This window comes from Hymenobacter duratus (genome assembly GCF_014698995.1).
Lineage (GTDB): Bacteria > Bacteroidota > Bacteroidia > Cytophagales > Hymenobacteraceae > Hymenobacter > Hymenobacter duratus.
Genome location: NZ_JACWZZ010000001.1, coordinates 702,501 through 1,625,246, shown reverse-complemented (window position 1 = coordinate 1,625,246; position 922,746 = coordinate 702,501). Strand labels below are relative to the sequence as shown.

General features: G+C 59.2%; 764 protein-coding genes, 13 tRNA genes, 2 rRNA genes, 3 pseudogenes and 2 riboswitches (2 of these 784 running past the window's edge). Of the genes and pseudogenes, 345 read left to right on the top strand and 437 right to left on the bottom strand.

The window, feature by feature from the left end:
* Positions 1–592, bottom strand: the 5' portion of a protein-coding gene (locus IC231_RS06760) for an alpha/beta hydrolase (RefSeq protein ID WP_190783737.1). 410 nt of this gene lie to the left of the window's left edge; the window shows 592 of its 1,002 coding nt (coding positions 1–592); it begins with the start codon at positions 590–592; the stop codon falls past the left edge of the window.
* 206 nt (positions 593–798) lie between these two features.
* Between IC231_RS06760 and IC231_RS06755 the strand changes: the two genes are divergently transcribed.
* The 4 genes from IC231_RS06755 to IC231_RS06740 all read left to right on the top strand — a co-directional run bounded on the left by IC231_RS06755 (position 799) and on the right by IC231_RS06740 (position 6,842).
* Entirely contained in the window at positions 799–1,533 is a 735-nt protein-coding gene (locus IC231_RS06755; RefSeq protein ID WP_211538908.1) for a L,D-transpeptidase family protein, read from the top strand.
* Positions 1,534–1,606: 73 nt separating this feature from the next.
* Positions 1,607–2,161 carry an NUDIX hydrolase gene (locus tag IC231_RS06750; protein ID WP_190783736.1) on the top strand — a complete coding sequence of 185 codons (555 nt, stop codon included), beginning with the start codon at positions 1,607–1,609 and terminating at the stop codon, positions 2,159–2,161.
* 199 nt (positions 2,162–2,360) lie between these two features.
* Positions 2,361–5,630 (top strand): M12 family metallo-peptidase, encoded by a 3,270-nt coding sequence (locus IC231_RS06745; protein WP_190783735.1) that lies wholly within the window; start codon positions 2,361–2,363, stop codon positions 5,628–5,630.
* Between the two features lie 105 nt (positions 5,631–5,735).
* The gene (locus IC231_RS06740) at positions 5,736–6,842 is read left to right on the top strand and encodes a TolB-like translocation protein (RefSeq protein ID WP_190783734.1); all 1,107 of its coding nucleotides are present in this window, start codon (positions 5,736–5,738) and stop codon (positions 6,840–6,842) included.
* A 128-nt stretch (positions 6,843–6,970) separates the two neighbouring features.
* On the opposite strand, the gene IC231_RS06735 is transcribed toward IC231_RS06740, so the two are convergent.
* Entirely contained in the window at positions 6,971–8,374 is a 1,404-nt protein-coding gene (locus IC231_RS06735) for a DUF5723 family protein (protein ID WP_211538907.1), read from the bottom strand.
* 225 nt (positions 8,375–8,599) lie between these two features.
* The gene (locus tag IC231_RS06730; protein WP_190783732.1) at positions 8,600–10,030 is read right to left on the bottom strand and encodes a DUF5723 family protein; all 1,431 of its coding nucleotides are present in this window, start codon (positions 10,028–10,030) and stop codon (positions 8,600–8,602) included.
* 129 nt (positions 10,031–10,159) lie between these two features.
* On the opposite strand from IC231_RS06730, the gene meaB reads away from it, so the two are divergent.
* Complete coding sequence (meaB, locus tag IC231_RS06725) at positions 10,160–11,137, top strand: methylmalonyl Co-A mutase-associated GTPase MeaB (RefSeq protein ID WP_190783731.1); 978 nt, start codon at positions 10,160–10,162, stop codon at positions 11,135–11,137.
* A gap of 169 nt (positions 11,138–11,306) precedes the next feature.
* Here the strand turns inward: meaB and IC231_RS06720 are convergent, their stop codons facing one another.
* From IC231_RS06720 to IC231_RS06695, 6 genes are all read right to left on the bottom strand, one after another.
* On the bottom strand, positions 11,307–13,940 hold the full coding sequence (locus IC231_RS06720) for a DUF5916 domain-containing protein (RefSeq protein ID WP_190783730.1): 2,634 nt from the start codon (positions 13,938–13,940) through the stop codon (positions 11,307–11,309).
* Positions 13,941–14,153: 213 nt separating this feature from the next.
* A complete protein-coding gene (locus IC231_RS06715) occupies positions 14,154–16,742 on the bottom strand; it encodes a M56 family metallopeptidase (RefSeq protein WP_190783729.1) in 2,589 nt (862 codons plus the stop codon).
* Complete coding sequence (locus tag IC231_RS06710) at positions 16,742–17,152, bottom strand: BlaI/MecI/CopY family transcriptional regulator (RefSeq protein WP_190783728.1); 411 nt, start codon at positions 17,150–17,152, stop codon at positions 16,742–16,744. Before IC231_RS06710 ends, IC231_RS06715 begins: the two co-directional genes overlap by 1 nt.
* A 171-nt stretch (positions 17,153–17,323) precedes the next feature.
* On the bottom strand, positions 17,324–17,704 hold the full coding sequence (gene folB, locus IC231_RS06705) for a dihydroneopterin aldolase (RefSeq protein ID WP_190783727.1): 381 nt from the start codon (positions 17,702–17,704) through the stop codon (positions 17,324–17,326).
* 143 nt (positions 17,705–17,847) lie between these two features.
* On the bottom strand, positions 17,848–18,882 hold the full coding sequence (locus tag IC231_RS06700; protein WP_190783726.1) for a DivIVA domain-containing protein: 1,035 nt from the start codon (positions 18,880–18,882) through the stop codon (positions 17,848–17,850).
* Positions 18,883–19,018: 136 nt separating this feature from the next.
* The gene (locus IC231_RS06695) at positions 19,019–19,945 is read right to left on the bottom strand and encodes a WD40 repeat domain-containing protein (RefSeq protein ID WP_190783725.1); all 927 of its coding nucleotides are present in this window, start codon (positions 19,943–19,945) and stop codon (positions 19,019–19,021) included.
* A gap of 104 nt (positions 19,946–20,049) precedes the next feature.
* On the opposite strand from IC231_RS06695, the gene IC231_RS06690 reads away from it, so the two are divergent.
* Together IC231_RS06690 and IC231_RS06685 are read left to right on the top strand one after the other, a co-directional pair.
* Complete coding sequence (locus tag IC231_RS06690; protein WP_190783724.1) at positions 20,050–20,706, top strand: 4'-phosphopantetheinyl transferase superfamily protein; 657 nt, start codon at positions 20,050–20,052, stop codon at positions 20,704–20,706.
* Positions 20,707–20,788: 82 nt separating this feature from the next.
* Complete coding sequence (locus IC231_RS06685; protein WP_190783723.1) at positions 20,789–21,394, top strand: redoxin domain-containing protein; 606 nt, start codon at positions 20,789–20,791, stop codon at positions 21,392–21,394.
* A 13-nt stretch (positions 21,395–21,407) separates the two neighbouring features.
* On the opposite strand, the gene IC231_RS06680 is transcribed toward IC231_RS06685, so the two are convergent.
* The 9 genes from IC231_RS06680 to IC231_RS06640 form a co-directional block, all read right to left on the bottom strand.
* Positions 21,408–22,889: a S41 family peptidase gene (locus IC231_RS06680; protein WP_190783722.1), complete on the bottom strand. Its 1,482-nt coding sequence runs from the start codon at positions 22,887–22,889 to the stop codon at positions 21,408–21,410.
* 140 nt (positions 22,890–23,029) lie between these two features.
* Positions 23,030–23,908, bottom strand: a complete 879-nt coding sequence (locus IC231_RS06675; protein ID WP_190784000.1) for a transglutaminase-like domain-containing protein — start codon at positions 23,906–23,908, stop codon at positions 23,030–23,032.
* A gap of 255 nt (positions 23,909–24,163) precedes the next feature.
* On the bottom strand, positions 24,164–24,736 hold the full coding sequence (locus tag IC231_RS06670; protein ID WP_190783721.1) for a DUF1572 domain-containing protein: 573 nt from the start codon (positions 24,734–24,736) through the stop codon (positions 24,164–24,166).
* Positions 24,737–25,140: 404 nt separating this feature from the next.
* Positions 25,141–25,284 (bottom strand): hypothetical protein, encoded by a 144-nt coding sequence (locus IC231_RS06665; RefSeq protein WP_211538904.1) that lies wholly within the window; start codon positions 25,282–25,284, stop codon positions 25,141–25,143.
* Between the two features lie 7 nt (positions 25,285–25,291).
* Positions 25,292–25,840: a DUF4738 domain-containing protein gene (locus IC231_RS20415; protein ID WP_223831383.1), complete on the bottom strand. Its 549-nt coding sequence runs from the start codon at positions 25,838–25,840 to the stop codon at positions 25,292–25,294.
* A 171-nt stretch (positions 25,841–26,011) separates the two neighbouring features.
* A complete protein-coding gene (locus tag IC231_RS06655) occupies positions 26,012–26,443 on the bottom strand; it encodes a hypothetical protein (protein WP_190783719.1) in 432 nt (143 codons plus the stop codon).
* Positions 26,444–26,524: 81 nt separating this feature from the next.
* Positions 26,525–28,153 carry an acyl-CoA carboxylase subunit beta gene (locus tag IC231_RS06650; protein WP_190783718.1) on the bottom strand — a complete coding sequence of 543 codons (1,629 nt, stop codon included), beginning with the start codon at positions 28,151–28,153 and terminating at the stop codon, positions 26,525–26,527.
* A gap of 230 nt (positions 28,154–28,383) precedes the next feature.
* Complete coding sequence (locus IC231_RS06645) at positions 28,384–29,388, bottom strand: MlaD family protein (protein WP_190783717.1); 1,005 nt, start codon at positions 29,386–29,388, stop codon at positions 28,384–28,386.
* A gap of 64 nt (positions 29,389–29,452) precedes the next feature.
* A complete protein-coding gene (locus IC231_RS06640) occupies positions 29,453–30,166 on the bottom strand; it encodes an N-acetylmuramoyl-L-alanine amidase family protein (protein WP_185889944.1) in 714 nt (237 codons plus the stop codon).
* Positions 30,167–30,476: 310 nt separating this feature from the next.
* On the opposite strand from IC231_RS06640, the gene IC231_RS06635 reads away from it, so the two are divergent.
* From IC231_RS06635 to rplS, 8 genes are all read left to right on the top strand, one after another.
* On the top strand, positions 30,477–33,254 hold the full coding sequence (locus IC231_RS06635) for a putative LPS assembly protein LptD (protein WP_190783716.1): 2,778 nt from the start codon (positions 30,477–30,479) through the stop codon (positions 33,252–33,254).
* 157 nt (positions 33,255–33,411) lie between these two features.
* Positions 33,412–34,227, top strand: coding sequence for a 3-methyl-2-oxobutanoate hydroxymethyltransferase (panB, locus tag IC231_RS06630; RefSeq protein ID WP_190783715.1), 816 nt, complete (start codon positions 33,412–33,414; stop codon positions 34,225–34,227).
* A gap of 132 nt (positions 34,228–34,359) precedes the next feature.
* Positions 34,360–35,067, top strand: coding sequence for an RluA family pseudouridine synthase (locus IC231_RS06625; RefSeq protein ID WP_185889043.1), 708 nt, complete (start codon positions 34,360–34,362; stop codon positions 35,065–35,067).
* Between the two features lie 242 nt (positions 35,068–35,309).
* Positions 35,310–36,068: an acyl-CoA desaturase gene (locus IC231_RS06620; protein ID WP_185889042.1), complete on the top strand. Its 759-nt coding sequence runs from the start codon at positions 35,310–35,312 to the stop codon at positions 36,066–36,068.
* 189 nt (positions 36,069–36,257) lie between these two features.
* Entirely contained in the window at positions 36,258–36,800 is a 543-nt protein-coding gene (locus IC231_RS06615) for a 30S ribosomal protein S16 (RefSeq protein ID WP_190783714.1), read from the top strand.
* Between the two features lie 124 nt (positions 36,801–36,924).
* Entirely contained in the window at positions 36,925–37,506 is a 582-nt protein-coding gene (gene rimM, locus IC231_RS06610; RefSeq protein ID WP_190783713.1) for a ribosome maturation factor RimM, read from the top strand.
* 20 nt (positions 37,507–37,526) lie between these two features.
* Entirely contained in the window at positions 37,527–38,201 is a 675-nt protein-coding gene (gene trmD / locus IC231_RS06605) for a tRNA (guanosine(37)-N1)-methyltransferase TrmD (protein WP_190783712.1), read from the top strand.
* 183 nt (positions 38,202–38,384) lie between these two features.
* Positions 38,385–38,762 carry a 50S ribosomal protein L19 gene (gene rplS / locus IC231_RS06600; RefSeq protein WP_185889038.1) on the top strand — a complete coding sequence of 126 codons (378 nt, stop codon included), beginning with the start codon at positions 38,385–38,387 and terminating at the stop codon, positions 38,760–38,762.
* A gap of 131 nt (positions 38,763–38,893) precedes the next feature.
* On the opposite strand, the gene IC231_RS06595 is transcribed toward rplS, so the two are convergent.
* The gene (locus IC231_RS06595) at positions 38,894–39,316 is read right to left on the bottom strand and encodes a hypothetical protein (protein ID WP_190783711.1); all 423 of its coding nucleotides are present in this window, start codon (positions 39,314–39,316) and stop codon (positions 38,894–38,896) included.
* A gap of 151 nt (positions 39,317–39,467) precedes the next feature.
* On the opposite strand from IC231_RS06595, the gene IC231_RS06590 reads away from it, so the two are divergent.
* Together IC231_RS06590 and IC231_RS06585 are read left to right on the top strand one after the other, a co-directional pair.
* Positions 39,468–42,452 carry a M1 family metallopeptidase gene (locus IC231_RS06590; protein WP_190783710.1) on the top strand — a complete coding sequence of 995 codons (2,985 nt, stop codon included), beginning with the start codon at positions 39,468–39,470 and terminating at the stop codon, positions 42,450–42,452.
* Between the two features lie 27 nt (positions 42,453–42,479).
* Entirely contained in the window at positions 42,480–43,073 is a 594-nt protein-coding gene (locus tag IC231_RS06585) for an inorganic diphosphatase (RefSeq protein WP_190783709.1), read from the top strand.
* An 84-nt stretch (positions 43,074–43,157) separates the two neighbouring features.
* On the opposite strand, the gene IC231_RS06580 is transcribed toward IC231_RS06585, so the two are convergent.
* On the bottom strand, positions 43,158–43,865 hold the full coding sequence (locus IC231_RS06580) for a hypothetical protein (protein WP_190783708.1): 708 nt from the start codon (positions 43,863–43,865) through the stop codon (positions 43,158–43,160).
* A 262-nt stretch (positions 43,866–44,127) separates the two neighbouring features.
* On the opposite strand from IC231_RS06580, the gene IC231_RS06575 reads away from it, so the two are divergent.
* The 3 genes from IC231_RS06575 to IC231_RS06565 all read left to right on the top strand — a co-directional run bounded on the left by IC231_RS06575 (position 44,128) and on the right by IC231_RS06565 (position 46,229).
* Positions 44,128–44,535, top strand: a complete 408-nt coding sequence (locus IC231_RS06575) for a 6-pyruvoyl trahydropterin synthase family protein (RefSeq protein WP_190783707.1) — start codon at positions 44,128–44,130, stop codon at positions 44,533–44,535.
* A complete protein-coding gene (gene folE / locus IC231_RS06570; RefSeq protein ID WP_190783706.1) occupies positions 44,528–45,199 on the top strand; it encodes a GTP cyclohydrolase I FolE in 672 nt (223 codons plus the stop codon). Before IC231_RS06575 ends, folE begins: the two co-directional genes overlap by 8 nt.
* Positions 45,200–45,314: 115 nt before the next feature.
* Entirely contained in the window at positions 45,315–46,229 is a 915-nt protein-coding gene (locus IC231_RS06565) for a TIGR01777 family oxidoreductase (protein ID WP_190783705.1), read from the top strand.
* Between the two features lie 30 nt (positions 46,230–46,259).
* On the opposite strand, the gene IC231_RS06560 is transcribed toward IC231_RS06565, so the two are convergent.
* The 9 genes from IC231_RS06560 to IC231_RS06520 all read right to left on the bottom strand — a co-directional run bounded on the left by IC231_RS06560 (position 46,260) and on the right by IC231_RS06520 (position 53,952).
* A complete protein-coding gene (locus IC231_RS06560) occupies positions 46,260–48,632 on the bottom strand; it encodes a transglycosylase domain-containing protein (protein ID WP_211538900.1) in 2,373 nt (790 codons plus the stop codon).
* Between the two features lie 148 nt (positions 48,633–48,780).
* On the bottom strand, positions 48,781–49,017 hold the full coding sequence (locus IC231_RS06555; protein WP_190783704.1) for a hypothetical protein: 237 nt from the start codon (positions 49,015–49,017) through the stop codon (positions 48,781–48,783).
* A gap of 166 nt (positions 49,018–49,183) precedes the next feature.
* Positions 49,184–49,510, bottom strand: coding sequence for a hypothetical protein (locus IC231_RS06550; protein WP_190783703.1), 327 nt, complete (start codon positions 49,508–49,510; stop codon positions 49,184–49,186).
* Between the two features lie 34 nt (positions 49,511–49,544).
* Positions 49,545–49,931, bottom strand: a complete 387-nt coding sequence (locus IC231_RS06545; protein ID WP_190783702.1) for a hypothetical protein — start codon at positions 49,929–49,931, stop codon at positions 49,545–49,547.
* Positions 49,928–50,452: a hypothetical protein gene (locus IC231_RS06540; RefSeq protein ID WP_190783701.1), complete on the bottom strand. Its 525-nt coding sequence runs from the start codon at positions 50,450–50,452 to the stop codon at positions 49,928–49,930. The genes IC231_RS06545 and IC231_RS06540 overlap by 4 nt, the downstream gene beginning before the upstream one ends.
* Positions 50,453–50,931: 479 nt before the next feature.
* Positions 50,932–51,171, bottom strand: a complete 240-nt coding sequence (locus tag IC231_RS06535; protein WP_190783700.1) for a hypothetical protein — start codon at positions 51,169–51,171, stop codon at positions 50,932–50,934.
* Positions 51,172–51,211: 40 nt separating this feature from the next.
* Positions 51,212–52,828 (bottom strand): DUF4153 domain-containing protein, encoded by a 1,617-nt coding sequence (locus IC231_RS06530; protein WP_190783699.1) that lies wholly within the window; start codon positions 52,826–52,828, stop codon positions 51,212–51,214.
* A 111-nt stretch (positions 52,829–52,939) separates the two neighbouring features.
* Positions 52,940–53,239 (bottom strand): winged helix-turn-helix domain-containing protein, encoded by a 300-nt coding sequence (locus IC231_RS06525; protein ID WP_185889022.1) that lies wholly within the window; start codon positions 53,237–53,239, stop codon positions 52,940–52,942.
* Between the two features lie 125 nt (positions 53,240–53,364).
* Positions 53,365–53,952, bottom strand: a complete 588-nt coding sequence (locus tag IC231_RS06520) for a hypothetical protein (RefSeq protein ID WP_211538898.1) — start codon at positions 53,950–53,952, stop codon at positions 53,365–53,367.
* A gap of 128 nt (positions 53,953–54,080) precedes the next feature.
* Between IC231_RS06520 and IC231_RS06515 the strand changes: the two genes are divergently transcribed.
* From IC231_RS06515 to IC231_RS06495, 5 genes are all read left to right on the top strand, one after another.
* Entirely contained in the window at positions 54,081–54,587 is a 507-nt protein-coding gene (locus IC231_RS06515) for a hypothetical protein (RefSeq protein ID WP_190783697.1), read from the top strand.
* Between the two features lie 87 nt (positions 54,588–54,674).
* Positions 54,675–55,115: a hypothetical protein gene (locus IC231_RS06510; RefSeq protein WP_190783696.1), complete on the top strand. Its 441-nt coding sequence runs from the start codon at positions 54,675–54,677 to the stop codon at positions 55,113–55,115.
* Between the two features lie 83 nt (positions 55,116–55,198).
* On the top strand, positions 55,199–55,990 hold the full coding sequence (locus IC231_RS06505) for a class I SAM-dependent methyltransferase (RefSeq protein WP_190783695.1): 792 nt from the start codon (positions 55,199–55,201) through the stop codon (positions 55,988–55,990).
* A 117-nt stretch (positions 55,991–56,107) separates the two neighbouring features.
* On the top strand, positions 56,108–56,980 hold the full coding sequence (locus IC231_RS06500; protein WP_190783694.1) for a UbiA family prenyltransferase: 873 nt from the start codon (positions 56,108–56,110) through the stop codon (positions 56,978–56,980).
* An 84-nt stretch (positions 56,981–57,064) separates the two neighbouring features.
* Positions 57,065–57,682 (top strand): hypothetical protein, encoded by a 618-nt coding sequence (locus IC231_RS06495; RefSeq protein WP_190783693.1) that lies wholly within the window; start codon positions 57,065–57,067, stop codon positions 57,680–57,682.
* Between the two features lie 80 nt (positions 57,683–57,762).
* Here the strand turns inward: IC231_RS06495 and IC231_RS06490 are convergent, their stop codons facing one another.
* Positions 57,763–58,422, bottom strand: coding sequence for a DsbA family protein (locus tag IC231_RS06490; protein ID WP_190783692.1), 660 nt, complete (start codon positions 58,420–58,422; stop codon positions 57,763–57,765).
* A gap of 163 nt (positions 58,423–58,585) precedes the next feature.
* Positions 58,586–60,742, bottom strand: coding sequence for a transcription termination factor Rho (gene rho, locus IC231_RS06485; RefSeq protein ID WP_190783691.1), 2,157 nt, complete (start codon positions 60,740–60,742; stop codon positions 58,586–58,588).
* A 487-nt stretch (positions 60,743–61,229) separates the two neighbouring features.
* Here rho and serS point away from each other — a divergent pair, with 487 nt between their 5' ends.
* Complete coding sequence (gene serS / locus IC231_RS06480) at positions 61,230–62,504, top strand: serine--tRNA ligase (protein WP_190783690.1); 1,275 nt, start codon at positions 61,230–61,232, stop codon at positions 62,502–62,504.
* A 93-nt stretch (positions 62,505–62,597) separates the two neighbouring features.
* Here serS and IC231_RS06475 read toward each other — a convergent pair whose 3' ends face one another.
* From IC231_RS06475 to IC231_RS06460, 4 genes are all read right to left on the bottom strand, one after another.
* Complete coding sequence (locus IC231_RS06475; RefSeq protein ID WP_211538897.1) at positions 62,598–63,089, bottom strand: OsmC family protein; 492 nt, start codon at positions 63,087–63,089, stop codon at positions 62,598–62,600.
* Positions 63,090–63,329: 240 nt separating this feature from the next.
* A complete protein-coding gene (locus IC231_RS06470; RefSeq protein WP_190783689.1) occupies positions 63,330–63,983 on the bottom strand; it encodes a hypothetical protein in 654 nt (217 codons plus the stop codon).
* 115 nt (positions 63,984–64,098) lie between these two features.
* On the bottom strand, positions 64,099–65,166 hold the full coding sequence (locus tag IC231_RS06465; RefSeq protein ID WP_190783688.1) for a glycosyltransferase family 9 protein: 1,068 nt from the start codon (positions 65,164–65,166) through the stop codon (positions 64,099–64,101).
* A gap of 9 nt (positions 65,167–65,175) precedes the next feature.
* The gene (locus IC231_RS06460) at positions 65,176–66,930 is read right to left on the bottom strand and encodes a helix-hairpin-helix domain-containing protein (protein ID WP_190783687.1); all 1,755 of its coding nucleotides are present in this window, start codon (positions 66,928–66,930) and stop codon (positions 65,176–65,178) included.
* Positions 66,931–67,112: 182 nt separating this feature from the next.
* Between IC231_RS06460 and IC231_RS06455 the strand changes: the two genes are divergently transcribed.
* From IC231_RS06455 to IC231_RS06440, 4 genes are all read left to right on the top strand, one after another.
* Positions 67,113–67,508, top strand: coding sequence for a hypothetical protein (locus tag IC231_RS06455; protein WP_190783686.1), 396 nt, complete (start codon positions 67,113–67,115; stop codon positions 67,506–67,508).
* 103 nt (positions 67,509–67,611) lie between these two features.
* Positions 67,612–68,019 (top strand): EVE domain-containing protein, encoded by a 408-nt coding sequence (locus IC231_RS06450; RefSeq protein WP_190783685.1) that lies wholly within the window; start codon positions 67,612–67,614, stop codon positions 68,017–68,019.
* Positions 68,020–68,130: 111 nt separating this feature from the next.
* Positions 68,131–69,729, top strand: a complete 1,599-nt coding sequence (locus IC231_RS06445; protein WP_190783684.1) for a hypothetical protein — start codon at positions 68,131–68,133, stop codon at positions 69,727–69,729.
* Between the two features lie 183 nt (positions 69,730–69,912).
* A complete protein-coding gene (locus IC231_RS06440) occupies positions 69,913–70,458 on the top strand; it encodes a DUF4252 domain-containing protein (protein WP_190783683.1) in 546 nt (181 codons plus the stop codon).
* Between the two features lie 345 nt (positions 70,459–70,803).
* Here the strand turns inward: IC231_RS06440 and IC231_RS20315 are convergent, their stop codons facing one another.
* The 4 genes from IC231_RS20315 to IC231_RS06420 all read right to left on the bottom strand — a co-directional run bounded on the left by IC231_RS20315 (position 70,804) and on the right by IC231_RS06420 (position 77,006).
* Positions 70,804–72,387 carry an OmpA family protein gene (locus IC231_RS20315; protein WP_190783682.1) on the bottom strand — a complete coding sequence of 528 codons (1,584 nt, stop codon included), beginning with the start codon at positions 72,385–72,387 and terminating at the stop codon, positions 70,804–70,806.
* A 266-nt stretch (positions 72,388–72,653) separates the two neighbouring features.
* Positions 72,654–74,135, bottom strand: coding sequence for an OmpA family protein (locus IC231_RS06430; RefSeq protein ID WP_190783681.1), 1,482 nt, complete (start codon positions 74,133–74,135; stop codon positions 72,654–72,656).
* A gap of 327 nt (positions 74,136–74,462) precedes the next feature.
* Complete coding sequence (locus IC231_RS06425) at positions 74,463–75,758, bottom strand: aminopeptidase P N-terminal domain-containing protein (protein ID WP_190783680.1); 1,296 nt, start codon at positions 75,756–75,758, stop codon at positions 74,463–74,465.
* Between the two features lie 93 nt (positions 75,759–75,851).
* On the bottom strand, positions 75,852–77,006 hold the full coding sequence (locus tag IC231_RS06420) for a hypothetical protein (RefSeq protein ID WP_190783679.1): 1,155 nt from the start codon (positions 77,004–77,006) through the stop codon (positions 75,852–75,854).
* Positions 77,007–77,237: 231 nt separating this feature from the next.
* Between IC231_RS06420 and IC231_RS06415 the strand changes: the two genes are divergently transcribed.
* From IC231_RS06415 to trxA, 12 genes are all read left to right on the top strand, one after another.
* Positions 77,238–78,275 (top strand): glycosyltransferase family 9 protein, encoded by a 1,038-nt coding sequence (locus IC231_RS06415; protein ID WP_190783678.1) that lies wholly within the window; start codon positions 77,238–77,240, stop codon positions 78,273–78,275.
* Between the two features lie 300 nt (positions 78,276–78,575).
* On the top strand, positions 78,576–79,808 hold the full coding sequence (locus IC231_RS06410; protein ID WP_190783677.1) for a M16 family metallopeptidase: 1,233 nt from the start codon (positions 78,576–78,578) through the stop codon (positions 79,806–79,808).
* A 163-nt stretch (positions 79,809–79,971) separates the two neighbouring features.
* Positions 79,972–80,412, top strand: a complete 441-nt coding sequence (locus IC231_RS06405; RefSeq protein ID WP_211538896.1) for a YDG/SRA domain-containing protein — start codon at positions 79,972–79,974, stop codon at positions 80,410–80,412.
* Positions 80,413–80,438: 26 nt separating this feature from the next.
* Positions 80,439–81,077 (top strand): O-methyltransferase, encoded by a 639-nt coding sequence (locus IC231_RS06400; RefSeq protein ID WP_190783676.1) that lies wholly within the window; start codon positions 80,439–80,441, stop codon positions 81,075–81,077.
* 83 nt (positions 81,078–81,160) lie between these two features.
* On the top strand, positions 81,161–84,088 hold the full coding sequence (locus IC231_RS06395; protein WP_190783675.1) for a TonB-dependent receptor: 2,928 nt from the start codon (positions 81,161–81,163) through the stop codon (positions 84,086–84,088).
* 200 nt (positions 84,089–84,288) lie between these two features.
* The gene (locus IC231_RS06390) at positions 84,289–86,625 is read left to right on the top strand and encodes a LysM peptidoglycan-binding domain-containing protein (RefSeq protein ID WP_190783674.1); all 2,337 of its coding nucleotides are present in this window, start codon (positions 84,289–84,291) and stop codon (positions 86,623–86,625) included.
* A gap of 56 nt (positions 86,626–86,681) precedes the next feature.
* Positions 86,682–87,398 (top strand): LysM peptidoglycan-binding domain-containing protein, encoded by a 717-nt coding sequence (locus tag IC231_RS06385; protein WP_190783673.1) that lies wholly within the window; start codon positions 86,682–86,684, stop codon positions 87,396–87,398.
* Between the two features lie 226 nt (positions 87,399–87,624).
* Positions 87,625–91,308, top strand: a complete 3,684-nt coding sequence (gene dnaE / locus IC231_RS06380) for a DNA polymerase III subunit alpha (protein WP_190783672.1) — start codon at positions 87,625–87,627, stop codon at positions 91,306–91,308.
* Positions 91,309–91,551: 243 nt separating this feature from the next.
* The gene (locus IC231_RS06375) at positions 91,552–92,073 is read left to right on the top strand and encodes a GbsR/MarR family transcriptional regulator (protein WP_190783671.1); all 522 of its coding nucleotides are present in this window, start codon (positions 91,552–91,554) and stop codon (positions 92,071–92,073) included.
* A gap of 117 nt (positions 92,074–92,190) precedes the next feature.
* A complete protein-coding gene (locus IC231_RS06370) occupies positions 92,191–93,111 on the top strand; it encodes a TIGR01777 family oxidoreductase (protein ID WP_190783670.1) in 921 nt (306 codons plus the stop codon).
* 86 nt (positions 93,112–93,197) lie between these two features.
* On the top strand, positions 93,198–93,587 hold the full coding sequence (locus tag IC231_RS06365) for a hypothetical protein (protein WP_185888989.1): 390 nt from the start codon (positions 93,198–93,200) through the stop codon (positions 93,585–93,587).
* Positions 93,588–93,779: 192 nt separating this feature from the next.
* Positions 93,780–94,109 carry a thioredoxin gene (gene trxA, locus IC231_RS06360; RefSeq protein ID WP_044003005.1) on the top strand — a complete coding sequence of 110 codons (330 nt, stop codon included), beginning with the start codon at positions 93,780–93,782 and terminating at the stop codon, positions 94,107–94,109.
* 108 nt (positions 94,110–94,217) lie between these two features.
* On the opposite strand, the gene IC231_RS06355 is transcribed toward trxA, so the two are convergent.
* Positions 94,218–95,183, bottom strand: a complete 966-nt coding sequence (locus IC231_RS06355; RefSeq protein WP_190783669.1) for an energy transducer TonB — start codon at positions 95,181–95,183, stop codon at positions 94,218–94,220.
* 153 nt (positions 95,184–95,336) lie between these two features.
* On the opposite strand from IC231_RS06355, the gene IC231_RS06350 reads away from it, so the two are divergent.
* A complete protein-coding gene (locus IC231_RS06350; RefSeq protein WP_190784019.1) occupies positions 95,337–95,699 on the top strand; it encodes a hypothetical protein in 363 nt (120 codons plus the stop codon).
* Between the two features lie 76 nt (positions 95,700–95,775).
* Here IC231_RS06350 and IC231_RS06345 read toward each other — a convergent pair whose 3' ends face one another.
* On the bottom strand, positions 95,776–96,240 hold the full coding sequence (locus IC231_RS06345; protein WP_185888986.1) for an Lrp/AsnC ligand binding domain-containing protein: 465 nt from the start codon (positions 96,238–96,240) through the stop codon (positions 95,776–95,778).
* Positions 96,241–96,974: 734 nt separating this feature from the next.
* The gene (locus tag IC231_RS06340; protein ID WP_190783668.1) at positions 96,975–99,188 is read right to left on the bottom strand and encodes a protein-disulfide reductase DsbD family protein; all 2,214 of its coding nucleotides are present in this window, start codon (positions 99,186–99,188) and stop codon (positions 96,975–96,977) included.
* A gap of 203 nt (positions 99,189–99,391) precedes the next feature.
* Here IC231_RS06340 and IC231_RS06335 point away from each other — a divergent pair, with 203 nt between their 5' ends.
* Positions 99,392–100,726, top strand: a complete 1,335-nt coding sequence (locus tag IC231_RS06335) for a hemolysin family protein (RefSeq protein WP_190783667.1) — start codon at positions 99,392–99,394, stop codon at positions 100,724–100,726.
* A gap of 77 nt (positions 100,727–100,803) precedes the next feature.
* Here IC231_RS06335 and IC231_RS06330 read toward each other — a convergent pair whose 3' ends face one another.
* The 7 genes from IC231_RS06330 to IC231_RS06300 form a co-directional block, all read right to left on the bottom strand.
* Positions 100,804–101,316 carry a gamma carbonic anhydrase family protein gene (locus tag IC231_RS06330; RefSeq protein ID WP_190783666.1) on the bottom strand — a complete coding sequence of 171 codons (513 nt, stop codon included), beginning with the start codon at positions 101,314–101,316 and terminating at the stop codon, positions 100,804–100,806.
* Between the two features lie 113 nt (positions 101,317–101,429).
* On the bottom strand, positions 101,430–102,413 hold the full coding sequence (locus IC231_RS06325) for a radical SAM protein (RefSeq protein WP_190783665.1): 984 nt from the start codon (positions 102,411–102,413) through the stop codon (positions 101,430–101,432).
* Between the two features lie 92 nt (positions 102,414–102,505).
* Complete coding sequence (locus IC231_RS06320; RefSeq protein WP_190783664.1) at positions 102,506–103,273, bottom strand: endonuclease III domain-containing protein; 768 nt, start codon at positions 103,271–103,273, stop codon at positions 102,506–102,508.
* Between the two features lie 153 nt (positions 103,274–103,426).
* Complete coding sequence (locus IC231_RS06315; RefSeq protein WP_185888979.1) at positions 103,427–104,140, bottom strand: OmpA family protein; 714 nt, start codon at positions 104,138–104,140, stop codon at positions 103,427–103,429.
* 354 nt (positions 104,141–104,494) lie between these two features.
* Positions 104,495–105,241: an OmpA family protein gene (locus tag IC231_RS06310; RefSeq protein WP_211538893.1), complete on the bottom strand. Its 747-nt coding sequence runs from the start codon at positions 105,239–105,241 to the stop codon at positions 104,495–104,497.
* 187 nt (positions 105,242–105,428) lie between these two features.
* Positions 105,429–106,325 (bottom strand): acetyl-CoA carboxylase, carboxyltransferase subunit beta, encoded by an 897-nt coding sequence (gene accD / locus IC231_RS06305; protein WP_190783663.1) that lies wholly within the window; start codon positions 106,323–106,325, stop codon positions 105,429–105,431.
* A 120-nt stretch (positions 106,326–106,445) separates the two neighbouring features.
* Complete coding sequence (locus IC231_RS06300; RefSeq protein WP_190783662.1) at positions 106,446–107,498, bottom strand: class I fructose-bisphosphate aldolase; 1,053 nt, start codon at positions 107,496–107,498, stop codon at positions 106,446–106,448.
* A 184-nt stretch (positions 107,499–107,682) separates the two neighbouring features.
* Between IC231_RS06300 and IC231_RS06295 the strand changes: the two genes are divergently transcribed.
* On the top strand, positions 107,683–108,693 hold the full coding sequence (locus tag IC231_RS06295; RefSeq protein WP_211538891.1) for an OmpA family protein: 1,011 nt from the start codon (positions 107,683–107,685) through the stop codon (positions 108,691–108,693).
* A 122-nt stretch (positions 108,694–108,815) separates the two neighbouring features.
* On the opposite strand, the gene IC231_RS06290 is transcribed toward IC231_RS06295, so the two are convergent.
* From IC231_RS06290 to IC231_RS06280, 3 genes are all read right to left on the bottom strand, one after another.
* Entirely contained in the window at positions 108,816–109,829 is a 1,014-nt protein-coding gene (locus IC231_RS06290) for an MBL fold metallo-hydrolase (RefSeq protein ID WP_190783661.1), read from the bottom strand.
* Between the two features lie 137 nt (positions 109,830–109,966).
* Positions 109,967–114,295 (bottom strand): PKD domain-containing protein, encoded by a 4,329-nt coding sequence (locus IC231_RS06285; protein ID WP_190783660.1) that lies wholly within the window; start codon positions 114,293–114,295, stop codon positions 109,967–109,969.
* Between the two features lie 792 nt (positions 114,296–115,087).
* Positions 115,088–116,281, bottom strand: coding sequence for a cystathionine gamma-synthase (locus IC231_RS06280; RefSeq protein WP_317173263.1), 1,194 nt, complete (start codon positions 116,279–116,281; stop codon positions 115,088–115,090).
* A 220-nt stretch (positions 116,282–116,501) separates the two neighbouring features.
* On the opposite strand from IC231_RS06280, the gene IC231_RS06275 reads away from it, so the two are divergent.
* The 7 genes from IC231_RS06275 (at position 116,502) to IC231_RS06245 (ending at position 121,086) form a co-directional block, all read left to right on the top strand.
* Positions 116,502–117,212: a TVP38/TMEM64 family protein gene (locus IC231_RS06275; RefSeq protein WP_190783658.1), complete on the top strand. Its 711-nt coding sequence runs from the start codon at positions 116,502–116,504 to the stop codon at positions 117,210–117,212.
* 146 nt (positions 117,213–117,358) lie between these two features.
* Positions 117,359–117,432 (top strand) — tRNA-Arg (locus IC231_RS06270).
* 255 nt (positions 117,433–117,687) lie between these two features.
* Positions 117,688–118,101 carry a hypothetical protein gene (locus IC231_RS06265; protein WP_190783657.1) on the top strand — a complete coding sequence of 138 codons (414 nt, stop codon included), beginning with the start codon at positions 117,688–117,690 and terminating at the stop codon, positions 118,099–118,101.
* Between the two features lie 143 nt (positions 118,102–118,244).
* Positions 118,245–119,258, top strand: coding sequence for an NAD(P)/FAD-dependent oxidoreductase (locus IC231_RS06260; RefSeq protein WP_190783656.1), 1,014 nt, complete (start codon positions 118,245–118,247; stop codon positions 119,256–119,258).
* 85 nt (positions 119,259–119,343) lie between these two features.
* The gene (locus IC231_RS06255) at positions 119,344–119,670 is read left to right on the top strand and encodes a 2Fe-2S iron-sulfur cluster-binding protein (RefSeq protein WP_190783655.1); all 327 of its coding nucleotides are present in this window, start codon (positions 119,344–119,346) and stop codon (positions 119,668–119,670) included.
* Positions 119,671–119,714: 44 nt separating this feature from the next.
* Positions 119,715–120,581, top strand: a complete 867-nt coding sequence (locus IC231_RS06250) for a hypothetical protein (protein WP_190783654.1) — start codon at positions 119,715–119,717, stop codon at positions 120,579–120,581.
* 133 nt (positions 120,582–120,714) lie between these two features.
* Positions 120,715–121,086, top strand: a complete 372-nt coding sequence (locus IC231_RS06245; protein WP_190783653.1) for a DoxX family protein — start codon at positions 120,715–120,717, stop codon at positions 121,084–121,086.
* Positions 121,087–121,165: 79 nt separating this feature from the next.
* Here the strand turns inward: IC231_RS06245 and IC231_RS06240 are convergent, their stop codons facing one another.
* Both IC231_RS06240 and IC231_RS06235 read right to left on the bottom strand, forming a co-directional pair.
* A complete protein-coding gene (locus tag IC231_RS06240) occupies positions 121,166–121,600 on the bottom strand; it encodes a hypothetical protein (protein WP_190783652.1) in 435 nt (144 codons plus the stop codon).
* Positions 121,601–121,765: 165 nt separating this feature from the next.
* The gene (locus tag IC231_RS06235; RefSeq protein WP_190783651.1) at positions 121,766–128,020 is read right to left on the bottom strand and encodes an alpha-2-macroglobulin family protein; all 6,255 of its coding nucleotides are present in this window, start codon (positions 128,018–128,020) and stop codon (positions 121,766–121,768) included.
* A gap of 452 nt (positions 128,021–128,472) precedes the next feature.
* On the opposite strand from IC231_RS06235, the gene IC231_RS06230 reads away from it, so the two are divergent.
* Both IC231_RS06230 and IC231_RS06225 read left to right on the top strand, forming a co-directional pair.
* On the top strand, positions 128,473–129,213 hold the full coding sequence (locus IC231_RS06230; RefSeq protein WP_190783650.1) for a porin family protein: 741 nt from the start codon (positions 128,473–128,475) through the stop codon (positions 129,211–129,213).
* 42 nt (positions 129,214–129,255) lie between these two features.
* Positions 129,256–129,969 (top strand): porin family protein, encoded by a 714-nt coding sequence (locus IC231_RS06225; RefSeq protein WP_190783649.1) that lies wholly within the window; start codon positions 129,256–129,258, stop codon positions 129,967–129,969.
* Between the two features lie 89 nt (positions 129,970–130,058).
* Here IC231_RS06225 and IC231_RS06220 read toward each other — a convergent pair whose 3' ends face one another.
* Positions 130,059–130,640, bottom strand: coding sequence for a DinB family protein (locus tag IC231_RS06220; RefSeq protein WP_190783648.1), 582 nt, complete (start codon positions 130,638–130,640; stop codon positions 130,059–130,061).
* A 209-nt stretch (positions 130,641–130,849) separates the two neighbouring features.
* Between IC231_RS06220 and IC231_RS06215 the strand changes: the two genes are divergently transcribed.
* From IC231_RS06215 to IC231_RS06205, 3 genes are all read left to right on the top strand, one after another.
* Positions 130,850–131,035 carry a hypothetical protein gene (locus IC231_RS06215; protein ID WP_190783647.1) on the top strand — a complete coding sequence of 62 codons (186 nt, stop codon included), beginning with the start codon at positions 130,850–130,852 and terminating at the stop codon, positions 131,033–131,035.
* 132 nt (positions 131,036–131,167) lie between these two features.
* Positions 131,168–132,229, top strand: coding sequence for a ComEA family DNA-binding protein (locus IC231_RS06210; RefSeq protein ID WP_190783646.1), 1,062 nt, complete (start codon positions 131,168–131,170; stop codon positions 132,227–132,229).
* 167 nt (positions 132,230–132,396) lie between these two features.
* The gene (locus IC231_RS06205) at positions 132,397–133,266 is read left to right on the top strand and encodes a hypothetical protein (RefSeq protein WP_190783645.1); all 870 of its coding nucleotides are present in this window, start codon (positions 132,397–132,399) and stop codon (positions 133,264–133,266) included.
* A gap of 83 nt (positions 133,267–133,349) precedes the next feature.
* On the opposite strand, the gene IC231_RS06200 is transcribed toward IC231_RS06205, so the two are convergent.
* Positions 133,350–134,918, bottom strand: a complete 1,569-nt coding sequence (locus tag IC231_RS06200) for a hypothetical protein (protein ID WP_190783644.1) — start codon at positions 134,916–134,918, stop codon at positions 133,350–133,352.
* 270 nt (positions 134,919–135,188) lie between these two features.
* Here IC231_RS06200 and IC231_RS06195 point away from each other — a divergent pair, with 270 nt between their 5' ends.
* Entirely contained in the window at positions 135,189–135,389 is a 201-nt protein-coding gene (locus IC231_RS06195; RefSeq protein ID WP_185888944.1) for a cold-shock protein, read from the top strand.
* Between the two features lie 151 nt (positions 135,390–135,540).
* On the opposite strand, the gene IC231_RS06190 is transcribed toward IC231_RS06195, so the two are convergent.
* Complete coding sequence (locus IC231_RS06190) at positions 135,541–136,032, bottom strand: gliding motility lipoprotein GldH (protein ID WP_190783643.1); 492 nt, start codon at positions 136,030–136,032, stop codon at positions 135,541–135,543.
* A gap of 23 nt (positions 136,033–136,055) precedes the next feature.
* Positions 136,056–137,687: a PSP1 domain-containing protein gene (locus tag IC231_RS06185; protein ID WP_190783642.1), complete on the bottom strand. Its 1,632-nt coding sequence runs from the start codon at positions 137,685–137,687 to the stop codon at positions 136,056–136,058.
* 394 nt (positions 137,688–138,081) lie between these two features.
* Here IC231_RS06185 and IC231_RS06180 point away from each other — a divergent pair, with 394 nt between their 5' ends.
* Complete coding sequence (locus IC231_RS06180) at positions 138,082–138,891, top strand: M57 family metalloprotease (RefSeq protein ID WP_190783641.1); 810 nt, start codon at positions 138,082–138,084, stop codon at positions 138,889–138,891.
* Between the two features lie 285 nt (positions 138,892–139,176).
* Here the strand turns inward: IC231_RS06180 and IC231_RS06175 are convergent, their stop codons facing one another.
* From IC231_RS06175 to rsfS, 6 genes are all read right to left on the bottom strand, one after another.
* Positions 139,177–141,672: a S8 family serine peptidase gene (locus tag IC231_RS06175; protein ID WP_190783640.1), complete on the bottom strand. Its 2,496-nt coding sequence runs from the start codon at positions 141,670–141,672 to the stop codon at positions 139,177–139,179.
* A 582-nt stretch (positions 141,673–142,254) separates the two neighbouring features.
* Positions 142,255–143,166, bottom strand: coding sequence for a hypothetical protein (locus IC231_RS06170; RefSeq protein ID WP_190783639.1), 912 nt, complete (start codon positions 143,164–143,166; stop codon positions 142,255–142,257).
* 43 nt (positions 143,167–143,209) lie between these two features.
* Positions 143,210–144,010 (bottom strand): UDP-2,3-diacylglucosamine diphosphatase, encoded by an 801-nt coding sequence (locus tag IC231_RS06165; RefSeq protein ID WP_190783638.1) that lies wholly within the window; start codon positions 144,008–144,010, stop codon positions 143,210–143,212.
* Positions 143,976–144,641, bottom strand: coding sequence for a LutC/YkgG family protein (locus IC231_RS06160; RefSeq protein ID WP_190783637.1), 666 nt, complete (start codon positions 144,639–144,641; stop codon positions 143,976–143,978). The genes IC231_RS06165 and IC231_RS06160 overlap by 35 nt, the downstream gene beginning before the upstream one ends.
* Positions 144,642–144,749: 108 nt before the next feature.
* Positions 144,750–146,855: an ATP-dependent zinc metalloprotease FtsH gene (gene ftsH / locus IC231_RS06155; RefSeq protein ID WP_190783636.1), complete on the bottom strand. Its 2,106-nt coding sequence runs from the start codon at positions 146,853–146,855 to the stop codon at positions 144,750–144,752.
* A gap of 91 nt (positions 146,856–146,946) precedes the next feature.
* Complete coding sequence (gene rsfS / locus IC231_RS06150; protein WP_190783635.1) at positions 146,947–147,336, bottom strand: ribosome silencing factor; 390 nt, start codon at positions 147,334–147,336, stop codon at positions 146,947–146,949.
* An 84-nt stretch (positions 147,337–147,420) separates the two neighbouring features.
* Here rsfS and IC231_RS06145 point away from each other — a divergent pair, with 84 nt between their 5' ends.
* From IC231_RS06145 to rlmB, 5 genes are all read left to right on the top strand, one after another.
* Positions 147,421–148,143, top strand: a complete 723-nt coding sequence (locus IC231_RS06145) for a biotin--[acetyl-CoA-carboxylase] ligase (protein WP_211538890.1) — start codon at positions 147,421–147,423, stop codon at positions 148,141–148,143.
* 306 nt (positions 148,144–148,449) lie between these two features.
* On the top strand, positions 148,450–149,082 hold the full coding sequence (locus IC231_RS06140; protein ID WP_190783633.1) for a T9SS type A sorting domain-containing protein: 633 nt from the start codon (positions 148,450–148,452) through the stop codon (positions 149,080–149,082).
* A 218-nt stretch (positions 149,083–149,300) separates the two neighbouring features.
* Complete coding sequence (locus tag IC231_RS06135) at positions 149,301–152,300, top strand: glycosyltransferase family 117 protein (protein ID WP_190783632.1); 3,000 nt, start codon at positions 149,301–149,303, stop codon at positions 152,298–152,300.
* Positions 152,301–152,465: 165 nt separating this feature from the next.
* Complete coding sequence (locus IC231_RS06130) at positions 152,466–153,635, top strand: GWxTD domain-containing protein (protein ID WP_190783631.1); 1,170 nt, start codon at positions 152,466–152,468, stop codon at positions 153,633–153,635.
* Positions 153,602–154,633: a 23S rRNA (guanosine(2251)-2'-O)-methyltransferase RlmB gene (rlmB, locus tag IC231_RS06125; RefSeq protein ID WP_211538888.1), complete on the top strand. Its 1,032-nt coding sequence runs from the start codon at positions 153,602–153,604 to the stop codon at positions 154,631–154,633. Before IC231_RS06130 ends, rlmB begins: the two co-directional genes overlap by 34 nt.
* A 76-nt stretch (positions 154,634–154,709) precedes the next feature.
* On the opposite strand, the gene IC231_RS06120 is transcribed toward rlmB, so the two are convergent.
* Both IC231_RS06120 and IC231_RS06115 read right to left on the bottom strand, forming a co-directional pair.
* Positions 154,710–155,798 (bottom strand): mannose-1-phosphate guanylyltransferase, encoded by a 1,089-nt coding sequence (locus IC231_RS06120; protein ID WP_190783630.1) that lies wholly within the window; start codon positions 155,796–155,798, stop codon positions 154,710–154,712.
* 100 nt (positions 155,799–155,898) lie between these two features.
* On the bottom strand, positions 155,899–156,876 hold the full coding sequence (locus IC231_RS06115) for a KpsF/GutQ family sugar-phosphate isomerase (RefSeq protein WP_262892752.1): 978 nt from the start codon (positions 156,874–156,876) through the stop codon (positions 155,899–155,901).
* A 179-nt stretch (positions 156,877–157,055) separates the two neighbouring features.
* On the opposite strand from IC231_RS06115, the gene recQ reads away from it, so the two are divergent.
* On the top strand, positions 157,056–159,242 hold the full coding sequence (gene recQ / locus IC231_RS06110; RefSeq protein WP_211538886.1) for a DNA helicase RecQ: 2,187 nt from the start codon (positions 157,056–157,058) through the stop codon (positions 159,240–159,242).
* Between the two features lie 78 nt (positions 159,243–159,320).
* On the opposite strand, the gene IC231_RS06105 is transcribed toward recQ, so the two are convergent.
* A complete protein-coding gene (locus tag IC231_RS06105) occupies positions 159,321–159,743 on the bottom strand; it encodes a BrxA/BrxB family bacilliredoxin (protein ID WP_190783628.1) in 423 nt (140 codons plus the stop codon).
* Positions 159,744–159,931: 188 nt separating this feature from the next.
* Here IC231_RS06105 and IC231_RS06100 point away from each other — a divergent pair, with 188 nt between their 5' ends.
* The 4 genes from IC231_RS06100 (at position 159,932) to IC231_RS06085 (ending at position 164,333) form a co-directional block, all read left to right on the top strand.
* Positions 159,932–160,225: a hypothetical protein gene (locus tag IC231_RS06100; protein WP_190783627.1), complete on the top strand. Its 294-nt coding sequence runs from the start codon at positions 159,932–159,934 to the stop codon at positions 160,223–160,225.
* 121 nt (positions 160,226–160,346) lie between these two features.
* The gene (locus tag IC231_RS06095) at positions 160,347–161,411 is read left to right on the top strand and encodes a tetratricopeptide repeat protein (protein ID WP_190783626.1); all 1,065 of its coding nucleotides are present in this window, start codon (positions 160,347–160,349) and stop codon (positions 161,409–161,411) included.
* A 141-nt stretch (positions 161,412–161,552) separates the two neighbouring features.
* The gene (locus tag IC231_RS06090) at positions 161,553–163,586 is read left to right on the top strand and encodes an OmpA family protein (RefSeq protein ID WP_190783625.1); all 2,034 of its coding nucleotides are present in this window, start codon (positions 161,553–161,555) and stop codon (positions 163,584–163,586) included.
* A 348-nt stretch (positions 163,587–163,934) separates the two neighbouring features.
* Positions 163,935–164,333 (top strand): hypothetical protein, encoded by a 399-nt coding sequence (locus IC231_RS06085; RefSeq protein ID WP_190783624.1) that lies wholly within the window; start codon positions 163,935–163,937, stop codon positions 164,331–164,333.
* Between the two features lie 9 nt (positions 164,334–164,342).
* Here the strand turns inward: IC231_RS06085 and IC231_RS06080 are convergent, their stop codons facing one another.
* On the bottom strand, positions 164,343–165,653 hold the full coding sequence (locus IC231_RS06080; RefSeq protein ID WP_190783623.1) for a hypothetical protein: 1,311 nt from the start codon (positions 165,651–165,653) through the stop codon (positions 164,343–164,345).
* A gap of 588 nt (positions 165,654–166,241) precedes the next feature.
* Here IC231_RS06080 and IC231_RS06075 point away from each other — a divergent pair.
* The 4 genes from IC231_RS06075 to IC231_RS06060 all read left to right on the top strand — a co-directional run bounded on the left by IC231_RS06075 (position 166,242) and on the right by IC231_RS06060 (position 170,324).
* Positions 166,242–166,457 carry a hypothetical protein gene (locus tag IC231_RS06075; protein WP_190783622.1) on the top strand — a complete coding sequence of 72 codons (216 nt, stop codon included), beginning with the start codon at positions 166,242–166,244 and terminating at the stop codon, positions 166,455–166,457.
* Positions 166,458–166,536: 79 nt separating this feature from the next.
* On the top strand, positions 166,537–168,261 hold the full coding sequence (locus IC231_RS06070; RefSeq protein WP_223831325.1) for an ABC transporter substrate-binding protein: 1,725 nt from the start codon (positions 166,537–166,539) through the stop codon (positions 168,259–168,261).
* A 3-nt stretch (positions 168,262–168,264) separates the two neighbouring features.
* Positions 168,265–169,317 carry an ABC transporter permease subunit gene (locus IC231_RS06065; protein ID WP_190783620.1) on the top strand — a complete coding sequence of 351 codons (1,053 nt, stop codon included), beginning with the start codon at positions 168,265–168,267 and terminating at the stop codon, positions 169,315–169,317.
* The gene (locus tag IC231_RS06060; protein WP_190783619.1) at positions 169,314–170,324 is read left to right on the top strand and encodes an ABC transporter permease; all 1,011 of its coding nucleotides are present in this window, start codon (positions 169,314–169,316) and stop codon (positions 170,322–170,324) included. Before IC231_RS06065 ends, IC231_RS06060 begins: the two co-directional genes overlap by 4 nt.
* 654 nt (positions 170,325–170,978) lie before the next feature.
* Here IC231_RS06060 and IC231_RS06055 read toward each other — a convergent pair.
* Positions 170,979–171,878, bottom strand: coding sequence for an SDR family oxidoreductase (locus IC231_RS06055; protein ID WP_190783618.1), 900 nt, complete (start codon positions 171,876–171,878; stop codon positions 170,979–170,981).
* Positions 171,879–171,913: 35 nt separating this feature from the next.
* On the bottom strand, positions 171,914–172,555 hold the full coding sequence (locus IC231_RS06050; RefSeq protein ID WP_190783617.1) for a peptidylprolyl isomerase: 642 nt from the start codon (positions 172,553–172,555) through the stop codon (positions 171,914–171,916).
* A 177-nt stretch (positions 172,556–172,732) separates the two neighbouring features.
* Between IC231_RS06050 and IC231_RS06045 the strand changes: the two genes are divergently transcribed.
* The gene (locus tag IC231_RS06045; protein WP_190783616.1) at positions 172,733–173,371 is read left to right on the top strand and encodes a DUF2238 domain-containing protein; all 639 of its coding nucleotides are present in this window, start codon (positions 172,733–172,735) and stop codon (positions 173,369–173,371) included.
* Between the two features lie 85 nt (positions 173,372–173,456).
* On the opposite strand, the gene hemC is transcribed toward IC231_RS06045, so the two are convergent.
* The 4 genes from hemC to IC231_RS06025 all read right to left on the bottom strand — a co-directional run bounded on the left by hemC (position 173,457) and on the right by IC231_RS06025 (position 177,441).
* A complete protein-coding gene (hemC, locus tag IC231_RS06040; protein ID WP_190783615.1) occupies positions 173,457–174,404 on the bottom strand; it encodes a hydroxymethylbilane synthase in 948 nt (315 codons plus the stop codon).
* 207 nt (positions 174,405–174,611) lie between these two features.
* A complete protein-coding gene (locus IC231_RS06035; protein ID WP_190783614.1) occupies positions 174,612–175,751 on the bottom strand; it encodes a DNA polymerase III subunit in 1,140 nt (379 codons plus the stop codon).
* Positions 175,752–175,781: 30 nt separating this feature from the next.
* Positions 175,782–177,017 carry a GlmU family protein gene (locus tag IC231_RS06030; protein ID WP_190783613.1) on the bottom strand — a complete coding sequence of 412 codons (1,236 nt, stop codon included), beginning with the start codon at positions 177,015–177,017 and terminating at the stop codon, positions 175,782–175,784.
* A gap of 178 nt (positions 177,018–177,195) precedes the next feature.
* Positions 177,196–177,441 carry a type B 50S ribosomal protein L31 gene (locus tag IC231_RS06025; protein ID WP_073281407.1) on the bottom strand — a complete coding sequence of 82 codons (246 nt, stop codon included), beginning with the start codon at positions 177,439–177,441 and terminating at the stop codon, positions 177,196–177,198.
* Positions 177,442–177,642: 201 nt separating this feature from the next.
* Here IC231_RS06025 and IC231_RS06020 point away from each other — a divergent pair, with 201 nt between their 5' ends.
* The 11 genes from IC231_RS06020 (at position 177,643) to IC231_RS05970 (ending at position 188,513) form a co-directional block, all read left to right on the top strand.
* Positions 177,643–178,044 carry a hypothetical protein gene (locus tag IC231_RS06020; RefSeq protein ID WP_190783612.1) on the top strand — a complete coding sequence of 134 codons (402 nt, stop codon included), beginning with the start codon at positions 177,643–177,645 and terminating at the stop codon, positions 178,042–178,044.
* An 81-nt stretch (positions 178,045–178,125) separates the two neighbouring features.
* Entirely contained in the window at positions 178,126–178,773 is a 648-nt protein-coding gene (gene rdgB / locus IC231_RS06015) for an RdgB/HAM1 family non-canonical purine NTP pyrophosphatase (RefSeq protein WP_211538884.1), read from the top strand.
* A 149-nt stretch (positions 178,774–178,922) separates the two neighbouring features.
* Complete coding sequence (udk, locus tag IC231_RS06010) at positions 178,923–179,558, top strand: uridine kinase (RefSeq protein WP_190783611.1); 636 nt, start codon at positions 178,923–178,925, stop codon at positions 179,556–179,558.
* 150 nt (positions 179,559–179,708) lie between these two features.
* A complete protein-coding gene (locus IC231_RS06005; RefSeq protein WP_190783610.1) occupies positions 179,709–180,080 on the top strand; it encodes a hypothetical protein in 372 nt (123 codons plus the stop codon).
* 147 nt (positions 180,081–180,227) lie between these two features.
* Entirely contained in the window at positions 180,228–183,239 is a 3,012-nt protein-coding gene (gene secDF, locus IC231_RS06000; RefSeq protein WP_190783609.1) for a protein translocase subunit SecDF, read from the top strand.
* Between the two features lie 146 nt (positions 183,240–183,385).
* On the top strand, positions 183,386–183,985 hold the full coding sequence (locus tag IC231_RS05995) for an RNA polymerase sigma factor (RefSeq protein WP_190783608.1): 600 nt from the start codon (positions 183,386–183,388) through the stop codon (positions 183,983–183,985).
* Positions 183,960–185,471 (top strand): hypothetical protein, encoded by a 1,512-nt coding sequence (locus IC231_RS05990; protein WP_190783607.1) that lies wholly within the window; start codon positions 183,960–183,962, stop codon positions 185,469–185,471. The genes IC231_RS05995 and IC231_RS05990 overlap by 26 nt, the downstream gene beginning before the upstream one ends.
* 143 nt (positions 185,472–185,614) lie before the next feature.
* Positions 185,615–186,502, top strand: a complete 888-nt coding sequence (locus tag IC231_RS05985) for a COG4315 family predicted lipoprotein (protein WP_190783606.1) — start codon at positions 185,615–185,617, stop codon at positions 186,500–186,502.
* Positions 186,503–186,548: 46 nt separating this feature from the next.
* Positions 186,549–186,941, top strand: a complete 393-nt coding sequence (locus IC231_RS05980) for a hypothetical protein (RefSeq protein WP_190783605.1) — start codon at positions 186,549–186,551, stop codon at positions 186,939–186,941.
* Between the two features lie 11 nt (positions 186,942–186,952).
* A complete protein-coding gene (locus IC231_RS05975; protein WP_211538882.1) occupies positions 186,953–187,552 on the top strand; it encodes a YceI family protein in 600 nt (199 codons plus the stop codon).
* Between the two features lie 31 nt (positions 187,553–187,583).
* Positions 187,584–188,513, top strand: coding sequence for a DUF5777 family beta-barrel protein (locus IC231_RS05970; protein WP_190783604.1), 930 nt, complete (start codon positions 187,584–187,586; stop codon positions 188,511–188,513).
* A gap of 196 nt (positions 188,514–188,709) precedes the next feature.
* Here IC231_RS05970 and IC231_RS05965 read toward each other — a convergent pair whose 3' ends face one another.
* The 3 genes from IC231_RS05965 to IC231_RS05955 all read right to left on the bottom strand — a co-directional run bounded on the left by IC231_RS05965 (position 188,710) and on the right by IC231_RS05955 (position 192,137).
* Complete coding sequence (locus tag IC231_RS05965; protein WP_190783603.1) at positions 188,710–189,342, bottom strand: NifU family protein; 633 nt, start codon at positions 189,340–189,342, stop codon at positions 188,710–188,712.
* Between the two features lie 129 nt (positions 189,343–189,471).
* The gene (gene aroC, locus IC231_RS05960) at positions 189,472–190,551 is read right to left on the bottom strand and encodes a chorismate synthase (protein WP_190783602.1); all 1,080 of its coding nucleotides are present in this window, start codon (positions 190,549–190,551) and stop codon (positions 189,472–189,474) included.
* Positions 190,552–190,676: 125 nt separating this feature from the next.
* Positions 190,677–192,137: a BatD family protein gene (locus IC231_RS05955; RefSeq protein WP_190783601.1), complete on the bottom strand. Its 1,461-nt coding sequence runs from the start codon at positions 192,135–192,137 to the stop codon at positions 190,677–190,679.
* 337 nt (positions 192,138–192,474) lie between these two features.
* Here IC231_RS05955 and IC231_RS05950 point away from each other — a divergent pair, with 337 nt between their 5' ends.
* The 5 genes from IC231_RS05950 (at position 192,475) to IC231_RS05930 (ending at position 196,283) form a co-directional block, all read left to right on the top strand.
* Positions 192,475–193,197: a ferritin-like domain-containing protein gene (locus tag IC231_RS05950; RefSeq protein ID WP_190783600.1), complete on the top strand. Its 723-nt coding sequence runs from the start codon at positions 192,475–192,477 to the stop codon at positions 193,195–193,197.
* A gap of 32 nt (positions 193,198–193,229) precedes the next feature.
* Positions 193,230–194,099 carry a ferritin-like domain-containing protein gene (locus IC231_RS05945; RefSeq protein ID WP_190783599.1) on the top strand — a complete coding sequence of 290 codons (870 nt, stop codon included), beginning with the start codon at positions 193,230–193,232 and terminating at the stop codon, positions 194,097–194,099.
* A gap of 152 nt (positions 194,100–194,251) precedes the next feature.
* Positions 194,252–194,953 carry a ferritin-like domain-containing protein gene (locus IC231_RS05940; protein ID WP_190783598.1) on the top strand — a complete coding sequence of 234 codons (702 nt, stop codon included), beginning with the start codon at positions 194,252–194,254 and terminating at the stop codon, positions 194,951–194,953.
* A 13-nt stretch (positions 194,954–194,966) separates the two neighbouring features.
* Entirely contained in the window at positions 194,967–195,836 is an 870-nt protein-coding gene (locus IC231_RS05935) for a ferritin-like domain-containing protein (RefSeq protein WP_190783597.1), read from the top strand.
* Between the two features lie 249 nt (positions 195,837–196,085).
* On the top strand, positions 196,086–196,283 hold the full coding sequence (locus tag IC231_RS05930) for a hypothetical protein (RefSeq protein ID WP_190783596.1): 198 nt from the start codon (positions 196,086–196,088) through the stop codon (positions 196,281–196,283).
* Positions 196,284–196,371: 88 nt separating this feature from the next.
* On the opposite strand, the gene queG is transcribed toward IC231_RS05930, so the two are convergent.
* From queG to ruvB, 3 genes are all read right to left on the bottom strand, one after another.
* Positions 196,372–197,307: a tRNA epoxyqueuosine(34) reductase QueG gene (gene queG, locus IC231_RS05925; RefSeq protein WP_211538880.1), complete on the bottom strand. Its 936-nt coding sequence runs from the start codon at positions 197,305–197,307 to the stop codon at positions 196,372–196,374.
* On the bottom strand, positions 197,304–197,765 hold the full coding sequence (locus tag IC231_RS05920; protein ID WP_190783595.1) for a hypothetical protein: 462 nt from the start codon (positions 197,763–197,765) through the stop codon (positions 197,304–197,306). The genes queG and IC231_RS05920 overlap by 4 nt, the downstream gene beginning before the upstream one ends.
* 135 nt (positions 197,766–197,900) lie before the next feature.
* Entirely contained in the window at positions 197,901–198,941 is a 1,041-nt protein-coding gene (ruvB, locus tag IC231_RS05915; RefSeq protein ID WP_190783594.1) for a Holliday junction branch migration DNA helicase RuvB, read from the bottom strand.
* A 223-nt stretch (positions 198,942–199,164) separates the two neighbouring features.
* Between ruvB and IC231_RS05910 the strand changes: the two genes are divergently transcribed.
* Together IC231_RS05910 and IC231_RS05905 are read left to right on the top strand one after the other, a co-directional pair.
* A complete protein-coding gene (locus IC231_RS05910) occupies positions 199,165–199,851 on the top strand; it encodes a DUF3575 domain-containing protein (protein WP_190783593.1) in 687 nt (228 codons plus the stop codon).
* 93 nt (positions 199,852–199,944) lie between these two features.
* Positions 199,945–200,904, top strand: a complete 960-nt coding sequence (locus IC231_RS05905) for a hypothetical protein (RefSeq protein ID WP_190783592.1) — start codon at positions 199,945–199,947, stop codon at positions 200,902–200,904.
* Positions 200,905–200,966: 62 nt separating this feature from the next.
* Here IC231_RS05905 and IC231_RS05900 read toward each other — a convergent pair whose 3' ends face one another.
* A complete protein-coding gene (locus tag IC231_RS05900) occupies positions 200,967–201,296 on the bottom strand; it encodes an HIRAN domain-containing protein (protein WP_190783591.1) in 330 nt (109 codons plus the stop codon).
* A 151-nt stretch (positions 201,297–201,447) separates the two neighbouring features.
* On the opposite strand from IC231_RS05900, the gene IC231_RS05895 reads away from it, so the two are divergent.
* From IC231_RS05895 to IC231_RS05870, 6 genes are all read left to right on the top strand, one after another.
* A complete protein-coding gene (locus IC231_RS05895) occupies positions 201,448–201,912 on the top strand; it encodes a DUF4268 domain-containing protein (protein ID WP_211538878.1) in 465 nt (154 codons plus the stop codon).
* A 652-nt stretch (positions 201,913–202,564) separates the two neighbouring features.
* Entirely contained in the window at positions 202,565–202,801 is a 237-nt protein-coding gene (locus IC231_RS05890) for a hypothetical protein (RefSeq protein WP_190783590.1), read from the top strand.
* Positions 202,802–202,828: 27 nt separating this feature from the next.
* Positions 202,829–203,650, top strand: coding sequence for a universal stress protein (locus IC231_RS05885; protein ID WP_190783589.1), 822 nt, complete (start codon positions 202,829–202,831; stop codon positions 203,648–203,650).
* A 44-nt stretch (positions 203,651–203,694) separates the two neighbouring features.
* A complete protein-coding gene (locus IC231_RS05880) occupies positions 203,695–204,558 on the top strand; it encodes a universal stress protein (protein ID WP_190783588.1) in 864 nt (287 codons plus the stop codon).
* A gap of 32 nt (positions 204,559–204,590) precedes the next feature.
* Positions 204,591–205,436 (top strand): universal stress protein, encoded by an 846-nt coding sequence (locus IC231_RS05875; protein WP_190783587.1) that lies wholly within the window; start codon positions 204,591–204,593, stop codon positions 205,434–205,436.
* Positions 205,437–205,612: 176 nt separating this feature from the next.
* On the top strand, positions 205,613–206,455 hold the full coding sequence (locus tag IC231_RS05870) for a universal stress protein (protein ID WP_190783586.1): 843 nt from the start codon (positions 205,613–205,615) through the stop codon (positions 206,453–206,455).
* 110 nt (positions 206,456–206,565) lie between these two features.
* Here IC231_RS05870 and IC231_RS05865 read toward each other — a convergent pair whose 3' ends face one another.
* Entirely contained in the window at positions 206,566–207,798 is a 1,233-nt protein-coding gene (locus IC231_RS05865) for an acyl-CoA dehydrogenase family protein (protein ID WP_211538876.1), read from the bottom strand.
* 228 nt (positions 207,799–208,026) lie between these two features.
* On the opposite strand from IC231_RS05865, the gene IC231_RS05860 reads away from it, so the two are divergent.
* Entirely contained in the window at positions 208,027–209,763 is a 1,737-nt protein-coding gene (locus IC231_RS05860; RefSeq protein ID WP_190783585.1) for an APC family permease, read from the top strand.
* A 138-nt stretch (positions 209,764–209,901) separates the two neighbouring features.
* Here IC231_RS05860 and IC231_RS05855 read toward each other — a convergent pair whose 3' ends face one another.
* On the bottom strand, positions 209,902–212,385 hold the full coding sequence (locus IC231_RS05855; protein ID WP_190783584.1) for a TonB-dependent receptor: 2,484 nt from the start codon (positions 212,383–212,385) through the stop codon (positions 209,902–209,904).
* Between the two features lie 59 nt (positions 212,386–212,444).
* Positions 212,445–212,551: riboswitch (TPP riboswitch) on the bottom strand.
* A gap of 198 nt (positions 212,552–212,749) precedes the next feature.
* Here IC231_RS05855 and IC231_RS05850 point away from each other — a divergent pair.
* Positions 212,750–212,995, top strand: a complete 246-nt coding sequence (locus tag IC231_RS05850; protein ID WP_190783583.1) for a hypothetical protein — start codon at positions 212,750–212,752, stop codon at positions 212,993–212,995.
* A 112-nt stretch (positions 212,996–213,107) separates the two neighbouring features.
* On the opposite strand, the gene IC231_RS05845 is transcribed toward IC231_RS05850, so the two are convergent.
* From IC231_RS05845 to pnuC, 4 genes are all read right to left on the bottom strand, one after another.
* Positions 213,108–213,524, bottom strand: coding sequence for a GNAT family N-acetyltransferase (locus tag IC231_RS05845; RefSeq protein ID WP_190783582.1), 417 nt, complete (start codon positions 213,522–213,524; stop codon positions 213,108–213,110).
* A gap of 2 nt (positions 213,525–213,526) precedes the next feature.
* Positions 213,527–214,402, bottom strand: a complete 876-nt coding sequence (locus tag IC231_RS05840) for an aldose 1-epimerase family protein (protein WP_190783581.1) — start codon at positions 214,400–214,402, stop codon at positions 213,527–213,529.
* Between the two features lie 98 nt (positions 214,403–214,500).
* Positions 214,501–215,028, bottom strand: coding sequence for an AAA family ATPase (locus IC231_RS05835; protein ID WP_190783580.1), 528 nt, complete (start codon positions 215,026–215,028; stop codon positions 214,501–214,503).
* Positions 215,029–215,132: 104 nt separating this feature from the next.
* The gene (gene pnuC, locus IC231_RS05830; RefSeq protein ID WP_190783579.1) at positions 215,133–215,762 is read right to left on the bottom strand and encodes a nicotinamide riboside transporter PnuC; all 630 of its coding nucleotides are present in this window, start codon (positions 215,760–215,762) and stop codon (positions 215,133–215,135) included.
* Between the two features lie 113 nt (positions 215,763–215,875).
* Here pnuC and IC231_RS05825 point away from each other — a divergent pair, with 113 nt between their 5' ends.
* The 3 genes from IC231_RS05825 (at position 215,876) to IC231_RS05815 (ending at position 219,752) form a co-directional block, all read left to right on the top strand.
* Positions 215,876–216,199 (top strand): rhodanese-like domain-containing protein, encoded by a 324-nt coding sequence (locus IC231_RS05825; protein WP_190783578.1) that lies wholly within the window; start codon positions 215,876–215,878, stop codon positions 216,197–216,199.
* 47 nt (positions 216,200–216,246) lie between these two features.
* Entirely contained in the window at positions 216,247–218,883 is a 2,637-nt protein-coding gene (gene hrpB, locus IC231_RS05820; RefSeq protein WP_190783577.1) for an ATP-dependent helicase HrpB, read from the top strand.
* A gap of 95 nt (positions 218,884–218,978) precedes the next feature.
* Positions 218,979–219,752, top strand: a complete 774-nt coding sequence (locus tag IC231_RS05815) for a DUF2490 domain-containing protein (RefSeq protein WP_190783576.1) — start codon at positions 218,979–218,981, stop codon at positions 219,750–219,752.
* 8 nt (positions 219,753–219,760) lie between these two features.
* Here the strand turns inward: IC231_RS05815 and IC231_RS05810 are convergent, their stop codons facing one another.
* On the bottom strand, positions 219,761–220,600 hold the full coding sequence (locus tag IC231_RS05810; protein WP_190783575.1) for an FRG domain-containing protein: 840 nt from the start codon (positions 220,598–220,600) through the stop codon (positions 219,761–219,763).
* Positions 220,601–220,711: 111 nt separating this feature from the next.
* Positions 220,712–221,557, bottom strand: coding sequence for an oxidoreductase (locus IC231_RS05805; protein WP_190783574.1), 846 nt, complete (start codon positions 221,555–221,557; stop codon positions 220,712–220,714).
* 227 nt (positions 221,558–221,784) lie between these two features.
* Here IC231_RS05805 and guaB point away from each other — a divergent pair, with 227 nt between their 5' ends.
* The 8 genes from guaB (at position 221,785) to IC231_RS05765 (ending at position 232,279) form a co-directional block, all read left to right on the top strand.
* Positions 221,785–223,257 carry an IMP dehydrogenase gene (gene guaB, locus IC231_RS05800; RefSeq protein ID WP_190783573.1) on the top strand — a complete coding sequence of 491 codons (1,473 nt, stop codon included), beginning with the start codon at positions 221,785–221,787 and terminating at the stop codon, positions 223,255–223,257.
* Between the two features lie 202 nt (positions 223,258–223,459).
* Complete coding sequence (locus IC231_RS05795) at positions 223,460–225,559, top strand: PP2C family protein-serine/threonine phosphatase (protein WP_190783572.1); 2,100 nt, start codon at positions 223,460–223,462, stop codon at positions 225,557–225,559.
* Positions 225,560–225,573: 14 nt separating this feature from the next.
* A complete protein-coding gene (locus tag IC231_RS05790; RefSeq protein WP_190783571.1) occupies positions 225,574–225,903 on the top strand; it encodes an STAS domain-containing protein in 330 nt (109 codons plus the stop codon).
* Between the two features lie 30 nt (positions 225,904–225,933).
* Positions 225,934–226,344: an ATP-binding protein gene (locus IC231_RS05785; protein ID WP_190783570.1), complete on the top strand. Its 411-nt coding sequence runs from the start codon at positions 225,934–225,936 to the stop codon at positions 226,342–226,344.
* 243 nt (positions 226,345–226,587) lie between these two features.
* Positions 226,588–228,894, top strand: a complete 2,307-nt coding sequence (locus IC231_RS05780; RefSeq protein ID WP_190783569.1) for a peptidylprolyl isomerase — start codon at positions 226,588–226,590, stop codon at positions 228,892–228,894.
* Positions 228,895–229,157: 263 nt separating this feature from the next.
* Entirely contained in the window at positions 229,158–230,546 is a 1,389-nt protein-coding gene (locus IC231_RS05775) for a peptidylprolyl isomerase (protein ID WP_190783568.1), read from the top strand.
* Between the two features lie 273 nt (positions 230,547–230,819).
* Complete coding sequence (locus IC231_RS05770) at positions 230,820–231,785, top strand: AAA family ATPase (protein ID WP_185888863.1); 966 nt, start codon at positions 230,820–230,822, stop codon at positions 231,783–231,785.
* A 56-nt stretch (positions 231,786–231,841) separates the two neighbouring features.
* Entirely contained in the window at positions 231,842–232,279 is a 438-nt protein-coding gene (locus IC231_RS05765; RefSeq protein ID WP_190783567.1) for a hypothetical protein, read from the top strand.
* 149 nt (positions 232,280–232,428) lie between these two features.
* Here the strand turns inward: IC231_RS05765 and IC231_RS05760 are convergent, their stop codons facing one another.
* Positions 232,429–233,316: an SDR family NAD(P)-dependent oxidoreductase gene (locus tag IC231_RS05760; protein ID WP_190783566.1), complete on the bottom strand. Its 888-nt coding sequence runs from the start codon at positions 233,314–233,316 to the stop codon at positions 232,429–232,431.
* Positions 233,317–233,495: 179 nt separating this feature from the next.
* Here IC231_RS05760 and IC231_RS05755 point away from each other — a divergent pair, with 179 nt between their 5' ends.
* Positions 233,496–234,068, top strand: a complete 573-nt coding sequence (locus IC231_RS05755) for a GNAT family N-acetyltransferase (protein ID WP_190783565.1) — start codon at positions 233,496–233,498, stop codon at positions 234,066–234,068.
* Positions 234,069–234,083: 15 nt separating this feature from the next.
* Here the strand turns inward: IC231_RS05755 and IC231_RS05750 are convergent, their stop codons facing one another.
* Positions 234,084–235,253 carry a hypothetical protein gene (locus IC231_RS05750; protein WP_190783564.1) on the bottom strand — a complete coding sequence of 390 codons (1,170 nt, stop codon included), beginning with the start codon at positions 235,251–235,253 and terminating at the stop codon, positions 234,084–234,086.
* 256 nt (positions 235,254–235,509) lie between these two features.
* Between IC231_RS05750 and recA the strand changes: the two genes are divergently transcribed.
* The 9 genes from recA (at position 235,510) to tsf (ending at position 243,241) form a co-directional block, all read left to right on the top strand.
* Positions 235,510–236,550, top strand: coding sequence for a recombinase RecA (recA, locus tag IC231_RS05745; RefSeq protein WP_190783988.1), 1,041 nt, complete (start codon positions 235,510–235,512; stop codon positions 236,548–236,550).
* Positions 236,551–236,718: 168 nt separating this feature from the next.
* Complete coding sequence (locus IC231_RS05740; RefSeq protein ID WP_211538872.1) at positions 236,719–237,543, top strand: DUF3108 domain-containing protein; 825 nt, start codon at positions 236,719–236,721, stop codon at positions 237,541–237,543.
* Positions 237,544–237,717: 174 nt separating this feature from the next.
* On the top strand, positions 237,718–238,419 hold the full coding sequence (locus IC231_RS05735) for a response regulator transcription factor (RefSeq protein ID WP_211538870.1): 702 nt from the start codon (positions 237,718–237,720) through the stop codon (positions 238,417–238,419).
* 109 nt (positions 238,420–238,528) lie between these two features.
* Positions 238,529–239,620 carry a sensor histidine kinase gene (locus IC231_RS05730; RefSeq protein ID WP_190783563.1) on the top strand — a complete coding sequence of 364 codons (1,092 nt, stop codon included), beginning with the start codon at positions 238,529–238,531 and terminating at the stop codon, positions 239,618–239,620.
* An 80-nt stretch (positions 239,621–239,700) separates the two neighbouring features.
* Complete coding sequence (locus IC231_RS05725) at positions 239,701–240,414, top strand: RluA family pseudouridine synthase (RefSeq protein WP_190783562.1); 714 nt, start codon at positions 239,701–239,703, stop codon at positions 240,412–240,414.
* Between the two features lie 193 nt (positions 240,415–240,607).
* Positions 240,608–241,060: a 50S ribosomal protein L13 gene (gene rplM, locus IC231_RS05720; RefSeq protein ID WP_185888856.1), complete on the top strand. Its 453-nt coding sequence runs from the start codon at positions 240,608–240,610 to the stop codon at positions 241,058–241,060.
* A gap of 33 nt (positions 241,061–241,093) precedes the next feature.
* Positions 241,094–241,480, top strand: a complete 387-nt coding sequence (rpsI, locus tag IC231_RS05715; protein ID WP_185888855.1) for a 30S ribosomal protein S9 — start codon at positions 241,094–241,096, stop codon at positions 241,478–241,480.
* An 18-nt stretch (positions 241,481–241,498) separates the two neighbouring features.
* Positions 241,499–242,266: a 30S ribosomal protein S2 gene (gene rpsB, locus IC231_RS05710; RefSeq protein WP_185888854.1), complete on the top strand. Its 768-nt coding sequence runs from the start codon at positions 241,499–241,501 to the stop codon at positions 242,264–242,266.
* Positions 242,267–242,404: 138 nt separating this feature from the next.
* On the top strand, positions 242,405–243,241 hold the full coding sequence (gene tsf / locus IC231_RS05705) for a translation elongation factor Ts (protein WP_185888853.1): 837 nt from the start codon (positions 242,405–242,407) through the stop codon (positions 243,239–243,241).
* A gap of 413 nt (positions 243,242–243,654) precedes the next feature.
* Here the strand turns inward: tsf and IC231_RS20165 are convergent, their stop codons facing one another.
* The 5 genes from IC231_RS20165 to IC231_RS05685 form a co-directional block, all read right to left on the bottom strand.
* Complete coding sequence (locus tag IC231_RS20165; protein WP_262892751.1) at positions 243,655–243,780, bottom strand: hypothetical protein; 126 nt, start codon at positions 243,778–243,780, stop codon at positions 243,655–243,657.
* Between the two features lie 9 nt (positions 243,781–243,789).
* Positions 243,790–244,851, bottom strand: a complete 1,062-nt coding sequence (locus IC231_RS05700; RefSeq protein WP_190783561.1) for a DUF3089 domain-containing protein — start codon at positions 244,849–244,851, stop codon at positions 243,790–243,792.
* Between the two features lie 82 nt (positions 244,852–244,933).
* Complete coding sequence (locus IC231_RS05695) at positions 244,934–246,034, bottom strand: SHOCT domain-containing protein (RefSeq protein ID WP_190783560.1); 1,101 nt, start codon at positions 246,032–246,034, stop codon at positions 244,934–244,936.
* A gap of 177 nt (positions 246,035–246,211) precedes the next feature.
* Positions 246,212–246,937 (bottom strand): hypothetical protein, encoded by a 726-nt coding sequence (locus IC231_RS05690; RefSeq protein WP_190783559.1) that lies wholly within the window; start codon positions 246,935–246,937, stop codon positions 246,212–246,214.
* 51 nt (positions 246,938–246,988) lie between these two features.
* Positions 246,989–247,234: a hypothetical protein gene (locus tag IC231_RS05685; protein ID WP_190783558.1), complete on the bottom strand. Its 246-nt coding sequence runs from the start codon at positions 247,232–247,234 to the stop codon at positions 246,989–246,991.
* 135 nt (positions 247,235–247,369) lie between these two features.
* Between IC231_RS05685 and IC231_RS05680 the strand changes: the two genes are divergently transcribed.
* Positions 247,370–247,546 (top strand): hypothetical protein, encoded by a 177-nt coding sequence (locus IC231_RS05680; RefSeq protein WP_185888848.1) that lies wholly within the window; start codon positions 247,370–247,372, stop codon positions 247,544–247,546.
* Positions 247,547–247,636: 90 nt separating this feature from the next.
* Here IC231_RS05680 and IC231_RS05675 read toward each other — a convergent pair whose 3' ends face one another.
* Together IC231_RS05675 and IC231_RS05670 are read right to left on the bottom strand one after the other, a co-directional pair.
* Positions 247,637–248,698: a YeiH family protein gene (locus IC231_RS05675; RefSeq protein WP_211538869.1), complete on the bottom strand. Its 1,062-nt coding sequence runs from the start codon at positions 248,696–248,698 to the stop codon at positions 247,637–247,639.
* 95 nt (positions 248,699–248,793) lie between these two features.
* Entirely contained in the window at positions 248,794–249,699 is a 906-nt protein-coding gene (locus IC231_RS05670; RefSeq protein WP_190783557.1) for a LysR substrate-binding domain-containing protein, read from the bottom strand.
* Positions 249,700–249,854: 155 nt separating this feature from the next.
* Between IC231_RS05670 and IC231_RS05665 the strand changes: the two genes are divergently transcribed.
* The 4 genes from IC231_RS05665 to IC231_RS05650 all read left to right on the top strand — a co-directional run bounded on the left by IC231_RS05665 (position 249,855) and on the right by IC231_RS05650 (position 257,874).
* The gene (locus IC231_RS05665; protein WP_190783556.1) at positions 249,855–252,089 is read left to right on the top strand and encodes a S9 family peptidase; all 2,235 of its coding nucleotides are present in this window, start codon (positions 249,855–249,857) and stop codon (positions 252,087–252,089) included.
* Positions 252,090–252,464: 375 nt separating this feature from the next.
* Positions 252,465–254,399 (top strand): sensor histidine kinase, encoded by a 1,935-nt coding sequence (locus IC231_RS05660; RefSeq protein ID WP_190783555.1) that lies wholly within the window; start codon positions 252,465–252,467, stop codon positions 254,397–254,399.
* A gap of 131 nt (positions 254,400–254,530) precedes the next feature.
* Entirely contained in the window at positions 254,531–255,157 is a 627-nt protein-coding gene (locus IC231_RS05655) for a response regulator (protein ID WP_190783554.1), read from the top strand.
* A 227-nt stretch (positions 255,158–255,384) separates the two neighbouring features.
* Complete coding sequence (locus IC231_RS05650) at positions 255,385–257,874, top strand: TonB-dependent receptor (RefSeq protein ID WP_190783553.1); 2,490 nt, start codon at positions 255,385–255,387, stop codon at positions 257,872–257,874.
* 33 nt (positions 257,875–257,907) lie between these two features.
* Here IC231_RS05650 and IC231_RS05645 read toward each other — a convergent pair whose 3' ends face one another.
* From IC231_RS05645 to IC231_RS05610, 8 genes are all read right to left on the bottom strand, one after another.
* Positions 257,908–260,049 (bottom strand): FUSC family membrane protein, encoded by a 2,142-nt coding sequence (locus IC231_RS05645; protein ID WP_190783552.1) that lies wholly within the window; start codon positions 260,047–260,049, stop codon positions 257,908–257,910.
* A 164-nt stretch (positions 260,050–260,213) separates the two neighbouring features.
* Complete coding sequence (locus tag IC231_RS05640) at positions 260,214–261,143, bottom strand: cyanophycinase (RefSeq protein ID WP_190783551.1); 930 nt, start codon at positions 261,141–261,143, stop codon at positions 260,214–260,216.
* Between the two features lie 183 nt (positions 261,144–261,326).
* Complete coding sequence (locus tag IC231_RS05635) at positions 261,327–262,295, bottom strand: bestrophin family protein (RefSeq protein WP_190783550.1); 969 nt, start codon at positions 262,293–262,295, stop codon at positions 261,327–261,329.
* A gap of 125 nt (positions 262,296–262,420) precedes the next feature.
* Positions 262,421–264,310 (bottom strand): MutS-related protein, encoded by a 1,890-nt coding sequence (locus IC231_RS20310; protein WP_190783549.1) that lies wholly within the window; start codon positions 264,308–264,310, stop codon positions 262,421–262,423.
* 73 nt (positions 264,311–264,383) lie between these two features.
* Entirely contained in the window at positions 264,384–264,893 is a 510-nt protein-coding gene (locus tag IC231_RS05625) for a hypothetical protein (RefSeq protein WP_190783548.1), read from the bottom strand.
* Between the two features lie 2 nt (positions 264,894–264,895).
* On the bottom strand, positions 264,896–266,485 hold the full coding sequence (locus tag IC231_RS05620; protein WP_190783547.1) for a hypothetical protein: 1,590 nt from the start codon (positions 266,483–266,485) through the stop codon (positions 264,896–264,898).
* Positions 266,486–266,653: 168 nt separating this feature from the next.
* Positions 266,654–267,763 carry a hypothetical protein gene (locus tag IC231_RS05615; protein ID WP_190783546.1) on the bottom strand — a complete coding sequence of 370 codons (1,110 nt, stop codon included), beginning with the start codon at positions 267,761–267,763 and terminating at the stop codon, positions 266,654–266,656.
* Between the two features lie 25 nt (positions 267,764–267,788).
* Positions 267,789–268,265, bottom strand: coding sequence for a RidA family protein (locus tag IC231_RS05610; protein WP_190783545.1), 477 nt, complete (start codon positions 268,263–268,265; stop codon positions 267,789–267,791).
* 111 nt (positions 268,266–268,376) lie between these two features.
* Between IC231_RS05610 and IC231_RS05605 the strand changes: the two genes are divergently transcribed.
* A complete protein-coding gene (locus IC231_RS05605; RefSeq protein WP_190783544.1) occupies positions 268,377–269,177 on the top strand; it encodes an energy transducer TonB in 801 nt (266 codons plus the stop codon).
* 124 nt (positions 269,178–269,301) lie between these two features.
* A complete protein-coding gene (locus IC231_RS05600) occupies positions 269,302–270,870 on the top strand; it encodes a DNA integrity scanning protein DisA nucleotide-binding domain protein (protein ID WP_190783543.1) in 1,569 nt (522 codons plus the stop codon).
* Positions 270,871–270,877: 7 nt separating this feature from the next.
* On the opposite strand, the gene IC231_RS05595 is transcribed toward IC231_RS05600, so the two are convergent.
* From IC231_RS05595 to IC231_RS05555, 9 genes are all read right to left on the bottom strand, one after another.
* Positions 270,878–271,399, bottom strand: a complete 522-nt coding sequence (locus IC231_RS05595; protein ID WP_190783542.1) for a hypothetical protein — start codon at positions 271,397–271,399, stop codon at positions 270,878–270,880.
* A 40-nt stretch (positions 271,400–271,439) separates the two neighbouring features.
* Complete coding sequence (locus IC231_RS05590) at positions 271,440–271,955, bottom strand: DUF4442 domain-containing protein (protein ID WP_211538868.1); 516 nt, start codon at positions 271,953–271,955, stop codon at positions 271,440–271,442.
* Positions 271,956–272,101: 146 nt separating this feature from the next.
* Complete coding sequence (locus tag IC231_RS05585; protein WP_190783541.1) at positions 272,102–274,093, bottom strand: DUF3857 domain-containing protein; 1,992 nt, start codon at positions 274,091–274,093, stop codon at positions 272,102–272,104.
* 171 nt (positions 274,094–274,264) lie between these two features.
* Complete coding sequence (locus IC231_RS05580) at positions 274,265–276,226, bottom strand: DUF3857 domain-containing transglutaminase family protein (protein WP_190783540.1); 1,962 nt, start codon at positions 276,224–276,226, stop codon at positions 274,265–274,267.
* Complete coding sequence (locus tag IC231_RS05575) at positions 276,213–279,533, bottom strand: hypothetical protein (protein ID WP_190783539.1); 3,321 nt, start codon at positions 279,531–279,533, stop codon at positions 276,213–276,215. The genes IC231_RS05580 and IC231_RS05575 overlap by 14 nt, the downstream gene beginning before the upstream one ends.
* Before the next feature lie 143 nt (positions 279,534–279,676).
* Positions 279,677–280,228 (bottom strand): PPC domain-containing DNA-binding protein, encoded by a 552-nt coding sequence (locus IC231_RS05570; RefSeq protein ID WP_211538867.1) that lies wholly within the window; start codon positions 280,226–280,228, stop codon positions 279,677–279,679.
* Positions 280,229–280,339: 111 nt separating this feature from the next.
* A complete protein-coding gene (locus tag IC231_RS05565; protein ID WP_190783538.1) occupies positions 280,340–281,599 on the bottom strand; it encodes a hypothetical protein in 1,260 nt (419 codons plus the stop codon).
* Entirely contained in the window at positions 281,596–282,375 is a 780-nt protein-coding gene (locus tag IC231_RS05560) for a hypothetical protein (RefSeq protein ID WP_190783537.1), read from the bottom strand. The genes IC231_RS05565 and IC231_RS05560 overlap by 4 nt, the downstream gene beginning before the upstream one ends.
* A gap of 100 nt (positions 282,376–282,475) precedes the next feature.
* Positions 282,476–283,042, bottom strand: a complete 567-nt coding sequence (locus tag IC231_RS05555) for an RNA polymerase sigma factor (protein WP_185888825.1) — start codon at positions 283,040–283,042, stop codon at positions 282,476–282,478.
* 206 nt (positions 283,043–283,248) lie between these two features.
* Here IC231_RS05555 and IC231_RS05550 point away from each other — a divergent pair, with 206 nt between their 5' ends.
* On the top strand, positions 283,249–283,761 hold the full coding sequence (locus tag IC231_RS05550; protein WP_190783536.1) for a hypothetical protein: 513 nt from the start codon (positions 283,249–283,251) through the stop codon (positions 283,759–283,761).
* A gap of 77 nt (positions 283,762–283,838) precedes the next feature.
* Here the strand turns inward: IC231_RS05550 and amaB are convergent, their stop codons facing one another.
* A complete protein-coding gene (amaB, locus tag IC231_RS05545; RefSeq protein WP_190783535.1) occupies positions 283,839–285,437 on the bottom strand; it encodes an L-piperidine-6-carboxylate dehydrogenase in 1,599 nt (532 codons plus the stop codon).
* 285 nt (positions 285,438–285,722) lie between these two features.
* On the opposite strand from amaB, the gene IC231_RS05540 reads away from it, so the two are divergent.
* Positions 285,723–286,724 (top strand): T9SS type A sorting domain-containing protein, encoded by a 1,002-nt coding sequence (locus IC231_RS05540; RefSeq protein WP_190783534.1) that lies wholly within the window; start codon positions 285,723–285,725, stop codon positions 286,722–286,724.
* A 347-nt stretch (positions 286,725–287,071) separates the two neighbouring features.
* Here the strand turns inward: IC231_RS05540 and IC231_RS05535 are convergent, their stop codons facing one another.
* The 15 genes from IC231_RS05535 to IC231_RS05465 form a co-directional block, all read right to left on the bottom strand.
* Positions 287,072–290,383 carry a pectinesterase family protein gene (locus tag IC231_RS05535; RefSeq protein ID WP_190783533.1) on the bottom strand — a complete coding sequence of 1,104 codons (3,312 nt, stop codon included), beginning with the start codon at positions 290,381–290,383 and terminating at the stop codon, positions 287,072–287,074.
* Positions 290,384–290,478: 95 nt separating this feature from the next.
* Entirely contained in the window at positions 290,479–292,224 is a 1,746-nt protein-coding gene (locus IC231_RS05530; RefSeq protein WP_190783532.1) for a T9SS type A sorting domain-containing protein, read from the bottom strand.
* A 309-nt stretch (positions 292,225–292,533) separates the two neighbouring features.
* Positions 292,534–294,036 carry a Do family serine endopeptidase gene (locus tag IC231_RS05525; RefSeq protein WP_211538866.1) on the bottom strand — a complete coding sequence of 501 codons (1,503 nt, stop codon included), beginning with the start codon at positions 294,034–294,036 and terminating at the stop codon, positions 292,534–292,536.
* A 253-nt stretch (positions 294,037–294,289) separates the two neighbouring features.
* Positions 294,290–294,733, bottom strand: coding sequence for an Hsp20/alpha crystallin family protein (locus tag IC231_RS05520; protein ID WP_211538865.1), 444 nt, complete (start codon positions 294,731–294,733; stop codon positions 294,290–294,292).
* A 280-nt stretch (positions 294,734–295,013) separates the two neighbouring features.
* Positions 295,014–295,835 carry a hypothetical protein gene (locus tag IC231_RS05515; protein ID WP_190783531.1) on the bottom strand — a complete coding sequence of 274 codons (822 nt, stop codon included), beginning with the start codon at positions 295,833–295,835 and terminating at the stop codon, positions 295,014–295,016.
* A 32-nt stretch (positions 295,836–295,867) separates the two neighbouring features.
* Positions 295,868–297,061 (bottom strand): M20 metallopeptidase family protein, encoded by a 1,194-nt coding sequence (locus tag IC231_RS05510; protein ID WP_190783530.1) that lies wholly within the window; start codon positions 297,059–297,061, stop codon positions 295,868–295,870.
* A gap of 19 nt (positions 297,062–297,080) precedes the next feature.
* A complete protein-coding gene (locus IC231_RS05505; RefSeq protein ID WP_190783529.1) occupies positions 297,081–297,476 on the bottom strand; it encodes a hypothetical protein in 396 nt (131 codons plus the stop codon).
* A 2-nt stretch (positions 297,477–297,478) separates the two neighbouring features.
* A complete protein-coding gene (locus IC231_RS05500; RefSeq protein ID WP_190783528.1) occupies positions 297,479–298,027 on the bottom strand; it encodes a sporulation protein in 549 nt (182 codons plus the stop codon).
* Entirely contained in the window at positions 298,005–298,673 is a 669-nt protein-coding gene (gene deoC, locus IC231_RS05495; RefSeq protein ID WP_190783527.1) for a deoxyribose-phosphate aldolase, read from the bottom strand. Before deoC ends, IC231_RS05500 begins: the two co-directional genes overlap by 23 nt.
* A 109-nt stretch (positions 298,674–298,782) precedes the next feature.
* Positions 298,783–302,190: a preprotein translocase subunit SecA gene (gene secA / locus IC231_RS05490; protein ID WP_190783526.1), complete on the bottom strand. Its 3,408-nt coding sequence runs from the start codon at positions 302,188–302,190 to the stop codon at positions 298,783–298,785.
* Between the two features lie 229 nt (positions 302,191–302,419).
* Positions 302,420–303,601 carry a UDP-galactopyranose mutase gene (gene glf / locus IC231_RS05485; protein ID WP_073281316.1) on the bottom strand — a complete coding sequence of 394 codons (1,182 nt, stop codon included), beginning with the start codon at positions 303,599–303,601 and terminating at the stop codon, positions 302,420–302,422.
* Positions 303,602–303,636: 35 nt separating this feature from the next.
* Entirely contained in the window at positions 303,637–304,899 is a 1,263-nt protein-coding gene (locus IC231_RS05480; RefSeq protein ID WP_190783525.1) for a glycosyltransferase family 1 protein, read from the bottom strand.
* A gap of 166 nt (positions 304,900–305,065) precedes the next feature.
* Positions 305,066–305,581, bottom strand: a complete 516-nt coding sequence (locus IC231_RS05475; RefSeq protein WP_190783524.1) for a GNAT family N-acetyltransferase — start codon at positions 305,579–305,581, stop codon at positions 305,066–305,068.
* A 57-nt stretch (positions 305,582–305,638) separates the two neighbouring features.
* Entirely contained in the window at positions 305,639–306,433 is a 795-nt protein-coding gene (gene dapF / locus IC231_RS05470) for a diaminopimelate epimerase (protein ID WP_190783523.1), read from the bottom strand.
* A gap of 16 nt (positions 306,434–306,449) precedes the next feature.
* Positions 306,450–306,920 carry a DinB family protein gene (locus IC231_RS05465; protein WP_190783522.1) on the bottom strand — a complete coding sequence of 157 codons (471 nt, stop codon included), beginning with the start codon at positions 306,918–306,920 and terminating at the stop codon, positions 306,450–306,452.
* Positions 306,921–307,022: 102 nt separating this feature from the next.
* Between IC231_RS05465 and IC231_RS05460 the strand changes: the two genes are divergently transcribed.
* From IC231_RS05460 to IC231_RS05445, 4 genes are all read left to right on the top strand, one after another.
* Positions 307,023–307,907 carry a class I SAM-dependent methyltransferase gene (locus IC231_RS05460; protein WP_185888807.1) on the top strand — a complete coding sequence of 295 codons (885 nt, stop codon included), beginning with the start codon at positions 307,023–307,025 and terminating at the stop codon, positions 307,905–307,907.
* 187 nt (positions 307,908–308,094) lie between these two features.
* Positions 308,095–309,066 (top strand): Ppx/GppA phosphatase family protein, encoded by a 972-nt coding sequence (locus IC231_RS05455; RefSeq protein WP_211538864.1) that lies wholly within the window; start codon positions 308,095–308,097, stop codon positions 309,064–309,066.
* A 97-nt stretch (positions 309,067–309,163) separates the two neighbouring features.
* Entirely contained in the window at positions 309,164–310,231 is a 1,068-nt protein-coding gene (locus IC231_RS05450; protein WP_190783521.1) for an Ldh family oxidoreductase, read from the top strand.
* Positions 310,232–310,348: 117 nt separating this feature from the next.
* The gene (locus IC231_RS05445) at positions 310,349–311,143 is read left to right on the top strand and encodes a T9SS type A sorting domain-containing protein (protein WP_190783520.1); all 795 of its coding nucleotides are present in this window, start codon (positions 310,349–310,351) and stop codon (positions 311,141–311,143) included.
* Between the two features lie 106 nt (positions 311,144–311,249).
* On the opposite strand, the gene IC231_RS05440 is transcribed toward IC231_RS05445, so the two are convergent.
* Positions 311,250–312,077, bottom strand: a complete 828-nt coding sequence (locus IC231_RS05440; protein ID WP_190783519.1) for a murein L,D-transpeptidase catalytic domain family protein — start codon at positions 312,075–312,077, stop codon at positions 311,250–311,252.
* Between the two features lie 302 nt (positions 312,078–312,379).
* On the opposite strand from IC231_RS05440, the gene IC231_RS05435 reads away from it, so the two are divergent.
* Complete coding sequence (locus tag IC231_RS05435; protein ID WP_190783518.1) at positions 312,380–314,752, top strand: alpha-amylase family glycosyl hydrolase; 2,373 nt, start codon at positions 312,380–312,382, stop codon at positions 314,750–314,752.
* 265 nt (positions 314,753–315,017) lie between these two features.
* Here IC231_RS05435 and IC231_RS05430 read toward each other — a convergent pair whose 3' ends face one another.
* The 6 genes from IC231_RS05430 to IC231_RS05405 all read right to left on the bottom strand — a co-directional run bounded on the left by IC231_RS05430 (position 315,018) and on the right by IC231_RS05405 (position 323,555).
* Positions 315,018–315,878 carry a murein L,D-transpeptidase catalytic domain family protein gene (locus IC231_RS05430; RefSeq protein WP_190783517.1) on the bottom strand — a complete coding sequence of 287 codons (861 nt, stop codon included), beginning with the start codon at positions 315,876–315,878 and terminating at the stop codon, positions 315,018–315,020.
* 417 nt (positions 315,879–316,295) lie between these two features.
* Positions 316,296–318,602, bottom strand: coding sequence for a TonB-dependent receptor (locus tag IC231_RS05425; protein WP_190783516.1), 2,307 nt, complete (start codon positions 318,600–318,602; stop codon positions 316,296–316,298).
* Positions 318,603–318,734: 132 nt separating this feature from the next.
* Positions 318,735–319,121, bottom strand: coding sequence for a hypothetical protein (locus tag IC231_RS05420; protein ID WP_190783515.1), 387 nt, complete (start codon positions 319,119–319,121; stop codon positions 318,735–318,737).
* Between the two features lie 177 nt (positions 319,122–319,298).
* On the bottom strand, positions 319,299–319,967 hold the full coding sequence (locus IC231_RS05415) for a HupE/UreJ family protein (protein WP_190783514.1): 669 nt from the start codon (positions 319,965–319,967) through the stop codon (positions 319,299–319,301).
* 4 nt (positions 319,968–319,971) lie between these two features.
* Positions 319,972–321,297 carry a tetratricopeptide repeat protein gene (locus IC231_RS20305; RefSeq protein WP_190783513.1) on the bottom strand — a complete coding sequence of 442 codons (1,326 nt, stop codon included), beginning with the start codon at positions 321,295–321,297 and terminating at the stop codon, positions 319,972–319,974.
* A gap of 188 nt (positions 321,298–321,485) precedes the next feature.
* Positions 321,486–323,555, bottom strand: coding sequence for a DUF4331 family protein (locus IC231_RS05405; protein WP_190783512.1), 2,070 nt, complete (start codon positions 323,553–323,555; stop codon positions 321,486–321,488).
* A 422-nt stretch (positions 323,556–323,977) separates the two neighbouring features.
* Between IC231_RS05405 and hscA the strand changes: the two genes are divergently transcribed.
* Together hscA and IC231_RS05395 are read left to right on the top strand one after the other, a co-directional pair.
* Positions 323,978–325,837, top strand: a complete 1,860-nt coding sequence (hscA, locus tag IC231_RS05400; RefSeq protein WP_190783511.1) for a Fe-S protein assembly chaperone HscA — start codon at positions 323,978–323,980, stop codon at positions 325,835–325,837.
* 202 nt (positions 325,838–326,039) lie between these two features.
* Positions 326,040–327,260 carry an anhydro-N-acetylmuramic acid kinase gene (locus tag IC231_RS05395; protein ID WP_190783510.1) on the top strand — a complete coding sequence of 407 codons (1,221 nt, stop codon included), beginning with the start codon at positions 326,040–326,042 and terminating at the stop codon, positions 327,258–327,260.
* A 48-nt stretch (positions 327,261–327,308) separates the two neighbouring features.
* Here the strand turns inward: IC231_RS05395 and IC231_RS05390 are convergent, their stop codons facing one another.
* From IC231_RS05390 to IC231_RS05120, 55 genes and pseudogenes are all read right to left on the bottom strand, one after another.
* A complete protein-coding gene (locus tag IC231_RS05390) occupies positions 327,309–327,785 on the bottom strand; it encodes a hypothetical protein (RefSeq protein ID WP_190783509.1) in 477 nt (158 codons plus the stop codon).
* Positions 327,786–327,836: 51 nt separating this feature from the next.
* Positions 327,837–328,151, bottom strand: a complete 315-nt coding sequence (locus IC231_RS05385; RefSeq protein WP_190783508.1) for an FtsB family cell division protein — start codon at positions 328,149–328,151, stop codon at positions 327,837–327,839.
* A 128-nt stretch (positions 328,152–328,279) separates the two neighbouring features.
* Complete coding sequence (locus tag IC231_RS05380; RefSeq protein ID WP_190783507.1) at positions 328,280–329,380, bottom strand: CARDB domain-containing protein; 1,101 nt, start codon at positions 329,378–329,380, stop codon at positions 328,280–328,282.
* Between the two features lie 193 nt (positions 329,381–329,573).
* Entirely contained in the window at positions 329,574–330,845 is a 1,272-nt protein-coding gene (gene eno / locus IC231_RS05375) for a phosphopyruvate hydratase (protein WP_190783506.1), read from the bottom strand.
* Between the two features lie 171 nt (positions 330,846–331,016).
* Complete coding sequence (locus IC231_RS05370) at positions 331,017–331,802, bottom strand: LytR/AlgR family response regulator transcription factor (RefSeq protein ID WP_190783505.1); 786 nt, start codon at positions 331,800–331,802, stop codon at positions 331,017–331,019.
* A 58-nt stretch (positions 331,803–331,860) separates the two neighbouring features.
* Positions 331,861–332,877, bottom strand: coding sequence for a sensor histidine kinase (locus IC231_RS05365; RefSeq protein ID WP_190783504.1), 1,017 nt, complete (start codon positions 332,875–332,877; stop codon positions 331,861–331,863).
* Between the two features lie 351 nt (positions 332,878–333,228).
* A complete protein-coding gene (gene rplQ, locus IC231_RS05360) occupies positions 333,229–333,810 on the bottom strand; it encodes a 50S ribosomal protein L17 (protein WP_190783503.1) in 582 nt (193 codons plus the stop codon).
* A gap of 216 nt (positions 333,811–334,026) precedes the next feature.
* Positions 334,027–335,016, bottom strand: a complete 990-nt coding sequence (locus tag IC231_RS05355; protein ID WP_190783502.1) for a DNA-directed RNA polymerase subunit alpha — start codon at positions 335,014–335,016, stop codon at positions 334,027–334,029.
* 143 nt (positions 335,017–335,159) lie between these two features.
* The gene (rpsD, locus tag IC231_RS05350) at positions 335,160–335,765 is read right to left on the bottom strand and encodes a 30S ribosomal protein S4 (protein ID WP_073281299.1); all 606 of its coding nucleotides are present in this window, start codon (positions 335,763–335,765) and stop codon (positions 335,160–335,162) included.
* A 128-nt stretch (positions 335,766–335,893) separates the two neighbouring features.
* Entirely contained in the window at positions 335,894–336,286 is a 393-nt protein-coding gene (rpsK, locus tag IC231_RS05345) for a 30S ribosomal protein S11 (protein WP_022822149.1), read from the bottom strand.
* A 79-nt stretch (positions 336,287–336,365) separates the two neighbouring features.
* Entirely contained in the window at positions 336,366–336,743 is a 378-nt protein-coding gene (gene rpsM, locus IC231_RS05340) for a 30S ribosomal protein S13 (RefSeq protein ID WP_044016055.1), read from the bottom strand.
* Between the two features lie 27 nt (positions 336,744–336,770).
* On the bottom strand, positions 336,771–336,887 hold the full coding sequence (gene rpmJ / locus IC231_RS05335; RefSeq protein ID WP_045688470.1) for a 50S ribosomal protein L36: 117 nt from the start codon (positions 336,885–336,887) through the stop codon (positions 336,771–336,773).
* Between the two features lie 9 nt (positions 336,888–336,896).
* Positions 336,897–337,115 carry a translation initiation factor IF-1 gene (gene infA, locus IC231_RS05330; protein ID WP_022822146.1) on the bottom strand — a complete coding sequence of 73 codons (219 nt, stop codon included), beginning with the start codon at positions 337,113–337,115 and terminating at the stop codon, positions 336,897–336,899.
* 4 nt (positions 337,116–337,119) lie between these two features.
* Entirely contained in the window at positions 337,120–337,890 is a 771-nt protein-coding gene (gene map, locus IC231_RS05325) for a type I methionyl aminopeptidase (protein WP_190783501.1), read from the bottom strand.
* A gap of 6 nt (positions 337,891–337,896) precedes the next feature.
* Positions 337,897–339,216, bottom strand: coding sequence for a preprotein translocase subunit SecY (gene secY, locus IC231_RS05320; protein ID WP_190783500.1), 1,320 nt, complete (start codon positions 339,214–339,216; stop codon positions 337,897–337,899).
* Between the two features lie 12 nt (positions 339,217–339,228).
* Positions 339,229–339,672, bottom strand: coding sequence for a 50S ribosomal protein L15 (gene rplO, locus IC231_RS05315; protein WP_190783499.1), 444 nt, complete (start codon positions 339,670–339,672; stop codon positions 339,229–339,231).
* Between the two features lie 13 nt (positions 339,673–339,685).
* Entirely contained in the window at positions 339,686–339,865 is a 180-nt protein-coding gene (rpmD, locus tag IC231_RS05310) for a 50S ribosomal protein L30 (RefSeq protein WP_044016046.1), read from the bottom strand.
* Positions 339,866–339,871: 6 nt separating this feature from the next.
* On the bottom strand, positions 339,872–340,477 hold the full coding sequence (rpsE, locus tag IC231_RS05305) for a 30S ribosomal protein S5 (RefSeq protein WP_044016044.1): 606 nt from the start codon (positions 340,475–340,477) through the stop codon (positions 339,872–339,874).
* Between the two features lie 6 nt (positions 340,478–340,483).
* Positions 340,484–340,834 carry a 50S ribosomal protein L18 gene (gene rplR, locus IC231_RS05300; protein WP_190783498.1) on the bottom strand — a complete coding sequence of 117 codons (351 nt, stop codon included), beginning with the start codon at positions 340,832–340,834 and terminating at the stop codon, positions 340,484–340,486.
* Between the two features lie 9 nt (positions 340,835–340,843).
* Positions 340,844–341,398 carry a 50S ribosomal protein L6 gene (rplF, locus tag IC231_RS05295; protein WP_185888787.1) on the bottom strand — a complete coding sequence of 185 codons (555 nt, stop codon included), beginning with the start codon at positions 341,396–341,398 and terminating at the stop codon, positions 340,844–340,846.
* 20 nt (positions 341,399–341,418) lie between these two features.
* Positions 341,419–341,817 (bottom strand): 30S ribosomal protein S8, encoded by a 399-nt coding sequence (gene rpsH, locus IC231_RS05290; RefSeq protein WP_073281292.1) that lies wholly within the window; start codon positions 341,815–341,817, stop codon positions 341,419–341,421.
* A gap of 186 nt (positions 341,818–342,003) precedes the next feature.
* A complete protein-coding gene (rpsN, locus tag IC231_RS05285) occupies positions 342,004–342,273 on the bottom strand; it encodes a 30S ribosomal protein S14 (RefSeq protein ID WP_073281291.1) in 270 nt (89 codons plus the stop codon).
* Positions 342,273–342,827: a 50S ribosomal protein L5 gene (gene rplE / locus IC231_RS05280; protein ID WP_073281290.1), complete on the bottom strand. Its 555-nt coding sequence runs from the start codon at positions 342,825–342,827 to the stop codon at positions 342,273–342,275. Before rplE ends, rpsN begins: the two co-directional genes overlap by 1 nt.
* Before the next feature lie 24 nt (positions 342,828–342,851).
* Positions 342,852–343,106, bottom strand: a pseudogene (rplX, locus tag IC231_RS05275) (50S ribosomal protein L24); the annotation flags it as partial.
* Between the two features lie 3 nt (positions 343,107–343,109).
* Positions 343,110–343,478, bottom strand: a complete 369-nt coding sequence (gene rplN, locus IC231_RS05270; protein WP_044003245.1) for a 50S ribosomal protein L14 — start codon at positions 343,476–343,478, stop codon at positions 343,110–343,112.
* A 1-nt stretch (position 343,479) separates the two neighbouring features.
* The gene (rpsQ, locus tag IC231_RS05265) at positions 343,480–343,770 is read right to left on the bottom strand and encodes a 30S ribosomal protein S17 (RefSeq protein ID WP_185888786.1); all 291 of its coding nucleotides are present in this window, start codon (positions 343,768–343,770) and stop codon (positions 343,480–343,482) included.
* 2 nt (positions 343,771–343,772) lie between these two features.
* The gene (gene rpmC, locus IC231_RS05260; protein ID WP_073281287.1) at positions 343,773–343,985 is read right to left on the bottom strand and encodes a 50S ribosomal protein L29; all 213 of its coding nucleotides are present in this window, start codon (positions 343,983–343,985) and stop codon (positions 343,773–343,775) included.
* 1 nt (position 343,986) lies between these two features.
* On the bottom strand, positions 343,987–344,412 hold the full coding sequence (rplP, locus tag IC231_RS05255) for a 50S ribosomal protein L16 (protein ID WP_073281286.1): 426 nt from the start codon (positions 344,410–344,412) through the stop codon (positions 343,987–343,989).
* Between the two features lie 37 nt (positions 344,413–344,449).
* Entirely contained in the window at positions 344,450–345,316 is an 867-nt protein-coding gene (gene rpsC / locus IC231_RS05250; RefSeq protein WP_190783497.1) for a 30S ribosomal protein S3, read from the bottom strand.
* A 5-nt stretch (positions 345,317–345,321) separates the two neighbouring features.
* Positions 345,322–345,801, bottom strand: a complete 480-nt coding sequence (gene rplV, locus IC231_RS05245) for a 50S ribosomal protein L22 (RefSeq protein ID WP_185888783.1) — start codon at positions 345,799–345,801, stop codon at positions 345,322–345,324.
* 2 nt (positions 345,802–345,803) lie between these two features.
* A complete protein-coding gene (gene rpsS / locus IC231_RS05240) occupies positions 345,804–346,082 on the bottom strand; it encodes a 30S ribosomal protein S19 (RefSeq protein WP_073281283.1) in 279 nt (92 codons plus the stop codon).
* 3 nt (positions 346,083–346,085) lie between these two features.
* Positions 346,086–346,913 carry a 50S ribosomal protein L2 gene (rplB, locus tag IC231_RS05235; RefSeq protein WP_073281282.1) on the bottom strand — a complete coding sequence of 276 codons (828 nt, stop codon included), beginning with the start codon at positions 346,911–346,913 and terminating at the stop codon, positions 346,086–346,088.
* 43 nt (positions 346,914–346,956) lie between these two features.
* Positions 346,957–347,244: a 50S ribosomal protein L23 gene (gene rplW, locus IC231_RS05230; RefSeq protein WP_073281281.1), complete on the bottom strand. Its 288-nt coding sequence runs from the start codon at positions 347,242–347,244 to the stop codon at positions 346,957–346,959.
* Positions 347,244–347,882 carry a 50S ribosomal protein L4 gene (rplD, locus tag IC231_RS05225; RefSeq protein ID WP_073281486.1) on the bottom strand — a complete coding sequence of 213 codons (639 nt, stop codon included), beginning with the start codon at positions 347,880–347,882 and terminating at the stop codon, positions 347,244–347,246. The genes rplW and rplD overlap by 1 nt, the downstream gene beginning before the upstream one ends.
* 8 nt (positions 347,883–347,890) lie before the next feature.
* On the bottom strand, positions 347,891–348,511 hold the full coding sequence (gene rplC / locus IC231_RS05220) for a 50S ribosomal protein L3 (protein ID WP_185888782.1): 621 nt from the start codon (positions 348,509–348,511) through the stop codon (positions 347,891–347,893).
* A 276-nt stretch (positions 348,512–348,787) separates the two neighbouring features.
* Entirely contained in the window at positions 348,788–349,093 is a 306-nt protein-coding gene (rpsJ, locus tag IC231_RS05215; RefSeq protein ID WP_073281279.1) for a 30S ribosomal protein S10, read from the bottom strand.
* A gap of 21 nt (positions 349,094–349,114) precedes the next feature.
* Complete coding sequence (fusA, locus tag IC231_RS05210; RefSeq protein WP_190783496.1) at positions 349,115–351,259, bottom strand: elongation factor G; 2,145 nt, start codon at positions 351,257–351,259, stop codon at positions 349,115–349,117.
* A 103-nt stretch (positions 351,260–351,362) separates the two neighbouring features.
* Positions 351,363–351,830 carry a 30S ribosomal protein S7 gene (gene rpsG / locus IC231_RS05205; protein ID WP_073281277.1) on the bottom strand — a complete coding sequence of 156 codons (468 nt, stop codon included), beginning with the start codon at positions 351,828–351,830 and terminating at the stop codon, positions 351,363–351,365.
* Positions 351,831–351,916: 86 nt separating this feature from the next.
* Complete coding sequence (gene rpsL / locus IC231_RS05200) at positions 351,917–352,345, bottom strand: 30S ribosomal protein S12 (protein ID WP_190783495.1); 429 nt, start codon at positions 352,343–352,345, stop codon at positions 351,917–351,919.
* A gap of 288 nt (positions 352,346–352,633) precedes the next feature.
* Positions 352,634–352,978 carry a DUF3467 domain-containing protein gene (locus IC231_RS05195; protein WP_190783494.1) on the bottom strand — a complete coding sequence of 115 codons (345 nt, stop codon included), beginning with the start codon at positions 352,976–352,978 and terminating at the stop codon, positions 352,634–352,636.
* Between the two features lie 11 nt (positions 352,979–352,989).
* The gene (locus IC231_RS05190) at positions 352,990–353,403 is read right to left on the bottom strand and encodes a hypothetical protein (RefSeq protein ID WP_190783493.1); all 414 of its coding nucleotides are present in this window, start codon (positions 353,401–353,403) and stop codon (positions 352,990–352,992) included.
* Between the two features lie 101 nt (positions 353,404–353,504).
* Complete coding sequence (gene rpoC, locus IC231_RS05185; RefSeq protein ID WP_190783492.1) at positions 353,505–357,857, bottom strand: DNA-directed RNA polymerase subunit beta'; 4,353 nt, start codon at positions 357,855–357,857, stop codon at positions 353,505–353,507.
* 344 nt (positions 357,858–358,201) lie between these two features.
* Positions 358,202–362,077 carry a DNA-directed RNA polymerase subunit beta gene (gene rpoB / locus IC231_RS05180; protein WP_190783980.1) on the bottom strand — a complete coding sequence of 1,292 codons (3,876 nt, stop codon included), beginning with the start codon at positions 362,075–362,077 and terminating at the stop codon, positions 358,202–358,204.
* A 289-nt stretch (positions 362,078–362,366) separates the two neighbouring features.
* The gene (gene rplL, locus IC231_RS05175) at positions 362,367–362,744 is read right to left on the bottom strand and encodes a 50S ribosomal protein L7/L12 (RefSeq protein WP_073281272.1); all 378 of its coding nucleotides are present in this window, start codon (positions 362,742–362,744) and stop codon (positions 362,367–362,369) included.
* 63 nt (positions 362,745–362,807) lie between these two features.
* Positions 362,808–363,362 (bottom strand): 50S ribosomal protein L10, encoded by a 555-nt coding sequence (rplJ, locus tag IC231_RS05170; protein ID WP_185888777.1) that lies wholly within the window; start codon positions 363,360–363,362, stop codon positions 362,808–362,810.
* Positions 363,363–363,381: 19 nt separating this feature from the next.
* Positions 363,382–364,077, bottom strand: a complete 696-nt coding sequence (gene rplA / locus IC231_RS05165; RefSeq protein ID WP_073281270.1) for a 50S ribosomal protein L1 — start codon at positions 364,075–364,077, stop codon at positions 363,382–363,384.
* 20 nt (positions 364,078–364,097) lie between these two features.
* Positions 364,098–364,541, bottom strand: coding sequence for a 50S ribosomal protein L11 (rplK, locus tag IC231_RS05160; protein ID WP_045688441.1), 444 nt, complete (start codon positions 364,539–364,541; stop codon positions 364,098–364,100).
* Positions 364,542–364,733: 192 nt separating this feature from the next.
* Positions 364,734–365,300, bottom strand: coding sequence for a transcription termination/antitermination protein NusG (gene nusG / locus IC231_RS05155; RefSeq protein ID WP_190783491.1), 567 nt, complete (start codon positions 365,298–365,300; stop codon positions 364,734–364,736).
* A 12-nt stretch (positions 365,301–365,312) separates the two neighbouring features.
* The gene (gene secE, locus IC231_RS05150; RefSeq protein WP_185888776.1) at positions 365,313–365,507 is read right to left on the bottom strand and encodes a preprotein translocase subunit SecE; all 195 of its coding nucleotides are present in this window, start codon (positions 365,505–365,507) and stop codon (positions 365,313–365,315) included.
* Positions 365,508–365,572: 65 nt separating this feature from the next.
* A tRNA-Trp gene (locus IC231_RS05145) sits at positions 365,573–365,643 on the bottom strand.
* A gap of 126 nt (positions 365,644–365,769) precedes the next feature.
* Positions 365,770–366,957, bottom strand: a complete 1,188-nt coding sequence (gene tuf / locus IC231_RS05140; protein WP_185888775.1) for an elongation factor Tu — start codon at positions 366,955–366,957, stop codon at positions 365,770–365,772.
* A 161-nt stretch (positions 366,958–367,118) separates the two neighbouring features.
* Positions 367,119–367,190, bottom strand: a tRNA-Thr gene (locus IC231_RS05135).
* Positions 367,191–367,259: 69 nt separating this feature from the next.
* Positions 367,260–367,332: transfer RNA gene (locus IC231_RS05130), tRNA-Gly, on the bottom strand.
* Positions 367,333–367,386: 54 nt separating this feature from the next.
* Positions 367,387–367,466 (bottom strand) — tRNA-Tyr (locus IC231_RS05125).
* A 249-nt stretch (positions 367,467–367,715) separates the two neighbouring features.
* On the bottom strand, positions 367,716–370,307 hold the full coding sequence (locus tag IC231_RS05120; protein ID WP_190783490.1) for a M1 family metallopeptidase: 2,592 nt from the start codon (positions 370,305–370,307) through the stop codon (positions 367,716–367,718).
* A 96-nt stretch (positions 370,308–370,403) separates the two neighbouring features.
* Between IC231_RS05120 and IC231_RS05115 the strand changes: the two genes are divergently transcribed.
* From IC231_RS05115 to frr, 3 genes are all read left to right on the top strand, one after another.
* Positions 370,404–370,907 (top strand): biotin/lipoyl-containing protein, encoded by a 504-nt coding sequence (locus tag IC231_RS05115; protein WP_190783489.1) that lies wholly within the window; start codon positions 370,404–370,406, stop codon positions 370,905–370,907.
* Between the two features lie 140 nt (positions 370,908–371,047).
* Positions 371,048–371,833 (top strand): UMP kinase, encoded by a 786-nt coding sequence (gene pyrH / locus IC231_RS05110; RefSeq protein WP_223831323.1) that lies wholly within the window; start codon positions 371,048–371,050, stop codon positions 371,831–371,833.
* Between the two features lie 101 nt (positions 371,834–371,934).
* Complete coding sequence (gene frr, locus IC231_RS05105; protein ID WP_185888772.1) at positions 371,935–372,498, top strand: ribosome recycling factor; 564 nt, start codon at positions 371,935–371,937, stop codon at positions 372,496–372,498.
* Positions 372,499–372,560: 62 nt separating this feature from the next.
* On the opposite strand, the gene nadD is transcribed toward frr, so the two are convergent.
* The 7 genes from nadD to IC231_RS05070 form a co-directional block, all read right to left on the bottom strand.
* Complete coding sequence (gene nadD, locus IC231_RS05100; RefSeq protein ID WP_190783488.1) at positions 372,561–373,160, bottom strand: nicotinate (nicotinamide) nucleotide adenylyltransferase; 600 nt, start codon at positions 373,158–373,160, stop codon at positions 372,561–372,563.
* The gene (gmk, locus tag IC231_RS05095; protein WP_185888771.1) at positions 373,160–373,744 is read right to left on the bottom strand and encodes a guanylate kinase; all 585 of its coding nucleotides are present in this window, start codon (positions 373,742–373,744) and stop codon (positions 373,160–373,162) included. The genes nadD and gmk overlap by 1 nt, the downstream gene beginning before the upstream one ends.
* A 9-nt stretch (positions 373,745–373,753) precedes the next feature.
* On the bottom strand, positions 373,754–374,047 hold the full coding sequence (locus IC231_RS05090) for a hypothetical protein (protein ID WP_185888770.1): 294 nt from the start codon (positions 374,045–374,047) through the stop codon (positions 373,754–373,756).
* Positions 374,048–374,069: 22 nt separating this feature from the next.
* Positions 374,070–374,717 carry a sigma-70 family RNA polymerase sigma factor gene (locus IC231_RS05085; protein ID WP_185888769.1) on the bottom strand — a complete coding sequence of 216 codons (648 nt, stop codon included), beginning with the start codon at positions 374,715–374,717 and terminating at the stop codon, positions 374,070–374,072.
* Positions 374,718–374,790: 73 nt separating this feature from the next.
* Positions 374,791–376,083, bottom strand: a complete 1,293-nt coding sequence (locus IC231_RS05080) for an O-antigen ligase family protein (protein ID WP_190783487.1) — start codon at positions 376,081–376,083, stop codon at positions 374,791–374,793.
* Positions 376,084–376,104: 21 nt separating this feature from the next.
* Positions 376,105–377,142 carry a glycosyltransferase family 9 protein gene (locus IC231_RS05075; RefSeq protein WP_190783486.1) on the bottom strand — a complete coding sequence of 346 codons (1,038 nt, stop codon included), beginning with the start codon at positions 377,140–377,142 and terminating at the stop codon, positions 376,105–376,107.
* Positions 377,143–377,232: 90 nt separating this feature from the next.
* Positions 377,233–378,000 (bottom strand): glycosyltransferase family 2 protein, encoded by a 768-nt coding sequence (locus tag IC231_RS05070; RefSeq protein WP_190783485.1) that lies wholly within the window; start codon positions 377,998–378,000, stop codon positions 377,233–377,235.
* 266 nt (positions 378,001–378,266) lie between these two features.
* On the opposite strand from IC231_RS05070, the gene IC231_RS05065 reads away from it, so the two are divergent.
* From IC231_RS05065 to IC231_RS05055, 3 genes are all read left to right on the top strand, one after another.
* Positions 378,267–378,665, top strand: a complete 399-nt coding sequence (locus IC231_RS05065) for a hypothetical protein (RefSeq protein WP_190783484.1) — start codon at positions 378,267–378,269, stop codon at positions 378,663–378,665.
* Positions 378,666–378,811: 146 nt separating this feature from the next.
* The gene (locus tag IC231_RS05060) at positions 378,812–379,687 is read left to right on the top strand and encodes an SDR family NAD(P)-dependent oxidoreductase (protein WP_190783483.1); all 876 of its coding nucleotides are present in this window, start codon (positions 378,812–378,814) and stop codon (positions 379,685–379,687) included.
* A 106-nt stretch (positions 379,688–379,793) separates the two neighbouring features.
* Positions 379,794–380,984, top strand: coding sequence for a hypothetical protein (locus IC231_RS05055; RefSeq protein ID WP_190783482.1), 1,191 nt, complete (start codon positions 379,794–379,796; stop codon positions 380,982–380,984).
* Positions 380,985–381,043: 59 nt separating this feature from the next.
* Here IC231_RS05055 and ahcY read toward each other — a convergent pair whose 3' ends face one another.
* Together ahcY and IC231_RS05045 are read right to left on the bottom strand one after the other, a co-directional pair.
* On the bottom strand, positions 381,044–382,363 hold the full coding sequence (gene ahcY / locus IC231_RS05050; protein ID WP_190783481.1) for an adenosylhomocysteinase: 1,320 nt from the start codon (positions 382,361–382,363) through the stop codon (positions 381,044–381,046).
* 117 nt (positions 382,364–382,480) lie between these two features.
* Entirely contained in the window at positions 382,481–383,260 is a 780-nt protein-coding gene (locus tag IC231_RS05045; protein WP_190783480.1) for a DUF4397 domain-containing protein, read from the bottom strand.
* A gap of 123 nt (positions 383,261–383,383) precedes the next feature.
* Between IC231_RS05045 and IC231_RS05040 the strand changes: the two genes are divergently transcribed.
* The gene (locus IC231_RS05040; protein ID WP_190783479.1) at positions 383,384–383,998 is read left to right on the top strand and encodes a hypothetical protein; all 615 of its coding nucleotides are present in this window, start codon (positions 383,384–383,386) and stop codon (positions 383,996–383,998) included.
* 48 nt (positions 383,999–384,046) lie between these two features.
* Positions 384,047–385,234: a class I SAM-dependent methyltransferase gene (locus IC231_RS05035; protein ID WP_190783478.1), complete on the top strand. Its 1,188-nt coding sequence runs from the start codon at positions 384,047–384,049 to the stop codon at positions 385,232–385,234.
* 63 nt (positions 385,235–385,297) lie between these two features.
* Here the strand turns inward: IC231_RS05035 and IC231_RS05030 are convergent, their stop codons facing one another.
* Positions 385,298–385,903 (bottom strand): DNA-3-methyladenine glycosylase, encoded by a 606-nt coding sequence (locus tag IC231_RS05030; RefSeq protein ID WP_190783477.1) that lies wholly within the window; start codon positions 385,901–385,903, stop codon positions 385,298–385,300.
* 107 nt (positions 385,904–386,010) lie between these two features.
* Positions 386,011–386,233: riboswitch (cobalamin riboswitch) on the top strand.
* A 199-nt stretch (positions 386,234–386,432) separates the two neighbouring features.
* Here IC231_RS05030 and IC231_RS05025 point away from each other — a divergent pair.
* On the top strand, positions 386,433–388,370 hold the full coding sequence (locus IC231_RS05025; protein WP_190783476.1) for a TonB-dependent receptor plug domain-containing protein: 1,938 nt from the start codon (positions 386,433–386,435) through the stop codon (positions 388,368–388,370).
* Between the two features lie 39 nt (positions 388,371–388,409).
* Complete coding sequence (locus IC231_RS20300; RefSeq protein ID WP_190783475.1) at positions 388,410–389,489, top strand: YncE family protein; 1,080 nt, start codon at positions 388,410–388,412, stop codon at positions 389,487–389,489.
* A gap of 78 nt (positions 389,490–389,567) precedes the next feature.
* Here IC231_RS20300 and IC231_RS05015 read toward each other — a convergent pair whose 3' ends face one another.
* Entirely contained in the window at positions 389,568–389,825 is a 258-nt protein-coding gene (locus IC231_RS05015) for a hypothetical protein (protein ID WP_190783474.1), read from the bottom strand.
* Positions 389,826–389,973: 148 nt separating this feature from the next.
* On the opposite strand from IC231_RS05015, the gene IC231_RS05010 reads away from it, so the two are divergent.
* The 4 genes from IC231_RS05010 to IC231_RS04995 all read left to right on the top strand — a co-directional run bounded on the left by IC231_RS05010 (position 389,974) and on the right by IC231_RS04995 (position 394,919).
* Entirely contained in the window at positions 389,974–390,327 is a 354-nt protein-coding gene (locus IC231_RS05010; protein WP_190783473.1) for a DUF502 domain-containing protein, read from the top strand.
* 44 nt (positions 390,328–390,371) lie between these two features.
* Positions 390,372–390,896: a helix-turn-helix domain-containing protein gene (locus IC231_RS20295; protein WP_190783472.1), complete on the top strand. Its 525-nt coding sequence runs from the start codon at positions 390,372–390,374 to the stop codon at positions 390,894–390,896.
* A 118-nt stretch (positions 390,897–391,014) separates the two neighbouring features.
* Positions 391,015–392,496 (top strand): hypothetical protein, encoded by a 1,482-nt coding sequence (locus tag IC231_RS05000; protein WP_211538862.1) that lies wholly within the window; start codon positions 391,015–391,017, stop codon positions 392,494–392,496.
* An 80-nt stretch (positions 392,497–392,576) separates the two neighbouring features.
* Positions 392,577–394,919 (top strand): B12-binding domain-containing radical SAM protein, encoded by a 2,343-nt coding sequence (locus IC231_RS04995; protein ID WP_211538861.1) that lies wholly within the window; start codon positions 392,577–392,579, stop codon positions 394,917–394,919.
* A gap of 52 nt (positions 394,920–394,971) precedes the next feature.
* Here IC231_RS04995 and IC231_RS04990 read toward each other — a convergent pair whose 3' ends face one another.
* The 3 genes from IC231_RS04990 to IC231_RS04980 all read right to left on the bottom strand — a co-directional run bounded on the left by IC231_RS04990 (position 394,972) and on the right by IC231_RS04980 (position 397,002).
* The gene (locus tag IC231_RS04990; protein WP_190783470.1) at positions 394,972–396,057 is read right to left on the bottom strand and encodes a dienelactone hydrolase family protein; all 1,086 of its coding nucleotides are present in this window, start codon (positions 396,055–396,057) and stop codon (positions 394,972–394,974) included.
* A gap of 80 nt (positions 396,058–396,137) precedes the next feature.
* Positions 396,138–396,674 carry a GNAT family N-acetyltransferase gene (locus IC231_RS04985; RefSeq protein WP_190783469.1) on the bottom strand — a complete coding sequence of 179 codons (537 nt, stop codon included), beginning with the start codon at positions 396,672–396,674 and terminating at the stop codon, positions 396,138–396,140.
* Positions 396,675–396,759: 85 nt separating this feature from the next.
* Positions 396,760–397,002, bottom strand: a complete 243-nt coding sequence (locus IC231_RS04980; protein WP_190783468.1) for a hypothetical protein — start codon at positions 397,000–397,002, stop codon at positions 396,760–396,762.
* Between the two features lie 202 nt (positions 397,003–397,204).
* On the opposite strand from IC231_RS04980, the gene IC231_RS04975 reads away from it, so the two are divergent.
* Positions 397,205–397,277 (top strand) — tRNA-Gly (locus IC231_RS04975).
* A gap of 485 nt (positions 397,278–397,762) precedes the next feature.
* Positions 397,763–398,587 (top strand): annotated as a pseudogene (locus IC231_RS04970) (IS5 family transposase).
* A gap of 152 nt (positions 398,588–398,739) precedes the next feature.
* Here IC231_RS04970 and IC231_RS04965 read toward each other — a convergent pair.
* From IC231_RS04965 to IC231_RS04890, 16 genes are all read right to left on the bottom strand, one after another.
* Positions 398,740–399,675 (bottom strand): hypothetical protein, encoded by a 936-nt coding sequence (locus tag IC231_RS04965; protein ID WP_190783467.1) that lies wholly within the window; start codon positions 399,673–399,675, stop codon positions 398,740–398,742.
* Between the two features lie 21 nt (positions 399,676–399,696).
* On the bottom strand, positions 399,697–401,094 hold the full coding sequence (locus tag IC231_RS04960) for a hypothetical protein (protein ID WP_190783466.1): 1,398 nt from the start codon (positions 401,092–401,094) through the stop codon (positions 399,697–399,699).
* Positions 401,095–401,117: 23 nt separating this feature from the next.
* Complete coding sequence (locus tag IC231_RS04955; RefSeq protein ID WP_190783465.1) at positions 401,118–401,546, bottom strand: hypothetical protein; 429 nt, start codon at positions 401,544–401,546, stop codon at positions 401,118–401,120.
* A 29-nt stretch (positions 401,547–401,575) separates the two neighbouring features.
* Positions 401,576–402,292 (bottom strand): hypothetical protein, encoded by a 717-nt coding sequence (locus tag IC231_RS04950; protein WP_190783464.1) that lies wholly within the window; start codon positions 402,290–402,292, stop codon positions 401,576–401,578.
* Positions 402,293–402,310: 18 nt separating this feature from the next.
* Complete coding sequence (locus IC231_RS04945; protein WP_190783463.1) at positions 402,311–406,591, bottom strand: DEAD/DEAH box helicase; 4,281 nt, start codon at positions 406,589–406,591, stop codon at positions 402,311–402,313.
* Positions 406,592–407,016: 425 nt separating this feature from the next.
* Positions 407,017–408,453 carry an McrC family protein gene (locus tag IC231_RS04940; RefSeq protein WP_190783462.1) on the bottom strand — a complete coding sequence of 479 codons (1,437 nt, stop codon included), beginning with the start codon at positions 408,451–408,453 and terminating at the stop codon, positions 407,017–407,019.
* Between the two features lie 11 nt (positions 408,454–408,464).
* Positions 408,465–410,339, bottom strand: a complete 1,875-nt coding sequence (locus IC231_RS04935) for an McrB family protein (protein WP_190783461.1) — start codon at positions 410,337–410,339, stop codon at positions 408,465–408,467.
* Between the two features lie 161 nt (positions 410,340–410,500).
* Complete coding sequence (locus tag IC231_RS04930) at positions 410,501–411,436, bottom strand: hypothetical protein (protein WP_190783460.1); 936 nt, start codon at positions 411,434–411,436, stop codon at positions 410,501–410,503.
* Positions 411,437–411,461: 25 nt separating this feature from the next.
* Complete coding sequence (locus tag IC231_RS04925; protein ID WP_190783459.1) at positions 411,462–412,301, bottom strand: hypothetical protein; 840 nt, start codon at positions 412,299–412,301, stop codon at positions 411,462–411,464.
* Between the two features lie 138 nt (positions 412,302–412,439).
* Positions 412,440–416,444, bottom strand: a complete 4,005-nt coding sequence (locus tag IC231_RS04920) for an Eco57I restriction-modification methylase domain-containing protein (protein ID WP_190783458.1) — start codon at positions 416,442–416,444, stop codon at positions 412,440–412,442.
* Positions 416,445–416,507: 63 nt separating this feature from the next.
* Positions 416,508–419,390 (bottom strand): SNF2-related protein, encoded by a 2,883-nt coding sequence (locus IC231_RS04915; RefSeq protein ID WP_190783457.1) that lies wholly within the window; start codon positions 419,388–419,390, stop codon positions 416,508–416,510.
* Between the two features lie 24 nt (positions 419,391–419,414).
* A complete protein-coding gene (locus IC231_RS04910; RefSeq protein WP_190783456.1) occupies positions 419,415–424,334 on the bottom strand; it encodes a DEAD/DEAH box helicase in 4,920 nt (1,639 codons plus the stop codon).
* 493 nt (positions 424,335–424,827) lie between these two features.
* A complete protein-coding gene (locus tag IC231_RS04905) occupies positions 424,828–425,088 on the bottom strand; it encodes a hypothetical protein (protein ID WP_190783455.1) in 261 nt (86 codons plus the stop codon).
* Between the two features lie 1,076 nt (positions 425,089–426,164).
* Positions 426,165–427,340 carry an AAA family ATPase gene (locus tag IC231_RS04900; protein WP_190783454.1) on the bottom strand — a complete coding sequence of 392 codons (1,176 nt, stop codon included), beginning with the start codon at positions 427,338–427,340 and terminating at the stop codon, positions 426,165–426,167.
* 3 nt (positions 427,341–427,343) lie between these two features.
* A complete protein-coding gene (locus IC231_RS20410; RefSeq protein ID WP_190783453.1) occupies positions 427,344–427,628 on the bottom strand; it encodes a helix-turn-helix domain-containing protein in 285 nt (94 codons plus the stop codon).
* A gap of 659 nt (positions 427,629–428,287) precedes the next feature.
* Positions 428,288–429,013 carry a hypothetical protein gene (locus IC231_RS04890; RefSeq protein ID WP_190783452.1) on the bottom strand — a complete coding sequence of 242 codons (726 nt, stop codon included), beginning with the start codon at positions 429,011–429,013 and terminating at the stop codon, positions 428,288–428,290.
* A gap of 956 nt (positions 429,014–429,969) precedes the next feature.
* Here IC231_RS04890 and IC231_RS04885 point away from each other — a divergent pair.
* Positions 429,970–430,500, top strand: a complete 531-nt coding sequence (locus IC231_RS04885) for a hypothetical protein (protein WP_190783451.1) — start codon at positions 429,970–429,972, stop codon at positions 430,498–430,500.
* Positions 430,501–430,575: 75 nt separating this feature from the next.
* Here IC231_RS04885 and IC231_RS04880 read toward each other — a convergent pair whose 3' ends face one another.
* The 7 genes from IC231_RS04880 to IC231_RS04850 form a co-directional block, all read right to left on the bottom strand.
* Positions 430,576–431,895, bottom strand: coding sequence for a site-specific integrase (locus IC231_RS04880; protein ID WP_190783450.1), 1,320 nt, complete (start codon positions 431,893–431,895; stop codon positions 430,576–430,578).
* Positions 431,896–432,190: 295 nt separating this feature from the next.
* Complete coding sequence (locus IC231_RS04875; protein WP_190783449.1) at positions 432,191–433,756, bottom strand: glycoside hydrolase family 32 protein; 1,566 nt, start codon at positions 433,754–433,756, stop codon at positions 432,191–432,193.
* Between the two features lie 55 nt (positions 433,757–433,811).
* Complete coding sequence (locus IC231_RS04870; RefSeq protein ID WP_190783448.1) at positions 433,812–434,702, bottom strand: carbohydrate kinase family protein; 891 nt, start codon at positions 434,700–434,702, stop codon at positions 433,812–433,814.
* A gap of 104 nt (positions 434,703–434,806) precedes the next feature.
* Positions 434,807–436,153 (bottom strand): sugar porter family MFS transporter, encoded by a 1,347-nt coding sequence (locus IC231_RS04865; protein WP_190783978.1) that lies wholly within the window; start codon positions 436,151–436,153, stop codon positions 434,807–434,809.
* Between the two features lie 143 nt (positions 436,154–436,296).
* Positions 436,297–438,018, bottom strand: a complete 1,722-nt coding sequence (locus IC231_RS04860; RefSeq protein ID WP_190783447.1) for a RagB/SusD family nutrient uptake outer membrane protein — start codon at positions 438,016–438,018, stop codon at positions 436,297–436,299.
* Between the two features lie 21 nt (positions 438,019–438,039).
* Positions 438,040–441,195, bottom strand: a complete 3,156-nt coding sequence (locus tag IC231_RS04855; protein WP_190783446.1) for a SusC/RagA family TonB-linked outer membrane protein — start codon at positions 441,193–441,195, stop codon at positions 438,040–438,042.
* A 345-nt stretch (positions 441,196–441,540) separates the two neighbouring features.
* Entirely contained in the window at positions 441,541–444,327 is a 2,787-nt protein-coding gene (locus IC231_RS04850) for a substrate-binding domain-containing protein (RefSeq protein ID WP_190783445.1), read from the bottom strand.
* A 476-nt stretch (positions 444,328–444,803) separates the two neighbouring features.
* On the opposite strand from IC231_RS04850, the gene IC231_RS04845 reads away from it, so the two are divergent.
* The 15 genes from IC231_RS04845 (at position 444,804) to IC231_RS04775 (ending at position 461,584) form a co-directional block, all read left to right on the top strand.
* On the top strand, positions 444,804–445,127 hold the full coding sequence (locus tag IC231_RS04845) for an ArsR/SmtB family transcription factor (protein ID WP_211538859.1): 324 nt from the start codon (positions 444,804–444,806) through the stop codon (positions 445,125–445,127).
* Between the two features lie 70 nt (positions 445,128–445,197).
* Positions 445,198–446,013, top strand: coding sequence for a sulfite exporter TauE/SafE family protein (locus tag IC231_RS04840; RefSeq protein WP_190783444.1), 816 nt, complete (start codon positions 445,198–445,200; stop codon positions 446,011–446,013).
* Positions 446,014–446,066: 53 nt separating this feature from the next.
* Positions 446,067–447,422: an MBL fold metallo-hydrolase gene (locus IC231_RS04835; protein WP_190783443.1), complete on the top strand. Its 1,356-nt coding sequence runs from the start codon at positions 446,067–446,069 to the stop codon at positions 447,420–447,422.
* A 100-nt stretch (positions 447,423–447,522) separates the two neighbouring features.
* The gene (locus IC231_RS04830) at positions 447,523–447,864 is read left to right on the top strand and encodes a rhodanese-like domain-containing protein (RefSeq protein WP_190783442.1); all 342 of its coding nucleotides are present in this window, start codon (positions 447,523–447,525) and stop codon (positions 447,862–447,864) included.
* 47 nt (positions 447,865–447,911) lie between these two features.
* Entirely contained in the window at positions 447,912–448,472 is a 561-nt protein-coding gene (locus IC231_RS04825; protein ID WP_190783441.1) for a YeeE/YedE family protein, read from the top strand.
* 12 nt (positions 448,473–448,484) lie between these two features.
* Entirely contained in the window at positions 448,485–448,895 is a 411-nt protein-coding gene (locus IC231_RS04820; RefSeq protein ID WP_190783440.1) for a DUF6691 family protein, read from the top strand.
* 530 nt (positions 448,896–449,425) lie between these two features.
* Positions 449,426–449,962 carry a phage tail protein gene (locus IC231_RS04815; protein WP_190783439.1) on the top strand — a complete coding sequence of 179 codons (537 nt, stop codon included), beginning with the start codon at positions 449,426–449,428 and terminating at the stop codon, positions 449,960–449,962.
* A gap of 26 nt (positions 449,963–449,988) precedes the next feature.
* Entirely contained in the window at positions 449,989–450,537 is a 549-nt protein-coding gene (locus IC231_RS04810; RefSeq protein WP_190783438.1) for a phage tail protein, read from the top strand.
* 198 nt (positions 450,538–450,735) lie between these two features.
* Positions 450,736–451,269: a phage tail protein gene (locus IC231_RS04805; RefSeq protein ID WP_190783437.1), complete on the top strand. Its 534-nt coding sequence runs from the start codon at positions 450,736–450,738 to the stop codon at positions 451,267–451,269.
* 88 nt (positions 451,270–451,357) lie between these two features.
* Complete coding sequence (locus tag IC231_RS04800) at positions 451,358–452,338, top strand: methionyl-tRNA formyltransferase (RefSeq protein WP_190783436.1); 981 nt, start codon at positions 451,358–451,360, stop codon at positions 452,336–452,338.
* 30 nt (positions 452,339–452,368) lie between these two features.
* Positions 452,369–458,467 (top strand): LamG-like jellyroll fold domain-containing protein, encoded by a 6,099-nt coding sequence (locus tag IC231_RS04795; RefSeq protein WP_190783435.1) that lies wholly within the window; start codon positions 452,369–452,371, stop codon positions 458,465–458,467.
* 217 nt (positions 458,468–458,684) lie between these two features.
* Positions 458,685–458,957 carry a hypothetical protein gene (locus IC231_RS04790; protein ID WP_190783434.1) on the top strand — a complete coding sequence of 91 codons (273 nt, stop codon included), beginning with the start codon at positions 458,685–458,687 and terminating at the stop codon, positions 458,955–458,957.
* A complete protein-coding gene (gene chrA, locus IC231_RS04785) occupies positions 458,954–460,153 on the top strand; it encodes a chromate efflux transporter (protein ID WP_190783433.1) in 1,200 nt (399 codons plus the stop codon). Before IC231_RS04790 ends, chrA begins: the two co-directional genes overlap by 4 nt.
* 396 nt (positions 460,154–460,549) lie before the next feature.
* Positions 460,550–460,969: a hypothetical protein gene (locus IC231_RS04780; RefSeq protein WP_190783432.1), complete on the top strand. Its 420-nt coding sequence runs from the start codon at positions 460,550–460,552 to the stop codon at positions 460,967–460,969.
* A gap of 216 nt (positions 460,970–461,185) precedes the next feature.
* Positions 461,186–461,584, top strand: a complete 399-nt coding sequence (locus tag IC231_RS04775; protein WP_190783431.1) for a hypothetical protein — start codon at positions 461,186–461,188, stop codon at positions 461,582–461,584.
* A 62-nt stretch (positions 461,585–461,646) separates the two neighbouring features.
* Here the strand turns inward: IC231_RS04775 and IC231_RS04770 are convergent, their stop codons facing one another.
* From IC231_RS04770 to IC231_RS04725, 10 genes are all read right to left on the bottom strand, one after another.
* Positions 461,647–463,107: an efflux transporter outer membrane subunit gene (locus tag IC231_RS04770; RefSeq protein WP_211538857.1), complete on the bottom strand. Its 1,461-nt coding sequence runs from the start codon at positions 463,105–463,107 to the stop codon at positions 461,647–461,649.
* 47 nt (positions 463,108–463,154) lie between these two features.
* A complete protein-coding gene (locus tag IC231_RS04765; protein ID WP_190783429.1) occupies positions 463,155–466,382 on the bottom strand; it encodes an efflux RND transporter permease subunit in 3,228 nt (1,075 codons plus the stop codon).
* A 184-nt stretch (positions 466,383–466,566) separates the two neighbouring features.
* Entirely contained in the window at positions 466,567–467,730 is a 1,164-nt protein-coding gene (locus IC231_RS04760) for an efflux RND transporter periplasmic adaptor subunit (RefSeq protein WP_190783428.1), read from the bottom strand.
* Positions 467,731–467,781: 51 nt separating this feature from the next.
* Positions 467,782–468,051 carry a hypothetical protein gene (locus IC231_RS04755; protein WP_190783427.1) on the bottom strand — a complete coding sequence of 90 codons (270 nt, stop codon included), beginning with the start codon at positions 468,049–468,051 and terminating at the stop codon, positions 467,782–467,784.
* A 94-nt stretch (positions 468,052–468,145) separates the two neighbouring features.
* Positions 468,146–469,534, bottom strand: coding sequence for a sensor histidine kinase (locus tag IC231_RS04750; RefSeq protein ID WP_190783426.1), 1,389 nt, complete (start codon positions 469,532–469,534; stop codon positions 468,146–468,148).
* Positions 469,534–470,211, bottom strand: a complete 678-nt coding sequence (locus tag IC231_RS04745) for a response regulator transcription factor (protein WP_185888740.1) — start codon at positions 470,209–470,211, stop codon at positions 469,534–469,536. The genes IC231_RS04750 and IC231_RS04745 overlap by 1 nt, the downstream gene beginning before the upstream one ends.
* Before the next feature lie 123 nt (positions 470,212–470,334).
* Positions 470,335–470,850 carry a hypothetical protein gene (locus IC231_RS04740; protein WP_190783425.1) on the bottom strand — a complete coding sequence of 172 codons (516 nt, stop codon included), beginning with the start codon at positions 470,848–470,850 and terminating at the stop codon, positions 470,335–470,337.
* 42 nt (positions 470,851–470,892) lie between these two features.
* Positions 470,893–472,929, bottom strand: coding sequence for an excinuclease ABC subunit UvrB (gene uvrB, locus IC231_RS04735; protein WP_190783424.1), 2,037 nt, complete (start codon positions 472,927–472,929; stop codon positions 470,893–470,895).
* Between the two features lie 229 nt (positions 472,930–473,158).
* Positions 473,159–474,820, bottom strand: coding sequence for an outer membrane beta-barrel protein (locus IC231_RS04730; RefSeq protein ID WP_190783423.1), 1,662 nt, complete (start codon positions 474,818–474,820; stop codon positions 473,159–473,161).
* On the bottom strand, positions 474,801–475,556 hold the full coding sequence (locus IC231_RS04725) for an RNA polymerase sigma factor (RefSeq protein WP_211538856.1): 756 nt from the start codon (positions 475,554–475,556) through the stop codon (positions 474,801–474,803). The genes IC231_RS04730 and IC231_RS04725 overlap by 20 nt, the downstream gene beginning before the upstream one ends.
* Before the next feature lie 281 nt (positions 475,557–475,837).
* Between IC231_RS04725 and wrbA the strand changes: the two genes are divergently transcribed.
* Together wrbA and IC231_RS04715 are read left to right on the top strand one after the other, a co-directional pair.
* Positions 475,838–476,452, top strand: a complete 615-nt coding sequence (gene wrbA, locus IC231_RS04720) for an NAD(P)H:quinone oxidoreductase (RefSeq protein WP_190783422.1) — start codon at positions 475,838–475,840, stop codon at positions 476,450–476,452.
* 310 nt (positions 476,453–476,762) lie between these two features.
* On the top strand, positions 476,763–479,348 hold the full coding sequence (locus IC231_RS04715) for a TonB-dependent receptor domain-containing protein (protein ID WP_190783421.1): 2,586 nt from the start codon (positions 476,763–476,765) through the stop codon (positions 479,346–479,348).
* A 167-nt stretch (positions 479,349–479,515) separates the two neighbouring features.
* On the opposite strand, the gene IC231_RS04710 is transcribed toward IC231_RS04715, so the two are convergent.
* Together IC231_RS04710 and IC231_RS04705 are read right to left on the bottom strand one after the other, a co-directional pair.
* Positions 479,516–480,292, bottom strand: coding sequence for a LytR/AlgR family response regulator transcription factor (locus tag IC231_RS04710; RefSeq protein WP_190783420.1), 777 nt, complete (start codon positions 480,290–480,292; stop codon positions 479,516–479,518).
* 63 nt (positions 480,293–480,355) lie between these two features.
* Complete coding sequence (locus IC231_RS04705; RefSeq protein ID WP_190783419.1) at positions 480,356–481,468, bottom strand: sensor histidine kinase; 1,113 nt, start codon at positions 481,466–481,468, stop codon at positions 480,356–480,358.
* Between the two features lie 307 nt (positions 481,469–481,775).
* Here IC231_RS04705 and IC231_RS04700 point away from each other — a divergent pair, with 307 nt between their 5' ends.
* Entirely contained in the window at positions 481,776–484,250 is a 2,475-nt protein-coding gene (locus IC231_RS04700; protein ID WP_190783418.1) for a TonB-dependent receptor domain-containing protein, read from the top strand.
* A 12-nt stretch (positions 484,251–484,262) separates the two neighbouring features.
* Here the strand turns inward: IC231_RS04700 and IC231_RS04695 are convergent, their stop codons facing one another.
* Together IC231_RS04695 and IC231_RS04690 are read right to left on the bottom strand one after the other, a co-directional pair.
* A complete protein-coding gene (locus tag IC231_RS04695) occupies positions 484,263–485,006 on the bottom strand; it encodes a shikimate dehydrogenase family protein (protein ID WP_190783417.1) in 744 nt (247 codons plus the stop codon).
* 114 nt (positions 485,007–485,120) lie between these two features.
* A complete protein-coding gene (locus IC231_RS04690; RefSeq protein WP_190783416.1) occupies positions 485,121–485,777 on the bottom strand; it encodes a DedA family protein in 657 nt (218 codons plus the stop codon).
* 168 nt (positions 485,778–485,945) lie between these two features.
* Here IC231_RS04690 and IC231_RS04685 point away from each other — a divergent pair, with 168 nt between their 5' ends.
* A complete protein-coding gene (locus IC231_RS04685) occupies positions 485,946–488,351 on the top strand; it encodes an erythromycin esterase family protein (protein WP_190783415.1) in 2,406 nt (801 codons plus the stop codon).
* A 16-nt stretch (positions 488,352–488,367) separates the two neighbouring features.
* On the opposite strand, the gene IC231_RS04680 is transcribed toward IC231_RS04685, so the two are convergent.
* The 10 genes from IC231_RS04680 to IC231_RS04635 all read right to left on the bottom strand — a co-directional run bounded on the left by IC231_RS04680 (position 488,368) and on the right by IC231_RS04635 (position 500,180).
* Positions 488,368–489,030: a spermidine synthase gene (locus IC231_RS04680; protein ID WP_190783414.1), complete on the bottom strand. Its 663-nt coding sequence runs from the start codon at positions 489,028–489,030 to the stop codon at positions 488,368–488,370.
* Between the two features lie 110 nt (positions 489,031–489,140).
* Positions 489,141–490,508, bottom strand: a complete 1,368-nt coding sequence (locus IC231_RS04675; RefSeq protein ID WP_190783413.1) for a PQQ-dependent sugar dehydrogenase — start codon at positions 490,506–490,508, stop codon at positions 489,141–489,143.
* A gap of 55 nt (positions 490,509–490,563) precedes the next feature.
* On the bottom strand, positions 490,564–491,148 hold the full coding sequence (locus tag IC231_RS04670; RefSeq protein WP_190783412.1) for a GNAT family N-acetyltransferase: 585 nt from the start codon (positions 491,146–491,148) through the stop codon (positions 490,564–490,566).
* A 114-nt stretch (positions 491,149–491,262) separates the two neighbouring features.
* Positions 491,263–492,204, bottom strand: a complete 942-nt coding sequence (locus tag IC231_RS04665) for a TraB/GumN family protein (RefSeq protein WP_190783411.1) — start codon at positions 492,202–492,204, stop codon at positions 491,263–491,265.
* Positions 492,205–492,279: 75 nt separating this feature from the next.
* A complete protein-coding gene (locus IC231_RS04660; RefSeq protein ID WP_185888724.1) occupies positions 492,280–493,113 on the bottom strand; it encodes a phosphosulfolactate synthase in 834 nt (277 codons plus the stop codon).
* A gap of 147 nt (positions 493,114–493,260) precedes the next feature.
* Complete coding sequence (locus IC231_RS04655; RefSeq protein WP_190783410.1) at positions 493,261–494,658, bottom strand: tetratricopeptide repeat protein; 1,398 nt, start codon at positions 494,656–494,658, stop codon at positions 493,261–493,263.
* A 204-nt stretch (positions 494,659–494,862) separates the two neighbouring features.
* Complete coding sequence (locus IC231_RS04650) at positions 494,863–495,870, bottom strand: NAD-dependent epimerase/dehydratase family protein (RefSeq protein WP_190783409.1); 1,008 nt, start codon at positions 495,868–495,870, stop codon at positions 494,863–494,865.
* A 64-nt stretch (positions 495,871–495,934) separates the two neighbouring features.
* Entirely contained in the window at positions 495,935–496,705 is a 771-nt protein-coding gene (locus IC231_RS04645; protein ID WP_190783408.1) for a tyrosine-protein phosphatase, read from the bottom strand.
* Between the two features lie 14 nt (positions 496,706–496,719).
* Positions 496,720–499,203: a polysaccharide biosynthesis tyrosine autokinase gene (locus IC231_RS04640; protein WP_190783407.1), complete on the bottom strand. Its 2,484-nt coding sequence runs from the start codon at positions 499,201–499,203 to the stop codon at positions 496,720–496,722.
* A 50-nt stretch (positions 499,204–499,253) separates the two neighbouring features.
* On the bottom strand, positions 499,254–500,180 hold the full coding sequence (locus IC231_RS04635; protein WP_190783406.1) for a polysaccharide biosynthesis/export family protein: 927 nt from the start codon (positions 500,178–500,180) through the stop codon (positions 499,254–499,256).
* 235 nt (positions 500,181–500,415) lie between these two features.
* Here IC231_RS04635 and IC231_RS04630 point away from each other — a divergent pair, with 235 nt between their 5' ends.
* The 4 genes from IC231_RS04630 (at position 500,416) to hpf (ending at position 503,296) form a co-directional block, all read left to right on the top strand.
* On the top strand, positions 500,416–501,555 hold the full coding sequence (locus IC231_RS04630) for an acyl-CoA dehydrogenase (RefSeq protein ID WP_190783405.1): 1,140 nt from the start codon (positions 500,416–500,418) through the stop codon (positions 501,553–501,555).
* A 171-nt stretch (positions 501,556–501,726) separates the two neighbouring features.
* Entirely contained in the window at positions 501,727–501,924 is a 198-nt protein-coding gene (gene rpsU / locus IC231_RS04625; RefSeq protein ID WP_073281214.1) for a 30S ribosomal protein S21, read from the top strand.
* A gap of 145 nt (positions 501,925–502,069) precedes the next feature.
* On the top strand, positions 502,070–502,957 hold the full coding sequence (locus tag IC231_RS04620) for a tyrosine-type recombinase/integrase (RefSeq protein ID WP_190783404.1): 888 nt from the start codon (positions 502,070–502,072) through the stop codon (positions 502,955–502,957).
* A 39-nt stretch (positions 502,958–502,996) separates the two neighbouring features.
* Positions 502,997–503,296 carry a ribosome hibernation-promoting factor, HPF/YfiA family gene (gene hpf / locus IC231_RS04615; protein ID WP_185888716.1) on the top strand — a complete coding sequence of 100 codons (300 nt, stop codon included), beginning with the start codon at positions 502,997–502,999 and terminating at the stop codon, positions 503,294–503,296.
* A gap of 82 nt (positions 503,297–503,378) precedes the next feature.
* On the opposite strand, the gene metK is transcribed toward hpf, so the two are convergent.
* Positions 503,379–504,641 (bottom strand): methionine adenosyltransferase, encoded by a 1,263-nt coding sequence (gene metK, locus IC231_RS04610; RefSeq protein ID WP_190783975.1) that lies wholly within the window; start codon positions 504,639–504,641, stop codon positions 503,379–503,381.
* Positions 504,642–504,834: 193 nt separating this feature from the next.
* On the opposite strand from metK, the gene IC231_RS04605 reads away from it, so the two are divergent.
* Complete coding sequence (locus IC231_RS04605) at positions 504,835–505,662, top strand: phosphatase PAP2 family protein (protein ID WP_190783403.1); 828 nt, start codon at positions 504,835–504,837, stop codon at positions 505,660–505,662.
* 5 nt (positions 505,663–505,667) lie between these two features.
* On the opposite strand, the gene IC231_RS04600 is transcribed toward IC231_RS04605, so the two are convergent.
* From IC231_RS04600 to rpmH, 10 genes are all read right to left on the bottom strand, one after another.
* Positions 505,668–506,915 carry a hypothetical protein gene (locus IC231_RS04600; RefSeq protein WP_190783402.1) on the bottom strand — a complete coding sequence of 416 codons (1,248 nt, stop codon included), beginning with the start codon at positions 506,913–506,915 and terminating at the stop codon, positions 505,668–505,670.
* Between the two features lie 36 nt (positions 506,916–506,951).
* Positions 506,952–509,435 (bottom strand): S9 family peptidase, encoded by a 2,484-nt coding sequence (locus IC231_RS04595; RefSeq protein WP_211538855.1) that lies wholly within the window; start codon positions 509,433–509,435, stop codon positions 506,952–506,954.
* Positions 509,436–509,510: 75 nt separating this feature from the next.
* Entirely contained in the window at positions 509,511–510,143 is a 633-nt protein-coding gene (locus IC231_RS04590; RefSeq protein ID WP_190783401.1) for an HD domain-containing protein, read from the bottom strand.
* Positions 510,144–510,167: 24 nt separating this feature from the next.
* Positions 510,168–511,466: an APC family permease gene (locus IC231_RS04585; RefSeq protein WP_190783400.1), complete on the bottom strand. Its 1,299-nt coding sequence runs from the start codon at positions 511,464–511,466 to the stop codon at positions 510,168–510,170.
* 172 nt (positions 511,467–511,638) lie between these two features.
* Positions 511,639–512,160: a DUF2480 family protein gene (locus IC231_RS04580; RefSeq protein WP_190783399.1), complete on the bottom strand. Its 522-nt coding sequence runs from the start codon at positions 512,158–512,160 to the stop codon at positions 511,639–511,641.
* A gap of 30 nt (positions 512,161–512,190) precedes the next feature.
* Positions 512,191–512,889: a tRNA (adenosine(37)-N6)-threonylcarbamoyltransferase complex dimerization subunit type 1 TsaB gene (gene tsaB / locus IC231_RS04575; RefSeq protein WP_190783398.1), complete on the bottom strand. Its 699-nt coding sequence runs from the start codon at positions 512,887–512,889 to the stop codon at positions 512,191–512,193.
* 12 nt (positions 512,890–512,901) lie between these two features.
* Positions 512,902–513,537: a hypothetical protein gene (locus IC231_RS04570; RefSeq protein ID WP_190783397.1), complete on the bottom strand. Its 636-nt coding sequence runs from the start codon at positions 513,535–513,537 to the stop codon at positions 512,902–512,904.
* A 69-nt stretch (positions 513,538–513,606) separates the two neighbouring features.
* Positions 513,607–515,298: a S41 family peptidase gene (locus IC231_RS04565; protein WP_190783396.1), complete on the bottom strand. Its 1,692-nt coding sequence runs from the start codon at positions 515,296–515,298 to the stop codon at positions 513,607–513,609.
* A gap of 28 nt (positions 515,299–515,326) precedes the next feature.
* On the bottom strand, positions 515,327–515,770 hold the full coding sequence (locus IC231_RS04560; RefSeq protein WP_211538854.1) for a ribonuclease P protein component: 444 nt from the start codon (positions 515,768–515,770) through the stop codon (positions 515,327–515,329).
* Positions 515,771–515,786: 16 nt separating this feature from the next.
* The gene (rpmH, locus tag IC231_RS04555; protein ID WP_044015888.1) at positions 515,787–515,945 is read right to left on the bottom strand and encodes a 50S ribosomal protein L34; all 159 of its coding nucleotides are present in this window, start codon (positions 515,943–515,945) and stop codon (positions 515,787–515,789) included.
* 242 nt (positions 515,946–516,187) lie between these two features.
* On the opposite strand from rpmH, the gene IC231_RS04550 reads away from it, so the two are divergent.
* The gene (locus tag IC231_RS04550) at positions 516,188–517,924 is read left to right on the top strand and encodes a M61 family metallopeptidase (RefSeq protein ID WP_190783395.1); all 1,737 of its coding nucleotides are present in this window, start codon (positions 516,188–516,190) and stop codon (positions 517,922–517,924) included.
* A gap of 75 nt (positions 517,925–517,999) precedes the next feature.
* Positions 518,000–518,764, top strand: coding sequence for a TolB-like translocation protein (locus tag IC231_RS04545; protein WP_190783394.1), 765 nt, complete (start codon positions 518,000–518,002; stop codon positions 518,762–518,764).
* Between the two features lie 64 nt (positions 518,765–518,828).
* Here IC231_RS04545 and IC231_RS04540 read toward each other — a convergent pair whose 3' ends face one another.
* The 3 genes from IC231_RS04540 to IC231_RS04530 all read right to left on the bottom strand — a co-directional run bounded on the left by IC231_RS04540 (position 518,829) and on the right by IC231_RS04530 (position 520,418).
* On the bottom strand, positions 518,829–519,071 hold the full coding sequence (locus IC231_RS04540) for a hypothetical protein (protein WP_190783393.1): 243 nt from the start codon (positions 519,069–519,071) through the stop codon (positions 518,829–518,831).
* A 137-nt stretch (positions 519,072–519,208) separates the two neighbouring features.
* The gene (locus IC231_RS04535; protein WP_190783392.1) at positions 519,209–520,141 is read right to left on the bottom strand and encodes a PfkB family carbohydrate kinase; all 933 of its coding nucleotides are present in this window, start codon (positions 520,139–520,141) and stop codon (positions 519,209–519,211) included.
* Positions 520,142–520,344: 203 nt separating this feature from the next.
* Positions 520,345–520,418: transfer RNA gene (locus IC231_RS04530), tRNA-His, on the bottom strand.
* Between the two features lie 143 nt (positions 520,419–520,561).
* On the opposite strand from IC231_RS04530, the gene IC231_RS04525 reads away from it, so the two are divergent.
* Positions 520,562–521,992 carry a DEAD/DEAH box helicase gene (locus IC231_RS04525; RefSeq protein WP_190783391.1) on the top strand — a complete coding sequence of 477 codons (1,431 nt, stop codon included), beginning with the start codon at positions 520,562–520,564 and terminating at the stop codon, positions 521,990–521,992.
* A gap of 98 nt (positions 521,993–522,090) precedes the next feature.
* Here IC231_RS04525 and IC231_RS04520 read toward each other — a convergent pair whose 3' ends face one another.
* The 3 genes from IC231_RS04520 to IC231_RS04510 form a co-directional block, all read right to left on the bottom strand.
* Positions 522,091–522,549: a hypothetical protein gene (locus tag IC231_RS04520; RefSeq protein ID WP_185888701.1), complete on the bottom strand. Its 459-nt coding sequence runs from the start codon at positions 522,547–522,549 to the stop codon at positions 522,091–522,093.
* 125 nt (positions 522,550–522,674) lie between these two features.
* Complete coding sequence (upp, locus tag IC231_RS04515; protein WP_185888700.1) at positions 522,675–523,367, bottom strand: uracil phosphoribosyltransferase; 693 nt, start codon at positions 523,365–523,367, stop codon at positions 522,675–522,677.
* Positions 523,355–524,296, bottom strand: a complete 942-nt coding sequence (locus IC231_RS04510) for a GNAT family N-acetyltransferase (protein WP_190783390.1) — start codon at positions 524,294–524,296, stop codon at positions 523,355–523,357. The genes upp and IC231_RS04510 overlap by 13 nt, the downstream gene beginning before the upstream one ends.
* A gap of 443 nt (positions 524,297–524,739) precedes the next feature.
* On the opposite strand from IC231_RS04510, the gene IC231_RS04505 reads away from it, so the two are divergent.
* The 7 genes from IC231_RS04505 (at position 524,740) to IC231_RS04475 (ending at position 532,242) form a co-directional block, all read left to right on the top strand.
* Complete coding sequence (locus IC231_RS04505; protein ID WP_211538853.1) at positions 524,740–526,683, top strand: hypothetical protein; 1,944 nt, start codon at positions 524,740–524,742, stop codon at positions 526,681–526,683.
* A gap of 116 nt (positions 526,684–526,799) precedes the next feature.
* Complete coding sequence (locus tag IC231_RS04500; protein WP_190783389.1) at positions 526,800–527,159, top strand: hypothetical protein; 360 nt, start codon at positions 526,800–526,802, stop codon at positions 527,157–527,159.
* A gap of 70 nt (positions 527,160–527,229) precedes the next feature.
* Complete coding sequence (locus IC231_RS04495; RefSeq protein WP_190783388.1) at positions 527,230–529,071, top strand: ABC transporter ATP-binding protein; 1,842 nt, start codon at positions 527,230–527,232, stop codon at positions 529,069–529,071.
* A gap of 37 nt (positions 529,072–529,108) precedes the next feature.
* Complete coding sequence (locus IC231_RS04490; protein WP_190783387.1) at positions 529,109–529,462, top strand: hypothetical protein; 354 nt, start codon at positions 529,109–529,111, stop codon at positions 529,460–529,462.
* Positions 529,463–529,584: 122 nt separating this feature from the next.
* The gene (locus IC231_RS04485; protein WP_190783386.1) at positions 529,585–529,986 is read left to right on the top strand and encodes a hypothetical protein; all 402 of its coding nucleotides are present in this window, start codon (positions 529,585–529,587) and stop codon (positions 529,984–529,986) included.
* 18 nt (positions 529,987–530,004) lie between these two features.
* Positions 530,005–530,598, top strand: coding sequence for a D-sedoheptulose 7-phosphate isomerase (lpcA, locus tag IC231_RS04480; RefSeq protein ID WP_190783385.1), 594 nt, complete (start codon positions 530,005–530,007; stop codon positions 530,596–530,598).
* 105 nt (positions 530,599–530,703) lie between these two features.
* On the top strand, positions 530,704–532,242 hold the full coding sequence (locus tag IC231_RS04475) for a YifB family Mg chelatase-like AAA ATPase (RefSeq protein WP_190783384.1): 1,539 nt from the start codon (positions 530,704–530,706) through the stop codon (positions 532,240–532,242).
* 138 nt (positions 532,243–532,380) lie between these two features.
* Here the strand turns inward: IC231_RS04475 and IC231_RS04470 are convergent.
* A tRNA-Lys gene (locus IC231_RS04470) sits at positions 532,381–532,456 on the bottom strand.
* Positions 532,457–532,695: 239 nt separating this feature from the next.
* Here IC231_RS04470 and IC231_RS04465 point away from each other — a divergent pair.
* Positions 532,696–533,772, top strand: a complete 1,077-nt coding sequence (locus IC231_RS04465; RefSeq protein WP_190783383.1) for a quinone-dependent dihydroorotate dehydrogenase — start codon at positions 532,696–532,698, stop codon at positions 533,770–533,772.
* Here the strand turns inward: IC231_RS04465 and IC231_RS04460 are convergent.
* Together IC231_RS04460 and IC231_RS04455 are read right to left on the bottom strand one after the other, a co-directional pair.
* Positions 533,754–534,440, bottom strand: a complete 687-nt coding sequence (locus tag IC231_RS04460) for a DUF2306 domain-containing protein (RefSeq protein ID WP_190783382.1) — start codon at positions 534,438–534,440, stop codon at positions 533,754–533,756. The genes IC231_RS04465 and IC231_RS04460 overlap by 19 nt on opposite strands.
* Before the next feature lie 146 nt (positions 534,441–534,586).
* Entirely contained in the window at positions 534,587–535,546 is a 960-nt protein-coding gene (locus IC231_RS04455) for an acyloxyacyl hydrolase (protein ID WP_190783381.1), read from the bottom strand.
* Between the two features lie 471 nt (positions 535,547–536,017).
* On the opposite strand from IC231_RS04455, the gene IC231_RS04450 reads away from it, so the two are divergent.
* The 5 genes from IC231_RS04450 (at position 536,018) to IC231_RS04430 (ending at position 539,995) form a co-directional block, all read left to right on the top strand.
* The gene (locus IC231_RS04450) at positions 536,018–536,725 is read left to right on the top strand and encodes a porin family protein (protein WP_190783380.1); all 708 of its coding nucleotides are present in this window, start codon (positions 536,018–536,020) and stop codon (positions 536,723–536,725) included.
* A 261-nt stretch (positions 536,726–536,986) separates the two neighbouring features.
* Positions 536,987–537,604, top strand: a complete 618-nt coding sequence (locus IC231_RS04445) for a porin family protein (RefSeq protein ID WP_190783379.1) — start codon at positions 536,987–536,989, stop codon at positions 537,602–537,604.
* Positions 537,605–537,787: 183 nt separating this feature from the next.
* Positions 537,788–538,369 (top strand): porin family protein, encoded by a 582-nt coding sequence (locus IC231_RS04440; protein ID WP_190783378.1) that lies wholly within the window; start codon positions 537,788–537,790, stop codon positions 538,367–538,369.
* A gap of 185 nt (positions 538,370–538,554) precedes the next feature.
* Positions 538,555–539,139 carry a porin family protein gene (locus tag IC231_RS04435; protein ID WP_190783377.1) on the top strand — a complete coding sequence of 195 codons (585 nt, stop codon included), beginning with the start codon at positions 538,555–538,557 and terminating at the stop codon, positions 539,137–539,139.
* A gap of 241 nt (positions 539,140–539,380) precedes the next feature.
* Positions 539,381–539,995: a porin family protein gene (locus IC231_RS04430; RefSeq protein WP_190783376.1), complete on the top strand. Its 615-nt coding sequence runs from the start codon at positions 539,381–539,383 to the stop codon at positions 539,993–539,995.
* Positions 539,996–540,071: 76 nt separating this feature from the next.
* Here IC231_RS04430 and IC231_RS04425 read toward each other — a convergent pair whose 3' ends face one another.
* The 3 genes from IC231_RS04425 to IC231_RS04415 form a co-directional block, all read right to left on the bottom strand.
* Complete coding sequence (locus IC231_RS04425; RefSeq protein WP_190783375.1) at positions 540,072–541,433, bottom strand: dipeptidase; 1,362 nt, start codon at positions 541,431–541,433, stop codon at positions 540,072–540,074.
* Positions 541,434–541,930: 497 nt separating this feature from the next.
* Positions 541,931–542,572: a glycerol-3-phosphate 1-O-acyltransferase PlsY gene (plsY, locus tag IC231_RS04420; protein ID WP_185888669.1), complete on the bottom strand. Its 642-nt coding sequence runs from the start codon at positions 542,570–542,572 to the stop codon at positions 541,931–541,933.
* A gap of 138 nt (positions 542,573–542,710) precedes the next feature.
* Positions 542,711–548,218 carry a hypothetical protein gene (locus IC231_RS04415; protein ID WP_190783374.1) on the bottom strand — a complete coding sequence of 1,836 codons (5,508 nt, stop codon included), beginning with the start codon at positions 548,216–548,218 and terminating at the stop codon, positions 542,711–542,713.
* Between the two features lie 339 nt (positions 548,219–548,557).
* Between IC231_RS04415 and IC231_RS04410 the strand changes: the two genes are divergently transcribed.
* On the top strand, positions 548,558–548,899 hold the full coding sequence (locus IC231_RS04410; RefSeq protein WP_190783373.1) for a hypothetical protein: 342 nt from the start codon (positions 548,558–548,560) through the stop codon (positions 548,897–548,899).
* Between the two features lie 75 nt (positions 548,900–548,974).
* Here IC231_RS04410 and prmA read toward each other — a convergent pair whose 3' ends face one another.
* The 6 genes from prmA to uvrA all read right to left on the bottom strand — a co-directional run bounded on the left by prmA (position 548,975) and on the right by uvrA (position 557,664).
* On the bottom strand, positions 548,975–549,808 hold the full coding sequence (gene prmA / locus IC231_RS04405; RefSeq protein ID WP_190783372.1) for a 50S ribosomal protein L11 methyltransferase: 834 nt from the start codon (positions 549,806–549,808) through the stop codon (positions 548,975–548,977).
* A gap of 305 nt (positions 549,809–550,113) precedes the next feature.
* Positions 550,114–550,494: a DUF6150 family protein gene (locus tag IC231_RS04400; protein ID WP_211538851.1), complete on the bottom strand. Its 381-nt coding sequence runs from the start codon at positions 550,492–550,494 to the stop codon at positions 550,114–550,116.
* Positions 550,495–550,729: 235 nt separating this feature from the next.
* Positions 550,730–551,494, bottom strand: coding sequence for a triose-phosphate isomerase (gene tpiA / locus IC231_RS04395; protein WP_190783371.1), 765 nt, complete (start codon positions 551,492–551,494; stop codon positions 550,730–550,732).
* Positions 551,495–551,543: 49 nt separating this feature from the next.
* Complete coding sequence (locus IC231_RS04390; protein ID WP_190783370.1) at positions 551,544–552,338, bottom strand: tryptophan-rich sensory protein; 795 nt, start codon at positions 552,336–552,338, stop codon at positions 551,544–551,546.
* A gap of 137 nt (positions 552,339–552,475) precedes the next feature.
* Positions 552,476–554,524, bottom strand: coding sequence for a T9SS type A sorting domain-containing protein (locus IC231_RS04385; RefSeq protein WP_190783369.1), 2,049 nt, complete (start codon positions 554,522–554,524; stop codon positions 552,476–552,478).
* 305 nt (positions 554,525–554,829) lie between these two features.
* Entirely contained in the window at positions 554,830–557,664 is a 2,835-nt protein-coding gene (uvrA, locus tag IC231_RS04380) for an excinuclease ABC subunit UvrA (RefSeq protein ID WP_190783368.1), read from the bottom strand.
* A gap of 163 nt (positions 557,665–557,827) precedes the next feature.
* Here uvrA and IC231_RS04375 point away from each other — a divergent pair, with 163 nt between their 5' ends.
* The 4 genes from IC231_RS04375 (at position 557,828) to IC231_RS04360 (ending at position 561,138) form a co-directional block, all read left to right on the top strand.
* Positions 557,828–558,805 carry a hypothetical protein gene (locus IC231_RS04375; RefSeq protein WP_190783367.1) on the top strand — a complete coding sequence of 326 codons (978 nt, stop codon included), beginning with the start codon at positions 557,828–557,830 and terminating at the stop codon, positions 558,803–558,805.
* Positions 558,806–559,044: 239 nt separating this feature from the next.
* Positions 559,045–559,473, top strand: coding sequence for a hypothetical protein (locus IC231_RS04370; protein ID WP_190783366.1), 429 nt, complete (start codon positions 559,045–559,047; stop codon positions 559,471–559,473).
* A 193-nt stretch (positions 559,474–559,666) separates the two neighbouring features.
* A complete protein-coding gene (gene arr, locus IC231_RS04365; protein ID WP_190783365.1) occupies positions 559,667–560,083 on the top strand; it encodes an NAD(+)--rifampin ADP-ribosyltransferase in 417 nt (138 codons plus the stop codon).
* Positions 560,084–560,151: 68 nt separating this feature from the next.
* Positions 560,152–561,138, top strand: a complete 987-nt coding sequence (locus IC231_RS04360) for an ABC transporter ATP-binding protein (protein ID WP_190783364.1) — start codon at positions 560,152–560,154, stop codon at positions 561,136–561,138.
* An 88-nt stretch (positions 561,139–561,226) separates the two neighbouring features.
* Here IC231_RS04360 and IC231_RS04355 read toward each other — a convergent pair whose 3' ends face one another.
* A complete protein-coding gene (locus IC231_RS04355; RefSeq protein ID WP_190783363.1) occupies positions 561,227–561,523 on the bottom strand; it encodes a hypothetical protein in 297 nt (98 codons plus the stop codon).
* A 362-nt stretch (positions 561,524–561,885) separates the two neighbouring features.
* Between IC231_RS04355 and IC231_RS04350 the strand changes: the two genes are divergently transcribed.
* Complete coding sequence (locus IC231_RS04350) at positions 561,886–564,366, top strand: TonB-dependent receptor plug domain-containing protein (RefSeq protein WP_190783362.1); 2,481 nt, start codon at positions 561,886–561,888, stop codon at positions 564,364–564,366.
* Positions 564,367–564,419: 53 nt separating this feature from the next.
* On the opposite strand, the gene IC231_RS04345 is transcribed toward IC231_RS04350, so the two are convergent.
* From IC231_RS04345 to IC231_RS04335, 3 genes are all read right to left on the bottom strand, one after another.
* Positions 564,420–565,061 carry an OmpA family protein gene (locus IC231_RS04345; protein WP_190783361.1) on the bottom strand — a complete coding sequence of 214 codons (642 nt, stop codon included), beginning with the start codon at positions 565,059–565,061 and terminating at the stop codon, positions 564,420–564,422.
* Complete coding sequence (locus IC231_RS04340) at positions 565,058–565,633, bottom strand: hypothetical protein (RefSeq protein ID WP_190783360.1); 576 nt, start codon at positions 565,631–565,633, stop codon at positions 565,058–565,060. Before IC231_RS04340 ends, IC231_RS04345 begins: the two co-directional genes overlap by 4 nt.
* Before the next feature lie 111 nt (positions 565,634–565,744).
* A complete protein-coding gene (locus tag IC231_RS04335) occupies positions 565,745–566,293 on the bottom strand; it encodes a GNAT family N-acetyltransferase (protein WP_190783359.1) in 549 nt (182 codons plus the stop codon).
* A gap of 115 nt (positions 566,294–566,408) precedes the next feature.
* Between IC231_RS04335 and IC231_RS04330 the strand changes: the two genes are divergently transcribed.
* Positions 566,409–568,037: an amidohydrolase gene (locus tag IC231_RS04330; RefSeq protein ID WP_190783358.1), complete on the top strand. Its 1,629-nt coding sequence runs from the start codon at positions 566,409–566,411 to the stop codon at positions 568,035–568,037.
* A 19-nt stretch (positions 568,038–568,056) separates the two neighbouring features.
* On the opposite strand, the gene IC231_RS04325 is transcribed toward IC231_RS04330, so the two are convergent.
* Entirely contained in the window at positions 568,057–568,572 is a 516-nt protein-coding gene (locus tag IC231_RS04325) for a hypothetical protein (protein ID WP_185888651.1), read from the bottom strand.
* A 194-nt stretch (positions 568,573–568,766) separates the two neighbouring features.
* The gene (locus IC231_RS04320) at positions 568,767–569,450 is read right to left on the bottom strand and encodes a hypothetical protein (protein WP_190783357.1); all 684 of its coding nucleotides are present in this window, start codon (positions 569,448–569,450) and stop codon (positions 568,767–568,769) included.
* A gap of 604 nt (positions 569,451–570,054) precedes the next feature.
* Between IC231_RS04320 and IC231_RS04315 the strand changes: the two genes are divergently transcribed.
* Positions 570,055–571,746, top strand: a complete 1,692-nt coding sequence (locus IC231_RS04315; RefSeq protein ID WP_211538849.1) for an AAA family ATPase — start codon at positions 570,055–570,057, stop codon at positions 571,744–571,746.
* 306 nt (positions 571,747–572,052) lie between these two features.
* Here the strand turns inward: IC231_RS04315 and mfd are convergent, their stop codons facing one another.
* A complete protein-coding gene (gene mfd / locus IC231_RS04310) occupies positions 572,053–575,583 on the bottom strand; it encodes a transcription-repair coupling factor (protein WP_190783356.1) in 3,531 nt (1,176 codons plus the stop codon).
* A 201-nt stretch (positions 575,584–575,784) separates the two neighbouring features.
* Here mfd and IC231_RS04305 point away from each other — a divergent pair, with 201 nt between their 5' ends.
* The 4 genes from IC231_RS04305 (at position 575,785) to IC231_RS04290 (ending at position 580,213) form a co-directional block, all read left to right on the top strand.
* On the top strand, positions 575,785–575,997 hold the full coding sequence (locus IC231_RS04305) for a hypothetical protein (protein WP_190783355.1): 213 nt from the start codon (positions 575,785–575,787) through the stop codon (positions 575,995–575,997).
* Positions 575,998–576,175: 178 nt separating this feature from the next.
* The gene (locus tag IC231_RS04300; RefSeq protein ID WP_190783354.1) at positions 576,176–577,639 is read left to right on the top strand and encodes a toxin-antitoxin system YwqK family antitoxin; all 1,464 of its coding nucleotides are present in this window, start codon (positions 576,176–576,178) and stop codon (positions 577,637–577,639) included.
* A gap of 138 nt (positions 577,640–577,777) precedes the next feature.
* The gene (locus IC231_RS04295) at positions 577,778–578,518 is read left to right on the top strand and encodes a metal-dependent hydrolase (RefSeq protein WP_190783353.1); all 741 of its coding nucleotides are present in this window, start codon (positions 577,778–577,780) and stop codon (positions 578,516–578,518) included.
* Positions 578,519–579,202: 684 nt separating this feature from the next.
* A complete protein-coding gene (locus IC231_RS04290) occupies positions 579,203–580,213 on the top strand; it encodes an NYN domain-containing protein (RefSeq protein WP_190783352.1) in 1,011 nt (336 codons plus the stop codon).
* Positions 580,214–580,304: 91 nt separating this feature from the next.
* Here IC231_RS04290 and IC231_RS04285 read toward each other — a convergent pair whose 3' ends face one another.
* Both IC231_RS04285 and IC231_RS04280 read right to left on the bottom strand, forming a co-directional pair.
* Positions 580,305–580,781, bottom strand: coding sequence for a PaaI family thioesterase (locus IC231_RS04285; RefSeq protein ID WP_190783351.1), 477 nt, complete (start codon positions 580,779–580,781; stop codon positions 580,305–580,307).
* A gap of 75 nt (positions 580,782–580,856) precedes the next feature.
* Positions 580,857–581,294 carry a GNAT family N-acetyltransferase gene (locus tag IC231_RS04280; protein WP_190783350.1) on the bottom strand — a complete coding sequence of 146 codons (438 nt, stop codon included), beginning with the start codon at positions 581,292–581,294 and terminating at the stop codon, positions 580,857–580,859.
* 132 nt (positions 581,295–581,426) lie between these two features.
* On the opposite strand from IC231_RS04280, the gene IC231_RS04275 reads away from it, so the two are divergent.
* Positions 581,427–581,924, top strand: coding sequence for a YajQ family cyclic di-GMP-binding protein (locus IC231_RS04275; protein WP_190783349.1), 498 nt, complete (start codon positions 581,427–581,429; stop codon positions 581,922–581,924).
* A gap of 138 nt (positions 581,925–582,062) precedes the next feature.
* The gene (locus IC231_RS04270; RefSeq protein WP_190783348.1) at positions 582,063–582,833 is read left to right on the top strand and encodes a TerC family protein; all 771 of its coding nucleotides are present in this window, start codon (positions 582,063–582,065) and stop codon (positions 582,831–582,833) included.
* A gap of 75 nt (positions 582,834–582,908) precedes the next feature.
* Here IC231_RS04270 and IC231_RS04265 read toward each other — a convergent pair whose 3' ends face one another.
* The 4 genes from IC231_RS04265 to IC231_RS04250 all read right to left on the bottom strand — a co-directional run bounded on the left by IC231_RS04265 (position 582,909) and on the right by IC231_RS04250 (position 587,622).
* The gene (locus tag IC231_RS04265) at positions 582,909–583,703 is read right to left on the bottom strand and encodes a J domain-containing protein (protein WP_190783347.1); all 795 of its coding nucleotides are present in this window, start codon (positions 583,701–583,703) and stop codon (positions 582,909–582,911) included.
* Positions 583,700–584,113 (bottom strand): hypothetical protein, encoded by a 414-nt coding sequence (locus tag IC231_RS04260; protein WP_190783346.1) that lies wholly within the window; start codon positions 584,111–584,113, stop codon positions 583,700–583,702. Before IC231_RS04260 ends, IC231_RS04265 begins: the two co-directional genes overlap by 4 nt.
* 105 nt (positions 584,114–584,218) lie before the next feature.
* Positions 584,219–586,897 (bottom strand): T9SS-dependent M36 family metallopeptidase, encoded by a 2,679-nt coding sequence (locus IC231_RS04255; RefSeq protein WP_190783345.1) that lies wholly within the window; start codon positions 586,895–586,897, stop codon positions 584,219–584,221.
* 182 nt (positions 586,898–587,079) lie between these two features.
* A complete protein-coding gene (locus IC231_RS04250) occupies positions 587,080–587,622 on the bottom strand; it encodes an RNA methyltransferase (RefSeq protein WP_190783344.1) in 543 nt (180 codons plus the stop codon).
* Positions 587,623–587,821: 199 nt separating this feature from the next.
* Between IC231_RS04250 and mutS the strand changes: the two genes are divergently transcribed.
* The 3 genes from mutS (at position 587,822) to IC231_RS04235 (ending at position 591,092) form a co-directional block, all read left to right on the top strand.
* Positions 587,822–590,539, top strand: a complete 2,718-nt coding sequence (gene mutS, locus IC231_RS04245; RefSeq protein WP_223831364.1) for a DNA mismatch repair protein MutS — start codon at positions 587,822–587,824, stop codon at positions 590,537–590,539.
* Positions 590,540–590,800: 261 nt separating this feature from the next.
* Positions 590,801–590,876: transfer RNA gene (locus IC231_RS04240), tRNA-Gly, on the top strand.
* A 133-nt stretch (positions 590,877–591,009) separates the two neighbouring features.
* Positions 591,010–591,092: transfer RNA gene (locus IC231_RS04235), tRNA-Leu, on the top strand.
* Between the two features lie 51 nt (positions 591,093–591,143).
* On the opposite strand, the gene IC231_RS04230 is transcribed toward IC231_RS04235, so the two are convergent.
* From IC231_RS04230 to IC231_RS04215, 4 genes are all read right to left on the bottom strand, one after another.
* Entirely contained in the window at positions 591,144–591,602 is a 459-nt protein-coding gene (locus IC231_RS04230) for an XrtX-associated membrane protein (protein ID WP_190783342.1), read from the bottom strand.
* Between the two features lie 73 nt (positions 591,603–591,675).
* The gene (xrtX, locus tag IC231_RS04225; RefSeq protein ID WP_211538847.1) at positions 591,676–592,203 is read right to left on the bottom strand and encodes an exosortase X; all 528 of its coding nucleotides are present in this window, start codon (positions 592,201–592,203) and stop codon (positions 591,676–591,678) included.
* 134 nt (positions 592,204–592,337) lie between these two features.
* Positions 592,338–592,547 (bottom strand): PID-CTERM protein-sorting domain-containing protein, encoded by a 210-nt coding sequence (locus IC231_RS04220; RefSeq protein ID WP_190783340.1) that lies wholly within the window; start codon positions 592,545–592,547, stop codon positions 592,338–592,340.
* Between the two features lie 76 nt (positions 592,548–592,623).
* Positions 592,624–599,034: a fibronectin type III domain-containing protein gene (locus IC231_RS04215; RefSeq protein ID WP_190783339.1), complete on the bottom strand. Its 6,411-nt coding sequence runs from the start codon at positions 599,032–599,034 to the stop codon at positions 592,624–592,626.
* Between the two features lie 326 nt (positions 599,035–599,360).
* Between IC231_RS04215 and IC231_RS04210 the strand changes: the two genes are divergently transcribed.
* Positions 599,361–600,350 carry an AAA family ATPase gene (locus IC231_RS04210; protein WP_185888629.1) on the top strand — a complete coding sequence of 330 codons (990 nt, stop codon included), beginning with the start codon at positions 599,361–599,363 and terminating at the stop codon, positions 600,348–600,350.
* A gap of 54 nt (positions 600,351–600,404) precedes the next feature.
* Here the strand turns inward: IC231_RS04210 and IC231_RS04205 are convergent, their stop codons facing one another.
* From IC231_RS04205 to IC231_RS04195, 3 genes are all read right to left on the bottom strand, one after another.
* Positions 600,405–600,683 carry a hypothetical protein gene (locus IC231_RS04205; RefSeq protein WP_190783338.1) on the bottom strand — a complete coding sequence of 93 codons (279 nt, stop codon included), beginning with the start codon at positions 600,681–600,683 and terminating at the stop codon, positions 600,405–600,407.
* A gap of 197 nt (positions 600,684–600,880) precedes the next feature.
* On the bottom strand, positions 600,881–601,729 hold the full coding sequence (locus IC231_RS04200) for a hypothetical protein (RefSeq protein ID WP_190783337.1): 849 nt from the start codon (positions 601,727–601,729) through the stop codon (positions 600,881–600,883).
* Positions 601,726–602,286 carry an RNA polymerase sigma factor gene (locus IC231_RS04195; RefSeq protein ID WP_190783336.1) on the bottom strand — a complete coding sequence of 187 codons (561 nt, stop codon included), beginning with the start codon at positions 602,284–602,286 and terminating at the stop codon, positions 601,726–601,728. Before IC231_RS04195 ends, IC231_RS04200 begins: the two co-directional genes overlap by 4 nt.
* A gap of 255 nt (positions 602,287–602,541) precedes the next feature.
* Here IC231_RS04195 and IC231_RS04190 point away from each other — a divergent pair, with 255 nt between their 5' ends.
* Positions 602,542–603,357 carry a class I SAM-dependent methyltransferase gene (locus IC231_RS04190; RefSeq protein WP_190783335.1) on the top strand — a complete coding sequence of 272 codons (816 nt, stop codon included), beginning with the start codon at positions 602,542–602,544 and terminating at the stop codon, positions 603,355–603,357.
* A gap of 8 nt (positions 603,358–603,365) precedes the next feature.
* On the opposite strand, the gene IC231_RS04185 is transcribed toward IC231_RS04190, so the two are convergent.
* Positions 603,366–604,625: a lipopolysaccharide biosynthesis protein gene (locus IC231_RS04185; RefSeq protein ID WP_190783334.1), complete on the bottom strand. Its 1,260-nt coding sequence runs from the start codon at positions 604,623–604,625 to the stop codon at positions 603,366–603,368.
* A gap of 297 nt (positions 604,626–604,922) precedes the next feature.
* Here IC231_RS04185 and IC231_RS04180 point away from each other — a divergent pair, with 297 nt between their 5' ends.
* From IC231_RS04180 to IC231_RS04165, 4 genes are all read left to right on the top strand, one after another.
* A complete protein-coding gene (locus tag IC231_RS04180; RefSeq protein ID WP_190783333.1) occupies positions 604,923–605,408 on the top strand; it encodes a hypothetical protein in 486 nt (161 codons plus the stop codon).
* Between the two features lie 175 nt (positions 605,409–605,583).
* Positions 605,584–606,465: a universal stress protein gene (locus IC231_RS04175; RefSeq protein WP_190783332.1), complete on the top strand. Its 882-nt coding sequence runs from the start codon at positions 605,584–605,586 to the stop codon at positions 606,463–606,465.
* 141 nt (positions 606,466–606,606) lie between these two features.
* Positions 606,607–607,731, top strand: coding sequence for an MBL fold metallo-hydrolase (locus tag IC231_RS04170; RefSeq protein ID WP_190783331.1), 1,125 nt, complete (start codon positions 606,607–606,609; stop codon positions 607,729–607,731).
* Between the two features lie 181 nt (positions 607,732–607,912).
* Positions 607,913–611,071: an FG-GAP-like repeat-containing protein gene (locus IC231_RS04165; protein WP_190783330.1), complete on the top strand. Its 3,159-nt coding sequence runs from the start codon at positions 607,913–607,915 to the stop codon at positions 611,069–611,071.
* A 52-nt stretch (positions 611,072–611,123) separates the two neighbouring features.
* Here the strand turns inward: IC231_RS04165 and IC231_RS04160 are convergent, their stop codons facing one another.
* Positions 611,124–612,302 carry a glycosyltransferase gene (locus IC231_RS04160; RefSeq protein ID WP_190783329.1) on the bottom strand — a complete coding sequence of 393 codons (1,179 nt, stop codon included), beginning with the start codon at positions 612,300–612,302 and terminating at the stop codon, positions 611,124–611,126.
* A gap of 257 nt (positions 612,303–612,559) precedes the next feature.
* Between IC231_RS04160 and IC231_RS04155 the strand changes: the two genes are divergently transcribed.
* The 4 genes from IC231_RS04155 to IC231_RS04140 all read left to right on the top strand — a co-directional run bounded on the left by IC231_RS04155 (position 612,560) and on the right by IC231_RS04140 (position 618,838).
* The gene (locus IC231_RS04155) at positions 612,560–615,442 is read left to right on the top strand and encodes a TonB-dependent receptor (protein ID WP_190783328.1); all 2,883 of its coding nucleotides are present in this window, start codon (positions 612,560–612,562) and stop codon (positions 615,440–615,442) included.
* Positions 615,443–615,492: 50 nt separating this feature from the next.
* Entirely contained in the window at positions 615,493–616,929 is a 1,437-nt protein-coding gene (locus IC231_RS04150) for a cell shape-determining protein MreB (RefSeq protein WP_190783327.1), read from the top strand.
* Positions 616,930–617,070: 141 nt separating this feature from the next.
* The gene (locus tag IC231_RS04145) at positions 617,071–617,967 is read left to right on the top strand and encodes a YicC/YloC family endoribonuclease (protein ID WP_190783326.1); all 897 of its coding nucleotides are present in this window, start codon (positions 617,071–617,073) and stop codon (positions 617,965–617,967) included.
* A gap of 325 nt (positions 617,968–618,292) precedes the next feature.
* The gene (locus IC231_RS04140; protein ID WP_185888615.1) at positions 618,293–618,838 is read left to right on the top strand and encodes a hypothetical protein; all 546 of its coding nucleotides are present in this window, start codon (positions 618,293–618,295) and stop codon (positions 618,836–618,838) included.
* Between the two features lie 83 nt (positions 618,839–618,921).
* Here IC231_RS04140 and IC231_RS04135 read toward each other — a convergent pair whose 3' ends face one another.
* From IC231_RS04135 to IC231_RS04110, 6 genes are all read right to left on the bottom strand, one after another.
* Positions 618,922–620,304: a M28 family metallopeptidase gene (locus IC231_RS04135; protein WP_190783325.1), complete on the bottom strand. Its 1,383-nt coding sequence runs from the start codon at positions 620,302–620,304 to the stop codon at positions 618,922–618,924.
* Between the two features lie 23 nt (positions 620,305–620,327).
* Positions 620,328–620,735: a VanZ family protein gene (locus tag IC231_RS04130; protein ID WP_190783324.1), complete on the bottom strand. Its 408-nt coding sequence runs from the start codon at positions 620,733–620,735 to the stop codon at positions 620,328–620,330.
* A 26-nt stretch (positions 620,736–620,761) separates the two neighbouring features.
* A complete protein-coding gene (gene gcvH, locus IC231_RS04125) occupies positions 620,762–621,142 on the bottom strand; it encodes a glycine cleavage system protein GcvH (protein ID WP_190783323.1) in 381 nt (126 codons plus the stop codon).
* Positions 621,143–621,304: 162 nt separating this feature from the next.
* A complete protein-coding gene (sov, locus tag IC231_RS04120) occupies positions 621,305–628,801 on the bottom strand; it encodes a T9SS outer membrane translocon Sov/SprA (RefSeq protein WP_211538846.1) in 7,497 nt (2,498 codons plus the stop codon).
* 38 nt (positions 628,802–628,839) lie between these two features.
* Positions 628,840–629,445: a Holliday junction branch migration protein RuvA gene (gene ruvA / locus IC231_RS04115; protein WP_190783322.1), complete on the bottom strand. Its 606-nt coding sequence runs from the start codon at positions 629,443–629,445 to the stop codon at positions 628,840–628,842.
* Between the two features lie 192 nt (positions 629,446–629,637).
* The gene (locus IC231_RS04110) at positions 629,638–631,917 is read right to left on the bottom strand and encodes an NADP-dependent malic enzyme (protein ID WP_190783321.1); all 2,280 of its coding nucleotides are present in this window, start codon (positions 631,915–631,917) and stop codon (positions 629,638–629,640) included.
* Between the two features lie 273 nt (positions 631,918–632,190).
* Here IC231_RS04110 and IC231_RS04105 point away from each other — a divergent pair, with 273 nt between their 5' ends.
* Positions 632,191–632,673: a YdeI/OmpD-associated family protein gene (locus IC231_RS04105; RefSeq protein WP_190783320.1), complete on the top strand. Its 483-nt coding sequence runs from the start codon at positions 632,191–632,193 to the stop codon at positions 632,671–632,673.
* 117 nt (positions 632,674–632,790) lie between these two features.
* Here IC231_RS04105 and IC231_RS04100 read toward each other — a convergent pair whose 3' ends face one another.
* The 3 genes from IC231_RS04100 to IC231_RS04090 all read right to left on the bottom strand — a co-directional run bounded on the left by IC231_RS04100 (position 632,791) and on the right by IC231_RS04090 (position 636,851).
* Complete coding sequence (locus IC231_RS04100; protein ID WP_190783319.1) at positions 632,791–635,661, bottom strand: TolB family protein; 2,871 nt, start codon at positions 635,659–635,661, stop codon at positions 632,791–632,793.
* A 126-nt stretch (positions 635,662–635,787) separates the two neighbouring features.
* Positions 635,788–636,213, bottom strand: a complete 426-nt coding sequence (locus IC231_RS04095) for a DUF2141 domain-containing protein (protein ID WP_190783318.1) — start codon at positions 636,211–636,213, stop codon at positions 635,788–635,790.
* Positions 636,214–636,380: 167 nt separating this feature from the next.
* Positions 636,381–636,851, bottom strand: coding sequence for a Clp protease N-terminal domain-containing protein (locus IC231_RS04090; RefSeq protein ID WP_190783317.1), 471 nt, complete (start codon positions 636,849–636,851; stop codon positions 636,381–636,383).
* A gap of 136 nt (positions 636,852–636,987) precedes the next feature.
* Here IC231_RS04090 and IC231_RS04085 point away from each other — a divergent pair, with 136 nt between their 5' ends.
* Together IC231_RS04085 and IC231_RS04080 are read left to right on the top strand one after the other, a co-directional pair.
* Positions 636,988–637,137: a hypothetical protein gene (locus IC231_RS04085; protein ID WP_190783316.1), complete on the top strand. Its 150-nt coding sequence runs from the start codon at positions 636,988–636,990 to the stop codon at positions 637,135–637,137.
* A 135-nt stretch (positions 637,138–637,272) separates the two neighbouring features.
* The gene (locus IC231_RS04080; protein WP_190783315.1) at positions 637,273–637,695 is read left to right on the top strand and encodes a hypothetical protein; all 423 of its coding nucleotides are present in this window, start codon (positions 637,273–637,275) and stop codon (positions 637,693–637,695) included.
* Positions 637,696–638,085: 390 nt separating this feature from the next.
* Here the strand turns inward: IC231_RS04080 and IC231_RS04075 are convergent, their stop codons facing one another.
* Positions 638,086–638,349 carry a hypothetical protein gene (locus tag IC231_RS04075; RefSeq protein ID WP_190783314.1) on the bottom strand — a complete coding sequence of 88 codons (264 nt, stop codon included), beginning with the start codon at positions 638,347–638,349 and terminating at the stop codon, positions 638,086–638,088.
* Between the two features lie 279 nt (positions 638,350–638,628).
* Here IC231_RS04075 and msrA point away from each other — a divergent pair, with 279 nt between their 5' ends.
* From msrA to IC231_RS04055, 4 genes are all read left to right on the top strand, one after another.
* A complete protein-coding gene (gene msrA / locus IC231_RS04070; RefSeq protein ID WP_190783313.1) occupies positions 638,629–639,312 on the top strand; it encodes a peptide-methionine (S)-S-oxide reductase MsrA in 684 nt (227 codons plus the stop codon).
* Positions 639,313–639,472: 160 nt separating this feature from the next.
* On the top strand, positions 639,473–640,273 hold the full coding sequence (locus tag IC231_RS04065) for a PAS domain-containing protein (RefSeq protein WP_190783312.1): 801 nt from the start codon (positions 639,473–639,475) through the stop codon (positions 640,271–640,273).
* Positions 640,274–640,362: 89 nt separating this feature from the next.
* Complete coding sequence (locus IC231_RS04060) at positions 640,363–641,523, top strand: methionine aminotransferase (protein WP_190783311.1); 1,161 nt, start codon at positions 640,363–640,365, stop codon at positions 641,521–641,523.
* 241 nt (positions 641,524–641,764) lie between these two features.
* Positions 641,765–642,568: an amidohydrolase gene (locus IC231_RS04055; protein WP_190783310.1), complete on the top strand. Its 804-nt coding sequence runs from the start codon at positions 641,765–641,767 to the stop codon at positions 642,566–642,568.
* Positions 642,569–642,671: 103 nt separating this feature from the next.
* On the opposite strand, the gene IC231_RS04050 is transcribed toward IC231_RS04055, so the two are convergent.
* Complete coding sequence (locus IC231_RS04050; RefSeq protein ID WP_190783309.1) at positions 642,672–644,966, bottom strand: T9SS type A sorting domain-containing protein; 2,295 nt, start codon at positions 644,964–644,966, stop codon at positions 642,672–642,674.
* A 76-nt stretch (positions 644,967–645,042) separates the two neighbouring features.
* On the opposite strand from IC231_RS04050, the gene IC231_RS04045 reads away from it, so the two are divergent.
* Positions 645,043–646,347, top strand: a complete 1,305-nt coding sequence (locus tag IC231_RS04045; RefSeq protein WP_190783308.1) for a UDP-N-acetylmuramoyl-tripeptide--D-alanyl-D-alanine ligase — start codon at positions 645,043–645,045, stop codon at positions 646,345–646,347.
* A 139-nt stretch (positions 646,348–646,486) separates the two neighbouring features.
* Here the strand turns inward: IC231_RS04045 and rfbC are convergent, their stop codons facing one another.
* Both rfbC and IC231_RS04035 read right to left on the bottom strand, forming a co-directional pair.
* Entirely contained in the window at positions 646,487–647,029 is a 543-nt protein-coding gene (gene rfbC, locus IC231_RS04040) for a dTDP-4-dehydrorhamnose 3,5-epimerase (protein ID WP_190783307.1), read from the bottom strand.
* 84 nt (positions 647,030–647,113) lie between these two features.
* Positions 647,114–648,229 carry a glycosyltransferase family 4 protein gene (locus IC231_RS04035; protein ID WP_190783306.1) on the bottom strand — a complete coding sequence of 372 codons (1,116 nt, stop codon included), beginning with the start codon at positions 648,227–648,229 and terminating at the stop codon, positions 647,114–647,116.
* A 216-nt stretch (positions 648,230–648,445) separates the two neighbouring features.
* On the opposite strand from IC231_RS04035, the gene IC231_RS04030 reads away from it, so the two are divergent.
* The 8 genes from IC231_RS04030 (at position 648,446) to IC231_RS03995 (ending at position 658,289) form a co-directional block, all read left to right on the top strand.
* Positions 648,446–649,237, top strand: coding sequence for a c-type cytochrome (locus IC231_RS04030; RefSeq protein ID WP_190783305.1), 792 nt, complete (start codon positions 648,446–648,448; stop codon positions 649,235–649,237).
* 81 nt (positions 649,238–649,318) lie between these two features.
* Positions 649,319–650,653 carry a GTPase HflX gene (hflX, locus tag IC231_RS04025; protein WP_190783304.1) on the top strand — a complete coding sequence of 445 codons (1,335 nt, stop codon included), beginning with the start codon at positions 649,319–649,321 and terminating at the stop codon, positions 650,651–650,653.
* 216 nt (positions 650,654–650,869) lie between these two features.
* Positions 650,870–652,141, top strand: coding sequence for a M43 family zinc metalloprotease (locus IC231_RS04020; protein ID WP_190783303.1), 1,272 nt, complete (start codon positions 650,870–650,872; stop codon positions 652,139–652,141).
* Between the two features lie 329 nt (positions 652,142–652,470).
* Positions 652,471–654,183 carry a GEVED domain-containing protein gene (locus IC231_RS04015; protein ID WP_190783302.1) on the top strand — a complete coding sequence of 571 codons (1,713 nt, stop codon included), beginning with the start codon at positions 652,471–652,473 and terminating at the stop codon, positions 654,181–654,183.
* A gap of 184 nt (positions 654,184–654,367) precedes the next feature.
* Positions 654,368–654,865 carry a SixA phosphatase family protein gene (locus tag IC231_RS04010; protein WP_190783301.1) on the top strand — a complete coding sequence of 166 codons (498 nt, stop codon included), beginning with the start codon at positions 654,368–654,370 and terminating at the stop codon, positions 654,863–654,865.
* A gap of 107 nt (positions 654,866–654,972) precedes the next feature.
* The gene (gene ppk1 / locus IC231_RS04005; protein ID WP_190783300.1) at positions 654,973–657,087 is read left to right on the top strand and encodes a polyphosphate kinase 1; all 2,115 of its coding nucleotides are present in this window, start codon (positions 654,973–654,975) and stop codon (positions 657,085–657,087) included.
* 119 nt (positions 657,088–657,206) lie between these two features.
* Entirely contained in the window at positions 657,207–657,542 is a 336-nt protein-coding gene (locus IC231_RS04000; RefSeq protein WP_190783299.1) for an ASCH/PUA domain-containing protein, read from the top strand.
* Between the two features lie 336 nt (positions 657,543–657,878).
* A complete protein-coding gene (locus tag IC231_RS03995) occupies positions 657,879–658,289 on the top strand; it encodes a hypothetical protein (protein WP_190783298.1) in 411 nt (136 codons plus the stop codon).
* A gap of 35 nt (positions 658,290–658,324) precedes the next feature.
* Here IC231_RS03995 and IC231_RS03990 read toward each other — a convergent pair whose 3' ends face one another.
* Positions 658,325–659,566: a hypothetical protein gene (locus IC231_RS03990; RefSeq protein WP_190783297.1), complete on the bottom strand. Its 1,242-nt coding sequence runs from the start codon at positions 659,564–659,566 to the stop codon at positions 658,325–658,327.
* A 170-nt stretch (positions 659,567–659,736) separates the two neighbouring features.
* Between IC231_RS03990 and IC231_RS03985 the strand changes: the two genes are divergently transcribed.
* Positions 659,737–660,150 (top strand): hypothetical protein, encoded by a 414-nt coding sequence (locus IC231_RS03985; RefSeq protein WP_190783296.1) that lies wholly within the window; start codon positions 659,737–659,739, stop codon positions 660,148–660,150.
* 96 nt (positions 660,151–660,246) lie between these two features.
* Here IC231_RS03985 and IC231_RS03980 read toward each other — a convergent pair whose 3' ends face one another.
* Complete coding sequence (locus tag IC231_RS03980; RefSeq protein WP_190783295.1) at positions 660,247–661,383, bottom strand: DUF6268 family outer membrane beta-barrel protein; 1,137 nt, start codon at positions 661,381–661,383, stop codon at positions 660,247–660,249.
* Between the two features lie 181 nt (positions 661,384–661,564).
* Complete coding sequence (locus IC231_RS03975) at positions 661,565–665,455, bottom strand: metallophosphoesterase (RefSeq protein ID WP_190783294.1); 3,891 nt, start codon at positions 665,453–665,455, stop codon at positions 661,565–661,567.
* 251 nt (positions 665,456–665,706) lie between these two features.
* Here IC231_RS03975 and IC231_RS03970 point away from each other — a divergent pair, with 251 nt between their 5' ends.
* The 3 genes from IC231_RS03970 (at position 665,707) to IC231_RS03960 (ending at position 667,632) form a co-directional block, all read left to right on the top strand.
* The gene (locus IC231_RS03970) at positions 665,707–666,954 is read left to right on the top strand and encodes a Pycsar system effector family protein (RefSeq protein ID WP_190783293.1); all 1,248 of its coding nucleotides are present in this window, start codon (positions 665,707–665,709) and stop codon (positions 666,952–666,954) included.
* 49 nt (positions 666,955–667,003) lie between these two features.
* Positions 667,004–667,075, top strand: a tRNA-Arg gene (locus tag IC231_RS03965).
* Between the two features lie 200 nt (positions 667,076–667,275).
* Positions 667,276–667,632: a hypothetical protein gene (locus IC231_RS03960; RefSeq protein ID WP_190783292.1), complete on the top strand. Its 357-nt coding sequence runs from the start codon at positions 667,276–667,278 to the stop codon at positions 667,630–667,632.
* 3 nt (positions 667,633–667,635) lie between these two features.
* Here the strand turns inward: IC231_RS03960 and IC231_RS03955 are convergent, their stop codons facing one another.
* Positions 667,636–668,286: a response regulator transcription factor gene (locus tag IC231_RS03955; RefSeq protein WP_190783291.1), complete on the bottom strand. Its 651-nt coding sequence runs from the start codon at positions 668,284–668,286 to the stop codon at positions 667,636–667,638.
* Positions 668,287–668,732: 446 nt separating this feature from the next.
* On the opposite strand from IC231_RS03955, the gene IC231_RS03950 reads away from it, so the two are divergent.
* A complete protein-coding gene (locus IC231_RS03950) occupies positions 668,733–669,377 on the top strand; it encodes a response regulator (protein WP_190783290.1) in 645 nt (214 codons plus the stop codon).
* 284 nt (positions 669,378–669,661) lie between these two features.
* Positions 669,662–670,039 (top strand): STAS domain-containing protein, encoded by a 378-nt coding sequence (locus IC231_RS03945; protein WP_190783289.1) that lies wholly within the window; start codon positions 669,662–669,664, stop codon positions 670,037–670,039.
* Here the strand turns inward: IC231_RS03945 and IC231_RS03940 are convergent.
* Positions 670,026–670,715, bottom strand: a complete 690-nt coding sequence (locus IC231_RS03940) for a DUF1345 domain-containing protein (RefSeq protein ID WP_190783288.1) — start codon at positions 670,713–670,715, stop codon at positions 670,026–670,028. The two genes, IC231_RS03945 and IC231_RS03940, sit on opposite strands and share 14 nt — an antisense overlap.
* Positions 670,716–670,771: 56 nt before the next feature.
* Here IC231_RS03940 and IC231_RS03935 point away from each other — a divergent pair, with 56 nt between their 5' ends.
* Positions 670,772–672,259: a nicotinate phosphoribosyltransferase gene (locus IC231_RS03935; RefSeq protein ID WP_190783287.1), complete on the top strand. Its 1,488-nt coding sequence runs from the start codon at positions 670,772–670,774 to the stop codon at positions 672,257–672,259.
* 14 nt (positions 672,260–672,273) lie between these two features.
* On the opposite strand, the gene IC231_RS03930 is transcribed toward IC231_RS03935, so the two are convergent.
* Complete coding sequence (locus IC231_RS03930) at positions 672,274–675,477, bottom strand: cyclic nucleotide-binding domain-containing protein (RefSeq protein WP_190783286.1); 3,204 nt, start codon at positions 675,475–675,477, stop codon at positions 672,274–672,276.
* 59 nt (positions 675,478–675,536) lie between these two features.
* Entirely contained in the window at positions 675,537–676,448 is a 912-nt protein-coding gene (locus IC231_RS03925) for a YitT family protein (protein ID WP_211538845.1), read from the bottom strand.
* Between the two features lie 668 nt (positions 676,449–677,116).
* Here IC231_RS03925 and IC231_RS03920 point away from each other — a divergent pair.
* The 4 genes from IC231_RS03920 (at position 677,117) to IC231_RS03905 (ending at position 681,006) form a co-directional block, all read left to right on the top strand.
* On the top strand, positions 677,117–677,665 hold the full coding sequence (locus IC231_RS03920) for a hypothetical protein (RefSeq protein WP_190783284.1): 549 nt from the start codon (positions 677,117–677,119) through the stop codon (positions 677,663–677,665).
* 62 nt (positions 677,666–677,727) lie between these two features.
* On the top strand, positions 677,728–678,201 hold the full coding sequence (locus IC231_RS03915) for a hypothetical protein (protein WP_190783283.1): 474 nt from the start codon (positions 677,728–677,730) through the stop codon (positions 678,199–678,201).
* Positions 678,202–678,218: 17 nt separating this feature from the next.
* The gene (locus tag IC231_RS03910) at positions 678,219–678,809 is read left to right on the top strand and encodes a hypothetical protein (protein ID WP_190783282.1); all 591 of its coding nucleotides are present in this window, start codon (positions 678,219–678,221) and stop codon (positions 678,807–678,809) included.
* A 37-nt stretch (positions 678,810–678,846) separates the two neighbouring features.
* Positions 678,847–681,006: a tetratricopeptide repeat-containing sensor histidine kinase gene (locus IC231_RS03905; RefSeq protein WP_190783281.1), complete on the top strand. Its 2,160-nt coding sequence runs from the start codon at positions 678,847–678,849 to the stop codon at positions 681,004–681,006.
* A 96-nt stretch (positions 681,007–681,102) separates the two neighbouring features.
* On the opposite strand, the gene IC231_RS03900 is transcribed toward IC231_RS03905, so the two are convergent.
* The gene (locus IC231_RS03900) at positions 681,103–681,636 is read right to left on the bottom strand and encodes a DUF4240 domain-containing protein (protein ID WP_190783280.1); all 534 of its coding nucleotides are present in this window, start codon (positions 681,634–681,636) and stop codon (positions 681,103–681,105) included.
* 170 nt (positions 681,637–681,806) lie between these two features.
* Here IC231_RS03900 and IC231_RS03895 point away from each other — a divergent pair, with 170 nt between their 5' ends.
* The gene (locus IC231_RS03895) at positions 681,807–682,016 is read left to right on the top strand and encodes a heavy-metal-associated domain-containing protein (RefSeq protein ID WP_190783279.1); all 210 of its coding nucleotides are present in this window, start codon (positions 681,807–681,809) and stop codon (positions 682,014–682,016) included.
* Between the two features lie 58 nt (positions 682,017–682,074).
* Here IC231_RS03895 and IC231_RS03890 read toward each other — a convergent pair whose 3' ends face one another.
* The 12 genes from IC231_RS03890 to IC231_RS03835 all read right to left on the bottom strand — a co-directional run bounded on the left by IC231_RS03890 (position 682,075) and on the right by IC231_RS03835 (position 695,404).
* A complete protein-coding gene (locus tag IC231_RS03890; protein WP_190783278.1) occupies positions 682,075–682,392 on the bottom strand; it encodes a hypothetical protein in 318 nt (105 codons plus the stop codon).
* Positions 682,393–682,398: 6 nt separating this feature from the next.
* Positions 682,399–683,559 (bottom strand): AIR synthase-related protein, encoded by a 1,161-nt coding sequence (locus IC231_RS03885; RefSeq protein WP_190783277.1) that lies wholly within the window; start codon positions 683,557–683,559, stop codon positions 682,399–682,401.
* Positions 683,560–683,692: 133 nt separating this feature from the next.
* Entirely contained in the window at positions 683,693–685,198 is a 1,506-nt protein-coding gene (gene purF / locus IC231_RS03880; RefSeq protein WP_044003455.1) for an amidophosphoribosyltransferase, read from the bottom strand.
* Positions 685,199–685,324: 126 nt separating this feature from the next.
* Positions 685,325–685,966 carry a phosphoribosylglycinamide formyltransferase gene (gene purN / locus IC231_RS03875; RefSeq protein WP_211538844.1) on the bottom strand — a complete coding sequence of 214 codons (642 nt, stop codon included), beginning with the start codon at positions 685,964–685,966 and terminating at the stop codon, positions 685,325–685,327.
* Positions 685,950–687,233 carry a phosphoribosylamine--glycine ligase gene (gene purD / locus IC231_RS03870; protein WP_317173251.1) on the bottom strand — a complete coding sequence of 428 codons (1,284 nt, stop codon included), beginning with the start codon at positions 687,231–687,233 and terminating at the stop codon, positions 685,950–685,952. Before purD ends, purN begins: the two co-directional genes overlap by 17 nt.
* Before the next feature lie 66 nt (positions 687,234–687,299).
* Complete coding sequence (locus IC231_RS03865) at positions 687,300–687,683, bottom strand: nuclear transport factor 2 family protein (RefSeq protein ID WP_190783274.1); 384 nt, start codon at positions 687,681–687,683, stop codon at positions 687,300–687,302.
* Between the two features lies 1 nt (position 687,684).
* Positions 687,685–688,620 (bottom strand): phosphoribosylaminoimidazolesuccinocarboxamide synthase, encoded by a 936-nt coding sequence (locus tag IC231_RS03860; protein ID WP_190783273.1) that lies wholly within the window; start codon positions 688,618–688,620, stop codon positions 687,685–687,687.
* Between the two features lie 45 nt (positions 688,621–688,665).
* Positions 688,666–689,724 carry a phosphoribosylformylglycinamidine synthase subunit PurQ gene (locus IC231_RS03855; RefSeq protein ID WP_190783272.1) on the bottom strand — a complete coding sequence of 353 codons (1,059 nt, stop codon included), beginning with the start codon at positions 689,722–689,724 and terminating at the stop codon, positions 688,666–688,668.
* A 2-nt stretch (positions 689,725–689,726) separates the two neighbouring features.
* On the bottom strand, positions 689,727–692,753 hold the full coding sequence (locus IC231_RS03850; protein ID WP_190783271.1) for a phosphoribosylformylglycinamidine synthase subunit PurL: 3,027 nt from the start codon (positions 692,751–692,753) through the stop codon (positions 689,727–689,729).
* A 126-nt stretch (positions 692,754–692,879) separates the two neighbouring features.
* A complete protein-coding gene (gene pyrE / locus IC231_RS03845; RefSeq protein WP_190783270.1) occupies positions 692,880–693,494 on the bottom strand; it encodes an orotate phosphoribosyltransferase in 615 nt (204 codons plus the stop codon).
* Positions 693,495–693,687: 193 nt separating this feature from the next.
* Entirely contained in the window at positions 693,688–694,449 is a 762-nt protein-coding gene (gene pyrF, locus IC231_RS03840; protein ID WP_190783269.1) for an orotidine-5'-phosphate decarboxylase, read from the bottom strand.
* Between the two features lie 109 nt (positions 694,450–694,558).
* Positions 694,559–695,404, bottom strand: a complete 846-nt coding sequence (locus IC231_RS03835) for a dihydroorotate dehydrogenase (RefSeq protein WP_190783268.1) — start codon at positions 695,402–695,404, stop codon at positions 694,559–694,561.
* Positions 695,405–696,408: 1,004 nt separating this feature from the next.
* Between IC231_RS03835 and IC231_RS03830 the strand changes: the two genes are divergently transcribed.
* Positions 696,409–696,957, top strand: coding sequence for a DUF4468 domain-containing protein (locus tag IC231_RS03830; protein WP_190783267.1), 549 nt, complete (start codon positions 696,409–696,411; stop codon positions 696,955–696,957).
* Between the two features lie 368 nt (positions 696,958–697,325).
* Here the strand turns inward: IC231_RS03830 and IC231_RS03825 are convergent, their stop codons facing one another.
* Positions 697,326–698,210: a DNA/RNA non-specific endonuclease gene (locus IC231_RS03825; RefSeq protein WP_190783266.1), complete on the bottom strand. Its 885-nt coding sequence runs from the start codon at positions 698,208–698,210 to the stop codon at positions 697,326–697,328.
* A gap of 650 nt (positions 698,211–698,860) precedes the next feature.
* Here IC231_RS03825 and IC231_RS03820 point away from each other — a divergent pair.
* Complete coding sequence (locus tag IC231_RS03820) at positions 698,861–700,165, top strand: hypothetical protein (RefSeq protein WP_190783265.1); 1,305 nt, start codon at positions 698,861–698,863, stop codon at positions 700,163–700,165.
* Positions 700,166–700,247: 82 nt separating this feature from the next.
* On the opposite strand, the gene IC231_RS03815 is transcribed toward IC231_RS03820, so the two are convergent.
* A complete protein-coding gene (locus IC231_RS03815; protein WP_190783264.1) occupies positions 700,248–702,152 on the bottom strand; it encodes a T9SS type A sorting domain-containing protein in 1,905 nt (634 codons plus the stop codon).
* Between the two features lie 578 nt (positions 702,153–702,730).
* Between IC231_RS03815 and IC231_RS03810 the strand changes: the two genes are divergently transcribed.
* From IC231_RS03810 to IC231_RS03800, 3 genes are all read left to right on the top strand, one after another.
* Positions 702,731–704,095 carry a sigma-54-dependent transcriptional regulator gene (locus IC231_RS03810; RefSeq protein ID WP_190783263.1) on the top strand — a complete coding sequence of 455 codons (1,365 nt, stop codon included), beginning with the start codon at positions 702,731–702,733 and terminating at the stop codon, positions 704,093–704,095.
* A 64-nt stretch (positions 704,096–704,159) separates the two neighbouring features.
* Positions 704,160–707,711, top strand: a complete 3,552-nt coding sequence (locus IC231_RS03805; protein WP_190783262.1) for a PAS domain S-box protein — start codon at positions 704,160–704,162, stop codon at positions 707,709–707,711.
* Positions 707,712–707,766: 55 nt separating this feature from the next.
* Positions 707,767–708,825, top strand: coding sequence for a flavin-containing monooxygenase (locus IC231_RS03800; RefSeq protein WP_190783261.1), 1,059 nt, complete (start codon positions 707,767–707,769; stop codon positions 708,823–708,825).
* A gap of 309 nt (positions 708,826–709,134) precedes the next feature.
* Here the strand turns inward: IC231_RS03800 and IC231_RS03795 are convergent, their stop codons facing one another.
* Entirely contained in the window at positions 709,135–709,479 is a 345-nt protein-coding gene (locus IC231_RS03795; protein ID WP_190783260.1) for a T9SS type A sorting domain-containing protein, read from the bottom strand.
* Positions 709,480–709,697: 218 nt separating this feature from the next.
* Here IC231_RS03795 and IC231_RS03790 point away from each other — a divergent pair, with 218 nt between their 5' ends.
* The 3 genes from IC231_RS03790 to IC231_RS03780 all read left to right on the top strand — a co-directional run bounded on the left by IC231_RS03790 (position 709,698) and on the right by IC231_RS03780 (position 712,805).
* Positions 709,698–710,813, top strand: a complete 1,116-nt coding sequence (locus tag IC231_RS03790) for an NAD(P)/FAD-dependent oxidoreductase (RefSeq protein WP_190783259.1) — start codon at positions 709,698–709,700, stop codon at positions 710,811–710,813.
* A gap of 148 nt (positions 710,814–710,961) precedes the next feature.
* Positions 710,962–712,068 carry a type III polyketide synthase gene (locus IC231_RS03785; RefSeq protein WP_190783258.1) on the top strand — a complete coding sequence of 369 codons (1,107 nt, stop codon included), beginning with the start codon at positions 710,962–710,964 and terminating at the stop codon, positions 712,066–712,068.
* Positions 712,069–712,097: 29 nt separating this feature from the next.
* Complete coding sequence (locus tag IC231_RS03780; RefSeq protein ID WP_190783257.1) at positions 712,098–712,805, top strand: methyltransferase domain-containing protein; 708 nt, start codon at positions 712,098–712,100, stop codon at positions 712,803–712,805.
* A gap of 91 nt (positions 712,806–712,896) precedes the next feature.
* Here the strand turns inward: IC231_RS03780 and IC231_RS03775 are convergent, their stop codons facing one another.
* Together IC231_RS03775 and IC231_RS03770 are read right to left on the bottom strand one after the other, a co-directional pair.
* Entirely contained in the window at positions 712,897–713,805 is a 909-nt protein-coding gene (locus IC231_RS03775; RefSeq protein WP_190783256.1) for a histone deacetylase family protein, read from the bottom strand.
* A gap of 76 nt (positions 713,806–713,881) precedes the next feature.
* Positions 713,882–713,956 (bottom strand) — tRNA-Val (locus IC231_RS03770).
* Positions 713,957–714,154: 198 nt separating this feature from the next.
* Between IC231_RS03770 and IC231_RS03765 the strand changes: the two genes are divergently transcribed.
* Positions 714,155–714,844 (top strand): porin family protein, encoded by a 690-nt coding sequence (locus tag IC231_RS03765; protein WP_190783255.1) that lies wholly within the window; start codon positions 714,155–714,157, stop codon positions 714,842–714,844.
* Positions 714,845–714,946: 102 nt separating this feature from the next.
* On the top strand, positions 714,947–715,474 hold the full coding sequence (locus IC231_RS03760; protein ID WP_190783254.1) for a DUF6992 family protein: 528 nt from the start codon (positions 714,947–714,949) through the stop codon (positions 715,472–715,474).
* Positions 715,475–715,600: 126 nt separating this feature from the next.
* Here IC231_RS03760 and IC231_RS03755 read toward each other — a convergent pair whose 3' ends face one another.
* The 6 genes from IC231_RS03755 to IC231_RS03730 all read right to left on the bottom strand — a co-directional run bounded on the left by IC231_RS03755 (position 715,601) and on the right by IC231_RS03730 (position 722,214).
* Positions 715,601–716,107: an acyl-CoA thioesterase gene (locus tag IC231_RS03755; RefSeq protein WP_190783253.1), complete on the bottom strand. Its 507-nt coding sequence runs from the start codon at positions 716,105–716,107 to the stop codon at positions 715,601–715,603.
* Between the two features lie 122 nt (positions 716,108–716,229).
* Positions 716,230–717,336 (bottom strand): DUF3616 domain-containing protein, encoded by a 1,107-nt coding sequence (locus IC231_RS03750; protein WP_190783252.1) that lies wholly within the window; start codon positions 717,334–717,336, stop codon positions 716,230–716,232.
* Positions 717,337–717,413: 77 nt separating this feature from the next.
* Positions 717,414–717,908, bottom strand: coding sequence for a hypothetical protein (locus tag IC231_RS03745; protein ID WP_190783251.1), 495 nt, complete (start codon positions 717,906–717,908; stop codon positions 717,414–717,416).
* Between the two features lie 177 nt (positions 717,909–718,085).
* Complete coding sequence (locus tag IC231_RS03740; protein ID WP_190783250.1) at positions 718,086–718,493, bottom strand: hypothetical protein; 408 nt, start codon at positions 718,491–718,493, stop codon at positions 718,086–718,088.
* Between the two features lie 80 nt (positions 718,494–718,573).
* A complete protein-coding gene (locus tag IC231_RS03735; protein WP_190783249.1) occupies positions 718,574–720,619 on the bottom strand; it encodes a GMC family oxidoreductase N-terminal domain-containing protein in 2,046 nt (681 codons plus the stop codon).
* Between the two features lie 167 nt (positions 720,620–720,786).
* A complete protein-coding gene (locus IC231_RS03730) occupies positions 720,787–722,214 on the bottom strand; it encodes an aldehyde dehydrogenase family protein (RefSeq protein ID WP_190783248.1) in 1,428 nt (475 codons plus the stop codon).
* 410 nt (positions 722,215–722,624) lie between these two features.
* Here IC231_RS03730 and IC231_RS03725 point away from each other — a divergent pair, with 410 nt between their 5' ends.
* From IC231_RS03725 to IC231_RS03710, 4 genes are all read left to right on the top strand, one after another.
* Positions 722,625–723,068, top strand: coding sequence for a DinB family protein (locus IC231_RS03725; protein ID WP_190783247.1), 444 nt, complete (start codon positions 722,625–722,627; stop codon positions 723,066–723,068).
* Positions 723,069–723,144: 76 nt separating this feature from the next.
* Positions 723,145–723,957: a subclass B1 metallo-beta-lactamase gene (gene bla, locus IC231_RS03720; protein ID WP_190783246.1), complete on the top strand. Its 813-nt coding sequence runs from the start codon at positions 723,145–723,147 to the stop codon at positions 723,955–723,957.
* Between the two features lie 450 nt (positions 723,958–724,407).
* Positions 724,408–725,277, top strand: a complete 870-nt coding sequence (locus tag IC231_RS03715; protein WP_190783245.1) for an AraC family transcriptional regulator — start codon at positions 724,408–724,410, stop codon at positions 725,275–725,277.
* Positions 725,278–725,360: 83 nt separating this feature from the next.
* A complete protein-coding gene (locus IC231_RS03710; RefSeq protein WP_190783244.1) occupies positions 725,361–726,497 on the top strand; it encodes a hypothetical protein in 1,137 nt (378 codons plus the stop codon).
* A gap of 59 nt (positions 726,498–726,556) precedes the next feature.
* On the opposite strand, the gene IC231_RS03705 is transcribed toward IC231_RS03710, so the two are convergent.
* Entirely contained in the window at positions 726,557–727,207 is a 651-nt protein-coding gene (locus IC231_RS03705; protein WP_190783243.1) for a T-complex 10 C-terminal domain-containing protein, read from the bottom strand.
* Positions 727,208–727,541: 334 nt separating this feature from the next.
* Between IC231_RS03705 and IC231_RS03700 the strand changes: the two genes are divergently transcribed.
* The gene (locus IC231_RS03700; protein WP_190783242.1) at positions 727,542–728,210 is read left to right on the top strand and encodes a head GIN domain-containing protein; all 669 of its coding nucleotides are present in this window, start codon (positions 727,542–727,544) and stop codon (positions 728,208–728,210) included.
* A 136-nt stretch (positions 728,211–728,346) separates the two neighbouring features.
* Here the strand turns inward: IC231_RS03700 and IC231_RS03695 are convergent, their stop codons facing one another.
* Both IC231_RS03695 and IC231_RS03690 read right to left on the bottom strand, forming a co-directional pair.
* On the bottom strand, positions 728,347–729,687 hold the full coding sequence (locus IC231_RS03695) for an erythromycin esterase family protein (RefSeq protein ID WP_190783241.1): 1,341 nt from the start codon (positions 729,685–729,687) through the stop codon (positions 728,347–728,349).
* A 295-nt stretch (positions 729,688–729,982) separates the two neighbouring features.
* A complete protein-coding gene (locus tag IC231_RS03690; protein WP_190783240.1) occupies positions 729,983–732,430 on the bottom strand; it encodes a TonB dependent receptor in 2,448 nt (815 codons plus the stop codon).
* A 228-nt stretch (positions 732,431–732,658) separates the two neighbouring features.
* On the opposite strand from IC231_RS03690, the gene IC231_RS03685 reads away from it, so the two are divergent.
* From IC231_RS03685 to IC231_RS03675, 3 genes are all read left to right on the top strand, one after another.
* On the top strand, positions 732,659–733,771 hold the full coding sequence (locus tag IC231_RS03685) for a sensor histidine kinase (protein WP_190783239.1): 1,113 nt from the start codon (positions 732,659–732,661) through the stop codon (positions 733,769–733,771).
* Positions 733,772–733,965: 194 nt separating this feature from the next.
* On the top strand, positions 733,966–734,670 hold the full coding sequence (locus tag IC231_RS03680; protein WP_190783238.1) for a LytR/AlgR family response regulator transcription factor: 705 nt from the start codon (positions 733,966–733,968) through the stop codon (positions 734,668–734,670).
* A 44-nt stretch (positions 734,671–734,714) separates the two neighbouring features.
* On the top strand, positions 734,715–736,097 hold the full coding sequence (locus IC231_RS03675) for a serine hydrolase domain-containing protein (protein ID WP_190783237.1): 1,383 nt from the start codon (positions 734,715–734,717) through the stop codon (positions 736,095–736,097).
* 19 nt (positions 736,098–736,116) lie between these two features.
* Here IC231_RS03675 and IC231_RS03670 read toward each other — a convergent pair whose 3' ends face one another.
* Entirely contained in the window at positions 736,117–737,607 is a 1,491-nt protein-coding gene (locus IC231_RS03670; RefSeq protein ID WP_211538843.1) for a pectate lyase family protein, read from the bottom strand.
* A 234-nt stretch (positions 737,608–737,841) separates the two neighbouring features.
* Here IC231_RS03670 and IC231_RS03665 point away from each other — a divergent pair, with 234 nt between their 5' ends.
* Entirely contained in the window at positions 737,842–738,462 is a 621-nt protein-coding gene (locus IC231_RS03665; RefSeq protein ID WP_190783236.1) for a pseudouridine synthase, read from the top strand.
* A 344-nt stretch (positions 738,463–738,806) separates the two neighbouring features.
* Positions 738,807–739,265: a cold-shock protein gene (locus tag IC231_RS03660; RefSeq protein ID WP_190783235.1), complete on the top strand. Its 459-nt coding sequence runs from the start codon at positions 738,807–738,809 to the stop codon at positions 739,263–739,265.
* A gap of 97 nt (positions 739,266–739,362) precedes the next feature.
* Here IC231_RS03660 and IC231_RS03655 read toward each other — a convergent pair whose 3' ends face one another.
* The 3 genes from IC231_RS03655 to IC231_RS03645 all read right to left on the bottom strand — a co-directional run bounded on the left by IC231_RS03655 (position 739,363) and on the right by IC231_RS03645 (position 742,247).
* Entirely contained in the window at positions 739,363–740,031 is a 669-nt protein-coding gene (locus IC231_RS03655; RefSeq protein ID WP_190783234.1) for a porin family protein, read from the bottom strand.
* Between the two features lie 156 nt (positions 740,032–740,187).
* Positions 740,188–741,450: a S41 family peptidase gene (locus tag IC231_RS03650; protein WP_190783233.1), complete on the bottom strand. Its 1,263-nt coding sequence runs from the start codon at positions 741,448–741,450 to the stop codon at positions 740,188–740,190.
* Positions 741,451–741,554: 104 nt separating this feature from the next.
* On the bottom strand, positions 741,555–742,247 hold the full coding sequence (locus IC231_RS03645; RefSeq protein WP_190783232.1) for a hypothetical protein: 693 nt from the start codon (positions 742,245–742,247) through the stop codon (positions 741,555–741,557).
* Between the two features lie 688 nt (positions 742,248–742,935).
* Between IC231_RS03645 and IC231_RS03640 the strand changes: the two genes are divergently transcribed.
* The gene (locus tag IC231_RS03640) at positions 742,936–744,285 is read left to right on the top strand and encodes a diadenylate cyclase (RefSeq protein WP_190783231.1); all 1,350 of its coding nucleotides are present in this window, start codon (positions 742,936–742,938) and stop codon (positions 744,283–744,285) included.
* A 76-nt stretch (positions 744,286–744,361) separates the two neighbouring features.
* Here the strand turns inward: IC231_RS03640 and lpdA are convergent, their stop codons facing one another.
* Both lpdA and IC231_RS03630 read right to left on the bottom strand, forming a co-directional pair.
* Positions 744,362–745,768, bottom strand: coding sequence for a dihydrolipoyl dehydrogenase (lpdA, locus tag IC231_RS03635; protein WP_190783230.1), 1,407 nt, complete (start codon positions 745,766–745,768; stop codon positions 744,362–744,364).
* A 212-nt stretch (positions 745,769–745,980) separates the two neighbouring features.
* Positions 745,981–747,642 carry a M1 family metallopeptidase gene (locus IC231_RS03630; protein WP_190783229.1) on the bottom strand — a complete coding sequence of 554 codons (1,662 nt, stop codon included), beginning with the start codon at positions 747,640–747,642 and terminating at the stop codon, positions 745,981–745,983.
* A gap of 178 nt (positions 747,643–747,820) precedes the next feature.
* Here IC231_RS03630 and IC231_RS03625 point away from each other — a divergent pair, with 178 nt between their 5' ends.
* The 3 genes from IC231_RS03625 to IC231_RS03615 all read left to right on the top strand — a co-directional run bounded on the left by IC231_RS03625 (position 747,821) and on the right by IC231_RS03615 (position 752,284).
* Entirely contained in the window at positions 747,821–748,765 is a 945-nt protein-coding gene (locus IC231_RS03625) for an EamA family transporter (protein WP_190783228.1), read from the top strand.
* Positions 748,766–748,983: 218 nt separating this feature from the next.
* Positions 748,984–751,752, top strand: a complete 2,769-nt coding sequence (locus IC231_RS03620; RefSeq protein ID WP_211538842.1) for an alpha-L-rhamnosidase-related protein — start codon at positions 748,984–748,986, stop codon at positions 751,750–751,752.
* A gap of 142 nt (positions 751,753–751,894) precedes the next feature.
* Positions 751,895–752,284, top strand: a complete 390-nt coding sequence (locus IC231_RS03615) for a group III truncated hemoglobin (protein ID WP_190783227.1) — start codon at positions 751,895–751,897, stop codon at positions 752,282–752,284.
* Positions 752,285–752,459: 175 nt separating this feature from the next.
* Here IC231_RS03615 and odhB read toward each other — a convergent pair whose 3' ends face one another.
* The 3 genes from odhB to IC231_RS03600 form a co-directional block, all read right to left on the bottom strand.
* Complete coding sequence (odhB, locus tag IC231_RS03610; protein ID WP_190783226.1) at positions 752,460–754,136, bottom strand: 2-oxoglutarate dehydrogenase complex dihydrolipoyllysine-residue succinyltransferase; 1,677 nt, start codon at positions 754,134–754,136, stop codon at positions 752,460–752,462.
* 128 nt (positions 754,137–754,264) lie between these two features.
* Positions 754,265–757,114 (bottom strand): 2-oxoglutarate dehydrogenase E1 component, encoded by a 2,850-nt coding sequence (locus IC231_RS03605; protein ID WP_190783225.1) that lies wholly within the window; start codon positions 757,112–757,114, stop codon positions 754,265–754,267.
* A 291-nt stretch (positions 757,115–757,405) separates the two neighbouring features.
* Positions 757,406–758,593, bottom strand: coding sequence for an SMP-30/gluconolactonase/LRE family protein (locus tag IC231_RS03600; protein ID WP_190783224.1), 1,188 nt, complete (start codon positions 758,591–758,593; stop codon positions 757,406–757,408).
* Positions 758,594–759,034: 441 nt separating this feature from the next.
* Between IC231_RS03600 and IC231_RS03595 the strand changes: the two genes are divergently transcribed.
* Positions 759,035–759,562, top strand: a complete 528-nt coding sequence (locus IC231_RS03595; RefSeq protein ID WP_190783223.1) for an RlpA-like double-psi beta-barrel domain-containing protein — start codon at positions 759,035–759,037, stop codon at positions 759,560–759,562.
* 40 nt (positions 759,563–759,602) lie between these two features.
* Here the strand turns inward: IC231_RS03595 and IC231_RS03590 are convergent, their stop codons facing one another.
* On the bottom strand, positions 759,603–760,625 hold the full coding sequence (locus IC231_RS03590; protein ID WP_211538840.1) for a hypothetical protein: 1,023 nt from the start codon (positions 760,623–760,625) through the stop codon (positions 759,603–759,605).
* A gap of 183 nt (positions 760,626–760,808) precedes the next feature.
* Complete coding sequence (locus IC231_RS03585; RefSeq protein ID WP_190783222.1) at positions 760,809–761,210, bottom strand: hypothetical protein; 402 nt, start codon at positions 761,208–761,210, stop codon at positions 760,809–760,811.
* Positions 761,211–761,351: 141 nt separating this feature from the next.
* Here IC231_RS03585 and IC231_RS03580 point away from each other — a divergent pair, with 141 nt between their 5' ends.
* Complete coding sequence (locus IC231_RS03580) at positions 761,352–763,211, top strand: WG repeat-containing protein (RefSeq protein WP_190783221.1); 1,860 nt, start codon at positions 761,352–761,354, stop codon at positions 763,209–763,211.
* 86 nt (positions 763,212–763,297) lie between these two features.
* On the opposite strand, the gene IC231_RS03575 is transcribed toward IC231_RS03580, so the two are convergent.
* Together IC231_RS03575 and IC231_RS03570 are read right to left on the bottom strand one after the other, a co-directional pair.
* The gene (locus tag IC231_RS03575; protein WP_190783220.1) at positions 763,298–763,717 is read right to left on the bottom strand and encodes a DUF6799 domain-containing protein; all 420 of its coding nucleotides are present in this window, start codon (positions 763,715–763,717) and stop codon (positions 763,298–763,300) included.
* A gap of 130 nt (positions 763,718–763,847) precedes the next feature.
* A complete protein-coding gene (locus tag IC231_RS03570; RefSeq protein ID WP_190783219.1) occupies positions 763,848–765,389 on the bottom strand; it encodes a hypothetical protein in 1,542 nt (513 codons plus the stop codon).
* A 244-nt stretch (positions 765,390–765,633) separates the two neighbouring features.
* On the opposite strand from IC231_RS03570, the gene IC231_RS03565 reads away from it, so the two are divergent.
* The 3 genes from IC231_RS03565 to IC231_RS03555 all read left to right on the top strand — a co-directional run bounded on the left by IC231_RS03565 (position 765,634) and on the right by IC231_RS03555 (position 767,493).
* Positions 765,634–765,852: a CsbD family protein gene (locus tag IC231_RS03565; RefSeq protein WP_190783218.1), complete on the top strand. Its 219-nt coding sequence runs from the start codon at positions 765,634–765,636 to the stop codon at positions 765,850–765,852.
* A gap of 153 nt (positions 765,853–766,005) precedes the next feature.
* On the top strand, positions 766,006–766,590 hold the full coding sequence (locus IC231_RS03560) for a DNA-binding protein (RefSeq protein WP_190783217.1): 585 nt from the start codon (positions 766,006–766,008) through the stop codon (positions 766,588–766,590).
* A gap of 75 nt (positions 766,591–766,665) precedes the next feature.
* On the top strand, positions 766,666–767,493 hold the full coding sequence (locus IC231_RS03555) for a DUF1206 domain-containing protein (RefSeq protein ID WP_190783216.1): 828 nt from the start codon (positions 766,666–766,668) through the stop codon (positions 767,491–767,493).
* Between the two features lie 63 nt (positions 767,494–767,556).
* Here the strand turns inward: IC231_RS03555 and IC231_RS03550 are convergent, their stop codons facing one another.
* Complete coding sequence (locus tag IC231_RS03550) at positions 767,557–768,783, bottom strand: NAD(P)-dependent oxidoreductase (protein WP_190783215.1); 1,227 nt, start codon at positions 768,781–768,783, stop codon at positions 767,557–767,559.
* A gap of 304 nt (positions 768,784–769,087) precedes the next feature.
* Here IC231_RS03550 and gcvP point away from each other — a divergent pair, with 304 nt between their 5' ends.
* On the top strand, positions 769,088–772,012 hold the full coding sequence (gene gcvP, locus IC231_RS03545) for an aminomethyl-transferring glycine dehydrogenase (RefSeq protein WP_190783214.1): 2,925 nt from the start codon (positions 769,088–769,090) through the stop codon (positions 772,010–772,012).
* Positions 772,013–772,097: 85 nt separating this feature from the next.
* On the opposite strand, the gene IC231_RS03540 is transcribed toward gcvP, so the two are convergent.
* A complete protein-coding gene (locus IC231_RS03540) occupies positions 772,098–772,256 on the bottom strand; it encodes a hypothetical protein (RefSeq protein ID WP_185888498.1) in 159 nt (52 codons plus the stop codon).
* A gap of 352 nt (positions 772,257–772,608) precedes the next feature.
* Here IC231_RS03540 and IC231_RS03535 point away from each other — a divergent pair, with 352 nt between their 5' ends.
* Positions 772,609–773,208: a DUF4136 domain-containing protein gene (locus IC231_RS03535; protein WP_190783213.1), complete on the top strand. Its 600-nt coding sequence runs from the start codon at positions 772,609–772,611 to the stop codon at positions 773,206–773,208.
* A 140-nt stretch (positions 773,209–773,348) separates the two neighbouring features.
* Positions 773,349–773,942: a hypothetical protein gene (locus IC231_RS03530; protein ID WP_190783212.1), complete on the top strand. Its 594-nt coding sequence runs from the start codon at positions 773,349–773,351 to the stop codon at positions 773,940–773,942.
* A 63-nt stretch (positions 773,943–774,005) separates the two neighbouring features.
* Here the strand turns inward: IC231_RS03530 and lipA are convergent, their stop codons facing one another.
* Entirely contained in the window at positions 774,006–774,899 is an 894-nt protein-coding gene (lipA, locus tag IC231_RS03525) for a lipoyl synthase (protein WP_394368199.1), read from the bottom strand.
* Between the two features lie 155 nt (positions 774,900–775,054).
* Complete coding sequence (locus tag IC231_RS03520; protein ID WP_211538836.1) at positions 775,055–775,840, bottom strand: hypothetical protein; 786 nt, start codon at positions 775,838–775,840, stop codon at positions 775,055–775,057.
* 127 nt (positions 775,841–775,967) lie between these two features.
* On the opposite strand from IC231_RS03520, the gene IC231_RS03515 reads away from it, so the two are divergent.
* Complete coding sequence (locus IC231_RS03515) at positions 775,968–776,375, top strand: OsmC family protein (RefSeq protein WP_190783211.1); 408 nt, start codon at positions 775,968–775,970, stop codon at positions 776,373–776,375.
* Between the two features lie 70 nt (positions 776,376–776,445).
* Here the strand turns inward: IC231_RS03515 and ytxJ are convergent, their stop codons facing one another.
* The 4 genes from ytxJ to IC231_RS03495 all read right to left on the bottom strand — a co-directional run bounded on the left by ytxJ (position 776,446) and on the right by IC231_RS03495 (position 779,614).
* A complete protein-coding gene (gene ytxJ / locus IC231_RS03510) occupies positions 776,446–776,787 on the bottom strand; it encodes a bacillithiol system redox-active protein YtxJ (protein WP_190783210.1) in 342 nt (113 codons plus the stop codon).
* Between the two features lie 13 nt (positions 776,788–776,800).
* Entirely contained in the window at positions 776,801–777,121 is a 321-nt protein-coding gene (locus IC231_RS03505; RefSeq protein ID WP_190783209.1) for a hypothetical protein, read from the bottom strand.
* A gap of 79 nt (positions 777,122–777,200) precedes the next feature.
* Positions 777,201–777,500, bottom strand: coding sequence for a hypothetical protein (locus IC231_RS03500; RefSeq protein WP_190783208.1), 300 nt, complete (start codon positions 777,498–777,500; stop codon positions 777,201–777,203).
* A 125-nt stretch (positions 777,501–777,625) separates the two neighbouring features.
* Positions 777,626–779,614, bottom strand: coding sequence for an alpha-ketoacid dehydrogenase subunit alpha/beta (locus tag IC231_RS03495; protein ID WP_190783207.1), 1,989 nt, complete (start codon positions 779,612–779,614; stop codon positions 777,626–777,628).
* Between the two features lie 321 nt (positions 779,615–779,935).
* On the opposite strand from IC231_RS03495, the gene IC231_RS03490 reads away from it, so the two are divergent.
* From IC231_RS03490 to IC231_RS03480, 3 genes are all read left to right on the top strand, one after another.
* Positions 779,936–782,563 carry a TonB-dependent receptor plug domain-containing protein gene (locus IC231_RS03490; RefSeq protein ID WP_190783206.1) on the top strand — a complete coding sequence of 876 codons (2,628 nt, stop codon included), beginning with the start codon at positions 779,936–779,938 and terminating at the stop codon, positions 782,561–782,563.
* A gap of 152 nt (positions 782,564–782,715) precedes the next feature.
* Positions 782,716–784,227: an ArnT family glycosyltransferase gene (locus tag IC231_RS20160; RefSeq protein ID WP_190783205.1), complete on the top strand. Its 1,512-nt coding sequence runs from the start codon at positions 782,716–782,718 to the stop codon at positions 784,225–784,227.
* A gap of 57 nt (positions 784,228–784,284) precedes the next feature.
* A complete protein-coding gene (locus IC231_RS03480; RefSeq protein WP_190783204.1) occupies positions 784,285–785,571 on the top strand; it encodes a M16 family metallopeptidase in 1,287 nt (428 codons plus the stop codon).
* 91 nt (positions 785,572–785,662) lie between these two features.
* Here the strand turns inward: IC231_RS03480 and IC231_RS03475 are convergent, their stop codons facing one another.
* The 4 genes from IC231_RS03475 to IC231_RS03460 all read right to left on the bottom strand — a co-directional run bounded on the left by IC231_RS03475 (position 785,663) and on the right by IC231_RS03460 (position 787,779).
* On the bottom strand, positions 785,663–786,301 hold the full coding sequence (locus IC231_RS03475; RefSeq protein WP_190783203.1) for a hypothetical protein: 639 nt from the start codon (positions 786,299–786,301) through the stop codon (positions 785,663–785,665).
* A gap of 132 nt (positions 786,302–786,433) precedes the next feature.
* On the bottom strand, positions 786,434–786,715 hold the full coding sequence (locus IC231_RS03470; RefSeq protein ID WP_190783202.1) for a hypothetical protein: 282 nt from the start codon (positions 786,713–786,715) through the stop codon (positions 786,434–786,436).
* A gap of 132 nt (positions 786,716–786,847) precedes the next feature.
* On the bottom strand, positions 786,848–787,222 hold the full coding sequence (locus tag IC231_RS03465; protein WP_190783201.1) for a hypothetical protein: 375 nt from the start codon (positions 787,220–787,222) through the stop codon (positions 786,848–786,850).
* Between the two features lie 62 nt (positions 787,223–787,284).
* Positions 787,285–787,779, bottom strand: a complete 495-nt coding sequence (locus IC231_RS03460; RefSeq protein ID WP_190783200.1) for a hypothetical protein — start codon at positions 787,777–787,779, stop codon at positions 787,285–787,287.
* Between the two features lie 271 nt (positions 787,780–788,050).
* Here IC231_RS03460 and pheS point away from each other — a divergent pair, with 271 nt between their 5' ends.
* From pheS to IC231_RS03440, 4 genes are all read left to right on the top strand, one after another.
* Positions 788,051–789,088 carry a phenylalanine--tRNA ligase subunit alpha gene (gene pheS, locus IC231_RS03455; protein WP_190783199.1) on the top strand — a complete coding sequence of 346 codons (1,038 nt, stop codon included), beginning with the start codon at positions 788,051–788,053 and terminating at the stop codon, positions 789,086–789,088.
* A gap of 185 nt (positions 789,089–789,273) precedes the next feature.
* On the top strand, positions 789,274–789,747 hold the full coding sequence (locus IC231_RS03450) for a Rieske 2Fe-2S domain-containing protein (protein ID WP_211538834.1): 474 nt from the start codon (positions 789,274–789,276) through the stop codon (positions 789,745–789,747).
* Between the two features lie 96 nt (positions 789,748–789,843).
* A tRNA-Asn gene (locus IC231_RS03445) sits at positions 789,844–789,917 on the top strand.
* 174 nt (positions 789,918–790,091) lie between these two features.
* Complete coding sequence (locus IC231_RS03440; RefSeq protein WP_190783198.1) at positions 790,092–791,453, top strand: hypothetical protein; 1,362 nt, start codon at positions 790,092–790,094, stop codon at positions 791,451–791,453.
* Positions 791,454–791,506: 53 nt separating this feature from the next.
* Here IC231_RS03440 and IC231_RS03435 read toward each other — a convergent pair whose 3' ends face one another.
* From IC231_RS03435 to IC231_RS03425, 3 genes are all read right to left on the bottom strand, one after another.
* Positions 791,507–791,962, bottom strand: a complete 456-nt coding sequence (locus IC231_RS03435; protein ID WP_190783197.1) for a hypothetical protein — start codon at positions 791,960–791,962, stop codon at positions 791,507–791,509.
* A 484-nt stretch (positions 791,963–792,446) separates the two neighbouring features.
* Entirely contained in the window at positions 792,447–793,016 is a 570-nt protein-coding gene (locus IC231_RS03430) for a hypothetical protein (RefSeq protein WP_190783196.1), read from the bottom strand.
* Positions 793,017–793,021: 5 nt separating this feature from the next.
* A complete protein-coding gene (locus IC231_RS03425) occupies positions 793,022–793,423 on the bottom strand; it encodes a hypothetical protein (RefSeq protein ID WP_190783195.1) in 402 nt (133 codons plus the stop codon).
* 578 nt (positions 793,424–794,001) lie between these two features.
* Between IC231_RS03425 and IC231_RS03420 the strand changes: the two genes are divergently transcribed.
* A complete protein-coding gene (locus IC231_RS03420; RefSeq protein ID WP_190783194.1) occupies positions 794,002–794,799 on the top strand; it encodes a helix-turn-helix transcriptional regulator in 798 nt (265 codons plus the stop codon).
* Here the strand turns inward: IC231_RS03420 and IC231_RS03415 are convergent.
* Both IC231_RS03415 and IC231_RS03410 read right to left on the bottom strand, forming a co-directional pair.
* The gene (locus IC231_RS03415) at positions 794,796–795,578 is read right to left on the bottom strand and encodes an alpha/beta fold hydrolase (protein WP_190783193.1); all 783 of its coding nucleotides are present in this window, start codon (positions 795,576–795,578) and stop codon (positions 794,796–794,798) included. The genes IC231_RS03420 and IC231_RS03415 overlap by 4 nt on opposite strands.
* A gap of 270 nt (positions 795,579–795,848) precedes the next feature.
* Positions 795,849–796,043 carry a hypothetical protein gene (locus IC231_RS03410; RefSeq protein WP_190783192.1) on the bottom strand — a complete coding sequence of 65 codons (195 nt, stop codon included), beginning with the start codon at positions 796,041–796,043 and terminating at the stop codon, positions 795,849–795,851.
* A gap of 70 nt (positions 796,044–796,113) precedes the next feature.
* Here IC231_RS03410 and IC231_RS20405 point away from each other — a divergent pair, with 70 nt between their 5' ends.
* Positions 796,114–796,665, top strand: a complete 552-nt coding sequence (locus tag IC231_RS20405) for a thermonuclease family protein (protein WP_223831319.1) — start codon at positions 796,114–796,116, stop codon at positions 796,663–796,665.
* Here the strand turns inward: IC231_RS20405 and IC231_RS03405 are convergent.
* From IC231_RS03405 to IC231_RS03380, 6 genes and pseudogenes are all read right to left on the bottom strand, one after another.
* Positions 796,607–797,320 (bottom strand): annotated as a pseudogene (locus tag IC231_RS03405) (replicative DNA helicase); the annotation flags it as partial. The gene IC231_RS20405 and the pseudogene IC231_RS03405 overlap by 59 nt on opposite strands.
* 18 nt (positions 797,321–797,338) lie before the next feature.
* Positions 797,339–798,196 (bottom strand): hypothetical protein, encoded by an 858-nt coding sequence (locus IC231_RS03400; protein ID WP_190783190.1) that lies wholly within the window; start codon positions 798,194–798,196, stop codon positions 797,339–797,341.
* On the bottom strand, positions 798,193–798,780 hold the full coding sequence (locus IC231_RS03395; RefSeq protein ID WP_190783189.1) for a hypothetical protein: 588 nt from the start codon (positions 798,778–798,780) through the stop codon (positions 798,193–798,195). Before IC231_RS03395 ends, IC231_RS03400 begins: the two co-directional genes overlap by 4 nt.
* Before the next feature lie 110 nt (positions 798,781–798,890).
* Positions 798,891–799,286 carry a hypothetical protein gene (locus IC231_RS03390; RefSeq protein WP_187314375.1) on the bottom strand — a complete coding sequence of 132 codons (396 nt, stop codon included), beginning with the start codon at positions 799,284–799,286 and terminating at the stop codon, positions 798,891–798,893.
* On the bottom strand, positions 799,283–799,669 hold the full coding sequence (locus IC231_RS03385; RefSeq protein WP_190783188.1) for a hypothetical protein: 387 nt from the start codon (positions 799,667–799,669) through the stop codon (positions 799,283–799,285). The genes IC231_RS03390 and IC231_RS03385 overlap by 4 nt, the downstream gene beginning before the upstream one ends.
* Before the next feature lie 26 nt (positions 799,670–799,695).
* Positions 799,696–799,920 carry a hypothetical protein gene (locus IC231_RS03380; RefSeq protein WP_190783187.1) on the bottom strand — a complete coding sequence of 75 codons (225 nt, stop codon included), beginning with the start codon at positions 799,918–799,920 and terminating at the stop codon, positions 799,696–799,698.
* A gap of 71 nt (positions 799,921–799,991) precedes the next feature.
* On the opposite strand from IC231_RS03380, the gene IC231_RS03375 reads away from it, so the two are divergent.
* A complete protein-coding gene (locus tag IC231_RS03375; protein WP_190783186.1) occupies positions 799,992–800,741 on the top strand; it encodes an XRE family transcriptional regulator in 750 nt (249 codons plus the stop codon).
* Positions 800,742–800,928: 187 nt separating this feature from the next.
* Here IC231_RS03375 and IC231_RS03370 read toward each other — a convergent pair whose 3' ends face one another.
* Positions 800,929–801,741 (bottom strand): universal stress protein, encoded by an 813-nt coding sequence (locus tag IC231_RS03370; protein ID WP_190783185.1) that lies wholly within the window; start codon positions 801,739–801,741, stop codon positions 800,929–800,931.
* A 397-nt stretch (positions 801,742–802,138) separates the two neighbouring features.
* On the opposite strand from IC231_RS03370, the gene IC231_RS03365 reads away from it, so the two are divergent.
* From IC231_RS03365 to IC231_RS03340, 6 genes are all read left to right on the top strand, one after another.
* Positions 802,139–802,597 carry a thioredoxin family protein gene (locus IC231_RS03365; protein WP_190783184.1) on the top strand — a complete coding sequence of 153 codons (459 nt, stop codon included), beginning with the start codon at positions 802,139–802,141 and terminating at the stop codon, positions 802,595–802,597.
* A gap of 5 nt (positions 802,598–802,602) precedes the next feature.
* Entirely contained in the window at positions 802,603–803,667 is a 1,065-nt protein-coding gene (locus IC231_RS03360; protein WP_190783183.1) for an FAD:protein FMN transferase, read from the top strand.
* Entirely contained in the window at positions 803,664–803,909 is a 246-nt protein-coding gene (locus IC231_RS03355) for a DUF4266 domain-containing protein (protein ID WP_190783182.1), read from the top strand. Before IC231_RS03360 ends, IC231_RS03355 begins: the two co-directional genes overlap by 4 nt.
* 95 nt (positions 803,910–804,004) lie before the next feature.
* Positions 804,005–805,270, top strand: a complete 1,266-nt coding sequence (locus tag IC231_RS03350) for a DUF3570 domain-containing protein (RefSeq protein WP_190783181.1) — start codon at positions 804,005–804,007, stop codon at positions 805,268–805,270.
* Between the two features lie 104 nt (positions 805,271–805,374).
* Positions 805,375–806,091, top strand: coding sequence for a VIT1/CCC1 transporter family protein (locus tag IC231_RS03345; RefSeq protein ID WP_190783180.1), 717 nt, complete (start codon positions 805,375–805,377; stop codon positions 806,089–806,091).
* A 353-nt stretch (positions 806,092–806,444) separates the two neighbouring features.
* Positions 806,445–806,618 (top strand): hypothetical protein, encoded by a 174-nt coding sequence (locus IC231_RS03340; RefSeq protein ID WP_190783179.1) that lies wholly within the window; start codon positions 806,445–806,447, stop codon positions 806,616–806,618.
* A 197-nt stretch (positions 806,619–806,815) separates the two neighbouring features.
* Here the strand turns inward: IC231_RS03340 and IC231_RS03335 are convergent, their stop codons facing one another.
* From IC231_RS03335 to IC231_RS03315, 5 genes are all read right to left on the bottom strand, one after another.
* A complete protein-coding gene (locus IC231_RS03335) occupies positions 806,816–807,424 on the bottom strand; it encodes a sterol desaturase family protein (protein WP_211538832.1) in 609 nt (202 codons plus the stop codon).
* Between the two features lie 138 nt (positions 807,425–807,562).
* Positions 807,563–808,105, bottom strand: coding sequence for a shikimate kinase (locus IC231_RS03330; RefSeq protein ID WP_190783177.1), 543 nt, complete (start codon positions 808,103–808,105; stop codon positions 807,563–807,565).
* 6 nt (positions 808,106–808,111) lie between these two features.
* Positions 808,112–809,167, bottom strand: coding sequence for an ABC transporter permease (locus IC231_RS03325; RefSeq protein ID WP_185888467.1), 1,056 nt, complete (start codon positions 809,165–809,167; stop codon positions 808,112–808,114).
* 140 nt (positions 809,168–809,307) lie between these two features.
* Positions 809,308–810,414 carry a BT_3928 family protein gene (locus IC231_RS03320; RefSeq protein WP_185888466.1) on the bottom strand — a complete coding sequence of 369 codons (1,107 nt, stop codon included), beginning with the start codon at positions 810,412–810,414 and terminating at the stop codon, positions 809,308–809,310.
* Between the two features lie 160 nt (positions 810,415–810,574).
* Positions 810,575–811,153, bottom strand: coding sequence for a DUF1599 domain-containing protein (locus IC231_RS03315; RefSeq protein WP_190783176.1), 579 nt, complete (start codon positions 811,151–811,153; stop codon positions 810,575–810,577).
* A gap of 107 nt (positions 811,154–811,260) precedes the next feature.
* Here IC231_RS03315 and folP point away from each other — a divergent pair, with 107 nt between their 5' ends.
* From folP to IC231_RS03300, 3 genes are read left to right on the top strand one after another with little or no spacing between them, the layout of a single operon-like run.
* Complete coding sequence (gene folP / locus IC231_RS03310) at positions 811,261–812,181, top strand: dihydropteroate synthase (RefSeq protein WP_211538829.1); 921 nt, start codon at positions 811,261–811,263, stop codon at positions 812,179–812,181.
* Positions 812,178–813,023, top strand: coding sequence for a diadenylate cyclase CdaA (gene cdaA, locus IC231_RS03305; RefSeq protein ID WP_190783175.1), 846 nt, complete (start codon positions 812,178–812,180; stop codon positions 813,021–813,023). The genes folP and cdaA overlap by 4 nt, the downstream gene beginning before the upstream one ends.
* A 22-nt stretch (positions 813,024–813,045) precedes the next feature.
* Positions 813,046–813,648 carry a hypothetical protein gene (locus IC231_RS03300; protein WP_190783174.1) on the top strand — a complete coding sequence of 201 codons (603 nt, stop codon included), beginning with the start codon at positions 813,046–813,048 and terminating at the stop codon, positions 813,646–813,648.
* 82 nt (positions 813,649–813,730) lie between these two features.
* Here the strand turns inward: IC231_RS03300 and kbl are convergent, their stop codons facing one another.
* Positions 813,731–814,927 (bottom strand): glycine C-acetyltransferase, encoded by a 1,197-nt coding sequence (kbl, locus tag IC231_RS03295; RefSeq protein WP_190783173.1) that lies wholly within the window; start codon positions 814,925–814,927, stop codon positions 813,731–813,733.
* 95 nt (positions 814,928–815,022) lie between these two features.
* Positions 815,023–816,090 (bottom strand): patatin-like phospholipase family protein, encoded by a 1,068-nt coding sequence (locus tag IC231_RS03290; RefSeq protein ID WP_190783172.1) that lies wholly within the window; start codon positions 816,088–816,090, stop codon positions 815,023–815,025.
* 160 nt (positions 816,091–816,250) lie between these two features.
* Between IC231_RS03290 and IC231_RS03285 the strand changes: the two genes are divergently transcribed.
* Both IC231_RS03285 and IC231_RS03280 read left to right on the top strand, forming a co-directional pair.
* Complete coding sequence (locus tag IC231_RS03285; RefSeq protein WP_190783171.1) at positions 816,251–817,240, top strand: NAD-dependent epimerase/dehydratase family protein; 990 nt, start codon at positions 816,251–816,253, stop codon at positions 817,238–817,240.
* 627 nt (positions 817,241–817,867) lie between these two features.
* Positions 817,868–818,602, top strand: coding sequence for a DUF3891 family protein (locus IC231_RS03280; RefSeq protein WP_190783170.1), 735 nt, complete (start codon positions 817,868–817,870; stop codon positions 818,600–818,602).
* Positions 818,603–818,613: 11 nt separating this feature from the next.
* On the opposite strand, the gene IC231_RS03275 is transcribed toward IC231_RS03280, so the two are convergent.
* Positions 818,614–819,465 carry a hypothetical protein gene (locus IC231_RS03275; RefSeq protein WP_190783169.1) on the bottom strand — a complete coding sequence of 284 codons (852 nt, stop codon included), beginning with the start codon at positions 819,463–819,465 and terminating at the stop codon, positions 818,614–818,616.
* 130 nt (positions 819,466–819,595) lie between these two features.
* Between IC231_RS03275 and IC231_RS03270 the strand changes: the two genes are divergently transcribed.
* Positions 819,596–820,564, top strand: coding sequence for a YihY/virulence factor BrkB family protein (locus IC231_RS03270; protein ID WP_190783168.1), 969 nt, complete (start codon positions 819,596–819,598; stop codon positions 820,562–820,564).
* A 154-nt stretch (positions 820,565–820,718) separates the two neighbouring features.
* Complete coding sequence (locus IC231_RS03265) at positions 820,719–821,429, top strand: hypothetical protein (RefSeq protein WP_190783167.1); 711 nt, start codon at positions 820,719–820,721, stop codon at positions 821,427–821,429.
* Here the strand turns inward: IC231_RS03265 and rlmN are convergent.
* The 3 genes from rlmN to IC231_RS03250 form a co-directional block, all read right to left on the bottom strand.
* Complete coding sequence (rlmN, locus tag IC231_RS03260; RefSeq protein WP_394368198.1) at positions 821,426–822,496, bottom strand: 23S rRNA (adenine(2503)-C(2))-methyltransferase RlmN; 1,071 nt, start codon at positions 822,494–822,496, stop codon at positions 821,426–821,428. The two genes, IC231_RS03265 and rlmN, sit on opposite strands and share 4 nt — an antisense overlap.
* A 193-nt stretch (positions 822,497–822,689) precedes the next feature.
* Positions 822,690–823,052, bottom strand: coding sequence for a hypothetical protein (locus tag IC231_RS03255; protein WP_190783166.1), 363 nt, complete (start codon positions 823,050–823,052; stop codon positions 822,690–822,692).
* A gap of 36 nt (positions 823,053–823,088) precedes the next feature.
* A complete protein-coding gene (locus IC231_RS03250) occupies positions 823,089–823,523 on the bottom strand; it encodes an acyl-CoA thioesterase (protein ID WP_190783165.1) in 435 nt (144 codons plus the stop codon).
* A 148-nt stretch (positions 823,524–823,671) separates the two neighbouring features.
* Between IC231_RS03250 and mnmD the strand changes: the two genes are divergently transcribed.
* Genes mnmD through IC231_RS03230 form a run of 4 tightly spaced genes read left to right on the top strand, consistent with a single transcriptional unit; the run spans position 823,672 to position 827,156 of the window.
* Positions 823,672–824,358: a tRNA (5-methylaminomethyl-2-thiouridine)(34)-methyltransferase MnmD gene (mnmD, locus tag IC231_RS03245; RefSeq protein ID WP_190783164.1), complete on the top strand. Its 687-nt coding sequence runs from the start codon at positions 823,672–823,674 to the stop codon at positions 824,356–824,358.
* Positions 824,359–824,376: 18 nt separating this feature from the next.
* Positions 824,377–825,309, top strand: coding sequence for an archaemetzincin (locus IC231_RS03240; RefSeq protein ID WP_190783163.1), 933 nt, complete (start codon positions 824,377–824,379; stop codon positions 825,307–825,309).
* Between the two features lie 39 nt (positions 825,310–825,348).
* The gene (locus tag IC231_RS03235; protein ID WP_190783162.1) at positions 825,349–826,572 is read left to right on the top strand and encodes a DUF2157 domain-containing protein; all 1,224 of its coding nucleotides are present in this window, start codon (positions 825,349–825,351) and stop codon (positions 826,570–826,572) included.
* Positions 826,569–827,156 carry a GDYXXLXY domain-containing protein gene (locus IC231_RS03230; protein ID WP_190783161.1) on the top strand — a complete coding sequence of 196 codons (588 nt, stop codon included), beginning with the start codon at positions 826,569–826,571 and terminating at the stop codon, positions 827,154–827,156. Before IC231_RS03235 ends, IC231_RS03230 begins: the two co-directional genes overlap by 4 nt.
* An 82-nt stretch (positions 827,157–827,238) precedes the next feature.
* Here the strand turns inward: IC231_RS03230 and IC231_RS03225 are convergent, their stop codons facing one another.
* The 11 genes from IC231_RS03225 to IC231_RS03175 all read right to left on the bottom strand — a co-directional run bounded on the left by IC231_RS03225 (position 827,239) and on the right by IC231_RS03175 (position 837,017).
* Positions 827,239–827,751 carry an ExbD/TolR family protein gene (locus tag IC231_RS03225; protein WP_190783160.1) on the bottom strand — a complete coding sequence of 171 codons (513 nt, stop codon included), beginning with the start codon at positions 827,749–827,751 and terminating at the stop codon, positions 827,239–827,241.
* Between the two features lie 75 nt (positions 827,752–827,826).
* Entirely contained in the window at positions 827,827–828,399 is a 573-nt protein-coding gene (locus IC231_RS03220; RefSeq protein WP_190783159.1) for a 5-formyltetrahydrofolate cyclo-ligase, read from the bottom strand.
* Between the two features lie 88 nt (positions 828,400–828,487).
* Positions 828,488–830,080 (bottom strand): bacillithiol biosynthesis cysteine-adding enzyme BshC, encoded by a 1,593-nt coding sequence (bshC, locus tag IC231_RS03215; protein WP_190783158.1) that lies wholly within the window; start codon positions 830,078–830,080, stop codon positions 828,488–828,490.
* Positions 830,081–830,347: 267 nt separating this feature from the next.
* Positions 830,348–831,661 carry a 30S ribosomal protein S12 methylthiotransferase RimO gene (gene rimO / locus IC231_RS03210; protein ID WP_190783157.1) on the bottom strand — a complete coding sequence of 438 codons (1,314 nt, stop codon included), beginning with the start codon at positions 831,659–831,661 and terminating at the stop codon, positions 830,348–830,350.
* A 255-nt stretch (positions 831,662–831,916) separates the two neighbouring features.
* A complete protein-coding gene (locus tag IC231_RS03205) occupies positions 831,917–832,846 on the bottom strand; it encodes an alpha/beta hydrolase (protein WP_190783156.1) in 930 nt (309 codons plus the stop codon).
* Positions 832,847–832,937: 91 nt separating this feature from the next.
* Positions 832,938–833,915, bottom strand: coding sequence for a signal recognition particle-docking protein FtsY (ftsY, locus tag IC231_RS03200; protein WP_190783155.1), 978 nt, complete (start codon positions 833,913–833,915; stop codon positions 832,938–832,940).
* 186 nt (positions 833,916–834,101) lie between these two features.
* The gene (locus tag IC231_RS03195; RefSeq protein WP_071843814.1) at positions 834,102–834,263 is read right to left on the bottom strand and encodes a DUF4295 domain-containing protein; all 162 of its coding nucleotides are present in this window, start codon (positions 834,261–834,263) and stop codon (positions 834,102–834,104) included.
* Between the two features lie 7 nt (positions 834,264–834,270).
* Entirely contained in the window at positions 834,271–834,453 is a 183-nt protein-coding gene (rpmG, locus tag IC231_RS03190) for a 50S ribosomal protein L33 (protein WP_022825071.1), read from the bottom strand.
* Positions 834,454–834,741: 288 nt separating this feature from the next.
* Positions 834,742–836,379, bottom strand: a complete 1,638-nt coding sequence (locus tag IC231_RS03185; protein ID WP_211538827.1) for an aminopeptidase P family protein — start codon at positions 836,377–836,379, stop codon at positions 834,742–834,744.
* A 113-nt stretch (positions 836,380–836,492) separates the two neighbouring features.
* Positions 836,493–836,732: a 50S ribosomal protein L28 gene (gene rpmB, locus IC231_RS03180; RefSeq protein ID WP_044015540.1), complete on the bottom strand. Its 240-nt coding sequence runs from the start codon at positions 836,730–836,732 to the stop codon at positions 836,493–836,495.
* Between the two features lie 126 nt (positions 836,733–836,858).
* On the bottom strand, positions 836,859–837,017 hold the full coding sequence (locus tag IC231_RS03175; protein WP_211538825.1) for a DUF5522 domain-containing protein: 159 nt from the start codon (positions 837,015–837,017) through the stop codon (positions 836,859–836,861).
* 123 nt (positions 837,018–837,140) lie between these two features.
* Between IC231_RS03175 and IC231_RS03170 the strand changes: the two genes are divergently transcribed.
* Positions 837,141–837,620 (top strand): hypothetical protein, encoded by a 480-nt coding sequence (locus tag IC231_RS03170; RefSeq protein ID WP_190783154.1) that lies wholly within the window; start codon positions 837,141–837,143, stop codon positions 837,618–837,620.
* Between the two features lie 15 nt (positions 837,621–837,635).
* Here the strand turns inward: IC231_RS03170 and IC231_RS03165 are convergent, their stop codons facing one another.
* A complete protein-coding gene (locus IC231_RS03165) occupies positions 837,636–839,108 on the bottom strand; it encodes a DUF6056 family protein (RefSeq protein WP_190783153.1) in 1,473 nt (490 codons plus the stop codon).
* Positions 839,109–839,240: 132 nt separating this feature from the next.
* On the opposite strand from IC231_RS03165, the gene rocD reads away from it, so the two are divergent.
* On the top strand, positions 839,241–840,488 hold the full coding sequence (gene rocD / locus IC231_RS03160; protein ID WP_190783152.1) for an ornithine--oxo-acid transaminase: 1,248 nt from the start codon (positions 839,241–839,243) through the stop codon (positions 840,486–840,488).
* Positions 840,489–840,562: 74 nt separating this feature from the next.
* Here rocD and bglX read toward each other — a convergent pair whose 3' ends face one another.
* Complete coding sequence (gene bglX, locus IC231_RS03155; RefSeq protein ID WP_190783151.1) at positions 840,563–842,878, bottom strand: beta-glucosidase BglX; 2,316 nt, start codon at positions 842,876–842,878, stop codon at positions 840,563–840,565.
* 959 nt (positions 842,879–843,837) lie between these two features.
* Here bglX and IC231_RS03150 point away from each other — a divergent pair.
* From IC231_RS03150 to IC231_RS03140, 3 genes are all read left to right on the top strand, one after another.
* Positions 843,838–844,359, top strand: coding sequence for a hypothetical protein (locus IC231_RS03150; RefSeq protein ID WP_190783150.1), 522 nt, complete (start codon positions 843,838–843,840; stop codon positions 844,357–844,359).
* A 597-nt stretch (positions 844,360–844,956) separates the two neighbouring features.
* Entirely contained in the window at positions 844,957–845,949 is a 993-nt protein-coding gene (gene hemB / locus IC231_RS03145) for a porphobilinogen synthase (RefSeq protein ID WP_190783149.1), read from the top strand.
* Between the two features lie 88 nt (positions 845,950–846,037).
* Complete coding sequence (locus IC231_RS03140) at positions 846,038–846,547, top strand: GNAT family N-acetyltransferase (protein ID WP_190783148.1); 510 nt, start codon at positions 846,038–846,040, stop codon at positions 846,545–846,547.
* A gap of 9 nt (positions 846,548–846,556) precedes the next feature.
* On the opposite strand, the gene IC231_RS03135 is transcribed toward IC231_RS03140, so the two are convergent.
* Positions 846,557–847,975 (bottom strand): APC family permease, encoded by a 1,419-nt coding sequence (locus tag IC231_RS03135; protein WP_190783147.1) that lies wholly within the window; start codon positions 847,973–847,975, stop codon positions 846,557–846,559.
* A 183-nt stretch (positions 847,976–848,158) separates the two neighbouring features.
* On the opposite strand from IC231_RS03135, the gene IC231_RS03130 reads away from it, so the two are divergent.
* The 3 genes from IC231_RS03130 to IC231_RS03120 all read left to right on the top strand — a co-directional run bounded on the left by IC231_RS03130 (position 848,159) and on the right by IC231_RS03120 (position 851,161).
* A complete protein-coding gene (locus tag IC231_RS03130) occupies positions 848,159–849,115 on the top strand; it encodes a cation diffusion facilitator family transporter (protein ID WP_190783146.1) in 957 nt (318 codons plus the stop codon).
* Between the two features lie 115 nt (positions 849,116–849,230).
* A complete protein-coding gene (locus IC231_RS03125; protein ID WP_185888432.1) occupies positions 849,231–850,439 on the top strand; it encodes a glycoside hydrolase family 1 protein in 1,209 nt (402 codons plus the stop codon).
* Positions 850,440–850,444: 5 nt separating this feature from the next.
* Positions 850,445–851,161: a phospholipase D-like domain-containing protein gene (locus tag IC231_RS03120; RefSeq protein ID WP_190783145.1), complete on the top strand. Its 717-nt coding sequence runs from the start codon at positions 850,445–850,447 to the stop codon at positions 851,159–851,161.
* Positions 851,162–851,250: 89 nt separating this feature from the next.
* Here IC231_RS03120 and IC231_RS03115 read toward each other — a convergent pair whose 3' ends face one another.
* Positions 851,251–852,837 carry an RICIN domain-containing protein gene (locus IC231_RS03115; RefSeq protein ID WP_190783144.1) on the bottom strand — a complete coding sequence of 529 codons (1,587 nt, stop codon included), beginning with the start codon at positions 852,835–852,837 and terminating at the stop codon, positions 851,251–851,253.
* Between the two features lie 256 nt (positions 852,838–853,093).
* On the opposite strand from IC231_RS03115, the gene IC231_RS03110 reads away from it, so the two are divergent.
* A complete protein-coding gene (locus IC231_RS03110) occupies positions 853,094–853,585 on the top strand; it encodes a methylated-DNA--[protein]-cysteine S-methyltransferase (RefSeq protein WP_190783143.1) in 492 nt (163 codons plus the stop codon).
* Between the two features lie 45 nt (positions 853,586–853,630).
* Here IC231_RS03110 and IC231_RS03105 read toward each other — a convergent pair whose 3' ends face one another.
* Positions 853,631–854,518: an alpha/beta hydrolase gene (locus tag IC231_RS03105; RefSeq protein ID WP_190783142.1), complete on the bottom strand. Its 888-nt coding sequence runs from the start codon at positions 854,516–854,518 to the stop codon at positions 853,631–853,633.
* Positions 854,519–854,690: 172 nt separating this feature from the next.
* Here IC231_RS03105 and IC231_RS03100 point away from each other — a divergent pair, with 172 nt between their 5' ends.
* The 3 genes from IC231_RS03100 (at position 854,691) to IC231_RS03090 (ending at position 859,037) form a co-directional block, all read left to right on the top strand.
* The gene (locus IC231_RS03100) at positions 854,691–857,228 is read left to right on the top strand and encodes a hypothetical protein (RefSeq protein ID WP_190783141.1); all 2,538 of its coding nucleotides are present in this window, start codon (positions 854,691–854,693) and stop codon (positions 857,226–857,228) included.
* Positions 857,229–857,418: 190 nt separating this feature from the next.
* The gene (locus IC231_RS03095) at positions 857,419–858,135 is read left to right on the top strand and encodes a tetratricopeptide repeat protein (RefSeq protein WP_190783140.1); all 717 of its coding nucleotides are present in this window, start codon (positions 857,419–857,421) and stop codon (positions 858,133–858,135) included.
* A gap of 155 nt (positions 858,136–858,290) precedes the next feature.
* Complete coding sequence (locus IC231_RS03090) at positions 858,291–859,037, top strand: hypothetical protein (protein ID WP_190783139.1); 747 nt, start codon at positions 858,291–858,293, stop codon at positions 859,035–859,037.
* Between the two features lie 99 nt (positions 859,038–859,136).
* Here IC231_RS03090 and IC231_RS03085 read toward each other — a convergent pair whose 3' ends face one another.
* Positions 859,137–861,608 carry a M4 family metallopeptidase gene (locus IC231_RS03085; RefSeq protein WP_190783138.1) on the bottom strand — a complete coding sequence of 824 codons (2,472 nt, stop codon included), beginning with the start codon at positions 861,606–861,608 and terminating at the stop codon, positions 859,137–859,139.
* A 269-nt stretch (positions 861,609–861,877) separates the two neighbouring features.
* On the opposite strand from IC231_RS03085, the gene IC231_RS03080 reads away from it, so the two are divergent.
* Positions 861,878–862,663, top strand: a complete 786-nt coding sequence (locus IC231_RS03080) for an SDR family oxidoreductase (protein ID WP_190783137.1) — start codon at positions 861,878–861,880, stop codon at positions 862,661–862,663.
* Between the two features lie 140 nt (positions 862,664–862,803).
* Here the strand turns inward: IC231_RS03080 and IC231_RS03075 are convergent, their stop codons facing one another.
* Entirely contained in the window at positions 862,804–863,673 is an 870-nt protein-coding gene (locus IC231_RS03075) for an ATP-grasp domain-containing protein (RefSeq protein WP_190783136.1), read from the bottom strand.
* 114 nt (positions 863,674–863,787) lie between these two features.
* On the bottom strand, positions 863,788–865,092 hold the full coding sequence (locus IC231_RS03070; RefSeq protein ID WP_190783135.1) for an amidohydrolase: 1,305 nt from the start codon (positions 865,090–865,092) through the stop codon (positions 863,788–863,790).
* 147 nt (positions 865,093–865,239) lie between these two features.
* Between IC231_RS03070 and IC231_RS03065 the strand changes: the two genes are divergently transcribed.
* Complete coding sequence (locus IC231_RS03065) at positions 865,240–865,917, top strand: phosphatase PAP2-related protein (protein ID WP_190783134.1); 678 nt, start codon at positions 865,240–865,242, stop codon at positions 865,915–865,917.
* Positions 865,918–865,922: 5 nt separating this feature from the next.
* Here the strand turns inward: IC231_RS03065 and IC231_RS03060 are convergent, their stop codons facing one another.
* Both IC231_RS03060 and IC231_RS03055 read right to left on the bottom strand, forming a co-directional pair.
* The gene (locus IC231_RS03060) at positions 865,923–866,708 is read right to left on the bottom strand and encodes an SDR family NAD(P)-dependent oxidoreductase (protein ID WP_190783133.1); all 786 of its coding nucleotides are present in this window, start codon (positions 866,706–866,708) and stop codon (positions 865,923–865,925) included.
* A gap of 133 nt (positions 866,709–866,841) precedes the next feature.
* Positions 866,842–867,660 carry a phytanoyl-CoA dioxygenase family protein gene (locus tag IC231_RS03055; protein ID WP_190783132.1) on the bottom strand — a complete coding sequence of 273 codons (819 nt, stop codon included), beginning with the start codon at positions 867,658–867,660 and terminating at the stop codon, positions 866,842–866,844.
* 185 nt (positions 867,661–867,845) lie between these two features.
* Here IC231_RS03055 and IC231_RS03050 point away from each other — a divergent pair, with 185 nt between their 5' ends.
* From IC231_RS03050 to IC231_RS03015, 8 genes are all read left to right on the top strand, one after another.
* Positions 867,846–868,664 (top strand): WG repeat-containing protein, encoded by an 819-nt coding sequence (locus tag IC231_RS03050; RefSeq protein WP_190783131.1) that lies wholly within the window; start codon positions 867,846–867,848, stop codon positions 868,662–868,664.
* Between the two features lie 113 nt (positions 868,665–868,777).
* A complete protein-coding gene (locus tag IC231_RS03045) occupies positions 868,778–869,233 on the top strand; it encodes an energy transducer TonB (RefSeq protein WP_190783130.1) in 456 nt (151 codons plus the stop codon).
* 12 nt (positions 869,234–869,245) lie between these two features.
* Entirely contained in the window at positions 869,246–870,031 is a 786-nt protein-coding gene (locus IC231_RS03040) for a TonB family protein (protein ID WP_190783129.1), read from the top strand.
* Positions 870,032–870,033: 2 nt separating this feature from the next.
* Complete coding sequence (locus IC231_RS03035; protein WP_190783128.1) at positions 870,034–870,561, top strand: energy transducer TonB; 528 nt, start codon at positions 870,034–870,036, stop codon at positions 870,559–870,561.
* A gap of 73 nt (positions 870,562–870,634) precedes the next feature.
* Positions 870,635–872,170, top strand: coding sequence for a hydroxymethylglutaryl-CoA reductase (locus IC231_RS03030; RefSeq protein WP_211538824.1), 1,536 nt, complete (start codon positions 870,635–870,637; stop codon positions 872,168–872,170).
* Positions 872,171–872,349: 179 nt separating this feature from the next.
* A complete protein-coding gene (locus IC231_RS03025; RefSeq protein ID WP_190783126.1) occupies positions 872,350–873,114 on the top strand; it encodes a hypothetical protein in 765 nt (254 codons plus the stop codon).
* Positions 873,115–873,135: 21 nt separating this feature from the next.
* Positions 873,136–873,345 carry a hypothetical protein gene (locus IC231_RS03020; protein ID WP_190783125.1) on the top strand — a complete coding sequence of 70 codons (210 nt, stop codon included), beginning with the start codon at positions 873,136–873,138 and terminating at the stop codon, positions 873,343–873,345.
* 63 nt (positions 873,346–873,408) lie between these two features.
* On the top strand, positions 873,409–873,921 hold the full coding sequence (locus tag IC231_RS03015) for a hypothetical protein (protein ID WP_190783124.1): 513 nt from the start codon (positions 873,409–873,411) through the stop codon (positions 873,919–873,921).
* A 64-nt stretch (positions 873,922–873,985) separates the two neighbouring features.
* On the opposite strand, the gene IC231_RS03010 is transcribed toward IC231_RS03015, so the two are convergent.
* The 3 genes from IC231_RS03010 to IC231_RS03000 all read right to left on the bottom strand — a co-directional run bounded on the left by IC231_RS03010 (position 873,986) and on the right by IC231_RS03000 (position 876,498).
* A complete protein-coding gene (locus IC231_RS03010) occupies positions 873,986–874,513 on the bottom strand; it encodes a hypothetical protein (protein WP_190783123.1) in 528 nt (175 codons plus the stop codon).
* 85 nt (positions 874,514–874,598) lie between these two features.
* The gene (locus tag IC231_RS03005; protein WP_190783122.1) at positions 874,599–875,141 is read right to left on the bottom strand and encodes a hypothetical protein; all 543 of its coding nucleotides are present in this window, start codon (positions 875,139–875,141) and stop codon (positions 874,599–874,601) included.
* A gap of 148 nt (positions 875,142–875,289) precedes the next feature.
* The gene (locus IC231_RS03000) at positions 875,290–876,498 is read right to left on the bottom strand and encodes a homogentisate 1,2-dioxygenase (protein ID WP_190783121.1); all 1,209 of its coding nucleotides are present in this window, start codon (positions 876,496–876,498) and stop codon (positions 875,290–875,292) included.
* 190 nt (positions 876,499–876,688) lie between these two features.
* Here IC231_RS03000 and IC231_RS02995 point away from each other — a divergent pair, with 190 nt between their 5' ends.
* Complete coding sequence (locus IC231_RS02995; RefSeq protein ID WP_190783120.1) at positions 876,689–877,696, top strand: transglutaminase-like domain-containing protein; 1,008 nt, start codon at positions 876,689–876,691, stop codon at positions 877,694–877,696.
* A gap of 79 nt (positions 877,697–877,775) precedes the next feature.
* Here the strand turns inward: IC231_RS02995 and IC231_RS02990 are convergent, their stop codons facing one another.
* Positions 877,776–879,458, bottom strand: coding sequence for a S41 family peptidase (locus tag IC231_RS02990; protein WP_190783119.1), 1,683 nt, complete (start codon positions 879,456–879,458; stop codon positions 877,776–877,778).
* A 399-nt stretch (positions 879,459–879,857) separates the two neighbouring features.
* Between IC231_RS02990 and ruvX the strand changes: the two genes are divergently transcribed.
* Together ruvX and def are read left to right on the top strand one after the other, a co-directional pair.
* Positions 879,858–880,268, top strand: coding sequence for a Holliday junction resolvase RuvX (gene ruvX / locus IC231_RS02985; RefSeq protein ID WP_190783118.1), 411 nt, complete (start codon positions 879,858–879,860; stop codon positions 880,266–880,268).
* Positions 880,265–880,864, top strand: coding sequence for a peptide deformylase (gene def, locus IC231_RS02980; protein ID WP_190783117.1), 600 nt, complete (start codon positions 880,265–880,267; stop codon positions 880,862–880,864). Before ruvX ends, def begins: the two co-directional genes overlap by 4 nt.
* Before the next feature lie 157 nt (positions 880,865–881,021).
* Here def and IC231_RS02975 read toward each other — a convergent pair whose 3' ends face one another.
* Positions 881,022–882,134, bottom strand: a complete 1,113-nt coding sequence (locus tag IC231_RS02975) for a DUF5700 domain-containing putative Zn-dependent protease (RefSeq protein WP_190783116.1) — start codon at positions 882,132–882,134, stop codon at positions 881,022–881,024.
* Positions 882,135–882,350: 216 nt separating this feature from the next.
* Between IC231_RS02975 and IC231_RS02970 the strand changes: the two genes are divergently transcribed.
* From IC231_RS02970 to IC231_RS02935, 8 genes are all read left to right on the top strand, one after another.
* Positions 882,351–883,373 (top strand): sensor histidine kinase, encoded by a 1,023-nt coding sequence (locus tag IC231_RS02970; RefSeq protein ID WP_190783115.1) that lies wholly within the window; start codon positions 882,351–882,353, stop codon positions 883,371–883,373.
* Positions 883,374–883,450: 77 nt separating this feature from the next.
* On the top strand, positions 883,451–884,185 hold the full coding sequence (locus IC231_RS02965; RefSeq protein ID WP_190783114.1) for a LytR/AlgR family response regulator transcription factor: 735 nt from the start codon (positions 883,451–883,453) through the stop codon (positions 884,183–884,185).
* 80 nt (positions 884,186–884,265) lie between these two features.
* Positions 884,266–885,237 carry a zinc dependent phospholipase C family protein gene (locus IC231_RS02960; protein ID WP_190783113.1) on the top strand — a complete coding sequence of 324 codons (972 nt, stop codon included), beginning with the start codon at positions 884,266–884,268 and terminating at the stop codon, positions 885,235–885,237.
* A gap of 66 nt (positions 885,238–885,303) precedes the next feature.
* A complete protein-coding gene (locus tag IC231_RS02955; protein WP_190783112.1) occupies positions 885,304–885,675 on the top strand; it encodes a DMT family protein in 372 nt (123 codons plus the stop codon).
* Between the two features lie 49 nt (positions 885,676–885,724).
* A complete protein-coding gene (locus IC231_RS02950) occupies positions 885,725–886,906 on the top strand; it encodes a porin family protein (RefSeq protein WP_190783111.1) in 1,182 nt (393 codons plus the stop codon).
* Between the two features lie 129 nt (positions 886,907–887,035).
* Complete coding sequence (locus IC231_RS02945) at positions 887,036–887,350, top strand: CD225/dispanin family protein (protein WP_190783110.1); 315 nt, start codon at positions 887,036–887,038, stop codon at positions 887,348–887,350.
* A 21-nt stretch (positions 887,351–887,371) separates the two neighbouring features.
* Entirely contained in the window at positions 887,372–887,782 is a 411-nt protein-coding gene (locus IC231_RS02940; protein ID WP_190783109.1) for a DUF2752 domain-containing protein, read from the top strand.
* Positions 887,783–888,037: 255 nt separating this feature from the next.
* A complete protein-coding gene (locus tag IC231_RS02935) occupies positions 888,038–890,377 on the top strand; it encodes a patatin-like phospholipase family protein (RefSeq protein WP_190783108.1) in 2,340 nt (779 codons plus the stop codon).
* Between the two features lie 177 nt (positions 890,378–890,554).
* Here IC231_RS02935 and IC231_RS02930 read toward each other — a convergent pair whose 3' ends face one another.
* The 6 genes from IC231_RS02930 to IC231_RS02905 all read right to left on the bottom strand — a co-directional run bounded on the left by IC231_RS02930 (position 890,555) and on the right by IC231_RS02905 (position 899,523).
* The gene (locus IC231_RS02930) at positions 890,555–891,295 is read right to left on the bottom strand and encodes an alpha/beta fold hydrolase (protein ID WP_190783107.1); all 741 of its coding nucleotides are present in this window, start codon (positions 891,293–891,295) and stop codon (positions 890,555–890,557) included.
* 188 nt (positions 891,296–891,483) lie between these two features.
* Positions 891,484–894,237 carry a T9SS type A sorting domain-containing protein gene (locus tag IC231_RS02925; RefSeq protein WP_190783106.1) on the bottom strand — a complete coding sequence of 918 codons (2,754 nt, stop codon included), beginning with the start codon at positions 894,235–894,237 and terminating at the stop codon, positions 891,484–891,486.
* A gap of 272 nt (positions 894,238–894,509) precedes the next feature.
* A complete protein-coding gene (locus IC231_RS02920; RefSeq protein WP_190783105.1) occupies positions 894,510–895,844 on the bottom strand; it encodes a family 1 glycosylhydrolase in 1,335 nt (444 codons plus the stop codon).
* 159 nt (positions 895,845–896,003) lie between these two features.
* Positions 896,004–897,680 (bottom strand): GMC family oxidoreductase, encoded by a 1,677-nt coding sequence (locus IC231_RS02915; RefSeq protein ID WP_190783104.1) that lies wholly within the window; start codon positions 897,678–897,680, stop codon positions 896,004–896,006.
* Between the two features lie 79 nt (positions 897,681–897,759).
* Complete coding sequence (locus IC231_RS02910; RefSeq protein WP_190783103.1) at positions 897,760–898,368, bottom strand: gluconate 2-dehydrogenase subunit 3 family protein; 609 nt, start codon at positions 898,366–898,368, stop codon at positions 897,760–897,762.
* Between the two features lie 147 nt (positions 898,369–898,515).
* Entirely contained in the window at positions 898,516–899,523 is a 1,008-nt protein-coding gene (locus IC231_RS02905; RefSeq protein ID WP_185888383.1) for an SDR family oxidoreductase, read from the bottom strand.
* A 141-nt stretch (positions 899,524–899,664) separates the two neighbouring features.
* Here IC231_RS02905 and IC231_RS02900 point away from each other — a divergent pair, with 141 nt between their 5' ends.
* Positions 899,665–903,693 carry a T9SS type A sorting domain-containing protein gene (locus tag IC231_RS02900; protein WP_190783102.1) on the top strand — a complete coding sequence of 1,343 codons (4,029 nt, stop codon included), beginning with the start codon at positions 899,665–899,667 and terminating at the stop codon, positions 903,691–903,693.
* A 142-nt stretch (positions 903,694–903,835) separates the two neighbouring features.
* Here IC231_RS02900 and IC231_RS02895 read toward each other — a convergent pair whose 3' ends face one another.
* The 3 genes from IC231_RS02895 to IC231_RS02885 all read right to left on the bottom strand — a co-directional run bounded on the left by IC231_RS02895 (position 903,836) and on the right by IC231_RS02885 (position 913,013).
* Positions 903,836–904,828, bottom strand: coding sequence for an NAD(P)/FAD-dependent oxidoreductase (locus IC231_RS02895; RefSeq protein ID WP_190783101.1), 993 nt, complete (start codon positions 904,826–904,828; stop codon positions 903,836–903,838).
* Between the two features lie 155 nt (positions 904,829–904,983).
* On the bottom strand, positions 904,984–909,927 hold the full coding sequence (locus IC231_RS02890; protein WP_190783100.1) for a right-handed parallel beta-helix repeat-containing protein: 4,944 nt from the start codon (positions 909,925–909,927) through the stop codon (positions 904,984–904,986).
* Between the two features lie 347 nt (positions 909,928–910,274).
* Positions 910,275–913,013: a 4-alpha-glucanotransferase gene (locus tag IC231_RS02885; RefSeq protein WP_190783099.1), complete on the bottom strand. Its 2,739-nt coding sequence runs from the start codon at positions 913,011–913,013 to the stop codon at positions 910,275–910,277.
* A gap of 258 nt (positions 913,014–913,271) precedes the next feature.
* Here IC231_RS02885 and IC231_RS20290 point away from each other — a divergent pair, with 258 nt between their 5' ends.
* Complete coding sequence (locus tag IC231_RS20290; protein WP_190783098.1) at positions 913,272–918,437, top strand: translocation/assembly module TamB domain-containing protein; 5,166 nt, start codon at positions 913,272–913,274, stop codon at positions 918,435–918,437.
* 75 nt (positions 918,438–918,512) lie between these two features.
* On the top strand, positions 918,513–920,873 hold the full coding sequence (gene tamL / locus IC231_RS02875; RefSeq protein ID WP_190783097.1) for a translocation and assembly module lipoprotein TamL: 2,361 nt from the start codon (positions 918,513–918,515) through the stop codon (positions 920,871–920,873).
* 556 nt (positions 920,874–921,429) lie between these two features.
* Here tamL and rrf read toward each other — a convergent pair.
* Together rrf and IC231_RS02865 are read right to left on the bottom strand one after the other, a co-directional pair.
* Positions 921,430–921,541 (bottom strand): 5S ribosomal RNA (gene rrf / locus IC231_RS02870).
* A gap of 94 nt (positions 921,542–921,635) precedes the next feature.
* Positions 921,636–922,746: ribosomal RNA gene (locus tag IC231_RS02865) — 23S ribosomal RNA — on the bottom strand (it continues 1,797 nt past the right edge of the window).

Genomic DNA, 922,746 nt, shown 5'->3' with positions numbered 1-922,746 from the left:
GGTGCAGGCTTTGGCCGTAGGTATCGGGCAGGCTGGCCGGCACCGGCAGATTGGGCCACACCGCTCCCAGCTTCGCGAGCAGCGGCACAGCCAGCTTTTTTAGCCGCGGCTGGTTCAGGTCCAGAAACGGGCTGTTGAGCACCAGCGCGGCCAGGCCGGAATCTGTGCGGGCACTGGCATAAAGCGCCACGATAAGCCCGCCGGTGGAATGCCCGCTAAGCACGAGAGTGTAGCTGCCTTCGGCCCGCATTACGGCCAGCGCGGCATCCACATCCTCAAAATACTCGGACAGATTCCGGACGTTATTGGGCCGCTGGTGTGGCACCAGAGCACGGCCGTATTTGCGCAGATCCAGCGCGTAGAAGCGGAAGCCGTGGGCGGCATACTGCTCGGCCATCTCCCGCTGAAAAAAGTAGTCGTTGAACCCATGCACATAGAGCACAGCTCGGGTGGTGGCTGGTTGCACCCGGTAGCGCACCAGCACCGCCTGCACCGGTCCTTCGTAATCGGGTGGCTGGGAGAGGCTGCGCTGCTCGAAGTCGGGACCCAGCGGATCAGACGTGTAGGTATCGGGAATGGGAGGAAAAGCCATGCCGGCAATACGCAAATCAGGCGGGAGTGGGCATAGTAGCCGGCAGGTAGCAAAGTGGCTTTGCAGGCTGCGAGCAGACCTGAAAAAAATATCCGCTATATAACCCCCGTCCTATACTAAGCCGCGGCGTGGCCCCGTTTATGGCTCACATGAGGCCAAAAGGCGGTTTTCAGGAACCAGCCCGGCCCTCCTACTCTCCCCCATGTATGCGCTTACTTGCTCTGCTGGCTGCGGCCCTGCTGCTGACGCTCTGTGTCCCTGCCTCAACGACGCTTGTGCCCGACCCGGCTTTCCGGCAGCAGCAGTTGCGGTTTCCGCGGGTGCGGGCGGCATATGGGCTGCATCAGACCAGCCTGCACACGCTGTTGCGCCGCCATGGCATCCGACCCGAACGGCTGGAGCTGTTCGTGCGGGCCTTCAAGCTGGGGCGGCGCGTGGAAGTATGGGGCCGGGAGCAGGAAACTGGGCAGTTTGTGCTGCTGCGCACCTACCGGCTGGCGGGCACGTCGGGCACGCTGGGCCCCAAGCGCCGCTCCGGCGACGGCCAGGTGCCGGAAGGATTTTATAGCATCAACCGCTTCAACCCCGACAGCGAGTATCACCTGTCGCTCGGCCTCGACTATCCCAACGCCGCCGACCTGCAGCACGCCGCTCCTAACCCCGGCGGCGACATATTTATCCACGGCTCCAACGTCACCATCGGGTGCCTGCCCATTACCGATGCTTGCATCCGGGAGTTGTATGTGCTGGCCGTGGAAGCTCGCGCCGCCGGCCAGGCCAGCATTCCGGTCCATATTTTTCCGTTTGAAATGACCGCCGAAAACCTGGCCCGCCGCGTTGGCAGCCCGCACGCTGCATTCTGGCAGGGCCTCACTGCCGGCTACCAGTACTTCGAGGACAACCACCAATTGCTGGTAACCGGGGAAGTGGTGAAGCTGTGAAGCCAGGGCGTTGGCGGGTGGCTGCCTTGCGGCAAGGCCCCGCCTCGTGTAGCCTTCTCCGTACCTTGCGGGCATGGCCGCTTCTCTTGATGACTTACCGATTCCGAAGAACCTGCGCGACTCTGCCGTGCTGGTGCCCGTGTTCCGCGACGCGGCCGGTGAGCTGCAGCTCGTGATGGTGCGCCGCAGCAGCTTCGGTATTCACGGCGGACAGCTGGCGTTTCCGGGCGGCAAGCACGAGCCCAGTGATGCGTCCTTGCTGGCGACTGCCCTGCGCGAGGCGGAAGAGGAAGTCGGATTAGCTGCCGACAACGTAGAAATTCTGGCGGAGCTCCCCCCGATAGCCGTGCCCACGGGCTTCCGTATTGCGCCGTTTCTGGGCCGTATCAGCCGGCCGGAGGTGTGGCTGTGGCAGCAGCGCGAAATACAGGAAGTGCTTGAGATTCCGCTCCGCCACCTCGCCGACCCCAGCCAGCATACCGAGGAAGACTGGCAGCTGGCCGGCTGGCCTATGCCCCGGCGGGTGCCGTTCTACCACGTGGCGGGCGGCCACAGCCTGTGGGGCGCCAGCTACCGCATCATTCAGCCTCTTATTCAGCCTTTGTTGCAGGGGCATTGGCCCGTATAGCACCGGCACGTTTCGGCTGGCGTCCATCCTGCTTCCGCACTTATTGCGCCGGGTAGTACCGGCTGATTGCTCAGTACATATATATTTCAGCATATAATAATTGTACAATCCGAACAAAAGCACTGGATTATAGCCTAGGTTCTGGTAGAGGGCGGAATTATTCCTGCAACTTGGGCGTCTTCTCCCCATTCTTTCACTGATGAAGAAGGCATCCTTGGCAGTTACCAGACTACTCCTGATTTGGCTTGCCGTGCTGGCAGGCTCCACGCTACCCATCACAGCGCAACAGGCTCCGCCCCGGCGCGTATCCGTGAACGTAGAGCAACTCCGCCAGCAGCTCACGGCCGACCCAAGCACCAGTGCCCGCCCCGGCTCCGTTGCTGCCTACCGGGTGTTGCTGCCCACGCTACAGGGCGCCCGTACCTTTGTGCTCACCGAAACCCACGTGCTGCCCGCCGATGATGCCGCGGCCCGCCGACGCCTGCGCACCTATGTAGGCTACGAGGAAAATGCCCCGGGCCGCCGGGTGTCGCTGGTACTCACGCCTCGCAGCCTGACGGCCCAGCTGCTGGCCGGCCCGGAGTCGGCAAGCCTGCGGCCGGCAGCCGATGGCACCGGCTACGAGTTGCAGCAAACGCCGCCGGCCGGTGGGCCTTGCGGTACACTGAGTCCGGCCGGCGACGTGCTGCGCCCCGAAAACTTCTCGACTATGCCGGCCCCATTCAGCTTCGGGACGCAGCTGCGGCGGCTGCGTTACGCCATTCTGGTAACGCAGGAATACTATGCCGCCAACGGCAACTCCGATGCCGCCGTGGAGCAGGCCGTGGTGGCCGCCATGAACCAGATGTCGGGGCTGTACCTGCAGGAATTGTCGGTGAGCTATGAGCTGGTGAAGCCCAACGGCGGCACCTACTACTTCTCAGCCATGACCACGGCCACTCTTTCCAGCAGCGCGGCGGCGGCGACTGGGCGCCTGCGGGAACAGAACCTGGGCGAAGTAGGCAGCTTCATCAACGCGCGCTTCACGCCCAGCGGCTTCGATTTGGGCCATTGCTTCCACAACAATGGCGGCGGCGTGGCCTACGTGGGCATCATCTGCAACAGCACCTACAAGGCTCAGGCCTGGTCTGGTGTAACTACCAGCGGCTTCCAGCAGGTGTTAGCGCATGAAATGGGCCATCAGCACGGTGCGGCCCACACCTTCACGGGGCCCTGCGGCAGCCAGACGGCCGGCAGCAACCTGGAACCCGGCGGCGGCGCCACCATCATGGCCTACACCGATGTATGCGGCACTCAGACCCTGCAGAATGTGGTAGGCACCGAAGCCGACCATTTCAATACCCGGTCATTGGACCAGATGCGCACCAACCTGCGCAATGCCGCCTGCCCAACCGTCACGACCAACGCCAACCAGCCTCCGACCGTGAGTGCTGGTGCCGACTATGTGATTCCGCGCAATACGCCCTTCACGCTCACGGCCACCGGCTCCGACCCCGACGGTGAAACGCTGGCCTACACCTGGAATCAGTTCGACTACACGCCCAACACGCAGGCACTAGGCACTATTGCGGGCATCAACGGGCTGGCCGCCATCGACGACCCGGAGGCGCCGCTGTTCCGGCCCCGGCCGCCCCGCACCACGCCTTCGCGCACTTTTCCCGACCTGCGCTACGTGCTGTCCAACCGCAACCAACCCGCTGACCGCATCGGCGAAGCCTTGCCCAACGTGGCCCGCGACCTGCACTTTGTGGTAACGGCCCGCGACCAGCGCGCCGCCGGCGGCACCATCAGCACCGACAACGTGACGCTGACCGTGGCGCCCAACACCGGCCCGTTTGCCCTCACCACCCAAAACACCGCTTCTCTCTGGATTGGCGGGCAGCAGGCAGCCGTAACGTGGTCGGTGAACGGTACTGACCAGGCGCCCATCGGCGTGAGTCAGGTGCGAATCAGCCTTTCTACGGATGGCGGGCAGACGTTTGGCACCGTACTGGCCGCAGCGGCGCCCAACACCGGCACGGCTATCGTAACCGTTCCGAACGTGACGACCAGCCAGGCCCGCATCCGGGTAGAGGCGGTGGGCAATATCTTCTTTGATATCAACGACGCTGATTTTCCCATTGCGGGCTGCGCCCCTATTGCATCCCAGACGCTGCCGGCCACTCCCCTTACTGCAGCAACCGGCAATGCGGCCCTCAGCCTGACCCAGCAGGGCTACAGCCTGACTGAGCTTACCGGTGCAAACCAGCTGGCGGGCACCATCAGCGCCACCGACCCGACGACCACCCTGGCCGACTACAACGGCAGCACCTGCACGCGCTACGGCGGCAACGTGACTTATTACGACACGCATGTGTTCGTACCGTCAGCTACGGCTTCCTACACTATCAATAGCCCTACGGCCTTTGGCAGCATGGTGCTGCGGGTGTACGCCGGCACTGATTTCGACCCACTGAATCCGTGTGCCAACCTGCTGGCCGACAATTACACCGGTTCCCTGGCCCGCAGCATTACCGTTTCGCTTACAGCCGGCCAGTCGTACACGCTGGTGGTGTCCACTTTCAACGGAGCACCTGCTGCCGGCAGCAGCTACAGCATCAGCTTTGCCACCTTGGCTGCCGGAGGCACAGTCTACGCACCCCTACAAAGCCTCGGCTACGACTACCAGTATGTGGTGGTGAACACCACGACCAATCAGATAGCGCAGGTAGCGCCCACCGCCGATTTGCGCGCGCTGCCCGCCGGCACGTATGACGTGTATGGCTTTCTTTTCCAGCGCGGCTATGCCGTAAGTGGCCTGCAGAATGGCACACTTGTCGGGCTGCAGGCAGCCCTGGCCAGCATAGCACCGTGTGGCCGGCTCAGCACCAACGCCCGGCGCGTAACTATCACCGGCACGCTGCCGCTACCGGTAGTACTCACCACGTTCACGGGCCGAGCGGTGGACGAGGCCAACGAGCTGCAGTGGCAAACGGCTTCGGAGCAGCGTGTGGCTTACTTTGAGGTGCAGCGCAGCTCAGATGAGCGTAATTTCAAAAGCCTGGGCCGGGTAGCCGCCACCAACAGTGCGAGTGCGCACAAGTACACCTTCCAGGATGCTACGCCGCCCGAGGGCATGGCGTACTACCGCCTGCATATCCAGGATACCGATGGACAGGCGGCTTATTCGGGCGTAGTGACGCTGCAGCGCAACGGCCAGAACCAGCCGGCGCTGCGCCTGGCCGCCTACCCCAATCCGGTTCCGGCGGGCGGCACGCTTCAGGTGCAGGTGCAGGCCCGGGAAGCGCAGACCGTAGAGCTGACCGTAGCCGACGCGCTGGGCCGGACGGTGGTGCGCCGCGCTGTGGCGGTACCGGCCGGCACTTCCCCACTGGCCCTGCCCGAGGCGCGGCAGTGGCACGGTTTGTACCTGCTGACAGTGCAGGGCGCTACCGGCCAGCATCAGCAACAGAAAGTGGTACTGGAGTAGTCTTGGCACCTTCTCTGAGCGTGTGACTTTTTGCGGCCTTAATCCGGCAGAATATCGTTTTGGCACGAAATTGCGTTCTGACCAGCGACGTACTTTCTGAATTCTATGAAACGACTTTTGCTTCTGCCCCTATTGCTGGTGTTGCTGCTGCCTGATGCTGCGCGCGCGCAGCGTGAGCAGTCCATCTGGTATTTCGGCCAGCAGGCTGGGTTAAGCTTCCCGGTGGGAGGCGCCGCCCCCACCCCGCTGCTCAACAACAAAATGACTACCTACGAGGGCTCGGCGGTGGCGACCAACGCTCAGGGCCAGCTGCTGTTCTACACCAACGGCGAGTACATCTTCAACCGCCAGCACGCAGTCATGCCCAACGGCCGCAAGCTGATGGGCTCCAACTCCAGCACGCAAAGCGCCCTGGTAGTGCCCGACCCCGGTTCCGGCAACGTGTTTTACGTGTTTACGGTGGCGGCCCAGGGCACCAGCAACGGCCTGCGCTACTCCGTAGTGGATATGACCCGCGACAATGGCCTCGGCGACGTGCCCCGCGCCAACATGCTGCTCATCACGCCGGTGGCCGAGAAGCTGACAGCCGTACGCCACCAAAACGGCCGCGACGTCTGGATTGTGGCGCACCGCTGGAATTCCAATGCCTTCGTGAGCTTCCTCATTACGGCGGAAGGCGTGCAGACCAAGCCCATCATGAGCAACGTGGGCAGCATGCACGCCGGCCCCGGCCGCAATGCCATTGGCGCCATGAAATTCTCGCCCGACGGCCGCAAGCTGGCCGTGGCGCTGTGGCGTGAGGCCAACAAGTACGAGGTATTCGACTTCGACCGGAGCACCGGAATGGTCAGCAACCCCAAGACCTTTGCTCCTTACCCTGAAGCGTATGGCGTGGAGTTTTCGCCGGATGGCAGCAAGCTGTATGGCTCCAGCAACGGCGAAGGCGGCGGCCAGGCCCAGATCTTCCAGTTCGACCTGAAAACCGGCGCCGCTACGGTCGTAGGCAAGTCGGCGAACCGCAAAGTGGGCTCCCTGCAGCGCGCTCCTGATGGCAGGATTTACATTGCCCGCGAGGACAACCAGTTTCTGGGCATCATCGAAAATCCCAACGCCGAAGGTACCGCCGCCAAATACATCGACGACGGCCTGAAACTGGGGGGCCGCCGCAGCAAGCTGGGCCTGCCAAATTTCCTCACTGAGCCCGGCAAATAGCTGGCTGGCCTCCGGTTGCGGCGGCAGCCGAGAAAGCAAAAACGGGCCTCCCGCGTTTCGCGCAGGAGGCCCGTTTTCAGTAGGAGCAGGCAGGCGGGTCCGTTCACTCAGACGTGCCTTCGCTCACCCTACTTTACCGTCCCGATTTTGAAGCGGAGCGTGCCCATGGCCACGGAGGCATACGGCCGCTCGTCGCTGAGCAGGCCGCGCAAGTCGCGGGTGCCGAAGCCCAGCTCGTAAACTTTCGTGGCAATGGCGAAGCCCACGGGAATGCCTAGGCCGTAGCCCGCCCCCGACGTGGCGCCCGTGCTGAGCCGAATCCAGCTTAGGGGCTTCACATCCAGCGCAACACCATAGAACGGGGCGGGAATATTACCGGCCACATTGTTCAGCGGCATCGTTACGTCGGCGCCCACTTCCAGGCGGCTGCCCACCCGAATGCCGGCCCCGGCCCGGAACTTGGTGGGCAGGCTGGCCTTGCGCTCCTGCGCCGGCTTATACTGAAACAGGCTGTCGGTACCGGAGGCGAAAATGTCGGCCAGCTCGGAGAAGAATTCGTAGCTGTCGGCGCCGCTGGAGCGCAGCCGTTTCAGCTTCTGGTCGTTGGCGGTGAGCAGGTTGCCTTCCCAGGTCATTTGCCCGATATCAGTGACGGAGGCACCCAGCCGCACTTTTTTACCCAGCTCCGCCGCTATGCCCACATCGTAGCCATGGCCCCGGCCTACCGGCTGCAACAGCTTGTCGGTGTCCTTCTGCAGGTTGAAGCTGGGGTTGTTGACGACACTGCCATAATCTATGTCGAATTGCGGCGACAGGGCGCTGTACGCTTCCAGTTGCCCGTCTTTGGAGCGCACATCTACCACTCCGATACCCTGGATATAGCGGTAGCCCGCCCCCACCGACAGCCCAAACGCGGGCAGGCTCAGCACCTGCCGGCCGTAGGCAATGTTGTATTCGTTGTAGGCGGCCATCTGGATAGACGTGCCCTCGAGCACCTCCGACACCAGTGGCGCAGTGGCCGGGTTGAAGTTGGCGGGGTAGATGGGGGCGTCTTTGCCGAGCCACAGCAGCTCAGCCGTATTTTTGTTGAGGCCTAAATGCGTGGATACTCGCTGCCGGCTACTGAACGCAAAGCTGCCCATCACCGGCAGTACCACCGAAAACGCAACTGGCGTTGCATCAACGTTGAGGTTTAGCACATTGTCGGAAGTGAAGGCGCGGGCCATTTCCCGCTTCTGGGCCATATTGAGCTCTTCGCCCGAGTCTTCGATGAACTTGCGTAGCTGCGTGCGTGTCAGCGCCTGAGAGCCCACCCCGATGCCAAACTCGCCGATAGTAAAAGCCACCCGTGCGTTGCCGGTGCGGCCCAGGTTGGCCGGGTTGATGCCAATGGCCTGAAAGTCGGTAACGAAGGTAGTGGCAACACCGCCACGTGCTACGTTCGAGAAATTTCCCAGCTCGGTCTGGGCCTGCACAACAGCGGTAGTAGCAAGGAAAAGTGATAGAAAAGAGGCAACGGTGCGGCAGGACATGAACGGAGCTTTGGTATGAATAAATCCACAACAAATAGACTCCAATTTGCCCCGCGCCACAATACCTACTTCTAGGTATTCTCGCTTTGCTATATTTTCGGCTTCTCTCATGCCCCCTGTTCGCACGGAACAGGCAGCAAAAACCCGCCTGCCGGGCCAGCTATCCACTTCATAAAGCAGACGGCCGGCCCGGCAGGCGGGTACTGTGGTAGCCGAAACGCCGTCTTAGCGCGCCCGGCCGATTTTGAACCGCAGCACACCCATTGCGACGGAGTAGTACGGGCTGCTGTCGGAAATCAGGCCTACTACGTCGCGGGTGCTGATACCGGCCTCGTAGTGCGCGGTGGAGAAGGTGATGCCAAGCGGCACGCTGGTACCATAGCCGGCCCCTCCCGTAACTCCGGTACTCAGGCGCACCCACGAAACCGGCTTGAAGTCGAGGCCCAGCCCCACCAAAGACGAGTTGATATTGCCCGCCACTTTGTTCAGCGGCACGGCCGCATCCACACCTGCTTCCAGCTTTTCACCGAGCTGCACCGAAGCACCAGCCCGGAATTTGGCCGGCAGCGTTTCCTTCTTCTGCTTATCGGGGTTGTAGGTAAAAACGGCATCCGAACTACTTCCGAACAGCTGTGATGCTTCCTTGAAGATGTTGTAGGTATCCACCCCGCCGGACGTTACTTTCTTCAGATTCTGGTCGGTGGCGGTTAGCACGTTGCCTTCCCAGGTCATGCTGCCCAAATCGGTAACGGACACGCCGACGCGCACCAGCTCGCTGATTTCTGCCGTCAGGCCCAGGTCGAAGCCGTGGCCGGAACCCACGGCTTTCAGGCCGCTGCCGGTACGGTAGTCGAAGTTGGGGCTGGTGGTGACGGTGCCGTAATCCACTTTGAACAGCGGCGACAGGGAGCTGAAGGCATTTACCTCGCCGTCCGTTATACGCACATCGAGCATGCCAATGCCCCGGATATAGCGGTAGCCGACCCCGGCTGCCAGCTTGAACCCGTCCGTGTCCAGCACCTGCGCGCCGTAGCCCACATTGTACTCATCGGTCCATTGCAGCTGCAGCTCGGTGCCGGCCAGCGCCGCCGAAATCATGGGCGCTTTGGCCGGGTCGTACTGGCCGTTGGTCTGGTAGGTGCTCATCTGGTAGATTTTGGCGTTGGACCCGTTGAAGAGCACATCCGATGCCGTTTCATTCAGGCCCACGTGCCCTACCACGCGCTGGCGGTTGCTGAAGGCCACTGCCCCAATCGGCAGTGTAATGGCTAGCCCCACCGAAGTAGCGGCCGCATTCACATTGAGGGCGTTGCCGTTGGTGAAGCTGGCCGTCAGGGCAGTTTTGTCGGCGGGCGTCAGCTGGTCTTCGGCATGAAACGCTATGTTTTTCAGCTGCGTACCGGTCAGCGACTGAGAGCCGGCGCCCAGCCCCAGCTCCAGCAACCCGAACGTCAGGAGAGGCTGATTGTCCGTCACCCGGCCCAGGTTGGCGGGGTTGATACCCAGCGCCTGGTAATCCGTAACAAAGGGGGTGGCAACACCGCCGCGGCCGGTAGCCGTGAAGCTGCTCAGCTCGTTCTGGGCCTGTAGCGCGGTACTGGCACCCAGCAGTAAGGCAAAAGCGGCGGCAGCCAGAGCGTAACGGTTTGCATGCATAGAATCGGAGTGAAAGCGAGAATAAGACCAGGACCGGTGTGTATACTTGGCCAAATGTAGCATTATGAGGTAGTTTGCACTCCATTCTTTTCCCGGCCACCCTTTTCCTGGTCGGCTCCTCCCTGCTGCATGGCCAAGCGCTTTTCCGTTTCCGAATACACCGAAGGCATCCTCAGCGGCAACCGGGTGCTGCTCAGCCGCGCCATCACGCTCGTGGAAAGCACCCTGCCCTCCGACCAGGAACTGGCCCAGCAGGTGCTGGACGTGGTATTGCCGCATGCGGGCCGCTCGGTACGAGTGGGCATTACGGGAGTGCCGGGCGTCGGCAAAAGCACGTTTATTGAGGCCCTGGGCCTGCATCTGGTGCAGGAAAAAGGCCACCGGCTGGCCGTGCTGGCCGTCGACCCCAGCTCCCAGCGCAGCGGCGGCAGCATCCTCGGCGACAAAACCCGCATGAATCTGCTGGCCGCGCATCCGGCGGCCTACATCCGGCCTTCGCCGGCCGGCCGCAGCCTGGGGGGCGTTACGCGGAGCACGCGCGAAGCCATGGTGCTATGCGAAGCGGCCGGCCACGACGTTATTTTTGTGGAAACCGTAGGCGTGGGCCAGAGCGAAACGGCCGTGCACGGCATGGTCGACTTCTTCCTGCTCCTGATGCTGGCCGGAGCCGGCGACGAGTTGCAGGGCATCAAGAAGGGCATTATGGAAATGGCCGACGCCGTGACCATCACAAAAGCCGACGCCGGCAACGAGCTGGCCGCCCGCCGCGCCCGCGCCGAATACCAGAACGCGCTGCATCTGTTTCCGCTGGCGGCCAGCCACTGGAGCCCGGTCGTCACGACCTCCTCGGCGCTTACCGGGCAGGGGGTGCCGGAGGTGTGGGAGGTAGTGCAACGCTACGTGCAGCAGATACAGGAAAGCGGCTATTTCCAGCGCCGCCGCCAGGAGCAGAACATGCACTGGCTGCACGAAACCATCCGGGAGGCGCTGGAAACCCGTTTTTATGCGCGCCCCGAAGTAGCGCAGCAGCTCGCCGGCCTGCAACAGCAGGTGATGGACGGCCGCAAGTCGGCGTTTGGGGCGGCCGAGGAGCTGCTCAGGCTGTAGCATCCGCCGGCGCGGCACTCTTCACCGCCGATGTGGTGCCATCAGGCACTTATGTGGTGGCATTTGACACCGATGTGGTACCCGAAAGCACCGGCGCGGTACCTGCAGACACCCTGCTGGCGCGGCCGGGCGCCAACGTGGCCGGCCGCCGAGCCGCCGGAGTCCGCCGCTACGCCCGCCGGGGGCGCAGGGCCAGGTAGTCGAGGTAATACAGGATCTTGACCGACACCGAGTTGTTGTGCGGGGTGTTGATGGTGTTGCTCAGATTATCGAAATAGAGCGGCGTGGCTTCGTTGGCCTGCAGGGACGTGGTACCGGCGTTCTTCCAGACGATGCTCACCTGCGAGCCGGGCGCAAACCACCACGAATACACCGCATCAATGTTGAAGGCGTTGTAGGTGTTGGCGCGGTTGCGGGCGTAAGCAATTGGCGTTTCCTCACCGCCGGGCCGCAGGTGGGTGAAATCCTGGTAGCGGACGTTGCTGGTATAGTGGCGCAGGCGCAGCGTCAAGGACATGCGGTTGTTGAAGGTGTACGCCCCCGATACCACGCTCGACACCGTCACGACCTGGCGGCGGCCCAGCAGTACGTCTACCGGGTCGCGGCCGAGCAGTGGGTCGCCGCCCAGTGCCCGGATGACGGCCGTGTCGAGCGGCTCGCCGGAGTCAAGGCCACCATTCACGTAGCCAATCTGGTTGCGGCTCAGGTTCCAGTCGAGGCTGTAGCGGAAGTTGAGCTTGTTGTTGACACGGTAGCGCGGCGAGATACCAAACCCGATATCAAATCGGCGCGGACGCGCCAGCCGGTCGTCCTGGGCATACGGTACCAGGGTAGTGCTCACGTCCAGCGCTAACTTCTTACGGTAGTCTGAGGAGATGTAGCCCCCCACTACCGCGTTGGCGGGTCTCCTCACAAAGTAGCGCCCCAAGGGCTCCTTACGTGGCTCAAAATAGTCGCGCGTAACCGGGTACAATTCAAAATTAAAGCCTGCGCTCAGGAAGCTCTTAGTGAAAGTGGTATTCGCTCCGCCATACAAATTTGCAGCTTGGTAGCGGGTAGGCGAATACAGCAACCCATAGTAAGACCCTAGGTAGGTAGATAAGTTATTTACCTTCCAGAACGGGTTAAACTTGTTGTAGCGCACCTGCAGTTCCTGTGAGATTTTGTTATTGCCGAACAGGATGCCCAGATCGTTCGGATTGTACGTGTCCGACTCGATACCATGGCTCAGCGTCCAGGTAAATGCCCCACTGATTTTGCCTAAGCCCACGGAGTACTTGTAGCCGTCACGGTCGTCAATGAGCTTGTCCGTGCCGAACACGCTCCCACGGCGGCGCGAGTACACCACCTGCCCATCCACAGCATAGGAGTTCTTTTTGTTGGCAAAGCGAACCAAGCCGCCCGTCACGTTGGCATCGTAGGTCTGGCCGGCCCGCGTCACGTTGGTGTTGATGAGCGAGACGTAGGAGTTGTTTTTCAGGCTCTGATCAAGCACCACAATGCTGTAGTTGGCAAACGGCTGGGTCAGCACCTCCCGCTCCTGCCCGGTTTCGGTGTGGCGCACGGTAGCGTACACATCGTTGCTCAGGGCGTTGAAGATACCCACGCCGAGGCCCTTGCTGGTGCGCCCCGAAACCTTGGTGGCATTCAGCAGCCGCGTTTCGGAGGGGTTTCGCACGATTTCCGTCGTGTCGTTGTCCGGCACATCGTAGAAGCCGATGGGCGTGGCGCCCACCCGCCGCGAGTAGAACAGGTTGCCTTTGTTGAACAGCTCGGTGCCTTCGGTGAAGAACTGTCGGTTCTCGTTGAACTGCACCTCAAACGGCGAAAGGTTAAGCACCTGGTTGTCGGACTGCACCTGCCCGAAGTCGGGCACGAGCGTGGCATCCAGCGTGAAGCTCTCATTGATACCCCACTTGATGTCGGCCCCACCGTTGAAGCTGGTGGTAGTGCGGCGCGTACCGGCCTCATTAAGCGGATTGTGGTTGACGTAGCTCGACACGTAGGGCGTGAGCGAAAGACGCAGCGGCGGCTTGATGTCGCGCACGCCCTGCAGCACGCCCCACTGGTTCACGAAGCCATCAATGGCAGGCTTCACCTCGTTCCAGAAAAACGCTTGGTTTTCTTTTTTGCGCTGGCGCATGAAGTTCAGGCCCCACTGCTGCTCGGGCTGGTTGCTGAAGCGGATGGCCGAGTACGGAATCCGCATTTCCGCAATCCAGTCGGTGCCTTTAATGGCCGTGCGCGAGTCCCAGACGGCATTCCAGTTAAAATCCTCGCCGCCGGCCGGCGAGTAGCGGCAGTCCATCTGCACGCCGCCGGTCGTCACGAAAAAGCCGTAGCCGTTGAGCTTATCCTGGTAGGTGTCGAGAAAGATGCCGATGAAATCGGTGTTGCCGAAATTGTCGCGCGGCGTCAACTCCCGCAGAATGGAGTCGGCGCTGATATCGTGCATCACGGCCCCGATGTAGAGGTTGGCGTCATCGTAGAGGATGCGCACCTCGGTGGCGTGCTTCTCGGGCGGACCGGGGTTGGGGCGGTTCTGAATGAAATTGGTAGCAATGGGCGCCTGCTGCCAGGCTGCTTCATCCAGCTGCCCATCCAGCTTAATACTTTCCGTGATGCGCACGGCCTGTAGCTGCTTTTTGGGGGCCAGCGTGGTAGCTACCGTGGTAGCGGAGGCAGCGGGCGCCGGCTCCTGAGAAAAGGCTGGAGAAGCCAGCAGCCACAGGCTGGCCAGCAGGAAACAAAAGAGCAAACGGGTGCGCATCACGACAAAACGACGGGAGGAAACGTGTACCAAACGGTGGAAAGAATAAGCAGACGCACGCCGGCCGGCACAGGAAATAAATGGCACAAACGTGACGGGGAAGAAGCAGCCAGCCAGAGGATTTTTTGGGCCGATTGGGCTAATAGATGCAGCGCAGGCTATAACCGTTGCTCAACCTGAATATTTGTTTTCGATAAAATAAAACCGGCCGCCGTTGCAGCGGCGGCCGGCAGGTTTTGCGGCACTTTACTCACTCACTGAAATCTGAATATTGCGGTTGGTTTTGCTACCGTTGGTGCTGGCCGGCACATCCAGCATCCGGCGGTACTTGTCCGCCATTTCAGCCGACTGCGGCTGACCGTTCACGCGCAAGCCGCTGTCGTTTAGCTGAAATTGAAAGCTCTTGGCATCTTTGCTGATCAGCCCATCCTTGCGCAGTTCCTCCCGAATCCGGCCGGAATCGACGCGGGGCGGCGCCGGAGGTGCGGGCGGGGACAGCGGAGCCCGAGGCGCGCGGGGCGGGCGCGGAGGCATTGGAGCCGGCGCGCCAGGAGCCGGCGGTGGCGGCGGCATGTCGGAGCTGCTTGAGAAGCTGTTGCTGCTCGACGACTCATTCACGGTGAAGCCTCCGGTGCTGCTCAGCTTCTGGCCTTTGCGCTGCTCATACAGGTTGAGGTACTTATTGAGCACGGCCGTTGGCTGTTTCTTGCCATTCACCGTGAGCGAGTTGCTACGGAGCGAAAAGGTGAAGTTGCGGCGGTCCGTAATCAGTTTGTCGCGCAGCATTTCTGCTACCAAAGCTTCCCGCACAACCCCGCTTTTGGCAGCCTCGCGGCGTGCGGCCGAAGCGTCGCGGTGCGCTACTTCCATGTCGCGGTGGGCGGCTTTCATATCCCGGTGGGCTTCCTCCATATCACGGCGGGCCTCCTCAGCATCACGCATAGCTTCCTGGCGGGCTTCTTCTGCGTCCCGACGGGAATCTTCCATTCGTTCGCGCAGCTCCGTGCGGCGCTCCGTTACCCGCTCCCGCTCTTCCCGGATATGGGTGCGCTCCTCCTCAGTTTTGGCATTGCGCTCCGCTTCGCGCAGGCCTTGCTCCGCCTGCTCCAGGGCCCGACGTTCGATGTCGCCATACGACTCGCGGCCACCGCCTTCATTGCGAAACTCAAAGTTATAGTTGCGGCCGCCCTGGCGGCGGGCAGCATCTACCTGCACCCGCACGTCGCGGCGGATTCGCTCCACATCCTGCTTCGACAGGCCTGGGGCTCCCTCGAAGCGGAAGCTGCGGGCAAAATCGTCGCCGAAATTGAAGGAACTGGCATCAGCGCCACGGCTCCAGCTGTCGGGCGCCACCCGGATTACTTCGGTACGGGTTTCCGTTTTTTTGCCCTTCTTTTTCGAGTCGGCAGTTGCTTCTTCTACCCGGCGGCCATTCACGTAGAGGTCCGTCAGCCGGCCCTTTTTATCCTTCTCAATAACCACTGTGCCGGGGCCACCACGGCGCGGACCGTTCTGGTTCACTATCACAACCCGCTCGGTGCGGCTGCTTTTGGCTTTGCGCTTCTTATCGTCATCAGCTGGTGGCGCTACCACTGCTGTTTCTTCTTCCACCACTACTGGTGATTTGGGCAGCAACGGAACGGCTGGCACCGTTTCCGGAGCAGCCTGCGCCGTAGCAGTTGCCGGGGACGTCTTGCGCGCTGTGTCCTCCTCCGCCAGGAAGGGCAGGCGCTGCAGCGAGCCTTCCATGCCAGTAGGTTCTGCCGCCGGCTGTGGATCGGCGAGGGCCACGGCGGTGCTCAGCAGCACCATACCGGCCAGCACTACACAGGCCGCCATAAAGCCTTCGGTGAACGTAGGCGTGCCACGCCCCTGCACCAGCCGCCGGATACGGCCCAGTAGCGAGCCGCTCGGCCCCATGGCCGACATGGCCAGGCGCGGCGCCACCTGCGGCTCCAGGCTTCGCTCGGCAAGGGCTGCCAGCGCACGGGCCAGTGTCAATGGGTTGCCACCTACCAGCGCAGTGGCATCGTCGTCGCAGCAGTTTTCGCGCTCTGTGCGCAGGCACGCCGACAGGAACCACACAGCAGGATGATAGAAGAAGAGCGTCTCGGCAATAGCCTGCAGCAGGTTCATGAGGTAGTCGCGGCGTGCCACGTGGGCCAGCTCGTGGGCCAGAATGGCTTCCAGATACGTCTGGCTCAGGCCCGTAGCGGTGCCCAGCGGCAGCAGAATCACGGGGCGCAGATGCCCGACCACCAACGGAGCTTTCACCAGCGCCGACTCTAGCAGGGCCACGGGGCGCTGCAGGCCAGCGCGGGCGGCAATGCCTGCCAGCCGCTGCTGCCACTCTTCGGCCAGGGGCTGCACGCGGTAGTGGCGCAGGCGCTGCACATACGCCAGCCCTCCCAGCAGCCGCAGGGTCATGGCCAGCAGGCCCAGCAGCCACACGGCCACCAGCACCGGCAGGTTTTGGTCGAAGTAGTTCAGCCAGGCCTGCAGAGAGCCTGCCGACGCTGCTCCTGCCGTAGCCGGAGCGGCGGCCAGTTCCAGCGTGTGCCCCGTTATGGTATCGGCCACGCCCACGGTGGCAGGTGCTGCCGCGCTGCGGGCTGCATAGTAGTGCCGCGCAAATGTTACGGCTGCCAGCCCCAGCATAACTACCAGTGCTACCGCCGATACGTTGTAGCGCACGGTGGCGCGATGCCGGCGCAGCACCAGCAGCAATCCGGCCAGCGCCAGCGCTACTACGGCTCCCTGCCAGAGTGAGTGGACCAGCGTCCAGCCCAGCGCACGTACCAGCGCGGGAGAAAGTACTTGTTCGAGCCAGTTCATTAGTTGTTTGCTTTTGAAGTGTCGTCCTGCTGATTTTCAATGTCATTGAGCAGGCTGCGAATCTGCGCCAGCTCCTCCCGCGACGTGGTGCCGCTGCCCAGCGCCTGCATCACCAGCTTCATGGCCGAGCCCCCGAAGGCTGACTCCACGAACCGGTCGAGCAGCAGGCCCTGCGTTTCTTCTTCCCGCACCGCCGCCCGGTAAATATGGGTGCGGGCGTCATCCTCGCGCATAACGAGCGTTTTGTCGAGCATGAGCTGCAGAATTTTGAGCGTGGTGGTGTAGCCAACGTCACGCTTCTGGCTCAACTGGTCGTTCACGAACCGGACCGTGCTGGGGCCGTGCTGCCACAGGACCTGCAAAATCTCCAGCTCCGAATCGGTGGGCTTGGGAATGGGTTTCTTATTCATGATTGAAGGATTGGCCGTATTACGAATTGATTCGTATGTCAAACATATACGAATCAATTCGTAGAAACAAATTTTATCTACGATTTTTTTCGTAACACTCTGACAAATGTAAAAAAGCCGGCCTTAAAAGCCAGCTTTTTACATGATTATCAATATACTACCTAAAAAACCCTACTTATTCTGGGCATCACCGTCACTCCTGCGGCGCGTGAGCGTGACGCGGGCCCGGTGGCAGATTCCGCCCAGCGGTGGGTTGAATTTGGACACGCTCACCTTCACGGAGCGCACATGCGGAAACTCAATCAGGATTCGGTCGAGCACGCGGTGGCCAAGGTGTTCGAGCAGGCGCGCAGGAGCTGCCATTTCCTCCGCCACCACGCGGTAAAGCACCTCGTAGTTTACCGTTTCGTGCAGCTTGTCGGAGGCGCCGGCCGCGTGCAGGTCCGTCCGGATATAGAGGTCAACACCGTACTTGTTTCCGATTTTCTGCTCTTCGTCGTAATAGCCGTGAAACGCAAAAAACTCCATTCCTTCCAGTGCAATCTGGCCCATACGCTGTAGTAGTAAACTTGGTGAGGTATATCAGTAGCCGTGGTATACGGCCAACCGCAAAAAACGAAAAAGCCTGCCTCAAAAGGCAGGCTTTCAGGTAAGCTGGCTAACTGCTGAGCTTCATGGAGCAGGAAAAACCAAGCCTAGATTTCGTCGAAGAAAGATTTTTCAGCTGGGGCTGCTGCTACGGCCATACCGGGCTGGCCGGGATGCGTAACGGGCGAAGGCTGATTGATTTCGGGGTGGCCGGGGCCTACGGGCCGGATGTCGGGGGCGGGTGGCTCTACGCGAGGTGGGGTGGGCTCGGGCACCTGCGACGGCGCCGGCGGGTCGATGTGGGGAGCAGGCGAAATACCAGGGTTTTCAGCCGGCGCACCGGGCCGCTCAATCTCGGGGCCGGGGGCATGAGCCGGCGCACCGGGGTCGGGCTGCTGACCGGGCTTGGGGTTGTAGCTGCCGGGCTGAGCCGCACCTTTGGGTTCGGGCGCAACAGGCGCGGCCGAGCCGCCAAACGAAGCAGCCGACGCACCGGCTACCGCCGCTACCGATGAAGTGGAAGATGTATTGACAAACATAGGAGCGCTGGTTTCAGGTGAATCGGAAGACTGTCGATTCACCTTTACGCTGGCTGCCCGCGAAAGGATGGCCGCCGTGCTGGCTTTGGGCCGGGCTTTGGCTTTCTCCACTTTGTCCAGCGCATCGGAGGCCAGGTGGTGCAGGTCGCGCACGAGGCCGTCGAGCTGGGCTTCGAGGCGCTGGCACTCCTGCCCAAGGCCACTGACCTCCTTCTGCATCTCAGCCACCGTTTTTTCGGCCTGCTGGTAGGCATCTTCCACCACAGCGCGGGCTTTCTGGCGGGCATCGGCCAGCAGCTGCTCGGCTTTCAGCTGGGCCTCCCGGATGCGCAGCTCGGCGTCGCGCTGGGCCTGTTCCGTAATGCTGTTGCCGGTGTCTTCGGCCGTTTTGAGAGTACGATAAAGGCTGGTTTCCACCTCGCGCATCTTGCTCACATCCTGGGTGGCGTGGTCCAGCTTCACGCGCAGCTCGCGGTTTTCGTCACCCATCCGCTCCCACTGCTGCGAGAGAGTGAGCAGAAATGCCTGCACTTCGTCTTTGTCGAGCCCCCGGAAGGCTTTTTCAAAGGTTTTCTGGCGGATATCGAGGGCGGTGATTTTCATGAGGATGGGAAGCTAAAGGTGAGGAGCCGGAAGCTGGAACGGGGAAAGGCAGGCACTTAGGCACGCAGCGGCAACTGCGTAGTGGCTTGCGCCGGGTTCTTGTGTGGCGCTTACGCCGCTGCTGCCGCGCTTCTGCTCAGGCCAGCTCCCAAACGGCCAGGCTCCGGTCGTCGCTACACGAAACTAGCCTATTCTGCCGTCCCGGCCAAAACAACTTATTCACGGAGGTGCCGTGCCCGGCGTGCCGCGCCTTGTCCACTACCCGCAGCAGGGCCAGCGTGTCGGCATCCCAGAGCTTGATGCTTTTGTCCATGCTGCAGGTGGCCAGCAGAGCACCATCGGGGCTGAAGGCGAGGTGGTTGATAGTGAACAGATGCGCCACAATACTGCGGTGTTCCGCGTAGCCGGCGGCCACGTCCCAGGAGCGCAGATGCGCATCGCGGCCGGCCGTGAGCAGGTAGCGGCCATCAGGTGAGTAGCCCGCCGTGAAGATGGAGTTGGTACCGCCTTCCCACTCCTGCTTCAGCTGCAACGAATCGGCATCCAGAATGCGCAGGCGCCAGTCGGAGCCGCCTACGGCCAGCTCGCCCCGCTCCTCGTGCAGCGCCAGGCAGCGCAGGCTTTTTTCGGAGAGCTTCAGCAGAGTTTCCAGCTTGAAGTCGGTGGCACGCAGCACGGCCAGCGTGCCGTCGCCGAGGGCCACGTACAGGCGCTGCCGGGCCTGCGAATACACCATATCGAAGATGGCAGCGGGCGGTAGCGCGGTGGCAGTCACCAGCTTTTTCTCCGCCAGATCAATGACCTGAATTCCCTGAAAGTTGTGGCCGATGACGAGCAGATTTCGCTCGGGCAGGTGCAGCAGCGCGTACACTGAGTTTTCCACTTTCGCTACCAGCGCGCCATCCTGCGCAGCCTCATCCGCGTGCCAGACAGCCACCATGCCATCGGCGCCGGCCGAGTAGAACGTGTCGGCGCCGGGCGTGCCAGCCAGGGCATACACACAATCGAGGTGGCCGGTGAGGGCGGCGAGTTTCTGAACCTGCGGGCGGTGGAGGAAGGGCATAAGCAGTGGAATGTGCGCAAAGGTAACGCTCGGCGGCAGCGCAACCAGCCCATGCGTCCCTTCGCAATGGCCGTATCTTTGTGCATCACTTGTTCCCGACAGCCTTGCCGCTTCATTCCCTCTCCCCGATTTCCAGCCAGGCGTTGCTGGGCCTGTGGCAGCTCACGGAGCCAATTGATGTCCTGTGGCCTCTGCTGCCGGACCTGCTGCACTACACCGCCCGCTTCCCCGACGGCCGCGACGAAACCCGCGCCCGCCAGTGGCTGGCGGGCCGCGTGCTGGCCCACCGCCTACTACGGGAGCTGACCGATATACCAGCTACCCTCAGCAATGACGCTAATGGCCGTCCGTTCTTCGAGCAGCTGCCGGAACTGGGCGTGTCGTTGTCGCACTCCGGCGAGTGGGTGGCGGCCGTGGTGGCGCGGGGCGCGGCCGTTGGCACAGATATTGAACTGGTACGGCCCAAAGCGCAAAAGTTGGCGCCGCGGTTTCTATCGGAAGCCGAACGGGCCGACGCCGGCAGCGACGCAGCCAAACACAGCTTATACTGGAGTGCCAAAGAAACACTCTACAAGCTGCATAGCCGCCGGGGCCTGGTGTTCAAGGAGCAAATCGTGCTCGACCCGTTTGGGCTGCGGGAGGCAGGTGTATTGACGGGACACCTGCTCCTCGAAAACTCCCGCAGCCAACACCAGATCCATTACCAGCGCCCGGCTCCTGATTACCTGCTAACTTACACCATCAGTGAGCTACATGACTAAGCCGACAGGGAATCCGGCCTTTTGTCGAGACTCCCGCGTATTCAGTCAGACACCCGTTCATCGTCTCACCTTTCCGCCTTCCATGTCACTTCGCCGAATTTCCATCATTGCCGCTGCGGCGCTCCTTTTCACCGTAGCCGCAGTAGGCGTGGCCCGCGCTCAGGGTGCTCGTACTGTGGGCGACTTCAGCCTGAAAAACAGCGCCAATGCCGACGTGGCGTTGAAAAGCTACACTGGCAGCAAGGCAGTAGTGGTGGTGTTTCTGAACCCCAGTTGTGCCTATTCCAAGCTGTACCAGAACCGGCTGGCGGCGCTTAGCGCGCAGTATGGTGGCCGGGGGGTACAGTTCATGTTCATCAATGCGCCCATCAACCTGGAAGCCAGCACCGACCTAGGCGACGCCGAGAAGCTCAAAATAAAAGCCACCGCCGACCTGCCGCTGCTCACCGATGAAGGCCAGAAAGTGAGCAGCCTGCTGGGCGCCACCAAAACTCCCGAAGTGGTGTTGCTGCAGCCAGCCGCCGACGGGTTTGCGGTGCGCTACAAAGGTGCCATCGACGACAACCCGCTGGTAGAAGGCGACGTGAAGGAGCGCTACCTGCAGCAGGCCCTCGATAATGTGCTGGCAGGCCGCCCGGCCGGTGTGGCGGACAAGCGCGGGGCGGGCTGCCTCATCAAGCGCAACTAGCTTCGGCTGCCTTTTATTTTGCGGCGCGGGCCGCTATCAGCTCCAGCGTTGTGCTCAGGTCCCGGTCGTGCCCTTGCAGGAGGTCGGTGACCGAATAGTTGACGGACACGGCTGGCCGTACGCCCAGGCCCATATCGGGGCCGGCGCTTATCTGGTGTGTTATCCGGTATACCGGAAAGTGCACCCGCTGCCGGGTTTCGGGTAGGCGCAGCCACCCCGAGAGCATGGCGTTGGAGCCAGCTTCCCCGCCCCCGGTTTCTTCCCCTACCAGCGTGGCTCCGGCGTGGTGCCTGAGGTAAGCCGCCACATAGCTCGCCATCGAGAAAGTGCCGCCGTTGGTCAGCACGTAGACCGGCCCCGTGTACCGCAGCTGGCGGTGCGGCCGGAACCGGAAGATAAACTGGTGCCGGCCGTGCTTCCACGTCTGCACGGGATTGGTGCTCAGCAAGCCCGGCGTGATTCGCTCCCAAAACCCCATTTCCAGCTCCCGACGCACTTTGCGCTGCTCCGGCCCGGTTTCAAACACAAACTGAAAGGGAGCGGGCAGCAGGTAGCGCAAAAACGCGTTGCCAGCAAATGAGCTGCCGCCCCCATTGTCACGCAGATCTACGATCAGTGCCCGTACCTGCCGCTGCTTGAGCTCCTGAAAAACGGCCTTGTAGAAGCCAGAATAGCTGCTCGTAAACGTATTCAGGTCCAGCACAGCCACCGCGGAGTCCTGCGGGAGCAGACGCAGGCTGTTGGAGCCCTGCCGCTGCACTACGCGTCCTGCGCCCGGCTGCCGGGTGGCCCGGTAAAACTGGTTGGCTTGGGCCGTATCCACATCGGCAGCGGTCAGGCGTAGGGAGCGAGTGCTGCCGTCCTGGGCGCGCACTTGCACAGCGTAGGTGTCGGCCAGCCCGTAAGCCAGCGCGTAGTAGAGGTAGGTGCTGCGCCGCAGCTGGTAAAGGGCATGCGTCTGGTTGCGCCCATCCGCGGAAACCTGCCGGGCCATGGCTGGTACCAACTCTGCCGCCGGGCGCGCATTGATGCTTAACACTTCGTCGCCGGGCGTGAGCAGACCGGGCCGCAGCCCCGGCGTCGCCGTCAGGAGCAGCCGGCCATCCAGTGCAACAGCCTGCAACGGCAACACAAACGGCTTGGCACCTTTGGTTGCGGCGAGGTAGGCTTCGGAAGGATGCAGGCTGGTGTGGCCGCAGCCCAGCCCCGACACGTAAGGCCGCAGAATGGTCCGGAACTCCCGCTCCGTAAGAGGCTGCGTGAGCTGGGCGCGTACCGCGGCGGCACACGAATCCAGGTAGGCTGCTGAGCGGTAGGTGCGGGCCCCCAGATGCTGCCCTGCCTGTACCGTGCGGTGCAATACGTCGAGGTCGTGCTGGAGCTGCGCGGGTGCAAACCGGCGCGTAAGTACCCCCTCCCCCGACTGGGCCTGCCCGGCGGCAGTCAGGCCGAAGCTACTCAGCAACACTCCGAAAAAGCAGCAGGAAAAACGCATGGCACAGTAGGTTATCTGGTTGACGAGGGCAAGGTACAACCGCTTCTACCGCGAGAGTCAGCCAGCTTACTGAAGTGTAGAAAAAAGCCCCCGAACCGTAGCTGGGGGCTTCTTACACGAATCGGCAGCGGCAACCGGGGCTACTCTTCCCCGGAGTCCTCCGGCGCTCTTTCAGTCGGCGTGTCGTTCATCAGGATGGCCAGCAGCTGGGCCACTTCGGCCGCTTTGGCGGGCTCCTGCAGCTTCTCGAAACTCAGCTGCAGGTTGCGCAGGGCGCGCCGCAGGATATCGAGGTGCGAACAGGGCTCGTAGAAAATGTCGTTGGAGGTCAGGTTGAGCTGCGCGATATAATGCTCGATGTCGGTGCGGGTCAGAATCAGGCCGCGGTTGTAGCAGTTGATGTAGAACGACTCAATCAGCGGCGTTTCGGGGCGGTAGGTCAGCACAAACAGGTTGGGCAGGTTCACGCCGAACACGGGCAGCTTGAGGCGCTGGGCCACCAGCAGATAAATCACGCACAGCGTGAGCGGATTGCCGCGCCGGGTTTCCAGCACGCGGTGCAGCATGGAGTTGGCCGGCGAGTGGAAGTTTTGGGTGTTGGCCGCAAACTTATGCGCCCGAAACAACACATGGTTGAGCACCTGCACCTGCTCGGTGGGCAGCATATCGGGGCGCAGCAGCGTCCAGACTTCAAAGCGCAGCTGCTCGATGGCGCGGTTGAGGCTCTGCAGATCGGCGTCGGGATACTGAAACGAGTTCAGCAGCCACATGCCTTCCAGCAGGTTTTCGCCACCCGAGTCGCGCCACACGCGCAGGCGCTGCTGCAGTCCCTCAAACTGCAGATGATGAATCAGGTCTTCGAGGCGCTGCTGCTGCTGCGGGTCCAGGGTTTCTTCCCAGCTTTCTTCCAGAAACGGAATGATAGTTTCGCCCAGCGTCTGGATTTTCTCCTGAATCTGCGGGGCAATTTCCGGATCGTCGAGCAGGGAGATGAGGGCTTTGATTTCTTTGTTGGTCATGGAGCGGCGGGACTGCGGCACGGGCCGCAGGGAGTCAGAAAGGGCAAAGAAACGCATCCGGCGCGGGAGTGCCGCGCGCGGCTATTCGGAAATAACAGCCAGCCACGGCTGATTTGTTCAGCTGCGGCCGTTTTAGCTCCGGCAAGCTGCCTACGTCCACCGGGCGGGATCTGCCGAAAAATTTCGCCCAACCACCGCAATATTCCGCTACCAGCTTGCGTGCCGGCGTCCAGTCCTAGCCAGAACAGCTTTCGTTCACGCGGGGTTGCGGCCCAGATATTCGTCGGTGAAATGTGCCCGGTGCGGCTCCTGCGCAAACTTCGCGGCATTGTAGGTAGTCGAACTGCCGCGCGGAATAGACAACGACTGCCACTGCCCCGCCCGCACCAGCTTCCCGATAAACACGATTTGCCCCACGTGGTAGGGGTAGTGCGCCAACTGCCGGTTGATGGCCTCCGTGACGGTGTGGCCCTGGTTGCGGATGTACACCAGCTGGTGCCAGTTCTCGGGCGTAAGCGAGTCGAGGGCGGCCAGCAAACAGCTCCAGCCTTCTTCCCAGCGCGCCAGCATTTCGGCCCGGGTGCCCAGGTCGTTGTCGAACTCGGCTTCGCGCTGCCGCCAGGGCTTCTCGCCGTCGGTGGTCAGGAAGTCGGTCCAGCGAGAGAGCATGTTGCCCCACAGGTGCTTCACGATGGTGGCCACGCTGTTACTCTCGGCGTTGGGCTGCCAGAACAACGCTTCATCGGGTAGCTGGGCAAACGTCTGGTCGCCGAGCAGCTTGTAGTATTCGAACTGCTTACGGGCGCTGCTGAGGTAGTCGGTGTCCATACAGAGAAAGAGTAGTGGTTACAGGTACCGGCCGGAAGTGAGCAAAAACAATTACATCCAAGCACTTCCCATGGGGAAGTGCTCCGAAACAATTCTATCCAGCCACTTCCTGTGGGGAAGTGCACGAAAACAACTACATCCAAGCACTTCCTATGGGGAAGTGCTTGAAAATAAATATATCCGGCCACTTCCCATGCGGAAGAGCTCCGATGTACTCGTATCCGGCCTCTTCCCCACCGGAGGCCTCACGCCCACAAACACAGCGGCCCGCCGCACCAAGTGGTAGCGGCGGGCCGGGCTCTGGTGTAGAGACGCGTATTCGCGTCTTGTCATTGCTGACGTTGTTTAACGGGCGCAATGCCGGTCGTTCAACGACGAGACGCAAGTATGCGTCTCTACACCGTTCAGGACTGAAACGGCGAGAGGCCCCACGCAATTTCATCGGCATTCACAAACTCCCGGCAGCCCAGCAGATTCGGCAACAGCGCGTACGCGGCAGTGGGTTTGCTCGTGCCGTTGCAGCCGGCGAGGAGGTAGAGTTTCTTCATAAATAGCTTACTCCATAATTTCTGATTCCAACAGCTTTAGTAGTTGACATTTTCCTTGTTTGTCTACCGCTATTTCCGCCTCCTGGCCTACATCAGAATCTGGTACGCTTAGCCAAGCGCGAAAAACGAAGCTGCTGTTCCTATACTCCTGATACCTTACGTCATGCCAGCTATAAGCCGCTACTTCTTCGGGCGGACCAACTAGTTGCTTAGTAAGTGTCGTAGTAAACAATGGCTTGCCGTCGTGCCAAGCTTGAAGTTTAGTTTGATGATTATGCGCCGCAATCAGGATTTTCCCCTGGTCGTCGTACGCTGTATCAATCACGGCGTTGTCATTCAAACTACTGGTGACCCAGTGCAGTCTATAGGTAGCAGGCACATGTATTATCGTATCAGTTGTTACGGTTTCTGTGTCTGCCGGCCAATTTTCTACACGTAATATCCTCGCCTTATCTACAGTTCTATTTTCTAGTCCCACAGACACGTCACGAGTGTCGCAACCCCCACTGATCAAGGGGGAAAACAGTACAGTACTAATTATGCCAAATTTATTCATCACACCTGAATCACGCCCACGTTGTAGGCCTTTTCAATCGGCACGTGGTTAGTCCGCGCCATTGCAGCCAGCCAAAAGGTAGAGGGTTTTCATGGATAGCAAGCTAAGGAGTTGCCCCAGGACAGCAACAGCCCGCCGCTTCTCGTGAAACTGGCGGGCCGAGTACGTTAATTAACTGCTGATTGGTTCAAGCTTTAGTTTTTCGATCAGCCAATTCTCAGCATCTCGAACTGGTTTGATAGTTTTGAAATAGCAGATAAAACCAGGTACTGCTAAAACGAATGCGGCCCAACCCATTCTTTCGAGCAAGCCAACAGACCTATACACTCCATTCACAGTCATTTTCTCATCTGTTAATATAGGATATAATAGAGCAAGGCTACATAAAACAGCGCCTATAATAAGGTAATATGCCGGCTTAATATCTAAATTGACTTGAATGAATTCATTTTGAATAATTTCACCTTTCACCAATGGATAAATTGGGCCGTTTGCATTTCCTCCGCGCCTCTTAATCAGGAAACAATTTTTGTCAAATTTAACATTGTATACTTTTGTTCTTAACTTCCAAATCCCGGATTCTTTTGAATCAAGGTATTTCAAATACTCATGTATCTGCTCTAAAGTCAAATGTGACTTATAAGAGCCTTGTATTCTAAATAACATCTTTGATTATTTTTTAAGTCACACCTGAATAACTCCCACGTTGTACGCCTTTTCAATCGGCGCGTGGTTGGCCATAGATATGCCTTGGGAAATGACTTTGCGGGTTTCCAGCGGGTCGATGATGGCGTCTACCCAGAGGCGGGCCGCGGCGTAGTAGGGCGAGAGCTGCTCGTCGTAGCGGGCTTTGATGCGGTCCAGCAGCTCCTTCTCGGCTTCGGGCGTGATGACTTCGCCTTTGGCTTTCAGCGACGCTACCTGAATCTGGAGGAGCGTGTTGGCGGCGGCGGCTCCGCTCATTACGGCCAGCTGGGCTGTGGGCCAGGCCACAATCAGGCGCGGGTCGTAGGCCTTGCCGCACATGGCGTAGTTGCCGGCCCCGTAGCTGTTGCCAATCACCACCGAGAATTTGGGCACCACGGAGTTGGCCATGGCATTTACCATCTTGGCGCCGTCCTTGATGATGCCGCCGTGCTCACTGGCGCTACCCACCATGAAGCCCGACACATCGTGCAGGAACACCAGCGGAATGCGCTTCTGGTTGCAGTTCATGATGAAGCGCGCCGCCTTGTCGGCCGAATCGGAGTAGATGACGCCGCCCATCTGCATGGCACCCTTCTTAGTCTTCACGATTTTGCGCTGGTTGGCCACGATGCCCACGGCCCAGCCATCGATGCGGGCGAGGCCGCAGAGCAGCGTCTGGCCGTAGAGGTCCTTGTAGGGTTCGAACTCCGAATCATCGACCAAGCGGTTGATGATGTCCATCATGTCGTAGGGCTTGGCGCGGTCGGCGGGCAGGATGCCCAACATTTCGGCCGGGTTTTCCTTGGGCGCGGCGGGCGTTTTGCGCGAGAAGCCGGCCGTGGCGTGGCCGCCCAGCTTGTCGAAGATGTTGCGGATGTGGTCCAGGCACTCCTCGTCGGTGCTGAACTTGTAGTCCGTGACGCCCGAAATTTCGGAGTGCGTGGTAGCGCCACCCAGCGTCTCGTTGTCGATGGATTCACCGATGGCCGACTTCACCAGGTAGGAGCCCGCCAGGAACACCGAGCCGGTGCCGTCCACAATCATAGCCTCGTCGCTCATAATCGGCAGGTAGGCCCCGCCGGCCACGCACGGGCCCATGATGGCGGCCAGCTGCACAATGCCCATGCTACTCATCACGGCGTTGTTGCGGAAGATGCGGCCGAAGTGCTCCTTATCGGGGAAGATTTCGTCCTGCATCGGCAGGTACACGCCCGCCGAATCGACGAGGTAGATGATGGGCAGCTTGTTTTCGATGCTGATTTCCTGGGCCCGCAGGTTCTTCTTGGCCGTAATCGGGAACCAGGCGCCGGCCTTCACGGTGGCGTCGTTAGCTACTACCACGCACTGCCGGCCCTGCACCCAGCCAATGACTACTACCACGCCGCCCGAGGGGCAGCCGCCTTCCTCCGGGTACATCCCCTCCCCCGCAAACGCCCCGATTTCCACGGTTTCCGAATCCTTATCGAGCAGATATTCGATTCGCTCCCGGGCCGTGAGCTTGCCTTTGGCTTTGTGCGCGGCAATGCGCTTCTCGCCGCCGCCAAGGGCCACTTTCTCCAGCCGTTTCTTCAGCTGAAAGTTGAGTTGCTTAATGCTGTCTTCGTTTTTGTTGAATTCGAGGTTCATCTGGTGGGAATTGGGGAGGCAAGGGAAGCGGTAGGTAACACTCTTGTTGTCATCCTGAGCGGAGCGAAGGACCTTGTCACAATTGAAGAGGCGTTCTACCGTAATCTAGGCGTGATAAGGTCCTTCTCAAGCTCAGGATGACAGATTGTTTGTGGCAAGTGTAGCAACAAAAAATCCGCCCCTCGCGGGGCGGATTCAAAGGTAAGAGGATTGCGGGTTTGCAGGAGCCGCTACTTGAGCGTGGTCTTGGTTTCGGTTTCCGTGACGGTGCCGTTGGGCTTCACGGTGGTGGTTTCTACTTCCTTCTTGGCCTTGTCCTTGCCGCCGCCGAACACCGAGAAGTGTACGTAGCGCTTGGGGTTGGCCTGGAAATCGGTGAGCAGCGTGTTGGTGCTGGCGGCCGTGGCGTTGAGGTTGTTGTAGAGCGTGGTGTCGTTCATGAGCTTGCCCAACGAGCCTTTCTGGTCCGACAACGAGCGGTTCAGGGTGGTCATGGTGCCCTGCGCTTCCGTCATGGTGGCGTTGAGCTTGCGCATGGCCGGGCCTACCGGAGCATTCTTGAGCGAGTCGCTGAGCTGGCTGAAGTTGCTGGCAATCCGGTCGAACTTGGCGCTGGTCTTGTTCAGGTCAGCCGTAAGGCGCGCCATGTTGGTCGTTATTTCGTTGATGTTGCGCTGGTTCATGATCAGCAGGTTTTTCAGCGCCTCGGTGCTGCCCTGCGCGTTTTGCAAAGTAGCCTGCAGGCTCAGGCGGGCATCTTTGTTGAGGAAGCTGTTCACCTTAATCAGCGTCGAATCGACGGTGCCGAGCACGGGCAGGGCCTTGGCCTGAAACGCATCCGTGATGCTGGCCACGGTGTAGGATTTCAGGTCTTCGCCGCCATCGTACACTTTCGAGTTTTTGCCCAGAAACAGCGTAATGGTTTTGGAGCCCAGCAGAGAGCCGCTCAGGCTGGCCACGGTCGAGTCGCCCACTACCACGTCCTTCTGCATTTCCAGCGACACCCGCACGCGGTTGGCCTGCTCGGGCATGAGCTTCATTTCCTTCACCTGCCCCACCTTGATACCGTTCAGGATGACCGGGTTGCCGATGGTCAGGCCATCCACGTTGTCGTAGGTGGCGTAGTAGGTGCGGTCGGAGGAGAGCAGGTTGCTGCCTTTCAGGAAGTTAAACCCGAGATATAGCAACACTATGGCCACAATGCCCAACAGGGCCACTTTAATTTCTTTCGACACGGTGGTCTATCGTTGGAGGTGAAATATAGGAGAGGACCGGCTGCCAGGATAACGTCCCAACGGGTTATTCCCCGTTCATGGCTTCCAACTCGTTCTTATAGTCGCGGAAAGCCCGGTAGATGCCCGAGGCCATATACGTCTGATTGGCCTTATCGTTCAGATACGCCTCTTCCTGCCGGTTGGTCAGGAAGCCGGACTCAATCAGCACCGAGGGCATCGTGGATTTCCAGAGCACCAGAAAGCCGGCCTGTTTCACGCCGCGCGAAGGCCGCCCCACCGTGGTCCGAAACTGCTTATCCACTTTCTGTGCAAACCGAATGCTGTTGACGATGTGCGCACTCTGGTAGAGCGAAAACAGGATGTGGCTCTGCGGCGAGGTCGGGTCGAAGCCGTTGTACTGCTCCTTGTAGTTGTCTTCCTGCAGAATAACGGAATTTTCGCGCTTGGCTACGGCTAGGTTGGCGTCGGTTTTGTGCGGGCCCATCGTCCATACTTCGGTGCCGTTGGCGGCCGGGCTGCTGGCATTGCAATGGACCGAGATGAACAGGTCGGCGTTGTGCTTATTGGCGATACCTGCCCGGTCGGCCAGCTCTACAAATACATCGGTTTTGCGGGTGTAGACAACCTTTACGTCCGGCATGTTCTCTTCAATCTGCCGGCCAAGCGCCAGAATGATTTTCAGCGCCACATCGGCTTCGCGGGCTTTTACGCCAGCGCAGCCCCGGTCTTTGCCGCCATGCCCGGCATCGAGCACCACGGTACGCAGGCGGTAGGCCAGCGGCTTAGACGAGAATTCAGGATGGGGGGCCGAAGGTTCCGGCACCCGGGCAGCCGGTGCGCCGGAAAAACAGACCAGCCCCACCGCACACAAGGCGACAATATTCCGCACAGACTTCGTTAGTGATGAGCAGCGACGCGCTACCTTTGCAAACCGCCACAAAATAAACGAATAAAACTACGTGGCCGCACCCGAGCCCTCCCCTGACTATACGATTATGTTCTGGCCACAGTTTAGCTTGCCGGTTTGCCGGCCCGCAGGTGCGCTGCTGGCTCTGTTGTGGCTGCTTGCCGCACCGGCTTTCGCACAGGTGCCCACTCCTACCCGGCAGCCGGCTACGTCCGTTCCGGCCGACGTGCGCCGCCCGGCCCAGATTCTGCGCGCCGATACGGCCCGCTCCGGCCTGCAGCGCCCCCGCAGCGGCACTGCCGCCGATACCAGTGGCCTCGTGCGCCGCGCCCCCGGCGGCTCGCCTGACTCGCTGAACGTGGCAGCCGGCGGCCGCAAAGGCAGCGTGGAAACCACCGTAAAATATGCCGCCAAGGACTCCATCCGGTTTATAGTAGGCGAGAAAAAGGCCATTCTGTATGATGCCGCCAGCGTGGACTATGGCGAGATGAATCTGAAAGCCAACCTGATTACGGTAGACTACAGCAACAACCTGCTCACGGCCGAAGGCACGCAGGACTCAACGGGCAAAACCCGGGGCCGCCCTGTGTTCAAGAACGGCGCCGAAACCTACCAGGCGGGCCGAATCAACTACAATTTCAAGAGCAAAAAAGGTAAGATTGCCGATGCCGTCACCCAACAGGGCGAAGGCTACGTGCACGCTGAAGTCATCAAGAAAAACCAGTTCAACGAAATATTTGGGCGCAACGGGCGCTACACTACCTGCAACCTGGAGCATCCGCACTTCTACATCAATGCCAGCAAGATGAAGGTGATTCCCGGGGAGAAAGTGGTAACCGGACCGTTTAACCTGGTTATCAGCGACATTCCTACGCCGTTGGGCTTTCTGTTCGGCTATTTCCCTTCCCCCAGCAAAAGCCGGGCCTCGGGCCTCATCATCCCCACCTTCGGCCAATCGACGGACCGGGGCTTTTTCCTGCGCAACGGCGGCTACTACTGGGCCGCCAACGACAACATCGGGCTGCGGGTCACCGGCGACATCTATTCCGGAAACGAGCAGCAGTTTGGGGGCTGGCGCGGCATGGCCGAAATGCAGTATCTGAAACGCTACCGCTATAATGGCCTGCTCAGCTTCGAGTTTTCGTCGCGCCCGGCCAACCAGATTCTGCAGCAGGATGGCGTGAGTGCTACCAACAACTTCCGGCAGCCTCGCAAGCCCCAAACCATGTGGCTACGCTGGAACCACTCGCCCACGCCCCGGCCCGGTGGCGGGCGCTTCTCGGCCAGCGTGAGTGCCGGCAGCTCCGACTACAACCAGCAGAACTCCTACGACGTGCGGCGCTACCTCACGCCGGCGTTTTCCAGCAACATCAGCTACAGCAAGCAGCTACGCAACGCGCCCATCAACTACTCGCTCAACCTAAGCCAGACCCAGAACACAGGAACTGGCACCATGAGCTTTATTCTGCCCGATGTGAGCGTGCAGGTGGCGCGGCAGTATCCGTACCAGTGGCTGGGCATCACGCCACGCGGCCGCTACTACGAGCAGCTTTCCTTCTCCTATTCGCTCACGGGCCAGAATACCGTCACGAATACGCAGGCAGCGCGGCAGCTTTCCGGAGTGCCCCTGCTGGGCGGCACCACCACGAGCAGCGTCATTCCGATTAAGCTCGACAACATTTCGAAGCTGCTGCGCAACTCGCAGACTGGCCTGCGCCATGATTTTCAGATTCAGCTGGGCAGCATTAACTTCCTGAAGCACCTGAACCTGACGCCTTCGGTCAGCTACAACGAGCTGTGGTATTTCAAAAAGCTTGACTACAGCTATAACTCTGCCGCGCAGGCCATCCGGATTGATACTGTTGCCAGCTTCAACCGGCTTTCCAGCTATTCTGGTGGGCTTAATCTGGGCACCAGCATCTATGGCACACTGGTGCGCAAAGGCACCCGCAAGTTTCAGGCAATACGCCACAAGCTCACGCCCAACATCAGCTATCAGTTTGCGCCCTCCCGCAACCCCAACTATTACCAGTCTCTCAATCTGCCGCTGGGCTCCATCCGGGACGCCTCAGGCCGGGTCATTGACACGCGTATCTTCTCCCGCTATGAGGGCTTTCTGTACGGCGCACCGGCCGGGCAGCGCCAGAGCCAAATCAGCTTCTCGCTGCAGAATGCCGTGGAAATGAAGGTGCGGAACAACAACGACACTACAGGCACCACTCCTTTCAACAAAGTCAGTCTGATTGATGGGCTGGATTTTGGCTTTGGCTACAATTTCCTGGCCGACTCGCTGAAACTTACACCGCTGGCCGCTTCCTTCCGGACGCAGGTTGCCAAGAAGCTCAGCATCACCATGAGCGCCTCATTTGACTTCTATCAGCGCGACACATCAGGCGTTGCCATCGACAAGTATCTGTTTGAGCAGGACCGCCGCCGACTGGCCCGCCTCACGACGGCTTCGCTGCAGATGAACTACCAGTTCAACCCGGCCGCCAAGCCCAACAAGAAGTCCAACGTACCACGCGCCGTGGCTCCCGTCAACGACCCGGCCCTGGGCAATCCGAACCCAATCAATCCGTACGAAGACTATGTGGATTTTGAGCTGCCCTGGGAAATGACCACCGGCTTCTCCATGCTCTACGCCGACCCCGGCGTGCGGCCCACCACCATCCTCTACACCCGCCCGCGGGCTTTCACGTCGGCTTCGCTCAACCTGGGCGGCTCCGTGAAACTGACCAACAACCTGCGTATCGGCTACACCACCAACTACGACTTCATCAACAAAACCCCGGCCTTCACTTCGCTTGATATTTACCGCGACCTGCACTGCTGGCAGATTACGGGCAACTGGCGGCCCTTCCGCGGCTACGGCCAGGGGTATTTCATTACTATTGCCGCCAAATCGTCGCTGCTGCAGGACCTGAAGCTGAACCGCAACCGCACGTTCCTGAACTACTAGCCTTTCCTGAAAAACGCCGTATGCGTCCTGCAGAAGCAGGAAGTACAGACTGTCGCCGGCTGTTTTCTGAAAAATCCGCAGCTTTGGTTTCTGGTGGAGCGTGTTTTGCGTCTCGCCCCAGTTCCACAAAGCCTTTCCCCAACCAAGCCCCAAGCTCATGTCCCAGCACAAGGAAGTCAAGCTCGTGACCACGCACCAACTGCTGGCCATGAAGCAGCGCAGTGAGAAAATCTCCATGCTCACCGCCTACGACTTTTCAATGGCGACCATTCTCGACGGTGCGGGCATTGATGTCCTGCTCGTCGGCGACTCGGCCTCCAACGTAATGGCGGGCCACGAAACTACGCTTCCCATCACCCTCGACCAGATGATTTACCATGCCTCCAGTGTGGTACGTGCCGTGAAGCGCGCTTTGGTGGTAGTCGATATGCCGTTTGGCTCGTACCAAGGCAATTCGTCGGAGGCGTTGCGCTCCGCCATCCGCATCATGAAGGAATCGGGCGGGCACGCCATCAAGCTGGAAGGCGGCGCCGAAATCCGCGAGTCTATTACCCGTATTCTTACGGCCGGCATCCCGGTGATGGGCCATTTGGGCCTCACGCCGCAAAGCATCTATAAGTTCGGCACCTACACGGTCCGCGCCAAGGAAGATGCCGAGGCCCAGAAGCTGATTGAAGATGCCCTGCTGCTTCAGGAGTTAGGTTGCTTTGCTGTAGTTTTGGAAAAGATTCCGTCGACGCTGGCCAAGCAGGTAGCCGAGAAGCTCACCATTCCCGTCATCGGTATCGGGGCCGGCCCCGACGTAGACGGCCAGGTACTGGTAGTACATGACATGCTGGGCATTACCAAAGAGTTCAAGCCCCGCTTCCTGCGCCGCTACGCCGAACTCGGTGACCTGATGAGCGACGCCGTGCAGCGCTACATTCAGGATGTGAAAAACCGCGACTTCCCCAGCAAGGAAGAAGCGTATTGATTTTAATTAATAATGAGTAATTAATAATTGACAATTAAGCTTGTTTTCGAGTGCCTTTTAAGCGTTTACCCGCAACTCAAGGCATTTTCGGCAATTCTTAATTCTTAATTATTAATTATTAATTTCTCAAAAGTGAATCGTCCGAATCTGTGGTCGGAACGGAAAGAAATTCTGTTCGAAGACAATCATTTGCTCGTCATCAATAAGCCAGCCGGCCTGCTCGTGCAGGGCGACGCTACCGGCGACGAGCCCCTTTCGGCCAAGGCTGAGGAATACCTGCGCTTCAAATACAAAAAGCCCGGTGCCGCCTTTGTAGGCGTAGCGCACCGCATCGACCGGCCCGTGAGCGGCATCGTGATTCTGGCCAAAACCAGCAAAGCGCTGAGCCGGCTGAATGAGATGTTCCGCGACAACAAAATTCATAAAACGTATTGGGCCCTCACCGGCAAGTGTCCGGAGCCTACTAGCGGCCACCTGACCCACTGGCTCGTGAAAGACCCCATCCGCAATACCACCAAAGCCTATCCGGAACGTCATGGGCAGGGTCTGAAGTCGGATCTGGACTTTCAGGTGCTGGGCCAGGCCGGCAACCGCTGGCTTATTCAGGTGAACCCCATTACGGGGCGTCCGCACCAGATTCGGGTACAACTCAGCACTGGCCTTGGCACTCCTATTGTCGGCGACGTGAAATACGGCTTTCTGTCGCCACTACCCGACGTCAGCATTGCGCTGCACGCCCGCCAGCTGCAGCTGCAGCACCCGGTAACGAAAGAGGAGATGGTGTTTGTGGCTCCGCTGCCCGAAATGCCTCATTGGGAAGCAGCCCAAGCGTACTACTAAACCTCCGGCAGGACCAACAGCGGCGCCGACTGCAAGTGTGTTTCACACGGGTAGTCGGCGCCGCTGATTGGTTGGCGGAGGAGTAGATGAATAACATTTTGGCCTTTTATAGAGGCAAATTGCACTCCCGGCAAGCGTGGCAGTAGTTTTGTAAAACGGCTTCTGAACTAAACCCCGGCTTTCGGGCTTTTGCGCGTTAGAACACCAGCCGTTCCAGACGCTGCCTTTAACTATCCTTGCCCATGGCGATTCTCGTTTTCTTTGTTGCCCACTACTACTTGTCGCTGTTTACGCAGACGTTCTATCTGCACCGCTACGCCGCGCACAAGATGTTCACCATGAACAAGTTTTGGGAACGGTTCTTCTTCCTGTTCACCTACATCTGCCAGGGTTCTTCGTTCCTGTCGCCGCGGGCGTACGCACTGCTGCACCGCATGCACCACGCCTACTCCGACACGGAGATGGACCCACACTCCCCACTATTCTCCTCGAATGCCTTTTCGATGATGTGGAAGACGAAGAATATCTACAACGATGTGCTGAACCGCAACTACGCCGCCGCCGAGCGGTTCGAAGGTGATTATCCGGAGTGGAACCTGATTGAAAACATCGGCGACAAATGGTATTCGCGCCTGGGCTGGGGTACAGCGTACGTGCTGTTCTATATCAACTTCGCTACGGCATGGTGGCAGTATCTGCTGCTCCCGATTCACTTCCTGATGGGCCCGATTCATGGCGCCATCGTGAACTGGGGCGGCCACAAATACGGCTACCAGAACTTCGACAACCACGACCATTCCAAAAACACGCTGGCGCTGGATTTTCTGGCTTTCGGCGAGCTGTTCCAGAACAACCACCACAAGCTGCCCATGCGCGTCAACTTCGGCGTGAAATGGTGGGAGTTTGATCCGACGTACGTTGCTATCTGGACGCTGGACAAGGCCCGCATCATCAAAATCAAGCGCAAAGTGACGGCGCAAAAGCTGCAGGTAGCAGCTTAGCCATTCTTTTTTAAGCTAGAAAAGGCTGCTCGTGCACACGGGCAGCCTTTTTTATGTGCCCCTGCCGTGCCAGAACCATTACTATCTGATTGAATCTGCCGGATGCTTTCAATCCGCCGATTCTCTGCGTACCTTTGCGCCTCACTTTCAACCAGACGCACGAGTTGCGTCGCTTAACCAACCCGGTTTATGGCAGTTAAAATCCGCCTCGCCCGTCGCGGCCGCAAAAAGGCCGCTCAGTTCGATATCGTTGTTGCCGATTCGCGCGCTCCGCGTGACGGCCGCTTCATCGAAAAAATCGGTACCTACGACCCCAACACGAACCCTGCCTCGATCAACTTCGATGGCGAAAAGGCTTTCGCTTGGATCATGAAAGGTGCTGAGCCTACCGACACGGTACGTGCTATGCTCTCTTACCGTGGTGTGCTGTACCGCAAGCACCTGCAGCTAGGTGTTATCAAAGGCGCTATTTCGCAGGAAACTGCTGACGAGCGTTTCACTTCCTGGAAAGAGCAGAAAGACGCCAAAATCGAAGGCAAGCGTACCAACATTGGTACGGCTAAGGACGAAGCCCGCAAGGCTGCCCTGGCTGCTGAGTCTAAAGTAAAAGAGGCGCGCGCTGAAGCTATCCGCAAGAAAAACACGCCTGCTCCAACGGAAGCTCCTGCTGCCGAAGGTGAAACGACCGACGCTGAAGCCACGGCCGAAACGACTGAAGAAGCCGGCGCTTAATTTCTGGTGCCTGCCTAGTGATTAAGGGATTAGGTGATTAAGCAATGAAGAGTCTGGCCGCCTCGGCTGCCGGATTCCTCTTCCTTAATCACCTAATTCCTTAATTTCCAAATCATACCTTTCCATGACCGTAGACGACTGCTACCTGTTGGGCTCCATTGGGAAGCCACATGGCCTGAAAGGGTTTGTGGCAGCCTTTCTGGACGTCGACAACCCGGACTCTTACCGCAAGGTGAAGTCGGTGTGGCTGGAAATGCCGGCTACCCCCGGCAAGCTGGTTGCCTACGACATTGAAAAGCTGCAACCCCAGTCCAACGAGCGAGCTTTGCTCAAGCTCAAGGGCATAGACCGGATAGAAGAGGCTGAGCCACTGCGCAACGCCAAGCTCTACCGGCCTTTGCAGGAGTTGCCAGCCCTGGAAGAAGACCAGTTCTACTTCCACGATGTTATTGGCTATGCAGTAGTGGATGAACAGCTAGGCGAGCTAGGCATGGTGGAAGCATTCTACGAACTGCCGCAGCAGGATGTGCTGGCGATGCGCTACCAGGGTCAGGAGGTTCTGATTCCGGTAGTAGACGAGCTAGTATCGCACGCCGACCAAGCGACCCGGACACTGCATGTCAATCTGCCGGAAGGCTTGCTGGACGTGTATCTGACGCCTCCCTCGCGCGAGCGGGACGAGCCCGACGAGTTCGAAGAAGCGTAGCGACTCTATTCTGCCAAGCTATGCGTATCGACATCGTGACGTGCCAGCCGGATTTGCTGGTCAGCCCCTTTGCGCATTCCATCGTGAAGCGTGCACAGGACAAAGGGCTGGCCGAAATCCAGCTGCACGACCTGCGCCGTTACGCCATCAACAAGCACGGTCAGATTGATGACTATGTGTTTGGAGGCGGAGCTGGCATGGTACTGCGGGTAGAACCCATTGCGGCCTGCTTCGATGAGCTTCTGGCTCAGCGCAGCTACGACGCCATCATTTACCTGACACCCGACGGCGAAACCCTCCGTCAGCCACTTGTCAACCGACTGTCGCTGGCGGGCAACCTGCTCATTCTGTGCGGACACTACAAGGGCATCGACGAGCGGATTCGGCAGGCCTATATCACCCACGAAATCAGCATCGGCGACTATGTGCTGAGCGGGGGGGAAATGGGCGCGGCGGTTCTGGTAGATGCGGTGGTACGGCTGTTGCCGGGCGTGCTGGGCAACGAGGAATCGGCGCTGAGCGACTCATTTCAGGATAATCTGCTGGCACCACCAGTATATACCCGGCCGGCCGAGTGGCGCGGTCAATCCGTACCTGAGATTCTGCTCTCCGGCAATACCCCCAAAATTGACGTCTGGCGGCACGACCAGGCTCTGGAAAGAACCCGCCAGCGCCGCCCGGACTTGCTTTCTTAAGCTGTGAAAACCAAGAGGCTGTGCGAAATAGCGAAAGTAAAGTGCCTTTAGCGCACGTATTCTCGACATTTCCTCAGCCGTCTCATTCTCACAGTTGTAATCATCAAACCAGAGGGCTATATTTGCGCCTCTTTACCCGAAACCCCTCGGGCGGCGCGGCCGTCCTTCACAGTTTTTTCAGCCATGAGCGTACTACTCGATTTTATTCAGCAGGAATCCCAGGAGCGCCGCGCCAGCTTCCCCGCCTTTGCTGCCGGCGACACCATCAACGTCCACGTAAAGATTCGTGAGGGCAACAAGGAGCGTGTTCAGCAGTTCCAGGGTGTAGTTATCCAGCGCAAAAACTCCAACTCCAACGGTGAGACTTTCACGGTTCGGAAAATCTCCAACCAGATTGGTACCGAGCGTATCTTCCCACTCCTGTCGCCTAACATCGACAAGATCGAAGTAATCCGTCGTGGTAAAGTACGCCGTGCTCGTCTGTTCTACCTGCGTGGCCTGTCGGGCAAAGCGGCTCGTATCAAAGAGAAGCGTCGCACGGTGGTTGCTACCGAAGCATAAGCTTTTTTGCTTTTTATACAAAAGCCGGTTTCTCTCAGCAGAAACCGGCTTTTGCTTTTCATAGTGGCATAAGACCACACGAAAAAGGCGCCCCCACCGGAGGCGCCTTTCGTTTTCTATTAGTAGTTCTGCTAGCTGTTGGCCGCCGAATCCTGCTTCAGATCCTGCTCAGCCGACGACTGCGCACCAGATACCTGTTTGGCCGCTGCGCTCAGCGCGTCGCCCAGCTTCACAACCCGCTCTGCAGTATTGGGATTTTCGGCGAAAACAGCTGCTTTGGTTGTGTTGTCACCGAGGCGGCGCAATAGGCGCGACACCACGTCTTTGTCAATGGCTCCGCCGTTGAAGTGTGCCTTCAACTCCTGCATGTCCACTACTATCTGGTGCAATTCGGGGTTGTTGACATCTTTCAGATCTTCAATCCAGCGCTGAAAGTGGTTATCGAGACCGGAACGGTCGGCTTCTTCCTGCAAGTCACTGCCCAGGATTTTTGCGGCGCCGTCAAGATGGTTTTGGTGTTGGGTATCGTCTTTAGGCTGTTTGTGGAATGACATAGTCGGCGAGGTTAGCTCCCGGCCAGCGGGAGAATGGGAATACAGGTGCAAACGCAGCCCTTTCCGGAAAGGTTATGAAACCGAAGCGTGCCAATACGCGGCAGACCCTTACTTTCGTTTCAGCGTATCGTTTCGCCTCTTGCTGCTGCATATGAAAAGTATTCTGGCCAGTTTCTGGCTGCTGGTTATGTCCGGGGCTGCAGTTGCGCAGTCCGCTCCCACTGCTACTCCCCAAAAATCGGCTGCGTACTGGCAGCAGCAGGTAAACTACTCCATTGATGTTACGCTCGATGACAAGCAGCACCTGCTGACGGGCCGCGAGGAGCTGGTGTACACCAACAACTCGCCCGACGCGCTGCCTTTCATCTGGTTTCATCTGTGGCCCAACGCTTACCGCGACGACAATACAGCCTTTGCGAAACAGCAGCTGCGCAACGGCAGCCGGAAGTTTCACTTTGCCGGCCCGGACCAGCGCGGCTACATAGATCAGCTTGACTTTCAGGTGAACGGCCAGCCGGCCAAGCTGGAGCTGGACCCGGTAAACCCGGATATGGCCAAGCTGACGCTGCCCCAGCGGCTGGCCCCCGGGGCCAGCATCACCATCACCACCCCTTTCCGGGTGAAGATTCCGGATTCGTTTTCGCGCTTCGGGCATGTGGAGCAGAGCTACCAGATTACGCAGTGGTACCCGAAGCCGGCCGTGTACGACCGGAAAGGCTGGCACGCCATGCCGTATCTGGACCAAGGCGAGTTCTATTCGGAATTCGGCTCGTTTGACGTCCGCATTACACTGCCCGCCAACTATACGGTAGGCGCTACGGGTGTACTGCAAAACCCCGAGGAGGAGCAGCGCCTCAACCAGCTGGCAGCAGCTACTGCAACCAAAAAAGCCCAAGCCGATTTTGGCTCTGATTTATCGTTCCCGCTTTCCGCCCCCGAAACCAAAACCCTGCGCTATACCCAGGACCAGGTGCATGACTTTGCTTGGTTTGCCGATAAACGATTCAATGTATTGAAAAGCGGCGTTACGCTGCCTTCGGGCCGCCAGGTTGATACCTGGGTGCTTTTCACAAACAAAGAGGCTGAGAAGTGGCTCAAAGGGCTGCAGGACGTAGACTCGGCAGTGGTCTACTACTCCCGCTGGGTAGGCGAGTACCCGTATAGCGCCGCCACGGCCGTAGACGGGGCCCTAAGTGCCGGCTCGGGCATGGAATACCCAATGGTGACCGTAACGCAGCCATCGGCTATTGTGCACGAGGTAGGGCACAACTGGTTTTACGGTATTCTGGCCAGTAACGAGCGAGACTTTGCCTGGATGGATGAGGGAGTAAACTCCTACATCGAAAACCGCGTGGCGGAACGCAACGGCGGCACTGGCGGCTTGTTGGGCCTGCCCACGAAAGGCGCCGGCGCCCGGGCCCTGACGCTGGACGGCTTGCCCAATGCGGCCGTCAACTCGATTCCCTACCAGGCCGTAGCCAGCCGCTCCCTCGATCAGCCAGTGAATAATTTCACTTCCGCAGAATACGGCAAGCTCAACTACGGCATCATTGTGTACAGCAAAACAGCTTCGTTGCTGCACTACCTAGCGTCTTATCTGGGGCAGGAGAAGTTTGATGAGGCAATGCATGCCTATTACGAGCAATGGAAGTTCCGCCACCCCTATCCGGAAGATATGCAGGCGGTGTTTGAGGCCGTAGCAGGTCAAAAGTTGGGCTGGTTCTTCCAGGATATGCTTAACGGCCAGCATCGATACAATGCGGTGCTCTCCAAGTCGAAGGTAGAAAAGGGGCAGCGCAAGGTGCTGGTCCGCAACGATTCGCCGGCCCCGTTCCCGTTTCCGGTTGCGACGCTGGATGCCCGTGGCAATGTTCTGGAAACCAAATGGACCCAGCCGTTTGCCCGCACTGATGAGGAAGATGACGCCATTCTATGGTTCCGCAACGAGAATGTAGCGGCCGTGGTAGCCGACCCGGCTTACGTAACTCCGCAGCTCAACCGCCGCGACGACCGGCTGAAAACGACTGGCTCCCTCCGGGCTCTGGAGCAGATCCGGCTACGGCCGCTGTTCAGTCCGGAACGCTGGGACCAGGCGGCCATCAACTGGATGCCGGTGCTGGGCGCTAACACCTCGGACAAGTTCATGCTGGGCGCAGCGTTTTACAACAGCTTGGTGAACGTCAAGAAGTTCAGCTACCTCGCCATGCCCATGTATAGCTTCAACCAGCGGGAACTGAATGGCATCGGGATGCTGAACCTCAACATTCTGCCGGAGCGAGTGACGCGCCGCGCTGTGGTTGGGGTGTTGCTGCAACGCTTCGAGCGTTACCGCAAAGTGGAGCCCAGCCTAACCCTCACCTTCCCCCATTCGGCCTTCAACGCCCCGCAACATACTGTGAAACTGGCCAACACGGCCATCGACGACCAGGATGCCGGCACTACGTCCAGCATTCAGTCGATAGAATACGGCTTGAAAGCTGGTAATGCCCTGTACCAATGGAACGTAAAAGGGGAATTCAACTACCTCACGCCCAGCCTGACCGACGACAACGTGCGCACTTCCGCGGCGCTGGTACGCGCCGAAGTGAGCTACCTGCGCTATTATTCCGCCAAGAAAAGCTTCTCGGTACGGTTGTTCGGCGGCAGCTTCCTCAACCAAGCCAATGACGCGCCATTCTACATCGGGCTGAGCGGCAGCCCCGATTACCGTCGTCAGACGATGTTCCTGGACCGCCAGCAGATTTCGCCTAGCCTGGCCGCGCAGCAACACCAGTTTGATGGCCGGGATGGGGCTTTCAAAGCCTATCTGCCCGTTGCCAGCCGCCGCTGGCTCACCACACTCAACCTGCAGGCCGATTTGCCGATATCTACTCTGGGCCTGTTCGCCGACTTTGGCCTTACCCAGGAAGCTACTGTGGTCACCGAGAATGGTGGTGCCCAGCGCGCTTTCTATGATGCCGGCATTGCGGTGCCTCTGTTCAGTAAGCTGCTGAGCTTCTACTTCCCGGTAGCCGGCTCGCAGTATGCCAATGGCCTTCCTTCCAGCGGCAAAGATTTCACAAACCAGATTCGCTTCGTGCTTCGCCTCGACCAGTTGAGCCCCTTCCGACTCATTGACGAGCAGTTGGCCCAGTAGCCTTTGCAGTAATTTCCATCCTTCCGTATGCGCTTCTCTGGTGGTGCTCTGCTTCTATTGCTGAACAGCATGCTGCTGTACGGCTGCCGCACGGACATTGGAGAATTGTCGACTTTTTCGGCGGAGCGCAAGCTGCTGCAAGTAGTGGTGGAGATGCCAGCCGGCACTAACCACGCCAAGCGCTACGACGCGGCCAGCGGCGACTTTGTGCCGGAACGCCGGGCCGGCCTCGACCTGGTGGTGGAATTTCTGCCCTGCCCGGGCAACAGCGGCTTCATTCCCGGAACTGCCGCGGGCCCTATTGGCTCGCCACCGCTGGCCGCCCTAGTCTTGTCCGAAGCACAGCCGAGTGGCACAGTGCTGGAAGTACTCCCTATCGGCCTGCTCACCCTCGACGACAATGGCACTATGCGCCCAGTAGTGCTAGCCGTACCTGCTCGCCCCAGCCAGCAAATTCTGCCCGAAGCTGACTCCTGGCAGAGTTTCATCAGCAACTACCCTGGCGCCCGGGAAGTAGTTCGCCAATGGTATCTGCACCTGGGAAGACGCGGCGAAATCCGGATTGTGAGCTGGAAGGACGAAAAAGCGGCCGAGCAGCAGGTGCGGGCGGCGATGAAATAGCAGCAGCAACCGAGTAACCGCACAAAAAAAGCCCTGCCGGATTCGGCAGGGCTTTTTTTGTGGGCTTGTGAGTAGGCCGGAAACCTATTCAATCTTGTTCATACGCTCCTTCACGGCTTCCAGCGCCACGCGCATGTTCACAATGTCGGTGCGGGCTGCTTCCTGCTCTTTCAGATTCAGGTCGATGAGGTTGTTGTACTGCAGCAATTCGGCGGCGTTCTGCGCCAGCTGCTGCTGAATTTCGGCCTTTTTCAGCTTGTTTTTTTCGATGTCTTTCTTGATGGCGTCCGACTTCTGAATCACGGCCATGTGGTTATCCTGCGACGATAACAGGGAGCGTTCAGCCTGTGCCACCTGCACCGCCAAGTCTTCCCGGTACAGCATACGGGCGAAATCCTTCAGGTATTTCTCCGCCGATTTCCACTGAACTGGCGTGGCATCTTTGCCCAGGTACGCATTGCCCAGGTCAATCGACCACCACACCGACGTGCCGGTTGGAGTAGCGTCGATTTTGCTGATAACCCGGATAGGGGTTTTGGAAATGTCCTCGATAACCACTCCATCCATGGAGTAAACGCCTTTATCAGCCTTTACTTTGCTGCCGAACTGGGTATCAAGCTGCTTTTTCCAGGATTCGTCAACCCGCTTGCTGTCCAGCTGAATAGTCACTCGTTGGCCTTTACGCGGAATGCCTTTGATGGCCATTTCTGTTTCGTCGACGGGTGACTTCTGCGCGTAGCCAGCCACCGTCAGCACAAACATCAGCAGAGAGAGGAGTACGCCTTTTTTCATGTGTATGAAGTAATTAAAAGAAAGGGAAGTCTCAGTTATGTCCGGTTTTGGTAATCCGGCTCACCAAATTTAACTACAGTCCTATCATCTCGCTAGGCCGCCTCTCCTTTTTTTTACCCTAATTTTATTTTTATTCAATAGGTTATATTATATATTGTTTAACTACAAATAATACTATTTACTACTGCTTATCCGCGTTCTTCGTCCAGCCGCTCATCTTCGTAGAACAAACAAACTTTCTGTCTCCCTGTTGACCTCAACTATGCCCGTAACCGTCTGCCGCAAAGAGCACTTCAATGCCGCCCACCGCCTGCACAATCCCGCCTGGAGCGACGAGCAGAACCAGCGTGTGTTTGGCAAATGCAACAACCCCCACTATCATGGCCACAACTACGAGCTTATTGTTCGGCTGACCGGCGAGACAGACCCTGAAACCGGGTATGTCTATGATATGAAGCGGCTGAGTGACCTCATCAAACGCGAGATTCTGGATACCTTTGACCACCGGAATCTGAATCTGGATACGGAAGAATTTCGCCATCTTAATCCTACCGCCGAAAACATAGCGGTAGTCATCTGGAACCGGCTGCGCCAGCACCTCGCCGCGCCGCTGGCCCTCTCAGTCACGCTATATGAGACTGAGCGCAATTTTGTAGAATACCATGGATAATGCCGTGCCCGTTTCGGGCAGCAACCTGCGCCCTGCCGACGCACACCTGCCCGCCGATTTACATACCCCGCTTCGGGCTGACGCCTTTGTGCTGAGTGACGAGGAGAAAATTGCGGGCATTACAGACCACTTCCGCGAAATCATGCAGTTGCTGGGCCTCGACCTCACGGACGACAGCTTGGCAGGTACGCCCCGGCGCGTCGCCAAAATGTACGTGCAGGAGTGGTTCCGGGGCCTGCACCCGGAACACCGCCCCGAGGTACGGCTGTTCGACAACCGCTACCAATACGGCCAGATGCTGCTGGAGCGCGACATCACGCTTTTTTCCTGCTGTGAGCACCACTTTGTGCCCATTATCGGGAAGGCGCACGTGGCCTACCTGCCCGGCGAAAACGTGGTGGGCCTGAGCAAGCTCAACCGGGTGGTGCAGTACTATGCCCGCCGCCCGCAGGTGCAGGAACGCCTCACGCGCCAGATTGCGGAGGAGCTGAAGCAGAGCCTGCACACCGACAATGTAGCCGTACTGATTGAGGCAGATCACCTGTGCGTCATGAGCCGCGGCGTGAATGATACGAGCAGTTCCACCATTACGGCAGAGTACAGTGGAGCATTCGGGACGGATGCCACACTACGCGCCGAATTTTTGCGGCTGATAGGCAAATAACGCTGTTGGCAATTACGCGTAAGCTGTTAGCTTTCGGCCTGATTTACTTCTGCACTGCCCCGTATACTTTATTCTGCTACCCTCTGCTGCCCCTACAGCAAACAGCCTCTTCCTAATGTCCCGAAAAGTCCTCATCAGCGGCGGTACCGGCATGATTGGCACCCGCCTTGCCGAGATGCTCATTGATGCCGGCTACGAAGTGGCTTTGCTCAGCCGCCAGCCAGCAACCAGCCACTACCGCAGTTTTCGCTGGGACCCGAGTGCGGGGGTAATTGATGAAGCGGCAGTACCGTATGCCGACTACATCATCAACCTGGCCGGCTCCAGCGTCTCGGAAGGCAAATGGACGGATGAGCGTAAGCGCGACATCATGACCAGCCGCCTCGGCGGCACAACGCTACTGGCACGGGAACTGGCCAAGCCAAACCACCATGTCCGCACATTTATCTCGGCCTCTGCCATCGGGATTTATGGCGACAGCGCCGACCGGGTGGTAAACGAGGAAACGCCCCCCGCCCCGGCCGCCGACTTCCTGGCCGACGTGTCGCGGCAATGGGAACTAGCCGCGCAGGATGTAGATAAACTAGGGATTCGTACCGTTATTTCGCGCATCGGCATCGTGCTCAGCCCCGAAGGCGGCGCACTGGTGCCGCTGGCCCGTACCGTAAAAATGATGGCCGGAGCCGCGCTGGGTTCGGGCCGGCAGTTCATGTCCTGGATTCACCTCGACGACCTGTGCCGACTGCTAATTCAGATGCTGGAAGAGCCACAGTGGCAGGGCACCTACAATGCCGTATCGCCGCACCCGGTCACGAATCAGGAATTCACCGAAACCCTGGCCGCGGTACTTCACCGCCCGCTGGTGCTGCCCAAAGTACCGGAATTTGCCCTGAACCTAATGATGGGCGAGATGAGCGAGATTGTGCTGGCCTCCCAACGCGTCAGCGCTGAAAAGGTACTACGGCAGGGCTTCACGTTCGAATATCCCCACTTGAAGGCGGCGCTGGAGTCGTTTTATGGCGAAGGCTAAGCGAAAAGCAAATGGTGTCGTGCAGTCCCTCTACAAACTATCCGGCACCGCTACGGCACCACTATTGAGGTTTTCCAGCAGATTGTCCACCACAATGGAATCGACTGGCTCTACGCGGCGGCGGGGCGCCTCCGTGACACAGACGTACTTGCGCGTAATCTTGCCAGGGTATTTTGGAAACGGCCCCATGGTGATACCCAAATCCTGGTCCTGGTAAACTTTCTCCATGAATTTGCCAAAGATAGGCAGTGCTGTACGGCCCCCTTCGCCCTGCTGTGAGCCCTGAAAGTGGATACTCCGGTCTTCGCCGCCCACCCATACACCGGTCACAAGGTCCTTGGTAACGCCCATGTACCAGCCGTCGGAATAGTTGGAAGTGGTGCCGGTTTTGCCGCCTATCTGGTTGTTCTTTTTCCACAGTTCGTAGTCCCACAGTGCCTGTGAGGTACCACCGGGCTCTTCCATGCCGCCTTTCAGCATGTAGAGCATTAGCCACGCCGTTTCCGACGGAATAGCGCGCCGCTGCCTCGGGTCGAACTGCTTGATGACGTTGCCGTTGCGGTCCTCGATGCGCGTCACAATCAGCGGCTCCGACTGGAAGCCCTGGTTCACGAACGTGCTGTAGGCATTCACCATTTCGTACACGCTCACGTCGCCGCCCGAGCCCAGGCCAATGCTGGGCACCGACAGCAACGGGCTCTTGATGCCGACTTTGTGGGCATATTTGGCCACGTTTTCCCAGCCTACGCGCTCCGTGAGCTGAGCCGTGACGGAGTTTACCGAACGGGCCATGGCGTGCCGCAGCGTCATGTTGCTGCCGGTGTACTCGCGGGTCACGTTGTCGGGCTTCCACTCCATGTTTTTGCCGTTCTCCACGTACTTGATGGTTACCCGTTCATCCCGAATCCGGTCGCAGGGCGAGTAGCCATTATCAAGAGCCGTGAGGTAAACGAAGGGCTTGAAGGTGGAACCGGCCTGGCGGCGGCCCTGCTTCACATGGTCGTACTGGAAGAAGCGGTAGTTGAGGCCGCCCACCCAGGCCTTGATGTGGCCCGTGAACGGGTCCATAGTCATCATGCCGGCGTGCAGGAAATGCTTGTAGTAGGCCAGCGAATCAAGTGGAGAAAGCAGCAGCGTGGTGTCGCCGTCGCCTTTCCAGGTGAATACCTTGGTAGGATGCTTGGCATTGAGAGCCGCTTCCAGCAGGTCGGGGCGGCCTTTGTAGCGGGCGGCCAGCTCCTTGTACTGTTCCGTACGCTTCATCTGGGTTTCGATGAAGTTGGGAATCTCCTTGCCATCCTCGTCTACCCACGGATTGGAGTCCCGGTTGCGCCAGAAATTGTCGAACTGCTTTTGTAGCCGTTGCATCCGGTCCTGCACCGACTCCTCGGCATACTGCTGCATGCGCGAGTCGATGGTGGTGTATATTTTCAGGCCGTCACGGTACATGTCGTAGCCGTTTTTCTCGCACCACGCATTCACAAACTGGCTTACGGCGCCCCGGAAGTAGGTAGGCGGGCCATCAATGTGCTTTTCTACCTGGTATTTGAGGGCAATAGGCTGCTGCTGCAAGCCAGCTACTTCGGCTTTGGGCAGAAATCCGGCCTGCCCCATACGCGTCAGCACCAGGTTGCGGCGCTTCAGGGCGGCTTCGGGATGAAAACGGGGGTTGTAGGCCGTGGGATTATTGAGCATACCCACCAGCATAGCCGCCTGGTCGGCGGTGAGGCTGTCGGGCGAGGTGCTGTAGAAGGTTTTGGCGGCTACTTTAACGCCGTACGCCTTCGAGCCATACTCTACAGTGTTAAAATACATCCGCAGAATTTCCTCCTTGGTGTAGCGCCGCTCCAGCTCCACGGCGGTCAGCCATTCCTTGGTTTTGCTGACCAGCGTGCTTACCACCGGAATGTAGCCCAGGCCCCCGCGCGTTTCGCCGCGGCGGGTGTTGTACAGGTTTTTGGCCAACTGCTGCGTGATAGTGGAGCCGCCGCCGCTCTTGTTGCCGGTGATGACGCCGGTAGCGGCGCGGGCCAGCGCCGTCAGGTCGATGCCGGAGTGGTCGTAGAAACGGATGTCTTCGGTGGCAATCAGGGCCTTGATAAGCAGCGGCGACATTTTGCTCAGCGGCACCGGCACCCGGTTTTCGCGGAAATACTTACCGATAAGCACCCCGTCGGCAGTATAAATTTCGGAGGGTTGCTCCACCTTCGGGTCCTCCAGCTCCTCCAGGCTCGGCGACTTACCGAACAGGAACATAAAGTTCATGCTGACCAGGATGGGATACAGCAGGAAAGTACCCACGCCCACCACAAAAACAGCCCAGAATGCCCGCGCCAGGCGGTTCGACCAAGGCCGGCGCGGCCGGGGGGTATCAGGAGTTTTCGGAGCTTTCGGAGCGGACATGCAGGGTGGTTTGTTCGGCAGGCTTCCAGAGAAGCAGCCAAAGGAACCACAAATATACCAGATAGGTGCCGTGCAAAACAGCACGCCTCCGGCTGGCGCCTGCTGTGAGCAGTCGGTCGGCGGCTTCTGCCGGATGGGTTAAATAAGCTTACAGGGTAGCCAGCAAATCAGCGCCCTGCCCCGACCACAGCATCATCACGGAGAAAATAGCCCCCAGCATCACCAGTAGCAGAAAGCTGGTAAGGGGCACTACACCTACCAGGCGCTGCCGGCGAATGGCCGCCGACGGGGCCCGTTCCTGCCAGGTGAGGACGGTGGCCAGGGCCGCTACGGCTCCGCCACATATCAAAAACACCACAAACGTAAGGAAGCACTGAAGCAACATAAACTACACTAGCAAAAGGTGGGGCAGGCCTAATAAGCGGGTCAGATACTATACAAGACCGGTAGAGCGGCCAGAAGGCTTCTCTGCATAACCATTTATTTTCTGCTTATCCCAACATTTTGCTGTTTTGTCCGTAACGGCGGCATTTTCTTTCCCACACCGCTTCTTACAGCAGTATCATCACGCCTAGCACTAGTAGTAGGAGCAACAGGCCAGTGGCACCAGCGGCGGCCAGATACCATAGCATGCGCCACCCCGAATGCTCCAGACTGCCTGCTACTCGCCACAGCCACCATACGCCCAATAGTGGCACAGCCAAGGCACAGGCCGCCGCCATGCCTCGTGCCACTTGTACTGCAGTAGGTGTATTAGGAAAAAGCTCTTTCTCCAGCTTGATACTGAAGAAAGCGCCCACAAGTAGGCCCAACACCCACCACAGGGAAGTAGGCAGCAGCCTGAGGGCACGGGCGGCAAAAGCTTGAAGTTCGTTCATGATGAAGCGGAACAAGGAGAAATGCCCACAGACTCTAGCCGAAGAAACTGTCGCCATCAGCACGGGGCTCGAACTCGAATGACACTTGAGAAAGCAGCAGTAATAACACCGCTACAAGCGCCTGCATAATTCCTATCAGGAGCAGTACAGCGGCACCCGCCCGTAGTAGCCCGCACCAAACATCGTTGGTAGCACGGCGCGCAACGGCCTGCCGCATCAGGTGGCTAGCCAGAAACGGAAACAGCAGCATACTCGGGACGCCAAGCCATAGGATCAGCAGGTTGATAACCGGGAAGCCGTAGCTTGGCGAGGGCAGCAGCTTGCTCACGACGATACTCAGCCCGCCCAGCACCGAAACCCACCGGAACAGCCGCTCTGCTATGGTGGCATCGGCTGGCCACATCAGGTGGCGCCAACTCATATAGGCTGCGCGCTTTCCTGCGCCTCATAAAATCCTATCTGGTCGCGTAGTTGCTCTACTTGCTGCGTAGCGTATTCCGTGAGGCTCCAGTGGCGGACGGGTAGCGTGTGCCGGCCCCGGCGGAAGTGCTCCGTTAGCTCCGGCCACAACTCCGGCGTAAGCAGCGCTAGAGCCAGAAACCCGATGCAGGTAATGGAATAGTCGCCGTTGCCGAGCATAAAGGCTTTCAGCTTCAACTCGTCTTCCGGGGTCATATCGTAGCCGAGCAACACATGCTTGAGGTCGTGATTTTCGTAGTGCGGAATCAGCTGCAGATTGTAGCGGGCCAGGATGTCGGCTACGCCGCGGCCTAGCGTGCCGGGCGGCAACGCTTGTAGCTCCGTCAGCTGCACCTGCGTGTTGTTGCAGCCATAGAGGCGCTGAAAAACCGGAATCAGAAACGACGTGCGGGCGTGCTCGATGGTGTTGCGTGCCAAACGCTGATACAGGTTCAGCGAGGGAGTTTTAGGAGTAGGAAGCATGATTATGTAAAAGCTGGAAATGATACACGAAGCAATAGCCGAGGTCTGCGGCAGCAGGGCAGTCAGAGACCTTGGAAAAGCCCTTCGCTGGAACCGCTAAAAGCCACGGCTAGCAACCCGATAAACCCTAGCAGAAGCACCCACGCCGCATGAAATGCCAGGCAGAGCAGCAGCACAAGGGTGCTAGTAGTATCGGGGCGCGTGCTTTTCCATAGTGGCCGGGTTGCCCAGCGGAACACACTATAGTTGCTGCCCAGCACTAGTAGCGCGCAGGTCCAGTAACTGTATAAAACCTGCGCAACCAGCCGGTATTTTGGGGCTTCCTGGAGCGGCCACCAGTCCATATTCCATACCCATAGCACGGCGCATACGGCTACCAGTACACTCAGCGCATGTCCCGCCGAAGGCGCTCCTTGCGGCTGGGGCTGCCAGCCCGATTGCAACATTTCATCTGGCACGATTTCCATATAGCAGCAGAACTAGAGGCTAGCCAACGCCTCCGCTCCTTGCGGCGACCACAGCATCATCAGAGAGAAAATAGTACCCAGCAGCACCAGCAGCAGCACGCTGGTGGCGGGCAACACCGCACGCAGCAGGCGCTGGCGGCGCGAATCGGGGTCGGCGGCGCGCTCCTGCCACGTTAGCAGAACGGCTAGCGCTGCCACATCACCGGCACAAATGAGCAGCGCCACGAGAGTAAGCGAAAGTTGGAGAAGCATAGCTTGCGAGGAATAAGTCAGGTGAAATAGTGGCAGCCGGTTATTGTGCCAGTTCCTGGTAGGCCTGCCAGTCGGCGTAGGTGTAGCTGGGCCAGTTGCGGGCCTGCTGCGCGGCCCGGAAATCCTGGAGGCGCTGGCGCAGGCGTTTGGCCGCTTCGGTAGGCTCCAGCTTGGTCCAGGTGCCATCGTAGATTTCGTGCACGAGCTGGCGCTGGGGCAGCACGTCCTGGTGGGCGGCGAGTATAGGCAGCACCCGGTCGGGCATATCGAGCAGAAAGCCGTAGTCGAGGGTTTGCAGCTCGGGTCGCAGGTTGTAGCGCGCAATCCAGATTTCCCAGTTTCCCACCGCAAAGCCCAGCAGCAGCACATAGGCGGCCAGCGCGTTCAGGCGCACCAGCGAATAGGCCGAGCGGCGCTGCCAGATTTTGAGCAGCACGGTTGCGAGACCAAAGAAGGTCAGCAGCAAAAAGCCGTACACCCCAATGCGCTTATAAGCCAGCCCTGTGTGCAGAATGTAATAGTAGTTGCGCAGCCCCACCGACACGGCCAGTACGGCATTCTGCACCACCCACACCGTGGCTAAGGTGCGCAGCACCGGCAGGCCCGCCTGGTAGAAATTGAGGTTGCGGCGGAAAAACCACAGCACAATGCCCATGGCCACCAGAATGCTCAGAATCAGCACATAGGTGCCCTCGTGCACGAATTGGGTGAGGTCGAAGCCGGGGGCAGGTTCGAAGCCAAACCACAGCCAGTTGATATCAATGGCATTCACGGCGAGCAGTAGCACATTTACGAGCACCAGCAGGCTCAGAGCAATCAGATACTCCTTGCGCAGATCAAGCGCCCGGAAACGTTGCTCGCGGAAATCGGGGCGGCGCACGGCAAAGGAAGCTACCCGGTCGCGCTGCCGCTGAATGAACTCGCCGAAGCGTGACTCACTATCGGCGAAATAATGAACCGGCACGAGTACCAGCGCGGCTCCGGTCAGGCACAAGCCCAACAGGAAAAACAGCAGATGCGGTACCGAGAACTGTGAAAACAGCAGCTCCAGCCACTTACCCACAACATCCAGAACCTGGCCGGCCGCGGCTTCATAGCGTGGATTGGCAATGAGAAACAGTACGTGAAATACCCCCAGCGCCAGCAACGGCACCCCCAGCAGGCGGCCATAAAACCAGGCGCGGTTGGCGCGGCCTCCCAGGTTGCCGGGCAGCCGCAACAGGCGCAGCAACCCCGGCACGGCCTGCATACCGCTACCCAGCGCGGTGCCCAGGGCATATACTACCAGCTTCAGATGCGGCTGATTTACGTAGCCCAGCCACACCACTAACGACGCCACACACGCCAAACGAGCCGCTCCGGAGCCATACCAGGCCACTGCTACCGCACTCAGCAACGTGCCGGCCAGCGTAAGCCAGAAGTATCCGGAGCGCCACTGCGGTGCATACCGCGGCAGCCCGGCCAGCACTACTCCTACCACCAGCAGCGTGTAGAGCAGCATGTTCAGGGCCATCCGCTCGTGCCAGAACAACAGGTCGAATAGCACGGCGCCGAGCGGCAGCGCCACTTTCTGCAGAGTAGTAAGCGTGAGACGGGGCGCTGACAGTGCAGCATCAGGCGCAAATCGGGAGCCTGCAACCGGAATGGAAGTATTCATTGCTCTGGGTATTAGTTTATGTTTTTGGTAATAAGTGGCGGCTGACTCATCAGGACTTACTCAAAAAAAAATTTAAAGAACTTTGCATTTCAAAGTTAAAGGGCAAAAAAATTAGCTTCCACCACGAAGAAGCTTTTCCAAAGCTGCCAAATGATCCTGAAAAGCGCCTTTACCTTCCGTAGAGGCGGTATAAGTCGTGTTGGGCTTCTTGCCCACAAACTGCTTGCTGACCTGCACATAGCCTGCTTTTTCCAGCGCGGCTACGTGGCTGGCCAGGTTGCCGTCGGTGAGGTCGAGAGCTTCCTTTAGTTCATTGAAGCTTACGGCATCATTCGCCATGAGCACGGCCATCACGCCCAGCCGCACGCGGTGGTCAAAAGCTTTATTGAGCGTGTGGATGACGTGTTTCAAGAATGCTGGTTTGCTGATTGTCGATTGATAATTGTTGAGTGCTGGGTGCTGGGTGCTGGGTGCTGGGTGAAGGCGGTGCCTGGATTTTACCATCTTCCGTCAGCACCTTCTCCGCAGCATCCGCCTCATTTACGCTCGTAGCGGTTGTACATCAGCAGGCCGTAGCCGATGTGCCCCAGCCCGAATCCGAGCGCAAAGAACAACAATCCGGCCCCCGGCAGCAACATGGCAGCTAGCCCAAGTGCTATCTGGGTGAGGCCCAGCCACCTGATTTCGTCGAGCGTGTACTTGCTGGCGTTGAGCAGGGCCAGCCCATAGAACAGCAGCATGCCCGGTATCACCAGGCTCACGGCCCCACGCACGAACAGCGCTAGGCAAAACAAGCCGCCCGCCACCAGCGGAATGGCCAGGCTCATGGCCAGCCGCCGGCCCAGCGTGTTCCAGAGCCCCGTGCCTGTCCGGCGGGCGCGGCGCAAGGTAAAAAAAATGGCCACGGCCAGCGCGGCCCCAATCATGGCGGCGGCCAGCGCCATCAGGTAGGGCAGTACCAACGTGCGCTCCTGCTCGGTACTTTCCAGCAGCCGCAGATACCCCCGGTCGCCGTATTCGTGGCGCAAAAACCAGTGCCCGGCACCGGCGCCAGCCAAGGCCACCACGCCCGCTCCTACCCCGCTCAGGCCACTGAGCGAAATGAAACGGGAAGAACGTTCCATAATGGCCCGAATCTCGGTAAGCTGGGCTAAGGGGTCAACGGCTGGCTTCATCATTTTCAAAAAGCACTTTGTATTGCAAAGCAAAGTAAAGTTTTTCTTCTTCGCAAGCACTGCTCTATATTAATTCTATGAAACACGACTCCTGGACGCTGGCCAAGCGACACTTTTGGCTTTCGTGGTGGTGGGGACTACTGCTCTTAGGAGCTATTTTCCTGTTTTTTCTGTCATTCTACTACCAACCCAACAGGCTGCTACGCTTCTTTGAGGACCTGCCTACCACCTTTGTTATTCTACTCCTGTTGGCCGGAGTGCCGGCCTTACTGGGCAATCTGGTGCGGCTGCGACTGATGCACCGGGTGTTCCGTGTGGCAACTTCCACTGCCGGGCTGCTGCTCCGAACGGCGCTGGTATTCGAAGGAGTTGTAGCGGCTTTCTGGGGATTCTGGCAGTTGTATCGGCAGTCCGGCCTGAGCATTCCTTTCGTATTTGACGTTCCAATAATGCAGCGGATTGACGGCAGCCTGGTTCTGTTTTTCGGCCTGAGCCTGCCGTGGCTGGTAGCGTCGGTGGCAGCGGCGTGGCGGTTGGGCCTGAGCCAGGTGGGCGTGGCGCGGCGGGCCGCTGTCAGCGGGTAGTGGCCTACCTAATCATAAGTGGCCCTTTTTTTGTGCCGGGTTGCCTTCAGAGTAGTTTCCCCAACACACTTTATTTCTATGGCTGACATGCTTCCCCGAATAGCGCGCACGATGTGTTTCGCTTTTTTTGCCTTGCTTGGCGCCAGTAGCTGCAGAAAGGAAGAGCCGGCTTCCCTGGAAGGTCGCTGGGACCTGACGGGTGCCTCGCTGCAGTACTACGACGCCGCTGACAAGCGCATTTATGTGCAGAAACGGACACCTAGCCCTTCTCCGACGCCCACAGTTATATCGGCTTCTTCAATAATTAACTACCGTACGGCCGATACCCGCTATGCCCCGCTGGTGTTTGCTCAGCAAGGCCGCCAACTAACCTTCTACTTTCAGGAAGGCGCCGGCATTCCGCTAGAGGAGCGTACTGTGCTACGCTTATCGGAGAAGAGCTTGACGCTGAAATGGCGGCATCGAAGCGCTGCAAACGGCTCTTATATTATTGAAGAAGACAACTACACCCGCAAGACTGGCTACTGATGGCAGGAAAAGCTTTCCGGCCTTCAGTTGGCGGCCTGCTATAGCCTAAAGTCACGTCGGCTGGGTTCTGCGTATGTTCGGGGGTGAAACTACGCCTCCAGCTGTTCGAGTTTGAAGACCTGCCCTGGTTTCCTGCAGTCGTGCGGGCGGGCATGATGGACTACCTGCGCTTCATGATTTCGGCGCTGGGCACGTATCAGCCTGTTGTGCCGCTGCTGCGCGGGGCGCTGCAGAAAACCGGCCGTGCCCCGCACTTGCTGGAGCTATGCGCCGGCGCGGGTGGCGGCACCGAAGGCGTGTTGCGCAGTCTGCGCGAGAGTGGCCTTCCAAATGCTCAGGTCACGCTCACTGACTTGTACCCTCAGCCGGCGGCCTGGCAGTTGCTGGCAGCCCGCACGCCAGGCCTTTCTTTTGCGCCTGCCAGTGTAGACGCATTGGCTGTACCGCCTGAGCTGGCCGGATTTCGCACGGTGTTTTCCGCGTTTCATCACTTTTCGCCACCCCAGGCCGAGGCGCTGCTGGCCGATGCCGTGCGGCAGCAGGCCGGAATTGGTGTGTTTGAAGGCGCCGGAAAATCATGGCTGGAAATTCTGCTGGCCTGGACCGTCTTGCCCGTGGCGCAGTTGCTCATCACGCCCTTTATCCGTCCTGTCCGGCTCAGCCGACTGCTATTTACCTATGTAGTGCCGCTCATTCCGCTGTTTACCATCTGGGACGGCACGGTGTCCATCCTGCGCATGTATCCGCCCGAGCAGCTGCTGGCGCTGGCCCGCCGCGCCGACCCGGACGGCCGCTTCCGCTGGCAGGCCGGCAAAGTCCGCCATACCTGGGGCCCGCAGGTAACGTACCTGATTGGGGTGCCGGTGAGTAATTAGTAATTGATAATTAGTAATGAGTAATTGGAGCTTCTTTGGCGCCCAAAACCAGAGCAGCAGGCGTACAAGCCTGTTCAACTGACCTTCGGCTTCTCACTCCCAATTCCTCATTGCTACTTGCTAATCACTAACTACAAAAAGGCCCTGCCGCTGCTGCGGATTCCTTTTTCCGTGTATCTGATGCCCATTTTCTGGTTTGGGCTGAGTGCCCTGCGGGAGCCGATTAGTGGGTGGCGGGCCGGGGGCGCGTTTGTGATATTGCACCTGCTGGCTTACCCGGCTTCCAATGGCTACAATTCCTACTACGACCGGGACGAAGGCAGTATCGGCGGGCTGAAGCATCCGCCCAAAGTATCGGCGGAGCTGCTGCATCTGGTGTACCTGTTCGATGGGCTGGCGGTGCTGGGGGGCGTGCTGCTCAGCCCGTGGTTTGGCCTTCTGGTCGCCATTTACCTGTTGGTTTCGAAAGCCTACAGCTACGAAGGCATCCGGCTCAAGAAGTACCCGCTACTCAGCACGCTGGTGGTGGTGATATTCCAGGGGGCCTTCACGTTTCTGATGACGCAGGTGGGCGCCGGAACTTCCTGGGACGCCATAGCAGAACCTACCAACCTGCTGCTGGCTCTCGTGAGCAGCCTGTTCCTGTGCGGCTCCTACCCGCTCACGCAGGTATACCAGCACCAGGAAGACGCCCGCCGGGGCGACCGAACCCTGAGCCTGTTACTGGGTATCCGGGGCACGTTTGTATTTGCCGCGGGCGGCCTGCTTGCGGGGGCGGCCGTGCTGGCCTATACGCTGTGGCTGCGCCAGGAAATTGGGCATCTGCTCATTTTTCTGGTGGCTACCGGTCCGGTCGTTTTTCTGTTCAGCCGCTGGGCTTGGGCGGTGTGGCGCAACCCGGCGGCCGCCGATTTCGAGCATACCATGCGCATGAATCAGGTATCGTCGGTGTGCCTGAGCGTGGCTTTTATGCTGATGCTACTCTGGTAAAACGGCCGCCTCCCTCCCAGTTGCGCCTCAACACAAGTGAAGCAAACCGCGTATTGGCGCCAGAACTATTCTACCTGCCTCGCTATGCGTACCACGTTGCTTTTTCCGCTTTTCGGCCTGTTGGCTGCCTGCTCCACGCCCGACACGCGGCAGGCCCCAGCCGCCGCCACGCCCGATACCGTAACGCGACTGGAGCCGATGGATACCGCCCGGGCCCGCGCCACCACCCCTCAATCCGATACGCTCAAAACCGTCCGTAGCCGTCATATATTTTCTGCCCCGGCCTCTCCCGATGAGTTTAGGTTGACACTGCGCGGCAAAGACGTGCTAACCGGCGAAATCACCTTCACCATCACAGACGCGGCCGGCCAAGTTATCTTCCGGGAGATACTCACGCCTGCTGATCTGGAAGCCAGCCTGGTGAATGAGATGAAGACGCCCACCGTCACTGCTGCGGAACGCGAAGCGTACGTCCGGCGCCGCATGGACGAATTTTTCGCTGAAAAGAATTTCCGCAGGCCCGCTCTGGCCGCTAAAGACGCCTACCAGGAAGGCGGTGCTGACCGGACTACCTGGGAAGATATCCGGAAGCGGCCCGACGCCATTGGGTTCGTGTACCTGGTTGGCAAGGAAGACCGGCGGCGCATTGCGTATTCTCCCCGCACCAAGCAAGTGGTGCAGCTACCCGGCCTGGGCAGCTAAGCAAGGCCAAACTCCCACGAAAAAGGCGTCTTCTCTACTATGGAGAAGACGCCTTTTGGTTTCTAAAACATGGCGGTGTTTTACCCTGCCTGTTCCAGTGCCTGGCGAAGCCCTTCTGCAAACGTTTCGTAGGGCTGGTAGCCCCGTGCCAGTACGTAGCCCTGGCTTCCAACCCGCAGAATGCTGGTCGGAAAGCCCTGCACCCCGATTTTCGCCACGGCCGCGAATTCCTGGCACGTAGCCAGGGCCGTCTCCGGCAAGGTGAGGCGGTGCAGAAATTCGGCCCCATCAACACCGTAAGCCGTAGCCAGCGGCAGGTAGGTTTTCGGTTCGTTCAGGTCGGCTCCGTCGCGGAAGTAGGCTACCTGGATGTCGTGCGCGAAGCGGGCCGTCTGACTCTGGTTGAGCTGGCGAAACACGTTGATAGCCCAGCTGGGCGGCTCCGAGTCCTGCACGTAGCTGCCTTCCTCTCCCAGTGCCCGAAACGCAGCCCCGAACTCTACACCCGTAACCCGCTCCACCTGCTGCAGCGCCCCACTGATGTACTGCCAGTCGTGGCGGATAGGGCCTGCCTGCTCGCCCAGCACCATGCCCCCGCACAGCACCGACACATCCAGCCGCCCCGCAAACTCCTGCTGCACCCGCTGTATGACAGGGCTCATGCCGTAGCACCAGCCGCAGAGCGGATCAAACAGGTAAAGCAGTTCGGGACGGTCAGGGGTTGATTGGATGGGGGGCATGCGGATGAGTTGTAGAATTGGATGAAGCGCAAGCGGTTAAAGAAGAACGTCATGCTGAGCTTGCCGAAGCATCTCTACCACTGGCTAATCAAAAAATTAGCACTGTGGCAGAGATGCTTCGGCAAGCTCAGCATGACGTTCTTTCTACATTTTTAAACGCCTTCTAGCCGTTCATAGCCAGCAGAAACTCGCTGTTGTCCTTGGTACCTTTCATGCGGTCCTTGAGGAACTCCATGGCTTCGGCAGGCGTCATGTCGGCCATGAACTTGCGCAGCACCCAGATGCGGCTCAGCTCCTCGCGGCTCATGAGCAGGTCTTCGCGGCGCGTACCGGAAGCCGGCACGTCGATGGCCGGGAAAATGCGCTTGTTGGCCAGCTTGCGGTCCAGCTGCAGCTCCATATTGCCGGTACCCTTGAATTCCTCGAAGATTACCTCGTCCATTTTGGAGCCGGTTTCGATGAGGGCAGTGGCAATGATGGTGAGCGAGCCGCCATTTTCCACGTTGCGGGCCGCCCCGAAGAAACGCTTGGGCTTGTGCAGCGCATTGGCATCCACACCACCCGACAGAATCTTGCCGGAAGCGGGCTGCACGGTGTTGTAGGCCCGCGCCAGACGCGTAATCGAGTCGAGCAGAATCACAACGTCGTGGCCGCACTCTACGAGGCGCTTGGCCTTGTCCAGCGCAATGCTGGCAATTTTCACGTGGCGGTCGGCGGTTTCGTCGAAGGTGGAGCTGAGCACTTCGGCTTTCACCGAGCGGGCCATATCCGTTACTTCTTCCGGGCGTTCATCAATCAGCAGAATCATCAGGTACACCTCAGGATGGTTTTCGCTGATGGCGTTGGCAATTTCCTGCAGCAGCACCGTTTTACCGGTTTTGGGCTGCGCCACAATCAGGCCCCGCTGGCCTTTGCCAATGGGGGCAAACAGGTCCAGAATGCGGGTGCTGTACTGGCTTGATTTGGTGGAAAGCTTCAGGCGCTCCTCCGCGAAAAGCGGCGTGAGGCTGCTGAAAGGCACCCGGTCACGGGCTTCTTCCACAGCCCGTCCGTTGATGGTCTCTACCCCAACCAGCGCAAAGTACTTCTCCCCTTCACGCGGCGGACGAATGGTGCATTTTACCGTGTCGCCGGCTTTCAGCGAGAACTGCTTTACCTGCTGCGGCGCCACATAAATGTCGTCGGGCGAGGAAAGGTAGTTGTAGAACGGGCTGCGCAGGAAACCGTAGCCACCGTCGGGCATCATTTCCAGTGTGCCCTCGCCTTCTATCACAATATCAAACTCGTTGCGGGGACGCTGCTGAGGCTGTTGCTGCTGGCCGGCGCCTTCCTGGCGCTGCTGCCGCTGCTGCTCCCGGGCGGCGTAGCGGTCCTCGCGGCGCTGCTCCCGGTCGGGGCGGTTGCTGTCGCGCTCCGGGCGCAGGCCATCCCGCTCTGTGCGGTCCGTGCGGGGCTGGTCGCGCAACGGGCGGTTTGGGTCCCGCTCCGGGCGGTCCGTACGCGGCGGCTGGTCGGTACGTAAGTCGCGCGCAATATCTGTTGGACGGGCCACGTCGCTGCTACCGTTGCGCAGGTCGCGGCCGTCGCGGCCTTCCCGCTCACGGGGCTGGTCACGCAGGGGCCGCGCCAGGTCCTGGCGCTCAGGGCGGAAAATACGGGGGGCTGGGGCGGCTTCAGTTGATACGGTTTCCGCCGGGGGTGCTGTTTCTGCCACATCAGCAACGGCCTGAGCCGGAACAGCCATCTGGTCAGAGGCAGCGGTCAGCTCAGCTGCCTGAGCAGGCACCATTGCGGCCGATTCTTCGGCAGCGCCGGCAATGCGGCTGCCACGGCCCGTACTTTCCCGGGTCCGGCGTTCCGGCCGTTGATATGGCTTCACCGGGCGTTCGGCAGCTACTGCCTGCTCAACCACCTCTACGGCGGGTGCCGCAACAGGTGCCGCTACGTCTGTGGCCGCCGGCGCAGGTGCAGCCAGCGACTCGGTAGCTGGCGCAGCAGCCGATTCGGCAATGGTAGCAGTTTTGGCGGCCGGCGCTTTGGCCGCGCGCGACCGGGCCGCTGCGGGCCGGGAGGCCGGCGCAGCCGCAACTTCAGTAGCTACAGGAGCTGCTACGTCAGAAAAGGCTGGCTCCAGCCGCGTTTTGGCAGCTGGCTTTACTTTAAGGGGAAGCTTGTCGGCGGGCAATATGGCCTGCTGATCGAGAATCTTATAAATCAGATCCTGCTTGCTTAGTTTCTTGAAGTTGCCAACGTTGAGTTCTTCCGCAATTTCTTTCAGATCAGAAAGCAAACGGTCTTTTAACTCTTCGATAGTGTACATAAGGGCAATGAGGGGGGGAGGAAAAATCAGGCGGAAGCACAACCAACAGCGGCGCATCGCCGCGAATGTGGCAATGCCCGGGAGCCGCAGCAGCGGCATTCAGCACGGCAGAGAGTCGAAAAGGGTGGTAATGGGCGGGTGGTGCTGGAAAATAACCGCGGGCCGGACAAATGAAACTCATCGACGGGCCCGGCATCAGCAGCCGGCTTACTAGCGCAATGTTAGCGTAATACGGCCGAACTGCCAAACCAGAATACGGATTTTGCAGATTCTACGAATTTCGGAGTAGTTGTTTCGGCTCCAATTCCTGTCTGGCAGGTCCGGCAATGCGGAAAGTGGTTGGAGCGAGTGACTTGAGAACGAGCGAAGGGAAGATTTAGTTGGCGGAGCCGGCAGCATAATTTACCGGCTGAATATACGGCAGCCGTAGAATCTGCGAAATCATTACTCTACTTTTGCCCTGTTACACCCTGCGTTTTCTGCCTTTATGCTGCAAGTTTCCGTCCTGAAAGAACACACCGAGGCCGTGCTGGCGGGCCTGGCCAAGAGAAATTATAAAACTGCCGAAGCCGACGTGCAGGCCATTCTGGCGCTCGACCAGCGGCGGAAAGACCTGCAAACCTCCCACGACTCGGCCCAGGCAGAGGCGAACGAGCTGGCCCGGCAGATTGGCGGCCTCATGAAAGCCGGCAACAAAGCCGAAGCCGAGGCCCTGAAAGCCCGCACCGCCGAGCTCAAGCAGCACACCAAAGCGCACACCGAAGAGCTGGTGGAAGTAGAGAAAGAGCTGCAGCAGGCACTCTACAAGCTGCCGAATCTGCCGCATACCAGCGTGCCGGCCGGTTTTTCGGCCGACGACAACGAAGTAGTGCGCGAAGTGGGCAGCAAGCCGGAGTTGTATGCCGCCGCCAAGCCGCACTGGGACCTGATTGAGCAGTACGACATCATTGATTTCGCGCTGGGCAACAAGATTACCGGAGCCGGCTTCCCGGTATACAAAGGCCAGGGAGCCCGCCTGCAGCGCGCCCTCATCAACTTTTTCCTGGACGAGGCCCGCAATGCCGGCTACACCGAAATTCAGCCGCCGATTCTGGTGAACGAGGCCAGCGGCTACGGCACCGGCCAGCTGCCCGACAAGGAAGGCCAGATGTACCACGCCACCGCCGACGACCTGTATCTGATTCCGACGGCCGAGGTTCCCATCACCAACCTGTACCGCGACGAGATAGTGCCCGTTGAGCAATTGCCCATCCGGAATACCGGCTATACGCCCTGCTTCCGCCGGGAGGCGGGCTCGTGGGGCGCGCACGTGCGCGGCCTCAACCGCCTGCACCAGTTTGATAAAGTGGAAATCGTGCAGATTACGCAGCCGGAGAACAGCTACGCGGCGCTGGAAGGTATGGTAGCGCACATTGAGGGGCTGCTGCAGAAGCTGGGCCTGCCCTACCGCGTGCTGCGCCTCTGCGGCGGCGACATGGGCTTCACCTCGGCCCTCACTTTTGATCTGGAAGTGTGGAGCGCCGCCCAGCAGCGCTGGCTGGAAGTAAGCTCAGCATCCAACTTCGAAACCTACCAGGCCAACCGCCTGAAACTGCGCTACCGCCCCGAAAACGGCAAACCGCAGCTGCTGCACACGCTCAACGGCTCGGCGCTGGCCCTGCCCCGCATCGTGGCCGCCCTGCTCGAAAACAACCAGCAGGAAGACGGCATTCATCTGCCAGAAGTGTTGCACTCCTACTGTGGGTTCAGCAAAATCGGCTAGCCACATGCCTTTTCAGAACAGCCGGGCCCGGCCAACATGCGTTGGTCGGGCCCGGCTGTTTTTAGGCTGACTGCCGCTTGACGGCCTCCTTCCCTACATGAAATCGGTATCGGCCGGGGCCAGCGTGGTGGTGATGCGCAGGCTACTCATGAGTGTTTTCTGCACCGGGCACTTCTGCGAAATAGCTTCCAGCCGCTGGCGCTGCTCCTCGGTAAGGGGCCCTAGCAGGCGAAGCTCTTTCTGCACTTCTTCCAGCATGTGGCTGGGCTGCTCGCACTTTTCGCAGTCCTGCTCGTGCACGCGCTGGTGGCGCAGGCGCACCTCAATACCCTCGAGCGGCCACTTCTTCTGGGTAGCGTAGAGGCGCAGCGTGATGGCCGTGCAGGCCCCCAGCGCCGAAAGTAGCAAGTCGTACGGCGTTGGGCCGCAGTCCTGGCCGCCCACTTCCACGGGCTCATCCACAACCCACGTGTGGCGGCCGGCCTGCACATCGGCCAGCAGTGCCTCCGGACCCACTTTTACCAGTACAGATTTATCGGGAGCTTCCAGCATAGCATAGGCCTGTGGCATGGTGAGGTTGTACATCAGTTCGTCGTTCAGAAAATCCGGATAGCCGCACGGATATGGCTCACACGCGGTTTTGTGAAGGGTACCGCAGGAAAGCCGGCATAGGGGCAGAAACGGCAGGCAGAACGGAAAGATATGGTTTACGGCTGTATCCGACTCACTCATTTTTCAGTTGCTCGCCGGCCCAAGACATAAAAAAAGCTGCCTGGGCAACCCAGGCAGCTTTTGCGGAGAGGCGGTCAGGCCTTTAAAGCAGGATCAGGACTTGGGCGTGTATGGAAATTTCTTCGATGCATTCCGCATCAGCGCGTCAACTACCGTTTCGGGCGAGGTGAAGACCGAGCCGGCAGCCACATAGTCGTATTTCCAGAGCAGCTTGCCTGCTTCAGCCTCGTGAATATTCACCGTGATGTTGGCCTGGTTGGTAGCACCCCATGCACCGGCAATCAGGCCGACGGCTACGGCGGCACCGTCGCTCATGGGCTTGGACGTGCGTACGCTGGTCGTCAGAACGGCATCTACGCCCAGAATCTTGGCCAGCTCCTGTGGCGTGTGGCTCCGGAGCTCAGCCGCCGGAATCTGGCTTTCGCGCAGCCGGGCGTTGGTCTGCATCACATCCTGAAACTGGACAGTATAGCCGCGTTGCTGGCCCCGGCGCAGCAGCCAGGAATAAATTTTTTCCTGAAACTCAACGCCGCTTTTATTTTCCATCTCCACGCGCTGTGCCGGAGTGGTATTTTTCGCCTGGTTCGGGCGAAGCTCCATTGTAACGTAGGCTGGCAGCACGGCTACCGTTTTATGCTTGGGAACATAAGAGCGAAAATCCTGGGCCATATAAATATTGGGCCCACAAGCAGTTAGCGTCAAGGCAAAAAAGGCTACCAACAGGGAGCCCAGAGTAGAAAAGCGCATGTTAAGGAGAGTGATGAAAAAGGAGTGAAAATAGAATTATGCCTGACCAATCAATAGGCAAGTATAGCCATATCCATTTCCATTTCACACTTTTTTCACCGTTTCCTCAAAACCTTTATCGGCCATCCTGCGTTTGAGGCAAATCCAAATCGAATTTGATGTCGCGCATGCACTTGAAATGGCCCTGTGGGCACTTTGCGTAGCCGATTTTGGAGCACGGCCGGCACGAAAGGCCTTGCACCTCCAGCACCCGAAATTCGGTGCGGTACGGGTACATCCCGAACTCAGGGACTGTGTTGCCCCAAACGCTGAAGATTTCCTTACGGAAGGCCGCTGCAATGTGCATCAGGCCGGTATCGTGGCTTACCACCAGGCTGGCCTGCCGCACCAATGAGGCCGATTGGTTGAGGTTGAATTTGCCGCAGGCGTTGTAGATAAGGGTCTTGGGGGCTTGGGGGCTTAGGGGCTTAGCAGGGAAGTAATACGGGCTGTCGGGGATGAGCGGCGCAGGCGCGGGCGACCCGGCTGCGCCTGCGCCGAAGGCCAGCTCGATGATGTGACCAGTACTCTCATCCTCAGGGCCACCGAGCAGCACTACGGGCCGCCGCAGCAGGCCGCATAGCTCGATGATGCGCTCCACAGGCAGCCGCTTGGTGGCGTGCTGCGCCCCGATGGCAAAGGCCACGTAGCCGCGCTGAAACCCGGCCGGCAGCGCGGTAGCCAGGTCTACTTCGTCCTGGGGCGGAATAAAATAATCCAGCCCTTTGCCATCGTTTCTCACGCCCAGCGGCGCGGCCGCCGCCAGATACCGGTCTACGATGTGGACGCGGGGCAGCGTGTTTATTTTCAGATTCACGAGCAGCCACTTGCGGCCGTTCAGCTTATCAAAGCTGGCCGACTTCACGCCCAACTGCGCCTTGAGCAGCGTGGTGCGCAGGTTGTGGTGCAGGTCAATTACGAAATCGAACTGCTCGGCCTTCAATTCGGCCACCAGCTCCCGCAGTGAGCCGGTGAGGCAATGCACCTTATCGATGTAGGGGTTGGCGGCCACGATGCCGCGGTAGCCGGGCTTGGTGCAGAAATGTACCACCGCGCCCGGCACCTGCAGCTTCACGGCCCGCACTACGGGCGTAGTCAGCACAATATCGCCGATGGAGGAAAAGCGCAGAATCAGGATTTTCATGCTTCCCTCCTACCCAAACAGCGAATCCTGGAACTCCAGCGGCGGCTTGATATTGGCTTTGCGCCGGGCAAAGTAGTCGGCTACTTCGGCGGCGGTTTTGGCGTTGAACGTCATGTCGCGGGTCAGGCCGCCTTTACGGCCCATAAACACGCCATAGCGCATGTCGGCGTAGCCGTTGGTGTGGTGCGCGTCGGGGTTGATGCTGAGCTTCACGCCCTGCTCCAGCGCGTAGTGCACCCAGCGCCAGTCCAGGTCGAGGCGCCAGGGGTTGGCGTTGATTTCGATGATGACGTTGTGCTTGGCGCAGGCGTCGATGATGGCTTTGTGGTCGAGCGGGTAGCCTTCGCGCCGCAGCAGCAGGCGCCCCGTAGGGTGGCCCAGCATGGTTGTATATGGGTTTTCAATGGCCCGCAGCACCCGCGTGGTGGCTTTGCGCTCGTCCATTTTCAGGTTGGAGTGCACCGAGGCCACAATAAAATCGAAGGTTTCGAGCACCGTTGGCGGGTAGTCCAGCGAGCCATCGGACAGGATATCCGACTCGATGCCTTTGAAGATGCGAAACGGCGCCAGCTCCTGGTTCAACTCATCAATTTCGCGCTGCTGCTGGCGCACGCGCTCCGGAGGCAGGCCGTTGGCGTAGTGCGCCGCCTGCGAATGGTCGCAGATGCCGAGGTACTCGTAGCCGTTGTCGCGCAGGAACGTGGCCATTTCGCGCAGGCTGTGGCTGCCGTCGGAGTAGGTGCTGTGGTTGTGCAGGGAGCCGCGCAGGTCGGCATCTTCGAGCAGGCGGGGCAGCTTGTTTTCGCGGGCCAGCGGCAACTCCCAGAGGCCTTCGCGCAGCTCGGGCTCCACGTATTGCAGGCCGGCGCGCTGGTACACGTCCTGTTCGGAGGCAAACTGCTCGCGCTTCAGCCACTGGCGCAACGTGGCGGGCTGGCCGGGCCGGTTTTCTTCGGTTAGGGCGCCGGTCAGGTGCTCTTCGGCCGCCGAGTGCAGCAGCAGCTGGTTCACGAAATCGGGCGGCGCTACCAGCAGCACTTCCACCTTCACGCCGGAAGCCGTGGCCGACCCGCGCCACGCAAACGGGCCGCTGCGGCGCGGGTCGGCGGTCAGGCCATCGAGCGTATCGAGCAGCGCGTGCACGGTGGCGGGCTGGGTAGTGGCGGCCACGAGCGTCACATTCTCTACGGTTTCGAGGCGGCGGCGCACTTCGCCGGCCACGGCAGCCTGCGCTACGCCGGCCACGGCCTGCAGGCGGGCCAGCAGGTCGTTGGCTAGCTCTTCGGCCTGCGGATACAGCAGCTTGCCGCGGCTCTGGTCCGTGAATTCGAGGGCCGCCAGAATAGCGTCCTGGGTTTTCTTGCCGAAGCCTTTGAGCTTGCTCACCTCGTCGTTCTGGGCGGCTTCGCGCAGCTGCTCGGGGCCTTCGATGCCTAGCTCCTTCCACAGGCTGCGGATTTTCTTGGGTCCGATGCCTTTCACCTTCAGCAGTTCTACCACGCCAGGCGGCGTAGCGGCCAGCAGGCGCGTCAATTCGTCGAATGAGCCGGTATCGAGCATTTCAGCCACTTTGGCGGCGGCGGTTTTGCTCAGGCCGGTGCGGTCGGGCAGGCCATGCCGCTCGATATCGGCCACGGGTACACTGAGCTGTTCCAGCGCGTTGGCGGTGCCTTCGTATGCCCGGATTTTAAACGGATTTTCTTCGTGCAGCTCCATCAACTGGGCCGTCAGGCGGAAGGCACGAATCAGCGCGCGGTTGTCCAAAGGATATAGAACGTGAGGGTGGAAAGGATAGCAGGTAAAGGTACGGGCAAAGTTGTAGCTTGAAGACGCAAAACTCCCGGCAGGCAGGGCAGCGTATACGTTGCCGTCGATTTCACTGCTATTTTTGCCGGCCCGGCTGCCTTCCCGCCGGGCGTTTGTTTCACCTTCCAGCCTTGTACTGTATGCGTCTGTTCACTGTTTTGGCCGTGCTGTGCGTGGCACTGCTGGCGGCCACCTGCCGGCCCGGAACCAAGGCTGCCGCCAAGCTCAGGCAGCTGGAGCGCACGTGGCTGCACGCCCACGAAGAAGACCAGGGCGACGTGCAGGTGTACCGGCCCAATACGTACGCTTTTCCGCCCTCTCGCGGCCGTACGGGCTTCGCCTTTGAGCACAACGGCATCTTCACCCAGTTCGACATTGCCCCTACCGATGGCCTAGAGGGACACAAAGGCACCTGGGCCGCCGAAAATGACCACACCCTGCGCATCTCCCTCGACGACAAGAAAGACCCCGACTACCAACTCGAAATTGTGTCGCTGGAAAACGATGTCCTGAAAGTGCGACGCATAGAAAAATGAGTGAATGGGTGAATGAGAGTGAATGAGTGAATGTTGCTCTGAGCAGCTCCATCCCCCACTCCAATCATCCATTTCTCCATCCAACACTCCACTCATTTACTCATTGAACTACTGGCTCGTTAAATCTGAACCTGAAGCCTACTCCTGGGCCGACCTGCTGCGCGACGGCGGCACCGACTGGACCGGCGTACGCAACTACCAGGCCCGCAACCTCCTCCAGCAGATGCAACCCGGCGACTTGGTGCTCTATTACCACAGCGTAAGCGAAAAGCAGGTAGTAGGCATAGCCGAAGTGGCGGCCCCGGCCGCCCCCGATGCCACCGCCGAAGCCGGCAGCGGCTGGGTGGCCGTGCATCTGAAACCCCAACAGGCGCTGCGGCAACCGGTTTCTCTGGCCCGCATCAAGCAAGATGAACGCCTCAGTCAGATTGGGCTGCTGCGCCAGTCGCGCCTGTCGGTGATGCCTCTGAAAGCCGCAGAATTCGACACCATCCTGGAGCTGGGCGCATAAGCTGGCGACTACGGCGCCGGAGCTGGTTTTTCCTGAAACCAGACGTGACTTTGCGCCTGCTTCGCCGTATCTTACTGAACCCTGTTGCGCCTACAGCGCAGGGTTGCGGTTATGAAACACCTCGTCCTACTCCTGCTATTGCTATTTCTGGCGGGCACTTCCCGGCATGCTGATGCCCAGCAGAGCACGCCGGCAGAATCGGTGTACGCTCCTACGCAGGCTACCCGCCTCGAACTACCGCTGGACCTGTACTCCAGCGACGTGAACGTGCAGCCGATTGCGCAGGACAGCAGCGTGGTGGTAATGGTGAAACAGGACGGGCCTGGCCTGCGGCACGATTCGTTTGCGCTGCAGAAGTACGACTACCGCCTGCAGCCGCTCTGGCACGTAGCGTTGCCGGTGCCGCATGAGTATGAGCTGCAGCAGATCTGTGCCGAGGGTACCACCGTTTACTCGCTGTTTCAGTCGGATCATACGCAGCACCGGCTGTGGGTGGCCACCGTGGATGGTTTCGGCCAGCAGCTACGCACCTACGAGTTTGACACCAAGCTGACCCGCGAGATATACGACCTGAAGGCGCTGGCCGGCAACCTGTTCGTGACCGTGCTGGTGGACAACCACCTGACTATTCTGCTCCTGGACTTAGCCACCGGCAAGCATCAGTTTCTGCCTTCCGTATACGAGCCACTGCCCGCGCAGCTTTCCTTCCTAGCCGACTCGGCTGCCCAACGGGCCGAGTTTGTGATGAGCCAGACCAACGGCTACAAAATGCGGCTGCAGCTCAAGCAATTGTCGGCGCGGGGTATGCTGCTGCGCTCCGAGTTTGTGCAGGCAGAAAGTGAACGGGGCCTGATTTCGGCTCAGATCAGTCCGGCCGCCGATTCAGCTGCCGGCCGGTTGCTGGCTGGCACTTACACCCTGCGCGACCCGCGCTATTCTCAGGGCCTATTCGCGGCCGACCTTTCGGCGGGCGTTGCGGCCAACGGCTCGCGCCGCTCCCTGCGGTTCTACGATTTTGCCAACCTGAAGCACTTCTTCGACTTTATGAGCCCCGGCCGGGCGCGGCGCCTGCGCCAGAAAAGCGAAAAGCTGCGTGCTGCCGACCGGGTGCTGCGCCTGCGCTACCGCACGCTCATCCACGACCTGATTCCGTTTGAAGACGGCTACGTGATGGTGGCAGAAGTCTATTTCCCGTACTACCGCCACAACACGTACGGCGGGCTGTATAGCCCCAACTACATGTACAACCCGTATTACTATTCCGGCTACGGCAACAGTAACTGGAGCCGGGGCAGTCGGGGGTTTGATGGCTACCGCATTACGCACGCTCTGGTCTGCGGCTTCGACAAGCGCGGCAATCTACTCTGGGACAACACGTTTGTACTGAAGGATGTAGTGCGCTACAACCTGAGCGAAACCGTACGCCTCTGCGTTTTGCCCGACGGGCACCGCTTAGCCATAGCCTACCTCACCGATGACAAGCTGAACTACAAAATCATCGACCGGACTGCTCCTTCGCCCAACGACCTGCACGTGAACCTGAAAACGTCGTCGTTGCCGACTGCCAAGGAGAAAGCCACTACTACCAGCAACGAAGGGCTTGTTACGTGGTACGGCAACCGGCTGCTAGCCTACGGGTACCAGCACGTGCGGGCTACCCACGCCCCCGATCGGGAAGTCTTTTTTCTTAATGCCATAGGGTTTGAATGAGGTGTAGCACAGCAACCAAGCAGTAGGCTCCTGATGGCACATAGCGCATCCTACGGAAAGCAGAATCAGGTTTACGGAAGCTAAGTAGCTGAACATTGGTAGCCAAAATGCTGGAAACAGCGTTTAACCTACTTCGTTGTCTACGTTTACTTCTCTGCCATCACCTTTTCTCTCTCCAATCCTATGAGAATCCGTACGTTTCTGTGGCTGCCGCTGGTAGCCTTGTTGCTGCTCGCAGGCTGCCGTGCTGCCGGCCCCGGCAATCCGGCCCGCACAGTCGCCGAGTTTTTCAATAAGTATGAGAACCGCTCCGGCTTCAAAGCCACCGACTGGAGTGCCGGCCTCACGACCCGTATCCTGCTGGGCCGCCTCGGCAGCCTGGGCGGCGAAAACGACCTGACGCAGGCGCTATCATCAGTACGCAGCTTCCGGGTGCTGACGTTTGCTCCCACCAGCAACAGCGCCGAAAAGCTGGTGTCGGAAGGCCTGGTAAGCGAGGTAAACGGCCTGCTGGCCAACGAACGGTACACGCCGCTGAGTGCTGGTAGCGGCAATGTCCGCTACGCCACCCGCCAGCAAGGCGACCGGGTGACGGAAGTAGTTGCGACCAGCAGCGTTTCCGGCGTCCCCGACTCGTTCATGCTGATGTCTATCGGCGGCAATTTCACCCAGGATCAACTGGCCCAACTGGTCAAGATTCTGCCCAACGTAGCCGACATGACCAAGTAAGGAGCAGCTGTTGTACTTACACGAAAAGGGCCTCTTCCTGATCAGGAAGAGGCCCTTTTCGTGTGTTTTCCATCCAGTCTCTAGTATACCTACGGCTCGAGCCGGTTTGCTACACAGCGCGCCGTTGTGAGAGCCGGCGCAGCATTTCAATCGGCTGTTACCAATGCCCGGACCCACATCCGGCAGCTCGGCAAAAAGAGCCCGTACAACCGAAGTCGTACCCCATGCATGCTATGCCGGTACTGCCTGCGCGGAGCCGTATTTCCTTTCTCTGCCCCTCTACACAAAAAAGCGGCCCGCTCAGAGAGCAGGCCGATTTTAGTAGTCAGCTTGATTCAGAGAAGCTTAGCGCTTGCGCGGAGCTGCTTTCTTGGCCGGAGCCTTTTTTACGGGCGCTTTAGTCGGAGCAGCTTTCACGGGAGCGGCCGGAATTTCCGGTGCTACACCGTATTTGGTTTCGGCTGGGTTCGGGTCGCCGGGCAGGTACACGTCGAACTCCACGCGGCGGTTGATGGCACGGCCGGCTTCGGTGGCGTTGTCAGCAATCGGCTTGGTTTCGCCGTAGCCATGCGACACGATACGGTCGGCTGGAATGCCTTTGCTCAGCATGTAGGTGCGGGCCGAAGCAGCACGCTCATCCGACAGGCGCAGGTTGTACGCATCGTCGCCTTTGTTATCGGCGTGGGCCGAAATACCGAGGCTGTAGTCCGGATAGTCGTTGAGAATCTGTACCAGGCCATTAAGCGTAGGGAAGGAAATCGGCTTCAGCGTAGCCTTATCGAAGTCGAACTGGATGAACTTGGTAGCTTCCTGCAGCTTCTTCTTCTCTTCCACCTTCATTTCCGGGCAGCCTTTGTTCGAGGCCGGGCCTGGACGGCTTGGGCAGCGGTCCAAGTAGTCGGGCACACCGTCGCCGTCACGGTCGAGTGGGCAGCCATTGGCATCCACGGCCACGCCGGATGGCGTATTCGGGCATTTGTCGCTGGCATCGGTCACACCGTCGCCATCGGCATCCGGGCAACCTTGCAGCTCTGCTTTGCCGGGGGTGTCTGGGCACTTGTCGTCGCCGTCGCGCACACCATCACCGTCACGGTCGGGGCAGCCTTCCAGCGCCGCCAGGCCTTTTTCGGTGGGGCACTTGTCCTGGTAGTCCGGCACACCGTCGCCGTCGCCGTCAAGCGGGCAACCGTTGGCGTCTACTGCTACACCAGCCGGGGTGGCTGGGCATTTGTCTTTGCGGTCCGAAACACCGTCGCCGTCTTCGTCCTTCATTTTACCGAAGGCCACCGTCAGGCCGGCCGTATGCTGCAAATACCGGTCGTCCCAGGCATCGTTGTCACGGGTCGGGTCACCGTCCAAGTTAGCCTTCAGCGGAATGTGCTGGCCGGTCTGGATGAACAGGCCAACGCCATCGGCCAGCCGGAAATTGATACCGGCAGCCCCAAACAAGTCGAAGTAGCTTTTGTCCTCGGCCAGGTTAGTGCTTGCACCATTCTGGTTGAAGCTACCCTCGCGGCTCGTGAAAGCCCAGCCCGGCGCAGCCAGCAAATACGGCTGAATGAAGGCATCCTCCTTGAAAGCCCAGCCATTGTTGAGCTTGAGCTTGAGGGCCAGATTCACATTCACCACGTTGGTGTTGAAGTTAGAACCGAAGCGCGAAGCGCTTTGCTCAGGCGTGCTTTTCAGCTCTACATACGCGCCGCTCAGGCCCAGGTCCAGGCCTGGCGTGAGGTAGCGGCTGAACGTGATGCCGGGGCCGTAGTTATTGGCGCTCCAGTCCCAGTAGTTCGTGCCGAAGTTGCCTTTATACTGGTAGGCGCTGCCGTAGAGGCTGATAGCCGTCTTTTTGTCGGCAGTCTGCGCCTGCGACGGCGCTGCCGTCAGCAGGAGCAGCCCCAGCGCGGTGCTGGTAGTTAGAAGGTGTTTCATAGTAGAAAGTGTGTGTGGAAATACTGGCGTGGGCTTATCAGGCGCCTGACTCAGTACGGGGTCCTATACTTTCTCTCTTGCGGTAAGGTTGTGATTAAACAGGATTCTGTTTTTCACATATAGCCTCCGGTAACTCTGAAATCAGACTAGGTCACTGTGGTTCAGCTACCGCTGGCACTTCCCAACGCCTTTTTGGCTCTGGCAAAGAAAAAAAAGCGGCGAACCATATGGCTCGCCGCTTTTGTGATAAATGGTGTCAGCTGAGCTTATGGCTGCGGGCTGTCAGGAATGAAGAATTCGAACTGGAATTCTACCCGACGGTTCTGGCTCATGTTCTTGGCTGACGTGTTTGGCGCGGCTGGCTCTCCTTCGCCACGGCCTTCCGTCACGATACGAGCCGGATTCACCTGCTTGCCGGTGAAGTAGCGCTTCACTGACCCAGCACGGCGCTCCGAAAGACCCTGGTTGTACTCATCGGTACCACGGCTATCGGCGTGGCCGATGACGCGCAGGCTGTACTCGGGGTGGTCTTTGAGGGCCTGTACCATCTTGTTCAGGGCCGGATACGAGCTGGACGTAATAACCGTGCTATTGGTGCGGAAGCGGATAGGCCGCTCCAGTGCTTTCACGGCAGGGTCAATGGTCAGCGGGCAACCGTTGGCATCCACGCGGGCACCAGCCGGCGTACCGGGGCACTTGTCCACGTCGTCCTTCACACCGTCGTTGTCCGAGTCGAGTACCAGCGGGCAGCCGTTGGCATCTACCTGCGTACCGCGTGGGGTGTCGGGGCACTTGTCGTTTTTGTCGGCTACGCCGTCACCGTCCGTGTCGGGGCAGCCACGTAGCGCAGCGGTACCCGCCTGGTCGGGGCACTCGTCGTCTTTGTCGGCTACGCCGTCACTGTCCCGGTCGGGGCAGCCATTGAGGGCGGCCGTGCCGGCTTCCGTAGGGCACTGGTCCTGGTAGTCCGGCACACCGTCGCCGTCGCCATCAAGCGGACAGCCTTTTTCGTCTACCGCTACGCCCGCCGGAGTGGCCGGGCACTTGTCTTTACGGTCCGGCACACCGTCGCCGTCTTCGTCCTTGGCTTTACCGAAAGCTACGGTCAGGCCGGCCGTATGCTGCAGGTACCGGTCATCGATGCTGTTATCGTCGCGGACCGGGTCGCCGTCCAGGTTGGCTTTCAGCGGAATGTGCTGACCCGTCTGAATGAAAATACCAACGGCGTCGCTGACGCGGAAGTTGATACCAGCCGCGCCGAATACATCAAAGTAGCTTTTGTCTTCAGCTAGATTGGTAGTCGTACCGTTGCTGTTGAAGCTACCCTCGCGGCTCGTGAAAGCCCAGCCCGGCGCAGCCAGCAGGTAAGGCTGAATCACGGCATCCTCTTTCAGTGCCCAGCCATTGTTAAGCTTGAGCTTGAGGGCCAGGTTCACGTTCACCACGTTGGTGTTGAAGTTGGAGCCGAAGCGCGAAGCGCTTTGCTCGGGCGTGCTTTTCAGCTCCGCGTAGGCGCCGCTCAGGCCTAAATCCAGGCCCGGCGTGAGGTAACGGTTGATGCTGATGCCCGGGCCGTAGTTGTTGTCGCCCCACTTCCAGAAGTTGGAGCCGAAGTTGCCTTTATACTGGTAGGCGCTGCCGTAGAGGCTGATGGCCGTTTTGCGGTCGGCGGTCTGAGCGTGCCCTTTTGGGGCCGCTGCCAGCAGCGTCAGTCCCAGGGCTAAAGTGGGAGTTAAGAGGTTTCTCATAACCAGAAGTTTTGGTGAACAGAACCTTCAGCGGCGGGCTCTGCCTCGTAAGGCAAAACCGCCCGGAAGTAGCATCCTATACCCATTGAGCAGCCAGAAAGTTACTGTACAGTACATCTGGCAAGGCCAGGTAGTATGCACTATTCCGCTTTGTCGGCACTCTTGCCAGCCCCGTTTCCCGGCTGATTCCCAACTGCTGAGCTACGTCCAGGCCTTCCGCTGCCGAGCCCTGGCGCCTCATGTGAAGCCAATCGCAACTTCCTGACTGAATCCAACAAAAAAGCCGCTTGATTCAATCAAGCGGCTTCTTGTGAAAGTCCGGAGGCGTTATCGGGCGGCGCGCATCAGGCGCTCAATGTCGTCGGCTTCGAGCGGGATATTCTTCATCAGGTCATCGTTGCCGGTTTTGGTGATGAGAATGTCGTTTTCGAGGCGGATACCGAGGCCTTCCTCGCGGATATAAATACCCGGCTCACAGGTATACACCATGCCCGGCTCGAACACGCGGTACTTGGCGCCTACGTCGTGCACATCGAGGCCGAGGTAGTGTGAGGTGCCGTGCATGAAGTACTTCTTATAGAGTGGCGCGGCGGGGTCCTGATTCTTCACGTCCTGCTCGTTGAGCAGATCCAGCTTAATCAGCTCCTGCTCCATGAAGCGGCCCACGCCGGCGTGGTATTCCTCGATGCTGTTGCCGGCTACCAACTGCGACGTGGCATATTTCATCACCCGCAGCACGGCCTCGTACACGTCGCGCTGGCGCTTCGTGAACTTGCCGTTGACGGGGATGCTGCGCGAGAGGTCGGCGGCATAGTTAGCGTATTCGGCCCCGAAATCGAGCAGCATGACGTCGCCGTCCTGGCATTCCCGGTCGTTGCTCACGTAGTGCAGAATGCAGGCGTTGGCCCCGGAGGCAATGATGCTGCCGTAGGCCGGGCCGCGGGAGCCCTGGCGCAGAAACTCGTGGAAGATTTCGGCCTCAATCTCATACTCCATCACACCGGGCTTCACGAAGCCCAGCAGGCGGCGAAAAGCGTCGCCGGTGATGTCGGCGGCTTTCTGCATCAGGCGGATTTCCTCGCTGCTCTTGAGGGCGCGCAGGTGGTGCAGAATCGGGGCCACGCGGCGATAGGTATGCAGCGGGTAGGCCTCCCTGATCCACTTGATGAAGCGGGCGTCACGGGTTTCCACTTCCACCACGGCCCGGATGTGCTCGTTGGTGTTGAGAAACACGTTTTCGGCCTCGTTCATGAGGGCCGGCAGCACGCTCTTGAACGATTCCAGCCACATAATGGTAGGCACGCCGGATTGCTCGCGGGCCTGCTCTTTGGTGAGCTTGTAGCCTTCCCAAACCAGAATATGCTCGCTGGTTTCCTTCAGGAACAGGATTTCGCGGTACTGGGGCAGCACAGCATCGGGGAAGATGACGAGGATGCTTTCCTCCTGATCGACGCCGGAGAGGTAGAACAGGTCGTTGTTTTGCCGGAACGCCATGGAGCCGTCGGCGTTGGTGGGCATCACGTCGTTGGAGTGGAAGATGGCCAGCGAGGCGGGCGGCAGCTGCGCGCGGAAGCGGCGGCGGTTTTCGGTGAAAAGCTCGGGGGCAATACGGCCGTAGCGCATAGGAGCGGGACTTAGTGAAAGTTCAGGGACACACTAATCAGGTGGCGGCTGCAAGTTATAGGAATGCTCGGAGTGCCACTGCCAGGCACCGGCTCAGAAATTCAGGTCGTCGGGCTCGTGCAGCAGGCGGCGGCCTTTCCGGATTAGCTCGGCGACACGCTGAAAATGCGTGTCCCGCTCCCGCTGGCGCCAGCGGGTTTCGCGGGGCGGAGCCTGGCGGATGCCCAGGGCCTCGCGCTGGCAGTAGTCTTCGTAGACGCGGGGCAACGCCGCCCGCAGCTGGCTGAGGTAGTGTCGGTGGCTGGCCGCAATAACAGCCTGCCGCCAGTCGGCGTGAGCTTCTATCGGCACCAGCACGGGGCCGGCGTTTTGCAGGCGCTCCAGGGCCAGTGGCAAATCGGTGCGGTCGTCAGAAGCGTCGTAGGCTTCGAGCTGCCGCTTGGTTTCAAACTGCCGCAGCAGGGCCGGGACCTCAAACCGGCGCAGCAGCTCGCGTACCAGGTCGTCGTAGTCGTCGCCCCAGGTAGGCACGTGCGGGCGTGGGTCAGGCACGGCCTCCACGGCAGGCGCGGCAGGCCGCTGACGGTGGTTTTCGTCATGGACAGCGTCCAGGTAGCGTTCCTCTTTCGTGCCCCGCACATCGGGCAGCTGGCGCAGGTAGCCGGTGCCACGGTACACATCCCAGAATTCCGTCCAGGGCGTAAACATTTCCTCCTCGTCCTCGTCGTCGTCGCTATTGTGGTAGAGGTCCGGGTAGCGCCGGTGCAGCCAGTACGTACGGCTGGGATTGCCCGTCTCCAGGTCTCCCGAATCGGTGAGCTGGGCCAGGAAGGCATCGAACAGGTCTAGCTCGTCGGGGCTGATGGGCGGCAGCACCGGGCACTCCTCGATGTACTCGTGCCAGTCCTCAAAATTGGCGGTGAGCTGCGCTCCAGGCACCTCCACCTGCTCAGCCCGCCACTGGCACTCCAAGTCAAAAAGCTTCTGGTGCTGAATCATCCACATGTACTGATAGGCAGCTTTGTCGTGCTGGTGCAGCAGGTATTCCAGGTTTGATTCGTAGGTGGGGCCGTTCTGGTGCAGGTCGCGCAGCTCACGGGCGTAGGTTTTCAGAAACAGGTCGTGATGCAGCGGTTGGTAGGCTTCCAGCAGGGGACGCAGGCGCGGGTCGGCCAGCACCTGCTCTTCGGAGGGCGGGCCAGGTGGCGGTGGCGTAGGAACAGACGAGTCGGTGGGGCTGTCGGCCATAGAATACAGAAGAAATAGCGCGTAGGATGTGCGGGCAATATATCAAGATTCGTCACCAGTGGAAAGCGGCCGGAGCTACTGGCTCCGCATAGGATTTTCCGTTAGCTTCGACGCCGAACCAGTTGCTTCGGCGCCGAACCAGGCAGCCGGCCCTGGCTCCCAGCCGGTATCTTTGCGCTCCTGTTTTCTACCACAAAAGGCCTCTTTATCGTTTCTATTCCTCGTTCTGCTATGCCCGCTGGCACTCCTTCTGCCCCACCCCGCCCCATTCTTCTTATTCAAACGGCATTCATTGGCGACGTTATTCTGGCAACGGCGCTGCTGGAGCATCTGCAACGCACCGAGCCGGACATACCCGTGGATTTTCTGGTGCGCCGGGGCAATGAGGGGCTGCTGCAGGGCCACCCACACGTGCGCAGCGTGCTGGTCTGGGACAAGAAAAAAGACAAGTACCGCGGCCTGTGGCGCCTGCTCCAGCAGATCAGAAAGACTCGCTACGACCGGGTGATTACGCTGCAGCGCTTCGCCTCCACCGGCTTTCTGACGGCTTTTTCTGAGGCGCGGGAGCGGGTCGGGTTCGATAAAAACCCGTTTTCCAGGTGGTTTACACAGGTGGTACCGCACGTCATCGGGCCAGGCGTGCACGAGGTGTCGCGCAACCTGCACCTACTGGGGCCGGCTACCGGCAGCACCATCACGCCGCCCCGCCTCTACCCTTCTGCTCAGGATGAAGCCGCCGTGGCGCCCTACGCCGCAGCCGGGCCTTACCTGTGCATTGCGCCTACTTCGGTGTGGTTTACCAAGCAGTTTCCGCAGGAGCAGTGGCTGAAGCTGCTGGCGGCACTGCCCGCGCACTACGCGGTATACCTGTTGGGCGGCCCGCCCGACGTAGCGGCCTGCGAATTACTGGCACAGGACGCCGGCCGGCCGGGCCTCGTGAACCTGGCCGGTAAACTCTCGCTGCTGGCCTCCGCCGCCCTGATGCGCGGCGCGGTGCTCAACTACGTCAACGACTCGGCCCCTATGCACCTGTGCTCGGCCGTGGGGGCGCCTACCTGCGCGGTGTACTGTTCCACGGTGCCGTATTTTGGGTTCGGGCCGCTGAGTCCGTTTTCGCGGGTAGTCGAAATAAAGGGTGACCTGGAATGCCGGCCCTGCGGCCTGCACGGCTACGCCAAATGCCCGCTGGGCCACTTCCTCTGCGCCCACGGCATCGAAACCCAGCAGTTGCTGGCCGTGCTGGCGGAAGCGGAGCTGGCGGGTGGGTGAGTGATGAGGTGACAGGTGACAGGTGACAGGTGACAGGTGACAGGTGACAGGTGACAGGTGACAGGTAAAAAGAACGTCATTCCGAGCGAAGGCGCAGCCGCAGTCGAGGAATCTCGCGAGTGTGGTAAATAAGTAGCACCACAACGTCAGCATGCGAGATTCCTCGGCTTCGCTCGGAATGACGTTCTGTGCACTCCGCCACCCCGTCTGTCGTACCTTTGCAACCTGCCGTGCCTGCGCGCGGTTATACAGGGCCGGGCTGCTACTGCTCAGGCTCCTACGACTCCAAGACTCTATAAAATGTCCGAATACGACCTGTACGAGCTGCCCAACGGCATCCGGGTTCTGCATAAACAAGTTCTGCACACCAAAATCGCGCATTGCGGCTTCCTGCTCGACATTGGCTCGCGCGATGAAAAGCCGGCCCAGCAGGGCTTGGCGCACTTCTGGGAGCATATGGCCTTCAAAGGCACCGAGAAGCGCAAGAGCTTCCACATCCTCAACCGCCTCGAAACGGTGGGCGGCGAGCTGAACGCCTACACCACCAAGGAGAAAATCTGCTTCTACGCATCGCTGCTCAGCACCCACTTCGAGCGCGCCTTCGAGCTGCTGACTGACCTGACGTTTAACTCCATCTTTCCGGAAAAGGAAATTGAGAAGGAGCGCGGCGTAATTCTGGAGGAGATGAGCATGTACCAGGATGCGCCCGAAGACGCCATCATCGACGATTTCGACGGCGTTATCTTCACCAACCACGCGCTGGGCCACAACATTCTGGGTACGCGGGAAAGTGTCAGTGGCTTTCAGCAGGCCGATTTCCGGCAGTTTCTGCAGGAGAATGTGCGCACCGACCGGCTCGTGTTCAGCTCTGTCAGCAACCTGCCCTTTAAGGAAGTGAAGCGGCTGGCCGACAAGTTTCTGGCGCCGCTGCCGGCCAGGCTGGGCGCGCGGCCCCGCACCTCGTTCGGCGGCTACCGGCGCGTGGAGCAGCTGGAGCGCAAGCCCATCACGCAGGCCCACTGCCTGATTGGGGGGCCGGCCTACGCCATTGAGGACCCGCGCCGGATTCCATTTTTCATGCTCAGCAACCTGCTCGGTGGCCCCGGCATGAACTCGCGCCTCAACCTGGCCGTGCGCGAGAAGTATGGCCTCGTCTATACCATTGATGCCACCTACTCGCCCTACACCGACACGGGGCTGTTCGGCATCTACTTCGGTACCGAGAAGAAGCAGGTGAACCGTACTATTTCGCTGGTGCAAAAGGAGCTGAAGAAGTTGCGCGAGCAGGCCCTGGGCACCACCCAGCTGCACACCGTGAAGGAGCAGCTGATGGGCCAGATGGCCATGTCGGAGGAAAGCAACAGCGGCATGATGCAGCTGCTGGCCAAAAGCACCCTCGACATCGGCCGCGTGGAAACCATCAACGAAATCTTTGAGCGGGTGCGCGCCGTCACGTCGTCGGAGCTGCTGGAGCTGGCCAACGACATCCTGCGCGAAGACAACCTGAGCGTGCTGCAGTACGTGCCGGAGTAGTCTTTCAGCGTATTGCAGATAGATCTGTCATCCTGAGCGGAGCGAAGGACCTCATTACGCCGGAACGACCATCGTTGCAACGACTCGATCCGGCGTAATGAGGTCCTTCGCTCCGCTCAGGATGACAGCTTTGTTTCGTCTCATGCCCTAAATTCCATTCTACTTGCTGCGCATCTTCGGTCACGTTGGTACTTACCGCCCGGGCGACATATTTGCCAACCGGCTAGAGTTGAGCCTGCGCAGATTGCACCGGCCGCGGCGGGCAGGTGTGAGTGGCAGCCAAGCAGAGGGCGCTGACTCAATTGTGTTGGCGGGCGCATATGAAGACGACCTGTTCGGAGAAGACGACATTATCTACTCCGGCAGCGGCGGCCGTGACCCTAAAACTGGCCGCCAAACTACACATCAGGAAATGACCGGACGCAACCTTGCCCTACGGCGCAGCCAAGAAACGGGCCGTCCCGTTCGGGTGTTTCAGCGCGTAGAGCAAGATGGTAACGAGGTTTTCCGCTATGAAGGTCTCTACCGAGTCGTGAGCCACGAATACACACGTGGCGTGGCCGGGTTTCAGGTATTTCTGTTCCGGTTGGTGCCCGTAGTATAACGCAGGGCTGAGGCTACCTTTGCGCTATGCCCGAAGACTTTTTCCGCTACGCCGACCAACACACTACTCCCGAGCCGCCGCTGCTGGCGCGCCTCAACCGCGAAACCCACGTGCAGACGCTGATGCCGCGCATGCTGAGCGGGCACGCGCAGGGCCGGCTGCTGAGCATGCTCAGCCACATGATCAGGCCGCGGCGGGTGCTGGAGCTGGGCACGTTCACGGGCTACGCGGCGCTGTGCCTGGCCGAAGGGCTGGCCGATGGCGGCGAGCTGCATACCATTGAGTTCAACCCGGAGCTGGAAAGCCGCATCCGGCGCTACGTGACCGAGGCGGGGCTGGCGGGGCGGTTGCACCTGCACATCGGGGCGGCGGCGGGCATTGTGCCTACGCTGGCTGAGACGTGGGATTTGGTGTTCATTGATGCCGACAAAATCAACAACGACACCTACTACGAGCTGGTGCTGCCGCAGGTGCGTACAGGAGGGTTCGTGCTCATCGACAATGTACTTTGGGGCGGTAAAGTGGTGGATTCCTACCCCGTGAAACCCTCCGACAAAGACACGCACGCCGTCCGGGCCTTCAACGACAAAGTGCAGGCCGACCCGCGGGTGGAAAACGTATTTCTGCCTCTGCGGGACGGGCTGTTGCTGGTGCGCAAGCTCTAGCCGCCGCCGCCTTTTTTGCTGGCGAACTAAACGTCCGGGGCGCATTTGCGTCTATTGCCGTGAGTGACCTATTCCCTTGCCCGATGCCAAGACGTTTTCTAGTGCTTTTACTGCTGCTCTGCTCCGTGCTGGCGGCCCACGCCCAAACCAGCTCCGTAACCGGCCGCATAGTAGATGGTACTGACCAGAGCCCGCTGATTGGGGCCAACATTCTGGTGCGGGGCCTCTCGGCCGACTCGGTGAAAAACGGGGCCGCCGCCGACGCGGAAGGCAACTTTGTGGTGAGTAGCCTGCCCGCCGGACGCTACGAGCTGACGGTTTCGTTTCTGGGATACCAGACGGTGCGGCGGCAGCTGACGCTGGCCGGGCAGTCGGTGGTGCTGGGTACGCTCCCGCTCAGCGCGGGCGGCGTGGCCCTGAAAGGCGTGGAAGTGGTAGGCCAGGCGGCCGCAGCCGTGCAGAAGGGCGACACGGCGCAGTACAACGCCGGCTCGTTCAAAACCAATCCCGACGCCAACGCCCAGGACCTCATCACTAAAATGCCGGGCGTGACCATTGACCCTGCCACAGGCAAGGTGCAGGCCCAGGGCGAGCAGGTGCAGCGCGTGCTGGTGGATGGCAAAGAGTTTTTCGGCAACGACCCCGACGCCGTGCTCAAAAACCTGCCGGCCGAAGTTATCGACAAGATTCAGGTGTATGACCGCGCCTCCGACCAGAGCCAGTTTACGGGCTTCGACGACGGCAACCAGCAGAAAACCATCAACATCATCACCAAGCCGCAGTTTCGCAACGGGCAGTTTGGGCGGGTGGCGGCCGGCTATGGCCCCAAGGACGACCGGTACCAGGTGAGCGGCAACCTCAACCAGTTCAAGGGCAAGCAGCGCCTGAGCGTGGTGGCGCAGAGCAACAACGTGAACCAGCAGAACTTCGGCTCCGACGACCTGCTGGGCGTGGTGGGCTCGACGGGCGGCGGCGGCCGCGGCGGTAGCCGGGGCGGCAATGGCGGCGGAGGCGGTGGCAATGTCGGCAACGCGGGCAACTTCCTGGTAAGCCAGCAGGGCGGCATCAGCAAAACCCATGCGCTGGGCCTAAACTACTCCGACACCTGGGGCACCAAAACCGACGTGCAGGGCAGCTACTTCTTCAACCTGAGCAACAACACGGCCAGCACCAGCCTGCTGCGGCGCTACGTGGCCCGCCAGGGCTCCACCGACGACCTGCGCTATTCGGAAAACTCGCTGAACACCAGCCGCAACCTCAACAACCGCTTCAATGTGCGGCTGGAGCACAAGTTCGACTCGGCCAACTCGCTTATCTGGCGGCCGGCCTTTTCGATGCAGCGCAACACCGGCAACAGCGGGCTGGAAGGCCGCACGTTTCTGGCCAGCGGCAACGAGGCGGGCGTTACGCAGGGCGCCAACCTCAGCGACTACCGCTCGGCCCTCACGGGCATCACGGCCAGCAACCAGCTGCAGTACCGGCACCGGTTTGCCAAGCGCGGCCGCACCATTTCGCTGGGGTTGAATACCAACTACAACGACAAGAACGGCGACAATACGCTTCTCTCCGAAACGACGGCCGAGGGCGGCCGGGCCACGTTGCTCAACCAGTTTTCGGAGCTGACGCAGCAGGGCTGGGCCTGGACCGGCAACCTGAACTACACCGAGCCGCTGAGCCCGAAAAGCCAGCTGCAGGCCGAATACCGCGTGTCGTACACGCCCAACGAGTCGGACAAGCGCACCTACGACTACTCGCCCGGTGAGCAGGCGTATTCGCTGCTCAACGATACGCTTAGCAGCGTGTTTGAGAGCCGCTACCTCACCAACGCCGGCGAGCTGACCTACCGCTACCAGAACAAGGAGTTTCAGTGGACGCTGGGCGGGGCCGTGCAAAACGCGCAGCTGCGCTCCGACCAGGAGTTTCCGCGCGCCACGCTCACCGAACGGTCGTTTCTGAACTTCCTGCCCAACGCCACGGTGCGCTACAACTTCTCGAAGCAGCAGAACCTGCGCCTGAACTACCGCACCAACACCAGCGCACCCAGCATCAGCCAGCTGCAGGAAGTGGTGAACAACGCCAACCCGCTGCAGCTGACCACCGGCAACCCCGACCTGCGCCAGGAGTACCGTCACAACGTATTCCTGCGCTACTCGTCGGCGGTGCCGGAGAAGTCGACTTCCTTTTTCGCTTTGATCGGGGGCTCCTACACCAACAACAACATCACCAACAGCACCATTTACGCCGGCACCGAGCCGCTGACCGTGGGCGGCGTGACCATTCCGGTGGGCGGGCAGCTCACGCGCCCTATCAACCTCGATAAGCAGTATTCGTTGCGCTCCTTCCTGAACTACAGTTTGCCGTTGCGCTTCATCAAGTCCAACCTCAATCTGAACGCCAACGCCAACTTCTCGCAGACGCCGGGCCTGGTATTTCAGGAGCTGAACTACAGCCGCACGCCCAGCTTCGGGCTGGGGCTAGGGCTGAGCAGCAACATCAGCCCCGAGCTGGACTTCACCTTCTCCTCCAGCTCCAACCAGAACTATGTGCGCAACACGCTGCCCGGCCAGGTAGACCGCCAGTACTTCCGCCAGAACACCAGCCTGCGCCTGTCCTGGATTATCGTGAAGGGCGTGACGCTGCAATCCGACGTGAACCACCAGCTCTACAGCGGCCTGTCGGCGGGCTTCAACCAGAACTTTGTACTCTGGAATGCCTCGCTGGGCAAGAAGCTGGGCGCCAAGCAGCAGGCTGAAGTCAAGATTTTCGCCTTCGACCTGCTGGGCCAGAACAACAACATTCAGGTCAACAACACGGCCGCCTACACCGAGGACGTGCAAAGCAACATTCTGCAGCGCTACCTGATGCTGATGTTCACCTACAACATCCGCAACTTCGGCGGTACCGGCCGCGGCGACGCGCTGCCCACCGACGACGCCCCTACCGAGCGGCGCGGCCGGGGCGGCTTCGGCGCGCCCGGCGGCGGCTTCGGCCCTCCTGGTGGTGGCATGTAGTACCAGCAGCGCCCGGCCTTGCAAGACCGGGCGCTGCTGTGTAAAACGACTATTACTAGTCCGCAACCAGCTTGTATTAAACTGCTCTTGTACTTCTGCCGCGCTTGTTTGTCCCGCAACAAACTGTGTTCTTCTAAGGCGGTAGTTTCATTTCCCGGCCGGTTTTCGCCTACTTTGTGGGAATGAGAACCTGCTCACCCATGAAAAAACTCGTACTCGCGCTGCTTTGCTGGCTGCCCCTGCTGGCGGCGGCCCAGAGCGTCCCGGTGCCCGCCACCCTCGATTTTGCTGGCCTGCACCTGCGCCTGACTGATAGCGGCCGCCGCGCCGTGCAGCAGAAGGTAGACGCGCTGCGCAGCCACCCGGCCTCCTTTCAGGCCCGCGTAAACCTGGCCGACGCCTATTTCCCCATCATTGAGCGGGTGTTTCAGCAGGAAGCCCTGCCGCTGGATTTCCGCTTCCTGGCCATCCAGGAAAGCGGCCTGCAGGGCGATGCGCAGAGCATCCACGATGCGGTGGGCTACTGGCAGTTCAAGCGCGAGTCGGCCGCCGATTTTGGGGTGGTGATGAACGACGTGGTGGATGAGCGCAAGCACATTGTGGCTTCCACGCACGCCGCCGCCAAGTACCTCAAGCGCAACAACAACGCCCTGCACAACTGGGTGAATGCCCTGCTCAGCTACAACCTGGGCTCGGGCGGCGTGAAGGCCTACACCCTGCCCACCGACTTCGACGCCACGGAAATGGAGATTTCCGAGCAAACCCACCCCTACATTCTGACCATGCTGGCCCACAAGCTGGCCTACGAGCCCGCCGTGGGGCACAACCCCAAGCCGCCGATGGTGCTGCAGGAGTTTCCGGCCCCGGCCGGGCAGTCGCTCAGCATTCTGGCCCAGAGCCTGCAGGTAGAGCCCGCCGAGCTGCTCAAGCACAACCGCTGGCTGCTGGCCCCGGCCGTGCCCACCGACAAAATCTACACGGTGCTGGTGCCCGTCACGGACCCGCTGCAGCTGACGGCTATGGCGGCGCAGCAAAAAAACGCCACCGCCGGCCAGCTCCTCAACGCCCCCCGGCCCGACCCGCAGAACGCGGAGTACGTGCGGGTGAACGGCCTGCGGGCCCTCGTGGCGCTGCCCGGCGAGACCAAGGAAAGTCTGGCGAAGCGGGCCGGACTTAAAGTACGCAAGTTTATGCAGTTCAACGACCTGTTTGCCTTCGACAACATCGTGGTGGGCCAGCCTTACTTCGTGCAGAAGAAGCGCGATAAGAGCGAGGTGGAATACCACGTGGCGCAGGCCGGCGAGAGCGTGGCCACGGTGTCGCAGAAGTACGGTATCCGGGCCAAGGCCATCTGGAGCAAGAACCGCATGCCCCGCAACGAGGAGCTGCGCCCGGGCCGCATTCTGTGGCTGAAGCACACCCGCCCCAAGGAAGTGGCCATTGAGTATGCCGACAGCAAAAACGAGGCGGCGCTGGCGGCTTTCGAGCGGCCGAGCAGCAAGCCGGTAACGGCGGCACCCGTGCCTACGACGGCACCCGTGCCTACGGCGGCTCCTGCCCCGGCTCCTGCGCCTGTAGCCAAGCCTGCTCCGAAAAAGCGTCGCATTGATGAGACGGAGCCCTACATGGGCAAAACGGCCAGCGCCGTGCGCGTTTTGGAAGATGCCGTGGAAACGCCCTACGAGCCGGCTCCTACGGGTGTAGTCACGCAGCCCGACAGTGCCACGGATGCAACAACCGAAAACCTGAACGACCTGGCACCGGCTCCAGTTGCGCCAGCTCCCAAGCCGACGGCCACCGCCGCCAGCCCGGCCCCTCGTCCGGCGGCAGCGGCAGCCAGCCAGCCAGCGCCGCTACCAGCCCGCAAAGCGCTGCCGGCCTCCACTCCTATTGGTGATGAGCCGGCAGGGGAAACCGAAGAAGTAGCCGCTGCCCCCGTTTCCCGGCCGGTCAGCAAGCCAGCACCCCCGGTCGCCAAGCCGACCGTAGCCGCTCCAGCCACAGCCACGCCTGCCCCGCCCAAACCAGCGCCGCCCGTGGCGCCAACCAACGCTGGCGCGGTAGAAGCCATTCCGGCCAGTGGCCTGCACACGGTGCAAGCCAAAGAAACGCTCTACTCCGTGGCCCGCCGCTATGGCCTGCGCCCCGCTGACCTCATCGTCTGGAACAACCTGCCCCAGAACCCCTCGCTACGGCTGGGCCAGGTGCTGCGCGTAACAGCTGACGGCACCACAACACCCGTTCCGGCGGCCACGGCAGCGCCCACCACAACCCGGACGGGCGTTTATCAGCCTAAAACGGTAGCTGTTCCGGCCGCGCAGCCGGCCGCCAAACAAGCTACTCCCGCCACTCCTGCAACTGCTGCGGCCAGCCCGGCCGCCGTGCCAACCGTGCGCCACACGGTAGCGGCCGGTGAGTCGATGTATGCCATTTCACGCAAGTATGGCGTCACCATCAAGCAGATTATGGAGTGGAACAACAAGTCCGATTTCAACGTGAAGCCCGGCGAAGTGCTGCTGGTGCAGCCCGCGAAGTAGTCCGCGCCTTTCTCTTTTCTCCTCCTCGATTTCAAGATTATAGACACACGTTTCTAATGCGCTTTTTCTTTCGCGTTTTGTCGCTGGGCAGCCTGTTGCTGCCGCTTTCTTTGGTTGGTCGGGCGCAGCAGGCGCCGGTAGGCAGTGGGCCGGCCCTGTCAGAAGATTCAGTGCGGGTGATGTCGGGGCTGGTGCAGACCAGTGTGCGGCAGCTGCGTGCCATCTACAACGAGCCTGATGATGCCCGCGCCACGCAGCTTATTGAAACGGCTCTGCAGCAGATGCCCGCCTACAATCAGCGCCTGAGCTACTATACCGCCAGCCTACCCCGTGAGCAGCAGCAGCAATTAGCCAAGCGTCTGCGCCAGCAGCCCTGGCAGGTAGAGCTGCAAACCCTGCTGCGCAGCCCACAATACCGCAGTTTCAGCGCCCGCACGGCGAAGAATCCCGACCTTAGGGCCGCGGCCGAACGGCTGCAGAAATCCGGTTTCGTGGGCACCACCAAACCAGGTAGTGCGGTAGCGGCAGCTGCTCCTGCTTCCGCTGCTAAACCGGTAGTTACGTCAGCAGCGCCGGTTACCAATCTGGTTCCGGCAAAACCCAGCGAATTTACCGTGAGCAGCGCGCGGCAGCACACAGTCGTGAAGGGCGAAACGCTGTTCGGCATTGCCCGCCACTACAAGGTGAAGCCGGCCGATATTCAGGCCTGGAACAGTAAATCCGACAACAGTGTGCGCGTAGGCGAAGTGCTGACTATTCAGCAGGCGAACTAACTGACTCACGTTGCCATACGCTAAGAAGGGCTGCCCTCTGGGTAGCCCTTTTGCGTTTAAACCCGCCCTGGCAGAAGCATCTTTACGCTGGCCACTGTATGAACTGGCCGGCATTTCTTTTCTACTGATACGCCAAAATCCGTTGCCGCGCAATCTTTCCCGGCCGCTGATTCGTGGGTAACTTTACTGTACGCTTCGCGCCCTAACGGCGCGGTGCGGCTTGCCCATGCCCGTTTTCTCGCACCTCCACTCGCACACCCAATATTCCCTGCTCGACGGTCAGGCCAGCATTTCGGCCCTGATGAAGAAGGCCCAGGCCGACGGCATGCCGGCCGTGGCCCTCACTGACCACGGCAACATGTTCGGGGCGTTCAACTTCGTGGCCGAGGCCAACAAGTACAACGTGAAACCGATTGTGGGCTGCGAGTTTTACATGGTGGATGACCGCCACAAGAAAACCTTCAGCCGCGAGAAGGGCGAGCGGGACAAGCGCTACCACCAGTTGCTGCTGGCCAAGGACCAGGACGGCTACCACAACCTGAGCAAGCTCTGCTCCATGAGCTTCATCGAGGGCGTGTACAGCAAGTTCCCGCGCATTGATAAGGAGCTGCTGCTCAAGTACCACAAGGGCCTGATTGCCACCAGCTGCTGCATCGGGGCCGAGATTCCCCAGGCCATCCTGTTCCAGAGCGAGGCCAAGGCCGAGGAGCTGCTCAAGTGGTGGCTCGACGTGTTCGAGGACGACTACTACATCGAGATTCAGCGCCACGGGCTGATGAACTTCGACGGCACCGGCAAAAGCCAGGAAGACGTGAACCAGGTGCTGCTGGGTTTGGCCAAGAAGTACAACGTCAAGGTCATCTGCACCAACGACTCGCACTACGTGGAGCAGACCGACTTCGCACCCCACGACATTCTGCTGTGCGTAAACACCGGCGAGGAGCACAGCATCCCGGTCGGCGACTTCCAGACCCAGTATTTCCGCCTGATTTCCCAGGACAACAAGGTCCACTACGACCACCTCGACAACCTGCGCCACCTCTCCGGCCAGGATGCCACCATCCGCCGCCAGCTCCAGCGCATTGATGAGGAGGCCCAGAGCCCCAAGCCGCGCGCGCGGTTCGGCTTCGCCAACGACCAGTTCTACTTCAAGAACCAGGCGGAGATGAACGCGCTGTTCGCCGACGTGCCGGAAAGTGTGGACAACACCAACGAAATCGTGGACAAAATCACGCCGCCAGTCCTGCAGCGTGACATTCTGCTCCCCAACTTTCCCCTGCCCCCAGAGCACCCTACGGCTGATGCTTTCCTGCGTCACCTCACCTTCAAAGGAGCGTTTGAAGGGCCGAAAGCCCGCTACTCTGAGCGCACCCCCGAAATTGAGGAGCGCCTGGACTACGAACTGCGCGTGATTGAGACGATGGGCTTTGCGGGCTACTTCCTCATCACGCAGGATTTCATTAACCACGGCCGCAACAATGGCGTGGCCATCGGGCCGGGCCGGGGCTCGGCGGCGGGCTCGGCGGTGGCCTACTGCATCGGCATCACCAACATCGACCCGATTAAGTACTCGCTGCTGTTCGAGCGTTTCCTGAACCCGGAGCGGGTGTCGATGCCCGATATCGACATTGACTTCGACGACGTGAACCGCCAGCGAGTCATCGATTATGTGGTAGATAAGTATGGCAAAACCCAGGTGGCCCAGATTATCACCTTCGGTACCATGGCCGCCAAATCGTCGATTAAGGACGTTTCTAGGGCTATGGAGCTGCCGTTGCCGGTGGCCAACGACTTAGTAAAGATGGTGCCCGAGCAGGTGGGCACGACCCTAGCCAAGGCCTTTGCCGAAAACCAGGAGCTGGACATGATCCGGCGCGACGACGCGCCCGACAACCTGCGCGGGCAGATTCTGCGCTTGGCCGAGAAGCTGGAAGGCTCAGTGCGCAACACCGGCATCCATGCGGCCGGCGTCATCATTGCCCCCGACGACATCACCAAGTACATCCCGGTTTCCACTTCCAAGGACTCGGACCTGCTTATCACGCAGTTCGACGGCAAGGTCATCGAAAGCGCGGGAATGCTCAAGATGGACTTTCTGGGCCTGAAAACCCTGACCATCATCGTCGATGCCATCAACCTGATTGAGCGCAACCACGGCGTCAAAATCGACATCGACGAAATCCCGATTGACGACCCCAAAACCTACGAGCTCTACCAGCGCGGCGACACCATCGGCACGTTCCAGTTCGAGTCCGAGGGCATGCGCATGTACCTCAAGGACCTCAAGCCGACCAACATCGAGGACCTGATTGCCATGAACGCCCTCTACCGGCCGGGGCCCATGCAGTTCATCCCGAACTTCATCAACCGCAAGCACGGCCGCGAGGTGGTGGACTACCCGCACGAGCTGCTGGAGCCCATTCTGAACTACTCCCAGGGCATCATGGTGTACCAGGAGCAGATCATGCAGACGGCCCAGATCTTGGCCGGCTACTCCCTCGGCGGCGCCGACTTGCTGCGCCGGGCCATGGGCAAGAAGGACATGAAGAAGATGGCCCTGGAGCGGGAAAAGTTCTGCGAGGGCGCCGAGAAGCTGCACGGCATCAAGGCCAAAAAGGCCAACGAGGTGTTCGACGTGATGGAGAAATTTGCGGCCTACGGCTTCAACCGCTCCCACTCCGCCGCCTACTCGGTGGTGGCCTACCAGACCGGCTACCTCAAGGCCCACTACCCGGCCGAGTACATGGCCGCCGTGCTCACCAACAACATGGGCGACATCAAGAAGGTGACCTTCTTCATCGAGGAAGCCCGCAAGCAGGGCGTGGCCGTGCTCGGCCCCGATGTGAACGAATCTATCCTGAAGTTCAACGTAAACGCCCAGGGCCAGATCCGCTTCGGCATGGCCGCCATGAAGGGCTCGGGTGAGGCCGCCGTGGAGGAAATCGTGAAGGAGCGGGAGAAAGGCGGCCACTACGCCGACATCTTCGACTTTGCGCGCCGCGTGAACCTGCGGGCCGTGAACAAGAAAACCTTCGAGAGCATGGCCCAGGCCGGCGCCTTCGACTCATTTGACCGCTACCACCGCCGCCAGTTTCTGGAGGCCCCCACCGGCGACCAGAACCTCATCGAGAAGGCCATGAAGGTGGGCCAGCAGCACCAGGCTGCCAAGGAATCGGCCCAGCAGAGCCTGTTTGGCGGAGGGGGCGGCGAAATGGCCATCCCGATGCCCAAAATTCAGGACCTGGAGCCCTGGAGCCCCACCGAAAAGCTGCGCCGCGAAAAGGAAATCGTGGGCTTCTACCTCTCGGGCCACCCCCTGGACGACTTCAAGCTCGAAATCGACTCCTACTGCACCTGCGGGCTGGATAAGATTGAGAGCTACAAAAACCGCGACGTGACGGTAGCCGGCCTGATTTCCAACGTGCTGTTCAAAACCACCAAGACCGGCCAGCCCTTCGTGAGCTTCAACGTGGAAGACTATGAAAGCAGCCTCAACCTGGCCCTGTTCCGCGACGACTACTCCAAGTTCTCGGCCCTCATCAACCCCCGCAACTACGACAAGGAGCAGGTGCCGCCCATGTTCATCCGGGGCAAATACGCCCAGCGCTTCCGCGACTCCGACCAGTTCGAGTTCAAGATCATGACCATGGAGCCGCTGTTCAACGTGGCCGAAAAGCTCGCCAACGGCGTGCGCGTGCAGTTGGACCTACGCACCATCACGGAACCCTTCATGGACCGCTTCATGGAAGCCGTGGAAGGCTGCTCGGGCTCCAAAAAGCTCGAAATCAAGTTCGCCGAGCCCCACGAGCACCTGGCCGTGGACACTTACTCGCGCCGCTACCGCATCGAGCCCAAAGAGTTTATCCGCAAAATGCGCGAAATGGAAATCGACGCCTGCCAGCTGATTTAATTGGCCCAAGTCTTCAGCACGTCATTACGAGCAAAGCGAGGAATCTCGCGTGCTGATGTTGCCAAAGTAACCGTCATGCTGAGCTTGCCGAAGCATCTCTACCGCAATGCTGTTTATTTAGCACTGCAGTAGAGATGCTTCGGCAAGCTCAGCATGACGTTCTTTTTTAGGTCTAATCAGTACCCCCGAAAATAAACTTTCAATTTTTATTGAAAGTTTGAAATACTCCACTACATTTGAACCATGCAACTCGACGAAGCCAAGCGCAGATTCATTGAAGGCTGGGGCACCCTGGGCTCAGCCTGGGGCGTGAGCCGCACGATGGCGCAGGTGCACGCGTTGCTGCTGGTGTCGCCGGGCGCGCTGAGCACCGAGGACATCATGGAGCAGCTGCAGATTTCGCGGGGTAATGTCAACCTGAACGTGCGCGCCCTCATGGACTGGGGCATTGTGCGCAAGGAGCTGCGGCCCGGCGAGCGGCGCGAGTTTTTCTCGGGCGAAAAAGATATTCACCGGGTAGCCACGCTTATTCTGCAGGAGCGCCGCAAGCGCGAGCTGCAGCCCATCATGCGGGTGCTGGGCGAAATCAGTGAGGTGGAACCTTCCGCCACCGCTACGCCCGAGGAAACGGCTGCCTTCACGCAGATGATCGGCAGCATCCAGAGCTTCGCCAACTTTGCCGACCGGGCTGCCTCCACCCTCATCAAAGCTGATGAAAACTGGTTTCTGAGCACGTTCATGAAGCTCATGCGGCCAGGGCCGTAGTACCTCGGCAGGCCTTTTTTTTGGCTATTATATTTCAATAATTATTGAAAGTTTGATATACACGATTCATTATTCGTCGGCGAAGTTTCTCTTTTCTCTCCTCTTTCAAAGTGTTTTATGGAACCTCCCCTTATGATTTTGGCCGGCGGCACGGGCTTTCTGGGCCGACATATCCGGCACTACTTCACTCAGTCCGGCTACCGGATCCGGACGCTCAGCCGCTGCGCCACCAGCGCCGATGAATTGGCCTGGGATGGCCGTACGCTTGGGCCCTGGGCTGCTGCGCTGGAAGGCGCAGCGGTAGTGCTCAATCTGGCCGGCCGTTCCGTCGATTGCCGCTACACTGCCACCAACCGCTACACCATTACCCGCAGCCGCACCGACAGCACCCGGGTGCTGGGCGACGCCATAGCGGCCTGCCGCAACCCGCCGGCCCTGTGGCTTAACTCCTCCACAGCCACTATCTATCAACATACCGAAGATGAGCAGCCCGCCAATACGGAAGCCACAGGCCACCTTGGCCGTACGTTCTCCGAAATGGTGGCCCAGCAGTGGGAAGCCGAGTTTAATCTGGCTTGCGTGCCCCATACCCGGCGTGTGGCGCTCCGCACAGCCATTGTGCTGGGGGCCGATGGAGGGGCGCTGCCCGTCATGGCCCGCCTGGCGCGGCTGGGTCTGAGCACACAGCAGGGCAACGGCCGCCAGTGGGTGAGCTGGCTGCACATCCAGGATTTCTGCCGGGCTGTGGAGTTTCTGGTGGCGCATCCAGCGCTGGAAGGTGCCTTCAACCTGTGCGCCCCCGAGCCTCTGCCCAACGCCGCCCTGATGGCGCTGCTGGATGCGCATTACCGCCCCCACTGGCACCTGCCGCAGCCCCGCTGGCTACTCGAAATCGGGGCCTTCGTGCTCCGTACCGAAACCGAGCTGATTCTGAAAAGCCGCAAGGTGGTGCCCCAGCGGCTACTGGAAGCCGGCTTCCGGTTCCAATTCCCTTCCTGCGAGGCGGCTCTGGCTGACTTGCTCCCACAGCTGCCTTAGCAGCCCAAGTGGACCCACACAGATTTTCACCTCATCACCATTCACCTCATCACCGTACTTTTTTTCACCTTCCAACCTCCAACGTCATGAACTACTATCTGCTGGTTTACGGAGTCTATCTGCCCGTCACGGTGCTGCTCACGGTGTGGGTGGCGCGCACGCTCTTCACCAACGGCCGCACTTTCCTGGTCGACATCTTCCACGGCAATGAGGCGCTGGCTGATTCCGTGAACAAGCTTCTGATTACGGGTTTTTACCTCATCAACATCGGCTATGCCACGCTCACGCTACGCAGCACCGATGCAATTGGCAGCTACCAGCAGAGTGTGGAGACGCTCAGCATCAAAATCGGCACTATCATCCTGATTCTGGGCGGCATGCACTTCTTCAATTTATACGTCTTTTATAAGCTCCGCAACCGCGCCCAGGATTACAACCGTGACCTGAATTTTGTGCTGGACAAGCCCGAAAAATAGCCTTCAAACAATATGCTGGCCTACTGCCATCAACAGCACGCGTACCACCAGCAGAATGCCGAGCGGAGCAAACAATCTGGCTGGCAAGTGACGTGAACTTTCTGGCGTGTGCCTTGTTGAATCGCAATCTGCTACCTTGCAGCCCCAAGATTCGTAAGAAGCATTTTTCACCGTCACAAACCCCCTTCCGTCATGGGACATAAAGCCATCGAAATTACCGATGCTAACTTCGACCAGATTATCAACTCCGACAAACCCGTGCTCGTGGATTTCTGGGCCGAATGGTGCGGCCCGTGCCGCATGGTGGGCCCGGTAGTTGAGGAACTGGCCGGCGAATATGAAGGCAAAGCCGTTATCGGCAAAGTCGACGTAGACTCCAACCCGCAAACCTCGGCCAAATTCGGCATTCGCAGCATTCCAACGCTGCTCGTGTTCAAGAACGGCCAGGTAGTTGACAAGCAGGTTGGCGCTGTGCCGAAGCACGTACTGGCTCAAAAGCTGGACGCGCAGGTAACTGCCTAACACTTTTCTATATGGCACCGGGCATCTGCTCCCGGTTTTATAGAGCAACAGGCCCCGCTTCTCTTGGGAGAAGCGGGGCCTGTTGCGTTTGAGGCTGGTGTGCTCCGCTCAGTACATTTCATCGGGGCAGGCAGCGCGGGCTTCCGTGGGAGGCACCTGCGGCGGCCGTACGCCATTGAACAGCGAGAAGCTCGGCGAAAAATGAATGGGTACGGTGAAGGTCATGGCGGTAGGCACGTTGTATTCGCGGCCGGGCTGAAACGCGGGCAGACTGGCTACTACCCGCCGCGCTTCCAGGTCGGCTTCCGGCGACAGGCCCTGCACAACCCGCACCTGCCCCACCGCGCCTTTTTCGTCCACAGTGTAGTTTACATACACTTTGCCGGTGATTCCCTTGCGACGCGTATTGCGCGGGTATGCTGTGTTGTGCGCAATATAGTTGAGCATGGCAGCCTCGCCACCTGGAAACAGCGGCAGTTCCCGCTTCTGCAGCTTGCCTACATACGGCGAGCCGTCTTCGTTGAAGAATGCCAAGGCCGGGCCTTTTTCGCGGCTGGGAAGCTCAATAGCGCTCAACTGGCCATTACCATAAAAATACTGCCACTCTCCCACCGGCTTGCCACCCGCATAATTGCCTTTTGAGCGTTTCTGGCCGTTGCGGTGCACGCTGATCCAGGTACCTACCCGTTGCCCGTCGGCGTACTCGCCGCGCTGGCTCACGCGGCCATCCTCGTACCAGGCCACATACATACCGTCAGCCTCGTCGTTGCGGTAATGGACCTGGGCCGCTTTGGGCCCGTTGGGATGGTACCAAGTCAGCATCCCCGTCCGCACAACCGGCTCGATGGAGGCCAGCGTGCCCCGCAGCAGCAGCGTTCCGTCCAGGGAATATTCGCGCATGGCGTACGTTCCGAGCAGCTCGTTTTTCTGGTCGATAACCCGGTAATGCGTGGCACTGTTCGGCACGGTAGCTTCGTCTCTGCCGTTGAGGTATACGGCCGGCATGCTTTGGGCAGTACCAGCCAGCGGAAGCGCCAGCAACATTCCTAAAAACACGACGTAGCAGGCTTTCATGCGCTGGGTATAGAGTAGGTAAGCTCAGGAAATATACAGCCCAGTTGCCTGTCTCCCAAGCGCTTCACGAATTGTTCAGAAAAATCCAGCTACATTCCTATAGCTGGCCTGAAAGCCCGCCATCCACCATCTTTCACCTTCCCTTTCTGCCCTATGTACCGTTTCCTTTCTTACTTGCTTCTGCTGACCCTGCTGGCTCCGGCCGCACTGGCCCAGACCACTTCCAGCACTACCGTAAAGCAGACACCGGGCAAAGCGCCGGTTGCTTCAACCCGGACTAAATCGGTGGCTAACCCAGCCATGACCCGTAGCACTACCACTACCAAAGTGGCGGGCACTACGACGCGCGTTGCTACCAAAACCAAGGCCGACGGCTCGCCGGACCGGCGCTACAAGGAAAACAAGATGACGACAACCCGTGCGACAACCGGCCCGGTAAAAAAAGATGGTACCGCCGACATGCGCTACAAAGCGAATAAGTCGGTACAGACCACCAGAACTACCGTGAAGCAGTAGCCTCACCCAGGTTCTACCAACGCGAAAGGCCGTTTCCTAGGGAAGGAAACGGCCTTTCGCGTTGATGCCTGCAGCGCTACAGCAGCTGGATGGGACGGTTGAGCGTTTCTTCCAGCACAATAAGTGTTTCGGTGCGCTCAATGCCTTCGATGGGCTGCATCTGGTCGTGTAGCACGTCGCGCAGGTGCTGTGTGTCGCGGCATACCAGGCGTGCGAAAATCCCGTAGGCGCCTGTGGTAAAGTGGATGCTTACTACCTCTGGAATAGCGCGCAACTGCTCCGCTACGCTGGCATACACGGAGCTTTTGAGCAGGTAGATGCCCAGGAAGGCATTCACCCCAAAGCCCAGTTTCTGGTAGTCGATTTTCAGCGTGGCGCCTTTCACGATTCCCAATTCCTCCAGCCGGGCCATCCGGACGTGTACCGTACCACCAGAGACGTGCACCTTCCGAGCAATTTCGGTGTATGGTGTCTTGGCGTCCTGGATCAAAAGGTCCAGGATTTTGCGGTCAGTGTCGTCAAGTTCGTAATTCTTGGCCATTTTGAAGTGCTTTGACTATATATATTTAAATCAAAAGGTGTTTTTTTTAAAAATATTGTAAATTTTTAGCTGAATCAATGCTAAAATTTTACAATTACAGGCAAACGACTACATTTGTCATAATCCAACGCAAACGGTGTGGACTAACTTTGTAGGGTGATGAAACTGGCAGACATACCCCCCTCTCTCGGGGGTGGTGATTCGGGAAAAACTGGTCCGGCGGCCGGCTAACCACACCGTGAAGGTTCGAGTCCTTCTTCTACAGCTTACTGGGTGGATTATGTGAGGAGGGAAAAACCGGGACGTATCTGGGTGGGTGCGTTCCTTTTCAAGAGGCGGCATCTGGGTGGGTGCCGCCTTTTTTTTGCCCATACGGTTCGGGCTTGCGTTTATTCCCACTTGCTTCAAAAGTCTCTTTTTGGCTCGTTGTGGCTGCAAAGAACGGAAAATAAGCCTGGCTAGCCTATCTATATTCCAAACAAAACGTGGGTTTAAGGCAAATTCCGCAAAACAAGCGGCATTGCGCGCAACATATATAGCAGCTTCGCTTCATCAGGCAGTTGAGGCCACTCACCCAAGTTGAGGCAGGCCCCTGAATTGGCGGTTGTCCGATGTCAGGCATGTTCTTGTGGTGGGTTTTATCGGCCAACCACGTCTTCCCAAAAAAGTAAAGCCCGCTACCGGCCAAACCGGAAGCGGGCTTTTTAATAGGCACACACAATGCGCTGGCAGTGCTACTTAGTAGCGTCGTTTTGCTTCTTGAAGCGGGCCAACCCACTGTCCAGAAACTTTAAAAAGCTCTCCACGTTGGGTTCGTAGGCAATTGGGGTAGTAAGCGTGTGTTGCACATCTGCCGGAGCATTGGGGTCGAGCAGCACATAATAAGGCTGGGCATTTACGTTGAAGCCGGCTAGCTGCAGGTCTGCGTTTTTCTTGCCCAGAGTGGTTTTCAGCTTGTTGTCATACGTGGAGGTATACCACTCGTTTTTCGGCAGTTCGGCCTTGTCATCAACATACAGAGCCACCACCACGAAGTCTTCGCGCAGACGCTTCAGTACCTGCGGATCCTTCCACACCGTGGCTTCCATCTTGCGGCAATTCACGCAGGCGTGGCCAGTAAAATCGACGAAGATGGGTTTGCGCTGGGCGCGGGCGCAACGCTGGGCCTGCTCTAGGTCGAAGTAGCCCTGCAGGCCGTGCGGCAATTCCAGAAACTCGCCGTAGCGTGGAGGCTCACATTGGGCATTGGGCAACGAAGCCGCTCCCGCCGTAGGCAGCATAGAGCCTTCGGCCAGTGAGAAGTCGTTGCGGCTCTGAGGCGGCAGATAGCCGGCCAGCAGCGGCAGCGGAGCACCAAACAGGCCCGGCACCAGATACGTCATGAAGCTGAAGGCCAGCACGGCCATCAGCAGCCGGCCCACACTCAGGTGCGGCAGGTCGGAGTCGTGGGAAAGTTTGAAGCGGCCCAGCAGATACAGACCCAGCAGGCCCGACAACGCAATCCATAGAACTAGATAAATGTCGCGCGGCAGCAGGTTCCAGTGGTACGCGAGGTCGGCCATGCTCAGGAATTTGAGCGCCAGCATCAGCTCCACAAAGCCCAGTACCACTTTCACCGTGTTCAGCCAGCCACCGGAGCGCGGCAGGCTTTTCAGCCACGCCGGGAAGATGGCAAACAGCGTGAAGGGCAACGCAAACGCCAGCGAAAAGCCGAGCATGCCAATAACCGGGGTGAGACGCTGGCCCTGCGCGGCCATGGTCAGGATGGTGGCCACGATGGGACCAGTGCACGAAAACGATACCACCACCAGCGTGAGGGCCATGAAGAACACCCCGCCCCAGCCGCCTTTGTCGGCCTGGGCGTCAATCTTGTTTACCATGCCGTGGGGCAGTGTAATCTCAAACAACCCCAGAAACGACAGGCCGAACACAACGAATACGACAAAGAAAATCAGGTTGGGCAGCCAGTGCGTGCTGATGAGGTTGAGCCCGTCGGCCCCGAGTAGCACCGTTACGAGCAGGCCAACCACCACGTAGATGAAGATGATAGACAGACCATAGACCACCGCTTTCAGGATGCCACGCTGCCGGCTGTCGGAACCGCTCGTAAAAAAGGAAACCGTCATCGGAATCAGCGGGAAAACGCAGGGGGTAATAAGCGCGCCCAGCCCAAACAAAAAAGCGCCGAAAGCAAACCCCCAAAGCCCTTCCTTGGCAGGATCTACCGTGCCATTGTCGGCGGGCGTGGCGGCAGCCATCTTTTCAGCTGGCACCGTGGCCTGGCCGGCAGCAGGCACAACCGAATCGGGAAGAGTGACAGGAGAAGCTACGGCGGCAGTAGCCGGACTATCTGCGGCAGAAGCAGCTGCTACGCCAGGTACCGCAGGCGCAACTGCAGCGCCATCAGGGGCTTCAGGCTTGGTGGGCTTGCCGGTAGCAGGTGTAGCCGCCGGGGCAGCAGTGCCGCTTACCTGAATAGGTCCGAAGCTCAGGGTTTCCTCGCCGGGAATGCAGCGGCCGTCCACATCAGTGCAGGTCTGGTACTCTACTTCGGCCTTGATGGTGAGTGGGCCGGGCTGCAATACCCGCACCCGCTGCTTCATCTGGCCGGTTTTCTCGAAATACGTGACGTCGCCTTTAAATACGTCATCGAAGTGCTTCTGGGAGCCCACCGATTTGGGCTTGCCGACTAACTCGTAGGCTGGGCTCTTGGCAAACGTGAAGGTGAAGGGCACCGGCCCCAGGTCGGGGTCGAAGTCGGTGGCGTAGAGGTGCCACTTATCATCAATCCGCGCATTCACAATAAGGTCTACCTCCTCTCCTACTTTGGCGGCGGGCCGGCTTAGCGCTACGCTGAGCTTGGTGGGAGTGAGAATCTGGGCAACGGCCCCGAGCGCCGTGAGCAACACGAGCAGGAGGGGCAGCACTATGGTTTTGCGGACGAACATCAGCGGAAAGGAAACAACTACAATTGCAAGCCCGGCAAAGGTCGGGAGAAACGCTAACAGCGGAGCGAGTTTACCGGTTTTTTGGCGGACTGGTTTCCGCAGCCATGGCAGAGCTAGAAACTCCGCCGGAACCGCTTGCGCAGAATCACGTACTTTTGCAATACCAAGGCATCTGGGCCGCGTGAGCCCGAGTTGCCGAACCTATGATCTTAAATATACTCCTTACCGTTCTGCTTGTGTTGCTGAACGGATTTTTCGTAGCGGCAGAATTTGCCTTCGTTAAAGTCCGCCCGTCTCAGATCGACATCAAGGCCCAGAGCGGCAACCGGCTGGCCAAGCTAGTGCAGAGCATGCTGCACGACCTCAATTATTATCTCTCGGCCACCCAACTGGGTATTACAGTAGCCTCCCTGGCCTTGGGTTGGGTAGGCGAAAGTGTGGTGGCGGCCGTCGTACTGGCCATCATCGACCAACTGGGCCTGACGCTCACGCCTACTGCAGTTCACCAGATTGCCATTGCTACTTCCTTCACGCTCATCACCATCATGCATATTGTGCTGGGTGAGCAGGCGCCCAAGGTACTAGCTATTCAGAAGCCGGAAACCACCTCCATGGCCATTGCCATTCCGCTGCGGGCCTTTGCCTTCCTCACCTTTCCGCTCATCTGGGTCCTCGACCGGCTGTCGAACATGGTTGCCGGCCTGTTCGGCGGCAGTGCCACGCACGGCTCCGAGGTGCATACTTCCGAAGAGCTGCGCCTGCTGCTGGACCAAAGCAAGCAGAGCGGCGAAATACAGGAATCAGAGCACGAGTTGCTTGAAAACGTGTTCGAGTTCAACGACCGGATGGTGAAGCAGATTATGGTGCCGCGCACCAAGCTGGCAGCCATTGACGTAAACACGCCCCAGGATGGCATTCTGGAAATGGTGTATAACGAAGGCTACTCGCGTATTCCGGTGTTCGAAGGCAACATCGACAATATCGTGGGGGTGCTCTACGTGAAGGATCTGCTGCAGATCATTCGTCGGAACGAGCCCATCGAACTGGCCAAGATCATGCGTCCGGCCTATTTCGTACCGGAAACCAAGAAGATTAACCGGCTGCTGCGCCAGTTTCAGCGCAAGCACATGCACATGGCCATCGTCAGCGACGAGTTTGGAGGTGTTTCGGGTATCGTTACCATCGAGGACATTATCGAGGAACTGGTGGGCGAAATCCAGGACGAGTACGACAACGAAGTGCCCGTGGTGGAGAAGATTTCCCCCAACGAGTTCCGCGTCAATACTTCTACCTCTATTTCCGACGCCAACGAGTACCTGCCGTTTCCACTGCCCGAAGGCGAAGACTACGAAACGGTGGGCGGCCTGCTGAACGTGATTTACGGCAATATTCCGGAAGTAGGCGACGTAGCCGTACTCGACAACTACGAGTTCCGGGTGCTGAAACGCTCCCGCCGGACCGTGGAGCTGGTGCAGCTCAACGTCACGCGGGAGATGGAGCAGGAAGAGTTGGAAGATGAAGGCATGCAGAATATCTGATTCAGGCAGCAGTAACGACAGCGGCCCCGCCTTCACAGGTGGGGCCGCTGTCGTTACTGCTGCTGGCTACTCCTCTCCTACTTCAGCCAGCTGGCGTATAGTACGTAGTTGTCGGCCGTGCGCAGCATATTCTGGCGCTGCTCTTCCGTCACGGGCTTGACTTTGCGAGCCGGGATGCCGGCATAGAGGTAACCCGGCTCGCACTGCGTGTTTTCCAGCACCACTGCCCCGGCCGCCACAATGCAGCCCGCGCCTACCACGGCGTGGTCCATCACAATAGCGCCCATTCCTATCAGCACGTTGTCCTCCACGGTGCAGCCGTGCACAATGGCCTTGTGCCCGATGCTGACGCCGGCCCCGATGGTAGTAGCCGCTTTCTGATAGGTACAGTGCAGCACGGCGCCGTCCTGAATGTTGGTTTTGGCACCGATGCGGATGCTGTTCACGTCGCCACGGATTACAGCATTGAACCACACGGTACATTGCGCGCCCAGCGTCACGTCACCGATGATAGTTGCATTGTCGGCTACGTAGCAATCAGGGCCGATTTGGGGGTATTTGCCCTGAACAGGCAGGATGAGAGCGGGCATCGGTAGTGAGCATTGAAGGATGAGCGATGCGCAAATGTATAGCCATTTGCCAGCCGGCACCTCGGAAACTACTGCAACGACCTGCTTTACATTTCAGCCTGCGCCCTCCGGGCCTACCGCGCCAACATCCGTTTCCAGGTGCCTTTGTCCCAGTTATATTTGAGGGTGCTCGGCAGGGCCTGCCAGAAGTATTTGCTGGTTTCGACGGCGAAGCTGGGCTGCATGTAGCAGTTGATGGTGCAGCCTTCGCACTGTGGCAGGCGCCCTTCCAGAGCGGCCAGCTGCTGCACCGGCCCGGAGTTATACAGCTCGTACAGATTGCCTTCGATAGGAAACTTCCGCTCCCCAAGATGGTAGCAGGGCAGCACCAGCTCGTTGCTGGGCGAAATGACCAGCGTGGTGCTGGCGGCCCGGCATACCGGTGCGGCCACGTGGTTGCCGCCGTCGCGCCGCAGCTGAATAAAGGCTTCGTTGAGGTACACGCCTTTGCGCCTGCCGAAAGCTGACAGGTAGTCCAGCTCTTCGGCCGTCAGCTGTTCGCCGGTTTCCACCGTGTTGTACTCAAACGCCGGATTCAGGATCAGCACCAGTCCGTTCGGCTGCGTGATGTCGCGGTACACGGCTTCCAGATCCTTCAGGTTCTCCCGAAACACGGTGAACAGAATGTCGGGCCGCTCACCCAGCTCCCGCGCCACCCGAATGCTTTCTAGCACAAAATCGTAGCAGGCCACGCCGCGGCCTTTATCATGTACTTCCTTTTCGGAGGCGTCCAGCGAAAAATGCAGCATATCCACCTTGCCGCGCAGCTTCTCAGCGTACTTGGGGTAGAGCAGGCAGTTGGTGGTGAGCGTCGTGATGAAGCCCATGCTATGAGCCAGACCCACAAACTCGTGAATCTGGCGGTGCAGCAGCGGCTCGCCCCCCGTAAAGTCCACTACTGATACGCCCAGCCGCTTCAGGTCGCGCAGGTTGCGCTCCACGTCCTCCAGCTGGATATAAGGCGAAGGTTTCTCCCAAATGTCACAGAATGAGCAGCGCGCATTACACCGGTACGTAACGTAGTAGTTGCACAGAACCGGGTGACGAACAAGGCGCATAGTATCGAACTGTTAGCTAATGGCTTTTAGCTGTTAGCCGCAATGCCGGCCCAAAGCTAGCAGCTAAAAGCCATTAGCGAGCGGCTTGTCATCTAATGCGGCAGTGCGCCCCAGGCCGTATCCCATTTGGCAGGGGTAGCGGCTATGGCTTCGGGGGTGGCGGGGCCGTGGTGCTCTAGGTAGTAGTTGCAGAAAATCTTCAGAGGGCATCTGGGGCAGTCGGGCTTCGAGTAGAGGCACACCCGCTGCCCGTGCCAGTAGTTGTGCTTATGAAAGTTGAGCAGCACCAGCGAATCTTTGGGCAACTGTTCCAGCAGTACCTGATGGGCTTTATCGGCGGAGGCTTTTGGCCCGATCATGCCCACGCGCTGCGCAATGCGGTGCACGTGCGTATCGATGGGCAGCACTGGCTTGCGAAAGTTGAATAACAGGACCAACGAAGCCGTTTTCAGCCCAATACCGGGCATGTCGTTCAGCCACTGCATGCCGCGTTCCGTGGACCAGTCTTCCAGAAAGTCCAGCGTAAACTCGCCCCGTTCGGCCCGGATGCGGCGCAGAATCTCCTGAATGCGGGGTGCCTGGGTGTCGGGCCAGCGCGTGGTCCGGATGGCATGTGCCAGTTCGGCCGTGGGGGCTTCCATTACCCCGGCCCAGTCACCGAAAGCTTCCAGCATCCGGTCGTAGGCCATCTCCTCGTCGGCATGCGTCGTGCGGTGCGACAAAACCGTCGAAACCAGTTCCCGCATGGGTGAGCGGCGCACCGTATCCTGCGACAGAGGCGGGTAAAACGCATTCAGCAGCAAATGGTCCTGCCAGGTTTTTTCGGCCGGCGGCGAAGCATAGGTAGCGGTAGTAGCCATGCGTGCTTGTACCGACCGTTACGACCCGAGGTTACGCTCACGCCGATTTGAAGCTTGATACTTGGCATGCTGCGACTGTAACAACACGCAAAAACGGCGGCACCGAAAGGCACCGCCGTTTTGCAGTAAGTAGCTGCCTAGGCAGCAAGTAGGTTAGATAGTGCCTTTCTCAGCAGCTTTCTTCAGTTTCTCGTTGGCGAAAATGGCAACTTCTACGCGACGGTTAGCCACGCGGCCAGCCTCAGTCGAGTTGTCGGCAATCGGCTGGCGTGAGCCGTAGCCCGTCACCGTGAAGCGCGAGGCATCTACACCCTGCTGCTGCGCGTAGTTGGCCACAGCTTGGGCCCGACGCTGCGAAAGCGGGTCGTTGATGGCATCGGAACCGCTGGTGTCGGTGTGGCCTTCCACAATAACGTTGGTGTCACCGTACTTCACGAGCGTCTTCGCCAGATCCTGAATGTTAGCCTGAGCAGCCGAGGTCAGAGCAGCCGAGTTCTTGGCAAACAGCAGACCTGAGTCGAAGGTGATTTTGATGCCTTCGCCCACACGCTCCACTTTGGCGCCGGCCATTTCTTTCTTCAGCTCAGCAGCCTGTTTGTCCATGCGGCGGCCAATGAGGGCCCCACCCGCGCCACCCACGGCTGCCCCAATGATGGCACCTTTTGCCGTGCCCGACTTACCGCCAATTACGCGGCCCAATACTGCACCACCAGCGGCACCACCCAAACCACCGATTACGGCGCCTTTAGCGGTTTTGCTCCAAGGCTTCTTGGTGGTCGTCGTGCCAGCATCTTGGGCTTGCAGCGTGCTGGTGCCAAACAGCAGCACGGCCATCATCAATGCGAAAAGGGAACGTAGGTTTTTCATGTGTGAAAAAGGTTGAGGAGTCTCGGAGTTGGTGGAAAAGAACAAAAAGAAGGTGGCGCTGTACCGACTGGTCTGGATTTCAGAGCGGACAACTACCGTCTTTCGGCAGGGCAATTTGCAACCACCTTGCCAAAAACGATACAAGCTGCTGAAAATTGTTGAAAAGAACGTCTGCAGGCGTCAAAAGCCTGTTTTTTCACCGGGCAAGCTGCGGTAAAAAGCGTGGTATCAGGCTGTTCAGCAGAAGGAAGCTTATTCGAAAAACCTTCCCATTTGTGAAGAAAAACAGCGCCGCGCTAACCGACAAAAAAAGGCCGCACGGATGGTGCGGCCTTTTTTGCAGAGCAACGAATGTTACAGCTTGCCGGCTTCGGCAGCTTTCTTCATTTTCTCGTTGGCATAGATGGCAATTTCTACGCGGCGGTTGGCCTGTTTGCCAGCTTCCGTGGTGTTGTCAGCAATCGGCTGCGACGAGCCATAGCCGTTGGTCGTGATGCGGGAAGCATCTACGCCCTGGCTTACAGTGTAGTTGGCTACCGCCTGCGCCCGGCGCTCCGAGAGAGGGTTGTTGATGGCGTCCGAGCCGCTGGCATCGGTGTGGCCTTCTACCAGTACGTTCGTGTCGGGGTACTTCTTCAGCACTTCCGCCATTTTCTGGATTTCGGTCATCGAAGCCGCGCGCAGGTCGCTCTTGTTGGTATCGAACAGGATGCCCGAATCGAAGGTGATTTTGATGCCTTCGCCTACACGCTCCACTTTGGCGTTCTGCATGTCGCGCTGCAGCTCTTCGGCCTGCTTGTCCATTTTGCGACCGATGAGGGCACCACCCGTGCCACCTACGGCAGCACCAATGATAGCGCCGGCAGCCGTGCCATTCTTACCGCCAATCACGCGGCCCAGTACGCCACCTACCACTGCGCCACCGCCAGCCCCGATCAGACCGCCTTTTGCGGTGCTGCTCATGCCGGTTTTACGCGGGCCGGTACCGTTGCCGGTTGGGGCGTCCGGAATGTTTGGGTTGCGGGTTTGCGAAGTAGCGCACGAGCCGAGCAGCAGCGTCAGCGCCATAAACAGGGAAAGAAGAGACTTTGGAGTTTTCATGGAATTGAGTTTTGGGAGTGAGAGATTCTGCGGGATGCTGGTCGTGCTTTACTGCTATTCTACCTGAAATGTTCGCCAAATATAGTTTTTATACTATACCGGGTTGACCTCCAACGCAGAATGGCAACTCACCCAACCAGCCACAGCAGACCTGCATGCAGTACGCATTTCCAACAAGTGTGCCGAACTACAGGGCGCGCTGGGCAATTTTCGCGGCGGGCGTGCTGGCAGCAACGTCCGTGGGCTGCAGCATGCCTAGTAAGTCGCTGAGCTGCTGCTTGAGTTGCTTGCGGTCCACGATGAAATCGAGGAAACCGTGCTCCAGCACAAATTCGGCACTCTGGAAGCCTTTGGGCAGGTCCTTACCGATGGTTTCTTTGATAACGCGGGGCCCGGCAAAGCCGATGAGCGCGCCCGGCTCGGCAATATTGAAGTCGCCGAGCATGGCGAAGGACGCGGTTACGCCGCCCGTCGTCGGGTCGGTGAGCAGGGAAACGTACGGAATGCCAGCCTCCGAAAGCAGGGCCAGCTTAGCCGACGTTTTGGCCATCTGCATCAGCGAGAAGCCAGCTTCCATCATACGGGCACCGCCCGAACGTGAAATCATCAGGAAGGGGAGGCGCTGCTGACGGGCAAAATCAATGGCGCGGGCAATCTTCTCGCCTACTACTGAGCCCATGGAGCCCCCGATAAAGCGGAAGTCCATGGCGGCTACTACCAAGCCTTGGCCGTTGGAGAGGCCGTGGGCGGTGCGCACAGCATCGCGCAGACCGGTGTTTTTCTCAGTGGCAATGAGGCGCTGCGGATATGCTTTCGTATCCACGAAGTGCAGCGGGTCGCCGGAGTGCATTTCGGCATCCAACTCCGTGAATTTGCCCCCATCGAACAGAATTTCGAAGTAGTCGGCCGCGTCAATCCGGTCGTGGTGGTTGCAGTTGCCGCAGGTAAAGAGCAGGCGCTTATGCTCCGCCATGGTCGCCACGGTTTTGCACTCCGGGCATTTATACCAGAGCCCATCGGGCGTCTCTTTCTTCTGCTCTGTCGGCGTGACGATGCCTTTTTCTACGCGCTTAAACCAAGACATTCTTACTGTATTAGGAATTGAGAAGGAAGAACAGGGAAGTAATAGCCGGCATGAAGCGCCGGCAGCAAACAAGAAGCTGCAACAAATGCACTGCTCCTCATTCTTCCTCCCTTATTGAAATTACGCCAACGTAATAGCGTCGTCCAGGTATACGTCCTGAATGGCGTTGAGCAGTTCTACCCCTTCGGCAAAGGGGCGCTGAAAGGCTTTGCGGCCCGAAATCAGGCCTTGCCCGCCAGCACGCTTGTTGATGATGGCCGTCCGGATGGCTTCGTCCCGGTCGGTGGCGCCTTTGCTTTCGCCGCCGGAGTTGATCAGGCCAATGCGGCCCATGTAGCAGTTGGCTACCTGGTAACGAGTCAGGTCGATGGGGTTGTCCGACGACAGGGTTTCGTACATGGCCTTGTGCGTCTTGCCGAAGTTGATTGTGCTGAAGCCACCGTTGTTTTCGGGCAGCTTTTGTTTGATGATATCCGCCTGAATCGTGACGCCGAGGTGGTTGGCCTGGCCCGTAAGGTCGGCTGCCACATGGTAGTCTTTGTCGGCGGTTTTGAAAGCATTGTTGCGGGCGTAGCACCACAGCACCGTGGCCATACCCAGCTCGTGGGCCCGCTCAAAGGCGTGCGCCACTTCCACAATCTGCCGGTTCGATTCCTCAGAGCCAAAATAGATAGTGGCTCCCACGGCCGTAGCACCCAGGTTCCAGGCCTCTTCCACCGAGCCGAACAGAATCTGGTCGAACTTATTGGGATAGGTCAGCAGCTCGTTGTGGTTGATTTTGACCAGAAACGGAATCTTGTGGGCATATTTGCGGGCCACTGTTCCGAAGGTGCCGAACGTAGTGGCTACGGCGTTGCAGCCGCCTTCCACAGCCAGCTTGATGATGTTCTCGGGGTCGAAGTACATCGGGTTGGGGCCGAATGAGGCGCCGGCGGTATGCTCGATGCCCTGGTCGACGGGCAGGATGCTCATGTAGCCGGTGCCGGCCAGGCGGCCGTGGTTGTAGAGCTGACCCAGGCTCCGGATTACCTGCGGCGTGCGGCTGGAAGGCACAAAGCAGCGGTCCAGAAAATCGGGGCCGGGCCGGTGAATCAGGTCCTTGCTAATGGTTTTGCATTCGTGCTGGAGCAGCGCTTCGGTTTCGGCGCTGAGGGAGGCAGTGATGGAGGCCATTGGGAACGTGACTAGTGGGCGTGAGCAATACGAAGCCAGCAGAATTGGCGGGCCAAATATAGGCTGAATTTCGGTTGCTTTCCGGGCTGGCATTGCAACATGGGCCGGCTGCTGAGTACCTTGCCGCGGGATATGACGGGCCGTTGGCCCGGCAGCCCGTTCTTCGTCTTTCAACCTCTGCTCCGTGAAAAAAACCGCTTCCAACTTACTTACGCTGGCTATGGCAGCGGCACTGGTGCTGCCCGGCTGCGTGGCCTCCAAAAAGTACGACGACCTGAAAGCCCGTCAGGCCTCTACGGAGCAGGGCAAGGCCGAAGCCGAGCGCCAGCAGCGCACAGCCGTAGCGGAGCTGCGGAAAACGACCGACGAGCTGGCCGAAATGCGCCTGCAGAACCGCCGCCTCACTGACGACTCGACCCAGACTGGCAACGCGCTGCGCCGCACCCGCCAGCTCTACACCCAGCTCACCGACTCCTATGATAAGCTGCTCAAGAACTCGGACCGGGAGCTAGCCAATAAGTCATCGGATTATAATAAAGTAGCACAGGACCTGGCCCGCCGTGAGGCCGAGCTGGGCCAGCTGGATGCCGGCCTGCGCAAGAGCCGCGCCGACATCGACAAGCTCAACGCCGACCTGAAAACCCGCGAAGCCCGCCTGGCCGAGCTGGAAAAGGCGCTGGCCGAAAAAGATAAGGCCGTAAACGACCTGCGGGCCAGCGTGGCCAACGCCCTGCGCGGCTTCCAGGGCACCGATCTGCAGGTAAAAATGAAAGACGGCAAAGTGTATGTGTCGCTGTCGGAGCAGCTGCTGTTCAAGACGGGTTCTACCAAAGTAGACCCCAAAGGCCAGGAGGCCCTCAAGCAGCTGGCTACGGTGCTCAAAACGCAGCCCGACGTGAATGTGGTGGTAGAAGGCCACACCGATAACGTAGCTTTCAGCCGCCCTACCGCAGCAATGCAGGACAACTGGGACCTAAGCGTGCTGCGCGCCACTGAAATTGCGCGTTTGCTCACTACGGGCGGCGTGCAGCCAGACCGGGTTACGGCGTCGGGACGCTCGCAGTATGTGCCCGTAGCCCAGAACGACTCGCCGGCCAACAAGGCCCTAAACCGCCGCACCGAAATCATCCTGACGCCCAAGCTCAACGAGCTGTTCAAGATTCTGGATTCGAACTCAGCCGCTACCGGCAAATAGGCCATCTTGCTCTTGCTCGTATGTATTCAACCAAAAAGCCGGCCCCGCGTGAGGCCGGCTTTTTGGTTGGGGTAAGGCGCAGCAAACAGCTACCGTTGCTCTGCTCTATCGGTTTTGGGATATTAGGCTGGCTGAACCAGGGCTGGAGTGCTTAGATAGGAGTGCCACCAGAAATCTGCCAACGGGCCGGCACTGACTTCTACCCGCTGGCCGGGAGCGGGCAGCAATAGTGTCACGTCTGTTCCGGCAGCCTCTACCAGGCGGTCGGCGGGCTGGTGCCAGCTGTGGAACGCCAGGTTGAAGGTAGCCCAATGCAGCGGCAGTAGTGCGCCGCCACCTAGGGCACGGTGGGCAGCCAGCGCGTGGTCGGGGCCCATGTGGATGTCGGCCCACTGCTCATCCGAAGCGCCTATTTCCAGCATCACCAGATCAAACGGGCCGTAGGCGGCGCCAATTTCGCGGAAGCCGGACTCGAACGGCCCCGAGTCGCCGCCGAAGAAGGCACGGTGCCGGGGCCCCAGAATGCACCAGGATGCCCAGAGCGTATTGTCGCGGGTGAGGCGGCGGCCGGTGAAGTGGCGGGCGGGTGTAGCGGCCAAAGTGTGCGTCTCCCCTAGCCGTACTTCCTGCCACCAGTCCAGCTCCGTTATCTGGCTGGCGGGCACACCCCAACGGCGCAGGTGTCCGCCTACACCCAACGGGCAGAAAAATGGCACGCCCGTCCGCCCCAGGGCCCGAATAGCGTCTTTGTCCAGGTGGTCGTAATGGTCGTGAGAGAGAATGACGCCATCGAGCTTCGGCAGTTCGGCCAGTGGCAGCGGCGGCGCGAAAAAGCGTTTGGGACCCAGCGCCACCGGCGAAGCCCGCAACCGCCACACGGGGTCCGTCAGAAACCGTTTGCCGTCGATTTCGATGAGCGTGCTGGAATGCCCGAACCACGTCACGCGCAGCGCTTCTGCCGATACCGGCTCCGCCAACACTGCCGCATCAGTACGGAAAGGGCCCAGCGGGCGGCGCGGCTGCCGCTCTTCCCGGCCAGTCAGCCAGCGGCGCAGCAGCAGCCCGTAGTTGGTGTTCATGCTGGTCGGGAGGGTGTTCAGGTATTTTTTGCCGTTGAAGCGGGAAGGAGTTTTCATCGAAATGGACGTGCCGTGTTACGAGGACTATAGACGGCAGCGCCCCGATTTTACTTTACTTCTATTACCGATTGTGCAAGAAGGCTCGCGCACTGACAGCGTATACTAGGCCGTTTACCAGCCCGGCCACTGGGCTTTTAATGAAGCAACCTGTACTGCAGCGGGCGCCCGTCACCGGCCATGACGCGCAGGTAGTACATGCCCGGTTCAAATGTCAGCGAGGAGAAGTCCAGCTGAATCCGGCGGCTGCCCGGTGCCATCCGGGTCTCGCCTCGCACCATCTCACGCCCTACCGGCGAGAGCAGAATATACTGCACCATAGCACTCGTTTCGGCGGGAAGCTCCAGCATATACCGCCCATCTGGAGACGGATTAGGATACACTGTGCTGGGCAAGGGGGCAGTGGAAGAAACCGCAGAGGCAGCTGCTGCCGTGCGAGCAGCCGATACCGTGCGGCGCCACACCTCTATTCCGGACAGATTCAGGTTGCCGCCGCTGCCAACCAGCTGCAGTGTGCCGGCCGTTCCCACGCTCACCTCATACGGCCCTAGCCTGGCCCACACGCCGGCCGTGCCTGTATTGTAGTTGCTCTGCACGGTTTGTCCATTGAGCGCCACCGACACGATTTGCGGATAGTTGTCCTCCCACACGTACACCCATACCCGATACTGTCCTGCCGGAACGGCGCTGAGCGTGGCCGTCAGGGTGCTCAGGCTGTAGGCCGAGCTGCGAATCATACTGGTGCGGGGCGCATCGGTGGCCGGCACCAGCGGCACAGTATTGCTGGAGAAGGTGAAGCCGTTGGTGGCGAAGCCGGAGGCCGTGCCCGCTTCCCAGGCGTTGCCGTCCAGGCTCACCGCCGCCCCGCCCACGTTGATGCCACGGTAAAAGGTGTAGGTAGGCGTGTCCGTATCCGGATTGACCAGCACCGTGACCTGGTCGGCGGCGCTGCTGGCACCCGTATTGTCTTTTACCACGAGGTTGAACACGTAGCTGCCGGCTACCAGCCCACTGACCGTAGGCTGGGCCGCCAGCAGGGAGGAAAACGTTGCCGTATTCGGGCCACTTATCTGGCTCCAGGCGTAGCTGCTGATGGTGCCATCGGCATCAGAGCCGGCTCCTTGCAGCACGGTACTGCTCACGGGCAGCGTTAGTGTCACATCCGGCCCGGCATTGGCCACTGGCACTTGGTTGGTGGGTGGCGCAGTGCCATTCAGACGCCAGACCTCGAAGCCGGAGAGGTTGATAGTGCCGCCCGTGCTGGTTAAAGCAAGCGGCCCGGCGGTGGTCAGCGTCACATCGTAGGGGCCTAGTTTAGACCATTTGCCAGCCGTGCCGCTGTTGTAGTTGCTCTGCACCGTTTGCCCATTCAGGGCCAATGAGAAAACTTCCGGATAGTTGTCTTCCCAGACATACAGCCATATCCGGTACTTCCCTGCCGGCACACCGCTCAACGTCGCACTTAAGCCCGTCACTTTCCAGGCGGAGCTACGAATCATGCTGGTGCGCGGGGCATCGGTAGCGGGCACCAGCGGCACGGCCGTGGTCGAAAACGTCAGGCCATTGGTAGTAAAGTCAGTTGCCGTGCCTGCCTCCCAGGCATTACCGTCCAAGCTCAAGGCTGTCCCTCCCACGTTGATAGCCCGGTAGAAAACATAGGTACCACCGCCTGTAGCTGAATTAACCAGCACCGTGACCTGGTCGGCGGCGCTGCTGGCACCCGTATTGTCTTTTACCACGAGGTTGAACACGTAGCTGCCGGCTACCAGCCCACTGACCGTAGGCTGGGCCGCCAGCAGGGAGGAAAACGTTGCCGTATTCGGGCCACTTATCTGGCTCCAGGCGTAGCTGCTGATGGTACCATCGGCATCAGCACCCGCTCCCTGCAGCATGGTGCTGCTTACGGGCAGCGTTAGTGTCACATCCGGCCCGGCATTGGCCACTGGCACTTGGTTGGTGGGCGCGGTGCCGCCTATGCGCCATAGTTCCAGCCCCGACAAATTCATTGTGCCGCCGGTGCTAGCGAGGGCCAGCGTGCCGCTGGCTACCGTTACATCATAGGGTCCGAGCAGGCTCCAGGTGCCGGCCGTACCGCTATTAAAATTGGTCTGCACCGTTTGCCCGTTCAGAGCCAGCGAGTAGGTTTCAGCATTATTATCTTCCCAGACGTAGGCCCACACCCGGTACTGGCCCGCTGGTATGCCGCTCATTGTCGCTGTCAGGCCGCTTGGGTTGTAGGCCGAGCTGCGAATCATGCCCGCGCGCGGCGCATCAGTGGCCGGCACCAAGGGCACGGTATTGTCGGAGAAGACGTAGCCATTGGCAGTGAAGTTGGCCGCAGTGCCCGCCTCCCAGGCATTGCCATCCAAGCTTACAGCTGCTCCGCCCACGTTGATAGCCCGGTAAAACGTGAGGCTTGGCGCCGTGCTGCAGTCGGGGTTCAGGCGCATTTCCTGGGTGGTAGCCAGGCCGGCCGCGTCCGTCACGGTGAGCACCACGCGGTAGTAGTAGGTTTCGGCGCCACAGCCCACGGGCGTAGTCGTCAGGGTGCCCTCGATGGTGGTCTGGATGGGCTCGGGGTGCTGGTGGTCGGCGTGGTGCAGGAAGCATTGCCACTGGTAGCTCAGCTGCCCCGGCCCATGCTGCTGATCCGTTACCGTGGCCCGTAGCACGAAGGACGTTTGCGTGGCTATCGAATACAGGGTATTGGGCGCCGGACTGGTAATCGTGACCTGAGGCGGCGTGTTGTTGGCCGAAATCAGCAGGGTGGTCTGGCCGGAAGCGCCCTGCGGATCCGTTACGGTCAGCCGAACTGTGTAGGAAGCAGGCGCCGTGGTGGGCGCCGTGAACGTATGCGCCGGATTGGCAGCGGTGCTGCTGGTTCCGTCCCCGAAGTCCCATAAGTAGGTCAGAGGCTGGCCTTCCGGGTCAGTAGAGGTGCTGCCCGTAAACTGCACGGCCAATGGACTAGGCCCAAACTGCTTGTTGAAACTGCCTGTTGCCACCGGCACCTGGTTGACCGTGTTGTAGGTTACATGCACGATTTCAGAAGGAAAATTGATGTAGTACAGCCCCGGCTGCGTGGGGTGCACCGCCAGGCCCACTGCTACTGCGCCGTTCGAAATAAAGTCCCGCACAGACGAAGGAGCATTGGCGCTGTTCACGGTCATGTTGCGGATCCAGCCCCCGGAGTAGTCCCCGAAGAAGTAAGTGTTCTGGTAGCCCGCCGGGAAGTCGTTGTACGGATAGAACACGCCGCCAACGCTGGCGCTGCCCCCAAACTGCGGCCCCGAAACCGGCGAGCCAGCCGCCCCGATATTGATAGTGCCGGCAGTGTTGCCCGTGAAGATTCCGGTTCGGGAAGGGCCCGTACCGTGGTGCCAGTCGATGAGCGGGCGCGTATGCACGAACGTGGGAATGGACGCGGGAATCGTTTGGCCGGACGCGCAGGGGTTGGGGAAGGAAGCGGTGCCGCTGGGTGTGGCCTGGGTTATCAGGTTCTTGAAATAAAAATACTCCTGGGTACAGCCATTGATGCCGAACTGCGGATTGGGTGCGTAGAAATTATACTGATTAGGACCTTGGTATGTGGTGTTGGCTTCCAGTCCTTCATACAGCGGCCAGCCCATATTTTGCCCGCCCCGGCTCACTACTTCCACTTCTTCCCAGGTGAAGTAGCCCACGTTGCCAACGTACAGGGTGCCGGGGTTGCCGTCGCCAGGATTGGTGCTGCCGGTACCGGGCTTGCGCGTCATCCGAAACGGGTTCCTGAAACCCAGGGCCCACACTTTGGACCGCGCGGCCTGCGGATTGGAAGCCATGTAAAACGGGTTGCTGGGCACACCAGCCCCTGTTTCCGGGTCGAGGCGCAGAATCTTACCGTTCAGGCAGTCCACGGCCTGGGCCCGGAAGGCCCCGACATTGTCTTTGCTGGTCATCATGCCGTCGGCAAGCGCCTGGGCGTAGTAGGTGTTGGGGTTGCTGCCGTAGTCGTTGTCGGAGCCGTGGGCGCCGTCGCCCACCGAGGCCAGCAGCGTCCCATCAGCCCCGAAAACCAGGCTCCCCGCGCTGTGGCTGCGCTCCAGGCATATCACCCCCGTCGATTTGGTGGCGCCCAACAGAATCTTGCGGCTCGCGGCACTTACGCTGTATTGTGTGCCGGTGCGGGTGGCAGTGTAACGGGTAAGGCGGCTGATGCTGGCGCTGAAATAATCGTTGGCAGCAGGGTTATAGGCAGCAGTGCCAAAATTCAGAAGGTAGTGCCGGTCGACCAGATAAAACAGGTAGATGTACCCGTTGGTCTCAAACTGGGGGTGCAGCGCAAAGCCCAGCAGCCCGTGGTCGTTCCAGGCCCCTACTTCCTCACTGATATCCAGCAGCATCGTCCGCTGGCCATTGTACACCACCCAGACCTTGCCGCCTCGCTCCCACACAAACATGTGTGTGCCAGAGGCATTAAACGTCAATCCAACAGCCTCGTTCCATTGGCTCGAAACGACCGTTGAAGTAAACCCACTGGGAGGAGCCTGTGCGCAGGCCAGGTTGGATTGTATACAGGCAAGCAGCAAAAGCAGCAAAAAAGAGCAAAGATTTTTCATCTGACTGAGAAATGAAAAAGGGTGTAAGCCACCTGCCCCCACCGTTGGCAGAGGTACACAGCATGATGCGGAGAAGAAGAGAATGGGGTATCACTGCCTCATCAAGGCAGAAACGCGGGGCCGTCAGAATGCCGCGCAAAGCAACGAGACTCGGTAAAATGGTGGGCTTGCACGAAGGAAATCAGGGCAGTGCCTGCACCTGTTCAGCAGCTGATACAGCAAGGGTTTGTTGTCCCGGAAAATGAAACAGACACACTAAAACGGTAGATGTTCTTGCCAGAGAACACGCGCAGCGGACGTGGCAGCCTTGGTCTGCCGGTGCTTCAACCATCTAAAGCTGGCGCAGCAGTACCAACTTGAAGAAGCAACGGAATTTACAATAAATATTCCATCAATAACTATAACAATTATATGTTTTACAGTTCAGACAGCTACACATAATAATGTGATAATCTGACCTCTGGCACCTTACTACGCCTTTCTCTTCAAGTCGCCCAAGGCTGCTTCCCAGCCACTGGTATCATACAAAAGCGGCCCCGACAATCTAGTAAGATAGTTGGGGCCGCTTTTGCGCTACAATAGCTTCTCAATCGGATTAGTTAGGAGACCAACAGAGAAAGGTTGCTCTTATCTAAGTGCTTCAATGGGCATCCTAGCAGCTTACCCAATAGCTTGCTTCAGATCCTCAATCAGGTCCTCCGCATCCTCAATGCCTACGCTCAAACGAATCAGCGAGTCGGAGAGGCCGGCTTTGCGGCGCTCTTCGGCCGGAATGCTGGCGTGCGTCATGGTGGCGGGGTGGCCCGAGAGGCTCTCAACGCCGCCCAGGCTTTCAGCCAGCGAAAACAGCTGGAATTTCTCCAGCACGGCAATGGCATCTTCTTTCCGGTCGCCTTTGAGTACGAAGGAAATCATGCCGCCGAAGTCGCGCATCTGCTTAGCAGCCACGGCGTGGTTGGGGTGGTCCTGGAAACCGGGCCAGTACACTTTCTCCACCTTGGGGTGGGCCTTGAGGTATTCGGCAATGGCGCGGCCGTTTTCGCAGTGGCGCTGCATGCGTACGTGCAGGGTTTTGAGGCCGCGCAACACCAGGAAGCAGTCCTGAGGGCCGGGAGTGCCGCCGCAGGCATTCTGGAAAAAGCTCAGCCGCTCATGCAGCTCGTCGTCATTTACCACCACGGCGCCCATCACCGTATCGGAGTGGCCGCCCATGTACTTGGTCAGCGAGTACATCACCATATCGGCACCCAGCTCCAGCGGCGTCTGCAGGTAAGGCGTGGCGAAGGTGTTGTCCACCACCAGCAGCGCGCCGGCCTTCTTGGCCACGGCCGAGGCTGCCGCAATGTCGATGACGTTAAGCAACGGGTTGGTCGGCGTTTCCACCCAAATCAGCTTGGTGCGCTCCGTCACGGCAGCTTCCACGGCGGCCATGTCGTGCATCGGCACAAAGTGAAACCTGATGCCGTAGGTGGCATACACCTTCGTGAACAGACGGTACGAGCCGCCATACAGGTCGTTGGTGCTGATGACTTCGTCGCCGGGCTGCAGCAGCTTCACGATGCAGTCGATGGCGGCCATTCCACTGGCAAAGGCTAGGCCGTGCTTGCCGCCGTCGAGGGCCGCCAGCGCATCCTGCAGCTGCGAGCGGGTAGGATTGTGCGTGCGCGAATACTCAAAGCCTTTGTGGTCGCCGGGGGAGCGTTGCACGTAGGTCGAGGTCTGGTAGATGGGCGTCATGATGGCCCCGGTAGTAGGGTCCGGGTGCACGCCGGCATGAATGGCCTTGGTTCCGAATTTCATCGTGTGGGACTTGGAAGTTGAGTGCTCTAATCGGGAAGCAGCAAAGGTAAGTATGTGCGGTCAGCTTCAGTCGGCATCACCAAATGTCTTCTACGCCAACGTCTCCCGACGTAGCCGCCAGCGTTGCACCGGTGTTTATTTCACGGCCAAGCTGGGAGCCTGGCAGCCGGGTGGGTGGCCAATCAGCAACTGGTATGCAGCCTTCCAACCCGTTCTTACGTTCTACCTTTCGGGCCGGCGCCTTCACGCCGGCCCGTTTGCTTTGCCGCCGCTTATGACCTTTCTCCGGGAGCTTTTTCACAAAAATGCCTCTACGCTGCTTTCCATGATTCTGCTGGCCGGTCTGCCGTTTGTAGGCAGCTCTTCCCTCGGGTTCATTCTTTACAACAATCAGGATCTGTTGCAGAACCCAACGCTGCTGCAGGGCATAGTATACTTTCTGGTGATTGGGCTGGCAATGGCCTTTTCTCTGATGCACACCACGTTGGCGGTACTCATTACTGGCTTCTACTTTGGCTGGCCAGGTTTCCCGGGCATGCTGGTAGCCTACACGCTGGCGGCCCTCATTGGCTACCAGATTGCCTCCAGTCTCGACCACGGCAAAATGCTGACTTTCCTGCGGCACTTCCCAAAGGCCGATGCCGTGATGCGCGAAATGAAGGCCGACAGCTGGCAACTGGTCTTCCTGCTGCGCATTTCGCCGGTCACGCCCTTCGCCCTCATGACCTTTATCCTGGCCGTAATGGGCGTAAACCGGCGACACTTTCTGCTGGCCTCCGTGGTGGGCATGCTGCCCCGAAGCCTCTTTTTTTACTGGCTGGGCACCAAAGCGCAGGACATTGTGCTGCTGCTGCGCGACCCTGGTACCGGCACTGTGGGCAAAATACTGGTTATAGTGCTGGTGGTGGTTTCGTTTTTCGGGTTGTATTACCTGTTCAGCCGGGCCATGCAGCGCGCTCTACGCAAAGGCATTCCCAAAGCGTAAAAATTTTGCCTGAAATTCAGCACCTTGCAGGCTTTCACTGAAATTTTAGCCGGAAAAAGCAGGACGATGCTTGCACGACCAAATTTTTAGCTGCTATCTTTGCACAACCAAAACGGAAAAACGCTCCGTGAAATGGTAACAAAAACGGTTGTGTAGCTCAATTGGATAGAGCATCTGACTACGAATCAGAAGGTTTAAGGTTCGACTCCTTACACGACCACGAAAAGCCCCTTAGCTACTTGCTAAGGGGCTTTTTTTATAATATCTGTCTGAGTAATGCGCAGTGCGTAATGATGGCTGAGTGGTGTGTTTGCCACGCTACATACTCGCACAAGAAGCTGCTTTGCCCGGCCACAAGCTTCGGGACCAGTTGGTTGTATTTTTCAGCAAGCCCGACATTCGTAAGGACCTTTTTCTGCTTTTCGCTGTTTGTTGGATCGAGCCTCCGATCTGCCAGCCACCTGTTGCCCTGTTTATGCCGTTGATTGCCTACCGTCCTGAGTACCGAATTTATCTGGATGAGGAGCGCAATCACCTAACCTATGAGCGGCTGGAGGAACTGACCCTGGCTCCCGACCTGCCCCACTACCTGTCTGATATTGCCCGGGCCCTGAAGCTGGTGAAGCCCGGCTTTACCCTGCTCTGTGACCTGCGCCGCACCCTGGGGCCAAATCTGAGGGTACTGCCTTTGTTTCAGGCGTCGCGGGAGATGCTTCAGGCAGCAGAAGTAGGCATGGTGGTCGAAGTCCACTCGCCACAGCCCTCTATGCTCCGGCTTACCCAGATGCTTCGCCGGAAAGTATCCCTGCCCACGCATCAGTTTACTGAGTTGCAGGAAGCCGAAGCGTTTCTGGCGCACTTCCGCATGCGGGTCGCGTGCGAACAATAAACCGGTGACGAAACATGCCGCGCCGGGTTGAAGCGGTGTGCCTATCTTTGCGGCGGCAACATAAACTCCGGCCAACGTTTTCGGTTGGTTGGCTGTTGTGTTCACGGCTTTAGCCACCGTTTGTTTGTACTCACCCTTCACTGATGAATTCTATTTCCACCGATATCTGCATCATCGGGGCCGGCCCGGTGGGGCTGTTTGCCGTGTTTGAAGCCGGACTGCTAAAACTCCGCTGCCATGTGGTAGATGCCCTGCCCCAGGTGGGCGGTCAGCTCTCGGAAATCTACCCCAAAAAGCCCATCTACGACATTCCGGGCTTTCCTGATATTCTGGCCGGCGACCTGGTGCGTAACCTGATGCGCCAGATCGAGCCTTTCCACCCCACCTTTACCTTGGGTGAGCGGGTAGAGCGGTTTGCCAAGCTGGAGGACGGCTCATTTCAGCTGTTCACGTCCGATGGCACCGAAATTCTGTGCAAAACCATTGCTATTGCAGGTGGCCTGGGTTCTTTTGAGCCCCGTAAGCCGGCCATTGAGCAGCTGGAAAACTTTGAGAGTGGCAAGGGCGTGTACTACATGGTGCGCGACCCGGAAACCTTCCGCGACCAGCGTCTCGTCATTGCCGGCGGCGGCGACTCGGCGCTTGACTGGACCATTTTCCTGGCCGATGTAGCCAAGGAAGTGACGCTGGTACACCGCGGCACTACCTTCCGCGGTGCCGCCGACTCGGCGGAGAAAGTGAAGAAGCTGCACGATGCCGGCAAGGTAAACCTTGTGCTCAGCAGCAACGTGACGCACGTGCACGGCAACGGGCAGCTCAATGCCGTAACCATCACCGCCAATGATGGCACGACGGCGCAACTGCCCGTCGACTCGTTCATTCCGCTGTTCGGCCTCACGCCCAAGCTCGGACCGATTGAGGACTGGGGCTTGGAGTTGGAAGACAACGCCGTGAAGGTGAACACGCTGGACTACTCCACATCGGAGCCCGGCATTTTTGCCATCGGCGACATCAACACGTATCCGGGCAAGCTGAAGCTGATTCTGTGCGGTTTCCACGAAGCGGCGCTGATGTGCCAGGGAGCCTTCAAGTACATCAACCCCGACAAGAAATACGTGCTGAAATACACCACCGTAAACGGCGTACCTACGCTGTAGCCAGTAATGAGGGGATGAGGTGATTGGGGTGACAGGATGTCGACTCCTCATCACCTCATCACGTCATCACCTAATCACTTAACTAATGACCGAAGACGTACGCGTATACGTGGAGGAAGCTCCTGGCCAGCGGCGAGAAATTGTGGGGCCTACCGATATGGGCCTGAGCCTGATGGAGCTGTTGAAGGCCAACGAATACGATATTCAGGCAACATGCGGCGGCATGGCGCTGTGCGGCACCTGCCACATCGAGGTGCTGGCCGGCCCCGCCCTCGATGAGCCCTCCGACGACGAACTGGCCATGCTGGAAAGCCTGCCGGTGATGAGCCAGGGCAGCCGCCTTTCCTGCCAGATTCGCCTGACTGAGCGCCTTGATGGCTTAGTGCTGCGCCTGATGCCCCAGACTACGTAGGCTCACGCCGCAATTTGTGGCCGGTGTCCGGCGTTGGGCCACCAATGGCTATTTCTACTCTTTCCTCTGATTATGTAAACCGCAGCCTGCTGGGCTGCGGTTTTTTGTTGCTCGGCCCCAACGGCAGTGCCTTGGCGCAGCGCGAAGTGGAGCTGAACATCAGCGGCGGCGCTTCGCTTACCCATCCGGCTATAGAGTGGCAGAACCTGACCCGGCAGTTCCGGACGGTGGGCAGCTTCAACACCGGAGCGGCGCTGCGCCTGGTGGTCCCGCTGAGCCGGCGGCTGGGCATAGGTCTGGAGCAGCGCATAACAGGCCTGAGCCAGAGCGCACGCTACGGCACCCGCGGCAATGGGTTCAGCTCCGGCATCGGCAATACCACCATCCATCAGTCGGGGCTGAGTATACGCCTCTACGACATATGGCGGCCGGGGCCGCGCTGGGGGCTGGACCTGGCCCTGACCGGCTCATACGCGCGGCCTTACCGCGGTGGCACTTACACCTACGAAGGCCCGCTCTGGGGCGGCAACCCGGCCCAACTGCCCCGGCCCGGCATTCCGCTGGTGCTGGTACGCGAAACTGAGCGGACCGGCACCGCTGCAGTGGGCACGGAACTACTACTGCGCTACGAGCTAGGACTGCGCCACCTGCTGCTGCTCACGGCTACCTACCAGCGCGGCCTGTCGGTCCTCACGCAAATTACCTCAACCCGACTGGAGTATTTTGATGACAGTGGCACCGTGCAGCAGGGCAGCCTTGTTATCTTCAGCCGCGGCTCCTATGCCACGGTGCAGCTGGGATACGGCCTGCGCCTGGGTCGCTTGGAGGCAGCTATGCGCCGCAACCCCACCCCTCGCTACAGCCTCAACCCGGATGATGCTGACCCGGACACCACACCGGAAACCGAATAAAGCAGCAGAATGCCGACATATAGCAACTGCCTGAGAGCCGACGGAGGTGGCCGTATAAAATATTCTCTGAATCAGTCATATTGTGCAGCGCTTCGCGCTATTCATCCTCCACTTTTTCCAACCCGCTTTTCGCATGACAGCTTCTACCCGCAACATCATTGCCTGGATCCTGCAGATCTTACTGGGCCTTGCCTTTATTGCATCGGGCGGCCGAAAACTCATGGATTTGCCGGCTACCGTGGCCATGTTCGGCAATCTGGGGCTACCGGGCGCGCTGGCTTACGTAGTGGCCGGCGGCGAATTGCTGGGCGGTATCGGGCTGCTGATACCGCGCTTCGTGCGGCCGGCAGCACTGGGCCTGGCCATTATCATGATGGGCGCCGTGGTGATGCACGCTACCAAAATTCCGGGCGGACTGGCCGGTGGCGTTCCGGCTATTGTACTGCTGGTGCTGCTGCTGTTAGTATTCTGGCTACGCCGACCAACGGCCACTACTTCACTGTAGATAATGGCCGCTCCATAAAAAAGGCGTGACGACCATCCTGGTCGTCACGCCTTTTTTATGGAGCTGTTACTGGCGCAGTCTAGCGCCGACGCGAACTGCTTTTGGTGGCTGTTTTGCGCTTGCCGCTGGCCGACGACTTATGCACCACTTTCTTTTTGGTGCTGGTAGAGCGGTAGCGGCTGCGTGAGGTCACGTGCCGGGGTGCGGCAGTGGGGGTGCTGGCTTTGGCGGCGGCTTCCGGGGTCTTTGGCTCGGCTACGGCTTCGGCGTGGTAAGCGGAGACATCGGTATCCGTCTGGGTGGCGGCCTCTTCACGGGCAGCCGCCTTCACCGCGGCAGCCTGCTTGCGGCGGGCGGGCATCAGAAAGTCGCGCTCGGCACGCTCCTGCGCCGACAGTTTTTCTTCACCGGGCAGCGTGGTAGGAGTAATAGAAGTCGTGGGTTTGTCGCCTTGGGCCAGTACGGAGGCACTGCTCAGGAGCAGGCCGGTAAACATGATTATGATTCGCTTCATCACTTCATTTAGGCTGAAAGGAACCACAAAGCTACTATGCTCAGGCGGCAAACTCAACGCCAAAATCAATCGAGCTTGCCGTAAAGCCCTTTCTGTCACCTCAGAGCAGTATTTAGTCGACAAAAAAGCGGCACCCGGTTTCTATATAGCTTCAGTGCAGCCGGCTCACGGCTGCACTGCAATCTGCACCCGTGTACCGGCCGAATGAGTCGTGAACTCGGGGGCGTAGAGGCACTGCAGCTGCGACAGGCCACCCGAGAAGTTGCCGGCCTGCGCGGCCCGCAGCCGGTACTCGAAGGTGTGCGTGCCTTTGGGGAAGTAGCTGATGAAAAAGTTGGTGGCGGCGTCGCGGGGACTTTCGTAGTAGCCCAGGCCGCTCTGGTAGCGGTAGCCGGAAGTCTGGCCGATGAGTTCCAGGCCGGCGGCGCGCTGGTCTTTGAGGTGCACGTATTCCAGGTTCCGGTCGGAGCGCAGCACGAGGCGCACTACCAGCACATCCCCCACGCGCAGCGGAGCGGCAGCCGTGAGGCGTTCCAGCGTGGGGCCGCCGGTGGTGCGCACTTCGCGGTAGAGTTGGCGCTCCAGCTGCAGGCCGGTAGCGGCGGGCGTAATTTTATCCAACTGCTCAAAATACTGCCAGTACAAAGCCCCCCAGGCCACGCCGGCATCGGTTTTCTGTACCGTGACTTTGCCTTGAGCGGGCAGGATTTCGGCGGCGGGCCAGGTGGTTTTGAAATAGCCGGTGCCGGCCTGCTGGGCAGCAGGCGTTAAGGGCTTCCCTCCTACCGTCACCCGGATAGGCTGTGTCGGCTGGAGCCAGTTGGAGCCGCGCAGCAACAGGGCATAGCAGGCATCGGCGGTGGCGCGGGTACTTTCCCAGTTCTGGGTCTGCTTCTGCTTGAGCAGCCACAGCTTCATTTCGTCCACGGCTTTCTGGTCGCCGAGCACTTCATCGAACGCCTCGATGAGCGTAGCCTGGGTTTCGGTGGGCGCCTCGCGCCAGTAGTAGCCGCCGCGCACTTCCTTCCAGTACATGCCCAGCTCCGGTGAGTGCAGCGCGTTTTCGAAAAGTGCCGTCAGGATGTTTTTTACGGCGACGGGCTGCGTTTTCTGGCGGTGTAGCGCCAGAGCCGTCTGGGCCTGGAGGTAGCGGGTCTGCTCTTTCCAGTAGCTAGCCGCCTGCTGCTGGTAGTAGGCCTGGGCCGGTTGCGCGGCTTTTGCTACTGCCTCTGTCGGCCAGAAGCTGCGGGCGTACAGGGCCTGCACCTGAATGTCCGACACGTGCTGCTGCTTCAGGTCTACCTTGGGCTGCTTGCGCAGCTCGTTGTAGTCGCGCAGCAGCTGGCTGTCGAGGTAGTTAAGTGCGTTGTTGACGATTTGCTGGGCCTGCGGGGTTTGCTGTACATCCAGCGCGCCCAGCTTCTGCAGCTTGCCAAAACCGGTCACGATGAGCTGGGTGATATACCGGTCGTCGGGCATGCGCTCAAACCACGGGAAAGCGCCGTTGGGCTGCTGCATCTGGGCTAGCTTGGCGAGGGCGCGGGCGGTTTCAGCTTGGAGGCGCGGCGCATCAAACAGCTCGGCGAGGCGGCGCATCCGCTCGGTTTCGCTCTGCGCGTCGCGCACCCAGGGCGTTTCCTGCAGCAGCAACGCTTTCAGTTCCTGATTCTGCTCCAGCTTGCTCGTGAGGGCGGCTTTGTCTCCGGCCTCGGCGGCGCGTTTCCACTCAGCCAGTGTAGTGCGCAACTGCGGATTACTCTGCAGGATTTTGACAGCCAACAGATTGGCGTAGAGGCGGCTAAACACCTGCTCCGAGCACTCGTACGGGTACTCCATCAGGTAGGGCAGCGCCTGCACGGCATACCAGGCCGGGTTCTGGGTCATTTCCAGCGTGAGCGAGTAATTGCGGCGCGTGGGCGAGGTGGTGCTGGTCAGCTTCTGCAGCTCGAACTCGCGGGTGGCCGGGCCCACCACGGGAAGCGGCAGGCTCTCGGTAACAAGCAGTCGGTTGGGCAGCACGGGCAGCGTGTTTTCCTCACCGTCCTGTACAGTTGTCAGTTGCTGGTTGCTGGTTATTGATTTGTTCTGGCGGCGCTGCTTGCGCTGCTCCTTCTTGTCCTGGCCCGACAACTCTCCGGAGGCCACCACGCGGTAGGTTATGGCTTCGAGCGGCACCTGGCCTTCGGCGGTTTCCGGAATCTGCAGGCTCCAGCTCACGGCGCTGCTCTGGTTGGCTTTCAGGTCGAATTTCAGTTGGGCAGGACTCATGAGCAGCTTGCTTTCCAGCGGCTGTTGGGTGCGCGCATCGAGCAGGAACAGCTGGGCGCTGCCACTCATCGGTGCCTCGGTGAGGTTGCTGAGCTTGGCGCTGAACGTGAGCTGGTCGCCTTCGCGGAAGAAGCGCGGGGCATTAGGCGTCACCTGCAGCTGCTTTTGCGTCACCAGCTCGCGGCGGAGCAGGCCGGAATGCAGCTGCTGGTCGTGGGCCAGGGCCAGCAGCTGCCAGCGCGTTACGGCTTCGGGCATCTGGAATTCCAGCACGGTTTCGCCCTGGGCATTGGTACGCAGCTCGGGCAGCCAGAAGGCCGTTTCGCGGAAGTCTTTGCGGGCCTGCACGGCGGCGAGGTCGGGCTTTTTTTGCGTTGGGCTAGCGCTGTCCGCAGAGCCTGCCTGCACTTCTTCGTCTCGCTTAATGACAGGCGACGTGAATTTTACCGTTGACATTTTAGGCGCCGGAGCGGCTGCCATTTCCATGACGGCAGCATTCCCCCTCACAGTCCGTGTGACTACGACTTTGTCGGATAATTCTTTCTGGTCCGGAATTTCTTCCATTTCATCGTCGCTGCTGACCACTGCATAATAGCCCCACGAATTTATATGAGGATACAGGACGTTGCGCACTGTGTTAATATCAGGACTACCATCAAACAGCTCATTCGCTTCCTGGGTCTCAAATCGTCCGTTCCAGGCCAACACGGGCTGGTAGTATGGCTTCGGAAACTCCAGCTCCATGAAGGAATGCGGCCGGAACGTGTCCAGCGACTTATCGTAGAGCGAGGCCAGCAGCTCGGCGTTGGCAGGCTGGCCGGCGGTGCTGTGAATCGTGACGCGCCAGGTTTCCTTCTGGCCGGGCTGCAGCTTGTCGCGGAAGGTGGCAATGCTGAGCACGAGCGGCGCGGGCGGCGTGGCTACCTGCACGGTGGCGCTGTGGAGGTACAGGCGGTTGTCGCGCACCTGCGTGAAGTGGGCGTAGAGCGGCGCGCCGTCCAGCGCGGCCGTGGTCGGAACTTCGATGACGCGCTGCTCACCGGCAGCCAGCGTGAGCCACTCGCGGCGCAGGGTTTCGCCTTTGGCTTCCACTTCCAGCAGCAGGCGTGCCCCGGCTTCGGAGCTGCCCACCAGAAAACGCACGGCCTGGCCCGGCGCTACGCTGTCCTGGAGGTTCACCACCCAGTCGGGCGTGGGCACGGGCAGCGCGGCAACCGTGGCCGAATACAGCGTGAATACCTGCTCCGTTTTGGCGGGCGGCGTGGAAGCCGGGCTGGTGGCGGTGGCTTCTAGCACGTAGCGGCCGGGCTGCTGGCTGCCTAGGGCCTTGGCTAGTTCGGGTAGCAGCGGACTTTTTTCGGTGTTGAAATCCTGAGTAACTACCAGTGTGCGGGCCCAGGTGCTGTCGTTGTCGTCGCGGGCGTAGGCATCGAGCGGGAACTGGCGCTTGAACTCCTCGCGGCGCAGGCCTTCCAGCTCCGGCCGCTCCCAGGCGCGCGGACGCAGGGCGCGGGCGGGCGGCGCGAGGCGGTAGAGGCGCAGCTGGCCCTGGGCGGGCAGGGCCTCGCCGGTGGCATTGGTGCTGAGCAATTGCAGCGCGGGTAGCTTTTCCCGGTTCAGCTGCTCAGGCACGTCCAGGCGCAAACTCAGGGCGTTGGTGCCGAGGCTGACCGACTGCTGGCCGGTGCGGGTTTCGCCGGCCGCGTCGGTCACGTCGGCCGTTACCTCGAACACGTAGCCGGGGTTCCAGGGGCCGCGCTTGGCCTGGCCTGGCTCCTCGCCTTTCGCCACAAACTTCACCACGAAGCCGCCCGCCGAATCGGTTTGAGCGGTGCCGTTTAGGATTTCCACTTCGGGTTGGCCCCCGCGCGGACCGGGCATGTAGTCGCCGCCGTAGCCGCGCCCAAACATGGGCCAGAACATGCGGCGCACCACGCGGTACTGTACCGTGGCTCCGTCGATCGGCTGGCCGGCGTAGGCGGCGGCTTTGCCGCGCACGGTTACTTCTTGGCCCAGCACGGGCGTGCCCGCCACGGGCTCAAACGTCACCTGGAACGTGGGGCGCTTGTAGTCTTCCACCGCAAAATCCTGGCTGCCATACACCGCCTGCAGCGACATCTGTCCGTTCAGCAATCCAGTTGGCAGAATGAAAGAGCCGTGGAAAGAGCCGAAATCGGAGGTGGTAAAATCTAGGGATTTAACCGTCTGGCCGTTCACGCCCTTTAGGTCTATCGAAATGCTGTGCTTTGCGAAAGGCCGTGCCACTCCATCTAGTACTTCCGCCAGGATACCTTTGAAATATACTGTCTGTCCGGGCCGGTAAATGGCTCGGTCAGTGAACAGGAAAAGATTGAAGCGGGGCGGCTCGTTTTCGGGGTTGCGGGGGCGGCCGGGGTAGTAGCCGCCCACGTTTTCGATCAGCAGCGAGTCGCGGCCCAGCGTGAGGAAAATATCATTCAGCTGCGTGTTCTCGCCGGTTTGCGTGACCGGCGCAATTTGCGCCTGGCCCTCGGCATTGGTGGTCAGCTCGTCGCCACGGCGCTGCTTGTACTGGCGGGCTTTCTGGTCGTAATATTGATACAGGGGCCGCACGCGTACCTCGGCCAGCGGCTGCCCGCTCTGCCGGTGCAGCACCAGCAGGCTGGTGCCATCGGCGGAGTTGCGCCGCACCTGGCTCAGCTCGCTCACATCCAGAAAAGAGCGCGCCGTGGTAACACCGGTCCGTTCTTTGGTCGGGTTTTCGTCGGTGGTGCTCACCACGATGATGTAGTGCCCCAGCGGCAGCGCCGGGCCGGCGTGCTGCACGGAGTGGCTTTTGTAGTCGGCCGGAGCGGGCACGTCCAGCGTCCAGGCCGCGGCGGGTTTGCTGGCCAGCGCGCGGGCGAAGGTTTTCTGGAAGCTGTAGTTCCGCGCGTCCTCAACGCTGCCGGGCTCAGACAGGCGGACGTTGTAGGCGTTGCTGACCCGGTAGGCTTTGGCGTAGAGCCGGGCCACGTTGCGCACCTGCAGCTTCAGCAGCCACGGCTGGCCGGGCAGCACCGTTTCTTCGGTTGTGAAGCCGACTTCAACCCGCTCAATGCTCAGCCGCAGCGCCTTGGCCTGCAACGCCCCTTGCGACTTTGGGAAGCGTTTTTCGGCTTCCAGCGCCAACTCGCGGGCTTTCACGGCATCCGCTTCCTGCATACTGGCCGCCTGCTCGTACAGAAACTGAGAAGAAACTGGCAGCGCCTTGTAGGCTTCGGCGGCACGAGCCAGGGCGGCACGGTAGACTTCATCCTTGTTCGGCAACTCCGCATGCTGGTGCACGAAGCGCAGGCGCTTGAGGTCCACATCAGCCAGCGCGGCGGTGTTACCGGCATCGGCAAGGCGGAAGCGGGTGAGCTGCTGCAACACCTGCAGCGCGTGAAACCGGCCATTGAGCGAATCAGATTCAACCGCTGCCAGCGCCAGCCGGGCGAAGTCGGTAGCCGGGCCAAACAGTGTTGCATCACGCAACCCAAACTGCTCGGCAGGCTTCGTTACGTAGTATTCATCGTTGCCGAGGCCATCGATGGCGCGGTGGGCCAGCAGGTCATAAAGTGTGGGGCGCAGGGCGCGCCCTTCGGTGTCACCGCCCGTTACGGCGTAGCCCAGGGCCGACAGTTTCAGCTGCAGCAGCTTCCGAGGCTCGTCGGCCAGGGAGGCGCGGTAGTGGCTGACCACGGCGCTACCCAGGCGGGCGGCATCCCAGGTCCGGATATCGGTGCGGCTGGCGTCGGCAGAGTCGGGTGCAGCCTGGGTGGTACGGTCGTAGAGCTGGTAGCGGTGCTGGTCGTAGTAGTTGGCGTAGAGCTGGGCCAGCAGGCTGTGCAGAACTGGGCGGGCCGGGAACTGCGCGGTTTTCAGGTCGGCTTCTACCAGCGCAATGGCCTTCACGTCGGACTCTTCCTCTTTGGCCTCCAACAGCTGCAGCTTGTAGAGCAGGGCGCGCAGATATTCGGGCGCATCCTGGCGCTGGCGGGCCTGCAGGTACAACGGCTCCAGCAGCTTCGCGGCAGAAGTAGTCTGGTCTTTGTTCAGCAGCTGGTCTATTTTCTTCCAGGTGGCGGCGTTGGCTCTGCTGCCACCGTTGCTGGGCGGAGTGGGCTGCGAGGAACCGGCAGTGAACAACATCAGCAGGGCGAGTAAGCTAAACAGGAAAGGGCGCATGGGCTCAGAACGAATGCAGAAGGCAAGTTGGTAAAATTCAGATGCACTCCTCACCCGGATTCCACACGTACCCGCCTGTTTCTTGCCGTTTCCGTCCCAGAAAAACCTTGCATTATTTCTTTAGCACCCTTACTCAAGTTTGAAATCTTCCTCTTAGCTTTGCTCACGAAGTAGTGCCCGCTATTCGCTATACTACTCTAGGTATCAGACTCTACGCTTCTATCTGTCATCAGCGCGCCCTGTAGCGCCCGGCTCCGGCCACCTCTCTATGCTTACTACTTATCTGCAGGTTTGCGCCTGCCGTTCTGCTTCCTGATCTGGTGGCTCCCTCCTGCTTTCTCCCATCGTCTTATTCCTTACGTGCTGCCTGCCTTCGGCACTGCGGCAGCGCTGTTGCCCAATTTTCTCATTGCTCTATGCAAAAAGCACTTCCCCTTGCGCTGGCAGCGTTGCTGCTGGCGGGCGCCGCACAGGCCCAGATAACGGTCGGACCACGCCTGGGCGGCAATCTGGCTACCGTCAAACTCGAAACCGAACAGGCCGACGCGCCAGATACCAAGGCGTTGTTTGGGCCGCAGGTAGGGCTTACACTCAATGCGCAATTCGGTAACCTCTCGGTGCAGCCTTCGCTGCTCTACAGCCGCAAAGGGTTCCAGATTGATGATTCCCGCAACGTCGACTTCGACTTTGATGGGGACGGAACTGACGAAGCCTACAGCCTGACGACGACGGCCAAAGCCCGCCTGGGCTATCTGGAGCTGCCTATCAACCTAGTGTACAGCACTGACGGCGCGGAAGGCGGTTTCCAGGTGTTTGCCGGCCCGTATGTGGGCATGGGCATGGGCGGCTCCTACAACGTGAAAGCGCGCGTTGAGGGAGACGGCCTGGAGTATAGCGACTCCAACAGCAGCGGCGTGAAGTACGCCGACAAAGCCAGCGACGACGAGGACGACGACAACCTGTATGTCCGCCGCTTCGATGTGGGTCTGAATGCTGGTATCGGCTACAAAGCGGGCCCGGTGCAGGCGCAGCTGGGCTACGGCCTGGGCCTCTCCAACCTCGTTCCGAATGATGCCGACGGCAACGACACCGGCGAAAAAGCCCGGAACCGGGCGTTCCATCTTTCCCTGAGCTATTTCTTCTCTCTCAGCAACTAAGGACCCTTTTACTTCATTTCCCCATCCCCCATTTCCACACGCATGAAATCATCCCTACTGAAAGGCCTGCTGGCCTCCACCCTGCTGGTAGCCGCTGCCGGCACTGCGCAAGCCCAGGTAACCATTGGTCCGCGCGTGGGCCTGAACCTGGCCAATGTGCAGGCTGACTTTGACGGCGGCGAAGACGTTGACACGAAAATGAAAATCGGCGCGCAGGTTGGCTTAACCCTCAATGCGCAGTTCGGCAATGTGGCGTTTCAACCGTCGCTGCTTTTCTCCCAGAAGGGCTTCAAAATTGAAGAAACACAAAGCGGAACCTACGCTGGCATTACCTATACGGCAACGTCAAAGCTGGACGCGGCACTTAACTACCTCGACATTCCGCTGAACTTCGTGTACACGACGGGCGGCGACAACGGATTCCAGATTTTTGCGGGTCCTTACATCGGTATCGGGCTGAGTGGAAAAGTAAAATCCGAAACATCCGGCTCAATTGATGGTGAGAGCTTCTCCGAAAAGGAAACGGCGACGGTGAAGTTTGCCAACGAAGAGGGCAATGACGATAAGGCTTACTTCCGGACTCTCAACGCCGGCCTGAACGGTGGCCTCGGCTACAAGGCGGGCCCGTTTCAGGTGCAGGCGGGCTATTCGCTGGGCCTGACCAATATGTTTCCGGACAACGACTACAACGACGACAGCAGCCTGAAGGACCGCACAGCGCAGTTCTCGCTGACGTACTTCTTCAGTACCAAGTAGGCTTCCGCTTGCGGCTATCAGATAAAAGGCCTGACTTCCAGCGTGGAAGTCAGGCCTTTTATCTGCTCCTGTTTTTTACTCTATCGGTTTCAGCTGGTTGCCACCCGGCTATCGAGTACCCGTTCGGCCTGCGCAACGTGGCGCTTGATGTGTACCACCATCATCTCGGCAACATCAGTAAGGCGAGGCCAAAGCAGCGGGATGATGGGATTGGGAATCCGCACGGCGTTGGCATTGACGTGCCGCGCCTGTTCCAGCAGGTTGATCAGCTCGTCGAGCTGCCGGCCGAAGACTTCTACCACCGTACGCGGCAGCCGTGAGCCGCTGGGGGCAAACTGCTGGGGCGTTTTCATGGCTTTCTGGGTAGGCGGGACACGCAGGGCTTCCGTCATCTTGCGGCCAATGTAGCCGTGCTTCACGGTGCTGGCGGGCTTGCTGCCGCGCTCCTGGGCTTGCTTCAGCTTGCGCGTGATGGTGGGCAAGTAGAGCCCGCCCACAATATTGAGGTGCTCCAGGCACTGCCCTACACTCCACTTATCGGGCGAGGGGCGGCGGTTCAGCTGGTCGTCGGTGAGAGCCCGAAAGCGTTGCTGCGTCACATCACGCAGGGCGACCAGCTCGGCGGTCAGGCCATCAAAAAACTCGGTTGGGCTGGTAACTGGCTGACTCATGGCAACAATAGACGGGAGGATAAGTACCGAACGGCGCGTAATGATACGGGCCGGCGGCGGCTTCGACAATTACGGGGGCAGCGGTCCGGAAGATTCATCTGATTTGTGAGCCCGTAGTCACAGGCTCCGATTCGCGTTTTCGGCCCTTTGCTTCGTTCCTACCGCGTTTCGGAGGGCTACCCGGTCCGGATTCGGCCCCCGCGAAAATAGTGCGCCGCTCGCTATGTCCGGGCCCGCCCCGCAGTGCCCCCTACGATGCCGACCGACCGGTGCACCCGCTGGCCGGCGAGTGGATACCGGACTCCGGCACCTACACAGTGCAGGTAGCCGGGCAGGAAAAATCCGGCAACGCCGGCAGCCTGTGCTGTTATTTTCTGGCTACCCGCTCAGCATAAAACGTGGCTGCGGCAGGTGGCCGTGGCCCGCAGTGGCGTTCTGCCCAAGGGCGGCCTTTTGCTTATCAACTATTTCTGCTATACTGCCTCCGCTACCCGTGTTATCTGCTGTAATTATTTTGGCTTCTGACTATGCCAACTCCTATCCGACCTGCCAGGGCTACTGCCAAGCCGGCCGGCCTCTGGGCGTCTTTCCGAGCGACCCGGCGCCGGTTTTTTGGTTTTTCGCGCCGCGAAACCTCCGGTTTCGTTGTGCTGCTGGCGCTGCTGGTGCTGCTGCTTTTTGCCCCACAGCTGCTGCGCCCGCATCTGCCCGCCTACAATCCTGCCCCCGACCGGCAACAGCTTGATGCGTGGGCTACTGAGCTGGCAGCACGGCGCCAGCCGCGCCCGACCTATACCCGCAACAGCCGCTACCCCAAACGCACCTATGCAGCCCGCGCCACGGTAGCACAGGTGCCCCTGGCTCCCTTCGACCCCAACCGTTTTTCGGCAACTGACTGGCAGGCGCGTGGGCTGCCGGCATGGCTGGGCGAGCGGCTGGTAAAGTACCGGGAGGCGGTAGGTGGCTTTCGGGCCAAAGAGCAGCTGCGCAGGGCCTACGGGCTGTCGGACACCACGTATGCGCGGCTGGCACCCTACATCCAGCTACCTGAGCAGCTGCCGGCACGGGAGCCGCGCACCTACGGAAGCCGCGCCGCTGACGGTAGTACCGGCCGCTTTGCCACCAGACCGTTTGAGGGAGCCAGGCCCGCCACCCAATACCAGCGCAAGCCGCGCAACCTGCAGCCCTTCGACCTGAATACGGCCGATACCACCCAACTAATGCAGATTCGGGGCATCGGGCGCGGGCTGTCGGCGCGGGTGGTGAAATACCGGCAGCGCCTGGGCGGCTTCCGCAGCCCAGGGCAGCTGGCCGAGCTGTACAGCCTCCGCGACGCGCCGGACCTGGTGGATAGCCTCCGCAAGTACACTTTCGTGCGCGCCGGTTTTGAACCGGCCGGCGTAGACGTCAATGGGGCGTCGTTTGAGGAGTTGCAGGCGCACCCTTATGTGGGCAAGCGGCTGGCCCGCGTGCTGGTATCGTTCCGCCAGCAGCACGGCCCTTTCCGCCAGCCCACCGACCTACGCCAGATCCGGATTCTGGATGAGGCGACGTACGAAAAGCTGCTGCCCTACCTGCTGATCCGGTAAGTAACGCGAAGTAACGTGCGTGCCTGAATGGAAGCGGACGGGCACCAGCCGCCGGGCGACGCGGTATTGCGTGCTGAACCGTTGCGGCCTGCCAAGCGAGGCCAGCAGGCGCTTGGACTAACCATCTGGGCGGGGAGGCGTTATACGAGGAATCAACCTGCCTCCTTATGCTGTTTTTGCTGCGCGACAAGCTGTTCCCGGTTTTCGTTTTTCTTCAATCGGTGATTTGTGGCTGCGGCCACAGCGGCGAGAGAGGTGATTTTACGCACGTAGCCGAACAGTATACCGTAACGCAGACGGGAAAACTGCCCAAAAACCTGGTGGTGGAAAGCTCCGGCTTCGCGCTGGCGGATGCGCACGGCGACCTGTGGACGCATGGCGACGGGGGTAGCACGGCCTCCCTCTACAAAATCACGCCCCAGGGCGACGTGCTGCAGACGAGAAACCTGGCTCCACTCGTCAATATCGATTGGGAAGACCTGGCGCGCGACGACGAAGGACGCCTGTACATCGGCGACTTTGGCAACAACCAGAATAAGCGCCGCAATCTGTGCATTTACCGCCTCAGCGGCCCCGACCTGCGCCAGATAGATACCATCCGTTTCCGCTACTCCGACCAGCGGCGGTTTCCGCCACGGAAAACAGCCCGCAACTTCGACTGCGAAGCTTTCTTTTACCGGCAGGACAGCCTATACCTGTTCTCGAAGAACCGCGGCAAAGGCCACTACGTGAAAATGTACGCCCTACCGGCCCGGCCCGGCTACCATGTCGCCACGCTCCTGGACAGTATTCGTATTAATACCTGGGTTACTGCCGCCGACATCAGCCCCGATGGCCGCACCGTGGCGTTGCTGGGCTATGGCCATATATACCTGCTGGAGCGCCAGCCCGGCCATCGGCTCTTCGATGGACCCAAAAGCTGCCTGCCGCTGGCTACTACCGGCCAGGCAGAAGCCCTGACGTTCATTAACAGTACTGACTTTGTAGTCAGCAACGAGAAGGGCCGCATCTACCTCGCCAAAAAGAAAGTCCGGTAACGCATTCGGCTAAGCACGTAAAAGGCCTCCACAGAATTATGGAGGCCTTTTCTGGCTACTTACGCATCAACTATGCATGATGCTTACTCATCGTCGCGGCCACGGTTGCGGCGTGGTGCAGAGCCATAATCGGTATCGTCTTCGTTGCGGTACTGGCTGCGGCGGTCCTGCCCGTAGTTGCGGCTCTGGTCGTGGCGGTCATAGTCGCCGCGGGAAGGCGAGCCGGTCCGGCTGTTGCGGTCCGAAGAATCGTATTCGTCGTTGTAGGAGCCCCCACGTGAGCCATAGCCCTGGCTGGAATTGCCGCCGTAGCTACCGCCTATGTAGCCGTTGCGGTTGTCGGGTGCGCCAGAGTTGCCCCAGCCACCCTGCCCACGTCCTGTCTGCGGGCCGCCCGTCATGCGGTTGTCGTCGTTGCGGCGGCCTTCGTTTCGGCCGTAGCCGCGCTCCTGAGAACCATAGGAGTCGCGCTGGCCCCTGTAGTTGCTCTGGTCGGAGTAGCCTTGGTCATCGTAGCCGCCGCGCGAAGAGCGGGAATCCTCGTTCTGGTTGCGGCCCTGCCCACCATAGTTGCCACGGTCCCGGTAGCCATTGCCATAGTTGCTGCCCCCCGACGAGTTGCCATAGTCGTTGCTGTAGCCCTGGCCCCGGCCGTAGCCTGAGCCATTGTCGTTGGGCGAATAGTCAGAACGGCCCTGATTTCGTTGGCCGTACTCCTCGTTACGGTCACGGTCCTGGTAGCGGTTCTGGCCATATCCACCGCCGCTGCTACCCCGGTCGTGGCTGCCCCAGTTTTCGTTGCGGGGCTGCCGGTAGTCGTCCTGATATCGGCCGCCGCGGTCCTGCGGACCAAAGGAGCCGCGCGGCTCATAGCCGCCTTGGTTGCGCTGGCCGTATCCGCCCTGCCAATCCTCTTGCTGGCCGTAGTCGTCCTGCTGGCGGCCATAGTTCTGCGCGCCGTATCCTCCGTCCTGGCCGTACTGAACGCCTTGGTTGTAGCTGCCGCGGCCATCATATTCGCGGTAAGAGTTTTGGTTGGGGCCGGTGTGGCCGCCGTAGCCCCGGTCGTCGTTGTAGTAGCCGCTGCGGTTGTAGTCGTTGGTTTCCCGGTACTGATTGCCGTAGCCGCCCTGGGTGTTGCCTGGGCCGTGGCTCCCGAACTCGCCACGGCTGGCGCCGCTGCTTTGGTTTTCGCGGCGGTCAGGATCCTGGTAGCTGGCCTGCGTGCTGCTGGTATCGTAGTTGGAGCCTTTGCTGCCCACTGCCGAAGCGCTGTTGCCCGCCTGTTGGCCGGTTGCCGGGGCGTCTTTCTTGGCACCCGTTTTGGAGCCGGCCGAAGCGGCATTGCTGCTCCGGGAAGAAGATTTGCTGGTCGGAGCTTTAGAGGAGCCGGCTGGCGTTTTCGCTCTGATGCCGCCTTGCCCGGCACTTGTTTCCGAAGCAGCCAATGACGTGCTGGAGGAAGCAGAACCGGTAACGCCATCAGTAGAGCCGGGAGAGGCCGGCTGATTTTTCCGAGATGATGGACCCGGGTTTCCACTGGTACCGGCCGCCGACGATGGCTGATTCTGCCCGGAATTCATCGGATTAGACGTGGTGCCGCCGTTTTGCAGACCGGCCGCATTCTGTTGGTTTTTTTCTTCGTTTGCCATGGGAATTTGAAGGTTGGGGTGAGAAAAAGAACTCATCAGGAGCCAAACTATACGCGTGGTTTTCCTGCATTGTTCTTTTGGCGCCTTGTATTCTACCCGCATTCCCTGAGTTAGTACCCCAGCTTACTCACTTGATTACCAGAATATCAGGCGCCCCTTGCTGCGGCCCCGTCCGCAGCTACTTTCCGGGCCAGGCACGTCGATTATTCGAAATAGCCCCTTAGATTTACCAGCGTCTTTCTACATTTCCACTACAACACCAGTTCTCCTATGAAAACGGGCAAAGTAAAGTTCTTCAACGAATCGAAGGGCTTCGGTTTTATCATCCAGGACGAAAACAACCAGGATATTTTTGTACACCAAACAGGTTTGATTCACGAAATCCGCGAAAATGACCGGGTTTCGTTTGAGGTGATTGAGGGCAAAAAAGGGCTGAACGCGGTGAACGTTGAGCGCATTGCCGCGCTGTAAGCCGCAGTTGTCCGGCCTTGCCTGATGCTTCGGCCTTGTGCAGTAGCATCCTGATTTCAGCTGTTTCGCTACTTTCTCACAGCCGAACTGTACGCAAAAAGCCCCGCCGGCATGGTTGCTGACGGGGCTTTTCTATAATCAGAAAGGAAATTTATTTACCCTGAGCCGGGCGTGCCTGGGCCACGCGCACTCCTACCGCCATAAGCCCTGGCAGTTGGTTTTGCCGCATGTACTGCTCCAGCACAATTTTGTAGGTGCCGGTCTGGTGGAATTTCTGACTGGGCAGCGCAAGAAACTGGTGGTCGTAGATGTCGCCGGTGCCACTGCCGCGCGGTTCGCCGGTTTGCGGGTCCATGAGCAGCATCTGGTGCAGCAGCTGCGACACGGGCTTGCCGGCCGGGTCCGTCAGCGTGTGCTTCAGATACAGATTGTAGTAGCCGTAAGCCGAAGCGTTGCGCACGTTGAAGTACACATCATAGAGCTGGGTGGTATCCGCAATGTCGAAGGTGAAGGCCGGTTTTTGCCGTACTGACCATGTGTAGCCGTCGAAATCGACGTTCTTCTCATATACCTGGTCCTGGTCGCAGGCGGTAAGCACAGCGGCCACAAGCAGCAGCGGCAACAGACGAAACAGTTTGAGCATAGAATAGCTAGGATCAGGCAGCGTTAGGAAGCAGACGGAGCAGCAGGTGAACTACCAGAAGCGCCTCCTTCGGGACGGCGCCCACCACGGCGGCTACGGCCACCCTCACGAGCCGGATTGGGGGTACCCCCCTCCGGCGGAGCCGGGCGGTTGCCCGCTTCTCCGGAACCTCCACGGGCACCACGCCGCTCATTGCCGGCGCGGCCGGCGCGTGGCTCCGCCCCACCTTCGGGGCTATTGCGGCGGCCCTCTGCTGAGCGGCCTTCACCACGGCCTCCTTCTTGGCGGGGACCACCTTCTGAGGCGTTAGCAGAGCGGTTTCGGTTGTTGCGGCGGTTCAGCGGACGGGCAGCTGCCCCTCTGGGCCGGCGGGCTTCTTCGCCAGCACCAGTGCCTTCCAACACTGGCTTATCGAAGGCTTCACCTTCGGCTGCGGCCGAGGAAGCAGCCCGTGGAGTAGCGGTGCGGCCCGAGGTACCACCACGCGGTGCGCTGGGCTGCTCGTCGGTGGAAGCATCTCCCTTGGTTCTCTTTTTAGGCCGTTTGGCACGCTTGCCGGCTTTTATCTTATCATCGAGGCGCTCCAATGAGCCTTCCACAATGGCCGTTACATCAGGCGCTTTCTCCTCTTCCCTCACAGCCACCAGCAGCGTATCCACTTTCTCGCCCCGCCGGTTCATCTCCTGCACTTCGCGCACTCGCTCAGTGGGCAGCACCACCCAGTTATTGTCGCCACGAATGGCAAACCACATCTTCCGGCGGAAAATATCGGTTTTCTGCAGTACGTACTCCCCCTTCTCGGTTACGAGAGGGCGCTGTACCTGCGGAATGTCTTTTAGGGCATCGAGGTACGTATCCAGCTCATAGTTGAGGCAGCACTTAAGGCGCCCACACTGGCCGGACAGCTTGGCGGGGTTAAGGCTCAGATTCTGGTAGCGTGCGGCCGTGGTGCTCACGCTCTTGAAGTCGGTGAGCCAGGTGGAGCAGCACAGCTCGCGCCCGCACACCCCAATACCGCCCAGGCGGCCGGCTTCGTGGCGCAACGAAATCTGGCGCATCTCCACGCGCACCCGAAACTCATCGGCGAGGCGCTTAATCAGGTCCCGGAAGTCTACCCGGTCTTCGGCGGAGTAGAAGAACGTAGCGCGGGTGCGGTCCGCCTGATACTCTACATCAGAGAGCTTCATTTTCAGGCGCAGTTCATCCACCACGGTGCGGGCCCGGAACATGGTGCCCGTTTCCAGGTCACGAACGGCATTCCAGCGCTCTACGTCCTGCTCGGTAGCCACTCGCAGAATATTGCGGATGTCTTTGGAGTCGGTGGGCACTTTCTTTTTCTTCATCTGCAGGCGCACCAGCTCGCCTTTCAGCGAAACGTGGCCCAAATGCCAGCCGTTGCCACCGGCCTCAATCACCACGGCGTCGCCGGTGATGAGCGGGAGGTGGCTGGCATTGCGGTAAAAATCCTTGCGGCCGCCCTTAAAGCGGATTTCAACAAGGTCAAATCCTTTGAAGTCACTGGGTGTGTCCAGATCCTGGAGCCAGTCGAATACATTAAGTCGCGTACAGCCGCTGCTACAGCTGCCTTTCGAGCCGCAGCCCGTGGCAGTTGTGGTAGAGCAGCCGCCGCCGGAGGAGCAGGAAGTACAGGCCACTACTAAAGTATCTATATCGTGAAGCAACACCTAAGTGCCGCTGAAAGTCGGTTTCATACAAAGATACAGAATTCAGAGGCGGGAGGGTATAGCGCTGCGCAAGCTCAGCTGCGGTAGCGCCGGGCACTAGCTGAACCGTAGTTGTACTCTCCGAAAATTACCTCATTGTCTCTGATTGAAAATTTCACTTTAATGATGTTGACAAAAACTTCATTAATCCTTCACCATTGCCTTATTTCAGGTTTTCCATTTAGAGAAAGGGCTGCATAGCGAAAAACCCGGATGTATATAATTATGGCAATCAATTAGCAATAGTTTTGAAATATCATTAATAAATGAGTAGTTTTTCGACGTAATTGTTCCTTTCCACAACCAAACCAACCAACCATCATCCATGAAAGTAAACCGTTTATTCACGCCATTGGCACTGCTGGTCGGCGCTGCCATGTCTCTATCCTCCTGTGAAAAGAAGCAGGAAGTTGTTACAAAAAATGAAATTTCCGAAGAAACCATCGGCCAGATCAGCGCCCTTGGCTTCAGCGCCAAAGATGCCCAGAAAGTAGATGGTGGCGTCCTCGTGGAAGGCGACATCGTGCTGACCAACGAAATGCTCAACAGCACTCCCGACTACTCGATGATGCGGGTGGGCGAGGACGAGCAGTACCGTACTACCAACCTGGTAACCGGGCTACCGCGCAACATCACCATCCGGGTTTCGTCTACGCTGCCTTCTGCCTACGTAACGGCCACCGACGAGCTGGTACGCCGCTACAATGCTCAGAACCTGCGCATCACGTTCACGCGTGTAGCTTCCACTTCTTCGGCTAACATCACCCTCACCAAGTCTCCTTCGGGAGCTGGCTATCTGGCTTCGGCTGGCTTCCCTTCCGGTGGCAATCCGTACAGCCAGGTGCTGGTAAACTCTACGGCATTGGGTACGGCTAATGCCAGCACGTATCTGGCAACTGTACTGGCGCACGAAGTGGGCCACTGCATCGGCTTCCGCCACACCGACTACATGAGCCGGCAGTATAGCTGCGGTGGCTCGGCCGTAAACGAAGGTGCTAGCACGGTAGGTGCCATCCTCATTCCCGGCACGCCGTCGGGTCCAGACCCAAGCTCGTGGATGCTGGCTTGCATTGGCAGCGGCGCAAACCGTCCGTTCAATACCAACGACCGTACGGCGCTCAACTACGTTTACTAACCCGTAGAGCAGTCCGGCTGTAAAAAGCCAGGAACTGCTCCCGACCCCAAAACAAAACCCCTGGTCCTATCGGGCCAGGGGTTTTGTTTTGGGGTCGGGAGCTAAACGCCGGATGGGCTACTTTTTCTGCAACAGGCGGCGTTCTGACCACACTACTTGGCTGGCAGGCTGACTGTTCCTACCAACCGGCGCCTGGAAGAGAGCCGCCAAGGCGCAAAACCGCTGTACCGGCTGAAACGACCAAGCGTGCTACTCAGAAAGCAACTGCATAGCATCCTGCTACAGCTACAATACCAGAATACGCCGCGTGATTTCCGGCCCGTCACCCGCCCCAATGCGAAGCAGATAAGTCCCCGGTTTCAGTGCGCTGGTAGACAAATGGTTGATGGTGCCCGTAGCCGTGCTTTCGTGTAGCAGGCGGCCCAGTGTATCGAAGAGACGCAGGCGCAACTCCGTATCGGGAGGACCAATGATGCTGAGGGGAGTGCCCGCGGTGGCCGGCACCGGAAAAACCAGGACTTCGGGCTGGCTCACCTGATACACACTTTCCAGCCGGCTATGAAAAACCCGGCCGCCGCTGTCCTGCAGCTCCAGCCGGTATTGGTTGAGGCCGGATGGGGCGCTGGCATCAGTGAGTGTAAAGCGCAGCTGCGTAACCGGGCTTTGGGTTAGTATCGTGCGAAACTCGCCTTGCTCGAGCCGCTGCAGCTTCAGGGACTGAAGCCGGAACGTACTGCCTAATTCTACCAGCAGCTGTACCGTGTCGGCAACGGGCTGCCGGCCGATGAAGGAGCGAATGTAGCAGTCGAAACCGGCCGTGTTGCGGTTGATGGAAGAACCCCGTTCAGCCACCTGCCCACGTAGCACAGGTGCTACCGCATACTGCGGCACTGCCAGCGCGGCGCCAGTTAGCACATAAGTAGTATCGGAAGTGCGCGTCACTGGCTCCATGTGCGTGGCCCCCAGCCGGTACTGCTGGTACTGCGCGGCGCCCGGCACCCGCGGCCAGTAGAGCAGCGCTTCATCGGGGCAGGAATACCCGATAGTGAGCGGGAGCGGCCGGGCCAGCGCAAACGTATCGGACACGATTGTGCCACTGGCCGAGACCATGCGCACTTGTGCCAGGGTAGTGGTGTCGGGCGCGGCCCAGGTATAGGTGCGGGCGGCCAGGTCTACACCGGAACTGATGCGGCGCCACGTGGTGGCACCTACTGGCCGGTACTCCAGCTGTCCGGCAGCAGCGGGGCCCGCCCATTGCCACCGCAGCTGCGTGGCTTCGCCTGGCCGCACGTTGCGCATTTTATTGGGAGTCAACCACTCAAACCCATTGTTCAGCTCATACGCCACACTAAACGCCTGTGGGCCGGTAGCTACCGTATAGCCGCGCACTGCTATCTGGTAGGTACCGGGGGCGGGCGCCGCTAGTGTAATCTGTTCTACGTTGTTGAGGTGGTCGGGGCGGCGGCGGGCGGGCAGCGCCAGGGAATCGGGGTGCGGATAGGTGCTCAGAGTCCAGGGGCGCCAGCTGGTGCCATTATTTGTCAGCAATACATCCAGGTCATTCAGCAAGGCGCTGGAAGCATTGGCGGCGGCGGCGGGGTCAGTCCAGGCAAGCGTGAGCTTGAGCTGCTGCGTGCCAGGGGGCACTACCAGCGTAAACTGCGTGGCCTGCCCCTGCCCTACGCTGCCCTGAAAGTAGCGGCGGTCCAACATGGTACGCACCGCACCCAGCGCATCGGCCTGCCCGAAACCCGCCACAAAATCCACTTCCGAGCGGCCCGTATCATCGGCGCTGTTAAGCAAAGCCGCTTTTACCAGCGCGGAGGGTGGCAGAACTCCTCCATTCTGGTCGCGGTAAGTTTGCTGCACCAGTAGGCTCATGCCCGAAACGAGAGCCGCCGCATCCGACGAACCTTCATCCCCGAAAGCCACTAGCTCCGGCTTGATCCGGCCGTCGTAGGCTGGCCCTCGGGAACTCATGGCGGCTACCTGCCCCAACGCATCGGTGGCGCCCACGCTCAAAGTATTCTTCGACATTTTGAACTGCCCCGTCAGGTTTGCTACGCCAGGCAGCCCCTGGTAAGGACCAGTAGGGCTGGTTTGCGCGCCAGAATTGCCGGATGAAAACACATGCAGCAAGGTCGGGTACTGCTGGGCCTGCGTATCATACGCCTGGGATTCCAGACCGTAGTAATTCTCGATTCCGGTGCCATAGGAGTGGTTTTGCACACTCACATTGCGCTGCTGCAGCTGCACGCCATCATCTGGTAGCAGGCGCACATAGTCGGAGGAAGTAATACGGGCCTGCCACGCCACACCCCGGCCGGCCGGAGCCGAGTTACCGCCTCCGGCAATAAGCGTGGCCATAGTAGTGGCGTGCGACGAAACCGTAACTGCGGCCGGATCAATGTTCACTAGCCGGCCCTTGAAGTCGATATCTGTGACATCCAACGGGTTTTCTTTCACCGAAACCGTGAGGCCCTGCCCGGCTAGTGCCGGATAGCGACGGTGCAGCGGCGTCACGCTATTCACGTTCAGGTTGGCTTGGTTTAGCTGCCGCTCATCATGGGGCCGGCGGTCAGCGGCATCAATGAATGCAACCAGCGGCGAGGCTACCAGTAGCTGTAGCTGGGCCTGGCTTATTCCGGATAGCTGGAATATGTGTGGCTGGCCTGTTTCGGCCCGCAGTATAGCACCTGGCAGCTCCTGCCGCGCCCATTGCCTGAACGCGGCCGCATTGCTGGTCTGAACCCGCACAGTCTGGCGGGCAGTTGGTGCCATTCGGGCAGCAGATTGCTGCAGTATGGGGGCCAGCTTGCTGGTGGGCACCTGCGGCCTTTGCTGAGCCAGCGCGGGCAAAGTCAATAACCCCACCAACACATTTCCTAGCCAGATACAAGCAGCAAGATACGCCATAGAAAACAGGATAATCAGAAGAGGTGCTCTCTGCAGCCTTGCTGAGCCGGCACCTTTTCAAATTTAGGCAAAAACCTCTATCAGCACTCATTATCCCATACTGGCATGAGCCAAAATATTATGATGTATGGAGTTTTTGCGTTGGTTTTACTGGTGGTTTGCCCGCTCTTAGTCAGTTTATGCTTTCTGCCAACGACCTGCATAAAATGGCAGAATTATCAGATATAAAAAGGGCCAGTACATTCCGGTGTTTTTTGAATATAAACAGGAGCCACTTTGCCAGCCATATAGATAATAGCGTTACTCGTCTTCCCCTATTTTAGTGATTCCAACAAAAGTTGGGGCTGGTTTTGGGGAAAGGCGCGAGGAGCTGGCACATCAACTGTGCCTACACCCGGCAGTATCATAACCGACTACCTCAACCGCACCTGCAGGCGCCTACCGGTTTTATAGCTTGTATACCAGGATGCCAGCCGCCGTAAACACATACGCATACCCTTCGCCTACCAGCACCTGCCGTACGTCAGCGGCTACATCGGATGGCACGGGCACCGCGCGCTGGACCAGCGTGTAGAGGTGAAAAAACTGAACTGCGCCGTCAGCCAGAAAGTACAGCTCGTCGCCGCGGAAGCCAATAGTGCTCAGGCCCGCGAATGGCAGCTTCTTGCGGTAATTCCCTAGGTTATCAAACACGTACACCCCATTCACCCGGTCTACCAGATAGAGGTTGTTCTGGTATTCGCGCAGAAACCGGAAATCCGGGCGCGAGCGGCCAATCAGCAGATCAAGCGGCGTGGAATGGGTAAAGGTCTTGGCGTTGGCATCGAACTGGCGCAGCGTCAGGTCCGATTCGTTCAGCAACCAGAGCCGGTCATCCGGCGCCAGCGTGGCGGTGCGGGCCGTACCGTCGAGCAGGTCGAGCAGATTGAACTGGCCCAGCAGCGCGGCAAACCGGTCGAGCAACAGTAGCTGTTGACGGTCGTCGTAGAACACCAGAATCTTGGTGGTGTTCCAGGCCTCCAGCTGCGCTACATGGCCCGGCTGTGGCGGCGAGAAAGTATTCAACACCTGCCCATCGGGGCCATACTGATGGATATTGTCGCGGGCATCGGCTACGTAAAGCGTGCCACGGCGGTCCAGTGAAGCTACGCCCGGCTGCGGCAACGCAATAGTGCGCACCAGCTGCCAGGCTCCGGCGGGGGCCGTTAGCTCATTGGCTTTGGCTACAGCAGGCGACGCCGCGGCCGGAGCCGGCTTGCCGGGTGGCACTACTGATGCGGGTGTAGGAACGGTAGTCTGAGCAACAGCAGCCGGAGAGAGCGGAAAGCTCAGTACCAGCAGCAGAAGCCCAAAACGCATTGCTTGGGGCCTGCACACCGAACTCAGAGCCCTGAACATCATTTTAGCTTTGGTGCTGCTCGAAATGCCGCAGGGCGAGGTCGTTGCCATCATATACGCCGTAAGAGCAATAATTGACCCACTCGCCGAGGTTCACGTAGCGGCTGTCGGCAGCTACCGATACGTCGAGGGGCAGGTGGCGGTGACCGAATACGTAATAGTCGTGGTGGAAACGCCGCTCCAGCTCCCGGCAGTACACCAGCAGCCACTCGTCCTCGCCAAAGTATTTGGCGTCGGCGTCGGCATTTTGAATTCGGCTGTGGCGGCTCCAGCGGTTGGCAATGCCGATTCCCAGATTCGGGTGCAGCCGCGCAAACAGCCACTGCGACACCGGCGAGGCGAATACACGTTTCAGCATCTTGTAGGTGTAGTCCTTCGGTCCCAGCCCGTCGCCGTGCCCGATATGAAACTCGCGCCCCCCAATCAACTGGCTCACCGGATGGCGCAGAATCGGAATGCCCAGCTCCTTCGTGAAGTAGTCGAACATCCACATATCGTGGTTGCCGGTGAAAAAGATGATGGGAATACCAGCATCCGTCAGCTCGGCCAGCTTGCCCTGCAGCCGGATAAAGCCCCGCGGAATGGCGTGCTTATACTCAAACCAGAAGTCAAAAATGTCGCCGAGCAGATAAATGGCAGCAGCATCCTTGGCAGCTTCATCGAGCCAGCGCACAATGCGCCTCTCCCGCTCCAGCGAGCGGGCGGCATCGGGGGCACCGAGGTGAAAATCGGAGGCGAAGTATACGCGGCGGCCGGCAGGCAGCGCCAGATCAGGCAGGCGGGGTGGCGGGGTCGGCTTCGTCATCCAACAAAAACAGGGCAATGCTGCGTGGACCATGAGCCCCGAGCACAAGAGTCTTTTCAATATCAGCCGTGCGGCTGGGGCCGGTCGTCAGCGAAATCATGGACGGCAGATGGTCGGCGCCATATTTGGCCTGCGTGCGGCGCAGCGCGTCGCCGATGTCGGCCACCACCTGCGACGTGCGGGCAAACACGAGGTGCTGGTCTGGGTAGATGCTCAGGCGCCGGCCGCTGCTGCTGGCCGCGCTTACCAGCACACTGCCCGTACGCGCCACCAGCGCCTCGCAGGTCGTCAGGCCCGCGTCGGCGTGCTCCAGAAAGTCGGTTTCATCAGGCTGAAACACGATACCGCCGGCGTGCAGCAGCTTTTTCAGTTCCGGCTCCCACACAAACAGCCGCTCCAGCTCCTTTTCCTTTTTATAGATGAATAGCTGGTCGTAGAAATGCTCTTCCGACTCGCAGAAATACAGCTGCCCACCCACCCGCACGAAGCTTTCAGCAAAAGCAATAGCCAGGTCGCCGGTAGCGGCGGGGTGCAAGGGCGCCGCGAAGTCAGGCGCGGCCTTGGGCGGCGTGGGCTCCCGCAACGATTCGCGGATACGGCGCAGGATAATGTCGCGGGACGATTCGGGCATGGCGCAAAGGTACTCTGAAAGCAACTAGGCTTAAAACTAGCAGAAATGGGCCGGTCCTCAACAAAAAAGGCCAGCCCTTTCGGGCTGGCCTTTTTTGAATCAGGTTCTTTATAACGGCGTTACAGCCGAGCCGCTGGGCTCCGAAGTAGCACCTGATTGTGTGTTGTCGTCTACACCGGGCAGGTTCAGCGGAGGCAGATCGTTTTGCAACGGGTGCTCCTGCTTCCGTTCGCTCAGGGTTTCCGAACGGTCGGTGCCGGCCATGTGCGCTTGATAGTTGGTCTGCACGCCATGAGGGCGCTTGCCCACGAGGCGCTCCAAGTCATCCTGCAGCAGCACTTCCTTTTCCAGCAACTCCTTGGCAATTACTTCCAGCTCATGGCGGCGCTCAGTCAGCAGCTCCTTGGTCCGGACGTAGGCGTTTTCGATGATGTTGCGCACTTCCTCATCAATCATCTGCGACGTAGCTTCGGAATACGGCTTCGAGAAACCGTACTCATTCTGCCCTTTCGAGTCGTAGTAGGAGATGTTGCCGAGCTTGGCATTCATGCCGTACATCGTCACGATGGAGTACGCCATTTTGGTGATGCGCTCCAGGTCGCTCAACGCTCCCGTCGAAATCTTGCCGAACACCAGTTCCTCCGCTGCACGGCCGCCCAGAGTCATGCACATTTCGTCGGTGAGTTGCTCGGTGTTGTAGAGAAACTGCTCCCGCGGTAGATACTGCGCGTAGCCCAGCGCCGCTACCCCACGGGGCACGATGCTCACTTTCACCAACGGGTCAGCGTGCTCCAAGAACCAGCCCGCAATGGCGTGGCCGGCTTCGTGGTAGGCTACAATGCGCTTCTCGTCGGGGCTGATGATTTTGTTCTTCTTCTCCAGGCCCCCAATCACACGGTCAACCGCGTCAGTGAAGTCCTGCATAGTCACCATTTTCTTGTCGCGGCGGGCGGCAATCAGAGCGGCTTCGTTGCAGACGTTGGCAATTTCGGCGCCGGCAAAACCGGGCGTCATGGCGGCCAGCTTGCGGGCCTCCACATCAGGACCGAGCGTAATCGGCTTCAGATGCACCTGGAAAATCTCGGTACGGCCATTAATGTCCGGCTTGTCGATGCTGATCTGCCGGTCGAAACGGCCGGGACGCAGCAGCGCGGAGTCGAGCGTGTCGGGGCGGTTGGTAGCGGCCAGGATGATAACCCCGGAATCCGTACCGAAGCCGTCCATTTCCACCAGCAGCGAGTTGAGCGTGTTTTCCCGCTCGTCGTTGCCACCGGGCACGTTGCCGCGGCTGCGGCTGCGGCCAATGGCGTCAATCTCATCAATGAAGATGATGCAGGGCGCTTTGGCTTTGGCCTGCTTAAACAGGTCCCGCACCCGGGCTGCCCCTACCCCCACGAACATTTCCACAAAGTCGGAGCCCGACAGCGAGAAAAACGGAACATCGGCCTCACCTGCCACCGCTTTTGCCAGCAGGGTCTTACCCGTACCGGGAGGACCTACCAGCAGTGCTCCTTTCGGAATTTTACCGCCGAGAACAGTGAATTTCGAGGGGTTCTTGAGGAACTCCACAATTTCCTGCACCTCTTCTTTCGCTTCTTCCAGACCGGCCACATCCTTGAAGGTGATTTTCACCTTGTCGCCACCCTCAAATAGGGCCGCGCGGCTCTTACCGATATTGAAAATCTGGCCACCGGCGCCGCCCGCGCCACTCATGCGGCGCATCAGGAACCAGAAACCAACGAAGAGCAGAATGGTGAAGCCCCACGTGGTGATAATGTCGCCGTAGCCGGTACGCGTATCGAAGGTGATGCCAATGCGCTTATCAAGCGGGATATTGGCCTGTAGCTTCTCAAAATCCTCCTTGAAGGTTTTGCCGTCTACCACCCGAAACCCAAACTGTGGGCTGGTGTCAAACGTGAGGGGCCCGCGGCGGCTTAGGAGTTGGTTGTAGCGGCCCGACTTCACCGCATCGTTTTTGAGCGAAACCTCCACCAGGTTTCGGTCGGTGAGCAGTTTTACGTCGCGCACGTCGCCGGCGGCGTACATCTGCTCAAATTTCTGCTGGTTGATTTCGACAGTGCTGCCGCTTTGGTTGAAGAACAACCAGGCGCACAGAAACAAAACCAACCCGGCCAGTAGCCAGAGCTGCATCCCCGGTTTTGGGGTGGGTGAAGGCAGCATGGGCTTCTTCTTTTTGGGCGTGTTGTCAGGCATGAATAGAAATTAGCTAAAGCAAAAAACAAAGGCGGAACACGCCGCCCGTACGTTTGTTCCCGGAAGCAGACGCAGCTACTCCGGTTTTACTTTACCGTGTCGGCACAGTTTCCTCTTCCACGTGCCGGATTACCGCGTCGCCCCACAGCTCTTCCAGAGCGTAGAACTGGCGCCGGTCGCGCAGGAAAACATGCACTACTACGTCCACGTAGTCGAGGAGCACCCACTCGCGGTTGGTGCGGCCTTCCGTCTGCCAGGGATTCTGGCCGGTCAGCTTTTCTACTTCTTCTTCTACCGAACGGGCAATAGCATCAATCTGCGTATCTGAAGAGGCCGAGCAGATAATAAAATAGTCTGCTACAGCATTTTTGAGGTCTTTGAGGTTTAGCACCACGATATCGACAGCTTTCTTTTCCTGCATGCCGCGTACTACTACATCTGCCAACTTGTCCGAATCCTGTCGAACCAGGGTACTTTTCATGGGGTATTGTTAGGTTTGAACATCACAAAGTACGAAAATCAAGTGGAGGCTCTATTCCCGCAAACTCTCTTCACGGGCCACCAAGTGGTTTGGTTGCCCGAATGTGCCTCAACAAACGCCGAAGCACAAAACCTTATTGGCGAAAACCGCGCCACCGACGGCTGCGTGGTAATTACCGACAAACAGACCGCTGGCCGGGGCCAGCGGGGCAACCGCTGGGAAACCAATCCGGGCGAAAACCTGACGTTTTCGGTGATATGGCGCCCTACGTTCCTGCCAGCACAGGATCAGTTTCTGCTCAGCCAGACTGTAGCGCTTGCCGTGCACGACTGGGCCACCTCCTTACTCGGGCCCGACGCAGCACTGCGCGTAAAATGGCCCAATGACATTTTCTACGGCGACCGAAAGCTAGGTGGTATCCTCATTGAAAACACGCTTAGCGGCACAATGATTCAGCAGAGTGTAGTCGGGATTGGGATTAATGTAAACCAGCGAGCATTCGGCGCGCATACTGCCACTTCGCTTGCTTGGATAACGGGCCGGGCCTACGCCCTGCCGGCCTTAGTCACCCGCTTGCTCGAGTGCTTGGAGCGGCGCTATCTGCAGCTGCGCGCCGGTCGTCTGTCCGCCATCCGCTACGACTATCTGCACGCGCTTTATCGGTATCAGGAAACGCATTCTTATGAAGTGGATGGCCGTCGTCTTACCGGCGAAATTACGGGAGTTGATGAACTGGGCCGTTTGGCTGTTGCGATAGAAGGCCAGTTGCGCCACTTTGATCTGAAAGAAATACGCTACGTGCTCTAGTAAGGCGCTTACTAGTAGATGCAGAAAAGGCACGTATTTTTTTAGTCGGGCTATAGAAGCCAGGCAACCTTTTGACAGGAGTATCCGAGTTGCTCTATATGAACTGGAATGGCTAGTTGCGCAACCTTTTCACTTCCGGAGTCATCTGTATCCCAGGCATGTGCTTACACTTAGGCACGGTGCTTGTCTACTGGCATGCGTGCTATCTGTTCTGCCCCTTTGGCAGCGAGATATAGCATCATTAAAAAATCAATATATTTAGAGGACTTGCTGCTAGCCCGTACTCTACAACCCGTACTGAATGTCATGAAAATTTCTACGCGTCTTTTTGGAGTACTGGCTCTTTTGCTGGCACAACTCTCTGCTTTGGCGGCCACCATTACGGTGGAAGTCGGTGACAACTTCTATCGTCCGGCAGCTGTAACCATTCGCCCTGGCGACGAGATACGCTGGGTAAACGTAGGCTTCGGTACCCACCCTACTGCTTCGGACAATGCCTCCTGGGCTACGTTCACTATTAGCCCTACCTCCACTACCAACTCCATCGTCTTCAATACGGCCGGCACTTTCAACTACCACTGCACAGCGCACTCGTCGTTTGCTGGCAACCAGTGGATAGGCCAGACGGGCACTATTACCGTAAGCAATGCCCCGCAAGCTACGCTGGATGCCAAAGCGGCCAGCATTGGAATGAGCGTTTACCCCAACCCCAGCAAGGGCTTGGTAACCGTAACTGTGAGCCAGAAAGTCGGCTCGGAGTATAAGCTGCGGCTGAGCAATATTATTGGCCGGGAGGTGCGCACTGTTACACTACGCCCTGAAACAGCCGCGGCTGGTGTGCCCATCAACCTCTCCGACCTGCCAACCGGCATGTACATCTACAGCTTGCTGGTCAACGATAAAGTAGTGGCAACAAAGCGGCTGGTTCTGCAGAACTAATGCCCTTTGCTGTACATATTCTTTGAAAAAAGCGGCCGGCATCCCCGGCCGTTTTTTTTGTGTGCTACACACGGCAACCACCGTTTCGGGCGTTGAACAGGGTGCGGTGCGGCCGGATTTATTCTCTACTTTTGGTCTTTCACGGATTTCTGCATCATTTAAACCCCGTCGGGCCCTAACGACGGGCGGGGCTCTCCCCGTCCCTATCCCAAGCACGCATGCGTTCATACAAAAGCCTGAATGACTTAGTGGGCTGGCTGGTTTTTGCCATTGCCACCCTCACCTATCTGCTCACGCTCGAACCCACAGCCTCGTTCTGGGACTGCGGCGAGTTTATTGCCTGTTCGTATAAGCTGCTGGTGCCGCACCCACCCGGTGCGCCTACCTTCCTGCTACTGGGCCGCATCTTCTCCCTATTCTCATTCGGAGACGTAACGAAAGTGGCGGTGCTGGTGAATGCGCTGTCGGCGCTGAGCAGCTCGTTCACGGTGCTGTTTCTGTTCTGGACCATCACAATGCTGGCCAAGAAGCTGGTGCTACACCGCCAGGTAGCCGGCCACACGGTGCCAGGCACGCCGGAGCCTACTTCGGGCCAAACACTGCTCATCCTGGGCGCCGGTGTGGTGGGTGCTTTGTCGTTTGCTTTTTCCGATTCGTTCTGGTTCAACGCTGTGGAGGGTGAGGTGTACGCTATGTCGTCGCTGTTTACGGCGGCCGTGGTCTGGATTATGCTGAAGTGGGAAAACCGCGCCCACGAAGCCGATTCCGACAAATGGCTGATCCTGATTGCCTACGTTATTGGCCTCAGCATCGGGGTCCACTTGCTGAACCTGCTGGCGGTGCCGGCGCTGGCCTTCATCTACTACTACCGCCGCACCCAGAACCCAACTACAATGGGCGGCATCATCACGCTGGTGGTAAGCCTTGTGATTGTAGGCCTGATTCTGGTGGGCATCATCCCGGGCCTGCCTTCGCTGGCGGGCGGGTTTGAGGTGTTCTTCGTGAACAACGTGCACCTGCCGTTCAACTCGGGCATCATCATTTTCCTGGTGCTGTTCGTGGGTCTGCTGTGGCTGGGCTTCCGCTACTCGTTCCAGAAGCGCAACCGCCTCGTGAACACGGCTATGCTGAGCCTCGTGTTCATCCTGATTGGCTACTCCAGCTACCTCATCATCCCGATTCGGAGCAGCTACCACCCTACTATCAACGAAAACAACCCCGAGGACGTCCTGAGCTTCGTGAGCTACCTGAAGCGCGAGCAGTACGGCGACCGTCCGCTGCTGTACGGCCCGCAGTTCAACGCCCGCCCCGTCCGCTACGAGGACGGCGCCCCACGCTACGTGCGCGAAGGCGACCGGTACGTGGTAGCCGAAAAGCGCCAGACGCTCATTTATGACGATGCCGACAAGATGCTGCTGCCGCGCATCTACAGCCCGCAGCCCGAGCACATCTACAACTATCAGAAGTGGGTAGATATTAGGGAAGGCGTGAAGCCGACCATGGGCCAGAACCTGTCGTTCCTGTTCCGTTACCAGATGGGCCACCAGTTCTGGCGCTACTTCCTCTGGAACTACGTCGGCCGCCAGAGCGACATTCAGCAATCCGGGGGCCTGTGGCCTTGGGATGCCGGCAAGAGCGGTGTGCCAGAGCGCATGGCCGACAGCCCCGCCCGCAACAACTTCTTTGCCATTCCGCTGATTCTGGGCCTGATTGGCTTGTTCTTCCACGCCCGCCGCGACTCGCGCAATGCCTTTATCGTAGGCCTGCTGTTCGTGTTTACGGGTCTGGCCATTGTGGTATACCTCAACCAACCGCCCATCGAGCCGCGTGAACGGGACTACACGTTCACGGGCGCCACGTATGCCTTTGCCATCTGGATTGGCCTGAGTGTGCTGGGGCTGGCCGAGCTGCTGCGCTCCATCCTCAAGGCCGATACGCCCCGCGCTGTGGCAGCTACGGTCCTCGGCTTGCTAGCACCTGCTATTCTGGTGGGCCAGGGCTGGGACGACCACGACCGGTCGGACCGCTACAATTCGGTTGACTCAGCCAAAAACCTGCTGAACTCGCTGCAGCCCAACGCCATCCTGTTTACTAACGGCGACAACGACACCTTCCCGCTCTGGTATGCCCAAGAAGTGGAAGGCGTGCGAACCGACGTGCGCGTAGCCGTACTGAGCTACCTGAACACCGACTGGTATATCCAGCAGATGAAGCGCAAGGCCTATCTGTCGCAGCCGCTGCCCATCTCCATGCCCAACGACCGGTACAAGCAGGGCACCAACGACATGCTGCCTTACGCCGAAAATCCTTCGGTGAAAGAAGTAAACCTGAATGAGTTTATTCAGCTGGTGAAAGACAACAGCGAGCTGCTGCAGGTATCGTATGGCGAAGGCTCGCCAATGATGATGTCGTATCCGACGCGCAAGTTCTACCTGAACGTGGACACGGCCGCCGTGAAGAAGCAGGGCCTCGTGCCGGCTGACCGCAGCAAGCAACTGGTGTCGCGCATGGAATGGGATATGGGCAAAGGCGCCATCGAGAAGAAGAATCTGGTGATACTGGACATGCTGGCTACCAACAACTGGCAGCGCCCTATCTACTTCTCCAGCACCGTAGCCGGCTCCGACTTCATGAACCTGCAGCCGTACTTCCAGCTGGAGGGCATGGCCTACCGCGTGCTGCCGCTGAAGGACCCGAACTACGAACCTCGCTCCTCGGATGAAGGCTACGTTGAGAAAAACATCATGTACGAGAACATGATGAAGAAATTCGCCTTCCGCAACCTCAACAAGCCGGGCATTTTCTACGACGAAAACCATCTGCGCTTCCCGGCTAACTACCGCGACAAGTTTGCCCGCCTTGCCAACGCTTACCTCGCCGACGGCGACAAGGCCAAGGCCAAAGAAATACTGGATAAGGCTTTCGAAACGATGCCCGACGCCACTATTCCTTATGACTACTACTCGCCACAGTTTGTACCGGCGCTGGTGACGGTAGGCGAGCAGGCGCGTGCCCACGACATCATGGACAAAATGACCAGCCGCGCCCAGGTGGCCCTGGCGTACTACCGCACCCACAATCCGGCCCTATTCGACATTGAAAGTCAGACGTATTTACTGGGTCTGCAGAGCGTATACCGCGCCGCTGAGCAGGTAGGCGACCAGGCCCGCGCTGGCAAGGCTCTGGAGTTGCTCAACCAGTATTATCCGCGTCAGTAAGGAGCGTTTCATAGCTCTACTCAAAAAGCCGGCCCAATTGGGCCGGCTTTTTTGTTGGCTTCTGCTGACATTACAAGCCACTTCTTCGTTTCAGTAGTCACACTCATTTAGCCACCAGTGAACCATTCGGTCCGACTACTTCTTTTTTGCGGCTTGCTGCTGACTTTGTTACCAGCTGCATCGGCCCAGCGGCGCGACTTTGCCGGCCAGTATCATTCCGACCGGAAAATCCTGATGGACTCGCGGCGGGAAGGCGACAGTCTGCGCATCTATCTGCGGTTTCCTAATGGCAGCGTACTGCAGCAGCAACAGCCGCTGCGGGTGCTGGCGTGGCCCGCGTATGATGCCAAACGACCAATCTGGGCCGATACCGTTACGCATCTGGCGCGCCGCCTCCGCTTTGAAGGCGCAGCCGCCCGCGTAGAATTCTGCCTGCCGATGGCCCGCCTGCAGGCCGGAACCGTGCTGAGCATGGCCTGCGGCCCGGCCGGCGCTGCGGCATCTGGTGAAGCGGCCTGGCTTCCACTTACTGCCGCCCGGCTGGCCCGTCCTTACATTCTTGCTGATAGTTTAGGAGTACCGCTTCTCCGGCGCACGGTGCGAGCAGGCGAGGCTTTTTATGTGGACCGCTACGGCCCCGAGCAGCCCGTCAGCGTGAAACAGTACACGACGCCTTTTGTGGCTGCCCTGCCCCCACATGCCGACCCGCTGCGGCAGTCGGCCGGCCCGGCTACGCTTGCGGTCCGCGACTCGCTGTTTGCCCGGGCCGGGGTGGCATTGGCTCTTCCGGAGCCTGGCCTGTATACGCTGCGGCTGATGGGAGAACCCAGCGTGTTGGGGTTGCTCGTAACCGGAGCCGAGTACCCGGACCTCACCACCGCCGACGAATTGATCCAGCCTCTTATCTATCTGACAACCTCGGCCGAGCGCAAAAAGCTGTACGATGCCCCCAATCCCAAGCGGGCCGTCGATGAATTCTGGCTGAAAGCGGCGGCCGGCCAACAGTCGTTGGCACGGCAGGCAATCCGGCTGTATTATAGCCGCGCCACTACCGCCAATCAGCTGTTTGCGGCGCACAAAGCGGGCTGGATGACCGACCGGGGCATGCTCTACATGGTGCTTGGCGCGCCCGATGCCGTGTACCGCACGGCTCAGGAAGAACGGTGGGTATACCATGCCCGCGACAACGGCAGCTCAGCTACTTATATGTTCCGGCCCAAACCGAGTACCTTTGCGCCTGAACACTATGAACTGGTGCGCCGCCCCGAGAACGAACGTCTCTGGTATGCCGCCGTGGAGCAATGGAGAAAAGCAATGACCGCCCCGGGCCGCTAAAGCCGCGCCGCACTTTTTTTGATTCGGAAAACCGTCCGGTACCCCGCACCCCGCGCCGCGACTTCGGCGACGACGTGCCCGGTGGCTACCGCCGCCCCGAAAGCCGCCCGGAAGGCCGTGACGAAGGGCGCTCCGATACCCGCAACGACAACCGGGGCGGACGGAATTTTGATGGACCACGCAATAACACCGGCCGCTCGACTGGCGGCGACAAGCCGTTCTATTCGCACCGCCCGGCCGCCGACCACAACATCGACATGCTGTTCGGGTTGCGCCCGATTCTGGAAGCGCTGCACGCCGGCCGGACGCTGGAGAAAATCTTCCTGCTGCGCGGTACCAAAAACAGCCTGACGCAGGAAATTAACGACCTGGCCCGCGAGCGGGGCACGCCCGTGTCAATGGTGCCGACCGAAAAGCTGGACGGCCTGACACGCAAGAACCACCAAGGCGCTGTGGCTTTCGTCTCGCCGATTGACTACATGCCGCTCGACAGCATTCTGTCCGGGCTATACGAAGAAGGCAAAGTACCCTTCCTACTGATTCTGGACCGCGTGACGGACGTGCGCAACTTCGGCGCTATTGCCCGCAACGCCGAATGTATGGGCGTGCACGCCATTGTAGTGCCAGCTCGTGGCGCCGCCCAGATCAACGGGGATGCCGTGAAAACTTCGGCTGGGGCCCTTAACCTGATTCCAGTGTGCCGCGAAAACAACCTGCGCGACAGTCTCAACTTCCTGCGGGAATCGGGCGTGCAGATTGTAGCCTGCACCGAGAAGTCCGACGCCAGCCTGGAAAGCGCTGCCGTAGACATGACCGGCCCGGTGGCCGTGCTCATGGGTAGCGAAGAAGACGGTATTTCGCCTGAATACCTACAGCTCGCCGACCACCGCCTCCGCATCCCGATGACTGGCCAGATTGGCTCGCTCAACGTGTCGGTAGCCAGCGGCATCATGCTGTTTGAAGTGCTGCGCCAACGCCTGACGTCGGCCAAAGAGTAGCCGCTACGAATTACACTAAAAAGAAAAGCCGAACCTATTCAGGCCCGGCTTTTTGCTGTGTTATGTATGCTGACTGTTAGTTGTAGCCCGCGCCTTTCTTGGCTTTCACGTCGGCAACGAAATCTTTCACGCGCTGCTCCTCGGTACGCTTGCAGATAAGCAGCACGTTGTCATATTCGGCCACAATGTAGCCGTCGAGGCCCTGCACTACAACCAGCCGCTCGGAAGGCGTTTTGATAACACATTCCTGGGTGTCGTAGAGAATAGCGTCGCCATCTATCACGTTGCCGTTCTCGTCACGGCGGCCCATGCGGTGCAGCGAGTCCCACGTGCCTAGGTCGCTCCAGCCGAAGTCGGCGGGCAGTACATACACGTTGTCGGCCTTCTCCATCACACCATAGTCGATGCTGATGTTGCGGCAGCGGGAGTAAGCCGCCGTAATAAACTCTTCTTCCTGCGGAGTGCCTAGCTGGGCACTTCCTTCCTCAAACACCTCAGATATGTCGCTCAGGTAGCTGTGGAATGCTTTCAGAATCACGTCGGCGCGCCACACAAACAAGCCCGAATTCCAGAGGAAGTCGCCACTGGCCAGGAACATGTTGGCCAGCTCCGTATTCGGCTTCTCCGTGAACGTTTTCACCTTTTTCAGGCCATTCGGCAGGCTGCTGGCCTCATCGTCCATGAACTGGATGTAGCCGTAGCCGGTGTCGGGGCGCGAGGGCTGAATGCCCAGCGTGATGAGCACTTCATGCGTGCGGGCCGCATCTACGGCCAGCGAAATGACGCGCCGGAACTCATCTTCGCGCTGCACGGCATGGTCGGCGGGCGTTACTACCACTACCGCCTGCGGGTCGCGCTGCGCAATGCGGTAGCTGGCGTAGGCAATACACGGCGCCGTATTGCGGCCGATGGGCTCACCCAGAATCTGGTCGGCCGGCAACTCCGGCAAATGCTGTTGCACCAAGTCCCGATAGTCGCGGTTCGTGACCACAAAGACGTTTTCGGCTGGGCAGATCCCGGCAAACCGGTCAACGGTGAGCTGCAGCATGGAGCGGCCCACTCCCAGCACATCATGAAACTGCTTAGGATGATTGGTGCGGCTGAAGGGCCAGAAGCGGCTACCGATGCCGCCTGCCATAACCACTAGGTACGTGTGTTGATTCATAATCAAGTCTGGAAAACACCCACTGCGCCTCAGAGGATAAGGCGCTACCACATGGGCGCACAAATATCCGATTTTGTAAGACAACGAACGGCAGTTCGCCTTAAACGAGTCCTTCGCGGAGCAGATCGTGCAGGTGAATGAAGCCGCTGAAGCGCCCCTGTTCCGTCACAATCAGCTGGGTGATGTTGCGCTGCTGCATGCGCGCCAGGGCTTCTACCGCAAAATCGTCTACCTCAACGCTCACCGGATTGGCCGTGAGAATGTCGCGGGCGCGCACATCTTCCAGCCGGCCGGCAAAGTTGGTAAGCATACGGCGCAGGTCACCGTCCGTGATAATGCCTTCCAGCTGGCCAGCGGCAGTCAGTACGGCCGTTGCACCCAGGCGCTTACCGGAAATTTCGAGGATAATATCCTTCAGCGGAGCACTGTCGAGTACCTGGGGCTGCTGGTTCTGCCGGCTCAGGTCGCCTACTTTCAGGTAGAGCTGCTTGCCGAGCGTGCCGCCGGGGTGCAGGCGCGCAAAATCCTGGCGCGTAAAATCCCGGCTTTCCAGCAGGCACACTGCCAGCGCATCGCCGAGGGCCAGTGCAGCGGTAGTACTGGTGGTGGGAGCCAGGTTGTGCGGGCAGGCTTCCCGGTCAACGGGAGCGTGCAGCACGTAGTCGGCCTGCTGGGCCAGGTAGGATTCCGCGTTGCTGACAAGAGCCGCCATGGGCACGCCTTTGCGCTTGAGCAGCGGCACCAGCACTTTTATTTCGGGCGTGTCGCCGCTCTTGCTGATGGCCACCACAAAATCCTCGGGCTGTATCATGCCCAGGTCGCCGTGGATGGCGTCGGCGGCGTGCATAAACAGCGCTGGCGTACCCGTAGAGTTCAATGTGGCGACCATCTTGCCGGCAATATGGGCGCTCTTGCCGATGCCTGTGACGACGACCCGACCCCGCAAAGACAAAATCGCCTCTACGCATTGTGCAAAATCCGGCGTTTGTGCAATAGCTTCTGCTACGCCCCGGATGGCCTCTGCTTCGTGCAAAAGCACTTTTTTTGCAATGGAATGAAGTTCGTTATGCGGTTTCAATCTAAATTTGATTAGGTATTGCGTGAAAGGGCCGCTCACGAAACAAGGTTTTGTCTTTTTGCCCGCTACACGTTACCGAATACTTCAAAAATCCCTAGATTGAGATAGGCAACCTGCGCCAGGCGCCGAAAACCTATCTGAATTTCCCAACCGAGTAAGTGAGGATGTCGATGCCAGCTGTGAACACCGTAGTCAGTGAAAAACCTGATTTGAAGGGCAAGTTAAAGGAAGTTTTTGGGTACGGTCAGTTCCGCGGTACGCAGGAAGCCATCATCCAGAACGTCATCGAAGGCCACAATACCTTCGTGATTATGCCTACCGGTGCGGGCAAAAGCCTTTGCTATCAGCTGCCGGCGCTGGTGCTGCCGGGCACGGCCATCGTTATTTCTCCGCTCATCGCTCTGATGAAAAACCAGGTCGACCAGCTCAACGCCTTTGGCGTGAATGCCCAATTTCTGAACTCGACGCTGAGCAAATCGGAAATCAACCGGGTAAAGAAGGACGTTATCAGCGGCGAGGTGAAGCTGCTGTATGTAGCGCCCGAGAGCCTGACCAAAGACGAAACCATCGAGTTTCTGCAGAAAGCCACCATCAGCTTCGTGGCCATCGACGAGGCCCACTGCATTTCGGAGTGGGGCCACGATTTCCGGCCCGAGTACCGCCGCATCCGGGGCATCATCGACAACATCGGGCAGGTGCCCATCATTGCCCTCACGGCCACGGCCACGCCCAAAGTGCAGCTGGACATCCAGAAAAACCTGCAGATGGACGATGCCTCGGTGTTCAAGACGAGCTTTAACCGCACCAACCTCTACTACGAGGTGCGGCCCAAGCACAACACCAAAAAGCAGCTGATTCAGTACGTGAAGCAGCGCAAGGGCCTGGGCGGCATCATTTACTGCCTGAGCCGCAAGAAGGTGGAGGAAATTGCCGAGCTGCTCAAGGTGAACGACGTGCGGGCCCTGCCCTACCACGCCGGCCTCGACCCGCAGGTGCGCATGGCCAATCAGGACGCTTTCCTGAACGAGGATGCCGACGTTATTGTAGCCACCATTGCTTTCGGTATGGGCATCGACAAGCCCGATGTGCGCTTCGTGATTCACTACGACACGCCCAAAAGCATTGAGGGCTACTACCAGGAAACCGGCCGCGGCGGCCGCGACGGGCTGGATGGCGACTGCCTGATGTTCTATAGCTACGACGACATCGTGAAGCTGGAGAAATTCAACAAGGACAAGCCCGTGACGGAGCGCGACAACTCCAAGCTGCTGCTCCAGGAAATGGCCAACTACGCCGACTCGGCGGTGTGCCGGCGCAAGCAGCTGCTGCATTACTTCGGCGAAACGTATCCGAAAGACTGCGGCTTCTGCGACAACTGCAAGCACCCCAAGGAGAAGTTTGAGGCCAAAGACGAAGTGGCCATGGCACTGAAAGCCGTGGTACAAACCGAGCAGCGGTTTGGCCTCGACCACATTGGCACCGTACTAATGGGCATGAATAATGCGCACGTGGAGAGCTACGGCCACAATGGTCTGCCCATCTACGGACAAGGCAAGCACCATGACGCACAATTCTGGAACTCGCTGCTGCGACAGTGCCTGATTTTTGGTTTATTGGAGAAGGATATTGAAAACTTTGGCGTTGCAAAAATCACCGACAAGGGTATGGACTTCATCGAGAATCCCCAATCTATTAAGCTCACCAAAGACCACGACTACGAGGAAGAGGTGAAGGAAGAGCAGGAGCAGGAAGAGGTACAGCAGGCCGCCGGCCACGACGAAGTGCTGTTCCAGATGCTGAAAGACCTGCGCAAAAAGATGGCCAAGGAGAAAAACCTGCCGCCATACGTGCTCTTCCAGGACCCTTCGCTCAAGGAAATGGCCACCACCTTCCCGCTGAAGATGGATGACCTCGCCCACGTGGGCGGCGTCGGGCAGGGCAAAGCCACCAAGTTCGGCACGCCGTTCCTAGCCCTCATCAAGAAATACGTGGACGACAACGACATCGAAACGGCCACCGATGTGGTGGTGAAGTCGGCGGTCAACAAGTCCAAAATCAAGATCTACATCATTCAGCAGATCGACAAGAAGATGGACCTAGAGGAAATTGCTTCCTCAAAGGGCATTGACATGCGGGAACTGATGGAGGAAATCGAGCACATCTGCTACTCCGGCACCAAGCTCAACCTCGATTACTACATCGACGGCGTACTGGACCACGAGCGCCAGGACGAAATCTACGACTACTTCATGTCGGCCAGCACCGATAATATTGCCGTGGCGCTGAAAGAGCTCGGCTCCGATGAATACACGGAAGAGGATCTGCGCCTGATGCGTATCAAGTTTCTGAGTGAGGTAGCCAACTAACGCTACAAACACCCTGTAAAAACATAGAAGGCTTGCCATCCGGCAAGCCTTCTATGTTTTCAGATGCTGGATCCGGGATTAGCAGTACTCCTCAAAAGCACCCTGCAGGTTATTCACGATGCGCATCAGGTCGTTGCCTTCGATGTGGTAACGCTCAATCATGTGCACCAGCTCGCCGTCTTTGAACAGGGCAATGCTAGGGCTGCTGGGCGGATACGGGAGCAGATGCTCACGCACTTTGGCCACGGCATCGGTTTCCATGCCGGCAAATACCGTCACGAGCTTAGCGGGCTTTTTATCGGAGCTGGAAACGGCCATCTTCAGGGCCGGGCGGGCTTTAGCAGCCGCACAGCCGCACACCGAGTTGACGGCTACCAGCACGGTACCTGTCTGCTCGTTGAGGACAGCGTCCACTTCTTCGGGGGTCATCAGCTGCTCAAAGCCGGCCTCAACGAGGTCCTGGCGAATCGGGGCAACCATGTATTCGGGGTACGTAGCCATAGGTAAAAGCTAGGCGTGAGAGTTAAAACAAACGGACTGCAACGTGCCGCCGCGGCTGCAAAAATACGCAAATAGTGCGGCCCTTCTGCAGTCGGCGTATTCAACCTAAATGCCCGCTGAGAAGTTTAAGTGCCATCCGCTTTTCACTAGATAGCCTCACGCCTTTTCATCCTACCACTTTACTACACATGACCTACGCCGAATTTTCGACCTCCCTTACGCAGCATGCCGTGCCCGGAAGCTTTTCGCCGCTGCTGCGTGCCCTCTGGCATGCCGGTCGCGACGAATGGAGCCTTGCCCATGACATTGCGCAGGAGCACGAGGGCGCACCTTATTTCGACTGGCTGCACGCGCTGCTGCACCGGCAGGAAGGCGACGCTGGTAATGCAGGCTACTGGTACCGCCGGGCGGGTCGGCCCGTGTTCGATGGCAGCATTCGGGCTGAGTGGGAAGCACTGGCCCGCACCCAACTACCCGGCTAGGCTTGTTGCAGGCTACTACTTCATCTTGCCATAGTTATACTAAAAAACAAATATCAAGTTGAATTTACAGCGTTTGCGCAATTAAAATTACATTTATCCTGCCGAAGCAAACCGGCCGGATATGATACACAAATCGATACTCTTTACTGCCGCGCTTAGCCTATCGGCCCTGGCGGCGCAGGCCCAGGTAGATACGGTGCGGGCCTCCACCCTGCCCCCGGCCCAGCAGGCTGAAAAGCTTTATAACAGCGGGGTGGCTAAGTTCAACCAGAAGAGCTACCGCGCCGCGCTGCTGGATTTTGATAAGGCCCTGACTTTACGGCCCGACTTTGCCCGCGCCTATTACAACCGCGCCACCACCCGCTACGAGCTGAAAGACTACCAGCCCGCCGTGCAGGACTACGACGCGGCCCTGAAGCTCGACCTGAAGGACGGCACAGCCTACTTTGGGCGGGGCCAGGCCCGGGAGGCGCTGCAGCAGCCCGCCGAAGCCGAGCAGGACTACTCGAAAGCCGTGGAAGTCACCCCGGCGTACGCTCCGGCGTGGTACTACCGCGGCGCGTTGCGGTTCGAGAAAGGCGACTACAAGGCGGCCAAAGCGGATTTCGACCAGGCCACCAAAGCCGACCCCAACTACGCCTACGCTTGGCACGACCGCGCCAGCGCCGAACGGCAGCTGCAGGAGTATCCGGCCGCCATCCAGGACTACACCAAAGCCCTCACGTTGCAGCCCGAGCTGCTCCCGGCCCTGCTGAACCGCGCTGGTACCAAGCGCCGCGCTGGCGACCTGAAAGGCGCGCTGGCCGACTACACTGAGTATTTGCGCAAGAAGCAGGACAACCCTACGGCCTACACCAACCGTGGGGCCGCCCGCTACGAGTCCGGCGACTACAAAGGCGCTGCCGAGGACTTTGGGCGGGCCACGGAGCTGGATGGCACTTATGCATTTGCCTGGAACAACCGCGCCGCCGCCTACCTCAAGCTGGAGGACTATAAAAAGGCCGATGCCGACGCCAGCAAAGCCATTGCCCTGAACCCGCAATACGCCGAGGCCTACCTCAACCGGGGCCACGCCCGCGAAATGCTGCGCAACGCCGACGGCGCCTGCCAGGACTGGCGCAAAGCCGCCGAACTGGGCCTGGAAATCGGCAACAACTACGCCGCCAACTCCGGCTGCGGCGAGTAGTTGCGTGCTTCTCAATGAAAATGAACGTCATGCTGAGCTTGCCGAAGCATCTCTACCGCAGTGCTAATCACAAAAGTTAGCCAGAGGTAGAGATGCTTCGGCAAGCTCAGCATGACGCCCTCCCAATAGCTTCATACCACTATGTACAAATACCTACTCGCTCTGCTTCTGCTTTCCTCAGCCGCGCAGGCCCAAAGTGTGGAGTTCAGCAAAGAGCAGTTCGGCGCGAATAAAGACGGCCTGAAGGCGGCCCTTAAGGCTATCAAGCTGGGGGATGAGTGGTACCAGGCCGACCCGCCGCGCTACGAGCAGGCCCTGCCGCACTACCTGGAGGCGCAGAAATTTAATGCCGAAAACGCGGAGCTAAACCTCAAAATCGGGGATTGTTACCTGCACTCGGGTTTCAAGCCACGGGCCCTGGCGTATCTGCAGAAGGCGTATCAGCTCAATTCCGGCGTCGATCCTCGTATCCACTATTTGCTGGGCCGCGGGCTGCACCTGAACGGCAAGTGGCAGGAGGCCATAGCTGAATACAAGCAGGCTACGCCCGCTACCGGCACCAAAAACACCACCGGCTTCACGCAGGACATTCAGAAGAAAATCAAAGAATGTGAAAACGGCCGCAAGCTGGAAGCTAAGCCCATCCGGGTGTTCGTGGACAACGCCGGGCCGGGCGTCAACTCGCCCTACCCCGATTACGGTCCCGTTATTTCCGCCGATGAATCAGTGATTCTGTTTACCTCGCGCCGCCAGGGCTCGACGGGCGGTGAGAAGGACCCCGAATCGGGGGGCTTTTTTGAGGATATCTACCAGAGCAACCGCGAAAACGGGGCTTGGGGCCCGGCCCGCGGCCTCGGCGAAACGGTGAACACCGCCGGCCACGACGCCACCGTCGGCCTCGCGCCCGATGCCCAGCGCCTGCTGGTGTATGTGGAAGACAACGGCGGCGACCTGAACGAAAGCAACCTGCGCGGCGCCGAATGGAGCAAGCCCCGCCAGCTCGGCTCACGCATCAACAGCAAGGCGCACGAGTCGTCGGCGGCCTACACGCCGGATGGGCGCAGCCTGCTGTTTGTGAGCGACAAACCCGGCGGACTGGGCGGGCGCGACATCTACAAGATTGAAATTGAGGGCCGCGGCCCGGCCGTCAACCTCGGCCCCGCCATCAACACACCGTACGGTGAGGAAGGCGTGTTTCTGCACCCCGATGGCAAGACAATGTACTTCTCGTCGGAAGGCCACAACTCCATGGGCGGCTACGACATCTTCAAGTCCACGTTTCAGAACGGGCAGTGGAGTGCGCCCGAAAACCTGGGCTGGCCCATCAACACCCCCGACGACGACGTGTTTTTCGTAATTTCTGCGTCGGGCCGGCACGGCTATTATTCCTCCTTCCGAGACGATGGAATGGGCTCCAAGGACATCTACCAGATTACGTTTCTGGGGGCCGAAAAGCCCCCCGTCCTTAGCCAGGAAGACCAGTTGCTGGCTTCGCGTGCCCAGCCCGTGAAAGAAACGCTGCTAGCCCCGCCCGTACCTGTGGCTACGGCTCAGGTCACCATCCTGAAAGGCACCGTGACCGATGCGGCCAGCAAGCAGCCCCTGGAGGCCACCATTGACGTCATCGACAACTCGCGCAACGAAAACATTGCCTCATTCCGGGCCAACGCGCAGTCGGGCCGCTACCTCGTAAGCCTGCCTTCGGGCGTAAACTATGGCATTGTGGTACGCCAGGAAGGCTACTTGTTCCACTCCGAAAACTTCGATCTGCCGGCTGGTGCCGCCTATTCGGAGGTGATAAAGGATGTACAGCTCAAGAAGCTGGATGTGGGCGTGAAGGTGGTGTTGAACAATATCTTCTTCGACTTCGATAAGGCCACACTGCGCAAGGAAAGCACCGGCGAGCTGGAGCGCCTGCAGAAGCTGCTCGCCGAGACGCCCGCCCTGCGCCTGGAAATATCCGGCCACACCGATAATGTGGGCAACGCCGCTTACAACAAAGACCTGAGCCAGCGCCGCGCCAAAGCCGTGGTAGACTACCTCGTGACAAAAGGGGTGGCTAAAGACCGCCTCACCTTCGCTGGCTACGGCGACTCGCAGCCCGTAGCACCGAATACCACCAAGGCGGGCCGCCAGCAAAACCGTCGTACTGAGTTTAAAGTCACGGGTAAGTAGTAGTAGTCCATACGGCGTGCGCGAAACTGGCCACGTGGCCAGAACACCCGGTTTTTGCGCGGCTGGCGCAACCCTAGCAGCAGTTCCTATAGCAGTTTGGTGTAGCGGCCAGACTGCTATGGCTCTTACTGTCGCCCTGACTCAGTGCCTGGGGCAATTCCTGGGGTGGCATTTTTGGTCACTGCCTTTGGCAGGCTACCGTGAGCCTAGGCTGGCCGCCAAATACACTACCGGTATTGCTACTTGTTCTTGACATATTTCAAAATAATTACACAATGCAGCATTAATCATATAAAACATTGCTTTCTTTGTAAGAGATACGGCCAAACCCCGTTCTTCCGCTCAGATATGAAACGACTATTCTCCCTACTGATTGCCGGCGGCTGCGGTCTGCTTTCTTTCTCTGCACACGCCCAGCAGGGCACCGACAAGCTTCGCTCAGAAGCAATGGAAGTGACCCGGCATTTGGCCAGCCGTATAGCCCTCGATGACGCCCGCTCAGTGCAGGTACGCCGCCTCACCTACGACCGGCTTGTGCAGGAAAGCCAAATAAACACCATGTACGGCGACGACCCGTCTATGCGCCAGAACAAGCTCCGGGTGGCAGAGCAGGAGTATGCTGAGAAGCTGAAAGCCGTGCTGACCGAAGCCCAGTTTCAACGCTACTTAGCGTCTACGGTGCCTGCGCAAAGCACCCTGTCGGTAAACAAGCCGGCGGCTGTGCCTACCAAAACGGCTGGGCACTAGCCCTCGGGTTTACCGCAGTTCCTGATCCTGCAAGGCATTGTAAAGCGCTGTGGCACGCAGGATTTCCAGCGTTATCTGCCACAGCTCTTCGTAGGGTACTATCTCAATTTCGGCAAACGCTTCACCGGGCGGCGGGGCAGCCTGCAGCTTCTTCAGCAGCGGCTCCGCCTTCTGCTGGCTGCGCACGGGGTCGAAGTCCGATTTCACGGTAACAGCCAGCATCCGGAAAAACAACTGGCTGCGCAGGTTGCCTGACTCCCGCAGGTGCCGCTGCTGGTACTTGCGCAAGCCTTCCAGACGCGTTAAGATGCTTTCTACATCCCGCTGGCGCAGAAAGTGTAGAAACTGCAGAATCAGTACGGCTACGTTGTAGCCCTGCTTGTCGCGGCTATGGTCCGGGATAGTCTGCACGAAAGTGGTGAAGTTGCGCATCCGCACCGGCGATATTTCCGGGCGCACAAACTGCAGATAGGCTTCATACAGGTCCCAGCGCTGCTGAGCCAGGGCGCGCTGTTTTGCAAAATGAACATTCTTGCGGGCAGTATCCATCAACTCCAGCGCCTGCCCATACTGCCCGGCATGGATAGCCAGCAGCAGATAAATCTCCAGGTAGTAGAGCCAGTTGACCGACGAATAGTGAAAGTCCTTGGCGTATTCCTCCGCCAGCTTTAGTCCTTTAACGGCCTGGCGGCTCCTGAAATGCGCATAAACGCTTATGTACGCATTGAACCGCTTGTCAAAGCGCTTGTCGTTTATCTTGCCCTGCGCCAGTTGCTGAGCGGTATCTGCCGTTATCCGTATCACCGCCTCATAGTTTCCTATCAGCTCTTCCTGAATCAGGCGGGTGCGGTAGTGGTAGAGGAAGGTAGCGTAGGAACCGGCCTGGCGGTGCAGCTGCTCCAATTGTTTTACGTGCACCTCCATCTTCTCCAGGATAGAGCGCCTCGTACGCACGGTGTAGGCAATGGTGGCTTTTATATCCCAATAAATCTGGGCAGCTTCTTCTTCCAGTGCCAGCAGCTGCTGGTTTCTGGCCAGGAGTTCCTTGTTGGCCTGGTAGCGCACCGGCAGCCGCATATCGGCATAAATGCTACGCAACAGTTGCCCGCACAACACAGCATACTGCGTCATCTCCTGCGTCTGGGCAATGCGTAAGGCTTTGCGGCACAGCGGCTCAGCGGCCTTCAACTCACCTTCCGAGTATAGCGTACTCACCTGCAGGTACAGGCCCAGAAACTGGTGCTCATACCGCCGCGAAACCAGATGCCGCGGATCAGTCTCATCGAGAAAGTAGAGGTGATTGAGTAGCTTTTGCTGCACCCGCGACTTAAGTTTACGAAAGGCCGTCTGCCGCACCTTATCGGTCTTGCTATACAGCGACTTAATGATCTGCTGCTGTGTTCTTGACTGGTTATCGGTAAGCAGCCTTACCAGTTGCATCTCTTTATTGGACGAATTTCGGGTAGTAAAATCCAGCAGAGGAAGCACTTTCAGCTTCCTGTCTGTCACAATACGAGCCAAATTTGTCAAATCGTCCATTCTAAAAACCGGAATAAAAGCTGTAGGCCGGCTTCAGCACTTTTTTCTGCTGGCGAAAGCCCTGTCACAAAACAACACAGATTTTCCTTTACAACCACAGGAATCTATCCAGACCTTTGTAAAGAGGAAATAGACTTTTTTTTGAGCCAAGATGTCACATTTCAACGGGATTTGAGCATCTTTCATCATACCAGTTAGCTTTGCAATAAGGAGATATCCAACTTTATCTATTCTGGCCTATAATTTATATTAAACAAATTATAATTTTTATACAAATCACTTTTCCAACAAGTCTTTCCTTTACGCGGCTTGAGTTTGCGCCCACCTTTGTGTCAATCAATCACTTGAACGACACAACTCCTCAACGCCATGCTGGAATTACTCGCCATCGCCCTGTTTCAAATCAGCACCTTCTCAAATCCTACGATTATGTCGGCAGATGCTGACCATGGCTCGGGTGGCTGGACTGGTATCGACGCCGACCACGGCTCGGGCGGCTGGACGGGCATTGACGCTGACCATGGTTCAGGTGGCTGGACTGGTATCGACGCTGACCACGGCTCGGGCGGCTGGACGGGCAAGTAGGACTTCGCAGCCCGGAATACGTGCCATCGGAATTCTTAGCTAACTTGCCCAGCAGGTTTAATCTGCTCGCTGCGCATCCATGAGGCTTCTTCCGAGCTTAGTATTACTACTGGTCCTTTGTGGCGCGCTTACCGGCTGTACTGCTTCTACGGACTCTGCGGATACAATCCGTATCCGCTGGCCCAGTGACCCCGAAACGCTGGATCCGCTCCTGGTGAGTTCCCCACAGGCGCTTGAGGTTATCAACTTACTGCATTGCAGTTTGCTGACCAGCAATCCGGAACAACTTCAAATAGTACCGTGGTTGGTTGAGTCTCTGCCGAAAATCAGCCGGCACGACTCCCTGACCCGCCTCACCTACCAGCTTCGGGCAGAAGCTACCTGGGACAACGGCCAGCCTGTACTGGCCCGTGACGTCGCCTTCACCCTTCGGGTGATGCACTGCCCGGGACTTCCCACTGAGTTTGCGCGAGCCCAATATGGGTTTGTGCAGGAAATAGAGCTGGACTCTGCTGATTCCCGGCGCTTTACCCTGATTTGCAGCAGCGCTTCGCCGGATATTGTACTGGCATCCGGCGACTATTCCATCCTGCCGGAATATTCCCTTGACCCATTAGGTACGCTACGGGCCGTGCCACTGGCCCTGCTACGCACTGATACGGCAGAAGCCGTCAGGCGCCATCCGGCACTCCGTGCTTTCGCGGCACGCTACCGGCAAGCGCAGTTGTCGCGGCACCCGGATCGGCTTCCCGGCTGTGGTCCCTATCGGCTCAAAAGCTGGGAAAGCAACCGTTACATGGTGCTGGAACGTAAAGCGGGCTGGTGGGCCAACCGCTTGCCCAAGCCGCCCCCGTGGCTGCAGGCCAGACCCGAGAAGCTGGCTTATCAAATAATTCCGGACAATACGACTGCCCTACTGGCATTGCGGCGCGGCAGCCTGGACCTGTACCCGATGCCTACCGCGCGTGACTTCACGGCAATGCGGGCTTCGGCCGACACGGCACGGCTGGCGTTTTACACGGCCGACTCGTACGATATGCTGGTGGTCGGCTTCAATACGCAACGGCCCATGCTACGCACGGCGGCTACCCGGCGGGCACTCAGTCTCCTGTTCAATATTCCGGATCTGATGCAGGCAACGCATCAGGGGCTGGCGTACCGAAGTGTAAGCCTGATAAACCCGCACGACCGACTGGCTTACCAGGACAGCTTGCCGAATCTCATTTTTTCTCCGGTTGAAGCCCGTCGCCAGCTCCAGTTAGCGGGCTGGCAGCTGCGCCCCGCCGGCGGCTGGTGGAACGGCAAAATCGGGCCCTTGGCTTTGCGTATCAGCTACCATGCGGGTGCTACCGAGCATGAAACCGTGGCGCTGCAGTTTCAGGCCGCTGCGGCGCGTATTGGGGTTGAGGTGCAGCTACGCCCTGCGGAGGCAGGCCTGCTTCAACAACAGCTAGCCACCGGCGATACGGACATGTTCATCCGTAAAACATCCGGAAATCCATTCGCTTACAATTTTATGCCTCTGCTGCATACACGTGGTATCGGCCTGATTAATTATAGTCGTTTCAGCCAGCCGGCAGCCGACGAGCTCATCGAAGCCATAACAGCCGAGCCCTCTCCGGAGCGCCATGCCCGGCTGCTGAAGCGCTTCCAGGTGCTGCTACGGCGCGAGTCGCCGCTGGTGGTGCTGTATTTTACGCGGAACCGGCTCATCACCACCCGCCGCGTAACGTCGGTGCGGACGCTGAGCGTGCGCCCGGGCTACGATGTACTGAGTCTGCAGCTCGCGTCTGCCAAGCCTTGACGGATGGCGGGGCGTTTTTTTTCTCAACTGGGTCAGACGCTGCTTATCAGCTGGGGCATCATAACCCTGCTGTTTCTGCTTACGCGTACTCTTCCGAATGAGCAGGATCTGCTGGCGCGCTTTGCCTCTTCTAGCGTTCCTCTCGCCGCTTCCGCCCAACAGCTACAGGTGGCCCAGGCACAGGCCCGGCATCGTCTAGGGCTGGATATTCCGCTTTTCTACCTGACTCAGGCGGATGTATCCGAGGCCCCGCTGGCACCGCGCTGGCGCTGGACCGGCACCCAGAATCAGTATCACCGCTGGCTAAGCAAGCTGCTTCAGGGTGATACCGGCCAATCGTACCGCACCGGCGAACCGGTGGGCGAGCTACTACGTGGCTCTTTGTATCATACGGTGTCTCTCACCCTGTTGTCGGCGGCCCTGCTAGCCGGGCTGTCTTTGCCGCTGGGCATCTGGCTGGCTGTATCAGGGCGCCGTCTGGCGCTGGCTACCTTGTTTGCGCTGGATACCTTGCCGCTGTTTGTGGTAGCGCTGTTGCTGCTGCTGTTTCTGGCCAGTCCGGATATGCTGGCCCTTTTTCCGGCTTACGGCCTCGGCACAGATGCGGTATCTTTCCGGAGTGCACCTATTAATTATCTGAGCTATCTGGTATTGCCGGTAGCCAGCCTGGTTTTGACTGGCATTACGGCGCCAGCCGTGCAGCTGGCCGGCGCTCTGCAGGTAGAAATCAAGAAGGAATATGTGTTGGCAGCGCGGGCTAAAGGACTATCGGCAGCAGAGGCCCTGCGCCGCCATGCCCTGCGCAATGCCCTGCTTCCCAGCATTACCTTGCTCACCGACCTGCTCCCTAACTTACTGGCGGGCTCCTTGGTCGTGGAGTTGATTTTTGCCCTGCCCGGCTTCGGCCGGCTGCTTGCCGAAGCTGCCGCCGCCCGTGATTTTCCCGTGCTGCTGGCAGGCGTGGGGTTGGTAGTAGTGGTACGCCAGATTTCGCTTTGGCTAGCGGAGGCGCTGTATTTGCTCGCCGACCCACGGCTCAGAAACCGCCCGGCATGACCAGCACCGGCCTTCGTACCAAGCGCAACTGGAGCTGGCACCTTAGCCTCGGCTGGCTGTTGCTGCTGGCAGCGGCTGCGCTACTCGCTGATTTGTTTTCTTTACCCACCGGCCCTGACCTGCTGCGCAGCAATGCCGCTCCGCTTACCCCCGGCCACTTACTTGGTACTGACTCGCAGGGTCAGGATGTCTTACGCGGCATGCTGTATGGCGCACGCACTGCTCTGCTGGTCAGTATACCAACTACCCTGCTTGCCAGCGCATTAGGCACCGCACTAGGAGTTGCCGCTGGATATTGGGGCAACACCCGTCTGCGGATACCAAAGCACTGGTTGGGTTCAGTGGCCGTGGCGCTGATCTTTTACATCTTCTTCGCAGCACCGGCAAACAGTGTACTGGCAGGGTGGTGGCCTTGGTGTACGGCCGGAGGTGGCCTGTTGTTGAGCGTTGCCCTGTCGCGGTTTTCGCAGTGGCGTACTACCGTTGCCCTGCCCGTCGATTCTCTGGTATCAGCAGCTATTGTGTTTCTGGCCGCTTTGCCGCGGCTGTTGCTGGTGGTGCTGGTTGCCACAGCCGTTACGCCCAGTGTTACCACCCTTGTTCTGTTGCTTACACTCACATTCTGGGTGCCTACGGCCCGGCTGATTCGTGCTGAAGTGCGCCGAATCCGCTGGCTGCCTTACCTCGAAGCAGCTGTTGCCCTGGGCCTGCCGGCACACCAAATCCTTCTTCGTCACGTTCTGCCCAATTGTTGGCACGTGGTACGTACCGCGGTACCACTCAGCCTGGCCATACTTATCAGCCTTGAAACCACCTTGTCCTTTCTGGGGGTAGGACTGCCGCCTGAGTTACCTAGCTGGGGCCGCCTACTCGCTGCCGGCCGGATTGCGCCGTCCTGTTGGTGGCTCATCGTATTCCCAACTATTGCACTGCTTCTGACTGCCTTATCCCTGCGCCGGTTGGTAGCGGCTCCCGAACCCCATAGCCGGGTATTGCAGGCGCCCTGATGTCACAATTCAGCTATCTATATGCAGTCATTATTCAGGTCACTTGGCACCAAGTAGGCAGACAATCAACAACTAACTATCTATAAGCTAACATTCAGTGCACATTACAGCGACAGGCAGTGTATGCTACCTGTGTTATATCTGTGTACTCCACGCCACTATTTCAACTGTCACATTTTACTCTCAACTGTCCTTTACAGCGGCTGTACTTCAGGCTACTTTTGATATGTGCTTAGGGATTTACAGGAGTCCATAGGCACATATCAAGCTGTTGCCTCTGGCTCCTCATGGCCTCACTACTACTCAAGCGTCGGCAGGGATACGCGTTGCGTTACTTGCTTTTGGAAATGGCCACTTGCCAACGAGCCGTGAAAACGCTGGCTGGGTTCCAGACTATTGACGGAGAAGTGATACCCTATGATGTTGGACAGCAAGCACTGCGCACGGGTACTGCGGTACTGGTAGGCGGGCTTCTGGTGGGCACATTTCTACTTGAAACTAAACAGGGCTACAAGGATTGATGTGTTTTTTTATAAAGGTTGGTTTTGCTAAGGGAGCAAAGACAACTGGTGAATAATGTTGCAATAGGTGTGTGAAAACCCCGCTGGCTTTGCTTGCGGGGTTTTTGCGTTTATTTAAAACTGCAGGCCCCTGCTACCTTACTTGGCTTGCCAGCAGCGCTATTCCCTCATCGAAGGAATGAGGCTGATAACCCAACTCCTGCCGGGCTTTACTGATTACGAAACCCGTACGCAATGGCCGTTTGGCGGGCTGCGAAAACGTGCTGGCATTTACTTCCGAGATGAGAGACGCATCCAACCAAAAATATGCCGCCACCCGAAGCGCCATCTGATAAGGTGTCAGCAGTTCGTCGCTGCTGATGTGGTAGATGCCCGTGGCGTGTCGCCGGGCTACCAACCAGCAGCCCTGGGCCAGATCTTCGGCTAGCGTAGGAGTGCGGAACTGGTCGTTGACGACCTGTATGGAGCGGCCGGCCCGTAGCGAGTCGCGCACCCAAAGCACAATATTGGTGCGGCCATAGTTGTGGGCCGTGCCGTACACGAGCACCGTACGCACAATGGCCCAGGGTATGCGGCTGGCCTGCACAATTTCCTCGGCCGCCACTTTACTTTCGCCATAAAAATTCACAGGCGCTGGCACCGCGTCTTCGACCAGCGGCCCCTGTTTGCCACTGAACACGAAATCGGTACTCAGAAAGGTCAGATGTACGTCGTGAGCTTCGCAGGCCGCCACCAGATGCTCTACCGCCGTGACGTTGTGTAGCCAGCACGCTTCGCGGTTCAGCTCGCACTCGTCTACATTGGTCATGGCAGCCGTATGGATGACGTGGGAGGGCTGCACCTGCGCCAGCACCCGTGCAACTGCCGCTTTGCTGGTCACATCCAATGACAAAAACCGCACGTCCGGATACAGCTTCGCCAGCTTGTTAGGGCCCCGCGAAGTGGCAACCAGCTCCACATCCGGCTGGGTGCGCAGAAGCCCTACCAGCTTCTGCCCCAGCAGGCCGTTGGTTCCGGTGACGAGAATACGCATCGTGGCAGCCACACTAAGCAGGAAAGCGGGCGGCGCTAGTACGCGTAGCCATAGAGTTCTGTGATTCTTTTCTTCTTCAGCTTCTCCACTTTCACCGTCATCTTGAGGTCGGTCAGGGGACGGTCACGGTCGTCTTTGGGCTGCGCGGCAATCTTGTCGATTATATCAAGCCCGCTCACCACTTGCCCAAACACCGTGTACTGCCCATCAAGGTGGGAGGTGCCCTGGTGGTTTTGCACGAGGTAGAACTGCGAGGCGCTGCTGGCCCGCTGCGGATTTACGAAGTCGCCTTGGCGGGCAGCAGCCAGCGCGCCAAACCGGTGCTTCAGTTCCGGCCGGATTTCAGCCGGAATGGTTTGCTCATTGGGCTGGCCCATGCCATCATTGGCGGGGTCAGCGTCCTTGGAATTGGCGTCGCCACCCTGCACCATGAAGTTGGGGATGATCCGGTGAAAGGTGGTCCCGTTGTAGAAGCCGCTTTCCGCCAGCTTTAGGAAGTTGGCCTTGTGCTGAGGCGTGGCATCAAAAAGAATCAGCTTGATGTCGCCGAGCGAGGTACTGATGGTTACAAGCTGGTCTTTTTTACTGGGTTTGGGCGCCTTGGCGGCAACAGCCATAGAAGTCAGCAGGAGCAGAAATACACTCAGCAGCGCAGAAACACGGAAAACAGAACGCATGGGAAAACTCACAGAGGTTAGGCGGCGAAATTAAGATGTTTACCGGGTATCAGGGCACGTGCTGGGCTATCCGAGCAAAAGAAGCATAAGGTCAAAGCACTATATTTCTTTCTTCATTTCCGCCTTCATCGCCAAAACGCCGTATGGGGCGCCAGTATTGCGCTTAATTTCTTCTACATGAACTCTACTTCTTCCCTGTCTCTGCCAGCCGCCGCCTCGTCGCACTGGTTCCCGAAGCTGCTGCTGGCAATATATCTGATTGAATTTGTGGTGCTGGGTATCAGCCCCGCCGAGCGAGGTACGTGGTGGGCCGAGAATGTGCCGATTTTTCTGATTGTGCTGGCGCTGGTAGTGCTGTATGTGCGCGGTACCCGGTTTTCCAATCTGGCATACGCCCTGATGAGCGTGCTGATTTTCATGCACACCGTAGGCGGCCACTACACATTCGAGAAAGTGCCTTTCGACTGGTTTAATCAGCTGTTTGGCTTTAAGCGCAACATGTATGACCGGGTGGCACACTTCTCGGTAGGCTTTTACGCTTACGCCATCCTGGAGTTGACGGACCGCTATGGCACCATTCGCAACCGCACTATCAGCTACCTGTTTCCGCTGTGTGTGATTGGCACAGTGGCTATGGCCTACGAGCTGATTGAGTGGGTATATGCGGAAGTAGCCGGTGGTAATGCCGGTGCCGCCTTCCTTGGTAGCCAGGGCGACATCTGGGATGCGCAAAAGGATATGCTGGCTGATACCAGCGGCGCTGTTTTCGCCCTGCTGCTTTACGCGCTGTTTGGGCGCGGCCAAAAACCAGGCTAGATTAATGCCGGAATAACCAAAAAAGCCCTGCTGCCATGGCAGCAGGGCTTTTTTGGTTATTCCGGATGCCACACAAGGCAGGCTCCTATGTGCTGCTTTCGTTCCGCTGCAGCCGAATGCTCTCCAGTATTTCCCGGCCGCCACGGGCCAGCACGCTTTCGGCCACCCGGATACCCAGCGCCTCTACCTCACTGGTTTGTGCGTGCGCCATTTCTTCAATAAACTGCTCCCCATCCAGGCTAATGAGGCCTCCGTGCAAATGCACAGTACTGGATGCTGCATCCAGCGTGGCCAGCGCAAAGGAAGGAATACTGCACCCGCCTTCCATGGTGCGCAGAAAGGCCCGTTCGGCAGCCAGGCACAAGTGCGTAGCGGGGTGGTCGAGGGCGTGGTGCAGCTCGGCTTTGAGGGTTGGCTCCAGGCTTCGCGCGCATTCAATGGCGACACTGCCCTGGCCCGTAGCCGGCACAAACCGGGTTTCGGGCAGCACGTGGCGGATAAGGCCGTCGTAGTTCATGCGGTGTACGCCCGCGTAGGCCAGCACCAGGGCATCATACTGTCCTTCTTCCAGCTTACGCAGACGGGTCTGGAGGTTGCCACGCGCCTCGGCAGTAGTAGCATTGGGCAAAAACCGTTTCAGCATGGCTTTGCGGCGGGTGCTGCTGGTACCTAGCACTAGGCCAGGGCGCTGCAGGTCGAGGTCGGCATGGTAGCTTACCACTACGTCGTTTACCTGCTCCCGCTCCATAAAAGCAAGTAGCTCCAAATCATCCGGAATGGAGCTCTGGACGTCTTTGGCGCTATGCACGGCAATATCAATGTGCCCCGTGCGCAGCCCAACCTCCAGCTCTTCCGTGAACACGCCTTTCGCCCCGATTTTATCGAGGGAGCGGTCCAGCACCACGTCACCTTTGGTGGTGATGATGACGATTTCGGTGGTGAGGCCGGCCTGCTGCAGGCGGTCTGCTACGTGGTGGGTCTGCCACAGCGCCAACTTGCTGCCGCGGGTGCCGATGCGAATAGTACGAGCCATATTCTATGCTGTTTCTGCCGGCCCTGTAGTGCCGCTGGTTGCGTTGCCAAGCCACAAAAAGCAGGGGCTGCAACGTTTGTGCTTCGCGTGGATTTTATTTCCTTGCGTTCGGCAAAGGTAAGGCAGTCTGTCAGGCCGCAGTGGCTATAGCAGTTTTAGCGGCAGCTATAGCTTTTTACCAAACTATATTTTCTGCATTTGGAAGCCCTACGAGGACATTTTCAGTAGCTCTGCTACCCGCAGCGAAGTATCCACGAACACCATACGCGGGCTGGCGTTGCGCTCAATGTGGTAGTGCGCCTCGTTCAGCTCACGAGTGAGCGGGTCGGCGTTGCGGGGCGTCACGAAGCGGCTGAAGCCCTGCACAAACGGTTGCTCCTGCGCCGACAGATGGGGCACCAGTTTCGGGTCGAGGCCAAAGAGCAGCACCTTCCGCAGGAGCGTGAGAGCATATTGCAGAAACTCCTTCTGGTTTTCGCGGCCCAGCTTCTGAAACTCGTCGCTCTTCTCCAGAATGTCGCTCACTTTGTTGCTGAAGCAGGTGCGCATCCATTTCGCGAAAAGGTCGAAGTAGTCGTGGTCGGCGGCAGTGGAGGCCTGCGCGGCCAGGGCCATACCGGGGTTGCCCTCGGCCAGTTGGGCCAGTTGCCGGGCTTTCACCTCGGGTACTTGGTGCGCATCGCGCAGCCAGTTCGTCAACTCCTCTTCCGAGAGCGGACGCACCACCACGGGCTGCACCCGGCTGATGATGGTGGGCAACAAAAGCTCCGGCGAGAAGCTTACCAGCAGAAATACGGTAGCAGGTGGCGGCTCTTCCAGCAGCTTCAGCACGGCATTGGCGGCGGCCGGATGCATCAGCTCGGGCAGCCAGATAATGACGAGCTTAAACCGCGCCTCAAACGCCTTAAGGCTCACCAGCCGCAGCAGCTGCAGGCTTTCTTCCTTGGAAATGCTGCCCTGCTTGTTTTCAGCCCCGATGTGCTGCATCCAGTCGTTGAAGCCCTGGTAGGGATTTTCGAGCACGAAGCCGCGCCACTCCGCCGCAAACTTGCTGCTGGTAGCATCCTTGGGCACGGCCTTGGTCGTCGTGACGGGCAGAATGAAGTTCAGGTCGGGATGAATCAGCTTGTCGATTTTCTGGCAGCTGGGGCACTGCCCGCAGGAATCCTCGGCCTCCGGCGTGCGGCTTTCGCAGTTCAGAAACGCGGCGTACGCCAGCGCCAGCGCCAAAGCCGCCGAGCCCTCGGCCCCGCGAAACAACTGCGCGTGCGCCACGTGGTTGCGGCGCACACTCTGCACCAGCAATTGCTTGACCTGCTGCTGGCCAGGAATGTCGGAGAAACGCATTTTCTTGGGTTGCCGCTTTCAGTTACCGGTTTACAGCTCCACGCCGGCTTCCGGCGCGGCAGGAGCGGCTTTTTCCCACACCCGGTCTTTCACCGTCTGCTTGTACACGTGCTGCATGATGCCCTGCTCCACGGCGTCGTAGGTGAGTTGGCGGCGGGCCATTACGCGCTCCGCCACTTCCTTCACTTTCGGGAGCTTAAAGGTTTCGAAACCGGCCGCGCCGCCCCAGCTGAAGCTCGGGATGAACGTACGCGGGAAACCGGCTCCGAAAATATTGGCGCCCACGCCCACTACCGTGCCCGTATTGAACATGGTGTTGATGCCGCACTTGCTATGGTCGCCCATCATCAGGCCGCAGAAGGTCTGGCCGGTATTCACGAAGCGACCCACCGAGTGGCTCCAGATTTTGACGGGCGCGTAGTTGTTTTTGAGGTTGCTGGTGTTGGTGTCGGCGCCCAGGTTGCACCACTCCCCTATCACGGAGTTGCCGAGGTAGCCGTCGTGGCCCTTGTTGGAGTAGCCGAGCAGAATGCTGTTCCCGACTTCGCCGCCCACCTTGCTGTAGGGCCCCACGGTGTTGTCGCCGCGCATTTTGGCTCCGGCGTTGATGTGGCTGCCTTCGCAGAGCGCCAGTGGCCCGCTGATGATGGCGCCTTCGTGCACCTGTGAGTTCTTGCCGAGGTAAATCGGGCCGTTCTCAGCATTCAGAATGGCCGCCCTGATTTTCACACCGGGCTCGATAAACACGTTTTCCGGAGCATACACAATGGTATGCGCATCCCCGATAGGAGCCGACTGCCGGCCCTTGGTCAGCAAATCGAAGTCGCGGCGAATTTCGGCGCCGTTGCGCAGAAACAGGTGCCACACCTCCCGAATGACGGTAACGGGCTCGGCTACGTCGCGGGTCTTCTGAAAACCGTCCTGAATCAGCTCAGCTACCTGGGTAGCATCGGCTAGGTGCGCGGCCACCAGCGTCTGGTTGCAGAACAGGGCCTCACCAGTTTGCAGCGCCTGCACCTGCCGCACCAGCACGTCGTCGGGGCACACGGCACCGTTGATAACCAGCGCCGGACCCTGAGTAGCCCCGGCCGGATACTTACCCTGCAGATACGGCTCGGTCAGATAGCCGACAGCCTGGCCCAGCCGGTGCTGCCACTTTTCGGCAATCGTCAGGATACCGCAGCGCAGGGCTGCCACCGGGCGCGTAAACGTGAACGGCAGCAGATGAGGCCGGATGGCCGGGTCGTCGAAGAGCAGAACGTGCATGAGTCGGTTGAGAGGGTTGGGCGAGGTCAGCCAATGTCAGCCCCGCCGGGATGAGGTACAAAGGTCGCCTTCTGCGGGAAGTTTAAAAACAAAAACTCCCGCTGGCAGGGCCGGCGGGAGTTTCGTGAGTTTCTGGTTAAGGCAGGCAGTGGCCAAGCCCCATCCGGCACCTCAGAAATTACTTCTTCTTGTAGCGGGTCATGAACTTCTCTACGCGGCCAGCCGTGTCGAGCAGTACGTTTTTGCCGGTGTAGAAGGGGTGCGACTCCGAGCTAACTTCCACCTTAATCACGGGATACGTCTTACCGTCTTCCATCGTGATGGTTTCGTTGGAGTTCATCGTCGAGCGGGTTACGAACTTGAAGCCGCTGGAGCTGTCCTGGAATACCACTTCGCGATATTCGGGGTGGATGTCTTTTTTCATGGTCGGAATGCCGTTTGTACCTGGTTGCCTGCCGATTTTGCGGAAGGGACTGCAAAAGTACACGTTACGCCCAACTTTCAAAAGCTATAGCAGGCCTTTTCTGCATTTATCCCTAGAATCAGTGTGAGCTACCGGAATTTGTTTATTTTTGAAACCCTGCCCCTGCTCTATTGCCTATCGATCTACTTTACTCCTCCACCCATGTTTCGTAAGGCTACTCTTCCGCTGATGCTGCTGGTGCTGTTGTGCGCCACGGTGGCTCTGAGTGCCACAATTACGCTGTTTCAGGCCGCTTTCGACGGCTCGAACGTGCGCATAACGTGGGAAGTAGCCAACGAGGCAGGGGTGCAGAGCTACGAGCTGTACCGCAAAGCCAACAACGAGCCGGCTTTCGGACGCATAAGCACCACATCGCCTTCCGGCCAAACGCGGTACCAGTATCTGGACACGGATGTGTATCGTGGCGCTCAGGGCGGCGGCCCTTATACCTACCGCCTCACGGTGCGCACCACTACCGGAGACCAAAGCTATACCAGCACCCTGGGCCAGACGCCCAGCGCCGTACAGCGTTCCTGGGGCAGTATTAAGTCGATGTTTCGATAGACGCGGGTTGGCCGCTGCTTGCTGATTGTTGAGTGTAGCCGGCTGGTCCGGCTTTTTTTGTGGCGGTGCGCCTGCACATCTTTGCTTGCCGAACTTCTCATCGCCCCACCACTTCTCCACCACTTCTTCATCATCCAACTCAAGATGCGCCTTTGCTTCGCTTCCAATAATGCCCATAAGCTCGACGAAATCCGGCCGCTGCTGCCTGCTGGCACCGAACTGCTGAGCCTGGCTGATATCGGCTGCCATGAGGAGCTACCCGAAACCCAGGACACGCTGGAAGGCAACGCCCGCCAGAAGGCCAATTACGTGTGGGAGCATTTCGGTGTGGCCTGCTTCGCCGACGATACCGGCCTGGAAGTAGCGGCACTGGGCGGCTCCCCCGGCGTCTACTCGGCCCGCTATGCCGGCCCCCAACGCCTAGCCGCCGACAACGTGCAGAAGCTGCTACAGGAGCTACAAAGCCAGCCCGACCGCTCGGCCCGGTTCCGGACGGTGGTGGCACTGGTGCTGCCCGGCGGCGCGGTGCACGAGTTTTCGGGAGAAGTAGCAGGCCATATCACGGAAACGCCCAGCGGCTCCGGCGGCTTCGGCTACGACCCCGTATTCCGGCCTCTGGAAGGCGACGGCCGCACGTTTGCGGAAATGACGACGGCCGAGAAAAACCACATCAGCCACCGGGCGCGGGCAGTGACAGGCCTAGTGGCCTTTCTGGAGCAGAGCAAGTAATTTGTTGGGTAAAACGAAGAGTAAGTACCAGAAAACGGAGAACTAACCTGCTCTGACTGCTCTATTACCCGCTTGCGTTCTGCTCTCATCACCCTAATTCATTACTTTTGCAGGGTTGGCCCCGCCGGTACGGGCCGTTTTTCCACACCATGCAACATCCTTTCATCGTCGGTATCACGGGCGGCAGCGCCTCCGGCAAGACTACTTTTCTGCGCCGGCTGCTGGCTTCGTTTTCCGAAGAAGAAATCTGCCTGATTTCGCAGGACAACTACTACCACCCGCGTGAAAGCCAGTTCGTAGACGAGCAGGGCGTCACGCATTTCGACCTTCCTACGTCGATTGACTCGGCGGCTTATGCGGCCGATGTGCTCAGCATCAGCAAAGGACAGGAGGTACGCCGGCCCGAATACACGTTCAACAACCCGACGGCCGCCCCGACGGAGCTGGTGTTCCGCCCCGCCCCTATTGTGGTAGTAGAAGGCATTTTTGTATTTCACTTCGAGGAGGTGGCTCGTCTGCTCGACTTGAAGGTGTTTATTGATGCGCAGGAACACGTGAAGGTGCTGCGCCGCATCGTGCGCGACCGGGACGAGCGGGGCTACGACCTGGAAGATGTGCTCTACCGCTACGTCAACCACGTAGCTCCGACTTACGACAAGTACATCAAGCCCTACAAAAACGACGCGGATATCATTATCCCCAACAACCATCACTTCGACCGGGCGCTGGAAGTGCTGGTATCGTTCCTGAGAAGCAAGGTAGAAGCGAGCAAGCAGCTTCAGTAGGCAATCCTGCTTTCATAGGCATAAAAAAGCGTGTTGCTGGTAGAGTGACACGCTTTTTTGTTGCCTTATCCGACCTGTTGGCCCGGAAGCCGCCCGTATACGTTGCCTTGCCCGGTGGGTTTGGCTATATTTGTACCTCTTAGGGTTCCCATGCTGCTGTTTCTCACCAAGTTTTTGCCCCGTGTGCGTTTTGCGCTGCTCACAGCCACTGTGCTGTTTGTGCTGTCGCTGAACCACCAGGCCGTGGCCACCTTCCGGGTGCCGGCCGGCAAAACTACGCGCATTGGCCTGCCAGCCCGGGTGGCCGTGGTGAAGCAAAAAGTGACGCTGGAAGCTACCGGCCCTCTGGTGCTGCACGTAGCGCCCGATCTGGAGGCGTGGCTGCCCTGGCCTGCGCCGCATAGCTGGCTGCCGGCCGTGCGCCGGGCCCTCACTGTGCCTCGCCCGCTGGCGGGCATCCAGCCGGCGGCAGTGTACCGCGCCCGGCTGCTGGTGGCGGCGCTTTCGCCGCAGGCTCCCTAACGCTGCCCTGTGGGGCAGCCGCGCGTGGTCCTACGGCGCGCCAGCCCACCTGCCGACCTTACCAGGAGTGCCTGTGTCGCAGCATAGCTCTGTCGGCCTGCCCCTATCGGGTCCCTCTTTCCAAGCTTCATTTTTTACTTTTTTTCAATGCGTAATAAAGGACTCATCATTGGGTTGACCATCATCGTGTCGGCCCTGTGTATTTACTTTCTGACCTTCACGTTCATTTCGCGGCGCGTGCAGAACGATGCCATGGTGTATGCCACCAAAAACGGCAAAGTGGACCAGAAGCAGCGCCAGCACTACCTCGACTCGGTGTGGCGGGCTCCGGTCACCAGCCTGCTGGGGGTTGATTATACATACCGTGACGTACGCTCGTCGGAGTTGGGCTTGGGCCTTGACCTGAAAGGCGGCATGCACGTGACGCTGGAAGTATCGCCGGTGGAGATTGTGCGCGCTATGAGTGGCAACTCCAAAGACCCCAAGTTCAACCAGGCGCTGGAGCAGGCGCAAACGGCGCAGAAGACCAATCCTTCGACGCCTTTCACTACGCTTTTCGCGCAGGCTTACCAGACGGTAGCCCCCGGTGAAAACCTGGCCCGCATCTTCGCCAACACCACCAACAAGAGCCGCGGCATCGACATCAACTCGACCAACGACAAGGTAATCGGTGCTATCAACAAGGAAGTAGAAGAAGCCATTGACCGCTCCTTCAACATCCTGCGGACCCGTATCGACAAATTCGGCACGAGCCAGCCCAGCATTCAGCGCGTAAAAGGCACCGGCCGCATTCAGGTAGAATTGCCCGGCGTAGACAACCCGGACCGCGTACGCAAGCTGCTGCAGGGCCAGGCCAAGCTGGAGTTCTGGGAAGTATGGCGCCAAGATGAGTTCGGCCCCTACCTCCAGCAGCTCGACCAGGCGCTGATTGCAAAAGAGAAAACCACGGACGCTGCCAAAGCAGCCAGCCCCGCTGTAGCAGCCGCTACCGACTCTACGGCCACCGCAGGCGACTCGACCTCCCTGGCCAGCCAGCTGGCGAAGAAAAACGCTACCGCAGCGGCCAAAACGGACTCGTCGAAAGCCCAGCAGGGCTCGGTACTGGCCCGTCTGTTCACGATGCCGGTTCCCGGCCAACTGGGCGTAAACGTGCGCGACACGGCTCGCCTGAACACGATTCTGCGTTCCGACGAAGCTCGCGCTATTCTGCCTCCCAACCTCACCTTCCTCTGGAATGTGAAGCCTGAAACCATCGAAGGCCAGGAATACCTGAAGATTACGGCCATTCGCAAAGCTCCCGGTGCTGAGGCCCCGCTGGGCGGCGAGGTAGTAGCTGATGCCCGCCAGGATTACGACCAAGGCGGCCGCCCCGAAGTGAGCATGGCCATGAACCCTTCGGGCGCTAAAAAATGGCAGAAACTGACCGGCGCCAACATCGGCCGCCAGGTAGGTATCGTGCTGGATGACTACGTGTATTCAGACCCAGTGGTGCAGTCGGAAATTGCCGGCGGCAACACCAGCATTTCGGGTAGCTTCTCCATTGAAGAAGCCCAGGACCTTTCCAACGTACTGAAAGCCGGTAAACTACCTGCTCCAACGCGCATCGTGGAAGAAGCAGTAGTAGGTCCGTCGTTGGGTCAGGAGGCTATCAACCAAGGGCTGTACTCGTCGCTGGCGGGTCTGGTTATCATCATGGTGTTCATGGCCGTGTACTATGGCCGCGCCGGCCTAGTAGCCGATGCCGCCCTGCTGTTCAACATGTTCCTGATTCTGGGGGTGCTGGCGCAGTTCTCCTTCGCCCTCACACTGCCCGGTATTGCGGGTCTGATTCTGGTATTCGCCTCGTCGGTAGATGCTAACGTACTGATCTTCGAGCGGATCCGGGAAGAGCTGGACCACGGCCTGGGTTTGCACGATGCTATCAATAAAGGCTACTCGCGCGCCTTCTCGGCCATTTTTGACTCCAACGCCACGACGCTCATCATTGCACTGACGCTGTTTGTCTTCGGTACGGGCCCGGTGCAGAACTTCGCCGTGACGCTGCTCATCGGTATTTTCACCTCGTTCCTGTCGGCCGTATTCATTTCGCGCCTGATCATTGAGTGGCTGGTAAAAGGCAAGGAAACGAGCAAAATCACCTTCTCGACCTTCCTCTCGCGTCAGCTGTTCAAGAGCCCCAAATTCGACATCGTGGGCAAGCGTAAGATTGCCTATGCTGTTTCCACCCTCTTCATCGTAACGGGCTTCGTGCTGATGGCCGTGCAGGGCGGCCCCAACTTGGGTGTCGATTTCCGCGGTGGCCGGGCTTATATCGTTGACTTCAACAAGGACATGGACGCCTCTGCTGTACATGATGTATTAGTAGAAAATTTCCAAGGCGCTGGCACAGAAGTAAAAACGTTCGGTGCACCAAGCCGTTTGCGAGTGACAACCGGTTATATGGCGGACGACGAAAGCGTAGCGGCCGACAAAAAAGTACGTGCAGCATTAGATGCAGGTCTCCAGAAATTTGCCTCTGCTAGCCCAACTGTCCCTTCGGCTTCTAAAGTAGGCGCCACCATCGCCGACGACATCAAGCGGACCTCGGTGCTGAGCCTGGGCCTGACGCTGCTCGGCATCTTCATCTACGTACTGTTCCGCTTCGAGAAGTGGCAGTTCTCCTTCGCCGCCGTGGTTTCGCTGTTCCACGACGTGCTGCTGGTAATTGCCTGCTACCCAATTGCCCGTCTGTTCGGCCTGAACTACGAAATGGACCAGATTTTCGTGGCCGCCGTGCTGACTGTGCTGGGCTTCTCTATGAACGATACGGTGGTAATCTTCGACCGAATCCGGGAATACATGCACGAGAACCCCAAGCTGACATTTGCGCAAGTTGCCAACCCGGCTCTGAACAGCACGTTCTCGCGGACTATCATCACCTCCACTACGGTGTTTATGGTGGTACTGGTACTCTACATCTTCGGGGGTGAAACGCTGCGTTCCTTCTCGTTTGCCATGCTGGTAGGTATCGTGCTCGGCACGTATTCGTCGCTGTTCATCGCAACGCCCATCATCCTCGACACCTACGGCCGTAAAGACGCCAAACAGCGCGGCACCGACATGTCGACGCATATCAACGACGGCACCGACGCCCCTAAGCTGTCGACGGCGCAGGTTTAACTTGCAGACGAGGAAGGGCCGCCTTTCCTGTTCTGCTCAAAAAAGCCCGGCTATTTGGCCGGGCTTTTTTTATTGTAAATTCCTGAAACCCAGGCAACCTTTTCTGAGGTACCGCCGAGTGGGTCAATGTACTTCCTCTCATTGCCGTGGCTCGCCCCGATCCGGATTCTGCGCTGCTTCTGAACCTGCTGGCGGGCTGCCAGCGGCAGGAACGTGGCTGCCAGCGGCAACTGTATCTGCAGTACTACAGCTACGCCCTGAGCGTGTGCCTCCGCTACCTCGACGACCGGGATGTAGCACTAGAAACCGTGAATGACGGCTTCATGAAAGTATTTCAGGAGCTTCCTCGCTTTGATACCAGCCGCTACCCTGATCTGGCCGGTTCGCTGCGGGGCTGGATACGCCGCATCATGGTGCGCACCGCCATCGACCAGTTCCGGGCCAGCGGCCGGCACGGCTTCCAGGCAGACTTGGATTCAGTAGCACCGTTTCACGCCGATGGCGGCCAGTCGCCGCTGGATACACTCTCCTTTGAAGAACTGCTGCAGGTGATAGGACAGTTGACTCCGGCGTACCGGACCGTGTTCAACATGTTTGTCATTGATGGCTATAGCCACGAGGAAATAGCCAAACAGCTCGGCATTTCGGTGGGAGCCTCCAAATCCAATCTTTCCAAGGCCCGTGCCCACCTGCGGGCCTTACTCAAAAAAAGCAACCACCATGCGTACGCCACCTATGTCGGATGAAGAGCTGGACGAACTAGTCCGGCGCAGCGCCGAGGCGTACCCCGACGAGGTACCGCTGGGCGCCTGGCTGCGCATGCAAGATCAGCTCAATGAAGCTACCATGCAACAGCAGATTCAGCAGCGCGTAAGCCAGCAGGTACGCCGGCTTTTTGTGCTGGAGCTGATGCTGGTGGCCCTGGCCCTGTGGTGGTGGCAGGCTCGCCCGGCGCCATCTGCTACCCCAAATCAGCTGAGCGGTGTTGCGGCTCGTTCGGCCACAAAAAGCACTTTCCCTACGCCGGAAAACGCTGTTTCTTCTGCCACACAAGCCACCTTGCCCCGGCAGCCTCAGGCAGGAACCGCACGATTAGCGCCCATGTCCGTAAAGCCACAGCCCGTGACTACGGAACTGCCGGAATCGGAACGGCCGGCTGTTGCTTCTTCTGCCTGGTTGCTTACCAAGCATGAGGCAAAACCTGAACTGAGAGGCAGCACCACTGCGCTGAGCAAACCGGAAGCCCGGCAGCGCAGGAGCAGAAAGTCTCCGCTTTCTATTCTGCCTGAACGTATGGCAAATGGAGTTGCCGGCAAGGCCTTGGTACCAGACCCAGAATCTGCTGGTGGCAACACTACCCTGCAGGCAGCACGGCCGCCAGCAGCTCCTGCGGCTGCGGGAGTTCCGGCTACCGCCACAACGACTACTGACGCGGTAAATTCCGCTGCTGACGCTGCTTCTGAAACGCCGCCGAAGCCAGCGGAATCTGTGGCCTCCTTGCCTGGAAGGAGCACCCCGAATGACTCTGCACTTGTGCCAACTGCTGCCACCACCCTGCCAGTAGCTGACACCACCAATGATTCGGGAGCAAAGAAAAAACCGTCTGAGCGGCCCGCATACCGGGTGCTGCTGGGAGTGGTGGGCGCCCCCGAGCTGACTGCCGTGCGCCCCACTGACCTGACACGGCCCGGCACTACGGTGGGCGCGGTGGTAGAGTACCGGTTTGCCTCACGGTGGCGGGTGCGCAGTGGGCTGCTGCGTAGCGTGAAGCTCTATTCAGCCCGGGGCACCGACTACAAGCCGCCTGCTTCTTACTGGACGTGGCGCACGCCGGTAGATGAAATTGAGGCGGACTGCCGCATCCTGGAAATACCGGTTGACCTGCGCTATGAACTGCTGCAGCGGCCCGCCTACTCGGTGTTTGCCAGTGCTGGCCTTACCTCACTGGTGATGCGCAACGAGCAGTACACCTATAAATACGACCTGAACGGACACTACACCGAGCGCACATGGAGCTACGCCCGGGGTGGCAGCCATCTGTTCAGCATCCTCAATCTGTCGGTTGGCTACGAGCGGAGCCTGGGTACGCGCTGGGCTGCGCAGGCTGAGCCGTTTCTGAAGCTACCCCTCGGAGGTGTCGGCTTTGGCAAGATTCATCTGCGTAGCGCGGGCGTTTCCTTCGGCTTGAAATACGGCCTTTTCCGGCCTGCTGCGGCCGCTCCGGCTCCCTAGGCCACCGGCGCCCCCCCTTTTTCTGCTTCCCATCTAACCGTTGCTCCATGCAGAAGGGAGAGGGCCTGGCTGGCCGCTGCCATAGCCTGGCGAGTGTACTGCTGCTGTTGTTCGTTTTCAGTGCGTCTTTCATCCTTACTCCCATGGACCTCACCATTTCCTTTCGGCTGATACGCCACTGGCGGGCAGCCCACTTGCTGGCAGCCCTGCTCCTGCTTGGCAGCTGCAACAACAGCAGCGACGACTCCTCAACCCCGGCGCCTGCCCCAACTATTAAAATAGCTACCTCCCCCACGCTGGGCAATTACCTCACCGACAAAGACAACCATACGCTCTACTATTTCGCCCGCGACGTGGATGGCGGGCAGAGCCAGTGTACTGGAGGCTGCGCGACGCTTTGGCCCGCTTATTACGAGGCCGATATTCAGGTGGGAGACGGCATGAAAGCGGCTGACTTCGCAACAAGTACAACAGCCGCCGGCCAGCAGCAAACCACTTACAAAGGGTGGCCTCTTTACTATTATGCGCCGCCCACGAACGGGCAGAATGTGCGCGAGCAACCCGACCAGACAGGCGGCAACGGTATCAGTAGCGTCTGGTACGTGGCCAGCCCCGGATACTCGGTACTGGTGGCCAGCAAGATAGTGCTGGACAAGGCCAGCGGCCAGAGCACCAACCAGCTTTTCCTGACAGACGGACAAGGCCGCACGCTTTACACCTTTCGCAAAGACGCCCAGAATCCGAACAGCCTGCCCGATAACTGTACCGGTTCCTGCGAAACCTTATGGCCACCCTTCTACACCAATGGACGCACATTTCCTTCGGTGCTGCAGGCCAGCAGCTTCAGCTCGTTCAGCCGGGCCTCTACGGGCGGCAGCGGCGGTTATGGCGGCGGAGCTGCTACCTCCCAGCACCTTACCTACAAAGGCCAGCCACTTTACTACTACCGTGCCGACAACCTTACCCGGGGCCGTGTGGAAGGCCATGGCCTGCTGAGCGAGGGCGATACCTGGTTTGTAGCTACTCCCTGAATATCGTAATCTGCTGTTTCCTTCCTCTCCTTTCCTGCAAACACTTATGACGCTGCTACCACGCATAGGGCATTCGGGGCTGGTTACGCTGGCTTTTTCGCTGCTGCTCACGGCCTGCGCCTACGACAACAACGAAGATTTGCTGGGCAACACCCCGCCCGCTCCCACCTGCGACCCCACGGCCACCACGTATGCTGTCACCGTTGCCCCGCTGTTGCAGCAGCGGTGCAGCAGCTGCCATAACGATGGTTTCCGGAGTGGCAATATCAGCCTGCAAAACCATACCCAGGCGCAGGCTGTGGCCCTCAGTGGCCGTTTGGTGGGGGCGGTGAGCCACGCGGCTGGCTACCAGCCCATGCCCCAGGGCGAGCCAAAGCTCTCTGACTGTGAGATTGACCACATCCGGCGCTGGGTAGATGCCGGGGCCCTCAATAATTAACTGGTGCCGCTATGCTGTTCCTTTTTCACCGTATGCGCGCCAGTGCTTGGCTGCTACTATTCAGCCTGCTGTTGCTTTCCGCCAGAGCCCGTGCCCAGAGCCGCTACCTGACCCGCGAAGGGGTAGTCACGTTTTTCTCCTCCAGCCCGGTAGAAGATATTGAGGCCCGCTCGCAGCAGACGGCCGCCGTGCTGGACCTGCAGACCCAGCAGTTGGCCTTCTCCATTCCCGTGAAGTCGTTTCAGTTTAAGCGGACACTGATGCAGGAGCATTTCAATGAAAACTACCTGGAATCGGACCGCTACCCCAAAGCCACCTTCACAGGCAAGCTGACGGCTGTTGATGCTGCGGCTTTACGCAACGGCGGCCCGCAGAAGGTAACAGCAGAAGGCGACCTGACGATTCATGGCGTGACGCGGCATGTGCAGGTACCGGGCACATTGGAGCTGCAGAACAGCCGCCTGCTGGTACACGCCACGTTTCCCGTAGCGCCCGCCGACTACAAGATCGAAATTCCGGCCCTGGTGCGCGACCATATTGCCAAAGTGGTAAGTGTGCGCGTGGCCATGAGCTGTGAGGCCGCCGGCCTGCCGGCGGCCACTCGCCCTTAGTTTCTGCACCTCCTCTTATTCTTCTCTTCCCATGCTGCATTTCTATTCCTACAGGTTCCGCGTTGCGGTGATGAGCATAATGGGCTTGCTATGTGCGGCAACTGCCGCGGCTCAGGATGTGCCCCCGCCGGCAGCTCCCGATTTGCTCAACGACCTGGAGCGCCAGACCACCGATACGCTACGCCGCGAGACGGTGCAGGCTACTTTTAAAGGCACGCGCATCATCAATGGCCACTCCGTGGAGACGCCAGGCGCAGGCACGCTCATCTTCCTGATTTCGCACCGCTTTGGCACACTCAACAGCGGCGCCTATAATTTCTTTGGCCTCGACCAAGCGACCATCAGGCTGGGGCTGGAGTATGGGCTGAACGACCGGCTGACTGTAGGAGTTGGGCGCAGCTCACTGGAAAAAACCTACGACGGATTCCTGAAATACCGGGCCCTGCGCCAAACGTCCGGCGCACGCCCTATGCCCGTCAGCGTAACGCTATTTGCCAGCTCGGCCATTAACACATTGCGCTATATCGATGGGGTTGATTATACGCTGCCACGCCGCCTCACCTACACCTATCAGGCCATGATAGCGCGCAAGTTTAGTCCCAACCTCTCCGTCCAGCTCAGCCCTACAGTGGTGCACCGCAACCTTGTGGACACGCGCCAGATGCACAACGACGTAGTTGCGCTGGGCGTAGCCGGCCGCCAGAAACTCAGCAAGCGCACTGCCCTGATGCTGGAGTACTACTACCGCCTGCCCACTTCCGAAGACCCCGGTACCCGCAACGCCATTGCCGCCGGCTTCGATATTGAAACTGGCGGCCACGTATTTCAGCTACACGTCACCAATTCGCAGGGCATGATTGAGAAACACTTTATGACGCAGACCTACGGCAATTTCTTTGATGGCGACATCTATTTCGGCTTCAATGTAGCGCGCAATTTCACGCTTAAGCCCCGTCTGTAGCGGGGCACTGCTCCCCAGCTTGGTTCAGAGAGGAGGACCGGGCTGCCCACCGGGCGTATTATGCCCGACGAGGAGCCCGGTCAGGGATTCTGCCCCCTGACCGGGCTGGGACCAGCAGACGACCGGCCGAAAGTATGGCGCACAAAAAAGCCCTGGCTATGCAGCCAGGGCTTTTCGTTTGCAGCTAAAAGCAGGCTTAGAACGACGCCGTAACGCCTTCGGCCACTACTTCTTTCACTTCAGGCACCATACGCTTGAGCAGGTTTTCGATGCCCGACTTCAGCGTAACGGTAGCCGAAGGGCAGCCGGAGCACGAACCCTGCAGGTTCACGGTTACGATACCGTCCTGGTAGCTTTTGAAGGTGATATTGCCACCATCCTGCTCCACGGCGGGGCGCACGTAGTTATCGAGCAGGTCGATGATTTTCTGGCTGGTCTGCTGGTCGGCTTCCGATGCGTCGCCGGTAGCGGCGGCTTGCTGGGCGGCGCGCTGCTCCGCTGCCGGGTCGACGGTGAAAATAGGACCCGCCGCCTCCACATACGACTTCAGAAAGGTGCGCAGCTCCGGAATGAGCTGGGCCCACTGGTGTTCGGTGGTTTTGGTGATGGTAACGAAGTTCTGGGCAATGAACACGCGGCCCACATAATCGAAGTTGAAAAGCTCCTGAGCCAGCGGCGAGTTAGCAGCGGCTTCGAGGTTAGGATAGTCCACGCTTACTCCATCAGCCAGCAGCGGCGAGTTGAGCACGAACTTCATGGATTCAGGGTTGGGCGAGGCTTCGGCGTAGATAGAAACCGGGCCAGCAGGGGCAGTGAGTTGTTCAGCCATGTTTGAAAGACTTGGAGACAAGCGGGAGAAAGTCGGCCGCTTTCAGTCGGCCTGACACGTAAAACCGCGCAGCGCGGTAATAGTTGCAAAGGTAGCGAAGTCTGCCTGTACTATAGCGGCAGCCACTTGCTACCCCACCCTGTTGGCGCGGGCGCGCAGCAGCATATCGGCCAGTACGAGCTGGGCCATAGCATCTACAATAGGCACGGCGCGGGGCAGCACGCACGGGTCGTGACGGCCCCGGCCAGCCAGCATTATTTCCTCGCCCTGGTCGTTGATGGTGGCCTGGGGCTGCAGAATGGTGGCCACCGGCTTGAACGCCACGCGGAAATAGATATCCTGGCCGTTGGAAATTCCGCCCTGGATGCCGCCGCTGTGGTTGGTTCGGGTGCGCACCTGGCCATTTTCATCGGTATAAAACTGGTCGTTGTGCTCAGAACCAAAAAGCAGCGTGCCCGCGAAACCAGAACCGTATTCGAAGCCTTTCACGGCATTGATGCCCAGCATAGCGCGGCCCAGCTCCGCGTGCAGCTTATCAAACACCGGCTCGCCGAGGCCGGTTGGTACGCCCGTCACAACGCCTGTTACGAGGCCGCCCACGGTGTCGTGCCGGTCACGGGTCTGGCGAATGAGGTCCGCCATGCGCTCCGCCGTTTCGGGGTGCGGGCACCGCACCGGGTTCGAGTCGATGAGGTCCAGATTGAGCTGCTCGTAGCCTACAGGCACGGCCACCGCCCCTACCTGCGACACATAGCTCTGCACCCGGATACCGTGCTGCGTGAGTAGCTGTTGGGCAATGGCACCGGCGGCCACGCGGGCAGCCGTTTCGCGGGCCGAGCTGCGGCCGCCGCCCCGGTAGTCACGCCGGCCGTACTTCTGATCGTACGTGTAGTCGGCGTGCGAGGGGCGGTAGGCGTGCTCGATGTGCGAGTAGTCGTGGCTGGCTTGGTCCTGGTTGCGGATGTACAGGCTGATTGGCGTGCCCGTGGTCTGGCCCTGGAAAATACCCGACTGAATTTCTACTTGGTCTGCTTCTTTGCGGGGCGTGGTCAGGTCGCTTTGTCCGGGACGGCGGCGGTCTAATGCCGCCTGAATATCGGACTCAGAAACCGCCAGACCAGCCGGACAGCCATCTACTACCACGCCAATACCAGGCCCGTGCGATTCGCCAAACGTAGTAATCCGAAATAGGGTACCAAAAGTATTCATACAGGAAAGAAGGTGCCTGGGTAAAAGGCGACAGGCCGCAAAGGTAGTTCTCAGTGTGCGCATGCGAGGTACCGTGGCCGACCGGCGCACTGAGGCCTCGGAGCGTGCACCCGGCGCGGATGGGTTTAGTCGCGGGCCCGCCACCAGCCCCAGGCAGCACCGGCCAGCAGCACCAGCAGAATGTAGTTGGCGTAGCGGCTCACGTCGCGGTAGGCTTCGAGCGGCTGCATCGTGCTGTTGGCATCAAACAGCACGTTCTGATAGAACGGGTCGTCGGTGCGGGCCCGAAACGTGGCAGCACTCCGCACAGGGCCTCGTACAGCCGGCCGTAGCTCTGGCTGCAGGGTATCATAGCGGCCGGTAGCCGGGTCGAAGTACACCAGAGCCAGCAGGCTGTCGAGAGGCAGCGCGCCGGGGCGCCGCGCTACAAACCGGTACTGAAACACTTTGCGCCCGCCCACGCGCCCACCCTGGCGGGTCAGTTCCTGTTGCACATCGGGGCCATATACTTCTAGGCCCACCTGCGGCTGCAGAACTGGCGCGTTCAGGGCAGCCAGGTTGCCCTCCCCTTCCACCCCGAAACTGTACGTAAAAGCTTGCCCGGTCCGAAATGCAGTCCGGTCGATGGCCTCCCGCAGCTGGTAGCTGCCCACTGGCACCTGGTCGCGCAATGGATGCGGGGGCAACGTTTTTACCAGTATAGAGCGGGCAGCGGTACGGTAGGTTTTGTAGCCTTCCAGCCGGTTGTCGAGGCCTTCGGCGGGTTTCTTGGCCACCCGGTATTTCACCATCTGCAACGCCACCGCCGGAAAAACCAGCGGCTCCGTATTCAGAGGGTAGTACTCGGCTTCGTAGAGCCGGAACCGGATAAACTGCCGGCCGCCCATCGTGACGGTTTCCGGCAGAATCTCCTGCTCATCAAAGGGTTCTTCCCAGGCCGTGCGCTGCCGCAGCTGCCGCAGTATGCCTGGTAGCTGCCCGGCAAAGTTGTAGAAGTCCAGCAGGCCCTGGTCAGTCGGCGTCAGATAGAAATACAGCCCGATGTGCACGCCTTCTCCCACAAACACACTGGCTTTGTCAGGCACCAGCGCCAGAAAGGCGTTGTCCTTGGGCTCCACGTATTCCTGCGGCTTGGGCTTGCCAAACAGCTGATCGAGCAGCCCCAGCCCCTGCAGGCCGCCACCTGCGGGCGGTGTACCGGGCGTTGCAGCCGTAGGCGCCGGACCCACTTTAAGCGCAGCCCCGGCCGAGCGCACCACCTGCCCGTTCACGGTCATCGTGAAGGGCTTCACCACATAGTCGCCTTCAGCATAGGCCGCATAGCGCTGCGTGATGATGAGCTCAGTGGTGGTGCGGCCCTCCACGATGCGCGTAGTAGTGGTGCTCGATTTGCCGCTTTTCTTGAAGCCCTCCAGGTCCGGGAAGGCCGAGTACCGCTCCAGACGCCCGCCACGAAGCCGGAAGCTGATGGTAAAATACTCCGTTACGGGGAACACCGGCGCGCTAAGCTCCAGCTCTACCTGGGTATCTTCTGTGGCAGCCGGAGCCTTTGGTGCTGGCTGCGCATAGCCGTTTTGCGGCATCATGCCGCAAAACACAAAAAAAAGAATCCAGAACAAAAACCGACGCATACCGCACAAGAGAGCTTAGCCAAAGCTACGCAAAAAGCCTCCCGCACTGAAGCAACCGGGTTTTGGCCGAAGACACAATCCGGAGCCTGCCTGTATTCCATGCCCGGGCCGGTACGCACAAGAGAGCTTCGTACAACATAATTATGGCTTTCGGAAATCCCGCTTCGGATGGACGCCGTAAGTGCCTTTCAAATACCCCAAACAGTTGCCGGCTCTTTTGAAAAACGACTTTTTGAGTCGTGACGGCTTCGTATTGCCTACACTTTCTCCTTTACCATAATTCTTCCTTCCCATGTCGAACAACCTTCAAAACGGTGGTGACGAAGCAGAGTTTGCTAAGCCGCTTCTGGTCCCTATCAAGCGCCGCTCGTTCTTTATGTATGCTGGCGCCACTGCAGGCGCTACCGCGCTGCTGCTTTCGGGCTGCGACGACGATGACGATGACAACAACATGTCGCCTGGCACTGTAAGTCTGGGTTCCGGTGACGTGGGCGTATTGAACTATGCCTATGCCCTAGAGCAGCTGGAAGCGGCTTTCTATGCGCAGGTTATTTCGAATGCCGGCTTCAATACGGCTTTCCCCGATGCTGCCGAGCGTACCGCGCTGACGGCCATTGCCAAGCACGAAGCTATTCACCGCGACTTTTTCAAGGCAGCCATTCCGGCAGCCAGCGTTATTCCGGCCCTCAACCCGAACTGGGGCACGCTCAACTTCGGTGACCGGACGCAGGTGCTGGCCACAGCCAAAACGTTCGAAGACCTGGGAGTAGCGGCCTATAACGGAGCGGGTGCCCTCATTCAGGACCCCACTTACCTGCTGCTGGCTGGCAAAATTGTATCGGTAGAAGCTCGCCACGCGGCCTTCATTCGGGACCTGATCAGCAACGGCTCATTCGCTGACAGCACCACGGTAGACGCCAACGGCCTTGATAAAGCCATGACCGTAGCGCAGGTGCTGGCCGCCGCGCAGCCTTTTATCAAGGAAACTCTCAACGGCGACAACGTCGGCAAATAACCTTCTCTCCTCACTTCTGACTTTCGAACGCTATGAACCTGTTTCAAATAATATCCGAGATAGAGAAGGTTGATCCTGAAATCATGGACCGCCTGACCCACCGCCGCAGCGCGCTTTCGGCCCTCGGCGACATCACCCGCAAAATGGCGCTGGCGGCTGCTCCTATTGCCATCGGCTCGGCTTTCAACAAGGCCGTAGGTCAGCAGACCCTCACTAACGCCAACGATATTCTGAATTACGCACTGCTGCTGGAGTATCTGGAAGAGGACTTTTATGCCCAGGCGCTGGCTGCTCCCACACTGGCCGCCAACCTGACAACCGGCAGCGCCGCCCGCGGAGCTATCCAGACCATCAAGAACCACGAAACGGCTCACGTAAACCTGCTGAAGGCGGCGCTGGGCACAGCGGCCAACCCGCGGCCGGCCAGCTTCAACTTCGGTACTGCTTTCTCCACTTACCCTACGTTCCTGACGTTCGCTCAGGCGTTTGAGGACACCGGGGTGCGTGCCTACAAAGGACAGGCCACCAACATTCCCCGCACACTGAACCCCACTGTGGGCGGCAACGTGGTAAACCTACTGACCGTGGCACTGCAGATTCACTCGGTGGAAGCCCGCCATGCTTCGCACATCCGCTACATGCGCCGTGCGACTGCCGCAGGTGGCACTCAGCAGTTTGGCTGGATTACGAATGCTGACGGTAACGGCGCTCCAGCGGCGGTATATGGCGCAGGCAACCCTGCCGCCACGTTCCCGGCCGAAAGCAACGTATCTCAGGGCGGCCTTACCCTGACTTCGGTAGGCGGCAATACCTACACGGTGGCTGAAGTAAGCGAGGCTTTCGACGAAGGTCTTGACAACACGACTGTTGTTAATATTGCCCGCTCAGTTGTTACGTTTTAAGCAAATTGCCATTGCTCAGCAAAAAAGGCGCCCCGCATGGGGCGCCTTTTTTGTGCAACCTTCTCTCGCGTTAGAGCATCCCATCATTACAGGCTATCTTTGCTGACTCGGTGCCGGGCGTTTTTTTGGTCTGCTCCGCCGACATCTTTCTTATGCACGACAACTCTTTTCTGGCGCGTACGCTTCACCGCCGTTCTTTCTTTCGCGTAGCCGGGGCCGGCGCAGCGGCTTCGGCCCTGGTGCTGGCTGGCTGCGCCAAGGAAGACACTATCACCCCTGTTCCCACCAACCAGCAATTGGTTATCGGCAAGGCGGACAGTGTCAATTTCACTGTTCTGAACTATGCCTATCTGCTGGAGCAGCTGGAAGCGGCTTTCTACGATAAGGTAGTGACCACACCGCCCGCCGATCTGCTGCCGGGTGAGCTGGCCTATCTGACAGATCTGCGCGACCATGAGTTTATCCACCGCGAGTATCTGAAGTTTGCGCTGGGCTCCAATGCCTATGATGCCAGCTTTGTGACCCAGTTTGTCTTTGACTTCTCTTCGCTCACGCTTACCACGCGCCAGGGCGTCTGGACAGCCGCCCAAAAGCTGGAAGACATTGGCGTAGCAGCCTACAACGGCGTCGCCAAGCACATTACTACCACCGGCTACCTGAATATGCTGGCCAAGCTGGCTTCGGTAGAAGCCCGCCACGCGGCACTGGCTCACGAGGTGCTGCAGGCGGGCTCCTGGGCCGCTCCTATTGGCGCTACCGGCCTCGATGCCGCCAAAACACCGATTGAAGTAGTGGCACTCATTCAGCCTTTCGTGCCCATAGAAATATCCACGGCATACCTGCCAACTACTTAAGGCTTTGCCTGCCATGAATATTCTGAAACTTCTGGCCAACCTGGCCGAAACCAACCCGGAGCAGCTGGAGCAGTCGGCTCCGCGGCGGGCTGCCCTGGAAAGCCTGGGCCGCTTCAGCGCTAAGGCGCTGGCGGCAGCGCTGCCTTTTGGGCTGGCTACGCTGCCGGCTCAGGCCCGCACGACGCTCACCATTCTCGATTCTCTGGATCTGGCTCTGCAGCTGGAGCGGCTGCAGGAAGCACTTTATAGTCGTGCATTGGCTGTTACGGGCACTTTCTTCCCCGCCGATCCTACTTTCCGGGCTTCGGTTGTGGCAATGCAGCGCCACCAGCAGCAGCACATCGTGCTCCTGACAGATGCCATTGTCTCATCGGGCAGCACGGCCTCGGCACCCGCCAACTACGATTTTACGGGTACCAAGAACGGCACGCAGCCGGCTCTGTTTGCCGATGTATTCACCGACTTCGACCAGTTTCTGCGCTTGGCACAGCTGCTGGAAGACGCCGGCGTTCGTGCCTACAAGGGCCAGGTAGAATACCTGAGCACGAATGATTTCATCCTGCAGACGGCTCTGCAGCTCCACGCTACGGAGGCCCGCCATGCCGCCCGCATCCGGGTGATGCGTAAGCAGCGGGGCGCCACCGTGAAGCCCTGGCCCAGCCCCACTGATACCAGCATTACGGTAGCCGGCAAAACCGATATTGCCTACGCCGGCGAAGATGCCCTGCAACAGTACCTGCCCGATTTCCGGCCGGTACCGTTCCAGCTACTTCCTGTCGGATTTCCCGGTTCCACTGTCCTGACGCAGGGCGTACCAGAAGCGTTTGATGAGCCGCTGACCCTGGTGCAAGCCACCGCGCTACTGGCCCTTTTTACCTACTAGCTTCCAGCAGCACTTATCATCAGAAAGGAGGAACGGGCATACCGTTCCTCCTTTTGTGTTTGACACGATTCCACCAACCGTGAACCTTTTCAGCACGGCTACGCTTTATAACGTAACTAATTATTTTTTGTAACTTTCAGCAAAATTCACCGACTGTTCGGCTACGGAATAGCCTATTTCGTTCTGTTCCGTATACTCTCTTTGCCCCACTTTTCCGCCCTAACCCACCCGAAAACAGGCTTTTCAACAATGCTGGAATACGCAAAGACCATCCTACTCAAAGTAAGCTTCGACAAAATCCTCTTCGAGAAGGAGTTACGCAAGGCCTTGCGGATGCTGCTACCCGCTGAGTTGCTGCAGCTCAAGGAATGGTGCTATGAGAAATTTTCTACTCTGTACCGCCGCGTTCTGAACCGGGTTTTTACCCAACCTTCGGCAGCGGTATAGCCCACCCGAGTATCCAACAAGTAAGCCCGCCGTGGCTGCAGTATACTCTGCAGCCGCGGCGGGCTTACTTGTTGGATACTCGGGTGGGCTACTGCTCCGTCACGAAGCGGATGTTGCGCATGAGCCCCGTATAGCCGGTACGCTTTACCGCCGACTGCCGAAACAGCTCCGAAAACAGTTCGTGCGTGATTTCCTGCCAGTCAGATGCACTCATGTCCTTTAAACCAGGATGCGGGTTGAATTGCGGCTCTTGGTGGGGCTTTGAGAAGCGGTTCCACGGGCATACATCCTGGCAGATGTCGCAGCCGAACACCCAGTTGCCGAATTTGCCCTCAACCTCCCGCGGAATCTGGTCTTTCAGCTCGATGGTGAAGTAGCTGATACACTTGCTGCCGTCCACTACATAGGGCTCGGTTATGGCCTGCGTAGGGCAGGCGTCCAGGCACTTGGTGCAGGTGCCGCAGTAATCCTTGATAGGGCCGTCATAGTCGAGCGGTACATCCACAATCAGCTCGGCAATGAAGTAGAACGAGCCCACACCCGGCGTAATCAGGTTGGAGTTTTTGCCTACCCAGCCCGCACCGCTTTTGCGGGCCCAGGCCTTGTCCAGCACCGGCGCCGAGTCCACGAAGCAGCGCCCCCCTATTTCCCCGATTTCTGCCTGCATGTCGGCCAGCAGCGTTTTCAGCTTGTCCTTAATGACGAAGTGGTAGTCGCGGCCGTAGGCGTACTTGGATATTTTGAGCGTGTCGTCGTGCTGCTGGGCTTCCTCGGACGGATAGTAGTTCAGGAGCAGCGAAATAACAGACTTGGCACCGTCTACGAGCAGGCGCGGGTCAAGGCGCTTATCGAAGTGGTTGGCCATGTAGCCCATCTGGCCGTGCATATTCTTGTTCAGCCAGTTTTCGAGGCGCGGCGCTTCTTCTTCCAGAAAACCTGCCTCTGAAATGCCGCAATACATAAAGCCCAATTCCGCTGCGCGGCGCTTGATAAAGGCAGTGTAATGAGCGGTTGGGAGCATCATAAAACAGTTGTTGAATATTTTCTTCTTATATATTTTATTTCTTCTGCGACTCTACGCACGTTATCGGAATATTTTTCGAATAAGAAATTATCATATCCATGCATATTGCTTATTGAGGCAAGAGAATCATTCAGCAGCATACTTCTACCACATATTGTAGCAGCCACTTTCCCTTCAATAGTCTGAGTGAAAATATACCACTCCTGCCCTGCCTTTATAGGCAGACCACAGTCACCCATACCACCACCAGTCAATATAGACATCTTCTTTCTACCGTCTTTTTTCAAATTATCTATTACTTCAAGCACTACTACCCTGTTCCAACTATCTGCACTATCAACGGAAATAACTCTACCAATAAATACTGATTCTGCATTCAACAATTCTGCTTTTCTCAATTTCTTCAAACCCTTACATTGGCATGCCTCTGCAGATAATATTGAAGCGAAGAATGTCATTATACAGCACAACAGACAGCAGAATATCTTTATGGAAGCCATCTTACTTTAGGATAAATAGTAAAAACTCAAACTGCGGAAAGGAACCTCAATGTAGGCTCTTTCCGCAGCTTGTACTCTTAAATAGGTTTTAGACTAGCTGAACAGCTCGCCCGTGTTGCCGCGCAGATGCTGCGGCATAGTGCGGCCCAAGTGCAGGTAAGCGTGCTCGGTGGCTTCGCGGCCGCGGCTGGTACGCTTGATGTAGCCTTCCTGAATCAGGAATGGCTCGTACACTTCCTCAATGGTTTCGCCCTCTTCGCCGCAGGCCGTGGCAATGGTGCTGATGCCCACCGGTCCACCTTTGAACTTGTCGATGATGGTGCTCAGGATGCGCTTGTCCATGTCGTCGAGGCCGCGGGCGTCCACATCCAGGGCATTGAGGGCAAACTGGGCAATATCTACCGTAATGGTGCCGTCGCCTTTGATTTGGGCGAAGTCGCGGGTGCGGCGCAGCAGGTTGTTGGCAATACGGGGCGTTCCGCGCGAGCGACGCGCAATTTCGTAGGCCGCATCCTCATAAATCGGGGTGCCCAGAATTTCGGAAGAGCGCTGCACGATGCTGGTCAGCAGCTTGGAATCGTAGTACTCAAGGCGGGAACTGATGCCGAAACGCGCCCGCAGCGGCGAGGTAAGCATACCCGAGCGGGTGGTGGCCCCGATCAGCGTGAACGGCGATAACGAAATCTGCACCGACCGCGCATTCGGACCCGAATCAAGCATGATGTCGATGCGGTAATCCTCCATGGCCGAATAGAGATATTCCTCTACCACGGGGTTCAGGCGGTGGATTTCGTCGATGAACAGCACGTCGTGCGGCTCCAGGTTGGTGAGCAGGCCGGCCAGGTCGGAAGGCTTGTCCAGCACCGGGCCGCTGGTCATCTTGATGCCCGACTGCAGCTCGTTGGCGATGATGTGTGAAAGGGTAGTTTTGCCCAGGCCCGGAGGGCCATGCAACAATACATGGTCCAAGGCATCACCTCGCTGCTTGGCCGCCGCCACAAATACTTTCAGGTTCTCGACTACTTTGTCCTGTCCCGCGAAATCATCGAAGGAAAGAGGACGTAGTGCTTTGTCAATGTCTTTTTCGGTAGCGTCCATGTGGTCGTTGCCGCCGGTCAGAAACGGTTCGCGCATAGTGCGGAGGGAATAAGTTGGTAGCAGCAAGGTAACACCTGCACCGGGCAGATTGTCCCATTTTTAGCAAAAAAATAACGCCAGTTACCTATATTGCTAATATAAATAGCAAATCGAGTTTTTTGGCTGGTAAAATCGGTGAGCGAGTAGCCTAACGCGCCCAAACTGATATATTTGGCTGCCGGCCTAATGCCGCCGTACTACTCCGAAAAGCCTGGTGCTAATGCGTTCTTTTTTTCTGTTCATAGCTGGCTTGGGCCTTACTTCCGCAGCCTACGCTCAGGTGGCAACTCAGCAGCCGCTCCGGCAGCTGCATCCCGACCGGCTTCTGCTTAAAACAGCCCCTCTTACTCTTTTCGACCCCAGCACCAGCGCCCTGATGCTGGGCCTGGAGTTTCGGCCGGTGCCGCGTATTGGCCTGGAGCTCGACTATGGGTTTCGGTTTGTGCCGCTGCAGCTCTTCTACTGGAACCAGAACAAGGACAACCTTCGCTACCAGAAATTCAAGCTGGAAGGCCGCTACTACATTCCCCGCTCGGAGCGGCAGCAGTGGTACGGCGCGGCAGAAGCCTTTTATGTGCCGCAGAGCTACGACCTGAAGAGTGGCACCTACGAGCGAGGTGACGAGCGGCGGGCGTATGACGGGGCGCACATTGAGCGGGAAGTACGCGGAGTGGCCCTGAAAGCAGGCCTTATGCAGCGGCTAGGGCAGCGGTTGTGGCTGGATATGGCGCTAGGCTTGGGAATCCGGCAGCGCGAGGTACGCTACCAAACGCGGAATGAGCGTACGGCAGATCCGCTTTTTGACGCGCCCAACCAGAACTTTCTGGCCGCCACGCCTGACCCCGGCCGCAGCACGCGCATAGCGCCGGCCGCGGCGCTGCGCGTGGGCTACACGCTGCTGCGGTAAAGCTCCATCCGCCATGCGGGCGTTGAAAGTGGTACAACCGAAATGCTGTTTCTTTGCACAAGCTGCTTTTCCGCTTATCCCCTTTTTTCGCCCATGCCCTCCAACGACTGGCTGCATACCATTCCTGCCGACTTATACGACCAGCTGGCGCATTGCCTGAGCCTGCATGGTATGGCCTGCGCCGAATTGCTGAGCCGCCCGCAGGAAGCGCAGCTGCTGCACCTGATGTCTCTTACAGGCCTGAACACCATGCGCGTGGCGGAGCTGAATGCCATTGCCGACCACAACCAGCTGCTGCACACGCTGGAGCAGCAGCCACACCACCTCTACAATCTGATGCTGCTGGGTCGGCTCAGCCTCGAAACCAGTCTGGCAGCCCCTGTTTTGCGCTACGTGCAGCAGCAGATGCGCATTGATACGGCTCAGCTACAGCAATTGAAAACCTATTGCCTGGAGCTGAGTGGGGCCTTTCTGGCGCTATTGGAAGAACATCTGCCTACACCCAGCCTGGGGCTGCACCGGCTGCAGGTAGAGGAAGCGTTTGGGCAATATATAGCGCTGCATCCAGGCCCTGAGCCAACCGCCGCTACCATCCGGTTTACCGAGCCGCAGCTGCAGATGATGCGGCTGGCTTTGCTGCTGGTACACTCTCTGCCCGAAGCTGGTGAGCACCCGTTTCTGCAGGCGGTGGCAGAGCTGGCAGCCCTGCGGCCGGCCGCGCTAGAGCCCATGATAGAGCGCCTGGGAACGTTGGAGCCAGCCCAAGACTTTGCGGTGACGATGCCGGAGCTGGTACAATTGTACCAAGCCATGCAGGTATGCGGCATGGTGTTCGTGTCGGAGGTGCTGGAGAAGGTGGGGCTGGGCAGCGTATTTCCCACGGTACCCACCGATGAGCGGCCTGCCTCGGCAGGCGCAGCAGAGCCCAGCGGACGGCAGGCCGTAGGGGAAATAGTAAGCGGATTTACCCGTTGGGTACAGTACACGTTTCCGCAGGAGCCCGCGCTACAGCAGGCCCGGCAGCAGGTGCTGGCCCTCGCCGATGCGCTTTAGCCAACGGATTAGTAGCTGGCCGTCGAGGTAGCGGCGTTTTTTGCCACGACCTCCCCCTCTCTTTAGTTCGTTGGCAGCAGCACTTCTATTTCCAGGTGCAGCCAGTCATCTTCCCATGCTTTGTGTGTAAGGCGGGCCGAGAGAGGAAAGCCCGCATCCAGCAGCCGGGCAATGGTTTCGTTGCGGCCTTCGGGTAAGTAGCCCAGCCACATGGCATCGGGGCTGGCGGTGTGCACCTGCACAGCCCAGTCGTCGTAGGCGCTGTCGGCTTCCCGCTGGAGGGCCAGCAGCTGGCCGGGCTTCAGTTGCGGCTCGTATTCGCGCAGGCCGGCGCGGTGCGTAGTGCCCGCTACCAGGCATTCGAGCAGAACAAGGGCGGAGGCATCGGCCATAGCATGTGGAAATAGTAGTGGAGGCGTAAACATAACACGCCGACGCCCAGCTTACCACCGCCCGCAGCCGGAAATCCGCTCGCTCTGCTGCTGCCTGCAGGCAGCGGCAGCAGCTTTCTGCGGCTACATAGCCTGCGGGCCGTATTTTTGCATGATGTATAGCAAAACAGAAGTAACCCAGCTACGTCAGGCGTTCTGGACGACATTCGGACAGTATATGGCCCCGGTGCCTTCGGCCGAGGGCGTTCCGACGAACTGGATAAACTATAAAACCGGCCTCAAGCATGTCTACTTTCGGATGCAGGCCGATGGCCGCCGCGCCACCATCAGCATCGAGCTTACCCACCCTGACGTGGGCGTGCGGGAGTTGTTTTTCGAGCAGTTTCTGGAACTGAAGACGCTGTTGCACGAAACTCTGGGCGAAACCTGGCGCTGGGAAGCCGACGCCGTGGATACCAACGGCCAGCCCCTGAGCCGCATTTTCACCGAGCTGACGCCCGTCAACCTGTTCAGCCGCGACGACTGGCCCGCCCTGATTTCCTTCTTCAAGCCCCGCCTGATGGCGCTGGATGAGTTCTGGAGCAATGCCCAGTATGCTTTCGATGCGCTACGATAACCCGTATCGGCCAGCCGTAGGCCGGGCCACCGCTATGCCATAGTATTGGCTGTTTTTTATATTTAATAATAAGTATATTTATTATCCTTTAGCAGGTGTGCTCACGGTGCATCATAGCCGGGGCGGGCTTGCCCGTGGCTTTGCGGTGCATAGCCTGCCACCGGGCACCGGTACCGGCGGCTTCCAACAGCCTCGTCCGGCGTTCCTATAGGCTCACCGCCATTCGGGTGGGCTGCCTTATACTACTGCTGGCCTCGCATCGAGGCAGCCTTGCGTGGGGCCAGAGGCCAGCTCTTTACCCTTGCTGATCAGCAGAATACGCACTGCACCACGTACCGCGCGGCACCTCAGCCCTGCCCCGGACGGCCCGGCCCGGATAAGGCTTTCGCAGGCTGCGCCACGCACCGCCGGCATGACTAATATCATCTTCCGGCCTGATGCCCGTCACACCATGGGTGCCTGTAAATCGTGAATTTTGAAGGAGTTAGCTACTCAACGCGCTTTCCGAACACCTCCACTTCCTCATTCCCATGGCTATTCCCCTCCTGATGTTCTCGGTGCTTCTGCTCACGACGCTGGCAGTGGCCAGTGCCTACCGCCACGGTACCGGCCGGCCTGCTTCCTAGGAAAAACATGCTCTGCTCCCGCCGCTATGAAAAGCCAAAACCACAAATTCTCGTTGGGCCTGCCCCATTATGACGGACTGGGCGCTGCTGTTTCAGCCTTATCGGTGAGCAGCGACACCCGGCGAGCCGCGCAGGAAGCCGACCAGCTGCTGGCCCTCGATACGTGGGACATGCAGACATCGTCACTGTCGGCCGATGAACTGGTTCGGGGTCCGTCTTACCGCCGCTTTGCCGCCGCCACGGCCCTGCTTCTGCCCGAGTAATCCATTTACTGTTTTTTCCTGCTTGCCATGAGTCCTTCGCTGGTTGTTCTGACTGATTTCTTCGCCGTTTCGAACCGTGCACTTTCCTATGCGGCTGGTTTGGCAATGCCGCTGCACGCGCACCTAGTGCTGCTGCATGTGCGCCACGACGGCCTGCTCTCTCCCGCTGAATACGCCAGCCGTCATACCCCGCGCGGCGAGCAGCGTACCGACCACGCCCTGCTGGATTTGGCCGCCCGGCAGCCCGTACCGGCCGAAGTAGACGTGTCGGAGCAATATCTGCCGGATGCCGTGGCCGAGGCCGTGCGCCGCCACGAGCCGCTGCTGCTGGTGCTGGGCCGGCCCGGCTCGGCCACTACCCCCGAAGAAGTAGTGGTAAGTACGGCCATGGACCTGCTGCGTCACGCGCCTTATCCCCTGCTGATAGTGCCTACGGTTGGCTGGGATACTTTTCCGCCGCGCCGCCTGCTACTCGCCGTGGATGGGCAGCCGTTTCAGCTCTTTCCGCACCATGATGTGCTACGCCAGCTGCTGCGGTCCACGCAGGGCAGCATCGAAGTGATTCATGTCACCGACGACGAGCACACGCCAACCAGCGCCGGAGCCATCCTCGACAGCATTCGTGCCAACGACCTGGTAGACCCGCTGCCAGCTACTGCCCTGCACAACCTGTACCAGCCCACCATTGTGGGCGGCGTGCTGCAGGAAGCTGCTCGGCTCGAAGGCGATATGCTGGTGGTAATAGCCCGCCGCCACAGTCTGCTGGGCAGCTTGTTCCACCGCAGCATCACGGCCCAACTGCTACAGGAGAGTCCTATCCCGGTGCTGTTGCTACCCGCCGAAGACTAGCCCGCCCCGCGCTGCTTCTTGTCCACACTGTTTCCGCTTTCGCTATGAATCAGGCCATTTTAATGCTCACCAACCTGTCGGCAGCGGCGGAACGGGCCGCGCAGATGGCCGCCGTGCTGGGGCTGCCGCTACAGCTGCGCTTGGTGCTGTTGCACCTCTACCACGACCCGCTGCTGGATCCGGAGCTGGTTGTCATCACCACGGCGGGAGCCTACCGTACGCAGGCCGAAACCAACGCGTCCCTGCAGGCAATGGCCCAACGGCTAGCCCTGCCAACCGAGGTAACAACATCAGCCGATACCCTGCGCGAAGCCGTGCAGGCGGCCCTGCAGCATTATCATCCGCTGCTGCTGGGCATGGGCCTCAGCCAGGAGCATGATTTGCTGGACAGACTGCTGCACAACCAGATGCTCCCCGTACTCCGTGCCACGGGCTACCCACTGCTGCTGGTGCCGGAGCGCGGACCGGTGCCGCAGGTACCACGCCGCGTAGCGCTGGCCGTAGATGCCGAGTCATTCTCCCCGAACAGGGCCAGCCAGGCACTGGCTCCGCTGCTGGCCAGCTGGCAGGCGGCCTACACGGTGGTGCACGTGGCCGCACCAAAAGAGCAGGAGGCCTTTGCGGGCCAGCGTGCCCTGACCAACGTCCGCCAGAGCAAGCTGCTGCCGGCCGCCACCCGGCTGGAGCTTTACCAGGAACGGGAAGTGCGGCCGGCGGCCGGCGTGCTGCAGGCCCTCGAAGACACGCAGGCCGACCTGCTCCTCCTTGTTGCCCGGCCTCGCAGCTTTATGGGCCGGTTCTTTCACCACAGTGTCACGATGGAAGTGCTGCGCCACTGCCGCATTCCGGTGCTGCTGCTGCCCGCCCATGCACCAGCGGTACCCGGCTGGATGCCGGCCATGTCCTGACTTGTTCTTCTCCCGTTACAAACCGTTGTGCGATGAAACCGAATCTGGTTGTTCTGACTGATTTTTCGCCGGCTGCTGAGCGGGCACGGGTCTATGCGGCCGCCCTGGCCGTGCCGCTCCAGGCCGAAGTACATCTGGTGCACGTGTACTATCCGCAGGCAATACCGCTCGATTTTGGCACCACGCTGCCCGTACCCGACAGCCGCTACGTGCAGGAAACCCGTCAGTCGCTGGAGAAGCTGGCCGCCGCAATGCCGCAGCCGGCCACCGCCGAAGTGCTTGAAACTACTTGGCAGAACGCCGTGGAGCAGGCTCTGGCTCAGTACCACCCCTTGGTCCTTGTTGCCGGCCTCACCGCCACCGACAACCTGCTGGATGAATGGCTGAGCAACCGCGCTTTGCCGTTGGCCCACAGTACCGGGTATCCGCTGCTGCTGGTACCTGAGCATTTGCCTGCGGATGCTCTGCAGCCACCGCGCCGTCTTGCGCTGGCGATAGAAGACCAGCCGTTCCGCCTGAAAACCCACGCCCGTGCCATAGCGCCGCTGCTTGATGAGATTGGCACCGAGATACTGGCGGTTTGCGTTCTTCCGTACGAAAAACGGTCTGGAGGCTGGCGGGGCCTGCAGGCAGCCCAGCAGTGCGGCCTTACCAGTGCCATGCCCCGTTGCAGCCTGCACAAGGTGATACGGGAGCTACCGGCCTCCGGCATTCTGCAGGGCGTGGATGAAGTAGAAGCCGACCTGATAGCCCTCCTCGACCAAGGCCACGGCTGGCTGCACAAACTCTTCCACGGCAGCGTTACGGAATACATTCTGCGCCACACGCAGGTACCCGTGCTGCTGCTGGCCGCCCACCTCGACTCCGGCGCCGAATAGCACCTGCTCAGCGCGGCGCTTCCTAGTGGCGCGTTGCGCTTACCCTTTTACCACGCTTTCCGGCGCCGCGCCGGCATTGCGCAGTCCGGAATCAGGCTGATACGGCAGCTCCCCGCCGCTACTGCTGGCCCCGTGCACTGCATTCTGCTTTCCCGCCGATTTGTTTCTTTGCTGTTATGTCGCCCACCCTCATTGCTCTTTCCGGTTTCTACCCTGCCGCCCGCCACGCCGCGCACTACGCCGATATGCTGGCGCAGGCTCTGGATGCCCGGCTGGTGCTGCTGCACGTCAACCGGGTGTCAGTTTTTGATCCGTATGAGTTGGTGGGCGAGGCATACCGCCAGGAAGAGCTGGACCGCCAGACCGACACGGCCGCCGCCCTCTACCGCCAGGCCGAAACCCTGCGCACCCCCGCAGCCATCGAAATAACCACCGATCTGCTGCCCGCCGTGGCGCAGGACCTGGCCGCCCGCTATGGACCCGTGCTCTTCGTGCTGGGCTACCCCGAGCCCGGGCACCCCACTGCCACCGACCTTGCAGCCAACTGCGCCGAGCTGCTTCGGGCCGGACAATATCCGCTGCTGCTGGTGCCGGCTACCACGCGTCCCACGGGGCTGCCTCACCATTTTGTAGTTGCCGCCGACCAGGAACCGTTTCAGCTGACCCCGGCTGCCCGCGCCCTGCGCCGCCTGCTCACTACCCTGGGCACCACCATCGTGGTAGCACACGTGTCCGGCATCGAGGATGATGCCGGCTGCGGGGCCGCCCTCCGGGCCGTGCAGGCCAGCGGCCTCACCGAGGGCTTGCCCGTACCCGAATTGCGTGGCTACGAGCAAACCGACTACGCCGCCGGCCTCCTCGACGCCATCCGTGACACGCAGGCCGATATGGTATTGCTAATGGCCCGCCAGCGCAGCTACCTCTCCGAGCTGTTTCACCAGAGCGTCACGGCGCGTCTGCTGGAGCGCAGCCCGGTGCCACTGCTGCTGCTCCCTGCCCAGCCGGACGAGGCCGACTAGCTACTCCTGCGTGCCGCGTAGCCTTCTTCTCCGCGTACTCATTGCCACCCCAAAACCAAAAACGGCCGCCCTGATTGCAGGGCGGCCGTTTTACTGATCTGAATTTAAGTTTACTTGAACGCCTGAATGCCGGTGATATCCGCACCCGTGATGAGCAGGTGGATATCGTGGGTACCTTCGTAGGTGATGACCGACTCCAGGTTCATCATGTGGCGCATGATGGGATACTCGCCCGTGATGCCCATGCCGCCGTGAATCTGGCGGGCTTCGCGGGCAATGTGCAGCGCCATTTCCACAGAGTTGCGCTTGGCCATCGAAATCTGGGCGCTGGTGGCTTTACCTTCGTTTTTGAGTACGCCCAGGCGCCACACCATCAGCTGGGCCTTGGTGATTTCCGTTATCATTTCGGCCAGCTTCTTCTGCTGCAGCTGGAAACCGGCAATCGGCTTGCCGAACTGCTCCCGCTCCAGCGAGTATTTCAGGGCCGACTCGTAGCAGTCGATAGCCACGCCAATGGCACCCCAGGCAATGCCGTAGCGGGCCGAGTCGAGGCAACCGAGCGGGCCTTTGAGGCCTTCCACGTTGGGCAGCAGGTTTTCCTTGGGCACTTTCACGTTGTCGAACACCAGCTCGCCGGTGATGCTGGCGCGCAGGCTCCACTTGTTATGGATTTCGGGGGCCGTAAAGCCTTCCATGCCTTTTTCCACGATGACGCCGCGGATGCGGCCTTCATCATTTTTGGCCCACACCACCGCTACCTGGCTCTGGGGCGAGTTACTGATCCAGAGCTTGGCGCCGTTGAGCAGGTAGTAGTCGCCCATGTCCTTGATGGTGGTGGTCATGCCACCAGGGTTCGAACCATGGTCGGGCTCCGTGAGGCCGAAGCAGCCGAGCCACTCGCCGGAGGCCAGCTTGGGCAGGTATTTCTTGCGCTGCTCCTCCGAGCCGTAGGCGTAGATGGGGTACATCACCAGGGAGCCCTGCACCGAGGCGGTGGAGCGCATGCCGGAGTCGCCGCGCTCAATTTCCTGCATAATCAGGCCGTAGCTGATGTAGTCGAGGCCGCCGCCGCCGTACTCGGTAGGAATAGTCGGGCCGAACGCACCTACATCACCGAATTTCTTGACGATTTCGGAGGGAAAATGATTGTTCTGGGCCCACTTCTCAATGTTGGGGCTGATTTCCTTCTTCACGAAGTCGCGGATGCTCTGACGGATGAGCTTGTGCTCTTCGGTGAGCAGGCCGTCGAGGTCGAAGTAATCGGTGAAGCCGGCGGCGTTGGTAGAACCGTGGTGGTTGGCGGCTTTGGCCTTGGGCGAGAGAACGTCAGCTTGCGAAGACATGGTAAGTTGTTGGGTGGGAATCAGATTCAAAGATAGTAGTTTCAGAATGCGAAACAGGTAGTTGCGGCCCATGGTTCAGGCAGTGCGCAGCAGGTATGCACCTGCTTTGTGGGCCGCTGGCCAACCGGCGAATTGCCGTGCGCCGGTATTTTGAGCAGCGGGTCATTCAAGAACAGACTTCCTTCGTAGATACCGCATCTGCTCCTTCCCTGCCTGCCTTACCCCACCATGAGCCACGAGAAAAAACTAAACGAACTGGAGGCCACTTCCATTTGCGGCAACGACATTTCTTCGTCGTGCCTGTATGTGTCGGCGCTGGCCATTGCGTATGCCGGGCAGTATGCCTGGGTGGCGCTGCTGGTAGTGGGCGCGGTGCTGTACCTGTTCCGGCGCATCTATGGCGAAGTGGTAGGCGCGCTGCCGCTCAATGGCGGCGCCTACAACGTACTGCTCAACACCACCAGCAAACGCAACGCGGCGGTGGCGGCCTGCCTCACTATCCTGTCGTACATGGCCACGGCCGTTATTTCGGCGTCGGAGGCTATGCACTACCTACACACGCTCTGGCACGGGCTGCCCATCATTCCGGCTACCATGCTGCTGCTGGGCTTCTTTCTGCTGCTCACCATTCTGGGTATTTCGGAGTCGGCGGTGGTGGCGGTGGTTATTTTCCTGCTGCACCTGTTCTCACTCACGCTGCTGGTAGGCGTCACGGTGTGGTACCTGTTCACGCACGGCACCGACACGCTGCTGGCCAACTGGCACATGCCCCTGAAAACCAGCCTGACGACGGCCCTGTTTCTGGGTTTCAGTGCGGCTATGCTGGGTATTTCGGGCTTCGAAAGCTCTGCCAACTTCGTGGAAGAGCAGGCCCGCGGCGTGTTTCAGAAGACGCTGCGCAACATGTGGGTGGTCGTGACGGTGTTCAATCCGCTGCTGGCATTTCTGGCTATTGCGGCGCTGCCACTGGTGGAAGTGGGCCAGCATACTGAAACTCTACTTTCGCACCTGGGCAAGACTACTGGCGGCCCCTGGCTGGCCACGCTTATTTCCGTAGATGCCGTGGCCGTGCTCAGCGGGGCCGTGCTGACGAGCTTCGTGGGCGTGAGCGGCCTGATGAAACGCATGACCCTGGACCGGATTCTGCCCCAATTCTTCCTGAAGGAAAACAAGCGCGGCAGCAACTACCTGATTCTGATTACTTTTTTCCTGCTGTGCATCTCGGTGCTGCTGATTACCAACGGGGAGCTGGGGCCGCTGGCGGGCGTGTATACTATTTCGTTTTTGTCGGTAATGGCCTTTTTTGCCCTCGGCAACTTCCTGCTCAAGAGCAAGCGGCCCAAGCTGCCGCGCCCTGTGTATGCAGGCATTCTCACGGTGTCGTTGGCGCTGCTGGGCGTGCTTACGGCCCTCTACGGCAACATCCGCATCCGGCCCGACTACCTGATTGTGTTCTTGCAGTACTTCATTCCGGCCATGCTCATCGTGTCGGCGATGCTCAACCGCACAGCCATCTTCAATCTGGTCCTGCACGCAGCCGAAACGTTTGCCCGGCACTCGCCCCGGGTTTCGCGCCTCACGCAGCTTAACATCAAACGCCAGTTGCGGGAGCTGCACCGGCAGGAATTCGTATTTTTCACGAAAGGCGACAATGTCTCGAACCTGAACAAGGTGATGGCCTATGTGGTGGAAAACGAATCGACGAACCGCCTGAAAATCGTGACGCTGCTGAAGGAAGGCGAAGTGTATCCCGAAGACCTGCTGACCGATATCCGGGTGCTGGACCGCGCCTACGAGCAGATTGAGGTGGACTTCGTGACGCTGGATGGCCACTTCGGCCCCGAGTTGATTGACCGGCTTTCCAGAGAGTGGAACATCCCGAAAAACTTCATGTTCATCGGCTCTCCCGGCGACAGGTTTCCTTACCAGATTTCCGAACTGGGCGGCGTGCGGCTTATTATATAAGAACGCGGATTTTGCAGATTAGTCGGATTTTGTTGACGATTAAAAATCAAAAAGGGCTGCCGATTGGCAGCCCTTTTTGATTCTCTTCTTTTATCCACTCGCACGTTGCAAAGACGGATAATCGTCTGAATCCGCGGGTTAAAACTTCACGCCCACTGAAGCCAGGAAGTTGCGGGTGGCCTGCGGGAAAAACCAGTTGAAGGTGTCAAGGCCGCCGCTGGCGCCGGGGTAGCTGTAGGTGTAGCCGTTGGCCACGTACTCGCGGTTGAGCACGTTGTTGACCAGCAGGCCCAGCTCAATTTCCTTCACAAACTGCGGCTTGATGCTGTAGCGCACCCGGAAATCGAGGACTTGATAGGCCTTGATGCTGCGTGCTATGTTCTCGGAGTTGTCGAGGTATTGGCGGCTGACGGTTTTGTAGAGCAGTGCCACGCGCAGCCCTTGTAGCGGCTGCCCTTCCAGCGTGTGCGCCGACACGGTATTGGGCGAGTAGGAAATGGCAGACGTGCGCGCCTCCCCCACCACAGGGTTATAATCGGCATCATACGTCACGTCGCGGTAGTTCAGAATCCGGTTGCGGCTCAGCGTCAGGGTGCTGCTCAGGCTGATTTTGTCATCAGCGGAAATGAAGCCGGTCAGCTCCACGCCCCGGCGGTAGCTGCGCGCTACGTTGGTGCGCAGCGGAGTGCCCACGTCATTCAACTGGCCGGTAGCTACCAGCTGGTTGCGGTAGTTCATGTAGAACCCGTTAGCTTCGAAGCGCACGGCTGTACGCGGCCCCAAAAGACTGAGGTCGGTGCGGGTGAGGCGGTAGCCGCCTTCAAAGTCCTCGAGGCGCTCGGATTTGGCGCTCTTGTCACCGGCCGGGCGGTCCGTGAAGTCGGCGCGCACCGGCTCGCGCTGGCCCACGGCATAGCTGGCGTAGAGCTGCTGGCCTTCGCGCAGCGTGAAGGTGACGCCGGCTTTGGGGTTATCAAACAGATAGTTGGCGCGGGTCGTCACGTCGTTCTGATCATCCTCCACGCCATCAATCCGGTAGGCAATGCGGCGCACCTGTGCATCAGTGTACAGGCCCAGGCGGGGCAGTACCTGCCACACGAAACGCAGGTATACGTTGTGGTCGGTTTTGGTGGCCCGGTTGAAGTAGTAGCGCTGCCGGATGTTGCCGTTGGAGGCATACTGCGCCCAGATAACTTCGCCGTAGTGGTCATTCTCAAACCGGTTCCAGGCGCCGCCCAGCGTGGCCTGAAACCGGTCGTCGTCTTTGGGCTGGTAGTTCAGCGCGAAGGTGCCGCCATAGAAATAGTTGTCCAGCCATTTCCGGTCAATCAGGTTGGTGCGCGTGAGCGTGTCGCCGCCGATTATCACGTTCTGCAGACCGTAATCCACGAATTTGCGGCGGGCCCGGTAGCTTTCGTAGTAGCCGAAGCCGCGCGTGAGGTGCAGCGCTGCCCCGATGTTCCAGTCGTCGCCGAGGCCTTGCGAGAGGTGCAGCTGGTAGTGGTTTTGCTGGTAGTTGTCGGTCTGGTTGTCGTAGGTGTAGTAGCTGTAGCGGCGGCCTTCGCGGCGCACCCGCTCGGCATCGGCCTCGCTCAGCTCGCCGTTGGCGATGTAGTTCTGGAGCTGGGCCTGGTCGCCGGTAAGAGCCGGCTCGGGCACGCCGTTCCAGGCCTGGTAGGTTTTCTCGCGGCCCGAGAAGGTGATGAACTTGAGCAGCGTGCTCTTGGCCTGGTAGCCCGCCGCGAAGTAGTACGACTTCAGATCCGATGAAGCGCGGTTCATGTAGCCATCGGTGCTGATGCGCGAGAGGCGGCCGTCCACCGTGAAGTGCCCGTTCAGCAGCCCGGTCCCGAACTGCACGTTGTTTTTCCAGGTGTTGAAGGAGCCGACGCTGTTCTGGGTTTCGCCGTAAGCCTCGGGGCGGCTGTCCAGGGTGCTGATGTTGATGCTGGCCCCGAACGCCGCGCCGCCGTTCTGGCTGGTGCCCACGCCGCGTTGCACCTGCAGGCTGCTTACGGAAGAAGCCAGATCGGGCAGATTCACCAGAAATGAGCCGTGCGACTCGGCATCGTTGAGCGGCACGCCGTTGATGGTCATGTTAATGCCCGTGTTGCTCGTGCCCCGAATGCGGATATCGGTGTAGCCCACGCCCGCCCCGGCATCCGAATTCACCACCACCGAAGGCGTCTGGTCGAGCAGGTAAGGCAAATCCTGCCCGAAGTTGCGCTTGGCCAGATCCTCTTTCCCTAAGTTGGTGTAGGCAGTGGCGGTGCGGTTGTTAGCACGGGAGGCCGTCACGAGGGCCTCGCCGGTGAGCACGCCGCCGGGCCGGAGTACGTGGTTCAGTTGCTGCGCCGCGGGCTGGCCCTGCACCGGCCGCACCAGCGGCTCATAGCCCACAAATGTGATGCGCAGTTCGTGCCGGCCAACGGGTACCGCCAAAATCGAGAAGGAGCCTGCCGCATCGGTGGCGGCGCTGGCGGCTCCATCCAGGTACACGGTAGCGCCAGGCAGCGCCGTGCCGGTGCGGGCATCCGTAATCGTCCCGGACACGGGGCCTTGCGCCCATGCCGAGAGAGGCAGCACCAACAGCGCAGCCCCGGAAACCAGGAAATTTTTCAAGGGTTTGAAAAAGAAAAAGTGGAACGGACCGGACACCAGGGGTCGGTGCCTTCGGCTTGTCGCTCGCGGATCGTTTGTTCCCTTCGCCGGCATTACCCGGGCAGGTTCAATGGGTATGATCTCAGCCCCCTGCCACTCCCGGCCTGGGGCACCCCTAAACTTCTGCCGCAAAGGTAGACCGCAAACTGCTACTTGCAAGCCCGTGGTCAAACCACTTTACTTTCGGTTGATTATCAGCTAACTTAGAACTCTACTACACTAGCTGGCAGCCGTATTTTTATCAAAACAACGACGGTACCGGCTCCGTTAGTTATCTGGTTGCCGTCGGATTACTCCGTTCGTTTGTCTTTCAGCTCTCCCGGCCATGACTCCCCTCGTCTACCTGCTCCTGCTTCTGGCTATTGCCGTGTATTTCGTAGTGATTCCGCGGCGCCGCTTCCCTTCCCCACCCCAGCCTGACAACGACGACGACGGGGGCGAGCCGCTCGATGATGGCCTGCCCGACCTGGACCTGCCGCCCGGCATCACGCGTCCCATCAACGACTGGGAACCGGACTATAACCGCCGGCCCCGCACGCCTGTGCGCCCCACCGAGCCCATGCTGCTGTAACCGATACAGCATTTTTAGGTATAACCACACCTTCCGGCCCGCCCCACTGTGTCTCATGGCTGATACAGCGAAAGGGCCCGCCACAAGTGCTGTTGCGAGCCTGATTCACTGGCTATAAGGTGCGGGCCATGCGCACATAGGCAATGAGGCCCTTGTAGAATACCTCACCTTCCGGCTGCATCCCGAAACGGGCGTAGAAAGCAGCACTGTCCTGGCGGGCGTCGCACCAGAGGCGGCGGGCCCCCAGGCGGCGCGCTTCGGCTAGTACGTACCGCAGCAAGGCGCTGCCAATTCCCTGGCGCTGGTAGGCCGGGTCGGTGGCAAACTTGCGGAAGCGGGCTTCTTCGCCTTCTATGAAAAGGGAAATTACCGATACCAACTGGTCGTCCTGGAAGGCGCCATAATGGTAGCCTTCGGCGTCATTTTCCAGCTTCACGTAGTCCAGCGGCATATTGGGCCATAGCACTTCGTGGCGCAGCAGATAGGTGTGGCTGGGCGCTATGGCCCAGATTGCGGGCAGAGCGGGCATGGCTACTCTACCGTGATGCTGTAGGACGTTGCAAACTCCTGGCCCGGCTCCAGCGCCAGAATACCTTCCTTGTCGGCCAGTTCGCCCGTGTCGCTGGTGGAGCCGGCAATGCCGTGCCAGGGCTCGATGCACACGAACTGGGCTCCTTCGCCTTTGGTCCAGAGGCCAAGAAAGGGAAACCCATCAAACCGCAGGCGTACGGCCCGGCCGGAACGGCGGCTGCGCAGCGTGACGTGCGTGAAATCGAAGTGCTTCAGCACCAGCGCATCCCGCTCGAAGAGCTTATAGCTGAGCGGCAGCGTAGTTTGCTGAGTGAGCAGCGGCTCGGTTTCGCCGGTGAGCAGGCCGCCTTCCAGCAAGTGCTGCTCCGCTGTCACGGGGTGGTCGAACACGAATTCGTAGTCCTCAAACGTCTCGCCTTCCTGCAGCGGGCAGCGAAACGCCGGATGTGCCCCGATGCTGAACAGCAGCTCGCCGGTGCCGGTGTTGTGCACTTCCCAGCCTATGGTGAGTTGCGGCCCCGCCAGCCGGTACGAAACCACGAGGCTGAACCCGAAGGGAAACAGGGCGCGGGTAGCCTCGGTGGCGCGCAACTCCAGTACCAACTCGGCGGCGGTCTGGCGCAGCAACGTGAATTCCTGGTCGCGGGCGAAACCGTGCTGGGTAAGGCGGTAGCTCTGGCCCTGGTGGGTGTAGGTATCGTTGGGCAGGCGGCCCACTATCGGGAACAGCACCGGCGCATGGCGGCCCCACACGGCCGGGTCGGCTTCCCAGATATACTCCAGGTTGTTGAGGTCTTTGCGGACGAAGCTGCTCAGCTCGGCACCGTGGGCCTGCACCTGCATGCGGCACAGCTCGTTTTCGAGGGTATACGTCATAAATAGGAAGAAACGCCGACGGTGAGCCGGTGCTAGGAAGGTAGAGACAATGTGGGTCGCTTATACGGCAACCCGTTCGCTATAGGTCGCCGTTCCGCTTATTCCAGCAGCAGCTCATCCACGTGGTAGCAGGCCTGCTCCAGGCGCCGGGCCGGTGGGCCGCTTATTTCGGCGAAGTGCGACAACTGCTCCTGCAGCGTGTGCTGATAGAGCCGGAAAAACTGCTGGCGCAGGTGCGGATGTTCGCGCAACGGGTCCGGTTCCCAAGGCAGATCCACGTTCAGCAGCAATACCAAATCGTAGTGCTGCTGCTCAATCTGCTCCAGAATCCAGTCGGGGCAATGGCCGAACGCGTGCTCCGACCAGATTTTTATCACCAGCAGATCCGTGTCGCAGAAAAACACCGGCCGGTCCATCTGAATAGCCTGAATTTCGGCTTCGGCTTCAGCCCGCAGCTGGCCGTGCGCTATGGTTTCGAGGTCGTCGAGGGTGTATTTAGGGCCGTGCTGCTCCAGATAGGTGCGGGCGTATTCGGGCGCCCAGCTGGTGTTGTAGTGCGCGGCCAGCTGGCGGCTGAGGGTGGTTTTGCCCGTCGATTCGGGGCCGGTGAGGGCAACACGCAGCATTTTCAAGGAGCAGTGAACAAGGAGGAATGAGCACTAAATGCGGTAAAGCGGGTGGAAGAGCTGCGCCAGCACACGAGGGAATCAGGAGAGTGTTTCATGGCTGACTATTTACTGTTTATGCTCATTGCCACCTGCTCCTTCCTCATGGATTTCCGCCACTCCAGGTAGCCGTACACGGCCAGCCCCAGGTACAGCGCATACAGGCCGCTGGTCGGGTACAGCTGCTTGTACCAGAGAATTGGCACGTAGAGCAGGTCCACCACAATCCAGAGCCACCAGTTTTCCAGGCGCTTGCGCATCAGCAGAAACTGCGCGGCCAGGCTGCCGGCCGTCGTGAAACTGTCCCAGTGCGGCAGCGTGGCATCGGTGTGGTGCTCCAGATAGTAGCCGAAACCGACGGTGAAGGCGACAATGAATACCGCGCAGGCCACCCATTCCCAACGCCGCGTGCGCGACACCGGCAGTTCGGTTTTGCTGCGCCCGCCATACAGCCACTCGTACCAGCCGTACAGGCTAAGCACGATGAACATGATCTGCAGCAGCGAATCAGAATACAAGCCGGCACCATAGTACACCACGATGTAGAGGGCGCAGCTGAAAATGGCCACCGGAAAGTTCCACAACGACTCGCGGGCGGCCAGCCATACGCAGGCAAAGCCGGTCAGCACGGCCACCCATTCCAGCGGCGTGTTGCCGACGGCGGCGGTCCAGAACTCGTAGAACGAATGCAGCAAAGCGGAAGGCGAAAAGGCGAAATATCTGTTACTGAACCCCAGTCAGCGCAAACTACGGCCAAAGCTAACGAGCTAGCGCCTAATTTTGCCTTTCATCTGCCTTCTCACGTCGTATGCTGCCCGAACTCACGCCCGAACAACTGCATTCCCGCCTTCAGAGCGGCGAAAATATCCAGCTCGTGGACGTGCGGCAGCCGGAAGAATACGCTTACTGCCGCATCGAGGGTAGTGAGTTGATTCCGCTGGGCGAGCTGGCCCGCCGCGCCGACGAGGTAGCCGACGACCGGCCGGTAGTGCTCATCTGCCACCACGGCGTGCGCTCCATGCAGGCGCTAGCCTACCTGCAGCACCGCCACGAATTGACCAACCTGCTGAATCTGCGCGGCGGCATTCACGCCTGGAGTCTGCGCGTAGACCCGGCGGTGGCGGTTTATTGATTCTTTCTCGCCGAAGCTCACTCTCTCAGCGAGAAACCTGCTTGCCCATGAAATTCCCCTACCTCCCGATAGTTGCCGCCCTCCCCGGCCTGCTCACGGCCCTGGCTGCCCACGAGCGGGTGGTTTTGCAGGCGCCGCCCGGGGCCGGCAAAACCACCGTGGTACCGCTGGCGCTGCTGGATGCCGCGTGGCGCGCGGGCGGCAAAATCCTGATGCTGGAGCCGCGCCAGCTGGCCGCCCGCGCCGCCGCTACTCGCTTGGCCAAGCTGCTGGGCGAGCCGGTGGGAGAAACCGTAGGCTACCGCGTGCGGCTGGAAAGCAAAGTATCGGACCGCACCCGCATCGAAGTCATTACGGAAGGTATCCTGACGCGCCTGATCCAGGACGACCCGGCGCTTGAAGGTGTGGCGGCCGTTATTTTCGATGAGTTTCATGAGCGTAGCCTCCGCGCCGACCTGGGGTTGGCGCTGGCCCTCGATGCGCAGGCCGTGCTGCGGCCCGAGTTGCGCATTCTGGTGATGAGTGCCACGCTGGAAGCCGAACGGATGGGCACCTGGCTGCAGGCTCCGGTGGTGAGCAGCGCCGGCTTTCTGTTTCCAGTGGAGACGCACTATCTGAACCCGCGCCAGGCAGCGGCCGGCGGCTCTCGTCCCACCGAGCGGCTGGCGACGCTGGTGCCCACGGCCGTGCGCGAAGCCCTACGCCAGCACCCCGACGGCGACCTGCTGGTATTCCTGCCTGGTCTCGCCGACCTGCGCCGCGTGGCGGAAAAGTTGGAATCGACTTTATCCAATGAGGTGCACCTGCACTTGCTGCATGGCGAGCTGCCGCTGGCCGAGCAGGATGCCGCGTTGCGCCCCGTGCCGGCTGGGCAGCGCAAAATTGTGCTCAGCACCGCCATTGCCGAAACCAGCCTCACCATTGCAGGCGTGAAAGTGGTGATTGACGGTGGTTTTGCGCGGGTGCCGCGCTTTCAGGCCCGCACCGGCTTCAGCACCCTCGAAACCGTACCTGTCAGTCAGGCCGCCGCCGACCAGCGCCGGGGCCGCGCCGGCCGCCTCGGCCCCGGCACCTGCTACCGCCTCTGGACCACCACCGAGCACGACGCGCTACCGGCCTACCTACCGCCCGAAATCCTCACCGCCGACCTCAGCAGCCTGGCTCTGGAGCTGGCCTTGTGGGGCGCTGCTCCGCAAAGTTTACGCTGGCTCGATGCGCCGCCCGCTCCTGCCCTGGCCCTCGCCAACGACCTGTTGCGCCGCCTAGGAGCAGTTGTTAGCGATGAGGGGAATCGTGATGGAGTGAATAGTGAAACGCCCGGCGCACCTCCCACTGCTTCAGCCCCTCATTCCTCCATCAGCTCATCACTGTCCCAAAAGCCTACACCGCATGGCCGGGCGCTGGCACGGCTGGGGCTAGCGCCGCGCCTTGGCCACTTGGTAGTGCGTGGGCACGAGCTAGGCCACGGCCCGGCCGCCGCCGCGCTGGCGGCGCTGCTTTCGGAGCGCGACGTGCTGCGGGCCGCCGATGCCCACCCCACCCCGCCCGACCTGCGGCTCCGGTTCGAAGCCATTGCCAACGGCCGGGCGCCCTTGCCGGGCCTGCTGGTGCAGCACCACATTCTGCACCGCGTCCGAGACGCCGCCCGCAACTTGCGTCAGCGCGCCGGAATCCGGGAAAATGCTACTTCTGCTGATGCCGATGCGGCCGGTCTGCTGACGGCCCTCGCCTATCCCGACCGGGTGGCGCAGCGCGAAACCGCTGACCGGGTGCGCCTGGCCACCGGCCAGCGCGTGGCCCTGCCCGCCGAGCACTTTGGCCGCGACGACCAGTTTCTGGCCGTTGCTTACCTCGATGGGCCACCGCACCAGCTCCGCGCTGCGCTGGCCGCCCCCGTAAGCCGGACGGAGCTGGAAGAATTATTCAAGGAGCAGATTGAAGCCACAGACGAAGTGCGCTGGGATGCCGCTACGGGCCGCGTGCTGGCCCGCCGCCGCCGCCGATTGGGCGCCTTGGTTCTTTCTGATGCAGCCCTGCCTCAACCCGCGCCGGCGCTGGTAGCTGCGGCGCTGCTAGAGGCACTGCGCACCGAAGGCATTGCGCGGCTGCCCTGGAGCGAGGCCGGAACCGCCCTGCGGGAGCGGCTGGCGTTTCTGCACCAGCAGTTCCCAGATACCTGGCCCGATGTGTCGGATGAGGCGCTGCTGATGGAGCTGGAAGACTGGCTGGAGCCGCACCTCGCGGGCCTGAAAAGTCTGCAGGAAGTGAGCCGGCTCGACTGGCCCGAGCTGCTGCTGCAGCGGCTGCCCGGCGGCTGGAGCCAGCGCCAGGAGCTGGACCGCCTCGCCCCTTCTCACCTCGAAGTTCCCAGCGGTTCGCGCGTTGCGCTGGACTATTCTGATGCCGCGGCGCCGGTATTGGCCGTGAAGCTGCAGGAAGTGTTTGGCCTGCTCGATACGCCGCGTGTTGCGCAGGGGCGGGTGCCGCTGACGATGCACTTACTCTCACCGGGTGGCCGGCCGGCCCAGGTCACGCGGGACCTGCGCAGCTTCTGGCAACACGGCTATTTTGAGGTGCGCAAAGACCTGCGCGGGCGCTACCCCAAGCACCCCTGGCCCGACGACCCGCTCTCGGCCATCCCAACCAAGCTCACCAAGAAGCGCTTCGAAGCCGGCCAATCCTAGACTTTGCAGGCATTCAGCTATGCTTTTCGTTTGCTAGGAACCGCCTTGGTAACATTAGCGTAACATAGGCCGATTACCACCCACAGTTTTTGCTTTTGCGCTTCCTTCCTGCCACCACCGCTCTACTTCTTGCTGCCATTTCAGGAGTACAGGCCCAAACCACGCCGGCTCGCGTCAACGACCACAACGCTCACACTTGGCTGATGTACTTCAGCGACGCACGCCTCTCGGAGCGCTGGGGCGTGCACACCGAGGCGCAGTGGCGACGCAGTGAGGTGCTGGCCGGCTCGCAGCAGGACTTTGTGCGGGCAGGCCTCAACTACTATGCGGGCCCTCGCCTGATGCTGACGGGCGGCTACGCTTTTGCCCTTACGCACCCGTACGGCGAATATCCGGCAGCCAGCCGCTTTCCTGAGCACCGCCTCTACCAGCAGGTGCTGTTGCGCGATGCCATAGGCCGGGTGCAGGTGTCGCACCGCTACCGGCAGGAGCAGCGCTGGTTGCGCCGCCCCGGCAACGACCAGTTTACCTATCTCAACCGCACCCGCTACCAACTGCGCCTGATGCTGCCGCTCAACGGCACGGGCCAGCTGCAGCCGCACACGCCATATCTGGCTGCCGCCAATGAGGTATTCGTGAATTTTGGTCGGAACGTGGCCAACAATTTTTTCGACCAGAACCGCGCTTCGTTGGCCTTTGGCTACCAGTTTTCCAAAGCTACTTCACTTGAAGTCGGCTACCTGCACCAACTCGTGCAGCAGGGCAACGGCACCGTGTTCGAGCACAACCACACACTCCAGATTGGACTGAATTTCAACCCTGACTTCCGGCGTCAGGCAGATCCACAGCCGGTACCGGCCACTGAGTAAGCTCCGCTTTAGCCGGAAATCTGGTCGTCGAGCAGTTCGGCAGCGGTTTGGCCTGGGGTAGGCGTGTAGTGGCGGTGCAGCCAGCGGCTCAGGCCTCCTAACCCCGGAAACAACACCCGTTCCGTGATACCCGCCTGGTCGAGCTTGTCGCGCACTTCCCACTTCAGGTTTGCCGGAATAATGATGCGAAAATATAGCTCCGGATGTTGCTCAAGCCACTCGTGCAGGGTGTCCTGCGCCGTATTGATCAGCGAAAACAGGGCGTACTGGTGCACAATGCGTGCATCAAGGGAAGGCGGCTCCAGAAACAGCAGAAACGGCTCCCGCTGCAGCAATTCCAGGTCGCGCAGGGTGGTGCAGAGTGGCTCCAGCAGCTCCGGCGTAAACACGTTGGAACCTTCCGAGCGCAGGGCCTCCCGCAGACTGGGCGGCAGAAACTCGGCCGCTTTCACGTAGTTGATGGCCCAGATAACGCCCGGCTGGTCGTAGGCTTCCAGGTCGTCGGTGGCGAAGTGCAGGGCCACGTAAGGTGAGTAGGTCCAGTCGAGCATGCGGGTGGGCAGGCCGTGGTGCTGGGCCAGCGCCAGCCAGTTCCACACCGACGTGCCGGGCTGGCTGAAGTCGCGGGCGTATTTGCGGAAATTGCGCAGCAAATGGTTTTCCAGCAGATGATACTCGCCGCCGAGGCGCTGCAGGCTGGTGGTTAGCGGCCAGCTTTCGGAGCGCAGGCCCCGGTACACGAACGGCGAGCGAAACCGGCCGATGCGGCCGTCCCAGGTATCCTGAAACAGCGCCTGCTGCAGGTCGGCCCAGGAAGTTACTTCGACATCGTTGGAGGTAGGTGGCACGGAAAAAGGTTAGCTGAGTGGGCAGGCAAGATACACAGGCAGGATACCAAAATGGGCAGCCGCGCCCTGATAAAGCGCAACTGCCCATTGTATTTCCAGCTACTTCGGCGGCTACTCGCCGGTCGGAAAATCGGCGGAGTCGCCGAGGTCGGCTACCTGTTCCAGCTCTTTTACCAGCCCGGTGAACTTCTCACGGGCGCCTTTTACGGCGGCTTTGCCAAGCGGCAGGTGCAGCGGCGGATTTTCCTGACGCACCAGCTCGAACATGATTTTGGCGGCGCGCTGCGGGTCGCCGGGCTGCTTGCCGCTGTAGCTCTGGATGCCCTTCAGGTTTTCGCCCACGGTGGCGCGGTAGTCCTCAATGGCCGTATCGGCGTAGGTAGCCGAGCTGCCGGCCCACTCGGTGCGGAAGCCGCTGGGCTCGATGTTCGTGACTTTGATGCCGAGCGGCGCTACCTGCTGGCTCAAGCTTTCGCCGATGGCCTCCAGGGCAAACTTGCTGGCGTTGTACACGCCCACGCCGGGAAACGTTTTTAGCCCCCCGATGCTGGTGATATTGAGCACGTGGCCGCTTTTCCGCTCGCGCAGGTGGGGCAGCACGGCCCGCAGCACGTGCAGCGGCCCGAACACGTTCACATCGAACTGGCGTTGCACTTCTTTGGCCTCAATTTCCTCGATGCTGCCCAAGGAGCCATAGCCGGCATTGTTCACGATGACGTCGAGGTGGCCAAAATGCTGGATGGCATCGGCAATGCCCTGCTTCACCTGCGCTTCGTCGGTTACTTCTACCACGAAGCCACGGCCATTTTCGCCAGCCTTCTGCGTGAATTCGTCGGCTTGCTCCTGCTTGCGGAAGGTAGCGGCTACTTTGTCGCCGTTGCGAAGGCAGTAGTCGGCCAGTTCTTTGCCAAAACCGGTGCTGACGCCGGTAATAAACCAATGTTTGGTGGTTGCCATGTGCTAGGTGTGGTTGGTTAAGACCGGCCGGAGTTCCGGCGGCTGGCAGGTGTAACTCTCGAAGCGGCTTTCCGGTTTTGGCGGGCATCAGTTTTTGCCTTGCTCGGTTTGAAGAAAACCAGCCATTCTTCTATCATAACCCGAAATACAACCGCCCGATAACACAGAACCCAACTTTCCGCCGTAGCTTTGTCTGGCAATAAGTAGCACCTAATCTTCTTGTTGCCATGGCCGACTACGCTGCCAAAATTGCCTTTGAGGCGCTAACCTACGACGACGTCCTGCTACTACCCGGTTATTCGGAAGTACTGCCCCGCGACGCCGACCCGAGCGCCCAGCTCACCCGCAACATCCGGCTTAAGCTCCCTTTCGTTTCGGCGGCCATGGACACCGTAACCGAAGCCGAAATGGCCATTGCCATGGCCCAGGAAGGCGGTATCGGCATCATCCATAAGAACATGAGCATCCGGGCGCAGGCCGAACTGGTGCGCCGCGTGAAACGCTCGGAAAGCGGCATGATCCTCGACCCGTTTACGCTGGAGGAAACCGCCACCCTCGCCGATGCCAAGAAGCTGATGCGCACCAACAACATCGGGGGTATTCCGATTGTGGACGAGCAGCGCCGCCTAAAAGGCATCCTCACCAACCGCGACTTGCGCTTTGAGAAGGACATGACCCGCTCCGTGGCCGACGTGATGACGGCTATGCCCCTCGTAACGGCCAAAGCCGGCACCGAGCTGGCCGATGCCGAAGACATTCTGCAGGACTCGAAAGTAGAGAAGCTGCCGGTGGTAAATACCGACGGCCGCCTCGTGGGCCTCATCACCTACAAGGACATCCGGAAGCGCCGCCGCACGCCCAATGCCTGCAAAGACGAGTTTGGCCGCCTGCGGGTAGGCGCCGCCGTGGGCGTCACGGCCGATTTGCTGGACCGCGTGGCCGCGCTGGTAGAAGCGGGTGTGGACGTGGTGAGCGTAGACACGGCCCACGGCCACAGCAAAGGCGTGCTCGATGCCGTGCGCAACCTCAAGCAGCAGTATCCAAACCTCGAAGTAATAGCCGGCAACGTAGCCACCGCCGAAGGGGCCCGCGCCCTCGCCGACGCCGGCGCTGACGCCGTGAAGGTCGGTGTTGGGCCTGGCTCCATTTGCACCACCCGTATCATTGCCGGCATTGGCGTACCTCAGTTGTCGGCGGTGCTGGAAGCGGCCCGCGGCCTCGAAGGCACCGGCGTCCCACTCATTGCCGATGGCGGCATCAAGTTTTCGGGCGATGTGGTGAAAGCCTTGGCCGCCGGGGCTTCTACCATTATGGTAGGCTCCCTGCTGGCCGGCACCGAGGAAGCGCCCGGCGAAGTGACCCTGTTTGAGGGCCGCAAGTACAAGAGCTACCGCGGCATGGGCTCCGTGGAAGCCATGGAAGATGGCTCCAAGGACCGTTACTTTCAGGACGCCGAGGACGACGTGAAAAAGCTGGTACCCGAAGGCATTGTGGGCCGCGTGGCCTACAAAGGCTTGGCCTCCGAGGTTCTGTTTCAGCTGGCGGGCGGTCTGCGGGCGGGCATGGGCTACTGTGGGGCCCCTACTATAGAAGTACTGCAAACGGCCCGGTTCGTGCGCATCACCGGGGCCGGACTCCGCGAGTCGCACCCCCACGATGTGCAGATTACGCAGGAAGCGCCCAACTACAGCAGCAAGTAGGCTGATAGCAAGCACACTGCAAAACAAAAACAGCAGCAGCAGAGCCGGCCGGCAGCCAGGATTCTGCTGCTGCTGTTTTTTTCGTGTTGGGGCCAGTGGCTTCTTTCCATTTTTCACATTAGAATACCTGTTTATCTTAGCGGTCCGTTTTGCCCCTGCGCCTACATTTCTCGCGGAACACAGGGGACACCATTCCGCCTCTATGTCCTTTCGTCACCGATTAAAAGCCATCCTGTTTCCGCTGAGCCTGTTCAGCTGGCTGCTGCTGTTGCTTAGTACGCTTAGCAACACGCAGGGCAAAGCAGCTGACTGGCTGGGTGGCCCCTGGCCTACCTGGGTTACACTGGCCGCTCAGGCGCTTTTTGCGGCTAGTGTTTTTGTCTACCAGCGCGGCCGCACTGAGCCGCTCGTCGGCAACGACTTTGTGGGCCTGATGCGCCGGCTGGTGCTGGGGCCGGGCATGCTGGCTACCGTTTGCGTGGGCCTGCACCTTGTGGAGCGGGCGCTGCAATACCAGCTGCCGACCAACGACCGGACGCTGCTGGCTGTGATTTACACCATCAACCTGGGATTCTTCGTCGTTTTCCTGGCCAACACCAACTATTCCTGGCGCAGTCTGGTCCTGTTTAGGGCCCGGCCGCGGATTCAGCGGGAATGGGTATGGTTTGAAGTGCTGCTGGGCTCCACCTTGCTGTTCCGGCTCCTCGACTGGGTTCCCCCGCATCCTTTCGATTACCTTATTCTGGGGTTTCTGGCCATTTTCGGTGTCTATCTGAGTGGCAACCAGCAGTGGGTAGCCTACCTGAGCCGCCGGCAGAAATGGGAAGCCGTGCTGCTGCAGATTGCTATTCTGCTCTCCATGGCCGTGTTCGTGTCGTATTTCCTGCGCATCGAGCACGACCCCAAGCTGGTAGCACCGGCTCCACAGCAGGCATTCCTGCTGCTCACCGTCTTCTTTGCGGGTTTTTATGCCCTCATGGGACTGTTGGTCACGCTGTTCAACCTGCCTACGGCGGGCATTTTTGAGCAGAAGCGGGAAGAAATCCTGAGTCTGCAGCGTCTTACCCAGCTCATCCAGCGGGGCCAGAGTGAGGAAGAAGTATACACCATGCTCTTCGACTCGGCGGTGCAGACCGTGGATGCCGACGCGGCCTGGATTACACTGGAAGACGAAAGCAGCACCCGGCAGGCCCAGCACTACCGCGTGTTGCCGGAGCAGACGGCCGCTGTGCATCAGTTGCTGCAGGAGCACAATCTGCAGCATATTGAGTACCTGAACAACGATCTGAAAAGCAGTAGCGGCTTCCGCGACCTGAACCTGCCCTACGGCTCGCTCATCGTAATGCCGCTGCGCTCGGCGAAACGGCGCTACGGCTCCCTCTACATGCTGAAGCTGGCGCGCCAGGGCTTCGACCGGGAGAACCTGAGTATTCTGCAAACCTTCGCCAGCCAGACGGTGCTCAGTATCGAGAACCTGAATCTGATGAACGTGTCGCTAGAAAATCAGCGGGTGCAGGAAGAGCTGAAAATTGCCTCTGCCGTGCAGGACAGCCTTATTCCCAAAAACCTGCCCATCGACAGCTGGTTCGATATCAGCTCCTACGCGGCTTCGGCCAAGGAAGTGGGCGGCGACTTTTACGACTTCCTGCACCTGCCGGGCCGCCGGCTGGCCATCCTCATCGGCGACGTGAGCGGCAAAGGTGTGACGGCCGCCTTCCACGTGGCCCAGATGAAAGGAATTTTCCATGCGCTGATGCAGGAAAATCCGCTGGCCAAATCGGAGCGCGACAAATTTCCGGTGCCCAGCCGCTTCATGGCACAGGCAAACCATGCCTTGGCCCGGTGCCTAGAGAAATCGGCTTTCATTACGGCTTCGCTCTACATCATCGACTATGAGAATGGGGGCTTCGTATTTGCGCGGGCCGGGCATTGCCATACACTCTACTACCATTCCATTAAAGAGGAAGTATCATACTTCCAGACGGCCGGGCTGGGGCTGGGCATCATCCGCAACGAAACCTACGAAAAGCACATCAAGAACCAATTCTACGATTATAATCCGGGCGACGTAATGGTTATTTACACCGACGGAATCGTGGAGGCGCGCAACGCGGCCCAGGAAGAGTACGGGGAGGAAAGGCTGCACCAGATGCTGGAAAAGACCTATTACCTCGACGCCGACGAAATCAAAGAGCAGATACTGACCGATCTGGCACAGTTCAGCTTCGGCCAGCCCATGCACGACGACCAAACCTTGCTGGTCGTTAAGTTCAAGTCGGCCCAACCCGGCTCTGCCAACTGACGTACTGTGGACTTATGAAAATAACGCAACACTCTTCCGCCAATACCCTTACCCTAAGCCTGGACGGTGAGCTGGATGCCAGCTCTTCGGTGCTTCTCGATTCTGAACTGGCCAAGCCTGAAACGCTGCAGTTTGAGAAGGTTCTCATCAACTGCCGTAACCTGAATTATATCTCTTCGGCCGGTCTGGGCGTTTTTATTTCGCATCTGCAGCAGTTTCAGGACGCTGGTGTGAAGCTGGTATTTTTCAACATGCAGGACAAAGTGCATAACGTGTTCGAAATCCTGGGCCTCGATGCACTCATGACCATTGTGCCCTCTGAGACAGAAGCCACCGCTCTTTAATCACTTGTCCGTTTTCGACAGGCCCGCAGGATGAAAAATGCACTCCGGATCAGCTGTAGCCGCCACAACCTTAAGGTTGTGCGCGACTTCGTGACGGACTACCTGAAGGCCTATCAGCTTCCGGACCTTCAGCTCAACCAGATTGTGCTGGCCGTCGATGAAGTGGTAGCCAACCTGATTATTCATGCCAATTCCGAAGACGAGTCGCAGCATCTGGACCTGGCCCTGGACGTAAGCAACAAGCAGTTCGGCATCGAGATATTTGATGACGCTACCAGCTCCTATGCTCCTTCCACCTACCACGAGCCGGATCTGCAGGAGTACATTCGGCAGGGCCGCAAAGGCGGCGTGGGCATGACGTTGGTCAACCGCATCATGGACCGGGTCGAGTTCAGCACGCAGGGCCGCCGCAACGTATGCCGGCTCTACAAGCAGCTCTGAGTCCTCCCCTTCGGCAGTGGCTGCTGCCACTGCTTCAGCAAAAGCCCTGATAGTCACCCCTGACCGTCAGGGCTTTTGCATTCTGCTGCCGCCGCCGGGGTGCCAGGCATGGCTGGCCGGCCTTTGTTCTGGCCGCCGAGTACGCAACCCCCGAAAAAAATCCGTAAAATTGCGTCAGGCAGTGTGCTACGTCTGGTTTGGCCAGGGAGCAACTGCCGCGCATAGCAGTTTCTTATCTATTGTATGCACAAACGCATTTTGTACGCCGGCACTGCCGCCGTAGCGCTGCTGGCAGCTTGCCAGTCTACCAAACCTACCACCGCTTCTAAGCAGCCTGTCATCGAAACGCTTGGCACCACGCAGGTGCCAGCCGGGGAGTTTGCTTACGTGTACCGCAAAAACAACGGTTCGGCACCGGAGTTCGGCACCCGTCCCAGCGTTACGGAGTACCTAGACCTGTACACCAATTTCAAGCTGAAGGTGCTGGAGGCGGAGCAGCGTGGCCTCGATACCACCCAGGCTTTCAAGCGGGAGCTGGATGGCTATAAGCAGCAGCTGGCGCAGCCCTACCTGACGGAAAAGAGTGTGACCGACCAGCTGGTGCGTGAAGCCTACGAGCGGATGAGCAAAGAGGTGAATGCCTCGCACATCCTGATTCGGATGGCGCCCGATGCCGAGCCCAAGGACACGCTGGCTGCGTTCCAGAAAATCACGGCGCTACGGCAGCGCGTGAGCACCGAAAATTTCGAGCAGGTAGCCCGCGAAGTAAGTGAGGACCCTTCGGCCCGCGAAAACGGCGGCCGTCTTGGCTATTTCACCGCCATGCAGATGGTGTATCCGTTCGAGTCGGCGGCGTTCAAAACGCAGGTAGGCCAAGTGTCGCAGCCAGTGCGCACCCGCTTCGGCTACCACCTCATCAAGGTGAATGACATCCGGCCGGCGCAGGGCGAAATCAAGGTGGCCCACCTCATGATTCGCTCTACGCCCGGCATGCCCAAAGCCGACTCGGTGACGGCCAAAAAGAAGATCGACGAGCTGTACAGCCGCCTGACCCAGCGCAAAGAGCCCTGGGACAAGCTGGTAGCGCAGTTTTCGGAAGATGCTGGTTCGGCGGCCAACGGCGGCGAGTTGCCCCCCTTCGGCACGGGCCGCATGATTCCGAGCTTCGAGGAAGTGGCGTTCAAGCTGACTACGTCCGGCCAGATTTCGCAGCCAGTACAGACCCCTTATGGCTGGCACATCATCAAGCTGATTGAGAAGCAGCCAGTGCCGACATTTGAAGCCATGGAGCCCACGCTGAAAAGCAAAGTGGCCAAGGATTCCCGCTCGGAGCTGAACAAAGCGGCTTTCCTGAAGCGCATCCGGACGGAAAACCAGTTCACTGAGAATCAGAGCGCCAAAGACTATGTGCTGAGCAAAGCGGATACGTCGCTGGTCAACGGCCGCTTCAAGTACGCGGCCCCAGTTGCTTCGGCCACTACCGGCAAAAACGCCAAAAAGGCGGAAGGTGATGCCCAAACGCTCTTCACCATCAAGGACAAGCCCTATACGGCCGCTGATTTCCTGACGTACGCGCAGCAGAACCAGCGGGCCCGCCCCGGCGCCGAACCGCGCTTTGTGGCCCAGCAGCTCTACGACCAGTATGTGGAACAGAGCCTGACCAACTTTGAGAAAGACAACCTCGAAGGCAAATACGAAGACTACCGCATGCTGGTGAAAGAGTACCGCGACGGTATTCTGCTGTTCCAGTTGATGGATGAGAAAGTATGGAGCAAGGCCATCGAAGACACGGTAGGCCTGCAGAAGTACTTCGCCGAAAACCAGAGCAAATACCAGTGGGACAGCCGCGCCCAGGGCACCGTTATCAGCGCCGCTTCGCCGGAATTACTGGCCAAAGCCAAGCAGCAGCTGAAAGTGGGCCGCTACGATGTAGCGCGCCTGACGCCCGTGCCGGTAGGCTACTCGCCCGGCACCGACAAGCTGCTGAAAGGTGCCAAGCTGATGCTGGACCGGCTGGCCAGCGTGATGCAGGCCGATACGACGCTGAGCGTAACGCTGACCGGACGCGCGAAGAAAGGTGAAACGGCCATGGCCCGCCGCCGCGCCGCTGCTGCTGCTACCTACCTGACGGCCAAAGGTGTTCCGGCCAACCGCATCAGGCAGACCACGCAGGCCAAAGCCTCCACCGAAATAGCCACCGTGCTTGCCGTAACCAGCACCAGCACAACGGCACTGGAAGAAGTGCTGAATGCCCAGAATCCACTGTCGGTGCAAATCACGCAGAAGGCGTTTGCCAAAGGCGACAACAAAGTGGTGGACGAGCTGATGGCGCGCGGCCCTGGCACCTACGACGTGCAGAAAGACGGCCGCTACTACACCGTTATGATTAACAAGGTGCTGCCCGCCGGCCCCAAAACGCTGGCCGAAGCCCGCGGCCAGGCTACTTCCGATTACCAGAACTATCTGGAAAAAGAGTGGATTGCTCAGCTCCGCGCCAAGTATCCGGTGCAGATCAACCAAGCGGAAGTAGATAAGCTAGTGACCAAATAAAACGCTTTAGCTACCACAGTAACGAAAAACCCTGGTTTCGGCTGGGGCTTTTTGTTGCTGTGGTAGCTGAATTGCAGCTGTGCGCTACGGCCTTGCAACGCTGGCCGGCTTTTCAGACTCCCTATCCTGACCCGGCGTGGCAGCGTCATTTTTGCCGGAGAAAGGATTTATGTTGAAATTTACCGGCGACTTTGTGCGTTCAGCCAAGTGTCGGGGGTAGTCAGGCCGTTTGGGCTGCGCTAGCCGTATACATTGAAGATTCCATGACCCATTTCCTTCGTTTGCCGAAGCGAGCCGCGCTGCTGACCCTCGCGCTGCTGGCTGGTACCATTGCCTCTAGTTTTGCTCAGCTCGGCATTGGTCGTCCCGCTGGCCGCCAGATTGTCGATGGTATCATTGCCAAGATTGATAACCAGATTGTGCTGCGCTCTGATTTGGAGGCCATTTATGCGCAGGAAGTAGCCCGCGCCGAAGGCAAGCCGCTTCCGCCGAACATGAAGTGCCGCATTCTGCAGAGCTTGGCCCTGAACAAACTGCTGCTGGCCAAGGCCGAAACCGACTCCGTGGTGGTGGAGGACGCGCAGGTGAAGAACGAGCTGGACCGCCGCATGAATTATTTCGCGCAGCAGATTGGCTCCGAAAAGAAGCTGGAAGAGTACTACAACAAGCCCATCAAGCAGCTCAAGGAAGAATTGCGGCCGCAGGTGCGCGAGCAGCTGACCCAGCAGAAAATGCAGGACCAGATTGCCGGCAAAGTAACAGTAACTCCCCGCGAGGTGCGCCAGTATTTCAGCCGCATTCCCAAGGACAGCCTCCCCTACTACTCCACTGAAGTAGAAGTAGGCCAGATCATCAAGTACGCCAAGGTAAACTCCTCCGCCAAGCAAGCCGCGCAGACACAGCTCAACGATTTGCGGGCCCGGATTCTGGCTGGCGAGAGTTTTGAGGAGTTGGCCAAGCAGTATTCCCAGGACCCCGGCTCGGGGGCTCAAGGTGGCTACCTGGGCTTTTTCGGCCGCAAAGAGTTAGTGCCCGAGTACGAGGCCGCCGCGTTGCGTTTGGAGCCAGGCCAACTTTCGCCGGTTGTGGAGTCGCAGTTCGGCTTTCACCTGATTCAGCTGATTGAGCGCAAAGGCGACAAGTACAGCACCCGCCATATTCTGCTCAAGCCCGCTACCGGCGCTACCGACGCCAACGAATCGGCGAAGGAACTCGTGAAGCTGCGCCGCCGCATCCTGTCCGACAGCACCACTTTTGCCAAAGCAGCCAAGGACAACTCCGACGATAAGCAGACCGGCGCAAACGGCGGCCTGCTCCAGAACCGCGAAGACGGCAGCACCTATCTGCCGCTCGACAAGCTGGACCCAGCCATTTTCTTCACCATCGACACGATGAAAGTGGGCAACGTTACGCCGCCCATGCCCTACCGCACCGACGATGGCAAGGACGCCGTGCGCATCATCTGGCTGAAGTCGAACACGCCTCCCCATCAGGCCAACTTCAAGGACGACTATCAGAAACTAGCTGCCGCTGCCTTGGCTGAAAAGAAGAACAAGGCCCTGGATGAGTGGTTTTCTCAGAACCGCGGCAGTGTGTACATCGAAGTGGACCCGCAGTACGCCGACTGCAAGCTACTGGATGTGACCAACTAGGCCACGAAAGCAGCTTGGTTTACCGCGTTGCGGACTTCCAGCCCTGCGTTTGAAACTATTACCACATGTCGTGACGAACTCAACTCGCTCGTATGTGGACTTGGCGGTGGGCGTTATTCATCTTGCCGGCAACTTACCACAGCGGTGAAAGGCGCACCCCGCATCTTTTCTATTCGGAGCAAAGCGACATTTTGCTGGACTATACGTCTTTCCTATCCACGCTAACAACTGCACGTATGCGGTTGTTGGGAGAAGCCAACTAACCATCCTAGAATGCGCACATTCTCTTCCGACAAAGAAGCCGCCGACGCACTGGCCCAATCGTACCGCGCTTTGCGCCAGGAAATCGGCAAAGTCATTATCGGACAGGATGAGGTGGTGAAGCTGGTGCTGACGGCCGTGTTTTCGCAGGGCCACTGCCTGCTGGTAGGCGTGCCGGGGCTGGCCAAAACGCTGCTCATCCAGACTATTGCCGATTCGCTGGACCTCTCGTTCAACCGCGTGCAGTTCACGCCGGACCTGATGCCTTCGGACATCGTGGGCTCGGAAACCATGAACCAGCAGCGCGACTTCCACTTTGTGCCGGGCCCGATTTTCGCCAACATTGTGCTGGCGGATGAAATCAATCGGACGCCGCCCAAAACTCAGGCAGCACTGCTGGAAAGCATGCAGGAATATGCCGTGACGGTAGCTGGCCGGCGCTATCCACTGGAGCGGCCGTTTTTCGTGCTGGCTACCCAGAACCCGATTGAGCAGGAAGGGACCTATCCGTTGCCTGAAGCACAGCTGGACCGTTTCATGTTCAACATAGAACTGGGCTACCCCAGCTATGAGGCAGAGCTGCAAATCGTGAAGAACACGACTTCCGATACCAAGCCCACGGTCAATAAGATTCTGCACGCCGACGAAATCCAGGCTTTTCAGCACTTGGTGCGCCGCGTACCCGTAGCCGACAATGTGGTAGAATACGCCGTGAGCTTGGTGCACAAAACGCGCCCCGGCACCGAGCGAGGCGCAGCCCGTGCTACGCAGCTACTCGAATGGGGCGCCGGCCCGCGCGCTTCGCAGCATCTGATTGTAGGCGCCAAGTGCAATGCGCTGCTCAACGGCAAATACTCGCCCGATATCGAGGATGTGAAAGCCGTAGCGCTGCCTATTTTGCGCCACCGTTTGGTTCGCAACTTTAAGGCGGAAGCCGAAGGGGTAACGGTAGAGCAGATTGTAAAGGAGTTGTTGTAAGTCAGTTTTAACCGTCGCGTTGCGCATGTTGCAACACGGCAGATTACGAAAATACCATGGAAGCTTCTGGCTACTATCAGCAGTTTGAGCGCAACATCGACATCATCTTCGATGCACTGCGAGTTGGTCTCGACCTGCGTACTACGGCGCTTGCCACCTCTCTGCCACTGGAAATCTACGTTTTGTGCGAAGTCCTGAACCAGGGCGGCGCCCAATACCGGCTCACTACGGAAGGCGTAGAGCGGGTAGGCGAGTTTCTGGCACAGTTCGAGCCACAGAAAGCCGCAACGGAAGCCATTATGGCACGTCTGCTGGCTGATCATCGTGCCATGATGCGCACGCCCGAAGGCCGCGTTCTGACCAAAGAAATGCTGATTCGCCGCCTCGAATATTTCAACGAAGCAGCCCGCCAGGTAAACGTAATGCGCACCCAGCAGGCCCTCGGCAGCCCCGACCAGCATAAATCCGGTATCGGAGCGGCGCTTCAGAAGTAGACAGTCGCAATTACCTGCAACCTGGCCCAAGTGCGTGGCTAGGTGCATCTTCATCTCCAGTTGTATACTTCATGAAAAGAGGCTTGCCTAACGGCCAGCCTCTTTTCGTTTTAGGTGCTTTAGAAGTTCTGAAATCAGGGCTTGGCGTTTCAGACAGTCATGGTGCCGGTGGCTTCCTTCCGGATTTTAGCGTGGCCTTCCTTGCCATGGTTGAGGTGTAGGTCGCCGGCTGGCTGCTGTTTCAGGTGTGCAGGCACCTCCTCACCAGACAGACTCTTGGACAGCGTTACGCCGCCATCCACAAAATAAGTGGCGCCCGTTACGTAGCTGGCTTCATCCGAGGCCAGGAACAGGTACACGTTGGCTACTTCCTCGGGAGTGCCACGGCGGCCAAGTGGCACTCCGTTCACCGTGTTCTTTTCCATTTTGCTATCCATAGGGCCGGTTTCCTTATGCGTCCAGGCCGTGTCAATGGGACCCGGCCCCACACAGTTTACCCGTACTCCATGCTTGGCCTGCTCTACAGCCAGACCGCGCGAGAATGTCATCACCCAAGCCTTGGTGCCGCCATAAGGCGTAATCATGGGCGAGCCCATCTGGCCGGCCTCTGAACCCGCTGACACGATGTTGCCTTTGGTTTTTTGCAGGTGCGGCAGCGCTGCCCGGCTCATCATAAAGGCGGTGTAGATGTTGTTTTTGATCATGTATTCGAATGCCTCAACCGGATACTTGTCCAATTCGGCTGTGGCCGGAAACACGCCAGCATTGTTGATCAGGATATCCAGCTTGCCAAAATCATCGAGGGCGAGCTGTACACAGGCTTCCGCGCTGTCTTCTATCGAGACGTCGCCTAGATAGCCGACTGCCTTGCCGCCGCTAGCCTGAATTTCGTCCACTACTTTGCGCACCGGGTCACTGGGCAATCCGCAGACGACTACTGAAGCTCCTTCCGCCGCGAATTTCTTGCTAATGGCCTCGCCGATACCGGAGCCGCCGCCCGTTACAATAGCTACCTTGCCTTCGAGTCTTCTTTTCATGTTATCAAAGAATTTAGTTGAGAAGTTAGCCGACACAGTAGATAGGACTATAGAGCTGCGTCAGCGTTCTGGCTAAACGACATCTTATGCAGCAGGTTATCGTTGGGCTAGGAGTTGCTGAGGCTTTTCAGCCATTCTGCGGCACCCACGCGTAGGTACAGGCATCAGCGCCCAAAATCATGTGCTCCTTCCCGTCGCCTCCCTGTGCGCCGCCTTCGGCGTCGCTGTCTACTGCCCGGCTTACCCTTCGCCCGTATCAGGCTACTGATCAGGCCAGCTTTTTCACTCTGCTCGATCAAAACCGAGAGCGGCTGGAGCCGGCTTTCCCGTCGCGGGTTGCCGCCGTACGCACGCCAGCTGATGCCGGCAGGATATTGGCCCAGTTTGCACATGACTGGCACACCGGCCGGCTCTATGTGTTCGGTATCTGGCACACGGCAACCAACGCCTACCTCGGCGACATCAGCCTGCGGCCTTCCTGGACTACGCCTGTTAGTGCTGAAATAGGGTATTATCTGGCGGCCGAGGCCGAAGGACACGGCTATGCGCGTGAGGCGCTGGCGGCCGCCGTACAGTTTGGGTTTGGCGAGACGCTGCGGGCTGGCAGCCTCACCCTCCGCAGCCGCCGCGACAATCCCCGTAGCATGGCAGTGGCTGAGCATGTAGGCTTCCGGCCAGTGGTAGCGCGAAGGCGGCTCTTGGCCCTACGTACCGGCGACAGCGACATTACACATTATCGTCTGGAGCGGTAGAATTCCTTCTCGCCCCTATTCCACACCCTTGCGTATGGTAGTCAGCAGGAAGCTCTGGTTGAAGTTGAAATACAGCGCGAAAGAGAAGTCAAACAGGCCATTGTTGAGGTCATAGAGCGGCTCGAAGCGCGTGGTCATGATGAGTTTACCGGGCAGCCGGTAATCCTTCAGGAACCGCACGATGAGCAGCTGCCGGTCTTTCTCCAGATACTGCGGGTCGCTGACGGAGTTGGAAATGGAGCGGTAGAGCGTTCCGCCCAAGGGTGAGATATAACCGTTGCCGCGCCAGTAGGCCACTTGCACGTTGGATAGGTGCGTATCTACGCCGCCATTCAAATACAGGCCGGTACCGCTCTGATACGGCAGCTGGTACGTGAAAGAATAGTCGTGGAAATAGGTGAAGTAAGCGTCAGCATGTACTGCATGGAAAAACCGGGACGTGAGCGGCTTGCGCACCCGAATACCACTGGCCAGGTTAAACAGCGTTTGCAGGGGCGTAGGCACGGTATCAATCTGGCCGCCGCGGTGCGTACCCGTGAACTGAAACGGCACCCGCAGCCACAGACTGCTGGAGTCGCCGAGCAGCGTGGCTTCCATGGAAAGGCCACCAGCCACCTCTTCCTGAAAGTTGCTGAACCGATACTGCTGCCGCTGCCAGTCTACCCATGCGTCCAGGCTCAGGCGGGGCTTCTGCAGCTTGTATTGCACTCCTTCTTCCAATCGGTTGGTCATCACCCGCTCGAAGTCAAACATCGGCTCGATATAGCCGTGGTGCAGATTGCCTTCAATGTTGCCGAACAGAATGCTATGTGGGCCATTCTGATACTTCACCGTGAGCAGCGGCCGTACCTGCCGCAGCCGGGGCGTACCATAGTCTCGCCACAGAAAAACACCGGCTTCTACCCGCAGATTAGCACTCGGGAAATACACCAGCCGTGGCAGCAGCTGTGCCCCAAAGTAGGTGCGGCCATCTTCTAGCTTGTTGAAATACTCGTTGTCTTTGTTGAATAAAAAGGCCTGCACATCGAGCCGAAGCTGCCGCTCGTATTGCGGCCCCACTACCAGCGGATGTAAAAAAGCCCGGTTATCCAGCTGGGCCTGTGCCGAAGGCGCACCGTTCAGCCAGCTTACGAGCGTCAGGATCAGGACAATAGAAAAGCGGCTTTTTGCCAAATATTTTAGCATGGAAAAATAGCGGCGAATTCAACGAATTTTTTTAGCATTGTGGGCACAAAATATAGGCCGGCTGCGTTACCACTAGCCGACCCGGAAAGGCTCCGACGGTACGGCTTTGCACAGCTCTTTGTGGGTTGCGCAGGCCGTTGAAAACGCCTACATTCACCAAACCTAAGCATTTCCCAACAACCTCATTCCAATGGCTGCAACCACCACTGACAAAGCTGAAAAGGCAGACAAGACGGCTAACAACGCCACTGAGAAAATGAAAGCCCTTCAGCTGACGCTGGATAAGCTCGACAAAGCCTATGGCAAGGGCACCGTCATGAAACTGAGCGATAACAAGGTGATGGATGTGGAAGTCATCAGCACCGGTTCGCTTGGCCTTGACATTGCGCTGGGCGTAGGAGGTTTGCCTAAGGGCCGCGTCGTAGAAATCTACGGCCCGGAATCATCGGGTAAAACTACCCTCACAATGCATTGCATTGCGGAAGCGCAGAAGAAAGGCGGCATGGCGGCCTTCATCGACGCCGAACATGCCTTCGATCCGGCTTACGCTGCCAAACTCGGCATCGACACCAAAAACCTGCTTATTGCCCAGCCTGATAATGGCGAGCAAGCCCTCGAAATTGCCGACCAGCTGATTTCCAGCGGCGCCATCGATATCATCGTTATTGACTCCGTGGCGGCTCTGGTACCGAAAGGCGAACTGGAAGGCGACATGGGTGACTCGAAAGTGGGTCTGCATGCCCGTTTGATGTCGCAAGCTCTGCGGAAGCTGACCGGCACCATCAACAAAACCGGCTGCTGCTGCATCTTCATCAACCAGTTGCGTGAGAAAATCGGTGTGATGTTCGGTTCGCCCGAAACGACTACCGGTGGTAACGCCCTGAAATTCTACGCTTCGGTTCGTCTCGACATTCGTCGTATCGGCCAGATCAAAGAAGATAAGGACAACGTGACCGGCAACCGCACCAAAGTGAAGGTGGTGAAGAACAAAGTAGCGCCACCTTTCAAGGTGATTGAGTTCGACATTATCTACAACGAAGGCATCAGCAAAGTCGGCGAAATCCTCGACCTCGGCGTTGATATGGGCATTATTGCCAAATCAGGCTCGTGGTTCTCGTACAACGGTGACCGTCTTGGCCAAGGCCGCGAAGGGGTTAAAACTATTCTGCAGGACAACCCCGAGTTGGCCGACAAAATTGAAGCTCAGATCCGGGCTATGGTGAAAGGTGAGCCGGAAGCTGCCTTGGCTGCCATTCCGGAAGACCGTAGCACCGACGAGGACGAGGACGCGCTGTAAGAAGCACTCCTGCTGACGTTGTCCAGCGAATTAAAGCCTCTCCGGTCTGCCGGGGAGGCTTTTTCGTTCTCTACTTCGTATAGCATCCCAACCATCTATTACGAGTATATTTGCTGGCACCGCTTTTGTCTGGAGTGTCAGGAGTTTACTTCCTGCTTTTTTCGCTTTATGAACCGCCGCTGGCTTCTTTCTACTCTTCTTGTGCTGCCGGCAATGAGCCTGCTGGCGTTCGGGCCTTCTGATTCGCTCCGCTCCATTCCCAATCACAGCTTCACGTCCGGCGAAGTGCTGCAGTACAAAGTGCACTACGGCCTGATCAACGCGGCTGAAGCTACCATTGAGGTATCCGATGATCTGCACCGCATAAACGAGCGGCCGTGCTACAAAGCCACCGTAACGGGGCGCACCACCGGGTCATTCGATTTCTTTCTGCGCATTCGGGATACCTGGCGTTCCTACATCGACACGACCAGTATTCTGCCGCAGAAGTTTTTCCGCAACATCGAGGAAAACCACTACCGCAAGAAGGAAACCGTTGATTTCGACCATATCAAAGACGTGGCAGAAGTCGAGAAGCGGGGCAAGGACAAGGACGACGTGAAGCGCGGCACTTACAAAGTCCCCGACAACGTGCAGGACCTGGTGAGTGGCTTCTACTACCTACGTACCCTCAACTACGACCAGCGCCGCCTCGGCGAAGTCATTCGGGTACAGGGCTTCTTCGATGAAGATGTATTTACGATGGACGTAATGTACAAGGGCCGCGAAACCGTAACGACCAAAGCCGGTACCATTCGTGCCATCAAGCTGGTACCAAAGATGCCCAGCAACAAGCTTTTCAAAGGGGAAAACGCCATTTCCGTCTACCTCTCCGACGACCGAAACAAAGTCCCGGTTCTGATTCAGGCCGAGTTGTTTGTGGGAGCTGTGAAAGTGGATATGTATAAATATCGTGGTTTGAAAAACCGGCTGAACTTGGTAGCCCAAAACTGATAGTATGTAAAGCGGCCCCTGACAGGGGCCGCTTTTTTGTTTTATTCGGCCTCGCCTGCTGGCGAAGTACTCGGTTCCTGAAGTGTGGTTCACAAAAACGTAACATACCGGAGCACCCGGCCGGCGGTACTTTTGTCTTCGCGCATCCTGTTTTACCCCCAAACACCCTACGCTGTGCAAGCACCTGCCAACCCCAACGCGTACAAGATTCTTGTTGTCGATGACGATCCCGACATTGTGGAGTTGCTGGAATACAACCTGCGCAAAGAAGGCTACATGGTGGCTTCAGCCCCCGATGGCCGCAAAGCCCTGGAAATTGCCCCACAGTTCGGCCCCGACATCATTCTGCTCGATGTAATGATGCCTCATCTAGATGGTATAGCCACCTGCCGCCAGCTTCGGGAACAGCCCAAGTTCAAGGACACCTACATCATTTTCCTGACGGCCCGCGCCGAGGAGTTTTCGGAAGTAGCAGCCTTCGAAGCCGGGGCCGACGACTTCATTGCCAAGCCCATCAAGCCGCGGGCGCTGCTCAGCCGCCTAGCCGCCTTCGTGCGCCGCGACCGGGACCCACTGTCCGTGCAGGACACCATCGAAATCAACGGGCTAACTATTGACCGGACGGCCTTTTCCGTGTATCAGGAGGGTCGCAAAATCACACTACCCAAAAAGGAGTTTGAACTGCTGGCCTTTCTGGCAGCCACGCCGCATAAAGTATTCGGGCGCGAAGAATTGCTGCAGAATATCTGGGGCAATGACGTTTTTGTGCTGGCCCGCACCGTGGATGTGCATGTGCGCAAAGTGCGCGAAAAAGTCGGCGACCACCACATTCAGACCATTAAGGGCGTCGGGTATAAATTCAACACCGACAACTAGGTTCACGTCATGTAAAAGCGGAGTAGCTTACCAGCGTGGTCATTTGCTGCGTTGGCAAACTGCTCCGCTTTTACATGACGCTCTTTGATGCGCTTTACCTTCTTTCCGCATGCGCCTCACTATTTCCTCCCGTACCATTGCCCTGCTGCTCTCAATGCTGGTGGCGTGCGTACTCACGGCGCTGGCGTGGGTGGCACCAACGTTGCCGCTGCAACAGGGTGTGTTGGCAGCCGGCATCACCATGGCAGCCTGTTTTCTACTAATATACCTGATGTTTGAAGCCCTCATTTTCAGGGAAATCAACAACATCTACGCCGGTCTGGAGCAAATTAAGCGCAAGGAGTTCCGCCGCATGTCGAACAAGTTTTTGTTCCGCCCGGAACCCCTCAAGCGCATGCGAGAGGAAATCATAGACATGGCCCAGCGCAAACAGCAGGAAATAGATGAACTGAAGCGCCTGCAGGCCCTGCGCCGCGAGTTTCTGGCCGACGTTTCGCATGAACTCAAAACGCCCATATTCGCGGCGCAGGGGTTTCTGCATACCGTGCTGGATGATGATGACATCGACGAGTTTGTACGCACCAAATTCCTTCGCAAAGCCGCCACCAGCCTCGATGCTCTTGACACGCTGGTACAAGACTTGGTAACCATTTCGCAGCTGGAAAAGGGGGTAGTCCGGATGCGCCGCCAGAGTTTTGACGTGGCAGAACTGGTGCAGGACATCTTTGAACAACTGGAGCTAAAAGCAAGCCAACGGGCCGTGCGCCTGGAAATATTCCCGCCTACTGCGCCGCAAACCGGCGTTCGGGTGCTGGCCGACCGTAGCCGCATCCGGCAAGTACTTATCAACCTCATCGACAATGCCATTAAGTATGGGCGCGAAAACGGTCATGTCGTCGTGAGCCTCGTGGAAAGCGGCAAAAGCGTCCGTATCAGTGTCCGTGATGATGGCGAAGGAATTCCCAAACAGCACCTCAACCGCATTTTTGAGCGGTTTTATCGTATCGACAAGAGCCGCTCCCGTGACTCCGGCGGTTCGGGCCTCGGACTGGCCATCAGCAAGCACATCGTGGAGGCGCACAAGTCCGTCATTCGGGTGCGAAGCGAAATGGGGCAGGGCACTACGTTGGAGTTCAAACTGCCCAAACCCCGCACCCCGTCACCGCCCCAGATACTTGCCGATAAGGCCATAGGTGAATAGCTATAGAGCAGGAACGGACACTTGGCGCATACCAAGGTGCTTACCCGCTCCTCTCAATCCATTACCTTTGTAGCCTCTTTATGAAGCTACCCGATTTCCAAGACCTGATTCTGTTTGAAGACGAAGATTATATCGTCATCAACAAACCTCCTTTTCTGGCCACGCTCGACGAACGGTTTGGCGGTGCGCTCAATATCCTGCGTCTGGCCCGCGAGCAATACGACGATGTGCAAGCCTGCCACCGACTCGATAAGGAAACCAGCGGCTCACTGGCGCTAGCCAAGAACCCGGCGGCCTACCGCCACTTGGCTATGCAGTTCGAAGACCGCAAGGTGAAGAAAGTGTACCACGCCGCTGCCTGGGGCGTACATGAGTACGAAGGTCTGCGCGTGGAGCGAAGCATTGAAACAACCACCAAAGGAAAGGCTCGTCTGGCATTCAAGGGCAAGCCCGCCGTGACACTGGTGCGCACGCTGGAAACCTACGCCAAGCACACGTTGCTGGAGTGCCAGCCCATCACTGGTCGCATGCACCAGATCCGGTTGCACCTAGCCTATCTGCAGGCTCCCATCATCGGCGACACGATGTACGGTGGCGAAGAATTCTATTTGTCTTCGCTGAAAAAGAAATTCAACATGAAGGAGGGCGAGGAGGAACAACCGTTCATCAAGCGTTTCGCGCTGCACGCCGCCAGCCTCACTTTCGCCAAAATGGATGGTGAAAGCATTACCATTGAAGCCCCTTACCCCAAGGATTTTCGGGTTCTGGTGGATACGCTTCGGCAGTATCAGTAAGCTCAAAAAGCGAGTAGCACAGGCTGGGTTAGCGGTTTTTCGGTATCCTGCTACTGATACCAAAGTAGGTGCTACTCAGGCACAAATATTACTATTGCCCTTGCAAATACGCTGAAAGGCGGTAACTTTGTGTCCGTTTTTCCCGGACCGTATCCGGTTTCTCCTCATTTCCAAACGCTTACCCTCCTCCCCAATGGATCATCTGAGCTTCAAGACGGTATCCGTCAACAAAGCCAACGCCGATAAGGCATGGGTCGTGGTTGATGCCAGTGTTGCGCCGCTGGGCCGTCTGGCCAGCCAGATTGCCAACATGCTGCGTGGCAAGCACAAACCTTCGTTCACTCCCAACTCGGACTGTGGCGACAATGTAATTGTTCTGAACGCCGACAAGCTCTACGTAACGGGCAAGAAGCTGACCGACAAAATCTACATCACCCACTCGGGCTACCCCGGCGGTCAGAAGCGCATCAACCTGCGCGACAAGAAGGCCAAGGACTCAACCCGCGTGATTGAGCACGCCGTGAAAGGCATGCTGCAGGGCAACAAGCTCGGTGCCGAGCAGTTCCGCAACCTGTATGTGTACAAAGGCGACCAGCACCCACACGAAGCCCAGCAGCCCAAAGCTGTTGAACTGAAAAACCTCTAAGCCGAATTCGGCCTCTCTTTAATTCTTCACTTAATGGAAATCTCCAACACCTCTGGTAGAAGAAAAACCTCGGTGGCCCGCATTTACATGCAGGCCGGGCAAGGGAATATCACTATCAACGGCCGGGACATCAAAGCGTACTTCAGCAATGAGCTCCTGGAAAACATCGTGAACCAGCCTTTGGCTACTGTCGAGCAAGTCGGCCAGTACGACATTAAGGTAAACGTGCGCGGTGGTGGCATCTCGGCTCAGGCTGAAGCCATCCGTCTGGCCATCTCGAAAGCCCTCGTAGGCGACAACGCTGAGGTTCGCCCAGCGCTGAAGAAAGAAGGCTTCCTTACCCGTGACCCGCGCATGGTGGAACGCAAGAAATTCGGCAAGCGCAAAGCGCGTCGCTCGTTCCAGTTCTCGAAACGCTAATCCCAGAGGAAACTTATCATGGCTCAGTCCACCACCTATAAAGAACTGCTTGATGCCGGTGCCCACTTTGGTCACCTTACGCGCAAGTGGGATCCGAAAATGGCGCCGTACATCTTCATGGAGAAGAACGGTATCCATATTATCGACCTGAACAAAACCCTCGTTTCGCTCGACCAAGCTGCTGCGGCTATCCGCAACATTGCTAAGAGCGGCCGTAAGGTGATGTTTGTGGCTACCAAGAAACAAGCGCAGGAAATCGTAACGGAAGAGGCTACCCGCCTGAAAATGCCGTTCGTAACCGACCGTTGGTTGGGCGGCATGCTCACCAACTTCGCTACCGTGCGCAAGTCGTTGAAGAAAATGAGCACCATCGACAAGATGGTGAAGGAAAATACGGCTTACGCGGCACTTGCTAAGCGTGAGAAACTGATGATGTCGCGCGAGCGGGAGAAGCTGGAGCGTGTACTCGGTGGCATTGCCGACCTGAGCCGCCTGCCCGCTGCTCTGTTCGTAGTAGACGTGAAGCGTGAGCACATTGCCGTGAAAGAAGCCCAGAAACTGGGTGTTCCGGTATTCGCTATCTGCGATACGAACTCGAACCCTGAGTTGGTGCAGTTCCCAATTCCGGCCAACGACGACGCCTCGAAGTCAATCCAGCTCATTGTGAGCGTGATTGGCAAGGCTATCGAAGAAGGTCTTTCGGAGCGTAAGGTCGACAAAGAAGATGCCGACAAGAAGCAGGCCGAAGACGAAGGCATCCAGGAGAAGCAGAACGCCGAAGAATAGGCTCATCGCCCCTCCTTCGAAAAGGGAACATGCGAAGCACTCGGCTCCGGTGTTCCCTTTTCTTTTGTCGGCTTCCCTACCCGGCTGGCCGGCATCAACTCTGATTATAACCCTCACCCCTCATATACCCTCACAACAATGGCAGCAATTACCGCCGCAGACGTGAACAAGCTCCGCACCATGACCGGTGCAGGCATGATGGATTGCAAAAAAGCGCTGACCGAAGCCGATGGCGACTTCGAAGCAGCCCGCGACATTCTGCGCAAGCAGGGTCAGAAAATTGCTGACAAGCGCGCTGAAAACGAAACGTCGGAAGGTTTTGTGACCGTGAGCGTAAGCGAAGACGGCACGACCGGCAAACTGGTAGCTTTGGCCTGCGAAACAGAATCGGTGGCGAAAGTGGCTAACTTCCGTGAACTGGTTCAGCGTATTCTGGACGCTGCCGTTCGCACGAACGCTGCTACCAAAGAAGATCTGCTGGCTACCAAGGAAGAAGATGGCCTGACTATTCAGGAGCACATCACCGACCTGATGGGCAAAATCGGCGAGAAGCTGGACGTAACGTACGCCACGCTGACGGCTGAGAAAGTTGCTTCTTACATCCACTCCGATAACAAGAAAGGCGTACTCGTAGGCCTGAAGAACGTGGGTGGCGCTGACATTGCTGCCGTAGGACGCGACGTAGCTATGCAAATCGTAGCCATGAAGCCCGTAGCCGTTGACAAAGACGGTGTGGATTCGGCTGTTACGGAGCGCGAAATCGAAATCGGCAAAGAGCAGGCGCGTGCCGAAGGCAAGCCCGAGGCGATGCTGGAGAAAATTGCGCAGGGCAAGCTGAACAAGTTCTACAAAGAAAACACGCTCCTCAACCAGGAGTTCGTGAAAGACAGCTCGATGACCATTGCCCAGCTGCTCGACAAAACGTCGAAAGGCATGACGGTAACCGACTTCAAGCGTGTTGCTATCGGTGCCTAAGCTATCTGCTTAGCTCTATTAAAAAGCCCCGCTGGCATTGTGCCAGCGGGGCTTTTTATTTGTTTTCCGTTTACGTACTTATATATATGACTGAAAACAGAAAATTTGCCTTACGCAGTATCATGCAACATGGCTTCCAATTAATTAGCATTTGCTGTGCATCAGACGATTACAGGATTTATAATCCAGCATCATGGTATAGACACTATCGACTTATGAAGGAAGTAGGTCTCTTCGCCAGTTGGTTGGAGAAATTAGCTTTTTACTCGGCTATCGATTTTCAAGGCTTTATCGAGGATCATTTCTGGGAGCAATACGAGCTATTGCGTAAGCAGAACCCTTCTGATTCTTTCTGGTCTATCAGGTCCTTCTATTTGCAGGTGCTTGACAGAACAACGCCAAGTGAAAATTTATTAACGAGCTTGCTCCGTGGAGTGCTTCCGCCTACTAGCGCCCCCAATCAGGTTTTTGGCCAGCGCAGCCAGCAGTATCAGAAACAGCAGCCCGATGAAGAAACGAGGCCAGTTGATATTTTGCATAGGGTAGAATTAGGGGCGTTGAGGCTGCGTGCTGTACGCCCGCACCCGCGCGGCCGCGTTCTGGCGGATGTTCAGGTAATACAGCGCGTAGTCGGCGATGTGAAAGGAGTGGCGTAGCTCGGGGCGGCCGGGCAACAGGAAGCGTGGGTAACCGCTGGGCTTGGGAGTATGCAGCCATACAAGGCCGTTGTGCACTTTGGCGTCGGCCACAGCGGTATCAATCCGGTTGAATTCGTAGGGTGTGCCACCAAGGTTGAGCGAAGTCGGTGCGGCCACCGTATCGGTGCGCCACGTGAGCGGGTTTACGGCTACGCCGCCCTGGAACGGCGGATAGTTGTTGCCCCACTCCACGGAATTCCAGGCCACGTAGCAGCCGGTTTGGGTGGAGTCTTCGCAGGGCTTGAGGAGCTGGTACTCGGTGGGCTTCACGTTGAAACCAATGAGGTAAGCCGCCACCAGGTGGCGACGCAGCTTCGGGTTTTGATCAACCATTTCGCGCAGCAAACGCGTGGCATGAAAAGTACCCTGACTATGACCCGCCACAATAAACGGCCGGCCTTGGTTGTAGTGCGCCAAGTAGTACTCGAAAGCGGCTTTCACGTCGTTATATGCTAGTCCCAGTGCTTCCTTGCCGTTTTCACTGTTTTCATCAAAGAAGGAAAACAACGTGGCCTGCCGGTAGCGCGGCGCGTAGATGCGGCCAACATTGTTGAACACCGAAGCCTGCTTGCGGATGGTGCTGCGGTCTGTGAACTGGTTCACGCGAGCATCGGCCACATCGGCGTTCCAAGAACCACGACGGTAATACGTCGTCGGATGCACGAAAAACACATCGACCGAGGCGCTGGCCTGCTGGTCGCGAAGGCTGGTCCGGGATGGCACAGCATCGGCCGAGTCGCGGCGGGTGGGCAGCGCGGCCCAGTTATCGGGTTGGGCGTAGTCGGGGGCGGTAGGTGTGGGGTAGCGCGCAAATTCGCGGCTCGGCTTAATAACTTTCAGGCAGGAGCCGAGCAGTAGCGGCAGCAACAGAGAGGCCAGCAGATTGGCCCGGGAAAAAGCAACGTACTTCATAACAGGAACACACAGAACACAAACGCGCGCCGCCGGGCTTCGGCGACGCGCGTCCGGCAGGCGGCCGCAAAGGTACGGCTGCCTAGTCGGTGAACGTGTTTTCGAGCAGTTTTTCCTGCCGCAGATACACGATCTTAAAGTTCTTATCGAGCCGCACCCGCACCTGTGCCGTGGTCTGCTGATGCTTCTGCAACGACTGCCGGAAGGCCTGGCTCTTCTCCAGATACGTAACCAGGCGGGACCCATCGTTGGCCACGGGTCCTACTTTCAGGCTGCCGGGCTCAATCTGGGTGGAAGCTTCCGTGAACTCCGGAAAATGTGTGCGGGCCAGCTCCGCCTCAATAGCCTGGGGAGTAGTGCCAGACAGGGTATAAAACCGCTCTACGTTAGGAGCAAAGTGTTGCGCGGCACTGAAAGGAGCCGCCTGCAAATCGGCGTAATAGCCTTCCAGTGTCCGCTGTACGCGGGCTTCACTGCCCGCTTCATCGGCGGCGGCTGGTGTTTCGGTGGGGGCTGCCGGGGCTGGTGTGGCAGCTACTGAATCCTGCGGAGCAACAGGCGGCAGCACAGGCGCTACGCGCACCGTTTCGGGCACAGCGGCAGGCGGCAGCTCTATCTGCTCGGCCTGCGGCCCTACATCGGGTGTTACGGCTAGGGAGTCGGCAGCCGTCCGGGAAGTGCTGGTCAGGCGCTCCGACTCCCGGTTGCCCAGCATCAGATAGGCAACCAGAGCCAACAAGGCAACGATACCGCCGATAATCAGAATGGTCCCTAACGGGCTTTTGGGGGGCGCAGTATAAGGTGCGTCTTCTACCTCGTCGGTGTCGGTGGTAGCGGCGGCCGAATACGGCTCCGACTCAGCAGCTGAAGGCGAGGCTTCGGGCCGACCCGCTATGATGGGTCGGCTCATTGGCTCAGCAGGCGAAGCCGGGACAGATGGCGCGCCAACAGGAGGCAACGACTCAAGCGGGGTGTGGTGGACCACCGGCGGCAGCATCGGATCTTCTACCGGCGCGATGGTGGTTGGCTCGGGCGCCGCGGCCGGCGAAGTCGGGGCGCTGCCTGCCTCGCTGAAAAGCAGCTTCTGCTTGAGAGTCGCAAACTCCTGCGGCGTGATGGTGCCGGCATCAAGCCACTCTTTGAGCTGCCGCAGGGTATCGAGCGGCGACGGGTCTTTTTCCATATTCTGCACTACTGACTTTACAGGTACGCCGGCCAACTGGCCAGCCACTCACTTGCCGCTTCTACGCACAATGCCCCGGCTAGGTGAAGCAACCGCGTGTAACGGGCTCAATACACAATATCCCCGGTACCTGCCCAGCAGATAACGGGGATATTGCCGGGCAGCCATCGGCACGGGCTATTTCTTGTCCAGCGTGGAAAGCCGGTCGCGGCGGCGCTGCAGCTTGGCTTTGCGGGTTTCCAGCAGCTGCGCGTTGGTGATGAGCTGCACCGAGTCCTGGCTGGATTTAATTTTGTTCTCGGCATTCTGCTTTTTCAGGGCCTCAATCTTATCGAGGTTGCTTTGCGTGTTGGCGCTCAGGCTCACGCGCTCCTTTTCAAGGCGCTCCTTCTCTTTTTCGGTTTCACGCAGCTCTTTTTCGGCGGCCGCAATCTGCTCTCGGTAGGCTTTGAGGCGGGCAGCTGAGGCGAAATTGGTGACGATGTTGCGCAGCGCCGCATACTCACTGGGCGTTTTTTCGGGGTCGAAATAGGTGTCGGAGTCGAAGGCGGCAAATACGGCCAGCTCGGTAACGGTGTCGGAAGGAGCCGTTACCAGCGCGTACAGATCAATGAGCTTGCCCGAGACGCTGGACGCCGGCACCTGCTTGGCCACGAGAATGTCGCGCTTGCCCACGCCCAGCAGGCCATTGCCTTTCACTTTGATATTGTAGGTGTCTTTGAGCCAAGACTGCCAGAAGTCACGCGTCCATTCCGGCGTACCATCTATCTGTACCTTCAGCGCCGACCGTTCCCGCTTTTCGTGGTTGATACTGCTTTGGCGCACATCGTAGAGCTGCGCGGCGGCTGGCTGCATAACGCTGACCACCACTAGCAGCAGAAGACAGAGAAGAGAGTTTTTCATGTCAGGGAATATAGGAAAAATCAGCTATAAAGAGTTGCGGTAGTGCCTGGCTTACAGACCGTGCCGGTCGAAGGACGCCTGCAGGTCGTTGCGCATCTGGGTGAAGCGGGATATGGCGGCCTGCAGAAACTCGCTGTCCAGCAGCTCGCGCACGTCCTCGTCGCTGGTTACGTCCAGCTCGCTCACCTTGTAGGTTTGCTCCAGCTGGCCTTTTTCCAGCTTAATCAGGTACTTGCCGTTCCAAGAGAAAAGCGTGATTTTGGCCTCGGGGTGCGGAATATCGGCGAGCTGACGCATGGTAAAAGTAGGGTCTTAGGAGTGGCGAAGATAGGTAGCCCGGCGCAACGACCCACGTAAGCTCATCATAACACCTGCCCGGGCGGCGCGTAGAGCAACAAACAACTTCTTGTTTCACCTTTCATTTTCTTCATCATGCCCCAAGGAGACAAATCGGCCTATACCGACAAGCAGAAGCGGCAGGCTGAGCACATCGAAGAAAGCTACGAGAAACGCGGCGTATCGGAAGACGAGGCCGAAAAGCGCGCCTGGGCTACCGTCAACAAGCAGGACGGCGGCGGTAAAAAGAGCGGCTCCGGCCGCAAGAAATAAGTTTATAGCAGCCCACAACTGAAAACCCGCGGCTTCACCTGAATTTAGTCAGGCGAAGCCGCGGATATCCGCTATAATATTGGTTGGCGTCTATACTACGGTGCGTAGAATCACCCAGAGCGAGGCGCTGGAAATGACTATCCAGAGCAAAACGCCTTGCACGAACGGCCGCACTCCTACGGAGCGCAGCACCGTTGCCGATAGGCCGGCCCCAATCAGGAACAGCGTCAGCGTCAGCCCAATTTTGGACAACTGCACCACATACGGCGCCAGTGGCTTCAGCGCCGGCACGTAGGTATTGAGCAGCATGGCCCCGATGAAGCCAAGAATGAAATAGGGCAGCTTGATTTTGGCGCCCGGCGTTTTGAATAGAAAGGCCGTGCCTAGTGCCACCGGAATAATCCAGAGGGCGCGGGCCAGCTTTACGGTAGTGGCAATCTGCAGGGCTTCGCTGCCGTAATGGCTGGCCGCTCCTACAACCGAGCTGGTATCGTGGATGGCAATGGCGGCCCAGAGGCCAAACTGGTTCTGGCTCAGGTGCAGCCCGTGGCCGATAGCCGGGAACAGAAACAGCGCCACCGAATTCAGAATAAACACCGTGCCCAGCGCCACCGACATCTGCCCTTCTTCGGCCCGCAGCACAGGCCCTACCGCCGCAATAGCGCTGCCACCACAGATGGCGGTGCCACTTGAAATCAGGTGGGACGTTTTCCGGTCGATGCCTAGCCAGCGGCCCACAAAATAGCCCAGTGTAAGCGTACCCACTATGGAAGCTACCGAAAACAGCAATCCTTCACGCCCGGCCTGCACCGCCTGCTGCGCATTCATTCCGAAGCCCAGCCCGACCACCGACCATTGCAGCAGCTTGCTGGTGTAGCGCTTGCTCTGGGCCGGAAATGGGTTGCCAATGGCGAGTGCCACCAGCAGGCCCAGCGCCAGCGCCAGCGGCGGCGAGCCCCACGGCGATACGCAGACAGCCAGGGCCAGCAGAAACAGGAGCACACGCGGCGTAAGCTGCAGAGGGCCCAGTGCAAAGCTCCGCGAGAGGAACGCGGCAGAAACATTCTGCGCGCGTTCCGAGCGGGTGGGTGCGTATTGGGGAGCGGGGTGGGTGATTTTCACGGCGGGTGGACCGTTAGTAAGTATAGCCAAAGGTACGTAGTCCCCCACCCCACCGATAATCAATAATGTTTATTAGCTATTACTTCAGGTTATATGAGCCAGAGTTCTACTGCACCCGTAAGTCTCTACTCAGCAGTTTCTAACTGCTTGCGAGCAAAGCTGAGGAAGCGTTGTGCCTGGGCCGATAATGGCTGCCCCTGTACCCACACCGCATCAAAGTGGCGCGGCAGATGCAGGTCCTGTACCGGAACCACTTCCAGCCAGCCGGCGGCTACTTCTTTCGCCAGCGCCCGTTTCGACACGACTCCCAGACAATCGGGTGAGGCTTCGAGGTAGGACTTGATGGCTTCGGTATTGTCTAAGTAAAAGGCAACGCGCAGGCTTGAGGGCTTGATATTATGCTCACGTAGTGCAAACTCCAGCACTTCCAGAGTACCGGAGCCCCGCTCGCGCAGCACCAGCGGCTGCTGCAGCATAGTGGCCAGCGGCATCGGCTCGGTGGGCGGCCCTAGCGGGGTGGCTTTGCGCACTACCTGCAGCTCATCGTGCAGCAGAAGTTCGTAATGCAGGTCGCGGCTGCGCACCTGTCCTTCCACAAACCCTAGGTCGAGGTGGCCGTGGAGCAGGGCCTCGGCAATCTGCTCGGAGTTGCCGTTGAGCAAGCTAAGTTGCACTTCCGGATAGCGCTGCTGAAAACCCGGCAGAATGGGCGGCAGCACGTACTGAGCCAATGTGGTGCTGGCGCCCAGGCGCAGACGGCCCGCGGTTTCGTCGTGGAGGGCGTAGAGTTGATCGGTGAGCTGCTGATGCAACACCTCCACTTCATCGGCGTGTAGCAGCAGCAGGCGGCCGGCTTCGGTGAGGCTGACCCGGTTGCCGCGCCGCTCAAACAGCCGCTGCCCGTAGCTGCGCTCCAGCTCCCGGATGTGCTTGGTAATGGCCGGCTGCGTGATAAACAGCTCCTGGGCCGCTTTGGTGAAGCTCAGGTGCCGGGCCACAGACTGGAAAACGCGAAGACGGAAATCGGGCATGGCAGAACGCATGGCGCACGCACGCCAGTGGTGGCAGTGGTGCGGTGGGCGAAGTACGCAAACAAGGCAGTAGGTTTTTTACCTTGCACCGGCCTACTTCACTGTTCGGCGCTATTCCCACTCCTTCCCGGCGCGTGCAGCGCCCTTTTTACTGTATGAAAAAATCTTTCCTGACCGTGTTGGCGCTGTTGCCGCTGGCCGTTTCAGCCCAACAAGCTACGGTGTACACGCCCGAGCTGCTCTGGAAGCTGGGCCGCCTCAGCGAAATGCAGGTGTCGCCGGACCACAAAACGGTGGCCTACACCGTCACGCGCTACAACCTGAGCGAAAACCAGGGCAACACCGACATCTGGGTAGTACCGGTAGCGGGCGGCACGGCGCGGCAGCTCACCAACACGCCCGGTTCCGAAAACACGATTAACTGGCGGCCCGATGGCAAGCTGACTTTCCTGAGCGGGGAAAGCGGCACCGACCAACTGTACGTAATGAACGCCGATGGCAGCGGCAAGCAACTGCTGAGCAGCTTCCCGGAGGAAGGACTGGCCAACCTGAAGTACGCGCCCAACGGCAAGTTTATTCTGTACACGCAGGACGTGAAAACCGGCAAATCGGTGCAGGACTGGTACCCCGATCTGCCCAAAGCCGACGCCAAAATCATCGACGACCTGAACTACCGCCACTGGAACGCCTGGGACGATTTGAAGGTGTCGCACGTGTTCTTCCAGCCCATCGGGGACGATGGCAAGCCCACCGGCTACGGCAAGGATGTGATGAGCGGTGAGAAGTTCGACTCGCCGCTACAGCCGATGGGCGGCTCCGAGCAGCTGGCCTTCGCGCCGGATGGCTACCGGCTGGCCTACACCTCGCGCAAGCTTACGGGCAAAGCCGAGGCCACCAGCACCAACTCCGACATCTACCTCTACGACGTACGCACCGGCCAGACGCAGAACCTGAGCGCCGGCCTGGGCGGCTACGATACGGAACCGGCCTTCTCGCCCGACGGCTCGAAAGTAGCCTGGCTAAGCATGGCCACGCCCGGCTTCGAGTCGGACCGCAACGGCATTGTGGTGTATGACTTCAAAACGAAGAAGCGGCAGGATATTACGGCCGGCTCGGAACAGGCGGCCGGCAATATTCGCTGGAGCGCTGATGGTAAGACCATCTATTTCGTGAGCGTGCTGGCCGGTACGGAGCATATTTTTGCGGTACCAAGCAAAGGCGGCAGCAGCAAGCAACTGACCAAGGGTGCGTTCAACTACAATGGCTTCGAGCTGGCAGGCAAAGACGTGGCTATTGTGAACAAAACCACTCAGGCCCAGCCCGCCGACCTTGTGCGCGTGGACCTGAAAACCGGCCGCGAAACGCCCCTGACCAGCATCAACCAGCAGGAGCTGGCGGGTGTGAAAACCGGCCGCACCGAAGCCCGCATGGTGAAAACCACCGACGGCAAGCAGATGCAGGTGTACGTTATCTATCCGCCCGATTTCGACCCGAGCAAGAAGTATCCGACGCTGCTTTATTGTCAGGGCGGGCCGCAAAGCCCCATCACGCAGAGCTTCTCGTACCGCTGGAATTTCCAGCTGCTGGCCGCCAACGGCTACATTGTGGTGGCCCCCAACCGGCGCGGCCTGCCCGGCTTCGGCACGGACTGGAACAACAGCATCAGCGGCGACTGGGGCGGCCAGCCGATTCGGGACTACCTGTCGGCCATTGATGCCGTGAGCCAGGAGCCCTACGTGGACAAGGACCGACGCGGCTGCGTGGGGGCCAGCTACGGCGGCTACTCGGTGTACTTTCTGGCCGGCAAACATGAGGGCCGCTTCAAGACATTCATTGCCCACTGTGGCCTTTATAACCTGACCAGCTGGTACCCTACCACCGAAGAAATGTTCTTCGCCAATCAGGATTTGGGCGGTGCGCCGTGGGATGTGCCAGCCAAGCCTTTGTCAGGGGAAAAAGCCGCCGATGCTATGGAAGAAGCTGCCGATGCCGTACGCGACGCTGCTGATGTTTCGGCCGACGCCCTAGAAGATGGCGCCGACAGCGGTGATGCGCTGGCGGCGCAGTCCAGAATAAAGGACGCGCAGGCGCAAGCCAGCCGCAAGGCCAGCGTAGCCCGCACGTACCAGGAATTCAACCCGCAGTTGTTCGCCAAGAACTGGGATACGCCCATCCTCGTCATTCACGGCGGTAAAGATTTCCGGGTGCCCGAAGACCAGGGCATGGAGGCGTTCGGGACGGCGCAGCTGCGCGGTATCCCAAGCCGCTTTCTGTACTTCCCCAACGAAGGCCACTGGATAAACAAGCCCCAGAACTCGGTGCTCTGGAACCGGGTATTCTTCGACTGGCTGGCCCGCTCGCTGAAGCCGGAAGGCCAGGCAGCCAAGTAAGTAACTCGGCCCATAAAAAGCCCGTCCGAAACTCCTTCGGACGGGCTTTTTAGTGTGCAGACCAAGCAAAGGCAGCATGCAGAGCCGGTCGGTTTGCCCGAAAACGGCCAGGCCTGAGTGCGTTGCACTTCCTGAGACGGGCTTTTTGAGTGCCTCAAGGGTCGGGTATTCGCAAAAAACCAACCCATAAAGCTCCTCCGCATGAACTCGCTACTCCCTGACTATCAAGAAGCGGGCTCCTTCGCCAGAGCAGAAATATACTTTAGGAGGGAGCGTAGTATTTACCCAATCAGCAGGAGCGGCAGGTATTTTATTTTTTAACTATATCAAATTGTATTTATTTACTGCAGCATCTGCTCTTCCTTCCGCTATTGTATGTGGTTCCGCTCCCTTATTGCTCTGGTGTTTGTCTGCTGGCAGGCTGTCACCGGGGCGGCCTGTGCTGCCGAGAAGCCGCCCCAGGTTGTGCGCGACACCCTGCTGCTGAAAGACCCCAAAGGCCCGCATATTTCCGAAGCCTACCGCTACTACACCGAGTCATTTGACATAGTCCCTGACCCGGAGCAGGCGGAAGCACAGTGGCAGGCCGGTAAGTTCAAAACCGGCCCATGGCATAAAACCCTCAATCTGGGCCTGCTGCACGAGCGGGTGTGGATGCGGCTGGTGGTACGCAACACGGAGTCCCAGCGCCTGCGCTACCTCTGGAGTATCTTCAACTTTACGGACAGCGCCGCGCTGTACTGCCGGCGGCAGGGCGAAACCCGGTTTCGGCGGCTGGGCGCGGCCAGCTCCTGGGTGCCCGCCGCCGAAAGAGCGTTTCCGGCCCGGTCGCTGAGCTTTCCGTTTGTGCTGGAACCCAATGAAACGGCGGTGCTTTACCTACGCATCGACCTGCACGCCGGCGCACTGTATCTGCCCACGTACATCGAAACTGCCGAGCACTTCCTGGGCTGGGAAATGAACTTCCCATTCGAGCGGCACTGGGTCTGGATGCTGGGCTTTTACCTGAGTAGTGCCCTGTTCAATCTGGTGTTGTATGCGTTTCTGCGCGACCGGGTGCACCTGTGGTATGTGGCCTACGTGGCGTGCGTCACGCTGTTTCTGATGATGGAAGACGGGCTGGATGCCATGTTGCTGCCGCGTCTGCCTTACCAGCTTATCTGGACCATTGGGCAGTTCAACTTTATGCTGCTGGCGGCGGCGGCGGGTATCCGGATCATGCAGCTGTTTCTACGGCTGCGCAGCGGCTGGCCGCGGCTGCATCAGGCTGGCAATTGGCTGGCCGGGCTGGCCGTTGTTTTTGTGGTGCTCTATGCGGTGCTGTTTCCGTGGGCAGTTCGTCATAGCCTCGGCTTTCTGCAGGTACTCAATACCATGCGGGAGCTGCTGCTGCTGTGCCTGTTTGCGTATGGCTGGGTGGTGTTGTTTCAGGTGTTTCAGTCCAGCCAGCGCCGCCGGCTGGCGGCGTATTATGCCCTTACCTATCTGTTCTTTTTCAGTGGGTTTGCCATTTTCTGGAGCAACCACGTTGGCTTAAGCAGCTTCAATCCTATCTATCCCAATCCGCTGGCGTGGGGGCTGCTGCTGGAGCTGCTGGTACTGAGCGCGCTGCTCACGGGCCGCTTCCAGCATACGCTGCGCCAGAACGCCCAGCTCCGTATCCGGCAGCTTCGGCAGCGCAATGCGCAAGGTGCGCGCCTCATTGCGGCGCAGGAAGAAGAACGGGAACAGTTGGCCCGGGAGCTACACGATGCCTTGGGCCCCAACCTGGCGGCGCTGCATATGGCCTGGCAGGGCCAGGCCGTGCAGCAGGCCATGAGCAGCTCGCCGGAAGCCGCCGCCGCGGGCCGCCACACCGAGTTGCTGCTGCGCCACCTGCGCGACGAGGTGCGCACCTTCAGCCACGCCGTGCTGCCCGCCGAGCCAGGCCTGGGCACGTTGTCGGAATCTGTTGCCGCGCTGGCGGAGCTCATCAACCTCTACGGTAGTCCTGTGGTGCGCACCTACTGCGACGAAGGCCTCGACCAGCTTTCGCCCTCCCTGCAGCAGACCGCCTACCGTATTGCCGCGGAGCTGCTCAACAACGCCGTGCGCCACGCCCGCGCCACAGCCGTGCAGGTGCAGCTGCTGCGGCTGCCCGCCACGCTCGAAATTCTGGTGGAAGATGATGGCAGCGGCTTCAAAAACACAAAATCGGGTTCCGGCATTGGCTTGCGCGGGGTGTATGCCCGCGCCGAATACCTCCGCGGCCAGGTACATATCGACAGTTCCGACAAAGGCACTACCATCGTTGTGCGGCTGCCATGCTAAGTGCGCAACCCCAATTACTCTCGAAAACAAGCTGAAGAGCAGGTTTCGCCCCTGTTTTTCATAGCTGCCTAGTTCGCTCAGACTGCTCCGGCACCTGCTCCTGCCGCATCCACCGTTTCACTTGCCTGCCTATGTCCTGCCGCTTACTTATCCTGGATGACCATCTCATGCTGACCCAAAGCCTGGCGCTGCTGATGGCTGAACAGCCGGACCTGGAAGTGGCAGGCCAGTTTGGCACTGGCGACGCCCTGCTGGCGTGGCTGCCCACCGCCGGCCCGGTTCCGGCCGACGTTCTGCTGCTGGACCTGCAGCTACCGGCTCCTGATGGCCTTACGCTGCTGCCGCTGCTGCGCCGACAGTGGCCGGCCCTGCGCATCCTGGTGTTCAGCACGGCATCTACCCCCGAGCTACTAACGCGGGTAGCGGAGGCCGGGGCCAATGGCTTCGTGCCCAAATCATCAGATGCAGACCACCTGCTGGCCGCTATCCGCGCCGTGTACGAAGGAAAAAGCGTCTTTCCGAAATCGGAGCACAAGGCCCTGGTAGCACCCGCTGACTCGCCGCTATTGCAGCGCCTCTCGGTTCGGGAACGGGAAATAGTGAGCCTGATTCGAGCCGGCCTTACCACCAGGGATATTGCGGAGCAGCTTTCCTTATCTGAATTCACCGTGAGCACACATCGGCGCAACATCATGCACAAGCTGGAGCTGCACAACGTGGCTGTGCTGGTGCAGTTTGCCCAGCAGCATGGATTGTAAGATATCAGCTACTGCATACGGCTGCGCCACTGAGCAGCAACTTTGCAGCAAACCAGACCCAGTATTTCTCGTTGCCTTCTCACCAACACGTTGGCGGTATCGTAGCCGAAGAAGCCATCATCTCAGCAATATCTAGACTTTATCTAAATACATATTTAAAATCATTCTAAACAACTATACCTTTGCAGCAGAAACCAGCCCGCACTTAGCGGCTACCTCTGCTACATATGCGCACCACTTCCCTGCTCCTTTCCTCTTTGCTCTTGACCACCAGCATGGTGGCGGCCCCCACTTCTGCCAGCTATGCTCTCCCCTTGCACGATGAATCCGGTAGAGGGGCCACGCTCACTGGCACAGTACTCGATCCGGCCGGCAAGGCCGTGGAGGGCGCGCTGGTGGCGGTGGGCAACCGCACGGCGCTAACGGATGCGCGGGGCGCGTTTCGCCTCCAGGGGTTGCCCGCCGGCGAGGCGCTCGTGACAGTAAGCGGCCTGAGTATCCGGCCCATCAGCCAGACTGTAACGCTACAGGCCGGCCAGACCCAAACCCTCCGGCTCCTTATTGAGGAAGCCGTGCAGCAACTGGACAACGTGACGGTAGCGGCCCAAAGCCTGCATTTCGCACCGGAAGTAGACGGCACCATCATCACGGCAGGCAAGAAAAACGAGGTAATTGAGTTGGATAAGCTCAACGCCAACTTAGTGATGAACAGCTCCCGCCAGGTATTTGCCAAAGTACCCGGCGTGACGGTGTGGGAAAGTGACGGCTCAGGCCAGCAGATCAACGTGGCTACCCGCGGCCTTTCGCCCAACCGCAGCTGGGAGTTTAATACCCGCCAGAATGGTATGGACATCAGCTCCGACCCGTTTGGCTACCCGGAAGCCTATTACAATCCGCCGCTGGAGGCCGTGGAGCGCATTCAGATTATTCGCGGTGGCGGCTCGCTGCAGTACGGCTCGCAGTTTGGCGGCCTGCTGAACTATGAGCTCAAGCGCGGCCCCAAAGACAAAAAGATTCAGTTCGAGACCAGCAACAGCGTCGGCAACAACGGTTTGCTGAGCACCTACAACTCGCTGGGCGGCACCGTGGGCAAGGTAAGTTACTTCGGCTACTACCAGCAGCGCCTGGGCAACGGCTGGCGCGACAACTCCGAGTTTAACGTGCGCAACCTGCACGCCAACGTGCAGGTTCAGGCCACCAAGAAGCTACGGCTGGGCGCCGAAATCAGCCACCTGGGCTACGAAATTCAGCAGCCCGGCGGCCTGACCGATGAGCAGTTCTACAACGGTGATGTCCGCCAGAGCAGCCGCGGCCGCAACTGGTTCAGCACCCCCTGGACCATTCCGGCTTTCACGGCTGACTACCAGTTTTCGGACCGCACGCGCCTGAGCCTGAAAACCTTCGGTTTGCTCGGGGAGCGAAACTCCATTGGCCTGCCCAGCAGCGTGAACATAGACAAGCCGGATGCGGTGAACCCAGCCACGGGCCAGCCGGCCAACCGCCAGCTCGACCGGGACCGGTACCGCAACCTGGGCTCGGAATTGCGCCTGCTTACCGAGTACGACCTGCTGGGCCAGCAGCACACGCTGGCTGCCGGCGTACGCGTAGCGGCGGCTAACCTGGGGCGCCGCCAGCAAGGCCTCGGCGACACTGGCTCCGGCTTCAACCTCGACCTGCAGGCGGCCCGCTACGGCCGCGAGCTGAGCTTCCGGACGCGCAACTATGCCGCCTTCGTGGAAAACATTTTCCGGGTGGGCTCACGCCTGACCTTTACGCCCGGTGCCCGCCTGGAACTCATCGACAACCAGGGCCGGGGCTACTTGAGCCTGAACCCCGACGGCTCCGAGAACCCGCTCCGGCAGGATTCGCGCCGCAAGGTGCTGCTGTACGGCGCCGGCGCCGAACTGCGCGTCACCGACCAGACCAACGTCTACGCCAACTACTCACGCGCTTTCCGGCCCGTCACGTTCGGCGACCTGACTCCGCCGGCTACCTCCGACGTTATTGATGCCAACCTGCAAGACGCCTCCGGCTTCAATGCCGAAGTAGGCTACCGTGGCAGCTGGGCCAACGTGCTGACCTTTGATGTGGATGCCTTCTGGCTGCGCTACGACGACCGGATCGGCACCATCCGGCGCTTCGTGCCGGGCAGCAGCACCACCACGCAGCAGTTCCGCACCAACATCGGCACGAGCGTGCACAAGGGTGTGGAAGCCTACGTGGAGCTGGATCTGATTCATGCCCTGACTCGCAATTTCGATTTACCACACTTCGACGTATTTGCGTCGATGGCCTTCGTGGATGCGCGCTACACCCAGCTGCGCACCGCCACGCTCAGCGGCAGCAACCTGCAGGAGGGCGACCTGAAAAACAACCGGGTAGAGTACGCGCCCAAATACACCCACCGCTTTGGAGGCACGTTTGCGCACAAAGGCTTCTCGGCTACCGCGCAACTCACGCGCGTGTCGGCGGTGTTTGCCGATGCCAACAACACGGTGGCCCCCAACGCGGCGGCCACCACTGGCCGCGTACCCGGCTATTCCGTCACGGACCTGTCAGCCTCGTACCGTTTCGCCAAGCGCTTCACGGTGCGCGGCGGCCTGAACAACGTCTTCGACAAGCATTACTTCACCCGTCGCTCCGGCGGCTACCCCGGTCCCGGCCTGCTCCCGGCCGACGGGCGCACCTGGTTTGCTTCGGTGGGCCTGAAGCTGTAAGTCGTTGCGGCCTACCTAGTACGGAAACGGAGCCTACGTCAGCACTTCCTCCGTCACTTTACTGATGTCGCTGCTGATTTTCTGAATAAAATCCAGCTGTTCGGACAGCTGCGGATCGGGGGCGGCTGCCTCAGGCCGCTTGGGCGTTGGCAGGCCGGAAGCAGGTTCCGGAATGGTTTCGGGCTCGGCCGGGTCGAGGCGGCGCAGGCTGCGGTGCAGGGCCTGCCGCGACTGACGCACCAAGCGTAGCAGGGCTCCGGGCTGCTCTACCCGGCTGCTGCCCGCCAGCAAACCAGAGGTGATGGAGGCCACATTGGAAGATAGAATATGGTTTAGCACCACAAACTCATGCACTTCGGTGGGCCGATGCTGCTTACCACGCGGCTCCGACATCATGCGCTGAAACGCAGCGGCCAGGTTTGCGGAACTGACGTACACTTCCTTGCGGGCCAGCTTATAGTCGACTACGGCCACGGGCGAGCCGGTGAGGCTTTCCTGTAGCGTGTAGAGATAGTGCAGATTAGCGCGCAGCACGGCCTTCATGTAGTCCTGTAGCTGGTCAGACTCCCAGCGCGGAAACAGCAGGTAGCTGGCCGCAAATGCCAGCAGGCAGCCCAGCACGGTATCCAGCACCCGTTCTTCCACTACCTGCAGATACCCCAGCCCCAGAAAGCTGAACAGAATCAGGACGAAAGGCGTCATGAATGTGACGGCCACAATGTAAGTGCTGCGCGTGAAGCTGAACGAAGTCAGCATAAAAAGGCCCAGCAACGCTACCAGCACGGTCCGGTCGTGTATCAGCAACAGTACCAGCCCCCCAATGCCGCCACCCACCAGCGTGCCCAGCACCCGATGAATATTGCGCTGCTTGGTAAGGCTGAACGCCGGCTTGAGCATGTAGGTCGTCGTCATGATGATCCAGTAGCTATGGTGGCCCGGCAGGAGCACTTTGGCTATTACAAAACCGGCCAGGCAAGCCACCATCATGCGGACGGCGTGCCGGAAAATGCCCGAACTGAGCGTGAGATGGTCGCGCAGCTGCCCCAGCCCGAAGCTCTGATGCGCTACAAAACGCCCAAACTCCAGCTCCCGCCCCGAGGCAGCGGGCACCGTGGCATCGAAATAGGCCTGGATATCCTGCACACGCTGGGTGAGGTTGCGCAGGTTCACCAGAATCTTCTTCAGCACCAGTGTATGGCCCGGCTGGCTGGCATCTTCGAGCGAGTCGATGCGGGCTTTCAGGTGCTCTAAGCCAGCGGCCAAGTCCACGCGGGAAGTATGGCCGTGGTTGGCTTCAATAGCAAACCCGATGCGTTCCAGCTCAGTCGCTAACTGCTCCACCAGTTCCGCAATGGCATCCAGCACGCCGGTGGCCTCGAAGCGGGCATGTAGCGCGGTATAGTCGTAATAGGTGACGGTGATGTGCTCGTAGAGGTCGACCAGGTCCACGAAGGTGAGCACCAGCCGCCGCCCGGTGCCCGTCGATTCCTTCATCATCTGGCGGGTTTTGAAGAGCAGTTCGCGCACGGCATCCTGCTTTTCGTTCACGGTTACCTGCTGGGCCATCAGGCGGCGGTAGTCATCGTCGAGGCTGGTGCCGGTGCGGTAGAATTCTGCCTTGAGGCGCAGAAAGCCCGAAACCGCCCGGATACACTCGCCCAGCGCCTGCTGTGCCGGCCGGTAGGGCCGGATCTGATACCAGAGCAGACTCACCAGCATATACCAAATGCCACCCGCCGTGACCTGCAACACATACTCTATCAATTCGCGCAGGGTGAGGCTGCGGTCCATCATCAGAATAACGAGCAGCAGGCCCGCGGTGCCCACGGAAGCGGCGCGGTTGCCGTACACCAGAAACAGCGTAAACACGAAGCTCAGCACCCCGATTTCCAGGCCCAGCAGCCACAGATGCGGCTGGACCAGGCCCGTGAGCAGCGCCAGCACCGGCAGCAGCACCACGGCCGCCAGCATGCCGTTGCGCTTGTGCACTACCGGCCCCGGCGAATCGGTGATGCTCACGCAAAGCGCCCCCAGCGCTACTTCTATTCCTGCTCCCAGATGCCCCAGCCACCCCAGCAAAATACCGGGCAGCAACACGGCCAACGTAATGCGAAGGCCATCGGAGAAGTCCTGACTAAAGAAGAAATAGCGAAGCTTACGGGCGTGTGTATTCATGGCAGCGGACTGCGGAGGCGGGTTCTGCTGCGCCTATACGGCAATAAGCCGTCCGTCGCTGAACCTGCACCCGGTCCCAAGCTACCGCAAATACGAACGCCGTGCTTCGGTTTCTGTCTCGGCTCCTGCCTGCAGGCAGTTGCTCTGCCACTGTTTTTGGCGGGCTACACGTGCATCTGCTCCAGTATGGGCAGCGTGTACTTCTCGCCCCGGCTGAGCAGGTGCACCCGCAGGTCGCGGATGGTAAATGGCTCACCGGGCTGGATTTCGTGAATATTCGTGGAAGAACAGCTGGTGCCGTCCACAATCACCACAATGCCTTCCCCGATTACCTCCAGTTCACGGCCTTTGGTGATGACAACGCCGGTATTTTCCTCCAGCCCCAGCCCGACGCAGGCCGGGTTGGTGGCAATAATCTGTGCGATGCGCACAATCCGGCCGCGGGCCACAAAGTGCGTATCAATGGCCACATCGTGCAGGAACTCCAGGCCGGTAGTGATGTGGATTTCGTCTTTCAGCATGCCGGCGTCGTTGCGGCCCTGGTAAATCATGGGCGTGCTCATGGCCGTGGCCCCGGCACTGGTTCCCGCAATTACAAACCGCTCATGCGTGTAGCGCTCCTTGATGCGCCGCTGCAGCTGCGTACCACCCAGCAGAGCCGTAAGCCGCAGCTGGTCGCCGCCCGTAAACATGATTCCTTCGGCTTTTTCCAGCAGCTGCAGGCTCTCTTCCGCATTGGCCTGCTGCCGCGACTCAATATGGAGCACATCGACGCGACTAGCTCCCAAACCTTTGAAAATCTCCACGTACTCCTTACCTGCTTCCTCCGCTTCCTCCGAGGCCGTGGGAATCACGAGTATGGGCCCTTTATTTGGCAGCTCATTCACGAAACGCTGCAGAATCGACTCCGACGCCATGTCATCAGAAGTCGGTGTTTTCTGCGCATCAACACCTCGTTTCTCGGCTCCACCTATCGGAATGAGGATGCCCTTCGGATGCGGGCAGTTAGCAGAAGCCGGATGGTGGGGCGCAGTGCTTTTTTTGCGGGCGGTAGCAGCACCGACCGTAGAAGTAGAATTGGGGCGTTTGGCCATAGCAGCGTGGGATACGAAGGGTTCTGTGCTTACGCCGGCCCCGCTACATTAGTTAATGCCCAGCTTTGGTCAAACAGGAAGGCGAATCAGCTGGCTCGCTGACGGTAGCTCTTCTGTCTGCAAGGCAAATCTCTCTGACCTAGGGCCCAAAACGGTAAGTCCAGCCGGGCGCTGCTTTACTTTTTAATATAGAATATCGTCGATTGGGGCCAGCTTGGACGGTAGATGAGTTTCGCCGAGCATTTCGCGCAGGTCTATTTCGATGGTGCGGCAGATGGCGGTCATCGGCACGTCGTTCATCTCGTTTTCGAAGGGATTTTCGCTGGTGTGCCCCACTATTTCGATAGTGTTGAATACCCACGATACCAGCACTGAAAAAGGAATAGTCAGCCAGATGTGGTCCGGCCCCATCTTTTCAAACTCCCCGATCAGGCCCAGGGGCAGCAGTGCGGCAAACAGCCACACAAACACGAAGCTGTAGAAAGCATACTGGCGCGGAAACGGGGTATTCTTGATTCGCTCACAGCCCCCCTGCAGGTTGTTGAACTGCTCAATGCTGGTCATCATGTTCACGTGCTGGAAGTCGTTCAGCAAGCCGCGTTCCTCGCGCAGAATACGCAGGTCGGCGGCCTGCTGGCGCAGCAAATGGGCCGGCGGGTTCTGCTTGCGGCGCATCTCCGCCGACTCGGCCGGGTCGAGGAAAGGCGCCACCTGCTCGTCCCACTGGTCGTTCTGGCGCCGTAGATTCAGGCGCAGGGCGTTGCACCACGCAATCTGGCGGTATACTAGCCGGCGGTGGCGCAGGGTCAGCTCGGCCTGGGAAGCGGCGGGCGCATCAATTTCGGGCGCATCCACCACCGACGTCACGTATTCCAGCGACTGTATGGCCCAGGTGCGGCTGTAGTTTACGATGCCTCCCCATAGCTGCCGGCCTTCCCAGAAACGGTCGTACGAGCCGTTATTTTTGAAGCCGATGTAGAACGATACCGCAATGCCCAGCGTGGCCACCGGCTGCCACGGAATAGACAACGACCGAAACCCAACTAACCGGTAGAGGATGCAGACCAGCGTGGAATACAGCGTAAATACGACCAGTCCTTGCCAGGCGTATTTCCAGATTACACGCCAGCGAAGATTCTTGCGGATGTACACGAAGCAGAGAATTAAATTTGAAGTACAGGCAAAATAAGCCTGTTCAGCTTACCACAATACGCGGCTATAAGTTGTGCTCCGGCCGCAATAAGGCATACACCGCGCAGATTTTCAACCAAATTTTCTTATCCGTCAACCTCAATTCCCATCAACTGCATCAGCTGGCTGGCATTGAAGGCGCGGCAGGCACCGGGCGTCAGGTGGTAGTCAAAGTGGATTTCGCCGCCGCTGAAGGTGCTGTTGAAGCTGAAGTTGCGCACCTGGCCGGGCCATTCGGCTTCCAGCGCAGCCAGCTCCAGGTCGTGGGTGCTGATGAGGCCGGCGGCAGGGCGCTGGTGCAACTGCCGCAACAGCGCCCGGGCTCCGCGGTGGCGGTCCAGCGAGTTGGTGCCTTTCAAAATCTCATCGAGCAGATAAAACACCGGCAATGCATCCGCTACGGGTGCCTGCTGGCTGTTTCCGTGGCTGGCATCTTCGTTGCTACTCAGGTCCAGTAGCAGCTTAAGCCGTTTCAACTCGGCGTAGAAGGAAGAGGTGCTTTCGGCCAGATTGTCCTGGGTGCGCATGGCCGTGAACACCTGGGCCGGACTGAGGCGCAAGCGTCGGGCGCACACAACGCCACCGGCCAGGGCCAGTACCATGTTCAGGCCCACAGTCCGCAAAAACGTGCTTTTACCGGCCATATTGGAGCCCGTAATAACGGCCGTCTGACCGTAGCCGCTGGTCTGAAAATCGTTGGTGATGCGGCGTGCCGCGAAGATGAGCGGATGGCCCAGAGCTTCGGCCGTCACTTCGAGGGGCGCACTGCTTAGCTCAGGAGTGGTATAGGTGGGGTTGCCGAATTGCCAGCCGGCAAGGCTGATGAGGGCTTCCAACTCGGCCTGCACTTCCAGCACGGTAGTCAGTTCCGGACCCAAGTCGCGCTTCCAGCGCTCCAGCTGCCACATGGCATGCAAGTCCCAGAGCAATAAGCTATTCAGGAGCAGTGCCCCCAACGGATGCTCCCGCCCCCGGAACAGGCCGGCTACCGTGGCCAGCTGCCCAAGGCGGCGCGTGGCAGCAGTGCCGTGGCTGGCTGCCCGCAGCGTTTCGCGCAGCTGCCGCAGCCGCGCCGCCTGCCAGTCCGGAGCCGATTCGTCCTCGAACAGCGCCAATTGGGCCTGTGTGGCCCGTAGCGCGTCGCGCATGGCGGTGGCCTGCTCGGCATATTCTGTGCGGGCCAGCGCCAGCCGCCCGTTCAGCACTCCAATAGCCAACTGCACCACTACTAATGGATAGAAGCCGGCTCCTAGTCCCCAAGCCACCATAGCCCCTACCGACAGCAGTGGCAGCAGCACCAGCAACGGCTTCAGCCAAGGCTTGCCGGCAAAGAAATCGGGGTGGGCCAGCCAGGCGCTGAATTCGCGCGGATCGGCTTGCTGGCGCGGAAAATGACGGGCGCGCGCCTGCCACTCCTGGGTCCAGGCTACATCGGGGGCCAGCTCGGCGGTGGCTTGCTGGCGGGCACGTACCACATCGGCCAGGGCGGGCCGGAGCAGCCAGCCGGCCAGCCAGTCTTGGCCCAGCCGGGTAGAGGCACGGTTGAGCAGCTGGAACAACGAGTGGGCGCCGAATACGTCGAGGTCGGCGGCGTACGGATGCTGGGTATCGAGGTAGCGCAGACCCGGGTCGAAGCTGTCCAGCTTGCCGGCCAGGCGGTTTAGCTCGTCCTGGTTGAGGCGGGCCAGCAGGCGGTGATGCTCGCGCTGATAGCTCATGCGGCCATGCCAGCGCACCATTGCCATGAAGGCCAGCCATACCGCCGCTACAAACGCAATGCCCGGCAGCAGGTACCCCTGTGAAAAGAGCCCCCACGCGCCGAACGCGCCGCCCCCAAACAGTACCACCCGCAGCCAGCCCCCCAATTGGTGGCGGCTGGCGTAGTGCTGCTCCTGCGCCATGTGGGTAGTCAGGTTTTCGGTGAAGACTTCGGCAGGCGAAACAGTAAGCGGGCGAATGGCAGCAGAAACGGGCACGGCGACAAAACAAGTGGACCCCACGAAGGTACGGCCCCCTCTCTCAAACTACTCATCAAGCCCGCCGCTCTAGTCAGCGCAGCTGGCTCAGCGGCACACCACGCGGCAGCCCCTGCGGAAAACGTGCAAACTTGTTCATTTCCTCCCAGTTGATTTGCTGCGGATAGTCTACCTGGTAGGCTCGTCCTGCTCCGGTGCCTACAGCCGACGTTATGCCAATATTCAGCGGCAACGTAAAGACCATAAAAAGCCCGTGCGAGAGGGTCAGCAGGTTAGTTAGGCCGGCCCAGCCCCGCAAGCTGGCAGGCTGGTTGCTGGTCAGGGCAATGTTGAGCTGCGCCGCCTCAATGGCATTTTTCGGAATGGGCAGCACCTGGCCCTGCGTAGTCAGCACGTAGGCCGTGTCCGGAGTCAGGGCCAGCAGTTCTCCCTGCTGCAGCGGTATTTTGCGCTTATCCAGCTGCACCAGTTCCACGCCACGCGGCGACTCCGGCAGTTCCCTGGCCAGCGGCACGGCCTTATTGACGCGGCAGCCCGCCAGTAGACATGGTGCCAGCAACAGTACGATAAGGGCCTTTTGCATAGCTACTGCACAATTTTGCTGTTCCAGAAGATGGCTTCCATGCGGGGCTCCGCGGTTTTGAATTCCCGGGCCAGCTCGGCCCAGGTAGCCGGATTATTGGTGAGCATCCCCCGCAGCTTGGGCAGATTTTTCTCTCGCAGCCAGTCCTGCCGAATCCACTCCAGATAGTAGCCCTTGGAGCGGACAAACAACTCGTAGTCACGGGCCGGGTCGGGCAGCCGGAAATGCAGCCGGCAGGCTTCGCCAGGCAGCGCCGTGAGGTAGCTATGGTCATCGGCGGAAAGCTGCTGGCGGGCTTCGTCGTCGGAGCGGCCGGCGCGCGTGACCAGGCCCGGGTTCAGCACCAGCGGCTGCGTACGGCCGCGCACGGTAGCTAAACCGGCATAATCGAGACGCCACAGACCTTTCGCTAACCGTAGCCGCACGCGCAGTGGCCCGCTGCTCTGGGCGCCAGGCAGCGGCACAAACTGCAGATTGCGGGCAATAGGACCTGTTTCGTAGAGCGTGGAGGCGGGCACCCAGCGGCCGGTGCGTGCGTCCAGGCAGCTCACGTCGATGCCACCCAGCAAACCATACGGATTGGTGAGGGAGCTGCGGACGGTACGGTCGGTTTCGACGCGGGCAAACAGGTCGCCCACTTCGTCGCCCATGTAGCCGTAGGCATTGTAGAGCAGGAATGTAGTGAGCAGGGTCTGGCGAAAGTTCAGCACCAGCCCCACCGGGCCGGTCGGCGCATGCTCGAAGGACAGCTCCACGGTTTCGCGGGTGCTCAGGTCGGTAGAATCGGCGGGGCTGAACCACTCCCGGTCGTCGTCGGCCTCGGCCAGAGCGGCCGTCAGTTTTTCCGGGCCGCAACGGGCTGCTGTGATGGGCGTGAGCTGTTCGGTGAGGTAGAAGCCGTTTTCGCCATCGTGAAACACACGCTGGCCGGGGCCGCGGGGCACTGCCAGCAGCTGTACAGCATTCACGGCGTGCGTTTCCAGGGCTTCGTTTTTCATCGTCAGCCCAAACGTGGTTCGCCCAAGCACAGAAGGGTTGTGCAGCGCATCCACATCGGCAGCCTCGAAAGCGGGAGCAATGGCGCTGGAAAAGCCCTCGGCGTTGGCACTATTCACATTGTCTTCCTGCTCGTAGTAGAACGTAGGGCACGAGCCGAAACAGGCCTTCGGTATCGTAATGCACACTATTCCCAGCGCCACGTCGGCGCCGGCCAGAATGGCGAGGGCCGCCACCCGGCCGGCATCTTTGGAAGGCACCGGCCGGTTGGATTCAAAAATGGCTACCGAATCGACGGGCAGCTGCACCGGTCCCCGGCTCTGCTCCCGCCGGTTGAAATCGTACTGCACCGCATTGCCACTCACGGCATCGGTGCCGGCTGTGTACTGCCACAGCGAGTCAAACACATACACGCTGCCGTTGCGCAGATGCGCTTTCAGATAGGGCTTTTGCCGGGCGCTGGCGTGCAGCAGGGCGTTGGCATCCTGGTACGTAGCCCGAAAATGGTGGTCGAGGTAGTAATGGCACGACACCAGACCCGCCAGCAGCGCCACGGCAGCCAGCGTCAGGAAGCGGAAGCGGGACAGACGGCGCATTGCGGCAGAGCACTAGAAGGTGGAAAACACGGCACGCGGCTTTCAGGTCGTCTGATTTTCGCCTCCACTATCTGCCCGCTCAGACTTCCTGGCCCACATCGGCACTCGACCAATGCGTGCATTATGAATATACTATATTTCCATAACACGCCTTCCTTTGCTTCCTGCTTAGCGCTGCGTGAGCCGCCGCAACGGGCTGTCGGGTTTCAGGAAGCGGGCCAGCTCGGCGTGGGTGAACTCCACCTTAAAATTGCCGGTCAGCACTTTCCACACGAAGTTCGACAGCCCATCGTAGCTGACAGGATGGTCGAAGGCCAAACCCGCCGCCGATACGGTGTATTCCTGCGTGCTGTGCAGCCCAAACTGCTGCCCTAGCACGCCCTGCTCGTCTTCTTCCGACAGGAATCCGTCCTGCTCAGGCACGTAGGCCCGCGTTATTTTCTGCATCTTCTGCTGCCCCAGCGCCAGAAACTGCGCCAGCTTTTCGGGCTGAATCTCGTCTTCCAGCACCACAGGAAAGCCGGTATTCAGGTCAATGTTCTGTGTGCGGTGGTCGTACCATACGCTGGCTCCGGTGCCGGTGGTCTGGGTAGTGAGGCTGAGCAGGCCGTGGGCATTGTAGTTCACCGCGTAGTCCAGCCGCTCGGTGCCGCCATGCATGCCTTCCCGGCGCTTTTCCTCCTGCTCGGCGCGCAGGCTGGCGAGGTCCTGGCCAATCAGGCTTTCCAGCGAAAAGCACTGCGCCAGCAGCTTGGTCACGCTGGCGTCGGGCACCGTCACTACCGGCCCCTCAAACGCCATCAGATAGGTTTTGGACCCAATGCGGGCCTTGGCCGTGGTGGGCCGCGCCGAACCGCCCATGCGCTGCAGCTGAAACGGCATGAGCGTAGTGCCCGAACGGTTGTACCATTCCCCGCGCAGCCACTGGTCGGCCAGCAGCGGGCCGGCGTCCAGCTTACCCGAAAACCAGCCGGTAGCCACGGTATCGGCGCCCACTGTTTCGCGTAGCAGCACCAAGCCGCTGCTATTCAGCTGGCCCCGCAGCTGCAGCGGCTGGCCTTTGCTGAGGTAGTAGTACTGCCCGGTCAGCGCTGAGTCGGAGCCGCTGAGCTGCAGCCGGATGCGGTATTTGCCACCGAGCGTACCTTCATAAGTGCCCGCCAGCCGCTGCACGTCGCTGAACGTAACCGCAAAGGGGGCACCATCGGGGGGAGCTTGCGCACTGGCCGGCCACGCGCTGCCGAAGAGCAGCAGCAGAAGCAGGCTAGCAGCCTTCATCAGCCCGCATGTTATGCCCATACTGCTAACCGATGGCCGCCACGCACTTCAGCTCGATGGCAATGGGCGTGGGCAAGCAGTTGATTTCGACGGTGGTGCGGCAGGGCTGGTTGCTCTGGAAATATTCGGCGTAGAGACGGTTGTAGGTATGAAAGTCGTCCCTCATATTAGTTAGGAACACCGTCACGTCCACGAGGTCTTCCCAGCGCGAGCCGGCTTCTTCCAGAATGTAGCGTACGTTTTGAAATACGGCATGGCACTGGCTTTCGAAATCGTAGCTGAGAATGTTGCCGTCCTCGTCCAGCTCCACGCCGGGCACGTGCTTCTGCCCCCGCTGGCGCGGCCCCACTCCCGACAAAAACAGCAGGTTGCCTACGCGCCGGGCATGCGGGTAGAGGCCGACCGGCTCGGGCGCGCGGCTGGAGTTGTGAGCGGTGGAAGAAGACGCAGCAGCGGCCGAGGAAGCCAGATTGCCGGTATCGGAAGTAGTGTCAGGTGCCATACGTCAAAAATAGCCGTTTTTTGGTGTCGGCGCGTACGAGGCTGAACCAGAGCGGCAGCTGGTGCGGTTGTTGAACTGCCCCGACTTCGTATCTGCCTACTATCTGCTGCTATGCGCTCTACTCTTCGCCGTCTGGCCCTTGTGGCCACCCTTGCTTTGCCCGCTGCCACCCATGCTCAGCAGAAGCTGAAGTATCCCAAGCCGCAGCCCGACCAGATTTATGACGCCGTGGCGCAGCCTGCCGTGCCGGTGGGCGGCGTGGAAGCCTACGCGCAGTATCTGGCCGACCACCAGCAGTACCCTACGGCCGCGCTGCAGCGCGGCGCGGCAGGCACCGTCACGGTCACGTTTGTGGTGGAAAAAAGCGGCGTCATTTCCGGTGCGGTAGTGGCCGCGCCCCTCGACCCTGACCTGGACGCGGAGGCGCTGCGCCTGATCAAAGCCGGCCCCAAATGGACGCCCGCGCAGCACAAGGGCGCCAAGGTGCGCCAGCGCGTGACGGTGCCGATTTCCTTCCAGATTCCGGTCGGAGCCGACGAGCCTACTCTGGCCACGACCAGCCCCGCAGCTCCTGGCAAGCCGGCTGCCCCGGCCGGCACAACTGTTGTGAAGGCCGACCAGCCCGCCCGCCCGGTGGGGGGCGAGGAAGCCTTTTTCGACTGGATCCAGAAGAACCAGAAGTACCCGGCGCTGGCACGCCAGCGCAAGCTGGAAGGACGCGTGATGGTGGAATTCATTGTTCAGAAAGATGGTTCCCTCACCGACATCAACGTGCTGAAGCCCCTGCTTGGCTCCGGCCTCGAGCAGGAGGCCCTACGCCTTATCAAAGCCGCCCCAAAATGGACCCCTGCCACCTATCAGGGGCAGCCAGTAAAGCAAAAGATGGTTTTGCCGGTTCTATTTCAGCTGTAAAATATTTGCCGCCCCCGTACGTCTTTCTTGCTACCGGGCAACTCTGTGTACTAGGGCTCCGCTTCGGCAGTTTTCCCGCCGCCCTTTTCCCGCTGCCGCCCCCGCTTTCCTACGTCCTGAGAACATGCTTTCCCCCTTACCCCTGCTTTCTGCGCCGCCCGTAGCCCCTACTTTCGCCGCGCCGGTTTCCGACGCTTTCCGGGTGTGGCCGCACCAGGCCCGCTTCCGGCAGGCCACGCAGGTAATGGCCGACAGCCTGTTTGGGGCGCTTGATGAAGACTTGGAGCCCTACGTGCTGCTGCTGGCATTGCCCACACTCTCAGGCACCGTGGCCGATGTTCCGACGGTATGCCTGGAACCAGCCGAATGTGGCCTGGAAAGCAGGCTGTTTGAGGATGCGGTAGCGGAAGGGCGCCGGCTCCAGACTCGCACCGTGCCTCCCTACCCCGGCCGCGACGATGTCAGCCCGGAGCTGGTGCGCCGCCGCCACGAAGGCCAGGGCGTGCGGATGGCCGTGCAAACTGTACTCGACACGCTCGACGCCAACTCGCCCTACCAGCATTTCTGCGGGTGGCCTTCTGAAATCAACGGCTTTTTTGTGATGACTGTGCTGCGAGTGCAACGCAAGCCGTTGCGGGCGTATCCGTCGTTGCGCACTGGCCGCTTCTACACCAATGGCAAGCCGCTGCTGCCGTCGTTGCTGGTGGCGTCTGTTTTGCGCTTTCAGGAAGAGTGCATCAAGCTGCTGAATGAGCCGGAGCCTGGCTCGGGCCTGCTGGCACGCCCCCGCGAAACCGAAGAACTGCTGCGTGCCGCCGGCAAAAGCCTGCTCGATACGCCAGCGCAGGCCCTGGGTACTGAGCCTGGTGCGGCCCGGCTGTTTCACACCCTCAATACCATTTCCAGCCTCCGCTACGAAGGCGCCGAGGGGGTAGGCAAGCTTCTGCTGGCCCGGCGTCATCATCCTAACCTGCAGGAGGTGTTTGCCCTCACCTGCCCCACGCCGCTCACCGATTACCGCGCCGTGCGGAAGCTGCTGGAAATGACCACGCCCGACGTAAGCCTGCTGGCCGACGGCGAAAATGTGTATGCGCTGGGCCGCCTCGTTGGCCCTTATGATGCCAGCCGCGAAGACCTGTTTGTCATCGAGTTCATCAACCATTACTCCTGGGAGTTTCAGCACGATGGCAAGGTGTTGATGCGCACACAGTATGGCCAGCCCAGCTTGCCCCGGCCGCGCCTCAACCGCACGAAGTTCCGCAAGGACCTTAAGCGCACCTTCCAACTCACTGACCCCGCCAAAATTGAGCGGCTCTGGGAAGTGGTGCTAGAGGCCAGCCGCCAGAAGCACGGCACGCTGCTCGTCATCACCACCGAAGCCCTGGCCGAAGCCGACCGCCTGAAACTGCAATGCACCCTTATTGAGCCGGTGCCGCTTACGCCGCTCATCACGCGCCTCGTCACGGCTATTGATGGGGCGGTGCTCCTCGACCCCGAATCGTACTGCTACTCCATTGGGGTGATTCTGGACGGCAAGGCATCCATGGGCCGCGGCACCAGCACCCGTGGTGCCCGCTACAACTCCGCCATCCGCTACGTCGAAACCTCGCCTTACCCCTGCCTGGCCATTGTGGTGAGTGAAGACGGCCTCGTGGACGTCATTACGAAAGAGCGGCTCGAAGACGACAACTAAGGCTGGCTTACTTGCTGGCCTTCGCCAGTTGCTTTAACTCGGCTCGCTTCACGGATTTCAGTTCCTGGCTGCGGTTGCAGAGGCTGGTGGCATAATACGGCGTGACGTCCTCCAGTTCGCCGCCATAAACTGATTCTTTCTGCGTCACGAGAAACGCGTAGACCAACTGCTCGGAGCCTACCGCAAAATGCTTGCCGCACGAGGCACTGGAAATTTCGCTGGCTACTAGCACCGTAGGGCCGGTGGCCGTTCCTTTGAACTGCCGCGCAACGGCAAACGTGTAGCGCAGTTTCTCGTGCCGGATAAGCTGGAACTGCTGTGCGGCGGGCCCCGTGTCCGAAACCCGCACGGTATCGGTAGTAGTTACCGTATCGATACTGACCACCCGGCCCACGAAAATTAGCGCATCCTGCCGGTAAGCATCCGCAATCTTCTGCCGTTCAGATTTGCCTGTAGTGACGCAAGAACAGGCCTGCGCAACTGAGACGTGAAGCAGAACGGACAGAAGTAGCAGTAGAATCGTTTTCATTGGAAGCAAACTGGAGTGTATTCAGGAACCGCTACTCTGCCTATTTCGCCCGGAACGACCACGTGATGCGGAATATGGCCACCGTGTCGCCGGCTTCATCTACACCGGTGCTGGTGCAGATGACGGTGCGGCCTTCGCCGCTGGCGCGGCTGTCGGCTATGGCTTGCGCAATATGGCGGCCGTCTTCGCAGGTGAAGGCAATCAGGCCCACGGCTTTCTTCGTGAATTCGGCTTCCAGGCCCACTACCAGCATCGAAACGCGCCCCTGGCCCTGAATATTCATCATGGCCAGAATGCCGCTGGCCATTTCGGCCGCCATACTTAGGCAGGCGAAATAGATACTGCGAAACGGATTCTGGGTGAGATACTTAAACGGCACCGTGATAACCGCCCGCGCCGGCGTGATTTCGCGTAGCCGCAGCCCCGCCAGATACGCCATTGGCAGGCTGCGCAGCATAAATAGGCGCAGCTTCAGCGGGCTGGAAATAGTGCGCCGGAACGCCGCTGCAGCAGCGGTATCGGCGAGTGGCGCGGGAGTGGCGGCGGGCTGTTGCATGGCGGCTAGCGTTGGATCGTGAAGCTTACAAAGAACATAAATTATTCGGCATGCCGAGCATTTTCATTACGCTTTCTTGGGCCGTGATACGCAAACCGCCCCACGCTCTGGGAACGTGGGGCGGTTTGAATACCTGAGAAGTCGGTCTAGCTTTTCTTTTCCAGCACCAGTACCACTTTGTTGAAGTTGGCGGCGGCATTTACCACGTCGCGGAAGGCCTCGAAATCCTTCTTAGGCCAGCGGATCTGGCGGTAGGCTTCCGTGATGGTCACCGTCACGGTCTGGCCCTGCACGGCATACTTCGAGTTGAAGTAATAGAGCGGGTCTTTGGCATCGGGGCCGGCTTTCACGTCGGCGTTCAGGTCCTGGAGGTTGCGCACCTGGTAGCCGGCAGGCAGCTCCAGCGTGATAACGCGGTTGTAGCGGCGGTTGAAGTCGTTTTCCACATCGTACTGGCGCGCTTCGGCCTGGTACAGCTCCGACTGCTGCCCCAGCAAGTCCCCGATTTTGAACAGGTAGCGTTGTCCAGCTTTGTTGAGCAGCGCCGCCGATTCTACGCTGGCATCTACCAGAAACGGCTTGCTGAGCGGGCTCAGCCCAGCCTCGCCGTTGGTTACTTTCACGCTTTTGAAGGTGGCGTCGGGCACGTTGCCTTTCACCAACGACTGCATCACCTCCGTGCGCTTTTCCTCCGGAATCAGGGAATAGAATGGCTGGATGGCCTGCGCATGGTAGCCGCCCAGCACCTGCCGGATATCCACGAAAGCCTTATCCAGCTCCGGCGCAAATTTCACCTTGATGTCGAGGTCGTTGGGGCTCTGCTCGGCGGCTAGCGTCGGGATGTCGCGCACCACACCTACCGCCGATTCAGTGGAGCCCAGCTTTACAGTACGTATGAACAGGCCTTTGTTGGCCGTCCAGCCGGGCGGCACCATGCCATAGCGGAAATCGGGGCGGGCGGGAGCCAGCAGCTGCTTGGTTTCCGGGAAATAGAGGGCGTAGTTGTCGAGGTAGTTCCAGGTGTCGAACGTGTCGTCGAACACCACGTCACTCCGGTCGGTGGTCACCACGAGTTCGTGCTCGATGTTCAGGCGGCGCAGCAGGGCCACAAACAGGCGGGTCATGCCCAGCTCGGAGGCGTTTTTGGTGGCCGCAATCCGGCCCAGATTGGTCTCGCCGCCTTCGGTCAGGTTGAAGCTAGTTTTGAGGTAGTTTTCCAGGGCCTGAACTCGGCCAGCTAAGTCGCCACTGGCGGGCAGCTTGGCGTCGCGCAGGACTTTGTCGGCGGCCTTGGTTTCGTCTTTGGCTAGGGTATAGATGGTGCCGTGCAGATACTGGCTGGCATCGGCCCACGTGAAGAGGCGGGTGCGGCCGCGCTGGGCGGTGTAAGCCAGCTTGTATTCCACACGCATCCGCTCGGCGCTGCTCTGCGCGAAGGTTTCCTCGCGGGCGGCAGGCACGCTGGCCAGCTTCATTCTGATATGGTGCTTGCCGGCAATAACCGTATCGGGCGAGGCGGCGGGGCCATGATAGACGCGTGTATCGAAAGTGAGGGCCTCGGGCGAAATCAGCTCAAACGACACGTCGCGGGTAGGAACGGCGCTTTGCAGGTAGTCTCGCCCAAAGAATTTGGCGGGCCGCTCGCGCAGAAACAAATACTCAATTTCGGAACCCTTCTCCACGCCCTCCACCGCGAAAATCTTGAAGCCGCGGCCACCGTCTTCATCCTTCAGTTCCTTGATGCTGCCTTCGTTCACCTCTACCACTTCGCCGCGCGGGCTGATAGTACGGGCCTTCAGGTAGAGCAGTTGGCCGCCGTCCTGCGGGATATAAATCTTGTTGAACCGCTCAATGCCATCGGAGGTGTTCACGCGCAGAATGCGGTGCTCGGTGGAGTAGAGCTTGATGGCCTTGTCCTGCTCACTAAACATGTATTCGTGGGCCGTGAAGTCGCGCAGCACCAACGCGGGCTGTTTGGCGTCTTCGTCGGAAATGGGCAGGCGCTTGGTGCGCTTGGCGTCCCAGGTATAAGTGGCGTACTGCAACGTTTTGGGTATCTGCTGGGCGTGGAGCGGCGCAGCGGCCGTGAGCAGCAGCAGCGAAGCAGCAGTGGCGCGGGCAACGGAAAGAAGGGTCATAGAAAGATAAAACAGGCGCCCGATGGCGCGGGATTTCCCGATGGATAAGACGGGCTGGGTTAGTAATCGGCGCGGGCATCCCAGGGCTGAAGCCCTGGGCTAGTCAGCGGTACGGCGGTGGGCCCTGCGTAGCCCCGGGCTTCAGCCCTGGTACACCTGCATAGCCGGCAATCAGGCCTTTTTCCGCTTTAAAATCACGGTTTCGCGGTAGGCGGCGTTCAGCTTGTCTACCACGGCATTCCACTGCTGAAACTGCTTGGGCTGGAGCAGCAGGTAGTTGATGTAGACCTGCTTGTCCTGCACGATTTTGTTGCCCTGCCGCTCATATTTCACCTTGAAACCGAATACGGGGTCGTTCATTTCGGCAGTCGGGGGCAGGTACTCCACGTCGTAGCCGGCCGGAATTTCCAGCTCGGTGCGGCTGTGGTTCTGGGTGGCGTACTCGTTCACGCGGGGCAGGCGGCGCTTGTCGGCGTCAATCCGGTCGTGGGCGTAGGGCCGCTCCAGGTTCAGGTTCACGTAGATTTCGTCGTCGAGCTTCTGCACGTAGTCCTGCAGGCGGTACTCGTAGTCGATGGTGAGGGGCTGGTCGCGCGCATCAAGGTGGCTGACGCTGTATTTGTCGACGAAGAACTTGTTGTTGCCGCGCTCCAGCAGGGCCTTGATGTACTTGGTTTCCTCGGTCTGGTCGAGGCCGTCGAGGGCGTAGCTCTGCATGACTTTGGGGTAGCCGGCCAGCTGGAGGCTGCCTTTGCCGCGCAGCCCGCCCTTGTCGTCCAGCGTCAGCGCCGACACGTCGGACACGGGGCTGCGGTCCTGGCTCATGATGGGCACGTCTACCACTTTGCAGTTTTTGCCGTCAACAGCCATCAAGGCCTCTTTGCCCTGAATAAAGGCCGAGGGCATGCCAAAGGGCATGTATTTGTTGGTGGCGTCGAGGAAAACGTACTTGCCGGGGCTGGCCTCGTAGGTCGTAATCATGTGGTTGTCGACGCCCGGCGTGGCCAGCTCGGAATAGCGGTAGGGCAGGTCGCGGGTACCAATCCAGGTGAGGTAGGACTTGACGCCGGCCATGCGCAGCATCTCGCGGGTGAGGTTGGCCATGTCCTTGCAGTCGCCGTAGCGCTTGGCATACACGGCACCGGCATCGCGCGGGATGAAGCCGCCCATGCCGTTTTCGAAGGCCACGTAGCGAATGTTGTCCTGCACCCAGTAGTACACGCGCTGCACCCGGTCCTGCTCGGTTTTGGCGCCCACCACCAAAGAGTCAACTACGCGGCGCAGAGCGGGGCTTTCCTGCGGGTCGAGCTTGCTCACAAAACCGGAATACAGGTTGTAGAGCTCCGGCACGCCAGCCAGCACTTTGCGGGCCTGTCCGTCAGCCGAAGGCACTTCCTCCACAAAATACACGAGGTGCGGCAGGTAGTAGGCGGCTTCGGGGCCGTCGGAGTCGCGCGGGGGGCTGGGCAGGTTGTCGGAGGTCCAGCGGTAGGTGACGGTATTGCCTTTTTCCTGCTTGCTGAAGTTGATATTCAGGCCTTCGGTATGGAAAAGGCGGTGGCTGATTTTGATGTTGCGCGGGGCCGTGATGGTCAGCTCGGCGTGGCGTACGGGCACGTAGGAGCCGAAGTAGAACGGGTTGAGAAAGCGCGGGTCGGGGTGGCGCACGGTGTAGTCCGTGACGGTGCGGGCGCCGGGCGCCACGGCCGGGAAGGTCCAGGTGGTGGAGCGCGTATCGTCGTAGAAAATGCCCGACTGCAGCTCGAACTTCTCCTTATAGTCCGTCACCTTCACGGTCTTGTAGCTGTTGCCGCTGGGCACCAGGGTGCGGGCATCCAGCTTCTGCAGGCGGCTGAAGTGCGAGTTGAACACCTTGTCATTGACGTACGCCACCGACTGCGCATCGAGGTGCAGCATGTCCTGGTGGTGGCGGGCCAGCACCAGCACCGAGTCGCCTTTGGCTTCCAGCGTGAGGTCGGTGCGGTAGTCGAGGTACACGGCTTTTTCGCCCGGAAACTTCGCCTGCATTTCGGCCACGAGCTGGGTGGGCTGCTGGGCGTGGGCGGCCGGCAGCGCGAGGCCCGCACACAACAGCAGCGCCAGCACGCCGCCCGACCATTTATTTGCCTTCATACACGTATTGGTTCCAGTACACTTCGGTCTTGGTGGGCTTGCCCTTCACATCGTAATATACAGTCGGGCCGAGCTTTTCCCCACTCCGATAATTTTCTTCGCGTTCCAGCGTGCCGTCGGGGCGGTAGTAGCGGCTGCTGCCGTGGAACTCGCCGTGCAGATACTGCTCTTCCTCCATCAGCTGGCCGTTGGGGTGGTAGCCAGTGAGCGTGCCCGTCAGCATACCTTCCTTGAAATTCATGCGGCAAAACACCTGTCCGGAGCTGTAATAAGCGGTGCGGGTCCCGTCGAGCAGGCCGCCGCGCACGGTTTCGTCGGCGGCCGGCTTGCCGTTGGCGAAGCTGGTTTTGATAGTGCCCGTCAGCTTTTCAATGCGCTGCCAGGGCGCCGACTGGTCGTGGCCGGGGCGGAAGGCGGCCAGGTTGCCGTGCTCGTAGAGGCGCTCTTCCAGCAGCTCGCCGGCCGGGTTGTAATGCTGCGAAAGGCCTTCGGGCGTGCCGTAGAGGTAGTTTTGCACGGCTTCCAGCTGGCCGTTCGGGAAGTAGTAGCGCGTTTCGCCCACCCAGCTTCCGTAGCGGTAGTTGATGGAAGATTTCAGCTGCCCGCTGGCGTAGTATTCTTTCCAGAGGCCGTGCCGGTCGCCGTTGCGGAACTCGCCTTCCAGCCGGGTTTTGCCATCTTGGAAGAAGGATTTATAGGGGCCGTGGCGCTTATCGGCTTCGTAGCCGAAGGCCACCTCCGTTTTGCCGGAAGGATAATACCAGCTGGCCGGGCCCTGGTTTTCGTAGCAGGACACGGGCGTGCGGTACAGCACGTTGCCACTGGGGTAAGTGAAGGTAAACCCCTTGGTATCGGGCTTCTGCACCACGTGGCTGACGGTTCGGCCCAGCGTGTCGTAGGTGGTCAGCGTCAGCTTGCGGCCAAACTCGTAGACGCGCGACTCGGTGAGCTTGCCGTTGGGAGCGAAGCTGCGGGTAACCCCGTTTTTCTGGCCCTGGTGCATTTCGTATTCCTCGCTCAGCTGGCCGTCGGCGTAGTAGTCGCGCCAGGGGCCCTGGGGCTGGCCGCCGCGGTAGTAGCCGGTCTGGCTGCGCTGGCCGTCGCGCAAAAACGACTCATAGGGACCTTCCTGCACGCCTTCGGTGTAGGTAGTGCGCTGCTTGAGCTGGCCGTTGGCGTAGTACTCTACAGAAGAACCTTCGAGCTGCCCCTGCTTGTAGCTACGAATCTGCTGGAGCATGCCGTTGGTGTACTGCCAGCGCCACTCGCCCTCAATTTTGCCATCGAGGTAAGCGCCCGTGCCCGTAGTGAGGCCGTCGGCACCGTAGAGTTGTACTGCGACGCGGCCTTTCTTAATGGGCGTATCCTGCAGGGTGCGGCCGGTGGCGGGGTCATAGTAGCGCAGGCGCGTGAGCCGGCCGTGGTCATAGTCGAAGTCGCAGTAGAGCTTTCCCTGGTAGGTGTAGTCGTGGTAGATGCCGTGCAGCTCGCCCGCCTCATCGTAGTTGATTTCGGCGCTCAGCTTCCCATCGGCAAAGTATTCTTTCCAGAGCCCGGTGCGCTTGCCGCGCGTGAAGGTGCCGGCGTTCTGCAGCTGGCCGTTGGAAAAATACTCGGTGTAGGGGCCGTGCAGCTCGTCCTGGTCATAGGTGCCGCGCTTTTCGGGCACGTTGTCGGAGTAGTTTACCAGAAACGGGCCCTGCTTTTTGCCATCGACGTAGGTGTACTCAAACTCCTTGGCCCCGTCGGGGTAAAAGTATGTCTGGAGGCCCTGTTGCTTGTCGGCGCGCAGCTCGGCGCGCATTTTGGGCCGGCCGCCGGGGTGGAACGTAGCGTACGGCCCGTTCAGGTCGCCGGCCTGGAAGGTGCGCGTTTCGGTCAGCTCGCCGCAGTAGTTGAACAGCTTCATCACGCCTTCCACCTTGTCCTTCGCCGTTGGCATTTCGGCGGCCAGCTGGCCGTTGTCGTGGTAGTCGCGCACGAGGCCTTCCATCTCGCCGTTGCGGTAGGTGGCGGTGCGCTGCAGCTGGCCGTTGGAGTGGTAGATGCGCCAGGGGCCGGTGCGCTTGAAGTCGGGGCCGTAGCTTCCCTCCTGCTCTACCGCGCCGGTTTCGGCTGTGAATATCCAGGGGCCGGTGAAGCGGCGCTCCTCGCCCTGCACGGTGCCTTCGCCGAGGCCATTGATGCGGCCTTCATCATCAAACCAGGCTTTGGTGAGCACCGTTTTGCCTTCCCGCACCACGGGCTGCTGCTCCCGAATCTGAAGCAAAGCGGGCGTAACGGCGGCGTAGAACTTCTCGATTTTGCTCTTGTTGCCTTTGATCCACTGCGTGGCTTTCTTATCGTCGGCGGACGTAAGGGCGAGGTAAGTGGCGGTAGTGAGGTTGTCGCCCTGGCGGAGCTGCTCCACGAGCGGACCGTAGAGACGCACCCAGAAGTCGTCGGAAGCAGTGGCCGGAAACTTCTCTACCAGCAGCTGCACCTGTTTTACCAGCGCCGCGTCGAATTTCACCTTGGAAACGTATTCTTTGCGCAGGGCTACTTTGGACTCGATGAGCAGGTCCAGCTCCTGGAATGCTTCGTTGGGCGTGAAAGACGTGAGCTTGCGGGCTTCTTCTACCGTGGCGGCACGCGCCGCCTGCTGCTCCAAGGACACCAGCACATCGTGGCTCGAAGAGCCATCGGGGCTGATGAGCAGGAACGCAAGCATGCTGAGCATGGCGTGGCTGGTCTGCCCCTGGCGCACGGCCAGGCTGCCCAGCTGGAAATGGCTGCTGGCATGAGCAGGCTTCAGTGCCAAACTGCGCTGCAGGCTACGAAACCCTTCTTCCAGCCGTTTTGCCTCCACCTGCATGATGCTCTGATTGAACCACAGCATCTGGTGGTACGGGAAGCGCTGCAGGCCGGTGTCGTAAGCGGCTTGGGCTTTGTCGGGGTGCTTGAGCTCTTCCTCAGCCCAGGCCAGCGCTATGTACGGCTGCGGATCAATGTAGTGCAATGCCAGGGCGCGGTTGGCGGCATCTACGGCCTCCTGGTATTTCTGCACCGCCAGATACGTGTTGGCCAGCTCGCTTTGTACGGCCGGATACAGTGTGTCGCCGGGCGTAACGGCGCGGTAGCGGGCAATGGCGGCTTCATGCTCCCCCTTATCGTGCAGCTCGACTCCTTCCTTCAGAGCCTGGTACGAATCAACTAGCGGAGGAAGAGTAGCGGCAACAGGTGTGGGCTGAACAGTTTTTTGGGCGAGGGTCGCGCCGGGCGCGGCGGCTAGCAGCGCCAGCGCCAGGCCGTAAGGGTAAAGTTGCATCAAGCAGTATAAGTAAAGAAGCAAGCCATAGCTGCCCGCACGGCGGGAGTCTATCGGATATTCCTACAATAATACACATTGCAACCCCGCCCTGAAACAGAGCGCCTGCGCCTACCGCAATTAATTTTGCGGCACCATCCAGTTTAGCGCCGACCAGGCTTTTTGGCCGGGCCTTTCGGTTGGGCCGGGTGCACCGTCAGCTCGCGGTAGCCGAAAGTGGGGTCGGTTTCGCGCCGGAACTCCACGTCATCCAGCACGCCTAGCACCAGCTCCGCTGTGGTGTAAATGATGTTGCCCGCGAGCAAGTGGCCGCCCAACGTACGGCCCGTAGAGTCAGAAACCGAGAGGTGGACGTGGCTGCCATTGATGGATAGCGTGCCCACCAGCGACACAATTTCGAAGTGGCCCCGATACACGCTGGGTCCTTCCTGATTGGCCAGCCGCAACGTGGCCTGTGTGAGGCTGCCCACGCACGTTACGATGGCGCCGGCCCTGATTTGGTGAGCCTGCACAAAGGCCTCCAACTGCTGGCGCAGGTCCTGGCCGGGCGCCAGACGCAGGGCGTAGGTACGCATGGCAGATGGCAGTGCGGCAGGAGATGAGGTGGAGGCAGGCATGGCCGGTTGTTGCTGGGCCAGTGCCCCCAGCCCGCCGAAACCCAACAGCAGCGGCAACAGGAGTAGCAGGCGGTTCATAGGGCAGAAAGTGAGTGGCGCTAAAGGTAGGGCCGGTAGCCGTATGAAATGGGCTAAACGCAAAAAAGCCGGCTCTAGGGCCGGCTTTTGTAAAACCTAGATGGCAGACGCCTAGCGGTTGAAGCTGACGTTGCCGTAGCGCACTTTGATGTTGACGTTGCCAGCAGCCGGACGGGCTTTGGCGACTCCAAACGTGCCTTGCATGTCGCTGGAAGCAGGGCCGTTTTCTTCCGAATCTACACGCACCAGCTTCTTATCCACGAGCAATTTGCCATGCTGCGTGTTCACATCGAAATTAAACCCGGCATCATCGGCGAAGTTGAGCAGAATGGTGCTGTAGCCACCGTCGAGGTTGATGACGCTGAAGTTGCGGCCGGTGTTGCGCACCTCAAAATTGGGGCAATGCTGCACCGTCATATCTAGCTTGTCAGACAGTTTATCGATGCTGAACTTGGAGTAGCCGGAAGTGCCGCGCAGGTTGCGCACGGTGCCCAGTGCCACGTCGCCGTATTTGCTGTGTACGGTCAGGTCCTGCACTGTCCCGATGTCGATGTCGGAGTAGTTGTTGCGCAGGTCCACGGTCTGTCCGGCATCGAGGCGAAGGCGCGAGTACGAGGCATCGATACTGGCGCGGCGCGTGTACGCTACCGACGCCTGCCCGTTACCAACGCGTACCAGATTCTGCCCGCCGTCGAGGCGGCCAGTCCGCAACGTACCGTATTCCACGGTCAGCTCAGTCGGGCCAGTCAGGTCGCCGCTAATTGTCACGTCGCCGAAGGTATTGAATACATGCAACGGCGTGTTTTTGGGCACCCACACCGTGTAGTTTACTTCGTAGAGCTTGGTGCGGCTCCAGCAACCGCTCGGCATAGCTCCAAACCGAGAGCGGGCCGAAACGCCACCAGTTACAGGGTCGTTTTCGAGCAACTGCACCTGAATCATGTCTTGGAGCAGTTGCGCCTTGTCTTCCGTATCGGCGCGAGTAATGATGTCAACATCGGTACGCACTTCGTTGCGGCTCCACACATTCACCTGCACACGACCGTAGCGAGTGTCCAGCGCGTAGGGTTTGCCAGCAGGCACTGCAAAAGTGCGACTCAGGCGGCGGGTTTTCTCAATAGCGGGTGCAACCGACGTTTCTTCCTGCGGGCCTTGCGGGCCCTGCGGAGTAGTAGGCTGTGGTCCTTGTCCATTCTGGCCATCAGCCGGGCCACCCTGCAAGGGCAAAGGTGCCGCTTCGTTGCTGGGCAAGCTGTAGTAGTGTTCCGCGGTAGCAACGGGCACCAATTGGGCCATGCTCACGGCAGAGCTAGCCAGCAGCATGACGCCGGTCAGAAGCACACGACCATATAGGGCAAGGCGCTGGCTCATGGCTTAGGCTGGTTATTGGCGTCTACCGGCGGCTGCGCATAGTATTCCTGAATCTGCTCCCGGGTGCGGGTTTGCTGGTTCAGTATATCGAGGCGAATCTGCAGGTTGCGGTTCATGGCATCAAGCACCACGGCCGGCTCCGGATTGCGGTACAGCTCGGTTTTCAGTTGGCTGTAGGTAGAGTCCAGCGCGGCCAGTTCCCGTTGCCAGTCGGCGGGGGCACCGGCAGAAGCGGTTTTGGCTTCCAGTTGCTGCAATTCCGCCTGCCGCTCATTGATCTGCACGGCGTAGTAGCCTTCCATGCGGCGCACTTCCTGGCTCAGGCGGGCCACCGGCGACTCGGCGGTAGCGGCTACCGGCGCGGCGTCAAATCCAAAGGAATTAGCCTCAGTGGCGTCTTCTACGGTAGGCGCGGCCAATACCAGCGGCGTGTTGCTGCTGGTCCAGGCTGTGGAGCGTGCCGACTGGTTGCTCCAGATAGCACCGGCACCGGCCAGCACAAGTCCGGCCAGAGCGGCGGCCATTTTGGGGCGCGGCAGCCAGCCAGCCCAGCGGGCCGCTGGCGTAGTGGCCGCTGGCGTGTCGGCAGTAGGGTACAGCTTTACTACCCGCAGTGGTGCGGCATGCTCTTCTTCCTGCTCGGTGGCAGCGCCGGCCGTGGGTGCGGCCAGCTTCTGTTCGATGTCGTCCCACAAATCCGGGCGCGGCTCAAACGCGTCGAAGTCGGACAGGTGCCGTTCAACGAAATTCTCCAGACCGGTTTTTTTCTCGTTCATGTCAGGGGTGGTACTACGCACATGGCTTTCTTCGGCCCGCAGCGCCCCGGTACAGGGTGGGCAGTGCGCGGCGTCCGAAGACGGAATGATCTAGTTGCTTTTACGAAAGGCCGCGCTGGCGGGCTAGTTCCAGCAGTTTTTTGCGGGCCCGGCTATACTGCGACTTCGACGTGGACTCGGTGATACCCAGAATACCGGCTATTTCGGCGTGGTCGTAGCCTTCCAGCAGGTACAGGCTCAGCACTACGCGGTAGCCATCGGGGAGCTCCTGCACGCAGCGGCGCACCACATCAGCACGCCAATTCGTTTCCTCGTTTTCGGGCCCGAAGTCGGCCGTTTCGGGGCCGGCGGCATCGTGCTGCTCTCCTAAAGGCACCAGTTGCAGCCGACGGTTGCGCAGGCAGTTGATGCTTTTGTTGATAACGATGCGCTTCAGCCACGAACCAAATGAGGAGTCGCCTTTGTAGCTGTGCAACTCCCGGAAAGCACTCAGAAAAGCCTCCTGCAGCACGTCCTCGGCCTCGGCGTAGTCGCCGGTGATGCGCAGCGAGGCATTGAACATGGCTTTGGAGTAGCGTTTATAAATCTCGGCCTGTGCCCGCCGGTCGCCCAGGCGGCACCGCTCGACCAGCGGGGCGTTGATATCAGTGTACGCAAAAGCTTCCATAGAGCGGGTTGCGGGAGGTGAAGCGGAAAAGGAAGATGGTAAATATCCGACTTTCCGGGCGAAGCTGCTAACACCTAGCGTGCAAGCAGATAAAAGACAGCCTCAACCAGGGGAGGTTGCACTGACGCTTACTTTTCCGGCAGTTAGCCAGTAGCTTTGCTGCCGCACGTTGTTTCTGTCTGCTGTAAGTAAGCTATTCCGTCTCTATGAAGTTTCTTGCCCCGCTGTTTTTTGTGCTGGCCCTGTCTGCCTGCAAAAAGAAGGACCCCACCATCGACTTCGGGCCGAACGGTGGTATTGCCATGCGCGACCACAACAACTACCCCATGTCTACCCCCGACCCTACGGACTGGACGCTGGACGGCGCCTGGAATACGCAGGAGCGCGGCCTGTTTCAGGATCTGGGCCTCGACCTGAACGCCACGGCTACCGGCACCGTGTCCAACCTCAGCACCTACCCTAACCCCGTGGAGGCCGGCCGAGCAATTTTTCACTTCACTACGCCCATTGCTGTTACGTGCAGCTTCGTGGTAGTTGATGAGAAATACCAAGTGGTGCGGCCGCTGCAAACCTCCACTGCCAGCAGCGGCCTGTCATTTAGCCTGGATGTGAGCGACAGTGCCTTTCAGCAGGGCAAGCTCTACCGCCTCTACTATGTGTTCCGGAATGGCAGCTCGCTCTACTACAAAGGCCACGGCGATGTTAAAATAGGTATGTAGCAACTGGCTCACGCCCTAACAAAAAGGCCCGTCCGGAATACCGGACGGGCCTTTTTGTTACAAATTTCACACCTTACTTACACGTCAAACTTGATACCCTGAGCCAGGGGAAGCTGGTCGGAGTAGTTGATGGTGTTGGTCTGGCGGCGCATGTACACGCGCCACGCATCGGATCCCGACTCGCGGCCGCCGCCAGTTTCCTTTTCGCCACCGAATGCGCCGCCTATTTCTGCGCCGCTAGTGCCGATGTTCACGTTAGCAATGCCGCAGTCGGAGCCGCCGTGGGCCAGGAAGGCTTCCGACTCGCGCATGTTCAGAGTGAAGATGCTTGACGACAAGCCCTGCCGCACACCGTTCTGCACGGCAATGGCTGCTTCCACGCCGCCGCTGTACTTGATGAGGTACAGGATGGGCGCAAAGGTTTCTTCCTGCACCGTGTGGTACTCGTTGCGGGCTTCTACCAGCGCGGGTTTCACGTAGGTGCCGGTTTCGTAGCCGGCGCCTTCCAGAATTTCACCGCCGATGAGCAGCTTGCCTCCTTCAGCCTGCACGGCAGCCAGGGCATTGGTGAAGCTTTCTACAGCCTGCTTGTCGATGAGCGGGCCCACGAGCGTGCCTTCCTGCAGCGGGTGACCAATAGGCAGGTTGGGGTAGATTTTCAGCAGACGCGCCTTCACATCCTCGAAAATGGACTCGTGGATGATGAGGCGGCGCGTGGTGGTGCAGCGCTGTCCGGCCGTGCCTACGGCCCCAAATACCACGGCACGCATGGCCATGTCGAGGTCGGCGTGCTCGGTGAGGATGATGGCGTTGTTGCCGCCCAACTCCAGCAGGGCGCGGCCCAGGCGGCCGCCCACTACTTCGCCCACTTTCTTGCCCATGCGGGTGCTGCCCGTAGCTGACACCAGCGGTACGCGCGTGTCGGCCGCCATAGCCGCCCCGATTTCCGCGTCGCCGATAATCAGGTTGAAGATGCCTTCGGGCAGCTCGTTTTCGCGCAGCACGTCCTTGATAATGTGCTGCACGGCCACGGCCACCAGCGGCGTCTTCTCCGACGGTTTCCAGATGCTCACGTCGCCGCAAACGGCGGCCAGCATGGCGTTCCAGCTCCACACGGCCACCGGGAAGTTGAAGGCCGAGATGATGCCGACTACGCCCAGCGGATGGTACTGCTCGTACATGCGGTGCGCCGGGCGCTCCGAGTGCATCGTGAAACCCGTAAGCTGCCGCGAGAGGCCCACCGCAAAGTCGCAGATGTCAATCATCTCCTGCACTTCGCCGAGGCCTTCCTGCAGGATTTTGCCCATCTCGTAGCTCACCAGCTTGCCCAGCGGCTCCTTGTATTCGCGCAGCTTATTGCCAATCTGGCGCACGATTTCGCCGCGCTTGGGAGCCGGCACCGTGCGCCAGACCAGGAAAGCTTCCTGTGCCTTCTGCACTACCTGCTCATAGTCCTGGGCGGTGGCAAATGCCACGGAGCCGATCAGGCGGCTGTCGGCGGGCGAGTGGATGGCGCGGACCGTCTTGTTGGTGCCGCCGCCCCACTGCAAGCCGGTGCTCCAGGCCTGGTTGGTGTTTTCGACGCCTAATTCCCGCAGTACCTGCCGAATGCCGTGGTGGTCGTGTTCCTGTACATCGGTGCCGGTTGCGGTGGCTTCTTCGAGGGCTTGTTTCATGGGTGGGATGAATGAAAAGAGAATGGTAGCCTACTGACTAGCAAAGCTAAGAAATTAGAACCGGGGCCCTCTGCCGTAGTCCAGCCGAATCTTACGGCCCGCGCTTTTCCATTCCGGCTTCTGCTTCGGACTTCCGGCAACGTTCCCGACAACGTTTGCACAACTAAACCCTGACTACTACTTCCATTTGGCAGCCCGATTCTGAAACTTCACTCCGCGCTCTGGCAACTGCAAGGCAATCAGGCGCGTGCCAACCTGTCAATTCCCACCATTTTTCTGTTTTCCATGTTTACACCTCTACGTTTTCGGGGACCTTTCGCTTTCCGTCGGTTTGTGCTGCTGCTGGCCGCTGGCTGCCTGAGCACCGCTGCCCTGGCCCAAACGGCCACGCCGGTTTACAAGCACTGGCCCATGCGTGCCAACAACCAAGACAGTGCCGCTGTGCGCTCCGCCAACGTAACCGGCGGCGCTACTACGTTCCGCAAGTTTGTGGTGGGTGATGGGTCCGTAATTCCGGCTTATTCTACGCTCTACGGGCAGTCGTTTGGGGTGAATGCGGCCGGCGGCAACTGGAGCACCAGCGCGGGCGGCACAGGTGGCAGCATCCGCCGCGGCTTCTACGAGCAGTTCACCGTGACTACCACGGCCGGCTCTACCGGCCGCGCCGACTCAGTTATTGTGACGGCGGGCTTTTACGCCTCGCAGAGCGGCACGCTGCTCGCTGCTGCCTATTCGTTGAGCAACTTTGCCGCCGACTCGGCCGAAGTGACGGGCGGCAAAGGTCCGGGCGGGATTTTCGCCTCCCCTACTACCGGCGGCCCTACCAACCCCGTGGCCCTGACGCAGGTATCGTCCGGCTCTCCGAACAGCAACGTTTACCGTCTGGCACTGAACGGCGCTACCGGCGTAACGCTCACAGCAGGCCAGACCCTGACGGTACGCCTCTACGTAAGCTGCAGCTCTTCCAGCGCCGGCCGCTACGCTTTGCTGAAGAATGTCATCATCAAAGGCCGCCAGACCTTGGATACCAGGGCTGCCGTAGCCAGCCAGCCGCTTACGGCCTATCCTAACCCGTTCGGGCAGGCCATTACGGTAGCGCATGACGCGGCTCCGCAGGCGGCCACTGTGCAGGTGTACAGCCTCACCGGCCAGCACCTGAGCACCACGGCCGTACGCCCCGGCACCCGCAGCACCGTGCTGGATCTGCCCAGCCTGCCTGCCGGCCTCTACCAGGTAGAATACCGCACCGCCACTGAGCGGCGAATTGCCAAGCTGGCCAAGCAATAGTCAGCACGACCCGCACAGAAAAAGGGCCGCCGGAACTATCCGGCGGCCCTTTTTCTGTGCAGGGTTGGTTCGTTTGGCTCCTGGTATCCCACCGAATTTCCGAGCCTTTTACTTCTGCGCTTTCCTGATCTTACCAACGCCGGCACCCTGCATCACTACGGCCTTCACGCCGGCGTTGGGGGCAGGCTGCTGGTGTAGCGGTAGAGCGGCGCAAAGGTGCAGGCACTGGCCGTGCAGTAGTTGCCGGCCACGTCCCATCGGCACATCCCATAACAGGCAAAACGGCCCGCTGGTACTACCAGCGGGCCGTTTCTATCAACTACGAGTGCTTAGGCTTATTAGAAGGTCTACTGCCGCACAATTCGGCGCATATCGATGCCGCCTTCTGTGGCAGCGCGCAGCATGTATACGCCAGCGGGCAGGGCGCTCAGGTCAAGTAGTTGCTGGGTCTGGCCGGCAGGCACCGTGCGGGTTTGCATGGTCTGGCCCAAGGCGTTCAGCAGGGTTAGCTGTACCGGCTTGCGGTAGCCGGTCAGTTCCAGCAGCACGTTGCCATCAAGCGTGGGGTTCGGAAACACAGCCAGGAAAGAGCCCGCCAGTGGCTTGGCGCTGGAGTTCACAATCAGGGGCAGAGAAGCCGCCGAAGCGCATCCACCCGCTCCGGTCGTCACGACGGTATACGTGCCAAACTGCGCTGCCGAGTTCACCACATAGGTCTGGGCCGTAGCCCCACTGATGAGGATATTGTTGAGGTACCATTGGTTGCCCGTGGCGCTGGAACTGCTGAGCGTGGTGGTAGCGCCGTTGTATACTGGCGTCACCGTAGGCCGCGTAGGTGTGGCGTTGAGGGTGACTGTGGTGGTGCTGCTTACCGCGGCACAACCGCTGGCGGCTGCTACCGTGTTGGTAACCGTGTAAGTACCGGCCGTGCTGGTTGCCAGATTGATGACACCGGTGCTGGCATTGATAGTCAGTCCTGCCGTAGACGAGAACGTGCCAACCGTGGCACCGGTAGCCAGCGTAGCCGCTACCGTGCCGGTGCTACCCGCGCAGTAGCTGGCCGTGGCGGGATATGTGAATCCGGCTGTAGCGGGTGCCGTGATGGAAACGGTAGCCGTGGCGTTGCAGGTAGGGCTGTTGGTGTAAGTGATGGTGTAGGTGCCGGCTGTACTGGCCGCCAGGTTGATTTCGCCGGTAGCAGCATTCAGACTCAGGCCAGCCGTCGAGGTGAAGGCGCCGCCGCTGGTTCCCGTAATGGTCGGCGAAGGGTTAGCGCCGCTCTGGCAATATGTAGCCGCAGCGTACGTGAAGGCGGCGTTGCAGGCAACCGGAGTGGTATTCTCGCCCGTCACCAATACGTTTTTCAGCAGCGCGTAGCGGCCAGTACTGGAGCTGCCGCAGCTGAAGTACAAGCGGAACGTCAGGGTCTGGCCGGCCGTGAGCGTCACGCCCGCCGAGCTGAAGACGAGGCGGTAGGTGTTCGTAGGTCCGCCAGTTTGGTTGGCTAGTAGAATTGGGGTGGCGAAAGCACCGTTGGCGGTGCTCAACAGGCCGCCCGCCGGGCCGCGCCCGCCAATCACATCGGCCGAGTCGCTCACGAAACCACTACGGGAATACACCACGGCCAGCTTCGTGTTGCTGGACGTGTTATAGAAAGCAGAGGTCAACAGCAGCGAGTCAATTCGAAGCGTCTGGCCAGCAGCGGCTGTCACCGTAAACTGCTCGTAGAAGCGGCGGCTCAGATTGCCACCCGGTCCGCCCGCAGCCGTCCCCCACGACCCGTCGCCGTTGGCCGTCACCCCGAAAGCCTGTCCGAAGGTGTTGGAATAGGCTTTGATGGCGGGCACCGTCGTGCCATTGGACACGTACAAGTTGCGCAGTACGGCAACGCTGGGCGTAACGCCTGCCGAGCGCACCGCCACGCTGTCCTGGTTGTTCACCTTCAGCGGCCACCACTGCAGAGGCGCCGAAACCGGGGCGCTGCCTGTTACGCGGCTGCCCGTCACGGCCACCGAAACCGCCGTGGCGTTAGGGCTCGTGTGTGTGATATTTCCGGCATACGTGCCTGCCGCCGCCGCATTCAGCCGCACACTAATGGTAGTGGCCGGTAGCGTGTTGCTGGCGGGCGTGAGCACCAGTGGCGTGGCACTTGTGTACCAGTTGGTGCCGCCGTTGGACGATACCTCGTAACCGCTTGGAGGCGTCACGGTCACGTTGCCGGTTAGGTTGGCGCCGCTCAGGCTGTAGCTCTGCGTAGCGGAAGGAGTGCCGGCATACTGCGTGAAAGCGCCCAGCGTGCCGGTTGCAGTCAGCGTCTGGATGCTCGAAACCTGAATGGTTTCAGTGGTATGCGTAGTCAGGCCGGCTTTCGAGGCGCGGATGTAATAGTAGTAGGCGGTGCCGGCGGCCGGCAGCGCATCGGTGGTCTGGAAGTTTACGAGCGAGTCGGTAGCGGCAGTCACCTCATACACTTTGCTGAACGTGGTGTTATCGGCGGAGCGGAACAGCTCGTACTTGATCTGATCCATCGCCCAGCTGATGTTCCAGCTGATAGTAGCCTGCGTGGCGCCTTTCACGGCCCGCAGGTTAGAAACAGCAATATCAGGCGTGGTGCTAGCGCAGAAGCCGGTGGCCACCGTGCACGGGTCCCAGGTGCCAAACATGGCGCTGCGGTTGTAGATGGCCGTATCAGCCGGGGTCAGCTGCTGCGACCAAGACATGCGCGAAGTCGTGGGCATCAGGTTGCCGGAGTAGTAGCGGCTCCGGAATTCGGCGTAGGTGATGAGGCTGGTGTTGGTGCCCGCGTCCCAGGTTACCCAGCCGGCCGGCTGCAGTAGGTTGGCGCCCACCGTGCTGCTGATGAACACGGTTTTGTTATTGGACAGCGGCGAGCTGCCGGTGGAGTTCTGCCACGGCCGACCCAGGTAGTAGAGCGTGCCGCCGGTGTTGGCCGGTAGCTTGGTTTTCTTGAATACGTAGCCGTAGGTCTGGCCAGCGGGCGTGTTGGCGGCCGTGATAAACGAGCTGCCAGTAGAGGTGCGGGCCTTAGCATACACCACGCAGTTCTCAAACAGCGCCACCGAACTGCCAAAGATGAAGTCCACGTTGCCGTCGATGTAACAGTCGCGGAAATAGTGGCGGGGCGTGCCGTTGCCTTTGGTGTAGAGCGTGTCCTGGTTGCCGAGGAAGCGGCAGTTTTTGAAGGCGGCGCGGTCGGCATTCACCAGCACGGCCACCGCCTGCGAGCCATCTCCGAAGGAATTTTCGAAGGTAATATTCAGGGCCGAGAAATCGTCGGCGCTGATGCTGAAGCTGGCGGAATTCTGGGTACCGATGGTACCGCCGCCAGGGGCGGGCGTGCTGGCACCGTCATCGTAGGTGAGAATGGTATTGGCTACACTCTCGCCCACCAGCTGCAGAAACGGCTTATTGCTGGGCACCGCTATTTTCTCTTTGTAGCGGCCGTTTTTGATGAAGATGGTGTAGGCCGCCGTGCGGCCCGTAGGCGCGGCATTGATGGCGGCCTGCACGGTGGTGAAGTTGCCGGTTCCGTCTTTGGCCACCACCACATCGTAGGCAAAAGCCCGGTTCCCGAGCACGCTGAGCAGCACGACACAACAGGTCATGAGCCAGCCTCTAAGCGTAAAAGTGTTGGACATATAGTGGGAATTTTGGGTAAGAAAGAGCAGCGGAATCAGGGCTCAAAAGCCCAAGAGCCGACCTGATAGGCCGGCTCCTGTACTATAAGGCGGTGTTACTGCCGGCCAAAACGGGCCGAAAGGCGCACGGCACCGTCGGTGTAATGGAGCAGGTAGCTACCAGGCGCCAGAGCCGCCGTGGATACCTGCGTTTCCAGCGAGCCGGGCTCGACGGGCACTGTCGTCAGCAGCTGCCCCATCAGGCTATACACCTGCACCTGTGCGCCACGGGCGGCCTGCGGATGAGCCAGCATAAGCTGTTCCTGCGCCGGGTTCGGGTACAGCTGCAGCGCAGTGGCGGCAGTTTGGGCAGCTGCCGGAGCCGACAGTACAGTTGCCGTAAGACCGTTCAGGTAGTTTTCAAGGGCTGTGTAGCCCGAAGCGCCCCGGTTGTTGCGGTCAGCGGCGTTGTTGGGGTTGAGGCCGTTGGCCAGCTCCCAGGTATCGGGCATGCCGTCGTGGTCGGTGTCCGTAGGGGCCGGCAACGAGTTGAGTACGGGCCAAGCGCCGGTAGTCTGCGCGTAGGGCGTGCCGTGCGGGAAGCCACCTTGCACATCAATCAGGCTGCCTGTGCGGTTGATAACGTCCTGCACAATGCGCTGGTCCAGTGCGTCGCGGGTGGGCAGCACGCAGCCAGCCTTCTGCAGGACGGCTGTGTAGGCATCAAGGGCGGTGTGCGTAGGCACGGCGGGCAGTGGGAAAGGCGTCGTTACCTTGGCCTGAGCCGTATCGGCGCGAGTACCGCCGCTCATCACCACGCCCAGCCAGTTGCGGGCCGTCACGGCCGGGTAGCCATCCACGTAGTTGCCGGTCAGATAGAACTTGCCGTAGGGCAGTACCGGCGAAGAAGTCTGCTTGTACGGGTTCAGCACCTCGCTCCGAATCGGCACGCCGCCCGAGGAACTGGTGGGCGTAGACGGCCCGGACTTATAGTAGTTGTTGACGATGTTGTAGTTGCCACCTTCGCCACCGTTCACGTTGTAGCTAGCCCAGTTGTAGATGACGTTGTTGCGGAAGTCGGCGTTTTCCTGGCCGGCGGTGTTGGGCGTCAGGTTACGGCTGCCATCGAAGCGCGGCATACGGCCGCGCATATGGGCCAGCAGGTTGTGGTGGAACGAGGCCGTGCGCCCGCCCCATATGCCGCCATAAGCGTGCCGTTCAAAGTCGGTGTCGCCGGTTTCGAAGTGGTAAGAGTAGTCCAGGGGCTCACTAATGAGGTTCCACTGCAGCGTCGTGCTGTCGCCGCGGTAGAGCGTGCAGGCCTCATCCGACGACCAGCTCATGGTGCAATGGTCTACCATGATGTTTTTACGGCTCAGTCCGCCGAAGGCGTCGCCGCTGCCACTGCCGTTCACCATGCCCTGGTTTTGGTTTTTGTCGCCCATCCGGAAGCGCGCAAACCGAATGATGACGTTGTCGGCGCTGATGGTGAAGGGATAGTCGGCCAGGCAGATACCGTCACCGGGAGCCGTCTGGCCCGCAATGGTGGTATTAGCGCGAGTTACGCGCAATTCTGACAGCAGATGAATGGTGCCCGAAACTCGAAATACAATGGTGCGATGCGTGGCAGCTGTGGTAAGCGCGTAACGCAGGCTTCCGGGCAGGTTGTCGTCGTTGAGATTGGTCACCTCAAATACTGTGGTAGGCACCGCCACCGTGCCCCGGCCGCCGGAAGTGAATTTGCCCGCGCCCTCGGCGCTGGGAAAGGAGGGCACCTGGGCCTGGGCACTGGCCGCCGTGAGAACGGCCAATAGTGCCAGACCACCTCTTTGCCAGAGGTGAGCGGCGTAAAATCTCGACATGAAACAGAACAGTAGAAGTGGGAATTGGCCCGGCAGCGGCACAGGCGGCGGCGCGGCTCATCGGCCCACCGGCAGCCCTGCCACCATCGAACTACCACGATATTACTGCCTGTCCCGGCCGGCTTATCCTCCGCTGGCTGCCTTTATTTGTGCAATCGTTGCCGACAACGTTGCCGGCAACGTTGCCACTATAATTTCGGCTTGTCTGCTTTCGCTGTAAAATCTGAAATCCGCTAGCCTACTCCCTCATACTCAACAAAAAAGCCCCCACCAGAAAGGCGGGGGCTTCTTCATGAGAGAGGCAATCATTTACTCAGCCTGTCCGATTGGGTAGTAGGCTTTACGGCCGTCGGGGTATACGCCTTCTACCAGCGCGCCCTGGGTTTCTTTAGCTGCTTCCAGAAACTGCTGCACGTCCTGCGGCTTGGTCACCTTGTTCTTGTCGATGCGGGTGATGATGAAGCCATCGTCGATGCCGGTTTCGCGGAAGTTGGAGCCCTTGATGCCGCTGATTTTGGCGCCACCTTCCAGGCCGAGCTTGCTCATTTCCTGCCTGGTTACCGGAGCTAGCGTCGCGCCCTCGTATTTGATGGCCTTCGCCAGCTCTTCCCGAATGATATCGGTGGTGCCGGTGGAGTTGCGCAGCGTAGCCGTGGCCGTGCGAGTGTCGCTGCCGCGCAGGTAGGTCACCTTGATTTTGTCGCCGGGGCGGAAGCGGGCTACCTGCTCCTGCAGCTGCGACGACGTATTGACCTTAGCACCGTTAATTTCGGTGATGATGTCGCCTTCTTTCAAGCCGGCATCAGCCGCCGAGCTGTTCTTGCTCAAGCCCATGATGTACACGCCACTCAGCGAGTTCAGCTTCTTCTCCGAGGCCAGCGTGGCATCTACTTCCCGGATCTGCACTCCTAGCAGAGCGCGCTGCACCACTTTATACTTCAGCAAGTCGTCTATCACCTTACTCACGATGGAGCTGGGCACCGCGAAGGAATAGCCGACAAACGAGCCAGTCTGCGAAGCAATAGCTGAGTTAATGCCAATCAGGTCGCCGTTCAGGTTCACGAGGGCACCGCCAGAGTTGCCAGGGTTCACCACAGCATCCGTCTGCAGAAACGACTCAATACCCATGCCTTGCTGGTCGCGCAGAATGTTGATGTTACGTCCCTTTGCCGAAATAATACCGGCCGTAACCGTGGAGTTCAGATTGAAGGGGTTGCCAACGGCCAACACCCACTCGCCTACTTTCACCTGGTCAGAGTTGCCGTAGCGAATGAAAGGCAGGTTATCGGCTTTCACTTTTAGCAGGGCCAGGTCGGTGGTGGGGTCGGTGCCGACTAACTCAGCTTCAAACTTGCGTTTGTCGTCCATCACCACCTCAATCTTATCGGCCTTGTCAATTACGTGGTTGTTCGTGACGATGTAGCCATTGGCTGCAATGATAACGCCCGAGCCGGAACCCTGCTGTGGGCCACGCTGGGGCTGCTGATACTGCTCAAACTCGTCGCCGAAGAACTGGCGCAGAAACGGGTCCATGCGGGCACCGCCGCTCTGGCTGGCCTTCGGGGCATATTCCGTCATGACGTGCACTACGGCCGGCGTTACGGACGCGGCGGCGGCCGTGAAGTTGAGACCTTCAGGTACCACGTAATTGCTGCTGCGCAGCTCACTCGTGTACCGTATGTTGGGGTCAGCGGCTACTACCTGAGGCGCGTTGGAGCGCTCTGGTTCCAGCAGCTTATACCCACCCACTGCCACGCCACCACCCAATACGGCGGAACCGAGCAGACCGAGCATCATTTGTTTTGCTTGCATGGGTAAGAAATGATGATGAAGGGAAAAGAAGAGGACCGAATTTACAAAACAAGATCAAACGCACCTGCATTGCGCTTGCTGAAACGAAAGATGCGAGTCAGCTGGTATCAGGTTGCATCAGATCGATGAGCGGAGCCACTTAGTCGACCGAAAGGCTACCATCTGCGCTTGAACTCGTGCAGGTTCTCTAGCAACACGCGCGCCAACAAAAAAGGCACCCATACGGGTACCTTTTTTTCAGAACCCGAAGTGCTTAGCGCACTTCGATATGATGTTTCGTCACTTTTTTGCTGTCAAAAGGCAGGCTTACGCGCAGAATTCCGTTCGTCAGCTCGGCCTCAATGGCGGTTACGTCCACCGTATCGGGGAGGCGGAAGCTGCGAGAGAAGGTGCCGTAGCCGGTTTCGGCACGGTGAAATTTGGGGGCGTTTTCGGTGGCTTCCGGCGCTTTTCGCTCGCCGCTGATGATCAGCTGGCCTTCCTGAAAGTCGATTTTCACGTCCTCCTTCGCTACGCCAGGCAGGGCCAGCTGCAGCTCAAATCCCTGCTCCGACTCCAGCACATCGGCGGCCGGGTTGAACACCTTGGAAGGCTGATTGGTGATGGGCAGTGTGTCGCGCAGCATTTCGTTTAGCACGGAGTTGAAAGCACGTGACGGACGCAAAGCAGGACGATTGTTATACAGCAGAGTTGCCATGGGTACAGAGATGGTTTTAGTTGGAGTCAGAAGTTGAAATAATGCCCGACGGGCACATTGCTACTCAATAAAATCTGTACCAACGCAAAAACATGATCCAAAGCAGACAAAATGTCTTTATCGAACTTAGTCTACTACTGCTACAACTTACCCAAATCTAATAAACCAGCACTCATCAGCCCCAATCTCACTTTTTATAACCAGACAAAAGGTCACACCTTACACCTTATGCATAAAGACTCACCAAATAGAAGCCTCAAAACAGGTTGTTGGTAAAGGATTAGTGCTGCGTGGGAAGCTGTTGGCGTTCAGCGGAGGCATTTTTGCCCAGGAATGTGAAGCGCACATCCAAGCCAGCTACCGGACCGACCAGATTGGAACGGCCGCCGCTTACTTCTACCCCATCGGAATTGTACTGCGGCAGCGCATTATAGTAAATGGTTTGAGAGGCCAGCCACGGCGTCACATCGAAGCGCGGCGACACGCGCCAGCCGATTTCCCCGCGTAGTGTTCCGTAGTCGATTACTCGTTCCTTTAGGTCGGTTTCGTCGCGCTGGAAGCGCAGGTAGGCAGCGGCTTCGCAGGCAATGCGGGGCCGCAACGCCATTTTTTCAGTCAGAGGAAACAGCCGGTCTACCTCCAAGCGCAGGCGCGAAAGGGCGCGGTCTTCGATATACTCATCCAGCGGTACGCTGTATTCCACGCCCAGCCGTTGGCTGAAGCGGAATGAGCCGATAGTACCGGTGTGGCGCAACAACGCGCCCGCCGATATTTCGCCGGCCAAGCCTAACCCTTCTCCCGCAAACCCAATCAAGTCGCCGCCCTGTAGCCGGAGCGTAGGCCCCCAACTCCACTTTTCGGACAGCCAGTGCTCGTAGCCGGCAAAGAGCTGCGCGCCGGCGAACGTACCACCTGGGCTGGATGGACCGGTCAGGCTCCGAAGATTGAAGGATGTTACGAGGTAATCATTGCCTTTCAATGCCCACTCGGCTTGCAACTCAGGAATGACAATCAGGTCGCGGTGGTAGCGGCGCTGGGCGGTGGCGGTAGTGGTGCAAAGCAGACCGACAGCGGCTAATAGCAGGCAAAAACGATACGACATCGGAGAAATAGAAAGTAGACGATTCGACAGAATTAGTGAACGGCCAGCTCCTGCAGCGTGAGCCAGGCCATCAGGCCGGGGCCGGTTTCCAGGGCCTGGGGCTCGATATCGAAGGTGGGCGTGTGGACTGAGGAGGCGAAACGACCGTCGTGGGCACGCGTGCCGAGACGGTAAAAACACGCATCGGCCGCCTGCGAGAAGTAGGCGAAATCTTCGGCCGCCATCCACTGGTCCAGCTCAATTACGTTTTCAGCGCCCAGATATTGTTCGGCCGCTGACCGGACCCGAGCCGTGAGCTTGGGCTCGTTCTCCAGATACGGGTAGCCGCGCCGGATTTCCAGCTCGCACGTCGCGCCCATAGCGTCGGCAAGGCCTTCGCAGAGGCGGCGCAGGTGGCCGTGGGCTTCATTGCGCCACTCCTCGTTCAGCGTCCGGAACGTGCCTTCCAGGTACACTTCGTTCGGAATGACGTTGGTGGCGCCGTTGGCAATGACTTTGCCGAACGATAGCACGGTAGGCAGCTTGGGGTTGGCGCGGCGGCTCACCAGTTGCTGCGCGGCCACAATAATATGGGCGGCTACCAGCACCGGGTCGAGGTTCATTTCAGGCATGGCGCCGTGGCCGCCTTTGCCGCGCACGGTCAGGTACAGCTCGTCGGTGCTGGCCATGTAGCGCCCCGGCCGGATACCAATCTGGCCGGCCGGCAGCATTGGGAATACGTGCTGGCCCAGTACGCTGGCCGGTTTGGGGTTTTCGAGTACGCCTTCCTGAATCATGAGCGAAGCGCCGCCGGGCAGCTTCTCTTCGCCGGGCTGAAACATCAGCTTCACCGTACCTTCAAACTCGTCTTTCAGCTCCATCAAAATGCGGGCCGCCCCCAGCAACGATGAGGTGTGCACATCGTGGCCGCAGGCGTGCATCACGCCGGGGTTCGTGGATTTGTATGGCACCTCATTCTGCTCCGCGATGGGCAGGGCGTCCATATCAGCGCGCAGCGCCACGGTGCGGGTGCCGGGGTTCCGGCCTTCGATAAGCGCTACCACGCCGGTATTGGCAATGGGTTGGGGCTTGAGGCCCAGCTTACGCAGCTGCTCCGTCACGAAGGCCACGGTGTTGTGTTCCTCAAACGACAACTCGGGGTAGGCGTGCAGGTGCTGGCGCAGCGCCACGGTATCGGCCGCGTGTTCGGCAGCAAGAGCTTTAATGCGGGACAGAAGGTGTTGCATGGTTAGAAGAGTAACGCGCCTACTCGAATAACACGCTCAGGCGCGGGTGGATGGCAACCAGCAGAGGCCGGCCGAACGTGTTGGGACTGAAAGCCGCTTCATCCTGCTCTGAGGAAACTGAAATGCGGCTCACCAGCACACAGTCCGGAAATTCCAGGTACTGGCCGCGCTTGTCGTTGTTGTAGCGGATGCGGCCGCGCACCGCCACCGTGAAGTCCAGCAGCACGGCTTTGCTGCTTTGTTCCACTAGCGTCAGGTCTACCACGCCGGCGTAGGGCCACAGCGTCAGGTGCAGCGTGAGGTTTTGCTGGTCTACCCGGCACTCGATACCGCCGTTATCGTTGTCGACGGGTACTACTTCCAGCGCCTGCAACAGGTCCAACTCCTCCCACTGCAACTCCCGAATAGTGGCCACGGCTAAAACGCAGTTTTGTTCAGTACAACCTGTGCTGATTCCAGCTCGGCTTTCGGGGCCAGCGGTCGGATGCGTAACATGGCTTGCTCGGCATCGAGGCGCGTGAGGTAGTCGCCGATATAGAGGCGAAATACGGGCTGTTTGAACGTGAGGTAATCGGTTTCGTCGGGGTAGCGGCTGATAACCGAGCGGCGTATGCTCATGGCCTTGTCGCGCTCCAGCCCCACGTAGGCCAGAATACGGTATCCCTGGGCATATTTCACGTTCTGGTTGGTGTAGGCCTGGTCGCGGAGGCGTTGCTCAATCTGTGGGTTTACGTGGTTGGTGGGCGCTACCGCCGGCTTGGTTACCGGGGCCGCCACCTCCTTCGGTGCCACAAATACCGGCCGGTAGCGGCCGAGGTCTTCGGCGGGTAGTGGCTGGGCAGGCTTCGTTTTAGCCGTATCGATGGGGGCCGTGGTGCCGGTGGAGGCTGGCGCGGTAGCCGCACACGCCCCAAGGGCCAGAAAAGCAGAAAACAGCAGCACGTTACGCAGGTAGGGTTTCATCATCTTCTTGAAGCAAAGCCAGACTGTTGGACGAGCCGAGCCGGTCGGCACCGGCCGCTACCAGCGCCAGAGCCGCAGCCCGCGTACGAATCCCGCCAGCTGCCTTGATACGGATACCGTCTGGCAACGACTGGCGCATCAGCGTAATATCAGCCACTGAAGCGCCCCGGCTGGCAAAGCCTGTGGACGTCTTTACGAAGTCGGCTCCGGCTTCGGCGCACAGTCGGCACGCCGTCACAATTTCCTCATCTGTCAGCAGCGCCGTTTCAATTATTACTTTCAGAATAGCTCCCCGAAAGTGGCATAGCTCGGCCAACTGCCCTATTTCCTCCTCTACTTCCGCCAGTTCGCCAGCTTTCAGCGCACCCACGTTTATCACCATGTCTAGTTCCGTAGCGCCATCGGCCAAGGCCAAATGCGCTTCGAAGAACTTCACTTTGGCCAGCGAATAGCCCAGCGGAAACCCGATGACGGTACAGACCGGCACGCCGCTGCCGTGTAGGGTTTCGGTGGCTAGCCGCACGTAGCAGGGCGGCACGCACACGCTGGCGAACTGCTGTGCGGCCGCTTCCTGGCACAGCTGCCGAATCTGGGCCGGCGTGGCCTCGGGCCGCAGCAGTGTGTGGTCGATATAAGGAGCGAGATTCATAGGTGAGGCAAAGGTAGAAAGCGCCGACGGAGCAAGCAGCGCGCCACAAAAAAACAGTGGCAGACGAATATCGTCTGCCACTGCCTCAAGCTACTAAATCAGAAGAAAACTACGCTTCGTCTACCAGCACGCAGCGGTTGTTGAGCAGGTCGTCTTCTACAGTTTTGTATTTCACGTCGCTCACGATGCGGCCGTCCATGTACTGCACGGTCACCTTCTCGTTGCGGTTGGCCACTTTCTGCGAGCGGGCGGGCTGCTGCTTTTCCAGTACCGGGGCATCGTCTGGGCCCATATCCTCGGGGCCAGCGCCCAGCGACACCGACGAGACTTCCTTCTCGGCCTTCAGCTTCGGTAGCGGGGCCGGCGTGGGCAGTTCGTCTTCGATGTAGAACTCGGCTTCGTCGGTGCCCTGCGCGCCGCCCTGCACCGGAATATCGGCGCGGAACAGGAACGACAGGGTGTCTTCGTTGACCTTGCCAATCATGCCTTTGAACAGCTCAAAGCTCTCGAACTTGTACACCAGCAGCGGATCTTTCTGCTCGTACACGGCATTTTGCACCACCTGTTTCAGGTCATCCATCTGGCGCAGGTGCTGGGTCCAGGCCGTGTCGATAGTCGACAAAACCACGGCTTTCTCCATGCTCCGGATGATTTCATGACCACTCGTGGCTTGGGCGCGGCGCAGACCAGCTACCGCCGACACCTGCTTGCGGCCATCGGTGAAAGGCACCGCCACGTTTTCGAAGGGGGCGTTCTGTTCCAGCAGGCTGTTGATGAGCGGCATTGCGTTGCTGGCAATGTGGTCATTCTTGCTGTGGTAGTAGCCCAGCGCCTCATCGTAGAGCTTTTGGGCCAGCGGACCGGCCGCCATGCTCTTCATTTCGGCTTCCGTGATGTAGGTATCGTAGCCGTACACGCGGATGATGGCCAGCTTGAAGTCTTCGTAGTCGTTGGAAATCTTGTGGCTGGCCACAATGTCCTCGGCTACGTCGTAAATCATGTTCCATACGTCCAGCTCCAGACGCTCGCCAAACAGAGCGTTGCGGCGGCGCTTGTACACCACTTCGCGCTGGGCGTTCATCACGTCATCGTACTCAAGCAGGCGCTTGCGCTGGCCGAAGTTATTTTCTTCTACCTTCTTCTGCGCGCGCTCAATCGAGCTGGTAATCATGGAGTGCTGAATTACCTCGCCTTCCTCCAGACCCATGCGGTCCATGAGCTTGGCAATCCGGTCGGAGCCGAACAGGCGCATCAGGTTGTCTTCGAGGCTTACGAAGAACTGCGAAGAACCCGGGTCACCTTGGCGGCCGGCGCGGCCCCGCAGCTGCCGGTCTACGCGGCGGCTTTCGTGGCGCTCCGTACCGATAATGGCCAAGCCACCCGATTCTTTAGAGGTTTCCTTCAGCTTGATGTCGGTACCACGGCCGGCCATATTGGTGGCAATAGTAACGGTGCCAGGGTAGCCGGCGCCGGCCACAATTTCGGCTTCGCGCTGGTTCTGCTTGGCGTTCAGTACCTGGTGCGGAATCTTGCGCAGGTTGAGCATGCGGCTCACCAGCTCCGAAATTTCCACGCTCGTAGTACCTACCAGCACCGGACGGCCAGCTTGCACCAGCGTCTGGATTTCCTCGGCTACGGCGTTGTATTTCTCGCGCACGGTCTTGTAGACCTTGTCGTGCTCGTCTTTGCGCTGAATGCCGCGGTTGGTCGGAATAACCACTACGTCAAGCTTGTAGATGTCCCAGAACTCGCCGGCTTCGGTTTCGGCCGTACCCGTCATGCCACCCAGCTTGTGGTACATGCGGAAGTAGTTCTGCAGCGTCACGGTGGCGTAGGTCTGGGTGGCGTCTTCCACGCGCACGTTTTCCTTAGCCTCAATAGCCTGGTGCAGACCGTCGGAGTAGCGGCGGCCTTCCATCACGCGGCCCGTCTGCTCATCCACGATTTTCACCTTGCCGTCGTCGGTCAGGATGTACTGGTCGTCGCGCTCAAACAGGGTGTAAGCTTTCAGCAGTTGGTTCACGGTGTGTACCCGCTCACTCTTCTCCTGATATTCCTGCATCAGATGTTCCTTCTGGTGCAGTTTTTCGTCGTCCTTTAGCGTGGTGCTTTTCTCGATTTCAGCAATGGCCACCCCGATGTCGGGCATGATGAACAGCTGCGGGTCTTCGCCCTGAGCCGTAATCAGGTCAATGCCTTTCTCGGTCAGCTCAATCTGGTTGTTCTTCTCGTCGATAGTAAAGAACAGCGGCATGTCGGCCTGCGGCATCTGGCGCGAGTTGTCGGCGAGGTAGTGGTTTTCCACCTTCTGCAGAATGGCGCGCATGCCCGTTTCCGACAGGAACTTGATGAGCGGCTTGCTCTTAGGCAGGCCACGATAGGCGCGGAACAGCGCGAGGCCTGCTTCACCCTCCTTTGGGCCTTCTTTGCCTTCTTTGATGCCTTTGCGAGCCTCTACCAAATACTGCTGCACCAGCTTCTTTTGCTCGTCTACGAGGCGCTGAATGCGGGGCTTGAGTTGGTAGAACTCGTGCACGTCGCCGCGGGGCACGGGGCCGGAGATGATGAGCGGCGTCCGGGCATCGTCAATCAGTACGGAGTCCACTTCGTCGACCATGGCGTAGTGGTGCTTGCGCTGCACCAGCTCGCCGGTTTCGCGCGCCATGTTGTCGCGCAGGTAGTCGAAGCCGAATTCGTTGTTGGTGCCGTAGGTGATGTCGGCGGCGTAGGCGGCGCGGCGGGCGTCGGTGTTGGGCTGGTGCTTGTCGATGCAGTCCACGGTGATGCCGTGGAATTCGAACAGCGGCGCATTCCACTCCGAGTCACGCTTGGCCAGGTAATCGTTGACGGTTACCAAGTGCACACCGCGCTTAGACAGTGCGTTCAGGAAGGCCGGCAGCGTCGAAACGAGGGTCTTGCCTTCGCCCGTGGCCATTTCCGAAATCTTGCCCTGGTGCAGCACCACGCCCCCGATGATCTGGACGTCGTAGTGTACCATGTCCCAGGTGATTTCGGCGCCGGCCGCCAACCACTTGTTGCTCCAGATGGCTTTGTCGCCGTCGATGGTGACGTTCTTTTTGCGCTTGGAATATTCCCGGTCGTAATCGGTGGCGGTTACCACCAACTGGCCGTTTTCCTTGTAGCGGCGGGCCGTTTCCTTCACCGTGGCAAAGGCCGCAGGCAGCACCTCCATCAGCACCACTTCCAGATCTTTATTGCGCTGCTTTTCCAGCTCATCAATCTGATCGAAGAGCTGCTCTTTCTGCCCAATGTCAAGCGTCGTGTCCTCGTTGACACGGGCATGAAGGCCGGCAATCTGGTCGTCGATGCTTTTCAGACGCTCATCAATGCGGGCGCGCACCTCGTTGGTGTGCTCGCGCAGCTGGTCGTCGGAGAGCTGTGCCAGTTTGGCATATTCGGCGTTTACGAGCGCCACGTAGGGGATAATCTCCTTCAAGTCCCGGTCCGATTTCGTTCCGAAAATCTTGGCGACGGTTTTCCCTAGAAAGTCAAACATGCTGTTTATTTTTAACTGAAACGCCGGGGCGTACCTCAAATTTAAGGGGTTTTCCGGGAAATTCCCGGCGAAAGACCGCCTTACGTCGCCCCGACCCCCGAAACAACGAAACCCCGCTACCTCAAAGAGTGTGCGGGGTTTCGGAAAGCGGCGAACTTGGCAGCCAGGAAGAGAAAAAGCAGAATTGTGTGCCTTTTATGGCAGTACGCTGCTTGTCAGAGCATTTCTTCTACTCCTTGGCCGGGTCGCGCGGCACCAGCTTATCCATGATGGAAGCGGAGCCCGTAATAGCAGGCTTTTTCACTTTTACAGCTTCTTCGCTCTTCTCTGTCAGCTTTTTGTAGAGCGTGAGAGCCTGTGCCACTACCTGGTCCATGTTGTAGTACTTGTAGGTAGCTAGGCGGCCCACAAAATGTACGTTTGGTGTTTCGTCGGCCAGCTTCTTGTACTTGTTATACAACTCAGCGTTTTCGAGGCGTGGCACAGGATAGTATGGGTCGCCCTCGGCTTTCGGGTACTCATACACAATGGCCGTTTTGGGGTGTTTCTGACCGGTGAGGGCCTTAAACTCGGTGATGCGCGTGTAGAGGTTGTCGTTGGGATAGTTCACGACGGGAGCTGCCAGGTAGCTTTCCTGGTTCAGGGTTTCGTGCTTGAACTCCAGGGAGCGGTAAGGCAGCTTGCCGTATTTGAAATCGAAATACTCGTCTACCGGCCCCGAGAAAATCATTTCCTTAAAGGGAATGAAGTCGATGATGTCGTGGTAGTCGGTGTTGAGCATCACCTTGATGTTGGGATGGTCCAGCATCCGCTCAAACATGCGGGTGTAGCCGTGTAGCGGCATGGCTTGGTAGGTATCGGTGAAGTACCGGTCGTCGCGGTTGGTGCGCGTAGGCACGCGGCTCGTCACCGACTTGTCCAGCTCCGACGGGTCCATGCCCCACTGCTTGCGCGTGTAGTTGCGGAAGAACTTCTCGTACAGCTCCCGCCCTACCTTACTCACTACCACATCTTCGGAAGTGCGGATAACGGGCACCTCCTCGGCCAGCGACTCCAGAAACTGCTCTACCTCAAAGCTGTTCAGCGACAGGCCATAGAGCTTGTTGATGGTGTCGAGGTTGATGGGCATGGGCACCAGCTGTCCGTCTACGGAAGCCAGCACGCGGTGCTCGTAGGGGCGCCAATCAGTAAAATTGGAGAGATACTCGAATACGTCTTTCGAATTAGTATGGAAGATATGTGGGCCATACTTATGGACCAATATGCCTTCCTCGTTGTAATGGTCGTAGGCGTTGCCGGCAATATGGCTGCGCTTATCCACAACGAGAACTTTCTTATTCGAACGGGTAGCCAGCCGTTCCGCCAGCACGCTACCGGCAAAACCGGCCCCAACAATCAGGTAATCAAACATAGTCTTAAGCGTGTTGTGGTTGATAGAAAGAACAATCAGGAAACAGACATGGAAGCAGCTGCCGCAGTAGGCGCAGCCGTAGTTTTGGCCTGGAGGCGGCTCTGCATGAGGCCTACCATCTGCTCCCAGGTCAGGTCCCAGGAGATGGTAGCCAAATACTCGTCGGTGCGGCGCTGCCAGTCGGCGTCGCGGGTTTGCGTAAGGGCCTTTTCAATGGCCTGGCCGAACTCATCGGCAGTGGCGGCAATCTGAACGAGGTCCAGTTCACCATAAGGGCGCACCACGTCGCGGATGGGAGTGCTGACGACTGGCCGGCCGGCAGCTAAATACTCCGGCGTTTTGGTGGGCGAAATGAACTTGGTGCTTTCGTTGTCGGCGAACAGCAGCGTAGCTACATCCCAACCCCGCAGGTAGGCGGGTAGTTCCTGGTAGTCTTTGCCGCCGAGGTAATGAATATTGGCGTGGCGTGGCAGTGTGGCCGGATCAATTTTGACCACGGGCCCGATGATGACGAACTGCCATTCAGGGTAGGTTTCGGCCAACTGACCCAGCAGCTCAATATCAAGCCGCTCGTCTACTACCCCAAAAAACCCGATCCGGGGGTGCGCAATATTGGCCTGGTCGGCAGGCTCAGTGATGTCGCGGCGGGCCTGCCCGAAGTGGTCTTTGTCGATGCTGCTGGGGAACGGGTGCGCATCGGGATGCTGCTGGCGCTTGGCTTCGTAGAGCGTGTGGCCGCCGGTGAATACCAGATCTGCTTTCTGGAATAGCTCCTGCTCCCGCTCTTGCAGCGTGGGCGGCGCAAACTTGAACGCCGCCAACTCGTCCATGCAATCGTACACGGTCAGGGCGGGCTGGAAACGGCGCGACTTGCCCAATGCCATGGGCGTATAGTACCATCCAATGAAGTTTTCGACTCCCTGCTCGTCAAAAAAGCGGGTCAACACTTCAAACTGAACCTGCTCGGCAGCCCCTTCATCGGCGCGCAGGCGGTTGGGCAGGTGCACGACCAACACTTTCAGACCGTGTTGTCGCTCTTTCACCTCCACATGCGGCTCAATCAAGTCATCGTTGTGGAAAAACGCTTCTTCCACGTAGAAAACCCGCCCCTGCTGTGCAAAGCGTGACATCAGATGCTGCGGACGCTGCCACACAAAGTCCCAGTGCAAATGGGCAAAGCAGACTACATCGGGAAGAATGGGGTGAAGCGGTATGGCAGAAGCGTCGGAAGCAGAAGGGGTAGCTGGGTCAGGATCAAAGGCATAGTCCTTCGAGTCCACTGGCGGAGTCAGCGGCATAATTGCAGTAGAGATGGAGGTAACATGGAGCCTAGTCGCCGAACAGAAACGACTACTTACCGGCACACACGATATCCTATACGCCCGGGCATTTAAAAGGATATTGACGAGCTAACACTAATTCCTTTGGCATTCGTTCACTAAAACCAATAGCTCAACTGTATTATTATAGCAACTGCTGCATTTCCACGGCGTTCTGCCAGCCGTCGGCCGTGCGCAGCCATTCCAGCCGCACTCCCACTCTTTTGTAGCCAGCCGCCTCAAATAGCTGTAAGCTGGCAGTGTTATCAGTAGCTATGGTGCAGTGAAGCTGGTGCAGCCGCAGTACCTGCCGGGCATAGGGCCGCAATAGCGCCAGCGCGGCCCGCGCGTAACCTTGCCGCTGGTGCCGGGCCAGCACCATGATGCCCACCCCAGCCCGCTGGTGCAGCGGCTCAAACCCGAATAAATCGACGGTTCCGACTGCCTCCTGCGTAGTGGTGGCACACAGTACCAGCCGCAGCTGCCGCACCTCATGAAAGTCGGCGGCGGCATTGTTGAGGTACTGCCGAAGCGTGTGGCGCGACACCGGCGCCAGCGTATCCGACACGCTCCACACGGCGGGGTCGTTTTCCAGTGCGTACAGGAATTCGAGGTCTTCGGCTTCCAGAGGGCGCAGGAAAACCAGGTCGGAACGGAGCATAGACGCGGGAAGTAAGTGGGACGAATGCCCTCGTTTCAGAATCGGCAGCGGGTGGGCTTACACCTCCACTTTTCCCTCGAAAACCCGCGTGGCAGGGCCACTGAGGTATACGTTCGTGAAGGTCCCATCGGGGTGAGTCTCGAACGTGACGCGCAGGTCGCCGCCGGGGGTGCGCAGATGCACAGGGCTGGCCGCGCCGCGCTGCGAAGCCGCCAAAGCTACCGCCGTGACGCCGGTGCCGCAGCTCAGGGTTTCGTCTTCCACGCCCCGCTCGTAGGTGCGGACCTGCCAAGGCTGCCCCGGTGCGGCAGGCGCTTCCACAAAATTTACATTGGTGCCTTTTTCCCGGAAACGCTCATTGTAGCGAATGGCGCGGCCTTCGGCAAACACATCCAGCTCGGCCAGGGTGCTGGCGGCCTGAAAGCGCACCAAGTGGGGCGAGCCGGTATCCAGAAACACGCCACAGTCGTCTATGTCCTGCTGGCCAGGCACGTCCTGCATGCGCAGATGCACGGTGCCGTCGGCATCTACCCGGGCCTTGTGCGGGCCATCGGCGGCCAGAAACGTGGTGTCGGTTTTGATGACGCCCAGCTGCCGCGCAAACGCCACGGTGCAGCGCCCGCCGTTGCCACACATAGAGCCCAAATAGCCGTCGGCATTGAAATACACCATCTCAAAATCGTACTGTGGATGCTGGCGCAGCAGAATCAACCCGTCGGCCCCGATGCCGCGGCGCCGGTCGCAGAGGTGGCGCACCAGCGTGTGGTTGGTTTCGTCGAACTGATGGGAACGGTCGTCCATCATCACGAAGTCGTTGCCGGTGCCTTGGTATTTGAAGAAGGGAAGCGTCACGGAAGCAGAGGTGTAATCAGAGAAATTTGCGCAGCAAGGCAATCTGGCCGGCGTGGTAAAGGTAGTGCTGCGCACTACCATGCAGCAGCACATAGAGCGTCACTTGGGAGCCATCTGCTTGCAACACCCTGGTTTCCAACGAAGCATCATTTAGGGCCTCGGTGGCAGCTAGTAACCGCTGGTGGGCGCTCTGGAGTTCCTGCTGCACCAGCTGCCATTGCCTTTCATCAGGCTCCGTTGCAAAAGCCGGCCAATCCTCATTAGTAAGCGGCGTTTGCTGCTGTTGCTCCACCCGCCAAGCCACGGTACCAGCCCACGTGGTCAAGTGGCGCACCAACTCCCCGATGCTGTGCACGCCGGCCAGCGGGTGCGCCGCGGCCTGGGCCGCCGAAGTGCCCGCCAGCGTAGCCTGCAAGCTCGGTCCCGACCAGGCATCACCATCAAAAGCACGCCGCAACTGGTCTGCTATTCGTTGAGTTTCGCGCATGATTTTCAGTCTGCTTCTTTTATGGCCATATACGGTGCCGGCCGAAACTGCGCCATGCCGTACCTTTGCCCGCCTGCCTACCAGCAGCCTAAAAGTAGTTCTATGTACACGTTTCTGACCACGAGCCCCTGGGCCGACTACGAGCTGATTGACGCCGGCAACTTCGAGAAGCTGGAGCGTTTCGGCCAGCACATCTTGGCCCGGCCCGAGCCCCAGGCCATCTGGGACCCGCACCTGCCGGCCTCGGAGTGGCAGCGCGCCAACGCCACCTTCACCCGCGAAAAAGGCAGCCAGGAGCGCGGACAGTGGAAAATCAAGCCCGGTACGCCCGAGCAGTGGCTGATTGGTTACGAGCGGCCCGACGGCCTGAAGCTGCGGTTTCGGCTGGGCATGTCGTCGTTTAAGCACGTGGGGCTGTTTCCGGAGCAGGACCCCAACTGGCAGTTCATTTACAACCAGACCCGCAAGCGCAAAGCCGCCGTACCGCGCGTGCTCAACCTGTTTGCCTACACCGGCGCGGCCACGCTGGCCGCCCGCGCCGCCGGCGCCGACGTCACGCACCTCGACTCGGTGAAGCAGGTTAACTTCTGGGCCCGCGACAACATGGAAGCCAGCAACCTCGACGGCGTGCGCTGGCTGGTGGAAGACGCCATGAAATACGTGCGGCGCGAGGTAAAGCGCGGCAGCAAGTACCAGGGCCTCATCCTCGACCCGCCCGCCTACGGCCGCGGCCCCAACGGCGAGAAGTGGCAGCTGGAAGACGAGCTCAACGAAATGCTCAAGCTTTGCAAAGAGCTGCTCGACCCGCAGGACCACTTCTTCCTCGTGAACCTGTACTCGCTGGGTTTCTCGGCCCTCATTCTCGACAATCTGGTAGGCGAAATATTTCCCAACATGCGCGACAAGCGCGAAATCGGGGAAATCTACCTGCACGACCAAGCCGCCCGCAAGCTGCCGCTGGGCACATTCTGCCGGTTCGCCACGTAAGCTGGCCGGACACTGGGACCCTGTCATCCTGAGCAGAGCGAAGGACCTTGCCACGTTAGAACGACTCATTCACGTGTGATAGGGTCCTTCGCTCTGCTCAGGATGACGATTAGTTCCACTTTCTGACTGTCCCACCCTATCATTATTCACTATTTACCTGTCACCATTTACCTCATCCCCTCAGTCCATGTCACTTCCGCATCATCCTTTGCACCGCCGGCTGGCCCTGATTGACATGGGCACTAATACCTTTCACCTGCTGATTGTGGAGTTGCCCGAAGCGCGCCACGCGCAGCCGGTAGTGCTGCTGCGCACCAAAGTGGGCGTACGACTCGGGGAAGGCGGTATCAGCAAGGGCCATATTGCGCCGGAGCCGTACGCGCGGGCCCTGCACACGCTGGCTGGCTTCAAGGAGGAAATGGAGCTGCACCAGGTAACGGACGTGCGCGCCACGGCCACCAGCGCCATGCGGGTGACGGCCAACGGACCGGAGCTGGTAAAGGACATCTTCGAACAGACTGGTATCCGGGTAGAAGTCATTGCCGGCGACCGGGAAGCCGAGCTGATCTGGGCCGGCGTGCGCCAGGCCGTGCCGCTGGGCCCCGAGCCGCACCTCATCATGGATATCGGTGGGGGCTCGGTGGAATTCATCATTGCCAACGAGCAGACGATTTTCTGGAAGCAAAGCTTTGAAATCGGGGCCCAGCGCCTGCTCGACCAGTTCTTCCCTGACGCCAGCGGCATTATTTCCGCTGAAGCAGTAGCGGCCGAAAAAGAGTATCTGCGCACAGTGCTGGCGCCGCTGGCGCAGGCCGTCACGGAATTTCGGCCGGTGGGCCTGGTGGGCGCTTCCGGCAGCTTCGACAGCCTGGCCGATATGCAGTTGGGGCAGCTGCGCACCGAAGCCGAGTTGCCGCCCAGTACCGATCTGGCTCTGGAAAGCTTCCGCCGCAGCTACGCGCAGCTACTGAGCCTGCCGCATGAAGAGCGCAAAACGCTGCCCGGCATTTTGCCCATGCGCGCCGATATGCTGGTCGTAGCCGCCATCCTCACCGATTACGTGCTGGAGCTGACGGGCATCACGCACCTGCGTACTTCGGCTTACGCGCTGAAGGAAGGGCTGCTGGCCGAGATGCTACAGTCGCCTTCGCAGGCCTGACGCGGGGTGCTACCTTCTCCCCTTATTTCTTTAAGTACCGGCTGCTCTGTGCTCAAGGGTTCGTCCTGAGAATGGGCTGTAGCGTATTCCCTGCCTTATGACAACTACTCTCTCCTATACCCAGCTGTTCGCCTTCACGGAAGCCGTATTTCGCGGCATCGGCTGCCCCCATGAGGATGCCACGCTGGCCACCGAAACCCTGCTCTCCGCCGATTTACGCGGTGTCGACTCGCACGGCGTGGCCCGGCTGATTGGCTACATCCGGCTCTGGGAGGCCGGCCGCATCAATGCGACTCCCCGCGTGGGCGTGACCTACGAAACGCCCAGCACCGCCGTCGTAGACGGCGACGGCGGCTTAGGACTGGTGGTGGGGCCGCGCGCCATGAAGGTAGCCCTGGATAAAGCCCGCCAAGTGGGTTCCGGCTGGGTTTCGGTGAAGAATTCCAACCACTTCGGCATTGCGGGCTACCACGCCATGAAGGCCCTGCCCCACGACATGATTGGAGTGGCCATGACCAACGCTTCGCCACTGGTTGCCCCCACTTACTCGCTGGAGCGCCTGCTGGGTACCAACCCCATTGCGGTGGCCGTGCCCGCCGGCGAGCAGCCCGATTTTGTGCTGGATATGGCTACTACTACCGCCGCCAACGGCAAGCTGGAAATTGCGCAGCGCAAAAACCTGCCGATTCCGGAAGGCTGGGCACAGGATGCGGCCGGCACCGGCTCGACAGATGCCAATGCCGTAAAAAACGGCGGCGCGCTGCTACCACTGGGCGGCGCCACCGGTTCGCACAAAGGCTATGGCTTAGGTGCGGTAGTGGATATCTTCTCAGCCGTACTGAGCGGGGCGAATTATGGGCCGTGGGTGCCGCCGTTCGTGGCGTTTTTGCAGCCCTCCGCAAACCCCGTGGGCCAGGGCCTGGGCCACTTCTTTGGGGCCATGCGCGTGGATGCGTTCCGCCCGGCTGATGAGTTTAAAGCCCACATGGACAACTGGATTGCCACGTTCCGGGCCGCGCAGGCCGTAGAGAGTCGGCACGTGCTCATTCCCGGCGACCCGGAGCGCGAAACCTCGGCCGTGCGCCTGCTGGAAGGCATTCCGTTGCTGGAACCCGTTATCCGTGACCTGGAGACCGTGGGCGCCAAATTTGGTGTGAAGCTATAGGCCAGCCTCAGTAAGCCAGCCCCAAAGCCATGGAGTATGCGCAAGGGCAGCAACGCGCTGTGTGCTGGCTAGTTTCTATCTTCACCGCTGTTTATAGAACCAGCTACACCACCTCCCATGCGCACTCCTGTTCTGTACACAGCCCTTTTTCTGCTGGCATTGCCGGTTATGGCTTCGGCTCAAACAGTACACCCTGCCGGAGCCGCCCTGACGGCCCTCAACTGGCAGCCGGCCAGCAATACGGATTCGTTGCGCGTGGATGTTGATGGCGACAACGTAGCCGATATCATCTTTCGCGAAAACAACTACCTGCCGACGGGCGCCGGACAGCCCACGCGGTATTTCTTTACCGCCGCGCCCCTGAGTCCGGGCGCCGAACTAGCCCTCGATTCAGTGGAATTTGACAGTGCCCACCGGTTTCTGGCCAATGACGAAATTGGGCGAGGGCTACGCTGGAGCACTACCGGCGCCTACCTGGCCTACACGCTGCTCGGGAATGGCGGCATCGGGGGGCGCGGCTTTTTCCGTAATGGCGCCACCGGTTATGTGGTGTTGCGCAAACGCGTGGCCAACTCGTTGAACTACTGGTGGTTCAACGTTTCGGGCAGAACCAACGGCACCGTTAGCCAGGTCTATTTCTACGGGCAGTCGGCAGGCAGAACGCTTTCCTTCCCGAACCCTGGCGTAGCCCAGGCAGCCATACAAGTGTTTCCTAATCCTGCTTCCAATGGCTGGCACCTGACCGGCAACGGCAGCTTCCGGCTGTATGACAGCCAAAGTCGGCTGCTGCAACATGGCTTGGTCAACGCTTCGGCTACCGTGAGCACCGCTGCCCTGGCACCAGGCATGTATCTCCTGCAGTTCCGGACCGCCACGGGCGTAGTCAGCAACCAAAAGCTGATTCGGGAATAAGAACAGGCCACCAATTGCTTGTTTCCAGTCAAACAAAAAGCCCCACGGATTTTGTGAGGCTTTTTGTTTGACTGGAAACAAGCAATTGGTGGGCACCTCTGCTCGGCTAGCTGTTGCCGCTAAGCAGCGCGTTCATGGCCACGTCTTCGTTGAGGTATTTGGAAGAGTACGACTGATCAGAACCGTTGAGGAACAGACAGGTGCCGCCGTTTACGGCTTCAATGATTTCGTCTTTCTGGTCCATGGGCAGCGCGGGACAGCCGAGGCTGCGGCCCAAACGACCGTACTGCTGGATGAAATCTTCGCTCACGTAATCGGCACCGTGCATGACCACGGCACGAGCCAGTGCGTTGGTGTTGTAGCCTTCGTCCACGCCGTTGAGCTTGAGTGAGCGGCCGTGCTTGCCAACATATTCGCCCTGCGTCACATAGAAGCCCAGGCTACTCATATTCGACTCGTTCTGGTTGGAGAAGTTGGTAGCAACGTTTTCACCGGAGTTGTGGCCGTGGGCCACCAGCGTATGAAACCTGACCTGCTTGGCTTCCAGATCAAGCACCCACAGACGCTTTTCGGTGCTGGGCAGCTCAAAGTCAACGACCGTCAGCAGCTGCTTGGCATCGGAAAGCTGGCCGTCCTGCTGCAGATTCAGATAGCCGGTCATGGCTTTCTCAAACACTTCGTAGCGCAGGCCTTGTGCTTCCACATTCAGGTCGCGGTACATATCATGCAGGCGCTGACTAAAGAAAGCAGCCTGCAGGCTTTTAGCCGACGGCAGGGCGTTCGACATGCTGGCCGCCGTGGCCTTACTGTTAACAACCGGCGCGGCCAGCGGCGTGGCCATAAACAACGATGCGACGAAAGGCAATATACGACGAGCCATGCGGCGCGCCCGGCGCTTCAGCCGCAGGCGATGAACTACACTCTGATTTTCCATCGACACAAGTCAGTTTCGGTTGCAGATAAACGGCCTCCCGGATGAGCGGCCGTGTTATGTGTGGTTTACGGGAACCGGACCATTGCAGATACATTGGAACCCCGTTAGCCGATATCTAATATAATGCCGATTTCGCTATATAAATTCCTTGCCACCGGAAAACCGGCAAAACCAGAACCATAACTAGCTAATACAGCATTGGTATTTTACCATTTATTTATCGAATTTGTAATCCTGTAGTTTGCTCCTATCGGCGAGTTTTTTTCGTCGTTTTTCTTCCCAACCAATTCCCCCATTCTCTTATGTACAACGGTACAAACCCCTGGTGGCGCAAGCTCACCCTGGCCGCGGCTGCCCTGCTGGTTCTGGGCGGCCAACCCGCCACAGCCCAAAAAGTAGTGCTTCAGGGCTACTGGTGGGACTATTGGAACACCAACTACCCCAATGGTTGGGCCAACTACGTTGCCCTTCTGGCTCCACGCCTGAAAGCCATGGGCATTGATGCCGTCTGGCTGCCGCCAAGCATCAAAAACGGCAATCAGGGCAATGGCTACTCGCCCTTCGACAATTACGACTTAGGGGATAAGTACCAAAAAGGCTTTACCGCCACCCGTCTCGGCAACAAGGATGAGCTATTGCGGGCCGTGGCCGTGCTGCATGCCAATGGCATCGAAGTAGTACAGGACATCGTGCTGAACCACAACGACGGCGCCGGCTCCCAGACCGGCGGCGGCGGCCAGGACCCCGCCGCCTGGGAAGATGGTTCGACCAGCAAGTACAAGAACTTCCGGTACGTGAGCTACAGCAAGCCCGCCACCGACGAAACGGCGGCCAACTACCTGGCCCGCAACGGCCGCTTCCCCAAAAACTGGCAGAATTTCAACCCCAACCCCGGCAACAACTCCACCTCCGGCGACCAGAACCAGATTCTGTTCGGGCCCGATATCAGCTACTACAACGGCTCGTATGGCCAAAGCTCCAACGCTACCTTCAACCCGGTGCAAGGGGCCGACTACATGCGCAACAACCAGCGCAACTGGCTGGTGTGGTACAAAAAGCAGGAAGGCTTTGACGGCGTGCGCCTAGATGCGGTGAAGCATTTCCCGGAGTTTGCTATGGAGGATTTCCTCTACAACATGCAAAGCAACGCCGGCTGGGCCAACGGCGGCGCCACCATGTACGCCGTGGGCGAATGGGTGGGCGGCAGCGGCCAGATGGATAGCTGGGTGGCCGCCGTGCAGAACCGCGCCGGCACCTTCGACTTTTCGCTGCGCAACGCGTTGTACAGCATCGTGAGCGGGGGCGGCAACTTCGATATTGGCTCATTGCCGACGTACCAGCAAGGCACGCGGGTGGTGCAGATCAACGGGCAATATGTGCACCGCACGGTGCCCTTCGTGAACAACCACGACACCTTCCGCCCCCAGGTAAGTGCCACCGGCAACTACACCGGCTGGAACACCGGCTCGGAGCTGGCCCCCCACATCGACCCGTTCGACCCGCGTTTGTCGGCCGCGTATGCCGCCGCGCTGGCCGTGGATGGCTCGCCGCAGATTTTCTTCGAGGATTTGTTCAACATTGGCAGCACCGGTAAGCGCTACTCGCACCAGCCCACCAGCACCGTGGACCTGCCCCAGCGTTCCGACATTGAGAACCTGATCTGGTGTCACCAGAACCTGCGCTTCAAGGACGGCGCCTACAAAGTGCGCTGGCAGGCCCAGGACCACCTGGTCATCGAGCGGAGCACCAAGGCCATCATCGGCATCAACGACAACTTCTCGACCTGGCAGAACAGCACGGTTTCGTGTGATTTCGCGCCCGGCACCGTGCTCAAGGACTACTCCGGCGCCAACGGCACCGCTACCGTGACGGTAAGCGGCTCACAGACGGTGAGCATCAACACACCGCCCTGCAACGGCACGGCCACCGGCGGCCGGCGTGGCTACTCGGTGTGGGCGCCCGTGGGCATTGGCACCAACTACGTGCGCGCCGCCATGGCGACCACCCAGGAATGGGAGCTGGCCGACGACCTAGGCGACTCGCACGCCTCGTCGCTGAAGCAGGGCGGGCAGCTGCCGGCCTCGTCCACGGCCTACCGCACGGCGGGGCGCATCTACGTGGAATCGGGTAAGGCTGTCACCTATACCCTGTTCCCGACGGATGCTACCCGTAGCCTCGCAGTGGAGCTGGTGAGCGGCACGAGCACCATCGTGAGCAGCAAAACCGGCACCGGTACCCTCACGGGCACCTACACGCCCACCGCTACCGGCTGGCTGACGCTGCGCGCCAAAAACGCTTCCACCTCCAACCCGGCCCAGCGCGCCTTCATCAAGGCCACCTACACCGCTCCGGCTGTCCTCACCAGCACGGCCCTGCGCGAAACCGGCGTGCTGTCCACGGCCAACGCCCGCACCCCGCTGGCCGGCGCCGACCTGACGGTGTACCCCAACCCCACCGCCGCCAACCGTATCGACGTGGTGCTGCAGTCGCCGACGGACGTGACGGCCACGCTGCGCCTCACCGACCTGCTGGGCCGCCTCGTGCATGAGCAGAAAGTGCGTCTCTACCCCGGCTCCACCGAGCAGCGCCTCCGCATCGAGCGGGCATTGCCGGCCGGTGTCTATCAGCTGAACGTGCCGGAACTCGGCCTGAGCCGCAAAGTTGCGGTGCAGTAAAATCAGGCTTAGTGACTTCAAAAAAGCGCCTCCGGGAATTCCGGAGGCGCTTTTTTTATGCTGTATGGTTTTACATTGAATCCAGAAGATGTAACGCGAAGTTCCACTTCGCGGAGCGCCAGAGCAAGCAGGGTCAAGCAGCAGCGCCTGGATTCGCTGGGCGTCGCAAATTGCCGGGCGTCGCGAATTTATCCGGGTGTCGCGAAGTGGAACTTCGCGTTACATCTTCTGGCACCTGCATAAGGGCCGTCATTCACGGCGTGCCCTACCGCCAGCCCCGCGCCGCCAGTTGACGGGCGGCGGCGGCACCATCTAGCCACTTCGATTCCAGGCCGGGGCCGGCCAGCAGCAGGCAGGCGCCTTCCGGCAGGCTGTTGATGATGGCGCGGTACTGGTCGGGGGGCAGGGCGGGGCAGCCGCGGCTGTAGCCAGCCTGGCCGTGGCGCTGCAAGTGCTGGCGGCTCACGTAGTCGGCGGCGTGGAGGACGACGTAGCGGCGTAGGGCGTTGTCGTTCTGGCCCGCGTCGAGGCCGCGCAGGCGGCGCGAGAGGCCATGCTTGCCGCCGTAGGTATCCTGCGTGCGGTAGAAGCCCAGCGCCGTACACGCCGATTTGATGGTGTTGGAGAAGCGCCGGGCCCGTAGCTTGCCCGAGCCCCGGCCATGCGCGACGTGGCTGCGGTGCAGCACCCGGCCCTGCCGCAGATCCAGCACCCACAGGCGCTTTTCCGAAGAAGGCAAATCCATGTCGGCTACGGCCAGCACGCCGCCCTGCTGGATGCGGCCCTCTTGGCGCAGCGCGAGGTAGCCGACGCAGGCGCGTTCCAGCACTTCGGGCCGCAGCGCGGCGGCCTCGGGGCCTAGCTGCTTGTGCAGCAGTTGCACCGCCTGGCGCACTGAATCGGGCAGGGCGGGCAGCGGCGCCACGGGCGTGAGGGCCAGCGAATCGGGCAGCGGGGTGGCTGTGGGGACGGCCGTATCGGTGGGAGCTGGCCCCAGCTGGCTAGAATTCGGCGCGGCAGCGTTGTTTTCGGAGGCCGACACGTTGCAGCCGGCCAGCCCCAACCCCACTGCTGCTACGGCTAGCTGCCGCCACTTCTTCCCCCAAAATCCAGGCTCCGTACGCATGCCGGCAAGGTAGGCACACTACAGCAGCTGAGGAAAGGCCTGAAGAAAAATAAACCGTCTTTAAAGCAGCGAAAAGCCTCTTCTGGAATCCAGAAGAGGCTTTTCGCTGTCGGCACAGACCTACCAGCGCTTACCCGACCGGTAGGGCACTGAGCGCGCCCGAAGGCGGTCTGGGGTATAGCTCGACATTTTCGGAACCATCCGCTGGGGCGGCCAGCCAGGCAAGGGCGGAACTTTTGGCGCGGCAACCGCTACCAAAGGGAAAGAAGAATGCGAAGAAAAAGCAGCCGAAACAGCGTCGGCAGAAACCACAGCTTTATTGAAAGAATACATAGCGAAATGACGGTTGGGAAAAGAAAAGCAGCCAAGAGCCCGCTCTAGCACCTGCGGCATCGGAACGGGCTGCCCACACCTGCGCTAAAACAACACGCTCACGCTGCCTTTCACGAAAAAAGGCGTGCCGGGCGTGTAATGCAGCTCTGAAACGCCCTCGGCGGGCTCGCCAGGCAGGCGGCTCAGCGTGTCGAACTGGGCTTGATTCCACTCCACGTTCAGCAGGTTCTCGGCGGTAGCCCCCAGCACAAAGCGGCCCACGGCGTAGCTGGCCACAGCATCGAACAGAAAGTAGCCCTGCGCCTGCACCGTGTTGGCCTCGTTGGCCGGGCGGGTGTTGAGGTGGCGGTAGCGCAGGCTGGCGCTCAGACCGCGCGGCTGCTTGAGCGTGAGGCCGCCCACGGTGGTGAAGCTGGGCGCCAGCGGAATGTAATTCTCTCCTTTCGGCGCGCCCACCAGCCGGCCGTGGGCATAGTTCAGGTCCACATCAGCAAACAGCACGCGGCTGAGCTGGTAGCGTAGCGCCACGTCGGCGCCGAAGCGGCGGGTGCGGCCGGCGCTTTCCGTGAAGCCGCCGTCGCCGACGTACACCAACTCGTCCTGCAGGTGCAGGGCCCAGAAGGCGGCATTCACCACCAGCGCCGGCAGCGGCTTGAAGGTGCTGCCCACCTCGTAGCCGATGGCCCGCGGCAGCGCCGGCAGCGAGTCGGCGCGGTTCACGACTACGGCGCGGGCATCGTTGGAGTGAAAGCCCAGGCCAGAACGTACAAACAGCTGGGTGTTGGGCGTGAGGTCGTAATAGAGGTTCAGCTTAGGGCTGATGCGCGCCTTGGTGGCCCGTCCCGAGGTTTCGGTGTCCTGCGCGTCGCGGTAGCGAAACACGAAATAATCGGTCCGCAGCGCGGCGTTGAGCGTGAGCTGCTCGGTGAGCATGAGCGTCTCGTCGAGGTAGGCGTTCAGGTTCTGCTCGAAAACCCGGCCGCTCACGATGGTACCCGTCACCTGCCGCTTCACGGAGTTGCGCAGCGCCAGATCCACATCATCAATGCGGGTGCCGAGGCCGAACGTGGAGCGCAGGGCCCGGCTGCCAAGCTGGCTGGCGCGCTCGTATGTGCCGGTGTAGCCGTAGATGTTGCGGCCGTCGGTTTGCCGGATCTGGTCGCCCTGGTCGGGGTTTTCGAGGAAAAAGGTGAAGTTGGAGTACAGGTTGAAATCGTAGCGCGAGTAGTAGGCCTGCTGGCGCAGCACGGCATCGTGGGGCAGGGCGGTGGTGAGCACGGCCGTGGCGTTGGTGCGGCTGGTGCTGCCGCCCTCGGTGTCGTCGATGGAGCCGAAGCGCGAAATCCGGTTGTCGCGCACGGCCCGCTCCGGCACCTGCCCGGAGGCATCCCAGCGCGAGGTGAAGTGCGAGCCCAGCATCATCAACGACGTGCGGTCGGAGAGAATACCGGTGTATTTGCCCAGGCCGTTGAAGCGCCGAAAGTGCTGCGGGCTGTCGAAATAGGCGTTGGTGAAGGTGTACTCGGAGGCCAGGTAGGCGCTTTCGGTCTGGTTGGACAGCAAGTGCTTGCCGGCAGGCAGCAGATCCAGCAGCGCCACCGCCCGGCGTGTATCAAACCGCCCGATTTCCACCTTGGCCAGGCTGCTTTCCAGGCTGGTTTTGGTGCTGAACTCGCCGGCGCCGGCCGTGGCAAAATCGCCGAAACGGGCCGTGTAGGGCCCTTTGTACACGCGCAGCGCGTCCACGGTTTCGGGTATCACGAAGTGCATGTCGGCGTAGCCCTGGCCGTGGGCGTGGCTGACCATGTTCACCGGCAACCCGTCGATGCTCACGTTGAAATCGGTGCCGTGGTCGACATCGAAGCCGCGAATGAAGATCTGCTCGGCCTTGCCGCCACCGGCGTGCTGCGCAATCACCAGTCCCGGCACCAGCGGCAGCAGATCCTGCGCCGAATTCACGGGCCGCAGCACCTGGTCGATGCGGGTGATGGCGGCCAGGCTCTGGTTGGGGTCGCGGGGCTGGGCCACCGTGACTTCGCGCAGGTTCAGGGCCACAGCGGGCAGGGCCAGCGCGAGGGTCTGAGTTTCGCCAGTGGCCAGCGTGAGCGTCTGGCGGCGGGTGCCGTAGCCGAGGCCGGTGGCTTGCAGCGTGTAGGTGCCAGCGGCCAGGCCACCGAGCCGGAAGTGGCCCAAAGCGTCGGTAGCAGTGCCGGTAGTGCCGGCCGGGCCAGTCAGCTGCAGCCCGGTGCCCGGCAGCGGCTGCCCGGAAAGAGAATCGGTGATGGTGCCGCGCAACGTGGCCAGAGCGCCGGATTGCGCGTACGCCGGGCTACTGCTCAGGGCCAGCAGCGCCAGCCCAAGCAGGTAAAGTCGTAAAAAGTAGAGGTGCATAGTGCCACAGCCATGACAGGCCTTATGCCGCGCGGGAGGCGGGCGAAAGGCGCGTCGGGTGATAAGAAGTTGACAGAATCCGGCTTGCCTGGCAAACCGAAAAAGCGGGCACAGAGAGGCCCACAGCACTTCTTAGCAGTGGCGCGGCGGCGCGTAGAGCGTCTGCCCGAAACCAGCCGGTTCGGCCGGACGCAGGCGTGGCGCCTGGGGTTTCGGGGCGTAGATAACTACCGCTACCGGAACTAGGTCGGCGGCGGTGAGGCAATGCACGTCCAGCCCTTTGAGGGTACTCAGGAAGTGTAGCGGCGTTTCCGAGGCGCCGGGTTTGCGGGTGGCGTACTGCTCGCCGTTGCAGTGGTCGAAGCAGTCGATTTGCAGGTAGTGCTTTTGCTGGCAGTCGGCGCTGTGTACGTAGGCGGTGGCGCGCTGCGGCACGGGCTCCGGCCGGCCCACGAGGCCCGCGCCAACTACCAGCAGGTAGTTGAGCAGCAGCAGCCAGATGAGGGCGGAACGGAGCATGGGAGTTTCAGTATTTACGGTTTGTTGTTCGCAGTTCGAAATATAGGGGCAGTGGCTGGACGGTGTAGAGACGCAATATTTTGCGTCTCGTCGTTGCTGATGTTGTTATGACCGTGCGGTGTCGACTGTTCAACGGCGAGACGCAAAATATTGCGTCTCTACACTGTTCTGGCGGTTTCAAGCGAAAAACACCCGCTCCACCGTCCAGTAGGCAGCAATGAGGCCGATGACGATGGACGCCGGCACCACCACGCGCTGCTTGTACCAGGGCTTGCCACTGAACCAGTAGCCCACCAGCCCCCAGGCCAGTAGAATCACGGCCACCTGGCCCAGCTCCACGCCCACGTTGAAGGCCAGCAACGACTCCAGAAACAGCCGCCGCGGCAGCCCCAGCCCGGTCAGGACGCTGGCGAAGCCCATGCCGTGCACCAGCCCAAAGCCGAACACCACCACCACCCGCCACGGATTCAGCTTGCTGACGAGGATGTTCTCCAGCGCCACAAACAGGATCGACAGCGCAATAATGGGCTCAATGATGCCCGGCGGCGGCGAAATCAGCCCGTACATGGCCAGCCCCAGCGTGATGGAGTGCGCCACCGTAAAGGCCGTGGCCTGCACTAGCACCGACTTCAGGCGCGGCTCCAGCAGCGCGATACTCAGCACGAACAGAATATGGTCGAGGCCCAGCGGCAGGATGTGCTCGAAACCCAGCTTCAGGTAAATCCAGATGGCATCGGCCTGGGAAAGTTTGCTGACGTCTACGCCGTCCAGCGCGTGGGCACTGGCAGCGGCCGGAGCCAGCAGCAGCAACGGTAGTAGCAGGCGGGATGGTAGCGGGGGCTTCATGCGGTTAGCGGGCGGCCAGCAGTTGCTTGCCTTCCTCGGCCAGCTCCAGGCTCAGGTGCGGGTTGATGGTCAGCGCCTGCCGGATCAGGGCCTGGCCCTCGGCGGCGTGGCCGGATTTGGTGGCAATCAGGCCGGCGCGGCACAGCAGCGTGGGGTTTTGGGAGTTGGTGCGGCGGGCCTGCGTGATGAGCTTGCGGGCCGCAGCGTATTCGCCACGCTTATAGTGCACCCAGGCCAGCGTTTCCTGCACGTCGATGTTGTCGGGGCGACGCTCGTACTCGGCTTTGGCGTGCTCCAGAGCTTTGTCGGGCTCGTTGGTTTTCAGGTAGGCGTAGGCCAGTTCCCGGTCGGCGTAGTGGCCCATCTGCTCGTTGTCGTCGGCTTCCTTGGCGTCGGTGGCCAGCATTTTAATGGCTTCGCGGGCCATGGCGTTGGCTTTGGCCGGCTCATGGTTGAGGCGGTAGAGGTCGGTCAGCTCATCGGCAAAAGCGTAGTCCTTCACCGTGGCGCGGGCTTTCAGAAAGTGCGCAATGGCCGCCGGATAGTCGTGGCGGGCTTTGGCCACGCGGCCGAGGCCGGCCAGGGCGTAAGCGTAGCCGGGGCGGGCTGCCAGGGCCGTCTGGTACTGCTGCTCGGCGCGGGTCAGGTCGCCGGTGGTTTCGTAGAGGTGGCCCAGCGTGATGCGCGACCATTCGGTTTGCTCCAAGCCACCTACGCCCGCTTTGGTGGCCATGTCCATGGCCTCAATGGCGCCGGGCACGTCGCCGTGGATTTCGCGCAGGTATGATACCCGGGCGTAGGCCCGCAGGTCGGGGCGCACTGTATTCATCTTGTCGGCCATGCGCACGGCTTCGGGGTAGCGGCCCAGTTCCACATTGGCGTCGCAGAGCAGCCCGTACACGAAGGCGTTGTTGGGGTTGAGCTGCACGGCCTGTTCGGCCAGCGCCAGCCCTTCGGTGAAGTGGTGCTGGGTGAGGCTGAGCGAGGCTTTGCAGCACAGCGCCTCAAAGTTTTCAGGCTCCCGGCGCAGAATCTCGTCGAGCAGCTTCACGGCGGCCATGTCGTAGTACGGATGGTCGCCGGTCACGCGGCCTTCCTGCATATATGCCTGGGCCAGCAGCAACTGGGCCTTGGTGTCGTCGGGCTTGTCGCGCAGGCGAGCCAGCAGGCCGCCCACGGCTTGCTGGGTGTTCACCCACTCGCCACCCAGCGCCAGGTCACCGTGCCGGGGCTTGAGAGCGGGAACGGGCTCGGGCTTCCGGAAGAAAACCAGCGCCGCCACCGCCGCCATAAAGCTCAGCAGTAAGATCGGGTAAAGATATTTTCGCACAGAAACGGGAGTTGAGAGTTCGGGAGGAAAGATAGGACGATTGTGCAGCCGGTGGTTCCGGCTCCAGCTACCGCCCAAAAGACAGCCGGACACACCCGGGTCCGGCTATCAATCCATTCAACTAAGTAAGCGCCACACCTGAAAGGGGCCAGATGCTACGCCTGGGTGGTTTATAGGGCAGTTTGGGGTTAGCGCTGATGCACAATCCGGATGGTTTGCAGCACCGTCGAACCGTTCGACAGAGTGGCTACATAGATACCGGCGGCCGTGCCGGCGGGCATGCGCCACTCGTACTCGAAGGCACCGGGCTTGTGGGCCTTGCCTTTCATTGGCGTGGCAATCACGCGGCCGTTGAGGTCGGTGATGCGCAGCGTCAGATCCGACTTCATGCCCACCTCGTAGCGGAACGTAGTCTGGTCAACCACCGGGTTTGGGAAAGCCACCAGACTTTCAACAACGTTGGGCTGCAGCCCCAGGCCACCCGTAGGCGTGCGCTGCGACAAGGCCACGCGCTGGGCGTTGGTACCGCTCCAGGGCGTCTGAGCGTAGGGGAAGGCGGCCTTGAACGTGGTATCGTTGGCCTCGACACCTGTCCGGAACCCTACTACGCCTAGCAACTGTGGCGTCACGGGGCTGGTAGTGGTGGCGGTGTAATCGTCGTAGAACAGGCCAATGGCGGCCAGAACAGCACCGCCTACGGCCTGCAGCTCGATGCGGGTCACGTCATCTTCCAAGCGGCGGCCGTTAGGGAAGCCGTCCATGTTCGGGATATTCTGCAACGTAGCATTGGCGTTGAAGCGCGGATCCGTCAGGCCCAGTACGGCTGCAGCCAGGAGGCCTTCGGAGCTGAAATCAGCGGAGTTGCGCGGGGTGGGCGGCACGGCCATGTTCAGCCGCAGCATGTCGCCGAGTACCGGCAGGAAGTTGTTGATGAAAGGCTTGCCGGCCGCCAGCGGGTTGCGGGCAGGCTTGCCGGTGGCCAACTGGTATGGCGGCAGGTTAGGCACACCGGTATGGAAGATGGGGAGGATATCAACGGAGCGGGGCTTGCCGGCTCGCAGCAGGTATGGCCCGAAGGTAGGATCTGCAAACACGGTACCGGCACGTTGGGCCGGCGTCAGGCCCGACACGCCATTGGCACCATTGCGGAAGTCGAATGCCTGCAGCGAATTGGACTGAATCCGCAACGCAGACAGGCCGGGTACGGCAGTACCATAATACGTGGTACCGTTCGCCGTGCCTTCGGCCATGTATAGCCCCAACTCAGGATTGGAGAGGTAGTCGTCGGTGGTAACGTCCTCGGTATAAGGCGTACGGGAGTTCCAGCGGTCCTTGCCCCCGATGGGCACAATTACTTCATTGGTGAGCGGCATACCCAGGCGCGAAACCTGAATCCAGTTGCCGGTGTGCGCCTGGGTTCCGTCCACGTTCAGCGTACGGATGGCCGGACGACTGGCAGAGGCCCATACCCCAATCACGAAGTCGGGGTCGAGAATGGTGGTAGCCTGCGCGGCGGTTTTGCCGTCTTTCTGCAACAGCGCAATCGGAATCTGCAGGGCAATGGCATGCGTGTTTTTGCGGGCCACACCATCACGGGCACTGTTCACACGTACTCCACCAAGATCGAAGATACCGCCCAGATCCACAAAGAACGGGTCATCGGTCGGGCCGCAGAATACTTTCACCCCGTTGGCCAGGCTCTGGATGGCACCGGTCATCAGCGCGTTGTAGGTGGTGTTCAGGCCAGCCGCACTGGTAATGGAGCGGGGCCCGATATTGGGCGGCGGCACCACCCCGTTGGTTACCAGCGTCGTAGTAGTGCCTCCCCGGATGGCTTCCAGCGTATACGTCGTCTTCAGGTTTTGCTGTCCCAGCCGAATGTTAAAGAACGTGGTGGGGTCTTGGTTGGTACGCGCGAAGGTGAAGCGGTAGGTGATGTCGTCGCCGGTAGTGGTGGCGCTGTTCTTCACGTGAATCTCATAGCGCACGTTCTCACCAAACGTGTTGTAGTTGGGGCCGCCCTGCGGCAGTTCCAGCGGAATGTAGTTGGCGATGATGGTGATGTTGTCCGGAGCATCGGGGCTCCGGAAAGCGTAGAGGTCGGTGTTGTCGGCCAATGGGTCATCGGCAATAAGCGGGGCCTCGCGGTGGCTGGAAGCTTCCAGACGGGTGCCCTGCCCGCTCCAGGCTACGGCGCCAACCACAGCAGTGGTAGCGGCGGCCAGCATCAGAATAGGACGCGTAATGTTTTTTGCCATGATGGATGATGGGGTTGAAAAAGGTAAGAATGAAGAAACACAACACACCAGCGGCAACCAGCCGATAGTGACCAAAAGCAAAGCACAACGCGCGGTGTGTAGGAGCGGGATATAGAGCGGGAACAGGTCAGAAAGTCTGCAGGCCTGTCATAATTCTGCCGGCAGAAATAGCAGCCGACAGCATTGATTTTTAACTATATAGAACCCTACGTTAGTAACTGTAGCAGCGGTTTGGCAAAGGCGGTAATTATGCACGTCTTTTCTGAAACCCACTCCCACCTTACCCAGCCAAGCGGGGCGTAGCAGGGTATGGGCGGGTTTTCTTCCGTACTTTTGAGCACATTACGCGCCGGGCCGGTTGTTCTGGTTCACGCCCGTTTTGCCTCACCCCGCGCGCCCCTGGGCGCGCTGTCTTTATCCGCATGGCCAAAGTCGCAATCAACCTCTCCACCGGGAGCATACAGCAGGAAGAAATCATCGTCGGCATCGACCTGGGCACCACCAATTCGCTGGTGGCCTACATTCAGCCCGACACGCGCCAGCCCCGCGCCATCAACGACCAGGGGCGCGGCACCATCGTGCCGTCGGTGGTGCACTTCCCGCAGGGTGGCGAAACACCCATTGTGGGCACCGAAGCCAAGCAATACCTGCTCACCGACTCCGAAAACACGATTTACTCGGTAAAGCGCCTGCTGGGCAAAAGCTACAAGGACCTCGGCGAGCATGCCCGCGAGCTGGGCTACAAAGTCATCGACGACAACACAGAGGGACTGGTGAAAATCCGGGTTGGCGACAAGTTCTACTCCCCCATCGAGCTGTCGGCCGAGATTCTGCGGGAACTGCGCACCCGCGCCGAGCACGCCCTCAAAACCCCCGTCAACAAGGCCGTTATTACGGTGCCGGCGTACTTCAACGACTCCCAGCGCCAAGCCACCCGCGACGCCGGCCGCCTGGCTGGTCTGGAGGTGCTGCGCATCGTAAACGAGCCGACGGCGGCGGCACTGGCTTACGGCATTGGCCTTTCGCCGGACGAGGAAAAGACCGTGGCCGTCTACGATTTGGGCGGCGGCACGTTTGATGTGAGCATTCTGCGTATCCAGCAGGGCATTTTTGAGGTACTCAGCACCAACGGCGACACCTACCTCGGCGGCGACGACCTCGACTACGCCATCTACGAATACTGGGCCACCGAATACCAGCTCTCGACGGTGCTCTACCAGAGCCCCGAGACGCAGCAGCAGCTACGCCTGCTGGCGGAGGAAGCCAAAGTGCAGCTCAGCCAGAACGAATCCTTCGAAGCTGATTTCGAGGGCACGCTCCTCCCGCTCAGCAAGGCGAAGTTCAACGAGCTGGCCGGCCCTCTGGTCGCGCGGACCATGGACTCCTGCCGCCGGGCCATGGCTGATGCCAAGCTTACGCCTGCCGACCTTGATGCGGTGCTGCTGGTGGGAGGCTCTACCCGGGTGCCCCTGGTATACGATTCGGTATCGGCGTTTTTCCAGCAGCCCGCCAACAACTCGCTCAACCCCGACGAAGTGGTAGCCCTTGGTGCCGCCATTCAGGCCGACATTCTGGCCGGCAACCGCCGCGACGTGCTGCTGCTCGACGTGACGCCCCTGACGCTGGGCATTGAGACGCTGGGCGGCCTGATGGACCCCATCATTCCGCGCAACTCCAAAATTCCGACCAAAGCCGGCCGCCAGTATACCACTAGCATCGACGGGCAAGTAAACCTGAAAATCTCGGTGTATCAGGGCGAGCGGGACCTGGTGCAGGAAAACCGCAAGCTGGCTGAGTTTGACCTGCGCGGTATTCCGGCCATGCCCGCCGGTTTGCCCAAAGTAGATGTGAACTTCATTCTGAATGCCGACGGCATTTTGAAAGTGGAGGCCGTCGAACTGCGTTCCAACACCCGTACTTCCGTCGAAATAAAGCCGCAGTATGGCCTTACTGATGAGCAGGTGGAGCAGATGCTGATGGACTCGCTCACGCACGCCCGCGAAGACGTGGCGGCCCGCATGGTGATTGAGGCGCGCACCGTAGCCGAGCAGATGATTTATCAGGTAGAGCGTTTTGTGGAAAAAAACCACCAGCATCTTACCGAAGACGAAATCACACACACGGCCGCCGCCACCCAAACTCTGCGCGAGTCGCTCGAAACGAAAGACAAAGACACGATCCTCAAAGCGGTAGATGAACTAGAAGCCCTTACCAGCCCTTACGCCGAACGGGTAATGAACATCTCCATTAAGCAGGCCATGACCGGCAAAAAAATTGAGTAGTTACGCTGGCTTTTTCTCTAGCCGTTGAGCACTTTGCACAATACCTCCCGAAATGCCCTACCAACGCGTGGTGGGGCATTTTTGCTTTCTTTATTGCAGTCAATTTCCCTTTGCCCTTGCTGGGCCCGTAGTAATAAACAGTACAAAAAATGTTTTCGGCCTGACAGGCCACTCGGTAGTAGTTGTAAACGGCACAAATAATATGAATCCAGCACTTGCTCGCCTATATCACATTGCCCGGCAGCCTAGCCGCCGCATTATCGGCTTGATGTCGGGCACCTCACTAGACGGCTTGGACGTGGTGCTGTGCCGGCTATACGGGCACGGGCCAGATACTCGGCTGGAGCTGGAGCAGTTTGCAACGGTGCCATACGATGAGGATGTTCGGCGGCGCGTCCGACAGGTGTTTGCGGGGGGCCAAACCGGACAGGTTAGTTTGGAGTACCTGACCCTGTTGAATCCGTGGCTGGGCCGTTTGCACGCCGATATGGTTCTGGATTGTTTGCGCCAGTGGCAGGTAGAGCCCTCCGAAGTAGATCTGCTGGCTAGCCATGGCCAAACCGTCTACCACGCGCCCGCGCATCAGCATCAGCACCCTGATTTTCTGGGGCAGAATGCCACTCTGCAGCTTGGCGACGGCGACCAACTGGCCGTACGTACCGGGATTATCACTCTCAGCGACTTCCGGCAAAAGCATATTGCAGCCGGCGGCGAAGGTGCTCCGCTAGCTGCCTACGGCGACTATCTGCTCCTCAGCAGTGCTGGTGAGGAGCGGTTGCTGCTCAACCTGGGCGGTATTGCCAACTTCACCTACTTGCCCCGCACCGGGCAAGACAGCAGCATGGCTTTCAGCACCGACACTGGCCCCGGCAACACGCTATTGGATGCTACGGTGCGCGCCCACTATCCCACCCTTGCTTACGATGAGGATGGCCGTCTGGCAGCAGCCGGCACTGTACACAGCGCACTATTAGCTACGCTGCTGGAGCACCCGTTTTTTGCGGCCCCCTTGCCCAAAACTACCGGGCCTGAACTGTTTGGCGCCACTTATCTGCGGCAGGCGCAGGAGTACACTGGCACTCAGGCGCTGGGTATTGAAGATGTGCTGGCTACCCTGGCCGAACTAAGCGCCCTTGGAGTAGCACGAGCAGCACAGCAAGTATTCGGGGCGCAGCCAGCACTGGCCGTGTATACCAGCGGTGGCGGGGCCCACAACCCTGTGCTGCGGGCGGCTCTGGCACGCCATCTGCCGGCCTGCCGCTTCGCTACTACAGACGCGCTGGGCATACTACCTGATGCCAAGGAGGCCATCCTGTTTGCCGTGCTGGCCAACGAAGCCGTGGCAGGACAGCCCATCAGTATTGGAGCAGGCAGGCAGCGGGTACCGGCCGTAAGCATGGGCAAAATTTCCTGGCCTACTTAGCCTTTTACCAGCAGCCTGCAGAAACAGGCTTGAGGTTACAGTAGCCTCCTATTTCACCGATTGTGGGGCCGGAATCAACCCAAAGCCGAGAATCTGCCGGGCCGTACTGTCGCGGAACGTTACATCAAGCTGCACCTGCGGGCGCGGCAGCAGCGTATCACTGCGGAACTTAAAGGCCACGAAGGGGCGGGTTGTGTTATTGTCGCTGATGCGGTAGCCCAGCTTGTACAGGTCGATGGTGGGCTGGTGCTGCCGGCCCTGCTGATGCAACGGCTCAGCCGCCGCCTGAAACCGTGCCAGCGGTACGGCGGCGCTTACTTCAGGCGCTAAGAATGCATAGGCGGCCGGGTAGTTGCCGGCCAGCACCGCCAACAGAAACTGCCGGGCCACCTGTACCTGCGACGGTGGTTTCTGGGCAACAGCCTGGAATAACGGCAGGCACAGCAGCAGGCAACCCACTACCAGCCTACGGGCTACACTCAGACAGAACGGGGAACGAAGCCAACGGGCGTGGAATGGCGGCATGCTCTGCTTACGGCAAATTCAACGCCACGGTGGCACAGCGCCGAGATACATCTAGTTCTTCTGCTGCGGCACCAGCACAAACACATCTTCGCCGGGGCGCTTCATAATGTATTTTTCGCGGGCAAACTTTTCCAGTAGCTCAGGGCTGCTCAGCAGTTCAGCCCGCTCCCGCTTCACTACCTCAATATTGTCGAGGTAGTATTGCTTCTCGGTTTGCAGCTCCTGCCATTTGGCATACATGTCGTACTGCTTCACGAAGTCGTTGGCATCGAAAAGAAACATCCAGACCAGAAACCCCATGCCGGTGTAGAAATAGAAGCTGCGCAGAAAACGCGGCACACGGGCGGTCAGGTCAGTGAGTTGCATAGCCAAAGATAAGAATGTAGGTCGATGAACGAAGAGAAGACGTTTTTCGGCAGCCGTTGGCGGGTTGGCACCGTTGCTCTGCCAGAAGCCGTTTGCTCGCAGGGCGCCTTAGCATCTTATGCGCTGGCTCAGTTGATTACTACGCGGCGCGTTGCCGCTACGCCGGCTGCAGTCAGGCGCACCAGGTAGATACCGGCCGGCAGACGCCGGGTGTCGAGAGAAGCCTCCGTTTGGGCCGGTTGTAGTGTTTGCTGCATTACCGTCCGTCCCATGGCATCTGTAAGCGTCAGCTTAGCTGCCGGCCCGGCTGCTCCAGTACGGATTTTCAGGCCACTGCCGCTGGCCGCGGGGTTAGGATACACCTGCAAAGCCTCTTCGGATGCCGTGACAGCCCTCTTGGATAAGGTGCCGGTTACGACCAGGCGCAGGGCCCGCGAATTATTATTCTCGTTCGATTCGGCTATCAGATTCCTCTGATCAATTACCAGCAGCAGATAATAGCTGCCGGGGGCAGTAGTAGCAGGAACAGCCAGCAAAGGAGCCGAAAAGACCGTGCCGGTACCGGTCGAGCCGTTGCTGGCGCCGGCTAGACTACCGCCCGTAATCTGCCCCATAAATACATCCGTACTCGCCGAAAACACGGTATCAGCCGACAGGTAAAACCCTACTTCGTGTGCACCGACGCCACCCGCTCCCCGGTTAAAAATGAAGGAAAAGGCGCCCGTATTACCGCCGGCCGGCACTGTGCTGAAGGAGATAGAGGGCCGCCATAACTCCAGATCCGGTAACGCCGGGGTACCCGAAGTTACCTGCACCGGAAACGTCACCACATTGTTGGTTTCATCAGACTCCAGCTCGGCATTCAGGGGGTCGGCCACAAGCACCAGATAGTAGCCACCGGGGCTCACCAGGGCAGGAATGATAGCCGTGATGGACGTGGGCCCAGACTGGCCGGCCATCAGTAGCCCCTGGCAGCTACTGCCCAGATAGGCATCGGTGGCATCCCATGCCGAGTTGGCGGACAAATAGTACCCAACGCAGTTGAACTGTGCGCCTGCCCCCGGATTTCCGTTGACGCGGATGTGAGCCGACATTGTATAAGTGCCCCCCGCCTGCACGGCAGTAGGCAAAGAGTAAGGCGCGACAACTATCAGATCTGGTCTGTTCTGAGCCTTCAACGAAACAATGAGCCCGACCAGCAGCCAGCACGAGAGCAGTATTTTTTTCATAGGTAACACCGGTAAACAACTGATAGATACGTGGCAAAGATCTGACAAAATTTTATTGAGCAACCAGAAATCATCCTTGCCTTTTGCAGCTTGCCGGTAGCAGCGGAGAGCGGGTAGCGCAACGCCAAAAAGCCCGCCCAGGAACACCTGGACGGGCTTTTTGTTACTACACATTGCTATTGGCAACCAGCAGCTACATCTTACGGCCGGGGAAATACGCCGTTTCACCCAGCTCTTCCTCGATACGAAGCAGCTGGTTGTACTTAGCCATGCGGTCGGAGCGCGACGCCGAGCCGGTCTTGATCTGGCCGGTGTTCAGAGCCACGGCCAGGTCGGCAATGGTGTTGTCTTCGGTTTCGCCGGAGCGGTGGCTCATGATGCTCTTGTAGCCGTTGCGGCGGCCTAGGTTGATGGCATCAATGGTTTCGGTGAGCGTGCCAATCTGGTTTACCTTGATAAGGATGGCGTTGGCAATCTGCTCATCGATGCCGCGCTGCAGGCGGTTTACGTTGGTCACAAATAGGTCGTCGCCTACCAGTTGGGTGGTGCTGCCGATGCTGTTGGTGAGGTTTTTCCAGCCGCTCCAGTCGTCCTCATCCATGCCATCCTCGATGCTGATGATGGGATACTTCTTGGTCCAGTCGGTCCAGTAGCTCACCATTTCCGAAGAAGTCAGCTTGTCGCCGGTGCTCTTCTTGAAGTGATAGTGGCCATCAGAGTAGAACTCCGAAGCCGCCGCGTCCATGGCAATCATCACGTCGTCGCCGGGCTTGTAGCCAGCCGTTTCAATGGCCTGCAACACAATCTTGATGGCGTCTTCGTTGGATTTGATATTCGGAGCAAAACCGCCTTCATCCCCTACGTTGGTGCTGAAACCCTGCTTTTTGAGCACGTTTTTGAGGTGATGGAAGATTTCGGTACCCCAGCGCAGCGCCTCCGAGAACGAAGGAGCGCCCACGGGCATAATCATGAATTCCTGGAAGTCGATGCTGTTATCGGCGTGCGAGCCCCCGTTCAGGATGTTCATCATTGGTACGGGCAGCGTGGTGGCATTTACGCCGCCCACGTAGCGGTACAGTGGCATACCGGCTTCCTGTGCAGCGGCGCGGGCAATGGCCAGCGAAGCCCCCAGAATGGCATTGGCACCGAGGTTGGCTTTGTTCGGCGTGCCATCGAGCTCCAGCATGATTTTATCGAGCAAGCCTTGCTCGAACACCGAAAAGCCAATCAGCTCCTCAGCAATTTTGCTGTTCACATTCTCTACGGCTTGCAGCACGCCTTTGCCCATGTACTTGCTTTTGTCGTCGTCGCGCAGTTCCACGGCTTCGTGCTTGCCGGTGCTGGCGCCCGAAGGCACGGCGGCGCGGCCTACAGTGCCGCTGTCGGTAGTCACGTCCACTTCCACGGTCGGGTTGCCGCGCGAATCGAAGATCTGACGGGCATGAATTTCGGTGATAATGCTCATGAGGAAGAATATGGGGGTTGAACAGTTGCCAGGTATGGGCAGCAGCCGACTTGGCTACTGCGCCGCAAGGTAAAAAATTAGCCCCGACCTTTCAGCCCCGGCCCGGAAGACCTCAGCCCAGCAGGCTGGCCCAGCAGGCACCACCGAAACTTCCCCCAGGATTGGCAGGGCCTACCCTTCCAGCCAGCGCCGAAACTCCGGCGTCTGGGCGGCGCTGGTCGTGAGCGTGGTACCGCCGGGCCTGAGCTTTACCACCAGCCGGTTGTTGAAGTACGGCTCTATACGCTCCACGAAAGCAATGTTGACCAACTCCGACCGGTTCAGCCGCCCAAAGGATGCCGGATCAAGCTGGCGCTCCAGTTCCGCGAGGGTGCCGCTGAGCGGGTAGCGGGTGCCGGCCCCGTCCACGGCAAATGTCACGCCTTCATCGGCCTGCACATACGCTATATCGTGGGCCTGCAGCACGTAGAAGCTGTTGCGCATTCGCACGGAGAAACGCTGCTTGTACCGAGGCTGCGTATTCTGGCGTAGGGCGGTGCGCAATTCCTCCACTATTTCCAGACTGAGCCCGGCCGGCGCAGGCACACTGCCCGCCAGACTAGCCCGCAACCCCTGGTACTTTTCCAGCGCTTCCTGCACCTGCTCGTAGCGGAAGGGTTTGAGCAGATACGCAATTCCGTTTCCCCGGAAAGCAGGCAAAAGAAACTGGTCGTAAGCGGTGGTGAAGATGATGGGACAGGTCACGCGAAACCGCTCATACAGCGTAAACACATTGCCGTCCAGCAGCTCGATATCAGAAAAGATGAGGTCCGGCATCGGGTTGGCCTGCAGCCACAGCAGTGCTTTCTCCACGCTCCGTATCACCGGCAGCGCATGGGTTGCTACTGCGGCCTGCTCCAGAAACCCGAGCATCTGGCGGGCTGCCGGTTCTTCATCTTCCAGAATCAGAATACGCATACTACGAATGGTCAAGGTTGCTCCGGGTAAGTAAGCCGAGATAAGGAAAGCGTACCGATTATGCTGCAGACCAGCGCTGCGCCTGCCGTAGCAACGGAACCGACACCGAAAACGACTCCGCGGTATCCACAACCTCTATGTCGCGGCTGAACAGCAACCGGTACCGCTCGCGCAGATTGGCCAGGCCCGTCCCCAACGACTCTACCGCCGTCAGCTTCGGCCGGCGAGCGTGCCACACCGTAAGCACTGTTTCCGAGATATTGATCAGGACGATGAGCGGATTTTCTTCGTTGCCGGCATTGTGTTTGATGGCATTTTCAAGTAGCAGCTGCAGCGTACCCGGCACTACCAGCAGCCGGCTCATGTCAATGTTCACTGGCAGCTCACGGCGAAACTCGTAGGCACAGCCAAACCGGTGGCGCAGCAGGTACAGATACTCGTCTACAAGCTGCAGTTCCTCGGCCAGACTCACAAAGTCTTCGTCCTTGTGCCGGATCAGAAAACGATATAGCGACGCAAATCGGTCTAGGTACTCGTTGGCCGCCGCCGGATCCTGCTGGATCAGGCCACGTAGCACATTTAGGTTGTTGAAGAGAAAGTGGGGGTCTAGTTGCGCTCTGAGGTTGCGCAATTCGCTTTCAGCCTGCGCCTTCTGTATTAGCACTAGCCGCTTCTGCATCTCAAAATAACGCTTGACGGTCAGAAAAATCCCCAACAGGCCGTAGCTGACCGCATGCCGCAGAATCCCGGCCACCAGACCTATCAGAGTCCAGGTTGTTGGTTTACCGAAAATCACCCCATAGCCTTCCCGGTACAATACGCTACTGGCCAGCAGAAACACCAGTAGTGCCACCACAGCACCCCGCCAGTGCTTTCCCGACAACGCATTCGGCAGAATCAGGAACACCAGACAGAGTACAGCCGCTGTGTCGAGCACTAGAGTATAGCCCATGCCAACCCATGCCCGGGCCCAGCCCGACTCATAGACGTACGCCGACATGACCACAGGTATAGCAAACAACCAGTAGACTACTATGGCAGCGAAGTCGGATTTGGAAGGACGTTGGAACCGCATAGTATCGGGGAACAAGGGAAGCTGGAAGCTGACTTGGGTAGCGTAGCGGGCGGCAGTTGGCACGAAAGCGCATCAGCAGCTTGTGCCAGGGTATAAGGGCCATTAGCTGCCGGATAGGCAGTACAGTTACCCACAAGAATACCGCTCAAAACACCTTCTTTTATTTGATTGAGCCATCTGCTAATCCACGAACTGCAGTTAAAACCCTACGAACTAAGCACAATCAGCTTTCAGCTATCCAGGCAGTAGTCCATTACTCTAAGCTGGCCGTTGTCAGGGAAAAATAAAAGGGGGCGCACCTCACGGCGCGCCCCCTTTATGGTAGTGGAAGTCTTGGCTCCCAACTCCAGACTACTCAGCGGCTTTCTCCTCGCGGGTCTCGCCGTCTTTCAGCGTTTCGGTAGCCGTATCTGCTGGAGCCGATACTTCGGTGGTAGCAGCAGCCGGAGCCTCAGCAACTACTTCAGCCGAAGACTGACCTTCACCAGCCGTTGCCTTTTTGGCACCGCTCCGGCGCGAACGACGAGTCGTTGATTTGGCTTCGCCAGCGTTTTTGGCTTCGAGTAGCGTGTCGTTGTAGTCAACCAGCTCAATGATGCACAGCTCGGCGTTGTCACCAAGGCGGCTGTCGCTGAGCTTGATGATCCGGGTGTATCCACCGGGACGACCAGCAATTTTAGCAGCTACCTCGCCAAACAGCTCTTTCAGAACTTCTTTGTTTTCCAGTACCGAGAACACCAGACGACGCGAATGCGTGGTATCGTTCTTCGACTTGGTCAGCAGAGGCTCTACAAACTTGCGGAGAGCTTTTGCTTTAGCAACCGTCGTCGAGATACGCTTGTGCATAATCAGCGACGAAGCCATGTTTGCGAGCATGGCATTGCGGTGCGAGGCCGTGCGGCCGAGGTGGTTGATGGTTTTACCGTGACGCATAAAAAAGAAGATGTGTGAACTTGCGGACGACGACCACGGCGGAAAAGCTGCTGTGAAGCACCTTTCTCATTAGAACCGTCGCCCCTTCGGGCTCACTGGTTATGAAAGTGTGAAAATGGAATGCAAAGGTACGGAATAGGCAGGCATAAAAAATGTGCTGAAGTGGAATATGTGACTGGCACATCGTTCCCATTCAGCACATTTTTATAGTACGATCTATTCCTCGTCGAGCTTGTACTTGCTCAGATCCATGCCGAAGTTCAGGCCTTTCTCTTCTACAAGGTTTTCCAGCTCGGTCAGCGACTTCTTACCGAAGTTGCGGAACTTCATCATGTCGGCCATGTCCAGCTGCACCAGGTCGCCGAGGGTTTTGATGTCGGCGGCTTTGAGGCAGTTGTAAGCACGTACGCTCAGGTCCATATCCGCCAGCGGCGTCTTCAGAACTTTGCGCATGTGCAGCGTCTCCTCGTCTACCGTTTCTTCCTCTTCGGCTTTAGCCGTTTCGAAGGTCATGGTGCTGTCGGAGAACAGCATGAAGTGTTGAATCAGGATGTTGGCGGCGCCTTTCAGCGCATCCTCCGGGTGGATAGAGCCGTCCGTGTGAATCTCGATGAGGAGCTTCTCGTAGTCGGTCTTCTGCTCGACGCGGGTGTTTTCGATGCTGTACTTCACGTTTTTGATGGGCGTGAAGATGGCATCAATAGCAATCTGGCCGAAAACCTGATCGGCAGGCTTGTTTTCCTCTGCAGGAACGTAGCCGCGGCCTTTCTGGATCGTGAATTCGAATTCCAGCTCAGTGCTGGCGTCCACGTGGCAGATCACCAGGTCCGGGTTCAGTACCTGGAAGCCGTTGGTAAACTTGCTGATGTCGCCGGCCATGAAGGTTTCCTGGCCCTTGATGCGCACCGTGATTTTGTCCTCGATGGCGTCGCTCACCTTTTTGAAGCGCACCTGCTTCAGGTTGAGGATGATTTCGGACATGTCCTCAATCACACCTTCAATGGTCATGAACTCGTGCAGTACGCTGCTGGTGCGAACCGACGTGATGGCATAGCCCTCCAGCGACGACAGCAGGATGCGGCGCAGAGCGTTGCCGATCGTGACGCCGTAGCCTTTCTCCAGCGGTTTGAATTCAAACGTTCCGTAGAAGTCGTCGGATTTCTCCATTACCACCTTCTCCGGCATTTGAAAAGCTAAGATTGACATAAGTGGGGCGGTTTTTAGTATTGAGTAATGGGTAGTGAGTAAAAAGACCTCTCAGAGTGTCTTGATACCCATTACCCAATACCTGAATCCTTTTAAAAAGTCGAAGCAGAAGAACGGCCCGGGCGTCCGGGCCGTTCCTGTTATTACTTCGAGTAAAGCTCGACGATGAGCTGCTCCGTGATTTTCTCCGGAATCAGGTCACGCGAAGGGGCGCTGATGAATTTGCCCACCATGTCTTTGCCGTCCCACTCCAGCCACGAGAAAGCACGCGCGTTGCGGGCGCTCAGGCTCGTGGTAATAGCTTCCAGCGACTTCGACTTCTCACGCACGGCCACAACGTCACCAGCGCGGAGTTTGTACGAAGCAATGTTTACTACGTCACCGTTTACAGTAATATGCTTGTGCAGAACAAGCTGACGAGCAGCACGGCGCGTAGGAGCAATGCCCAGACGGTATACCGTGTTGTCGAGGCGCGACTCCAGCAAAGCCAGCAGGTTGTCGCCGGTGATGCCGGGCAGCGTAGCAGCTTTGTGGAACAGGTTCTCGAACTGCTTTTCCAGTACGCCGTACATGTACTTCACTTTCTGCTTCTCCATCAGCTGGACAGCGTACTCGCTCTGCTTCTTACGACGACCACGGCCGTGCTGGCCTGGAGGGTATGCTTTCTTGGTGAGAGCCTTGCTTGGGCCGAAGATCGGCTCATTGAAGCGACGGGCAATCTTGGTTTTAGGACCAGTATAACGTGCCATTTCGGGGTTGTTGAGTGTTGAGGGGGTTGAACCGCGCGTGTCGGGCTCCGGAGGCGCACCTCGCAGGGGTGAAAAGGCGCATCAGAAACCCGACACCGGTGGCTGGCAGCGCCAGCCTGTTCAATAAACTAAACGCGACGACGTTTGGGAGGACGGCAGCCGTTATGGGGCAGCGGCGTCACGTCCTTGATGGTCGTTACCTCAATACCCACGTTACCCAGCGTACGAATAGCCGACTCGCGGCCAGCGCCCGGGCCCTTCACGAACACCTCCGCTTTGCGCATGCCCAGGTCATGAGCTACTTTACCGCAGTCGGTAGCAGCCATCTGAGCGGCGTAAGGCGTGTTCTTCTTGGAACCGCGGAAACCCATCTTACCAGCCGAAGCCCAGGAAATAACCTGGCCATTGTTGTTGGTGATGGAGATGATGATGTTGTTGAACGAAGCCTTGATGTGTACCTGGCCTACTGGTTCTACAACGACAACGCGCTTCTTGGCTTTGTCTTTTCTCTTTTGTGCCATTTGGTTATCGCAAAAATACGCGGGAGGTGTTGTTGCCTGCCCCGAACGCATCAGAGCAGGCAACGATTCCCACTACGGGTTATTTAGTAGCCTTTTTCTTGCCAGCAACGGTCTTCCGCTTGCCCTTGCGGGTACGCGAGTTGTTCTTGGTGCGCTGACCACGAACTGGCAGACCTTTGCGGTGACGCAGACCCCGGTAGCAACCGATGTCCATGAGGCGCTTGATGTTCAGCTGCACTTCTGAGCGCAGCACACCTTCGGTTTTGAATTCGGCAGCAATTACGCTACGGATTTCGCCGGCTTCAGCCTCAGTCCAATCTTTCACCTTCTTATTCAGGTCAACGCCTGCTTTGGTGAGGATCTGCTGAGCAGAAGGGCGGCCAATGCCGAAAATGTAGGTCAGCGCGATTTCGCCGCGCTTGTTGTCTGGGATATCTACCCCTGCAATACGAGCCATGTGCTTTTTTAAAAAAGTCTGGTGCTACTACCCTTGACGCTGTTTGTAGCGCGGGTTCTTTTTGTTGATGACGTAGAGTTTGCCTTTGCGGCGGATGATTTTGCAATCAACGCTACGCTTCTTGACGGACGCTTTGACTTTCATGTCGTCGGGTTATTTGTAACGGTACACAATTCGTCCCTTCGACAGATCGTAGGGCGACATTTCCAACTTTACCTTATCTCCCGGCAGAATCTTGATGTAGTGCATCCGCATCTTGCCCGAAATATGGGCAATCAATTGGTGACCGTTCTCCAGCTCCACACGGAACATGGCGTTGGAAAGGGCTTCCAGGATGACTCCGTCCTGCTCAATGGAAGTTTGTTTGGCCATAAGGCTACTGTAAGGCTTTTTCTATGTATTCAAAGGAGGTAAGAATTTCCGCCTTGTCTTTTCGTACTACTACTGTGTGCTCGAAATGGGCAGAAGGCTTAAAGTCTTTGGTCCGGATAGTCCAGCCATCCTTTTCCTGAACCACATTCTTCGTGCCCAGATTCACCATGGGTTCAATGGCAAGCGTTAGCCCTGTCTGCAGCTTCAGTCCTGAACCACGCTTACCGTAGTTTGGTACGTCAGGACGCTCGTGTAGCTTCCTGCCAATCCCATGGCCGACCAGTTCTCTTACCACTCCATAACCCTGTTTCTCAACGTGGTTCTGAATGGCATAGCTGACGTCGCCCATCCGGTTGCCCGCCACTGCCTGCTCGATACCGAGATACAGCGACTTTTTAGTTTCCTCCAGCAACTGCAACACCTCTGGCGCTACTTCCCCAATTGGGTAGGTGTAAGCACTGTCGGCGTGATAGCCATTGAGTAGAACTCCGCAATCAACCGAAACGACGTCACCACTTTTCAGTGTATAGTCGCTAGGAAAGCCGTGTACCACTACCGCATTAGGAGATATACAGAGGCTATATTCGAATCCATTGTACCCTTTGAAGGATGGTGCCCCACCATGGTCCCGAATGAACTCCTCAGCGCGCTGATCCAGCTCTCGCGTTGTAATTCCTTCTCGGATCATGCTGGCCACTTCTCCATGGGCTTGGGCCAATACTTTCGCACTGGCACGCATGAATTCGATTTCTTCTTCGGTTTTGTAAACTAGCATAGCTGCTTACGAAGCCATTGCAATGTTTTGCGAACGGCCACGTACTTTGCCGGTTTTCATCATGCCATCATAGTGGCGCATCAGCAGGTAGCTTTCCACCTGATTCAGCGTATCCAGTACTACACCCACCATGATGATGAGTGAAGTACCACCATAGAAAGCTGAGAACGGACGCGTAACACCACCGAGCAAAGCCAGTGCAGGGAAGATGGCAATCAGAGCCAAAGCCACAGCACCAGGCAGGGTGATGCGAGTCAGAATCTCATCAATGTGCTCTGAGGTGTCGCGTCCAGGCTTAACACCGGGCACGAAACCACCACTTCGTTTCAAGTCGTCAGCAATCTGATTAGGATTGACGCTGATGGCAGTATAGAAGTAAGTGAACACAATGATGAGCAGAGCAAACACTACGTTGTACTGCCATGAAGTGTAGTCTGAGAATTTCACTCCAATATAGCTGGCCACGTCACTATCACTCTGCCACACAGAAGCCAAAATGGCCGGTACGAACATGAGTGACTGAGCGAAAATGATAGGCATAACACCCGCTGCATTCACCTTCATGGGAATGAACTGCCGCTGAGCATTCAGCTGAGCAGTGCTACCGACCTGCTTGGCATACTGTACCGGAATCCGGCGGACAGCCTGCGTCAGAACGATAACGGCCATCACCACGAGGAACAGTACTACCAGTTCAATGAGGAAAATCAGTGAGCCTCGCATGCCCTTAGCAGCAGCCTCGCCGATAATAGCACCGGGTAGGCGCGACACAATCCCAATCATAATAATCATGGAGATACCGTTTCCGATACCTTTATCCGTGATTTTCTCACCCAGCCACATGCAAAAGAGCGTGCCAGCTGTAATGATCAGCATGGTGGAAATCGTGAAGAACGTGCCCGGAGCCATGATAGCATCCGCGTTGATAGTAGCAATGAAGCCAACCGACTGCGCCATCACAATGGGAATTGTGAGGATGCGCGTGTACTGGTTAATCTTCTTACGACCTGATTCGCCTTCTTTCTGCAACTTCTGGAAGTAAGGAACTGCAATGGTTAGCAGTTGCAGTACAATAGAAGCCGAGATGTATGGCATGATGCCCAACGCAAAGATGGAAGCATTGCTGAATGCGCCGCCTAGCAGCGTATCCAGAATACCAAACACCCCGGATGCTCCCCCACTTTTCAGACGAGTAGCATCGACGCCCGGCAGCACCACGAAAGAACCCAACCGGTAGATGGCAATGAAAAAAAGCGTATTGAAGATCCGCATACGCAGATCTTCAATCGCAAAAATGTTCTTTATCGTTTCGATAAACTTTTTCATCGCCACAAATACTTACAGCGTCACGGCTTTGCCACCTGCTTTCTCAATGGCTTCTACAGCCGACTTAGAGAATGCATGAGCATGAACTTCTACGGCAGTGGTAAGTTCACCACGGCCCAGAACTTTAATTTTGGCATTTTTCGAAGCCAGACCAGCATTCACAAAGAATGCGTTATCTAGCGTCGTGATGCCACCTTCAGTCAGAGCAGCCAGCACGTCCAGATTGACCGCTTTGTACTCCACCCGATTGATGTTTTTGAAACCGAACTTGGGTACGCGGCGCTGCAGGGGCATTTGACCACCTTCAAAGCCCGACTTCTTAGAGTAACCCGAACGGGACTTGGCACCTTTGTGGCCACGCGTCGAGGTGCCGCCACGGCCGGAACCCGTACCACGGCCAATGCGCTTGACATTGCGGGTAGAGCCTACGGCAGGTTTGAGATTGCTGAGATTCATTTTCGGGAGATTCCTAGAGTTCGGTTACTTCCAACAGGTGCTGAACGGCTTTGATCATGCCAGCAACCTGAGGCGTGTTTTCCACGCTCTTGGTGCTACCCATTTTGCCGAGGCCCAAGGCCTGCACAGTACGCTTCTGACGCTCGGGGCGGTCGATAACGCTTTTTACGAGTTTAATTTGGATCTGCGCCATCGTCTCTTAACCGTTAAAAACTTGAGCGAGGGTGATGCCACGAGCCTGTGCAATCTGCATTGGGTCGCGCATTTTCAGCAGGGCGTCGAAGGTAGCCTTTACCACGTTGTGTGGGTTCGACGAGCCTTTCGACTTGGCGAGTACGTCTTTGATGCCGGCGCTTTCGAACACGGCACGCATAGCACCACCAGCAATTACACCCGTACCAGCCGCAGCTGGCTGAACCAGCACGAAGCCGCCCGAGTATTTGCCTTCCATGATGTGAGGAACCGTGTGCTTGTACAGCGGAACCTTCACCAGGTTTTTCTTAGCGTCGTCAATGCCTTTGGCAATGGCGTCAGTTACTTCGTTGGCTTTGCCGAGGCCGTAGCCTACGGTGCCGTTGCCGTCACCTACTACCACGATAGCCGAGAAGCTGAAGCGACGACCGCCTTTTACTACTTTGGCTACACGGTTGATAGCAACCACTTTTTCTTTCAGGTCGGAATCGCCGGTGCGGGATTCTTCCTTACGGTCATTGCCGCGACGGTCATTGCCACCACCACGACGGTCATTGCCGCCGCCACGGTTATCGCCGCTACCACCACGAGGGCCGTTGTTAAATTCTGCCATGATGATTTAGAAATTGAGGCCGCCTTCGCGGGCTCCTTCTGCCAATGATTTTACGCGGCCGTGGTAGAGGTAACCGGAACGGTCAAATACCACTTTCGAAATTCCTTTTCCTGTAGCACGGGCAGCAATTTCTTTGCCGACTGCGGCAGCGAGGGCGACTCCGTTGCCCCCTTCCACCGATACGTGCTTCGAGGAAGCAGACGCCAGCGTGTGACCGGTCGTGTCGTCAATAATCTGAGCATAAATGCCCGTATTGCTGCGGAACACCGACAAACGTGGACGCTCGGACGTGCCAGCCACCTTAGTGCGGATGATGCGCTGGATCCGTTTTCTTCTAGTTGCTTTATCGAAAGCCATGGTGTGATGTTATTTCGAAGCTGTTTTACCAGCCTTACGACGAATCTGCTCACCCACGAAGCGCACGCCTTTGCCTTTGTAAGGCTCAACTTTGCGCAACGAGCGAATTTTAGCGGCCACCTGGCCCAGCAGTTGCTTATCAATGCTGGTCAGCGTAACGATTGGGTTTTTACCTTTCTCAGTTACAGCAGTAGCCGTTACTTCCTTCGGCAGAGCCAGGAAGATGTTGTGCGAATAACCCAGCGACAGTTCAAGAGTGGTACCAGCCATAGAAGCTTTGTAACCCACACCTACCAGTTCCAGCTTCTCTTCCAGACCATTGCTAACACCATTAACGGCGTTGTTCAACAGCGAGCGGTAGAGGCCGTGCATGGCTTTATGACGCTTTTGCTCAGTTGGGCGCGTAACTACCAGCTGACCGTCTTCGGTTGCTACGGTAATGTCGCGGTCAACCGGAACCAGCAAAGTGCCTTTCGGGCCCTTCACGGTTACCGTGTTTTCGTTGCTCACTTCAATCTGCACGTTAGTGGGCAGGCTGATGGGCAGTTTACCAATGCGTGACATAGTCTCGGTTTCCTTTCAGATTAGTAGACGTAGCACAGCACTTCGCCGCCCACGTTTTCGGCTTTCGCCTCTTTCTCCGTCATCACCCCTTTCGAAGTCGACAGGATGGCAACACCCAGACCACTCAGTACACGGGGCAGGTTCTCTACGTGAGCATACTGACGCAAACCTGGCGTGCTTACGCGCTCCAGTTTGGTAATAGCAGGCTGTTTCGTAACCGGGTTGTACTTCAGTGCGATTTTAATCGTACCCTGTACAGCGGCATCATCAAAACGGTAGCTCTGAATGTAGCCCTTCTTGTAGAGCACTTTCGTGATTTCCTTTTTGATGTTGCTGGCCGGGATTTCCACTACCCGGTGATTTGCCTTGATGGCATTGCGTACCCGGGTCAGGTAGTCAGCAATTGGATCTGTGTTCATGTGACTTAGTAAAAGCGCCACCCTTTTTTAGGGAGCCGCAAAGATATGAAAATTTCGCCGCCACAGAAATGCGGCAGCGAAATTTTCGATTAAGACTTCTTGACTCGAATGCGGCCAATGGTTTCTCTCGGCAACCTGCCAAGTGTTGTTGCGTCAGCAGCAGAGGCTGCTTGGCAACATGTCGAACTACCAGCTCGACTTCGTTACGCCGGGAATTTTGCCAGCCAGCGCCATCTCGCGGAAACGTACCCGGCTGATGCCGAACTTACGCATGTAACCACGGGGGCGGCCGTCAATCATGTCCCGGTTGTGAAGGCGTACGGGCGAAGCATCACGTGGGAGCTTGTCCAGACCTTCGTAGTCGCCGGCAGCTTTCAGCGCTTTGCGCTTCTCAGCATAGCGGGCAACCGTAGCGATGCGCTTGCGCGCTCTTGCTTTAGCGGATTCCTTAGCCATTAGTTTTGTTTCTTGGCGTTAGCGAACGGCATACCGAAAGCCTTGAGGAGCTCATAGCTCTGCTCATCGTTTTCGGCCGTTGTTACGAAGGTAATGTCCATGCCCGAAATCGACTTGATTTTGTCAATCGAAATTTCGGGGAAGATGATCTGCTCCTTAACGCCCAGGGTATAGTTACCACGGCCGTCAAAGCCTTTGTCGTTTATGCCTTTGAAGTCACGAACGCGGGGCAGAGCAATCGTCAGCAGACGATCCATGAACTCGTACATCCGCTCACCACGTAGGGTAACGCGGGCGCCGATGGGCATGCCTTCACGCAGTTTGAAGTTAGACACCGAACGCTTGGCGATAGTAGCAACTGCTTTCTGACCAGCAATGGTCGTCAGCTCATCCACACCGTTATCAACCAGCTTCTTGTCGGCTACAGCCGCACCGATGCCACGGTTGATGCAGATCTTGGTGATGCGTGGTACCTGCATGATGCTCTCGAACTGGAATTTCTCCTGGAGCGCCGGTACTACCTCTTTTTTATATTTCTCTTTGAGTCGAGCCATTGTCGTCGTACCGGGTTAGGCGTTTTTCGAGTCAATTGCTTTCACGTTGCTCACGTGAATGCCAGCTTCGATCTTGGTGATGCCGCCCTGGGGGTTCTTCGCACTGGGTTTGTTGTGCTTGGTGACCAGGTTCAGGCCTTCCACGATAACGCGTTGCGTCGAACGGTTAACCGACTTGATAACGCCGGTTTTGCCTTTGTCGTCGCCGGCAATCACCTGAACGGTGTCGCCGCTTTTCACGTGCAGTTTCGCGGGTGCTGCTTTCGTTTTCGTTGCCATTGCTTAGAGAACTTCAGGAGCCAGCGAAACAATCTTCATGAACTGCTTCTCGCGCAGTTCGCGGGCCACTGGGCCGAAGATGCGGGTACCGCGGGGCTCGTCGTTATTGTTGAGCAGTACGGCAGCGTTGTCGTCGAAACGAATGTAAGAACCGTCTTTGCGACGTACTTCTTTCTTCGTGCGAACTACAACTGCTTTCGATACAGTGCCTTTTTTAGCGTTGCCGGAAGGAATAGCCGATTTGATGGCTACTACAATCTTGTCGCCAACACTAGCGTATTTCTTGCCCGTGCCACCGAGGACACGAATGCAGAGAACTTCTTTGGCGCCGCTATTATCAGCGACGGTCAGACGGGATTCTTGCTGTATCATCTTACTTGGCGCGTTCTACAATTTCTACCAGTCTCCACCGCTTGTTCTTGCTCAGCGGACGGGTCGACATAATGCGAACCGTATCGCCTTCGCCACATTCGTTGTTCTCGTCGTGAGCCATAAATTTGGTCGACTTGGTAACGAATTTGCCGTAGATCGGGTGTTTCATTTTGCTTTCTACCATCACCGTAATGGACTTATCCATTTTGGAGGAGGTAACGCGCCCGATGATTTCTTTACGCAGGTTCCGCTCAACGGCGGAGGTAGCCTGCTGTTCTTCGTTGCTTGCCATCGTTAGTTAGCAGTGTTATTAGCCTGCTCGTTCTCGCGACGGGTCAGCTCGGTCAACAGACGGGCGACGTTCTTGCGGCTTTGCTTCAGGCGAATCGGGTTTTCCAAAGGCGAAATAGCGTGCGCGAAGCGCAGCGACTGGCCAGAGGCTTGTTCGGTCTTGATCTGGGTTTTCAGGTCCTCAATGGAGAGGGCGCGGATATCGGCGTTCTTCATCTTACTTGCTTTCTACGTAGTCGCGACGAACAACAAACTGAGTGCGTACGGGCAGCTTCTGAGCTGCCAGACGCAGCGACTCCTGAGCTACCTCTAGCGTAACGCCGTCCGACTCAAACATGATAGTACCGGGTTTCACGCAGGCTACCCAATACTCGGGCGAACCTTTACCCTTACCCATCCGCACCTCGGCAGGCTTCTTGGTGATTGGCTTGTCAGGGAAAATGCGGATCCAAACTTGCCCTTCGCGTTTCATGGCGCGGGTCATGGCGATACGAGCTGCCTCAATCTGGCGAGCCGTAATCCAAGCCACTTCCAACGACTTAATAGCGAAAGAACCGAAGTCAATGGAGCTGCCGCGGTAGGCAAGGCCTGTTACGCGACCCTTTTGCATCTTGCGATACTTGGTCCTTTTCGGTTGTAACATGAGTTATTGAAATTGAATTTCTGAAGAAAAGAAACGGCTAGCGACGCGGAGCGCCACCGCCTTGACCACCACGGTTGGCACCACCTGGGGCACCACCGCCACGGCGCTGGCCACCAGCGGCACCTGCACCACCACGGTTGTCGCCACCACGGTCGTTACGGTCGCGGCGCGGGCCACGGTCGCCACCACGGTCACCACGCTCGCCGCGTGGGCCACGGTCGCCACCACGGGTGTCGTTGCCTTGGTTAGCAGGAACCTGGTTAGGCGACAGGTCGGGCTTGCCGAACACTTCACCACGCATGATCCATACTTTGATACCGATTTTGCCATACACGGTCTGAGCTTCCGACAAAGCGTAGTCGATATCGGCGCGCAACGTGTGCAGCGGCGTACGACCTTCTTTGTACTGCTCGGAACGGGCAATTTCAGCACCGCCCAAACGGCCACCGCACTGGATCTTGATGCCTTCGGCACCAACGCGGATAGCAGCCTGAATGCTCATCTTCATGGCACGGCGGAACGAGATACGAGCCTGCAGCTGCTGAGCAATGCTCTCACCTACCAGCTTTGCGTCGAGTTCCGGACGCTTGATTTCGAAGATGTTGATCTGAACGTCCTTGCTGGTGATCTGCTTCAGTTCGTCTTTGATCTTATCCACTTCAGCGCCACCCTTGCCGATTACCACACCCGGACGAGCCGTGTTGATGGTAATGGTGATGCGCTTCAGCGTACGCTCAATCACGATGCGGCTAATGCCACCTTTCGGGATACGAGCCATGATGTATTTGCGGATTTTCTCGTCCTCCACCAGTTTGTCGGCAAAGTCCTTGCCGCCGTACCAGTTCGAGTCCCATCCTTTAATGACGCCCAGACGGAAGCCAACCGGATTTACTTTCTGTCCCATAGTGCTTATGCGGAGGCTTCTGCCTTGGTTTCAGTGGATTTCTTAGCCGAGCTACGACGTGTCTTCGGCTTGGCTTCAACAGCGGCGTCGGTGGTTTTCGTTTCAGCAGCCTGCTTAGCAGCAGCTTTGCTACCTAGCGGTTCTACTTTTGAGTCAATCACCAGCGTCACGTGGTTGCTGCGCTTGCGGATGCGGTGGCCACGGCCCTGGGGGGCGGGGCGCAGACGCTTCAACTGACGGCCTTCATCCACGAAGATAGCCTTGATGTAGAGGTTAGCGTCTTCGATACGCTCTTCCTCGTTGTGCTGCTGCCAGTTGGCCAGAGCCGAGAGGAGAAGCTTTTCAACGCGTGCAGCACCCGAGTTAGCCTCGAATTTCAGCAGACCAAGCGCACGGGTCACTTTCTGACCACGGATCATGTCGGCCACCAGGCGCATCTTGCGCGGCGAGGTGGGGACGTTGCGGAGTTTAGCGGTTGCTTCCATGATTAGCGCTTGCCTTTATCTTTCTTGGCAATGTGTCCACGGAAGTTCCGGGTCGGAGCAAACTCACCGAGTTTGTGTCCTACCATGTTCTCCGTCACATATACCGGGATGAACTTATTGCCGTTGTGAACGGCGAAGGTGTGGCCAACGAAATCAGGCGAAATCATCGAGCGGCGCGACCAAGTCTTCACCACCGATTTTTTGCCGGCTTCATCCATTGCCGTTACTTTCTTCTCGAGCCGGAAGTCAATGTACGGCCCTTTTTTTAGTGAACGTGCCATTGTTTACTTCTTGCCTTTGCGGTTAACGATGAGCTGCTCCGAGTACTTATTCTTGTTGCGGGTCTTCTGACCTTTCGAGAAGATACCGTTACGGCTACGTGGGTGACCACCCGACGATTTGCCTTCGCCACCACCCATTGGGTGATCGACAGGGTTCATAGCGACACCACGAACGCGCGGACGACGACCCAACCAACGGTTACGACCGGCTTTGCCGAGACGTACGTTCATATGGTCACCGTTCGAAACAGTACCAACCGTAGCCATGCAGGTAACGAGTACCATGCGCATCTCACCGGAAGGCAATTTCAGGGTGGCGTATTTGTCTTCGCGGGCAACCAGCTGAGCGTACGTACCAGCGGAGCGGGCCATAGCGGCACCGTTGCCGGGCATCAGCTCGATGTTATGCACGATGGTACCGAGCGGGATTTCGCGCAGCGGCAGGGCGTTGCCTACTTCCGGGGCTACACCCGAACCTGACACGACCGTAGCACCTACCTCAACGCCCGCAGGAGCGATGATGTAACGCTTCTCGCCATCGGCGTACTGAAGCAGGGCGATACGGGCCGTACGGTTCGGATCGTACTCAATCGTTTTCACCGTAGCAGGCACAGAGGCTTTGTCACGCTTGAAGTCGATAATACGATACTTGGCTTTGTGCCCACCACCGATGTAGCGGTTGGACATTTTGCCCGAGTTGTTGCGGCCACCGGAGTTTTTCATGGGTGCCAACAGCGACTTCTCCGGCGTCGACGTCGTAATCTCGTCGAAGGCCGGTGCAATGCGGAAGCGCTGACCCGGTGATGTTGGTCTTAGTTTTTTGAGTGCCATTACTCTTGCTTAGGAAATGCTCTTATGCAGAAAAGGGCGCAGCTTAGATGCCGCTGTAGAAGTCGATAACCTCGCCTTCCTTCACGGTCACGATGGCTTTTTTGCCATGTGCGCGACGGCCCGATACCGAACCACCTTTCGTGAATTTGGACTTCACTTTTCCATTGGTGCGGATCGTGCTGATGCCCGTTACCGTCACGCCATAGAACTGCTCGATGTCCTTTTTGATCTGAACCTTATTGGCGGTACGCTCTACTTCGAAAACGTACTGGCCTTTTTCGTTCAGGCCCGTGGCCTTCTCGGTCACGATGGGTTTTTTCAGCGTGCTCATTATTCAGCAGTGGTATAGAGTTGTTCCAATGCCGTCAGGCCCGCTTCCGACAGCAGCAGCGTGTCGGTGTTCAACAGGTCGTGCGTGTTCAGAGCAACGGGCGTAGCCACGGTGATTTTCTGAATGTTGCGCGCCGACAGCACCACGTTCTTATCTACTTCGCCGGTTACCAGCAGGGTCTTTTTGCCGTTGTTCAGCTTCAGACCGTTCAGGATGTTGAGGAAGTCTTTGGTCTTGGGAGCCGACAGAGTGATGTTCTCTACCAGAGCCACCTTACCGTCTTTGGCCAGCGTCGAGAGAGCCGACAGACGAGCAAGACGCTTCGTTTTCTTGTTCAGCTTGAAGCCGTAGTCGCGGGGCTCAGGACCGAAAATCCGGCCGCCACCTACGAACACACCCGATTTCATCGAGCCAGCACGAGCGCCGCCCGTACCTTTTTGCTTCTTCAGCTTCTTGGTGGTGCCGTGCACTTCGTTGCGCTGCTTCGACTTGTGCGTGCCCTGGCGCTGGTTGGCCAAGTACTGCTTCACGTCGAGATACATCACGTGCTCGTTCGGTTCCAGACCGAAGATGGCGTCAGACAGCGTAACCTTACGGCCGGTGTCTTCGCCTTTGATGTTATATACTGACAGTTCCATCTTCAAGGTTATTTTTCCAGGACCACGAATGAATTCTTGGCACCGGGAATCGAGCCACTCACCACGATGAGGTTCTTGTCGGCTACAATGCGCATCACCTTCAGGTTCTGCACTTTCACACGGTCATTGCCCATGCGGCCACCCATGCGCATTCCTTTGAATACGCGCGAAGGCCACGAGCAAGCACCGATGGAACCAGGGTGACGACCACGGTTGTGCTGGCCGTGCGTCTGCCCGCCTACACCAGCGAAGTTGTAACGCTTTACAACACCCTGAAAGCCTTTGCCTTTCGAGGTGCCTACTACGTCAACGAATTCGCCTTCCTCGAAGAGGGAAGTGTTGATTTCGCTGCCAGCAGTGAAGCTAGCAACCTCGTCGGTACGGAACTCAACGAGTTTTCTTTTGGGAGTAGTTCCGGCTTTAGCGAAATGACCAGCCAATGCTTTGGTGGTGTTTTTCGCCTTCTTCTCGCCGTAACCGAGCTGGATGGCCGTGTAGCCGTCCGTTTCGATAGTCTTAACCTGCGTCACTACACAAGGACCCGCTTCGATGAGCGTGCAAGGGATGTTCTTCCCGTCCGGAGTGAAGAGGCTTGTCATACCGATTTTTTTACCGATGATGCCAGGCATTCTGTTGGGGTTTAGTAAAAGACGCACACGAAAACGCCCGAGTGGCGTTTTCAGAATGGGAGTGCAAAGCTAGGAAATTGTTATGTTATATTCTAGCTACCCTTTGAAATATTTTCAGTGTCACGGCTTTAGCTCTTTCAATCAACTGTGCATCCCTCCTACTTCACTGGTACAAATTGAACTTTGGGTGCTCGATGCTCTGCTGCAAATGAAAACACCCCACCGGCTCCGGAGAACCAGTGGGGTGTTTTGCTAGCTATTCGCTAAAACCTGTCCTCAGACTTTGATTTCAACGTCAACGCCGCTGGGCAGTTCTAGCTTCATCAGTGCATCTACCGTTTTCGACGAAGTCGAGTAGATGTCCACGAGACGCTTGTAAGTGCAGAGCTGGAATTGCTCACGCGACTTCTTGTTCACGTGGGGCGAACGAAGTACAGTGAATTTTTCCTTGACGGTCGGCAAGGGAATAGGACCGCTAACGATAGCGCCCGTAGCCTTCACCGCCTTCACGATCTTCTCCGACGATTTGTCCACCAAGTTGTGGTCGTAGGATTTGAGTTTGATGCGAATCTTCTGGTTCATGTCTATTGAATGAAAGCGGTATTAGCGAATGGCGTTACCCTTTTGCTTGGCGATGATGCCTTCAGCAAGGTTGTTGGGCACCTGGTCGTAGTGCGAGAACGTCAGCGACGCGGAAGCACGGCCCGACGAGATGGTACGCAGCGTCGTTACGTAGCCGAACAGTTCCGACAGCGGAACGTCAGCCTTGATAACGTTGGCACCACCTTTCGTGTCCATACCCTTCATGATACCACGACGACGGTTCAGGTCACCCGTTACCGAGCCGGTGTACTCATCCGGAGAAACTACTTCTACTGCCATAATAGGCTCGAGCAGTTTCGGACCAGCCTGCTTGCCAGCTTCGCGGAAACCACCACGAGCTGCGAGTTCGAACGACAGAGCGTCCGAGTCAACATCGTGGTACGAACCGTAGTACAGACGTACGCGCATGCCTTCGATAGGGAAGCCAGCCAATGGACCGTTCTTCATCGCCTCTTCGAAGCCTTTCTGAACTGGAGCAATGAATTCGCGAGGGATAACACCACCGGTGATGTCGTTCACGAACTCCAGACCTGGTTTCTCCGGATCGGTTTCTTTCGGACCAAGTTCGAATACGATGTCGCCGAATTTACCGCGGCCACCCGTCTGCTTCTTGTAGGTTTCGCGGTGCTCGACCTTCTTGGTCAGAATCTCCTTGTAGGCTACCATTGGAGCGCCCTGGTTGATTTCTACCTTGAACTCCCGACGCATACGGTCGATGATGATTTCGAGGTGAAGCTCGCCCATGCCTTTCAGTACGGTCTGGCCCGTCTCGGGGTCAGTCTGAACTACGAGGGTAGGATCTTCTTCCACGAGTTTGGCAATAGCCATACCCATCTTGTCCACGTCCGCCTGAGTTTTAGGCTCGATGGCGTAGCCGATAACTGGCTCAGGGAACGACATCGACTCGAGTACGATGCGCGACTTCTCGTCGGTCAGCGTATCGCCGGTTTTGATGTCTTTGAAACCCACGCCGGCAGCAATGTCACCAGCCTGGATTTTGTCGATGGGGTTCTGCTTGTTGGAGTGCATCTGCATCAGACGCGAGATACGCTCTTTCTTGTTCGTGCGGTTGTTGTGCACGTACGAGCCAGCATCCAGAACACCGCTATAGCAACGGAAGAAGCACAGACGACCAACGAAGGGGTCAGTAGCAATCTTGAACGCCAGCGCGGTGAAAGGCTCCGCGTTGTCGGGATGACGCTCGATTTCCTCGCCGGTATCGGGGTTGGTACCGATGATGGCGGGCATGTCCAGCGGCGACGGCAGGTAGGCCATTACGCCGTCCAGCATCGACTGTACACCTTTGTTTTTGAAGGCCGAACCGCACATTACGGGCGAGAACTTCATGTCGATAACCGCTTGGCGGATAACAACCATCATTTCGTCGCGGGTGATGCTTTCCGGATCTTCGAAGAATTTCTCCAACAGACGGTCATCGTACTCGGCTACGCTCTCAACGAGCTTCTGACGCCACTCGGCTACCGTGTCCACCAGATCCTCGGGAACCGGGATTTCGTGGTACGATTTGCCCTGGGTTGCGTCGTCCCATACGATGGCTTTGCCAGTCAGCAAGTCAACTACACCTTTGAAGGTATCTTCAGCGCCAATTGGGATTTGCAGAGGCACTGGGTTAGCACCCAGTTTGTCCTTAATCTCATTAACGGCTTTGAAGAAGTCAGCGCCGGCGCGGTCCATCTTGTTGACGAAGCAGATGCGGGGCACTTTGTATTTGTCAGCCTGACGCCATACAGTCTCGGACTGAGGCTCAACACCCGACACAGCGCAGAACAGAGCAACGGCACCATCAAGTACACGCAGCGAACGTTCCACTTCTACCGTGAAGTCAACGTGGCCAGGCGTATCGATGAGGTTGATTTTGTACTGCTTAGTGTCTGGCGTTGGATCACCGTTGGCATCGGTGGGGTAGTTCCAGAACGTGGTGGTAGCAGCCGAAGTGATGGTGATACCCCGCTCCTGCTCCTGCTCCATCCAGTCCATCGTGGCAGCACCTTCGTGCACTTCCCCGATTTTGTGGGTCTTACCGGTATAATAGAGAATGCGCTCCGAAGTCGTGGTCTTACCGGCGTCGATGTGCGCCATAATCCCGATGTTCCGGAGATATTGCAGGTCTTTGTTAACAGCCATGTCTCTTTTGAATGAGTGAATGGGCGAATGATTGAATGAGTGATGGTGGAGTTGTGGCAGTAACCAGAATGCTCCGTCACTCATTCACTCAATCACTCATTTTTTAGAAGCGGAAGTGCGAGAAGGCCTTGTTGGCTTCCGCCATCCGGTGCGTGTCGTCCTTTTTCTTAACGGCAGCACCTTCACCTTTGGCAGCAGCAATGATTTCGCCAGCCAGCTTGTCCTTCATGGTCTTCTCACCACGACGACGAGCATACTGAATCAGCCACTTCGAACCTACAGCAATACGACGGTCTGGACGAACTTCGATTGGAACCTGGAAGGTAGCACCACCTACGCGGCGGCTCTTCACTTCTACGGTCGGCATTACATTGTTCAGGGCCTTGCGCCACATCTCCACGCCGCTTTCCTTAGTGCGCTGCTCAACAAGCTCGCAGGCATCGTAGAAAATGGTGTAAGCAAGGTTTTTCTTCCCGTCATACATCATGTAGTTGACGAAACGGGTTACCAGCGTCTCCTTGTATTTGGGGTCGGGCAGGAGGATGCGCTTCTTTGGTTTTGACTTTCTCATGGGTGTAGAAATGAGTTGAGGTAGCGGGCAAGTGGGATAAGAACCATGTGCTATCCAGCACTTCGCACTACCTCACTCGGCTTCAATTACTTTTTCTTGCCGGGAGCGGGTTTGCCACCTTTGCCTGCTGCGGCAACCTGGCCTGGCTTCGGACGCTTAGCGCCGTACTTCGAGCGGCGCTGCAGACGGCCGTTTACACCGGCGGTGTCAAGAGCACCACGGATGATGTGGTAACGTACACCGGGAAGATCTTTCACACGACCACCACGGATCAGCACGATGCTGTGCTCCTGCAGGTTGTGGCCTTCACCCGGGATGTAGGCGTTAACTTCTTTGCCGTTGGTGAGGCGCACACGGGCCACTTTACGCATAGCCGAGTTCGGCTTCTTAGGCGTGGTGGTGTACACACGGGTGCAAACGCCACGGCGCTGCGGGCACGAGTCAAGAGCCGGCGACTTCGACTTCGTCGTCAGCTTCTCGCGGCCTTTTCGTACTAACTGGTTGATGGTAGGCATCTACGGTATGTTTTGTCAAGGAGGGTTCTCTCCCAAAAATTAGGCTTGCAAAGGTAGAAAAGTCAGGATGAAATAGCAAACGAGTTGGAATAGTTTGTTTTAGAGAAACGGTTGGTGCTGTTTCCGGTGATTTGTTGGGCTGCAAAGACGGTTCCGCCTGAATTCGGCATTCTACCGCGGTTTTGCCCGCAAAAGCAACTTCGATGAGAACACCGAATTGCACCTAAAAAAGTCAGGGCTTCTATCATCCCGATAAAAGCCCTGATCTGTGTGGTACTATTCGAATTATTATGCCTCCCCTATCTTCCCACCAAACCCCATCGGGTACATAGGAGAGTCAGGTTGTTGCTTAATGGCGCCGTTGGCTTGCTCATACCGCTCGATGTTCTCCGTCAGGGCTGCAACAAGGCGCTTGGCGTGCTCCGGCGTGAGAATAATGCGGGATTTCACCTTGGCCTTGGGCAGACCGGGCATCAGCCGGATAAAGTCGATGACGAATTCACTGCTGCTATGCGCAATCATGGCCAGGTTGGCGTACTCGCCTTCGGCAATGTCTTCCGACAGCTCAATATTGATGGCGTTGGGGTCTTGGGGTTGTGGCGCGTCGGCCTCGGGTTGGGTTGGTTGGTTCATGATCTTCTGAATTAATGGGTGTTCAGTGATGACTCTATAAAGTCAATTACTTGCGCTACGGTGATGCTGAATGTCCCGGCTTTGCCATCTAGAAAGGCTTCACGCCACATTTCATAACCTTCCTCAAACGAAGGCAACTGCTCAACTTGAGTTACTAAGTGAATGACACTTGCATCCATAGCCTCTTCCGAAAACGGAAGATGTGAGGCAGTAGTCCCCGGCTTTCCACCATGTTCAGTGGGTTTTAGACATAATCCATCGACATGGATATGTACTACCACTATGGCCTCGTGCTGTAACTCTACTTTAACGACAGTTAGCAGAGACTCTCTCTCATTGGGCCTTGTCTGATATTTCCATATCTGCCCTACTTTATACTTTGAGTCTTCGGTATCCACCAAAGCAATGGGAGCAACTGTTGACATAGATGTTTGAATAGAATGGCAATCCTGAAATATCCGGTAAAGTAAAAGAAAAAGCCGGCCGGGTTTCCCCAGCCGGCTTCTCTACTATACTCCGATTCAGATTACTCCGAAACCGACTCGCGGCGCGAGGCGCGGGCGGCACGCTTGGCCGGAGCAGGTGCATCGTCGGCTTTGGCTGCCTGAGCGGCTTCCAACTCTTCCCTCGAGCCGACGATCTGACGCGTGTATTCGCGCAGACCGGTACCAGCCGGGATGAGGTGACCTACGATTACGTTTTCCTTCAGACCCAACAGTTCGTCGGCTTTGCCACGGATGGCAGCTTCCGACAGCACCTTGGTCGTTTCCTGGAAGGATGCGGCCGAGATGAACGACTGGGTGCCCAGCGAAGCCTGGGTGATACCCTGCAGCGTAGGACGGGATACCGAAGGCTGTGCGTCGCGCACTTCTACCAAGGCCAGGTCGCGGCGGCGCAGGCTGCTGTTCTCGTCGCGCAGGCGACGAGCCGTTACAATCTGGCCGGGCTTCAGGTTGGTCGAGTCGCCGGCATTCGTTACCACCTTCATGTCGATGATGGTATCGTTTTCCTCCATGAAGATAATCTTGTCGATTACCTGGTGCTCCAAGAAGGTCGTGTCGCCGGCGTCGAGAATCACAACTTTCTGCATCATCTGGCGAACTACCACCTCGATGTGCTTATCGTTGATTTTCACACCCTGCAAGCGGTATACTTCCTGAATCTCATTCACGAGGTACTCCTGCACGGCACCTGGGCCCTGAATGCTCAGGATATCCGAAGGCGTGATGGCACCATCGGAAAGCGGTGAGCCAGCGCGGATGAAGTCGTTGTCCTGCACCAGAATGTGCTTAGACAGCGGCACCATGTACTTCTTCTTGACGCCGTCTTTCGACTCCACGAAGATTTCCCGGTTACCACGCTTCACCGTACCATAAGTTACCACACCGTCGATTTCAGCTACAACAGCTGGGTTCGACGGGTTACGCGCTTCGAAAAGCTCCGTAACACGGGGCAGACCACCGGTAATGTCGCGGGTTTTGCCCACGGCACGCGGAATCTTAGCCAGAATCTGACCAGCCTTGATTTTCTCACCGTTCTCGACGTTGAGGTGCGAGCCCACCGGGATGGAGTAGCCTTTCGAACCTTCCATGTCGCCCTTTTTGCCGGGGCGCACGATGATGGCAGGGTTTTGATCCTTCGCCTTCGATTCGATGATTACTTTCTCGCGGTGACCGGTCTGCTCATCCGATTCCTCACGGTAGGTGATGCCTTCCGTAATGGCGTCGTACTGAACGGTACCGTCGAACTCGGCCAGAATAACGGCGTTGTACGGGTCCCAGTTGTTGAGCTCCGCACCCTTCTCTACCTCCTGGCCTTCTTCTACCAGCAGGAACGAGCCGTACGGCACGTGGTTCGAGATGAACACTTTGCCCGTGCCTTTCTCTACAATGCGGATTTCGCCCGAGCGACCCATCACAACTTTCACCGGCTCGCCATCGGCATTAGCGGTTTCTACGGTCCGGATATCTTCGAACTCTACTACACCGGCGAATTTCGCCTTCAGGCTGGCTTCAACGGCAATGTTAGAAGCAGTACCACCTACGTGGAAGGTACGCAGGGTCAGCTGGGTGCCGGGTTCACCGATAGACTGGGCAGCAATTACGCCGACAGCCTCACCTTTCTGTACCATACGGCCTGACGACAGGTTACGGCCGTAGCACTTGCCGCAGATACCACGCTTCGATTCGCAGGTCAGTACCGAGCGGATTTCTACCGATTCGATGCTGGTGTTGTCTATGCGACGCGTGATTTCCTCGGTGATTTCATCACCAGCCGTCAGGATGATTTCATCCGTCAGCGGGTCGATGATATCGTGCACCGCTACGCGGCCCAAGATACGCTCAGCCAGTGGCTCTACTACGTCCTCGTTGTCTTTCAGCGCGAAGGTTTCGATGCCACGGAGGGTACCGCAGTCTACTTCGTTCACGATGACGTCCTGCGATACGTCTACCAGACGACGCGTCAGGTAGCCGGCGTCGGCCGTCTTCAGAGCCGTATCGGCCAGACCCTTCCGGGCACCGTGGGTCGAAATGAAGTACTCGATTACGTCCAGACCTTCTTTGAAGTTCGACAGAATCGGGTTTTCGATAATCTCGCCTACCGAACCCTGGAGCGACTTCTGCGGCTTGGCCATCAGACCCCGCATACCGCCGAGCTGACGAATCTGCTCACGCGAGCCACGAGCACCGGAGTGCATCATCATGTAAATCGAGTTGAAGCCTTGGTTCTCCTTTTCGAGGCGACCCATGAGGGTTTCAGTGATTTGGTTGTTGATGCGCGTCCAGATATCGATAACCTGGTTGTACCGCTCGTTGTCGGTAATCAGACCCATCTGGTAGTTCTGGGTAACAGCTTTCACGTCGGCTTGCGCCTGCGCTACGAGGGCATCCTTCTCTTTCGGAATCTGGATGTCGCCCAGACCCATCGACAGACCACCTTTGTAAGCCGACTGGAAACCCAGCGTCTTGATGTCGTCGAGGAACTGCGCCGTACGGGCCATACCGGTCCGCTTGAACACCATCGAAATGATCTGCTGCAGCTTTTTCTTAGTCAGCAGCTCATCCACGAAACCTACTTCCGTCGGCACCAGCTGGTTGAACAGCACACGCCCGGCAACCGTCTCAATGATCTTCGTGACGAGGTTATCCTCCTCGTCGCGAACCTGCGTGCGCACCTTGATATAGGCGTGCTTGGACAGAATGCCTTCATTGATGGCAATGACTACTTCCTCATCGGAGTAGAACATCATGCCTTCGCCGTCGATTTTCTCCTCAGGCGTGGTACGCTTGCCTTTGGTCACGTAGTACAAGCCCAGAACCATGTCCTGCGACGGTACCGCAATCGGGGCGCCGTTGGCAGGGTTCAGGATGTTGTGCGAGGCCAGCATGAGCATGGAGGCTTCCAGGATAGCGGCCGGTCCCAAGGGAACGTGCACTGCCATCTGGTCACCGTCAAAGTCAGCGTTGAAGGCCGTACAAACGAGTGGGTGCAGCTGGATAGCCTTGCCCTCGATGAGGCGCGGCTGGAACGCTTGGATACCCAGACGGTGAAGCGTAGGAGCCCGGTTGAGCAATACTGGGTGGCCTTTCAGCACGTTCTCCAGGATGTCCCAAACAACAGCGTCCTTGCGGTCCACAATCTTCTTAGCCGATTTCACCGTTTTCACGATGCCGCGCTCAATGAGCTTGCGGATGATGAACGGCTTGAACAGCTCGGCCGCCATGTTCTTGGGCAGACCGCACTCGTGCAGCTTCAGCTCCGGACCAACGACGATTACCGAACGACCGGAATAGTCGACACGCTTACCGAGCAGGTTCTGACGGAAGCGGCCCTGCTTGCCTTTCAGCATATCGGACAGCGACTTCAGGGCGCGGTTGCCTTCGGCACGCACGGCATTCACCTTACGCGAGTTGTCGAACAGCGAATCCACGGCTTCCTGCAGCATACGCTTCTCGTTCCGCAGAATTACTTCGGGCGCTTTGATTTCGATCAGGCGCTTGAGGCGGTTGTTGCGGATGATGACGCGACGGTACAGGTCATTTAGGTCGGACGTAGCGAAACGGCCACCGTCCAGTGGAACGAGCGGGCGCAGTTCCGGTGGAATCACCGGCACCATGCGGATGACCATCCACTCGGGCTTGTTCTCCACGCGGGTAGCGGCATCGCGGAAGGCTTCCACTACGCGCAGGCGCTTCAGGGCCTCAGCTTTCCGCTGCTGAGAAGTTTCGTGAGCGGCAGAATCACGCAGCGAGTACGACAACTCGTCCAGGTTGATGCGCTCCAACAGGAGTTGCAGGGCATCGGCACCCATGCGGGCAATGAACTTGTTGGGGTCCTCGTTTGGCAGCATCTGGTTCTCCCGGGGGAGCTTGTCGATGATGTCGAGGTATTCGTCTTCAGTGAGGAAGTCGAGCTGCTGCACGCCTTCGTCGCCCAATACGCCGGGCTGTACCACTACGTACCGCTCGTAATAGATAATTTGATCGAGCTTCTTGGTGGGCAGGCCCAGCAGGTAGCCGATTTTATTGGGCAGGGACTTGAAGTACCAGATATGCGCAACGGGCACCACCAGTTCGATGTGGCCCATCCGCTCCCGGCGTACTTTCTTCTCGGTCACCTCCACGCCGCACCGGTCGCAGATGATGCCTTTGTAGCGAATCCGCTTGTATTTGCCGCAGTGGCATTCCCAGTCCTTCACGGGACCGAAAATCCGCTCGCAAAACAGGCCGCCCATCTCGGGCTTGTACGTCCGGTAGTTGATCGTCTCGGGTTTCACAACCTCACCGTTCGACCGCTCCAGGATGGATTCGGGCGAGGCCAGCGAAATGGTGACTTTCGAGAAGTCCTGTACCAGTTTCTTGTTTTTTGCAAACGCCATGTAGGGTAGCTGTTGTTAGCTGGTGGCTTTTTTCTGTCCGTTGGTTCCGCCCATCTTAAGAGGGGTCGGAAAGAACGTAACAGTTCGACTCTGCGAAAAGTGCTCTGCGGGTCGGATAGGTACGCCGCGCAGTAGTTCTTCGCCAGGTCTGGTAATCGGGCGACTCAGCAAGCTGAGTCAGTATGCGGCCAGTAGCCGCCGGAGGTTGATGCCGTTCTGACCTTATCTCGGAACGACGCCGGCAGCGGCTGTTATCGGTTGCCCGAACCGCGGGCACTCTCTATAAGCAAGACTTGAAAAGTGGCTGCCGATACTTGCACATCAGCAGCCACTACTTTCAAACCTTAGTCAAGCGTGATTTCCAGGGCCAGACCACGTAGCTCATGAATGAGTACGTTGAACGACTCGGGGATATTCGGCTTGGGCAGTACGTCGCCTTTTACAATGGCTTCGTACGCTTTGGCACGGCCTACCACGTCATCCGACTTCACGGTTAGGATTTCCTGCAGCACGTTGGAAGCACCGAAGGCCTCCAATGCCCACACTTCCATCTCGCCGAAGCGCTGACCACCAAACTGCGCCTTACCACCCAGCGGCTGCTGCGTAATGAGCGAGTACGGTCCGATCGAACGGGCGTGCATCTTGTCATCCACCAGGTGACCCAGTTTCAGCATATAGATAACACCCACCGTTACCGGCTGGTCGAAACGCTGGCCAGTGAGGCCGTCGTGCAGGTACGCGCGGCCGAAGGTCGGCAGCCCGGCTTCCGTCAGTTCGGCTGATACTTCCGCTTCGGTAGCACCATCGAAAATCGGGGTAGCGTAGGTGCGGCCCAGCTTAAGGCCGGCCCAGCCCAGTACGGTCTCGTAAATCTGACCGATGTTCATCCGGCTCGGTACACCCAGCGGGTTGAGCACGATGTCCATTGGTGTGCCGTCGGGCAGGAAAGGCATGTCCTCGTCGCGCACGATGCGGGCTACTACCCCTTTGTTACCGTGACGACCAGCCATCTTGTCACCTACCTTCAGCTTGCGCTTTTTGGCGATGTACACTTTGGCCAGCTGTACGATACCGGCGGGCAGCTCGTCACCAACCTCCAGCGTGAATCGGTCACGCTTGAAGCGGGCCGTGATGGTGTTGCGCTTCTTGGCGTAGTTTTTCACCAGTTGCAGCACCATGCCGTTCACGCGGGCGTCGGCAGTCCAGCCTTCCAGCACGAGGTCTTTGAACATGTTCACCTCCTCGGGCACAGCGTAATTGCTCTCGTCCTTGTAAGGATTCTTCTCAGGGAAGAGGTTCTCAGCAATGTTCTTCTTGCCGAATTTTACTCCCTTCGAGACGATTTCGTCGCCGAATTTGTGCTTCACGCCCTGGGAGGTTTTGCCTTCCAGCAGTTGCACCAGCTTCTCCACCATTACGGCTTTGATGCCACGCAACTCACGAGCGTATGATTCCTTCAACTCTTCTACTTCCTTCTTCGACTTGGCCCGCAGGTTTTTGTCTTTCTTCGGACGCGAGAACAGCTTGGTGCCGATAACTACCCCCTGCAGGGACGGTGGCGCCTTAAGAGAGGCATCCTTCACGTCGCCGGCTTTGTCACCGAAAATGGCGCGGAGCAGCTTCTCTTCCGGGGTCGGGTCAGTTTCGCCCTTCGGCGTAATCTTACCGATCAGAATGTCGCCTTCCTTCACCTCAGCGCCCAGACGGATGATACCGTTGTCGTCGAGGTTGCGCACGGCTTCTTCGCTCACGTTCGGAATTTCCGAGGTCAGCTCTTCTTCGCCGCGCTTGGTTTCGCGCACTTCCAGCTCAAACTCCTCGATGTGAATCGAGGTGAAGATGTCGTCGCGCACTACTTTCTCCGAGATGACAATGGCATCCTCGAAGTTGTAGCCCTGCCACGGCATGAAGGCCACCTGCATGTTCCGGCCCAGGGCCAGCTCACCTTTGTTGGTGCCGTAGCCTTCGCACAAAACCTGGCCTTTCACCACCCGTTCGCCGTTCTTCACGAGCGGCGTCAGGTTGATGCAGGTATCCTGGTTGGTACGACGGAACTTGATCAGGTCGTAGGAAATCTTCTCAGCGTCGAAGCTTACGAGAATGTCGTCGTCCGTCAGGTCGTATTTCACGACGATGCGGTTAGCATCCACGTAGTCGATTACGCCGTTGCCTTCAGCTACTACCAACGTGCGCGAGTCAGTAGCTACGCGGCCTTCCAGACCGGTGCCCACAATCGGAGCCTCGGCTTTCAGCAGCGGAACTGCCTGACGCTGCATGTTCGAGCCCATCAGTGCCCGGTTAGCATCATCGTGCTCCAGGAAAGGAATCAGCGAAGCCGCCACCGATACAATCTGGTTCGGTGCCACGTCCATGTAGCTGTATTCGCCGGGACCTACCACGGGGAAGTCACCTTCGAAACGACCTTTTACCAAGTCGTTGATGAAGTTACCCGCCTCATCAATACGGGCGTTAGCCTGTGCAATGTGGTGGGTGTCTTCTTCCTCGGCGGTCAGATACTTCACGTTCTCTGTCGTATCCACCTTGCCGTTTTCTACGGTGCGGTACGGCGTCTCGATGAAGCCCATCGAGTTAACCCGGGCATGCACGCAAAGCGACGAAATCAGACCGATGTTCGGTCCTTCCGGCGTTTCGATGGTGCAGAGGCGGCCGTAGTGCGTGTAGTGCACGTCACGTACTTCGAAACCAGCCCGCTCGCGCGACAGACCTCCCGGCCCCAGTGCCGATACGCGACGCTTGTGCGTCACCTCAGCCAGCGGGTTGGTTTGGTCCATGAACTGCGACAACTGGTTGGTGCCGAAGAACGAGTTGATAACCGACGACAGCGTCCGGGCGTTGATCAAGTCAACTGGCTTGAAGTCCTCGTTGTCACGCACGTTCATGCGCTCCTTAATGGTACGCGCCATCCGGGCCAGACCCACGCCGAACTGGGCGTAGAGCTGCTCGCCCACGGTGCGCACGCGGCGGTTGCTCAAGTGGTCAATGTCATCGACAATGGCCTTCGAGTTGATCAGACCGATCAGGTATTTCACGATGAGAACGATGTCCTCGTTGGTCAGTACGCGGGCGTCCCAACCGGTGTCAATACCCAGTTTCTTATTTATACGGTAGCGGCCTACGTCCCCGAGGTCGTAGCGCTTATCCGAGAAGAATAGCTTTTGGATGATGTCGCGAGCCGTCTCTTCGTCGGGAGCCTCCGTGTTCCGGAGTTGACGATAGATTTGCTCCACGGCTTCTTTCTCCGAGTTGGAGTTGTCCTTCTGCAGCGTGTTGTAAATAATTGCGTAGTCCGCAATGTTTACGTTCTCACGGTGCAGAATCACCGACTTAGCACCAGCGTTCAGGATGGTGTCGATGTCGTCCTCCTCGATGGTGGAGTCGCGCTCCAGCAGCACCTCGTTCCGGTCGATGGAAACCACTTCCCCGGTGTCCTCGTCCACGAAGTCTTCCGTCCAAGTGCGCAGCACCCGGGCGGCCAGCTTGCGGCCAACGGCTTTCTTGAGGTTCTTTTTGTCAGCCTTCACTTCCTCCGACAAACCGAACAGGTCGAGAATGTCTTTGTCGGTGCCGTAGCCGATGGCGCGCAGCAGCGTGGTAACCGGGAATTTCTTCTTCCGGTCGATGTAGGCGTACATCACGTTGTTCACGTCCGTGGCAAACTCAATCCACGAGCCTTTGAACGGGATAATGCGGGCCGAGTACAGCTTGGTGCCGTTCGTATGCTTGCTCTGGGCGAAGAATACACCTGGCGAGCGGTGCAGCTGCGATACGATAACGCGCTCAGCGCCGTTGATAACGAACGAGCCCTTTTCGGTCATATAGGGAATGTTCCCGAGGAACACTTCCTGCTCAATCGTTTCAAAATCCTCGTTGTCCGAGTCATTACAGACCAGACGCAACTTGGCTTTCAGCGGAACCGAGTACGTGAGGCCGCGGTCAATGCACTCGTCAACCGAGTACTTGGGCGGGTCAACGTGGTAATCGATAAAGGTCAGCACGAAGTTTTCGCGCGAGTCCGAAATCGGAAAATTCTCGGCGAATACTTTGAACAGGCCCTCATCAGTACGGTTCTCGGCAGCCGTTTCCAACTGGAAGAAATCCATGAACGAGCGAACCTGCACGTCCAGGAAATCCGGATACTCAATAACCTTTTTAATCTTGGCGAAGTTGATCCGCTCGTCAGCAGCTTGCAGCTTTTGCAGACCTGACTGTGCTTTCGGTGTAGCCAATGTATGTGGGGTTAGGAAATGGACACTGGGAGAATCCATATCAGGGCAGCAGCACAGCCACTGCCTTGAAAGAAATTTGAAAGTTGCGGGCGCACGAAAGCGCAAAGCAGAACCTTGCGCTTCTGGCGTCCGTAGGCACGAAAAGCCGCAAAGCGGCGTGCAAACGGACTTCCGACTAGTTTGTTGCCTACAAACAGGAAAAGACCTGGCTTAGTTGCCAGGCCTCTCCTTATTTGCTGGTTTTAAGAGCAGGCAGCAGAAACTACTTGATTTCTACTTCAGCGCCGGCTTCTTCCAGTTGCTTCTTCAGGCCTTCAGCCTCGTCTTTGGCAACACCTTCTTTCAGGGCCTTAGGAGCACCGTCAACCAGTTCTTTGGCTTCTTTCAGGCCCAGACCGGTCAGGTCTTTCACCAGTTTCACCACAGCCAGTTTGCCAGCACCAGCCGACTTCAGGATTACGTCAAACGAAGTCTTCTCCTCAGGAGCTTCAGCAGCAGCAGCGCCACCGCCAGCCATCATTACCGGAGCAGCAGCAGCAGGCTCAATGCCATACTCGTCTTTCAGGATAGTAGCCAGTTCGTTTACTTCTTTTACCGTCAGGCTAACGAGCTGCTCGGCGAATGCTTTCAAATCTGCCATTTCTGTAGATTGTTAAAAAGGGGGTTGTTGAAGGAAATTGAAGTTGAAAAAGATGAGCAGCGGTTAGCCTGCAACCTCTTCTTTTTCGGAAAGCGTTTTGATGATACCAGCCAATTTGTTGCCACCGCTCGACAGAGCCGAGATAACATTCTTGGCAGGCGACTGGAGCAGACCGATAACGTCACCGATAAGCTCGTTTTTGCCTTTAAGTGTGCTGAGGCCGCTGAGCTGATTAGCCCCGATGTAGATGCCAGCATCTACATAAGCACCTTTCAACGCAGGCTTCGGCTCTACGTTCTTGCCATAGTTCTGCGACTTGTAGAAGTCTTGCAGCAGTTTAGCAGGAGCGTTACCCGACTCTTTCGAGAACAGGATGCCCGATTGGCCTTTCAGCGCAGCATCCATCTCCGAAGTATCGCCACCGAGGGTGTCGAGGGCTTTGCGGATGAACGTGTTTTTGTACACTTTGAACTCCATGCCGCGCGTGAAGCACAGGCGACGGAACTCGTTGATTTTCGCCACCGACATTCCCGATGCATCGGCAATGTAGAACGCGTTGTGCGATTGAAACTTCTCGCTCAACTCGTCGACGAGGGCTTGTTTTTCTTCCCGGATCATATCGTCGTGTTGATTTAAATTATGCGGAAGTTACCGTGGTGTCAACCGGAACAGCAGGCGACATCGTGCTCGAAAGCGTGATGCTCTTGATGTAGGTGCCTTTAGCCGAGGAAGGCTTCAGACGGATCAGCGTCTGGATAACCTCAATGGCATTTTCAGCCAACTTCTGGTCATCGAACGACACTTTACCAACCGAGCAGTGGATGATACCGGTTTTGTCAACTTTGAAGTCGATTTTACCAGCCTTCACTTCCTGAACAGCTTTAGCTACGTCCGTCGTAACAGTACCAGATTTGGGGTTCGGCATCAGGCCACGTGGGCCCAGTACCCGGCCCAGACGACCAACTTTAGCCATTACCGACGGCATCGTGATGATAACGTCGATATCTGTCCAGCCCTTTTCGATTTTGGCGATATAATCGTCCAGCCCAACATAGTCAGCACCAGCTGCAGTAGCTTCGGCTTCTTTGTCGGCCGTAACGAGGGCCAGAACACGAACGGTTTTGCCGGTACCGTGGGGCAACGTAGCTACGCCACGTACCATCTGGTCAGCTTTGCGGGGGTCAACACCCAGACGAACGTCGATATCCACGGAGGCGTCAAACTTGGTATAGGTGATGTCCTTTACCACTTTGGCCGCTTCAACCAGATTCCGAACTTCGGTCAGGTCGTGCTTGGCAAGGGCTTCCTTGCGCTTTTTGCTAATCTTTGCCATGTGTCTTCTCCGTCGTTAGATTATTCAGCAAAGGGAGAAGTACCCGAGATGGTGATGCCCATGCTGCGAGCCGTACCAGCTACCTGCTTCATTGCCGACTCTACCTTAAAGGCATTGAGGTCCGGCATTTTCGTCTCGGCGATAGTGCGCACTTGGTCCCATGATACCGACCCTACCTTGTTACGGTTCGGCTCTTTCGAACCGCTCTGGAGCTTGGCGGCATCCATGAGGAGCACCGGCACCGGAGGAGTCTTCACCACAAAGTCAAACGACTTGTCGGTGTACATGGTGATGAGTACAGGACAAACTTGGCCGGCCTTATCCTGGGTGCGAGCATTGAACTGCTTGCAGAATTCCATGATGTTAAGGCCTTTGCTACCAAGTGCAGGTCCAACCGGTGGCGCGGGATTCGCGGCACCTCCCTTTATCTGAAGCTTCAGATAACCTCTAATTTCCTTGGCCATTTGGTTTGTAAGGCTTCGGACGTCACGGCGTAACCCGCAAAATCCTCAGTTTTAGTTTACTGCTCCGAGTGGAAGCACCGTCGGTCCGGAGCCGATAACCGACGACGTTTTCTGGCTGTGAGAGTAGAATTGAGAGCTTAGCGTCCAGACTTACTAGCCGTCTGAGCACTAAGCTCTCAATTGCACTTTCTACTATGATTCTTTTTCAACCTGCGTGTAGCTCAACTCCATGGGAGTGCTACGGCCGAATATTTTTACAATGACGTTGAGCTTCTTCCGCTCTTCAAACACTTCAGAAACAGTGCCCAGCATGCCGGCAAATCCGCCATCCACAATCTTCACCAGCTCACCAGCTACGAAAGGAGTTTCCAGCGTGGCCGTTTGCTCTTCCGCTTCGTCTACAATGCCGAGGATGTTATTCACCTCCGATAGACGCAACGGAATGGGCTTCGTATTTTGGTTAGCCGCTTTTCCTTCCTTGTCGCTCAGGAAACCCAAAACACCAGGCGTGCTGGTAATAATGTGGTCTACCTCGCCATGCGTCAGGTCCGCGTGGATGATGATGTAACCCGGATACAGGTTCCGCTCACGTACACGCTTCTTGCCGTTGCGCATCTCGTACACCTTCTCGGCCGGAATCAATACCTGCGGAACCAATTCCGACAAGCCATGACGGCCGATTTCAGTTTCGAGATAGGTTTTGGCCTTTTTCTCTTGCCCGCTCACCGAACGAACCACATACCACTTCAGCTCTCCCATCTTCGCTACGGATTAATGGAATGAGTTGTAGAATGCCTCCAGACCTGTTTTGAACACAACGTCCATCAGGCCAACAACAGCAGCGAATACCAGCGAGCCAATGAGTACCAAGCCGGCACTCTTCTGGAGTTCCTCGAGAGAAGGCCACGTCACTTTGTAGCGCATCTCCTCGACGGTGTCGCGGAAGTAATTCGGTTTCTTATCCATTGTCGTCGCCTGATAATTGGCTTCTGATTTCACGCAGGCTGCGGGTTGAGCAACTTGCTTTAAAGCACGGGCGGAGAGATTCGAACTCCCATCAAAGGTTTTGGAGACCTCTATTCTACCCTTGAACTACGCCCGTGTATGCGTCCCGGACCAGCGAGGTGCTGTATTGGGACTGCAAATGTATGGAACTCTATTTACAAAACAAATCCGCCCCCGAAAAAATCGAGGGCGGATTGTATTGATTACCTAGAAACTAGGAAAACTACTCGGTGATTTCAGTTACCTGGCCGGCACCTACCGTACGGCCACCTTCGCGGATAGCGAAACGCAGACCTTTTTCCATAGCTACCGAGTTGATCAGCTCAACCGAGATAGTTACGTTGTCACCAGGCATTACCATTTCTACGCCTTCGCCCAGCGAGATGATGCCGGTAACGTCGGTGGTGCGGAAATAGAACTGGGGACGGTAGTTGTTGAAGAACGGCGTGTGACGGCCACCTTCTTCTTTCGACAGCACGTACACCTCAGCTTTGAACTTGGTGTGAGGCTTAACAGAACCGGGCTTGCAGATAACCATACCACGACGGATGGCTTCTTTTTCAATACCACGGAGCAGCAGACCTACGTTGTCACCAGCTTCACCACGGTCAAGGATTTTGCGGAACATCTCAACGCCCGTTACGGTCGACTTGAGGTTCTCAGCACCCATACCGAGGATTTCAACTTGCTCACCCGAGTTGATGATACCACGCTCGATACGGCCGGTAGCAACCGTTCCACGACCCGTGATAGAGAATACGTCCTCTACTGGCATCAGGAAGGGCAGGTCGGTCAGACGAGCAGGAATTGGAATGTAGCTATCAACAGCAGCCATCAGCTCTTCGATCTTGGGAACCCAAGCAGCGTCGCCGTTCAGGCCGCCCAGAGCCGAGCCCTGAATAACTGGAATGTTGTCACCGTCGAAGTCGTAGAACGACAGCAGCTCGCGGATTTCCATTTCCACCAGCTCGAGCAGCTCGGGGTCATCTACCATGTCCACTTTGTTCATGAACACTACCAGTTGGGGAACACCTACCTGGCGAGCGAGCAGGATGTGCTCACGCGTTTGGGGCATTGGGCCGTCAGTAGCAGCTACCACGAGGATAGCACCGTCCATCTGGGCAGCACCCGTTACCATGTTCTTCACATAGTCAGCGTGACCGGGGCAGTCAACGTGGGCATAGTGACGGTTCTCGGTAGCGTACTCTACGTGCGACGTGTTGATCGTGATACCACGCTCTTTTTCTTCAGGAGCGTTGTCGATCGACGAGAAGTCACGCTTAGCGGCCAAACCTTTGTTCGCCAGTACCATCGTGATAGCAGCGGTCAGGGTGGTTTTGCCGTGGTCGACGTGCCCGATCGTACCGATGTTCACGTGCGGCTTGGAACGATCAAAATTTTCTTTGGCCATTGTAAAGGAGATTAAAGGAACTTTGTTGAGAAGAGGAAAACGCGACGTGCTTATACTGAAAGAAAGCGAAACGCAGCTCCGCTTAGTGGGGACTGCACGTCGCTTTTCTTTTCAGACTGTTCCAAACAGAGCAGCCACGCTGCACCATCGGGTATAATGTGAGCCATTTATGGGATTTGAACCCATGACCTCTTCCTTACCAAGGAAGTGCTCTACCACTGAGCTAAAACGGCTGATTTGGTTTTGCAAAGCTACGATGAATAGCGGACAGTTTACTACTGCTCCATTTCTTCACTGTACTGAGCGGGAGACGAGGTTCGAACCCGCGACCTGCAGCTTGGAAGGCTGCCGCTCTACCAACTGAGCTACTCCCGCGTGTGCGAATAACGAAAGTGGCGACTATTTCGCTACCAGCGTTACGCATAAATGTGGGGGCGAAAGGACTCGAACCTTTGAACCCGAAGGAGGTGAGTTACAGTCACCCGCAATTGCCGCTATGCGACGCCCCCAGTTGCACTTCCTGCCATCTGCAGAGAATTTCCCTCTTCAAAACCGGCCTGCTGAGCAGCCCTTGTGTCGAATTGAGTTGCAAAATTAGCGGCTTTCCGATGCAAGTCAAGCGCTAGGCTAAAAAACGCTCAATATTTTTTGCTTCTGAATTCCGATTCTTCAGCTCAGACCAAGATAACCTGCTGACTACTTAGTCGAAGGACACGCAGCACACTCGGCAGATCATTGTCAAATATTTTTTCTCTTTTCTATTGCATCAGTGCGTAGTAGGCTTTCACCTGCTCGTCTTTTTCCTTGCTGCGAATATCCTGCATGACCGTTTTGATAGTGGGCATGCCGGTAGCCAAAATGCTCAAGCCGCGGTAGGCACCCAATCGCACGATACTGTTGGGGGCATTGCGAGCCAGACTTTCCAGCTTCTGGATTCCTTTCTCCCGCTCTATGGGAGGTATGCGAAGCATGAATGTCGCAAAGTTGGGTAGGTAGCTCCGATACAGATCTGCCTCGCTTACATCGGGTAGCCGGCGCAAAAACCATTGGTACTGCTCAGTACTGCTACCATTCAAGGAAAAGTAGGCAGAAATAGCACTGAGCACTTCTTGGCTCTTGGTTTCCTGCAAAGCCGTTATTTTCTCTTGTGAATCGGCGGTAGGGGTTTTGGCCAGCGCCTGGATAGCTGCACCAACTACTTTGTAGGAGCTGTCATTGAGCGCCGTTAGGTAGAGGCCGCTGTAGTTCTCATTCGTGAAAGCAGACAACGTAGTAAGAGCAATGGCTCGAACCTGGCTTTTTTTGTCCGAGGCGGCTACACGCTGCAGTTCCTTGCGCACGGACTCTCCTTCCGGCCCTTTGTAGCGGCGCAGCGCCTCTACCGCCGTTTGGCGCACCGCCCAGAAATTATCGTTCAGTGCGGCGCGTAGCATACTGCTGACTGCCAAGTCGGCGCTCTTGGTGCGAAGCCGGTCAATGGCTTCGTATTTCTGCAGGTAGTTGCGCGCATGACTGAATTGGTAAAGAAGTTCTTCCTGGCTCCGCTCCTCTTCTATTTCAGCCAGCAGTTGGGCGTCGCTATCAAACTTTACCAGGGCAGGACGCTGGGAAGACGGCAGCCGGAACGTCTGGTCAGCCTTGGTGATGACGATACGGTGTTCCGTTGGCTGGTTGTTGGCCCACACTGTGACTCCTACCGGCAGCCGATAGATTGGGGTGAAGGTGGAATCCTGCAGCTGTTGTACCCGCAGGCTTACCTGGCCATTGGCGAAACTATGCGTTACTTTCAACTCCGGGTGGCCACGCTTCATAAACCACTGGTCAAAGAACCACATCAGGTCTTCGCCGGTCGTTTCTTCGAAGGCAATGCGCAGCTTGGCTATTTCGGAGGCGGAGAACTTGTTCTGGATCAGGTAGCGGTTCAGGGCCGTGAAGAAGGCTTCGTCCCCTACGTATTTGCGCAGCATATGCAGCACCCGGCCACCCTTGTCGTAGGAATGCCGGTCAAACATGTCTTCGTTCTGCGCATACTGGTACCGAATCAAAGGTTCACGCTTGCTCTGTGCTTCCTCTAAATAGCGGCCCATTTTCTCTTGCTGTACCAGCGCCGCCGCATCAGCCCCGTATTTGTGCTCGGCCCACAATAGCTCCGAATAGTCAGCGAAGGATTCGTTCAGGGGCAAATTGGCCCACGATTCACTCGTGACATAGTCGCCGAACCAATGGTGGAACAATTCGTGGGCCACCGTAGACTCGGCATCGTAGCCAACATCGGGCAGCTCACGAGCTGTGAACTGCACCAAACTTTGCTCGAACGTAACGGCCGTAGTGTTTTCCATGGCCCCTGAGACAAAGTCGTGAACGGCGACTTGCGCATACTTTTCCCACGGAAAATCAACGCCCAGCTTCTTCGAGAAGAAATCCAGCATTTCGGGCGTGTTGCCGAATACTGCTTTGGCCGTGCCGCTATATTGCGGATCGACATAGTAGTCAACCGATTTGCCGCGCCATGTGTCGCTCACGACAGCAAAGTTGCCGACGGCCAGCATGGTCAGATAGGGAGCGTGCGGCAGGGTCTGCTTCCAAGTATCGGTACGGGTACCGTCGTTGTTTTTCCTGGACGCAATTAGCAAGCCGTTGGACAGCGTCTTCAGATTTCCCTCAACCGTCAGGCTGATTTCCTGCGTCATCCGCTGGTTTGGCTTGTCGATGGTCGGAAACCAGCAGGAGCTTCCTTCCGTCTCGCCCTGGGTCCAGATCTGGCGGGGCTTGGTTTTGTCAGTACCGAGCGGGTTTACGAAGTACAGCCCCTTGTCCTGCGTAATGGCCGCGCTTCCGCCGGCTTCCAGTTCGTTGGGCTTGGCCACGTACTGTATGCGCACCTGGCAAGGCTCCGTGCGGGAGTAGGCTCTGTCCAGGTTAATAGTGAGCTTCTTTTTATCGTAGGTGTAGTTGAGGTTTTTCTCCTTGTTGCCGCTGAGCAGCTTCACACTTTTCACCTCAAAGCCTTTGGCATCAAGCAGCAGCTGATTTTGCGGATAAAAGTGAGGACGAACTGTAAGGACAGCTGTTCCGAGCAGCCATTGTTTGTTCCAGTCGAAACGGACGTCGAGCTTGGTGTCCAGCAGATCGTGCAGGATGGTAGCAGCCGGCTTTACCGAATGCGTGGGCGGCAACCAGGATGGCACAACCACTCCTACAGTAGCAGCGGGAGGCGTGGCCGGTTGCTCAGTTTTCTTATGCGTAGCAGCCTTGCTACTGGTGGGCTTACCAGACTTAACCGCCTGAGCTGGTGCTTCCAGCTGGCATGCCAGAACGAGGCTCAGAACACCGAAAATCGGGTATTTCATGCGCAAATACACTAGGAATATGGGTCCTCAAGTTCCGAAATTATTTGAGAATTGGCCTATCTTTAAGCCCATTTCCGCTCACTCCTCCCCTTCCCTATGCTACAGGTCAGCACCAGCCCCACTCACTCCTGGGATGTAGACTATCGTGCCAATGGCGCAGTTTCTGTCAATGGTCAGCCGTTTGAGTGGGATTTGGCAGTAGTCGGCCCGGGCAGCTTTCATATTCTGTACGACGGCCGCTCCTACGGCGCTGAAATAGTAGCGGCAGATTATACTGCCAAAACGTTTCAATTCAAGATTAACGGTCAGCTGCTGGAGTTGCAGGCCAAAGACCGGTTTGATCTGCTGCTTGATAAGCTGGGCATGAGCAACGCCGCCGTCAGCAAAGTCAACGAATTGAAAGCTCCCATGCCGGGCCTGATTGTGGATATCCGGGTGGAGCCGGGCCAGACGGTACAGAAAGGCGACCCGCTGCTGGTTTTAGAAGCCATGAAGATGGAAAACATACTCAAGGCGCCCGGCGACGCCACGGTGGCCGCCATCAAGATCGGGCTTCGCGACAATGTCAACAAAGGCCAAGTGCTGATTCAATTTGCCTAACTGGCACGGCGGCGGCATCTAATAAGTAGCAGAGCTGTGTCGCGTTGTCTGATTGTGCATCTACCGGGCAGCTCTACCGTACAGGTCATACAGTCTCAACTGCCAGCTCCTTCCCGATTTCTCACTTAATTCCTCCGATTTTGAAGTATAAACGAATTCTGCTCAAGCTCAGCGGTGAGGCGCTGATGGGCCAACAGCAATACGGCATCGATGCCATCCGGCTGATGCAATACGCAGAGGAAATCAAGAGAGCAGCTGCCACGGGCACTCAAGTAGCCGTTGTAATTGGAGGAGGCAACATTTTCCGGGGCGTTCAGGCCGAAGCGTTTGGCCTGGACCGGGTGCAGGGCGACTATATGGGTATGCTGGCCACGGTCATCAACTCCATGGCTCTGCAAAGCGCACTCGAAAAGCTGGACGTCAATACCCGGCTGCTTTCAGGCGTTACAATCCAACGGGTATGTGAGCCGTACATCCGGCGGCGGGCACTGCGCCACCTTGAGAAAGGGCGCGTCGTGATTTTCGGGGCCGGCATTGGCTCCCCTTACTTCACCACCGACTCGGCAGCCTCCCTGCGGGCTATTGAGATTGAGGCGGATGTAGTGCTGAAAGGCACCCGCGTGGATGGCATTTATACCGCCGACCCCGAGAAGGACCCGTCGGCAGTGCGCTATCCAACCATTACCTTCGATGAAGTGATGGAAAAGAACCTGAACGTGATGGACATGACCGCCTTCACGCTGTGCAAGGAAAACAACCTACCCATCATCGTTTTTGATATGAACAAGGCGGGCAACCTGCAGCGGCTGATTGATGGCGAAACGGTAGGCACTCTGGTTACGATGAAAGTAACGGAGCCCCAGCCCCTGAATACCAAGCAGAGCAGCCTGCAGCCTAGCCTGGACACTCCCACTGAGCAAGCCTAACCGAATCATTGATCAGATAAGGTATGAGTTGAGGCCGAACAGCTGGCTTCCACGACTGCATTCCTGATTGTTGATTTTCAATTTCTAATTCACTTACACACATGGACGAGGAAATTCAGTTTTACCTGAGCGAAGCCGAAGAGTCGATGGGCAAGTCCCTTCAACACACCAACCTGGAACTAAGCCGTATCCGGGCTGGCAAGGCCTCGCCGGCCATGCTCGATTCGTTGCGGGTTGATTACTATGGTACTCCCACGCCTATCTCACAGGTAGCCAACGTTTCGACTCCCGATGCCCGCACGCTTTTCATCAAGCCTTGGGAAAAAAATATCATTGCCGAAGTAGTAAAAGCCATCAAGAACAGTGACCTGGGCCTGAACCCACAGTCTGACGCTGAGGGAGTACGGCTGAATATTCCGCCCATGACGGAAGAGCGGCGCCGTGAACTGGTAAAGCAGGTAAAAAACGAGGCCGAAGCAGGCAAAGTACGCATCCGCAGCATCCGCAAGGACGTGAACGAGTCGTTGCGGAAGCTGTTGAAAGATGGCGCCTCCGAAGATGCCATTAAGGATGCCGAAGCCAAGGTGCAGAAAGCTACCGACAGCTATATCACACAGGTTGATGGCCTGATGAGCAAGAAGGAATCTGAAATCATGACCATCTGATCCAGCCCTTACCTAGAAAGCAAAAACGCCCGCTCAACTTGTTGAGCGGGCGTTTTTGCTTTCTAGGTAATCCAGTAGCGGTGCTGTCGAATCAAGGACTCAACAACTGTGGGCACCAAATATCGGATGGATTGTCCTGCCTGGATACTTTGCCGAATGAAGGTGGCGGATATGTCCAGTAGAGGAGCAGAAACTACCTGCACACGTGACCTAAGGCCTTGTTCACTTACCGGATGACCGGGCCGAGGATAGACATACAGGTCAAACTCCTGTTGTATCCGGTCGGCATCCTTCCAGCCGGCCAGCCCCTCCAGATTGTCGCTGCCCATGAGAAGGGTAAAGGCAATGGCGGGATGCTGCTGACGCAACTCGTCCAGTGTAGCAATGGTGTAGCTGGGGCGAGGCAGATGAAATTCTACATCTGACACGCGTAGCCGCTCATTATCAGAAATGGCCGCCTGTACCAGCGCCAGCCGGGCAGCCTCTGGCAGTAACTCCTGGCCTATCTTGTAGGGACTCTGCGGCGACACGACAAACCACACCTCGTCTAATCCAGTGCGCGTAGCCATGTGCTCGGCCAGAATCAAATGGCCAATATGAATGGGATTGAAGGAGCCGAATAGCAGTCCGACCTTGGTTGGGCGGCCAGAACCGACCTCCATTATAGGATAGCTGGCTCCGCCGTAATGAAGTCCCGCACCAGCTTCTCAGCCTGCGCGGTAGCTTCATCCAGGTCGTCGTTGATGACCGTCACATCAAACCGGTCTTCAAAGGTCAATTCAAAATTGGCCTTGTACAGACGAGCAGAAATGCTGGAAGCAGAATCGGTGGCCCGGTGGCGCAGGCGGCTTTCCAGCACCTCCAACGAAGGCGGCTTCACGAAAACGGCCAAGGCTCGGTCCTTGTAGAACTCCTTAATGCTGAGGCCTCCTTTCACGTCTACATCCAGTACGGCGTGCTTGCCGCTCTCCCAGATGCGCTCAATTTCGGACTTGAGCGTGCCGTAGAAGGCACCCTCGTACACTTCCTCCCATTCCACAAACTCATCGTGGCGGATTTTCTCCTGAAACTCCTGAACGGAAATGAAGTGATAGTCTTTTCCGTTGGTTTCGGTGCGGCCCCGTCTGTCGCGGGTGCACGCCGAAATGGAAAAGCTCAGGTCCGGAATGGCCGCCATCAGGCGGTGGACGATAGTGGTTTTGCCGGCACCGGAAGGGGCCGAAAACGCTATAATTTTACCCTGCATCGGGCAAAATTAGGCCATTTCCGTTTGCAACCGCGACAAAATGGTATTAGGAAGCGAATTTGGCGCTCCTTTGCGCCCTACATGTGACATGAGGAAGCCAATAAAGGCGCGCTGCTTTTCAATGCTGTCGAAGCAAGGCGAGCAGTCATCGGCATGGTCAACGATGTATTCTTCGTCTTCCACGGTGGGTTGCTGCCCCACTACAAGCTGGTCGAGTATCGTATTCACGCGTTCACAGTCGGCGGCAGGCGGAGAGGCCTGCTGCGTGGGAGATGGAATTTGGGTAGTAGAGGTCTTTTCCATGATAAAGTGAAACGCGTTACGGTTATTCGTTTTCGTCTTCTTCCAGCTCGGTGTCTGTAGCACCGGCTTCGGAGCCATATCCCATCGACTGGGCATATTTCTCCAGTTTTTCCTTCAGGAAATTACGAGCCCTGTGCAAGCGGGAGCGAACCGTACCGATAGGAATGTCCAGCACTTTGGCCATCTCCTCGTAAGTAAACCCTTCCAGGTCGCAGAGGATGATGACGGTGCGAAAATCCACGGGCAGTGAGTTGAGTGCGCTGGCCACTTCGTCGCCGATGAGGTCACGCACGGCTTGCTGCCGCATATCAGACGAGGTTCCACCCGCGTCACTGTCGGACTCGACGTCTTCCGAATTGTAGTAGCCCTCAATTTCGCTGTAGTCGACCTTGGCGGGTTGTTTACTCTTTTTCCGAAAGTCGTTGATGAACGAGTTTTTCAGGATGCGAAACAGCCATGCTTTGGCGTTGGTTCCCTGCTCGAAGTACTCGAAGAACCGATAGGCCTTCAGATAAGTCTCCTGCACAAGGTCATTGGCGTCGTCTTCGTCCAAGGTGAGACGGAAGGCGAAATTGTACAGAGAATCGATTACAGGCATTAATTCAGCCTGAAACCGACGGTCTTTCTCTTCTTTACTAAGCTTCGGAACCCGTTCGGGAGAGTCGCTCATATGGGGGCGCGGCAAATAACAGCGGGGTGAAAAAAATGCTGTGTAAACAAATGTACTGATTATCCTATGGCACTCAAGCGGCACTATTGACTGCCATGAGACGGGCCGCCCGCTCGGTATCGACGACCAGAAAGCCGTAGAGAAACACGAACATATTGAATCCTGTCTGCATCTGTAACAGCGAATCGACCAGATTGGCAATGGCCATCATGAGCAGGAAGTGTACAACGTACGGATTTTGCCGCAGCGCAGGTTGCAATAAGGGCCCAAACAATACCAAAAGCCAGAGCAACAGTCCCACCATTCCCCCTCCGACAATGGCTTCCAGATACTGATTGTGCGTCATGACCCAGTTTTTGGGAAGCAGACCAAAACTCTGGTAGCTATACTGGTCTATCATGGCGGCATCTACGTCGGCGGGCGCGACTCCTACGAGCAGGTGCTGGCGGGCAATGACGGTGGCGGTTTTCCAGGCGGCGAACCGCTTGGCCATGGAATAGTCGTTGATGTCGCGCCCGGATTTGTACTGGTTCAGATCATCGAGCGAGACGCTTACGCGCCGCTGAATAGGCTCCAGGGTGAAATAGGCCAGCAATGGCAGTACCGTGAGGCCCAGCAGCAAAATGGCTCCGAGCACAAAGCGCCGCTTCAGCACAATCAGCAGGGCCGCATCCAGCAGCAGCATGCCATAGAGCACCAGCAGCCCGGTACGATACGCCAGCACGTGCATAATCAGGCACAGCACCACGGCACAGCCCAGCAGCCCCCACCGCATAGCCGATGAGGCCAGTGCGCTACGCCGCATCAGTAAGGCGAAGAAGAAGGCCAGTGCCAGCATGATGCTGAAGTGAATATGGAAGATGCCCGTAATGGCTGGCACGTTGTGCCCGATGCTTATTTCGTAGTTGGCTTCGGCCGGATTGAGCAGGTAGCGGCCTAATGTCCCCAGGGCCAGCGCAGTAGCCAGACCTACGTACAGCAAACCAACCCCGAAACGCTGCCGCAGATTGAGCGGCACAGCCACGGCAAAGGCCAGAGGCACAATGACAAGCGGCAGCTTACGATACACTTCGTGGCGCCAGACGTCCAGCTCAGAGGTATACACCACGCTCACGAGCCAGAACAGGTACAACAGCCCCATAGCCAGGCAGGTAAGCAGGCGCGTACTGGCCCGCAGGCGCTCGGCCAATCGGGGTTGGGCCATTGCGGCCAGAAACCCGACCACCGGACTGAGCGACACCATTGCCCGCGACGCAAACAGCCCAATAACGGCCGCTATGCTTGCCAGCAACAGCAGGTATTGTGACAGGCGGCCATCGTGGTAGAGCTGACGCAGAGAAAAAGAGAAGGCAACAGATTGAGTCATAAATCGAAAAAAGACGCTGGCTCAGCTGGACAAGATAGAGGGATTCCACGCAATTATCCGCTGTAGAGCGGCCAGGGGCGCTATTGCTTTGATGCAGGTGCAAGCCACAGGCTGCTGACGGCAGTCTTGGCAAGCAGGTTTATCAAACACCAGATAGTCGGCGTGTGGGCCGAGAGGCGCCCAACGGCCCGGGTGCATAGGCCGGATAGGGGGATATAACCCTAATGCATAGCGTCCAAGGGCGGCCGCCATGTGCAAAGGGCCTGTGCTGCCCGCCACCAGCCCATCTGCGGAGCCGATGAACGCCAGCAGTTGTGGCAAAGTCAGCTGGCCCGTTAAGTCGGCAGCCAGGTAGGGCTGGTACTCGGCGAGCCATGCCTGCAGCTCCTGCCCTTCCGCCGCCGTACCCGTCACGAATACCCGGTGACCAGCGTGGTGCAGCAGACGTGCCAGCGTACCAAAGTGCTCCAGTCCCCATTCGCGGGCACTGCCCCGGCTGCGTGGGTGCAATATCACGTTAAGCTGCTCCGGCCGGCTGGCCGCCAACAGCTGCTGCAGGTTAGCCGCCAACGGTTTCTGGGGCGTAAGTCGCATTAAAGCAGCTACTTCAGGCAGAGACGGAACTGCAGCTGGTAGTAGCGGCTGGAGCAGCGTCAGGTTCAGTTGCGCCTCGTGCCGCGGGGAGTGCCGCCGACTCAGAGCTACCAGCCGGTTGCAGGTCAGCCAGTGAAACCACCGGTTCCGGGTTCCGATACGGACAGGAATGCCGGCTTGTTGGGCCAGGCGGGCAATGGTTTTATTGGGGAATACATGCACAATGGCATCGGCGTGCTGCCGGCGCAGTGTCGCCACTTGCTCAGCGGCTGGCAGCTTCTGCAGATCATCGTAGTTGAGGAAACCATCGAGCCAAGGGCAAGCCTCCGCAATGGCCTGCGTATAGGTGCGGCCCAGTAGCAGCACCCGGCAGTCAGGAAAATGGCGCTTTAGCTGCCCGGCAACCGGTAGCGTCAGCACTACGTCTCCAATGGCGTCGGTACGGCTTATCAGGATTGTCTTCATGCAACGTGCCGCTCCGGCAAGCTCTTGGGGCGTAGCTGAACTGGGTAGAGCGCCACGCAGACAAGAACCCGACTGAAGCGCCAGAAAGTATTACTCAGCCGAGGCTGAACGGGTTTTAAGCTTGGCGAATTTAAGAAACACCCCCACGGCCGAAATCAGGGCAATGCTCAGGCCGGCGAAGCCATCGAGGAAGCCCAGCCGAAAAAAATAGCCGTGCACAAACTTCCACCACGGCTTGAGCAGCAGGTGAAACCACGTCACGCGCCGTTTATTGCGTAGCCACAGCTCGTCGGCCGCAATGCTGGTGAACCGGTTGAGCTGACTGATGTGCTGGGCAATGGAGTGGTAGGAATAGTGCAGGGCGTCGCCCTGGAGAGTCCCAACGGCCTGCCCGGGTTGCATTTCGTACCGCTCGTGCAGCAACAATCCTTCCCAGCGGCCCAAGCGCCGGTCATAGAGGCGCAGTTTCCGGTCGGGATACCAGCCGCCGTGGCGCACCCAGCTGCCGCAGTAGTTGGTGAGGCGCGCCAGCGTGTAGCCGCCGCCCTGCCAGTTCTGCTTGACCTGCCCAATGCTCTGGCGCAACTCGTCGGTCAGCACTTCGTCGGCGTCGAGCTGCAGCACATAATCGTAACGGGCCTGGGCGGTGGCGAAGTTCTTCTGCTGCACGTAACCCACAAAAGCGTGCTGAATGACGCGCGCCCCCAGTTCCTGGCAGATGGCCACCGTTCTGTCGGTGGAGAAGCTGTCGACCACCACCACATCATCGGCAATACCGCGCACCGCCTCCAGGCAGCGGGCAATAGTGGCTTCTTCGTTAAAGGTGATGACGACGACGGACAGCAGAACGGCAGGCATAAGCGGCAAATATCCTGAATTTATACACAGCCCTGGCCACGGCCGCGCTACTTATAATAGGCGGCCGCAGACTCCATCCGCTGAAATAGGCTCGCAGATACAGATTGAATTTTGTACTATCTCGGGTAAGTTGCGGGACATTTGATTTTCATCCCTTACATATGACAAAAGACATTGTATTTGCTTCACTTGGTTTCTTATTTCTTCTGGGTTCTACCTCCTGCCAAAAAGAGGAAGTTGCGAAGGAAGTACGGGGCTGCAAGGATATGACTTCCGTAAACTATAACCCCGACGCAACCGTGGACGACGGCACTTGCAAGTATCCCGCGGATGCATTGGAAGGCAACTACGTCTATGCTGATACCATAGTATATACTGGCGCCTACGGCCAAGGCACTACCACCATCATCCGTGGGGGCACTTTCAGCGTGACCAAAACAGGCCCGACGACTGTCAGCGTAATCAGCTTCGGCGACTGTCCGTTGGCCGTAACTTTTAATGCCAGCAAGACTTCACTGGCAGTGCTTGCGGCCAACTCTTGTGGTGGCCTACGCAACTTTACATGCGTAGTGCGCGGCAGTGGCGCTAAGCTCAGCTACCGCTACGAATACAGCGACCCAGGCGGGCAGGGTCCTCTGCGGGGTACGGGCACAAAGCAGCCCTGACACTCCGGCCAAAGCAAACAACCACTTGGCACGGGAATCCCGGGGCTCCAACGCGGACACATGGCTTGACGAATCCTATCCAGAAGGCAATTTCAACTTCGCCCCCTGCCCTGCGTATAGCCGTCCAGCTATTCAGCCTCCTTTTTATGAGCGACGCCTCCCAGTCTATTGCCCTCGTTACGGGTGCCACGTCGGGCATCGGCGAAGTAACCGCCCGCGAACTGGTTCGGAAAGGTTACCACGTGGTGCTACTGGCTCGCAACGCCGAAAAAGCAGCCCACACGCGCCAGCAGTTACAGCAGCTGGCCCAGCCTGGCACCCGCGTCGATGTGCTGCTCTGCGACCTGTCGGATCTGGGGCAGGTGCGGCGGGCGGCCGAGGAGTTCAACCAGCGCTACGCCCGCCTGGATGTGCTGATAAACAACGCCGGGCTGGTATTCGGAGCCGAGCGGGAAACCTCCGTGAACGGCCACGAAATGACGCTGGCCACCAACCACCTCGGTCCGTTTCTGCTTACCAGCCTGCTGCTCGATAAGCTACAGCGAAGCCCGGCGGCGCGCATTATCAATGTGGCCTCTATGGCCCACAAGTTCGCCAGACCCGATCTGGCCGACCTGAATGCCACTCGTAACTATTCGCCCATGCGGGCCTACGCCAATTCCAAGCTGTTCAATATTCTGTTCACGCAGGAGCTGGCCCGGCAGCTGCGCCAGCGTGGCATCACCAACGTCAGCACCAACAGCCTGCACCCTGGCGTGGTGGCCAGCAACTTCGGCAGCAACTCCACCTGGCTCACGCGGGCATTTTACCAGATGGCCGCACCTTTCATGACGACTTCCGAAGACGGGGCCCAGACCAGCATCTACCTCGCTACCTCGCCGGAAGTGGCCGGCACCAGCGGCGGCTACTTCGCGAAGAAGCGGCCGGAACCCGTAAAATCGACCTTCAATATCCCCGAAAACATCCGGCATTTCTGGCAGAAATCGGAGGAGATGATTGGGCAGCCGTTTTTTCAGGACTGAGTCAATCACACCATGGACGATGCAAGCGGCCAACTCTCAGGAGTTGGCCGCTTTCGTGAGTGGCCGTAACTTTAGGTTTTGTGTTCAACCCCTATTTCCTATTCGCTTGACTGTTTCTACTCCTACTACCGCTGTGTACAGCTATGGCACTGCTAAAGGCTGGCGCATATTCATTTATGTACTGGGGCCGCCGCTGATACTACTGTTTCTGTCTTCGCCTTTTTGGATTGCGGATAGAGAATGGGATGCTGGCTTGTTTGTGCTGACCATTGTATCCTGGGCAATAAGCCTGTTTCTAGCTTACGCCATTTATGAAACGTACAAGGGCAGGCATATTTTAAGCGAGCAAAGTGTCCGGTACAAAGGCACTTTACAAAGCAAGGAAATTCCGCTGGAAGCTATCCTTGGATATCGTACTGACGACAAGTTCACATACATCGTACCGGCTTCCAAAGCCTATCCTACTATAAAAATAGGCTACACCAGTGAGGGTTACGAGGACATTCAGTTCTGGCTGGCCGAACGGTTTCCGGACCTGGATGTGCAGCAACAGGAGCAGGAAGCCCAGGAAATTTTGCAGGACGATGCCTTAGGCCGCACCGAAGCGGAGCGGGAGGAGAAGCTTCTGCAGGCGCAGAAAGTATGCCGCGTACTGAACATAGCCGCCTGGGCAGTGGCTGGGTGGCTGTTTTTCTACACTCAGCCCTACAGTTGGGCTATGCAGGCCGGTCTGGCGCTACCGCCGGTAGCGCTACTGGCCTTACTCTGGTATCGGGGCCTTATCCGGGCCGATGAGCGCAAGGACAGCGCGTACCCCTCTGTTTCTTCAGCCTTATTCATTCCTACTTTAGCTCTACTGCTGCGGAACCTGTTTGATTTTGAGTTGCTGGAGTATGCCCGGGTATGGCCGCTGGCAGCAGTTGTTGCCGCCCTGTTTGGCGGTCTGCTGGCGTATGGCAACTGGCGCTTCCTCAGCAACCCCGGTAGCCGATGGGGCGCACTGGCCATCCTGGTGGTCTGTTCACTGGCATATGCCTACGCGGCGCCGGTGGCGTACAACTGCGCCTTTGATAAGGCCGAGCCACGCGTATACCGCGTGCCGGTGCAGGGGAAGCATTCCTCATCCGGCAAAACCACCACATATTACCTTGAAGCAGGTGCCTGGGGGCCACGAACAGCGCCCGAAGATGTTACCGTAACGGAGGAGCTGTACGAACAGACGCAGCCCGGCGACACCGTACACGCCTACCTTTTTCCCGGCCGCTTGGGTATTCCCTGGTTTTCAGTTGAGCAATAAAAAACCCCGCCCGGCGCAGTGCCGGGCGGGGTTTTCTTTGGGCCGGAGGGCGTAGCCGCTTAGTAGCGGTACAGGTCCGACTTGAACGGGCCTTCTACCGGCACCTTGATGTAGTCAGCCTGTTTGGGCGTCAGCTCGTCCAGCTCCACCCCAATTTTGGCGAGGTGCAGGCGGGCCACCTTTTCGTCGAGGTGCTTGGGCAGCGTGTAGACTTTGTTCTCGTAAGCAGCCGCGTTCTGCCACAGCTCCAGCTGCGCCAGCGTCTGGTTTGTGAACGAGTTCGACATCACGAACGAAGGGTGGCCGGTGGCGCAGCCCAAGTTCACGAGGCGGCCTTCGGCGAGGATAATCACCTCTTTGCCCTCAATGGTATAGATATCCACCTGCGGCTTCACGGTATCTTTGGTGTCGCCATAGTTTTTGTTGAGCCACGCCATGTCAATCTCATCGTCGAAGTGACCGATGTTGCAGACAATGGCTTTGTCGCGCAGGGCCCGGAAATGCTCTTCGCGAATGATGTCACAGTTGCCGGTGGTGGTGATGACGATGTCGGCGCGCGGAATGGCGTTTTCCATCTTCTTCACTTCGAAGCCGTCCATAGCAGCCTGCAGCGCACAGATTGGGTCGATTTCGGTAACGATAACGCGGGCACCAGCGCCGGCCAGCGAAGCAGCCGTACCTTTTCCTACGTCGCCGTAGCCGGCTACTACTGCTACTTTACCGGCCATCATTACGTCGGTAGCACGACGGATAGCGTCTACTGCCGACTCTTTGCAGCCGTATTTGTTGTCAAACTTCGACTTCGTAACCGAGTCGTTGACGTTGAAGGCGGGCATAGGCAACGTGCCGGCTTTGGCGCGCTCCAGCAGGCGCAGTACGCCGGTGGTGGTTTCTTCCGAAATGCCTTTGATGTCGGCCGCCAGCTCGGGGTAGCGGTCCAGCACCATGTTGGTCAGGTCGCCGCCGTCGTCCAGAATCATGTTCAGCGGCTTGCGGTCCTCGCCAAAGAACAGGGTCTGCTCGATGCACCAGTCGAACTCCGACTCGGTCATTTCCTTCCAGGCGTACACAGGGGTGCCAGCGGCCGCAATGGCCGCTGCCGCATGGTCCTGGGTAGAGAAAATGTTGCACGACGACCACGTCACCTCAGCGCCCAGGACTTGCAGCGTCTCGATGAGAACAGCCGTCTGGATGGTCATGTGCAGGCAGCCGGCAATGCGCGCACCTTTCAAGGGCTTGCTGTTGCCATACTCCTCGCGTAGCGCCATCAGCCCGGGCATTTCAGCCTCCGCCAGACGGATTTCTTTGCGGCCCCACTCAGCGAGGCTCATGTCTTTTACTTTATACGGAACGTAGGCCGTGGTCTTGGTCTCAACCATGATGTTGGATTTTTTTGAATCAACCACAAAGATATCCAAAATGTTAGTTCGGCTATACAACAAAGCCGGCTGCTCCACAGGAGCAGCCGGCTGAAGCGGTTTCCAAGAAAACCGGAATTAGTTGTGTTGAATGACAACAGCCCGGGGCTGCAGGGCCGGATCGATACTGCCAACGATACCGCGAACAAGCACCGTGTAAATCTTACCGGACTCGTAATTTTTGGTAGCCGTAGCCGTAGCAGTACCATTCACGCCTGTACCGGTACCGTCACCGACGGCCACTACCGTCACGGATGGCGAACCACTAGTAACCAGCAGGTTGTAAGTGCCAGACGGCACCGAAACGAAGTTAGACGCCCATGTGGTGGCAGTAGCCGACGCCGGGAACGTAGCCGTCACGTTTGGAATGTCTACGGGGCCGGTTATGGTTTGCTGGGAAAGCTTCACAGTAGGTGCACCCTGAGCCAGATGCACTACGCGCACTTTAGCCTGGCCAGAAGCCGGAGCGGTTAGGTCGTCGGTTACTTGCAGCAGCCCTACTGTAGTAGCGGTGGGAGCGTAAGCAAACGCCGAATAATTCTGGTTTTTGGCAACAGTAATCGTCTGGGAAGCGGCAGTTTGGTTGGCGCTGTTGTTGATTTTCAGCGTCGGTGTGCCGGCATTCACGTTCATATAGCCGCTGCTCTGGCCGTAGTTCAGCTGGCCTACTTCTGTGTCGTTAATCAGCGCCTTCACCTGGACGTTGGCAGACGCGGCAGCATGTGACAGCAGTACCTTGCCCTGGTCTACAGCCGGAACCGGGTCCGGATCGTCATCACCGCAGGCTGAGAAGGCAAAGGCAGCCGGCAGCGCAGCCGCCAGCAACAAGTGTCGGAAGGTAGGGACGAGGGTTTTCATAGGTTCGGTGGATTGAATGATTGCCGACAGAACGTAACGCTCTCGACTTTTGTTGGGTTGGCTCCGGAATCTTCTGCTAAACAGCATGATTCTGGTTGGTAGCAGTTCACTATATTTGCTTTTATGTATCATTCTGCTTTGCCCCTGGCGCGGGTATTCCGCCCTTCTTTGGTTGTGTTGCTAAGTCTGTGGGCGGGTAGCGCCATGGGGCAAACAGGTACTCCTATTCAGCTCAGCCCCGAAGACAAGGAGCGAAGCCTGAACGGGGTTCAGAAGAACTTTTACTTCTCCCCGAAGGCCGCCCCGACAGATTCTGACTATCAGAATGCGGGCTATTTTGGCCAGAAACTGCGCCCGTACCTGGCCGGCAACCAGGAAGCGCTGCGCAACCTGAACCGCTACCGTCGGCAGAAATGGATTTTTCTGGCCGAGCGGCTCACGTTTGTAGGTTCTGTGGCGGTGTACGGCGCCCAAACATTTAGCGGAAGTGGTGAGCAGCATTACTTCAGCAATCCGCAGAAAGTGACGGTGGGTATTGCCGCGGCCAGCCTGCTGTCGAACATTCTTATCACGCGCCACACCAACGAGCATTTCCAGCGGGCCGTAGACGCACACAATGCTGGCCTGTCTTCGGCGCATGATACCGGTGTGCTGCAGCGCCTGCTGCCTTCGGGCGTGGGAGTGGCTGTAGCGCCGACCGGACAGCCACAACTGGCATTGCGCTGGCAGCTGCGCTAAGTCATAGTTCAGGCGAACCGCCTGTTTGTTTGTTCGTACGAGTAGTTCATGGAATTTCCGCTTCCCGCGGCGTCCCGGCAGTATGTTGCTGAACACCTGCACGACGACCCCGCTCAATTAGCATTGCAGGCCCGGCGCTATCCGGGCTTGCCCATCCCTGATTTGGTGCGCCAGATTCAGGCCCGCCAGAAAGCCCGCCCCAAGGTTCCGGCCTGGGCCGACAATCCTGACCTTATTTTTCCGCCGGCCCTCTCCGTAGAGCAGGCTTCCTCGGCCCGCACGGCTGCCTTCAAAGCATCGTTGGTGAGCGGGCAGCGGCTGGTAGACCTTACCGGCGGCTTTGGGGTGGATGTATCCTGCTTCGCCGAGCAGGTGGCGGAGGTGCATTACGTGGAGCGCAACGCCGCTTTAGCGGAAGTGGTGCGTTTCAACCTGACCCACCTGGGCGTTCGGAATGTGCAATACCATGCCGTAGATGCGGTAAACTTCCTGCGCAGCACGCCCGATACCTTCGACTGGATTTACCTCGACCCGGCCCGGCGCGATACGGCAGCGCGCAAGATTTTCCGGCTGCAGGACTGTGAGCCGGACGTACTGCGCCTGATGCCGCTGCTGCTGCACAAGGGCCGCCGGGTACTGCTCAAAACCTCCCCTATGCTCGACATAGAGCAGGCCATTCTGGAATTGCGGCAGGTGCGGCGGCTCTGGGTGGTAGCCGTGGACAACGAGTGCAAGGAAGTGCTGTATGAGCTGGGCCCCGAACCAGCAGTAGACCCAGAGCGCTATACCGTGAACCTGCGCCGCGACGGGACGCAGCAGGAATTCCGAATGAACCGGGCCCGTGAAGCCCGCGCCATACCGCGCTACGCCGAGCCGCAGCAGTATCTCTACGAGCCCAATGTAGCCGTGCTGAAGGCGGGCGGTTTTCGCAGTATCGGAACGGCGTTTGAGCTGCTGAAGCTGCACCAGCATAGCCACCTCTACACGTCCGACGTACTGCGCACCGACTTCCCGGGGCGCATATTCCGCATTCGGGCCGTGGGAAAGTATGATGGCGTGTCACTCAAAGCGCACTTAGGCTCTGATGGCCGGGCCCACGTCACGACCCGCAACTTCCCGGACACCGTAGCGGAGTTCCGGCACCGCACCGGCATCCGGGAAGGCGGCGAAACATATCTGTTTGCTACCACCAATCTGGAGGGCAAGCTGATGGTGTTGGTGTGCGAGAAGCTGTAAAGCAGCGAGCCGGCAGGAGGCGCTGTGCCTTATCTGAGTAGCCGACTTCCTGATCTACAACATCTACTTCGCCGGGCTCACCCACTTGCTGCCCGCCAGCCGAAACCGCCAAGGCAGCGCCGCATCGGCGCCAGCATAGTCGATGCCCACCCTTGGGCTGGCCACAATTTGATCAGAGGGCACTACTTCCTTATGGTCTTCCAGCCAGATAGTGCCGCCGGTAAGGTCGGTGCCGTAGTGCTTGGTGCTAATGCCCAGCGCTTGGGTCAGCAGGCCGGGACCGGCCGTGAGGTTACGCTGCACGCCCGGCAACCCGCGCCGCAACAGCATTTCCGGGATTCCCTCTAGTGGTTCCAGCCCCCGAATTAGGACAGCATCGGCTTTGCCAGCTTCGTTGGTGATGATATTGAACAGGGCATAGCGGCCATAAATGAGGTACACGTAGGCTATGCCGCCGGGCTCATACATCACCTTGGTGCGGGCAGTGTAGCGCCCCAAGTGCGAGTGGCAGGCCAAATCGTTGACGTGAGCGTATGCTTCCGTCTCTACAATGCGGCCACCAGTCAGCACGCCATCAATTCTTGTGTACAGGTGCTTGCCTATTAGGTCCTGTGCTATCTGTACAGGGTCGGGGCGCTGGTAAAACTCAAGAGGCAGGATTCTGGTCAAAGCAAAACAGGAATAAAGAAGGCAGGATACGATAACGGCAGTACGACAGGAAGCCAGTACTGGCCATTACGCGCATCAGCTTTTTGATTTCTCCCAATTTATTGCCTTACCTTCGCGGCTGTAGAGGTGGCCGGACCCCAATTGCGGGGCGAGGCTGAAAAGGGAATCCGGTTCAATTCCGGAGCTGTCCCCGCAACTGTACGCTTCATGAGTTGGTACGCCTCAGCTGCCACTGTTTCGAAGAAAGCTTGCACCTGGTGCGGGCCCGAGAAATGGGAAGGCGGCGTACCCGAAGCAAGCCAGGAGACCTGCCTTTGCAATTCCTATGTTCAGCGCCTTCGGTGGAAGGGCGGAGAATGAATGCAGTGGCCGCTCTAATAGCAGCCTGATTTTCTGTTTTCGGCCTCGGCTTTAGGGTGGCGTTCCGGCTTCGGAATTCCTTGCCTAAAGTTTTGAACTGAATTTTCCTGGTTCGGAAATTTTGGTTCGAGTGTTTGCGTCCTGTATCTGGCATCACTGCCTGGCTTGGTTGTGCCAGCCTTACCGAAGCGCGCTGCTGCTGGCGGGCCTTCTGCTGTTTGCCGGTGTAGCCTTCGCGCAGCCAACTTCCTCCCCCCTTACCGATTCTGTTCAGCGCCTGCCAGCAGTGCGGGTACAGGGCGTGCGCCCCAGCCGGTTTGCAGTGGGCAGCCGCGTCACAGCGGTACTGGACTCCGGCGCCGTATTGCCGACCGGTAGCACGCTGGCAGAAGCATTGGCTTCCCGAACGCCGCTGTATCTGAAAGAATACGGGCCAGGACAGCTGGCTTCTATTTCTATTCGGGGCACGTCGGCGCAACATACAGCGGTGCTCTGGAACGGCTTCAATGTGATGCTGCCTACACTTGGGCAAACGGACTTTTCACTATTACCCCTGAGCGCAAATACTCGCGCCGAAGTGCAGCATGGCCCGGCCGGTGCTACGTATGGCACGGGCGCAGTGGGTGGCACGGTGCTGTTGTCATCGGGGGTCGTATGGGGCGCAGGGTTGCGAGGCACTGTCCAGACTGATGCTGGCAGCTACGGCTTGCGAGCGGGTAGCGCAGAAGGCAGCTTCAGCAACCAGCGCATTGCCGTGCGCACCGCGGCCTCGTATCGCACTGCCGACAATGACTTCCCCTACTCTACCCGCGAAATAACCGGCCTAGTGCGCCGCCGCCAGGAAAACGCAGCTTTGCGCCAATGGAGCCTCGCGCAGGATATTGTGCTGCGGGTAGGCCAGCGCAGTGAAGTGCAGGCCTCGGCGTGGCTCACGGATGCCGACCGCCAGATTCAGCCATCTATCGGCTCGGCCAATACACACGCCCAGCAATGGGACCAGAGTCGTCGGCTACTCGCTGGCTACCGGCACGTGGCTAGCCGCCATGAGACAGGCGTGAAAGTGGCGTGGTTTGAAGACGTGCTGAACTTCCGTAACGACGCTACGAGCAGCAACTCTACGGTGCACACCACCCAGGCTCAGGCCGACCACACCGTGAATTTTGGCACCCGAGCCAGCCTGCGGGCTGGGGTAGAAGCGCAGCATTTTGCTGTGGAGCCGCAATTGTACCGCCGCGAGGTAACCGAAAACCGCTTTGCTGGCTATGCCTTATTCCGCTACGACCCGCGCCCTGGTTTGCGTATCTCGGCCAACCTGCGCCAGGCCGTACTACCGGGCCGCACAGTCCCACTTACGCCTACACTAGGCACCGAATGGCAGGTGTGGCAGACCACCCGGCAGCAGCTTACTCTCAAAGCCAGCACCTCACGCAGCTACCGCGCCCCAACCCTGAACGAGCGGTTCTGGCCCCAGGGCGGCGACCCCAACCTGCTCCCGGAAAGCGGCTACGGCTACGAAATGGGCCTTCAGCACAGCTACACCACAACCCCACAGCTAACCCTGACTTCGGAGCTGACGGCTTACCGCCAGCTGGTAGACAACTGGGTGGAATGGGCCTCCGACCCGCGCACCGGCTATACCACTCCCCGCAACCTCCGCCAGGTACGTGCGCAGGGCCTGGAAGCCAGCTCGCAGGCCAAGTGGCGACTGGGGCGCTACCGCCTCAGCGCCCGGGCGAGCTATGCCCTGACGCAGTCGGAGAAAACCAAGGGCGACGCGGCCGACCAGCTGGCTCCCGGCAAGCAACTGGCCTATGTGCCGCTACACAGCGCGGCTCTCACCACCGACCAGAACTGGCGCAACTGGCAGCTTTCTTCCACGCTGCGCTACACCGGTTCCCGCTCCATTTACTCAGGTAATGGCCAGCAACTGCCGGCTTATCTGCTGCTGAACGCCACCATGGGCTATACCCTAAAGCTCAGCTCCTCTTTGGGCCTGCTGATAGCAGTTCAAGGCTTCAACCTTACGAACCGCAACTATCAGGTGTACGAAGCGCGGGCCATGCCTCCACGCTGGGGCAGCCTGAGCCTACGCCTGATGTGGCGCTAATCCTGTTTTCTCATTCCAACTTTCTTTTCTATGCTGCCAGTGTATCGTACTTTTCCGTTGTTCAGCCGCCTGTTCCTCGCCGGCTTTGGCGCCCTTGCCCTCGCCAGCTGCGACTCCGACGACGAAACCTCCCCTATCTATAACCTCAGCAAAGACGGTAGCAACGTATTTGTACTGAACGAAGGCCAGTATGGCACGCCCAACGGCGAGGTCAGCCTGTTCAGCAAATCGTCCCGTTCGGTCATTGACAACAGCACCTTTCGCACCGTGAACCAGCGCGACTTGGGCGACGTGGTACAGTCGATGCTGGTGGTGGACGAGCAGGGGTACGTGGTGGTCAACAACAGCAAAAAGGTAGAAGTCATTAATCTGCGCACGTTTGCGGCGGTTGCTACCGTAACCGGGCTAGAACAGCCGCGTTATGCCATAGCCGCTGCCGCGGGCAAAGTATACATCAGTGAGTGGGTAGCCTTAGGCGGCACTGGCCGCGTGGCCGTACTCGATACACGCACCAACACCATCACCAAAACTATTGCAGTAGGCCGCCAGCCTGAAGGTATGTTGCTAGCCAACGGCAAAGTATACGTGGCCAACTCCGACGAAAACACGGTCAGCGTAATCAATCCGGCTACCGATGTGGTAGAAGCCACGCTTCCAGTGCAGGACGGTCCTACTAGTTTGGTGCAGGACCAGACGGGGGCCATTTGGGTGCTGTGCGGCGGTATCACGCGCTACGGCACTACCGCGCCTTATCCGGTGCTTTCCTCTACTCCGGCCAACCTGATAAAGCTCAATACGACTACTCCGGCAGCTTCTCTGGTACTGCCCTTCACTAGTGGCGGCGCCTCGGAGCTACGCTTGAACAGCACCAAAACCCAGCTTTACTACCGCTACAGAGGGGCTGTGTACCAAATGAGCACCGGCGCGGCTGCACTGCCTACCACGCCCCTGATCCGGCGCAGCTTCTATGGCTTCAACATCGACCCAGCCGATAACACTATCTACGGTTCTATTGCGCCTTACAGCGGCACCGGCAAATTCATCCGCTACCAGCCTACAGGCACTGCCATCGACTCATTCAATGTGAGCCTGCTCCCGAACGGCTTCGTGTTTTACTAGCCTACGGGTTTTGCTTCCCGCAAACAAAACAGCCGGCCCTTGAGGGGCCGGCTGTTTTGTTTGCGGGAAGTGCAGAAGCTAATCAGCAATTCCGTCGCGGTTACGGTCTTTGGCATCGGCGGCCTTCTCATATACTTGGCGGCCGGTGGGGGTGTTAGCGGTGTCGCGCTGCAGGCCGGCCGTAGCCGAATCGGAGGAAGTGGATTGGCCTGGGTCGGGGTTTTTGGTCTTGTAGGCACCGGTTTCCACATTCGTATCACCAGTAGAAGTACCGGTGTTGCAGGCGGAAAACAGCGTGGTGGCAGCCAGCAGGCTGAGCAGCAGAGGACGTTTCATAAGCAGAAAGAAGTGGAGAGTGTAGCGGTTGGCACGCAAGATAATCGAATGTTGGTACGGCAGAAACAGCCGCGTGTTGTTGCGGTGCTGTCAGCCAAGCTGGCAGCCAAAAACCAGAACTGGTATATTTGCCTTCCTTGCGTTGCCTATGAAACCCCGTTCCGCTCCTACTTTCAACTACCCACACCTGCTGCGCCGGGCCGGGATTATAGCCGCCGTGAGCCTTGCAATGGCGCTGGCGCTGGTTGGGTACCTGTTCGGCGCGGCCGACGGATTCTTTGGGCGATTATTCGGTGCTTTTTTCGTATTTTTCTGGCTGTTGTCGGTTACTTTTCTGGGAGTGGTGCCTTTCGTGAGCTGGGCAGCCGCCAACTGGTTTGGCAAAGGCTGGGCCGAATCTGCACCGGAAACCAACCGGAAGCGCCGACCTGCCGTAGCAACGGCAACCGTTCGTAAACCTACGCGTACAGTAACGCGGTCCGAAAAACATCATAACCCGTGAAAACAACGCTGCTTCATATTAAGAACATGGTTTGCCCGCGTTGCGTGGAAGCCGTCCGTACCGTACTTGAGAAAGCCGGCTACCGCCCCACCGAAGTAACGCTAGGCGAGGCCCACCTCGACGAGCATACGCCCGCCGACCCCGCCGCAGTAGCTCCGCTGCTACGCGAAGCAGGTTTTGATGTCCTGATGGGCCGGGCCGAGCAGATGACCGAACAAATTAAAGGTGCCTTGGTCGAATATCTGGAGCACCTCCGTACGGCCCGTATGCCGCTCACCACATCGGCATTTCTTACCGACCGATTTGCTGCTACGTATTCGCACCTGAGCAAAGTATTTTCGCGGACAGCCAACCTGACCATTGAAAAATACCTGATCCGGCTGAAAATTGAGCGGGTAAAGGAAATGCTCAGCTATAATGAAATGACGCTGAGCGAAATTGCCGACCAGATGCGCTACAGCTCCGGCCAACACCTGAGCAACCAGTTCCGCCAGGTGACGGGTCGTTCCGTCAGCGAATTCCGCCGCGAGTTGCTGCCCAAGCGCCTTTCGCTGGACCAGCTGGCGTAAGCTGCTTCAGTATCCGGCTTGCCGGGTTTCGCACGCACAGCGGCCGTATTCTGTATAACCAATGACTGCCCGCCGGGGTATTGTAAGGAGTAATTCCCCTGCAATACCCCGGTTTTTTATGGCCTCCTTCCAGCGTACATTCTTTTTCCTGCTTCTCTTACCGTTCGCCAGCACGGTGGGCTACGGCCAGCACGAAGGCCACAAGATGGCGCCCAAACCGGCACTCGCCGATACTACCCGCCGCGCCGCGCCAATGGACCACAGCCAGCATCAGGGCCACCAGATGCCCGGCACCACTCCCCCTGACACCAGCCGGGCCCGCATGAACCACGCCGATATGGGGCACGCGGGTATGAACCATGGGGCTATGGAGAGAATGAGCCACGCCTATTCGCGCCGGCTGCCCATGAGCCGCAACGGCTCCGGCACAGCCTGGAACCCCAACAATACGCCCATGTACATGTGGATGAGCCACCATGGCAAGTGGATGGTGATGAATCACGGCGCTATCAACGTGCGCTACACCCGCCAGAACCTGGGCCGCAGCAGTGGCCAGCGCGGCGGCAGCACCTTCGATGCGCCCAACTGGTTTATGACGATGGCCCAGCGCCCCATCGGGCAGAAAGGTTTGCTGAACCTGACGGCTATGATTTCGCTGGACCCGCTCACGGAAGGCGGCAACGGCTACCCCTTGTTGTTCCAGAGCGGCGAAGCGTATCAAGGTCAGCCCCTGGTTGACCGCCAGCACCCGCACGACCTGTTTTCGGCGCTGAGCATCGGCTACACACACGCATTTTCAGACGACGTGGACCTGACGGCGTACGTGGGCTACCCCGGCGAGCCGGCCATTGGGCCGGTGGCCTTTATGCACCGTATTTCGGCCATGCCCAACCCCGACGCGGCGCTGGGCCACCATTGGCAGGACGCCACGCACATTGCTTTTGGAGTAGCTACGCTGGGAGTGCGCTACAAGCAGTTTAAGCTGGAAGGCTCCAACTTCACGGGTCGGGAGCCCGACGAGCACCGCTACGGCTTCGACAAGCCCCGCGCGGACTCCTGGGCTGGACGCCTCAACTGGAACCCCACGGCCGGGCTGGCGCTACAGGTCAGCCGGGCCTTCATCAAAAGTCCTGAAGAATTGCACGTAGATGAAGACGTGAAGCGGACCACGGCCTCCATCATCCAGAGCAGCCAATGGGGCGACTACCGCTATATCACGTCGGCGCTGGTATGGGGCATGAACCAGCACGTGTCAGACGGCCATACCGACCCGGCCGCCCACTCCGTGCTGGCCGAAACCAACCTGCAGCTGGGCAAGCCGGCCGTGTACGGGCGCTATGAGTTCGTGCAGAAGTCGGATGAGGAGCTGCAGATTCCGCGCCCTGGTGCTCAGGAAGGGCATACTAACTACAACGTACATGCCCTAACGCTGGGAGCCAACTACCGGGTGGCCCAGATAGCCAAAACCGACCTCACGTTTGGGGCCCAGGCCACTGTATACCGCCCCGATGCTGAGCTCAAAGCCTATTATGGCGCAACGCCCGTTTCGGCGCAGGTCTATCTGCGGCTGAACCCCTCGTTGATGAAAATGAGCCGGTAGAACAGCCCGCGCCGCAGGTGCTACCCGGCCCTGCTGTACCTTTGCGGCACCTTTACCGCAGTGTTGCGGTTGTTGCTCCCGTGTCTACGTCTCCGCTTCGCATCCTGCTCATTACGCCGCCGCTCACGCAGCTCAATACGCCGTACCCGGCTACGGCCTATATCAAGGGCTTTCTGAGCGGGCGCGGCTATCAGGTTGCGCAGGCGGATCTGGGACTGGAGCTGGTGCTGAAGCTGTTTTCCAAAGCAGGTCTGACTCGGGTTTTCGAGGAAATCGAAGCCGGTCCTTTTGTGTTGAGCGACAATGCCCGCCGGATGCTGCGGCTCAAAAACAGCTACCTGAGCACCATTGGACCTGTTGTGCGCTTTCTGCAGAACAAGGATAATACGCTGGCCCCGCGTATTTGCCACAGCCGCTTCCTGCCCGAAGCCAGCCGCTTCGACAATATTGCCGATCTGGAAGCCGCTTTCGGCACGATGGGCCTCACCGACCAAGCCCGCCACCTCGCCACGCTCTACCTCGAAGACCTCGGCGACCTGATTAAGGAAACGGTGGGGCCACAGTTCGGCTTCTCGCGCTACGCCGAGAAGCTGGCTATGTCGGCTACTACGTTTGATGCGCTGCACGAGGCGTTGCAGGCGCCGCCCAATCTACTGGACCGCATGCTACAGGAGCTGCTGGACGAGCTGATGGACCGCGTGCAGCCGGATGTGGCTGGCTTCACGGTGCCTTTCCCGGGTAACCTCTACGGGGCCCTGCGGCTGGCCGGCCGCATCAAGCAGCTCAGCCCGAACACCTACACGCTCATGGGCGGCGGCTACCCCAATACCGAGTTGCGCCAGATTCGGGAGCCCCGCTTCTTCAACTATATCGACTTCCTGACGCTCGACGACGGCGAAGGCCCCTGGCTGCGGCTGCTGAAGTATTTGGAGGAGAAAAAAGAACGGCAGGCGGAGTCAGTATATCGTCAGGCTGAGCTTGCCGAAGCCTCTCTAGCTCTGACTAACTCAATCGTGGTGGGCGAAGCGGTAGAGATGCTTCGGCAAGCTCAGCCTGACGGCTCCAGAGAGCGGACGAACGTTTCAGAGCCATTACCCTTCCCCTTCCAGCGCACCTTTCTGCGCAATGCGGCCGGCGAAGTCGAGTACATCAACCAGCCCTTCCCCGACATTCCGCACCCCGAAGTAGGCACGCCGGACTACTCCGACTTGCCGTTGAGCGAATACCTATCGGTGATTGAGGTGCTGAACCCGATGCACCGGCTCTGGAGCGACGGCCGCTGGAACAAGCTGACGGTGGCGCACGGCTGCTACTGGAAACGCTGCTCGTTCTGCGACGTCACGCTGGATTACATTTCGCGCTACGAAACTGCGCCTTCAGCCTTGCTCGTTGACCGGATTGAGCAAATCATTGCCCAGACCGGCCAGACCGGCTTTCACTTTGTAGATGAGGCCGCGCCGCCCCTAGCCCTGCGTGACTTGGCCATTGAGCTGCTGAAACGGCGCGTGAGCATCACATGGTGGGGCAACATCCGCTTCGAGAAAACCTTCTCGCCCGACCTGTGCCGCCTGCTGGCCGCATCGGGCTGTATTGCGGTGAGCGGCGGGCTGGAAGTAGCTTCCGACCGGCTTCTGGCCCTGATGGAAAAGGGCGTCACGATTGCACAGGTAGCCCGCGTGACGGATGGTTTCACACAGGCCGGCATCATGGTGCATGCCTACCTGATGTATGGTTTCCCGACCGAAACTGCCCAAGAAACGGTGGACAGCTTGGAAGTGGTGCGGCAGCTATTCGCGGCTGGTATCGTGCAAAGCGGCTACTGGCACCGCTTCTCGATGACGGCCCACTCACCTGTTGGTAAAAACCCGGCGAAGTATCAGGTAGCGGCAGTGGGCCCCGAGCCTGGCCCGTTCGCCTGGAACGACCTGTGGCACGACGACCCTACCGGCGCCAACCACGAGCAATTTGGGGCCGGGCTGGCCAAGGCTCTCTACAACTACCTGCACGGCGTGGCCCTGCACGAGCCGCTCAGCTTCTGGTTTGATTTCCGGGTGCCCAAGCCGACCGTGCCGCGCCAACTCGTTCAGCAGGCGTTGCAGGAGCCCGGCAAGCCCGATTTCGCAAAGCAGAACCAGCGCCTGTTCTGGCTCGGCAACGCGCCGGAGTTGCGGAAGGAAAACGGCAAGAAAGGCCCGCGCGCCGTCCTGACTTTCTACGAGCAGGCTGAGGATTTTGAAGTGTCCGTACACACAGCTCTTGGCCCTTGGCTACACACCCTGCTCACGGGCCTGGCAGCCGACTACGACACTAAGGTGCTGCTCAAGGATGCGGCTCGCAGCTTCCCGGCCGGCCACTCGTTCGAGCGGTTTCTGGAGTCGGCGGCGTGGCTGCTGCTGCGCGAAAAAGGGCTTCTGGTATTGTAAAGGCAGATCTGATTCTAGTGCCTCCGTGCCAGCGGTACTCCAGCAACCGGAACTACTTCAGCCAGTCGGCAATAGCCGGCAGGTAGCCAGGAGCCGCTGACGGCCAAGTCCATTTACCATCGGCATTGCTCTGGCCAGGCAGCAGGAAGCGCGCATCAGCCCCGGGGAAAAGCCGGACCTGCGTGCCATGCTGTCCTCGGGCCGCGTTGCGCAGCCGGCGGGCACTGTCCTTCGCATTCAGCGACGTATCAGCGGCGGCATACAGACCCAGCACCGGTATTTTCTGGCGGCTGAGCAGCTGGAAGGGCCGGGCGTCTTCCATGGAAGAAACCGGCACATTTTCCAGCACCACAAACGCCGCCTTGGGCCGCGCCAGCACCGCTGCCGGAACCACCGTCGCCGTTCCATGCGCCCACATTCCTATCCGCAACGTATCTACGGCCGGCTCGCGGCGGAGCGCCTGCAACACCTGCACTGCCGACTGCAGCAGGGCTGAATCGGCGGGCTGCGGCGCCGGCGGCAGCACAACCACGGTTGCGACAATGCCCTGGCCGGCCAGTTGGGCAGCCCGCAATCTGGCGGCAGGCTCCGCAGCCGGCCCCGCGAACAACGCCACAGCCGGATGGCTGGCCAAGGTATCCTGCGGAATGAGCAGCGTCAGGGAGGGCAAGCCCCGGGCGGCCGGCTGCTGCTTGGTCTGGTACGCCCGAGGCAGCGCTTTGCCACGGCGCACCCACACGAAATCGGCCTTAATGCTGTCCAGCGCGAATACGCCCCGCAGAAAGTCTCCTTCCCGGATGGCGGAAATACTGCTTCCGCCGGCCGGGCTATTCAGCAGCAGCTGCGGCTCGGTATAGCTCAGGTTTGCGGCCGGAAAGCTCAGCCCTTCATTTTGCGGAAAACGCACATCGGCTTCCAGCTGGCCCGGGCTTACTTCGCGCAGGTCCAGGGTTGCCACCAGCTCGGTACCCTGGTAGGCCACGGTTCCCTCGTAGTGCCCAGTTGGCAGCGCCACTGCGGCCTTCTGCCCCGAATCGGGCAGGCACCCCCATAACCCGCCGGCCAATACCGGCAGCAGCAACTGCCAGGCACGCGGCTGGGTGCGGAGCGAAAACAAGGCAGATCGGGCTAAAATCACGCGGGCGGCAGAATGGCGAACAAGCAAAGGTACAGCAAGGTACTCGGGAAGGCAGGCAGCGGGGCTGTTGTCCGGTCAGCCTAGAGTCCCTTGCGCAGTATCAGGTCATTCTGCACGTCGGTTCCCAGCACAAACTTATGCTCTCCAATGACTTTGAAGCCGAAACGCCGGTAGAATTCCAGGGCGCGCACGTTTTTCTCCCACACACCCAGCACTACGGCCCGGCAGTGGCTTTGCCGGCCTTCCTCCAGCGCCCGGCGCATCATGGTAGCCCCCAAACCAGTGCCAATCCAGTCTTCCTGCACATAAAGCCGCTCAATTTCCAGCCGCTCCTCCGAGACTTTGTCAGGGTGGCTGCCCAGCCGGGAGTGCAGGCGTAGCTTGGCATAGCCCACCAGCTGTTGGTTCATGCGGGCCAGCAGAAACACCGTATCGGCATCCTGCAGCTCCGCCAGCTGCTTTTCAGGGCTGAAATTCGCCTCCAGATACGCCGCCATATCGGCGGGCTGATTCTCAGCGGCAAAGGTTTCCAGAAAAGTCTGACGGCCAATGGCAGCCAGTTGCGCCGCAACATCGGCAGTTCGTTTGGCCAGAGTGATAGTAAGCGGCGAAGACATAGGCAGAAATCAGGAGGAGCAACAAAGGTACACGGGCTGCTGCCGTATCTGCTACCCTGCCCGCGCCGCCAAGTGCTGCCCCTATCTAATCGATGACATTGTTTTTGCGCCGTAGCATCCGCCAGCCATAGCGCAGCAAAAACATGCCACCCGCCAGCAACAGCAGACTGATAAAGAACTGCTGGTTGTACAGCGCGGCCATTCCTGCCTGCTGATACGCAACATAGGTCACGCCCATCCGCAGGGCCAGCGCCGTCAGCAGCATAAAGCCAGCCAGTACGTTCATCATACCCACAATCCGGCGGGTAACGGGGGGTAACGGAGCCATAAAATACCTTCTCTGGGATGCAGCAGGCATCGTGCATAGTGGTCAAGCAGGAACCTGAGCATCAAGACACCTAGCATCCGTCATACGCCAGTTCGTAACGACACGTATGTCAGGCTAAGAAGCCAGCCCGTTCCGCTACGTGATACGAACCAATATTGCAAATTGATTTCCACCACGTACTTTTGTTCACCAACCTTCATCAGCGAGAGTAGCTCAGTTGGTAGAGCATCAGCTTCCCAAGCTGAGGGTCGCGAGTTCGAACCTCGTTTCTCGCTCATTCATTATCAGCCACTTAGATGCAAGTCTGGGTGGCTGATTTGTTTTTGGTTTACACATTGGTTTACACAAGCAATAAAGACGACACAGACAACTTGCGTCATTTTTTAAGTCATCTGCCAAAAGACTAGCCGGGTTTGGAGGATGGTATTAAAATACGGCGGATATATCCTCTCTAGATACGTATAGCTCTAGTTATCCTTACCACATGGCCCATTGCCTTCGCAAGGCATTAAAATGCCCATATTATTGGTATGGGTGGCCCTTGACGGGTAGAGCCTATAGAATTACAGCTCAATGCTACGACGCTGGCTGCGTCGTAGCATTGAGCTGTAATAGGTTACAGGGCGCAGCACCCCTACATGTGTAGTAGTCTAAATTGCGGTTCGTCATGGTCATCCCCGCCCCAGAGGCATAACGTCATTGCCGCGCCGGTCCTGTTACCTAGGCTGTGTCTGAAAAGGGGTGTTACGTATCTTAGGGTATGGCAGCACGGTATAAGTTGACGGATGCCCAATGGGCCGCGGTAGAAGGCGAATTACCCCCCCCCACAACGTCTGGGGCGTCCCCGGCGCGATGACCGCCAGCAATGGAATGCCTTACTCTGGGTCCTATGTACCGGAGCGCCCTGGCGGGATTTACCCGTCCGCTACGGCCCCTGGCAGACGGCGTACGAACGATTTCGCCGGTGGGCCGCTGATGGTACCTTCGAGCGGGTGCTGCACCACTTACGCCTGCGCCTGGATGCGGCCGGCTTGTTGGACCTGGACACGTGGCTGGTGGATTCGACCACGGTGCGGGCCACCAAAAGGGCGGCGGGCGGCACGAAAAAAAAGCCCAGTGCCTCGGGCGCAGCCGCGGCGGGCTGACCAGCAAGCTGCATGTGGTCTGTGATGGAGCGGGTATGCCGCTGGCCCTGCATCTGTCGGCCGGCCAGCGGCCTGATGGTCCCCAGTTTGAACCGCTTTGTGAACAGGTGCGCGTACGTCGACGCCCACGTCAACTCCTGGCCGACCGTGGCTATGACGCGGCCCACATTCGCCACTGACTGCGCCGTCGTCGCATTCGGGCCGTCATTCCACGTCGGCGACCAGCCGCAGGTCGTCGCTGTCGGCGGCGAGGACGGCCACTACGAATCGAGCCCGCTCGCTATGCGCGGCGCAATGTGGTAGAACGCTTCTTTGGCTCGCCCAAAGAACATCGCCGCGTGGCCACGCGCTATGAGAAACACGACACCCATTTCCTCAGCATGGCCTCGCTGGCCTGTAGCCGCCGTATTTTGCAGCATCACTTTTCAGACACAGCCTAATACATTCAGCTTAAGGCCAGCCCGGTATAGCTGAGCACCAAGTATTAGCTTTTTTCGCGCTGTCGAGTATTCTTTTCAGCCTAAGCCTTTAACCCCTTTGAGATCTATCAATAGGGTGATTAGAACACCTCACGCACAGGATAATTGGTTTATTACTGCTGCAGAAACGCTTTTACATTTTCCTCCGTGTAGGTTGGTACATCAGTAGCCCTTACCTCTACCCGACTAGCTCCCATGGCCTTGAACCAATCCGTAACATAGCGCTTCACGATGTCGGCGTAGAAAGGTGGACGGCTATATGTATTAATCTCTAGTACCAACACATCAAGGCCTTTTAGATTGGTGCCCGGAGGCACCAGCAGGCCGTATTTGCCAGCCTCATACTTAGCAGACCAGTTTGCAGCTGTGAACTGCCCCTTTTTCACGAGCTCATCCTGGATGTAGGTGTCATTGAAAAAGGCTGCTTTATTGCCATCCCGTATACTCCTGTTACGCACGTGGTCCAAATAGCCGTCGGTTACAACGATGAGGACGTTGCGGTACTTGGTGGTATCCATAATGCAACGGGCAGCCATCTTCTCCTTGGCAAAACCCCATAGGTCGGCACCGTCCTGCGGCTGCTGTTTCACGAATTCGTACAGGCGCTCTACGCCAGCTGTTGTTTGAGCTACCAAGTTATTGTACACCTCCTTTTTGGCTTTGGGGTCCATCTCGGGCTTCCCCAGATCTACCTGTAGCGACCGGGCTACCTGGTCGAGGTTCGCGTCCATCTGGGGCTGAGGCTCAAAGTAAATGGCGTAACGATCTTTGGCTTTGAGGGCCCCCTGCTTCTCCATGTTGGCCTTAAACCAAGTGGAGGCAGCTTTAACAACAGCTACGTCACGGTTTTGCTGGGTATCCTGCCCAAAGCGCGCGTTGATGCGGTTAGACAGATCCAGTAGTATGGTCAGGTTAGTTCTTTTCGTTGAGGTATTAGAAGCCGAGTCACCACCGCCGCCGCCGTCAGTAACTACAGTATCAGGATTACAAGAAATTAAGCCGGTTAGAGCAGCTAGGAAGCTGAGGGTTAAAATTTTTGAAAAGCGCATTCGTGAAGAGGAGTAAGGATATTAATTAGTGGACTGGCCTTGCATGCCCAGTCCATCAATTTCGGAAGAACGGTAGGACAATACCGTATTTTGACCCAAGTGGCGCTCAATGAATTGATCTAGTGTAGTCTTACACTGGTTCTGCTTGTAGTGCGACATATCGGCTCCTGTCATCCAGGACAGCCAGCCGTCGCAAAACTCCATGAGATAGTTTGCCCACTCACGGGCCGGGATGATGACGCCCGTAAGCTGGGCTTCCAACTGGTGCCGCTGGCCAATCAAATTCTTGATGGTTTCCTTCACCTTGCCAATCTGTTCTTCCAAGGCAGAGCACTCCGTTTCCTTTTCCTGAATCTGGTTTTGCCGCTCGGTAATTGCCGCGCCTACTTTATTGGTAAGACGGTGCGCCTCCATAAAGAAATCGAAGAGTAATCCCCAGATAATGTATACGACAAAACCAGCGAAGATAATGGTCCAGAAATCTACATCCATAATGGCTTTTCCGAGGGTATAATCGGGAATATCCTTGAAGGATGCCAGCTTCTGCAAATCGTAAATTTTCTTGGAAATACCGTAGGCTAGGATGAAGTCGAAAATAAACGTGATGCTCACAATAGCAGCCATTTTCAAGGCTTTCCCCTTTTGTGTGTTCTTCTGCAGGTGATGGAGGATATACCCTAAGCCTAAGAAAGCAGAGGGCAGTGTTATAATCATCAGCAACTCGAAAAATCCCTCTTTATATGCCTTAGCTACTGCCTGAGCATCGAAAATGGCTTGAGTGACGACGTTGTCATCTACTTTGAAGCTTTTAAAAACGGCTGAGTAAATGGCGGAACTGTAAAAGACGAATAGATAGATTGTCAGCAGTGCCAGGATGATTCCGCTAATCCACAGAGCCAGCCGGGAAGGCTCCTGCAAGCGCATATCCTCAGGTGAAGTGCGGAGCAGATGAATCTCGTGTTTGATGTCTGTTATTTTCTGCTTGGTACCGTCCAGCTTTGCATCCAACGTGGCACGCTCATCCTGGCGGTATTCTATTTCAGTGCTGACGGCATTGATTTCGCCTTGTTTTTGCTTGCGCTGGGTTTCCTGCTGGCGGTCGTTTTGGTCAAACTGCTCGTGCAGGTTGGCTAAGATGCGCGTCAGGTTTACTTCTAGGCCATGGGTGGTACCGTTGTGCTGGCCGGCTGCGCGAAAGCCAGCCTGGCGCATAGTTCGCTGAATGCGGACCGAATCCGGGTCAGCGTAGTTCTCCGACTCCAGGTTATCGGCGGCGGAGCTTACCAAGCCGAGTTTTTTGAGTACCCGGTCGGCAAAAGATGCATCACGGCCAAGTGGCTCCGACGCAGAGCTTTCGGCAGTGACAATAGGTCCGGTGGTTGGCTTCAAAGTGAAGAGGCCAGGTTTGGGTAAAGCCATAATGAATGCGGGTGCAATTTCGATTAGATAGATTCCTGAACCACTTGAATCACTTGGGCCGGCGCGACACCTGCCTGAGCTTGCTCCAGGAGAAAATCGACGATACCGTCGGCGTTTTCTTCGGTAAACTCATACAGTAACACACTGCGGCGGAGCATGGCACGCTCTTCCTCTTTGATAATTCCGTCGGCCAAAATCAAGCGGGCCAAGTCATAAAGATGGGATACCCGCTCGTGCGGCGTGCTAGGCAGGATAGTACTGACGGAGTGAGGACGCAGCATGATAGATTCCAGTGTTTCCTTGGAAACGCCGCGCTCCAGCGCGATGCCGTAGATCAGTTCTACTTCACGCAGGTCCACTTCCTGGTCAACATAAGCGAGGGCCAGCAGGCGTGCCAGAAGGCTGTGTGTTACTTGTGAACTGACAGAAATTGAAGGCGTAAAATTTTCCATGCAATAGAGGTAAGTGGAGGGTGAGAATATTACTTAAGGAGGGCAATGGCAATTGAAGCGGCTATACCTAACAGCGCTATGGCCTGCAAAATGGTAGAGCGGGTAGTAAGAGAAGTAACTTGCTGCTGCAAGCCTGTGACCGACTCCTGAAGGTGGTCATGCCGCTGCGTGTGCTGTTGCTGCTGCTGGACCAGCATCTGATCTAAGATCGTGAGCCGCTCCAGCGTAGTAGTTTGCTTCTGCTCCGTGGAATGGTGAATCTTCTGTTGCTGGGCGTCGATGGATTCCAGCCGGTCGGAAAAACGAGCGGCATTCATAGCATCCCGGAAGGAGGTCAGGCTGGCCGTAATCACCTGGAGCCGGTCACTGAGTCCAGTAAGTACGTCGCCTTGGCTCTGACCATTTTTGCGCAGCGTTTCGATGGCCTTTTCCAGCTCGTTAGTTTGCTTGCCATATTCCCGCAGCGCTAATTGTAGCTGCTTATCCAAAGCCTCAGCCCACTGTTTGGAATTCTGGCGGAGCAGCTCACTCTGGCCGTCGATACTTTTCTTATGTTCCCGTTGCAGGTCGGCCAGCAAAGCTTTCTGCTGCCCGTGTACAGCTTCGGCAGCCCGGATTGCGGCATCTGCCGCATCACGGGATTGGGAAGCGCTATCTTTGGCGCGGCCGATTTCGTCAGTAAAGTTCTTGAGCCGTCCCAGCTCACGCTTCAGGACATCAAGAGTGGAAGTAGGTTGTTCTACCATATGCTATGGGGTACTGGACTAGGCCAGTGTCGTGCGGGTATCGAAGCGTTTATTAAAGCTTAGCAGCCACTTGCTGTTGATGTCAACCAGAATGGACTCAACTATATGGTCGAGCACATAAGGCCCGAGAGAAGGCTCGTAGTGGCTGATTTCAGCAGCGTAACGCCGGGCAAGTTCGTTCAGCTCGGTTTCGGTGAGCTGGGTCTGCTCGTAGAAGGCCACCAAGCCGTCCCGGATTTTGCGGCGGCCATCTTCCTCAAGCCGCGGATCGACTTTCTTCGGGGGCTTGTGTCTCTCCAAAAACAACATGGCAAAACCATCGAGCAGCAACAGTGCTCCGTTGTTGGGAGCAGCCTGTAGCAACCGGGCGCAACCCCCCCGGAGGTGCTTGATGTTATCTTTCTCCTTGCCCAGTCCATCAGGCGGCTCAGCCATGTACTTTAGATATTTCCACAGGATTTCCTGGTCGAAATGAGTGCCCTGCTTGGTGTCTTCGGGCAGCAAATGAGGGCGGGCGTATTTGGAGTTGAAATAGAGGTTGAAGAATTCGCTCAGGTCCTCTCCCTTCAAGCCGTTGCGACAGGCATTTTCCATCTCCAGAATAGCCCGTTCGCGCTTTTTGGCAATTTCAGAGTAAGTAAAATCCAGAATCTGACCCAGGCACTTCTCCAATAAGGTTTCGCCTTTCTCACGCTGGGCGGCCTCTGCACGCATATTCCAAGCATTGGTAGCTGTGGTATAACGCCGGAAATAATCCTCTAGCCGGTCGAGATAGTGCTGGTCTGTATCAGGCTTAGGAGCCAGTAATAATGTGAGCGTACGTGCCCCGTAGTCGATGGTATAGTCCTCGACTACGCCCAGCAGGCAGAGGCGGTGAACTGCTTTGTAGGTATCCTGCTCTTCGCGGATGCGAGGATAATTCCGGCGTAGGGCATCGAATACTTCTTTAGGCGGTTCCGGTGTCAGCTGCTGGCGGAGGTTATTCAGAAAGTCCTGGTCGGTGGTTGTGTATGCGGCAGCTTGTTTGAGCAAGGGTTCGGTCAGCTTGCAGCCGTAGGAAGCGGCTATTTCCGCCATTTCGCTGTAGGATCCATTGACAAAACCAATAGTGAGTGGGTTAGGCCGTTCGCCTATGGCCACCTGGCTTAACTTCGGTACAATGCCAGGCGTGGAGGAGGCACTGGTGCGGGTTGCCAGCCACTCCGCCAGCGTAGCCTGAGAAGCCAGCGCCTCATCAGGTGTTTCTTCGAGGAGGTATTGCACTAGCCAGTCGAGCAAAGCCTGCGCCTGCTCAGCGGATATACTTTCGTGCTTGTTCGTTAGGGAGGCAACCGGCACTTTGGGGTTGCTAAAATCGACTCGGCCATAGCCGACGCCGAAGCTTTGGTTGACGTAGAGAAAACGAGGTTCTCCTTGCCCAGGACGAGGGAAGAGACTGACGGTTACAGGTAGTGAGAAGGTTTCCTGCAGGAATTCAGCCAACTCGGCGCACTGCTGCAAGGCCGGAAAAGTGACCCGGCTCAGCAACTCGTGCATGACCAAGGCTTCCTTTTTGCGGCCTTTGAAGCTGTTTTGGTGAAACTGCTCCTGAATACGGCGGTCTGCCTCATGGAACAGCACGTAATTCAGCGCGTAGGCCTGGTCGCGGCCAGCACGGCCAGCTTCCTGCACGAAGCTCTCAATGGAGCCCGGAAAATTGTAGTGAATAGTGAAGCGGACATTGGGCTTGTCAATACCCATCCCAAAGGCCTTAGTAGCTACCAATAGGTTGAGCTGGTCGCTGACAAAGCGCGTCTGCATGCGCTCCATCTCATTTTGCGCGCTGTCTTTATCGGTATCGTTCTGGTCGCTGCCCATGAAGTACCCTACCCGTAGCGGTAGCGTATCTACATTTTGGAGCATGGTATGGATGCTGCGCACCCCCGCCGCGTGCCGCTCGGATTTGTAGGGGCAAAAAATCAGTCCGGCATGAGGATAGCGCCCTTCATCTTCCTGGTAAAAAGAGTCGGATTGGAAACTGCGGGGTATAAAGCGGTCTTCCTCAGCAGTGGCAATGCGCTCCTCCAGGGAGTACGGCAAATTTTGTAGCAAGTGGCGAAGTTCCTGATGCTTAGCCGCGCCCAGAGGGTCTTTTTCCTGACGGTGTGACTCGTTGGTTTTTACGTCGATGATGCGGTAGCTGAGCTCCTTGCGTTCGGTGGTACGGGTGCGTACTACGTCATCGGGGTCAAGACGCAGTTCCCGCTCCACATCAGCCAGCACATCGAAGGATGCGGTGGCTGTAAGGCCATACAGCGGTACAGGCTTGCCGTTGAAGGTGTGACAGTAGGCACGGGCATTGTCGCCGAGGCGTAAGTACTGAGTACGGAAATCGTGGCCCCATTCCGACACGCAATGCGCCTCGTCGATGACGCAGTAATTGAAGCCTACGCGGGTGGCGGCTTGCTCGGGGCTACGCATGCGCTGGAGCTGTTGCCGGAAGCTCTGAATCATCATACGCTCAGGCGAGATGAAGAAGAACAGCAATTCGCCCCTGCTCAACCGGCGCAGGCGCAACTCGCGCTGCGTTGCCGTACGAATAGAGGAGTTTACGTAGCTGGTGGCATCAATCCAGTTTTTCTGCAGCCCTTCGTACTGGTCCTGCATAAGGGACTTAATGGGGTCGACCACCAAGGCCACACCCGGCTGGAGGAGAGCAGCCAGCTGGTAAGTAAGGGACTTGCCGCCACCGGTGGGTAGCAGACCTAATACGCTACGCCCTTGCAGGCCCCGATTGAGGATAGGAAGCTGCCCGTCACGAAAATCGACTTTGCGGAAAACATTCTGCAGAAAGTAGAGCAACGGCTCCTTCCGGCCAGGTAGCACGGGATACTCATATTCATCTTCCCGGTCGTACTCCTGCACGATGGGCGGATACGCTATCAGGGCGGCCGTCTGGAACCGGCGGGTAGTGCGAGGTGCGTAAGCGGAACGGATACTGATGTAGGCTTGGCCCGGCAAATGCCGTGAGGAAGGTGTGAATCCGGGGCGTTGCAGCATGGCTACATCCAGTACTACATCGGCCGTAGCCGTGAGACTGGCCGTGCTGAGCGGCTGCACCGCGTGGCCGGGGGCCGTATGCAGCGCTGCCTGCAAGTACTCGGCTGAAGCAAATACCTGCAAGTGAATTTCCGGCAAATGCCGTTCGCGCCCTTCCAACTCAAAAAGCTCCAACATTAACTCCTGCAGAGCTTCCACGGCCAAGTGGCCACAGGGAACATCGTGCTCGACGATGACTAAGTGCCAGGCTGATTTATGCAGGGGTAGTACCCCATTGCTAATACATTCCAGCAGGGTGCGCTGCACCCGCGCCACGGCTAGGGGAGTCAGCAAGAGCTGCTGAGCCTGAAGCCCCGCAACGGAAGCGTATAGGGGCTGCTCATAGCTAGCCACCAAGTGCTGAAAGTATTCGTGGTGTTCGACTACATCATGCAGTGGCCGTAACGCTTTCTGTGGGGTGTTGAACTCGGCCGAGGGCAGGCGAGCCGTAATCCAGTGAGCTTGTTCGGTGGCCCAGTCGCGGCGAGCATCTTTCTGGCGTTGGCTGGGCTCGAGGTGCTGGCGGCCGTCGATTTCGACCACGACACCGTGAACCGGTGGGCTCAGCGGCGTGCGGAACCAGGGATATGGCAGGGCAAGTGTGAAATCAACATCCTGCTCTGCGAATTCATTGGGATTTACATGCAGTGTTTTATGCACCTGCTCCGCTTCCTCAGGAGCAAACTCCAAAATGGAGCGCAACGAGGTTTGCGGGGCCAGCACCTGCCACAGTGCAGGGCCAAACTCCTGGCGAAGGATCTGGGTAAAAAAGCGGCGTTCCAAGTCACTCCCATGACTTTCCCAGCTCGCTAGTTCGTGCAACGTGGACGCCGTAGGCTGGATGCGGGGTTCAATAAGGTGCAGGGCCCGCCACAGCAGGGTAACTACATCCTTGTTATTGGCATTAAGGACGAAGCGCAAGTTGCCCTGAGTATCGGTGGTACGCTCCACCGGCTCCGGCCAAGCGTAACTCAACACCTGCTGCGCCAGCGTAAGGGGGGGGCGGGTAGGCAAACCACGGCTGACCAGGTTACTGGCTACCGCCAGTAGGGAATCGGGCTCGTCGCCGGGACCATTCAGAGGAATACTGCTTTCCAGCTCGAAATAGCTCAGATTGCGCAGCAGGGCCCTGATATGCTCGTGAGAAGCGGGCGAATCAATAGCTGCGGCAAGAACCGGAAGTAGCTCCTCGATAAAATATCCCGCCTGTAGCTGAGGCATAACTTATAGAACTCTAAAATCAGCTAGAAATAGGACAACTCATGGAAGATAGATAAGCAAAGTATAGAATTTGGCAAACAAACCCTATGAGTATGTAACATTCAAATTATATAATATTTGTCTTTAGCACTCATTAACAATCGTTTATATCACTTAAAATTCATATTATGAAGTCGTGGAATTCCATATCGGGCTTGTTGTGAGATTTGCCGTTTTTCGTTGAAAAACTAAATCTTATACCGACTAGTGGTTTATAAAATATTTTGCCAAAGGGCGAGTTGCTTTGCGACCAGGATCGAGCTTGCTTCCAAGTGATTTGAAGCTCCAGTAGCAACTCGAATCCTTATTTTAACCTCCTTAAACCGCTAGTCGATATAAGATCAATGTGGCCTATTTTTAATTAGAGCTAAAAATAGAGCATAGCATCATGATACTAATATATTCTGTATTCGATAAATAAGAGCTGTCTCATGGGCAGGCAACGCATTGTTAAACTCAGCTGATGCCGCAGCAGGGTTAGCAAATGCTTTTGCTAATATGATGGGGAGGCGGTGAGCAGAGATTGTAATCACTGATTCGGTCCCACTCAACTGATCTGCTACAGTATAATCCAACCGATTGGCAGAGTACTCAGTGGCTTGTTGCTTCAGGGAATCAGGATAAAAAAGATGAGTATGGGGTGTGCCGCGTCGTAGCGCGTAACTCACCAGTTGGTACATGTCGGCTTGGGCAATACTGCCGGGGGTGATGATGCCATCGGTAGTGGGCAGCGTTTTATACTTGGTATCCACCACTATCGATTTGGGAACCGATGTCCCAGTAGTCTTTGGCAACAACAACAGATCGTGGCGGAGCTGGAAATATTTTTGGGGCGTGGTAGCTCCCAGAGGCGTGGCCTGGGCCAGATACAGGTCGCTGGCCTGGGGTCTGATGTAAAAATCAGCGGTGAGGTGTTGCTTCAGAAAGCCTTGAATGAACTCCTCGAAAATCTTCTCAGTGGGCAGCAGTAGGGCGAAGACAGATTGGTTGGTTTCGGTGCTGGCAAGGGGGCTATGGTTGGCTAGAAACAGACGGCAATAGGCTAGGACCACATTGAAGTCGGCGAACAAGGGTGGCAGGTGTACCAAGTCACAGTCGGCGAGGCAGGCGCGTTGGTCGGCTACATCAGCGAGTTGAAAGCGTATTTCTTCTAGTAGGCGCTGGCTTAGAGCATGACGTGTGAATTGACGGAGGCGGCCAGCTACATCCTTGAGGATGCGGTTGAAGCGGTTGTCGGGTTGGAAGGAATCGAAGGTGCAGGGCAGCACCTGCTGGCGGCCAACGGCCCGGTTGCGCACATAGTCGGGGAAGTTGAGGCGGCCGCGCAGGGTAGACAGCTCCTCCTCTACTTCCTGATAATATTGATATTGAGTACGGTTGAGCAGCTCGTGGGTGTACTGGGCAAACAGCAGGATGAGCAGCTCCAGCCAATCGGTGGGCGCCTGGGAAAAGCTGGCCAGGGAACGGGGGAACTGCAGCCGCTCGGAGTAGCTTAGCCACCAATACAAGTGGGCATGAATAGCTTCCAGACTGCCGGCGGGCGGCTGCGCGTGCCCTTGGTAGAATACTTTGGGTAGCAGGTGAATCCGGTGCCCCTGGTACTGGATGAGGCCCACGTAATTGCGGGCACTTACTACGCCCTGCCCATTGGCCTCGTACTGAAAGTTCAGGTAGCGCTGCCGGGTCTTCTGGGAGCCATCCGTCCCAAAAAACCAGGCACTACGGGGCCGTTCGTCCCAGATGGTCTGGAGGTACTCCTCCAGACCATCTGGCAGACTAGCAATGGGCAAGCGGTTGCGGTATTCGTACAGGTAATGATCCATGCGCGGCGGGCCTAGGAAGCGGTGCCGTAGCGCAGACCGACGGTTTCATCCAGGTAGCACGGGATATTGGCCTCCGTGAGCAGGGTCTGGACTTTGGCCTCGTCGTTGAGGAAGTACTCGTACAGGAGCGGGATTACCTTGCCGTTGAAGATGGCGGGCAGCGTTTCCTGAGGATTGAGGAAGTAGGCGTGGCCGATCTGAAAGTCGCGGGACTTGTGGTGACGGATCCGCTCGTTGAGGGCTTTGAGCACGGCGGCGTGCGGAATAGGCTCGTTGTTGATCTTGTCGAGCGGATACAGGGGGCGAAACTCAAACCGGCGGCGCAGGGCAATATCGAGCAGGGCCAGGCTACGGTCGGCGGTGTTCATGGTGCCGATGACGTAGAGGTTGACCGGCACAGTGAAATTGGTTTCGCCGGAGGGTAGGGTTACGGGCAGGGTGTTGCTGCCACCCAGACGCTTGTCCTTTTCAAGCAAGGTGATGAGCTCACCGAAAACCTTGGCAATGTTGGCCCGGTTGATTTCGTCGATGATGAGCACATAGTTGCGGGGCGGCTCGGGCATGGTTTCTACCGGAGCAGTATCCGTCTGCTCCGACAATTCGTGGAGGCGCTTGACGATGGCCTGGTGGTAGATCTGGTTGCCGCTGGGGTTAGGCTGTACCAGGGTGCCTTCGTAGAGGCTTTTGAGGGTGCTGTTCTGCACGTTTACCAAGTGCCCGTCCTTGCCCCGTTTGAAGGTGATGTATCCATCACCGAAATCGACAATGGAAAACTGGTAGCCGGCGGCTTTCATTGGTAGCACTATTTCCTCGTCGCGCTCTACCAGCGGGTCCATGAGCTGGTTGAATACTTCCTCGAAGCCCACGGCAACGGGCGCATCGGGGGTGGCCGTCTGGCGCTGGTATTCATCACGGGCACGCTTGGCAATGCGGTAGAATACGCCGTCGGTTTTCTGGAATACCATGTTGCCGTTCAGCACCTCGGGGCGGAAACCCTGCACGAAATCCTCGTAGGTGAAGCTTTGATGGAAGGTAACGAACTCCAGACGCTGACCTAGCTCCTGGCGGAACAGCTGTTGAGCGGCTTCGTAGGAAGTAGGCCGCTGGCCGGTCAGGATTTCGTAGGCCAGCTCCAGAGTGGAGTGGGTTTTGCCAGTGCCGGGGGGACCGTAGAGGATGATATTAGGATTTGGGAATCGTTTCTGAAACGCTGCCTCCGCTTTCTCCCATTCCTGCTGCGAGGAATACGACACGACTTTGAGGTTAAAGTAGGGCTGGAATAGTTTCTCGTTGGCCAGAGCCAGGTCGGTGACTGGCGCTACGGTGCGGTAACCACTAGGGGCCCACCAGCTTGCCAGATCGGTCAGGTTGGCGGTGTTTTCCTTGATCGGTGAGGCCACCAGCTCAGCCGAGCGGTAGCCCCAGTCTTCCAGATCATCGACCATGCCGCTGATGTCGTCGGGGAAGTACTGCCAGTCGCCGCTGATACGGTAGATACCCCATAGCTGCTGAGAGCCGGCGCAGGCGTACACGTAGTCGCCGATTTGGAGGCCGGATTTGAACAGCTCGCCCTGGCCGTCGGGGCAGTATTCGTTGACAGTCAGCCACCCCCGTTTCCGAAGTTCAGCCAGAAACAGCCTGCCTTTGTTGGTGCCGTTGAATTTGCCCATGGATACTTTGTAGATGGGGCGGCCGTGTAGCTCGATAGTTTTGGGCATGGTGGGGGAAGGCGAAATAGCAGCAGCGTTGCCGCTTACGATGGTGAGAGGTAGTGTAAGAGTGCTATGGAAGCGACGTAAGGCCGCTTTTTGGTCGCTGGTCAGCTCGGCAGAAGCCAGTGCCTGGATATCCGTTACAAAGCTTTCTGCATTACTGGCTACTGCCAAAGCAGCATCAGGTATTTGGGCAAATGATCTTCGGATGTTCGCGACATAGCTACTGATAGACCCAGCGCCTAACAGAGTTGCTGTGACGGAAGGATGCGTTCTAAAGTCATTGAGCAGGTCTGGTAAAGTAGAGGTTGGTATCATAGGATGAAGTGAGAGGATTAGATGGTTTGGGCAACTGGCACGGTGCTGCCGCGCTGAGTACGGACTAAGTGTGCCTCGAACTCGGGCAGGGACAAAGGCTGCGGATGACGACGGGTTTCGATGAGGGTGCGGCGCACGGTTTCGTGGTCGTAGCGGGGGTGCCAGGCGAGGTGGGCCAGGTAGGGGCCGCTTTGGGCGGCTAGCAGGGTGCGGTAGGCCGGTTCCAGCTCGGGATAGTGCTGCACAAACCGCTCGGTGTAGTACTGCGCTAGGCCTTCGGCCACGTAGAGGTCGGCATGGGCGAAGCCTTGCCAATAGCGGCCGTCGATGTCGCGGCCGACGTGGGTGTAGGCGTGGGCCAGCTCGTGGGCCAGTACCACGGCGTAGAGCGCGGCGGGGTCGATCTGGCGGAGGGTGGCGAATACCAGCAGGGGCACGTAGTAGAGCTCGATGCGGGAGTCGCGCAGGAGGTAGCTGCCGAACACGTCGTTGCCCTCCTGGAACATCTGCGTGAACAGGGTGCTGATCACTTCCTCGAGCTGGAAGCGGCCGGCAACCTGCCGGGCATAGTCCAGCGTAGCGGCGAAAGCCTCCGTGGGGGCCTCAGGGTGCTGAAAATCGGGCTGCACGGGGGCGGCGGCATCGAGGAAGGCCCGCATGCGAATAAACTCCAGGAAATCGAGGCGGGGGTAGTAGGCATCGACCAGGCGCAGGAACTGGCCGTTGTTGTCGGGACGGAGTGAGATGGCAACGGGAATGGGTGCCGCTTTGCCCCCGTAGAGCTCGGGGCCGCTGTCGAGCAGACGGACGCGGATGATTTCGCGCAAAAACTCGCGGGTACGCACGTTCCAGCGCGTTTTGGCCTGCTCGAATACGGAAGCGTGTCGGTGCTCAAACTCCTGCAGGATGCGCTGGCTGGTGGGGTTTGAGTAGTCGTAATGGTGATAGTTCACTGAGCAGAAACGAAATGGTGATGTATTAGCCTTTAGGCTCTTCTGGGATAGTCACGTAGATACTGATATTAAGCCAAGCTACAGGGCCATTAAGCTCCAAGCTAATTGAAGGCTGGTTGCTGTAAAATCCATCATCAATTCCATTTTCATTTAGGCTCTGGTCATCACCAATGGGCCGCCGATAATATTGCTCGTTATAGATTCTACCATCTCGAACGAAGGACAATAATCGCCCCTTGTCTTCACGTCTAACTTCGTCAGCCCCTGATTCTAAATAGAAGAACGCAAGCTGCTTGGCAGTGACCCTTCTGCCCCAATCAGTACTGGGTATCCCCTGCTGACAAGTGAGCCATAGAACCAACCACTCAGATAGCGTCAGCCATTCACGTTCAGAAGTATCAAAACTTTTACTATCACCTACAAAACCTACCAGTAAAGGCTCAACAGCCTTTACACGGTATTCGCCGGTAGCTTCATTGGCATATAATACGAAGCTACGGTCTTTAAAAAGAAGTTGACTGTCAGTTAGCTGAGCTAAATTCAAGCTAATTTTATCGGTATTCCCAGCCTTCAGCTGAAATAGTGCTGTCTTTGAAAATGATGATTTTCTCTGGATTTTTTTCGTCTTAGGATTTACGCCAAACACGTTCACAGTTACAGCAAAATCGGATCCGTACGCATCCTTATTTCTTACACGAGCTTTGTTCAAACCACGCCGGTGAAGCATGAAAATTTCCCGCTTTGTCTTATAAGGAAATTTGAATGGTTCGGGCCACGAGGTGCATTCTTTGTGCAATAGCTTTTCCAGAATACGGTTCATCAAGGCAACCTCCTCCAAAGGCCGGCCACGCAGCCAGCCGTTCATAGCCTGATAGGCAGAGCGGAGGCCGAAGGCGACAGTCTTGTCAAGAAGATGGAGTGGTTTAAGTGAGGGATATACTGGTACAATAGAGGGAGTTGACTTGGGAAGCATATAGCACTCTTTAGGTTTTTTAATACGAATTTACAGCTCCAACTTGGGGGCGCTGGTGCGAGGCTTGCGGACTTTGGGCTTTTTGTTAGCAGTGGCCAACGCTTCCTGCTCGGCCACCTCGCGGGCGTGGATTTCGTGGTTGAGTTGAAGCAGGCGGCGCAGCACCTCACGGCGGGCAGCAGGCGAAATGGTATAGCGCACCCGGTCGTTTTCGGGCAAGTAGTCCATCTCATGGAAACCATGCTCCAGGGCCAGATCATCCCAGCCGTAGGCAGCGGCCACGGCTTCATCCATTTGCTTGTGCAGCTCCCGCAGGCGTAGAATTTGCTGCTGCAAATCTTCTAACCTGTTACTATCCGCTAGAGGAATTTTGGCTGCCTTTGCTATATCCTCGTGCTTGAGGTTTGGGGTATGTAAAAGGTTGTACGCTCTAGTTAGCCCCAGATTGAGGTTTAACATTAACTGGCTTCGATATTCATGATACACTGAACCGGCACTTTCGATAACTAATAAGTTGTTCTGGGAACACCCCTGAGGAAATGGGAAAGTTTGGTAGCAATCGGAAGGTGTATAACGCAAGTCACCTTTCATAGACGATGCATACTGCCGCGTCCACATTTCATGAAAGACTGATTGTATTATAGCAAAGTCAGCTGAACTATCAGTTGCGATAACACCTGTTGCATGAGAGAAAACTATATCAGATGGCTCGAATACAAAAGCGAGTGTTTTACTTGTTAGCGCAACAGCTATGGTTTTATCTAAACTTCGAACCTTGTTATATAACTCACCTCTTGGGCGAAGATAATTCCACCAGAATTTCTTACCACCCAGATCATTTTGCTTTTCTCTATCTGGTTTAACCCTCTCTTCTATGATTTTCAAAACGTCTGGAAAGTCTGCTGCAACCTCTAAATCATAGCCAGGAGGAGCAATAGCCTCGTTACTGCCTTCAATCACTCTTTCTTCAATGCGTTTACGCACTGAGCTATCCAAATCATCCCATTCTTTTTTAGAATAGCGTCTTAATGGCCAGTTTTTAAAGTTAATAACCCAACGACTCGGGCTTTGATCAGGCCGATTGTTTAAGTCCTCGCCATTTAGATATGGTTGTATTATTTCAACGTTACGCGGCTCGCTCTCTATAAGTGCCTTAGCTTCCTCTGGCGTCAATACAAATCCGCTACCTAGTACAATAGAACCTTGGAAGCTCTTATTAGTATTCTGTAATAATGGATTTGGTTTTTTATTCCCACCATCTGATCCATCTAAATAGGAATCAATTTGGGAAACAGCCTTTCCATCTAGTTCAAAAGGCATTTTGAAAAAAGGATGTTTCTGAATACCGACCAAAGCCACCTCCACTGCTGCTAAGCCAGGCCACTTCATAGACCGCACAGCAAAATTGATTCGGCCACCTCCAGCTAGTATGACATCCAAGCCACCCTCCCGTGCTCCACCCTGAGCAATAGTGTTAGTGGAAATCAGATTCATGAAACCACTCGGGCGGAGTAGATGAAAAATGCGGCGAAAGAAGTAAGTAACTAGGTCCACACTACCAGCGGGAGCATATGCAGCTTTCACCCAATTCAGGAAATCCTCGCCGTAGGTGCCGCTGAGGCGCTGACCACCTAAAAAAGGCGGATTTCCGATAATGCAATCAAACCCACCATTGGCCTCCATCACATCCGGAAACTCCAGAAACCAGTGGAAAAACCGCTTCTCTACCGCCGTGGTCGTGGCGTAGGTAGCGGCAATGTCCTGAATGGCGTGCTTGCCGGTGAGGTGGCGACGGTAGGCGGCATCGGTGAGGACGTGGTCTTTGGTAGCGGGCGTTTTGGGGATGAAAAAGGGCGCGACCTGCAAATCGGCGAGCTGCTGCAAGCGGTAGCGGGCGGGACCTTTAGCCAGCTTGCGGTAGGCCTTGCGTTTGGCTTCTACCTCGGCAGGCGTATGGTCGGGCATTTGACGGAGCTGCTCGAAGTCCTGGCCCAGGGTGCCCAACTCAGCATCCACGGCCTCGTGGAACAGGGTGGCCTGATTGGGGATGTCGCGCTCCTGCTTGTTACGCTTGCGGAAGGCGGCGGCCGTCGTTTTTTCGTCGCCGGGCAGGGTTTTGAAGGCCTCGGTGGCAATGCCCCGGTCGAGGTCTTCGGCGCGGGCCAGGCCTACAATGGCATTGCCACAGCGGATGTGGTGGTCAAGGAAGTTGAGCGGCTCGCCGGGGTTATGGGCTTCCAGCCAGAGGGCCACCTTGCACAGCTCCACGGCCAGGGGGTTGTAGTCGACGCCATAGATGCACTGACCGATGACCTCACGCTGGGCCTGCCGCAGGGCGGCGGGGCTGGGCTGGTCTTCCTGGGTGCGCACGCGGGCTAATTCCACAGCCAGACGGCGGGCTGCCGAGAGCAGCATGTGGCCGCTACCGCAGGCCACGTCGCAGACGCGGATGCTGAGCAGGGCCGTGGCCTGCGCCGCCCGGATGGCTTCGCTATGCGCCCGCTCCTGAGTTGAGGGCAGCCCGGCGGAAGGCGTGATGCCGGCCTGGGCCAACACGGCGGCTTTGGCTTGGGTGAGCTTGTCGGTGATGACGTGCTCGAGGGAATGGCGGATGAGGGGCTGCACCAGGGCCTCGGGGGTATAGTGCGAGCCGCTGGCCGAGCGGCCAGTGCCTTCCTCGAGGCGGTACTGCCAGCCGGTGCTGAGTTGCATCACCACGGCGTCGAACTCCAGCAGGCCTTCGTACACCGAGCCAAACTCTTCCACGTCGAGGGCACCGTAGTTGACACGAATGAGCTGGCGGGACTGGGCGTGGTAGAACACCGTAAGGCTGCGCAGACACTCCAGCAACACCTTGTTGGGGAGCTGACAGGTGGTGAGGGCTACGGGCGTGGGCGTAGCAAAGCTGAGGGCGCGGGAGCCGAATAGCTCACCGGCCAGCGGGGCGATGCTGAGGGCGCGGCCCTGCTGCTCGCTCTCGAACAGGCGGAAGGTGTTGCAGAGGCCCTGCCAGAGGTCGGAGAACCGGTCGTCCTGGAGCAGATAGTCTTTCTCGCAGAGCTGGCGCAGGCGGGTGAGGCTGTAGTAGTTGCGGTATACCTCACGGTGGGCGGGGTTGGCGGCGAGTGGAAACAGCAGGTCGCGCTCCTCGGTCACGAGCAGGAACAGCAGGCGGTATACCAAGCGCAGCAGGGCGTGGTGGTACTGCTTGGCGGTGAGGTGGCCGCTGGCCAGCTGGGCGCGCAGCTCCTCGTTGTCGGGGTGCTGCACGAAGCCGTTACCGAAGAGCAGCAGGCAGTTTTTGACGGCCGCGCTGAGCCCCTCGCGAATACGGGAGCCGGACTCCAGGGCATCCTGGTGGTACTGCTCAATGAGAGAGGCCGGCCCCTCCCCTTCAGCCTTGGGCAGGCGAGTTGCGTGGAGCAGGCGGTAGAGGACGGCAAAGTCGGCGAAGTGGTCTTCCTCGAACATGCGCTCCAGGTCGAACTCCACAAAGCTGAGGCGCACCAGGCGGCTGCTGTCGCGCAGCAGGCGCAGGCGCAGACCGTTGGTAACGAGGCCGTAGAGGTGCTCGGTGAGGTTGAGGTACTCCTGCACCAGGGCGTGGGGCGAGAGGCGGGGGCCGCCGGTTTCGCGCTTGCTGTCGAGAGAGTCGTGGAAGCCCATCACGTGGATGGGCAGATTACCGCGCGACGTATCGGCGTGGCTGATGGGGTAGGTTTTGTCGTCGAGGCGAGGGGCTTCGCGCACCAGCTCGGCGTTGTAGCCCAGCAGCCCCAGTAGCGGCACTATCCAATAGCGGCGGGTTTCCGTCACGCCCGACTTGTCGGCGGGCACGTTATCCATCTGGCGCTTGTACACCCGCCATAGGTCCTGCAGGTCGGTCCAGGCCCGGACTATCTCGTCTTTGACTTTGACAGTAGCGGGCAGGCCAAAATCAGTGGGCCGCTGGCCGGCCGGCTCAGCCTGCTCCAGCTTATCCAGGATATCGGCCGATAGAATAGAGCCTTCAATACGTATGGTAGGAAAGCGCATGGGGTATTAGTAAAAAACCGGAAGCCGGCCCCGAGGCGGAGCCGGCCAATGGAAAGACAAAGATTATTTCAGGACGGGGAGCAGCACGTACACGCCCATCACGTCCATGGGCATCACGGGCTTGACTACCTGGTAGCGGTTGCCTTTGACCACCTGACGGAACCGCTCGTGGGCGGCTACCAGATTCTCAGCCCGCTCCTGGGCTACTCCATTGAAGGCATCCTGCAACTGCCCAAGACGGGGAAGTTCCTGGGCCAGGAAGTTGGCATGGGACTGGCGGGAGCTGGGATCGGGGCCGGGCACGGCCTCGTAGAGCAGCTCCCGCGCCTGGTCGTGCGAGAGGAACTTACCGTCGATAGGGCTGCCCTCGTACCCCCAGAGTAGCATCTCCTCGGCAACTAGCTGGCGGCCACTGTTGCGCTCCTCAATGACGTTGCGCACCCGGAACAGCAGCAGCGTGGTTTTGACCGACACGGAGGTGGTGCGCACTACTGATGCGCGGGCAGGCGCCTGGCCGCGGCGGTATACGGCATTGGCCAGCAGCAACTGGCAAAGCTGTTCGACAAACGGGTGGTTACGGCCCAGGTAGAGGTATCCGGCGGGCGTAGGTGATACGAAGCTGACAGGTACCGCCCGCTCGTCGGGCAAGGTAGGCCGCAGCACGGCGGGCAGGTTGGTGGTGTAAAGGGTGTAGCCCAGCCCTTCCCCCTTACGACGTGGATCGGGCGTAATCTGCGCCCCTAGCAAGGCTGGCAGGGCGTTGGTGACGAACAGCTCCACGGCCTCGGGGTTGCCGATGGCCTCATCGGCTAGTTTCAGATCCTCGCCTACTTCTTCAGGTTTGATGGCGTTCTGGGCGAAGATGGTGCGGGAGCGTTTCTCACGCTCCACAGCGGCCTTATACTCACTGTTGACGCGCTGCTCCTGCAGTCGGACCGGATCGGAGGCGCCAAAGTCGAGACCCAGCTGCACGGCGGAAGGCGTGACGGGCTGGGGGTTGAGCAGCACGGCCGTAAGCACGGCATCCATCACCGTTTTGCTGTCCTCAGGGAAAGGCACGGTAATGCCAGTGGCTTTGCGGATTTCGCGCACCTTTTGCAGTATCACCTTGAGCACGACCCCGTCGATGGGGTTATCCTGGCCGTAGAGCAGGTAGGCTTTGACCACCGGGGCCGTCTGGCCGTAGCGGTCGACGCGGCCCTCGCGCTGCTCCAGGCGGTTGGGATTCCAGGGCAGGTCATAGTGCAGCACGGCCGAAAAGAGGTGCTGCAGGTTGATACCTTCGCTGAGACAGTCGGTGGCTACCAGCACGCGTAAGGGCGCACCAGCCATATCGGCAATGCGCTGGCGGCGCACGTCGTCGGGGTCCTCGCTGGTGACGGTTTCGATGCGTACGGGCTGCTTATCCACTTTGGTGAGGTGCTTTTTGAGCAGCCCTCCAAGGTAGTTAGCCGTGGCAATGTAGCGGCAGAAGATAACCGGGTGGAAGCCCTCGCGCAGCCACTGGGTGATGAGCTTGAGGGTTTCGGCGGCCTTCTGGTCGCGCTCAATTCCCTGCAGATCTTCCAGCTGGCTTACCAGCTCGCGCAGCTTGGCGTTTTGGGAGGAAGTGAAGTCGGTGCGACTGACCACCTGCACCGGGGCGTGGTCGCCATCGAAGCCATAGTCGGCATCGAGAATCGGGTTGGACTGCTCGGCGGCTTCAGCATCGGTTACGGCCTCTTCGGCCGAAGCGGTACGGGTATTCTGCTGCCGGTTGCGGAGCATATCGATGCCTGCCGCCGGGCTGGACATCACTCCCCGGAGCAGGGCCAGGGCCGTCCAGTAGTGAAATTTCTGCTGCCCACCTTTTAGATGCTGGGCCGATAGTGTGAGTGTGCGGGCCAGGGCCAGCACTTCGTTATACACGGTACGGTAGGCCGGGGCCAGGGTATAGAACCGCTCGTCGGGCTCGCGCTTGGGGAAGGGCGTATCCTCGCCCAGCCACTGCTCCACGTCGACGCGGCGGCGCTGCACAAAGTGGCGGGCCAGACGCTGGCGCTCAGTCTGGGAGGAGTTAGGAATGTCGAGGGTTTCGAAACTAGGGTGCAACAGGCCCAGCAAGGCGCTAAACTCCTCGGGCTTGCCGCTGTGGGGCGTGGCCGTAAGCAGCACCAAGTGCTGATTAGCACGGGCGGCCAGCTTGTGCAGCAGGTAGTAGCGCTGCTGCTGGCTTTTGAGGGCTCCCGCGGGCTTGGTGGCGGTGTGGGCCTCGTCGACAATCACCAGTTCGGGGCACTCGCGCAGGAATACGTCGCGCCGCTGTTCAGCCTTGATGTAGTCGATGGAAATAACCTGATACCGGTAGTGCTTGTACACGCTGGTCACGCCGCCGGGCACTTCCCGGTCGAGGCGGGCCTGGGTATTGGAGCGAATGATGACAGCCTCGATACCGGCTTTGTCGCGCAACTCGGCCTGCCACTGCTCGCAGAGGTGGGGCAGGCAGATGATGGCAAACCGCTCGATTTCGCGGCGCTCCAGCAGCTCCTTCAGAATGAGGATGGCCTCCACGGTTTTACCCACCCCCACATCGTCGGCCACGAGCAGGCGTACCGGCTCGGGCGCCTGGCGTAGGGCCATGATGAGAGGCACCATCTGGTAAGGCCGGGGGCGGAACGACAGCTTGGCCAGGGAGCGGAACGGGCCAGCCCCGCTCCGGAAGGACAGGCGGGCAGCGTTGTAGAGTAGACGGGCGGAAGCGAAGTCGCCGAGGTCGTCGGCCGTGGGGCGGGCAAATTCGGCAGGCTCCGGCTGGTCGTCGGCAAACGCCAGCGGCAGGTAGATGCCCGTAGTTTCTTCCTCGCTACCACCGAGGGGTTTGATGAGCAGCAGCTCAGGTTGGGGAGAAGGCATTACTACCCAGTCGCGGTTGCGGACGCGGACCAGGGAGCCAGGGGAATAACTCATATTCGGGGAAGGGAAAGCAGCGGATTAGCCAACGGGATAAAACACATCGGGGCGCTCGGCCACCAGCGTATCGAGGCAGTCTTTGTAGTGGTACACTATCACCTCTTCGCCCCGGTTGGTAATGGCCTCGCGCTGGATAGCGTCGCGCTCCTGCTGGTCGGGTTTGTCGTGCGGGGTACCGTCGCAGAATACCCAGATGCCGGGCTCGTAATAGAAGTCGGGTTGGCAATAGATACCTTCCACCCGATGCTGGGCCTTATCGGGCAGACGCAGCTTATGCTTCTTCAGGTGAGCCAGGAAGGTGCGCTCGGTGCTGGAGCTTTTGTCGTGGGCATCCCAGAGGTGCTGATAGTGCTCCTCGTAACTGTCGAAGTCGGCGTTAGTTAGCAGGCAGATCTGGCAGGCCAGCAGCTTCTCCAACGCATCCTTGATAGAGAAACGGTTGATGAGCAGGTGGTCGCGCTGGTTGTAGTAACTGAGCAAGTCACCGTAGGAGGCCGGCTCCGTGTAGGTCAGATCATCGAACAGACACAGGTCCCAGGCTTCCTGAATTACTTGGTGAAACACATCCTTATTATGCACGAACTGGGACAGTACTCCCAGACTACCCTCGGCACTTTCGAAGAGGAAGATATTGCGGCCTTCCCCCATCAGCGTTACATCTACCTCGTTAGATTCGATGTGGAATACGTTTTCAATGGCGCGTTTAAGGGCATACTGTAGTGTTACCACACCTTCCTCGGGCAAGCTCAGGGCTGCAATAGGCTCGATGTAGAGTGCGTCGGCGGTATCGGTAGTAAACAGCTGAATTCGGCGGATCGGGGACGCCGGGGCACCGGGCGTAGACGTCGGAGTGGCATTTTCGCGCATCCACTGGCCGAAGACCATATCTACCAGAAAGCCTTTTTCGCGGGCGCTGCGCCACTTGCGGTTTACCTGGACTAACTGCGCAGAAGGAATGTAGCGGATGTGCAGGAAAGGCTCAGACGCCGAGCGAGCTTCAGCCCGGACGACAGTGTGCATCCCCCCGGGGACGTTGAAGTACGTTTCGATCTTGAAGCCTTCGGAACGACGCTCCTCTTCCTCACAGGAAATGCGCTCAATTTCCTCGCAGCGGGTCTCTGTCATTTCCACCAGTTCTTCGCCGAAGTGCTCAACCGAGTTGGTGCTATCGAGCGGCGTCTGGCTGAAGGGGCATACGTTGCGGGACAGCTCATCCCCGGTGAGGAAGTAACCGGCGGCCCGGCTCACTTTAGCCGACTGCAGACTTTGCTCCATGTTGGAAACCTGGAGCTGGTCGATCCTGAATTTGCTGCCGTTGTGGTAAACGATGTTGCGGGGGCCGAACTCGCGCAGCGCAATGAAGCGTGGGCGGGAGATGAACTCACCATCGAAGTCGCCCTTAGGCAGGAAGGTGCGGATGGGCAGGCGGGTGAAGTTGTAGCCCGGCAGGAATCCTTCGGCGGCCAGATAGCGGAAGGGGTAGAACTCGGAGGACGCGCTGCGGTTGCGCCCCAAGTCGTTACGCAGCAAGTCCCGCTGCTTGGTGGCCTGGCGCTCCAAGCGGAAGGCCCGCTTGCGTTCGGGCGTGCCATCGAGGTAGATATTCTTACTGATGATCTGCTGGGCGTCGTGCAGCTGCGTCTGGGCAGCCCGGTAGAGCCGGCGCCACCTATCCAGGGCCCGATCTATGGCCGCTGGTACCTGCTCAATGCGCAGATTGATCCAGGTTAGATTGTATTTGGGCTGCGCTTCTTTGGGTAGACGGAGAACAATTTCCTGAAAAGCGGCCCGCACTTTGGCCTTGATGGCCGTAGTAGCTACTAATCCTTGCTGCACAGCCAACTTGATGGGCAGATCAGGGTGTTCTACATCAATAACATTGGTGAGCGATTCTTCAAAAGGACCAGCTCCTACCTCGGCCAGGTAGATGGCATTCAAGTGGGAAACCAGGAGTTCCTCCTGAGTCAGATCAAGGCGTGGGGGCGCGACCTGACCGGCCACCATCTCCGTTTTTTTCTCGAAGTAATGACGGTCGTGGGGAGAATAGTAGGAGCAATACGTGATGACTAATGCAGCCTGCCCGCTGCGGCCGGCCCGCCCACTACGCTGCGTATAATTGGCGGGGTTAGGCGGCACATTGCGCATGTGCACCACGTTGAGCGAGGCAATATCAATACCCAGCTCCATTGTGGGGGAGCAGTAAAGGGCACTGATATCACCATCCCGAAATTTCTCTTCCCGCTCCTGGCGCAGGTTGGTACCCAACTGGCCGGTATGCTCGCTACCTACCAGGGTTTTCTGCTGGTTGAAGTCGGTTTGGTACAGCTCCCGGAAGAAAGTGCTGGGCTGCGGAGCATCCGTGTTCTTGTAGCTGTAGGAGCGGATTTCGTCGCGGCGTATTGGTTGCCCATCAGCTGGCAGCCACAGGAGCTGATCTGCCCGAAGCTGATAGATGTTGATGTCGCCGCCTTTATCGTCTTTGCCCACTTTGGTAGCGAACAGCCAACCAGCGGCGCAGAACGTATTGAGCAGTTCCCGCATCAGCTGGTTGTAGGAAGCGGCCTTCATATCCAGATCTAACTTCCGATCCTTGACAATGCGGTAGAGGTAGCGGCCGACGGCGCTCTGACGGCCGACGCTCACAGTGAAGATCCGGCCGGTTACGCGCTGGGGGGTGATGCTGACGTAAGCCGGATCCGGCATGTCGTCTTTTTCAATGCGGTAAGGATCCTTCAGCTTTTCACGGATGTCGGTGCCCTTACTGCGCATGGCATCGGGCGTCAGGTATTCCTGGCTGTAAAGGGCGTAGGAGCTGCGGAAATAGTCGAGCAGTTGCCGGGCTACTGCCATACGGTCAGTCGACGAAAGCTGGTTGAACAGCGGAGTGTTCTGCCACCCAGCGTTGTCCGCACATATTTCCTCCAGAGAGCAATAGTCTACTTTCAAAAGCCCGCATTGCTCCAAATTCGGCATAATCACCCGCCACGATCTCCGAAGATCATATAGCGCCCGATACATGAGAAAATCCTTCAGGGCTTCCTGATAGGCCCGGATCTGAGCAGCAAACGTGAGAGTAATGGTGGAATTCACATACGCCTGCGAGGGTAAATTCAGGGCCTTGGAAATAGCATCAGGCAACTGACTGTATTTCAAGCCAGACCCAGCCGCTTGTTCCACAGCCCGGTAGATACCAGCCCGCAGCTGGGCAACTTGGATAAAGTCATTGAAGTGACCAGACTGCAGAGCTGCATCCTGACGGTTGTCAGTAAAGCTGAGCAGTTTCTGCTCCTTAGCGCTTGCTACCCCCGAGGCCAGATGCTTTAATACCGCATAGGACAGAACCGTAGTGGACGTGCTGCGGCCTTCACTACCCAGGGTGGTCAGCTTGGTACCTTCATTGGTTTTAGGATCGAAGAAGGTACCGCTGGTAGGATCGAAGAGCAGCCGGGCCGACATGAACCAAGCTTCCAGCGGCAGATGCGGGGCAGGCTGGATGGAATACTGCCCTAGTTCATTGAAATACACTTTCTGAGGAATCCGGTCCTGGTATTTCTTGGCAACGGATATGGTGCCGTCTTTGCGCCGGTTTAGCCACGCATCAGGCAATTCCAGCAGGTCATTTTCCGGATCCCATATTTCTTCGCCTTGGATTAGATAGCCTGCTACCGCCGTAGTGTCACCGGAAGGCGTCTGGCGGAATTCGCGGGGCTCCAGCTCTCCTTTTTCCGGGCGCAGCGTAACGCAAATGAACTCGTGTCCCGAGTTGCGGCTGAATACTACCGGGAAGATTGGCTTAACGGTATCGGAGGCCGGGTCGCGGCGACTTACCCCAGGCTCAAGGGTGATAATACGGTCGGGGCCGGGCGTGAGGCTGACGTATACGGAGCCCGTCTGGGAAATAAACTGGTGTAGTTTGAATGGCAGGTAAGTACCCCGCTCACCCCGGTTGCGGCGGTCGGCATTTACTTGGTTGATCCAAGCCAATAGTTCCAGGATTCGGGCTTGGCAGGCGCTTTCCTCAGCCTGCGAGTCAGCTACCAACTGCTGATTGATAGCCTCCAGCGTCAGGGGCTTGTTGCGAACCCACACTCCCTCCTGCTGGGCCAGCGCAATCCGACTTTCCAGCCAAGTCGCTAATGGATGATCACGCAACATCTGCTCATCAGCGCCGCTATTGATGGGTATTGCAACCGCATCGCGCATCTGAGCACTGTCCAGCACATGAGTTTTATTGCTGAGAGAAGGCACAAGCTTCTCCATGATGACATCATCGGCAGTGTATGCGTCCTTGGTGCCAAAAATCTGATTGGCTACACGCGCAACTTCTGACCGTTGATTGGCGAGCGTACCACCGGAAACCATAGTGGCCGAAGTACCAATGCAAATAAGCTCCTGTTGGGAGTGAGCGTGCAGACGACGGATCAGGAGAGATACATCGGCCCCCTGGCGGCCCCGGTAAGTGTGCAACTCATCGAACACCAGGTACCGCAGACTTTGGTAGAGCGTTTCGCGCATCTGCTGCTCCTGCGAACGGGTAAGCAGGAGTTCCAGCATCATATAGTTGGTCAGCAGAATGCTAGGCTGCTCACTTCGAATACGTTGTTTCTCCGCGTCACTTTCCTGCCCGGTATACTGGGCGAATGAAATAGGAAATGGGGTTTGCGTCTGTTCTTCGTATTGTTGGGCGTATCGCTTAATCTCCTCGTGCTGCGAGTTGATCAGTGCGTTCATCGGATAAACGATGATGGCTCGTACACCAGGGCTTACAGGGGGATTTTGCAGTAGGTCGTTGAAAATCGTTGCCATATAGGTCAGCGACTTACCTGAGCCGGTACCCGAGGTTACAACGAAACCCTTGCCTTTGCTGCCCTTCAGGATTGCTTCGACCTGATGCTCATACAGATTGTAGCCGTGGAACACCTTGATCATGTCATCGTGCAAGACGCCTGACTGACACAAAGAGGCAATAGATTGACCAGGCTTGAATGCCGGGTTAAATTGGATCAACGGATCAGGCCACAACTTATTGGTAGCCAGCTCTGCCGCTACCTTACTGCGAATAGCCTCGTCTCGGATATTTATAAAGCCTTTGATATAACCTTGGTATTCGTCAACAACTTGTTGGTGAATAGAGAAAACATCCATAAAAAGTAGACTAGTGTAGAATGAGTATTAGAAAAAGGGATGGAATATAGGCGGATTTTATCCACGTCTAATATTATTCGAAGCATTTTATGATCAATAATACAGCAGCATAAAACACATCCTCCTGTTGATCAGCCTACTGCGTGGGGTGATTTAATAAAAACAGACGGAGAGCCAAGATAACTCGGTTTTTAGGTCGTGTTCGAATTAATGCGGCGAGTGGTAGCCAAGGGCTGAGTGGCGACGGTCCAGATTGATATTCGCATAGAGGTAGTGGGGCATTTCCAATCTAGCTTCTTCGATGGAGAGCGAAAACGGTGCCGTGCGGCAGCAGTTCGGTTTTGAGGGCACTCCAGCCGGCTTCTGATTGGGCGTTGTAATAAGGGTTACCCTGCTGGCCGAAGCTGGGCAGGGCACTGGACCGTGCAATGCGGGCTCGACAGGCCGCGCTGGTGTACTGGCTGCGGTCGGTGTGGATGATGAGCCCTTGAGCCGGTTGGCGTAGCGTTAGGGCCAGTTCCAGGGCATGGAGCACTAAATCGGTCGGCATCTGCCCCTGGTGGGTGCTGCCTGGCCACGCCCACCCACCAGGGGCAGATACGTAATGCAGTCGACCCAGACTTGGTTCGGGGCAGTGGAGGCCGGATGACCCAGCAAATGATTTTCGGCCACCATGCCCGCCGGGTCGGCTACCGTCGTGCGCGGCCGGTGCGGGCGGGTGCGCAAGGCCCGTAGCCAGTGCCGGCGCAGCCAGCTGCGCAGCGGCCCACGGTGTGGCCTTCAGTGTGTAGGCACGCAATCGCCGGATGCCATAGCATCGGGCATGGCGCGTAAAGGTCGCTTGTGCCGCCACTTGCCACGGTGCCGGCGCGGCGACCGGTGCCGCCACTGGTAATCGCCGGCCGGGCTCACGGCCAGCATCTGGCAGAGCAATTGCACGAGCCACGGCTCAGTGCAAGCCGCGTTTAACACGTAGCGACTCATGGCTGAGGCGGTTAGGATAATGCGGCTAAAGCATTCTGATGGCCACGACTTTTTTAACATATCGCGCTCCATTTTCACGCGCTCGAACGCGGCCTGCAACTGCTTGATTTCGTCGCGCTCCGCGCTGCTGGGCACGGCCGCTCCCAGGGCCTGGCGTTGCCAACGCCCCCAGCAAGGCCGGAGAAATGCCATGGTCACGAGCCACGTCGCTTTGCCGGGCTCCCGGCCGCTACCTAGCGCACGCACTCGGCATTGAAAGCTGACGTGTATTTATTACGGGTGGTAGGCAAGTCGCCAGAAGCTATTTCTAGGCCATAGGCAGTAGAAGATAATACTGTACACCGTCCGTTTTAGCTAGACTACCTCAAACGACCTTTTTTGGCCGCATCTCACCATCTCAAACTAAATAGTTTGAGATGGTGAGATGCGGCCAAAAAAGGTCGTTGATTTGCTTCGTAAGTAAGCTTTGTGGTTTATGTCTGGCTTCACATACTACTTACAATATGTGAAGCAAATACACAATTAATTATATATACGTAGCTCACTACTCGTTGGATTAGACTACGATTAGTAACCAAGCGCCTTAACTTCATCTTCTAAAACTAATGGATACATCTGTGCAGGGCATCTCACTATCCCATTTTATAGAGATTGAGACGGTGAGATAGCGGGATGCAAAGACGACTTAGGGAGCCGCCTATTTAGAGTAGCTCTTGAAATAGTGTTCATTCCTAAATTCTTAGCTATTGGTTCTAATAAAGTAGCCACTTTATCGTATGAATTACCTGCTTGCAATAGCTCTTTGGCGGCACTCCACAGTTCACGTTCATTAGGATTTTCCACAGTGCTTTTCACCAAATCGCCAAATTGTGCTCTCTTACCTGTATTATGGAACACCAAATTTTCATCAAAGCGTAAAACATAGCTTTTTTGCTTTAATTCAGAAGCTATATAATTACCTTTCAATATACACAGATGGCGAACTTCACGATCATATGGATCGGCCCTTAGCTCAAATACTACTCGCATTTTTGCCTCTAGACCTTGGCTACCTAAAAGGTTATTTTTAGAAGGCTCTCGATCTTCACTCCGCTTACTAGTGTGGTGCATAAAAAGCACTAAGCAGCCATGCTTGTTGGCTAAATCGTTATACTTCGCTATAAAGCGCCTTACTTCATTGGACTGATTTAAGTTGCCATCAAAAAGATCTCCTAATGCATCCACAATAACCAAATCAGCTGGACACTCAATTAACATCCGATCGAGTCTTGTGGGTAAGTCATCAGTGTTAAACACGAACCGCAGCCGGTTACGAGCCGCATCTGAAATGGTTTGATCGCGCAATTGCTTATTCAATAAAGCGCCAATTGCTTCATCGTTATCCTCAGTACTGACACAGATTGCGCTGTTGTGCTTGGCCTGAATGGAAAATCCCAAAAAGTTAGAGGCTTCATTGGCCACGGCTAACGCGAGTTGGCGTAGGAATGAAGACTTGCCCGTGTCGCTACTACCTGCCAACATCGCTACCCCCTTCCGTTGCAGGAAAGGAGAAACAAGTTGAGGGATTTCCGCCGAAGGTCGGTCAAGTAGTTCACCCAAAGTAAAAACGCAATCGTCTTGCCTTATCAACGGCACTTCACCTGTACGTTCACTCTGCTTCGGTAAGCGACCCATGTCTTCTAGTAAGCTATTTACATCATCCTGGGAAATAAACGGCATACGTCGTAGTGGCGCCATACTATTATTTAGTGACGGTTTCGTTTCCTCGCCTTGCCGTTCCGAAACAGCAGATGAGGTATGTAGGTCGTTAGCGTCCATATCTTAACGACCTGCTTTGTGTTGTTCAGCCCGGTTACCTGCAGTAATCCAAGCCAGTAACTCGGACCGAGAAAAGTAGAGCTTGTTACCGCGCTTGCTGTGAGGAATACCTCGGGCTGAGACCAACGCATAGATGCGAGCTTTACTCAGCCTAGTAACCTCCTGTGCCAATGCCAAGCCCCCAAGTTCTGGGGCCTGCGCGACTATATTATTGATCGGCAGTCGTTCAGTAATAAGTGCTTCCAGCTTCTCTAAGCGGGTATTCAGTACTTCAAAAGGGTTGTACATCAGTAAAAGGAGTTGACGATTACAGTCTACGTAGCTGTGTGGCACAGCTACATGGGTAATTTTCCAGGTCTACTTCGACGGCATGTTACACAAGCTGCTGATTGAGTGCTAACAGTTAGACAGTTTGTGTATGGCATTCGCCGTCGATGTGGCTATGCAGAGCATATCACTCCTCATATCCATATCATGGCGTATGCCTCAAAGCAAGTCTACAGACGTGAGCAAGAGCATGCACGCTGACACAAACAGGAGTGTAACTTGTCAGTAAGGTTCAGTAGCACATCCCCTTTGGTCCTATAGTGATAGTTGCTAACTGGTATTGCACGAGGCTCAGTCTTAGCGATTACTGTAACATCATTGCCATAGTTATCCAAGTCCCAGCCTAGGGTCTGGGCCATACGCATGGCATTGAAAACTGCGGGGTGGCTAGGATTGCCGCGCTTAAGTGCTTTGCTGACGGCAGACTGGGATAAACCAAGCTTTGCGGCTAAGGCTGCAATTGACTTGTAGGGGAGTAGGTACTGTAGGTTTTGAATTTTTTGTTTCATTTTGTTGGCGGTGGTTAGGATTGATTACCGGTCACAAAGAGAGCACGGAAAGCAAGTGCAACACACCAACCTAGGGGTTGACTAGGGGTAATTATCTTCTATTTATATATTTCAATAAAGCTTCTTTAACTCTGTCAAGAAGGGGTGTTTGCCGATCTGAATTACGCTGTTTAATTTGCTGTAATACAGAACTAACTGCACTTTCCCCTCGATACCTAACGCTTCGCCAAGGCGCTCTATCGCTCCTGCACGCCCACCTTTGCCAGTGGCAGTCAGTGCTCCACATTCGAACAATCCATACATAAGTTCTATATACTCAGCCCGAGGGGTATTCCACTGTAGACCCAAGCCTGCAAATACTTTTTGAGAACCATTTTTCTGCTCCACCTTGTCATTAAGCCATTTCAATGCTGACGCCTTGTTATACTCGGTATGAGTGAAAAATTCACCTGATGAGTTATGGGCATTTACTAGAATAGAGATCAAGTACTTATATTCTTCTGAATCAGGTAAATTACCATAAAACTTGTCCAACCACGCTTCGACTTCACTAGATGATAAGCAGTATTCATATGTAGCAGGTGGCCTGCGGTAGTACGGCGAATACTGTTCTGTATTATAGAAGTCAAAGCCCCATGAAGTGCGCTGTCTTTTATCATCAAGTTCGCCGAAGTCACACAATACCATGTATGTAAAGTATCCAGGGAATCCCTCAGAGTACATCACATGGTAAGGCTGTTCCTTCACCATATTACCTAGTGGATCCTCTCTAAGATCCATATCTCCAGATTCTATTTTCAAACGTGCTGCTTCGCTCTTTTCGTAATATGACTTCATTCGGGTGTTGACTTTTTAAAATGACCGACTTTGGTTGAGGTGTGCTTACCTAGATGCCTAACAGATATTTGAATACTATTTGTGAACCGAAAGCGCTCCAGGTAAACAACCTTTTAATACATGGAAGCGCCCGGTCCGTTTATGGACCGGGCGCTGAAGTCTGCTTTGGAGTGCAACTCATGCATCTAACACCAAGAAATCATCAGAATAGGTTACCCCTCTGCTGAACAATGCGTAGCTGCCCGCATAGCGGGCATGAGTGCTGCGATTGCAGCACTCAATTACAACCGTTCGTAACCACCGAATGAAGATTTTCATTCTTTTCGTGCGGAAGAATTTGATGGAATGCAAAAATTAAAATTTTTATATTTCCAGGAGCAAGCCATCTCCCTTATATCCCCCCAGCCTTAAGCATGGGGAAACAGAACCCACTATCCTGACCCTACAAATTCGTTTTAACATTTCTCGATAAAAATCATTTTTAACGAGAAATGTTATGTTCAATTTCAATAATCAAATAACATACTTACACTATCTTCAGCCTAAGCAAAGCACAAGTCAAAAGAACTAATAAATCAATAAAGTTATATAAATAGCATTGCTTCATTCATACTTTTGGCCTACTAGCTTCTCTAGCCCAGCTACAAGTACTCCAAGCTCCACCTTGTAATAACTACAAAGCATAGCTGTAGTATACAAAGCAGCATTTCGCCTGCCAGATTCGATACGGGCTACATGTACTCCCGTTGCATCATACACCTCCTGCAGCGTTAGATGACGCTCCTCCCGCACAGCTTTCAATCGGCGGGCTAGCTCGCGCAAAAAGGGTGATTCCTGCTTCGCAACCATGCAGGCACAAAGGGCGGCATTGACACCAGCGAGCACAAGGACCGATCGGTCATTATTTGACTCAGAGCGTTATATTCGTTTGAGAATTTAACGCCGCTAACAACGCAATGCCTCCATCCAACCCTACAGCCCCTTTTGACTACCCACAAGCACCTAGCTCAGGAGCGTGGTATATAGCTGTCGCCTTAATTGGCCACGCTGACTTCACAAAAGCTAATCCAATCACGGAGTTAGCATTAGATAAAATATTCAATCAAGCTGATGAGATTTCCTACCCTTGGATACAGGAAGCGCTTGGACGAATGGGTCGGTTTGGCGTAAGTGCTTACTCTTCGCTCAATTTTAAAGGAGCAGATTATGAAGCCAAGAGTATCTTCATAAGTACTGGGTTTCGAAATAAGACCAGGAAAATAGTGGTGGAATTGCATCACGGTGCACTCACATATCTACAGCAGCTACAGCTAGCTATTCATCAACTGTACGTTCGAGGTGACCTTCAGCCAGCTAACCTAATCAGCTTTATGAAGTCACTTAATCCGTTGTTGAAGTTTGATATGAAGGAGGATGGACGTTATAATGGGCCTGCTATGTTGAACTTTCCGCATCAAAAGAGAAAGCTGGATAATCACCTCATTTGACACCTGATGCATTAGAACTCATCAGAACGAGTGCAGGGCATTTTCTCGACTGCTATAATCCTGGGTAACCTCACATTAAAGCAACCGCTCAAACGCTGTATCAACCAACTCAGAGGCGAATGAGTCTAGATAAATAGCTGTTATAGCCTCTGATTTATGACCCATAGCTTGGCTGATAACTCCTGTGTTCTCTCCTGCGAGTTTGAGAGCAGTAGCAAACGAGTGCCTAGCTACATAGGTAGTGAGGGTAGTATCGATACCAGCTTGGCTAGCCAACACTTTCAAATCCTTGTTTACCTGCCCAAGTACCTTGTGTAAGCGGTTTTTGATTTGAGTAGGAGTACGATGCCTAGCAGGATCCAGTACAGGAAAGATATAGCTGTCGGGCGTGGCTCGTGTCAGAGGCGCGTAGGAGGTGATGAGTGCCGCGGCTGGAGCAAGCAGCTTGAGCGAAAACTTACCGCCGGTCTTTTGTCGCACGTAGTTTAAGCGTTCAGGCCTGTTTTCAGCATTAAAGCTTAGATCACGCCAACGTAGTTGAGCCAGATCAACGAAGTTTATTCCTCCGCCATAGAAGGAGAACAGAAATACCTCTTTAGCCAAGCGTAGACGGTCAGAATCAGTTTCCAACGCTTCCAGGCGACGTACAGCATCGCGGGGCAATGCTCTCTTGGTAGTGCTGACGTCAAACTTGCCCACACTAAACTTATGCTTCTCAGCTACAGTACGAGCAAAAGGGTAATGAACAGGCTTTGATACTCCGGCAGCAATAGCTCTGTTGAGAACAGCCCGCAGTGTACGGAAGCGTAAAGAAAGCGTAATCTCCTGTGCTCCTGTCGCCCTTAAGGTCGCTTCCCATTCATTACAGAAGCTAACCGTCACGCGTTCGAAAGGAACATCCGTTACATCATATTCGGCTTTGATAAACTTTGCAAGCTGATTGCTCAGGTCCCGGTACACGCCTGCGTTACCAATCTGGCCTGTGGCTACCATACCTTGTGCCAGCTCCTCGATATAAGCCAGTAGTAGTATTCGTCGGGTAGCTTTACGGCCTTCTATAGCTTTGGCCGCTACAGCTCGGGCATCATGCTGCTCATCAGCCCCAGCCAGAGAAGTGGCAGCGTCGCTATACTTGTCCTCCCAGTTGCGAAGATCTGTTATTAGCTTCTCACGATGAGGTTCAAGATAACTCTTGCGAATAGCATCCCTGAAATTACTCTTCTCAGCATTCCAATACTTTGGCAGCAACGACAGTCCAGTAGCCAAGTACTTGCGCTGACGGTTTTTGGTAATGCATACCAGAAACGGATGTGAGCCGTCGGCTAGTACTTTACTGGTGAAGTAGACGATCCTTACTGTAGCACGTCCTTCCTTATAGTCAGTGGTCTTGCTCATAGGTGTAAACCGCTTTGGTTTACACGGCGGTTTACACAAACTTAATAAAAATCGAGATACCGATGATAGAGAACAATAGAATAAACTGCCTTAAAATACCTAAAAAGACACTTTTTATAAGCAAAGCATACCAACTAGCAAGCAGTCACCATAGCTTTCCAAGCTGAGGGTCGCAAGTTCGAACCTCGTTTCTCGCTCACATAAAAACAGCCACTTGCCTTTCGGGGCGAGTGGCTGTTTTTGTGTGTGCTCAGTTCCACAAAAGAACTTATCGAGCTTGGCTTCCGTGAAAAGGCTACTTCGCAGCTGGCTTGAGTACAGTGTACGTCAGGTTATCCAGGGTAAGGCCGCTGGCCGACTTTAGCTTGAGCGTAGTGTAGGGCTCGGTGGGGAAGAACAACTCGGTCATGGTGGTAAGGCCGCCGTCGGCAAACACTTCCACCGAGGTAGCGTCGAAGAGCAGCGTAAGGTCAGCGGCTGGGCCGGTAGCTAGGCGCGGGGCTGGGTGGCGGCCGGCGAATTTGTCGCTGAAGGCCATCTGGCCGGCTTTGCTCCGGTCGATGTAATATTGGTTGGCCTGCTTGTCGTAGCCGATAACCAGTTCCTCGCCTTTGGCATTGCCCAGCACCAGCGCGAAATCCTGGAGCAGCCTGGTGCTCATCTTCAGCTGAAACTGTTGGGCCAGATTCGGGATTTTGTCGGCTAGGCTCAACTCTGGCTTAACTGTCAGGTTGTTCAGGGTCTGGGCGGCCTGGCCTAGCGTGGCTACTTCTTTCACCGGCGTCGAGGTCAGGTAGATTTCCTGGCCGACTTGCTTGAGGGCCAGGTCGCGCGGCACGGTCATGGCGTTGCGCCAGGGCGAAGTTGGCACCTGGTTGGCGTACTCCCAGTTGCTCATCCAGCCGAGGAAGATTTTGCGGGCACCGGTGCCGGCCCACGTCACGCCAGCGTAGTCGTCTTTGCCCCAGTCTACCCATTTCTGGGTGGTGGTAGTGGGCGTGAAGGTTTTGCCATCAAACTGCCCCACAAAGTATTGCGTGGCCGAGCCGCCGTTGGGCCCGCCAGGGTTGATGCTCACCAGCAGCACCCAGTGGGTTTTGCCATTCAGCGTCAGCGGAAACAAATCGGGGCATTCCCACACGCCGCCGTGGGCGCCCAGCTTCTCACCAAACTCGCTCAGCTTGTTCCAGTCTTTCAGGTTCGGCGACGAGTAAAACGTAATCCGGTCTTTGGTGGCCAGGGTCATCACCCACTTCTTAGCCACCTCATTCCAGCTCACTTTCGGGTCGCGGAAGTCCTGAATGCCGGGATTAGGCAGCACCGGGTTGCCGGCGTACTTCTGCCAGGTTTTGCCTTCGTCGAGGCTGTAGGCCAGGCTTTGATACTGATGCTTATTGGTTTTCTTCTTTTCCTCAGGGGCGTTGTGGTGGGTGAAGATGGCCACCATTGCGTTCTGGCCGAAGCCGGCCGTGTTGTCCTTGTCGATAACGGCACTGCCCGAGAAAATCCAGCCCAGCGAATCGGGATATAGCGCAATGGGCTGCTCCTGCCAGGTTACCAGGTCTTTGCTGGTGGCGTGGCCCCAGTGCATCGGGCCCCACTCCATGCCGCCGGGATAGTGCTGGAAGAACAGGTGGTAGGTGCCGTTAAGATACACCATGCCGTTGGGGTCGTTCATCCACATCTTGGCCGGGCTGAAATGGAAAGCCGGGCGGTACTGTGGCGTGGCAGGTGGCACCGAGTCGGCTGGGGCCTTTGCAGTGACGACGGGTGTCGTGGCGGCCGTGTCAGTCGTTTTGGTGTCGGGGTTGCACGCGGTGAGGCTGGCCGCGGCCAGCGCCAGAAGAAGCGGGTATTTCATAGGTGAAGGCGGGAATTGAGAGGTACTGGAATGTGCTATTGGGAATTCCCGGGAGCTATGCCGCCTGTGCGGCCAGTAGCTCCTGCACGGCAGCTTCGGTGAAGGCAGGCGTGGCCCCCTGGTGGGTGGCGACCAGCGCGCCGGTGGCACAAGCGAAACGCAGCATTTCGCCGGGCTCCTGGCCAGCCAGCCAGCCTTTGAGTAGCGCCGCCAGAAACGAGTCGCCGCTGCCGATGGTGTCCTTCACTTCCACGGCCACGCCGGGGGCGCGGTAGAGCTGGTCGTTGGTCCAGAGCAGGGCCCCATCGGCGCCGCAGGTTACGCACACGGCTTGCAAATCGAAGCGGTTGGCGAGCCAGCGCATAGCAGTGGGCCGGGCGGTTTCTTCGCCAAACCACGCCATGATTTCGGCCAGCTCGTGGTGGTTCATTTTCACCAGATTGGCTTTTTCGAGCAGGTATTTCACCACTTCCTTGCTGTAGTGCGGCGGACGCATGTTCACGTCGAACACCTTGAACTTGGCGTGTTCGAGCAGGCGGTACAGCGTTTCGCGGGTGCCGGCCTGGCGGGCGGCGAGGCTACCGAACACAAACACCTCGGCCTGCTCCACTAGGGTTTCCAGCTCTGCATCGTACTGAATATAGTCCCAGGCCACGGGCTGTACAATCTTGTACGTCACCTCGTTGGCGTCGTCTACGTTGGCTTTCACCACGCCGGTAAGGTGGGTTTTACCGAGCTGCACATAGTCGGTGCGAAGGCCTTTGGATGCTACAAAATCGAGTAGCTCCGAGCCCAGGTCGTCGTCGCCGACGCGGCTGATGAGGTCCACGGACTGGCCGAGTTGGTGCAGGTGCACGGCCACGTTGAAGGGCGCGCCGCCAGGCTGCTTGCCGGTTGGCAGCACGTCCCACAGGATTTCGCCGAAGCAGGCTATCTTATTAGACATGAGATATTAGAATTTAGAGCTTAGAAAACGCAAGAGCAGAAAGGAGAATTCAGAGACTAATACCGACGATATCTAAGCTCTTTGTTCTCACTTCTAAGCTCTACTCAGTGGATAACGAGCGTTTTTTCCAGCTGTTCAAGGCTGGTGCCTTTGGTTTCGGGCATCATGCGCCACACGAACAGCAGCTGCAGCACCATCATGCCGCAGAAGAAGGCGAAGGTGTGGCCGCCGCCCAGCTTCTCGGCCAGCGGCGGGAAGGCGAAGGCAATAATGGCGGCCATCACCCAGTGCGTGCTCGAACCCAGCGCCTGGCCTTTGGCGCGCACCGTGTTGGGGAAGATTTCCGAGATGAACACCCAGATAACCGCGCCCTGCGAGAAGGCGAAAAACGCTATGTACACAAACAGCAGCACCGGCACCAGCATGCCATTCAAAGCACTGAAGCTCTGGGTGTAAAACGCCCACGACACCAGCCCCAGCGTGGCAATCAGCCCGTAGGAGCCAATCAGCATCAGCTTGCGGCGCCCAAACTGGTCGATGACCTGGCGGGCCAGCAGCGTGAAGGCAAAGTTCACCAGCCCAATGCCCGCCGACGAGAGCAGCGCGGCACCCTGGCCCAGGCCCGTCATTTCGAAAATGCGCGGCGCGAAGTAGATAATGGCATTGATACCCGACACCTGATTGAAGACGGCAAACAGCACGGCCAGTATGACGGGGGTGCGGTACTGCGGCGCGAACAACGAGCGGCCGCCCACCATGGCATCGTCGGAGGCGTTGGAGGTCAGCACGTTGGTCACTTCTTGGTCGGCGGTGGCGGGGTTGATGCGCTGGAACACCTGGCGGCCTTCCTCTACGCGGCCCTGCCCTAGCAACCAGCGCGGGCTTTCAGGCACTCGGAACAGCAGCAGAAAAAATGCCAGCGCCGGCACCGCCTGCACGCCCAGCATCCAGCGCCAGTCGTTTTCACCCACGCCGGTCAGCAGGTAGTTGGAGAGGTAGGCGGCCAGAATGCCGAACACGATGTTGAACTGGAACATGGCCACCATCTGCCCCCGCTTCTCGGCAGGCGACACCTCGGAAATGTAGAGCGGCGCCGTCACCGACGACGCGCCTACGCCCAGCCCGCCCAGGAACCGGAAGATCATGAAGGCCAGCCAGCTAGACGTAACTGCTGCCCCAATGGCCGACACAAAGTACAGCACCGCAATCCAGATCAGGGTCTGGCGGCGGCCCAGCTTATCGGACGGAATGCCGCCGAAGATGGCCCCGAACACGGTGCCAATCAGCGCCACGGCAATAGTGAAGCCGTGCTCCACGGAACTCAGCCCCCAGAGCTGCTGAATGGCTTTCTCGGCCCCGGAAATAACGGCCGTGTCGAAGCCGAACAGGAAGCCGCCCAGCGCCACCACCAGGGACCAAAAAAATACGTTGCTGTTTTTCACGGCGGTCATGTTAGGCTGCAGCTTTATGAAGGCAACAGGTTGAACTTTGGAAGAGGAGAAGCTCAACACCGCCCCAGCCAGGCGGCCAGAGCAGTGGAGCATACCGGTAGCAGCGTGTTGCAGCAAGCCACTACCTACATGTCAGAGCCTGACTACCAGCCCGGATTCTGCTTGTACAGGCCTTTGCTGAAGTTGATCTGGTTGATGGGAATGGGTAGGTACTCGTCGCGGCCTTGCGTGAAGCGCGCCGTCTGTAGGTACAGACGCTTGGTTTTTTCCCGGTCGAAATAGGTGTTCAGCGTATTGGCGGCAATACCCCAGCGTGTGAGGTCGAAGAAGCGGAAACCCTCCATGGCAAACTCCATCCGACGCTCGTAGCGCAGGGCCTCGCGGGCGTACTGCTGCGTCCAGTTGGTGGAAGGATACTGGCCAATGCGGTAGTTGGAGGTGTTGCCGCCGCTGGCGTTTTTCAGGCGGGCGGTGCTATTGGCGGCGCGCTGCCGGATCTGGTTGATGATGGGCAGGGCTTCCGACTGCCGGCCCAGCTCAATCAGGGCTTCGGCTTTCCAGAGCAGCACATCGGCGTAGCGGATGATGGCCCAGTTCTTCGAGGAGGTCATGAACGGCGGCGTTTTCTGGAAGCTTGGGTCCGAGGGCAACACATTCTCTTTCATCGACATATACACGCCGTACGTGTTTGGGTCGCGCAGCCAGGAATTCTCGAACACGAACGTGGGGAGGTACTTGTAGGGGTGGCTCGGAATGGCCACGGTGTGGTCGAGGCGCGGGTCCACGCTGTTGTTCTGGAAGTCGGCAGGCGTCACCAGGTCCGAGTTGTTGAACGTGGTGAACAGGGGCAGGCCCTGCGCATCGGTTTTGTAGGCATTCACCAGGTTCTGGCTGGGCTGGTGGAACCCGCAGCAGCCATAGTCGGGGTTCATGGGGTAGTTCAGGCAGTTGCCCCGGTCGGTGCGGCCCTTGGGGGTTCCGTCGTTGCGCGAAAACTGGATGGCAAACACCGACTCCGACCCATTGTCGCCGGCGGTCAGGAAGTTGGTGGCGTAGTCGGCGTGCAGCGAGTATTTGCCCGAGGCAGCTACCTGGTTGGTCAGCGTCACCACCTCGTTCAGCTTTACTTGGTCGATGCTAGTGACGGCGTGGTTGTCGCTCTGCACATAAGCTTGGTAGAGCAGCGTTTTGGCCAGATAGGCCTGCGCCGCCGACTTGTTGGCGCGCCCGATTTCGGGCTGGGTATCCGGCAGGTTAGCCACCGCAAAGCGGAAGTCATCGGCAATCTTGCCCCACAGCTCGTCGTTGCTCAGGGCTACGTTTGAAATGGTGGCGTACTGCTCGGTGGGCACGGTCTGGTCGATGTACGGTACCCGCTTGAACAGCTCTTTCAGCAGGAAGTAGAAGTGGCCGCGCAGGAAGCGCATCTCACCCTGGCGCACCGCCTTGGTGGGCATGGCGGCAGCATCCACGGCATCGAGGCGGCGCAAGGCATCATTGCAGCGCGAAATGCCGATGTAGATCAGGAACCATAGCTCGTCGGTGTTGCCCACGTCCACTCGGTTGAAGCTGAACGTCTCGTAGAAGTGGAAGGCGTCCACGTCGGCGGTGCCGTTGCCGCCTTTGTAGGCGTCGCCGGCGCGCACGTTGCCGTAGGGCCACATGCTGGTGTAGGGGGCGCGGTACACGTCGTTGCCGAGCTGCGAGTAGGCCGCAATTACCTGCTTTTCAATGTTGGCAGGCGTATTCAGCTGCTCGTCGCTCAAGGCTCCGATAGGCTGCACCTCAAGGAAGTCTTTGTCGGAGCAGCCGAAGGAAAGCGTGAGCAAGGAAACGGCCAACACGCTGGATTTAAAGAGTTTCATGGGAAGTGGTGTTGGCAGTGATTAGAAAGAAACGTTCAGACCCGTGGAGAAAATGCGGGGCACGGGGTACTGGTAGTTGGTCACCTCGGGGTCGGCGCCGGTGTATTCCTTGCTCTTGATTGTGAACAAGTTCTGGCCCTGCACATACACCCGCACACCTTGTAGCTTAATGCGGCTCACGAAGCTGGCCGGCAGCGAGTAGCCCAGCTGCAGGTTGCGCAGCTTCATGTAGGAAGCGTTTTCGATGAAGTAGGTGGAAGCGCGGCCCTCGTTGTTGGTGTTGATGAGCGTCGCGGCCGGAATGGTAGAGCCGGTATTGGTCGGCGTCCAGGCGTCCAGCAGCCGCTCGCCCCAGTTTTCGCCGGAAGCCAGCGAGGCGAAATCGGTGCGGAATTTGGCGTTGTTGAAGGCATCAATACCCTGCACGCCCTGGAAGAATAGCTGTAGGTCGAAGCCCTTGTAGCCGGCGCCCAGATTGAGGCCGTAGCTGAAATCCGGGACGCCTTCCGTAATCCAGGTTTGGTCGAAGTTGTCCACTTTGCCGTCACCGTTCAGGTCTTTGTAGCGGATGCGGCCGGGAGCAGCGCCCACCTGCGTGGCATGGTTGGTCACGTCTCCTTCGTTCTGAAACAGACCATCTGCCACATAGCCGTACACGGCGTTGATGGAGTGGCCCAGCCGCGTAACGTCCTGGCCGTTGCCGCCATAGGCGTTGATTACTTCCGCCGGCAGGAACGTCAGCTCGTTGCGGTAGGTCGAGAGGTTGCCGGAGATGGTGTAGGTCAGGCCGTTGGTCAGCTCGTTCTGGTAGCCGAGCACAAACTCCCAGCCCCGGTTTTCGATGGAAGCGCCGTTCACGAACTGGTCACCGCCCTCCCCTACTACCGCCAGGTACGGCAGGTTCACCAGGATATCCTCGCTCTTCTTCACGAAGTAATCCACGGAGCCCGACAGCCGGTTCTGGAGCAGCCCGAAGTCCAGGCCCACGTTGGTCTGGGTGGTGGTCTCCCACTTCAGGGCCGGGTTGGCGCGCTGGAAACGGCGGTAGCCCGAGGGCAGGTTGGTGTCGTTGCCGTAGATGTCGTAGGCCGTGCCCCGGTCGTACTCGAAGTTGGGGTCGATGGTGCCCAGCAGCGACTGGTACAGGCCCCGTGAGGCAAAATTGGCAATGTCCTGGTTGCCGGTCTGGCCCCAGCCGGCGCGCAGCTTCAGGTCGGAGAAGAACGGGGCGCTGTCTTTCACGAACAGCTCCTCGCTCAGGCGCCAGCCCGCCGATACGGCCGGGAACACGCCGAAGCGGTTATCGGCACCGAAGCGCGAGGAACCGTCGCGCCGCAGCGTACCCGACAGCAGGTACTTATCGGCGAAGGAATAGTTGACTTTGCCGAACGTGGACGCCAGCCGGTAGGCCGTAGCGCCGCCGCCGTTGTCTTTGTTGGCCGCGCCGGCGTCAAGATAGGCGTAGGTGAGGTCTTCGCTGGCGAAGTTGGTGCGCGAGGCGTAGGAGCTTTCGTCGTAGTAGCTGATGCGCTCCGTACCGGCCACAAAGCCCAGCTGATGCTTGCCGGCCAGCAGCATGTCGTAGTTCAAGGTATTCTGCCACACCCAGTTGCCCCAGAACCGGTCATTCACCGTCACGCGGTTGTTCTGCTCCGACAGGAAGCCGGCCTTGTAGGTTTTGTAGATCTGGCGGTACTTATAGATGCTGTAGTCGATGCCGAAGCTGGTCCGCAGGTGCAGACCTTTCAGGATTTCGGCATCGGCAAACAGATTACCGAAGGCGCGGCCCGTGTTGGAGCGGTTCTGCTCGTTGTCTTTCAGCAGGCGCAGCGGGTTGTCCCGGTCGCTCATGCCGGCCACGGGGCCGCCCCACCCTGCTCCGTCCACGGTGCGCACCGGCACGATGGAAGGCAGCTGCGTAGTCCGGTCGCGCACCAGATTCAGGTCAAACTCGGCGCGTTGCGACTTCACCACGGTCAGGTTCTCCCCGATTTTCAGCTTGCCGTCCAGGAAGTTATAGTCGGTGTTGAGGCGGGCCGTGTACCGGTCGAAGTCGGTGTACTTCAACGTGCCGCTGTTGTCGTAGTAGTTCAGCGAGAACAACGCCCCGCCCCGCTCATTGCCGCTGCTTACGCTCAGGTTGTAGCTCTGAATCAGGGCATTCTGCTGCGTTTCCTTAAACCAATCGGTATCAGCGGAGCGCTGGGTCTTTTCTGCGTCGATGAATTCCGGCACGGTCACGCCGTTCAGCACGCGGCGGCCGTTGCCGTCCAAGCTCGTCTGGAAGTTGTAGTAAGGCAGGCTGGGGTTGGTACCGTCGTTGATGGCGGCCTGGCCGTACACGCGGCCGTAGTCCAGGGTGTTGAGCAGCTTGATATTCGGGCCTGGCGTCTGGAGCGTGAAGAAGGTTGAGAAGTCTACTTTGGTAGCGCCCTTCTTGGCCTTTTTAGTCGTGATGATGATGACGCCATTGCCAGCCCGCGAGCCGTAGATGCTGGCCGCCGAGGCGTCTTTCAGCACCTGAATGTTCTCTATATCGTTCTGGTTGATCTGGTTGATGCCTTCTTTGGTCGGGATGCCGTCGATAACGTAGAGCGGGTCGTTGTTGCCAAGCGTGCCGAAGCCGCGGATACGTACCGTGGCCGAGCTGCCCGGCGCACCATCCGTGGTAATACTCACCCCCGCCACGCGGCCCTGCAGGTTGCGGGTCACGTCGTTGGAGGCCATGTCCCGGATTTCCTCGGTTTTCACTACCGCCACGGCACCGGTCAGGTCGGCTTTGCGCTGGGTCTGGTAGCCGGTTACTACTACTTCATCCAGAGCAGCGGCGTCGGGGGCCAGCGTGATGCTGAACGACGTGCGGCCCGCCACCGGCACTTCCTGCGACTTGTAGCCGATAAAGGAGATAAGCAGCGCCGTGGCGTTGTCGGGCATCGACAGAGAAAAGTTGCCGTCTCCATCAGTAGAGGTGCCAATGGAAGTACCTTTTACAACCACCGTGACGCCGGGCATACCGGCTCCTTTTTCATCAACGATGCGGCCTGTCACTGGCACGTTGGCCAGCACTCCGATGGAGGCGCTAGGCACAGAAGCCAGCGCCGGCGTAGCGCCCAACGGCAGAGCAGAAAGCAGCGTCAGCCCAACAGCTTGCCGCAGCAGAGGTACAGTGTGTTTCATGGGAATTTGTGGAAAAGAGGAAGACGAGTGAGGTAGCGCCGGCTCCGGTGAAGGCTCCTGCTACAACGCCACCGCGCCGCCCATGTGCCCCCCATACAGATGGGCTGGCACAGCGAGCGGCGCGGCGGTGAGCGTAGGAGTGTGAGGCTTTTTCATGGCGGAGTTGTTGACCAAATCTCCGTTGAAAGCGGACAGTTACCTTCCTCTATTCATTCAAACTCTTTCAAAATCCAGACACACTGCACATTCATGTTAAACACCTGTAAATATGGAATTTAACTTTTCAATTTTACACTATTAACATCCCCACTATTTCGTTTTTGATACCTGATTTTCAAATTTGATTCAGGCACTGGGCGTAGTATGCAGCGCCCGGAACTCGGAGGGCGACACCTGGTAGCGCGCTTTGAAGCTGGTGGAGAAATAAGAAGGCGACGAGAAGCCCAATTGATAGGCCACTTCAGCAATATTCAACTCGTCGTCGAGCAGGAGTTGGCGGGCTTTGGTGAGCCGGATGCCCTGGATAAAGTCGGTGACGCCGGTGCCGAGCACGGCCTTCACTTTGCGGTAGAGCTGCACCCGCGAGATGCCCAGGCTACGGGCTACGTCTTCCACGCTCAGGTCGGAACGGCCGAGGTTGGCTTCCACTATGGCGGTGAGGTCGGCCAGGAATTTCTGGTCGATGCGCTGCGGGGCAACCGTCACCGTATCGACGCTTAACTCGCGACGGAAATGCTCGCGCATTTTGTCGCGGTTGGCCAGCAGGGTGCGCAGGCTTTCGAGCAGGAAGGTGGGATTGAAAGGCTTGGTCAAATACAAGTCGGCGCCGGCCTGCACGCCTTCTACCTGCTGCTCGGGCGCGTTGCGGGCCGTGAGCAGCACCACCGGAATGTGCGAGGTGCGCCAGTCGCCCTTGAGTTGGGCCACCACTTCCAACCCGCTGAGTTCGGGCAGCATCACGTCGCATACTATCAGGTCCGGAATAGACTCGGCGGCCAGACGCAGGCCGGTTGCTCCATCAAAGGCCGAACTGACCTGAAAATGCGGTTGCAGTTTCTGGGTCAGGAAGGCATTCACGTCCGGGTTGTCTTCAATCACCAGCACCAGTGCTTCGCTGCTGCCATAAGCGGCCGGCTCGCCCGCCGTGGCTGCCGCCGCAATGCCTTCTTCTAGCGCAAATGCCGGCGTGGCCTGCGGGGCGGCATCCAGTAGCTTGAGAGCAGGCGGCAGTTCCAGCGGCAGCGTCACGATAAACGTACTGCCCTGCCCTGGCTGGCTGGTAAACGTGAGCTGGCCCAGATGCAGGCGCGTGAGGCCCAGCGCCAGTGCCAGCCCCATGCCCGAGCCGCGTGCCGCCGACTGCTGCCCCTGATAAAACCACTCGAAAATGTGCGCCCGGTCTTGCTCCGAAATGCCCCGGCCGGTGTCTTCCACACTCACCCGCACCCCGTTTTCGGCCGGTACCAGCTGCAAACTCACCGTAATCTGGCCGCGGTCGGGTGTGAACTTGAGGGCGTTGCTGAGCAGGTTGAAGAACACTTTATCCAGAATGTTCACGTCGAACCAGAGCCGGATAACAGGCTCCGAAGGCAGAAAACGGAGGCTGATGCCGCGCTGCCGGGCCGGCTTTTCAAACACGTCCATGATTTCGCGCACAAAGGCCACAAGGTTGCCCTCGGTGGCGCGCACCGGCATCTTGCCCACGTCAATCTTGCGGAAGTCCATGAGCTGGTTGACGAGTTGCAGCAGGCGCTGTGCATTGCGTCGAATCAGCCCCAAGTCGTGGCGGTGAGTGGCGGGTAGGTCGGGGTTGCTGGTCAGCATTTCCTCTACCGGCCCCAGAATGAGCGTAAGCGGGGTGCGAAGCTCGTGCGAGAAGTTGGTAAAGAAGCGCAGCTTGGCCTCGGTTTCTACTTTGGCCTGCTCAGCAAACTCCTGAATCTGGTTGCGCTGCGACAGTATCTCCTGGTTTTGCAGCTCCAGCTTGCGGTTGCTGCGGCGGTTGGCCCGATACGCCCGAAACGCAATTAGGCCCAGCACGGCTGCCCCGAGCAGGGCTGCGGCCAGCACATAGAGCACGGTTTGCTGGCTGGCAAAGGTGGCGCGCTGCCGACGCAGCAACTGCTGCTGGCGCTGAATGTCCTGTTGCTGGCTGGTGAGCTTCTCGGTCTGCAGCTTCATGGTCTGCACATTGGTCGAGTCGATGACCATGGTACCGAGGATATTCTCCTTGTCGTAGGGCTGCTTGCGCAGGATGCGCATGGCCATCCGGATGGCCTCCTCCCCGCCCGGCGGGTAGAGCAGCGTGGCCTTGAGAATGCCATCCTGCACCAGCTGAATACCGCCGTGTGGCCCCGGCATGCCATCCACCCCTATAATTTTGATACGGTTGGCCCGCTTGAGCTGCTTGCACACTTGGTAGGCACCCAGCGCAATCCGGTCGTTGTGCGCGAAGATGAGGTCTACCTCGGGGTGGGCGCGCAGCACGGCCGGTAGCCGTTCCAGCACCGATGGCCGCTCCCAGTTGCTGTTGACCTGCGCCACCAGCTGCAGCTGCGGATAGGCCGCCAATGCCTGCACAAAGCCCTGGTGCCGGTCGGTGGCCGGCGAAGAACCGGGCGCGCCCAGCACTTCCAGCACCTGCCCGCGCTGCCCAAGCAAACCAGCCACATAGTTGCCGGCCGTTTGGCCTACTTCCACATTGTTGCCGCCTACATAAGCCGTGTACAGCTTGGACGTCGTGCGGCGGTCCAGAATCACGACCGGAATACCCCGGTTATATGCTTCCTCCACGATGGGCGTCACCGGCTCGCTTTCGTTGGCCGATACAATCAGCAGGTCGATGCCTTCGCGCAGAAACTCTTTGATCTGCTGTTCCTGCAAGGCGCTGCTATACTTCGCATCTTTTATCCGGAAGTTGACTTCCGGGTAGAAGCTCAGCTCCTTTTTCATGCCGGCCAGCATGGCCTGCCGCCAGGCGTCGCCGTTGGTACACTGCGAGAAACCAATAGTATAGCGTGGCTTTGCCGCATGCTGTGTGCAGGCCACGGAGCCCAGCAACAGGCCCAGCAACAGGCCCAGAAACAAGACACAGCGCGCCAGCAAAGAAAGGTGGGAGTCAGAGTGAGGCATGAAGCAGGCAGATGAAGCAGCTGGCCTGTCTGCCGCTGCTCCCCAAACCCCAAGTTTCACATTTCTGCTCAATTACTACTGCCTGCCCCTCCGCCGGCCCCCTCGCCCACTGGCCAGATCAGCCTGAGCGACCTGCATTACAAAGCAAGGTCACTCATAATGAGGTATTTGCCGATAAGTGAAAGCAGGGGCAGGTCGTGCAGATACGATACCGTCCCGCCTGTCGGCACCGCCGCCCACGGGCCGGGGCCGCCCCAACGCGCGGCACAGCGCCGCGTATCGGCACTCGCACTGGCGTGAGCACAACAAAGAAAAACAGAACCGGTAGCAGGCACTAAAAAGGCTTTTTCCCGGCGGCAGCACGACTATTTGCAGGTGCCACAATGCTCCAACTGCCGAAGTCTGGATTCTACCGGAACTAAAAGTAGCGTGCGGATTGTATACATGAACAAATGATCATATATTTGCAACACCGTATGACCACTGCTCCTGCCATTCCGTCTGCCGACCTGAATCTGACTACCGAAAAGATGGAGAAGGTGGCCTTCATTCTCAAGACCACGGCTCATCCTACCCGCATTGCTATTGTGCAACTGCTGGCCAATCAGGAAAGCCTGTCGGTGAGCGACATCAGCGAACAGCTGCAGGTAGAGCAAAGTCTGCTCTCTCACCACCTGACGGGTATGAAGCTGAAAGGTATTCTGAGCAGCACCCGCGAGGGCAAAAACATCTTTTACGCGCTGAAAATGCGTGAAGTGGTAGACGTGATTCAGTGCCTGGCCGGCTGCACGTTCCTGTAGTAGGAAGGTGCTTTTTTTGCCCAAACGCATGAACACCTTTTCATATATACATACATTCACATTTCCTTCCATGCTTCACGCGCTGGGCTACTTTGCGGCCATTTTCATCGGTCTTTCCCTGGGCATTATGGGCGGGGGCGGCTCGATACTTACCGTGCCGGTGCTGGTGTATCTGATGGGCGTGAGTCCGGTGCTGAGCACGGCCTATTCGCTGTTTGTAGTGGGTAGCACTTCTATTGTGGGCGCCTCGGGCTACTTCCGCAAAGGGTTGGTATCGGTGCCCACGGCGCTGGTGTTTCTGGCTACCTCGCTGGCCGCCGTGTTCCTCACCCGCAAGCTGCTGATGCCTGCCATTCCGCATGATCTGTTCACAGTGGGCAGCATTGTCTTCACCAAGGATTTGCTGGTGCTGGTGGCCTTTGCCTTGCTCATGGTAGTGGCGGCCGTGTCCATGATCCGCAACAAGCAGGCGGAGGAAATTCTCGCCGACGACCTGCACCACCAGCACACCATCAACTACCCCCTCATTCTCACGGTGGGGGCCGTAGTGGGCCTGCTCACGGGTTTTGTGGGCGCGGGCGGCGGCTTTCTGATTATTCCAGCGCTGGTGCTGTTTGCCCGCCTGCCCATGAAGGAAGCCGTGGGTACCTCCCTGGTCATCATTGCCGTAAACTCCCTGATTGGCTTTACCGGCGACCTGAGCGCGGGCACGGCCATTGAATGGAGCTTCCTGCTGGGCTTTCTGGCCTTCGCCGTAGGGGGCATCGTGCTAGGCACGTACCTGGCGCGCTTCATTCCCGGGGCCAAGCTCAAGCCGGCTTTCGGCTGGTTCACGCTGGCCATGGGCACGTTTATCCTGCTGCGCGAACTGGTGTTCACGCACTAAGCCGCCCCTAGCCACTTCACCTCATTTCCTCTTCACCTCTTCCCTTCACAACCATGAAAATTGAACAGTTTGAAGACAAGGGCCTGGCCCATTTCTCCTATGCTATTCTCAGCGAGTGCGCCCGCGAAATCGTGCTGATTGACCCCGCCCGCGACCCGCAGCCCTACTACGACTACGCTCAGGCCCACGACGCCAAGATTATCAGCGTCATCGAAACCCACCCCCACGCCGACTTTGTGTCCTCCCACCTGGAAATTGCCCAGAAAACCGGCGCCACCATCCGCGTGAGTAAGCTACTAGGGGCCGATTATCAGTTTGAGGCGTTTGACGAGGGCGACTCCTTCACGAGCGGGAAGCTCACCTACCGCGCCCTGAACACGCCCGGCCACTCGCCCGACAGCATCAGCATCGTGCTCAGCCGTGAAGGAAAAGACGTGGCCATGTTCACCGGCGACACGCTGTTCATCGGTGACGTGGGCCGCCCGGACCTGCGCGAAAAGGCCGGCAACATCCAGGCCAAGCGCGAGGAGCTGGCAGGGCAGATGTACCACTCGCTGCGCGAGAAGCTGATGACGCTCTCCGATGACGTGCTGGTGTACCCCGCCCACGGCGCGGGCAGCCTCTGCGGCAAGGCCCTGAGCGGCGCCAACAGCAGCACCATCGCCGATGAGAAATTCGGCAACCCCATGCTGCGTCCGATGAGCGAGGAGGAGTTTGTGCAGGTGCTGCTGGCCGATCAGCCGTTCATTCCCAAATACTTCGGCTACGATGTGGCGCTGAACAAAGCCGGCGCCACCGCCTACGCCCCCAGCGTACAGCAGGTGCAGCGCCTAGCGGCCGGCTCCACCCTGGAAAAAGGCGCAGTGCTGGTGGACACCCGTCCCGAGGCCGAGTTCAAGCAGGGCCACTTGGCCGGCGCTATCAACATTCAGCAGGGCGGCAAGTTCGAAACCTGGCTGGGCTCGATTGTGGGTCCGGAGGAAAAGTTCTACCTAGTGGCCGCCGACGAGGCAACGCTGGAGGACCTGATCCGCAAAACCGCCAAAATTGGCTATGAGGCCCTGATTGCGGGCGCGCTGGTAGGTACTCCGGCCACGCCGGCCACCCTGCCCCAGCTGGACGTGGAGCAGTTCCGCGACCAGCCCGAGGCCTATACCATCGTGGACATCCGCAACGCCTCGGAAACCAAAGCCGAGCCGCTGTTTGAGGGGGCGCTGAGCATTCCGCTGCCCGAGCTGCGCGAGCGGGCCCGGGAAATTCCGACCGGCAAGCCCGTGGTGGTGCACTGCGCCGGCGGCTACCGCTCGGCGGCGGGCAGCAGCATTGTGGAAGCCGCCCTGCCCCAAGCCACCGTCTATGATCTGGGCGAGGCCGTGAAGTCCTTCCAGACGGCCGTAGCCAGCCACTAATTTTTACCAGTGCGTGAGTAGCTGCCGCCCAGCCGTGTAGCCGGGCGGCGGCCCACCACCTTTCCCATTATCCTCCTTCTTTTTCTTTTCGACTTCCGCCATGTTTGGACTTTTTAAATCTTCCGGCCCTTCCAAGTACCAGAATCTGCCCGCCGCTGAGTTTGCCGAGGGCGTGCGCCAGACCGGCGCCTTGGTGCTGGACGTGCGCACCCCCGCCGAGTTTGCCGGCGGCCACCTGCCCGGCGCCCTCAACCTAGACCAATCCTCACCCGGTTTTGCCCAGCGCGTGACGGCCCTGGACAAAACCCGCCCCACCTACGTGTACTGCCGCAGCGGGGCGCGCTCGGCCAACGCCGCCACCCAGATGGGTGAGGCCGGCATCGAGAAGGTATGCAACCTGGCCGGCGGCCTTCTCGACTGGCCCTACAAGCTGGGGCGCTAAGCGGCCGGCCTGCTGCTCGTTTTTCTCCCCTTCGTTTTTCTGTTTTTATGCTTGACTTGATTCGTCAGCCCTGGCCCTGGTACGTGGCCGGCCCGCTGATTGGCCTGACGGTGCCCGCGCTGCTGCTCATCGGCAACAAGGCCCTGGGCATCAGCAGCTCGCTGCGGCACATGTGCGCCGCCTGCGTGCCCGCCAGCATTCCGTTTCTGCAATACAAGTGGCGCGCCGAAATCTGGAACCTGTTTTTCGTGCTGGGCATTGCCATCGGCGGCTTCATCGGCTACCAGGTAATGGGCCATCCCGATACTATTGCCATTTCTCCGGAAACCGTGCGCGACCTGAAGGCACAGATGGGCCTGACGGACTTCTCGGGGCTGCTGCCCAAGGAGTTGTTTGCCCTGGAGAACCTGGCCAACTGGAAAGGCTGGGTGTTTCTGGTGCTGGGCGGCTTTCTGGTGGGCTTCGGCACACGCTATGCGGGCGGCTGCACCTCGGGCCACGCCATTTCAGGCCTCTCTAACCTGCAGTGGGTGTCGCTGGTGGCCGTTATCGGCTTTTTCGTGGGCGGCCTGCTAATGACCTGGGTATTTTATCCTCTGATGTTTTAAGCTGATCTGACGATGAAAAATTTGAAATACCTGGTCCTGGGCGTGCTGTTCGGCATTATTCTGACCAAAAGTGAAGTCATCAGCTGGTTCCGCATTCAGGAGATGTTCCGCTTCCAGTCGTTCCACATGTACGGCATCATCGGCTCGGCCATTGTGGTGGGTCTGATTTCGATTCAGCTCATCAAGCGCAACCACCTGAAAACCATCAACGGCGAGGAAATCAAGATTGCCGACAAAAAATACAACCACGGCGTGTGGATTGGCGGCACCATCTTCGGGCTGGGCTGGGCCCTGACCGGCGCCTGCCCTGGCCCCTTGTTTGCCCAGCTGGGCAGCGGCGTGGCCGGCGCGGCCGTGCTGATTCTGGCCGCCCTAGCCGGCACCTGGACGTACAGCGCCCTGCGCGAGCGGCTGCCTCACTAAGCAGGCCAGGCCACTACTACCGCTCACTTTATAGCCGGCGCAAGAGTATGGCGTAGCACCAACGTCCTACTCTTGCGCCGCGCAGTTTTCCGCTGGGGGAGTGGTGTCGCGCCCCTGCCTGAATATGGGCCCATAGGCTACTGAAGGAGCTAAATCCTTGCTATACCTAATCGAAAAGGAGAGATACTACGAGCTGTTTTACGGAAAGTTTATAAGAATATGCACGTATAACTGGAACAAATCAATAAATTTAGGTCCCGATCCTCTATTCCTTAGTCCAAGCCTACCTTAAACAGGGCTTGGTACATCTTCACCTATTGCTGTTTGTCCTCTATCACCATAGCAAATTGCTATGGTTCGGCTGCTTATACCCTTTTTTCATCACAAACATAGTCTGAGTATACTCGAAAGCTGCTGGTGTCTTGCAAGCGCAATTCTCGATTCAGCCTTTTGAAAACCAGACTTATACATCCAAGACTATTCCTGCCCGCGAGGGCTTTTCTACACTCTCACTTTGTTTTTTTTAGCTTATGGAACCAATGCTTGGAGAAATCCGCGCAGTCGCATTTCCTTTTGCGCCCCGAGACTGGGCAATCTGCGACGGCTCGTTACTGCAGATTCGTACGAACACCGCACTTTTCGCCTTACTCGGCGTGCAGTTCGGCGGCGACGGCATCAGCACCTTTGGCCTGCCGGATCTGCGCGGCCGCGCCGTAGTAAATGCCGGCACCGGCGCGGGCCTGAGCCCATATAATGTGGGCGCCAAGCTTGGGCAGGAAGCTGTGCCGCTGGATGTTACCCAGATGCCGCTGCATACGCACACGCTGGGCAACGTCAAGGTAAATCCTGCTGATCCGAATGTCAGCTCGCCTGGACAGGCCTTTCTCAGCAACGCCAGCAAGGCCCAGTATGGAGAGACGGCCGGCGCTAACACGACAATGGCCGCTGGTTCGGTGCAGGGTACGGGCGCTCCGTTAGGCAGCTCGCAGCCGCACAGCAACATGCAGCCTTATCTGGTCCTCAACTACATCATTGCCACGCAGGGCATCTTCCCACAGCGTCCTTAGCCCTACCTGCTCTTCGCATTCTACTTATGGAACCATACCTCGGAGAAATTCGCATTTTCGGCGGCAACTTCGCCCCGGTCGGCTGGCTGTTCTGCCAGGGCCAGCTGCTCCAGATTTCAGATAACGACGCTCTGTTCACGCTGCTGGGTACCACGTACGGCGGTGATGGAGTGACCACCTTCGGCCTGCCCAATATGGCCAGCCGCGTGACGGTCGGCCAGGGCCAGGGCCCCGGGTTGTCCAACTACGTTGTCGGGCAGGTGATGGGGGCCGAAAGCGTGACGCTGACCACGCTGCAGCTGCCGGCGCATGCCCACCCATTCAATGGTACTATCAGTGCCATTGCGGGCGAAACCGCTACCGCCCAGACTAACCCCACCGGAGCCTACTTCAGTGACCGGGGTGAGTCCGCCTACAATCTCGTGGTGGGCGATACTCCCGCTGAGCTTGGCACGGGTGCACTCAGCGGGCAGGCAACACCAGCCGGCGGCTCTCAGCCGCACCCGAACATCCAGCCGGTGACAGCCATCAACTACATCATCGCCACCGCTGGCATCTGGCCATCGCAGCCCTGAGAGTGGGCTTGGGAGTTAGTAAAAGCGCCCATTCGTGTCATGCGGAGCGCAGCCGAAGCATCTCTAACGCTTCGTTGAAAATGTCTCCGGCGAAGCGGCAAAGATGCTCCACAAGCTCTGTACGACGATTCCCAAGCACGCTCCAAGCAGGCTCAGTAGCCGTTTTCTCTTTTTATCTTCTTAAATACCTCTCTCTATATGGACGCTTTTCTTGGTGAAATCCGCCTGATGGGTTTTCTCTACGCACCGAAAGGCTGGCTTTTCTGTCAGGGCCAACTGCTCCAGATTTCGACAAACCAGGCTCTTTTCTCATTGCTGGGCACTATGTACGGCGGCGACGGGCGCACCACGTTTGCGCTGCCTGATCTGCGCGGCCGCGTAGCACTGGGCGCCGGCCAGGGGCCGGGGCTGGCGCCTTATGTGCAGGGCCAGCGAGGCGGCACGGAAACCGTAACGCTTGCTACGGCAGAAATGCCGAAGCACGAACATACGTTTACGGGCACCATCAAAACTGCCGATGCCGCCGAGTTTCCCCAGATAAGCCAGTCGTACCCGGCCACTGGCACCGTCACTCAGTTTGCCACCGGCAAGCCCAACATTTCCCTGGCCAGCGGTAGCCTGCCGGGCACGCTGTCGTCTATGGGTGGCAGCCAGGGCCATGACAACCGCCAGCCGATGGCGGTGATGAACTACGCCATTGCCATCCAGGGGTATTTCCCCTCGCGCGGCTAACTGTCCTATCTGAACCCGAGCACACCCGCGCTGGTTGTCAGCCTTCGGTAGCTGATGATCAGCGCGGCCTGCTTACGGGCCCTGCCTCATGCGAGTAGCCATCATCATCAGCAGTGGGCTGGGCTTACCTGCCTTGCATGCGCTGGCCGCCCAGGGCGCCGTGGCGGGCGTAGCCGTGCCGCTGCTGCCCCAAACCGACGAAGCCGAGCAGCTGGTGCAGGCGGCTACCGCCCTGGGCCTACCCGTGGTGCGCCTGCAGCACCCCGGCTTGGGCGCCGCCCTTGCGAAGTGGCTGACCCCGCTGGCCCCCGCGGCCGTGCTGGTGTTTACTTTTCCCTGGCGCATTCCGGCAGCCGTGCTGGCATTGCCAGCGCACGGGTTCCTCAACTTTCACTTTGCCGCCCTGCCCGGCTACCGCGGCCCCGAGCCTCTGTTCTGGCAGATTCGCAATGGCGAAGTCGCCGGCGCCGTGACGGTACACCTCATGAGCGCCGATTTTGATGCCGGCCCGGTGCTGCTGGCCGAGCCCGTGCCCATCGGGCCAACCGACACGCATGGGCTGCACCGCGCCCGGCTGGCCGCCCACGCCGCCCCGGTGGCCCTGCGGCTGCTGGCCAGCCTGCGCGGCGAGGCTCCCTCACTGATACCCCAGCCCCAGCAGGAGGCCCAGGCGCACTACTGGCCCCGCGCCACCCTGGCCGACGTGTGCGTACGCTGGACCGACTCCTCCCCGGCCCTCGACCGGCTGGTGCGGGCGGCCAACCCCTGGAACCGTGGCGCCCTGACCATGTTGCGCGGGCAGCCGCTACGGTTGCTGGGCGTGACGCCCCACCCGGCCGCTGCCACCGGTCCGGTGCCGCCCGGCACCGTGCTCTACGCCGATGCCACGGCCGGCCTATGGGTAGCCTGCGGCATGGGCGAGGCTCTGCGCCTCGACATGGTAGCCCTCGACGAGGGTTATTTCAGTGGCCTGCAGCTGATAGACCTGGGCATTCAGCCTGGCGAGGTGCTGGGAGATTTTTTCGAAATGATGCAGACACAGGCTGTACCCCCGACGACAAGTCGGTAACTTTGATTTTCACTACTTCATCTGAGATATATGAAACAAACAATACTCTCGCTCTTATTCCTTCTTGCCACCTTCGGAGCTCAGGCACAGCAGCTGACTATGCCAGTTGCGGAAATTTTTGAAACGGACGGGGAGAATAGCCGCTACACTTCCAACTCATTTTATGACAACACACTGGAGTATTTCCAGCGGGCAACCGTGGCCCAGGGCAGCAACTACCCCAACTTCCGGGCAGTGGCGCTGGGCGACCAGCAGGGAACTGGTTTCTGGGTGACGGAAGGTGCGCGGGGTCAGGCGGGGTTTGCTTATGCCCGCAATTCCCGGCACGTAACGCTTAATACAATCGATGCCCGAAACTATAAGGACATCGTCGTCAAAGTAGCTTTCGCGGCCCCGCGCGGCGCGGGCTGGACAGGCGGCGGCAACAATGCGGTGCGAAACACTGACCGAATCAGAATCCGGTATTCTTTCGATGGCGGGGCGTTTGTTACGGCAGGCTTGCTGCTGGGCAGCAACGCCAGTGGCGGCGGTGTGTTCCAGCAGGACACCAGCTCACCGCTGGACAGCATTCCGGATGCCGGGGCACTACAGTTGGATGCGCAGTTTCGGGATGTTACTGTCAGTATACCGGCTACCGGCAGTGCGCTGCGCGTGCAGGTGGTGGTGGATAGCCGGCAGCCGGAGCTGGCCTTCGACAACATTCGGGTAACGGGCACGCTGGAAGTGGCGACCAGGCCGACGCTGAGCAACCTGGGCAGCACTCCGGTCAGCTACACCGAGGGTGGCGCGGCCGTGCAGCTTACCAACACGCTGGTGGTCGGCTACTCCGACAACTCTGCCACCACCCTTACGGGCGCGACGGTCAAAGTCGTCAATTTTCAGGCTCAGGACCAACTGAATTTCATCAACCAGAATGGCATCGCCGGCTCGTACAACACCGGTAACGGGATTCTGACGCTATCCGGCCCGGCCAGTCAGGCTGCCTACCAGACGGCTCTGCAGTCCGTGACGTACTCCAGCACCAACACGACTACGCTCAACGGCGTTTCGCGGCAGGTGGAGTTTCAGGTGTACAATGGCAGCGCACTCAGCAACAACCCCTCGCGCAATGTTGCCATTACGCTCACGCTCAATGCGCCGGCGGCACTGAATTACACCGAGAACTTCGATACGGATGGGGAAAGCACCCGGTATTTCGGCAACGACTTTCAAAGTACCAGCTTCGGGGCCGGTTTTTTCCGCTCGACGACCAACCCGGCCACCGGCAGCTCGACCACCTTTGGCGGCGTCAGCGGCGGCTTCTGGTACGGTGATGGCACCAATATCACCCCTAACCCAACCACGCCTATCAGCACGTTGCAGCTGGCTCCGGTAAACGCCGCCGGCTACATTGATCTGCGCTTCATTATTGCCCTGGGCGCCAATATAGGCTGGGAAAACAGTGACTACTTCAAGCTGTATTACCGCACCAACAACGGAAGCTGGCAGGAATTCGGCTCCTTAGTGGGCGGCGGTACCAACGGGGCTGTCAGCGGGAACGGCGTAACGCTCGGCACCACGCTGCAGGACGTAACATTCAACCTTCCCAACGGGGCCGCCGTGGCCAACCTCGATTTCAAACTGGAGCTGCGCTCCGATGTCGGCGAGGAACTGGCCTTCGACAACATCCGCATCACGGGTACGCGGCAGGTAGCCGCCACCGTAACAACAGCCGCTCCGACCGGCGTTACGGGCAACAGCGCCGTGCTCGGCGGCAGCGTACCCGCCGATGGCGGGGCCACCGTGACGGAGCGCGGCGTAGTGTACAGCTCTACCAACACCACGCCCACTACCAGCAACACCAAAGACACCAACGGCAACGGTACCGGCAGCTTTTCTGAAACCATTGCCGGCCTGGCGCCCGGCACTACCTACTACGTGCGTGCCTACGCCATCAACAGCGTAGATACCAGTTACGGCACGGTGCAGATATTTACCACCACCACTACCGTCACGTCCATCGTGCGGGCCAGTAACACTAACCCCACCAACGCCGGCCAAGTATCGTTCACGCTGACATTTGCCACGCCAGTGACCGGGCTGACAACCAGCAACTTCAGCCTCACGACGACCGGCGCCCTGAGCGGCGCTTCGGTGGCCAGCGTGTCCGGCGCGGGCACCACCTACACGGTAGTAGTCAATACCGGCTCGAACTCGGGTACGCTCCAGTTGAACCTGGGCAGCAGCACCGGTCTGACGCCCATGGTGAGCAACCTGCCCTACACCAGCGGCGAAGCCTACGACATCGACAAAACTCGCCCGTCGGCAGCTATCAGCAGCCCGGCCGGCACCAGCGGCGGCACCACTACCACTTCGCCGATTCCGTTCACGGTGACGTTCTCCGAAAATGTGAGTGGCTTTGTAGCCGGCGACGTGACGGTAACCAACGGCTCGATTACCGGCGGTACCGTGAATGGCACCAGCCCCGGCACCGTCTACACCTTCACGGTGACGCCCACCACGGCCGGCACCGCTACCACGGTAGCCGTACCCAACAACGTGGCCCAGGACGCAGCCGGCAACGGTAACACTGGTGCCTCCGCGTCATACAGCCTCACCTACAACGTCCCCAGCACCACCGTCGCATCGGTGACGCGCCTCTCCCCGAACCCTACAGCCATGGCGACGGTGAGCTACCAAGTGGTTTTCGCCAATAGCGTAACGGGAGTAAGCACCAGTAACTTTTCGGTGACGACGACCGGGACTATCAGCGGCGTTTCGGGGGCCAGCGTTTCGGGCTCGGGCACGACCTACACGGTGACGGTGAACACCGGCACCGGCAATGGCACGCTGCGCCTGAATGTGCAAAACAGCACCGGCCTTTCGCCTACAGTAACCAACGTGCCCTACACGACAGGAGAAGAGTACACCATCACCAAGAGCTTCACGGCGGCCCCCACCCTGCGCATCCAGGCGTTGGGCGGCAGCTTCAGCGACGTGACGGCCTTCGTGGACGTGGTGCAGGTGCTGCAAAGCGGTACCAGCACGGTAGTGGCCGACGGCGTGCAAAACGGCGGCTTCGAAACCAACAACGTGAATCCCGGCAGCTACCTGTACCAAAGCCAGGGAGTAGTAGCCGCCCCCTGGACCTTCGGCGTACAGGCCGGCGTGTCGCGCAACAGCAACAACGGCTTCGCCTCGACGGCAGCCGACGGCGACGCGGTAGCCTTCCTGCAGAGCGCGGCCGGCAACAACGGCAGCGTGTCGCAAAACCTGGCTGTACCCACGGGCAGCTACCAGGTCAGCTTCCGGGCCATCCAGCGCAATTATACCACGCTCGACCAACGGCTGAACGTGTTTGTGAACGACGTATTCGTGGGCAATATTCAGCCCAACAACATCCCGACCTACGATACCTTCACATCGGCTTCGTTCAGCGTGACGGCCCCGGCCCTGACCGCCACCGTCAGCAGTACGGCCGCCGCTACGGGCGGCAGCACTGCTACCACTCCGATTCCATTCTCGGTGAGCTTCTCCGCGAGCGTGGGCACGAGCTTCACCGCCGCCGATGTGACGGTGACCAACGGCACGGTTACTACCGGCAGCTTCAGCGGCAGCGGCGCAGGCCCGTATACCTTCACGGTGACGCCCACCGCGCCCGGCACCGCCACTTCGGTGAGCCTGACGGCCGGTGTAGCCCAGGATGCCAACAACACCCTGAATACGGCCAGCAACGCGTACAGCGTCACCTACAACCAACCTCAGACGGCGGCACCCGTAGTAACGGCTCCGGCCAACGGCAGTACGGTTACGAGTGCTACGCCAACCTATACCGGCACGGCCCCGGCCGGCTCCACGGTGACGGTGTACGTGGATGGCTCGGCCATCGGCACGACGACGGCCACGGCCGGCACTTTCACGCTGACGCAGCCTTCGGCCCTGGCCCAGGGCAGCCACACGGTACGCGCCACGGCCCAGCTGAGCGGTCAGGCTGTAAGCGCCAATTCGAACACTAACACGTTCACGGTAGCAACTGCGGCCACCTATACCAGCAGCACAGCCGAGCAGCCCAACACGGAGCGCGTAGCCGCGGGCAGCACCAACCAGGTAATTCTGAGGGTAGCGGTGGTTATTGGCGGAGGCTCTTCCTCGCCCCTGAGCGCGCAGTCGTTCAGCTTCACCACCAACGGCAGCACTGCGCCTGCTGATATTGCGGCGGCCCGCGTGTACTACACGGGCGCCAGCACTACGCTCAGCACCACCACGGCCTTCGGCAGCGCGGTTACTGCTCCTGCAGGGGTCTTCACTGTGGCGGGTGCGCAGCCGCTGACCACGGGCACCAACTATTTCTGGCTGGTATACGATGTGGCGGCCACGGCCAGCGCCGGAAACGTGCTGGATGCTACCGTCGCAAGCCTGACCATTGGGGGTCTGGCCCGCACGCCGACTATCACTGATCCGGCAGGCAACCGCCGGGTAGTTGCTACCGATGGCGTGGCGGGCACGGCCCTGCGCACCACCGCTGGCTACGCCAGCTTCAGTGCCGGCTCCTTGCCAGCACTGGGCAGCACCTATACCCAGATGGCGTGGATCAAGCGTACCGGCGGCTCAGGCAGTGCCAACTATTACGTGCTGGGCAACGGCACCAACAACACCGCAGCCCCCTACCTGTACGTGACCGGCAACGGGCGCATTGGGGCGGGCTTCGGCTCCAGCGGCGCGGCGCAACCGCAGAACGCCGAGTTTAACTCCAACGTAATTGCTGCAAACGAATGGAATCATGTGGCTGCTACCTATACCGGCAGCGTACTAACGGTGTACCTGAATGGCACGGCAGTAGCTACTCTGACTCCAACGGCCGCGGCTCGGACGCCGGCTGCTACCGCCGCAAGCTTCATCGGCAGCGCGGGCACGTCGGGCACTAACTTCCCCGGCGACATCGACGAAGTTAGCCAGTGGAACCGTGCGCTAAGCCAGACCGAAGTGCGCCTGCTCCTGCACCTGACGCTCTCAGGCACCGAATCCGGTCTGGTATCGTATCTGCAGTTTAATGATGCCGGTACGACTACCACCGACGATATTTCAGGCGCGGCCGCTACCCTGACCGGGGCCACCCGCACGACCAGCACGGCTCCCGTGGGCTTTGGCGTGAGCAACCTGCAGTCGGTAGCTGCCACGGGCAATTACTCATTCACAGGCACCAACGCGGCCATCAATTTCACGTCTGTTGCGGGCGCCCCGTATGATGTGGTAGTGTTCCGCCTGCGCGGCACGCCTCTGGGCACGCAGGTGAGTGATGCCAATCTGCGCAGCACCTACTCGCGGGCCTACTGGATTGTCGATAAGTACAGCACCAGCACCTTCACGGCGGCCATTACTTATACCCTCGACCCAGGCCTGATCACCGCGGGCTATGCCGCAGCCCCTTCCAACCTGAAGCTCTACAAGCGGGGCAGCAACAGCGACGGCGCCTTCGAAGCCCCCATCTCGGCTACGGCCGCCGATGCCACGACCAACACGGTCACGTTCCCGGTTAGCTCGTTCAGCCAGACACTCATTGGCACCTATGGCAGCTCTCCGCTGCCGGTAGAGCTGGTGCGCTTCACGGCGGAGCGCCGCGGCAACAACGCGCTGCTGCAGTGGGCTACGGCTCAGGAACTGAAAAACGACTATTTCGAGGTGGAAAGCAGCGTAGACGGACGCACGTTCCGGGCCGTTGGCCGCGTAACGGGCCACGGCACCAGCAGCCAGCCCCACTCCTATCAGCTCACCGATGCCGACCTGGCCCGCTACGCCCGCCCGGTGGTATATTACCGCCTGCGCCAGGTAGATCAGGACGGCACCAGTTCCTTGTCCTCCGTGCAAACGGTGCAGGTATCCGGCGGAGCGTCGTTGCTTACGGCAGTGGTATTCCCGAACCCGGCTGCCGATCAGCTGACAGTTCGCCTGAGCCAGCCCTACACCGGCCAGGCACAGGGCTGGGTGTTTGATGCCCAGGGCCGAACCATACAGGAGCTCAGCCGCCCGCTGGCTGCTGATGCCAGCCCGGATATCAATCTGTCGGTGAGCCATCTGCCCAACGGAGTCTACACCCTCCGCCTGGTGCTGGACGGCCAGGTAATTCACCAGCAGATTGTGGTGCAGCACTAACCGTCAACCGGCCGCCAACGCCAAAGAGGCCCGTTATCAGTTGATAACGGGCCTCTTTGGCGTTGGCGGCAGAGCATTTCTTGATGCTGGTGCAAATAGCCCACTGGTACCGGGTTCCGGCCCAACTCCAGACCGTTTTTTGCAGTTTACAGCTCAGTCCGGCGCACCGACACAGTGCCAATGCGCTGGTCGTTCCCCAACACGTCTACTCCCTGCTATGCACAAAGCCCCTGAACTCATGGGCGCAGACCGCCGCCAGTTTCACACCCAAAGCCAGCTTTGGCTCGGGGCTGCCGTCGGGTTCCTGCTGCTCATCCTGATGATTGCCAGTGCCAATGCCGATATGGTGGCGCTGACCGACAACAATTTGGGGAGAATACTGCCCGGCAGCCGCCCCGACCGGGCCTTGCGGCCGGGCAGCCTGTTTCTGCTGGTGAAAGATGGGAGCCAATGGCTGGCAGATGAGCCTTTGACGAGCGGGAGAGCATGAGTGAGCAGCCTACACCCACTTCCTTAGCGGAGCTGGCCGGATTGTTTCTGCGGCTGGGAACCACAGCTTTCGGCGGCCCGGCCGCGCACATCGCCCTTATGGAAGAAGAGGTGGTGCGCCGGCGCGGCTGGCTGACCCAGCAGCAGTTTCTGGATTTGCTCAGCGCGGCCAACCTTATTCCCGGCCCCAACTCCACCGAGCTGGCCATTCACATCGGCTACGAGCGGCGCGGCTGGGCCGGGCTGCTGCTGGCCGGTACCTGCTTTATTCTGCCGGCTATGCTTATCGTCATAGCGTTTGCCTGGGCCTATGTGCGCTTCGGTACGCTCCCGGCCCTCACCGGCGTGCTCTACGGCGTGAAGCCCGTTATTGTGGCCGTAGTGGCGCAGGCCCTCTGGAGCCTGGGCAAGTCGGCCCTGAAAACCTGGCCGCTGCGGCTGGTAGCCGGCGCAGCTCTGGTGCTGGGGCTGCTGGGCATGAACGAACTGCTGCTGCTCTTCGCGGCTGGCCTCGTGACCGGCGCCTTACGCTGGCCTACGCTGCCGCACAAAACCGTGCCACCGGCCCTGCTCAAACTGGTCGGAGCCGTAGCCGTGCTGGCGTTGCTGCCAGGTCTGCTGGGCCTGGGGCCGGGCGCTCCCTCCGCCACCCGAACTGCGCTGCCGCTGGGCCTGCTGCCCTTGGGACTGGCTTTTGTCAAAATTGGCTCGGTGCTCTACGGCAGCGGCTACGTGCTGCTGGCCTTCCTCGACGCGGATTTGGTGCAGCGCTTTCACTGGCTCACCCGGGGCCAGCTGCTCGACGCCGTGGTGGTGGGGCAGGTGACGCCGGGGCCGGTGTTCACCACGGCTACGTTCGTGGGCTATGTGTTGCAGGGCTGGCGCGGCGCACTGGTGGCCACGGTGGGTATCTTTCTGCCAGCCTTCATCTTTGTGGGGTTCAGTATCAAGCTGGTGGCGCAGCTGCGGCAGTCGCCGCTGGCCGGCGCCTTCCTCGACGGGCTGAACGCGGCTTCGTGGGCCCTGATGGCGGCCGTTTCGCTCACGCTGGCCCGCACGGCGCTACTGGATATTCCTACCGGGCTGCTGGCCCTGGCCAGTGCTTTTCTGCTGTTGCGCTATAAGCTCAACTCCGCCTGGCTGGTGCTGGGCGGGGCCGCGCTGGGTTACGGCCTGCAACAAGCCGGCCTGCTCTGACTTGTCAGTATCACTCTGTACTTACTTCCTGACCTGTTTTTCCTGACGCGCTGCTGCCCATCGTGTGGGCCTACCTCACACCGACAGCGAGCCAATTTTTGACTGCGCCCTCCAGGCTGGGGCAGCAGCGGGAGCACACCGTGAGTCCCGGCCTTGCCAACCCGCATTTCAGCCCAGGTGCCCAGAGTGCAGCGGCTGGAAGCGCAGTTGCGGGTATTGCACTTCCAACGGCGAAATAGCGCCGGAACTATCCTTGCGGAATGGTTTTGCCATCCACCAGCTACTGCCACATCCTGCTGTTTCTGCCGTAGAGCAATTACTGTTCAGGTGGCATATTCCGGGGCGACGCAGTATTTTTGTCGCTCTGCAATTTCCTGCGTTCCTTCCTCTCTTCGTATGCTCCTGCTGTCCGGAATACCGATTTACTACCAGAATGCCATAGGCCGGCTCTACGACCATCCGGATGGCTACGTGGTGGTGGACTACAACGTCGGCACCCGCCAGAAGGGCGACTATGTAGCTTTTTTGCAGCATCTGGAACACCTGCTGCACCTGCGGGGCTCGAATAAGATGCTGGCCAACCAGCGCCTGATGGCCCCTTTCACGGAGGAGGAGCGAACCTGGATTCAAGGGCAATGGCTGACCGTGAGCCACGCTCTGCAGCGGGAAATGATTGCCGCCGTGCTTCTGCCAGACGACGTGTTTGCCCGGTTGGGTATCAGCTCCCTGATGCAGGATGCCCGCGAAGGAGCCCTGATTTACCGGATATTTAATAATGCGCAGGCAGCGGCGGCGTGGCTGCGGCAGATACACTAACCCGCCCCAAGCCGAAAACCCAGCTCGACTGGTGCCGTTGCCGGCATACGCCTGGGCCGTAGAAGAGTAGCAAGCCGGGACACAGAGCCCAAAGCCCAGGGCAGCAGCTTGCTCCTGCAGCAACGCTCACGCAGGAACTGAAGTATTCTCCGGGCAAAGTCTGTATGACTACCTGCTAACTTGCGTTCCGGATACCGTCCCTCTGCTCATTCCACCATGGCGCTACGCACCCTCTACCATTCTCCAACACTGACTATCCATCTCAACTACGTAGAAAACTGGCTGCAGCTTGATTGGCAGGGCAGCCCTACGGATGCTGAGGTTATGGAAGGAGCTCTCAAGCTGCTGGAGTTGTTGCGGCAGGAGCGCTGTTCAAAAGTGCTCAACGACAATACTCACATTTATGGGCTTTGGGCCGAGGCAGCGCGCTGGGGCGGGGAGGTGTTTTTTCCTCAGCTGTACGAGGCTGGTTGCCGCTATTTCGCCTGGATTCATTCTCCTGAGCGCTACAGCCAGCTCTCGGCCGAGTTGGCCGTGCAGCACACGTCGGCCGGCATCCTGTTTCTCACGTTCAACAGCCCCGCTTCGGCCGGTGAATGGCTCAAGCGGGTATAGCCAGGGCACAAAAAACGGCCGTGCTTAGTAGCACGGCCGTTCCAGGTAGGGCGGCAGAAAAACTAGGGCTGTTGCCAGCCGCCGCCCAGGGCGCGGTAAAGGTCCACGCTTTGCAGCAGCTGAGACTGCCGGGCTTCGGCCAGACTCAGCTCGGCTTCCAGCACACTGCGCTGGGCCGTAATTACTTCCAGATAAGACGCATACCCAGCCACATACAGGTCGTTGGCGGTGGCTACGCCCTTCGTGAGCAGGTCTACTTCCTGCTGCCGGAGCGCGGCCGCGGCGCGGAAATTTTCCAGGCCCTTGAGCCCGGTCACGACTTCGCGGAAGCCGGTTTGCAGGGTCTTCTGGTAGAGGTAATAGGTTTCGAGGTTGGCCGCAACGGCGGTGCGCTGGTCGGCTTTGAGCTGGGCGCGGTTGAGAATGGGCCCGGCCAGCCCGGCCACCGCGCCAAACGCTAACGACGACGGATCGAACAGCATATTGCTGCGGAAAGCATTGAACCCGACGTAGGGCGTGAGCGTGAGTGAGGGCAGAAAAGCGGCCCGGGCGGCATCTACGTCGGCGCGGGCAGCCTGCAGGTCCAGCTCCGCCTGGCGCACATCGGGGCGGCGCAGCAGCGCGGCCGAGGGCAGGCCCGCACTGAGGCGGGCCGGCAGCGTCTGCTGGGGTAGCGCCGCGCCGCGGGCAATGGGCTGCGGGTAGCGCCCGAGCAACTGGTTCAGGCTGGCTTCGGTTTCGGTGATGCGCTGGCGGGTTTCGTAGGCCAGGCTTTCGGTGCGCAGAGTCTGCGCCTGAAACTGCTGCACGGCCAGCTCCGTAGCGCGGCCGGCCTGCTTCTGAATCCGCATGACGCCCAGTGCCTTCTGCTGCAGGGCCACGTTGCGCTGCAGCACGGCCAGCTGGTTGTCGTAGGTGAGCAGCTCGTAGTAGAGCCGCGCAACTTCGGCCACCACGTTGGTCGTCACGAAGTTTCGCCCCTGCTCCGATGCCAGCACCCGCAGATACGCAGCTTTGCGGCGGCTCTTGAGCTTGCCCCACACATCTATTTCCCAGGAGCTGCGCAGCCCTATGAAGAAATCCGGCGTGAGCGGATCCGGAATCCGCTGCCCGCCCTCAATGTTGGGCGACAGGTTGGTGTCGAAGTTGCCTACGCCGTTGAGCGTGTAGCGGCCATACCGGTCGGCGCCGGCCGAACCTACGGCCGAGACGGTGGGCAGTAGCGCGCCACGCCGGGCCAGATAGTTTGCCCGGGCCGCTTCTACGCGCTGCACGGCAATGCGCAGATCCAGGTTTTGCTGCAGCGCGGTGTCAATAAGGGCCGCCAGTGCGGGGTCGGCGAAGAACTGCCGCCACGGCAGGGCGCCGGCACTGAGCGTATCGGCGGGCGGGGTGGGCAACGCACCGCCCGCCGTGGTTGCAGCCACGGCAGACGGCCCCTGCGGGGTGGTGGCAAAGGCAGCCGGCAGCGCCGCACTGGCCTTGGGCTCCGTGGGTGCCGCCACGCGGCAGCCGGAGGCCAAAGTCAGTACAGTAAGACCGGAAACTATAGCAGAATGCAGGCGCATACTTATTTGATGAAATGAACAGGTTCGCCGGCAGGCACGGCCGCACCATTGAGACGATGCTGGGGGACGGGAACGGCAGGAATTTCCTCTGCTTCTTCGGCGTCAGCATCCAGGTTTTTGGGCTTTTCGAGGCTGGCAAACAGCACGTACAGGCCTGGAATCAGGACCATGCCGAACAGCGTACCGATGAGCATGCCGCCCGCCGCCGCCGTCCCGATGGAGCGGTTGCCGAGGGCACCGGCCCCACTGGCAATAACCAGCGGAATCAGGCCCGCAATGAAGGCGAAGGACGTCATCAGGATGGGCCGCAGACGCGACACGGCACCTTCGATGGCCGCATCGAGCACGGAGACTCCCTGGCGGCGGCGCTGCTCGGCAAACTCGATAATGAGGATGGCGTTTTTGCCCAGCAGACCAATCAGCATGACCAGCGCCACCTGCGCGTAGATGTTGTTTTCCAGCCCCAGCAGCTTCAAACTCAGGAAGGCCCCGAACACGCCGGTGGGCAAGCTCAGCAGCACCGGCAGCGGCAAGAGCAGACTCTCGTACTGAGCCGCCAGCAGCAGATACACGAAGATGAGTACAATGCCGAACACGTACAGTGCCTGGTCGCCGCTCAGGATTTGCTCCCGCGTCATGCCGCTCCACTCGTAGTCGTAGCCGCGGGGCAGCTCCTTGGCCGCTACCCGCTCGATGGCGCTGATGGCGTCGCCGGAGGAGAAGCCCACGGCAGCGTCACCGTTGATCATGGCCGAGGTGTACATGTTGTAGCGCGTGAGCTGGTCGGGGCCGAAAACACGCTCCAGCTTCACGAAAGTGGAGAAAGGCACCATCTCGCCCCGGTCGTTTTTCACGTGCAGGGCCAGCACGTCCTCGGGGCGGCCGCGGTACTCGGGCGAGGCCTGCACCATCACCTTATACATCTGCCCGAACCGGATGAAGTTGGAGGCGTAGTAGCTGCCCATCAGGGTTTGCAGCGTGCTCATGGCTTTGTCGATGGTCACGCCTTTCTTGGCGGCCATGTCCTGGTCAACGTGGATGAGGTACTGCGGGAAGTTGGGGTCGAAGCCGGTGAAAGCTCCGTTGATGGCGCCTTCCTTGTTTAGGGCCGTGAGAAAAGTCTGGGCCACGTCGGCGGTTTTCTGCAGGTCGCCGGTACCGGATTTGTCGAGCAGGCGCAGTTCGAAGCCGCTGGAGTTACCGAAGCCGGGCACGGTGGGCGGCGGCAGAAACTGAATGCTGGCGTCGCTGATGCCTTTGGTTTTCTCTTCCAGCTGCGCAATCAACTCCTGCACCGACTCTTCGCGCTCGTCCCAGGGCTTGAGGTTAATCATGCCCATGCCGTAGCTGGAGCCCGCCACTTCGTTCACGAGGCTGTAGCCGGCCAGCGTCGAAACTGACTCGACTGGTCCCATGTCCTGCGCAATTTTCTGCACCTGGGCCAGCACCTGCTCGGTGCGCTCCACGGTGGCGCCGGCGGGCGTGGTCACGTTCACGTAAATCATGCCTTGGTCTTCGGTCGGGATGAAGCCGGAGGGCAGCACGCGGCTCACGCCCCAGGTAGCCCCGAAGAACAGCAGCAGCATACCCAGCGTGACGACGCGGCGGCCTGCCACGCCGCGCAGCAGGCCCTGGTAGCGGCCGGCCATGACTTCGTAGCGGCGGTTGAAGCCGGCGAAGAAGCGGCCCATCAGGCTTTTCGGCTTTTCACCTTCGGCCAGCGGCGTGTGCCGGAGCATGATGGCGCACAGGGCCGGCGTCAGCGTTACGGCATTGACGCCGGAAATAACAATGGCAATGGCTAGCGTGAGCGAAAACTGGCGGTAGAACACGCCCACCGGGCCATCCATGAACGATACGGGGATGAATACCGCCGACATCACCAGCGTAATGGCCACCAGCGAGGAGCTGATTTCGCGCATGGCCTCGAAGGTGGCAGCCCGCGCCGGCAGGTGCTTTTCCTGCATTTTGGCGTGCACGGCCTCCACCACCACAATGGCGTTATCGACCACAATACCAATGGCCAGCACCAGCGCAAACAGCGTGAGCAGGTTGATGGAGAAACCCAGCACCTGCATGAAAAATAGGGTACCAATCAGCGCCACGGGCACGGCCAGCGCCGGAATCAGGGTGGAGCGGAAGTCCTGCAGGAAGATGTACACAATCAGGAACACCAGCAGGAAGGCCTCGACCAGCGTGCGGAGCACCTCGTGAATGGAGGCGTCGAGGAAGCGCGACACGTCATAGGAGATGCTGTAGGTCATGCCGGGCGGGAAGCTGCTGCCTTTCAGCTCGGCCATGCGGTTTTTCACGCCCTCAATTACCTCGGAGGCGTTGGAACCGGGGCGCTGCTTGAGCATGATGGCCGCCGAAGGCTGCCCGTCAATCTTCGACGACATGCCGTAGGTGAGCGAGCCAAATTCTACTTCCGCCACGTCGCGCAGGCGCAGAATGGAGCCATCGGCGCCGGCGCGCACCACAACGTTGCGGTACTGCTCGGGCTCAAACAGCTTGCCGGTGTAGCGCAGCACGTACTGCAGCACCTGCGCCTCGCGGCCCGAGCTTTCCCCCGACTTGCCGGGCGCGGCTTCCACGTTCTGGGCCCGGATGGCTTCCACCACTTCGTCGGTGCCCACGTTGTAGGCGGCCATGCGGTCCGGCTTCAGCCACACCCGCATCGAGTACTCGCGGGAACCCATGATTTCGGCAAAGCCCACACCATCAATGCGCTTGAGCTCCTGCAGCACGTTGATGTCGGCGAAGTTGTAGATGAACTTCTCGTTGGCCTTGGGGTCGTCGCTCATGATGTTGAGGTAGAGCAGCATGCTGTTCACCTCCTTCTCCGTCGTCACGCCCGCCTTGATTACTTCTTCCGGCAGCTCGTCGATGATGGTCGTGACGCGGTTCTGCACGCTCACGGCGGCCAGGTCGGGGTCGGTGCCTACTTTGAAGAACACCGTGATGAGCGTCACGCCGTTGTTGGAGCTCACCGACGACATGTAGGTCATGCCGGGCACGCCGTTGATGGCGCGCTCCAGCGGCGTGGCCACGGCCTTGGCGCACACCTCGGCGTTGGCGCCCGTGTACTTGGCCGTCACGGTCACGGAAGGCGGCACGATGTCGGGGAACTGCGTGATGGGCAGCGTGAACAGCGCCAGCCCCCCCAGCAGCAGCAGAAACACGGAAATTACCAGCGAAAGTATCGGCCGGCGTATGAAAATATCGAACATAGGTAGGTGTGGCAAGGCAGCCGAAGTCCCTTCCTCAGACGTCTGAGGAAGGGCCGGCGTGATAAAAAAGCCAGGACCGGAAGCTGCTGCCGGCCGGTGTCATCCTGCACCGGACGGCTTGTCCCCCCTTTTCCACGGAGCAGGAAGCCCCGACCCTGACTTTAGGCGGTTGGAGTCGTTGTCGTTAGTGCGCGTAAGCCAGCACCGAATCGGGCTGCACGAGGCGGGGCCGGATTTTCTGACCGTTTTTCAGGCCTGTAGTGCCTTCATACACGATTTTCTCGCCCGGTTTCAGCCCGTCCTTCACCACGTAGAAAAGACCGGTGCGGGTCTGGGGCTTGAAGTTGCGCATGTGCACCTGGTTGGCGCTGTCCACCACGTACACGTAGTTTTTGTCCTGGATTTCGAACACCGCTTTCTGCGGCACCAGCAGCGCCTCCGGCAGCTTGTTGGTAAGGCGAATCCGGCCCGAGGCGCCGTGCTTGAGCAGCTGCTTGGGGTTGTCGAAGCGGGCCCGGAAAGCCAGCGAGCCGGTGCTGGCGTTGAACTCGCTTTCGGTGGTTTCGATGTGGCCGGCCAGCGGGTAGAGCGAGCCGTCGGCCAGCGTCAGCGACACGGAGTCGGTGTGGCGCTCGGGGTGGCGCTGGCGGGCTTTCACATATTCTAGGTACTCGCCTTCGGCCACGTTGAAGTAGGCAAACACCGAGCGAAGGTCCGATACGGTGGTCAGGAGCGTGCCTTCCTCTACCATGCTGCCCACTTTCAACGGAATCCGGTCAATGATGCCATCAAACGGCGCTTTTACCAGCGTGAAGGACAGTTTGAGGCGAGCGGCGGCTTCCTGGGTGCGGGCATCGGCCACGCGGGCATCGGCATCCTTCACCTTGGTCTGGGAAAGCGCCAGCTCGGTTTTGGCAATAACGTTCTTGTCCACCAGCAGCTTCACCCGCTCCATTTCCAGGCGGGCAGCGCGGGCCTGCGCCTCCGCCCCCGATACCGTGGCGCGGGCCTGATTCAGCTGGTTCTGGTAGGCGCTGGCGTTGATGCGGAACAGCGGCTGCCCTTTCTTCACGGTCCGGCCCTCGTCTACATAGATATGCTCCAGAAAGCCGCCGACCTGGGCGCGTACTTCCACGTTGCGCACGGCCTGCACATCGGCCACATAATCATGAAACAGCTCCTGCTCCGAGAATTTGAGCGTAGTGACGGGCAGCATCGGGACGGCCTGTGTTGCGGCCGACTGGTCTTTGCCATCGGCAGTACAACCAGCCAGAAAAGCGGCTCCCAGTAGTGCAGGCAAGCCCTGGCGCAACGTGGCCGTAAGCGCAGGGAAGAAAGAAGAGTTCATGAAGCGGATGGATGAATGACAGACAGGAAGAGAAGGCAGCCAGCGGGCAGCTTAGGGGCCAATGAGGCCTGACGTGGTGGCTGTGGCCGCCGTGGACTGCAGCGTCAGCAGGACACTGTCCTGGCGCTGGTGCGAGGCCTGGCAGCGCGCCAGCAGACGCTGGGTCATGTGCAGCTCGGCCTCCGCTTCTGAAAGAGCGGCCGGCTCGGCTTCGGCTTCCGGGGTGCGGTAGAGCAGAAACGCGTTCAGCCCCACCGACAGCACAACGGCCAGGGTGAGGAGATAGAGCAGGAAACTGGTGGGCCGAGGCTCAGGGGTCATTGTGGAGCAGCTGATTTACCCCACAAAGGACCCTCCCCGACATTAAAACGAGATGAGAAGCGTATTAGAAGATATTAACGCCTGCTTCCAGTGCCTATATCAGCCCCTGCTTGGTCAGCGCCGGCAGCCACACGGTGGCGGTAGTGCCCTGCCCCACTGCCGACCTAAGCTCCAGCCGGCCACCGTGGCGCTGCACTATCTTCTGGGTGAGGGGCAAACCCAGGCCATATCCGGGCCGGTTGATGGCGCCGGAAGTCCGGTACAGAGGCTCGTAAATACGCTTCAGCTCCTCCGGCGTAAGGCCGGGTCCGGTATCGGTAATGCGGACCCGTAGCGTGTGGGCGGCGTCATAAGCCAGTTCCGCCTGCACGGCTCCCGCCGAGTACTTGCAGGCATTATCGAGCAGGTTGAGTAGGGCCGTGGTCAGCAGTTGCGCGTTGCCAGGCACCATAAACACGTCGGTTTCCTCAGCTTCAGGCAACTCTCCGAAAACCAGGCGCAGTTCGCGCCCCGGATACTTCGCGCGAGCATAGTCCAGGGCTTGGCTCAGGCATTCATCTAGGCGCACGGGCACGAAAGCCGGTAGGGCACCATCTACTTTCACCAGCGCCAGCAAACTATTGGTGAGGCCGTGGAGGTGGCGGGCGGCATCCAGGCTTTCGGTCATGCTCTGGCGCGCATCTTCCAGCGTCTGGTCGTAGGTGAGGGCCGTTTCCAGGGTACCCATCAGGGTGGTGAGCGGAGTGCGCAACTCGTGGGAAGCGTGTGACAGGAAGCTTCTCTGCGACTCAAACGCCTGCTCCAGTCCCGTCAGCATGACGTTGAAGGTCATAGCCAGCTGCGCCATTTCGTCGCGGCGGTTGCCCTCATGCAGTCGGCGCCCCAAGTTGGAGGCCGAAATACGCTCGGCCTGCCGGATAATGCGGGCTACCGGCCGCAATGCTGAGCCCGCAAAGTACCAGCCGGCCAGAATAGTAAGGGCCAGCGCGCCCACATTGCCTACCAGCAGCAGAATCCGAACCCGGTTGAGCTGCGCCCAGCCCAGCCTATCTACCGCCGACACAAAAATGTGGTAGTACTTCCCCTGATACTCATAGGCCATGCCAATTGCCTCCCGGTTGAGCCCAATCGTAAACAGCAACGGCTGCCTTGGCTTCAGGCGATTCAGCCGAAGCTGATTGGGTGCTTGGTCAATGTCATCGGAACTGCTGTAGCGCAGGTCCGCCGCCGGGCCATAAATGCTGATTTGCTCCCCAGGAATTGTGATTAAGTCGCCGCGCCGGATACTGCCCAGATTGCCTGTTGCCAGTTTGCCCGTGCGCACCAGCAGCCGCCCCGACAACGTAGCGGCGTTTTCCAGCCGGTGCTCGAAACGCTGCCGGCGCGTGGTGGCGTAGAAGTAGTAGATAAACGCCGAAAAGCTCACCTGAATGGCCAGCACCAGCAGCGTAAAGCGCAGCATCAGCTTGTTGCGAATCAGCATCAGCCTTCCCGCATTACGTAGCCCATGCCCACCACCGTATGAATCAGCTTGGGCGAGAAGTCCCGGTCCAGCTTCTTGCGCAAGTAGCTCACGTACACGTCAATGACGTTGGTACTGGTGTCGAAATCCAACTCCCAGACCCGCTCGGCAATATCTACGCGGCTCACAATTTTACCCCGGTTCAGCAGCAGATGCTCCAGCAGCGCATATTCCCGCGTCGTCAGGTCGATGCGCTGGCCGTTGCGGGTCACGATTTTGGAGTCGAGGTTCAACTCCAGGTCGGCCATGCGCAGGGCCTGCCGGTTGGGCTCGTTGGCGGAGGCACGCTTGGTGAGGGCACGGGCACGCAGTAGCAACTCCTTAAAGGCAAACGGCTTGGCCAGGTAGTCATCGGCGCCGGCCTCAAAGCCCGTCACTTTATCGTCCAGCGAGTCGAGGGCCGTGAGCAGCAGGATGGGCACCTGCCGGTCGGTTTCCCGGATGCGGCGGCACAGCTCGAAACCGTTCAGGTACGGCAGGTTCACGTCCAGAATCACTAGATCATAGGGTTGCTGCTGAAACAGCGAGTCGCCCATGCGGCCGTCGTAGCCGATGGTCAACTCGTAGCCTTCATGCTCAAATCCTTTTTTCACGAACGAGGCCAGCTTGGGCTCGTCCTCAACCAGCAGTATTTTCATAGAAGCCCCGACAACATAGCTCCCCAAAGTACGCCAACCAGCCGGCAATGGCTGCAACGCCCGAGGCAGAGACGCAAAAAGCCCCAGCGGGCAGCTGGGGCTTCATTTCCTGTTCAGGCTATTCTACTTCTTCTTACGAAGTAGATACACCAAGCCGCCGTTTTCGAGGGAAGCCATCTGCGTTACTTCCCATCCCTCTTCTGCGGTGCTATTCAGCGCGTCACTCAGTTGCTGCGTAGTGGCCGCTACATGCCGATTCATCATTGCCGTGATGGATGCCATCTGGGCTTTATGCTCTGCAGCCTCCTGCTTATGCTGCTGCTCTAGCTGCGCTGCCGTTTGCAGCTGACCATCTACAAAGTTTCCTTCACTGGTAGTTACGGTAGTCGTGGTTGTGCCGCTGCTTGCAGAGAAAGAAGCAATGGGACTCAGCATTTTAGTGTACTCGTCCGGCACCATTTCTATTTCGGCTTTCCCCTTGAAAGCTGGGCTAAACCGCAGAATAGGCCCAACCACTGTCTTAGGACCGTAGTAGAATACCTGCATGTAGGTGTAGCGCTGTACACAGGCAGTGGTCAACTGCGACAAGCTGAGCAGCAAAACAAATGCACTGAGTAGCCGGAGCGAAATACGATACATGTGCTAAAAGATAGACGTGATGAGCCCCTGAAGCTAGAGCTTTTACTCGCGCTTTGTCTTGAGCACCTGCTTCAGAGCGGCCAGCTCGTCGCGGAGCTTGGCGGCCGTGAGGAAGTCGAGGTCCTTAGCAGCGGCTTCCATCTGCTTTTCGGTTTGCTTGATGAGCTTTTCCAGGTCGGTACGGTTCATCATGGCCACTACCGGCTCGGCGGCAATGGCTAGGCCACCATCGGCCTCCGGGCCCACGTACTCCGTGTTATCCTGGATTCGGTAGTCCGAGAGTGAGGTTTGACCCATGATTTCGGCGTGGCTCTTGCGCACGGTGCGCGGCGTGATGCCGTGCTCCTGGTTATAGGCCAGCTGCGTAGCGCGGCGGCGGTTCGTCTCATCAATAGCGCGCTGCATGGAGCCCGTCATCCGGTCGGCGTACATAATGACTTTGCCACGGTCGTTTCGGGCGGCGCGGCCCATCGTCTGGATCAGGCTGCGCTGGTCGCGCAGGAAGCCTTCTTTATCGGCATCCAGAATGGCCACCAGGCTTACTTCGGGCAAGTCGAGGCCTTCGCGCAGCAGGTTTACGCCAATCAGCACGTCGATTTCGCCGAGGCGCAGCTGGCGCAGGATTTCCACCCGGTCCAGGGTTTTCACGTCGGAATGCACGTAGCTCGACTTGATGCCGAGGCGCTCCATGTATTTCTGCAGCTCTTCGGCCATGCGCTTGGTAAGCGTGGTCACGAGCACCCGGTCGCCCATTTTCACGCGGTTGTCCACTTCGTCCAGCAGGTCGTCAATCTGGTTGGTGCTGGGGCGCAGGTCGATTTCGGGGTCGAGCAGGCCGGTGGGACGGATAATCTGCTCCACGATGATGCCGTTGGCCTGCGTCAGCTCGTAGTCGGCCGGCGTCGCGGAAACGTATACGGCCTGCTGAAACATGCTCTCAAACTCGTTGAAAGTCAGCGGACGGTTATCAAAGGCCGAAGGCAGCCGGAAACCGTACTCGATGAGGGCCGTTTTGCGGCTTCGGTCGCCGCCCCACATGGCCCGGATCTGGGGCATGGTGGCGTGGCTTTCGTCTACTACCAGCAGGTAGTCGTTGGGGAAATAGTCGAGCAGGCAGAACGGGCGGCTGCCGGGCTGGCGGCCATCGAAGTAGCGCGAGTAGTTCTCGATGCCGGAGCAGTAGCCCAGCTCCCGGATCATCTCCAGGTCGAACTCGGTGCGCTCCATGATGCGCTTGGCCTCCGAGTCGCGGCCTTCCTTCTCGAAGTAGGCGTGCTGCTGCACCAGGTCGAACTGAATTTCCTTGATGGCCTGGTTGAGCGTGTCTTTGCCGGTCACGAACAACTGCGCCGGGTAGAGCGTCACCGATTTTTCGTCGGCCAGCTTCTTGCCGCTCTGCGGGTCGATGCGGTGAATGGCCTCAATTTCGTCGCCAAAAAAGAAGATGCGGTAGGCGTAGTCGGCGTAGGCCGGAAATACGTCCACGGTGTCGCCTTTCACCCGGAAGCTGCCGCGCGTGAATTCCATTTCGGTGCGCGAATACAGAATCTGGACGAACTGGTAGAGTAGGTTGTTGCGTGAGTACCGCAGGCCGGGGGCCATGTAAATCACGTTTTTGCTGAATTCCTCGGGGTTGCCGATGCCGTAGATGCACGACACCGACGCAATAACAATCACGTCGCGGCGGCCCGAAAGCAGCGTGGACGTGGTGTGTAGCCGCAGCTTCTCGATTTCCTGGTTGATGGCCAGGTCTTTCTCGATAAACACATCGGTGCTGGCAATGTAGGCCTCGGGCTGATAGTAGTCGTAGTAGCTGATGTAGTACTCGACGGCGTTGTTGGGAAAGAACTGCTTGAACTCGCCGTAGAGCTGCGCGGCCAGGGTTTTGTTGTGGCAAAGCACCAGGGCCGGCTTGCCGGTTTCGGCAATAACGTTGGCCATGGTGAAGGTTTTGCCCGTGCCCGTGGCCCCCAGCAGCACCTGTGCCGGCTCGCCATTGTTGATGCCCTGCACCAGTTGGGCAATGGCTTTGGGCTGGTCGCCGGTGGGCTTGAATTCCGAGGTGAGTTGATACTTCATGCAGCGAGAAAATGGGAAGCCAGCAGGGCTGGCAGCCGGCAGAAAAGCCAGCCTATGATAACTGTATTAGCAAAGTGTAGGTTTCCCGGGAAACAAAAAAACCTGTCCGGCGAGCGAACAGGTTTTTGAAGCAGAAGCTACACGTCTTGGTACCGGCGCGAAGCTTTCTGTAGCTCAATCAACATCGGCAACAGAGGAGAGAAGAAGTGTTTCGATAGATATCCGATTGTTAACGACGAGCTACCGGTGCGGCTTTTACGTTGCCAAACTCCACACTGGCTTCCATTCCAATAGCATAGGGACGGTTCTGGCGCAACATGCTTTGAGTTGGATTGGCATTCAGCGTAGTCAGGCCGGCTTCCAGATCGGGGCCCAGTGCCAGACTCCAGGAAGCCGTAGCCGGCTGAAACCGGACGCCCGCTCCGCTGTGCAGCGAGGCCAGCACCTTGCGGTACGGCGAGTCGGAGGAAGCCAGGGAGTAGACGCGGGTAGCTTCGGGCACTCCTTCCAGCTCGGTGCGGGAGCCCAGCAGCACGTTTACGGCGGCACCCAGCTTGGCATAAACCGACCAGCCTTGCTTGGCATTAGTATTATAGCGGACGCTCACGGGCAGGCTGGCAGTGCGGTAGCGGTAGTTTACGTTGCGCACCGGCATATCGTAGCGCGGCGGAATGTTGGCCCCCACCGAAGGCATCGGCGCATAGAAGGCGGCGGCCGTCGACTTGCCGTCCAGGAAATACCAGGAAGTACCGGAGGAAGCCTCTTGCTGCGCGATGGCCAACCCGGCGGCTACCGACCAATTGTCGTTGAGCGTGTAGTCGGCCGTGAGTGAAACCCGCTGCCCCAGGCCGGCCTGCAGCTTGTCGCGGTATTCTTCGGCGGCAGCTTCGTAGGCATCACCGGATGACTTTATCGACGCAAAATCAGCGTAGCTCACAGAAGGAGAAGTAGCGCTGCCCTGAGCGAAATTGATGTTGGGGTTGAAGGCAGAGGCCGCATAAGCGGCATTAAACTTCCAACGGCGTGGTTTGGCCGTCTTCGGCTCGTCGTCCTCGTGCTGGGTGGGTTCCTCAGAGTCGGTGGCGGCCAGCAAACCTGCTGCCTGCGGAACTGCCGGCAGCGTTTCGGGGCGGCCAAAGCCAGCCACACTGCCTGGTAGTCGTACGGCACGAGTCAGCAGGGCATCGGCGCCTGTTGCGGGCGAAATTCCAGCCGTAGTAAAGGCAGCTATGCCAGCGGCAGCAGGAGCAGCCGTCAGGCTATAGCCATCCTGCAGCAGCGACGAGCCCAGTGCCGCGGAGGTGCCGCGCTGCCCACCGTTCAGGCCCAGGCTACGCTCCCCGTTATCGGCAGCCGTGTTGCCGCGGCTCTGCCCCAGGCCCAGCAGGTCCCGTACGGAGCTGCGCAGCCCCGCAGCAGTAGCCAGGGCGGTTTCGGGGGCGCCGGCAGCTGGCCGGGTCGTGGCCGTTACGGCCGTAGCAGCAGCCATATCTTCCCCGCTGACACCAGCAGCGCTGCGGCGGGCAGCCAGGCCAGGGGCAGAGTAGAAGCCAACCGACGAACCGGCGGAAGCTGAGCTACCAGCCGACGTGGTTGCGCTGCTGGTAGTGGCCATGCCCGTTTGGCTATCTGGAGCAGTAGCATTGGGTTGAATGCTGAGCCAGGTGCCGCCGCCAGCCAACAGCAGCAACGATGCTGCCGCTGCCCAGCGGTAGCTCAGCAGACGGCGGCGGTAGTTTTCGTTTTGCTGAACCAGCAGCTCATGGTCGAGCTGCTCCCAGAGGCTGGCGCGCGGGGCTACCTCGGCCTCCGCGAACTTCTGCCGAAACAGATGTTCCAGGTCGCCGGTGGGCCGGGGGTCGTTGGTGTTATTAGGAGCGGAAGTAGCCATGCTTGGATTGCGCGTCGAGACGTTCGACTTTAGACTTCAAAATTGCCCGTGCCCGGGAGTACTGTGATTTGCTGGTGCCTTCGGAAATACCCAGCATTTCGCCGATTTCCTTGTGGCCATACCCTTCAATAGCGAAAAGGTTGAACACCATCCGGTAGCGCGGGGCCAGCTCCTGCACCATGTTCATCAGGTCTTCGAACCCGTAATTGGAAAGCGTGAACTCCTCCCCGGCCAGCTCCTCGGGGTATTCGCCTTCACTGACTGCTACCAGCGGAGCATTGCGGCGGTGCTGGCGCAAAGCGGCATTCACCATGATACGGCGAATCCAGAATTCGAGCGGACATTCGCGGCGGAAGCTGCTCAGGTTGCGAAACACCGTGATAAAGCCTTCCTGCAGCACATCTTCGGCCTCAAAGGTGGTTTGGGCGTAGCGCAGGCATACGGCCATCATGCGGCCCGCAAACCGTTCATACAGATACTTCTGCATGAGGCGGCTGCCGGCCAGGCAGCCGTCTATCAGCTCGGCCTCGCTTAGTTGGGAAGACGGAAGGAGAGGGCGCACAGCAGGAGTTGGCGGTGTAATAGCTTCGGACGAAGCCGGCGTACCGGCCAATAGCCCCCGCAGCCCGTTCATGGGCCGCAGTGCCGACGATAAGGCACTCACCGCGCTGTCCGGGCTGCGGCGCCGGAGCCGTGCGTCGGGGCGGACGGGCCCTGGGGAAGGGGCTGCGCGCACAGAATAGACCTAGGATACATAGTCAGGAAAGGAAGTCGGGAAAGATAACACGCCGGGGTGTGAAGCCGGCTACACCAACAAGAGCTTCCACCTGCCGCCAAGGGTTGCACGCATTATAGCTACGCACTGAAAAAATCCGACGCGGTGCTGCCAGCCCCTGGCAAGCCAGGAGCTGACGGCCTTCGTGTAGCTACACACATCCCCTTATTTTGTATGCACCCTATCCGGCCGGACTAGCGTATGCCTTTGACTTGCCTTTGTCTACCCTAACCCGCATACCCATGAAAACCCTGGTTCTGTTTTACTCCACCTATGGCCACATCTATAAAATGGCCGAAGCGGTAGCCGAAGGTGCCCGCGAAGTAGAAGGCAATGAAGTGACCATTAAGCAGGTGCCCGAAACCCTGCCGAAAGAGCTGCTGGACCAGATCGGGGCCACGGAAGCACAGAAAGCATTCGGGCACATTCCGGTTGCCAAACCCGAAGAGCTGGCCGACTACGACGCTATTATAGTCGGCGTTCCGACCCGCTACGGCAACATGTGCGGCCAGATGCAGGCGTTCTGGGACTCTACCGGCGGACTGTGGGCCAAGGGAGCACTGGTGGGGAAAGTAGGCGGGGCATTTGTGAGCACTGCCACCCAGCACGGCGGCCAGGAAACCACCATCCGGGCCGTGCATACCATGCAGCTGCACCACGGCTTTGTGCTGGTGGGCTTGCCCTACGCTTGGCAGGGCCAGATGGGCCACCACGAAGTAACGGGCGGCACTCCCTATGGCGCCAGCACCGTGGCCGGCGGACAGGGCGAACGGCAGCCCAGCGGCAACGACTTGGAAGGAGCCCGCTACCAGGGCCGCCACACTGCGGAAATAGCAAAAAAACTTGCTTTAAAATAATATTCAGTGTGGGTTTGGCAGGTTTTTCTTACGTTTACCGCCAGAAATACAGCACTTATCCCGCACACCTCTGCAACAACTACCAGCCGCCTCTCATCAGGTGGCTGGTTTTTTTTGCCCCTACCCCACCACAAATGCGTGCAACCCACGCCGGGCCGGGTACGACACTGCCTCAACCTTCTTTGCTCCGTTCAGTCGGCTCCGTCAACGGTTCACCCCGGTTCTGCGACGGTTCGGCAGATTTCGCTTTCAGCGCTCCGTGATAATTCGTCCCTTTGCACAGTTCCCAGCTCTTTCTTTATCCCTACCGATGAAAAACCTATACCTCCCGCTGTATCTATCGGGGCTGCTTGCAGTGCCGGCTATGGCCCAGACCCCTGTCACACCGGGGGCACCAGCGGGTCAGCGGCCTGCTTTGGCTCCCGGCCAGGCACCTACTACACGCCTGAGCCTGCCGGAAACGCCCAAGGGCAACGGCCGCATTACGGGTACTGTGCTGGATGCTACTACCAAAAAACCCGTGGAATTTGCCACGGTGGCCCTCCTGCCAGCTACCGGTGAGCGGCCCCTAGATGGAACGGCTGCCGATGAGCGAGGCCGGTTTGTACTGAAAGGCGTGGCGGCCGGCGCTTACCGCGTGCAGGTGACCTTTGTGGGCTACGGCGCACAGGTGCAGAATGTAACTGTGGCAGACGGCACCGTGGATATGGGCAGTGTACTGCTGACCGCCACGGCCCAGAAGCTGGGTGAGGTAACCGTGACCGGCGAGAAAGATGTGGTGGAAACCAAGCCCGACCGTATCGTGTACAACGCCGACCGGGACCTGACCAACACGGGTGGTACCGCCGCCGACGTGCTGCGCAAAGTGCCCCTCGTGAACGTAGACCCCGACGGCAACGTGGAACTGCGCGGCACCAGCAATGTGCGCGTACTCATCAACAACAAGCCTTCGGGTATTGTGGCCTCGTCGGTGGCCGATGCCATGAAGCAGATTCCGGCCGATCAGATTAAAACCGTGGAGGTGATTACGACGCCCTCGGCCAAGTACGACGCGGAAGGCACGGGCGGCATCATCAACATCACGCTCAAGAAGAACAACCTGGAAGGCACCAACGGCAGCGTGGGTGTGGCCGGTGGCACGCGCAGCTCCAACGCCAACGCCTCGCTAAACGTGCGGCGCGGCAAAATCGGCATCAACAGCTCGGCCAGCGGCTTCATGTTCTATAGCCCCAACCGCAACGACCTGACCCGCAGTATTCGCAACGAGCAGGGACTGTTTGAGCAGTCGTTGCGGCAGGAAGGCGACGGATTCACGCTGGGCGGCGGCGGCTTCGGGCGCCTGGGCTTCGATTTCGACCCCAACAAATACAACAACTTCAACCTGAGCGTGCAGGGCAGCCTGTTTCGCAACAAAGGCGACTACGACCAGTTCAACCAGCCCATCAACATCCCGGCGTTTACCCGCTCTACCGACCGCAACTTTCGGACGCAGAGCTACGACGTGAGCGGCTCCTATACGCGCACCTTCGAGGGCAAGCCCAAGCGCGAGTGGAGCGTGCTGGGCCAGCACACCCGCAACCGCAACACCCAGCGCTACGACCTGGACCAGTTTCCGGAGCGTGCTACGGCAGGCGAGAAAACCTACCGTGAAGGCAGCGACAACCTCAGCCGCAACCTTGAAACCACGCTCCAGACCGACTATACGCACCCGCTTTCGGAAACCGCTACCCTGGAAACCGGTGCTAAAGGCATTCTGCGCCGCGTGAGCAGCGACTACGACGTGCAGATAGACCCAACCGGCAACAGCCAACTGGTGCGCAGCGCCGCCCGGTCCAACACGTTCGACTACAGCCAGAATGTGCTGTCGGCGTATGGCACGTATGGGTTCAGCCTGAGCAAGAAGGTGAGCACGCGCCTGGGAGCCCGCCTGGAGCACACCGACATTGAAGGCAACTTTGAGCAGGGCGAAACCAGCACGTTCACGCAGAACTACACCAACCTGCTGCCCAACCTGAGCCTGAGCTACCAGCCTGGCAAACCCGGCCAGACAGTACGCTTGGCGTATTCGCGCCGCATTCAGCGCCCCCAGATTTTCTACCTGAACCCGTTCATCAACGCCTCCGACTCGCTCAACATCAGCTACGGTAACCCGCGCCTGAACCCCGAGTTTACGGACAGCTACGAGCTGAATTACACTACTTTCGTCAAAGGCACGGTGATTAACGGCTCGGCCTACGTGCGGCGCACCGGCAACGCCATCGAAACGGTGCGCTTCGTGGATGACAACGGCGTACAGAACCAGACCTTCCGCAACATCGGGCGCAATGCTACCTACGGGGTGAGTTTGTTTGGCTCGGTGAAGCCGACACCGAAGTGGGACCTGAGCGGCAACCTCAACTTCTACTACGTGACGCTGCGCAGCCCGGCCCTGGACCTGACCGGTGCGGCCCTCGACAACAGCGGGCTGATGTATAACCTTAATATCAACTCCAGCTACAAGTTCGCCAAGTTTGATGATGCCGATGCGCCGGCGTGGCGGCGCGGCCTGACGCTGCAGTTTTTCGGGGGTCTCAACTCGCCCCGGATTCAGCTGCAGGGCCGGCAGGCCGCCTGGACGTTCTACTCCATGGGCCTGCGCAAGAGCCTGCTCCAGGACAAAGCCGACCTTACCCTCAATGCCGACAACTTCTTGCAGGCTACGCGCAACCTGAACACGATTCTGGAAACGCCGCAGTTCACGCAGGAAAGCAACAACTACATCTACATGCGCGGGGTGCGGCTGGCCTTCAACTACCGCTTCGGCAAGGTGTCGGCGCAGCCGCAGAAGCGGCGCAAAGGCATCCAGAACGACGACACCAAACAGGGTGAAGGAGGCCAAGGCCAGGGGCAGCAGTAGTAAGTCAGTGGAGTGATGAATTTGTGGGCTGGTGGATTAAGCATCTGTCATCCTGAGCCTGCGAAGGACCTTACCACGCTGGATTACCCACAGCCGGGCAGTTCTGACGTAATAAGGTCCTTCGCAGGCTCAGGATGACAGATGCTTTTTTTCTACCACTCCACCACTCAGAGCCGGCCGTGGTAGCGCAGCAGCTCCAGAAAAGGCTCCCGGTACGTTTCGCCGATGGGCAGCATAGTGCCCTGCACCTGCACGCGCCCACGCTCTACATATTCGAGGTGGCGCAGGCTGATGAGATACGACCGATGAATGCGCGCAAAGCGGCCCGGTGGCAGTAGCTCCTCCAACCGCCGAAACGACTGCAGCGTCAGGATTTTGCCGTTGGCAGTATAAAGCATCAGATATTCCTTCTGGCCTTCCACGTAAAGGATATCGGCCACGGGCACACGGCGCAGGCGGTTGTCGTGGCGCACAAACAGGGCTTCGTCGGCACCTTCCGGCGCGGTTTCGGGGGGTGTGGCAGTAGCCGTGGCGGTAGCAGCAGCGGCCGGCTGGCCGAGGGCGGCACGGGCACGGTGTGCCGCCTGCACAAACCGCTCAAACGAAATGGGCTTCAGCAGATAGTCCAGGGCCGGCAGCTCGTAGCTCTGCACCGCGTAGTTGGCGTGGGCTGTGGTAAAGATGATGCGCGGACCCGGCGCGGGTAGCAATTGTGCCAGCTGCAGGCCCGTGAGGCGCGGCATATGAATGTCGAGAAACACGACGTCCACCGGATGATCCTGCAGGAAAGCTACGGCCGCCAGCGCATCATGAAATCGGCCTTTCAGTTCCAGAAACGGCACCTGGGCGCAGTATTCGGCCAGCACATCCAGGGCCAAATGCTCGTCATCGACGAGGACACACGTGAGCGGACGGCGGGTAGCGGCTGGGAGAAGTTGTTCCATAATCGGATGTGCAGCGTGGCTCCGGCTTTGGGCTGGAGCTTTTTCGGAAACCAGGCCCAAGGATCAGGCTGGCCGGAGTGTGAGCGTAACGTAGTATTCCGTCTGGTTTTGTATCACAGACAGCGTATGGCGGCCGGGATAGAGCAGGGCCAGCCGCCGCCGCAGATTCGTGAGGCCCATGCCACCGGCTTCTTCCAATGTCGGGCCGCCGCCTTCCGCCACCTGGTTGCGGACGCTGAAACGCAGATGACCCGATTCTTCCAGCTGGAGCGCCAGCTGGGCTACGTGGGGCCGCGCGGCCAGGTCGCCGTGCTTGAAGGCGTTTTCGACCAGCGGCAGCAGCAGCATCGGCGGCAACTGGTAGGCGTACTCGGCGCCGGGCGGCAGCAGCACCGTCAGCTGGATGGCCTCGTCGGCTACGTCGGGGGGCAGGCGCAGCAGCTGCAGATCCAGGAAGCCGCGCAGGTGGCTGATTTCGCGGGCCAGTGGCACCAGGTCGGCGGCACTGTCGTAGAGCTGGTAGCGCATCAGTTCGGCCAGGCGCAGCACCGCCTGCGGGGCCTGGGCCGAGCGGTTGAGGGTGAGCGAGTAGATGTTGTTGAGCGTGTTGAACAGGAAATGCGGGTGCAGCTGCGTTTTGAGCAGGGCCAGCTCGGTGCGCAGGTGTTGCTGCTCCAGCTCCCGCCGGTTTTCCCGCTCGCGCAGAAAGTCGCCGGCCAGCCGCAGAAAGAAGCTCAGCAGCAGAATCAGGCCGCCCAGCAGCAGGTAGTAGGCCTGCAGCACCTGCACGTAGAACGCCACCGGCTGCGACACTCCGTCGCGCTTCACTTCTTCCAGCAGCACGCTCAGCCCGATGCGCAGCGCCACAAACCCCAGCAGGCCCGCCAGCAGCACCCCGCCATACGCCAGCAGCCGGTGCCGCACAAACAGGCGCGGCATCAGCCACCAGTTCAGATAGAACAGGCCCGAGTCGAGCAGATCGGTGAGCAGCGCATTCACCCAGAAATGCTCTTCCAGCGCGGGCAGCAAGGGCCCTACGCGCAGCAGCCGCAGCTGCACATCGAAGTACAGCAGCAGGGCCAGCCACGCCAGGTGTGGCCACGGTAGTCGTTTCAGAAACGGAGGAAGCCACACCCGGGGCCGGAGCGGGCGAGCAGCAGAAGAAAGTACAGGCATACAGATACGGCGGACTCGGGGCCCGCCTGAAGCTGCCAAAATAGCGAATTGGCCGGCAGCCACTCCCCTGTTTTCAACTACCACCGGTGCGGGCTCTACCAACGCCGCGCTGTGGCCTACCAACCGGGCTATTGCCGGGCGGTGCGTGTAGTTCATGGATTGGTAGGCCGGTATAGGGAGTTGGTTGAGAGAAAAAGCAAGGGTGGTTGATATTCCCGCCGTGCCGTCCGGAATGAGACTAGGTTTGGAATGTGCCGGGGCCCCATACCACCCTTCTCCCGCGCCGCGCCACTCTGTCCCGCTTTCGATGAAACACGTATCCGCGTTGCTGTTGCTGCTCCTGTTTGCCACTTCTGCCATCCATGCACAAAGCCCGGTGCCGGCAGCACCCGGCCCGGCCCGCCTGCTGGGCCGGGTGCTGGATACTACTACGCAGAAGCCCGTGGAATATGCCACTGTAGCGGTGCTACCAGCCACCGGTACCACACCGCTGGCAGGAGGAACCTGCGACGCCGATGGCCGTTTCGACTTCAAAAACCTACCTGCCGGCACGTTCCGACTGCAGCTGAGTTTCGTGGGCTACGCCACGCGGCTTGAGACAATTACGCTCACGTCGCCGCTCACCGATCTTGGGCAGCTGTTTCTTACGGCTTCGGCCCAGAATCTGGCCGGCGTGACCGTGACTGGGGAACGGCCCATGGTGGAAACCCGGCCGGACCGCCTCATCTATAACGCCGACCAGGACCCCAGCAACACCGGCGGTACGGTGGCCGATATTTTGCGCAAAACTCCGCTAGTGAACCTCGATGGGGAAGGCAACGTGCAGCTGCGCGGCACCCGCAACGTGCGCATCCTGATCAACAACAAACCCTCGGCGCTGCTGGCTGGCAACCTAGCAGAAGCCCTCAAGCAGATTCCGGCCGACCAGATTAAAGCCATTGAAGTCATTACGGCACCTTCGGCGAAATATGACGGGGAAGGCTCGGGGGGCATCATCAATATTGTACTGAAAAAGAACAGCCTGCAAGGCGTGAACGGCAGCGCAGGTGCTACTGGCGGCAACCGCAACCAGAGCCTCAATACCAGCCTCAATGTTAAGCGGGGCACGCTGGGCGTCAACACGAAACTTAGCGGCTTCCACAACCTCTATCCGTTCAAAAGCAGCACCGAGCGGACCGTCTATTTGTCGGATGGCAGCACCGGGCAGCTGAGTGAGCGAACCACCTCCCGCAACCAGGGCCAGGGCGGATATGGCCAGCTAGAACTCACCTACGACCCGTCGCCGTTGCACAGCTTCACGCTGAGCGGCAATGGCAATCTGTACAGCACCAACTCGCCCCAGGAACTCGTCAACCAGTATCGGGGGCAGCCGCAGCTTGACACCTTGTACACGCGCGACATCAACCGACGCGACCAGAGCCGCAATTTCGATCTGAATGCGGGCTACACCCGCACCTTTGGCGAGAAGCAGCCGCGCCGCGAGTGGAGCATGCTGGCGCAACACACCAGCAACCGCAGCCGCGAGCAGTACCGCCTCGACCAGTTTCCAACGCCGGAGTTGCACGGTGGCCCCATTGAGTACCAGGAAACCAGCCGCAACCTGGCCCGCAACCTCGAAACCACCTTCCAAACCGACTATACACAGCCATTCGGCGAGAAAACCACGCTCGAAGTCGGCGCCAAGCACATCCGGCGCCAAGTCAGCAGTGACTACACTTTGGATACGCTCCTGACTGGCCAGCAGCCCGATTTCGTGCGCAGTGCGCTGCGTTCCAACAGATTTACGTATCGCCAGAATGTGCTGGCCGCGTATGGCACTTATGGCTTCTCGCTGGGCAAGAAGTACGCTTTCAGCCTGGGCACGCGGCTAGAGCGCACGGCCATCGAAGGCGAATTTCAGAATGAAGCCGGCCGCTTTCAGAACAGCTACCTGAACGTACTGCCCAACCTCAGTGCTACCCGCACGCTCAAAAAGGAAGGCCAGACGCTGCGCCTGAGCTATTCGCGCCGCATCCAGCGCCCTCAGATTTACTACCTCAACCCCTACGTCAACCAAGTAACGCCCAACTCAGTGGACTTTGGCAACCCCGAACTACGGCCGGAATTGGTGGACCTGGTAGAACTGGGTTACAGCACGTTCGGCGAAAAAACGTCGTTGAATGCTTCTGGATTCGGGCGGCGCACCAGCAACTCCATTGAGCGGTTCAGCCGCTACAACGAGGCCCTGGCCCGCAACGAAACTACTTACGGCAACCTCTCGACGGCTACCATTGTGGGCCTGAACCTGTATGGCTCCTGGAAACCGCGCCCCGAATGGGACCTGAGCAGCAACCTGACAGCCGACTACACCAGTCTGCGCAGTGCCATCCTGCAGCGCCCTAACCGCCGGGCCAGTCTCAGCATGAACATGAATGGGGCGCGCAAGCTGGGCAAAACCTACTCGGTGCAAGGCTACGCAGGCTTCTGGACGCCCGGCGTGGAGCTACAGTCGCGCTACTCCGGTGGCATCTACTACGGCCTGAGCGCGAAGAAGCTGCTCCTGGAAGAAAAGGCTGACTTCACGCTGGCGCTTGTCAACTTCCTGACGCCGGGCCGCTATTTCCGCAGCACTACCACCACGCCTGATTTCGTCAACTATGGCAGCTTTTATTCCTACCAACGTGCCCTCCGGCTGTCGTTCAACTACCGCTTTGGCAAGCTGGAAACCGGCCAGCGCCAGCGCAAAACCATCCGCAACGACGACTCCAAAGGCGGCGGCAGTGGCGGGCAGCAGGGCGACTAGCTGGTATGAGGGCTACCCGTTCCAGATTTTCCAGGCGGCTTCTGCCTGCAGGCAGAGCATTTCGAACCCGTTTTTGGTTTGAGCGCCAGCCGCCTGCCCGCGTTTCATAAACTCAGTTTCGCGGGGGTTATAAATGAGGTCGTAGAGGCAATGGTGGGCCGTGAGAGCCTCATACGGGATGGGCGGACACTCCTCCACCGCGGGGTAAGTGCCGAGTGGGGTAGTGTTGATGATGAGTAAATGCTCCTGCACCAGGCGGGGGGTGAGTTCCTGGTAGGTGAGCCCCGCTCCCATCGGGTTCCGCGACACCACCCAGTAGCCAATGCCCAGCTCACGTAGTGCCACCTCCACTGCTTTAGATGCACCTCCGCTGCCCAACACCAGCGCCCGGAGCCCGGCAGGCCAGGTGGTAGGCAGCAGCGCGCGCAGCGAATCCCGGAACCCCACGTAATCGGTGTTGTGGCCAATCAGGCGGCCATCGGCGGCAAACTCAATAACGTTGACGGCCCCCACCCGTGCCGCCGACGGCGCTACTTCGCTCAGAAACGGCCACACCTGCTCCTTGTAGGGAATCGTGACATTGAGGCCGCGCAGGCCGGGACGCCGGGCAAGCAACGCCGGCAACTCGTTGATGGTGGGCAGCTCAAACAGCTCGTAGTGATGATCGGCTAGGTGGAGGCTCTCAAACTTTTGGGTGAAATAGGTTTGGGAGAAAGAGTGGGTCAGGCTGCGACCAATAAGTCCGAATTCAGGCATGAGGGAAGCCGATAGTTTCGGCCGTTAAGCAACAAAAAAAACCACCCCGGCCAAAGCAGCTAGAGTGGTTTCCGGGAATGTTAGCATCGCATCTGCTTTAGAGCGCAGCCCTTGCTACGCAACAGGCGCTTTGGGTGCGCGGCGCGCCTTAACGAACTCCCACACAGCCGGCAGCACCGACAGCCCGATGATGGCCAGCACCACCAGCGAAAAATTCTTCTGCACAATCGGAATCTGACCGAAATAATACCCCGCCAGCGTCAGCAGCACCACCCATAGCACCGCGCCCACCACATTGTAGGAAAGAAACTTGCCGTAACTCATGGTGCCCACGCCCGCCACAAAGGGCGCAAACGTGCGGATGATAGGGATGAAGCGCGCTATGATAATGGTTTTGGCGCCGTGCTTCTGATAGAATGCCTGGGTGCGCTCCAGATGCTCGCGTTTCAGAAAGCGGGAGTTTTCGCGGAATACGCGCGGGCCCAGATAATCGCCGATGTGGTAGTTGAGCGTGTCGCCGAGCACGGCGGCCGCAATCAGCAGGCCCACCATCATCCACACATTCAGGGGCGAACCGGGCAGCGCGGCCAGGGACCCGGCCGCAAACAGCAGCGAGTCGCCGGGCAGGAAAGGCAGCACCACCACCCCGGTTTCCACGAAAATGATGAGGAACAGGATAGCGTAGGTCCAGGCGCCATAGTCCTGAATAATTTCAGCTAAGTGCTTATCAAGATGCAGAATGAAGTCGAGCAGGTGCTTCAGAATTTCCATGCGAAGGTGCGAGGTGGTAGAAATAGAACTACAAAGAAAGCGGAAAGCCACCGGAGTAGCGTACCGCCAGTGGCTGGCAACCCTGGAAAGCCAAGAAAAATTCGGCGGCGCACATGCGCCAAGCGCCCAACACGTTATACTGCAGCCGTTATGTAACCGCTGATTTCTATGCCAAATTCTCTGTATCGATTATTCTTCGTGGTGCTCACGCTACTGAGCTGCCGCCCGGCTACCGCACAGGCCATCCTCAACCTGGATTTCGAGCCAACTGCCAACCGCCGCCAACCACTGCTGTTCTGGGGGCGCCGCCAGCAACCCGACGAGCTGCTGATTCGCGTCGACACGGTGGCGCCCGCTCAGCACGGCCGGGGCAGTTTGCTGCTGGATGCCTCGCTGGCCGAAGAACCGGAAGGCACTTCCGTAGTCACCACGTTGCCCGTTTCGGACTCAGTGAGCGGCCGCATTGCCACCGTAAGCGTGTGGGTGCGCACCGAGGAGTTTCAGGGCACCGCCTGGCTGAAAGCCTACAGTTCTTATTCCACAGAAACCACCCCGTACTCTGGCCAACTATCGGAGAAAGCCATGCAGCCCACCAAGCTTGCCCCTACCGCCGGCTGGCAGAAACTGGAGGTGCAGCTCCCCGTGAGCCAAACGGCCAACCGCCTCAGCATGTTGCTGGCTTTCAACGGCCGGGGCCGGCTGTGGCTCGACAACTTCCAGGTGCGCTACGACAAAGGCCAAACCTACCGCGACGCGCCACTGGCAGGCACCGAGCCGCTGCTGCTGCCCCCCGGCACCCCACTGCCCAACTGGGACTTCGAGCGGCGCGGCCCTGCCCAGCTGCCCGGTGCGGCTTCCACTGCCCGCCGCTGGCAGCTGGACTCGGCGGTGGCGCAGCGGGGCCGGCGCAGTTTGCGCGTAGAGGCCGCTCCGGCCAGTGCCGCGCCCGTGTACCTGGGCCTAGTGCCCCTGGATTCGCTGCTGGGCAAAACCCTTACGGTGCGCGGCTACGTGCGCTATGCCGGTTCGGCCGTGGCGGGCCAGGCTCCTCCAACTTTGCTGTACCGTGTGATGGGCAACAGCGACTTAAGAATGTATCCGTATGACCGGCATAAATGGCCCGGCACGCTCACGGCCAGCCCATTGCCGGAACCTGCGCCCGGCACGCCGTGGCAACGGTTCGAGTTGACGCTGCCCATCAGCGCCAAGCGCAACCTTTCGCAGCTGGCGCTGCTGCTGCAGCCTGGCGCGGCTCCGGTCTGGTTCGACCATATAGAGCTGCTGGCTGATGGTCGGGCCTTTTCGCCACCACCACCACCCGTGCCGGGGCTGCCTACTGCCGCCGAGCTAGCTTGGCTGCGCAAGGCCGCCGTGCCGCTCCGCACCACCGCCCCCGACGGCGGCGACCAGAAAGATCTGGCTGCATTCGGGCAATTGGTTGGGTCGGCACCGGTTATCGGGTTGGGCGAAGTCACGCTGGGCTCACACGAGCAGATGCAGCTCAAGCACCGGCTGTTTCGGTATCTGGTGGAGCAGAAAAACGTGCGCGTGCTGGCCCTCGACACCGACCTGGGCGCCTGCCTGGCGTTGAACGACTATCTGCAAACCGGCACCGGCAACCCCCAGCAGCTGGTAGCCAACCTGCCCCTTTGGGATACCGAAGAAATGCTGGCCTTGGTGCGCTGGATGCGGACTTACAACCAGCAGCACCCAACGGCCACCCTGCAGCTGCTGGGCATTGATCTGCAGGAGGCGCCGGAGATTTTGCGCTATCTGCGGCAGCGCCTGCCCGCCCAGGCCGGCTACCGGGGCGAGCTGCTCACGACGCTGCAACGCCAGCTCCGCGCGCTGGCCGATGCGGGTATTTCACTGAACTACCTGCAGAACGCCCAGCAGACCGACCCACGCCTGGAAACTGTGCGCCGCCTACTGGCCGAGGTTCGCGCCGCCTTCGATGGTCCGGCCAAACTCCGGCGGGGCTACGGTGCCACGCCCGCGGAAGCGGCCGCTCTATCCCAACTGCTCCGCCAAGCCGAGCAGTACAGCGTCGTACAGACAATGTCGTCGCGGTTTCGCTTCAGCTACCGGGCAGCTTGCCTGGCCGAGAACGTGGAGTGGGCCCGCACGCAGGCCAACGGCAAGGGCGTGGCCGTCTGGTCGCACAACACCCACCTGAAAACCTACGACCAAGATGATACTACTTTGGGCGAAGTGCTACGGCGCTATTATGGTGCGGGCTACGTGGCGGTTGGCTTGCTGTTTCACGAAGGCAGCTTCCGGGCCCTGCCTTCCACCGAGCCTCCAGCATTTGTTACGGCCACAGCGGCCCCATCATCCGTAGGCAGCTACGAGCACTACTTCCGGGCGGCCACGCTGCCGGCATCGTTTCTCAACCTGCGCACTCCTGACCTAGCGCCGGGCACACAGTGGCTCTACGAGAATCTCCTGTTCCGCGACGGGACCCTACGCCCCTATGAGCAGCCCTTCAGCCGCCACAGCCTCCGCCGCGAGTTTGATGCCCTGCTGTACGTCCCAAAATCCACGCCGGCAGTCGTCGTTAGAGCTAGTAAGTAACGCTGCCGCACCTACGCTACACCAAAAGTCTCTCTAGAATCAATAAGCGGTTTAGCAGTTCTACTTCCACTTCCTTCACCGAAAAGCCCAGTCCGGCCAGGTACTCCGTCAACTCTTCGCCTGCTACTGTCAGCGGATTTGCCGTCAGGGTATTGAACAGCACTTGCCCGCCTGGCGGCAGCACCCGCCATATATCCTGCCAAAAACCGACTTGTTGCAGCTCAGCTGGCAGTTCCAAATCAATAAACAGGTCGATGATGATGAGGCCATAGGCGGCGGATGGCGCAGTCTGGAGCCACACAAAAGCATCGGCGCACACAATCGAGAGGTTCGCGTCGGGGCGGATTCCGAATTCCGTATCGGCTACGGCAATAACGGCGGGGTCTAGTTCGAGGGCGGTGATGGGCGCTGTTACCCGGTGTTCCTGGCGCAGCGTCTGCACCACGGAGCCTCCACCAAGACCCAGCACGAGAATACGCTGCGCCTGCTGGGGTTTCAGAAACATCAGCCCGTAGCGTAGTACCTGCTGCAACGAGCCGTAGGAGTAGTTGGCGTGGCGCGTATCAAGCACTTTGCGGCCTCGGTACCACGTCACTTCCAGCGGCCCGTTGATAGGCGAATGGATAGTGCGGGTAAGTGGCACCAAATAGCTTAGGTAGCGGCGCAAGTAGTGTAGCATGGCGCTGCAAGGTAAAGCAGCAGGAGTTTCCGAAGGCCGCCAGATGCCAAACGGCCTGCTCCTCCCAAGCGGAGAAGCAGGCCGTTGAGCGGGCAGGTCAGAGGGGCAGTTTAGGCGCCGCGCCCTGGCTGGGCAGCTACCCGCCAGACTTTGTTGCCGGCATCGTCCAGCACCAGCAGCGAGCCATCCGGCAGCACCGTGACGCCTACGGGGCGGCCGTATACCTCCTTTTCACCCGGGTTAGCAATGAAGCCCGTCACGAAATCTTCCATACCGCCGCTGGGCTTACCGTTGCTGAATGGCACGAAGACCACCTTATAGCCCGTAAACTCCGAGCGGTTCCAGGAGCCGTGCTGCCCAATAAACGCGCCATTCTGATACTTGGCCGGAAAACCGTTGCCGGTATAGAACGCCAGTCCCAACGAAGCGGTGTGCGGGCCCAGGGCTACATCTGGCACTACGGTTTTCTGTACTAGGTCCGGCCGCTCGCCTTTGCGGCGGGGGTCTTCTTTGGGGCCGAAATAGGCGTATGGCCACCCGTAGAAGGCGCCGGGCTGCACACTGGTCAGGTAGTCGGGCACTAGGTCGTCGCCGAGCTCATCCCGCTCGTTCACGGCAGTCCAGAGGGTTTTGGTGCCAGGCGCCCAGCCCATACCTACAGGGTTACGCAAGCCACTGGCATATATTTTTTCGCCGCTGCCGTCGGGGTTTATTTCCAGAATATTGGCGCGGCGCTGTTCGTTTTCCATTCCGTGCTCTGCCACATTAGAGCCCGAGCCCACGCTCACATAAATCTTCGAGCCGTCGGCGCTGGCCAGCAGGTTACGGGTCCAGTGGTTGTTGTAGCCACCGGCCGGCAGGTCCAGAATCTTCTGCCCAGGACCCGTGATTTTGGTCTGGCCCGGCTTGTAGGCATATCGCACTACCCCGTCGGTGTTCCCGACATAGAAGTAGTTGCCGAGCACCAGCATGCCAAGAGGCTGGTTCAGGTTGGCCAGGAAGGTTTCGCGCACATCGGGCTTGCCGTCCTTGTTGGTGTCGCGCAGCAGCGTAATACGGTTGGCGCTGGTTTCCTTGAGCGACTTGGAAGGGTCCAGGTCCAGCTTGGCCGCAATTTTTTTCTTGGTCGTCGTCGGGATGGTGTTGGATTCGGCTACCAGCACGTCGCCATTAGGCGTCACGTAGGCCCAGCGCGGGCTGTTGAGGTTGCCAGCATACTCCGTAATCACGAAACCAGCGGGCACCACCGGCGTTTTGCCGGCTGGCCACCCAATTACGTGGCTGCGCTTGGTAGTGGACTTGGTGGCGTAGGGCTCCGGCAGCGTAGGAGCCGCTGCATTGGATTGCGCCGCTGAGTCGGGGGTTTCTACTACCTGGGCAGGCGTATTGGTAGGCGTATCCGTTTTGGGCTGGCCCTGGTTGCAGGCGGCCAGCAGCACCAGCGCCGCAACCGGCCCCGGAAAAGGAAGATGTTTCATATCAGACAGTAAGACAGATTCAGAACTATCTTCCTACTCTATCAGTCGGATATGGTTACACCTGGGCGGTAGTCTGGCCAGCCGTCCGCAACGGCGTCAGCAGCGAATAAATGGCGGAATCCAGGAACTGACCCCGGAAATAGTAGTCCTCGTGGAAATAGGCTTCGCGTACAAATCCGTGCTTGGTGAGCAGCGCCATTGAGGCGGTATTGTGCGGATTTACGTTGGCTTCCACGCTGTGCAGCTGCATGGTATGAAATCCGAAGTGCAGCACGGCTTCCAGCGCCTCCTGCATCAGGCCCTGCCGCCAGTAGTCGGGGTGCAGGCCGTAGCCTATTTCGGCGCGGTGGTGCTCCGGTATCAGGCGCCAGAACCCCAGTGTGCCCAGCAGCACATCTTCCTGCTCCGGCCGCACCATGGCCCAGGTGATGCCGGTGTTGTCGGCGGCGGCCTGTTCTACTTTCCGGATCAGGGCCAGGCTCTCCTCCACGGTATGGTCCGGTTCCCGGTCGATGTAGCGCATAACCCGTGGGTCGGAACGCTGAATCAGCAGAGCAGGGGCATCGGTATGGCGCAGAGGCCGTAGCAACAGGCGCGCCGTACGCAACTCCGGAAACGGCGTAAACTGAAAAGTGAGCATAGCAGCAACAAACGAAAAAGTACTCGCCGAAAGATGCGCATTTCGCCGCAGCTATTCCCAGAGCTACTTGCTCTCAACCCTCGCTTTTCAGCTTCGCCCGGTATTCGTCCTGCCCTACTCTGCCGATTTCGCTGACGCAGTGGGAAGCAATACGGGCTCTATCTGGTAGCCTTGCTGGCGCAGCAACTGCAGTACGCCGGTGCCGCCTCCCAGGTGTGCTGCTCCCACAGCAAAGAAGGTGGGCTTGCTTTTTATCCAAGCGCTCATTTTCGGAATCCAGTCCTGGTTACGCGCCTGCAGCTCAGCCGGCCCATCATTCTCAGAGCCATACTTCGGGTCGACTGATAACCGATACAGCTCGTCCACATCCCGGCCACGGTACGTGACGACGAGGTGCTGCATGAGCCGGGGAATGCTGTCGTATGTGCGTATGGCCTCTACCAGGTCGGCGGCCTGCTTGCGGTACGGTACCTGCTGCATCGACACCAGTTGCTGTTCTATCGTTTCCAGACCCAACACTTCCTTCTGCTGCGCTTTGGCCAGCTCCAAAAACTTTCCTTCGTAACTCACGGGCGTGCAGGGCAGGGCCGCGCTGTATACCAGTGCTTCCGTAAGAGCGGGTTTTACCAGCACGTAGGGCAGAATGGAGTGGTGTAGCTGCTGGCGGAAAAACTTCTTTACGACCTTGAAGTCACGCGGCTTCAGGAGGCGGCGCAGAGAGTTGGGCCAGGGCAATTGGGCTGCCCGCCGAAACTGCTTGCCCATTGCCGGGTCGTCCAGGTCCAGCTCCAGCACGAGCTGCCCGCTACTCCGGAATGCCGCCTCCATTTCGGGTGGCACTGTGGCATCATCGGGGCATAGCACGTGCATCGTTCCAAAAACATAGGACGGGCCCGGCAGGCCCGCTCCCGAAATTCGCCACAGCAGCGTTTTGATCTTATTGCAAGAAGCAGTATCAGGCGCAGCCTGAGTTTGCCCCAGTGCGGCCCCAGACAGGCCCAGTAACAAGAGTAGCGCCAAACAGCCCGTGCGGCACGTAGAATATAGATTGGGCATATGAGGTAAGGTAAAAACGTAAAAAAGGGCTATACACTATCTGTACAGCCCTTTTTTTTTAAAGCATGTGAACGGTTAGCCGCGCGGCATGGACGTGCCAGGTTTGCCAGGCGTCTTCACCTCGGGGCGGAACATTTCATCCACGTTGTCCATGTCGAGGAAGTGCGTGAACGTGTCGCCACGCAGGCCCAAGCGGATGGTTTCCAGGCTCACAATTTCATTGGGCGCAATGTTGCCCAGGTTCACGTTGGCTCCAAGCAGCTTAATGAACCACACCTGTTGAGCTTTCTGAGGAGCTTCCCACAGAATTTTCTCGAACGGAATCTGGGTCAGGATTTCTTCTACCAGACCTGAGCGAACCTCGCCAGTGCTGCGGAACAGGCCTACATTACCAGCCTCACGGGCTTCGCCAATCACCTTTATGGCGCCGGCTTCCAGCTCCGTTTTCATCTGCGAAATCCACTTGTAGGGCGGGATAATCTTCTCCGCATCCTTCGAGCCCACTTCGCTCAGCACTTTCACGTCCTTGGCCAGCGTCTGGATGTATTCGAGCTTTTTGTCGTGCACCAGATCAATAGAGCCGTCGGATACTTCGGCGTATTCCATCTCATACTCCTCCAGTAGGCGGCGGTAATCGTCGAACTGGTTACGAATGATGAAGGCCTCGAACAACGTGCCCCCGAAGTACACCGGAATGCCGGCCTCTTTGTAGGCCGCCAGCTTACGCTTGAGGTTAGGCGTCACGAAGGACGTGGCCCAGCCCAGCTTCACAATGTCGGTGTAAGGCGCGCCTACTTCCAGGAAATCTTCCACTTCGCGTACGCTCAGGCCTTTGTCCATTACCATGGTAAAGCCTTGCTCGCGGGGTTTTTCGGTGCGCTCAGGTAGCTGCGTGAGGTTGTAATTCATTCTGTAGGGTCTTGGGAGGCTGGGGAGCGAACCGGCGGGGCCGGCAGTTCCCGAAAAAACAACGGGCGTAAAAGTACGCCCGAAATCCAGAAAGCCCACCGCCGAAAAGAAGCGGGCCGAACCAGGGAGTGGTCCGGCACGCAGCCTTTATTTACGGTACTGATCAATCAGCCGGGCCAGTGCCTTCTGCGACTCCAGTTCCGGGAAGTACTCAAACAGCAGCCGGTGCTTGTCGAAATCCAGCGTCAGGGCGTTTTCCAGCGTCTCGTATGCCTCGCGGTAGCGGCCGGCAGCCAGCAGGTAAGCGCACAGCCGGTAGTGCAGCTCGGCTTCCATGGGCTGCACCTCCACGGCGTTGCGCATCAGGTCGATGGCTCCCTCAAAATTTCCCTGCTCATAAAGCAGAATGCTCCAGTTCAGCCAGGCATCTTTGCTGTCAGGGGCTACTTCCGTGGCCTTTTCGTAGGCTTCCAGGGCACTCACGATGTTGCCCACCTGATACTCGGCGGCAGCCAATGCCAGCCAGTATTCCACGCTCTCGGCATAGATGCCTACGGCCTTGCGGAAGAAGTGAATGGCCTCGAAAAAGCGTTCCTGCTCGTTGAGAATGATGCCGATACCAAACCACGCCTCATCCATCTCCGGCTCCAGGTCGATGGACTTTTGATAGAAGCGGCGGGCCGCATCCCATTCGCGGAGCTTCTCGTGGCACTCCCCGATGTTGCACAGGGCTTCCGGGCTGGGCTCGCCTTCGGGGTAGCTCACCTCAAATTCCGCAATGGCCTCCCGGTATTTTTCCTGCGTGACGTAGGTGCTGGCCAGGTAGGCGTGCGCCTCATAAAACTTGGCGTCGATGAGGATGGCATACTCGAAGGCCGCAATAGCCTTTTCGGGCTGGTTGAGGCGAAAGTGCGCCTGTCCCAAGTTGTACCACGCCACCGCCGAATACGGGTCGTCGTCGGTGAAGCGCTGGAAGAACGGCAGGTTTTCCTCGAGCCGCCCGCTCACCTCCAGGCAGTAAAGCAGCTCCTGAACGGCCACATCATTGTCGGAGTTGAGGCGCAGGCTTTTCTTGTAGTATTTGGCCGCGCTCTTGAATTTCTGCCAGCTTTGGTAAGCCAGCCCCAGGTTGAAATAGATGTCGTCGCGGTCCGGCGCGCGTTCGGCAGCCTGCAGGAAAAACGCTACGGCCTCCGCGAATTCCCCTTTCTGGGTAGCAATAATGCCGCGCGTTACGGCCACGTCCGGGTTGTCGGGGTCCAATTCGGCTACGTTTTCAATCTGGGTGCTGGCAGCCGTGTACTCGCCTTTCATGGCCAGCACCTGCGAGCGGTCAATCAGCAGTTCCGTGCTGAACGGATATTGGGCAATAGCAGCTTCACAGGCTTGTAGCGCCTTGTCATACTGCGTGTTGGTGGTATAATGGTCGATAATATTCTCAAAATCGGCCAAGTCGAAAAAGACAGGCTCGTTCTGGGCTACCATCCGCTCAAAACGGCGCACAGTGTCCAGTACTTCATCCCGGTCCTCAAAATTTTCATTCATTCTCATGCAGCTACAATCAAGTACCGGTACACCGTCAAAACGGCAGCCCCGATGGGCTTACTTCACTTTATATCTGCCCTAGGCAGGTACATGGTCTAATATACAACAACCACACCGGAGACCTGTGGGTTCAGGTAGTGGCAGATGCCAGGAAAGGCGACGGGCAATGAAGCGTTTTTGCGGACCTATTCCCAATTCCGCGCCTTATTTCTTTGCCTGTTTTTGCATCAGTTCCCGGCAGCACCATTCTATGGTCTCCGGCACAGGCCGAAAGGCAAGGCCGGTGGCCTGCTGTACTTTTTCGGCGCGGTACAGCACCGGGTTGCGGCCGGCGCGGGCCGTATCCTTGGTGATGAGCGGCCGGGCACCGGTCAGCACCGAGCGCACGTGCTCCAGGCGCCAGATGCCTTCCGCCGCCCAGTCCGGCACCGATACGGTGGGTGGCGTGCGGCCGAAGCAGGCTGCGGCGCGGGTCAGAAACTCACTGAGCAGGAGGCTGCCGCCGCTTAACACATATCGTTCCCCGGATACATCCAACTCCAACGTAAGGCGTAGCATCATGGCCACCACGTCGCGCACGTCTACCACATTGAGGCTACCGGGTGTGTAGAAGCGGTGTTGCTCCCAAGCATATCGAAACAGCCGGGTGCTGCTCCGCTCCCAATCTGCGGGCCCCAGAATTACGGATGGACATACCATCACTGCCTGCAAGCCTTCTGATATGCCCCGCCACACTTCCAGTTCGGCGAGGTATTTTGAGGTAGCATACGCCCCGTGCTCGGCGCCTAGGTCCCACTTGGTATTCTCATCAAGCACCTGCAGCACATCAGGCCCGGCCTGTTCGCGGGCTTGTGCTGCCCCCCCGCCCAGCGCCGCCACCGACGACACCTGACAGAGTCGGATGCCGGGCCGCTCCAGGCAGGCATCCACTATGGCGGCGGTACCTTCTACGTTCACCTGCAGCAAGGCCTCCTCGTCCTGAGGGGCATACGAAACCAGGCCGGCACAATGAAAGACATGCGTGACACCTTCCAGTGCAATATTCAGCAAGGTCGTGTCGCGCAGGTCCCCTTCCACCCATTCCACTCCGCCGGCACCTTCCAGCACCGGTATCTGGCGGCGGTAGAGGGCACGCACCGGCAGTCCGCGCGCCACCAGCGCCGGAATCAGGAAGCCTCCTACGAGGCCGCTACCACCAGTGACGAAGATCATACAGGAACCCGAAACGCATATAGAACTGCCAGGAAACAACTGCGGCCTGACTGGTGTGAGGTAGTTACAACGTGTTGTTCAGCAGCGGAAGTGCCAGTAGCTTGCGCGTATAGTCCGTAGCCAACGTCTTTTCGCGTAGCGTGGACGTGTGCTTGAGGTTGTGGGCATCCGTCCCGACCATATCCACCAGACCAGCATCGATGAGTTTTTCCGCAACCTTTTTGGCACCGGAAGAATAGTAGCCTGCCAGCGAGTTAAGATTCAGCTGCAGCAGGGTGCCGTTCTCCCGCACTTTCACGAGGTCATCGAAGCGGCCGTAGAAGTACGTGTAGCGCTCCGGATGCGCCAGCACCGGCTGATAGCCCATGCTTTGGAGCCGAAACACGGTTTCCGCCAAGTTGAAAGGCTCGTTGATGTAGCTCGTCTCAAACAGCAGGTAGCGCTTGTCGCCGCCGAAGGTGAGCATTTCGTCGCCCCGGTCCAGACGGGGTCCGAACCATTCATCGAGGTAATACTCCGCCGCGCATTCCAGCTGCACGTCTGTAATTCCGGCTTCCGCCGCTACTCGCTGCAAGTGGTGCAAAGCGCCCCGGATACCTTCCGGGGTATTCTTGTAAAAGTCGCCCATCAGGTGGGGCGTCATTATCAGTTTCCGGTAGCCCAGGGCGCGTAGCTCGCGCAGCAGTTCCAGGGAGTGCTCTACCGTTTCGGCCCCATCATCCAGCCCGGGCAGCAGATGGGAATGCATGTCGGCTCCCAGCACGGCCAGCGCGTCGGCCGGCAATGCAGCCTGTGCAGCCCGGCTGCCGAAAAGCTTCTGAAAAAAAGAGGCCATAGTACCCGCTTCGCCTAAGAAAACCGCTTGCGCAGGCGGGTGAGGGCACTTTCAGCGGGCTTCGTTTCCTCGTAGTAGCCCTGTCCATAGCCGTAGCCATAGCCATAACCGTAGCCATAGCCGTAGCCATACATACCACTGGCAGTGGCATCGTTGAGGATGGTGCTGAGCCGGGTAAAGTTGTTGGCCCGCATCAGCTTGTTGATGTTTTTGAGGAAGGCTTTTTTCGAATAGTTGGCCCGCACGATATAAATCGGAATGTCAGCCTTGCGCATGATCAGGATACCATCCGTTACCAACCCAACCGGCGGCGTGTCAATCAGAATCACGTCGTAGGTTTTGTGCAGCTCAGCCAGCATCTCATCGAACTTGGCCCCCAGAATCAGCTCCGATGGGTTGGGGGGCGTGGGTCCGGCCGAAATAAAGTCCAGCGTCGGGATGGAAGTATGCTGAATGCACTCCTGAATGGTGTGCTTTTCAATCAGGATAGTGCTGATTCCTTTCACGTTCTCCGCCCCAAACGCCAGGTTGACTTTGGGTTTGCGCATGTCCAGGTCCAGAATCACGACGCGCTGTTCCGACAGCGCAATAATGCCTCCCAGGTTTACTGAAACGAAGGTTTTTCCTTCACCGGAGATGGTAGAAGTAACCGAAATCAGCCGTTTCTTTTTGGCCGAGCTGATAAAGTCCAGGTTGGTCCGGATGGAGCGTATAGACTCCGAAATAGCTGATTTGGGATTCTTGTCCACTACCAGCTTCGAAACGGACATCTTCTCCTTGTCATAGGTAGGAATCACGCCCAGCACGGAAGCCTGCGTGGCACGCTCCAGCTCGCGTACGCTGGTTACGGTGTTGTGCATGAAGTAGCGCACCGCCATCAGCGACAGGCCCAGCACGATACCGCTCGCCAGCCCGATGGCATACACCATCAGCCGCACGGGCGAAATAGGCTCGCTTGGCATACTCGCCGGCGACAGAATCTGGAAGTCGGGGGTAGTGCCCGCTTTGGCGATGTTAAACTCCACCTTCTTATCCATCAGCATCAGATACGATTTCTCGTACAGTTCCAATGGGCGGGTAAGCCGGGCCAGTTCCGTAGCTTTCTGAGGCAGGCTCTGCAACTCCGAGGTGAATGTACCCCGCTGGCGGTCCAGCGTAGCCAGCTCGCTTGCCAGCAGCTCTTTACTTTGCCGCAGTGTGCGGCGCAGATTGCCTTTAACGAAGTTCAGCTGCTCCCGCTGCTGCTGCACCGCTTCTGTAGTTTCCTTGTACGACCGGGACAGCCGGCGCAGGTTCCACTGCAGGCTGTTCAACTCCGACAACTGCTGAGAAAGCTGGGCGTTTTCCAGCGTTGCCAGCGCCGGAATGCTTTCCTGCACGCTCAGGTCTTCACGGGGCGTGAGCGTTCCTCTTTCGGCCAGGGCAGTTACCTCATTCAGCAGTCGGATTTTTTCCGATAGTTTCAGTCGTACTTCTTCCTGTTCCTTCAACTGGGCTGTCAACTCCCCAATTGTGGCTTTCACGTCATACGTTTTATTCTGACGAGCAAAGTTTTGCAGATTTTCCTCCGCAACCGCCAGGTTCTGCCGGTTTTCCGTTAGCTGCTGATCCAGGAACTGCAAGGTTTGCGCGGTAGCGGCCTGCTTCTGCGCAATTTTTTCCTGCAGGTATACCGTATCAATCTTGTTGACAATAGCCCGTGCTTTGCCAGGCGTAAAATCCTGGAAGGAAATCTGAATGGTGTTAGCGTCCGGGTTCACTATCTCCACCAGCAGGTTCCGGTCGAGGTAGCTGTTGATAGCGCCTTCATCGTTAATGATGAAGTGGTAGGTGCGGTCAAGAGCGGAAGCATCCATAGTAGGCGTGGCACGGACGCGTAGTGTCATGCCGCCAATCCGGAAAGGCTCGCCGATAGAGTACTCGCCCGTCTGCTCATTCCCTGCCTGCAGGTACGACAAGCGGAAGCGGGTCGGGCTTGTAAAGCTGAGGCCGAACTTTGTGTTGTAAAGGATGTCTCCTTCATACTCCACCCGAAACGGAGAAGCGCCATACAGCTCACTTTCGAGCACCGTGCCTTCGGCGTAATAGTTTACATCAAGGTCCAGAGAGTCCTTCAGGCGGCGGTAGATGATATTGGACTTTATCAGCTCCACTTCGCCGGAAAGCTTGCTGATGTTCTGCCGGCCGCCAGCTGTTTCGCCCAGTGCACCGCCCAGGCCCAGGGCACCGGCTTCCGTTTTCTCATCAATCTTCAGCAGCGAGGAAGACTTGTATATCGGCTTGGTGTAGCGCAGAAACAGCCAGGAGCCCGTGAGCCCCAGCCCAATCAGGAGCAGAAGCCAAAGCAGACTACGCCGGGCAACGAGCAGCAGCGTATCAAAATCCAGTCCGCCGCCCTCGTCTGCTGCCTCTGAATCGGTGGGCACAGTGCTTGCTCCACCGGAACCGGTAGCATTTCGGATCAACTCTTCCAGTTCGGCGTTTTCGTTAACGGCCATTTAAAGATATCAGGAGTTCTGCTCAGAAAAACAAAGTGCACCTACGCCAATTACCGCGTAAGGCTTATAATAAGACTGATACTGGTCAGGAAAAGACCGGCAAGTCCCAGCAGAGGAGCCGCGTCATTTAGCCCATCAATGAAGGGGCGCCGGATGGGCTCAATGTAGACAATATCGTTTGGCTCCATTTGCAGATTGGCCCGGCGCATGCCGTTAATAGTAGTCAGGTCTACCTGTTCAATCTGTGGGTTCTTCAAATCTCCCCGGATAATGCGGATGTTGGATACCTTACCTCCGGAGCGGTACAAAGTTGCTGCCCCGGCACCGCTCGCGCCATCAACGCCGCCGGCTGCCGCCAGCACTTCCAGCAGGTTCATATTGTCGTTGGTAAGCGGCACGATTCTTCCGCCCGGTGAGCCCAGCACGATTACCCGGTTGTTCGTTACGCGGGTCGTGACGAACACGCCTTTGTAGAACTCGCTGTATCTGATTTGGAGTACACTGTCTGCCTGCAGCAGCGTGTAGCCGCTCAGCCTGACCCGGTTGATCAACGGCAGCGTAACGTAGCCATCGGTCTGCACCAGAAACTCGGAGAAGTTGGCTGTTTGGCCGGCTCCCTGGCCAGTACCGGCAGAGGCACTGCTTTGCCCGGCACCGGCAGTGCGGTTTCCGGCGCTGGGCAACAACGCCCCGCCGGGAGGAGAGCCAAACTGCAGCTCTCCGTTGGGGTCAATTATCCGCTCCCCGTTGTTGGTATACACCCGTACCGCCAGAAAATCATTCGGCTGGATAGTATAATTCCGGTTTACGCGGTTTACTACGCGGCGCAGCTTGGTAGTGTCCATGCCTTTTACCGCATCGTCCAGCCGGAACATAACGCGCTGATTGTACACCTCCTTTGAGCAGGAAAACAAACCCAGAAGTGGTATACACAACAGCCAGAGGAACGTGAGGCGGCGAAATACGGATGAATACATGCAGGCTGAAGGAGCCAAAAGGTTACAGGACGGGCCCTGGCAAGGCGACGTCCAACTACGGAAGAGTCTCTGAAAAACCTTCAAAGTTAACCGAATTGGCGGCCCCTTTCAAAATTGGATCCGCCAATCGGAATTCTGCACATGGCTGGGCGCGGCCAAAATCGTACTTTCGCGGACCCAAAACCGGCCCTTACCGGTTATACTTCTAATCCCCACCACCTTCATTCTTTTGCCCATGGAACTGGTAGCTACCGAAAACCAGACAATGATTGCCCAGATGGTGCGCGACTTTGGCGCGCAACACATCAAGCCCCACATGATGAAGTGGGACGAAAGCCAGGAATTTCCCGTGGAAGTGTTTCACAAGCTGGGCGAAATGGGCCTGATGGGTGTGCTGGTGCCGCAGGAATACGGCGGTGCCGGCTTCGGCTACACCGAGTACGTGACGGCTATTGCTGAGCTGTCGAAAATAGACGGCAGCATCGGCCTGAGCATGGCAGCCCACAACTCCCTCTGCACGGGTCATATTCTGCAGCACGCTTCCGAGGAGCAGAAGCGCAAGTACCTGCCTAAGCTGGCTTCCGGCGAGTGGATTGGCGCCTGGGGCCTCACCGAACCCAACACCGGCTCCGATGCCGGCAACATGCGGACCGTGGCCGTGGAAGACGGCGACCATTACGTACTGAACGGCGCCAAAAACTTCATCACGCATGGCAAAACCGGCAACGTGGCCGTCGTTATTGCCCGTACCGGCGAAGTAGGCGACTCCCGGGCTATGACGGCTTTCATCATTGAGCGGGGTACTCCCGGTTTCGCGGCGGGCCGTAAGGAAGATAAGCTGGGAATGAGAGCTTCTGAAACCACAGAGCTCATCTTCACTGATTGCCGTGTACCCAAAGAAAACGTTATCGGGCAGGTTGGGGATGGATTCGTGCAGGCGCTTAAGGTGCTCGACGGCGGCCGGATCAGCATTGCGGCCCTCAGCCTAGGCATTGCGCAGGGAGCATACGAGGCGGCGCTGCAATACTCTAAAGAGCGGCACCAGTTCAACCAGCCCATCAGCAATTTCCAGGGCATCAGCTTTAAACTGGCCGATATGGCAACGGAAATCGAGGCGGCTTCTTTGCTCACCTACCGGGCAGCCGACATGAAGGACCGGGGTCTGAACGTGAATAAGGAGTCGGCAATGGCCAAGCTCTATGCTTCGGAAGTGTCGGTGCGCGTTGCAAATGAGGGTGTGCAAATCTTTGGAGGCTATGGCTATACCAAAGACTATCCAGCCGAGAAATATTACCGCGACGCCAAACTGTGCACCATCGGCGAGGGCACCTCTGAAATTCAGAAGCTCGTCATTGCCCGGACCCTGCTCAAATAAGTAGTTGCGGTGTAAGTGGCCGAAGCATACTTGCAGAAATCTGTAGGCAAACAAGCCATCGGCCGCCCTTAGGGCCAATCAGACAAAAATCCGAGTAATCCGTTTTTAATCTTCCAACTCTCTGATTATCTTTGCGGCCCTTCATAGAAGAGTTTTCAACCCCACTGACATATGATCATCGTACAAATCAAGGAAAACGAGTCGGTTGACCGCGCCCTCAAGCGTTTCAAGAAGAAGTTTGAGCGCACGGGCGTTCTGAAAGAGCTGCGTCGTCGCACGTTTTTCCAGAAGCCTTCCATCACCAACCGTAAGCAGAAGCAGAAGGCCATCTACAAGCAGGTGACCTACGGCAACGACAACAACGCCTAGCGTTCTGCCCCTTCCGGATTAAAAACCGGCTGATGCCCTTTTCTGGTGCGTCAGCCGGTTTTTTCGCGTACATACAACTGCGGTTTTTTTCTTCCGCCGAAATCCATACATTGGTTATCCGGCCCTAGCGGCCGGGCTCCGATGTATGGATTTATTTTTCAACTACCTGCGGGCTGAGCGGCGCTACAGCCCGCACACGCTGCTCTCCTACCAGACAGATATGCGGCAGTTTGCCGCATATCTTCAGACGACCTATGAACTAGCTGAGCCTGCGCAGGCCGACCATACGCTTATCCGCTCGTGGGTGGTGACGCTGATGCAGCAGAACCTCGATCCGCGCACCGTCAACCGTAAGATTGCCTGCTTACGCTCCTACTTCAAGTTTCTGCTGACCACCGGAGTTATCAGCAGAAACCCGATGCTGCGCATCAAAGCACCCAAAATGGCGAAAAAGCTGCCTGACTTTGTGCCAGAGGACAGTCTCAATGGGTTGCTTAACTCTTTTGAGTTTCCGGACACGTTTGCCGGTATCCGCGACCAGCTGGTGTTGGAACTACTCTACGGTACCGGAATCCGCCTTTCAGAGCTAATCGGGATTCGGCCGGATGATGTGAGCCTGCCGGGGCGCGCAGTGCGTGTTACAGGCAAAGGCAACAAGCAGCGCATCGTGCCGCTCAACCCGACCCTGGTAGCTGTGCTTACCAACTATATAACATTTCGCAAACGCGAGTTTGGCCCCGAAGGCAACGCCCAGCCAGCACTCCTCGTTACGGACAAAGGTGAACCGTTGTACGAAAAGCTAGTGTATCGGACTGTGAAGCACTATTTGAGCCAGATAACTACTGCTTCGTCGCAGCAGCATCCGCACGTGTTGCGGCACTCCTTCGCCACGCATTTGTTGAACAAAGGTGCTGATCTGAACGCCATTAAAGAGTTACTGGGCCACGCGAATCTGGCCGCTACGCAAGTCTACACCCACTTGTCCATCGACAAGCTGAAATCAGTCTTTGAACAGGCCCATCCCAAGGCCTGAGTTGTGTTCCTTTTTCTTACCTCCCAAACCCTACGAACGATGAAAGTACAGATGCATTCGGTGCACTTCGACGCCGACCAAAAACTGCTCGATTTCATCCAGAAACGCCTCGACAAGCTCGAAACCTTTTATGACCGTGTCACGGAAGGTGAAGTGATTCTGAAGCTGAATAATAAAGATGGTATTGCCAACAAAACGGTAGAAGTAAAGCTGTTTGTGCCTGGCGCTACGCTGTTTTCGCAGGAGGATGCACCTTCGTTTGAAGCGGCAGCCGACGCAGCGGCTGACAGCTTGAAACGCCAGATTACGAAGCATAAGGAAAAGCTGCTTACTCACTAGTCTTACTACCTACTACAACAGAAAGCCCCGCCTGATCATCAGGCGGGGCTTTCTGTTGTAACTAACGGTTGCAGATTGGCTCCTACAGGCCAAACTCCGCTTTGATCTTATCGACATAGTCGAGCTTTTCCCAGGTGAAGGTTTCCACGGTACGGGTGTTTCCGTTGGCATCCTGCACCTGCTTGGTGCCGGGCTGGCGGCCCATGTGGCCATAAGCGGCCGATTCGCTGAAAATAGGGTTGCGCAAGCCCAAGCGCTGCACAATAGCATAAGGGCGCAGGTCGAACAGATTCTGTACCTTCTCAGCAATCTGGCCGTCGGTGAGCTTTTCGCCGTGGCCGTTGCTGGCGTTGGTGGTTCCGTAGGTTGTCACGAACACGCCTACCGGCTTCGCTACCCCGATGGCGTAGGCTACCTGTACCAGCACCTGATCGGCAACACCGGCAGCTACCAGGTTTTTGGCAATGTGGCGGGCGGCATACGCGGCCGAACGGTCTACTTTGCTGGAATCCTTACCGGAGAAAGCACCACCGCCGTGGGCACCTTTGCCACCGTAGGTATCCACGATGATCTTGCGGCCGGTGAGGCCAGAGTCGCCGTGAGGGCCTCCGATTACGAACTTGCCGGTAGGGTTGATGTGGTAGATGATAGCATCGGTGAACAAGCCCTGTACCTCGCTGCCCAGCTGTGCCTTCACGCGAGGCACCAATATGGTTTTGATGTCGTGCTCAATCTGCTTGAGCATGGTTTGCTCATCCTGGTCGAACTCATCGTGCTGCGTGCTCACCACAATGGTTTCAATGGCTTCCGGCGTGTTGTCGTCGGCGTAGCGAATGGTCACCTGGCTTTTGGCATCCGGACGCAGGTACGTCATTTCCTTGCCTTCGCGACGGATCTTGGACAGTTCCTGCAGCAAGCGGTGCGACAGATCGAGGGCCAGCGGCATGTAGTTAGCCGTTTCCTTGGTGGCGTACCCGAACATCATGCCTTGGTCGCCGGCGCCCTGCTCTTCGTCGCTGGCGCGCTCCACGCCCTGGTTGATATCAGCCGACTGCTCATGCAGGCGGTTCATGACCTCGCAGGTGTCGGCGTTGAAAAGGTACTCGGGCTTATTGTAGCCGATACGGCGGATAACTTCCCGGATGATGGGCTCCGCCTCTACGTGGGCCTTCGATTTGATTTCGCCGGCAACCAGTGCAAAATCCGTTGTTACGAGCGTTTCGCAAGCTACTTTGGAGGCAGGGTCCTGGCGGAGATACTCGTCGAGGATAGCGTCAGAAATCTGGTCGGCTACTTTATCGGGGTGGCCTTCCGAAACAGATTCGGAAGTGAACAGGTACGGCATCAGCTTGTAAGGTAGAGTACGCAAGGGGCCGGCAGCCCCTGCCCTGCTGTGGTAGCAGGGCTACAAAGCTACTATTTAGTTAGGAGTTGCCGGCTATTCGCGCTGTAGGGAAATGTAGTGGTGAAACCCGGCGGCAGGTCAACCTCCACAATATCTTTTCCGTTGTAGCGCTACTTTCCCTCTCTATTGCCCTATGAAGCAAGTTTCCACTCTCGTGCTGGCGGTTGGTCTGCTGGCCACTGGCTCTCCTGAAGCGTATGCCCAAAAAGCGCCATCTCCCTACCACACCCGTTTTGCCGTAGATGGCCCCATATCAGCGGGCCTGGGGGCGCTCAGTATTACGGGGCTGCTGCTGGTGCAGAAAAAGGACGGTCTAACCGATGATCAGCTGGCTGCCCTAAACAAGAACGACATTCCCAAGTTCGACCGGTTTTCGGCGGGCTACTACAGTGAGCGGGCCCAGACGGCCGGTGACCTGATTGTGTACCCTTCATTGCTGATTGCGCCGGGCCTGTTGGCGCTGGACTCCGATGTGCGCAGCCGTTATGGGCAGGTGCTGGGCCTGTACCTGCAGAGCATGCTGGCCGCCGATGCTACCTTCACCATGACTATTGGCAACGTGACGCGCTACCGGCCGTTTCTGTACGGTACCGAAGGTGGAGGCAGCCGCAACAGCAAGATTTCCACCAACTCGTTCTTTGCAGGCCACACGGCCCATACGGCGGCGGCTACTTTCTTTGCTGCTAAAGTATATCACGATTTCCATCCCGGCTCCAAGGCCGAACCGTTTATCTGGACGGCGGCCACCGTGGTGTCCGTGGCGGAGGCTTATACGCGCCTGGAAGCCGGCAAGCACTTTCTCTCCGATAACCTTTTAGGGCTTGCGGTAGGTGCCACGGCCGGCATTCTGGTGCCGCAGTTGCACAAGAAAACCGGCAACACGTACAGCGTAAGCCCGGTGCAGGGCCTCAATGTGAATGGCTATTCCTACTCCGGACTATCGTTGACCAAGCGGCTCTAGAGGCATCAGGAAAACGGCCCGTACGACAGAACCTGGTAGGCATGCCAGGCTAGTACCGTTACCACCAAGCCTGTTACCACCAAGCAACTGCGCTGGCCCGGCTCTTGCAGGCGGGCCAGCGCAGTTGCGCTCAGGCAGAGCAGCAACGGCTGCAGCGTGAAGGTGAGCCGCTCGTTGTAGTAGCCCAGCACTGCCAGAAAGGCCCCAAACAGCAACAGCAGAAACATGGCATCTGCCACCACTGGCCCCACTGGTTGCCTGCGTTTCCGGGCCGCCAACCACAAAAGCGGTACTGCCAGCAGCCAGCCTATCAGGCCAGACAGCGTGCCGGCAAACTCCAGCAGCTTCTGTCCGACTGTGGTCAGAAATTCTGCGGGAGACGTCTGGGCGGCCTCTGCCAGCCACACCAGTTGGTGGTAGCGCGCCATTTCATGGTTGTAGTACGTTACCCCCCGAAGTTTCAGCAGCAATATCCAGCTGACGGTAGGTAGCAGGAAAAGCAATACCGTGCCGGCGGCTAAACTCCACATCTGTTTCTGTGTCCAGCGCTGGCCTGACTGCCGCCACAAAGCATAAAGCAGCACGGGCAGCACCAGCACAAAATTGCCGTACACGAGCGGCAGCAGTCCGGTAGCCAGTGCCCAACCCAGCCACTGCACCGGGCGCACCGGGCGCGCCGGGCGTTGCCGGAACCGCTCCAGCAGCCACAGGCAAAATAGCGGCGTGAAGAAGCAGAACATCTGCTGGTGTGCGGTCCAGAAGAAGGCCTTCACTATAGGATTGGACACCAGAAACACCAGCAGGCAGCCCAGCGTCAGCAGGTTGCCCGTGCCGTTTGTAAGCGGCGAGTAGAGCCGCGCAAACAGCAGCAATGCCGCCAGCAGCACCCCAAAGTTCAGCAGCACGAAAGCTGGGTAGAAACCAATCAGCGCACGGTCGGACAAGGGCACATCGGGCCCGACGGCGGCCCGTACGCTGGCCTCATCAACCAGACTAGGTAGCACTGCCCACAATGGATACCCAAGGGCCGTACCCAGCAGCACATACAGCGGCCTCGACTGGCGTTCTTCATTCTGCTGAAGCAGCCGGCCGGGTTCCTCAGCCGCCTGAATGTAGCCGTAGGAGTCTTTGTTGAGAATAAACCCGGTCTGTTCGCCCAACGGTATATAGAGCCCCCAGAACTCATCGGACGTTTGGGGTGGCGGCGAAAACAGAAACGACAAGGCACTGCCCAGAATCAGGGCAGTCAGCACAAGGATACGTCTGGGAAGGCGAGCCGGCATTACGCGCTAATGGGTGCCGCTGCCGGTGCCACCTCCCACTATGGGCTCAGCCGGCTTCAGGTTGGTTTCAAACAGCTTCAGGATGCGCTTGTACTCGTCGGTCCAGGAGGAAGGCTCCACAAAGCCGTGGTCTTCCACGGGGTACACGGCCAGCTCCCAGTTATCCTTTTTCAGCTCGATAAGCCGCTGCGAAAGGCGCACGATGTCTTGGAAATGCACGTTCGTATCGACCATGCCGTGGCACATGAGCAGCGCCCCTTTCAGGCCGCTAGCGTAGTTGATGGGCGAGGAGCGGGCGTAGGCCAGTGAGTCGTTGTAGGGCTCGTTGAGGATGTTGTCGGTGTAGCCGTGGTTGTAGTGCGCCCAGTCCGTGACGGAGCGCAGGGCCGCGCCGGCCCGAAATACGTCGGGCTGCGTGAACATGGCCATGAGCGTGATAAAGCCGCCGTAGCTACCGCCGTAGATGCCGATGCGCTGCGCGCTGACGCCGTACTTTTCGGTGAGCATTTTTGCGCCGTCCACGTGGTCGGTGAGGTCTTTGCCACCCATGTAGCGGTAGATGCCGGTGCGCACGTCGCGGCCGTACCCGGCCGAGCCCCGGTAGTCGATATCGAGCACCGTGTAGCCTTTCTCAACCAGCAGGTTGTGGAACATGTATTCGCGGGAATACTGGCTCCACCATTTGTGCGCGTTTTGCAGGTAGCCGGCGCCGTGTACAAAAATGACGGCCGGGCCCTGCGCCACGGCATTGGCAGGCCGGTAGAGGCGGGCGTACACGTCAGCCCCGTCGCGGGCCTTGATGGTCACGATTTCCGGGTCGCGCCAGGGGTAGCTTTCAAACTCCGGCGTAGTGCTGTGGGTGAGCTGCCGCATTTTGGCCCCGGCCTTATTGTCCATCACGAACAGCTCCCAGGGCTTGTTGGCGTAGCTGTAGCGCACGGCCAACGTTTTGCCATCAGGAGACACAGTCACTTCATTGGCGCCGGCGCGGCTGGTAATCTGCTGCATTGGGCCGCCTTCCAAGCGCATGTGGTAAAACTGCTGCTCGCCGGGGTGCGTGGCGTTGGCCGTCAGGTACCACGTCTTGTTGTCGCGGCTGAGCTGGGCTTTCTGGATTTCAAACTTGCCGCTGGTCAGGGCTTTTTTCTGCCCGCTGGTTACGTCTACAGTGTAGAGGTGGGAGTAGCCGGTTTCCTCGCTCTGGAACCACACGCGGCGGTTGTCGGGCAGCCAGCCCACGTTGCCAGCGCCGTAGCCAATGCCCGGACCGTTGATCCAGGCCTCGTCGCGCTGGCGGTCCAGCAACGTGATTTTCTGGGCGGCCGGGTCCAGGGCCACAATCCAGCGGTCCTTATTATCAGTGGAGCGCACCACCAGAAACGCCCGCTGCCCGTCCTCGGACCAGAACGGCCCGAACGGCTGCACGCGGCGCAGTTCGTTGGCAGGCTTTTCCTTTTTGGCCGTGGCCGCTGCCTTAGCCGAGTCGGCGGGCATGGGCGCTTTGGCAGGCATCTGGTATTCCTTGCGGTAGGCAGGCTGCTCATCGAGGCCTTTCAACTCCCGATAACCCAGTACGAATGTCGTGTCGCGCGCCACGTCGTACATACCCAGTTCGTAGGCGGTCTGGGGCGCGCCCACTTTGGTGCGAGTCGAAATGTCCTCGGTGAAGCCGGAGGCCGTCACGAAGCTGGGCACCAGTGCTACCTTCTCGCTGGAAGGCTCCTGCATCAGCGTGTAGGTCACGTAGCGGCCATCGGGGCTGAGCTGCAGGTTGTCTATCTGCTGCTGGCCGATGTAAATGGCCTTGGGACGCAGCTTGGCTAAGGCTTTCTGCTGCCGCTCCCGCGCCTGCCGGTCCTGGTCTTTCTGCCGAATTACGTCGAACAAAGCCAGCTGCTGGGCCCGCAGGTAGCGCTCCGACTTATCGTTGGGCTGACCGTTGCCGGGCTTGCTGCCTTTGCGGAAGTCGGTGCGCTGAGTGGTTTCGCCAGTAGCCGGGTCCCAGGTGTAGAGGTTCTGGCTGCGCACGTAGCTTACCAGTTTGCCCCGCAGCGCAAAGTTCGGCTCGGTTTCGCGCTCCGCGGTGTTCGTGATGCGGCGTGTTTTCTGGGTTTTCAGGTCCAGCAGATAAATGTCGCCTTCTTTCTCGTAAACCTTACGCGTGTAGGCCGCATCATATTCGCCGGTGCTAGCAGGCAACGTGCGCTGCTCACGCCAGCTTATTTTGCGCGGCGCCGCGGTTCCCGTCGGAGCCACCTGATACAGGGAGTCGCGGCGGTTTTTGTCGGGGTTCCAGCTGAAGTAGATGCGGCGGCCGTCCTCGCCCCAATACACGTTGGAAGGCGCCGTGCCCAGCCACTGCGCCGGGTCGCGCATGATTTTATCAACCGTTAGCGGAGCCAGGGCGCCCGTTGGCACGGTAGCGGGAGTTTGAGCAAGTGCAGGCACTGAAATGGCCAGCATCAGCCCTAGAAAGCGGAAAGAGTGCATCAACAAAGCTACAATAGGCGAGGAAACAACAGCGCAAAGACACGGTTTGCCGCTACGCGTTGCTAGAGTTTCTGTCTACAGCTCCCGTAGCTCCTGCTGCAGATTGTGGCGGGCGGCAGCTTCCAGACGGGTGTGGTAGTCGGCGGTGCGGTACAGGGCGGGCGCGGCCAGCATCTTTTCCAGCACCTTGCGGCGGCCCCGGCGGTACAAAATGCCGGGTACCATCCGGTATTCCTGGCGCACCTGCCGGGCGTATTCCTGGTACCGGGCTTCCGGCGCGCCCAGAATACTCAGATCAGTGTCGAGGAAAAACAGCAGGTCAGCATCATCGGGCGGCTGGGGCAAGGTGTGGTCTTTGGTGCGCTCGATTATGAAAATCACCCGATCCTGCCGCGCCGCCGAAAGTGACGTGGCGACCAGAAACTCCCGGGCCAGCTCGGCGCTTTTCTCTTCATTGTCGGAGCGTAGCGGCTCATACACGGCATCATGAAACCAGACGGCCAGCTCTACCACCACCAAATCCTGCAGCTGGATGGCGGCAGTATCAGTAGCTTCCAGCAGCGCCTGAATGTGCGTGAGCGTGTGGTAGTGCCGGCCAGGCGCCTGATAGGCAGCTACCAACTGCTCCAGCATAGCGGCTCGAGGGCCTTCATCCGGGAGCAGCGGAGACGTGAGGCGGTGCCACCGGGCAGCGAGGGAAGCAAGCATAGCAGAACAGTGAAAAGAACAGGATCAGGCTCGACGGCGGCTCAGCGCATACGGTACCAGGCCCGCCAGCACCGTCAGCAGGCCGTAGAGGGATTCGGTGGGCTTGTCGTGGATGATAAACCAGAGCGTCCAGGCGCTGAGGGCCAGAAACAGCAGCGGCGTGACGGGGTAGCCCCAGGCGCGGTAGGGCCGCGGCAGAGTCGGCTGCCGCCAGCGCAGCACAAACAGCCCCAGCACCGTCAGAAACGTGAACAGGTTGAGCACGAAACCGGCGTAGAGCAGCACTTGCTCGAAGGTAGCCGTGACGATGAACAGCAGCGTGAGGCCCGTTTGCAGCAGCATGGCCCGCACCGGAATGCCCGCCGGACTCAGGTGCGCCAGCGGCCGGAGCGGCGGCAAATCTTCGCCCATCACCTGCACGATGCGCGGGCCGGCAAAAATCATGGCGCTGATAGTGGACACCAGAAGGGCGGCAATCAGGCCGCCCATGAGCCGGCCGCCCTCCACCCCGAATAGCTGCGTGCCCGCAATAAAGCCCACTTCGGCCTGCCCTTCCAGCTGGTTGAGCGGCGTCGAATACAGAAATACGAAGTTGAGGGCCACATACAGCGCCATGACCAGCGCGGTGCCCGTGAGCAGAATGCGCGGCAGGGTGCGCTGCGGCTCGTGCACTTCGCCAGTGGCATACACGGCCGCGTTCCAGCCCGAATAAGCATACGACACGAACACCAACGACACCGCAAACGCCGGACTCAGCAGCTCCTGCGCCGCCAGCTTCGTGGGCGCAAACGACAGCGGCTGCGGTACTGCCACCACCAGCCCCACCCCGATAAAGGCCACCAGCACCAGCACTTTCACGGCCGTCACGAGTACCTGCAGGCGGCTACCGGCCTGGCGGCTGGTGGCATGCACCGCCGTAAGGGCCAGCACCACAGCCACCGGCAGCAACAGTGGCGGCAGGCCCGGCCACACGCTGCCCGCGTATTTGCCCAGCGCCATAGCCGCCAGCGCCGTGGGCGCCGCAAACCCCACCGTAGCCGACACCCACCCCGACAAAAATCCCACGGCCGGATGGTAGATGCACGACAGATAGTGATACTCGCCGCCCGAGCGGGGCAGCGCCGCCGCCAGCTCACCGTAGCTCAGCGCCCCGCACAAGGCCACCACGCCACCCACGGCCCACAGCATCAGCAGCGCAAAGCCGGATTTGATATCCACTACCTGAAACCCGAGACTGGTGAAAACTCCCGTCCCGACCATGTTGGCCACCACAATGGATATACCGGTCAGAACGCTGATTTTGTAGGGAGAAGCCTGGGGCATGGAGAAAATGATTTCGCGGCCAAAGATGCACAAACCCATCCTACGAATAGGTTTTGTGCTGCTGCAGGTAGCTTATAGGCCTGCCTGGATTGCTTTCAGTACAGCCACAGACGCACGACGGCCCGGCAGATACACTGCCGGGCCTCCCTATACTCTGGCAAGCTATGAAACGCTATGCCGCGCTGGTTTTGGGGCGCTTGTAGAGCGGCACGGTGCTGCACGGCTCGCCATACATCACGCTGCTCACTACGGGCAGCAGTTTTTGCATAATAGCCACGTAGGCGTAGGTGGGCACTTCTTTTTCGCCGCAGCCTTTCACCACCACTTTCGCGTCGCGGTACTGCTCGGCGTCGATGGCGGCAATGGCTTCCTGGAACAGCTCCTGCTCCAGTGCTTCCAGGCTGCCGAACACGTAGCGGTGAGCGTGGCCCTGCAGCTTGGAGGCCAGCAGCATGTAGGCCCAAGTCGGCACAATGGCATCAGCGGAGCAGATGATAGCCACGTTTTTGCCATCGTACTGGCTCCAGTCGTGGGTTTTCACGAATTCGCGCAGGTCCTTTTCACGCAGCATCAGGCCATGAAACAGGTTGTCCTTGATGTCATACACGACCCGCTCGCCGGGGTGCAGCAGCTCCTCCAGGTTCAGCGACGTGAGGGCGCTGGTGGCGACGCGGTTGATGAGGATATCTTCCATGTTATTGGGTGGCATTGCGCCGTTGCGGCACTACTTCGCTTTCGGGGTAGTGGTGTACACTTCTTTCATATAAAATGGCTCGTAGTAGGCCACATCCCGGAACTCAGCCCGCTTGTAAGCTTCTACTGCCATTGCCCCCACGGCTACCGCCGAGGGCTCGATGCCAGCCAGAAACCCTACGGTAAACTGGTCCTGAACAAGCGGCCGGAACTTGGCCGCGCCGTTTCCGAAGCATAACAAGCGGTGGTGGGCCATTTGTTCGGCCAGCGCCGTTTCATCGAGAATCAGGGGCGTGGGAGCCAGCACCTCCGTCCCATCGGGGCGGTAGAGGGCGGTGTAGACTTCCATGCGGCGCGCGTCCAGCATGGGGCACAGCAGCAGGTTTTCGGTGGGCACGGTAACAGCGGCTACCTGTCGGGCCAGCGCCGCCAGCGTATTCACGGCTATCAGTGGAATGTCCAGCGCGTAGCACAGGCCCTTGGCGGCAGCCGCTCCAATCCGCAGCCCCGTGTAGGAGCCCGGCCCGTCGCTCACGGCCACGGCCGCTACATCCTGTAGCGTGTGCAGCGTGTTTTCCAGCAGCTGGCTGATAAGCACACTTAGGTGTGACGAATGTGACTTTTCCAGCCGCAGCTCCGACTGCCCTACCAATGCCCCATCGTCCAGCCGGTGCAGCGCCACGGAGCAAACAGGCGAAGAGGTTTCGAGGGAGAGAATGAGGTGGGGCATGAAATAGTGCGTTTATTCAGCTACAAAGTTCGGGTTACGGCTGATATAATCCTCTAGTATCTCTTCTAGCTCAAAATCATGCTCATCTTCATCAAATTCTTCAACAAAGCTGGTCAACTCTTCAGAGGTGAATATCGGACTAATCAGCACTTCGTACACGCCTGCCTCTAGTAGAGCCTGCAATATGTATTTGTAATTGCCTGTAATCTCCTCAATGCATTCATTGAGGCCGTTATCGCAACTCCACAACTCGTAACGAGTGACAGTTTGCGCCTCTATCGATGTTAGAAACCATTCCAATGCATATTGATTTTCAGACCACGACGTCGTATGGTCGCGGAAGCGCCACATAAAACCATTCCTAAAATCAGAAACATCTACCAACTGCTCTTGAAAAGCTGGTATCCCCCATATGTCGCACCACTCTTCGAACCACTCCTTCGTGGCCCGTCCCTGAATTTGCTGCCAAATAAAACTAGCGCGACTCATTGCCGATCCTGATTTTATAACCGTAAGTCGTTCGGCCAAGGCGAGGGCCTTACTTTGGTCGAGTGTCAGGTCAGCTAAAACCGTGTCATCCTGAATAGCTTGTTCAATAACTGACTGTCTACTCAGCATTGCGGTGAGATACTGATGTCTGTCTTCCATTGAGCGGATTAAATAAAAAAGCAGGCCCGAAGAACCTGCTTTTTATTGACTAAGCCGTATCACTATGTTTTACTTGGCCGTACCCGCCCCCTTCGTGGCGCTGGCGGCATGGCCACCAGGCTTAAGCAAGGCAGCGTAGCGGTTGGGGTCGTTGAGCACATTCACGGCCATCAGGATGTTGGGGTCGTCGTCGAAGGTGGCTTCAATCTGGCCCTTCTGGAAGTAGTAGCGCGACACGATTTCCTGCTCCAGCAAATCCTTGATTTCGGGCTTGAAGCGGGTCAGGTCGTTGCTTTTGTTGGTGCTCACCTTGCGGCGCATAGCTTCCAACTCGGTTTTCACATCATCGTAGTGCTTCTCGTCTTTTACCTTTTTGGTGAGGTCGGTAAGGGCCTTTTCGGCGTTGGTGCTGTAGCTTATGTCCTTACCCTTCAGGTAGTCAGTAAACTTCGCGTACTCAGCATCAGTGAGCTTAAACTGCCGGGCCGGCGCAATGCTTTGGTGCTCGGAACGGTAGCGGGTAGCATAGTCGAAGAGGTAGCTTTTTTGCAGCAGCACCCGCGTGATGTCCGCAATTTCCCGCTCCTGTACTTCCACGTCAGGCGCCACGCCGCCGCCGTCGTACACGGTACGGCCGGCCTGCGTTTTGAAGGCCGTGCGCAACGAGTCCGGCACCTTACCCAGCGTACCATCGTCGGCGCGGTGTGCGTAGTCGATTTCCTGGATGCAGCGGCCGCTCGGGATATAGTATTTGGCCGTTGTTACCTTCAGCTGCGAGTTGTAGCTCAAGGGCCGGGTAGCCTGTACAAGGCCCTTGCCAAACGTCCGCTCTCCCACCACCACGGCACGGTCATAGTCCTGCAGCACCCCTGATACGATTTCGGAGGCTGAAGCCGAACGGTTGCTTGTGATGATTACGACGGGAATCTGAGTATCAAGCGGCACGTCCAGCGCCTTATACGTCTTGTTCCAGTCCGACACCTTGCCTTTGGTGCTCACGATGTCGAGGCCTTTATCCACAAACAGATTGGCAATATTCACCGACTCGTTGAGCAGGCCACCCGGATTGTCGCGGATATCAAACACGATTTTCTTGGCCCCCTGCTCCTTGAGCTTGGTGAGAGCCATCCGCACTTCTTTGCCGGCGTCTACCGTGAAGCCCGACAGCTGGAAGTAGCCAATATCGGTGGTGAGCATGCCGTAATACGGCACATTATCCACCTGAATCTTGTCGCGGGTAATGTCGATGGCGACTGGTGCATCTTGGCCGTAGCGGGTCACCATCAGCTTCACCTGCGAGTTGGCCTGCCCCTTCAGCAGCTTGCTGATATCGGCATTATTCTTCTTCTCAACATTCACATTGTTGATAGTCAGAATCTCGTCGCCGGGTAGCAGACCGGCTTTCTGAGCCGGATAGCCTTCATAGGCAGCCTGCACTACGGTCTTGCCGTTGCGCTTCACCACCACCGCCCCAATGCCGCCATACTGGCCCGTCGTCATGGTCCGGAAATCCTCAATGTCGTCTTCCGGAATGTAGTTGGTATACGGATCCAGCGACTTGAGCATGGCATCGATACCTGTTTTTACCAGCTTGGCTGGCGGCACCTCGTCCACGTAGTAGGTATTCACCTCTTTGAAAAGGGTGGCGAAAATGTCCAGGTTTTTGGCGATTTCGAAGTATCGCTCGTTGTCGGAGCGAAAGGAAACCAGAAGCGCAGCCCCACCAAGGAGGGTACCGGCCAGTATAGACTTGTTGCGCATAGACAGGGAAAGGAGCAGATAAACGACCCTACAAAGCAGACACTTCCCCGGCTTGCGGGGTTGCGTCGGTCAGCAAACGCTCCAGCCCTGAAATTAATTTTTTTTCAACCAGCGTGAAAGGCTTTTTTTCTTTGCCGGTGTAGATAATTGCCAAAAGCCCGACAGCATGGCCACTTTCGGCTTCTGTCAGGCGGTACTTGTTGAGGCGGTAAGCCTCGCGCAATAGGCGCTTGAGATAGTTGCGGTCTACGGCGCGCTTGAAACTGCGTTTGCTCACGCTGACCAGCACTTGCGGCGGGGCCGCGGTGCGCACCTCAGCCGGCAGCCAAACTAGCCGCAACGGGTATAAACCAAAAGAAGAACCCCGGCCGAAAAGCTCTTCTATGAGCTTTTTGCGGCACAAGTGTTCTTCTTTCGGAAACGAGTAGGAGCGCTCCACCGGCATCGGAGACGATTCGGAGGGCACGGCCACAGCCGTCGACAGCGGTTTAGCGCTTATGACGGCCTTCGTCGGATACGGTCAGGCGCTTGCGGCCTTTGGCACGGCGGCGGGCCAGCACGCTGCGGCCGTTAGCGGATTCCATGCGGGTGCGGAACCCGTGCTTGTTGCGGCGCTTACGCTGCGAGGGCTGAAAAGTACGTTTCATGGTATGTCTGGTGACTCAATTACAGGTAGGGCCGGCAAAGGTAAGAGCTTGAGTTGGAAAAGACAAAGCCTCGCCCGCCTTTTTCCGGGCCAAGCAACCGACATGTGCTGAAAATTCAGGGCGTTGGCGTCAGATGAAGCGGCAGTTTTACCGTACCAAACCCTACATACTATCCGCTTTTTTCGGCTGGATAGCCGTACCTTCGCAGCAGGTTTGCCGCCGCTCCGCCCCTATTTCCGGCTATGATTCACTACTACGTCTCGTTTGAGAACCCGCTTACGTTTTACGTGCAGCTGCATATGACCTTCGAGGTGCCCGCCGCGGGCCCCGAAACAGTGGAACTGCAACTGCCGGCGTGGCGGCCGGGGCGCTACGAGTTGCAGAACTTCGCCCAGAAGATTCAGCGGGTGGAGGTAGTGGATGCAGCTTCGCAGGACGTTTTGCCTACCCGTAAGCTCACCAAGGACCGGTGGGAAGTAGCATCGGCGAAGGGCCGGACGGTGCAGGTGCGCTACAACTTCTATGCGCACCAGATGGATGCCGGCGGCTCCTGGCTCGATGAAACGCAACTCTACCTGAATCCGGTGCAGGGCTTTATGTACGTGGAAGGCCGACAGCACGAACCCTGCCAGGTACAGCTGCAGCTGCCCGATGGCTGGCAGCTGGCGTGTGGCTTGCCCCAGAGCGGACCTAACACCTTGCAGGCCCAGAGTTTCGACCACCTCGCTGATTCGCCCCTGATTGCCAGCCCCACGCTCCAGTACCGCAACTATGAGGTGCAGGGCCTACCCTTCTACATCTGGATTCAGGGCGAGTGCGCCCCAGACTGGCAGCGGCTGGTGACGGATTTTCGGGCTTTCAGCCAAGAGCAGCTGGCACTGTTTGGCTCGTTTCCGGCGCAGGACTACCATTTCCTCAACCAGATCCTGCCCTATAAGCACTACCACGGCGTAGAACACCTCAACTCCACGGTTATCACGCTGGGCCCGGCCGAACTGCTGATGACCGAAGGCCTGTATAAGGAGCTGCTGGGAGTCAGCTGCCACGAATTGTTTCACGCCTGGAATATTAAGAGCATCCGGCCCGCCGAGATGCAGCCGTACGATTACTCCAAGGAAAACTACTTCCGCACCTGCTTCATAGCGGAGGGTATCACGACGTACTACGGCGAGTATCTGCTGGCCCGCGCCCAAGTGCGTACCGCTGAGCAGTATTTTGCGGAACTGAACACCGTGCTGCGCAAGCACTACGACGACTACGGCCGCCACCATCTTTCTCTGGCCGATGCCAGCATGGACCTGTGGCTAGACGGCTACAAGCCCGGCATTCCGGACCGCAAAGTATCGGTTTATCATAAAGGGGCGCTGGTGGCGCTGCTGCTCGACCTCACGCTGCGCCGCCTTTCCCAGCACCAGCGCAGCCTCGATGATGTGATGCGCCGCCTGTGGGAAGAGTTCGGCAAAACCGGCATTGGTTATACTGAGGACGACTACCGCCGCATTGTAATGGACGTGGCCGGGCGCGACATGACGGCCTATTTTGACAAGTTCATTTATGGCACGGCGCCGCTGGAAGAGCCGCTGGATAAGGCGCTGAGCTTTGTAGGCTGCACGCTGCGCATCGAGGAAAACATGTCGGCTTCGGAAGGCCTATTCGGCTTCCGAACGGTGGTGAAAAACGAGCGGACGGAAGTCACGGACATTCTGCCCGGCTCCCCAGCCGCTGCGGCTTTCACTGTAGATGATGAGATAGTGGCCGTGAACGGGCGCCGCGTGGACATGAACCTGCAGAGCTTGCTTTCCAGCAGCCCCGAGCATCACTATGAAGTCAGTGTATTCCGCCAGAACCGGCTGCTAACCGTGCCGCTGACGGCGCAGGAAGGCCAGCGGTTCTGGCAGAAGATTACCATCGAAAAGCTCCCGGAGGCTACTGCCGAGCAGCAGGCCAGTTTTAAGAGCTGGATAAAGCAGGAATTCTAAGCGCGGCGTTTTATCTCTACTCCCATGTTCCGGCTTCGCGCACTAGTAGTGGTTTTGCCACTGGCAGTGCTTTTGTTGAGTTGTTCCTTCCGCGGCCCCACCGAGCGGAGCCAGCCCGGCGTACCCGTAATGGCACCCACGCCCCGGCTGCCCCGGCCGCAGCCGCCGCGCATCTACCGTCTCGGCCACCTCGATACGCTGGTCCAGGTGCCCGGCCGCGTCCTCCCGATTCATCAGGCGTCGCGCGGGGTGTATGAGCGGCTGCCGCAGCCGCTGGTGCTGCCTGCTGTACCTGCCTCTGCCGAAGAAGAGGAGGCCTTCGATTTTGCGGCCGAAGAACGACAGCGCCTGCGTACTGCCGGCAAAACGGTGCGCCGCAGCGGTAATACGCTCTGGCTATATCCCAGCAAGGCCAAGCCGCTGCAATTGCGCAACAACCCGACGGAAAACCCCGATGCCAACGTCGGCTACGAATACCTATCCAGCCTGCCCACTATTCATCAATGGCTGGTATCGGTACACTTGTATGAAGGTGGCTATTTCATGCTGGTTGACCAGCGCACTGGCCGCCGCACCCGCATCTGGAGCCCACCGGCTGTTGCGCCCGATGGCCGGCATTTCGTATGTGGCAATTCCGATGTGCTGGCCCGCTACGAGCCCAGCGGCCTGCAGCTCTGGTCGGTGGATGGCACCACGCTCCGGCTGCTTTGGGAACGGCAAACCGAGTGGGGCTGCACCCAGCCCCGCTGGCTCGACAACAAAACCATTCTCTTCGAGCAAGACTTCTTCGACAACGGCGACGTAGACACTCGCGTGGTGCGCCTCACGGTGGTTCCGTAGTAATTTCATTGCACAAAAAAGCCCCGCCAGATATTCTGACGGGGCTTTTTTGTCGCTTAGATGGTTAGTCAGCTTTGCGGCCGGGACCTTTGCCGTTGCCGTCAACCGACATGGGCTTATTGCCCTGGGGGTTGTTGCGGATGGGCGGAATATTATTGTCGCCGGAGGAATTGCCATCGGTCGTGTTGCCGTGCGTGGATACGTTGCTCACGTTCGGGTTCTGGACTTGCGTGCTTTTCTTTTTGGTATTGGCAGCCGGATTGACAGAAGTTTGGTCATTCGTCAGGTCAGTTTGTTTCTTGCTCATGCTCATGGCCGTGGGGATTTACTGGTGAACAGATACTCCTTGTACCGCCCAGCCGGCCGCGGGGTTGCGCAAAATATGGGCAACAAAAAGCCCCGAACCTGACGGCCGGGGCTTTCCAGTACGAATTCAGCAGACAACTACGACGCAGCAACGGCCGCCGGGGCCACGGCCACCAGGTCGGCAAACTGCTGTTCGCGGGTTTCAATTTCTTCCTGTGTCAGGTGCAGCAGGCGCTCCGTGCCGAACTTTTCTACGCAGAACGAGGCCATAGCCGAACCGTGAATCACGGCGCGCTTCATGTTCTCGAAGCTAATGTCGTCGGTGGCGGCGAGGTGGCCGATGAAGCCGCCTGCAAACGTGTCGCCGGCACCGGTCGGGTCGAATACTTCCTCTAGCGGCAGCGCCGGCGCGAAGAAGATCTGCTTCTTATCGAAGAGCAGCGCGCCATGCTCGCCTTTCTTGATAATCAGGTATTTGGGACCCATTTCCAGGATAATCTTGGCGGCCTTCACCAGTGAGTGCTGGCCCGAAAGCTGACGGGCTTCCTCGTCGTTAATGCTGAGCACGTCCACCATTTCGATGGTCGTTTTCAACTCGTCCAGCGCAATGTCCATCCAGAAGTTCATCGTGTCCATCACGATAAGCTTGGGCCGGTTGACGAGGCGCTGAATCACGAGGCGCTGGATCTGGGGTGTCAGGTTGCCCAGCATCAGGTACTTGCAATCCTGGTACGAATCGGGAATAACCGGGTCGAAATCGGCCAGTACGTTGAGCTCCGTTACCAGCGTTTCACGCGAGTTCAGGTCGTTGGCATATTTGCCCGACCAGAAAAACGACTTTTCGCCCTGCTTGATCTGTAGGCCCTCCGTATCGGCGCCATGCTGCTGGAGCAGGTCAATGTCCGACTGCGGAAAGTCGTCACCGACGACGGCTACCAGTTTTACCGGCTTCACGGAATAGCTCGCCGACAGTGAAATGTAGGTAGCAGCGCCACCAATGATTTTGTCGGTTTTGCCAAAAGGCGTTTCCAGCGCGTCGAACGCCACGGACCCGATAACGACCAGACTCATATGTAGAGAGGAAAAAGGTGATTCATATTGTATGCTACTGCTCAGCAACGCTGCAAATATCCAAATCCTCCCGCAGTCGGACAGATATTGTTGCGGCAGACTGCCAAACCCGGCTTTCTACGGTGCCGCGAACAGGCAGCCAGGAAAGCGGGCAGCGCAAAGAAAAAGGCCTCATACGTTACGTTTGAGGCCTTTTCAGGGAGGGTAAATAATGGGGCTCGAACCCACGACCTTCGGAATCACAATCCGACGCTCTAACCAGCTGAGCTATATCTACCATGTATGCTATGGAGCAACAAAAGTAGTGCTCAATAACAGATTTACAAACTCTGAAGGGTATTTTTTTCCGCGAAGATGCGAGCTACTGCCGGTGCCCGTCAGCATTCCCCGTACCTTTGTAGTTCGTAATACCCTTTTAGCATGTCTGATACGCCGCAGCCCCTCGCCTTCTCCGATTTCAAGATTAACAAGCAACTGCTTACGGCAGTGGCTGAGGCCGGTTTTACGGAACCTACGCCCGTGCAGCAGCAGACCATTCCGCTCCTGCTGGCCGGCCACGATGTGCTGGGCATTGCGCAGACGGGCACCGGCAAAACGGCTGCCTTCGGGCTGCCGCTGCTCATGAAGGTGAAATACGCGCAGGGCACTCATCCGCGCGGCCTGGTGCTGGCTCCTACCCGTGAGCTGGCCATGCAGTTGGAAAGCCACTTCAAGAAACTGGCCGTCAACACCGACCTGCGCATTTTTGCCATCTATGGCGGGCTGGGACCAAAGACCCAGATTGAAACTATCGCCCAAGGCGTCGATATCCTGATTGCCACACCAGGCCGCCTGCTGGAACTCTACTTGCGCGGTGACTTGGTGCTGAAAGAGCTGAAAACGCTGGTGATGGACGAGGCTGATAAGATGATGGACATGGGTTTCATGCCCCAGATCCGGCGCATTCTGGAAGTTATTCCGAGCAAGCGGCAGAACGTGCTGTTCTCGGCCACCATGCCCGATAAGGTAACGGTGCTGAGCGAAGAGTTTCTGGAGTTTCCGGTACGGGTGGAAGTAACGCCGGCCGCTACCTCGGCCCAGACCGTAACCCAGCAGCTGTATGAGGTGCCCAATCTGCTCACCAAAATCAACCTGCTTGAGTATCTGTTCCTCGATTGGGACACCTTCCAGCGGGTTCTGATTTTTACGCGCACCAAAGAGCACGCCGACAACGTAGCCAGCTTCCTGCAGCGCAAAGCCCACGGCGAGGTACGCGTCATTCACGGCAACAAAGGCCAGAACGTGCGCATCAACGCCATGGAAGCCTTCAAGGCCGGCGAAATCCGGTTTCTGGTAGCTACCGATGTGGCAGCCCGCGGCATTGACGTTCCTCAGGTAAGCCACGTCATCAACTTCGATGTGCCGTTGGTGTACGACGACTACGTGCACCGCATCGGGCGCACGGGCCGGGCCCAGCACACCGGTGCGGCCATCACCTTCGCCAACGAGGCCGAAATGCACCACATGCAGCGCATTTCGGAGCTGATCCGGCAGGAAATCCCGCTGGTGCCGCTGCCGCCGGAAGTAACGGTGATGCCGACCATGTTTGAGGAACAGCAGGACATGGACCGCGAGAAGGACGAGCGTCGCAAGCGCGAAGACCCGGAGTTCAAGGGCGCTTTTCATGAGCGCAAAGAGTGGATCAAGCCCGGTGTGACCATCGATAAGCGTACCGGCCGTCCCTTCGTGGTGGGCCCTACCCGCAGCACCAAAGGCAGCAAGGCCAACGCCACCAAAGGCAGTGACTCGCGCCCCGGCACCAAAGCTGTGAAGGCCGCTCGTGCCAAGGCCCGCACCCGGCGCAATAAGTAGCATACTGGCGTGCAAGCCTTCATCAGTAAGCAAAAAGGCCTCGCTCGCGCGAGGCCTTTTTGATTTAGAGCCGATGATAAAACACGCGCCGCTGAATTTTAGCGGTAGTGGTCGAAGATGGGCAAGTGGCTGAACTTAACGGCCAATAACGTAAAAGCAGCTCCCCAAAGCACAGCACTCCAGAGCATATGCAGCATGATGCGCCAGCGCGGCACGTGCAATTGCGTGGCAATGACAGTACCGCCAATAGGGCTGAACAGAATGGGTGTCAGGAAGGCAATGCCGGCCATCCCGAAGCGCCGGAAGATGCCCACAATACGGCGACTCTTGCGGCTAAAGAGGGGCTTACCCTTGGCTTCACGCTTGCGGCGCTGATGCAGGGCCCACATTTTGCCCACGCTCGAAATCAGCACCACCGTTGTCATCATGCCCGCCACCGACAGCACCCAGATAAGGCCCACAGGCAGCCCGGCTGCAATACCGGCTACTGGCGCAGCCACGAACTTGACCATGCCCAGCAGAAAGACAGACGCGTATTTGAGAAGTTGAGGCAGCACGACAGACAACAGCAGGGGTGGAACAGGCAACAGGGTGGAGCCTAAAACTACAAAGAACCCAGCGGCAAGTCAGGTTATCAAATAAGGTTGGCCCGCAAAAATGCGTTCCAAACCGGAGCGCAGCTTTAGAGCTTGCTACCGTACGATAGGTCGCCAGCGTCGCCGAGGCCCGGCACGATGTAGGCGTGTTCGTTGAGCTTTTCGTCGATGGCAGCTACCCAAAGCGTAGCTTCCGGAATTTCGCGCGTGACATGCGCCACGCCTTCCGGCGAGGCTATAACAGCGGCAATGTGCACCTGCCGTGGCGTGCCGAAGCGCAGCATAGCCCGGTAGGTTTGCACCAGCGACTTGCCCGAGGCCAGCATCGGGTCTACTAGAATCAATACCCGTTCGTCCAGGCTCGGAGCCGATAGGTAATCGACCTGCACCTGCACCTGCGAGGTGCCTTCGATGCGGTAAGCAGCCACAAACGCACTCGGCGACTGATCGAAGTAGTTGAGAAAGCCCTGGTGAAACGGCAGGCCGGCACGCAGCACGGTAGCCAGCACCGGAAAATCGTGCAGGTGCAGGCTTCGCGACTCGCCCAGCGGCGTTTTCACGGCTTTTTCCACGTAGCTCAGCTGCGAGCTGATGCGGTAAGCCATGATTTCGCCGAGGCGCTGCAGGTTGCGGCGGAACCGTAGCGAGTCGCGCTGCACCTCCACGTCGCGCAATTCGGCGAGGAAATGATTGGCCACCGAAGGCTCGGCACATACGACGTGGACGCGGCTTTCGGGAGCAGCGGCAGAGTCAGCGGAAGGAGAAATCAGCGCATCCATTGCAGGTACCAGGGACGTTGGGTGAAGGAAAGAGCCGCGTAGGGCACGGGCGTGGCCCCGAAATTGGCAAAAAAACGGGCAATAGACGGTATCATGCCGCCTTCAAAATCCAGAACCAGCCCAACGGTGCCGGCGTGCTGCCGAATTACATGGTCGAGCAGCAGCAGTGGCGCGCCGGCTTTCCGGCCCGCCGGCGAGGCGGCCGCAAACAAATACACCAGCCGCGTGCGGTAGCGCACAAACAACGCCCCGGCCAGTAGCTCCCCGGTTTCGGGGCTTCGCACAGCCAGCGGCAGCGCCTGCCCGTGCTGCTTTAGGGCAGCATATAGTGTGCGTAGCTGCTGATAATGCTTGTCTTTGAGGCCGGCCGCTTCGCCGCTGTGCTGCCGGAACAGAGCCAGCATTTCTTCTACAGAACTCATAGCGGCCACTGTCAGGGGCACGGGCAGCTGGGCGTTCAGGCGCAGGCGGCGGCGGTAGTCAGCGGCGTAGCCAGCGTGCAGCGTGGCGTAGCTGGCTGCTAGCGGCAGCTGGTAGGTGAGGCGCTCAGCTAACTGGAAACCGGTCGGCGCGGCCGCCAACTCCTGCTCGGTGTGCAGCTGCAAATAAAACCGGGGGTAGTGCCCGCGTAGCAGCGGCAGAAAATCCAGCAACTCAGCATGGCCGCTGGCGGCCGTAGTCAGCAGGCCCAGCTGCTGCGTGAAGGCCGGCTGCTGCACCTCACGGCCCCATGGCCGGTGGCGCACCGGCAGCGGCAGCACCGCCCGGTACTCACCCGGCGCGCCGGGCTCCACCACGGCATCCCAGCGGCCGGCCGTGGCGGTTAGCCACCAGCTCTGGGCGTAGGGCACCACCTGCCGGGCCTGCGCCACACAGGCATCCCAGGCAGCCAGATCCAGTTGATGATGACGCAGCAGTTGCAGTGGCATGGCCTAAAGGTACGGGGCCCGCCGCGTAGGCCGCATACCCCGGCCCCGCCCCGCCCGCCTCAGCTCCCAAAGCCCTTCTGCTAGCACCCGAAGCTGCCTCCCTACCTCCCGAACCGGCTGCGGCCGCTACTAAAGCCCCACCCATAGCAACCGAAGCCCTTCCCGTAGCTCCCGAAGCCCCGCCGCTAGCTCCCGAAGCTGTTTCTGTAGCTCCCGAAGGTCTTTCCCCTAGCTATTTCCGGTGCTTCGGGCGGTGCAGTTGCTGTTTCGGGGGTAGCGTGAGGCGCTTTGGGCGGGGGCGCAGCTGCACACGTTGCCCCCGCAGCCGCTGCGGCCTCCCCCGGTCCGACGGCTGCCGCTGTCGGACCGGAGAGTCTGAGTGTTGCAGCAACTGCGTAGGTTTGCGACCCGGCCGGCGGTTTTGCGTATGCGGCCTTATCCCTATGAAAAAACTTCTGCTCTTTCTGGCGCTGAGTGCCTTGCTCACGGATACTGCCTGTGGGCAAAGTATGTCGCTGAAATTTGATGGGCCGGTGCCTCCCGCCGACTCAGTGCAGCGTGGTAACCGGCGTGGTTTGCTGCGCCGCAAGGCTGCCCGCCCTGTGCCGGTGGCCCCTGTTGCGGCACCTATGCCCACTGCCGTGGCGCCGCCAGTTGCCGACTCGGCTGCTGCTACCATGGCCATGACTCCCGTGGTGGCTCCCGCGCCAGTAGCGCTGAACTCCTCTTATCTGCAGGGGGCTGTAACTGTACCGCTCGATGTGGATGTGTACCGCCTGATTGACCGCTACGCCCTCAAATACGGGTCCGATTCGCTGGGCGACCTGCAAACCGCCGTGCGGCCGTATGCCCGTGCCGCCGTGGCCCGGCTGGCCGAGCGGATGCTGGCTGATGGGGCCACCCTCTCGGCTCAGGACCGTTTCAACGCCGAATACCTGCTGCGCGACAACTGGAACTACTCCACCCAGGCCACGACCCTCAACCAGAGCCAGCGGCCGGTGCTGAAGCACTTTTATCAGCGCCAAACCGACCTGTATAGTCTTTCCAGTCCTGATTTTACGCTGCGCGTAAATCCGGTGCTGGGCCTGGCGGCGGGCAAAGACTCAGAAACCGATGGGCTGCGCTTTCTCAACACCCGCGGCCTGCAGGTAGAAGGTACCATCGACCAGCGGCTGGGCTTCTACACGTTTCTGGCCGACAACCAGATGGCCGTGCCGCTCTATGTGCAGCAGCGTATCCGGCGCGACGCTATTGTGCCGCATGAGGGCTACTGGAAGGATTTCAAGACTATCGGCGGCAGCCAATACGACTTTTTCTCGGCGCGGGGCTACCTCACCTACGCGGCCACCAAGCACATCAACGTGCAGCTGGGCCACGACCGGAACGTCATCGGCAATGGCTACCGCTCCCTTATTCTTTCCGATTACAGCGCGCCCTATTTCTTCCTGAAACTGAACACGCGCATCTGGAAGCTGAACTACCAGAATCTGTTCACGGAAATGACCGTGGAGCGTGCGCGCGACGCGGCCGGCAGCCCCATGGACACGGTGTACCAGAAGAAATACCTGAATGTGCACCACCTGAGCTATGACGTAACGTCGAATTTCAATGTGGGAGTGTATGAGGCCATCGTGTTTGCGCGCCGCCGCGGCCGGTATGAGCTGCAGTACCTGAACCCGATTATCTTCTACCGCGCCATCGAGCAGCAGATTGGCTCCGGCGACAACGCCATTCTGGGCCTCGATTTTAAATGGAACATCCGGCAGCGGGTGCAGCTCTATGGGCAGCTGGTGCTGGATGAGTTCGTGCTGGGCCAGATCCGGTCGGGCAACGGCTGGTGGGCTAACAAGCAGGCCTTCCAGCTGGGGGGCAAATACGTGGACGTGGCCGGCATCCGGAATCTGGATGTGCAGGCGGAGTTCAACTACATCCGGCCTTACACCTACGAGCACGAAGACCAGTACACCAACTTCCAGCACTACCAGCAGCCCCTCGCCCACCCCATGGGCGCCAACCTCTACGAAATGCTCGGTATTGTGAGCTACCAGCCCGCAGCACGCCTGCAGCTGGTGGCCAAGGCGTTCTATACCGTGCAGGGTCTCGACCGGCCCAATGCCACCGACCCGAGCGTGCTGAACTACGGCGGCAACGTGCTGCTCAGCTACAACTCCCGCGTGAGCGAGTTCGGCAACACGGTAGGCCAGGGCAACCGGAGCCAACTGCTCCACACCGACTTTATGGCGTCTTATCAGCCTCGTCAGAACGTGTTTCTGGATGCCAAGCTCATCATGCGCCGCCAGAGCTTCACCGATGGCCCCACGCAGAACACCGTTTTCCCAACGGTAGCGCTGCGCTGGAACATTGCCCAGCGGCTGCACGAGTTTTAATCGTTAATTGGTGGTTACTGATTGTTGATTTGTTGTTTGTTCTGCCCGGCAACCAACACCTTAACCAGCAATCAACTCATTAACAATCAGCAACCACCAGTCAACGCATTGAGCCCATGCGCCACGAGCCCGAAGCGCTGCTGTTGTATCGCCCCGTCAATCAGCAGGAGCTAGATTTGATTGCGGCATCGGGGTGGTTGGAATTTCCGCCGGGCGTGCCGGAGCAAACGCCTTTCTATCTGGTACCGGAAGAGCACCACGACACCCGCCTGGCCGATGACTGGCAAAGCTCCAGCCGTGACGCGGGCTACTTGCTGCGCTTTGCGGTAGATGCTGAGTATGCCGCCACCTTTCCGGTGCAGAACGTGGGCCTGCGGGAACACAACGAGTTGTGGGTGCCGGCCGAGGAGCTACCCGAGTTCAACCGCCAGATTATGGGGCAGATTGAGGTAATAGCGGTTTTCAAGGCAGAGTAAGCCCGGACGAGCCGTGGGTGGCGGGGCGCAGGCTAAAGCCTATGCGACAATGCTACCTTTGCGGCTACCGATGAAGACCTACCTCCGCATTCTGCAATACGCCCGGCCCTTCGCCGACTTCCTGCCGCTGTACCTGCTGTACACGGTGCTGGGCATCTTTTTTGGCATTGGCAACCTCGCCCTGATGATTCCGATGCTGAACGTGCTGTTTGAGAAAACCAGCGCCATGCCGCCCCCGGCCCAGCTCCCCGATTTTGCCCTGACGCTGAGCTACATTACCACCACGTTCAACTACTATTTTGCCCAGGTCATTGCCAGCTACGGCAAGCTCGGCGCGCTGCTGTTTGTGTGCCTGGTGCTGGTTACGTCGGTGTTTTTCAGCAATGTGTTCCGCTATCTGAGCCTGCGCATTGCGGCCCGCGTCCGCTCCCGCGTGATTCGGAACCTGCGCCGCGACTTGTATTACCGCGTCATTCTGCTGCCGCTGGGCTACTTCGCCACCGGCCGCAAAGGCGACATGATGTCGCGCTTTACCAACGACGTGCAGGAAGTGGAAATATCGGTGGTGAACACGCTGCAGGGCGTGGTGCGGGACCCGCTGTACATCGTGGCCTACTTTGTGGTGCTGTTTTACATGTCGGCCAAGCTCACGCTGTTTTCGCTCGTGCTGCTGCCGCTGTCGGGCGCTATCATTGCCACGCTGGCCAAGCGCCTGCGCACGCAGGCCAAAACCAGCCAGGGCACGCTCGGCTCCATGCTTTCCGTGATTGACGAGACGCTGGGCGGCCTGCGCGTTGTCAAGGCGTTCAATGCTCAGGAGTACATCAAGGGCAAGTTTGAGGAGCAGAACGACCAGTACGCCCGCACCTCGCGTCGCATCGATAATATCCGGGATTTGGCTTCGCCTTTCTCCGAGTTTGCCGGCGTGCTGGTAGTAGCCGGGCTACTGTATTTTGGCGGCACGCTCATTCTGGGCGGCACTTCCGACCTGGCAGCGGCCCCGTTTATCACCTACATCATCATGTTTTCGCAGGTGCTTACGCCGGCCAAATCGTTGTCGTCGTCGTTTGGCAACATCCAGCGGGGCCTGGTAGCCGGCGAGCGGGTGCTGAGCATTATCGACACGGAGCCGACTATCCGCGACAAGCCCGATGCACAGATACTGCCGGCCTTCGAGCAGCAGATTGAGTTGCGCAACCTGCAGTTTGCCTACGGCGACGTGCCCGTGCTCCAGGACATCAACCTCGTGATTGGGAAGGGCAAAACCGTGGCGCTGGTAGGTCCCAGCGGCTCCGGCAAAAGCACCCTCGCCGACCTGCTGCCCCGCTTCTACGACCCTACCGGCGGCCAGATTCTCATCGACGGCCACGACGTGCGCGACTGTACCATCCATTCGGTGCGGGAACAGATGGGCATCGTGACGCAGGAAAGTATCCTCTTCAACGACACCATCTTCAACAACATCCGCTTCAATACCCAGGCCACCGAGGCAGAGGTGATGGAAGCCGCCCGTATTGCCAACGCCCATGACTTCATCATGGCTACGCCTGAGGGCTACCAGACACTGATTGGAGACCGAGGCGGACGGCTTTCGGGTGGGCAGCGGCAGCGCCTGAGCATTGCGCGGGCCATTCTGCGCAACCCGCCCATTCTGATTCTGGACGAAGCCACCTCGGCCCTCGACACGGAAAGCGAAAAGCTGGTGCAGGAAGCCCTGACTCGCCTGATGCAGCACCGCACCTCACTGGTTATTGCGCACCGCCTGAGCACCGTGCAGCACGCCGACGAAATCATTGTGCTGCACGAGGGCCGCATTGCGGAACGCGGGACGCACGAAGAACTGCTGCGCCAGCCCAGCGGCCTGTATCAGCGCCTGAGCCAGATGCAGGCCAGCAACGCCGCCTTGGCCTAACCGAACGAAGCCGAAGTATCACTCAACCTAAGCCGCCATGTCTACCTCTGACTCATCCCACCGCTGGGTAGCTACGCTTATCGTGCTGCTGCTGCTGTTTCAGGCCGGCAACTGGGTGTGGCACAAATATCAGCAGTTTCAACAGGAGCCCGCCCTGAAGTCGGCGGCAGCGCTGAAGCAGAAAATAAAGGCCAGCATGGCTTACGACACCGCTCTATTGGTCGCCGATTCTCTCCTCGCTTCAGCTGATACGGCTACCGCGGCGCGGCTTCTGGACTCGCTAAGCCAGCAGTCAACAGACGGGTTGTTCCCGATTGAGCGCCAGAAGCTGCAGCGTCTGCAGCAGCGTCTTGATTCTGTACGTGCGCTTTCACCGCCGCCGCGCCGCTGATGGGTGCGCCACGAGTGGGCCTATACAGACGGAATAGAATGCGCGAACCCCTATATTTAACCCGCCTACCGCCTTTTCGCGTACAGGGGCCCATTGTTCTCTTCACCTAGCTCCGCCGACTCATGCTTGTTCTGAAACGTTTGGTTACTATTCTGGTGATGGTCTATGTGCTGCTGGCGCTGTTGCTCATCCTGAGTCCCGGCTCCCGCGACGGTCTGATGGCCGTAACGACCGGCACCAATGCTACCGGGTTTTACTACGCTCTTTTCATTGTGGGGGCTGTGCTGCTGGCACTGCAGCTCATCACCGAAAACCTCGACAGCACGTTGCTACGCCGCGACGTGGCCGCCCGCGAAGGAAAAATCAACGAGCTGAAAGCCCGCCTCTACGACCAGCAGCTGGAGATGCGCAGTCCGGCCGCCGGGGCCCCACGTACGGGCACTACCGTACACCCCGAAGGCTACGTGGCTCCTGCGCCCGTACCGCCTCCGGCCCCGCGCCGCGACGATGCGCCGCTGGTGTAGGCCGCGTATCTTTGCCGCGTGACTACCACTTCCCCCCTCACCGACCTCGTTCGGGCGGAGCTGACCGAAGCCCGTACTGTGCTGGACCGTTTTCTGGCCGATCCGGCCAACCTCACGGCCATTGAGCAGGCCGCCCGTCTTATGGCTGGCAGCCTGCGCGGCAAAGGCAAAATCCTGACCTGTGGCAACGGCGGCAGCCTCTGCGACGCCCAGCATTTTGCCGAGGAGCTGACCGGCCGCTACCGCCAGAACCGGCCCGCCCTGGGCGCTATTGCTCTTACAGAAGCATCGCACATGAGCTGCGTGGCCAACGACTTCGGCTACGACCACATATTCAGCCGCTATGTGGAGGCCCTGGGCCGCCCCGGCGACGTGCTGCTGGCCATCAGTACCAGCGGCAACTCCCCGAATGTGCTGCGTGCCGCCGAAGCCGCCAAAGCCGCCGGCATGCAGGTGGTAGGCCTCACTGGCAAAGACGGTGGTCAGCTCGCTGCCCTCTGCGACGTGGAAATCAGGGTGCCCCACCACGGCTACGCCGACCGGGTACAGGAAATCCACATCAAGGCCATCCACATCATGATTATGCTCATCGAGCAACTGGTGGCCGAATAGCAAACCATTTGCCCCATGAAAAAAGCCCGGCCACATGGCCGGGCTTTTTTCATGGGGCAATTCCTATATCTTCGCTACCGACATTATATTTTTCCTGGTTACTATATGCTTACCAAGACCTTCGGCTCTGCCGTGCAGGGCGTCAATGCTTATACCATTACCATTGAAGTAGTTGTATCGCAGGGCACTAATTTTTACGTGGTCGGCCTGCCCGATAATGCCATCAAGGAAAGCCAGCAGCGAATAGAGGCGGCCCTGAAGTTTCGCGGCTACCGCATGCCGCGCACCAAGGTGGTGGTGAATATGGCTCCTGCCGATATCCGCAAGGAAGGCTCCGCCTACGACCTGCCCATTGCGCTGGGTATTCTGCACGGTTCCCAGCAACTGAACACGGAGAAGCTGGGCGAATACATCATTATGGGCGAGCTGGCGCTCGATGGCGGCCTGCGGCCCATCCGGGGCGTGTTGCCTATAGCCATTCAGGCGCGTAAGGAAGGCTTCAAGGGCTTTATTCTGCCCCGTGAAAATGCCCGGGAAGCGGCCATCGTCAACAACCTCGACATTATTCCCGTCGAGACGATGCAGGAGGCCATCGACTTTTTTGAAGGACGCCTGACCATCGAACCGTTGGTGATTGACACACGCGACGTTTTTCAGCACGACGCCAACCAGTATGCCGCCGACTTCGCCGATGTGCAGGGCCAGGAAAATATCAAGCGCGCCCTGGAAATTGCGGCGGCCGGTGGCCATAACGTCATCATGATAGGGCCGCCCGGTGCCGGCAAAACCATGCTGGCCAAGCGCCTGCCCACCATTCTGCCGCCCCTCACGATACAGGAAGCGCTGGAAACCACCAAAATCCATTCGGTGGCGGGCAAGCTGGGCACCAATGCCTCGTTGCTGGGCACGCGGCCATTCCGGGCCCCGCACCACACTATTTCGGATGTGGCGCTGGTGGGTGGCGGCGGCAACCCCCAGCCGGGCGAAATCTCGCTGGCCCACAACGGCGTGCTGTTTCTGGATGAGCTTCCGGAGTTTAAGCGCACCGTGTTGGAAGTGATGCGCCAGCCGCTGGAAGAGCGCCGGGTCACGATTTCGAGGGCCAAAGTCAGCATCGACTTTCCGGCCAATTTTATGCTGATAGCGAGCATGAACCCCTGTCCCTGTGGCTACTACAATCATCCGGAGAAAGAATGCGTGTGCGGACCGGGCGTGGTGCAGCGCTACCTCAACAAGGTCAGCGGCCCGCTCCTCGACCGGATTGACCTGCACGTGGAAGTGACGCCCGTGACGTTTGACCAGATGACGGAAATGCGCAAGGCCGAGAGCAGCCAGGAAATTCAGTTGCGCGTAGACCAGGCCCGTCAGGTGCAGGCCCGGCGCTTCACCGACTTCCCCGACATCCACTCCAATGCCATGATGCCGCCCCAGATGGTGAAGGACATCTGCCAGATCAACGAGGCCGGCCGTACGCTGCTCAAAACCGCCATGGAGCGTCTCGGCCTCTCCGCCCGCGCCTACGACCGGATTCTGAAAGTGGCCCGCACCATTGCCGACCTTGGTGGGGCCGATGCTATCCGTATCGAACATCTGGCCGAAGCCATCCAATACCGCAGCCTTGACAGAGAGGGCTGGGCTGGCTAACGGATTCTCCGGCTTGGCCGCACATCTGGCTTGGAGCAGTCCATCAATCAACCCGGCCGGATGCAGCTTGTACTCGAGCCCAAACCCAACAATCCGGGCACAAAAAAACCCTCATCTGCAGCATGCAAATGAGGGTTTTGGTGATCCCGCTGGGATTCGAACCCAGGACCCATACATTAAAAGTGTATTGCTCTACCAGCTGAGCTACAGAATCAGTTCCCTACAGCAAAAGAAGGCTTTCTGCGGAAGGGATTGCAAAAGTACTAGCTGTATTCGATTCCTCCAAACATTTCGTTGCCTTTGGCCGGCAACCCACGCTTCTGACAATCGAATACCCTTAACTTTCAGCACTATATAATCAGAAATAAATTTTCAGCAAAGAGAACTGATTGTCCAAATGCCTGCTAACAGAATAAATGGGAGCTTTGCACGCCGGCAATTTTGCGACGCGTTATGTACAGGACCCTACTCAAACCTCTGTTTTTTCGGTTGGATGCGGAAAAAGCGCATCATCTGGTATTCGCTAATCTGAGACGGGCACACCGCCTGCCCGGTGCTGCGGCAATGATGCGCAGGCTCTACAACTTTCAGCACCCTGATCTGGAGCGGGAGGTTTTCGGATTACGCTTTCGTAACCCGGTAGGGCTGGCAGCCGGCCTCGACAAGAATGCGGAGTTTACGACGGAGCTGGCAGCGCTGGGCTTTGGCTTTGTAGAAATAGGAACCGTGACGCCCCGGCCGCAGCCCGGCAACCCGGCGCCACGGCTGTTCCGGCTGCCGCAGGATGAGGCCCTGCTCAACCGGATGGGGTTCAACAACGAAGGGGCCACTGCCGCTGCCGAACGGTTGCGCCAGGCCCGGCCGGCCGGGCTCATCATCGGCGGCAATATTGGCAAGAACAAGGATACGCCCAACGAGCAGGCTGCCAACGACTACGTGGCTTGTGTGGAGGCCCTCCACGCGGTAGTCGATTACTTCGTGGTGAATGTATCGTCGCCGAATACGCCAGGGCTGCGGCAGCTGCAGGAGCGGGAGCCGCTGATCCGGCTGCTGCAGCAAGTGCAGGAACGCAACGCCACGTTGCCCGTGCCCCGCCCGCTACTGCTCAAAATAGCGCCCGACCTCACCGATTCGCAACTCGACGACATCCTGCTGATTGCGCGCGAAACAGAACTCAGCGGCCTGGTGGCCACCAACACGACCATTAGCAGAGAGGGGCTGCAGACACCGGCCGGGCACGTAGCATCTCTGGGAGCAGGAGGCCTGAGTGGCCGGCCGCTACGCCAGCGGGCTACAGAGGTCATTCGCTATCTGCACCGCCATAGCCAGGGGGGCTTACCCATAATTGGGGTGGGCGGTATTCATTCGGCAGCCGATGCGCTGGAAAAGCTGGATGCCGGCGCTTCGCTGATACAGCTCTACACCGGGTTTGTGTACGAAGGCCCCGGGCTGATTAAACGCATCAACCAGCAACTGGTAAGCAGGCAGGCAGGCAGTATAGCCAAGGGCTGTCAGGCGGTTTCCGACTGAATCCGCACCTCTACCACAGCACCGGGGCGCTGGCCCTGCCGGAATCTGGCCTTATAGCGGTTCTGTACCCAAATCATGGGTGGCACCATGAGCAGCGTAGGCCACAGAAAATTCCAGGGCCAGGGGATGAAATGCAGACTGGTAGCCGAGAAGGCCGACACAGCCGCAATGTAGGAGCCTACGAAGCCTGATATATGGTTCAGGAGCCATTGGCCCGGTGTCGGCGGCGTAGTCTGCACGTACGACCACAGCTGCCGGCCAGTCGTCATCAGCCCGATGGCGCCGAATACCAACGAAGGCACCGTGCCGGACAGGAAGCCATAGGCCAGCGTGCCGCCGAACACCAGCAGCCCGGCCCCTACCCCGGCCCAATCAACAAGCGCGGGTCGCTGGCCTTGATGGAGCTTTTTGAGGTACAGGGAGCGGTAGCCGAACCACGCCAGATACAGGCTGAAAATGCCTGTCAGCAGCAAAAAGGTGAGGCCCTTCATTGCAGCTGAGAAGATGGCAGTGGCCCCGGCCACCACCATTGCCCAGAAAAACACGCGCCCCCACAGCCGATGCGCAGGCCCGCCCTTGCGCACGTACAGCGCCACCGGCGCCACAAAAAAGCCTAGAAACCCGGCGGCAATGTGCAGCCAACGATTGTAGAGCAGGAGAGTTTCCATGGAAGACCGGGGCGAGAAGAGCTGAGCTGTAAGGCAGATGACAGGAGCAAAGTCCGCATTCGGTCTGCCAGCCGCAACTCTACTTTACCCAACCGTCAGATTCGCTTTCTGAACCGACACCGGTAACTGCTGACGCTTCTCTCCAGCTACAGCTTCACGCCTACCTTCCATTCTATCACATCGGCGGAGCCCCGGTGTACTTTCAGGTCTACCGCCCCAAACAGCCGGTCCGTCACGTGGTATTTCAGCCCGATTCGCTCGTAGTAGAACTTGTTGGACTTGTATGGATTGTAGATATAGAAACCCAGATGCGTGACGACAGCCAGCCGGCCGAACAGCAGCTCGTGGCCTACCAGCACCCCGGCTTTTTTCACGTCGGGCAGCGTATCGGCGTTGCGGGCCGTGTCGCGCTGCTCCTGAATCAGGCTCCGGTCGTAGAAACCTTCCAGCCCTACCAGCAGGTTGCTTTTGCGCCCCACGCGCCGCCCGCCCAGCACCGACACCGAATGCACCAGGTATTTCTGCCGGTCGATGGGGCTGCGCTGCTTAAAGCCGAGGCTGGTGCTCAGGTTCAGGAAATTGCGGCCTAAGTCAGCGGGCGTATCGTCGGCCGGAACGATGGCAGGCACGAACGGCCGCTGCTGATGGTAGTTGAAACCCACAAAAACGGTGGGCAGGTTGATGCCGAAATTAGGCTTGGTGGTAGCGCCGTTGGAATAGTGGTTCAGACCCAGCCCAACCAGCAGCCCCAGATGTTGGGCCACCGCCACATCATACTCTAGCCGCATCTGCATCGTGGCGTTCAGCCGCGAGCTAACGATGGTGTTTTTGTGATTGGTTTCGAGGTTGAACGGATTGGAGAAGTAGGCCAGCCCCGTCCCGATCCGGAAATTCACCTCGTGCCGCGGAGTCCGCAGAAAGCTCTTATTGATATAGGTAGTAGCCGCGTAGGAGCGTCCCAGCACCGGATTGTGGTAGTCGTAGTAAACCAGCGCCACACCCAGCTTTGGGTAGCGGTACCAGCTATGCCATGGCTCCGAGCCGTTGGTCTGGCGTTGCAGATTCAGCTCAACCCCGGTAGGGTGCGACACGGCCAGATGCTTCACGGCCGGGGTGTGGGCAATAACAAAACTACCCTGAGCATACGCTCCAAGTACCAGTGGCCCTTTCCCGTTTTCTGTCTGTGCCCGGGCTGGGCAGTTGCAGAGGGCCGTGGCTCCCAGCAGAAGCAACAAGCCTAAACCATATCGAATCATCATAGTGCTACAAGCCAGCCCTTCAAAAGTAACGAAACGCACCCGATGCAGCATGAAGGGACTGTAGCACCAGCCTGTTTTCGCCGTAAATCATTCCGGCGACGACGGAAACGGCCCGTTGGCGCGCCGAGGCATAAGCAGTTAGTACTGTTGGGCTTTGGTGGAAACGCCCTGCTACTCAAACAGTATTTATTTAAGATTTTTGTGTTATTCTGAAACTCCGGCAGATCCTTTTCCGATATGAGTCCTTGAAAACCATGCTGAATGCGGCACTGGTAGTGTTGCTGGCTTGTGGTTTCTACCTCACCCCCCCCTCCTTTTATGAAAAAGTCTCTTGCCCTCACGCTGGCGCTGGCGTCAGTTGCCTCTATTGCCCATGCCCAGGACGCAGGCGGTTTCCGTATCGGCGTTAAAGTCGGCGGCACCTATTCCAATATTAATGGCCGCGACTCCGAGAAAATCACAGGGGCTGATGGCAACGTGAAATACAAGCCGGGTTTCAATGCCGGTCTGGCCTTCTCGATTCCTGTCACCAGCGACGGTTTCGCCTCGTTTGCGCCGGAAATTCTGGTCAACCGCAAGGGGTACAGCATTACCAGCACCATAGATGGCCCGGCCAGCGGCAACATTGCCAAGGAAGAGTTTGAATACAACCGGTCACTTACTTACATCGACGTTCCGCTGCTGTTCAAAATCAATACGGGCGGCCTGTTCTTCGAGCTGGGCCCGCAGGTAGGCTACATGGCGCGTTCCAGCCAGGAAATCCAGTACACCACCAAGTACCGCGACGGAAGCAAGGACAAAAACGAAAGCGACACCAGCGACTCTAAAGAGGACCTCGCCAGCTTCGATATTGGCGGTGTAGCTGGCCTCGGCTATCAGACGGCCGGCGGTTTCAGCGTAGGCCTGCGCTACAACCAGGGTTTCAAAACCCTGTTCGACACCAAGAATGTAAACGGTTCGGACGAAGACCGCGCCTTCAACTCGGCGTACATGGTGCAGGTAGGCTACCTGATTCCGACGAAGTAAGTAGTCAGAGCCAATACGAGAAAAGCGGCGGCTTCCGGTTCGGAGGCCGCCGCTTTTTGTATGCTGGCACCTCGGCAGGCCTTTACCCGAGTGCCTAGCGAACAGAAACTGTATAGACGCTGCTGTAAATCATGGGCTTACAGGTATCATGTTAAGACAATTCATATATAGATACATAACTTTTTATTGAAACAAACAGTATTTTAGAGTGTCGCGAGGCGTCTCGCATTACCTCCTTTTCCACTCTTCAGGTATAACATTATGAAAAAACTGATTCTCACTCTGGCTCTGGCTGCTGGTGCAGCCTCACTAAGCCATGCACAAGGCGTGAAACTTGGTGTGAAAGTGGGCGCGTCGTATGCAAGCGTTGCCGGCGACGACACCGAGGACGCGAAGTACAAACTGGGGTTCAACGGGGGCCTGACTGCCAATTTTGGCTTCTCCGACCTGATTTCCTTTCAGCCTGAGCTACTATACTCGCAGAAAGGCTTCCAGTTCGAAGACGATGACTTTGACTACAAAGCCAAGCAGACTTATCACTACGTAGATGTACCGCTGCTGCTCAGAATAAACGCCGATGGGCCGTTCTTTGAGCTTGGTCCACAGGTAGGCGTTCTGCTGGGTCAGAAGGCGAAGGTGACAGTAGACGGCGAAGAAGTAGACTCTGATTCGGACTCCGACCTGGAGGGCTACAACCGGGTCGATTTCGGCTACATTGCCGGTGTAGGCTACCAGCTGGAAAGCGGCCTGAGCGTTGGGGTGCGCTACAATGGGGGCATTGGCAACATCTTCGAAAACAACGACAGTGGCGGCGACGACAGCAAAGTGCGCAACTCCGTATTTCAGCTGCAACTCGGCTACGTGTTCGGCGGCAACTAATCCATTTTTTCATTCAATGAAACAGCGGCCCTTCCGTGCAGGAAGGGCCGCTGTTTTTGTGCGGGCCGGCTCCGGCCGGTGCCGCTGCATATATTTTTTAGCATTCGGGGAATCTCGCATATAGAATTCGCACTACCTTTGCGCGCTGCAAAAAAGCAGTTCTTCATTTTTTCCTTTATCATCATGAAAAAAGTATTTCTCACCCTGACTATGGTAGCCGGCATGGCTTCGCTCAGCCACGCCCAAGGAGTGAAAGTTGGCATTAAAGGCGGTATCAACCTGGCTACTTTCGCTGGTGAAGATGCCGATGGTGCTGCCCTCAAGGTAGGCCCGTTGGCCGGTGTGGCCCTGAACCTGGGTATCAACGACATGTTCTCGGTGCAGCCAGAAGTACTCTATTCTGTAAAAGGCGCCCAGGACGAGGATGACAGCGACTTCAAGCAAAACCTCAACTACATCGACATTCCGGTGCTGCTGAAAGTGAATGCCGACGGCCTGTTCTTTGAAGTAGGTCCGCAGCTGGGCATCCTGGCCTCGGCCAAGGCTAAGTACAACAGCGAGGAAGTAGACATCAAGGATCTGCTCAACACCGTTGATTTCGGCTACGTAGCCGGCCTCGGCTACCAGCTGGACAACGGTTTCAACCTAGGCCTGCGTTACAACGGTGGTATCACCAATCCTCCTAAGGAAATCATGGGCTACCAGACGAAAACGCGTAACAGCGCTTTCCAATTCTATCTAGGCTACATGTTCGGCGGCAAATAGTCTTTTTGCATCCAATGAAACAGCGGCCCTTCCATGCAGGAAGGGCCGCTGTTTTTGTGTGGGCCGGCTCTGGCCGGTGCTACTGCATATATTTTTTAGCATTCAGAAAAGCTCACACATAGAATTCGCACTACCTTTGCGCGCTGCAAAAAAGCAGCATCCCTCTTCTCACCATTATCCACATTATGAAAAAAGTATTCCTCACCCTGGCCCTGGCAGCCGGCATGACTTCATTGAGCCACGCTCAGGGAGTAAAAGTCGGCCTCAAGGGTGGTATCAACTTGGCTACTCTCTCAGGCGACGATGCCGAGGGTTTTGCCTCTAAAGTATGCCCGCTGGCCGGTGTGGCCCTGAACCTGGGTATCAACGATATGTTCTCGGTGCAGCCAGAAGTACTCTACTCCGTAAAAGGTACCCAGAGTGATGAGGACAGCAAGGCAAAGCTGAATCTGAACTACATCGACGTTCCGGTGCTGCTGAAAGTGAATGCCGGCGGCCTGTTCTTCGAGCTCGGCCCACAGCTGGGTATTCTGGCCTCAGCCAAGTCTAAGTACGAAGACGAGTCGGATGATGTGAAAGACACCTTCAAAACGGTTGACTTTGGGTACGCGGCCGGTCTGGGCTATCAGCTCGATGGTGGATTGAACCTGGGCCTGCGCTACAATGGCGGCATTGCAAACGTAGTTGATATAGAAGACCTAGAAGACGAGCCAAAAGTGCGCAACAGCGCCTTCCAATTCTATGTAGGCTACATGTTCGGCGGCAAATAGCCCCCGGCCCACCAGGCACGAAAAAGCCCGCGTCCGATAGACGCGGGCTTTTTCGTGCCTGGTGGGCCAGTGACGTGGCGTTCTAACCCTTCCTCCGACCACCGGATTGCGCGCCACTCAGGAATCCAGCGGCTGAAAAACCGGCCTTCAGCCGCACGGAACAGGGGTTTTCCTGTAATTTGCGCTATCTGCGCCCATTACTGGCGGCCGGGTATTGCCTGTATTCACCTTCTCTTTTTCTATGAAGAAACTTCTTCTCTCTGCTCTGTTATGTACTGGCCTAACGCTGGACGCCCACGCCCAGCAGTCTGCTATAGGACTGCGGGGCGGCCTAAACTTAGCTCGCTACGCTGGGCCCAACTCCCGGGGCGGCTCTACGCTTGTAGGCGGGCTGGCGGGTGTTACGGTTACGTCTACTTTTAATAAAGCGGGTACCACAGCGCTGGAGTTTGAGTTGCTGTATTCAGGCAAAGGCACGAAGGCTGAGGAAGGCAACCAGCAACTCACGCAGCGCCTGCACTACCTTGATATGCCGGTATTGCTACAGTTTCGGCCGGGCCACATGGAATTGGAACTGGGGCCGCAGTTCGGATTGCTGCTGGCGCAAAACACCGAGTATTCAGACGGGCGCGGCAACCGCCTCAAAAGCGTGGGAACCGGCGGGTTCCGGTCGTTTCAGATTGGCTACGTTCTAGGCGTAGGCTACCGTGCACCCGGCGGCTTCGGGGTTGGAGTTCGATATAATGGTGCCGTCAGCGACATCAGCAGCGGGAGTGGGTTGCGTAACTCGGTGTTTCAATTTCAGCTGAGCTATTTGCTTCAGTCGCTGCAGCCAGAGCCCGAGTTCAGCAATTAGCAAACGCTAAGAACCCAAACAACAAGGCCTCCACACACTGTGCGGAGGCCTTGTTGTTTGGTGGCGGCTACCTAGACTACTTCATGGCGGCCGCATAGTTGCGGTAGAAGTGCGGGATGGTTTCGATGCCTTTCAGGAAGTTGAACACGCCATAGTGCTCGTTGGGCGAGTGAATGGCATCCGAGTCAAGACCGAAGCCGAGCAGCACAGTATCCAAGCCCAGCTCGCTCTTGAACATGGCCACAATCGGGATGGAACCACCGCCACGCGTCGGAATAGGACGCTTGCCGAAAGTGGTTTCCATGGCATCGGCGGCCGCTTTGTAGGCCACCGAATCGGTGGGCGTTACGACCGGCTCGCCGCCGTGGTGGGGCTTCACTACTACCGTTACGCCGGCCGGGGCAATGCTTTCGAAGTGCTTCTGGAACAAGGCCGTAATTTCCTCGGACGTCTGGTTCGGCACGAGGCGCATTGAAATTTTGGCGAAGGCCTTGGAGGCAATAACCGTTTTGGCGCCCTCGCCGGTGTAGCCGCCCCAGATGCCGTTCACATCCAGCGTAGGCCGGATACCGATGCGCTCCACGGTGGTGTAGTCCTTCTCGCCGTAGATGTCTTTCAGCCCGATACTCTGCTTGAACTCATCGTCGGAGTGCGGCACGCGGTTCAGCTCAGCACGCTCCTCACTTGAAAGCACGGCTACGTTGTCGTAGAAAGCCGGGATGGTAATGTGGTTGTCCTCGTCGTGCAACGAGGCAATCATCTTGCAGAGCACGTTGATGGGATTGGGCACCGCGCCGCCGTAGAGGCCGGAGTGCAAGTCGCGGTTCGGCCCTGTCACTTCTACTTCGTGGTAGCTCAGGCCGCGCAATCCCACCTCAATGCTGGGCACGTCGTTGGCGAGCATGCCGGTATCCGAAATCAGAATGACGTCGGCGGCCAGCTTCTCCTTGTTGGCGCGCACGAAGATGCCGAGGTTGCTGGACCCGATTTCCTCTTCGCCCTCAATCATGATTTTGATGTTGCAGGGCAGTCCGCCTTCCTGGTTCATCACCTCCAGCGCTTTCACGTGCATGTACACCTGACCTTTATCGTCGCAGGCGCCGCGGGCGTAGATTTTGCCGTCCTTAATTACCGGCTCGAAGGGTGGCGAAGTCCACAGCTCATAAGGGTCGGCAGGCTGCACGTCGTAGTGGCCGTACACGAGCACCGTGGGCAGGCTGGGGTCGATGATTTTCTCGCCGTAGACGATGGGGTTGCCAGCCGTTGGGCACAGCTCCACGTTGTCGAGGCCTACTTCCTCGAAGCGGGCTTTGAGAAATTCAGCGGCGCGCAGCACGTCGCCGTGAAACTTGGGGTCGGCGGAAACCGAGGGAATACGGAGCCAGTCCAGTAGCTCACTCAGAAAACGGTCCTGGTTCTGTTCGAGGGTAGCAGCCATGCGGGCACGGGGGTTAGTTGGGAATGCGAGGGTAAAGGTAGGAAAGGAGCGGCGGTAGAGTCTAGAGCCAACCCATATTGTATTCGCAGTTGTTAGGATGCTACCTAGTACAGCCTTCGCCACTCATTTCAATCATTACAACTCACTTCAAAGAGCATCCGCCGACCATTTCTTATGCGGTAGAACTCCATTGTGTCGGCTTCCTTATCCAATCCGTCACCTACCTGTAGCGAATCCCACAGGTGGCTGGTGTCATGGTAGTATAAAGTAAATTCGCTTATACCAGTTAGCTGTCGTATAACTATCATAGGAGTAGCGTGATTCAGGCTGTCGTTATATTTATTTACAACCACTGCGCTGATATTCATTGGAAGAATCTGCTCCTGATAATAGGACGAGCAATCAGAGGAGCAGGAAGTCAATTCTACTGCGAGAACTATACTAACCAAATACAGGAACGCCTTCTCCATCCTCTGATAGGTTGTTTCCACACACAGCTACTTCCGCTTCCACGGCAGCGGCACGCGGCTTTCGGTGCCGGCCCGCAGCCGCCCGATGTTGGCGCGGTGGGTGTAGATGAGCAGCGCCGCCAGAATAAAGCCGAACCACACCAGCAACTGATTCTGAGGGCGGAAGGCGGGCAGCAGTTGGAGCAGCGCAAAGGCCACGCCAGCCGTCATGGAGGATAGGGACACGTACTGCGTGGTAGCCAGCACGGCCAGGAATACGAGGATACAGACGCCCACCGTGGCGGGCGCAATGGCCAGCATCATGCCCAGCACCGTGGCCACGCCCTTGCCACCCCGAAAGCCTGCAAACACCGGGTATATATGTCCCAGAATAGCCAGAATGCCGCAAGCCAGCTGGAAGTACAGTAGCTGCCCAGCCTCGATGGCGCCTTGATTGAGCATCACCTGCGCCAGCGACGTGGCGGCCCAGCCCTTTAGCACATCAATGGCCATGACAAAGGAGCCGGGCTTCTTGCCCAGTACCCGGAAGGTATTGGTGGCGCCGGCGTTGCCGGAGCCATGCTCCCGGATGTCGAGGCCGAAGAAGCGCTGACCCACCCACAGGGCTGTAGGAATAGAGCCAAGCAGGTAGGCGGCCACCAGCAGGCCGAGGATGATGGGAATGTTCATGGGGAGGGAGAGCAGAAAGCGAAGAGGCCAAAGATAGAAGTATGGCCCGGTCTGCCGCCAGCGGCCCCCGACCGAAACATTGCGCCCAAGCAACAAAAAAATACCCCGACCATGTGGCCGGGGTATTTTTGGTGGGACTTATGAGCCGCCGAAGGGGTCGTTTTCGTTGGCCTTTTTCTTCTTTTCTTCTTCCTTGGCCTTCTTCTCTTCTTCCTTTTTCAGCTTCTCGGCTTCCTTGGCTTTGCGCTCTTCTTCCTTCTTCGCCTGCTTGGGGTCTATGGCTGGCTCAGTAGTGGCGGGCTCCGGTGTTGCAGTCGGTTTAGCGGGAGTTGGCGCGGGCTCGGTGGCTTTCTCCTTTTTCTTTTTGGAGGTATCCTCCGCCGGAGCCGGCTCGTCGGCTACGGGGTCAGCTTTCTTCTCCTTTTTCTTAGGAGCCTCGGCCGGAGCAGCACCAGCATCTCCCCCACCGAAGGGGTCGTTCGGGTCGGCGGCGGTTTCCTTCTTGTTCTTCTTTTTCTTATCCACCGGCGCTTCTTCTATCGGCATACCATCCGCATCGAAAGCAGGCTCGTTGCCCTTCTTCTTTTTCTTCTTGCTGGCATCTTGGTCGAAGTCGAAGTTGCCGGTGCTCTGCGAGGCCGACGACACCGGCGCGGCGCGTTTCTTCTTGGGGTCTTCCTTGAGGTAGTCGCGGCGGAAGCGTACTAGGAACTGCTGCACCTCTTGGTCATCGCCGAGGTAGAAGCCGTACTGCGTGGCCGTGTTGTAGTCGCCTTTGGCCGCACGCCCGATGATTTCATCGAACGAGCCATGCTGAGCTTTGGCGAGCATAGCCGTGCCCGAGTATTTCATAAAGTACCAGGTTTGGGGCTCAGCTTCGAGGTAGAGGTTTACCTCGTCGGTATTGTTGTCGCCCTTATGAATCTCGATGTAGCCATCGATGAGCACGTTCAGATCCTTCTTGCCGATGCTCACGAGGCCAATCTTGCCCACCGAGTACCAAGCCTTGAACTTCTCGCTCCAGCGCAGGTCCACTTTGTTGAGGACCACGGTGTGCAGCATCTTCGGCGAAATTTTCTGGAGCGGCTCATACTTGCCGCGCCGCTCCGAATACGACTGCACGGCTTTGCTGCCCAGGAACTCGCCCAGCTTGTAATACTCCTCTTGCGAGCCATTGAGGGCTTCCGGTGAGCCTTTGGTATTCGTGGCCATATCCACACCCATAGCTTCCACGGCTTTCTCCGGCATGTTGATGTCGAAGGCCATGAAGGTATCCAGGTCGTAGCGGTTGCTGTCGGGCTTGGCCGTGCCTACGCCGGCCGCCGTGATGCCGTAGTCCTTGTTGGAGTTGATCAGGTTGAGCTTGCCCCGGAAGCTGAGGCCGCCGGTTGAGTCGGTGAAGGTGAGCACCGAGCCCTCGTAGATGTTGGGGTCAGTGAGGTCGTGGTTGGCAATGGTGTAGACGCCCTTCTTCTGATCGAAGGACAGGTAACCGCCCACCTGGAACAGGTTCCGGTCGATGATATCGAGCTTGGGGCCCGCATACAGCGGGTACACTTTGCCCGTGCCTTCCGACATAAACAGGCCCGTAAACAGCGCGCTGGCGTCGCCTACTTCATCGGCCTTGCTGCGGGTAGGCGGCGCTACCGGGTCCGGAATACGCAGCCGGATGGCTTTGGGGTCGATGGAATCCTGCACCGCAAACCAGTCGGCGGCAGTTGGCACCTTGCTGAACTCGAGGCGACCCTGCCCATCGAAAATGAAGCCGCGGCGCTTGGAGTTCATGTTCACGCCCCCGCGGTAGGCAATGCGCGGCGCCAGATGAAACTTGTCCTTGGCATCAATCGAGGCCACGGCCATGGTGGCCGGGGAAAGCGGCGCATCCTCCAGATCGTTGCCTTTCTTCAGCAATCCGCTCTTCTTGGCTCCCTTGGGCCCGCCCGCCAGCATGGCAGTCGAGTCGACCTGGAAGTTAGCGAACTTGATGGCGAAGGAGTCGGCAGAGGCGTTTTTGTAGCTATACAGCGCGTTGCCGGTGAAAGCCGTGCGCGACAGCACCTTGATTTCGCCTTTGTACAGGTTGTGGAACTTGGCCAGTGTATCCATCACGATACCGGCGTTCTGGAAGGTGCGCATCTGTGCGTTGGCCAGGATGTACACTTTGTTTGAATCGGGCTCAATCCAAGCGTCGGCGGCCGCAATGCGGGGCACACCGCCCGCAATGAGGCGGTAGCGGGTCAGGTCGTACTGGCCAGTAGCCGCCCGGAACTTCAAGCCTTTCTGGTCGGGCTTGGTCGAGTAGAAGTAAGACCGCGTAGAGTCGGCGCCGGGCGCTACTTTCAGCTGCACCAGCTTCTTCTTGAAGTCCCACTTACCGCCCGAAAGCGTGGTTCGGTAGTCGGAATACGGCAGGTCGATGCTGGACTTGGAGTCGCCTTCCTCACGGGCGAAGGAGGTGTTTCCGTTCTTCACGTCGTAGGAGAAAGCCACGTTGTTGGCCGTGAGGGCCGGCTTGTTGGGTTCCGCCGACTTGATGCTAAGCGTGGATTTTTTGCCGGTGTAGCTGGTAGGCTTGAAGGCAATCTGGGTGGAGCGGATAAAGGACTGCGGGCCATCCATGCCGCCGTCGCCGTAGAGGCCGCCGGGCGTGAGCGTAGCCGTGCCTTTGAAGCCATACTGGTCGCCGTACATCTTCATGGCCAGGCCCTGCGGCTGGGTGCTCAGGTACATCGAGTCCTGCTTCACGGCCCACTTCATCTGGTAGCCGGCTGGCAGCGTCACCTTCGTAAACTCGGTGCCATTGAGCGGCCCCGGCAGAATAACGCCCGACTTGCCCACCGTCACGACGGAGTCTTTGTAGAAGATAAATTGGTCGGAGCTAAGCGTGCTGGTGAGGTACTTGATGTCGCCGATGCCCTGGATACCGCGGTTGCTCATCTTCACTTTGTTGAAGAGTCGGCCTTTGCCGCCGTATACCGGCACGCCTTCTTTGGGCAGGTCGTAGGTGAAGCCCAATGAGCCGTCGTCCTGCAGAACCAGCTTGGTTTTCAGGTCCGGCACAATACCGCCCGACACGAATGTGCCTTTAAAGCCTACTGCCGAACGGTTCTTGTTGTTGAGCGAGTCGAGCTTGAAAGGCGGTATGTCGAAGTAGACGGTGGTATCGTAAGCGCCGCCCAGCACTTCGGGCTTATCAAAGTACACATAGGCACCGGTAGTGGCATCGAACGACGGATAAGCCCCCAGCTTCTTGCGCCCCGATTTGTTGTTGGGGTGGTTGATATAGAGCTTGCCCGTTGAGGTCTTCTTCTTATTGGTGAGCGTAAAGTCGGTGTCCTTGCGGGCCTTCATGACGGAGCCTTTCGAGCCTTTGCCCTTCACGATGATGGAGTCAATCTGGGCCAAGTCAATGAAGAAACCGTCGTAGTCGAACTTGAACTCCTTGCCCTTGAACACAAACGACGAGGCCACTACCGTTCCGTTGAACAGGATGCCGCGGTTTTTCTGGATGCGGATGATGCTGGAGTCCGGCTTCACGAACACCGTCACGGAGTCGTCGGAGAAGTTGAAGCGGTCCACACCCCGCACAATCAGGTCGTTGGTGTTCAGGTTGAGCGTGGCGTTCTTGCCCGCAGGCGAGAGGCTCTTGATGGCAATATGGTCGTAGTCCTTTTTGCCGCGGCTTGAATTCACGTAGTGCGTGGCCTTGGGGCGCAGCGTAATCTGCTGGGTTTGGGGGTTCCAGTCCACGTAGCCGTCGCGGGCGAGGCCGGCGGCGGCAGAGCGCACGTTTTCGGGCTTCAGCTTGCGGAAGTCAGCTACTTCCTGCACCGTGAAGCGGCGCTTGTTGCCGTTTTCGGCGCTGTAGCCTACCACCATCTGCAGCGGGTGCAGCTTGTTGATGGACTTGATCTGCTGGTAGCGGGTATTGGTGTAGAACTCCTTCGACTCAAAGTTGGCCGTCACCTGGTTCTTGGCCGTCAGCATGGAGAAGTTGATGTCGGGCGTACGAATAGGCCAGCTCAACATCTCCGCCGTAATTTCCATCTGGTGGTAGCTGTCAAAGTAAGGCGTGGATTTGTAGAGGCCTGCCTCGCGCGCCAGTTGCAGCACTTGCCCTTTCTTCGTGTATTTCAGCTTCACGCCAGGGTGCGTAAGCGAGTCAATTTTGTCTTCGAAAATAGTAACCGAAGCCCGCTCAGCGGTAATCAGCGAGTCGCCGAGCACATAGGCCCGCGACGAAGCCCGGAACTTGGGCTTGCCATCCAAATCCACGAAAATGCGCGACAACGAGCCGTCCAGCGCCGCCGACAATACGCGGCTGCCGGCCAGCGAGAAGCCCCCGTAGTAGCGGATGTTTTCGCCGATATTCTTGACGCGGGCATCGTTGGTGAGGGAAATGAAGCGCGGATAGCCGGAGTCGGCGGCACCAGGTTTCTTCTTTAGGCTCTTGTAAGAAAGCGCACCTTTTACCGGCGTTTCCAACACCGCCGGATACGTTAGCGTCACGGGCTCCGCCGTGAATTCGGCTTTGTTCAGGTCGAAGTCGTAGGTAGTGAGGTCGGCGGTGGCGGGGTTGCCGTTCACCTGCCAGCCATACTGGCCGCCGTAGCCCACAAACTTGCCGGTCTGAGGCACCACGGCCCCGCTGGTTTTCCGGATGGTGATAGAGTCGCCCCCGGTCGACATGAACAAATCCGCATCCTTCAGCACCAGCACTGGCCCACGGGTAGGTGGTGCCACGTAGCTATCGAAATAGGGCGCGGGCTCGAAGGCGGGCGCCGGTTCCGGCTCCTTGGCGGCCGGCGTTGCCCCGGCTTTGGCAGGAGTAGTTTTAGCCGGTGTTTTCTTGGCCGGCGCGCCCCAGCCGTCATTGCTGTCGCCCCAGCCGCTGCCGCCGCTGCTGCTCCACAGGTCGGCAGAGTCCCAGCCATCAGACTTGCGTTTTTTGGGCGCGGCCTTTTTAGCTGGCGTCTTGGCACCGGGCTTGGTAGTGAGTGGCTGCGTGACCACGGCGGCGGCCGGCGGGGCCGCAACCGGCGCAGTCGTCGGGGCCATGCTCGGCATGTCCTGGTCGTTGTAGGCAAACGAGAAGGTGCCGCCAATTACCCGCAGCGTGTTGTAGCGGGAAGTGAAAAGTACTTTGGTATCCAGGAACTGCGCGGCAGAGCTCAGAAACTTGGCCGCTTCCGGGCCCGGGTCGGTGCGCACGGTCTTGGTGGCCACGTCCAGAAACTCGTCCATCTGCTTGTCGGAGAAGTTCTGAACTGTAGCTCCTGCCACCACCGCATTAAACAAGGCCTCCAAGTGCGGGCGCGCCTTGTAGCCCAGCGTCAGCATCTGCTGCGACAGGGTCACAATGCTGCCCTGCTGCGTAGACGTGAGCTTGTTGCTGGCCCATAGCTGCTGCAGTTTAGCGGCTGTGTTTTTGGCAGCAGCGTTGTTGGTAGCCGCCATCATCAGCTGCACATCCTGCATAAACTGGGCAGGGTCAGTGGATAGCTTGCCGGTAAAGCGGGCAACCGGCGCGGGGGTGCCGGCAGGCTGCGTTTTAGCTGGTTGTTGCGGTTTGGTCTGCTGGGCCAGCGCTGGCGCACTGAGCGTCAGCACCATGGCGCAAAGCCAACCGAAAGCGGATTGCTTCATAGAAAATTCCGTCGGAACCTGATTAGTCGCCTACAATTTCGGTAAAACGAACGGTATTCTCATGGCAATACACTCCGGCTGAGCGTATTCGTCGTTTTAGCCAGTTTAGGGTAAATACTATCCAATCATACCTCCATAGTATCACGGCGGGCAGGTGCCAAAATTCAGCGCTGTTGCTGTTTATGCATTGCCCCAGGCACAAACCGGGCAGAACAGGTGTAGCAGGGAAGGTTTTGTAGATTTATTGGTGAACTAGTGGCGCGCTCCAGCCGAAAAGGGTATCTTTCCAAACCGCATCTGCGTATCCTTATAGCAGACCACCCACCGTAATCTTGTCTCATGCTCAACGCTGCTTCCCGGCTTTCCGCCCTCGCCCCGAACGCGCTGCTGCGCGCAGTCCAGACCTTGCGCGATGATATTACCCAGCGGCTGGGCAAGTCATCTGCTACTGTCTCGGAATGGAAGGATATGCTCCTGCTGGTTGACCCCGAGGTGCAGGTACAGCCCGAATGCGGCACCGTTATCGTGCGCCGCGGCAAAGCCGCCCTCGACCGACTAGCCCGCCACTACCTGGTTCCTCCACACAACATTCTGCCCAAACTCAGCCGCAAAGCGCTGGTCCATGAGAATCCTGTCGACTACGGCCTCTCCGATGAGGAATGGCTGGCGCTGTGCCTCTAACCTGATTGACGATACAACAAAAAGCCCGTTCTGCTAAGCAGAACGGGCTTTTTGTTGTGAGGTGCTGTTAACAATCTACGGCTTACGGAAGATAGCCGAAACCCAGTGGTTCTGGGTGCGGTGGCTTTCGTAGCGCAGCCCCTGGGCTTCGGCGGCAGCGCGGATCAGGGCCAGGTCTTCTTCGTAGAAACCGGAAAACAGAATGGGGCAGCCCGGCTTCAGATACTGGCCGTAGGCGCCCATGTCCTCGAGCAGCACGTTGCGGTTGATGTTGGCCAGGATAATGTCGAACAGCTCCTCGCCTTCCAGCGCGGTGATGTCGCCGAGGCGGGCTTCCACCTTGTCCTGCACGTTGTTCTCGGCGGCGTTGTCGGCGGCATTTTCGGCGGTCCAGGGCTCCACGTCCACGGCCAGCACGTAGCTGGCGCCCAGATGCACGGCCATAACGGCCAGGATACCGGTGCCACAGCCCATGTCCAGCACCCGCTTGCCCTGGTGGTCGATATCGAGCTGGTTGGTGATCATCAGGGCCGTGGTATCGTGGTGGCCGGTACCAAATGACATGCGCGGCATGATGACGATTTCATACTGCAGGTCGGGCCGGGCCTCATGGAACGGCGCGCGCACCGATACCTTGTCGGCAATAACGAGCGGCTGGAAGTTCTTTTCCCACTCCGCGTTCCAGTTCTGGCGCGTAATCACGCGGTGCTCATACGTCAGCTCGCCCTGGCCCTCGTAGCGGCTCATGACCTCGGCAATAGCATCGGCCGAGAACTTGTCCTCATCAATGTAGGCGCAGAAGCCTTCGTCATTGTCTTCGAAGGTGTCGTAGCCTACCTCAGCCAGCTCGGCTACCAGAATATCGGACAGCTCGGCAGGAGCCTGCACACGTACTTCAACAAAATCCATAGTCAGAAGGAAACAGTTCGGAGGAAACCGGCAGAACCGGGCCGCAAAGGTCGCAGGAAAAACCGGGTGTGCCAATGCCAGCGGCAACAGCTACTTGCCTTTTGCATGCACAGCTTTTTCAGCAATATCACCTCCTTTGAGGCGAGAATCGGAGGCTACCACTGAGACCGACACCTATTGCCATACGGCGGAAGGCAAGACCCAGAACCGCCGCGTGGTGCGCATGAAGCTGCAAACTCCTATGAATAGCACATAAAAGGGCCGCTCCTACTCAGGAGCGGCCCTTTTATGCATTCGTGAGGAAACTAATTTTTCCGGCAGCCGGCGAAGGAGCGCACCTTGGTATAGTGGATGCTGAAGTCGGCCAACGAGCGGTTGTCGGATACGAACAGCACGTAGTCGGCGAAGTCGCGGGCCTCAGTGATATACCACAGGCCGGCCTTATCGGCGAAGAGCTTATTCGTTTCGGGAAACACCAGCACATCGGCAAAGGCTTCTTCCGGCTCCTCATACACGGCTCCGAAGCAGAAGCCCCGGCGGCGCGGGTCCCGCTCCAGATATACCGAGCCGTAGATGCGGCACGGTTCCAGCGAGCCGGCCGGTGCGGACGCCACAAACGGCACCCGCGGCTGCGGCTGCACCGGACTCAGGGCCAGCATACCGGAAAGAAACAGTGTGGAAAGCATATGGGGAGAGCTGAGACAGGAGAAGCCAGAACCTGGAAAAACTGCTGAGTGCAAAGAGCTTGCCTAAGTGAGAGCCGAACACCTGTTGTTGCACTCTTGGTTCAAGCAGCTGCTCTAGCCCGAAGCGGTGCTTCGGCGCGTGGGGGCCGTTGTCCGGCTCCTGGTATCCGGGCCGAAGCACCGCTTCGGGCTACAGCTTGGGCGGGGATTTACGCCCACGGTTCTGTTGCTCGGCTTAGAACGACTTGATGATTTCCGTGAAGTCGCGCGACTTGAGGGAAGCGCCGCCAATCAGGCCGCCGTCTACGTCGGGCTGGCTGAACAGCTCCCGGGCGTTCTGGGCGTTGGCCGAGCCACCGTACAGAATGGTCGTATTCAGCGCCGCTTCGGCGTCGTAGGCGCGGGCAATCTGCTCCCGGATGAAAGCGTGCACCTCCTGAGCCTGGGCGCTGGTGGCGGTTTTGCCCGTCCCGATGGCCCAGATGGGCTCGTAGGCTACTACTACCTGGTCGAACTCCTCGTTGCTGAGGTGAAACAGCCCCTCTTTCAGCTGCTGGCTGATGAAGTTGAAGGTGTCGTCGGCCTCGCGGGTTTCCAGGGTTTCGCCCACGCAGAAGATGGGCTTGAGGCCGGCGGCCAGGGCAGCCTTCAGCTTCTGGCTCAGCAGCTCGTTGTCTTCGCGGAAGTACTGGCGGCGTTCCGAATGACCCAGAATCACGTACTCTGCTCCCACCGACTGCAACATCTTAGCCGAAACCTCACCGGTGAAGGCGCCACTTTCCTTCTGGTGGCAGTTCTGTGCGCCCAGATGAATTCGGCCGCCCTCGGGCAGTTGCTTGCCAATGGCCGACAGGAACGGAAACGGCGGGCAGATAACGACCTGCACATCGGAGCCGGTTACTTCATCCTGCACCATGTTGGTGATTTCTGATACCAGCGCCAAGCCGTCCTGAAGGGTCATGTTCATCTTCCAGTTGCCGGCAACGAGGTTCTTACGCATAATGAGAAAGGTAGAGTGGGGAATGGATGGGCCGCAAAATACGGACAATTCACACGCCCAGCGCGCGCCGCCGCTGCCGCGAAGCCAGCACGAAGCTTCCCAGCACCACCACTACGGCCCCGGCCAAAGCGGCCCAGGCCAGCTCCGGATACTCAGCGCGGCGCGCCACCCAGATAGCCACTAAGGCCCAAGCCACCACCAGCGCCACGGTTTCTTCCCGAAACTGCCGGCTCAGCAGCAGCGCCACCACTACCACCACGGCCAGCAGCACCAGTGTCAGGAGCACCGTCACGTTTTCGCCGGCCTGCCAGCCCAACTGCCGCAGCCCAATGGTGATGTTGATGGTAGAAGCCACCGAAATCCAGCCTAGATACAAGCCAAACGGCAGGCTGGCCCAGCGGGGCGCCCGATGGTCAAGGGTGCGGCGCCGGGCCCGCCCGTAGGCTACGATGAGCGCGCCCAGAATCACCAGCATGGTCACAACGCTCGGAATAATCAGCTCATAAGCGAACAGCACCACCCAACCGGCCGTGGCAAGGCTAGCCAGCGTGAGTGGCCTGGCCACGGCATCGGGCAGCCCGATGGTACGCTGGGCCGGCAGCAGCTGCCACACGGCATAAACGGACAAGCTCAGAAAAATCAGCCCCCAAATGCTGAAAGCGTAGCCGGCCGGCGTCAGCAGCGTCGGATACTTAGCCGATACCTCACCCATATCCTGCCCATTGAAGGGGAAGGCATTGGAATAGTAATTCAGGATGATGTTGCCAAATACGCTGATGGCGGCCAGCCAGCGCCAGATGCGGCTGTGTGCGGTGGCAGAATGCGGAGTATGGCTCGAAGACATAGAGAAATTTTGTTGTATGCCTTAACGGACCAGCTTATGCAGATGTTTACGCCCCGGCCCAGGGGAATGTAGCAACTGGTGCTATCAGCCGTGGCGCAGACAGGCACAGCATCGGAAAGCTCTGGTATGGCCACGCCTTATTCCACCACTACGCGCTTCACCAATGTTTCGCCCCCGGCCTGCAGACACAGTACGTACACGCCGGCACGCAGGTCCCGCACATCGAACTCCAGACGAGTGCCGGCAGCCGGCAGAAGTGCCGTTTGCCGGCGCACTGCCTGCCCCAATGTATTACGCAGCGTGGCCTGCACCTGCTTGGCACCAGGCACAGCTGGCAGCAGCAGACTAAAGCGCGTATGGGCCGGGTTGGGATAGAGCTGTACGCTGGCGGCACTCAAGGCCACCGCGCTGGCGGTAGGGCGCAGTGGCTCGAAGCGCAATTCAAACCGACTAGTCAGAAGCCCGGCTGCCCCCGCCGTAAAAGTATAGCGCGGTTGCTGGCTCAGGTTAACGTCCTGCCCGGTCAGGTCATCGTGCAGGTACACGATGGCCGTGCTCAGGTTCAGCAACTGAGCGGCTTCCAGCGTGTAGGTGCCCGCCTGCGGCAGGGCCATGCCCAGCGGCACCACTGCGGAGCCGGTCAGGCGAGGAAGACCATTGATAGCCTGCTCGGTGCCCGCCATCAGGGTCCAGAGGGTGGGAGCCGCGGCGGGGCTGTGTTGCATTTTCAGCGCATCAAACCGGGTATCCACACCGGCGGTGGCGCCTGCTTCGAAGTACACGTAGGTTTCATCGGTCAGGGACGAGCCAGCGCGGGCCAGGGTCAGCTGCAGCAAAGGCCGGGTTTCAGCTCCCCGCTGCACCGAGGGCTCCTGCCCGAACGTGGTAACGCGGGCTGCAGCAGGCAGCGTCAGGCTCACTACCGAGTTGGGCTGACTCACGCGCACGAAAAAGCCCTGGCCCAGTGGCAGCACCGGGTTGCCGATGCCGTTGACATAGCTACGGTACCGGCCGCCATACTGCCCCGTGCTCTGGTACACGTAGAGTGCCGCATCGAGGCCAGCGGGCATGGGCACCTGGCGCCAGTCCAGGGGCGCCGGAAACGGGTTGCCCAGCAGCTGCCAGCCCGCGTCGGCTTCAGCCCCGCGGTTCAGCGTCAGCGTGGCATCACGCTGATTCGGCACGCCCTGGAAATTAATGACGCTGCTGGCGGGCAGATTCACGGTATAGCCCCAGCCCACTGCCAGCGGGTCGCTGAGGGAAACCGGCGAAACCCAGCCTTTATCGAACGGACTCAGGCCGACGGCCGGGCTGCTGGCCAGCCGGGTTTGATCGTAGCCGAACACCGTAGGAAAAGGAGAAACCCTCCCCGGCGCGGCGGCCCCATTGTAGGAGGGGTTGACGACAGGCGTGAAGCCGGCGGCGGCCAGCATGCTGACAGAAGCCCCCTGTACCGGGGCAGATAGGTGGCGGTAGCCAGGCCCCGCGTTCAGGCCCGGGTCGATACTGCGCTGGATGATGATGGGCCGGGTGATGAGCGGCCCCGGTGGCACCCCATTCCCTGACCGGTCCACCAGCAGAGCGGTTCCGCGCATAGGGTCCGAAAGCAGCGTAATTGTGCGGGCTGGCCCCGGGCTCAGAAGAAAATTCGGGTCGATGATCGTACTGTTGGTTGTTCCCAGCACTTCCGCAACGCTCACGTCGCTTTGCAGCGCCAGAATGTTGTTTCCTGGTGTGCCCTGTATGTTCACCACATTCGCTATTAGACTACGAACCCGCGCGGGCAGCCCAGAGCCCGTGTATTGTACTACGGGCACGGCCTGGAAGCGTATTGCCGCATTGTACACGTAGTTAGCATCGGGACTATACGAGCGACTGAAAGAGCGGATGCTCCCGCCATTCGGCGACGTGCTACCCGCTGCCATAATGCCGAATGCGTCACCAATCCACAGTGTCCCGCCTGCCTGCAACTCAAACGCGCCTCCGCCTACCAGCCATTCATTGGTAATCAGGGTGCCTCCGTCCTCCACGCGCAACAGGCCGGTTACAGCCACGTTGGCACGCATTGTGGCAATGCCGCCCCTGGCAATGGTTAGGGTGGTATAGATGCCGCCGATATCCTGGGCTGAAGAGATGGTCACGGTCTGCGCTAAAGCCGCCGAGGCCAGCAACAGCAGATTCAGCATCAGCAGGACGCCTCTCAGTTGCGGACGGCAATGAGTAAGTAGTGGTGTATTCATACAGCCGTGACGATAAGTGAGGGAGAGATACCAGTGAGCCTTGGCTAGGGTGGGCTCGGTGGGCAGGCTGCTGCCGGAGCGGCATATTCAAATTACTAAATTTACCGGTGTCAGCTCAATCCGGCCAGTATCATTCTGGCGAAGGTGTTACGGGGCATATTCTGGCAAACCGTTTTACTCACCATCAGCACAAAGCAAAGGCACCCGCGTGGGTGCCTTTGCTTTGTGCTGATGGTTGCCTGAAGCTGCTACTACAGCTTCTCGGCCAGGAAACGCGCCGTGTGGTTGGTGTCTTTGAGTTTTACCATCTCCTCGGGCGTGCCCTCGAACAGCAGGTGCCCGCCGTTCAGGCCGCCTTCGGGGCCCAGGTCAATCACCCAGTCGGCGCACTTGATGATGTCCATGTTGTGCTCGATGATGAGCACCGAGTTGCCCTGCTCCACCAGCGCGTTCAGGGCCGTCATCAGCTTGTTGATGTCGTGGAAGTGCAGGCCGGTGCTGGGCTCGTCGAAGATGAACAGGATCTTATCGTTCTGCAGGGTGTTGCCCTTGGTCAGGAACGAGGCCAGCTTCACGCGCTGGGCCTCGCCGCCGCTCAGCGTATTGGCCGACTGCCCCAGCCGGATGTAGCCCAGGCCCACGTCATCGAGCGGCTTGAGACGCTCCACAATCTTGGGCTGGCCCTTGAAGAACTCGATGCTGTCCTCAATGGTCATGTCGAGCACGTCGTTGATGGCCAAGTCCTGATACTTCACGTCCAGCACGTCCTGCTTGAACTTGCGGCCCTCGCAGGCCTCGCAGGTCAGGTAGATGTCGGCCATGAACTGCATTTCAATCTTCACCTGGCCTTCGCCCTGGCACACCTCGCAGCGGCCCCCATCAATGTTGAACGAGAAGTGCGAGGGTTTGAAGCCGCGCGCTTTGGCCAGCGGCTGGTCGGCAAACAGGCTCCGGATGGCGTCGTAGGCCTTCACGTAGGTGACGGGGTTGGAGCGGCTGCTCTTACCGATAGGGTTCTGGTCCACGAACTCCACGTGCGTTACCTGCCCATTCACGCCGGTGAGGCGGTCGAACTTGCCGGTGGCTTCGCCCGCGCCGCCGCCGAGCTGCTTGAGTAGGGCCGGGGCCAGAATCCGCCGGATCAGCGTGGATTTGCCGGAGCCCGATACGCCCGTCACCACGGTCATCACGTTCAGCGGAAACTTGACGGCCACGTTTTTGAGGTTGTTTTCGCGGGCGCCGGTCAGCTCCAGGGCGTTGCGCCAGGGGCGGCGCGTTTTGGGCACGGCCACTTCGCGGCGGCCGCTCAGGTACTCGCCGGTGTAGGTGTCCGACTTCAGCACCTCGGCATACGTGCCCTGAAACTGCAGAATGCCGCCTCCGCTGCCCGCTTCCGGCCCGATGTCTATAATCTGGTCGGCCTGCTCCATCATTTTGTCCTCGTGCTCCACCACAATGACGGTGTTGCCGAGCTGCTGCAAGGAGCGCAGCACGCCAATCAGCTGCTCCGCGTCCTTCGGATGCAGGCCAATAGAGGGCTCATCGAGAATGTACATAGAGCCCACCAGCGCCGAACCCAGCGAGGTAGCCAGTGAAATCCGCTGGCTTTCCCCGCCTGAGAGCGTGCTGCTGAGGCGGTTGAGCGTGAGGTAGCCCAAACCCACCCGGTTCAAATACTCCAGCCGGTTGGTCACTTCCGTTACGAGGCGCTCCGCTACCTTGGCTTCGTGCCCGGGCAGGTCCAGGGTCTGGAAAAACTCCAGCGCCCGGCTCACTGGCAGCAGCACGAGGTCCGTGATGCTCTGGCCCTGAATCTTGACGTACTGGGCGTCTTTGCGCAGGCGCGTACCGCGGCAGTCGGGGCAGGTGGTGCGGCCCCGGTAGCGGCTTTGCAGCACACGGTACTGGATTTTGTGGGTCTGGGTAGCTACCCATTTAAAGTAGTCGTCCAGCCCGTCGAAGTACTTGTTGCCTTTCCAGAGCAAGGTGCGCTCGGCTTCACTCAGCTCGTTGTAGGGCCGGTGAATGGGAAAATCGAAGCGGATACCGTTTTTGAGCAGGGGCTTGAGCCATTCGCTCTGCTTGTCGGTGCGCCAGGGGGCAATGGCGCCCTCGTACACCGTCATGCTCTTGTCCGGAATCACCAGGTCCTCGTCGATGCCCAGCACCGAGCCGAACCCTTCGCAGGTCTGGCAGGCGCCGTAGGGGTTGTTGAAGGAGAAGAAGTTGACGCTTGGCTCCTCAAACACCAGCTCATCCAGCTCAAACCGGTCGGAGAAGGTGCGGGTTTCGTCGTCCATCTTCACGATGCAGGTGCCGTGGCCCTCGAAAAAGGCGGTCTGCACCGAGTCGGCGAGGCGGAAGGTCAGGTCTTCGTCGCCGGGGATGATAACGGCGCGGTCAATCATGATGTACACGTCGCCTTTCACTTCGGGCTGGCCCTCGGCAATCAGCTCCTCGATGAAGGCGGTTTCGTTGTTCACCACCACGCGGCTGTAGCCTTTCTGCAGCAGCAAATCCAGCTCCTTGCTCATGGGGCGCCCATCCTGGGCGGGCTGCAGCGGCGAGAGCAGCATCACGCGGGTATCGGCGGGCAGCTGCATGAGGTAGTCTACCACGTCGGCCACGTTGTCCTTCTTCACCTGCTCGCCGCTCACGGGTGAGTAGGTGCGGCCCACCCGCGCAAACAGCAGCTTGAGGTAGTCGTAGATTTCGGTGCTGGTGCCCACGGTGGAGCGGTTGTTCTTGATGCTGACCTTCTGCTCGATGGCAATGGCCGGCGAAATGCCCCGGATGTAGTCCACGTCGGGCTTGTCCATGCGGCCCAGGAACTGGCGGGCGTAGCTGCTGAGGCTCTCTACGTACATGCGCTGGCCCTCGGCGTACAGCGTATCAAACGCCAGACTCGACTTGCCCGAACCCGACAGGCCCGTCACGACAATGAACTTGTTGCGCGGCAGCGCCACGCTCAGATTCTTGAGGTTGTGGACGCGGGCGTTTTTGATGAGGATAAACTCGCGCGGATCGAGCTGGTCAATGGGGTCGGCCGCGGGGGCAGCCAGTTGCAGAACGGAGTTGTCGGCCATAGAACGGGTAAACAGCCGCAGCCCGGGGTTTGGTTTCCTGCCGCTGCGGTTTGGGTAGGCGAAGGTACGGGGGAATAAGGCCGGGCGGAACTAGCGGCGCAACAACAGCCCGCAGGCGGCCACAAATTCTTAACATTGTACTACGCCATTTTATCTTCTCTCGATGTCCGTCACAAGTCCGTTAGCGTCTCTCTATACTGTCTTACAAGCCGTTCGCACCAGTGCGAAACTCAACGCGCCGCTGCTCCGCAAGAATGAGGCGGCCACCCGTGCCGCACTAATTGACCCCGTGCTACGGGCGCTGGGCTGGGATACTACTAACGTGCAGATGGTAGAACCGGAAAAGACGATTGGCGGCGACTTGCGGGTGGATTACTTGCTGCACGACGTGGCCGGGAAACCCCATATCGTAATAGAAGCCAAGTGCCTGGACGCAAGCCTCGACAAACACGGCTACGTAAGCAAAGTACTGGGCTACGCGCTGGGCTTCAAGGTGCAGACCGTTTTCATCACCGACGGCCTGAGTTGGCACTGCTACTCCAACCTGCACAAAGGCAACACGGAAGCCGTTACGTTTTCTCTGGTAGGCGACCTACTGCCCGCAGCCTTACACCTGATTCAGTGGCTTGACGCCGCGCAGAGTGGTTACGGGATTGCGCATTCGAGCGACTATATTTCACAAGTAGCTGAAGTTGCACCAATTGCTGTAGCTAAGTCCCAGAAAAGAAAAGCTAATAAGGCTCAGAAAGCTGATGAATCTACATTCCCGGGTTTTGTAGAACTGACGCATATCAATACGTTGCACCTGGAGCCTAATCAGAAACCAAAGCAGCTACGATTACCTAACGGAACGGTAAAGAATATTAAGTCTTGGAAGGATATTTTGCTGGAAGCGTCACAGTTTTTTCTTCAACAAAGCGAATCAATTGCGTTGCCCTTTCCAGATAAATCAGGCAAGAAGACTGCTTTATTTTCCCTGCAAAAAGCACTTAAAGGCAGTAGTCATCCAGTATCTTATCAAGGAAAGACTCTTTATGTCTACACGAATTACAGTGCTCAATCATGCTTGGCAAATGCATTGTATGTTTTCAGCAAACTACCCCCACGGGAAAAGCAGCAGACGTCAGCTGTGACTTTTTAGTACCCGCCCTCGCTCATCTGTGCCTATTAATCCCTACGCCCGAGAGGCTATGCCCTGAATCCGCCGCGCCACCCGCGCAGCACATCTGCAGGAGCCCCGGCCTCACTCGGCACAACTGAGCGACGAAGGCGGTGGTATCTGTTTCGGAATCACGACGCCACCGCTTACAGACAACCAAATGCCCTACACGTAGTATGTCAACCGCAATAAGCGCTTCAATGGCAAACGAACAAGGACATATGGACTCAGCTGCCCACAATGAAATTGACCTGCTTCTGGACAAGGCCAAAAGCTCCGGGAGAAACGAAGACCTTTCGGCCTTGTGGAAAGTGGTACTCAGTTTGCCGCAATGGCATTTTATGACGCGGCAAACGGCCACTATCGAAGAACGAAAACCGTTTGTGGGCGTGCTGGATGGCAAGCCCTGGGCGTTTGTATTTACCGATAGGCAACGCGCCCAGGAGTACGCCAGAACCATCCCCAACGGTGGTTTCGTGGATGAGAGCGGCAACGTGCTGGTGATATCCACGGACACGCAAAAAGCCATTGACTACCTGCTGGCCCTCGCTGCGCAGGGCGTATATGGCGTCAGATTCAATGAGCTGAACGGCTGGTTTTCGCCCATTGCCAATCTGCCGGCCATCATAAACCACGTGAACAAAGGCTGAGCAGCAGGTGCTGCACCGCGAGAAACCGGCCTCCTGGCCCGTCCGAAGCCCGGCTGCTGCTGCGTGCAACTCCGGAAATAGCTTGCGGGAAGCACGGTCTGGCGCAGCTCCGGCCGTTCAACGACGAGACGCGAATACGCGTCTCTACACCGGGCAGGCGGAGGCCATATCAACCCGTTAAAAGCAAGAGACCATGTCCCTTCTCAAAGCCTTGGATTCTGCGCCTTTCTACCACGGCACCAAAGCCGATTTGAAGCCGGGCGACCTGATTGCCCCGGGCTTCGCGTCGAACTACGGCAGCCAGAAAAAAGCCTCCTACGTGTATCTGACGGCCACCCTCGATGCAGCCACCTGGGGCGCCGAGCTGGCTGTGGATGAAGGGCGCGGCCGGGTTTATATAGTGGAGCCGACCGGCCCGATAGAGGACGACCCGAACCTGACGGACAAGAAGTTTCCGGGCAACCCCACCAAATCGTACCGTTCCCGCAGTCCGCTGCGGGTTGTGGGCGAGGTCAGGGAGTGGCAGGGGCATGCGCCGGAGCAGCTCCGGGCCATGCGGGAGCACCTGGAGCGGCTGAAGCAGCTCGGGATTGAGGCCATCGAGGACTAGTAGGGTGCGCCGTGTAGCTTTGCGGGGCGGGCAGCGGGGCCCGCGTGGTTGTCAGCAGGCGGGTACTTATGAGCTTATTGCGCGTTTCGGGAATATCGTTGCAGGAAAGAGGCGACTTCGCGCTTCAGCACATCAGCTTTCAGCAGCAGGCGTTTGAGAAGCTGGCCATAGCCGGCGAAACGGGGGCCGGCAAGAGCACGCTGCTGCAGGTGGTGGCTGGGCTGGCGCAGCCCCAGGCCGGCACCGTGCTGTTTGACGGCCAACGCGTGAAAGGCCCGCAGGAAGTGCTGGTGCCGGGGCATCTGGGCGTGGCGTATCTGTCGCAGCACTCGGAGCTGCCCCATTCGCTGCGCGTGGAGCAGGTGCTGCGCTACGCCAGCAAGCTGCCGGCCGCCGAAAGCCAGAAACTATACGAGCTGTGCCGCATCGGGCATCTGCTGGAGCGCCGCACCGACCAGGTTTCGGGTGGCGAGCGGCAGCGGATTGCACTGGCCCGGCTGCTGCTGTCGTCGCCGAAGCTGCTGCTGCTCGACGAGCCGTTTTCCAACCTGGACCGGGGGCATAAGCAGCTGCTCAAAGCCGTGATTGACGACATCGGGGAGCAGCTGCGCCTGACGTGCATTCTGGTCTCGCACGACCCGGCCGACACACTTTCCTGGGCCGATACGCTGCTGGTGCTGCAGCAGGGCCGGCTGGTGCAGCAAGGCCCGCCCCGGCAGGTGTATGCGCAGCCCGTAAATGAGTACACCGCCGGCCTTTTCGGCGACTACAACCTGCTGCGCGGAGCGGCGGCCATGGCGTTTGCCGGGCTGTCGGGCCTCGCGCCCCGCCGCAAGCCGCTGCTCATCCGCCCGGAAAGCCTGCGCCTGCTGCCCGCATCGGCAGAGGCAGCCGTGCCCGGCATGGTGCGCGCCGTGCGGTTTTTCGGGAGCTACTCGGAGGTGGAGGTGGCGTTGCTGCGCACCCGCGTGACGGTGAAAACTGCCGCCACGGACCTGGTAGCCGGCGCAGCTGTGGGGGTAAGCGTGGCGCCGGGCGACGCGTGGTATCTGTAAGGCACCAGAGCTTTACCCAAGGGCTCAAACAAAAGAAGGGCTGCCTCGCGTGGAGGCAGCCCTTTTTAGCTTCGAAACCGGATGGGTTCTAGTAGGTCGAACCGCTAGTAGAAGTGGACTTCATTTTCTTCTTGGCACGCGGCTTTTTCATCTCTTTGGTGCGGCGCGTGTCCTGGCTGTTGCTAGGCGTCAGGGTCGACTGCTCGCTGGCAGGCTGGGTGTTGCTGGAAGGCATCGTGCCCAATGAGCCAGGGGCTTGGGCCGGAGGCGACGACTGTGGGCTCACGCTACCGCTCGGTGTAGGCGTGCTTTGGGGCAGGGTCTGGGCAGAGGCGGCGGTAACACTCAGGGCAACAGCAGCAGCGAAGGCAAGGAAATTTTTCATGGAATCAGAGGTAGATAAAAGGAAATGATGTCCCCTCTTACGCGCCCTTCAGTGGTGAAGTTGGCGCCAAACGTATTTTAATGGGTACAAGGTTTTGGCATTGAGGCGCACCGATGAGCTTGATACTGAACACTATATAGCACAATCGATAGATACTAACGCCCTCTTAACTGGGTAGTAGCCTGATGATTCCGGCGGGCAGCCAACCTGCCTGGCCACCGGCACATCAGGCTGGGCAGATGGCTCCTGAGCAGTGGCCGCTAACTCTCTGGCAATACCTGTATAATTGCGGCTGTCTATTCCTTTCCACATTCCGTCCTATGAACTATCGGCGCCCGTTGTGGGCTGCGGCTACCCTGGCCGTGCTTGTTTCTTTTACCTCGCCGGCTGATGATTTTACGCGGCACATAGCGGCGCAGCTTGAGCGATTCTACGCGCTTACGAGTCCCGAGAAAGTATACCTGCAATTCGATAAGGATGTCTACAATGCCGGCGAAACGCTTTGGTTCAAAGGCTATGTAGTGGCCGAGGCACCTGGTCAGGCCGACAGCGTGAGTCAGGTGCTGTATGTGGATCTGATTGGTCCGGACCAGAAGCTGCTGGTGCACCAGACGCTGGCTGTACAGGCGGGCGGAGCCCCGGGCAGCTACATTCTGCCCGGCAGCCTCCCCGAGGGCGTGTACACCGTGCGGGCCTACACCAACTGGATGCGTAACACGCCCGATTATTTCTTTACCCGGACACTCCCCGTATTGGCTGCGGCGGCTGGTTCGGCACCCAAACAGTCCGAAAAAGCCGCTACCACCGCTCAGGTCGGTTTTTTCCCGGAAGGGGGCGAGCTGGTAGCGGGCCTGCCGGGCGTGGTGGCCTTCAAGGCTACCGGCCCCGACGGACGCGGCCTGGCGGTGAGCGGAACCGTGCAGGATGACCAGGGCGTGGTAGTGAGCCAGCTACGCAGCCAGCACCTGGGCATGGGCCGATTCGAGCTGCAGCCGACTGCCGGCCGCCGCTACACCGCCAAAGTGCGCTACCCCAGCGGCCAGGAAGCCACCTACGAGCTGCCGGCCGTGCAACCCGCCGGACTTACGCTGCAGGTACAGGAGAAAGCCGATGCGTTTCAGGTGCTGATCCGGCGCAAGGCGGCGGCCGGAGAATCGGCCACCGAGCGTATTACGCTGGTGGCACATGTGCGCGGCACGCTGGCGTACGCAGAGCATACCGAACTGAGCAGCACCGCCCCCCACACGGTGCTGGTACCCAAAAGCCAGCTGCCGGCCGGCATTCTGCACTTCACGGTGTTCGATGGGCAGCAGGTGGCCCGCTGTGAGCGGCTGGCCTTCAGCGCCCCCGGTACCGGTGCCCGCCTCACCGTGCAACCAACCAAGAAAGCCTATGGCCCACAGGAAAACGTAACGCTACGCGTAGCCGCTCAGGATGCAGCCGGTAAGCCCTTGGCAGGCAGCTTCTCGCTGGCCGTGACGGACGTTGCCGGGGCGCCTCAGCTGCGCAACACCACCGATATCCGCACCAGCCTGCTCCTGACTTCTGACCTGCAGGGCGCTGTGGAGCAGCCAGGCTATTATTTCGCGACTACCACGCCTGCTACTACCCGCGCCCTCGACGATTTGCTGCTCACCCAGGGCTGGCGCCGGTTTGTGTGGAAGGCGCTGCTAACCAACCAGTGGAGCCCGATGCCTTATGCCCGTGAGCAAAGCCTGAGCATGAGCGGGCAGGTGCTGGGCAAGCGCATGGAGCCACTTCCCGAGGCCGCCGTTGTGCTCACCAGCTTCCGCCCTTCCAAATCGTATCAGACCCTGACGGACGCGGAAGGCCGCTTCACATTCTCCGGCTTTTCGGGGCAGGATTCAGCGGCGGTGCGGGTGGTGGCGCTGCCCACTAAGAGCGTCAAGCATCCGCAGCTGGTGCTGGACGACAAGCTGCCTGCCATTGCAGCTTCGGGCGCGGCATTGTGGCCATGGGCCGCCGACAGCTCGGCGCTGAAGCTCCGGACCGTGGGAGGCCGCAATACCGTGAGCATGCGCGACAAAACCATTCTGCTAAACGAAGTGGTGGTGCAGGACCGCGCGCCGCAGGCACCCCGGCCGGACAACCGCCGCATCTATAGCCGGCCCGATGCCACTATTCTGACCAAGGACATTGCCGGAATTGGCAGCTACAAAGATGTAGTGCAGGTGCTGCAGGGGCGCGTAGCGGGCCTTACTGTAGTTGCTAACCAGGACAACGTGCGGATAACGATGCGCGGCAAAAGCAGCGCCAGCCCGACCCAGATGGGGCTGGCCATGCAGCAAAGCACCAATTCCAGGAACCGGCCCATAATCAGCGACGCGCCCACCATGCCGACTGCAACGCCCCTGTTCCTGCTCGACGGCGTCCCGACGGATATCAACATGATTAACTCAATACCTGTGGTGGATATCGAGGCTATTGAGGTGTTGAAACCCGGGTCGGCCGCCATTTTTGGGGAGCGGGGAGCTTCGGGAGCTATTGCTTTCCTTACCAAGCACGGCAACCCCAACTACCGGCCAGGAGAAGAGCCGGCGCCTACAGTGCTGGCTCCGATGTATGCCCCACCCCGCCTGCAGCGCGTACGCGAGTTTTATACTCCTGCCCCCAATGCCACGGCGAATGCCGCTCCGGCCGGCCGCTCGGGTGCTACGCTGTACTGGAATCCTAGCGTGCAAACCGATGCCAGCGGCGTAGCTACCATCTCGTTTGGTAGTGCCGCCAGGTCCGGTTCGTTCCGGGTGGTGGCAGAAGGTATTACGCGCACCAACGAGCCGGTACGCGCGACAGAAGCATTCAAGATAGAAGCGTCAAAATAGACGCCCAGACCTGTTGGCTTGTGGCCATACTGGTCTGGGCGGCAAAAGTACTGCTAGGAAATAATAACCTCTACGCGGCGGTTTTGCTGACGGCCTGCGGGGTTGTCGGAGCCGTCGGGGTTGGTGTTGGGGGCGACGGGGTTGGCTTCGCCGAAGCCCTGCACTTGGAGCTGTCCAGCGGTGCCGGCCTGGTGCTGCGTGAGCCAGTCGGCAATGGCTTGGGCACGGCGCTGCGAGAGAGTACGGTTGTAGGTGTCGTCGCCTTTGGCATCGGTGTAGCCATTGATGACGACGCGGCTCTTGGTGTACTGCTTCACCACCTCCGCCAGCTTTTCCAGGGTGGGCGTAGCGCCGGGCTTGATGTCGGCTTTGTCGAAGTCGAACAGCACGTCGGTATCGAAGTTGATGACCAGACCCATGTCGGTCATCTTGCCGCCCAGGTCACTGGCTGCGCCCGACAGGTCGCTGACCTGGCCGGTAAGCTTCTGGCCCTGGTCGGGGCGGGAGGCACTGGCGGGAGTTGCTTCGGTGGCCGTGGTGGGCGGCGACGAGCCAACGGGAGCATTGGCGGTGCCCGTCAGGGGTTGGCCGGCATCAGGTTGGCCTGTAGCAGTGGTAGCGGACTGCTGGTCGGAGCAACCGGTAGCCAGCAGAGCCAGCAGTAGCGGCCCTGCCACACGGAGGGCGCGGCTCATCGCTGAATAGTGATGCCGTCAAAGGAACCCATGCCCGGCAGGCTCAGCGAAATAGTGGTGCTGGTGGCCGGCGGAGCCGGGAACTTGAAGCTCATGATGCCGGGACCCGTCTTGCGTGCATCGGTCGCCACGCTTTTCTTGCTGTAGTCGAGCGGCAGCGCCATGTACATGCCCGATTGGTCTTTGAGCACGTTGTATTTGCGCGAGGTGGCATCGTCGATGTAGGATACTTGGTCGATGTCAGCACGCACGGTTTCATAGTTGGCATCCGCATTTGCGGGCAGGGCAGCCTGCAGCTCCACGGTCAGGATGTCCCCGATGACGCGCGCTTTGGTCAGGGAAATCTGGGTGCCTTTAGGCCCGGGCTGGGTACCCAGCGACGGGGCAGCAGGGGGTGCCGGGGCGGCGGTTTCGGCACGCTCTACGCCGCCGGACGTGGCATCGGCGGGAGCAGCTGGCGCAGCCGGTGCTTCGGTGGTGACTGGGGCGGTGGTGGTTTCGGCGGTTTTTTCCTGGCTGCAGGCGGCCAGACTCAGGGCGAAGGCGCTGGCTACTAGAAAGGACTTTTGCATGGGAATAGAGAGTGGTGGAGCTTACCGGTACGAAGCCAATGCGCTAGAGGTTAGCACGTCAGTACCATCTGCCCGCAATTGTGCTATACCAGCTGCCCGGTTTGCTAGTCGCTACTCCAGTACCGTTACCAGCGCTTTATCGTAGAGCCGCAGCCAGTCGCGGCGCAGGATGGCGTAGAGGTATTCGTCCTCAAACTCGCCCGCGTCGTTCACCCCCGATTCGCGCATGATGCCTTCCAGCTGGAAGCCAGCCGTCTTTTCGATGGAGCGCCGCGAGGAAGTGTTGGACAACAGACAGCCCGTGGCAACGCGGTTGAGGCCCAACAGTTCGAAGGCCAGATAAAACAGATGCGGCTTGCTGCGCGGCGTCACGCCCCGGCCCCGCATGTGCCGGAATACATCGGCGCCGGTGGAAGCCGTACGCTCTTCCCAGCTGTCTACTGTGAGCAGGGTCATGCCGGCCAGCTCCTGGCCCAGCAGCGAGTAGAAGCCGAAATTGGTACGCCGGCCCTGCTCGTAGCGCGGCAGGTAATTCCGGAACAACTCGTCCAGCATCTCCCGCGAATCAGGAAACCCCTGAAAGAGAGCGTACACCTCCGACAGGTTGTTTTCGTTGATCAGGTGCAGGGTGATGGAGTCGGAATGCAGGGCCTGGAACATGGCAGTGGCAGTAGGGCAAGGATAACGAGGCTTTACCTGATGGCTCGCAATACCTATGCTTTTCTTTATATTCAACTAATCAGATAATTCAATGATACCGAAATCCTGTTGACCTATGAAAAAGCTGCTGGTGGCCGCGTGGAGTTTGTGGATGATAAGTACCGGGGCGCGGGCCCAGCAACCCGCTGATATCGTGCTGCTGAATGGCAAGATCTTCACGGCCGACCCGGCCCAGCCCACGGCCCAGGCGCTGGCTATTCGGGGGGAGCGGATTGTGGCGGTGGGCACCACGGCGGAAATAACCAAGCTGGCGGGCCCAAAAACGCGGCGCCTTGATGTGCAGGGCCGCACCATTACGCCTGGCTTCAACGATGCGCACAACCATTTCAGCGCCGATGCGCCCGGGGTGCATCTGGCATTTAAAACGATGGAGCCCAGCTGGGAAGAAACCGCGCAGACCCTGACGGCCGCCGCTGCCAAAGCGCCGGCGGGAACGTGGCTGTTCGGTACGGTGGGTGCCCAGGTAGTGCTGAATGAACAGGTGAATCGTGTTGCTCTCGACCAACTAGTGCCGCGCCACCCTGTGCTGCTGCGTGCCTACTATGGCCACGGCTTCATTGCCAACACGCTGGCGCTACAAAAACTCAACATCCAGGACCAGCAGCCCGACCCGCTGGGTGGGTATTTCGAGCACACCGCTACTACGCCGCCCCAGCTCAATGGGCGCTTCTGGGAGTATGCGCAGTGGCAGCCCAGCCGCACGCTCACGGCGCAGGTATCCGATGCGGCGGCGCTGACGGAGCTGCGGCAGCTGTCTGATGAAGCTGTGCGGTTGGGTATCACGTCGATGCAGCTGTTTTCGCAGCTACCGTTTGAGCGGTTTGTGCGGCTGCTGGAACAGGCGCAGTTGCCGATTCGGGTGCGGGCCATTCCGTTTTCGCCGACTACGCCGCAGCAGCGCGACCTGTCTGAGGTGCGGCAAATGCCGAAGCCCGCGGCGGCCAACGCCAAAGTGAAAGCCAGCGGCATGAAGTGGGTGCTGGATGGCACGCCCTACGAGCGGGGTGCGGCCCTGCGCCAGCCCTACCTCGACCGCCCCGACTGGAAAGGCCGGCTGAATTTCACGGAGGCCGAGGTGGCGCGCATGGTGCAGGAATCGGTGGAGCTGAAGCAGCAGCTACTGGTGCACTGCGCCGGCGACCGAAGCGCGGAAGTGGTGCTACAGGCCCTGGAAAACAACGGCCCCGCCGCCAGCTGGCCCGCGCGGCGCATGCGCATCGAGCACGGCGACGGCGTGGTGGCGGACCTGGTGCCGCGGGCCAAAAAGCTGGGCGTGGTGGTGGTGCAGAATCCCATGCACTTCGCCGAGCCGCAGCTGTTTCGGCAGCGCTGGAGCCCGGGCATGCAGCCGCTGGGCTCGTTGCTGGCGGCGGGGGTGCCGGTGGCGCTGGGCTCCGATGGGCCGCTGAACCCGTTTCTGAACATCATGATGGCCAGCCTCACGCCGGCCAATCCGAAGGAGGCTATTACGCGGGAGCAGGCGGTGCAGGCCTATACTTATGGCTCGGCTTTCGCCGAATTTGCGGAAAAGGACAAGGGCCGGATTGCGGTGGGCCAGCTGGCCGACGTGGTGGTGCTGTCGCAGGATATTTTTGCGGTGCCGCCCCCGGAGCTGCCCAAAACCGCCAGCCTGCTGACGCTGATAGGTGGGCAGGTGGCCTATGACGCCAAGGTGCTGAAGTAGCCGGGCTGGCTGTGCCGCCTTACGCGGGTACAGTAGCGGGGGCAACCGGTTTGCGCCATGTGTACAGAAACGGCAGCAACCCAATTGCGAGTAATAGTAGCCCGACTACGGCTAGCCGATACTGCGCTGTTGGTGCCTCCAAGGAGCCATGCAACACTTTCGGCAGGTTCTGGACGAATGACAGGCTGTACAGCTGACTCCAGTTGAGCACTACGCCTCCCACGAAAAGCAGCAACGGCAGCAGCCAACTTTCGCGCCGCCGCCATACGATGCTGCTCAGCAACACACAAGCCAGGACTATAGCCACAAAAGCAGCTAGTGGTTCCCGCAGATATAGCTCCGAAATCAGTTGAGCCCCTGAATAGCCCGCCGGTATATGCTGCCCGACATTGGCAGTACCGTAGCGTAGCGCAAGCTGGATAAACCATACGTGCCGAATCAGGAACAGCTCCTGCATGCCCAGCACCAGAAAGGGAATACCCAGCAGGTGCAGGGCCAGCAAACGCCAGTTGATAGGGTTCAGGTGAATAGCCATTGTGCGGATAGTGCCGAAGAAATACGGCCGCAAAGAAAGGCGTTTGCCGCTGCCCGGCTACTCTAGGCAGCTCCTGCCGCTACCGGAACTGTGCGCCTGCCTGTGCGGCCTCCTCTCCCCTACTCTCCTACCCCTACGCAAACGGCCGCCCCTGAGCAGGAGCGGCCGTGGTAGCACGGTGCCGCAGGCACTGCTTAGATAGCGGGGGCCGGCTTCTCGCGGCGCTGGGCGGTGTTGATGGTTTGGCGGGCCGACTGGTAGGCGGTGTAGAAGCGGGGCTCAGGGCGCTGGTAGCGCACGAGGTATTTGTCGAGGCGGTTGCGGAGCAGGGCCACGGCGGCGCGCAGGTCGGCGGCCAGGGCTTTGGTTTGGGCTTTGCTGTCGGCAATGGCGGTGCGGGGGGCGGTTTGCTCGGTTTGGAAGGAGGTGAGGGCCGCGGCCAGCTCGGTGAGCTCCTGCTTCGTGACGCCTTGCTCCTGCAGGGCCGGGAGGTGGGCGGTAGCCTGGGTGTGGATGTTTTTGCTGATGCGGGCCAGGTCGTTGTCGGGGGCGCGGCGGAGCTGGTACTCGGTGTAGTCGGCGTCGGTGTAGAGGCGGATGTCCTGCTGCTCGTCGGCGTAGGCGAGCAGGGCGGCGGCTACTTCGGCGGCGCGTTGGGCCAGGTGCAGCTTGGTGGCCTTTTTCACGGCCCCGGCGCTGCGGGGGCTGGCGGCCCGCTGCTGGGTTTCGGCGGTGGGGTCCAGGTCCTGGACCAGGGTGGCCAGCTCGGCGCGGGCAGTGCTGAGAGCTTTGTTGGCGGCATAGACCTCGGCGTGCTGGTCGAGGACGGCGAGGGTGGCCTGCATCATGGTGAGGCGGGCGCGTTGCTTATCAGTCATAATAGGGGTAGGATTAAAGTACCTCGGGAAGATAGGCGGCAGCAGGAGCATCCGCTAAGCAGGGCCGCAACTTTTTTTATCGGGGCCGCAATGGTTGCTAACCGCCGCCCAATGGCCGCTGCCCGGCTCACAACGGCTGCTGACCTCCGCACAATAGCATCTAACCGGCTCACAAAGCCCGCTGACCTATTCACAATGATATCTGACCTGTTCACAATGCCTGCTACCCTGCTCACAATGGCGTCTGACCGCATCACATTGCTTGCTGACCTGCTCACACTGCCATCTAACCGTCTCACAAGCCCTGTTGACCGTTGCGCATCCGCTGGTAATAGGGGTGCAACACCCTCAGCCCGCCGCCGCAGAGGCTATAGCAGCGGCGCGACTGGTTGTGGCGAGCGTGAGAATGGGTCTTTACGCGGACGAGGCAAAACTGCGTCGTCTTGCCTTACCGCGTTCTGGTGGATGAAGTATAACCTTATCGTCAGAGTTAGGTGCAGGCCACAAACTCACGCCAGTTAGGATAATCAACTTTGGTTGGTCCTCGCCAATTGTATATGTTGCAGATGAATAACAATTTCTTCATCGATTTTAACTAAAAAACATGTTAGCAGGTGTAATACTCAGGAATTTCAAAACATACTCGGGGGTGAACTATGTACCCCTATCTAATGGAGAAAAATTTTGCGGATTGGTTGGCAATAATGGAATTGGGAAAAGCTCTGTACTAGAAGCCCTAGACTCATTCTTTAACAATAGTGCTTGGAATTTCAATGTAATTGTCAGAAGAAGTGGATTTGTTACTACTCGCCCTCACGTAGTGCCTTTATATTTAGTTAAAAATGATACAGTAAAAGACAATTCAAGTGTTGCAAAGAAAATAAGTGATTATATATGGCATGTTGAAGAAGGGGATATATTATACCAAAACAGAGAAACATTTAAAACATTTGTAGCTCAACGAGAAATATTAAAAAGAGATTTTAATACTGATGACTATCTGCTAATCCCATTAGGCGTGTCTAATGATTCTGTACCCAGCTTTAGCATGTTTAACACTAAAAAAATGGGTGAATTGATTATAAACGGCTTCGATACAAATAATCCGCAAATATCGGATGACCAGATGAATGAATTGATGCCATTGTATAATGAATTAAAAAACTTATTTGAATATATCTATATTCCTAAAGATGTCGAGCAGGAAATGTTTGCTCAATTGGAAAACAAACAGATTCAATCACTGATGGGTGAGTCATTGATGGAAATAGTTGAAAGTTGTGTTCCTCAAGATAAAATAGGTGAAATAAATACTAAATTAAACACATTCATTGGAACACTGTCTACAGCGCTTGATGGATACTCTTTTAGAACTTTAACCGATAGGCAGCAAAATCTTAAAAAGAACGATGTATATAAACTTGTCATTGAAGCTTATTTCAAGATAAGAAGACTTCACAAAAAACAGGGCGAACATTGGCTGGAAGTTGGGGCGCTTAGTTCTGGTGAAAGGCAAAAGGCTATTATTGAAATAACGAGCCGTATTCTGAACGATTATAGAAAGAAGAATAGTAATTTAATTCTTGCAATTGATGAGCCAGAAGCATCTTTGCACATGTCAGCATGCTATGATCAATTCGATAGACTTTATAGAATAAGCGCAAGTGATGCCTGTAATCAGCTTCTGTTTACGACACATTGGTATGGATTTATGCCCACTATTGAAAGAGGAACTGTAAGCGTTATTACCAAGGCAAATGAGGATCATAAAGTTGATTTGATTAACATAGCAAGTTATAGAGAAGAGATAAAGCAAGTGACTAGTGATTCAAAAGGCAAACTGCCATACGACATTAGGCTGAAAAGTTTAAATGACTTTATCCAATCACTTATAACCAGCATAATAGATGACGAACCATATAATTGGCTGATTTGCGAAGGCTCTTCGGAAAAAATATATTTTGACAAATATTTTCAAGAACTCGTAGAATGTAAAAAATTAAGAATAATTCCTGTAGGCGGAGCAAATGAAATAAAGAGAATTTACAACCACTTATTAGTTGCATTCGAAGATTTTAAAAAAGAAATAAAAGGGAAAGTGATATTAGTTTCAGATACTGATGCAGAGTTAGTTAGGTATCCAGTTAAGGATGAAAAAAATCTATTCTGCTATAGAATTGTCAATGTGCCTGCGGATAGAAAAACGAGCTTAGTGAAGATTGATTCAAATCCTGTTTCGCCAAAAACAGAAATTGAGGATAGCTTAAATGGGAAGCTTTTTTTGAAACACTTTTAACATTCTCAGCGGAATATCCTGAGATTGAAAATATTATTAGCGGAAGTGAGGTTCCTTCAGAAGAAGCTGTGTATTTTGCTCTTGATCTTTCACCTAGCAAAAACCAGCTATTGGAGAATTTTTTTGATAAACCAGGTATAAAATTCTCCTTTGCAAGGAGATACTCGGAAAGAATATCCAGTGAATACGTAGTTCCGGAATGGATTGATGATTTGAAAAAGTTATTCTAAATTGATGATTTGAAAAAGTTATTCTAATACAAAAAATGGTGCTACTGAATAGTAGCACCATTTTTTGTATTCATTTCTACACCCCTACCGTTTCCTCACTCACTAACTCGCTCAGAATGCGTTTGGCGGCTTGCACGCTTTTCACGTCTTCGAAGGAGATGATGAGCTGTTCTTTGCGCTCCTTCATGGAGGCGGAGCGCGGGTGGGTCTGTACGTAGCTGAGGATGTTGCCGAAGGTGGCGCCCTGGAAATAGGGCTCGTTGTTGGTGGCCGGGATGAAGCCTTTAAGCAGGTTCTTCTTGAGCGTGAGCTTCTCGAAGCCGGTCTGGCAGGCCAGCCAGCGCAGGCGCACGATGTCGGCGAGCTGCTCTACTTCCTCGGGCAGCGGCCCGAAGCGGTCCACGATGCCGGTGAGCAGCTTGCGCAGCTCCTCGGCGTTTTTGGCCCTATCCAGCTTGCTGTAGAGCTGCAGGCGCTCCGAGACGCTGCTCACGTAGCGGTCCGGAATGAGCACCTGCAAATCGGTTTCGATGTTGCACTCCTTGGGGCCGCTGGTGCCGGCGGCCTGCTGGAGGCGCTGGGTGGGGTCGCCGAGGAACAGGTCGCGGAACTCGGTTTCCTTGAGCTCCTGCACGGCTTCGTCGAGAATCTGGTGGTAGGTTTCGAAGCCCAGGTCGTTGATGAAGCCCGACTGCTCGCCGCCCAGCAGGTTGCCTGCGCCCCGGATGTCCAGGTCGCGCATGGCCACGTTGAAGCCCGCGCCCAGGTCCGAGAATTCTTCGAGGGTGCTCAGGCGCTTGCGGGCATCACTGGGCAGGCCGGCCACCGGGGGCGTGAGCAGGTAGCAGTAGGCCTTTTTGTTGGAGCGGCCCACGCGGCCCCGCATCTGGTGCAGGTCGGAGAGGCCGTGCATGTGGGCGCGGTTGATGAGGATGGTGTTGGCGTTGGCAATGTCGAGACCCGACTCGATGAGGGTGGTGGCCACCAGCACGTCGTAGTCGCCGTCCACGAACTTCATCATGCGCTTTTCCAGCAGGTCGCCGTCCATCTGGCCGTGCACGTAGGTCACGCGGGCATCGGGCACGAGGCGCAGAATCATGCTGGCCTGCTCCTCGATGTCCTTCACGCGGTTGTGCACGAAAAACACCTGCCCGCCCCGCTTCAGCTCCCGCGACACGGCGTCGCGGATCAGCAGCTCGTCGTAGACGTGCAGCTCCGTCTGCACCGGCTGGCGGTTGGGCGGGGGCGTGGCAATGACCGATAGGTCGCGGGCACCCATGAGCGAGAAGTGCAGGGTGCGCGGAATGGGCGTGGCCGAGAGGGTGAGCGTGTCCACGTTCACCTTGATTTCCTTGAGCTTGTCCTTGGTTTTCACCCCGAACTTCTGCTCCTCGTCAATCACCAGCAGGCCCAGGTCCTTGAACTGCACGTCCTTGTTGGTGAGGCGGTGGGTGCCGATGAGGATGTCGGTTTTGCCCTCGGCCACCCGGCCCAGGGTTTCCTTGATCTGCTTGGCGCTCTTGAAGCGGTTGACATACTCCACCGTCACGGGCAGGTTGCCGAGCCGCTCGCGGAACGTTTTGTAGTGCTGCATGGCCAGGATGGTGGTGGGCACCAGCACGGCCACCTGCTTGCCATCGGCCACCGACTTGAAGGCGGCCCGAATAGCTACTTCCGTCTTGCCGAAGCCCACGTCGCCGCACACGAGGCGGTCCATGGGGTGGGGCACCTCCATGTCGCGCTTCACGTCCTCGGTGGCCTTGGCCTGGTCGGGCGTGTCCTCGTAGATAAAGCTGGATTCCAGCTCGGCCTGCATGAAGGAGTCGTGGGCGAAGGCGTGGCCGGGCGCAGTTTTGCGCTTGGCGTACAGCCGGATCAACTCGGCGGCAATGTCCTTCACTTTCTTCTTAACCGACTTCTTCTTGTTTTCCCACTCCGGCGAGCCCAGCTTGCTCATGGTGGGCGGCGTGCCCTCGGCCCCGCTGTACTTGGCAATCTTGTGCAAAGCGTGGATGCTGACGGTCAGCACGTCGTCGTCGCGGTACACCAGCCGGATGGCCTCCTGCAGCCGGTCGTTGATTTCCACCTGCGTGAGGCCGGCGAAGCGGGCAATGCCGTAGTCCTGGTGCACCACGTAGTCGCCGGGCACCAGGGTGCGCAACTCCTTTAGCGTGAGGGCCTTTTTCTTGGAGAACTTGCGGGTTTCCTGGGCCCGGTAGAACCGCTCGAACAGCTGGTGGTCGGTGTAGACAACCAGGCGCAGCGTCTCATCGATGAACCCTTCGCGCAGCCCCAGCAGCAGGTGCTGGAACTGCACGTTGTTGTCCAGCTCGTCGAAGATGGTACGCAGGCGGTCGGCCTGGCGTACCTGCTCGGCGGCAATGATGTTGGTGTAGCCCTTGGCCTGGTTGTCGTGCAGGTTCTTGACGATGCGGTTGAAGTCCTTGCCGAAGCTGGGCTGGGGCTTGGCGCTGAACTGCAGCTCCTCGGCCCCGGTCTTGAAGTGGAATCGTTTGCCGAACTCCACCACCGCAAACCCTTCCAGCAGCTTGCGCAGCGTCTTGGCCGACTCAAACAAATCGGCCGGCTTGCTCACCACCTGGGTGCCGCCCGCCACGGCCAGCAGCTCCTGGAAGCCCGCCTCGGCCTTGTCGAAGTACTCGTCCACCACGTCCAGGGTCTGGCGCACGTCCTTGGCCCACACGGTGGTGTTCTTCGGAATGAACTCCAGAAATGCCTCCCGCGTCTCCTGCAGCAGCTTGGTTTGCACGTTCGGGATGATGCTTACCTGCTGCCGCTTCTCCACTGACAGCTGCGTTTCGGGATCAAACGTGCGAATCGTCTCCACCTCATCCCCGAACAGCTCGATGCGGTAGGGCAGCTCGTTGGCGTAGCTGAAGATGTCCACGATGCCGCCGCGCACGGCAAACTGGCCGGCCTCGTACACAAAGTCGCTCCGCTCGAAGTCGTACTCCGCCAGCATCTCACTCACGAAGTTCACGTCCAGCTTGTCGCCCACTTTGATGACGAAGGTGTTGGCGACAAGGCTTTTCTTGTTGATAACCTTCTCGAACAGCGCCTCTGGGTAGGTGACTATTAGGACGCCGGCGGTTTCCTTGGCGCTGGCTTTGCCGCGCTTCTTGCCTTTGGGCTGGCCATCGGTTTCTGCCGCGTCGGCCGCATCGTCGGCGGCCTGTTCGGCGGTGGTTTTCGGGCCGCGGTGCGAGTTCAGCTTGTTCAGCACCTCGGCCCGCATGAGCACGTTGGCGTTTTCCGTCTCGTCGAAGCTGTAGGGGCGCTTGTAGGAGGTCGGGAACAGCAGCGGCTCCTCGTCGGGCAGCAGGTGCTGCAGGTCGGCCAGGAAGTAGGCGGCCTCGTCCCGGTCGTGCAGAATGAACAGGTGGTGCTGGTCGGGATACTCCTGGTGCATGGCAGCCGCCAGCAGCGCATCCTGCGAACCTACCAGCCCTTTGAGGTGCAGGCGTACGGGGGCTTCGGCGGTGGCAGCGGGCTTCAGCGAGTGGCGGGTGGCGGGGTTGAGGCGCGCGCCAATCGTCATACCCGTGGGGTCGAGGGTATAGAGCTTAAGTAAATCGGAGACCTTCAAAACAGCAGTGTGGCTAGGAGAGGAAGCAAAGGTAGAAGCCCGGCCGAATGAAAATCCGGTCGGGCGAAGCAGGCTGACAGGCACTCGTGGGGTGCGCTAGTCAATACCACGCCCACGCCCCGAAAGTTTCCGCAGCTTTTCATTGTGGCTGCCGTATCTTCCGAGTTCATGCAGCGAAGCAGCCCGGGGGGGCACAGGGCAATGACAGATAAGCAGAACGAACAAGACGGCACCGAGTGGGACGATATTCTGAATCATTTACGGCAGGTGCGGCAGCAGATACGGGAGCAGGGGCCGCTACCGGAAGCGGAGAAGGCAGAAGTTACTAGTGCGTTCCACCGGGGCCTGGCGCTGTTGGAAGGGCAGGCCCGCGACATGCGCGGCAACCTGAAAGGCAGCTCCGGCAAGTGGTAGCCGGCCACAACCTCTTCTAAATCCTACCCTTATTTCCTGCTACGAGTAGTGTACTTGTTGATTGCGTGCCAGCTGTTTAGCTTGCGCCATCAACTCCTATTTGTGGGCTGCGGCCCTTGCGGTGCTTTATTCTATGTATTCCTTATCCGGCCGGGGCAGAAGTATGCTATTGCGGAGTATGCTTGTGCTCGGGGGCCTGTTGCTGGGTGCGCCGCTAGCCGCTTGGGCCCAGAACGCACCGTTCGTTATCCGCACGTTCTACGATTCGGCCCGCACCCAGCCCCGCAGCACGTACTCGGCCTACCACCGCGTTTCATCGGCTGACACGGTTGCCCACGGTTCTTTCCGACGCTTTTGGACCAATGGCAGCCTGGCCGAAGTCGGCCACTTCACCCACGGCCAAGCCGACAGTACCTGGAGCCGCTTCTACCCTACCCAGCCCGGCCAGCCGCCCCGGGTAGCGCGGCACCTTCTGATGCAGGGGGGCAAGCCCGATGGCGCTTTTGTGGTCTGGCACCCCGACGGCCGGGTGGCCCAGCGCGGCACCTACCGAAACGGGCAGCTAGTAGACTCACTGGTGACGCTAAAACCCTCCGGCCAGCCGCGTCTGCTGGGCCTATTCACTGAAAGCCCAACCGGAGGGCTGCAGGGCAGTTTCCGGCTCTGGAATAACTCCTATACGGCCCAGGCACTCAACCACGGCTGGATTCCGAGCCCCTACTCTTCCTACAGCAACCCCTACCCGGCCCGCGACCCGCGGCGCTACTGGACCGGGCAGTTGGGAGCCGGCCGGCTGACAGGCGCTTTCACCCAACGCGACGCCGATGGGCAGGCCATCGTGCGGCTGTCGTTTACTTCGCAGGGGCGGCTGCGGCAGGTTACGCGGTATTACCCGGCAGCGTGGCGGCACCACGAACTGCTGCAGGATTTCGACGACGCCACCCGCCGCGACAGTATTGTGCCCAGCGCTCCTTTCTGGCAATGGGAGCCTGTAAGCCGGCAGCAGCTGTTCGTGCTCCGGCGCTGGTCGCCGGAAGGAGGCGAGCCGGTTACGACAATGATGCAGCTAAAACCCGTGAAACAGCGGCCGCAGCCGGTTCGCACTGCCCCACCCCTGCGCCACCCACCTGCCCCAAACACCCGGCCTGTTGCGTGCCAAGGCCCGCAAAAACAACTGCACAAGGACCATTCGCTGCAGCTACAGCCCGGCCCACGCCACACCCGCTGGATGCTGGGCGAGGCCGATACGACGGGTGCTACCCACCGCCCCCTACGCCACCGCGAGAAGCGGCTGTCCGACGGCCGACGGGTACTAGCTACCAAGCGCAGCACCCGCACTTACTACCCCGACGGGAAGCTGCAGCTGGTGGAACACCAGCGGTGGCTGGGGCGTGAGTTGGAACGCGGCTACTTCTCCAATGGCCAGCGGCAGGACGTAATGCGGCAGGGACTACTGGCTTCCTACGAGCGGGTGTGGCAGGAAGACGGCCGAAGCAGCGGCACTGAATTCAGCCGGCTGCTGGGCGTGCGTATGGTGCAGGTGCGGGTTCGAAAACACCAGGGCCGCCGCACCTACAGCTACAAGACCCGGCCGCGCCTATGGGAATCCAAAAAACGCAGACGCAACCGGCACCCGCATTAGGCAGCTGTGTTGCTTCGCCCTCTGTACTCCATTCATCTCCTAGTTCGGATTCTGGAGGCCGTACAGGCGGCAGTGCCTGCTGTAGTGCTTCGGCAGTGGCGTACCTTCGGCCCCTAATTCACTTTCTCTGTATTTCTCTTGCGCGGCTCTTCTCACCTGGCCATTGGCCTTATTACTGGCGTGGCTGTGGCTGGCCTCGTTCCTGGCGTTCCGTTCTCCGTGGCTGGCATTGCACTGGCTGGCTTCTCGTCCCTGGCTCCTGACCTCGACCATCCTGGCTCCCGCCTAAGCAAACGGCTTGGCTTCGCCCAGAATTATGTGCGCTGGGCCTTTGTGGCAGCGGCGCTCCTGTTAGCCGCCTACACCCATTTCCAGCTACCTATTGGGCCTGACAGACGCATGGGGTTCACGGCAGCACTAGCCTTCGGGCTTATCGGTGCGGCTATGCAGGGCGACTCCACGCGCAAGCTGGCGCTGATGTTCACGGGCCTGTGTACGGTGGTAGCGGGCCTCTATACGGGGTTTCTATGGCTGAGCATGCTGGGCTGCTTTGTAGCCGTAGCGCCTTTCACCGCGCACCGCTCCTGGACGCACACCATCTGGGCCGCCGGCCTCTGGACCTACATCGGGCACCTGGCCAACCAAACGCTGGGCTGGCATGGCGTGGCATTGTTTGCGGGCGGTGGTTATGTGTCGCATCTGCTGGCCGACACGCTCACCAAAGCCGGCGTCAAATGGTTTATGCCTTTGCTGGACTATGCGTTCAAAATTCCGCTCATCCGTACCGGCTCCGCTAGTGGCAATATGCTGGAAGTAGCCATCTGCGTCGGCTACGGTCTGCTGGTGCTAGGGCTTGTGATAGGAAAAATTGGATTTTAATTCCATCAAATGTAGCAAATCAGTAAATACAGGCATTTATAAAACACTCCTCATACAGACGCCGTAATAGGACGTTTTTTGCTAAGCTCAAGCATATAGCAGCACTACCCGGCTGGCTATCCAGAAAGCCTTGCTTCTTATTGCATGCTGAAATACAGACACCAACGCTACTTACCCTATTTTTAAGGCCTGGATCATGCGACAAGCCTAACTGTATTTATTCCGTTACAGCTAATAAATGCGGTTTATTCTTGCAGCAGTTTTTTTTGTCTCTTAGCTTAGCGCCGAAATGTACTAAACAAAGACAGCAATAAACCGTCGCATATTCTTATGTAAGATATATTTTATTTAATATTACAACACCTAAATGCGTGGGGCTGCTGAAGCAGAAGAAGCCTGTTTTCTGCCAGGCCGTTTCCCCGATAGCAGGCAACAGCCCGGTCTTCACCGAATAGCAGTGCCGTCATACTGCTCTTCGGCGCAGGCACTGGCCAGGCAAATGTTTCAACCGACGGCGCTGTAATATGATGGTACTCACCTAATATACTACGTGTTTCAGGCAGCCAAACACTTGGGTATTGTATCTTTGGCACAAGATTGTGCCATACCAGCCGCAGCCGAACCGAATTATCTGCCTCTTCTACCCCACGCACACCTCCTGCTTACCCTCAAACCTTTTTCTGTATGAACCAGATAAATAGCCCTCTGATTAGGATAGGCGTCTTTTATGACGGCAATTATTTCCTGAAAATCAGCGATTACTACTACTTCCAGCATGACCGTAAGGCCCGTATTAGCCTGGAAGGTCTACACGAGTTTATCCGTCACCAGGTGGCCGAAGAAGAAGACGTTGATGTGCGCCTGAGCCGCATCATCGACGCCCACTTTTTCCGCGGCCGCCTTTCGGCCACGGAAGCGCGCGACAAAGACCGACTGTTCCACGACCGGCTGCTCGACGATATTCTGATGAATATGAGCATCGCCACGCACTATATGCCCCTGAAAACGCGTGATGGACGCCTGCAGGAAAAAGGCATTGATGTGTGGCTGAGCCTGGAAGCCCTCGAACTGGCTCTCCACAAAAGCTACGACGTCATTGTGCTTATCGCCGGCGACTCGGACTACGTGCCGCTTATCAAGAAGCTCAACACCATCGGTACGCGTGTAATGCTGCTGAACTGGGACTTCAAGTATGTGGATTTCAAAGGCGAAGCCCGCGTAACCCGTGCCTCCCAGCACTTGCTGGAGCAGGCCACTTACCCGGTGCAGATGCACGAAATCATCGACCAGGGCCTCATCGATACCGATGAACTGATCGAAAGCATGTTTGTGAATACCCCGGATCCGGCTCCCTTTCCGGCCGTTCCGAAACCCGTGCGCCCCACCGGACCCACAGCTGCCGGCCCGGTTGGCACTGTCGGCATCAGCACCATCAAAAACCTCAAAAACGGGTTTGGCTTCGTGGTGATGCCCCCCAACAACCTTTTCTTCAGCTACGCCGACATGGCGGAAGGCGACTTCAACGAGCTGCGCGAAGGCGACTGGGTGGAATTCACGGTAGGCCGCAACCACCGCGACGAGGATTGTGCCCGTAACGTACGCAAAGTGGCCGCTCCGGCCATGGAAGAAGGCGACGAGTACGACGACGAAGAATCGCACGAGCATGAGTCGGCAGACTCATCCGAGCATTTGTAATTTTTTGCCCTTGGTTCGGCTGTAAAAAGCCGCCGGCTGCTTTCCCTGAGCGCCGGCGGCTTTTTGCTGTGCGGCGTACGGCAACTGCCGGCTACTCCGCTGGCTCGGTATCGGGGAAAAGCAGCCGGTGAAAGTCGCGCTTATCGGCCGGGTAGCGGTTAAAGGTACCCATGCCCCGTGCCACAACCAGACCGCGGGTAGTGCATTCGATGGCGGCACTCGTGACTACCAGGGTTTTACCGGCGTGCTCTACATGGGCGCGGGCCAGCAGGTGGTCGTGCAGCCGGACCGGATGCAGGTAGTTTATCTTGAATTCGACCGTGGATACCAGCTCACCGCGCGTGAAGGCCAACGACAGCGCGGCGGCGCCCAGCGCGGCATCCATGAGGCCGGCTACCACGCCGCCGTGGCAAGTACCCGGCGACGAAAGGTGCTCCTCCCGGATGGTCATGGCATACCGCACTTCGCCGGGCTCCGAGACGGTCAGCACCATGCCATTAGTGCGGCCGTAGCTATTTATCTGATTGTAGATGGATATCAGTGTGTCTACGTCCGGAAGCTGCTCCATGATGAGAAAGGGAAAAATAAGGAGCAGGAAAAGTAGCTACTTTGGGCAATACCTGCGACTATTCGGTGGCTACTGCTACAGCGCCTTGCGCATCAGCTGGTGAGCCACGGTGCCAAACAACGTGTGCGACGGCGCCACCACGGTGTAGCCGAGCCGCTGGTAAAACGGTACGGCCTTTTCGCGGGCGTGCAGCACTATTTCCGCAAGCCCCTGCTGGCGGGCGGCAGCTTCCAGAAACTCCAGTATCCGGCGCCCCACGCCCTGCCCCTGCGCTGCCGGCGCCACCGCCATAAAGCGCACCTGCCCCTGTTGCGGCCCGGCCGGGTGCAGCCGCCCGACTCCCAGCGCCTTCCCGTCAGGCGCGAGCAGCAGGGCATGGGTAGTAGCCGGAGCCGCATCGTCCTCGGCGCGCTCGGAGCCTTCGGGCTGCTGCCAGGGCTGGCGCAACACCTCATAGCGGAGCCGGAAATAGGCCGCCCACTCGGCAGCAGTAGCAGGAGGATGAACGGACATAGGGAGGCTGGCCAGGGAGGATACTGGTAAAAGTAGTACCCGCTGAATCATCCCCAACTTCCTACCTTTGGCCTTCGCCTCAACCGGCCCGCTGGTTTGGCGTATTGGCTTCCATACCTTCTCATTCCTCCTATGGCATCTTTCGACATTGTAAGCAAAGTGGACCCGCAAACGCTGGAAAACGCCGTAAATACGGCGAAAAAAGAACTGCAGACCCGCTACGACCTGCGCGATACCAAAGGCGGTATCGACCTCGATAAAAAAGCCAACACGATTCTGCTCAGCTCCGAAAACTCTATGCGGGTGAAGGCGCTGGAAGATATTCTGCTGGGCCGCGTCGTGAAGCAGGGAATTGACGGTACCGCGCTGGACTTTTCGGCCGAAGAACAGGCCAGCGGCAACCTCGTGAAGAAGACTATCAAAGTGCGCGCCGGCGTGGATAAGGACACAGGCCGCAAAATCAGTAAGGCCATCAAAGACGCCAAAGTGAAGGTGGAAGTGCAGATGCAGGACGACCAGATGCGCGTGACGGCCAAAAAAATAGACGACCTGCAGGCCGCCATTGCCGTGCTCCGCCAGCACTCCGCCGACATTGGCCAGCCGCTGCAGTTCGTGAACATGAAAAGCTAGCCAGGTACGCTGCGCCCGCTGCCCCAGCGAGGCTGCTCCACCTTCGGCCATCAGTAGCAGGCGCGTGCCGACAGGTCGGCACCCTGTGCTGCCGAAAATCAACTCCACTCCTCTCTTCGCTTACCAGCTCACTACTGCATGAACTTCGATTTTTCGGTCTTCTCCAGCGCTCCGGCCTGGATCAGCCTCCTCACGCTGACCTTTATGGAAATCGTGCTGGGTATCGACAATATTATCTTCATCTCCATCATCGTGAACCGGCTGCCCAAGGAGCAGCATGCCCGCGGCCGTAGCATCGGGCTGCTGCTGGCGTTGGTATGCCGCATCGGGCTGCTCATGAGCATCACGTGGATTGTGGGACTGAAAGCTGCCTTGTTCAGCGTGAACCTGCCGTGGATGGCAGAGCCGTTCGGGGTATCGGGCCGCGACCTTATTCTGCTGGCCGGCGGCCTGTTCCTGATTGGTAAAAGCACCACGGAAATTCATACCAAGCTGCAGGGCGAGGAAGAAGAGGAGCACGGCGGCAAAGGCAAAGCCACCATGGCCAGCACCATTCTGCAGATCATCATCATCGACATCGTATTCAGCTTCGACTCCATCCTGACTGCCGTGGGCCTCGTGGACAACGTGCTGATTATGGTGCTGGCCGTGGTGCTGTCGATGGGTGTGATGCTTGCTTTCTCGGGCGTAGTAGCCGATTTCGTGAACCGCAACCCCACCATCAAAATGCTGGCTCTCTCCTTCCTGATCATGATTGGGGTGATGCTGGTGATGGAAGCCTTCCACAAGGAAATCGAGAAGGGCTACATCTATTTCGCCATGTTCTTCTCGCTGGTAGTAGAAGTGTTGAATATGCGCCTGCGCAAGAAAGCCACCCCGGTTCACCTGCGCGACTCGCAATACGACTGAGCGAGCTTTATCCGTAAACAAAAAACCTCCGTGGCGCACGCCACGGAGGTTTTTTGTTTGTCGTCAGTTACCGGTTCAGAGCTGCAACGCCATCAGCAACACGATTACCCCGACGATGATGGCCCCGAGCAGGCAGTTAATACGTGCTATCATCGGCAGGCGGGGCCATTGACTTAACAAAGCCAACACGATAAGCAGCCCGGTGAAGCTGTTCAGGCTAGTCACCTGCTGCACTACAGGCACCTCTTGGCCGTTGGGCAGCCAAGCGGCATGTACGAATGGCAACAACAGGGAAGTATATACCCGAAACCCCTCAGTGTTCAGTGGCACCTCCATGCGCGTGGCGAACTGGCCATGTGTTGTGGTGATATAGTAAAGGGCGTCTACCTGATTTGGCTCCGCAACGGCCAAGAAATCAGCCGTGGTATGGTACCGCAGCAGGAAGAAGTCCAGCACGAGCAGTAGCGCCCCGGCCAGCAAGGTTCGCCCCACGTAAAAAACAGGCCGGATGTATGGTCGCAGATCATAGGTCCGCTGCGCATACTGTGCGTGTACTGACGTCGGCCGACGCCTTGCTGCAGGACGCCCACGCCGCCGCAAAGCCGGGTCGCGGTGTACTGGCGCCGCCGCTGGAACTGGTGCTGCTACGGGCGATACTGTCGGCTGCCGCAGGCGGGCATCGTACTGCTGGCGGCGGGCGGCACTGCTGAGTGTCTCATAGGCTTCGTTGATGGCTATGTAGCGGCGGTGCGCGGCGGGGTCGGGCGTGCGGTCGGGGTGCGTGAGCAGCACGAGGCGCCGGTAGGCCTGGCGGATTTCGGCGGCAGTAGCCTGCTCGCTCACACCCAGCACTGTGTAGAATGTACTCATGCTGCCAGGTCTACCACCGTGGCGGCTTGGTCCTGCACACGGCGCGTAGCCAGTTCCAGCAGGCGCCGGTTCAGCTCCGGACGGTGTTGCCGGTAATAGGCCAATTCGGGTGCCGTAAACAGGCCTACTACCACTCCGACCACAGTGTAGCGCAGCTTGGTATTGCGGGTCAGCAACTCGGCCAGCAGCCGCTGCTGCTCAGTAGGCGAGGCAGTGGCCAGCGGGATATGATGGTCGCGCACAAAATCGGCTACCACGGCCAGCAGCACCTCGTTCTGCAGCTTCAGAACCGGGCGCAGTGTGTGGTGCAGAAAATCGGCGGGCGTGGCGTCGCCGGAAGCGGGCAGCACCTGGGGCAGCGTAGGCCGCAGGGCCAGCAGCGCCGCGTCGGGCCGGCTGGAGGAGGGCATTTCAACAGACATCGGAATGGAATTCAGGAAGCAAATAGCACAAAAAACCCGCCCGACATACTGCCGGACGGGTTTTGCTTTGGTAGCAACAGAAAGCCGGCTGGCTTAGTGCTGCACCGCTACTTTCTTGGTGATAGTGCCTTCCGAAGTCGTCAGGCGCACTACATACACACCGTTGGCCAGCTCGGCCGTGTTCAGCTTCACGCCAGCCTGCTGCATGGTAGAAGCCGGAACCGACATCGTGCGTACTACCTGTCCCATCATGGTCAGCAACTCTACCGATACGGCCGATTTGCTGCTCACCTGCGTGCGAACCAATACCTGGTCACGAGCGGGGTTAGGATATACTTCCAGCATTTGCTCGTTGAGCTGCTTGCTGGTGCTGAGCGTGGTAGGCAGCGCGAAACCGGCGAAGTTGTCGGTTACGCTGGTTGCCAGGCCTTGGATAGCATCGAAGCCCATGCCCCGGCGAGCGAAGGCGCGCCAGATGATGTCCGAGTTCGAGCCGCCGTAGAGCATAGAGTCTGCCTTCAGGATGGCGTTGCGGCCGTCCAGCATGCCGGGCGTGCAGGGCTGCAGCTTCATGCCTTCCAGCACCAGGCGCAGCGTCATGTTGTTGCCGCCGGTCAGGGCCTTAAAGTTGGCGTTGTAGCCGTGGCGCGCAATCATGGCCCAGTTCATGTCCCACAGCGCCGTGCACCAGATTTCACCTACGGAGTGCGTTTCGGTGTAGCCCGGAGTGCCCAGGTTGTCGTAGGTCAGGTCGCTGATCTGCATGTTGGTGGTGTACGGCTGCGTGCGGATACCCGCGCCGGCAACCGGCTCCGAAACAGCATACGTTCCGATACCGCGGGGCGTAGTACCTACGTCGCCGGGCTTGGTCGTCATCCACAAGCCAAAGAAGTCGCTCCAGCCTTCACCCATGGTTTCGTAACCCGAGGTGTTGGGCAGGCAGCCGGAGTTCAGGCGGCCGCCGGTGAGGCGGGTAGAGATGCCGTGGCCATACTCGTGCGAGATAATGCCGTTGTCGAAGTCACCGTCGCGGCGGGCCGTAGTGCCGGCCGTGAGCGTTACCGTCTGGCCAGCCGTGATGGCCGCCAGCAGGCGCGTGCCATCCACGTAATTGATAAACAGCGAAGGAATCCGGATGCCGATGGAGTCGGGAGCCGTGCCAGCCATCGTCACAAGGGCCGTCGAGCCCACGATGCTGTCCATCACCACCACGAGGCGGGCGCCGGCATCCTGGGCATTCTTGATTTTCGCGGAGAAGTTGCACTTGCCACGACGGATGAAGGCAATGTTTCCATTGACAGCCGCCGCGTTTACGAAAGGAACGTTGCAACCCCGCATCGGCTGAGCCGAGCCATCATTCACCGGAACCAGCGTACCCGTGATAGGGCCAACTACCGCCAAGGAACGGCCTTGCGCGCTTTCCTGCGCCGACAGCGGGCCAGCCACGGAAGCCGGAGCCGTCACGTTCACGGAAGTAACACCCGACCACTCATACATCTGCATGCGCGGCGGCGAGCCGTCGGCGGGCGTAGACATGTTGGCGTTGTTCAGGTTAGGCGTTGCCAGGGAAGCCCCATCCTGCGCTTCTGCCCGCACCGGGTCGTTGCCGCCGGGTGTGGCAGTACCGTTGGTAGTAGTGTAGTTCTTCACCTGGAAGTTGCCGGCTGCTTCCGTGAAGCCCTTGCTGGCCATCACATCATGCATCACGTTGTTCCAGTAGAACAGGTTGGTTACGGCAGCGTCCTTGTTGATTTCCGGCTGTGCCGAAGCGGCGAAAGCGAAGTCGAAGATCTGCGTAGGGCCACCGTCGGGGCTGGCGCCTTTGCGGAATGCGTTTACCCCGTTACGGTCCAGGTAGGCATATACGTTGTTGCCTTTCGTGTTGGTAGAGTCAGCGCCGGCGATGCCGTTCACGTCGTGCCAGCCGAAGGGCGAAACCGCCACATCGGCGGGGTCTACCACCAACTGACGCGCACCGTGGCTGGGGCTCTCAATTGAGAGCGGCAGCACGTTGTAGGAGTTGGGCACGTTCACACGGTTGGCCGTGGCGGGCGTAGCCAGCACCTGCTGCCAACCGCGCGAGGCCAGTGCCTGCTGGGTCATTTCAGCAAACGATACGGGCTCTGACACCGTGTAGTCGAACTTGTCGAGCAGCAAGCCGCTCTGCGCATCTACGCGCACATTCCAGTGGTGCATGGCATCCAGCGGGGCCAGCGTCACGTCCCAGGCCAGGGCCAGCTCGCCGTTGGCTTTCATCTGGTACATCAGCTTCACCGGAATTTTGTCCAGCGAAATGCCACCATCGTTGAACACCATGCCTTCGGCCGGACGGCCTTCCTGCTCCACGCTCAGAGAGCGGGGCGTCGGCATGTTCAGAGCCCGGGCCGCCGCTGCTACGGCTTGTGCGGGCGTGAGTGAAGGCGTGGTAGAACGCACTTTAGCCGCTACACCAGACACAAAATTGTGGTGCAACACTACCACGCGGCCATTGCTGGCCACGTGTACGTTGGCTACTGCTCCATGAATTTCAATGCCCTGGTGACGCTGGCGCAGATATACGTGCGTAAGGCCAGTGCTGGCATCAGTATACTGGCTGGTGATGGCCGGGCTGGCCATATCCTGCTCGCTCAGCCCCTGGCGTACTGCCTTGCTGGTCAGCGCCGACAGCGCCTGGGTTACAGGCGCCTGCTGGGCAGCAGCCAGGCCAGGCACCGCCAGCATGGCCGCCAGCAGCAGCGCGCGGCTGCCTGGCATTGTAAAAGTTGATTTCATCCGGTTAGGAAAGTAAAAATGGGAAATTGGAAAAGCCGTTAGGTTCAGACGACACCTGCCAGCAGGTGCCTCGTCTCAAATCTACGTAGGAAATCGGGAATTTCAGATAGCCCGGGCGGGCGATTCTTCTGCTTGATTTGCGGAAGTCACGCAGCCCCTCCAAACCAAGGTAAGCATCTGACTTATTGCATGTTCGACCATCCTATTTTAGACATGAAATCCCACAGCACCACGCCGGCCGCCACGCTCACGTTCAGGCTGTGCTTGGTACCGAACTGCGGTATTTCCACGGCCGCGTCGCAGAGGGCCAGCACCTCGTCCTCCACGCCAAACACCTCATTGCCCATCACCAGAGCATAGCGCCGGGCCGGATCGGGCTGAAAAGCGGGCAGCAGCTGGCTGCCGGTTGTTTGCTCCACCGCTACCAGCACATAGCCGGCGGCGCGCAGCTGGTGCAGCGCCTGCAGCGTGGTAGGGGCGTATTCCCACGCCACCGACTCGGTGGAGCCCAGCGCCGTTTTGGTGATTTCGCGCTGCGGTGGGCGGCCCGTAATGCCGCAAAGCCAGATCTTTTCGATGGCAAACGCGTCGGCGGTGCGGAAAGCGGCGCCCACGTTGTGCAGGCTGCGCACGTTGTCGAGGACTAGGGTGAGGGGGAATTTTCGCGTATTTTTGAAGTCTGCCACCGTCAGCCGGTTCAGTTCTTCCATCGAAAGTTTGCGCATGCAGCGGGAGCTTCAGCCGGCACCACGGCAGCCCTGAAAAAGGCACCGTAGGCCGAGCTATTTTTAGTAAACGAATGTTCTGATGGGCGCAAGCTAAAGCTTACGACACATTTCCATGCCCAAAGTCGCCGACCCCAACAAAAAGCCCATCCGCACGCACGGCACGCTCGGTCCCGCCCCCGTGGTCGATACGCCGCTGATGCGCCAGTATTACGAACTGAAGCAGGCTCACCCCGGCGCAGTGCTTCTGTTTCGCGTCGGCGACTTCTACGAAACCTTCGGGGAGGATGCCGTGACGGCCTCGCGCATTCTGGACATCACCCTCACGAAGCGCGGCGCGGGCACGGCCTCCGAAACGCCCCTGGCCGGCTTCCCGCACCATGCCCTCGACAACTACCTGCCCAAGCTGGTGCGGGCCGGGCAGCGCGTGGCCATCTGCGACCAGCTCGAAGACCCCAAGCTGGCTAAGGGCCTCGTGAAGCGCGGCATTACGGAACTAGTAACGCCCGGCGTGAGCCTGCACGACAACGTGCTGGACCGCCGCTCCAACAACTACCTCTGCGCCGTGCATTTCGGGAAACAGGAAGCCGGCATTTCGTTTCTCGATATTAGCACCGGCGAGTTTCTGGTGGCTCAGGGCACTATCGAATACCTGGGCAAGCTGCTGCAGAACTTCCAGCCGGCCGAGGTGCTGTTCTGCAAGAGAAGCCGCCAGGAGTTTGAAAGCCACTTCGGACCCGACTACTGCCATTTTGCGCTGGAAGAATGGGTATTCGGCTTCGATTACTGCCACGACACGCTCACGCGCCACTTCAATACCACGTCCCTCAAGGGCTTCGGTATTGACGGACTGCGCGAAGGCATCACGGCGGCCGGCTGCATCCTGCACTACCTCGCCGAAACCAAGCACACCGACGTGGGCCACATCGGCAGCATCGGGCGGCTGGAGGAGGACAAGTACGTTTGGCTCGACCGGTTCACGGTGCGCAACCTGGAACTGGTGCAGGCCCAGCACCCCGGCGGTGTGCCGCTCATCGACATCCTCGACCAGACCGTAACGCCGATGGGCGCGCGCCTGCTGCGCAAGTGGGTGGTGTTGCCTCTCAAGGAACCCGCCCAGATTCAGCGCCGCCTCGATACGGTGGAGGCCCTGCTCCAGACGCCGGAGCTGCTGGAAAATCTGCTGCAGCACCTGCGCCAGATCAACGACCTGGAGCGGCTGATTTCCAAGGTGGCCGTGCGCCGCATCAATCCGCGCGAGCTGACACAGCTGGCCCGCGCCCTGGAAGCCATTGGTCCTATCCGCACGGAGTTGGCCGGCTCGGGCATTCGGGCCCTGCAGAAGCTGGCCGATCAGCTGAATCCCTGTGCTACTCTGCGCGACGAAATCCAGGCAAAAATCAAGGCGGATGCGCCCGTCCTGACCAACCAGGGCGGCGTGCTGAACGATGGCGTGGATAAAGAATTGGACGAGCTGCGGGCCATGGCCTTTTCGGGCAAGGACTACCTGTTTCAGCTGCAGCAACGTGCCATCCAGGAAACCGGTATTTCGTCGCTGAAAGTGGCCTACAACAAGGTATTTGGCTATTATCTGGAAGTCACGAACTCGCACAAAGACAAAGTGCCGGCTTCCTGGATTCGGAAGCAGACCCTGGTGAATGCGGAACGCTACATCACGGAAGAGCTGAAAGTGTATGAGGAGAAGATTCTGCACGCCGAGGAGCGACTGTTCGTCATCGAGCAGAACATCTACAACGAGCTGGTGCTGTTTGCCGCCGAATATGTAGCCCAGATTCAGCAGAACGCCCGCGCCATTGGCGTTGCCGACTGTCTGGCTTCGTTTGCGGCTACGGCCCGTCAGCACCGCTACGTAAAGCCCACCGTTGACGATTCTACGCTGCTCGATATCCGGGCCGGCCGCCACCCGGTCATTGAGCGCCAGTTGCCGCCCGGCGAGCAGTACATTCCCAACGATATCTGCCTCGACCAGGACGACCAGCAGATTGTGGTGATTACGGGGCCGAACATGGCCGGCAAATCGGCGCTGCTACGCCAGACGGCCCTCATTGTGCTGCTGGCCCAGATTGGCTCCTTCGTGCCCGCCGATGCGGCCCACATCGGCGTCATCGACAAGATTTTCACCCGGGTGGGCGCTTCCGATAACCTGAGCAAGGGCGAAAGCACTTTCATGGTGGAGATGACCGAAACCGCCAGCATCCTCAACAACCTCTCAGACCGGAGCTTGGTGCTGATGGATGAAATTGGGCGGGGCACCAGCACGTATGATGGTATCAGCATTGCCTGGGCCATTGTGGAGCACCTGCATAATTCGCCTAAGGCGCGGGCCAAAACCCTCTTTGCCACCCACTACCACGAGCTCAACCAATTAGCCGACGACTGCCCCCGAGTGCGCAACTACAACGTGGCCGTGAAGGAGGCCGATGGCCGCATCCTGTTCCTGCGCAAGCTGCGCGAAGGCGGCTCCGAGCACTCGTTCGGCATTCATGTGGCCCGTATGGCCGGCATGCCTACGTCTGTAGTGCTGCGCGCCAACGAAATTATGCACCATCTGGAGCAGGAGCGCACTTCTGCGGGTGTAGATCCTGATGCTCCCACTGAATTCGACGAAGTGCTGGCAGACCTGGATTCTGAGGCGGATGGTGGCAAGGTAGTGGCCATGAATGGCGCGGCCCCAGCTCCAGACACCGAGTCGGTGCGGCGCGGCCCCAGGGCCCAGCCTGCGGCGGCCGTACACAATGCCCCTCGGCCCAGTCTGCAGCTCAGCATGTTTGAGCCCGCTGACCCGGCCCTGGAGCGAGTCCGGGAGCTGCTGAGCAAGCTGGATGTGAATACCCTCACCCCCATAGAAGCGCTGCTCAAACTCAACGAGCTGAAGCTGGTGGCGGGGGGCAAATAGGTACCTGTGGCCCGGCTGTACTGTTCCAGACTAGTCAGCACAGCCGGGCCACAGGTACCTACCAGGGGTCTATGTGCCGGTTTGATTTGGCTCAGAAAGGCCTGAACCCGCAACTACGACAAAATTTTTCTCCCTGATAATGAGCGAAAAACGCCCTTTCAAAGGACAAAAATGAGCTTTTTTACCACTTGGGGCTTGACAGAAAGAAAAGACGTTGTACCTTTGTCACATCAAAACGCCACTACGGCGCCAAGATCAAAAGCGAGAGTAGCTCAGTTGGTAGAGCGCGACCTTGCCAAGGTCGAGGTCGCGAGTTCGAACCTCGTCTCCCGCTCCAAAAGGATGTTTCTTCGGAAACATCCTTTTTTTGTTTTATGATGAGTACCGTGCGGCAAAAAGTTGCTGCCGAAGCAGGAATTCAGAGTTATTTGCTCAACTTGCTTTCCGGCTATTACCAGCGTAGCCTTCCCGCCAGAGTGGTGTAATGGTAGCCACGAGGGACTTAAAATCCCTTGTCTTCACGGACGTACGGGTTCGAGTCCCGTCTCTGGTACAATCGCAAAGCCTCCTTTCCTTCGCGGAAAGGAGGCTTTTTCGTGGAGAACTAGGCCTCCTGCTCTGGAGGAGTGGTGGCCGGGACGTACCAGCGCAACAGTATCACCAGTACCAGCACGGGCAGCGGCGATACGATAAAATCGATGAGGTGACGGCTAAGCTGGTAGAGCCAGGGCACGTCGCCGGCCAGCTTGCCTGCTACCAGCAGCACCGCACAGCATCCTAATACAGCAACATAGAGCAGGAACACGAGCCGCATACGGCCGGCCGGCACTAGCAGCCGCAACAACAACAGGCACACCCCAGTGTAGACCACGGCGTACGTTGCCACGACTGGCAGACTACGCTTTGTGACTTCGCCGCTTACATTTTGCTGTATAGCGGTTAGCTGGTCCGTAGCACCTAAGGCTGCCAGCAGGTTGCGCCAAGCGTTGGTGAGCAGCGCAAACACGGATTCGTCGTAGACGCCGGCCCAGAAAAGCACAGCCACCAAGACCAGAGCAGCCACAACGCGAGGCACAAGCCGGCTGAAGCCTCTATTGGCTTTGACAAAAGGCATCCAATTAGCCATAGTTTTCAGCTTAGCTAATGACGGCTTCTGGTTCTTCGGAAACTGCTAATCGGCGCGCCCAAAGCATCCAGAGCAGGAAAATGCAGCCGTACACCACAAACGTGAATGTGTAGTGATGATTGAAATCGACGGATTGGCGGGCGTAGTAGTGGTTGAGCGCCAGCGCGGCAACACGCACCACGTTCAGCAGGTAGATAGCCAGAATACCAGCTGGAATAAACCACAGCTTGCGCCTTACCGGTCCGGGATAAGCCAGCACGAAACCCGCAAACAATACATACAGCACAAGACCATTGCAGGGGTTTCCGACGAAAACGGCCATTTTCTGCTCAATCAGCAACAGTTGCGGATTGTCGGCGGCGAGGGCAGCCGGAAAGCCAAACAGCTGCAGCGCGGCTGTTGAGACCTGGGCAATGTTGACGGACAGGAAGGTATCAAGTCGGTTATCCTGCCGAAGCCATTGCTCGTACCCGAAGAACCAGACCAGATATAACCCGACTGCCAGCAGCAGAAAGCGCCGGAGCGAACGGGTAGGCATTGAAGGAGCAGCAACAGGCATAAAACGAAAATAGTGTTTTCCGGCTCACTTTAGCCAGCCGGCTCAAAACAGCAAACGGCCCCACCAACAAAAAGGCGAGGCCGTTTTACTACGGTATTCGGGAAGTACTGGACTTAGCGGCGGCGTTTGTCGCGGAGCTTCTTTAGGCCCAGCCCCACCCCGGCAGCCAGCAGCAGCGAAGCGCCACCGTCAATAGGAACAGCCGTGGGCTGTTGAGGATCAGGCTCGGGGCCGCCGGAACCAGGGCCCTGGGCAGTAGCCAGGCCCGCTGTGAGCAGCACCAGAGCTACAGGAAGAAAGTAACGCAGGAGAGAAGACTTCATATAAGGAAGGTCAGATGAGGAAAAGAAAAAGGCCGGCTCCGGCATTGGAGCCGGCCCTTTCTAAAAATTGCAGCACTTACTCTACCGTGACGCGCTTGGTAACCGGGCCGCTGGCCGTTTCCATACGCAGGATGTACACCCCCTGAGCCAGATGCTGCACATCAAACTGTGCCTGCACCCCGGTGGAGGTAACCGGCAGAGTCCGCTCGGTGATGACCTGACCAAGGCTGTTGAGCAGCGTTGCTTTCACCGACTTGCCGCCTACCACTGCTGGCATCGTCAGCTGGAAGCTGTGATGAGCAGGGTTCGGGAACACTGCCACCTGGGCTGCCAGCAAACCAGTACCGGTGCCCAGGGCAGTAGTGCCGCGGAATACCAGTGAGAAGCGGGTAGCGGAGGAGGCGGAACCCAGCGTGAACGTATAGTTCGGCTGCTGGCTCAGGCTCTGCAGCGTACCCGATTGAGCATCGCGCAGGAACACCTCGGCACCGGTGCCAAAGTTCAGCAACTGAGCTGCCTGGAAGGTGTAGGTACCTGCCTGTGGCACACTCAGCCTGAGCGGAACCACTACTTCGGCTCCCGTGAGTGGAGCAAGGCCGTTAATGCTCATTTCCTCGCTGCCTACTACCGTAGAAAGGTTCGAAGATGAGTTACGCAGCTTGTAGGCATCGTACCGGTCATCAATACCAGCCGTGGCTCCCTGCTCGAAGTACACATATGTGTCGTCGAGGGAAGTACCGGCCGTGTTGCGCACAGCCAGCTGGAGCAGCGGCCGTGTCTCGGGGCCCCGGTTGAAGCTTACCTGCTGGGCAAATGACGTTACGCGGTTGGCATTGGTCAGCGTCAGCGTGGGAGTAGCGCCTGCTGTGCTGGTCCGGACGAAGAAGCCCTGCGCCGAAGCAATCAGCGGGTTGCCGCCTACACCGTTCTGGTAGCTGCGGTAGTTGGTGCCGTACTGGCTGGGGCTCTGGTGCACATAAATAGCACCGTTCAGACCAGCCGGAATGCTCACCGTGCTCCAGTCGAGGGGCGACGGATACGGGTTGCCTACCAGATGCCAGCCGGCATCGGGCTGCGTGCCACGGGCCAGGGGCAGCGTGCTGATGGTGCCGCTGTTGAGGCTACCGACGAAATCAACCAGTGCCGAAGCCGCAATATTCACCGTGTAGCCACGGCCTACTGCCATCGGCTCACCCGTGGAGGTCGGCGAAGTCCAGCCTTTGTCGAAGGGCGTGAGGCCGGCGCCATTGTTGGTAGCCACACGAGCTTGCTCGTAGCTGAATACCGTTGGGAACGGCGACACCGCCAGCGGCGTAGCGCTGATGTTGTAGTCGTTGTTCACGACCGGCGAGAAGCCAGCCGTTGTCAGATCAGCAATGGTAGTGCTGAACACTGGCGACGAGTAGTGGCGGTAGCCCAGGCCGCTGTTCAGGCTTGGGTCGATGTAGCGCTGCACGGTAGCCTGGCCAATCACCAAGCCGCCTGTGTTATCCACGAGGGCTGTGCCGGCGGCGCTGGAAAGCAGCGTCAGAGCATTGCTGTTCAGCGTGAGGTTGCCGCTGGTCAGACGTACTACTTCGGCCACATTCAGCGCTTGAGTCAGGCGCAGACCAGTGGCGTTGTTCACCGTCAGGTTACGTACGCGGGCTGGCAGGCCGGGGCCGGCAGCCTGTGGAGCCGTGCCGTTGTACACGTAGTTGGCATCGTTGCTGAAGGTGCGCGTGCCGGTTACCTGCACGGCGCCGGTAGCACCAGTCGCAGCAATACCGGCTACGTCGCAGATGCGCAGTTCAGCACCAGCCTGCAGCACGAAGCTGCCGGTACCGTTGATGACCTGGCAGTTTTGTACCAGCACACCGCCGGTCTGCACTGTCAGAACCCCATTTACCGTCAGCGGACCGGTGAGGGTTGCAACGCCCGTGCCCGTGATGGTCACGTTGTTGTAGGTACCCTGCACGTTCTGCGGATTGCTCACCGTCAGATCCTGCGGAGCGGCCGCCAGCGTCGTGAAGGAGGTGGTAACGGCCGACGAAGTCAGGCCACCAGCGCAGTTGCTGACAATGCTCACCGAATACGCCGTATTGGGCGTCAGGCCCGTCAGGGCAACAGGCGAAGCTGTGGGGTTAGGGCTGACCGTGGTGGCCGTGCCGCCAGCGGGCGTGTAGGTAACGGTATAACTCGTGGCCGAAGCCGAAGCCGTAAACGTCACGTTGGCCGAGGTCTGCGTTACGCTGTTCGTAGCTGCTGCCGTCGGGGCATTACAAACCGGAGCCGCAGGCGTGGTTACGCAAATCGTGAAGCTGCCGGAACCGGAACCTGCGAAGTATTCAAACACCCGCACGAGGTAGGTGTCGCCAACTGTCAGACCGGTAGCGGTAATAGTTTCCGTGCCACCGCTGCCCGTGTTGTCTTGGCAGGAGCCAACAGTGGTGCCGGGGCAGGCCCCAGAGCGCAGATTCACGACGGCATCAAAACCGGTGGCGCCTACCACCCGGATGGTATGGCTGGTGTTGGTAGCCACGAACGAGTACCACACGTCATCATCGGCCGTGCCTACGCAAGTACCGGCGGCCGTGGAGGCTGTAGCCCCCGTTGTGGTTCCGCTAATGGCAGAACAGGCTGCTCCTGCCGCGCCCGGAGTCAGGGCAATGGCGTTAGCGCAGTCGTCGTTGGCCGGCGGCGGGCTTAGGGTGGTGAAGGAAGTAGTAACAGCAGAGGAAGTCTGGCCACCGGCGCAGTTGCTGACAATGCTCACCGAATAGGCTGTGCCCGGCGTCAGGCCCGTCAGGGCCACCGGCGAAGCCGTGGGGTTGGGACTAACGGTGGTAGCCGTGCCACCGGCCGGCGTGTAGGTCACGGTGTAGTCCGTGGCCGAGGCCGAAGCCGTGAACGTCACGTTGGCCGAAGTCTGCGTCACGCTGTTCGTGGATGCTGCTGTAGGCGCCGCGCAGGACGCGGGGTTCGTGATGCAGATGGTAAAGCCACCGCTGGCCGCCGTGGTAGGAGCCGTGGATGAGTAGCTGTACACCCGCACGAGGTAGGTGTCGCCAACTGTCAGACCGGTAGCGGTAATAGTTTCCGTGCCACCGCTGCCCGTGTTGTCTTGGCAGGAGCCAACAGTGGTGCCGGGGCAGGCCCCGGAGCGCAGATTCACGACGGCATCAAAACCGGTGGCGCCTACCACCCGGATGGTATGGCTCGTATTGGTCGCTACGAACGAGTACCACACGTCATCGTCGGCAGTACCAGCACATGCACCGGCCGCCGTCGAGGCCGTGGCCCCGATGGTTGTGCCCGTAGTAGTAACGCAGGTCGTTGAAGACGTGAGAGCCGTAGCAGTAGCGCAGTCGTCGTTAGAAGGCTGCGGGAACAGCGTGGTGAAGGTAACGGCTGGTGTAGAAGTGGCCGTCAGACCACCAGCGCACGTGCTGGTCACAGTAACCGAGTACGCAGTACCGCTGCTCAGGCCCGTCAGCACAAGCGGCGAGGCCGTGCCGGTTACCGTCACCGGGCTGCCGGTTGTAGGCGTAGCCGTGGCGGTATAAGAAGTAGCAGTGGCCGAAGGCGTGAAGCTGATGCTGGCGCCCGTTTGCGTGATGGAGCCGGCGGCTACGCCAGTCGGGGCGGCACAGGTTGGCGGCGGCGTGCAGGTCAGGCTCAGGCTGAAGGCGCCCGTGGCACTGGTGGAGCTAAAGCGCTGCACCATGAAGTAGTACTGCGTGCCGGCTACGCTGGTGAACGTCACCTGCGAGGCCGTGCTGTTGGCCGAGCAGCCTGAGAAGTCGTCGTTGCCATCCACGCAGGTCAGCGCGCCGCAGCTCCCCGAATACACAAACAGCTCGGTATCGATGGTCGTGCCTGCGCCGCAGGTCGTCACCGTCACGATGTCGCCGGTGCCGGTGAAGCTGTAGAATACGCTCGGCGAAGCTGAAGGCGTATTGGTTCCGCCGCAGGCAGTGGTTGGCTCGCCCGTGTTGGTGGCTCCTACCGTCGTGCCGGTCAGGGTCTGGCCGCAGGCAATGGCCGTGGCGTTAGCGCAGTCGTCGTTGGCTGGCGGCGGGCTCAGCGTGGTGAAGGAGGTGGTAACGGCCGACGAGGTCAGGCCACCGGCGCAGTTGCTGACAATGCTCACCGAATACGCTGTGCCGGGCGTCAGGCCCGTCAGGGCAACAGGCGAAGCCGTGGGAGCCGGTGTAACCGTAGTGGCCGTGCCGCCAGCGGGCGTGTAGGTCACGGTGTAGCTCGTGGCCGAGGCCGAGGCCGTGAACGTTACGTTCGCCGAGGTCTGCGTTACGCTGTTCGTGCCGGCGGCCGTCGGAGGTGTGCAGGACGATGGGTTGGTGATGCAGATGGTAAAATCACCCGAGCCGGAGCCCGCGTAGTAATCAAACACACGCACGTAGTAGGTAGCACCTACCGTCAGGCTAGTAGCCGTGATGGTTTCCGTACCGCCGTCGCCGCTGCCATCCTGGCACGAGCCCACGTTCACGCCGGGGCAGGCCCCGGAGCGCAGGTTCACCACGGCATCAAAACCGGTGGCGCCTACCACCCGGATGGTATGGCTGGTGTTGGTAGCCACGAACGAGTACCACACGTCATCATCGGCATTGCCTACGCACGTGCCGGCGGCCGTGGAGGCCGTAGCTCCGAGCGTGGAACCCGCAGTAGGGGTGCACGTCGTGGAGGAAGACAAGGAAATAGCACCCGCGCATTCATCGTTGGCAGGGGCCGGAGGCGGAGCCAACGTCGTGAAATTGACGGTGACTGGCGTAGAAACTCCGCCATTGGAGCAGTTCGTAGTAATCGTGACCGTATACGCGGTGCTGGGCGTCAGGCCGGTCAGGTTTACCGGGCTGCCGCTCAGGGTAGCGGTGGACGTTGGGCCGCCTGCCGTTGGGGTCAGTGTGAGGGTGTAGTTGGTAGCACCGGTAGCCGCCGTAAAGGTCAGTTGCCCGGTAGTGGATGCCGCCGTTACAGCTGCATTCGTGACCTGGGCGCAGGGAACGTTCGCCGGGTTGGTTATACAGATGGTAAAGCCGCCATTGGCAGCCGTAGAGGGGGCAGTACCGGTGTAAGAGTATACCCGCACATAGTAAGTAGCCCCAATGGTGAGGCCGGGCAGCACTGCCGTTTCCAGCCCGCCACCGGTAGTAGCGTCGGCACAGCCAATATTGGCACTGCTGGCGCATGTGCCGGAACGCACATCCACTACAGCGTCGAAGCTAGTGTTTCCCTGAACGCGCACCGTATGCTGCGTGTTGGTAGCCACGAAGCTATACCAGACGTCATCATCGGCATTGCCCGTAAATCCATCACAGGCAATACCAGGCAAGGACTGCGTCGCACCAAGCGTGCTGCCCGTAACAGGCACGCAGGTTTCATCTGAAGTCAGGCTGATAGCCCCGGCGCAATCGTCGTTGGCTGGCGGCGGGCTCAGCGTAGTGAAGGAAGTAGTAACAGCAGAGGAAGTCTGGCCACCGGCGCAGTTGCTGACAATGCTCACCGAATAGGCCGTGCTTGGCGTCAGACCCGTCAGGGCCACTGGCGAAGCCGTCGGAGCGGGCGTAACTGTGGTGGCCGTGCCGCCGGCGGGCGTGTAGGTCACCGTATAGCTCGTGGCCGAGGCCGAGGCCGTAAACGTCACGTTCGCCGACGTGCTGGTCACGCTGTTGGTGGCTATGCCGGATGGGGCAGCGCAGCTGGGCGGCGTGAAGGTGTATATTTGTCCGGCTACCGGCTTGGCGTTGATTGTAGTCGTTTCGGTAGTGGAGCTGACCGTGGCGGCGGCACTAAGGTTGTTCAGGGACAAGAACTGACCTGAGCTGATGCCTGACAACCCAGCCGAAGCCGAGCCAGATGACACTGCGCCCGATTCGGGCTGGTAAACAAACTGCACCACGTTGGTGCCTTCGTAAAGCTTTGCCTGAAACGATATGACCGGATTGGTGGAACTCCAGTTCCACTCCCAGTTCTTCCATTCAAAGGTAAAAACGCGGTTAGGCGCCGTGCCCGTCGTGCTGTAAATAGCCCTGCTACTATTTGTTACGCCACCCACGGTAGCTCGCCCATCCAAGTCGTCCCACAGCGGTGCTACCAGAGGGCGGCTACTGGTGGCTACCGTGTTCAGGTTGTTTGTGGTTTGGCTTCCAGCTGACGCATTAAACGATAGAAAGCCATTGGAAGACGCACGTACCTCGGTGTAGGTAACGCCATCGAATACGAAGCTGAACCCAATGGGCAATGCCCCAGAAATGCCAGTATCAACCTGCACACCTGCCACATTGGTAGCTCCGGTTGTGCCTTCAATAGTTGTATACGTGCCTGATGAGGCAGCAAATCCATATCCGGCTACCTGCGCCCAGGCGCCGGTAGCAGCAGCCAGCCATAGGCCCAGCAGGAGCAGAAGCCGTGTAGCCCACGGCTGCGGAGTTGGTGTTCCGGGCCACCGGGTGGTGGTGTGCCCGTTAAACTGTAAAGGTGTGTGCATATAAAGGGGGTAAGTGGTTGGAAAAAAAGCGTAGCCCACGGCCACTGCACTCGGGTGCAGAACAGCCGCGGAAAGAGAAGAAAATCTGAATTTTGTTCATCTATTTGAGTATTTCCCCGCTCAATAACAAGCATATACCTATAAATAAATTAAACTCTTCGTCCATACAGAACCAGATAAAATCAGAATAGTGCTAAATAAAATCTTTCAATTATATTGATTGTGTTATATAGCCACAATCAAGCTATTTGCCAGTCGGCCGGGATACAATTTGCCCAGATACTCCCCGCTTTTTTTACCTTTAACCTTCCTACCTTCTTCCGCGTATGCTGCCGCTTTCCTCGCCTGACCTGCCCGTTCCCGATTATCAGCAGAAAATAAAACAGGTGTTTGCGGAAGTAGGCAAGGTGGTTGTGGGCCAGCAGTACATGGTGGGCCGGCTGCTGATTGGCTTGTTCACCGGTGGGCACATTCTGCTGGAAGGCGTGCCGGGCCTAGCCAAAACCCTTACCATCAGCACCCTCTCCAAAGTACTGCACCTGCACTTTCAGCGCGTGCAGTTCACACCCGACCTGCTTCCCTCCGACTTGGTGGGCACCATGATTTACAACCAGAATCAGTCGGTGTTCGAGGTGAAAAAGGGGCCTATCTTCGCCAATCTGGTGCTGGCCGATGAGGTAAACCGCTCCCCGGCCAAAGTGCAGAGCGCCCTGCTGGAGGCCATGCAGGAAAAGCAGGTAACTATCGGCGAAACCACTTACCCGCTGGACCTGCCGTTTCTGGTACTGGCCACGCAGAATCCGGTGGAACAGGAAGGCACCTATCCGCTGCCCGAAGCGCAGGTAGACCGGTTTATGATGAAGGTGTTTGTGGACTACCTCAAGAAAACCGACGAGCTGGAAGTGATGCGCCGCATGGCCAACATGAGCTATGTTGGCGAGGTAAGCCCCATCCTGACCAAAGAAGACATCTTTGGTATCCGCAACCAGATCAACCAGGTCCAGATTTCTGAGACGCTGGAGAAATACATTATCGAGCTGGTATTTGCCACGCGCCGCCCCGCCGACTACGACCTGCCCGAGTTTCAGCAATACGTGCAGTTTGGGGTGAGCCCGCGGGCCAGTATTGCGCTGCACCGGGCCGCCAAAGCCGTGGCGTATTTCGACGAGCGGGACTATGTGCTGCCAGAGGACATCAAAGATGTGGCCGGCGACGTGCTTAATCACCGCATCCTGCTCACTTACGAAGCCGAAGCCGACGGCATCCGCACCCAAGACCTGATTGACGCCATTCTGCGGAAGGTGCCTATAAGCTAAATTCCTCGGCTCGGCTAAGTGTTGCGAGCTGCCTGACAGGCCGGCTGGCCTCTTTTACTGCTGCACCACTACCGGCGCAGCAGAGGAAGTATAATAAGTAGTATGATGAGGCCAGGCGTTGGCTGGGCGGGCAGGAGCAGGATGCGCTACCAGCACCGATTTACCGGCGGCCATACCTGAAGCAGCCTCTAGGGCAGCAAACCGGCTGACAACCAGCAAAGCAAACAACACGGCGAATACTACCCAAGTCCACTTGTCATGGGCAGGTTCAGTTGGGGCAAGGTGCTGCGAAGGGGCTTCGGAGCGGGTACCGGGCGTCATAGCTACGGGCATAAAGAGTAAAATCAACTGAAGATTCTTCAGCTTCCTCGGGCTACCAGACAAACCGGACTTGCTGTGCTTCAGCAAGTCCGGTGATGGGACAGTATTTTCCCAGACAGCGCTGCCGTTTAAAAGGCTGCTGTAGGGCAAAATTTTGTTTCAAACAGAACACAGATCGACCAACAGTGGCGCGGCCGCGGCCACAGGGCTTAAAAGTCGGGCTGCGCTGCCGCTTTGCTCCGACGCGGGCTGAATACGTGCCGCACCTGTTGCGTGAGGTGCGTAATGCGCCGCCGGAAGCCCCGCCCTTTTTCTGCCATGCGGTGCGTGGGCACCCGATATTCTGTGCGCCATTCACGTGGCGCCTCACCCGGCTTTAGTACACCTGCCGCAGCGGCTCGGGTGGCAGCGCCGGTTCCTGCTGTGCCGGTACGCTCGTTTTCCCGCACCTCAGAAGCGGATAGCTGTACAGGGGCAGCCGACAGCTGCGAGTCAGCAGATACAGCAGCCGGCGCTGGCAGCGCAGTAGCTGTCAATGTATCTGCAGCTGGTGGCAGCGCAGCCAGTGGCAAAGCGGCAGATGCAGCCAGTACCAGCGTATCTGTTTCCGGCGTCTGGGCAGCCGTTATCCTTTTGGTTTCCACACCGGTGAGCTGAGGACGACGTGCAGCCATCCGCTTTTCAGCAGTTGTTGCCGCCTGCTCGCGGCCTGCCTCCAGCTTGTTTGGAGCAACGGCAGAAAGAATATCGGGAGAAACTGTAGTTGGTGCTGGCTGGAGTGCCGCAGCTGGCGCTTCGGTCCGGCTCACGGCTGGTTGCTCCGTTTTGGGTGTCGGCTTTGTGCTTTCCGGATGCGGCAGTAGCCATCCTACCCCCACCCCTACCAGCCCTACCAGCGGCAGCAATACCTTGTAGGGTAGTGCGCGAGGTGCTTTAGGAATGTCCGCCAATTGCTCTTCTACCCCCGCCCAAAGCCGGCTGGAAGGAGATAGGGTAAAGTCACTGAACGTTTCACGCAGCGACTCATCCAACAGCTCATCTTCGGGGTTCTGGGTCATAATCGGATGAAGTTATTCTGCTGCTGGTAGAGCAGTAGCAGTTGTTTTCGGGCTTTGCTGAGCTGTGCCTTGGATGTACTTTCCTGTATTCCAAGCATTTCACTTATTTCACTATGCGAGTAGCCATCGACGGCGTAAAGCAGCAAAACCACCTTGCAGCCTTCGGGCAGTTGTTCTATCAGGCTCAGCACTTCCAGCACGTTCAGCTGGTCGAGGGCCGAAGCAGAAACCGCAGGAGATACATCGAAGCTATCCGGCAACTCCACTTGGCGCTGGCGACGCAGCTTGCCGCTCTGCCAGTGGTTGATGGCCGTAGTAACCACAATACGCCGGATCCAGCCTTCGAGCGAGCCTTCCGAACGAAACTCGCCCAACCGGGTAAACACTTTCACGAAGGCATCCTGCAGAATGTCCTCTGCCTCGGGCAGCGTGTAGGCGTACCGCCGCGCAATACCCAGCATACGCCCGGCATAGCGGGAGTACAAGGTCCGTTGGGCCGCCGGTTCGCGGCGAAGACAACGGGCCAGCAGGGCGTCGAGGTCGGAAGAAACCGGCATGCGCGAAAGTGTTCTTCTCGGTGGTTGTGAAGGGGAGACAGGCGACGGCACAAAAAGGCTGCTGTGGAGCTATTATTTCGAGTAAGCAGCAGGCCGTATGCCAGGCAATTTACCTGATTTTCCCTCTCAAGTACGCATAAGTTTCTTACCATCAGTTCGTAGCCACCTTGTGCTCTTATTGCGTGCCCGACGTGGTACTTTATAGGCAAGGAGCAGCGGGAGTTATTAGCTTTGCGGCTCTTCAGCCGTATGCCTGTGTCCCGTCTTGCCAAAACCCTGCGCGGCCTTAGCAGCCTTGTTCGTAACCCCTGGCTGCTCAACCATGTGCTGGCCGCCGACGAAACTGCCTGGCAGCAGCGCGCTTTGGCCCACACGGCGCGCGGCCTCACGTCGCACGGCCTGCCCGCCGTGCCGCTCACGCACTTCCTGACTCCCGACGACCACACGGTGCGGCCTTTCGCTTTTCGGGAAGGCGGCTCCCTGCCTACGGATTTGCTGCTGCTGCGCGCTCTGGCCCGCCGCGTGCCAGATTGCCGCTATTTCGAAATCGGAACGTGGCGTGGGGAAAGCGCGGCCAACGTGGCCGAGGTGGCGGCTGAAGTGTACACGCTCAACCTGCCGGGCGAAGAGATGCGGGCACTGGGGCTGAGTGAGCGGTACATCGAGCTGCACGGCTTCTTCTCGCGCCCTCTCCCCCACGTACATCACCTGCACGGCAACTCCGCTACTTTCGATCTGGCCGGCCTCGGGCAGCCGTTCGATGTCATCTTTATTGATGGCGACCACCGCTACGAAGCCGTCCGGACTGATACGCGCCGGGTGTTTGAGCATCTAGTGGGCCCCACTACGGTAGTAGTATGGCATGATGCCAGCCGCCAGCCGGGCCAGCCTCGCTGGGAGGTACTGGCCGGCATTCTGAACGGACTGCCCGCCACGGCCACCGGCCAGCTGGTGCAGGTAGAAAACACGCTCTGTGCCCTCTACTCACCTCACCCGCTGCCTACGCACACCTTCGACCCACTCGGCGACCCAACCACGTGGTTTGAGGTAACCGTCCGGCCCCAGCAGTAGGAATTAGGTTAGCGGTTCTTCACCAGCTCCCGAGCATACGCGACGTCGGTGCGGTTCGGTAGCCAGTCGGACCAGCCGGTGCCAGTAGCCCGCCCAAACTGCAGCAGCAGGTATGTGGTGGCAGCCACGTACGACAGCGACGATGCCATGGCGGCCCCCACAATACCTAGCTTTGGAATCAGGAGCCAGCAGGCGGGCACCGTCACGAGCAGGCCCATGGTAGTAGCCCAGTTGTTGATGCGGTACTGCCCCAATCCGGCGAAATAGCTGCTGCACGTTACGTTCAGAGCTACGGCTACTACGCCCGGCGCCAGCCACCCAATAACGGGCCGGGCCGCCCCAAACTCCGGCCCGAATACCGCCGCCAGCAGCGCCGTTGGCAACAGCGCCAGTACGGCTATGGCGGCGGCTGTGGCTAAGGCTGCCAGCCGGGCCACCCGTAGCGTGGGTGCCAGTTGGGCGTGCTTGTCGTCGGCATGCACCAGGTCTACATACTGAATGAGGGCGGCACTGCGCGGAATAAGCCAGATGGCTTCGGCCAACGCTACTCCTACACTGAGCACACCCACAGCCCGGGTATCCACGAAATGCGCCACGAAATAGTAGCTGAGGCGGTAATTGGCAAAGGCCAGAATGTTGGAGAGGTGAGCCCCGCGGCTGTGGTGGCTTAGCTCTGCGGCCGTTGCACGCAGGCCCTGGCCGCCTTCCCACCGGTCGGGCAGGCGGCGCAGCAGCCCGAAGCTGGCCAGCAGCGGCGCGCCGTATGCCACATAGGCGGCGTAGTAGTACACGGGCACTTCGCGCCAGCCCAGCCCCATAAAAGCAAGCAGCAGAAAACCGGCCAGCAGTGCAACCTGCGCCATGTTCAGCGCATTGTAGGCTGCTTCCTGCTTGCGCCCCAGCAGCAGCGAGATATTGATGGACAGGAACGCCTGCAGCAGCGCCAGCGCCCACAGATGCCCGAGGTAGCTGACCGGCACCGGCCGCAGCAACCCGGCCAGCACCGTGCCGGCCGTGCATACCACCAGCGCCCAGCCATAGGCCGGCACCAGCAGGTGCCACACATTGCGGCGCGGCACCAGAAATATCAGCGACGAGCCGCCCAGCAGCCCAATGAACAGCAGCAGCGCGGCACAGTCCGTCACGAACAGGCTGACTGCTCCCCGGCCGGCTGCGCCCAAGGAGCGGGCCGTAAGCCACACCACCGCAAAGCTGAGCAGCGCCACGGAAAGGCGGGTAGCAAACGTGTGGAAGATGCGGCGCAGCACTGCAGACGAACGGGTGGTGATGCGACAAAGGTATTCGCCGGAAGGGTTCAGCCGCTGCTAGGCCAGAACCGACGCAGCATTTGCCTTGGCTCAGCCAAGTAGTAATGCCACTGGCCTAACCGGCAAAAGTCGTTCTACTGAAGGCGTCGGGAGAATGTGGTGGTCTGTCGATGGTTTGGCACCGCCGGCAGAATCTGGCCCCCGCAGCCCGGATTAGGGCACTTGGTTTGAATGAAGGGAGACAGAACGCAGCGTCCAGTACCTCACAAGAAAACAACTCTAATTTTCCCTACTACCATGAAAAAGCAACTCTTCAGCTTCGCCCTTCTCCTCAGCCTCAGCGCTTCCTTCGTCGGCACTTCCTTCGCCGCCGACCTTGGCAAACGTGACGGCCGCGAGCAACGCAAGGATTTCGGCAAAGGCCAGCGCAGCGACGAACTGGCCAAAGAACTCGGCCTGAACGCCAAGCAGAAAGCCAAAGTCGAGAAGATATTCCAGGAGCAACAGCAGCAGATGCAAGCCCTGCGCAGCCGCTCTGGCTCCGCCGACCGTAGCCAGTCGATGAGCGAGTTCAAGCGCATCCACGACAATTCCGACAAGAAGCTCAAGGATGTGCTGTCGAAGAAACAGTACGCCCAGTTTGAGGCCAAGCGCCAGGAGCGCCAGCGGCAAATGAGCCAGCAAGGAAACCGCCGCGACGACGACCAGCGTGGTAACGGCCGCCGCGACGATGACCGGCGCAACGATGACCGCCGTGACGTAGGTGGCCGGAGCCGCAGCTAGTCCTCCCGCTTCCTCCATCTAGCACAACGCGCCGTTCGGCTTTGCCGGGCGGCGCATTGTGCGTTAGGAAGAAACCACACATAACTAATTGTCTGATAGACGCTGAACCGGCAACTTACGTACGCAAGGCAGTGGCCCAACAGGCCGATTTGTCTTCCACCATATTCTTATTAGCATGAAGAACATTCTGGTTCCGACTGATTTCTCTGCCCAGGCGCACCATGCGTTTGAAGTGGCGCTGCAGCTGGCACAGCGCACGGGCGGCAATGTCACGCTGCTACACGTACTGGAATCTTTAGGCGACAATTCGGCCAATTTCAGCTCCTACGGCGGCCCCGTGAACGGGGCGGAGTTGCCCAACAGTGAGGGTGTGCCCGATGGCATTTTCGCCATCAAGCTACTGGAAGTAACCAAGCAACGCATGCACGCACTACTGGCCGAAGCCGCCCAACGCGCGCCCGGTGTAGCCGTGCACGACGCGGCTGGCACCGCCGACCTCGACGATGCCATTCTGCGCGTGGTAGCGGAGCGCAACATTGAGCTGGTGGTGATGGGCACGCAGGAGCACGATACAATGGAGCAGTTCTTCAATAGCTCCACCACCCAGCGCATGGTACGGCTGGCGCCCTGCCCGGTATTGGCCGTGAAGCACCAGCAGGCACAGTTCGACGTACGCAACATCGTATTTCCTTCTGATTTCACTGCCGAAACGGCCAATGCCGCCTCGGAACTGCAACAGATTCTGGCCCTCTTTCCGGAAGCGGTCGTGCACCTGCTGCACATCGGCTCCAGCCACGACCAGCAGGTGCTAGTGCACATGCAGATGTTTCTCCAGCAGCACAGTCTACCTAACGCCACCACCCATATTTTTGATGCGAGCAGCACAACCACCGGCATCGAGCAATTTGCCCAGAAAGTGCAGGCCGACCTGATTGTACTGCCTACGCACGCACGTTCGGGCCTGAGCCGTCTGTTTCATAGCAGCATTGCCGAAAACGTGGCCAGCAGTGCTTTCCCGCCCGTTCTCACCTTTCATCTGCACGCACAGGGCAGCTAGCTCCAGGCACCCTGCCAGATAAAGCCCCAGCCGCCGAGCGGCTGGGGCTAGTTGTTGCTGGCGAATTGCGAATCAAATATTTCATCCGCTACCCCGACTACCCAACCAAACTCCTATCGGTTGAGGAGTTATCTGCTTGATATGAGAAAATACCTACGTCTTGTCGGCCGCCTGGCCATTGTAATGGTGGCCCTGCTACTGGTGGCTGGCGTCGCTTTTGCCAACCTGAGCCCGGAGCTGGGTGGCAAGCCCACCAAGAACCAGCGCGCCGCCTACGCTAAATCGGGCCATTACCGCGACGGGGAGTTTCAGAATCTGGTGCCTACGGAGCAACTGACGGGGGGCAGTCTGGTATCGGTGATGTGGAAATTCCTGTTCAGCTCTGTACCCAACGAAACGCCTACCGCGCCTCTGCCTACGCAGCAGCTCGACTCACTGAGCATCACGCGAAAAACGCCCGATATGGTGCGTGTGACCTGGTTCGGACATTCGGCCAGTCTGGTAGAAATAGGCGGCAAAAACATCCTGCTCGACCCCATGCTGAGTGTAAAAATGGGCCCGCTGCCACTCCTGACGCCCAAGCGCTACAACCCAGCCCTAGCCATTACGGCCGAGCAATTACCACTCATTGACGCCGTACTGATTTCGCACGACCACTACGACCACCTCGACTACCAGACCATTCGGCGGCTCAAGGATAAGGTGGCGCACTTCTATGTACCGCTGGGCGTAGGAGCACACCTGCTGGCCTGGGGCGTCGATTCAGCCCGGGTGCGGGAGCTGGACTGGAACGATTCGGTGCAGTTGCCGGGCCTCACCATCGTTAGCACGCCGGCGCGGCACTTTTCCGGGCGCGGCCTCACCAACCGCAACTCCACTTCCTGGAGTTCCTGGGTGATGAAATCGGCCACAAAGCGCGTGTTCTACAGCGGCGACGGGGGCTACGGCCCGCACTTTCAGACTATCGGCGCGCAACATGGCCCCTTCGATCTGGCCATTATGGAGTGCGGCCAGTACAACGAGAACTGGGCCCAGATTCATATGATGCCCGAGCAAACTGTGCGGGCGACGCAGGATGTGCGCGGCCGGGTGTTGCTGCCGGTGCACTGGGGCGCTTTCACGGAAGCGCACCATGCTTGGAACGAACCGGTTCGGCGGGCCAGTGCGGAGGCAGCACAGTTGCTACTACCTATCACCACACCACGGCTGGGGCAACCTATTGTGCTAAGTGCCGGACCACTGCCGCAGGAACGGTGGTGGCAGTAGACGAGCCGCCTGCAAATACAATATTATGTTGAAAATTTGCGCCTATTGTTCAAGCAGTTAGCTGCTGATAAAATTGTCTAAGCCAATCCTATTACAGACCAACTATTTCCTGTTGTTTTGTTGACCCAATACCCGACTAGCGGGCATCTATGGGACAATTCCACTTATCAGGTTCATCTGCTTGTACACTTCTACCTTCCTGTTAGCTGCCCGCAAGGTGGCTTCTCCGGTGCCGGGCTTCTACCGTAGTGCACCATTGCTTGCTGGCTTGTGGCTGGCACTAGGCGTGGCCACACAAGCCCAGAATCCGACGGTTTCTAGCCTCTCGCCTACCCGCAACGCTACAAATGTTGCCCGCACGGCAGACGTAGTGCCCCGGTTCACACTAAATATTTCCAGCGCGTCGGCTAGCAACCTGCGCGTATTTGGCTCGCAGTTGCGCGGCCGGCGGCTAGGTACGCTCATGGGCCAGGGCTCTAGCATACTTCTCTTCAACCCTGCCCAGGACTTCGCCCCCGGCGAGGTAGTGAGCGTCAGCCTGCCAGCCACCATGCTAAGCGCCAGCAACGGTAGCGCCTTAAGCAAGCAAGTGTACCAGTTTACGGCGGCTACCGGGGGCACTGGCCGGGGCCGTTTTGCTGATGGCTCCGCCCGCACCCTGGCGGGCCAGGGTACGCCGCATACCCTTGTGCTCGGCGACGTGGACAACGACGGCCACCTCGACATTGTGACGGCGAAAAACATCAGCGGCGGCAACTATGGCCTTCTGGATATCCAGCGTAACAACGGCAATGGCACGTTTTCGTCGTGGAGCAGTCTGATGATGAATACCGAGCCGGCCTATCTGGCCTTAGGCGACGTGGATGCTGATGGCGACTTGGACATTGTAACGCCTGTTGGCGTGGGCCTCAACGACGGCAACGGCCACTTCACGCTGGCTACGGGGTTTTGGCCTTTCATCAACGGCCGCCGGCTCCGGCTCGGCGACGTGGACGCGGATGGCGACCTGGATCTGCTACTCGTGAGTGGCGGACGCGTGCAGGTGGGCCTGAACGATGGCACTGGCACGTTCAGCCCGGGTGCGCTCCTCACCAGCGGCCAGTACATCAACTCGCTGGAAGTAGGCGACCTGGACAACGACGGTGACCTAGACATCTTGGCCGGCGACGGCAACAGCCCTCAGTACAATGTCCTGCTCAACGATGGTGCTGCCACATTCACGGTGGGCGCCAGCCTGACCATGAGCGGCAGCGCGCAGGACGTGGTGTTGGGCGACGTAGATGCCGATGGTGACTTGGACGTTGTGAGTGCCGAATATATTCTGAGTGCCGGCACCAGCGGCCTACTGAGTCTGCGCCTCAACAACGGCAACGCTACATTCGGCAGCCACATCCTTCTGCACTCGTTCAACTACACGGTGCATCCGCGGGAAGTGCGGCTCGGCGATATTGACGCCGATGGCGACCTAGACCTGATGTATATGGACGGTGGCATCAACGGTATTTCCAACGTCATTCACCTGAAGTATAACAACGGCAGCGGCACCTTCAGCTCCGGCCCCGATGCCTTCGTGGGCTACAACCCCTACGGCCCCGCCCTCGGTGACGTGGACAATGACGGTGACCTTGACTTGGTAACGCCCGTAGACCGCACCGTGACTATCCGTCTGAACCAGCCGCCTACCGTCACGATGCCCGTTACCAGCCTCATGCCAGCCCGCAACAGTATTGGCGTAGCCCGCAATGCCAACCTGGCCGTAGGCTTCGGCCAGGCCACGGCAAGCGGCACGGCACCGCTAGCCGTATTCAGCAGTCAGCGCCAGGGACTGCGGCAGGGCACGGCCGGCGGAGCTGGCACCGCCACCCTCACCTTCGACCCCACCCGCGACTTTATGCCGGGTGAGCCTATCAGCATGACGGTGCCAGGCAGCATTGTAAGTAGCGACGGGACGCGCACGGCCCGACCGGAAGTGGTGCAGCTACGGGCAGCAGCTACAGGCAGCGGCCGGGGCTCCTTCTCGGGCAGCCTCAACCTGCCCATGCCCGGGCAGGCCCGCGCCGTAGCTACTGCCGATATCGACAATGATGGGGACCTGGACTTGTTAGTGTCGGGTGCTATGCCTAACGGCTACAACGGCGTGATGGTACGCCTCAACAACGGCGACGCCACGTTCACGAGTGCACCGGATATTTCAGTAGATGCAGCCCCATTCGATATTGTAGTAGGCGACATTGATGGGGATGGGGACTTGGACTTCATCGTGGCCAACTCTTCGAGCAACACCCTGCCCATCCGCCTCAACAACGGGAACGGCACCTTCACCGACGGCGACCGGGTCTTCACGTTCCTGGAAGGTCATACCTTGGCGCTAGGTGACATGGATGCCGATGGCGACCTAGACCTGCTGATTGGTAACAAGGACCGCAACACGGTTTCGGTGCGCTTTAATACGGGTGCAGGCATGTTCTATGGCACCATGGAAGTACCGACCGGCGCGGGTCCACACCACTTTACAGTCGGCGACGTGGACAATGACGGCGACCTGGACATCGTGACGGCCAACTACGACGCCAATACCATCAGCGTCCGGCTGAACGACGGCCTCGGCATGTTTAGCCTCACGCCCGATCTGCCGGTCGGAAACCAGCCCGAAGATGTGGCGTTGGGTGACCTAGATGGAGACGGAGACCTGGACCTCACGGTGGCAAATGCGGGCAGCGGCACCGTGAGCGTGCTGCGCAACACCGGCACCGGCAGTTTTGTGGCGGCTGGCACCGTGGCACTGGCCCCCGGCCTGCTCCGCCTCGCCCTCGCCGACCTCGATGCCGACAACGACCTGGACCTGCTGATAAGCGGCGGTACCGCAACCGGCACCACCGCCAGCACCCGCCTTAACGACGGCCTCGGCAACTTCTCCGGTGCCTTTTCCACTCCGCTCGGCAACTCTCCCACCAGCCTTGCCCTCGGCGACCTAGACAACGACGGCGACATAGACGTTGCGGCGGCCAACACTGCCCTGTTTGCCAATACGGTGAGTGTGCGCCTGAACGGTGGTACACTGGCCAACAAACCGGCCACCACCGCGCAGCAGCTGCAGCTCTACCCAAACCCGGCACGGCAGCAGTTCACGCTTCGGATGCCCATGGCAGCAGGCATTGAGTCGGCACAACTGCTTTTATTGAACGGCTTGGGCCAGCAGGTTCAGCAGCAAACGGTGGCCATCAGCGGAAGACACTTGCAGGCCGTAGTAGAAGTAGCCGGGCTACCTGTTGGCGTGTATCAGCTGCGCCTAACGGTGGATGGATTGGAGCCTATCTACCGAAAAGTGGTAGTACAGTAACGACCAAGATTTGCTAAGAAAAGGCTGCTTCCCGCTCGGGAAGCAGCCTTTTTCATGGTGTAGACACAGCTATCTGATAAAAACTTACAAACTGCCGGCCCACGGCCGAGTAGCTGAAATGCTCTTCGGCGTAGCGGCGTAATGCGTCGGCATCGAACTGCTCGGGCTGGCGCAGCACATGAGCCAAAGCTTCGGCCAAGGCAGCTTCGTCGCGGGCGGGCACGAGGTAGCCGCGGGTGCCGTCGGGGGGCAGCAGCTCGGGTACGCCGCCAACGGCCGTTGCTACAGCTGGCAAGCCGCTGGCTTGGGCTTCGATGAGGACGCAGGGAAGGTTTTCGTAGTTGCTGAATAGTACAAAGCAGGCAGCCCGGCGCATTTCGGTAGCTACGGCTTCGGTAGTGAGCTTGCCCAGAAATATAACGGTATCCTCCTGCAGCAAGCCCAGCTCGGCGGCTAGCTGTTTCACCTGCGCTTCTGCAGGGCCATACCCCGCAATCCGCAGGCGAATATTAGGCTGAGTAGCGCGCAGCCGCGCTACCACCCGCAGCAGGCCGCTTAAGTTCTTGGCTTGCTCGTTGAAGGCGGCCACATGCAACAGCCCGGCGCGCTTACTAGGTTCAGCCGGTAGATGAAACAGCGCTGTATCTACCACATTGGTAATCACCACTGTGCGCGGATTTCGAACACCCAGTTGCGCGAGTGCCCCCCGCAGGTTATCTGACACGGTATGGAGTCCGGCGGCGGCCTGCACCACCCGCTGTGTCAGCCACCGCCGCAGCCAGCCAATGCGGTACGCATTTTGCGGCAAATAGAGCGTCCAGTGCTCCGTAACCACGAAAGGCAGGTTGCGCGTCAGCTTCAGCCACCAGGCAAACAGGCCGGTACGCAGCAATACGTGCACATGCACCAGTTCTGGTGCCCCCCCCCAATGCCGCGCCAGCCGCTGATAGCCCTGCACCATACACCAGAAATACAGCCCCAGCTTCAGTACCTTATCCAGTGGCCCGAAACCGGTGGGCTGCGCCCGATAGTAATACCGCAACGTGGGTACCGTGCCGCTCAGGTCGGCATCGAGGCTGATGAGGCTAGGCAACGGGCCGCGGGCTACGGCCGCAAACAGAACCGCCACCTGGGCATGCGGCGCAATGGCCGCCACGTGCCGGCTTACAAAGTCCCCGTCCTGGTCGTCGTAGCGGTTTGGGTACCACTTGGGCAGCATCAGTACGCGCATTCGCAGAGGAAAAAGTGGGCGGTTGGAGCCGAAAAGATAACCGGATTTCCGGCGCCCGGCCTTTCACCCGTTCCGCAACCAACACCACGTATTTGCAGGATAATTCTGATTGTCAGACAGTAAAGCCCGCCTATTTTCGCTCTATGTATACTATATAGTGCGTTCTGCAGGCAACAGAGGGCCATTCATAATTTGGTAATAATGGGGAGACAATGAGGTAACGCTAGAGAAGGAGCTTTGCGGCATAATTCAACCGCATGAACCTGACCTTCACTCGTTTTCTGGCCCTGCTCCTGGTGTTGCTGGGCACTACTTCGGCCGCCTGGGCGCAAACCGGCACCATCAAAGGAACGGTGAAAGACGCCGGTACGCAGGAGCCCGTCATCGGGGCCAGCGTGGGGGTGCCGGGCACTGCCATTGGCGGCGCCACCGACCTCGACGGTACGTTTACGCTCACGAAAGTGCCCGCCGGCACCTATTCGCTGGTGGTCAACTCGGTGTCCTACGCGGCCAAAACCATTCCTAACCTGCAGGTAGAGCCCGGCAAGGTGGTCGTAATCAACACCGTGCTCAGCAGCTCGTCGGCGGCCCTCGGCGAAGTAGTGGTGACGGCGCAGCGCCGCACCAACACGGAGGTGGCCGTTATCAGCGAGGTGCGGCAGGCGCAACTGGTGGCTGTCGGCGTCTCGGCCGAGCAGATTGTGAAGTCGCAGGACCGCGACGCGGCCCAGATTGCGCGGCGCGTGCCCGGCGTCAGCATCCAGGACAACCGCTTTGTGCTGGTGCGCGGCCTCACGCAGCGCTACAACGCCGTGATGCTGAACGATGTGCTGACGCCCAGCTCGGAAGTAGATACGCGGGCCTTCGCCTTCGACATGATTCCGAGCAGCGTGATTGACCGGATGATGATTTTCAAGTCCGGCTCCGCCGAGCTGCCCGGCGACTTCGCGGGCGGCGTCATCAAAGTATATACGAAGCGGGCCCCCGAGGAAAACTTCACCAACATCAGCCTGCAGGGCGGCTACCGCACCAACACCACCTTCTCCGACGTGCAGAAGTATGAGGGCGGCAAATACGACTGGCTGGGGTTTGACAGCGGCAAGCGCACCATCCCCAGCAACTGGCCCCGCACCCTCAGCGGCGACATTTCCAGCCCGCTCCGGGCGGCGTATGCCCGCCAGCTGCCCAACAACTGGGCCATCAACTCGGCCAAAGCGGCCCCCGACCTGCGCCTGTCCTTCAGCATGGGCCGCCGCTTCGAGCTGGGCGAAAAACAGGTGGGCACGCTTACCAGCCTCAACTACGGCAACTACCACGTAGCCACCGCCCCTACACTCACGTTCTACGAGAACGGCGCCGACCGCAACGCCGTGGACGCGCAGTTTCAGGACCAATCCTATAGCAACGAGGTGCGCCTGGGTGTGGTGCAGAACTTCTGGATGCGCCTGAACAGCCGCAGCACCCTGGAATTCAAGAACCTGTTCAACCAGCTGGGAGCCGCCGAAACCGTGGTGCGCCAGGGTGCCGACTCGGTGGCCACCAACGATGTGCGGGCATTTTCTGAGCGGTACGAAAGCCGCAGCATCTACTCCGGTCAGCTGATTGGCAACCACGAACTGGCCAACGACAAAACCACCGTTAACTGGGTGGGCGGCTTTGCCTACACGCACCGCACCGAGCCCGACTGGCGCCGGGTGCGCTACCTACGCCCCTTTGGCGCCACCAACGGCGACGGCACGCCCGCTCCTTTCGGGGTGGCCACGTCCAACCAGCCCGTTCTGACGGAAGCCAGCCGCTACTTCTCCGAGCTGAACGAGCGGGTAGAGTCCGGCGCGCTGAACATTATCCACGAATTCACGCAGGACTCCACGAAGGAGGAAGGCGGTATCAAGCTGAAAGCCGGACTGTATGCCGAGCGCAAAGACCGGGACTTCAAGGCCCGCTATTTCGGCTACACCAACGTGGGCAACACGGGCGTGACTGGCAGCGGCGTACGGACACAGACCATCGACCAGGTGTTTGGCCCCGGCAACCTGACGGGCCAGGAAGGTGGCTTCTCGCTGCAGGAAGGCACCGACCCCAACGACTCCTACAACGCCAGCAATACGCTGCTGGCCGGCTACGCCAGCCTGACCGTGCCATTGGGCAAGTTCACAGGGGTAGTTGGCTTCCGGGGCGAATACAACGACCAGGTAGTGACCAGTGAGTTGCGTGGCGGGGGCCTCACCAACGGCGGACGCCGCTTGTTCAGCCCGCTGCCTTCGCTCAACCTGTCTTACAACCTCACCGACCAGATGCTGGTGCGAGCCGCCTACGCCTCTACCATCAACCGCCCCGAGTTCCGGGAGCTGGCCCCCTTCCGCTTCTACGATTTCAACCTGAATGCCGACGTGCAGGGCAACTATGCCCTGAAAACGGCCCAGGTGCAGAACGTGGACGTGCGCTGGGAGCTGTACCCGACTTCCGGCGAGATGCTGACGCTGGGCGCCTTTTACAAGCACTTCGCCAACCCCATCGAAAACTACCTGAGCACGTCGGTGGGCGGCGCCAACAGCCTCAACTATGCCTTCGTGAACACCAAATCGGCGGTGAGCTACGGCGTGGAAGCGGAAGTGCGCAAGTCGCTGGCGGGGCTGTCGGAGTCGGGGCTGCTGCAGCGCCTGTCGCTGGTGGGCAATGCCTCCTACATCTTCAGCCAGGTTGACCTAGGCGACGTGCTGAACGTGCCCGATGCCAGCGGCCGGGTACTGCCCACCGATGTAAGTGACACCCAGACCCTGACCCGCCCACTCCAGAGCCAGTCGCCTTACCTCATCAACCTGGGCGCTTACTACAACGACGAAGACCGGGGCACGCAGTTGAGCCTGCTCTACAACGTGGTAGGCCCGCGCATTTTCGCCGTCGGCAACAAGGACAACCCTACACTGTATGAGGTGCCCCGCAATGTACTTGACCTGGTCCTGACCAAGCGCCTGGCCAAGCACTGGGAGCTGCGCGCCGCCTGGCAGGACGTGTTCAACCAACCTGTGAAGCTGGTGCAGGACACCGACCGCAACAACAAGTTCTCCAGCAGCGACTCGGCTTACCGCTCGTTCCGCCGCGGCTCCAACACCACCCTGGGCCTCATCTTCTCCTGGTAATCACCAGCTGTCATCATCCTCCATTTGTTTCATTCACCCAACCTTCCTTTATGAAACGCTTTCCGAAAACGCTGTTGTTTGCTATGCTGGCCCTGACCAGTGCTGCACCGCTCAGCAGCTGCGAGGACAACGACGACAATGCACCAGTAGTAACCGACAACCCCAGCGGCCCCACCGACAGCGCGGGGCGCGTCATTCTGTCGGGCGAAATAACGGCCAACCGTACGCTTAAGGCCAACGAGAAATATCTATTGCAGGGCTTCGTGTACGTCACCAGCGGCACAACGCTCACCATTGAGCCCGGCACCAAAATCTTCGGCGACCAGACCACCAAAGGCGCCCTCATCGTTGAGCGCGGCGCCCGGCTCATGGCAGAAGGTACGCAGAGCAACCCCATCGTTTTCACGTCGGCGAAAGCCAAGGGCAGTCGCAGCTACGGCGACTGGGGCGGCGTGGTGCTGGTAGGCAGCGCGCCCATCAACCAGTCGTTGAGCACGAACATGGAAGGCGGCATCCGGGGCAACTTTGGGGGCACCAATGCCGCCGACAACTCAGGCAGCCTGAAGTACGTGCGCATTGAGTTTGCCGGCATTCCGCTTTCGACTACGGCCAACAGCGAAATCAACGGCCTGACCCTTTACGGTGTGGGCACTGGCACCCAAATCGACTACGTGCAGGTATCCTACTCCGGCGACGACTCCTATGAGTGGTTCGGGGGCACCGTGAATGCCAAGCACCTGGTGGCTTACCGCGGCTTCGATGATGACTTTGACACCGACTTCGGCTTCACCGGCAAGATTCAGTACGGCCTCTCGCTGCGCGACCCGCAGTACGCCGACCAGTCGGGCTCCAATGCTTTTGAGTCAGACAATTTCAACCCCGGCACCCCGGCCAGCGGCTCCAACGCCGGCCTGCCCCTCACAGCGCCCGTGTTCAGCAACATGAGCGTGTTCGTGACAGCCAGTACGCCGCCTACCACGCAGGCATCCGGCAGCGGGGTGTATCAGTCGGCCATGCACCTGCGCCGCAACACCTCCATCAGCATCTACAACTCGGTATTCGCCGGCTACCCTGAAGGCTTGCGCCTTGATGGCACCTCTACCTGGGCCAACGTGCAGTCTGGTGGCCTGGACCTGCGCGGCATCACGGTGGCCAACACCAATACGCCGCTCCGCGCGGCCGGCAACACCGGCACCGGCGCCTTCACCGACGCCGAAGTACAAAGCTGGTTCAACGGCACCGGTAAGAACAACTCGGTAGTAGCCAGCACCGGCCTGATGGCGCTGGGCCTGAATGCCAACTCCTTCAACCTGAGTGGCCCAGCCTTTACGCTACAAAGCGGCTCGTCGCTGCTGACGGGGGCTGTATTCACCGGCAAAACTGCCGATTCGTTCTTTACTAATGGTGCCTATCGTGGCGCCTTCAACGGCACGGACAACTGGACGCAAGGCTGGACCAACTTCGATCCGCAGAACACCGATTATTAATGCAGTAATTGGCTGCTGTGCAGCATCCAGTACAGAAGCCGGAACGTACGTTCCGGCTTCTTTGCTTTTGCGCCTGCTTCAGCACGCGGGTATCTGCGCCGTCTGTTACTTTTGGCTCTTCTTTGCTATACTTCCCCAGCCATGCTCCAGTCTATGACCGGCTACGGCGTTGCGCACCGCGACACCGACCGTTACTCCGCCACCGTCGAGGTAAAGTCTCTCAACTCCAAATCGATGGACCTCACGCTGCGCCTGCCGCGCTTTTTGCAGGAGCGGGAGTTGGAAATCCGCAATCTGGTAACCAAAACTCTCGTGCGGGGCAAAGTCAACCTTAACTTCGACTTCATGCGGGCCCGGGGCGCCGCGGCCCAGGGCAGCGTAGTCAACCAAGCCGTCCTGACCACTGCCTACCAGGAGTTGCTGGAGTTGAGCGCCCGCACGGGCGCGTCATTGGAGCAGCTGACGGCAATTGCCAAGGCCCTACCCGGCGCGTTGCGGCTGCCAACTGAGCTGCCGGTAGTGGCCGAGGAAGAAGACGAAATAACCTGGGACGAGCTATTGCCGCTGGTACAGGAGGCTTTGGAGCGCACCAACGAGTTCCGCCGCACCGAAGGCCAGACGCTTACCACCGAAATTCTGGCCTATATCGACAGCATTCGGATTCAGTTGGCTGAGATAGAGCGCCACGACCCCAGCCGTGTTGAAAACGTGCGTGAGCGGCTTCGCTCTCACCTCGCCGACCTCACGACCAGTGAGCAGTTTAACCCGGTTCGCTTTGAGCAGGAGCTGATTTTCTATATCGAGAAGCTGGATATCGCCGAGGAAAAAGTGCGGTTGGTCAGTCATTTGCACTATTTCACCGAAACGGTATATCTGCCAGAACCCACCGGAAAGAAATTAGCGTTTATTTCGCAGGAAATAGGTCGAGAAATCAACACGATAGGTTCGAAGGCCAACGATTCGGTAGTACAACACTTAGTCGTAGGCATGAAGGAAGAACTGGAAAAAATCAAGGAACAGATCAACAACATTCTGTAAGTGCAAACCAAGCATCTGCTATAACGTAATTGAACTTTTAGGGTAAATTATAGAATATTGCTTTAACTATAACTTGTTGATATTTTACAGGATATCCGTGAATCATTCCAGAAACACTCATTTTTTTCTATATCTAAAAAACGCTGCTGATTCATTCTTTTCGATGATTATAGAGCAACAGAAGGAACAAGTCGAAAATATTTTCCCGCTAACAGCTTGCAGTTGACATTTTCTTACGTAAATTGTGTTATCCGAACAGACTGGCCCTTGTGTAGTCGTCGGCGAAACTTGCATTGTCATTCATCTTTTTTCAGCCTTTAGACATATGAAAAAAGTAGTACTCTTTCCAGTTACCTTCTGCCTGATGCTGTTGATGACAGCATTCCGTCCGGCTGCAGAAATAGAATTGATCAAGAAGCGCGTGCTGAGCGAGCGGGTCGAAATCCTCATTCCCAAAGGGTTTGAAGTGATGAGCGAGCAGCAGATGGATTTCAACTATGCCCGAGCACAGAGCCGTCCGAGCGTTATCTACACAAACAGCAAGGAAGCCAGCATCTCTTTCACTTACACCGACAACACCGCCGACCAGGACATGATTGACATGTACGCCGGTAACTTCTACAAAACTTACTCGAAGCAATTCAAGGAAGCCAAGTGGTTCGGTAACGGTGTCAAGGAAATTGCAGGTCGCAAAGTAGGCTACCTCGAGCTGATGAAGCCCGAGCTTGGCCACGAAGTATACCAGCTGATTTTCTTCACTGACGTGGAGGGCAAGCTGCTGATGTGCACCTTCACATGCGCCGACCGCCAGAAGCCGGAATGGGAAACCGTTGCCAAGCAAATCATGAACTCGATTAAAGCGAACGGCTAGTCGTCAGACTCACCTACGCTTTCCATACAGAAGCCCTGAAATGCTGGTCATTTCGGGGCTTCTGCTTTACGGTACGCACAAACTTATCGGGCCGGGCTGGATGATGCGCCCAGCGTATTGAGAAAATCCCGCAGCAAGCCAAAGGTGCCGGCAAAGGCGGTGAGCGGCAGCGTTTCGGCCCGGTCCTGTACATCGTGGTAGGCCGTGATGCCACCGCGTGTGTAGAGGAAAAACGCGGGTACGCCCCGCTCTGAGAAAGGAAAATGGTCGGAGTTGGCGGCGCGGCCACGGGCGGCCAGGCTGGGCAGCGAGTGGCTCCTGTCGTTGAGGCGCTGGAGCAACTGGAATTGCGCCGGAAACTCCCGACCATTCACGACGGTAGCCCCTTCGGATCCGGTGCCCAGCAAGTCCAGATTCAGCAGAAAACGGATACGGGACAACGGCACCAGCGGATGGTCGACGAAATAGCGGGAACCGACCAGGCCAGCTTCTTCGGCACCGAAAGCCAGGAATACTACCGAATAGGCGGGGCGGTTTTCGGGGCGGGAATAATGAGCAGCCAGTTCCAGCAGCATGGCCGTGCCGCTGGCATTGTCGTTGGCGCCCGGGAAATACGCTTTGCGGCCCATGGTACCCAGATGGTCGTAGTGGGCCGTCACAACCAAAAAGGAATCGGGCTGCACGCGGCCGGGCACGAAGCCGACGATATTCTGGGTCTGGTACTGGCGCTGCAACACGGCGTCTACGCGCGCGGCCACCAGCGCTACTGTAGGGCCACTGCCGGTTGAGGGTATTTTGTTCCACACCGATTCCAGCACCTGCAACCGCATCTGCCCGGCTTGCCGGGGTGCCAGTGAAGCGGTGAGCTTCGGTACCAGCGTAATCCGGAGTGCTGCGGAATCGATATGCTGCTGCACTGGCTGCGGCAGAGTTGCCAGCCGTTGTTCGTCGGCGGCACGCACTACCAAGCCGCCCTGGTGCCAGCGGCGCTGCACCAACTGCTGCTGCGCCGCCGGATCGGTGAAAGCCAGCGTATCGAAGCGCACGAGTGGCACCGCCGAAAACGCGCCGCCTACCGTGCCTGGTCCGGAATCAGGGGCCGCAATAAACTCCTCTCCTACTCGCAGCTTTCGGGAATGCCCCAGCACCGGAAAGCGTAGCATTCCCAGGCTCAATTCTAGGTTCAAAGCCCCCGGAAAGGTGTTCACATTCAACGTGAATGGCTGAGTGAAGTCAGGCGCAAGCGGCTGAAGGCCCAGCTCCTGAAACCACTTGCGCAAATAGGCAGCGGCTTTTTGCTCGCCCTTATTCACGTAGCCGCGGCCGTGCATAGCGGGAGCCGTCAGGGCCTGAATAGTGCGCCGTACGCGCGGCATGTCCTGGGCAGCGGCCGGAGCCGGCGGCAGCCCCAGTGCCACGCTCAGGGCTACAGCGGGCCACCACTTTATCGGGACGTAAGGTATCATCAGACAGTGAGGGTTGAGCAGGGCTATTCCCACCAACGGCGGGCGGCATAGGCCAGCAGCAGCCCAATGGCCGCGCCCAGTCCGTCGCTGAGGGCATCAGACCATTCGCCGTGGCGGCCCAGCTTCATCGTCATTTGGAGTATTTCTATCAGCAGGCCAAACCCCACGCAGGCGACCAGCAGCAGCAGATATGCTTGCCGACGCAGCCAGGGCCAGCGGGCCTGCCGGCGTGCCGAGATGACGGCCAGCGCCGCCTGCACCACAAACACGAAGGCATGCGCAGCCGTGTCAAATGACAGCAACTCCCAGGGGGGCGTTACCGGCATATCTTCGGCCGGCGTCAGGGTCAGTACCAATACCAGCGCCGCCCACGCCAGCGGCAGCCCCACCAAGGAGCGGCCACGTGACGCGGGCGGCGCGATTTCAGTCATTACGGACCGCAGTAAGGGAAGCAGGCTTACGCGCCTACCAGCTCACCATAGGCCTCTGCCGACAGCAGCGCGTCCAACTCAGAGGGGTTAGCAATGGATATTTTCACCATCCAGCCGTCGCCATAGGGGTCAGAATTCACCGACTCAGGGTTGCCATCGAGGTGGCTGTTTACTTCCAGCACGGTGCCGGAAATGGGGCTGAACAGGTCCGATACCGTTTTCACGGCTTCTACCGTGCCGAACACCTCATTCTGCGCAATTTCCTTGTCAAGCGTATCGATGTCAACATACACGATGTCGCCGAGTTCCTTCTGAGCATGGTCGGTGATGCCTACGTAGGCAACATCACCTTCAATACGTACCCATTCGTGCTCTTTCGTGTACTTCAGTTCAGCAGGCAGGTTCATAAAGTGCGGGGTTGGAAAGTAGGGGATAAACCGGGCAGCTGCCCGGTTGCTCAAAAGTACGCGGAAATGGCGAAGTGGTGAAATAGTAGCAGGGGAGTTTGAGGGGGAACCAGCGTTGGTGCCTCCTCAAACTCCCCTGCTATTGGTGGACTGGCGTACCTGCTACTGCGACAGGCTGTAGCGCAGCTGGATACCGCCTTCGGTCGTTGAGTTCTTGAACGAGTTCTGTACCCGCGGGTCCGTGACGGTGCGCGAGAAGAAGAACTGCAGATTCAGCCGCTGGTTCAGTACGTAGTCGATGGTGGGGCGCAGCTGCAGTTGCTTGGTACCGTTGGTGGTAAGGCCCCGGGCCCGACCCACGCTGGGGGCCAACCCTGCTGGGTCGTTGACGTCTACTACATCCTCAATGGTGCGCTGAATGGTAGTGTTGTCGCGGATGCTCAGGTCGAGGCGGGCGTTCAGCTCGTTGCGCAGTACCCGCTGCTCGCCCCCGATGCGGAACGGCAGCCGCAGCCGGTTGGTAGCATAGCCAAAGCCAATGACCAGCTCCTGCGTGTGCAGCTCCGTTACCTGCGCGTTGGTGGTATTTAGGGCAATGGCCCGCTCGGTGCGCAGTTCCACGCGGCCCGTTACCTTCTCCAGTGTCTGGAAGTTGATGCCAATCAGCGGCGACAACCGCTCGGCAATGCTCACCTGCCCGATGACGTAATACGGAATGTACTGGCCGGAAGCATTCGTGAGGAAGCTCAATTCGTTGTCGCCTAGCTCCCGGTTGTAGCTGGTATTGGTGGTGTAGCCCGCAATGTTGTAGACCGAAGCGTAAGCGTGCGTGATGGCAATGGAGCGGAAGTAGCGCTTCACGAAAGGCAGCTCCGCCAGGCCGTTGTACTGAATGTTCCAGTTCGGAATCGGAATTTTGGCGAAAGGCTTGAAGCCGTCGGCTTTGTAGCCATCCGATGACCGGCCCTGATACGCATCTAGGAAGGCCGGAATAAGCACGTCCTGCGAGTTGTAACCGTAGGTGCCGTTAGTACCATTGACATCGGGGTTGGCTGCCTGCAGCCGCTGCTGCACAAAGCCACGGTTTTCCACAAACCGGTTGAAGGCCTTCGATATCTCTCCATCCGAGGTCCGGTCGCCAAACAGCGTCTGGATGCTGATGATGGACGTGCTGAACGAGCCGGAACCCAGCGGTTGAGTGGGAGCCAATTCGTCCAGCGGCCGCAGCGACACTTCATCAATGGCCCGGCGGTAGAACACTTCGCGGTTGCGCACCAGCTGGCGGCGAGCCTCCAGCTGGATATTAAAGTCGCGGAAGGGTTCCAGCGTAGTGCGGGCCGTCAGGTTTTCGGTGAGCAGGGAGCTGAGCGGCGTGTTCAGGTAGTCGCTCCGGTCGGTGTACCAGCCCCGCGACGCGGCCCGGTTGTACAGCGCGTCCAGGTCGTACTGCCTGCCCAGCAGGAACGGCACGCCCGGTGCGTCGAAGTCGCTGTTCATGCCGAAAAACCGGGTTTTGGGCAAGTAGCCCGGCAGCAGCGTACCGTTGGAGCGGGTGTAGGTGAAGTTGATGGAACGCGCCGTCATCAGGGAGCGAAGCACGGCTTTCAGGAAGCGCAACTCCGGCCCTTTGCTGGTATCGGCGGCCGGCTGACCGGCCTCCTTGGCCTGCACACCCGCCTGGTCGAGGGCCGAGCCCAGGGAGCGGCGGGCACCTTTGGCGCCCTGGCCGGGCGGCGGGGCATTGTTGATGATGTTGAGGAAGCGCACCTTGTTGTAGAGCTTCACCAGATCAATCTTGCCGTTGGCACTCAGCTCGCCGTTGTTCTGGATGGTATTGCCCAGGTTCAGCTCCGTGGTGGTCGTGTCGGTCGGGTCGGGGCTGCCGTCTGCCAGATACCGCAGCGGCGCCGGCACCCGCAGCGCCGTGGAGGCCGCCTGCCAGGTGTAGTTGGCCGCGTACCGCGCATCCGCCGACAGCCAGTCGGTGAGGGGGAACTTGTCGAGCGGCAGGCGGTACGTCAGGGCTACGGTCTGGTTGAAGTTGGTGGTGCGGCCCAGCTTAATCAGGTTGTCGCGCAGCATCTCGCGGTTGCGCTGGGCTTCCGGCGAGTCGCCGATGGCACTGCCCACGCCTTCGTCTATCACGGCCCGGTTGTTGGCGGTGTAGTCGAGCGTCAGGGCCTTGGTAATGGCCCACTGCATGTCGTAGATGCGGTTGAAGTAGAACGACTTCTGGAACACGCCGGGAATGCCGGTTGTCACGGGAAGCTGGCCGGGTTCCAGCACACGCTGCAGGAACCGCTCGTTGTAGCGCCGGTCAATATCGGCGCGGAATGAGAAGCGCGAAGGCAGCGGCGTGAAGTTCACGTCCTGGAAAATCTTCAGATACGGGTTGTCCAAGGCCTTCACCTTGGCCAGCGGCGTGTAGGTTTTGGGCGTAATCTGGTACAGATAAGCCAGCGCGCCCGTGTAGGTGCGGGTGTAGTCCCGGTCCGTACGGATGTCGGTGTGTGTGCGCTCTGTGATGGAGTAGCTGACGGCGAAGTTCTCGATGTCATAGGGCATCGGTTTCTTCTCGGGGTTGGTGCGCTCCTTGCGCACGTTCAGCACGGATATGCTTCGGCTGGAAGTCTGGTCGATGACTTCCTTGCGGTACGCGGCCTGCTTTTCCTCGTCAATGGTGTTGTCGGCCTTCGTGAATTTGCGCAACGACTGCTCCAGCTTGGTATCGGGGTCGAGCGGGTCGTATTGCGGGGCGCGGCTTTCGTGGCCAGCCTGAATCAGCACCGGCACGCGCAGACCCAGCTTCTCGGGGAAGAACTTGTCGGCGGCAATGGTGGCGTTGATGTCGCCGCGCTTGATGTCTTCCAGGGAGCGTTGAGCCAGTTTGTCCTGCAGCCCGCCAAAACCCACCGACGTGTAGCTGCCGGTGGCCGTGATGTTGGCCACATCGGCGAGCTTGGTATTGAAGCGCGCCGTAGCGGCCCAGCCGTTTTCCTTGTCGAAGTCAAACACCCGGAACTCATCGGCCCACAGGCACATGCTCTTGGAGTTGCCGTCGTCGGTGGGGTTGAAAATACCAATCATGGCCCCCTGCACCGCACTCAGGTCGGGGTTGCCGAACACCGTGATGCTGGCGCCGCTGGGGAAGGTTTTAGTATAAGGGCCGGTGAAGCTGGCGTTACCGTTGTTAATCGCCAGGTTCCGCTCCGCTTTCACGTCGATGAAGTCCTGCAGCGCCAGCTGAATCTGGTTGGCATCGGGCCAGATGTCGGCCTGCGTGGTAGCGCCGCTGCGGGTCACGACCAGCGGCAGGCGGTACTCGTAATAGTTCTGGTTGTAGTCGGTGCCGAGGCGGATGAAGGCTTGCACGTCGCCGTCGCGCAGGTTGGGGTTCTCGCTTTCGGCGTGCAGAAACAGGCGCAGCTGCTTGTAGCGCAGCAGGCTCAGGCTCAGATTTTTGTAGGCTGCCTGCCCGAAACCGTCGCGCAACTCTTCTACGCACAGACGCAGGCTTTGCTCGTTCTGCTCACGGTTTACGGTGCTGGAGCCGTACTCTTTGTCGCGCTGAATGTTAGGCGGCAGCACGTACGGAATAGCTCCTTTGTTGCCAGGTCCGTTTTCCTCAATGCTTACCGTGCTGATGTTGAAGGCCGCTGCCGTTTCGCCGCAGTTGAGGCAAGGCTGATTGGGCTCCGAAATCGGGCTCAGATAGCGGCGCCACTGGTTGGCAATGAACTGGGGCTGCACCATGCGCAGCACCACCGGCTGCTGCCAGTCGGTGAGGTACATGCGCAGGAACCGGATGGATTTGAAACCGAACGGCTGGCCGTCGGCGCTACGCACGTTGTTGTAGCTGCGCACCGGAATCCGGAACTGGTACCACGACACCTGGTCGCCTTTGATAGTATTCGTGATTTTGTCGACCACGAAGTTGCTGCCCACGGCCAGCTGACCGTCGCGCAGCTCCAGCTGGTACTCGTAGTAGCGCTCCGTCTCCGAAATAACGTTGTCCCGGTTCAGGTCTTCCTTATCGGGGAATGCCGTGGACGAGAGCTGGCTGTTCTCCTGCGAGTTGCCTTCCAGACCATTGTACTGCTTATAGCGGCCCAGAATACCTACGTTGTTCTGGTCGTAGAACGGGTCGAGGTGGTGGCGGAAATTGTCGCCGGAAGGGTCACCATAGGCTTTTCCGAAAAACTGCGACTCTTCCGTATCATTCAGACCATCGAGGCCCACGTCTTGGCGCGCACGGCCGCCGGGCGTGTTGCTGAACGCATCCGTCAGGAACTGCTGGCGCGACACGCGGCCCCACGCAGTTTGCCGCGTGTCGTTAGGGTCGGCCGGATCGGTAACCGACAGGCCGTTTTCAAACTCGTACTGGTTGTTGTCGCGCAGCACGTCTTCGCTCACGTTGCCCAGGTTGATGATGAGCCGCCCGCCCGTGTCGTTGTTGACCGGCGCGTTTTCGCCATCAATCACCTGCCCGCGCACGCCTTTCAGGAACGGGTCCATCATCCAGAACTCCAGGTACTCGACGTTGGCGTTGTCGAAGTCCGTGTCGAAGGTGATTTCGCGTGAAATAGCACCGTAGTTCTGCTGCGGGTTCGGCAGCGTTCTGCCATCCGCCCCAATGTTGGGGTTGTAGTTGTACGGGCCGCGCTCCGATGGATAGTACGCCAGGTCCAGCGAGTACTCAAAGCCATTGCCGGAAGCGCCTACGTCGCGGTTCGGGAACACCTCAATCCGCTCGATGCCGCGTGTGTAGTGGTTGTCCAGGTCGGCTACCCCGATATTGGAGGGCCGGCTGGGGCCATCGGTGTAGTAGGTCTGATCAACGGAATACCAGGCCAGCTTGGCCCGGCGGTAGGCCGAGGTGATGTCGTTGGCGTCGAAATTGGGGAAGGTGCGCGGCGTGGAGCCCAGGCGCCAGGCCACAGCCGAGTTCAGGCCGCCCAGCGTGTAGGGCGTGCGCGCATTCTCGAAGTCATCCAGATACGACACCCCGTTTTCACCGTTGCCCAGCTTCGACTGGCCGGGCAGCAACTGCGCAAACTCGCCGCTGAACGCCACCGACGAGGGCTCCTTCGTCGACAGGAAGGGCAGCATGTCGAGGTACTTGGTGAGGGCGCGCGAGTCGCGGCGCATGTTCACGTCGAACCCGTAAATTGTGTTGTTGCCGGGTTCGTCGCCGATGTTGACGCGGTTGATACCGGGTGCCTGGTTTTCGCGCAGGTGCAGCACCGTGGCCCCGAAGTTGATATCCTGGCTGAGGCGGTAGTCGAAACGGGCCCCGAGCAGCTTGCGCGGCTGCACCTGCACCAGCGCATTCTTCTCGAATTCCACCCGCAGCTCGTTGGCCGAGTTGAGGTAAGAGGGGTTCAGGATTTTGACCTTGGCCTGGTCGTAGAACACCTGATAGTCGCGGCCTTCTTCCAGCAGCACCGAGCCGGCGCGCACCCGCACCGAGCCCTGCGCAATGCCGAGGCCGGGCAGCGTAATTTCGTCGGTGGCCGTGGCCTGGAACCGGCCGCGCAGCACGAATTTGTCCTTCTCGGTGCGTTGCTGGGCGTCGCTCTGTACCTGGGTGTACAGCTCCTGGTACACGTACTTATCAATCAGCGGCTGCTCCGCCGCCGGATCGAACTTGGAGCGCAGGAACGACCCGAACGGCTCGACCAGCGGGAAGATGATTTTGCCCAGCTCCGGGTCAATGGTGATACCGGGGAAGAAGTCGAAGTTGCCGTCAGGGTTCTGGTCGTTGTTGGGATTCACGTTGTCGAGGTTCAGCACCTCAATCAGCGGAATATTCTGGATGATGTTGGGGCGGCCGTCCTTGATGGAAATCAGGTCGACGCCTGTGATGTCGTCTTTGTAGATAACCTGCAGCTGGAAGTTGTCCCGGTTGAGCTGCGACGCATTCAGCGGGTACACGTTCTTCATCATCAGGTCCCACGTCGGCAGGTTGCGCGTCAGCAGGTTTTCGTTGTCGGGATTCTGGCCGGGGTCGGCAATGCCAACGGCCGGGTTGGTGGCCTTCAGCAGCTTCAGGAACACCACTTCATCCTGGCCGCGGTTGCCGTAGTCGTCTACCACCTCGCCTACTTTGTAGGTTTTTCCGTTGTACAGGTACTCGTAGCTCACGCCCAGCACCTGCTCGGGCAGTAGCTGCGTATTCAGCGAAATGTAGCCCAGCTGCGCATTAAAGGTGTACTCCCGCTCATCAAGCTTACGAGCCCGCACATGCTCAAAGTCCACGTTCTTCGCCAGCGGCTGGCCTGCTATAGCGCCACGGCTCAGATAGTTGTCCACGGTCAGCTCGCCGCGGGCTTCGGCGTTGGGGGTCAGCAGCTGGCCCAGCTGGTTGGCGGCGTTGTTGGCGGGGCTGGAGGGCAGCGTGCCGGAAGGGTTCAGCAAAGGGCGCCGGTACACCCGCTTGGCTTCACCCAGGTCCATGAGGGGCACCACGTTGCGCAGGTTGTCGCTCTGGCGGTTGTCGTTGGTGACGTACACTTCCAGGCGGCGGATTTCGATGCCGCTCTGCACGGTGGGCAGGTTGCGCAGGGCCTGGTCGTACCGGTCGCGGAAGAACTGGCTCAGGAAGAAGTGGCGGTCTTTCTCGTACTGGCTGGCCTTGATTTCGAACTGCCGGCTCTGGCCACCGTTCTGCACGCGCACTTCATCGGCCTGGCCGCGCAGGGTACTGGCCACGGCCGTCACGCTCATGCGCCCAAACTGCAGCTGCGTCTTCACCCCAAACAGGTTCTGGCCGCCCACAATCAGCGAGTTATTGAGCGGCAGACTCACGTTGCCGAGCTCAATCTTGCGAATGATGTCGGTGTCGAAGCCCGTGTAATCGAGCTTCATGTTGTTTTCGAAGTCGAAGGCGGCTTTGGTATCGTAGTTGAACGTCAGGCGCAGCTTCTCCCCTATCTGCCCGGTCAGGTTCAGGTTCAGGTTCTGGTCGTACTGGAAGTCGCCGATGCGCTGCTGACGCAGGGTGAGCGTGGGGTTCTGGTTGCGGTTGAAGCGCGCCCCCATCCGCAGCGTCACGGCCCCGGCGGGCCGGATATCCACGTAAGAGCCCCCAAAAATCCGGTCGGCCATGGGGCCGAGGTAGATTTTGGGGATGAGGCGCCGGGCCACGTCGGGGCTGGTGGGCCCGGTAACGCCTCCGGCCGAACGATTTCGGAAATAGTCCCGTATAGCCTGCTGTTGCTGCCAGCGCGAATACTCTTCGAACGTCAGGCGGCTGGGGTCCCGGAAGTCAAATTCCTGCCCTACCCGCTCCTCCACATCGAAGTACTGCAGGCTGTCATCAGGCGTCACGGTTTGCTGCACGTTGCCGGGCAGCGGCAGCACTAGCGGCGAGCGGCGGCGCTGCGGCGAAAACGGCGTGCCGGCCCGGTCCTCAGGGTCTACCTTGGGGCGGCGGCTGGGACGGTAGCGGCTGGTATCGGGCAGGGCCGTGCGCGGTGTGTCGGGCGCGGGCATGCGCCACGGCAGCCGGCCATGCTCTCCGGCCAGCGGCAACCAGGCCCACAGCTGCTGCAGATCGAAGGCAGAAGCCCCAACAGGTTCGGCCTGCGACCACCAAGCAACGAGCAACGACGCGACAACAACAACGGAGGCGGTGAGGGACTTCTTACCGGAGTTCAAGTGCTACAAATAAAAAAGGATGCGGGTGGCGCTAAACGCTAATTTGACTTAAGAGCAAACTTAATCAATTCCTCCACGCTCAGGTCGTTGCCGTGGCGCTGCTGAATCTGATCCAGATTTTTCTCGGCTGCCGAGCGGGCAAAACCCAGCGTTACCAAAGCCGACAACGCTTCGGAGCGGTTGGTATTGTGCGCCCGGGCCAGCGGAACGGTATCCACGCCGGCTTTGGCCAGCAATTCGTCTTTGCGGAGCTTGTCGCGGAGCTCCAGAATCACGCGCTGCGCCGTTTTGGGCCCCACTCCCTTGATGCTCTGAATGGCGCGCACGTCCTCGTTGACGATGGCCTGGCGGATTTCGCCCACGCTCATGCTGCTCACCATCACAATGCCCGTACCCGGCCCGATACCCGACACCGAAATCAACTGCATAAACAGCGCCTTTTCATTGGGGTCGAGGAAGCCGTAGAGCGTGTGCGCATCTTCCTTGATGTGCTGAAACGTGTAGAGCTTGGCCTTTTCACCCTCGGCGGGCAGCTTGCTGAACGTGGTGAGCGAAATACGGACTTCGTAGCCGACGCCTGCCACATCCAGAATGGCTTGAGCGTGGTCTTTATAGGCAAGCTTTCCTTTGATGTAGGCAATCATGAGAGAGAGTTGGAGGCGGGAAAAACAGGAACTGCCGGGTGCATACTCGGCGGCGGAGAGGCAACACCGGGCAGGGCGTTTTCTATCCCAAACCAGCTGGCATTTTCAACTAAATATTGGGGCTCTAGAGCAGCGGCTTTTACCGGTGCGCCTGCGGCTCTGTGCCAGCAGGCCCACCAGCAAAAAGTGCCACTACAGGCCGCGGCTCACCTGGCTTTGCTGCGCGTCGACCACGGCAATGGAAGCCATATTCACGATTTCGCGGACCGAGGCGCCCAGCTGCAGAATGTGCACCGGCTTGCGCATGCCCATCAGTACCGGCCCGATTACCTCGGCGCCCCCAATTTCCTGGAGCACTTTGTAGGCAATGTTGCCGCTAATCACATTCGGGAAGATGAGCGTGTTGGCGCCACCTTTGTCGGCCAGCTCCGAAAACGGGTACTGCTCGCGCAGTAGTTGCGGGTTCAGGGCGGTGTTGGCCTGCATCTCGCCGTCCAGAATCAGGTCGGGGTAGCGCTTTTTGGCCAGCTCGGTAGCGCGGCGCGACTTGTCGGGCAGCTCGCCGGGGTTGGAGCCGAAGTTGGAGTAGCTGATAACGGCCACCCGCGGCTCGGCATCGAAGAAGCGTACGGCCTCGGCGGTGAGGCCGATGATGTCCACCATTTCCTCGGCCGTGGGGTCGATGTTGACGGTGGTATCGGCGAAGAAGAACGGGCCTTTCTTGTGCTGAATGATGTACATGGACGCCACGCGCTTCACGCCTTCCTCCACCCCAATGGCCTGCAACGACGGAATGATGCTCTTGCCGTAGTCTTTGGTGAGGCCGGTGATGAAGGCGTCGGCCTCGCCGGTTTCCAGCATCATCGAGCCGTAGTAGTTCCGTTCGCGCAGCAGGCGGCGGCCTTCGTAGAGCGTGATGCCGCGGCGGCGGCGCTTCTCATACAGCAGGTTAGCGTATTCCTCGCGTTTGGCGTCTTCCTCCAGAATATCAATAATCTGGCAGCCGTTCAGGTCGAGGTTGTTGGCCTGGGCAATGCCTTCGAGCTTTTTGCGGTTGCCGAGCAGAATCGGTACCGCAATGCCCTCGTCGAACAGAATCTGGGCGGCTTTGAGGATTTTGTAGTTGTCGGCTTCGGCGAAGACCACGCGCTTGGGGTTGGCCCGCGCCGCCGACGTGATGCGGTTCATCAGCTTCTGATTCACGCCCAGGCGGCCGCGCAACTCGTCTTCGTAGGCAGTCCAGTCCTCGATGTTACGGCGGGCCGAGCCGCTTTCCATGGCGGCTTTGGCCACGGCCGGGCTCACGGTCGTAATCAGGCGCGGGTCCAGTGGTTTCGGGATGAGGTAGGTACGGCCGAAGGCCAGCGTGTTGTCGCCGTAGGCGCGGTTCACCATATCGGGCACGGGCTCCTTGGCCAGGTCGGAGAGGGCGCGCACGGCGGCCAGCTTCATGGCCTCGTTGATTTCGGTAGCCCGTACGTCCAGCGCCCCCCGGAAGATGTAGGGGAAGCCGAGTACGTTGTTCACTTGGTTGGGGTGGTCGGAGCGGCCGGTAGCCATAATCAGGTCGGGGCGGGTGGCCACGGCCAGCTCGTAGGCAATTTCCGGCGAGGGGTTAGCCAGCGCGAATACAATGGGGTTGTCGGCCATCTTCAGCAGTAGCTCGGCGGGCAGCACGTTGGCCGCCGAAAGGCCCAAGAACACGTCGGCACCTTCCATGGCCTCGGCCAGCGTGCTGATGGACCGGCTGGTGGCAAACTGCATCTGCAGCGGCGCCAGGTCGGTGCGGCCGGCATGGATGATGCCGTCCTTGTCGAACACCACCACGTTTTCGAGCTTGAGGCCCAGCGCCAGGTACAGGCGCAGGCAGCTGATGGCGGCCGCGCCCGCGCCGCTCACCACCAGCTTGATTTCCTCAATGCTTTTGCCCACCACTTCCAGCCCGTTGAGCAGCGCCGCCGACGAAATGATGGCCGTGCCGTGCTGGTCGTCGTGCATGAGCGGAATGTTCATCTTCTCGCGCAGCTCCGTCTCGATGCGGAAGCACTCCGGGGCCTTGATGTCTTCGAGGTTGATGCCGCCGAACGTAGGCTCCAGGGCCTTCACGATGCGGATAAACTCGTCGGGGTCGGTGGCGTCGATTTCGATGTCGAAGCAGTCGATACCCGCGAATTTCTTGAACAGTACGCCCTTGCCTTCCATGACGGGCTTGGAGGCGGCGGGCCCGATGTTGCCGAGGCCCAGCACGGCCGTACCGTTGCTGATAACGGCCACCAGGTTGCCCTTGGCGGTGTATTTATAGACGTCGTCGGGGTTGGCGGCAATGGCCAGGCAGGGCTCGGCCACGCCCGGCGAGTACGCCAGCGCCAGGTCCAGCTGGGTGCTGACGGGCTTGGTGGGCACTACCTCAATCTTGCCGGCAGGACTATGGGAGTGGTAGTCGAGGGCGTCTTGTTTGTTGATTTTGAGCATAAGTCGGATTCCGGAGGGAATTGCCGCTGGGGCGGCCACGGATTAGGCAAGTTGGGGCCAAATCCGCCGGAATCAAAGTTTAGGAGGCATGCCGAGGACATAAAAGCGCTGCATACAGACCAGCATAAAGCAGAACATTAGCTGAATAAAACACCTACCCCTGTTACACTTGCTACAAAAGAGCCGTAGCCTAGCCTGCTTACCAGACACCACCTGTTGCTGGGCTGGGCTGGCTTGATCTGAGATTACAGCCGGGCACTTTACTTTCACTGCATGGAAACCTCGCACACCTTTCAGGCGCAGTTACAGGCCGGCGGCCCCAGCTTCATGCCCACCCAGATAGTGGTAGTGCCGCCGCTGGTGGTAGAGGCGCTGGGCGGCAAAAGTGCCCGGCGCGTGGCGGGCACCGTGAACGGCCACGCCGTGCGGCTGGGGCTGCTGCCGCTGTCCGGTGGCGGGCGCTACCTCATGCTCAACAAAGACCTGTGCCGCGCCATCGGCATTCAGTTGGGCCAGCACCTTACCGTCAGCCTCACTCCCGACCCGGACCCCAACCACGTAGACCTGCCCGACGAGCTGGCCGAAGCTCTGGAAGCGTGGCCCGAAGCCGAAACTGGTTTTGCGGCGCACACGGGCGCCATGCGGCGGGCTATAGCGCAGCACGTAGCCAGCGCCAAACAGCCCGAAACCCGCGCCCGCCGCGCCGTGGAGCTGGCCGAACGATTGGCGCTGGGTCGGCACCCGTTCCGGAAGTAGCCCGCTGTATCCCGAAGCGGCGCTTCGTTTGGCCGCGCCACTAGCTTTCGGTCTGCTGTTTCACCTAGTATGGCTTGGTATCGCGCAATGAACGAAGCACCGCTTCGGGGTACGGGCTTACAGCCGGATGCTGAAAGCCAGCGGCTCCAGAATCAGCTCATTGGTGTAGGTGTTCACCACCAGTCGCAGGCCCGCTTCCAGCGGGGTACGCAGGCGCAGCACATTGAACAGCGCCGCCACATCAAGGCCTGCATTGCGGTAATTGCCGGTCCCGGAGATACCCGCGCTACGGCCTTGCGCTACATCCAGAAAGGTAGTGGCCCGCAGGCGCTGCACATACAGCACCCGCCCCACCGACCAATGCGGAAACGCCAGCGGCAACTGGTAGTCGGCGGAAGCGGCGCGCAGCCGGTCGAAACTCACGTAGCCCTCACCGCGCGGAAACGAAACGGCCGAGGCAAACTGATACTGGCGCTGCTGCTGGTACTGGTAGGCGGCGCGCAGGCGCAACGCGTGGTGTTTGGCCAGGCCGGGCAGAAACACGCTGCCCTGCGCGCCCCACTGCCGCGCCTCCAGCCCGGCCCCGAATGGTGTGAGCCGCGAGGTGAGCAACAGCGTGCCACCCAGGCGTGGGGCCACGTCGCGGGCACTTTGCTTTAGCTGGGCCACGTAGCTGAGCGTGGTCTGGAGTGCGTGCACCGGCTGGTCGGGGCCGGGCTCGGAGCGGAAGCGCACCGGCAAATCGTAGCCACTGACCCGCTCGTGCAGGTAGTAGCTGCTCAGCGTGAGGGCCGACAGCATTTTGGAGCGGGTGAGCGTGAGCGGCAGGCGCAGGCCGGTGGTGAGGCGGGTTTCCTGCCACTGGTCACGGAGCAGAGCGCCGTTGCGGCGGATGGTCACGTCGCGGCCACCATGGCTAATTTCAGCGTCGAACACCGGATACCGGCCCTGGTAGCTGAGGCCGCCGAATACAGCCGCCGTCTGCTCGTTCTGGTCGTAGCTGACGCCCGCAATGGCCTGGGTGGTGCTCAGCACGTCCTGCGACCGGACGCCCAGGCTCACGCTGTTGCCGGTGGGGCTTTGCACCACGCCCCAGCTGAACACGTTGAACGCATTGCGCAGCACCGAATACGGCCGCACCGGATACCGCGCCACCGAATCCTGGCGCGAGGCCACGCCCAACAGCGGTACCACGGCCGCCGCGCCCGGCTCCTGCGCCGCCAGCTTCGCGGTATAAGGCTGCACGGCATCGGTGGCTGCGGCGGGCACGGGCAGCCAGGCGGCCGGGTTCAGTGGCATTTCCACTATGCGGGCGCCGGTAGCGCGGTAATCATGGAAAGACAAGCGCTGTCCGTCCAGCGACACGGCTGCCTGGTACGCCCCCAACGGCCGCGACGTCACCTGCAACACCTGCCCCGTGGTGACGTGTACCGCATAGATGTTATCAATGCCCGACTGCGGCGAGTTGTAGAGCACATAGTCGCCCCAGGGCTGTGGGTTAGTCAGGTTGATGTTAGCCACGGGCAGCAGGGGCCGCGCCGTGCCGGTAGCCGGATCCAATACCTCAATGGTTTTGCCACCTGGCTTGAGCACTACGGCTGCTATGTGCTGGCCATCGGGCATAAAATGGGGCTGCAGGTACAGGTCGTTTTGCGGGTTGGGCAGGGTCTGGAGCACAGCACCGGTGCCGGCATCCAGAAGGTGCAGCGCATGGTGGTAGGCCGTATCCGTTTCCACGGCCACCAGCCGGCGGCCATCGGGCGAGAGGGCCGCCGCAGTGTAGCGGCGGTGGCGACCCAAACGTGCGACGCGGCCGGTTCGCAGGTTTAGCACGCGCAGCTCGGAGTAGATGCGCTGGCCCCAGCGGGCGTCGGGCTGCAGCTCGGGCCACACGGCTTTGCTGCCGCCCACGCTCAGCAGCTCCGGCACATTCAGCAGGCCCGGCACGTGAATTTTTCGCTCTGCGCCGCGCCGGCCCAGCAGCACGAGCTGGGCAATGTCGCCGAGGCCGCTCTTTAGGGCCAGCACCGTGCTGTCGTTCACGTATTGCGGGTATTGGTACTCAGTGAACACCTTGCCCTGATACTGCCCGGCCAGCTCCTGCGCCTCGGTCAGCCGAAGGGCACGCTGCTCCGCCCGCCAGGTCGAGTCCAGCTCCTGCACGGCGCGCTGGTACAGGTCTTCCACGCGCAGGCCGGTGGTGCGCTTCAGGCCATCGGAAAACGAAAACGGGTAGAACGGAAAGCGGTAGTAGCGGGTCAGGGCCCGGTCCCAGACGCTGGGGCCATAGTGGGCTTTGGCGTAGGAGGTCAGGTAGTAGCCGAGCACGTACCAGTTGGGCACCTGGTCACGCAAAGAGCCGTTGGCGGCTTTCTGGTAGTCATAGAAGCGGCCGGCGAGCAGGTTGGCGCGCAGGCCCACGCCAAACTCCGGAATCCGGCCCCGGCCGCTGCGGGTGAGGGCTGTTTCGGTGCCTACGGCGTCGCCCTCAAAAAACCACTGCGGTACGCCCACTGCCGCCACGCCCAGCGCGCCATCCCCGAGCAAGGGGCTCAGGAAACGGCCGATTCCCTGCCGGCCTTTCTCAAACTGCCCCACGTGCCGGTACTCGTGCACCACCAGCCCATCCAGCCAATCGACGGTGCCGAGACCCATGCCCTGCTGCGGGGTGATGAAAAACTCGGCGTGGCGCGGCAGAAACGTCACGAAGCCATTGCTGACACTGGTGCGCGTCTGCATCACCACCGAAATGGGGCGCGGACTGACGCCGAGCGTAGCCGCGCCGGGGCCATGCACCTGCTCCAGCCGGGTGGCCGTACGTTGCGCCGCCTCTTCCAGCCCTGCCGGGTACAACACGCGAAAATGCGGCGTGCTCACCTGCTGCCAGCGCAACGCCGGCGGGTTCTGGTCGAGGATGGGCAGGCTTTGGGCGTGGCCGGCCACGGCCGGAGCCAAGGCCGCCAGGGCGGGCAAAAGGAGCTTACGCATGTGCTGGGAATGGACGAGGTGCAAGAAACCCTGCCGGCACGGAAAAGCCAAAGCGAATTTCCGGCGCAGCCTGACAGGAGACTACCAACCAGAAATCCGCTTTGGCTGATGAAAACAGAATGGCGCTTACTTGGTCAGAACGATGCTGACCACTTTGCCGGGGCCGGCCACCACAAACTTGCACTCGTTGAAATCGGGCGGGGCCATTACGGGGCGTACGTTGTTGGAAAAGGCAAACGGCTCGGTCGGGATGCCCACGAAATTCTTGTCCAGCTTGTCGTTGTTGTTCATGTCCTGCGTGATGGCCACGGCCCACTCGCCGTGCGGCAGATCCACGGGCAGCGTAATCTGGCGCTGGCCGCCAGGCTGTACCACTTTTTTGAACGCATAACCCTGTGGCTTGAGAAACTGGTCGCGCAGGTTGTAGAAGTAGAGCTTCACGACCGACTGCGAGGAAGCCAGCGCCGACACTACCACCGTTACGGAGGATGTACCCGTCGAATTTCCGGCCACTACCGGCGCGGCGGCCAGCAGGCTGCATCCGCCAAACATACAGGCAAGCGTTAAGAATTTCATAAGCAAACGATTAAGCGAATGGAACAGTGTAGGGCCAACACCCGGCTCTGCTGAAAAAGTGCCACTTTAAATGTAAAAGCCGGCCGCAGCAAAGGAGAACCATCAAGATACCGAGAAATACTGTGGCGCGCTTCCTCTGTTTGCTATGCCGCCGATGGTTTGAGCAGTGGCAGCAGCACCTCGAATGTCAGCCCAAACTCGGCACCCAGTTTGGCCACAGCCCCGTTGGGCAGTGCCAGCAGCGGCGGCAATAGGTGCAGGGCTTCTATTTCGATGGTGCCCATTTCGCGAGCTACGCGGCCGCAGTTGCTAAAAGCGTGCTCTAGCTCTTTGGTCAGAGGCAAGCTGCCACTGGGCGGCGGCTCTTCCGGTGCTAGTTGGTATGCCGCCACGTGTGCCTGCAGGCATAGCAAAAACAGCGGCGGGCTCACCAGCAGGTGGTCGAGTATGCGGGCCGCCGACGTCGTGGGCTCGGCCAGCGTAGCCATCAGCAGGTGCTCGGCCCCCACAAAATCGTTGCGCGAGCCGATAGCCACTTCCCGGCTCTGGCCGATAAGGTGCTTCAGGCTTTCGGAGAGGAAGGGCGTTGAACGGCGCCTGGCAAAGGGCCACATAGCTTTCTTGGTTTACTTTTTGCGCTCAAGTTGGCCGAAGGTAGCTCCGCCGTCCGGTGAAACGCGAGACAACTTCACCGGCCTTTCACTCATCTGTTTTCTGACCTGTCTGGTTTCACTCTTACCCTGTTTTTGTATGTCACGCGTTGCCTATTGCTTTCTGTTAGCCGGAAGCCTGCTGGTGGCGGCCTCCTGCACCCGCCAGGCCTACACCACCAACACACTGGATGCGCCGGCCCTTACCGTGCACCGTACGGTAGCCATCATGCCGTTTGAAGTGGAGTAGGACCGCCTGCGCCTGCGCGACATCCGCTACGCCGGCCCAAACCCAAGCGAAGAGGACATCAAGAAGCACCAACAGAACTGGACGGCGGCCCAGCTACTGGAGCGCTGCAACCTCGGCTACCAGCTGCAGCAGCAGTTGCAGGACCAGCTATTAGCGCAGCAGCCCGGCAACGGCTATACCGTGCAGTTTCAGGATGTGCGCGAAACCAACAAGCGCCTGCTGGCGGCGGGCATCACCTACGAAAACCTGCCCAACCACACGATGCAGGAGTTGCAGCAGGCCCTGGGAGTTGACGCCCTGTTATCGGGGCAGACGCTGCTCTACCAGCCCATGCCCAACGGCGTCAATCTGGCCGCCCGCATCCTGCTCAACGACGGCGTCACGGCCGGCCTGCCTTCCAATACAGCTACCACCAACCTGATGCTGCACGACTGCCGCAACGGCCAGCTCATGTGGCGCTTCGACTACGAGCGCGCCGGCAGTGCCTCACTCAACCCGGAGCGCCTCAGTAAAGACCTGGTGAAAGCCGCCCACCGCAGTTTCCCCTACCGCCGATAAGTACCGCTCGATGTGGTGCTGCCGGCCCCATAGCTCGCGGCTGGGTGCTCCGCTGCGCCGGTTGGCGGCACACAGCGCATACTGCCGCCCGGAAGCTGCATGATGTTTCTGTGATGAGCTTGCCTTTCTACCGGCAAATGCGTTGTTTCAGAGAGAGTTTCACGCTATTCCTCAGGTATGCAAATACACCAGGTAGCCGGCCGTCTGGCCCGTGGCTGGTACTACTGCCGCAAGTAGTTCTGCCCTCCTGCGCGTTTTCAGCTCTGTCCCATTTTCATGGGATACCGGGCTCTGTCTCCTCTACTATTTCGGCTATCAGCCGACCTAATTGCCGCAGCGCCAATGTTTGCCGCAGCAATTCCGGCTTGGTTTCGTCTGGTGCGCGCCGGCTTACAGTTCCCATTCGCCCAGGTCTTCGCTACGGGCTATATGGTAAATCTCGTCACAGAGCATTTCTATCTGGTAGGCATTGGTGTTCGGGTTAAGTATCCAGTTGCTGATGGCCTGGCAATAGGCTTTCAACATCTCACTCTGGCCCAGGTGCTGCACATGCTCCTTATGGAAACTACGCAGGTGCGCCGCCGTTCGCTCCCGCGCCCGCGGACTGTCGGCAGCCGGCAGCTCAGCACTGCCCGATGAATCAAAATTTGACATAATCAATATTAATTTGAAAAAAACTATGTTACGACAGACCGCGAAACAGGGTTATCAACTGATGGGCCTCCACTGAAAACCTTCTGCCAGGCAGACTCTTATTGGTATCCGTCAGCGTGGCAGCTCCCGCTCGGAAACCGGCCTTGCCAGAGCTGGCCGGCTGGTTTTGCCAGTTCGGAACAGTTCGGTCTCCAGTGCTTGTTTCGTATTTAGCCTACTACGTCCGGCGGCGGCGGCACTTCGTAAGTTGGTTCATTCTCACTCTCTTCTCTATTTCTAATGACTCCATTGCTGAAACTTAAATCCTACTTCCTGGGGCTGCTTCTGCTGACTGCAGCCTGCTCGCAGCAGCGCCCCGCCGATGCCCAGACGCTCAGCCGCTCTACGGCTGGCGGCCTGCCCACCGACGCGCAGGCCAAAGGACTGGCCGTAGCAACACTGGCAGGCGGCTGCTTCTGGTGCACGGAGGAAGTCTTTGAGGAACTGAAGGGCGTGAAATATGTGGTATCGGGCTACGCGGGCGGCAAGGAGGCCAACCCCACCTACGAGCAGGTAGGCAGCGGCCGCACCGACCACGCCGAGAGCTTCCAGGTATACTACGACCCCAAACAAATCAGCTACCAGCAGCTTCTGGACGTATTTTTTCTGGCCGGCCACGACCCTACCACCCTCAACCGCCAGGGGCCTGATGCCGGGGCGCAGTACCGCTCCATTGCCTTCTATCGTACGCCGCAGGAAAAGCAGCTCATCGAAGCCACGATCCGGCGCGTCAATGCCGACAAGCACTACCCGAACCCCATTGTAACGCAGGTAGCACGCTTCACCAAGTTCTGGCCCGCCGAAGACTACCACCAGGGCTATTTCCGCCTGCACGCCGACAACCCGTATGTGCAGTCCGTCTCGACTCCGAAGGTGCTGAAATTCCGTAAAGCCTTTCCGCAGCTGCTTAAGAACCCGCTGTAGCCTCACTCTGCTGCCTGCTGAAACCGGCCTCCTAGCTACTTACATAGCTGGTTCGTAGCAGGCAGCACTTGTGGATTACCCACAGGTATATCTCCGCCCCTATATTCCTTGCAGTTGCCGTATCTTTCGTGCCTGCTCTGCCTGCCCTTTACACACCTCTATGCTCTGGTCTGATATCACTGAAACTGCTGCCGCGCAAACCCTGATGCGGGAGTTGCAGCCGGTACCGATGCTCGATGCGCTGCCGCATCTGGCCTGGCTTTCTACCCCCGACGGCACCGTCATTCACTGCAACAAGCGCTGGCACAGCTACACCGGAGCACCGGCCAATGCCTTGGCGGATGGCGGCTTCGTGGAATATCTGCACCCCGAAGACCGGGCCGAAGCCGCCGAAGCGCAGCTGCGTCATTTGCCCAACGGCAAAACCATGGAGCTGCACCTGCGCTGGCGGGGCCAGGACGGCCGCTACCGCTGGTACCTCGACCGGGTAGTGCCGCTGTATGCCACCAGCGGCCACCTGCTGGGCTGGCTGGGCACCTCCACCGACATTGATGAGCAGAAGCGCACCGAAATTCAGGAGCGCCGCGGCCGGGAGCTGTTTGAATTGATGGCCCGGGCCACCAACGACCTGATGTGGGACTGGGATATGACTTCGGGCCGCATGTGGTATAGCGAAGAGTTCTGGCAGATGGTGGGCTACCCGCCGCGCCCGGACACCGAAACGGTTTCCTTCTGGCTCAGCCTAATTCACCCCGACGACCTGGAGCGGGTGACCAATGGCGTGCAGGACGACCTGACGACCAGTGCTAAGCTGCTCGAATCAGAGTTCCGCCTGCGCCGCGCCGACGGTGTGTACCTTACCATTCAGGACCGCGCCTGCGTTATTCATGATGCCACCGGGCTGCCAGTGCGCATGGTAGGGGCTATGCGCAATATCTCGGCCGAGGTGGCCGCGCAATAGCCCGCTGCCGCCACACAGCAGAGCCCGCGGTACTGATCTGCGGACCGTTGCGTACTTTGGCCGTTCATCCTGACTGCCAAAATCTCCGCATGGCCCGTCCCGCCCTCGTTTCCAAGCTGCCCGATATCGGTACCAGCATTTTCTCTGTGATGACCCAGCTGGCGCAGGAATGCGGCGCCATCAACCTGGCACAGGGCTTTCCGGACTATGACCCGCCCGTAGCGCTGCAGCAGGCGCTGGCGCGGCACGCTGCTACGGCCGGCCATCACCAATACGCTCCGATGCCGGGCCTGCTGCGCCTGCGCGAAGCCATTGCCCACAAAACGGCCCGCGTCTACGGTGTGCCGGCCCCCGACCCGGCCACGGAAGTAACCATCACCTGCGGCGCCACGGAGGCGCTTTATGCGGTGCTGGCGGCCGTAGTGCATCTGGGAGATGAAGTGCTGGTGCTAGAACCGGCCTACGACCTCTATGGTCCGGCCATTCGGCTGCAGGGAGGCATACCGGTTTATGTGCCCCTGGAAGCCCCCGACTTCCGCCCCGACTGGGAACGGGTGCGGGCCGCTCTCACCCCGCGCACCCGGCTCGTCATGCTCAACTCGCCGCACAACCCCAGCGGCGCCGTGCTAAGTGCTCAGGATTTGGACCTGCTGGCAGATCTGCTCCGCAACACCGATACGTTCGTGCTCAGCGATGAGGTGTATGAGCACATGGTATTTGATGGGCAGCCGCACCAGAGCGTACTGCTGCATCCGGAGTTGCGGGAGCGGGCCTTTGTGCTGTCTTCTTTCGGCAAAACCTACCACGCTACGGGCTGGAAAATGGGCTATTGCATAGCTTCGGCGGCGCTTACGGCGGAAGTACGCCGGGTGCATCAGTTCCTGACTTTCGCCGTGAGCACGCCTACGCAGCACGCGCTGGCCGATGCTCTGGAAACCGACACGACCCACGACCAAAGCCTGCCTGACTTCTACCAGCACAAGCGCGACCTGTTCCGCAGCCTGCTGGCCGGCTCCCGCTTCGAGCTGCTGCCCGTGCCCGGCGGCTATTTCCAGCTGGCCCGCTACCGGCAGATTTCTATCGAAGGGGATGTGGCGTTTGCCCGGCGGCTCACGCGTGAGGCCGGGGTAGCCGTGGTGCCGGTGTCAGCGTTCTACCACAATGGCCACGATGCAGGACTGATTCGGTTCTGCTTCGCGAAGCAGGACAGTACGTTGCAGGCAGCGGCACAACGCATGGTGAGCCTGTAAGCCCTCAGGCTGTTACCGTGTCAGGGCGGCACGTGAGCCACCTGACCAGCCGCAAGCTTCTCAGGCACAACTACTCGTATATTTCAGACGCTATATTCAGCCTACCCAGGCGAGTGTGTCGTATTATTGATGCAAAATAATTATATAAATTATAGTATTATTCTACTTGTTCGTAGCTTATCTTTTGCGGCGCTGACGTACTCTGTAGTCCCGCCCTGCTCTTCACTGTTGCCTCACTCCCATGGCTGACCTCACTGTTTCTTTTGTGCAAGCCTCCTTACAGTGGCACGATCCGGCGGCTAACCGTGCGGAACTGCAGCGGCATATCGGTGAAATATCCATTGCCACCGACCTGATTGTGCTGCCCGAAATGTTCACTACCGGCTTCAGCATGGATGCCGCCCAGCTGGCAGAAACGATGGCCGGGCCCACGGTAGCCTGGATGCAGGAACTAGCCGTTGCCCGTGATGCCGTAATTACGGGCAGCATTATTATCCGGGACGAGCAGGAAAACTACTTCAACCGCCTGCTGTGGGTGCGCCCCGATGGCAGCATCAGCTATTACAACAAGCGCCATCTGTTTTCGATAGCCGGCGAGCAGAACGTGTACACGGCCGGCACCGAGCGGCTGATTGAGGAATGGCGCGGCTGGCGCATCTGCCCGCTGGTCTGCTATGATCTGCGCTTTCCCGTCTGGAGCCGCAACCCCATGCACCAGCCCTACGACCTGCTGCTGTACGTAGCAAACTGGCCGGCCTCGCGCCGCACGGCTTGGATGACGCTGTTGCGGGCCCGAGCCATAGAAAACCTGGCCTATACAATGGGAGTGAATTGTGTCGGCATCGATGGCAATAGCCTAGCCTATGCCGGCGACTCTGCCCTGCTGGATATGCGCGGTGAGTATCTCGTGGAGGTAGGCAACCAGGAAACCGGCATCACCCGCTCCCTGCGCCGCGCCGATCTGGAGGCCTTCCGGGAACGGTTTCCGGCACTCCAGGACGCCGACCCCTTCGAGTTGACCCAATCAGAAGAAGTAGCCCGCTAAGCGCAGTTGCTTTCAAAAACCCAAACAGAAGGCCCCTGCTACGCTACTGGAAGCAGGGCCCTTCTGTTTGGGCAGGGCGTTTCGGCTGTTTTCGGCTTACGGCTTACTTCACTACCAGCCGCTGCATACCTATCTGGCCGTCAGTCGTCTGACAACGAACCAGGTAGAGGCCCGCAGCTAGGCCCCGCAGATCGAGCTGGTGCTGGCGGGCGGGTGTGGCAGCCGTGCGCACTACGCGGCCCGTAAGGTCGAGGAGCGTGAGGCTTACGGGGCGGGCCGCTTCTACGGTAGCCATGGCCGTAGCCGGATTGGGGTAGAGCGAGAGGGGCAGCGCCCGGGCTGCGGCCCCGCGGGTGCTCAGCACCCGGTTGCGGGTAGTGGCAGCCAGCACGCCGCCGGCTTCCGTCCCGATGAACAGCTCCGGGGCGCCATCACCGTTTACATCAGCGGCAGCCAGCGCAAAATGGTTTGATTCGCGGTTGCCGAGGTAGCCGTCGTCATAGGCCCCCGTGGCAGCGTTGTAAAACAAGCCGGTGCGCTCCAGGAAAATGCCGCTTTGGGCTCGTAAGTTGGCAAAGAATTTCACCGTGCCAGTAGCATCTATAGTGACCAGATCCGGCATCGTGTCGCCATCAAAGTCTGCTACTACTGGGTACAGTTTGGCCGGGCGCGTGCCCGCTGCCGTACGAATTTGCCCAAAGTCGCTGTTGGTCAGCACAAAGGCGCTTTCCACCGGGCTGGTGCCATTGTTGCGGAAGTACCACAAGCCTTGGCCCGCCGGAAAGTCAGAGCGGTTAGAATAGGTGCCGTAGAGCATATCCAGGTAGCCGTCGTTATCTACGTCAAAAAACGTCACGGCATCATCGGCATCGTTCGGCACGTTTTCGATGTACCGCATATTCGCCGTATCGAAGTTGGGGGCCTGGCCGGCAGCGGCCAGATTCTGGTAGTAGCCCAGAAACTGCCGCCGCCCAATGGAGTAGTAGCCGATGCACACCAGGTCCGGCGCACCGTCGCGGTTCAGGTCGGCGATGGTAGGCCGAAGTCCGCCGAACTTCTTGGACGACAGATTGAGATAGTCGCTCGTGATGAGCTGATACACGGGGCGCGTAGCCGTGCCGGTATTACGGTAATACGCCAGCGACGCCACCAGAAAGCCACCCGGCGCATCGCGGCGCAGGCCGGAAACCAGCAGGTCTTGCCGGCCATCGGCATCCACATCCAGAAAAACGGGCGCAGCCTGCGTGCTGGTTTCAATCATGTCCTTCTGCAGAAAATCAGGCTGTCGGAAATCGAAAACAGGTGCTGTACCGGTGCTGGTATTGGCATAGTAGCTCACCGTACGCCGGATTTCGATGCTGTCGAGGTTGTCGTAGACGTTGGGGGCCACCAGCAGATCGGGACGGCCGTCGAAGTTCACATCCAGGTGGTAGGCAGCCGGGAAGTAGGGAATCCGGACGGCGGTGGCAACCGTTGGAAAGTTGGCATTGGCACTGGTCATGGCAGCCACCTGCGGTGTGCCCTGGTTCAGCATCGACACCAGCTCGGTGCAGTAGTCGCGGCCCATCAGCGCGTCCTGGTCGCCGTCGCCATCCAGGTCAATCAGCGTCAGGTTGCTGCCGAAGGTGTGCTGCACCTGGCCCGGCCGACAAATAACAGGTGTGGCGCTGAACAGGTAGGAGCCGCACGTACCCAGGCAGTTGCGGATATTGCCCCACACTTCGTTGGTCAGCTGAAAGTTGAGCCCCCCACAGGCGCCGGTACTGATGTTCTGGTACTGCGTGATAATGCGGTTGCTGTCCCAGTCGACGACCAGAATATCGAGGCGGCCGTCGCCATCCACATCCTTAATAGAAGGCAGATTGTTGCCCGTGTTGATGTTGATGGGCGAAGAGCCCGTGAGCACCGCCCGGATCTGGGCAACAGCGAGCTGAAACTGCGGCCGCCCACCCATGCCCGCTACGTTTCTGTACACCCGGATATCGGTGCCGTTGTTGGCGCTGGTAAACAGGTCGGGCCGGCCGTCGCAGTCGTAGTCGCGCAGCAGGGCCCAGTTCTGCAGGTCCGTCGGAAACAGCAGCGCGTAATCGGGGGCATATTGCCACTGGCGGCCGCCACCGGGAGCGGCGGCGTTGAGGTACGTCAGCACCCGCCTGGTCCGCCGGTCGAAGATGAACAGGTCGTTCTGGCTGTCGCCGTTCAGGTCGAGGCTGGAAAACTGGGGCGAGTCGAGGCCACCGGCCCAGGGGCTACGCAGGGTGTCGCCGGCCTGCACTACTTTTGCCACATCCCGGAATTCAAAGCCAAAAGCCGTATTTTGGGCAGTTGCTACAGTAGGCCAACCAACCACGAGCAGCAGAATCAGAACGGAAAACGAATGAATAGCGCGTTGAATCATAAACGAGAAGTTGTTTTCCGGGAGAACCCCGATTATTGCCAGCAGAACACAAAAATCAAGCCCTAAGTTACTACTCATGGAAGATATAGCGGCGCTCTACGACCGGTTTCGCGCCTGCACCAGTGTCAGCACCGATTCGCGTCAGCAACAGGCGAATACGCTGTTCTTCGCCCTCAACGGCCCCACCTTTCGCGGAGCCGACTTCGCACCCCAGGCACTGGCGCAAGGTGCCCGCTACGCTGTAGTAGATGATGCCGAGCTGGCCCGGCAGGCTCCGGACCGCTATACCTATGCCCCCGACCCGCTGCAGACGCTGCAGAATCTGGCCCACTACCATCGGCAGCAGCTCATTATTCCGGTGTTGGCCATCACGGGCTCAAACGGCAAAACCACTACTAAGGAGCTGGTACACGCCGTGCTCAGCCGCCGCTATCAGGTGCAGTACACGCGCGGCAACCTCAACAACCATATCGGCGTGCCGCTCACGCTGCTCAGCATCCGGCCCGGCGAACATGAGCTGGCCATCGTGGAAATGGGGGCCAACCACCAGGGCGAAATAGACCTCCTGTGCCGGATTGCGGACCCCACGCATGGTCTTATCACCAACATCGGCAAAGCCCATCTCGAAGGATTTGGGGGCGAGGAGGGTATTGCGCGGGGCAAGTCAGAGCTGTTCCGGTTTCTGGCGCAAGTGGGCGGTACGGCCTTCGTGAATACCCTGGACCCGAAACTGCCCGCCCTGGCGGAGGTAGTACCACAGCGCGTTTCGTACCCCGGCCCCGCCGATACGTACCCGGCCACGCTCATCAGTGCGGCGCCGCAGGTGGTGCTGCGCCTCTTCGACGGGTCGGTAGCGGAAGCCCATATCACCGGCGACTATAACTTCCCGAACCTGGCGGCCGCGGCCGCCGTGGGCGCCTATTTTGAGGTGCCGGCCGCTGACATTGCGCAGGCGCTGGCCGACTACGCACCCACCAATAACCGCTCACAACTGGTAAAAACCAGCCAGAACGAAGTAGTGCTGGATGCCTACAATGCCAACCCCAGCAGCATGGCGGCCGCCCTGCGCAGCTTTGCGGCCCGGCCCGGCGTCCCGAACTCCGCCAAAGTGGTTATTCTCGGTGACATGTTTGAGCTGGGGCAGGATAGCGCCGCGGAACACCAGGCACTGGGCGCGCTGCTGCAGGGCCTGCCGCTGGGCACGGTCGTGCTCATCGGGGCCGATATGGCGCGGGCAGCCGACGTGAGCCCTGCGTTCCACTACTTCGCCACCAAGCCCGCCGCCGCTGCCTGGCTGCAACGCCAGAACCTGCAGGACCGCCAGATTTTGATTAAAGGCTCGCGCGGCATGGGCCTGGAAACGCTGCTGGAGCTCGTATAAGCCAGTGTAGCGGTAAATGCACGAGTCATGCACTTATCCTGAGCAAAGCGAAGGACCTTCTTACGCCTGAACGATTCTGTTCAGACGTAAGAAGGTCCTTCGCTTTGCTCAGGATAACAAGGAGTTGTTCCGTCCTATTCTAAAAGGGGCTGTCGAATTCGGCCAGGGTGGGCAGCACCTGGTCTTTGGCAGAGATGGTCGGGTTGTGGACTCCCCAGTCGATGGCCAGCGCGGGGTCGTTCCAGAGCAGGCCGCCCTCCGACTGTGGAGCGTAGTAGTTGGTGCATTTGTATAGAAAGAGCGTGTTGTCTTCCAGCGCCGTGAAACCGTGGGCAAACCCAACCGGCACATACAGCATGTTGTAGCGCTCCGCATCCAGTTCCACGGCCAGGTGCTGGCCGTACGTGGGCGAATTGCGGCGGATATCCACTATCACATCGAGGGCACGGCCGGCCGCTACGCGCACCAGCTTGGCCTGCGCATAAGGTGGTTGCTGGAAATGCAGGCCCCGCACCACGCCCCGGTCGGAGCGCGACTGATTGTCCTGTACCCAGTCGCCTTCGATGCCGGCTTCCTGCATACGGCGGGCGCTGAACGACTCAAAAAATGCCCCGCGGGCATCCCCGAATACCCGGGGCAGCACTTCCACCACGTCTGGAATATCGAACTGCTTAAACTCCATGTAACTGGCTTATTTCTATAGATACGGAGGGTTCTACCGCGCCGCAAGGTAGGCAGATTTAGCCTCTGCCGGCACGTACTGCTCTTATTTGCGGCCCACGGCAGCTACTTCCTGCAGGTACTTGTTCAGCACAATTCGCTCATCGAACTTGGTTTCGGCGAGGTGGCGGCCGGCGCGGCCCATCTGCTCCAGCTCCGCGTCAGAGAGGCGCAGGATCTGCAGCATCTTGGCGGCTAGGTCCTGCGCGTTGCGCACTTCGCAAAGCAGGCCGTTCTGGCCGTCTACCACGGTTTCGCGGCAGCCGGGCACGTCCGTCGTCACGATAGGCTTGGCCATAGCCGCCGCTTCGAGCAGGGTTTTGGGCGTGCCTTCGCGGTAGCTGGGCAGCACCACGCAGTCCGCCTGCCGGATCTGGGCCGCCACGTCGTCGGACGTACCCAGGTATTCCACGTTGCCGGCCGTCAGCCACTGCTCAAACACGGCCCGCTTCACGCCCACGCCGCCACTTTCATCAATACCGCCCAGCAACTGAATGCGCGTGCCGGGCACGGCTTCCCGCACCAGGCGGGCCGCCTCGAAATACTCTTCCACGCCCTTCTCATAAAGTACCCGCGCAATCATCAGGAACGTGAAGGGCTGGTTGCGGGTGAAAGTAGCAGCGGGCCGGAACTTGTCGGTGGCTACGCCGGAGCCGGGCAGCAGGTCCGTAATGGCGGGGCGCACCAGGCCGTGCTGCAAAAACAGCTGCCGGTCGTCGTCGTTCTGGAAAAACACCTTGCGCGGAAACCGGAAAGCAAAGCGGTAGAGGCCCAGCGCCACCTTGCTCACCAGGTTTTTCACGATAAACACCGTGCCCAGCCCGCTCACATTGTTCACGCTCGGGATGCCGGCCAGCTTAGCCGCCAGCGTGCCATAGATGTTGGGCTTGATGGTGTAGTGCAGCACTACGTCGGGCTTTTCGCGGCGGTAGATGTCGTAGAACTGGCGCGTGAGCAGGGCGTCCTTGACGGGGTTGGTGCCCTTGTTTTCCATCGGAATGGGCACGTAGCGGCAGCCCAGCTCGGTTTCGAGGCGCTGCGAGTAGGCATCGGGCGGCGCAATGGCCAGCACCTCGTGCCCGGCGGCCTGCAGGGCCTGCACCAGGCTGCGGCGGAAGTTCCAGATGTTCCAGGAGGTGTTGATGACGATGGCGACGCGCATTCTTTGAAGTCAGGAGGTAAGGGGCAAGCAGGCGACAGACCGCCGGGCATTGGCGGGGCCGTTGCTGGCGCAAAGGTACGGTGCGGCCGGGGTGCGGTTGGAATGTGCAGCCGAAACTTGTTGCTGAGCGGGCTATAGCCGCGCTTGCGCGTGCCTTACCTTTGCCCGGCCGGCTGCGGCGTTGCCCTGTCGCACTTCACCTATTTATTCCCTAGAATGCCCGTTTCGAGCCTGCTTTTGCGTCTGCACCTCGTGGTGGTGCTGGCGTTCCTGTTGTTTTTCGCCCTGAAAGCAGGGCTGCTGCTGCTAAACCGCCTAGAAGCACTACGCTCCCTGCGCGCCCGCACCCGCATCGTGGATTCGGTGCTGGGCCTGCTGATTCTGGTGTCGGGCGGCACGCTGCTGGCGCAGTATCCGGGGGCAGTGCCGGCCTGGCTCTGGACCAAGCTGGCCCTAGTACTGCTGCTGTTGCCGGTAGGTATTGCGGCCATGCGCCGCCAGCACAAGGTAGGCGTGGTGCTCACGCTGCTGGGCTTCCTGTATATATACGGTCTGGCCGAAACCGGCAGCCTTTCCCTGCAACGCCCTACCCCGCCCGCCACGGCCGCCGTGCTGCCCGGCCTCGCCGAAACCACCGCCACCCCGGATGCCGCCGTGCCCATCGAAGACACCACGGCCCACCACCCCACCGGCCTCTCTGACACTGAGGCGGCGGCTATTGCGGCCGCCGCACCACCGGCCGCAGATGATTCAGCGCCGGCTGCTGCCCCCGAAACGCCCGTGCTGGCGGCTGGCAAGGCCTTGTTTCAGCAGAATTGCGAAGTCTGCCACGGCCCCGATGGCAAGCGCGGCCTCAACGGCGCCCACGACCTCACCAAGAGCAACCTGAACACCGCCGGCCGCGTGTACATGGTGACGCAGGGCCTGGGCAAGATGCCCGCCTTCAAAGGCCAGCTCACCGACGCCCAGATTCAGCAGGTAGTGGCCTATTCACTGACCCTGAAGTAGCATTCAACGTAGAGCGTACTACGGCATAGCTGCCCGCTCCCGCACTCCCTGTTCTCTCCCGTACTTTAGCCCCCTCCTCTCATGGCGAAGAAAACCAACTCCGGCGGCCGCCAGCACACCAACAGCACCCGCCACCCCGGCGCCGTGGACAGTGCCAAAGGCCGCGCCGGCCGCATTCTGGCCAAAGGCAATAAAGACGCCACCTACGAAACCTCTGTGGAAGCCGAAACCGCCGTGCTGGTGGCCGTGCCCGACAAGCGCCAGGCCGATGCCCGCACCCAGGAATACCTTGACGAGCTGGCTTTCCTGGCTGAAACGGCCGGCGTTACGGTCACAAAACGCTTCGTGCAGCGCCTCGACAAGCCCGATATCCGCACGTTTGTGGGCGAAGGCAAGCTCGAGGAAATCAAGGCGTATGTGCAGCACTCGGGCACCAGCATGGTTATTTTCGACGATGACCTGTCGCCTTCGCAGCTGCGCAACCTGGAAGCCGAGCTGAAGGTCAAAATCGTGGACCGCAGCCTGCTTATCATCGATATTTTCGCCAGCCGGGCTAAGTCGGCCACGGCCCGCACGCAAGTAGAGCTGGCCCAGTACCAGTACCTGCTACCCCGCCTCACCGGCCTCTGGACTCACTTGGACAAGCAGCGTGGCGGTGGCGTGAGCCAGCGTGGACCAGGTGAAACCGAAATTGAGACGGACCGACGCGTAGTGCGGGAGCGGATTGACTTCCTGAAAGAGAAGCTCAAGGACCTCGACAAGCAAAGCCACACCCAGCGCAAGTCGCGCGGCGGAGTAGTGCGGGTGGCACTGGTGGGCTACACCAACGTGGGCAAAAGCACCATCATGAATCTGCTGAGCCGCTCCGACGTGTTTGCCGAGAACAAACTGTTTGCTACCGTCGACTCCACGGTGCGCAAAATCGTGTTCGACAACATTCCCTTCCTGCTCTCCGACACCGTTGGGTTTATCCGCAAGCTGCCCACCCGCCTGATTGAGAGCTTCAAAAGCACGCTCGACGAAATCCGGGAAGCCGACCTGCTCATTCATGTGGTGGACATTTCGCACCCCACTTTTGAGGAGCAGATGGAGGTGGTGAACGAAACGCTCAAGGACATTGAAGCCGCCGACAAGCCCATGCTGCTCGTTTTCAATAAGATTGACCAGTACCGCGCCGACGCGCCCGCCTCGCCCGAGTTCGAGGATATGAACATTGATGAGGACGAGCCGGTGCGGCCTACTCTGGAGCAGCTACAGGACACGTATATGGCCAAGCTCCACGACCCGGTCATTTTCATCTCGGCGCAAGAGCGTGAAAACATCGACGAACTGCGGGCCCTCATCACGCGGCACGTGAGCAAGATTCACATGGAACGCTACCCAAACTTTATTCCGGGCTTCTCCGTAGAGGAGTAGTTTTTCGAAATAATGGCAAAAAGCCCCGACAAGATGTCGGGGCTTTTTTTGTGTTGGCAGTTTCCAGAATGTCAACACTTTTTTTGCCTCTTCATTCGCCAAAAAGGCCATTTTTATAAAATTCTCGCATTACAAGCTGCGTATTATTGTATTGTTTCCAATACATTGTATTCCACATTTTGCTTCTGCCACCACACAACCACTCAATCGACTCGAATGAAAAAAAATGTTTACGCCCTCGCGCTTTCTCTTCTCGGTCTGACTTCGGGTGCTTTCGCTCAGGAAGCTCGTCTCGCTCCTACCAGCGCTCCGGCTCTGGCCGGCCGCAGCTGCGCTGCCATGGAAGTGCTACAAGCCCAGATGGCCGCCGACCCTTCTCTGGCTCAGCGTATGGCCGCAGTAGAAGCCCAGACCCGCGCCTTTGAAGCCAATCCGGCTGCCAGCCGTGCCACAGCGGGCATCGTTACGATTCCGGTAGTTGTGCACGTGCTCTATAACACCGCCGCCGAGAATGTGCCTACCTCGCAGATTACGGCGCAGATTGATGTACTGAATAAGGACTTTGCCAAACTGAACTCTGATGCGGGCCTGGTGCCAGCGGCTTTTTCAGGGCTGGCGGCCAACACCAACATCCAATTTGTGCTGGCGAAGCGTGACCCCAGCGGCAATGCGACGACCGGCATCATCCGCAAATTGACCAAAACCCGCTCCTGGAGCACGAACGACGCCGTGAAAAACTCGAAGCGTGGCGGCGACGATGCGTGGCCCGCTGGTCAGTATCTTAACCTGTGGGTTTGCAACCTCGGCAATGGCCTGCTCGGCTACGCCCAGTTTCCGGGCGGCGCGGCCAGCACCGACGGCGTAGTGGTACTGTACTCCTCTTTGCCCGGCGGCTCGGCGGCACCATACAACAAAGGCCGGACGGCCACGCACGAAGTAGGCCACTGGCTGAACCTGCGCCACATCTGGGGAGATGCCAGCTGCGGCAATGACCTGGTGAGCGACACACCCACCCAGCAGACCGCCAACTACGGCTGCCCCTCGTTCCCGCACGTAACCTGCAATAACCAGGGCGACATGTCGATGAACTACATGGACTACACCGACGACGCCTGCATGTATATGTTCTCGACGGGCCAGAGCACGCGCATGAACGCGCTATTTGCCGCTGGTGGCAGCCGCGCTTCGCTGGCTACTTCACTAGGTGGCACGGCACTCCGCCAGATGGCAACTACAGATGCAACGGCTGACCAGGCGGCTATTCGCCTGTACCCGAACCCCGCAACCATGACGCTGAACGTATCGGTGCCAGTTGAGAAGGCCAGTGCCTATAGCGTGAAGGTATACGACCTGCGCGGCTACGAAATGAAGCAGGCTGCCTATGATGGCCAGGGCCATGTGGGCGTAGCGGCACTTCCGCAGGGGCTCTACCAGGTAGTTATTTCAGATGGACAGCAGACGATCCGTCAGCGTTTCCAAAAAGATTAGCTTACTTAGCGCCGATTCCGGACGGTGTTGCAGCACTCCGGTATCCCGCCCTTCTGATTTCCTACACTCACCGACACGAAAAGCCCGCCTCCTGGCGGGCTTTTCTATTTTACCCCGAAACTGCTGGTTATACCGAATATTGATATAATTCAAAAACAAACGTTTGTCTGCTAATCCCTTCAGGGCTAAACAGCAACTTTTTACCATCTGGGAGGGGTTTTTCAGAAATAGCCATAATTCCGCACATTGTTTTATCCATTACGTTTGAATATTTTCAATAAATTGGCCTTCTCGTTCTCTTTTCCTCAACCAACTCCTTTCTCACTCGCATGAAGAAAACCTTCTACGCATTTGCCTTGGCCGCTCTAGGCCTAGGCACCACAACGCAGGCCGTAGCGCAGCGCCAGTGCGCCTCTATGGACGTATTGGAGCGCCAGCTTGCCACGGACCCCAACATGGCGCAACGCCTGCAAAGCATTGAAAGCCAGACCCGGCAGTTCGAGGCCAACCCCACAGCGCAACGCGGCACAGCACTGCTCGGTACAATTCCGGTGGTAGTGCACGTTCTCTACAGCAATGCCAACGAGAACATCTCGGATGCGCAGATTGCCTCGCAGATTGCCGTACTCAACGAGGACTTCCGCAAGCTCAACTCCGATGTCAGTAAGACGCCGGCCGCCTTCGCCGGGCTGGCCGCTGATGCCGGCCTGCAGTTTGTGCTGGCCAAGCGCGACCCCAACGGCAATGCTACCACGGGTATCGAGCGTAAGTCGAGCACCAAAACCACCTGGGGCACTGCTGATGCCATGAAGAGCACCAGCACGGGCGGCCTCAACGCCTGGCCTGCTGGTCAGTACATGAACATCTGGGTGTGCAATATCGGCGGCGGAATCCTGGGCTACGCGCAGTTTCCGGGCGGCCCGGCCAGCACCGATGGCGTAGTAATCGGACCAAACTATTTTGGGCGTACGGGCTACCTGTCAGCTCCCTTTGACAAAGGCCGGACGGCCACGCACGAAGTAGGCCACTACCTGAACCTGCGCCACATCTGGGGAGATGCCAACTGTGGCAACGACCTGGTGAGCGACACACCTACTCAGCAAGCTGACAACGCCGGCTGCCCAACCTTCCCACGCCGCACCTGCGGCAACACCACCAACGGTGACATGTTCATGAACTACATGGACTACACCAACGATGCCTGCATGTACATGTTCTCGACGGGCCAGAGCACGCGCATGAACGCGCTGTTCGGCACCGGCGGCAGCCGGGCTTCGCTGCTGACCTCGCTGGGCGGCACGGCTCCCGGCGGTGGCACTACGCCTCCTCCTACCACCGTTACCTACTGCGCCAGCAAAGGCACGAATGTGTCGTATGAGTGGATTGATCTGGTGAGCCTGGGCAGCATCAACCGCAGCTCGGCCAGCAACGCCGGCTACTACGACGGCACGGCCCTGACCACGACCGTGACGGCCGGCACCTCGCAGACCATCAGCTACAGCGCCGGCTTCGCCTCCACGGCCTACACCGAGTACTGGAAAGTGTACATCGACTACAACCAGGACGGCGACTTCCTGGACAGCGGCGAGACGGTGGTGAGCCGGGCCGGCACGAGCAGCGCCACGACGCTGAGCAGCACGTTCACGGTGCCGGCCACGGCCAAGAACGGCAAGACCCGCCTGCGCGTGGTGATGAGCGACGCCTCGGCCACGAGCAGCTGCGGCAGCTTCAGCTACGGCGAAACCGAGGACTACTCCATCACCATCTCCGGTGGTACGGCCCGCACTTCGGCCCGCCTGGCTTCTGCCGACTATGGCGTGTATCCGAACCCAGCAACCAATGTGCTGAACATTGCTGTTCCCGCTGACCACGATGCCACCGCCGTAAGCGTACGCGTGTACGACATGCGTGGTGCCGAGCAGCGCCAGCTTCGTTACAGCGGCGAAGGACAGCTTGATATTTCGGGCCTGAGCAAAGGCATTTACATGGTGACCATTACGGATGGCCAGCAGGTATCGAACCAGCGCTTCGTGAAGGAGTAACTCCTTCTTCGTTTCCTGCAGAAAAAGAAAGCCCGCCACTCGGTGGGCTTTCTTTTTGGGCCTGCGGCAGCGTGGCATATTATTTTGCCGTTGTGCTTGCGCTGCGAAATAACCATTTTGCCGGGGTCGTAGTAAAGAGGCCTGCCTCCGGTCCGCTACTCTCTCCAACCCACCTACTTGCCGTATGAAAATCCTGTACCTGATGCGCCATGCCAAATCCAGCTGGAGCTTCGACGACCTCTCTGATGAGCAGCGCCCTCTCAACGACCGGGGCCGTGACGATGCCCCCCGCATGGGTCAGGCGTTGGCCCAGCGTGACACCCATATAGACCTGCTGTTGGCTTCTACTGCCGTCCGCTCACTAACCACCGCCGCACTGGTTGCGAAGGAAATCGGCTATCCGCACGAGAAGATTCAGGTGCGTCCCGAAATTTACCACGCCGATTTGCAGACCTTGTTACGCGTGGTGCGGGAGTCGCCGGACGAGGCAGATTCCGTGCTGCTGGTAGGCCACAACAACACCATCACCGACCTGGCCAACCACCTGATGGAAAGCCCGCTGAGCGAGGAGATGCCCACGGCCTCCATTGTGTGCCTGCATTTTCAGACGGAACGCTGGGCCGATGTGGACCGCAGCAACGCGGAGTTCTACTTCTTCGACTGCCCGCGCAACGCCGAGTAGCAACCCTACCCCGAGCGTCAGCTTTCTGGCCGGGAAAAAGCCCCGCTGCCTGCTGACCGCTCGGTTTACTACAGTGCCATGCGCTGTATACATTTGATTTCACCTCCATGGAAAAGACCGAAAAAAAGCCCGCTGCGGCAAAGCCCGAACTACTAAACCGGGAGCTGAGCTGGCTGGCTTTCAACCGCCGCGTACTGCAGGAAGCCCAGAATCCGCAGGTGCCGCTGCTGGAGCGCCTCAAGTTCATGGCCATCTTCAGCAGCAACCTAGACGAGTACTTTAAGGTGCGCGTGGCTACGCTGCGGCGGCTGGTGAAACTCAAAAAGAAAACCCGCGCCAAGCTGGGCGAAGACCCTACCGAGCAGCTCAAGAACCTGCTGGATGAGGTGGGCCGGCAGCAGGAAGAATTCGGCGACACGTTCCGCAATGGTTTGCTGCCCGCACTACGCGAGCAGCATATTCACCTGGTATCGGAGCACGACCTGAGCGAGGAGCAGCGCAACTGGGTGCAGCAGTACTTCGAGCAGCACGTGCAGGATTTGCTTTCGCCCGTGATTCTGGATGAAAACCTGCACCACCTGTTTCTCAAGGACCAGACGGTGTATCTCACATTCTACCTCACGGAGCCAACCAGCACAGGTAAGAAGAAAAAGCACACCGACGACCAGCGCGTGATGGTGATGGAAATGCCCACCAAGCGCCACGGCAGCCGGTTTGTGCAGCTGCCCGTAGTAGGCGACGAACGGTTTGTGATGTTCCTCGACGACGTGGTGCGGTGCTGCGCCCACACGCTGTTTCCGAAGTTCGAAAAGGTGCAGGTGCACGCCATTAAGCTCTCCCGCGACGCCGAGCTCGATATCCAGGAGGAAGTGTCCGGCAACCTGATGGCCAAAATCAAGAGTAGCCTGCAGAAGCGCGAAACCGGCTACCCGGCCCGCCTGCTCTACGACCCGGCCATGCCCAAAGAGGTGCTCAAGGCCATTATGCAGAAGACCGGCATTGGCAAGGAGGAGCTCGTGGAAGGCAGCCGCTACCACAACTTCCGCGACTTTTTCGGCTTTCCTGATCTGGGCCTCACGCATCTGGTATACGAGCCGCACCCGCCGCTGCCGCACCCAACGCTGCCCCGCACCGGCAAAATGATACCGGCCATTGCCCTGCGCGACCATCTGCTGAACCTGCCCTATCAGTCGTTCGACTACGTGACACGCTTCATAACGGAAGCCGCACAGGATCCGCAGGTGAGCAGCATCAGCATCACGCTCTACCGCGTTTCGAGCAAAAGCGAAGTAGCCAAAGCACTGCTCAAAGCCGTGAAGCATGGCAAGCAAGTGACCGTGGTAGTAGAGCTGAAGGCCCGCTTCGATGAGGAGAGCAACATGTACTGGGCCGAGAAGCTGCAAAAGGCCGGAGCCAACGTTATCTATGGCATTCCGGAGTTGAAAGTACATAGCAAACTACTGCTTATTACGCGCGCCGAGGAAGGCCAGAACCGCCTCTACGCCTACCTGAGCACCGGCAACTTCAACGAAGTGACCAGCAGCATCTACGCCGACCACGGCTTGTTTACGAGTGACCCACGCCTGACCAGTGAAGTGGGTGAGGTGTTCCGCTATTTCCACGACCGGCAGGACAAAACCGGCCAGTTTGAGCACTTGCTGGTGGCACCGTTTGAGTTGCGCGAGCGGCTGAATGCGCTGATAGACGGCGAAATCAATCGGGCCAAAAAGGGCGAGGACGCCTACATCATTCTCAAGCTGAACGCCCTGCAGGACGAGCGCATGATTCTGAAGCTCTACGAAGCCAGCGAGGCGGGTGTGCGCATCGAGCTGCTTATCCGGGGCATTTCGTGCCTGATTCCGGGCCGGGCAGGCCAGAGCGAGAATATCAGCCAGCGCGGTATCGTGGACCGCTACCTGGAGCACGCCCGCATCTACGTATTCGGCAACGGCGGCGACGAGAAGCTGTACGTGGCCTCCTCCGACTGGATGGCCCGCAACCTGGACCGGCGCGTGGAAGTGGCCTTCCCGATTCTGCAACCAGAACTGCGCGCTGAAGTGCGCCACCTGCTGGACCTGCAACGCCAGGATAATGTGAAGTCGCGGGACTGGCAGAACAACTTTGTGGGCCAGGAGGAAGCTGAGGCTGGCCGCGTGCGGGCTCAGTTTGACACCTATGCCTACCTCAAAAAGCTGGCTTCCCGCCGCCGGAAACCAGCATAGGCACAGCTGCAAGCAGGATGATGAGCCGCTACAGCGCCACCTCTACTGTAAAAACCATATATTCAGGAGTAACGATTTGCATCAACAGTTGTGTTTGTTTCGCTTTAGATTTCCTCACCATGACATATACATCCGCTTCCGCCCTGCTTTCCACTCCCGCCACCACCATCAGCTTTCACGAGCTGAAGGTCTGGCCAGCCTGCTTCGCGGCCGTACTCAGCGGGAGCAAGCCCTTCGATGTGCGCTTCAACGACCGGCAGTACAAAGTAGGTGACGCCTTGCTGCTGCGCGAGTACGAACCCGAAAGCGAGCAGTACAGCGGCCGCAGCACAGAGCGTTGGGTCAGCTACCTGCTGCAGGGCGGCTCCTTTGGCCTCGAAGAAGGCTGGTGCGTGCTGGGGCTGGCCGAGCATCCGCCCCTCCCGGCCGGCGTCCATGATACGCGCCTATGGTAACGGACTGCCTCGGCCGCACCCGATCCGGAAAATCCGGCTGCTACGTGATGTAGCAGCCGGATTTTTTAGTGCCTGCGGTTTCCGCGCTTAACCTCCGGCCTAGTTGTTCTTGTCTTATTCGGCGGAAGCCTTCATTTTTGCCTGCCTGCAGAACGCCGGCAGCTTCGCACAACAGGTGCCGGCTGCACCTGGGCGAAGGCCGCAGCAGGCTCAAACGCCAACAGTTTTCCCACGTGCGTGTTGCTATGGAGTACCCACCGTTGGTTTACCCTCAAGTATCGTTCGGTCCGCACAGCGGGCTGGCCGAGCGGCGGCCCAATCTCCGCATTTCCTCTTATGTACGCTTCCTCTACTCTCAACATTCAGTACCGTCCCGACCTGGATTTGCTCACGGTCCGCTGGCTGGATGCTCTGCGCCCTGACCTTTTTCAACAGGACTATCATACCATTCTGGCAGAATCGCGCACCCACAATACAACCCGTTGGCTCGTGGATGTGCGCCGCCGCCCCCACCCTACTCCCGAAATGGCCGATTGGGCTACCAACGTGTGGCTACCGGAAGTGGTGGCGGCGCTGGCTCCGGTTCGGCCTCGCCTGGCCTACCTCATTTCGCCGAGCCGCGAAGAAGCTCTGAAGACCAGCCCTACGCTGCAGCAGAGTGTGCAGGCCGCCATCAGCCCTACGCGGGGCTACGACATAGCCATTTTCAACGACGAGGGCATAGCTACGGAATGGCTGCTGGCCTAGCCTTCTGCCTAAGGGAGGCAGCTGCCGGCCCGGCGTCACCCTACCCAAAAGCCCAGCAGGTAGTTGCGCAGCAGCAATAGCAGCAGCAGCATGTTCATACTGTAGAGGCTGAAGCGCACCAACCGGTAGCCGGTGCCGGCCCAAAGCCCCGTATAGCCCAGTACCAGCAAGGCCAGCAGCGGCCCTGACACAGCCGTGCCAGGCAGGCTTCGGAAGTACAGGACCGGCATTTGCCAGAGCCCGAGCAGCAGCACCAGTGCTAGTCCGCCGGCAGCGGTAGCAGCCAGCAAGAGCCCGGATGGCCTCTGCCGGGGCAGAAAGTAGTGCAGTAGTACCAAGAAAAACGGGGTGCACAACACGTAGCGTGCTACGCTAATAAGCGAGGTAGAGCCCCGAAGCAGCGGCGCATGCAGCAGCGTGTTGAGCACCGTTGCTGCCACAAAGCCGGCCGCAAACACGACTTCCGGAGCGGGGCGCTGCCGCTGTACCAGTACCCACAGCAGCCAGCAGCCCACAGCCAGCCCGACCAGTAGCGCCAACGTGTCGAGCAGCATTATGCCCTGGCTCACGCTGGTCAGGGACAGCGTTGGCAGCTTGAAAGCATGGCCCCAGTGCAGTTGTGTCTTCACATAAGCCTGCCACACGCCCGTGCTGCGCCATTGCTCCAGCATTACCAGCCCGATGCCTGCCGCCGCTGCCGCCATATACACGGCAGTGCGGCCCAGCCACCGGCGCCATTCTGCCGGGCAATGAGTAGTTTCGACCAGACCCAGCGCCACCGCCGCCGGCAGAAAGTACAGGGCTGAAGGACGCACTAGGCCTCCCAGCAGCATTCCTGCCACCACCAGCACGGGCCGCTGCCGGGCCAGCCCCAGCACTACCAGCGCTGCCGCCGCATAAAATAACGCCTCGGTATAGGGCACGTAGAAAAACACGCTGGTGGGCAGGGCCACAAACAGCCAGACCGCGGGCCACCACAGCCGCAGTTGCCGGGCCAGCCCATAGGTGGCCCCCAGCATGAGGGTGCCGTTCAGGATGCTGACACCTATCGGACCCAGCCCCAGCCACCGCCACAGGTAGGAAAAAAGCGGAAAGAAGCCTGTATTGCTCTTGGCATCGGCCTCAAAATGATACCCACCGGCCCGGATGCTTTCGTACCAAAGCGCGTCCCAGCGCAGCAGGCTGACCGAATGGGCAGGATAGTGCTGCAGGCACCACGCCACCAGTAGCACGGCCAGTGCTCCAGGCAGCAGAAGCAGGAAAACAGGCTTTCTCATGGAGCGGCGGTTGCTTGCCTTCTCTAGATACTAAATAGGCAGAGAGTTTCAAACCTGCGGGCAGTCTGCAGCGCTACCGTAGCCGGCCGTAGCGGCTGGTTTTTCCTGCCGCCTCAACGCTTGCCGAAGAGCGGACCAGTTCTGTATATTGTCAGGCTTTCCCCGCTCCCATGTCGTCGCCAGACATTTCCTGCTCTCTTCACCACCGTCCCGACCTGGGGCTGCTGGTAGCCCGCTGGCCTTCTGATGCCCCCGTGCACCGGCTCCAGACCGATTTTGAGGCGCTGCTGCGGGCCGCTTTGGGGAGCCACACGGGCCGCTGGCTGCTGGATGTGCGCCGCCGCGAGGCATTGCAGCCTGATTTTGCCCACTGGACCGTGCATGACTTCTTCCCGCGGGCGGCCACTGCGCTGGCACCACAGCCGCTACGCATAGCGGCCCTCTGCTCTCCTGCCCGCCTCACCGTCTACGATAGCAGCGCCGAGCAGCAAGCCATCCTTCAGGAAGGCACTGCCCCCGACCAGCACTACCGGCTGCGCCTGTTTCTGGATGAAGGCGCCGCTATTCAATGGCTTTCTGCCTGATACCGCTACGGTTGGCAGTACGTTGAAACGCAAACAAGGGCCTCCATCCTGGCTGACAGACGAAGGCCCTTGTTTGCGTTTGACGGCTACGGTGCACTAGCGCGGAGCAGTGCTGTTTTTCAGAAATTTACGGGGCGGCACAATAAATATTTCCAGCGAGGCATAAGGAGCCCCGGCAAACTTGCTGTCAACGATTTTCTCCCGGTCGGCGTTGGTACGGTCGAAGGCGTCGAAGGCATAGTTGTAGCGGTAGCCGCCTTCTACTCCGAACCAGATGAAGTCGTAGATTTCCCTCTCCCAGCGGCCCCGGAATTTCACCTCGGTTTCGCGGAGCTCCAGCGTCCGGAGCGGACTTTTGTCAGAGAGGGCCAGGCCGTTTTCAGGGTTTTTGCGCGTCAGCTCGTTGCGCAGCTTGATGATGTAGTTGAAGCCATCAACCGAGTAGCCGGCAAAGAACAGGGAGCGGGGCGAAGCATTGTAGCGCATGGTAATGCGAGCCGGAAACAGCGCCTCCACGCCCCACCGGTTGTTGAAAGTGCGGTTATAGAGCACTGCCGGATAGATGCTCTGCCGCCCGAAGGTGTAGCCCAACTGCGCCCCGATACCCCATGAAAAAGTAGGACTGCGCTTCCAGCCATACAGAAACTCCGACGACACGCGCAAATAATCCGACACGTTCAGCTCTGAGGAAGTATAGTCGCCGCTCAGCTCGCCCTTTATGCGGAAGATGTACCAATTATCGGTGTTCACTGGCCGGATGACGGCCAGCTGCGCGCCCAGCGTTTTGAGCGCCTTGTTCTCAATATTGTCGTAGAGTTCGTAGTTGGTGGGGCTCTGCTTGAACTGGAACTCCTCCCGCTCGTAGTTGACGCCCAGAATCAGCTTCAGGTGCGGGCGGTTGAGCATCGGAATATAGCCCTTGATGACGAGCCGGGCGTTCTTTTCGGCATTGGCGGAGTAGTCCTGCAGCCCTACCACCTGAGCATCCGAATTGACCTTGAACGTGGGCATCCGTTCGTAGTGAAAAATCAGGCCCTTACTAGGGCCCATTCCCACAACCGAAGGCGTGGCAAACTCCTGCTGATCAATGGCACCGCTGGCTGTTGTGTCGCCGGGGGTGGGCGCAGGTGGCGGAAATACCTGAGCAGCGGCCGGAACAGAAGCAGCGCCCAGCAGCGCAAAAAGGGGCAAAGCACGCAACAGACGTGCCCGTTGAATAGCGGTAGTACGCATAAGCAGGAAATCAGCCAACAACAGGTGGAATCTTGGTTCTTAACGAAGGAGTGCGCAAAAAGGCTGGGTTTGTACCGGCATTTTCTTGCTGCGCCCACGCCGGGGTTTGTGACCATGAAAAAGCCCGACCCATGAAGCGGGCCGGGCCTTTTTTATGAAGGATGAACCGCCGGGCTGGTGGCTAGAACAGGAAGTCGAAGCCCACGAAAAGCAGGTTTTCCTCACCCACCGAATACGTAGCGTTGATGACGGCCTGCTTCAGAACATCGACCCATACGCCCCCTCCAAAACCGGTGTGAAAGGCTTTGGCACCATCTTTCACATCGTACTGCGAATACACCCGCGCTGCATCGGCGAGGCCCATAATCCCGAATTTGCCGGGGACCAGATAGGCATTGAATTCAAAGAGCTGCAGCCGGACCTCGGCATTGGCAAAAACAGACGAGCGGCCGGCGTAGCGCGTGCGGCGGTAGCCGCGCAGGTTGGTAGTGCCGCCCAGCGTGTTGGCTTGGTAGAAGCGGTAGTCGCCGAAGTTGCGGTTGCCCCCAATACGGCCTGCCCACGTCAGTTGGAACGGGAAGTTGGGCGTGAGGTAGAAGCGGAATTCGGAAGCCATCCGGCCGTATCTGAGCTGCTCGGCATTCAGCTGGTAGTTGTACTCGATTGAGTTGTACCAGCGCAGGCCAATCCGGGGGTTTTTCGGCGACGAAGCCGCATCAATATTGAGGTAGGCGCGGCCACCCAGGTACCGGTTCAGCTGGAAGTCGGAGGATCGGATGCCTAGCGCGGCACCGCTGGTACCGTTGTTGTTCTCATCGAGGCCCAGCGCAATCTGGCTGCCGATGGGGTTGCGCTCTACCCGAAACTGGTCGTATTGCGGACCAAAACCGATGTTGAGGAAGCTGAACAGGTCGCGTTCCAGCACGGGGCTCACGTAGAGCCGCGAGAAGCGTACCCGGTACGTGTCGTTGATGTCGCGGGCCCGGGTGTCGCTGTCGTCGGAGAGGATGTTTTCCGTGTCGTTGCCTTCCCCGAAGTAGTTGTAGAGCAGCTGCGGGCCATAGAACTGAGCATTTACCCGCAGGTCGTACTTGCCAATCATGTCTACAAAGTGGCCCAGGTAGCGCACGTTGTAGGCCTGTTGCGAGGGCGAATAGTTGGCGGCCAGGCTCTGCTCTGAAGCATAGGGCTCCTTGCGGAAGCCATAGGTGCGGTAGATAGCGCCGCCCCCGAAGAACAGCCGGTCGTCTACGTTGTACCCAAAATAGAGCGTAGGGCCGAAGTAGTTCAGGGTGTAATCCTTGCGGTCGGAGCGGTTGTGCACGTCGTAGCGGCTCACGTCAATGCCGGGCTCGGTGCGCAGGCGCGTGTCACGGCCGGGAACTATCACGTTGCCGGTGTCGGCGTCGTAGATGTGGGTGTAGTGCCGGAAGCCCGCCACGTTTGAGCGGTCCACGATGGAGTCGCGGCCCGTGCCGGCAATAACGCGTACCCGCGGGCCACTTTTTACGTCGCCTTTCAGGTCGTATATATCGTTGCCATCGAACCCGTAGAGGCGCAGTTCCTTGGTCACCTTGTTGTCGAAGGTGCGGTCGAACAGCATCTTGGTCAGCTCGCCTTCCTTGTTGATCTTTTGCACCGACACGCGGGTCTTGTCCTCGGGCAGGCGCTCCACTACAAATTTCTCGCGCTTCTTAGAGCCTTTTACCTCCGTCACGCGGCTCAGCAGGGTGTAGTAGTTGGCGGCCACTTCGGGCAGCAGGTCACGGCGCTTCTTCAGCTTCCCGATGATTTCCTGCGCGTGCAGGTCGTAGATCTGCTGGGGCCACCGCTCCCGGAATGCCTTTTCAATCACCTCGTCGGTGAGGCCGGCCTTCATGTCGTTTGCTTCCTTCACCCACTGCTCCTTCGTCACGGAAGCCAGGTACACCCGGTCGTTGCTAAGAGCTGTCAGGTTCAGGCCTTTCCAGTCCGCATAGTCGTCGCCGAAGTTCTGGAAGTTGCGGATGGCCCACTTGCGCGAAGCCAGATACGGAAACAACCCGTCGCCTTTGAAAAACGCTACGTCGCGGTCCTCGGGCACGGCCGTGAATTTCCGGTCGCCGTCTTTGTCCTTTTTCTCGGCCCAGCGCCACTGGTCCTCGTGCCGGTCCCAGTCGCCAATCCACATATCGAAAAGGCGCGTGCGGGCAAAAGCTTTTTCGTTGACGCGGTTGTCGTTGTCGTCGGTGATGCGCTCAAACACCTTATCGGTGCCCACCAGGTTTTTGGCGTTGCCCAGCGAAGCGACGTCGCTCTGGTCGTCTTTGGCATCTTCCTCGATGGCGCCCGGCGTGTTGCCAAACCGTTCAAGGTACTGCCCCAGCAGCGGGTCCTGCGGAATGTAGCGCAGCTCCGGGTTGGTGTGCAGAATATCGGCGGCCTCCGCCAACGGCGGTATCGGCAGCGAAGAATACGGGTGCTGCGCCGAAATCTGATCCTGCAGAATGTCGGCGGCAGCGCCCGTGCGCAGCGCTTCCGGCAGCACCGCCGACGGATCTTTGTTGAGGCTGCGGATGGTGAAGTTGCGGCCTTCCTCGTTGCGCACTTTCAGCGAAGCAGTCTGCTTTCCACCCCCGATTTTGTAGGGCGTCAGGCCGCCCTTCTCAGTGGCCAGATCCAGTACCGGGAATGTCACCGGCGTCGCCCACTCCTTGCGGTAGTGTTCCCCGAACAGAAACTTATGGAATTTGCCCCGCTCCTCATACCTCGTGTTCACGGCCACCGTCACGGTACTGTCGCGGAAGTTGGGGCGCTTGCCGGCCAGCGGCACGGCTACGCTGTCAGTCGCAACCGGAGTCTGGGCATAGAGCGGGGTGCGGAACACCAGGCGCCCGGTTTCGCCGGCATCATTCGGAATCCAGAACTCTACCCAGGCCTGTCCGTCGTCGTAGTAGTTGACCCGCGCGAAGCCTTTTTCCTTGTCCGAGAAATGCGCGTTGGCGTCGCGGCCGGTACGCACGTGCTGGGTTTTGCAACCCGAGCCGCTCACAATCTGGTGGTAGGTATCGGCCTTGAAATACTGCAGGTTGTGCTCGTGCCCGGCGGCGTACACGATGTTGGGGTGCTTGGCAAAAATATCTTCCAACCCTTTCTTATACGCCTGATAAAGCGGGTGCGGAATGTCCTGCGAAATCCCGCCGTATTTGCGCGCAAACGGGTACACCGAGCCGATGATGGGCAGCGGCAGAAACGCGTACTTGTAGACGATGGAGAGCGGGAAGATATGGTCACCGAGCGTGAAGAAGCCGCCGTGGATACCATCGGACTGGATCGGGTGGTGCGCCACCACCATGATGTTCTTGTCCTTGTTCTGGTTGATGATGTCTTCGAGCTGCGTAAAGAAATCTGTCTCGTTGGCTACACCACAGCCGCTGTTGGAGCCGTAGGGCCGCTCGGCTTCGCCCTGCAGAAACCACTGCGAGTTGATGGCAATCAGCACCACGTTGTCCTGCAGGCGCACCTCAAACGGACCGGGGCAGGCATCACGCGGAATGAAAAAGTCGCCGGTGTAGGAGAAAGCCGCCGAATCGTTGGTCATGAAATTCTCCACGAAGCGCTGCTGGCGGTTCACTTGGTCTACGGCGCCCTTGTTGCCCTGCTTCCAGTCGTGGTTGCCAGGAATCATATATTTCTCACCGGCGTAGTTGCGCAGCACGTTCAGCTGATCCACAATGCGACGCTCCGATTCTTTGCGGTCGTAAGCGCCTTCTTCGGGCATGCCGTACTCGTAGATATTGTCGCCGAGGTAGATGGTGGTGCTTTTGCTGCCGGCCGAGAGAATCTGCTTGCGCAGATAGTTCAGGGAAGGCTCGCCGCCCTTAGCCGTTTCAATGGGCTTACCCACGTCCCCGATCAGGAAGACTGAGTAGCGGATACGCGCGCTGTCGGGCGGCGTTTTGGCTTCCCAGTTTTCGGCGCCATGGTGGTAGTTGGGCCGGGTGGTGTGAGGTGTCTGCGTTGGCTTCTGGGCCCATACCGGGGCCGTACAGGCCGTCAGCACCAGGCCACAAGACAATAAAAAGCGCTTCATAGAAAGGCTATAGGAAGAAAGTTCGGGTACGAACCCCGTCGGCTGGCGGCCGGCTCGTTCAGGTAGTTCGCAGAAATACGAGTAACTTCCCCAAACGGCTAACCTAGTCCAGCGTCCAAATCAGGCCGGGTGCCTGCCCTACGCAATCTAACACTATACGGTTGAGCAGCGCCAGAAAAACCCCGCCGCCTGATTCGCGTTGAAAGTCGGTCGGGAGGCCTCTGCCACCGTTGCACACCCTTTCTTCCTCCATGGAACCCACGGAAACGCTCCAGCTCCCCAAAGCCGAAAAATCAGAGATTCTGAAGCAGGCCAAGGCTTATATTACGCAGTTGCTCGAGGCTAAGCTCCCGAAGCAGATAGTCTACCATTCGCTGGCCCATACCACGGCTGTGGTAAAGGAAGCGCGCAAGCTGGGAGAAGATGCCGGCCTGAACGCCCCCGACCAGGAGGCGCTGCTACTGGCCGCCTGGTTTCATGATGCGGGCTACATTGAAGTATACGATGGGCACGAATACCGCAGCATGGAACTGGCAGAGCAGTGGCTAAGCCAGCAGGGCTACCCGGCCGAGCGCATTACCTTGGTGAAGGAGACCATCCGGGGCACGCACCGCAACGAAGAGTGTGAAACTCAGCTGCAGCAACTGCTGGCTGATGCCGATATGAGCGGCATGGGCCGGGAAGACTTCTTCGCCAATGCGGAGCTGCTACGGGCCGAATGGGAAACTACGCTGGGCAAGACCTATTCCAATGTGGAGTGGGCCGAGTCGCAGCTGGACTTTCTGCATTCGGCCAAGTTCCACACGGAGGTAGCCAACAGCCGCTATCAGGAGCAGTTCAAGGCCAACATCAAGGAGCAGCGCGACCGGCTGAAAAAGACCGAGAAGAAAAAGAAAAAGAAGACCGAAGAAGAAACCGGCACTTTTGCAGAGCCCAAGCGCGGCATCGAAACGATGTTCCGCACCATGTACAGCAACCACATGAAGCTCTCGGACATGGCCGATAAAAAGGCTAACATGATGATTAGCCTCAATGCTGTGCTGCTGTCGGTTATCATTACCTACCTCGGAGCCAAGGCCGGTACCAAGTCCGGCGTGTTGAGCCCTACCATTATGAACAATCCGGTGCTTACCATCCCCATCGGGCTGCTGCTGGCTACGGCGCTGGGCTCAGTGGTATCGGCCATTCTGTGCGCCCAGCCCGATGTCACCAGTTTCAAATGGTTGAAGCGCAGCCCTCAGATTGCGACAAACCGCCGTGTAAACCTGCTGTTCTTCGGCAACTTTAATAAGCTCAGCCTCGACGATTTTCAGCATGGCATGAACGAGCTGATGGGCCAGAAAGACGCCCTGTACACCAATATGGTAACGGATATCTACTACCTCGGCGACGTGCTGACGCGCAAGTACCGGCTGCTGCGCATCAGCTACACCATCTTCATGGTCGGGCTGATTCTGACGGCGCTGTCCTTCGGTATTGCCCTGCTCTACAAGATGTAAGCCCGTTTGGGCAGTCTTCCGTTTCGGGCTACCTTTGCACCGGTTCGCCGGCTGCGTAGTTCAACGGATAGAATAGGCGTTTCCTAAACGCTTGATATGGGTTCGATTCCCGTCGCGGCTACTCTCAAAAAACCCTCTTTGCTGTCTGCAATGAGGGTTTTTTATTTTATGCGAATAAATAGCACGGCCCGGAACGCCGATAGTTGACAAGGAATACCGATTTTGTTACATCAAACCAACCCATGGCGCCGGTTATCGTCGTACATGGTCCACGCTCTGAGTACCCTGCTTACACACCTTTTTGCCCGCTAGTTACCCGTAATGGAATGCCTCTTCCTGTCCCCGGCGCCGCATGGCCGCCGGGTTTGCCTGTATGCCGTGCCCGATGGCATCCCCTTGTACTTCAAACATACCGAACTCACTCAGCAACCCGAATACCAGACCCGATGGCGGGGCAACCCCGCCCTGATTTCTGAAGAAGAGGCCCAGCGCTGGGTAGCGCGACACCCCACCAATCCGGCGCTTTTCCTCGATTATCAGCAACCTGACAAAGGCGGCCCCGGCCTTCAGACGGCCCGTGCGTCGTTTCTTTCGGCAGTAGCCAAGCTGGCCGCCGGGCTAGAATACTCGCCGGGCAGCATTCCGGAGGAGATTCTGATAGGCGAAGAACCAGAGTAGGTACTACTCGCTCAGCAACCCATTGGAGACGGCGAACTTGATGAGGGCGGCGGTGTTTTTGGCCTGGGTTTTCTCGATGATGTTCTGGCGGTGGGTTTCGATCGTGCGCTTGCTGGTGAAGAGGCGGTCGGCAATTTCGGCGTTGGTCAGCCCTTCGGCAATCAGCCGCAGCACCTCCAGCTCGCGCTTCGATAAGTCGCCGGATTTGCCCCGATTTTCGTGCGGGGCCGCCACGCTGCGCACCAGCTTGTAGAGCATATCTATCCCTACCTCCGTACACAGAAAAGGCCGGCCGGCCGCTACCGTGCGGATACCGTGCGTAATTTCTGCGATATCGGCATTCTTCAGCACGTAGCCCGTAGCGCCGGCTTCCAGCATGCGGTGCACATAGTTCTCGTGGTCGAGCATGGACAGCACCAGCACGCGCACATCCGGGTATTCGTCGTGCAGCCGTTTCATGGTAGCAAAGCCATCCAGCACGGGCATGTTAATGTCCATCAGCACTACGTCAGCCGGCGTGGTGGGCAGCATGCTGAGCAGCTCTTCGCCATTAGAAGCCTCTCCTACTACCTCCAGGTCGGGCTGCATGCTGAGCAGTGCCCGAATACCATCGCGCAGAATCGTGTGGTCATCGGCTAAGAATACTCGAATCATATACTGGGGCGCGAAAAGTATGGATTTGCGGGCAGTCGGATAGCGCAAGCGCACCTGTACGGCATACGAAAATCAACACCGGATGTACAGGCGGAACGGGTAAAAACCGGCTTAGGTTCAGTGAATACCCAAGCGCGGCTTCGGCCCGAATCCAAACCTCAACTGTAGCTGGAGGCAGCAGCCGGCGGTTTTGGGGTAGATGCCCGTTATGATGGAGCCAGGAGCGGCAATAGGTAGGCGCCGCGTATTTATACGGATAAAACCAGCATTCCGGCAGCGGCTATATCAGGGTAAATACTGCTTTTAAAGCCTGTATTCGGCCCCGTGGGGCATATGTTATACTTTCGGCCACGGCTGACCCAACGCTCACTGGGCAGGCCCCTTTTTCATTCCCTGGCCAAGAAACGGTAAGCGGCACCTTCTGTCAGGGTTTCTATTCGCTTAGGATGATTCGCGTACTAGTAGCCGATGACCATCCCATTATCCGGGACGGCATTCGGTCCTTGCTCCAACACGAGCCCACACTGACCATGGCAGGGGAAGCCAGCGACGGGCAGGCCCTGCTTGATCTGCTGCGCACCACGCCGGCTGATATCGTAGTGCTGGACCTGAACATGCCCGGCCTGAGCGGCTTCGACACGATTCCGCTCCTGCGCGAGCAATACCCGGAACTGCACATTCTGGTGCTGTCCATGCTCGATAATGAGCAGTACATAGCGCAGGTGCTGCGTTGTGGCGCACTGGGCTATGCGCTCAAAAATACAGACCGCGCTGAACTGATTTATGCTATAACCACCGTGGCGCGCGGCCTGCCGTATCTCAGCACCACTATTGCGCTGGACCTGCTGCGCAAGCTGCACCGCGCTACCGGCGCACCTGCCGAGCTTCTCCGCCCCCAGAACGGCCTCTCAAATCGGGAGCTGGAGGTGCTGCGGCTGATTGCCGAAGGGCTGACCAACGCCGAAATTGCCGACCGCCTCTTCACCAGCAAGCGCACGATCGAAACCCACCGCCAGAACATCATCGAGAAAACCCAGGCCAAAAACACCGCCGCCCTCATCAAGTTCGCCGTCTCCAACGGGCTGGTGTAGCAGGCTAGCACAGCGGGCAGGCTGCCCGCAAGGCCCGGTAGTACTCGGCGGCAGCCCGTATTTATAACTACACTGAAAATCAGTAGTTAGCTCTTTTTTATTTACCAATATCGTTATACTTTTACAGCATCAGATAGTACAATGCCTGCACCGGAAAAAGTTAGTACGGCGGGCATACGGCCTCCTGATGGTGACCGAACGAAAACTGCTGGAGCAGTGCTTACTGCCAGGTTGCCTTGTGGGGATGCGTGTAGCTGTTGGGAATTAACTAAAAAGAGGCTTCTATGCTGGATGTGTACCGCGAGATTTTGCCAGACAGCTACCTGCTGATTCTGACTGATGTACCACATGCACCGGAAAACGAGGCGCTTCGGCGGGCCCTGCACCGGGCCGGCACCAGCGGCAAGGCCAGTGTGTGGGTAGACTGCAGCCAGCTGCCCGAACTACCGGCAGCGGCCCTTCAGCTGCTGGGCACCTACTACGAAACCTTGCGCAACAGGCATATACAGCTGGTTCTTTGCCATCTGGCCGACGGGCTATGCGAGGCTATTGAAGCCCTGCCCTGGGCGCAGCGCCCTCCGGTGGTAGCCACGCTGCTGGAGGCGGCCTGCTATTGCCGCTCTCAGCCCGGAGGCATGCGCCGCACCGCTATAGCAGCATAGCCAGGCTGCTAACCGTAAGCGCGACGATGGCCGTGTTGAAGCCAAACGACAGCAACGCGTGCAGCAAGGTCAGCCGGCGCAGAGTGCGGCCCGAAACCCCGACGTCTGCCGTCTGGGCGGCCATGCCGATGGTGAAAGAGTAGTAGGCGAAATCGAGGTAATCGGGCTCCTTTTCGGCTCCCGGAAACTCCAGACCGCCTTCTTTTCGGCCATTATCGGTGTCATAGAACAGATGGGCGTAGCGCAGGGTAAACAGCGTATGCACCAGCAGCCAGGCCACCAGCACGCCCCCAATCCCGACTACAGCCGGCCACACTTGCACCCCGTGCCCAGGTAAGCGCGTAGAGGCCAGCAGCGTTACAATAGCCAGCAGGCTGGCACTCGATGCGGCCAGCACAAACCCAAAGGACAGCACGCGTCCCGGATCCTCCCGCGTGGCAATGCGCCGGATATGGCCTACATCGGCAGTGAGGATGATGCCCCAGGTGATGAGCAGCGTAGTCAGGGCGAATACGTCCCAGGCGGCCGTGAGCCGTAATAGCAGCGGCCAGGCAGCGGGCACCATCATGTAGAGCAGCCCCGCTGGCAACACCCCGATAGACAGGCGCTTCCAGGCGGCCAGCAGTTCCAGCTGATGCAGGGCGGCCCACCCGCGGGCCGGAGCAGAAGAAGCCATAAGCACGACCGAATAAAATATTCTGCGTAAGCTACGGCATCTCAACCGTTGCCCGCATGAACTCAGCTCCGCTTTCCGGCCTCTACGCGCCTTCGCTCAGCCTCCTCACCGACCTCTACCAAGTCACAATGGCGTATGGCTACTGGCAACAGGGCCTGCAGGACCGAGAGGCCGTTTTCCATCTGTACTTTCGCCGGCCGCCTTTCCAGGGAGGTTATGCCGTGGCGGCCGGGCTGGCGTATGCCGTCGATTTTCTGCAGAACCTGCGTTTTTCGGAAGATGACCTTGCGTACCTGGGGAGCTTGCAGGGCGCAAAAGGCGGCGCCATGTTTCCTGCGGAGTTTCTGGACTACCTGCGCGAGCTGCGTTTCAGCTGTGATGTAGATGCCATTGCGGAAGGCACGGCCGTATTTGCCAACGAGCCCCTGATTCGGGTGCAGGGGCCGCTGCTGCAGGCCCAGCTGGTGGAAACGGCCCTGCTCACGCTCGTAAATTTTCAGACGCTGATAGCCACCAAAGCGGCCCGCATCCGGGAAGCGGCCGGCTCCGACACGGTACTGGAGTTCGGCCTGCGCCGGGCTCAGGGCTTCGACGGGGGCCTGAGTGCCAGCCGGGCGGCGTATCTGGGCGGCGTTGATGCCACATCCAACGTGCTGGCCGGGCAGCGGTTCGGAATTCCGGTGAAAGGCACCCATGCTCACAGCTGGATTATGGCGTTTGAAAACGAGGAAGAAGCCTTCACTGCGTATGCGAAAGCCTTTCCTGACGACTCTGTGTTTCTGGTAGACACCTACGACACGCTGGAAGGCGTGCGGAAGGCTATCAGCGTGGCCCGCCAGATGCGCGCCCGTGGGCATGAGCTGGGCGGCATCCGCCTCGATTCCGGCGACCTAGCTTACCTCAGCCGTGAGGCCCGCACCTTGCTCAATGAAGCCGGTTTCCCCGATGTGCGCATCGTGGCCAGCAACGACCTCGAAGAAAACCTCATTACCAGCCTCAAGCTGCAGGGCGCCCGGATAGATACCTGGGGCATCGGCACGCAGCTGGTGACGGCCTACGACCAGCCGGCACTGGGTGGCGTGTACAAGCTGGCCGCCCTGCGCAAACCCGACGATTCCGGCTGGGACTTCACCATCAAGCTCTCCGAGCAGTTGGCCAAAACCAGCATTCCGGGCATTCTGCAGGTGCGGCGCTACGAAAGCGAGGCCGGCCAGGCCCGCGCCGACATGCTCTACAATACGGCCGAACCCCTGCCCGAGCAGCTTACCCTCGTTGATCCGCTGGATGCGACGCGCCGCCGCACGGTACGTCCCGAGGCCCCCTACCGGGAGCTGCTGAAGCCCGTGTTTCGGCGCGGCAAGCTGGTGCACCAGCTCCCTACGCTGGCTGAAAGCAGGGCGCATGCGCAACGCGAAATAAGTAGCCTGGACCCCAGCATCCGTCGGTTCCTAAACCCGCACACCTATCCGGTGGGCCTGGAGGAAAGCCTGAACACCTTCCGCACCAACCTGATTCTGGAGAAACGCCCGCAGCAGAAAACGTAGCGGGCAGCAACCTGCTAGGCGGGGTGCACTACTGTTTGATTGTCGGGCTGGGCCATTTTCTCGTTTTGGCGCCGCAGCCGCTGGCACAGCTCCCGCATGATGGTGCGTACCACTTCCGTGCATTCCTCCGTCACGTCGTAGAAGTCTTCCTGATCGATACGGAACGCGCGAACGGGCTGCAGGGCCACCGCCGAAGCCGAACGAGGCTCGGCATCAAGCAGGGCCAGTTCGCCGAAAAACTCGCCTTTGCCAAAGGTGGTGAGCAGCTGCCGCTTATTGAAAATACCCACTTCCCCTTCGTAGATAATGAAAAGGGAAGTACCTAGTGTGCCTTTTGCAAATATCTCCTCGTCCTGGCGATAGGTCACCTCGTGCATGATAGGCACAATGGTGCCGAGACTATTCTCGGGGGTCTGGCCGAACAGGGCGGTGCTTTTCAGCATCCGCACACGTTCCAGAAACGAAACGGAGGAACCTGGGGCATGGTCAGTCATGGCGGGGTGCGAGGCAAGAGTGGGATAGAGCTGCAGCAGGTGGTCGTAAGCGGCCGGGCGTTGCAGAGGCAGGCAGCGCAATACCTCTTCGGCGCTTTCCTGCACCAGGCGGTTCGCCGTTTGCAGGTGCGGGTACAAATGGGCCACATTCTCGGGGCAGGGGTGCCACTGGCGAAGCGCTACACCTACCGTCCAGGCCGTGAAGGCCGCCAGACCGCGCCGGATGATGGTCGTCTGGATAGATTCCGTGAGGACGGCAGGCCCCAGCAGGTCATCAAACGTCTGCACTTTCTCGCTGAGGCGCCCCGCATCCAGCAAAGCCTGCAGGCCCTGGTACAATGGCCGTGGAATCAGATTATCCAGAATTTCCAGGGCATTGGCCTGCCGCTCGCCGGTTGCATGGGCCAGGCCACGCTGTGCATTCAGCAGCGGCCGCTGGTCATAGAGCTGAATCAGGAGCCCGAGCAGACGCTGCTGGCTTTTGCGCAGTTCGTAGCGCAATGTGCTCCGCAGCTCCGCATTGGCATTGGTCATGCTGTGCAGCATGTGCTGGGCCAGCCGCATTTCTTCCTCCACCAGGTGCTGAAAGAGCGGCGCATCGGTGGGTACGGCCGGCAGGCTGCTCAGTGCCCGCAACGCGGCCGCCCGGCCGTGCAGATTGGCGTCCTGCACCATCCGTACTAATACCTGGCGGCCTGCCTCTGTCCGTATCTGGCTGCACACTTGGGCCAGCTCCCGCAGAAACCGGGCATCAGTTTCGTGGGCCAGAGCCTGCTCCAGATAGGGTAGAATACTGTCGCCGATCTGCACCAGACAGTCGGCGGCAGGCCTGCGGGCAGCTTTGGAACGCAGCATCCCCAGCAGCTGGCTGGCCAGGGTGGCCGGCGAAACCGTGGTGGCGGCTGTGGTAGCGGCCTGAATTAAGTTTTCTTCCTGGCTACTCAACCCCATGACAATAAGCGCCACCTGCTGGTCGGGTACCAGAAACCGCACGAGCTGCAGAGCCGCTACGTGGTGGTGGGCCGTGGCAGCCAACTCGGCCAGACTGGCCTGCGCCTGCACGTCGGAAGGGGCCGCCTCCAGCCTGCCCCGAATAGCCCCCTTACGCACCGCAATGTCGGCGTGCCGCAGCAAGTCTGCGGCATCAGGATGCCGACAGGCTAGCTGGCTGGCAGTTTCGCGCACTGCGGCATCGGGGTCGTGCAGGAGCAGATAGCGGAGCAGGCTTGGTTTTATCCGGTCGCCCACCATCAGCAGCACCCGCCGGCGGACCTCACCTTCAGGATGACGGAGCAGGGTTTGGGCATGTTGTACCAGTAGGGGGGCATCCAGGCGGTGCAGGTGCTGTAGCGCACTCAGGGCTTCGGCAGCCGGTATGGCGGGGGCAGCCGGCGGGGGCGAAGGTTGGTTGTCAGCAGCCGCAACCAGCGTTTCAGTGGTGAAGCGCAGGCCCAGCGCATTTTTCAGCTCGCTCAGGTACTGTTGGTACGCGCCCTGCAGCAGCAGCAAAGCAGCCAGCAGAAACACGGCCATGCAACTCAGGCCCGCCCACGCCGGCAGGCCGCCCCCATCGTTGAGCAGCAGCAACAACAAGCCGCCGAGGCCCAGCCCCAACGGCTCATAGAAGCTCTTCACCCAGGTGTGCCCCTGCAACCGCCCGGCCGGCGGAAGCGGCTGAAACAGGACCAGAAAAACCGGCTCGAACAGCGCCCGCCGCAGCACTTCCAGCCCCAGATACAGGCCGCAGAAGTACGCCATCTGGCCCATGGGCCCCACGCCGGCGGCCCGCAGCCCGCCAAACAGCACTACCCCGGCCAGCGCCGTCAGCGGCAGCACGGCCAGGGTCCAGCGGACACCCAGCCGGTCGAGGCCATGGCGGGCCACCACCAGCTTGAACACCGTGGCCAGCACATACGTCAGGGCCAGCACACTGCCCACATACTGGAGCATAGTACCCTGGCTCTGCAGCTTCTGCTTCACATTGACAAAAAACAGATACTCCACGCCCACTGCTGCTACGGCTATGGCCGTGAGGCTGAGGCCCATGTAGAGAACCAGCTTCCGGCCTCTAGGTAGTGCGTGCGGCTGATGCGGCTGCGTGAGGGCCGCTGGCTGCGCGGCCATGGCCTGCGCCCGGAACGTGTAGCGCTGCATGGAAAGCGCCAGCACGTACAGCCCAAAAGCCGTCAGGAGCAGAAAATACAGGTCGTAGTGCAGGTGCACGAATACGGCCAGTATAGCGCCCAGCGCCTTGGCGGGCATATCGCCGGCACTGATGACGGCGAACAGCCGCCGGCTTTGGCGCACATTGAACACCACCGCCGACATCCCCCAGAACTCCAGGTTGGTGAGCAGATAAATCAGCCGGTAGCCCGCCATGATAGCCACTGCTGCCACCACCGAGGTGCCCGTCATCAGCAGGATGCTCAGCACCACCGTCAGCACCAGTGTGGCCAGCAGGGCCCGCACGGCCAGCTTCTGCAGCGGCCATCTATGCTCGCAGTAGGCATACAGCCGGCCTACCAGCAGCATGGCCCCGGCCCCGGCACAGTAGCCCAGCGGCAGGTTGCGCTCCGGATGGTTTTCCAGCAGCAGCACGTTGGCCGCCACATACACTAGGATAGTGCCGATGCCCAGCAGAAAATTGTGCAGGAAAAACAGCCAGACGGTTTTTGCCTCGCCCGGCCGCACCCCCAGAAAACGGTACCACGTATTTGTATTCATGCTCGTTCTCCTCTCGGAGCTGACTTCCTCTCCGCAAGTCCCGCGTTGCCGGCCTTGCTCTAATGCAGCGCCCTTTTCTTGATGAGGCCGCCGCGCGTGTCACTCACGCTCTGCATCACGACGAATGCCTGCGGGTCAATGGCGTGGATGGCTTTGGTCAGACTGATGACTTCCAGCCGCGTCACGACTGTGAAAACTGCTTCCACCTTCAGGCGCTGGTGCCCATGCGAACCATAGCCCTGGGTGCATTCATACACCGTAGCTCCGCGGTGCAGCTTGTCGGTTATCAGTTGCCGGATTTCATTACTGTGAAAGGAAATGATGGTCAGGCTGGTGTATTCCTCGATGCCCACCAGAATAAAATCGACCGTTTTGGCCGCCGACAGATACGCCAGTATCGAATACAGCGCCGTTTCTACCGACAGCAGCCAGGCCGCCACCCCAAATATTATAATGTTGATTATCATGATAATATCTCCGATGGAGCCCGGCAGCTTGCGGCTGATATACACGGCCAGAATCTCGGTGCCGTCGAGCACGCCCCCACCCCGCATGGCCAGCCCAATACCGGCTCCCAGGAAGAAGCCGCCGAACACGGCAATCAGCAGCTTGTCCTGCGTGAGGGCCGGAAACGATACCACCATCAGCGCGCCGGCCAGGGCCGTGATGGTGAGCAGGGTTTTGAGCGCAAACGCCGAGCCCAGCTGGTAGTAGCCCAGAATAACAAACGGAATATTGATCAGCAGAATCAGGACCGACAGCGAAATGCCCGTGACGTGGCTGATGAGCATGGAAATACCCGTGACGCCACCATCGATAAACTCATTCGGCAGCAGAAACCCCTTCAGGCCCAGCGCCGCCGAAAACACGCCCGCCAGCAGAAGTACGAATTGCAACACCTTCTGCCCCAGTTGCGAGGCAGACGAAGCCAGAAGCGTACCCGGTGCAGGCGCGGCAGAGGAAGCAGGCAAATCCAACGGATGAGCCAACTTGCGGGCTTGAGCGGGCGGGGGCACGGGTTGTTCAAACAGCATCGCGCGGGCAATTGCAAAGCAGAGCCATTTACTTCAGGCCCGGGCAAGCAGCAAGTTAGGTTGCCACCAGGCGGGCTACGCACTACACCCCAGCGTCGGCTGGTACCGGGACACCTAAACATCAGCCGCTTAGGCAGCGTTCAGCAAGCTTCCTCCTCTGGCCATGACGGCGGCCTTCTTTCTCTCCCTGCTGCTGCAGACCTTCTTTTCTGCTACCAAATCAATCCGCAAAAAAGGCAGCTAAAGCAGCAAGTGGCTTCACTCTAACCACAAATATGTAGAAAAATAAATAGAAAAACTTATACTATAATAGCAAACCAGCATTTATTGACAATTGCTTCAGCTAGAGGTATCTGCAGCAGTAGGCTACCCGAAATTACCGTGAAGCGGTCCATACCCACTGTCTTCTAAATCAGCACTTTCCGACAACCACAGAAACAGCCGTAACAAGTATTAACAATATTTTATATTAACTTAGTACCACTGACATTCCATCAGGGCAGGACTGATCTTTTCGTTGAGCAGCCGAAAACCCAGGTATGTCAGCCACAGGGCCCGCTCGGCCGGGGCCTATCGCCCATATTATCTCTCTCTCTCTCCAGCACATGAAAAGCACGCTTTCGGTTTTTCTGCTTGTGCTCTGCCTGGCGTTCAGCACCGAAGCAACCGCGCAGGATACGGGTACTGCGCCCCGGTTTTCGGTGCAGAAAACGGTGGTGTACCCCGTTCGGGACCCCGCGAAGCTGCCCGCTACCATTGCGTGGTACTCCTCCTTTTTCGGCAGCCAGCCAACCAGAGTTGACCTGGACGCCGCCTATCCTTATGCCACCTATCATATTGACGGAGTGGAGGTCCGGCTGGATACCAACCCGCAGCTGCTCAAACTCAAGGAACCCGTTTTCTACTGGATGCTCCCGACCTCCAAAGACGTGGAAGCCAAGTACAACACGCTCAACGCAGACCGCACCAACCGCTTCGAACGCACCCTGTTTCAGAAGTTCCGGAACATCGAAGATGGCCGGCCTGACAAAACCCTTTCCCGAGGCACCGGCGCCGTGACTGAAGTAGCGGAGTTTGTCGTGGTAGACCCGGCCGGCAACCAGGTCGGGGTGATTAACAACCCGGTATACCCGCCGAAAATAGACGGGGAGTGACGCCGATAAACACCGCATGTGCGCCTTCAATTGGCCCTTCTGTTCACTTCACAGCCACCATCATGAAAAGCAACTTAGCAGTTGGTTTGCTACTCCTAACAGCCGCCGCTTTGATCTTCAGGAAACGGAAAAGCCTGGTAGTGAAACCTGTAGGCCCCGCCCTGCTTGTTGGGGAAGCTAGCCCGACCACTACCGTCATTTACTACAGCGACTCCCTTTCAGACAGCGTTCTGAAGTGGTATAAAGAGTTCACCGGAGTTGAGGGTACACCGCACACAATACTCGACCACAGGCAGCTTAAATACCCGTACGCCGTCTACACTGTGGGCGACGTTAAGGTATACGTGACGACCAACCCTGCCTATAGAATGCCCTCTGGTGCAGCGCCCTACTACTACTGGTCGGTGGAAATACCAGGCAACCCGCAGCAACCACTTGCCCAATACATTGAAGGTCCCAGCAAAACAAGAATTGGGGTTGTTAACAACCCCATTTATGTCCCGACTCTAGTGGGCGGTGGTGAAGAATGCCTATAACCCACCTAGTACCAACGATGAACACGAGGATAGCAATAGCGCTGATATTGGCTGGCCTATGTGGCGGTTGCCAAGTGCATAAGGGCACTGCTTCAACTACCAACGACCCTCCAACACCATTTTCTGACCAGCAGGAGGTGGTATACACCGTGCCATTAGGGCAAGACCCCAAAACAACGGTAACCAACTTGGAATCCGCCGTAAAATGGTACCACGATTTTTTTATTGAGAATAACCCTAATATAAGGTCTGTTACGGCAGACACTATTTATCCCTATGCCTCTTTCATGGTAGGGAATATCAAAGTGCGTCTCGAAACCCATCCGCGTTATCTGCGCCTCAAAAACCCGGTTTTTTACTGGACACTGCCTACTGTAGAGCAAGTCAATAAAAAGTACGGGCAACTGAAAAGAGCCGGAGTAAGGTTTGAACGGATTGGTCCTTGGGAAGTGAAACGGGTGCCGGCCAAGAGAAAGGACAACCCAGCGTTTGTAGGGAAGGCCGCAGAAGACAGCATACCAGAAGTGCAGGAGTTTGTGGCGAAGGACTTGTATGGTAACCGCATTGGGGTTGTCAACAATCCCATCTACCCCCCAAAGATTGATTAAGCCTCGGCGTCTCTAAAGTTCTTTTCTCCCAACCTGTATGCAAAGCTCCCGCGCCATACTGCTGCTTTTGGCTTTGGGAATGCTCTGCAGCGGGCTCGGCCACGCCCAGAACCGCGCCGTGGATAGTCTGCGGCACTTGCTGCGCACCCAAGCCCGCGCCGACACCACGCGGGTACGGCGCCTGCACGCGTTGGTGTTGCAGCTGGCCTCTACCGATGCACCCCAGTCCATCCGCCTGAGCCGGCAGGCACTGGGCCTGTCGCAACGATCGGCCGACACAGCCGGAATCGGACGCAGCCTTCTGTGGCTCAGTATATTACACCGGCGTCTCGCGGACTACGATTCGGCACGGGTATACACGCGGCAGGCACAGGAGCTGTTTGAGCGCAGCCACGACCACCGCCGCGAAGCCCGGGCCTGCCTGGAGCTCAGTCTCATCGATTTGCAGCAAAGCAACCTTACCCCCGCGCTGGACTGGGCGCTACGGGGCCTGCCACTGGCCGAAAGAAGTGATGATTTGGCTACCCAAACCCAGCTGCGGGCTACGCTGGGCAGCATCTACTGGAAAATCGGGGACTATGAAGGCGCCAAGCTGGTGCTCACGAAAGCCCTCGAAGACGGCCGCAAGCTCGACGACCAGCAGGTAGTAGCGGCCGTGCTCAACAGCCTGGGCAGCACCTACCAGCAGCAGCAGAACTGGCCCCAGGCGCTGCACTACTTCCGGCGGGCGGTGTCCGTGAGCCGGCGCATGAGCGATACGCAGAACCAGCTGGTCAACGAAATCGGGATGGCCGAGGTGTATAGCCAGCAAGGCAATGCGGCCCGCGCCCTGCGGCATGGCCAGCGCGCCCGAAAACTGGTTCGGGCCACCAGTGACGGGTTTAACCTGCCGGCAGTGGAGATATTGCTGGCGCGGGCCTATCTGCTTCTGCACCAACCCGACAGTGCTATTGCACTGGCGCGCCATGGCATGCAGCTCAGCCAAAAAAACCGCAGCAACGGCAACCTCAACGACGCCACCGAAATTCTGGCCCAGGCATACGCCGACGTCGGTAACTACCAGGAAGCCTACCGCTACCAACGGCTGTTTGCCGCGTATCAGGACACGTTGGCGGGCGAGGCAACCCAGCGCAAAACAAGCGCCCTGCGCTATGGCTACGAGCTGGACAAAAAGCAAAACCAGATTGAGCTGCTGACCAAAACCCGCCAGCTGCAGGAGCAAAAAAGTGCCCGCCAGCGGCAGCAGCTGTATGGCCTGTGGGCCGGCCTGGCCGGAGCCGTGCTGATGGCGGCCCTGCTGTGGCGCAACGTGTACATAAAGCAGCGCGCCAACCGGCACCTCAACGAGAAGAATGCCCAGATTGCCAGCCAGCGCGACGACCTGACCCGCGCCCTGACGGAGCTGAAAGCCGCCCAGAATCAGCTGATTCAGCGGGAAAAAATGGCGAGTCTGGGCGAGCTTACGGCGGGTATCGCGCACGAAATTCAGAACCCCCTCAACTTCGTCAATAACTTTTCCGAGGTCAGCACCGAACTCGTGGAGGAATTCATGGACGGACCGTGGCAGCAGCTTCCGGAGGCCGAAAAAGCTTATGCCACCGAGCTGCTGGAAAGCCTGACGCAGAATCTGCAGAAGATAACGCAGCACGGCCAGCGCGCCGACAACATTGTGAAGGGCATGCTGCAGCACTCGCACGCCAGCGCCGGCCACCGCGAGCTTACCGACCTGAACACGCTGGTAGCTGAGCATTTGTCGTTGGCTTACCAAAGCTTCCGGGCCAAAAACAAGTCGTTTGGCGCTACGCTGGTTTCTGATCTGGATGCCCTGATGCCGAAGCTGAACGTAGTACCGCAGGATATCGGCCGGGTGATGCTCAATCTGTGCACCAACGCCTTTTATGCGCTGCAGGAGCGCCAGGCACTGGGCCAGCCCGGCTACATGCCGGAACTGATCATCCATACCAAGCTTCTGAGCAGCCAGGTGCAGATTCGGGTGCAGGATAATGGCACCGGCATGAGCGAAGAAATACAGCAGAAAATCTTCCAGCCCTTCTTCACCACCAAGCCCCCCGGCGAAGGCACCGGCCTGGGCCTGTCGCTCAGCTACGACATCATTGTGAAGGGGCATGACGGTACGTTCACCGTCACGAGCCAGGAAGGCCAGGGCACGGAAGTAACGATTTGCCTGCCGCTTTAACAGGCATTCCTACTCCTCCCCGACTGGTTCTGGCGACGAAGGAAGCCAGCGTAAACGAGAAAGGCCCGGCAGCTGTAGCAGTCGGGCCTTTCTCGTTTACGCCGCTCCAAACTTCTTCCACAGCTTCGGCAGCATCTTAGGCAGCTGGTTTTCGGTCCAGTCTTCGCCCTTGGTTTCGGAGCCGAAGTCATAGTCCAGCCCCTGCTCACTGGCGATACTTCGGGGGAAGGTGTCGTCTTCGTCGGTTTTGCCGGTGCGCTGCTCGAAGGCCTTGGTAGCGACATACAGCAACTCTTCGAAATCCTGGTAGCCTTCGTCCATCACGCTGGCCAGGGAGTCGGCGTTCTGCAGCGCGTTGGTGAACACAGTTTCGCCCTGCCCGATCAGCCAGCACCGGAAATACAGGTAGGTATCGTCGGACACGTAGCCATCGATGATTTTCTGGGCGGCTATGATGTTGAAATGGTCGGCTTCCAGCAGACACTCGCGCAGGCGGCACTCGAAGGCCACAATCTGCGCCGGTTCCAGCTGGGCCAAGTGGTCAATTAATATCTGCTCCTGAAGTTGCTGGTCGCCCTGCGCTTCCGTTTTCGCCGCCTCTACTAGCTGCCAGAATTGCTCTTTATCCATGTTATCGAGGGTATAGGGAGAAGCCCGAAATACGGCAAAATGCTGCACTCCGGCAGCCGAAGTCTATACGGCACTGAGGCGGGACCATATCTACTTTTGTATCTGCCTCGTTGTTACAGCATCATCACCTGCTGCCCGCCACCTGACGGCAGCTTCAACTGCCACTCTGTATGCCCACCCTCCAGTTCAAAACCAGCATCAACTGCGCCAACTGCCTGCGCGCCGTCACGCCCTTCCTCGACGCCGAGCCCACGGTGGAAAAGTGGAGCGTGGACACCGATAACCCCGCTAAAATCCTGACGGTGGAAGGCGCAAACGTCATTCCGGAACAGGTGATGAAAGCCGTGGCCCAGGCCGGGTTTGATATCGAGCCGGCGTAGCTGTATCACGAATCTACAAGTAAAACGCCCCCTTGATACTATCGAAGGGGCGTTTTACTTATTCATCGTAGCCAAAATTATCGTCCTGCATTCGTTGGGTTACAAAGTCCTCCCACGTGTTGTAGAATTCGTGGGAAGGATATGTACCACTGGCGCGGCGTTGAGCCCAGGTCAGATGGACTAGCGCGTAGCTTGATTTAGTGCCCTGGAGTTGAAAGAGCACGTCGTCACTGGCTATACTACTGCCGACAGCTTTTACTTTGATGCCGAACAGTGGATGAGCTGGTCCCAACTCCGTCTCCAACTCGTCCTCAAATTTGCTCTGGTCTGCTTCCGCCAGTTCCCGCCAAGGTTCCAGCCATTCGAGAGGCTGCATTAGCATCTACGCCTCGTAGCGCAGTTCGCCGGCTCCTACGCGCAGCACCACATCGGTTTCCGGGGTGATGCAGCCGGCTACCTGGGCCTGGTAGCCATGGGCGCGCAGGGTTTCGGCCACGGCTTCGGCCTGCTCGGGCTCCGTTACGAGGAGCATGCCGTTGCCCATGTTCCAGTAGAGGTAGGCTTCGGTGGGTGTGATGCCGGCTAGCTCGGCCAACTGCTGCATGGCGGGCAACGGCGCGAACAGGTTGTCGAGCTCGGCCCCCACCCCGTTCTTGAGCACCCGCTTGAAGTTATCGGCAATGCCGCCGCCGGTGATGTGCGCGGCCGCGTGCAGAGGAAAACCCGCATCGAGCACTGCTGCCACGCCCGGCGAGAAGATGAGCGACGGAGCCAGCATTACCTCGCCCCAGGTTTTGGCGTTTTCGGTTGTCAGTTGTTGGTTGCTTGTTGCTTCACTTGCCTCTTGCGTGCCGGCAGCTTCGTTGTACGGCTGTTCGTGCCACTTTTCGCCGAAGGCTTTGGTGAGGGCGCGGCGGGCCAACGAGTAGCCGTTGGAGCGGAAGGAGGGCGAGTGCAGGGCCACCACGGCCTGGCCGGCGCGCACGTTGGCCCCGCTCAGGGGGCGCTCCAGGCTCGGGTGCAGCACGCCCACGGCGGTGGAGCACCAGTTGAAGTTCATCTTGGCGCCGGGGTAGCCGCCGATGCGGTTGCCCAGCTCGGCAATTTCGCCGCCCGTTACCGCAATCTGGCTGAACTGGGCCGCGTTGTGCAGGCCGCGCATAAGCTCATCCACCACCTCGTAGTTGAGCGTGTTCACGTCGATGATGTTGGAGAGGTTGGTGGGCACGAAGCCAGCCACGATGAGGTCGTCGGCTACCATGGCAATCAGGTCGTAGCCCAGCGTATCGTAGCGGTCCAGGCGCTCGGCCACCTCTATCTTGGTCCCGATGCCGTCGGAGCCGATACCCAGCCGCTCATTGCCGAAACGGATTTCGTTGGAGAAGCCCCCGGCTAGGTTCTGGGCCGGCTCGCCGGGCTTGCCGGCGCGGGTGCTGAAGGTTTTCTGGGCCCAGTGGAAGGCGTTCTTGGAAGCGGCGTTGCCTTCTTCGATGGAGTAGCCGGCAGTGGCTTTGAAATTGGTATCGGCGGAAGTCTGGCTCATGGCAGAGGGAGTAGAGACGCAATATTTTGCGTCTCGGCATTGCTGATGTTGTTTGGACTGCGCGGTCCTGGTCGTTCAACGATGAGACGCAAAATATTGCGTCTCTACACCGTGCAATCGAGTCTGTGGGCTGTTAGTGCTCAGTCGGCTCGGGGGCTTTGGCACTCACGGACGGAATGACGTCGGGGCCTTTTTTGTCGGTGCGGTGGCTCTGGCGTTCTTCCTGGATGTGGCGCAGGTACTTGGTCACGTCGCCGGTGGGGTACTGGCCGGTGAAGCAGGCGAAGCAGCTGCCGCCGTGGCCTTTCTCCTCGGAAAACAGCGCCTGCAAGTCCTCCACCGACTGGTAAATCACCTTGTCGGCCTCGATGTAGCGGCAGATTTCCTCCTCCGTGTAGTTGGCCGCAATCAGCTCGGTGCTCATGGCCATATCAATGCCGTAGATGCAGGGCGCAATGATGGGCGGGGCGCTGCTGATGAAGTACACCTCGGCGGCCCCGGCCTCGCGCAGAATGCGCACGATGCGCCGCGAGGTGGTGCCGCGCACGATGCTGTCATCGACTACGGCCACCTTTTTGCCTTCCACAAACTCGCGGATGGGGTTGAGCTTTTTCTTGACGATGTCCTCGCGGCCAGCCTGGCTGCTCACGATGAAGGAGCGGCCCATGTGGTTGTTCTTCACCAAGGCTCGGCGGTAGGGTACGCCAATGGCTTCGGCCAGCCCCGACGCCGAGAAGTAGCCCGACGACGGCACGTCAATCACCATATCCGGCTGAATACCCGACTCGATGACCTTCTTAGCCAGCATCTTGCCCAGCCGCACCCGCTCCCGGGCCACCAGCCGGCCGTGGATGGTGGAGTCCTCGCGGGCGAAGTAGATGTGCTCGAACACGCAGAAGTTCTTCGGCTGCTCCTGCGGGTTCTTGTGGTGCACCTTGAAATCCTTGTCGATGAATACCGCCTGGCCGGGACCTACGTTTTCCACGAACTCGAACCCCAGATAATCAAAGCAGGTGCTTTCGGAGGCGAAGGCGAAGACGGGGCCGCGCTCGGTTTCGCGGCGGCCCAGCACCAGCGGCCGGATGCCCAGCGGGTCGTTGAAGGCCAGCAGGCCGTGGCCGGCAATGATGGTGATAGTCGCGTAGGCACCCTTCACCAGCTCCTGCGTCGTCTCCACGGCGTCGAAAATATCGATAACCGAGAGGTTGTCGAGGTTTTTCAGGCGCAGCTCCGAGGCGAAGGTGTACATGATGAGCTCCAGGTCGTTGCTGGTTTTGGGCAGCACGTGGTACTTCTCATGCAGGCGCTTGGCGGCCGAGCGGAAGTTGATGACGTTGCCGTTGTGCACCATCGACAGCCCAAACGGGTAGCTGGTAGTAAACGGCTGCGCCAACTCGGCATCACCGGAGCCCTGGGTGGTGTAGCGGGCGTGCCCGATGCCGATGTTGCCCTTCAGCTTCTTGAGCTGCTTGGGGCGGAACACGTCGGAGATGAGGCCGTTGCCCTTGCAGAGGTGAAAGTTGTCGTCGAAGGTGGCAATGCCGGCGGCATCCTGGCCGCGGTGCTGGAGCGCGGTGAGGCCGAACACGATATCGTGCGCAACATCATCAGGACCGTAAAAACCTACTATTCCGCACATGTTGAGTTGTCAGTTGTCAGTTGCCCGTTGGCAGGCCGCTGGGGGTGGTGGGTGGGGTGGGACTTCAGAACGTCATGCTGAGCGCAGTCGAAGCATCTCTACCGCTTCGTTGCAAGGCTAGTTGATTTAGCCAGAGGTAGAGATGCTTCGGCTGCGCTCAGCATGACGTTCTTGTTTGATAAGTTCCGCCAGAGTTTCGGCGTACACGCGGTGCTCTACGGCCAGGCCGCGGCGCTCCACTTCGGCCAGGGTATCGGCCCCGCGCAGGTTCACCGGGTGCTGGGCCAAGATGGGGCCGGTATCGAGGCCTTCGTCCACCAGGTGCACCGTGATTTTGGTTTCGGGCAGGCGGTTGTCGAAGGCCCACTCGTAGGCGTGCAGACCCTGATGCTGGTGGGTGTCGGCGGGGTGAATGTTGAGGATGCGGCCCGCAAACGCCCGGATAAATGTGGGCGACAAAATGCGCATGTAGCCGGCCAGCACCACGTAATCGGGCTGGTACTGGCGCAGCACGTCCACCACCTCGGCGTCGAACTCGGCCCGCTTGCGGCCCTGGCTGCTGCGGCTGGCGGTGGGGCAACCCAGCGCGGCAGCCGTGGCCAGTCCGGGCGCATCGGGCACGTTGCTGAACACCACGCCTACTTCAGCCAGGTTCTGCAGCACACCGGCCTGCACGGCCTGCACCAGGGCCACCATGTTGGAGCCCCGGCCTGACAGCAGAATGGCCAGGCGCGCTTTGCGGGAGCTATGGTTACCAGTTGCCTGCAAGGGTCGGTTCCGGCCGCTGGCCGATGTCGGTGCGGATGTATACATCCTGGAAGTTCACTTTTTCTGCTTCGCGGTACACGTGCTGCACGGCGTCCTCCAGCTCCTCGCCGTGGCCCACCAGCACCAGCACCCGGCCACCGTTGGTGACAAGCTCGCCGGTTTCGGTGCGCTTGGTGGCGCCGTGGAAAGCCAGGATGCTGGGGTGCAGCTGGTCGAGGCCGGTGATGGGGAAGCCGGTGGGGAAACTGGCGGCGGGGTAGCCGCCCGAGGCCAGCACCACGCCCACGTAGTGGCCGCGCCGCTGGCGCACCACCGTTTGCTGCAGCGTGCCGTCGAGGGTGGCCTCAATAAGCTCCAGCAGGCTGCTTTCCAGGGCGGGCAGCAGCACTTCGGCTTCGGGGTCACCGAGGCGGGTGTTGTACTCGAGCAGCTTGGGGCCCTGGGGCGTGAGCATGATGCCGAAGTACAAGAAGCCGTTGAAATCGAACTGCTCGTTTTGCAGGCCGCGCAGGGTGGGGTCCACAATGTCGGTGCGGATGGCGGCCAGCACGTTGTCGTCGCAGAAGGGCACGGGGCAGTAAGCGCCCATGCCGCCGGTGTTGGGGCCCTGGTCGCCGGCCAGCAACTGCTTGTGGTCCTGGGAGGGGCTGAGCAGCCGGATGCGGTTGCCGTCGGTGATGCCGATGATGCTGATTTCGGGGCCGATGAGCTTTTCCTCGAGCAGGAAGCTAAACCAGCCGCTGTGCAGGCGGGCCAGGTCGTCGAGGGCGGCGTGGGCTTCTTCTACCGAGGAGCACACGTACACGCCCTTGCCGGCCGCCAGCCCATCGAACTTCACCACTACCTGCCCACTGAGCTCGGTAGCTTTGGCGCGGGCGGCGTCCAGCTTGTCGCTGCGGAAGGGCCAGGCCTGGGCCGTGGCCACGCTGTGGCGGCGCATGAAGTCCTTGCTCCACACCTTGGAGCTTTCCAGCGTAGCTCCGGCCCGGCCCGGCCCAAACACCCGAATGTCGGAGCCCTGGAAGAAGTCGGTGACGCCCGCCGCCAGCGGGGCCTCGGGGCCTACTACCACCAGCTTCACGCCGTGCTCCTGGCAGAAGGCCTGGATGGCCGGGAAGTCGGTGGCGCTGATGTGGGGTTGGCTGTTCGGAATGCCGGCGTTGCCGGGCAGCACGTGCACGGTAGCGCCGTCGCGGGTCAGTTTCCACGCCATGGCGTGTTCACGGGCCCCGCCGCCGAGAAGTACTATGGTTTTTGAATTCGTCACGATGTCGTTCTAGTGTTGGTTCCCGCAGAGGGCGCAGAAGGTTTCGCAGAGGTGCGCAGAGTCGTTCTAACTAATATCGTCAATGGCACTAATTTTCCCGTCGGAAAACAGGAACACCGACTTACCCTGCAGTTGCAGCGTGTCGCCCGCTTTCAGGCCGTTAGGCAAATCTATAGCCGCCACGGCTGAGTAGTCAATGAGCATTTCCACGTAGTTATCGGTTATCTGCCAATCGGTGACCTGCTGCTCTCGTTGAGAGAAATACTGCCTGGCTTGCTCGGCCTGCGCCTGGAACGCTGCCTTACCGTGGATGGTCAGGCTGACTTCGCCGCCGGTTACGTTCCGAAATATTACCTCGTCGTGCAACGGCGCCAGCATACCGGCCACATCGAAGCGGTTATACGCTTCGATGTAATCGACTACCAGCTTTTTCGCCTGCGAGGATTCCATTTCAGATGGTTTCTTTCATGATACCAGCACGCACTAAGTTGCTCACGAGGCGGGCTTGTACGTCGCCACTAGGAGTGGTTTCGTTGCTGGTGGGCAGCGGGGCACCCGTGATACGCTCGTAGATATCGAGGTAGCGGCGGGTGGCTTCGGCAGACACTTCGGGCGTGAGGGCGCGGGGGTATTGGCCGTCCTGCTTGTGGGCAATCAGCCACTGGCGCACGTACTCCTTGTCCATCTGCTCGGCCGTTTCTGGGTTGCGGGCGTAGTCGTCGGCGCTCCAGAACCGCGAGGAGTCGGGCGTGTGGATTTCGTCAATCAGCATCAGCTCCCCGTTCAGCAAGCCAAACTCATACTTGGTGTCCACCAGGATGATGCCGCGCTCGGCCATCCACGCCGAAGCGAAGTTGAACAGCTCCAAAGACTTCACCCGCATCTGCGCGTACAGCTCCTGCGACACCCAGCCTTCCGACACAAGGTTTTCCGGCGTAATCTCGCGGTCCGATTCCTCCTTGGTGGTCGGCGTCACTATGGGCGCGGGGAACTGCTGGTGTTTGGTCAGGCCGTCGGGCACCATCACGCCCGAGAACGTGCGCTGGCCCTGCTGGTAGCCGCGCCACATGGAGCCCGTGAGGTAGTGGCGCACCACCATCTCCACCCGAATCGGCTCAGCCTCTTTAGCTAGCGTCACGTTCGGGTCGGGCAGCGAAATCACGTGGTTCGGGATGATGTGCCGGGTTTTGTCGAACCAGAAGGCCGCCAGCCCGTTCAGCACCGCGCCTTTGTGGGCCACAGGTGTTTCCAGCACCGAGTCGAAGGCCGACAGGCGGTCGGTAACCACAATCAGCCGCTCACCCGACGGGGCACGGAACGAGTCGCGGACTTTCCCCCGGTGCAGGAGTTCGAGCTGAGGCGTGTCGAAATGGTTGAGCGTATTCATTCTGAAATCAATATCCACCGGCCAGGCCGGCAGCTGATGGTTGCGTTAGGATGAAAACTCGTGCGACACCGACGGGGCCGCGGCGGCAGTGGCCTGGGCCTGCACGTGCTCCACAATGTTGCGGAACAGCCACACCCCGTCGCCCTCCTCACTCAGGCCTGGGGTAGCACGCTTGCGCCGGGCCCAGTCGGGGTGGTTATAGAGCGAGAGGAAAGCCTCGGGGTGGGGCATCAGGCCGAACACGCGGCCGGTGGTATCGGTCAGGCCGGCACAGTTGAGGTCGGCACCGTTGGGGTTGAAGGGGTACACGTCGGTGGGGGCCCCGTCGAAGTCGGCGTAGGTGAGGCAGTTCAGGCCGCGGGCCTCAATGGCGGCGCGGGTGGCCTCGTCCTGGATGATGAGGCGGCCTTCGCCGTGGCGCACGGGCACTTCCAGCGTCGTCAGGCCCTTCAGGAAGGGCGTGGTGGCGCGGGGGTTAACGGTGAGCTTCACCCAGCGGTCCTCGTAGCGGCCCGAAGCATTGTGCGTGAGCGTTACTTCGGGCGTGACGGTGCCGCTCAGGTCGGGCAGCAAACCCAGCTTCACCAGCACCTGAAAGCCGTTGCATATACCCAGCACGAACTTGCCACGCGCCACAAACTCCCGGATGTCGTCGAGCAGCGTGCGGCCCTCGGCGTTGCGGCGATAGCGCAGCTTGTTGGCCAGCACCACGCCCGAGCCCAGGTCATCGCCGAAGCTGAAACCGCCGGGGAAATTCAGGATGTCGTAGTCATGGATGCTCACGTGGCCGTGCAACACCTGGTTGAGGTGCACGATGGTGGCCTCTGCCCCTACCAGCCGGTAGGCGGCGGCAAACTCCTCCTCGCAGTTAATGCCAAAACCTGTCAGAATGAGCGCCCGAACTCGTTTTTCGTTGTTCGTTGCTTGTTTTTCGGACTGTTCGGTTTTGCTTTTCAGGGGCTCGGTGGATTCGTGGCCGGGGTCTACGCTCTTGAAGCCGGGCAGCACAATCTGGCCTTCACGGTTCACGATTTCGTGGCCGGGGTCGTCGTGCTGGGGGCGCGGGGGCGTGTGCTGGTCCGGCAGTTGGGGAGTCTGTTCCATGATTAATGCGCGGCTTCGTGGTGGCCGAAGCCGATAATGCGGTTTACGGGACCGTTGGTCCACTCGTGGCGCAGGGCTGCCGTACTGGCCGAAATAACCGGCTGGCCGCCGTAGCGCACGGTCAACTGCCCGTCTTGGGTTACCCGGCCCAGGAGTGTGGCGCGCCCGCCGAAGTGCTGCTCGAAGGCCACCACGTCCTCGGGGGCCACCGTGGCCACAAACCGGGAGTGCGACTCCGAAAACAGCTGCACGTGCACCGGAAGGCCTTCCGGCAGCTCCACCTCAGCCCCAAAGCCGTAGCCGAACGTGGCCTCCGCCAGCGCCACCGCCAGCCCGCCATCCGACAGGTCGTGGCAGCTCTGAATCAGGTTCTGGTCGTTGGCCTCCCCTACCAGCTGGTACAGGGCTTTGGCCTGCTCGAAGCGCACCTGAGGCACATTCGCGCCCAACTCCCCAAAGAGCTGGTAGAACTCCGAGCCGCCCAGCTCATCGTAGGTTTCGCCCAGCAGGTACACCACGTCGTCGGCCTGCTTGAAGTCGGAGGTGATGGTGCGGCGCACGTCCTCGACTTTTGCCGTCATGGAGTATAGCACCGTGGGCGGCACCGAAATCTTCACGCCGTCGGCCTTGAAGTCGTTCTTCATCGAGTCCTTGCCCGAGGTGAGCGGGATGCAGTAGGCCGCCGTGGCGTCGCGCAGGGCCTGGCACATGCGCACCAGCTTGGCCAGCTTCTGCTTGCCATCGGGGTTGCCCACGGGGTCGTACACCGAGTCGGGCACACAGAAGTTGTCGTTGACTGACCAGAAATTGCCGTCGCCGTACGTGAGGTTGGGCAGCTTGCCGCCCACGGCCACAATCTGGCGCACGGCCTCATCGAACGCGCCGGCCGACATATGGTAGGCGTCCAAATCACCGAAGCGGGGCAGAATGCCGTTGCTCACGGCCACGCCTTCCCAGCTCTCAAAGTTGAAGCGCACCACGGCCGCATCCTGTGGGGCCTGGCCGGTAGCGCCCATCAGGGGCTTGATGATGGTGCGGCCCTTCACCTCGTGGTCATACTGCCGAATCACCGACTCGCGGGAGCAGATGTTGAGGCTGCCCAGCAGGCGGGTAAGGGCGTCGGTGTAGTCGGTGGCAGCGGCCAGCGCGGGTTCTTGCGCCGTGGGCTTGCTCCACTCGGCTTCCAGCACTTTGCGCGGCACGCCGTCGTGCAGGAAGTGCATGTCCAGGTGGGCCACCGGCTCACCGGCGAAGCGCACGTCGAGGTAGCCGTCGGAGGTGAAGTAGCCGATGTCGGTCAACTCCACTTCCATTTCCCGGCCCAAGGCCAGCAGCTCGTCCAGCTTGGCGGGCTCCACGGCCAGCGAAAACCGCTCCTGCGACTCCGACACGAAGATTTCCCAGGGTCGCAGGCCGGGGTACTTCAGCGGCACCTTTTCCAGCTCCACCACGGCCCCGCAGCTGATGGTAGCCAGCTCGCCGATACTCGACGACAAGCCGCCCGCGCCGTTGTCGGTGCTGCACTTGATGAGGCCGCGTCGCGTGGCCAGGATCAGGAAGTCCATGGCCAGCTTCTGCGTGATGGGCGAGCCAATCTGCACAGCCGTGGCGGGCGAGGTTTCGTCTAATTCGATAGAAGAAAACGTCGCGCCGTGGATGCCGTCCTTGCCTACCCGGCCGCCGGCCATGATGATGCGGTCCTGCGGGTCGATGTTCTTCTCCCACGAGTCCAGCCCGGCCAGCTGCATGGGCATCACGGCCCCGGTGCCGCAGTACACCAGCGGCTTGCCGGCGTACCGGTCATCAAACACGATGCTGCCGTTCACGGTGGGCACGCCCGACTTGTTGCCGCCGTCCTCGATGCCCTTGCGTACGCCCTCAAAAATGCGGCGCGGGTGCAACTGGTTGCTCAGCAGCGTGCCGTTGAACTCGGGGTTACCGAAGCACAGCACGTTGGTGTTGAACAAGAGCCGCGCGCCCCCGATGCCGGTGGCCAGCGGGTCGCGGTTGTTGCCCAGAATGCCGGTAATGGCCCCGCCGTAAGGGTCGATGGCCGAGGGCGAGTTGTGGGTCTCCACCTTCCACACAAACAACGACTCGGGGTTAATGCGCACGGCCCCGGCGTTGTCGGAGAATACTTTAATCAGCCAGTCGTTGCCGTTGGCGCGCAGCTGGCGGTCCACCTCGGCGGTGGCGTCTTTGATATAGGTTTTGAACAGGGAATCTACTTCGAACTCCTCGCCTGTGTCGGCATCCTTATACTTGATCAGGGCCGAAAACTCCTTGTGCTTGCAGTGCTCCGACCACGTCTGGGCAATGATTTCCAGCTCGCAATCCGTCGGGTCCTGGGGCAGGCCGGCGGCCTGGCGCTCTTCCCGGATGCTGGTGTAATGGTCACGCACGGCGCGCATTTCCTCCAGGTTCAGGGCGTAAAGGTTGTCTTTCGACAGCTTCAGCAGCGCCTCATCCGAGAGGCCCACCAGCCCCACCGTCTCCGTAACAGATTCGGCCCCACCGCCCGGCCGCGGCGTGTAGTCGCGGATCTGGGCAATGGGGCCGACTTCGAAGCGGTTGATGAGCTTGTTGCCCAGCAGCTCCTGCGCAAGCTGGCGCAGACTACTTTCGGGCAGGGCTTCTTCCAAGAAGTAAAGCCGTTTCGAGAAGATGTGCTGGGTATGGGTGTCGAGCGGCTCGTTGAGGAAGTCGCCGAGGGCGTTCTGGGCCGAAATACCTTCGTCGTCGGTGACGCCAGGCAGCTTGGCAACGAGGATGTAGCTCTGGTAGGGGGCGCCGTGGCGGAACTCGTCGAGGGCTACCTCGTGCAGTACTGGGTCCTGGAGGCAGTGGGTGGCGAAGTCGCGCAGCTGCTGGTCGGTGAGGGGGTAGCGCACCGTGTAGAGGGCGGTGCTTTGCACGCGGCCGGTGTGCAGGCCGAGGTGGCGGTGGGCCGCTTCGGCTACGCGCTGGCCCTCGCCGTCGTGTTGGCCGGGCTTAAGCAGCAGCTGTATGGTTCTTTGGGGAGATTCCAAAAGAGGGAGGTTTGTCTATTTTTCGGGTTTCCCACGCCTGGCGAAATTGCCATCGTGAGGAAGCATACCCGCCCGGGGTACGCCGAAAATGCCTTGCCGCGGGGCCGGTTGCCGCCGTCGGTAGGTTTAAGAAAACGCTTTATCGGGCCGACTGCCCGGTTTCACCACCGGAATGTTTGCCCGGCACAGCGGGCACTCATCGGGTGCGTAGGTAGCCGCCGTTACCGGCAGCAGGGCAAAGTTCGGAAAAGAAAGGTCAGCTTTCCCACTGGTGCGGTCAATTAAACTGGCCACGGCCAAAACTTTTGCGCCCAGGCTCGTCAGTACCCGCGCTACCTCGTTGGTGCTCTTGCCGGTAGTCACCACGTCCTCGGCAATGATAATTTTCTGGCCAGACTCGATGGTAAAGCCGCGCCGCAGCGTCATTTGGCCCGCGTCGTCGCGCTCCGTGAAAATGCCGGGCACGCCCAGCTGCCGGGCCAGCTCGTAGCCAATCACCACGCCGCCCATGGCCGGTCCCACCACCACATCGGGCTGCAAGCCGGCTTCCCGAATCCGGCGGGCCAGCTCAGCCGCGGCCGGCGCGGCCAAATCGGGGCGGCGCAGAAACCGGGCGCACTGCACGTAGGTATCGGAATGCAGGCCCGACGACAGCCGGAAGTGCCCGCGCAGCAGCGCATCTTCCTGCAACAACTGCTGCTCCAGGGTTTCGGGGGTGAAAGTGGTTTGGGGGGAAGTCAAGGGAAGCACTATATAGGGTAAGGTGTGAAAAGGAAGATGGTCGGAACGATGTAGAGACGCAATATTTTGCGTCTCTGCGTTGAACGACTGGGAGCGTGCGGCTCTAACAACATCAGTACGTCTAGCTGCTAACCGACTGGAATCATACAGCTCAAACAACATCAGCAACGACGAGACGCAAAATATTGCGTCTCTACACCGCCATCGGCCGCAGCTGATGCATCTGCTCCACCAGTTCCCGGGCGGCGGCAGCGGCATCTTCGGCTTGCCACAACGCGCGGGAGGTATTAATGAGCAGGCCAGAACCATCGGGGCGTAGGCCGGCGCGGAGGGTGGCGGCAAGGTCGCCGCCCTGGGCGCCTACACCAGGCACCAGAAACCACTGTTCGGGGCAGAGGGCACGCATGCGGGCTACGGCCTCGGCGTTGGTGGCGCCTACCACCAGCCCAATGCCGCCGTGCGCTTCATCGAGCTTGCGGGCAATGGTGGCCGCGCAATCCGACAGGCTGCCGCCGCGAGTGAGGGCCACATCCTGCAAGGAGTGGGCAGGCTTGTTCGAGGTTTTAGCCAGCGCAAACACCAGCTTGCCGGGCCGGGCGAAGGGCACAATGGCGTCGTCGCCCATGTAGGGGTTCACCGTCACACCGTCGGCCCCGATGATGTCGTAAGCAAAGCGGGCGTAGTGGTCGGCGGTGTTGGCAATGTCGCCGAACTTGCCATCCAGAATCACCGGAATGCCTTCCGGCACGCGTTGCACGGTTTCGCGCAGCAGCTGCACCCCGTTTTCCCGGCTCAGGAAGAAGGCCAGATTAGGCTTGAAAGCAGCGGCATATTCGCTGGTCTGATCAACGACTTCGCCCAGCCGGCGCGCTACCTGTGCGTCGTCGCCTACCGGGTCGAGGCCCACACAAAGCAGGCTATTGGCCGCCTGAACGCGGTTGAGAAGTTTTTGCATGAGGTGGGTTGTAGCGCGAAGCCTTTGCTTCGCGGAGGGTGGCTGATACTGAACGATGCGCCCGACAACGGGTCAACTACACGCGAGGCCAAGGCCTCGCGCTACGATGTTACTGGCTCACAGGCATCAGGTGCCCGCACTCGGCGGCCAAGCGGGCAGAGAGGCCGGGCTCCAGCCATTCGCCGCTGGCAATCTGCACGGCGGAGGCACCGCAGCGCAAATAATCGGTTACGTGGCTGGCCGTAAACACGCCGCCCGTTCCGAAGATGGGCAGCGTAATCCGCTCATCGTGGGCCAGTTCCCACACACAGCGCAGCGCCACCGGCCGCAGTGCTTCTCCCGACAATCCCCCGACCATCGGCGCGGCCGTGGCGTCGTCGGGCAGGTGCAGGGCTTTGAGCAGGTTGGTGGCGGCCAAGGCATCTGCCCCGCCTTCCTGGGCTCCCAGCGCCAGTCCCCGGATGTGCTCGGGCCACGGTGGCAGCTTCACGATGACGGCGGCCGCGGGGCCCAACTCGTTACGCACGGCCTGGGTGGCGTCGCGCACAAACTGCGCGGTCAGCTCCTCGCCTTTCCCAGCATCGGGCTGGGCGATGTACACTTCTACGCCGGCAATCAAGTCGGCGGTTTCGCGGGCTAGGAAGCGGGCAATTTTGCGGAAGCCGGGGATGCCGGGGGCCGTGATGCTCACGAACACCGGTACGCCGTAGCGGCGCAGGTTGGGCAAGTGCTCCTGCACCAGAATCTCGGCGCTTTCGGTGCGCATGTGGGTGGCGTTGAGCAAGGTCTGCTCGTTAACCTGCCAGATGCCTTCCTCGTAGAGCCCGGGCTGGGGCTCCATCGTGACGGTGCGGGTGAAGATGGCTCCCAGCCGCTCGTAGCCTGCGCCTTCCAGCTGCCAGCTGGCGGCAGCCAGACACACCGGGTTCCGCAGCGTAAGTTGTCCGAGTTGCATAGATTCTGGAAATAGAAAAATCCATCGGTTGGCAAGGAACACTCCCCTGCTGTTCGTCAGGACTAGGTTTAAACAAAACATACCGCCCGAAACGGGGTGGTCAACCACGGACCGACTTGCGCCAGAATCCCCTCTGATCTTCCATCACCCCGTTGGTCGAGCCACCCCTACCCGGCCTCCGGAGCCGGGTTTTGTCGGGAATGTTTTAGCGCAACACAACCATCCGCCTGGGTTCCGTGTTCAGGGGCACGTTGCGGGTGGCAACAGAAGCGCCGGCGACCATCTGCTGGGCAAGGGTGGTGTCGTTCATGAGCGGTATCGGATGGGATGAGAAGATTAGAAAAGGCTGGGGTAGCGGCTGGTTTCGGCGCTGTCGACTGAGTGAGCCGGGCACAAAAAAACCGCTTCGAAAACGGAAGCGGTGAAAAAAGCAAAACCAACAGAGCCGGAAAAATCAACGGGGGAAATGACCTTCCGGTCATCTCGCAGGACAGCGTTTCGCTCAGTCCCACGCTTCATCAAACAATATTGATTCAGTTGAAGCACGACCCAAAAGTACCACTCCGCTCTATTGCCACCAAATACTATTCTCACTTTTTTTCTGAGAAAATTTTGTCTCCCCTTATCCAGCCCACTTTTTCACCCAACTACACCTACAGTTGTACATCATAACATTCCGCTGACTATCAATCACTTTGGCGGAGCGCATTTTTCATGACGCATGCCATCATTCCTGCTTACCTTTGCTACTGCTTACTATCGTCTTCCTGCAGCAGGCAACAGACGACATGCTGATTCATAAAAATAATACTATTTTTGCCGAAATACCACGACTAAGTATTCGGCCCTTCAGAATAGTCTTTTTGCGGTGCAACTCTACAGCCTGATCCGGGTATATACCGGACGTCGGCCTTCTTGCTAAAGTCATACCTTACTTCACCAAGCACAATTGAAGAGGTGGCAGGAAGTGTGTCACTGGTTTCTCTGCTTTCAATCCCTTCCCCATGAAAAAAGTAGTACTCAGTTTTGTGATTGGCAGTATCCTAAGCCTGGCCCTGCCTGCACAGGCCCAGGATACCGCAATGCCTGTCAGCTACACGGAACGGGTAGCGGACGAGGAGCCCGACCAGACAGTATTGTTCCGGCGCGCCTCCGACTGGGTGGAAAACCATTTCTCGTACTCGCCTAAAAAGGTAATCAGCACTGATGCGGTGAAAGGCGAGTTGCGGGCGGAGGGCACGGTGAAAGTTAAAACCGCGACTACCTCGGGGCAGCTCCAGGAACTACCTGTCCGGTTCGAATTCGTATTTCATACGCTCGCCTCCGGCTACGACTACAGCGTGGGCCAGCTACGGATAGCCTCGGACCCTAAAAAGCCCGAAGAAACCGTGCCTTTCGAGGAATTTGTAGCTCAACTCGCCGCGGACCGGACCAATGCCCGCACGCACAACGACCGTCGGATAACTGCTCAGGCCAGTTCGCTGACCAGCGAAATTGCCATGTCGTTTCGTTCTTACATGAACAGCCGGCCGGCGGCCGGTGCCATCGAATAAGCCAACTGCCAGCTCATGAGAAGCCCCCGGCCTTTCCGAATGAGGAAACGCCGGGGGCTTTTTGCCATACAATAGCCTTTCAACTCAGAGTGCCTGCGGAAGCACTGCAGTAGCCGGCCGGGCATAAATGCAGAGAGCCGCGTTGCAGCGCGGCTCTCCATCCTCTTCACATTTCCCACTTACTTCACTCACTACAAAGGTACGTGATGAGCAGCCGGGAAGTTGAAGCGAAAGTCAGAATAACAGAATGTTAATATACTTCCTAACTCCGTGATCCTCAGAATCAGGCTTGCCATTACAGCTTCCGGCAAAACGGCGGATGCCGGTAAGCGCCGGATCCTAAAACCGTTGAGCCAGGCAAAACCCGACTAGTTGGTGGGGCCGGTATCTACCCGTGACTCGATGGTGTTTTGTACGGTAGTGCTTACCGCTGACAGCAGGTTGTAGCCCGTTGCCTGCTCAATAGCATCGACGGAGGTGCGGTAGGTGCCCCAGCTTGTGTTCAGGGAGTTTTCGTTGGGCGTATTGATGGCAATGACGCGGGTGCTGCTCGTAACGCGGCTGGCGTCGCCGGAACCGTTGGGCAGCACCACCACCACCTTCCAGCAACGCGCCGGCACGGTAATCTTGCCGCTGGCCACGGTGGTAGCGTAGCCGTTGGAGCCTGTGCCGCCTTTGCCATAGCTGCCACAGATGATATAAAGCTCATTGCCCGCATCAACGAGCGTCCGGCAGTAGCTTTCCAGGCTTGCCCAGGTACGCTGGTTGTTGTTCGGGGCCTGGGGCATCATGTTCGACATCAGGAAGGTGGCCGAATTGTCGGCTACGGAGCCGGTGCGGTCGGCGCTGGGGCAGTTGTGGCCACGGTCGAAGCCGGAGCCGCTGTAGCTGCTGCTGCTGGCTTTGAACCAGCCGGAGGGCAGCGCATTATCGGGAGCGAAATTATCCTGGCGGGGTGTGCTGCCCAGCCAAGCGCTGCTCAGGTGCCAGCTAACCCAGTTCGGCACAGCCCGGTCGCGGTGATATGACATGGTGAACTGAGGTTTTACGAGCAGGTAGTTCCAGTACTGGCTGACATCGGCAACGGCACCGCTGGGGTTGCCAAGCGCCAGGTTGCCGTCGCGGGTGGCGCTGGCATCCGACGACTGTACGGCAGTGCCGGCCTGCGGAGCAGGCAGTTCGTCTTTGGCACACGACGCGGCCAGCGCCAGAAGCAGCCCCCACGCGAGGAACCGGGTAGTTGAATGGGTCATGGAAAGGAAGGGGAAAGTGGAACGGAAAGCCAGCAGAAGATGGGGCAGCCACCGGTGGCCGCACCTACCACAAAGGTGCGACGCAGCAGGCAGCGGCAACAGCAAGGAATATTATCATTCTGTTGCTATGTCTGGATTCTACTTATTTCTGACGAATACTAGGCAGAAAATACCAATATTCTGACCAGCAGCCATAATCCTGTACGACACCCCTATACTCCCTGCTTTCCTCTACTTAGAAAAATCAACAGTCATATAGTTGTATTTATATTTTTAAGCATGGTTCTTGTGCATGCCATTGTTTTTCCACTCATATCTTTTATCTCATGATGAAACGCCTACCCTTCCTCTTCCTGGCCGCTCTGCTGTTGCTACGGTTTCCCGCGGTACAGGCTTCTCACTTCCTCGGCGGTGACCTGACCTATGAGGCCCTTGGCAACAACCGCTACAAGCTGGTTCTCACCGTATTTCGTGATTGTAGCGGGGTTGCGGTCTACAGTAATGCTACGTTCACATGCCGCTCGACGGGCTGCGTTACAACGGGCCCGGGTGTTATTACGTCGGTTGCGCCGCTTCTGAGCTCTACGGTTGGCTCGCCTTATTGCCCCAGTGCCACAGGAGGCCCGAGCCCTTGCGGATCTGGCTTACCCGTGAATACGGAACTGGCCCGCTACGAAACCATCGTGACCCTAAACCCGGCCACGGAATGGCGTATCAGCGTAACGGATAACGCCCGGCCCGACCTGGCAAATATCATGGGCAATACGGACATGTACTACGAGGCAACCCTCAACAATATGGGCGCCGGCCAGGTACTGGAGAATCATTCCCCGGTGTTTGCTACCCAGGCTCTGCAGTTTGTCGGCTGGAAGCTGCCCACCACACTCAGCCACCTGGCTTTTGATGCCGATGGTGATTCGCTGGTTTATTCTCTGGACCGCCCGATGCTGGGCTGCAGTACGCCGGCTACCTACCTGCCCGTTTCTGCTGGCGGCATCATAGACCTGTCGGACACGAACGGTGGTGTGCCGTGTGTAGCAACGCTGCCTACCACCTTGTCTACTTACAGTCCCACTTACCCCCTCTCCTCCTTTTCGTTTACGGGGGCTTGCCCGGTAAAAACGGCGACGCCCAGCTTCATCTTCAACCCCGCCATGGGTTCTATGTCGTTCACGCCTTACCTGTTTATTGCGGGTACCTCTACTGCGCAGCAGGCCCAGAACAAGTACGCGGTGGTAGTGAAGGTAGATGAGTACCGCCGTATGCCCAACAACACCTATTTCCACATCGGCAGTGTAAGGCGCGACATGATTTTCATTGTCTCAAACTGTGGAATCAACCAGAATCCGAGCCTTGCCCCGATTACAATTAACGGCACGAGCCAGGCAGCCAGCGCCGTTATTCCTGTGACAGCCGGCCGGCTCATCAGCCTGAATCTGGCAGGCACCGACCCCAATTCCGGTCAGATTCTGACGCTCACTAGCAATGCGGAGCAAACACTCCCGAATTCCGAATTTACACCTTCGGCTCCTGGCATGCAGCCTACTGCCCAACTGAACTGGCTACCCCCGGCCACCCTGCGGCCCGGCTTGTACTACTGCACTGTTACTACCACAGACAATGCCTGTCCCATCAAAGGCGTAACCCAGCAGACGCTCACCTTCCGCGTCACGAACACAACGCTGGCTACTTCAACCGCCACCGCCAAAGCAGTAACGACTTTGGCCGCTGTGCCTACGCCATTCTCAGGCCAGGTAAGCTTCCGGCTGGCTCAGGCTGGCGTGCAAGACGTAACTATATTCGACCGGCTCGGCCGGCAGGTAGCAACGCTGCGCAGCGCCGCTACCGGGGAAGTAACATGGCAGCCTGCCGCTTCGGTTGCGCCCGGCCTATATCTGGCCCGCACTGCCGATGGCCGCCAAGTGGCCCGCCTGCTCCGCTCCGACACAGAATAGCCGACAGTGCTACATAGAAAAAGGCCCGCCGGTGGTACCGACGGGCCTTTTTGCCTTCTAAACGAACGAGGCAGCCGGAGTGCTAGCGCCCTGTCACGACCAGGCGCTGGCTGCCCAACTTCTGGCCCTGGCTGCCGGTCAGCACCACGTTGTAAAGGCCAGCGGGCAGAACCTCACCTTGCAGGCTCATCACTGCCTTGGAAGCAGGCATCTGGCGCAGCAGCTTTCCCTGAGTATCATAGATTTTCAAGAGGCCAGGCGCATTCTCGCCGAAAGCCTGCAACTCAATAGTCACCGCGTCGGAGCTGGCAGCAGGATTGGGGTACACGGCCAGCACCTCGGCTTTGGATGGATTCAGCGTTACTACTGCCACCGGAGAAAACTGGCTGGTGCCATCGGTATCAACCTGCCGCAGACGGTAGTAGAGCGTAGCCGCCCCTGCTTTGCCGGCTGTTTCGTCGCGGAAGCTGTAGGAGCGGCCCGTGCTGCTACCGGCTCCTTCTACCCGGCCTACCGCTTTGAAACCATCTTTGGCCTGAAGTGCCCGCTCCACCAGGAAATAGCTGTTGTTAGTTTCGGACGCCGTTCTCCAGGCAACATCTACTGCCACCCCCGATGCCTTGGCATCGAAAGCAGCCAGCTCGACCGGCAGCGGGCCGGGGGCCGTGATGGTCAGCGGGAAGCCATTGGGACGGTCTTCGGCAAAGGCATACAGAATGCGGGTGCGGTCGAATACCGACAGCGTGGTGTTGATTTCTATTTCTACCCGCTGGAAATTCTGCGTCGTATTGAAATACACTTCGGTATTCCCGTTGGTCAGCAAACCCTGCGAAAGCAGCGACGCCCCGCTAGCTGTTTCCAGCAACCGGTTGTTGCTGTCGTAGGTGCGAATGGTGATGTCGTTGAGCAGCTGCGTATTCAACAGCCCGGCACCTGTGTTCAGCACTACGCCAGCAGCATTGCCCGCCTGGCCACTACCGTTGAGGTTCACGCGCACAGCATTCGAAGTCAGTACCCCTACTACACTGGTCCTGATTTCGGCATAATCAGTGAGGCTAGCATTGGCTATGTTTTGCGGATTCTGAATGCTACCGCTCCCCGAATACGAGACCTGGCCGGCGGCGCCACTCGAGAAGTCTGAGCGCACTGGGGTCTGGTCCTTGAACACGCCGGGCTCCAGGCCAAAGCCATAGTACACTTCCAGGCCATCGAGCACGCTCAACCCGCTGCTGCGCGTCAGCTTCACCTCATCAAACGCCCGATTTGTCGGGAAGCTGATCTGATACTGGTCGTTGGGCAGCGCCGTTACCGTAAGCAACTCCAGACCAGTGACACTTTCCCGTGGCTCGCCATTCAGGTATGTGGTGAGGCGCAGCCCGCCCAGCAGACTGATATCGGCAAGGCCTTGTTTGCCTACTACAAACCCGGCATAGTAGCCGCCCGGCACGCCGTTTTCCAGCTTTACTTTCAGGGAGTTGGGGCAGCTGACGCCCAGTACCGAGTTGAAGGTCGCATAGTTGGTCAGAGAAGCATCGGCCGCGAAGGACGGGTTCTGCACGCCGGAATTAACGCAGACACTCACGCCATTATCCACAACCTCCGTGCTGTAATTCACACCGGCAGCCGGACTCGGAAAGCGCGACACCACTCCTGTGGCTGTTTCTACCACGTTGGCATCTACCCCGTAGGCATAGTACACCCGAATATCATAGTCGACACCTACCAGCGAGGTGGCTATAATTTCCAGATGGTCGAATTCCTCTTTCGCGACAAACTCCAGGCGTCCCGGAGCGCCCGAGCCGAGCACTGTGCTGGCCAGAGACGTGACCGTCAGAGACTCTTTCTCGGTTGTGCCGTCGTACGTCTTGATTCTGATAGGACCAATTGCCGACAGGATGCTGCTGGAGCCGATTACAAAGCCGGCGCGCGAATTCTTCAGCACCCGGCCCGACATTCGTACGTTGACTCCAACCGGTACAACTCCCAATCCCAGCAAGGGCAGGTTGAGGGTAGCATAATCGGTAAAGTCATTGTTTGAGGCCCTGTTCCTAAACGAAACTGAGCCACAGGTAAGGGGTAGCCCACATGAAACTATTTCTTGTGCTGATCCTGTGCCATAGACGGCGGGCCTGGCGGCCATGCTGGTAGCGGTGCCTAGCAGCAGCCATAAAGCTGCCAGCGCGAGTATGCGGGAGTAGTAGGTGCGTTCCATAGTAGAGCAGAATATTCTCCGGTACCAATCCGAAGAGGGTTATTTCTGCTTGTACAATACAGCTGCCATTGAACATTTTCAAATTATACTTTCTGATAATCAGTCACTTATTAATATAATTAAAATTATATATTTTCCCAATTGTAGATTACTCTTCCCATTTAGAGAAAATATGGCAAAGCCCGTTTTTCCCCGCTATACTCGCACTCCGCCTCCATCCACCCCTACCTGAGCTATTGAAAACTGTATAATTGGCCCAAAACACTCTCCCAACGCGCGTTACTTCAGCAATTGGCAGGTGCTTCTGCTATCCGATTATACAGGCAACGGCAGGCTAAGCCCTTCTGATTCAAATGTCTGTTTCTTCCGCTGTTCATATTTTTATTGTCGAGGACAATGCCTGGTACGGCGAGCTTCTTGAGTACAAGCTTGCCCAGAACCCCGACTACCAGGTGCAGCGCTTCACTACTGCCCAAGCCTGCCTCGACCATCTGGGCGAAAAGCCCGACCTGATTACGCTGGACTACTCGCTGCCCGATGGCAAAGGCGACCAGGTACTGCGCCAGATTAAGGAGCGGCTGCCTGAGGTGGCTGTCATCATTATTTCGGGCCAGGAAGATGTGCGCACCGCCATTGGGCTGTTGCGCCAGGGTGCGTATGACTACCTGGTGAAGGACGAAGAGACAGCCGACCGTCTCTGGAACTCCGTTGGGAATGTGCGCAAACAACTGCAGCTACGCCGTGAAAACGAGCGTTTGCGTGAGCAGATTGGCATGAAATACGAGCCGGGCCGCGCCATTCTGGGCAGCAGCCCTCAGATGCAGCAGCTCAGCACCCTCATCGAAAAAGCTGCGCGCACCAATATCACCGTGTCGCTGAGCGGCGAAACTGGCACTGGCAAGGAACTGGTGGCCAAAGCCATTCATTATTTATCGCCCCGCCGCGAGCAGGCATTCGTGGCTGTAAACGTAGCAGCCATTCCGCGGGAGCTGCTGGAAAGTGAGCTGTTCGGCCATGAGAAAGGGGCGTTTACGGGAGCTATCAGCCGCCGCATCGGGCGGTTTGAGGAAGCCCACCGCGGCACCCTGTTTCTCGATGAAATTGCCGAAATGCCACTGGACCTGCAGGCCAAGCTGCTGCGAGTGCTGCAGGAACGGGAGGTAATGCGGGTGGGCGGCGGCCAGCCCATTGCATTCGACGCCCGTCTGATGGTAGCCACCCACCATGATCTGGCAGAGCAGGTACAGAAGGGCCGTTTCCGCGAAGACCTGTACTACCGGCTGCTGGGCCTGCCGATTGTGCTACCGCCTCTGCGCGAGCGGGGCCAGGATATCCTGATGCTGGCAGAGTCATTCCTGAGTGATTTCTGCCACCAGAATAAAATGACTCCCTGCCGCCTTTCTGATGAGGCTCGCAACCTGCTGCTGCGCTACCCCTTCCCGGGCAACGTGCGCGAATTGAAAGCCATTATAGAGCTGGCGGCGGTGCTGGCCGAGCAGGACACCATTCTGCCCCAGGACCTGTCGTTGCGCATACAGGGCAGCAGCACCAACGGGCAGGCGCCAGCCGCCGAGTCGCTGCGGACTCAGATAGCGGCCATTGTGCAGCGCTATTTAGATGCACACCAAGGGAATATTATGCAGGTTGCCGACAAGCTGCAAATCGGGAAGTCTACTATTTATCGTATGGCTCAGAACAACGAGGTGCGGTTGCGCTAATGTTGTGCAGGCGTGCCGCTGACATTCAGGCTGCCTCTCCCCTTCTTGCCTGAAACCGTGTGCTATGAGTTCTATTAGTCAACGCCAGCTACAGCGCCGCCTCCGGCACGCGGAGCAAGCCCAACAAGCGTTGCGGCAGGAACTGCAGCAGCTGCGTGAACAGTCGCACCTACAGAGCCAGGCTGCTGCTGGGCAGCTTACCGCGCTGCTCCAGACAATCAGCACCGGCCTGCTGGCGCAGGACGAACATTGCCACATCAAGCTCATCAACCAGCGGCTCTGCGACCTGCTGGCGCTACCCGAGCCTCCGGCCGCCTATATCGGCCAAGACTGCCACCAGATTCTGCGCCAGTCGGCTGCTTTCCGGCAACCCGATGACGTGCTGCAGCGGGCCGACGAAGCCATGCGAAACCAGCTGCGCCGGGCCGAGCTGGTAGAGCTGGCCAACGGCCGTGTTCTGCAGCGCGAGTACCTGCCGGTGGTACAGAACGGGCGCACGATGCTACACCTGTGGAGCTACGAAGACGTAACCCGCCAGCGGCAGGTGCAGGCCCACGTGCAGGAACTCAGCCAGCTGGCAGAGCAGAGCCCGGACCCTATTATCTGTTTTGGGCGCGACGGCCAGGCCCGCTACGCCAACCCGGCGGCTGGCCCGGTACTCCGGGCCCTGGCCCGGCCGGAGTGGCAACCCGACCGGGAGTTTCTGCACCAGCAAGTAAAATCGGCTCTGCAGGAGAATACCTCCCGCATTGTGGAGCGCCAGCTCGATGGGGCGTTTTATCACTGGACCATTGTACCGCTGCTCCAAGAGGAAGCAGCCAACATTTACCTCACCGATATTACGGCCCGCCGCCAGGCCGAAACCCAGCTGCGTCACAGCCAGTTGCTCATGGCCCGCATCAACGACACCATTCCGGCCGTTGTTTTTCTCTACGATCTGCAGGCGCACCGCCTCAACTACATCAACCGGCAGATAGAGCGGGTGCTGGGCTACCCGGAGCAGACCATCGAAACCCAGGCGGGGCTGTTGCAGCAGATTATTCATCCGGAGGATCTGCGGAGCCTGTTCAACAAACGGGACTACCTGCAGGCGCTGCCGGATGGGGAGCTCAGCACCGGCGAGTACCGGGTACGGCACCAGGACGGCAACTGGCGGTGGCTCTGGATTCGGAGCACGGCTTTCACGCGCGACGAAAACGGCCTCGTGCACCAAGTGCTGTGCAGCGCCGAGGATATTACCCAGCGCAAAGCCACCGAAGAAGCCCTGCGCCAAAGCCAGCTGCTGGTGGAACGCGTCGCCTACACAGCCCCCAACCTTATCTACATCTACGACCTGGCTGAAAAGCGCAATGTGTACTCCAACCGGCACATCGAAGTCATGCTGGGATACACGGAGGAGGAAATCCAGGAAATGGGCGGGGAAGTGCTGGAGCGGCTGATGCCCCCGGCGGAAGTACAGCGGCTACAGGAGCATTATGAGCACGTAGCTCAACTGGCGGACAGTGAAATCCTGTCCCTGGAGTTCTACCTCAACCACCGCAATGGATCAGCCCGCTGGCTGCGCGTTACGGACACTCCTTTTGAGCGGGACGCGGACGGCCGGGTGCGCCAGATAGTAGGTGTAGGAGAAGACATTACGCGCTGGAAAGTAGCCGATGAGCAACGCCGCACCGCCAACCGGCGCTTGGCCGAGCAAAACCGCCTCTTCCGCCAGGTTATCGACACTACGCCGCACCTCATCTACCTCAAGGATAATCTGGGCAACTACCTGCTGGCCAACCGCGCCACCGCCGAGCTATATGGCATGACCCCAGAGCAGATTGTAGGCGCGCAGCCCGACCAGCTGCCGGCCATCCTGACCGATGGGCAGCGCTACCGCCAGCAGGACGAACAAGTGCTGCGCACCGGGCAGGAGCTCATCCAGGAAGAAACCTTTACCAAGCCCGACGGCGAAATTCTCTGGTTTTACAGCATCAAACGCCCGTTTGTGCTGGCCGATGGCAATATGCAGGTGTTGGGTGTTGATATCAACATCACGGAGCTAAAACGCACGCAGCTTGATTTGCACGCTGCCAAGGAAGCAGCCGAAGAAAACGCACAGGCCAAGCAGAACTTTCTGGCCAACATGAGCCACGAAATCCGCACGCCGCTCAATGGGATTCTGGGTATGGCCGGGCTGCTATCCAAAACGCCGCTCGACGACCAGCAGAGCCAGTTCCTGGGACACATCCGCCACTCCGCCGACCATCTACTGGTCGTCATCAATGATGTGCTGGCCATGGCGCAGCTGGGAGCCGGCAAAATCCGGCCGGAAACTATTCCGTTTGATTTGCGGGAAGTACTGCGGGCCAGCCAGGAGTCGTTGCTGCCACGGGCTCAGGAGAAAGGCATTGCGCTGGAACTGGAGCTGCCGCCGGCCACCGTGCCTACCACCGTGCTCGGCGACCCGCATCGGCTGCGCCAGGTGTTGCTCAACCTGCTCAGCAATGCCGTAAAGTTTACCGAACACGGGCAGGTGCTGCTCACGTGCCGCCGCCTCAGCCAGCCCGGCGAAGAGCCCCTGTTCCAGTTTCAGGTGCTGGATACCGGCCCCGGTATCGCGCCCGATCAGCTGCAGGAAATGTTTGAGCCGTTCACGCAGGCATCGGCCAGCACGGCCCGCGAATATGGCGGCTCCGGCCTGGGCCTAAGCATTTCGCGCGGGCTGGTAGACCTGATGGGGGGCACCATGACGGCCGAAAGCCGCCTGCACGAAGGCAGTACTTTCGGCTTTACGCTCACCTTCCGTCCAGCCGAGGCTACCGCCGTGAAAGTGCCGGCCAAAGCAGCTACCAACTACCGGGAGCTAGGGGCCCGCCGGGTGCTGCTGGCCGAAGACAATGCCGTAAACCAGTTTTTGGTAGAGTCCTTGCTGCGGGGCTGGGGCTGGACAGTAGACACCGCCAGCACCGGCCCGGATGCGCTGGCACTGTTTGACCAACACAGCTACGATATTGTACTCATGGATATTCAGATGCCCGGTATGGATGGCGTGGCCGCTACCAGGCGCCTGCGCCAGCATCCGGAGCCCCAACGGGCCGCTACGCCGGTGCTGGCTCTCACGGCCCACGCCCTGCGCGGCGAGGCAGAACGCTACGCCGCGGCGGGCTTCTCGGGGTATCTGTCCAAGCCGTTTCGGGAAGAAGACCTTTTCCGGACCATTGCTGCCGCGTTGGGCAAGCGGCCGGCGGTAGAATCAGCGGAGTTTATTTCCGGTCCGGAAACGGCTAACGCTCCACTTTACAGCCTGAGTGGTATTCGGCGGCTGGCCCACGGCAACGAGGAATTTGTGCGGCGCCTCGCGCATCTGTTTATCCAGACCACCCCGCCGGCCGTTCGTGAGCTGGAGCACCATGCCGCATCCGGGCAGTGCGAGCAGCTGGCCGCTGCTGCTCATCACCTCAAAAGCTCCCTCGATGGCCTGCACATCCGGCAACTGCACGCCCCCATCCGCCGCCTAGAAGCCTGCCGCGACACGTCTCTGGAACCACAGGAAGCGCAACAGCTGGTGACTCTGGTTCGTGAGGTGACCGAGCAGGTGATGGAAGGACTGCGGCGGGATTTTCCGGGACTGTAGCCAAGCGGCCGTACCTAGCGTGCCATGCGCTATCTTCCGCCCCTTATTGCGCCACATGACCGAATTCTCTTTCGATACACTCGTCATCGGGGCGGGCCAAGCAGGGCTGGCGGCAGCATACTATCTGCAGCAGCGCAACATCGATTTTCTGTTGCTGGAAGAGCGCGCTGCTGTCGGCGACGTATGGGCCTCCCGGTTTGATGCGCTGCGGCTGTTTTCGCCACGCTGGGCCAGTAGCCTACCGGGGCTGCCCTGGCCCGGCAGCGCCCTCGGCTACCCAACCAAAGACGAAGCGGCAGCCTACCTGCGCCAGTATGCGGCGCATTTCCGGTTTCCGATACATACCGGGCAACGTGCCGTTAGTCTAGCACCGGCCACAGTAGGCAATGGGTACACCGTGCAGACGGCCACCGGGCAAATGTACCAGGCGCAGCGCGTGATTGTGAGCACCGGTGCTTATTCTGTGCCCCGCATCCCAGACTTTGCGGCCCGGCTGCCGACTGCCGTGCAGCAGCTCCACAGCAGCCACTACCACAGCCCGCAACAAATAGCGGGCACCGGCGCAGTGGCGGTGGTAGGCAGCGGCAACTCGGCCCTGCAGATTGCGGCCGATTTAGCGGCTACGACTCGCTCGGTGTATGCGGCCTTCGACGACAAAACACCTTCGTTTCCGAACAACCAAGCAACCTGGGCACTGCTGAAAGGCACCGGAATGCTCGGTATTTCGCGCTACAACGCGCTGGGCCGCTATGCTATGCTGCAGCCGGAGCCGGTGGTAAGAGGCGACCTGCAGCGTTTGCGCCGTTTCCCCAACGCGCAGTTCATTGGTCGGGCCAGCAGCAGCACACCGGCTGGCGGCCTGCAAGGCCAACGGCTGGCAACACCACCGCTCGAGGCCATTGTCTGGGCTACCGGATTCGGGCCCGGATTTGACTGGATAAAGCTGCCCATTTTTGAGGCCGACGGCACGCCACGCCACCACTATGGCCTTACTGAAGCGCGTGGCATTGCGTTTCTGGGACTTCCGTGGCTGAACAGCCGCAGCTCGGCCCTGATGGGCGGCGCGGGCCCCGATGCGCGGCATGTAGTGGCGCAGTTGCTGGGCAGCACATAATTATGCTGCAACTACTTGGGGCCTTTCGCGGTTCTATAACATATACGCGCCTGCTCGGGCATACTATCCTCCCGGATAGCCCCGTTGACGCATTTTCGTTCTTCTAACTTTCCCTACGATGTCTCTGCTGATTTTTCTCGGCGTAGCACTGGCCACGGCCCTGCTCGCACTCAATACGTTCGACCAAGTAAAGGCTTCCCTGAAACCAATCCCGGTTCGTGCCAAGAACCGCCGCTAACTCAGCGGCTCACTCAAACAAAAAGCCCCGTCTGTAGCAGACGGGGCTTTTTGTTTGAGTGAGCCGCTGAGTTAGCGGATTACCAGTTTGCGCATCTCGCTGGCGTTGTCGCCTTCGAGCTTCACGTAGTAGAGGCCACTGGCAAACTTGCTCAGGTCCAGGGTTTTGGTAAACCGGTCGTTGAGTTCCGTGATGGTTTCGCGGTAAATCACAGAGCCGATTACGTTGAGCACGCGCAGCTCCAGCTTGCGGCCTTCGAAACCGTTGATGGCAATATGAACAATACCGGTGCTGGGGTTCGGGTATACCAGAATCGTGCGCTCATCGGCTGGGCGGGCGGCGCGCTTGGTCACTCCGACTGGGGTAGCGGAAGCAGAAGACATGCTGCTGCGCACCGGACCGATGGCAAGAAGCATCAAAAACAGAAAGTAGAGTAGGCGTGGCATCATAGCGGGCCGTAAGAGTGAAAGGGGGCGTAAAAAAGGCGCGGATAGGATACCTGCTAAAACGTTAGGCAACCATTTAGGTTTGCAAAGATACCGGGTATTCTTCATTAGATGAACAAAATATAACTCATCTTCGACCAACTGCCCTATTTTACCCTCTGAACCAACCTCTTACTAGACAAAACAAGTTGGACGTTCTCATTATTGGCGGCGGCCTGGGAGGCCTCACCGCTGCCCTCGACCTACGGGCCCGTGGCTACAGCGTAACGGTGGTGGAGCGGCAGCACTATCCGTTTCATCGGGTGTGTGGCGAGTATATTTCCAACGAGGTGCTGCCGTATCTGCGCCGCCTCAATGCCGACCCGGCGGAGCTGCATCCGGCCCAGATTACGCGTTTTCAGCTCTCGTCGCCGGCGGGGCGCACGCTGTCCGCTACGCTCGACCTGGGTGGGTTCGGCATCAGCCGCTTCTCTCTCGACTATCATCTGGCGGGCCTGGCAGAGGCCCGTGGCGTTGTGGTGCTCCAGCGGACTACCGTGGCAGCGGTAGACTATGCGCCAGCCACTGACAGCCACATCGTAACGCTGGCCGACGGGCAGCAGCTGGAAGCACGCGTTGTGCTGGGGGCTTTCGGTAAGCGCAGTGCCCTCGACCGGCAGTTGCAACGGCCATTTTTTCAGCAACGCTCTCCGTATCTCGGTGTGAAGCATCACCTGCGCCTCGATTACCCGACTGACCAGATTGCGCTGCACAATTTTGAGGACGGCTACGCGGGCATCTCGGCGGTGGAAGACGGACGCTACTGCTTCTGTTACCTCACCACGCGCCACAACCTGAAGCAGCAGGGCACCATTGCCGGGCTGGAACAGAACGTGCTGGCCCGCAATCCGCACCTGCGCCACATTCTGGAAACTGCCGAGTTTCTGTATCCGCAGCCGGAAGTCATCAACGAAATTTCCTTTGCGCCCAAAAGCTGTGTGGAAGACCACATGCTGCTCTGCGGCGACGCAGCCGGCCTGATTACGCCCCTCTGCGGCAACGGTATGGCTATGGCTATACACGGTGCCTATCTGGCCAGTACTCACCTGCATGAGTTTCTGCAGGGCCGTATCACCCGCACGACATTGGAAACGCGCTACCGCCACAGCTGGCAGGCACAGTTTGGGCAGCGGCTGCAAGTGGGGCGGCTGGTACAGGGCCTATTCGGGCGGCCTGTGCTGAGTGAGGCGGTAGTAGGCGCCCTGCGCCATTGGCAAGGTGGCGTACAGGCCCTTATGCGTCGCACGCACGGCACCGCTTTCTGATTCTCCATCGAATAAAATAACATAAGTAACACGCTGCTACACGTGCTGAGTAGTAAATGGCGCTGCATAGGCTGTAACGCCGTATAGTTTTTTTGCATTCTGCCCCTGCCCTGTTCTGACCGCCTCCTAATTGCGTATACTGCACCGAATGATCAGCTACCTGAGTGCCATTGGCACGGCCAACCCGCCCCACCGTCTTCCACAAGCCCAGATCGGGGATTTCATGGCCCGCGCCCTGCAATTCGATACTGACCAGACCCGTAAGCTGCGGGCCCTCTACCGGGTGTCGGGCATTGGGCACCGCTATACCGTGCTACCCGATTACGGCCGCACCAACGGCGAATTCACCTTCTTTCCCAATACACCGGACTTAGAGCCGTTTCCATCGGTAGGAGCCCGAATGCGGATATACCGCCAGGAGGCACTGCCGCTGGCTGCCGCCGCTGCTGAAAGCTGCCTGAGCCAAGCACCTGACGTGCCGGCCAATTCGCTGACACACCTGATTTCAGTGAGTTGCACGGGTATGTATGCGCCGGGGCTGGATATTGAGCTGGTGAACCGCTTGGGGCTGCGGCCTGATGTGCAGCGCACCTGCGTGAATTTTATGGGGTGCTATGCTGCCTTTAATGCCCTGAAGCTGGCCGATGCCATTTGCCGGGCCGACGCCGATGCCCGCGTGCTGGTAGTTTGCACGGAGCTGTGCACCATTCACTTCCAGAAGCATCACGAAGAAGACCACCTGATTTCCAACGCCCTGTTCGGCGACGGCGCAGCGGCGGCCCTGGTACTGGGTCGGCCTTCCGGCAGCCGGCCGCACCTGGAGCTGGAAGCCTTCCACTGTGGCTTGGAGCCCGACGGGCACGCTGATATGGCCTGGCATGTCAACGACTTCGGATTTGAGATGACCCTCTCCTCTTACGTTCCCAAGCTGATTCAGCGCGGCATCCGGCGCCTCACCGACGACCTGCTACGCAACCTGCCCGTGCAGCTGCGCGACATCCGGCATTTCGCCATTCATCCGGGTGGGCGGCGCATTCTGGAAACCATTGAGCAGGAACTGGGCCTCACTACCCAGGACAACCGGCCGGCCTACCACGTACTGCGCGAATATGGCAACATGTCGTCGGCGACGGTGCTGTTTGTACTGCGCGAATTGCTGGCCGGTTTCACGGCAGCCGACAGCGGCGCCCCGGTGCTCAGCTTTGCATTCGGGCCCGGCCTCACGCTGGAGGCCATGTTGCTGCGCGTAGTGTAGCCTGCCATGTCTTCATCGGTATAATAGCTATGCCTGATTTTTCGAGCCGTGCGACGGAAGAGGAGTTGATGGACGACCTGTCGCTGGCGTCGGACGCGTTGCGCCGCAACCTCGACGAGTTGGAAACCATCAACACCTGGCTGGGAGGCTACGCGCCGGTACTGAATGCCCTGGAAAAGCTGCGGCCCCATTTTCCTCAAAACCGGCCACTCCGCCTCGCTGACCTGGGTAGTGGCGGCGGCGACACGTTGCGGCATATTGCCCGCTGGGCCCGGCAACACGCAGTGCCCATAGAACTGGTCGGTATTGATGCCAACCCATTTATGCTGGAGTATGCGGCTCGAAAAGCCCAGGGTTACCCCGAAATCAGATTTCGGCAGCAGGACATCTTTTCCGCCGATTTTCAGCAGCAGCCCTTCGATATCCTGACCTGCAGTCTGTTTTGCCACCATTTCTCTGATGCGGCGCTGGCGCAGTTGCTTCCGCAGTGGCAGCGGCAGGCGGGTCTGGCCGTCATCATCAACGACCTGCACCGGCACCCGCTGGCCTACTACAGCATCCGCTGGCTGACGCGCCTGTTTCGGGGCTCCCATCTTGTGCAGCACGACGCCCCGCTGTCTGTAGCGCGTGCCTTCACTCGCCCCGACTGGCAACAGTTGCTTGCTGAAGCAGGCATCACAAGGTATGCGTTGCGCTGGCGGTGGGCCTTCCGCTGGCAGCTGATTCTGATGGGCTGATATTTGGCGGGGGTTGATTGCTGATGCGAGACACTTTTATTTAACTCATTGTTAGATATTTAACAATCATCAATCAACACCCACCTATCATCTAGCTCCACAAATCGGCCGCTACGCGAAAGGTATTGGCGTGGGCCTCCACAATGTCGGCGATGCGTGGGGAGTAGCCGCCGCCCATGCACACCACCACCGGAATCTGGTGGCGGTGGCAAAGGCCAAGCACGAATTCGTCGCGCTGGCGGCAGCCGGCCCGGCTCAGGGCAAGGTGGCCGAGCTTGTCGGTTTCCAGCACATCCACCCCGCTCAGATAGAAGATAAAGTCAGGCTGCTGCTCCTGTAACAGGCGCGGCAGTGTGTCGTGTAGCAAGCCAAGATAGGTCGCATCGTCGGTGCCATCGGGCAGGGCCAGGTCGAGGTCAGATTGTTCCTTGCGGTGCGGATAGTTGCGGGCTCCGTGCATGCTGAACGTGAAGACCCGCGGCTCGTGCTGAAAAATACGGGCCGTTCCGTTGCCCTGATGCACATCCAGATCCACAATAAGCACCTTGCTGATACCAAACTCAGGATGGGCCAGCAGATAGGCGGCGGCGGCCGCCTGGTCGTTGAGCAGACAGAATCCTTCGCCCCGGTCGCGGAAGGCGTGGTGGGTGCCGCCGGCTATGTTCAGGGCTACACCGCCCTGCAGCGCCCGGCGGGCACATTCGAGCGTGCCCCCCAGAATCGTGACTTCGCGCTCCATCAGCTGCGCACTCCACGGAAAACCGGTGGCGCGCTCCTCTTGGCGCGTGAGCTGGCCGCTGCACAGCCGTTGGTAGTAGTCAGGCGTGTGGGTGCGCAGAATGTCTACGGCCGGTGGGGGCACGGGCTGAAAGAATGCGCTTTCCGCTACCACCCCTTCCCGGAGCAGCTGCTCCGGCAGCAGCTCATACTTGAGCATGGGAAACCGGTGGTTGGCTGGGAGTGGGTGAGCGTAAAGCGGAGCCCAGGCAATGGAAATCATAGGAGCGGCAGGCTGGCATTTACACGAAAATAACCGCCCCATGGAGCGGTTACTTCGGATTCGGGGAAGGAATATGTGAGGCGTACTGGGCTCGAACCAGTGACCCCTACCTTGTCGAGGTAGTGCTCTGAACCAACTGAGCTAACGCCCCGCAAACCTTCTGGCGGCGGCCGGAAAGCGCCAAAGATAGTAGCTGCCCGCAATGCAGCGGCATAGATGCAGGAAAAAATTATGCGCTGGTTTCGGGCCGGCGCGCAACACTTACACGGCCGGGCAAGTATAGCGCTGTAAAACCGGCCTGCTACCTCTATTTGCAGCCACACTTCTCTCCCGTTCACTTCTCTTCCATATGAAAAAGATTTTCCTTCTCTTCTGCCTGTTTGGCGCTGGCATAGCGGCTCAGGCCCAGGATGGCCCGATTGGCACACGCTCCTCCACCGACTACGCCCCCAGCACCAGCGACTCGCGCAACAATGGGTTTGGTGTAAAGGCCGGCTTCAATCTGGCGGACCTGCGCGGCGGCGACAAAGATGCCTACAAGAACCTGTCCAGCCTGAAGACCTACCATGCGGGCGTGTATGCGCAGTTTGGCCTCAACGATAAAGTGTCGTTGCAGCCCGAGGTACTGTTTACCCGCAAAGGCTTCGACGCAGAGCAGTTCACCGTGCAGTCGACGACGCCGGGCCAGACGACGGGCGAAACGCGCGAAACGCGCCTGGACTACATTCAGGTACCCGTGCTGCTGGTATACAACATTTTCGATAACGTGAGCGTGCATGTCGGGCCGCAGGTGTCGCTGCTGGTGAAAGCCAAGTATGCCGGCACGGAGCGCCAGATTTCCAGCGTGGGCCTCAACAGCCTCGAATATGGCGTGGTAGGCGGCGTGGAAGGCCGGGTGGGCCCTGCCCGCATCGGTGCCCGCTACGACCTGGGCCTAGCCGACATCTACAATGACCCCAAAGATGCCGGCGCCGGCGCTTACGACAACGTGAAAAACGGTGTGTTTCAGCTGTACGTGGGCTTTGGCTTCAACAACTAGCCGTTCCTGCGGTTAATCCGCTCTGTAGTAGTAGTAGTAGTAGTAGTAGTAAAAAAGGAAGCTTCGGCTTCCTTTTTTTGTATCCGTGTCTACCTTTCGTTTATGGCAGCTGCTCCGTTTTTTCTGTCCTTGCCGGCCGCTGCCGTTTTGCCGGCGCTTAATGCAGCCCGCGAGCTGCTGGCGGAACGCGGAATGGGCGTATTGGGTACCTGGGCGTTGCTCACCCTACTTGTGAGTGGCTACTACGTCACGCGCACTGATACCCGCACGGAGCCGCACTATTTCCACCAGATGAACATCGGCTGGGGCGTTGTGAATGCGCTGCTGGCCGTCTGGGGCCTGGTGCAGGCGCACCCGAACCAGGTGGCCGGCCTCACGCTCACCGACAGCCTTACGGCTCAGTTCAATTTCGAGAAGGTTCTGCTGCTCAATGTCGGCCTCGATGCTGCTTATATCTGCACTGGGAGCTGGCTGCGTGCCCGCGCCGGCACAGCGGCTCTCAAACCCGAACGGCTCCGGGGCTTTGGCCGCTCCTTGTGGGTGCAGGGCGGTTTTCTGCTGCTGTTTGATGCTGGTTTTTACGTAGTGTACCACCGCTACGCCGCGTTGCTGCTACAGCTGGTACCCTAAGCGGAATTGGGCAGAAAGCAAAAGCCGAAATGCGTAATGCATTCCGGCTTTTTTGTAGATCTAAACTCGCTAACAGTGGCAGGTTGTTGGTGCAGAAGCGGCTGGCTTGAGTTGCACCAATGCTGCCTATTCTTCGTCGCGGCGCAGCTGCTTGAGTTGCTTGCGCACCATTTTTACCCGATCATCAAACCCATCCGGGTCGTAGTCAATTTCATCCACATCCAGCTTTTCCAGCAGATCCATCAGCTCATCAGAATGCTCGGAGCGGGTGCCGGACTTCACGGCCACAAATGCCATTTCCGACCAGAGCAGGGCTTTCAGCCGTTGGCTGTCTTCGCTGAGCATCTGCATTTCCACCACTAGGTTGGAGTTATCGAAGTGGATGAGCTGCGTACGAATGCGGACCAGCTCGCCGTGGTTGGCGGGCCGCAGGTAGCTGAGGTGGTGCTTGGTAATCACCCAGGCTCCGTTCTGCTCCTGGGCCAGCTTGCCCATATTCAGGGCGTAGTGCTGCAGCACCTGGTCCTCCCGGGCATTGAGGAAGTAGTCGAGGAAGCGGGCGTTGTTGAGGTGGCCCAGCATGTCGCAGTCTTGGAAGTGGATGCGGTGCGTGGTTTCGGGGGTGCGAACCATAGGTGTGGCGTGTGGAGAGAGGAGTAGAAGCAGGAAAGTGCGGACCAAAAGTGCGCGGGCTTGGTTGTTGCCTCTCAGCAAGCAGCAACTGTTGTTTTTGTTTCGGCCAGCCTAGCTGCTGTTTACTGTTCTACCCGGTAGGCATCGGCTACCACGCAGTGCGGCTGGGTTTTGCGGACGTCGGAGGGGCTATCAAACACGATGAGCACGTGTTCCTTATCAAGTATGGCCATGCCTTCGGCTTTGTCCTGGCCGGCAGTGGGGCCCGAGCCATGCGGCACATCAAACAGGCGCTGCAGCTTATCGGGCCCAATCAGGCTGTCCTGCTCCTGACGCAATGCATCGGGCCAGCAGTACACCGCAATAGTGCCGTCGAGGTCCATGGTGGGGCCGGCCAGCAACAGCATATCGTTGCCGAGCTGGCGCAGTTCGCGCAGGCCCATGCCACCCAGGTCCAGAAAGTGTTTTTTGTAGTATTTCTCCGTGGCGCCAGGCACCTCATCGAGACGCAGACGGCCGTGCTTATCCTCCCGGAGCAGTAATTCCAGCACGATGGCCCAGCCACGGAGCACGGGTCCGCGCAAGCCTACAAACAGCCGCCCATCAGGCGCAGCGGCCAGCCCTTCTATATCGAAGCCATTATCCTTGCCCGGAATCTGCATGAAAGGTTTCAGGTGCGGGTCCTGCGCCAACAAATCGAGCAGGTCGTTGGTGGTGTCGTCGGCTCGAATCTGGGCGGCGCGCAGAGTCTGCGTAGAATCAGTGGGGTGTGGAGCTTCCTTGAACAGCTCGTAGTCGCCGGTTTCGGGATTCAGCAGCAGCGGCACCCGGGCCAGCAAGTAGCGGCTGGGCTCCTCCTCTACTTTCGCCAGCTTCGCAATCTGCTTAGCGACATCCTCCTCGTTGGGCTTGGGCTGCTTGCGCTTGAGACTATGCGAACCAATAATCCACAGATAGTGGCCGCACTCACCCATACCTTCAATATCGATTTCCACGTCTTCCGCCTCGTTTGTGAGGTCCAGCAGATCGGCCAGCTGATAACGGCAATGCTGCCCGAACTCATGCGTACCGGTCAGGCGCAGCCGCTCAATGCTGGTGCGCTCGTCGCAGCTCACCCAGATGTTGTCGCCGGTGCGTAGCACGGTGGAAAGGCCGTCGCGGACGTGCTTGCCGGCGGCGTTCAGGCTGAGTTTCGGATTGAAATGAAGCAGGTAGGACTGGCGGCGCATACGTAGGGTGTGAAGGAGAACAGCACCGTGCCAACGAAACCGGTAGCGGAAGGTTGTGGGCCACCGCCAACGACCTGCTAGCGGCAGCTCAGACGCACTTTTTCCAGGCGGCGCACCACGTCTTTCACCACCGCTTCGTCGGCGGTATACAGCGTCATTTCCGTTGTGACATTGCTGTTTTTGCTCTGGCGTTTCACTCTGAGCTCGTAGGTGTGCCGGCCGTCTTCGGTTTGTGGCGCGTAGCTCAGCCCGGTGACCTCACTCCACTCGAACCCCATTTTCATCTCAAACCGGCCACTACCCACATTCACGGCCCAGTCGGAGCTGCCTTTGCTTACGCTCACGTTTACAGGCTGCGACATCTGCACATCGGCGTCATTGTCGCGGATAATTTGCTGCACATGGCAGCCATCCAGCTCCAGCTTCACCTCCTGCTTCGGCTTGGCGGGGTCGCGCAGCAACTGATTAAGTTGCTTGGCCAGGGCTTGTTTTTCGGCTGCCGCAACTGTTTGGGCAGTAGCAGCGCTACCTAGTAGGAGCAGTATTCCGAGGAGTAGTACGTGTTGTTTCATGGCTGCCGGCTGAGAAGCGTGTGGTTGCTGTGCGAGCCGGAACTTCCGGCTGCAGAGGCAGATGTCGCTCCGCCCACAACAGTTGCCTGAGCATCGTGCCACTACCCAAACGCAAACGCCCCAGCCAACCAGCAAGCTGGCGGACCGGGGCGCTCAAACCAGAGCCTAAGGAGCAGGCTACTGGCCGGCTTTGCGGTTCTGCATTTCGGCCTGCATCTGGCGCTGCTTGGCTTTCATCTGCTGATACTGCGTGGAAGTCAGCACCTGCTGAAGCTGCTTGTCGGAGGCGACGTTGATGCGCTTAAGCTCAGCCATCAGGGCCGGACGATTGTTGGCGTTCTGCTGCCGGGCGGTGTTTACCTGCTCGGCAGTGGTAGTGAGGATGGCGCGTACTTTCTGCTGCTGGTCGGGGCGCAGCTTTAGTTCGTCAGTCATCACATCGGTCAGGTCGCGGGCGGCCGTGGCCGTCACGGTAGGCGCCGTTGACACCGATTTGGCTTCGGGGATACTCTTGTTGCGGCGGGCGCAGCCAGCAGCCAGCGTGGCCAATAGCGCCAGAGTGAGGAAGGGACGGGAGAGATGCATACGGCAGGAACGAAAACAGGCGTGTGCCCCGCATACGCAGAAACGCCGGCTTTTGTCTATTCTGCGGTGGCTATATCCCGTCAGATACCGGCCGCAACGGCCCCGGCGGCCACGTTCCGACCTGCTGACAGACTGGTTTTCAGTTGCTGCGCCGTGTAGTGAGCCAGTGCCATAATCGTGAGCATTGGATTTACGCCGCTGCACGCCGGAAAGGCCGAAGCATCGGCGACAAAGAGGTGTTGCACGTCGTACAGTTCGCCGGTGAGGCTGGTGGGATGGGTGGCCGTGTTGCCGCCCATCCGGCAGGTGCTCATCTGGTGGGCGCTATAGAGCCCGAACTGATTGGCCTTCCAGCCCAGGTGCGGCAGCCGCTCCAGCACCTCGGGGTTCTGAATCCGGCCATCCTGCACGCGTAGCGTAGGCTGCGTGCCGTGGGGCAGCAAGATGGTATGCGCCCCGGCGGCAGCATGAATTTCGGCCGCAGCCCGGATGCCGGCCAGCATGTGCGCCCGGTCGTAGTCGCTGAGGTTGTAGTCGATGAGGGCCTGGCCGTGCCGGTCGATGCTGACGCGGCCGCCGTCCCGGTCGCGGGTCAGTACGATGAACGATCCCAGGTGCGCCGCCTGCTGCATCAGCCGCTTGTGCTGTTCCCCCGACAGCCAGGGCAGCACCATGCTCATCAGGCCGGCATGGGCGGGCGGCGTTTCCAGCTTGGCCCCGTAGTTGGTGCCCCCGATACGCGTAAATGTGTCGTTCACCACCGACATGCTGGGCCCGTACCACGGGTGCATTTCCTGCTCATACAGCCCCGAAACCACCACCGTAGGATGCAGGTTGAGGTGGCGCCCGATGTGCGGATGCTTCAGTCCGCTGCGCAGCAGTAAGGCCGGCGTCTGGATAGCGCCGCCTGCCACCACCACGCGCCTGGCCCGCACTGTCACGCGTACCGAGCGTCCGTCAGCAGTCGTATGCACGGCTTCGGCTCCCACCGCGCGGCCATTTTCGATGATGACCCGCTCCACGCGCGTGTCGGCCAGCAGGCGGGCGCCGTGCTCAAAGGCCTGCAGCAGATAGGTGTTCAGCGTGCCCTGCTTGATACCGTAGGCGTCGCCCATGGTGCTGAACCCGAGGCCCCGGAAATGCTCCTCCGAACCACTGAGCCCCTTTTCGTTGCGCGGAATCAGCTTCACCTCTTGCCCCAGCCGGCGCGACCCGTCCCATAGCGCCTGGTTCTGGCCATTGTGGCGCGTGTAGTCGGTGTTCACGCTCAGGGCCCGGCTCACCGCTTCCAGGCTGGCTTTGAACTCCGGCGAAGTAAAATGCGGCGCCTGATGCTCGCGGGCCCACTCCTCCAGCACGTAGTCGGGGGTGCGGAACGCCCCGGCCCAGTTGACGGTGGTGCCGCCGCCCAGGCAGGAACCCGCCAGAATCCCGATGCCGCCGTCCTGGGTGCTGAGCGTGCCTTTGGCGTCGTAGAGGCGGCCCATCATGTCCACTTCGCGCTGCGTGAAGTCGCAGCCGTGGCAGTAGGGGCCTTTTTCCAGCACCAGCACGTCGTGGCCGGCGGCAGCCAGCTCGCCGGCCACCACGCCACCGCCCGCGCCGCTGCCAATCACCAGCACTTCGCACTCATATACAGTGTCCTGCGTGGGCTGCAGCGTCCGAATCGGACGGGGCGTATCCACTACAGCGTCGGGCTGCGGACCGGGGTAGCCCATATCCGCCCAGACCGGGTTGCCGGTTTCGGCGGTGGAGCCGCCGTAGTACAGGAATGTGAACAGCTTGCGCAGCGCATGAAAGCCTTTGCGCAACTGCGGCAGGTTGCTCTGCGCCCAGCTTTGCAGCATCTTTTCGCGCTGAGCGGGCTGTAGCCTAGCAAAAGGCCGGAGCGGCCCAAACCACGTCAGACCCAGCGTGGGCGTATTCAGCAGGCGCAGCAGCTGCACGAACTCGGCGCGGGCCGCAGTGGGCTGTTCCTCCAGCACCTCCCCTATCTGGTCCAGGTTCACCCCCTCGGAGCCGTGGCGCTGCCAGAAAGCAGCTTGTTCGGCCGGGCCGGTCAGGTCCGGAATAAAGGTATCGGCAAGGGCGCGGAGCGTTTCGCGCTGGGCATCAGTAAAGGTCATCGTGTTCAGGAGGCAATGCGGGAATCGGCGGCTTACTCAGGCCGGCCGGTTCTGAAAATATCGGACTTTTCCCGCAGAATTACTCGGCTTGCATACTTAAATTCAGAAACAAAGTCCTACAGTGGCTGCTGCAGGGCTTTGCGTGTAAATCAGAAGTAAGCAGACAGCTATAGCCAACGTAGCAGCAGGTTCACCATCTTCTGCACTTTGGGCGTGTAGGGGGGGTAAAAGCTCTTGATTCCGGTGCGGCCAATGCGTTGGCGCAGCACCGATTTTTCGTTGCTGAACGCCAGAAAGCCGGCGTGGCCGTGGGCCCGGCCAAGGCCGCTGTTGCCGGCGCCGCCGAAAGGCAGGTCGGGATGGGCCAGGTGCAGGATGGTTTCGTTAACGGCCGCCCCGCCGGCCGGAATGTTGCGCAGCAGGTAGCGCTGGTTTTCGCGGCTCTGCGTGAACACATACAGCGCCAGCGGCCGGGGCCGGGAGTTCACCTCGTCGGTGGCTTCCATAAGGGTCCGGAAAGTACGCACCGGCAGCAGCGGCCCGAATATTTCCTCCTGCATCACGCGGCTGTCGGCAGGGGCATTGAGCAGCACGGTGGGCTCAATGAAGCGCTGCCGCTCATCTACGTGGCCGCCCAGGGCCACGGTGGCGCCGTGCTTCTGGGCGTCTTCGAGCAGCCCGGCCACCCGCTCAAAATGATGCTGATTGACGATGCGCGCATACGAATCGGAAGCAGCTACGCCGTTCCCTTCAGTATCATACAAGCGGCGCACCACTTTCCCGATTTCCTCCAGCAGTTGATTCTGCACGGCTTCGTGCACCAGCAGGTAGTCGGGCGCCACGCAGGTCTGGCCGGCATTGATGCCTTTGCCCCACACGATTTTCTCGGCCGCGTCGCGCAGGTTGGCAGTTTCATCCACGATGGCCGGGCTCTTGCCGCCCAGCTCCAGCGTCACGCTGGTGAGGTGCTCGGCCGCGGCGCGCATCACCACCTTGCCCACCTGCGGACTGCCCGTGAAGAAGATATGGTGAAACGGCAGCTCCAGTAGCTGCGAGGCCACGTCTTTGTCGCCTTCCACCACTGCTACTTCGGCCGGATCGAAGATTTCGTGGGCCATGCGGCTGAGCAGTGCGGCCACGGTGGGCGTCATTTCGGAGGGTTTGATGATGGCGCAGTTGCCGGCCGCCAGCGCGGAAATCAACGGGTCGATGGCCAGGTAGAACGGGTAGTTCCAGGGCGCAATAATGAGGCAGACGCCTTTGGGCTCGTACTGCACCCAGCCGCGCGCGCCCATCAGGGCCAGCGGCGTTTCCACGCGGTGCGGCTCCATCCACTGCTTCAGGTGCCGGATGGTGTGCTTGATTTCCGTTTGGGAGGGCCAGATTTCCGTGACGTCGGTTTCGGTGGCGGGCTTGCGAAAATCGGTGTAGAGTGCCTGCTCAATAGCAGCGCGGTTGTCGGCTATCCAGCGGCCCAGCTTGCGCAGGCGTGCCAGCCGGGGAGCAGCATCTTCACGGCGCAACGCCTCAGAGCGGGCCTGCTGTTGCGCAAAAATCTGCGACAACCCAGCAGCAGAGGTGGAAACAGTTTTCATGGGCGCTGGCAAACGGAGGAAAAGAGAGGATGGTGCGGGTATGTAAGTTCGGGAGCTTTAGCCAGAAAGCATACTGGCTCTACCACTGCCACTCTCGTGCGACGCGCACAGGCGTGCGTTTCCTGGTAAGCTGCTCATACTCTTTATAATACATTCATTTTTTCCTATATTATCCCGATTGACGTTTCCAAGCTAGACAATAAACCCGGTTGCCAACAAATAAAAAACTATCAGTCAATTCCTTATAATTCATTTTTACGCTACTATTCACAGTCCTCCGGCGTACTTTTGCCCGAAACTATTGCACTACAGATGGCTTATTTTACTATTTCAGTCGGTCGGGGCCCGCGTTGGTAGTTCCTATGGCAACTCCTGAACCCTTGCCTACGCCACCAGCTGCACGGCTTTCCGTGACCGAACCACTACAGCGTTTGCACCAGATGCTGGCGCTGCTGAACGAGCGGCTCCCGACCTACACCGAAAGCGACCTGTGCCGCCCCCTGACGCCGGGCGGCTGGTCGCGCCGCCAGCTTCTGGGGCATCTGGTTGACTCGGCCCTGAACAACCACCGTCGCTTTGTGCTGTGCCAGTTGGAGCCGGCTCCTTACCAGGTGCTGCCCTACGACCAGAACGGCTGGGTAGAGTGCGGCGCTTACCACACGGCTCCCGTTGCCGAGCTGCTCCAGCTCTGGACGCTCCACAACCAACAGCTGGCCCGCCTTGTTGTGCAGCTCACCCCCGACAAGCTGGCGCATTGCTGCGCGTTTGATAACGGCTATGCCGTGACACTGGGGTGGCTGATCGAAGACTATATCGTGCACCTGGAGCACCATATCCGGCAGATGATTTCCTGATTGAGTGGCACTTTTGCCAGCCGGGGCACTATCCTGGTGCCCCGACCGTTAGGGGAGCTTGTTTATTGCTCTGCTGATGTTTTTTTCGTTTTTGCGCGGCCTGCGCGCCCCAGGCCAGCTGGCGCTGCTGGCCGCTTTTCTGCTTGCTCCTTGGCTCGTACTGGCGCGGCCGCCCCGCCCGAAACCGACTCCACTGCACCTGCAGGTACGCCGCATAGCGCCGGATGTCTTCGTGCACACTTCTTACCGCCGCTACCCCGGCACGGCCGCGCCCGTTCCGTCCAACGGCCTCATCATCAGTACAAGCAAAGGTGCGGTGCTGCTGGATACGGCCTGGGACCCGGACCAGACGCTGGAACTGCTGCGCTGGGTAGCCGACAGCCTGCACCAGCGCGTACGGCTCGTTGTTATCTCGCATGCCCACGAAGACCGGCTGGGAGGGTTGGCCGTGCTGCGCGCCAACCATATCAACGTATACAGCACGCCGCTCACGGCCAAGCGTGCTGCAAAGCTGGGTTTCGGCACCCCTACGCCCGCCATTAAGCCCTATACCGTCATTAAGGCAGGCCGCACGCGGCTGGAGTTGTTTTTTCCGGGTGCCGGCCATGCCCCCGACAATATGGTGGCGTGGCTGCCCAAGCAACGGGTGCTTTTTGGAGGCTGCCTGGTGAAAGAGGCGGCGGCGCCCAACCTTGGCAATATTGATGAGGCCAACCTGAAGCAGTGGCCCGCTACGGTGCGCAAAGTGGCTGCCCGCTACCCCAAAGCCGAAACAGTGGTGCCGGGCCACGGCCAATGGGGCAGCAGCAACCTGCTGACGCACACGCTGGAACTACTGAATGCACCCAGAACGCCCAAGCCGCAAACGGCCTTGAACGGCCGTCTGTAGGGTCTGCTTCGAGCCAGACCGACACTTGCTACAGTGGGAAGACTCGAAAACGAAAAAAGCTGAGACCTAAAGGCCTCAGCTTTTTTATCGTCCGGCAAATACATGTCGCGAACGGTCCGGCGGCAAAATTCCCACCCAATGCCGCCAGATGGTGGTGGTGAGTAGGGTTAGGGGCCTACCCACCGACTGACTTACGCCAGTTATTATCATTTTAAGGCCGCAGAATCTCTCAGACCAGCTCGCTCTTTATCTTATCAAATACTTGTTAACCAGATGCTTATCAGCCTTTAAACACTGCCGTAGCATACGGCTTAAAGTAGTGCCGAATGGTTGATACAATTTCGGCAGCAAATGAGGGCGCTACTACACCCTAGTTACCCGATTCGTGTGCTGTATTGACCGAATGTATTAACCTTGTAAAAAGAACAAGCCATTACGGCATTACTCGCCATGAAGCTTCAGTTTGAGCCCATCCACCCAACTGCCGACAGCTCCTTTACCCTGCTGCACTATACCGAAGTCCAGAGTGCCGGGCTGCTCTGGCACTACCACCCCGAGTACGAGCTGGTATATATTCCGCGAGGCAGCGGCCGGCGCCACATCGGGCAGCATATTTCGCGGTTCGAGGAGGGTGAGCTGGTACTTATCGGGCCCGATTTGCCGCACCTGACCTTCAGCTACGGACTACCGGCGGGCACGCCATTCGAGGAAATCGTAGTGCAGCTACGGTCCGACTTTCTGGGGCCTGAGTTCTGGCAGCACCCGGAAATGGCCGAAATCCGGCAGCTGCTGTCCCGCTCGCACGAAGGGCTTTCGTTTGGCGGACGCACACGGGTTGCGGTAGGCGAGCTGCTGCGGCAGTTGCTGGTGGCCCCGCCTTTCACACGCCTGCTGCTGCTGCTGCAGGTGCTGCAGCGCTTGGCCCAGGCCGTTGCCGACGACTACACGCCGCTGCACGCCGGGGCAGGCAGCCAAGCCCTGAGCGGCAAGGAACAGCAGCGCCTGAGCCGGGTGTATCAGTTTGTGGAACAGCACTATTTCCGGGCCAGCCTCTCGGTGCAGCAGGTAGCCGAGGTGGCGCATTTGTCGGTGCCGGCGTTCTGCCGCTATTTCAAGAAGATGACCCGCCTCACCCTCACCGAATTTCTGCAGGAATACCGCGTGGGCCAGGCCTGCCGCCGCCTCCTGGACGATGACCTCTCGGTGACGGAAGTGTGCTACGCCAGCGGCTTCAACAACCTGTCGCACTTCAATAAGACGTTCCGGCGCTACACCGGCTACAGCCCTACCGAATACCGCCGGCAGCGCACTGCGGCTTAGCCATCCGATTTTCCTGAACGGGCGGAACGCACCACTGCCGCCGCATGTATGGCACCTGATGGTTGCCTTCACCGACGTATTTCATGGCTGATACCCGCCCAAATAATTGGCCGGGAGTCGCCGGCTGGCTCCTGTTACTGCTGGTGGTGCTGGCCGCAGTGCCAGCCGGCCCACCGAAGCCATTGGTGCTGCAAGTGGTACCGCTGGATATACGACCCACCACATTTACCATTGCGGAAGTGCGGGATGAGCGGCCCGACCGCACGGCCGTGACCTGGCTGCTGCCGGCACCGGCCAAACCCGGTGCCCTGCCGGGGGCACCTGTCGCCGTTGATTTGCAGGGCGGCGGAACAGAAGCTTTGCAGCAGTTTTTCCGGAAAAGCCTGCCTCATAACGCAGCGCAGCGCCCGATTATCATCCGGATAAAGGAATGCCGCGTGACGGAGACAGCCGCATCAGGAGGGCAGATAGAAGGCCCGATAACCCTGCAGCTGGCATTTGAGTGGCAGCGGCCCGAGGGGCCTCCGCTCCTGCTGACCGAATACCGCGGTGGGGCCCGCTATGGCCGCCTTCCTTCCGACCACAGCTTGGTGGAGCCCACGTTGCGCCGTTCCCTCACCGATGCCTTACGCTACCTGAACGGCTGGATGAACGCCGCCACTGCCCATGATGTGCGGCTGGCGACGGGCGTGCACCCCACGTTTCACAACGACCTGCGCCGCACCGAGCCCGACACGCTTTTCTACGACCCGGCACGCCCGCTGCGCTGGTCCGATTTTACGGGGCAGCCCCGCTCCGGCGATTATGCTGCGGCGGTGTTTCCCGGCTTCGCCTACCGGGGGCAGCCGCGCGTGCAGAACGGCGTTGTGGAGCTGGACCTGACGCTGCAGGTATTTGTGGTGCGCAGTTCGTCGTGGGTGGGGCCGGGCCAGCAGACGGCGTCTCACCTCAACCATGAGCAGCGCCACTTTGATCTGGTGAAGCTGGTGGCCGAACGGTTTCGGCGCAAAGCCACCGCCGACAGCCTGACCGTGGAGGACTATAACAGCATCCTGCAGCTGCAGTACCTGAAGTCCTTCACCGAAATGAACCGCCTGCAGGACCAGTACGACGCCGAAACCCACCACGGCACTGATGCAGCCGGGCAGCAACGCTGGAACCAGCGGATTGACGCTGAATTGGGCCGCTATGGCGTGACCAGCGCACGCCCCGCCGATTAACGCAAAAGCCTCCGCACCGAAAACGGGCGGAGGCTTTTATCTTATTGCGTAGCTGAAAGCTAGTCTTTCACTTTCACCTTACCATCGTCGGCGTCGCGCTTCACCTTGGTGCCGCTGGGGTACTCTACTTTCCGGTCGCCGTCCTTGTCTACTTTCACGGTCTTGCCGTTGGCATATACAATTTTGGTTTCGCCGTTTTTCTTCTTGTCATACTTCACAATGGCCGGGCCACTGCTCCGACGAGCCGCAGGAGCATCTTCACGCACGGTTACGGTGGTGTAGGGTGTACCGTCGTAGTAAGTGCCGCGGTTGGACGAGTACGTATTGTACTGGTTCGGGTCCGTTACGATGGTTTTCACCTCGCGGTCCGTGTCGTCGTTTACCTGGCGCAGAGCAGCGTAGCGGCCGGTAGTATCAGTAGCGTAGCGCGTCTCGATTTCGTTGAGGCGGCGGCCACGGGTGTAATAGGTTTTCTCGATGCGCGTTACGACTACCGTATCGGTCAGCTTGAGGTCTTCGGCAATGCGGGCAGCCAGCTGGTCAGCATCGGTGCGGTAGGCGGCAGTATCTGCCAGGTTAGCATCCGAAACTACCACCGCCGTATCGGCAGCCGGGGTAGTAGCCGCATCTACAGCGGCGGGCTTGTCTTGGGTGCAGGAAGCGGCCACCAGCGTAGCGGCTGCGGACACAAGGAACAGGGTCTTATTCATGAAAAACAGGATCAGTGGAAACCGGATATAGCCGGGCGGCTATACGGGGGGCTGATACGGCTGAGGTTGCAGTGAGGTTGCGGAAGCTGCTGCGCCCTTCCGCTTCTGCAGTAGCTGTACCGTTAGGAATTGGCCCTTGCTTAAGCGGTTATTTTGTCTACCACAACTTTCAAACAGAGCCTGCTGTGTTCAGACTGCTGACGGGGATAGAACTCTAGTTTGTCAACCTAAAACTGCTGATAGAGAAAAATCTGGTGGGCCGAGCAACGGCGGCAGCGGCAGCTACATCTATGCAAGTGTAAGCCAGTTCTTTCTCTCATTCAGCCTTGTTGTTATGCGTACTTCTCCCTTCTTCAAGTCGCTGGCCGTAGCGGCTGTGCTCAGCGCCGTTTCTGTAGTTGCCGGGCAGGCGCAGCAACTCCGGCAGGTAGCCGCTTTCCAGAAACTCAGGACCAGCGGGGCCTGCAACGTAGTGCTCACCAAGGGCCCGGCTACGCAGGTGAAAGTGGAAGCCGACAGCGACGTGGAGAAGTACATCCGGACGGAAGTACAGAATGGCACGCTCGTGATTTACCGCGACAAGGATGCGCCTATGCAGCTGTTCAGCAACAAAAAGGTAACGGTGTACGTGACCTGCCCACGCCTGACCGGTGTGGAAACCAGCGGCGCCTCCGACATCAAGAGCGAGTCTACATTCAAGGCCGACGATTTCAGCATTAAGGCTAGCGGCGCCAGTGATGTGACACTGCGCCTCGATGCCCAACGGCTGACTGTGCAGGCATCCGGCGCTTCCGACGTCCGCCTCTCGGGCCACGCAGAGCGCCAGCAGGTACAAATCAGCGGCAGCAGCGACTACCAGGCCTCCAACCTGCAAAGCCGCAAAGCCGATGTACAGGCCTCCGGTGCTTCCGATGCCTACGTTTTTGTGGAAGAGGAACTGTCGGCGCGCAGCTCCGGTGCCAGCGACGTACGCAACAAGGGCAAAGCGCGGGTGACGCGGTAGCGCACTTCGCTATTCAGCACCCGATATCATCATATAAGAAAACGGCGGCAGCTCCTGATGAGCTACCGCCGTTTTGTATAGTACACCTAAGTAGTTCACCCCAATATGTCACCGCAATACCACACATAAGCAGAGGCTACTGCAGGGGCGTGGCGGCCGTACTTTGGCGCACAAACAGCAGCGCGTCATAGGACTTGCCCAGTTGGGTGTCGCTGTAGAAATCCTCGCTGCCCACCGTCTGGCCCACCAGGCGCAGGGGGCGCTGCAGGTCCTGGGCTCCGAGCTGATGCGTATTGAAGAAATACACCGGGCTGGCTACCTGGCTGAGGGAAGCCTCCCAGGAACCGGCTTTGGCCTGTGGCAGCGGGTGGGCCGTCATCACGCTGGCCGGCGAGATGAAGCGGTCAGTAGTGGCGGCGAAGGTGCCGCCAGCCGTGCCGGTAGCCAGCACATAATACTGTCCCTGAAACATGCGCTCCAGGAAGTCGCCGGTGCCACCGCCGTTGCTGTCGCCGGCCGCGGCCACGGTGCGCGCCACGTGGGCGTTGTGCGACCACACAATCACCTTGTGGCGGGGGCCGGCCACGAACTTGGTCATTTCGGCGAAGGCACTGTCGCGGGAGGAATTGCGCTTGAACACCTCATACTGATAGAATACATCGAACGCCAGTCGGGCATTTTTGGCGGCACCGGCCAGCACTTCCTGCTGCTTGCGGGGCAGCTTGGCCGTGGCCAATGCCGCCAGCACTTTATCGGCGGCCTTGTAGCCTTCGCCCCCATTGGCCAGCCACTCCGGGCGGTTGCGTTTGAAGGCCGGGTCGCTGAGCTTGTACCAGTAGTTGTCGTTGTATTGCGCGTTTTTCAGCAGCTGCGCCGTGGCCGCCTGCACTTCCGGGTTCCGAACTTTGGCCAGCCCCGCCTGCAGCAACTGAGCATCGGCGGTAACGAACATGATGTCGATACCGGTCAGCTCCACGTCGCGCCGGTGGGTGCGGTTGTACGTCTGCATCCAAGTCAGCACGTCAGCCATTTCCTGGTTTTGCCACATAGCCAGCAGGTGCCTCTGCATCAGGGGCTTGAGGCTGGCGGGCGTACTACGGCGCTGCTGCAGCGCCTGGTTGAGCAGGTAGGTGTCGCCGTAGGTATTTTCCAGCGCTAGCCGGTCGAAGCCGTGCTCTTCCACCAGGATGCGCGTCAACCAGAACCGCAGCTTGTAGAACTCGGCCGTGCCGTGGGTGCCTTCGCCCATACTTACCACCCGTTTGCCAGCCATCTGGGCGATGAGCGGGCGCACCGTTTCGCGGAACTGCTCGAAGGTTTGGGTGTTCACGGCGTTGATGAGGGCCGGGTTGAGCGTGATGCGGGCCGTGTCGGCGGCAGGTGCTACCGGGGCGGCGGGAGCCGTCTGGGCCGAGGCAGTGCAGGAAGCACCGGTGAACAAAGCGGCGGCGAGCAGGGAGCGGAACAAGGTTTTCATGGGACCGGGGAAAGGAGGTGTCGGGAGAGAAAAGCCAGCCGTTCAGCGACTGGCAACGATACAAAGGAATGGCCCTGCCGAGGCGAAAAGAAGCTTTATTAGACCACGGCGGGCCATGAGGCGACGAATCAGACGGCCCGGTTTTTTGGTCGAAGAAATGCCCCCTGTTGGTCGAAATTTCGGGCTATGTATTTCGTGCCTACCGCGGCCCTGCAACCGCTTCGCCCCGGCGCCTCTTCCAGACAGGAAGCAGCACCGGGGCGGGGAAACAGCCGCGGACATTAGGTTCGGCAGCCTAGTTTTCCAGGCGCATTTTCTCGCTCTCAATGCCCGTGCGGCGGGTTTTGATGGCCTTCACTTTCTGGTTGCCGAAGCGGTAGCTGAAATTCAGCCGCACGAAGCGGGTTTCGGTTTTATCGATGCTGTACGCCCTTACACCTTCCGCCCGCGTGTTGTAGCGGTTTACTTGCAGGTTCAGTGGGTCGAGCACGGTCAGCGTGAGCGTGCCTTTTTCTTTCAGCACTGGCTTTGACACCGCAATGCTGCCGTTGTACTGGGCTTTGAACGAGTAGGCCCCGTACGTGAGCGGCGTGCGGTAGAACAGGTTGAGCTCGGCCCGCATGCCATTCGGCATGTTCACCGTGGTGTTGCTGCTGGCCATTACCCCCACACTCGACTGGTTCAGCCAAGGCATGGTGGGGGAGTAGAAACGGACGTACGTGGCCCCCACAAAATTCACCGTGGTTATTGCGCCGCCGCCAATCTGCTTGGTGAGGCTCATGTTGGCGTCCAGCGTAGTGGCCCGGCTCAGGTTCGCGTCGGATTGAATGAGGACGTTGGTAGCCGGGTCGCGCCGGAATACACTGGCCAGGGCGTTGGTGTGGCGGCCGTAGCTCAGCGAGGTAGCCACTGCGCTGTTGTAGCTATGCGAAACGGAGAAGTTGTGCGAAAACGAGGGCCGGATGTTGGGGTTGCCCTGGTAGTACAGATAAGGGCTGATGTAGGTCAGGAAGGGGTTGACGATGTCGAAGCGGAACCGGTCAATCTTGCGCTGGTAGCTGAAATTCCACTGCTGCTTCACCGACATGCTATAGTCCAGCGCCACGCTCGGAAACAGGTTGAAATAGTCGCGCTTGTTTACCTGGTTTAGCGTCAGCGACTCGCCTTCGCTGTGCGTGTGCTCGGCCCGTAGCCCCAGCTGTACACCTACTTTCTTGCTCACCGTCTGGCGCACCGAGGCGTAGCCCGCGTTGATGTACTCGCGGTACACGAAGTGGTTGGTGCGTTGCGCGTCGTTAAGCCAGTTGCCGCCCTCATCCAGGTTTTCCCAGTGAATGTCGTTGTCGGTAACGGTGCGCAAAGACTTCAGGCCCGCTTCCAACGCCGTGGCTTTGCCGAAGGAGCGCGTGTAGTCGGCGGTGAAAGAGGCCACGGAGTTGGTGGCCGGCGAGTAGGTGCGCAGCGCACTGGCCGTGGCGTCCTCGCTTTGCAAGTCGAAGCCGGCGTTGCGGTACTGCTCGTCGAAGCGCTTATGGAAAGTGAGGTAATCCGCGTTGAGCTTCAGTTCGCCGCCGGCCGAATCCAGCAGCGTGCGGTAGTACAGGCTGATGGTTGGGTTGAATCCCCGCCCGGTGCCGTTGGTGTGCAGCATGTTGGTCGCGCTGAGCGGGCCGTTCAGGTTGGCCACGGTGGAGTGAGTATTGCCGTTGGTTTTGCGGGCGCTAGCTATGCCCCGGATCTGCAGGCCTACTGAACTGCGTTTGGTCAGGTCGTAGTCCACGTTGATGCGGCCCGTTTGGCTGTTGCGCTCCGTCACGCTGTAGCTCGCCTCATCGATGCGCGTTTCCTGGTTCAGCACCCGGTTGCTGTCGAAGCGGCGGTACTGCTTGGTGCGCTGGTAGTCGAGGCCCCCAAACACGTTCAGCTTGTCGCGGCGGTAGCTCAGGAAGAGGCCGCCGTTGTAGCGGGCGAAGCGGCCAGCTCCGGCACCGGCAACCACGTTGCCGTTGGTCCCGAAAGCGCTGTTTTTCTTGGTGAGGATGTTGATGATGGCCCCGCCATTGGCGTCGTATCTGGCCGAGGGGTTGGCCACCACCTCCACTTTGTCGAGGGTATTGCTGGGCAGCGAGGCAAGCAGGTCGGCCAGGTCGTTGCCGCCGAGGTTGGTGGCCTTGCCGTCGATGAGCACCAGCGCCGTTTTGCCCCGCACCAGGTAGCGGCCGCCTTGCTCAATCACGCCCGGAGCGCGCGACAGCACTTCGGAAGCGTTGCCACCCTGGGCAATGGGACTTTCGGCCACATTGAGTATCAGCTTGTCGGCGCGCTGCTCGATGAACGGCTTGCGGGCCGTTACGGTCACGCCTTTCAGCTGCTGCCCGGTGGCGGCTAGCAGCACCGGCGCCAGCACCAAAGGTTGGCCCGTGCTTACTTCCACGGCCAGCGGCGCGGGCGTTTTGTAGCCGATGTAGCGCACCAGCAGCTGATAGCGGCCGGCCGGCACTCCTTCGAACTGAAAAGCGCCCTGCTCGTTGCTGACGGTGCTGAGCACCGAAGTGGCGTCGGATTGGAGCACCACCGTAGCGAAGGGCAGCGCCTGCCGGGAAAGGCTATCAGACACGGAGCCACGAACCGAGGCAACCGTGGCGCGCTGAGTGGCCGCAGCCGGAGTGGTCTGGGCAGTAGCTACGGCCGGGGCAGCGGCCAGAGCGGAGAAAAGCAGCAGGGAAGCGGAGTCGTATTTCATGAAGCTGGGAGTGAGGAGCGTGTCGAGGGGCAACCCAACCGCCAACCGGCTGGGAATAGGACAAAGCAAAATCCTCCCAGCGCGTTTCCAACGCGTTTTTCGACCACTCCTGCCCTCGCCACGACCAAGTAGCCGGCCCGGGTTTTTGGTCGAAAAAAACACCCCCTTTGGTCGAAATCCGGCCTTGCGCATGCTGCAGGCGGCCAGAAAATCCGCCAACTTGGCCCCATGCAAAAGCCCACCGCCCCTCTTCCTGCCCCCGACCGCCCCAGTCGTTTTCCGCTTGTATTCGAAGGGCTGATCTGGGTGCTCTATGTGGGGCTCTACAAATACAACTTCTTCATGCAGGAAGCCGGGCGCCTCGTGCCGGTTACGGAGCGCGCCAACTTTCCCTACCCCCAGCTGATCCTGTTCGCAGGGCTGGCCACGCTCTACATTGTGCCCTATTACCGGGGGCTGCTGCCACTGCTGCTGCGCCGCCGGCGCTATGCGCTGCTGGGAATTGGCGCGCTGCTCTACACGTGGTGGGGCATCAAGCTGAACCTAGTGCTGGCCCACGGCCTGTTTCAGTACATACCCAGCCCGCCCCAGCTGGCGACTTACTATCAAAAGGAGTATCTGGAAGCCGCCGCCACCCTGCTAGGCCGCGCCCAATACCACATCAGCCTGCTGTTCACCGATTTGCTGGCCTTCAGCTGTGTGGCGTTTGTGCGGCTGGCCTTCGAGCATGAGCAGCGCCGCCGCCACCTCGAAAAAGACCATCTGGCCCTGCAGATGGAGCAACTGAAGGCCCAGTTGCAGCCGCACTTTCTGTTTAACACGCTCAACAGCATCTACGGCCTGAGTCTGGCCGGCTCGCCAGAGACGCCGCGCTTCATTCTGCTGCTCTCGGAGCTGATGCGCTACGTGCTCTATGACAGCGGCAAGGCGCAGATTGGGCTACCCGAGGAGGTGGAGTTCCTGGAAAACTACTTCGAGCTGGAGCAGCGCAAGTACGCCGGGGCACGGGTGGAGTTCCAAGCCGTGGGCGACGCGGCCGGCGTGCAGGTGCCGCCGCTGCTGCTGCTGCCGCTAGTAGAAAACAGCTTCAAGCACGGCCGCCACCACTTCTCGGATGCGGCCACCGTGCAGGCTACACTCACCACCACGCCCGGCCAGCTGCACTTTCTCATCGAAAACGACATGCTGCCCGAAGCCCCGGCGGCCTCACCCAAGCGCAGCGGCGGCATCGGGTTGCAGAACATTCGGCAGCGCCTCAACCTGTATTATCCCAACGCCCACGAGCTGCACCTCACCGAGCATGACGGCCGCTACCGCGCCGAGCTGACGCTGCGGGTGTAGTTTTTCTGTGTAACAGAACGTGATGCTCAACGAACGTCATGCTGAGCTTGCCGAAGCATCTCTACCGCTTCGTTGTGGCAGTATCTAACGAAGCGGTAGAGATGCTTCGACTACGCCTCCGGCTTCGCTCAGCATGACGTTCCTTTTATCACTTCATTACTCCATCACCTAATCACTTCATCACCTGCTCAGCTATGACTACTACCCCCGCCCCTGTTCGTTGCCTGATTGTGGATGATGAGCCGCTGGCCCACCAGGTGCTCACCCAGTTCATCGGCCAGACGCCGGGGCTGACGCTGTCGGGCAAGTGCCGCAATGCCATGGAAGCATACGAGCACCTGGCCCAGCACCCCGTGGATCTGCTGTTTCTGGACATCGAAATGCCGCTGGTGACGGGCCTGAACTTCCTAAAAAGCCTCACGCATCCGCCCAAAACCGTGCTGACCACCGCCTACCGCGAGTATGCCTACGAGGGCTACGAGCTAGACGTGCTCGACTACCTGCTCAAGCCCTTCAGCTACGAGCGGTTTATGAAGGCCGTGGCCCGCCTGCCCGCCACCCAGCCCGCCCCGCCCGCCGACACGGCCGACGAAAAGTACCTGCTGGTGAAGGAGCGTCAGGGCTTGCTGAAAGTACCGCACCGCGACATTGTGTATGTGGAAGGCTGCAAGGACTACGTGAAAATCACGACGGCCACCAAAAGCTACCTGCTGCACCACACCATGAAGGAAATGCTGGAAGTGCTGGGCCCGGCCTTTGTGCGGGTGCACCGCTCGTTCATCGTGGCCGCCGCCCACATCCGCATGCTCCAGCCCGACAACGTGCTGCTCCACGACAATACGCTGCTGCCCATCGGCAACTCACACCGTGCGGAGTTGCTGGCCTATTTCAAGAAGTAATTGTGCTATCTTTTTTTCAATTTTCTCCCCTATACCCTTTCGTCATGTTCCGCAAGTTTCTCCCGTTGCTGATGCTGCCTGTGCTGCTGGCCGGCACGTCTTTGGCCCAAACCGCCACCCAAACGCCAGCGCTGGCACCTGCCCAAAACGCCGCCGCCGCTCCCTTCAACAAAGCCAAGCTCGATAGCCTCTTTACGGCCCTCGAAGCTAACAACAAGCTGATGGGCAGCCTGGTACTGTCGCAGAACGGGCAGGTGGTGTATAGCCGCGCCATTGGGCTGGAGCAGCCGGGCGTATCTGCCACGCCGGCCACGCGCTACCGCATCGGCAGCATCACGAAAACGTTTACGGCCACCATGGTGATGCAGCTGGTGGAAGAAGGCAAGCTCAAGCTGGACGCACCCATTGCCACCTGGTTTCCGATGATGCCAAACGCCTCCAAAATTACCGTGAACCAACTGCTGCACCACCGCAGCGGCCTGCACAACTTCACCGACGACCCGGCCTACGAGCAGTACATGACTCAGCCCAAAATCCAGGCTGAGCTGCTGGCAATCATGGCCAAGCCAGCCGTGGATTTCGAGCCGGGCGCGAAGTTTGAGTACAGCAACACCAACTACGTGCTGCTGGGCTACCTCGTGGAGAAGGTCACGAAACAGCCCTACGCGAAAGCCCTACAGAAGCGCATCACCGGCAAGTTGAAATTGAAGGATACCTACTACGGCGGCCGCATCGACGGCAAAAAGCACGAGGCGGCCTCGTTCAAATGGAGCGGCACCGCCTGGCAGCCCGAGCCGGAAACCGACATGAGCATTCCCGGCGGCGCGGGCTCCATCGTCTCGACGCCCGCGGATCTGGCGCGCTTCATCGAGGGTCTGTATGCGGGCAAGCTGCTGAAGCCTGCCACCCTGCAGCAGATGCAGACTATGCAGGACAAGTATGGCGCAGGCCTGATGACGATTCCGTTCTACGAGCGCAAAAGCATAGGCCACGGCGGTGCCATCGACAATTTCCGGTCTTCGCTCAGTTACTTCCCTGCCGAAAAGCTCACGCTGGCCTTGTGCACGAACGGCTCCAGCGGCTTCTCGGGCAACGACCTTGCTATTGGCGCTTTATCCAGTTACTTCGGCCGCACCTACCGCCTGCCCGATTCTACGGTGCTACCTACCGTTTCCCTTACAGCCCAGGAAATCAGCCAGTTCACCGGCAACTACGCCAGCCAGCAGATGCCGCTAAAAATCAGCGTTACGGCCTCCGGAGCCACGCTCATGGCGCAGGCAACAGGCCAGGGTGCGTTTCCGCTCACGGCGCGCTCCAAAACCCAGTTTGTGTTTGACACAGCCGGCATCGTCATGGACTTTGATGCCGCCACGCATACCTTCACCCTGAACCAGGGCGGCAGCAAATACCTGTTCACGCGGGAATAAGCCGCGGGTCTACCCGCTCTTACTTTCCTTTGGGCGCCGTAGGCAGTATCGCCAAGCTGTTCAGGTACACTTCCAGCATAGTATAGCCGTCAGGGCCAGTTTTGGCGCGGTCAGCAGCATCCTGGGAATTAAGGCCGTGGCTTTTTTCCCAGGCGTCGGGCATGCCGTCGTGGTCGGTGTCGGTGGGGGCCAGGGCAGATTTCAGCTCCGGCCAGGCTTTCTGCGACACGCTGTAGGGTGTGCCGTGCGGATAGCCGCCCTGCACATCAATCAGGCGGCCCCGGCGCTGCGTCACGTCCCGGATAATGCGCTGGTCGAGGGTGTCGCGGCGGGGCAAGCTAGCGCCCACGCTCTGCAGCACGGCGGCGTAGGCATCCGGGGCACTTTGCGTAGCTACCGGGCCCAGGTCAAACGGCTGGTTTACCTTCGACAGCACGGTATCGGCGGCGGTTCCGCCATTCATGGTCACGCCGCGCCAGTTGTGGCGGGTCACGTCGGCGCTGGCGTCCACGTAGTTGCCGCTGAGGTAGAACTTGCCGTAGGGCAGCGGGTTTTTGCCCTTATCCAGCTTGTAGGGATTCACGACGCGCGCCTTCACGCTTTCCTTGGTGCTGGGGCCGTGCTTGTAGTAGTTGCCCACGAGGTTGTAGTTGCCGCCCTCGCCGGCATACACGTTGTTTTCGCCCCAGTTGTAGATGACGTTGTTGCGGAAATCCACGTTTTCGAAGCCGGCCGGGTGCGTGTAGCGGCTGCCGTTGAAGCGGGGCGTACGGCTGTTGCAGTGCGCAAACAGGTTGTGGTGCATGGTGGCGTGCTGCCCGCCCCAGATGCCGCCGTAGCCGTGCCGCTCAAAATCCTTGTCGCCGGTTTCGAAGTGGTAGGAGTAGTTCAGCGGCTCACTCAGCAGGTTCCACTGCAGCGTGGTACTGTCGCCTTCATACACCGACAGCACCTCGTCGGTGCTCCAGCTCATGGTGCAGTGGTCGATGACGAGCCGGCTGTTGCGCACGCCCCCGAAAGCGTCGTCGCCGCCCCCGCCATCTACCTGGCCTTTGTTCTGGTTTTTGTCGCCCATCCGGAAGCGCACGAACCGGATGATGACGTTGTTGGCCTTCACGCTCACCGGGTAGTCGGCCAGGCAGATACCGTCGCCGGGCGCGGTCTGACCCGCCAGGGTGGTGTTAGGCTTGCTGATGGTGAGCGGCGACTGCAAATGAATAGTGCCTGATACCCGAAATACCACCGTGCGGGCCGGCGCGGCCTTGGTCAGGGCGTAGCGCAGGCTGCCGGGCTGGTTGTCGTCGTTCAGGTTAGTGACTTCGAACACCGTGGTGGGCACCGCCGCCGTGCCCCGGCCGCCACTCGTGAACCGGCCGGCCCCTTCGGCCCCCGGAAACGCCAACTGCTGTGCCGCTGTCGGCGTGGTGGCCGTGGCCAACACTGCCAGCGCACCAAGGCCGCCGATGGAAAGAATACGGGGGAATTGAGAGAGGCGGAATTTCCGGTACATACGGTAGGGTGTGGGAGCGGCAGCGCGGGTCAATGGCAGTAGGCACGAATAGTAGTTGTGGCCTTCGGCAGTCTGATACTAACCCCGGAGCCGGGCGCGGGCCGCATGCGCAGGGATATTTCTTTGCGCAATCGATGCCGGCATCGTTGCCAGCTGCGCCGTACGGCAGGCGCTGTTGTAGCTTTGCATCCGCTGGCCCTGCCGCGGCCGGCCCATTACTCCTTTTCCTTCCGAATGCCCCACCGTCACTTTCTGCTCTTCAAACCCTTCGGCTACCTCAGTCAGTTCGTCAGCGAAGATGCCCGCGAGGCCCGCAAGAAGAAGTTTCTGGGGGTGCTGCACGACTTTCCCGAAGGCACCATGTCCGTGGGCCGGCTCGATGAGCACAGTGAAGGACTGCTACTGCTCACCACCGATGGCCGCGTGAGTGAGCGGGTGCGCCGCAAAGACGTGGAGAAAGAATACTACGCGCAGGTAGATGGCCTCATCACCGACGAAGCCGTGGCGCTGCTGCAGCAGGGCGTGGAAATAGGCGTGCCCGAAGGCCGCTACCGCACGCTGCCCTGCGCCGCCTTCCGCCTACCCGCCCCGCCCGACCTGCCGCCCCGCCCCCGCAAAATCCGCGACGACCGGCACGGCCCCACCAGTTGGGTGAGCATTACCGTGACGGAGGGCAAATACCGGCAGGTGCGCAAAATGACGGCCGCTGCCGGCTTTCCCACGCTGCGGCTGGTGCGGGTGCGCATCGGGCACATCCGGCTGGGCGGACTGCAGCCCGGCGAAGTGCGCGAAGTACCAGAGCTGCTGCCCCCAGACAGCCTGGCGGCCACTTTCACTGCCACCGAGCCGGAATAGTTCGGGCAGCTAGTTTGGCGGGCAAAAGGCTACTTTATGCGCTGTTACCACACGGCGACATACCGGGCAGCAGGGCGGCCGAAAAATAGGTATGCCCGAAGCTGCGGCGTCCTGCTTATCTTTGGCTTTCGGCCGGGCGCGGTCTGCCAGTAAGCAGGCCTCCCGGCGTATCCAGCTACCCGTCGTTTTTATCCTATTCTATTCCCGGCAACCCCAGCGGTTGGCGGGCCTTATGGGTTACTGAACTATCGTTACTGAATATCGGTTTTTATCTATGCACGTATAACAACGTCTCAGCAGCATATTCACCGCCATCCGGCAAACATATCACTCAACTCCACAGCATGGGCAAATCGCAGGCAACCTTCGGCAAGAAGGAAAACGAGAAAAAAAGACTAAAGAAGCGCAACGAAAAGGCCGAGAAGAAGGAAGAGCGCCAGGCTAACGCCAAGAAAGGCCAGGGCCTGGAAGAAATGCTCGCCTACGTCGACGAGGATGGCAACATCTCCGCCACGCCGCCGGACCCCAAGAAAAAGCGCGAAATCAAAACCGAGGACATCCGCATTGGTGCCATCCGCCAGGAAGATATGGTGGAGGAAGACCCGATCCGCAAGGGTACGGTTACGTTCTTCAACGACTCGAAGGGCTATGGCTTTATCAAGGATAAACTGACCCAGCAGAGCATCTTTGTGCATGCCAACAACGTGCTGCAGCAGATCAAGGAAAACGACAAGGTGAGCTTCGAGGTAGAAATGGGTCCGAAGGGTCCGAGCGCCACTGGAGTGAAACTGGACACCGAATAATCCGGCACTCTTCATTCAAACGCCAAGCGGCCGAGGTTCCCAGGAGCCTCGGCCGCTTGGCGTTTAGGGCAATGACATTGTGGTGCGCTTGCCGTCTCTAGGAACGAGGCCGCAGCTGGTAGCTGACGGATGCCTGCACCATCTGGCTGCGCAGCTCAATGGAGAAGTCTTGCAGGCGCTGCTCCTTGGGCGTGAGCGGCAGCAGACCGGCGCTGGCCCGCACACCTATCCCAAAGCCCGAAGGCAGCTGCACGCCCAGACCGGCACACACGCCCACATCCAGGCGGCTGTAGCTGTCGGTGGCGGCGCGGTCGAAGTCGCGCCGGAAGGAGCCGGCAATGGTTTCGATTTCTTCCCCCCCGACTTCGCGGGAAGCCACCTGCAGACTACCCTGGGGGCCGGCCTCCGCATAGAAGCAGCCGAAACGGGCGCGCAGTAGCACGGGCAGGTGCACGTAGCTTTGGCTGAGGCGGTAATCGGCGGCATAGCCCCCATCGGCAATGGCATAGTCGCGCACCCGCAGCTGGGTGTGCTGGCGGCTGAACTGCAGCTCCGGCACCACTGAGAAGCGGGTGTTTACCCTGTGCTCGTAGAATACGCCCACTTGGTAGCCGGTTTTAGCGTCGGCGCTGGCCTGCTGGCTCGGCTGGGGAGTTTTAGTGGCAATAGTGGTGGTGTTGGCACCGGCGCGCAGCCCCAGCTGGGCATGGGCACTGCCGGCCAGCAGCAGCAACAGGCCGCCCAAGAGACGAGGAAAAACATGCATAATCGTGAAGGATAGAGAGTGAGCTTTCCTTACAGAGCCCCGGCACTGTTGCGGCGTTGCACAGGGCACATAAAAAGTCGGCTGAAGCTCTCCAGAGCTTCAGCCGACTTTTGTTGGAAAAACAATGTGAATCTGCCACCGGTGTACCGGCGGCCGTCAGCGGCGGGCTGGAACCTGCAACCGTTGCAGCGCACCGGCCAACGCCGTATCGGTAGTGCCCTGGGGGTCGGGGGCAATGCGCACGGCGGGCACGAAGTTTTCCCGGGGCTGTCCGTTTACGTGGTAGAGCCGCTCGGTGGGAATGTTGAAGCCGAAGGTGGAATTGGGCAGCCTAAACGACGTAACGGCGCCGTTGAGGCGGGCCATTTCGGTGCCTATGATGGTAGCGCGTCCCAGGGCATCAAACCCGATGGTGATGCCTTCGCCCATGCTGCTCGTCCAGGGGCCCACCAGTACCACCAAAGGCCGGGTGTAAGGCCGGAGCCGGGGCGAAACGATTTCCAGCGTGCTGCGCCGGATACCGAACTGCCGCTCCTCGGCCGGAAACTCGTGGCGCTGGTAAGGCTGCTCCTGGGTGAGGAAACGGCCCATGATGGCCCGGGCCACGGTAGTGTTGCCGCCGCTGGGCGTTTCGCGCAGATCCAGGATGAGGCCGCTGGTACCGGCCAGCGCGTCCAGCGTACTATCGAAGGCGGCAATGAGCCGGTTGTTGCCCAGGCTGTTGTTGATGCGGATGTACCCCACGGTGCCCAGCTGCCGGCTTTCCAGCAAACCCGCATACCGGATGTGCTCCAGCTGGGCAGTGGGCGCGTCCGGATAGAGATTTCGCAGGCGGCCCCGGGTGCGCACGGTCAGTTGGCGGGGGGTGCGGTGGTCGCCGGCCAGGGCCAGGTTCAGGGCCAGGGTGCGGGCGGCGGCGTCCACGGTTTTCAGGCTGCGGCCCAGCAGGGGCGCAATAGCCTGGTCCACGGGCACCTTGTTGATGGCTACTAGTTCCATACCCGGCCGCAGCCCCACCCGCTCGGCCCCGAAGCCGGGGCGCACGGCCACCACCACAGGCTTGCCCTGCTCGAAGCGCGCCCATACGTCGGTGCCGGTGGGCACCAGGCGGCGGGAGTCGGGCAGGTTGGTGGAGAGGCTGGCGTGATTGTCGTACAGCTCGTTCAGGGCATTTTCCAGCAGCCGCACAAACTGCGCCCGGGTGCTGATGCCCGGCAACTGCGCCTCGTACAGCTCCCGCACCCGGGGCCAGTCGGTCTGCTTCTTGTCGAAGTAGCAGTAGTTGTCGCGGATGGTGGTCCAGAAGTAGTCGAAATCCTGCTGGTACTGGGCGGGCGTGAGGGGGGCCTGGGCCCGAAGCGAGCCGGGCAGCCCAAGCACCAGCAGCAGCCAGCAGGCAAAGCGGAATAGAGTAGTCATGGAAATAGCTAGGTAAGGCAACCAAAACTAGCTGTAAAAAAACCGACTAAAGCTTCCAAAGCTTCAGTCGGTTTTCTGCCGAGTACTTCACTGGGTAGCTAAGTCTAGTAGCTCTCCTTCTGGAAGCCAAACGCCCGTAGCTGGGCTGCAAACGTGTCGGGGTAGTTGGCTTTGAGGTGGTGGATGAGGGCCCCCAGCGCCTTGCGCAGCTGCACCTCGCCCTGGCTTTTGGTGCTGACTTTGCTGCTTCGCTCGCCGGCCGTGGCGGTGCTCTCCTGCACCAGCTGGGCGTACTCCTGGGCCAGCGGCTGCCAGAAGGCCGTACCGTACTTCTTCTTATCGAAGCTGTGGGCTTTGAGGGCCAGCAGCAGCTTGCTGAGGGCTGTTACCCGCTCGGTGCGGGCGGCGGGCAGAACGTATTTGTGGCCCACTTTCTCGATACCGAACTCGGGGTAGTAGGAGCGGCCCTCATTTTCCTCGTGCTCCTCGGCGAGGTAGTTTTTCACGAAGGGCAACCCCTTGGCCACCTGCTTGTCGAGGGCCTGGAGGCGCTTGGACTGGGGCGTACGGGTGTCGCCGGCCGCATCGGCGGCGGTGCGGTGCCGGGCGAAGTCGGCGGCCTGGGCGGCTAGGTCCTCCTTTTTGAGCCAGAGGAGGTCGGGCAGCCCCGAGGCTTGCCAGGCCCCGGCTACGGTGGTGGCCAGCGTGGCCAGCGCCACCTCCGAAGTGGGCAGCTGGTTGGTGCGGCGGATAGGTTTGGGCGTGCCGGCCGGAGCCGGCGTAAGCGAATCGGACATGATAGAAGAGGGTAAGGTAGAAGATGCCGATAAGGTAGCATTTCCGCCGCAAGCTCCACCTTAAGGGAAGTGCCCGGAAATAAAAATTTTCATCCTCTTCCCCCCGGGAAATGCTTGGGAATAATCACATCTGCCCTCTTCCCGAGGGGAAGTGCCCGGATGCATTTATTTAGGCGCACCTCCCTTCGGGAAGGGCTTGGGTGTATTCGTATCCGGGCACTTCCCACAGGGAAGGGGTTGGGTGGAGTGGTTTTGGTGTTTTTGCGTTAGGAAAGTGGTGCTATCTTGTTGGCGCAATAATCTTGAACACCATTGAAGGCAACATCGAGAACCTAAGCAAGCTGCTGGAAGGCGAAACCATCACCATTCAGGGCCAATAGTACCAAGTAACCAAGGACGGGTTTAAACTGGTACAGAAGACGTGAAGACAGACTGGTATATTACCAGTGGTTGCTGGGCGGTAGTATAAGAGGTCTAGCATCTACTACAAGTTCAGTACGAACTACTGGCTCGCGCCAGTGAAAACGTATACCTAAAGAGGTGCATAGATATGGCAGCGCAGCATAGGTGATAAGCTCTGGGAACCAATCAGTACAGCCAAGCGACTCCGTGAAACAACTAACTGATGTATATTATTGACTACATTATACTTGTGCTTTCATCAACCTCCTACTAACATTCCTACTTAATGGACCGCTTTGCAAGCCCCAAAACCAAAGAAGAACTTCTCTCATCTTTGCATTATATATTCCCAATAACTAACCATAAAGAAATTGATCAAAATACAATTATCCCAGCAATCGAAGAGAAAAATAATTTAGGATTGAATGGGCAATATGCTTTTTGGAGTGAAATTAACAATGGCGTTGTATGTCTCATTTACGACAATAATAAACCAAGACAACCACACAAAGCACTCTTATTGACCACAGTACAAAAGCCAGAACAGTTAGATCTAAACTTTGCAAACTACTTTTGCAAAGTATTCAACGATGATATCAAAACCCTACCCTTAAGTGAAAAACATTCAGAATTATGGATATCATTAAGACAAACACAGTTTCGCAGAGCTATATCAAAATTCTCCTCCTTTAGTACTGAACCAATAATACAATGGATGCAGATAGTTGAAAATAGTGTTAGCTTACGGTATGAAAACAAGCCATTTTCTTTATGCCTATTTATGACAAAACAACGAGAATGGATACAAACGCCTTTAGGAAGCCGATTTATTCCATTTAAAAAATCTATACCATTTGCAAAAGGGATAATGGCTGAGAAATGGCTCCGAGCTGCTATGAGCAGTCATAATATTGGAATAGCTGGTGTTGGTTTTGCAGGTGATTTATTTGGATTGTTTGATATACCTTATGAAGAAAGCGAATCGGATGAGTTATTTTCTCCACATGAAGACTTAACATCAATATCAAAGTTATTAGTAAAGGGAACATGCTTATTTATAACCACTGAAAACGGAGATATTTATTTACAACTAGCAAATAAATCAACTTTTTATAAAACACAAGGAAGATGGCATTATCTCAACTATAATAATATTTACAAGATGCTTAAACAATTCTTAAACGAAGAAATGTCTAGATCTATTCTCAAGATATGTTTAAATCTATCCTATGAAAAACAAGGAGCATTGATATTAATACCCGATGTCTTGGCAACAATAACCGAAATAATACCTGATATCAATCAAAAAAATAAAGCAAATGGAGATTTAAGAGACTCAATAAAGGGACTAAAAATTACAGATAAGATTCAAAGAAGAATAATAACTACCTCAGCAAAAATAGACGGTGCATTAGTTATTTCGAGAACAGGTACAGTACAAGATGTGGCATGTATGATTGGACAACCATCTCCAGAAAAATTAGCAGAACTTAAAATTGAGAAATTAGAACGGTACTCTGGAGCCCGTACGACAGCTGCCTGGAACGCTAGCACGTATGGAATCTCTATAAAGGTATCCGAAGATGGCCCAATTATGATATTCAGGCACGGCATGCTCATTACTCAAATAGGCTAGAATAGGCCATAATACAAAAGCGGCTGCAACTCCCAGGAGTTGCAGCCGCTTTTAGTATCCGCTTTGCAGCGCGGAATTACATGTGAATTGCCCGGTTCTCCGTAGCGGCTAGGCAGGCTTCCTTCATGGCTTCGGCGTAGGTGGGGTGGGCGTGGCTCATGCGGGCTACGTCCTCGGCGGAGGCGCGGAACTCCATGGCCGTTACGGCTTCGGCAATGAGGTCGGCGATGCGGGGGCCAATCATGTGCACGCCCAGGATTTCGTCGGTTTCCTTGTCGGCCAGCACTTTCACGAAGCCGTCGAGGTCCATGGAGGCGCGGGCGCGGCCCGAGGCGCGGAAGGGGAAGTTGCCGGTTTTGTAGGCCTTGCCCTGCTCCTTGAGCTGCTCTTCGGTGTAGCCCACGCCGGCCACTTCGGGCCAGGTGTACACCACGCCGGGGATGAGCAGGTAGTTGATATGGGGCTTCTGACCGGCAATGGTTTCGGCCACAAACACGCCTTCTTCCTCGGCCTTGTGGGCCAGCATAGCGCCGCGCACCACGTCGCCGATGGCATAGATGCCGGGCACGTTGGTTTGCAGGTGCTCATCCACCTTAATGCGGCCCCGCTCCTCCATATGTACGCCGGCGGCTTCCAGGTTGAGGCCCGCGGTGTAGGGCACGCGGCCCACGGCTACCAGGCAGTAGTCGCCCTCAAACTTCACTTCCTCGCCTTTCGGGTTGGTAGCGGTTACGGTCACGGCGTCGCCCTCGCGGGTAGCGCCGGTTACCTTGTGGCTCAGGAAAAACTCGATGCCGATTTTGCCCAGGATGCGCTTGAGCTCCTTGCCCAGGCCGCGGTCCATGGTCGGGATGAGCGAATCCATGAACTCCACCACCGACACTTTCGCGCCGAGGCGGGCGTACACCGACGCCATTTCCAGCCCGATAACGCCGCCGCCAATCACAATCATGTGCTTGGGCACTTCGCGGATATTCAGGGCCTCGGTGCTGGTGATGATGCGCTGCTTGTCCTGCTGGATGAAGGGCAGCACGGTGGGCTTGGAGCCGGTGGCAATGATGACGTTTTTGGTCTCAATCTGCTGGGCCTCGCCGCCGGCCGTGGGCGCAATGCTGATGTGGGTTGCATCGACAAACGAACCAACGCCGTGGATGACGTCGATTTTGTTTTTCTTCATCAGGAACTGAATCCCGTCGGTATTGGCCTTCACCACCCCGTTTTTGCGGTCGATGAGCTGGTTCATGTTAATCTGCAGGTCGCTCAGCTCAATGCCGTGCTCCTTGAAGGTGTGCGCGGCGTTGTGGTAGTGCTCGGTGGAGTCGAGCAGGGCCTTGCTGGGGATGCAGCCCACGTTGAGGCAGGTGCCGCCCAGGGTGTCGTACTTCTCGATGAGGGCGGTTTTGAGGCCCAACTGGGAGCAGCGGATGGCCGCCACATAGCCGCCGGGCCCGGAGCCGATGACGGTAACGTCGTATTGGTTCATGCTAAGGTGAATTCGGTGAGAATCAACTACGGGCGAAGGTACGGACGGTGAAGTTGTGAAGCGGCGAATTTGTGAGTTGTGTTATGATAGTACACCATAACAGCACGTCATTCCGAGCTTGCCGAGGAATCTCGCGTGCTGACGCTGGATTATCAAGCAGACATCAGCAAGCGAGATTCCTCGGCAAGCTCGGAATGACGTACCAAGCGCCCCTACTCCACCAGCACGCCGATGTAGTAGTTGAACGTGTCTACTTCCAGGTTGTCTTTGGTGAGGCCGGGCACGGCCAGCGGCTGCATTTTGGTAGTGAGCGGCAGGGCCACGTACTCGCCGCCTTTGGTACGCACCCGCACGGGCAGGTCGAAGGCGGGCACATCGGCAATCCAGCGGGCCAGCACCTTGTCCTGCTCGAAGCGGATTTCCAGCGTAGGCAATCCGGGGTGGCGCAGGTACTGGTCGAAGATGGGCGTAAAGTCGCGGCCGCTCTGCTGGTTGATGTAGCCGACCACCTGCTCGGTCGTGACAGTCTGGTGGTAGAACGTGCTGCCGAGGCCGCGCAGAATCTGGCGCCACTTCTCGTCGTCGTTGAGGGCGGTGCGCACCATGTTGAGCAGGTTGCTGCCCTTGTCGTACATGTCGCCGGAGCCCTCCTGGTTCACGCCGTACGTCCCGATGATGGGGCCGTTGTTCTGGATGTTGCGCCGCTGCCCGTGGATGTACTCCTGCCCCGCCTGCTTGCCGTACTGGCTTTCCACGAACAGCGCCTCGGAGTAGCACGTGAAGCCTTCGTGCACCCACATATCGGCAATGTCCTTACTGGTGATGTTGTTGCCGAACCACTCGTGGCCGCTTTCGTGGATGATGATGAAGTCCCACTTGCTGCCCCAGCCGGTGTTGGAGCGGTCCTGGCCGAGGTAGCCGTTGAGGTATTTGTTGCCGTAGGCCACGGCGCTCTGGTGCTCCATGCCCAGGTGCGGCGCGTCCACCAGCTTGTAGCCGTCTTCATAAAACGGGTAGGGCCCGAACCAGTGCTCCATGCTCTTGAGCATAGGCGGCACGTTGGCAGTGAAGTGCGCTTTGGCTTTCGTCAGGTTTTCAGGCATCACCCAGTAATCGACTGTCAACGGGCCTTTCTCGCCGGCATAGGTGCTGCCGCTGAAGTGCTGGTAGTCGCCCACGTTCAGGGCCACGTCGTAGTTGTTGATGGGGTTGTCTACGAACCAGTCGAAGCGGGTGTAGCCACCTTTCAGCTTGGTGGTTTTACGCAGCCGTCCGTTCGAGACGTCCTTCAGGCCCTTGGGCACCGCTATGCTGATGAGCATGGAGTCCACTTCATCGGCCTGATGGTCTTTGGTAGGCCACCAGATGCTGGCGCCCACGCCCTGGCACGCCGAGGCTACCCACGGCTTGCCCTGGGCATCCTGCGTGAACACGAGGCCACCGTCCCAGGGTGCTTTCTTCGCAACTGTCGGCTGGCCCGAGTAGTACACCCGAAACTCGTCTTTGGCACCCTGCCGGATGGGCTGCGGAAACGTGACGAATACCGCATTGGCCTCGCGCGTAAACGGCACCGATTTGCCTTGGTACTCTACCTTGTCCACCTTCAGGTTGGCAAACAAATCGAACTGCAGGCGTGTGAAGTCTTGGGCGGCCGTGAAGCGGAATAGGTTGGAGCCGCTCAGGGCGCGGTTGGCTACATCCAGCTTCACATCCAGGTGGTAGTAGTTGATGTCGTAGCAGGTGCGCAACGGTGTGAGGCTGCCGCGCAGCGAGTCGGCGCGGGTGAAGGCCGGCCGGGGCTGGAGTAGCTGGGCCGTGGCGGTGTGGCTCTGGCAGGCAAGGAAAAACGCAAGCAATAGTAAAACGCGCGGCATAGCAGAAAGCAAATCAGAAACAGAATCCCAATAGACTCGAACGTGCAAGCTACGTTGCGTTGGGCCTACCGGCCGGCTGCAGCCGTGCAAATGCCGGGTCGGAGTGGGCCCGGCGCAAGTCATGAACTGGTCGGGAGCGAAAACGCCCGTAGGTTTGTGCTTCCATTTCGCCTGCCTTATGCCCGCTACTTCTGCTGCTGCTCCCCGTTTCCTGATTGTGCTGGCACTGCTGGCGCTGTACCTGGTCTGGGGCTCCACTTATCTGGCTACCAAGGTGGCGTTGAGCGTCTGGCCGCCGTTTCTGCTATCGGCTATGCGTTTTCTGCTGGCTGGTGCCCTCATGTATGGGGCCGTGCGGCTGAGCGGCGCGGCAGCGCCCAGCCGGCAGGACTGGCAACGGGCGGCCGTGGTGGGCCTGTGCCTGCCGCTGTTCGGGAATGGCGGCACCACTTTCGCGCAGCAGTATATTCCGTCGGGTATGGCGGCGCTGCTGGTTGCCACGGTGCCCATGTTCCTGGCATTGTTGGGCTGGGCTTCGGGTCTGGCACCGCGCCCCACCGCCAAAGTTCTGCTGGGCCTGACCCTGGGCATGGGCGGCTTGGGCTTACTGATGAGCACCCGCAGCACGGCTCCCGTGCTGCTGCCGGGGCACCCGTTGCTCGGCACGGTGTCGGTGCTGCTGGCGTCCCTGATGTGGTCGGTCGGCTCGCTCTACTCCCGGCAGAAACCCATCGGCGGCTCACCGTTTTTGGGAGTGGGCATGCAGATGCTGTGCGGCGGGTCGTTTCTGCTGGTGGCGGGGCTGCTGCACGGTGAGGCCGCTGTGTTTCAGGTGAGCCACGTTCCACTTAAGGTGTGGGGTGCATTTGCCTATCTGGTTACATTCGGCTCGTTCGTGGCATTTTCGGCGTACATCTGGCTGCTGCGGGTGGTAGAGCCGGCGCTGGCGGGCACCTACGCCTTTGTAAATCCGGTGGTGGCAGTGCTCCTGGGCTGGGCTCTTGCCGGCGAAACCCTGAATACCGGAATGCTGGGAGGCGCGGCCCTGATTGTGGTGGCCGTGGCGCTGGTGGTGCTGGGCGGAAGGCGGCCAACGCGGCCGGTAGAGGATTCCCAGGGTTGAAACCCTGGGCTACGGAGCGGTTTCGCAGCCACATGCCGGTTGAACGGTGTAGAGACGCAATATTTTGCGCCTCGTCGTTGCTGACGTTGATCCGGAAGGGGGCGCAGCGCAGACTGTTCAGCGACGAGACGCAAAATATTGCGTCTCTACACCGTTCAGTTGGTTTCGTACTCAACTGCGTGCTCTCTCCGCCACGACGTTTCCCGTTACTTCACGCTATGTCCCAACTCTCCTATTCCGCCGGCTTGCTGCTCGGCCTCGGCTTTCTTGCTGCCTGCCAGATGACCAAACCCAATTCCCAACCAACTGCTACCAGCGCGCCGACTGCGGCGCCGGCCGTGCCCGTGTGGCAGTCGGCCGCCTACACTGTCTACCGTGATTCGGTGGTACAGGGCCCGCATACGGCGCGGGCGCTATCCCGCCAGGCGCTGACCTCCAACTATCAGAGCCCGGCCAACGCGTTTCAAAGTCCGCAGGTGAGCTTCAAGTTCAGTGTCAACGGCAAGGACAACGAAATGGCGCCCGGCCAGGACCACCTGTTCCTGGCCTTGCCAGCCGCCGGCGGTGCGGCCCTCGAAACTCCGGTTATCGTGTTCGGGCAGCAATCGGTGGACAAGCGCCCGGTACCGGCCAACCAGTACCTGGCACCCAACACGCCGCTCACCATTCGGCTGGATCTGCGGCCCATGCTGGCCGCCTTCCGGAAGCAGAGCTACTACACGCTTTACAACGGCCAGAAGCTCTACCAAGCCGATTTCAAGCACGTATTCGTGGCCGGCAACACTGCACCGCTGAGCTGGGACTTCGACAACCTGATTAATAAGCCGCCGCTGGAGCTGAAAGACCCCGACGGCAACGGCATCTACGAAACCACGGTGGTGCTCAACGCCCACTCCGACCAGAAAAGCACCGCCGCCCGCTGGCAGGCCACGCTCGACGTATCGGCGCTGCCGCAGCTCACTTCTGATTTTCCGCTGCTCGATGCGCTGTATAATATGGCGCTGGAAGAAGCCCGGCGCGCCGTGGAGCCCGACGGCACGTTCCGCACCGGCCAGGAGTGGGCCGGCGTCTGGACCCGCGACATCAGCTACAGCATCATCCTGAGCCAGGCCCTGCTACAGCCGGAAGCCGCCAAAACCAGCCTGCTGCGCAAGGTGACGCCCGAAGGCCGCATCATTCAGGACACCGGCACCGGCGGGGCCTACCCCGTTTCCACCGACCGGATTATCTGGGCCACGGCGGCCTGGGAAATCTACCTGGCCACCGGCGACGAAGCGTGGCTGCGGCAAGCATACCCTGTCATCCGGCGCACCATCGAAGACGACGAGCAGGTGGCGTATGATGCGCAAACCAGCCTCGTGCGCGGCGAATCGTCGTTTCTGGACTGGCGCGAACAGACCTACCCCAAGTGGATGCAGCCCGCCGACATCTACCAGAGCGAAAACCTGGGCACCAACGCCGCGCACTATCAGGGCAACATCGTGCTGGGCCTGATGGCTGAAAAACTGGGCGAAACCGCCGTAGCGCGCGACGCGCAGGACCGCGCCGCGCGCATCAAGCAAGGTATCAACCAACACCTGTGGCTGGAGGACAAGGGCTATTACGGCCAGTTCCGTTACGGCCGCGTGCATCAGCAGGTGTCGCCGAAAGCGGAGGCGCTGGGCGAGGCGCTGGCGGTGCTGTTTGGGGTGGCCGAAGGCAGCCGCGCCAGCACCGTGGTGGCCCGCACGCCCGTTATGGACTACGGCGTGCCGTGCATCTACCCACAGATTTCGGGCATCCCGCCCTACCACAACAACGCCGTGTGGCCCTTCGTGCAGAGCTACTGGGGGCTGGCGGCGGCCAAAGTCGGCAACGAAACGGCTTTCCTGGAGAGCCTGATGACCGTGGCCCGGCCCGCGGCCATGTTCCTCACCAACAAGGAAAACTTCGTGGCCAGCAACGGCGACTTCGCCGGCACCCAAATCAACAGCAGCAACATGATCTGGAGCCTCTCGGGCGCACTGGGGCTGGTGTATAAGGGGTTGTTCGGCATGGATTTCCAGCCCAATCAGCTTACGTTCCGGCCGTTTGTGCCGCAGGCGCTGGCGGGCACCCGCCGACTTTCCAACTTCCGGTACCGGGGCGCCGTGCTGGACATAGAAATGACCGGTTTCGGCCAGGGCATCCAACGGATTACGCTGGACGGCCAGCCGTTGCCCGAAGCCACTATCCCAGCCACCCTCACTGGCGCGCACACCATCCGTATTGAGCTACCCAGCACGCCGCTGGCGCCCTCGTCGCAAAACAAGGTGACCCACCACGTAGCGCCCCCGACGCCCGCCGTGCGCTACACGGCCGGCGCTTTGGCGTGGCCCGTCGTGGAGGGCGCCCGTGCCTACCAGGTGCTGCGCAACGGCCAGTTTGCCGCCCGCACCACCGAAACCACCTACCCCGTCCCCACTGGCCAGCCGTTCAGCGAGTATCAGGTAGTGGCCATCGACGCCCAGGGCTTCGAGAGCTTCGCCAGCGAGCCGGTGGTGCCCGAGGCTGCCCGCTACACGCAGGTGGTGGAATTGGAGACAACAGCCTTGAAAGTGGAAAATCTTCGTAAAGACTATGCTATCCGTATCAAAGGCTACAATGGCCGTGGCTTTGTTGACATCAGCAAAACCCTGAACCGCCGCCTTACGGTACCGGTATCGGTGCCGACAGCGGGGCTTTACGCCTTGTATTTCCGCTACGCCAACGGCAACGGCCCCATCAACACCAGCAACAAATGTGCGATTCGCACACTACGCCTCGGGACGCAATTGCTGGGTACGGTAGTGCTGCCGCAGCGCGGCATGGGCGAGTGGTCGGACTGGGGATATACTAACCCCATTATGGTACAGCTGCCCCGTGGCAAGTCGGTACTAACCCTGACCCTGGATCCGGCCAACGAGAACATGAACGGCGCCGTGAATGAAGCAATATTGGACCAGCTGCGCCTAATTCGCGTGCAATAATGTCCCAGATGGGGATAAAACACCCTATAAATATAATATAAAAAGGAAAGGATAAAATTTTCTCCGCTACATAGCGAATGCCACGTAACCTGCGTAAATTCGCTACGTAGTTGGAAGCCCACCTTGTCATCCTCCTTTGTCTATGCAAACCTCTGCCCCGCTCCACGACATTCAGACTGAAGGCGACATCAAGACGCTCGTTGATACGCTGTGCCACAAGGCTACGCAGGACACGCTGCTTGGTGCCAGCTTTGGCGCCGCGGCCCGCATTCACTGGCCGCACTACCTCACGTCGCAGTACCGTTACTGGAGCAGCACGCTGCTGGGGCAGGGCGCTACCGAAGGCGAGCCCCTGCCGGAGCAGGTAGCTCTGCCGCGCAGTGGGGCCCACGTAGAGCACTGGCTGAACCTGTTTTCCTCAACAGTGGAAGAGTATTTCACTGGTTCCAAAGCTGAAGAAGCCAAGCAACTGGCCCGCCAGATGGCCACCCGCCTCAGTGCCTCCCGCACCCGCGAGCTGCCAGTCGACTAAATCACGGATTTAACCGGATTAGGCGGATTTCACGGATTTTGTGGTCGGCGCAAACCCGGCTTTTCTTGCTTGGAATTTCATCATAACAAAAAAGAGGCTTGCCAATCGGCAAGCCTCTTTTTTGTTATGATTCACGGAATCTGTGAAATCCGCTTAATCCGGTTAAATCCGTGATTTACACGCCCAGCAGCAAACGGGTCGGATCCTCAAGCAGCTCCTTCACGCGCACCAGGAACGACACCGACTCGCGGCCGTCGATGATGCGGTGGTCGTAGCTCAAGGCCAGGTACATCATCGGGCGGATTACCACCTGGCCGTTTTCGGCAATCGGACGCTGCACGATGTTGTGCATGCCCAGAATGGCCGACTGCGGGGCGTTGATGATCGGAGTGCTCATCATGGAGCCGAACACACCGCCGTTGGTGATGGTGAACGTGCCGCCGGTCATCTGCTCGATGGTGAGCTTGTTGTCGCGGGCCAAGCCAGCGAGGCGCTGAATTTCCTTCTCGATACCATCAAACGACAGCTCCTCGGCGTTCCGGATTACCGGCACCACCAGTCCTTTGGGGGCCGATACGGCAATGCTGATGTCGCAGAAGTCGTTGTACACGATGTCGGTGCCATCAATCTGGGCATTCACGGCGGGCCACTCTTTCAGCGCCACGCACACGGCCTTGGTGAAGAACGACATGAAGCCAAGGCCCACGCTGTGCTTCTCCTTGAACTTGTCCTTGAACTTGTTGCGCAGGTCCATAATGGGCTGCATGTTCACCTCGTTGAAGGTGGTGAGCATGGCCGTTTCATTCTTCACCGACACCAGACGGCGGGCTACCGTCTTGCGTAGGTTGCTCATCCGCTCACGGCGCTGGTTGCGGTTACCGCTAGCGGCCGGAGCCGCCTGCGGAGCCGCAGCCGGTTTGGCGGGAGCAGCAGCGGCCGGGGCCGGCGCGGCGGGCTTGGCCTGGGCATTCTGGGCGTCATCTTTGGTAATGCGGCCGTCGCGGCCCGAGCCCTGCACGTCGGCGGGGCTGATGCCTTTCTCACCAAGAATTTTGCCGGCCGCCGGCGAAGGCGTGCCAGTAGCGTAGCTGGTGGTTGCCGAAGCAGCCGGAGCCGCGGCGGCCGGAGCAGCCTGGGCAGCGGCTGGTGCAGCGGCGGGAGCCGCAGCCGGAGCGGCGGCACCGCTGCCGCCTTCGATACGGGCAATAGTAGCACCGATGCCGATGGTTTCGCCTTCCTTGGCGGCGTGGCGCAGCGTGCCGGTGCCTTCGGCGGGCAGCTCAAACGTGGCCTTGTCCGATTCCAGTTCGGCAATGATTTCGTCGCGCTGTACCTGGGCGCCGTCTTCCTTCAGCCACTTGGCCACCGTCACTTCCGTGATGGATTCGCCCACGGCCGGAATCGTCATTTCTACGGTTCCACCGCCGCCGTTACCGGCAGCCGGAGCGGCATCGGCTGGGGCACCGGAACCGGCACCGCCTTCGGGCTGGCCGCCGTAGCCGGCCTGGTCGCTGGCTTTGGGGTTTTCCTCGCCCTTGCTCACGGGGTCGGCAGCGGGAGCGGCTTCGGCAGCCGGAGCAGCGGCCGGAGCCGAAGCGGCTGGCGCGGCGGCAGCACCGTCGCCGTCAATTTCGGCAATGGTGGTGCCGATGCCGATGGTTTCGCCCTCGGCAACGCGGATTTTCAGTACGCCGTCGACCTCGGCGGGCAGCTCGAACGTGGCTTTGTCGGATTCCAGCTCGGCCAGAATCTCGTCGCGCTTCACGGTGTCACCGTCGGCTTTGAGCCACTTGGCAATGGTTACTTCGGTGATAGACTCGCCGACGGCGGGGATTTTAATTTCCAGACCCATAAGTGGGAGTTTTGAAGGGTTTCGGTGGGGAATGTCGGGGAAGTTGTCGTTCCGACGCAGGAGGAATCTGGGTGAAGCCGTTGTCCGTTTTCACTCAGATTCCTCGCGCTGCTCGGAATGACCCAGGACTAGTCCTGCTTCTTGGCTACTTCGGCGGTGGCTTTGATGTTGTCGTCGGCCACGGCTTCCTTGGGCTTGTCGAAGGCGCGGGCCACGAGGTCCTTCTGCTCCTTCACGTGCACCTTGTTGTAGCCGGTAGCCGGCGAGGCCGAGGGCTTACGCGAAATCACGTCTTCCAGCTCGCGGCGCATGAAGCGCAGCAGGTAGTTCCAGTAGCCCATGTTCTCAGGCTCTTCCTGCACCCAGTACAGCTTGGCTTTGGGGTACTTGGCCAGCTCGGCATCGAGCTGCTTCTTGGGGAAGGGGTGCAGCTGCTCTAGGCGCACAATGGCCACGTCGGTGCGGCCCGACTGCTGCTGCTCGTCCAGCAGGTCGAAGTACACTTTGCCCGAGCACAGCAGCACGCGCTTCACCTTCTTGGCGTCGGCGTACACGTCGCCGAGCACCTCGCGGAAGTGGCCGGAGGTGAACTCCTCCACCGGCGATACGCACAGCGGGTGGCGCAGCATCGACTTGGGCGACATCACCACTAGCGGCTTGCGGAACTCCCAGGTCAGCTGGCGGCGCAGGGCGTGGAAGAAGTTGGCCGGCGTGGTCATATTGGCCACGATGATGTTGTTTTCGGCGGCCAGCTGCAGGAAGCGCTCGGGGCGGGCGTTGGAGTGCTCCGGGCCCTGGCCTTCGTAGCCGTGGGGCAGCTGCAGCACCACACCGTTCATGCGCTGCCACTTGCTTTCCGACGACACGATGAACTGGTCAATCATGGTCTGGGCACCGTTGGCGAAGTCGCCGAACTGGGCTTCCCAGATCACCAGGGCCGTGGGGTTGGCCATGGCGTAGCCGAATTCGAAGCCCAGTACCGCGTACTCGCTCAGCAGCGAGTTGTAGATGCTCAGCTTCTCCTGGCCTTCGCCAATGTAGTTGAGCGAGTTGTACGGGGCTGAGGTTTCGGCGTCGTGCAGCACGGCGTGGCGGTGCGAGAACGTGCCGCGCTGCACGTCCTGGCCGCTCACGCGCACAATATGTTTCTCGTCGAGCAGGGAGCCATAGGCCAGCAGCTCGCCGGCGGCCCAGTTCAGAATGCGCGTTTCGAAGAACATCTTCTTGCGCTCCTCCATCAGCTTTTCAATCTGCTTCAGGGGGCGGAAGCCTTCGGGCAGCGTGGTCAGGGCCTTGCCTACTTTGGCTACCACTTCCTCGCTGATGCCCGTTTCCGGCGACTTCTCGAAGTCCTTGGGCTTGCTGCGGCGCAGGCTGCGCCACTCATTTTCGAGGGCTTGGTAGTTGTAGGGCAGCGGCTTCTGCTTCACCATATCCAGGCGGGCCTGCAGGGTGTCGCGGAACTCCTTGTCCATCTGCTGGGCTAGCTGCGCGTCCACGTCGCCGCGCTGCACCAGCATGGCGTTGTACACCTCGCGGGGGTTCTGGTGCTTGCTGATGAGGTTGTAGAGCGTGGGCTGGGTGAACTTGGGCTCGTCCGACTCGTTGTGGCCGTGGCGGCGGTAGCACACCATATCAATAAAGATATCGGCGTGGAACTGCTGGCGGTACTCGGTGGCGAGGCGCACGGCAAACACCACGGCCTCGGGGTCGTCGCCGTTCACGTGCAGCACCGGCGCGTCGATGATCTTCGCGAGGTCGGTGCTGTAAATCGAAGAACGGGCGTCCTCGAAATCGGTGGTGAAGCCCACCTGGTTGTTAATCACGAAGTGCAGCGTGCCGCCGGTGCGGTAGCCTTCCAGCAACGACATCTGGGTCAGCTCGTAGCCGATGCCCTGGCCGGCCAGCGCCGCGTCGCCGTGGATGAGGATGGGCAGAATCTGGTGGTAGTCGCCACCATACTGGTGCTCAATCTTGGCGCGCACGAAGCCTTCCACCACCGGGTTCACCGCCTCCAGGTGGGAGGGGTTGGGGGCCAGCTTCAGGTTCACCTTTTGGCCGCCCTCAGCTTCTACCTCCGACGAGTAGCCCATGTGGTACTTCACGTCGCCGTCGCCCATGGTCAGGTCCGGTACGGCCGTCCCCTCGAATTCCGAGAAGATCTGCTCGTAGGTTTTGCCCATGATGTTGGCCAGCACGTTCAAGCGGCCGCGGTGGGCCATGCCAATCATCACCTCCTGCACGCCCAGCTCCGAAGCCTTATTAATAATAGCGTCGAGGGCCGGAATCGTCGATTCACCGCCTTCCAGCGAGAAGCGCTTCTGACCCAGGAACTTCGTGTGCAGGAAGTTCTCGAACACTACGGCCTCGTTCAGCTTCTTGAGGATGCGCTTCTTGTACTCCACGCCGGGGTTAAAGCTCAGCGAGTCCTTCTCCACTTTCTCGCGGAACCAGTCGAGCACCTGCGGGTCGCGGATGTACATGTACTCGAAGCCGATGGTGCGGGTGTACACCTTTTGCAGGGCGGCCACAATCTCGCGCAGCGTGGCTTCCGAGCCCAAGCCCAGCACTTCACCGTTCTTGAACTTGGTATCGAGGTCGGCGTCGCTCAACCCGAAGTCGGCAATGCTCAGGCGGGCCTTGCGGTCCTTCCGCTCGCGCACCGGGTTCGTTTTGGCCACCAAGTGGCCGCGGCTGCGGTAGGCGTGAATGAGGTTGCGCACCTGCGTTTCCTTGTCGGCCGCTACCGTGTCCACGGCCCGGACGGCGCCGGCCTGGTTGGTGCTGGCCGAGGTGGTCAGCACGCCTTCGCCATCGGCCTGCGGCATCCCGTCCTCGGGGTACTGCTGGGCGAAGTCGAAGCCTTCAAAGAATTTCTGCCAGCTCGCATCCACCGACTGCGGGTCGGCCTTGTAAGACTGGTACAGGTTGTCGAGGTAGTCGCCGTGGGCGTTGGCGATATAAGAGTTGGCGTCCATGCGGTGGGAACTGGTGGTGTCAGGGGGTAAAGGTAAATAGACTGATCAGGAAGCAAAAACTGATATGCGCATGTACACATAAACCTGCTAATCAACTAGATAATTCCGCCTGTGTTTCTTACACAGGTACCGATGTCCAATCTATCAAATAAATACAAAAGCCGCTCCCGTTGAACAGAAACGGCTTTCGGTGAAGCAGTAGCGCGAACTTTGCAGTTCGCGCCCCCGAACGACTACCGTTGTTACGGCACGGGGACGCGAACTGCAAGGTTCGTGTTACTGCCTGCGGTGCTACTTCAATGCCATCTTGAAGATGTAGTAGGGCTGGTCCTGCTTGCCGATGCCCTTGTTCCAAGTGGCGGTTTTGTGGATGGACGAGGTGGTCACGTACAGGGTTTTACCGTCGCCAGAGAAAGCAAACGTGTCGGGCCATTCCAGGCGCGGGTCCTGCACCACCGTCTCGATTTTGCCGGCCGGCGTGCGGCGCTTGATGGAGTGGTCCTCGAAGGCGCTCAGATACAGATTGTTCTGGGCATCGATTTCCATGCCGTCGGAGGCGGGCACTTTGCCCAAGTCCTCAATTTGCTTGGCTAATTGGGCATCCGTGAGGGCGGGGTTGCGCAGGGCTTCCGTTTTGATGCGGAACAGGGTGTAGCTGGTCAGGGGCTTCCAGTAGAGGTACTGCATATCCTGGCTCAGGGCAATGCCGTCGGCGTTGAACTGGGCGCGCTTGCCAGTGGCATCAATCAGTTCCTTGCCGTCGGCCTTGATGTTGAGCGTGGTGTCGCCCATCATCGAGGAGTGGCCCGCCAGCAGCTTCCGCGCCTTACCCGACTTCAAGTCCACCACCACCAGACTGCCTACTCCCGATTCGGTGATGTAGGCGTACTGGTTCTGGGTATCGATGCGGACGTCGTTGAGGTAGGATTTGCGTGAGGCCACGCTTTCCGGGATGCTGATGTTCTGCACCACTTTGTCGGTTTTGGGGTCAATCTTGACCAGTTTGGGGCCGCCGGGCACCGTGCCCTTGATGCCGGGCGAGGCCGGATCGAGCACCCACAGCATCCCGGTTTTGTCAGCATGCACGCTCTGGGGGCAGATCCAGTGCTTCTGGGGCTCGTTCTTCACGGTTTCATTCCAGGCGCACCAGTCGGCGTCGGGGTAGCCTTTCACTGAACCGTCGGGCATCACCTCCGCAATGGGGTTCACGGGGTTGTTGTCCCAGCGCGGGAAGTCGGCAAACACGCGGCCGTCGGGCAGCACGGCCACGCCCACCATCTGCGGCTCCCGGAACTGGGCCACCACCTGCAGCGGCGAGTTGGCCGGCGCTACGGGCGCAGTTGTCTGGGCGGAATCGGTAGTGGCGGCGGTGCCGCTGGCATCGGTGACAGGTGCGGAAGGCGAGGAACAGGCGGGCAGCAAGGCGGCAGCCAGGCCGAGGTTCAACAGCCAGAACCGGGATGGAGAAATCAGATTCATATGAATAAAGCAACAGGGCCAAGCCAAGAGTGTGCTACCATTAGCACACTGTGCAGTGCATACGCTTTGAACTGAAGTGGGTTATTGAAGTGGTTAAAACTCCAGGTGGCCCTGACTCGTATGGGGGCGTCAACTATCTATCATCCGGGCAGCAGTTAAACTAATATAGTTAGCAATTGCACTTTGCCTCATTTAAAAAAAACCTCTTACCTTTGTAGCCTTCAAAATGACATCATTTTGTAAGTGCAATTTATTATTACAATTATCTATATTTAAACCCTATTTACTTCTCAAATCTGCACATTTGCGGCCTAATCGCCGCTCATCATACTTTAAAAGGCGTTTTTTCTCTACTAATGTAGATGGCGCCTTTCCTGTAGCCGAGTCGGGCCGGCAGTCCATCCTCTCCGGGCCAAGTGAGAGTCCACGAACCCAAACGTCATGTCCATTGCGTTATTCCTACTGACCTTCCTCTTCCCTCCCCGTACCTTCCCTGTTTCGGCGCTTGCGCTTCCTTCCACGGTAGCCAGCATTAGCCCCCGCCCGGTAGCTTTAGCAGTACCGGCAACGCCTATCAAGCGTATTCTGCCTCCCCAAACGCTAGCCTACACTGTTACGGCTACTACTTACTGGCCCGAAGTGGGCCAGACCGATGATGCCCCGATGGAAACTGCCGACGGCTCCATCATTCCAACCCGCCATTCCAGCAAAACCCGCTGGCTGGCCGTATCCCGCGACCTACTCAGCCATTGGGGCGGACCGTTCAAATACGGTGATAAAGTGCGCGTGAGCGGCATTTCTGATGCATTGGATGGCATCTATATCATCCACGATACGATGAATCGTCGCCACCGCCACTGCGTGGACGTGCTGGTGAATGAGAAAGAGTGTAAAAGTGGCCTCGAAGGCCGCTGGACCAATATCAAGCTCACCAAATTCAAGTTTGAGCCTGTTTGGCAGGCCAGCTAACCGCAGAAGCCCGCCTTCCCGATACCGGCCCTCGCGTCTGCTACTCCGGCGGATAGCGCGCCACCTCCCGGGGTTGCCCGTGCTCGTCGTAGAGGAAGCTTAGCGGCTGCTGCGGGTCGCGCATGATTTCTTCTGTCGGAATCTGCCAACGCTTCCACATTTCCAGCAACGACTGCCCATAGGCGCTATTCTCCCACGGGTTGAATATGTCGCCGGTTACGTCGTCGATAACTGAGTCGTATACCAGATGGTCGTCGCCGGGGTGAACCGGGCGCGCGTAGTAATCGGGTACCACGTTCAGCAGATAGGCGGCATAATACACGCGCGCCTTGAACTCAGCTACCTGAATCGGGTGCAGAGGGCGACGGGCATCTTCGTACACACGGCGCATCGCCTGCCGGATAATTCCATTATCTACCAAGCAGGTAGTCAACACCATAGCACCCAGCTTGATGCTGAACACCAGCGTGGTCAGGTCGTCGTCATATTCGAAGGAAATTGCGTCCTGGGCCGGGTCGGTTTCAAGTATGAAAACGGAAGCCGGCATGAAATCGTCAAACTCGATAGGCACCCGCAGGGCCTGAAAAGTCTGAAAAAAAGCTTGAAAGCGGCGTAGCATCTGCGCGTTTTCGGCCAGCGGGTATTGCGGCCTCGCCAGCGGCTCCAGTTCGTTGAGCAGTTCGGTGACGAGTACCCCGTAGAACATCTTGCCCAGCCACAGAAACAGCGTTTTCTCATCCAGTACCCGGAGACCTTCCGGCCCCTGGCTGGCAGCGGCTTCCACGGCGGCTTCCAGCGGCTCTACATGCTGCGTCCGGCAGCGAGAGCAGCAGGCAATATGCAGGTCCTGGTAAGCCACAATGCGCATATCGAGCAGCTTGATCTGGCGCTCATGCAGCTGGTAGCGCGTCATCAGCCATTCGGCAAATACCGGCACGACGTCGGTGCCGGGCGTGATGGAAGTGCCGCACAGAAAACAGTGCTGCGGCCCGAAGCGCATGCCCCCGAAAGGGTCATAGAGCGTAAGGTCGGGAAGAGCAGAGGAAAAGGGGAAACCAGACATAGATCAGTGAACCGCAAAGTCAGGCAAAAGTAGCTGGCACATTTCCAGCTTTCACTGATTCGGCGTCTACATTTCTCTATCCATCTCATCATCAAAACGATAACAAAAATTCCCGCCTGCCGGCCAACCTCATCAGGTCGGCGGGCAGGCGGGAATTTTCAGTTTGGTAGGTAGCCTCTCGGGCTAGCGGGAAAGCGAAGAGCCTATTTTGATGAGCACTTTGCCCAGCTGTGTAAGCGGCCCTGAATAGTCATCCCGCACCTCCTCGGCTACTTTGGTGGTTTCAGCGCCCAGCGTGGCCAGCGTTTCGGCCAGCTCATGCGGCTGCGTATCGGAGGCGGCCAGCTGCTCGCGTAGCGTATCCAGCTCCTGGATTATTTTGGCCAGGCCGGTTCGTTCTGATGCTCGCAGCACCTCCTGCCACCGCTCAATTTCAGCCAGACCGTGCTGGCTGGCCTGATTGGGAATGCCCGCATTGAGCAGGGTGAGGGTATCTTCCAGGAGTGCCGTATTCTGCTGATCAGTCACGCTAAGCGGTACGGTAGGTGTCTGGGGCGTTTGCGGGGTCGAGGCCGTAGAGTCCATGGGGCGAAAGTTGTAAGCGGAAGAAAGTGTTTCTCTATACTTAAGCCGTGGCGGAAAAGTTGGGTGACCATGCCGGCACTCCGCTCGTACAAGGCAGCCGGCTGCCCTTGTGCGGCCGTGCCCCCCCCCTCCCGCCTCCGTATGCTCCACACTTACCAAGCTGCTCCATTTTCTGATTCCTTTCGCCAGCAGCAGTTCGATGCCCTGCAAGCCGCCCTGCTGGCCGAAACCACTGCTCCGGCTACTCTGCTGCTGGGCAACCTGTCTCTTTCCGGAGCGGACAGCGAAACGCTCGACGCCGTGCTCATCCGGCCTCACAGCATCGTGCTGCTGCTGCTGGTTGCCGGGGGCGGGCCGCTCCACATGCCTGATTTCGGATACGGTGCCTGGCGCCTCAACAACCAGCCTCTGACTGGCTCCGGAGGGGCCGACAATCCTTTTCAGCAGTTCAGCCGGCAGAAAGAAGCGCTGGCGGCCTGGCTCCGGCCGCAGCTGCCTCCCGAGGCCGCCAACCTGAACTTTATTTCGGGGCTGGTTTTGTTTGAAGCGCCTGTAGTGCTGGGACCCGAGGTGGAGCAGCGCATGAGTAGCGTGCCCGCCAGCAGCAGTTTCCATCTGCTGCCTGATCCGGCGCGCTGCACCCGCCGACTGCGCCAGCTGAGCACCCCGGAAATAGACCTCACCCCGGCCGACATTGCCCAACTGGCGCAAGAGCTGGCTTCTGCGCAGCCCCACGCCGGCCTCGAGCCACCCACCGGGCAAGCGGCTTCTTTTGCCGCGGCTCCTGCTTCTGCAGCAACTGCCCCCTCCGAAGAAGCCAGCCAGATCCGGCGGGCGGCAGGCTGGTTCTGGCGCTGGCTGGGAGCCGAGGACATTGCCCACGACGAGCCCGACCAGCTACCCGCCGACACCTATGCCACGGCCCCGCAGCAACAGAAGGAGGAGCTGGAACGCATCCGAGCGAGCATGCAGGCCGAGCTCGGGGAACAGCTGCGTGCCCTGGAAACCCGGGAGAAAGAACGGGAGCAAAGTATTGCGCAGCTGCGGGAGCAGCTGGCTGCCGCGCCTCCCGTTACGCCCGAAGCTCAAAACCTGCAGGCCCGCCTCGCTACCGAAAACCGGGAAAAGGAGCGTCTGGAAGCAGCCATGCAAGCATCCCGCAACGATTTGGAGGACCGCAACCGGGCGCTGGATAGCCGCATCAGGCAGCTGGAAGCCCTCATGCTGCAGCTGCAACAGCCAAGCTCTGCCCAGGCACCCCAGACTGGTACCCGCAACTGGCGGCAGGCCAAGCAGTATCTGCGGCAATGGCGGCGGTACCGGGCCCGGGCCGCTATTGGCGGGGCGGGTGTGCTGGCGGCGCTGCTGCTGTGGTGGGGTGTACGAACTGTTACAGCCGGGCCGCCGGTTCCGTTTCAGGAGCAGGGAAAGTGGGGCTACCTCACGGCCCATGGCGATACGCTGGTACCGGCTCGCTACACAGCAGCGGAGAGCTTCCAGGAAGATGGGCGCGCCATTGTGGAGCACGAGGGCAGTTTCGGGTTCATCGATGAGGAGGGCCGGGAAGTGGTGCCGCCAGCCTACGATGCGCTACAACCTTACGCGGAGGGCTACGCCCGCGCCCGGGTCGGGAAGCTCTACACGTTTCTGAATGAAGACGGGCAAGAGAGCAGCTTCTACTATTACAATGCCCTGCCGTTCAGTGCCGGGAAGGCGGCCGTGCTCGACCGCCGGGGCTGGTTTTACATCACCAACCCCAATGAGCAACCGGAAAACCCGGTTATTTTTCAGGAGGCTTATCCGTTCCGAAACGGGCTGGCGCGTGTGAAGCGCAACGGGCAGTACACCTTTATTACCGAGGAGTACCTGCAGGACCCTGCCAGCGGCACCGAGCCTTTCGCGCAGTACAGCAACGCGGCCGATTTTATGGATGGCCGGGCCCGCGTCACGCAGCAGGGCCGCACATTCTTCATTGACACCGATGCCGACGAAGTGAAATAGCCACCGGCAGTTCTATCAGGCACGTAAACCAGGCCGGCAGGTACCGTATCGGCAGCTCGCGGGTCGGGCGTGAGCAGGCTGCCGCTCTATTTCCCGTGCTTTTTGTGCTTGCGCTTTTTGTAGTGGCCTTTGCCGCGCCAGCCGGCCCAGCGGCTTAGGTTGTTGCCCGCTGCGGCCTGCACGAACACAGGTCCGGTACCAACGGCTGCAGGTGCCAGCACTACCCGGCCAGCCTGCGTGGCAACTGTAGCAGTACTGCCCGTAAGGTCGCAGCCGCTGCCGTCGCGCAGTTCCGTGCGCTGGCCTCCGGGCTCCACCACAAACCCATCGTGCGTGACAGTACGGCCGTTGGGCAGGTGTACATCATGCGGCATCGGGCGCGGCTGGCCATTGCGAAGCACGTACATAGTGCCGTCGCGCCGGATAAATCCGTCGTTGGTTTGCGCAAGGACTGTGGCAGGCAAAACTAGCAGCAGACAGAGCAGGCCGCGCAGAAATAAATTCATCAGAGAAAACAGAAAGACAGAGCACCTGCCCTACGCGGCAGGTGCTGCGCATGTTGGAAAGCTCACTTAAAAGCAGCGAAACAAACTCTGTATCACTGTGTTTTATTGGACAGGAAAGCTTCGCTGCTTCTCAAGCCACTGCCGCTGCACCGCCCGACAGTTCCAGAAGTACTTCGTAGTAAGGGCGGCCTTTCATGCGGGCATGAAGCCAGCCGTAGAAGCTCAGCGCCTGCAAATCTTCCTGCTCCAGCGGGGCAAAGGCGGGCAACTGTCGGACCCGCTCCGCAAAGCCGGGTCGTTGTGCCGCCGCCGGGTCGTCCATGATTTCGCGCACCAGACCCAGGTAGCCCAGAATAGCCGCGTAGCCGCCACCATCGGCCGTAAACCGCTCCCGCAGTACCCGCTCGATGGCCCGCAGCCGGTTCAGGGCCAGATCAGGGTTGCCCAACTCAAACTGCACCAGCATTTCGCCCATATTCTTGTTTAGCGTCCATTCCAGCCCCATTTCCTGCTCGCACCAGTGGTCGGAGCGGCCAATACCGATAAGGGTCTGGTTGGTTTTATGGAACTGGCCTTCGGCAAAGTAGTGGAATGCCAGCCCCAAGCGGGCCGTGAGCAGGTCGCGGGTAGAAAGGCTGGTGCTAGTCTGGCGCAGAACCTGTTCCAGCAGCTGAATGCTCTCGGCGTTGCGGCGCAGGAAGGCGTAGTTGGCGGCCAGCAGAAACGTATAGCGCGGCAGCCACTCGTTGTGGTAGCCCTGGGCGCCTGCTTCGCTCAGCACGGCCCGCAGCTGCCCCAAGTACTGCACCGATTCCTGAAACCGCCGGGTACGGTACTGCGCGTGTGCCACCATATATAGCAACCCCAACTGATAGTAGCGGTGCGCCGGCTGAAACCCGTGGCGCTTTTCCATGATGTGGTAGCAGCGCTGCACAAACGGCGCAAACGATACAAAATCCCGGCGTACGAGCATGGCACTGCGCGCAATGGACATCAGCCGGTACAGCACCGAAGGACGGCGGGCAAACGCTTCCTGCAGATCATACTCGCGCAGCACATCCTGCAGAATACCATCGAAGGCTTCCCCGGCCCGCCCTTTCACGCGGGCCTGCCGCAGGCGCTGCCGGATGAGGCTGTCGGCAATACCGGCGCGCTCCTCTTCGTCAGCGGCTTTTTTGTTGAGATGGCGCCGCCGGATAATGTCTTCCAGCTCGTCGGCGTATTCGCTGCCGGCCTGCGCTATCTGCAGGTTATAGACGGTGTTCAGCAGCTCAAACTGCTCATTGGTGCGGGCCAGCTTCTCGGCTTTGTGCAGCATCGACCAAGCCAGCCGGGGTATACCGGCTTCAAACAGATACTGCGCCAGCGTCAGTAGCCCTCGCACGGAGGAGGCCGTGGTTGGGTCTTGCTGGTGCTGACGGAGCAGCAGATAATCGGTGATGTGGCGCAGCAGGCGCTTGCGCAGCGCATAATACGCCGTGGGGTTCGGCTCGTCGGGGTACAGCTTGCTGAGTAGCTGCGGGGTGGTGTACTCGCGTGTATGAAGCAGCAACTCGCACAACTGCACATCCATGCGGCCCTTGGATTTGCGCTTCTGCCGCTGGATAAACCGGACGAATTCCTTCCGGTCTTCGGGTGAAAAGGTGGCTAACGTCGTACGAAGGTCGTCCATAATGGAAGGCGCTGGCAATCAGAATAAGTGGCTAAGCCAAGTGGCAGGCTGCTGGCTGCCTTATGCTGAAATAAAGGACGTATGTTTTGGCTCAGGAACCAACTGCATACTGGCAGGTGGCGCCTGAGCCGGCAGTGGCGGAGGCTGACCACCACCGGGAAGGAGCAAAATTCGGGCATGGCTGAACCTGAACAGGACGCGGGCGTATAGCCGACTCTATTGACCACCTAACTTCTCAACTCCCATGGACGCTAATAACAACGGCATCGACGACAGCACCGAACTGCGGGCTCGCGGCAACTGGAACGAAATCAAAGGACAGGCTAAACAGAAATGGGGCAGCCTGACCGACGACGATCTGGACTACGAAGAAGGTAAGCAGGATGAGTGGTTTGGCCGCCTTCAGCACAAAACCGGCGAGACGATTGACGATATCAAAAACTGGTTTCAGCGCACTTTCTAGCGGCAGAAGCTGCCTCACACTCAACAAAGGCCTTAGCTACTGTAGCTGAGGCCTTTGTTTATTTTAGACTGTTTTTTTCATCAGGAATATTTATATTAATTATTGGTTAAATAAATTATTATCTTTGAAAAAGATCTAACCTCCCTATGTTTTATGCAAATCGACCCGGAGGAAATTCGCTCGTCAGGTAATCTGGCGTTACTGCGTCAACGCAAAACCGCTTTCTTCTGCTCACGCGAGTATCCGGCAGAAATAGAGCGCCTTACGTATCTATGGGCTTTAGAGCAGCGCTACATGCAGCGTTGCATTATATCGGGTTTTCACTCCAAGCTGGAGCAAACCGTTTTCCGCTACCTGTTGCAAGGCTCCCGGCAACCTATTGTATACACGCTCGGGCGGGGCATACAGGCTAATGTGCGGCTGGAATACGGCCCCGAAATCGAAGCCGGACGGCTCCTGTTTCTCTCGCCTTTTGAATCTACGGTGCGCACTATCACGTCGGACACAGCCGAAATCCGCAACCTGCTCATCGCCGATCTGGCTGATGAGTTCTTTATTCCCTATCTGCAGCCGGGCGGCAATCTGGACCAGTTGCTGGCTCATCCTATTGCTCAGGGCAAGCCGGTATATACCCTGAACATTGCCCTCAATCGGCCTCTGCTGAAAAGAGGTATCCGCCCCTGGCTGCCTATGGGCGTGTTGGGCCGGCACACTGCGCCGCAAGCAGCTCGCCGTTAGCCCGCAAATTTCACAACATAGCCACTGCGCCGGATTCTGCGTAAACGCCGAATGTTTCACGTTACATTCGGCGCTATGTCAGCTACTGAAAAGTTGTTTTCGGTTGTTCCTTCCTCCCCTTCTTCCGGTCTTAAGACGCTGGCACGTTTTGGTTTCGCAGCTAAAGGAATAGTCTATGTCCTGCTAGGGCTGCTGGCGCTTCTGGCCGCTACCGGACAACAAGGAGGGCAGACTGCCGACAAAAAGCAAGCGGTACAGACCTTGCAAGACCTGCCGGGAGGCTCCTTGCTTTTAGGCCTGGTTGCATTTGGGTTGCTGGGCTACATTGTGTGGCGCTTCACGCAGGCCGTAGTAGACACGGAGGATAAGGGCTCCGACGCCAAAGGCATCGGCCGACGCCTGGGCTACGCTGGCAGCGGCCTGCTCTACGCCAGTTTAGCATGGTATGCTGCCCAGCTAGCCTGGAGTGGCTCTGCTGATGGCAGCTCCAATGGCCAACAGACCCTCACAGCCAAAGTACTAAGCTGGCCGGCCGGCGAATGGATTATCATGGCCACAGGTGTCATCATTATTGGCAGTGGCCTTTACCAGATTTACAGAGCCTACTCTGGTTCGTTTCATAAGCACGTAAACGCCAGCGACCTGCCAGCAAACCAGCAAAATCTGGTATACCGTACTGGTCAAATCGGTTACACGGCGCGGGGCATCGTGATGGGTATTATCGGCTACTTCTTTGTGCAGGCAGGCCGCCAGTCGCGCGCGGCGGCGGTAGGCACCACCGACGAGGCCTTCGACCTGCTCGCCAGCATGGGTCCGGCGGTGCTGGGCATTGTAGCTGTCGGCTTAATGGCTTACGGCTTGTACATGCTGGTGCAGGCCCGTTACCCGGTGTTGCGTATCTGATTGGCTTCGATGCCGAACAAGCAGAAAGGCCGGCTGTAATAGCCGGCCTTTCTGCTTGTTGAGTTACCACAGCGCCTGTTCCGCTACATAATCGGCGAGGTACCGATACCGCGCTGTCAGCTGCCCATTACGGGCAATGGTGGCGCGTTCCACTACCTCGTCACTACCTTCATGCACCAAATGAGGTAGCACGTTGTCAATGAGCTGCCGCCCAAAGTCGCGGGAGGCATTGCGGGGCAGCTCGCAGGGCAGGTTGTCCACGGCCATCACCGTGATGTTGCCAGCGCTGGAATAAGCCAGCTCCAACTCGCCGGTAGCGGGGTTGTAGTCGAAGGCGGGCTCCTGAATGGTGCTGCTGCGTTTGGTGGTCGGGATGGAGCCGTCCACGTCGCAGGTTACGTCGGCAATAGTGTCGATGCGGAAGTGGGCGCGGCGCGTGTCTTCCTCCTCGAACAGACGCGGAGCAGCCGGGTGCCAGTAGGCGCAGGCAATGAGCAGGTTGGTAACGGGCAGAAAGTTGCGGAATGTGCTTTCGTACTCCTCGGGGTGCCGATGGAAATCGGGCGTATCCCAGACGCGGCCGTCGCGGCGGCGGTTGTAGTCGGAGGAGCGCAGCTGGGTGTACACCGGCTCGTTGAAATCGAGGTAGAGGTAGTCGTACACGCTCACGCGCCGGATGCCCATCAGGTTCAGCACCTCCACCGCGCCTTGGGCCACCCGGCCCGAGCCGGTCACGACCATCTTGATAGGCGGCAGCTTTTTCACCTTGAAGAATTCCTCCTGCATGTCCTCCATGTCGAGGCACTCGTAGGCCGGCTTCAGCTCGTAGAGGCCGTGCTTGCGGCCGTACGTCAGCAGGCCGTTGTAGGCCCCCACAATACCGGCCCAGCGCCCGAAGGCCACAATTCGCTCCCCGGTTTCGTTGGTGAGCAACTCGTAGTCAATCAGGGTAATGTTCTTGGCTAGCACTTGGCGTAACAGCTCACGGTTGGCGGGCTGCTTTTTCACGGTGTGCGAGAAGAACAGATAGGTTTTGTGGGGGATAAGCTGCGCCACGGGCACCTCTTTCACGCCCATCAGAATGTCGCAGTCCGCTACGTCGGGGCGTACGGTAATGCCGGCGGCGCGGTACTCGTCGTCAGCGAAACAGCGGATGGGGCTTTCCTGGGCTACGATCTGCAGGCCGGGGAAGCGGGCTTCGGCCTCGGTGCATTTTTTGGGCGTGAGCGGCACGCGCTTGTCGGGCGGGGTTTTGCCTTCGCGGATCAGGCCAATGGTAATGGGGCGCATACGGGGTGGGGATGGGAAGTTCGGGGGCTAAAGCTGCGGAAAATTGTTGATCCGTCGCTCCTAGGCACACCACGCATCTGTCATCCTGAGCAGCGCGAAGGACCTGCTCACGTTTGGGTTTCTCTTGGATCTAAGACGTTCCGGTGTGAGAAGGTCCTTCGCTCCGCTCAGGATGACAGATAGGTTGCCGGTTGAAATGCCCAAACATTTGCCCGGTTATCGGTTTAAGGGTGAAGCCTTTTCGCGCTACCTTTGTCAGGGCTCCTTCCCGGGGCTGTTTGTTGCCACCCTCACCCATCTTTTTATGTTGCTGAAGACCAAGCCCGCCGATGTGTTCGTGGACCGTCACAACGGCCCCGACGAAGCTGCCGTAGCCGAGATGCTGCGCGTTATCGGCGTGGAGTCGATTGACCAGCTCATCGACGAAACCGTGCCGGCCGCCATCCGCCTCAAGAAGCCGCTGAACCTGCCCGCTGCCCTCACGGAGCGGGCTTTTTTGGCGAAATTCAAAGGCATTGCCGGCAAGAATAAGCTGTTCAAAAACTACATCGGCCTGGGCTACCATGATACCCAGCTGCCGGCCGTTATTCAGCGCAACATTCTGGAAAACCCGGGCTGGTACACCGCCTACACGCCCTACCAGGCCGAAATTGCCCAGGGCCGCCTCGAAGCCCTCATCAATTATCAGACGATGATAATTGACCTCACGGGCCTGGAAATTGCCAACGCCTCGTTGCTCGACGAAGGAACCGCTGCCGCCGAAACGCTGCACATGTTCCACTCCTTGAGCAAGAAGAAAAACGCCACCCGCTACTTCGTGTCGGAGCAGGTGCTGCCCCAGACCATCGACGTGTTGCGCACCCGCGCCACGCCCATCGGTATTGAGCTGGTAGTGGGCGACCACCGCACCGCCGACCTCACCGACGAATCCCTGTTCGGCGCCATTTTGCAGTATCCCGCCGCCGACGGCGCCGTGTACGACTACACTGACTTCATCTCGAAAGCCCACGACAACAACCTGTTCGTGACCGTGGCCGCCGATTTGCTGTCGTTGACGCTGCTCACGCCTCCCGGCGAGATGGGCGCCGACGCCGTGGTGGGCAACTCCCAGCGCTTCGGGGTGCCGATGGGCTACGGCGGCCCGCACGCCGGCTTCCTGGCTACCAAAGACGCCTTCAAGCGCGTGATTCCCGGCCGCATTATCGGCCAGAGCATCGACGCGGCCGGCAACAAGGCCTACCGTATGGCCTTGCAGACCCGCGAGCAGCACATCCGCCGCGAAAAAGCCACCAGCAACATCTGCACCGCCCAGGTGCTGCTGAGTGTGCTGGCCGGCATGTACGCCGTGTACCACGGCCCGCAGCGCATCCGCCAGTTCGCCAGCAACATCCACGCCCTCGCCCGCACCCTCGACGCCGAGCTGCACGCGCTGGGCTTGGAGCAGGCCAACGAATTCTATTTCGATACGCTGGATATCCAGCTGGAAAGCAAGGAGCTGCAGACGGCCATCCGGCAGGAGGCTGAGTCGGCGGGCATCAACTTCCGCTACTTCGAGCAGGACGGCACGGCCCGCGTGGGCATCTCGCTCAACCAGAACACCGAAATTGAGGATGTGCAGGACATCGTGGCCGTGTTCAGCAAAGTGCTGGGCCGCGACGTGCGCCAGGTAGCCCAGGCCGACGAGGTGGAGGTGACCTGGACCGATAACCTGATCCGCAAGAGCGAGTACCTCACGCACCCTATCTTCAACTCGCACCACTCCGAGCACGAGATGCTGCGCTACATGAAGCAGCTCGAAAACAAGGATTTGAGCCTGGCTCACTCCATGATTTCGCTCGGCTCGTGCACCATGAAGCTCAACGCCACCGCCGAGATGATTCCGGTAACCTGGCCCGAAATCGGGGGCTTGCACCCCTTCGCCCCGCGCGAGCAGGCCGCCGGCTACACCGAAATCTTCCACGACCTGGAGAAGTGGCTGTGTGAGGTAACCGGCTTCGACGCCGTATCGTTGCAGCCCAACTCGGGCGCGCAGGGCGAGTACGCCGGCCTGCTGGCCATCAAAGGCTACCACGATGCCCGCGGCGACCAGCACCGCAACGTGGCCCTGATTCCGGCTTCGGCCCACGGCACCAACCCCGCCTCGGCCGTTATGGCCGGCATGACGGTGGTGGTGGTGAAGAGCACCGAGGAAGGCAACATCGACGTGGCTGACCTGAAGGCCAAGGCCGAGCAGTATGCCGACCGCCTGAGCTGCCTGATGGTGACGTACCCGAGCACCCACGGCGTGTACGAGGAAACCATCATCGACATCTGCGCCACCATTCACCAACACGGCGGCCGCGTGTACATGGACGGCGCCAACATGAACGCCCAGGTGGGCCTCACCTCCCCCGCTACCATCGGGGCCGACGTGTGCCACCTGAACCTGCACAAAACCTTCTGCATCCCGCACGGCGGCGGCGGACCCGGCGTGGGCCCCATCGGCGTAGTAGCTGATCTGGCTCCCTACCTGTCGGGCCACGTGCTGGTAGACGCTGACGGCCGCACGGCCGGCGCGGTTACTTCCGCGCCCTGGGGTTCGGCCAGCATCCTGCCGATCAGCTACGCCTACATCAACATGATGGGCGGCGAAGGCCTGACGCAGGCCACGCGCATCGCCATCCTGAATGCCAACTACATCAAGGCCCGGCTGGAGGAGCACTACCCCGTGCTGTACACCGGACAGAACGGCCGCTGCGCCCACGAGATGATTCTGGAATGCCGCCACTTCAAAAAGGCTGGCATCGAGGTGGAAGACATTGCCAAGCGCCTGATGGACTACGGCTTCCACGCGCCCACCGTCTCGTTCCCGGTAGCCGGCACGCTCATGATTGAGCCGACCGAATCGGAAAGCAAGGAGGAGCTGGACCGCTTCATCGAAGCCATGATCAGCATCCGCAAGGAAATTGCGGAGGTGGAAGCCGGCAACGCCGATGCCAAGGACAACGTGCTCAAGCACGCCCCACACACCGCCGCCACCGTGCTGGTGCATGACTGGGAGCGTCCGTACTCCCGCGAGCAGGCCGTGTACCCCACCGAATACGCCCGCAGCTACAAGTTCTGGCCCACCGTGTCCCGCATCGACTCGGCCTACGGCGACCGGAACCTGATCTGCTCCTGCACCCCCATCGAGCAATACACCGATGCGGAGGAGAAGCTGGTCGAAACCGATAAAGGCCCCTCGTACTAAGTATTTCTGACGTAGAAGCCCCTAAGCAAAAGCCCCCGCAACTGTAGTTGCGGGGGCTTTTGCTTAGGGATATGCTTGCCGGGCACTAGTTGCGGTTGCCGAAGCACTGCCGCTGCATGTAGCCATCGTAGGTCTTACCATCTTTGGTTACGCGGGCTTTCATAAAATAGTAGTCCACGGTATCTGTAACCTGTACTTCGGTGCCAGCCGTAATAGTAACCAGCTGAGGAGAAGTCTTTTTCATTCCATCATACAGAATACATTCTACCACTGTATTGTGGGCAACAGGAGTTTTGCTTGTACGGGAGCCGCTAGTATCCTCTTTGGTAGTAGTACAGGCAAAAAGGCTCAGCGAACTGAAAAGAAAGAGTAAGGTTCGGTTCATAGCAAGTGTTTAGGGTTGGGTAAGATAGATATATTCCTAAAATGAATTGAAATTTGCCCGCAATAATTTTCCCGGCTGCGACGCGTCAACATAGGTTTTGTGGAACGTTGGCAGGCACGGCTATGTTGACATAATACAAACCAAAAGCCTTATTCTGCCCTTAGCAGAGTGTTTCTAGGCATCTAGTGTTTTCCTCTTACTTGCTTTCCATATGACTCGTTTCACTCGTTTTTTTGGCCGTACTGCCACTCTGCTTGCCGTAAGTACTGCCCTACTGCTCGGAACAGCCGGCTGCGCGACTTCCTCTCGCGTTGGTGTCACTTCCGATTTTGACCATTCCGTTAATTTCCAGGCTTTCAAGACCTGGTCGTGGTACCCGACTCAGACCGGTGATACCGAAGGCGGCCCGGCCCAGGGCTACCAGTCGTTTCTGGACAAACGCATCCGAACTGCCATTGAGCGGGAAATGAATGCCAAGGGCCTTTCGTATACCGAGAAGGGCGGCGACCTGTATGTGGCTTATTCGGCCAAGGTCGAAGACAAGCAGCAGGCCAACTATGGTGGGTTTGGTCCATACGGCTACCCGTATGGCTACCGCTACGGCGGCTTGTACAACAGCGGTTACATCACCAATTACAAGGCTGGCACGGTCATCATCGACTTCGTGGATTCCCGCCGCAAGGAACTGGCGTGGCGCGGACAAGGACAGGCGCAGGTAGACAAGCAGACCATTTCGGAGCCCGAAGTGTACCGCATTGTCAACAGCATTCTGGGCACGTTCCCGCCTCAGGATGCTAATGTGCGCCGCTAATTAAAAGCAAGGAATTGCAACCGTTGATTCTAGAAAAGCCTCTTCATTCAGAAAGAGGCTTTTTTATGCACCAATACGTAAGAATTATTGGCTTAGCGGTAGGCACAGGCTTGTTCGGTTTACTGACAGGCTGCCAGACTGTGTTCCAAAGCATCTACGGTATCAGAGGGCTGCGGCAGGTGCCGGGCCCGGAGTTGCGCCAACTGGCTAAGCGCTACGGCATCGAACAAGCACAACTGGTACAGCTTGACACCAGCTACCGGCAGTTTCTGACGCGCCAGTACAACCGCGACTCGGTGGCAGTCAAGAATCATTACCAGCCCTTACAAGTCTCCTACTACGACGCCACAGGCCAACTGCGCTGTTTCTATGTCAATTGTCATGCTGGGGGTGGTTTCCCGAATATCAACTGGAACTACCAAGGCGGCCTGAACCAATTTCCGCCCGCCCCACAGGCTCCCCTCGATACTATTCTGCCATTGACTACCTATTTGGGCTATTTACGCACTCCTGAAGGCCAGCTTTTGCCACCTCAGCCCGCCACTGACTATACGGTGGTAGTGCAATGGAGCCGCTTTATGGGCCGCCAGAGTCGCCGTCTGATAGAAGCTACCCAGCGCAATGGGATGCTGGCGCAGGGTCAGTCAGTACGACTACTATTTGTTAGCAACGACAATTTGCAAGCGTACGTTTACGAACAGCAGGACCGGCGCGACGCCGCTCGCCGAAAATAAGGGTAACAAAAAGCCCCATCTGAAATCAAACAGGGCTCTTTTCGACTAGAAATCAGGCACCGACTAAATCGGCACATTCACGTGGCGCTCGGCGTGGTAGGAGCTGCGCACCAATGGGCCGCTCTCTACGTATTTCAGGCCGCGGGCCAAGCCTTCTTCGCGGTAGTGCGCAAACAGGTCGGGGTGAATGAATTCGGCGACTTCCAGGTGGCGTTTGGTGGGCTGCAGGTACTGGCCCAGCGTCAGGATGTCGAGGCCGTTGGCGACCAAGTCGTCCATGGCTTTGTACATCTCGTCCTTGGTCTCGCCCAGCCCCAGCATGATACCTGACTTGGTGCGCCGCCCAACCTCTTTGGTCCGGCGAATCTGCTCCAAGCTCCGGTCATACTTGCCCTGCGGGCGCACGAGCCGGTAAAGGCTGCCCACGGTTTCCATGTTGTGCGACACCACTTCCTGGCCGCCGGCAATCATCGTATCCAGCGCGTCCCAGTTGGCTTTCACATCCGGAATCAGCGTTTCGATGGTAGTTTCAGGCGAGAGGCGTTTGGTTTGCACCACGGTTTCGTACCACACGCTGGCGCCCCGGTCCTTAAGCTCGTCGCGGTTTACGGAGGTGATGACGGCGTGCTTCACCCCCATCAGCTGAATGGCTTCGGCCACACGGCGGGGCTCGTCGAGGTCATATTCGGTAGGGCGGCCGGTGGCTACTGCGCAAAACGAGCAGGAGCGGGTGCACACATTGCCCAGAATCATGAAAGTGGCAGTGCCGGCACCCCAGCACTCCCCCATGTTGGGGCAGTTGCCGCTCTCACAAATGGTGTGCAGCTTGTGTTCATCCACTAGGCGACGAACAGCCGCGTATTCAGGGCCCACGGGCAGCTTTACCCGCAGCCAGTCTGGCTTGCGCGCCTTAGCGGGCGCTACGGGTTCGGGCTGTATGATAGGCAGGGTCAGCAGCAAATCTTCCATGCTACAAAGGTAAGGGGGTAAGTAGGAATGCGGGGCGGATGCCAGCTACTGAGACACAAAAAATGAGACTTTGTTTGCCGCAGCCTGGTGAGGCCGGACAAATCAAGTCTCATTTGGTGATGCAGGCCGCCGACGCCGGGAAATCAGCTTCTCGAGCCCAGGTAAATGGTGAGGTACACAGACGGGTAGAACCGGTTGTTGATGGTGTTGTCATCCACGTTGAGGGAGCGGATAATGGCTGGCCGTTTGGCGTAGAGCTCCAGTAGAAACCCGGTTTCGATACCGGCCACCGCGTCGCGGTAGCGGCCGTACTCAAAGCTAAGCGCCCCCCGTACGTGAGCCCCCACATAGGGCTTCACCTCATTGATGCCCGAAAAGAGCGGGGCCCGGTCGAAAATCAGGTTGATATTGGAGTGCTTCTGCGGGTCGTAGGCTTCGGCGCGAATGTCGTCGGGGCCGGTGGCCTGGCCCTGGCTGTTGCGGTCCGTATAATCGTAGTACACGTAGTAAGGCATCAGCAGGCCGATGGATGGGCCGGCCCCGAACATGCCGTTTACCTGCACACCAGACTCAGGCGCTTTGCGGAAAATTACGCGCTGCACGCCTACCGTGGGCCGCAGCACAAACATGTAGTTGGCCTTGTCGCGCACGAAGGAGCCGCCGTTGTAGCTGGGCAGCCGGCGTTCCTTGGGGTGCTTCACCTCCACGCCTTCGAGGCTCCAGTAGCGCGACCATTTCTCGTTAAGAACCCGCGAAGAGCGCACCGAAAGGCCGCCAATCAGCCCACCCCGCGTATTGAAGTTGAGGCCGTATACAAATTCCTTGCGGTACGAAGGGTCGTCGTTGGGGGCCGCGGCCACGCCCTGCGCCTGCGCAGCCAGCGGACTAAACAGCGCCAGCAGGCTGGCAAGAGAGAGGATATATCGCACGGGACGCGAGGGAGCTAGGACGTAGGGAAAAACGAACCGACCGGGGTGCCCGGCAGGCAGCCTGTCGAAAGTACGTAAATTTGCGAGCATCATCTTGTTGCGAACTTCCTTCCTACCTGATTCAACTATGAGCACTGCCACCGCCCGGTACGCCGGCCACCTGCGCACCGAAGCCACCCATTCCGCCTCCGGCAGCACCATTCTGACCGACGCTCCCGTGGACAACCACGGCCGGGGCGAAGCGTTTTCACCGACCGACCTGGTTAGTGCCGCGCTGGGCTCCTGCATGATGACCATCATGGGAATCGTGGCCGAACGCCACAACCTGGACCTGACTGGTGTCACGTACGACGTGACCAAGCACATGGCTGCCGAGCCGCGCCGCATCCGGCAGATTGACGTACAGTTTCGGCTGCCGGCCTCGCTCACGGAAAAGGAGCGTACCATCCTCGAAAATGCCGCCCGCACCTGCCCGGTGGCTCTTAGCCTCAACCCGGAAATCCGGCAGGAGGTTCAGTTCGACTACGCCAACTAAGGCCGTCCGGCTACCACTCAAAAAAGAACGCCCCACATCAGCGGGGCGTTCTTTTTTGAGTGTTATGGGGCTATTTCACGGCTTGTTTCACGTCGCTTAGCCGGATGCCCATGTGCGAGGCATCGTAGCGGCACTCGCCGTCCTGAATCAGCAGCAGCTGCGGCGACTCGTGCTGCACGCCGAATTTCTGCGCTATTTCATTGGAGATGGGGCGGAAACGCAGCAAATCCAGGTAGTATATCTTGGTGTCTTCCAGGCCGGCATCGGCCCACTGGCGCTCCAGCTTGCCTTTGGCCGCAGCGCTGATAGAGCAGGAAGTGCTGTGCTTGAAGATGATAACCGGCGCTTCCTGCGATTCGCGCACGATGTCCAGGAGTTGTTCGGGTTGTGTCAGGGGGAGCCAGGGAGTCATAGCCAAAAGGGAGTTAGTTGGTAGCCGCGTTGTCTTTTTTCTTCTTCCGAAGACGTAAAGCAGGGTAGCTTGGTTCACTTACGCGGGCGGCCCCGGTATTGTCGAACTTATAACTATCCCGGTCGTCTTCGGCCTCTACGGAGCGGCCGCCGCCTTCCCGTTTCAGATCATCCTTGTTCACGGCTAGGTGCGAGTCCTTGTAGGGCGCCGGGTACTTGCGGGCGTCGCGCAGGGCGCGGCGGTTTTGGGCCTTTTGGTTGGTCTTCACAATCTGCGCCGAGGCGTCAGCAGCGGAGAAACAGAACAGGCCGAGAAGCAGGAGCAGGAAGCGCATCGGGAGTGGGAACGGGAGGATTCAAACGGGACAGAAGGCAAAAGCTCAGCACAATAATCCATGCCGGGCAGCGAAGACGCTAGAAGGGCAGCGTGAACCCCAGAAACTTACGCTGGCCGACTTTCTTTTTCAGCTTCCGACGCTCGTATTTGGGCTTTTTCAGCAGCCCGTTCTTGGTGTAGCTGTTCTTTTGGATTTTTACCTCCACCGGCTCGGCGCTGGTGCTGCTGCCATCAGCATTGGCGTCGTCGGCCCCTTTGGCGGCCTTTTTCACCTTGGGCTGGGGCGGGCCCTGCGGGCTGGGCAACGCGTAGCGGTGGCTTTGGCAGCTGGCCAGCAGCAGTCCAAGCAGCAGGCACAGCGTAACGAGTTGTTTCATAGGATGGGGAAATTAAACGTCATTCCGAGCGAAGCCGAGGAATCTCGCCAATGTGGTAAAATCAATGCTGCGCAACCATCAGCACGCGAGATTCCTCGACTACGCTCGGAATGCCGTTCCTGAACTCAGTAGTTCAGCAGCTTTTCCACGGCCAGCCGCAGGCGGTGCTGGGGCAGAAACTGCTTTTCGAGGGTTGGGGAGAAGGGAATGGCCGTATCGAGCGAGGCCACGCGCACCAGCGGCGCATCGAGGTGCTGGAAGCAGTGCTCGGCAATCCAGGCCCCGATTTCGCCGCCCAGGCCGCCCGTGAGGGTGTCTTCGTGGAGCAGCAGCACGCGGCCGTTTTTCTCCACGGTGGTGCGCACGGCTTCCTCGTCCCAGGGCAGCAGGGTGCGCAGGTCCAGGATGTCGGCGTCGAGGTTAAGCTCTTCGGCCAGCGCCAGCGCCCAGTGCACGCCCGCCCCGTAGGTGATGATGCTGATGGTTTCGCCCTCGCGCACCAGGGCGGCCTTCCCGATGGGCGTGGTGTAGTAGGCATCCGGCACCGGCGCCGAAATGCTGCGGTACAGCAGCTTATGCTCAAAGTACATCACCGGGTTGGGGTCTTCGAAGGCAGCGCACAGCAGGCCCTTGGCATCCACGGGGTTGCTGGGGTACACCACTTTCAGACCCGGCGTGTGCGTAAACCAGGCCTCGTTGCTCTGCGAGTGAAACGGGCCGGCCGCCGTGCCCGCACCGGTGGGCATGCGCACCACCACGTCGGCGTTCTGGCCCCAGCGGTAGTGGCTTTTGGCGAGGTTGTTCACAATCTGGTTGAAGCCGCAGCTCACGAAATCGGCGAACTGCATTTCCACCATGGCCTTCTTGCCCTTGATGCTGAGCCCCAGCGCCGCGCCCACAATGGCCGACTCGCAGAGCGGCGTGTTGCGCACCCGGCCTTTGCCAAACTGCCCCACGAAGCCATCCGTAATCTTGAACACTCCCCCGTAGTCGGCAATGTCCTGGCCCATTAGCACCAGCTCCGGGTGGCGCTCCATACTCTGGCGCAGCCCGTCCGAAATGGCGTCAACGTAGCGTTTGTCGGTGGTTGATTGTTGGTTGTTGGTTGTTAGCTGTAACGCTTCGTCGGGCTGGAAGCTGCGGTACATGTCTCCGATTTCCTCTTCGAGGCTGGCGGTGGGCATGGGCACGGCGTCGGCCACCTTCAGGCCTTCTTCTATCTCACGCTTGATGGTTTCGCGGAAGCGCATGCGGGCTTCCTCGTCGAGGATGCCTTCGGCCAGCAGCCACTTCTCGTAGTTCTCGACCGGGTCTTTCTGGGCCCACTCCTCAAATAGCTCCTGGGGCACGTACTTGGTGCCGCTGGCTTCTTCGTGGCCGCGCATCCGGAACGTGAGGGCCTCCAGCAGCACCGGGCGCGGGTTCTGGCGCAGGTCTTCGGCAAGGCGGCGCACGGTATCGTACACTTCCAGCACGTTGTTGCCGTCTACCTGCACGGCGTCCATGCCGTAGGCGGGGCCTTTGTCGATGAAGTAGTTGAAGCGGAACTGCTCCCGGCTGGGCGTGCTCAGGCCGTAGCCGTTGTTTTCGATGATGAAGATGACCGGCAGCTGCCACACGGCCGCCACGTTCAGGGCCTCGTGGAAGTCGCCTTCGGAAGCGCCGCCGTCGCCGCTGTACGTCACGGTTACTTTGGGGCGGTCCTCCAGCTTATCGGCCAGGGCAATGCCGCCGGCCACGGCCAGCTGCGGCCCCAGGTGCGAAATCATGCCCACGATGTGGTGCTCGTTGGTGCCGAAGTGGAAGCTCCGGTCGCGGCCCTTGGTGTAGCCGGTGGTTTTGCCCTGCCACTGCGCGAAGAGGCGGTCCAGCGGAATGTCGCGGCCCGTAAACACGCCCAGGTTGCGGTGTAGCGGCAGAATGTACTCGTCGGGCTCCAGGGCCAGCGTGCTGCCCACCGAAATGGCCTCCTGCCCTATCCCCGAAAACCACTTACTGACTTTGCCCTGGCGCAGCAGAATCAGCATTTTCTCCTCAATCATGCGCGGTTTCAGCAGGTGCTGATACAGGTGGAGCAGGGTGTCGTTGGAGTAGTCCTTACGGTCGAAGTTCATGGGGCAGAAGCGGGTGGGAGAATATCGGGGCCAAAAGTACGGGTTTGGGTTGGAAGGAAATTTATCTATCTGCTTTTGTGAATTACACCGGCAGTCGGCATCTATCTTCGGGGCTAAGAAGCTGTTTGAGTTAATTTTTGACCGGCAAAAATGATATAGAGACGCAAAATATTGCGTCTCCACTTCGCTCCAGCTAACTCAAACAGTTCCTAACTTCCTCCCTCTTATTCCTATATGAAGCAACTTTTATTTGCTACTCCTTTACTGCTAAACACCTTAAGAACACACGCTCAGCAGCCAGCCCCAACTGCTGCTGATAGTTTGCATCAGGTTTCGCCAGGGCTTATTCAAGACCCCGTTGTTGTTGAACAGATCAACCTTCCGCCCTTCACTACGCTGCAGCCGGCCCTGAGCCGGGTGGCCGGCGTGCAGGTGACACCCTATTCGGGCGCGCCGGGCGCGTGGAGCACGGTGCGCATCCGGGGTATCGCCAATGCCACGGGCAGCAGCCAGCCGCTGTATGTAGTAGATGGGGTGCCGGTGTATAATCTGGATGCTACGCCGGAGCGCTGGACCGGCCCGAACTATCCCTACGATCTGCCTTCTTCTGCTCCTACGGGGCCAACCACGCCTTTTTCGCCGGTCAGCAACCCGCTGCTGGACATGCCGGTGGAAGACATTGCGCAAATAGAAGTGGTGAAAGGCGCCGCAGCCACCGCGCAATACGGAGCCCAGGGCACCAACGGCGTTATCCGCATCAGTACCCGGCGAGGAGCCGGTAGCGGCCAAACCGCGCAGAAGCTTCGGGTGCGCTACGCCGGCTGGGCCGGGGTGCAGCAGGTGCGCCAGCGCTACGAGCTGCTAAACGCCCGCCAGTACGCCGACCTGGTAAACGTGGCAGCGGCCAACAACAACCAGCCCGCCCCCTACTCCGCCGCCGACCTGAGCGGGCTGGCAGCAGCCGACCAGCAGGACGAAGTATTTCGGGTGGCGGGCATACAGAGCCACAACCTGAGCCTGGAGGGCCTGACCGAAAAGAACACCCGCTACTACGTGGCCGCCGATTATCTGGGCCAGGCGGGCGTGGTGCGCAACTCGCGCCTGAGCCGCTACAGCCTGCGCACCAACCTGGAACAGCAGCTCAACTCACAGCTCACCGTGGGCCTGAACCTGGCCGGCAGCCAACTCAACCAGCGCCAGCCGGGCTACGAGCCGGACGCGGGGCCACTACTGCGCCAGTTCCTGCTGGCGCCGCCCGCTGTGCCTGGCCGCCGGGCCTCTTCCGTGCCCACCTTCGAGTCGGGGCTGCCGGGCCGCCTGCTGGATGAGGGCCACACGCCCCGTACGCGCCGGCTGCTGGCGCAGCTGCAGGCCCGCTATCAATTCACGCCGCACCTCTCCCTGCGGGTGTTTGGGGGCCTGGAGCGTGCCGCCACCAACGATGAATACCGAACGGACTACTCATCAGCTGCCGCCCTGGGCACCTTGCGCTACCAGCGGCAGGAAACGGCGGCCGTAGACCTGACCAGCCAGGTGGCTGGGGCCGAGCTGCGTTACCAGCGCACTGTGCGGGAGCAGCACGCCTTCGGGGCCAGTTTGGGCTACCTGCGCCAACAGTACAAACAAACGACCAGCCGCGCCATGCAGCAGGAGATATCCGGCCAGGGCTCTTCGGCGGTGGGAGGCAGCGAAATCAGCACCCGGCTCAACACCAACCCTACGTACAGCCCTTCTGTGGGCATTAGCTATGTGTATGGTGGGCGCTACGAGGTGCAGGCCTCCGTGCGCGCCGACAAGGTGGTGGACGGGCCGGGCCAGCTGGTTTTTTCAGGCGGGCTTGCTTCGATAGGGCCGCCGGAGGAAGCGTACCATCTGTTTCCGGGGGGTGAGGTGCGCTGGCACGCAGGCAAGGAAGCCTTTCTGCAGGAGGTGTCGGCGCTCAGCTCCCTCTCGTTTCAGGCCGGCGCGGGCCGCACCAGCAGCGCCTTCTCCCCCGACCGCACCACGCACTTCGACGCGGGCCTGCATCTGGGCCTGTTCAGGGGCCGCCTCACTGCGGATGCCACCGTGTATGAGCGCCGAACTACACGCGCGCAGTCGGGTGTGCTGATTCCGGTGCCCGGCTTCAGCTATCTGCTGATATCTCCTGAGTTGGACCTGCGCAGCCGCGGCATGGAGCTGGCCCTGAGCAGCAGCTGGCAGGTAGGGCCGGTAGAGTTCCTGAGTACGTTGGCCGCCGCTACCAACCGCAACCAAGTAACGCGAATGCTGGAAGGCAACGTCAACCCGGCCCTTTACTACCAGGGCCTAGAAGAAGGACAGCCGCTGGGGCGTTTTCTGGTGTATGCGCAGGATGGCACCTACCCCGCCGGTTCGCCGCAGGCCGGGCAGGTGCGCCTCCGCGACACCAATGGCGACGGCCGGCTGAATACCGACGATGCCCGCTACCAAGGCTCGGGGCTGCCCCGCTACACCCTCAACCTGTATCAGCAAGTGCGCCTGCAGCGGTGGCAGCTGGAAGCCCAGTTCGACGGCCTGTTCGGCTACCAGGTGCTTAATTCCACCTTCGTCTTTCTCGATGCGCCTACCGGAACCATCAACAACTCCGTCCGGGCGCTGAACTACTGGACGCCGGCCAATCAGAATACGCCGGTGCCGCGCCCCGGTGCGGAGGCATTTGGTTCGGCTTACCAGCTCACCGACCAGAACTTGGCAAGCGGCAACCATGTGCGCCTTTCGCAGCTCCGTCTCAGCTACGAGGTGCTGAACACCGGCCCGCGCCGCGCCAGCGTGTGGGTAGGCGGCCAGAACCTTTTTGTGACGGGCAGCTACCGGGGCTTCGACCCCAACGTAAGCAGCAGTGGCGCATCGCCGCTCCTGGCTGGCCGCGACGCCAGCGTGTATCCGGTGGCCCGGGTATGGCAGGTGGGCGTGCGCGGGTCTTTTTAGAGTAGCACAAAGGGCCCAAATCAGGCGGCATAATGTTCGGCAGACCAGACCCCCATCAGCTTGCGGCGGCACAGGCTTCTTTCTACCTTGCTAGCAGAAGCACTCCGGAGTGAGTGCTTCTGCTTTTTTTAGTCTCTCTCCCGCTCCTTTTCGTGCCTCCGCTTTCCCGTTTTTCCGTTTCCCGCGCCCAGTGGCGGCGCCTGGGCCTGCTGCTGCTGGTAGTGGCGCTGTCTTTTCTGCCCCTGTTCTGGCTCCTCGACAGCCACCCCATACAACAATACGACGAGGCCCGCACCGGCATCAACGGCCTGAATATTCTGCGCAACCACGAGTGGCTGGTGCTGCGCGACGGCAGCATGAAGCCTGATCTGTGGAACTGCAAGCCCCCGCTCTGGCCCTGGCTGCTGGCGCTCAGCTTCAAGCTGGTGGGCTACTCGGAGCTGGGCCTACGGCTGCCTTCGGCGCTGGCGGCGCTGGCCACGGTGCTGGTGGTGTACTACGCGGGCCTGCGCTGGCTGGGGGGCTGGGAAGGCGGCCTGCTGGCGGCGCTGGTGCTGCTCACGTCGCCGGGCTACGTTTCGCTGCACGTCACCCGCACCGGCGACTTCGATACGCTGCTCACGCTCTGGGTGACGCTGGGCAGCCTGAGCTGGCTGCGCTACCTGGTCGACGGGCAGAACCGCCACGCCTGGCTGACGGGTCTGTTTTTCTTTCTGGCCACCTTCACCAAGGGCATTGCGGGCCTCATGTTCGGGCCGGGGCTGGTGCTGGCCGTGCTGGCTACCGGCCAGCTACGGCGCCTGCGCCGGCCGGCGCCCTGGCTGGCGCTGCTGGCGCTGGCGGTGGGCATCGGGCTGTGGTACGTGGTGCGCGAAAGCGCGGAGCCCGGCTACCTGGCGGCGGTGTGGGCCTACGAGATAGGCGGCCCCTCAGCCACCGAAATGGAAGGCCACCACTATAGTTTCTATTGGTATATCACCAGCCTGATGGAGGACAAGTTCACGTTCTGGCTGGTACCGGCCCTGCTGGGCGGGGTGCTGGGCTGGCGGCTGGCTCCCGGCAGCCGCAGCTGGTGGCTCACGCGCCTGACGGTATGCGTGGCGGTCTGCTTCCTGCTGGTGCTGGCCATCACACGCACCAAGCTGCCGTGGTATGATGCGCCGGTGTATCCGATACTGGCGCTGCTGACAGCCAGCGGCCTGCTCCAGATGGCGCGTGCCGTGGCGGCGCAGCAGCACTGGCGGCCCGGCACGCTGGCCCGGGCCGGGGTGCTGGCCCTGGTGGTAGCGCTGCCCTACTGGGCGCAGTGCCGGGCGCTGGTCCGCACCTACGACGACCGTCACCAGGTACCGTCGCTGCTCTTTGGCAAGCACATTCGGCAGCAGGTGCGGCTGGAACCCGCCCTCAAGGAATACCTGCTCGGCACCGACGGACAGTTCAACGACTCGCCGATTTTCTACCAGCAGGCAGCCGCCCTGGCCTACGGACATACCAGCCAGATTACGCCCCCGTGGCGCATCGCCGAGTATGCCCGCCCCGGCCAGTACGTGGTGGTGTGCGGCCGCAAAAACCGGCGCATCTGGGAGCGGTCTTTCCGCACGGTGGTGCTGCTAGAAACCGATTCCTGCGCCACGCTGTTTCTGGGAGCCTACCCATCCAAATAAGCCGGGCGGCCTGCTCTCGCCGTGGGGCCGGCCGTCTCCTGATTTTTCTCTCCTGCCATGATTCATTTCGAAGAATTTACGCTCGCCAATGGCCTGCGCTGCATCGTACACGAAGACCACAGCACGCCCATGGCGGTGCTGAACGTGCTGTACAACGTGGGCTCCCGCGACGAAGAAGCGTCGCATACGGGTTTCGCGCATCTGTTTGAGCACCTTATGTTTTCAGGCTCCGTGAACATTCCGAGCTACGACGAACCCCTGCAGCGGGTGGGTGGCGAGAACAACGCATTTACTTCCCCCGACATCACCAACTACTACCTCACGCTGCCGGCCGCCAACATCGAAACCGGCTTCTGGCTGGAGTCGGACCGGATGCTGAACCTGGCTTTCTCGGAAAACGGGCTGGAAGTGCAGCGCAAAGTAGTAGTGGAGGAGTTCAAGCAGAATTACCTCAACCAGCCCTACGGCGACGTATGGCTGAAGCTGCGGCCGCTGGCCTACCAGAAGCACCCCTACCAGTGGGCCACCATCGGTAAGGAAGTCAGCCACATCGAAAACGCCGTCATGGACGATGTGCGGGCATTTTTCAAGAAGCATTATGCACCGCAGAACGCCATTCTGGTGGTAGCCGGCGCCGTAACGGTAGTGGAGGCCCGCCGCTTGGCCGAAAAGTGGTTCGAGCCGATTCCGGGTGGCCCAGCCTACGAGCGGCAACTGCCCGCCGAGCCGCGCCAGACGGAGGCGCGCTTCCTGGAAATAGCCGCCGATGTGCCGCTGAGCGCCCTCTACAAAGTGTACCACATGCCCGCCCGCAGTGCCGATGACTACTATGCCGTAGACTTGCTCAGTGACCTGCTGGGCCGCGGCAAATCGAGCCGACTCTACCAGCAGTTGGTAAAAGAGCAGGCGCTGTTCAACTCTATTTCGGCTTCCGTGATGGGGTCGTTGGAGCCCGGTTTGCTGGTCGTGAGCGGTAAGCTGAATGCGGGTGTCGCGCTGGAAGCAGCCGACGCGGCCGTGGAAGCGGTGCTTGCCGCGCTGCACACCACCGAAGTACCTGCCGAAGAGCTGGAAAAAGTAAAAAACCAAGCCGAAGCCAGCATTGTATTCGGCGAGATTGAGCTCCTGAATCGTGCGATGAACCTGGCTTACAGCAAACTGATGGGCAACGCGAATCTGGTAAATGAGGAAAGCGCCCGCCTGCAGGCTGTTACGCCGGCCGCCATTCAGGCTGCGGCCCGCGAGGTACTGCGCCCCGACAACTGCAGCACGCTCTACTACCGGGCGCAGCCGCGCGAGGCGGTGCCGCTGATAGCCGAAGCCGTAGCGGATGACTTGCGCTAACCGGGTACCCGGCAAGCAGAAAGGCCCGGTCGACGATGTCGACCGGGCCTTTCTGCTTGTTTAAGCTACGTAATCAGACAGGTACACTGGCTTACCAGCCGCTGCCGCCTGATCCCCAGCCGTCATCTTTCTTCTTGGCTGGAGCCGCTGCTTTTTTAGCGGGAGCTGCTGCTTTCTTGGTTGCTGTAGCACCGCCCGAGGCTTTGGTAGCAGTAGCGGAGGCCGCTACCGGGGCTGGAGCTGGCTCCGGAGCTACTGCTATCGGCTCGGGTTCTGGCTCAGGAGCCGGAGTGGCTACTACCGGATCAGGGCGCCGAACGTTGCGTTTCACATAAGGAGCCAATGGCCGGCCACGATAGTCGGTGGTAACGCGGTGGGAGGGTGCCGCCGTGAAGCCTGGCGCTACAACGGAGCCGCCCGGCTGTGCCGATGACCCACCGCCACTCATGGCATCAGCACCGCCGCCGCCAAAACCAGCTTTGCTGGATACACCGCCATCAGCCGGAGCCGCCGCTGGTTCAGCAACGGGTGCTGTTTCTTCTACTGCAGCTGCAGCCGGAGCAGCACCTGTTTTTTTGGCCGGAGCGGCTTTCTTGGCTGCCGGAGCAGGAGCGCCCCAGCCATCAGAAGAACCCCAACCGTCAGACTTGGCTTTTTTGGATTGCGCCTGCGCCGGCGCAAGCATCAGAAACGTGCCGGCCAGCAGCAACGGAAAGGCGAAACGGGTCATCAGAATAAGAGATTAAAAAGTTCTGCAAGATACGGCTTCGCACAGTGGCAAGAAACCCTTTGCACGCTTTTCGCAAACGCAACACCTTCGTGGAAGTTCCTGCCTAAGTAACTAATTATAACAATTTGGCTCCTAGCGCTGTTTGCCGGGCCGGGCGGCTGGTTTGGCTGGTTCCGTTGGCATAGCATCGGCAGCCGGTTTGGGCGTGGCAGGTAGGCTCTGGGTGGCGGTAGCTTTGGAAGCATCCGGCGCCGGCGCCATTACATCCGTGGTTTCGGTGGCCGGCGCCGGGGCAAAGGGCTGTACGGCCGGAGCTGCAGCCGTCGGCTGCTTGGCCTTAGCGGCAGGCTGTGCCTGGGTTGTCAGGGCCAGCATACTGCCGGCCAGCGCGAGTAACAGAGAGGAAGGTGCCATAACATGAAGCTAGATGGTTTGACATATAATAAGTTACGCATTATTTATCGCACTTCCGGCCACACGCACACGCAAAAGCCCGGCTGCATCAACCGGGCTTTTGCTGAGTAAGTCAGAAAAGAAGAATAATAGTTAGCGGCGCTTTACGGTGGTTTTTTTTGCGGGAGCAGCCGGCTTCTCAGAAGAAATGGAGGTGGCTCCGGTGGTAGCAGGCTTGGGCGCCTTCTTTTTCAGGGGGCGGCCCATGTAGTCGGTGGTAGGCGGGCTGGGCATATTCAGCCGGAGGCCGGGAGCCAGCTTCAGGTTCTCTTCGTCGCGCCGGTTCGACCGGTCGTAGCGGGCATATGCTCCGGACCGGGCCTTGGTCTTGGTATTGGAGGTCCGGTGGTAGCCGTTAGCGGCTTTTTTGGTGCCAGCCGGGCGAGTGACTTGCTGGGCCTGCGCGGAACCAGCTAGTACTGCACCAGCTATGGTCAGCACGGCAACGAAAAGAGCAGAAGTACGCATGGCGGAAAGGCAAAAAGGTGAGCGGATTTTCCTCCTACGGAATCTTCGCAGGCTCGGACAACTTACCAGTTACCGGCAGTGGTAGCCGCTACTGGCGACGACTTTTCAACCTTCTTGGCTAGCGTGGAAGCCCCTTTCGACTTTTGCTTCAGCGGGCGGCCCCAGTAGTCGGTGCTTACGCGGCGGTAAGGCGAGGAGCTCATGCCGGGTGCCACCATCACCCCCGACGAATGCATCATGGGGTCGGTGCTTACTTCTTCTACAGCAGCTATATCCTTAGTGGCAGCGGTAGTAAGGTTCGATGACTTTTTCTTCAGCGGACGGCCCCAGTAGTCGGTACTCGGACGGTCGTGCAGGCTCAGGCTTTGGCCGGGGGCCGTGTTCCAGCCCATGTTGTAGCGCGGAGCATCTTCGGTGGCAGGCATTGCTTCATCAGCAGCCAGAGCAGTAGCCGGCTCATCCAGCCAGGAATCATCTGCCACAGGATACTGGCTTTGCGCGAAGGAAGCACTGGCAGAGGCAACCAGCAGGAAGGCGGAGAAGAAAAACGATTTCATAGCAGTGGAAAGTCGAAGTAAAAAGAAGCGGGCTGCTGCCCGTAAGCCTCTGCTACAGAACGGGTGGCGCCCCGCGTTCCGGCTGCTGGCCGTTGGTAGGAAGCCCTTTTGCAGCAACCGTACCAACTTTCAGAACAATGGGTGGCAAAGGAGTCCAGTGGCACCGAAAAAAAGTACACCATCCTCGTAAGCAATTGAAATTCAGCAACAAAATTTCATTGCCCAACAATCCACATTCAACAAGCAGCAATCAACTTACCTTTGTAGCACTATGCAGGAAATCATTAGCCGGCTGCGCGCCGAAATCGAAGCCTACGACCTGAGCACTCCCGAGCAGCTCGACCAGTTCCGCATTGCCTACACCGGCCGCAAAGGCCAGCTGGCTGATCTGTTTGACCAGCTCAAAACGGTGCCGCAGGAGCAGCGCCGCGCCATGGGCCAAGACCTGAACCAGTTGAAGCAGCTGGCCCAGGCCCGCTTCGACGCGCGCCGGCAGGAGCAGGAAGCTGCCGCCGCCAATGCCCCTGCCGACCCCTCGTTCGACTACACGCTGCCCACCATTCCGAATGCGCTGGGTACGCGCCACCCATTGAGCCTGGTGCGCGAGGAAATTGTGCGCGTTCTGGCACGTATCGGCTTCAATGTGGCCGAAGGGCCTGAAATTGAGGACGACTGGCACAACTTCACGGCCCTCAACTTCCCCGAAAACCACCCCGCCCGCGACATGCAGGACACGTTTTTCGTGCACCGCACACCGGGCGAGCCAGAGTGGGTGCTGCGTACGCATACCAGCCCTGTGCAGGTGCGCGTCATGCAGACGCAGAAACCGCCTATCCGAAGCATTATGCCCGGCCGCGTATACCGCAACGAAGCCATTTCGGCCCGTGCCCACATGATGTTCCATCAGGTAGAGGCCCTGTTTGTGGATGAAAACGTGAGCTTCGCCGACCTCAAACAGACGGTATACTACTTCGTGCAGGAGCTATTTGGGGCTGATGTGCAGGTGCGGTTCCGCCCTTCCTTCTTCCCTTTCACCGAGCCCAGCGCCGAAATAGACATTACCTGCCTGATCTGCAAAGGCAAGGGCTGCAACATCTGCAAAGGCACCGGCTGGGTGGAAATTGGCGGCTGCGGCATGGTCGATCCGGCCGTGCTGGAGCAGTCCGGCATCGACCCGGAGCGGTACTCCGGCTACGCCTGGGGCATGGGTATCGAGCGGATTGCCATGCTTAAGTACCAGATCAAAGACCTGCGTCTGTTCACGGAAAACGATATGCGTTTTCTGCGCCAGTTTGAGAGCGTGCAGTAGCTTTCTTTTGCGGATGCCCTATACCGTGCAGGGCTTTTCCTCGTTGAGTTGAGGGCTTTCGGGAAGCGGATTCGAAAAGCGAATCTGCTTCCCGGTAACGGTTGCTTTTGCAGCTCTTTTCAGGCAGTTTCCTGGCCATTCCGTACGAACTGAAATCTGCCCGACACCCTTCATCCTTTATACCTATGGCTGCATTACTCACTGGTATTCCCCGCTTGTACAAATTCGGAAAGGTGGGGCTGGGCACGTTGATTTTTGGCAGTCAACTGGGCATGTCGGCATGTGATTCGAACTCAGGCAGCGCTGTTGAGCCGCAGATTCCTATAGTGGCATTTACGGAGAGCATCAACATCACCAATCAGCAGTACGTGAACCTGCGCTCCGACAACGGGGCGACCTATGTAACGGGCGGGGTACGAGGCCTGATAGTCGTGCGCCAGAACTCAAGTACGTACTACGCCTTCGAGCGAAATTGTCCATACCGCGCCAACGATACCTGCGCACGCGTCCAGATCGATCCATCCCGGCTGTTTCTCAAAGACCCCTGTTGCGGCTCCCAGTTTGACCTGCAGGGCCGCGTCCAGCAAGGACCAGCTAGTCGGGCGCTCCGCCAGTACAACACTTCCTTATCCGGAAACCTATTGACAATCACGAATTAGCAGTTTGCAATAAATATTTTTCCGAGCATTGTTTGCACCAGGTTTCAATTTGGAGTAATATTGCACCAGCAACGGCAAAACACCGCCGCCATAACCGCTTCCTTAGCTCAGCCGGTTAGAGCATCTGACTGTTAATCAGAGGGTCCCTGGTTCGAGCCCAGGAGGGAGCGCTCAGAGTAAAAAATGCCCGCCGATTAAGGCGGGCATTTTTCGTTTATGCCCTTCTGAGCATGCTAGCGGGGTTTTGGCTCGGGCAAAATGCTTGCGAACTTCATTTTAATCGATTAGTTTGGTGTTAAACCGGGACAATAACCGGGAATAGAACCGGGACATAATCGAAGATCATGCTGCGCCCTACCACTTACAAGAGGAAAATCAGCGTGCGGCTGTATCCGCGGCTGGCGGCCACCAACCAGAACGGATTCTGTCCGGTGCGCCTTACGGCACGTTGGCATGGCGAGGAATTTCAGATAGACACCGGTGAAATCATCCTGCCGCAGCGGGAGGGCAAGAACGGGGAGGTGGAACTACTGTGGCACAGTGCAACCCAGAGCGTGATGGAGGGGCGCAAGCTGACGGCAAAAGAGGAAGGCACGGTACCCATTCATCCCGACTTTCACTACAACATCAACTCCCGCCTGGCCAAAATGGTCAAGCAGGTAAGTGATACGTTCTACCGGCTCTACGACGCGGCCCCGCTGCATAAGGTGAGCAAGGCGGCTATGCTGGCCGAATTGCTGCCGGCTGAGGCCCGGCAGGTAGCGGCACCGGTACCAACCAAAGAAGAGGCCGCCCGCACCTTCCGGCAGGTGCTGGAGGAATGGAAAGCGGAAAACCGCAACCTGGCCAAGGACTCGCTGCGCAAGTATGACCAGCTGGCCACGATGATGGAAGTGTGGCTGCCAGAACTGCGGCCGGAACAGATGACGCAGAAGATAGCCAAGGAGTACCAGCAGCACTTGCTGGACTTGCAGAAGTCGGACGCGACTATCAAGGTGCACTTCGGCGGCATAAGGAAATGCCTGGAGCAGTTGAATCTGAAGGCGGACATGGCCTGGCTGCAGTACTCGGCTAAGAATGCGCCGCAGCTGGATCTGGAGGTGGAAGAAGTGCGCCGGCTGATTCAGTGGCGGCCGACCTCGGAAAACCTGGCGGAGGAGCGGGACCGGTGGCTGTTTCAGCTCTTCAGCGGGCGGCGCTACGAGGACCTGGAGAAGTTCGACCCACGGGAGCGGATCAGCCTGACACTGGAGGATGGCCGCCAAGTACCGGCGCTGCTGCACGCGCAGGGCAAGACCGGCAACGACGCGGCCGTGCCCCTGCCCCCTATTGCGGTGCACATCGGCGAGCGGTGGGGCTGGCACTTTCCGGCCCGCAACTGGCAGCAGCGCGGCGACTGGATCAAGGAAATAGCCAAGACCCGGGAGTGGGACGACCGGCTGATTACGGGCGGCCGGGTGGTGCACAACTGGCGGCCCATCTGGCAGGTCATCAGCACCCATACGGCGCGGCACACAGCGGGCACGCTGCTCAAGCAGGTGAGCAACGGCAACAAAGCCCTGGCCAAGCTGGTACTGGGACACGCCGACGAGGACGTGACGGACCGCTACGCCAAGGATAAGGCGCGGCTGCTGGCCCCGGCAGTGCTGGAGGCCTGGCGGAAGATCCTGGGCGAGTGGTATGATAAGGAACCTACCAATGATTAGATACTGTCATTTCAAGACCTTTTATCCCTATTGCATTGCTTGGCATTATAGCACTAATACTTATAGTACCAGTAGCGATACATACTTACTCTTGACAACCCTGGTCTTGATTCTTTAAAATAGTCTTCAGTTTCTTTTCTACGCTCTTTTGCCTCTGACTCTGAATCAAAACCATTACTCTCTGCATATTTTTTTTCCATTATATGAAATCCCCAATCACTCAATGGCCCACTTTCATCTCCTTGCTTTATAAGCTTTGCCAAATAACCTTCAAACTGTTTAAGAACCCTATTGTTTCTATCATCAAAAACCAATGCGTGGCTTTTTGGAAATTCAAAAGGAGCAGTTATAATAATTCCAGGATTGGTTAGTGTTCCAACTTTACGCATATTTTGAGCTAATATATATGACCAAACCATCTCTTCGTTTTGTGCTTTTATTTTAGGAGATGCTCCCGTTGTTGCGAGCAGCATAATTCCTACGGCGAGTATTGCTATTCTATTCTTCATGACATGAAGTTTTAATTAAATTTTTGCAACATCATAGAAATTTAGCACTTGTTTTTATTAAAATTTGTATTATAATTAATATTTCATTATTTACAATAAACACAATATTCACTATTCACACTTAATATAATTGCCGTTGGCGTCCCTTAAGTACGTCCAGCCACAGCCTGTTGCCTCATCCCCAACTCCTGATGACGCGATACATCTCGCTTTGTGGCCACCCATGCATAGCGTTGCGCCTGGAGAATGAGCAGTGCCATCAGCATAGCATTTACAACCATCACTACTCTTTATAGCAAGCGTACTTGCGGGAGAATACTTCGTTAAAGTCTTGCTGCCTAAACTGTTATCAGTTGGCCTAAGAGTTGTTGAGAATGCGCCAAACGATAACATTGAGATGATACATATGCCTGAGGCAAAAATGTTGTTGACTTTCATGAGTTTGGTGTTTAAGTGTGAGTAGTTAAATAGTATTGACAAGACACTAAAAGTCTTCTTTTTTAGGGAAAACACTACTGTTGTTTAGCATTATTAAATGGTTTAAAGCTTTTGTTAATCTAGCAGATAAATCTGGCTCAAATTGCATTGCCAATGGAAACATTAATTCATTATGCTGTTGCGTAGGAAACGTAAATCTAAAATCCTTAAGCATATCTTTATTAGCAGGCGCAGAATTTGTCTGTGTCACAGACACACATTCATGACACGCAAGCATTATAAATTGAATGTTTTTATCATCTTTACTCGGAATAATTTTAAATGATTTAATTTTATCGAAATATATATTATGATTTATTCTGTATTCCACAATATCGTGGTCACTTATACGTTTGACAGAATAAGTGTCAAAAGAAAAGCATCTGTATGCTGGAGTGCCATCAGCATACTCAAAAATATGCGGCTTATCCCAATGCAACTCCCCGACTACATATTCTTTTATATAATATTTTGACAATTTTTCAAATAGCCATTTTTCCGTATTATTTCTCGTTTGGGCATGACATTGCATATTAATAGCAAAGCTAATTATTAGCACCAGAGCTATAGTATTCATAACAATCATTTGCTATAGATTATTTGCTTAACACTATAGCCTTTTGAGGCCAAATTATCATACAATGCATCAGCATAAGAGCTTGCATCACTGCGGGAATAAAAGCTCATTGCAGGGCTTCGATTCACAAAAGTCGTTTGCATATCTGGTGAATAAAGCCCCTGCTCCCGGATTTGATTGTGCCATGCTTGAATAAAATCCGGCTTTACATTACCCATAGTCCACTTGTTATAATCATTAAGCTCGAAGTCATTGATATTTATAGCAGATGATATCACCCACGTTTTTGCCCTTTCGTCATAGGAGGTGAGTATGCCCCAGTTTACATTATTGTTCTGAGCAAAGGCATGCTGGGTAGCCAGAGCTAAACACAACGTGAGCAGCATGTGAATGAGCTTGATTTTCATAGTGTGAGTGATAATCAATGTGAGGAGTGTTGTTCTACTTCTCGTCCTGTCTGGTTTGATGGAGTTGCGCTAGTCTACACCAGAACCAGCCGTCTTTCTCAGTAAACTGCGCGCAGTTTTACTCAGCGTCATCTTGCAGCTTCTTCGCTACGAGCGAGCTTATAGTGGTACAAGCTTGTGCGTATTCGACCCATTCAAAGTCGTAGATGCCTTTTAAATCATCAGGAGCCTTGATACCACCTGCAAAGAGGATCCCAAAGGGTGCAGTTGCGAAAATTTTCTTGAGTGATTCGCCTTAGCTTATGAGAGAATAGTGCTGTCTTAATGCTTCTCTCGCTCGGGACGACAACTCATTTTAGGCAAAGGAGGGTGTGTAAGTGACACTCGCGAATGCTAGGATTAAGGCACGCTTTTTCATGGGCTGGAGGCCGAATGGCGTTGGCCGTTCTTTTGAACTATGAGTGTAATCATTAAGACAAATCACAGAATAAGTAGCGACCCTATCAATAGTCAATTTTGACTATTTTTCACTATATATACATCGCAAGCTGCGTCGGTAAGCCAATAAGTGCTCGTTTATGAAACGCCCGAAGCCTCCTACTGCCAAGCCCTCTCGTCACAACTACCCTGCGGAGCTACACGCGCCAGTGGCGCGGGTCTGGACACCTGATTTATTCACTGAGCCAGACGCACCGGCCTCGCAAGCCGATGCAGTCATGGGTCGGGAATTAGCCCGGGCATTATTACACACACAGGGTCTGTATGTGTATGACCACCGGGCCAAAACCACGTTGTATGTATCGGCAGGAATAGAACGGCTGCTGGGGTACCCGACGGCGGATTTTACACCTGACTTCCACTACTCATGCATTCATCCAGATGACCTGCCTATCGTCACGGAAGCGACTATTCTGGCGAATGAGTACGTAACCGAGCGTCTGGATGACCCGCTACCGGGACTGGTATTCTCGATAGATTACCGTATTCGCAATGTGCAGAGGCACTGGCTTCGGGTACTCCGGCAGAACTTTATTCTTTCGCGGGACTCTTGCGGCGCGGTGGTAGGGCTGGCCGGCATTCTGACTGATATTACTGCACATAAGAGCACGCATGATGTACGCTTCTCTATGAACCGACCTGACTTCGCGGCTTTCGTGCGGCAGAAGCAGGTGCAGGCACTACCCGAACCGCTCAGTATACGTGAGCAGGAAGTGCTGGCGTTGGTACTGGAAGGATTGAGCAGCCAGGAAATTGCGAATCGTCTGTTCATAAGCGTCGCAACGGTGCGAGCCCATCGCCGGAACATTCGGCAAAAAGTAGGCTCACACAATGTGCACCGAGTACTGCAACACCTGGACGGAGAAACTACCGGCTAGGCCAGTGCACTCAAATACTGGGACACTAGCTGAAATACTGCTTCCGGGCTCTCCAAGTGCAGGAAGTGTCCCACATTAGGGATAGTAGTTATGATGGCCCGTGGAAATAACACCGGAATTCCATGGTGCTCGTCATCTTCCGTGATGTAGCCAGATATGCCGGCCCGCACGAACAAGGTGGGCTTAGGAAAAGGCGCGGAAGCTACAACAGCTTCCGCGAGGGCCGGCACGCCGGCTGATAAACTTGGTAGGTTGACGCACCAAGACAATTTGCCGTCGGCGCAGCGGTTCACGTTTTGCAAGATGTATTGCCGGGTTTCCGCCGCCAAACCACCTACTGCCAGGGCCGCATCAACCTGTGCTACTTCGGCCAGAGACTCAATGTTAAGCGCCTGGAGATTGGCTAACAGCGCGGCTACGTACGTCAGGTCGTCGGGGCTAGGAGCCATATCCAGGCTAATCATACTTGCCACGCAGTCTGTATAATCCAGTGCCAGCCGCATAGCCACTTTACCGCCCATGCTATGCCCCAGCAGCGTTACGTTATCAATAAGGTTTAAATCATGAAGCAGGGCGGCAACATCTTTAGCCATAGCTGGGATGGAATGATGACTGTCGTGGAAAGACTGGCCATGATTCCGCAAGTCAACCACCACCACACGCCTTTGTAAGTCATTAGCCCAGCGCTGCGCCAAGGGCTGCCATTCCTGAGAGGAGCCCAGAAGCGAGTGTAAGACGACCAATGGGTTACCAGGTCCGGGCAGGTCGATGTAGTGCAAAAGCGGCATAAGCAGACAAATACTTGGCGTTGGTGCTGAAAAAATTGCACTACCGGAAAACAATGAGCTTCGCACGTAAGCTTAACGACGATCCAAACTCAGTGCTGTAATATTCGACAGGGCCGGATGAGTTGCGAACCTTGCTGATGGCATTGTTGCATAAGTTGCGGCTAAAGGTTCTGATAGTAATAATAGCCATGTATCAGCAGTCGCGTCACGTGAATCGCGCAACATACTATTAACTGGCTGCTAGGTGCCTTCAGGGTGCCTTCAGCCTCGGTTCAACGCGGCAGCTACTTCAGCCTCTGGCAGGCTCGTGTACGCGCAGAATTCGGCTACTGAAACGTAGGCCCGGGCGGGCTTGTTAAGCTTGATGCGGATGCGCTGTAAGAGGCGCTTGCCGGCGTCGTAGCCGGTGCCGGTAAGCTGGGCAACGTCTTTAGGATAAAGGCAAACCTGGGGCATCTTAGGGCAGCTTGGGGCGATTGGGACGAACGAATATACAACGGTCAAAAGCTGCTTGTAGGTTCGTGATATGAAAGATAAAGCACTGTATTTCAGCGGGTGGTTGCTTCTGATTGCGACTGGTTTCGGACTAGGCGAAGCAGCCGTGAAGAGCCTGCTCCCGGCCAGCCGTGCCACCACAGCACCAGCGGAAGAAGCAGGCCGGGTGGTACGGGTGGTGGACGCCGACACCTACGATGTGCTGGCCGGAGGCACCACGTACCGGGTGCGGCTGGCGGGAGTGGATGCGCCGGAGCCGGACCAGCCTTTCGGGCCCCAGTCGGCCGACTCGGTGGCCCGGCTCCTCAACTCAAATAGAACGGTGCTGCTGACGCGGCGGGGCATGGACCTGTATGGCCGGACGCTGGCCATGGTGTGGCTGCCAGTGGCCGGTAAGCCGGCGCTGGCGCTGGACTCGCTGCTGGTGGTGCGCGGCTGGGCGTGGGCCTGGGACCCGAAGCGCCGGGTGGCGGGCCGGGCGGCGCAGCAGGCGGCGGCGGTGGCCGCCCGGCGCGGGCGGCGGTGCGGGCGAAATGCAGCAGGGCAGCGGTTTTGCCCATGGCCGGCCGGGCCGCCAGGATAATGAGGTCGGAAGGTTGCCAACCGCCGGTGAGGCCGTCGAGCTGGGTGAGGCCGGTAGGAATACCGGTGAGACCGTGCTGCTGCACGGCCTGGGCGAGGCGGTCAAACGTGGCGTCGAAAGCGGCGGCGGCCGTCTGGCCGGGCCGGGTTTCGAGGGTACGGTTCAGGGTGGTGAGGTGCGTTTGGGCGGTGGCCAGTAGTTCGAGCGGGTCGCGCGTGTTGTCGTAGCCATAGGCGGCCAGCTCCGAGCCGGCGCGGATGACCACGCGGCGGGCGTGCTGCTCCTGCAGGATACGACAATGGCTGTCGAGGTGGGCGGCGGAGTTGACTTTCTGCGTCAGCTGGGCAATGAAGTGTGGGCCACCGGTGCGCTCCAGCGTGCCCCGGTGACGCAGCTGCTGCACAACGGTGAGCAGGTCGGCCTGCTGGCCCGCCTGCACCAGGTCGCGGATGGCCAGGTACACCTGCTGGTGGGCGGCTGAATAGAACACCTCCTCAGTAGGCAGCGTGGCCAGCAGCGTGCGCTGGGCCGGGGCTTCGAGCAAAGCGGCCCCGAGAACAGCAGCCTCTAACTCCAGCGCCTGGGGAGGCAGATGGCCGCCGGTGGGCGCGGAAACGGTGGGACGAGCGGATGCGCTGAACTTGGCTGGTTGCATGGGCGGCAGCATGGTAGGTTAACTCCACCGGGTGGGGTCGGCGGGTTTGGGGGCGGTACGGGCGCGAGCCGGGGGCGTGGCTGGGCTGGGGCCGTGGAGGCCGGCGGCCTGGAACTGGGGGCGGCGGCGCATCCAGCCGCGGAAGGCGGCGCGCCAGTCGGCCATGGGGGTTTTGCCGCTCACACGCCAGCCGTTGCTCTCGTAGTGGTCATGGAAGGCAGCGGCTTCAGTTTGGGCGTCGGGGCTGTTGGGTTGCTGCTCGGCGGCGTAGGCCTGGATTTCGGCGAGTGTGGGCGGGACTTTCTGGCGTTTTGCCTCACCCCCCGACCCCCTCTCCTGTTGGGAGGGGGAGCCTGACGATTTCCTTTCTTCGGACTCTGACTTTTCCGAAATAAGGGCGGGCGCGGGCGGGGTAGCGTCAGCTGCCCTCTCTTTTATTGAAGATGTAAGTGAAGATGAAAATGAAGGGGTTGGGATTTGCTTATCCCCGGTGGTTGGGGTTTGGTTGGGGGTTTGGTTAAGCAAACGTGGGTTGCCACCCTTTTTGCCGGCGGCTGTACGCACCTGGCGCAGGTTTTCATCCTTTACCATGCGGCGGCAGTACAGAGCGCCGTCGGACTCGCGGCGGCTGGCCACGCCGTAGGCGAGCAGGGTGGTTAGAATTTGGTTGGCGGTTTGGTTATCCAAACCCAGGCGGCGGGCAATGACGGTATCGGGCATGGGTTGGCCGTTGACGAGTAGCACGCCCCGCTCGTCCGAGTCGTGCATCATCAGCAGCAGCTCAAACCAGGCCCCGCGCTGCGCAAGGTCGAGGGCTTGAACGCCCTGGTCTTTGTGCCAGTCGCCGGGGTAGAACTGGATAGCCGGAAGCTTCATGCGGGCGACGGCGTGGGCACCAACAGAACACTAGTGGTAGCAGGCTGCTCGAATAGGTCGAGTTGACGGTACTCAGTGCACTTGCCGCGCAGGGCGGCTTCCACTTCAGCTAAAGCCGTGGTCAGAGTGGTTTCGAGCAGGCCGGTGTAGGAATAGCTGGCCTGCTCGTCGTCGAAGGACTGGTAGGGCGTGGTCAGATTGAGCACGCGGCCGCCGGACAGCTCGCGCTGGCCGATGAGTGTTACGCCGCCCTGATTGCGGACCACCGAGAAGCCGGTGACGGTGAAGGACCCGAACAGGGCAGGCAGTTCCTCGGACTCGTCGGGCCAGAAGTCGGGCGTTTCAGTGAGCTGCTCGGTGAGCAGACATAGGTGCGGCACCAGGCGGCTGAGGGCGTGGGTGAGGTCGGGGTGCACCTGCTCGGTGCAGGTCAGGGCAAAGGCGCGGGCCGGCGCCTCCTGGGTGCGCTGCTCTGTGAATTCGCAGGTCAAGTGCTGGTCTTTGACTTTGACCTTCTGGATAGTGATGATGGACGTGGTGGCCTCCGGACTATCCGGGCCGACGATGGGAAGTAGCTGGGACATGACGCGGGATAGAGTAATGGGTAGAGCCTCACCCCCGGCCCCTCTCCAGGGGAAGCGGGGAAGCATACGATCTGGGAGCCAGGCAGTTATGAGTAGGCAGTTAAGGCCTTTTATACCGGGCGGAAGGGGGAGCGACGGCCGCGCTTGGCGCGGGGACCGGGGGCGGCGACTGGCTCGCCATCGGTGCGGTTGCGGCGCTGCCAGTCGTGGATCTGGGACAGCAGCACCCGGTCGCCGCGGCTGGATTCGCCCGCGAGGTAGTGCAGGCGGCGCGGGTGGTGCTCGGGCAGGCGCATGTAGTCGCGCAGGGTTTCGGGGTGCAGGTCGAGCAGCGCGGCCGTGCGGGGTACTGAGTAGGCCGGGTCAGGCGTAGGAGCCGTTTCGAGTTGGCGGCGGGCCTCGGCGGCGCAGGCTTTCTCCAGCGACTCGCGCACCCAGGCGTGGTCGTCGGGCAGGCGTACGGTGATGTGCAGGCCGTCAGCCGTGGTGGTGGATAGCTCAGTCATGGCTGCGGGGGCGTGAGTTGTTCGGGGAAGAAGATGCCGCCCTTGTAGCGCACTGGGGCAATGCCGGACGCCTCGCGGTGACGGATGATGCGCTTGAGCTGACGGAGTGCCTTAGCGGTGGTGGCGGCGTCGAACTCGTACTGCCACAGATCCAGCCAAACAGCTTCGCGGTGGGTGAGGAAAGGGCTGTCGAGGGTGCAGCCCAGCTCGTAGCGCTGGGCGGGCGTGGGGCGGGAAGCAGAACTGGTAAAGTCTCTGGGCGGGCATTTCCGGACTGCGGCCTCCAGGGCCGCCGTGGCCTTGCGGGGTTCTTCGAGTAGGTAGGGCGCCGGCGGCAGCGGGCGGCGAGGATAGGGCTTATTGGCTTCGATAAGGAGCATCATAACCGAAGAGGAATTGAAGTAAGTGGTTAGGGCTTGAGTTGGGTGAGGTCGTGCTGGACCTGCTGGCTGCCGGCGGCCTTGATCAGGCGCACGGCCTCAGCTACGGCCGGGTGCGCCGGCCGACCCTTCTGCAGGGCCTTGGAAACGGCCGCGTGGGAGATGTTGAGCTGGCGGGCGATGTCCGAAATAGCGCCGTGGGGCAGTAGGGCCCGGAGGTCGGGTGGTGGGGAGGTAGTTTCAAGTTGTTGCATTTGGAATTTTATTGTTACATTTGCGAGGATCAATCAATCCAAATGTAAGTAAAAGTTACCAAGAGTTGCAAATGATACCGGCCGAGAAAAAAAAGATCAGCGCCATTACGCCCCTGCCCTCGCTCACCATTGGCGAGCGGCTGAAAGTGGTGCGCCAGTCGCGGGGCATGACGCAGCAGGAAATGGCGGATCTGCTGGGCGTGTCGCGGCCGTTGATCACGCAACTGGAGGGCGGCCGGCATCAACCCAGCAACGAAGCGCTGGAAACCATCGTGGACAAGCTGGGCATCAGCCGCAACTGGCTGTGGTTCGGCAGCGGCCCGATGGAGGAGTTCAGCCCGGTGGGCGGCAACGTGAAAGTGCTGGCCAGCCTTGATGAAGGCGACTACCTGGACATTCAGTTCGTGGCCTGCAAGGTGCGCGGTAGCTTCCTGGATTTGATGGATGACGGCGGCGGACTCAACCAGTTCGAGAGCCTGGACATTGTGCGCATCTACGACCCGACACCTGATATGCGCAAGCCGGGGACGCTGGGCTTTGAAATCGACGGGGACTCGATGGAGCCGCAGCTACGCTCAGGCATGCGCGTGGTGGGGGTGCGCGTGGGACTGGCGGATGTTAAGTACGCTACGAGTGGGGTGTACGTGGTAGCGTTCGGCAACCAGCTCACCATTAAGCGGGTGAAGAGCAACGATATTCTGGAGCGGGGCATTCTGGTGCTGCACGCCGACAACCCCAACGCCGGCAGCCTGCCGGTGGCCGGGGAAGACATTCGATATATGTGGCGGGTGGTGCGAATTTTCCACGCCGACGTGATTTAACTTCGGGAGAGCACAAAACCGGGACACAAGCTGATATCGGGACATAAACCGGGACAATTCACTGCCTAAAACCGCTTTAAAAGCCTGTATAAGCAATTTCGCGTTCCCAGGAGGGAGCGCCAAGAGTGAAAAATGCCCGCCTTTATCGGCGGGCATTTTTCGTTTATATCTGACTGGCAGCGTATGGTTATTTTGCTGGCAACACCAGTACTGGCAGCGAGCTGTGCAGCAGCACATGTGCCGTTACGCTGCGGTGAAACAGGGTACCGAGAAAACTGCGCTGCCGGGCAATCAGGACTACCAGATCAAAATCATCGGAAACGGCAGCCTGCAGGATACCAGTGGCGGGGTTGGCAGCGGCCACTGTGCGCGTGCGCACCAGCGCCTGCAGATCAGTTGTGAGGCCTGTACGCAGCACCGTATCCAGTACCGCGTCGGCATCGGAAGCATCTTTGGCGACGTGCAGCACGGTCAGTTCGGCCCCCAGGTCTGTGAGCAGGTGACGCGCTGCGCCGGCATACTCGCCCAAGGTGAATGGCTCCCCATCGACAGCCAGCAGTACCCGCCGGGGCGGCGACACGGTGGCCACGCCGTGCGGCACGACCAGCATGGGATAAGGCGTAGTCCGGAGAATATCCAAAGCGGTGGTCTGCACCAGTTCGTCGGGGGTATCAGTGTAATCGGGGCGTCCCAGTACGATCAGGGCCGGGTGGTGACGGCTGACGGCATCGGCTACGGCAGACGCCACGCGGCCGTGCCCCACTTCGGCCACTACCGGTACCGAGAGGTTACCTGAAACAGTACTCAGGGCCAGCGCAATGGCTTCCTTGCTCAGGTTCGACAGCTCGCCGGTAAACATTTCCGGGTCGATGATAGAGTCGCGGCGCACATGTAGCAGCACAAGACGAGCCCCCAGCGGCCCGGCCAGGTTGGTGGCGTAGTCGAGGGCGCGGTTGGAGGCCTGAAAAAAATCGGTGAGAATCAGCAGAGAAGTGGCCATAAAACGAGTGCAGTGAGGGAGAAACGGAGAGCAAAATACAGAAACTGAAATGGCCGGCCGCATGACAAAAATCAGCCTGCCGAGTGAATACCATCAATTTGCGCCCCGTATCTGCTGCGTATCATTGCTACCGCCGGAAACGACTCGGAGCGGAACAGTAGCGCCAGCTTCCCTGCACCTTGCAGCAGTACCTCAGTCCGGCGGTTTTGGCTTGTTGTGGTACCGTGTACGCCTTCTTAGAACTGCTCAGCCATATTTCACAACTACCTGTACTGCATGGCAATACGTAACCGTTCAGCTTTCGGCAGCCGATAATATTCCTGAAATGGAATCATGCTCGTCCATTCGTCGTATGATTGCAACGGCCAGGATTTAATCTGGTTTTAATTTCTCCGCTATGCGCATTCTCACCTTCTGCCTGCTTTTCCTGCTATCCTTCACCGGTGCTCGTGCGCAGGTGCCTACCGGCATTTCCTGGAATACAGACCTAGTGCAGGCGCTGCAGCAGGCCAAAGCCACCAACAAGCCCGTGCTGGCCGTGTTTTCGGGTTCCGACTGGTGCAAGCCCTGTATCATGCTCAAGCAGGAAGTATTCGACAAGCCCGAGTTTGCACAGTTTGCCAAAGACAGGTTTGTGCTGGCTCGCTTCGATTTTCCGCGCAGCAAGAAAAATAAGCTTTCCGGCGAACAGACCAAGGTGAATGAGCAGGCTGCCGCCCAGCTCAACAAGGAAGGGGCCTTTCCGCTGGTAGTGCTGCTCTCGCCCGAAGGCAAGGTGCTGGCCAAAACCGGCTACCGTCCTGGCGGCGTGGCCGCTTACGATGCCTACCTGACCCAGCTGCTGACTACAAAATAAGCACCATGCTCCGCCCCTTCTTCCGGCGTATACGCGGCGGGCTGCTCCTGGGCCTGCTGCTTAGCGGCACGGCGCAGGTACAGGCCCAGACCTCAGCCGCCAAGCCCCGCAACTTCACCCGCTCGGCCCACTTGATGGGCTCGCACTTCACGTTTACGGCTGTTTCAGCCGATGACTCGCTGGCGTGGCGCGCCATCCGGGCGGGTATCCGGGAAGCCCAGCGTATTGACCGGTTGTGCTCGTACTGGGACTCGACCTCACAGATAACCCAGGTGAACCGCGCCGCCGGTCTGCGGCCGGTGGTGGTTGACCAGGAAGTGTATGACCTGATTCAGCGCACACTTAAGCTTTCGGTGCTCAGCGGTGGAGCTTTCGATATCACTTTCGCCGGGGGCGAGAAAATTTACAAGTTCGATAAGAAAGAGCACGCCGCATTGCCGGCTCCGGAAGTGGTAAAAGCATCCGTGGCCCGCATCGACTACCGCAAGGTGCTGCTCGACCCGGCTACGCATTCGGTGATGCTGCAGGACAAAGGCATGCGCCTGAACCTGGCCGGCATCCTGCAGGGCTACGGCGTGCGCCGCGCCCAGGCCCTGATGAAGCAGCTGGGCATTCAGGGCGGCCTGATTAATGGCTCGGGCGACGTTTCGTGCTGGGGGCGGCAGGCCGACGGCTCGCTCTGGCGCATTGCCATCGGCGACCCGGCGCATCCGCAGTCGGTATCGTCGTGGCTGACGGTGAGCGACGTGGCAGTAGTGACGGCCGGCAACTACGAGCAGTATTTCACGGTGGGTGGCAAGTACTACGGCCACATCATCGACCCCAAAACCGGCTACCCGGCTACGGGCCTGCGCTCCGTTACCATCATCTGCCCCGATGTGGAGCTGGCCGATGGCCTCGACGAGGTAGTATTCGTGAAGGGGCCGGAAGCCGGCCTGGCCTTCATCAACACACTTAAAGGTGTGGATTGCACACTCATCACCAACGATGGCCGCACGCTCACTTCGCGCGGCATGCAGGCTAACTACTACACGCAACCCTCTCCGGCCGCCGCGGCCCCCAAACCATGACCCATTTGTTTTCGCCCAATATCCCGGTCCGGCTGCTGCTGGGGGCTGTGCTGCTAGCTGCTGGCTGCTCTCTGACGAGTTGCGTATCGGTGGCGGCATACCAGAAAGTGTACCTCAATGATGAGGACATGAAGCTGGCCAACAAGCGCGTGGAAGTGTACGAAACCAATTTTGAGAGCTACCGCGAAGGGGCCGGCGGTGCCAATGGCGGCAAAGTAGGCGGCGGCTGCGGCTGCAACTGATACCAGACGCAGTCAGGCAGGAGTATTGAACAAGCGTGTTCCGCCTCTGCTGCCTAACTGCGCAGCACTAATTGCTCATTGTTACCTGATTTCCCATGCTCCGCACTACCTTCCCATCCGCTGGCCTGCTGCTGGCTCTGATGACTCTGCCCGCGCTGGTTTTTGCGCAAGCCACCCCCACGCCCAACCGCATAGATGGCTATGGCACGCCCAGCACCACCGCTCCCAGCCCGCCCAACCCCAGCAACCACGGCGAAACCGAGGTCAACATTCTCAGCAGCTACTACTCCCAGGATGGCAATAATGGCGCGGTGGAGGGCGGCATCGGCACCCAGCAGCTCACCGATTTCACGCCCACCATCATCCTGAACATTCCACTCGACTCGGTTACGCGCCTCTCGGCCAACGTGGGCCTGGATTACTACGCCTCAGCCTCCACCGACCGGATTGACCAGGTACTGTCCACGCCCTCATCGAGCGACACGCGCTACCACGTGGACCTAGGCCTCTCGCGCCAGCTGGCTGACAAGCGGACCATCGTGGGCGTGGGTGGGGGCTTTTCCTCCGAGTACGACTACCTTTCCTTCAACGTATCGGGTTCCTGGGCGCGGACGTCGCAGGATGGCAACCGGGAATTGAGCGTGGCGGGCCAAGCCTTTTTCGATCAGGTCACGATTATTCAGCCCGCCGAGCTGCGCGGCGTTCAGCCCGAGGAGGGCGGCACGACACGCCAGAGCTACAACCTGAGCCTCGTGTACTCGCAGGTGCTTACCCAGCGGCTGCAGGCGTCTATCAGTACCGAGCTGGTGGCCCAGAACGGGCTCCTAAGCACGCCGTTCCACCGAGTGTATTTCAAGGAAACCGGTGGCGCGCTGGGCACGGCCCGCACCGAGCGGCTGCCCGACCAGCGCCTCAAGTACCCGGTGGGCCTGCGCCTGAACTACTACGCTACCGACCTAGTGCAGCTGCGCGGCTACTACCGCTTCTACAACGACAACTTCGGTATCACGGCCCACACCTTTGAGCTGGAAGCGCCGGTGAAAGTGACGCCGTTTTTCGTGCTATACCCTTTCTACCGGTACCACACCCAAACCGCCGCCGACTATTTCGCGCCCTACCTGGCTCACAGCACCACCGAGCAGTACTACACTTCCGACTACGACCTGGCCGATTTCTCGGCCAACAAGGTGGGGCTGGGTCTGCGCTACTCGCCCGTGTACGGCATCGGGCGCTTCAAAACGCCGTTTGGGGGCCGCGTGGCTAAGTTTAAGGCCGTTGATATCCGCTACGCCTATTATCGCCAGAGCACCGGCCTGACCGCCAACCTCATCAGCGCCGACCTGTCGTTTGTCCTGCCATAAGCCGGATACCAGTAGTTTCAGGGGCGCTACCTGTTGCTGGGCCGATGCGGCAACCGGGGCGCACGTCAGTAGCCGGAGGTTTACTTTCTTCTTACCGTACTGTTATGGCCGTTCCGCACGCACATCCGCACGCACACCCTCATCCTGAAGACCACCTGACCAGCTCTGCTGTGTTGCAGGACATTGTAATCGGGCTTTCTGATGGCCTGACGGTGCCTTTTGCCCTGGCGGCGGGCCTGAGCGGTGCGGTCCAGTCTTCGGATCTGGTCATCACGGCGGGGCTGGCGGAAGTGGTAGCCGGCTCCATTGCCATGGGACTGGGTGGCTACCTGGCCGGGCGCACGGAAATTGAGCACTATGCGTCGGAGCTGGAGCGGGAGCACCGCGAAGTGCAGGAGGTGCCTGAAACCGAACGTGCGGAAGTGGACGAGCTGCTGGCTGAAATGGGCCTTTCGGCGGAAACCCGCGCCGCTGCCGTACGGGAATTGACCGCCAACCCCGAACACTGGGTGCAGTTCATGATGAAGTATGAGCTGGGCCTGGAGAAGCCCGATCCGAAACAGGCACCGAAAAGCGCCGCCACCATTAGCATAGCCTATGCCGTGGGGGGCCTGATTCCGCTTAGCGCCTATTTCGTGACCGATTCGCCGGCGCAGGGCCTGCTGTGGTCGGCGATGATTACGCTGCTGTGCCTGCTAGTGTTTGGCTACTTCAAGAGCCGCATAACCGGCCAGCCGCCTGTGTGGGGCGCTCTGAAAATGGCCGGAACCGGAGCACTGGCCGCTGCCGCTGCCTTTTTCGTTGCCCGGCAGCTCGACTGACACCTCCTCCATTCCGGGGCTGCCGCCACGTGTATGCCCCGAGTAAGCTGGTCCGCACCTCTCTACCGGACTTAGCGAACATCCGGATTTGCAGCTCACTACGCGAAAAACCACCGCATCAGGGCATTTTCCGAAGCTTAAAACTACGGGCCCCAGATGCTGGTTGTGCACGGCAGCCAGGTACCTAAGGTCTGGCTGTTGGCCGCTACAGACCTTACTAATGCACGGGGTACCGTGCCACTCAGAAGCGCCGGGCCGGGCTGGCGCTAACCTTTTCGAGAATAGCGCAGTATGCCTGTAGAGTGCTGCCGGCAGTTGCGGCGGCATTTTTCCTCACTTCTCCTCTCCCTGCCATGCTGCGTACCCGATTTCCCTTCCTTTTGGCCCTGCTGGTGCTGCTCACCTTTTCTCTGAGCAGCTGCGACGCCATTGGCACCATCTTTAAAGCCGGTGCCTGGACGGGCATTATTGGCGTATTCCTGGTGGTGCTGTTGCTTTGGCTTGTGGTAAGCCGCATCCGGCGCTAGCACGCACCTGCCCACGGCTTTAGTTTCCTCGTTCCTAGCGCTACGCTCACCCACAAAACGGGTGGTATTCCGCTCCGAAGCCGTTTACCAGTCGCACCGTTGCTCCTTCGCGCATAGTTCCTAACACTGCAGTCATAAAACACAAAACGCCTGCCGTCTTCACGGCAGGCGTTTTGTGTTTTGGAAGCTACAAATGGCTAACTCTTCTTATCAGGCATGGTGCCCACTATGTGGTCCCACAGGGTGGTGCTCACGCCAAAGGCAATTTCGTCTTGGCGGTAGTGGTGCTGGGCATGGTGGTGCCACCATACTTTCAGGAAGTTTTTTGGGGGCGAATAGACATGAATGGCGTAATGCACGAACAGGTACAGCGCATACCCGAACACGAAGCCTGCCAGCAGCCCAAAGCCCGCATTGCCGAATGTGAAGTAGAAGATAAAGAACAGCAGCGACGCTACGAATACTGTCAGGATCGGCGGCATGGCCAAGCGTGTTTTGTCCTTCGGATACTCATGATGGACACCGTGCATGGTATACTGAAACTTCGCCTTACCCGGCGTGTCAGCCTTGATATGGTACACGTAGCGGTGCATCAGGTACTCGACCAGCGTGAAGAGGAACCACCCGGCCAGAAACAGCCCGAAAGCGGCCAAGCCGGTTAGTAGTCCCCGGCTCAGGCTGTAGTAGAGGCTCACGGCCGCCACCGCGAAAAAGATGCTGAGCGGAGCGGCAATATGCGTGTGCGTGAGCCGCTCCAGCATCGGATTCTCAAACAGCTGGGCCGAACCTTTATGTTTCGGTTTCACCGGGCCCGCAGCAGCAGCTGGCCGGGGTTTCGTGTCAGAGGGAGGAGCAGCGGAAGCAGTCTGGTTCATGGAAGCAAGTATCTGATTCAAGGGCCAAAAGTACGCAGCATTGCGTAAACCCGTGGCGCAAAGAGGAAATCAGCCCGTTGTCTGATAAGTGCTGAGCAGGTGCCGCACGTCTTCTAAGGTGCAGGATGGCGCTGTGCAGCACAACGGTGCACGGGCGTAAAACTGTTTTCGGGCGCGCAAGGTTTCATCCAGGCGCGTAGCCAACGCCTCGGCCGTGGGAGCCGCTGCCAGCAACGGCCGGGTAGCGCCTGTTGCCAGAATACGCCGTACCAACTCGGGTACCGGCACCTCCAAGTACAATACCAGCCCCTTCTCCAGCAATGCTTCCAGGTTGTGGTGGAAGCAGGGTGTACCGCCACCCGTGGCCAGCACGAAGCTACCCGGCTGCTGCAACACTTCCCGCAGTACCGCTGCCTCCCGCTCCCGGAAATATGCCTCGCCTTCCTGCGCAAAAATATCGGCTACACTGCGGCCTTCCCGACGGGTTATTTCTTCGTCGAGGTCCAGAAACGGCACTTCGTAAGCCACAGCCAGCGCCCGGCCCAGCGTGGTTTTGCCGGCGCCAGGCATGCCAATCAGGTGGAGCTGGTGGAAGGGAGGAACTGAGTTCATGCGCAATCAGGAAAGCCGGACGCGCGGGTCGAGCACAGCATAGAGCACGTCTACGGCAATATTAACCAGCACAAACAGCGCGGCAATGAAGATGGTAGCGCCCATCACGACCGGAAAATCGAGGTTCTCGACGGCCCGCAGTGTGACCGTACCCAAGCCCTTCCAGTTGAAGATGTACTCAATGAAGAAAGCCCCTGCCATCAGCGAAGCCAGCCAGCCCGATACAGCGGTTACGACAGGGTTCAGCGCATTTTTCAGTGCGTGGCCCACTACCGTTTGGTAGCTGGAAAGTCCTTTGGCCCGTGCCGTGCGGATGTAGTCCTGGCCCAGCACATCGAGCATAGAGGAGCGGGTAAGCTGCGTGATGACAGCCAGCGGCCGGATACCCAGCGCAAAGGCCGGCAGCAGCAGATTACGCAGCACCAAGTGGCGGCCCGTGAAAGCATCATTCTCAAATAGCTGCCCGGTCAGGTTGAGGCCAGTCCAGTGGCTCCAATAGAACCCAAACGTAATGGCAATCAGGATGCCCGCTACAAACGAAGGAACCGAAATTCCGAGCACTGAAGTCGTAATCAACGCTCTATCGAGCCAGGAATGCGGCTTGAGGGCTGCCACTATGCCGAACGTAATGCCGAGCACGGCGGCCAGCAGCATGGCGGCCAGTGCCAGCCACAGCGTGCCCGTAAAATGGTCGAGCAGAATGGTCAGCACTTCTTTGTTGCTCTGGAAAGAGCGGCGCAGGTAGGGCGTTTTCAGCACCACAGCGTTGTCGCCGAGCGGGAGCAGCGTGAAGCCGCCGTACTTAGCCGTACCAGCCGAGTCGCGCGGGTGCACGCCCAGCGGCGACACATCGTTGAGGTAGCCGAGCAGCTGCGCGGGCATGGGCTGGTCGAGGCCAAGGTCGGCGGCAATGGCGGCGCGGGTGGCCGCGTCGGAACGCTGGCCGGCCAGCAGGGCCACCGGGTCGCCGGGCAACACCTGAAACAGGAAGAATACCGTCAGAGCCACACCCGCCAGAATCAGCAGGCCATGTCCGAGCCGGCGCAGAACAAAGGAGAGCATTAGGCTTCAGGTGAATGGGGTGATGAGGTAAATGGTAACAGGTAAATGGTGATGGGGTGAATAGCTCTGCTCCTCAACCGTTTCAGGCACCTGTCACGTGTTACCTGTCACCATTTACCTCATCACCTCATCACTAAAAATTAAAACAGCTTCTCGACGTTGAACAACGCCGGAATGTCGTGGTAGTGGTATTTGGCCAGCACTTTGCCGTCCTGCAGCACCATCAGGCCGGGGTTCGAGCGAATCATGGACTTAAGTACAGTAGCGTCGGCGAAGTAGTAGGGCGTGGCCAGGTTCACATCGTGGCGGAACGTATCGAACTTGGCGGGGCTGGTGCTGGTGATGGTCAGAACCTGAATCTTGCGACGCGACTTCGCCGCTTCTGCCAGCAATGTATTGATGACCTTGAACCGCTCCCGGTCGGTCTTGTTGGTATTCTGCACAATGAGCACCAGCTTGTTGCCGGTCAGCAGCTCCTGCGTAAACGAGTTGCCATCCACATCCGACACCTCAAAATCGGTAATGAGAGGCTTGGACTTCTCTGGGTTCAGCACTTCCATGCTCTTGTATTTCCACGTCGAGTCGGTGGGGTACTGGTCGAAGGTTTTGGTTTCGCCGTTGCGCTCCATCACATACTGGTAGCGGGCCTGCTCCAAGGGCTTCATCAGCTTGCCAATGTCGTTGCCGACTTTGTAGGGCAGGAAATCGAAATAGGGCAAGTGGCCCAATGCGCGTACTCCAATGCCAATAGCTACGGCCCAGGCCAGCGTGATATACACTACGCCCAGCTGGCCTTTGGCAAAGCTATAGCGCAGGTAGCGGTAGTTGAAAAACACCACCAGCCACATGCCCAGCAGCACCATATCCTTGGCAAACGACTGCCACGGCGTGAGCTTGATGAAGTCGCCGAAGCAGCCGCAATCCGTCACCTTGTTGAAGGCGGCCGAGTAGAAGGTCAGGAAGGCGAAGAAGAGGAGCAGGCCCAGCAGCACCCACATCGTCTGGCGCAGCATCCAGCGCAGCAGCAGCGCCACACCCAGCACTACTTCCAGCGAGCTGAGGAAGATGCTGATGGTGCGGGCATAATCCTTGAAAATCAGAAAAAAGCTGCCGAAGTCGACGGCAAATACTTCAAAATATTCCTCCAGCTTCAGGGCCGTGCCCACCGGGTCGTTCAGCTTAATCAGGCCGGAGAAGATAAACAGCGCCCCCAGCAGCAGCCAGCAGACTTTCGTGAATAGTTTCATGGACGGTGTGAGGTGACGGAGTAACGAACAGATGGAGCGGGCACGGCTCTACAACAGGCGGTTGCCGCGGGTAAGTAAAGCAAAGAAACTGCAAACCCGCCAGTAAACAGCACTGCCAAAGCACTGTTTCCGGCCACGCATCAAATACGCAGCGCTGGGGCTAGTGGCTGCTTGCGGCTGGCGGAACGGGAGCAGCGCTGGCCCAGCCCCGCTTAATGAGCACAAACACGGCGTAGTTGAGCATATCGCGGTAGTTGGCCTCCACCCCTTCCGATACGCGGGTGGCGCCGGCCAAGTCCTCAATCTGCTTGGTGCGGTGCAGCTTCATCAGGATGATGTCCGTGATGCTTTCGATACGCATTTGCCGCCAGGCTTCGCCGTAGTCGTGGTTTTTGGCGAAGAGTAGGCGGCGGTTTTCGGCCGCTTCCTCCTCATAGGCCGCAGCCACTTCTTCCGGGGCCAGGTCCAACGGCGCATCCGCAGGCAGGCGCAACTGCATCAGGGCAATAACGCAGTAGTTGATGATGGCCACGAACTCGCCATCCACGTCGTCGGCCACCAGCTGCGTGCCCTTTTCCTGGATGCTGCGGATGCGCTGGGCCTTGATGTAAATCTGGTCGGTGATGCTCGGCAGCCGCATGATGCGCCAGGCCGTGCCGTAGTCGTGGGTTTTAGCCAGAAACAGGGCGCGACACTGTGCTATTATCCGGTCGTAGTCGTGCTGGGTTTGATTCTCCAAGTTTTTCAGCCTATTTTGTTGAGAAACCGCACCGCCCGTCGTGCTGAGCGTAGCGAAGTATCTCGCTCGTAAGTAATGTAAGTACCACCGCAACGTTAGCCAGCGGAATGCTCCGCGCTGCCCGACGTTCCTTTCTGCCCGAAACCATGCTCCAGGCCGTGCAAGATACGTGTTTCCCGGCTGCGCAAACCCTGCGCTGCCCCGGCGGACGAGTGCTCGATTTGCGCCGGCCGCAGGTGATGGGCATCCTGAATCTGACGCCGGACTCGTTCTTCGAAGGCAACCGGATTGGCAACGCAGATGAGCTGTTGCGCCGCGCCGAAGCCATGCTGCAGGCCGGTGCCGCCGTGCTCGACCTGGGCGGCTATTCGTCCCGGCCTGGCGCCGAGGATATTACCGAAGACGAGGAAAAGCGCCGCCTGCTGCCCGCTGTAGAAGCCGTGCGCCGCGCCTTTCCGGAAGCAATTCTCTCGGTCGATACGTTTCGGTCCGGCGTGGCATCGGAAGCAGTGGCGGCCGGCGCCGACATTCTCAACGACATCAGCGGCGGCGAGCTGGACCCCGAGATGCTGCCAACGGCGGGCCGCCTGGGGGTGCCTTACATTCTGATGCACATGCGGGGCACGCCCCAGACCATGGCCCAGCAAACCCATTACGAGGGCGACATTGTGCTGGAAATGGCGCGCTACTTCCGCGACAAGCTGGCCGTGCTGCGTGCTGCTGGTGTTACGGATGTAGTGCTGGACCCTGGCTTCGGCTTTGCCAAAACGCCGGCCCAGAGCCACGAGCTGCTGCGGCGCCTGCCCGAGCTGCGGGTGCTGGGGCTGCCCATTCTGGCGGGCCTTTCGCGGAAAACCCTCGTGTATAAGCCACTTGGCCTCTCGCCCGATGCAGCCCTCACGGGTACTATTGCCGTCAATGCGCTGGCGCTGCTCAACGGGGCGCGGCTGCTGCGCGTACACGACGTGGCGGAAGCTGTGCAGACCGTGCAGCTTGTTTCCACCACTTACCCGCAGCTTTCGTCGTGATTGGCTCCTTCTCCATCGGCTTCCTGCGCATCGGCTGGATAGACGTCGTGGACGTTCTGCTGGTCACGGTGCTGTTTTATCAGCTGTATAAGCTGCTGACAGGGAGCGTGGCGCTGAAGATTTTTCTGGGCTTTATGTCCATCTACCTGTTTTATCTGGTAGTAAAAGCCGCCGGCATGGAGCTGCTGACCAGCATTCTGGGGCAGTTTATGAGTGTGGGCGTGCTGGCCGGCATCATTCTGTTTCAGCAGGAAATCCGGCGGTTTCTGCTCAATATCGGTAAGGCCACGGCCTTTGAGCGGATGCGCGTGTTTCCGTGGCGCCGCGACACCGAGGCGGCCGAGCGGCTCAGCGTGACCCCCTTCGTGGAAGCCGCCAAAAGCCTGGCCGGTAAGCAGACCGGCGCGCTCATCGCCTTTAGCCTGGCTTCCGACCTCAAGCCCTTCGGCGACACCGGCGACCTGATTGATGCGGCGGTCAGCAAACGCCTGCTGCTGAGCATTTTCAACAAAAACTCCCCGCTGCATGATGGGGCAGTTATTATCAGCCGGGGCCGCATCAAAGCAGCGCGCTGCATTCTGCCCGTGAGCGAAAACCCTGACGTCCCGGCGGCCTTGGGTCTGCGTCACCGCGCGGCCATCGGCCTCACAGAAGTAACTGATGCGGTGGTGCTGGTAGTGAGCGAGGAAACCGGCCAGATTTCCTTGGTGCGCGGTGGTGAAGTGTTCCGCAACCTGGCGCCCGCCGACCTGCGTGCCCGCCTCAATGAGTTCCTGTTTGATGCCGCGCCCAAGCCAGCCGCTTCCTCCCCGACTTCCTCGGCAGCAGAAGTAGCGGCGTAGTAATTCGCAATGCTATAACTACATGTATTATAAGCTCCTACCTCTGCTATCCGCTATTCTGTATAGCACGCTCCCACCGGTGTTTGCCCAGTCGAATACGGCAGCATCTGCTGCACATCCTGTGGTGGTTTTTCAGAAGCCGTATTATGAGTTGGGGCACAGCGCATGGTTCAAAGCAAAAGGTGCCCTGACCCCGCAACTACGCGAGGCGCTTGCAGTACAGGCATCGGAAGGTCTTCAACTAAGAACACTGCCCGATTTGCTGGTTCAGGGGCGGTTCGGCGTGCAGTATGCGCGCATTTACTTGGTCAATCCGGACCCTGCGCCTATTGAGATTGAACGTTCAGACGCTACCGTAACTGGTATAACCCTTCTCTTTCAGTCGGACGGCCAGTGGAAATCCTTCAAAACACTGCCTTTCAGCGTCTGTGGGAACAGCTTTTGGCAGGACACACTGCCTTCGCACTTCTATATGGCAATGGATATAGATGTGTACACCTTCTTTCGGGGTTCCATTCCGACCCCTTGTAAAGCAGTAGCCAAAATAGGCTCCCACGTAGTAGAGTCGCCGGTTTTCACGGCTCAGCTTACCGAACGACAGGTACAAGCGCTTCGCCAGCCCTAACAACGCAACGATGCCCCGCACCGGAAGCGTCCACGCGTGTCGCGAGGGCATTTCCGGTGCGGGGCATCAGCGCCACGGCGGGCTACTTCAGCACTTCCAGCTCCTTGCCTACTTCAATGAAGGCGGCAATGGCCTTGTCGAGGTGGGCGCGGGTGTGGGCGGCGCTGAGCTGCACCCGGATGCGGGCCTGGCCTTTGGGCACTACTGGGAAGTAGAATCCCACCACGTAAATACCTTTTTCCAGCATTTTGGCCGCGAAATCCTGGCTTAGCTTGGCGTCATACAGCATAACGGGCACAATCGGGTGCTCGCCGGGCTTGATGTCGAAGCCGGCCGCTGTCATCTTCTCGCGGAAGTATTGCGTGTTTTCTTCCAGCCGGTCGCGCAGCTCGGTGCTTTCGGTAAGCAGCTCCAACACCCGCAGGCTGGCCCCCACAATGGCAGGCGCGAGGGTGTTCGAGAACAGGTAGGGACGGCTGCGCTGGCGTAGCATGTCAATGATTTCCTTGCGGCCCGACGTGAAGCCGCCCATGGCTCCGCCCAGCGCCTTGCCGAGCGTGCCCGTAATAATATCGACGCGGCCGAGCACATTGCGGTACTCGTGCGTGCCGCGGCCGGTTTTACCCAGGAAGCCCATCGAGTGGCACTCGTCAATCATCACTAAGGCCTCATACTTGTCGGCCAGGTCGCAGATTTTGTCGAGCTGCGCGATGGTGCCATCCATGGAGAAAGACCCGTCCGTAACGATAATGCGGTGGCGCGTGCCCTTCGCAACGGCATCCTGTAGCTGCTGCTCTAGGTCCTGCATGTCGTTGTGCGCGTAGCGGTAGCGCTGGGCCTTGCACAGGCGCACCCCATCAATGATAGAGGCGTGGTTTAGGGCATCCGAAATAATAGCATCCTGCTCGTTGAAGAGCGGCTCGAACACCCCGCCGTTGGCATCGAAGGCGGCAGCATACAGAATGGTGTCCTCGGTGCCCAGAAACTGGGCCAATTTGGCTTCCAACTGCTTATGAATATCCTGGGTACCGCAGATGAAGCGTACCGACGACATGCCGTAGCCATGCGTATCAATAGCTTCTTTAGCGGCCTTCACCACCTCAGGGTGCGACGACAGGCCCAGGTAGTTATTGGCGCAGAAGTTCAGCACCTCACCGGCCTCCTGCGTCTCGATTTCCGCGCCCTGCGGGCTGGTTATGATGCGCTCCTTCTTGTAAAGGCCGGCATCCTTGATTTCCTGAAGCTGCTGGGTGAGGTCGGGCTGGAGGGTGGTGTACATAGACTGCGTGGTGAACTAGTGATTCGGTGAGTGGGAGGAAGTTGGGCAAAGATACTATCTGCTATCCTGAGCGGAGCGCAGAACGGCCAACAAGATTACCGCGCAAAAAATGCCTGCACGCCCGCTTGTCCGCTGTCCATGAGCTGCTGCTTCTGCTCCGCCGACATCCGCTTTATCTTGGGGTTGAAGCCAGCCGTACTAATGCTGACGGTGCGGGCCCAGTCCCCGGGCCGGGCCGGATTCAGGTTTTCAATAGCCACGTTGTAGAGCGCGCCCATATACGAGCCGAAATCCTGTATGGCGTAGGGCGCGAGTTGCTGCCGGCCGCCGGGCTGCACATCGTAGGGCAGTTGTTCGGGCCGGTCGAGGCGCAGGCCCAGGGTTTCGGGGTTGGCGAACGGGCCGGCTGCCGGCAGCGTGTCGGATGCCAAAGCACTCAGGTAACGCGCGTCGTCGAACAAATCGATGGGAAAATTCGCCAGCAGCCCGCCATCTACCAGCACTTCCACAGCCTGCCCTTTGGCGGGCTGCCGCACCACGTGGCCCTGCTTATCGAGCAATACGGCCCGGAAATACAGCGGAATGCTCATGCTGATGCGCACAGCGTCGGCTACGCGCATATCGGGGTGAGTTTCGTGGCTGAACACCTGCACCCGTTGCGTAGTGAGGTTGGTGCCGGTGGTGTACAGGTCGCGGTAGTGCAGCGAGTCCTGCCGAACCAGGGTGTGGAGCTGGCCCAGCGTAAGGTTCGGGTCGTGGGTTTTGCGCGCCACCAGCTCGCTTAGGTACTGCGTAAACTGGTCGCCGCGGTACCAGCCATATTGTTTAATGAGGCGGGTGCTGCCGCCGAAGAAGATAAGCCGGCCATCGTTAAGGCGCTGTACCGGCGTGTTGTTCATCACCTCGATAATCTCCTTGGGCGAGTAGCCCACGGCCAGCAGCGCCGCCTGAATGGCCCCGGCCGACGTGCCGCCCACCCGTCGGATACCGGCCAGCACACCCCGCTGCTCGAGCTCGGCTAATGCCCCACCGTAGGCTATGCCCCGGATGCCCCCGCCTTCCATCACCAGGTTGCGGTAGACGGGTGGGGTTGCTGAAGCTGGTTGGGCAGTGCCCTTTACGGCCAGCTGAAGAGACAGGAATAGAAAAAAGATGGTGCGCATAAAGCAAACTATATGGTAGCGCCAAGATAGCACAAGGACTGGCCAGGGTTGCAGGGCGCGCCGAACCGCGCGGCCGATAGAAGCGCGGCACCGTCACCAAACGCAGCGGCTCCCGTATCTTTGCGGGCCCCACCACCTACTTCCCCCACTCCTTCTGCCCATGACAACTTCCAGCACCTCTCCCACCACCCCCGGCGACACCGTTCTTGTTATTGGCGCCGGCGGTCAGCTGGGCTTAGAACTCACCCACGAGCTGCGCCAGATCTATGGCGCCTCCAATGTGGTAGCCGCCGACGTACGCGCGCCCAAAGACGCCGAAACCCTGGAAGCCGGCCCCTTCGAACTGCTGGACGTACTGGATAAGTCCCGCCTGGAAGAAGTAGTACGCCAGTATAAGCCCAAGCAAGTGTACCATCTGGCCGCGCTGCTCTCGGCCACGGCCGAGAAGAACCCAAAATTCGGGTGGCAGCTGAACATGGATGGCCTGTTTCATGTGCTGGATGCAGCCGTGGACCTGGGCGTGCAGCAGGTGTACTGGCCCAGCAGCATTGCCGTGTTTGGCCCCGATACGCCTCGCCAAAATACGCCCCAGCTTACCGTCATGAACCCGAACACGGTGTATGGCATCAGCAAACTAGCTGGCGAACAGTGGTGCGAGTGGTATTTCCGCAAGCATGGCCTGGACGTGCGCAGCCTGCGCTACCCCGGCCTGATCGGCTACAAGAGCCTGCCCGGCGGCGGCACCACCGACTATGCCGTGGACATCTACCACAAGGCCGTGGCCGGCGAGGCCTACGAGTGCTTCCTGAAAGAGGACACCTACCTGCCGATGATGTACATGCCCGACGCGCTGAAAGCCACCCTGGACCTGATGCATGCCCCGGCCGAGAACATCAAGGTGCGCAGCAGCTACAACCTGGGGGCCATGAGCTTCTCGCCCGCCGAAATTACGGCCAGCATTCAGCGCCACTACCCCGATTTCCGGGTAACGTACCAGCCCGACTCGCGCCAGCAGATTGCCGACTCCTGGCCCGCCAGCATCGACGACAGCCAGGCCCGCCAGGATTGGAACTGGCAGCCCGGCTTCGACCTGAACCGCATGACCGACGACATGCTGCTGCACCTGAAGGAAGCGTTGGTGCTGAAGTAGGCATGCTGTTAAGCATCGGAAGCATCTTGGCTGCTGTGGCCCGGATATCAGTGACAGCGGGAATGCTGTATGTGCTCTATTGGATAGTGCGTCTAACACTCCGACGCATTGGCGGACTCCGCGCTGCGAACCCGTTTCAGCCGGGATGGGGACAACTACGCGAGCAATATGAAAGTTTGCACAGTGTGCCCCGTATGACTCGGTTTTCAGCTCGCATTGGCGGAATATGGCACAACGACGTGCTACAGATTGGCTTCGACACCCAAGAAGTAGTGATTCGCAACAATATGGGCTTTTCGTCTTTGGTCAGAATTCCCTACAGCCATATTGTGTTGCTACAACAGCCTGAACCCTTTCAGGCTACCCGACTAAGCGAAACAGAATACGTTCCAGGTCTATTCCAGGCCGGCGTAGTTGAAATTGGCTTGGACGCATATTGGACGTCCCAGTTGCTGCAGCACATGGCTACAGCCAATGCTTTGGCTGCTCCCTGATCTTTAACTACGGCAGCAAACACGCCTCACCTTAGCCGGTGGGGCGCGTTTGTTTTCGGCGAATCCGTAGTAAACCTCCAGTCACCGGGTGCGTTCCTGTCATCGGTCACCTCACTCCTTCATCACCACCGCCATGATAGTAAACCATACGCCCGATGGCTGGCAGATTATCTACCAGCAGATGCATGCGCTGCTAGCAAGCCAGCTGGCCTGGCAGTGGCCGCCGCTGGGCCCGCCCGACCGGTGGGTGGGCCTGCTGGCGGCCACCGCCCAGCACGACGACGAGCAGCAGCACTGGGACGGACACTACGGCATTACGGCGGCAGGCGCACCCGCCAACTTCACGATGAAGGACTTTTCGCTGGAACAGGCTACGCGCCTCATGCAGGCCGCCCGCTTCCAGGGGCGCTGGCGCAGCCTGCTCACCAGCATGCACCTGAGCACGCTCTACGAAGGCCTGCGCGACGAAAAAAAGGAGCTGGCCGCTTTTCTGGATGAGCAGCAGGCGCAGCAGAAAAAATGGCTGCGGGAGCTAAAAGTCACGAAAGCTGAGACCCGCCAGGCCTACGACCTGCTGCACTGGTGCGACCGGCTCAGCCTGATTCTGTGCCGCCATGAGCTGCCGGAAATGGGCCGCGCCCTCGAAATCTATACCGGCCCCAACGGGCAGCGCTATGAGGTGCAGCAGCCTCAGCCCGGTGGCCCCGTAACGGTGCACCCCTGGCCGTTCCGGGAAGCTCAGTTTGATGTGAGTGTGGAGGCCCTGCAACTGCGGCAGCTGCAGTTCCAGGACGATGCGGAACTGGCCACCGCGCTACGCAAGGCACCCATCGAAACCCTGACGTGGCAGTTCAGCGCACAGCCGTAGCCAGCTAGGGACTATAGCGGTTGTATCAGCTTTGGATTCGTCATGATGCCGGCCGGCACGGAGTCCAGGGCCACAATGTGGTCGAGGTGGCGGCCGTCTTTGCCATCGGTGCGGTCGGAGGCAAGTAGCAGTTTGCCGTAGCGGCGGTAGTCGGACCAGCGGCGGCGGAAGGCGGGCAGCGAGTCGTTGGCTTCCTTGTAGTAGGCCCACTCTTCCACGAGGCTGGTTTTGGGGTTCACGAACAGCTGGTAGCGGTTGTCGGGCGTCACGCCTACGTTGCGGAAGCTCATATTGAGCACTTCGGCGGCGGTACTGTCCATGAACTTGCCGGCTCCCTGGTAGGTGAGCGTCACGCCGGAGTCTTTCAGCTTGAAGGGCATCAGCAGCCACCACGAGTTGTTCACCCAAATCGGGTACATGTTTTCCAGTAGCTTCCGGCCGTCGGGCGTAGCCGAAATATCCTCGCCGCTCCGGTATACATGCCCTTGCTTAGCGCCTAGGTTATAGAGCGCCACCAGGCTGTCTTTCTGCCAACGGAAGTCGCCGGTCTGTTTGTCCCAGAGCTGGTAGGAGCCATCCAGAAAGTCCCAACCCAGCAGGCGGGTCTGCTGCCAGGCCGGATAGCCGCCCATGTGTTGCATCACCCGGTCGGCCAGGGCCAGCGCCTGAGCATCGGAGCCTACCCGGTCGAAGCCATCGGCGGCCGGATACGAAGCCGTGCTATCGGCGGCCGGCACTTCGGTGGTAGCCGCGGCCGGCTTGTCGGCAGTCTGGCTGCAGCCGCTCAGGCCCGCCAGCAGCGCTGTCGGAGTAAGCAAAAACAGGAATCGGCCAGTGAAAAAAGAGCGAGTAGAACGAGGCATAAGCAGCAGGTTTTGATAATCGAATGGAGCCGTCTGTTCTACGCATACGTGCCGGATTTGGCCAGCTTAACCGAACGCCTTTGCCATCCGGCCGTACTACCAGAGCTTCTGCTCCTGATTTTTCTGCTTTATGGCCACGCACTACCGCTTCTCTGATATCGTCAATATCTTCAAAACTACGGCCGCCGAGTTCATGGTCAACAACTCGTTTCGCCACGCGGCGGCCCTCTCCTACTACACCATTTTCTCGCTGCCGCCGCTGCTGCTCATCGTCATCACGGTGGCCAGTTCTATGTATGGCGGCGAAGCCGTGACCGGCCAGGTCTATGGGCAGCTACGCGGCTTCGTCGGGGCTGATTCGGCTAAGTTTCTGCAGGATTCCATTGCCGAGTTTACCAAGCAGCAGAAAGGCGGCGTGGCGGCCATCATCGGCATCGGCACTCTCATTTTCGCGGCCACCACCTTCTTCGTGACGCTGCAGGAAAGCATCAACGACATCTGGAATCTGAAAGTGAAGCCCCGCAACGGTATCTGGCAGTTTGTGCGGGACCGGCTGCTCTCGTTCGGCCTGATTCTGAGCGTGGCTCTGCTGCTACTGATTTCGTTCGTTATCAGCGCCATGCTCTCCGTCTTCACCGACTATCTGCAACGGCTGCTGCCCGAAGTCACGATTATCCTGATCCGGCTGATTGATTTCAGCTTGTCGCTCTTTATCACCTCGCTGCTGTTTGCCCTCATCTACCGGTTCCTGCCCGATGCCATCATCCGGTGGCGCGACGTGGGCATCGGGGCTTTCATTACGGCACTGCTCTTTATGCTGGGCAAGTACCTGATTGCGGCCTACATTGCCTACGCCAATCCGGGCTCGGCTTTCGGGGCGGCGGGCTCGGCCATTCTGCTGCTGCTATGGGTGAACTACTCGTCGCTCATCATTTTTTTCGGGGCCGAATTCACGCAGGAGTTTGCCGATGGATTCGGGCAGAAAGTGCAGCCGAAGGCCCACGCCGTTCGCATCGAAACCCGCGAAGTACCCGAGGGCGAATCGAAAGAGGAAATCACGACGGGCCGTCCCCGTTCCGAAGGACGCTGGAAGAATTAACCAGCAGGCAAGAGTACCAGAGCAGGCTTCATTTGCCGCGCCGGTTTCCGGGCCGGCACAGGCTGGTGCTGCACAGTCGGCAACGGTCAAAAAAGTTTTGTCCAGGCAGCTGCAAAGCGCAGTCGGGTTCGTTCCGGCGCGCTATCTTGCAAGGATGAAAACACTATCTACTCTGCTGTTATCCGCTTTCCTACTCCTATCGGGGCACGTTTATGCCGCCGCTCCTGTAGCGGCCGACACACTGAAAGGCCAGAAGCTATTCATTCAGCACGTTTCGCAGTCAGTCTGCAACAAGCTCAACGAAGAAGAGAAAAAGAAGCCGCTCAACAAACTCTCCCCCGAGGAAGGCCAGGCCCTGCTCGAAGAAGCCCTGCAAAGCAGTATGCGGGAGCACATTGATGAAATGTCGGCCATTATGAAGGCCAACAAAGTCAGCAAGCCGCGCAAGTTTGGCGAAATGGTGGGCCGCGAAGTGGTGATAGTGCTGCTGCAGGAGTGCCCGCTGAGTCAGCAGCTGTTCGCGTCTGTGGGCATGTCGGCCATGAAGGGCAAGCCGACCATTGCGCCGGAAGAAAAACCCGTGCTGACGCTCGTCTCTACCGAAATCTGCCAGCGGCTGGACACCGAAAACGCGAAATCGGCCATTTCCGGCCGGCCCAAGGCGGAACGCAAGCAGATCATCGAAAACGCTATGCAGGGCTCCATACTCAAGCATCTGGAAGCGTTGTCCAACTACTACGGCCTGAAGCAGATTCAGAACACCGGCCACATGGAAACTGTGGGCCGCAAGATAGCCCTGCTGCTGGTCGACCAGTGCCCCAACTATCTGATGCAGATGGGCCTGGATGAAGTAACGGAGAACTAAGCGGCTACCTCCGGCTTCTCTTTCACGGCCAGCTGTCCGCAGGCAGCGTCAATGTCTTTGCCACGCGAGCGGCGCAGGTTGGTTTGCACGCCCCGGTCGGCCAGATACTTCAGAAACGCCATCAGCTTCACTTCGCCGGTGTTTTTGTAGTCGGCGTTTTCGATGGGGTTGTACTCAATGAGATTCACTTTGCAGGGAATCCACTTCGAAATCTGGAACAGCTCCTCGGCATCCTCCAGCGTGTCGTTGAAGCTTTCGAATACGATGTACTCGTAGGTGACTTTGCGGCCCGTTACCTGGTGGTAGTGCTTCAGCGCGTCCTTCAGCGAGGCCAGCGAGTTGGCTTCATTGATAGGCATGATTTCGTTGCGCTTAGTGTCGTTGGGCGCGTGCAGGCTCAGAGCCAGATTGGCCTTCACGCCGTCGTCGGCCAGCTTCTTGATCATCTTGGCAATGCCGGCAGTGCTGACCGTGATGCGGCGCGGGGCCATGTTCAGGCCGTCGGGCGCCGTAATACGCTCGATGCTTTTCACCACGTTGGCGTAGTTGAGCAGAGGCTCGCCCATGCCCATGTACACGATGTTGGTGAGAGGCGTGCCGTACTGAGCTTCGCACTGCTCCTTGATGCGCACCACCTGGTCGTAGATTTCGGCGGCGTCGAGGTTGCGCTTGCGCTCCATGTAGCCGGTTGCGCAGAACTTGCACGTAAGCGAGCAGCCCACCTGCGAGCTGATGCAGGCCGTCATGCGCGTATCGTGCGGAATCAGTACGCCTTCCACGATGTTGCCGTCGTAGAGCCGGAACGCCGATTTAATGGTACCGTCGTTGCTGAGCTGCTGATTCTGCACCTGCACCCCATTGATGACGAAGTGCTGGGCCAGCAGCTCGCGCGTGGCCAGGGAAATGTTGTTCATCTCCTCAAACGAGCCAGCCGTGTTCTTCCAGAGCCACTCGCTCACCTGCTTGGCGCGGAACGGCTTCTCGCCGTGCTCCACCATAAAGGTCTTAAGCTCGTCGGGGGTGAGTTTGCGGATGTCGCGCTTGGAAACTACGGGCAGTTCAATCATCATAGCGCAAAGATACAACGCCAGAGGCAGTTGGGTTCCCGGTTTTTGCTATTCTCGGGTACGCGGTCAGCCAGCACGTGCTATAGAAGTGAGGCAGTCGTTGCGCTCCGCCGCAAATAGCTGCTATTCGCCGCGCAAGCTGCTTGCTGCTTCTAGGCCCAGCGGCCGCAGTTTCCGGGTGCTGCAAAGGGCGTTACGCATCCGGTTTCTCTTCCCGGCTGCCGTAGTAGCCGGCGGCCGCGGCCCCCGCACTCATGCACAGCGCTATAAACCAGAAGCGGCCCGGATTGGCGGGCATATCAAACAGGATAAACAGCCCAAACCACCACGCCAAACAGGCCAGCAACACTGTTATCACCAGACTGGCGGTGTGCTCGTAGTCGGTCAGGCGCAACAGCCCGTACACGCCCAGCCCGATGGCCACGGGAGCACCGAACATAAGCAGCAGGGCCGCCCCCAGAAAGTCTTCTACCGTACCATTCTTGAATGCCTCCCCGAAGACTTGCCGCCCTGCAAACAAGAACAATAAGCAGAGCAGAAAAGCACGTCGTTTCATTCGGGCTAATATAACCCCGAAAACCACCCGCCAGCGCTAACCTGCTTCGCCGCGCAGCCGACCGGCAACTTCCTCGCCGAGCAGCTGCAGCTTGCGGGCTTTGTAGTCGAACATGAGCATGCCGGTTTTGGCGCGGGCTATTTCGCGGCCGTCCTGGGTGCGCACCCCATATACCACGTCGAAACCGTATTTCGAGAGGTCATCGGCGGCCATCCGGATGTGCAGCACGTCGCCGTAAAAACCCTCACCCTTGTACTCAATGGCCACATCGGCCATGATGGTGCCGCGCCCGGTGGCAGGGTCGAACTCGGTGAGACCCACGTGGCGCAGAAACTGCACGCGGGCTTCGTGCAGCAGGCTGAGCAGCGCATCGTTGCCGAGGTGGCCGCCATAGTTGAGGTCCGTAATCCGGATGGGAATGTGCGTGGAAAACAGGAAAGTTTCCGGTAGATTTACTTTAACGCGTGCCATGTATCTGGGGCAAAAGAAAAGCGGATAGCGTACATACGCACGGCTTGCCGGCCGGGCGGTTCCGCTACCTTTTTTCGCTTCTTTCTCAGCATCTTTTCCGGGCGCCGCGCCGTACCCGCTCCACTCCCCCATTTCCACGCTTCCCACAATGTCCAACCCCAAAGTAGAAGTCCGCACTACCGCCGACGGCTCGAGCACGCTGTATGTGCCGGCCCTGGATGAGCACTATCATTCCACGCACGGCGCGGTGCAGGAAGCCCAGCACGTGTATCTGGCGGCCGGGCTGGAGCCGGTTCTCTCGAAAGCCACGGGCATGGTCTGGGTGCTGGAAGTAGGCTTCGGGACGGGCCTGAACGCGCTGCTTACGCTGGAGCGCAGCCTGGACAGTGCCCAACCCATCTTCTACGACACCATCGAGAAATACCCGCTTTCGGAAGCCATTATTGAGCAGCTGGGCGCGGAACGCTACCTACTGAATCCCGAGTTACTCGACTACCATCAGCAGATTCATGCCGCTTCCTGGGGTACGCCGGTGGCCCTCACGCCGCAGTTTGCGCTGCTGAAAATGGCCGGCGCCCTGCAGGATACGCTGCTTGCCGAAGACACCTACCAGGTTATCTACTTTGATGCCTTTGCACCGGAAAAGCAGCCCGACATGTGGACCGATGAAGTATTTGCCCAGCTATATGCCGCTACCGCGCCCGGCGGTTGCCTGGTCAGCTACTGCGCCAAAGGCTCTTTTCGGCGCAGCCTGAAAGCTGCCGGCTGGCAGGTAGAAAAGGTGCCCGGACCAGTAGGCAAGCGCGAAATGACGCGCGCCTGGAAACGGGGGTAGAATATCGTGTCTGGCTTCTTGGCATTTCGTCAACTTATTCGGTTGGTTTGGGGAGTAGTAGGTCTGGTGGGCATCAGCTTAGCACTGGCGTGTGGTTGGCCCCGTTACCCGGACTTTTCGGCGGAAGCACGAGCGTATTTCAGTGCTATCAAAGCCAATGACCAGCCATTGAAGGCGCCTCGGACCGGCGAGTGGAGACATGAGAACCACGAGCCGGGCCAAACGCTGGAGCAGTACCAAGAGTTGGCTATTACCCGACCAGATTCGGTACATCGGACGTTGTATCTGCTGCCGATTGGACACTTTTCGCCGCTGCAGAAGAAGGTGCTGGAGGCTACCCGGCAGTATCTGCAGCACTTCTTTCAACTGCCGGTGACCCTGCTGGCGGCGGTGCCGGATACGTTTGTGCCGAAGGCGGCCCGGCGCCGGGGAATTGAGGGGCAGGAGCAACTTCTGGCGCCCTATATCCTCACGCACCGCCTCGCCGGAAAGCTACCGCCCGATGGCTTGACACTCATGGCCCTTAGCTCCCGAGACCTATATCCGAAGCCTGAGTGGAACTATGTATTCGGACTGGCCTCGTACCCAGACCGGGTGGGAGTCACCTCATTGTATCGGCTGCAGGATACCCGGTTGACAGCGGCCAACTACACCCGTTGCCTGACTCGCCTGATCAACCTTTCCTCCCACGAGCTGGGACATATGTTTTCCCTGCGCCACTGCACCTTCGCGCGCTGCGTCATGAACGGCACCAACAGTCTAGCGGAAACTGATGGTACACCGAACCGCCTTTGCTCCGAATGCCAGAGCAAGCTCTATTGGACATGCCGCTACAACAACCGTCAACGGCTGCTGGCGCTGCATACATTTTTCCAAAGCCATCAGCTAAAAGCCGATGCTTCTTTAGCCAGCCGCGACCTGAAACGCCTGCCTGCTGTAACTCGACCTTAACCTCCCACATTGCACCATCCTCCGTAAGTTGCAGCAGTTATGAGTCGTAAACTACTGGAAACAGACGGGCTGGAGTGGGTGCAGCAGGGCATCGTGACGGAGGCGCAACGGGCGCAACTCCTGGCGCTGTATCCCGAGGAACGCCCGGCCATCGGGCTGCTGCCGCTGCTCGGGAGCCTGCTGATTCTGCTGAGTGCGCTGAGTCTGGTGGCGGCCAACTGGCAGAGCCTGCCCGAAACCGTGCGACTGGGTTTGCTGCTGGGCTCACTGGCCGGCACCTACGCCGGGGCCGAGTACTTCCTGCGCCGCCAATATGATTCGCTGGGCATGGGACTGGTGGGGCTGGGGCTGATGCTGTTCGGCCTCAGCATTATCCTGACCAGCCAGATGTATCAGCTCATCGGCTATGACCTAACGGGGCTGGTGGCCTGGGCCGTGGCTGGAGTGGCTCTAACATGGGTGTACCGAAGCCGCTTTTTGTTCATCCTGACAGTGGCTATTGGCGGCATCGTACAAGGCTATAACACAGGCCAGTTGGGCGCGTTCAGCTACCTGACGGCGGTGCTCACGGCGGGCGGACTGGGCTACTACTGGTGGCGCCGCCCCGACTCGTTGCTGGGCGCGGTGCTGGCTACCGGTCTGCTCTGGCAAACTGCACTGCTGGTAAGCCACCTGCACATCAAAATCACCTGGTTCTTCGGCCCGGCTATGCTGATTTACGCCCTCGGCGACTGGCAGGAAGACCGGCCTGCCGGCCGTGCTATGCAGGGTCCGCCGCTGGTAGCGGCCTTCCTGTTTACGTTAGGCTTGGCACTGTTCGGCGAGTCGGATACTTATACCGGAGAGTTGCGGCCGCCGCTGCTGGCGTATCTGGGGGTGTTGGGCGCGGTGCTGGCGCTTTCACTTTGGGGTAAGCAGCGCCGCGGCCGCCTAGGCAGTGCCACCGACTGGCTGCTGCTACTGCCAGGTTTCTACCTACCGGGTGGGCTGCCACTGGCCATAGCCACGCTGGTGGTGCTCTATGCCTATTCGGGGGCCGTGCTGTGGCGCGCCCACCAGGAGCGCAACCAGGACCGGGTGACGCTGGGCACGGTGCTGTTCATCCTGACGACGGCTGTGGCTTACTTCAAGCTCACCTGGGGCTTTATGGATAAGTCGCTGTTTTTCCTGCTGGGCGGCTCGTTGCTGCTGGGCCTGAGCTGGTTTCTGCGCCGCCGGGCCGCGCACACGTTTTCTTCGTCCGAAACGCCCGCCCAGCCATGAATGCTCCTTCCCCTTCGGCGCCGGAACGCGGCGCGGCGGCCACCCGCCACCCTCCGCTGCCCAAACCGCACCGGCAGCGCTGGCTGCTGTGGCTGGTGGGCGCGCAGTTGCTGTTTGTGCTGGCGGTAGCAGCGGCCGGCTACGCTACCGGCCGTTTCGGGAGCGTGGTACTGTTGCGCACCACACCCGTTGACCCGCGCGACCTGCGCTTCAGCGACTATGTAGAGCTGAACTATACCATTAGTCTGCTGCCGGGGCATCTGTGGAAAGGTAGCACGCTGCCCCGCCGCAAAGACCCCGTGTATATAGTTTTGGAGCCACGTGCCGGGGTGTTTGAAGCTGTGGCAGTATATCCGGAGCGGCCAGAAACGGCACAGGGCCAAACGGTATTGCGCGGCTGGGTGGCCGATACGTGGCGCCGCAGCATGCGCCTGCGCTACGGCCTGGAACGCTACTACGTGCCCGAAGAAACCCGCCGTAAGCTTCGGCGGCAGCAGCCGCTACAAGTGCACATCAGCGTGGCGCCCTGGGGACAGGCCCGCATTTCTCAGGTAGAGGTGCTGCCGGCTTTGCGCCCTAGGTAGCTAAGGAATAGCCAGTCAGATAAATGGCGCAGATTCGCATCCATTCATCTGATTGACAAACACTTAAATCACAAACCGCACTTTATAGCGAATTACTATCCAGTAGCTCCTGATCAGCAGAGGTGAAGTCTACCAGCGCGTATTTGCCTTGGTCGGTGATGTTCATCTCATCCAGTACATCCACTAGGTCGCGGTATTTTGCATCAGGGCCGGCTTTGATGAGCACAAAAGGAGCCGGCTGCTGCCGTTGGCGCTGGAGTAGCACCTGTCGCAACCCTTCAGCGCTGAAGGTAGTCGTACGAAGTTCGGGCTGCTCCACGTCGGCGCGGTTCAGCCCGAAGAAGTAGTGCACTTTGCTGTCTTTGCCCAGAATTAATGTCAGGGCGTTTTTATCCGGCACATCTGAAACCGGCCCTTTCGCCGGCATCGTGAGGTCCATGGTGGTGGGCTTACTGAACGTTGTGGTCAGCATGAAGAACGTTAGCAGCAGAAACGCCAGATCCACCATTGGTGTCATGTCGAGGCGGAAAGCATTCTTCTTGATGCGAGGCTTGTGGCCACGAGCAGCCGGCGCGGAGGATTGGATTTCAGCCATGACACAAATGGTATATAGTGAATTGATATTCACTCAACGGCTTGGCGCTCTGGCTTATTGCACAGTCCGCACGTCTCAGAACCGCCACACTTTCTCTGGCGTGATGCAGGCGTGCAGGCGTACGTCGCCGTCCCAGGCATCAGCAATGCGCGGCACCGGTGGCTCCAGGCTCAGCCCGATACGCAGCGTATCGGGCCGGCATTCGGCCAGAAACCGGTCGTAGAATCCTTTGCCATAGCCTACGCGGTGGCCCTGTTCATCGAACGCCAGCAGCGGAATCAACACGGCATCCAGCTGTGCCGGCAGCACCTCCGGGGCTACTACTGGCTCCGGAATTCCCCATTTGTTGTCGAGAAGCTGGGTGTCGGGCGTGAGGTGGTAGTGGCGCAGCGTCGGGCCGTCGGGCTGCACCACGGGCACGGCCAATTGCACCGGCAGATCTTCACCCCAGATTTCTATAATGATGGGCCAGGTGTCGGGCTCTTTATGGTGCGGAATCGGCAGAAACAAATGAAGCCATTGCCACTCGGCCACCGGAAAGTGACGAAAAAGCTGCCTGCGCATCTCGTCACTGCGCCGGGTAACTTCGTCTTCCAGAAGGGCGCGGCGGCGGGCTAGGGCTGCGCGGCGCAAGTCGGTTTTCAGCATACCAAAACGTTTGAAACGCCATCCGCTTCTGGCGCGTTATCCACTAACTATCAAGCCATATCGTAGCCACGTAGTCTTTCATTGTTACTTACTCCTCTTCCAGCACCGTAAACTCCAGGGCCAGCGGGTCGAAGGCATCCAGCAACTGTCCGATAAAGCCGGGGTTGTTGATGAGGATGCTCAGCACGTTATCCTCCCGCTCCTGCAAGTGGCCGTTGGGCATCAGCTTGTCTTTGAGGGCCGTGAGCTGGGTGTAGGCCGTTTCGTGCTTGGCTTCGGCGGCTTTGCTCAGGCGCTTTTCAAGCCCCTGCACAATGCCGGCCACTTTCTGCTGCTCGGCCGCTACCGTTTTTACCAGCGTGGGGTCGAGGCGCTGGGCCAGGTCGGCCATCTGCTGGAAGGCGGCGGCCAACTGCTGCTGCTGCGCCTGCAGGCTCACTTCCTCCTGCCCCAGCGTAGCACCCACCTGCTTTTTCAACTCGGGCAGCGGCCGGAAGATGTCCAGTGAGGTGAGGCCCAGCTTGCGCAGCTTGCCGGCGTTGGCCTTGCCCACGTACTGGGCCGAGTTGCGGGGCAGCAGAATGGGGAACGGCACCTGGTTCTGGTCGAACACGCCCTTCAGCTGGAACCAGTAGGCCACCTCGGCCCCACCCCCGATGTAGCAGAGGTTGGGCAGCAGCAGCTCCTGGTACAGGGGCCGCAGCACCACGTTGGGGCTGAACTGCTCGGGGTGCTCCTGGGCCAGCGCCAGCAGCTCGGCCTGGGTGTGGCAGCGGCCGGTGTTGCGCACCGTAATCTGCACGCAGTCCTGGGCCGCGTCGTACTCCAGCCGCTCCCGCTTACCGCCGTCGGTGAGGAAGAACAGGTTGAGGGGGCGCGAGTACACCTGGGGCTTGTAGCCGGCGGCTTCGAGGCGGGCGTTGGCCGCCTGCACGGCCTGGTTGGACGCCTGGGCCCGGATTTCCTGTTCCAGCACCGGTACCAGCGCCTGCTTCAGGGCCGGCGCGTCGGCATCAAGGCTCACCAATCCGTACTCGCCAAACAGGTCGTGGGTAAGGCGGCGGGTGGCCTCGGCGAGCGTACCCGACTGCTCATACGCTTCGCGGAACAAAGCCGGCACGTCGGCGGGCAGTTGGTCGAGCAGCTCCTCTTTCATGCCAGCCAGCGGCAGCCGGCCCACGGGGCCGCCTTGGTCGGCGGCGTTCCACTCGTATTTTTTGCCGAACAGGTTCAGGTGGTTGATTTCGGCGAAATCGTGGTCTTCGGTGGCCATCCAGTACACCGGCACGAAATCGTACTGCGGGTACTGCTGCTTGAGCTGGCGGGCCAGCTTCACGGCCGTTACAATCTTGTAAATGAAATACAGCGGCCCCGTCAGCAGGTTGAGCTGGTGGCCGGTAGTGATGGTGAAGGTCGTGTCCTTAGCTAGTAGCTCCAAATTTGCCTGCACGGCCGGATTGACTGCGGGCAGCACAGCGTACTGCCGTTGTAGCTCCGTAGTCAGCTGCTGCCGGGCCTGGGGCGTGTACTGAGCCTGCTTCTCTTTTATCTGCTCCTCGAAAGCGGCCAGCGTGGGGAAGCGGTGGTAGAAGGGCTGCAACGCTTCCGCCCGGGCCAGATAATCGGTGAGCAAAGAGGAAAACGCGCCGGTTTCGGCGTACGCAAGAGTCGTGACGGACATACGAGAGAGGATAATCGGGCTATAACCGGCCAGCAGCCACAAAGTAACGGGGTATTTTCTGGCGGGCCCTGAATCCTTATCCAAACACTGCCCCAATGTCCCAGGGCTGAAGCCTTGGGCTACGCAGCGCACCGGACGGAACAGGGTAGCAATCAGTCATCAACCCGCCCAAAAACAACCCAGGGCCAAAGCCCTGGGCTACGCAGCGCGCCAACCGGAACGCTGCATAGCCCAGGGCTTCAGCCCTGGGAAATCAGGCAAGCCAGCTTACACCAGCTTGCCGTACAAATCGAAGTCCGAGGCTTCGGTAATCTGCACCTGGGCGAAGTCGCCGAGGCGCACGTAGGTGTCTTTGGTAGCGGGCACCAGCACTTCGTTGTCCACTTCGGGCGAGTCGTACTGGGTGCGGCCCACGAAGTAACCGCTTTCCTTGCGGTCGAAGAGCACCTTATAGGTCTGGCCCACGCGCTCCTCGTTCAGCTCCATCGAAATGCCCTGCTGCAGCTCCATAATCTGGTCGGCGCGGTCCTGCTTCACTTCGGCCGGTACGTCGTCTTCGAGCGTGTAGGAGTGCGTGTTGTCCTCGTGCGAGTAGGTGAAGATGCCCAGGCGGTCGAAGCGGGTTTCCTCCACGAAGTTATAGAGGTCCTCAAAATCCTGCTGGGTTTCGCCAGGGTGGCCGGCAATGAGCGTGGTGCGCAGCGCAATGCCCGGAACCCGCTGCCGAATAGTGTCCACCAGCTCCACCGTGCGGCGCTTGCTGATGCCGCGGCGCATGGTTTTCAGCATGTTATCCGAAATATGCTGCAACGGCATATCCAGGTACTTGCAGATGTTGTCCCGCTCGTTCATCACGTCCAGGGCGTCCATCGGAAACTGCGACGGATACGCGTATTGCAGCCGGATCCAGTCGATGCCGTTCACGTCGGACAGGTTGCGGAGCAGGTCGGCCAGCTTCCGCTCGCCGTAGTGCTGCAGGCCGTAGTAGGTCAGGTCCTGGGCAATCAGAATCAGCTCTTTGGTGCCCATGGAGGCCAGCCGGTTGGCTTCTTTTACCAGATCCTCAATGGGGCGGTCCATGTGCTTACCGCGCATCAGCGGGATGGCGCAGAACGAGCAAGGCCGGTTGCAGCCCTCGGCAATCTTGAAGTAGGCGTAGTGCTTGGGCGTGGTCAGCAGCCGCTCGCCCACCAGTTCGTGCATGTAGTCGGCCTCCAGCGTTTTCATCAGCTGGGGCAGCTCCAGGGTCCCGAAGAAGGCATCCACCTGCGGGATTTCCACTTCCAGGTCGTCCTTGTAGCGCTGCGAGAGGCAGCCCGTCACGTAGAGCTTTTCCAGGCGGCCGGCTTCCTTCTCGTCGGCGTAGCGCAGGATGGTGTCGATGCTTTCCTGCTTGGCGTTATCAATAAAGCCGCAGGTGTTGATGATGACGATGTTGGCGTCGCTCTTCTCGGCTTCGTGCGTCACCTCAAACTGGTTGGCGCGAAGCTGGCCCATGAGCACCTCCGAGTCCACGATGTTTTTGGAGCAGCCGAGGGTGATGACGTTGACTTTATTGGCCTGCTGGCTTCTTACTTTCATAGGGAGTAGCGCGAAGCTCGGCTTCGCGTATCGGTGAACGGGCGGGCAGGCAATTTCTTCTCAGTGAGAAACTTGCCTGCCTAAAGCCCGCGACGAAAATCGGACCGCAAAGGTACGCAGTAGGCAACGCCTTTTCCTACTGAGGAAGTTTCTTTGTGCGCCGGGACCTGCGGTTTCCGGCACTTCTCTGAAGCGGCAATGGATACGCCCAATGGCTGGCGCTAAGTACCTCTGCAACAATAGTAGCTGGCTGATTTACCGGCCCAGCAGAAACTGCAACGGCCCGTCAAGGCGCTGATTCCAGGCTTTTTCGCTGTGGTTGGCGCCGGGCACGTAGCGCGTCTGCCAGGAAGCCGGCGTGTAGCCCCGGGCCTGCACCACGGCATCTACCTCCCGCTGAATAGCCGGATACAGCGCGTCCAAGGTCTGGTCGCCACAGTCGAAGTAAAGCTTGTGCGTGCGGGGGTCGGGCAGATTGGTGCGCAGGTAGCGCAGGAAGGCGGCCGGCATGGGGTTGTTGCGCAGCGTGAACGTACCGGGCCAGTGCGTAGACAGGCAGGCGGCCCCGCCAAACACCTGCGGGTACTCGCACAGCGCATACATCGAAATCAGCCCGCCCATGCTGCTGCCGGCCACGAATGTATGCTGGCGGTCAGTATACACCCGGTATTTGCGGTCAATCAGGGGCTTCAGCTCCGTTACCAGAAAGCGGAGGTAAGCGTCAGAGTTGGGCTGAAACTGACCGGTGCTACGGCCGGCCTGGCGCAACTGCTGCTGCACGGTGTCGCGCTCCGCGGTGGTTAGCTGCGCAAACGGTTTTTGAGGAAAATAATTGACGTGGCGGCGCGGACCGGCATTCCACACGCCCACCACTATTACATCCAGCAGTTTTCCTTCCTTCTGCAGCCGCGTTATCACGTCGTCCACATTCCACGCCTGATGATTCCAGGTCGTCGTGCTGTCGAACAGCATCTGCCCATCGTGCATGTACAGCACCGAAAAGCGGCGCTTCCCGTCGTAGTTAGCCGGCAGCCACACGTCCACGTTCCGGGGCTCCACCAGTTTGGAGGCGAAGCTTTCAATGTGTTCGATGCGGCCAACTACCGACTTTTGCTGCGTTGATTGGGCTTGCAGTGAGTAACCGAACAGCAGAAACAGCAAGAGGATAGCAGCAGAAAGGCGCATACAGGTCGTACTGAGGGTATGGTAAACAGTCATTCCGAGCATGTTGCGCCTGGGCGCAACGTGCTCGGAATGACGAACCGGGTAGCCCGGCTTACTTCTTGAACAGCGAATTCACGAACGTTGTCCGGTCGAACAGCTGCAAATCGGTCATCTTCTCCCCCACCCCGATGTAGCGCACGGGCACCTGGAGCTGGTCGCTGATGCCGATAACCACGCCGCCCTTGGCTGTGCCATCGAGCTTGGTAATGGCCAGGGCCGATACCTCCGTTGCCTTGGTGAACTCCTTGGCTTGCAAAAAGGCATTCTGGCCGGTGCTGCCATCGAGCACCAGCAGCACCTCGTGGGGCGCATCGGGAATCACCTTCTGCATCACGCGCTTGATTTTGCTTAGCTCGTTCATCAGGTTCACCTTGTTGTGCAGGCGGCCGGCCGTATCGATAATCACTACGTCGGCCTGCATATCCACGGCTTTCTGCACCGCATCGAAGGCCACGGCGGCGGGGTCGGTGTTCATGCCGTGCGAAATGACGGGCACGCCCACCCGCTGGCCCCAGATGATGAGCTGATCCACGGCGGCGGCCCGGAAGGTATCGGCCGCGCCCAGCACCACCTTCTTACCGGCCGAGTGGAAACGGTGCGCCAGCTTCCCAATGGTGGTGGTTTTGCCCACGCCGTTCACACCCACTACCATTATCACAAACGGCGAACCGGTGTTGTCGGGGCGGTCCAAGATGGCGCGTGAGCCGGTGGCAGCACTGTTGCGGTCCAGCAGCTCCACGATTTCCTCGCGCAGAATACGGTCCAGCTCCGAGGTGCTCACGTACTTGTCGCGGGCCACGCGCTTCTCGATGCGGTCAATAACCTTCACCGTTGTGTCGATGCCCACATCGGCGTGTACGAGCAGCGTTTCGAGGTCATCGAGCACCGCTTCGTCTACCGTGTTCTTGCCTACTACCGCTTTGCTGAGTTGGTCGAAGAAGTTGGTTTTGGTTTTCTGCAGTCCCTCATCAAGAGCCTGCTGCTGCTCCTTGCTTTCCTTATCCTTCTTGAAAAAATCGAAAAGTCCCATTCGGTCAGGATGTTGCACGAAGCTCCAGCTTCGTGCGTCGTTGCTGAGGTAAAGCAGATGGCATATTACGGGCAGTAGGCCAGCCACTCAACAGGGCACCAAGCTGGAGCTTCGTGCTACAACGCAAAAAAGTCCCACGATGGCGGGACTTCTTCACTTATTCAGATTGCCACAGGGGGCACCGAATTACTTAACGCCGGTGGCGAGGTAATCCTGTACTTTGTCAACGGGCACCATTTCCTCGCGGAAGGTATAGGCACCGGTTTTCTCCGATTTCACGGCGCGAATGACTTTAGCCCAGTCCTTGCCGCCTGGAGTTTTCAGGGTTGCTACTACTTTCTTAGCCATTGCTCAATTACTTGATTTCCTTGTGAACGGTCATCTTCTTGAGCACGTTGTTGAACTTCTTCAACTCAATGCGCTCAGGAGTGTTCTTGCGGTTCTTGGTGGTGATGTAGCGCGAGGTGCCGGGCTGCCCCGAGTTTTTATGCTCAGTGCATTCAAGGATCACCTGCACCCGATTGCCTTTCTTAGCCATCTCGACGGGGTTTTTGGGATTAAGGACTGCAAAGGTACGCGTCTTTTCGGAATAGACAAACAGTCAGGCGAATAATCCGCGGGCAAATATCAATTTGATATTCAGGGCTTCGGCCCTGAGTTATATGCCGCTCAAATATACGCATAAGCGGGGCCACTACCGAAGAAAGCTTCCATAGCAGCCCCGCTACAGGCGCAACAGGCCCGATAAACTCCCCTGCTACTCCTTTGCTTCAGAGTTGCATCGACGGCAGAGCACCAGCGCCGCCCCCAGCAACTACCGGATATGCTACTTCAGAACCGGCAATTTGAAATTGTCGAGGGAGCTGGGTTTGGCCATCATGGCTTCTACCTCGGCCACGGTGCGGGGCGCTTCTCTGGAGAGATTTTCGGGCGCACCAGCCGTAATCAGGATATCGTCTTCAATGCGCACCCCAATGTTCCACCATTTTTTGTCGCAGGGGCTGCCCTCGGGAATATAGATACCAGGCTCTACCGTGATGACGTTGCCGGCCTGCAGGGGCTTGTAGGTGCCCCGGTCGTGCACGTCGAGGCCGAGATAGTGGCTGGTGCCGTGCGGGAAGTATTTGCGCATTTCCTCGGGCGTCTGGATGATGCCGAGCTTCATGAGGCCATCCGCTACCACCTTCTGCGCCGCTTTGTTGGGAGCCTGAAACTCGTTGCCGGCTTTGCACGCCAAGATGCCGGCGTCCTGGGCGGCCAGTACCAACTCGTAAATCTGGCGCTGGGCGGGGCTGAACTTGCCGGAAGGCGGCGCAGTCCGGGTGACGTCGGCGGTGTAGCCGTGGTATTCGGCACCGCAGTCCATCAGAATCAGGTCGTTGCCGATGCGGGGCTTGTCGTTGGTTTCGTAGTGCAGAATGCAGCCGTTGCCGCCGGCCCCTACAATGCTGGGGTAGCCCTCAAATTCGGCGCCGTACTTCTTGTACACATACTCGTGCAGGCCCTGTACTTCCATCTCCCCCATGTCGGGCTTAAGTGCCTTCATCACCTCCTGCTGGCCCACGGCACTGATGCGCACGGCCTGCCGCAACAGTTTCAGTTCTTCGGGCGTCTTCACGGCCCGCAACTCGTCCAGCGCATCATTGAGGGAGCCGGTCTCGAAGCGGCTGACGGGGCGCGCCGCCATGGCCTGCTGTCGTTCGGTATCGGTAGTAGCCCTCAGGTAGCCCTGCAGGTAGGCATCAGTGGCCAACGCAGGCTGGTTCTTGGCCAGGCCTTCCACGTAGCTCTTTATACCGGCGGCATTCACTACTCCGTAGCGCTGCACAGTGGTATACAGCTCGTTGCGGCGGGCATCATAGTCGGCCGGAACAGCCGCCTGCCGACGAAATGTAGCGACCAGATCGAACAGGTCAGCCGGGTTGCGGCTATCGTCGCGGATGTCCGTTGGCGGATCCAGAAAATGAATGGACTTGAAATCCGCCCAGCGAATTCCGGCGCCGGCAAAATCCTTGTTATCGGCCACGTACTGCAGCTTCAACTGCTGCCGGGTGCCTTCGGTGCCGAGGCGACGGCCAGTCCATTGTTCGGCTTTTGGGTCGCGAGGCTGTACAAACAGTGCTTCCGTGACGCCCGCCTGTCCGCCCACCGTCTGGGGCTCCTTGAATAGCACCAGCACCGCATCCGGCTCATCGTAGCCGGTGAGATAGTATAAGTCAGGGTGCTGATGAAAGATATAGTTGACGTCGTTGGCGCGGTTGCGGACCGGGTTGGCAAACAGCACCGCTACCGAGCCGGCCGGCAGGGCCTGGCGTAGCAGCTCGCGGCGGCTCTGGTGGAAAGCCGGATCCAAAAAATCGGTGGGGCGGCCAGGGCCGGCAGCCCGCTGGGCGAGGGCGGCCGGAGCCAGGCTCAGAGCCAGCACCGCACACCGCAAAACACGGAGAGTAGAAGTCAGATACACAGCAACGCAGCTAATGGTGAATACAGCAAAGACGCGTACCCGCTCCCAAAAATTGCTTTTCGAGGCGGGTACGCGTCTGAAATAAATTCGCTCCGAAGAACGGCCGTTGCGGACTAGTAAACGATGAAGCCCTGCTCCTTCGCCTTCTTCAGGACCGACATGATGCCGTTCTTGTTGATGGTACGGATGGTGCTGGTCGCTACTTTCAGCGTTACCCAAGCATCCTCCTCGGGGATGTAGAAGCGCTTTTTCTGCAGGTTCGGGTAGAACTTGCGCTTAGTCTTGTTGTTGGCGTGCGACACGTTGTTACCTACGCGGGTACGCTTGCCGGTCAAATCACAAACTCGGGCCATGATATCAGGAACTTAGAGGTTTCAAAGCGGAAAAACGGGGCCGCAAATATCGGCATAAGTTTGATAGAAGCAAACCGAAAGGCTGAAAAATAAGCCGTTATGGCTCCGGAGGCTTCTGCAGGCCGATTACTTTTTGGGTTTGCCCGGACGCCAGGGACAATGCCGGCAGCCACTGCCACAGCAGCTGCCGCGCCGGCGGTGGTACTGCTCCGTAAAAACCATGAGGCCTTCAGGAGTGAAGTAATAGTCGCCGGGCTGGAGCGGCTGAGCCGAAAAGGAAGACACAATAGATAGAAATGCTCCGCAAGATACGACGGCGCCCGCGAAGGCTACGTATACTCTATATTTTTAGTATCTTTCCATTACGAAATTAGATTTTTTAATCTTCACTTTTTCTCCTGCTGGCAGATGCGGTACTGGATGTTGACGTTGATAATGCTGGGCAACTGGGCCATCTGGATGCCGGCAGTGCAGGCTCAGCAGCCCGAAATAGCCGTGCCGGCTGTGCGGCTGGCTTTGCAGCTGACTACGCTGGAAATCCTGCCGCCCGCGCCGCTAAAGGAAGCCCGCCGGACGCTTGCCCAGGCCCGCCAGCGCTTCACTCGGGGGTTGAACCCGGGAGAGACGCTGTATGTAACGGCCACGCTGCTTAATGATGCCGCGAACCGCGTACCCCAGTTGGTGCATGTCCAGACTTGGCAGGATGGGCGCGTGATGGGCCGCTTGGTGGGCTCTAACCTGCCGGATGGCAACAACAAAGAGGAATTTGACGAAAGCGAAATAGTCGACTGGATGATTCTGCATCAGGATGGCGCTGAAGAAGGCAACTACGTGGGCAAATTCCTGGACTTGGAGGAGCGCCTGGGCAGCCTGACGGGCCCTCGCTGAGCACGAGCCAATGCCCTAATCAGTGCGGATGGTTTTCTTGCCGAAATACTCCGCGTACGCCTGGTTGGACCAATCGGAAACGTCGGGGGTGATGTCGCCGAACAGGACGGTGTAGGGCGGCCCCTGTAGGGGCTCTACCACGGTATCATCGGGGAGCCAGCCGGGTTGCTGCAGGGCATGGTAGCGGCTGGTGAGTTGCGCATCGTAGCGGGCCGCAGCACCGCCCAGCCAGTCCTGGTAGGCTAGCAGCACATTGTTGTAGTTGTCGGTGGTTTCCTGGCCCCGCAGCGTCAGGGTATGGCCGCCGATGAAGGCTCCCAGAATCCAGAGCACCAGCCCGGCCCGCACGAACAGGGGCAGCGCAAACGCGGGCCGCTCCGTGCGGCGCCACAGGTATCGTGCCCAGGCGTGGGCATTCAGAAACCAGCCCACCAGAAAGAACAGATACAGAACATTGCGCGTGCGAAAAGGCAGCGCCTGGTTGTTGAAGCGCCAGCCCATAAACGCCACCAGCACCAGACTCCCGGCCATCAGCAACGTGCTGAACCAGGGATGCTGGGCCAGACGATTCAACGGCAGATCCGGTAGGCGCCACAGCCGGCAGCTGACAGGCAGCAGCAGCAGCGTGAGGGCTGGCAGCGCCCCGTTGCCCAGCCAGTTGCAGACGAAGCGGTAGGATGAAAGGGCGGCTTTGCTCACCGACTCCATGATGGAATATTCGTGTACCGGCCCCAGCCGGGCGAAGTTGCCGGGAGCCAGAAACGTAGCCACGCAGGCCACTGCTACCACTGCACTGAGCCACACATAATCCCACGGCAGGCGTCGCTGCCGCAGACAGCGCAAGACCGTGAAGCCCGTTACGCCGACGGCTATGGGCACAGCATTGGTTTCGTTGCACCCGATAATTACGACGGCCAACACTCCCGCCAGCGCCAGCCAGTTGCGCTTTTCGGTGGGGCTGATGGCTCCGGCGTGGCGCGCCAGCACTGCCAGCCACAGCAGCGTCAGCAGGGCTGGCAGCAGGTAGTTGTAGCCGCTTACAATCCAGTAGAAGGCCTCGGCCGGACTTGGCAGCTGCCATAGCAGCAGACTGGTCAGGACACCACTGCTTAGCCACAGCGTGCGGCGCCGAAACTCATCGGCCAGCAGGGTGCGCAGCAGCACGTACAGCGCCGCCGGCAGTGCCAGCAGCAGTAGCAGACAGATGGCGCCGTATCCTCCCGTGATATTGCCGCCGTACTGCACCGGGTTCAGCAGCGCCCACAGCACAATAGAGGTGTAGCGGCCCGTCCAGGTCAGGTACATGTGCGGCATGTAGCCCCAACGGCCGTGCTTGTGCACATCGGTGGCCTGCAGGAAGTCGTCGGCGGAAGGGTGCGCATACCAGCACAGCGCCACAAACGGCAGCAGGCACAACACCGTGGCCAGGGCCAGCAGCAGCGGCCCCAATGCTTGGCGGAGCCGGGGAAAGGGTAAAGAAGAGAGCATAGAATCAGAAGCGGGCCGGGTGCCCGGTGGCTAAAGCTACTACCCGCCCCCGAAATCGGGCTATTTCCAGCGCCATGGGCTGGCCGTGCCGTGGGGTTTTGCGTATTTTTGAGCTACTAACCTTTCTGTCCTATGCAAACCATTCCCACCACGCATACCAGCCGCAGCCAGGAGCTGATGGCCCTCGAAGACCAGTATGGCGCCCACAACTACCACCCGCTGCCCGTGGTGCTGAGCCGCGGCGAAGGCGTGCATCTGTGGGACGTGGAGGGCAAGCGCTACTACGATTTTCTCTCCGCCTACTCGGCCGTAAACCAGGGCCACTGCCACCCGCGCATCATCGGGGCCCTCACGGAACAGGCGCAAAAACTGACCCTGACCAGCCGGGCCTTCTTCAACGACCAACTGGGCGCGGCCGAGAAGCAGGTCTGTGAGCTGTTCGGCTACGACAAGGCCCTGCTCATGAACTCGGGAGCCGAAGCCGTGGAAACCGCCCTCAAGCTGGCCCGCAAATGGGGCTACCAGGAGAAGGGCATTGCTCCGAACCAGGCCCGCATCATCGTGGCCGAGCACAACTTCCACGGCCGCACCACCGGCATCATCTCCTTCAGCACCGACCCCGATTCGACGGGTGGCTTCGGGCCGTACACGCCCGGCTACCAGGTAGTACCCTACGACGATCTGGAGGCGCTGGAAGAAGCTGTGAAAGAGCCGCATGTGTGTGCCTTTCTGGTAGAGCCCATTCAGGGTGAGGCCGGCGTGATGGTGCCTTCGGAAGGCTATCTGGCGAAGGCCGCAGCCATCTGCAAAGCCCACCACGTGCTGTTCATTGCCGACGAGATTCAGACGGGACTGGGCCGCACCGGCGAGCTGCTGGCCGTGTGCTACGAGGCCGTGCACGCTGATATCCTGATTCTGGGCAAGGCCCTGAGTGGCGGCGTGCTGCCGGTGTCGGCAGTGTTGGCCCGCAACGAAATCATGCTCACCATTCAGCCCGGCCAGCACGGCTCCACATTCGGCGGCAACCCGCTGGCCTGCGTAGTGATGCGGGCCGCGCTGGACGTATTGCTGGACGAAAAGCTCACCGAAAACGCCCGCGCGCTGGGCGAAGTATTCCGGGAGCGGATGCGCCGCGTGCAGGCCAAGCGCCCGGAAGTGGTAGAGCTGGTGCGCGGCAAAGGCTTGCTGAACGCCGTGGTTATCAAGCCGCACGCCGACGGCCGCACCGCCTGGGACGTGTGCGTGACGTTGATGGAACGCGGCGTGCTGGCCAAGCCTACCCACGGCGACATCATCCGTTTCGCTCCGCCGCTGGTTATCAACGAAGAACAGCTGCATGAAGCCTGTGACATCATTGAGCAGGTAATCTTGGGGTTCTAGAACGGGCGCTTGCTGCCATCGAAAAAGCCCGCCGTGCTGAGCACGGCGGGCTTTTCTATGCGGGTATCACTGGCTTAGTTCTGGCCCAGCGTGAAGGTGGCCATCTGCACGTCGCGGGAATTGCCGCCCACGAATACCTGGAAGTCGCCGGGCTCGGCCACAAACTTCAGGTCGGCGTTGTAGAACTTCAGATCCTCGGGCGTGAGGCGGAACGTGAGCGTACGGCTTTCTCCCTTTTTCAGCAGCACCTTCTGGAAGCCCTTCAACTCTTTTACCGGACGGGAAATGGAGCCCACCATGTCGCGGATGTAGAGCTGGGCGACTTCCTCGCCATCGTAGCTCCCGGTATTCTGCACCGTCACGGTCACTTCCAGCGTACCGTTCATGGGCAGCGTGGTAGTGCTTAGCTCAGGCTTGCCGTACTGGAACGTGGTGTAGCTCAGGCCATAGCCGAAAGGATACAGCGGCTCGTTCGATACGTCCAGGTAGCGCGACTTGTACTTATCCAGCTGCTGCCCGACGTAGGGCCGGCCGGTCATTTTGTGATTATAGTAGAGCGGAATCTGGCCCACCGACTGCGGGAAAGTGGCCGTGAGCTTGCCCGACGGATTGTAGGCCCCGAACAGCACGTCGGCAATGGCGTTGCCGGCCTGGCTGCCCGCAAACCAGGTTTCCAGTATAGCATCGGCGTTTTTGTCTTCCCACGGCAGCGCCAGAGGCCGGCCGCTCATCAGCACCAGCACCAAAGGCTTGCCGGTCTTTTTCAGCGCCTTCAGCAGCTCCAGTTGCTGGCCCGGCAGCCCGATATCCGCGCGGCTGGCCGCTTCCCCCGACATTCCCTGCGACTCGCCCACGGCGGCCACAACCACATCGGCGCTCCGGGCCAGCTGCACCGCTTCCTGAATCAGGGCCTCGGAGGTACGCGTGTCGGGCTTTATTCCGCCGTTGTAGGCATTGAGACGGTCGATAAGCTGCTGGTCGTCGGTGAAGTTGGCGCCCTGAGCCGTCACGATTTTGACTGAGCTTCCGACGGCATTTTTCATCCCCTGCTCCAGCGAAACGGCCTGCTTCCAGTCGCCGGCGGCACTCCAGCTCCCGAGCATGTCGTGCTGGCGGGTGGCCAGCGGCCCGATGAGGGCAATGGTGCCCGTTTTTTTGAGCGGCAGGGTGTTGTTGCTGTTTTTGAGCAGTACCATGCTTTTGCGGGCAATGTCGCGGGCATCGGCAATGAATTCCTTCTTCATCATCGTTGCCTTGGCCCGCTTCTCATTGGTGTAGAGGTAAGGGTCCTTGAACAGGCCCAACTTCCACTTGGCTTCCAGAATACGGCGGCAGGCCACATCTATCCGCTCCTGCTTCACGGTGCCGTCCTTCAGGTTCTGGGCCAGATTCTTCAGGAAAATTTCCCCTACCATATCCTGGTCGATGCCCGCATTCAGGGCCAGCGCCGAAACTTGCGCATCGTTGCCCATGCCATGCGCGGTCATTTCATTGATGGCCGTGTAGTCTGTCGCAACGAAGCCCTGGAAGCCCCACTGGTTGCGCAGCAGCTCGGTCATCAGCCATTTGTTGCCGGTGGCAGGCACCCCGTTGATATCGTTGAACGATGACATCATGGAGGCGGCGCCCGCCTCCACGGCGGCTTTGTAGGGCGGCAGGTACTCGTTGTACATGCGCACCGGGCTCATGTCGGTGGTGTTGTAGTCGCGGCCGGCTTCGGCGGCGCCATACAGCGCAAAGTGCTTCACGCAGGCCATTACTGTGTTGTTGCGGCTCAGGTCGTCGCCCTGGTAGCCGCGCACCATCACGCGGGCAATCTGGGAGCCCAAGTACGGGTCTTCGCCGGAGCCCTCGGAAACGCGGCCCCAGCGCGGGTCACGGGAAATATCCACCATCGGCGAGTACACCCAGTTGATGCCATCGGCGGAGGCTTCCTCGGCGGCAATGCGGGCACTGCGCTCTATGGCGGTCAGGTCCCAGCTGGAGGCCAGCCCCAGCGCAATAGGGAATATGGTGCGGTGCCCGTGGATAACATCGTAGCCGAAGAAAAGCGGAATGTGCAGGCGTGAGTCCTTCACGGCCATTTCCTGGAGCTTACGGGCTGCTGTGGGCGTAAATGTGTTGAGCACCGAGCCCACATTGCCTTTGCGGATGCTGGCGTCCACGTCTTTGCTCACCACGGGCCCGGTCACATCAAACCCGACCGTTATCATATTCAGCTGGCCGATTTTCTCTTCCAGAGTCATCTTTTGCATCAGGTCGTCGATGAACCTGGTCATCTTCGGGTCTGGGGTGCTGGCGGAGGCCGTGGGGGTGCTCGTCTGGGCTTGCAGCTGCGGCGTGAGTAGCCCCAGCGACATGAACAGGGCGTTTCTGAAAACTCGTTTCATGTGGAAATTGAAAGAAGGTAGGGACTAGACAAGACAGGACCCGCACGGCAAACTCCGGCCCTGGTAGATAGGGCAGCTGCGAAAACTGCCACTCTGCGTATGGCCGCTCCTCTGCGTTTTCCCCAACCCAACGCACACGCGTGATGCCGTGCGAAGTGCAAGGGTAGTTTCGTGAGGAAGAAGCAAGGATGGCCGTGGCTGGGCCGGGCAGTAACTATCAGTCAATCAGCGCATCATAATGCAGCTGCGGAGCCGGGGCAGGGCGTTTTGGTATCCGATATAGTGGGATAAACAGCGCTGCGAAAGCAGGTTTCAGCCTAATGCTGTCCCTGTTTCTGCCGGTATACAATACTACAAAACCTTTGACTTGCGTGGGAATCGAATGCACGTTCTGCACTGAAAATTTACGAGAGGACCCGACGCGAATCACTCGGATGTTATATAAATTTACGATTATCAAACTGCTACTAAATAGCTTAAAATATTATTTAAATTACACTATACCAATACACAAGATCGGAAGAAAACGCCTTATATGCTGCGCTTTTTTCTACTGCAGCATATCGGTGGCATTCTCCGCCTACTGCTGGGCGCACAAACAGCCATCTGCCGTGCCGCTGAACGGCTGGCTACACAGTTGTTATGTAGCTGTACAAAACGTTCCTGGCTGTGCGGCAGCCCGACAACCACCTGTTATCATAATCATCAAACTTTCTGACACTTACCATAAAAAAGCTACACTTCAGTAGTTGAAAGACGTGTTACGTAAGCTTACCGGGCAGGATAGCACAGTCACCGAAATGCTATAAGGCCACCATTTGGCTGAGGCAGAAGCCGCTTTACGCCTCTGGCATCCACCGCACCCGGCTGGCCCCTAGTACTGGCACGGTGTGGGTAGGCCAGCGGGCCAAACTCCCAGGCCATGCCTATCTTGGGCGACTTACTTTTCGTGGTTGTTTGTGAAATCTATTACCCTCTTGAGCAGCGTGCTGCTCCTGTTACTAGCCAGCTGCCGTAGCCAGGAAGTGGCATTTCAGTTTCAGCCCGCAACGGGCAAGGCTGCTGCTCTGGCGCTATCCGCATCTGCTGCTGCCCCCACGCCACTTCCCGCTGTGGTAGCGGCGACCTACACCGCACCGGCCGCATTGGCCCCTCGCTCAAGACCGGCCGGAATACGCCGCTTGCTGCCCCATCGGCCAGCCCTCCATCAGACGGCGGCCCGCACAACCGCTGCGCGGCCGCCGTCTGATGGAGGCCACTTGGGCGAGAGGCCGCAGCAGCCGCTACTGGAGCATACGGGCGCTTTCGTGCTGGGCGTGGCGCTGATAGCTGGTGGCGTGGTAGGGGGTATTCTGCTGGGCGGCTGGCTGGGCCTGGGCGTGGGCGCCTTGGTGGTGCTGCTCGGCTACTACTTTGTGGGCGTGGGCATCGGGGGCAAGCACGCATGGCTGGAGGTGTTTCAGGAGTTTTTCAACATGTAGACGATGGCACAACGGCGCTGGCTCCTGCTCCTGCTGTGTACGACGCTGGCCGGCTGCCGCAGCGAAAAGGCGGCGTTTCAGTTCCGGCCGGCACCAGCGCCCCTGGATGTAAGGCGTGCCGAAAACCCAGCCCTGTCAGCAGCAGCAGCCACCTATACTACAGTCAGAGCTGGCGGCTCACTTCCGCCAACACGCGCCATAGCTGGTGCGAGGCTGCACAGCATCCGGAAGAGCCAGCCGCACTACCGCCACGCCGGACAGGCCCCTGCCTCGCGTGGGCAGCACGTGGGGCGGTCTGCGGCCGCTTTGATGTCAGAAAAGCCAACTGCACATAAACTTTTGGGCCGTCGGCAGCCGGTAGATGGGGCCAATGATGTGTTGTTTTTTAGTGGAGCGGCCTTGGTGTTAACAGGTCTGATTCTCGGAATAGCCATTGGCGGCAGTAGCGGGTTGCTGCTCGCGCTACTTCTATTCGGGATAGGCTATCTGCTGGCGAGCAAAGCCTACGGCAGCCATCCGTAGCGGCAAATGCACTCCCGCCCGCAACCTTACCTTTGCGGCAGCTGTTCTATTTCGTCTTACCAATTGAAAGCAACAATGCCCAACGTCCCCACGCACCGCCCGCGCCGCAACCGTAAGTCACAGGTTATCCGCGACATGGTGCAGGAAACCCGCCTCACTACCCACGATTTTATCTATCCGCTCTTCCTGATTGAAGGCCAGAACCAGCAGCTGGAAATCCACTCGATGCCCGGCATTCACCGCTTCTCTGCCGACCGGATTATCGACGAAATCGGGCGCTGTGTGGAGTTGGGCATCAACACGTTTGCTCCGTTTCCGGCTATTAATGATGCGCTGAAAGACCGGCTGGCCCGCGAATCGGCCAACCCGGAAGGCCTATACCTCAAGACCATTGCCGACATCAAGCGCCAGTTTCCGGACGTGGTGCTGATGACCGATGTGGCCATGGACCCTTATTCTTCGGATGGCCACGACGGGGTGGTGGACGTGGAGTCGGGTGAGATTCTCAACGATGCCTCGCTGGAGGTGCTGGGCCAGATGGCTCTGGCGCAGGCCCGCGCCGGCGCCGACATTATCGGCCCCTCCGATATGATGGATGGGCGCGTAGCCTGGATCCGGGACGTGCTCGACCAGAATGCGTTTTCGCACGTGAGCATCATGAGCTACACGGCCAAATACGCGTCGGCTTTCTACGGGCCCTTCCGCGACGCGCTGGACTCGGCCCCTAAAAAAGGCGACAAGAAAAGCTACCAGATGAACCCGGCCAACAAGCGGGAAGCACTGCGTGAGCTGGCCCTAGATGAGGCCGAAGGCGCTGACATGGTGATGATTAAGCCAGCCCTGAGCTACCTCGATGTGATTCAGTCGGTGAAGGACAACACGCACCTGCCCGTGACGGCCTACAACGTATCGGGCGAGTATGCCATGGTGAAAGCGGCCGCCCAAAACGGCTGGCTCGATGGCGAGAAAACCATGATGGAAGTCCTGACCAGCATCAAGCGCGCCGGTGCCGACGCCATCCTGACCTACTTCGCCAAGGAAGCAGCCGAAGTGCTGCGCCGCGGGTAATTGCCGCCCCAAACGAAAAAAAGCGGAACCGGCCCCGGCTGGTTCCGCTTTTTTTATGGAATTTTCCGGCTCGCCGTATCTGCCTGTTATGTCCACTATCCGCCCGGCCACTGCCTCCGACCTGCCCGAAATCCTGGCTATTCTGGGCCGTGTAGTACCGATGATGAACGCCGCCGGCAACCAGCAATGGAGCGCCGACTATCCGAATGAAGCTGTCTTCCGGCAGGACATAGAAAAGGGGCAGCTCTGGGTAGCGGAGCTGAACGGGGCCGTAGCTGCCTTTGCCGCCCTCACCCACAACGACCAGGACCCCGAATATGCCCAGGCGGACTGGGACGCTGCCGAGCCGGCCCTCGTGACGCACCGCCTCGCCGTGGACCCGGCCGCCCAGGGCCACGGGCTGGCCGCCGCTCTGCTGGAACAGGCCGAAGTGCTGGCCCGCCAGCAGAACCTGCGCGTGCTGCGCGTGGATACCAACTCCGAAAACGCTGCTACACAGCGGCTGTTTCCCAAGCTGGGCTACCGGTTTGCGGGCGAAATCACGCTGGCGTTTCGGCCGGGGCTGCGGTTTTTCTGCTACGAGAAGCGGCTGGGGTAGCCGCCGGCGTTAGCCAGTTTTTTGCCCGAAAGGCCAGCGGCCCAGCCGACGGCTCCAGAGCAGAAATACGCCGGTTCCTACGGCCATCATCAGCAGGGCCGCTACCTGAAACGGCAGGAAGAAGCTGCCCGACGCCAGCGAGAAATTGATGCCGTCCTTGATGCTCCAGAACACCCACAGCCACACCACAATAACAATGATGACGGGCAGCGGATACAGCGGCATCCGGAACGGCAGCCCAGCCGCCCCGCGGCGGCGCCGGAGCAGCACCAGCCCCACGGCCTGCCCCACAAACTGCACCAGTATCCGCATGGCCAGAATGGCCGAAATGACTTCGCCAAGCCGAAACAGCAGGCTGAATACGAAGCCCGCCCCGCCCAGCACCAGCAGCGACACGTGCGGGAAGTGCTTGGTGGGGTGCGTTTTGGCAAACACCGGCAGAAACTCGCCGTCGGCGGCGGCGGCGTACGGAATGCGCGAGTAGCCGAGCAGCACTGCAAACAGCGAGGCAAACGCCACCCACAGCACCAGCGCCGTAGCGGCCTTGGCAGCCGTAGCGCCATACAGCCGCTCCACAAACGTGCTGACAATGAACTCCGAGTGCTGCGCTTCCTGCCACGGAATGACGGTGCCCACGCTCCAGTTCAGCAGAAGATACAGCGCCATAATACCCAAAATGCTCAGGAAGATGCTGCGCGGAATCACGCGCTGCGGCTCCTTGATTTCGCCACCCAGATGGCACACGTTGTAGTAGCCGAGGTAGCTATAGATGGTTTTGACGGTAGCCTGCCCCATAGCGGCCGAGAGTAGCACGCCCGGCAGCTCCGAAAAACCGCCGGCCGGCAGCCATGCTACTTCATGGGTAGCGTGCGTCACGCCCCCAAAAATCAGCCAGCCCATCAGGCCCAGCACACCCATCCAGAGCAGCACGCCCAACCGCCCAATGTCCTCGATGCGGCGGTAGAGCAGCGCAATTAGTAGCAATACCACCACGCCTGATACCAGCTTGGGCTGCCACCATTCCGTGAGGGGCACGAGGTAGCCGAAATACTGCGCAAACCCAATGGCGCCCGAAGCCACTACCAATGGCGCCTGCACCAGCGTCTGCCACACATACAGAAACGACAGCAGCCGGCCCCAGGTATGTTCGCCGTAGGCCAGCTTAAGGAAGCGGTAGGAGCCGCCAGCTTCCGGGTGCGCGGCTCCCAGTTCGCTCCAGATCAGGCCATCGAACAAGCTCAGAGCAGCTCCTACCACCCAAGCCAGCAGGAAATTCGGCCCCATAAAGCCCATGACCAGCGGCAGCGTCACGAAGGGCCCAATGCCCACCATGTCTATCATGTTGAGCGCCGTGGCTTGCACCAGCCCCAAACGGCGGCGCAATGGAGCGGTGGTGGCAGAAGAATCGGCGGAGTCGAGGTGGGCCATACAGAGAGCTAGAGCTGTAAAAGTCGTAGAAATACCGAATGTTCAGATCCGACCCTGCCTTCTGTTTCCTAAAGGGCCAGATGCCAAGCCGGTTGGGCTGCCCGTCAGCCAGTTGTTCATCAGCCGGCTATTCCAACCCCCGCAACCCGGGGCGCGTACGAGTGGCACACGTTCGTCTTCTTTATGTCCGCCGGTTCATCCAAAATTGCCATCTACGGGGCCATTGGGGCCAATATTGCTATTGCCGCTTCCAAGTTTGTAGCCGCTTTCTTCACGGGCAGCTCAGCTATGCTTTCCGAAGGCATTCACTCGCTCGTGGACAGTGGCAATGGCCTGCTGATTCTCTACGGCGTGAAGCAGTCCGAGAAGCCCGCTGATGCCCGCCACCCCTTCGGGCGCAGCAAGGAGCTGTATTTCTGGTCCCTGATTGTGGCCGTGCTGGTGTTTTCGGTCGGTGGCGGCATGTCGTTCTACGAAGGCATTGAGCACCTCAAACACCCAGCTCCCATCACCGACCCCACCTGGAACTATTGGGTACTGGGCCTCTCGCTGATATTCGAAGGAATTTCCTGCTTCCTGGCCTTCCGCGAATTCAACAAAGGCCGTGGCGACTTGGGCTTCTGGGTTACACTGAGCCGCAGCAAAGACCCTTCGGTTTTCGCAATTCTCATGGAAGACCTGGCCGCACTTTTAGGCCTGGGCATAGCGCTGGCCGGCGTGTACTTCGGGCATGCGCTCAACAATCCGTACTTCGATGGCGGCGCCTCCATCTGCATTGGCATACTGCTGGTATCGGTAGCTATTTTTCTGATTTACAAGACCAAAGGGCTGCTGGTAGGCGAAGGGGTGGACGACGAAACCCTCGACTCGCTGGAAGTTATTGCGCGGCAGCAGCGCGGTGTAGAGCAGGTGCGCCGCCCGCTCACCATGTACATGGGCCCGCAGGATGTGGTGCTGGCGCTTGACGTGGAGTTTCATGACCACTTGTCGGCGGTAGAAGTGGAGCACGCTGTAGATGAGTTGCAGGATGCCATCCGGGCCAAGCATCCGGAGTTCAAGCGCATTTTTATCGAGGCCAAAGGACTGGCCGGCAAGCAGCGCGAAACGGCTCTGCAACCTCCCATTTCGCCCCAAATCTGACCAGCGCGGCAAGCTCCACCTTAACCTAAGGTGCAGTTTGGCGGTACACGGCACAGTAGTGCGGCGCCGATGGGGCCGCACTACTGTGCTTTTTTGTTCACCAATATCTGCGTTTATGGTCCCTGTTGCTACCCGCTCTAACCCGTTTCAATCGTTCTGGATGGCCGGCTATGAGTGTACCGACCAGCTCAACTGCTTCGGCAACCGGGTTGATTTTTTGCCGCTGACAGGCCACTTGCAACTCCTCGACGACGATTACCAAGGACTCCAGCAGTATAGCCTAGGCACCGTGCGCGAAGGTATCCGCTGGAGCCAGATCGAAAAAGCGCCTTATCAGTACGACTGGACTACGGTGCGCACCATGCTGGCTGCCGGTCAGCACCACGGCATTCAGCAGGTCTGGGACCTGTGCCACTTCGGCTACCCCGACGACCTAACACCGCTACACCCGCTGTTTGCGCGCCGGTTTGCGGCGCTGTGCCGGGCTTTCGTGCTCATGTACCGGGAAATACGCCCCGAGGGCGAGTTGATTGTAACCCCTATTAACGAGGTAAGCTTTATGAGCTGGCTGGGCGGCGACGCGCGCGGGACTTCGCCCTATTGCGTGGGGCAGGGCTGGGAGGTGAAGTACGGACTGATGCGCGCCTACATCGAGGGCGTAGCAGCCATGCGCGAGCTGGACCCGAACATCCGTATTCTGACCACCGAGCCCCTCATCCATATCGTGCCGCCGCTGAACGCCACCAAGGCCCAGAAAAAACAGGCCCGCGAATGGACCGATAACCAGTATCAGAGTGTGGATATGCTCTGCGGCCGGCTCTGCCCCGAGCTGGGTGGCCGGCCGGAGTTTTTCGACATCATGGGGGTGAACTACTACTACAACAACCAGTGGGAAATTCACACACACCACCGCCTGCCTTGGGTGAACGAGCCCTACGACCCGCGCTGGCGCCCACTACACCACCTGCTACGCCAGGCCTACGAACGGTACGGCCGCCCGATTGTGGTGAGCGAAACCAGCCACCCCGGCCTCGACCGGCCACACTGGATGCGCATGGTAGCTGAAGAATCTGCCGAAGCCCTGCGCCAAGGCGTGCCGCTGTGGGGCGTGTGCCTCTACCCCATCCTCGACCGGCCAGACTGGGATTTCCTGGACCAGGAATGGCACCGCTCAGGTCTTTGGGATGCTGTGCTACGGCCCAACGAGCCGCCATTGCGCGTGTTGCACCAGCCCTACGCCGATGCGCTGCTGGCAGGCCAGCAGCTGGTGGCTGAGGCCATAGCTCCGGAGCTCGTCAGTTCACTGGCGCTTTCTTTATCTTAGCCAGCATGAACCGACCACCCGCCGATACCACCGACCTGCTGCATCACTTCAAACGCGCCTTCGCTGATTCTACTCTCTCGCTGGATGAAGCCCGCCTGTTGCGCCAGCGGCTGGCAGAGCATGGCCAGCATGGCGAAGGCCTGCACGAGTTGCGCCACCGCCTGTTTGGGATGGCCCGCGACCGGTTCAACAGTTTTCAGGACAAGGCCGTGATAGAATGGCTGGAGACAGCCAGCGCCTTGCTGCTGCCGCCGGCCGGTCCGCCGGCCCGCGCTTCCCGCTCCGAAGTGCTTTTCAGCCCCAACGACGACTGCGTGGCAGCTATCCGGCGGTTTCTGAGTGAGGCGGCCCACACGCTGGACATCTGCCTCTTTACTATTGCCGATGACCGGTTGACCGATGCCGTGCTGGCCGCCCACAAGCGCGGAGTGCGGGTGCGCCTGCTTACCGATAACGACAAGCTCTTTGACCGAGGCTCTGATGTGCGCCAACTGCACGCGGCTGGCCTTCCCGTACACGTCGACCGCACCACCGACCACATGCACCACAAGTTTGCCGTGGCCGACAGCCGGACCGTACTGACCGGTTCCTACAACTGGACCCGCTCGGCGGCGGAGCTGAATCTGGAGAATCTGCTCATCACCGACGACGAAGCTATTGTGCGGCGCTACACTCAGGAATTCGGGCGCCTCTGGGATACCCTGCAACCCTTCGAAGTCTGATACCTAATATTTTGCCAAACAAAAAGCGCCACCTGCTCTCTGAAGAACAGGTGGCGCTTTTGGGTAGAAAGCTACGCTACCGGCCAGGACTATTTAGCAGCCTCGGCGGCAGGCTCAGCGGTGGCTGCACCTGGCCGACGGATGCTCACCAGCTGCCTAGTAGTGGTGGCGCCCACCGTCAGGTTCAGGTTATAGTCGCCGGCGGGAAGGCCCGTGAAGTCGAGAGTCTGGTGGTGAGGGCCGGCGTTCTGGCGGCGGTAGTCCGACACGCGAACTGCTGAGCCCCGCTGGTCATACAGCACCCAGCCCATCGGCTGCGCTTCTCCCAGCTGATACGCCATCTGCACCACCCCGCTGGACGGGTTAGGATACACGGCTAAGCGGTTGGAGCCGGTGACGGGCACGTTGGCGGCCACGGGGCCGGCCAGCTGCGCATCCTTGGGAGCTGCGGCTTCCAACTTCCACTGTTGCGTGGGGCGGTTGGCGTAGCGGCGCTGCTGCAGGCCACCTTCTTCCTCGGTGCCGGCGGTCAGGGCTTTGTTGCTGTGCTTGGCCGTGAGTTTGTAGTAGCCTTCGCCGGCTTCCTCTATTTTCCAGAGCTGGTTATTGCCGCTGTAGTAAGGCCAGAGGCTCAGGGCCGCACCATTGGAGGTTTCGCTGCCCAGCACTTCCAGCACCTTGCGGCCGCCCTGCACCGTGAGCTTGAAGTAGCCACTGCCGGCTTCTTCAATTTCCCACTGGGGCGCTCCGGCAGGCGCACTGGCCAGGCCCGGCTCCTTCGACACCGGGGCGTCGCCCTGTACTTCCAGTGGCTTGCCATCGGAGCGGGCCATCAGCGTAAACACGCCAGGAATACTGAGCGTCTTGGCAATATCGGCAGAGGTAGGAGCGGCCTGTTTTGCAGGCTTGGGGGCCGGGGCTGGCTTGGGAGTCGGCGCCGGTTTAGGAGCCGCTGGTTTTGCAGCTACAGCTGGTTTTGCAGCCGGGGCCGCTTTGGGAGCAGCCGGGGTTTTGGCGGCAGCCGTGGCCTTAACGGCTTTATCAGCTGGCTTGGCCTCCGGCTCAGGAGCGGCCGTAAGTATAGTTTGCTTTTCTGCTACCGGCATGCCGGGGCCTTCCAGCGGGTAGAGGTACACGGAAGGAACGGTTTGGGCTCCTTGCCCAGGCCGCACCCACTGCAGGCGCACGTTGGCGTCGCCCTCCTGGTCGTAATACTCTACTTTGATGGTGGTTCGCTCACCGGCGGCCAGGCTTACTTCGGCGCTGGTAGAGGTGGTGGTGCTGCCCTGGCCGTTCCAGTTGTCGAGAATCTGCTTGCCGTTTATCCACAGCCGCACGCCATCATTGGATTTGGTAATGAACTTGTAGCGGCCGGTAGCGGGAGCTTCAATCTGACCTTCCCAACGCACCGAAAAGTTGTCGCTGCGCAGGCCAGGGGCCGGAATGCCCATCTTCCACTCAAAATCGACAACGGCATCAACCCGCCGCAGCAGTGGTGTGCCGGCCAGGCTGCCATTGTTGAAATAGGAGCCCGTGAGGCCGGTGCCTTCGCCCGGGCCGAGGGTAGTAGCAGCCTGCGTACCTGGTTGTGTGGCGGGGCCCGACGCAGGCAGTCCGGCCAGCGCAGAGCCGGTTGAGAGCAGCCCAGCTACGAAACAGAACAGTAGGTGTCGCACAATGCGTTAGGTCTAGAGATGAACTGAAGAAATGAAACAGAAGCGGCAAAAGCTTCTTACGAAAGTACTATTCTAACCTCCTCCATAGAAGAGGCTGAAGCAATATAAAGCATTCTTTCACGACCTGCCTCGTGCGTTGCCCGCCAACTTGTTCATTTCCAATTTTTTCCTTTGTATAGTATATTGTCGCTCTAAAATTAGGCCTCACCACTTATCGGGCAGCTTTTTTGCATTTTTGGGGCCTCCGTTTCTTCCCATGTCTGAACCCGTTGCTTTTCTTTCTTCACCGGTTGGCCTGCTGCGCCTGCGTGGCACCGATGTGGGCCTGGCAGCCGTGGAGTTTCTCAATGCCGACAGGCAAGCCCAAACCCCTTCCCACCAGGTACCGGTTTGCTTGCAGGAAGCCTACCGGCAGCTGGGCGCCTACTTCGGGCGGGAGCTGCGTGACTTCACGCTGGCCTACGATGTGCAGCAGGGCACGGAGTTTCAGCGCCGCGTCTGGACTGCGCTGACGGATGTGGGGTTCGGCCGCACGGCCTCGTACCTCGACCTGGCCCGGCAGCTGGGCAACCCGGCGGCGGTGCGGGCCGTGGGCGCGGCCAATGGGCAGAATCCGCTGGCTATCGTGTGGCCCTGCCACCGCATCATAGGGGCCGGCGGGCAGCTGACGGGCTACGCCGGCGGGCTGCCGCGCAAGAAGTGGCTGCTGGAATTTGAGCAGCCGTCTGTGCAGGCCACGCTGTTTTGAAACAGCAGGTGCCGCTGTGGGCAGCACCGCCGTTCTTTTCCGCAGCTACTGCCCTGCTCCCACAAATTTCAGGAGCTGCTGATATACCACATTGTGCTGCCAGTAGAGCTGCAGCACCATCGGAATGTGGTGCTTGCCGGGCAGCACCGCAAACTGGGGCGGCCGGCCCAGCGCCGCTAGCTTCTCCCGAAACTTCCGGCTGCTCCCGCTGATAGACGGGTACGTTTTGCCCCCCACAAAAATCAGAAACGGGGGTGTGGCCGCCGTAACGTGGTACATAGCCGATACCTCGCGCCATGTTTCCGGCTGCTTTCCGAACGGCACCAGATACTGCGCATCGTTGGGGTACTCCAGCTTCTGCAGATAGTCATACATATCCAATCCGGCCGGGTCGTCCAGAATAGCGCCTTTGAGAGGATTTCGGGCCAGCCCGCGGCGCTGAAACAGGCGGTTGTCGGCGGTGAGCAGCGCCGCCAGGCCGCCCCCGGCCGAGTGCCCCATGACAAAGACGCGCTGCGGGTCGCCGCCATAGTCAGCAATGTGCTCGGTGGTCCAGATGATGGCGCGGGCGCAGTCGTCGGCCATGGCAGGCACTTCCACTTTCGGGGACAGGCGGTAGTTGATGATAACGGCCACTACTCCCTGCTTCGCCAGGCGCCGCCCGATAAACGAGTAGAAGCCCTTGCTGCCGCTGTTCCAGCTGCCACCATGAATGAATACTACCACCGGATACCGAGCGGCGGCGGCTTTTTTTGGCGCGTACACATCCAGGCGATGCCGTTCGGCATCATAAGCAGGGTCGGTGGCCGGCACATAGGCCAGGTCCTGGGTGCGCCGACTGGGCCGGGCGGTAGCATATTCGTTGGCAAAGCCCAGCAGCAGCGGCAGCAGCAACAGGGCCGGCAGGGAGAGCCAGCGGCGGGAAATAGACATAGCAGCGAACCGAAAAGACGCAGTGCTGAAACTGACTGCGCCCTGCACCTACGCACTGGTGCGCCGCCCGGATGGGAGGCGCTGGGTTTTGCGCAATATTCAAGTTACTTGCAGTGCTGTTCGGCTAGCTGATTTGCAGCGACTTATTATTTCTCTTCTATCCTTCTTGAGCATGCGGAATTTCTACTACCGTCTTGCGCTGAGCGCCGGGCTTTTTCTGGCCGGCATATTTTCAGCAGGGGCCCAAACCACCACGTTTGAGCGTCATTTTGGCACCCGCAATACGCTGGACGAGTTCCAAAGCGTACAGCCAACAACCGATGGCGGCCTCATTGCGCTGGGCACCACGGCCAACCGTAGCCACGGCCGTACGGATATGTGGCTGGTAAAAACGAATGCTGCCGGTGATACTGCCTGGACGCGCACCTACGGCACTTCAGCAGCCGAAACCGGCCGGAGCGTACAGCAAACGCCAGACGGCGGCTATCTGCTGGCAGGCCAAGTATACACGCCTGTCACCAACAAGGAGGACATTTATCTCGTGAAAACCACCGCCAGCGGCGCGGTGCAGTGGCAGCGCACGTTTGGCGGGACAGATGTAGAAATCTGCAATAGCATGGCCCTGACGGCAGATGGCGGCGCTGTTCTGGTCGGCTACCTTTCTTCTTATGCACAGAACACAAGCATCGGCACCCAACTGCTGGTGCTGAAAACGGATGCCGCCGGCAACCTGGTATGGCAGCAAACGCCCACCAGCGTTAGCCCAAGAGGCGAGAAGGGCCATGCCATCCAGCAGACTACCGATGGCGGCTATATAGTGGCCGCGGAGGGCGGCTACGAAGAAGATGCCATTGCCTTCAAGCTCACGCCAACGGGCGGTACTACCTGGCGGCACGGCTTCGGCACGGGCACAAGCACGACAGCGGTATGCGTGCAGCAGACCGCTGATGGTGGCTATGTGCTGGGCGGCATGTATGAAGATCTGCAGACGGGCCAGCGCACGCCTCGCATCACTAAGCTAAACCCCGCCGGCAACGCCACCTACGCCTATGACGTGCCCGGCAACCACGAATACGCCCGCGAAGTCCGGCAGACCAGTGACGGGGGCTACATTATCCTGGCAGACGGCCAGTTCAACGCCAGCGCTGAGCTCTCGAAAGTAGACGCAAATTGGCAGCAGCAATTTCTTCGCGTTGTTCCGGTAGGGTTTGCCTACCAGACAATCCCTACCCTGCGCATCGCCCCGAACGGCGACTACCTGTTGGGCGGCTACTCCACGCAATATTCCATCGGCTACGAGGGGATGCTGGTGCGCTACTCTGCCACCGGCACATTGCTCTGGCAACGATACTACGGTACGGAAGGCGGAACGGGTATGGAGTTGGGGCGGGATATTGCGCCTACCGCCGACGGCGGGGGCGTGGTGCTGAGCGAAGAGCCGACTAGCACCACCGATGACCAGACGCGCCTTCGCCTGACGAAGCTGGCGGCCACTGGCATCACGCAGTGGACCACCACCATCAACAACACTTTCGCCGCAGACCTGCTCGCTACCTCCATCCGCCCGACGCCGGATGGCGGGTTTGTGGTAATGGCAGCCTCCTACCTGCCCGACCCGACTACCTATATTTTCAAAACAACCAGCCAAGGTGTGGTCCAATGGAGCAAGGAATTTCCTGCTGCCAACTCGCCGGCGGTTTTCGGCAAAACGATTCCAACGGCCGACGGGGGCTATGCTGTTATCACTGGCTTCGTAGATCGGGCCTGGCTGCTGAAGCTCAACAGCGCCGGCGACACCGTCTGGACGCGACAGTTTGGCAATGCTGGAATAACCCATGCCTACGATCTGGTGCAAACGTCCGATGGCGGCTACGCGTTTGCGGGCCGTGCCTCCACTTTTGGGCGTCAGCAACAGGCGTGGGCTGTGCGTACTTCCGCTACCGGCCAGTTGCTGTGGAGTCGCACGTATGGGCGGGCGGGCACCGACCGGGTTTCCAGTATCCAGCAAACGACCGATGGCGGTTTTATTCTGGGCGGCTATTCCGACGACCCGGGCACTCGCCTGCCGCAAGCCTTGCTGCTCAAGCTCTCCGGCACCGGCGACAGTACCTGGGCGCGGCTACTGCCCCCAACTACTAGCTTCACATTTGGGTATAGGGCCCTACCTACTGCGGATGGCGGCTACATATTGCTCGATTTAACCAATACGGATCCGCTAGACTCGTATTCCCGTTCGGCGCGCCTCACCAAAACAGATGCCTTAGGCACCACCCTGTGGCAGCGTAGCTTCGGCTCCGGGACGCAGCCGATACTCTACAGCCTGGAGGCTTCCGCAGACGGAGGATTTATGAGTGTCGGCTATCAGCAAACCACACAAGGTGACGCCGATGTGTACGTCCTCAAAACGGATGGCAGCGGCAACGTGCTTAGCGCCGGTCAGCCGGCCACCGTTCTTCGTCCTGAACTGACGCTCTATCCCAATCCGGCCCGCAGCCATGTGCGGCTGCAGCTTCCGGCTGATATGCAGACCGGGGCCCTGCAGCTTACTCTGCTGGACTTGCTGGGCCGTAGCGTACGGGAATGGAACGTAGTAGCTGCACCGGCCGAACTGCCGCTGGAGATGCGCGGCGTGGCACGGGGCACCTACGTGCTACGCGTGAGCAGCCCCACAAATCACCTGAAACTGAATCGGCGCCTGATACTAGAGTAGCGCTTCCGGCTTGCCCGATAATCTAAAAGCCCGCTTGGCGCTACTGCAAGTGCCGAGCGGGCTTGTTTGTGCCCCGCCGTACAAGAACCCCGCCGCCGGGAGCGTTACAGGAGCGTTATATTTGTCTGAAAACCATGGCAGCCGTCGTGTTGGCCGCCGCAGAAGTCTTTTTTCGGCCCCTCTCTTTTACATGAAATACCCACTTGTTGCAGCCCTCGGGCTGGTTGCGCTGCTGAACTTGCCGGCACAGGCCCAGCGCAAAACCAAAATCAAAACCAAAGACGCCACCGTGACGGCCGCCAACCGCCTGCAGCCACTGTTCGGAGGTATTGCGGCGGCACAGGCCGAAGGGCTGCTGTCTCCCGGCTACGTAGAAAAAGTGGCCGCCAGCTTCGGCTCCCGGGCCGAAGCCAGCCGTTTCTTCTCCAGCAAAGGCTACGAATACATCAGCGAAGGGCAGGCCGATACGGCCATTACCCGCTTCAATCTGGCGTGGTTGCTCGATGCCAAAAACCCGGAGGTCTACCGCGGCCTGGGCATTGTGGCCAGTAAGAACCCTGCCCCCGATCAGGCCATCGACCTGCTCACGAAGGGCTTAGCCCTGGCACCCGAAAACGCCCTGATGCTCTCCGACCTGGGGTCCAGCTATCTGATTCGGTACGAGCAGACCAAAAAGAAAAAAGACCTCACCACCGGCATTGGCTACCTGCAGCGCGCCCTCGCCGCCGACCCCAACAATGCCATTGCCTGGCAGCAAATGGCGTTGGCTCATTACCTGCAGGAAGACTACACGAAAGCCTGGGAAGCGGTCCATAAAGGCCAGAACATCAGCATGACCAGCATCGACTTCAACTTCCTCAGCGACCTGATGGCAAAAATGCCCGATCCGGAAGGCAAGTTCAAATAAGCTCGGTGAGGCTAGGAGCAGGCCTTGTGCCGGCCACTGCAACCCCTACCTATTTCCCGCGTACCACGCGTTTCGCACTTTTGCCTGCCTGCTATACTCTCCTTATTTCCATTCTCTACTCACCTATCTACTACCTCACCTAACCTCGTCCCTGCGTGAAGCACGTTCTGCTGATTTCATTTTTCGCGGCCAGTAGTATGCTGGCGCACTCCGTTGCGGCTCAGGAAGGACCGGAGCGCCGCCGCCGCCACTACAGCAGCCAGGCACGGGCGTACTACCGGGGCCCGGTTCGGTTTACGGCGGGCGGAGGCGTGGCCCTCTACAACGGCGACCTGGCCGGCGACCTGGGCAACAACCTGCCCGGGGGCAGCGGCAGCCTGGGCATTCTGTACTTGGTGCGGCCGCGGCTGGTTATTGGCGGCGAGGCCACGTATTTCCAGCTCGGGGCCAAAGACCAGTTGGTTGAGCGGGGTCTGGCATTTCGGGGGCGAAATGTGAGTGGCATTACGTTTCTGCGCTACGAACTGCTGCGCGACGAAAGCGAGTTTGCCAGCCCGAAGCGCCCGGCTGCCCTTATCAAACCGTTTGTGAAGGCTGGAGCCGGCTTCCTACTCTACAATCCCAAGTCGTATCTCGGTACACTGCGGCCAGACGACCGAACCAGCTTCCTGGCGCCGGAGCGCAACGACTATCCGGCCCTGGCCATTACGGCACCCGTAGGCTTTGGCATCGTATTCCGGCTCACCCCGCAGCTCAATGCCACGGCCGAAGCAGCCTACTTCTTCACCACCACCGACCAGCTCGACGACATCAGCCCGGTCAGCGGCCGCTCCAGCTCCAGCCTCAACGACGGCTACGGCCTGGTAGAGTTGAAGCTGGAATACGCGCCCTGGGGCCGGTAGCCGGCTGATGGCAGTTGCCAGAATACTGCAAACAGCTACAAGCAACAATAAAAAAGGCCCGTCGAGCGACGGGCCTTTTTTGCTAGCGTGAAGCAGATACTATTGCTTCACGAAACGCTGATGGAACACTTTCTGCCCGTCGCTGACGGTGAGAGTGTAGATGCCTTTGGCCAAAGCCGACACGTTCAGCTGGTCGCCGCTGATACGCAGGCCGGTGACTTTGGCGCCGCGCAGGTCCGTGAGCGTCACGGATACTATGGGGGCGTTGTCGGGCATGATAATGTTCACGACATCGGTAGCGGGGTTCGGGTACAGCTCGAGGCTGCGCGAAACGCTCTGGGTAATGCCCATGCTGGCGTTGCTGCCCGTGTTGCCGGCAATAGCCGCGCCACCGGAGATGGTGATGGAGTAGTCCTCGGTTTCGCCGTAGCTGAAGCTGCCGCAGCTGCTCGTGGCCGAGGCGTCGCTCATCACCACGCGCAGGCGGGTCTTGCCGTTCTTGGCCGTGGCCGGCACCGTGAACGTGCTGCTCAGCGTCGTGGCGCTGCTCGTGCCGGCCCGGCTCACCACCGTCTCGCCGCTGTCCAGGAAGTCGCCGTCCTGGTTGTAGTCGATGTACACTTTCCAGTACTCGGTGTAGGCCGTGGAGGCGAAGCCGGCGCTGTAGCTGATGGTCTGCGTCGAGCCGGCCGTGACGGTCGTGGTCAGGGCCGTGCCGTCGTAGTAGCCGGCGTTGCTGGCCGAGCTGCGGTTGATGCTGCCCAGGCTCACCAGATCAATCCACTCGTACGACACATTCGTGCCTTTGCTGGCACAATAAACAGGCGTGGTGGGCGCACCACTGCCACCTGCGGCGGCACCTACACCCACGGCGTACCACGCATTCGCAACGGCTGTCACCTGCGCCGAGCCGGCACCATATAAGTCCGTAGCGGCCGAAATAGCGGCTGTGCGGGCATTGGCATAGGTAGAGGAAGCCGATAGGTATACCGCTTCGGCACGGTAGGCAATTTTGGCGGCGGCATCAAGCCCTATGCCGGCTACCGTGTAGGCACTCCCGATGTCGTTGGTGCCCGAACCACCTTGGCTCAGCAGGTAGAACCAGTAGTTGAGCACGCCCGAGTTGGTGTGCACTCCGCCGTAGTCATTCGACTGCGTGGGGCTGGTGGTAGTGGCTTTCCAGTAGGTGCCTTTGTAGGTATCGGGCTGGCCGTAGGTGTTGGGGCTGCTCATGGAGCGCAGGGCACCGCCGGCCTTCATGATTTCTTCGCCGATAAGCCAGGTGCTCTTGCCGGTGAGGCCATAGGTGCTCACGGCGCGGGCTTCCACGCAGGCGCCCCAGATATCGGAGAAGCCTTCGTTCATGGCGCCCGACTCATTCTGGTAGGTCAGGTTGGCCGTTTTTTCGCAGACGGCGTGCCCGATTTCGTGGCCGCATACGTCCATAGCCGTCAGGGGCTTGAAGGTGCTGGCCCCGTCGCCGTAAGTCATGCGCACGCCGTCCCAGAAGGCGTTTTCGTACCCGGCACCGCCCGGCACATCATCAAAGTGCACGTAGCTCTTGATTTTGGCGCCGGCATTGTCGTAGGAGTTGCGGTTGTGCACCAGCTTCCAGTAGTCGTAGGTGGCCTGCGCCCCGAAATGCGCGTCGCCGGCCACGTTGTCGAAGTTGGTGTTGTTGTACTCGGCGGCCGTCCAGTTGTTGTCGGCATCCACGAAGTCGACGGCGCCAGTGTAGCTATTGCTGCGTTTGCAGTTGTAGGTTTCGATGCCCAGGCCGCGCGTGACCTCACGCAGATTATAGCCGCCGGTAGCGGTGCCGTTGGCCAACGAGCGGGTGCCGCTGTAGGCGGTAGCAAATGTGGCCGTGGCCGCCGCGTGCTTGATGATATTGTCCTGGCCTACTACTTCGCCGGAATGGGCATCCACGTAGATATAAGCGCGGCTGATGGGGGCCTGCGCGTAGACGTTGAACTTCCAGGCCAGCGTGGGCTTGCCAGCCAGTGCGGCATTGTGCGTGCGCAGGTTGCGCACTACCACCAGCTCGCCCTGCGGACGATAGGTGGCGTTGGGGTTGTTTTCGAATTGCTTCAGGCTGGCCTCTTCCCGGTCGTCCTGCCACATGTATTTGCGGGCGCCCACAAACGCCATAGCGCGCTGCAGCGCGGCATCGGCAGAGACGGAAGGCGTGGGATTGAGCCCGCGCACCCGCTCAAACTGCCCGCTGATGCTCTGCACTTTGCCGCCGCGGGCGTGCACTGAGTAGGTGGCATGCTCTACTTTGATGCCTTTGTAGTACTGCTGAAATTTCTCGTGCGCAAAGCCCAAATCGTCGGCTTCCGACTTGAGGGGCAGCATCTGGTCGTCTGTAGTGAGCTGCAGCTGGTCGCGGAGCAGCTGGCTGGCCTGGTTGAGCTGGTAGGCGGCCGCATCGGCTTTGAACTGCACCAAATAAGGGGTGCCGTTGTCGTTGAGGTCTTTGCTTTGCACCCGAGAAAGGTCTTGGGCCAAGCCGGTTGAGCTTAGGCCACCGAGCAGCATCAGTGCTGCCGCAGAGTACTTGTTGAGCATGTTGTGTGGTTGTAGGAGTGAGAAAAGATCGGCCTGTATGATTTCCATCAAACAGGCCATCAATTTATAGTATTTCCAAAACCAACAGCATTTTATTGAAAATTTATTTCCCTTGATCCTGTATCATTGCAACTATCACAACATTTTACAATGTTAATTGAATGCAACTTATCCGGCATTAAATACCAGAAGACAGCTTATTACAGCTCCAAAATCAAATTTCCAGCGTATTACACTGACAAAATATTACACATCGATTTCCTTCTGAAATGCATGATTCTTCCCAATTGAATAATCGCTGGAGCCTTGCGCAACAGCTTGCCGTCGTGACGGGCGCTTCCAAAGGCATCGGCGCGGCAGTAGCTACCGAGCTACTCGGCTTTGGCGCCACGGTGCTGGCCGTGGCGCGGCAGGCGCCCGAACTGGAAGCACAGGTAGCCGCGTGGCGGGCGCAGGGCCTAGATGCGTACGCCGTGATGGCCGATGTAAGCACCGAAACCGGCCGCTGGCAGGTACTTGATGCCGTGGCTGCACATGGCAACGTGCTGCATATTCTGGTCAATAACGTGGGCACCAACATCCGCAAGCCCACCATCGACTATAGCCCCACCGAGTATCAGCACCTGCTGGCTACCAACCTGGAATCAGCGTTTGGGCTGTGCCAGGGTACATATCCTATGCTGAAAGCGGCCGGGGCGGCTAGTATTGTCAATGTGTCGTCGGTGGCGGGGCTGCAGCACGTGCGCACCGGCTCCATCTACGGCATGACCAAAGCGGCTCTCATTCAGCTCAGTCGCAACCTGGCCGCAGAATGGGCACCGGCTGGCATCCGGGTGAATGCCGTGGCGCCGTGGTACATTCGCACGCCGTTGGCCGAAACCGTGCTGCGCAACCCCGAATACCTGGAGCAGGTGGTGAGCCGCACGCCGCAGGGCCGGGTAGGCGAGCCGGAAGAAGTGGGCGCCGCCGTGGCGTTTCTGTGTCTGTCGGCCGCCAGCTACATCACCGGCCAGTGCCTGAGCGTAGACGGCGGCTTCTCCGTAAATGGCTTCTGAGCCCTGATTTTCGCTGGATTTCGTGGAGTTTCCGAACGAACAAACCCCAAGCGAGACTTGCCGTCCGGCAAGTCTCGCTTGGGGTGTAGCATGCCTGATGTAGCGCCGCGGTAATCGTACATCACCGCCCTAAAATCGGCTTACAGCCGGGTCAGCGCCTGTTCGTAGCGGGCTAAGGAGCCTTCGGCGGAGGCCAGATAGAGGAAAGGCTCAATCAGCTCCAGCTCCATGAGCAGCAGCTCGCCGTCGGCCTCTACTCCGTCTACGCGGGCGTAGAGGCAGCCCTGGGCAAAGTCGTGCACAATACGGTCGGCGGCGCGGCGCAGGTAGTCGGGTGCCTCGCGGGCTGCAATGCCGCCACCGAGGTAGTGCTGCACCCGGAAGTCGCCGGGCTTAGGCGTTTTCAGCACGCAGTGGCTGTACTCGCCACCCAGATAGATGAGCGACCATTCGCCCTGCTCCTGAATCTGGGGCTGAAACGGCTGCACCAGAAAAGCCTCGTGGCGCAGCAGCTCCGTCAGTTCTGGGGTACGGCGGGCGGCTTCGGCGCGGGTCAACTCGAAGGTGTTTTTTGCCCCGCCGCTCACGGAGGGCTTCATCACCAGCCGTTCACAGCCAAGTGTTTCAAACAGCTCATCGGCCTGAAAAGCGCTGCCCTGCACCAGCCAGCGCGTGGGTACAATACGCACGCCGGCCTGCTCCATGTCGCGCAGATACTTCTTGTCGGCGTTCCAGCGCACGGTTTTCACGGGGTTCAGCAGGCGCACGCCCTGAACCTCTATCCTATCAAGCCAGGCGTAGAATTCCTGCACCCTATCGAAGTAATCCCAGGGCGACTTCAGCACCACCACATCGTAGCTCAGCCAGTCAACGGCCGGGTTGCTCCAGATGCGCGGCTCAACATGGTGGCCCTGCTGGCGCAGGTGGCGCGTAAGCAGGTTGTCTTCATCATCGACGTTGGGCGCGGCGTATTGGGCCAGCGTTTCGCAGGTTACAAGCGCAATGTTCATGCAATAGTGAGGTGATGGAGGAATGAGGTGATGAGGTGATGAGGCAAGGCAGTGCGAAGTCGCGGATGTACACCGAGCACTTGTCACCTCATTACCTCGTCACCTCATCACGGCTTACTTTTTCATAGTCAGATAATCGGCGGCCAGCGTGGCGAGGGTCTGCACGCCCAGAGTCAGGCCGCTTTCGTCTACGAAAAAGCCGGCTGTGTGGTGCGGGGCCGTATCGGCAGCCTTCTTGCCTTTGGGCATGCCGCCTACGAACAGGAACACACCCGGCACTTTCTCCTGGAAATAGGCGAAGTCCTCGGCCCCGGTTACGGCCTTTTGCAGCTCTACATGCTCGGGGCCGGCTACGCGGCGCAGCGTAGGCAGCATCTGCTCGGTGAGGCGCGGCTCGTTGTAGGTCACGGGCGCATAGTTCACGATGTCTACTTCGGCGGTGGCGCCGGTGCTTTCCGCAATGTTGGTAGCAGTGCGGCGCACGGCGGTCCAGATTTGCTGCTGCATGTCGGCGTTGAGCGTGCGGATGGTGCCGGTCAGCTCCACTTGCTCCGGAATGATGTTGTTGCGCACCCCGCCGTGCACCATGCCCACGGTCAGCACGGCGGCGTCTTCGGTCAGCTGCACCTGCCGGCTCACGATGGTCTGCAGGCCCATAATAATCTGGGCGGCGGCTACCACCGGGTCCACGGCCAGCCACGGATACGCACCATGCGCCGACTTACCTTTCACCTTGATAGTGAAGACATCCGACGAAGCCATTTCGCCCTCGGGACGGTAGCGCAGCGTGCCTACTTCGGTCTGGGCGTTGATGTGCACCCCGAAAATAGCATCGACGTTGGGGTTGCTGAGTACGCCTTCCTGCACCATCAGCTTGGCCCCGCCCGTCACGCCGGGCAGCGAGCCTTCCTCGGCGGGCTGGAAGATGAACTTCACGGTGCCCGGCAGGTCTTTTTTCACCTGGCTCAGCACGTTGGCCGCGCCCAGCAGCATGGCCACGTGGGTATCGTGGCCGCAGGCGTGCATCACGCCTACTTCCTGGCCGTTGTACTGGGCGCGGGCTTTGGAGGCGAAAGGCAGCGTTGGACTTTCCGTGACGGGCAGGCCGTCCATGTCGGCGCGCAGGGCCACCACGGGGCCGGGCTTGCCGCCGCGCAGGATACCCACCACACCGGTGCGGGCCACGCCGGTTTGCACTTCCAGTCCCAGCCGCTTCAGCTCCGCTGCAATAATGCCGGCCGTGCGGGTTTCCATGTTGCCCAGTTCCGGGTGCTCATGAATGTCGCGCCGCCAGGCAATTACCTGGGTTTCCTGTTGCGCCGAGAGCTTGGCAATGCGGGCATTGAGGGCGGCATTCTGGGCGGCAGCCGGACGGACGAGGGAGCAAGCAAGGGGAAGTAATAGGAGCAGACGCTTCATGCAGCAGACGTAGAAAGTGGCCCCAAAAGGTACAACGCCCGCGCCGGTTCGCCAGCAGACGGTGCCGCAGTGGCTTTCACAGTCATCCAGTGCCTCAGCTGCGAAGCGGCAGTGCGGTGCCAGGCGGCGCGGCCTTACCTTTGCCGCATGTCATTCACCACCGTCACTGCTACCCCTGTTGCTGCTGAGCCGCTGCGCTGGCCTGCTGCGTGGCGCAATGCGAGCTTTCGGGTGCGGCTGCTGGGCGTACTGGTGTTGCTGCTGGGACTTGTGACGGTGCTACCGCGCTTTTTTGCCTTCATTCAGGCCCGGCCCGGCGTGGTATTGCCCGACCCGCTGCTGGCCCTGCTGCCCGCGCACGATGTGTCGGGGCCCACATTTGCGGTTATCTACCTGAGCATTGGGGTGGGCGTGGTGTATCTGCTGCCGCGGCCGGCGCTACTGCTGCGGGCGTTGTGGGCCTACTGGCTGCTGCACCTATGCCGCTGTCTGCTGCTGTGGCTGCTGCCGCTGGAGCCTCCGGTGGGCCTGGTGCTGCTCCGCGACCCGCTGGTAGACTCTCTCATTTACGCTGCCCCGGCTCCCATCACCAAAGACTTGTTTTTCTCGGGCCACACCGCCACCGTGGCGCTGCTGGCGCTGTCGGTAGGGCCGGTTCGGCTGCGCCGCTGGCTGGTAGTGGGCGCCGTAGCCGTAGGTCTGCTGGTGCTGGTGCAACACGCGCACTACACCTACGATGTGCTGGCCGCCCCGCTCTTTGCCGCTTTCTGCTTCTGGCTGTCTGGCCGAATAACATCAGGAAAGCACACGGCGCCGGCGCGGTAAGCCTGCTACTTCAGGTGCTTCTCGTAGATGCCGGCTGCTATTTTCTCGGTCAGGGACTTGGGCACGAGGCCAGTCAGGCGGGCCGAGACTTTATTTAGCGCGCCCGGTATCAGCTCGGCCTCACCGGCCAGCATGGCCGCAATACCGGCCTGGGCCACCTGCTCGGGCGTCATGGATACTTTGTTGGCGGTTTCCTGCAAGCCGGCGCTCATGCCGGCCCGGTCGGCGAAGTCGGTGGTGGTGGCACCGGGGCTGAGGCAGGTGACCGACACGCCGGAGCCGCGTAGCTCGTAGCGCAGCCCGCGTGAGAAGCTGAGCAGAAATGCTTTGCTGGCCGCATACAGCGTGAGCGTGGGCACCGCCTGGTAGGCCGCCGTGCTCGACACGTTCAGGATAAAGGACTTGCCCTGCTGCCGGAGCGCGGGCAGCAGCCGGTGCGTGAGGGCTACCGGCACGTGCATGTTCAGCTGCAGCATGCTCTGCTGCTCGGCTAGCCCCAGTTCCTCAAACCGGCCCCACATGCCGTAACCAGCATTATTCACCAGCACCGCCAGCTCCTGCGTCTGGCTGTTGGCCCACTCGGCCACCTGCTCCACGGCATTGGGGGCGGCCAGATCCTGCGCCAGCACGGCCACCTCCACGCCCGACTGCGCACGCAGTTCCGTGGCGGCCTGCTCTAGCTGGTCTTTGGAGCGTGCCACCAGCAGCAGATTGTAACCCCGGCGGGCCAGCTCGGCGGCAAAAGCCCGCCCGATTCCGCGGGAAGCACCAGTAATGAGGGCAGTAGGCATGTTGGTTGGGTTTGTATTGTCTGTCATCCTGAGCGGAGCGAAGGACCTTATCACCGCAGACCGACTCTGTTCAACGTGATAAGGTCCTTCGCTCCGCTCAGGATGACGGAACTTCATGTAAGCCTTAGTTCTGCTACTTTACTAAGTGCAGAAACCGCAGATAAAACGGCGTAGGACTGTTTTCGTGCTTGGGCTGATACTTGCCAGCCAAGATGGGCACGTACATCACGCGGCGGCGCGAGGCCTCCCCTACCAGCGGCGACTGCGCCACGCGGTGCCACATGCGGCCATCGTGCACGGTCAGGTCGCCGGGCTCGGTTTCCACGGCTATTTCGTGGTCGTCGGCGCTGACGTCCTTATAGTATTTCTTACGAAACAGCATTTCGCGCAGCGGCTGGTGGTGGGTGCCCGGAATCAGGCGCAGGCCGCCGTTGGTGGCGGGCGTACCATCTAGGTGGAAGCCTACGTTGAGCATGGGGCCGATGCGCTTGCCGTAAAACACGTCCCGGAGCGAGTCGGTGTGCCAGCCCATCTGCGAAAACTCCGAGCCCGGCACGTTTACGTAGTGGTTGATGACGAGGCCATCCTTTTCGTTGATACCCACCCGGCCGCCCGGCGCTTCGAGCAGCGGAAACAGGGCCCGGAAACGCGCGTCCTGCAGAAACTCGGCCAGCACGGGGCTGTAGTGCGAGGCAAAGGCGAAGCGCTGCACGATGAGCGAGCCATCCACGTCTTTGCCGTATTTGATGGGCACGCCGTTCACTTTCTGCACGCCTTCGGCCAGCCACTGCTGCTGCACGGCTTCGGTGGCCCGCAGTAGGGTCTGCACCTGCTCGGGACCGGCAAACGCACGGAAATGAAGGAAGCCGTAGCGCCGGAAAAAGTCCAGCTGTTCGGTAGTGAGGGCAGAACCGAGAGTAAAGCGCGGATAGGGTAGTGGTAGAGAAGCCATAGTAGCCGTAGCGGCCGGGAGTACGCCCGCAGGCGCAAAGATACAAGGTAGCCGGGCGCCGCCCCATGCGTTGGGCTGCAATCCGGCCGCGGAAAAGTCGGGAAGCTGCACGCTCAGGCGTGAAGAACTGATGAAACCAGGGAACCGGCGCGCGGGTTTTGGCCGTCCCTCGTACCTTAGCCGCAATGTCTGGTTTCCGGTTTCGTTTGTTGCGGCCAGGATGGCTGCTGCTGGCGTCCTGCGCCCTGGGCTTGCTGCTCCCCGAGCCAGCCCCGGCCCAAACGGCGGGTAGCCGCCTCGTGCCTTTCCGAAAGGGCAGCCGCTGGGGCTACGCCGACCAGAGCCGCCGCCTCGTGCTGCCGCTGGCCTATGATGAGGCCGGCCCCTTCGTGCAGGAACTTGCCTGGGTGCGCCAGGGCCCGCTCTACGGCTACATCGATGCCGGCGGCAACGCCCTGATACCGGCCCAGTACAGCTACGCCGGCAACTTCGACCCCGACGGGCGCGCCACCGTAGTGCTGCGCGGCGACACTTTCGCCATCGGGCCCGCCGGCCACCGCCTGACCACGCCCGCCGAGCCCGAACCCGAAACCGACTACCTGGAGCAGGGCGACCTGCTGCGCCGCCAGGGCAAAGTCGGGTTCCAGTTCACGAGCGGCTCCAGCACCGTGGTGCCCGCCGAGTACGACGAAATCCGAGACCTGCACCACAGCGGCCTGCTGCTGGTGCGCCAGGGCAGCAAATGGGGCGTGCTCAATGCCAAAGGCCGTCTCGTGCTGCCGCTGGCGTATGACGCCATCCGGGTCACGGCCGCCAACGGCTTCCAGTATCCGATAGTGGAGCAGACCGGCCGTTTCGGCTACCTCAGCCATGAGGGCCGGCTGCTGACTGAGGTGAAATACGCCGCCGCCGAGCCGTTTGTGGCCGACGTGGCCCGCGTAACCACCACCACCGGCCAAACGGGCTACATCAACAGCAAAGGGCGGGAGTTCTGGGAAGATTGAGCCTGATAAAGAGGCCGGAGTGCCAGGCACTATTATCGGGCACAAGGCGTAGTATGTATCTTACCACCGACAGACTACTTACTGTTTCATCTGCTACCCTGCCGCCCGACACGATGCTGCTTTCTTGCCCACTGTTTCGCAAACTGGTTTTGACTCCGCTGTCAGCCACATGCACCACCCGCAAGCCCCTTTTGCTGCTGGCTTTGCTGTGGCTACTTGCCGGTCCGGTTTTCGCCCAGGCCCAAGCCACACCCACAATGTATACTTATGTGGAGCAAACGCCTACCTACCGCCACGGCCGCAGTGCGGCGTTGGCCCAGTTTGTGGAGCGCAACCGCAAGTTTCCGCGGGAGCAGTGGAAAACGCAGGGCCAGGTATTTGTGCGCTTCATCGTGACCGAAACGGGCGGGGTGAGCGACGCCGAAGTGACAAAGGGCCTCAACCCGATTCTCGACGCCGAAGCCCTGCGCGTGATTCAGCTACTGGACGGGCAGTTTCTGCCGGGCCGCCAGAACGGCCGGGCGGTGCCGGTGTACTACACGCTGGCCGTGCCGTTCGTCACGAAGTAGAATGCCGCTGCTATGCTCGACCTTCCCATCCTCAACGTGCACCTACAGCCCTGCCACGAAGACTGGCAGCAGATGACACCCGTGGCGCAGGGCCACCACTGCGCCAGTTGCCAGCGCACTGTCTTGGACTTCACCGATGCCACCCAGTCCGACCTGGAGGCGGCCCGCGCCGCCTCTCCCGACGGGCGCCTCTGTGGCCGGTTCCGGGCAGAGCAACTGACCGCGCCGCCGCGCTTACGCCCGAAGCTGCGGAAGTTTCTGGTGGCGCTGGTGCTGGTGTGTGGTCTGGGGTTGACGAGCCAGGAGGCGTGGGCGCAGGTGCAGTGTTTTGGCAGTAGCCCACCCACTCACTTAGTGCTACACAGGCCGCAGGAACTAAACCCGGCAATTCTAGCCGTGCGAGCCAATGCGCTGCATACGTTCCGCCAACGGGCGGTCCGGCAGGCCTCGTTGCGGGACCTGCCCGCGCAAGTGCCGGAGCCCCATACAGTCGTTCTTGGTATGGTAGGAACAGAACCTATGCCGTCTTTTCCAGGTGGGCAAGATTCATTGGTAGCGTATCTCAAAAGAAACCTGCGTTACCCGGCCTCCACTACAGCTGAAGGCAAAGTATTCGTCAGCTTCGTTATCACGCAAACCGGGCACATCACGCAAGCCAAGGTGTTAAAAGGCGTCAATCCAATTCTGGATGCGGAAGCATTGTGGGTGGTGCGGCAAATGCCCCGCTGGATACAACCGTCCCAACAGCACACAATAGAAGCAAGCTACACGCTGCCCATCACGTTCAGCCAGAAGTAGCCATGAAAACGCTCCTGTTGCTGCAACTGGTCCTGCTGATTTTCCTCGGCCAAACTGCTGCCGCCCAGGTAGCCCCGGCAACGGTTGATACAACCGGCTTCTATAAACCGGCGCATCCGACAACTGCAGCAACTCCTCATTCAGAAGTTCCATTCAGGGTCGGATGGCACATAGAACAAATGCCTGCGTTTGAAGGAGGACTAGAAGGCCTGTTCTGCTTCCTCTATCAAAACAACCAGTTAAGCCGTTCAATGAATGGCTACCCATCCGAAAAAGTGTTTGTCGGCTTTGTCGTTGATACTATTGGGCTAGTGCGAAATACACGAGCTCTAAAAGGCCTGCACCCAACGCTGGATGCCGAAGCGTTGCGGCTGGTGAACCTGCTGAGCGGACGCTTCACACCAGGACGATCCAACAAGCGGCCGGTTGCGGTTACCTATACCATTCCTATTTCATTTCCGGCTATAGCCCCTACCAGCAAGAAGCTGCGGAAACGCTGCGACTCATCTTTTACTGCCAACACCCGTTGAGATATTCAAAACCTTCCTACTTTACCCGCTCATCGTCCTAAGCGCAATTCCCATGGTCTTCACGCCCAGCCCTATGCTCCTCAAGCTGCTCTACACCCGTGGCAGCCTGCACAACACCCCCGAAGGTGTAGCCTTCAGCATCAAGAACCGCCTCGATACGGTGCGCATCACGCGCATCGACCATGTGCAGATTGACGGCGTGAAGATTGGCGTGGAGCAGATTGCGCTGGACCTGGGCGAAGGCGACGTACGCCCCGCCACCACCTTCAATGCCGACAGCGCGGGCTTCACGCTGCCGGTGGGCCAGGCCGCCACGTTTCATCTGGCCACCGAGCACCTCAAAGAAGGTATTCATACGGTGCAGGTGCAGTTTGCCGCCGACCCGTTCGGCGACCTGACCGTGGAGGTGGAAGACGCCATTGCGCAGCAGCAGGAAAACAAAAACCGCATTCCGCGCCAAGACCAGGATGACTACTCCGACGCGGCTATTCAGGCCCGGCAGCGCTTCGCCGAGGAGTTTTCGGGGCAGGAGTTCAAGCACCTCAAGCACTACTCCTTCGATGCCCACGACCTGCAGGGCAATTGTGAGCATTTCACGGGCGTGGCCCAGATTCCGGTAGGGCTGGCCGGCCCGCTACGCGTGAACGGGGAGCACGCCGACGGCGACTTCCTGATTCCGATGGCTACCACCGAAGGCACGCTGGTAGCGAGCTACAACCGCGGTATTCAGCTCCTCAACCTCTGCGGAGGGGCTAAGTGCACCGTCATCGGCGACGCCATGCAGCGGGCCCCGGTATTTGTGTTTGACGATGCACGGGGGGCGCGAGATTTTGGCCGCTGGGTAGAGGAGAATATCGACCAGATCCGGCCCGAGGCCGAGAGCACCTCCCGCGTGGCCAAGCTGCAGTACATTGATACGTATCTGAGCAACAAGTTTGCCTTTCTGCGCTTCAACTACAGCACCGGCGACGCGGCCGGGCAGAATATGGTGGGCCGTGCCACCTTCGCGGCCTGCTCCTGGATTCTGGAGAACTACAAAGGCACGCCCATCCGCCATTTCTACCTCGAATCGAACTTCGCCACCGATAAAAAGGCGTCTCAGATCAACGTGATGCGCACCCGGGGCAAGCGGGTAGTGGCGGAGGCCGTCATCAAGCGCGACATTCTGCAGCAGCGTATGCGCGTGACGCCCGAGCAGTTGGCTTACCACGGGCAGGTGAGCAATGTGGGTGCGTTTCTGAGCGGCGCCAACAACAACGGGGCACACTCGGCCAATGGCATTACGGCCCTGTTCATTGCCACCGGCCAGGACGTAGCCAACGTATCGGAGTCGTCGGCGGGCGTGCTATACTCGGAAATCACACCCGAAGGCGACCTGTACATCAGCATTACCATCCCGAGTCTGATAGTGGCCACGCACGGTGGCGGCACCGGCCTAGCCACCCAGAACGAGTGCCTGCGGATGCTGGGCTGCGTGGGCCGCGGCACCGTGAATAAGTTTGCGGAAATAGTGGCCGGTGTAGTGCTGGCCGGTGAGTTGAGCCTGGGCGCCGCCATCAGCAGCTCCGACTGGGTGAGCAGCCACGAGCAGTACGGCCGCAACCGGTAGCGGAAGCAACCTTGCAGACAAACGGAACCGTCCGGGCGGGAGTAGAATCGGGTGCCAGCACCTAGATTCCGCTTCCGCCCGGACAAACGTTTTATAGACCCGACTTATGCCATTGCCAGGAACTTATGAGCCTGGGAAAGCCGTATATTTACCGTCTGTATTTCAATCATTTTAGCTGTATGAAACCTATTATCCCGGTCTTGTTTGCACTGACTTTTGCGGCCACTTCGGCTATGGCGCAGGCTGGCATGAGTTCCTACGACATGGCCGATATCACGCGCGGCCGGCCAACTTCCACCCGCAACCTCAATATGAGCACCGCCGACAAGGAGGCGGCCATTGCGGGTACGCCGGCGCTGGGCTACTACAACCAGGGCTGGAACGCAGGTACTGTGCAGCCACTCGACGGAGAAAATGGCTCGGTTTCGGGGTTGCGCTACAACATGAAGCTACAATGGCTGGAGGCGCAGGATGCTACTGTACCGGGCGGCATCCGGGTGTATCCATCGGGTACTCTCAAGAGCTTTACGCTGGTACCGGCCGCCGGCCAGGCCCCGCACCTGTTCCGTGAGTACAAGTACAGCTCTACGCGCACCGGCTCGGGGCGCGGCTTTATGGAAGAGCTGAACCGCACCGGCGACGTGCGCCTGCTGGTCCGCCATACGTTCGAGGAGCGCGCCGCCGAAATCAACCCGGCCCTGAACACGGTAGTGCGCCCGGCACAGCAGTTGCACGTCACGAGCCTGTTCTACACCCAGTCGGCCAAGTCCGATTTTGCGGCTGAATTGACGCTGGACCGCCGCGGTATCATGCGCGTGTTCAAGGCCCGTGCCGGCGAGATGGACGCCTACGCCAAAAACAACAACCTCGACTACACCAGACTAAACGACGTGCTGAAGATGGTGGACTACTACAACACCCTGCCGGCTGCACCGGCGAAGTAGTTCTTTTCAACTTCCGCTTCTATGACAGCTAAACGTATTCTGGTGCCTGGCTTGGCGTTGGCCATCTGCCTTGTGTACTCCACTACTTCTGTTGCCCAAAATGGTCTGAATGCGCTGGATATGGCCGACATTGTGAGTGGCCGTACCGTTTCTACCCAAAACCTAAACCAGCGTAGCAGCGACAGAGCAGCCGCCATTGCGGGCACACCGATGCTGGGCTACTATGGCTAGAAACAAAGCTGGCATGCCGGAACCATCCAGCAGCTTGATGGGCAAACCAGCCCGGTTTCGGGGTTGCGCTACAACGTGAAGCTGCAATGGCTGGAGGCGCAGGATGCAGCAGCGCCAGACGGAATAAAGGTCTATACCAGTGGCACTCTGAGAGGCTTTACGCTGATTCCGGCGGCCGGACAGGTGCCACTGCAGTTTCAGGAGGTCAAGTACCGCTCATTGCGGTCAGGCAGTGGCCGCGGTATGCTGCAGGTTCTCAACACAACCGGGGCAATCCATCTGTTGGCGCGCCATGTGTATGTGGAGCACGGCCCCCAGATGAACCTGGCGCTCAACACCGAAATGCGCCCGGCATACCAGACCCAGACGACTACCCTGTATGCCGTACCGTCCGAAAAGCCGGATGTAGCGGTTGAGCTGACGCCCGACCGATCCATCATGCGGCTTTTTAAAAAGCATGCGGAGGAAATGGAGCAGCAGATTAAAGCTATGGGCTGGCGCTACGATAAGCTGGAAGACGTGGTGAAAATGGTAGAGTTATACAACACTATTGCCAGCGACGACCCTACAGAATAGGCACCACAATAAAAAGCCCCGACCATCTTCATGGTCGGGGCTTTTTATTGTGGTGGGGATGAGCTTACAGCGGGTCAGCCGTGACTTTGAAGCGAGAATCGGAGCGCACGGTAATGTCGCGGGAAATGGGCCGGGTAATTTCGGCTTTGGTCGTGAGCGTGTAGCTACTGGCCTTGAGGTACTTGTCGAGCACGGCGTTGGTAGGTGTCAGCTCGATGCTGGTTTGGCCGGCAGGCACCTGCGCCAATGAGGCTAGCAGTACTTGGTCGTTCTGGTCAGTGCTAATGTAGATTTCGATGCGGCGCAGAAAGTCGAAATTCTCACTGCTGGGGTCGGTGATGGTAAGCGTGAGGCGGTTGAGGCTCACGTTTTTAACCAGGTCGGCGCGGGTGCCCTCATTGCTAAACCGCTCTTCAGACTTGGTAGGCACTGAAATAGGCGTCAGCGGGACGAGCGTACCAAGGGGAAAGTTGCTGGCAATGCGGATGTTCTGCGAGTCTTCGATGTAGAAGGTCAGCAGCTTATCAATCTTCTTGCAGCCTACCGCCAGCACCAAAGCCAGCAGCGGTAGAACAAACAGTATTTTTTTCATGGCAGTTGAATTTTGCCCGGCAGATACGCAGCCGTTCATAAATAGGTTTGACAGCAGGCAGGCAGAAGTAATGTAGTCCGCCCCGCTAGAGCTGCCGGGCCTGCATCGCAAAGCGCAGTTGCAGCTGCATGCGGACCACCGTTTGTCCGGGCTGCCTCAGCTCCAGTTGAGGCGTCAGGTAGTACTGGCCGGGGCGCAGGTAGCTCAGCAGCGCCGTGTTAGTGGGCATGAGCGTAAGTGTAGTGGCGCCGAGAGGCACATTCGGCAGGGTAGCCAGCACCATACGGTCGTTGCCCTGTTCCGAGGTGATGTACCAGGTAATCTGGCGCACAAAGTCGAAGTTCTGGCCGACTGGCGCCTGCAGCGTGAGCGTGGCGTGGCTGAGCGTGGCCTGCTGCAGCTGATCCAGCGTAATTTTGCGGCCCCTGCAGGAATCCGCCGTGGCGGAATAGACACGGGTGGTAGGCAGAAACACCGTCAGCGGGCCGGCGGGCGGCGCCGTTACGTCCAGGACCGCCGCCCAGGTATCCACCACGTCAAAGGCTACGGTGGTTTCCTTCGCCTCTTTCTTGCAGCCGAAGCTCAGGGCGGCCAGCAGCAGAAATCCTAGCAAGTTGTGTATGCGCATAACCGAAAGGGTAAAAGAGATAGTGTCAATAAAAATAGATTGGGCGTACGGTACCGCGCTTGATGCAGATCAGGAAAAAACAAACGGGGCCCACCAGTTTCCCGGCTAGCCCCGTCCACAACAGCCGTAAAATCGGTCTACTCCATGATTAGTCCATCATGTCGGCCGCCTTAGGCGGGTCCGGCACGAAGCCGGGCTGCCAGCTCATGGGGTAGCGCGGGTCGATGTAAGGCAATGCCGCTTCGGTCAGGTAGAGCGGCCGGAATGTATCCACCATTACGGCCAGCTCGTGGGTTTCCTTCTTGCCGATGCTGGCCTCTACGGTGCCGGGGTGTGGCCCGTGTGGAATGCCGCTGGGATGCCACGTAAATGAGGCCAGATCCACGCCCTTGCGCGACATAAAGTTGCCGGCCACATAGTACAGCACTTCGTCTGAATCGACGTTGGAGTGGTTGTAAGGAGCCGGAATGCTCAGCGGGTGGTAATCGAAGAGGCGCGGCACGAACGAGCAGATGACGAAGTTGTTGGCCTCGAAATGCTGGTGCACGGGTGGTGGCTGGTGCAGGCGGCCCGTAATGGGCTCAAAATCGTGGATGCTGGTGGCATAGGGGTAGAAATAGCCGTCCCAGCCTACCACATCAAACGGCGAGTGGCCGTAGGTGAGGTGGTGCAGCTGGCCTTCCTTCTTGATCTTGACCACGTACTCGCCCGACTCCTGCACGTCTTCCGTCACCAGCTCGTGGGGCGGCCGGATGTCCCGCTCGCAGTAGGGCGAGTGTTCCAGCAGCTGCCCGAAATGGTTGCGGTAGCGGCGGCACGTTTCCACGGGGCTAAACGACTCGATGATGAGCAGGCGCACCGGCCCCTCCTCGAAGTGCAGCTGGTGGATGATGGTGCGCGGAATAACGATATAGTCGCCGGGCTCGAAGGCTACCTTGCCCATCTGACTCCACAGCTCGCCGCGGCCTTCGTGCACGAAAATCACCTCATCGGCCAGCGCGTTTTTGTAGTAGTACTGCATCCGCTTTTCCGTGGGGTTGCAGATGCTCAGCGTTACGTCGGCGTTGCCGAGCATCGTCTGGCGGGCCTGCAGATAGTCGCCACCGGTGGTAGTCTGGGACAAGGTGCGCAAGTGAGCTGGCTCCAGCGGCCGATCTTTCAGCAACTTGGGGCTATACGGCTCAGGTGTACCTACCGTGCGGATTTCGGTGGGCAGATGCTTATGATAGAGCAAAGACGACACACCATGAAACCCCAGCGTGCCTACCAGCTGCTCGGCATACAGCGAGCCGTCAGGTTGGCGAAACTGGGTGTGGCGCTTGCGCGGAATCTGGCCGAGGCGGTGGTAGTAAGCCATGCGGAAAACGAGCGTTGCGGGTGGGAAATGGGGTACGGGGTCTGTAGCGTGAAGGTAAGAAGTTTGGCAGAAGCCCACGCTTACCGCTACTTACAGCGGAACAGCGCCGGAAGCGCCGGAACGGAACCGGCTATTTTTGCGTCTTGGGTAGCTGTGGCTTGCTTTCGGGTCCTCGCTGTTTTTCCGTCTTATGCGCTCTGTTCGTTTTCGCAGTTTGTTGCCGGTTGGTTTTGCGCTGCTGGCTGCCGCTCCATCTTCAGCGCCTCGCACCCGCACCTTCACCTTCAACTATATAGCCACCGTACCCGCCCTGCCCAGCGGCGCCGATTCGCTGGAGCTGTGGCTGCCGGTGCCTCACCCCGATGCTTCGCAGGACATCCGCAACCTAAAAATCACCACTTCAGTCCCTTACCAGCTCACCAAAGCGCCGTATGGCAACCAGGTGCTGCACCTGAAAGTACCGGCTTCTCAGGCGGCTAATCTGCGCGTTGGTATGCGTTTCGAGACGACACGGCGTGAGCACCTGAATCCGTTTCTCTCGCCTTCGTCTGAAGCAAAGACCTACAAAGCCCGCGTCACCGAACCCACGGACCCTAACATGGCCCGCTGGCTCCAGTCCGACCGACTGGTGCCGCTGGATGCCAAAATCAAAACCTGGGCGCAGGAAGTGGTGGCCAAAGCCGGGGCCAAAACCGACCTCGAAAAAGCCCGTGCCATTTATGAGCACGTCGTCAGCACCGTCACGTACGACAAAACCGGTCAGGGCTGGGGGCGCGGTGACATTTACTATGCCTGCGACGCCCGCCGCGGCAACTGCACCGATTTCCACGCCGTGTTCATCGGCTACTGCCGCGCTCTGGGTATCCCGGCGCGTTTCAGCATCGGGTTTCCGCTACCTGCGGAGCGTGGCGCAGGCGAAATCAAAGGCTACCATTGCTGGGCTGAGTTTTACACCAAGCAAACTGGCTGGGTACCCGTCGATGCCTCGGAAGCGGCCAAAGACCCCAGCCGCCGCGCCTACTTCTTCGGCGCCCACGACGAAAACCGCGTCGAATTCACCCGAGGCCGCGATGTACCTCTTAGGCCGTCTCAGAAAGGCCAGCCGCTCAACTATTTCATTTACCCCTACGCCGAAGTAGACGGCAAGCCATTCGATGGTGTGACGCGGGAGTTTCGGTATCAGGATCTGGGGCAGTAACAGTTGTTAAAATCAAAAACGGCCGGAGTCCCCACCCCGGCCGTTCTGCAGTATAGTTTTCCCCTAATTCTAACTACTATTATTTCATTGACAGCTTTTGCATGGGATTAGCCGATCCGTCGGCAACGGCCTGTAGGGCCAGCTTCAACTCGGCGTCCTGCTCCTTCAGCACCGCGTAATACGTCGGTTTGCCGTAGGCACTACGTGCAATATACGCTTTGAGTTGATTACGGAGGAGGTTGGCGCAACGGCGCAGGTGCGAAGGGTTAGCTGGCATACCGTCGCGGGCCGCAATTTCAGCCAGTTCCTGCAGCTGCGCATCCGAAATACGGAAGGTGCTCAGAAACTGCTCCGGGCGCAACGCCTCCAGTTCGGGGCGGTGGCTCTGGAAGTAGTTGATAGCGAATTCGCGCACCAGATTGTGGCTCTGCAGCCGCGTGTAGTATGCAGAGTAAGCCGAACTGTCGCGCGGCACAAACAGGTCGGGCATAATGCCGCCCCCACCATACACTGTGCGCCCATGCACCGTCTGGTAGCGCAACGAATCGGCGAAATGGATGCTGTCGGCGTGGAACAATTCGCCGTGACGCAGCCGGTTCTGCAGGTCCTGCTCGTAGGCCGCCAAGCCGTGGCTATATGATTTCTGGATGCTCCGGCCCGAAGGCGTATAGTAGCGGGCAATAGTCAGGCGCAGCTCCGAGCCATCGTTGAGGGCAATGGGCTGCTGCACAAGTCCTTTTCCGAAGGTGCGGCGGCCCACTACCAGCGCGCGGTCGTGGTCTTGCAGGGCGCCGGCCACCACTTCAGCCGCCGAGGCCGAGCCTTCATCCACCAGCACCACCAGCGGGCCTTCCTCGAATTCGCCGAGCACCCGCGAATAGGTCTGGGTGTCGTACTGGTCGCCTTTGCCGTCGGTGTATACAATCTTGCGCGTGCCCCCAATAAACTCATCGGCCAGCTTGGTGGCGCGGTCGAGGTAGCCGCCGGGGTTGCCGCGCAAGTCCAGCACGAGGCTGGTCATGCCCTGGCGGCGCAGGTCGCCAAGCGCCTGCTTGAACTCGTCGTAGGTGCCACTGGCGAAACGGCTGATTTTGATGTAGCCCGTTTGCGCGTCGAGCAGGTACGCCACATCCACCGAGTTGTTGGGAATGCGGTTGCGGGTCAGCATGACGTTCAGAGGCTTGGCCTGGCCGCGGCGCAGCAGTTGCAGCAGCACCTTGGAGCCGCGCGGACCGCGCAGCTTGCCAAATACCTGTTCCGTAGACAGCTGCTTGCCGGAAACCCGCTCGTTGTTCACGGCCAGAATACGGTCGCCGGGCTGCAGGCCCGACAGTTCGGCGGGGCCGCCGCTGAGCGGTGCTACCACCGTCACGGTGTCGCGGAAGATGTTGAACTCCACCCCTACCCCGTCAAAATCACTCTGTAGAAAAGCGGAGGCCTGCTGCTGCTGCTTGGCCGGAATGAACACCGAGTGCGGATCAAGTCGCTCCAGCATACGCCCGATGGCATAGTCAGACAGCGCCTCGGCATCCACGGAGTCTACATAGTCGCGGTCTACGTAGCTCAGAATCTCCTTGAACTTCAGGTAGCCCCGGGCCGTGCCATCCGGATTCTGGTCAGACGGCCGGAACGGGTTGGCTCCCAGCAGTACCCCACACGCCAGCACCAATGCCAACAACAACGGCTGCTGCACCCGACGCCGCGAATTGCGCGGCTCGGGCTCCACAGAAACCATCGGCTGAGGCTTAAACTCGACTGCCATAAGATGCTGAGAGAGTAGTGGTTTGGGCTATAAAAGAAACTTGAGAGGAGGCACAGAATTTCAAATCTATTGAAACTTTTCCAAGAAATTCAAGGCATCTATTAGGCAATATGAATTATCCGATAACAATGCAATTTCATCTTTCTTTAGCCCAATATATTCCCATTTTGGGTTGAATTGAGTGCAAATCTGCGCAAACTTCCCGGCAGCCAAAACAAAGGTATGTTTATGATTATATGAAGATTAAAACACTTCGGTGAAGTGTACGAAATCCTCGGTGAGCCGGATTGCGCAGGCGTCAGACCAGCGGCCGACTGCTACCGGTTCTGGCGGGGCGTCGTATCTTTGGGGCGGCAGCCGTACCGGTTGCACTATGCTTACTCCTCATCCTGTTCCGCAATGGGCCGTGTTCTTGCCATCGACTATGGCCATAAGCGTGTGGGGCTGGCAGTTACGGATCCCCTCCAGCTTATTGCCACCCCTCTTGATACCGTGCACAGCAAAGATGTGCTGGCCTTTGTGAAAGCCTATCACCAGCGCGAGCCGCTGGATGCGCTGGTCGTGGGAATGCCGCGCACCCTGCTCAACGAAGCCACGGACAGCACCAGCGCCGTAGTAGGCCTGATACGCAGCCTGCGGAATCAGTTTCCGGAGGTGCCGGTGCATGAGATAGACGAACGGTATACCTCACGCATGGCACACGCCGCCATGCTGGCCGGCGGCCTCAGCAAAAAGGACCGCCGCGACAAAGCCACCGTCGACCGGGTGTCGGCAACCCTCATTCTGCAATCTTTCCTCGAATCCCGATGATTTACCCCATAGTTGCTTTCGGTGACCCAGTACTGAAAGCCCGCGCCAAAGACATTCCGCAGGATTTCCCGGCGGCCGACCTGAAGCAGATTGTGCAGGACATGTACGATACCATGTACCACGCCCACGGCGTAGGGCTGGCTGCTCCACAGGTGGGCAAAAGCATACGCCTGTTCGTCATCGACTCGGAGCCGATGATTGACTCGGAAGACGAAGAAACCGGCGAACCGCTGCCCGATGCTGAGCAAGGTGTGAAGCGCGTCTTCATTAACCCCCGGATGGTGAGCGAAACCGGCGAGGAATGGGGCTTTGAAGAAGGCTGCCTGAGCATCCCGGGTGTGCGCGAAATGGTGTACCGCCCCGAAACCATTGTCATTCGTTACGAAGATGAGCAGCGCCAGGTGCACGAAGACACTTTCTCGGGCATGACGGCCCGCGTGATTCAACACGAGTACGACCACCTGGAAGGCGTGCTGTTTACCGACAAGATTTCGGGCTTCAAAAAGCAGCTCATCAAAGGCAAGCTTACGCGTATCAGCAAAGGCGACGTGAATGCCGACTACCGTATGCGTTTCGCGGGCCAGGGCCGGCGGTAGACGGGTACTTATTGAAAGACTGTTCAACATCATGCTTCGCCTCCAGCTCTGCATGGATGTTCTAGCGGCTTCCCAGACAGCATCTCAGCAAAAAAACCGGCCGCCAGTAGCACTTCACTACTGGCGGCCGGTTTTTTTAGGGGGAACAAGCCTGGAATTAACGGGCTGAGGCCTGCGTATTCGTCTGCGCGGCCCGCGCTTGGGCTACATACTGCTTTTCGAGCTTTTTGAGGTAGTTGAGCGAAGCGCGGGAGAAAACCGGTGGGTGGGTTTTGTCCTTTTTGGCGGCTTTCTGATAGAGCTGAAAGAAGGCCAGCGGGTTGTCAATGCTAGCCAGCAACTGCGGGGTATAGCCGTTGTTATCTAGGGTGCGGGCCATGTAGAAACCGGGCAGGTGGCCCGTGGTGCTATTGAACAGGCGACGGTAGTACTTCAGCTCGGGCAGGGTGCTGCCGGGCCGGGCGGCGACCTGCAGCACAGAGTCCAGCTTATGAAGCACGGCTGGCGCGCCGGCCAGCAGCCACTCACGTATGGCCGCCGAGTCGGTGGGTGACTGAAGCAACACTTTCTTGTCGATGAGGTCGGCGGAGCCTTCGTTCTGCACCATGCTCAGGGCCTGGAGCAGCGGCTGGTCGCGCTTGGCGGCCAAGCTAAAATCGAGGCCGGGACTGAGCTGGTGGTGCATTTCGTGGGCTTCCAGAATACCATTCTTGGGCTTGTTCCAATCAATAGCTGATTTCAGGCTGAACACGAGGCCGGCCGGCTCGGAAATGGCATCGTTGCCGATGGCCACGTAGGCCAGTTGCAGGTTCTGCACTTTGGTGTGGGCGCGCCGGGGCAGATATTCGTAGGCGTAGCGGTACATCAGATCCAGGTAAGCGGGCTGGCGGGCAGTTTCCAGCAGATACTGTTTGAACTCCGGTTCGCGCTGCTTGTAGCCGTTCACCAGCACGTAGTACCATACTTCCTTCTTCAGCTTGGCTTGCAGCACCGAGTCGAGGCTGGGGCGGTACACCACCTCAATGGCACGGCGGTAGCGCTGCAGCATCTCGTCGTTGAACACGCTGGATATGTAGCGCTGGTTGGCGGGCACCGCTACAAATGCCTGCCACAGCTCATCGGTAAGAGGCTTATCCTGGCGCAGCGCGTCGGTCATTTCCCAGTAGCGCAGGGCCGCGTCGATGTTTACGGTTTGGGCGGCGGCGGGCCGGGACTGGGTACTCAGCAGCAGAACCAGGCAGGCAACGAGCAGGGCAGGAAGGCGTTTCATGGATAACCGGAAAGACGAAGGGTGAAGGAGATGCCTCAAAAGTGCCGTATGCTCCCCTCGCCCGAAACTTTATTATCTCAACCTGCCCAAACCCGATGTGAATCCGCCGCCCGGTCGCTGGCGGGGTTATCCGCCCAAATCGGGCGTTGGCATCACAGTTGGCGGCGTTGCCATAAAACCCCAGCAGAAGCGGCATCGGCAGGTTAGCTTTAGCCCATGAACCGTCAAACTACGCTTTTCCACCTGCTGGGCTGGGGGCTGCTGCTGGCCTACGACTTTGTGGGCATCTATGGGCAGCATCTGCCCAACCAGGGCGTACTATTGGTGTTGCAGCTCACGTTTCGGCTCAGCATGATGAGCATCTTTTACTACTGCTTTCTGGTGCTGTTTCCGCGCTATCTGCGCAAAAGCCGTATTCCGCAGCTAGTGCTGGGGCTGGCGCTGGCGCCGGTGGTGTTCACGGCTACTCGCTACGCACTGGAACAGGTGCTGCTGCCGCTGCTGTTTGGTTTCAGCAACTACACCGGCGAGGTAAAGCTGCTGGCGTATTTCCGCGACAATGCCGAGCGGGGCCTGCCCATGATGATGGTGGCCGCCGCGGCCTGGGGCGTGCAGGATGCTTTTTTGCGGGAAAAGCAGCGCGAAACTCAGCAGCTGCAGCAGGAAAAAACGCAGGCGGAACTGGCCTTTCTCAAAACCCAGATCAATCCGCATTTCCTCTACAACACGCTCAACTACCTCTACGCGCAGGCCTACCTGGTGTCGGAGCCGCTGGCCGAGGCCACGCTGCGCCTCTCGGACCTGATGCGCTACATGCTGCACGAAAGCCCCGACGGCAAAGTGGAGCTGCGCCGGGAAGTGGAGTACCTGGAGAATTTTCTGGCGCTGCACCGGCTGCGCTTCGAAGACAGCTTCTTTGTGACTTTTGAGACGCCGGCTGGCCTCAACGGGCAACGGGTGGCGTCTTTGCTGCTGATTCCGTTCGTGGAGAATGCGCTGAAGCATGGTGTCGTGAACCGCGCAGAGCAGCCGGTTGCTATCCGCCTGACGCTGCCTGCCCCGACGCGGCTGCGGTTTGAGGTGCACAACTACATCAGCCAGAACCAGAAAGACCTCACCACCGGAATCGGGCTGGCCAATATCCGGCGGCGGCTGGAACTGCTGTATCCGGGCCGGCATCAGTTGCGGGTGCAGCAGGCGGCCGGGGTCTACCACACGACCCTGGACCTGGAACTGTAGAGAACCGAGCGGCGGTTTGCGGCGGATTCTGCAGCTTTGCGGGCCGTGTATTTCCTGTTTTACTTACTGCTATTGTTATGCTGCGCTGCCTTGTGGTGGATGATGAGGCCTATGCCGGCCGGCTGCTGGCCAGCTACATCGAGAAAATTCCGTTTCTGACGCTGGTGGGCCTTACCACCAACCCCATTGAGGCGCTGCTATGGGTGCAGGAAGGCCGCGCCGACCTGGTTTTTCTGGATATTCAGATGCCCGAGCTAACCGGGCTGCAGTTCCTGAAGCTCTGCGGCGGCCGTTGCAAAGTCATCCTGACTACCGCCTACCCCGAGTATGCGCTGGAAGGCTACGAGTATGATGTGGTTGATTACCTGCTCAAGCCCATCGCCTTCGACCGGTTTTTGCGCGCCGCCCAGAAGGCCCAGCCAGTGCCGGCAGTGCCGGCAGTGCCGGCTCCTGCTGCCGGCTCAACTGCCGCCCCAGCCAGTGCTACAGCAGTCAGCCACCTGTTTGTAAAAGGCGAAAGCAAGAACAAGTTTCTGCGGGTCAACCACGCCGATATTCTCTACGCCGAAGCGTTGGGCAACTACCTCACGCTGGTACTTCCGGGCCAGCGCCTCGTGACCTACCAGACGCTCAAGGAGCTGGCCGAGCAGTTGCCGCAGCCGCCGTTTTTGCGGGTGCACAAGTCGTTTATCATCTCCCTGGACAAAATCAGTATGGTAGACGGCAACACGGTGTATGTAGGCGACAAGGCCATTCCGGTGGGCGAAACCTACCGCGAAGCCTTGTATCAGGTGGTGCGCGACCGGGCCTGAGCCGTTCGGGAGTTGGGCTGTTGCCTGGCTCAATAACTCCGTGTATCTTCCTCGCCTCTATCCGTTGTGTTCCAGACGCTATGCCTCGTATACTGCTGCTTTTAGCCTTTTTATTGTTGCTGCCGCAGCGGCCCCAGGCGTGGGGATTTTTCGGGCACCGGCTTATCAATCGGCTGGCCGTGTTTACGCTGCCGCCCGAAATGATGGGCTTCTACAAAACCAACATCGACTACCTGACCGAAAACGCCACCCGGCCCGACTCGCGACGCTCGGTGGTGCCCGGCGAGGCGGCCCGCCACTTTCTTGACGTAGATATCTACGGCGACTCGGCACTGGCCCGGCTGCCCCGCTCCTACGCCGACGCGGTGGCCAAATTCGGGGAAGACTCGTTGATGAAGCACGGCATTGTGCCCTGGCAGGTGGTACGCATGAAAGGCCAGCTCACGGAAGCCTTCCGCCAGCGCGACGCCGACCGGATTCTGAGCCTCTCCGCTGACCTGGGGCACTACATTGCCGATGCCTGCGTGCCGCTGCACACCACCCACAACTACAACGGCCAGCTCACGGGCCAGCGCGGTATTCATGGCCTCTGGGAATCCAGGCTGCCCGAAATCCTGGCCGCCAACTACGACTTTTTCACCGGTCCGGCCCCGTACATCGAGCGGCCCTCCGAAACCATCTGGGCGGCCGTAGCCCGTTCCAATGCCGCCGTCGATTCGGTGCTGACGTTTGAGCGGGACCTGACGGCCAGGATGCCCGAGGACAAGAAGTACGGGTTTGAGGAACGCGGCAACCAGACGGTGCGGGTGTACTCGCGCGAGTTCAGCCACGAGTACCACCAGCGGCTCACGGGGCAGGTGGAGCGGCAGATGCGCCTGGCCCAGCGCCTGATCGGGGCTTTCTGGTACACGTGCTGGGTAGATGCTGGCCAGCCCGACCTGGACGCCTTGCCTAAGCAGCCCTCAGAGAAAGAGAAGCTGCGCCTCGCCCGCGAAGCCAAAGAGCTGCAACAGGCCGCTCCCCAGGCCGCCATACCCGGCCACGAAGACTGACCGGCCCGCGCCAGGCAAGCCGGCAGCAGATGCCGTGCTTTGCCCTCCCCTTACCCGCTTACTCTCATGAAAAGCCTGACCACCATTCTGCTGCTTACCATTTCCAACCTGTTCATGACGTTTGCCTGGTACGGGCACCTGCAGTTCAAGAAGATTTCGTGGCTGCACGGGCTGGGGCTGGTAGGCGTGATACTGGTAAGCTGGGGCCTGGCTTTCTTCGAGTATGTGTTTCAGGTGCCGGCCAACCGCATCGGGTTCGAGGAAAACGGTGGGCCGTTCAGCCTGTTTCAGCTCAAAGTCATTCAGGAAGTAGTATCCCTGACAGTTTTCACGTTGTGCGCCGTGTACGTGTTCAAAACCGACAAGCTGGCCTGGAACCACCTGCTGGGCTTCGGCTTGCTGGTAGCCGCCGTATATGTCATCTTTAAGAAATGGTAAGACGGGCAGACTAATTCGGTAGTTTTGAGAAATTATGCCTTCCCAAAACATGCGTCGTTTCCTATACTTGGGCGTCTTGAGCTTATTTCCGCTCCTGGCCACTGCTCAACAGTCTATTTTTCAACCCGGCTACATCGTGCGCCGAACCGCCCCCACCGATACAGTACGCGGCTATGTTGATGTCTTGCGTGCTACCCGCATACTGGGGCAGGTTCGTTTCCGTGCAACTCCCGATGCCACGGTAGAAACTCTTCGGGCAGCGCAGCTGAGTGCTGCGGGCACCACCGATGGGCGCCAAGCATTTCGTGCCCGACTGATAACCGGCGACAGCCTACGCATTCTGGAAGTTATCAGCAGCGGGCCACTCAGCTTATATACCGGCTACACGCCGCTACCGGCCGTTGATTTTATGCTGGAGCAGGCCGGTAGCAACGTATTGCCGCTGGCCCGCAACCAGTTTGAGCCTATGCTGCAAAACGTAGTTGCGCAGTGCCCTGGGCTTGTGGTGGCAGACCGTGGCAAACAACGGCTGCTGTATGCTCGGACCCCTCTGGCGAAAATGGTTAATCAGTACAATGATTGTCAGCCTACTACTGTACCGAATCGGTACTACCCAGGAGCCCGCAATCCTGTGACCTTAGGAATTCGGGCCGGACTACAGCGCAGTCAGTTATGGTATCTGGACAATAACCATGACTTCGGCTATCGGAGACCTAGTTCGAATATGAACCTCACGGCTGCCCTGCAACTCGTACTGCCAATTGGTGGTGGTTTTCGGGCTGTAGTGGAGGGCATCTATACCAAAGCGCACTCCTACGTAGTGGTGCGAGACCGACCAACAGCAGCTGTAAACTATTTTGTCCGGAGTGCGGACCTTAAAGCAGAATTGCTGCAAATTCCTCTTATGCTGCGTTGGCAGGTGGGGCGTAATGAGCGGCGACTACATCCTTACTTAGAAGGTGGCGGTGGAATCAGCTATCTGCTGAACTCACGGGCATGGTACCAGGCCATTCCAGAAGCCTCCTATGATAAACCGAGTGCTTATGATTTGGGAATGGATAAGTGGCATATTCTGGTGCGCGGTGGTGGCGGCATCACCTATAGAACTTCCATCGGTCTGCTGGACTTAGGATTTCATGTGCAGAGCATGAACATAGAAAGCCCAACTGAGCGGACCCAATACAAATTGCAGCAGTCTGATCTGTCTTTGACGTATTCCCGCTTTCTGTAGGCCGGAAAGCTGGTAGCCGCCGTATATGTCATCTTTAAGAAATGGTGACTTGCCGGTGCAGAAGTTGGGGATTGGAGACGGAATATTTATTTTTCGTCATCCTATCCATTTAACCTCCTCTTTTCCTGCATGGAACAACCTTACGCTTCGCCTACCGGTGTACCTCCTGTTGGTGGACCTCCACCCAAAAACTGGCTCGTCGAAGCCATTCTGGTGACTGTTTTCTGCTGCCTGCCCTTCGGCATCGTAGCCATCATCAATTCCTCTAATGTGAATACCCGCTTGGCGGTAGGTGACTATGCCGGAGCGCAGGAAGCATCTGCCAATGCCGGCAAGTGGGTGAAATACGGCCTGATCGGGGCCGTGCTGCAAGTAGCTATTCCCATATTCATTGTTTTTGTACTGGGCATTGGCGGCGGCCTGCTGGGCGCCTTCAACGACTAGAAAACCTGTAGCGCAGTACAGATGCTACTGACTAAAAGAACGGCTGGTGCCACTGCTTTCGGCCTGCTGGCCGGGCTGGCGCTGGCCGTTCTGTATTTTCGCCTCGACCCGGCGCACTACCCGTTTCCGCGCTGCCCGGTATACTGGCTGACGGGGCTGCATTGCCCTGGCTGCGGCACCCAACGGGCATTGCATGCTCTCCTGCACGGGCACGTGGGACAGGCGGCAGGGTTCAATCTGCTGGCGGCGGTGCTGGCGCCGGTAGTGGGGCTGGGGCTGCTGGAGGAAGCTCGCGGCTACCTGGCCGGCACGTCCCGGCGCCTGACGTTGCTCTACAGCCCCTGGCTTAGCTGGGGAATAGCGGCCATGGCCGTCGTTTTCTGCATTTTGCGTAATCTGCCCGGCCCGCTGGGCGCCTGGCTGGCCCCCTGATCCGGCCCGAGCCGCTCTCTGCGGCCTGAAGCACTACGGGTAATTTAGGCCGGCTTTCTGGTCATCAGTAGCCGATGGAACTCCTTCCTCCGGCGGCTTGACGGGAGCAGCCACCGGCAACCCAGTGGATGCACCAAAGCTTTATATTTCCATATTCCTATAAATAACCCCCTCAACCCTGCCCGAGCCGGCAACTACTCCCCGGTCATTGCGTAGGAAGGCGACGTCCCACTGTGGGGCTTTTGCCTTCATTATATGCGTAAAACGTACTGCTTTCTACAGTTTTTTCTGGTAAGTCTGTTACTGGCCGTGCCAGCGGCGCAGGCCCAAAAAGTAGGCCTGGTGCTGTCGGGAGGCGGGGCCAAGGGCCTGGCCCACGTGGGGGTGCTGAAGATGCTGGAGAAGAACCGCATTCCCATCGACTACATTGTGGGCACGAGCATGGGCGCCATTGTGGGCGCTATGTACGCGGCCGGCTACTCGCCCCGGGAGATTGAGGAAATCGTGCTTAAGCCGGAGTTCCAGAACTGGGTGTCGGGCGAGCCGCTGGAAGGCAAGGTGTACAACTACTACGACGGCGACTACAACCCCGCCGCCCTGCACCTGCGCCTGGCCATCGACTCGACCCTGAAGGCGCGCGTGACGCCCAAGCTCGTGGATGACGTCACGCTCAACTACGTGCTGGCCACCATGCTGGCTCCGGCCGGCGCCATTTCCGGCTACGACTTCAACAAGCTGCTGGTGCCCTACCGCAGCGTGGCTTCCGAGGTGTTTACGCGGGAGCGGGTGGTGCAGCGCAGTGGCTCTCTCTCCGACGCGGTGCGCAACTCCATGGCTTTTCCGTTGGCGTTCCGCCCCATCCGGCAGCAGGATGGCCGCTACCTCTTCGACGGCGCCGTGGTGGACAACTTCCCGACCGGTGTGATGCGTGAGGAATTCAAGCCCGATATTATGATTGGGGTGAACGTAGGCGACGTGGCCTTCAACAAATACCCCAAAGGCAAGGATGATGCGCTGCTCACCAGCACCCTGCTGTTTCTGGGTTCCAACGTGGCCGATACTGCTTCGGTAGGCAAAAACGGCATCTTCATCCAGCCCAATCTGGAGGGTATCACGGCCGCCGATTTCAACAAGGTAAAACAGCTGATAAATCTGGGGCAGCAGGCTACTGAGCGCAAGATGGAGCTGCTGCTGACTCGTATTGAGCGGCGCGAAGACACGCTGGCTTTGCAGCAGCGGCGCCGGACCTTCCAGGAGCGTGCGCCCAAGCCCGATTTCAAACAGATTACGGTGCAGGGCGTGCCGAAGCAGCAGCAGGAATTTGTGCGGCGCTTTTTCCAGCGCACCGGCTCCTCCTACTCGCCGGGCGACGTGGAAGAAGGCTACTACCGTCTCGTCAACAACGACTTCTTCAACAACGTGTACCCGCGGGTGCGCTACGACAGCAAGCTGCAAGGTTACGAGCTCAACCTGGATGCCCGCCAGAACTCCAACCTCACGACGGATCTGGGCGTGCTGCTGTCGTCGCGGTCCATGAGCAATTTCTATCTGGGCGGCGCCTACCGCTACCTCAACCGCTACCTCTACACCATCAAGGCCAACGCCACCATCGGGCGCTTCTACAACGGGGCGCAGGGGTCGTTTCGGGTGAGTATACCGGGCCGGGCGCCGCTCTACTTCGAGCCCACCGTCACGTTCAACAACTTCAACTACCAGGATACTGGCGGGCTGCTGGGCAGCTCGGCCCAGAACACGCAACTGCAGCAGCGCGACCTGAAAACGTACCTGCAGATTGGCTACAGCCCCAACTACCGCAGCCGCTACATTCTGAGCGGGGGCGTGTTCACGAGCCGTGACCGGTTTGCCAATACCGACGAAATCAGCTCCGGTGCCGAGCTGGACCAGAACCGCCTGGATGGTATTACGGCGGCCCTGCAGTTTCAGCGCAACTCACTGACTCGCCGGCAGTACGCCGTGAGTGGCCGCCGGGCCGATTTTTCCTTTCGGGGTGTGCTGGCCGAAGAAGACTACTCGCCGGGCTCTACGGCCAACGGCCTGAATGGCCGCACCAAAGACCAGCAGTGGGTGCAGGGCCGCGTGTATACCGAGCAGTATTTTACGTTTCACAAAGTCGATTCGGTGGGCCGGCGGGTGCACGCCTGGGGCTACACCATTGATGCCGTGGCTACCACGCAGGGCAGCTTTGCCACCTACCGCTCGTCGCTGACGTCGGCGCCGGTATTCCTGCCCCTGCCCGATTCGCGCACGCAGTTCCTGGACCGGTACCGCGGCACGGCCTACGCGGCCGTGGGCCTGAAGTACATCAAGGCCATCGTAGGCTCGTTGGAATGGCGCACCGAAGCGTACGTGCATACCATGTTCCGGCCCTGGGAGCGGGAAAACGACAACCCGTTGCTGCCCCGGCGCGGTCCTACCGTCAGCCGCCCCTACCTGACGGCCATGACCGGCCTGGTGTACCAGACGCCCGTCGGGCCGGCGGCGCTGCAGTTCATTCACTACGATGACCCCAACCACCAGTTCGGCGTGTTTGCCCACATCGGCTACGTGCTGTTCCGCGAGCGGGCCCTCGATTAAGCAGCCAGCCAATTAGACAAATAAGAGGTGGAGGTTCCGACGACGCGCACAGCGCCGGCCGGACCTTCCACCTCTTTTTGATTACCTGGTGCATGAATAGAGGTACCTTACTCTTTTACCTGAACCAGTTGCTTGGCCCGTGCGGCTTAGGTAAAGCTGGCCCTAACTACTTCCGGATTAGCTCACCTTTTCAGCAAATGCCCGCAGGAGCGCGGCTACCTCTTCCGGAGCCTCGTAGGGCAGCAGGTGGCCGGCGCCGGGCACTATTTCCAGGGGTGTGCCTTCGGGTAGCAGCGGCAGCGTTTCCAGTCCGTGCACCGACGGCGACATTACCGCGTCCTGGTCGCCGGCCACGATGGCGCAGGGCACCCGCACCTCACACATGCGGGCGGCCAGGTTTTCGCGGCTCCCGTGTAGCAACCAGGCATCCCAGGCGGCTTTGGAGCTGCGCAGGTTATCCTCTATGATGCGCTGCCGCACCGACGCAGGAAGTGAACGAGCGGTGATTTTCTGCTGGGTTTTCTCGGCCAGCACGCGCTGGCCCCAGGCCTGCTGGCTGGTTTTGCGGTCTTCGTCGGTCATGGGTTCCGGGGTGGGGGGCGAAGGGCTCAGCAGCACTAGGCCCCGCAGCCCCGCCGGCTGCCGGGCTGCCAGGGCCAGAGCAATTTTGCCGCCCATGCTGTGGCCTACCAGCACGTAGCGGGTTAGCTTCCGGCTCTGAATCAGGGCGGCAACCTCATCGGCGTAGGCATCCACGGAGTAGCCTCCCAACGGGCCGGGGGCACCTCCGAAACCACCGAGGCTGGGGTCTACCAGCTCGTAGTCAGGCGCCAGCAGGTCGGCTATGGCCTGGAACTCGTGGCCGGCGCCGGCCCAATAATGCAGGCAAACGAAGGTGAGCGGGTTACTATCGGGCATCAGGGCGAGGGAATATGAATCAGCTGCGTTCCTTAACGGCAATACCAGCCTGTGCGTTGGCTGCATAGCAACACCTGATTGTGCCTGACAATCTTGTCAGGATGGTCTTCTGGTTTTAATAAGTAGTATAAAAAAAGCCCTGCCTAGAGAGGCAGGGCTTTTCGTGTTGTAGCGGAGCTACGCAGTCCTTATTTCGTCAGGGCCAGCTGACGGATAGTGTACTCCGAGCCAGACTTTATCCGAACCGTGTACATGCCGTTCGACAGGCTTGAAAGGTCCAGCTTGTTCTGCGCGTTGTCTCTTACAGCAGAGGTGTGCACAACCTGGCCAAGCATGTTGATGATTTCTACCTGCATCGAGCCTTTCGCCTGTGCCCCCTGAATATCCAGCGTTACCTGGCCGTTGCTTGGGTTCGGGAACATCGAAATTGCCTTCGACAGTGCCGCGCTGTTAGTAGACAGCGTACGGGCGCTGAAGCCCACCTCGATAGCCAGACGGGTGGTAAACGGAGGGGTGCCCACCGTGCTTACGTCGGTCCACGTGGTGGTGCCGCCGCCCTGGAAATAGAAGGTAGCCGGACGGAGCGGGCTTTCTACCTGGTAGCCAACCTGCACGTTGCCCGCAATTTCCTTAATACCTACATAGAAGGTACCGTTTACCGTTACGGCACCCGTTACCGGCACCGTTACCACACCAGCAGCCGTCGGACGGTTCAGGGTGGGCGAAGTGAAGAGGACAGTACCCGGAGTACCGGCCGCCAGTGCACTCACCACCACGGCCTGATACGTAGACGTGGTAGTAGCCAGCGCAGGGAAGTTCAGCCGTATCTCACCAATGGTAGCTTGTGAGTTGATGGTATACTTCGAAACAAGAATGCCATTCGGCGTGGTGCTGGAAACCCCGATACCGGTTGCATTCAGGGGCTGGCTGTCGTCGATGTACGACAGGTTGTTGGCTGTTACCGCCTGCGTGTAGACCAGCGTGTTGTTAGAAGCCTGCCCGTCATTCGGAGCTGTTACGGTTACTGTGTTGGTGCCGATGGCGGCAGGCGTGTAGGCCGCAAAGGTGATAGTAGCAGAAGCTCCTACAGCCAGTGCTGGAACGATCTTGGCATCGGTGAAGGTGTTGGCTCCCGTTACGTTCAGAGTGAGCGGGAAGGCGGGCAGAGCGGCCGAACCAGCATTACGGACCACGGCCTGCACTATCTGCGGAGCCGAAACGGGTGCTTTTCCTACCGTATAAACAGTTTGTACAGCGGCGTCGTTGGCTGCCAGCGGCACCGGCGTAGTCACGCAGATGGTGAAGGTACCGTTGGTTGGGTTAGACGAGTAAGGGTAGTAGCGCATGCGGTAGGTAGTACCTACGGTCAGCGCCGTCAGGTTCAGGGTTTCGTTGTTGCCGGTGGCATCAGCGCATCCTACGTTGGTAAGGGCACCGCAGGCACCGCTCAGCACTTCCAGCACGCCATCGAAGTTGCCGGTAACCGTAACGGTGTGCGACGTAGCCGTGGCTACGAAGCTGTACCACACGTCCTGGGCAGCGCTGGCCGTAAAGCCGTTGCAGAGAATGGGGGCGCTGGATTGCGTAGCGCCTGCTACCGTACCGTTGGTGGCTGTGCAGGCACCGCCTGCCGCGCTGGGCGTCAGGGTTACGGCCGTGGCGCACTCATTGTTGGCAGGAGCCAGGGCGCTGCTCGTGAACGTACGCGTAATCAGGCCTGTAGTACCGCCACCGGCGCAGATAGCCTGCAGCGTAACGGTGTAGGCAGTGCCGGCCGTGAGGCCGGTGAGAGCCACCGGAGAGGCCGTAGGAGTAGGCGTTACCGTCGTGACGGCGGTTGGAGTGGCCGTAGGGAAGTAGGTTACGGTGTAGCTGGTGTTGCCGCTACCAGGCGTGAAGACCAGGCTGGCCGAGGTAGTCGTGATGCTGCCTACGGATACGGCCGTAGGAGCGGCGCAAACGGCGGCCGCCGTGCTGCTGGCGCAGATGGTGAAGGCACCCTGCGTATCGGCGGAGCCGTAGCCTGCCACCGACACATAGTAGGTAGTGGAGGGCGTCAGGCCGGACAGGTTCAGGGGCGTCGATACCACGTTGTTGGCACCGCCTGAGGCACAGCCAATTTCCGTGAACGGACCAGCCGCGCTGGCTGCCGAGAAGGCCCGCAGGTAGCCGGCCGGGTTGCCCGTTACCTGAATGCTCACCGACGTGCTGCCAGCCCCGCTGGCCGCCGTCGTGAAGCGGTACCAAACATCCTTGGGCGTCACGGCAATACCGCAGCTGTAAGGCGCAGCACCAGGATTGGCGTAGCCATTGGCAGTGGTGGTAGTGGCGGCGGCGTTCGTGCCATTCACCGGTGTGCAGGTAGCACCAAGCGTCAGGGCAACGGCGCCCGCCGGGTTGTCGTTGGCCGGAACAGCGGCCGGAATGGTAGCACACACCCCAAACTGCCCTGTAGGAGTGGTGCCATAGTTCATTACGCGGGCATAAACGGTGCTGCCAGCCGTGAGGCCGCTAGCCGTGGCGCTGGAAAACAGACCGGTAGCATCGTCGTTGCAAAACACGGAAGTAAGGCTGGTGCAAGAGCCTGTATACAACTCAATCACCGAATCGACGAAGGGGCTGCCCGTGATTGAACTGGTCGTCACGGTTACGGCGCCGCCGGCCGGCACTACTACGCTGTACCACACGTCGTTGCTGCCCGTGGTGGTAGTGCCACCGCAAGAAGGAGCAGGAGCCGTACTGGCCGTGGCATTTTCGTTGGTGCCGGTCACTACCGTGCAGGTTGCGCCGGGAGTCAGGGCTATGGCTCCCGTACAGTTGTCATTGGCCGGGGCCTGGGCCCACGCCGCTGGCGCCAATAGCAGAGCAGCGGCCAGCGCTGTCAGCCGTGTCCGCAGTCTGCCGGATGTCCGAGAAGCGGAAGAGTAAAGGTTTGTTACCATGCAACTAATGGAAAAGAGGTGAAAAGTGAAGGTGATAAAAGCAGAGTCCACCCTACCAGGATGGCTAACATAGTTTTAAGGTAATGCCTTCTCTAAGAAACACAATGATTTCTATGTAAATACCACTTCAGCCGTTCTTAAAAACGTTTCTTAGGCTGCCCTGACGCAGCTTTTCTCTGTCCGGGTCACGTAAAAAATATTGGTCTTTCCTGCCCGGCGCGTTCAGCTACCGCCGCCAGACATTCCGTCCGGCTCACCCTCAACCGCTCCCGCTACTTTTCCACCTTCAGCATGGCGGGGCGGGTAGTAAATTCGAACATCTCGCCGTGGGGCATAATGGTTATCTGGCCGAACTCGCGGATCATCATTTTGTAGCTCTCCCCCACCGGCCGGATCCTGCGGTCCAGATCATACAGGCCGCAGGCATTCACCGACAGGCGCTTCTCGGCGAGGCTGATGTCCCAGTCGAGCTGATCGAGCAGGCTGTACCAGGTGAATCCGACGACGGGCACTCCGTCCTGGCGGATGCGCTGCACGTTCACCCACTGCTTCCAGAGCCAGCACTCGGCATCTTTGGCGTTGAAAGTGTTGGTTTCGGTGTGCATCACGGGCTTGCGGTACCGCTCATAGTACTGGCGGGTCATGGTGTACCAGCCCAGCACATCTTCCGCCGCACACCAGCTACCATCGGGCTTGATAATTCGCTCATTGCGGCCGTAATAATCGTTGCCCATGATCTGGTAGCCAGGCGGCTCACCGGCCATGAACCACTTTAGTTCTTCGCGGGTCATGCCGTTGTCGAGGCAGTAGAGCAGCACTTCGGCATCAATGGTATGGGCGTAAAGCAGGTCCAGTGACAGAAAGCGCAGTTTGTTGGTAAGGCGCACTGCGTCGCTTTCCACGGCACGCATTTCATGGATGTACTCCGCCGACTCGCTTTGCACAATGATGCAGTCGGGCCGATACTTGGCAATCTGCTGGTTGCCCATGATGCTGGCAGCCGTAATGTGCTTCATGGCCGTAATAAAGGCCCGGTCGTCTTTGAGCTGCTCGTTCCAGATACCGTCTTTGGCAGAAGCACGGGCTGTGACATATATCTCATTCACGGGCGTATAAAACCGCACCCACGGATAGCGCTGGGCTACTGCCCCGCAGTACTCGGAGAAGTGCACCGGCAGCTCAGGGTTCTGGAAGTTGCCCACCCAGTCGGGCACGCCAAAGTGCATCAGATCCAGAATGGGCGTGATACCCAGCCGCTTGATTTCGGCCATGGCCAAATCCGCAAACTCCCAGTCGAACTGGCCGGGGCCTTTATGGATGAGGTAATAGGGCAGGTTGTAGCGCAGCACTTTCAGGCCCATCTCCTTCACCAGTCCCAGGTCTTCCTTGTAGCGGTTGTAGTGGTCGGTTTCGGCCAGCAAATCACGCCGGATGGTGCCATTGGCAATGGTCGGATAGGAGCACTCGATGCCGGTAGCAAACATAAAGTTGCCGGGCGTGCCGGTGGGCAGGCCAGTGCCGTCATGCCCGCCAGCCCCACCGAACTGGTCGCCTTCGTAGTGGCCGTCGCCGAACTTCTCTTTGATATGACTGAGGAAAGACTTCATTATTTGAAGCTGAAATGACGCGCCAGAAGGGTGCCTCGGAATAAAAAAGAACGTCATGCTGAGCCTGTCGAAGCATCGCGCGTGCTGACGCCTGAATACTATTGCGACGTCAGCACGCGCGATGCTTCGACAGGCTCAGCATGACGTTTTATTGTCAGCTTACGTCCGCAGCGACGCCAAGAATTTATCGGCGGTGCGCAGGCTCAGAGCCATGATGGTAAGGGCCGGGTTCACGCTGAGGGCGCTGGGAAACACCGAGTTGTCGCAGATGTAGAGGTTGGGCACATCGAAGGCGCGGCCGTCGGCATTCACCACGGCATCGTCGCCGCTCAGGCCCATGCGCGCCGTCCCGATGACGTGGGCGTACCGCTCGAAGGCCCAGATATCCTTGGCGCCGGCAGCCTCCCAGATCTGGCGCATCAGCTTCTCGGCGTGGCGGTTCATGCGCTGCTCGTTTTCCTGTGCCGTGAAGTGCAGGCGCGGCTTGGGCAGGCCGCGGGCGTCTTTCTCGTCGCTCAATTCCAGGAAGTTGTCGGCGTGCGGCAGACAGTCGCCCAGAATATTGATGCCAGCCACATGGTTGTACTGGCGCATGTAGTCGCGCAGCGGCTGGCCCCAGAGCTTGCGCTGGCGCACCATTTGGGTGGCAAACGTCACGGGCATCACGCCGATGCTTTGCAGCAGGTAGCCACCGGCGAAGTCGGCATCTTTGGGACGGTGCGTGTCCTCGGAAATCAGGCCGCCCGGAATGCCTTTGTAGGGTCGGATGTCTTCCTCGAACGTACCCCAGACCTGCATGCCGGGGTGAGCCATGAAGTGCTTGCCGACCTGCCCGCTGGTGAGAGCCAGCTCGTTGAGCAGCAGCAGGCGCGGCGTTTCTACAGCTCCGGCACACAAAAACAGGTGCCGGCAACGCTGGCGCACGGTCTGGCCGTGCTGCTCGTATACTACGCCCGTCACGCGGCCCTGGGCATCACGTTCAATCTCCGTCACAAACGCATCGGCCCTGATTTCGGCGCCGTAGCTTTCGGCCAGTGGCAGAAATGTGACGTCCATGCTGGCCTTGGCGCCGCGGTTGCAGCCGGCCTGGCAGAAGCCCCGGTTGGTGCAGGCCTCGCGCCAGCCAATGCCTTCCTGGTAGTAGCGTGCCGACAGCGCCGCGTTAGCCGCCGGCGACGTCTGGACACCGAGTTGCTGGCAGGCGCGCTGCATAAGCTGGGCGGCGCCATTCAGCGGCAGCGGCGCCAGCGGGTAGCCTTTGCGGCGCGTCGGGTCCCAGGGGTAGGGCGTGGGGCCCGAAATGCCCAGAAAGTGCTCCAGCTCCTCATAATACAGCTCCAGCTCCTCCATCCCGAAGGGCCAGTCAACACCCTGGCCGAAGTCGGTGAAGAGCTGCAGGTCGCCGCGGTGGGCGCGGGGAGTGTAGGCGGTATAGTGCAGCGTGGAGCCGCCCACGCCGGTGCCGGAGTTGTTCTTGCCGAAAGCCACCGGATTCTGGCCCGCTGAAAGACGCTCATCGTTCCAGAACAGGAAGTTCTGGGCTTTTTCATCGGTGGCATACTCAGTTTTCGGGTCGCGGCGGGGGCCGGCTTCGAGGGCCACTACCTTCAGGCCGGCCATGGCCAAACGCGCCAGCAAAGGCGCTCCGCCTGCACCGGTACCAATCACCACGCAGTCTACCTCATCGGTCGGGTCAGAAAGTGGGGCGGTCTGCTCCTGCTCGGTGGGCGCAGCAGTGGCTTCACTTTCAGCCAGCAGGCTTTTGAGCAGTGGGTCCTGTATTTCGGGTTGAACCGGATTCAATACGCCTTCTTCCAGTAGTTCTTCGTCGGGCATTTTCGTGGTGGCAGGTGATAGGTAAGATGCAAAAGGCGACAGGTACGTGGGACGGATAGGCTCGTAAACCAATCATGTGTTATTTATCACCCGCTGCCCTTTCTTCCGGCTCTCGTTCTTCGTGCTCATTCAGGCCTATGCGCTGCCAACCGGGCACATCGGCCATTCCTACATACCCGATTTCTTCCTGGGCCAGCGGATGAGCGTAATATCCCTCTGCCATTTCGGCCAGCATTTCCTCAAAAAACCGGTTCTGCGGCAATTGAACCCAGTTTTCGCCGGGTGCTTTGCCGGCAGCCAGCAGCTCCAGAACGGCATCCTGCTTGGCCGCATCCAGCTCCACAAACAACTGGTTGAATTGTGCTTCTGCCGCCTGGTTAATACCGCCCAGCCCCAGCCGGTACGCCTCTCGGTCGGGCGGCATAGCGTCGTAGCGCCAGCCATCGGCGGTGCCGGCCAGCAGCCGCTTGTCGATGCCGGGAGCTAGCTCGATGGGAATTTCTCGGTCGGGCTGCGGGAAGATGCGGGCCGCCACGGCGCGAAGCAGTGCATAGGTATCGGCATCGAAAAACTGCGGCTCGTAGTGCGCCGGCGCATCCAGCCGGGCATTCAGCGCAGCGCGTGTGGCGGGCGTTACAAGGTCGGTTTGTAGCAGCGTGCGGACGGTGCCTTCAGGATAGTGCGGCATAAAAAAACAGAACAACTGTACAGCGGAGCTTACGTCAGTACCAGTCCGTGCCGGAAAAAGTTATTCAATGACAAAAAGAAGTGCTTTCCCAAAGCTGGGAAAGCACTTCTGCGGGCACCTGAGGCACCGATAGGAAACCGGGCTGTTCTATTGGTCGCTGCTCATTTTGCCCCCCGTGACATGCACGAGTGAGCCGGTCATGAATGAGCCGTCCTGCGAGGCCAGCAGCACGTAAGCCGGGGCCAGTTCCTCAGGCTGGCCGGGGCGGGCCAGGGCCACTTCGTAGCCGAACTTCTCAATTTCCTCGCGCGGCATGGTACCGGGGATATTGGGCGTCCAGACCGGGCCGGGCACCACGCAGTTTACCCGGATGCCCCGCTCGCCGAGGTGGGTAGCCAGGCTTTTGGTGAGGGCATGGATGGCGGACTTGGTGCAGGCGTAATCAATCAGAATCGGGATGCCCGTCAGGCCCACGATGCTGCCTGTGTTGATGATGCAGTCGTCTTTTTTGAGGTGCGGCACGGCGGCCTGTGCCATCCAGATATAGCCCAGGATATTGGTATCGAAAGTGCGGCGGATTTGCTCTTCCGGAATGTCCTCGAATTTCTCCTGGCTCATCTGAAAGGCGGCATTGTTGACAAGGATGTTGAGGCCGCCCAGCTCGGCGCGGGTGCGGCGCACGGCCTGCCGGCACTGCTCCGGGTCGCGCACATCCAGCTGCAGCAGAATGCACTTGCGCTGCTGCGCTTCTATCAGGCGCTTGGTTTCTTCAGCGTCCACCACATTTTCGTTGAAAAGCACGGCCACGTGGGCGCCTTCCATGGCAAAGGCCACCGCCACCGCCCGCCCGATGCCGGAGTCGGCGCCGGTGATGAGGGCAATTTTGTCCTGAAGCTTGCCGGCGGGGCGGTAGGTACTGAACGCCATGCCCGGCTGTAGCTTCATATCAGCCTGTTTGGCCGGATATGGCAGCTTCTGGGCGTGCTGCTTCATGTCTTTGGCGGTGGGCCTCTTCACGGGTACAGGAGCCACAGCAGCCGATTTGGCGGCCTTCTTGGCTGCGGGAGTAGCAGCAGATTTCTTGGCGGGCGCAGCAGCGGCCGGTTTAGACGCGGCAGCAGTTTTAGAAGGAGTGGTAGCTTTTTTGGCGGCCATAGCAGGATGTACAAAGTGGACTTTGGCTTACGCAAAAATGTCCGGCACGGCTGCGTCTAGGTTTGCTTGTGGTTTATTGGCAATCTGTATTAGCCAGTTTTTTCTACCTTTCCTTCTACACCACCTACTCTATTTGTCTGTATGAAAAAACTCCTTTACGCACTTCTGGCGTTGGGCATTAGCCCGGCGGCCATGGCCCAGCTGACGGGCACGCGCACCATAGACCCGGGCGGCAGCGGCAGTAGCAACTACGCCACGTTCGGGGCGGCCGTAGCGGCCCTGAACACGCAGGGCGTGGGCGCGGGCGGTGTCACGTTTCTGGTGAAAAGCGGCGTCACGTTTCCGGAATTGGTGCCGGCCATTACGGCCAGCGGCACGGCCGCTAACCCTATCATTTTCCGCAAAGACGGCCCGCTGACTAATCCGAAGCTGGAAGGCACCGGCTCCGGCACCACCGACGCGGCCGTGACGCTGGACGGCGCCGACTACGTGACTTTCGACGGAATTGATGTGAACGACGCGGCGGCCAACACCACGGCCGCGCAGCAGCTGGAATACGGCTTCTGGCTGAAAAACGGCGCTACCAACAATACGGTCCAGAATGCTACCGTGGACCTGAACCGCGCTAATACCACCCGCGCTTACGGCATCAACGTGCAGGACGGCGGCAACAACCAGAACCGTTTCCTGTCGAACACGGTGCAGGACTGCTACTACGGCTACAACCTCGATGCTACGACCAGCAGCTCCGACGACGGCAACCAGATAGGCCCGCTGCCGGGCGGGGCACCCAGCCGCGTGCTCAACATCGGGGCGGCATCGGGCGGCGCCACGGGCATCGTGTACGGCATTTATCTTCGTTCCCAGGCCAATGCGCAGGTTTCCAACACCGAAATCAGCACGCTCAACGGGGCCAGCGCGGTGTATGGCATCTACTCGACGGGTGCCAGCAACTCGGCCGATATTCTCGACAACCGGGTACACGGGCTGGTGGGAACCGGCAGCACTTCAGCGGCGCAGGCCATTTTCGTGAACAGCGGCGTGCTGCACCGCGTGGGCCGCAACCGCACCTATGATATTCTCTCGAGCGGGGCCAACGGCTTTGCTTCAGGCATGGATATCAATGGCGGCACCACCAACTACATCTTCAACAATTTCGTGTACGATGTGAAGGCGCCGGGCAGCACGGCGGGCACCTCGGTACGGGCCCTGAGCTTCCGGGGCGGCACCAACAACTACTGCTACCACAACACTGTAGTGCTGACCTACGCCGCCACAGTGGCCAGCAACAAGAGCGGCGCTTTCTACATCTCGGGCACGCCGCCGGTAGACCTGCGCAACAACATCTTCGTGAACCTCGTGACCGGGCTACCGGCCGGCGGCGGCGGGGTAGCGGCGGCTTTCTTCAAAAGCACGGCCGTCGTGACCAATCTGGCTGCTACTTCGGGCAACAACCTGTACTACGCCGGTCCACCATCGGCTGAGAAACCGATATTCTATGGCGTAGCTACTACGCCGGCCGTGGATCAGACGCTGGCGCAGTACAAGCTGCGGGCCGCGCCGGCCGAGCAAGGCTCCGTCACGGAAAACGTACCGTTCGTGAATCCTGCTACTGACCCGCACATCCAGCCCGGCGCTACTACGCAGGTGGAAGGCGGCGGCAGCTCCCTGGCGGCTTCGCCCCTGCCCGTCCCGACAGACATTGACGGCGACGCCCGCACCATTGCCCGCCCCGACCTGGGTGCCGATGAAGGCACATTCGTGGCCGTGGATATCAGCGGCCCGACCATTGCGTACCAGCCGCTGGGCAACAGCGCCACCACCGGCAACCGCGCCCTGAGCAACGTAGCCATCCAGGACCCATCGGGTGTGGACGTTTCAGCGGCTACCGGCCCACGTCTTTATTATAAGAAGAGCACCGATGCCAACGTCTTCACGGCCCCGAACGATGCTACTGGCAACGGCTGGAAATGGGTGAATGCGGGCCCAAGCGCGCCTCCCGGCCCCGGCTACAGCTTCACGATTGAGGTAAACAAGCTCCGCTCAGCTCCGGCCGTCGGTGACACTATTCAGTACTTCGTGGCGGCGCAGGACCTGAGCACGCCCCCGAACGTGAGTGCCTCGCCCGGCGTGGGCTTCGCGGCTACTTCGGTGGCCAGCATCAGCAGCGCTCCTACCCAGCCGAATTTCTACAAAGTGCTGGGCCTGCTGAGCGGCGTGAAAACCGTGGGCACCGACCCTACTGCCGACTACCCGACCCTGACGGCGGCCGTAGCGGCCCTGAACAACACGGAGCTCGGGGGTGCCCTGACGCTGCGCCTGCTGGACGCCACCTACCCCAACGAAACCTACCCCATCACCCTCAACCCCAACCCGGGCTCCAGCGCCGCCAACACGGTAACCATCCTCTCGTTCCGGGCCGGACTATCGGCCACCTCGTTCACGGCCCCGGCCACTTCTACCACGCCGCTGCTCATCGTGGATGCCAGCCACGTGACGATTACGGGGGAAGACGCGGGCAGCTCCAGCAGCCGGTGGCTTTCCTTTACCAACAACGGGACGGCCGCCAGCAGCGGCGCCCTGTTCGTGTCGGGCAGCAACGTGCTGCTGAGCCACCTGAACCTGAAAGCCGCCAGCCCGACTACGGCGTATGGCGTGGCGTTCAACGGCACGGCGGGCAGCCGCATCCGGCGCTCGGCTATCAGCCGCACTGCCACGGCCATTCAGGTGCAGGGTAACAGCACGGGCTTTGTGGCCAACAACAACTTTATCGGCTCCTCGGTAGCGGCCGACAAAGTGGGCGCCAGCGGGATTGTGGTGCTGGCCACCACCAATTTTGAGTTGTTCAACAACACTATTGCCGGCGTCACGCGGGCCAGCGGCGGCTCTACCGCCGGCATTGTGGTGGGCACCACCAGCAGCAACGGCATCGTGGCGGCCAACAGCATTTCCGACATCACCCAGACCGGCACCGCCACCCTCGACACGTACGGCGCGTATGGCATCCGGCTTGCAGCAACAGGCACGGCGGCCAATATTACGGTACTGAACAACATGATTTCGGGCATCCTGAGCAATGGGGATGACAGCTTCACGTTCACGCCGCACGGCATCTACGCGGCGTCGGGCGGGGGCTACAAGCTCTACTACAACACCATCTGGATGACCGGCAACCTGCCCAACGGCGCTACTCCCATTACGGCAGCCGTGGCCCTGAACACGGGCGTAACGGGCGTAGAAATGCTCAACAATATCCTCGCCAACGAGCAGACGACCACCGCCACTGCCGGCAAGACCTACGCCCTCTACTCGGCTTCTGCGGCCTCGCCCTTCAGCGTCATCGACAACAACGCCTACTCGGTGGTGGGGCCAAACAGCACGCTGGCGTACGTGAATGGCGCCGCCCGCCCCACCCTGGCGGCGCTGCGCACGGCTACCGGCCAGGACCAGGCCAGCGTGGCTACACGTGCGTATCTGGCAAGCAACATACCGGGCTCCATCAACCCGGTATTTAACCGCAGCTGCGACCTGAACGGCCGGGCCCGGCCGATTCCGAACTTCCCGGTTGATTTCATGGGCTCTACCCGCAGCGCTACCACGCCGGACATCGGGGCGCTGGAGTTCACGCCCACGGCCCTGCCTGCTCCTACCGCCGCCAGCCAGGTCGTTGATTTAGGCCAGGTGGTGCCGCCGCTTACGGCTACGGCCAGCACCGGCACGGCGGGCACGCGGGTGTGGTACGGCAACGCAGCCCTCACGCAGCGCCTGTTTGCCGGCGACTCGTACGCCACAGGCCGCACGGCCGTGGGCGTCTACACCTACTACGTGGTTGACTCGGTGAATACCTGCGTGAGCAGCGCCACCACCGTTACGCTCACCATCCGGCAGCCGCAGTCCACGGTGGCCGCCCTGCGCGACCTGAGCCTGAGCCTCTTCCCCAACCCGGCCTCGGCCACCCGCCCGCTGACACTGGAAATCACCGGCCCGGCCCGGGTGCTGGAGGTAGAGGTGCTGGATGCCCTGGGCCGCCCGGTGCACCGCCAGCAGGCCCGCCACAGCCTGGGCACCTCGCGCACCGAGCTTACCCCGGGCAATCTTGCGCCCGGTATCTACCTGCTCCGCCTCAGCACCGAAGGCCAGACCACCAGCCGCCGCGTGGTGCTGGAATAGCGGATTGGTGGAATAGTGAAGTCCGGCGGCCTTCCAAGCAGGCCGGACGCTAAAACAGAAAGCCCTTACTACGCAGGTCGTAGTAAGGGCTTGTCTTTTATAGGTGCTGTGCTTCGGCCACCAGCCCACCACTCCGCTACCGCTACTTGGGGCACTCCTCGCGCGTGAGCTGCTCGTTGATGCAGATGGCGGCTTGGCTACCTTTGGCGGCGGCCAGCAGCGCCTGCTGCGTGCCGGGTGTGTTGTCGCCGGCGGCATAGAGGCCGGGCAGCGTCGTCTGGGCATTCTTATCTACCCACACGCTGCCTTTGCTGGTGAACCGGCAGCCCAGCTGCTCGGCCAGCTGGGTGCGCTGATGCTGGTGCGCATGAATAAAGACGGCCGTCCGGGGCAGTTTTTCGCCGTTCTGGAACTCAATATGGCGCAGCTCGCCCCGGCTGGTCCCCGCCAGCTGCCGGATTTCCTCTTCCCGTACCTGGATACCCTGCTGGCGCAAGCGGCGTCGGGCGTTGTCGGTGAGGCCGCCGGGGCCGTCGGTACACACTACCACGTCTTTGCTCCAGCGGCTGACGAGCAGCGCCAGACCCGTAACAGTTTTGCCGCGGCCGTACACGGCCAGGGGCTGGTCGCGCACTTCCCAGCCGTGGCAATACGGGCAGTGCAGTACCCCAGTGCCCCAGAACTCGCGCATGCCTTCCACCACCGGCAACTCATCTTCTACGCCAGTAGCCAGCAATATTTTGCGGGCCGTACAGGTGCTATTCCGGCCGGTTTCGCCTTCCAGCGTCAACTCAAATCCTACCGCCATTGGCGCAACAGCCAGCACGCGCGCCGACCGAAGCTCCACCGTAGTGTAGGGCTGCAGCTGCTCACGGCCCAGGCGTAGCAGGTCGGCCGGCTTGGTGCCGTCGCGGGTGAGGAAGCCGTGTACGCCCGGCGAGGGGGCGTTGCGTGGGGCGCCACCGTCGCAGATCAGCACCCGGCGCAGGCAGCGGCCCAGCACCAACGCCGCGCTGAGCCCGGCACTGCCCGCGCCTATAATCACTACATCGAAATCGAGGAGCGGCGCGGCCGGAGGGAGGTGACGACGCAGGCGGGGAGCAGCGGGCGGGAGCGGACTAGCAGAACCAGACATAAGGAAACAGCAGACGAGGAAAACAGCCTACGTATACCGGATGACAGCCGCATAGGTTGAGCCCCGGGCGCTCCAGCGCCGCCCGGCACTACGAACCACGAAAAAGCCCCGCCGGATACCGGCGGGGCTTTGCTACTACTTGTGTCTGGCAGGCATTAGTCTTTCATCAGACGCACATTCAGATTCAGGTTGTTGCCGCGTACCAGCACAATGTAGGCGCCGCTGGGCAGGGCCTGGATATTCAGCACCTTGTTCACGCCGCCTTGTACCGGGTAAGTGCCCATCGTGCGGCCCGTAGCATCAAGCAGCGTAGCCTGATAAGCGCCGGCTGGCAGCGTAGTCAGGTCCAGCGTGGCGGTGCGGTCCTGGCTGGTGGCCGGGTTCGGGAATACGCTCAGCTTCACCTCAGCAGCCGCGCGGGCCGCGAAGCTCACCGTACGAACCGGACTGTAGACGGCCGTGCCGTCCGTATCCACCTGCTGCAGACGGTAGTACACCAGGCCCTGGTACTTGCTGCCGATGTTGGCATCGGTGAAGGTGTAGGTGGTCGTCTGCGAGGTAGTGCCCTGGCCACGCACCTGGATGACACGCTCAAACGTGCGGCCATCGAAGCTGCGCTCCACATCGAAGTGGTCGTTGTTTTTCTCCGAAGCCGTGCTCCAGGCCAGTTTGGCATCGAAGCGCTGAGCCGTCACGTCGAAGGTTTTCAGCTCCACGGGCAGCGGCGTGTTCTGCGAAATCAGAATGTTGCTGGAAAACTCCGAGGTGGTGGTGCCACCGGTGGTAGCCGTGGCCGTGAGGCGGGCGCCGCCGGTGGTCAGGGCCGTGCGCTGGCCAGCCGTCAGGCTGCTGAGCGGAATGCTGTAGAGGAACCGGGCAGCACCGGTTTCAGCGCCGTTGTTAACGCCGTTGATAGTACCGCTGTAGTTTCCAAATCGAGCTTCTGCATCGGCAATGGGCGCAGCGGTACCATTGGCGGCAGCAGTCATGCTGGCCCCTTCCGTGGTGGAGAACAAATATGTTTTACCCTGGCCAAAGCCGGCCGTTGTCCTATCCGACAGGAAGAACTCTATCACGCTGCCCGCCGGAGCGTACCCCGTAATCTGCAGATTGCCGCTGGTAGTATTGGTAATTACGGCTTGCGTCATCACCGGGAAGTTTAGTAGGCCGTTAGCACCGCTGGCACTGGTCTTGCCGTTAGCGTTAGGGGAAACGTACGTTCCGGATCCTTGGTTAGCATTGTCGGCGGGATTGAGCAGGTCGATACCCAGCTGCCCACTGGCGGCTCCCCCGACAGCCGTAAGCACGGCACCGTTGCCGAAGATGGAGTTTTTGGTGAAAAGAGACGTTGTGGTGGCATTCTGGGCCATAATACCCGCGCCGTAGTTGTTGCTGACTACGTTTTGGCTGAGAGTATTGGCGGCACCCTGCAGGCGAATTCCTGCGGTCTGTCCGCCGCCGTTGAGGCCGTTATTATCAATCGTGTTGTTGGTGATAAGGGCGTTGCCTGTGCTGCCTGCCAGGTCCACTCCCGGACCCTGGTTGGCCGCAATCAGGTTGTTGCGCATCACGCCGCCGTTAACGCCCAACCGGATGCCATCCGACGAGGAGTTGCCAAGCGCGTTGCCCCGGATTTCATTGCCTTCTACCAGGTAGCCGGTAGTGGTACCGTTGCCGTTCGCATTCACAAGCATTTCCACGCCCGCCGTGCTGTTGTAGCCAATCAGGTTGTTGGAGATAGTGCCGCTGAAGAGCGTGGTGATGTCGGTACCGGCTTGCAGGTAGATGCCGTGGCCAGTGCTGCGGGCAGCCGCGCCAGGGTCGGCGAAAGCGGCCGCACCAGAACCAATGACGTTGCCAGTGAGCAGCGTGCCACTGGTGGCGCCGGTAGTTACGTAGATGTTGCCTCCGGCCGTATTGCCGAAACCATAGATGGCCAGCCCCGTGATGGTTGTGTTGGTGGCGGCTACTGTCAGACCGAAGTCGCTACCAGCCTGGCCAGGGATACCTACTATCTGCACTTCAGGACCGTTGAGCTGGCCCAGGGCCGTTGGGGTCACTCCTACGGTACCGCCGGTGCCCAGCGTCACGTTGTTGGTGTTGCCCACGTTGGTGGTCTGCTCGGTGCCGTCAATCCGGGTGTTGCTGTCCGTGATAGAAGGAAAGGCTGACAAGGGCGTAATAACCGCTACCCGGTTGTTCACAGTCCCGTCATTTGTCAGGTCCGTCAGGCCGGAAACCAAACCCGCACGCAAACCGGCCGTGGCCCCTCCCGATGGAATCATGAAGATGCTGGTTTCCGTGCCAGCCGTCAGGCCAGTCTGGGCCAGATTGTTGTTGCTCAGGGCATTGCTATTGAGCAGGAACTGACGCAATGAGCCTTGCCCAGCGTCGCGGGTGTTGTTCACCACATCGAAGTTGAAGCCGAAGTTTATTCCCGTCTGGCCGCCTGCTGCTACCGTTACCCGGTCGATAGACTGGGCCGTTGTGGCGCTGGCACCAGCGCCAGCGGTCAGCTGAGCCAGCGTCTGGCTGCCGGTATTGGCCGGGGCGTCCTGCTTTTCGGGCGCCTCACCCCCTACGCGGTTCAAGTCGCCCTGCACGAAGGTTTGCACCGGTACCAAGGCATCCGTGTTGCCTGCTACGCGAGGCCGTACGGATGTTACCGTGCTGCTCACTACCCGCACGGTATAGTCAGCCGGAGCCGGCACGTTGAACGAGTACAGGCCCGTACCATCCGTAACGGTAGTAGCAAGGAAGTTGCCGTTGGCATCATACAGCTCTACCGTAGCATTAGGCCGGCGGATGGCGTTGTTGGCAAAGCCGGAACTCTGGGCCGATGTGTTGGCATCAGCCAGGTTACGACCTGTGCCGCCGCTGTAGTTCACGTCTTCAAATACGCGCCCGCTCAGGGCAATAAGCGTTACGGACTGTGTCACGGTAGCCGAGTTAGGAGCCGCATCGGCGCCCTGGCTGGTGGTGGTACCCGTGTTGCTGATTACGGCGATGCTCGTCACGGCAGGAGCCGGCGTGAGCGTAAACGTATAGCTTGCCGAGTTGCCGGAAGCCAGCGTACCGCCGGGGTATGTAATCGTCCAGCCCGTAGCCTGGCTGCCGCTAACGGTTCCCGTCGGGGCCGAAACCGCCGAGGCGGTATTAGCCGGAATGCTCACCGTACGGGTGGTGCCAGCCGATGGCGAAGGTCCGTTGTTGGTGAAAGTTGCCGTGTAATTGCCCGATACTACGCCGGTCGTCAGTGCGCTGGGGCCGGTCAGCGTGGTTGTCACGTCGGCAATCGGCGTTACGGTCGTCGTTTTCGTGTCCGAGTCAGCCGCCACGTTTAGGCCCTGGCTGGTGGTACCGGCGTTGCCGGTAGTGCTGGTTACGGCGACACTGGCCACGGGTAGTGGCGTCAGGGTAAAGTTGTAGCTCACGGTGTTGCCCGAAGCCACGTTGGTACCAGCCGGGAACGTGATAGTCCAGCCGGCCGCTTGCGAGCCGCTTACCGCGCCATTGGCGCCGCCGCTCACCGCCGAGGCCGTATTAGCCGGAATGGTGACCGTGCGCGTGGTGCTGGCAGCCGTCGAGGGGCCGTTGTTGGTGAAGGTCGCCGTGTAGCTGCCTGACGCAACACCGGCTGAAAGAGTAGCCGGTGCCGTTAGCGTCGTCGTTAGGTCAGCTACCGCGCCTACCGTGTAGGTTACGGTAGCGGAGTTGGTAGCCACGTTGCTGCCTTCATCCGTAGTGGTGCTCGTGTTGCTCACCACACCAATCGTTTGGCCAGTCGTCGTCAGGGCCGGCGTCAGGCTGAAGTTGTAGCTCACGGTGTTGCCCGAGGCCACGTTGGTGCCAGCCGGGAACGTGATGGTCCAGCCGGCCGCTTGCGAGCCGCTTACCACGCCATTGGCGCCGCCGTTCACGGCCGAGGCCCGGTTAGCCGGAATAGTCACCGTACGGGTGGTGGCGGCAGCCGCATCCGGGCCGTTGTTGGTGAAGGTAGCCGTATAGTTGCCTGACGGAACACCGGCCGACAAGCTACCGGGACCAGTCAGCGTCGTGGTTACATCTGCCTCCGCGCACCAGCTCATAGACGGAATAGTCAGCACCTGCTTCGCTGGATCATTACCGCTAGCCGTAGTGGTAGTATTGCGGTAGATGAGCGTCACCTTCTGGACTGCCTGCGAAAACGTGATAATCAGGTTGGCTCCGGCGAGGTCAGGGCTGGTAGCAGCGTTTTCGCCAGTGCCAGTAAACACGTTGTTGCCGCTGTATATATTGTCGCCGTTGGGGCCCAGTGTGTATTCAGCAGCGGTCAGCACGTAGGGGGTTGTGGAAGCCGTAGTAGGATAGCCTTGTACCGTGAGCTGGTCTATCCACGGGTTGGTAGCAGTGATTGATCCTACGTCCAAGTCACCTACCGTCATGGAGAAATTCTTAACCGGCCGGCTGAAGGAGAAGGTAATGCTGGAAGCATTAGCAGTCGTACTCTCACTGCTATAGTCAGCCGACCAGGTCAGGGCCTTGCCGGGCATGGTCAGGTCGTCGAGTACGCCCAAAACCGTGGTACCATTGGCACTGGCAGATTGCGTGAAGGCCGAAGCCGTCAGGGTAGTTCCACTGACTGTTATGCTAGGATAAGTCGGTCCTTCCCAGCTTTCATCGGCGCGACTGAACAGGTTCAGTGCGGAAGCAACGCTACAAGCAGCATCCGAAACCGAAATGCCGTACGAGGCCGCAGTGTTAACGCCACCGCTACCCTGTGCCGTATAATTGAAAAAGTACGTACCAAAGAAGGTAGCACTTGGGTCAAATTCAATGTTGTCGGCATCAGCTAGGCTCACGGTACGCGGCACAGTAGTTACCTGCGTTCCATTTACCCACAGTGTCCCTTGCCCGGCCGTGGGCAGCGGACCCGTGATGGTGTAACCCGTGACGGTGCCGGCACTAACAGCCAGCGGCTGTAGCAGCTGTGTTCGGCCATCATTGGGGTTGAGTATCTGGGCTGATTGATCTTTGGCCGTAGCCTGCGCCCAAGCGGTAGTCTGGCCAAGCGCCCCCCAGGCCAGCATCAGAATTACTGATCGTAAGAGTGATTTCATGTACTATATGTGAGTGTTGTGAAGCAGAGGAAGGCAAAACACCATTGTGACAGGAGCGGAACCACCAAACAATAGGCTACCTGTCACCAAAATTAGAGGGCGCCTCAGGTACAGGCAGGCAGTTTTCGCTGAACAGTAGTTTTCACAGGATGAACCTTGTTTCTGACTATGGGAATCAGGTAAACTCCTCATTCGGGGCAGCTGACCTTAGCAGATTCATACAAAATCCGGGAGCCATACGATTTTTATAAAGTGGCCGGATTTACTACCCTGAAAAAAATAAAAAGAGCCCTGTCGATGCGACAGGGCTCTTTTTGAGTGGCAAAGAACGGGTACTAGTAGAAGCCTCAGTACGACTTCACTCTACCGCTTACTCTATTTAGTTCCAATATTTCATTGCTAAACACACTTTGTTCCAGCAGCTTTTCCAACGGGATGTGCAAGCGGTATTTCCAGAAATGGGTGGGGTTGGCCGGCACGTTGATCTGCTCCTCGTGCGGGTCGGTACGGCGCAGGGAAGCGTCCGTCGCCAGCAGGTCCTGCAGCGGGAAAATGGCCCACATAGCTGGCGAGTGCAGATGCTGCACAATGATTTCGCGGGCTACCCACGGCTCGCAATGGTACGGCGCCTGCTCGCCCCAATGGCCCAATATGGTTTCGAAGAAACGCTGGGTGGTGGCGTGGTCTTCTTCCCACCAGCCGCGCAGCGTGCTCATGTCGTGTGAGCCAGGACTCACGACCGACAGATACGGAGCCGCATCGGGGTGCCCGAACTCCACTTTCGGGTCGGAAGGCATGCGCTGGATGTTGAGGCCCAGCATGCCCAGCGCCTTCATTACGCCCGGTACCGAGGCCGGCACCATGCCCAGATCTTCGCCGCAGATGAGCATGTTGGTGGCGTAGCGCACGGGCGGCAGCTTGGTCAGGCCCTGCTCCCGCCAGAAATTCTCGTGGCGCCGGAAGAAGAAGTCGTTGTAGATGTCGCGCAGACGGTGCTGGTCTTCGCCGTTCAACTCCCGGAACGACACCGATTTGTCTACCGTAATGCGCGGGTGGTAGTGGTCTGGCCGCAGGTCGTCGGGCACGAACAGCACCTCATTGGCCAGGCTGTAGAGGCCGGTACGCAGCCATTTGTAGTGGTCGGTGTTGGCGGGGTCGGCGGCTATTTTTTGCTCAAACACGGCTTCCATCTGGCGCTGGGTGCGCATGTGCTTCTGCAGCCGGATGGCACCGTAGCCGGCGTCTTCCATGAACTCGTCGAACACGGCCTGGGCCTGCGCATGGAAGAGCTGCTGCACAATATGCCAGCGGATATACGGCTCGCAGAGGCGGCCGTAGTTGAACCAGCCCAGGCGCTGCTCTATTTCGTGCTGATGCAGCGGCAGCGCCGGGGAGAAGTGGCCCAGCAGGCCCTCCACCGAGTGCCCCGGAATTTCCCAGATGCGGAAAAAGCCCAGAATATGGTCGATGCGCAGGGCATCGAAGTAGCGGGCCAGCGTGCTCATGCGCTGCTTCCACCACGCGTAGCCGTCCTCGGCCATCCGCTCCCAGTTGTAAGTCGGGAAGCGCCAGTTCTGGCCAGTCGTGGAGAAGTCGTCGGGTGGGGCACCGGCTTGCTGGTGCATGTGGTAGAGCTCAGGCTGGGTCCAGGCGTCTACGGAATGGCGGTAGATACCAATGGGTAAGTCGCCTTTGAGCACCACGCCGTGCTGGCGGCCGTACTCTACGGCATCGAGCAACTGCTTGTCGAGGTGGAACTGGGTGAAGAAGTGTAGCGCTACTTCATCGAAGTTGGGCGCATCTTCCCGGATCAGCTCCGCTACTTTTGCCGGAGTCCGGTACTCTTCGGGCCACTGCTGGAAGTCGGCGGTGCCGAACTGGTCCCGCAGCGCGGAGAATACTGCGTACGGCTCCAGCCACGACTTCTGCGCCTCCCGGAACGCCAGGAAGGCCGGGTCGGCGAGGAACTGCTTTTTCTCCTGCTGATACAGCAACCGCGCAAACTTCCACTTCGCCTGCATCACCGGCTCATAGTCCACGAAGTCTTTGGCATTCAGTTGTTCGCGCAACTGATCCAGCTCTTTTTGCGCGGCTTTGTCTTTGAGCGGCGCAATGCCCTCCAGGTGCAGATACTGCGGGTGCAGCGCAAACACCGAAATGGCCGCGTACGGATACGAATCGACCCAGGTGTGCGTGGCTACGGTGTCGTTGATGGGCAGAATTTGCACCAGCTTCATACCAGTAGCCACGGCCCAGTCCACGAGCAGCTTCAGGTCGGGAAACTCACCCACGCCCAGGCCGCGCTGGCTCCGCAGTGAAAACACGGGCAGCGCCACGCCGGTGCCGCGCCAGGTGCTGGGGTAGCGGAAGCCTTCATCGGCGCGCACACGCAGGGTGCGGCGGTCCTGGGAAGGCGGCAGAATCCGGTCGTCGCCGGTTTCCAGCAGCACGATTTTCTTCTCCGTCGGGTCCCAGATACCATACTTATACTGTACCGTGCGGTCGGGCTGTTCCAGGGCCACTTCAGCGGTCCAGGTCGGGTAGTCGGCATCGGAAAGCACCACGGCTTTCCGGGCGTCCCAGGCACCAAGGGCAGCATCGGAACCAAGCACGCACAGCTGGTGGCCAGGCTCTACGCGCGGAGCAGCCAGCTGAAACCGCACTACCGCATCGGCAACGCGGGCCGCTTTGGCTGGCTTAGCCGCTTTGGCAGCGGCCGGCCGGCGGAGCAGTGCTTCTGTGAAGGCCGCCGTAAACAATTCGTTTTCGGGCTGGGCCGGGGCACGCCAAAAATCTTCCAGCACGATGCGGCTGAACTGGCTGCCATCGTGCCGGACGCTGCGGTTGGGGCCCCATTCCCAGTGTTTGCCACCATCCTGGTCGTCGAGCAGGATGTACTTATATTCCACGGTGCCGACTGCGTCATCAGGCAGGCTGATTTCGTGGCTCCAGCGGCCAAGCTCAGGGTTGTATTGCAGCGGGAGTGCGTGGTCGAGGTTCCATTGGCCAAGGCTTGGCTCAGAACCGCACACTACCAGCCGCTGGCCCCACGCGGTGCGGTAGGGCAGGGAAAAACGGAGAATCATGGGGCGAAAAGAATAAGTCCGAAAGATAAGTAGCTGCCGCGGTATTGTGCGCTATTGGCCATAATCTGGCTGGTGCCGGCGCTACCCGGTCAAACCACCATCGGGTGCCACAAGTGTAGCGCTACAACGACTTAGCACGCTTTTTCCCAACCCCAAGGCCATTTCTACCGTTTGGTTTTCATTGAACCCTAACTGTGTCTGGTTATTACTACTCTGCCTACTTACGCTCGTCGTGCGCTGTATACTATCCTCGGGCTCGTGGCTTTTGTGCTGCTACTGGTCGTTGGGATTGTAGTTGCCTTACAATTTCCCTCGGTGCAGGACTATGCGGCCCGCAAAGCGGCTGGCTACCTACAAGATAAAATTGGCACGGAAGTCCGGATAGCCAAGTTTCGCACCGATTTCAAGCATGCCCTCAGCCTCGACGGCGTGTATGTAGAAGATCAGCAGGGCGACACGCTGCTGTCGGTGGGCCATTTGGGTGTGGATCTGGATTTGTGGGGCCTCACCAAATCGGAAATCAACCTGAAGTCCTTGGAGCTGAACGACGGGCGGCTGGCCATCAAGCGCACCGAGCCCGACAGCGTATCGAACTACGACTTCATCGTGAATGCCTTTGCGGCCGGCGACACCACCACGACCACGCCGGCCGACACAACCGGCTCGGGCTTCAAATACGACATCGGCGACCTGCGCCTGACCAACATTCACCTCACCTACGACGACCAGGTGGAGGGTATGAACCTGCGCACGAAAGTAGGCGAGTTGGCCGTAGCCATGGATGCCGTGGACGTGGACCAGTCTATTTATAAAGTGGACGAAGCCACGTTGCGCAACACCAGCATCAGCATTGCCCAAACCAAAACTGCGCCGCCGGACACGGCCGTAGCGGAGCCACTGGCCCTGACGTTCGGGCTGAACAAGGCGAATCTGAGCAACGTCAGCCTCACGTATAAGAACGACCCGTCGGCGCAGTTCATCAGCACCCGCGTGGGCGAGGCCGAAATTACGGCCGACAACATCGACCTGATTAACTCGCGGGTGGCGCTAAACACGGTGAAGCTGCGCAACACCAGCGTTGCCTACGCCCAGAACGAAAACGTGCCGGTAGAAAAGCGCCTTGTGAACCCGGCCGAAGTGGTGCGCGACCTGAACGATGCCGTGGAAGGCGCCACCGGCCAGCCCGCCAACTGGGTAGTAACCCTGAACCGCTCCGACATCAGCGGTGTGGACGTGGCCTTCGACAACTTCAACGAGCCGACGCAGCGCACCCGCGTGCCGGCCATGGACTACAACCACCTCAAGTTTACGGACCTGACGCTGAACCTGGAGAGCCTGCGCTACTCCGAAAACAGCACCACCGGCCGCATCAACCAGCTGGCGGGCAAGGAGAAGAGCGGCTTCCAGATTTCGTCGGCGCAGGCTGATGTGGTGTTCGACTCGGTGCAGACGCGCCTCACCAACCTCGACCTGATTACGCCGCACACCCGCATCCGCCAGACGCTGGGCATGCGCTACAGGAGCCTTGATGCGCTGGCCGATATGAAGCAGTTGCCCAACCTCGGCATTGAGGGCGACCTGCGCAATGTGCGCCTCGGCTTCCGCGACATTCTGTATCTGGCCCCCGACCTGGCCGGCACACCGCCGTTCAATACGGGTCCCAACCAGTCTATCCTGCTGAGTGGGCGCGTGAGTGGCCGCGTGGGCGATATGCGGATTCAAGGGCTGGAGTTTGTGGGCTTCCGCAACACCATCGTGAAGGCCAGCGGCCGGATTCAGGGCCTGCCCGAAACAGACCGCCGCCTCTACACCGACCTCAACATTCAGCAGTTCACGACTACTGAAGCCGATATTCGCAGCCTAGTGCCCAAGGGCATGATTCCGAATGAGTACCGCATTCCGCCGCGCATGACGGTGGCCGGCACGTTCCGGGGCCGCCCTACAGCTATGCTGTTTGATGCTGACCTGCGTGCTACCACCACTTTCGGGAATGTAGCAGCGAAGGTAGATTTGGGCGCCGGTCCAAAAGGCCAGGAGCCTATTGCGGCCACCTTCAGCACCCAAAACCTGGACGTGGGCAAAATCCTGCGCGACCCGACCATTGGTAAAATAACGGCCAACGGCCGCCTGAACGGGCGCGGGGGCCTCGACCCGAATATGCTGCGCGGCAAGCTGATGGCCAACGTGCAGCGCGCCACCTACAACGGCTATACCTACCGCGGCATCACGGCCAACGTGGACATCGACCGGAATCTGTACGTGGTGGATGCCCGCAGCACGGAAGACCCCAACCTGAACCTGGACCTGCTGGCTACCGTGAACCTGCGCGACGCCAACAACCCGAGCTACACCGTGGACCGCCTTAACCTGCGCGGCGCCAACCTTACGGCCCTGGGCTTCTACACCGGCGGCGACCTGCGCGTGCAGGGCGACCTGACCGCCAACCTGCGCGGCTCCGACCTAAACACCATAAACGGCACGTTCTCCGGCAACAACATCATCATCGTGCGCGACAACCAGCCATTTGCGCTGGACTCGGTGCGGGGCAGCATTGTGCAGGTACCGGGCCGTACCGAAGTTGTGTTCAACTCCAACATCGTGGACCTGAACCTGAACGGCAACACCCGCCTCGGCGACATTGCCACGGCCCTGCAGGAGCACATCGACCGATATTTTGACCTGCCGGGCGTGCAATACCGCCCCTCCAACGCCGACCGCCGCTTCACTTTCGATGCAAACGTGAAAAACACGGCAGCCATGCAGAAACTGGTGCCCGACCTCAAGCAGCTCACACCGTTCAAGCTTACAGGCGCCTTCGACAGCCGCGCCGCCAACCTCACGATGAACACCCGCATTCCGCGCATTGTGTACATGGGCTATGCGCTGGACTCGCTGAAATTCAACGTACAATCGGACCCGCAAAAGCTGGACTACGGACTGGGTCTGCGTCAGATCAGCCAGGACACCACCCTGCGCATCCCGAACCCCACGCTGGCGGGCAGCATCCATAACAACCAGATTGGCACCCGGCTGCGCATTGCGGAGTCGGATAGCGCCGAGCGGCTGAACATGGCCGGTGTGCTGCGGGTAATCAACAGTGGCGACGCCTATGCGTTCAGCTTCGACCCCAAGCTGATGCTGGACCGTGTGGAATGGGCCGTAACACCTGGCAATGAGTTGCGCTATACTACTGCCACAGGCGCCATTTTCGCCAATAATGTGGAGTTCAGCCGCAACAACCGCTCCTTGAAGCTGCAGACCCTGCCCGGTGCGCAGTATCCGCTGCAGCTGAACATGCAGAACCTGGAGCTAAACAGCCTGGCCCGCGCTGCTGGCATGCAGGATTCGTTGGTAGCCGGCACTCTGAACGGTCAGGCACTGGCCCTGAGCCTGGGCCAGCCCCGGCAGGCCTTTACGGCCGACGCTGTGCTGAGCAATCTGGTGTACAACAAGACGGTAGTAGGCGGCGTGACGCTGAAAGCCACCAACCCCACCCCCGACCGCTACAATGTGGATGTGCGCCTGACCAACCAGCAGGGCACCGACGTACGGGCCGTAGGTTACTACCTGGCGACTCCGCCCGACCCCATTCGGTTCGATATAACCGTAAACCGCTTCGACCTGAAAACCGCCGAGCCTTTCTCGGTCGGGCAGTTGCGCGAAGCCACCGGCGGCATTACGGGTAGTATGGTCGTGACGGGCACGGCAAGCAAGCCCATAATGAACGGCACGCTCACGACCACCGAAGACGCGGGCCTGACCCTCACGCAGCTGGGCTCTGATTTCCGCATGCCCGGCCAGACAGTGCGCTTCGACCCGCAAGGCCTCCGCTTCGACAACTTCACCATTCTCGACTCGCTCAATAATAAAGCGGTGGTAGACGGGCGCATTCTGATGCCCAACCTGGCTGACGTTAACTCATACCGGTTTAACCTGAATGCTACCACCGACCGGTTCCTGGCCGTGAACAGCCGGGCCGCCGACAACGAGCTGTTCTATGGCAAGCTGGTGCTGGACTCCGATACTCGTATCAGCGGCAACATGAACCTGCCGGTGGTGAATACGCGCGTAGTAGTGGTGGAAGGTTCCGACTTGACCATTGTGGTGCCCAACGATGAAGCCGGACTGGTCGCTACCGACGGCATAGTGGAGTGGCTAGACAAAAGCGCACCGCTCGATACGATGCTGGCGCGCCAGGTAGCCCTGGATTCGGCCAAAACCGCCGCCGGCTTCGACATCACAGCCCGCGTCACCGTCAACGATAACACGCCTTTCACGCTCGTCATTGACCCGATTTCTGGCGACAACCTAAAGGTGCGGGCAGCCGGCACCCTCAATACGGCCATTGACCCGGCGGGCACCATTACCCTTACCGGCCGCCTCGATGTGACAGACGGCACCTACAATATGTCGCTCTATGATCTGGCGTCGCGCAAGTTCGACATTGGGCAGGGCAGCTCTATTGTGTGGAGCGGTGACCCGTACAACGCACAGCTCAACATTGCGGCCATCTACAACGTGAAGGCCGCCCCGGCCGAGCTGCTGGCCTCGCAGGGCCTTGCCGACGAAACCCTGAGTGCCGTAGGCCGCAACCAGCTGCCGTTCCAAGTGTTCCTGAACGTGACTGGCGAGCTGCTCAAGCCCATTATTGGGTTTGATATCAAGCTGCCAGAAGAAAGCCGCTCGGAGTTGCGCGGCCCGATTGAGGCGCGCCTGGCCCAATTGCGCCAGCCCAGTGAGGTTTCGGAGCTGAACAAGCAGGTATTCTCGCTGCTGGTCCTGAACCGCTTCATGACCGATGACCCGTTCAAGAGCAGCGGCGGCAACATCGTAGCTGACCAGTTGCGTGGCTCGGCCAGCCAGGTGCTTACGCAGCAACTCAACAACCTCACCGGCTCCTACCTGTCTAACCTGGGCGTGGAGCTAGGCGTGAACTCCTATGCCGACTACAGCAGCGGCGCCGAGAAAACCCGTACCGACCTGAACGTGGCCGTGCGCCGGCAGCTGCTCAATAACCGTCTTACCGTGCGCCTCGGCACCGATGTGCCGCTGGGTGGCGGCAACCAGGCCAGCCAGGGACAGAATCAGGCCGGTATCAGCTCGTTTGCGGGTGATGTGAGCGTTGAATACAACGTCCTGGCCAATGGTCGAATCCGGTTGCGGGCCTTCCGCAACAATGCTTATGGCGACATCGACGGGCAGTTTGTGCGTACCGGTGCTTCGCTCATCTTCCAGCGCGACTACCGCGACCTGGCCGACCTGTTCAAGGGTATTGACGACGTGGTGAAGGAAGAAGTGAAGCAGAACCGCCGCCAGCAGCGCCGCGAAAAGAAAGCGGCCCAGGACTCGACGCAGACCCTGGCCTCGGACCAGCGGCGCGACACCACGCGTGTAGCCCGGCGCCCCACCACTTCCGGCCGCTAGCAGGCCTTCCCGTTTCAGGCGCGGTGCCCGCCGGCACTTCTTCCCAGTATCCTTTTCCAGAAACCAGCTCTGTTCATGCCTTTTAGCTCTTCCTCCCATTCCGAAAGTCGTCCGGCAGCACGCCGGCTCCTGCCAGGAAAGGCCGCGGGGCCATGGCTGCGAAAGTGGGCCGCCCTGAGCATGCTGGCATTGTCGGCGGCTTGCTCGGGCACCAAATACATTCCGGAAGGCAGCAAGCTCTACACCGGAAGCACTGTGAAAGTGCAGTCGGAGGCGCCGGTCCCAAACGAAAGCGCCCTGACGACAGAGTTGGAATCGGTTATTGCGCCCAAGCCCAATGCCTCTATCTTGGGCATGCGGCCCAAACTCTACTTCTGGAGCTTGGGCGAAGGCAAAACCAAAGGGCTGGGTAAGTGGCTGGCCGACAAGTACGGTGAGAAACCGGTGCTGCTGAGCGAGGCAGACACCCAACGGGTGAAAAACCTGATGGCCAACCGTCTCAACAACAACGGCTACTTCAAGCCGGTGGTCCACAGCAAGGTGAAAGAAAAGGGTCAGACGGCCACCGTCGATTATCTGGCGCGGGTAGGAAAGCCTTACCTGATCAAGGAAATTCGCTACCCGGAGCGTGACACGTTGCTTGACCGCGCCATCCGGGCCACTGAGTCGGCGTCGCTGCTGAAAGTAGGCGACCCCTACAATCTACAGACGCTTATCAACGAACGAATCCGTATTGATGGTGTGCTCAAAAACCAGGGCTACTACTACTTCACGCCCGACTACTTACTGTATCAGGTAGATAGCACCCTCGACAACCAGGTGAATGTGTACCTGAAGGTGAAAGGCTCGATTCCGAAGCGCGCGGCCCAGCCGTATGTGCTCAACCGCGTAAGTCTAAACACTGACTACTCACTATCGGACACAGCTTCGGCAGGCCGCCAACCCATCATCTACAACAAGTACCGCTACTACCCGGATGAGAAGATGTTTAAGGCGAAGGCCATTACCAACGCCACCTTTCTCTACCCCGACAGCCTGTACCGCCGCCGCCGCGCCGACCAGACCCTGAGCCGCCTTATGAGCCTGGGTACGTTCAAGTTCGTGGATATCCGGTTCCGCCCCGCCCGCAACCAGCCCGACTCCGCCGAATACGGCCACCTGAATGCGTTTGTGCGCATGACCCAGGTGCCCAAAAAGAGCCTGCGGGCGGAAGTGTTGCTGGTGAGCAAGTCCAATGGCTTTGTGGGGCCGGGCTTCCGCATTCAGTTCCGCAACCGCTCGGCCCTGCGCGGCGCCGAACAGTTGCTGGTGAACGTGACGGGAGCTTTCGAGAACCAAACCCGCACCGGTACCAACGCCATTGGCCTCACGTCCTACGAGCTGGGCGCCGACGCGCAACTCATTGTGCCGCGTCTCATCACGCCGCCCTTTGATATCCAGCTGCGCAACTCCGACTTTCAGCCGCGCACTACCTTTGGAGCCGGCTATAAATACGTGCAGCGCCTAGACGCTTTCCGGCAGGACGCGTTCAGCCTGAACTATGGTTACACCTGGAAAACCAAAATCACCAACGAGCAGGAGCTACGCCCCATTGACCTGCAATACCTGCGGCTGGGGACCGTGTCGGATGTTTTTCAGAAGCTGCTTGATGACAATGCCTTCCTGGCCAACAGCTTCCGCCAGCAGTTTATTCTGGGTAGCAGCTACCGCTACACCTACAACCAGCAGGCGCTGGAGCAGCGCCGCAACCAGATGTATTTCAGCGGTGGGGTAGAGTTATCTGGCAACCTGGCTTACCTGTTCAGTAACCTGACTAGCCAGCCCAAAGAAACCAACCCCGACGGCAGCACGGCCTATACGCTCATCGGCCAGCAGTTTTCGCAATACACCAAAGTAGACCTTGAGTTCCGCAACTACTTCCGCATCTCCGCCGACCCCACCAGCGGCAACAAAATTGCCACTCGCCTCCTGATTGGGGCAGGCCTACCCTATCAGAACTCGCGCGTGCTGCCTTACCTCAAGCAGTACGGCATTGGTGGCCCCAACAGTGTGCGGGCCTACGCCGCACGTGGTATTGGCCCAGGCACCTACAAGCCCGATACGGAGAAGCAGACCAATTTCTATGACCAGGTAGGCGACCTGCGCTTCGAAGCCAACGCCGAATACCGCCAGGACTTGTTCCCGTATGTGAAGGGAGCTTTGTTTGTGGATGCCGGCAATATCTGGCTGGTAAACGAAGATCCGGCCCGCGTCGGGGGGAAATTCGAGCCGTCAAAATTCCTGAACCAGCTGGCTATTGGGGCCGGCGCCGGCATCCGGATTGATGTGCAGTTCTTTGTTATCCGCTTCGATGCGGCCATGCCAGTACGTGCGCCTTACGGCACGCCCGATGACAAAGCTCCTCGCCTGAACATTGCCATCGGCTACCCGTTCTAATACATTTTCCGCTACTATCCCCAGCAAAAAGGGCCGCTTGTGCGGCCCTTTTGTGTTATTCATTTCACCTGCCTACACCGGCGCACCACCAGCTGCGACTGAAGATTCATGCTCTGGTAGGGCAGCACCGTCCGTTCTTGCTGATAGCCCGAAGGGTTATTGAGCCAGCCCCCGGCCCATTTTGTATACAGGCTGGCATTAGGCATTTCGCGCAGTGTACAATAGGCACACGAACCATGAATGAATAAGGGCCCTGTCACTGACATGGTAGTGACCTTCTTCATTCGCAACCATAATATTCTGTTTCATATACCATGCTCAACGCCGCACAGTCCATTCAGAAGTACCTACCAGGGAGCAGAGAATTAACTAAAATGCTTCTCCTGCTGCTTGGAGGCAATGCGTGCGCAGCGGGGCCTATGCCGTCCGCTCCGGGGCTCGGTGCCGCGTGGAGCGGCCGTTGTAGTGAGGCAAGGGGGAGTAAACGGACGTCGCCCCTGGCCGCGGCTTCCGGGGAGGGAAGCGTGCAGCCAGGGGCGACGGGCAAATACAGTAAGGTTGGCGGCGACCGACTCTCCCACCGATGAAGGCAGTACCATAGGCGCTCCGGGGCTTAACGACTCTGTTCGGAATGGGAAGAGGTGAACACCCGGGCTAAAGCCACCATTACTGGTGCAGTATCCGCTTTCAAGAAGAAAGCAGTACTGTCAACACGTTGACGCAAGGACAAGAAAGAAAACGGGGTAAGCGGGAGCTGTATACTACAGAAGCGTTCGAGTCATTAGTATCCCTCGGCTGTGCCATTTCGGACTCTACACCTAGGACCTATCAACGTCGTGGTCTCCGACGACTCTTATTAACGGATATCTCATCTTCAGGTGAGTTTCGCACTTAGATGCTTTCAGCGCTTATCTCATCCCAGCGTCGCTACCCGGCGCTGCATCTGGCGATACAACCGGTGCACGAGCGGCTGGTCCAACTCGGTCCTCTCGTACTAAAGTCAGGTCCTGTCAAATATCCAACGCCCACCACAGATAGGGACCGAACTGTCTCACGACGTTCTGAACCCAGCTCGCGTGCCACTTTAATCGGCGAACAGCCGAACCCTTGGGACCTTCTCCAGCCCCAGGACGTGACGAGCCGACATCGAGGTGCCAAACCTCCCCGTCGATATGAGCTCTTGGGGGAGATCAGCCTGTTATCCCCGGCGTACCTTTTATCCTTTGAGCGATGGCCCTTCCATGCGGAACCACCGGATCACTATATCCGTCTTTCGACCCTGCTCGGCTTGTAGGCCTCACAGTCAAGCCCGCTTCTGCTATTGCGCTCTGCGTACGGTTACCAAGCGTACTGAGCGGACCTTTGAAAGCCTCCGATACTCTTTTGGAGGCGACCACCCCAGTCAAACTACCCAGCAGACACTGTCTCCGTTGCCAGATTAGGCACCAAGCAACACAAGGGTGGTATTTCAACGGCGACTCCCCCAGACCTAGCGGCCCGGGTTCAACGTCTCCCACCTATGCTACACATGTGTTACCCAGCGTCAATGTCAACCTATAGTAAAGGTGCACGGGGTCTTTCCGTCCCGTGGCGGGTACTCGGCATCTTCACCGAGACTACAATTTCACCGAGCTCATGGCTGAGACAGCGCCCAGATCGTTACACCATTCGTGCAGGTCGGAACTTACCCGACAAGGAATTTCGCTACCTTAGGACCGTTATAGTTACGGCCGCCGTTTACCGGGGCTTCGATTCAAACCTTCGCCTTGCGACTAAGTTCCCCTCTTAACCTTCCGGCACCGGGCAGGTGTCAGGCCTTATACTTCCGCTTGCGCGTTCGCAAAGCCATGTGTTTTTGTTAAACAGTCGCCTG

Coding starts and splice junctions, on each gene's coding strand:
- IC231_RS03890 (WP_190783278.1), bottom strand. CDS start 682,392: ATGCAGCCTCTCGAATGGCTGGAACCTTGGCGGGAACTGGCGGAAGCA.
- IC231_RS05730 (WP_190783563.1), top strand. CDS start 238,529: ATGCGCCTCACTATTTCCTCCCGTACCATTGCCCTGCTGCTCTCAATG.
- IC231_RS04035 (WP_190783306.1), bottom strand. CDS start 648,229: ATGCGCGTCGCCATCGTCATCAACACCTCCTGGAACATCTGGAACTTC.
- IC231_RS05040 (WP_190783479.1), top strand. CDS start 383,384: ATGTATCATTCTGCTTTGCCCCTGGCGCGGGTATTCCGCCCTTCTTTG.
- IC231_RS06290 (WP_190783661.1), bottom strand. CDS start 109,829: ATGAAAACTCCTTCCCGCTTCAACGGCAAAAAATACCTGAACACCCTC.
- IC231_RS03005 (WP_190783122.1), bottom strand. CDS start 875,141: ATGCGCATACACAACTTGCTAGGATTTCTGCTGCTGGCCGCCCTGAGC.
- IC231_RS06095 (WP_190783626.1), top strand. CDS start 160,347: ATGATACACAAATCGATACTCTTTACTGCCGCGCTTAGCCTATCGGCC.
- IC231_RS02885 (WP_190783099.1), bottom strand. CDS start 913,013: ATGATTCTCCGTTTTTCCCTGCCCTACCGCACCGCGTGGGGCCAGCGG.
- IC231_RS03735 (WP_190783249.1), bottom strand. CDS start 720,619: ATGACCTTTACTGATGCCCAGCGCGAAACGCTCCGCGCCCTTGCCGAT.
- eno (WP_190783506.1), bottom strand. CDS start 330,845: ATGAGCATTATCACCGAAATTCATGCCCGTCAGATCTTCGATTCGCGC.
- IC231_RS05365 (WP_190783504.1), bottom strand. CDS start 332,877: ATGCGGTTCCAACGTCCTTCCAAATCCGACTTCGCTGCCATAGTAGTC.
- IC231_RS03900 (WP_190783280.1), bottom strand. CDS start 681,636: ATGGATAAAGAGCAATTCTGGCAGCTAGTAGAGGCGGCGAAAACGGAA.
- IC231_RS05755 (WP_190783565.1), top strand. CDS start 233,496: ATGTGCTCCTTCCCGTCGCCTCCCTGTGCGCCGCCTTCGGCGTCGCTG.
- rplB (WP_073281282.1), bottom strand. CDS start 346,913: ATGGCACTCAAAAAACTAAGACCAACATCACCGGGTCAGCGCTTCCGC.
- IC231_RS05405 (WP_190783512.1), bottom strand. CDS start 323,555: ATGGCAAAAAACATTACGCGTCCTATTCTGATGCTGGCCGCCGCTACC.
- IC231_RS05910 (WP_190783593.1), top strand. CDS start 199,165: ATGCGTTCTTTTTTTCTGTTCATAGCTGGCTTGGGCCTTACTTCCGCA.
- IC231_RS02940 (WP_190783109.1), top strand. CDS start 887,372: ATGCTACTGACTAAAAGAACGGCTGGTGCCACTGCTTTCGGCCTGCTG.
- IC231_RS03030 (WP_211538824.1), top strand. CDS start 870,635: ATGCTCCTCAAGCTGCTCTACACCCGTGGCAGCCTGCACAACACCCCC.
- IC231_RS06260 (WP_190783656.1), top strand. CDS start 118,245: ATGAATTCTATTTCCACCGATATCTGCATCATCGGGGCCGGCCCGGTG.
- IC231_RS06755 (WP_211538908.1), top strand. CDS start 799: ATGCGCTTACTTGCTCTGCTGGCTGCGGCCCTGCTGCTGACGCTCTGT.
- IC231_RS20405 (WP_223831319.1), top strand. CDS start 796,114: ATGAAAGATAAAGCACTGTATTTCAGCGGGTGGTTGCTTCTGATTGCG.
- IC231_RS06425 (WP_190783680.1), bottom strand. CDS start 75,758: ATGCGCTACGGCCGTATTGCCCCCGAGCTTTTCACCGAAAACCGCCGC.
- IC231_RS05540 (WP_190783534.1), top strand. CDS start 285,723: ATGTTTACACCTCTACGTTTTCGGGGACCTTTCGCTTTCCGTCGGTTT.
- IC231_RS05905 (WP_190783592.1), top strand. CDS start 199,945: ATGCCCTCCAACGACTGGCTGCATACCATTCCTGCCGACTTATACGAC.
- IC231_RS06710 (WP_190783728.1), bottom strand. CDS start 17,152: ATGAATAAGAAACCCATTCCCAAGCCCACCGATTCGGAGCTGGAGATT.
- IC231_RS05595 (WP_190783542.1), bottom strand. CDS start 271,399: ATGAAAACGATTCTACTGCTACTTCTGTCCGTTCTGCTTCACGTCTCA.
- IC231_RS05600 (WP_190783543.1), top strand. CDS start 269,302: ATGCTTTCCCCCTTACCCCTGCTTTCTGCGCCGCCCGTAGCCCCTACT.
- IC231_RS06665 (WP_211538904.1), bottom strand. CDS start 25,284: ATGAAGAAACTCTACCTCCTCGCCGGCTGCAACGGCACGAGCAAACCC.
- IC231_RS05865 (WP_211538876.1), bottom strand. CDS start 207,798: ATGTCTTCGCAAGCTGACGTTCTCTCGCCCAAGGCCAAAGCCGCCAAC.
- IC231_RS03960 (WP_190783292.1), top strand. CDS start 667,276: ATGGAATGCCTCTTCCTGTCCCCGGCGCCGCATGGCCGCCGGGTTTGC.
- IC231_RS20315 (WP_190783682.1), bottom strand. CDS start 72,387: ATGAAACACCTTCTAACTACCAGCACCGCGCTGGGGCTGCTCCTGCTG.
- IC231_RS03825 (WP_190783266.1), bottom strand. CDS start 698,210: ATGACCCATTCAACTACCCGGTTCCTCGCGTGGGGGCTGCTTCTGGCG.
- tsf (WP_185888853.1), top strand. CDS start 242,405: ATGGCAGCAATTACCGCCGCAGACGTGAACAAGCTCCGCACCATGACC.
- IC231_RS03555 (WP_190783216.1), top strand. CDS start 766,666: ATGTCAGCTACTGAAAAGTTGTTTTCGGTTGTTCCTTCCTCCCCTTCT.
- IC231_RS05425 (WP_190783516.1), bottom strand. CDS start 318,602: ATGCACCTCTACTTTTTACGACTTTACCTGCTTGGGCTGGCGCTGCTG.
- IC231_RS04410 (WP_190783373.1), top strand. CDS start 548,558: ATGCTCAACGCTGCTTCCCGGCTTTCCGCCCTCGCCCCGAACGCGCTG.
- IC231_RS04510 (WP_190783390.1), bottom strand. CDS start 524,296: ATGCCACTGCAACTGCTGCGTCATCATCAACTGGATCTGGCTGCCTGG.
- IC231_RS03065 (WP_190783134.1), top strand. CDS start 865,240: ATGTCATTCACCACCGTCACTGCTACCCCTGTTGCTGCTGAGCCGCTG.
- IC231_RS04655 (WP_190783410.1), bottom strand. CDS start 494,658: ATGAATGAAAATTTTGAGGACCGGGATGAAGTACTGGACACTGTGCGC.
- IC231_RS05395 (WP_190783510.1), top strand. CDS start 326,040: ATGAATCCAGCACTTGCTCGCCTATATCACATTGCCCGGCAGCCTAGC.
- IC231_RS06085 (WP_190783624.1), top strand. CDS start 163,935: ATGAAACGACTATTCTCCCTACTGATTGCCGGCGGCTGCGGTCTGCTT.
- IC231_RS03645 (WP_190783232.1), bottom strand. CDS start 742,247: ATGTCCGATTCGCTTACGCCGGCTCCGGCCGGCACGCCCAAACCTATC.
- IC231_RS05015 (WP_190783474.1), bottom strand. CDS start 389,825: ATGAAACGTCCTCTGCTGCTCAGCCTGCTGGCTGCCACCACGCTGTTT.
- IC231_RS05895 (WP_211538878.1), top strand. CDS start 201,448: ATGATGTATAGCAAAACAGAAGTAACCCAGCTACGTCAGGCGTTCTGG.
- IC231_RS05590 (WP_211538868.1), bottom strand. CDS start 271,955: ATGCAACAGCCCGCCGCCACTCCCGCGCCACTCGCCGATACCGCTGCT.
- IC231_RS06680 (WP_190783722.1), bottom strand. CDS start 22,889: ATGCGTTTTTCCTGCTGCTTTTTCGGAGTGTTGCTGAGTAGCTTCGGC.
- IC231_RS06175 (WP_190783640.1), bottom strand. CDS start 141,672: ATGGCACCAACTGCCCGCCAGACTGTGCGGGTTCAGACCAGCAATGCG.
- IC231_RS05640 (WP_190783551.1), bottom strand. CDS start 261,143: ATGGCCAAACGCCCCAATTCTACTTCTACGGTCGGTGCTGCTACCGCC.
- IC231_RS04880 (WP_190783450.1), bottom strand. CDS start 431,895: ATGAGCAAGACCACTGACTATAAGGAAGGACGTGCTACAGTAAGGATC.
- IC231_RS05660 (WP_190783555.1), top strand. CDS start 252,465: ATGTGGTTCCGCTCCCTTATTGCTCTGGTGTTTGTCTGCTGGCAGGCT.
- wrbA (WP_190783422.1), top strand. CDS start 475,838: ATGAAAACCCTGGTTCTGTTTTACTCCACCTATGGCCACATCTATAAA.
- IC231_RS03730 (WP_190783248.1), bottom strand. CDS start 722,214: ATGAAAACTGTTTCCACCTCTGCTGCTGGGTTGTCGCAGATTTTTGCG.
- IC231_RS04795 (WP_190783435.1), top strand. CDS start 452,369: ATGAAACAAACAATACTCTCGCTCTTATTCCTTCTTGCCACCTTCGGA.
- IC231_RS06650 (WP_190783718.1), bottom strand. CDS start 28,153: ATGAACCTCGAATTCAACAAAAACGAAGACAGCATTAAGCAACTCAAC.
- rplQ (WP_190783503.1), bottom strand. CDS start 333,810: ATGCGTCACGGTAAAACCATCAACCACCTCGGCCGCACGGCCTCGCAC.
- rpmH (WP_044015888.1), bottom strand. CDS start 515,945: ATGAAACGTACTTTTCAGCCCTCGCAGCGTAAGCGCCGCAACAAGCAC.
- rpmJ (WP_045688470.1), bottom strand. CDS start 336,887: ATGAAAGTCAAAGCGTCCGTCAAGAAGCGTAGCGTTGATTGCAAAATC.
- IC231_RS05530 (WP_190783532.1), bottom strand. CDS start 292,224: ATGTCGAGATTTTACGCCGCTCACCTCTGGCAAAGAGGTGGTCTGGCA.
- IC231_RS05480 (WP_190783525.1), bottom strand. CDS start 304,899: ATGCCGCTGACTCCGCCAGTGGACTCGAAGGACTATGCCTTTGATCCT.
- IC231_RS06205 (WP_190783645.1), top strand. CDS start 132,397: ATGCTGTTTTTGCTGCGCGACAAGCTGTTCCCGGTTTTCGTTTTTCTT.
- IC231_RS06540 (WP_190783701.1), bottom strand. CDS start 50,452: ATGCTTCCTACTCCTAAAACTCCCTCGCTGAACCTGTATCAGCGTTTG.
- IC231_RS03195 (WP_071843814.1), bottom strand. CDS start 834,263: ATGGCTAAGAAAGTAGTAGCAACCCTGAAAACTCCAGGCGGCAAGGAC.
- IC231_RS03980 (WP_190783295.1), bottom strand. CDS start 661,383: ATGCGTACTACCGCTATTCAACGGGCACGTCTGTTGCGTGCTTTGCCC.
- IC231_RS03290 (WP_190783172.1), bottom strand. CDS start 816,090: ATGCGCACCATCTTTTTTCTATTCCTGTCTCTTCAGCTGGCCGTAAAG.
- IC231_RS03750 (WP_190783252.1), bottom strand. CDS start 717,336: ATGCGCCGCCAGTCCTACCTGCTTCATTTCAATCCGAAACTCAGCCTG.
- IC231_RS04160 (WP_190783329.1), bottom strand. CDS start 612,302: ATGCGCGTACTGATGCTGCCCAAGTGGTACCCAAACCGCTACGACGAC.
- IC231_RS06620 (WP_185889042.1), top strand. CDS start 35,310: ATGGCGATTCTCGTTTTCTTTGTTGCCCACTACTACTTGTCGCTGTTT.
- IC231_RS06750 (WP_190783736.1), top strand. CDS start 1,607: ATGGCCGCTTCTCTTGATGACTTACCGATTCCGAAGAACCTGCGCGAC.
- IC231_RS04180 (WP_190783333.1), top strand. CDS start 604,923: ATGAAAAAGCAACTCTTCAGCTTCGCCCTTCTCCTCAGCCTCAGCGCT.
- IC231_RS06160 (WP_190783637.1), bottom strand. CDS start 144,641: ATGCCCGAATCGTCCCGCGACATTATCCTGCGCCGTATCCGCGAATCG.
- IC231_RS03940 (WP_190783288.1), bottom strand. CDS start 670,715: ATGGCTTCTTCTGCTCCGGCCCGCGGGTGGGCCGCCCTGCATCAGCTG.
- IC231_RS06700 (WP_190783726.1), bottom strand. CDS start 18,882: ATGAAAATCACCGCCCTCGATATCCGCCAGAAAACCTTTGAAAAAGCC.
- IC231_RS06065 (WP_190783620.1), top strand. CDS start 168,265: ATGGCGGGGCGTTTTTTTTCTCAACTGGGTCAGACGCTGCTTATCAGC.
- odhB (WP_190783226.1), bottom strand. CDS start 754,136: ATGGGTCTGGAAATTAAAATCCCCGCCGTCGGCGAGTCTATCACCGAA.
- IC231_RS03120 (WP_190783145.1), top strand. CDS start 850,445: ATGAACCGACCACCCGCCGATACCACCGACCTGCTGCATCACTTCAAA.
- IC231_RS04385 (WP_190783369.1), bottom strand. CDS start 554,524: ATGCTGAATCTGCTGTTGCTGGCCTCGGCGGCTTTAGCGCAGACCGTG.
- IC231_RS05940 (WP_190783598.1), top strand. CDS start 194,252: ATGCACGACAACTCTTTTCTGGCGCGTACGCTTCACCGCCGTTCTTTC.
- rocD (WP_190783152.1), top strand. CDS start 839,241: ATGCAAACCATTCCCACCACGCATACCAGCCGCAGCCAGGAGCTGATG.
- IC231_RS02925 (WP_190783106.1), bottom strand. CDS start 894,237: ATGGTAACAAACCTTTACTCTTCCGCTTCTCGGACATCCGGCAGACTG.
- IC231_RS03830 (WP_190783267.1), top strand. CDS start 696,409: ATGAAAAAAGTAGTACTCAGTTTTGTGATTGGCAGTATCCTAAGCCTG.
- IC231_RS03640 (WP_190783231.1), top strand. CDS start 742,936: ATGGACCGCTTTGCAAGCCCCAAAACCAAAGAAGAACTTCTCTCATCT.
- IC231_RS03955 (WP_190783291.1), bottom strand. CDS start 668,286: ATGATTCGAGTATTCTTAGCCGATGACCACACGATTCTGCGCGATGGT.
- rimM (WP_190783713.1), top strand. CDS start 36,925: ATGACCGTAGACGACTGCTACCTGTTGGGCTCCATTGGGAAGCCACAT.
- IC231_RS02895 (WP_190783101.1), bottom strand. CDS start 904,828: ATGTCTGGTTCTGCTAGTCCGCTCCCGCCCGCTGCTCCCCGCCTGCGT.
- IC231_RS03435 (WP_190783197.1), bottom strand. CDS start 791,962: ATGAAGAATAGAATAGCAATACTCGCCGTAGGAATTATGCTGCTCGCA.
- ftsY (WP_190783155.1), bottom strand. CDS start 833,915: ATGGGACTTTTCGATTTTTTCAAGAAGGATAAGGAAAGCAAGGAGCAG.
- IC231_RS06320 (WP_190783664.1), bottom strand. CDS start 103,273: ATGGCTACTACCGCTACCTATGCTTCGCCGCCGGCCGAAAAAACCTGG.
- rpsJ (WP_073281279.1), bottom strand. CDS start 349,093: ATGAACCAGAAGATTCGCATCAAACTCAAATCCTACGACCACAACTTG.
- IC231_RS04765 (WP_190783429.1), bottom strand. CDS start 466,382: ATGTTCGATATTTTCATACGCCGGCCGATACTTTCGCTGGTAATTTCC.
- IC231_RS02950 (WP_190783111.1), top strand. CDS start 885,725: ATGCGTCGTTTCCTATACTTGGGCGTCTTGAGCTTATTTCCGCTCCTG.
- IC231_RS05650 (WP_190783553.1), top strand. CDS start 255,385: ATGCGCACCACTTCCCTGCTCCTTTCCTCTTTGCTCTTGACCACCAGC.
- IC231_RS03785 (WP_190783258.1), top strand. CDS start 710,962: ATGATCAGCTACCTGAGTGCCATTGGCACGGCCAACCCGCCCCACCGT.
- IC231_RS06490 (WP_190783692.1), bottom strand. CDS start 58,422: ATGCCCCCCATCCAATCAACCCCTGACCGTCCCGAACTGCTTTACCTG.
- IC231_RS05885 (WP_190783589.1), top strand. CDS start 202,829: ATGAGTCCTTCGCTGGTTGTTCTGACTGATTTCTTCGCCGTTTCGAAC.
- IC231_RS06740 (WP_190783734.1), top strand. CDS start 5,736: ATGAAACGACTTTTGCTTCTGCCCCTATTGCTGGTGTTGCTGCTGCCT.
- IC231_RS04275 (WP_190783349.1), top strand. CDS start 581,427: ATGGCATCTTTCGACATTGTAAGCAAAGTGGACCCGCAAACGCTGGAA.
- mutS (WP_223831364.1), top strand. CDS start 587,822: ATGCGCCAGTATTACGAACTGAAGCAGGCTCACCCCGGCGCAGTGCTT.
- IC231_RS02995 (WP_190783120.1), top strand. CDS start 876,689: ATGCGCTCTGTTCGTTTTCGCAGTTTGTTGCCGGTTGGTTTTGCGCTG.
- IC231_RS03250 (WP_190783165.1), bottom strand. CDS start 823,523: ATGGCACGCGTTAAAGTAAATCTACCGGAAACTTTCCTGTTTTCCACG.
- IC231_RS02900 (WP_190783102.1), top strand. CDS start 899,665: ATGAAAAAACTCCTTTACGCACTTCTGGCGTTGGGCATTAGCCCGGCG.
- IC231_RS05000 (WP_211538862.1), top strand. CDS start 391,015: ATGGCCTCCTTCCAGCGTACATTCTTTTTCCTGCTTCTCTTACCGTTC.
- IC231_RS04870 (WP_190783448.1), bottom strand. CDS start 434,702: ATGTCTAATAAGATAGCCTGCTTCGGCGAAATCCTGTGGGACGTGCTG.
- IC231_RS03095 (WP_190783140.1), top strand. CDS start 857,419: ATGAAATACCCACTTGTTGCAGCCCTCGGGCTGGTTGCGCTGCTGAAC.
- IC231_RS04050 (WP_190783309.1), bottom strand. CDS start 644,966: ATGATTCAACGCGCTATTCATTCGTTTTCCGTTCTGATTCTGCTGCTC.
- IC231_RS03810 (WP_190783263.1), top strand. CDS start 702,731: ATGTCTGTTTCTTCCGCTGTTCATATTTTTATTGTCGAGGACAATGCC.
- IC231_RS04890 (WP_190783452.1), bottom strand. CDS start 429,013: ATGAAGTCATATTACGAAAAGAGCGAAGCAGCACGTTTGAAAATAGAA.
- plsY (WP_185888669.1), bottom strand. CDS start 542,572: ATGAACATTCCCATCATCCTCGGCCTGCTGGTGGCCGCCTACCTGCTT.
- IC231_RS04670 (WP_190783412.1), bottom strand. CDS start 491,148: ATGCTCACTTTTCAGTTTACGCCGTTTCCGGAGTTGCGTACGGCGCGC.
- IC231_RS03075 (WP_190783136.1), bottom strand. CDS start 863,673: ATGAACATTGCGCTTGTAACCTGCGAAACGCTGGCCCAATACGCCGCG.
- IC231_RS04565 (WP_190783396.1), bottom strand. CDS start 515,298: ATGCGCAACAAGTCTATACTGGCCGGTACCCTCCTTGGTGGGGCTGCG.
- IC231_RS03060 (WP_190783133.1), bottom strand. CDS start 866,708: ATGCCTACTGCCCTCATTACTGGTGCTTCCCGCGGAATCGGGCGGGCT.
- IC231_RS03655 (WP_190783234.1), bottom strand. CDS start 740,031: ATGCATGTTTTTCCTCGTCTCTTGGGCGGCCTGTTGCTGCTGCTGGCC.
- IC231_RS06495 (WP_190783693.1), top strand. CDS start 57,065: ATGCGTACCACGTTGCTTTTTCCGCTTTTCGGCCTGTTGGCTGCCTGC.
- IC231_RS02955 (WP_190783112.1), top strand. CDS start 885,304: ATGAAAAGCCTGACCACCATTCTGCTGCTTACCATTTCCAACCTGTTC.
- IC231_RS05550 (WP_190783536.1), top strand. CDS start 283,249: ATGAAGTTTCTTGCCCCGCTGTTTTTTGTGCTGGCCCTGTCTGCCTGC.
- IC231_RS05850 (WP_190783583.1), top strand. CDS start 212,750: ATGACTCCCCTCGTCTACCTGCTCCTGCTTCTGGCTATTGCCGTGTAT.
- IC231_RS05880 (WP_190783588.1), top strand. CDS start 203,695: ATGAATCAGGCCATTTTAATGCTCACCAACCTGTCGGCAGCGGCGGAA.
- IC231_RS06255 (WP_190783655.1), top strand. CDS start 119,344: ATGACCGAAGACGTACGCGTATACGTGGAGGAAGCTCCTGGCCAGCGG.
- IC231_RS03700 (WP_190783242.1), top strand. CDS start 727,542: ATGCGTACTTCTCCCTTCTTCAAGTCGCTGGCCGTAGCGGCTGTGCTC.
- IC231_RS05950 (WP_190783600.1), top strand. CDS start 192,475: ATGTCGAACAACCTTCAAAACGGTGGTGACGAAGCAGAGTTTGCTAAG.
- udk (WP_190783611.1), top strand. CDS start 178,923: ATGCAACATCCTTTCATCGTCGGTATCACGGGCGGCAGCGCCTCCGGC.
- IC231_RS03665 (WP_190783236.1), top strand. CDS start 737,842: ATGCCCCACCGTCACTTTCTGCTCTTCAAACCCTTCGGCTACCTCAGT.
- IC231_RS05935 (WP_190783597.1), top strand. CDS start 194,967: ATGAATATTCTGAAACTTCTGGCCAACCTGGCCGAAACCAACCCGGAG.
- prmA (WP_190783372.1), bottom strand. CDS start 549,808: ATGGATTTTGTTGAAGTACGTGTGCAGGCTCCTGCCGAGCTGTCCGAT.
- IC231_RS06075 (WP_190783622.1), top strand. CDS start 166,242: ATGCTGGAATTACTCGCCATCGCCCTGTTTCAAATCAGCACCTTCTCA.
- IC231_RS04105 (WP_190783320.1), top strand. CDS start 632,191: ATGGAAACCTCGCACACCTTTCAGGCGCAGTTACAGGCCGGCGGCCCC.
- IC231_RS05440 (WP_190783519.1), bottom strand. CDS start 312,077: ATGGAAAATCAGAGTGTAGTTCATCGCCTGCGGCTGAAGCGCCGGGCG.
- IC231_RS05610 (WP_190783545.1), bottom strand. CDS start 268,265: ATGGCACCTGACACTACTTCCGATACCGGCAATCTGGCTTCCTCGGCC.
- IC231_RS04200 (WP_190783337.1), bottom strand. CDS start 601,729: ATGACCCAGAACCCCGAAGATGAGCTGTTGGATGAGTCGCTGCGTGAA.
- IC231_RS03380 (WP_190783187.1), bottom strand. CDS start 799,920: ATGCAACAACTTGAAACTACCTCCCCACCACCCGACCTCCGGGCCCTA.
- infA (WP_022822146.1), bottom strand. CDS start 337,115: ATGGCCAAACAAACTTCCATTGAGCAGGACGGAGTCATCCTGGAAGCC.
- rpsG (WP_073281277.1), bottom strand. CDS start 351,830: ATGAGAAAGTCAAAACCAAAGAAGCGCATCCTCCTGCCCGACCCCAAA.
- IC231_RS03600 (WP_190783224.1), bottom strand. CDS start 758,593: ATGAATCTGATTTCTCCATCCCGGTTCTGGCTGTTGAACCTCGGCCTG.
- IC231_RS04335 (WP_190783359.1), bottom strand. CDS start 566,293: ATGTTCCAGGCCCTGCATTCCGACTCCATCACCCTGCACCTGATCAAC.
- IC231_RS05985 (WP_190783606.1), top strand. CDS start 185,615: ATGGACCTCACCATTTCCTTTCGGCTGATACGCCACTGGCGGGCAGCC.
- IC231_RS04465 (WP_190783383.1), top strand. CDS start 532,696: ATGTACAGGACCCTACTCAAACCTCTGTTTTTTCGGTTGGATGCGGAA.
- IC231_RS03140 (WP_190783148.1), top strand. CDS start 846,038: ATGTCCACTATCCGCCCGGCCACTGCCTCCGACCTGCCCGAAATCCTG.
- IC231_RS05455 (WP_211538864.1), top strand. CDS start 308,095: ATGTCACTTCCGCATCATCCTTTGCACCGCCGGCTGGCCCTGATTGAC.
- IC231_RS03535 (WP_190783213.1), top strand. CDS start 772,609: ATGACTCGTTTCACTCGTTTTTTTGGCCGTACTGCCACTCTGCTTGCC.
- IC231_RS03470 (WP_190783202.1), bottom strand. CDS start 786,715: ATGGCACCTTCCTCTCTGTTACTCGCGCTGGCCGGCAGTATGCTGGCC.
- IC231_RS03560 (WP_190783217.1), top strand. CDS start 766,006: ATGCAAATCGACCCGGAGGAAATTCGCTCGTCAGGTAATCTGGCGTTA.
- IC231_RS06695 (WP_190783725.1), bottom strand. CDS start 19,945: ATGCCCTTCCTCCACCGCCCGCAGGTTCAGAAACTCGCCGCCCTCACC.
- IC231_RS05965 (WP_190783603.1), bottom strand. CDS start 189,342: ATGGCTGAACAACTCACTGCCCCTGCTGGCCCGGTTTCTATCTACGCC.
- IC231_RS04730 (WP_190783423.1), bottom strand. CDS start 474,820: ATGGCTACTTCCGCTCCTAATAACACCAACGACCCCCGGCCCACCGGC.
- IC231_RS05560 (WP_190783537.1), bottom strand. CDS start 282,375: ATGAACGAGAAAAAAACCGGTCTGGAGAATTTCGTTGAACGGCACCTG.
- IC231_RS03255 (WP_190783166.1), bottom strand. CDS start 823,052: ATGAAACGACGTGCTTTTCTGCTCTGCTTATTGTTCTTGTTTGCAGGG.
- IC231_RS03585 (WP_190783222.1), bottom strand. CDS start 761,210: ATGGACTCTACGGCCTCGACCCCGCAAACGCCCCAGACACCTACCGTA.
- IC231_RS04650 (WP_190783409.1), bottom strand. CDS start 495,870: ATGATCTTCGTCACTGGTGGTAGCGGCCTCGTAGGAGGCTTCCTGATT.
- rpmB (WP_044015540.1), bottom strand. CDS start 836,732: ATGGCCCGAGTTTGTGATTTGACCGGCAAGCGTACCCGCGTAGGTAAC.
- IC231_RS03220 (WP_190783159.1), bottom strand. CDS start 828,399: ATGCTGAAAACCGACTTGCGCCGCGCAGCCCTAGCCCGCCGCCGCGCC.
- IC231_RS04810 (WP_190783438.1), top strand. CDS start 449,989: ATGGAACCATACCTCGGAGAAATTCGCATTTTCGGCGGCAACTTCGCC.
- IC231_RS03360 (WP_190783183.1), top strand. CDS start 802,603: ATGCTCCGCCCCTTCTTCCGGCGTATACGCGGCGGGCTGCTCCTGGGC.
- IC231_RS03590 (WP_211538840.1), bottom strand. CDS start 760,625: ATGTCTGGTTTCCCCTTTTCCTCTGCTCTTCCCGACCTTACGCTCTAT.
- IC231_RS04065 (WP_190783312.1), top strand. CDS start 639,473: ATGCTCTGGTCTGATATCACTGAAACTGCTGCCGCGCAAACCCTGATG.
- IC231_RS04580 (WP_190783399.1), bottom strand. CDS start 512,160: ATGGAAGATATCCTCATCAACCGCGTCGCCACCAGCGCCCTCACGTCG.
- IC231_RS04830 (WP_190783442.1), top strand. CDS start 447,523: ATGTTTGGACTTTTTAAATCTTCCGGCCCTTCCAAGTACCAGAATCTG.
- IC231_RS05580 (WP_190783540.1), bottom strand. CDS start 276,226: ATGAAGGCAAATAAATGGTCGGGCGGCGTGCTGGCGCTGCTGTTGTGT.
- IC231_RS04315 (WP_211538849.1), top strand. CDS start 570,055: ATGTTAGCAGGTGTAATACTCAGGAATTTCAAAACATACTCGGGGGTG.
- IC231_RS05520 (WP_211538865.1), bottom strand. CDS start 294,733: ATGGCAACTCTGCTGTATAACAATCGTCCTGCTTTGCGTCCGTCACGT.
- IC231_RS03760 (WP_190783254.1), top strand. CDS start 714,947: ATGGCAGCTGCTCCGTTTTTTCTGTCCTTGCCGGCCGCTGCCGTTTTG.
- IC231_RS04850 (WP_190783445.1), bottom strand. CDS start 444,327: ATGCCTCACTCTGACTCCCACCTTTCTTTGCTGGCGCGCTGTGTCTTG.
- IC231_RS03325 (WP_185888467.1), bottom strand. CDS start 809,167: ATGCTCTCCTTTGTTCTGCGCCGGCTCGGACATGGCCTGCTGATTCTG.
- IC231_RS05010 (WP_190783473.1), top strand. CDS start 389,974: ATGAAACCCCGTTCCGCTCCTACTTTCAACTACCCACACCTGCTGCGC.
- IC231_RS03400 (WP_190783190.1), bottom strand. CDS start 798,196: ATGAAGCTTCCGGCTATCCAGTTCTACCCCGGCGACTGGCACAAAGAC.
- IC231_RS05445 (WP_190783520.1), top strand. CDS start 310,349: ATGCGCACTCCTGTTCTGTACACAGCCCTTTTTCTGCTGGCATTGCCG.
- IC231_RS04375 (WP_190783367.1), top strand. CDS start 557,828: ATGTCCGTCACAAGTCCGTTAGCGTCTCTCTATACTGTCTTACAAGCC.
- IC231_RS03070 (WP_190783135.1), bottom strand. CDS start 865,092: ATGAAGCGTCTGCTCCTATTACTTCCCCTTGCTTGCTCCCTCGTCCGT.
- rpsB (WP_185888854.1), top strand. CDS start 241,499: ATGGCTCAGTCCACCACCTATAAAGAACTGCTTGATGCCGGTGCCCAC.
- IC231_RS04605 (WP_190783403.1), top strand. CDS start 504,835: ATGAAGCAAGTTTCCACTCTCGTGCTGGCGGTTGGTCTGCTGGCCACT.
- IC231_RS05090 (WP_185888770.1), bottom strand. CDS start 374,047: ATGGAAAAGACCTCTACTACCCAAATTCCATCTCCCACGCAGCAGGCC.
- IC231_RS05665 (WP_190783556.1), top strand. CDS start 249,855: ATGAAAAAATCTTTCCTGACCGTGTTGGCGCTGTTGCCGCTGGCCGTT.
- IC231_RS05970 (WP_190783604.1), top strand. CDS start 187,584: ATGCTGCATTTCTATTCCTACAGGTTCCGCGTTGCGGTGATGAGCATA.
- IC231_RS05195 (WP_190783494.1), bottom strand. CDS start 352,978: ATGAACCAACCAACCCAACCCGAGGCCGACGCGCCACAACCCCAAGAC.
- IC231_RS03205 (WP_190783156.1), bottom strand. CDS start 832,846: ATGCGCCTTTCTGCTGCTATCCTCTTGCTGTTTCTGCTGTTCGGTTAC.
- IC231_RS05555 (WP_185888825.1), bottom strand. CDS start 283,042: ATGGAAGCTTTTGCGTACACTGATATCAACGCCCCGCTGGTCGAGCGG.
- rpsQ (WP_185888786.1), bottom strand. CDS start 343,770: ATGGCAAGCAACGAAGAACAGCAGGCTACCTCCGCCGTTGAGCGGAAC.
- IC231_RS04715 (WP_190783421.1), top strand. CDS start 476,763: ATGAAAAACCTATACCTCCCGCTGTATCTATCGGGGCTGCTTGCAGTG.
- IC231_RS06100 (WP_190783627.1), top strand. CDS start 159,932: ATGACCTACGCCGAATTTTCGACCTCCCTTACGCAGCATGCCGTGCCC.
- IC231_RS06045 (WP_190783616.1), top strand. CDS start 172,733: ATGAACTCTACTTCTTCCCTGTCTCTGCCAGCCGCCGCCTCGTCGCAC.
- IC231_RS03430 (WP_190783196.1), bottom strand. CDS start 793,016: ATGAATACTATAGCTCTGGTGCTAATAATTAGCTTTGCTATTAATATG.
- IC231_RS04250 (WP_190783344.1), bottom strand. CDS start 587,622: ATGCGCAAACTTTCGATGGAAGAACTGAACCGGCTGACGGTGGCAGAC.
- IC231_RS03675 (WP_190783237.1), top strand. CDS start 734,715: ATGTTCCGCAAGTTTCTCCCGTTGCTGATGCTGCCTGTGCTGCTGGCC.
- IC231_RS03755 (WP_190783253.1), bottom strand. CDS start 716,107: ATGGTTCGCACCCCCGAAACCACGCACCGCATCCACTTCCAAGACTGC.
- tuf (WP_185888775.1), bottom strand. CDS start 366,957: ATGGCCAAAGAAAATTTTGATCGTTCCAAGCCGCACGTGAACATCGGT.
- IC231_RS03460 (WP_190783200.1), bottom strand. CDS start 787,779: ATGAAATCGTTTTTCTTCTCCGCCTTCCTGCTGGTTGCCTCTGCCAGT.
- IC231_RS04745 (WP_185888740.1), bottom strand. CDS start 470,211: ATGAAAATACTGCTGGTTGAGGACGAGCCCAAGCTGGCCTCGTTCGTG.
- IC231_RS04755 (WP_190783427.1), bottom strand. CDS start 468,051: ATGACCCCTGAGCCTCGGCCCACCAGTTTCCTGCTCTATCTCCTCACC.
- IC231_RS04020 (WP_190783303.1), top strand. CDS start 650,870: ATGAAAAAAAATGTTTACGCCCTCGCGCTTTCTCTTCTCGGTCTGACT.
- IC231_RS04145 (WP_190783326.1), top strand. CDS start 617,071: ATGCTCCAGTCTATGACCGGCTACGGCGTTGCGCACCGCGACACCGAC.
- IC231_RS06120 (WP_190783630.1), bottom strand. CDS start 155,798: ATGAATCAACACACGTACCTAGTGGTTATGGCAGGCGGCATCGGTAGC.
- IC231_RS04635 (WP_190783406.1), bottom strand. CDS start 500,180: ATGTATTCATCCGTATTTCGCCGCCTCACGTTCCTCTGGCTGTTGTGT.
- IC231_RS03480 (WP_190783204.1), top strand. CDS start 784,285: ATGATTCATTTCGAAGAATTTACGCTCGCCAATGGCCTGCGCTGCATC.
- IC231_RS05450 (WP_190783521.1), top strand. CDS start 309,164: ATGACAACTACTCTCTCCTATACCCAGCTGTTCGCCTTCACGGAAGCC.
- IC231_RS04450 (WP_190783380.1), top strand. CDS start 536,018: ATGAAAAAGTCTCTTGCCCTCACGCTGGCGCTGGCGTCAGTTGCCTCT.
- IC231_RS04590 (WP_190783401.1), bottom strand. CDS start 510,143: ATGCTTGCTTCCCTCGCTGCCCGGTGGCACCGCCTCACGTCTCCGCTG.
- IC231_RS06265 (WP_190783657.1), top strand. CDS start 117,688: ATGCCGTTGATTGCCTACCGTCCTGAGTACCGAATTTATCTGGATGAG.
- IC231_RS06210 (WP_190783646.1), top strand. CDS start 131,168: ATGCCAACTCCTATCCGACCTGCCAGGGCTACTGCCAAGCCGGCCGGC.
- IC231_RS03705 (WP_190783243.1), bottom strand. CDS start 727,207: ATGAATAAGACCCTGTTCCTTGTGTCCGCAGCCGCTACGCTGGTGGCC.
- IC231_RS04985 (WP_190783469.1), bottom strand. CDS start 396,674: ATGTCTTCGCCGCTTACTATCACTCTGGCCAAACGAACTGCCGATGTT.
- IC231_RS05380 (WP_190783507.1), bottom strand. CDS start 329,380: ATGAAAAAAATACTGCTCTCGTGCTGGCTGCTGGTCGGGCTCATTGTT.
- meaB (WP_190783731.1), top strand. CDS start 10,160: ATGGCCAAGCGCTTTTCCGTTTCCGAATACACCGAAGGCATCCTCAGC.
- IC231_RS05700 (WP_190783561.1), bottom strand. CDS start 244,851: ATGAAGTACGTTGCTTTTTCCCGGGCCAATCTGCTGGCCTCTCTGTTG.
- IC231_RS03010 (WP_190783123.1), bottom strand. CDS start 874,513: ATGAAAAAAATACTGTTTGTTCTACCGCTGCTGGCTTTGGTGCTGGCG.
- IC231_RS03715 (WP_190783245.1), top strand. CDS start 724,408: ATGAAGCTTCAGTTTGAGCCCATCCACCCAACTGCCGACAGCTCCTTT.
- IC231_RS04595 (WP_211538855.1), bottom strand. CDS start 509,435: ATGCACTCTTTCCGCTTTCTAGGGCTGATGCTGGCCATTTCAGTGCCT.
- IC231_RS02905 (WP_185888383.1), bottom strand. CDS start 899,523: ATGGCCGCCAAAAAAGCTACCACTCCTTCTAAAACTGCTGCCGCGTCT.
- rpsH (WP_073281292.1), bottom strand. CDS start 341,817: ATGAACACAGATCCAATTGCTGACTACCTGACCCGGGTACGCAATGCC.
- gcvP (WP_190783214.1), top strand. CDS start 769,088: ATGTTGCTGAAGACCAAGCCCGCCGATGTGTTCGTGGACCGTCACAAC.
- IC231_RS05655 (WP_190783554.1), top strand. CDS start 254,531: ATGTCCTGCCGCTTACTTATCCTGGATGACCATCTCATGCTGACCCAA.
- IC231_RS05575 (WP_190783539.1), bottom strand. CDS start 279,533: ATGCAACTTTACCCTTACGGCCTGGCGCTGGCGCTGCTAGCCGCCGCG.
- IC231_RS03495 (WP_190783207.1), bottom strand. CDS start 779,614: ATGAACTTCGACCGTAAGGACTACTCCAACGACACCCTGCTCCACCTG.
- IC231_RS04045 (WP_190783308.1), top strand. CDS start 645,043: ATGGAAGATATAGCGGCGCTCTACGACCGGTTTCGCGCCTGCACCAGT.
- IC231_RS04535 (WP_190783392.1), bottom strand. CDS start 520,141: ATGAGTCTGGTCGTTATCGGGTCCGTGGCGTTCGACGCGCTGGAAACG.
- tamL (WP_190783097.1), top strand. CDS start 918,513: ATGCCTTTTAGCTCTTCCTCCCATTCCGAAAGTCGTCCGGCAGCACGC.
- IC231_RS03170 (WP_190783154.1), top strand. CDS start 837,141: ATGCGGTACTGGATGTTGACGTTGATAATGCTGGGCAACTGGGCCATC.
- pyrF (WP_190783269.1), bottom strand. CDS start 694,449: ATGCAAAAACTTCTCAACCGCGTTCAGGCGGCCAATAGCCTGCTTTGT.
- rfbC (WP_190783307.1), bottom strand. CDS start 647,029: ATGGAGTTTAAGCAGTTCGATATTCCAGACGTGGTGGAAGTGCTGCCC.
- IC231_RS04195 (WP_190783336.1), bottom strand. CDS start 602,286: ATGCCGGTTTCTTCCGACCTCGACGCCCTGCTGGCCCGTTGTCTTCGC.
- IC231_RS06300 (WP_190783662.1), bottom strand. CDS start 107,498: ATGGCCTCCATCACTGCCTCCCTCAGCGCCGAAACCGAAGCGCTGCTC.
- IC231_RS04220 (WP_190783340.1), bottom strand. CDS start 592,547: ATGAAGTCTTCTCTCCTGCGTTACTTTCTTCCTGTAGCTCTGGTGCTG.
- IC231_RS02890 (WP_190783100.1), bottom strand. CDS start 909,927: ATGAAATCACTCTTACGATCAGTAATTCTGATGCTGGCCTGGGGGGCG.
- IC231_RS02920 (WP_190783105.1), bottom strand. CDS start 895,844: ATGAAGTCTTTCCTCAGTCATATCAAAGAGAAGTTCGGCGACGGCCAC.
- IC231_RS04620 (WP_190783404.1), top strand. CDS start 502,070: ATGGATTTATTTTTCAACTACCTGCGGGCTGAGCGGCGCTACAGCCCG.
- IC231_RS05780 (WP_190783569.1), top strand. CDS start 226,588: ATGCACAAACGCATTTTGTACGCCGGCACTGCCGCCGTAGCGCTGCTG.
- IC231_RS04495 (WP_190783388.1), top strand. CDS start 527,230: ATGAAGACCTACCTCCGCATTCTGCAATACGCCCGGCCCTTCGCCGAC.
- IC231_RS06715 (WP_190783729.1), bottom strand. CDS start 16,742: ATGAACTGGCTCGAACAAGTACTTTCTCCCGCGCTGGTACGTGCGCTG.
- IC231_RS06375 (WP_190783671.1), top strand. CDS start 91,552: ATGCAACTCGACGAAGCCAAGCGCAGATTCATTGAAGGCTGGGGCACC.
- IC231_RS04865 (WP_190783978.1), bottom strand. CDS start 436,153: ATGACCGCCGTGAAAAACAGCAACGTATTTTTTTGGTCCCTGGTGGTG.
- IC231_RS03570 (WP_190783219.1), bottom strand. CDS start 765,389: ATGGACGACCTTCGTACGACGTTAGCCACCTTTTCACCCGAAGACCGG.
- IC231_RS03945 (WP_190783289.1), top strand. CDS start 669,662: ATGCTGGATGTGTACCGCGAGATTTTGCCAGACAGCTACCTGCTGATT.
- IC231_RS06530 (WP_190783699.1), bottom strand. CDS start 52,828: ATGAATACTTCCATTCCGGTTGCAGGCTCCCGATTTGCGCCTGATGCT.
- rplV (WP_185888783.1), bottom strand. CDS start 345,801: ATGGAAGCAACCGCTAAACTCCGCAACGTCCCCACCTCGCCGCGCAAG.
- IC231_RS04790 (WP_190783434.1), top strand. CDS start 458,685: ATGCACAAAGCCCCTGAACTCATGGGCGCAGACCGCCGCCAGTTTCAC.
- IC231_RS03370 (WP_190783185.1), bottom strand. CDS start 801,741: ATGGCCACTTCTCTGCTGATTCTCACCGATTTTTTTCAGGCCTCCAAC.
- IC231_RS04665 (WP_190783411.1), bottom strand. CDS start 492,204: ATGCCCAATCTATATTCTACGTGCCGCACGGGCTGTTTGGCGCTACTC.
- IC231_RS03895 (WP_190783279.1), top strand. CDS start 681,807: ATGCCCACCCTCCAGTTCAAAACCAGCATCAACTGCGCCAACTGCCTG.
- IC231_RS04500 (WP_190783389.1), top strand. CDS start 526,800: ATGCGCCACGAGCCCGAAGCGCTGCTGTTGTATCGCCCCGTCAATCAG.
- IC231_RS05980 (WP_190783605.1), top strand. CDS start 186,549: ATGACGCTGCTACCACGCATAGGGCATTCGGGGCTGGTTACGCTGGCT.
- IC231_RS06365 (WP_185888989.1), top strand. CDS start 93,198: ATGAACTACTATCTGCTGGTTTACGGAGTCTATCTGCCCGTCACGGTG.
- IC231_RS04570 (WP_190783397.1), bottom strand. CDS start 513,537: ATGGAAGACAGACATCAGTATCTCACCGCAATGCTGAGTAGACAGTCA.
- IC231_RS03265 (WP_190783167.1), top strand. CDS start 820,719: ATGAAAACACTATCTACTCTGCTGTTATCCGCTTTCCTACTCCTATCG.
- IC231_RS03685 (WP_190783239.1), top strand. CDS start 732,659: ATGCAAAAGCCCACCGCCCCTCTTCCTGCCCCCGACCGCCCCAGTCGT.
- IC231_RS03615 (WP_190783227.1), top strand. CDS start 751,895: ATGCAAACCTCTGCCCCGCTCCACGACATTCAGACTGAAGGCGACATC.
- IC231_RS03040 (WP_190783129.1), top strand. CDS start 869,246: ATGCTCGACCTTCCCATCCTCAACGTGCACCTACAGCCCTGCCACGAA.
- IC231_RS03740 (WP_190783250.1), bottom strand. CDS start 718,493: ATGCATCTCTCCCGTCCCTTCCTCACTCTGGCGCTATTGGCCACGCTG.
- pheS (WP_190783199.1), top strand. CDS start 788,051: ATGCAGGAAATCATTAGCCGGCTGCGCGCCGAAATCGAAGCCTACGAC.
- rplA (WP_073281270.1), bottom strand. CDS start 364,077: ATGGCAAAGATTAGCAAAAAGCGCAAGGAAGCCCTTGCCAAGCACGAC.
- IC231_RS04905 (WP_190783455.1), bottom strand. CDS start 425,088: ATGCCGACCGATTTAGTGCTCCATGCCCTGGAACTGGCCCTAACGCTA.
- rplO (WP_190783499.1), bottom strand. CDS start 339,672: ATGAATCTCAGCAATCTCAAACCTGCCGTAGGCTCTACCCGCAATGTC.
- IC231_RS06675 (WP_190784000.1), bottom strand. CDS start 23,908: ATGACCAACAAAGAAATCAAAGCCCTCATCTCCCTGCTCGACGATCCG.
- IC231_RS04815 (WP_190783439.1), top strand. CDS start 449,426: ATGGAACCAATGCTTGGAGAAATCCGCGCAGTCGCATTTCCTTTTGCG.
- IC231_RS03505 (WP_190783209.1), bottom strand. CDS start 777,121: ATGCGCTTCCTGCTCCTGCTTCTCGGCCTGTTCTGTTTCTCCGCTGCT.
- folE (WP_190783706.1), top strand. CDS start 44,528: ATGGATAATGCCGTGCCCGTTTCGGGCAGCAACCTGCGCCCTGCCGAC.
- IC231_RS06735 (WP_211538907.1), bottom strand. CDS start 8,374: ATGTCCTGCCGCACCGTTGCCTCTTTTCTATCACTTTTCCTTGCTACT.
- rplP (WP_073281286.1), bottom strand. CDS start 344,412: ATGTTACAACCGAAAAGGACCAAGTATCGCAAGATGCAAAAGGGTCGC.
- IC231_RS03385 (WP_190783188.1), bottom strand. CDS start 799,669: ATGATGCTCCTTATCGAAGCCAATAAGCCCTATCCTCGCCGCCCGCTG.
- IC231_RS06020 (WP_190783612.1), top strand. CDS start 177,643: ATGTTTCGTAAGGCTACTCTTCCGCTGATGCTGCTGGTGCTGTTGTGC.
- IC231_RS03355 (WP_190783182.1), top strand. CDS start 803,664: ATGACCCATTTGTTTTCGCCCAATATCCCGGTCCGGCTGCTGCTGGGG.
- IC231_RS06410 (WP_190783677.1), top strand. CDS start 78,576: ATGTCCGAATACGACCTGTACGAGCTGCCCAACGGCATCCGGGTTCTG.
- IC231_RS04305 (WP_190783355.1), top strand. CDS start 575,785: ATGACAGATAAGCAGAACGAACAAGACGGCACCGAGTGGGACGATATT.
- IC231_RS20410 (WP_190783453.1), bottom strand. CDS start 427,628: ATGTACAACCCTTTTGAAGTACTGAATACCCGCTTAGAGAAGCTGGAA.
- IC231_RS04090 (WP_190783317.1), bottom strand. CDS start 636,851: ATGTGGCCCTTTGCCAGGCGCCGTTCAACGCCCTTCCTCTCCGAAAGC.
- IC231_RS03660 (WP_190783235.1), top strand. CDS start 738,807: ATGGGCAAATCGCAGGCAACCTTCGGCAAGAAGGAAAACGAGAAAAAA.
- trmD (WP_190783712.1), top strand. CDS start 37,527: ATGCGTATCGACATCGTGACGTGCCAGCCGGATTTGCTGGTCAGCCCC.
- rpoC (WP_190783492.1), bottom strand. CDS start 357,857: ATGGCGTTTGCAAAAAACAAGAAACTGGTACAGGACTTCTCGAAAGTC.
- rpsN (WP_073281291.1), bottom strand. CDS start 342,273: ATGGCTAAGGAATCCGCTAAAGCAAGAGCGCGCAAGCGCATCGCTACG.
- IC231_RS05535 (WP_190783533.1), bottom strand. CDS start 290,383: ATGTCCAACACTTTTACGCTTAGAGGCTGGCTCATGACCTGTTGTGTC.
- rpmD (WP_044016046.1), bottom strand. CDS start 339,865: ATGGCGCAGATCCAAATTAAACTCGTAAAAAGCGTTATCGACCGCCCC.
- IC231_RS06200 (WP_190783644.1), bottom strand. CDS start 134,918: ATGGCAAACGAAGAAAAAAACCAACAGAATGCGGCCGGTCTGCAAAAC.
- IC231_RS04835 (WP_190783443.1), top strand. CDS start 446,067: ATGAAAATTGAACAGTTTGAAGACAAGGGCCTGGCCCATTTCTCCTAT.
- ruvA (WP_190783322.1), bottom strand. CDS start 629,445: ATGATTGCCTACATCAAAGGAAAGCTTGCCTATAAAGACCACGCTCAA.
- IC231_RS04750 (WP_190783426.1), bottom strand. CDS start 469,534: ATGCTGATTCGCAACAAGCTGATGCTGCGCTTTACGCTGCTGGTGCTG.
- IC231_RS03350 (WP_190783181.1), top strand. CDS start 804,005: ATGCTCCGCACTACCTTCCCATCCGCTGGCCTGCTGCTGGCTCTGATG.
- IC231_RS05795 (WP_190783572.1), top strand. CDS start 223,460: ATGTCCTTTCGTCACCGATTAAAAGCCATCCTGTTTCCGCTGAGCCTG.
- ruvB (WP_190783594.1), bottom strand. CDS start 198,941: ATGCGCGAACCGTTTCTGACCGGCGGCAACGACCACATGGACGCTACC.
- IC231_RS03915 (WP_190783283.1), top strand. CDS start 677,728: ATGAAAAGCAACTTAGCAGTTGGTTTGCTACTCCTAACAGCCGCCGCT.
- IC231_RS05430 (WP_190783517.1), bottom strand. CDS start 315,878: ATGCGTACGGAGCCTGGATTTTGGGGGAAGAAGTGGCGGCAGCTAGCC.
- rplK (WP_045688441.1), bottom strand. CDS start 364,541: ATGGCCAAGGAAATTAGAGGTTATCTGAAGCTTCAGATAAAGGGAGGT.
- IC231_RS04085 (WP_190783316.1), top strand. CDS start 636,988: ATGTCACGCGTTGCCTATTGCTTTCTGTTAGCCGGAAGCCTGCTGGTG.
- IC231_RS04680 (WP_190783414.1), bottom strand. CDS start 489,030: ATGCTACACTACTTGCGCCGCTACCTAAGCTATTTGGTGCCACTTACC.
- IC231_RS05080 (WP_190783487.1), bottom strand. CDS start 376,083: ATGACTCAATCTGTTGCCTTCTCTTTTTCTCTGCGTCAGCTCTACCAC.
- IC231_RS05900 (WP_190783591.1), bottom strand. CDS start 201,296: ATGGCCGATGCCTCCGCCCTTGTTCTGCTCGAATGCCTGGTAGCGGGC.
- nusG (WP_190783491.1), bottom strand. CDS start 365,300: ATGGGAGAGCTGAAGTGGTATGTGGTTCGTTCGGTGAGCGGGCAAGAG.
- IC231_RS05565 (WP_190783538.1), bottom strand. CDS start 281,599: ATGAGCCAGCGCCTTGCCCTATATGGTCGTGTGCTTCTGACCGGCGTC.
- rpsU (WP_073281214.1), top strand. CDS start 501,727: ATGATCATCGTACAAATCAAGGAAAACGAGTCGGTTGACCGCGCCCTC.
- IC231_RS04660 (WP_185888724.1), bottom strand. CDS start 493,113: ATGAATTACAACCTCACGCAGCTACCTGAGCGCACCGAAAAACCCCGC.
- IC231_RS04760 (WP_190783428.1), bottom strand. CDS start 467,730: ATGAACTCTTCTTTCTTCCCTGCGCTTACGGCCACGTTGCGCCAGGGC.
- IC231_RS03515 (WP_190783211.1), top strand. CDS start 775,968: ATGAGCACTGCCACCGCCCGGTACGCCGGCCACCTGCGCACCGAAGCC.
- IC231_RS03000 (WP_190783121.1), bottom strand. CDS start 876,498: ATGGCTTACTACCACCGCCTCGGCCAGATTCCGCGCAAGCGCCACACC.
- IC231_RS06025 (WP_073281407.1), bottom strand. CDS start 177,441: ATGAAAAAAGACATCCACCCCGAATATCGCGAAGTGGTATTCCAGGAC.
- IC231_RS05190 (WP_190783493.1), bottom strand. CDS start 353,403: ATGTCAACAGTTGCTCCCATTGCTTTGGTGGATACCGAAGACTCAAAG.
- IC231_RS06060 (WP_190783619.1), top strand. CDS start 169,314: ATGACCAGCACCGGCCTTCGTACCAAGCGCAACTGGAGCTGGCACCTT.
- IC231_RS06520 (WP_211538898.1), bottom strand. CDS start 53,952: ATGGAACGTTCTTCCCGTTTCATTTCGCTCAGTGGCCTGAGCGGGGTA.
- IC231_RS05875 (WP_190783587.1), top strand. CDS start 204,591: ATGAAACCGAATCTGGTTGTTCTGACTGATTTTTCGCCGGCTGCTGAG.
- IC231_RS04010 (WP_190783301.1), top strand. CDS start 654,368: ATGAAAATCCTGTACCTGATGCGCCATGCCAAATCCAGCTGGAGCTTC.
- IC231_RS03085 (WP_190783138.1), bottom strand. CDS start 861,608: ATGCTCAACAAGTACTCTGCGGCAGCACTGATGCTGCTCGGTGGCCTA.
- IC231_RS03680 (WP_190783238.1), top strand. CDS start 733,966: ATGACTACTACCCCCGCCCCTGTTCGTTGCCTGATTGTGGATGATGAG.
- IC231_RS04000 (WP_190783299.1), top strand. CDS start 657,207: ATGACATATACATCCGCTTCCGCCCTGCTTTCCACTCCCGCCACCACC.
- IC231_RS06140 (WP_190783633.1), top strand. CDS start 148,450: ATGAAAATTTCTACGCGTCTTTTTGGAGTACTGGCTCTTTTGCTGGCA.
- IC231_RS05385 (WP_190783508.1), bottom strand. CDS start 328,151: ATGCAACTCACTGACCTGACCGCCCGTGTGCCGCGTTTTCTGCGCAGC.
- rpsI (WP_185888855.1), top strand. CDS start 241,094: ATGGAAATCTCCAACACCTCTGGTAGAAGAAAAACCTCGGTGGCCCGC.
- folB (WP_190783727.1), bottom strand. CDS start 17,704: ATGGGCCAGATTGCACTGGAAGGAATGGAGTTTTTTGCGTTTCACGGC.
- IC231_RS04215 (WP_190783339.1), bottom strand. CDS start 599,034: ATGCACACACCTTTACAGTTTAACGGGCACACCACCACCCGGTGGCCC.
- IC231_RS06170 (WP_190783639.1), bottom strand. CDS start 143,166: ATGCGTTTTGGGCTTCTGCTGCTGGTACTGAGCTTTCCGCTCTCTCCG.
- IC231_RS04695 (WP_190783417.1), bottom strand. CDS start 485,006: ATGCCTGAATTCGGACTTATTGGTCGCAGCCTGACCCACTCTTTCTCC.
- queG (WP_211538880.1), bottom strand. CDS start 197,307: ATGATGCTCCCAACCGCTCATTACACTGCCTTTATCAAGCGCCGCGCA.
- IC231_RS04685 (WP_190783415.1), top strand. CDS start 485,946: ATGCCAAATTCTCTGTATCGATTATTCTTCGTGGTGCTCACGCTACTG.
- IC231_RS03100 (WP_190783141.1), top strand. CDS start 854,691: ATGCGGAATTTCTACTACCGTCTTGCGCTGAGCGCCGGGCTTTTTCTG.
- IC231_RS05990 (WP_190783607.1), top strand. CDS start 183,960: ATGCGTACGCCACCTATGTCGGATGAAGAGCTGGACGAACTAGTCCGG.
- IC231_RS05840 (WP_190783581.1), bottom strand. CDS start 214,402: ATGACGTATACCCTCGAAAACGAGCTGTGCCGCATGCAGGTGCAGGCC.
- IC231_RS06565 (WP_190783705.1), top strand. CDS start 45,315: ATGTCCCGAAAAGTCCTCATCAGCGGCGGTACCGGCATGATTGGCACC.
- IC231_RS03930 (WP_190783286.1), bottom strand. CDS start 675,477: ATGAATACAAATACGTGGTACCGTTTTCTGGGGGTGCGGCCGGGCGAG.
- IC231_RS05525 (WP_211538866.1), bottom strand. CDS start 294,036: ATGCAAGCAAAACAAATGATGCTCGGTCTGCTCGGTTCCGCCGTATTG.
- IC231_RS02960 (WP_190783113.1), top strand. CDS start 884,266: ATGCCTCGTATACTGCTGCTTTTAGCCTTTTTATTGTTGCTGCCGCAG.
- IC231_RS06580 (WP_190783708.1), bottom strand. CDS start 43,865: ATGAAAAAAGGCGTACTCCTCTCTCTGCTGATGTTTGTGCTGACGGTG.
- IC231_RS03775 (WP_190783256.1), bottom strand. CDS start 713,805: ATGATTTCCATTGCCTGGGCTCCGCTTTACGCTCACCCACTCCCAGCC.
- IC231_RS04255 (WP_190783345.1), bottom strand. CDS start 586,897: ATGAAATCAACTTTTACAATGCCAGGCAGCCGCGCGCTGCTGCTGGCG.
- IC231_RS06335 (WP_190783667.1), top strand. CDS start 99,392: ATGATCTTAAATATACTCCTTACCGTTCTGCTTGTGTTGCTGAACGGA.
- fusA (WP_190783496.1), bottom strand. CDS start 351,259: ATGGCTGTTAACAAAGACCTGCAATATCTCCGGAACATCGGGATTATG.
- IC231_RS03050 (WP_190783131.1), top strand. CDS start 867,846: ATGTCTGGTTTCCGGTTTCGTTTGTTGCGGCCAGGATGGCTGCTGCTG.
- IC231_RS04505 (WP_211538853.1), top strand. CDS start 524,740: ATGAAAAAACTTCTGCTCTTTCTGGCGCTGAGTGCCTTGCTCACGGAT.
- IC231_RS05770 (WP_185888863.1), top strand. CDS start 230,820: ATGCGCACATTCTCTTCCGACAAAGAAGCCGCCGACGCACTGGCCCAA.
- IC231_RS03995 (WP_190783298.1), top strand. CDS start 657,879: ATGTACGCTTCCTCTACTCTCAACATTCAGTACCGTCCCGACCTGGAT.
- IC231_RS05415 (WP_190783514.1), bottom strand. CDS start 319,967: ATGAAGCCCCCGCTACCATCCCGCCTGCTACTACCGTTGCTGCTGCTG.
- IC231_RS06030 (WP_190783613.1), bottom strand. CDS start 177,017: ATGCACGTTCTGCTCTTCGACGACCCGGCCATCCGGCCTCATCTGCTG.
- IC231_RS05930 (WP_190783596.1), top strand. CDS start 196,086: ATGCTGGAATACGCAAAGACCATCCTACTCAAAGTAAGCTTCGACAAA.
- IC231_RS06685 (WP_190783723.1), top strand. CDS start 20,789: ATGTCACTTCGCCGAATTTCCATCATTGCCGCTGCGGCGCTCCTTTTC.
- IC231_RS06590 (WP_190783710.1), top strand. CDS start 39,468: ATGAAAAGTATTCTGGCCAGTTTCTGGCTGCTGGTTATGTCCGGGGCT.
- IC231_RS04205 (WP_190783338.1), bottom strand. CDS start 600,683: ATGCCCGTAGCTATGACGCCCGGTACCCGCTCCGAAGCCCCTTCGCAG.
- IC231_RS03695 (WP_190783241.1), bottom strand. CDS start 729,687: ATGAAAACCTTGTTCCGCTCCCTGCTCGCCGCCGCTTTGTTCACCGGT.
- IC231_RS04175 (WP_190783332.1), top strand. CDS start 605,584: ATGAAGAACATTCTGGTTCCGACTGATTTCTCTGCCCAGGCGCACCAT.
- hscA (WP_190783511.1), top strand. CDS start 323,978: ATGGCCAAAGTCGCAATCAACCTCTCCACCGGGAGCATACAGCAGGAA.
- serS (WP_190783690.1), top strand. CDS start 61,230: ATGCTGCAAGTTTCCGTCCTGAAAGAACACACCGAGGCCGTGCTGGCG.
- IC231_RS04460 (WP_190783382.1), bottom strand. CDS start 534,440: ATGGAAACTCTCCTGCTCTACAATCGTTGGCTGCACATTGCCGCCGGG.
- IC231_RS06440 (WP_190783683.1), top strand. CDS start 69,913: ATGAGAATCCGTACGTTTCTGTGGCTGCCGCTGGTAGCCTTGTTGCTG.
- IC231_RS03330 (WP_190783177.1), bottom strand. CDS start 808,105: ATGAACTCAGTTCCTCCCTTCCACCAGCTCCACCTGATTGGCATGCCT.
- IC231_RS04630 (WP_190783405.1), top strand. CDS start 500,416: ATGGAACTGGTAGCTACCGAAAACCAGACAATGATTGCCCAGATGGTG.
- kbl (WP_190783173.1), bottom strand. CDS start 814,927: ATGTACACCACCCTCCAGCCCGACCTCACCCAGCAGCTTCAGGAAATC.
- IC231_RS04415 (WP_190783374.1), bottom strand. CDS start 548,218: ATGAAGCAATCCGCTTTCGGTTGGCTTTGCGCCATGGTGCTGACGCTC.
- rplM (WP_185888856.1), top strand. CDS start 240,608: ATGGATCATCTGAGCTTCAAGACGGTATCCGTCAACAAAGCCAACGCC.
- IC231_RS06745 (WP_190783735.1), top strand. CDS start 2,361: ATGAAGAAGGCATCCTTGGCAGTTACCAGACTACTCCTGATTTGGCTT.
- IC231_RS05920 (WP_190783595.1), bottom strand. CDS start 197,765: ATGACATTCTTCGCTTCAATATTATCTGCAGAGGCATGCCAATGTAAG.
- IC231_RS03230 (WP_190783161.1), top strand. CDS start 826,569: ATGAATGCTCCTTCCCCTTCGGCGCCGGAACGCGGCGCGGCGGCCACC.
- rplF (WP_185888787.1), bottom strand. CDS start 341,398: ATGTCACGCATTGGTAAACTGCCCATCAGCCTGCCCACTAACGTGCAG.
- IC231_RS06165 (WP_190783638.1), bottom strand. CDS start 144,010: ATGACGAAGCCGACCCCGCCACCCCGCCTGCCTGATCTGGCGCTGCCT.
- IC231_RS06385 (WP_190783673.1), top strand. CDS start 86,682: ATGCGCTTTTTCTTTCGCGTTTTGTCGCTGGGCAGCCTGTTGCTGCCG.
- rho (WP_190783691.1), bottom strand. CDS start 60,742: ATGTACACTATCGAAGAGTTAAAAGACCGTTTGCTTTCTGATCTGAAA.
- IC231_RS06220 (WP_190783648.1), bottom strand. CDS start 130,640: ATGAGTCAGCCAGTTACCAGCCCAACCGAGTTTTTTGATGGCCTGACC.
- IC231_RS03670 (WP_211538843.1), bottom strand. CDS start 737,607: ATGTACCGGAAATTCCGCCTCTCTCAATTCCCCCGTATTCTTTCCATC.
- IC231_RS05670 (WP_190783557.1), bottom strand. CDS start 249,699: ATGCCCGATTTCCGTCTTCGCGTTTTCCAGTCTGTGGCCCGGCACCTG.
- recA (WP_190783988.1), top strand. CDS start 235,510: ATGAAAGCCCTTCAGCTGACGCTGGATAAGCTCGACAAAGCCTATGGC.
- IC231_RS03575 (WP_190783220.1), bottom strand. CDS start 763,717: ATGAATTTATTTCTGCGCGGCCTGCTCTGTCTGCTGCTAGTTTTGCCT.
- tsaB (WP_190783398.1), bottom strand. CDS start 512,889: ATGCCCCACCTCATTCTCTCCCTCGAAACCTCTTCGCCTGTTTGCTCC.
- IC231_RS04390 (WP_190783370.1), bottom strand. CDS start 552,338: ATGTCTTCGAGCCATACTCCGCATTCTGCCACCGCACACAGCCGCATC.
- hemC (WP_190783615.1), bottom strand. CDS start 174,404: ATGGCTCGTACTATTCGCATCGGCACCCGCGGCAGCAAGTTGGCGCTG.
- IC231_RS05435 (WP_190783518.1), top strand. CDS start 312,380: ATGTACAACGGTACAAACCCCTGGTGGCGCAAGCTCACCCTGGCCGCG.
- IC231_RS06005 (WP_190783610.1), top strand. CDS start 179,709: ATGCTGCTGTTTCTCACCAAGTTTTTGCCCCGTGTGCGTTTTGCGCTG.
- IC231_RS04475 (WP_190783384.1), top strand. CDS start 530,704: ATGCTTACCAAGACCTTCGGCTCTGCCGTGCAGGGCGTCAATGCTTAT.
- rplE (WP_073281290.1), bottom strand. CDS start 342,827: ATGGCTCGACTCAAAGAGAAATATAAAAAAGAGGTAGTACCGGCGCTC.
- IC231_RS03125 (WP_185888432.1), top strand. CDS start 849,231: ATGGTCCCTGTTGCTACCCGCTCTAACCCGTTTCAATCGTTCTGGATG.
- IC231_RS06555 (WP_190783704.1), bottom strand. CDS start 49,017: ATGTTGCTTCAGTGCTTCCTTACGTTTGTGGTGTTTTTGATATGTGGC.
- IC231_RS04955 (WP_190783465.1), bottom strand. CDS start 401,546: ATGGAAAATTTTACGCCTTCAATTTCTGTCAGTTCACAAGTAACACAC.
- IC231_RS03650 (WP_190783233.1), bottom strand. CDS start 741,450: ATGACTACTCTATTCCGCTTTGCCTGCTGGCTGCTGCTGGTGCTTGGG.
- IC231_RS06340 (WP_190783668.1), bottom strand. CDS start 99,188: ATGTTCGTCCGCAAAACCATAGTGCTGCCCCTCCTGCTCGTGTTGCTC.
- IC231_RS04135 (WP_190783325.1), bottom strand. CDS start 620,304: ATGATACCTTACGTCCCGATAAAGTGGTGGCCCGCTGTAGCCCTGAGC.
- IC231_RS05975 (WP_211538882.1), top strand. CDS start 186,953: ATGCTGTTCCTTTTTCACCGTATGCGCGCCAGTGCTTGGCTGCTACTA.
- IC231_RS03990 (WP_190783297.1), bottom strand. CDS start 659,566: ATGAGAAAGCCTGTTTTCCTGCTTCTGCTGCCTGGAGCACTGGCCGTG.
- rlmN (WP_394368198.1), bottom strand. CDS start 822,496: ATGATTGAACTGCCCGTAGTTTCCAAGCGCGACATCCGCAAACTCACC.
- IC231_RS04705 (WP_190783419.1), bottom strand. CDS start 481,468: ATGCCTGTACTTTCTTCTGCTGCTCGCCCGCTCCGGCCCCGGGTGTGG.
- rpsS (WP_073281283.1), bottom strand. CDS start 346,082: ATGGCACGTTCACTAAAAAAAGGGCCGTACATTGACTTCCGGCTCGAG.
- IC231_RS04875 (WP_190783449.1), bottom strand. CDS start 433,756: ATGAAATACCCGCTTCTTCTGGCGCTGGCCGCGGCCAGCCTCACCGCG.
- IC231_RS06070 (WP_223831325.1), top strand. CDS start 166,537: ATGAGGCTTCTTCCGAGCTTAGTATTACTACTGGTCCTTTGTGGCGCG.
- IC231_RS04060 (WP_190783311.1), top strand. CDS start 640,363: ATGGCCCGTCCCGCCCTCGTTTCCAAGCTGCCCGATATCGGTACCAGC.
- IC231_RS06325 (WP_190783665.1), bottom strand. CDS start 102,413: ATGCGCCTTGTTCGTCACCCGGTTCTGTGCAACTACTACGTTACGTAC.
- IC231_RS04325 (WP_185888651.1), bottom strand. CDS start 568,572: ATGGCTATTCACCTGAACCCTATCAACTGGCGTTTGCTGGCCCTGCAC.
- IC231_RS04345 (WP_190783361.1), bottom strand. CDS start 565,061: ATGAGCCGCGCCCTCCGTGTGGCAGGGCCGCTACTGCTGGCTCTGCTG.
- IC231_RS04585 (WP_190783400.1), bottom strand. CDS start 511,466: ATGCCCCAGGCTTCTCCCTACAAAATCAGCGTTCTGACCGGTATATCC.
- IC231_RS06420 (WP_190783679.1), bottom strand. CDS start 77,006: ATGGCCGACAGCCCCACCGACTCGTCTGTTCCTACGCCACCGCCACCT.
- IC231_RS03805 (WP_190783262.1), top strand. CDS start 704,160: ATGAGTTCTATTAGTCAACGCCAGCTACAGCGCCGCCTCCGGCACGCG.
- IC231_RS05860 (WP_190783585.1), top strand. CDS start 208,027: ATGAGCCACGAGAAAAAACTAAACGAACTGGAGGCCACTTCCATTTGC.
- uvrB (WP_190783424.1), bottom strand. CDS start 472,929: ATGAAGTATCAACTCACCTCGGAATTCAAGCCCACCGGCGACCAGCCC.
- IC231_RS06560 (WP_211538900.1), bottom strand. CDS start 48,632: ATGTCCGCTCCGAAAGCTCCGAAAACTCCTGATACCCCCCGGCCGCGC.
- guaB (WP_190783573.1), top strand. CDS start 221,785: ATGGCCGACTACGCTGCCAAAATTGCCTTTGAGGCGCTAACCTACGAC.
- IC231_RS05620 (WP_190783547.1), bottom strand. CDS start 266,485: ATGCGCCGTCTGTCCCGCTTCCGCTTCCTGACGCTGGCTGCCGTGGCG.
- rlmB (WP_211538888.1), top strand. CDS start 153,602: ATGGAGAAAAGCAATGACCGCCCCGGGCCGCTAAAGCCGCGCCGCACT.
- IC231_RS02975 (WP_190783116.1), bottom strand. CDS start 882,134: ATGAAACGCCTTCCTGCCCTGCTCGTTGCCTGCCTGGTTCTGCTGCTG.
- IC231_RS04430 (WP_190783376.1), top strand. CDS start 539,381: ATGAAGAAACTTCTTCTCTCTGCTCTGTTATGTACTGGCCTAACGCTG.
- IC231_RS05870 (WP_190783586.1), top strand. CDS start 205,613: ATGTCGCCCACCCTCATTGCTCTTTCCGGTTTCTACCCTGCCGCCCGC.
- IC231_RS05515 (WP_190783531.1), bottom strand. CDS start 295,835: ATGTCGTATCGTTTTTGCCTGCTATTAGCCGCTGTCGGTCTGCTTTGC.
- IC231_RS03340 (WP_190783179.1), top strand. CDS start 806,445: ATGCTGCGTACCCGATTTCCCTTCCTTTTGGCCCTGCTGGTGCTGCTC.
- IC231_RS03020 (WP_190783125.1), top strand. CDS start 873,136: ATGACAGCTAAACGTATTCTGGTGCCTGGCTTGGCGTTGGCCATCTGC.
- IC231_RS03595 (WP_190783223.1), top strand. CDS start 759,035: ATGTCCATTGCGTTATTCCTACTGACCTTCCTCTTCCCTCCCCGTACC.
- IC231_RS04400 (WP_211538851.1), bottom strand. CDS start 550,494: ATGCTTTCCACACTGTTTCTTTCCGGTATGCTGGCCCTGAGTCCGGTG.
- IC231_RS02970 (WP_190783115.1), top strand. CDS start 882,351: ATGAACCGTCAAACTACGCTTTTCCACCTGCTGGGCTGGGGGCTGCTG.
- IC231_RS06190 (WP_190783643.1), bottom strand. CDS start 136,032: ATGCTCAAACTGTTTCGTCTGTTGCCGCTGCTGCTTGTGGCCGCTGTG.
- IC231_RS04300 (WP_190783354.1), top strand. CDS start 576,176: ATGCTTGTGCTCGGGGGCCTGTTGCTGGGTGCGCCGCTAGCCGCTTGG.
- IC231_RS05070 (WP_190783485.1), bottom strand. CDS start 378,000: ATGCCTGCCGTTCTGCTGTCCGTCGTCGTCATCACCTTTAACGAAGAA.
- tpiA (WP_190783371.1), bottom strand. CDS start 551,494: ATGCGTAAGAACCTCGTTGCCGGCAACTGGAAGATGAACATGACCCTT.
- IC231_RS20415 (WP_223831383.1), bottom strand. CDS start 25,840: ATGAATAAATTTGGCATAATTAGTACTGTACTGTTTTCCCCCTTGATC.
- IC231_RS06470 (WP_190783689.1), bottom strand. CDS start 63,983: ATGCGCTTTTCTACTCTGGGCTCCCTGTTGGTAGCCTTTTTTGCCTTG.
- IC231_RS03225 (WP_190783160.1), bottom strand. CDS start 827,751: ATGGCTGAAATCCAATCCTCCGCGCCGGCTGCTCGTGGCCACAAGCCT.
- IC231_RS03110 (WP_190783143.1), top strand. CDS start 853,094: ATGTCTGAACCCGTTGCTTTTCTTTCTTCACCGGTTGGCCTGCTGCGC.
- IC231_RS03860 (WP_190783273.1), bottom strand. CDS start 688,620: ATGAATACGCTCAACCATTTCGACACGCCTCAGCTCGAACTCCTGCAC.
- IC231_RS06390 (WP_190783674.1), top strand. CDS start 84,289: ATGAAAAAACTCGTACTCGCGCTGCTTTGCTGGCTGCCCCTGCTGGCG.
- IC231_RS03865 (WP_190783274.1), bottom strand. CDS start 687,683: ATGGAATCCTCGCAGGCGAAAAAGCTGGTAGTCGATTACATCGAAGCG.
- IC231_RS06350 (WP_190784019.1), top strand. CDS start 95,337: ATGTACCGTTTCCTTTCTTACTTGCTTCTGCTGACCCTGCTGGCTCCG.
- IC231_RS03690 (WP_190783240.1), bottom strand. CDS start 732,430: ATGAAATACGACTCCGCTTCCCTGCTGCTTTTCTCCGCTCTGGCCGCT.
- IC231_RS04015 (WP_190783302.1), top strand. CDS start 652,471: ATGAAGAAAACCTTCTACGCATTTGCCTTGGCCGCTCTAGGCCTAGGC.
- rplN (WP_044003245.1), bottom strand. CDS start 343,478: ATGATACAGCAAGAATCCCGTCTGACCGTCGCTGATAATAGCGGCGCC.
- IC231_RS05115 (WP_190783489.1), top strand. CDS start 370,404: ATGCTACAGGTCAGCACCAGCCCCACTCACTCCTGGGATGTAGACTAT.
- purF (WP_044003455.1), bottom strand. CDS start 685,198: ATGTGCGGAATAGTAGGTTTTTACGGTCCTGATGATGTTGCGCACGAT.
- IC231_RS03565 (WP_190783218.1), top strand. CDS start 765,634: ATGGACGCTAATAACAACGGCATCGACGACAGCACCGAACTGCGGGCT.
- IC231_RS03500 (WP_190783208.1), bottom strand. CDS start 777,500: ATGAAACAACTCGTTACGCTGTGCCTGCTGCTTGGACTGCTGCTGGCC.
- IC231_RS04150 (WP_190783327.1), top strand. CDS start 615,493: ATGAAACGCTTTCCGAAAACGCTGTTGTTTGCTATGCTGGCCCTGACC.
- hpf (WP_185888716.1), top strand. CDS start 502,997: ATGAAAGTACAGATGCATTCGGTGCACTTCGACGCCGACCAAAAACTG.
- IC231_RS03365 (WP_190783184.1), top strand. CDS start 802,139: ATGCGCATTCTCACCTTCTGCCTGCTTTTCCTGCTATCCTTCACCGGT.
- IC231_RS05625 (WP_190783548.1), bottom strand. CDS start 264,893: ATGCAAAAGGCCCTTATCGTACTGTTGCTGGCACCATGTCTACTGGCG.
- IC231_RS04030 (WP_190783305.1), top strand. CDS start 648,446: ATGCCCGTTTCGAGCCTGCTTTTGCGTCTGCACCTCGTGGTGGTGCTG.
- rplC (WP_185888782.1), bottom strand. CDS start 348,511: ATGCCTGGCATCATCGGTAAAAAAATCGGTATGACAAGCCTCTTCACT.
- rplL (WP_073281272.1), bottom strand. CDS start 362,744: ATGGCAGATTTGAAAGCATTCGCCGAGCAGCTCGTTAGCCTGACGGTA.
- frr (WP_185888772.1), top strand. CDS start 371,935: ATGGACGAGGAAATTCAGTTTTACCTGAGCGAAGCCGAAGAGTCGATG.
- IC231_RS04320 (WP_190783357.1), bottom strand. CDS start 569,450: ATGACTGATAAGCAACGCGCCCGCCTCACCATGATGCAGGCCACCCTC.
- IC231_RS04265 (WP_190783347.1), bottom strand. CDS start 583,703: ATGAGTACATTCTACACAGTGCTGGGTGTGAGCGAGCAGGCTACTGCC.
- IC231_RS03450 (WP_211538834.1), top strand. CDS start 789,274: ATGGCTGCATTACTCACTGGTATTCCCCGCTTGTACAAATTCGGAAAG.
- xrtX (WP_211538847.1), bottom strand. CDS start 592,203: ATGCCTACCCGTTCGCTCCGGCGCTTTCTGCTGCTGGCAGTCGGGTTA.
- IC231_RS03780 (WP_190783257.1), top strand. CDS start 712,098: ATGCCTGATTTTTCGAGCCGTGCGACGGAAGAGGAGTTGATGGACGAC.
- IC231_RS06475 (WP_211538897.1), bottom strand. CDS start 63,089: ATGTACAACCTCACCATGCCACAGGCCTATGCTATGCTGGAAGCTCCC.
- IC231_RS04130 (WP_190783324.1), bottom strand. CDS start 620,735: ATGACTGAAATCGCGCCGCCCGCGTCACGTGGCCGCTCCTTGGTGGGG.
- IC231_RS04095 (WP_190783318.1), bottom strand. CDS start 636,213: ATGTTTGGCGGATGCAGCCTGCTGGCCGCCGCGCCGGTAGTGGCCGGA.
- IC231_RS04800 (WP_190783436.1), top strand. CDS start 451,358: ATGCGAGTAGCCATCATCATCAGCAGTGGGCTGGGCTTACCTGCCTTG.
- IC231_RS05725 (WP_190783562.1), top strand. CDS start 239,701: ATGAAGCTACCCGATTTCCAAGACCTGATTCTGTTTGAAGACGAAGAT.
- IC231_RS06370 (WP_190783670.1), top strand. CDS start 92,191: ATGGAACCTCCCCTTATGATTTTGGCCGGCGGCACGGGCTTTCTGGGC.
- IC231_RS05835 (WP_190783580.1), bottom strand. CDS start 215,028: ATGCTGCGTGTTGCCCTCACCGGCCCCGAATCGACGGGCAAAACCACC.
- IC231_RS04775 (WP_190783431.1), top strand. CDS start 461,186: ATGGCGCTACGCACCCTCTACCATTCTCCAACACTGACTATCCATCTC.
- IC231_RS06055 (WP_190783618.1), bottom strand. CDS start 171,878: ATGCGTATTCTCGTCACCGGAACCAACGGCCTGCTGGGGCAGAAGCTG.
- ppk1 (WP_190783300.1), top strand. CDS start 654,973: ATGGAAAAGACCGAAAAAAAGCCCGCTGCGGCAAAGCCCGAACTACTA.
- IC231_RS04690 (WP_190783416.1), bottom strand. CDS start 485,777: ATGGAAATTCTGAAGCACCTGCTCGACTTCATTCTGCATCTTGATAAG.
- accD (WP_190783663.1), bottom strand. CDS start 106,325: ATGTCTTGGTTTAAGCGCGTAGAAAAAGGCATCGTCACGCCGACAGAG.
- IC231_RS06050 (WP_190783617.1), bottom strand. CDS start 172,555: ATGCGTTCTGTTTTCCGTGTTTCTGCGCTGCTGAGTGTATTTCTGCTC.
- gcvH (WP_190783323.1), bottom strand. CDS start 621,142: ATGAACCTGCCTGCTGAACTGAAGTACACGAAAGAGCACGAATGGGTA.
- upp (WP_185888700.1), bottom strand. CDS start 523,367: ATGGATGCGCTGATTTCTCCTTCCGCTGACTCTGCCGCTGCTCCCGAA.
- IC231_RS03165 (WP_190783153.1), bottom strand. CDS start 839,108: ATGCTCTCTTCTTTACCCTTTCCCCGGCTCCGCCAAGCATTGGGGCCG.
- IC231_RS06355 (WP_190783669.1), bottom strand. CDS start 95,183: ATGAAAGCCTGCTACGTCGTGTTTTTAGGAATGTTGCTGGCGCTTCCG.
- rplD (WP_073281486.1), bottom strand. CDS start 347,882: ATGGAACTGTCAGTATATAACATCAAAGGCGAAGACACCGGCCGTAAG.
- IC231_RS03985 (WP_190783296.1), top strand. CDS start 659,737: ATGTCGTCGCCAGACATTTCCTGCTCTCTTCACCACCGTCCCGACCTG.
- IC231_RS04445 (WP_190783379.1), top strand. CDS start 536,987: ATGAAAAAACTGATTCTCACTCTGGCTCTGGCTGCTGGTGCAGCCTCA.
- IC231_RS03025 (WP_190783126.1), top strand. CDS start 872,350: ATGAAACCTATTATCCCGGTCTTGTTTGCACTGACTTTTGCGGCCACT.
- IC231_RS03835 (WP_190783268.1), bottom strand. CDS start 695,404: ATGCAACTCGGACAACTTACGCTGCGGAACCCGGTGTGTCTGGCTGCC.
- IC231_RS03105 (WP_190783142.1), bottom strand. CDS start 854,518: ATGTCTATTTCCCGCCGCTGGCTCTCCCTGCCGGCCCTGTTGCTGCTG.
- IC231_RS04860 (WP_190783447.1), bottom strand. CDS start 438,018: ATGAAACTCTTTAAATCCAGCGTGTTGGCCGTTTCCTTGCTCACGCTT.
- IC231_RS04370 (WP_190783366.1), top strand. CDS start 559,045: ATGGACTCAGCTGCCCACAATGAAATTGACCTGCTTCTGGACAAGGCC.
- IC231_RS03550 (WP_190783215.1), bottom strand. CDS start 768,783: ATGCGCCCCATTACCATTGGCCTGATCCGCGAAGGCAAAACCCCGCCC.
- IC231_RS03950 (WP_190783290.1), top strand. CDS start 668,733: ATGATTCGCGTACTAGTAGCCGATGACCATCCCATTATCCGGGACGGC.
- IC231_RS04290 (WP_190783352.1), top strand. CDS start 579,203: ATGAACCAGATAAATAGCCCTCTGATTAGGATAGGCGTCTTTTATGAC.
- IC231_RS05475 (WP_190783524.1), bottom strand. CDS start 305,581: ATGCTCCGTTCCGACCTGGTTTTCCTGCGCCCTCTGGAAGCCGAAGAC.
- IC231_RS02910 (WP_190783103.1), bottom strand. CDS start 898,368: ATGCCGCACTATCCTGAAGGCACCGTCCGCACGCTGCTACAAACCGAC.
- panB (WP_190783715.1), top strand. CDS start 33,412: ATGTCCCAGCACAAGGAAGTCAAGCTCGTGACCACGCACCAACTGCTG.
- IC231_RS03625 (WP_190783228.1), top strand. CDS start 747,821: ATGCCCGCTACTTCTGCTGCTGCTCCCCGTTTCCTGATTGTGCTGGCA.
- IC231_RS03320 (WP_185888466.1), bottom strand. CDS start 810,414: ATGAAACTATTCACGAAAGTCTGCTGGCTGCTGCTGGGGGCGCTGTTT.
- hrpB (WP_190783577.1), top strand. CDS start 216,247: ATGAAATTCCCCTACCTCCCGATAGTTGCCGCCCTCCCCGGCCTGCTC.
- IC231_RS06595 (WP_190783711.1), bottom strand. CDS start 39,316: ATGTCATTCCACAAACAGCCTAAAGACGATACCCAACACCAAAACCAT.
- IC231_RS04820 (WP_190783440.1), top strand. CDS start 448,485: ATGAAAAATTTGAAATACCTGGTCCTGGGCGTGCTGTTCGGCATTATT.
- IC231_RS04825 (WP_190783441.1), top strand. CDS start 447,912: ATGCTTGACTTGATTCGTCAGCCCTGGCCCTGGTACGTGGCCGGCCCG.
- IC231_RS04945 (WP_190783463.1), bottom strand. CDS start 406,591: ATGCCTCAGCTACAGGCGGGATATTTTATCGAGGAGCTACTTCCGGTT.
- IC231_RS06535 (WP_190783700.1), bottom strand. CDS start 51,171: ATGCTTCTCCAACTTTCGCTTACTCTCGTGGCGCTGCTCATTTGTGCC.
- dnaE (WP_190783672.1), top strand. CDS start 87,625: ATGCCCGTTTTCTCGCACCTCCACTCGCACACCCAATATTCCCTGCTC.
- IC231_RS04330 (WP_190783358.1), top strand. CDS start 566,409: ATGAAAAAGCTGCTGGTGGCCGCGTGGAGTTTGTGGATGATAAGTACC.
- rpmC (WP_073281287.1), bottom strand. CDS start 343,985: ATGAAGAACGCCGATATCCGCGCCCTCTCCATTGAGGACCTGAAAACC.
- IC231_RS04140 (WP_185888615.1), top strand. CDS start 618,293: ATGAAAAAAGTAGTACTCTTTCCAGTTACCTTCTGCCTGATGCTGTTG.
- IC231_RS04915 (WP_190783457.1), bottom strand. CDS start 419,390: ATGAGTTATTCCCCTGGCTCCCTGGTCCGCGTCCGCAACCGCGACTGG.
- IC231_RS05775 (WP_190783568.1), top strand. CDS start 229,158: ATGACCCATTTCCTTCGTTTGCCGAAGCGAGCCGCGCTGCTGACCCTC.
- IC231_RS04740 (WP_190783425.1), bottom strand. CDS start 470,850: ATGTATCGTATTTCGCTCCGGCTACTCAGTGCATTTGTTTTGCTGCTC.
- secY (WP_190783500.1), bottom strand. CDS start 339,216: ATGAAAAAGTTTATCGAAACGATAAAGAACATTTTTGCGATTGAAGAT.
- IC231_RS06395 (WP_190783675.1), top strand. CDS start 81,161: ATGCCAAGACGTTTTCTAGTGCTTTTACTGCTGCTCTGCTCCGTGCTG.
- IC231_RS03935 (WP_190783287.1), top strand. CDS start 670,772: ATGAACTCAGCTCCGCTTTCCGGCCTCTACGCGCCTTCGCTCAGCCTC.
- IC231_RS06225 (WP_190783649.1), top strand. CDS start 129,256: ATGAAATCATCCCTACTGAAAGGCCTGCTGGCCTCCACCCTGCTGGTA.
- rimO (WP_190783157.1), bottom strand. CDS start 831,661: ATGAAAGTAAGAAGCCAGCAGGCCAATAAAGTCAACGTCATCACCCTC.
- IC231_RS04270 (WP_190783348.1), top strand. CDS start 582,063: ATGAACTTCGATTTTTCGGTCTTCTCCAGCGCTCCGGCCTGGATCAGC.
- lpdA (WP_190783230.1), bottom strand. CDS start 745,768: ATGAACCAATACGACGTTACCGTCATCGGCTCCGGGCCCGGCGGCTAT.
- IC231_RS02930 (WP_190783107.1), bottom strand. CDS start 891,295: ATGCCCGATAGTAACCCGCTCACCTTCGTTTGCCTGCATTATTGGGCC.
- IC231_RS06670 (WP_190783721.1), bottom strand. CDS start 24,736: ATGGACACCGACTACCTCAGCAGCGCCCGTAAGCAGTTCGAATACTAC.
- IC231_RS02935 (WP_190783108.1), top strand. CDS start 888,038: ATGCGTAAAACGTACTGCTTTCTACAGTTTTTTCTGGTAAGTCTGTTA.
- arr (WP_190783365.1), top strand. CDS start 559,667: ATGTCCCTTCTCAAAGCCTTGGATTCTGCGCCTTTCTACCACGGCACC.
- IC231_RS06195 (WP_185888944.1), top strand. CDS start 135,189: ATGAAAACGGGCAAAGTAAAGTTCTTCAACGAATCGAAGGGCTTCGGT.
- IC231_RS06575 (WP_190783707.1), top strand. CDS start 44,128: ATGCCCGTAACCGTCTGCCGCAAAGAGCACTTCAATGCCGCCCACCGC.
- IC231_RS05065 (WP_190783484.1), top strand. CDS start 378,267: ATGACTTCCGTAAACTATAACCCCGACGCAACCGTGGACGACGGCACT.
- IC231_RS02965 (WP_190783114.1), top strand. CDS start 883,451: ATGCTGCGCTGCCTTGTGGTGGATGATGAGGCCTATGCCGGCCGGCTG.
- IC231_RS06230 (WP_190783650.1), top strand. CDS start 128,473: ATGCAAAAAGCACTTCCCCTTGCGCTGGCAGCGTTGCTGCTGGCGGGC.
- IC231_RS04110 (WP_190783321.1), bottom strand. CDS start 631,917: ATGCTCAAAATCAACAAACAAGACGCCCTCGACTACCACTCCCATAGT.
- msrA (WP_190783313.1), top strand. CDS start 638,629: ATGACTCCATTGCTGAAACTTAAATCCTACTTCCTGGGGCTGCTTCTG.
- IC231_RS04925 (WP_190783459.1), bottom strand. CDS start 412,301: ATGAACGGCTGGCTGCGTGGCCGGCCTTTGGAGGAGGTTGCCTTGATG.
- IC231_RS06400 (WP_190783676.1), top strand. CDS start 80,439: ATGCCCGAAGACTTTTTCCGCTACGCCGACCAACACACTACTCCCGAG.
- IC231_RS03235 (WP_190783162.1), top strand. CDS start 825,349: ATGAGTCGTAAACTACTGGAAACAGACGGGCTGGAGTGGGTGCAGCAG.
- IC231_RS03055 (WP_190783132.1), bottom strand. CDS start 867,660: ATGGCTTCTCTACCACTACCCTATCCGCGCTTTACTCTCGGTTCTGCC.
- def (WP_190783117.1), top strand. CDS start 880,265: ATGATTTACCCCATAGTTGCTTTCGGTGACCCAGTACTGAAAGCCCGC.
- uvrA (WP_190783368.1), bottom strand. CDS start 557,664: ATGGCCGACAACTCCGTTCTGCAACTGGCTGCCCCCGCGGCCGACCCC.
- IC231_RS05890 (WP_190783590.1), top strand. CDS start 202,565: ATGAAAAGCCAAAACCACAAATTCTCGTTGGGCCTGCCCCATTATGAC.
- IC231_RS03745 (WP_190783251.1), bottom strand. CDS start 717,908: ATGAAACAACACGTACTACTCCTCGGAATACTGCTCCTACTAGGTAGC.
- IC231_RS05570 (WP_211538867.1), bottom strand. CDS start 280,228: ATGAACCGCCTGCTACTCCTGTTGCCGCTGCTGTTGGGTTTCGGCGGG.
- IC231_RS04360 (WP_190783364.1), top strand. CDS start 560,152: ATGAGCTTATTGCGCGTTTCGGGAATATCGTTGCAGGAAAGAGGCGAC.
- map (WP_190783501.1), bottom strand. CDS start 337,890: ATGCTAGTTTACAAAACCGAAGAAGAAATCGAATTCATGCGTGCCAGT.
- IC231_RS04440 (WP_190783378.1), top strand. CDS start 537,788: ATGAAAAAAGTATTTCTCACCCTGACTATGGTAGCCGGCATGGCTTCG.
- IC231_RS05680 (WP_185888848.1), top strand. CDS start 247,370: ATGCCCCAAGGAGACAAATCGGCCTATACCGACAAGCAGAAGCGGCAG.
- IC231_RS05690 (WP_190783559.1), bottom strand. CDS start 246,937: ATGAAAAACTCTCTTCTCTGTCTTCTGCTGCTAGTGGTGGTCAGCGTT.
- IC231_RS05500 (WP_190783528.1), bottom strand. CDS start 298,027: ATGATGAAACCCTACCTGCGTAACGTGCTGCTGTTTTCTGCTTTTCTG.
- IC231_RS03855 (WP_190783272.1), bottom strand. CDS start 689,724: ATGGAACAGACTCCCCAACTGCCGGACCAGCACACGCCCCCGCGCCCC.
- IC231_RS06310 (WP_211538893.1), bottom strand. CDS start 105,241: ATGAAAACTCCAAAGTCTCTTCTTTCCCTGTTTATGGCGCTGACGCTG.
- IC231_RS04280 (WP_190783350.1), bottom strand. CDS start 581,294: ATGTCCGTTCATCCTCCTGCTACTGCTGCCGAGTGGGCGGCCTATTTC.
- rplW (WP_073281281.1), bottom strand. CDS start 347,244: ATGAGCACGCTGAAAAAACCCATCGTGACCGAGAAGGCCACGGGCCTG.
- IC231_RS05355 (WP_190783502.1), bottom strand. CDS start 335,016: ATGTCAATCTTAGCTTTTCAAATGCCGGAGAAGGTGGTAATGGAGAAA.
- IC231_RS03420 (WP_190783194.1), top strand. CDS start 794,002: ATGAAACGCCCGAAGCCTCCTACTGCCAAGCCCTCTCGTCACAACTAC.
- IC231_RS05685 (WP_190783558.1), bottom strand. CDS start 247,234: ATGCGTCAGCTCGCCGATATTCCGCACCCCGAGGCCAAAATCACGCTT.
- IC231_RS06615 (WP_190783714.1), top strand. CDS start 36,258: ATGGCAGTTAAAATCCGCCTCGCCCGTCGCGGCCGCAAAAAGGCCGCT.
- IC231_RS03465 (WP_190783201.1), bottom strand. CDS start 787,222: ATGCGTACTTCTGCTCTTTTCGTTGCCGTGCTGACCATAGCTGGTGCA.
- IC231_RS04490 (WP_190783387.1), top strand. CDS start 529,109: ATGTCTACCTCTGACTCATCCCACCGCTGGGTAGCTACGCTTATCGTG.
- IC231_RS05060 (WP_190783483.1), top strand. CDS start 378,812: ATGAGCGACGCCTCCCAGTCTATTGCCCTCGTTACGGGTGCCACGTCG.
- IC231_RS03425 (WP_190783195.1), bottom strand. CDS start 793,423: ATGAAAATCAAGCTCATTCACATGCTGCTCACGTTGTGTTTAGCTCTG.
- IC231_RS05645 (WP_190783552.1), bottom strand. CDS start 260,049: ATGAATACACACGCCCGTAAGCTTCGCTATTTCTTCTTTAGTCAGGAC.
- IC231_RS04525 (WP_190783391.1), top strand. CDS start 520,562: ATGTCTGATACGCCGCAGCCCCTCGCCTTCTCCGATTTCAAGATTAAC.
- IC231_RS06465 (WP_190783688.1), bottom strand. CDS start 65,166: ATGAAAATCCTGATTCTGCGCTTTTCCTCCATCGGCGATATTGTGCTG.
- nadD (WP_190783488.1), bottom strand. CDS start 373,160: ATGGAGGTCGGTTCTGGCCGCCCAACCAAGGTCGGACTGCTATTCGGC.
- ftsH (WP_190783636.1), bottom strand. CDS start 146,855: ATGCCTGACAACACGCCCAAAAAGAAGAAGCCCATGCTGCCTTCACCC.
- IC231_RS06330 (WP_190783666.1), bottom strand. CDS start 101,316: ATGCCCGCTCTCATCCTGCCTGTTCAGGGCAAATACCCCCAAATCGGC.
- IC231_RS06445 (WP_190783684.1), top strand. CDS start 68,131: ATGAAACACCTCGTCCTACTCCTGCTATTGCTATTTCTGGCGGGCACT.
- IC231_RS04640 (WP_190783407.1), bottom strand. CDS start 499,203: ATGGCCGTTAACGAAAACGCCGAACTGGAAGAGTTGATCCGAAATGCT.
- IC231_RS04845 (WP_211538859.1), top strand. CDS start 444,804: ATGACCACTGCTCCTGCCATTCCGTCTGCCGACCTGAATCTGACTACC.
- IC231_RS03045 (WP_190783130.1), top strand. CDS start 868,778: ATGCTGCTTTCTTGCCCACTGTTTCGCAAACTGGTTTTGACTCCGCTG.
- rpsD (WP_073281299.1), bottom strand. CDS start 335,765: ATGGCACGTTATACTGGTCCTAAAACCAAGATTGCCCGTCGCTTCAAT.
- IC231_RS04425 (WP_190783375.1), bottom strand. CDS start 541,433: ATGGCTGCTACCCTCGAACAGAACCAGGACCGTTTTCTGAGTGAGCTA.
- IC231_RS05075 (WP_190783486.1), bottom strand. CDS start 377,142: ATGAAGACAATCCTGATAAGCCGTACCGACGCCATTGGAGACGTAGTG.
- ytxJ (WP_190783210.1), bottom strand. CDS start 776,787: ATGACTCCCTGGCTCCCCCTGACACAACCCGAACAACTCCTGGACATC.
- rpmG (WP_022825071.1), bottom strand. CDS start 834,453: ATGGCTAAGAAAGGCAATCGGGTGCAGGTGATCCTTGAATGCACTGAG.
- IC231_RS03620 (WP_211538842.1), top strand. CDS start 748,984: ATGTCCCAACTCTCCTATTCCGCCGGCTTGCTGCTCGGCCTCGGCTTT.
- IC231_RS03765 (WP_190783255.1), top strand. CDS start 714,155: ATGAAAAAGATTTTCCTTCTCTTCTGCCTGTTTGGCGCTGGCATAGCG.
- aroC (WP_190783602.1), bottom strand. CDS start 190,551: ATGAATACTTTTGGTACCCTATTTCGGATTACTACGTTTGGCGAATCG.
- ruvX (WP_190783118.1), top strand. CDS start 879,858: ATGGGCCGTGTTCTTGCCATCGACTATGGCCATAAGCGTGTGGGGCTG.
- IC231_RS03275 (WP_190783169.1), bottom strand. CDS start 819,465: ATGCCTCGTTCTACTCGCTCTTTTTTCACTGGCCGATTCCTGTTTTTG.
- IC231_RS04885 (WP_190783451.1), top strand. CDS start 429,970: ATGCCTCCATCCAACCCTACAGCCCCTTTTGACTACCCACAAGCACCT.
- IC231_RS04645 (WP_190783408.1), bottom strand. CDS start 496,705: ATGGCCTCTTTTTTTCAGAAGCTTTTCGGCAGCCGGGCTGCACAGGCT.
- IC231_RS03580 (WP_190783221.1), top strand. CDS start 761,352: ATGCTCCACACTTACCAAGCTGCTCCATTTTCTGATTCCTTTCGCCAG.
- IC231_RS06430 (WP_190783681.1), bottom strand. CDS start 74,135: ATGAGAAACCTCTTAACTCCCACTTTAGCCCTGGGACTGACGCTGCTG.
- IC231_RS03135 (WP_190783147.1), bottom strand. CDS start 847,975: ATGGCCCACCTCGACTCCGCCGATTCTTCTGCCACCACCGCTCCATTG.
- IC231_RS04780 (WP_190783432.1), top strand. CDS start 460,550: ATGCTCCTGCTGTCCGGAATACCGATTTACTACCAGAATGCCATAGGC.
- IC231_RS04980 (WP_190783468.1), bottom strand. CDS start 397,002: ATGGCTCCGTTACCCCCCGTTACCCGCCGGATTGTGGGTATGATGAAC.
- bla (WP_190783246.1), top strand. CDS start 723,145: ATGTTTTTTTCGTTTTTGCGCGGCCTGCGCGCCCCAGGCCAGCTGGCG.
- IC231_RS03080 (WP_190783137.1), top strand. CDS start 861,878: ATGCATGATTCTTCCCAATTGAATAATCGCTGGAGCCTTGCGCAACAG.
- IC231_RS02990 (WP_190783119.1), bottom strand. CDS start 879,458: ATGGCAGTCGAGTTTAAGCCTCAGCCGATGGTTTCTGTGGAGCCCGAG.
- IC231_RS05695 (WP_190783560.1), bottom strand. CDS start 246,034: ATGGAAAAAGACCCGTCGCCGCTCGATACCCTGCGGCAGCTCAAAGAG.
- IC231_RS04700 (WP_190783418.1), top strand. CDS start 481,776: ATGAAACACGTATCCGCGTTGCTGTTGCTGCTCCTGTTTGCCACTTCT.
- trxA (WP_044003005.1), top strand. CDS start 93,780: ATGGGACATAAAGCCATCGAAATTACCGATGCTAACTTCGACCAGATT.
- rpsM (WP_044016055.1), bottom strand. CDS start 336,743: ATGGCTCGTATTGCAGGGGTAGATATCCCAGACAACAAGCGCGGCGAA.
- IC231_RS06275 (WP_190783658.1), top strand. CDS start 116,502: ATGACCTTTCTCCGGGAGCTTTTTCACAAAAATGCCTCTACGCTGCTT.
- IC231_RS06515 (WP_190783697.1), top strand. CDS start 54,081: ATGAAACACGACTCCTGGACGCTGGCCAAGCGACACTTTTGGCTTTCG.
- IC231_RS03795 (WP_190783260.1), bottom strand. CDS start 709,479: ATGCTTCTTGCCATCGGTCCGGTGCGCAGCAGCATGTCTTCTGCTTCC.
- secA (WP_190783526.1), bottom strand. CDS start 302,190: ATGTTTGACTTTCTAGGGAAAACCGTCGCCAAGATTTTCGGAACGAAA.
- IC231_RS05615 (WP_190783546.1), bottom strand. CDS start 267,763: ATGAAGGCTGCTAGCCTGCTTCTGCTGCTGCTCTTCGGCAGCGCGTGG.
- chrA (WP_190783433.1), top strand. CDS start 458,954: ATGAGTGAGCAGCCTACACCCACTTCCTTAGCGGAGCTGGCCGGATTG.
- IC231_RS05390 (WP_190783509.1), bottom strand. CDS start 327,785: ATGCCGCCATTCCACGCCCGTTGGCTTCGTTCCCCGTTCTGTCTGAGT.
- IC231_RS05750 (WP_190783564.1), bottom strand. CDS start 235,253: ATGCTAAAATATTTGGCAAAAAGCCGCTTTTCTATTGTCCTGATCCTG.
- IC231_RS05760 (WP_190783566.1), bottom strand. CDS start 233,316: ATGAAAAGAAGACTCGAAGGCAAGGTAGCTATTGTAACGGGCGGCGGC.
- IC231_RS05585 (WP_190783541.1), bottom strand. CDS start 274,093: ATGACCCTTCTTTCCGTTGCCCGCGCCACTGCTGCTTCGCTGCTGCTG.
- IC231_RS03410 (WP_190783192.1), bottom strand. CDS start 796,043: ATGCCCCAGGTTTGCCTTTATCCTAAAGACGTTGCCCAGCTTACCGGC.
- IC231_RS05805 (WP_190783574.1), bottom strand. CDS start 221,557: ATGGCAACCACCAAACATTGGTTTATTACCGGCGTCAGCACCGGTTTT.
- amaB (WP_190783535.1), bottom strand. CDS start 285,437: ATGAAACAAGCCCTCGAAGAAGCCACCGCAACCGGCACCGATGTACAG.
- IC231_RS05465 (WP_190783522.1), bottom strand. CDS start 306,920: ATGCGCGAAACTCAACGAATAGCAGACCAGTTGCGGCGTGCTTTTGAT.
- IC231_RS04855 (WP_190783446.1), bottom strand. CDS start 441,195: ATGAAACACACTGTACCTCTGCTGCGGCAAGCTGTTGGGCTGACGCTG.
- IC231_RS03130 (WP_190783146.1), top strand. CDS start 848,159: ATGTCCGCCGGTTCATCCAAAATTGCCATCTACGGGGCCATTGGGGCC.
- IC231_RS04285 (WP_190783351.1), bottom strand. CDS start 580,781: ATGGAGCAGCTTCCGGACGTAGACACACTGATATCCATCTACAATCAG.
- IC231_RS06585 (WP_190783709.1), top strand. CDS start 42,480: ATGCGCTTCTCTGGTGGTGCTCTGCTTCTATTGCTGAACAGCATGCTG.
- IC231_RS04540 (WP_190783393.1), bottom strand. CDS start 519,071: ATGAGCAAGAAACAAACTGACCTGACGAATGACCAAACTTCTGTCAAT.
- IC231_RS04805 (WP_190783437.1), top strand. CDS start 450,736: ATGGACGCTTTTCTTGGTGAAATCCGCCTGATGGGTTTTCTCTACGCA.
- IC231_RS03970 (WP_190783293.1), top strand. CDS start 665,707: ATGGAACCCACGGAAACGCTCCAGCTCCCCAAAGCCGAAAAATCAGAG.
- hemB (WP_190783149.1), top strand. CDS start 844,957: ATGCCCAACGTCCCCACGCACCGCCCGCGCCGCAACCGTAAGTCACAG.
- IC231_RS03605 (WP_190783225.1), bottom strand. CDS start 757,114: ATGGACGCCAACTCTTATATCGCCAACGCCCACGGCGACTACCTCGAC.
- IC231_RS04055 (WP_190783310.1), top strand. CDS start 641,765: ATGGCTGACCTCACTGTTTCTTTTGTGCAAGCCTCCTTACAGTGGCAC.
- IC231_RS02945 (WP_190783110.1), top strand. CDS start 887,036: ATGGAACAACCTTACGCTTCGCCTACCGGTGTACCTCCTGTTGGTGGA.
- IC231_RS04155 (WP_190783328.1), top strand. CDS start 612,560: ATGAACCTGACCTTCACTCGTTTTCTGGCCCTGCTCCTGGTGTTGCTG.
- rpsK (WP_022822149.1), bottom strand. CDS start 336,286: ATGGCACAAAAGAGAAAAGACAAAGCCAAGAAGCGCGTTGTCGTTGTA.
- IC231_RS05370 (WP_190783505.1), bottom strand. CDS start 331,802: ATGCGTATTCTGATTCTGGAAGATGAAGAACCGGCAGCCCGCCAGATG.
- hflX (WP_190783304.1), top strand. CDS start 649,319: ATGGCGAAGAAAACCAACTCCGGCGGCCGCCAGCACACCAACAGCACC.
- IC231_RS03345 (WP_190783180.1), top strand. CDS start 805,375: ATGGCCGTTCCGCACGCACATCCGCACGCACACCCTCATCCTGAAGAC.
- IC231_RS06035 (WP_190783614.1), bottom strand. CDS start 175,751: ATGCGTTTCTCCGACATTCCTGGCCAGCAGCAGGTCAAGCAATTGCTG.
- IC231_RS04340 (WP_190783360.1), bottom strand. CDS start 565,633: ATGCAAAAGTCCTTTCTAGTAGCCAGCGCCTTCGCCCTGAGTCTGGCC.
- IC231_RS05420 (WP_190783515.1), bottom strand. CDS start 319,121: ATGCTCCGTTCCGCCCTCATCTGGCTGCTGCTGCTCAACTACCTGCTG.
- IC231_RS05740 (WP_211538872.1), top strand. CDS start 236,719: ATGAACCGCCGCTGGCTTCTTTCTACTCTTCTTGTGCTGCCGGCAATG.
- IC231_RS05945 (WP_190783599.1), top strand. CDS start 193,230: ATGAACCTGTTTCAAATAATATCCGAGATAGAGAAGGTTGATCCTGAA.
- IC231_RS05605 (WP_190783544.1), top strand. CDS start 268,377: ATGCGCTCTACTCTTCGCCGTCTGGCCCTTGTGGCCACCCTTGCTTTG.
- IC231_RS06730 (WP_190783732.1), bottom strand. CDS start 10,030: ATGCATGCAAACCGTTACGCTCTGGCTGCCGCCGCTTTTGCCTTACTG.
- rplS (WP_185889038.1), top strand. CDS start 38,385: ATGAGCGTACTACTCGATTTTATTCAGCAGGAATCCCAGGAGCGCCGC.
- IC231_RS06245 (WP_190783653.1), top strand. CDS start 120,715: ATGACAGCTTCTACCCGCAACATCATTGCCTGGATCCTGCAGATCTTA.
- IC231_RS03280 (WP_190783170.1), top strand. CDS start 817,868: ATGATAGTAAACCATACGCCCGATGGCTGGCAGATTATCTACCAGCAG.
- IC231_RS04260 (WP_190783346.1), bottom strand. CDS start 584,113: ATGCCCTCCTCCAGCCGGCCCGACGCGGCGCTGCTGGCCCTGCGGCCT.
- IC231_RS05045 (WP_190783480.1), bottom strand. CDS start 383,260: ATGAAAACCCTCGTCCCTACCTTCCGACACTTGTTGCTGGCGGCTGCG.
- IC231_RS06135 (WP_190783632.1), top strand. CDS start 149,301: ATGCGTTCATACAAAAGCCTGAATGACTTAGTGGGCTGGCTGGTTTTT.
- IC231_RS04900 (WP_190783454.1), bottom strand. CDS start 427,340: ATGGACGCTAACGACCTACATACCTCATCTGCTGTTTCGGAACGGCAA.
- IC231_RS04210 (WP_185888629.1), top strand. CDS start 599,361: ATGCTGCCGCTTTCCTCGCCTGACCTGCCCGTTCCCGATTATCAGCAG.
- secE (WP_185888776.1), bottom strand. CDS start 365,507: ATGGATAAGAAACCGAATTACTTCCGCGACACCGTCGAGGAGATGCGC.
- IC231_RS03910 (WP_190783282.1), top strand. CDS start 678,219: ATGAACACGAGGATAGCAATAGCGCTGATATTGGCTGGCCTATGTGGC.
- metK (WP_190783975.1), bottom strand. CDS start 504,641: ATGCCGTACCTGTTCACTTCCGAATCTGTTTCGGAAGGCCACCCCGAT.
- IC231_RS05825 (WP_190783578.1), top strand. CDS start 215,876: ATGCTGCCCGAACTCACGCCCGAACAACTGCATTCCCGCCTTCAGAGC.
- rsfS (WP_190783635.1), bottom strand. CDS start 147,336: ATGAAAAGTACCCTGGTTCGACAGGATTCGGACAAGTTGGCAGATGTA.
- IC231_RS03630 (WP_190783229.1), bottom strand. CDS start 747,642: ATGCCGCGCGTTTTACTATTGCTTGCGTTTTTCCTTGCCTGCCAGAGC.
- IC231_RS06090 (WP_190783625.1), top strand. CDS start 161,553: ATGTACAAATACCTACTCGCTCTGCTTCTGCTTTCCTCAGCCGCGCAG.
- rpsL (WP_190783495.1), bottom strand. CDS start 352,345: ATGCCTACCATCAACCAGTTAGTACGAAAAGGCCGCGAGAAGCTGACG.
- IC231_RS06315 (WP_185888979.1), bottom strand. CDS start 104,140: ATGAAAAACCTACGTTCCCTTTTCGCATTGATGATGGCCGTGCTGCTG.
- IC231_RS04960 (WP_190783466.1), bottom strand. CDS start 401,094: ATGGCTTTACCCAAACCTGGCCTCTTCACTTTGAAGCCAACCACCGGA.
- mnmD (WP_190783164.1), top strand. CDS start 823,672: ATGTCCAACCCCAAAGTAGAAGTCCGCACTACCGCCGACGGCTCGAGC.
- IC231_RS03475 (WP_190783203.1), bottom strand. CDS start 786,301: ATGACCCGTTTCGCCTTTCCGTTGCTGCTGGCCGGCACGTTTCTGATG.
- IC231_RS03440 (WP_190783198.1), top strand. CDS start 790,092: ATGCTGCGCCCTACCACTTACAAGAGGAAAATCAGCGTGCGGCTGTAT.
- IC231_RS04965 (WP_190783467.1), bottom strand. CDS start 399,675: ATGCGCTTTTCAAAAATTTTAACCCTCAGCTTCCTAGCTGCTCTAACC.
- IC231_RS06235 (WP_190783651.1), bottom strand. CDS start 128,020: ATGTTGTTCACTGCCGGTTCCTCGCAGCCCACTCCGCCCAGCAACGGT.
- bglX (WP_190783151.1), bottom strand. CDS start 842,878: ATGAAACGAGTTTTCAGAAACGCCCTGTTCATGTCGCTGGGGCTACTC.
- IC231_RS04950 (WP_190783464.1), bottom strand. CDS start 402,292: ATGGTAGAACAACCTACTTCCACTCTTGATGTCCTGAAGCGTGAGCTG.
- IC231_RS20165 (WP_262892751.1), bottom strand. CDS start 243,780: ATGCAAAATATCAACTGGCCTCGTTTCTTCATCGGGCTGCTGTTTCTG.
- IC231_RS06180 (WP_190783641.1), top strand. CDS start 138,082: ATGAAAGTAAACCGTTTATTCACGCCATTGGCACTGCTGGTCGGCGCT.
- IC231_RS05035 (WP_190783478.1), top strand. CDS start 384,047: ATGGAATTTCCGCTTCCCGCGGCGTCCCGGCAGTATGTTGCTGAACAC.
- IC231_RS04675 (WP_190783413.1), bottom strand. CDS start 490,508: ATGAAACATCTTCCTTTTCCGGGGCCGGTTGCGGCGCTGGTGCTGCTG.
- IC231_RS04435 (WP_190783377.1), top strand. CDS start 538,555: ATGAAAAAAGTATTCCTCACCCTGGCCCTGGCAGCCGGCATGACTTCA.
- IC231_RS05790 (WP_190783571.1), top strand. CDS start 225,574: ATGAAAATAACGCAACACTCTTCCGCCAATACCCTTACCCTAAGCCTG.
- IC231_RS05785 (WP_190783570.1), top strand. CDS start 225,934: ATGAAAAATGCACTCCGGATCAGCTGTAGCCGCCACAACCTTAAGGTT.
- IC231_RS03540 (WP_185888498.1), bottom strand. CDS start 772,256: ATGAAAAAGACTTCTCCTCAGCTGGTTACTATTACGGCTGGCACCGAA.
- IC231_RS04485 (WP_190783386.1), top strand. CDS start 529,585: ATGCTTGTTCTGAAACGTTTGGTTACTATTCTGGTGATGGTCTATGTG.
- IC231_RS03390 (WP_187314375.1), bottom strand. CDS start 799,286: ATGACTGAGCTATCCACCACCACGGCTGACGGCCTGCACATCACCGTA.
- IC231_RS03905 (WP_190783281.1), top strand. CDS start 678,847: ATGCAAAGCTCCCGCGCCATACTGCTGCTTTTGGCTTTGGGAATGCTC.
- IC231_RS03920 (WP_190783284.1), top strand. CDS start 677,117: ATGAAAAGCACGCTTTCGGTTTTTCTGCTTGTGCTCTGCCTGGCGTTC.
- ahcY (WP_190783481.1), bottom strand. CDS start 382,363: ATGGTTGAGACCAAGACCACGGCCTACGTTCCGTATAAAGTAAAAGAC.
- IC231_RS03375 (WP_190783186.1), top strand. CDS start 799,992: ATGATACCGGCCGAGAAAAAAAAGATCAGCGCCATTACGCCCCTGCCC.
- IC231_RS03285 (WP_190783171.1), top strand. CDS start 816,251: ATGACAACTTCCAGCACCTCTCCCACCACCCCCGGCGACACCGTTCTT.
- IC231_RS03270 (WP_190783168.1), top strand. CDS start 819,596: ATGGCCACGCACTACCGCTTCTCTGATATCGTCAATATCTTCAAAACT.
- IC231_RS06510 (WP_190783696.1), top strand. CDS start 54,675: ATGCTTCCCCGAATAGCGCGCACGATGTGTTTCGCTTTTTTTGCCTTG.
- IC231_RS06415 (WP_190783678.1), top strand. CDS start 77,238: ATGCCCGCTGGCACTCCTTCTGCCCCACCCCGCCCCATTCTTCTTATT.
- IC231_RS04355 (WP_190783363.1), bottom strand. CDS start 561,523: ATGAAAAATTTCCTTGCCTTCGCTGCTGCTGTTGCCCTGAGTGTTACC.
- IC231_RS04100 (WP_190783319.1), bottom strand. CDS start 635,661: ATGCGTAAGCTCCTTTTGCCCGCCCTGGCGGCCTTGGCTCCGGCCGTG.
- IC231_RS06250 (WP_190783654.1), top strand. CDS start 119,715: ATGGCTATTTCTACTCTTTCCTCTGATTATGTAAACCGCAGCCTGCTG.
- IC231_RS04940 (WP_190783462.1), bottom strand. CDS start 408,453: ATGGATCATTACCTGTACGAATACCGCAACCGCTTGCCCATTGCTAGT.
- IC231_RS03300 (WP_190783174.1), top strand. CDS start 813,046: ATGTATTATAAGCTCCTACCTCTGCTATCCGCTATTCTGTATAGCACG.
- bshC (WP_190783158.1), bottom strand. CDS start 830,080: ATGTCCGTCACGACTCTTGCGTACGCCGAAACCGGCGCGTTTTCCTCT.
- IC231_RS04075 (WP_190783314.1), bottom strand. CDS start 638,349: ATGTCAAATTTTGATTCATCGGGCAGTGCTGAGCTGCCGGCTGCCGAC.
- rpsC (WP_190783497.1), bottom strand. CDS start 345,316: ATGGGACAGAAAGTAAATCCGGTTGGCTTCCGTCTGGGCGTCATTAAA.
- IC231_RS04710 (WP_190783420.1), bottom strand. CDS start 480,292: ATGGAACAACTTCTCCCAGCCGCTACCCGCCGTCCGCTCACGTGTGTC.
- IC231_RS06240 (WP_190783652.1), bottom strand. CDS start 121,600: ATGAAGCGAATCATAATCATGTTTACCGGCCTGCTCCTGAGCAGTGCC.
- IC231_RS06345 (WP_185888986.1), bottom strand. CDS start 96,240: ATGGCCAAGAATTACGAACTTGACGACACTGACCGCAAAATCCTGGAC.
- IC231_RS05085 (WP_185888769.1), bottom strand. CDS start 374,717: ATGAGCGACTCTCCCGAACGGGTTCCGAAGCTTAGTAAAGAAGAGAAA.
- folP (WP_211538829.1), top strand. CDS start 811,261: ATGCTCCGCGCTGCCCGACGTTCCTTTCTGCCCGAAACCATGCTCCAG.
- IC231_RS06550 (WP_190783703.1), bottom strand. CDS start 49,510: ATGAACGAACTTCAAGCTTTTGCCGCCCGTGCCCTCAGGCTGCTGCCT.
- IC231_RS05955 (WP_190783601.1), bottom strand. CDS start 192,137: ATGATGCCGCAAAACGGCTATGCGCAGCCAGCACCAAAGGCTCCGGCT.
- IC231_RS06545 (WP_190783702.1), bottom strand. CDS start 49,931: ATGAGTTGGCGCCACCTGATGTGGCCAGCCGATGCCACCATAGCAGAG.
- IC231_RS03800 (WP_190783261.1), top strand. CDS start 707,767: ATGACCGAATTCTCTTTCGATACACTCGTCATCGGGGCGGGCCAAGCA.
- IC231_RS03885 (WP_190783277.1), bottom strand. CDS start 683,559: ATGAGCCAGACTTCCGCCGATACCAATTTCAAAGCCACTGCCGGCTAC.
- IC231_RS05460 (WP_185888807.1), top strand. CDS start 307,023: ATGTACACGTTTCTGACCACGAGCCCCTGGGCCGACTACGAGCTGATT.
- gmk (WP_185888771.1), bottom strand. CDS start 373,744: ATGCAGGGTAAAATTATAGCGTTTTCGGCCCCTTCCGGTGCCGGCAAA.
- secDF (WP_190783609.1), top strand. CDS start 180,228: ATGCGTAATAAAGGACTCATCATTGGGTTGACCATCATCGTGTCGGCC.
- IC231_RS02915 (WP_190783104.1), bottom strand. CDS start 897,680: ATGCCCGACGAAGAACTACTGGAAGAAGGCGTATTGAATCCGGTTCAA.
- glf (WP_073281316.1), bottom strand. CDS start 303,601: ATGTTTGATTACCTGATTGTTGGGGCCGGTTTTGCCGGTAGCGTGCTG.
- IC231_RS04550 (WP_190783395.1), top strand. CDS start 516,188: ATGATTCACTACTACGTCTCGTTTGAGAACCCGCTTACGTTTTACGTG.
- IC231_RS04920 (WP_190783458.1), bottom strand. CDS start 416,444: ATGCGCTTTCCTACCATACGTATTGAAGGCTCTATTCTATCGGCCGAT.
- deoC (WP_190783527.1), bottom strand. CDS start 298,673: ATGAATCTCGCTCCTTATATCGACCACACACTGCTGCGGCCCGAGGCC.
- IC231_RS03710 (WP_190783244.1), top strand. CDS start 725,361: ATGGCTGATACCCGCCCAAATAATTGGCCGGGAGTCGCCGGCTGGCTC.
- IC231_RS05510 (WP_190783530.1), bottom strand. CDS start 297,061: ATGCAACACCTTCTGTCCCGCATTAAAGCTCTTGCTGCCGAACACGCG.
- rplR (WP_190783498.1), bottom strand. CDS start 340,834: ATGGCTTTCGATAAAGCAACTAGAAGAAAACGGATCCAGCGCATCATC.
- IC231_RS06105 (WP_190783628.1), bottom strand. CDS start 159,743: ATGGCTACGTACCCCGAATACATGGTTGCCCCGATTCGCCAGGACCTC.
- rpsE (WP_044016044.1), bottom strand. CDS start 340,477: ATGGCAGAATTTAACAACGGCCCTCGTGGTGGTAGCGGCGATAACCGT.
- rplJ (WP_185888777.1), bottom strand. CDS start 363,362: ATGATCCGGGAAGAAAAACAAGCCCTCGTCGACGAGTTGAGCGAGAAG.
- IC231_RS05845 (WP_190783582.1), bottom strand. CDS start 213,524: ATGCCCGCTCTGCCCGCAATCTGGGCCATAGCGCCCAGCCACACCTAT.
- IC231_RS04170 (WP_190783331.1), top strand. CDS start 606,607: ATGAGAAAATACCTACGTCTTGTCGGCCGCCTGGCCATTGTAATGGTG.
- IC231_RS03395 (WP_190783189.1), bottom strand. CDS start 798,780: ATGTCCCAGCTACTTCCCATCGTCGGCCCGGATAGTCCGGAGGCCACC.
- IC231_RS05765 (WP_190783567.1), top strand. CDS start 231,842: ATGGAAGCTTCTGGCTACTATCAGCAGTTTGAGCGCAACATCGACATC.
- IC231_RS05120 (WP_190783490.1), bottom strand. CDS start 370,307: ATGAAATACCCGATTTTCGGTGTTCTGAGCCTCGTTCTGGCATGCCAG.
- IC231_RS04840 (WP_190783444.1), top strand. CDS start 445,198: ATGCTTCACGCGCTGGGCTACTTTGCGGCCATTTTCATCGGTCTTTCC.
- IC231_RS03975 (WP_190783294.1), bottom strand. CDS start 665,455: ATGAAGCGCTTTTTATTGTCTTGTGGCCTGGTGCTGACGGCCTGTACG.
- IC231_RS03035 (WP_190783128.1), top strand. CDS start 870,034: ATGAAAACGCTCCTGTTGCTGCAACTGGTCCTGCTGATTTTCCTCGGC.
- IC231_RS06455 (WP_190783686.1), top strand. CDS start 67,113: ATGCGTCTGTTCACTGTTTTGGCCGTGCTGTGCGTGGCACTGCTGGCG.